The following is a 911,827-nucleotide window of genomic DNA, read 5'->3' on the forward strand; positions in this document are numbered from 1 at the left end:
GGCTATTCCTGCGCCAGCAAGGTGGTCACGTAGTTGAGCGCTTCGCGCGCGCTGTGGGCGTCATAGCCGTATTCGTCGACCAGGCGCTGCTCGACGGCGGAGATTCTGGCCCGCACGTCGTCATCGGGGCGCTTGGCCGAGCCGACCAGGCGCAGCACGTCGCGCCGCTGTTCGAACAGATATTGCTGGATGGCGTCGTGCAATTGCGCATGGCTGCCCAGGCCAAACGCTTCGCCCCGCTTGAAGGCGCTCATGGCCTTGCGCACCACTTCTTGCCGGAAAGATTGCTTGCCCGAGTCGCTGATGTGGATTTTTTCTTCCACGGCGCGCAGGAAGCGCTCGTCTGGGCGACGCTCTTCGCTGGTGATGGGATCGCGGATCTGGCGGTTGTCGAGCATGGCTTCGACTTCATCGAGATATTTGTTCAGCAAGTCTTGCGCTTCCTGTTCGAACGACACGAACAGGGCCTTGTGCACATCGGCCTTGACCCAGCGGTTATAAAAATCCTTGCGTGTGAGCACCAGGTAATCGACCCATTTGCGCTTGCGCCGGGGCTCGATGCGGGCATCGTTTTCGATGCCGTCCTTCAGGGCCAGCAGCACGTCCATGGTCGACAGGCTGTTGCGCTGGGCTGAAATGATGGCGTGCGACAGGGCATTGATGACGAAACGGGGAGATACGCCCGACAGGCCCTCGTCGGGCGATTTGTCGCGTTCGCGCATGCGGCGGATGTCGGCCGGCTGCAAGTCGTCGACGTCTTCGTTGGCGTACACGCGCAGTTTCTTGACCAGTTCGGCCTCCTTGTCGTCGCCTTCGGGCAAACGGCTGAGGATGGCAAACACGGCCGCCGCATGCAGCACGTGCGGATCGAGGTGCACGTCGCGGAAGGCGGGTGCGGCCGCCAGGATCAGCTTGCGGTAAATGCGCGCTTCCTCGCGGTAGTTGAGGGTATAGGGCACTTGCACGATGACCATGCGGTCGAGCAGCGCCTCGTTTTCGCTTTCTTGCAGAAATTTGCGAAATTCGGCCAGGTTCGTGTGCGCGAGGATGGTTTCGTCGAGGTAAATCAGGGGAAAGCGCGAGACCTTGACATTCTTTTCCTGTGTCAGGGTCAGCAGCAGGTAGAGAAATTCCCGCTTGACCTTGAGGATCTCGATCATTTCCAGCATGCCCCGGCTGGCCGCATACACGGCGCCGGACCACGACCAGGCGCGCGGGTCGCCTTCGTCGCCGTACTGCGCCACTTTCGACAGGTCGACGGAGCCGACCAGGTCGGCCAGGTCGGCCGTGGTGGGATCGTGCGGCGCATACGTGCCGATGCCGCACCGGCCCGCCTCGGACAGGTGGATGCGCTCGACGGGCATGCGCAGGAAGTCGCCCGCATATTGTTCTTCCAGGCGGGCGCGGCAGTGTGGACACAGTTCGCCGTGCAGCTCGGCATCATAGCTGGCGCGAAAGTCGGCGCGCATGCTGTGCGGCACCAGATGCAGCGGCGACTCGTGCACGGGACAGCCGGCGATGCCGTACAGCGCGCCTTCGCTGCTGTGGCTGTATTCTTCCAGCCCCCGCTTGAGCAGGATTACCATGGTCGACTTGCCGCCCGATGGCGGCCCCAGCAACAGCAGCATGCGCCGGCCCACCTCGGAGCCGGCAGCCGCCGCCTTGAAGTAGGCGGCAACCCGGTCGATCGCCTCGTCGATGCCGAACAGCTCGTCGTCGAACAGGCGGCAGCGGAAACGTCCCGCGTCGTCCGTCTGGCCGTTCCAGCGCATCATGTCCCACAGGTACTGGTGCGCGCTGCGCGTCAGCAGGGCGGCGCGGCCGGGCAGGATCTGCTCGATGAAGTCGGCGAAACTGCCGCGCCAGGGGCTGATGCGGTGTTTTTCCGCCCAGGCCGCCATGCCGTGCATAAAACCGGCATGCTGGCCTGCCTGCTCGCCCGCGGGCGCGTCGTCTTGGCGTGTCATGTCTTGGCGTGTCATACCAGGGCTCGTCATTGTTTCCCCATCCATACCGTTGCTGCCGTGGAGCAGCCGTGGAGCAGGCCCGGTTCCAGCCTGTCAGTCAAGTATACGGCGCAGCCTCTGGCCGCACGCCTGATCTCGCTCAACCCAGACGACGGAACTATTTTGATCCTCGCTCGCCCTTGCAGGAAGGGCGGCCATGTGTCGGCGCGGTTCAATCCAGATCAATACCGGCCGGCGCAGCCCGCCCACACTGGTGCTTCGAAATGACCAACGAGGAGAACATCATGATAGGTAACGAGAATGGTTTCAGCGCCCCGCCTGGCGGCAGCGGCAGGGGGCAAAGCGCGGATGATGAAGAGGCCGTCGGGCAATTTTCCGCCCCCGGCGAAGACGACAATACGATCGAGAGCGCGTCCGTCTCGGACGTGCCCGACGCTTTGAGCGGCGTCAGCATGGAATTGCTGGAAATCAAGCGCAGCATCGAAGACGGCATGCGCCAGTCCATTTCCCAGGCGGCCGGCGTGCGCGCGGCCGACGCCTTCAGTGACGGCGGCAATATCCAGGGTGTGTCCATCGGCCTGGGCGAGGGCGCCAGCGACAGCTCGTCCGGCGAGCCAGGCTTGCCGGCCCTGACCCTGTACGTGGCCGAGCCCACTTCCGTCGACCGCGCCAAGGCCGCCATCGTGGGAGCCATGGGCGTGCGCGCCGTGGCCAGCGACAACGTGCCCGTCAACATCGTCGTCACGGGCGTGATCGATGCGCAACCGCACCGTTTCCGCCTGCGTCCGGCGCCGGGCGGCGTGTCCGTCGGGCATTTCCGCATCACGGCCGGCACCATCGGCTGCCTGGCCGTGGGGCGCAGCGCGCCGCGCAACAGCCGCTTGATGATACTTAGCAATAACCACGTGCTGGCCAATTCCAATGGCGGCGTGTTCAACGACTGCATCGTGCAGCCTGGCCCCATCGACGGCGGCCGCTGCCCGCAAGACCAGGTGGCCGTGCTTGAACGCTTCGTGCCCATCAATTTCAGCGGCGGCGTCAATTTTGTCGATTGCGCCACCGGCTGGGCCTGGCCAGACAGGGTGCGTCCCGAACTGGTCTACCTGAGCGGCGGGGTGCCCGCCTACTTCCGCATCAGCAATGCGCTGGTGGCGCCCGCGCTGGGCATGATGGTCGGCAAGTCCGGCCGCACGACGCAGTTGACGCAGGGCCGTATCACGGGCCTGGGCGCCACCATCAACGTCAATTACGGCGGCGGCAGGATCGCGCTGTTCCAGGACCAGATCGCCATCACGGGGGTGAGCGGGGCGTTCAGCGCGGGAGGCGACTCCGGCTCGTCCATCTGGACCTGGAACCAGCAGCGCAATCCCGTCGGTCTGCTGTTTGCGGGCGGCAATAACATCACCTTTGCCAACCAGATGCGGCGCGTGGTGGTGGCGCTCGACATCAATTTGTACACCTGAGCACGCTTTCAAGACCAGGCGAGGCGCCTTGCATAACGCCACTTTTTGCACGATGATGATCTTGGGCAAGGGACGCCGCCACGCCTGGTTCGGGCTGGCGAAGCGTGCTGCAACGCCGGATGGGCGGGTGTATCATGGAAGGCATCAGGAGGGTCTGTCATGTCAAACAGTAAATTCGCACAATCGCCATCTGCCGTCTTCGAGGACGCCGCCATGCCGTATTTGCCGGATGAGACCCCTGGACAGGGCATGGGACAGTACGCCCCTGCCGCGCCCCAGGGCCGCCTGGAAGCGGCAAAGCGCCGCAACGAGCGGGCGCTGATGGCCATCGATGGCGTGGAAGGCGTCAGCGTGGGGCAAACGGCCGTGGGCAAGGAGGCACTCGTCGTGTACCTGCGCGACTCGTCCGTCAAGCGGCGCGTACCGTTGCAGGTCGAAGGTTATCCGGTGGAAACGAGCATCACGGGCCAGATCGATATCCAGCGCTGGTAGGCAAGCTGGCCTGGCAGCTTGGGCCTCATGCCGCGGATGGCTGCGGCGGAAGGCCCGTTGCCAGGCCATCCGGATTCACTTTCAGGCTGCCTTATTTACTCAGGCGGCCGATCGCTTCGGCCACGCCCGCGCCATAGGCGGGGTCGCACAGGGTGCAGTTGCCGATGTGGCGTTGCTTGACTTGTTCCGAGGCGCCCGAGATGGCGCGCGCCGTGTTGTCGAACAAGGCTTGCTGCTGCGCCGCGCTCATCAGGCGGAACAGGGCGCGCGGCTGCGAATAGTAATCCTCGTCGACCCGGTGGTTCCAGTGGTCGGCCGCGCCCTCGATGCTGAGCGGCGGCTCGCGGAAGTCCGGTTGCTCGGCCCATTCCTGCTCGCTGTTCGGTTCATAGCCCAGGGTGCCGCCCATGTTGCCGTCGACCCGCATCTGGCCATCGCGGTGGTAGCTGTGGAACGGGCACTTCGGTGCGTTGACGGGGATATGGCTGTGGTTGACGCCGAGGCGGTAGCGCTGCGCGTCGCCATAGGAAAACAGCCGGCCTTGCAGCATCTTGTCCGGCGAAAAGCTGATGCCTGGCACCACGTTGGCCGGGTTGAAGGCTGCCTGTTCCACTTCGGCGAAGTGGTTGTCGGCATTGCGGTTCAGTTCCAGCACGCCCACTTCGATCAGCGGATAGTCGCCGTGCGGCCATACTTTCGACAGGTCGAAGGGGTTGAGGTGATACGTGCCTGCCTCTTTTTCCGGCATGATCTGCACGTACAGGGTCCAGCGGGGGAAATCCTTGTTTTCGATGCTTTCGTACAGGTCGCGGTGCGAGCTTTCGCGGTCCTTGCCGACCAGTTCCTCGGCTTCCTGGTCCGTCAGGTTTTGGATGCCTTGCTGGGTTTTCAAGGTAAACTTGACCCAGAAACGCTCGTTTTGCGCATTCAGGAAGCTGAAAGTGTGGCTGCCGAAGCCGTGCATGTGGCGGAAGCTGCGCGGCAAGCCACGGTCGCTCATCACCACCGTCACCTGGTGCAGGGCTTCGGGCAGCGAGGTCCAGAAATCCCAGTTGCTGTTGGCGCTGCGCAAACCCGTGCGCGGGTCGCGCTTGATGGCGTGATTCAGATCGGGAAATTTCAAGGGGTCGCGCATGAAAAACACGGGCGTATTGTTGCCGACCAGGTCCCAGTTGCCTTCTTCCGTATAGAACTTCAGGGCGAAGCCGCGAATATCGCGTTCCGCATCCGCTGCGCCCCGTTCGCCGGCCACCGTGGAAAAGCGCGCGAACATCGGCGTTTTCTTGCCCACTTCGCCAAAGATTTTCGCCCGCGTGTAGCGCGTGATGTCGTGCGTGACGGTAAACGTGCCGTGCGCGCCGGAACCCTTGGCATGCATGCGGCGCTCGGGGATGACTTCACGGTCGAAGTGGGCCAGCTTTTCCAGGAACCACACATCTTGCAGCAGGGCGGGGCCGCGTGGACCGGCCGTCTGGATGTTCTGGTTGTCGACGACAGGCGCGCCAAAGGCGGTGGTCAGCTTTTTCATTGGACTCTTTCTTTCATGGCTAGGCAGAGCAATGGACGCACCGGCGCTACTCAAGCACTGGCTGGGTTGAATGAACACTCACCGGGCTGGTCCAGAGTAAAATTTCTAAAATGCAAACCAGTGTAAACTTTTTTGTGCGGGATGGCTTGCCACGCCGCCCGAGCAAGCTCAGGCGGCGTACTTGCATCATAAGCGCTCAATGCCTGCCGCTCCCGCACGCTTGCAAGTTGCAAGTATATAAAGGCAGGTCTTGATCGCGCCACTGGCCTTTTGCCCAGTTTCTAAAACTTGTTCCAGTTATTGTGCCGGTGCTCCGTCGCTTCCTTCATCAGGTGGCCGGCGCGCAGGGCGTCGTCGGCCTGCACCGTCATGGCCAGTTCCTGGAGGGCGGGCGGGTATTCGTGGTGGGCCGCTTCTTCCAGCAGCTCGTGACCCTTGGCCAGGTCGCGCGGCACTCCGCGGCCTTCGCGGTAGGCGTTGTAGAGCAAAAACATGGCGTGTGGATTGCCCAGTTCGCTCGACTTGTCCAGCCAGTGCGCGGCGATCACGGGATCTTGCGGCACGCCTTCGCCATTCGCCGCCAGCAAGCCCAGCATCAGGGCCGCCTTCGCATGGCCTTGCTGCGCCGCTTGCCGGTACCACAGCCAGGCCTGGGCCGGCGTGGCGGCGCGCAGCATCTGGCCCAGTTCGAAGGCCGCTTCCGTGTCGCCCGCGCGGGCCGCCTGTTCAAACAGGGCCAGCGCCTCGGCGCGGCGTTCGGGACGGGGCTGGTAAATCAGCGCCAGTTCGCGCTCGGCGACGGGCATGTCCTTGCTGGCCCAGCCGCGTACCTTGCGTTCGGCCTGCTGGTCGCCCGCCTGGCGCGCATGCATGGCGACGGCTTCGATTTCGGCCGCCGTGGGTGGCGGCGACGACTGGCAGGCGGACAGGGCAGTGGCCAGCACAGTGGCCAGCACGATGGCGGGCAGGGAGAGTGCATGTTTCATATTGATCAGCTTTCATCAAGACAGGCCGGAACCATGGCAGTTCCGGCCCATGGACCTTATTTGCTCAGGTCGATGCGGTACTTGGCAAAGCCGCTGGCGTCGAGGCCGCCTTCGGACGCCACGTTAGCGATGCCGCTCGCTTGCGCCAGCGCCAGATGGCCCGGCGCCGAGCGCAGGATCACGGGGCCGGCCGTGGCCGTCTTGACGAAGCTCCAGCTACGCGCGCTGCCATTCGCCGCCAGGGTCACCTTGCCGCCTTTGGTGCTGAGCGACGCCAGGTAGTTGCTGACCACGGCCTGGTTCGCATCGGGCGACTTGATGATGGTTTTGCTGCCATCGATGCCCGGCACGGCGCCGCCGCCGCCGGCGCGGTAGTCGTTGGTGGCAACGATGAAGTCATCGCCATCGGCCACTGGCGCGCCCTTGTACGTGAGATTGACGATGCGGCTGCCCAGCTTTTTCGTCACGTCGATCTGGTACGTCAGCGCATTGTTTTCCGCATAAAACACGTCATAGTTATAGATCGTGGCATACGACGGCACCAGGTCTTGCTCGGCGCCGCTGGCCGGGTCGATCTGGTTGAATTGCCTGGCCGACGTTTCCAGCCAGGCCTTCAAGTCCGATCCCTTGATTTTCACGGCTTGCAGGTTGTTATTGCTATATAAATACAGGTCGCCCGGATTGCGCACTTGCAAGCCGACCGGTGCGGCAGGGGAAGCGCCCGCAGCCACATCCGTGAAGTCGGATGGCCCGTTGCGGCCCGCCTTGAATGGCGCGCTGCACGAGATGATGGGGATGTTCTTGTAGCTGGACAAGGTCGCGTCCGTGCTGGTGGCGATGAAATTTTTCACGTAATCAAGCTGCGCCTGGTTGACCAGTTGGATGGCGCTCACGTCCCCCACCAGCGCAAAATAGGCGGACATCTCGAAATCCGTGCTGATACCCAGCGGCTGCTTGGCGTAGGCGATGGTGGCTGCGTGCTCGGTGGCCACCAGCGGCGCGATGGCCGGGTCGGCGTTCACGAGGGTCTTGCCATCCGTATACTTGAAGCCGCGCGATTCCACCGTTGTCTTGGCCGGCTGCACCACCCATTTACCGCCCTGATAGGCCATCGTCAGCTTGATGATGCCCAGGCGGCGGCCCCAGCTTTGCGCCATGACGGTCGGCACGCCGTTCACAAAGCCGTTCTCGGCATCGATCTTGGCGCTGGCGGGGAAGGCGGCGAACGAGGCGTCCAGCGCGGCCGCGCCTTCTTCCTTGCCTTTCGGGAAGATCAAGTGCGAGTGGCCGATCATCAGCGCGTCAATGCCCGTGCTGGTCAAGTGATAGCTGCCGTTTTCCATCTTCGGGCTGTAGGGAGTGGTATCGAGGCCGCCGTGCGACAGGGCCACGACGAGGTCGGCGCCCTTGCTGCGCAATTCCGGCACGTATTGTTTCGCCGCTTCCTGCACGCCCGTCACACTGACCTTGCCAGCGAGCACTTTCTGATCCCATTCGAGGATTTGCGGCGGCACAAAGCTCAGCACGCCCACATTGATTTTCACGGTCAGCTTGCTGCCATCGGGCGCCGTGGCGGTAAAATCGCGCGGGAGCAGGGTATAGGGCTGGAAAATCGGCTTGCCGCTGGAGACGCCGACGACATTGCTCAGCACGGAAGGGAAGGCTGGCGCGCCGCACGTTCCCGTTGGCTTGGCTACGCCGGGTATGCCGAAATCCGTGTTGGTGATCTGGCTCAGGTAGGGTAAGCCATAGTTGAATTCGTGGTTGCCCATGCCGCCCGCATCGTATTTCAGCGCGTTCATGGCCTTGTGCACGGCCAGCGTGCCGCTGCACGGAACGGGCGCGGCCACGGCCTGCAGGTCGGCCAGCAGGGTGCCCTGGATGACGTCGCCATCGTCGAGCAGCACGTTGTTCGGATTTTCCGTGCGCGCCGCCTGGATCAGGGTCGACGTGCGCTCCAGCCCCAGGCTGGTGTCTTCGGCCAGCGCATAGTAGTTATAGCTCAAGACGTTCGAGTGGATATCGGTGGTTTCCAGCAATGCCACCGTGACTGTCGTGCCTTCGGGAATGGCCGGCGCCGCCGGGGTATTCGAACTGCCGTTGCAAGCAACGAGACCTGCACTTGTCAGCGCCGCCAGCATGACCCAATTTGTTTTCATTACCGCCCTCGGAGAGATTCAAAGGACGCGACTGTAACGCCTGCATATGACGCCACCATGACAGTGTGGCAGGGCGCATGGCGTCGTGCCGGCGTATCAATGCGCCGGCAGCTTTTTCAGCACCTCATTGCTGAAGTATGGTTCATCCTCCACCCAGAAAATATAGTCCAGGCCCAGGTAGTTGCGGGCAAAGTCGAGGACATCCTCGACCGAGTTTTTTTTCCCGGTGCGGGGATTGATCTGGCGCAGATTGCCGTCTTGCACGGCCATGCCTTTGACCAGATCGGCCGGATAGTCCTTGATGAAGCCGTAGCTTTGGCCCATATGGCTTTTTCGATACGGCATCAGGTCGGGGCCGCCCACGCCCATCTGCAGCGTTTGCGCTTGCGCAAACACGCTGCGCATATAACCCTTGTCGCTCCACGGCAACCATTCACCTGGCAAAAAATTCAAATACACCATGGTGGTGGTGTGAGGAAAGGCGCCGGCCAGCACCCGCATGTTTTCCTTGATGGCATCGACATACTGTTGCGGCTTGAAATCATCGGGAAAAATCGTATTTCCTTTACTGTCCTCGACACCGATGTCGATCGAGCTTTCGCTGAAATTAATGCCCTCGATTTTTCCGTCGAATTCCTGGCCCAGCGCCCGGATCAAGCGCTGGTAACGGTCGCGCACCGGTTGTTCCCACATCTTTGGCGACCAGCCGTATTCATCATCCGTCACCGGTTTGTGCGGGTCGCGCTCCGGCGCCGAGAGCATGCTTTGCTTGATGATGCCGCCCTGATATAGGGGATCGCTGAGCAAATAGGCCGGCACATTATGGCGCGGCGTGAAGGATTTTTCCTGCAGTTGTATCCACAGTTTTTTGCCGATTGAATCGAGATGGGCGATGTCGTGGCGGATCGCCGCAAAATCATACCGGTCCTGTTGTGGCTCCAGGCTGCGCCAGGTGTAGACGATTTGCGCGCCACGGAAGCGGGGATCGTTTAACGCTTTATCCGAGCGGATGTTTTCCCCGTGCAGTTCACGGTGATTAAAGTAAAGATAGTGCTGGATCGGCTTTTGTATGTCTGCGGCAATGGCACTGCCCATCATCAAAACAAGTACGGCAAGAAGCCTTGTGGAGTTGCGTAAGAACATCGATTCCTTGGTGATTGTGAAAATTGAACTGCGGCAAGATGGAGCATCTTCACGCCCCATGCAAGCACAATTGATCAAGCGCGACAAAAATCTAATTTTGTATCAAATCTATATCTTCTGCTGAGTTTTTGGCTAATTCAGGATTGCCGCTATTATTTAAAACCCAGAGTACAAGATTGCCATTTTCAATAATTTCTTTTTTGGAATAGATTGAACTAAAATAATCCAGTAGTTTGATATGGTCTGTCGGTAACGGCAAATTTTTCATATCTTCAGGGATATCTTCGAAGTAATACCTTGATTTTTCCAATGAAGGATATTTCTTCAGCAAATAATCATTCATGGTATATGGCTCATAATTTCCCACGAATAAGTCTCTTGTTAATATTCCTGTAACTGTAATTTCATTGATATGTTTTTTTAAATATTCAAAATGCTCTTTTGTGGTCGAGAAGTCGGATTGTGAAATTGTATTATTTTTCGACAATTGCCTGACAACAGAAAGCCGGACATGATCGCCATTGATCTCTATTACTTTGAAAATGAAATGATCCGTTTGAATGCTTTGGCTTCCACCATTGACCCCTGTTCTTTTGTTGAAAATAAAACTTCCAATTTGCAATTTATGCTCAGGGCTGTTAATGGTTTGTTTCCATATGTAGGGGTTGTAAATCATTTGCTTAAAAGCATATATGGAGATGAGAGCGAGCAGGCTTATTATCAGTATTTTTTTCATTGGGCCAGGCGAGAATAAAATAGTTAAGAGCGGCTTGCTAAGGGCTAATACAATCGAAGCCAGCCGATGTGATGCTTACGCGGCCGCGCGGCTGAGAAGCACGGCTGTATGTCTGCACGAGGGGCAGAAGCAGTCTTCATCGCATCATCCAGGGGCTGCCGACAACAGTTCAGCCGCCATGCGCTTACTTCGATGGCATCGCCGACGAGCTTGCACTCTAGCACGTCGAGGGCCGGGATCCTGATCCTGCTGGGAGCGCATGGATTCCTCTTTTTCACGGTGGCAGACAAAGATCGCCACACAAATGCAAGTTGGTTGCATTATAATTTGAAAACGCAATTCATTTGCATTAATGCGACCATCGCCAACTCAGCAACTCAGCCAGCCGAAGGAATCCCCATGACCCAGCGCAAACTCCCAGTCACCGTCCTGTCCGGCTTTCTCGGCGCCGGCAAGACCACCTTGCTCAACCACATCTTGCGCAACCGCGAAGGCAAGCGGGTGGCCGTCATCGTCAACGACATGAGCGAAGTCAATATCGACGCTTCGCTGGTGAAAGACAGCGCCGAAGCGGCTGGCGCGGCCCTGTCACGCACGGAAGAAAAACTCGTGGAAATGTCCAACGGCTGCATCTGCTGCACGCTGCGTGACGATCTGTTGCTGGAAGTGCGGCGCCTGGCTGCGGAAGACCGCTTCGATTATTTGCTGATCGAATCGACGGGCGTGGGCGAGCCGATGCCCGTGGCCGCCACCTTCGACTTCGAAGACGAGCACGGCGACAGCCTGAATGACGTGGCGCGCATCGACTGCATGGTCACCGTCGTCGACTGCGCCAACCTGCTGTCCGATTTCCACAGCGAAGACAGCCTGGAGCAGCGCGGCGAAATCGCGGGCGAGGGCGACGATCGCCAGCTGGCCAACTTGCTGACGGAACAGATCGAATTTGCCAATGTCATCGTCCTCAACAAGGTCGACATGGTCGATGCGGCCGAGCGCCTGCGCGTGCTGGCCGTCATCAAAGCCCTCAATCCCGGCGCCCGCATCATCGAAACCAACCAGTCCGTCGTGCCGCTGGACGCCATCCTTGGCACGAACTTGTTCGACCTGGAGCAGGCGGCCAGCATGCCGGGCTGGGCGCAGGAACTGGCTGGCACCCACACGCCGGAAACGGACACGTATGGCATCAGCAGTTTTGTGTACCGGTCGAAAGCGCCGTTCCACGCGCAGCGTCTGCATGACTACATTGCCCAGCCGATCAAGGGCGTGGTGCGCAGCAAGGGATATTTCTGGCTGGCCAGCCGTCCCGAATGGGTGGCCAGTCTGTCCGGCGCGGGCAAGCTGATGAATATCGAACCCGTGGGCCTGTGGTGGGCCTCCGTACCGAAGGAGCGCTGGCCAACAGACGCGGCTTCGCTGGCGGAAGTTAAAGCGGGCTGGAGCGAAACGTATGGCGACCGCTACCAGGAGCTCGTCTTCATCGGCCAGGACATGGACCAGGCCGCCATCGAGGCGGACTTAAAGAAATGTCAACTCAACTACACGGAAACGCGCCAGGGCATGGCCGCCTGGCGCAAGCTGCCCGACCCGTTTCCCCAATGGCAGCGCATGGAAGAACTCGAAGATTAACCATCAACAGGAAAGCACTATGACAGAACTGATCCCCGTCACCATCATCACGGGTTTTCTCGGCAGCGGGAAAACCACCATGCTCAAGCGCATATTGCAGGGCGATCACGGCATGCGCATCGCCGTGATCGAAAACGAATTCGCCGCCGAAAGCATTGACCATGGCTTGCTGGTGCAAGACAGCGACGAGCAGATCGTGGAAATGAACAATGGTTGCATCTGTTGCAGCGTGCGCGGCGACCTGATCCGCATCCTGGGCGAACTGCACGCCAGGCGTCAAGCCGGAACCATCGGGTTCGACCATGTGATCATCGAAACGACGGGTCTGGCCGCGCCAGGACCCGTGGCGCAAACCTTCTTTGCGGAACCGTCAATCAGCGAGTTTTACATGCTCGACGCCATTTTGACGGTGGTCGACGCGCGCCACGCGCAGCAGCAATTGACGGCGCACAAGGAAGCCCAGGAGCAAGTCGGCTTTGCCGACCGCATCCTGCTGTCGAAGACGGACCTGGTCAGCAAGGACGAGCTGGCCGCGCTGCGCCAGCGGCTGGTCGCCATCAATGGCCGTGCCAGCATACAGAAAGTCAGCTTTGGCAATGTGCCGCTGCGCGACATCCTGAACATTCGCGGTTTCAACTTGAACGCCATCGTCGAGCTGGAGCCGGATTTCCTGGGGGAACTGGGCCACCGCCATGGCGACGGCGTGCAATCGTTCGTCTACCACCAGTCCCAGCCCCTGAATCTGCTGCAGGTGGAAAATTTTCTTGATGCCGTGGTGCAGCTGTTCGGTGCCCAGCTGATGCGCTACAAGGGCATTTTGTATGTTGCCGACCTGCCATGCCGCGCCGTCTTCCAGGGCGTGCATATGCTGATGGGCTCGGAACTGGGCGCGCCGTGGCGCGATGGCGAGACGCGCGCCAGCAAGATCATTTTTATCGGCCGCGACTTGCCGCAGGATATGCTGATCCGGGGCCTGGACCGTTGCGTGGTCGCGCTGGCCACGGCGGACAGCCCCGTCGAGGTGGCCGCATGAGCGTGGAAGCGGGCTTGCCCGCCCTGGCGCTGATCTTTCTGCTTGGCATGCGACATGGCCTGGAACCCGACCACCTGGCCGCCGTCGATGGCTTGACCTTGCGCAGCCAGGCCGCAGCGCCGCGCTGGGCGCCGTGGATGGGGGCGCTGTTTGCGCTGGGCCATGGCGTTACCGTGCTGGCCATCGTGGCCTTGGCCGCCGTGGCGTCGCAGCAATTTACACCGTCTGAAGCCGTGTTCGGCTGGCTGGAATGGCTGCCCATCGCCTTGCTGCTGTTGATCGCTGGCATGAATGCGCGCAGCTTGCTGGCCGGGGCGCAACTGGCCGAGGTGCGCGGACGGCTGTTGCCACGGTCGCTGCGGGGCGCATCGGGGCCGCTGGCCGCCATCCTCGTCGGCATGCTGTTCGCGCTGGTGTTCGACACGGCCCTGCAGGCGGCCGCCTGGGGCTACGCGGCCGTTGCGCTGGGCGGCATGCAGCCAGCCTTGCTGACGGGCCTGGTGTTTGCCGTCGGCATGGGCGTGACGGATACCTTCGATGGCTGGGTCACGGCAAAGGTCATGCGCACGGGGCAGGCGGATATCGTGCGCGCCTTCCGGCGCCGCCTGGGCTGGCCCATCGTCGCCATCTGCGTGGCCATGGCGACCTATATGGCGACAGGCAAGTTTGACTCCGCATGGTCGCTGCCGGAAAGCTGGACGGCGGCGCTGGGCGCGGCCATGGTATTGCTGATGGCGGCCCTGTACGGCTGGACCTTGCTGGGTTTGCGCCGCGTGCGTGCCTGAGGCAGTGGCGTGGGTATAATGGAAAAAAACTGCCGGATTCCACCATGCCCGCACCCGAGATCGTCATTCGCCTGCTGACGCCAGCCGACACCACCGCCTTTTGCGCGCTGCGCCTGCGCGCCATCCTTGATTCGCCCAGCTCGTTTTCCTCGTCGCGCGAGGATGAGCTGGCGCGCACGCCGGAAGAACATGCGCAGCGCATCGCCGGCGGCCCGCTGCACAGGGCTTTCGGTGCCTTCGATGGCGAACGCCTGGTCGGCTTTGCCGGCTTGCGGCGCGAATCCATGCGGCAACTGTCGCACAAGGCCTTGCTGTGGGGCGTGTTCGTCGATGTGACGCAGCGGGGCAAGGGCGTGGCGCGGCGCCTCGTGAACGCCTGCATCGAACAGGCCGAGACGGACCCTGCCGTCATGCAAGTGCATTTGAGCGTGAATGCGGAAAACAATGCCGCCTTGCGCCTGTATGAATCGCTGGGATTTATCGCGTATGGCACGGAGCCGCGCTCGATGCGCGTGGGCGAGCTATTTTATGACGAGCATCACCTGGCCTTGCTGCTCAGGTAACCCCCGCTATTTGCAGCGCGGGCACAGGCCCTTGATCAGGTAATCGACCTCGCCGCCGCTGAAGCCTTCCGGCAAGAGCACGGGCGGCGGCAGCTTGACTTCATTGAAGCAGGTGACGTTCGCGCATTTGGTGCACTGGAAATGCGCGTGCTCGTGCGCCTGGTGGCCGGCGCCCGCGCTGAAGCGCCACACCTGGTCGGCGCCCGCGATGCGGTGCACCAGTTCATTTTCCGTCAGCCATTCCAGCACCCGGTACAGGGTGACGGAATCGATGTCGCTGTCCTGCGACAGCGCCTGCTGGATTTCATGGTGGGTCAGCGAACGGCTTTGCGCCATTAAAAAGTCGAGCACCTTCACGCGCGTCTTGGTGACGCGGGCGTTGGTGTTGCGGATCAGCGATTCGGCTTGCGGTGTAGAAGATGTTGTCAACATGATAGGCCTGCTTGCGGGGGATCGGCTGGCGGCGTCATCGCCGTGCCCGTTGCCACCCTCTGGGCCGTATCTTAGCATGCGTGCCGCTCCCGATGGAACGGCGTCACGGTTTGAACGTCCAATAGCGGCCGGCCACCGTGTCGACGGGGTCGAGAAAGCGCTGGTCGGCGCGCGCATGGTTGCGTATCAGATAAAACATGTCGGACAGGGCGGAGCGCTTTTCCGCGAAATACATGTGTTTCATGAAGCTCGTGTCGACCCCGGTGGCGTCGATGGTTTCCACGCCCGCCACGATCAGCATGCCGGCGCCGCTGTCGCCCGCGCGCGCGTAGCCGTGCACGGCTTTCGAGGCGGCCAGGGCCAGGTCTTGCGACGAGGCATACAGGGTGACGGGGTTGCGCGCGCCGGCCAGTTTCGGCGCGATATCGTGCTTGAAGATGGCGGCGTCGATGTCGGGCGCGGACAGGATGATTTCCGTGATCTTTTGCGCCAGCTGCGGCTGCGCGGCCAGCAAGTCGGCCACGGCGCGCGTCAGGCCCCGGCTGCCCATGCTGTGTCCCACCAGATAGACTTGCGCCGCCTCCGTGCTGGCAAGAAAGTCGGCCAGGAAGGCCGTGAGGTGGGGCGTGCTCCACTCGATATTGTTTTCATCGATGGTGTAGCCGGCCACCTCGCCGCGCGACGGCCAGCTGTAGAACGCGGGCGCGCCATCGAAACCGAGGTCGTAGGCCATCTGTCCCGTGCGCCGCGCCGCATCCTCGAAACTCACGTTGTAACCGTGCACGAAGACAAAGGCGCTTTTATCGGCCGAGGCGCGGATCTGCGTTTTGAGTGCGGCAAAGAAATTGTCGCGGTCCTGCACCTCGGCCGACAGCAGCACCACGTGCTTGGTCGGGTCGTCGCGAAACTCCAGGCGCCACAGCGATGGCGATTCCAGCTGGCCCATGCGGTGGTCACGGGGAATGCTGACGTCGCAGCTGCCATAGCTGAGCGGGCCATTGCCGCTCATGATGTTGCGTTCACCGCTGAAGCGCTGGGCCGGCGGCTTGCCCACATCGCGCTGGCGGTCGGTGGCGAAATACACCTTGACCACCGCATAATTCGAGACGACGGCGCTTTTATCGGCCGGGGCGGGCACGGCTTCCACTTCGGGTGCCTGGGGGAAAGGGCGCTGCAGCGCATCGAGCAAGCCTTGCGCGGCAAACAGGGTTTCCATGTCGTCCGGCACTTTCGCGCTGGACAGGGCGGCCGACAGGGCCAGTTGCAGCTGACTATTTGCAGGCTCGGCTTCCAGCGCGGCGATGGCGGCCAGGATGGCGGCCGCGCCGTCGAACCTGGTGATGGCCTGCTTCAGCCGTTGATAATGGCTGGCGACGGCTTCAGGCGCGTGGCCGGGCGCGCCATGCCCGATGGCTGCCACCACAGCGGAAGTGATCAAGTCCATGCGCCACCTGCCTTTCAGGTCAGTCTGGATTAAATGTCAACCCATATTGCCATAAAAGCACGCGAAAAGCGACTTGTCCAGCGGCGCGCGCAGCGGGCCTGTCAACGCTCAATGCTGCTTGTCGTCGCTGAACTGCTGCGCCAGTGATTGCAGGGGCGCCACGGTCAGGCCGCCGCGGCTCACGTGCTCGGGGATGGCGACGCGCACGGGCTTGCTGTGCATATTGGCGGACGACAGCACGTTCGTCGTCGTCTCGGGCGCCGCATTCCACACGGGGTCGACGATGCCTTCGAACACATGTTTCAATTGCTCGCCCCAGGTGTCGCGGATCATGCGGAAATACTGGTTCTTTTCATCGATGGTGACGAAGCGCGTGACGGCCAGGCTGCCCGTCTCATAGACGAGCAGGTCCAGCGGCAAGCCGACGGAAATGTTCGAGCGCAGGGTCGAATCCATGGAAATGAGGGCGCACTTGGCCGCCTCGTCCAGGCGCGTGAACGGATTGATGACCCGGTCGATGATGGGCTTGCCATATTTGGCTTCGCCGATCTGGAAATACGTGTTTTCATCGTGCGATTCGATGAAATTGCCGGCCGAATACACCTGGAACAGCCGGCAGCGCTCGGCGCCTATCTGGCCACCCAGGATGATGCTGACGTTGAAATCGATGCCGCAGTCGGCCAGGGCCTTCGCTTCGCGCAGGTGCACGGTGCGCACGGCTTCGCCCACGATGCGCGCCGCGTCATACATGCTGGCCACGTTCCAGATGCTGCGTCCCTCCGCATCCACGTGTTCGGAAACGATCTGGCGGATCGCCTGCGAGATCGACAAGTTGCCGGCCGTCATCAGGACCAGCATGCGGTCGCCCGGGTTTTCGAACACGCTCATCTTGCGGAAGGTGCCCACCTGGTCCACGCCGGCGTTGGTGCGGGAGTCGGACAGGAAGACCAGGCCTTCGTTCAGGCGCATGCCTATGCAATAAGTCATCGTCGTAAATCACATCAAAAGGGGAAGCATTTTACACCAGCCGGGCCTTGCCACCTGCTGCCAAGGCCCAGCCAGCCTCATTCCTGCCAGTTATACGGGCACGATCTGCACATCGACGCTCAACGTTTCCGTGCCGCCACCCTGGCGCACGCCGCGCACGGGCGCGGCCGAATCGTAGTCGCGTCCGATGGCCAGGCGGCAATACGCATCCGTCATCAGCCGCGCATGCGTGACGTCGATGCTGACCCAGCCCGCGAAATCCGTGTCCTCGGCCCACGCGTCGACCCAGGCGTGGCTGGCCGCGTGTCCCGTCGTGCCCGGATCGATGTAGCCGGAGACATAGCGGGCCGGGATGCCCCAGGCGTGGCAGCAGGCGAGGAACAGGTGGGCGTGGTCCTGGCATACGCCGCGTCCCAGGGCCAGGGCGTCGCCAGCCGTCGTGGTGACCATGGTGGCGCCGCTTTCATACGCGACCTTGCCAACGATGTGCTCGGCCAGGCGCAGCAGATGGCCCGTGCCCGCGGTCACGCGCTGGTCCGGCAGGCTGGCGGCCGCCAGGTCGAGGATGGCGGGATTGGCCAGGGTCAGCGGCGTCGGCATGGTAAACAGCAGCGGCGACAGGGTATCGATCAGGTTCAGCCGTCCCTTGTGCGGGTAGATGGTTTCCACCACGCCCTGCGCCACCAGGCTCAGGGAGTGATGGCTGCCGTTAATCGTCAGCATGTGCGACAGATTGCCGTAAGCATCCGTGTAGGCGTGGCACTGGCCCGGCGTCGTGATTTGCCAGGATAATGCCCGCTGCTGCGGCTCGATACGCGGCGTCAGGTGCAGTTGCTGGATGGTGTAGGCCAGCGGTGCGCTGTAGGCGTACTCGGTTTCGTGGCGGATGGTGAGCTGCATCAGGCCGCCAAGGGAACGAGGAAGTCGCGGCTGACCCGGTTGCCCAGGTCATTGATGTTTTCCAGAAACTCCGTCAGGGTCAGATGCAAGCCCGCCTTCATGATGTCGTCGATATGGCCGAATTTCAGTTCCGCGTGCAGCTTGCCGGCGAAGCGCTCCGTATCGGCCGAGACATCGTTGCGGATATGTTTCAGGTTTTCCACCACGTCATCCATGCAGGCCAGGAGCGACCTGGGCATGTCGCCGCGCAGCATCAGCAATTCCGCCACCCGTGCCGGGGTGATCACGTCGCGGTAGACCTTGCGGTAGATCTCGAAGCCGGACACCGAGCGCAGCAGGGCTGCCCAGTAATAAAAGTCGCGCTGGGTAATGTCTTTCGACGTGTCGCGCGCGCCGTGGAACTTCACGTCGAGGATGCGCGCCGTGTTGTCGGCCCGTTCCAGGAAGGTGCCCAGGCGAATGAAGTGGATGGCTTCGTCCTTGAGCATGGTGCCTAAAGTGACCCCGCGCGACAAATGCGAGCGGTACTTGACCCATTCGAAGAAGGCGCTGGGATCCGTTTCCAGCAGATTGCTTTTCAAGCGTTTCTGCATGTCGAGCCAGGTGGCGTTCTGGATTTCCCACACTTCTGTCGTCAAAGTCCCCCGCACGGCGCGGGCGTTTTCGCGCGCGCCCGTCAGGCAGGCCAGGATGGACGAGGGGTTGTTCGGGTCGCGCACCATGAAGTCGAGCACGTCGCGCGTGTGGAAGCGGCCATACTTGTGGTCGTAGGCGCTTTGCAGCTCGGAAATGCCCAGGGTGGCGCGCCAGCCTTGCTCCGCGTCCTGCTCGGACTGGGGCAGCATGGCCGTTTGCATGTTGACGTCGAGCATGCGCGCCGTGTTTTCCGCCCGCTCCGTGTAGCGGGCCATCCAGAACAAATGATCGGCGGTGCGGCTCAACATGTTTTCTCTCCTGCAAAAGCGGATGTGGCTTCCAGTACCCAGGTATCCTTGGTGCCGCCCCCTTGCGAGGAGTTGACCACCAGCGAGCCTTCACCGAGCGCCACGCGGGTCAGGCCGCCGGGCACCATGGAAATCGTCTTGCCGGACAGCACGAACGGACGCAAATCGATGTGGCGCGGTGCGATGCCGGCCTCGACATACGTGGGGCAGGCGGACAGGGCGAGTGTTGGCTGGGCGATGTAGCCGCCCGGATTGGCCAGCAGGCGCTGGCGGAAGTCCTCTATTTGCGCCAGGCTGGACGCCGGCCCCACCAGCATGCCGTAGCCACCCGCGCCATGCACTTCCTTGACGACAAGTTGCGCCAGGTTCGCCAGCACGTAGGACAAATCGGCCGGTTTGCGGCACTGGTACGTGGGCACGTTGTTGAGTATCGGCTCTTGCGACAGGTAAAACTTGATCATGTCGGGAACAAAAGGATAGATCGACTTGTCGTCGGCCACGCCCGTGCCGATGGCGTTCGCCAGGGTCACCCGGCCGGCGCGGTACACGGACAGCAGGCCCGGCACGCCCAGCGAGGAATCGGAACGGAAGGCCAGCGGATCGAGGAAATCGTCGTCCACGCGGCGGTAGATCACGTCCACGCGTTTTGGCCCGCGCGTCGTGCGCATGTACACGGAATTGTCGTTGACAAACAAATCCTTGCCTTCGACCAGTTCCACGCCCATCTGCTGGGCCAGGAAGGCGTGCTCGAAGTAGGCGGAGTTGTACATGCCGGGCGTCATGACGACGACCGTCGGGTCATCGACGCCCATAGGGGCGACGGAACGCAGGTTGTCGAGCAGCATGTCTGGGTAATGGTCGACGGGCGCGATGCGGTTGCGGGCGAACAGTTCCGGGAACAGCCGCATCATCATCTTGCGGTCTTCCAGCATGTAGGACACGCCGGACGGCACGCGCAGATTGTCTTCCAGTACATAGAATTCGCCCTGGCCCGCGCGCACGATATCGACGCCGGCGATGTGGGCATAGATGTCGGAGGCGACGGAAATGCCCTGCATTTCCGGGCGGTACTGGGCATTCTTGTAGATTTGCTCGGCGGGAATGATGCCCGCCTTGATGATGTTTTGCTCATGATAAATATCATGGATAAACATGTTCAAGGCTTGCACGCGTTGCACCAGGCCCGTCTGCATCTGCGCCCATTCCGTGGCGGGAATGATGCGCGGGATGGTGTCGAACGGAATCAGGCGTTCCGTGCCGGCATCGTCGCCGTAGACGGCGAACGTGATGCCGACCCGGCGGAACGTCAGGTCGGCTTCAGCCCGTTTGCGGGCGATGGTCTCGGGGGATTGCTGCTCCAGCCAGTTGCTGAATTCACGATAGTGTTCACGTACCTTGCTGTCCGTACCCACTTCATTTGCAGTCATTTCATTGAAAAAATTTGCCATGTTGTGATTTCCCTTGAGCCGTGTCTGACTATAGCTCAGCAGGAAGCGTGCCAATGCCGCACACCCGAAAGTGTGTAAAAAATGACCATTTTTGTGGCGTAAAACCGTCATCCGCACCGCTTTGGTGCGCTACGGTGTCGATTTTGCCGGGCTATGGGGCGCGCGGCGGGTGAAATCAGGCGTCCGGCGTGACGAAGGGACGGCAATCGACGGGCAGGTCGATGGTAAACGTGGTGCCCGTTTCCGGCGCACTGTCGACCAGCGCGCTGCCGCCATGGCTTTCCGCCACGTTTTGCACGAAGGGCAGGCCGATGCCCCAGCCGGGCGCGCTGCCCTGGTGTTCGCGGCGCAGGTATTCGAAGATGCGCTCGGTCTGCTCGGGCGCGATAGTACTGCCCGTGTTGTGCACCGTGAGTATCATGCGTTCGCGCAGGGTGTTGACGTGGATATGGATGGGGCCGTCGTCGCCGTACTTGAGGGCATTGCCCACCAGGTTTTCCAGGGCCCGGCGCAGCGAATTTTCGCACCACCAGCCAGTGACGGACGCGCCCGTGACCTGGCACTTGCCCGGATGGCCCGTATTCACGCTGTCGGCCACCTGCTGCGCCAGCGGCAGGATATCGAAGCGATGCAAGACCAGCGGCAGTTTCTGCCCCCGGTGGTAGCTGAGCGTATCGAGCAATTCCTGGATCATGTCGTCGAGGCGCTTGCCGTGTTCGATGATTTTCGATGCCAGGGCCGGCACGTCGACCTGCTGCGCGCGCCGCTGCAGCAGCTGGGCGCTGTTGAGCATGACGGAGAGGGGATTGCGCATGTCGTGCGACAGGCCGGCCGCGATGCGCCGCTGGAAGCTTTCATGCATGGCCGTAAATTCCAGGATAGCTTCGCGGATGCCCGTGTCGATCGAGGCATTGATCACCTTCCAGTCGCGGCGGCGCAACGGCACGCCCGCGTCGAGGGCCGCATCGGCGAAACAGTCGCGGAAGATCTGGTATTCCTGGATCACTTGCTCCGGGCCATAGCTGGTCATGCGCGCCCGTTCGTTGCCGTGCACGGCAGGGGCATTGGTATGGCTGGTGGCATCGTCGCGCGGATAGCCTGGCGTCAGCGCCTCGGCCAGGTTATCGAAGAAAGTGGGCAAGGTATTGATCAGGATGGGCGTCAGCAAGGCGTCGGCGCCGCGTACCTTGGCGCGCACCTCGTGTTCCCACTGTGTCAGCACGGCATCGCGCATGCTGAAGAGCCGCCGCGTGCGCGCGGGCATGTCCAGCGTGTGCATTTTCTGGTCAGAGGCATAGGTCATCGCAGCTCTCCATCGACAGCACGGCACCCGCGCAGTAAAAAGCGGGAGGTACAGTATCCCCCAAATCGGCGTGCAGTGATACTCAATTCGGCGTATGGGCGCCTGTCATGATGGCGCTCAAATGGCTGAGGGCCGTATCCCATTGCTCCAGCGAAAAGTTCTGCGGGTCGTCATGGCCATTCGCAAAGCCCGTATCGAGCACGGCGTGGAAGGCGGGGATCAGCCACGTGCCCTTGCGCACGCTGGCGGCGATGTACAGCAGGGCCAGGCGCTCGTATTGCGCGGGCGTAAAACCGGGATCGGGCGCCAGTCCATCGTTGCCCTTGCCGCCGCCGGGCACGGAGTGGCGCGGCTGCACCAGTTCCACGTGCAGGAACAGGCCCGCCAGCGACGGCTTGTCCTTTTCCAGCTTGCTGGCGTAGCTGGCCGTGCCAAAGTCGCGCACCAGCAAGGAGCCGCCCAGGCGGTTGACGTAGACATGGCCTTTCGGACCGCCGCCCAGCGCCGGGTTGCGTAGATTGAAATCGTTGAAATCCCAGCTGGCGTCGTTGATGTGGGCGGGAATGGGTTCCAATAAAAAATTCGGGTAGCTGGTGTCGTGGATGACGAAATAGCGGGCCATGGGTGCGGCCAGCCGGCCCACGGCGCGCGACAATGGCGCGTCGACGGGGCCGCCCACATCCGCCTCGGCGATCCCCTGTTCCGCCAGCCAGGCCCGCAACCGGGCCGGCGCGATGCCCGTGCGCTGGCCGATGCGGGCGGCAAGAAACGCCGGCAGCGGCGCGCTGTCGCCCAGGCGCGCATACAGCTTGACGGGACGCAGCAAGCACGTGGCTTGCGCCCGCGCATCGCCCTTGAAGCCGCTTTTCCAGGCAGCATAAGGGCAGGCGGCCTGCTTCTGGGCGGCAGCGGGCAGGGACAGGCAGAGCAGGAGCAGCAGGGCAGGGAGTCGTTTCATGCGGCATTGTCGCCCAAGCGCGGCTTGCGGCACAGGCGCGCACGCGAAAAAAAAGCTGCCCGAGGGCAGCTTTCGCGGTGCGACAGAGCGCGCGGCCTTTAAAACGCCACGCTGGCCGAGACGACCACGGTGCGCGGCGCGGCCAGCACCAGCGAGCCGATATTGAAGGACGACACGGCCGACGACCAGTAATTGCGGTCCGTCACGTTGTCCACGCGGGCGCGCAAGGTCACGTCACGGCCTGCCACTTGCGTCAGGTAGCGCGCGCCGATATCGAGGCGGGTCCACGATGGCAGTTGCTTGGTGTTGGCCTGGTCCGCGTATTGCGTCGAGGTGTAGATGGTGCGGGCGTTCAGGGTCAGGCCTGGCGCGCCGGGCACGTCCCATTCGCCGCCCACGCTCATCTGCGTTTCCGGTGCGCCAATGGGTTTCTTGCCATTATTCTCGGTCATGCCGGTATTGCTGAGCTTTGCATCGAGCCAGGTCAAGCCGCCCAGCAGGCGCACGCCCTGCATCGGCGTGCCGAAAACCGACAATTCCAGGCCACGGTTGCGCTGCTCGCCATCGAGTTCTGCCCGCTTGCCGACCACGGCCAGCAAGGGCTTGGCCGTGCTGAACAGGGCGGCGCTCATGCCCAGCTTGCCGCCGTCATATTTGACGCCGATTTCCTTTTGCTTCGATTTGTACGGCGCAAACACGTCGCCCATGTTGTCGACATTGAGCTGCTGGCCGTTTTCCACATACGTTCCAGTGGCCGTCGGACCTTTGACCAGCGCCTCGATGTAGTTGGCGTACAGCGACACATCCTTGCTGGCCTTGAAGACGATGCCAGCCACGGGCGTCGTGGCGCTCTCGTCATAGGCCTTTCCTTGCAGCACCGAAGTGTTGTAGTCGTAGCCGGCATCCTTGATCTGCTGGCGGCGCAAGCCCACGGTCAGCAGCAGCTTGTCGTCCATGAAGGCCATGGTGTCAGCCAGGGCATAGCTGTTGAGGATGGTTTTCTGGGTGATGCGCGGGTCGCTCATGATGCCGCCCGTGTAAGGTGTTGGCGGCGGGGCCACGCTGACCGGCGCATAAATATTGGTGGCAAACTTGTCGCCGATGGCATAGGCGTTCTTCGCCTCATTCCAGTGCCCGGACCAGCTGGCCACCAGGGTGTGCTTGACGGCGCCCGTCACGAGCTTGCCGCGAATGCCCAGTTCGCCCGTGCGGATCTCCTGTTTGCGGGCATTGTCGAAGCGCGACACTGTGGCGTCGCCATTGCTCGAGGTCAACGATGGCTCGGCCAGGCTATTGGCTTCCTTGGTCGAACGGGAGCCAAATGCGGCCCAGGCCACGACATCCTTGGCCAGGTCCACCTCGGCGCGCGCCGTGCCGAACACATCGTGTTCCTTCGAATAGCTCCAAGGCTGGGCAAAGTTCTTCGACGCATCGGGAGCGGATGGCAGTACAGCCACGGCGCCAATGGCGACGGAGGGGCGCGGCGCCGTCAGATCGAAATTCTGGTAGCCGGCATCGGCCGACAGACGGTAGTTGCGGCCGCGATAGTCGAGGCCCACCGAGAACATGCCCACGTCGTGGTCTTCGCGCTTGATGCCGGTCTCGCCCTGGCGCTTGGCGGCGTTGACGCGCACGCCGAATTCCTTGTTTTCGCCAAAGCGGCGCGCCACGTCGATGGCCGCATAGGCGTGTCCGCCCGATTCCACTCCCACGGTCAATTCCGTCAGCGGCGTGTTGCCGGCGCGCTTGGGCATCAGGTTGATGGCGCCGCCGATGCCGCTGCCGCCCGGTGCCGCGCCGTTGAGGAAGGCGCTGGCGCCACGAAACACTTCCACTCTTTCGAGCAGTTCCGGCGATACATATTGACGCGGCAGCACGCCATACAGGCCGTTGTAGGCCACGTCGTCCGAATCGAGGGCGAAACCGCGGATCACATACACTTCCTGGAAATTGCCATAGCCGCGCGACATGCGCACGGCCGGATCGCTTTGCAGCAGGTCGCCCACGCTGCGCGCTTGCTGGTCGGCGATGAATTGCTGCGTGTAACTGGTGCTGCCGAATGGCGAGTCCATCATGTCCACGGCACCGAGGATGCCCATACGCCCGCCGCGCGCCACCTGGCCGCCCGCATACGCCTTCGACAAGCCTTCCGCCGACGCATCTGCCGACGCGTTGACGACCACGGTCGGCATGCTTTGCGCGTCGCCGGCAGATGTGGTGGACGTGGTTTGGGCGTGGGCGGCGGCGCTGGCCAGCAGGAAGGCGGCCAGGGCGAACGGGGTAGGGACGAGGTGGAAGGTGCGCATGGTGTTATCTGGATATTAATGAGAATGATTATCATTATATTCCAGCGTGGCGCAGCGCGTGAGAAAGTGTGACAAAGCGATCAAAAAAGTCGCCATTCGTACAACACCGGGCACGCCAGGGTGCCGGAATCTGGCGGAAAAAGGCGCGCCAAACGATACCTTGTGGATTTATTAATGCGCATATCCAAGTTTCGCTAAAATGGACCACCGCGCCCCGCGCCCACAGGAAACCGCATGCCATTGCACCACCATCTACAGTCCGCTTCCATGCGTATGCGGGAGGGCTTGAGCCTGAAAGGCGCGGCCGTCGCGCTGATCCTGTGCATGCACGTGCTGGGCCTGTATTTTCTGCTGCTGCCGGCGCGGCAACTCAAGCAATACACGGAAGTGGCGTTCATGACCTTGCTGCCGTCCCGGCCAATGGCGCAGACGCCGCCGATGGCCTTGCCCATGCCCATGCCGGCTCCCTTGCCGCGCGCGCGGGTAACGGCACCGCCCGTCGCGCCGTCCGCCATCCTCGAACCATCTCCCGTCATAGTGGAGGCCATCACCGTGCCGGCCGAGGAATTTCCCGCTGCGCCTGCCACGGCGCCTTCCGCGGCGGACTTGCGCACGCGCGCCCGGCTGGCCGCAGGCGCCGCCGACAAGGCCTTGCGCGGCGAGCTCAAACAAGACCAGCCGTGGCTGGCCTCCGCCGATCTGAAGAGCGAAAGCACCTTCCAGAAGCTGGTCGCCTCCGCCTGGCGCGGCGGCCCCGTCATCCGCGTGGAGGAATTCCTCACGGCCGATGGCCGGCCCGCCACGCGCGTCGTCAGCGCCGGCGGCGCCACCTGCTATGGCATGGCCGAGAATCCCGGCTCCGGCGCCGATCCGGCCAGGACGGGCGGCAAGGTGAAACGCGTGCCTTGCCCCGGTTGAGCCGACCTGACTATGTTCGTCGCGCCGACCTACGCATGATGCAAGCGTGATCCATGCCAGGTAAAGACCGCACGGCGTGCAGGGTTTTAGGGGCTGTAATAGGGTATGCCACCCCCGGCAGGGTCTCAAATATGCTAAGTTGCGTCTGCAATTCATGTGACACGACCCAGGACGCCCATGCTCCCCGAACTCCTCATCCTCGCTCCCAGCCCTTCGGCAGCCGTCAACGCGCAGCTGGACCAGCAATATACCTGCCACCACGCCTGGCAGGTGCCGGCGGACGAGCGCCATGCCTGGCTGGCCCAGCGGGCGCCGGCCATCCGCGGCGTCGTCACGACGGGCGCACTGGGCCTGAACGCGACCGACATGGGCTTGCTGCCGAATCTGGAAATCATCGCCGTCAATGGCGTGGGTCTCGACGGCGTGGCGCTCGATGTGGCGCGTGAACGCGGCATCGCCGTCACCACCACGCCGAACGTGCTGACGGATGACGTGGCCGACGTGGCGCTGGCCTTGCTGCTGGCCAGCGCGCGGCACATCGTGACGCTCGACCGTTTCGTGCGCGACGGCGGCTGGGAACGCCGCGTAGCCATCGCCCCCGCGTCCAGCCTGCGCGGCAAGACGGCCGGCATCTTCGGTTTCGGCCAGATCGGCCAGGCCATCGCGCTGCGCCTGGCCGCTTTCGGCGTCCATGTGCGCTACTTCCAGCCGCGCGCCATTGCCGGCACCAGCGTGCCGCGTGCGGAATCCTTGCTGGCCCTGGCGCAGGAAAGCGATTACCTGATTGTCTGCGCGCCGGGCACGCCGGCCACGCGCAAGATCGTCGACCGCACCATACTCGATGCGCTGGGGCCGCAAGGCACCCTGATCAACATCGCCCGCGGCGCCCTCATCGACGAAGTGGCCCTGATCGCCGCCTTGCAGGATGGCCACCTGGGCGCGGCAGGCCTCGACGTGTTTGCGGACGAACCGCGCGTACCAAACGCATTGCGCGCCTTGCCGAACGTCGTGCTGACGCCGCACGTGGGCAGCCTGACCGTGGAAACGCGCCATGCGATGGGGCAACTGGTGGTCGATAACCTGGCCGCGCACTTCGCCGGCTTGTCCTTGTTGACACCCGTAAAGCCATAAAGTCCACGATGAACCGTTTTAATCAAGCTTGAATGAAAGAGTAGCTATGGAATTGACAAAATCGCTGTTGCGCACGCGCGGCGGGCAAGACAGCGGCAAGGTGGGCATGATCGAGCTGTTCTTCGATCTGGTGTTCGTGTTTGCCGTCACGCAACTGTCGCACGGCTTGCTGGCCCACCTGAGCGCCATGGGCTGGCTGCAGACGGGTTTGCTGCTGATGGCCGTCTGGTGGGTGTGGATTTTCACGTCGTGGATCACCAACTGGCTCGACCCCGAACGCATTCCCGTGCGCATCAGCCTGTTCGCGCTGATGCTGGGCGGCCTGATCATGTCGGCCTCGATCCCCGAAGCGTTCGGCACGCGGGGCCTGGCTTTTGCCGGCGCCTACGTCGCCATGCAGGTGGGGCGGCCCCTGTTTGCCTGGTGGGCCGTGCGCCATGAAACGCTGTCGCGCCGCCGCAATTTCCAGCGCATCGCCCTGTGGGCCGTGTTGTCCGGCATCTTCTGGATCGCCGGCGGCCTCGCGTCGCCCGAGCAGCGCATCTTCTGGTGGATGCTGGCACTGGCGATCGACCTGGCCGGCCCCTGGATGCAGTTCGGCCTGCCTGGCCTGGGCCGCTCGACGACGGCCGACTGGGACGTCGACGGCAGCCACATGGCCGAGCGCTGCGGCCTGTTCGTCATCATCGCCCTCGGCGAATCGTTGCTGGTGACGGGCGCCACCTTCGCGGGCCTGGAATGGACGGCCGCCAACTGGCTGGGCTTTTTGTCGGCCCTGGTCGGCAGCATCGCCATGTGGTGGATATACTTTGATACGGGCGCCGAGGCGGGCCACCACCGTATCGCCCACTCGAAAGATCCGGGCCGCATCGCCCGCAAGGCCTACACGTATATCCACGTGCTGATCGCCGGCGGCGTGATCGTTTCCGCCGTGGCCGATGAACTGGCCCTCGTGCATCCTGATGAGGCGAGTTTTGCCGGCATCAGCGCCTTGCTGGGCGGCCCAATCCTGTATCTGCTGGGCAATGCACTGTTCAAATGGGTCAGCAGCGAGCGCGCCGCGCCGCCGCTGTCGCATTTGCTGGGCATTTTGATCATCCTGGCGCTGATCCCGATGGCCTACGGAAGGCTGTATGCGCCCCTGACCCTGGCCTGCATCACCAGCTGCGTGCTGGTATTGGTAGCCGTGTGGGAACATATGGCGCTGCGCCGTCCGCCACCGGAGATCGATCCTTGATGTCTGCTTGACCTCAACCGGGCGGCGCAATGCCGTCCGGATCGCTGCGCGTATCGAGCTGCAGCTGCAAGAACGCCAGGTCCAGCCAGGCGCCGAACTTGGTGCCCACCTGGCGCATCAATCCCACTTCCTCGAAGCCCAGCTGCTTGTGCAGGGCGATCGAGCCGGCATTGCCCGCCTCAATGCCCGCCACCATCACGTGCTTGCCCAGGCCGCGCGCCCGCGCGATCAATTCCGTCATCAAGGCCTTGCCGACGCCGGCGCCACGGCGATCGGCGCGCACGTAGACGGAATGCTCGACCGTATGCCGGAAACCCTCGAACGGGCGCCAGTCGCCGAACGAGGCGTAGCCAGCGACAGTTCCTTCCGCATCGATGGCGACCAGCACCGGATAGCCGGCCCGCTGACGGTCGGCCAGCCAGGCGGCGCGGTTGGCCGCATCGACCGTCCGTTCATTCCAGATGGCCAGGGTGTTGCTGACGGCATCGTTGTAGATGGCCAGTATGGCCTCGATGTCGCCCGCATGGGCATCGCGTATCTGCATGTTGATTTCCTCGCAAGGCGTCTACTATAATGGACAAATCATAGATTGCGACCAACGACTTGTCCAATAAAATCCGAATGGAAGCAGATGCATGTCCACTAAACCAGACGAATTGAACCAGCGCATCGGCGCCAGGGTGCGCCTTGAGCGGGAAAACCTGGGCTGGTCGCTGACGGACCTGGCGGCCCGCTCGGGCGTGTCGCGCGCCATGGTGCACAAGGTGGAGCGGGGCGACTGCAGCCCTACGGCCACCTTGCTGGCGCGGCTGTCGGGCGCCTTCGACCTGAGCATGTCCGAGCTGATCGCCCGCGCCGAGATGCGGGCCGGCCGCTTGCTGCGCAAGCTTGAACAGCCCGTGTGGGTCGATCCGCAGAGCGGTTATTTGCGGCGCCACGTGTCGCCCGCGTCCGACATGCCGCTCGACCTCGTGCATATTACCTTGCCGCCCGGCGCCGTGGTGGCCATGCCGGCCGCCGCCTATGTGTCGCGGCGACAACTCATCTGGTCGCTCAGCGGCAGCCTCGTGTTTATCGAAGGGGAGACCCGCCACGTACTGGATGAAGGCGACTGCCTGGAACTGGGGCCACCGGCCGACTGCGTGTTCAGCAATGAAACGGCCACCGCCTGCACCTACGCCGTGGCAGTCTTGAAGAACAGCTGAAGTTAAACCAGCGCGTCCGCGCGCAGCTGGGCAATGAAGGCGCGCGCGGCGGGCGCCTGTTCGTGGCGGCGGAAGGCCACGGCGATCTCCGAGCTGATCTGCGGCCCTGCCAGTTCGCGAAAGCACACGCCGGGCAATTGCACGCTGGCCATCACGGAATGGGGCACGATGGCGCAACCGACGCCCAGCGACACTTCCGTCAGCACGGCCACCAGGCTGCCCGGACGCGACACCACCTGCGCCGCAAAGCCGCCGCGCCGGCTCACTTCCAATGTGCCCAATTCCTGTTCCGGCACGATGAAGGCCTGCTGCGCCAGCGCGGCCGGCGCCGCCACATCAAGCAAGGCCAACGGGCTGTCCGCCTGCACGGCCAGCACGAAGCGGTCGCGCAGCAAGACCACGCTGTCGATGCCTTCCGGCAAGTGCAGCGGCGGGCGCACGAAGGCCAGGTCGACCCGGCCCTGGTCCAGCAAACCGGGCAGGGTATCCATCGCGGTTTCGCGCGCGCTGATGTGGATGCCGGGGTGGCTGGCGCGAAAGCGGGCAAACTGGTCTTGCAGCACGCCGGAATACGCGGCCGAGGCCACGTAGCCGATTTCCAGCCGTCCCAGTTCGCCCCGTCCCGCCCGCCGTGCCACTTCCTGCGCCTGCGCCAGCTGGTCCAGCGCGCGCGCAGCCTCGATGACGAACAGTTCCCCCGCGGCAGTCAGGGACACGGCGCGTTTGCTGCGCTGGAACAAGCGCGTGCCCAGCAACTGCTCCGTTTCCTGCACCTGCTTGGTCAGCGCGGGCGGAGAAATGCCCAGTTCCGCAGCGGCCCGCGCAAAGTGCAGGCTGTGCGCCACGGCCAGCACGCAGCGGAAATGCCGCAATTCCATCTCTTTGACTATATTCACCATGAGTGAATTATATGGCGGCTGTCTTATAACAGGAAGTAATGCAAGCCTGCTTAAAATACAGGCATGAAAAATACCAACTGGACCTTATACACGTGCTCGGGCGTGTGCGCGCTGATCATGCTCGACACCAACGTCGTGGCCGTCTCGCTGCCGTCGATCGCCCGCTCGCTGAACGCCAGCTTTGTCGATGTGGAATGGGTGGTCAGCGCCTACATGCTGGCGTTCGCCTCATTTTTGCTGCCCGCCGGCAGCATCGCCGACCGCCTGGGGCGGCGCAGGGTCATGCTGTATGGCCTCTCCGTGTTCGCGCTGGCGTCCCTGTTGTGCGGCCTGGCGTGGACGCCGTTCGTGCTCAACGTGGCGCGCGCCGTCAAGGGACTCGGCGCGGCGCTGCTGCTCACATCCGCGCTGGCCGTCATCGGCCACACGTTTCACGCGGAAAAGGAGCGGGCGCGCGCCTGGTCCGTGTGGGGCGCAGCCATGGGCGTGGCCATGACGGTGGCCCCCCTGCTGGGCGGCCTGATCACGAGCGCCATCAACTGGCGCTGGATTTTTTATCTGAACCTGCCTGTCGTCGCCATGTTGATGTGGCTGGTAAGCAAACACGTGGACGAGTCGAAGGATGCCTCCAACGCCAGTTTCGACCCGCTCGGCGCGGCATTATTCTCCGCCGGCCTGTTCGCCATCATCTGGGGCTTGATCGACGCCAGCGTTGCGGGCTGGTCCAGCCGCGCCACCATGCTGCGCTTTGCCGGGGGCGCGGCGCTGCTGGCCGTGTTCATCGTCGTGGAACGGCGCCAGCGCGCGCCCATGGTCGATTTGTCGCTGTTTGGCCGGCGCGTGTTCGTCGGCGCCGTGCTGGGCATGTTTGGCTACGCCATCGCCGCGCAAGTGATGATGACCTTTTTGCCCCTGTATTTGCAGAATGCCTTCGGCTTTTCCGCCGTGCTGGCCGGCTGCGCCATGCTGCCGTTTGCCGTCGCCATGGTGGCGCTGTCGCGGCTGGCGCCGCGCGCCATGCGCCATTTGGACGACCGCGGCATTCTGGTGACGGGCTTGCTGATCGTCGCCGTGGGCAACGTGGCCACGGCCCTGGCCGCCTCCAGTTTGCAATATGGCTGGGTGGCGGCCGGCATGGTGGTCACGGGCGCGGGGGCCGGATTGCTCAATGGCACGACCCAGAAGGCCATCCTTGCCTGCATCCCGCGCGAACGCACGGGCATGGGTTCCGGCATCAGCACGACGACGCGCTTTGTCGGCATCGTGCTGGCCGTGGGCGCGCTGGGCGCCGTGCTGGCCATGCGCACGGCCGCATCGTTCAACGAGTTGGCGTGGCTGCACGGCTTGAAAGCGTCGCCTGAAATGATAGGACGCATCGTCGCCGGCAACGCGGCCGAGGCCTTTGGCCAGTTGCCGCCCGCCCTGCAAGCCGTGGCGCAGGAAGCGGCGCGCCACGCTTTTATCGACGGCTTTGCCAGCGTGCTGTACCTGGCGGGCGGACTGGCGGCCGTGGTGGCGGCGCTGGTCTTCGTGCTGGCGCGGCCGCAGGAAAAAGTGTAACTGTTCAGTAAGTTCCGCGTGCGCGGCCTCTGCTTGTAATATGATGCCATCGAGCAATACATGGCAATCATATAACTACCGCAGGTAATCACATGCGCAGAAAACGGATCATCATTACCAGTGTGCTGGTGGCAGTCATCGGCGTGGCCGCCCCCCTGAGCCTGGCCTTCTATCTGTCGTCCGTGCGCGCCGAGCAGGGCGAGCAGGAACGCCTGCGCCTGCTCGCCGGCTACGCGCTCGAGCGCGCCCACCGTTCCATCGCCTCGGCCAGCATGGCCCTGCGCAGCGCCGATGCGCTGGACCTGGCGCCGTGTTCGGAAGCCCATGTCCAGCAATTGCGCCGCATCACCATCACCACGCGCAGCATCGACGATATCGGTTATGTGGAAAACGGCTTGCTCAAATGCACGTCGAACGGCATCGAGGAAGAGCGCATCGCCATCACGCCCGCCGACTTCATCCTGGACAATGGCATGGGCCTCGATTTCAACCTGCGCCCCGTCGTCAGCGGCGGCAAGCGCATGGTGGGGCTGTCTTACCGCGCCCATAAGGTGCTGATCGATCCCGTGCGTTTTTCCGACGTCATCGTCGACAACGATATCCAGATGGCCGTGGCCATCGGCAAGGGCGGCGTGCTCGACACCTTGCACCATCCGGACCCGGCACTGGTCAATACGCTGCTTGCCGGCACGGGGGCGAAGGGCGAACTGGCGCACGAGGACAGCATCCATGCGATGCTGTACCGCGATGGCTTGACGGCCGTCATGATCGAGCCGCGCAGCAAGCTCAGCGAGAGGCTGCGCCGCGAACAGCTGCTGCTCTTGCCGCTGGGCCTGTTGATGGCCGCCTTCATCGTCGGCATCGTCGTGTGGCTGTCGCGCCGCCGGCTGTCGCTGCGCGGCGAGCTGGAAACGGCGGTCGAGCGGCGTGAATTCTTTGTCCACTATCAGCCCATCATCGCGCTCGACACGGGCGTGTGCGTGGGCGCCGAGGCGCTGATACGCTGGCGCCGCCCCGACGGCAGCATGATACGCCCCGACCTGTTCATCCCCGTGGCCGAGGATGCCGAACTGATACTGCCGATCACGGACCAGGTCATTGATTGCGTCATTGCCGACATGCGCGCCGCGCTGCTGGCCGACCGCGAGCTGCACATCGCCATCAACCTGTGCGCCAGCGACATCGAAACGGGCCGGGTGCTCGACGTGCTGGAACGGGCCTTGGCCGGCACGGGCATCGAGGCGCAGCAGATCTGGCTGGAAGCGACGGAGCGGGGCTTCATCAACGTGGAAGCGGCCCGCGCCACCATCGAAAAGGCCAGGGCGCGCGGCCATGCCGTGGCCATCGACGACTTCGGCACCGGTTATTCCAGCCTGTCGAGCCTGCAAAACCTGCCACTCGACGCCCTGAAAATCGACAAATCCTTCGTCGACACCATCGGCACGGACGCGGCCACCAGCAGCGTCACGCCGCACATCATCGCCATGGCCCGCACCTTGAACATGCTGATCGTGGCCGAAGGCATCGAAACGCAGCAGCAAGCGGATTATCTGCTGGAGCGCAAGGTCGAATTCGGCCAGGGATGGCTGTTCGCGAAAGCGCTGCCGGCCGCGGAATTCCTCACCTTTTACCGGGCGCGCCGCGCGCCATCGTCCACATGAAACAGCCACGCTTTCCCTATCCCTTGCAGCCGCTGCGCGTCCCGGGCGGCTGGCACATCACCGTCAACACCCTGTTCGAGGTGGAGCCTGGCCCCGATACGATGGAATGGTTCAGCAGCGCATTGCTGCTGTGGGGCAGCTGCCGCGACTCCGGTTACTGTTTCAATTCGCACTTTGAGCCCGAGGACGATCCGCAGGGCGAATTCGTGCTGGAGATGGGCAAGGTGGCATATGACCGCCACGGCAAGATCGTCCAGGGCAGCGACGCCTTCCTCGGCGAGTTTCGCACGCGCAGCAAGGCGGAATTTGTCGCCCGGGTCGAGCAATTCATGCAAGACCCGGCAGCGTGATTTTTACGGCTTGCGCGGCAGGATGACGTCCTGCCCGCCTTGCTTGAGCACGGCGCTGGCGATCTTGCCCGCGGCATCGCGCGTAAACGCCAGGTCCGCATCGATGGCGCGGAAGAAGAATTGGTCTTTCGCGCTGGCAAACAAGGGCGCCGATCCCATGCCCGTGCCGGCCGCTTCCAGGCCATTCTTACCCAGGGTTACCGTCAACGTGAAATCCTTGTCCAATGGATACTCGCCCACGTACTCGGCCAGCGCGGCGCGCGGCAGCGCGATGGCCGCTTGCGGCTTCTTCAGCGGCGGCAGCGGTGTGCCGGGCAGCAGGGTGGACAGGCCCAGGGCGTCGACGTCGCGCGCCGTGTTCGTCAGCACCATCACGCCCCGCTTGCCGTCCGTTGTGAACGCCGCATAACTGGCGTAGCCACCCGTCTGGCCGCTGTGCCAGGCGTAGCTGCGGCCCTGTTTCTGCTCCAGCAGCCAGGACAGGCCGATTTTCGTGTCGCCGTCGGCCGCCAGCGGGCGCTGCGGCAGGATGGCCAGTGCATACGGGCGCAGCGGCTTGAACATATACGCTTGCAGGTAGGCGATCATGTCGCGCGCGCTCGAATACACGCCGCCGGCCGGCGCCACCACGTTCAAATCCCAGGCCGGTGTCGGCTCGCCCGACAGTAAATGGCCGGGCGCCAGGCGCGCCAGCATGCCGTGCGTGGGCTGGTTCGAGGTGGAACGCATGCCCAGCGGCACGGCGATGCGCTTTTGCAGTAGCGCTTCATAGCTGCTGCCCGCCTGTGCGGCCAGGGCCGTGCCCAGCACGGCGTAGCCGATGTTCGAGTAGTCAAATGCCGTGCCAGGCGCATGCGGCAGGTGGTAGGCTGCGAGAAATTGCCGCTGTTTCGCTTCCGTGTAGTCCGCATACGGGTTGGCCGGATTCTTGGGCGCGAAGTTGTCGGGCAGGCGCGGCAGCGAAGAATAATGCGTGGCCAGGTCGAGCAGGCTGATCTTCTTGCCATCGAAGGCGGGCACGGTATAACCGGGCAATAAAGTGGCCACCGGCTCGTCGAGTCTGACCTTGTTTTCGGCGACGGCGTCGGCCAGCAGCAAGGCCGTCATGGTCTTGGTGACGGAACCGATCTGGTAGACGGTGTCGGCGCCCGGTTTGATGTGCTTGCCGGCGTGTACGCTGCCAAAGCCGTAGACGGCGCTGTCCTTGCCGTCGATCACGGCGATGACGATGCTTGCGTGCATGCCTGCGCGCGTCAGTTCTTCCGCGCGCTGGCGCACGGCGTCGTCCAGCACGGGGGCGGCCAGTGCAGCGGTGCCAGCCAGGCAAAGGGGGAGGAGGGCGAAAGTGGGTGTCATGGGGAAACCTTGTCCAGGGTGGATCGAATGCACGCCGGCCCTTGGAGAAGGTGGCTGGCATGCCCGGTGCAGGATACGACCCCAACATGAAGGCTTCCTGAGGTTTATGGCATTTTTGTCAGTATGCCAAGGCTTGCGCTTGCGCATTTTTCAGCCATGGGCGCGTCCAGCAAACCCGCCAGCTGCGCACGCATGTCGGCGGACATGCATTGCAGCAATTCGCCGCGCCGGCGCGCATCGGCGCGTTTCTTCGACGGCACGGCGGCCAGCTCCGGCGCCCGGTAAGCCGCGCAGGGCAAGTGATAATTGCCATCGCGCATGCGCAAGGCGTGCAATTCCTGCCACACATGGTCGTAATCGGCGGCGATATGGCGGCGGCGCCGCGCATTCAGGGCGATGCGGTTGTCGTTGCTGATCAAGAACAGGTTATTGCAGGCAAAAAAATCGCCGAAATCGCGCAAGGCCGTCACCATCAGGTTTTTCGGGCGGCAACCGTGCAGCGCCCGCGTGGCTTCCTTGACGGCCAGCTTGCCCGCTTCCGAGCGCAAGCCTTGCAGCGCGCCCAGCTGCAGCGAGACGCCATCGGCGCGCGGCAGGAATAAAAAACTGGCCAGGTAGAATGGCTGGCCGTCGCGCGTCAGGCGCAGGCACAGTTCGCCTTCGCGGTAGCTGTCGTGGATGGCCGTCAGCTGCAAGCGGTACAGCGCCCCATCCTTGCCGTCAAACGCGGCCAGCACCACCGCTTGGCGCGCGGCCCGCTCGACCAAGGTGCGCGCGCCCGCTTGCCACAGGAAACGGTAATGCCCTTCCAGCAAGGCCAGGCGGTCCGTGCAACCGAGTTGGCGCGAGGCGTACGGGCGGTAGATCTTGAAGCGCAAACAAGGATGCAGCTGCGCCAGCGAATTCAGGCCTGGCATGCTGCCCAGGAAGGCTTGCCAGCGCGTACGCTGGCGTGGAAAGAAGAGGGCGCCCAGCGCCGCTTTCAGGCGGTGTCCGCTGGCACGGTGGGGTAGGGCGGCGCCGTGGCGCAGGGATAAAGCGATGTCAGTCATGGTTCAGCCGGAAAATGGCAGGCGCTGCACAATGAGAGCCTTGCCAATCTGAATGCTACGTGGGCCGGGTGAATTTCATATTAAGACGCTGTTCCACCCATATTTAGAGGATGACAACTAAACATTTGCCTTTTAGTAATACTGGCGCTTATTCTCCCTGCTCGCCAACCCGATGACTGATGCCTTTCATGAACCACCGCCACTTGCTTGTCATTCCCATGCTGCTTGCCGCACTGGCCGCCCACGCGCAAGACCGCACGGCCGATCCCCTAGGGCCCTTGGCCCAATGCATCAATCGCAGCGAGTTCCAGTTCAGGCAGCAGGACCGCCTGCCCGCGCACGTGACGACGCGCAGCGTCAAGCTGGCAACGGGAGAGGGGCAGGTATCGGTGGCCGACGGCTATCGGCTGATGCTGTTCCACAAGAGCAGCTTGCCCTTCGTGAACCTGAAGATCGAACGCAGCGTTGAAGGCAAGTTTGCCGCCGACCGTGACACGATCCTGGCGCAAATGCAGCAGATGTCCGCCAACAGCAAGCCGCCACAGCTGGTGCCGCTGGAAACGGACACGCGCCAGGGCGTGGAAGTGCTAGGATTGAATAACCCGTATATCACGCAATCGTCGGGCGTGATCAGCGTATACACCTTGCTGCATGCCGCCAGCGGGACGGTCGCCACCGCCTATCTGCTCAATCAGCCGGCAGACAAGCGGGAATTCGCGACGGATGCCCAGTACCAGGCTTTGCGCGACCAGTTCCTTGCCGCGCTGGTTCCCTGCATGGCCAACCCAGCGCAGTAAGGCGTGCGCGCAGTGAAAGAGATGCCAGCCATGAAAGAACCGCGCACGCCGCCCGAAGATGTGGCGAAGAATGCAGCCACCGCCGCCAGCCAGCTCGATGCGAAAGTCGCCTCGCTGGCGCACTGGCGCGGCCAAACCCTGGCCAGCGTGCGCGCGCTGATACGCGCCGCCATGGCCCTGAACACGTCGCCGACACCAAAACGGACCACTACTTGAGACATTATCTGTATATCTGGCATGACCCGGCCGAGCACATGCTGGTCGCTTCCGGCATCGAATTCAAGGATTGTATTGCTGCCCTCGGCAAGGCGGATGGCATCGTGCTGCGCAGGGGCAGTGCCGGCACGCTCAAAAAGCCTGCCGCCTGGCAGACCTTGACGCGGCAGCAACTGCCAGCCCTGGCGCACGAAGATATCCATGCCTGGGGCAGCCATGCCTGGGCCGATTGGCAGGGTGCGCCGCCCGCTTCCGATGATGCGCACGTGGCCGCGATGCTCGGCCACCATGGCGCGCTCGCGCCGCTGCCCGCCTTGCGCAGCCGCTTTCTCGCCTTTGCCCACGACGACGGCTGGTATCTGAAACTGTTTTATAGGGAATGGGATGACGCTGCGGCCTTGCTCGCCGGCACCATCGCGCCAAGCCTGGGCACGCTCGACATGGAGGCGCTGCAACAGGGCGCCGACGGCTACTGGCTGCAGGACGGCATGCTCCAGGTGGAGCTGAAAACCCATGCTGTCGACAGCGTGCTGAACCGCCGCCTGTAAGGAATGGATAACGCGCCAGCCATGTGCCTGATTCGACCTTACGCCAGCGGGGACACGCAGTCCTGCACCGCCATCCTGACCCTGGCCGGGCGCGACGCCTTCGGCCCGGTCGCCGGCAGCGCCGTTTTCACGGCGGCGACGCAGGGCGAAGCCATTCTCGTTGCCGAGTCCGATGGCAGCGTCACCGGCTTTGCCGCCGTGTACACGGGCGACGCGCCGGAGTACTTCCTGCACCATTTGTACGTGCACCCGGCGCACAGCGGCCAGGGCATCGGCGCGCACCTGCTGGCGGCCGTCGTCGCCCGTTTCGGCCCTCACCTGAGCCTCAAGACGCAGCTGGCCAATACGGGTGGGCGGCGTTTTTATGCGCGCGCGGGCTGGGTCGAAGACGCGGCGGACAGCGGCGTGGATGCCATGGGCGCGTGGGTACGGGTGCGCTACCGACGGTAAAGAGTGCGTCAGGGCTGCCTTGAGGGCGTCCTCGAGCTTATCGTAGCGGGCGTCGATGCCGCGCTGTCGTGCAGCGCCAGGCGCGCCGCCATGCCGGCATTGTCGCGCAACAAGCCGTCGCGCTCCTGCGCCCATGCTTCCATTTTCTGCTGCGATAGTTGCCCATTTTCCGCCAGCATGTCGAGCTGGCGGTCTTGCGCGGCCAGCGCCACCTTGGCGTCGTTCAGCGCCAGCAGGGCCGTATCGAGCTTGGCCAGCAGGGCGTCGGCGGACGCGGCCGCCTGCAGGTATTGAAATTCGAACTGGTCGCGCTCGGGACGCACGGTGGCCAGCGCTGCGCGGTCGGCGGCCGCTTCGTCAGCAAGGCGCGCGTGCTCCGCCTGCAGCTGCGCCAGCCGCATGTCTTGTTGCACCAGGGTGGCTTGCTGGCCCTGCAAACGCTGCTGCAGCTGGGCGTTTTCCTGCTCCAGCCTGCTTTCCCGCTGCTGTGCCTGGGCCCGTTCCTCGCTGCGCTGGGTGGCAGCCGCTTCCTGATAATGGTCGAACTGCGAACGCACCTGCGCCAGTTGGCGGTTCAGGGCGGCGATGTCCTCGCCCCGGTCGGCCAGGCGCTGCGTCAGGCCCGCGTTGTCGCTGTGCAATGTGGCCAGGGTGACGGCGCGAAAATGGTGCTCTTCCTTCAGTTGCGCCAGTGCGTGCTGCGTGGCGCGCAATTCCTGGGTGAGGGCGGCGCGCGCCTCCGTCAGTTTCAATCGTTCCATTTCCGTCTTTTTCAGCTTGTCCAGTGCCGCGTCGAGTTCAGCGCGATTCTGCTGCATGCCCGTTTCCAGCTGCTGCGCCACGTCGCGCTGCTGTTTTTCATAGACACCGCGCATCGCTTCCATCAGCTCCGCCGGCAAGCCTGCTTCCGTTTTGACGGCGCCCGCGCCCTGGAACTCTTCCTTCCAGCGCTTGAGCAGGGGAGCGATGGTGCTCTTGCTACCCGTGCTGCCCAGCGCTTCGCGCACGCTGTCGACCGTGGGATTGCGCCCATCGGCAGCGACGATTTGGGCTGCTTTCATAACATCAGAGTACAGAATGCCGGTGCGGGCCATAAAACCACCTATGAGCGAAATTTAGTAACGTATTACATGATACGTAATATCGCATAATATTACGATATAAATTTTTGCATTCTTTGAAAAATATAAGTCACGATAAGATTGCTTATCGCGTGTTATGGGGGTGTTTGGCATGCTATTCTGTGTGTCTCCCAGTACAAAACCGCGATTTCGCCGCCGCCATGCCTGATTTGCCCCTCTCGAAACGCCGTGCCGCCGTGGCCAAAAACACCGCCATCGCCACCGCGCCATTACACGGCGCCCTGATCGATGCGGAGCTGACCGCGCGTCACCAGGCATTTCTCGCCGCCGCCACGTCCGATAACACGCGCCGCACCTACCGTTCCGCCATCCGCCACTTCCAGGCCTGGGGCGGGGCGCTGCCCGCCGACGAGTCCACCGTCATCCGTTACCTGATGGCGTATGCGGACAGCCTGAACGCCCGCACCCTGGCCCTGCGCCTGACGGCCCTGTCGCAATGGCATGTGTACCAGGGCTTTGCCGACCCCGCGTCCACGCCCACCGTGCGCAAAACCCTGGCCGGCATCGCCCGCCTGCACGGCAAGCCAAAGAAAAAGGCCAAGGCCTTGCCATTGGAAGATCTGGAAACGATCGTGTCCAGACTGGCCGCGCTGGGCAAGGTCAAGGCCTTGCGCGACAGCGCCTTGCTGCAGCTGGGCTTTTTTGGCGGTTTCCGGCGCAGCGAACTGGTGGGGTTGATGCTGGAAGACGTGAGCTGGGAGCCGCAGGGCATGGTCATCACCTTGCCCCGCTCGAAAACGGATCAACTGGGGGAGGGCATCGTCAAGGCGATTCCGTTCGGTGACGGCGTCTGCTGTCCTGCCACGGCCTTGCGCGCCTGGCTGGCCGCCGCGCACATCCGCACGGGCCCGCTATTGCGCACGGTGAACCAGTGGGGGCACGTGGGCGCGAAGGGATTGCACGCGAGCAGCATCAACACGATACTGGAGGGCTGCGCCAGGCTGGCGGAGCTCGATTACGTGCCGGAACTATCGAGCCACAGCCTGCGCCGCGGCATGGCCACCAGCGCCCACCGGGCCGGCGCCGATTTCCAGGCCATCAAGCGCCAGGGCGGCTGGCGCCACGACGGCACCGTGCATGGCTATATAGAAGAGGCAGGACGCTTCGAGGAAAATGCGGCCGGGAGTTTGTTGAAGGCGAAGAAGAAGGCGGCGGGCTGAGGCGCCCGACGACACCGTGCAGCGGAGCGCCAGTTGACCGATTGTTATCCCACATTCAACTGATGACATACCCGAGCAAATACAGTACAAACGTAAAGACTGCCAGCAGCAAGAGTCTGCTCAGTTTTTTAGATGTGGTCACGCCGGGCTTTGCGCTAAGCCATCCCGTCACCATAAAAATGAACGATGGGCCAAGAAGATAGGCGACAAGCGCGGCAGTGACCCACCAGGATACCGAACACGGCCCTATTTCGTAGCAAGCGCTGGAGTCGTGGCGCAACAGCTTGACATGAAACCAGAACGGCAGGTGACTGCCAGCGACCGTTGCAGCCCAGCTTGTTAGCAGTCCAGCAATAAGAAACCCTACTGATAAGCCGATACGTTTCACTTGACCTCCCAAAACAGGATGAGGCTTGCGTTGCTCAAGTCCGAGTAACCAATCGAGGTGCCGGGAATATGAGCACTTGATACGCCAATTCTTCTGCCTACCACCGCGATGAAACCTTCAGCGCCAGAGACCATCATTCGCTTGCCATTCCAAAAATCAATATAGCCTCCGCTTGCGCTGTCGGGTGCTTCCCCATCGCGAGGCCAGTCAGCATGAAACATGATGATAGCGGTGCGCGCCTTGACCTTGGATTCCCATTCCTTGCCGGTGACGTCCTCGGGCTTATTTGGCAAGCCGCAAAAGGCTGTAGTTTATTGAAGGCGAAGAAGAAGGCGGCGGGCTGAGCGTGTCCGCCAGCGCGTCCGGTTGAATGGGTGACTGGGTTTATTCCGGCAATTCCGGGATGCGCAAAAGATCGAAATATTGCTCGCGCAGCTTGGCGAGCCGCGCCATCTGCGGCGGAACAGGACGAATCTGCAAAGCCTCCCGCAGGTATTCCAGGCGAGACTCTGCATAATCCCGGTGTTCCTCATCGGATTTTATAAAGTAGTCGATTGCCTGCTCCTCTTGATATACCAGCTGCTCGAGCGAGTACCAACCGACGTAGTAGCCCAAATTAAAGAATTCCTCAAAGGACTCGGCGATCACTACGTTGTTTTCGTCTGCGGATGGCAGAGTCATTATGATCGGCAACGTTCCGTTAGTGGATACAAAATCTTTGAGATAACTGTAATGGACACCGTCCCCGCCTGTGCTTGCAAAGGGAACGACGTTGGTAGGGGTGCACCAGTATTGCTCTTCTATTTGAGGCATTTCCAGGATAAGGCCACAAGGCTCGAAGACCATATCGGCGGAAGTTTCAAACTTAATTGCGGCAGCATCAGCGACTTGATGCAGTTTTTCAAGCTGAACGGGTAGTTTCATATTTTTAGGCCCAACCTGTTAGACATTGCAAAACGACGAGTTAGCATGGGCGCCTGCGATGTAGCATCTCATGCTGTCGACTCAAGGATCCAGCATGGTTGAGTGTATGGCATTATTACCTATTTAGCAAGTTCGAGATATGCATGCAGCTTTGTGAGGCATTTTGAGGCAGCAGACGCTGCGCCAACCCCGTCTTGCGGTGCGCGGGAAGCACACCGCCCAGCCAGCGCTACAAAAAGCCATCCCCGTCCGCATTCCCAGCTTACAGCCTAGGGGCTGGCCGCAGCGCACATCCTTTCAGGGCCGCTTCGAGAAGGATGCGGCCGGCAGTTTATTGAAGGCGAAGAAGAAACTGGCGGACTGAGGCCGCCCCAAAAAAGCATTGCGCTTGAAAATCAGGGATGTTGCTGCTTGTAGAGAAACCAGGTCAAGACTGCCATGATAAACAGCGAGAATAGCGCGCTGATACACACTATCCGCGTTGCGTGATGCTTTCCAATCACTATCCCCAGGAGCGTGCCCCAGGCTATGGGCAAGGTCGCGTAGATGACGATCGACACGACTTTCAGCAAGTTGGAGCATGATTCGCGGCAAATATTGGTCTTGGCAACGACCTCAAACGCATGAGGCAGCATATCGAAGGCGATGCCAACCAGTAAGCCGAGGACAGCAATCTTTTTAACCATCGTTTGACCTCGGGCAGAATGGCTCAGTGTATGGTGTTGTTGCTCCCGTGGCAAGCCTGCAGCACGCGCCAGACTTCTGCTATGGTGCCAATGTGGCTCATGCGGCCGCCTGCTCCCGCGGGCGGATGATCATGCAGGTGGCCGTCGCGTGCGCGTACACTTTACCGGCTTCGTCGCGGATCGTGCCTTCGGAAATGACCAGGTTGCGTCCCGCATTGATGACCTTGCCTTCTGCAAACACCGTCACATTGAAGGGCAGGGGACGGCACATCTTGATGTTCAGGTCCGTCGTGCCGTAGCTTTCGCCGGCCGGCAAGACCGTGTGCGTGGCGCAGCCCGTGACCGTGTCGAGCACGGTGGCGGCGAATCCGCCATGCACGCCACCCATGGGATTGGTGTGCGTTTCATTCGCCGTGGCCGTGAAGACGACGCGGCCATGCTCGACCGTGTGCGCATCCATGGGCATGGTCTTGGAAATGCCGGGCCGTGGAAACAGGCCTTGCGCGAAAGCTTGCATCAGTTGCAAGCCGGTCATGTCGTTGGGATGCATGGGTAACTCCTGTGGTGGTGGTGTGGGGGTGGGTCAGACGTCCTGCGCAAAACGCAGGCGCGAGGCGTGCAGCAGGAAGCGGGCGACCACGGCCAGCTCTTCCTCGCTGAAACCCGCTTTCAGTTGCTCATTCAGGCTGTCGAGCAGGGGCAGGGCGGCGGCCAGCACCTCGCCGCCCCGGGGCGACATGTGCAGGGTGCCGGCGCGCGCATCGAGCGGCGACTGGCCGCGCACGATCAGGCCGTTTTCTTCCATGCGCGCCACCAGGCCCGTGACGGCCGAGTTCTTCAGTTGCAGCGCCCGCCCCAGATCCTTCAGTTGACAGCCTTCCTCGCCCTTCAGTGCGAACAGGGCGACGACTTGCGTGCCGGAAAATCCCAGTTCGCTGGTGAAGACGGCGTCTGCCGAACGAAACAGGTTCTGCCGCGCCAGGTTAAGCAGATTGAACAGGCGCGGCGAACGCTCGCCCAACGGGCAGGCTGCGGCATCGGGGACGTCTGAAGTAGGAGAATTATTAGTACGCATGCGAAGTATACTACTACGTATGCGTAATAAATCAAGCGCCAATTGCTAGTCGCGCTGGTGGCGTCCGATGTAGCGTGCGCGTGGCCGTATCAGCGCCGCGCTGGCGGCTTGCTCGGCCGCGTGCGCGATCCATCCGGTCGAACGGGCCAGCGCAAACACGCTCAATGCTGCGCCCGCGGGCCAGCCAAACGCCAGCTCCATGGCCGCCAGCGCCAGATCGGCGTTCGGACGCGCATCGAGCAGTTCGCCCGCCGTGGCGCAGACGGACAGGATGGCGCGCAACTGCGGATACGCTTGCGACAGCGCCGACAAGCGGTCCAGCAGATACGCGGCGCGCGGGTCGCCCAGCGGATACAGCGGGTGGCCAAAGCCGGCGAATTCCGGCGCGACGGTCTTGTAAAAGGCGTCGATGCTATCCCTGGCGTCCGGCGCGGCCAGCGCCTGCGTCAACATGCACCTGGCCGCCGCGCTGCCACCGCCGTGCTTGTCACCGGACAGGGCCGCCAATCCTGCCCCCAGTGCGGCCGGCAGGCTGGCGCCCGTCGAGGCGACGCAGCGCACGGCAAAGGTGGACGCGTTCAATTCATGGTCGGCCAGCAGCACGAGGGCGGCGCGCAGCAATTCAGTCTGGTCCGGGTCCGCCTGCCACGCCAGCGCCAACTGCTGGTGCAGCGGCAGGGTGGATGGCGCCGTCTGCAGCAGGGCGGCGGCCAGCAGGCGCATCAAGGCGGGACCGGACTCCAGCGCGTGCGGCATGTCCGCTGGCGTCAGCATGGCCATGGCCAGCATGGCGCGCGCCAGCGGCGTCGCATCTGATGCGCAGGCCAGTCCTGAAGGCAGGGCCGGCGCATCTTGCTGGAAATAGTCTGTCGCGTTGTCGTCCCACAGCAGGCCGGCGGCCGTCTCCAGCGTCGCGGACTCGGCCAGCGCCGTCGCATCGCAGCCCCGGTACAGCAGCCGGCCATCGAGAATGTGGGAAATCCGCGTCTCGAGCACGGGCAAGCCCCAGTGCATGGCGGCCACTGCCGTCTGGCCGCCGCGCTTGGCGTCATTTTTGCGAGCCGCCAGGCGCAATACCTCTTCCTGCGGATAGCGCTTGCGGCGCGAATCTCCCTTGCTGACGGAAGCCAGCAAGCCCCGGCTCACGTAGGAATACAGGGTGGGCAGGCTGACGCCGAGGAGGCGCGCCGCGTCAAGGGCGGATAAGTCGTTTTTCATGGCGGCGATTGTATCTGTATATTGATTCGTAGAATCAAGATTGACGGGCCGGGCAGCGCGTCACTAGACTCATGCCTTTGCAGGAGTCCCCATGAGTACACACACGATTCGCACCCTGCGTCCGGACGATGCCGCGCCCTTGCTGGCCTTCGAGCACGCCAACCGGGCCTGGTTCGAGCGCCATATCGACCGGCGCCCGGACGATTTTTACAGCGCTGACGGCATCCAGGCGCACGTCGCGCAATTCCTGAACGAGCACGCACAGGGGCGCATGCACCCCTGCGTCATCGTCGACGAACAGGGACAATTGATCGGCCGCGCCAACCTCAAGGACATTGACGGGCAGGCGCAAACGGCCGAAGTCGGCTACCGCATCGGCGAGCAGCAGGCGGGCAAGGGCCTGGCCACGGCCGCGCTGTACCACCTGATCGCCCTGGCACAAGACGAGTGGCGGCTGGCCAGTCTGTGCGCCTACGCTATCGACGGCAATGCGGCCTCGATCCGCGTGCTGGAACGCTGCGGTTTCGTGCAGGGAACGGCCGTGCCCGATATTGCCATCGTGGCAGGCAAGGTTGTCGATGGCCATGCCTATGCCTTGGATTTGCGGGCGGATGGGGTAGACTATGTCCTGTGATAAATAAACAAAATTGACAGATATGAATCGTGAAAAGCCCCAGCACATCATCGTCATCGGCGCCGGCATCGTCGGCGCGTCGCTCGCGTACCACCTGGCCAGCAGGGGTGAAAAAGTCACCGTGGTCGAGGCGGGCGGCATTGCTTCCGGCGTGACGGGTACGTCGTTTGCGTGGATTAACACGTCCTGCGCCGGTCCCGACCCCATTGCGGCCCTGCGCGGTGGCGCCATCGCTGCCTGGCGCCGGCTGGAAACGCAAGTGCCCGGCTTGACGGTACGCTGGCATGGAGCCTTGTCATACGGCACGCAGGATGGGCGGGTGTCGCCCGAATCCATGTTGCTGGACCGCTCGCGCATCACCGAGCTTGAACCGCGTCTGCGGCAGCCGCCGGAGCAGGCGATCTTTGAGCCGGAACAGGGCGCGCTCGACGCCGTTGCCGCCACACACGCCTTGCTGGCAGCGGCCAGGGCGTTGGGCGCGACGGTTCGCACGCATACGCCCGTACTGGGTTTTGTGGTCCAGGACGCGCGGGTGACGGGCGTGAAAACGGTCGCTGGCCTCATGGAAGCGGACGTGGTCGTGCTGGCGGCAGGCACGGGAACTGCTGCGCTGGCGGCGATGCTGGGCGCCAGCCTGCCCATCCACGCCTCGCCGGCTATTTTCATTCGCTACAAGGCGCCGCCCGGCCTGGTGCACGGCATTATTTCCAGCCATGCAATGGAAGTGCGGCAAGCCGAGGACGGCACCATGCTGGCGGCGGAAGATTACCTCGACGACGCGCCGGAAAACCAGCCCGCCGCCATGGCGCAGCGCACGGCCAGCGCAATCCGCAATGAACTTGCGGGCGCCGACGCCATCGCGCCGGAATTCGCCGCTATTGGCCTGCGACCCATGCCGACCGATGGCGTGCCCACCGTCGGCTACTTGCCCCAGGTCGAAGGCGCGTACGTGTGCGCCATGCATCCAGGCGTCGTGCTGGCCGCCATCGTGGGCCAGTTGGCCAGCGAGGAAATCATCACTGGCGAGCCAAGGTCAGCCCTGGAGGCCTGCCGGCCCGCACGTTTCCTGGCGTGATTGTGGCGTGCTGATTCCTACGGCACAGGCACCACGAACACGGGCAGGACGAATGGCTCGTGCTCCTGCTCATCGCCTTCCTCCGACGGGGCCTGCATATAGTGTTCATTGCGCCAGTCCCCGTTCACCACGCGCTCGGCGATCAGCGCCATATCCTGCGTTTCGCGCAGTTCGCAGCGAAACGGCAGCCGCCCATGCGAGCGCGACACCAGGCTGTAGCGCAACTGCCGGCATTGCGCATCGTGCCAGCAATAGAACAGCATGTCTTCGCCAGCGAGTGCGCTACTGCGCGCCGCGATCACCTCATCAATGAACTCGACGATATCGGCCGCATGGATCTGCGGCGTTTCCTCGTCCGTGGGCGAAAAGCTCCACATATTGGTTCGGGCTTCGTGGTTGATGTCGTCGGGATCAATTTCCACGGCATCGTCTTTTGCCATGGCGAACCAGCTGCTTACGACGGTTGAGTGAATCATGTAAAGCTTTCAGTGCTTATCAATATTTGTTTATTTACGCATCACCGGCTTGATTATGTCGGCGCGTCCATTCATCCGCTACATCGCCCATGGTTTTGGCGACGCCATCGCGTATCCAAGCCATGAGATCACGGTCCAGTCTGAATCCGGGGCCGCACTGATCCAACAGGAAGCGCCTGACGTTTTGCGTGTTTTTATAGCGGGCGTCGACGCTGGTCTGCCGGGTAATGACGCCGCCGTGCCAATCGAAATCCATGCTGTGCTCCTTAGTAATACCGACGTACAGCGCAAGCTGGATGCCGACAGAGAGGTGAGATGAGACAGCATTGTATGCCAGCATCATCCCATCCAGAAATTTTTAGGACTAATCTTATATGCGGCAGAATTTATTGGCTTTAGGATAAGCAGCATCACTGCGCAGTGATGATTGTTGCATCAAATACTCTTGAATAGCCATGAAAAATTTTGATAAAAGCATCATTATGTCGATAATTTTTTTCGCGACATCGATTTCCCTGCTATTTTTCCTATTGAGTGAATGCGCATGGATTTATTATTATTTGCTTACTCTCGTAACAAAAAGTAGTTTTTAGAGCGCTCGGGGGTTCAATCCGAACGCTCTATTATTTTATATATCAAGAACCGCCTGGTTATAGATGCGTTTAAAGAATAAATTCGGCTTCTTCTCCTGCCATATTTTCATCGCCTGAATCAGTATTTTATTATCCAGGTGCGTTGGGGATTTTGTCATTTTCTATTTTCAGCTGGTTTCGTCGCGTCGATTCCAGTTCGCCCTTAAGTAACCCCCAATAAACTATTGTGATTTCTGACTTCCATAACCGGCGCTCTGCGTCGCAGCGGGCGCCTTGCATAGCATCCGGTTCTGTTCGTCATAATTTCACAATAATTTCCTGAGGATTACTTAGAGCCGAAACGGGTCTGATTGACAATCTCGCTGATACGGCCATTGAAGCACTCGACCATGCCTTTAAAAAGTTCATTATTGTGAGTGACCAGCTAATCTCTTCAGCTACTGTTGCGGCATCCGCCCACACAATTAAGCCCCTGTTCCGCCAGCAAGCCATCGAGCATCTGGGCAATAAACAATACGGCACCGTATTGCTGGCGCGACCCGTCAGCCATGTATTCCTGACCTGGCTGTTCCTCGCCATCGCGCTGGCCATCGTCGCTTTCTTTATCTTCTTCAGCACCACGCGCAAGGCGCAGTCGCAGGGCGTGCTGTTGCCGACCAGCGGCGTGATCCGCATCATGCCGGGCCAGGCGGGCGTCATTGCCGGGGTACGCGTCAAGGAAGGGCAGGCCGTGCGCGCGGGCGAGGTGCTGTTCGTGCTGTCGGGCGAACGCAGCAGCACCAATGCGGGGGCGCCCCAGCAGCTCGTATCAAGCCTGTTGAAAAGCCGGCGCGACAGCTATGACGCGGAATTGCAGCAGTCGCGCCTGCAATCGCGCCAGCGCATGGCGGCGGGCCAGCGCCGTGCCATCGACCTGGCGGCGGAAATCGGCCGCATGGATGACCAGATCGCGCTGCAACAGCGCCGCATCACCCTGGCGGAACAGTCCTACCAGCGCTACGGCGAGCTGCACGCCACCCATTACATTTCGTCGGCGCAACTGCAGGATAAGCAGGCCGAACTGCTGGACCAGCACCAGCGCCTGGCCGAACTGCAGCGCATCAAGTCTGCCAGCGGCCGCGACCTGGCCACGACGCAAGCGGACGTGCGCGACTTGCAGGTGCAGGCGCAACGCGACACGGAAGGATTGCAGCGCAATGTGTCCGCCATCGAACAGGACCTGACGGAAAACGAGGCGCGCCGCGAAATCCTCGTGCGCGCGGCGCAGGATGGCATGGTCACGGCCATCACCACCGAACTGGGGCAAACCGTGGCGGCCAACAGCGTGCTTGCCTCCGTATTGCCGCAAGGCGCCCAGCTGGAGGCGGAAATCTACGCGCCGTCGCGCTCGGTCGGCTTCATCAAGCCGGGCATGACGGTGCTGCTGCGCTACCAGGCCTATCCCTACCAGAAATTCGGACAGTATCCGGCGCTGGTGCGCGAAGTGGCCAGCACCTCGCTGCGGCCCGAAGAGCTGGCGGTGCCGGGCGCCGTCAGCGGCACGAATGGCGAACCCTTGTATCGCATCCGTTTGAGCTTGCAGCGCCAGAGCGTGCAGGCGTATGGCGAAACCCTGCCCCTGAAGTCGGGCATGCTGGTCGACGCCAGCGTGCTGCTGGAACAGCGGCGCCTGTATGAATGGGTGCTGGAACCCCTGTTCAGCATTTCCGGGCGGCTGTAAGCCCCCATATTGATTTTCCACAATACTCATGCACCTCCCTGATCTTGCCCACCTGTCCTTCTGGCGCAGCCAGCGCCTGCCCGTCCTGCTGCAAACGGAAGCGGCCGAATGCGGCCTGGCCTGCTTGTGCATGGTGGCCAGCTACTGGGGCCACCAGACCGATATTTCCAGCATGCGCCGGCGCTTTTCCGTGTCATTGAAAGGCGTGACTTTAAAAGGGCTGATGGCGATGGCGCAGGGGCTGGCCCTGCATACGCGGCCGTTGAAACTCGACATGCAGCATTTGCCCGAGCTGAAGCTGCCCGCCATCCTGCATTGGGACTTGAACCATTTTGTCGTGCTCAAGTCCGTCTCCGGCAGCCATGCGGTGATCCACGACCCGGCCGTGGGCGAGCGCCGCCTGCCCTTGGCGGAAGTGGCGAAACATTTTACGGGCGTGGCGCTGGAGCTGACGCCCACCGCCGAGTTCCAAAAGGCCGAGGAAAAGCAGCAGTTCTCGCTGCTGTCGCTGATGGGGCGCGTGGTGGGGCTGAAACGCGGCTTGCTGCAATTACTGGTGCTGGGCCTGGCCTTGCAGGTGTGCGCGCTGGTGGCGCCGTTCTACATGCAATGGCTGGTCGATGAAGCCTTGCTGGCCGCCGACCGCGACCTGATCACCGTGCTCGGCTGCGGCTTCTTGCTGCTGGTGCTGGTACAGACGGCCATCGGCGCCGTGCGTTCCTGGATCACGACGGTGCTGGCCACGAATCTGAACTTGCAATGGCTGGGCAACGCCTTTGCCCACTTGCTGAAGCTGCCGCTGCCGTACTTCGAGAAGCGCCACACGGGCGATATCGTCTCGCGCTTCAATTCCATCGAAACCATGCAACATAGCCTGACGACGCAGTTTATCGAAGGCGCCATCGACGGCGTGCTGGTGCTGGCCACCCTGGGCATGATGCTGTTCTACAGCCCGCTGCTGGCGGGCGTGGCCTGCATCGCCGTGCTGCTGTATGTGATGCTGCGCTGGGCCCTGTTCAAGGCCATGCGCGAAGCGACGGCCGAACAGATCATCCATGCGGCAAAACAGCAAACGCATTTCCTGGAATCCGTGCGCGGCATCCAGAGCATCCGCCTGTTCGGCCGCGCCGCCGAGCGCCGCGCCAGCTGGACCAACGCGCTGGCCGACCAGTTCAATGCCGACCTGCGCATCGCCAAGCTGTCCGTTTCCTACCAGACGGCCAATACCTTGCTCTTCAGCGCCGAACGGGTAATCGTCATCTGGATGGCGGCGCTGGCCGTGCTGGACAACCGCTTTTCGGTGGGCATGCTGTTCGCATTCATCAGCTACAAGGACCAGTTCAGCCAGCGCATGGCCAGCCTGGTCGACAAACTGTTCGAGCTGCGCATGCTGCGCCTGCATGGCGAACGGGTGGCCGACATCGTCCTGACGGACGCGGAAGAAGACGGCAGCGACGTTGAGGTCGACATGGACGATATCTCGCCATCGATCGAGATCCGCAACCTGACGTTCCGGTATGCCGATGGCGAACCGGATGTACTGAGCGGCCTCAATCTGCACATTCCCGCAGGTCAGTGCATCGCCATTACCGGCCCGTCCGGCTGCGGCAAGACAACCTTGCTCAAGTTGTTGCTCGGCTTGCTGCAGCCGACGCAAGGCGAGATCCTCATCGGCGGCATCCAGCTGGCCAGCCTGGGCTTGACGAACTACCGGCAATTGCTGGGCACAGTGATGCAGGAAGACACCCTGTTCGCTGGCTCGATCGCCGACAACATCAGCTTTTTTTCCCCGTCTCCGAATGACCGGCAAGTGCAAGCCTGCGCGCACCTGGCTGCCGTGCATGCAGAAATCGCCGCCATGCCGATGGGCTTCAATACCCTGGTAGGCGACATCGGCAGCGGCCTGTCCGGCGGCCAGAAACAGCGCATCCTGCTGGCACGCGCCCTGTATAAAAATCCGAAGTTGCTGGTGCTCGACGAAGCGACCAGCCACCTCGATACGCGCAACGAACAGGCGGTGAACGCGGCGATCCAAACAATCACGCTCACGCGCGTGATCGTTGCGCACAGGCCGGAAACCATCGCCATGGCGCAAAGGGTGGTGGTGTTGCAGCAAGGGACAATCGTTGTGGATGTCATGCAAGAAACACCGGATGCCTCATGAACGTCGCTACCGCTTCCTGAGCAACAGGTCCATTACATCGCAGCGTACCTCACCCCCGCGGCCCATCCAGCAGCAACTCCGCCAGCCTCGTCGTCAGCCACAAACTCGTCTCGCTGAGCTTTTTTCCATGTATCGACAAGCGCCGCACGGGCAGGCGTGACAAGGCCAGCGCGGGGCAGGGCACTTCCTGCAAATACCCCTTGTAATTGTCGTAATTGGCGATGTTCAGGGGGAGGATGGCCCAGCCCAGCTCGTCCGCGACCATCTCGGCAATACTGTAAAAACTATCGGAAAACCAGACGGCGGGGCTGAAGGCGTGTTCGCGGTTGAGCTCGGAGTCCATGATCAGCTGGCGGTAGCGGGTCAGTTCGTTGCGGCTCACTTCCTGGCCGTGGGCCATGGCATGGCCTTTTGCCACGAACACGCCTTGCGCCACGCTACCGATGTGCTGCTGTTCCAGCACGGGAGAAATCGGGCCGCGGTCAAAATGAAAAGCCACATCGGCTTGCTGCTGCTCCACGTATTGCGCCACCTCGGACGCCGTGGCGTTGAGCATGACCAGTTCCAGCGCCGGGTAGCGCGCCGCCAGTTCCTTCACCAGGGTGCCGATGGCCAGGTAGGGCAGGGCTTCGTCCAGCGCCAGGGTCAACTGGGCTTCGGGCGCCTCGCTCAGCAGTTGGGCGCGCAGCTGCAAGCGCTCGGCCTGGCGCAGCAGTTCGCACGCTTCCAGGTGCATCACCTTGCCCGCTTCCGTCAGCACGGCGCTGCGGCGCGAGCGGTCGAACAGTTCCACGCCGAATTCCGCTTCCAGCAGCCCGATCGAGGTGCTGACCACCGATTGCGCGCGGCCCAGCCGGCGCGCCGCGCCCGAGAAAGAACCGGCCGCGACGGCCGCTTCAAAGTAGCGCATTTGTTCCAAAGTCCATTGCATGGCATCCACCTATCTGTTTTACAGATGGATTTTAACTTGAATGCCATTCAGGGGCGACATAAAATGCCTTTACATTTTCAACAACACGAGATCCGCCATGAAAAACGCTCAAGCCAATTCACCCGCCATCAGCTTCAGCTGGTGCCACGACGCCACCGCCGAAGATACGCTCTGCAAGCTCTACCTCGACAACGTCAGCGCCGACTATATCTCCCATTCGGAACTGCAGGGCGAACGCGCCGATGCGCCCGGCAACTGGCGCGCGGACTTGCCTGAGGTCATCCGTGGTGAAATCCGCGCCGCCCTGTCGCATGACTGGGCGCATGGCGATTCGACCCTGCTGGCCGTTGCCACATCGGGCGAGGCCATCGTCGGTATGGCCTTGGTCTCCATCGACACGCGCCAGCGCGCTTCGAAATCGTTCGCCGCGCTGGACGACCTGGTCTTGCTGCCTTCCGTGCGCGGCAGCGGCATCGGCAGCCAGCTGGTGGAGTGGGTAGCAAGCGAGTTGCGCAACCACGGCATCGCCCGTTTGTTCCTCGAATGCGGCGCGCACAACCTGACGGCGCAACAATTCTTCCAGGGCCGCGGCTTCAAGCAAGTGTCCGTCGTCATGCTGCGCGAACTCGACGCGATGACCTCCGCCGTGGATGACAAGGATGGTGACCGTGGCTGACGCCCGCCGCCCCCGACAAGCCCAGGCCCGTGGCAGCCTGGAACGTAAATATTTGCGCAGCACCCGCTTTATCCAAACAGATAGTTGTTAAAAATTACACTAAAATTACTGAGTTACCCATGCATCCAATGAAAAAATGGCTGACGCTGGCCATCGTCTCCAGCGCCTTGTTCCTGATCGTGGTCGACATGACCGTGCTCTACACCGCCTTGCCTGCGCTGACGCGCGACTTGCAGGCTACTTCCTCGCAAAAACTGTGGATCATCAACGTGTACGCGCTGGTTGTCTCCGGTCTGCTGCCCGGCCTCGGCACCCTCGGTGACCGCTTGAGCCACAAACCCGTTTTCCTTGCCGGCCTGGCCGTGTTCGGCATCGCCTCGCTGTGCGCCGCGTTTTCGCCCGCGCCGGAACTGTTGATTTTTTCGCGCATCCTGCTGGCCATCGGCGCCGCCTTGATGATGCCGGCCACCTTGTCCATCATTCGCCTGACCTTTACGGACAACCGCGAGCGCTCGTTCGCCATCGGCGTGTGGGCGGCGATTGCCTCCGGCGGCGCCGCGTTTGGCCCCGTGCTCGGCGGTTTCCTGATGGAACATTACTGGTGGGGTTCCGTCTTCCTGATCAACGTGCCCATCGTGCTGCTGACCCTGGTGCTGGCCGCCGTTGTCCTGCCGAAACGGGCCGGTAACCGCGACAAACCGTGGGATTTGAAGGGTTCTTTGCAAATCATGATGGGTCTGCTTGGTGGCGTGTATGCGATCAAGGAACTGGGCAAGTCGCAGCCGTCGTATGCGCTGGCCGCCGCTTCGTTCGCCGTCGGCGCCTTCTTCATGCTCAAATTCGTGCGCCGTCAGAAGCGGCAAGCCAAGCCGCTGATCGACTTCGCCCTGTTCCGCGAACTGCCGTTTTCCAGCGCCGTGGCCGCCGCCATGGTGGCGTCCGCCGCCCTGATCGGCATGGAACTGGCGCTGAGCCAGCACATGCAGTTGGTGCGTGAGTTATCTCCGCTGGAAGCGGGTCTGCTGTTGTTGCCGCTGCCGCTGGCGTCCGTGTTTGCGGGGCCGCTGACGGGTTTCATGCTGCCGCGCGCCGACAAGGCCAAGGTACTGTGGGGTTCGCTGCTGCTGTCCGGTATCGGCATGGCAGCGTATCTGGTGCTGCATGACGCCGCCGTCTCGGCGCAAGTGGCCAGCCTGGTAATTTTAGGCCTGGGCCTGGGCGCCGTCATGACGGCCGCATCGAGCGCCGTGATGCTCAACGTGGCGCCCCAGCAAGCGGGCATGGCCGCCTCGATCGAGGAAGTGTCGTATGAACTGGGCGCCGTGATCGGCGTGACGGTGCTGGGCACGATTTTGTCGGCCGTCTACAGCGCCACCCTGGTGATCCCGGAAAGCGCTGGCCTGTTGCCGAACGCCCACGACACCCTCGATGCGGCGCTGCTGGCCGCAGAGCAATTGCCGGCCGAACTGGGCTTGCAAGTGTCGGAACTGGCCCGCTCGGCCTTCGACAAGGCATTCATTGTCGTGCTGGCTACGGCTTCCGCCATCCTGATGGCGGCCGCGGCCACCATCCGCCACCTGCATCTGCGGGCGCGCCGGGCAGCTTGATGCAGCGCGATTTGGTGGCTGGCTACATGGCCCGGAACAGGTGCACGAAGGCGCGGCTCACGGGCAGCTCGCCGGCGTGGCCGCGCATGCGCAGGAACAAACGGCTGGCGTCGTCGCGGCGCGTGCCGTCCAGCCAGGCCAGGTTGATCAGGGTGGAGCGGTGCACTTGCCAGAATAGCTCAGGATCAAGCTGGGCCGCCAGTTCCGTGATGGGCGTGCGGATCAGGAATTCACCATCCACGCTGGCGACGACCGTGTACTTGTCGTCGGCGTGGAAAAAGCGCACCTTGGCCACGTCGAGGTGGTGCGTGCGCTCGCCACGGGACGCGAGTATGTAGCGCAGCCGGGGGCGGGCCTGGCCGGGGGCGGCCGTCAGTTGCCGCAGCGCCTGCGCCATGGCCGCACCGGCGGGGGGCAAGGCCGGCGCCGCACGCAGGCGCGCCACGGTGCGAGCCAGCCGTTCGGTGGTGACGGGTTTCAATACGTAATCGAGCGCCGCGTGCTCGAAGGCTTGCAGCGCAAATTCGTCGTAGGCGGTGACGAATACCACGCGGGTTGGGCCTTCGATACCTTGTGCTACCTCCAGCCCAGTCAGTCCCGGCATCTGGATATCGAGAAAGACGATATCGGGTTCCAGTTCCGCGATGCAGGCGGCGGCCTCGACGCCGTTGCGCGCCATGTGGATGATCTGCAAGTCCGGCCACAGGGCCAGCAGCTGGTCGCGCAGGTAGAGCGCCAGGTGCGGTTCATCGTCCGCGATCAGGGCGCGCGTCATGCGACCGCCGGCATTGTGGAGCCGGCGCCCAGGAACGGCAGCTCCAGCACGGCTTCGACGCCAGGCCCGCTCTCGCGCTCACGCAGGCTCAGGCTGGCGGCGGCGCCGAACTGGGCCTGCAGGCGCGAGCGCAGATTGGCCAGCGCCATGCCGTTGCCCGGACGCGGTGGCTTGCCTGGGGCCGTCAAGCCCACGCCGTCGTCAAGCACGCGGATTTCCAGGTGGCCCGCGCGTACCTCGGCATGCACGACGACGCTGCCGCCGTTCAGCTTGGGGCCGAGTCCATGCTGGATCGCGTTTTCGACCAGCGGCTGCAGCATCAGCGTGGGCATGCTGGCCAGGCGCGCTTGCGCGCTGGCGTCGATGCGGAAACGCAGACGCTCCTCCATGCGGATCTGCATCAAGCACAAATACTGGCTTGCCATGTCGAGTTCCGCTTCCAGCGTGCTGTCGCCCTGGCGCAGCTGCGACAGGCTGGCGCGAAGGTAGCCGGAAAACGTTTCCAGCATGCGTTTCGCGCGCGGCGGGTCGTAGTCCATCAGGCTCTGGATGTTGGCCAGGGTATTGAACAGCAGGTGCGGCTCGATCTGGCCCTGCAGCAAGCGCAGGCGCGCATCCGTCACCTCGCTTTGCAGCTGCTGCTGGCGCAGGCGCGAACGCCACCAGGCCCAGTTAGCCGCCATCATAAACAGGATGAACACGGCAAACTTGGTCAGCGCGGCGGGCAGCGAGACGAACATGCCCCACAGCTTGAAACCGACCAGTATTGGCACGATGGTAAAGCCGATGCTCATGCCCAGGATGATGGCCGCCAGGGACAGCGCGCCCAGCACCATGGCGGCGCGCAGGTCGTGCACGTTCGACATGCGCTCGACCAGCGGCGCCGGCAGGCAGCGCCCGGCCAGGCGCAGCACGCCAAACAGGGCATGCACGATGCACAGGCAGATGCCGATGTTCGGCAGCAGCGATGCCCACCACCAGAGCGGCCGGTCGACCCGGCCGAAGATGGCGACGATGGTCATCAGGACCAATGCCAGGGCGACACCGATCAGGGAAACGACCAGCAGGCGGCTCAGGGTGGGCACATCGTGCCGGGGGCGCAGTTCCCAAAGTGAACGCCAGCCCTGTAGCAAAGTCGTTTTTCTGATCATGGGCATAGTGTAGCGGCCCGTTGCGTGATTGACCAGAACATGGCTTGCCATTCATCGGCCCCATTGTCGATTCGTCGCATGCGCGCGGCCATCCGCTGGCCCGGCTGTCAATCTGTGTTCTCACCCACCGATTACAGGAGCCACATGAAGCACAGCATACTTATCGTTGCCTGCGCCATCTTTTGCAGCGCCCAGGCAGCTGCCGCCGCCATCCTCCCTCCCATGGCAGGCATTCCCTCCGGCGTGTTTACCATGGGCAGCACGGAGCCTCGTATCAGCGACGGCAGCCATAATCCGGCCGAGGGGCCGCCCCACGAGGTGCGCGTGGCCGCATTCCGACTTGCAAAATACGAGACGACGGTGGCGCAGTTCCGGCAATTTGTTGCCGCCACAGGCTATCGGGCGGCTGGCGAATGCTGGGAGTTCGACCGCACTGACGGCATCGCGCTCAAGGCGTCGGGCTGGGACGCCCCTGCGCATGCGCCAACGGACTATCACCCCGTCATGTGCGTGAGCTGGGACGATGCGGCGGCCTATGTGCAATGGCTGGCCCGGGAAACGGGGCGCCCATTCCGCCTGCCCAGCGAGGCGGAATGGGAATACGCGGCGCGCGCCGGCACCCGCACGAAATACTCGTCCGGAGATGCGCCTGAACAATTATGCAAGTACGCCAACATGAAGGACCGGCGTTTCAAGGCGGCTGCGCAGCGCGATCACGGCCTCGATATGCTGGTCACCGATTGCGACGACGGCGCCGAGTACACGGCCGTCGTGGGCATGTATGCTCCCAACGGCTACGGCTTGCACGACATGATGGGCAACGTGGCGGAATGGGTGGCCGATTGCCAGCATCCCGACTACCGGGGCGCGCCCGTCGACGGGGCGGCCTGGCGCAGCGGTTGCGAGGCGGAAGGCGACTATTTCATCACGCGAGGCGGCAGCTATTCGTCCTCGCGCCAGGTACTGCGCAGCGCAGCGCGCGGGCATGGCGGCCGCGGCAATGCCAGCAGCCTGGGCGAAGGTTTTCGCATTGCCGAGGACCTGGACGGCTGCACGGCCAGCACCTGTGCCGGGGGTGATGCCGCATTCATCCAGGCGCTGCAAGCCGCGCAGCAGGCGGAACTGCATCGCCGCGCACGCCACTGAAAGCTTGCTTACTGCAGCAGCGGCGCCACCTTGTCGCGCAAGACCGTCCATTGGGCGTCGTGCACGGCCTGGTTGGGATCGTGCCCGGCCCGTTTCACCAGGGTAAAACCTTTGGCCGGCGCCGTGATGCTGTCAAAATATGTGCGCGCGATGACTGGCGAGGTCAGCAAGTCCGCTTCGCCCATGATGAAAAACACGGGCAAGTTAAAGCGCGTGCCCAGCGCGGGCAGGTCGACCTTGGCGAACATGCCGTCGCCGCGCAGGCCGATGAACTGGATGTACGAGTAGTCATCGGCCGCCTCGGCCGCCGCCAGGGCTTGCGGCGTGGCGTAGAACGGCGCCGGCTGCCACCAGTGCTTGGGCGGCGGATCCGTTGCCAATCCTTCATATTTGCGGTCGAAGCGGCGCAAGATACCGAAGTTGCGCGGGTCCGTCCATGGCGGTGCACCGAGCGCCGTCAGCTTGTCCACCGTGGCGGTATCGCCAGCCACTTGCGCCAGCGCCATCACTTCCCGGTACATGCCGGTCTCATTGTCGCGCGCATTGACCACCTGTGCCGTGCCGATATACGCGTGGAACAGGTCGGGGCGCGCCTTGGCCATGTGTACGCCCAGTATCGATCCCCAGGAACTGCCCATCAAAATGACTTTCTGCTGGCCCAGATGCTGTTCGATATAGCGCGCCACGGCGATGCCGTCGTCGCGCATCTGTTCCACCGTCAAGGTCATGTCTTCCGTCGGCTGCTGTTTCGCATACGTCATGCCGGCGCCGCGCTGGTCCCACTGCACCAGGGTGTAGTGGCGTTCCCAACCGGCATAGATGGCCTCCGCGTAGGGACTCAGTGCGTTGCCGGGGCCGCCATGGATGAACAGGATCACGGGATTGCCGCAGGCGGCGCCCGTGACCGTGATCCATTGCTCGATGCCATTGATGGGCACATAGCCTTGCTCGCGCACGGCTTGCGTAGGCGAGGCACACGCAGGTACGGGAGCCGCTTGCGCCGTGTTGAAACAAGTTAAGAGCAGCAATGCCAGGCCTGTGATGCGCATATCGTCCTCTTCTATATAGTGGGGGGAACTACAGCGTGCAATCGTGCGCCGGTTTGCCGGCAATAAAACGGGTGCTGGCCTGTTCAAAGCAGGCGGGCGCCGTCCACAACAGGAAATGCGGGGCCTTGTGCACGGTGGACAGGGCCACCTTGCCGGCCTTGCTCTGCGTCAAAGCCTGCACTTGCGCCTGCGCGCCCGCGTACGGCGTCTTCGGGTCCAGCGTTCCCTGCAGCACCAGGGTCGGCGGCATTTTCGCCGGCAAGGCGCCAAAATAGGCGTCGCGCGGGTAGGTCGGCAAGCCGCCGCCCAGCAGGATGCGGGGCAGGGGACTGGTAAACAGCAATTTCTCCTCATCGCGGTCGATGTCGGTGGCGGCCCAGTTGGGGCGCAAGGACGGCTGCAGATTGTTTTCCGAATTGCTGATGATGCTGACCAGCGGAATCGACAGCGGCGACTGGGGATAGCTGCCCAGGCTGGCCGCCGCCTGCGTCAAGGTAACGCGCACGGACGCCAGTTCCGTCTCGCCGCCCTGGTCCAGCTCGCGCAGAAGATACGGAATGCGCGCGCGGGCGTTTGGCACGTCGAGCATGCCGCCCAGGAAGTTTTTCAGGTTCTTGCCGGGGATCTTCGCCAGCAGGGCGGGGTCCGCTTGCGTCTTGTCCAGCACGCGGCGGTACAAGGTCGCGGCCGGCTCGCCCAATGCCGCATGGCAAGCCGCATCCGCGTCGCATTGGGCCAGCACCTGCATGCCGACCGTGTTGACCACGTGCGAACGCTGGCTCAAATCCCAGCGCGCATCCGTTTGCGGCGGCACCAAGGAGTCGAAGATGACGCCCTTGACGGGCAGCGGCCCCAGTTGCAATGTCCGCAAGACCAGCTGCGTGCCATACGACACACTGTATACATAGGCGGGCGGCTGTCTGCCTTTAGCCTTGCGTTCGCCTTCGATCAGGGCTTGCAAGTCGTGCGCCGCCATCGTGATGGAAAACTGGCCCGCGTATTCCGGTACAAGGTTGAGACCGGCAAAGCAGCTGCCCCATTCAGCGCCAGCCAGCGCGCGGCCGCCGGGGCTTTGTTCCGACTCTTCCACCTTGCACAGGCGCGACGAATGGCCCGTGCCGCGGTGGTCGGGGATGAGGAATTCAAAGCCGGGAAAGCTGCGGCGCAAGGTGGGCAGCAAGCTGTAGAACGAGGCGCCCGATTCGCCGGGACCGCCCGCCACCAGCCACAGGGTGCCTTTGGCGGGTTTGCCGGCAGGTACATCGGCGGCAAACTTGCGCACGAAGACGTGCATGGCGTCCTTATTGCCCACGGCGCGGCCCTGGTCATCGTAGCTGCCGGGCACGTTCAAGCCCGAGCACAGGCTGCCGGGCATGGCCGTATCGGAGCAGGGGGTGAAGAACATCGGTTCGGCATGCAAGGATGCGCTGGAAAGCAGTACAGCCAGCAGGGTCAGGCGGGGCAGTAAGGTCATCGGCTACTTTGGCGGCGGTGGGGAACAGCTGCCAAAGTAGCGTTTTTTACACCAATTGTCCAGATGGAAAGTTTTCCACTCGGATTTATTTGGCCTTGCTGCCACGCAACAGCCTGAGACCGTTCGCCACCACGAGCAAGCTGGCGCCCACGTCGGCGAACACGGCCATCCACAAGGTTGCCATGCTGGCCAGGGCCAGGCCGAAGAAGACGGCCTTGATGCCGATGGCAAAGCTGATGTTTTGCACGAGGATGTTGCGCGTGCGCTGGCTCAGGCTGATGAATTCAGGCAATTTGCCCAGTTCATCATCCATCAGGGCCACGTCCGCCGTTTCGATGGCCGTGTCGCTGCCGGCCGCGCCCATGGCAAAGCCGATGTCGGCCTGCGCCAGGGCCGGGGCGTCGTTGACGCCATCGCCAAGCATGGCCACCACGCCGAATTGCTGCTGCAAGGCCTTGATTTCATCGAGCTTGTTTTCCGGCAGTAACTCCGCCTTGACCAGGCTGACGCCGACTTCGGCGGCGATACGCTGCGCCGTCAGCACATTGTCGCCCGTCAGCATGACGGTGGTGACGCCCAGCGCATTCAGTCTGGCGATGGCGGACGCCGCCGTCGGGCGCAGCACGTCGGCCACGGCGATCACGCCCAGCGCACCGGCCGAGGTGGCCAGCACCATGGCCGTGTACGCCTGCTGCTCCAGCCGCATCAGGATGGCTTGCAATGCCGGCGTCAATACCTTTAATTCCGTCATCAGGCGGGCATTGCCCAGGTAATACGTCTGGCCATCGATATGGCCTTGCACGCCGCGTCCATGCAGCGCGGCAAACTGGGTCACGGGCAAGTGGCTGCCGGCGGGCGGACCGGCCTTGACGATGGCGGCGGCCAGGGGGTGGGCGGAATTGGCGTCCAGGCTGGCGGCCAGCAGCAAGATGGCGTCGCGGCTGCTGCCGTCCATGGCCACCACGTCCGTGACGGCCGGTTTGCCCATGGTCAAGGTACCCGTCTTGTCGACGGCGATGGCCTTGATGCGGTAACCGGTTTCCAGGAATTGCCCGCCTTTCACCAGGATGCCGCGCCGCGCCGCCGCCGTCAGGCCGCTGACGACCGTGACCGGAGTGGAAATGACGAGCGCGCACGGGCAGGCGATCACCAGCATCACCAGGGCCTTGTAGATCCAGTCCATGAAGGGCGCGCCGAAAAGCAGGGGCGGCAGCACGGCCACGAGGATGGCGAAGACGACGACGGCCGGCGTGTAGTAGCGGGCGAAATTGTCGACAAAGCGCTGCGTGGGCGCCTGTTTTCCTTGTGTTTCCTCGATCACCTTGACGATCTTCGCCAGGGTGCTGTTGCCGCTGTTGGCCGTGACGGTGACGTCGAGCAAGCCCCGTTCATTGATGGTGCCCGCATACACGACGTCGCCCACGGCCTTGTCTACCGGCATGCTTTCACCGGTGATCGGCGCCTGGTTGACGGACGATTCGCCGCTGGCCACCACGCCATCGAGCGCGATGCGCTCGCCCGGCTTGACGCGCATCAGGGTGCCGATGGCCACCGTGGCGACGGGCACTGGCTGCCAGGCGCCGCTGGCGTCGGCGACCGTTGCCGTGTCGGGCGCCAGCTGCATCAGGCTGTGCACGGCATTGCGCGCCCGGTTCAGCGACAAGCCTTCGATCAGCTCGGCAATGGCGAACAGGAAGATGACCATGGCCGCTTCCGGCCACTGGCCGATGGCGACGGCGCCGAAAACCGCCAGGCTCATCAGGAAATTGATGTTCAGGGTGAACGTTTTCAGGGCAATCCAGCCCTTTTTCAGGGTCGGCCAGCCGCCCGTGGCGATCGACAGCAGCGCCAGAGCGATGACGAGGGGCGAACTGTCTTCATGCGTGGTCCACGCCAGCGCTTCGGCGGCAGCGGCGGCCAGGCCGGAGACGACCAGCAAGCCTTTTTGCAGAGTGCTTAGGCTGCCTTCGTTCGGGTCGCGCGCAACGGCGGCGTCCGCTGCCATGGGGATCGCTTCCATGCCGATGCCATGCAGGGCCGCTTCCACCGTGGCCAGCGAGGGCAGGGTGTGGTGCACGTCGAGCACCCGGTTCATCAGGTTGAAATCGAGGCCCACGACGCCAGCCATATTGCCCAGCTTGTTGCGGATCAGCCGTTCTTCCGTGGGGCAATCCATGTTGGCGATACGGTATTTGGCCGTGCTCGCGCCGGCGATGGCCGCACTGGGCAGGGTCGGTGCGGATGCGTCGGCAGGCGTGGACGAGCACGCATGCTGGCTGGAGCAGCAGCTGGCCGCCTTGGGTGCATGGTCATGCTTGTGCTCATGGTCGTGCTTATGGTCATGCTTGTGCGCGTGGTCGTGGTCGTGCGTATGGGTATGGCTATCGTGTGGCATCGCATTCGTCCTTCCGGTTTCGTGTATGCTTCCATTAGAAAGCCTGTAGCCGCTACAGGGTCAAGCAGAATTTGCATGAAAGAATGAAAAGGGGATGCCATGCGTATCGGAGAACTGGCCAAACGGACAGATTGTGACGTGGAAACCGTGCGTTACTATGAAAAGGCGGGTTTGCTGCAGGAACCGGGGCGCAATAGCGCCGGCTACCGCGAGTACCGCGAAGAACACCAGGAACGGTTGCAATTCATCCGCCATTGCCGCTCCCTGCAGATCGGTTTGACGGACATCCGCGCCTTGCTGGAATTTAAGAACAACCCGGCCGAAGGCTGCCACAGCGTCAATGAATTGCTCGACCACCACATCTTGCGCATCGCCGAGCAAATGGCGAATTTACAAATATTGCAGCAGCAACTGGTGACCCTGCGCCACCAATGCGACCAGCCGCAGCCTTCGCAAGACTGCGCCATCCTGCAAAACCTGTCGGAAGCGGCCAGCGGCTACGATTGCGCCTGCCATACCGAACTGCATTGAACGATTGCTGCATGCTGAAACTGTTGCCTAAAAAAACTTTACTGGCCTTATCCCTGCTGTCGCCGCTCAGCCATGCGGACGATGCACCCGCCGCAGCCGGCCACTACCTGACCTTGTACGCCGTGCCCGGCGTGCCGCAAGACGATGACCCGTATACCTGGAGCACGGTTGGCGGCAAGCAACTGAGCAAAGGCGTGACCACGGCGGACGGCCGCGCCTATGTCAAGGCGGAGGAGGGGGAAGAAAGCTATATCCTGAAAACCGTCAGCATGCGCTGGCAGCTGAAGGTACCTGCGCAATGCTGGCAGGGCGCGCCAGATGCCTTCCAGCAATGCATGCAACTGGCCAAAACCACGAGCCGCCATGATGAAGAGCAGGATGCGCTCAAGCTGGCGGAGCAGCAGAAGGACGCCAAGATGCAGGCCCGGATCGCCGCCTATGCGGTGCAAGCGCGGGCCAACGACGATGCGCTGGCCTGGCTGGGCCGGCTGCCTTCGAGCTGGACGATAGAGAGCTATGGCAAGCGCCTGCTGGCCATCGGCGACAAGGTTGCCGCGCAGATTGGCAACGCGCTCAAGGATGGCGGGCCAGATGCACGCCAGTTCGTCTGCCGCACACCCGACTACTACGGCCCCGTGCCGGACCAGGCCTTTGTCGATGCCTGGATAGGCGCGCCGCGCGACGTGCGTGATGTGCGCTCCGGCCCCGCCTGGGAAGGGCTGGTGGCGGCCGGCGCAAAGGGCAACTGGATGGCCCGTCTGGAACTGTATTACGCCTTGTCCGGCGTGAATGTCAGCGAATTGAGCCTGCTGGAACAGTACCGCATCGTGCAATTGATGGAATGGCTGCACAAGAAGCAGATCGGCGGCCTGTATAGTTACTTCAGCGCCAGTATGCCTGAGACGCCCGGCAATTCCCGCAGCGCCACCTGGCGTTTGCAGGACCAGGCCTCGCTGTATGCGGCCATGCTGGGCAGTTACGACGATCAGAACAGCCGGGGCAGCGCCTTGCAGACGGATCAGGACGCCGCCCTGGCCGCGGCGGGCAGGAAAATGCTGTCCTGTGCCAGGGCCGCCATGCCGGACCGGCGCTAACGCGGCAGCAAAGGCGGGCCGCCATCACCGAGGCGGAAGGCGTCGACCACGCGCAATAAATCATGCGCCTGGTCCTGCATGCTTTGCGCGGCGGCGGCCGATTGCTCGACGAGGGCGGCATTGCGCTGGGTCAATTCATCCATTTCCGTGATGGCATTGTTGACTTCCTCGATGCCCTTGCTCTGGCGCTGGCTGGCCGCCGTGATGTCGTTCATGATTTCCGTCACCTGCTGGACGGAGGCAACGATATCGCCCATGGTGCGCCCGGCGCTGTCGGCCAGCTCGCTGCCCGTTTCTATGCGGGCCACGGAATCCTCGATCAGCTGCTTGATTTCGCGCGCCGCCGTGGCCGAGCGCTGCGCCAGGCCCCGCACTTCGGTGGCGACGACGGCAAAGCCGCGCCCCTGTTCGCCCGCGCGCGCCGCTTCCACGGCCGCGTTCAAGGCGAGGATATTCGTCTGGAACGCGATGCCGTCGATGACGGCGATGATGTCGACGATACGCCCGGAACTGGCCTTGATCGAACCCATCGTCTCGACCACCTGGCCCACCACGCGACCGCCTTCCAGCGCCACGTTCGACGTCGACAACACCATCTGATTGGCCTGGTGCGCGTGGCTGGCATTCTCGCGCACGGTATCGGTCAGGGCGTGCATGGATGTTGCCGTTTCTTGCAAGGAATGGGCCTGCGACTCCGTGCGGGCCGACAAATCCGCATTGCCGAGCGCGATTTCACTCGCTTCCACCGTGATGGTGGAGCCCGCCTGGCGTATCTCGCCCAATAAAGTGTTCCAGTTTTTCAGCACGGTGGCCAGCGCACGCGACAGCTTGCCCACTTCATCGTCGCCCTGCGCCTCGATGCGCGTGGTCAGGTCGCCGGCGGCCAGCGATTCGGCGGCGCGGCAGGCATCATCGATGGGCCGCACCACGGAGCGCGCCACCCAGGTGGCGATCAGGGCCAGCAGAGCGAAGCCGACGGCCATGGTGCCCAGCGACAGCCAGCCGGCGCGTTGGCCCGCATTTTTTGTTTCCTGCAAGGCGACAACGGTACGGTGGTCCAGGTTGAGCAGCACCTGGCGCAGCTGTCCGCGCACTTGCTGGTAGTGTCCGGCGGCATTTTGCATCGCCGCCACGCCCGTATTCGGGTCCATGGACGCCAGGTCCAGCGCTTGCGCCACGCTGGCACGGTAGCGCTCGATGCCGGGCAGCGCCTGACCCGCTTCCGTGGCGGCGCCCGAGAATTTCTGCAATTCCTTCAAGCCTTGCGCGATGGCGTTCAGCTGGCCATCCGTTTGCGCGCCGAATTGCTTGAACTGTTCCTCCGACAGGCTGGCGGCGATGGCGATCTTCGCATACACGTCGGCGTGCACCTGGCCCAGGGCAATGGCTTGCTGGTTGGCAAGCCGCTCGGCCGTCAGGGTCACGTCTTTCAGTTCGCGCATGCGCTGCTCGTTCTGCTGCATGGCGAAGTAGGACAAGGCCCCCATGGCCAGCAGGCAAGCCAGCGCGACCACCGGGACGATCAACATCTTCTGTGCGATTTTCATCGGAACCCATATCGTCAAGAGAGCGGAAAACCATCCCGGCGCTGGCGGCGCGGCGGCTGGCTACAGGTAGATGCCGCCGCAGACGACGGTCTCGGCCAGCTTTTCGCAGTACATCGCCTTCGGTTCGATCTTCTTGGTTTCCGGATTCGTGAATTTGTATTCCTGCCAGAACGTACCCTTGCTCTTGGCCAAGTCGACTCGTTCCTTGACGAAAGCCTTGCCATCGATATCCTTCAGCTCGATCAAGTTCTTGCCCACCATTTTCTGGTTGGCGCCATGCGCGGCGACCGTGCCGTCAAGTTTGTAGACGACCAGGTACAGGTCGTGCAGGATGAATTGCGGCGACTTGGCCGTGATCTCGCCATACGCCTTGGCGTCGCCGGCGCTCTTGATGTAGGCCACGCCTTTCTTGACCATGGCTTCCGCGTCGGCGCGCGTGGCGCCGCCTTCGGCAGCGCTGGCAATACACGGCAGTGTAGCGGCGGCAAGCATGAGCGACAGGCACATGGCAGGGGCGAACTTGGGCATGAGAATCTCCTTCACATTGCGGCAGAGGGACGCCGGTGGGGAACCGGCGCGGTGAGGCGGCGCCTATCGGAATGCCGACGGTGCATGGTAGCGCGATGCCAGCGAAGATGCGCTGGTGCAACAGATATTTTTTCAGACGGGCGTTTTTGCAACGTTGCGTGCACGATGCAGCAATCGATATGTCATAGGGGGAAGGAGGGCGCAGGCTATCGTGTCGATAGTGTGGCGCCAGTGCCGCGCTACCAGGTGGCCGGGTCTTCCGCCGCCGCGCGCGCCAGATCGTCGCGCCAGTCTTGCCGCACCAGACGGTAGATATCGGCAAAGAAGGCGCGCGGGTCGTCCATCTCGTCCCACAAGGCGGGCAGGGCGTATGTGCTTTCGGGGTCGTGTTCGAGGATGGCCTGGAAATCGTAGGCAGGGTCTTGCAAGGCCTGCGCCAGCACGGCCACCAGCGCGTGGCGGTGGCGGTAGCTGAGCTCCTTGTATCGCGAGGTGATGTCGCGCCGTATCAGGGCCGCGCGCTCGGCTGGATCGTTCATGTCCCAGGTGTCGAGCTCCACGCCCAGGGTGTGTTCGCGGTCATACACATCGAAAGGGCCGAGGAAATGGTACAAGGTGGGAACGTAGAGAGCGTCGCTCCAGGGGCCACGCAACCCCTTTTGTTTTACTTCTTGCATGAAGGTTCCCCGTTCACGCGCATTCTGGCAAGGTCCAGCCTTCGTAACCCAGGTCGGTCGGGTAGATGGCGCGGTTCTGGTTCTGGCCCCAGCGAGCATGGTCGAGGATGCCGTCTTCATGCATGTCCAGCACCCATTCCGTGCTTTCCAGCAAAGTGCCATCCTTGTGGTACACGCGGAAGAAAGTGGAGGTGCTCAGCGCGCGCACGATGTTCTGCGGCACGCCGTTGCCGTAATGCGGTACATAGGTCTTGATCACGCACGTGCCCTGGTCGTTCCACTGCTGTGCATAGACGGTGGCATTGCGCGCCGCGCTTACCTTGATGAAGAGCCAGCCTGCCAGCAGGAAGATGAGCAGGAAGGCGGCGGCGATCAGGCCGGTTTTCTTGAGTAGCTGCATGAGGTCATGGCATGGCCGAAAACGAAGTTGCGGCATTGTATGTCAAGAGCCGAAATACTTGCTGTACAGCACGTACGGCAAGCATGTCCCCGCTAATTGCCGTCAACTTGGCTATTTGCCCACCGCCGCATGCAAGGTATTCGCCATTTCCAGGTGATGTTGCAACGCTGGCAAGGTCTTCGCGGCAAAGGCCTTGATCTCGGGGTCGCTCGCCTTCTGGCTGGCATCCGTAAACAGTTTCACGGCGTCCTTGTGCGCGGCCACGCCGATAGTGGTTGCATATTCCTTGTCGAACTGCGCACCTTCCAGGCGGCTCAGCTTGTCGATCTGCGCCTGGTGTTTCTTGCCGGGCTGGTCGCTGACCTCGATCTGCTTGCTGCTGGCCAGCTGTTTCAGCTCCTCAGCCACTTTCGTGTGGTCCGCGACCATGGCATCGGCGAATGCCTTCACTTGCGCATTGCTGCTCTTGCTTTGCGCTACTTTGCTTGCGGCAATTTCCGTGCTGCCCGCGTCAGCGGCCTTGCTGAGGAATTGCTTGTCGTACGCGCCTGGTGCGGCAGCGGCGATGCTGTTGATGGCGATGCCGCTCAACAGCGCCACGGCGGCGCCGATGGCTACGCTTTTCAGGGAGGGGGTACGGGAACTGGTGGTAGAGATAGGCATAAGAACTCCTTTCGTGTATAGCGCAGAAAATCGAACGACATTCGCGGTCATGCCGTCAAATCGTGCGTGATTTTTTTACAAGCTGATTGGAATGTTAATCCAGCCAATCACACACACCCATAGGACAGGAACGATCTTCTCTGTAGGATTGATCCTGTTCGCCGGAGAAGGTTCGAAGAGGTCGGTCGTCAGATTGCTGCGACAGCAAATTTAAGAGGAGTCTGATATGCAGGGCGAATCACTATGCCTAGTATTGGATTGTTGATTCTTAATTGTAATGGGGAAAGTAATATGCGTTACTTAAAAATTCTGTCGTTTGGCACGTGCGGTGGCCTGATCGCATGGGCAATGACTTCTTCATCGAGCTTCAATGGCTGGAACCTGCTATCGAGTGTGATCATTTTTAATGCGATTGCATTCGCCGCTTCCTTGACTGCGCAACGGCGTAAAAAATCCCATTGATAGCGATTCGTGAAAAGGCGGTCTGCAAACCGATGCTGTTCAGCTAATACTGAACAGCATTTTATTTTGCCAGTCTTGAGGCCGCTGTCGAGCAGCCCACAGGACTAGTCCTGTTCGTTAGCGCACAATTCGACTTGTTTCAGGGTAAACAAAGCCGCGATGCCGGCATCGCGGCGCCAGGCGGGCATGCCGATATCGAGCCATTCCGCCATCGCGTCCAGGTGCGATGGCTCCGAGACGCTGTGTTCGAGTTCGTCGAGTACCGTGTCGCGGTCGATGTACAGGCTGTCCAGCCAGGCGTCGAACGAGGGCGCCAGTTCCATCAGGCCGTGGGCGCGCTTGCCCGTCCAGTCCGGCAATTCCTGCACATAAGCCAGCACGCGGCCCCCGCCTTCCTCGGTCAGATCCAGGTAGACCATGGAATTGCCGCCATCGCGGGCGAACGGCAGGATGCGCGCCGGCATGTCCGTATGCTTGCGCGCGGCGCGAATTTCGCCCACCAAGGTTTCATCGCAGAAATCGCCTTCGTCGGCGCTGAAGAAGGTATTGAAACCCATTTTTTCCACGCCACCATTACCGTCCGGCACATCGCTGGTGTAATCAAAATAAGCGCCGTTGGCCACCTGCAAGAACGCCAGGAAGGCGGGCGGCAACGGCGCTTCCAGCAAGGATTCGATGGCGGCGATCTGCTGCGCCGTGGGGGCAGGCTTGGCGCCCTCGATCGCCAGGTGGCGGTAGCGCGTGTAATGGTTGCTCATTGATTCTCCTTGTATTTATTCTTGTCTACGCGCACTGGCGCCGCATCGGTGCAGCCCGTCTCCACCTTGGCCAGCGCATCGACGAGGCCGGCGCGCAGCACGGCCATCGAGCGGGCCTTGTCGTCGATCTGGGCAATTTTCGTTTCCAGCATAGCTCGTTTGGTCTGCGCATCGAGCGCATTTTCCTGCCAGACGGCAATGACTTCGGCAATTTCCTTCAAGGTAAAACCCAGCGCCTTGGCGTGACCGATCAGCTCGATGCGCCGCAAGGCTTGCGCCGAGTACTCTTTATAGTTGTTCGTCAGACCCGGCTGCGGCGCTTCATCCAGCAGCCCCTGGCGCTCGTAAAAACGCACGGTGTCCTTGCTGACGCCCGTCAGGCGGGTGATTTCTCCGATGCGCATCGTTTTTTGACTTTCTTTGCATTCCACGCTTGACCGTGGACTAAAGTCGACAGTTTACAGTGAAAACCTCATCTACTCCACACCACTGCCATGACCGCTTTCAATTTCACCAACCAGACCGTGCTGATCACGGGCGCCTCGTCCGGCATCGGCCGCGTGTTTGCGGAAACCCTGGCCGCGCGCGGCGCCCATTTACTGCTGCTGGCCCGATCCGGCGCCGTGCTCGACAGCCTGGCCAAGGAACTTTCGCAGCGCCATGGCATCCGCGCGCATGCGCTGGTGGCCGACCTGAGCCAGCCCGGCGCCGCGGCACAAGCCCATGCGCAAGCCTGGTCGATGGGCATGGCGCCCGACGTACTGATCAATAACGCGGGCTTCGCCACCCACGGCCGCTTCGAAAGCATCGATCTTGCGCGCCAGGCGGCCGAAGTGACCGTCAATTGCACGGCGCTCATGGAAATGACGCACTGCGTCTTGCCGCACATGCTGACAAAAGGACGGGGCGCCATCATCAACGTGGCGTCCACGGCGGCCCTGCAGCCCGATCCCTACATGGCCGTGTATGGCGCCAGCAAGGCTTTCGTGCTGTCGTTTTCGGAAGCGCTGTGGGCGGAAAACCGCAGCCGCGGCGTGCGCGTGCTGGCCCTGTGCCCGGGCGCCACAGAGACGGCCTTCTTCGACGTGGTGGCCGCGCCCGAAGCGGCCGTGGGCAAGCGCATGGATCCGCAAGCCGTCGTCGATGAAGCGCTGGGGGCGCTGGACCGGGGCCGCAGCAGCCATGTGGCGGGCCGGCCCAACCGGCTGCTGGCCTGGCTGCCGCGCTTGCTGCCACGCCAGACCGTGCTGGGCATCGTGGAAGGCATGCTCAAGCCGAAGACGGCATAGGGGTCAGAAGGCCATGATGCGCTCACGCAGCCAGCGGTGCGCCGGATCCAGGTGCATGCGCTCGTGCCACACCATGGCCATCTTGTAGTCGGGCAGGCTGACGGGCGGTTCCCACGTGCGCAGACCGCCCAGCGCATTTTTCAGCAGGCGCGACGGCAGCAGGGCCACCATGTCGGACGCCGCCAGCAAGGGTGGGACGATCAGAAAGTGCGGCACGGACAGCACCACCTTGCGCGTTCGTCCCAACAGTTCCAGCGCCGTATCGACATTGCTGCGGAAACCGCCGCCGTTGGGTGAGACAACGATGAATTCCAGCGCGCAAAATTGATCGAGGCTCGGCTGTGCCTGCAGCAACGGGTGCTCGTGGCGGCCCGCCAGCACGTAATGTTCGGTAAACAGGGTGCGGTGGCGTAAACCAGGCGGCGCTTCTTCCCGGGCCAAAAAGCCCAGGTCGACCTGGCCGCTTTCCAGGTCGTGCGCCATGCGTGCGGGCACCGCTTCGAACACGGCCATGCGCGACAACGGCGCCTGCGCGCGCAGAGCCGGCAGCATGGGCAGCAAAATCGCGTATTCGGTGGCATCGGCCGCCGCCAGGTTCCAGCACACCTCGGCCGTGGCCGGTTCAAACGCCGATTCCGGCTGCAAGACTTGCTCCAGCTGTGCCAGCACGGCTTGCAAGGGCGCGAACAGGGCCAGCGCCCGCGCCGTAGGCAGCATGCCGCGCGGACCGGGCAGCAGCAGCGGATCGTCGAAAGCGGCGCGCAACTTGCCCAGCTGCACGCTGACGGAAGGCTGGCTCAGGTGCAGCCGCGCTGCCGCCCGCGTGACGTTGCGTTCAATCAGCAAGGCATTCAGGGTCAGCAGCAGATTCAAGTCCAGCTTGTGTAAATTGTTCATGACTATACCTTGTATATCAACTATTCATTTCCACTATGATAGCGCAAGCCCTACAGTAGTTCCTGTGATATCCACTCTTCATCCATTACAGGAATAAACTGATGCAACTCCATGAATATGCTAGCTTTGATGGGTTGGGACTGGCCCAGCTAATGCGCGACGGCGCCGTTTCCGCCGCCGAATTGCACGACGCCGCCATGCGCGCCTGCGCCACCGTCAACCCGCACATCAACGCCGTGGTCGAAGTGTGGCCGGCGGATCTGTCCGCCATCGACCACGCGGCGCCGTTCGCCGGCGTGCCATTCCTGATCAAGGATGTGGCCGTCACCATGGCGGGCCAGCGCAGCGAAGCGGGCAGCCGCCTGGGCGCCGGCCATGTTGCCACACTCGACTCCCACCTGATGACGCAGTTTCGCGCAGCTGGCTTGGCCACGTTTGGCCGCACCAGCACGCCGGAAATGGCGTTTGCCACCACCACGGAACCTGTGCTCTACGGTGCTACGCGCAATCCCTGGAACCTGAACTTGAGCGCGGGCGGCTCCAGCGGCGGCGCGGCGGCGGCCGTGGCTGCCGGCATCGTGCCGCTGGCCCATGCGACGGACGCGGCCGGGTCCATCCGCGTGCCTGCCGCGTCGACGGGGCTGTTCGGCCTGAAACCGAGCCGGGGCAGGGTCTCGAACGGCCCTGCCATGGACGAGATCTTCAGCGGCCTGGGCGTGCAGCTGGGCGTGAGCCGCACGGTGCGCGACAGCGCCGCCTTGCTCGACTGCGTGCAGGGCGTGCTGCCGGGCGAGCCGTATGTGACCGCTGCGCCCGGCCACAGCTGGCTGTCGCAGGTGAGCGTGGCGCCAGGCACGCTGCGCATTGCCGTGCAGCGCGCCGCCTGCAATGGCGCCCAGCCCGTGCCCGCCATCGATGCCACGCTGAACGCCACCGTGCGCCTGCTGGAAAGCCTGGGCCACCATGTGGAAGAAGTGTCACCCGCGCTGGGCGTGTCGTGGGAAGCCTTCGTGCACGCGAACGCCAGCATCTGGTGCGCCAATCTGGTGCCGTGGATAGATGCCCTGGCGCAGGAAAGCGGGCGCGCCGTGTCGCTCGACACCCTGGAAGCGGCGACCCTGGCCTGCTACCGCCATGGACAGACGGTGTCGGCAATCGCTTTCGTGGCGGCCCTCGACGTGCGCAACATGGTCACGCGCCAGGCCGGCGCCTTGTTCGGCCAGTACGACGTGCTGCTGACGCCCACCTTGCCGGACTTGCCGTGGCAACTGGGGCGCTATGGTGAAAAGGAGGAACAGCTTGACGGCCTGGGCTGGACGGCGCGCCTGTTCGAGCATTCGCCGTACACGCCGCTGGCCAACGTGGCGGGCTTGCCGGCCATGTCCGTGCCACTCGGCATGTCGGATGACGGTTTGCCGATCGGCATGCAGTTCATGGCTGGCTATGCGAATGATGGGATCTTGCTGCGCCTGGCAGGGCAGCTGGAGCGGGCGACGCCGTGGGGACAACGGCGGCCGCCCGTGTGGGCGGGCAAGGTGTAAGCATGCCATGAAGGCGGCTGAAACCGGCCGCCATATCGGCTTTGGCCTGCGGCAAGAAGCTGGGGTCGGACCCGCCGGGTCCGACCCCATTCCTTGTTCTTGGGTGAAAAATATCAGGTGGGCAGCGTCGCCAGCGGCGCCGCGCCGCGGCTTTCCAGGCGAAAGCGGGCTTTTTCCCACAGCCGGTCGTGGAAGGGCAGGACGATCACGTTGCAGATCGGCTCGACCACGGCCAGCAAGCCGCCGAAGGCCATGGAACCTGTGGCCCAGTACATGACGCCGAAGGCCACGCCCATGTGCAGGCTTGTCTGGCTGAGCTTTTCCCCGGCCAGGGCGGCAAAGCCCAGACGGCTGGCGGCGTAGCGGCGGCGAATCGCATGCCAGGCTTTTTCATGCCACGGCAACAGGGCCACGTTGATGATCGGTTCAATGATTGCGGCCAGGCCTCCGAGTGCCAGGGACCCCGTCAGCAAGTAGGCGAGGCCGAAGGCGATCGACATATGCGTGCAGACCTGGCTGAATGTTTTGATGGCGGTGAACAAGGGAGGCTCCTTTCTGTTGAATTCGCTTATCCTTGATTTAGATAGTAACGATTCTCATTTACAAAAGGAAGTAAAATATTTCAACCGGACTCATAGATTGAAGCTATGGTTTGTGAAATATCAATTGCCCTTGCTTTGGGCACATCCCGCTACAGCGTTCAGCGTATCGCCGTCGCCTGCGACCACACGGCTTGCCAGCGGCCCTCGCGCCATTCGTAGCTATCCATATGCCAATAGCGCGAGCGGGGGACGGATTGGCCGCCGAAATTGATTTCAAGCTGGGCCTGGTAGCGCAGGACGGCCGCATTGCCGTACAGGCGCACGGCGATCTCGCCCGGTTCCCAGCTCAGATAGCGCATCTGACCCGCCGCGATGGCGCCCAGATATTCTTCCCGCGACAGCATGCTGCCGATGGGTGTAATCAGCTGAAAATCGTCCGCGTGCAGGATGCGCGCCGCGTTGGTATCCGCCGCCACCAGGGCGCGCAAGCGGCTGCGTTCCGTTTGGCGCAGCAGTTCTATTTGCTGTTCGTTATCCATTGCTGCATTGAAATCGGTCATGACAGTCCTGTTCGGGCAGGTGATTGACACTTTGACGGTTTTTGTCCAAAAGCCATGTTGACACTATATGGCCATAGTGTCAACATGGCTACATGAGCACCGATACCCATAAAACCCAGCGCATACTCGACGCAGCCCTCGGCGTGTTTTGCCGCTACGGCTACCGCAAGACGTCCATGCTCGACATCGCGCAGGCGGCCGCTATGTCACGCGCCGCGCTATACCTGCACTTCAAAAACAAGGAAGACGTGTTTCGCGCCGGTTCCGAACGGGCCCATGCCACCGTCATGGCGCACGTGACCGCGGCGCTGGCCGAACCCGGCCCCGTTTTGACGCGCATCGAAACGGCGCTGCTGGCATTCCAGCAAGGCTTGATGGCGGAAATTTCAGCCAGCGCCCATGGGCAGGAATTGTTCGATGCCAATATGAGCCTGGCTGCCGACATCACCCTGACGGCGCGGGCAACCTTGGTGGCATCCCTGGCCGGTGCGCTGGATCAGGCCGAAGCGGCGGGCGACATCGCGCTGCGCCGGGTCGACGCGACTGCCGTGCAGGTGGCCGGCTTGCTGGTGGCGACCATGGATGGCATCAAGCACACGCAAGGGGGAGGGGAGGCGCTGCGCCAGGGCATGGCGCTGCACATGCGCCTGCTGGGCGCGGCGTTGCTGCGCATGTGAGCGGCAAGGCTCGCATACGCAGTCGGGCCAGGGCTGTTACGGCAGGGTTTTCAGCACGGTCTTCGTGGGCACGGAGAAATTATAGTTGTCGTGGCGGTCCCAGTTGATCGACCACGTCATCACGCCGCGGAAGTCCGGATACGCCTGCAGCGGCTTGATGGTGCCGCAGTTGAGCAGGCGCGTCAGGCAATTCAGGGCGTTGCTGACGTCGGCATTCGTCGTGAAACCTGAGCCGGCCGAGCTGCGGCCCGACGGCACGCCAAAGCCCACCTGGTCCGGACGCAGGCCGGCGAAGGTATTGCCGCCATAATTGAATCCTTCGATCAGCATGCGCGCCGTGGCCACCAGCTGGTCGGCCGAACCGGCCTTGATGGGGCCGGTGGCGTACGGCGTGTAGATGTCGCCATTGTTGTAATACTGCGGATGCAACACCGTCAGCTCGCTGCGCAAGGCGTTGATGATGGGAATGTAGGCGCCCCAGATGCTGCCATAACTCGTGTAGCCCCCTTCCACATACACCCATTCCGGCGCCATCGACAGGTAAAAACTGCTGCCGACCTTGGTTTTCAGGTTTTTCACGGCGATCGGCAAGTAGGTCTGGATGGCCGCGCCTTGCGCCACGCCGTTTTCCAGGTCCAGGTCGATGCCGTCGAAGCCATACTTGGTGATGATGGCGTACAGGCTGTTGGTGAAATTCGTCGCTTCAGCCGTGTTGCCGACGGAAACGGAGCCATTTTGCCCGCCCAGCGACAGGATGACTTTCTTGCCTTTCGCACGCTTGGCGGCCACGTCGGCGATGAATTGCGCTTCCGTGCCCGCGCCCGGATCGATGGTCAGGCTGACATTGCCGCCGCCCGCGTTGTCGCCGAAGGAGACAACGATCACGTCCCAGTCATCGCTGACCTGGCTGATCGGATACGTGGCGCCGCTGGGGTTGGTGAAGTTGTGCCAGTAACCGATCAGCGCGTGTTTCGCCAGGCCCGTGGGGGTGGGGGTGGGGGTGGGCGTCGGTGTAGGAGTTGGAGTCGGGGTAGGCGTCGGGGTGGGAGTTGGCGTAGGTGTTGGCGTAGGTGTTGGGGTAGGCGTGGGTGTCGGAGTGGGTGTCGGAGTGGGCGTAGGTGTCGGCGTGACGCAGTCTCCCACCGCCGTCCAGGGCTGGCCGCTGCCGGCGCCGCCGCTGCTGGTCGACGGGTTATTTCCTTGCGTCCACCAATTGGCCGTGTAATTGACGTTGTTGTAGCTGGCCTGGCCGCCGCCGTTGTAGGCCGTGCCGCTGTTCCACGGCGTGTAGCAGGCGACCGCCTGGGCCGAGGCGGCCAGCAGCTGGCTAGCGCTTGCGCTGGATGCGTCGCCGCTGCCGCCACCGCAGGCGGCCAACGTTCCCCCGAAGAGGGTAAGGATGAGGGTATTCATGACTGTCCGGTTCATTGCGTCTCCTTGTGTATTTTTTTGGCCGGGCGGCTGGACACCGTCCGATTTTTCAGAGTGCAAGCATTGCAGGTGGTAGTCAACTGGTTTTGTTCCTTGCGCAAGATCACAATACCAGTTGCCGTCTTTCCCCATATGAAGGGCGATGTGGGCCATACCAGTGCCTATTTTCCAGTGTGCTGGTATGGTGCCAGAAATGGCGCCGGGAGCAGGGCGGGGAAGGGAGGTGGATACCAGGCAAGGTCTTGCGGCGGTTACGGCGCTGTTTCCTCGCGCAAATCGGCATGCGGCACGCGCGACAGATCCAGCAGCATTTGCGTCAAGGCCACGGTCTGGCGCTGCATCAGCCGATAATCCGCCCGGGTCACGGCGTCGACGCCATAGTTGAGCCAATAGGTCGGTTGCGTGACGTAATGCACCGTGGGAATGCGCCGGGAAGCGCGTACATATTGGCCCGCGCCAGGCCAGCCGGCATACTGCGAGCCGGGTTTGATTGGAGGCAACACGAACGCTGGCGCCGCATCGGCCTGCCTCACCATGGCACGGGACGCCTCCATCAGGGCCGGCGTGCGGGGCGAAAACACGGCGGCCGGCTCAAACCTGCCCGTGGGAGCCAAATAACCGTTGCTGTCGGGCAGGACTTCCAGCGCGCCCAGGTTCCCGATGGCGAGCATCGCGGCGATGCGCTGCATCAAGCCATCGTTCTTGTGCCGTTCGAGAAACTGCTCGGTGCCCACGCCGCCGGCAAGCTCGCCGCTCGTCAGCAACAGCATGACACTGCGCGGCAAGCTGTCCTGCGGCAGGCGCGTCAGGTACTGGGCCATGTCGACGATGGCGTTCGGCCCGTTGTCTGCCAGCGCGTTCGTGCCATCCGTATGGCTGCCCAGCACCATCAATTCCTCGGACTTGCCGGGGATGATGCCGATCAGATTGCGCGTCTGCACCTGCCGGACGGTGGCAGCCATGGTCAGCCGCAGCACGGGCGCCGTGCCTGCCAGCACGCTTTCGCGCAGGCGCTGGCCACCGTCCCGGTCGATAAACACGCCGGGCAACTGGCGCACTTTGCCATCGCCAGGCGCATACAGGCCGGCCGCCGTCAATGGCGGCGTATCGAGAATGACGATCACGCCCGCCGCACCGACCGCCTGCAGGCTGTCCAGCAGGGCGATGAACGGCCCCAGCATCTGGAACTGGCGCGCATACGGCGTATCCGGCCCCATGGCGTGGTCCGGATCGTGGACGCGCACCGCGGTCTGGTGAAACGCCTGGCCTGTCCACGCCACGGCGGGCATGTCGACGAGCACCAGCTTGCCGGCCAGGCTGGCATCGGGCCTGGCCCCCGGCGCCAGATAGGCGATGCGGCCCGTAATACCGGACGGCGGCGTTACGCCCGAATACGGGATGTAGCCGACCGTGGACAATACGCTAACTCTGTCGTCGTAGAGCAGTTCCAGGCCCCAGTCGTCCATTTGCACCGACCATTGCCGGAAGCTGACGGGCTCGAAGCGCAGTTGTTTGACACCGGCGCGCGCCAGGCGTTCATGCAGGGCGTCGATATACGCTTCATGCCGGAGCGATCCGGTGGCGCGCAGGCGGCGCTCATCCAGGTCGACTTGCCAGTCCAGCAGCTGTTTTCTGGACAGGAACTGCGTGGCGTCGACCGTCACGGCAGCCGATGCAGGCAGGGCGCGCGCGGGCCAGGGACCAGGCTTGCTGGCGCAGGCGGACAAGGCGGCCGTAATGGCCAGCGCGCCGGCGTGGGACAGGGCGCGACGGCAAGATGCTAGCGCCGTGCGTGCAGGTAGCTTGAGACTTCTCATGCAAAATAGTCGGTAAATACCTGATTTCATTGATATTGTAGGTCTTGAAAATACTGGTCACGGACGGCAATTTACCACGAGACCAGGCGCCGGGCCGGCACGCCTGAGCGGGCGACGCTTTTTCAAGCGTCAGGTTCCTTTCTTCAAAGAAAACCTGTAACTTCCTGCATGGCAGCAGGCCATGGCGAAAGCGACAATCATGAAAAAGATATTGATACTGGGTGCAGGCGGACAGGTGGCGCAGTGGGTCATCCGCGCCTTGGCGGGTCGTGACAACATCGCCTTGACGCTGCTGCTGCGCAATCCCGGCAAGCTGCCCACGCCAGTCCCGTCCAACGGCACCGTGCTGGCCGGCGACGTGCTGGACCAGGCATTGCTGCGGCAAACGATGCCCGGTCACGACCTGGTCTACGCCAATCTGGTGGGCGACGACATGGAAGACCAGGCCAACAGCATCATTGCCGCCATGCAGGCCTCTGGTGTCGAGCGCCTGATTTTCGTCCTGTCGATGGGCATCTACGACGAAGTTCCCGGCAAATTCGGCGCATGGAACAACGCCAGGCTGGCGGAACACCTGAAACCATTCCGCCGCGCCGCCGACGCCATCGAAGCGTCGGGCCTGGCATACACCATCGTGCGCCCAGCCTGGATGACGGACGAGGATGAAGTTGACTACGAACTGACGACGCGCCACGCGCCATTCAAAGGCACCGTGGTATCGCGCAAGAGCGTGGCAGACCTGATCGCCAGCATCATCGACGCGCCAGATTTGCACCCGCACGCCAACCTGGGCGTGAACAAACCGAACACGGACGGGGACAAGCCGTATTTCATGTAGCGTGTTCAAGCGAAGGAATCCAGCGGCCGCGACAGCGGCTCGCGGATAGGGAAAATCGCATTTGCGATTGGGGAGTTGGCAAAATGGGGGCTTTACGAAATTCATCCATAACTTCGCATAATTTATATTATGTAAAATTGATGATGGTGGGCGCGGGGTGTTAATGCCTGTTTCAAAGCATTTAAGGTGTAATCTACCCTTGTCGCTTTTTTGTGGAAGTCGATCAATGTCCGGTTCTCAACTCCATCATTACGTGCCCCGCTTTCTGTTGCGCCGTTTCGGACGCGGCAAGAACGATCAGCTACATACCTATGACAAAGCCACGCATACAGCGTTTTCACGCGCCGTCGGAAAGTTGGCAGCACATTACGACTACTATGACTTTGAGTTCAGTGGCCAGACAATGACCATTGAACCAACGCTGGCCGATGTGGAAGCGAAGGCAGGTGCACACATTGCACGCATCGTCAGGGAACGTAGATTGAACTTGATCGACCCGCTTGAACTTGGAGAGTTGGCTCGATTTTTTGCGATCCAGTTGGTGCGTACTCCAGCCAATCAAGCCTCTGGGGCCGAACTGTTTGGGCAGATAGAGACATGGCTACGAGCGGAAGGCATGCCTGAGGCCTACTTTGCGCCGGATCCTCTGGTTGGTACGGGAAAAAATGCAGAGCGAGTGCAGATGGCGCGGCGGATCATGAATGCTCCACGTGACTATGGCCGCGCGTTCGTCGACAAAGACTGGGTGCTATTCGAGACCGATCCATGCAGTCCTTATCTCATTGGTGATCATCCTTTGGTTATGCATAATGAACGTCCCGCAGGTTTGCGCGGGAACGTAGGCTTAACGGTCGAAGGAATTGAAATTTACTTTCCGCTCTCTCCTCAACTGACACTGGGGATGCTTTGCCACTCCATTGGCGATCAAATTCATACGAAGCTTGCAGCTCGGCACCCTGGGACACTTGGTAATGACCATTCGCAGCTAGCTCGCTTGGACGAGGCAATGACCAGCGGAACACCAATGCATGTGGGAGCCGATGGCAGCACATTTTTCAACGGGTTACAGATTGCCCATGCGGAACGCTTCGTGTTTTCATCTGACGGAAATTTCGAGTTGGTTGAATCGATGTTAAAGGACGATCCATCCCTGCAGTGTGGATTGCGGATGACAGAAGCAACTGGGAAATTTTAGTACTCCACACAACGTACCGTGGAGCCATAACGAAAATACCGTGATTTCGACTGACGGCCGAACTTGTATCAACGCGCCGTCAGCCTGGGCTCAGCTAGCGTTTCTTGTCCGACTGCGACACCAGCGAGCCGGCTAGGGATCTGGTGGTAGCTGCTGAATTGCCGTTCTGGAGCGCTGCGGACGCTTTAGCTTCCATTGCCTTGCCCGTCACTTTCTGAGTGCCAGACTGCGCCAGTGCGCTGCCAGCCAAGCTCCGCTGCAAAGCCGAAGCGTTCGGGTTGCCGAGCGTGCGCCCTGCAGCGGTGGCGACCTTGCCGCCAGTGTTTTTACCTGCCATACATTTCTCCTTGAAAAGAAACCCTGAATATCGAATATCCGCATCTAGTGGATTGAATGGGTATTTACACTATAGGTAGTATCTTTCCAAATGCAAGTAATTGTGTGATGACTGCCCAGTCGTTGGCGCGTCAACTGAAAAGCGCGTGCAGCGATCACTGGCTGAAAGCACCGGACGCGCAACCACCCTCCCCTGATCTGCCATGCATGGCCAGCCCCCCCCCGATGGCCGCACCTTGGCCCGCGAAGCCTATTTCCTCGAGTTTGCGAAGGAGATTGCCACGGTGGCCAGCATGCCCCTCATGGTGACGGGCGGCATACGCCGCTATCTGATGGTCTAGCAAGTATGGAACAACGGCATAGCCATGGCCGGCATGGGAACGGCCCTCGCGATCGATCCGCAACTGCCCAAGGCATGGCGTTCAAATCAAGCGGCAAGCCCCTTTCTCCGGGCCATCACCTGGAAAAACAAAGTGCTGTCGTTGATCGCCTATATGGCGATGGTGAAGTATCAGCTGCGACGACTGAGCCAGGGCAAGCAGACCCAGCCCCAGGTGGCGCCTGCCCTGGTGCTGCTGATACAGCAATGGGAAACCGCCATCCGGAACCGGCAGTATCGCCGCAGGATGCATAGCGGCTTTTGAATTGACTTTTCCAAGTCAAACATTGCTGGAAGTCATTATTAATTGACCATTGATAACTTACTTGCCCGGCGCCTCGTGCGCCATGGCCTCCGCGGCTAGGGCGCGCACGTCGGCCGGCATGGATTCCTTGCGTTCGCTGTAGCGGCTGGTCAGGTAATCCGAACGGTCGCGCACCACCAGGGTGAATTTATACAACTCCTCCATGACGTCGACCAGTCGGTCGTAGTATGGCGACGGCTTCATGCGGTCGTTGTCGTCGAATTCCTGGTATGCCTTGGCGACGGACGACTGGTTCGGGATCGTCACCATGCGCATCCAGCGGCCCAGCACGCGCAAGCCATTGACGGCGTTGAACGATTGCGAGCCGCCTGACACTTGCATCACGGCCAGGGTGCGTCCCTGCGTGGGGCGCACGCTGCCCATTTCCAGCGGCAACCAGTCGATCTGCGACTTGAACACGCCGGTCACGGCGCCGTGGCGTTCCGGGCTGCACCACACTTGCCCTTCCGACCACAGCGACAGTTCGCGCAGTTCCCGCACCTTGGGATGGTCAGGGCTGACGCTGTCGACCATGGGCAAGCCATGCGGGTCGAACACCCGCGTCTCGGCGCCGAAATGCCGCAGCAGCCGCTCCGCTTCCAGGGTCAGCAAACGGCTGAACGAACGTTCCCGCAGCGAGCCGTACAGCAAGAGGATACGCGGCGCATGCGTGGCCACCGCCGGCGGCGCAAGTTTATCGAGGGTCGGCGTGTCGAGGTGGGCCGCGCTGATGTTGGGCAAGTCATGCATGGTGGTTTCCTTCTTCAATTATTCCATAATAGTCGAATTATGGAATTAATGTAAGCTTGTTTTCCAACTGAGCACATGCCATCGCTTCCCGTATATGTTGATGTGGATCAATCAATTTTCGTATCGTGTGCAGCAGAATATGATCATTCGCAAGACTTTGTTCTGCATCCCGCACTACACATTAGCCACTTCAAAGGAATAATATGCTACCCACAACAATGAAGGCCGCCGTTGTCGAGCAACTGGGCCAGCCGCTGGTGCTGCGCGACGTCCCCGTGCCGGTACCCGGCCCCGGCCAGATCCTCGTCAAGACGGAAGCGTGCGGCGTGTGCCACACGGACTTGCATGCGGCGCACGGCGACTGGCCCGTCAAACCGACGCCTCCGTTCATTCCCGGCCACGAAGGCATCGGCCTGGTAGTGGCCGTGGGTACGGGCGTGACGGAAGTGCAGCTGGGTGACCGGGTCGGCGTGCCCTGGCTGTACTCGGCGTGCGGCCATTGCGAACATTGCCTGGCAGCCTGGGAAACCGTGTGCGCCGAAGCGCAATTCGGCGGCTATACCAAGAATGGCGGCTTTGCCGAGTACATCCTGGCCGACCCGCGCTACGTCGCGCACATTCCGGCGGGTCTGTCGGCCGTGCAGGCTGCGCCCATCATCTGCGCCGGCGTGACCAGTTACAAGGGCATCAAGGAAACGGGCGCGCGGCCGGGCCAGTGGCTGGCCGTGTCCGGCATCGGCGGACTGGGCCACCTGGCCATCGAATATGCGGTGGCCATGGGCTTGCGCGTGGCGGCCGTCGACATCGATGAAGGCAAGCTGGAGCATGCGCGCGCCTTGGGCGCCGAAGTGACCATCAATGCGCGCCAGGGCGACCCCGTCGCGGCCTTGCGCGAAGCGACCGGGGGCGGCGCCCACGGCGTGCTGATCACGGCGCCGTCGATCGATGCCTTCCAACAAGGCGTGGCGATGACGCGCAAACGCGGCACCTGCGTGCTGGTGGGCTTGCCGCCGGGCGACTTCCCGACGCCGCTGTTCGACGTCGTCGCCAATTGCGTGACGATACGCGGTTCTTTCGTGGGCACGCGCCAGGACATGGCCGAGGCGCTCGCCTTCGCCGCCACCGGCAAGGTCAAGGCCGGCGTGGAATTGCAGCCGCTGTCGGCCATCAACGAGATCTTCAGCCGGCTGGAGCACGGCAAGGTGGCCTCGCGCGTGGTGCTCGATTTCAGCGGCAAGTAAGCGCGAGGCCAGCATGCCGGTGTGTCGTGCGACGGCAAGTAAATTTATGTTGCTATGATGGCATTCCACAAAGACACACCGAGGACCTACCGATGAAGAAATCCCTCTCCGGCCTGCTGGCCTGCGCCGCCCTCGCCTTGTCCTTTTCGGCTGGCGCGGCCAGTGCGGCGGATCCCGCCGCGACTTCGCTGCCCGGACACTATTACCTGCAAGGCGTGATGGAAGTGGGCTCCGAACTGCTGCTGAAAAAGGATGGCAAGTTCGAGTGGACGCTCAGTTATGGCAATACCGACGAGCAAGCCAGCGGCGAGTGGCGCGTGGCCGGCGACATGGTGACCCTGGTGGCGGGCGACGGCGGCAAGGAGCCGCAGTTTCGCGTGTTCGAGGAATCGGAAATGCGCATTCAGAAACCCGCCGAAGCAGGCACGTGGGTGGCCATCGTCGGTTTCCCCCAAGTGGGACCGATGGCCGACGTGGAAGTGAAGTTCGAAGCGCAAAGCGGCAAGACGGCCACGGCCGTGAGTGTGGCGAACGGCGACGCCATCGTCCGCATGCCGGCGTCGGAACACTGGGTGCGGGCCGGCTTGCGCCGCCAGGGTTCCAAAGCCGATTATCAATGGCTGGCCGTGCCAGCCGAGCGGGCGCAGGAACGCCTTGCCGCATTCGCCGTCACCGACGCCCAATGGCTCAGGGGGCAAGCCTTCCAGACGCTGAACTTTCGGGTGGTCAAGGGTGGCCTGAAACTGCACGGCATGGACAGCGCCGTCGCCAAAGGCCTGTACGCGAAGGCATCCGGCCAGTAAGCCGCCTTCCCCCTCCCATTCTCTACAGCAGCTCGGCGCCTGACCGGCAATATCGTCCAGGACAAGGCCCGTGCGCCGTTGACACCCTGCGCGGTCTGTCCTATAGTCGCCGGGTTAACGACAAATGAGAATGAGAATCATGTTCAGTTCTATCAAGAAATGGCTCGCGTGCTACCCGCTCGTGGCCGCCAGCCTCAGCCTGTTACTGGCAGGTGGCGCGCACGCGCAAGCGACCGATGCTGGCGCCGGGGCCAAGCAATTGTGGCAATTGATTGACTACGTTGCCGTCGATTACAGCGGCGCCGTCGAGCACGGCAAAGTGGTCAGCGAGGCGGAATACGCCGAAATGCTCGACTTTACGGACAACGCGACGACGCAGATCGCCGCCCTGCCCGCCCACGCCTCGCAAGCGGCCATCGCCTCCGCCATCGCCGACCTGCGCAAAGCCGTCGTCGCCAAGGCGGGCAGCGTGGAAGTCAAGCGCCTGGCGCACCATGCGAATAGCTTGCTGATCGCCGCCTACCCGATCCCCGTGGCGCCGAAAGTGCTGCCGAACCTGGCGCGCGGCGCGGCCCTGTATGCGGCCCAGTGCGCTTCTTGCCACGGCGTGGCCGGCGGCGGCGATGGTCCGCTGGCGGCCAGCCTGGAGCCGAAACCGATCGCCTTCACGGATGGCGAACGGGCGCAGTCGCGCAGCCTGATGGCGCTGTACCAGGTCATTTCGCAAGGCGTGGCCGGCACCTCGATGGCCAGTTTCGGCCAGCTGTCCGAGAACGAGCGCTGGGATCTGGCCTTCTATATCGGTGGCATGTCGCACGATGCGGCGGCCAGCGCGCGCGGCGAAAAGCTGTGGCAGGACGATCCGCGCAGCAAAAAACTGTACGCGGACCTGGCCGCCGTGACGACCTTGACGCAGGAAGCCGTGGCCGCCAAGCTGGGCACGGACGAGGCCAAAGCGCTGACGGCGTACTTGCGCAGCCATGCCGACAAGGCCGAGGCGCACAAGCCGGCGGGCCTGGCCCTGTCGCGGCTGCGCCTGGCCGAAAGCCTGGCCGCCATGCATGCGGGCGACCGCGCGGGCGCCACGCGCCTGGGCCTGTCGGCCTACCTGGACGGTTTCGAGCCAATCGAACCGATGGTCGGCGCGCGCAACAAATCCCTGCTGCTGGCCGTGGAAAACGCCATGCTGGCTTACCGCTCCGCCGTGGCCAAGGGCACGGTGGCCGATGCCGACGCGGCCGGTGAAAAACTGCAGCAACTGTTTACCCACGTGGAAGCGGAACTGGGCGACGCCAAGGCCGACCCGATGACGACCTTCGTCGGCGCCCTGACGATCTTGCTGCGCGAAGGCGTGGAAGCGCTGCTGATCGTGATCGGCATTATCGCTTTCCTGCGCAAGGCCAAGCGCAAGGACGTGCTGGCCTACGTGCATGCGGGCTGGGCCAGCGCGCTGGTGGCGGGCGGACTGACGTGGGTGGCGGCGACGTATCTGGTCACCATCAGCGGCGCCAGCCGGGAAGTGAGCGAGGGACTCGGTTCCGTGTTCGCGGCCCTGGTCCTGCTGAGCGTGGGCTTGTGGATGCACCAGAAGAGCAGCGCCGGGCGCTGGCAGGAATACCTGCACGAGAAACTCACGGCGGCCATGACGCGGCGCTCCGCCTGGGGCCTGTTCGCCCTGGCCTTCATCGCCGTCTACCGCGAAGTCTTTGAAACCGTGCTGTTCTATTCCGCCCTGGCGGCGGACGGCAATGGCGGCGCCCTGCTGGGCGGTTTCGTGGTGGCCATCGTGCTGCTGGTCGTGATCGCCTGGGCCTTGCTGCGCACGAGCGCCCGCATGCCGATCGGCAAGTTCTTCTCGTGGACGTCCGCCTTCGTGGCCGTGCTGGCCGTGATCCTGATGGGCAAAGGCGTGGCCGCGCTGCAGGAAGCGGGCTGGGTTGGCGTCAGCCCCGTCGATTTCATCCGCGTCGACCTGCTGGGCATCCTGCCCACCCTGGAAACCTTGCTGGCGCAAGCGGCCATCGTGGCCATCATCGTCGTCGGCTATGGCTGGAACCGCGTTTCCGCAGGCAAGCGCAAGCTGGCCTGATCCTGCAGTCGCGGCACTGCAGCGTCCAGCGGGCGCTGCCTACGCCAGGTGGATCGGCGCGAACGACTCGGCAAACAGATCGGGCTCGTAACCGGCGGCATTGAACAGGTGGCCACAGGATTCGTCGATCGCGGCGCGCAGTTTTGCCTGATCGACGCCCAGCACGACGCCGCCCCGTTTGCGCACGCGCCCGCCAATGATGACGGTATCGATATTGCTGCGCTCAGCCGCGTGCACGACGGTACCGATGGCGTTATTGACCGGGTAAAGGTTGAGGTCGCCGGTGCGTATCAGCACCAGGTCGGCCTGCTTGCCTGGAGTCAAACTCCCGATGCGCTGTTCCAGCCCCGCCACCGCGGCGCCGTCGATCGTGGCAGCTTCCAGCAAGCGGAACGCATCGGTGGGCGCGGCCGCATGACGATGTCCCTGGCGATGCCCCTGGCAATTTCCCATTACCCGCTGCAGGTAGAACGCCACGCGCATTTCCATGAACATGTCGCCGCTGTACGAGGTCTCGTTGTCGACACTGAGGCCGGGACGTATGCCGTGCTGGTACGCCGCCTGCCAGGCGTTCATGCCATCCTCGATACCGTAGTGGGCATCCGAACGCGGGCATACATTGACGCGCACGCCCGCCTCGCGCAAGATGCGCCAGCCCAATTCCGGCAGACAAGTGCAGTGGTTGAAGATATTGTCGCTGCCGAGCAGTCCCTGCCGGTGCAAGCTTTCCAGTTCGGCCGCCATGCCGCCGCCAAAAAACTCGGTCACGATGGGAATACCCAATTGACGTGCGACGGCCCACTGCGCAGGTTCCAGCTGCGCCATCATGGCCAGCGTCACCAGGCTGTCGGGATTCGTAAAATACCTAGCCTGCAAGCGCGCCAGGTTGCCCGGCCAATGCGCCTCATCCCAGACACCCGACACGGGCGCCCCCGAGGCGTGCACGGCGCGGATGCCCGCATCGAGCAGCGCGTCGACCGCCGCGTCGGAGTGCGCCGCCGTGCGGCTGTTGTGGGAATTGTCGACCACGGTCGTGATGCCGGCGTCGATGCAGCCCAGAGCCGTGAGCACATTGCCCACGTAAATGTCGCGCGGCCGGTAGTATTTGGCGAACGAAAAATGCGTGGCATTGCAATAGTCCTCGAGCGTTGCCGCATTCGGGTTGATGCGGCGCAGTTGGCCTTCCCAGGAATGGCGGTGGGTATCGACCATGCCTGGAATGGCGATCATCCCTGCGGCATCGATCACTTCGGCGCCGTCGGCTTGCAGGTTCTGGCCGATGGCGGCGATGGTGCCATTGGCAATCAGGATATCGCCCCTGGGTACATTGCCGACATTGCCATCCATGCTGATGATGGTGGCGCCTTTGATCAGCATCTTGTGCGGGACTGGGGCCAGCGGAGCCAGCAATTGAGAGACTTGTTCAGACATGCGTGATTTCCTGCCATAGGTAGTGGATTGCACGCAGTCTAGTGCAGGCAAGCACGGGGGAAAAGTGGCGCCCCGCGTTTTCAGCATGCGGAAAAACCGAACAATGTTGGGTTATAGTGCCGTTTCCCCTACTGCCAACAAGACAAGACATGGACCGCGTACAAGCAATGCAGGTATTCCTCCGCGTGGTCGAGAGCAAGAGTTTTGTGCGCGCGGCAGAGACCCTGGGCTTGCCTGCCTCGTCGGTCACCGGCATCATCAAGCGGCTGGAAAAACATTTGCAGACGCGCCTGCTGAACCGTTCCACCAGAAACCTCAGCCTGACACCGGAGGGCGAGCGCTACTTCCACCGCTGCCGCGACATACTCGACCTGATCGCCGACACCGAAGCGGGCCTGCAGGGTTCCAGCGAGCGCCCGCAAGGACGCTTGCGCGTGGATATGCCTGGCGGCATCGCCCATGCCGTGATCTTGCCCCAGTTGGCGCAATTCCAGCAGCGCTACCCCGACATCTACCTGATGATCGGCGTCAATGACCGCCAGGTCGACTTGATACAGGAAGGCGTCGATTGCGTCATCCGCACCGGCAGCCTGGAAGACTCGACGCTGGTCGCGCGCCGGCTGGGCGAACTGCGCTGGATCACCTGCGCGGCGCCGTCCTACCTGGCCGAGCACGGCGTTCCCGCAACTTTGGAAGATGTACATGGACACCGGGCCGTCCACTACTTTTCCAGCACGCCGCGGCGCGGCGGCGAGCTGCAGTTCATCGACGACGGGGCCAGTATCACCGTTCCCCTCCCCGGCACGGTCGCCGTCAATGAGACGGGGCTGTACATCGAGCTGGGCCTGGCCGGCCACGGCTTGATGCAGCTGGCCGAGATCCTCGTAAGCGGCCATTTGCAGGCCGGAACATTGGTCGAGGTGCTGGCCGACAGGCGGCCGGCGCCCGTGCCGGTATCGCTGCTCTACCCCCACCAGCGCTTTCTTTCCCCTGCGATGCGGGCGTTCATCGACTGGACTACGGGGCTGTTCAACAACGGTGCGTGACAATTGAATAGTAATATTTTCAAAAATTTAACTATATTCGCTATTGCAGAGATTTATGCCGGCCAGCCGGACATTGGCCGTATCGGAAGCAACCCATCCATTGAACGTTCCACCAACGAAAGCATATCGATGAAAACTTCACGCGCAACTAGCTGGTCGCTGGGTCTTATTGTGGCAGGCGCCCTGCTCTCTTCCCACGCCTTTGCGGCGAAAATCCCCGACTGCGGCAAAAGGGAGCCAAGCAAAACCCTGCCCACGCCGCAAAACAGCGAATATGACGCCTACCGCAATGCGAAAACGAGCGCGGTCGCCGGTGGTCCCGGCAATACCGTCTTCAATAACAATGAGGGCCGCCTTCCCGCCGCCGGCAAGGACGAGGTTTATTATGAATACTATCTGGGGATCGGCGGCGATGGCGGAGCCGGTTCGCATCGTGCGGTCTTGCTTGTGCAGACACCGAAGGGGAAACGCAAATTGGTGGAGCGCTATTACACGCAGGACCACTATGCCAGCTTTTGCAGCCTGAAGAGCTAGTCCCTCCTCAACTACCGGCCGCGGCGGTGAAACGTCTGCCGCGGCTGGTCGCGTGCACGGTGTTGAAAAGTACGATATGATGACCGTCATGCAGAACTTACCCAACAAGAAACCCTCGGCGCACAGCCGCAAGGAAGCCACCCACGAACGCATCGTCGAAGTGGCCACGCGCGCCATCCGCCGCAGCGGCTACGCGGGCACGGGCGTGGCCGACATCATGAAGGAAGCGGGCCTGACGCACGGCGGCTTTTATGCGCACTTCGCCTCGCGCGACGCCCTGCTGGCCGAAGCGGGAGACCGCGCGGGCGCCGAAGCGGTGGCGCTGGCAGCCCGGGTGGCGGCCGCCGCCCCGGCTGGCCAGGCGCTGCAGGCCATGCTGGCCGCGTATTTGTCGCCCGAACACATCGCCGCCATCGAGGTGGGTTGCCCCGTCTCGGCGCTGGGTTCGGAAATGCCGCGCCAGGCACCCGAGGTGCGCCGCGCCGCCACCATCCACATCAAGGAAATGATCGACCTGTTCGCGCGCCAGATGCCAAACTGGGGCCAGCCGGAAGCGCACGCACAGGCCATGGCGACGGTATGCGCCATGATCGGCACCACCATTCTGGCGCGCGCCGTCGACGAGCCGGCCCTGTCGGACGCGCTGTGCGCGGCCACCCTGGCGCAGTTTCAAACACCAGCTTAGCCGTACCGCCCGTGGCCTTGATCCGTCCCGGGCTTTTTTTCAAACAATAATATGATGATCGTCATATTTTGTATTCCACGCTGTCAACCACTGAAGGAACATCATGAACAACAAGAAGATTGCCCTGGTCACCGGCGCCTCGTCCGGCATCGGCGCGGCCACGGCCCGGCGCCTGGCGCAAGCGGGCTATACCGTGTACGGCACCAGCCGCCGCGGCGCGCAGCTCCCTGGCCAGCAATACGCCATGCTGGCGCTCGACGTCACCAGCGAGGAGTCCGTCGCTGCCGCCGTGGCAGAGGTAATGCAGCGCGAGGGCCGCATCGACCTGCTGGTGAATAACGCCGGCTTCGGCGTGGCCCCGGCCGGCGCCGAAGAAAGTTCCATCGCGCAAGCGCGCGCCATCTTCGAGACGAATTTCTTTGGCGTCGTGCGCATGACTCTGGCCGTGCTGCCACACATGCGCGCCCAGGGCGGCGGGCGCATCCTCAATATCGGTTCCGTCGTGGGCTTTTTGCCCATGCCCTACGGCGCGCTGTATTCGGCCACCAAACACGCCATTGAAGGCTACACTGAATCGCTCGACCATGAAGTGCGCGGCTGGGGCATCCGCGCCAGCGTCATCGAACCGGCCTATACGAAAACCACGTTCGAAGCCAATCTGCTGGCGCCCGACACACCGCTGTCAGCCTACCGGCAAGTCAGCGCGGCCGTCACAAGCCGGCTGCAAACGCTGATGGCCGGCGCCGATGACCCGGCCATCGTGGCCGACAGCGTATTGGCGGCAGCGCAGGCAAGCGAACCAAAATTGCGCTACACGGCCGGGCCGCTGGCGGCGCGCCTACGCCTGATGCGCCGTTTCATGCCCGCGTCGCTGCTGGACGCCGGCTTGCGCAAGGACCTGCGCCTGGCGTGAGCGCGGGCATTTCATTCAACCTGACAAAGAGAACAGCATGCAAGCTCTGCAACTGAAAAAATACGGCGGCCCCGATCACGTGGCGTTTGTGGAACTGCCCCGCCCCACGCCCGGCCCCGGCGAACTGCTGGTGCGGGTGCGCGCCGTGGGTCTGAACCCCATCGACAACCTGATTCCCAAGGGCGACTTCAAGCCGATCTTGAAAACGCGCTTGCCGGCCACCCTGGGCAGCGATCTGGCCGGCGTGGTCATGGCCGTCGGCAGCGGCGTCACGCGTTTTACAGTGGGCGACGCCGTGTATGCGAGTATTTTCGACACGCCACACGGCAGCCTGGCCGAATTTGCCATCGTGCCGGAACAGGCGGCCGCGCTGAAACCGGCCAACCTCGATTTCGTGCAGGCGGCGTCGATACCCATGGTGGGCCTGACGGCGTGGCAAGCCATGCAGGAACGCATGCAGCTGCAGCCGGGCCAGAAAGTGTTCATTCCGGCCGGTTCCGGCGGCATCGGCACGTTCGCCATCCAGCTGGCCAGGCACCTGGGCGCCCGCGTGGGCACCACCACCAGCACGGCGAACGTGGAAATGGTGCGCAGCCTGGGCGCCGATGAAGTCATCGACTACAAACAACAGCCGTTCGAAGAGGTGTTGCGCGACTACGACGCCGTACTGGGCACGGTGCGCGGCGACGGGCTGGAAAAAGCCCTGCACATCGTCAAACCGGGCAGCCACGTCGTGTCGCTGATCGGCCCGCCGGACGCCGCCTTTGCCCGCGCGCGCGGCATGAACGTGGTGCTGAAACTGGTGTTTGGTTTGCTCAGCCGCAAGATCATCGGCCTGGCGCAGCGGCGCGGCGCCAGCTATGCCTTTCACTTCGTGCGTCCCGACGGCAGCCAGCTGGCGCAGATCGCCGGCCTGCTCGAGGCGGGAACCATCCGCCCCGTCATCGACAAGGTGTTCCCTTTTGCTGAGGCGAAACAGGCGCTGGCCTACCTGGCGCAGGGCCGCGCGCGGGGCAAGGTGGTGGTGCAACTGCCCCAGTCTTGAGGCATATTTGAACTGCTTTCCGCGCTGCGACTATGTGTGAGTTTTTTGTTGGCAATTTACTCCATACTCGTTGTCAACCGTGTGCCTCTTGATACCGGTCAACCTCCATAAAGGTAGCTCATGCGCGTTTTCCCGGAATGCTGCTGGCTCGCTATCACCCTCGTGGCCGGCATGGTCCACGCCGCCGAACCGGGTGTCAGCGATACGCACATCCGGCTGGGCATGGTCAATGCGCAAACGGGCGCGGCCTCGGGGCTGGGGCGGGCCATGCTCGACGGCGCAACGGCCGTTTTCCAGGAAGCGAACCAGCGCGGCGGCATCCATGGCCGCAGCATCGAACTGGTGGTTGCCGACGATGGCTACGATCCGGACCGGGCCATCAGCGAAACGCTCAGGCTGGTAGAGGAAAAACAGGTGTTCGCCCTGTTCGGCAACGTGGGCACGCCCACCACCAACGCCGTCATCCCTATCGTCCGGGAAATGAAAGTGCCGCTGGTGGGCGCGTTTACGGGCGCGATGACCTTGCGCCGCCCCGTGGTGCATGAAATCATCAACTTCCGCGCCAGTTATGACGATGAATCCGACGCCCTGGTGCAGTATTTCACCAGCCGCGGCGTCAAGCGCTTTGGCGTGCTGTACCAGGACGACGGCTTCGGCAATGCCGTACTCGACGGCACCGTGCGCGCCCTGCAACGGCGCGGCATGGAACTCGTCGCCAAGGGTTCCTTCCAGCGCGGCACGACGGCCGTCAAGGCGGGACTGGCGGCCCTGATCGGACACGACCTGCAAGCCGTGATCATGGCCGGGCCCTACACGCCGGTGGCCGCGTTCGTGCGCGAGGCAAGCCAGACCGGGCTGAAGGCGGCCCTGGCCACGGTATCGTTTGTCGGCACGGACAGCCTGCTGCAATTACTGGGCAAGGCAGGCGACAACATCGTCATTTCCCAAGTGGTGCCGCTGCCGGACGACCGCCAGTTGCCGATCGCCGCCGATTGCGCCGCGCTGCTGGCCAGGCATGTGCCGGCGGCCAGGCTGTCTTTCGTCAGTTTCGAAGGCTGCATCTCGGCCACCCTGATGGTGGCGGCGCTGCGCGGCGCGGGCGCCGACCTCACGCGCGAGCGCCTGATCCAGAGCTTCGAAACGTTCGACCGGCTCGACCTGGGCGGCATGCAGGTGACGCTGCGGCCCGACAACCACCAGGCGTCGACGGCCGTCTTCCTGACCCGCATCGCCGACGGCAGGATCGTTCCGGCCGACCCCGATCCTGGCGCGAAGTGATGCGCGCTCCCCTGCCCTGCGCGACCTGGAGCCTGGCATGAAAATCAGGACCAAGCTGATCATCAGTACCACCGTCCTGCTGGCGGGCGTGGCGGCCATGGCGGCGGCCAGCCTGCTGCTGGTGAAAGGCATCGAAACCCATGTGCATGGCTTGACCGACCGGACCGTGCCGCTGTACACGGACGTCTTGCGCCTGCGCTATACCGTGCAAGACATGGCATCGGATTTTTTCGAGCTGGGCAAGGCGGAAGACCTGGCGCAGCTGGAGCAGGTATCAAGCAAGATCGTCGCCAATATCCAGGCCGCCGAGAGCATCAGCCAGCAATTGCGGCGTCATGGCGAGTTGCAAACGCCGCGCTACCACTCGGCTTTCGAGCAGGAATTCCAGCGCATGCGCGTGGCCGTGCGCAAACGCCTGGAAAACGAGGCTTATTACAAGGCGCAGGCGACGGAAATGCGCCAGGTGCTGGCGCAGATCAAGGTCGCCGCCAAGGGCGCGCGCGGCAAGATCCGCCTGGTCGACAGCCAGGCTCAGGCCACCGCCGCCGAAGTTCAGCTGGAAAGCCAGCGCCTGAACGAGAACGCGCGCTACCTGACCGACTTGCGCAAGAGCATCCTCGACATGCAGATTGCGCTGGCCGAAACGGAGGCCGTGAAGAACCGTTTTCGCATCGCCCCCTTGCGCGAACGGCTGACGGCGGCCGTCGCGCATCTGGCGGGAAGCGGCGAGCGCGGCATCAGCCCGGCCCAGCAGGCGCTGCGGGAAAAGCTGCTGGCCACGGCGCGCCAGATGCTCGATCCCGCCGCCGGCTTGCTGGCCTTGCGCGCCGGACTGCTGGCCGAGGGCGGCGCCAGCGCGGCGCAGCAGGCGCACTATGCGGCGCTCAAGGAACAAGTCGGCGCCACCCTGGCCTCCACGCTCCTGCGCCTGGCCGAGGAACTCGATCCCATCGAACTGCAGCTGGCCATCGGACGCGACCGCCTGGCGCAGGCCAACCGCTACATGCGCACCTCGGCCCGCATCGAGGACGCCAGCGGCGAAATCAACCTGGCCGTCGACGCCATCAGCATCGGCGTGGGCGAAGTCATGCTGGCCACGGCCGCCGGCGACGTCACGCGCCTGGGCGACGATATCGCCCTGCACATCAGCGCCCTGCACGGCGACATGGCCACCATGCAAACCTTGCTGCAAAGCATAGGCCAGCTGGGCTTGCTGGCCGAAACGCGCGGCGTCAACACTTACCTGGACAAGGTCGAGCGGTCGGGACAGCGGCTGGTGCAAGCCAAGGGCAGCGTACTGGACAGCGAAAAGGCGCTGGACGAGGTCATCGACCACGTGCGCGCCTTCGAGCGCGAACAGGCCGCCTATTCGGCGCAGCAAGTGGCGCGCATCACAGGGCAGCAGCAGGACGCGGTGGCCCAGGTGCGCGATGGCGTGCGCCACGCCTTCGTGCTGATTCTCGGCATTGGACTGATCCTGCTGCTGGCCTGCGTGGCCATCACGGGGCTGATCAGCGCTTCCATCGCCAGGCCGCTGGCGCACCTGTCCCATGCGATTGCCCATATCCGCGGCGGCAAGCCGCTGTCGGTGCGCGTGGCGCAGCATGGCAGCGATGAACTGGGGCAATTGATCATGGGCTTTAACGGCATGCTCGAGCACGTCGAACAGCGCGACCTGGCGCTCAAGCAGGCCAAGGCCGAGGCCGACGCCGCCAACCGCGCCAAGTCGGAATTCCTGGCCAAGATGAGCCACGAGATCCGCACGCCGATGAATGGCGTGCTGGGCATGACGGAATTGCTGCAGCGTACTGAACTCAGTCCCAAGCAGCAGCGTTTCGTGCACACGGTACACCGCTCGGGCGAAAGTCTGCTGAGCATCATCGACGACATTCTCGATTTTTCCAAGATCGAGGCGGGCAAGCTGGTGCTCGAACATATCCCCTTCGACCTGCGCCAGGTGATCGACGATGTCGTGGCCCTGTTTGCCAATGGCATCCAGCGCAAGGCCATCGAATTTACCTGCCGCATCGCCTCCGACGTGCCGCAGCACGTGCGCGGCGACCCCGTGCGCCTGCGCCAGATCCTCACCAACCTGCTCAACAACGCCACCAAGTTCACCGAACGGGGCGAGATTTCCGTTGATGTCAGCTGCCCCGCCGCCGGCCAGATCCGCCTGGAAGTACGCGACACGGGCATCGGCATGGCGCCGGAGGCGGCCGCCGCCGTCTTCCAGCCCTTCCGCCAGGCCGACAGCACCACTTCGCGCAAATACGGCGGCACGGGCCTGGGCCTGGCCATCATCAAGCAGCTGGTGGAAATGATGGGTGGCAACATTGTGCTCGAATCCGTGGCGGGCCAGGGGTCCAGCTTTGCCGTCACTGTTGCCGTGGGCACCGTGGCGCCCGAGGACGCGCCGCCGGCGCCGCCGCCGCGCGTGTCGCTGGGCGCCTTGCACGTGCTGATCGTGGATGACCATGCCACCAACCGCACGATCCTGCTGCAGCATGCGATCGAGTGGCAGATGGCCGCCGCCAGCGCCGCCGACGGGGCCGAAGCGCTGGGCCTGCTGCAAGCCGCGCTGCGCGGCGGGCGCCCGTTCGACCTGGCCATCATCGACATGCGCATGCCGGTCATGGATGGCCCCGAGCTGGTGCGGGCGATCAAGGCCGACACCGGCCTGGCGGCCCTGAAAATCATCATGCTCAGTTCACTCGATGCCTCGGCCGAGTTGCGCCAGGTGACGGCGCTGGGCGTGGCATATTGTCTGACCAAGCCCGTGCGGGCGCTGGAACTGCGCCACTGCATCGAAGCCGTGTGCGGCTACGCCCCCCTGGCGCCAACAATACCTGCCATGCCTGCCCTGCCCGCGCCAGCGGAAACCGTAGACGCAGGCCAGGCGCCGCTGCGCATGCTGCTGGTGGAGGACAACGCCATCAACCAGGAAATCGCCCTGGCCATGCTGGAAGATAGCGGCTACGAAGCGACGCCGGCCGACAACGGGCGGCGCGCGCTGGCCCTGTGGGAGCGCTACCCGTTCGACGTGATCCTGATGGATTGCCAGATGCCGGAAATGGACGGTTTCGAAGCGACGCGGCGTTTGCGCCGCATGGAAGCCCAGCAAGGCCGTGTTCGCATGCCCATCATTGCCCTGACGGCCAACGCCATCCTCGGCGACCGCGAACTGTGCCTGGACGCGGGCATGGACGACTACCTGGCCAAGCCGTACACGCGCGCCGCCCTGCTGGAAATCCTGGCCCGCTGGCGCCCGTCGCCCGCCGCGCAGGCCACAGCCGGGACGCCTACAGTAACCACGGAGGCGGCGCCGGTGGAATCGGCCGCCATCCTCGACGCCGCCGCCCTGCAAAACCTGCGCGCCATGCGGCGTCCCGGCCGTCCCGACGTGCTGGGCCGCATCATCGACCTGTTCTACAGCGACGCGCCGCGCCTGCTGGGCCAGCTGGAAGTGGCCGCCGAGGCCAGCGATACCGCGGCCCTGCAGCTGGCGGCCCATACGCTCAAGTCCAGCTGCGCCAACGTGGGCGCGCTGGGCTTGTCGGCCACCTGCCGTGAAATCGAACAATACGCGCGCGGCAATGACGTCGGCAGCGCGCTGCAGCATATCCGCGGCATCCAGCAAGAACTCGACCGTGTCCTCGCCGCCCAGGCCATTGAGAAGGAAGCCATATGAATACCGCACTGCTCCCGCAAGCACTGGTCCTGGTGGTCGATGACGACACCATGACGCGCATCCTGGTGACGGAAGCGCTGGAACCGGAAGGCTTCCGCATCGAGGAAGCGGCCAGCGGCCTGGAAGCGCTGGCCGCTTTCCAGCGCGGCGTGCCCGACCTGATCCTGCTCGACGTTGCCATGCCCGGCATGAGCGGCTTCGAATGCTGCCAGCAGCTGCGCCGCTTGCCCGGCGGCGCGCACGTGCCCATCGTCGTGCTGACCGGCAACGACGACGATGACTCCATCAAGCAGGCGCTGGAAGCGGGCGCCAGTGATTTTATCTCCAAGCCGATGCAATGGCGGCTGCTGGCGCACCGGCTGCGCTACCTGCTGCGGGCCAGCAGCGCGCTCACCGAATTGAGCCGTATCCAGGAAAGCCTGAACCACGCGCAGGCGCTGGCCCGCCTCGGCAACTGGGAATACCGGGTCGCCGGCGGTGACGGCTACTGGTCGCCGGAACTGTTGCGCATCCTGGGCCTGGACGCCGATTCCGGCCCCACCAGCTTCGAGCGCCTGCTGCAATGCCTGCCGGAAGACCAGCGACCGCTGCTGCTCGATGCCTTCATGGAGCTGCATGCGAGCGGCACCAGCTACGGCCTGGAACACAAGGTGCTACGGCCCGATGGCGGCGAATGCATCGTCTTTCACCAGGCCGAAGCCGTGCGCGAAGGCCGCCAGGTGCTGCTGATGCGCGGTACCGTGCAGGACATCACGGAACGCAAGCTGCAGCAATTGCGCATCGAATACCTGGCTAACCACGATGCGCTGACGGACTTGCCCAACCGCCAGTTGCTGAACGACCGCATCGGCCAGGCCATCGCCCATGCCCGCCGCACCCGCCTGCACCTGGCCACCCTGATGCTGGACCTCGACCGTTTCAAGTTCGTCAACGACAGCTATGGCCACCCGGTGGGCGATGCGCTGCTGCAGGAAGTGGCCCGTCGGCTGAAGCTGGCGGTGCGCGAGGGTGACACCGTGGCACGCCAGGGCGGCGACGAATTCGTCCTCCTGCTGACGGACCTGCCCGACATCGTGACGGCCGAACAGATCGTGCAAAAAGTGCTGGCGGTGTTCGCCGATCCTTTCGTGCTGGGCGAGCATACCCTGCACGTGAGCACCAGCATCGGCGCCAGCGTGTTTCCGTCCGACGGCGACAGCGGCGACATGCTGCTCAAGACGGCCGATGCGGCCCTTTACAGCGCCAAGGACAAGGGCCGCAACGGCTACCAGTTCTACAACCACAAGATGGGCGTGCTGGTGGAGGAGCGGGCCGAAATCGAACACGCGCTGCACCAGGCGCTGGCGCTGGGCGAGCTGGAACTGCACTACCAGCCCAAGGTCGACCTCACCAGCGGCAAGATTTATGGCATGGAAGCGCTGCTGCGCTGGCGCCGCGACGGCATCGGCCTGGTGCCGCCGGACCGCTTCATTCCCCTAGCCGAGGAAACGGGCATGATCGTGCCCATCGGCGAATGGGTGCTGCGCACGGCGTGCGCGCAACTGGGCGTCTGGCATGCCTACGGCTTTACGCACCTGACGATGGCCGTCAACGTGTCGGCGCGCCAGTTCCGCCAGGCCGATATGCCGCAGCTGGTGCGCGAAGTGCTGGCCGACAGCGGCGTGCCGGCCCACTGCCTGGAACTGGAGCTGACGGAGAGCGTGCTGATGCAAAACCGCGACCTCGTGGTGAAGGCATTGGAACAGTTGAAGGAAATCGGCGTCACCCTGTCGCTGGACGACTTCGGCACCGGCTATTCCAGCCTGTCCTACCTCAAGCAGTTCCCCATCGACGTGGTGAAAATCGATCAATCGTTCATCCGCGACGTGACCGACAGCGTGGATGGCGCGTCGCTGACCCGCTCCATCATCGCCATGGCCAAGTCGCTGCACATGACCACCGTAGCCGAAGGCGTGGAAACGGAGGGGCAATTGGGATTTCTCAATACCAACCACTGTGACGCCATGCAAGGCTATTACTTCAGCCGCCCGCTGCCCGGCGCCGAGATGGATCAGATGTTGCATGCCGGCACCCATTTGCCGCCCGAGAACTGCCATGCCGAAACGCCGCAGCGTGTGCTGCTGCTGGTGGACGACGAAGAGCACATCCTGTCCGCCCTGCGCCGCTCGCTGCGCAAGGAAGGCTACCAGATACTCAGCACCAGCAAGCCGCAGGAAGCGCTGGAACTGGTGGCCGCCAATGCCGTGGGCGTGATCCTCACGGATGCGCGCATGCCGGGCATGTCCGGCAACGAACTCTTGCGCCGCATCAAGGGCATCTATCCGGAGATCGTGCGCGTGATGCTGTCCGGCTACCCTGAACTGCATTCGGTCACGGCAGCCATCAACGAAGGCTCGGTCTACAAGTTCATCACCAAGCCCTGGGACGAAACCTTGCTGAAAGACCATTTGCGCGAAGCCTTCGTGCGCTTCGAATCGGGCGTGCAGCGCCCGCCCGTGAGTCCGCATGGCATCGAGATCGGCAACCGTGCCGCCTAGCGCACCACCAGGAGCAAGCATGCCGGATCAGCTGTTCTTCGCAGGCTTGCGCGCCTTGGCCGAAGCCGCCTTTCCCAAGCATTGCGCCTGCTGCGGGCGCGTCTTCGCCACGGCGGACGAGTTTATCGGGCAGACGCAATCGATGCGCCAGAATGTCTCCGGGCTGAAACAAAGCTTCGACGATAACAACGTGGCCATCGTCGAGGTCTACCGCAATTGCCTGTGCGGTTCGACCCTGATGGATTTCTTTTCAGACCGGCGCAGCACCTCCGAGGCCAGCCAGGAGCGGCGCCAGCTGTTTGAGCGCCTGTTGCCGCTGCTGATGGAAAAAGGCATGGAACGGGCTGCCGCGCGCGAATATCTGCTGCACGTCGTGCGCGGCCAGTTGCCGTGACGAGCCGCCTGCTTTACCAGTAGCCCAGCACCTTCCACCACGTCGTGCCGACGACGGCAAAGATCAGCAGCTCCACCACGCACATGATGAAGCCGACTCTCCACCAGTTGCCCATGGTCACGAAGCCGCTGCCGAAGATGATGGGCGAGGTGCCCGTCGCATAGTGGGTCAGTGTCATCATGATGGCCGAGCCGGCCGTCATCATCAGCATGAAGGGCACGTGGTATTCGGCCGGGATCAGGTGCAGGCCCACCGTCAGGAAGGCCAGCAGCATGGCGCTGATGTGGGCCGTCGTGCTGGCGAAGAAGTAGTGCGAGAAGACAAACACCAGCACCAGGACGCCGGCGATCGGCAGCCAGTCCATGCCGCTGGCGACAATCGCCGCCTTCATGCCGGCCGAGAACCAGGCGATCACGCCCGTCTTGTTGAGTTGCTCGGCCATCATGACGAGCGCGCCGAACCACACCAAAGTGTCCCAGGCACTCTTTTCCGACAGCACGTCATCCCAGTCGATGGTGCCCGTGATGATCAGCACGAACAGGCCGACAAAGGCGACCACCGTCGCATCGAGCGAAAACGCGGGGCCGAACAGCATGGCGGGAACGTTGGCCCACAGCAACAGCAGCAAGGCGAAGGTGCCCAGCATGACTTTTTCCGACGGCGACAGCGGGCCCATGCTTTTCAGTTCCGCCTTGGCGTAGGTGACGGCGTCGGGCGTGGCCTTGAGTTCCGGCGGCGACAGCCAATAAATAATCAGGGGCATCAGCAGCAGGCAGACCAGGCCCGGCAACAGCATGCACAGGGCCCAGGTGGTCCACGTCAGGTGGAAACTCTGGCCGCTGGCCTTGGCCACGAAGTCGACCACCAGCGGATTGGGCGCCGTGGCCGTCAAAAACATGGCCGAGGTGATCGGGTTGGCGTGGTAGTTGACGAGGGCCAGGTAGGTGCCGACCTTCTTTTCCGTGCCCTTGGCCGGATCCGAATCGAAGGCGTTGGCGATCGATTTCATGACGGGGTGGACGATGCCGCCACCGCGCGCCGTGTTACTGGGCGTAAATGGCGCCAGCACCAGTTCGCAAATGGCCAGGCCATAGCCGATGCCCATGGTGCGCTTGCCCAGCAGGGAAATGAACAGCAGGCCGATGCGGCTGCCCAGTCCCGTCTTTTTCAGGCCGCGCGAAATCAGGATCGCCACGACGATCAGCCAGATCAAGGGATTCGAGAAACTGCTGAGCGCATCCGTGATGGCGCCCTTGGACGAGGTCGACGTCACTTGCGACAGCGACACGATGACGATGGCCATCATGGCCATCACGCCGATCGGCATGACTTTCAGGATGATCGCCAGAATCGTGGTGAGGAAAATCGCCACCAGGCCCCAGGCCTTGGGCGTCAAGCCGTCCGGCGCCGGCAGCAATAGCATGCTCACGAGCAAAGCGGTGCAGATCAGGGCGGGGACGAGGCGGAATGGGACGGCTTCCTTGAAATGCAGGAACAAGTCGCGCACTGTTTTATACATCTTTATTACCTTTCGCTGTGGGTCAGGCATCGTAGCAAGCGGCGTGGCACGCGCAGAGTCTTGGGCCGGGACGCAGGAAAAAACGCGCCTTCAACGATGACAGATGCCCAACAATTCTGTTCGGCAATATCATACACGCAAGACTTCCCTGCCCGTGCCCCGTTGCCGCATTCGCTACCGACTATCTGTAAAATCGTTGACCGGCAAGCGACACGTGTCGCATAATTGCCCCATTAGTCGCCAGCCAGGCTGACAAGGAAACCATTGAATACCCGCAACCACCATATCGACGCCTTGCGCGGCGCCGCCATCCTGGGCGTGCTGCTGCTGCACTTCGCCCTCGCCTACGGCTTGAAGAACAGCCCGCTCGAAATCCTGCCCGCCTGGCTGCTGCGCGCCGCCTACCAGGGCAATTACGGCGTGACCATGTTTTTCGTCATTTCCGGCTATCTGATCACCTCGACCTCGCTGCAGCGCTGGGGCGACCTGGCGCGCATCGACCTGGCGGCGTTCTATCTCTACCGCATTGCCCGCCTGCTGCCATCGCTGCTGCTGGCCCTGTCCATCATCGTGCTGCTGGGCGTGCTGGACGTGCCCTACTTTGCCAACTCGGACGGCGGCAAGGATTTGCCCGCCAGCTATTTCGTCATCGCCATCGCCTCCGTGCTGACCTTCTGGCATAACGTGCTGATGCAAAGCGCCGGCTATTTCAATTACTGCCTGAATGTGTACTGGTCCTTGTCCGTCGAAGAAATGTTTTATCTGCTGCTGCCCTTGTCGTGCCGCATCCTGCGCCGGCGCCAGGCGATCATGCTGCTGTGCGGCGCCGCCATCGTCGCCGGCCCCGTGTATCGCAGCCTGCATGCGGACAATGAGATTGACTTCATGTACGGCTATATCGCCTGCTTCGACGCCATCGCCATCGGTTGCCTGACGGCCATGCTGACGCAACGCTGGCAACCAAGCGCGCGGATCGGGCGACTCTTGCGCTGGACAGCGGGCCTGGCTCTGGCGGCCGTGTATGTGCGCGGCATCGGCGGCAATGAGGTGTTCGGTTTTACCCTGGTCGCCTTAGCCAGCGCCGCCTTCATCCTTGGCGGCGTGGCGGCCGGACCGGCCAGCCAGCGACGGCCCGGCCCGCTGCAATGGCTGGGCCGCCATAGCTACGAACTCTATCTGTTCCATATCATCGTGCTGGCCGGCATGCGCAATGTGGTGGACAAGGCGGGCCTGGGCTACGCGGAACGCCTGCCCTGGCTGGCGCTGTTCCTGGCCGCAACGGCGCTCGCTGCCGCCCTCGTGGCACGCTACGTGTCCGAACCGGCCAATGCCGCCATCCGCCAGCGCTGGCGGCGTGCCGCGGAAAAGTGAGCCAGGTCAAGAGTCCGCATGCCCACCGTTCATTTCCGGCCCATTTCCAGCCCCGCCTTGCCATTCGCACTATAATGTCGGCACCGCGTGCGGCAGCAATGGCGGCGATAGACGGTAACAATTTCGTCTGGAGGCCAGTACAATAGCGTCTGGGCCTACACAGGGTTTCACTTTTGCCAGCAGTTGCCAGCAAATAACCATTTTTTTGACCAGCCAACACATACTATGAGTTCGATGAATGAAGAGCGCGTTTTAAGCGTGCACCACTGGACGGATACCCTGTTCTCCTTTACCACCACGCGCGACCCGTCGCTGCGTTTCTCGAATGGCCATTTCACCATGATCGGCCTGCGCGTCGATGGCAAGCCGTTGCTGCGCGCCTACAGTATCGCCAGCGCCAATTACGAAGACCACCTGGAATTTTTCAGCATCAAGGTACCGGGCGGTCCATTGACGTCGCGCTTGCAGCACTTGCAAGTGGGCGACACCGTCATCGTCGGCCGCAAGCCGACGGGCACCCTGGTGTCCGACTACCTGCTGCCAGGCAAGCGCCTGTACATGCTGTCGACGGGCACGGGCCTGGCGCCTTTCCTCAGCATCGTGCGCGATCCGGACATCTACGAACGCTTCGACGAATTGATCCTCGTGCACGGCGTGCGCCAGGTCGATGAGCTGGCTTACCACGACTTGCTGGAAGAGCACCTGCCGAAACACGAATTCCTGGGCGAAATGGTCAGCGACAAGCTGCGCTACTACCCGACCGTGACGCGCGAAGACTTCCGCAACATGGGCCGCATCACGGAGCTGATCGAGAATGGCAAGCTGGCCGAAGACCTGGGCGTGCCGGCACTGAACCCTGCCGAAGACCGCGTGATGATCTGCGGCAGCTCGGACATGCTGCGCGACCTGAAGGAAATGCTGGAAGCGCGTGGCTTCAAGGAAGGCAATACCTCGACGCCTGGCGACTTCGTTGTCGAGCGCGCGTTCGCCGAGAAGTAATCCGCAAGAGTCATCCGCCATACTCCAGGGGCCCGGTCCCGCCGCACACTTCGGCGGCGCCGGGCCTTTTTCATTGCCGCGTCAGTGGGCCGGCGATTGTTGCGCAGGCTGCACGCTCCTGACAGAAATTGTCAGTACCGTTCATTATGATTTCGGCACCAGCAGGCTAGCGAGCCTGTATTACTATTGATATCTCCACCTGCGACAGGAATTTTCATGACACGTGCCATCACCATTCTGACCGAGAACTTTGCCGATTGGGAAACCGCCCTGCTCAATTCCACGGCGCGCCTGTATTACGGCTTTTACACGGAGTTCGCCACGCCCGGCGGCTTGCCCGTCACCTCGTCCGGCGGCATGCTGGTCACCCCGCAACTGGCGCTGGAAGAGATTGTGCTTGATGAACTCGATTTGCTGATGGTATGTGGCGGCAGCCACTGGCAAAGCGGCAAGGCGCCCGATATCTCCCCCTTGCTGCGCGCGGCCCGCGACAGGAATATCGTGCTGGCCGGCATTTGCGACGGCACGCGCGTGCTGGCGCAGGCTGGCGTGCTCGACAACGTGCGCCACACCTCGAATTGCGCCGATAACCTGACGGCAACCGGCTATGCGGGCGCCGCCCTGTACCAGGATGTGCCGTGGGCCGTGGCCGACCAGCGTGTCATCACGGCACCGGGCACGGCGCCCGTCAGCTTCACGAAGGAAGTCTTGCGCGCCCTGGGCATCGCCGATGACAACCTGGCCGCCTACCTGGCCATGCACGGCGCCGAACACGGCAAGACGCCCGGCTAATTGGCGCCCAGCGCGCGCAGGCGCTCCATTGCGTGCGTGTTGCCCGGATCGAGTTCCAGCGAACGGCGGTAATGCGTGACGGCCTGCGCCTTCGCGCCATTGGCCTCGTACGCTTCGGCCAGGCTGTCGTGGCCATTCGCCCCTTGCGGATACAGCTGCACGCCAAGCTCGAAGACGGCCACCGCCTGTTTCGGCTGCTGCCGTCCCAGCAGGCGATAGCCCCAGGCATTCAAGTCATCTTCCGTGGGTTCCGGCAAGCCATGCTGGCGCCGGATGGCCGCCAGTTTCTTGTCCAGTCCGTCGAAACCGGCGCTGGCCGCTTTGTTGCGCAGCAAGTGCGCGGCATACGCGCCGCCGCGCTGCTGGCGCAGGGCGGGAAGATAAAAGCCGGCGACAGTATCGATCAGCTGTTCCGGCTGGGCGCCGGCCAGGTTGCTGAGGATAATGACGGCCAGGCCATCGTTGGGATACACATAAAAGGCTGAGCGGGCGCCGCCGATGCCGGCCACGGCGCGGTGACCATCGCGGCCGATGGTGGGCCAGCCCAGCGCCCACGGCGCCGGCTTGCCGTCATTCAAGCTGGTCGGCTGCCACAGCCGTTCCACACTGGCGGGCACCAGCAAGCGCCCGGACTGCAGCGCGATGAGCCAGTTGGCCAGTTCGCCCGCATTGCTGTTGATGCCAGCGCCGGCGCGCATGAACACGGGAAAGTCTTCGATCACATTGCGGTAACCGTTACCGCCCCGGTCCAGCACGTAGGAACTGGCCTTGTTGGCCACCACGTCCTTCGCGTCGCCAAAACCGCTATGCGGCATGCCGGCCACGTCAAACTGCCCGCGCTGGACGAAAGTGCTAAAGGGCATTCCGCCTAGCCGCTCGACCAATTGCGCCAGCAGCACATAATTGGTCTGGTTATAGCGGAAGCGCTGGCCAGGCGCAGCTTCCACGGGCAGCGCCTGTACGGCTGTCCACGCCGCCTCGGCATCGTCCGGCTGCGGCCCCACCAGCTTGCCGCTGCGCTGGTCCAGCACGTCGGGCAAGCCCGAGGTGTGGTTGAGCAAATGCGTCACCGTCACGGCTTGCCAGGCGACAGGCAGCCCCGTCAGGTACTGCCCGATGGGCGCGGCCAGGTCGATCTTGCCCTGTTGCACCAGCTGCAGTACGGCCACGCCCGCAAACGCCTTCGTGGCCGAATTGATGGAAAACAGGCTAGCCTCCGTCACGGGCACCTGGTATTGCAGGCTGGCCAGGCCGAAATTGCGCTTCAGCACAACCTTGCCACCTTGTATCACGGCCAGTTGCAGCCCTGGAATCTGGCGCTCCTGCATTTCGCTGCGCACGAAGGCGGCAATGTCGTGTTCCGCTGGGGACGCCTGCACATGGCTGGCGGGGGCGGCGGCAAGCGCCAGGGCGAACAGGACGGACGGCAGGCGTGGCTTCAAGATGCGGCTTTCGACAGTGGAAAATGGAACCGCAGCATCCCATACCTATTTATCAACGTCAACGACAATCTTGCCGGTCGGAAAGTTACTCTTCCAGCCACACGTCCTCGTACCCTTCGCGGTCGAGGATGAACCTGGCGCCACTGGGCAAGGCCAGGTAATCGACCACCTGCGGCAGCATCTCGTGCAGGTGTTCCGCATGCAGGGGCTGGTAAAAGCCGCTGGCATCGTCGTGTTCGCCGCAGTGGATGAACCAGCTGATGGTGCCGTTTTCCGGCAGCACGACGCGCGTGCCATAGATGGGCGACTGGTCCAGGCTGCCGATGGCCAGGGCCACCATGGGTTCGGGTGCTTGCGCCGGCAAGCCGAATTTGTCGCAGATGCGCTGCTGTGTTTCGCTGATCAGTTCAATCATAGGGTCTTCAGGATCCGATATATTGGTAGTGGAGGCGCAGCGCGCCATCGTGACCGGACATTTCCAGGTGCAGGATCGCTTCGCCCGGCTTGCCATCGGCCAGCAGCAGGCATTCCAGGCCCAGCGCTCCAGCGTCGGTGGCATATACGTCGACGCCGGGACGGCCGCCCTTGCCCGGCACGAAGGCTTGCGCCAGCGGCGACAGGGACAATGCCTGGCTCGCCGCAAAATAGCTGTCGAGCATGTCGATGATCTCGTCGGCCACGGCCAGCGACAGACCCCAGTCGCGTTGCAGCGCAACAGGATCGCGCCCGTCCAGCGTCTGCACGAAGGCGGCGGCCTGCGCGTATGCCAGCTGCCGCAAGCTGTCTGTGATGGCCATTTCCATAGAGTACGTTGTGCCTTATCCATTCAACAGGCGCCATTATAGTGCCTCGCCGCGGGCATGGCCGATCCGTTTGCTGGCAATAATAAAGCACCGTGCCGATTATTTAAAGTGCCGCGCTTATTATTTATCGCACTGCAATAACATAAATGGCTCGCGTGATATTTGGTGAGTATTTGAAAAATATAATCGCGGATACGATTGATTTTCAAGTTGACGCTTATTTATTCAGGCGCTAATATCGAATGGCCATATACCATGGCATACAGCGCAAGCAGTACTTAACCATCACAAGAGGATAGTACAATGCAAAAACAGAACCACTCCAAATTGTTCGCATTCAAACTGGCTGAAAAACAGGTACAAAAACAGGTAGCGCCCGCCACCGTCTGGAAGGTGCGCGACGGCGTCGCCGTAGCCGGCTGCACCGCCGTCGGCACCCGTGACCAATACCGCGATTCATCGCGCTTCCAGCCGAACGACGGCGGCCAGTACTGCTGATTCCCGGCGCCCCATTCCCCCGCCCGCGTGGGGGTTTCATCTATTCCGCCATATTCAAACTGGCGCTGGCGCCTATTCCGGCACGGCTTCTCTGCGCGCAATGAATACATAAACACCTTTCAATTGCAGATTCCATTTTTATAATCAGTATTTATCGGTAAAAATCGGAACACAACCATTAATAGAGGATCCCATGCATAAAGAAACCAAACTGTTCGCATTCAAACTGGCGGAAAAGAAGGAAGAAGAAAAGCCGGCGCTTCCTGCGCCCTGGAAAGTACGCGACGGTGTCGCCGTAGCCGGCTGCACGGCGGTCGACAGCGAGGAGCAATACCGCTATTCGCGTATCGGTTCGAGTGACGGCGGCGAGTTCTGCTGATACGTACACCAGCTGAAAGCCTTGCCACGGCAAGGCTTTTTTGATTCCCCCTTACCGCGGCCTCCCCGACATGCACAAAAAGGTTTTGATTATCAGCCATAGCGGCGATCTGCACGCCGACCTGGTCGAAGCCATCCTCGCCGCGCGCGGCCATGCTCCTTTCCGTATCGATCTCGACGCCTTTCCCCGCGATTACCAGCTGTGCCAGCGCCTGCTGGACGGCCGCGCCAGCGCGCGCCTGCGCCACTTGCCCGATGGCGACTGGCTTGAGCTGCAGCAAGTTGGCGCCGTCTGGCTGCGCAAGGCGGCCGATTATGCCTACGCCAGCGCCGACCTGACGCTGCAGGAACGCGCCTACGCCCAGCTGGAAACGGAGCAAGCCATCTTCAGCATCCTGTACGGGCTCGATTGCTACTGGCTCAGCCATCCGCTGGCCCTGCGCGGCGCCCAATGGAAAGGCGAACAGCTTGCGCGGGCCGCGCGCATGGGCTTTCGCGTGCCCGCCACCGTGATTACCAATGTGCCCGACGACGTGCGCGCTTTCCGCGCGGCAATCAACGGGCCCATCATTTTCAAGAGCATGTCCACGCCCAGCCTGGCCGCCGAAACGGTCGAGGACGTCGACAGGGTCAGCGCCGGCATCGGCACCACCATTGTCGACGATGCCATGCTGGACAGCCTGGACGCCGTCAGCGAACTGAGCTGCCAGTTCCAGGAATATATCGCCAAGCAATACGAACTGCGCATCACCGTGATCGGCAAGCAACTGTTTGCCGCGCGCCTGTATTCCCAGGACGATGCCCGCACGGCCATCGATTCGCGCGATATGTCAGCCCCCATCCGCTATGAAGCATGCACCTTGCCAGCGGAAATACAGCAGCGATGCCTCGCTTTCGTGCACAGCTATGGCCTCGAGTATGGCGCGCTCGATCTCATCGTCACGCCTGACGGCGAGTACGTTTTCCTGGAAAACAACCCTGTTGGTCAATTTTTGTATGTGCAACAACTGGTGCCCGCCTTGACCATGCTGGAAAGCGTGGCCGCAACCCTGATCGAAGGAGCCGTATGCCACAGCCAGACCTGAGCCAGATCCCTCTCCGGCTGCGCGAACTGGAGCTTGCGCGCGACAGCCGCGCCATCGTCCTGGCCGCCTCGCACCTGGACATGGAGCTGCTGCCCGCCCTGTACGAGCTGTGCCAGGGCATCGGGCCCGTGGCGCGCCTCGATGTGGTGCTGCACGGCCGTGGCGGCATCGTCAACGCGGCGCGGCGCATCGCCATCCTGCTGCGCCAGCATGCCCGTCACCTGAGCTTTGTCGTGCCCTTCCACTGCCAGTCGGCCGCCACCCTGCTGACCCTGGGCGCCGATGAGATCATCGCCGGCGACCTGGCGCTGTTCTCGCCCATCGACCCGCAGCTCGATGGCGCCGACGGCGGCTCCATGTCCAGCCTGGACATCAAGGTCTTCGGCGACATGGCGCAGCAGTGGTTCGGCGTGGATGCCAGCGAAGCGCGCCAGCAATCGCTGTCCCTGCTGTGCGGCAGCATCTTTCCCCCTTCCCTGACGGCTTTTTACCGCACCACCCTGGAGCTGGCGCAGATCGGCGAAGAATTGCTGGCCTGGCAATTGCCCGAGGCCACACCCGAGGCGCGGCGCGCCATCGTCGCGCAACTGGTGACGGGTTATCACTCGCACAACTATGCCTTGACACGCGAAGAACTGGCGCAGCTGGGCTTGCGCATGGAACGCGATGCCCACGCCGAACGGCTGGGCTGGGCCATTTCCACGCAATTGCAGGCAAGCATAGGCGGCGCCCTGCGCAGCGCGCCCGACGAGCCGTGGAACGATGCCCTGCTGGCGTCGCGCGACGGCGTGCAGCTGCGGTGCCAGCGGCCGGGCGGCTACGCGCCGGTATGGAGCACGCAATGCTGACAGCTCTCCCCTTTTTGTCCGATATCGCGCGCCATGTCATCGCCTTGCTGCTGCTGGCGGCCGGCGTAGGCAAGCTGCGCAGTTATGCCGCCTTCCGCGGCAACCTTGCCACCTCGTTCGGCGTGCCGCCCGCCGCCGCCCAATTCGCTGCGCCAGCCCTGGTGGCAACGGAACTGCTGCTGGCCGGCTGGCTGCTGGCGGGCGGCACGCAGCTGCCCATGCTGCTGTCATTACTGCTGCTCAGTACCCTCACGGCCGTGCTGGCCTGGCGCTACTTCACGCACAGCGTGGTGCGCTGCAGCTGCTTTGGCGAAGCGGCGCGGCCCGTCTCGCAATACGACCTGCTGCGCAACGTGCTGGCGGTCGCCATTAACGTCGCCTATTTCGCATTCGCGCAGACGGCATCCTTGCCCGCCGCCACCTCCATTCTGGCCGCCGGCCTGGCAGCCATCGTCTGCGTGACCGTGATTTCTCTGCACGACATCGCCACCTTGGCAAAGGCCGGCTGATGGATTCCACGACATTGCAACTGGTGCTGGCGGCGCTGGCGTTTGCGCTCGCCGGCAACATCTGGCTGACCCTGGCCGTGCTGCGCGCCAGCCGCCGCGAACGCCTCGCGCCCACGGCGCTGGTGCCGGGCCAGCCCCTGCCTGCCGTGCAAGCCCGTCTGATGGCTGGCGGTGCGCATTTCCAGCCGGGCGCCAGCGGCCAGGCGGCCGTGCTGCTGTTCCTCGCCAGCCGCTGCCCGAAATGCGGGGAAAAGCTGGCCGGCATCGAACAGCTGCTGCCGCTGGCGCGCGAGGCCGGCCTGGCCCTGTGGCTGATCAGCGAAGAGCCGGCCCGCCGGCTGCGCGCCTTTTTGCCCGGCAAGGCCTTGCGGGCGGCCACGGCGCGGCTCACGCTGCGCGACTACCGGCGCGTGAATCCTTTGATGAGTTCGCCGTCCTATGTGTTCGTCAATCACGAGGGCACGGTGGAAGCGGCCGGCCTGATCGGCGATGAAGACTGGCTGGCCCTTGTCGAGCAACTGGCAGGCGATACGGCACAGGAGCGCGCCGCATGAGCCTTCTGAACTTCGGCCCGCATGTTGAACGCCTGCGCCTGCTGTATCCCGTGCGCTGGCGCGTCGCCGCCGGCTTGCTGTGCATGGTCCTCACCGTGGGCGCGCAGCTGGCCTTTCCGCAGGCCATCGCGTATTTCATCGACAACGTGGCGGAACTGACCCGGCGCGGCGTCACGCCGGGCATGGTCGCCGCCATGCTGGCCTTCAGCCTGCTGTATGCGCTGGTCACGAGCGCGCGCTTCTATTTGCTGCAATCGAGCGGCCACATGATCGTCATGGGCGTGCGCCGGCACCTGTTCGACGTGGTGATCAACCAGCCCATCGCCTTCTTCGACAAGCACCATGGCGGCGAGCTGAACAGCCGGCTCACGTCCGACGTATCGGCCCTGCATGAAAGCCTGACCATCGGCGCGGCCAATGCCCTGCGCTCGCTGTGCGTCTTTGTGGGCGGCATCGCCATGCTGCTGCATCTGTCGCCCATGCTGAGCCTGCCGCTGGCCCTGTTCATTCCCATCAGCCTGTATCTCGGCAAATTATCAGGCAGCAATTACCGGCAGCGTTCGCGGGCCATTTCCGCCACCCTGGCCGCCAGCGGCAAGGTGGCGCAGGAATACTTTGCCCATGCCCGGCTGGTGCAGGCGTTCAACCAGCAAGGCGGCGCCATGGCCCGCTACGCGCAAGCCATGCGGCAATTGCTGGACGTGTCCCTGGCCGGTACGCGCCTGCTGGCCGTGTTCCAGGGCGCGCAGGGCTTGCTGGCTTTTGTTGCCCTGCTGACCACCCTGTGCTTCGGCGCCCACCTGATCGGCCAGGGCCGCCTGAGCGTGGGCGAGCTGACGGCCTTCGTCATCTATGCCAGCATGGTGACGGACACGGCCGGCTCCATCAGCGAATTCTGGAACACGTGGATGCGCACCATGGGTTCGACCGACCGCATCTTCGAGATCCTGCGCAGCCACCGCACCGTGCCCGAAGCGGCACCGCAGCCGCCTCTGGCCGGCCATATCGCGCTGCGCGACGCGTGCTTTTCGTATCCCGAGCGCACGCAGGTCACGGCCCTCGACGGCGTCAGCCTGTCGATACGCGCGGGCGAAAAGATCGCCCTGGTGGGCGCCTCGGGCGCGGGCAAGTCCACCATCGCCAGCCTGGTGCTGGGCCATTACCAGCTTGACGCGGGCAGCCTGCAGTTCGACGGCATCGATGCGGGCGTGCTGGGCGTGGCGCAGCTGCGCCGCCAGATGGCCGTGGTGGAGCAGGAACCGGCGCTGTTTTCCGGCAGCATTGCGGACAATATCGCCTTTGCCGTACCGGACCGCGCCGTGACGCGCGAAGAGATGCAGGCGGCGGCGCGCCTGGCGCACGCCCACGATTTTATTGATGCCTTTCCGGACGGCTACGAGACCCTCGTGGGGGAACGGGGCGTGCAGTTGTCCGGCGGACAGAAGCAGCGCATCGCGATCGCCCGCGCCATCCTGCGCGCGCCGAAAATGCTCATCCTGGACGAAGCCACCAGCGCGCTCGACGCCGCCAGCGAACAGCAGGTGCAGCTCGCGCTCGATACCTTGATGCAAGGCCGCACCACGATCATCATCGCCCACCGCTTTTCCACTATCGTCAAGGCGGACCGCATCGTCGTCATGGACAAAGGCCGGATTTGCCAGCAAGGCACACACGCCGAGCTGCTGCGCGCGGGCGGCCAGTATGCGCGGCTGATGCAGCAGCAACTGTCGCAATTCCAGCAGTTGCATGAGAGTACGGCAACCCTGTAAAGTGGGCCAGATGAAAAAAACCTACCATGGCAGTTGCCACTGCGGCGCCGTGCGCTTTGCGGCCGAGATCGACCTGGCGGCCCCCAGCCTGCGCTGCAATTGTTCCTACTGCCTGAAAATCCGCTGCTGGGCCAGCCTGGTCCCGCCTGCGGATTTTCGCCTGCTGGCCGGTGAAGCGGACTTGAGCGAATACCGCTTCGGCGAGCACCGCGAGCGCCATTATTTTTGCCGCCATTGCGGCGTGCGCCCGTTCGGCCGCGGCGATTCGCTCCGCAGCGGCCCGTTCGTCGGCATCGGCGTCAACTGCCTCGATGACGCATCGGCGGCCGAACTGGCGCAGATTCCCATCACTTTTGTCGATGGCTGGCATGACGAGTGGGATGCGCCGCCGCAGGAAACGCGGCATCTGTAATAGCAATCTAGAAATGGTTGTCATCCACCACAGAGTTTTCCTACGTGGCGACAAGTGGTGTCCCTATGGCTAAGCCCGACGCAGGCAGGGAGAATGGTTTCAACGGTGCAGCCTATGCTGAACCGGATGATCATGCAAACCAGCCAAACCAACCATAGGGGACACGACCATGACTTCGAACAGCAACGACAAATCCGGCAGCCAATCGGACAAGCAGCAATCGGGCCAATCGGGCAGCCAGCAGTCGGACAAGCAATCCGGCACCCGCCAATCGTCGGGCGGCACCCAGGGCGGCACGCACGAGCAGCATGTCGAGGCAGGCCGCCAAAGCCACAAGAATGACGGCGACAAGCAGTCGGGCTCGCAGCAATCGGGCCAACAGTCGGGCCAGCAATCGGGATCCGGCACCGGCACGCGCGGCGGCACGCATGAGCAGCACGTGGAAGCGGGACGTCAAAGCCACAAGAATGACGATAAATCCTGATCCCGGTGGCATGGCTAGACGCGCCTTCTCAACATGAAAGCACTGACGGCCATGCTGTGCGCGGGGTTGGGCATGGGCCTTGCCGCCTGCGGCGCCAGGAATACGGCATCAAACGTGGAGGCGCCCGGCGCGCCGGCCGGAGTCTCCACGCGCGTGCTCGACGCGGGTGCCGACGCATTGCAAGCGCGGCCGCCCGTCGCGGCGCTCAATGCCTATCTTGACGGTTTTCATTTTTACAACGGCAACCAGCGCGGCCAGATGGAAGCGCATCACTATTGCGCCATCGTCAATGAAGAGCTGATCCAGTGTGTGATCTACGATGGCAACGTCAAGGACGCCAAGCTGATGGGCGTCGAATATATCGTCAGCGCCAGACTGTACCAGGGTTTGCCGGCGGCGGAAAAAGCGCTGTGGCACAGCCATGTACATGAAGTGAAATCAGGCCAGCTGATCGCTCCCGGCATTCCCGCCGTGGCCGAAAAAGTCTTGATGCAAAAACTCGTCGCCACGTATGGCAAGACCTGGCATACCTGGCATACGGATCTGCACAAGACCTTGCCGCTGGGCGTGCCGCAACTGATGATGGGTTTTACAAGCGATGGCCAGGCCGATGCCGCCATGGTCGCCGCGCGCGACCGCCGCTTCCGTATCGATTCCGCCGAAAAACGCCGCCAGCGGGCCGACATCGCCGCGCACGCCATCATAGACGGGGCCGATGCCTGGCAGCACGGCACGATCATCCAGCTGGCCGACCCGAGCGGAACGCAGCACGGGGCTTCATCGCCGCCACCACCCTCCCCGCACACGGCCGCGCCCGCCATTTCGCCCCCGGCCAGATAGGCTGCGCGCGAAAGGCCGTTGTCTGGATCGGCATTCTGGGCGATAATTACGCCCATGAACGATACCACCACCTTACCCCCATTGCCCGATCGCTTGTCGATCGACCCCAGCAGCCCTTACCACGTTGCAGCCGTGTTCGAGAACGACGTCGGCATCCGCTTCAACGACAAGGAACGTCTTGACGTGGAAGAATATTGCATCAGCGAACGCTGGATCAAGGTTGCTTCCACCAAGTCCCTCGACCGCCGCGGCCGTCCGCTGCAGATCAAGCTGAAGGGCAAAGTCGAAGCGTTCTACCGCTAAGCAACACCTACAGTTGTCATCGAGGCCGATTTGCATCGGCCTTTTTTACGTCCGCAGGTATTGCCCAGCAGGCCGATCAGGCTGCCGGCGGCTGGAAGGCGCAGAAGCCCGGCCACTGGTCGCGGCTGTCACACACTTTCAGGCAACCTTTGTTCTCCTTGAACGTGGCGACGACCTTGATGGGGAAACCATAGAGTGGCGTGGTGGCCAGGAAGGCGGTCGAGCAGCTTTGCTCGTTGCTGAAGCGGAAAGTGATTTCTTCGCGGCGGCCCTTGCGCTCAAAGCTCAGCATGAAGGTTTCATTGCTGTTCCACTGCGCCTTGCCTGGTACGCGGAAACGGTAGCGGGGGCTGCCCTGTTGCTGACCCTCAAGTTTCTGCCCAAAGACGCGGCTGCTGGCCGTGGCCGTTTCGACCTTGGCAACGGGATACACGACGCCAAAGATATAGGTGCCGGCAAACCCCTGGTCGAAGCCAAGTCCCTTCTGGTAAAACGGCACGACGATATGCGGTGCACCCGCGTATTCCACGGTATTGCGCGCCGTCACGCGCGACGTCAGCTTGTCATCGGGCTCTTTGCCGAAGACCACGTCCAGTTCCAGCAAAGCTTGTTGCTTGTCGATATCTTGCGCCAGATAATCCTTGGGGAACGTTTCGCCGTGCACGCAGCCGGCCAGCAAGGAGGCGGCAAAGCAGCCGGCGATCAGTTTACATATTGTCATGGCTGTTTTCCTTCCGGCGGCGCGGAGATGAGGCCCAGCCCCGTCACTTGCAAGCCGTTCTTGCCTTGTTTCCATTGAAATTGCTGGCCGAACCAGGCCAGTTCCAGCTCGCGCCGGATGCGGATCGAATCCGTGCGGCCCTGGCGCGCCTTGATGGCGGCGCCCGCCTGCGCGGAAGCGGCGTCCGACAAGGGCTTCAGCCACCGTTGATAGGTGTCCGGCGGCAAGGCCAGCTCACCGGCCACGCCGTTGTCGCGCGTGGCAACGATGATGCCCACCTTCGTCAGCGTATTCGTCAGATAGGCGCCGCGCCGCCCGTCGGGCGAGACGGAGACGAGCATGGCATGCGGATAATCGCCGCGGACGTTGCCCGGCACGTCAAACCACAGCAATTCGCCCGTGCCCGTATCGAGCGCGCGTCCGTCGCGGGGAAACAGCAGCACCTCGCTGTTGCCCGGCTGCGGCACGCCCCATTCGGGGTCGCGTTCCGTGCGCACCATGTTGTCGCGCTGCATGGGACTGATGGGCCGCATCAGCGGCTCGCCATTCTGCACGCCGATCAATATCGTGCCCTGGCCCGTATAGCCCTTGGTAAACGCCAGCAGCATGGGCTGGCCTTCGCGCGTGGCCTTGATCGGCCGCACTTCCACCACCTCGCGCGCGCCGCCGGGCCAGTAGCCGTGCCGGCGAAAAGTCAAGGTAACGAGCGGGTCGTGGCGGTCACGCGTGACGACAAAGTCGCCGTATTGCTTCATCACCGGCACGTAGGATGTTTGCGCCTGCGCGGCGGGCAGGACGGCGGCCAGCAAGCTGGCGGAGGCCGCCAGGCGGCATAAAGAGAGGGACAGCATGGCATCCTGTAAAGGTCGCACGGGGCGAAGAATCAGAATTCTAAACGATTCCTCGCCAGCAACACTGCCCAATTGGAAACATCAGCGGCGCTGGATTTCGATCAGCTCGATCTCGAACAACTTGGGCCACAGTTTTCCCGTGACAAACAGGCGCTTGCCCCGTGCATCCCAGGCGATGCCGTTGAGCACGGCGTCTGGATTGGCCGTGCCCCGCTGCCCGGGTGGCAGCAAGCCCGTCAGGTCGATCCAGCCGACAACCTTGCCGCTGGCCGGGTCGATGCGGGCGATCACGTCCGCGCCCCACACATTGGCAAACAATTCCCCGTCGACCATTTCCAGCTCGTTCAGGCGCTCGATGGCGCGGCCCTCGGCCTTCACCTCGAAGCGGCGCACCTCGGCCAGGGTCTTCGGATTGAGCACGCGGATGGCGGAGCTGCCGTCGCTCATGTAGACGAATTGACTGTCGCTGGCCAGGCCCCAGCCTTCGCCCTGGTAACTGAATTTGCGTTTCAATTTGAAGGTCTTCAAGTCGAAGACGTAGCCGGTCTGCGAAATCCAGGTCAGGCCCAGGATTTCATCGCCCACGTCGGTGATGCCTTCGCCAAATACTGTTTTGTCCAGCATGGTTTTCTGCAAGACCTTGCCCGTCGCCAATTCCACCTTGCGCAAGGAGGACTGGCCGTTCTGGCCCGTGCTTTCATACAGGTGGCCGTCCTTGAACAGCAAGCCCTGGGTGAACGCCTGGGGATCGTGCGGATAGGTATTCTTGACGAAATAGCCATACACGGGAATGGCCGCCTGGGCGTAGCCCATTTCGCTCATCAGGCCCACGGTGCACAACAATCCCAGCAGCAGCGAACCTGCCGTGCGTTTCACACTTGTTTTACCGATATTCTTCATATTCTTGACGGTGGTTGGCGAGTGCCTATTGTAAACGGGCCGCGTCCGCCATGCGCGTCCTGACGAGCTCGAGCCAGGCACGGGCGGCAAACGACAGCCGCCCGCCGCGGCGCCAGGCCAGCATCAGATTCCACTCCACGGGCGGACCGTCCAGGGGAATCACGTCAAACTGGGCGGCATCGAGCGTGTCGCAATACATCTTCGGCAGCAGGCAGATGCCCACGCCCAGCTGTACCAGCGAAGCAATGAAGTCCCACTGGCCGCTGCGGCCCGTGATGCGCGGCGCGAAGCCGGCCCGCTGGCAGGCATCGAGCACGATGTCGTTCAGGGCGAAGGCGGCGCCATAGAAAATGAAGGGACTATCGGCCAGCTCGGCCAGGGCGACGGAAACGCGTCCCTGCCACGCAGAACCGGGCGCGGCCAGCAGGCACAGCGGCGAGCGCACGAGGGGCAAGGCTTCGAAATCCTGCCAAGTGGCCGCATTGCCCGGGTAGTCGAGCATGGTGCCCAGTTCGACCGTGCCGGTGCGCAAGTCGCGCTCGATCGCCTGCGTGCCGCTTTCATACATCTTCAACTCGATGCCCGGATAGCGCTGGTGGTATTCGGCCAGCCACGGCGCCAGGGTCGAATGGGTTTGCGGCGACACGCCGACGCGCAGCTCTCCCCGCTCCAGATGCTGCAGGTCGCGCAATTCCACTTTCAGTTCCGCGTGCAGGGCCAGCAACTCATGCGCGCGCGCCAGCACCACCTGGCCCGCGTCCGTCAGGGTAAACCGCTTGCCCGCGCGGTCGAGCAAGGCCAGGTCCAGCGACTGCTCCAGCTGGGCGACCATCTTGCTGACGGTGGGTTGCGTCACGTGCAGCCTGGCGGCCGCGCGCGTAAAACTGGCTTGCTCGACCACTTCGACGAAGTAGCGCAAGGAGCGGATATCCATAATGCATTCCAATATCGAATGATAATCATGAGTTTAAGTCATTTTATCTTTTGATGCGGGATCCCTACAATGAGAACTTCCCCCTGCCGCTAGAAAGCCCGCCGTGAAAGCCGTCCCTTATTCCACTACCGCCCCACTTTCCGTCCCCGTCTGGCGCCAGCCCGCGCAGACCGTGTGGCAAGTGGGCGTGCTGATCGCCGCCTGGTGGCTGGCCGATGCGGCCGCTTCCGCCCTGCACCTGCCGTTTTCCGGCGGCGTCGTCGGCCTGTTCGTGCTGGTGGCACTGCTGCTGGCCGGCTGGGTGCGGCCAGCAGCCATCGAACTGGGCGCGAACTGGCTGCTGGCCAATATGCTGCTGTTCTTCATTCCGCTGGTCGTGTCCGTGGTGCAATTTACGCAACTGCTGAAGTCACAGGGTTTGATGCTGTTCGTGAATATCGGCCTGGGCTTTGCCAGCGTGATGCTCGCCACGGCGTTCACCGTGGAATGGGTCTGCCGCTATGAGCGCAAGCTGCGCCTGCAAAAGTTGCTGCGCCAGCGCACAGCCAGGGCGCAAGCATGAACACCGTGCTCTTGTCCCTGCTGTTTTTGCTGCTGACCCTGGTGCTGTTCTACGCCAACCAGGCGCTGCACCGCCGCCATCCGCACTTTTTGCTCACGCCCGCCATTTGCACCTCGGCGATATTGATCGTCATCGTACAAGCGACCTCGACGCCGTTCGCCACGTATTTCGGCGAAACGCGCTGGCTGCCGTGGCTGCTGGGGCCGGCCACCATCGCGTTTGCGCTGCCCATCTTCCAGGAGCGCAAGCTGATCCGCAAACACTGGCTGGCCCTGTCGCTGGGCAGCTGCGCCGGCATTGTCGCCTCGGTCGCCGCCACCCTGCTGCTGGACCGCTTGCTGGGGGTGCACGGCGACATGGCGCGCAGCCTGCTGGCCCGCTCCGTGTCGACGCCGTTCGCGCTGGAAGCGTCGCGCCACATGGGCGGCTCGGCCCAGCTGACGGGCATTTTCGTGGTGATGACGGGCTTGTTCGGCCTGCTGCTGGGCAAACCGCTGCTGAAACTGCTGCCCTTACGCATGCGCATCGCCCGTGGCGCCCCGTATGGCGCGGCCGCGCACGGTTTTGGCTTGTCCGTGGCGCGCCGGGTGGGCACGGAAGAAGGCGCCGTGGCCAGCCTGACGATGATTTTTTCGGGCGTCGTGACGGTGCTGCTGGCGCCGCTGCTGGGGCGCTTGCTCGCTTAACGTTCCCTCGGCGCGATTGCGGCAGGTCAAAACGGCAAGCGCGGGTTGGGCGATAGTGGGCGGAGTTTCGTTCGCCCACCATCCCGGAAACCCTATGGCAAGCACATCCAATCCAGGGCCGCAAGCCTTGCAAGTCGACTATTTTTCCGCCAGCGACCAGTTCCTGTTCACGCAGACGGCCGCCGATCTGCTGGAGCAGCAAGCCAATCTCGACCTTGACGCGCAAGTCGATGCCGGCCTGGCCTATCAGGTCAGCCAGTTCCAGTCACAAATGAAGAACCGGGCGATGACCGCCGGCGACCGCATCCTGCCCGCCTACATCGGTCTGCTGAGCCAGGCGACGGCCTTTGCCGCGCTATGGGACGCCGCCTACCAGTTGCAACGGCCCCGGCTGGCGCAAGCGGCGCAGGATGGCGCCGCGCGCGCCGACATCGCGCAGGTCTACCGGCAACTGGCGGTGCAATCGGGACACATCAACCAGCAAGCCCAGGCGCTGTCGGGCGACATGCGCGTCATCGCCGGCGAACTGGCGCCGCTCAACGCGGGCTTCAACACGGCGCTGTCGGCCACCATCGCCGCTCTGGGCGCCGCTGCCAGCGCATCATCGGCCAGCATCGACCAGCTGAAAGCCGCCATCAACACGAATATCGCCGATATCGTCGCCGGCGCCAACAAAACGGGCGCTGCCGTCACGGAATTGATCGTCAAGACCATGACCACCATCAGCGACGCCCAGAGTGATGGAAAGTCCGCGCCATCGGGCGACTTCGTGGTGCAAGGCATCGATGCGGCGGAACAGGGCGTGGCCGAAACGGCGCAGGCCCGCACGGCCCTGAACGCCAACAATGCCCTGCTGGCCAGCGCCTACCAGCAGCTGGCCGACGCCGATGCGCTGGTAGCCGTGGCCAAGGTGGTGCAGGTGCAGAACAGCCAGTTCACCAGCGCGTTCAACAGCGCACTCGATACGGCCCAGGTGCTGGCCGAGGACTGGGGCCAGTCGCCGCAGGCGCCGCCAGCGACGGGCGTCAGCGCCGGCCTGGCCGCCTTTGCCGACGCCGTCGCCGGCATGGCCAGCGATGCCGACGCCGAGACGCTGGGCGGGCAGCTCGATTACGCCAACACGGCGTGGCAGCTGCTGGCCGCCAGTCTGGCGCCGCTGGAGCAAACCATGACAGGCGCGTCCTGAACGGTGCGCCACCGCTTGTCCCCACAACGATCCATCCGAGGAGCCGCGCATGTCGAATCAAAACCAGGCAGCACAAGGCATCAGCACCGCCAACAAAGCGCAATGTTCACAAGCGCTGCTGATACAAACCTACGCCAACAGCATCAACGAGCAGCCCAGCGTGGATTTTTCGGGCGACGCCAATTTGCTGAAATACCAGTCGCAAATCAACGATGGCCTGGGTCAGGCGCAAACCCACGCCACCGCCTACCTGAATGTCATCCAGCCCACGATCATTGCCAACATCGCCAATATCGGCAATTACTATGCGCTCAACAATGCCGTGCTGACGGCCTTGCCTACCGGCTCGACCGAGGCGCAATGGATCGCCACCCTGACGGCGCTGCAACAGCAATCTCAGCAATACCAGACAGCCGCGAATGGCGTCGTCAGCGCACTGCAGACCTTGCACGACAACCTGACCACGGATTCCGCCTCGTTCTCCACCACCGTCAGCGACCTGAACGCGGCCGTGAATGGCGACAATGGCGTGCTCAGCTCCATCAACAGCCAGCTCGGCACCATCCAGGGCCAGATCGACGGCGCCATTGCCGGCACCGTGCTGAGCGGCCTGGCCATCGTGGGCGGCACCTTCATGGTCGTCGTCGGGGGCGTGGCCGATTTCGTCACGGCAGGCACGTCGACGCCGCTGGTGGTGGCCGGTGTTGCCGTCGTGGCCGCCGGCATAGGCGGCGAAGTGGCCTCGGCCATCACCCTGAAAAACCTGAACGATGAAAAGGCGACCCTGCTGGGACAGGAAGCGTCGCTGACGGCCGAAGTCAAGCTGTCCACCGGCATCAGCAGCGGCTATGCCAGCCTGTCGAACCAGGTGCAGGCAGCCGTGCAATCGGCCACGCAGATGGAAAACGCGTGGGAATTTCTCAGCAGCGACTTGGGCAGCCTGATCAGCGATCTGCAGCAAGGCATACAAAACACGGACACCATCCGCAGCCTGTTCCTGACGGCCGCCAACACGGAAATGCAAGCCGTCACCACGGACATCACCACCATCAAGGGGCAGATGACGGGCGTTACCAGCATCGTCGCGCCCAAGGGCCAGACGGTGGGCGAAGCGGCCGTCGCCGCAGCGGCGTGAGCGCCATGGCCGGCCTGCTGACGCAAACCCTCGCCAACCTGCTGGCCGCGCAGCAGCGGATCGCAGCCCTCGGTGGCTTGCCGCCAGCCGCCCAGCAGATCCAGGCAGGATGCAATGCCTTGATTCAACCCATGCTGGCGCAAACGCGCGCGCTGCAGCAGGCTGTTGCCGCCTTCGTCCAGACGGCAACGCCGCAACTGGCGCAAGTACAAGGCATGCTGTCGGCGCAGGCGCCGCTGCCTGACATCAAGGCGACCATGGATGCCCTGCAGCAGCAGGCACAGCAGCTGCAAGGCACAGCCAACGCCACGGCCGGCACGCTGACGGCGCAAACGGCGCAATTGATGGGGTATTTCAACCAGCTTGCCGGTGTCGAAGCGGGCCTGCAAAGCCAGGTCACGGCCTTGCAGGGGCAGCTGGGCGACGCGCAAAGCGAACTCGATGCGGCGCAGAAGCGCTATTACTATCTGCTGGCGCTCGGTCCGTTCGGCCTGGTCGGCCTGGCCGTGGCCTTGGGCCTATACTTGAAATGGAAATCCGATGTCAGCGACCTGCAAAGCCAGATCGGCGGCTTGAACGGCCAGATCGGCGCCTTCAATGGCATGAAGGCGGCGTGCCAGCAGCTGGGCACGGATTGCCAGGGCCTCGCCAGCAGCATTGCAGGCGTGCGCAATGCCGTCAATTTCCTCGTCAGCGACCTGCTCGAGGTCAACGACGACCTGGACGCGGGCGATGCCACGGTCGTCATTGCCCTGATGGCGACGGCGGCCAGCACGGAACTGGCCACCCTGGGCACGGATGCCGCTTGAAGCGCCTGGCATCCATTGCTTGCAGGGACTGACGGCACGGGCGTTTATCGGGGATAATACGTCTTTCCCCTTGCCAGCACCCGCGCCACGATGAAATACCCCGCAGTTCAGCCTTTCAGCGATATCCTGCCCCGCTTGAGCGAGTTCGATGCCATCATCGATGTGCGCAGCCCGTCCGAGTTCGCGGAAGACCATTTGCCGGGCGCCATCAACCTTCCCGTGCTGGACGACGAACAGCGCGTGCGCGTCGGCACCTTGTACAAGCAGACGAGCGCCTTCGAAGCGAAGAAGCTGGGCGCGGCGCTGGTGGCGAAAAATATCGCGCGGCATATCGAAGAGGGTTTGCTCGGTCACCCGCAGCATTGGAAGCCGCTCGTCTATTGCTGGCGCGGCGGCAACCGCAGCGGCGCCATGGCGCACATCCTGGCGCGCATCGGCTGGCCCGTCACGCAGCTCGAGGGCGGCTACAAGGATTACCGGCGCCACGTGAACGCCGAGCTGGCCACCCTGCCCGAGCCCTTCGACTTCATCAACGTGCTGTGCGGTCCCACGGGCAGCGGCAAGAGCCGCTTGCTGCAAGTGCTGGACAGCCAAGGCGCGCAAGTGATCGACCTGGAGCAATTGGCGGCCCACCGCGGTTCCGTGCTGGGCGGCTTGCCCGAGGAAGACCAGCCATCGCAAAAAGCGTTTGAAAGCGCGCTGTGGCAGCAACTGCGCACTTTCGACCCGGCACTGCCCGTCTTCATCGAATCGGAAAGCAAGAAAGTGGGCCGTTTGCGCGTGCCCGATGCGCTGATGGAAAAGATGCGCGCAGCCGATTGCACGGACGTGCGCCTGGCCACGGACCAGCGCGTGCAATTGCTGATGCAGGACTATGACCATTTCGTCGGCGACCCGGCGCGCCTGAACGTGCAGCTGGCCCTGCTGACGCAGCTGCATGGCAAGGAAAAAATCGCCCACTGGCAGCAACTGGCCACGTCTGGCCGGATGGCCGAGCTGGTGGAAGAACTGCTGGTACAGCATTACGACCCCGTTTACCGGCAATCCATTGCCCGCAACTTCAGCCGCTATGCCCAGGCGACGCCGCTGGTACTGCCCGATATTTCAAAACATGCCTTTGAGCAAGCCGCGCGCGCATTATGTGCTATCGTCGGCGAACACCGTACCGCCAGCGCCGCGTGATGCCTGGCTTGCCACCTAATTACTTATTTCAGCAGGATGAAGACCATGTCCGATAGCGCAGCAACATCCGTTACACCGATCCGATTGACCGAATTTGCCCATGGCGGCGGCTGCGGCTGCAAAATTGCGCCGGGCGTGCTGGCCGATATTTTAAAGGGCAGCGGCGGCTTTCCCCTGCCGAAGGAATTACTGGTCGGCATAGAAACCTCGGATGACGCGGCCGTCTACCAGCTCAACGACGAGCAGGCGCTGATCGCCACGACGGACTTCTTCATGCCCATCGTCGACGACCCGTTCGACTTCGGCCGCATCGCCGCCACCAATGCCATCTCCGACGTGTACGCCATGGGCGGCACGCCCATCATGGCCCTGGCTCTGGTCGGCATGCCGATCAACAAGCTGCCCGTGGAAACCATCGGCCTCATATTAAAAGGCGGAGAAACCATCTGCGCCCAGGCCGGCATCCCCATTGCGGGCGGCCACACCATCGACTCCGTCGAGCCGATCTATGGCCTGGTCGTGCTGGGCCTCGTGCACCCATCGCAGGTGAAACGCAACGCGGGCGCGCGCGTCGGCGACAAACTGGTATTGGGCAAGCCGATCGGCGTGGGCATCTTGTCGGCCGCGCTGAAGAAAAATGCGCTCGACACGGATGGCTACGCTTCCCTGATCGACAACACCACCAAATTGAATACCCCGGGCAAGAAGCTGGCCCTGCTCGATGGCGTGCATGCGCTGACGGACGTGACAGGCTTCGGCTTGCTGGGCCACACCCTGGAACTGGCGCGCGGCGCCAAGTTGCAGGCGCGCATCGCCATGGATTCCGTGCCGCTGCTGCCGCAAGTGCAGCAACTGGCGCACAACGGCAACATCACGGGCGCCTCCGGCCGCAACTGGCAAGGCTACGGCGCGCAAGTAGCGCTGGCCGACAGCCTGAGCGCCATCGACAAGGCGATTTTGACGGACCCGCAAACGGCCGGCCCCCTGCTGGTGGCCTGCGCGCCGGAAGCCGTCGAGCAAGTGCTGGCGATTTTCCGCGCCGAAGGCTTTGCCGACGCCGTCGTTATCGGCGAGATGCAGGAAGGCACGACCGGGGTTTCCGTATATTAATGAACAATTTTTTTTAAAGGCAGTCCCATGACCACATTCTCAAAATTCCCCGCCATCCTGGCCACCGTCGCCGCCACCCTCGCCATCCACAGCGGCCTGGCGCAAGCGCAGCAAGTGTTGCGCGTGTCCGCCATTCCCGACGAAGCGCCGACGGAGTTGCAGCGCAAATTCAAGCCGCTGGGCAGCTACCTGGAGAAAAAGCTGGGCATGAAGGTGGAATTTACGCCTGTCACCGATTACGCGGCCTCCGTGGAAGGCTTGATCAATAACAAGCTCGACATGGTCTGGTTCGGCGGTTTCACGTTTGTTCAAGCCAACGTGCGCAGCGGCGGCAAGATCGTCCCACTGGTGCAGCGTGAGGAAGACACGAAATTCCGCTCGGTGTTCGTGACCACCAGCAAGGACATCAACCAGTTGTCGGACCTGAAAGGCAAGAATTTCACGTTTGGTTCGGAATCGTCAACCTCCGGTCACTTGATGCCGCGCTACTACTTGCTGGCCGCCAAGATCAATCCGGACACGGACATGAAGCGCATCGCGTTCTCGGGCGCACATGACGCCACCGTGGCGGCAGTGGCCGGCGGCAAGGTCGATGCGGGCACTTTGAATATCTCCGTGTGGGAAAAACTGGTCGAAGCGAAAAAAGTCGATCCCAGCAAAGTACGCGTGTTCTACACGACGCCCGGCTACTACGACTACAACTGGAGCGTGCGCGCCGACATGAACCCCGTCGTGCGCAAGAAGCTGACGGACGCCTTCCTGGCGCTCGATCCATCGACGGCCGAAGGCAAGGAAATCCTCGAACTGCAGCGCGCCACCAAGTTCATCCCGACCAAGGCCGAGAACTACAAGGATATCGAAGCGGCCGCGCGCGACGCGAAGTTGTTGAAGTAATTTTCGACAAGCAGCAGAAATCCGGGGTCAGACCCGCCGGGTCTGACCCCAGCCCTCATTTGCACCGACACATAGCATGACATTCCAACTTCACAAGGTCTCCGTCCACCACGCGGGCGCCGCCGGCAATGCGCTGGCGCTGCGCGAACTGAGCCTGGACGTGGCCCAAGGTGAACAGATCGCCCTGATCGGTCCCTCCGGCGCCGGCAAGACCAGCTTGCTGCACACCTTGGCCTGCGCGCTGCGCCCGGAATCGGGCACATTAAGCATCCTGGGCACTTCACCGTGGCAGATCGGCAGCGCCGAACGCCACACCCTGCGCGCGCGCCTGTTCCTGGCACCGCAAACGCCGCCGCTGCCGCCGCGCCAGCGCGTCGTCAACGCCGTGCTGGCGGGCCGCTTGCCGCAATGGAGCTTGTGGACGGCGATGCGCTCGCTGCTCGCGCCCGTCGACCCGCGCGCCGCGTGGGAAGCTTTAGGTAAATTCAACTTGCAAGATAAACTGTATGCAAGAGTCGACCGCCTGTCGGGCGGCGAACGCCAGCGCTGCGGCATGGCCCGCGCCCTCGTGTCGGATGCGCAAGTATTCCTCGTCGACGAACCCTTGTCCGCGCTCGACCCCACACTGGCCTTGCAGACGATCCATGTGCTGCAGGCCGAAGCGACAGCGCGCAACGCCACCCTGATCTGCAGCCTGCACCAGGTGGAAATCGCCCGCACCTGCTTTACGCGCATCGTCGCCCTGCGCGATGGCCAGATCGTGTTCGATGCGCCCAGCAACGAGGTTAGCGACGCCATGATCGCCGAGCTTTACCGCAACAAGGCCGATCCCACACCGCAATTTGAGGCCGTGGAAACAAATCTGGACGCCGCGAGGCCCCTTTGCTGAACAGCGCCGACGCCGCCATGCCGCGCGACCCTGCCTGGCGCGGCCGCCTGACCATCACGGCCGTGGCGCTGCTCGTGCTGTGGCCGATGCTGGTGCAGGCCGAATTCAAGCCGTGGATTTTATGGGATGCGCAAAGCCTGGCGGCCACCTGGCAATTCATCGCCAGCTTCGTGCCGCCCGCCCACTCGCTGGAATTTTTGCAACTGGTGGCTGTGTCCAGCTGGGAAACCATCGCCATGGCCACGGCCGGCATGGCGCTGGCCATGCTGGGCGCCATCCCATTGACCCTGCTGGTGACGGAGCGCCTGTCGATTTCGCGCATCGGCAGCGGCAAAGTGTCGCCGCTGGCCGCCGCCTTGCGCCACGCAGTCCGTGCGCTGCTGGTGCTGCTGCGCAGCGTGCCGGAACTGGTCTGGGCTTTATTATTAGTGCGCATCGTGGGACTGGGACCGACGGCCGGCGTGATCGCCATTGCCCTTACCTATTGCGGCATGCTGGGCAAGGTCTACGCGGAAATCCTCGAATCATCGGATGCGTCCGCCTGCAACGCCCTGCTCCACAATGGCAGCGGCCGCCTGAAAGCCTTGCTGTACGGTGCCTTGCCCGAATCGGCCGCCGAACTGGTGTCGTACACGATTTACCGCTGGGAATGCGCGATCCGCGGCTCCGTCGTCATGGGCTTTGTGGGCGCGGGCGGCCTGGGCCAGCGCATGGATGAATCGATGAAAATGATGGCGGGCAATGAGCTGGCCACCATGCTGATGGTGTTCGTGCTGCTGGTGGCGGGCGCCGATGCCGTGTCCGCCATGCTGCGCCGGAGGCTGGCATGAAGCATCTGAATTTCGCCGCGATGCCCGCGCCTGCGCCCGTGCGCTGGTCGACCTGGGCATTGCTGGCCGGTTTGCTGCTGCTGGTCATCGCCAGCTTCGCCACCCTGCCCCTGAAATGGGGCGAATTCTTCAGCGCCGACGCCGTGCGCACGAGCGCCGACTTCCTGCACGGCTTCGCCCCGCCCGAGCTGGCCAGCCCCTTCCTGATGAAAGTCGGCGTCGCCACGTTCGAGACCCTGGCCATGTCGGCCATCGGCACGGTCATCGCAGCCGTACTGGGCGCACTGCTGGCCCTGCCCGCCAGTGGCCGCTTTGGTTCCTTGGCGCGCAACGCCACGCGCGCGGTGCTCAACGTGCTGCGTTCGATCCCGGAACTGGTGTGGGCTTCGATTTTGCTGATCGCCGCCGGCCTGGGCCCGTTCGCGGGCACCCTGGCGCTGGCGCTGCACACGGTAGGCGTGCTGGGCCGTCTGTTTGCCGATGCCTTCGAAAACTGCCCACCCTTGCCGGCCACCACCTTGCGCATCAATGGCGCGCGGCCCGCCGTGGCCTTTTTGTACGCGACCTTGCCGCAATGCAGTCCGCAGATGATGTCCTACACTTTGTACCGCTGGGAAAACAATATCCGCGCCGCCGCCATCCTCGGCGTCGTCGGTGCGGGCGGCCTGGGGCAGATGCTGAAATACCATCTGTCGCTGTTCCAGATGCAGAACGCCGCTACCGTCATCGTCGCCATGCTGCTGATGGTGGCGGCCGTCGATGGCCTCAGCTACCTGCTGCGCCGCGCCATGACCCGTTAACTTTCACTTTTCACAAGGACAAGCCATGTCAGGCTGGTGGACCATTATCTCGACAGAAACGCCGGAGCAAATGGCCGATATGACGAAAGTCAACAAGGAAGCATTTCTCGCCACGTGGGAAGCGGGCCTGTTCGGTGCGGACTGGATCGCGCAACTATGCCAGCAAGGCAAGGCGACCCAGCTGGCCTTCAACGGCTTTCCCAACCGCTACACGGCACTGGCGAACGTCGTCGTGCCGCTGCTGCAGGCGGGCATCGCCGAAGCGCAGGATGGCGAATTTCCGCAAGGCCAGTTGACGGGCTGGCCCGGCTGCATTACCGTGCACCAGAACCGTATTGCCGCATGTGAACCCGGTCAACTGCTGACCATCGAAGTGTGGGACCAGTCCTGAGTGGCACCCGATAAATACGAACGGGGAGCCGGCACGGCAGCGATGCTGTTAATATCGCCAATGACCGCTATGACTGAGCTTGTCGCCTGAGGAATCCTGAAAATTTGAACAATATTCTCATCCGCCCCACCACCGCCAGCGACTGGCCCGCGCTGAAAGCCGCGCGCCTGGCCGCCCTGCTCGACGCCCCCACGGCCTTTGGCGCCAGCCATGCCAGCGCGGCCGGTTTTTCCGATGCCGACTGGCAGCAGCGTGCCGTCAGCACGCCGCAGCGCACCTTTTTCCTCGCCTTTGATGGAGACAAACCCATTGGCCTCGCCGCGCAAGTGGTGGCCGGCAATGGCGAGTGCCATCTGATCGCCATGTGGGTGCATCGCGAATATCGGGGCCTGGCCGTGGCGCAGGGCCTGGTCGACGCCGTGAAACAATGCGCCGTGAACAATGGCCATGCTCGGCTGGTGCTCGACGTGGCGCCGGAAAATGCGCGCGCGGCCGCGTTTTATCAGAAACAGGGCTTTGTCTTTTTGCCGGAATGGGAAGCACTGGAAAGCCATCCGCATATCCAGGTGCAGAAAATGGAATGGCTGGCACCCGCATAAGCATTAACAATAGAAAGAGGAAACGCGATGCGACGATCTATTGCAAAACTCCTGCTATTCATAAGCGCCCTTGCCGGCAAGGCAAACGCTGACAATATTCCACAGATCGTTCTTGAATATGCGCATGCGTTTGCGCAAACACAGGCGGGTGACAAGCAAGCATCCACGCCGCCAGCCGAATATGCGCAGTGGTTCTTTCAAGGCTTGACTCATCCATACGGTGGAATTCTCACGCAATCAGACGTCATGCGTGATGCCTACACGAATGGTCAACGCTATTGGCGCGACCATCCATCCGAACACGCCAATATCATGGCAGGCTATGGCTACCGTACCATCGAACGCGATGGCGTCTGGTCGCGAGGCTTTGAAAAGAGCATGTTCCAGCCGGCCCAGCTTGACCCTGGTGACGCCGGCCCATGGTGGCTAAATTCCTTCGGCAGTGTTGCATGGCGGGACGTTGGCCTGGTGGCGCCCAATTCAGCCTATGAGCAGCCGCTTGTGCATATTGTCGCTTATCTCAGTCCCAAAGGTCATTATGGCCATCTGGGCGCCTATGAGCACGAGGCATTGGTCATTTCGGGCACCGCCATTAAAGCCGCGGATCATTGATGGTGAATCCGGAAAACGGCAATTTCAAGCACTCCATTCATCCCAATTGACATCCTGTCTTCAAAACCACCTGGCGCCTGTGTTTTTTTCTACACTCTGCCAGGCTGGGATTACGATTACTTGGGAGTCAAATGAACAGGATGAATATGCGTGCAATCGCTGGTCTTCTGCTGTGTTTATGCGCCGCTGCGGTCCAGGCCCAGGAGGAAACGGTGCAAGCCGTGGAGCCAGCCGGCCAGGAGGCGGCGGCCTCCGTCAATGTCAAAGGCATCCGGGATCCGGACTGGAAACCCTACAGTGCCATGCTCAAGGGCGTCAAACGGTTCGAGGAAAAACATGTTCTGGCGCCTGGCGCGCAGCTGCGCTTCATCCTGGAGCCGCGCCGTGCCGAGGTCGACATGCACGCCATCGCCCTGCGGCTGGAAAGCGACGAGGCGGGGATGGCGATCCCGCTGGGCGAGCGCAATATCTTCAGCTTGCCCGTCGAGCAGGGTCCGCTGTATGAGAAAGCCGAGCTGAGCGTGAACCGCAAGGCTGGCTCGATTCGGTGGATTCCCTACGTCAGGAGCGCGGCCACCAGCGACACCATCCGCCGCCTGGGTGACCTGCGGCTGGCGTGCGAAGTGCATTGGGCCATCGACAAGGACACCTTGCCTTTCGCCATGCGCACGGCGATGGGCGCACTGGGCGGCCCCTGCAATTTCGTGTCGCAAAAAGGCACCTACAGCTTTTCGGAACCACGGCGCATCACGGCCGCGACGATCAGCGACAACGGCAAAAGCGCGCCCGTGCCCTTCAGCGGGTCGTCGTTCACGCCGCCGCTGCGGGAGCAGGACTGGAGCGACGACAGCGTTGTCGAGCTGACGTTCGACGACACCCAAACTGCGCGGTGACTATTTCACCCGCTGCTTTTCCAGCTTGCGCGCCAGCGTACGCCGGTGCATACCCAACCGACGGGCCGTTTCCGAAATATTAAAATCCGTCTCGGCCAGCATTTCGTGGATGCGTTCCCATTCCAGCGTCTTGATGTTGGTGGCGCGGTTGGTCAGTTCGATGTCGGCGTTGCCGGCCACGTGGCCGAAGGCCGCTTCGATGTCGTCCGTGTTCGACGGTTTCGCCAGGTACTGGCAGGCGCCCAGTTTGATGGCTTCGACGGCCGTGCCGATGCTGGCGTAGCCCGTCAGCACGACGATCAGCATTTCCGGGTCGTGCTGGTGCAGCATTTGCACGCAAGCCAAGCCCGACGTATTGCCGTTGAGTTTCAGGTCGACGACGGCGTAGTCGGGGCAATGCTGCTCCAGCAAGGCGCTCGCTTCATCGAAATTGGTGGCCAGGATGACCTGGTAGCCGCGCCGCTCGAACGAGCGGCCCAGGGTGCGGGCAAACGCGGCGTCGTCTTCGATGATCAGTAACAGACGGTCATCCTGCATGGTGGTCGCTTTCTCTTTCCAGTTTGATGGCCGCCAGCGGCAAGGCCAGGTGCACCACCGCCCCGCCCTGCACCCGGTTGCGTGCCGTCACCGTGCCGCCCAGGGTACGCGCGACATTGACCACCAGGAACAGTCCGAGACCGCCGCCGGGCTTGCCCTTGCTGCTTTGATACGGCTTGCCCAGGTGCGTCAGCATCGACGGCTCGAAGCCGGGACCCGCATCGGTAATGACCAGGTGCAAGGCGTCCGCTTCGCGCGTGGCTTCAAAGCGCAGCCACTCGGGCGACGCTTCCAACGCATTGTCGAGCACATTGCAAATGGTTTGTTTCAGGGTCGAATCAAAGACGACGGGCACGTCGTGCTCGATGCGGTTATCGTACTCGAAACCCTGGATCGGCCGGCTGGTGCGCCACTCGTCGACCAGGTCGTTGAGGAAGGTATTGATCGTCGTTTTCACGGAAGATTCCCCGCGCGCCTCGCCCGCCGACAACAGAATGCCGCTGACGATGCTCTTGCAGCGCTGCAACTGCGCCTGCATTTCCGTGATTTCTTCCAGCAATTCGCTATTCTTGCTCAGTTCCGGCATGCGGCGCCAGTCGCCGAGGATGACGGAGAGGGTTGCCAGCGGCGTGCCCAGCTCGTGCGCGGCGCCCGAGGCAAGCAAGCCCATGCGGATGATGTGCTCTTCTTCCGCCGCGCGCTGGCGCAAGTCCGCCACCTTGGCGTCGCCAGCGCGCTGGTTGCGGTTGATGCGCGTGATGAACACCACCAGCAAGGCCGCGTTCAAAATGAAGCAGATCAGCAGGCCCTGCACGTAGAGGCTGGAAAAGCCCCGCTCCGGGTCGATCGGCAGGATCAAGGGGCCGGGCAGCAAGGCCAGGCCGGCCAGGCACAGGCTGGTGATGGCCACCATGATCCAGGTCGACCACACTTCCAGCAGCACGGCGCTGAGGATGACTTGCAGCAGGTACAGGAAGGCAAACGGGTTGCTGATGCCGCCGCTCAGGTAGAGCTGGGCCGTCAGCACGGTGACGTCGACCAGCAGAGCGAGGAACAGGGCCGTGTTGGAAACGGGCTGGCGTTCGTGCCAGCGCAAGAGGCTGGCAAGATTAAAAGCGATGAGGCAGGACAGCACTTCGAGCATGTAAGGCACGGGCAAGGCGATGCCCAGTCCCACGCCCACGCCGAAGATCGTGCTGATCTGGCCGATCACGGCCAGCCAGCGCAGCTGGATCAGCAACTTCATGTTCTGGTGGCCGGCCGGATGTTCCATCTCGGCCGCCACCGCACCGCGCTCTAACACTTCGCGGTTGGGCAGGATCTCAATCCTGCCCGGCATGGTCACTCTCTTGCGTGCCGGCACTACGGCGCGCGCGGCGGCGCTTGTCTTCGCGCACGATCCACCAGCTGATGCCAGCGACCATCAGGGCCAGCGCAAACCACGTCAAGGCGTACACGAGGTGGTTGTTGTGGAAGGAAATCACGGTCAGGCCGCCGACGGGTGCATCAACGGCCGTTTCCGATTTGGCCTTCGCATCGACAAAATACGGCGCCACGTTGCTCAGCATGTGCGAGGCGCCGATGGCGGCCACGTCGCGCGAATACCAGTGCTGCGTGGCAGGACTGTTTTCGCGCAGGAAACCGCCGCCCGTCTCGCTGACGCGCAGCAAGCCGTCGACGTGCACGATGCCGGCCGGCGTGCTGGCGGCGATGCCTTCCCGTTTCGGCACGAAGCCGCGGTTGACCAGCACGGTGCTGCCATCGGCCAGACGCAAGGGCGTCATCAGCCAGTAACCGCTGCCCAGTGCCGTCGTTGCTTGCACCAGGGTATTGAAAATGGGGAGATAGGTACCGGAGAGTCGCACATGGCGGTATTCATCCGTTTGCTGCGTGATGCTGGCCCAGGCTGCGGGTCCAGGTGCGTCCGTTGCGGGCGCATGTACGCGTTGTTCGACGCGCTCGATCAGGTCAAGCTTCCAGAACAGGCGTTTGACTTGCCAGGTGCCCAGGGCACAGAAACCGGCAAACAAGATCCCCGCCAGCAAGGCCAATGCAATTTTTGAATAATGCACGACCATGCCGCGTGGGCCTGGCGCGGCATCTTGCGATGCGGCGCCAGGGGCGCGCCCGGTGTTGCTTGGGCGCGTATTACTCATCATGGAGCCGTTTTCGTATGCATGTACTCAGGCATCAGATCCGGCATCATGTTGTGGTTCATGTGGTACATGACCCACAGGGAACCGGCCATGGCGATGCCCACGATCATGATGGTGAAGATCAGCGCCATCATGTTCCAGCCGCCTTCGGACTTGGTGTTCATGTGCAGGAAGTACACCATGTGCACCACCACTTGAACAGCCGCGAACGCCAGCAGGACCAGGCCCATGGTGCCCGAGTTGGTGATGGCTTTCGTCATCACCAGCCAGAATGGAATGGCCGTCAGGATCACCGACAGGATGAAACCGATCGTGTAGCTTTTCAGGCTGCCATGATCGTGGTTGTCATGGTGGTGGCTATCGCCGTGTGTGTGGTGGTCGCTCATGGCAGCACTCCCATCAGGTAGACAAAGGTGAAGACGCCAATCCAGATGACGTCCAGGAAGTGCCAGAACAGCGACAGGCACATCATGCGACGGCCGTTTTCCGGGGTCAGACCATGCTTGTTCAACTGGAACATCAAGGTCACGAGCCAGATCACGCCGAACGTCACGTGCAAGCCGTGGGTGCCGACCAGGGCGAAGAACGACGACAGGAACGCGCTGCGCTGCGGACCGGCGCCTTCGTGGATCAGATGAATGAATTCATACATTTCCAGCGACAGGAAGGCCAGGCCGAACAGGCCCGTGATGCCCAGCCAGACCAGGGTGCTGCGCAATTGCTTGCGCTGCATGGCCAGCATGGCGAAGCCGTAGGTGATCGACGACAGCAGCAGCATGGCCGTGTTGACGGCCACCAGCGGCAGGTCGAACAGCGCGGCGCCCGTCGGGCCGTCCGCATAGCTGCGGCCGACCACGGCGTACGTGGCGAACAGACAGGCGAAGATCAGGCAATCGCTCATCAGGTAGAGCCAGAAACCCAGCAGGCTGCCGTTTTCCGGGTGGTGCTCGCGCACAAAGTAGCTGCGCGTGCTTGGTGCGGCGCCAGCGGCGCCGGTGTTATGGGCGATGGTATCAGACATGGCTGCTCAGCAATTTAGTATAAGCGTCTTCGGTACGGACCACTTCTTCCGCAGGAATGTAGTAATCGCGCTTGTAGTTAAAGGTATGGACGATGATGGTGACCATCATGATCACGAAGCCGATGCTGGCGACGAGCCACATTTGCCAGATCAGGCCAAAACCAACCAGTGCGCTCAGCGCGGCGATCACGAAACCAGCCCAGGTGTTCTTCGGCATGTGGATCTTCGTGAAACCGGACGTCGGACGCTGGTAACCGTGTTTCTTCATGTCAGTCCATGCATCGAGTTCGTGCACTTGTGGCGTGAAGGCGAAATTATAGTCTGGCGGTGGCGACGACGTCGACCATTCCAGCGTACGGCCACCCCATGGGTCACCGGTCACGTCGCGCAGGGCGTGACGGTTGCGGTAGCTGACGAAGAACTGGATCAGCATGGAAGCGATACCCAGTGCGATCGAGACGGCGCCAAACCAGGCGATGATGGTCCAGATTTGCAACGATGGATCTTCAAAGTGGTTGACACGACGGGTCACGCCCATCAGGCCCAGCACGTACAGCGGCATGAAGGCCAGGTAGAAGCCGACGAACCAGAACCAGAACGAGCACTTGCCCCAGAACACGTCAAGCTTGTAACCGAAGGCTTTCGGGTACCAGTAGTTGATCGCAGCAAATACACCGAAGACCACGCCGCCGATAATCACGTTATGGAAGTGGGCGATCAGGAACAGGCTGTTGTGCAGCACGAAGTCCGCTGGTGGTACGGCCAGCAATACGCCGGTCATGCCGCCGATGGTGAAGGTGACCATGAAGCCGATCGTCCACAGCATAGGCAGTTCAAAGCGGATACGGCCGCGGTACATGGTAAACAGCCAGTTGAAGATCTTCGCGCCCGTCGGGATCGAAATGATCATCGTCGTGATGCCGAAGAAGGAGTTGACGCTGGCGCCCGAACCCATGGTGAAGAAGTGATGCAGCCATACCAGGTACGACAGGATCATGATGACGCAGGTGGCGTACACCATCGAGGCGTAGCCGAACAGGCGCTTGCTGCTGAACGTGGCGACGACTTCCGAGAACACGCCGAACAGCGGCAGGATCAGGATGTAGACCTCAGGGTGACCCCAGATCCAAATCAGGTTGACGTACATCATGGCGTTGCCGCCCAGTTCCGTCGTGAAGAAGTTAAAGCCTGCAACGCGGTCCAGCGACAGCATGGCCAGCACAGCCGTCAGCACAGGGAAAGCGGCGACGATCAGGATGTTGGTGCACAGTGCGGTCCAGGTGAAAACGGGCATTTTCATCCAGGTCATGCCTGGCGCGCGCATCTTGACGATGGTGGCGATCAGGTTGACACCGGACAAGAGCGTCCCGACCCCGGCAATCTGCAAGGACCAGATGTAATAGTCTACCCCCACGTCCGGACTGCCGACGATGCCCGACAGCGGTGGATACGCCAGCCAGCCCGTGCGGGCGAATTCGCCGACGAACAACGAAGCCATGACCAAGGCGGCGCCCATGGTGGTCATCCAGAAGCTGAAGTTGTTCAGGAAAGGGAAAGCCACGTCGCGCGCGCCGATTTGCAGCGGCACCACGTAGTTCATCAGACCCGTCACGAAAGGCATCGCGACGAAGAAGATCATGATCACGCCGTGGGCGGTGAAGATCTGGTCGTAGTGATGCGGTGGCAGGAAGCCGGCATTGTCGCCAAAGGCAACAGCCTGCTGGGTACGCATCATCAGCGCGTCGGCAAAGCCGCGCAGCAGCATGACGAGGCCCAGGATCATGTACATGATACCGATTTTTTTATGGTCGATACTGGTGATCCAGTCGCGCCACAGGGTACCCCAGACGCGGAAATACGTCAGTGCCGCAACGAGTGCGATACCGCCCAGGGCAACCATCGCAAAGGTCGCCAGCAGGATAGGTTCGTGAAATGGAATTGCATCCCAAGTCAGACGGCCGAATATAAGCTTCGTCAGATCAATATGGTCTAGCATTGTTACTCTCAGAGAAAAAAGGGAGGCGCCAGGCAAGCGGCGCCAGTATCTGCAGCGCAATGCGCTGCGGGATTCATGCAGTCGTTACTTGGCTTGAACGCCCTTTTCAACTACTGCATCGCTAGCGACTACTGCCGTTACGGCCGCTACCGGGCTATTTGCCATCGTCAATTTGTATGGCTCGACCGGCGTCACGCACAGGGCGTCGGAAACGATGGTGCGATTCAGAATTGCCTTGTACAGATCGCTAGGCACGGCGCTGTAGCGGCGCACCGGATCGCGTTCGCTAGGCTGGGCCAGCGACAGGTAGTCGTCGCGGTTCAGCGCGCCGCCACCGGCACGTGCCGATGCCACCCATTTGTCAAAGTCCGCATCATTCACGCCATGGAACTTGAAGCGCATGCCCGAGAAACCGGCACCGCTGTAGTTGGCGGAGAAGCCTTTATAGACACCAGGCTTGTTGATGACGGCATTCAACTGCGTTTCCATGCCCGGCATGGCGTAGATCTGACCTGCCAGTGCGGGGATGAAGAACGAGTTCATGACGGACGACGCGGTGATCTTGAAGCGGATCGGACGATCGACGGGCGCGTACAGTTCATTCACGGAAGCGATGCCTTGCTCCGGGTAGATGAACAGCCACTTCCAGTCCAGGGCCACGACTTCGACGATCATCGGCTTGTGGCTGGCAGGAATGGGGCGGTTGGCGTCGATACGGCTCAATGGGCGGTATGGATCGAGGGTGTGGGTGCTGATCCAGGTCAGCAGGCCCAGCACGATAATGATCAACAGGGGCGCGCCCCAGATGATCAGCTCGAGGCGAGTCGAGTGGTCCCAGTCCGGCTCGTATTTGGCCGCGGTGTTGTTTTTTCTATAGCGCCATGCGAAAAGCAGGGTCAGGGCGATTACCGGAACGATAATCAACAGCATCAGCAATGTCGAGATGACAATCAGATTGCCTTGCTGAACTGCGATGTCACCAGACGCGTTCAGTACCACCGTATTGCAACCAGCCAACAATGCGAGAGGTAAAAGAAGCAGTCCGCGACGAACTTTTAATGAAAACATACAGGAAAGTCCAGTACAGGGGATGAAGATATGGTACTGTATTCTCACTGGAGCGCGTTGGCAATTGGACGTTTTGTCCACCCCCTTGCTCGGATTTTCACTCGGTAGTTGCGGAGTTTTCCTACAGCTATCTATTGAATAGTCCTACTCCGGGCGTGAGACACCCGGGGTATGTTACGCGTTGGCCGAACTCGAAACTATATTGGAGACGATCATCATGTCCAGCACGCGCATACACAGCGGGGATGTACCCGCCGACTTTTCCCCCCACTCCCTGCGCGACGCACGCGGGGCCGGCACGGTCGAATCGCATATCGACCCCGGTGAGATCGCCGTCGGCGTGATCATCGGCCGCGCTTCCGAATACTTTGACTTCTTTGTCTACGCCATCGCCTCGGTGCTGGTGTTTCCGCGCGTCTTCTTCCCGTTTGAAGAACGCCTGGAGGGTACATTATATGCATTCCTGATTTTCTCGTTCGCCTTCATCGCCCGTCCGTTCGGCACCGTGATCTTCATGGAGATCCAGCGCCGCATGGGACGCAGCGCCAAGCTGACGATCGCCCTCTTCCTGCTGGGCGTGTCGACGGCCGGCATCGCCTTCCTGCCGACGTATTCGCACCTGGGCTTTGCCGCCATCATCTGGCTGTCCGTGCTGCGCATCGGCCAGGGCGTGGCCCTGGGCGGCTCGTGGGATGGCTTGCCGTCGCTGCTGGCCCTGAACGCGCCCGAAAACAAGCGCGGTTGGTACGCCATGCTGGGCCAGCTGGGTGCGCCCGCCGGCTTCCTGATCGCCGCCGGCCTGTTCTGGTTCATGCTGACCACCCTGACGGATGAGGACTTCCTCGACTGGGGCTGGCGCTATCCTTTCTATGTCGCCTTCGCCATCAACGTGGTCGCCCTGTTTGCCCGCCTGCGCCTGGTGTCGACGAATGAATATGCGCGCCTGCTCGACGAACGCGAACTGCAGCCCGTGAGCGTGTTTGAAATGAGCCGCGGCCAGGGCCGCAACGTGCTGATCGGCGCCCTCGCCGCGCTGGCCAGCTACGCCCTGTTCCACCTCGTCACCGTGTTCCCGCTGTCGTGGATTTCCGTCTACCAGACCCGTTCGGCCTCGGACTTCCTGCAAATCCAGATGCTGGGCGCCGTGCTGGCCGCCATCGGCGTCGTGATTTCCGGCTTGCTGGCCGATAAAGTGGGCCGCCGCACCACCCTGGGCGTGCTGGCCGTACTGATCGCCATCTTCAGCGCCTTCGTGCCAACCCTGATGGGTGGCGGCAACTTTGGCCAGGACGTCTTCATCCTCGTCGGCTTCAGCCTGCTGGGCCTGTCCTACGGCCAGGCAGCCGGCGCCGTGACGGCCAACTTCCCTGCCCGCTTCCGCTACACGGGTGCGGCGTTGACGTCCGACCTGGCCTGGCTGGTCGGTGCCGGTTTCGCCCCGCTCGTGGCGCTGGGCCTGTCGGCCAACTTCGGCCTGGCCTACGTCAGTTTCTACTTGCTGTCGGGCGCCGTCGCCTCGCTGGCCGCCCTGAGCCTGAACCGGGCGCTGGAAATCCGCGACTGACATATATATATATATATATATATATAGGCAATCCGGGTGGCGGCGTGCCGTCACCCGGAACACCCCACGAAACGCCGGCATCGTCCGGCGTTTTTTGTGGGTCGGCTTAGCCCGCAGGGCTTAAGCCGACAGGCGCGCAACGAAGATTGTCAGATTACGCTGCGCTAATCTGACCTACGCAACTAAAACCCGGCCAGGCGCGCGGCCTGAAAAAACGCCGGCATCGTCCCGCGTTTTTGCGTAGGTCGGCTTAGCCCGCAGGGCGTAAGCCGACAGGCACGCCACGAAGATGGGCAGATTACGCTTCGCCAGTCTGACCTACGCAGTGAAAACCCGGCCCGGCTCACTGTATCGCCAGTTGCCGGCCGCCGGTGCCTTCCTTCTTCGGCAAGTCCAGCAGCAACACGCCATTTTCGTAGCGGGCCTGCGCGCCAGCCTCGTCCACTTCTTGCGGCAGCACGAAGCTGCGGTATTGCTGGCCGTACTCGCGCTCGCTGCGCACGGTCTTGCCTCCGCTATCGCGGGTCACCCTTTCATCCTTGAGTTCAGCGCTGATGGAGACGCGGTTGCCGTCGATGGACACCTTGATATCGTCCTTGTTGACGCCTGGAATGTCTGCCTGCACCTGATACGCTTGCTCAGTTTCGGAAATGTCGACGCGCATGCGTGGCGAACCGCCATCGCGCAGGCGCAGGGCGGGCGCGAAAAAGTCGTGCATGAATTCTTCCATGTCGCTGAACGGGTCGAAACGTGCCAGCGGGTTTTGCGGATCGCGACGGATCAAATGATTAGCCATGATGTCCTCCTGCATGGTCTGGTTTGCACACGGTGGCCAGCCGCATGGGCGCCACCACCTCCTGCATCTTAGGATGTCAACAACCAATCTCTTTGATCCGCCTCAATCGTGGCCAGCTTGATTTTCAAGCTACTTTCATCTGTGCGCTGGCGCGCTTTGCACTACCTTGCGCCTGCGGAAAATGCCCCAAGGCTGTTATGCTAACGCACGCTATGCTTGACCACCAGAAATCTTGCATTTCAATTAAAATTGATTTTTTCGCGACAGCCTTCCACGGACATAATGAATACCAAGACCCCGATCGACTCCTTCAGCTTTCGCCGCATCCTCGCCCGCAATGTGACCTTGCCGCTGGTCATCGGGGTCATCACGGCCCTCGTGTTTGTCGGCCTGATCGCCTATCTGCTCTCGGCCCTGCGCTCGGTCGAGCATTCCGAACGCGTGATCGGCAATGCGAACGAAGTCATGAAATTGTCGGTCGACCTGGAAACGGGCATGCGCGGCTATTTGCTGACGGGCGACGAAACTTTCCTGGCGCCGTATAAATCGGGCAAGGCGAAGATCGCCGTGGAAATGACCACCCTGCTGGATCTGGTGTCCGACAGCCCCATCCAGGTGGACCGCTTGCGCCGCATCCGCGCGCTGCAAGGCCAGTGGCTCGATTACGCGGAAGCCGTGATCGCCCAGCGCCGCAACAACCAGGAATTCCTCGCGCGCGTGCGCCAGGGCGAAGGCAAGCTCGAATTTGACGAAATCCGCCGCGAATTCCTCACCTTCCTGTCCATGGAGCAGCGCTTGCGCCAGGAACGGGCCGATACGGCCGAAAGCCGCACCATGCTGGCCGTCGTCGTGTTCCTCATCCTCAGCCTGGGATTGTCGGGCCTGCTGGCCTACCTGGGACGGCGCGAACTGCTGCGTCTGTCCGACATCTACAACGATGCGCTGGAGCAGCGCGGCAAGGATAACGACGTGTTGCAGGAGCAAGCCTGGCTGCGCACGGGGCAGACGGAGCTGGCGGCCCACACGAGCGGCCAGCTGGGCTTGCCTCAACTGGGACGGCACGTGCTCGATTTCCTCGCTCACCGCCTCGACGTGGCCATCGCCACCCTGTACGTCGTCGACGAAGATGGCAGCCTGCGCCGCACGGCCGTGTACGGCTTCAACGATCAGGGTGTGAAGGACAAGCAAGTCTTCAAGCTGGGCGAAGGACTGGTGGGCGAGACGGCACGCGAAAAGCGCCTCAAGCATGTGCAGCAAGTGCCCGACAATTACCTGACCGTGACGTCAAGCCTGGGCCGCGGCACGCCGCTGGAACTGGTCTTGACGCCCGTCAACAACGAAGGCGTCGTCAACGGCGTCATCGAGCTGGGCTTTACGCATCCCGTCAGCGCCCGCGCCAAGGAATGGCTGAACCTGATTGCCGCGAATGTCGGCACCTCGCTGGAAGCGGCCCTGTACCGCCAGCGCCTGCAAAACGTGCTGGAAGAAACCCAGCAATTGAATGAAGAGCTGGAAGTGCAGCAAGAAGAACTGCGCACGGCCAATGAAGAGCTGGGCGAGCAGTCGCGCGTGCTGGAACAGTCGCAGGCGCACCTGGAAGAGCAAAAGGCGGCGCTGGAGCAGTCGAACGAGCAACTGGCCGTGCAGGCGCTGTCGCTGGACCAGAAAAACATGGCCATCGGCGAGGCGCATGCCCAGCTCGAAGCGCGCGCGGAAGAACTGCAGCGGGCCAGCCGCTACAAATCCGAATTCCTGGCGAACATGTCGCATGAGCTGCGCACGCCGCTGAACAGCTCGCTGATTCTGTCCAAGCTGCTGTCGGACAACACCAGCGGCAACTTGACGCCGGAACAAGTGACGTTTGCGCAAACCATTTATTCAGCCGGCAACGATTTACTCACCCTCATCAACGATATCCTCGACATTTCCAAGGTCGAGGCAGGCAAGCTGGAATTGACGCCGGAAGCCGTGCCCTTCAACGAGCTGCTCAGCAGCATGAAGATGCTGTTCGGCGCCCAGGCGCAGCAAAAGAAACTGGTGTTTGACGTCAAGGTGGCGCCGGACGTCGCGCCGTCCTTCGTCAGCGACCGCCAGCGCCTCGAGCAAATCCTGAAAAACCTGCTGTCGAACGCCATCAAGTTCACCGATGCGGGCACCGTGTCCCTGCACGTGAGCACGGATGCGGCCGGCCAGGTGCGCTTCCAGGTGCAGGATACCGGCATCGGCATCGCCGGCGACCAGCAGCACAAAATTTTCGACGCCTTCCACCAGGCCGACGGCACCACCAGCCGCCGCTATGGCGGCACGGGCCTGGGCCTGTCGATTTCGCGCGACCTGGCCGCCTTGCTGGGCGGCAGCATCGAGCTGGCCAGCACACCCGGTCAGGGCAGCACGTTTACCCTGGTGCTGCCGGCCGTCATGCCGGAGCGTGAGGTGGAAGCCGCGCCTGCGCCCGCCGCCGCGCCGCAAGCACCCGCCGCGGCCGCCGCACCCAAGGCGGTACCCGCCGCCAAGCCCGTGCCGCTGCCCACCTTCGAGGATGACCGCAATAGCGTGCCGGCCGTCAAGACGGGCCAGCGATCCGTGCTGGTGATCGAGGATGAGCCGTCGTTTGCAGGCATCCTGTTCGACCTCGCGCATGAAATGCAATACCGCTGCCTGGTGGCGCACGGCGCCGACGAAGGCTTGCGCCTGGCCGAGGAATTCCTGCCCGACGCCATCTTGCTCGACATGGGCTTGCCGGACCGTCCGGGCTTGCTGGTCTTGCAGCAATTGAAGGAAAACCCGCTGACGCGCCACATTCCCGTGCACATCGTGTCCGGCAACGACCAGATCCAGGAAGCCATGCAGCTGGGCGCCATCGGCTACGCCACCAAGCCGCGCACGCGCGAACAGCTGAAGGAAGTGTTCCGCAAGCTCGAATCGAAGTTTACGCAAAAAATGAAGCGCATCCTGCTGGTCGAAGACGACGAACGCCAGCGCGAAAGCGTGGTCCACCTGATCAGCGACGACGACGTGGAAATCACGGCAGTGGCCCTGGGCGAGCAAGCGCTGGAATTGCTGAAAACGCAGATTTTCGACTGCATGATCATCGACTTGAAGCTGCCCGACATCCAGGGCAACGAATTGCTCGAACGCATGGAACATGAAGAGCTGTGCTCGTTCCCGCCCGTCATCGTCTACACGGGCCGCAACCTGAGCCGCGAGGAAGAAGCGGACCTGATGAAATACTCGCGTTCGATCATCATCAAGGGCGCCCGTTCGCCCGAGCGCCTGCTCGACGAAGTCACCCTCTTCCTGCACAAGGTGGAGTCCGAACTGTCGAGCGAGCGCCAGGGCATGCTGCAACAGGTGCGCAGCCGCGAACGCGTATTTGAAGGGCGCAAGATTTTGCTGGTGGACGACGACGTGCGCAATATCTTCGCCCTGACGAATGCGCTGGAACAGCGAGGCGTGGTGGTGGAAATCGGCCGCAACGGCTTCGAAGCCATCAGCAAGCTCAACAGCGTGGACGATATCGACCTGGTGTTGATGGATGTCATGATGCCGGGCATGGATGGACTCGAAGCGACGCGCTTGATCCGCGCCGATGGCCGCTACAACAAGCTGCCCATCATCGCCATCACGGCCAAGGCCATGAAGAATGACCAGGAAGAATGCCTGCAGGCGGGGGCATCCGATTACCTGGCCAAGCCAATCGACCTCGACCGCTTGTATTCGCTGCTGCGCGTGTGGATGCCGAAGATGGAACGCATCTGATGTCTCTGCGCACCACGGACGCGCAACTGCACGCGCTGATGGAAGCGATCTATCAGCGCTACAGCTATGATTTTCGCGACTACTCCTTACCCTCGCAGCGCCGCCGCCTGAGTCAGGCGCTCGAACGCTTGCACTGCGCTGACGTGCCCGCCTTGCAGCAACTGGTGCTCGACGACGCGGCCGCCTTTGGCAAGCTGCTGCAGATTTTGACCGTGCCCGTCACGCAAATGTTCCGCGACCCGGCGTTTTTTCTCGCCTTGCGCGAACAGGTCGTGCCCGTGCTGAAAACCTACCCCTCGCCGACCATCTGGGTGGCCGGCTGCTGCACGGGCGAAGAGGCGCTGTCGCTGGCCATCGTGCTGCACGAGGAAGGCTTGCTCGAACGCAGCACGATTTACGCCACCGACATCAATCCGCAAGCGCTGGCCACGGCCGCGCGCGGCGTGTATCCGCTGCACCGGCTCGACGAGTACGGCGCCAACTACCTGGCCGCGGGCGGCCTGGGCCAGCTGACCGATTACTACACGGTCGAGCATGCCACTGCACGTTTCCAGCAGCGCCTGCTCGACAGGATTAACTTTACCGACCACAGCCTGTCCACGGACAGCGTGTTTATTGAAACGCAATTGATTTTGTGCCGTAACGTGCTGATTTACTTCAACAAAACCTTGCAGGAGCGGGCCCTGGGCCTGTTCCACGAGTCGCTGTGCCACCGGGGTTTCCTGGGCCTGGGCAGCAAGGAAAGCACGCATTTCACCCGCTTTGCCGCCGACTTCGAGCCATTGCCGGGTCCCGAAAAGCTCTACCGCAAGCGTGCGCCCTCGCACGCCGCTTCCCACTACGCTGGACGGCAAAGCCATGCCAGGAATGAAACATGATGAATGAAACAAGTACCAAACTGCTGATCGTCGACGACTTGCCGGAAAACCTGCGCGCACTCAATGCGCTGATCCGCGAGAGCGACCGCAGCGTCTACCAGGCATCCTCGGGCGAAGAAGCGCTGGCCCTGCTGCTGGAACACGATTTCGCGCTGGCCATCCTCGACGTGCAAATGCCGGAAATGGATGGTTTTGAACTGGCGCAATTGATGCGCGGCACGGAAAAGACGCGCCACATCCCCATCGTCTTCGTCACGGCGGCCGGCAAGGAAATGAATTTCGCCTTCCAGGGCTATGAAAGCGGCGCCGTCGACTTCCTGCACAAGCCGCTCGACATCAATGCCGTGCAAAGCAAGGTCAACGTCTTCGTGGCCCTGCACCAGCAGCGCAGCGAAACGCGGCGCCAGGTGCAGGCGCTCGAGCACAGCCGCCAGCAGCAGGAAGCGCTGTTGAAAGAATTGCGCGCCACGCAGGCGGAACTGCAGCGCTCGCTGCGCCTGCGCGACGAATTCATGTCCATGGTGGCGCACGAACTGCGCACGCCCCTGAACACGCTGTTTTTGGAAACGCAGATGCGCACCGTCAACCTGGAACGGGGCAACCTGGCCGCTTTCGAGCCGGACAAGCTGGGCAAGATGGTGGCGCGCGACGGGCGGCAAATCCGCAGCATGGTGCGCCTGATCGACGACATGCTCGACGTCTCGCGCATCACCAGCGGCAAGCTGTCGATCCGCCGCGAAGCCGTCGACCTGACCTGCCTCGTGCGCCGCGTGGCGGACGACCTGGCGCCATATGCGGCCACGACGGACAGCGTGCTGGAAGTGATGGCCTTCGAGCCCATCCACGGTTACTGGGATGCCTTCCGCGTCGAGCAGATCGTCGTCAACCTGATCAGCAATGCCGTGCGCTACGGCCAGGGCCAGCCCGTGGAAATCAGCCTGGCGCACACGCAGAACAGCGCCGTCATCGAAGTGCGCGACCATGGCATCGGCATCAACGCGCGCGACCAGGAACGCATTTTCGACGCCTTCGAGCGCGTCATCCACCAGGACCGCACGGGTGGCCTAGGTCTGGGCCTGTTCATCACCAAGCAGCTGGTCGATGCGCACGGCGGCGCCATCACCCTGCAAAGCCAGCCCGGCAATGGCGCCCTGTTCAGCGTCACCCTGCCGCTGGCCGGCAGCTGAGGCCCGCATGAGCAGCACTCCCGCCCTCCGCAGCCAGGCTGGCGCCAGCGGCGTCGCCTTTTTGCTGCAGCTGGAACGCCGGCTGCGCCTGCTGCAAGACACGGGCGAGATCCTGTCCCTGTCGGCGCAATTGCTGGGCCAGCGCCTGGGCGCCCAGCAAGTGGCCTGTTTCGATATCGACCAGACCCTGCAGTGCCCCACCCTGCAGCATGCGTGGAGCGATGGCCTGGCGCCGGGCGCCGCCGGCGAGTATTTCCTCGGCGATTACGCGGCCGGCCTGGCCGATGCGCTTGCCGCCGGCCAGGCGCTGGCCGTCAGCGATGTGGCCAGCGACCCGCGCACGGCCATGCCGGCCGCGCTGGCCACGTTCGCGCGCCTGGGCATCCGCGCCTTCCTGAACATTCCCATTGCCAAGGATGGCCAGCTGGCGGCCCTGTTCGTCGTGCACAGCCGCGCTGCGCGCCTGTGGCATGCGGACGAAATCGAACTGGCCGTGCAAGTGTCGGAACGGGTCTGGTCGACCATTTTGCGGGCGCGGGCGGAAGCGCGCCTGCGCACCCTGACTGCCAGCATGGAAATGCAAGTGGCCGAGCGCACGCGCGAATTCGGCCGTACCTGGAACGTCAGCCCCGATCTGCTGGGCGTGCTTAACCTCGACGGCTATTTCGAACACTCGAACCCCGCCTGGCAAGCCACCCTGGGCTGGTCGGCCGAGGAAATCCGCACGACGAAATTTTTTGAACTGATCCATCCGGACGACTTGCCGCGCACCTATGCGGCCTGGGATGCGGCCAACCAGGGCCAGCCGGCGCTGCGCTTCGAAAACCGCTACCGCCACAAGCTGGGCGGCTGGCACTGGCTGTCGTGGGTAGCCGTGCCCGAGGGCGAGAAGGTGTATTGCAGTGCGCGCGACATCACCGTGGAAAAGAAACTGGAAGCGGACCTGGCCGCGCGCAACAGCGAACGCGAGCGGCTATGGCGCAGCGCGCAAGACCTGATGGTGGCCATCGATGCCGATGGCTGCTTTGCCGCCGTCAACCCGGCCGCCGGCGCCATCCTGGGCTGGCTGCCCGAAGAAATGCTGGGCCGCAGCATCTTCGACTTCTTGCTGCCCGACGATGCCGCCGCCACGCGCCAGGCCTTGCTGCAAGTTGGCAAGGAATCCATGCCCAGCTTTGAGAACCGCTACCGGCACCGCGATGGCGGCCACCGCTGGCTGTCGTGGGTGGCGGCGCCCGAAGGCGACCTGATCTTCGCCACCGGGCGCCACGTCACTGTGGAAAAAGAGGCGCAAAACACCTTGCGCAGCATGCAGGAATCATTGCGCCACAGCGAGATGGCCCTGCTGCAATCGCAAAAGCTCGAAGCGCTGGGCAAGCTGACGGGCGGCGTGGCCCACGATTTCAATAACGTACTGCAAATTATCTCCGGCAATCTGCAACTGCTGCAGCTGGGCCTGGATGACGACCCGCTGGCCGCCAAGCGCATCGCCAGCGCTTCGGCCGCCGTGGAACGGGGCGCCAAGCTGTCGGCCCAGCTGCTGGCCTTTGCGCGGCGCCAACCCTTGAAACCGCTGGTGACCGACCTGGCGCAACTGCTGCGCGCGACGGAAGAACTGCTGCGGCGGGCCACCGGCGAAAGCATCGAGACGCGCTTGCTGCTGGCCGACGACTGCTGGCGCGCCCTGGTCGACCCGCACCAGCTGGAAAACGTCATCCTCAACCTGGCCATCAACGCGCGCGACGCCATGGATGGCCAGGGCCAGCTGACCATTGAACTCAGTAACAGCGTGCTGGACAGCGACTACACGGCCCGCCATGCGGACGTGGCGCCCGGCGACTACGTGCAACTGGCCGTCTCGGATACGGGCACGGGCATTCCCGCCGAGCTGCTGGACAAGATTTTCGAACCGTTCTTCACGACAAAAAAGGAAGGCGAAGGCACGGGGCTGGGTTTGAGCATGGCCTACGGCTTCCTGCGCCAGAGCGGCGGCCACCTGACGGTGGACAGTTTGCCGGGCCATGGCAGCACCTTCCGCATCTACCTGCCACGCTCGCTTGAAGCGGAAACGGAACTGCCGCTGCAACTGGGCGGCCCGGTGCTGGGCGGCAAGGAAACCATTCTCGTCGTGGAAGACGACGTGCAGGTGCAAACGACGGTGGTCGACATGCTGCGCGGCCTCGGCTATGTCGTGCTGCGCGCCAGCGATGGCGAAAGCGCGCTGGCCATCATCGGCAGCGGCGTCCCCATCGACCTGCTGTTTACGGATGTGGTGATGCCGGGCAAGGTGCCCAGCACGGCGCTGGCGCGCCAGGCCCGCGTGCTGCTGCCGCAGCTGGCCGTGTTGTTCACCTCGGGCTACACGCAAGACGCCATGATGCAGGGCGGCCGCCTGGAGCCGGGCGTGGAATTGTTGAGCAAACCGTACCGGCGCGAAGACCTGGCGCGGCGCATCCGTCACTTGCTGGCCAACGGCCGCCACGTGACTGCCCTGCACCAGTACCGCGCGCAGCTGGCGCCGCAGCAGCCTGTGCCATCGCTGCCTGGTGTGCGTCATATCCTGTTAGTGGAAGACAATGCGGACGCGCGTGCCATGACGGGCGAGCTGCTGGCCATGCTGGGGCACACGGTGCTGGCCGTGGGCACGGCCGAGGAAGCCTTGCCCCTGCTGGGCACGCCGGGACTGGAGCTGCTGCTGACCGACATCAGCCTGCCGCGGATGTCGGGCGCTGAGCTGGCCGAAGTCGCGGCGCGCGACTATCCGCAACTGGAAGTGGTGTTTTCCACGGGCCACGCGCCGGCCAATTCCGGCGTGCTGGACCCGCAGGCGCGCTTTCTGGTGAAACCATTTACCGTCGAGCAACTGCAGCAAGCCTTGTTGCCGCCAAGCTTGGGGGCCTAGTAGACGTCGAGCCGGCGCGCCTTCAGTGCGCCGGCCAGCTCTTCCAGGCCAAACGGCTTGCGCAGAAAACGCGCGCTGGCGTCCTGCATCAGGCTGGCGCCCCAATCGTGCCCGGAAGCAAACACCACGTCCAGCTGCGGCCAGTGCGCGCGCGCATGGCGCGCCAGTTCCAGGCCGGACATGGTGGGCAGGCTGATGTCCGTCACCAGCACATCCAGGCCCGGCATGGCCAACAGGGGCAAGGCTTCTTCGGCGCTGGCCACGCCGTGCACGGTGTGCCCCAGGATATTGAGCATCTCGGTCGTCATTTCGCGCGCATCGTCATTGTCTTCCACCAGCAGGATGCGCCGTCCGGACGGGTCGGGCGCGCCCACCAGGCGGCGGTCGGCCAGCACATGGCGAATGCGCCGCGCCAGGTCTTCGCGCTGGTACGGTTTGCTCAACAATTCGACGCCCGGATCGAGCCGCCCGCCCTGCATGATGGCGTTGTGCGTATAGCCCGAGGTAAACAATACGGCCAGTTCCGGCAGCAACAGCCGGGCCTGCTGCGCCAGTTCCTTGCTGCTGACGGGGCCAGGCATGACCACATCCGTGAACAGCAGATCGATGGCCACGCCCGTGCCCAGCAGGGCCAGGGCCGAGGCGCCATCGTCCGCATGCAGCACGTCGTAGCCGAGGCCGCGCAGCATGTCGACCACCGTGTGCTGCACGGGCGCATCGTCTTCGACCACGAGGATGGTCTCGCTGCCGCCCAGCACGGGGCCAGTCAGGCCCGGTGGCGGCTCGGCCAGCTTTTCCAGCGAACGGGGCAGGTATATCTTGAACGTCGTGCCGGCGCCCGGCGCGCTTTGCACCTTGATGTGGCCCGCGCTCTGGCGGATGAAGCCGTAAGCCATGGACAGGCCCAGTCCCGTACCCTCGCCTTCGCGCTTGGTGGTGAAAAACGGCTCGAAAATCTGGTCGATCACGTCGCGCTCCATGCCATGGCCCGTGTCGGTGATGGTCAGCAGCACGTATTGCCCTTCCAGCACGTCCGCATGCCGGCTGGCGTAGTCCGCATCGAGCGTGACGTTGCTCAAGGTGAACGTGAGGCGCCCGCCCTTGTCCATCGCGTCGCGCGCATTGATGGCCATGTTCAGCAGCACGTTTTCCATCTGGTTCGGGTCGACCAGGGTATGCCACAAGCCGTCGCTGATGAAGGTTTCCTCGGCAATCGCTTCGCCCAGGGCGCGGCGGATCAGCTCATGCATGCGGCGCAGCAAACGGCCCAGGTCCGTCACCAGCGGCCGCAAAGGTTGACGCCGGGCAAAGGCCAGCAGTTGCGAAGACAGCTTGGCGCCCCGTTCGACTGCCGAGGCGGCCGAAGCGAGGCGCCTGGCCGCCTGCGGATTGTCGGCCACCGTCAGTTTCAGCAACTGCAGATTACCCGAGATAATTTGCAGCACGTTGTTGAAATCGTGGGCCACGCCGCCCGTCAGCTTGCCGATCGATTCCAGCTTTTGCGCCTGCAATAAAGCTTGCTCGCTGCGCACCAGCGCCAGCCGGGCCTCTTTTTCGTCGGTGACGTCGCGGCCGATGGCGTGGATCAGCTTTTGCGCCGGCACGGCCGTCCAGGAAATCCAGCGGTAGCCGCCATCGCGGCGCCGGTAGCGGTTTTCCATGCGCAAGGTGGGTGCGCCATGAGCCAGGCGCGACAAATCCTTCAAGGCCGCCATGCGGTCGTCGGGATGCACGAGGCTGATGAAGTCCATGCCCAGCGATTCGATTTCCGGCCGCTCGAGGATCTGGCTCCAGGCGGGATTGACGGCGATGATCATGCCGGCCAGGTCGGCCACCAGCATGATGTCGGTCGACAAGCGCCACATGCGGTCGCGGTCGGCCGTGCGGTTGGCCATTTCCACTTCCAGCGAGGAATTCAGGTAAGCCATCTTTTCCAGCACGTTCTTTTGTTCCTGCACGTCCGTATTCGTGCCCACCCAGCGCAGCACCGTGCCCGCCTCGTCGAACAGCGGCAAGGCGCGCGCCAGGAACCAGCGGTAGGCGCCGTCGCTGGCGCGGCGCATGCGGAACTCGTGCTCGTAGGCGCTGGCGGTGGTGACGGCCCGTTCCCAGCTTTTTTGCGTGGCCTGCACGTCGTCTGGATGCACGCAGTGGCGAAAACCGCTGGTGACGAGCGACTTCAGCGATTGCCCCGTGTAGTCGCAGACTTGCTCGTTGACCCAGTAGGTGGCGCCGCTGCCATGCGCCAGCCAGGCCTGGTTCGGCATGGTGGAAGCGAGTGAACGGAACTGCGCCTCGCTGTCGAGCAAGGCATTGCGCGCCTGCCAGTGTTCGTCGATATCCTCGCACGAGCCATACCATTTCACGGGCTGGCCGCGCTCGTCTTGCCGGCAGTAGGCGCGCGAATGCACCCAGCGGTACTGGCCGTCCTGCCGGCGCACGCGCATTTCCTGGTCGAAAGGCTGACCGCTGCCCACCGCTTCGCTCCAGGCCGCCAGGGAATGGGGCACGTCCTCGGGGTGGATGGCGTCCAGCCAGCTGGTGCCCAGGCCGATGCCACCCGTCCATTCGCGCCAGCGCTGCGCCACATAATCGAGCTTGCCGTCGACATCGGCCGTCCACAGCACTTGCGTGTTCAGTTCGATGGCGTAATGAAAATGTTCGCGGCTGTCGTGCAGCGCCTGTTCCAGCTGGCCCCGCTCGATCACATGCGCGGCCACGCGCGCGGCCAGCGCCAGCAATTCGATCTCGGGTTGCGTGGGATGGCATGGCGCGGGGAAAAACAGGCCCAGCACGCCCAGGATATGTCCCTTGGCGCCGAAGACGGGAGCGACCCAGCAGGCGCGGTAGCCGTGCAGCATGGCTTCCTTGCGTCCCGCGCTCCAGTGCACGTCGCGCGTGATGTCGCCGCAATACACGGGCGCGCCGGAAAAAGCGGCAGTGCCGAACGGAGAAGGCTGCTCGCCGCCGTGGCGCAGCGCCAGGCACAGGTCTTGCGGCAGGCTGGGGGCGGACAAGCCGCAAAAGCGGTCGGCTTCGTCGATCAGCACGAGGCAGGCATGCGCGCCGCCGTCGGCCAGGTCTTGCAGCGCCAGCAACAGGTGTTCCAGTGCATGGGCCAGGTCGGCGCCGGCCGCAATGCTGCCCAGCGCACTATGCTCGGCGTCCAGCAAGGAAAGAATGTTGTTTGCGTGCACCGTGTCGATAAGGGGAAAACTGATGCCCGGAATATACCATGGGGCACCCCTCTTGCAGGAGGAAAACAGCGCACTGCTTGATCTCTGCGACCCTGCGGGCCTATGCTAAAGTGTTGCTCTCCTCTCAAGCGAATTCCAGCATGCCTACATCCCTGCCATCCTCCCTGATCGCCACCGCCCTGCTCGCCTCGGTCCACGGCGCCGTCGCCGCCCCCATGAGCCTGGACGACTACCTGGCCCTGAACGGCCCGCCACCCACGGCGCAGATCGCGTATGGCCCCGCACCATCGCAATACGCGCAGCTGTTCCGGCCCGAAGGCAGCGGGCCGTTCCCCGTCGTCGTACTCGTGCATGGCGGCTGCTGGACGGTGGCCTTCGGCGGCATCAAACAGATGCGCAACGTGGCCGGCGCCCTCGTGGCGCAAGGCATCGCCGTGTGGAATGTGGAATACCGGCGCGTGGACGAGCCGGGCGGCGGCTATCCGGGCACCTATGAAGACATGCACGCGGCGCTCGACAGCCTGCAGCAGCACGCGCCCCAGTACCAGATGGACGTGAACCGCATCGTCGCCATGGGCCACTCGGCCGGCGGCCAGCTGGTGCAATGGATCGCCGGCCGGGAAAAACTGCCAAAGACCAGCCCCCTGTACCGCGACAACTACCTGCCAGTGAAAAACATCGTCAGCCTGGGCGGCCTGGCCGACCTGCGCCATGAGAAAGAACTAATCAAAACCAGCTGCGAGCGCGACATCGCCCAGCTGGCAGGCAGCGCCAGCACCGACCGCCCCGACATCTACAGCGACACCAACGCCGCCGACCTGATCCCCAACGGCAGCCGCACCGTGTTGATCACAGGCGAGCTCGACACCATCTCCCCACCCCGCGTGGCGCACGACTACGCAGCGAAAGCTGTGAAGGCCGGTGACCATGCGGAGGTACTGATTTTGCCGGGGGCCAGTCATTATGACGAGATTGCGGCGACGTCGAATGCTTGGGGGATGATTTTGGTGGTGGTGCGGGAGATGTTGGGGATGGAAGCGAAATGATGAAAGCGCTATCTGAAGCGGGTGGCATAAGCCGTGCATTTGTAGTTCTTTAAAAGTTCTTTAAACTTTTTCTTTAGTGCCGCCCAGCGTAACAATACGAAAATAAGTCAGGTGCTACCGGCGAGGCGAGGCCGTGAGATGTGAAATTTAGATCAACAAGAAATTTTCAAATAAATCGGAATCATACGAATGTCAAGCTTTGATCAAACACCATTTTCGGCTAGAAATAGAGGCGTGCACCGAAAAATCGATACGGAATTTCCTCAAAGTGCACAAGTAGGGCTATTGCATCTTCTTTTAGATTTAATAGACCGTGATTATATTGCCGGATGGGCCCCATTGGCACGAGAGATCCAACGTATCGCACGTCTACCACCTGTCGAGTATAACAATTCGAAGTCCGCTAGTATTCAACAAGCGAAAATCGACGTTGAGGTAGCGCTTGCTACGCTGAGTTGGGACAAAAACTATGACTTTTGTGAGCGTTTACATAACCACTTGGCAAAGGAAGTTGGGTATAGCTACAACGACATGTACGAAGTGACAACACCAAAGTCCGAAGTGCAGGCATTTATCACAGCTGAATTACAGCGGCTATTTTCGGAAGAGGAATTGGCTTTTGAATTCACAGAAGGATTAGTTCGCAGGAGAGGCAGAAAACATACTGTTGAGGTGACTACTAGGGCACAGGTAGTTCTCGGTGATAGCCGGCTCACAAGTGCTCGTCGACACTATGACAAGGCAATGCAATTCTTTCGCAGTCCAGCAAAGCCGGACTATGAGAATTGCGTGAAGGAGGCAGTTTGTGCTGTCGAAGCAGCGGGGAAAATTCTATTCCCCGCTGCGAAGGCTGCTACATTGGGAGACCTAGCGAAATGGTTCTCGTCAACAAAAGACGTTTCAGTACCTAAAGCAATTGCTCAAACCATAACTGGAATTTATGCATATCGGAGTGGAGGAGATGGAATCGGGCATGGAGGCGCAGCGGGAGGTATTGCAACAGCGGAAGTGGCTGAGTACGTATTAGCAGTTTGCGCATCGCAGATTATTTATATGGTCGATGTGTCAATCCATTATGAAGGTGAAGTCCCATTTTAAATGGGCCAGGTCTGCTCCGCTCTCACGCTATTGGTGCGGTGCGAGCTTCAAAAATGCTACCTGGTTACTTCAACAAGATGCTTTGGCGTACAAACGCTCTTCAACAAAAATCATATCCAAGATTAACACGAATAGGCTCCCGTCCCAAACCCAGGCTCCCCGGGCCCAGCGAGCCTGAAAAATGGCCAGGGCAAGGCGCGCGGGCGAAGACAGTACGCATGTACGGCGAGACCAAGCAACGCAGCCATGGACATTTTCTCAGGCCCGCGGCTCTGGCCCGCCGTTTTTAAGCAATCAAAACAATACGATCACTGAACACGCGCCAGGTACTGTGCTAGCTGGGCGAAAGTGGCCCTGAACCCCTGCGTCATCGACTCATGCCCTTCCAGGAAAGTCCGATGCTGCTCATCCGTCGCCTTGTGCGGCGTCGAACGTAACGTCATCGTCGTCTTGCCGTTTTCCTCGGTGAGCGTCATGACATTGAACGATTCCAGTGGCCAAGTAGCGCTGACAGGGTGCTGCACGGCATTGCCCTGCTTGTCGGCAAACGACAGGATGGAAACGATACGTTCAGGTGCTTCGATAGACTGATAGGTGAACTTGCCCCACATCTCGTAGCCATTATCGGCGCGCATGCCGTAGTGGAAAACGCCGCCCGGTTTGAGGTCCAGCGCCAGCACGCTCAATTCGAAGCCGACGGGGCCCCACCATTGGGCCAGGCGCTCCGGCTCCACCCACGAGCGGAACACCAGTTCGCGCGGCGCGTCGAAAGTCTGCGTGATGACAAAGTCGCTGCTGTCGCGGTGCTGTCCTTCCTGCTTCTGTTCTGCGGTGGTCATGCTCTCTCCTGTGTTGGTGGACTGATAGTTAATGTAGCAGTGACGCCGAAAATGAGAAAGGCCTGCACGCCATCTTGAGCGTAGGTCGGGTTAGCGCATAGCGCGTAAGCCGACACCATCAACGGACCAGGCCAACAATGGTGTCGGATTACGGCCCGGAGGGCCTAAGCCGACCTACCCGACCTACTTGGCTTTGCCAGCAGATGCCACCTGGTCGAGGATATGCTTGGGCACGGCCGCATAATGCTTGAATTCCATCGTATAGGTGGCGCGGCCCTGGGTCAGCGAACGCAAGGTGGTGGAATAGCCGAACATTTCCGCCAGCGGCACGAGGGCCTTGACGATGCGTCCCGCGCCGCCGGGGATGTCGTCGACGCCTTGCACCATGCCGCGGCGGGCCGTCAGGTCGCCCATGACGTTGCCCATGAACTCTTCCGGCGTTTCCGCCTCCACCTGCATCATCGGTTCCAGCAGCACGGGCGACGCTTTGCGCATGCCATCCTTGAAGGCGATGGAGCCGGCCATGCGGAACGCGTTTTCGTTCGAATCGACGTCGTGGTAGGAGCCGAAGGTCAAGGTGGCCTTGACGTCGACGACCGGGTAGCCGGCCAGCACGCCCGCCTTCAATGTTTCGATGATGCCCTTGTCGACGGCCGGAATGAATTCGCGCGGCACCACGCCGCCCTTGATGGCGTCGACGAACTGGTAGCCTGTGCCTGGCGGCAAGGGTTCGAGTTTGAGCACCACGTGGCCGTACTGGCCCCGTCCGCCCGATTGCTTGACGAACTTGCCTTCCACGTCTTCCACCGCGCGCGTGATGGTTTCCCGGTAGGCCACCTGCGGCTTGCCGACATTGGCTTCCACGCCGAATTCGCGCCGCATGCGGTCGACCAGAATTTCCAGGTGCAGTTCGCCCATGCCCGACATGATGGTCTGGCCCGATTCCTCGTCCGTATGCACCCTGAACGACGGGTCTTCCTGCGCCAGGCGGTTCAGGGCGATGCCCATCTTTTCCTGGTCAGGCTTGGTCTTGGGTTCGACCGCCTGGGAGATCACAGGTTCCGGAAAAATCATCTTTTCCAGCACGATGATGTGGTCGATGGCGCACAGGGTGTCGCCCGTGGTCACGGCTTTCAGGCCCACGGCGGCGGCGATGTCGCCAGCATACACTTCCTTGATTTCCTTGCGCTCGTTCGCATGCATCTGCAGGATGCGCCCCAGCCGTTCGCGCGCGCTTTTGGTCGGGTTGTAGACCATGTCGCCCGAATTGACGACGCCCGAATACACGCGGAAGAAGGTCAGCTGCCCGACGAACGGATCCGTCATGATCTTGAAAGCGAGGGCGGCAAAGTGCTCGTCATCCGTCGGATGGCGCTCCACCTCGTTGTCGTGCTCGTCATGGCCCATGATGGGCGGCACTTCCATCGGCGACGGCAGGTATTCGATGACGGCATCGAGCATCGCCTGCACGCCCTTGTTTTTAAAGGCGCTGCCGCACAGCATGGGCACGATTTCATTGCGGATGGTGCGCGCGCGCAAGGCTTGCTTGAGCTCGGCTTCCGTAAACGTGTCGCCATTCAGGTAGCGTTCCGTCATGTCCAGCGTGGCTTCAGCCGCGTGCTCGACCATGTGGTCATGCCACTGCTGCGCCTGCGGCAGCAGCTCGACGGGAATCTCGCCATAGCTGAACTGCACGCCCTGGCTGGCATCGTCCCAGGTGATGGCGCGCATTTTCAACAGGTCGATCACGCCCGTGAAATGCTCTTCAGCGCCGATGGGCAGCTGGATGGGCACGGCCACGCCCTTCAGGCGGTCGGCGATCTGCTGGCGCACGCGCAGGAAATCGGCCCCCACCCGGTCCATCTTGTTGATGAAGGCGATGCGCGGCACGTGGTATTTATTGGCTTGCCGCCAGACGGTTTCTGATTGCGGCTGCACGCCGCCGACGGCATCGTAGACCATCACGGCGCCGTCGAGCACGCGCATCGAGCGCTCGACTTCAATCGTGAAATCCACGTGGCCGGGCGTGTCGATGATGTTGATGCGGTGTTCGGGGAAGTTGCCGGCCATGCCTTTCCAGAAGGCCGTGGTGGCGGCCGAGGTGATGGTGATGCCTCGTTCCTGCTCCTGCTCCATCCAGTCCATGGTGGCGGCGCCATTGTGCACTTCGCCTATCTTGTGATTCACCCCGGTGTAGAAAAGAATGCGCTCGGTGGTGGTGGTTTTGCCGGCGTCGATATGGGCGCTGATGCCGATGTTGCGGTAGCGCTCGATAGGTGTTTTGCGGGTCATCACAATCTCCATGGCTAGCCCCGGCGCCCGGTTTTCCAGTGTAGCAGACATCGATTTTGGCGGCACGACAGGGGGCCGTTTACCAAGCGCGCAACACTGTCCGCCATGCGCACGTCAGGGACACGGGGGCTAATTGCGGATTCGGCTATACTTCCAAGACCTTAATTTTTGAACTTTAATTCAACAAAGATTAATAAAAATCAATACGCATGGCATCCCGCCATGCAAGGCGACGCCGCCGGCATGCAGCCCAGGTGCGCACCGAACGACATGCCCTACTCAGCTTATGACTATCCAACTAAGAAAAATAATCCTCTCTTCCCTGCTGGCATCGCCGGCGCTGGCCATGGCCGGCGAACTGGAACAGCAAATGCAGCGTTGCGCCGTCCTCGGCGACGCCAGCGCCCGCCTCGGCTGCTTCGACACCCTGGCCAAGGCGGCGGAAAAGGCCACCATCGCGGCTGGCGGCGATCCCGCGGCGGCCGCAGCGACCCTCGCAGTGGCGGCCGATGCCGCTCCCCTCACGCCAGTCAGTCCGCCGGGCGTCGCCACGCCGGACGCCGTCAACGCTGCCATTCCCGCCATCGCGCAGGCTGGCGCGGCGCCACCGGAAGCACCGATTTCGCGCACGCAGCAATCGTGGGAACTGAACGACGCCTCGAAGCGCGGCCTGTTCAACTTCCGCCCGCACCGCGACACCTATCTGCTGCTGGCCAATTACAGCGACGCCTCGAACGACGAACCGTTCCAGGATTTCACGCCAGGCGGCATCAAGAGTCAGCATGTGGAACTGACTTTCCAGCTGAGCTTCAAGATGAAGTTGCTGGAAGACATCGCCGGCACACCGATCGACATGTGGTTCGGCTACACGCAGCAAAGTTTCTGGCAGGCGTATAACCGCAAGGCCTCAAGCCCGTTCCGCGAAACCAATTACCAGCCGGAACTGATGCTGGTCATGCCGATCAACAAGAATTTCGCGGGCGTGGAATTCAATTACCTGAACTTCGGCCTCGTGCACCAGTCCAACGGCCAGACGTCGACCCTGTCGCGCAGCTGGAACCGCGTGTATGCCGAGCTGGGCGTGGAAAAAGACAACCTGGCCGTCACGACGCGCATCTGGCACCGCCTCGACAATGGCAAGACAGACAATGACAATATCGACATCACCGATTACATGGGACATGGCGATTTGCGCGTGAGCTACCGCAACAAGGGTCACGAGTACGCCGTGACGGCGCGCCGCAATTTCAGCAAGAAGCATGGCTCCATGCAGGCCAGCTGGGCTTTCCCATTGAAGGCCAACCTGAAAGGCTATCTGCAACTGTTCTCCGGCTATGGCCAGAGCTTGATCGACTACAACTATTCGCAGAAATCGATCGGCGCCGGTTTCATGGTCGACCTGTAAGCGGCACAGTCACGCAAACAAAAATGGCGCCGAGGGCGCCATTTTTTATTGGAAATATCTGGTTTATCGCCGGCCACCGCCCAGCACGCGCGCCGGCAGCATGACGATGGCGCGCAGCAATTCGAACACGCCTTCCACGCCGATGCCGATCAAACGGAATGGCAGTAACAGCAGCCAGGCCAGCGGATACAGCACGAGGGCCAGCAAGGCCAAGGGCCAGCACACCAGCAAGAGCAGCAACCACAGCACGAATCCCAGCATCGCGTTCCCCCTAGAATGAAATGTGCGGAGCAAGCCGTGCTTGCCCCGCTACCGTGACAGCACTATATAAAAGCGCCGCCACGGCGGCAACGGCCGTGCGATGAACTGCGTGCTACGGGGATGAACGGCGCAAAAACGGGAATGAACGGGGCCTGCGGATACCTTTATTGACCGACGCAAATCACTTTCGTGATGTATTCATGCGCGTTCGGCTTCTTGCTGGTGGCCCATTTGATGGCCTGGTTCGCATCTTCGATGGTCATGATGGTGGCCTTGTCCTTGGACTTGATGAAGGACACGCCTTCAAACACGCCTTCCTTGCTGCGCATTACCTTGGCAAACACGGGCGGCCTGGTCTCGCCATCGCTGATTTTGTTCTGTTGCACGAGGTAACGCTGATCGATCTGTTCCATGATAGTAAAGCTGTCCAGTGGGTAAAAGACGAAATATACCCTGAATGGAAAAACGCCGCAGGACGAAATCGCTGCGGCGTTGCCTTGGTATTAACGCTACTTATGCGTAGACGGCGCTCTGTATCGCTGGCTGCAGGTTGACGTCATAGATGACCTGGGCGCGGATCGATGCTTCCAGCGAAGGGATCGAACCGCCAGCGCGGTACTGGAAGCTCACTTGCAGCACGTCGCCCGCCTTCACGGCCACCGGCGTGGCCAGCGGCAGGCACATGTAATGGTTCAGCCAGTCGATGGTGGTCGAGCGCTCGGGCACGACGGCCAGGATGTTCTTGGTGACGAAACGCAAGGCGTTCAGGGTGCCGCTGCGCTCGACGACAAACTTGCCGTCAAAGCCGAACACGCTGTCCGTCGGCTGGCTGAAGTCGATGATGCTGTAGACGGAAGGCGGCGCCAGTTCCAGCACGCCAGGATGGATGGCCGTGGTTTCCTGGAATTGCACGATGGGCGCATAGAAACCCTCGAAATCGTATTCCTGCTGCATCGGCTGCACGGCCATGATGACGGCTTCGGGTAGGAAGATGGGCAGCGGGCCGCCAAAGCGGGCCAGGTAGCGGCGCTTGAACGATTCGATCACTTCCACCTGCTTTTCGCGCAGCATGCCGACATGGATCATTTCGCAAATGACCACATCGACGGGCTCGGGCGGCAGGTACTCGAAGGCGTCCGCGTGGACGACTTCGACTTTTTCACCGTTGGGATTGAGCGCCAGCATCTTGCGCGCTTCCTTGACCATGTCCGGATTGAACTCCACGCACCACACCTTGTCCGCGCGTGCGGCCGCAAACCACGACAGCACGCCCGTGCCGCCGCCCAGCTCCAGCACTTTCATGCCAGGCTTCACCGCGTAATCGATCGCCGACTTGAACCCGTGCATGCGGTTCTGGTCCATCAACATATTGTGGTGGTAATGGACGGGGATAAATTGCCCCAGGTAACAACTCTCGATTTCTCGTTCATTCAGCATGTCTGTCCTCTTGGAGTCTGGCTCCGATGGCCGATCGGTTTTGTCATTCCAGAAAGCAGTGATATCGCACGGGCTGCGCGAGGGGCGGCGACAATACAGCCGGCGCCTGACGGTGAGGTGATGACCCATGCGACGTATCTCCTGATTAATGCGACACGATCATTATCGTTAATCGGCAAGGAGAGCAAAGGGCTGAGCTGAGAGGCAATTCCATGCCAGTTTCAGCGCTGGCATGGAAAGTATTGAAATTAATGCATGACTTGCATCTGCTTATTTACGTGCGGCGCGCGCCTTTTGTGCCGCTTCGATGATGGCCACCACGCCGGGCTTGTCGCCCGCCTGGGCAAACTGCACGGCCGTCCAGCCATGGTCGCTTTTCAGGCTGGCGTCCGCGCCCCAGGACAGCAGCAGCTTGACGGCGCCCTCCTGCCCTTCGCGGGCGGCAAACATCAGCGGCGTGACGTTGGCGGGCGCGCGCGCATCGACCACGGCGTCGCGGTCGAGAAAAATCTTCATGATGGGCAAGTCGCCTGCCGAGGCCGCATAGTGCAGCGCCGTCCAGCCGCTCTGGTTGACCTTGGCGCCCTTGGCCAGCAAGGCGTTCACGGCGTCCTGCTTGTGCTTGTAGGCCGCCATCATCAGCGCCGTGTTGCCATTGGCCGAGCGGGCTTCGATGTCGATGCCGGGCGCCTCGAGCAGGACCTGGAAAACCCGGTCCGCATCGTCGCGCAAGGCCAGCACCAGGGGAATGTCGCCGCGCTGCGCATCAGGCTGGTTCGGATTCACGCCGTCAAGCAGCATGCTGCGCACGCCGCTGACGTTATTCACGGACACTGCGCGGAAGAAAGCGTCCGGTTCCGGCGCAGCATGGCTGGCATGGCTGGCGTTGGCGCAGCACAACAGCATCGCCAGCGCGAGTTTTTTCATCATGTCTGACCTTAAGAAGTTATGGCAACTGATTGAATAACTTGAAGAAATTATCCGTCGTCTGCTTCGCCACCTGGTCCAGCGGTATACCTTTCAGGGTCGACAGGTATTCCGCCACGTGGGCCACGTAGCCGGGTTCGTTCATGCGGCCGCGGAACGGGACGGGCGCCAGGTACGGCGAATCCGTCTCGATGAGGATGCGCTCGAGCGGCACTTCCAGGGCCACGGCTTGCAAATCCTTGGCGCTCTTGAACGTGACGATGCCGGAGAACGAAATATAGAAGCCCATGTCGATGGCGGCGCGCGCCACTTCCAGCGATTCAGTAAAGCAATGCATGACGCCGGCCACGCCGCCGTCCGACACGCCCGCGCCCTCTTCGCGCATGATGCGTATCGTGTCTTCGCTGGCCGCTCTTGTGTGAATAATCAAGGGCTTACGCGTGATTCTTGAAGCTTTGATGTGAGTGCGAAAACGCTCGCGCTGCCACTCCAGGTTGCCCGTCAGGCGGAAATAGTCGAGGCCCGTCTCGCCGATGGCGATGATCTTCGGATGGTTGGCCAGGCGCACCAGGTCTTCCACGGACGGTTCAGGCGTGTCCTCGTAATCGGGATGCACGCCGACGGAGGCGAAAATGTGCGGATACTGCTCGGCCAGGGCCAGCACCTGTGGAAAGTCCGGCAAGTCGACGGACACGCACAAGGCATGGGTCACCTTGTTCTCGGCCATCTTGGCGAGGATCTCGGGCATGCGAGCAGCCAGCTCGGGGAAATTGATATGGCAATGGGAATCGATATACATAAGGCGGGATTGTACCGGAGGGAGCGGAATCTGGCAGGAGGAAGGTGCAAATCCGTCCTGTTGCTGACGACTCCCGCGTGATCCGCCTACTGCCCCTGCGGCGGCTGCCACAGCTCCACCTTGTTGCCTTCGGGATCGATGACCCAGCCGAACTGGCCATACTCGGAATCGGGCGCCTTTTCCAGCACGTTGCAGCCTTCGTCGCGCAGGGCTTGCAGCAGCGCGTCGAGGTCGTCGACGCGGTAGTTGATCATGAAGGACGCCTTGCCGGGCGCGAATTGTTCGTTGTCATTGGCCGCGACGGACCAGATAGTGGTGCCGCCAGTCGGCTTGCCGTCGGCGTCGGTCCAGCTGAAAGCGGCGCCGCCCCACGGCTGCACGTCGAGGCCCAGGTGGCGCTGGTACCAGGCGCGCAGCGCGGCCGGGTCTTGCGCGTGGAAAAAGATGCCGCCGATGCCAGTGACTCGCTTCATGCCCGCCTCCGTTGCTGTCCAGTGTCCTGACTGTATCACCGGGGGCCAAGCGTGGCAAACGGGTAAGCCTGATAGGCAAAAATATTATCAAGATGTATAGTGGCTTGCCGGTGCGCAACCATGGGGTTGCGGCGGATACGTGGAGAGTGTTCATGCTGAAAGTTGCCCGCCCTTTGATGCTGCTGGCCTGCCTGGCCCTGACAGCGCATGCCCAGGATAACCGCGGCGTGCCCAAGCCTGCCGCCGAGGCGGGCCTGTGCCAGCCCGTCTGCGCGCCAGGATTGCCGCGCGCAGGCGCAAGGCGCCACGGAAAACGATAGCAGTCCCATCTTGTCGATGAAGCCCAGCAGCAATCCCTACGTCGCGGCCGGCAGGAATGTCGACGCGCAAGCGGAGCAGCTGCGCCCCACCGAAGCCCAGGCCTTCCGCGCCCGGCGCGCCGAACGCCAGCAAGCGTGCGAAGTGCAATACCGCAGTTGCACGCGCGCCTGCGGCTAAGTTCCAAGTGCGCCAATATTCAAAGAATTTGGATTAACTTGACAATGCAAGCGCTTGATTTTATTGGCAGCTGGATGCGTAGTCGAGCAGCATGTCTTCCAGGAACAGCTTCGGCGACAAGGGGTGCTCGGCAATCGCACGGCGCTCATTCGCGGCCTTGATGGCGGCCATCAAACGGCTGACATTGATGCGCCCGGCCAGCGCTTCCAGCTCGCGCCGGTGGCGCGGGTAGTAGCGGATGGTGCCGGATAGCTTGACGGAAAACACGTCGTACAGCCAGCGCTGCAATGACGCAACCAGCGGCGCCAGCGGCGCCTTCTGCAATTTATCGGCCGCCTTCAGGGCCGCTTCCACGCCGGGATTGGCCAGCACCTGCAGCAACTGTTCCGTTTCTTCGCGGCCGCCCGATTCGGACTGGGCCAGCGCGGCCAGCGGCGCGCCGCCCTGCTCGCGCAGCCAGCTGTCCGCATCGTTCAAGCCTTGTTGCTTGAGCCACGTCAAGGCCTGCTCGTGGCTGGGCATGGGCAAGGCGAATTTGCGGCAGCGCGACAGGATTGTCGGCAGTAAGCGGTCCAGGCTATTCGAGGCCAGCAGGAACAAAGTGCCCGGCGGCGGCTCTTCCAGGGTTTTCAGCAAGGCGTTCGAGGCCGGCGTATTCAGCGCCTCGGCCGGGTACAGCACCACCACGCGCAAGCCCTGGCGGTGCGTGGAAATGTTCATGAAGTCGGCCAGGTTGCGGATCTGCTCGATCTTGATGTCTTTCGACGGCGTCTTGGTCTTGGCGCTTTTCTTCGCGCCTTCGCCCTCTTCGCCGTCGTCCGCCACCTCGTCTTCCAGCGCTTCCGGACGGACCCGGCGGTAATCGGGATGGTTGCCCTGGCTAAACCAACCGCACGAGGCGCAAGCGCCGCAGGCGTGGCCGTCGGCGCGCACGTCTTCGCACAGCAAAGCTTGCGCGAAATGCTCGATGAAGTCGGCCTTGCCGATGCCTTGCGCGCCATGGAACAAAATGGCGTGCGGCATGCGCGGACGCAAGGCTTGCAATTGCTGCCAGGCGTCCTGTTGCCACGGATAGAGAGAACTGGTCATTTTATTCTTTTAAATCAGCGTATTACAGGGCTTTGTTCGAGCAAAATATCCAGCAGTTTTGCCAGCTGTACTTGAATATCGCCAATGCTTTGCGTGGAATCGATGATGCGGAAGCGTTCCGGGAACTGGGCCGCGCGGCGCAGGTACTCGTTGCGCGTGGCGGCAAAGAAGTCGGCCTGCTCCTGCTCGAACTTGTCGAGCGCGCGCGTGGCATCCAGGCGGGCTCTGGCGACAGCCAGCGGCACGTCGAACAGGAATGTCAGGTCCGGCTGCAAGTGCGGGTGCACCCATGCTTCCAGCGCTTCCATCTTGCCCAAGTCCATGCCGCGTCCGCCGCCCTGGTAGGCAAAGCTGGCATCGCTAAACCGGTCGGAAATGACCCACTCGCCCCGTTCCAGGGCGGGTGCGATGACTTGCGCGATGTGTTCGCGGCGGCTGGCGAACATCAGCAAGGCTTCCGTTTCCAGGTGCATTTTTTCATGCAGCAGCAGTTCGCGCAGCTTTTCGCCCAGGCTGGTGCCGCCCGGTTCGCGCGATGAAACGAGGCTCACGCCCCGCTGCCGCAGGTAGTCGGTCACAAAGCCGATATGCGTCGACTTGCCCGCGCCATCGATGCCTTCGAAGGTGATGAAGCGGGGTTGATAGTGTTGTGTCATGAAACTCTTAATCTTGTAATGATATTAACGCTGATACTGATTCACGGCGCGGTTATGGTCAGGCAAATTGGCCGAGAACTGGCTGGTGCCATCTCCGCGCGCGACGAAATACAGCGCCTGCGTGCGGGCCGGCGCCAGCGCCGCCGTCAGCGATTGCGCGCCAGCCAGGGCGATCGGCGTGGGCGGCAAGCCGCCGCGCGTGTAGGTATTGTAAGGGGTGTCCGCTTCCAGGTCGCGTTTGCGGATCTTGCCTTGGTAGTTATCGCCCATGCCATAGATCACGGTCGGGTCCGTCTGCAGCAGCATGCCTGTTTTCAAGCGGTTGACGAACACGCCGGCGATCATCGCGCGCTCGGACTTTTGCCCCGTTTCTTTTTCCACGATGGAAGCCATGATCAGCGCCTCGTACGGGTTTTTATATGGCAAGGCCGGATCGCGCTTGTCCCACGCTTCGGAAAGGCGGCCGATCATGGCCGTGTGCGCCTGCCTGAAAATCTGCATTTCGCTGGCGCCCTTGGCAAACAAATATGTATCCGGGAAGAACAAGCCTTCCGGGTGCACGTATTCCGGGCTGATCTTCGCCATCAGCTCCTTGTCGGACAGGCCCACGGTATCGTGCTTGAGGCCAGGGTGATTCGCCATCGCCAGGCGCATCTGCTTGAAGGTCCAGCCTTCGATGATGGTCAGCGACTCTTGCGCGAATTCGCCGCGCGCCAGCTGCGTGATCAGACGCTGCGGCGTGGTGCCCGGTTTCAACTCATAGGAACCGGCCTTGATCTTCGAGGTCTTGCCTTCGATGCGCGCCAGCATGTTGAACAGGATGGGCACGATGGGCACGCCCGCGTCCGCGATCTGCTGGCCGGCCGCATGCGCACCGCTGCCCGGCGCGATCGTAAACGGGATCGCCTCGCCGTCCGTGGTGATGGGCTGCTGCGCCCAATACACAAAAGTACCGCCGACGCCGATGGCGGCGATGACTGAGCTGACTACAAGTTTTTTAAAAAAAGCCATTGTTCCGATTCTTGTGATGCGCTCGCTGGCGGGCAACGCGCGCTTGTTATGATCGTTCATTTGTGAAGCAAGTCCGCGCAAAGCGGCGCCAACACTGGCAATCTTGCCGCTGCCGACGCAATTTGCGCGACATCACTATAATGAACCCGTAATGATAATGCTTAATCGCTGATCTAATGGAAATTATGAATAACTGGAATCAATTTTTAACCGCCCAAGGCGCCCGCCCCGTTGCCATCGATGGCGCGCCTGACGGCACTGCCCCCATCGCCGCCGCCCCTATCCATGATTTCGGCCAGTCCCTGACAGTGCCCCAGCTGCAAGAAGGTTTTGTCGCGGCCATCACGGACCAGGGCTTGATCGGCTTGAACGGCGACGAGGCAGCCAGTTTCCTGCACGGCCAGCTGACCAACGACGTGGAACACCTGAGCCAGGAGCAAGTGCGCCTGGCCGGCTACTGCACGCCGAAGGGCCGCTTGCTGGCCAGTTTCCTGATGTGGCGCAACGCCACCACCATTTATCTGCAATTGCCGCGCACCATACAGCCAGCTATCCAGAAGCGGCTGCAAATGTTCGTGCTGCGCGCCAAGGCCAAGCTGCACGATGCGTCCTTTGATGACACCAATCAAGTCGTTCTGGGCCTCGGCGGCCAAAAGGCCAGCGCGGCCCTGTCCGCCTGGTTCCCCACGCTGCCCGCCACGCCGTTCAGCAAGGTCGAGCATGAGTTGGGTACCCTGCTGCGCGTGGCCGATGCCTTTGGCAGCGCCCGCTATGAATGGCTGACGTCTGCCGCCACGGCGCGCGACGTGTGGCCCCCATTGACGCAACAGCTGGCCAAGGGAGGCAATGACGCCTGGCAATTGTCAGAGATCCACGCGGGCATCCCGCAGATCACGGCCGCGACGCAAGAACAATTCGTGCCGCAGATGGTCAACTTCGAGCTGCTGGGCGGCGTCAATTTCAAGAAAGGCTGCTACCCGGGCCAGGAAATCGTCGCGCGCAGCCAGTATCTGGGCAAGCTCAAGCGCCGCACCACCCTCGTCAGCATTGCCGATCCATCGGTCGTGGCCGGCGGCGAACTATTCGCCGTCAGCGACCCCGAGCAGCCTTGCGGCATGGTCGTCAACGCCGCGCCCAACGGCGTGGGCGGCATCGACGCCCTCGTTGAAATGAAGCTGGGCGCCATCGAAGAAGGTGCCAGCGCCGCCGGCGCCGTGCGCTACGGCACAGCCCAGGGCGCCGCCGTGCAATTCCTGACCATGCCTTACGTGCTAGACGCACTCGACTTGTGAGAATGCCATGAAAGATCTGTACGTTTACTATCAGGTAAAAGAAGAGTACGCTCAGGCGCTGGAAGCCCGGGTGCGCGCCTTGCAAACCAAGCTGGCGGCCGCCTCAGGCGTGGCGCCGCAACTCAAGCGCCGTCCTGACGCCAAGGATGGCTTGCAGACGTGGATGGAAATTTATCCCGTCGTCGGCGAAGGCTTTACGGAACTGCTGGCCAGCGCAGCCGACGAAGCGGGCTTGCTGTCATTGACGGCCGGCGCGCGCCATACGGAAGTGTTCATGGATTTGCCTCCATGTGCCTGATCGTTTTTGCCTGGAAAGTCAATCCGCACATCCCGCTGATTGCCGCCGCCAACCGCGACGAATTCTATGAACGCGCCAGCGCCCCCGCCGGCGCCTGGCCCGAACACCCGCAAGTGTATGCGGGCCGCGACCTGCAGGCGGGCGGCAGCTGGATGGGCATCACCCAAGCCGGCGCCGGCAGCTCGCGCTTTGCCGCCATCACGAATATCCGCAGCCCGCAAGACCGCAACCCGGACGCCCCTTCGCGCGGCGCCCTCGTAGCCGACTACCTGGCTGGCAACATGTCGCCGCAAGACTACATCGCGCAAATCCGCCCCGGCTGCAAAGCCTACAACGGTTTTAACCTGGTGCTGGGCGACGCGGACACCCTGATCTGGTTTTCCAACCGCGGCGATGGCGATGCGCGCAATGGCCAGCCATTGGAACCTGGCATCTACGGCCTGTCGAACGCCCTGCTCGACGCGCCATGGCCGAAGGTCCTGAAGACCAAGGCCCAGTTCGCCAGTTTGCTGTGCCAGGGCGCGCCCGACGAAGCGTATTTCGACATGCTGGCCGACACCACGCGTGCGCCCGACTTCCGCTTGCCGGACACGGGCGTGCCACTCGACCTCGAGCGCGTGCTGTCCGCCGTCTGCATCGAAACGCCGGGCTACGGCACGCGCACCTCCACCGTCGTCAAATTGTTTCGGGATTCTCCTGGCGAATTGCATGAGCTGGTGATTCAATAACGCCACCTTGCATCATGCGTAGGTCGGGTTAGCGCGCAAGCGCGTAAGCCGACAACACCAGCGCCCTCAACCGGCATCACCACCGTCCACGATGTCGGATTACGCGCCCCTGCGGCGCGCTAATCCGACCTACGCAAGCTTCCCCTCTCTTCATCAAAAACTCACTCGACATCCGCTCGCACAAAAAAGAAAGCGCTTGCGCAAGCGCTTTCTTTTGTTTACGATAGCTTCAATCGCGGCGACACAGCCGCACACTATCGCAGTACACAATAATAATAAAAACCTCAGGAGACACCATGGCCACCATGGAAGATGTAGCGCGGGCGGCGGACGTATCGCTGTCGACCGTCTCGCACGTAGTCAACGGCACCCGCAAGGTCAGCCCGAAAACCGTCGCCGCCGTCAATGCGGCCATGCAGCAGATCGGCTATGTGCCGAACATGCTGGCGCGCGCGCTGGCCGGCTCCTCGTCGGGCACCATCGGCGTGGCCATTTCCGCCTTCACCAATCATTACTTCAGTGAAACCGTGCGCGCCATCGAGGCGGCCTGCACGCGCCATGGCTTGATGATGCTGTTTTCTGATACGCATGACGATCCCGAGCAGGAACTCAAAGTGGTACAGAACTTGCACCAGCGCCGGGTCGACGGCATCGTGCTGGCGCCGTCCGGCGATCCGCACAACCGCGCCCTCGACTATTTGACCAGCAACAAGATCGCTTCCGTGCTGGTCGACCGCATGTCGCCACAACCGTTCGACCAGGTGGGCGTGGAAAACATCGAGGCGACGGCAGAACTGGTCAGCCACCTGATCACGGCCCACGGCCACCGCCGCATCGGCTTCATCGCGGGCGCGCCCGGCCTGTCCACGACGCACGAGCGTATCGACGGCTACCGCCTGGCCTTGCAGCGCGCCAATATCGCGTTTGACCCGGAACTGCTGCGCTCGGGCGACTCCAACCTCGAGCGCAGCGGCGCGGCCACCCGCGAATTGCTGGCCTTGCCTGCCGGACAGCGCCCGACCGCCATTGTGGCCGGCAATAACTTGATGACCATCGGCACCATGCATGCCTTGCGCGACGCGCACATTGCGGTACCGCAAGACGTCGCGCTGGCTGGCTTCGATGATTTCGACTGGGCCGATTACTTCAGCCCCCGCCTGACCGTGATGGCGCAGCCGCTCGAAGAGCTGGGCGCCATGGCCGTCGACCTGCTGATCGAGCGCATCGCCCATCCCGGCCGTGCCCAGCACGTGCAGCGCCTGTCGCCGACCTTGCGCGTACGCAATTCCTGCGGCTGCCCCTGACCTTTTACAGTAAATCAACATGCATCCAGCGATTTCCCTCGGTATCGACCTCGGTACCTCCGAACTGAAAACCGTGCTGATGGACAGCACTGGCGCCGTGCGCGGCCAGGCGTCCGTGCGCGTCGACACCAGCCGCCCACAGCCGGGCTGGTCCGAACAAGCGCCGCAAGACTGGTGGGCCGCCTGCGTCAACGCCCTGGCGCAGCTGCGCGCCGGCTGGCCGCAGGAATACGCACAGATCGCCTGCATCGGCCTGTCGGGCCAGATGCACGGCGCCGTGCTGCTCGACGACCAAGACGCCGTGATCCGTCCCGCCATCCTGTGGAACGATGCGCGCGCCGAAGCCGAAGCGGCCAACCTGGCGCGCGACTATCCCGCGTATGCGGACGTGACGGGCAGCCTGCCGATGGCGGGCCTGACGGCGCCAAAACTGCTGTGGCTGCAAAACCACGAGCCTGACGCCTTTGCCGCCATCGCCTGCCTGCTGTCGCCGAAAGACTACCTGCGCCTGCACCTGACGGGCAACAAGGTCACCGACATGTCCGACGCGGCCGGTACGCTGTGGCTGGACGAAGCCAGCCGTGCCTGGTTCGCCCCCATGCTGGCCGCCTGCGGCTTGATACCGGAACAGATGCCGGCGCTGGCCGAAGGCGATGCCGCCACGGGTACCGTGCTGGCCGCCGTCGCAGACAAGCTGGGCTTGCCAGCAAACGTGGTGGTGGCGGCCGGCGGCGGCGACAACCCCGTCTCGGCCGTGGGCATCGGCGCCGTCAACGGCGGCGACAGTTTCATTTCGCTGGGCACCAGCGCCGCCATCGTTTCCGTCACAGAACAGCCTTTGGGCAATCCGGCCGGCGGCGTGCACAGCTTTTGCCACGCCCTGCCCGGCCGCTGGTATGCGATGGGCGCGATCTTGTCCGGCGCCAGTTGCTTGCGCTGGGCCACTGGCGTGCTGGGCCAGCCCGACGAGGCGGCCCTGCTGGCGCTGGTGGAGGCGCTCTTGCCGCTCGATATCCCCGTCGCGCCGTCCGCGCCCCTGTTCCTGCCGTATCTGTCCGGTGAGCGCACGCCGCATAACGACCCGCAAGTGCGCGGTGCCTTTTTGCAACTGGGCCACGACAGCACGCCGGCGCAGCTCGGCTATGCCGTGCTCGAAGGCGTGGCCTTTGCCTTGCGCGACGCGATGGCGGCCGTCACGTCGACAGGCGCCGTCGTTCCCCACTGCATGCTGGTGGGCGGCGGCGCGCGCAGCCAGTACTGGGCGCAATTGCTGGCCAATGTGCTGGGCCGCGAGATGCGCACCCTGCACAACAGCGAACTGTCCGCCAGCCTGGGCGCGGCCAAGCTCGGCTTTGCCGCCATCGGCCAGCGCCAGCTGCTGGCCACCAGCTTGCCCATCAAAAACACTTTCCTGCCCGATGCCGCGCACAGCGCAGCCTTGAGCATCCGCTACAGCCGCTACCGTAGCCTGTTTCCCGCCGTGCAAGCCTTGCACCAACTCAGTGATAAGGAAGAGTAATGAATCAGCTGCAACTATTGAAACAACACAGCACCGTTGTCGCCGACACGGGCGACTTTTTGCAACTGGCGCGCTTCGCGCCGCAGGACGCCACCACCAATCCGTCGCTGATTTTAAAAGCCGTGCTGCAGCCCGATTACGCGCCCTTGCTGGAAAGCACTGTCGCCGCGCACAAGAACGCGTCGCTGGACGATATCGTCGACCAGGTACTGGTGCGCTTCGGCCTGGAAATTTTGAAGGTGGTGCCGGGCCGCGTATCGACGGAAGTCGATGCCCGCCTGAGTTTTGACCGCGATGCCACCGTGGCCCGCGGGCGCCGCCTGATCGCCCTGTACGAGCAAGCCGGCATTAGCCGCGAGCGCGTGCTGATCAAGGTCGCCGCCACCTGGGAAGGCATCCAGGCGGCACGCGAGCTGGAAAAAGACGGCATCTTTTGCAACCTGACCCTGCTGTTCGCGTTTTGCCAGGCCGTCGCCTGCGCCGATGCGAAAGTGCGGCTGATTTCGCCATTCGTGGGCCGCATCTACGACTGGCACAAGAAATCGATGGGCGCCACATGGGACGAAGCGGCGCGCAGCTTGTCCAACGATCCAGGTGTACAGTCGGTCACGCGCATCTTCAATTACTACAAACAACATGGCATCGCCACGCAAGTGATGGGCGCCAGCTTCCGCAACGTGGGCCAGATCACGGCCCTGTCCGGCTGCGACTTGCTGACCATCAGCCCCGATCTGCTGGCGAAACTCGAAACGGCAGATGCACCGTTCGAGCGCGCCCTGGGCGCCGACCTGGGCGAGGCGCAGCCGGCCATCACGTATGACGAAGCCGCTTTCCGCTACGCCTTGAACGACGACGCGATGGCGACCGAAAAGCTGGCCGAAGGCATCCGCGGCTTTGCCGTCGATGCGGGCAAGCTGGACGCCATGATCGAGAAATTACGCAGTCAATAAGTTGGCACCCTTTTTCACCCGTAGCACCGTTTGTTTTTCACAATAAAAACCCTTGGAGATCCTCATGAAAAAAGTCATTACCGCCTCCCTGCTGCTGTCCGCCGCCTGTGGCGCTTTCGCTGCTGACAAACCGCTGAAATCGATCGGCGTGAGCGTGGGCGACCTGGCCAACCCGTTCTTCGTGGCGATTGGCCGCGGCGCGGAAGAAAGCGCGAAAAAGCTGGGCGGCCCTGGCGTGAAAGTCACCACGGTGTCCAGCAAGTATGACCTGAACACCCAGGTGGACCAGATCGAAAACTTTATTGCCAACAAGACCGACATCATCATCCTGAACGCCGTCGATTCCAAGGGCATCGCGCCAGCCATCAAGAAAGCGCGCAATGCGGGCGTGGTCGTGATCGCCGTCGACGTGGGCGCCGTGGGTGCTTCGGCCACCGTGATGTCCGACAACACCATGGCTGGCGACGTGTCGTGCGCCTACCTGGCCAAGCAGATCGGCGGCAAGGGCAATGTGGTGATTCTGAACGGCCCGCCGGTCACGTCCGTGATCGACCGCGTCAACGGCTGCAAGAAAACCCTGGCTGCGTTCAAGGATATCAAGATCCTGTCCGATAACCAGAACGCCGGCGGCAGCCGCGACGGCGGCATGACCGTGATGTCGAATCTGCTGACGGCCCATCCGAAGATCGACGGCGTGTTCGCCATCAATGACCCGACCGGTATCGGCGCAGAACTGGCGATCAAGCAATCGAAGCGCACGGACGTGAAACTGATCACGGCCGTCGATGGCGCGCCCGATGGCCAGAACGCCCTGAAAAACAAGGCCGGCCTGTTTGCCGCCACCTCGGCGCAAAACCCGTACCGCATGGCGACCGACGCCGTGCAAATGGGCTACGACATCATGAACGGCCGCACGCCGAAACAGACCATGGTGCTGTTGCCGACCCCGGCCATCACCAAGGAAAACGTCGCCACCTACACGGGCTGGGTAAAGAACTGATCTGCCTGACCTGAACCACGAGGCGCCGCCAGCCTATGGCAGGCGGCGCCAGTTTCACAAGCAAGGAAGGACAGTCATGAGCGACGATATTATTTTTGAAATGCGCGGCATCGAGAAGCGCTTTGGCGCCACGCGCGCGCTGCGCGGCGTGCACCTGACCGTGCGCAGCGGCGAAATCCATGCCGTGATGGGCGAGAACGGCGCCGGCAAGAGTACCCTGATGAAGATTTTATCCGGCGTGTACACGCCGGACGCGGGCGAGATCATTCTCGACGGCAAGCCGATCCGCATCCGCAACCCGGGCGAGGCACGCGCGCTGGGCATCAACCTGATCTACCAGGAACTGAGCGTGGCCAAGAACATGACGGTGGCGCAGAACGTCTTCATGGGCAGCGAGCCGAAGGGACCGTTCTGGACCGTCAAGGGCGGCGAAATGCGCGCGCGCACGAACGCCATCCTGGCCGATCTCGGTTCCCGCTTCGACGCCGACACCATGGTGTCGGCCCTGTCGATCGCCGAGCAGCAGCAGGTGGAAATCGCCCGCGCCCTCGTGCATGAAAGCCGCATCCTGATCATGGACGAGCCCACTGCCGCCCTGTCCGACCGGGAAACAGAACAATTGTTCCGCATCATCGAAGAACAGCGCGACAAGGGCCTGGCCGTACTCTACATCAGCCACCGCATGGCCGAAGTGGAACGCCTGGCGCGCCGCATCACGGTGCTGCGCGACGGCGCCTATGTGGGCGAGCTGGGCAAGGATGAGCTGGATCAAAAGAAAGTCGTGCAAATGATGGTGGGCCGCCCTGCCGACGACTTTTACTCGCACCAGCGCCGCACCACCCGGGGCGCCGAGCGCTTGCGCGTGGACAAGGTGGGCGGCGGCAAGGTCAAGCCGGCCTCGTTCGCCCTGCATGCGGGCGAAGTGACGGGTCTTGCCGGCCTCGTCGGCGCAGGCCGCACGGAACTGGCGCGCCTGATCTTTGGCGCGGACAAGAAGCAATCGGGGCAAGTGTGGCTCGATGGCCAGGAAGTGCACATCCACCGGCCGCTGGCAGCCATCCGCCACGGTATCGGCTACCTGCCCGAAGACCGCAAGAGCCTGGGCCTGTTCATGCAATTGTCGGCCATGGAAAACATGTCGATGAATATCCTGTCCAAGCATGCGACGGCGGGCGTGGTCAACCGTGGCGCCCTGACCCAGCTCACGCGCGAAGCCATCAGCAACCTCAACGTGAAAGTGTCGGGGCCGGACGGCATCGTCGGCGGACTGTCCGGCGGCAACCAGCAGAAAGTCTTGCTGGCGCGCTGGCTGGCCATCGCGCCGAAGGTCCTCATCCTCGATGAACCGACGCGGGGCGTGGACGTGGGCGCGAAGAGCGAAATTTACAAGATCATCCACCAACTGGCGGACGCGGGCACCGCCGTGCTGTGCATTTCCAGCGAACTGGCCGAGCTGGTCGGCATTTGCGACCGCGTGATGGTGATGTGCGAAGGCAGGCTCACCGGCGAAGTCACGGGCGACGACATCACGCAGGAAAACATCCTTGCTTATGCCACCCAGCTGGAAGCGGCATAAAAGAACAACCATTCAGGAGATTTAACATGACAACGAGTACCACCAGCGGCGCCGCGCGCGCCGGCGAACCCTTCAATGCTTCGAACCTGATGCGCCGCCTGGGCATGCTGCCCGTGCTGGTGGTGCTCTACCTGGCCATGTACGGCCTGACCGTGTATTTCTCGGCCGACGGCACGTCGACGTTCATGACCAGCAATAACACCATGAACATCTTCCGCCAGGTGTCGATCAACATCGTGCTGGCGTCCGGCATGACCTTCGTCATCCTGACCAGCGGCATCGATTTGTCCGTCGGTTCCGTGCTGGCCGTCTCGGCCGTGGCAGGCATGCTGATGTCGCTGTCGGCCCAGTTCGCCGGCTTCTCGATTCCCGCCTTCCTCATCGTCGGCCTGCTGCTGGGCGCGCTCAATGGCGTGCTGGTCGCCCTCGTCGGCCTGAACCCGTTTGTCGTGACCCTGGGCACCATGACGGCCCTGCGCGGCGCCGCCTACCTGCTGGCGGACGGCACCAGCGTGCTGAACACGGAAATCCCGAGCTTTGAATGGATGGGCAACGGCAGCTTCCTGGCCGTGCCCTGGCTGATCTGGCTGGCGGCGGCCGTCGTCGTGCTGACGTGGTTTATTTTGCGCAAGACGACACTGGGCCTGCATATCTACGCCGTCGGCGGCAATATCCAGGCGGCCCGCTTGACCGGTATCAAGGTCGGCCTCGTGCTGATGTTTGTCTACACGATCAGCGGCCTGTTCGCCGGCCTGGGCGGCGCCATGTCGGCCAGCCGTCTGTATGCGGCCAACGGCAACTGGGGTACCGGTTATGAACTCGATGCGATTGCAGCCGTCGTGCTCGGCGGCACCAGCCTGATGGGCGGCGTGGGTTCCGTCTGGGGCACCGTCATCGGCGCCCTGATCATCGGCGTGATGAACAACGGCTTGACGATTCTGGGGCTGTCGTCGTTCTGGCAGTATGTGGCGAAAGGCGTCGTGATCGTGCTGGCGGTGATTCTCGACAAATGGCGCCAGTCGCACGCGCAGAACTGATTTTGCTGGTGTTGTCGGGTTACGCGCTTTGCGCTAACCCGACCTACGTGCAACGACAGGCGTAGGTCGGATTAGGCCGCAGGCCGTAATCCGACAACACCCTAAAACACCAGCAGCATCTCCACATGCGCAATCCCCGCCTCTTCAAACTGTTCCCCCTGCTGCACGAAACCGTGGCGCGCATAAAATGGCGCGGCCACGGTTTGCGCATTCAGCACCACCGCTGCATCGCCGCGTTCGCGGGCTTTCTCCATCAGCAAAGTCAACATGGCGCCGCCCACGCCCGTGCCGCGTCCCGGCTGGCGCACGGCCATACGGCCGATGTGGCCATCGGGCAGTAACCGGCCCGTGCCGATGGCGGCACCAAAGTCATCATAGGCGACGGCGTGCAGGCAGACGGCGTCCATGTCGTCGAGTTCAATCTCGGCCGGCACTTTCTGTTCATCGACAAAGACTTCAAAACGGATGGCGGTGGCGTCGGAGCCCAGGGTGGCCCAGTCGCCGAGGCGGATGGTGTGCTTGGTCATGGCATGCGGTAATAAGAGAGGGGCCGCCATTGTCGCACGGCCTGCCACGCCTTGGCAGGTGGTGCGGCTCAAGCGTTCGATTTCAAGTAACGTCCAGGTGTTTCACCGAGTATTTTGCGAAACATGACGACAAAATTGCTCGCGTTCTCGTAGCCCAGGCCCTCTGCGACATGCTGGACCGTGGCGCCCCTGGCCATCCATTGCAAGGCGAGCAAGATATGCAGTTGCCTGCGCCAGCTTCCGAAACTCATGCCGGTTTCCCGGGACACCAGGCGTGACAGCGTGCGCGCACTGATGCCCATCCGCTGCGCCCATGATTCGATGTTACCCGGATCGGACGGACGCGCCATGATCCACTGGACCAGTTTGCGTAGCCGCTTGTCTGGCGTCAGGGGAAGATGAACCTGGCCGCGCTGCGCCAGCGCCATTTCGTCGAGAAGCAGTGTCATGACTCGTGACGCCATGCCGCCCTCTTCGTAGCGCATCGGCAATGCCGCTGAACGGATCACCAATTCACGCAGCAGCGGCGTGGTCGACAAGGTGCAGCACTCCCGCGGCAACGCGTCGTCCTCCGCAGGATCGACATACACCACGTAACAATCGACCGTGCCGGCCCCATCCATTCGATGTTGTGTGCCACCGGGTACCCAAATGGCGCTTCCTGGCGGCACCAACCAGAAGCCACCGTCGACCTCGCAGGTCAGCACGCCGCGCATCCAAAGCAGGAACTGGCCTTTTCGATGCTGATGGAAATCCCTCTCCTTGCGGCTATCCATGTCGCGGCCAACGGCGCCAAGCGTGACCACCGGCCTTGGCACGCAGTCGGGGTCTTCCCAGTCGCTGGACGAATCGTCGCTGAAAACAGGCATCGGGCACCTTTCAAGGGTGAGTATCAGTGGCAAGAATTCAATATAACATGGCCTGTTGGCTCATTGTGACCAACACGTGGCGCGCCTAACATGGACGCTGACATCACAACCACGAAAGCTGTCACATGGAACAAACGAAGAAAATCCTGATCTGCGGCGGCGGCATCGCCGGCCCCGCGTGTGCCTGGTGGCTGAGCAGGTACGGCTACTCCGTGGTGCTCGTCGAAAAGGCCGGCGCGCTCAGGGACGGCGGGCAGAACGTCGATGTGAAGGGCGCCGCGCAGCAGGTCATCAAGCGCATGGGTTTGACGGAGCAGGTCGAGGCGCGCGACACGCTGGAGTGCGGACAGAAGTGGCTCGACGCGGCCAGCAAGGTGGTGGCTGTTTTTCCCAAAGGTAGTATCGGCGGACTGACCTGCGATTTCGAAATCCTGCGCGGCGATTTCGCCCGTATTTTGTTCGATGCGACCCGCGGCACTTGCGACTACCGTTTTGGCACGTCCGTCAGTGGCGTTGAAGAGATTGAAAATGGCGTGCGGGCAACCTTTGCCAATGGCACGGCAGAGGACTTCGCGCTGGTGATCTGCGCCGACGGCGTGAGCTCGCCGACCAGAGATCTGGCGCTGGCCGCTGAAACGCGCATGCGTTACCTCGGCGCCTACATGGCGTTTTTCAACATTCCCCGGCGACCGGAGGACGACTTCTGGGCCTGCTCCGTCAATGGCATAGGCGGGACGATGATCAACCTCAGGCCAGGTGGCTTGACGCACACTACCGTGCTGATGACCTTTCCTGCCGCTGAGCCTGGCCTGCGGAGTCCGACGACGCCGTCGCCGCGCGAGATGCTGCGTGCGGCACTGGTGGGCCGGGGCAAGGTGGCCGATCGTATTATCGCCGAGCTGGATGCCGTCCAGGACGTCTACTTCGGGCCGATGAGCCAGGTGCAAGCTTCCACCTGGTCAAAAGGCCGGCTGGTCTTGCTGGGCGATGCGGCGCACTGCCCGACGCCATTCACGGGCAAGGGCACGGCGCTGGCGCTGGTGGGAGCCTACGTGCTGGCGGGGGAAATCAAGAGATGCGCGACCCACACCCAGGCTTTCGAGGCATACGAACGCATCCTTCGCCCGTATGCCGAGCGGTCGCAGCAGGAGCTGAGCCCTCGCCTCATCCGGCTCATGCACGTGCGGACGCGGTTCGGCATCGCCATCGCGCACCTGCTGCAACGGTGCTTCGGCAGCGCCCTGATCCAGTCGCTGTTGCAAGCGAACGCCACGAGCAAGGCGCGTAGGATCGACGAGGATTTCACGCTCCCGATCTATTGAAAGCTTTGCTGCGCTACCGGGCGCAGCCGGTCACTTTTCAGGACGGCCCGCTTACAACTTCACCAGCTGCTTGCCGAAGTTGCGCCCTTTTAAGAGGCCGATGAAGGCCTCGGGCGCGCTGGCCAGGCCGTCGGCCACGGATTCGCGGAATTTCAGCTTGCCCGTCGCCACCAGCGTTCCCAGTTCCGTCAGTCCCTGCGGCCAGAATTCCGGCTGTTCCGAAACGATGAAGCCGCGCACGGTCAGGCGGTTGGTGAGGATCAGGCGCGCATTGTCGAGCGGCGTCGGTTCGCCGTTGTAGCCGGCGATCCAGCCGCACACGGCGATCCGGCCAAACGCGTTGGTGCGCGCCAGCGCCGCATCGAAGATGGCGCCGCCCACGTTTTCAAAGATGGCGTCGATGCCGTCCGGCGTGGCCGCCGCCAGATCGGCCTCAAGATTGCCCGCCTTGTAATCGACGCAGGCGTCGAAACCCAGTTCGTTCACCACATAGGCGCACTTGTCCGCGCCGCCGGCGATGCCGACGACGCGGCAGCCTTTCAATTTCGCCAGCTGCCCCACCACGCTGCCCACGGCGCCGCTGGCAGCCGACACGACCACCGTTTCGCCCGCCTTCGGCGCCATGATCTGATTCAAACCATACCAGGCCGTCATGCCCGGCATGCCGACGGAACCCAGGTAAGCCGAAGCGGGAATCTGCGTCGTGTCGACCTTGCGCAGCATGGTGCCATCCGACACGGCCACTTCCGTCCAGCCCAGGGTTCCCACGACCGTGTCGCCTGCAGCGAACTTCGGATGCTTCGATTCCAGCACGACGCCCACCGTACCGCCGATCATGGTTTCATTCAAAGCCTGCGGCGCCGCATAGCTTTTATTGGCACTCATGCGCCCGCGCATGTAAGGATCGAGCGACAGGTACTGATTGCGTACCAGCAATTCACCATCCTTGATGGCGGGAAGGTCTTGATTTTCCAGGCGAAAATGTGCCGGGTTGACCTCCTCATTGGAGGCGGGCCGCGAGGCGAGGACGATGCGTTGGTAGGTGGTCATGGTGCTCCTTGACGATAGAGAAGATCAGCGGAAGGCTGGGGTCAGACCCGGCGGGGGAATGCGTCCCAATGGGACGCATTCCGATCGCGAAGCGACTGACCCCGGGTGTCTGTTGCGTAACGACTAAATCTCGTAATCCATGCACTGCCGCGCTTCCCGCACGGCCCCAAAAAACGGCTTGATTTTCACGTGCTCGGGATGGTTCTGGTAGGCGTCGAGCGCTTCGCGGCTGGCGAATTCGCTGTACAGGACAATGTCGTAGGTCGCTTCCAGGCCCGGCTGGGCCACAGCGGCTTCGAATTTCAAGATGCCGGGCACCAGGTCGGAACAGGAATCGAGCAGGGCCTTGAGCTTCAACGCATTCGTGGCGCGGTCGGCGCCTTCGGCGTGGTCTAACAGTTTCCAGAAAACGATGTGCTTGATCATGGTGGCAGGCTGCTTGTTTATTAATGAAGCATTACTGTACCCGCTATCGGCGCGTCTTGCAGGAAGCAGGCGCGCAAAACAAACGGGCAGCCTCGAAGGCCGCCCGCAGACTGGGTTTAATTTACATCACAGTACTTCGAACAGCCCGGCCGCGCCCTGCCCGCCGCCGATGCACATGGTCACGACCACGTATTTGACGCCGCGGCGCTTGCCTTCGATCAAGGCGTGGCCCGTCAGGCGGGCGCCCGACACGCCGTACGGGTGGCCGACGGCAATCGCGCCGCCGTTCACGTTCAGGCGGTCCATGGGGATGCCCAGGGTGTCGGCGCAATACAGCACTTGCACGGCGAACGCTTCATTGAGTTCCCACAGACCGATGTCGGCGACAGTCAAGCCCGCTTTTTTCAGCAGTTTCGGGATGGCAAACACGGGGCCGATACCCATTTCATCGGGTTCGCAGCCGGCCACGGCAAAGCCGCGGAAGACGCCCAGCGGTTGTAGACCTTTCGCTTCGGCCACTTTCGCATTCATGACGATGGCCATCGAAGCGCCATCGGAAAACTGGCTGGCGTTGCCGGCGCTGATGACGCCGCCAGGAATGGCCGGGCGGATCTTCGCCACGCCGTCATACGTCGTGTCGGCGCGGATGCCTTCATCGGCGGAAATCGTCACTTCGCGCGAGACCAGCATGCCGCTGGCCTTGTCGGCCACGCCCATGATGGTGGTCATCGGCACGATTTCCGCGTCGAACAGGCCGGCGGCCAGGGCGCTTGCTGCGCGCTGCTGGCTTTGCGCGCCGTAGGCATCCTGGCGCTCGCGCGAAATCTGGTAGCGCTTGGCCACGGTTTCGGCCGTCTGCAGCATGGGCCAGTACACTTCCGGCTTGTGCTGCTGCAACCAGACGTCGCGGTACATATGCGTATTCATTTCGTTTTGCACGCAGGAAATCGATTCCACGCCCCCGGCCGCATAGATATCGCCTTCGCCGGCGATGATGCGCTGCGCCGCCAGGGCGATGGCCTGCAAGCCCGAGGAACAGAAACGGTTAACGGTCATGCCAGCCGTCGTGACGGGGCAGCCGCCGCGCAGCGCCACCTGGCGCGCGATGTTGCCGCCCGTGGCGCCTTCGGGAAAGGCGCAGCCGACCAGCACGTCTTCCACTTCTTCCGCCTCGATGCGCGCGCGCTCGACGGCGGCCGCCAGCACATGGCCGCCCAGGGTGGCGCCATGCGTCATGTTGAACGCGCCCTTCCAGGACTTGGCCAAGCCCGTGCGGGCGGTCGATACGATGACGGCTTCATTCATGCTGTGTCTCCTTGTGGGGATATTATGGGGTGAGGTATCTGCGGAATGAGAATAGCACATTTAAGTACGGTCGTTCGCAAAGTTCGGGGCAACATCGATTTGTAAGCTTGGTGTAAGTTTCAAGCAAGCATGACGTAAGGTTCGGAGAACACACTCGCCTCCAGCTGTTGCAAGAATGGTCAAAAAGACCGCGGCACCAGTTCACTATAAAACATAGGGAGACAAACCATGGCATCACCATCCGGCCCGGCCGACGTACGGAAATTTTCCACCAAAGGCACACCTATCACGCCCGAGGAACGCAAGGTCATCTTTGCATCATCCTTGGGCACCGTCTTTGAATGGTACGATTTTTACCTGTACGGTTCGCTCGCTTCCATCATCGCCAAGCAATTCTTCATCGGCGACCCTACCACCACCTTCATTTTCGCGCTGCTGGCGTTTGCCGCCGGCTTCATCGTGCGTCCGTTCGGCGCGCTGGTCTTCGGCCGCCTGGGCGACATGATCGGCCGCAAGTACACCTTCCTGATCACCATTCTGATCATGGGCGGCTCCACCTTCATCGTCGGCCTGCTGCCGGGCCACGCCTCCATCGGCATCGCCGCACCGATCATCCTCGTCATCCTGCGCATCCTGCAAGGCCTGGCGCTGGGCGGCGAGTACGGCGGCGCAGCCACCTATGTGGCCGAGCACGCGCCTGAAGGCAAGCGCGGCGCATTCACGGCGTGGATACAAACGACGGCAACCCTGGGCTTCTTCCTGTCGCTGATGGTCATCCTGGGCACCCGCCTGGCGACCGGCGAGAAGGATTTCGAGGCATGGGGCTGGCGCATTCCCTTCCTCGTCTCCGTCATCCTGCTGGGTATTTCCGTGTGGATCCGTCTGGCCATGAATGAATCGCCGGCGTTTTCCAAGATGAAAGCCGAGGGCAAGACCTCGAAAGCGCCGCTGACGGAAGCGTTCGGCCAATGGAAAAACCTGAAGATCGTCATCCTGGCCCTGATCGGCCTGACCGCCGGCCAGGCAGTCGTCTGGTACACGGGCCAGTTCTACGCCCTGTTCTTCATGATACAGACCCTGAAAGTGGACCTGGCAACGGCCAATGTGCTCGTCGCCATCGCCCTGCTGCTGGCCACGCCGTTCTTCCTGTTCTTCGGCAGCCTGTCCGACCGCATCGGCCGCAAGTACATCATCCTTGGCGGCTGCCTGATCGCCGCCGCCACCTACTTCCCGATCTTCAACGGCCTGACCCACTTCGCCAACCCGCAGCTGGAAGCGGCTCTGAAGAACTCGCCAGTAGTGGTGGTCGCCGATCCTGCTTCCTGCCACTTCCAGTTCAACATGACGGGCACGAAGAAATTCCCGTCGTCGTGCGACATCGCCACGGGCTTCCTGTCGAACAGCTCGGTGAACTACACGAAGGAAGACGCGCCAGCCGGCAGCATCGCCAAGGTACGCATCGGTACGAAGGAATTCACGTCGTTTAACGCCGTCATGACGGCCGATGGTCTGAACTTCGATGCGGAAAGCAAGGCCCACGAAGTGGCGCTGAAGAAAGAACTGGGCGCCGGCATCAAGGAAGCGGGCTACCCTGCGAAAGCCGATCCGGACCAGATCAACAAGCCGATGGTCGTCTTGCTGCTGTTCATCCTGGTGCTGTACGTAACCATGGTGTATGGCCCGATCGCCGCCATGCTGGTGGAAATGTTCCCGACGCGTATACGCTACACCTCGATGTCCCTGCCCTACCATATCGGTAACGGCTGGTTCGGCGGCTTGCTGCCGACCACGGCCTTCGCGCTGGTGGCCTTCAAGGGCGATATCTATTATGGCCTGTGGTATCCGATCGTCGTCGCCCTGGCGACTGTCGTGATTGGCACCCTGTTCGTCAAGGAAACGAAGGATAACAATATCTACGCTGACGATTAATCTGAAGCAAGCCCCGGTCGCAAGGCCGGGGTCCGCAATGCAAAACGCCGCTGACTGGTCAGCGGCGTTTTTTTTGTGGCGTCTGCGCGGCGAACTTATTTGTCGCTCTTGCTCTTTTTCACCTGGTCGCGCTGCTGCACGTATTCCTGGTAGCTGGTCTGGTTGCGCTTGCGGCAGGCGTTGCGGTCGTCGAAATTATTGAGGCTGTTGCAGTACTCGCCGATCTTGTCCCGGTTAGCGTCATACAGTACTTCGCAGCCGGTGATGGCCAGCAAGAAGGGAATGATCAGATATTTCATTGCTACTCTCATGGATAGGGACGGGATTGCGCGAAAAAACACCAGATTGCCCACTGGATAAGCGGGCTGCTTTATCTTAACGCGATCTTGACGAAAAGTACAAGCGCTCGGTATTACTTATTGGAAAGGATACCCGGCGCAAGGACCTGATCGGCGCCGGCCTCCTCGTTCAACAGCGGATTGCCGGCCGCAAACGCCGCCAGGTGCTCAAGCAGCACGCGCACACGGGCCGGCAGGTAGCGCCGCTGCGTCCACACGGCATACACGTGGCGCGGCTGCGGCATCCAGTCGGGCAAGACGCGCACGAGGCTGCCACTGGCCACTTCGTCGCGGCATTGCAGAAGCGGGCACAGCAAGATGCCGATGCCCGCGTCGGCCATTTCCACGGCCAGGCGCATTTCATTGACGCGCAGGCGCGCCTGCGGTTCGATCACCAGCTCGGCGCCGTCACCGGGCCGCCGCAAGCGCCAGCTGCGCAGCGGCTCGGCCACGATCAGCTCGTGCTTTTCCAGTTCCTGCAAGTCGCGCGGCACGCCGGCGCGCGCCAGGTAGGCTGGCGCGGCCACCATCACCAGCGAAGCGCTGCCCAGCCGGCGCTGCATCAGCGAGGAGTCGTCGAGCGCGCCCACGCGGATGGCCAGGTCGGCGCCGCTGCCCACCAGGTCTTGCAGCAGGTTCGACAGTTCCAATTCCAGGCGGATGTCCGGATACTTCTGCATGAAGCTGACCCACGCCGGCGTCAGCAAGCCGCTGGCGAAGTTGACCGGCGCCAGCACGCGGATGCTGCCCGAGACGGCAGACAGGCTGGCGTCGAGCTGCTGCGTCGCCTGCCGCAGGGCGTGCACGAGGGGACGGCACTGCTCGTAGTATTGCCAGCCTTCCGCCGTTGGCTGCAGGCGGCGCGCGCTGCGGTTGAGCAAGCGGTAGCCGAGCTGGCTTTCCAGCTTTTGCAGCCGGCGCGTGACGGTCGCGGCGGGCAAGCTTTCCTTGACGGCCGCTGCATGCAGGCTGCCCGCCTCCACAATGGCGACAAATAAGGCTAAATCGTCAAGCATGATTGCATTTTCGGAATTTGAAATTAAAAATATGGCTCTAGTATAGATTGCTGCAAGTCGTTACGCTGGCGTATCTTTACACTTTGAAAGTGCACCATGTCCGACGCCCTGCGCCTGCGCTGCGTATTTGCCTTCCTGATGTCGCTGCTCATGACCCTGCTGATGAGCGCCTGGGTCACCTGGCTCAATATCGGCCTGCAAGCAGACTTCCTGCCCCGCTGGCGCCATGCCTTCTTTGCCGCCTGGCCCGTGGCCTTTTGCGCCGTGATGCTGTTCGCGCCCCGCGTGCAACTGTTCAGCCGCAGTATCGTGGCACGGCTCGCCAGCCGCCCTTAACCGGCAGTCGGCCAGCAACAGTATCACTCGGTCACTTCCGCCCACGGCCGCCCTGATCCGGGCTATGCTATGGCCGTCCTTGTTTTTATAGCGGAGTACCCATGCTCGATCACGTTTCCCTCACCGTCAGCGACCTGGAACGCGCCGAGCGCTTCTACGACGCCATCTTCGCCGCGCTAGGCGTGCCCAAGGTGGGCAGCGACCATGCCGATGCATGGATAGGCTATGGCGAGCGCAGCGATGCGCAGCATCCCGGGCGCAGCTATTTTTCCGTGCGCCTCGGCCCCACGCCCGACGACGCGCCGCGCCGCCATTGCTGCTTCAAGGCGCCCTCGCGCGCCGCCGTGGAAGCGTTCTGGCATGCGGGGCTGGCGCATGGCGGCATCGACCTGGGCGCGCCCGGCTTGCGCCACTATCACGCCAGCTATTACGCGGCCTTTTTGTTCGATCCGGACGGCAACCGCATCGAAGCCGTCTGCCATCGCGCCGACGCCGGCTGACAGGACGGGAAATACGCCTCTGTTCGGCATTTCCACTTCGGCACGATTTGCCTATAATGGCTGGCAAGCCATACCCGTCCCCGGTCCGTGCACCAAGAAGGAGATTCATGCATCATCTATTCGTCGGCCGCCCCGCGCGCACCAAGCTCCTCTCCAGCGCCGGCTTGCTGCTGGCAGGCTGTTTTTCCGGCTGCTCCCTGTTGCCATCGGCCCCGGTCATGCCCGGCGTGCCGGCCACGGCCGCCCTGCCCGACGCCAGCATCGCCTACACCCTGAGCGGCCAGGGCGGCTTGCCCGTCGTGTTCCAGTCGGCCATGGGCGACGGCAAGGATGTGTGGGCCAAGGTGGTGCCCGAAGTGGCCAAGCAGCACCGGGTGCTCGTGTACGACCGTCCCGGCTACGGCGACAGCAAAAAAACCACCACGCCGCGCGATCCGTGCACCATTGCCGCCCAACAGCGCGCCCTGCTGGCGCAAGCGGGCCTGAAACCGCCATACGTGCTGGTCGGCCATGGTTTGGGCGGGCTGTACCAGTATGTATATGCCAGGCTGTACCCGCAGGACGTGGCCGGCCTGGTCTTGCTCGATCCCACGCATCCGCAGCAATGGAACCGCCTGCAGACGGACGCGTCCGCCTACGCCATGCTCGTCAAAACGCGGCGCAAACTCATGTTCAACAGTACGGAATCGGCCGAATTCGATGCCCAGACGCAGTGCCTGCAACACGTCGACATGAGCAGCCCGCTGCGCGTGCCCGCCATGCTGCTGGTACGCGACAAGTTCGGCATCGAGGAAATGGGTTCGTTCGAGAACGTGGTGCGGGCCCAGGAAAAGGATTGGCAGCGCCTGTCCGGCGCGCCAGCCATCGAGCGCATCACGGGCGCCGGCTACTACATCCAGAAAGACAACCCCGTCATCGTCAACGAGGCGGTCAAGATGGTGGCGAAGAAGAAATAAAAAAAGGGCAGAGAAATCTGCCCTTTGTCATTCAACAACCCAACATCAGCTATTAAAACCCTTGCCCTCGCCCGCCAGCTTCACCAGCAGCGGCGCCGGCGTCCACGCTTCGCCGTGGCGGTCCTTGGCATAGCCGGCTATCGTGTCGAGCACGTTCGGCAAGCCGACCGCGTCCGCGTAGAACATCGGGCCGCCGCGGAACAGCGGGAAGCCGTAGCCCGTCAAATACACCATGTCGATGTCTGAGGCGCGCAGGGCGATGCCCTCTTCCAGGATGCGCGCGCCTTCGTTGACGAGCGCATACACAAGCCGTTCGACGATTTCCTGGTCGCTGATCTTGCGCCGCGCCACGCCGATGTCGGCGGAGTGCTGGATGATCATGGCGTTGACCTGCTCCGACGGATAGGCCTTGCGGTCGCCCGCCTTGTAGTCATACCAGCCGGCGCCCGTCTTCTGGCCATAGCGATTCAATTCGCACAGCAGGTCGGCCGTCTTCGAATACGTCACTTCCGGTTTTTCCACGTAGCGGCGCTTGCGGATGGCCCAGCCGATGTCGTTGCCGGCCAGGTCGCCCATGCGGAACGGGCCCATGGCGAAGCCGAATTTCTCGACCGCCTTGTCGACCTGTTCCGGCAGACAACCCTCTTCCAGCAGGAAACCGGCCTGGCGGCTGTATTGCTCGATCATGCGGTTGCCGATGAAACCGTCGCACACGCCGGAGACGACGCCCGTCTTTTTCAGCTTTTTCGACAGCGCCAGCGCCGTGGCCAGCACGTCCTTGCCCGTTTCCTTGCCGCGGACGATTTCCAGCAGTTTCATCACATTTGCCGGGCTGAAGAAATGCGTGCCGATCACGTCTTGCGGGCGTTGGGTGAACGCGGCAATCTTGTCCAGGTCCAGGGTGGACGTGTTCGAGGCGAGGATGGCGCCCGGCTTCATGACGGCGTCGAGCTGTTTGAAGACGGTTTCCTTGACGCCCAGCTCTTCAAAGACGGCTTCGATGACGATGTCGACCTGCGCAATGTCAGCATACGCCAGCGTGCCGGAAACGAGCGCGATGCGCTGCTCGGCCTTCTCTTGCGTCAGCTTGCCCTTTTTGACCGTGTTCTCGTAATTTTTGCGGATGGTGGCCAGGCCCTTGTCCAGCGCTTCCTGTTTGGTTTCCAGCAAGATCACGGGAATGCCCGCGTTGGCGAAATTCATGGCGATGCCGCCGCCCATGGTGCCGGCGCCGACGATGGCCGCGCTGGCGATCGCGCGCACGGGCGTGTCGGATGGCACGTCGGGCACCTTGCTGGCGACACGCTCGGCAAAGAAGGCGTGGCGCAGGGCTTTCGATACAGGCGACTGCACCAGTTGCATGAACAGGTCGCGCTCGTACTTCAAGCCCTCGTCGAATTTCATCGTCACGGCGGCCGCCACGGCGTCGACGCATTTCAGCGGCGCGGGGAATGGGCCGGACATGGATTTGACGGTATTGCGCGAAAACTGCAGGAAAGCTTCGTGGTTCGGGTAGTCGACCTTGCGCTCGCGCACTTTCGGCAGCGGGCGCACATCGGCCACTTTCGTGGCGAAGGCCACGGCGGCGGCCAGCAAATCGGCGCCGGGCGCGATGACTTCGTCGAACAGGGCCGTGCCGGCCAGTTTTTCAGATGCGACGGGCGTGCCCGAGACGATCATGTTCAGGGCCATTTCCAGGCCCAGCACTCTAGGCAGGCGCTGCGTGCCGCCCGCGCCCGGCAAGATGCCGAGTTTAACTTCCGGTAAGGCCATCTGCGCGCCCGGCGCGGCCACGCGGTAGTTGCAGCCGAGCGCCAGCTCCAGGCCGCCACCCATGCAAACGCTGTGGATGGCCGCCACGACCGGCTTGGTCGATTGCTCGACAACGTTGATCAGGGTATGCAGGGTCGGTTCCGTGAGCGCCTTGGGCGAATTGAATTCCTTGATGTCGGCGCCGCCCGAAAAGGCCTTGCCGGCGCCCGTGATGACGATGGCTTTGATGGCCTCGTCCGCCAGCGCCTGGCGGATGCCGGCCACGGCGGCCGTGCGCGTCGCCAGGCCCAGTCCATTGACGGGCGGGTTGGCCAGGGTAATGACGGCAACGGCGCCGTTCACTTGATATTCAGCACTCATGTCTCTTCCTTATTGATTTTTGCTCAGCGATGAGGTGGTTGCAAGGGATGAAGCTTCACTATACCGCATAAAAGAACGCTCGTATTATTTTTGTCGTGGCGCGTCCGGCGCCAGCATGCTACGCCATGGTACAACATCGTTTGCGGAAAGATTCTGCTGCAAGCGGCAAGCGTCTGTAGAAGCTATCACTTGGATATTCATTTAAATAATAAAAGCACAATAATAATAACGTCGTTTTATTATGTGAAAGAAGGGGCTTGTTATATGTGGACAGGGGCCAATTACGACAGTTTTGACATTATTTATTCCCGCCCCTTGTTTTTCGCCAGACGCTGGGGAATAATAAAATTATTGATTCAAATCAATACTCTACAATTCAATTACTATAGGCAATTCGTATGGCGAACATCGGCGGACGTTCATCGCGCACATTCTCACCGATTATCACCGGATGCCGGCTGATGCAATAACACCGCTGCCTTAATCCTTGCCTTAATCCTTGTCTTAAACCGATAGCAGAAAAAATAATAACAGCAGCCTTATCGCTCCCCCTTCCTCTTCTCACCCCGAAGGAAATACTATGGACGCAGCCAGCCATGTCAGCCACTCCCAGGATCTGGACTTACAAGCGATAAACACTGCATTGAACCGTGTCCAGGCCGTCATCGAATTCGAGCTCGACGGCACCATCCTGCATGCGAATGACAATTTCCTGCGCGTCGTCGGCTACACCCTGGCCGAAGTGCAAGGCAAGCACCATGCCATCTTCTGCGACCCCGAGTATGTCAAAACGGACGAATACAGCAACTTCTGGGCCAAGCTGGGACGCGGCGAATTCGACCAGGGCGAATACAAGCGCCGCGCCAGGGATGGGCGCGAAGTGTGGATCAACGCTTCCTACAACCCCATCCTCGATGCGGACGGCAAGCCGTATAAAGTCATCAAGTTCGCTACCGACATCACGGCCCTGAAAAAGCGCAATGTCGAATACGAAGGCAAGGTCAGCGCCATCGGCAAGGCGCAGGCCGTGATCGAATTCGACATGCAGGGCAATGTGCTGGAAGCGAACGAGAATTTCCTCGCCGTCATGGATTACGACTTGAGCGATATCCAGGGCGAGCACCACCGCATGTTCTGCGAGCCCGAGTATGCCAGCAGCGCCGAGTACAAGAAATTCTGGCAAAAGCTCAACCGGGGCGAATTTGACGCGGGCCGCTACAAGCGCCTGGGCAACCATGGCAAGGTGGTGTGGATACAGGCCACCTACAACCCCATCCTGGACCTGAACGGCAAGCCGTATAAAGTGGTCAAGTTCGCCATCGACATCAGCGACCAGGTGAACCTGGAAAACAGCATCCAGTCCAAGGCCGCCAACGACAGCCGCAAGGTCAACGCCCTGCTCGAATCGGTGGCGCGCGCGGCGCAAGGCGACCTGACCTGCAATATCGTGCCCGAGGGCGACGAGCCGATCGACCTGCTGGCCGGCGGCATCAGCAAGATGATCGTCGACTTGCGCGGCGTGATCGGCAACGTGGTGTCGGCCGCCAACGGCTTTGCCGACGCCTCGCACGCCATCGCCGAGCGGGCCACGGGCGTGGCCGTGGGCACGCAGGCGCTGGGCGCCACGGTGGAAGAAATGAACGCCTCCATCGATGGCCTGACGTTTTCCATCAATTCCATCGCGGAAAACACCTCGAATGCCGATTTCCTGGCAAAAACCACGCAGCAGGAAGCGGAAGCGGGCGCGCGCGCCGTCGCCAAGTCGATCGAGGCGATGGACTTGATCAACCGCTCGTCGGAAGACATCGGCGAAATCGTCAAGGTCATCAGCGAAATCGCCAACCAGACGAACATGCTGGCCTTCAACGCGGCCATCGAGGCGGCGCGCGCGGGCGAACACGGCCTGGGCTTTTCCGTCGTCGCCGACGAAGTGCGCAAGCTGGCCGAGCGCTCGTCGCAGGCGACCAAGGAAATTTCCAAGCTGATCAACGAATCCGTCAAGCGGGTTTCCACCGGCAGCGAGATTTCGCGCCAGGCCAGCGACGCCTTCGACAAGATCGTCTCGGGCGTGGCGAAAACCACCCTGGCCATTTCCGATATCTCGAAGGCGGCCAACGAGCAGCTGCTGACGGCGCGCGAAGTATCGACGGCCATCCAGTACATCGCCGAGGAAACGGAAAAGTCGGCCGCCAACTGCGACAGCATCGCCCGCTCGACGGATGGCTTGAACGAGCGCGCTGGCAGCTTGAACCAGACTGTCTCCGGCTTCGTGGTATAGGCCATGAGCCACGCGGCCACCTTGACGCCCGAGGTGCTGACAACCCTGATCGCGCTGGTGCGCCAGCATACGGGCATCGCCATGACGGCGCGCAAGAGCGTCTTGCTGGAACGGCGTTTGCAGCCACGGCTGCAGGCGCTGTCCCTGCACAGCTACCAGGCTTACCTGGACCGCGTGGCCAGCGACCGCGACGAGGTGGACCATTTCATCGACCTGGTGACCACCAACGACACCCTGTTCTTCCGCACGCCGTCGATCTGGGATTACTTCCGCGACCGCTACCTGCCCGCCTGGGCCCGCGCGCATCCGGACGGCTGCCTGGCCATCTGGTCGGCGGCGGCCGCCAGCGGCGAGGAACTGTATTCGATCGCCATGCTGTGCGAGCAATTCAAGCTGCAAACGCCGTCTTTCCGCTACCAGATCCTGGCCAGCGATATTTCGCAGCAGATCCTCGGCGCGGCGCGGGCCGGCCAGTACAGCGGCCGCTCCGTCGAGCGCATCCGTCTGTCGCACCCGGACTTGCTGCGCAAATATTTCACACCCGCGCCGTATGGCGTCCAGGTCAATGAAGAACTGCGGCAACACGTCAGCTTTGCCCAGCATAATTTGCTGGAAGCGCTGCGCCCGGCACGGCAATTCGACCTGGTGTTCCTGCGCAATGTGCTGATTTATTTCGATGCCGAGCACCAGGAAACCGTGCTGCGCCAGGCTCGCCTGAGTCTGAAGGACGAAGGCCGGCTGATCCTGGGCGAGTCAGAAACCATCGCCCGGCTCGGCACCGGCTATCAATTCGAGTTTCCCATGATTTATAAGGCAGGTAGCGCATGAGCATCATCATCGACCCTGGCTTGCCGCTGCACCATGTTGGCATGGGTCAACTGAGCGTGGGCACGCATGGCGAGCAGCTGCAAGCCTTGCTGGGCTCCTGCATCGGCATCGGTTTCATCTGGAAGAATGGCCCATGCTGCGGCCTGGCCCACTGTTTGCTGCCGGAAGCGCCGGGCGCCGACAGCAGCCTGGGGGCACGCTATGTGAGCCAGGCCGTGCCTTCGCTGCTGCGCCTGATGGGCGTGCGCCAGGCCGATTACGCCGATATCGAAGTGGTGCTGGCGGGCGGCGCCAGCATGTTTGGCCCGCGCAACGGGAGATTGCAAGTGGGCCGGCAAAACGCGCAAGCGGCGCAAAAATACCTGGACCAGTGCGGCTTGGCGGTGAGTTTCTGCGCGCTGGGCGGCCGCCACGGGCGCCAGTTGCTGATCGATTGCGCCCATCACAGCTTTGCCGTCACCGATGTGGTGGCGCCACCCGAATTAATTCCACGCAAGGAAGGCGCATATGGATATGCATGAAGCGACGGGCTTGCAAGCGCAGGGCACAAGCGACACGGCCACCGAACTGTTCGGCTCCTTCCACCTGGGCGACGATGAATTCGCCCTGCCCGCCAGCTGCATCCGCGAAGTGGTGAACTACCCGGCGAAAGTCACGGCCCTGCCCCTGTCACCCGCGTATCTGGAAGGCATGTTCACCTTGCGCGGCAGCGTCATTCCGGTGGTCAACCTGGGCCGCTTGTTCCGTGCCGAGGCGCCGCGCGCCGTCGCCACGGACAAGATCGCCATCCTCGACTTCCAGCAAGTGCTGATCGGCATCGTCTTCCAGGATACGGGCGAAATCCTGCGCGTGCCCGCCAGCGCCCGCAGCGCCCTGCAATATGCGGCCGGCGACAGCCACGCCGTCATCGCCGGCACGATCCTGCTCGATGGCGGCGCGCGCCTGCTGCAGGTGCTCGACCCGCATGCCCTGCTGCGCATTGAAAACGTGCCCCATGTGCTGGCCCTGCAGGCGACTGGCGCCAGGCTGAGCACGGCCCGCTACCATGCGCAAAGCGAACGCCGGCAATGCGTCAGCTTCCATGCGGCTGGCGCCACGTTTGCCTTTGAAATGCTGGCCATCCAGGAAATCATCCGGGTGCCGGAACTGCACAGCTCCCTGCTGAACAGCGAACTGTGCCTGGGGCGCATGCATTTTCGCGGCAGCCAGGTGGCCGTCGTCGACTTCGGCGCCCTGCTGCAGGCGCCCGCGTCCGGCACGGCTGCAACAGGCGACCAGCGCGTCATCGTCGTGCGCCTCGATGACACGACCGTGGGCTTCCTCGTCGATTCCGTCGACAGTATCGTGCATTTCTTTGGCGACGAAGTGCTGCCGATTCCCCTGCTGAGCAAGGCGCGCGCCGCCATGTTTGCCGGTTGCATCACGAAAGAGGGGCTGGGCGACATCATTTTCCTCGACCACAAGGGCATTCTGTCGCAGGCGGAAATTGTCGAGATGCGCGACGGACACGCGCGCCTGTACCCGGCCGTGACGGAAACGGCGGCCGCCACGCACAAGGCGCAGCGCCGCGTCTACATCACGTTTACGGTGGAAACCCGCTTCGCCGTGGAAATCGGGCAAGTGCGCGAAATCATCGATTTCAGCGGCGCCATCACGACGCCGCCGGGCATGCCGGCCTGCATGCGCGGCATGCTCAACTTGCGCCAGCAAATGATCAGCATCATCGACTTGCGCCAGTTATACGCCATGCCGGCCTTGCCGGACGATAGCACCGGCAAGATTTTGATCGTGGAACGGGGCAACGAGCGCTACGGCTTTCTCGTCGACCACGTCGACAACATCATGACCATTTCCGACAGCCAGCGCTTTGCCGCGCCGCAAATCATCCGCACGGGTGAACACGACGACTTGCGCAGCGAAATGGATGAGATGATCGATATCGGCACGGAGGCGCAGCGCCAGACCCTGTCCGTCTTCCAGTGCGACCATCTGCTGGAAAAGCTGGGGGCGGCGCTGCCGCAGGCTGCCTAGGCTGCTTTACATCCCCGGCAGCTGGTGCCCCTTGAACTGCTCGCGCAGCTTGTTCTTCTGGATCTTGCCCGTGGCGCCCATGGGCAAGGCGTCGATGAATAGCACGTCGTCCGGCGTCCACCACTTGGCGATCTTGCCCTCGAAAAATTGCAATAACGCTTCACGCGTGACGGTCATGCCGGGACGCAGCACGACGACGAGTACGGGGCGCTCGTCCCATTTCGGGTGGAACACGCCGATGCAGGCCGCCTGCAGCACGGCCGGGTGCGCCATGGCCAGGTTTTCCAGGTCGATGGTGCCGATCCACTCGCCGCCCGACTTGATCACGTCCTTGCTGCGGTCCGTGATCTGCATATAGCCGTCCGTGTCGATGGTGGCCACGTCGCCCGTGGGGAACCAGCCATCCTGCAACACGTCGCCGCCCTCGTTCTTGTAGTACGACGAGATGATCCACGGTCCTTTCACCAGCAAATGGCCATACGCCACGCCATCCCACGGCAATTCCTTGCCGTCGTCGTCGACGATCTTCATGTCCACGCCGTAGATCGCATGGCCCTGCTTTTGCAGGATCTTGCGCTGTTCGTCCTTCGGCAAGTCCAGGTGCTTGGTCTGCAAGCCGCCGGCCGTGCCCAGCGGCGACATTTCCGTCATGCCCCAGGCGTGGATGACTTCCACGTCGAACTTGTCGATCAGGGTATCCATCATGGCCGGCGGGCAAGCCGCGCCGCCGATCACCGTGCGGCGGAAAGTGGAAAATTTCAAGTTATTCTGCAAGGCATGGTTCAGCAGCCCCAGCCAGACGGTGGGTACGCCAGCCGAGAACGTCACTTTTTCCGCCTCGAACAGTTCGTAGAGCGACTTGCCGTCGAGCGCCGCGCCGGGAAACACCATGCGCGCGCCGGACAAGGGCACGGAATACGGCAAGCCCCAGGCATTCACGTGGAACATGGGCACGACGGGCAAGACCGTGTCGGAGGCGCGCACGTTCAGCGCGCTGGGCATGGCCGAGGCATACGCGTGCAGCACGGTCGAGCGGTGCGAATACAGGGCGCCCTTGGGGTTGCCCGTCGTGCCCGACGTGTAGCACAGGGTGGCGGCCGCATTCTCGTCGAACAGGGGCCAGGCGTAATCGTCGGAATGCGTGGCGATCAAGTCTTCATAGCACAGCAGGTCGGGAATCGTGCTGCTGGCGGGCATGCGCTCGCGGTCGCACATCAGCACGAAATGGCGCACGAAGGTGCAGTCGGCGGCGATTTTCTCCACCACGGGCAGGAAGGTCAGGTCAAACAGCAAGACCTGGTCTTCCGCATGGTTCGAGATGTAGGCGATCTGGTCGGGAAACAAGCGCGGATTGATCGTGTGCAGTACGGCGCCCGAGCCGGACACGGCATAGTACGCTTCCAGGTGCCGGTAGCCATTCCAGGCCAGGGTGGCGACGCGGTCGCCCATGCCGACACCGAGGCCATGCAAGGCGTTCGCCAGCCTGCGCGCGCGCTGGTGGCAATCGCGGTAGGTGTAGCGGTGCATATCGCCTTCCACCCGCCGCGAAATGATTTCGCTGCCCCCGTAATGACGCGCTGCAAACTCGATAATGCTGGAAATCAGCAGAGGCTGATTCATCATCTGGCCCATCACTGGACTCAAGGGGAATGCCAACATCGTCTCTCCTGGGTGGATACTTGCTTGTTGTTGGAATTTAAAGACTTTCCTTAGTTTCGTACGGTCGTGCGGAAATCGTCAACGCATTTCGATATTGCGATGCAACATGGAATTTTCGATTCCGTTTTTTGCCGCACTGGTCCCCGCTACAGCACCCGCCACGCGCCTTGGCGCCGTGCGGTAAAATCGTACTCCAGGCTGGCGCACCTTGCCGGTCCATCTTACTGACTGGAATTGCCATCACCGCTCATACCTTACCACTGGATAACGCCTTTGCGGCCTTGCCGCCCGCGTTCTATACGCGCTTGATGCCCACGCCCCTGCCCGCCCCGTATTTCGTGGCCGCCAGCGCGCCAGCCGCAGCCTTCATCGGCCTCGATGCGGCGCGTCTGGCCGAGCCGGACTATGTGGCGCTGCTGAGCGGCAATGCCGTTGCCGAGCGTTCGATGCCCCTGTCGGCCGTGTATTCGGGCCACCAGTTCGGCGTCTGGGCCGGCCAGCTGGGCGACGGTCGCGCCATCCTGCTGGGCGATATCGCCACCGAACACGGCCCCATGGAACTGCAACTGAAAGGCGCTGGCGCCACGCCGTATTCGCGCATGGGCGACGGACGCGCCGTGCTGCGCTCGTCGATCCGCGAATTCCTGTGCTCGGAAGCCATGGCGGCGCTGGGCATACCCACGTCGCGTGCGCTGTCCATCATGGGTTCGCAGCAAGGCATCATGCGTGAAACCGTCGAGACGGCCGCCGTCGTCACGCGCATGGCGCGCAGTTTTGTTCGCTTCGGCTCGTTCGAACACTGGTTTTACCGCAAGCAACCGGACGAGCTGAAAATCCTTGCCGATTACGTCATCGACAGTTTTTATCCCCATTTGCGCGCTGCATCAAATCCATATCAAGCCTTGCTGGCTGAAGTGTGCGTGCGCACGGCGCACATGATTGCGCACTGGCAAGCCGTGGGCTTCATGCATGGCGTCATGAACACGGACAATATGTCGATCCTGGGCCTGACGCTCGATTACGGCCCCTTCGGCTTCATGGAAGCCTTCGATGCCGAGCACATTTGCAACCATACGGACCAGCAGGGCCGCTATTCCTACGCCAACCAGCCGCAGGTGGGGCACTGGAACTGCTATGCGCTGGGCCAGGCGCTGCTGCCGTTGATCGGTGAAGTGGCCGAGGCGCAGGCGGCGCTGGACAGCTACCAGCCCGCGTTTGCGGAGAAGATGAATGCCTTGCTGCGCGCCAAGCTGGGCTTGCGCACGCAACACGACGACGATACGGCCCTGTTCGACAGCATGTTTGCGCTGATGCAAGCCAATCACGTGGATTTCACCAACTTCTTCCGCGCCCTGTCGACACTGCAAGTAGATGCTCCCGAGCACGACACGGTGCTGCGCGACATGTTCATCGACCGCCCCGCCTTCGATACATGGGCGGCGCAATACCGCGCGCGCCTGCGGCAGGAGCACAGCGTCGATGCCGAACGGCAAGAGGCGATGAACCTGGTCAACCCGAAATACGTGCTGCGCAACTACCTGGCGCAAGTGGCCATCGAAAAAGCCCAGCAGCAGGACTACACGGAAGTGGCGAAACTGCTGGAAATATTGCAAAAGCCATTTGACGAACAGCCCGAACACCAGCACTATGCGGCCCTGCCGCCCGACTGGGCCAGCCACCTTGAAGTCAGTTGCTCATCCTGAGGAGTCATTATGACCACGAATAAAGTCAAAAAAACCGACGCCGAATGGCGCGCCATGCTCGACTCGATGCAATACGAAGTCACGCGCCACGCTGCTACGGAACGGGCCTTCACGGGCAAGTTCTGGGACCACCATGAACACGGCGTCTACACCTGCGTCTGCTGCAACACGCCCCTGTTCGCCTCGGACACGAAGTTCGACTCGGGCTGCGGCTGGCCCAGCTATTTCCAGGCACTCGACCCGGCCAACGTGACGGAAATCACTGACAGCAGCCACGGCATGCTGCGCACGGAAATTATCTGCGCCGTCTGCGACGCCCACCTGGGCCATGTCTTCCCGGACGGCCCGCCGCCGACCGGCTTGCGCTATTGCATCAATTCGGCCTCCTTGCGCTTCGATCCGCAGCCGTGAGACACAGGAATGCTTGGGAGCGATTCGGTTGCTCCTAAGCCATTCCTAAGATGATTCTAATAAGACCAGTGTAAAGTCTCGCCATGAAATTTCTATTCGACCTATTCCCCCTGATCGCCTTCTTCGCCGCCTTCAAACTGGGCGGCATGTATGAAGCGGCCACGCACGATTTCGTGCAGCAATATCTGTCCGGCTTCGTGTCAGGCGGCTTGATCAAGGCCGACCAGGCGCCGTGGATACTCGCCACCCTCGTCGGCATCATCGCCACCGCCTGCCAGGTCAGCTATCTGCTGCTGCGCGGCCGCAAGGTCGACGGCATGCTGTGGCTGTCGCTGTTCATCTTTGTCGTGTTCGGCGGCGCCAGCATTTACCTGCATGACGATTTCTTCCTGAAATGGAAGCCGACCCTGATTTACTGGCTGTCCGGCCTCGCCCTGCTGATCGCGCATGTTGGCTTCAAGAAAAACCTGATCCGCAAGACCATGGAAGCGCAAGTGCAATTGCCTGATGCCGTATGGAAGCAGCTGCTGGCCGCCTGGATCATTTTCTTCGGCCTTCTGGGCGCACTGAACCTGTTCGTCGCCTTCGTGCTGTACCAGGGCGACATGGCCGCCTGGGTCAGTTTCAAGGCGTTTGGCGCGACGGGCATCTTCTTTGCCTTCATCGTGGCGCAAACCCTGTTCCTGGCCAAACATATCAAGGAAGACGCATGATGACGAACGACACGACTACGCGCATGGAGCGCATTCGTACCCGCCTGGAAACGGCACTTTCTCCTCTGGAATGCGTGCTGGAAGACGACTCGGCGCGCCACCGGGGCCATGCTGGCGCCGCCTCGGGCGGAGGCCATTACAATCTACGCATTATTTCTAGTCAATTTGAGGGGCTCAGGCTCGTCATGCGCCATCGACTGGTGTATGATTCCGTGCACGATATGATGCATAATGAGATACATGCATTGGCGATTGTGGCCCTGGCGCCGTCCGAAGTAGTGTAAGGATGGCGTTTTGGCGTACCCGAGCCATGTTATCAATTTCTTTCCATGCGTTTTTTACGAAACTTTCCCTAACAGGATTTAATAATGACTTTTAAGCCAGCCCGCTTGCTGATCGCACTACTCGCCGTTGTCGCGGTACCTGTTTTTGCGCAAAATGTTGCCGTTGTTAATGGCAAGCCTATCCCATCGTCGCGCGTTGATGCAGTCGTCAAACAAGTCGTCGCCCAAGGCCAGCAACCGGATTCGCCGCAACTGCGCGAAATGATCAAGAAGGACTTGATCGGCCGTGAAGTGCTGATGCAAGAAGCGGAAAACAAAGGTTTCGGTAAAGATGCAGCCGTCAAGCAGCAAATCGAGAACGCACGCCAGGCCATCGTCATCAACGCCCTGGTCGGCGACTACCTGAAAAAGAACCCGGTCAACGACGCTGAAATCAAGGCGGAATACGACAAGTTCGTGGCCCAGACCGGCGACAAGGAATACCACGTGCGCCACATCCTGGTGGCCACCGAAGCGGAAGCGAAAGACATCATCGCCAAGCTGAAAGGCGGCGCCAAGTTCGAAGACCTGGCCAAGCAGTCGAAAGATGCCGGTTCGGCCGACAATGGCGGCGACCTGGACTGGGCAGCCCCATCGTCCTTCCCGAAAGTCTTCTCGGACGCCTTCGTGAAACTGCAAAAAGGCCAGGTCACCGACACCCCGGTGCAAACGCCTAACGGTTTCCACGTGATCAAGCTGGACGACACCCGCGCGGCAAAACTGCCGACCCTGGAAGAAGTCAAGCCACAGATCGCCGAAGCGCTGCAGCAAAAGAAACTGCAAGCGTATCAGGAAGAAATGATCAAAAAAGCGAAAGTTCAGTAAGAACTGACCTCCCCGGCGCCCTTTTCGGCGCCGGTCGTGTATTCTGCGCCTGAATGCGCACTGCACGGCAGTCGCGCGTATCGATTTTTAGTATATTTATTAGGAATGAACATGATTTTGAAGCCAGCCCGCCTGATCTTAGCCCTGGTCGCCGTTGTAGCGATCCCTGCGTTCGCGCAAAACGTGGCCACCGTGAATGGCAAGGCCATCCCTTCGTCGCGCGTCGACCAGGTCGTCAAGCAAGTCGTCGCCCAAGGCAAACAAGCGGATTCGCCGCAATTGCGCGAAGCCATCAAGAAAGACCTGATCGGCCGCGAAGTGCTGATCCAGGAAGCCGACAAGCAAGGCTACGGCACGCGTCCGGAAGTCAAGTCGCAGATCGACAATGCCCGTCAAAGCATCATCATCAACGCCCTGCTGGCCGACTACGTCAAGAAAAACCCCGTCAAGGACGCTGAAATCAAGGCCGAGTACGACAAGTTCAAGGCACAGGCCGGCGACAAGGAATACCATGCACGCCATATCCTGGTGGCCACCGAAGCGGAAGCGAAAGACATCATCGCCAAGCTGAAAGGCGGCGCCAAGTTCGAAGAACTGGCGAAAGTATCGAAAGACGGTTCCGCAGCCAATGGCGGCGACCTGGACTGGGCTAGCCCAGCTTCGTACGTGAAGCCATTCTCCGACGCCATGGTTGCTTTGAAACCAGGCCAGGTCACGCAAACGCCAGTGCAATCGCAATTCGGCTTCCACGTGATCAAGCTGGAAGAAACCCGTCCGACGAAGCTGCCGGCACTGGAAGAAGTCAAGGGCCAAGTGGCCGAGTCGCTGCAACAGAAGAAACTCGCCGCCTACCGCGATGAGTTGATGAAGAAGGCAAAAATCCAGTAATATCGGATGAAGATGAAAAGGCGCTCCACGGAGCGCCTTTTTTACGCCTGGAGATGCCATGAATCTACATGCAGAATTAAAAGTCGCGCTGGAAGCGGCGGCCGAACCGGGCCGCGCGGCGCCCATGCAAGCCTATATGCGCGACCAGTTCATTTTCCTGGGCGTGGCGGCGCCGCAGCGGCGGATGGCCGCCAAGGGCTTGCTGGCAAGCTTGAAGGGCATCGATGCCGCGACCTTGCTGGAACACGCGCAACGGCTGTGGCAGCAGCCGCAGCGCGAATACCAGCACGTGGCGCTCGACATGCTGGCCCTGCACCGGCGCCAGCTGGACGTTGAACACATCCCCGCCCTGCTCGGCCTGGCGCGCCAGCGCGCATGGTGGGACAGCGTGGACGGCATGGCCGGCATCGTCGGCGAGGTGCTGCAGGCGGCGCACCAGCGCGGCGGCGACGGCCATGCGCACATGGATGACGCGCTGCACCACCAAGACTTCTGGCTGCGCCGCATCGCCATGCTGCACCAGCTGGGCTGGCGCGCCGACACGGATGTGGCCTGGCTATTCGACGCGGCATTGGCCCTGGCCCACGAAGACGAGTTTTTCATCCGCAAGGCCATCGGCTGGGCCTTGCGCGATTATGCTCGCCACGCGCCTGAGGCCGTGACGACGTTTACCAACACGCACCGCCAGCAACTGTCGCCGCTCAGCTACCGCGAAGCGCTGAAGCACCAGCCACCTTGAACGCCGATCCGCCCAGCAGACGTAGCGCGGCGTCGATGCGGGGGCCGGCATCCCAGGCCGGCACGGGCGCCAGCAAACCCAGCGCCATCTGCCGCAGGGGCTCGGCAATCACCATCGCCAGCAGCAAGCTGGCCAGTTCCGAAGCATCGCCGAGCAGCACGTGGCCCCGCGTGGCCTGGCGCTGCAGCCACTCAGCCAGCATGGCCGTACCCCGCTCGATGCCGTTGCGCTGATACACGGCAAGTAAATCGGCGCGCGCGGGAAACTCCGTGCACAGCAGGCGGAACAGGCCCACGGCGTCCGCCGTCAGCACGCGCGCCGCCATCGCCTGCAAGACCTCCTTCAATAACGGCAAGACCTCAGCGGGCGCGGTCGCATCGTGCGCCATGGCCGGCAAAAAGGCGTCCGTCCAGCCGCGCACCACCAGGGCGACCAGTTCCTCGCGGTTGGCCGCGTACTGATACAGCGACTTCTTGGCCATACCCGCGTGGCGCGCCACCGCTTCCATCGTCGTGGCCGCATAGCCTTCCTGCAGCAGCAGCCAGGTGGCCGCCTGCACGGCCGCCTCGCGCGCTTCCCCGGGCGGCCGCGCCGGACGGCCCCGTCCGCGCACAGCCTTGCTCTCTTCTTCCTGCATGCCATCTCCCAGCTTGATCGATAAGCAATTTTACACTGAAACATATTTTGGAAACGTATTGCGTTTCTTTAATATATAATTGGCTCACCCCAACAAAGGAGAAGGACATGACGCAGCATATTGAATTCCCATGGAGCATCACCAACACAGGCGACTTGCTCGACCCGTTTCCCCTGCACCTGGAAACGGGCATCACGCGCCTGCCCGACGGTTGCCTGCTGGTGGCGGCGCGCACGGAACTGCACGGCTGCAGCGGGCGCATGCTGGACTGGTGGTTTACGTTTTTCGAGACGACGCAGCACATCAAATGGTGGCACCCGCACGATCACGTGGCCCATCACGGCTGGAACAGCGCGTGGAAAAAGGGAGAGCGTTACTACGGCGCCTCGATCGAGGCGGTGGAATCGCTGGGCGACATTCCGCCCGTGAAAGCCAAGCTGAAGTTCCATGACCCGAAGGAAGTATTTGATCCGGCGCAACTGCAACAGGCCCAGGACAGCGGCGCCCTGTCGGCCGCCATCTGCGCGCGCATCGGCTTTGGCGAACATGTACAGCTGGACCCGCAGGGCGATCCGCTCGATGGCGAAATGCTGCACCTGACGCGCGACACGCCCACGGGCTGCGTGCTGCGCAGCCGCTTCTTGCTGGGCCGCAATAGCCTGAATCCCGTGCGCGACGTGCCCGACGTGCTGGGCCTCAATTTGCTGCGCCATTGCTACAGCGAATTTACCTATCTGTCGCGCTTCCTGCCGTCGCTGTACTACGGCGAGCACGCCAACGGGGAAAAGGCGCCGCTGCCCTGGTAAAACATGGCTTTACAACTGCTTGTGCATACGCGCCAGCGGCAGCTTGATGTCATCGGGCAAGTCCAGATGAAACTCTTCCGTCACGGCAAAGCCGCTGGCCAGGTACAGCGGCACGCCGGGCAAGGTGGCGGCCAGTTCCAGGGCGGTAAAACCGGCGGCCAGGGCCTGCCGTTCGCAATGGCGCATCAGCATGCTGCCCAGTCCCTGGCGCGCGGCCGCAGGCTCCACAAAGAAGGCGCGGATGCGGCCCGGCTGGCTGGCCGGATCGAGCAGCGGGTCCGGCCCGCTCTTGGCGCGGTCGGCCCCATACAGGGTGGCGCGCTGGCTCCAGCCGCCGCAGGCCAGCATGGCGGCATCGCGTTCGATGACGAAATACGTCCGGTCGGCAACAAGCTGCGTATCGACGCCGAACACGTGGCGCGTGACGGATTCGGCCTGTTCCCGCGTATAAAATCCCGCGCTCAGTTCCACGCCGGAACGGGCGATCAGCGCATTCATGGCGGGTACTTCGGCCGGCAGCGCCACGCGCAAGCTGCTCAAAGCGCCAAAGCTGAACCAGGCACGGCGGATGCGGCCCTGCTCCACCTCATACGTCGCCACCAGTTCCTGCGCCGACACGCCATCATCCGTGTCGCCATGGACGATTTCATGGTCGATCACCAGCTTGCCGCAGGCTATGCGGTTGAGCAACTGCGCCCGCGGCCGGCTGGCGGCGAAACGTGCCGTGAAACGGGGGCCAATCTGCGCGCTGCCTTGCGCCAGCAAGGTATCGGGATGCTGGAATTGCTGTGCGTCATCGGCGTAGATGGCCAGCAAGGCTGGTACGTCGTGTGCGTTGTAGGCGTCCAGTTGGGCCTGGACCACCGCCGTTGGCGAAATAAGTGTATCGTTGGCAAGCGCCATGCGTGCACCTGTTGTGATGTGGTTGGAAAGTTGCAAAGCGTAACACTGTCGCTCCTGTCGCGGCGCAGTTTGCTGCGATAATTGTAAGATTCGTTATAAGATTCACCGCAAGAGACATCTTGCGGCGTCACCAATCAATCGCAAATCGCAGCAGGAGTAGATATCATGAAATGGGAAGGCAATCGCGAAAGCGACAATGTGGAAGATCGCCGTGGCGAAGACGGTGGTGGAGGCGGTGGCGGCGGCTTTGGTTTTGGCGGGCGCTCGATCGGCATCGGCACCATCGTCATCGCCCTCGTCGGCTCGTATGTGCTGGGCGTCAATCCCTTGACCTTGCTGAACCTGCTCAGCGGCGGTGGCGGCCAGATCAGCACCCAGCAAAGCCAGGCACCGGCGCGCCAGCCGCCCGAATCGGACGACATGGCCCGCTTCGTGAAAACCGTGCTGGCCGATACGGAAGACACGTGGGGCGCCCTGTTCAAGGCCGAGGGCGGCAGCTATGTGAAACCCAAGCTGGTGTTGTTCTCGGGCAGCATTCCGACCGCCTGCGGCACGGGCCAGAGCGCCAGCGGGCCGTTCTACTGCCCCGGCGACCAAAAAGTTTACCTGGACCTCGATTTTTTCAATCTGATGCAGCAACGCTTCAAGGTGTCGGGCGAGTTTGCCGAAGCCTACGTGATCGCACATGAAGTGGGCCACCACGTGCAAAACCTGATGGGTTTGTCCGAAAAGGTCGACAATGCGCGCCGCACGCAATCGGAGCGCCAGGCCAACGCCATGTCCGTGCGCCTGGAATTGCAGGCCGACTGCTTTGCCGGCGTGTGGGCCTTCCACGCGAACCAGGACCGCAAGATCCTGGAACAGGGCGACGTGGAAGCGGCCTTGAAAGCGGCCACGGCCATCGGCGACGATGCGCTGCAGCGCCAGGCGCAAGGCCACGTCGTGCCCGACTCGTTTACGCACGGCACTTCGGAACAGCGCGTGCGCTGGTTCAGCAAGGGCATCGAAAGCGGCCAGATTTCCCAGTGCAATACGTTCGAGGCGCGCCAGTTGTAAATGAATCCACGCATGCCGCCCCGCGCGGGCCGGCATGCGCATCCATCAGGGCACGCCGACGTCGTAGCGCTTGCCCAGTCGTTTCAGCTCGCCCGTCTCGATCAGGCTGTTCATTTCCTGGTCGAACTGCAGGCGCAGCTTGTCGAAAGTGGGCGAACGGGGGAAGGCGAAATAGCCGTTTTGTATCTCGATGACTTTGGGCAAGGGTTTCACCTGGCGGCCGTAGCCCAGACGGGCAATCACGGGATCGGTATTGCGGCGGTTGCTGACGAACACGTCGACGTGGTTGTGCACCAGCATCTTCAAGCCATTTTCCACGTTATTGGCCACGCTGACCTGCAAGCCGGGCCGCACGCGCTCCCAGTCCGCGCCATAGGCCCAGCCATTGAGCAGCACCACCCGGCGGTTCTTCAGCACCGCGTAGTCGCCATCCCAGCCGAAGCTGGCATCCTGGCGCGTATAAAACACCATCTGGTCCTGGTAAAACGGCTTGTCGGAAAACGCCATGCTGGCGATGCGCTCGGGCGTCTTGTAAGGGCCGATCAGGATATCGGCCTGGCCCTGCACCAGCATGGCTTGCGCGCGCGCCCACGGCACCATGCGAAAACGCACGGTGTGCCCCGTGCGCGCCGCCATCAGGCGCAGCAGTTCCGCGCCCAGGCCGCCATATTCACCGCTGTTTTGATACTCGAACACGCGCTCGAACTGCGCGCCCACGGCCAGCAGTTCCCGGGCTGGCGCCTGCGATGGCACAAGCAGCACGGGCCACAGCAGCGCCAGGGCCAGCAGGCGCCGCCCTGCTTTTTTCATCAGCCGACGATGCGCAAGGAGTAATCGGTGGCCCGCACATCCTTGGTCAGGCTGCCGATCGAGATGCGGTCCACGCCTGTTTCGGCGATGGCGCGCACGGTGTCGACGTTGATGCCGCCGGACGCTTCCAGCAAGGCGCGGCCAGCCGTCAATGCCACGGCGTCGCGCATCATGTCGTTGCTGAAGTTATCGAGCAGCACGGAGACGGCGCCCGCATCCAGCGCTTCCTGCAATTGCGCCAGGGTTTCCACCTCGATTTGCACGGGCACGCCCGCGTCGAGGTTGCGCGCGTTTTCCAGGGCCTGGCTGACGCCGCCGGCGGCCGCGATATGGTTTTCCTTGATCAAAATGCCGTCGTACAGGGCCAGGCGCTGGTTCTTGCCGCCACCGACGCGTACCGCGTACTTTTGCGCCAGGCGCAGGCCAGGCAAGGTCTTGCGCGTATCTAAAATGGACGCCTTGGTGCCGGCGACCACATCGACATACTGGCGCGTGGCCGTGGCGACCGCCGACAGCAATTGCAGGAAATTGAGGGCGCTGCGCTCGGCCGTGAGCAAGGCGCGCGCCGGCGCCTGAATCGTGCAGACGACGCTGTCGGCCGTCATCAGGTCGCCTTCGGCGTAATGCCAAACGATGTCGATGCTGCGGTCCAGGCTTTTCATGATGCCTTCGAACCACGGCGCGCCGCACAGCACGGCCGCTTCGCGCACGATGACACGTGCCGTGACGATATGGTCGGGCGGCACCAGCTCGCCCGTCAGGTCGCACTGACCCACGTCTTCCAGCAAGGCAGCCAGCAAATTGCCTTCGAACGCGCGCGCCAGGGCCGCATCAAAAGGAGCGAAAGAATTAACGAGGGTACTCATGCTGGACCGATTCCTTGGAACAATGTGGTTTCTTTTGCCAGGTCAGCACCCGGCTTGAGGCCTGCCTTCTTGGCGGCGGCGAAATCGAGCATACGGTTGATCGAGCGCACGGCCAGCTGGCCGACGGCAGGATCGACGTGGATTTCGTTATGCATGTTTTCCAGCGTCTGCGCCAGGTTCAGCAAGCCGTTCATGGCCATCCACGGGCAGTGCGCGCAGCTCTTGCAGGTGGCGCTGTTGCCGGCCGTGGGCGCTTCGATGAAACGTTTTCCTGGCGCGGCCGCGCGCATTTTGTGCAGGATGCCGTTGTCGGTGGCGACAATAAAAGTGTCCGTGTCCATGGTTTGCGCTGCCGCAATCATTTGCGACGTGGAACCGACCATATCGGCCAGCGCCACCACGTTCGCGGGCGACTCCGGGTGCACGAGCACCTTGGCTTGCGGATACTCTTCCTTGAGCAAATCGAGTTCGATGCCCTTGAATTCGTCATGCACGAGGCAGCTACCCTGCCACAGCAGCATGTCGGCGCCCGTCTGCTTTTGAATATACCCGCCCAGGTGCTTGTCGGGCGCCCACAGGATTTTCTTGCCCTGCGCATGCAGGTGAGCCACGATATCGAGGCCGATGGACGAGGTCACCATCCAGTCCGCGCGCGCCTTGACGGCCGCGCTGGTGTTGGCGTAGACGACAACCGTGCGGTCCGGATGGGCGTCGCAGAAGGCCGTGAATTCATCGGCCGGGCAACCGAGGTCGAGCGAACAGGTCGCGTCGAGATCGGGCATCAGCACGGTTTTCTCGGGACTGAGGATCTTTGCCGTTTCGCCCATGAAACGCACGCCGGCCACGACGAGGGTCTTGGCCGGATGGTCGCGCCCGAAGCGGGCCATTTCCAGGGAATCGGAGACGCAGCCGCCTGTGGCTTCGGCCAGGTCTTGCAGATCAGCATCAACGTAGTAGTGGGCAACGAGCACGGCTTCGCGCTCGATCAGCAGGCGCTTGATGCGCGTGATCAGTTCGGCTTTTTCAGCCGGGGAAGGCGTCGCTGGCGTGCGTGCCCAGGCGTGGGCAGTGCAGCTGGCTCCGTCTTGTGGATGTTCGTACTCGACGGATTTGATGGCTAAAGTTTGCATGGCTGTGTCAAACAAAAACGGGATAGACCGGCACGATTGCAATAAAGCAGGTGCGCCGGAACGAAAGGACCGCGGCGCGTCGGTGTGGTGCTGGGTGGCTTCGCTGGCCGGAATTGTCGGATTACGCGACCAATCCGGGCAACTCACCCTGACGTAGGTCGGATTAGCGCACAGCGCGTAATCCGACGCAACGTTACCCTACAAATTAATCAATACCTTGGCTCTTCAAATAGTCTTCGTAGTTGCCACGGTAATCGACCACTTCATCTTCCTTGATCTCGATGATGCGGTTCGCCAGCGAGGAGACGAATTCGCGGTCATGCGACACGAAGATCAGGGTGCCCGCGTATTTTTCCAGCGCGATGTTCAGGGACTCGATCGATTCCATGTCCATGTGGTTGGTCGGTTCATCGAGCATCAGCACGTTGTGGCGGCCCAGCATCAGCTTGCCGTACATCATGCGGCCTTTTTCACCACCGGACAGTACCTTGACGGCCTTCTTGACATCGTCGCCACCGAACAGCAAGCGGCCCAGGATGGAGCGCACGGCCTGGTCGTCGTCGCCCTCTTTCGTCCACTGGCCGATCCAGTCGGTCAGGTTCGTGTCCTTGGCGAAATCTTCCGTCGGATCTTGCGGCATGTAGCCCACGTTGGCGTTTTCCGCCCACTTCACGCGGCCCTGGTCAGGCTGCAAGCCGGCAATGTCGCCCGCGATGCAGCGCAGCATGGTGGTCTTGCCGGCGCCGTTGGCGCCGATGATGGCGATGCGTTCGCCCGCTTCGACCATGATGCTGAAATTCTTGAACAGCTGGCGGTCAAAGCCTTTCGAGATGTTCTCGACTTCCACGGCCAGGCGGTGCAATTTCTTCTCGCCGTCGAAACGCACGAAGGGATAGGCGCGCGACGATGGCTTGATGTCGTCGACCTTGATCTTTTCGATCTGCTTGGCGCGCGACGTGGCCTGGCGGGCCTTCGACTTGTTCGCAGCGAAGCGGCGCACGAATTCCTGCAGCTCGGCAACCTTGTCTTTCGCTTTCGCGTTGTTGGCCAGTTGCTGGTTGCGCGCCTGGGTCGAGGCGAACATGTATTCGTCGTAGTTGCCTGGGTAAATCTTCAGGGTGCCGTAGTCCATGTCGGCCACGTGGGTGCACACTTGGTTCAGGAAGTGGCGATCATGGGAAATGATGATCATGGTGGAATTGCGCTCGTTGAGCACGTCTTCCAGCCAGCGAATCGTGTTGATATCCAGGTTATTCGTCGGCTCGTCGAGCAGCAGGATGTCCGGGTTCGAGAACAGCGCCTGCGCCAGCAGCACGCGCAGCTTCCAGCCTGGCGAGACATTGCTCATCGGGCCTTGATGCAGGTCGATGGCGACACCGGCGCCCAGCAACAATTCGCCGGCGCGCGATTCGGCCGTGTAGCCGTCGTATTCGGAGACTTTGCCTTCCAGCTCGGCGGCCTGCATGTAGTCGTCGTCCGTCGCTTCCGGGTTCGCGTAGATCGCGTCGCGTTGCTGGATGGCGGCCCACATTTCCGTGTGGCCCATCATGACGACGTCGAGGACGCGCATGTCTTCAAAGGCAAACTGGTCCTGGCGCAGCTTGCCCAGGCGTTCGTTGGTATCGAGCATGACGTTGCCGCCCGACGGGTCCAGATCGCCGCCCAGTATCTTCATGAACGTCGACTTGCCGCAGCCGTTCGCGCCGATCAAACCATAGCGGTTGCCGTCGCCGAACTTGACGGAGATATTCTCAAACAATGGCTTTGCGCCAAACTGCATCGTAATATTTGCTGTAGATAGCATGTGATATTGGGTCTTTATTCAGTTAAAACAGCTAGTTAGGTACTTTGCACCCATTATACAGCACCCACCCTCTTCCCTCTATAGGGGGCCAGCCAGGACGTTGGAAATCAATGCAAAGAAATAATGGCAAGAAAATACGATTGCCGTATTCCCATTTAGCAGATACGCTGCGCGGCATCCGTTTTCTCCCCTCCACCTTACAGGCCTCACTTGAAAAAAATCACCATCGCCGCCGCCGTGGCCGCCGTTGCCGTCGCCGCCACCGCCTATGCCTCGCCCTACTACGCCTTGCACCAGATCAAGACCGCGCTGGCCGAACGCAACGCAGAAGCCCTGGCCGCACACGTGGACTTCCCCGCCTTGCGCGCCAGCGTCAAGACGCAGCTGGAGGCCAGCATGGCGCGCAGCATCGAAGCGACCGCCGGCAGCGGCAACCCGCTCGCCGCCCTGGGCCAGCGGGTTGCCAGCGCCATGCTGGGCAAGATGGTCGATACCATGGTCTCGCCTGCAGGCGTCGTCGCGCTGGTCAACAAGAGCGCCGTCGGCCCGCAAGCAAGTGAGACGGCGGATGCACCCGCCGATGGCGCGCAGAAAAAGGCCGAGTATTCGGCAGGCTATGCTGGCGTGAACACCTTTGTCGTGCGTGCGAAAGACGGTAATGCGCAGGACGGCGCACTGGTCCTGCTGCGCCATGGCGTGTGGGGCTGGAAACTCAGTTCAATCGAGATTGCGTCGGCGATGGCCGCACGTTAAGCGGGAAATTTCATGCTGAAACACCCAGCTTTATCGCTGGCCATGGTCATTGCCAGCGCCACATCACTCGCCCACGCCCTCGATGGCACAGCCGGGAGCAGCCACTCTGTTGCCGCGCGCATGCAGGCGGAAACATCCACGGCCGCCGATCCTGACGCCCCTGCCCCGCTGCCCGTGCCCAGCGACATTTCGCTGGCCGAACTGGAGCGCCGTCTGGCATTGGGTCAGGCGCGGGCCGCTGAAAAACACTATACCAGCGCGCTCGATCCGGTCGCTTTGACCGGCCTGGCGCAACAGATGGGCTGTATGGATATCGTCGGCGTGCAGCCGTTCGGTTTCCCGCTGGAACAAGCGCAGCCCACCGTCCTGAGCGGAGGGCACCTGCTGGCCCGCTGCCCGGACCGCGCCTATGTGACGATCACGGCCATGTCGATGGCGGGCAAAACGGGCAAGCGCGTCCGCATGTCGGCGCAATCGTTCAAGCAGACTGTGGATGGCAGGCCCGCGCGGCGCCTGTATTACAAGGCGCCCAACGGACGCCAGAAGGAAACGCTGACCATCATCGATGGCAGCCATGCGTATGCGCTCGAATACTGGTCGCTCGATGACAGCCAGCAAAGCGGCATGGTTGGCATTCGACGGATGGAAACATTGACGTTGCCGCAACAAGCCGGGCAAAATTAGTCAATATACTGTATATTTATACAGTTATCGACTATTTTCCTGTCCGCCATGCCTGCACATCCGCACAACGCCTTACCCTACACCATCTGCGTCAGCGCCACGATCGATGCGGAGGTCGAGCAAACCATCCTCGAGGGCTTGAACGCCTACAACGATGCCATCACCGGCTATAGCGACAGGCAGGTATTGAGCGTGGTGGTGCGCGACCGCGACAGCCAGCGGGTGCTGGGCGGCGCCATGGGCCGGACCTCGCTGGGCCTGCTGTTTCTCGATTTGTTTTATTTGCCCGCCGCCTTGCGTGGGCTGGGACTGGGCAGCCAGATACTGGCGCGGTTCGAAGAGGAAGGACGCCGACGCGGCTGTGCTTCGGCGGTGCTGTACACCATCAGTTTCCAGGCGCCCGAATTTTACGAGCGGCGCGGCTGGCGCCGCTTCGGCGACATCGCCTGCAGCCCCGAAGGCACGAGCCGGGTATTCATGAGCAAGCCCTTGTAGGCTGCATACGACAGTGGCCGGCGGCAAACCTGCCGCCAGCCACGATCAAGCACGGTCAACAATCGCTGCTTACATGCCCAGCGACTTGAGCAAATCGGCGTTGTCGTCGTCTTCCGGTTCCGCCGCAGGCGCGGGAGCGGCGTCGCGTTCGCGGTTCGCGAATTCGCCATCCATCAGCGAGTCGGCGTCGACTTCGCGCGAATCGAAATCGTGCAGCTTGATGAACTCGGTACGGTCGATCGCCAGTTCCAGATAGAAAATATTGTTCTTTTCCGTATAGAAAGTGACGCGGCGCATTTCCGGGCGGTCCAGCGGCGTGTCGACGCTAAGCATCACCTGCTTGTTCAGCACCAGCATCTTCGGCTGGCTTTGGGTGATGTTCGTTTGCAGTTCGCGCCGCACCTTGCCCGTGAAGTCGCCCACGATCTGGTTCATCAGCTCGCCCATGATGTTCGACACTTCGTCCGACGTGTAGAAGCTGGCCAGTTCCGACTTCGGCATGCCCATGTGCAACATATAGCGCTCGTAGATTTCCATTGCCGTATCGGCGGCAAAATTAAGCACCACCAGGCCTGTGAAACCGCCATCGAACATCACGAAACAGCCGATGTCCGGCTTCAGGCCGGTCTTCGTAATGCGCTGCACCATGCCTGAATAATTGACTTTACTTTGCGTTGCAACGTTGAGCACCCGAACCACCGAGTTGCACAAACTCATCAACAAATCTTCTGTACCGTACACAACATCCTTTTCTGCATCCATGAGCAACCTCTCCTACTATTTTTAAGATGACAGCACTGTTCCCTGCCCGCCGCGAGCCGAAACTGACCGTTTCGCTCAGCTGGCGGACGACTTCACCTTTGCATGCCTGACCTTGCGTGGCGGGGCGCGCCGCGTTGCCGCCGGTACGAACCGCCCTCTTACCTTTTTCTGTATAGAAATAACTGTATAGAAATAAGTATCATGCGCAGAATACCCAGATGTAACATTTCCGTCCAGCCATACCTGCATTTACTTGACGATCTGTGCGGAAATACCAATACATCGCAAGGCAACATTATGCGGAAGATAAGCATGCAGAAAGAATCAGCCTGGCACGCTTGAAACCATGGCGAAAAGGCAGCATCACGTATACTGCCCCCGCGGGACGCAACGGCGCCGCCAGGACAACAACCAGCGAAAGGCATGAGAGGATGAGTACACTGCAAGAACAGGCAACGGCGGAAATGATGGCGGCCGTGGAGGCGTGGTTTGCCGAGCGCCTGAAGCGCACCGATCTGGAAAGCGCCGTGAATCGGACCACCCTGCAGATGGGCATCTTTAATGATTTCTTGCTCGACTACAAACCAGGACGCACCACCGCCGACGAGATCGACCTGGGCTTCGACGACGACGTGCGTCCCCGCACGCCGGCGCGCCTCGATGAAGCCGTCGTGCGCGACAGCATCGCCCCCCAACTGGTTACCATGGTGCAAGCGAAGCTGGAGGCGCTGGCCGACACACCGATGATCGACTACCGCTTCACCTTGCGCGGCAAATTCCAGACGGCGCAGGGCAAGCTGCACCTGACCTTGCTGGAATACGTCAACGAAGGCAAGCGCCAAACCCTGCTCGAACGCATACATACTTACGTCACGCAAAAACTCGAGCACGGCAAGCGGCCGACGAAAAAACTGGAAACCTTCTTCCTGGCGCGCCACCTGCTCGATCCCCTGCTGTTTCCGCAGCCCGATATCGCCTGGACGATCGCCCTATTCGAGCGCATCGAGCAACTGAACAAGTCGCGCCCGCAAGCGCTGGCAGAGCATCGCAGCGACATCATCCAGGCCGTGACGGCCTGGGCGGAAAAGCAGTTCCTCCCGCAGTTCTATGACGTGCAGAAATCGAGCTACCGCAGCGCGGAATACAGCTTGAAAGCGGGCGCGGCGCCAGACGCGCAGGCGCTGGCGCCGATCGACCTGCTGCTGTATGGCGCCGTGATGATCTTGCGCCACGAACCGAGCTACGCCAAATCGACGGGCCTGAAATTCCTGGAAATCGCGCGCGAACTGGGTAGCGAACGGGCCGTGCGCATGCTCAAGGAAGGCAGCGGCACTTTCGCGCCCGACGCCATCCACCTGAAAAATGCCCAGTTGGAATGCCGCGCCAACGATGTGTTTGCCACGATCAACATCAGCATCGTCCAGGAAGAGGAAGACGCGTATGCGCAGGCGCTGGCGTTCGTCACGCATTTGCTGAACAACGGCTTTCCGAAAAGCTACCAGATCAAGCTAAAATCGAAGGTCAAGGCATATCTGCCCTTGAAAGGACTGGCGAAATCCGACACGCACCGCTTCTTTGCCAACGCCCTCGCCTGGCCCGCCCTGCAGCCGCAGCTGGAAGCGTATGCGCGCGCCGCCATCGAGCAATTTGAATTCTATGCCGACACGGAAGGCGAAAAGAACTGCATGCCAGGCAGTTACGCCACGTTTGGGCTGGGCCTGCTCGACGCTCGCTATTTCCCGCTGGTGCGGCACTACATGGCCAACGTCGACGAGGAACACCAGTGTGTGCAAGACCAGTTCACGGCGGCCTTTACTGAAAAGCATGGCGTCACGCCAGACTCCGTCCCCGTGCTGGCGGCCTGCCTGCGCGCGTGCACGGATAACGCCAAAGTGAAAATCCAGGCGGAACTGGAAGATGTCGAGAAACTGGAACTATTCTTCCAGCAACTGCAAGGGCTGGAAGGCTATCAGGTGGAACACATGCTGTATCCAGTCTGGGGCAAGCTGGAAAAAGTGGCGACGCTGGCGCGCAAGGCGCAAGGCCGGCGCAAGGAGCTGCTGCTGGCTTTGCTTGAAGCAGCCAGCAAGGGGTAGGCCTAATGTGTGCAACGTTATGACTTTCACCATTTATAATGCGGGCGCCAAAATTTCTTTAAAGCATCTTTTGGCGCCTGACATTGAATCGTGGAGAAAATACATGCAACAAACACAAACAAGCTCGCGCGCCGCCCTGCTGGCGGCAAGCATGGCCGCCGCCGTGGCGCTGGCCCAGCCCGCCATCGCCGCCGACGCCGTGGAACTGGCTCCGCTGGACGTGGCCAATCTGTACATCAAGACCATCATCAACCAGGATGAAGCCAGCGTTGCCAAACTCAACGCCTACCTGCGCCCGACCCGCCTGGCGGGCCATCAAAGCGCCGAATACGCGTCGTACAGCGGCTTGAAGGAAGCGGATGCCAAGTTCCCAACGCAAACGGGCAAACTGATCGCCGACCTGTTCCCCGCGACCATGCGCGCGGCCCTGACGCCCGCCGCCGAACAGCTGGCCGCGAACGTTATCGCCGCCAAGAATGGCACCGCCTGCCAGGCCACCAAGGCGGACCCGGTCACGGTGGAAAACGGCATGCAGACGGTCGCCGTCAGCTTCGAATGCCAGGTCGTCAAGGCGCCTGTCGCCTGGGCGCCTGCGGCCCAGCAACTGGCGAAGAGCGGCTGCAAGGTCGAGCAATGCAAGGCCGGCCTGGAAAAGATCGCCGCAACCTACACGAGCTCGCCGAAGCAGACGTGGCGCGCCGTGTTTGGCGTCAGCCGCGAAAAGAACTCGGAAGCGTGGCGCAACGATTTCGCGCGCGAAACCTTCGATGAAATCTGGGAATACTTGTAATCCTACACGGAGCTTTAAACTGCCGATGGACAAGCCCAAACTGACCCCAGTCGCCCAGCCTGCAGGCCTGGCCTTGCTGCAGCTGCTCGCCCCCGAGCATGTGGAGGTCACGCTGGGCGCGCAAGTGCTGGCGCAGGACTTGCCTGCCCTGCACGGCAAGCAATTGCTGGCGCTGCTGCGCCGGCTGCGTGCAGCCCAATCCAACCAGCAGCACTATGCGGGCGCCAGCGTCGAGCAGGCTGAACAGCTATTCGGTGCCGCCATCGCCGCCGTCAAGGCGGAACTGGCCAAGCGCCCGCATATCCCCAACAAGCAGGAAGCGAAGGCCTTGCGCCAGGCGGCGGCAAAAAAGCGCTGATCGAGGCGCAAGCCGGCCGCCAGCGAGGCCGTTTCGTGTGGGCAAGCTCGCCGGCCCCCTCCTATAATCGGAGGCTCTATTGTTTCCGCTACAGAAAGTTCCCCATGCCCACACAATTTTCCCGCCAGGTATTCGGCTGCGCCATACTTGCTTTCTCCGCTCTGGCAAGCGCGCAGGCGGCCAGCCTTCCACCCATCGGCCCCGTCGACGCGCGCGCCGTGTGGCAGGAACGCTCGCTGTCGGCTTGCCGCAGCGAACAATCGACGACCGCGCCCGACGTCTGCCTGTTGCGCACCATGCAGCGCAGCGGCGCGCATCCGCAAGCCATCGCCGCCGCCCGGATGCTGGTGAAGGCAAACAAGGCCGGCTTCATCTCCGCCTGGCGCCCGCTGGGCAAGGCGGCCCTGGCCACCGTTACCTATCCGTTCCGCGCCAACACGAATGAAGGCACCTTGCTGATCGGCAGCGATGGCGCCGCCATCGACGTCGACGAAGGCTCAGTGGGCGAGGAAGACCGCGCCACGCCGGCCTGGCGCGCGTTTGCCGCCGCCCATCCGGACGCTGTCCCGTTTGCGCCCGCCGATTTCGTCGGCAGCACGGCGACCAGCGATGGCGGCCAGAGCGTGCTGTTTTCCACGCCCCTGATCACCTGCCACGCCTGCGCCGAGGATGGCGCGCTGCTGGTCGCCTACACGATCGACAAGGCAGGTATCGTGCGCGAGCGGAAACTCTTGACGATCAAGTAATGCTGCATCAAAGATAAGATAGAATTGCCCGATGGCATGTCCATACACGTGCATGCCATCGATCCGACTCACTTATCACGGGAAACCATGCGCCACTCTTGCCTTGCACTGCACCTCGCCGCCGCCCTGCTGCTGTCCAGCCCCTTCCACTTCGCCAATGCCGCGCCCGCCGCCACCGCTTCCTCCAGCGCGGCCACGCCGCTCGTCATCGGCGAAAGTTTCAGCATCGATTCGCAGGCACTGCAGGAAAAGCGCCACATCAATGTGTACATGGCGCGCGCCTGGGATACGCCGCCCGATGCGCCGCTGCCCGTGCTGTACATGCCGGACGGCGGCGTCGCGGAAGATTTTTTGCACGTGGCCGGCTTGCTGCAAGTGTCGGTAGCGAATGGCACGATGCGCCCTTTCATGCTGGTCGGCATGCAAAACACGCAGCGCCGGCGCGATTTGACGGGGCCGACGGAGAATGCGGAAGACCGCAAGATCGCCCCCGTCGTGGGTGGCGCGTCCGCCTACCGGGCCTTCATCCGCGACGAACTGATGCCGGAAGTCAAGCGCCGCTACCGCACGACGGGCGAGACGGCCATCGTCGGCGAATCGCTGGCGGGCCTGTTCGTGGTGGAAACCTATCTGCTGGAACCGCAGCTGTTCGACCATTACCTGGCGTTCGATCCCAGCCTGTGGTGGAACCACGGCGCCCTACCGCGTCAGGCGGCCGGGCTGATAGCCAAGGGCAAACCAGGCAAGCACAGCCTGTACCTGGCCTCCAGCAGCGAAGCGGGCATCGCCATCGAAGTGCAGCGCCTGTCCGACGTGCTGGAGAAACAGGCACCGCGCGGCCTGCAATGGCATGTGGAAAAAATGCCGGAAGAAACCCACGGCACGATCTATCACCCGGCAGCCTTGAAGGCGTTCCGCAGCGTTTTCAAGCCGCAGGCACCGGCCAGGCAGTAAGACATGGACAAACTGTAATCTGGCGAGGGACGTAGCCGCAGGATCGGGCGGGTAAAATCGGCGGCCCTGCTTTTCCCGCCCGAGTCCGATACCCATGAGCTTCTTGCAATTATTTATACTTTCCATCGTCCAGGGCTTCGCCGAGCTGCTGCCCGTGTCCAGTTCCGCCCACGTCATCATGGCGGAAAAATGGATGGGCCTCGATCCCACCTCGCCGGAGCTGACCATGCTGCTGGTGATGCTGCATACGGGCACCATGTTCGCCGTCATCGTGTATTTCTGGAAATCCTGGCGCGCCACGTATTTCAGTTCGGCCAGCGCCTTCCGCAGCAATGTCCTGCTGCTCGCGGCCGCCACGGCCCTGACGGGCATCGTCGGCTTCGGATTGCTGAAGGGCATTACGCACGTCATGAGCAAGGATGCGCCCGGTTTTGAAATCGAGCACCTGTTCGGCAACGCGAAGCTGATGGCCGCCGCGCTGGCTGCCGCCGGCGTGCTGATCATTGTGTCGTCGCGCCTGCAAGCGCGCCAGCATGGCACCTTGTCCATCGGCAAGGCGATGGTGATCGGCGCCGTGCAAGGCCTGTGCCTGCCTTTCCGGGGCTTTTCCCGCTCGGGCGCCACCATTTCCGCCGGCATCGCCATGGGCGTGCCGCAGCGCCGCGCCGAGGAATTCAGCTTTGCCCTGGCCGTCGTACTGACGCCGGCCGTGCTGGTCAAGGAAGGCTGGCGCTTTTACCAGGCCGTGGCAAATGGCAGCCTGGACCATCTGGAACACGGCAACAGCCTGCTGCACCTGCTCGGCCCCAGCCTGCTGGGCATGCTGCTGTCCTTCCTGGCCGGCTTGCTGGCCCTGCGCTGGCTGTCACGCTGGCTCGAGCAAGGGCGCTGGCATTTCTTTGGCGCGTATTGCCTGCTGGCCTCCTTGGTAGTGCTGTACCTGGGGTAAAATCGCCGGGTTTGCAGTTTATACACACATCCCAGCCAGGTTTACAGAAAGCCAACGATGAATTTCGCCGCCACCGCCGCCCTCTCGCTTGCCATGTCCACCGACGCCTTCGCGGCCGCCGTGGGCAAGGGCGCCGCCCTGCACAAGCCGCAATGGCGCGAGGCGCTGCGCACGGGCCTGATCTTTGGCGTCATCGAAGCCATCACGCCCATCATCGGCTGGGCCCTGGGCAGCGTGGCCGCACCTTACGTGGAAGCGTGGGACCACTGGATCGCCTTCAGCCTGCTGGGCATCATCGGCTTGCTGATGATACGCAACGCCCTTTCCGATGCCGACGAGGAAGAGGCGCCGGCCCAGTCGCACTCGTTCTGGGTGCTGGCCGTGACGGGCCTGGCCACCAGCATCGACGCCATGGTGGTGGGCGCTGGCCTGGCCCTGCTGGGCGCAAATATTGTCGTGACTGCCGCCGCCATCGGTTTTTCCACCTTCGTCATGGTGACCCTGGGCGTGATGCTGGGCCGCGTGCTGGGCACGGTGGCGGGCCGGCGCGCCGAACTGGTGGGTGGCCTGGTGCTGATCGTCATCGGCTGCGTGATCCTGTACGAGCATATCGGCCATCCGGCCTGATGGTGGGCCGGGCAACGGGCGCGCACGCCACAGGCACCAGCGTGGCTGGCGACGCGCTTTGTGCTACATTCAAGGCTCTGCATTCCTGTCTCGCAAGGTGACCATCATGGAAACTCTTGAGCTGCTTTTTGCCTCGCTGGTGCGCGAAACGGCTGAATCGATACGCGATCACCACGTCCCATTTGCCATCAAACACGACGAGCGCGCCTATTTCGAGTGGATGGATGGGCATCCGATCAATGGCTATATCCAGGAAGCGTATCGGGAGATCGAGGAAACCGCCCAGCAGATCCGCGCCATTCGCGCGGGGTGATGACGCTTGCCGCAAGCTACTGCGCGGGGCGCTTTGCGGCCTGCGATGCTCACCGTACTTATGTACGGTTGCGCTTCTCGGCCACAAATCGCCACCGCTCGCTACGCTTGCAGCAAGCGTCGATACGCTAGTTGAACCGTTGCTTGAATTGGCGGTCTTGAGCCAAATCAAACACTCAGCTGTTCGATACGCATAAAAAGGTCCGGGCCACGACAATCGGGTCTGGAGGCGGGAGACATGGATCAGGGACAAAAACACCAGATCAGGGGCTATGAATTTCATGTGGCGGGGGCGCTGGAGAAGGATGGGCGCTACCGGGGCATGATTTTGATCAGCAAGCGCGGCGATACGCAGCAGGTGTACGCCAAGCCCGTGCTGGTTGAAACGCCGAGCAGTTTCAAGTCCGTGCATGCGGCTTTGATCGAGGCCTCGGCGTATGCCCAGGAACTCATCTATAACGGCGCCATCAAGGCGCTGCTGCCGGCCGATGCGCCGCTCGCGGGAAAGCAGGCGCCGCAGCCGCCGGATTTCGTCGGCAACTGACGCCGGCAAGCCCATCCGGACGCCTTGGCGGCGCGTATAATGACGCGCTTTCCCGGATGAAAACACAGAACAATGGAATATGTGAACTTGCCGCTGGTCTTCCTCGTCGGCTGCGCGCTGATCGCCTTGCTGGCCAAGAAGAATGGCTATTCGTGGTACCTGTTTTTCTTTGCCATCGCCGTGCCCGTGCCCCTGTTGCTGCTGGCCTTGCCACATGTGCTGGGTGTGGAGACCGCCTCACTGACCTCCGTACGGCTGGGCGCTACCCTGCTCTTCCCCCTGGCCGGCCTGCTGCTGGCCCTGCGGGGCAAGCGCTAAGGCAGTTTCAACGTGCCGACACGCCATCGGCCAGGCGCCAGCCGATGGACAGCGCCAGTTGCTGCGCCTCTTTTTCATTGCTGCAATCGTCGTAATCGCAAGTGTCCGCATACGCGCCGCAGGCCTGGTTCTGGCTCACATACGAGCCGACCCAGCGGCCATCGCGGCGCTGGCTGGCCGTGGCGCTGATGATAAAACCTTTATGGATGGTGGGATTTTCAAAAGACATATTTCCTCCGGTGCAAGAAGCGTCAGGAAGCTGACTGGTCCCTACTGTGCGCCACGCGCCGCTGGCAGTCTGTACGTTTGATCACACACAGGAAGCGCGCACGCGCCTGCCCGCGCGGCGCCCGGCGATCGGGTATGATTTCGCCATGTGTGGACGATTCGATCAAAATGACACGGCGCGCGTACTGGCGTCGTCCTTCGGCTGGACCGACGCCGTATTCGACAGCGAAGCCGAACCGCACCTGAACGTGTCGCCCGGCACGTACCGGCCCGTGCTGCACATCCAGGATGGCGTGCACAGGGTCGACGATGTCTTCTGGGGCTACCGCCCCGCCTGGGCAGCCGCGGCCACACCCGCTCCCGGCAAGAAAAAAATCCCCATCGCCATCAATGCCCGCCTGGAAAAACTCGCCGGCGCCTACTGGAAACCCTTGCTGCGCACTGGGCGCGGCATCGTCTGCGTTTCCGGCTGGTATGAATGGACTGGGGAAAAAGGCCGCAAGCAGCCGTGGCACATCCACCGCCGCGACCGCGCGCCCCTGTTCCTGCTGGCGCTGGCCCATTTCGGCCCCTGGAAAGTCAGCCGCGAGGAAGCGGGCTTCGTGCTGGTGACGGCCGACAGCCTGGGCGGCATGGTCGATATCCACGACCGCCGCCCCGTGGCCGTCAGCCAGGAAGACGCGCACCGCTGGCTCGATCCCGCCCTGACACCCGAGCAAGCCCTGCACCTGGCGCGCACCTGCATGCTGGACGTGGAACTGTTCGAGTGGCATGCCGTCGACAATCCGCTGGTGCCGACCGCCAAGGCCAGGACACCCTCAACGCCTGCTGTGCAAAGCACGTTTGACTGGGGGACGGACTAAGGCAATGGATTAAGGCAAGCGCGCCAGGCGGCGCCACAGCGCTTCCATCGGCCCCTGGCGGAAATGCCGCAGCCAGTAGCGGCTCAGCAGCACCTGCCCCACCATGATCAGCACGGCCAGGCCCAGCATCTCGGCCGGACGCAAGCGGGCGCCCCAGCCCAGGCCCGGCCCCTGCAGCAACCACGTGCCGATCAGCGATTGCAGCAGATAATTGCTCAGCGCCATGCGTCCCACGGGCGCCAGCCATGCGCCGAGCCAGCGCAGCATGAAGGGGCCGGCCAGCATCAGCGCGGCCACGTAGCCGGCCGCCAGCACGGGGCCGCCGGCGAACAGGCCCACTTCGAACAGGGCCGTATCGAACACGGTCTGATACGGATCGGCTACCTGCCACGCGACGGCGCCGGCCGCCAGCAGGTTGAACGGCAAGCCCAGGCCCAGTCCCACGGCGCGCACCCGGCGCCACAGCCGCTGGTGGCGCTGCGGCTGCGTCAGCCAGCCACAACGCACGGACAAGATGCCCAGCAGGAACAGCACGATGATATGCGGCAGCATGACGGTGGCGTACAGCAAGGAGACGAGGAAATCGTTGGCGCGCAGCCTGGCCACGGCCCATGCGCTGCCTTGCGTGTAGATGGCGTACCGCTCCGCAAAACTGTGCAGGTCGCGCGCAATGTCCGGCGCGCCGTCCTGCTGGCCCACGGGAATGAGCAAGCACATAAATAACAGAAAACCGGCGGCGACCAGCCAGGCGCGGTTGCGTATGCGGCTGAGCCTGGCGGATGCCAGCGGCAGGATCAGCATGCCGGCCACGGCATACGAGGTCAGCACGTCGCCGCTCCAGATGAGGAAACCGTGCAGCAGACCAAACACGAGCAGGCAGCGCAGCCGGCGCCGATAGGCAGCTTGCGCCTGCTCCCAGCTGCCCAGCTGGCGTTGCAGGGAACGTGTCTGCAGGGCAAAACCGGCGCCAAACAAAAACGCGAAGATGGGATAGAACTTGAATTGCGCCAGCGCCGCAATCCCGAAAATGACGAGCTGGTCGAGCACAGGCGGCTGCGCCGGCAAGGTGCCGTAGCGCAAGGAAATCGTGCCCCAGGCAAAGCCCCAGATATTCACCAGCAGGATGCCAAACACGGCAAGACCGCGCAGCACGTCGAGCTGCAGCAACCTGCCGCGCTTGGCGCGAATGGCGCTCAAAGCGTTCAGGGGCGCGCCAGGGTCGGGTAATCGGTGATCTGCAGGCTGAAGCCGGACGCATCCGATTGCAGGCGCGCGTGGCCGCCGAACGGCAAGGTGACGCGGCGGCGGATATGGCCGAATTCCAGCCCCGTCAGCACGGGCACGGGCAGGCGCTGGCGCACATAGGCCAACATGGCGTCGAAATCATAACCGTTATCCATGGGGCTCAATTTATAGGCGGAAAAATCACCGAGCACCACGGCTTGCTGGCGCTCTATCACGCCCGCGTGCAGCAATTGCAGCAGCATGCGCTCGACCCGGTACGGGTGTTCGTTGACGTCTTCCAGGAACAAAATGCCGCCGTCGATTTCCGGGAAATACGGCGTGCCCAGCAAGTGAACCAGCATGGCCAGGTTACCGCCCCATAATTTACCGCTGACTTCGACCTGCGGATTGCCCGCCGCCGTACCCGTGACCGTGTGCGTGGGTCCGGCCAGGCACGACCACAGTTGATCGAGCGTAAATTGCTCGGGCTCGTCGCGCGTAAAATCGTCGCAGAGCATGGGGCCGGCAAAGCTGGCGCGGCCCGTTTTCGCCATCAAGCCCATGTGGAAGGCCGTGAAATCGCTGTAGCCGACAAACAGCTTGCCACTGTCCGCCATGCCGTCGAAATCGATGTCGGGCAGGAGGCGGCTGATGCCGTAGCTGCCGCGCAAGGCGATCACCACCTGCACGTCCGGGTCGGCAGCGGCCGCGTTCAGCTGTGCCAGGCGGCCCGCATCCGTGCCGCCGAAGCGCTGGAATATGTGCTCGTGGTCGTAGTAATTGTGGACGGTGGCGCCTTGCGCCTGCAAGCGGGCGATGCCGCGTTCCAAAGCCGCCGCGTCGGGCGCATAACCGCCCGGTGCCACGATGGCGATGCCAATCTCAGGTGTCTTCAAAATGCCCGTGCCTTCAAAAGTTGTGGGCGCGCCGAGTTACTTTTAAGCTGGCTGGGAGCGCATCTGGGGCGCCATCTTACCTTGCAGATGCACATCGATCAAGGCGAGCAGGCGCTCGATCAGCTGGGGCGGCATGTCGTGTCCCATGCCTTCGATCACTTCCAGCCGGGCGCCCGGAATCAGCGCCGCCGTATCGATGCCGCAGGCAACGGGGATCAGGGGATCGGCCGCGCCATGGATCACCAGCGCCGGGCAACTGATGCTCGGCAACAAGGCCGTGCGTTCGCCCGAGGCGGCGATGGCCACCATCTGCCGCGCCACGCCTTCCGGGCAACTGCCGCGCTGCAACGCCGCTTCGATGCGCTGGTACAGCATTTTTTCCGACACGGGATAGGCGGGACTGCCGATGACGCGCACGGTGGCCGCCATGTGCGCCATCAGTTCGGCGCGGCTGGCGTTGCGTTTCGGACGTTGCAATAGCGCATTGCGCGCCGCCCGCGTGGGGCCGGGCAAGCCGCGCCGGCCGCTGCTCGACATGATGGACGTCAGGCTGAGCACCTGCTGCGGCGCGCGCGCCGCCATCACTTGCGCGATCATGCCGCCCATCGACACGCCGATCACGTGCGCCTGCGCAATGCGCAAGGCCGCCAGCAAGCCCAGCGCGTCGTCCGCCATGTCATTGAGGGTGTAGGAAGTTTTGAGGGGCCAGCCGAGCAGGTTTTTCACGTAGGCCAGCGGCAGATACGGTTTGCCCGCCAGCGCCATCTTGCTCGACAGACCGCTGTCGCGGTTGTCGAAACGCAGCACCCGAAAGCCTTGCTCGACGATGCCTTCGACGAAGTCCGCCGGCCAGGCGATCAGTTGCATGCCCAGGCCCATGACCAGTAGCACGCACGGATCGTTGGGGTCGCCGTGGCTCTCATAAGCTATGTTGAGGCCGTTCGCCATGATGGTTGCCATGATTGCCTCTCTTCCAGGAACCAGCACGCAGACACGATCGCTGCGGCCTTGCAACCAGCATACCACTATTGTGCTTCAGACATGAGACCGGCACGCGGCACTCAGCTGAAGTGTTGCCGCGCCGGTACGGCGCGCGGCAACTGTGCTGAACAACGGTGCTGCTTACTTTGCCTTAGGCAAGGAATCGGCCAGATCCACCCAGCTTTGCGGCTGCGGCTTGCCGCGCTCGCGCACGCCGAAGAAGGAGACCACTTGCGTGCCGTCATTGTCGAAGAATTCGACGGAAGTGACGCCGCCGCGCTTGACGACCCAGCCGCTGCGCAGGGCCGTGTCGCGGATGTGCAGGTTGAAGTCCGGGTCCAGCACGTTGAAGAAGCCGCCGGCGGCCATGGTTTTCTCGATCTTGCCGCTGTAGATCTGCGTCAAGCCCTCATTGCCCAGGAACACCATGATGGCGACCTTGTCCTTCGCCGCGTTTTCCAGCAGGGTGCGCAGCGCCTGCGGCGTCACGCGCTCGACCACGCCGGCCGGCGCCAGGCGCAAGGCCTGTTCGCGCGTCAGGTGGAATTCACGCATGATTTGCGCGAACTGGTGCACATCCGTCATGTCTTTCCAGGCCAGCTGGAATTCCTTGACGTCGATCTCGGCATCCGGCTTTTCTGCCGCCTTGGGCGCCACGGCCAGCACGTTCAATTCCGCGCTTTGCTGCGGCAGGCGGAAGGTCGCCACCAATTTATCGTAGACGGCCACGCCCGGCTCGTTGCGCAGGTAGATCTTGTGCACGGCCGTGCCGTTGGCATCAAAAAATTGCAGGCTGCGCGTCGGCTTGCCGTCGCGGCCCGCTTGCTCCACAGCAAATGCATATTTCCAGTTTTCAAAGTGGAAACGCAGGTCGATCTGGCCGCCCAGGTAGCCACCGGCGATATTGCGCTGGCGCGCTTGCGTTTCCGGGTCCTTGGCGTCGGCCTGCTCGGACTTGTCGCCCGCCTGCTTGAACTTGCTGGCCACGCCCGTCGTTTCGATGACGCCGTTTTCATTGCGCGTGATCGCTTGCACGACGCCCAGATCCAGCGCGGCGCGCATGATTTCGCGCGGCTGGTTGCCGTCGGCCTGCAGGCGCGTGACGCCCTTGCCGATGTTGGTTGCCAGCAATTGCGCTTCGGACACACCCAGCGCACGCGCCGCGTCGCGGATCTGCGACTTCGGCTGCTCGGTACGCAAGGTGGACCAGCGTTCCGCCAAGGTGGCTGGGGCCGCGTATGCGTTTGCAATCAGCAGGCTGCCTAGCAGGGATAGAACGAGTTTGGATAACTTCATAGAGAGACCATTCAATCAAACATGGAAAAAAAGAGGGGCAAGCACCCCTCCCCGGTAAAAAATCTAGAAATTGACGCTGAGGCTGGCGGCGACGTTGCGGCCCGGCTTGGCATAGCGCTCGATCTCGGCGCGATTGGCGGCCGTGGTGCCGGCGGACAGGCTGCGCGCGGCGGCGTAATCCCAGTACTTGCGGTCCGTCAAGTTGTACACGCCGACGACGATCTTGGCGTTCTTGTGCACGTTCCAGTAGGTCGACAAGTCAAAGACCGTGTACGACGGCACGGTGAAGCGGGGCGCGGTCGTGCCCATCAGCAAGTCATTCGGTGCCTGTTTGTCGCCCGCATGCACGGCCGTCAGGGCCAGGCCGAACAGTTCGCCCACATGGTCGTAGCCAAAGGTCAGGGCCGACTTGGCCGGCGCCACCGAGGCCAGGCCGCCGCTGTCGCCCGTCAGGGTATTGAAGGAGCGGCCCTTGGCCACACCGGTCGCCAGGTCGACGTGGTAGCCCTGCATGGCCGGCGCCCAGGCGCCCAGTTCCGCGCGCAGGGTCAGCTCGGCGCCCCAGGTACGGGCATTGCCGATGTTTTCCGGACGGAACAGGCCCTGGGTGATGGTGGGATAGTTGACCGGGTCATCTTCCTGCATCACATACTCGATCATGTTTTTGTATTCCGTCTGGTAGACGGAGGCGTGCATGCTCAAGCCCTTGACGACGTCACCCTTCAAGCCCAGTTCATAGGCCTGGCTCGTTTCCTTGCGCAGATTCGCATTGCCCAGCACGGCATAACCCCTGCCCGTGCCCGTATAGCTGATGGAATCATAGGTGCCCGTGCGTTCGGCCGCCGTCGGCAGGCGCGTGCCGCGCGTCACGGTGGCGTAGGCATTCATTTGTGGCAAGACTTCCACGGACAGGCTCAGGCTGGGCGTGAAATACGTGTCGCTCTGCTTGCGCACCTCTTTGGACGCGCCCGGCACGCCGATGGCATAGCCTTGCAGGTTTTTCGGCGCGTCCTTGCGGTAATCGGCACGCAAGCCAGGCGTCAGCACGGCTTTCGTGCCAGCAAGATCAAAGCTGAGGTCATCGCGCACATACAGGGCCAGCTTGCTCGTATCCATGTCGGCCATGCGGTTCTTGTTGGTGATCTGATGCTGGCCGGTGGCGATGATGCGACGGTCTTCACGCCACGGACGCCGGGTTTTCAGCTGTTCCAGCTGCACGCCGTACAACAGCGCGTTGTCGGCGTTGAGCTGCTTGAACGCTTCGGACGTGGCGCCGATGCTGTCATTCTTGAAGCTCGTTTCAATGGAACGCTGCGCCGGGCTGCCAAAGGTGTAGCGGCCTTGCGTCTTGTCATCGGTGTTCGCATTCTGCAGATACACTTTCGACGTCAGGCGATCGAACAGGGCGAAATCCTTCAGTACCACGTCGTGGCCCAGGCTCACGCGCGTGCGCTTGGTGGTGGAATCCTGCTGCACGCCTGTCGGATAATACGTGCTGACTTTGCTGCGCAGATCGCGCTTGTTCTTGCGCTCGAACATGTCGACCGTCAAGTCCAGCTTCTGCTCGCCAGGCAGGGTCCACACCAGCTTGGACAGCAAGGCATTCGAATGCCAGTCATCTGGGTTGGGCGGCGTGGTGCCGCGGCTGTCCGTCTGTTCGCCATCGCGGTGCACGTACACGGCCAGGCCTTGCAGGCTGGCGCCGAGCCTGGCCGCGCCCGTCAGGGTATGCGCATTGCTGCGGTCGGCCGTGGCGCGGCCGTATTTATAGGCGACATAATGATCCCGCCCCTCGCCCAGGTAATCTTCGGGCGACTTGGTGATGAAGGCCACGCCGCCGCCCAAGCCGGGATTGGCGCCGCTGGCGGCCGTCGTGCCCGAATCGATGCGCACTTCGCGGAAGGTTTCCGGGTCAAAATAATCACGGCCCGTGGCGAAGGCGTTCAGGGTGTTGCCGTCAGGCTTGGGTGCCGCATCCGGCAGGGAAATGCCGTCGAGCTCCAGGCTGACCCGGTTGCCTTCCAGGCCGCGGATGTTGTAACCGGTATTGCCAGAACCATCCCACACGCTGCCGCTGCCCGAGGCCGCCGCTGGCGCGGTAATCAAAGGCAGGTAGCGCACGATGCCGCCCATGTCCGTGACATTGCGGCGCTCCAGGTCATCCGCCGTGACGACCGTCCTGGTGCCGGCGCGGCGCTCATAGTCCTGCTTGGCATTGACGACGATTTCCGGGAAGACAGGCAGCTTGGCCGGCTCCTGCGCGGCCGTGCCCGCGTTGATGGCGGCCGTTTGCGCCATGGCAGGCAGCAGCGGCGCGGCGAACAGGCCCAGCAAGGCGGCGCGCAGCACCAGGTTGTGGCGGCGGGCAGGCAGTTGGGCGGCAGGAACAACGGGGGCAGCGAGGCGCTGCGTAGGCACAGTAGTCATGATGATCCGGTCTAAGAGTAAAGGCTGGCTCTTGAACCCGATCGATAACGAAAGTGTTAGCGATGCATAAGGAAAGTTTGCTGGCGAAAACAATACTGTAACACGAATCATTCTCATTTGAGAATGGCAAAGTGGTCTATACAGATGTTATTTCGCAACAGTTATAAAAAATGCCAGCCGGGAGGGCTGGCACGGCTGGCATGGCTGGCAAGACCTGGCTAACAGGCCGGCGGATTGGCCAGCTTGCGCGCTTCCGCCTGCGCGCGGCGGCGCTCGGCAAAAAAACGCTTGAGGAAAGCGCCGCACTCGTCGGCCAGCACACCGCCCTGTATCGCCGTCTGATGGTTCAGCGCCGGCTGCTCGAACAGGTTCAGCACGGAACCGCAGGCGCCCGTCTTCGGGTCGCCCGCGCCATACACCACGCGCGCCAGGCGCGCATGCAGCATGGCGCCCGAGCACATCACGCACGGCTCCAGGGTCACGTACAGCTCGCAGCCCGGCAAGCGGTAGTTGCCCAGCTTTTCAGCGGCCGCGCGCAAGGCCATCACTTCCGCGTGCGCCGTGGGGTCGTGGCGGCCGATGGGCTGGTTGTAGCCGACGGCGATGACTTCGCCATCCTTGACGACGACGGCGCCGACGGGCACTTCACCCAGGTCCCATGCGTGCTGGGCCTGCTCCAGGGCCAGCTGCATATAGCGCGCGTCCTGCGCGCCAGCGTGCGTTTCAGTCATCGGTCACTTCTGCCCAGCAATTCGGCGTTTCATGCAGCACCAGCTTATGCAGGTGCAAGCCCGTGCCGAAGTGGTCGGTAAATGCCGCTTTCAGGATCTCGAAGGCGATGCGCGCCAGGTTTTCCACGGTCGGGATGCGGTCGATGACGACGGTCTTATGGTCGGGCAGGCTGGCCAGGAAGTCGCGCACGGCCGTGTCTTTTTCGTAGACGAGGAAGGCGTGGTCCCAGACGTCGACCAGGTGCTGCTTGGCCAGGGTTTTCACGTCGGAAAAGTCCATGATCATGCCATTGTCGGAATTGCCTTCCGCTTCGATGACCTTGCCGACCAGGGTGATTTCCACCGTGTAGCGGTGGCCGTGCAGGTTGCGGCACTGGCTTTTGTGGTCGGGAATGCGGTGGCCCGCGTCGAATTCGAGCTTGCGTGTGATAGTCAGCATATTGTTTTGTTAAGGTATTTGCAGGAGTTTATGGGTTTGCAGGCTCAGCTTCCACTTCGGGTTGCTTTTGCATGTCTCGATCGCCAGCTTCATGTTGTGCGCGGCCAGGGGGCCGTCCATCGCCTGCACGAAGAAGTTCTCGAAGTCCAGTTGTTCGTAGGCGGCCAGGTCTTGCTGGAACTGGGGAATGACCACCTTGATTTCGTTACCCTTGTGCACGACCAGTGTCGAACCCATCTTCGGGCTGACGCAGATCCAGTCCACGCCGGCCGGCACGGGCAAGGTGCCATTGGTTTCGATGGCGATGGTAAAGCCCACCGCGTGCATGGCGGCGATCAGGGCCGTGTCGAGTTGCAGCAGCGGTTCGCCGCCCGTAAACACCACGTATTTGCTGGGCGCGTAGCTGGCCGGCCACAGGCTGTCGATCAGCGCGGCCAGTTCCTGCGGCGTCTTGAACTTGCCGCCCAGTTCGCCGTCGGTACCGACGAAATCCGTGTCGCAGAACTGGCACACGGCCGTGGCGCGGTCGCTTTCGCGGCCCGTCCACAGGTTGCAGCCGGAAAAGCGGCAAAACACGGCAGGACGGCCCGCGTGCGCGCCTTCGCCCTGCAGGGTGTAAAAAATCTCTTTGATGCTATAAGTCACTGTATTTCCTAAGAGCTGGCTGGCGTTATCGCGCAGGGCGAACGCATCGGGGCCGGCGCGCCGCGCCGTCACCGCAAAAGCCGATTGACAACCCTCTATTATATGCCGCCACGACACTTCCCGTGCAAATGCCGTGCCCGCCACCTGCCGCTGCGGCATCCAAGGGCAAAGAAAGCCACATTGGCGGGCATAACTGCGCGGCTTTTGCGTTTAGACAATATAAATAGCCCCAAGTTAATATATTTTCTGTAATAACATTGCCTGACGGAAAACATTTTTGGGGAGCATGGACATGCTGCAACGCTGGATACGTCCGCCGTACCGCCTGAGCCTTCTGGCCTGCCTGGCGGCCATCGCAGTCGCTTCCCTGCACGCCGGCCATGCCGCCGGACCGCGCCCGCAGGATGGCAGGCCCGGCCCCTTGATGCTGGCCTGCGTCATCCTGCTCGCTGCGCTGGCGCTGATGCTGTGGCGGCAGCGCCGCCTGGCGTTGCGCCTGCAGGCGCTGGAACAGTTGCGCGCGGACGCCGAACAGGCGCGCCTGGCCGCTGAGCAAAACAAGGCGCGCGCACAGGAACGCCTGCGCATCGGGCGCGACATCCACGACGACCTGGGCCAGCATCTGCTGACCCTGAAAATCGACCTGGCCATGCTGCAGACCAGCACGCATGACGCGGCCCCCTTGCTGGCGCGGCAACTGGCCGTGATGGCGCGCAATATCGACCTCAGCATCGCGGCGCTGCGCTGCGTCATCCACGACCTGCGCCCGCCCGCCCTCGACGCAGGCCTGCAGGCGGCGTGCGACGGCTTGCTGGCGGACTTCAAGCGCACCACAGGTATCGATTGCAGCTGCGATTATCAGCTCGACGCGGCCGCCGGCAGCGCGCACGGGCCCCTGCTGTACCACGCGCTGCAGGAAGCGCTGGCGAACATCGCCCGCCATGCGCGCGCCACGCATGTCCAGCTGAGCCTGCAGCAAACGGGAGAAACCCTGGCATGCCGCATCAGCGACGACGGCGTCGGGCTGTCGGGTTCGCCACCGCGCCTCGGTTGCGGCCTGTCCGGCATGCATGAGCGCGTGGCCGCCGCCGGCGGCAGCCTGCACATCGAAAGCCTCAGCGGCGCCGGCACCACCTTGCGCGTGTCGCTGCCCCTGCCAGGCTGCCACGATGAGGCGATGGCGCATCGCTGAAAATATTGCTCAATATCAACATCCCCCGTCTCGCTGCGCTGCATCATGGCCAGCGAGCCAGCCCCATTCACCCCAAGAAGGATGTTTACATGCCGGATAGCCATGCACAGGCCAGCGCTGCGCCCTGCGATGCAGCCCAGGGTTTCGCCGTCAAGATGATGGAATTGCTGGTCGTGCCCACCTTTGTCCTCGACGTGCATGGCCAGGTGATGATCTGGAACCGCGCCTGCGAGCAGCTGACGGGCGTGCCGGCGGCCGAAGTGCTGCGCACGCGCGAGCCGGGCCGCTGCTTCTACAACGACGAACGCCCCACCCTGGCCGACCTGCTGCTGGCCGGGCGCGGCGGCGACATGCGCGCACTACATGTACAGCAGCAATACCGCAGCAGCACGGGCAGCAATCTGTGCGCGGAAAACTGGTGCGACATGCCGCGCACGGGACGGCGGCGCTACCTGGCCGTCGATGCCAGCCCCATCTATGGCAATCACGGCGAACTGATCGCGGTCGTCGAAACCCTGCGCGACATGACGGATGAAAAACGCGCGCACGTGGAGCTGGAGCGCCTGGCCACGCGCGACGGCCTGACGGGCCTGGCCAACCGGCGCTGCTTCGACGACACCATCCTGGCCGAGTGGCAGCGCGCCCAGCGGCAAGGCCAGCCCCTGTCGCTGCTGATGGTCGACGTCGATAATTTCAAGGAATATAACGACAACCACGGCCACCAGGGTGGCGACCTGTGCCTGCGCAAGGTGGCCGGCGCCGTGGCCAGCGAAATGCGCACGAACGACCTGGTGGCCCGCTACGGCGGCGAGGAATTTGCCGTCATCCTGCCGAACCAGTCGCTCAAGGGCGCGGCCATCGTGGCCGAACGCATCCGCCAGCGCGTGGAGCGGCTGCAACTGCCGCGCAAGCACGCCGATGGTGCCAGTGCCAGTGCCTGCGTTACCGTCAGCATCGGCGCCGCCACGGCCTTGCCCGGCCCCGGCACGGAACTGGGACAATTGATACACACGGCCGACTGCGCCCTGTACCGCGCCAAGCACCTGGGCCGCAACCGCATCAGCCTGCCGGAAACGACGCTGACGTAAGCAGTAAATACGCGTCCAAGTAACACGACCAAATTTGGTGTATATTTGGTCGTGTCGCAGTTTATCTCATTCGGAGCCGCCATGAATCTCAAGGAACGCATCAAGCCGATCTCCTATCTCAAGGCCAATACGACGGAAATCGTCAACGGCTTTGACGCTGGCCAGGATGAGCCCATCATCATCACGCAAAATGGCGAGGCGAAGATGGTCGTGCTGTCCATGCACGCCTACCAGGAAGGCAAGCGGCAAGCGCGGCAAATGCAGGAACAGCATGCGTTCATGAAATTGATCGCCATGGGCAACCAGGAAATCGCGCGCGGCGACGTGGTGTCCGAAGAAGACTTCCTGTCCAGCCTAGACCAGGCTTGAGATGGCGCGCATCGTCGTGCTGAACAGCGCGCAAGCCGATTTCAATGAGCTGTGCAGCGACTTCAAGGCGCGCCACACGGCCGCCGCCCAGGTGCAGTTCAGCGTCGCTTTCCGGCAATTATTCGCTGATCTGAAAGCCTTTCCCGACAGTGGCACGTCCGTCGAGGCCGCCCGCGAAGTCGGCATGGATGTGCGGCAACGCCTGTGCGGGGAGATCCGCGTGATCTACCACCACGACCACGCGCACGGCATCGTGTATATCCGCATGTTCCTGCCGGTCCGGCGCGATTTTCTCAGCCATCTCACGACACGCATCCTGCGGCCCGACTTTTAGCCCCTATGCAGGGCGGCGTGAATATTCTATGCTGCGGCGTTGCACTTTCCACATTCCAAGAAAAGAAGGAGCCCCCGTGTCAAGAATCATGCCCGTTTTATTACCCGCTTTCGCCCTGGCCCTGTCGGCCATGGCCGCGTCAAACCTGGGCGCCGCGCCCGTCAAGCCGGCCGCCGCCAACACCGCTGCCGCCAGCAAGGCCGATCTGCTGCCATTCAAGGCCACGGAAAAGACCCTGGCCAATGGATTAAAAATCATCATCGTGCCGACCGGTTTTCCCAACCTGGTCTCGCTGCAAATTCCCGTGCAGACGGGTTCGCGCAATGAAGTCGAGCCGGGCAAGTCCGGCTTTGCCCACTTCTTCGAGCACATGATGTTCCGCGGCACCAAGGCCTATCCGCCCGAGAAATACCAGGAAGTCATCACCCGCGCCGGTGCGCGCCAGAACGCGTACACGAGCGACGACCTGACGAATTACCACACGACGTTTGCCAAGCAAGACCTGGAAACCGTGCTGAAGGTGGAGGCGGACCGCTTCCAGCACCTCGACTACGCGGAAGACGCGTTCAAGACGGAATCGCGGGCCGTGCTGGGCGAGTACAACAAGAACAGCGCCAATCCCGTCTCGAAACTGTTCGAAGTGATGCGCGACAGCGCCTACACGACGCATACCTACAAGCACACGACGATGGGTTTCATTCAGGACATCGAAGACATGCCGAACCAGTACGCGTACTCGAAGATTTTCTTCGACCGCTGGTACCGTCCCGAGCGCACCACCATCATCATCGCCGGCGACGTGGAGCCGCAGCAAGCCATCGCGCTGGTGGAAAAATACTGGAGCGCCTGGCAGCGCGGCAAGCAACAGGCGGCCGTGCCCGTGGAACCCGCGCCACGCGGCCCCGTCTACAAGCACGTGGCCTGGCCCACGCCGACCCTGCCGTGGGTGGCCGTGGGCTTCCACGCGCCCGCGTTTTCCGTGAAGGACAAGGACCAGGCCGCGCTGGCAACGTTGCTGTCGCTGTCGTTCGGCCGCACCTCGCCGCTGTATAAACGCCTGGTGCAGAACGAGCAAAAGGTCGACCAATTGTTCGACATGACGCCGGACCGGGTCGACCCGACCCTGGCCGTGCTGGGCGCGCGCGTGAAAAACATCGACGACGCCGTCTATGTGCGCGACGCCATCCTGAAAACCGTGGCCCAGTTGCGCGATACGCCAGTGAGCGAAAAAGACCTGGCGGACGCCAAGTCGGCCGAAAAATACGGCTTGATACGCTCGCTCGACAACACGGAGCAAATCGCCGGCACCCTGGCGTCCTTCGTGCATTTCGACCGCTCGTACGCCACCATCAACCAGTACTACCGCCTGATCGATACGCTCACGCCAGCCGACCTGCAGGCGGCCGCGCGCAAATACCTGACGGATGAGGGCCTGGTGGTGACGACCCTGTCGCACCAGCCGATGGCGGCCGCCATCGCCACCACGCCAAAACTGGCCAGCCTGCTGCCGGCCGTCTCGAGCGCGAAGTTCGACGTGCTCGTGCAAAAATCCGCGCTGCCGCAGATCCGCTACAAGCTGCTGTTTACGGCCGGTTCCGCGCAAGATCCGCAAGGCAAGGAAGGCCTGGCCGCGCTGACGGCCGCCATGGTGGCGTCCGGTGGCTCGTCCGAGCGCAAGATCGACGAGGTCAACCAGGCCCTGTTCCCGCTTGCGGGCAGTTTCAGCCAGCAGACGGACAAGGAAATGACGACGTTTACGGGCTCCATCCACCGGGATAACTGGACGCAGTTCAACGCCATCGCCCTGCCGCTGCTGCTCTCGCCCGGTTTCCGCGAAGACGACTTCCGCCGCCTGAAGGATGCGCAAAAGAATGCATTGCTGCTGGACCTGAAGGACAATAACGAAGAAGAATTCGCCAAGGAACGCCTGCAAACCAATGTGTATGCGGGCACGCCGTACGGCCACCCCGTGCTGGGCACGCTTGCCGGCATCGACGCCATCACCCTGGACGACGTGAAACAGTTCTGGAAGAGCGCGTATGCGCAAGGCGCCGTCAAGGTGGGCATTTCCGGCGACGTCTCCGACGCCATGACGGCCTCGCTGACGCAGGCGCTGGGCAGCTTGCCGGCCGGCCCCGGCTTGCCGGCCACGGTGAAACCCGCGGGCCGCAAGGAAAATGGCCTGGAAGTGGAAATCATCGAGAAAAACACGCGCGCCACGGCGATTTCCTTCGGCCTGCCTCTGGAGGTGACGCGCACGCACCCGGACTTCCCCGCCCTGTGGCTGGCGAAGACGTGGCTGGGCGAGCACCGCGCCTCGAATTCCTATCTGTACCAGCGCATCCGTGAGCTCCGCGGCATGAACTATGGCGATTACGCGTACATCGAGGCCTTCCCGCGCGGCATGTATCAGTTCTTCCCGAACCCGAACCTGGGCCGCAAGGCGCAGCTGTTCGAAATCTGGATCCGCCCCGTGGCGCCGGACAACGCCCACTTCGCGCTGCGCGTGGCCCTGACGGAACTGGGCAAGCTCATCGACAACGGCTTGACGCAGGATGACTTCGCCACCACGCGCGACTATCTGATGAAGAACGTCTTCGTCATGACGTCGACGCAGGACCAGCAACTCGGTTATGCGCTCGATTCGCAATGGTATGGCACGCCGGAATTTACCAAGCTGATGCGTGACGGCTTGTCGAAGCTGACGGTACAAGACGTCAACCGCGCCATCAAGCAACATCTGTCGGCGAAAAACCTGTCCGTGGTGATCGTTGCCAAGGATGGGGCCGGCTTGAAGGAAAAGCTCGTCAGTGACGCGTTTTCTCCCATCAAGTACGACGGCAACAAGCCGCAGGCCCTGCTTGATGAAGACAAGGTCATCGGCGCGATGAAGCTGAACATCCAGCCGTCCGCCGTCACCGTGACGCCGGCGGCGCAGGCCTTCGCCAAGTAAGTTTGTGCCAGATCAACCTCGTCCGACGCAGCTTGCCGGATGGGGTTGATCTATTCTTCGGCACGGCCAAACCCGCCTTCAGTCCGCCAATCCCGGCCTTGGTCGGAAAGTAGCATCTTGGCAATCTGGTTATCCGCATACTGTTTTTCGACTCTTCCAGAGCGAAAACCACGACAAGGATATCCATGCACCTGTTCCCTCCCCACCTTTACGCCACCTGCGTCCTCGCCGTTGCCGCCCTGCCGGGCGCCCTGTACGCCCAGGCTCCCTCCCTCGCCGGACAGTGGCAATTCCAGACGGCGACGGGCACGACCACGACAAATGGCGTCGACGTCGACCTGATCGACACGGGCATACTCGACATTAGCGAAGAGCCAGGCGGCTTGCGCGCGACGATCGCGTGGCTCGACGAACGGGGCCAGCTTACGCCGCCGCGCACGGTGCATGGCACGGCCGGCCCCGACGGCACCATCTTCCGGCACGGCGGCAAGCGCGTCAGCACTGGGCGCAACGGCAAGGAGGTCAGCACCGAGGTGACGATACGCTGGACCTTGCAAGCCAAGGGCGACGTGCTGAGCGGCGAACGCCTGGTCGAAACCGATGAGAACGAACCCAAGCCCGTGAGCGGCACGCGGCTGCAGCAGCGCTATGTACCGCCGGCGCTGCCGCCCGCAGCAGCAACATCAGGCGGCACCGCGCGCGGCCCGTCCACACCGGCCGAGCGCGCGCGCGTGCTGCGGATGGCAACAGAGGCGCAGCGCGATCCCCTGGCCGTGCAACAGCGCGACGGCGCCTGGCTAACAGAATGGATCGAGGCAATTCCCGACTTCACGCTACCGGCCAGCGCGCTGGAAAGCTGGCTCTCCATCGCCAGCCAGGCGACTATCCGCGAGGCGCTGGTGTTTCAATACCTGGCCAGCGTGATGGCTTTCCAGATCGAACACCGGGAGCAGGCCGGGCAACAAGGCGCCAGCGACCTGGCGGGACTGCAGGGCGTGCTGGGCGCCTACGAAACACTGCTGCGCCAGGATAAGCGGCGCCGTTCCGCCAAGCTGGATGCGGCGCTGGCGGCGCGCCAGCAAGACAGGCTGCCCGCCTTCCTGGCCGCGCTGTCCGGCAGGGATGCCGTCATCCAGCCTGCATCGTCGCCGTCGGGCGACGCCACGGCGCGCCGGATTGTGGCGCTGGGCACCAGCGAGCCGCGCGCGATGGAGTGGCTCGACATCCTCAGCAACCGCTTTGGCGGCCGCATGGCCGGCAGCGATGCCTACACGCATGCGGCGCAATGGGCGCGCATGCAACTGCGGCAATGGGGCGTGCAAGCCGAGCTGGAAGAAGCGGGCCAGATGCCCGTCGGCTTCAACCGCGGCCCCTGGTCGGGCACGATGCTGGCGCCTCAGGCGCAGCCCCTGCGCCTGGCGACACCCGCCTACACGGCCGGCACGCGTGGCGTGCAGCAGGGACTGGCCATCGTGGGTCCGTCTACCGTGGAAGAAGCGCGCCAGCGCGCCGCGCAATTCAAGGGAAAATGGGTGCTGACGGGCGGCGAAAACGGTGGCGGCGGGCGCGATGGCAGCACCATCCACCAGCCCAGGGCCATCACGCAGGTGCTGATGGCCGCTGGCGCCCTCGGCACCATCCAGTCCGGCGAGGAACCGCTGTATGCCGCCAGCGCCGCGCCCGCCACCTGGGCGGCCCTGCCGACCTTGCCCGACATCAAGCTGGCCGCGCCACAATACACGGACATGCGCCAGCGACTGGCGCGCGGCGAAGCCGTCACCCTGGAATTTGACATCCGCAACTGGTTCTATCCTGGCCCTGTGACGTATCACAACGTCGTGGCCCGCATTCCCGGCACGGACAAGCCCGAGGAAATCGTGCTGATCGGCGCCCACCTCGACAGCTACGATGGCGGCACGGGCGCGGCCGACAATAGCGGCGGCGTGTCCACCATGCTCGAAGCGATGCGCCTGCTGGCGTTATCCGAAGCGAAGCCGCGCCGCACCATCATGTTTGTCGCCTTCGGCGCGGAGGAAATCGGCCGCAAGGGATCGTTCGCGTTCGCCGAGCGGCATGCGGGTGAATTGAAAAATATCGTCATGATGCTCAACCGCGACGGCCGGCCTGGCGCCATCGACGGCATCGCGATTCCCACGGCCTGGCAACCCGTGTTTGGCCGGGTCGAACGGGCGCTGCAAGACGTCCACCCCGTGTTCGGCTTCGCCGCCAGCATCAATGACGTGCCGCGCGATGCCAGCAAGGCAATGAACGCGCGGGCCGGCAGCGACGACGCCGTCTTCAGCCTGCATGGCGTGCCGACGCCGAAATTTACCGTGCTCGGCGATTTCGACTATGCGCGCGTGCATCACACGCTGCTCGACACGTATGACAAGGTGCGGCCTTTCAGCGCGGCGCAGCAATACTCGGCCATCGCCATCGCCCTGAGCGCGTATGCAGTGGCGAACGCGCCGGAAGAGATCAGCAGGAAAGGCTATTATCGCGCCGCCAAAGCGGCACAGTAGACTTTCCCGCCAGCGTCACTCGAAGGGATTGGCCACCGACGTCACCTCGGGCGGCGGCAGCTGGTCGGGCAGTTCCTGCTTTTCCAGCTGCGCCACCACGTCGGCCAGCAGTTTTTGCAGCTGTTTCGCCAGGGCCAGGCCCGGCTTGTCCAGGGTCAGGTCGATGTCGCCGCTGAGGCTGATGCGGTCGATGCGGTTTTCGATGCTCAGGCTGCCAATCTCCAGCACATCGCTTTCATTGGCATACGGGACGAATTTCTTTGCGCACATGGTATTTCCTTTTCGACGGTCTTGTTATTTCCTGGACTTGCTATTGATCTTGGGCAAACTCAGCATGCGCAACTTTTGCTGGCGCGTCAGCGACGGTAACAGATCGATGCCTATCCTGTCTTCCAGTTGCGCAATGCTCAACACCTCGTAGGCCTTGGTATCGACGTTTTCTATGAAATAGGCGGCGCCAGCGCGCTGGCGCGGGCTGTACACGGCCTTGTACAAATGGCTGGGCACGATGACTCTTCCCACCTTGCGCAGGTTGCCGCCAATAAAAGCCGGCCCCGTGATCACGTACAGATCGCCCTCTTTCTTCGCCATCTTGCGCACGGCGCCCTCGATGCCGGCCCATACGTAGCGGTTGTTGCGCGCATCCTGAGGCACCATGTTGGCCAGGGTAAAGCTGTCGCGCTGGCTCTGGCGATCCGGCATGTCGCCGTTGGGCGCCATGTGGCCACGGTCGAAGCCGCTGCGCGCATAGTCGGCCAGTTCCGCGCGCTGGGCGGCGGGCAGCTTGCGTTCGGCATGGAAGGAATTTTCGCGCGACAAATCCTGCGCCGCTTCGAGGTTGTTCGCCGTCAAGTGCTCAGCCGACCACAGCGGCGTGCGCGTAATCCCCGAGTGCATCACGCCAAATACGTTGTAGCACAGTTCCTTGGTTGCCACGTCCAGCTTGGGGTTGGTGATTTCCGGCTTGCGGCCATCGACGTAATGGGCGGGACAGGCATCGGCATGCGCCAGGTTCGCGGCAAAGGCGGACGCCAGCAAGCCGCACGCCAGAGTCAGCCTGGCGATCGATCGTTGAATCATATTTCCCTCTGAAATCTTTGCAGGCCAGCATTCTAGCGGACGCGGGCGCCCTACCACAATCCTGCCGTGCGCCCCTGTGCAAGGCCGCATGCGGCCCTGCCACGCGCTGGCGCAAATAAAGGCCAACAGGCCGCGCACAGCCATTCATATCTGCTAAGATTGCCTTGATTCGTTCGCATCGACCATTCAAGATTTGGAGAGCATATGATCAAAAAAACCCTGCTGCTGATCGTTGTCGTCGTCGCCGCCATCCTCGGCTATGCCACGACCAAACCCGACACCTTCAGTGTCCAGCGCGAAATCACCATCAAGGCCCCGCCCGAGAAAATCGCCGCCCTGATCACGGACTTCCATTACTGGGCCGCCTGGTCGCCGTGGGAAAAGCTCGATCCGGCCATGCGCCGCACGTTTACGGGTCCGGCCAACGGCCTGGGCGCGCAATATGCATGGCAAGGCAATGACAAGGTGGGCGCCGGCCGCATGGAAATCACGGAAGCGGCCCAGCCCGAACGCACCGTCATCAAGCTCGACTTCCTGAAACCGTTTGAAAGCCACAACACCACCACCTTTACCATGACACCAGAAGGCGACGGCACCAGGGTGAACTGGACCATGACGGGCCCCAGCCCTTACGTCAGCAAGGTCATGACGGTCTTCGTCAGCATGGATAGCATGATCGGCAAGGACTTTGAAAAAGGCTTGAACAGCCTGAAGGCGGCGTCGGAGCGCTAAGCCCGCTCACCGCCACCAGAAACAGGGCCCGCGCGGCCCTGTTTTACTTGATACCCGGTCAGAACTGCTCGATCCAGGCCGCCAGGTGGTCCGGCGTGAGTGCCGGTTCAGCCTGCACCATCTTGCCTTGCAAACCCAGTTCCGTCTTGCTCAGCTGCAAGGACCAGCCGCGCCGCGCCAGCCACAGCAAGGTAGCCAGCCAGAACGAGTGCAGGGCCGAGACAGGCGCCGTGGTCGGCGTTTCCAGGAATTCCGTCAGCAGCCGGCCGTCGAGAAACAGCGCCGTGCCGCCCTGGTTTTGCAGGGCCGCGCCCACCACCGGCAGCAGCATGTCGATCACATGCTCCACGCCGCGCCCCGGATGCTCGCGCTCGAGCGTGTCGAGCTGCTGGCGCACGGCGGCGGCAAACGCCGTGCCACGGAAGGCTTCCGAGCTGACCAGGTCGGCATAGTCCATCAACAGCCAGTCCGGCTCGGGCGGCGTGACCCCGGCCGTCAGGGCCGCCGACAAATACGCTTCCACCGGCAACTGCTGTTCCGGACCGGCCAGGCTGGCGCACAGGGCATACAGGGTGCCGATGCGGTTGGCGACGGCTTGCCGCTGGCGCACCATCAGCTTTTCGCGCAGCAACTGGGCGTGCTCGTTGCGCAAGCGCGCCAGTTCCAGTGCCTGCTTGAGTTCCATGCGCAGGGCCGCGATATCCCACGGTTTCTGGATGTAGCGGTGGATCTGTCCCTGGTTGACGGCTTCCACCGTGTGCTCCAGCTCGGAATACGCGGTGGTCAAAATGCGCACGATGTGCGGATGGCGGTCCCAGCAATACGACAGCAATTCGTTGCCGTAGGCGCCGGGCATGCGCTGGTCCGACACCAGCACGGCGATGCGGTCGGCTTGCTCGTCGAGGATGCGCTTGCCCTCCTCGACCGAGGTGGCCGTCAGCACGTCGGCCAGCGGCGCGATGGCGCGCTGGAAGTATTTGAGGGCGTTGGCCTCGTCATCGACATAGAGTATCGTCGGCAAGCCTTGCGCCGACTCACGCTGAGCCGGCAAACGCAGATTGGCGTCAATCATGCTCGTTCCTTATATGTACTGGAAAATTCAGGGTTACCGTGGTGGAAGTGCCAAACTCGGTGGCGATATCGAGGTTGCCGCCGAACGACTGCATCATGCGGTGGCAAAACACCATTCCCCAGCCCTTGCCTTCGCCGCCGCTGGCACTGACGGGGTCGATCAACAGCTGTTCGACGATCTCGGGGGCAATGCCGGCGCCATTGTCGCGCACCGTGATGCGGCCGGCGTCGATGCGGATGCCGATCGCCGGATGGGCTTGCTCGCCGGCCGAACGCAAGGCATTCGCCAGCACGGACGATAAAATCAGGGCGACGCAATTGGGCGACTCGGCGATGGAGAAATCGTCGCCCATGTCGACCGTGATGGCGGCGCGCTGTGCCGCGCTCAAGGGATAGCTGTCGAGCAAGGCGTCCAGCAACTGGCGCGCACTGCCGGCGCGGCGTCCGCCCTGCATGCCGGGCCCGGCGCTGGCCAGGCGCACCGTGTCGATAAAGCTGGCCAGCACGGACAGGCAATAACGCGCATTGTCGTGCATCAAGGCGGCCGCTTCGCCGATCTCGGCCTGCGGTGCGGCATCCGCCTGCGCGCGGCGCGCGATGCCGCGCGCAAAATTGGCGATGGCCGCCAGCGGCGTGTTCAATTCATGCGCAAGGAAGGCCAGCGATTCTTCCATCGCCACCAGCCCCTGGCGGCGCGCGGCGCGCTCGCGTCCCGTCTGCACGGCCAGTTCCAGCGCCGTTTGCATGGCGGCCAGGTCGAGCGGCTTTTCCAGCAGGCGGAACAGCGAGCCGCCGTTGATCAGTTCAAGCAGGACATCCTTGTCCGCATACGCGGTCACCAGCATGCTGACGATGTGCGGATAGCGCTGCGCCACTTCCTGCAGCAGTTCGCTGCCCAGGCGGTCCGGCATGCGGTAATCGGTGACGAGCACGTCGATCTGGCCAGCCTCGTCCTGCAGCAGAGCGAGCGCCGCATCGACGCTCTGCGCCGTCAGCACCCGGTAGCGGGGACCGACGGCGCGCTCGAAATACTTGCAGGCAAGCGCTTCGTCGTCCACGTACAGCACGCTGGCGCGGCTATCGCTGTCCATGCTAGCGGCCCTCCCAATCGGAGCGCTGCAGGTCGAAATTCATGCTGGCCCACACCCCAAGCTCGCTTTCGGCGCTGAGGGTGCCGCCGTGGCGCTCGATCACGCCATAGCTGATGCTCAGGCCCAGGCCCAGGCCCTGCCCCACTTCGCGCGTGGTAAAGAACGGTTCGAACACGCGCGCCAGGTTTTCCGGCGCGATGCCGGGGCCATTGTCGCGCACGCTGATGCGCAGGCGATTGTCGTCCCAGTGGGCCGTGATGCGGATCTCGAATGGCGGCGCATTGCCCTTGCGCATGGACAGCACGGCATTGCCCAGCAAGTTGATCAGCACGCCCACGATGGCCGCCTCGTCGCCGCGCACCAGGGTGTCGACCGGCAAGTCGTGGCTGATGCTGACATTTTTCGTTTCATGTCCGACCAGGCGAATGGCCGCGTCGAGCGCGCTGCGAAACTGGAAGTGTCCCGTCTCCAGCTGGTTGCCGCTCTTGCGGTAGGCAAAGGTTTTTAGGTCGGAGACGATGTGCTGCACGCGCAGCATGCCTTGCTTGGCGTCGGCCAGGCATTCGCTGACCAGCGCGCTTTGCTTGGCGGCCGGGTCTTCGATGGCCACCTCGATGGCCATCATGCAGAAATTCACGGGATTATTGACTTCATGCAGCATGCCGGCGGCCAGGGTGCCGATGGCGGCCATTTTCTCCTGCTGCAGCATCTGCCCCTTGATATCGGCCAGGCTCTTATTCGTTTCTTCCAGCTGCGTATTCTTTTGCGCCACTTCCGCCTTCAGCTGGAACAGCATGAAGCGGGCGCGCTCATTGAAATACGTAAATACGGCGCTGATGCTGGCCGACATGATGAGGAACAGACAGTTGACGACAAACGTGCCGGCCAGGTCGAAGCCGCCCGCATGCCAGGCGCAGGCGGCCACGTACAGCAGGCAGGAAATGGCGCCGAAGACCATGTTTTGCCACAGCCCGAAAGCCAGCACGATGCCCGAGGAATAGATGGCCAGGGTCATGCCCACATAATAGATCGAAGTGGCGCCTTCCGTGACGGCGATCATCCAGGCGATCATGATTTGCGGCAGGATCAGCCAGACAAAGGTCAGGCCCTGGATGCGGTCTTGCGCCCAGCGCGTGCGCATGGCCAGCACGACGCAAAAAATCAGCACCGACACAAGAATGCGCGCACTGGTAAATGCCGATTGCTTGTCCGGATACAGGGCAGAATCGAGGCCCATGCCCAGCAGGATCAGCACGATGCCCGTGTACGCCCCGCCACGGCTGAATTCCAGGCGGAAGTCGCGCAAAACGGCCGTGTAGCCAGCGTGCAGGCCTGGAGTGTCCATCAAGGAATGCTCACTTCCGCGAACACATTCACGCCCGTGGGATCGACATAGATCAGCGGATCCGTCGCGTGCTCGGGCAGCAAGGCTGACAGGCCCTCTTCATTGCGATAGATCAAATGCCATTCGAGCAAATGCTCCATGCCGAACTTGCCCGGATTGTTCGCGTGCACATTGGTGACGAGCAAACGTCCGCCCGGCCCCACGCGCGAGGCGAAGTGCATCAGCAGGCGCGCACAGACCTTGTCGGACAGGTAGTCGAACAGGCCGGCGCAATACACGGCGTCGAAACTGCCGGGCAAGCCCGTGACGCCCGAGCCATGGCGGCGCTTGAGCAGGTTGTGCACGGAGTCGTGCACATAATCGATCTCGACCACTCTTCCCGTGCGCTGCATGATGGTGGTCAGGCGCGCACGCGTCCAGTCCAGGGTCTCGCTGCTGAAGTCGACCAGCTCGAAGGCCAGCCACTGCGCGTCCGGGCACGTTTCCAGGAAACGCTGCACTTCAATGGCCGGGCCGCAGCCCACATTGAGCACTTTATACACACGCCCTGCCACACGCGCAGCGGCCGCCTTTTGCGACAGGAATTCCGTCAGGATATCGATGCGGTTGCGGTGCGCCGTGGCCACGGCCGCCTGCAGGAAGGCCGCATTGACGATCTGAAAATAGGTGCTCGGCCCTTGCCGTGGATCGTCGAGCAGCTGGTTGACCATCTGGTAGTCGCCCGCATAGCCGAGCGGCTTGGTAAACGTGCGGAAGACGAACGGTGCGCGCAGGATCAAGGGGTGCAGCGCGGCTTGGGCGAAGGCGCGGTGGGCCGGCGCCCGCTCTTCCTCGACGAGCGACGCTTCCACCTCGAGCTGGCGCAGGTACAGCTGGGTCTGCTCCATCAGCGGCAGGGCCAGCTCGTCGAAGATGTCGGGGCGCAGGCGGCCGTTTTCCTTCGGCAGCGAGTCGGACAAGTCGACCTGCTCGACCCAGCGCGCCACTTCCGACAAAAAGGCGCGCATTTCGTTGACGACGATCTGGTAATCGCGGCGGATGCGGAAGCGCTCGCCCCAGCCGGCGACAAAGGCGCTGGACTCTTTCAATACGGCGCCCTTGACGACGACCACGTCGCTCAGCTCGCGCCACTCGTCAATCAGGGTCACGGAAACGATGGCGGTCAGGCCTGTGTTGACGCTGCTGATGACGACGGCCTTGCCCACGTAGGCGTTTTTCGCCCCCATGCGCACCGTCACGTCATTGAGCACCTCGCTGACCTGCACAATCGAGTATGGATTGTAGATTTCCATGACCAGCGAATTGCGCTGCAAGTTGAAAATCGTGCCGCGCACCGCCTCACCCTGGGTGTTGCGGAAACTGACGACTGGATCGATCTGCGATTGTGAATACACGATTGAGCATTATCAAGTTGCCCGGTTCCCGGCGCACCACACTGGTGACACCAGATTCCAGGCTGGGTTAAGGCACGGCACACCGGTCGTTTGCCGCCGGCACCGCCATCAAAATGGCGGTATTGCGGCGTCGCGTGACGCCGTGCCGGAGCGCCTCAAAGCGCGTCTGTTCGCTCTCTGATCGAGTGTACTATGGATGTAGCAGAACGGGCAATTGTTCCCTCAGGAACGACTGTCCGTGGCGCTGGCGCGCAACGCCTTCGATCATCCAGCGACGAACAAGGCCAGCGCGTGACGCAGCAACTGCGGCGTTTGCCCTGTCCAGCGCTTGAACGAGCGGCGGAAGTTGGTGGCATCATGAAAGCCAAGGTAGGCGGCCACGGCATCGTTGTCGTAGCCATGCGCCTGGAACAGATAAATCGCCTTGTGCGCGCGCACCTGGTCCAGCTCGGCCTGAAAATGCGTACCATGGCGCGCCAGGTGGCGCTTCAAGGTGGCGGGACTGACGCCGAATTCCTGCGCCGTACGCTCCAGCGTGGGCGCGCAGCGGATGTTCGCCAGCAGATAGTCGTACAGCGCGCCGAGCAGGCTGGCGGCGGGCACGGGCGCCAGCGCCGCCGCGCGCAAGGCCAGCGCGGCCGCCGTCGCATTGCCGCGCGGCCAGGGCTTGTCGAGCCAGCTGGTATCGATGAGCATGGCGTCGACCTGGCAATCGAAACGCAGGGCCTGGCCCAGATGCACTTCATGCTGCTCCACGTGGCGGGGCCGCGCGCGGTTGAAGCAGAAGCGCCACGGCAAGGATTCTCCCGCCAGCCAGCGGCACATGGCCGCCAGCGCCGTCATGTGCATTTCCACCAGAAAAGGCAACTGGCTCGGCGCGCCGAACGCATCGACCCAGTACAGCACATGCATGTCGCCCGCTGCGCGCAAACGCGGCTGCAGCAGCGGACACAGCAAGGTATGAAAGTCGCACAGGATGCTCAAGGCCTGGCGCAGATTCTGCGCCTGCAGCAAGGCGTGGCTGGCCGCGCCGTAATGGCCGGGCAGCATTTGCTGGCCCAGCATGAAGCTGGTGTCGGCACTGTCCAGGCCGCGCGCCACGTTGGCCAGCAATTGCAGGTATTGTGCGGCGCTGACCTGGCTTTCCGCAGACGGCAGCGCGCCGCCGTCGAGACCCGTACCCTTGAGCAGCGGCGCCACGGCCAGTTCGCGGCTGCGCGCGTAATCGAGCACCAGCGCCGGCTGGTGGTGGGCCGCGATGCTGGGATCGCCCTGCTGGTTCAGCGGCATCAGGCAGGTGCGGCGGCACTGATCCCGGCACCGGAGCGCGGCGTTTCCACGGCCCGGCTCAGCTCGGCCAGCACCACTTCCGGCACACCATCGGTGAGCGAGCAGGCATGCCGCAAGCTCAGGCGGATTTCACGGTTATCGTTGGCGTGGTGGCGCATCTGCCCCACCATGGCGCACAGGTGGCGCGCCTTCACGGCCGCATCCTCGCGCGATACGCCGGGCATCAGCACGGCAAAGCGGTCGCCCGCATAGCGGCACAGCAAATCGTCATTGCGCAAGTTCAGCAGCAGCATGTGGCCGACGGCTTGCAGCACGCGGTCGCCTTCGCGGTGGCCGTATTCGCGATTAATCAAATGAAAGCTGTCGATGTCGAGCAAGACCAGCGCGCAATCGAGGCCGGGCCGGCGCTCCTGCTCCAGGCGCATCTGCGTGCGCAGATAGCTGGCGTCGGCCAGCTGCGTGATGCGGTCGAAGGCGCGGTGGTCGCGGAACAGGCGCTCGCGCTTTTGCAGGTGCTCGTTCAGGCGGAACTGTTCTTGGCGCCAGTAGTACATGCCGATCGTCAGCACCAGCATGCCAAACGGAATCAAGGCTTCGAGCCAGTTATCCCACACGGCGCTCTTGTCGACAGCAAAGAATTCATCGAGGCAATCGGCCCAGGAGCCCAGCATGATGGCGCACAGGCCGCCCGCGATCAAACTCGTCACCAGTCCGCGCGGACGGCTGCTGAGGGTAAACAAAAACCAGATGCCTGCCATGACGGCCGTGCCGCCTTCGCAGACGATATCCATCCACTTCCAGACGGCAATCGGTTTAGGGTGCCCTAAAGTGGCGTACAGGAACAAGAACAAGGGCAAGGCCAGTGCGGCGGCAATCAGGCTGTTACGGTGCAATGGCAGCATGTGGGGAAACCTTTAAAAGTGGTGCTGTCGCCACGATAGCGCCCGCCCATGACGGCACGATGACATGCGCCGCGCCCGTGCGGCAGGTGCAAACGGCTCAGCATTACCTTGGGCGCTCATGCAAATATGGCGTGCCATTGCCCATGCGCCCTGCGGCGGCAGGTCATTTCAGCTCACCATGTTCCATTTCTGGCCGCAAAGCGTTCACAGGCCGTTGTTTTCAGGGCGGCAAGCCCTTGCCTGTCACGCAACCGTCATATTTGCTGCCTAGAATCCGCCCGGTTCCCTCCCCTAACCGAGCTCTTCATGAAAACCATGCACACATCGTTCCCCTCCCCGCTGCGCCTGACGGCCGTGGCCCTCGGCATCATGGCCGTCTTCAGCGGTCAAAGCCATGCACAAGCGCAAGGTGAGGACGGCCAGCCGGCCGCCACCGTGGTCGTCAGCGGCCAGCGCGCCAGCCTGCGCAACGCCATCGCCGCGCAAGAGAAAGCCGACAACATCATCAGCGTCATCAGCAGCGACGATATCGGCGGCTTGCCGGACAAAAACGCGGCCGAAGCGCTGGCCCGCTTGCCCGGCGTATCCGTGCAGCGCGACCAGGGCGAAGGCCGCTATATCACGGTGCGTGGTCTTGGGCCGGACTTGAACGCCGTCACCATCAACGGCGCCCTCGTACCGTCGCCGGAAGCGGGCCGCCGCGCTGTGGCGCTCGACATCCTGCCTGCCGGCCTGATCCGCACTCTTGAAGTGTCGAAAACCTTGCTGCCAGAAATGGACGCCAACTCGCTGGGCGCCACGATCGAAGTCAAATCGCTGTCCGCCTTCGACTTGCCGGGCAAGCTGCTGTCGGCCAACGTGGGCGCCAGCTACGATGAAAAGACGGGCAAAACCAGCCCCAGCGGCGGCGCCCTGTGGGCCCAGCGCTTCCTCGACGGCAAGCTGGGCGTGGCAGCCGGCCTGAGCGCGGAAAAGCGCTCGTTCGGTTCCGATGACGTGGAAACGGGTGGCGCCTGGAGCAAGGGGAAATTGTCGGGCCTGGAATTGCGCGACTACCTGCCCGTGCGCAAGCGCGGCGCCCTGGCCGTCAATCTCGACTACCGCCCCGAAGCGGGCAACAGCTGGTTCCTGCGCTCTTTTGTGAGCGAATTTTCCGACAATGAAGTGCGCGACCGCCTGACCATCAGCAATATCGCGGGCGGCAGCCTGGCCGAAGAGCAGACGGCCAGCGCGCGCGCCGAGCGCCGCATCCGCCAGCGCAAATACACGCAGCAAGTGCGTTCGCTGGTGCTCGGTACACAACAGAAATCGGGCGACTGGACGCTGGACGTGAAAGGCGGCATGAGCCGCGCCACCGAGGACACGCCGGAATCCCTGAACGACGGCCGTTTCCGGGGCCTCAGCAACTTTAACGGCATCAGCTTCACGGATACGCAGGAGCCGAAATTGAGCGGCCCCGCCTCGCTGTACGACCCGGCCAATTACGCGCTCAATGCCATCACGCTGCAAAAGCGCTACTCGAAGGACAATGAACGCCACGCGCGCATCGACCTGGCGCGCAAGTTCGACATCGCTACCCTGAAATTCGGCGCGAAAGTCAGCCGCCGCGAAAAAACCAATGACACGGATCAATGGGCGTATAACAGCAGCAAGGCCACGAGCGGCAATTACTGGGGTGGCGGTTCCACCTCGATGAGCAATTTCGTGCAAGGCCATACCCTCGACTACGACCTGGGCAACATCGGCGTGGCGCTCGACCCCACGCTGATCCGCGCCAGAGTGGCCGGCCTGGACCGCGCCAAGGCGCGCCTGGCCACGGAATCGATCATCAACGACTACCGCATGCATGAAGACATCAACGCCATGTATGTGCAAAACAGCTATGACTTCGACGCCTGGCACATCCTCGGCGGCGTGCGCGCCGAACGTACCAGTTTCGAGGCGGCCGGCTCGCAGGTGGACAGCACGGGGATTGCCAAGGCCTTGACGCGCGAACGTTCGTACACCAACTGGCTGCCGAACCTGCAAACCCGTTATGACCTCGATCAAAAGACCAGCGTTAGGGCCGCGTGGACGCAAGCCGTCGTGCGCGCCAACTTCAGCCAGCTGGCGCCGGGCATCAGCCTGGCCAGCAATACGGAAGCCGTGATCGGCAACCCGGACTTGAAACCGCTGAAGGCAAACAATCTGGACCTCGGTATCGAAAGAGTCCTGGGCAACGACGGCGTGATGTCGGCTTACGGTTTCTACAAGGACATCAAGAATTTTACCTACACGACCAATCTGGCCGGCACTGGTCAATGGACGGGCTACACCTCGGCCACCTCGTATGCGAACGGCGACGCAGCCAAAGTCAAAGGCATCGAACTGGCCTATATGCAGCCGCTGCGCATGCTGCCGGCGCCATTCAATAAATTCCTCGTCGGCGTGAACGGCACCCTGAGCACGTCGAGCGCGCAAATCGGCCGCTTCGACAAAGCCAGCAACAAGCAGATGAACCGTGACATCCGCCTGCCGGGCCAGTCGAACCAGGTGATGAACTTGATGCTGGGCTATGAAACAGGACCGGTGAGCGCCCGCCTGGCCCTCAACTACAAGTCGCCGTATCTGCTGGAAATGGGCAACGATATCCTCGACCAAAGCCAGGACCATATCGTCGCCAGCCAAAAGCAGCTTGATTTCTCGCTGTCCTACCAGATCAACAAGCAGTTCCAGCTGATGTTCGAGGCGGCCAACCTGAACAACGAGAAATACTATGTTTACCAAGGCACGAAGCAATACAACGTGCAGAACGAACAATACGGCCGCACTTTCAAAGTGAGCCTGAAAGCCAGCGCCTTCTGATGATGATTTTACCTACCATGAAAAAAACCGTACTCTGCAGCGCTTTGCTGGCTGCCTTCTGCCTCTCGGCCACGGCGCAAGCCGCGCCTGTCCAGACTGTTCCTTCCTTCACGCAGGAAGCGGAAGAACTGGCGCGTCTGCCCGGCGGCGGCTGGCTGCTTCTCGACAAGCATGGCTTGCGCTTGTTCAATGCAAGCGGCCAGGAACAGGACCGCATCGCCGTGCGCGCCAAGCAGCTCGACACGCGCATCGATGGCGGCAAGGTGCTGGCCGTGTTCCTGGAAGCGGACACGCAGCGCCCGCTTCCCGTGACTGTCGACGTGCAGGCTGGCAAGCTGGTCAAGCTAGCGCCGTTTCCCGTCCCCACCTTTTCCGTGGAAGCGTCGTGTTTGTACCGCGACGCCCAGCAACTCGACCATCTGTTCCTGATCGGAAAGGATGGCCAGGCGGAACAGTGGGTGATGCAGGGTGAGCAGCGCCAGCTGGTGCGCAAGCTGGCCTTGCCGCCGCACGCCAAGCATTGCCGGGTCGACGATGGCGCTCAGCGCCTGCTGGTGAGCGAGTCCAACATGGGCGTGTGGGGGTATGACGCCGAATCCGAAGGCATGGGCAAGCGCGAAGTGGTGGCCCTGCGCAAGCCGTATGGCCAACTGGACGGAGGCGCCGGCGCGCTGGCCGTGCTGCCCGGTGGCGTGGCCGTGCTCGACGGCAAGGCGGAAAAACTGCACCTGTTCACCCATCAGGGAAGTCAATGGACGGCGCAGCCGGCCCAAACCGTGGCCTTGAACGTGCGCAAGGGTGACAGCCAGCTTGCGCTGGACAAGGAATCGCTACTGCTTCGCGGCAAGAACGGTTGGCAAGCGCGGCCCTTGAAATGGACGGGCAAGGTGGAAACGCAGCCTGCGGTGGCCATCATCGCCCCGCAAGCGCAAACGGAGCCGATGGCGCGCCAGGGCGACGCGGCCGATGATCCGGCCATCTGGCTGTCCAGCAACCCCGCCAATGCGCGCATCCTCGGCACCAACAAGAAGCAGGGACTGCTCGTCTACGACCTACAAGGCAAGCAGACGCAGCTGCTGGAAGTGGGCCGCCTGAACAACGTCGACGTGCGGCAGAACATCAGTTTGGGTGGCAGCAAGGTCGACCTGGCCGTGGCCACCCAGCGCGACGACAACAGCATGATGTTGTTCACCATCAATGCCGATGGCGTCGTGGCGGAAGCGGGCCGTTTTCCGACCGGCCTGAAAAGCATCTACGGCATGTGCTTGTACCAACCGGCCAGCGGCGGCGTGCAAGCGTTCATCAACGACAAGGACGGCACCTTCCAGCAATACAGCATCGGCCTGGAAGGCAACAAGTTCAGCGCCACCCTCTTGCGCAGCTTCAAGGTCGCCACCCAACCGGAAGGCTGCGTGGCCGACGACGCCAACGGCAGATTGTTCCTGGGCGAGGAAACGCGCGGCATCTGGACCACCTCGGCCGACGCCGCCAAGCCGGATACACTCTCCATGGTCTTGCCCGTGGGAGCGAACCTGACGGCCGATGTGGAAGGCATGGCCATCTACCGCAAACCGGGCGGCAAGGCTGATTCTGGCTACCTGATCGTCTCCAGCCAGGGCGACAGCAGCTACGTGGTGCTCGACGCCCAAGCGCCGTACAAGGTGCGCGGCCGCTTCAAGGTAGGCTTCAACCTGCCCGCCGGCATCGACGGCACCTCGGAAACGGATGGCCTGGACGTGACTTCCGCCAACCTGGGCGGCGCGTATGCGCAAGGCATGCTGGTGATCCAGGACGGCTACAAGCGCTTGCCCGATGGACCGCAGAACTTCAAGTATGTGGCGTGGGGGGATGTGGCGAAGGCCTTGAAGCTGGAGTAATGAGCATGGGGCGGCCAGTCAAGGCTGCCCCATGTCCGATAGCGATATTAAAAATTGCCGCTATCTTGTACGCGGCATATCGATGGCAAAAGGCAGACTTTTGCCAAAAAAGTCCACACTGCCCGTCACTGCCAGGCGTTGTGCAGACAATTCCTCCAGGCGAAGATCAGCTACGTCACGGTATTCCATCATGTAAAAAGCGGATTCACACTGCGTATTGCCTGCATCGACGGCAAGCCTATGCACGGGCGCGGCATCCGGTCCCTCCACGAGCAAACCGTGCAAAATGAAGGACGGCGGATACAGCGCCCACGACCAGGGCGCATCGTCGTCTTCCGTCAGCCGCATGAACACGTCGTCGTCGGCCTCGATCGTGATATTGATTTCCCACATGCCATCGGCGCGCGCCTCAAGGCTGATCCGGGATTTCGCGACATCCACTTCAAAATTGGTGTCGCCGATACTAAATATATGCATTGCCCTTCTACTCCTGATTGACACGTTAATGCTCTGTTCGACAGGCCCGCAGCTTAGCGAAGCGCTCTGCCAATATGGTCACATTTCGCTGAGATCGACATCAGCGTTCAATGCATAGGCCTTGCAATAGGCAAGCAGCTCTTCGCTGCGCGTCTTGCCGAGCGAAATGGTCCCGATTCCATTCGGCATCCATGCCGTGACATGCGCCAGCTGTTTAGCCATGTGATCATATTCCTCGTCGCAGCATGGCCCTGTTCCGTGCCGGAGCTGTGCTTGACGAGTTGATAGGCGGTTTGCCACCAAGATCGTCCCATCGCTTGCAGCACATCGCATAAACTTCAGTCCATGAGCTCACGCATTCATCCCCAAGCCCGCACCACCCCGAAGGTCCGGCAGGAAATCAAAGACTCCGGACTGTCCGAGCGCGAAGCCGCCAAGGTCTTCAATATCACCCGTGCACGGCTGCCAAGTGGCTCAAGCGGGACGATGTACAAAACCATTCGCACCGGGCCCATACACTGCATACCACGCTGAGCGCGGCGCAGGACATGATCAAATGGGACTGGACAGTAACAGTCTACATGGAAAGATTGCAGCTAAATTTCTTGCCATAAACAGGAATAACCTTGGCTGCGTTACTTTTAGGGATTTTTATTGCCTTCCCATTAAACTTCACAACGGCATTTCCTTTCCTCAGATTCTCCAGCAAGGAAATGAAGTTATTATCACCTGCGCGGCTGTCGGCGCTGAATGGCCCATCATAAGAAACGCCATTGACGTCAACGGTAAATTTCTCAACTTCCTTATTATTATTCAATTGCGAAAGCGATACGCTCGATTGGGAATCTGCACTGCCATCTTGCGTTGGACAGCCAATATACAGCCGCATTCCATCCTGATCGATAAAGTACTCGAGATTTCCCTGCCCAAAACCTTCAGTCCACCGCCCCTGAGCCCCAAACGAGTTAACGCAAATGATGGCAACAGCGAGACCCACGGCAATTTTTCCAACCTTACTCACTTACTGCTCCTTTTCTACAATATCATGACACATGCACAGCCGTCCCGACGACCAGTGCAGCAGCGAAAAGGGTGCTCCGAATAATGCAAATGGCGCACCACAGCTTGCGCATGAGGTGTTAGACTTTTTCAAAAAAACAATCTTGCAATATATCTTTCTCAATTGCAAGCATTGTGACAATATTAAAGGATAAATATCGCCACGAGAGCGACTCTCGCAAGCTGTCGCCCGCCGCACGCGATTACAAGCAAAGATTAATGACTGCCTGATTGGCTCGAAATGGGGTTGATAGCAGGACTTGTAACCCGCTATCCTCGCAGATTTGGTACTTTCACACGCCACTCGCGTATGAACACATGCTGCCCAGTTTAAGTGCACTGGGTATTACCACTTATTACACAAAATAATATTATGATAATAAAATCCTTGTTCAAACGCGATGCAGCAAACCCATCCATTGCGTTCCGACCTTCCGTCCAGAAAATCGCGACAATTATCCGCTTCTTGCAAAAAACGGAGGCGTTTGGAAAGAATTGGTTTCTGTCGCAGGAGACAGAAGCAGAGTCGTTTCTGTATCCGGTTTTCGATGCTTCGGGCGAACTCACCACTGCGGCCGAAGCCGTACTCGAGGCCGAGTTCAAGGATGAGAAATTTCGATATCTCAGTGCCTGGAATGGCGAGCTCGCAGACGGTGAGGGAGCAAGTATGGCGCTTGGGTTCAGCGACAGTGACTGGCCCTCCCGGACTTTCAAGATCAGCGATTACGGTCAAGCCGCCAGACGGCTCGGCATTGATGGTGTGAAAGAACTGCTGTCCATTATCGGTGGCTCCCTAAGGCCGGTCTTGATCACGGTTGCACGTAATCAGTATTTTAAAAAACAAGTCTTCAAGGATCGTCCGGGTGCGGGCTGGATGTTGTACTTGCCGCGTGTACTGACGGTCCGGCAAGTACCAGAAGCCCGCGCCTTGATCCCCGTGATGGCGATGGACGAGCAAGGTGAAGACCAGCAGATCGGCACCATCATCGTCAGTGTCACCGACGAGCCTTTTTCTGATGAGAACCCCGAGCACGTCAGGATCGCCAACGCCATTGAGATTGGCTTGGTCGAGCAGGACTTGCTGCCTCGCTATGTCGATATTTAATGAAGGATAACGCGTTTCGCCCGCATGGAAATACCCTGCCATGCCGGCAGTGAACGCCAAAACGACTGGCATCGCCATCCATCTGCAATATCGGCTGCCAGTACAGGCCAATAAATTAGGCTATGTCACCGTCAAGTGTGGGAATGCGCCCAACGTTGCTTTCAATAACGTTTCCGATGAACGGATGCGCCTGGCGTCGAGTATCCAGCGCCAGCCCAGGTAGTTCGGCAGGTAGCGCGTCGCCACGCCGTGAAAGGGCCGTAGCCATGCGCGCAAGCGGCTGTGATAGGCATTGACGTTCTGCACGTGGGCGGCCCCTCGCACACGGATGCCAGCGCGCAAGTTGACTGCTTGGTGGCTGATGCCCGCTTCCCTCGCAAAAGCCAGATAGGCGGCATGACCGTCGGTCACCAGCAGCACGTCCTTGTCGATAACGGGTAACAGGGAATGATGCAGCTGTGCCTTCGTCAACGCCCCTTTGCCCGTGACGAAATCGAGGGTCTGGCCCGTACGGTCGCGCGCCACCAGGATGCAAACCTGTTCATTGGAAATGCCGCGCTGATGGGCATGGCCGCCACGGCGGCGCGCCGGACGCGTCATCTGCCTGGATCCCTTTTCTGATTCCAGCACGTAGAGTTCATCGGCCTCGGCAATGCCATGCAGACAATGCGGCCGGTCCGTCTTTGCTACGCTGAGAAAACGGTGCCGCCAGCGAAACGTGGTGTTGCGGTGCAGTCCCAACTGCTGAGCGGCCTGGCGTACCGACCTGGAATCAAGCAGGCAATCCGCATAGTCGAGCCACAGCGATTTATGGCGCAAGTGCGCCAGCGGCGTGCCCGTCAAGGCATTGAATGTGCGCCCACAGGATACACAGCGGTAGCGCTGCAGGCCGTGCGCATGGCCATGCCGGTGCAGGTGACACGATTGGCAGGCGGGACAGCCCAGGCGTGCTTGCGTAGCGTTTTCAAGCAGCGTGACGGTCACATCGTGTGGCCCATTGCCACACAGCAAGGCTATTCCTGCCTGCCGCTGGCGTCGGTTCAACTGCGCAAACTGCGCGATAAAGCGTATCCATTCGGCTGGCTGCATGATCGGCTCCTGCATGGTGGGTATGCAGAGTCAGACAGCACAGCCAAGGAAAGATTCAGGCAGATCCCCTATTTATCGATGACAGAGCCATAAATTACGGTCGCTTGCATGTCTGCCAGCGACTGGCGGCCTGTTGCGTATTAAAATGGCGTCCCATGACCTCCCCCGCCTCGACCTCTTCCCTCCCCGACAGCATTTTGCTCCCTTCCCTGGCCGTATTGGGAGGCCAGATTTCCGTCAATCTAGGGGCGGCGATTGCGAAGAATCTGTTTCCGGTCATTGGCGTGGAAGGGATTACGGCGTATCGGGTGGGGTTTTCGGCGCTGATCCTGCTGGCGATCTTCCGCCCGTGGCGCTATCGCCTGACGCGCAAGGATGTGCTGAATTTGCTGGTCTACGGTTCCGTGCTGGGCTTGATGAACTTGCTGATTTACCGGGCGTTTGCGCTGATACCGATTGGCATCGCGGTCGCCATCGAGGTGACGGGGCCGCTGGCTGTGGCCATGCTGTCGTCGCGCCGGCCCCGCGATTTGCTGGCCGTGGCCTGCGCCGTGTTCGGCTTGTATTTGCTGTTGCCCCTGCAAGGCAGCCCAGGCAGCCTGGATCCCGTCGGCGTGGCCTACGCGCTGGGGGCAGCGCTGTGCTGGGCGCTGTACATCATCTTTGGCAAGCGCGCCTCGACCTTGCAAGGTGGGCAAGCCGTGGCCTGGGGCATGACGGTGGCGGCCATGGTGACGGTGCCCATCGGTGTCGCGTATTCGGGCACGGCCTTGCTGGCACCATCGATTGCCTTGATGGGCCTGGCCATTGCCATGCTGTCCAGCGCCCTGCCGTATTCGCTGGAAATCTTTGCCCTGCGCCGCTTGCCGCAAGGCGTATTCGGCATGTTCAGCAGCGCGGCGCCGGCCGTCAGCGCGCTGGCTGCCATGGCGGTGCTGGGAGAATTGCTGAGCCTGACCCAGTGGCTGGCCATTGCCTGCATCGTGTTTGCGTCGGCCATGGCGGCACTGGGTGCCCAAGGTGGCAAGCGCTAGCGGTGTCAGTCATCCTGCACGGCTTCCTGGCATGGCTACCCAGCTGACAGGCAGGTTTTGATTCCCGCCTGTAAAATGCGTTATTGCTTGCCATATCGTGCACTTCCGCCTCACCGATGACATCCACCTTTCTTTTTCGCTGGTTCTCTCCTCTCGCCGCCGCAGCCCTGCTGCTGGCGCCAGTCACCGTTGCGCAGGCTGCAGCTCCGGCCGCTGCGGCCGCCCTCACTGGCAATGCCGAAGCGGGCAAGGCAGCGTTTCGCAAGTGCGCGTCTTGCCATCAGGTGGGGCCATCGGCGCGCGGCGGCTTCGGTCCCAAGCTGACAGGCGTGATCGGCCGCAAAGCGGGAGCCACCACCGACTATAAATACTCGGCGGCCATGAAAAACGCGAATATCGTCTGGACCGAGCAAAACCTGGCCGGCTTCCTGAAAGCCCCCAGCTATTTCATTCCTGGCAATAACATGCGTTTCTGGGGCATCGGCAACGCCCAGCAAGTGGCCGACCTGCTGGCCTATCTGCGCACGCAGTAAGCACACAGGCATACCGCCTCAAGCCCCCTCAAGCCCATTACGCCAGATCAAGCTCCCAGCGCTTGCAGCACACCCTTGCGCTTCTTGTGCGCCGCCTCATAGTCGCGCAGGCGTCGCAACTGGGCGGCGGATAGGCCACCCAGCTTGTCGCGTATCTGCGCCACCGTCAGGTGCTGGTATCCTGCAATCGGCAAGTCGCGCGCCGCCGTTTCGCTGGCAACCCTGGCCGCAGGCTTTTCATCACGCTGGCGGCCTTGCGCCTTCTGCGTTTCACCCGCCTGCGCCCTCTGCTTGTTCACGATACGGGCGGCGACTTCTTCCTCTCGGCCCGGATAGCGCCCCTCCTGCTTGAACTCTTTTTCAAGCTGCTTGAATTCGCGTTCGCGCTTGGGGCTGGCACCAACAGGCATGCGTCCTCCCGTCTAGGGCTTGGCTGGCAGCTTGCGCACGCACAGATAGATGGAATACAGCGCAGCCAGCCCCACCAGCACGTACACGCCGCGCGATGCCGTCGACATGGCGCCCAGGATGCGGGCCACGATGTCGATATCAAACAAGCCCACCAGCGCCCAGTTCAAGCCGCCCACGATCAACAGGATCATCGAGATCCAGTCGACCACATTCAGGCGCTTGGCCGTCATTTCCTGTTTTGCCGCTCCGTCCGATCCTGCCTGGATATTCGCCATATCAGCCTCCTGTGAGAAGAAATGCCCCGTCAAGGGTCTGTACAAGTAACAGTGTAGGCGCGGCGCCGGCATACGCCAGTCGGACGATGCCGGCTATTGAGGTAGGAAGCGTCTGTAATCAGACGGGTGATTTTATCTGGCAACAGGCCGTGCCGCTGTTGCTAAACAGGCAGTGACTAATTCCAATATGGAAATATTTATAGATTACTTAGTACCGCGCTGCTACACTCATTTCACCCCAGCAACTTCAGGGGACAAGCGCCGCGTCATGCCGCAGGCATGGAAGGTGGCCACCATGGGACAACAGCTGAGGGGACATGAATATTTCAAACATACGTATCGGTGTGCGCCTGACCACAGGCTTTTTGCTCGCATCGCTTTTACTGGCCGTGGTGGTGATCATCAGCACTTGGCAGCTGTCGGCCGTGAGCGGGGAAATCGACAGCAGCGTGAACCAGCGCTATGCGCGCATCGCGCAATTGCAGGCCACGCGCAACAGCACGCAGGAACAGCCTGGCCTGCGCGAACTCGACCAGCAGATCGCCACGCAATCGGCGCAGATGCGCTCAGCGGCCGAGGCGGCCATGGCCCGCGCGCACGATACCAGCGTGCTGATCATTGTGCTGGGCCTGGTCGGCGGCGTGCTGAGCCTGGCGACGGCCTGGTTCATCAGCAGCGGCATCGTGCGGCCCTTGCGGCATGCCGTCAAAGTGGCGCGCAAGGTGGCTGGCGGCGACTTGAGCGAACATATCCGCGTCGATTCCAGCGATGAAGTAGGACAACTGCTGCAAGCGCTGAAAGACATGAATGCCAGCTTGATCACCATCGTGGGCGAGGTGCGCGGCGGCACGCACGACATCGCGGGCGCTTCGGGCGAAATCGCCGCCGGCAACCTGGACTTGTCGCAGCGCACGCAGGCACAAGCTAGTTCGCTGGAGCGCACGGCCGCCTCGATGGACGAGCTGACGGGCACCGTCAAGCAAAATGCCGATAACGCACGGCAAGCCAATCAGCTGGCGCAATCGGCCGCGGCCGTGGCCGGCAAAGGGGGCACGGTGGTGGCGCAAGTGGTCGATACCATGAGCTCGATCAACGCTTCGTCGAAAAAGATCGTTGACATCATCGGTGTCATCGACGCGATCGCCTTCCAGACGAATATCCTCGCCTTGAACGCGGCCGTGGAAGCCGCGCGTGCCGGAGAACAGGGGCGCGGCTTTGCCGTCGTGGCCGCTGAGGTCCGTACCCTGGCGCAACGCTCGGCCAATGCGGCCAAGGAAATCAAGCAGCTGATCGGCGACTCCGTCGAGCGGGTCGACGCGGGCGCGCGCCTGGTCGATACGGCTGGCGCCACCATGCGCGAGATCGTGGCCAGCGTGCACCGCGTCACGGACATCATGGGCGAAATCAGCATGGCCAGCGGCGAACAATTGTCTGGCATCGAACAAGTCAATGCCGCCATCGTGCAGATGGAACAGGTAACGCAACAAAACGCGGCACTGGTGGAGCAGGCGTCAACGGCGGCGGCCAGCATGCAACAGCGCGCCACCTTGTTGTCGGGCACGGTGGACATCTTCAAGCTGAGTCGTGACCAGGCACCCGCCCAAGCCGCGAACGGCATCAGCCTGGTGGCCGCACAGACCACTCACGCTGTCACAGCGCCGGCAAGCCGGCCTGCCGTAGGTGTTAGAGCGCGGCTGAAAGCCTGAGTTCCCCACCTATCGCTGCGCCGCTCTCATTTATAGCTGCTTGTACATGATGGTGGTGGCGTCCAGCCGGTCGCCGGCCGGCGCCAGCGCATAGCCGGGGATGCTGCCGGCCACCACATAGCCGAGCGACAAGTACAGCGGTTCCGCATGGTCGCTGCTGCGCGTGTCCAGGGTCAGCAGGCTGCGCGGCAAGAGGCGCGCCTGTGCTTCCAGCGCCTGCATCAGCTGGCGCGCAAGGCCGCGCCGACGGAAAGCGGGCGCGACCAGCAATTTGCGTACTTCGGCCCGGTGCGCCTGGTTGGGATTGGTATCCCAGTCCAGCTGCACTGCGCCCGCCAACCTCCCTTCCACCTCGGCCACCAGCAGCAGGCGCACGCCGCGCGTGACGGCCGGCAACACGTTATCCGTCCAGAATGCCTGGCTGGACGCCGTATCGAAGGGCAAGATAAAACCGATGCTGGCGCCGTCGTGCACGCAGTCTCGCAGCAAGGCGCCTAACTCCGGCAAGCGTTCACGAATATCGGCGGGCGAAAAGTGGCGTAGCGATACGCGCATGATGACCTCAGACAAGAAAAAGAAAATAGCGGGCGCCGCTGTCTGGCGGCGTCATGAATGCGCTGGGACCATGCAACTGGTAGCGCAGGCAGTCGCCGGCCAGTAACTCGTGCGAGCGGCCGTCGACGGTCACGCTCAGCTTGCCTTCCTGCAGCAACAGATGGTGTTCCATGCCGGGCCGGGGCGAGGCGGCATAACTGATCGTCACGCCAGCGCCCAGCTCGCATTCGAGCGCTTCGCCCGCCAGCGCGCGCGACGGCGGCGAGACGGAACGGCGGATAAAGCCGGTGTCAGGGTCCGTCCACACGCTTTGCTCGGCGCGCCGCAGCACGGGTGGAAAATCGTCTTCCACCATGCGCAACAGGCGCGACATGGCCAAGCCATACGCAGCGCACAACTTGCCCAGCACGACCGTGGTCGGGCTGACCTCGCCATTTTCCAGGCGTGACAGGGTGGCGCGGCTGACTTGGCTGGCGGTGGCCAGCTGGTCCAGCGACCAGCCCCGCTCCACGCGCAACTGTTTCAGGCGCGCCGCCAGACGCTGTTCCGTATCGTTATCTGCGCTCACCAAATTTTCCATATACGGGAACTTATTCCATATATGAAAAACAGTCAAGCCATACGCGACGCGTGGCGGCACAGTTCCAGAAAACCGGCCAGGCGCGGCGAGAGTATCTTCTTGGACTGGCGGATCAGATAAAAGTTGCGCTCCAATGGCGGCAGCATGGTCTCCAGTTCCACCAGTTGGCCACTGGCCAGCAGATCGGCCACGACGACGCGCGACAGGCAGGCGATGCCCAGCCCCGCCGCGGCGCCATATTTGATGGCTTCTGAGTTGCTGAATTCGCCTGCGGCGCGCAGATAGTGCAGATATGGCACCAAGGCTTGCTCCACGGCTTCGCGTGTGCCCGAGCCCGCTTCGCGCAGCAGCCAGCCCGCCTGGTTCAGTTCCGTAAAGCTGAGCAGATGGCGCAGCTGCGCCAGCGGATGCGTGGGTGCGGCCACGATCAGCATCTGATCCGTCAGCCACGGCTCTACCAGCAGGCCCGCTTCGTGGCATGGCCCTTCGATCAGGCCGATATCGACACGGAACTCGGCCACGGCGGCCGCGATGTCGGCTGTATTGGCAATCGTCACTTGCGGGATGCTGCGCCCGTATTGCTGCGCCGCCTGCGCCAGAATCTGCGGCAACAGATAGATGCCTATCGTTGTGCTGGCGCCGATTTGCAGGCTGACGGGCACGGACGGGTCGGCGCCCGCGAACTGGCGCTCGATGCTGGCGGCCCCGTCGCGCATCTGCCGCGCCTGGGGCAACAGCAAACGGCCATTGTCATTGAGCAGCAATCGCTTGCCCACCCGGTCAAACAGTTGCGCACCCAGCAAGGTTTCCAGTTCATTCAGGGCCGCGCTGGTAGCCGATTGCGATAGCGCAATCTGCTCGCCGGCCGCACTGGTACTGCCCGTGTCCGCCACGGCGAGGAAAATCTGCAGTTGCCGCAAGGTCAACGCCATCTCACATACTCACTTAATAGGTTAAACATACAAAAACAATCCGTTTTACCATTTAATCGGCGAACTGTACAGTCATGCCATACGAACCAGGAACCATGGAGTACGGCATGTCATCCCTTTCAACGACGAACACAAGCAATTTCAGCGACCGCTACGGCCGCCTTCTGCCCGGCCTGCTGCTAAGCGGCGTGGTCGCCTATGGCGCCATTCAATTGGGCAAGCTGGAATGGATGCAAAGCCACGGCATGAGCGCCCTGACCCTGGCCATCATGCTGGGCATTGTGCTGGGCAACAGTGTGTATGGCCGCCTGGCACCCACGTGCGGCGCGGGCGTGGCCTTTTCCAAGCAGACATTATTACGACTTGGCATCATCTTGTACGGTTTCCGCCTGACCTTCCAGGATATCGGCCAGGTTGGCCTGGCCGGCATCGCCATCGACGCGCTGGTGCTGGCGTCCACGTTTGGCCTGGCCATGTTCCTTGGCACCAAGGTGTTCAAGCTGGAACGCAACAGCGCCATCCTGATCGGCGCGGGCAGCTCGATTTGCGGCGCGGCGGCCGTGATGGCGACGGAACCCGTCGTCAAGGGGCGCAGCGAAGATGTGACCGTCGCCGTCTCCACCGTTGTTGTGTTCGGCACTATCGCCATTTTCCTCTACCCATTGCTGTACCAGTTGAACCAAGGCTGGCATCTGCTGGGCGCCACGCCCACCGCGTTTGGCGTGTACATCGGCTCGACCGTGCATGAAGTGGCGCAAGTGGTAGCTGCCGGCAAGTCGATCGGGCAGGAAGCGGCGAATGCGGCCGTGATCGCCAAGATGGTGCGCGTGATGATGCTGGCGCCGTTCCTCGTCATCCTGTCGGCCGTGCTGGCGCGTGGCAAGTCCAAAGGCGGCAACCACGATAAAGCCAGCAAGCTGGCCATTCCCTGGTTCGCCTTCATCTTCATCGGCGTGGTGGCCTTCAATTCGCTGGGCCTGCTGCCAGCGGGCACCGTCGCCACCATTACCGAACTCGATACGGTCCTGCTGGCCATGGCCATGGCGGCCCTGGGCTTGACGACGCATATGTCGGCCATCCGCCGCGCCGGCATCAAGCCGCTGCTGCTGGCCGGCCTGCTGTTCTGCTGGCTGATCGCCGGTGGCGCCGCCATCAACCATGTGGTCGCCAGCCTGTTTGCCTGACTTTGAGCTTGATTCAAGCCGGGGCCGCTGACGCGGGAGCCGAAAACTTCGTACAATACAGGTGTTTTGACTCTCAATCCGGCTTCGGCCCCACCCAGGAACACCCATGCATCTCTCGAACTGGCTGCTTTTCTGCAGCGTCGCCCTGCTCGTCACGTTTTCTCCCGGCCCGGCCGTCTTGCTGGCTATCTCGAATGCTATCGCCGTCGGCCCCCGCCGCGCGATGATCAGCAGCATGGGCAATGGTTTTGGCCTGTTCATCATTTCCGGCGTGGCCATGGCCGGCATGGGCGTCGTGCTGGCCACTTCGGCCACGGCCTTCATGCTGCTGAAACTGGCTGGCGCCCTGTACCTGGTGTACCTGGGCATCAAGCAATGGCGCAGCAGGACCAGCGTCGTGGCCGATGCGCCCGTGGTGGCCGGCGCGGCGAATCCTAATTCGTTCTGGAAACTGTTCCGCCAGGGCTTGACGGTGGCGCTGACCAATCCGAAAGCCATCCTGTTCTTCTCGGCACTGTTCCCGCAATTCATCACCCCGGGCGAACCGGTGGCCATCCAGTTCACCGTGCTGACGACCTCGTTTGTCGCCTGCGCAATGCTGGCCCACTTGTTCTATGCCAACCTGGCGCGCCTGCTGAAAACCCAGCTGGCCACGCCGGGCCGGGCCAAGCTGTTCAACCGCATCACGGGCGGCGCCTTCGTCTTGCTGGGCCTGAGCCTGCTGCGCCTGCGCAGCAAGGCCGCGTAACTACTGTCGTAAAAATGTCTCGATGCTGGCCGCCAGGGCCAGCGGCGTTTCATTCATCGGATAGTGTCCCGCATTGCCCAGCACCTCCAGCCGGGCTTGCGGGTACCACGCCAGATACGTGCGGCGCATCAGGGCCGCATCGAAACGGGGGTCATGCTCCCCCACCAGCGCCAGCAAGGGCAATGCCACGCGCGCCGCCTTGATTTCTTCACTAAAATCCGTCCCGCTCCACGCGAGGAAATACGCGGCAAACGCGGCTGGATCCGACCGTTCCCAAGAGTATTGCGCCTTCCAGTCCAGCCAGGCGGCGGGCAAGCGCCCGCCCGTGCTGCGATCGATGATGGCGCGCCGCGCCGCCATGCTATCAGCGGCCGCGAGAAACGTCGCGCGGGCTGCCGCATCGAAGGCCACGCCGCAGCTGGGCACGGGCGCCACGGCCACCAGTTTGCGCAGGCGCAAGGGCGCCAGCAAGGCCAGCCGTTCCAGCGCCATGCCGCCCATGGAATGGCCCACCACGCTGAACGTCGCAAAACCGAGCGCATCGGCCAGCGCCAGCGCGTCGCGCGCGACCTCGTCAATCGAGTACGCTCCTGCCGCGCCAAGCATGCCGCCATAGCCGCGATTGTCCATGAAGACATAGCTGAAACTGGCACCATCGAGGGCCGCTTCCATCGGTTCGAACGCCCGCGCGTCGCCAAACCAGCCGTGCAAAACGATGATGGCGTGGGGACCATGGCCCACGCGGTGATAGGTATTGTGCATGTTCACTCCTGAAAAAGAGTCAATGGTAAGCGGCCAGCGAGCGGCCCGCCTTCGATGCCAGGTCAAATACTGTAGAGTATGGGCCATGGATGATTTTTATACGGAAGTGCCGCGCCCCTTGATCGCCACGGCGCGCGACTATGCGGCTGATGCCGTCTTTCCCAGCCACAGCCATGCGCGAGGGCAATTTGCGTATGCGGCGCGCGGTGTCATCAGCGTGCACACGCCGCAAGGCAACTGGCTGGTGCCGCCGCAACGGGCTTGCTGGGTACCGGCCCAGCTCGTCCACGGCATGCGCATGCATGGCGCCGTGACCATGCACAACGTGTTTATCGACGCAGCCGCCATCGACGGTGCCGGCTTGCCGCCCCACTGCCAGGTGCTGGACGCCTCGCCGCTGCTGCGCCAGTTGCTGGCCGAGGCCGTGACCGTGGAGGCCCTGTATGCGGAACAATCGCGGGCCGGACGACTGATGGCCTTGCTGCTTGATGAGATTGCCGCCGCCCAGCCCCTGCCCCTGAGCGCGCCCCTGCCGCAGGAACCCCGGCTGGCGCGGCTGTGCACGGAATTTCTACGGCAACCGACTTTGGACCGCAGCCTGGATGCGATGGCGGCGCAAGCCGGCATGAGCCGGCGCACCTTTACGCGGCAATTCCGCGCCCAGACGGGCCTCGCCTTTGCCCAATGGCGCCAGCAAGCGTGCCTGCTAGCGGCCATCACGCGGCTGGCCGACGGGCAAGCCGTTACGCGCGTGGCGCTCGACCTCGGCTATGCCAGCCCCAGCGCCTTCACGGCCGCCTTCCGCCGCGTGCTGGGCCAGGCGCCCAGCGAGTATCTGGACTAGGCAATGATGGCGGCGATGCGCCGCGCCAGCGCCTGCGCCAGTTTCTGCACATGGTAGCCATCGACAAAGCCATGGTGGGCTTGCGCGGAAAACGGTATCCGCATGCGGCCATCGTCCTGCGCGGGGCCGAACTTGCCCCAGGTAAAGGTCGGGATGTCGGCATTGCGGTGGCGGTAGATCGGGTGCTCGATGGCCGCCAGTTCCAGCCATGGCAGGCAGGTGATGAAAATATTGTTGCGCTGCTCGCGCTCGGTCTCTCCGTCACCTGTGTTGATCAGCGCGGAGCTGGCTTCGGCCAGGCGCTTGGCTTCCAGGCTGCGTGCGATGAATACATCGAGCTGGTCCGTCATCGTGAAACGCGTGTAGTTGAGGTTCTCATCGCCGTTGATGACGGTGTACGAGGCGGGAAAATCGTCGATGCGTATCACTTCGCCCTGGTAGATGCGGTACATGAAGTTGTCGATTTCCCTGACCGTATTGAGCAGGCAGAACAGGAAAAAGTGGAATACGGGGATTTTCCGTTCCTTGCACCACGGCCGGAAATCTGGCACGTCGAGCTGGAAGTTGATGTTGACGAGGGGATTATCGAACGCCCGGAACAAGTCATAGCGGTCGCGCCGCTTTTCAAAATTTTTCATGCGGCGAGTGTAGACGATGGTGGTGCTGGCGGGCAAGTCACGCCGTATCGGCTTGCCAGTAATCTGCCAGGGCGGCCAGGGCATACTGTCCAGACAGGCTCTCATCCACCTGTACGACAAACGTCAGGAATTGCACGACGGCCTGTCTTTGCGCCGCATTGAAGCCGGCGTACTTCGCGATCGCATACGCGCGCGAATCCCGGTTCCGTTCAGACGGTGAAAGCGCATGCACTGTCATTCCGAGCACATCAGTCTCCCAGCTTGTCCGATGCTGATATGCCACAGCGTAGCGCATGTATGCCGGCAAGTAATACAGAAATTCCTCAGCCTCCATATGGGCGAGCAAACCTTCGCCCTCCTCGATTTCAGCATCGGGAATCTCTTGCCAGATCGAATCGACTCGATCCTTGCCGCTCGCAACCCATTCCCTCTCGCTGATGTCCTCCGACATACCGTATTGATCCGTCAAGAGAAATTGACGCAAAGATGTTTCCGGGCGCTGCGTACCAGCGAACGCGCGTTCAATGCAGGCAATCAGGCTGGCCGCGTCCGTCGATACATTATCTGAACAATTCATTAAAAATCCTTGGATATCCCCAAAATCGCCCGTGCCACCTCGGCCACGCCCTCTTCCACCTCACCAGGCGTTGGCGTCAGGGCGAAGCGGGTCAATTCCCCGTTCAAGGCATGCTGCGTATCGTGTTTATCGCGCGGCAATGGCAGCGTCATGCGTGGTGTCATGTGGCGGCACCGTGCGCCAGGCCCCGCTGCACTTTCCACGCCAGCGGTAAAGTCAGCAGCAACACGGCCGCCAGCGCCAGCAAGGCCGTCGGCACGCTCGTATGGTCGCCCAGCGCGCCGAACAGCACGGGCGACAGCGCCCCGCCGCCGATGCTGCCCGTGTAGAACAGGGCAAATGCGTGTTCGCGCTTGCCGGGCTCAGCCAGTTCCGGCACGGCGCCGTACAACACGGACGAGGTGCCGTTCAGCGCCAGCCCCAGCAGGGGCAGCATGGCCATGACGCCGGCCAGCGGCAGCCACAGGGCCAGCACGATCAGCAGCGAGGTCATCGATTCCGTCAGCCACACGGTCTTCATCATGCCGATGCGCGCGCCCAGATAGCCGCACAGCAGCTTGCCGAAGGCGCCGCCCACGAACAGCAAGGACAAAGCCACGCCGATGCCGGCCGTGCCCGCACCCTTGCTTTTCAGCAGGAATGGCAAAAAGGTGAGAAAACCCATGCGCACGGCGCTGTCCAGGGTGCCCGTGGCCAGCAAGGCGCGGAAACTCGCGTGCGAACCATTGCCCGCAATGGGCTTGCTTACTTTTTTCTGGCTGGCCTGTATGTCGCCGGGCTTGGGCAGCAGCCACCACAGCAAGCCGGCCGCCGCCAGCCCCAGCAAGCCCAGCAGCGAGACGCTGGCTTGCCAGCTGCAGACCAATAACAGCAAGCCCACCAGCGCGGGTATCAGGGTCTTGCCGATATCGCCGGCAAAGTTGTAGTGCGACAGCGCTTCCTTCACGCCGCCGCCCGCCTCGTGTGTGTCCGTGACGATGGACGAGGCCAGCGGATGCTGGGTGCTGGCGCCCAGGCCGCCCAGCAGCAAGGCGAACAGCAGCACGGCCAGGCCGCCCGCCTGCCCCGCGACCAGGTAGGCGACGCCGGCCAGCGCCGTGCCGCCCACCAGCAGGCGTTCGCGTCCCCAGCGCCTGGCCATGCGGCTGGCCAGCAGCTGAAAACCGGCCATCATGCCCGAGTACGATCCCCGCAGCAGGCCCACCATGGCATAGCTGATGGCAAACTGCGCCTGCCAGATGGGCAGCAGTACATAGATCACGTCCGTCAAGCCGTCATGCACGGCATGCGCGCTGCAGGCGGCGAACAGCGAGCGGCGGCGGATCGGTTTGTCGGAGGGAGGTGCTTCGGGGGACAGCGCGGCAAGCGATGGTTCGTTCATGATTCTGCAAGCGGGGAAAACGCGAGACAGCCAGCTTACACCAATTGGCAACTTCGCATCTTGAAGCGTAGCAAGAATAATATTATTGCAAGATTGGTCTGACGCAAACGCAGGGGGAGCGCAAACCAGGCCCGGCGCCATCACGTTGACGGCGCCGGGCTTCCACCTTACTTGGCCATCGCATCCTTGGCCATGCCATCCTTTTTCATTTCATCCTTTTTCATCTCGCCCTTGGCCATGCCGTCTTTCGCCATGGCATCTTTTGCCATGCCATCCTTGGCCATGTGATCCTTCTTCATGTGCTTCTTGGCCATCGGCTTCTTCATGCCGTCCTTGCCCATCGCATCCTTGTGCATGGCGTCGGCCGAAGCGTCCTTGGCCATGGCATCTTTTTTCATGGCGTCCTGGGCGAAAGCGGCGCCCGACATGAGGATGGCGGAAGCGATGATGGCGGTGATGCTGGTTTTCATGATATGTCCTTGTCTCTGGGTTGTATGGGCGAGATTGCCCGGTGGTAAAGCTGTTGCTGTGCTACGGGTGATGCTTGCTGCTAAATAACAGGAAGGCCGGGAGGTGGTCAGGGCCAGGCGCATTGCCGCAGGCAGTACGATTAGTACGACAAGGCAATGCAACGCCGCACTGGCCGGCTCCCCGGTCTTCCTAAGAGCCGCCGAACCAGTTGTATCCCTGATTCTCCCAATACCCTCCCGGGTAGGAATTCGTGACGAAAATCGCCTGGATGTGCTTGGGATTCTTGTAGCCCAGCTTGGTCGGCATACGCAATTTCATCGGATAGCCATACTTGGGCGGCAATTCCTGGCCGTCATACGTCAGGGCCATGATGGTTTGCGGATGCAGGGCCGTGGCCATGTCGATGCTCGTAAAATAATCGTCGGCGCACTTGAAGCCGATGTATTTCGCCGTCGTGTCGGCGCCGACCCGCTTCAGGAAGTGGGAAAACGGCACGCCGCCCCACTTGCCGATGGCGCTCCAGCCTTCCACGCAAATGTGGCGCGTCACCTGCGTTTCCTGCGGCAAGGCGCGCAGCTGCGGCAGGGTCCACGGCTTTTTGTCGGCGATCAAGCCGCTCAACTCCAGGCGCCAGGCGTCGCCGTCGACCTCTTCCACTTCATCCTCGCCGTAATACGCGTTGAATGGAAACGGCCGCGTGATCATGGAATCGGGATACGTGGGCGCCAGCTTGCTCGGGTCGAACAGCCAGCCTTGCACCGTGTCATTCATGCGCGACACCGCCGTCAAGGCTGTCTCGATGGCGGACGGGTCGCTGGCGTTGCATCCCGTCAGCAAGGACAGGCCACCCAGGGTCAAACTGCGCTGCAGGAACAAACGGCGCGACGGCTGCTTGATCTGGCGCAAGGCGTCGGCCAGCATGGCCTGGCCCTGCCTTGGCACGAGGATGGTTTTTTTCATGATCATCTCCTTAGCGGCCGCGCAGCATGGCGACCAGGGTGCGCGGCACCAGCGCCACCATCAGCAAGTGCACGCCGACAAAGCCCGTCAGCAGCGCCATGGCGATGAAGTGGACTCTGCGCGCGCTTTCGTAGCCGCCCATCAGCTCGCGCAGGAGGGGAAATTGCACGGACTTCCACAGCACCAGGCCGGACAACACCAGCACGATGCAGTCAAGCATGACGAACAGGTAGGCGGCGCGCTGCACCATGTTGTAGTGACGCGGGTCGGCATGCGCCAGCTTGCCCTTCAGCGCGGCGGCGAAATCGGCCAGCAGCAGGCGCGGCGACAGGGGAAAGAACTGGCGCCGCAGCCGTCCCGAGACGATATTGATAATCAGATACAGCAAGCCATTGGCCACCAGCAGCCACATGGCGGCAAAATGCCATTGCAGCGCGCCGCCGAGCCAGCCGCCCAGGGTCAGCGCGCGCGGCAGTTCGAACGGGAAGAATTGCGCCGCGTTATAAATGCGCCAGCCGCTGGTGGCCAGCACGACCACGGCCACGGCATTGAGCCAGTGCGTGATGCGCAGCCAGGCGGGGTGGATCACGTTTGCTTGTCCGTTCATCACATCGCTCCCTTCGCGCAGGATGCGGTGCTGACGGCTTGCAGGATGGCGCTGCTGTCGGCCCGCTGCACGAAGGCGACCACTTGCAGCTGCTCCGGACGCCAGCTGGCGGGCAGGTTGACTTCTCGGCGCAACTGGGCGCGGCCTTGCGCCAGCGCAACCGGTCCCAACCACAGGCGCACGGCCGCATCGTGCCGCAGGGTGGCGCCGCGGTTTTCGCCGCGCAGCACTTTCGAGACGATCGCGCTTTCGCTGATGGCCACGTACAGCTGGCCGCCCGTCCGCGCGTCCGGCGCGCTGGCATCAGCTTCCAGCAGCAGCTTGCTACCCGGCCCCGGCGTGGCGGACAGGTCAATCTTGAGGGGCGCGGCGGTGGCGTTGATGCGGCGGATGGCGGCCGGCAGTTGCGTATCCCAGCTGCGCAATTCCGTGCCGCCCACAAAAAACTGCGGCGTGTAGGCCACGTGGCGCGGCTGGTGGCGCAGCAATTCAGCCTGGCGCGCGTCGAATTGCGCCTGCGCCAGCGGATCCGTCCAGCCGATCTGGTCCCAGTAGGTGACGTGCAAGGCCAGCGGCACGATCAGGCTGGCCGCTCCCGCTTCCTTGCGCAAGGCGCTCAGGCGCTGGTCGGCGGGCGGGCAGCTGGAACAGCCTTCGCTGCTGTACAGCTCCACCAGCGCCGCCGTCTGCGGCCCGCTTTGCACGGCGCAGCGCTGGCCGGCCGCCATTTGCGCCATGGCCGGGGATGCCACGACCGTGCCCAGCACGGGTAAAAGCAGTGTTGCAAGGCGGTGCTTGATGTCCATGGTCGTTACCCGGTATATTGAAATAAGAAGCGTGAATGAAGAAACGTGCTTGCCTGTCAATTCGCCGCGATGGCCGGATTGGTTACAGCCACCCTCCATTATTTTTGAATTTATTTTTTTCAACGCCTGTCACCAAAGGCCTGCATGCAACGAATACCTGTAAGCGAACAGCTGCATGGCACGGAACTGCGGCTGCATGGCTTGATGCTGCGCGGACTCGATGGCGATGCGGCGGCTTACCGCAGTTTCTTGCAAGCCACCAGCGGCCATTTGCGCGCGTTCCTGCGCAAACGCCTGCAGCGCTGGCCGGACGACGTGGAAGACCTGGTGCAGGAGTGTCTGCTGGCCATCCACAACCAGCGGTTGACCTATGACACGGGGGTGCCGCTGACGTCGTGGATTCATGCGATTGCGCGCTATAAGTTGATCGACTGGCTGCGCCGGCATGGGCGGCGCGAGGCGCAGCACTTGCCGTACGACGAAGAAGATAGCGCGCAGGAACTGTTTTCCAGCGCCGACGCGGAGGCGGCCGAAGCCAGCCGCGACCTGGCCAAGCTGCTGGCCAGCTTGCCCGCGCAGCAGCGCGACGCCATCGTGCACACCAAGCTCGACGGCTGGTCCGTGCGCGACACGGCGGCCGCCATGGGCATTTCGGAAGCCAGCGTCAAAGTGGCCGTGCATCGCGGCTTGAAAGCACTGGCAACCAACTTGAGGATAACGACACCATGAAAACCGATGACTTGATCACCATGCTGGCCAGCGGCCCCGACGTGGCGGCCGCGCAGCCCCCGGGCACGCACTGGCGCGCCGCGTCCACGTTGGGCGCCGGGCTGCTGGCCAGCGTGGCGCTGATGGCCATGCTGCTGGGCGTGCGGCCCAATCTGGAACAGCTGGCCCTGCTGCCCGACTTCTGGATCAAGGTCGGTTTCGTCATCTGCCTCTCCCTGGCGGCCTGGCATGTCAGCCGCCGCCTGTGCGTGCCGGGCGCCGCCACCCGCGCCCTGCCCCTGCTGCTCGCCATACCCATGCTGCTGATGTGGGCGCTGGGCGCCATCGTTCTGAGCGAAGCGCCGCCCGGACAACGGGCGGAACTGTTCTGGGGCGCCACCTGGCGCAGCTGTCCCTTGCTGATCGCCACCCTCTCCTTGCCCATCCTGGCCGCCGTGCTGCGCCTGATGCGCCAGCTGGCGCCCACGCGCTTGCGCCTGGCCGGCGCGGCCGCCGGCTTTGCCGCTGGCGCCATGGCAGCGCTCGTGTATTGCCTGCATTGCCCGGAACTGGCGGCCAGCTTCGTCGGCTTCTGGTACGTGCTGGGCATACTGGTGCCGACCGCCATCGGCGCGGCCATCGGTCCCAAAGTGCTGGCCTGGTAAGGCAATGACATTCTTTTTCAGGCAGTGAATCCGTTTTCTTTCCCCGTGCGTACAAGTCAGGCAGCCTGCAGTTTCTTGGACTTGTCTGTCAACGCTAACAAAAATCGGGAGAATCGAAATGTCATTGTTACACTCGAAAACCGCACTGGGCGCCGCACTCCTGGGCAACCTGCTCGCCGTTTCCTTCACTTTGGCCATCGCGCCAGCCGCCTACGCTTCCAGCCACCGTGAAGCGCCGTTCATCACGCAAAACCCCAAAGTCGACGCCACCGACTTCTATATGTTCCGCAGCTATGAAACGGGGCGCGGCGCCTACACCACGCTGGTGGCCGACTATATTCCCCTGCAAGACGCCTACGGCGGCCCGAACTATTTCGCCATGGACCCGAACGCGCTGTACGAAATCCATATCGACAACAATGGCGACGGCAAGGAAGACCTCACCTTCCAGTTCCGCTTCACCAACACCATCAAGGATGGCCAGTTCACCGTGGGCGGCAAGAAAGTCTCGATTCCGCTCGTCATCAACGGCGGCGCCATTGATTCCGTCAACCCGGCCGGCCTGAACGTGCGCGAAACCTACAGCGTGACGGTGGTGCGGGGCGACCGCCGCACGGGCACGCGCAGCAGCGTGACCAACGCCAGCGGCGGCGGCACGACCTTCGACAAGCCCGTCGACAATATCGGCAACAAGGCCATCCCCAACTACGCCGCGTATGCGGCGCAGCATGTGTACGCCGTCAACATTCCCGGCTGCGCCACGCCGGCGCGCATGTTCGTCGGCCAGCGCAAGGACCCGTTCGTGGTCAACCTGGGCGAAACGTTCGACTTGATCAACATCAAGGCGCCCGCCACGGAGTTTGCCGCGAATGCGGAGTCCGCTGCCAAGGATGACCTGGCGAAGAAAAACGTCACGGCCATCGAGATGGAAGTGCCGACCGCCTGCCTGACCGCCGGCGCCGACCCCGTCATCGGCGGCTGGACCACGGCCAGCCTGCGCCAGGGCCGCTTGCTGAACCCGGCTCCCGGCACGGCCACGGCGGCGTCGAAGGAAGGCGGCGCGTGGGTGCAAGTGTCGCGCCTGGGCATGCCGCTGGTAAATGAACTGGTGATCGGCCTGAAGGACAAGGACCGCTTCAACGCCAGCAAGCCGTCGGGCGACGCGCAATTTGCCGACTACGTCACCAACCCCACGGCGCCAGCCCTGGTGGAAGTGCTGTACGGCTCGGCCGGCGCCAAGGCGCCCACCAACTTCCCCCGCAACGACCTGGTGGCCACCTTTTTGACGGGCATCAAGGGCGTGAACCAGCCCGTCACCGTGACGGCGTCCGAAATGCTGCGCTTGAACACCTCGATCGCGGCCACCAACGTCGGTGCGCAAAACCGCCTCGGCGTCATCGGCGGCGATAACGCGGGCTTCCCGAACGGCCGCCGCCCCGGCGACGACGTGGTGGACGTGGTGCTGCGCGTGGCCATGGGCAAACTGTGCACCCTGAACATCGGCTGCGCCCCGGCCGACGCACCGGCCGGCGGCCTGCACTTCACGGACGGCGCCTTCCTCGACGAAACGTCGTTCACGGCAGGCTTCCCCTACCTGAAAAATCCCGTGGCCGGTTCGCCGCAGTTGTAACCAGGAGAATGCGATGAAAAAGCTCTATGCATGCGGCGCCCTGGCGCTCACGGCCTTGCTGGCCGGCTGCGGTGGCGGCGGCAGCAGCAGCCACGGCGGCGATAGCGGTGGCGTCAATCCCCCTCCCGTCGTACTGCTCGACGCATTTTATGTGGCCGTCAGCAACGTCATCCTGACCACCAGCGATGACAAGGATGGCGTGGGCATCGACGCCATCATGGCGACGTCTCCGGAAAATACGGAGCCGGTACCACTGTAACGTGCGGGCGCCGGCGAGTGAGCTCTCCGGCGCCTATACCAATCACCGTCGATGGCGTCCACGATGAAAACACCGATTTCCCTGTTGTGCGCCTGCCTGCCCTTGCTGGCATGGGCCGCGCCCTACACGCCGAAAGATGGCGGCGCCGTCATCGAACAGCTGCCGCGCCGCGCCGACGCCACGCAACTTGAACTGCGCGCCTTGCGCCAGCAATTGAATACCACCCCGCAAGACCTGGCCCTGGCCAGCGGCCTGGCGCAGCGCTACATTGCCCTGGCGCGCAGCGAAACGGACCCGCGTTACCTCGGTTATGCGCAAGCGGCGCTGGCGCCCTGGTGGCGGCAAGCGGCGCCGCCCGTCCCCGTGCGTTTGCTGCGCGCCACCATTTTGCAAAGCACCCACCATTTCGGCCCCGCGCTGCAGGATCTCGACGCCGTCATCGCGCAGCAGCCGCAAAACGGCCAGGCCTGGCTGACGCGCGCGACAGTCCTCACCGTGCAGGGCGACTACACCCAGGCGACCGCCAGCTGCGCCCGCCTGTCGGCCTTGACGACGCAGCTGGTCACCGTCACTTGCCTTGCCAATATCGCCAGCGTCACGGGCCGCGCCGCGAGCAGCGAGCGATTGCTGGAGCTGACCCTGCAAAGAAGCGCCGGCGCGGCGCCCGACCTGGAAAGCTGGGCCGCAACCCTGCTGGCGGAAATGGCCACGCGGCGCGGAGAATCAGCGCTGGCCGAAGCGCGCTACACCAGGGCGCTGGCGCAGCAGCCGCGCGACAGCTATCTGCTGGGCGCCTACGCGGATTTCCTGCTCGACCGCCAGCGCCCGCAGGAAGTCGTCAAACTATTGAAAGAGCAGCAGCGCATCGACGCCCTGCTGCTGCGTTACGCGCTCGCCCTGCAGGCGCTGCCCGGCCAGCAGCCAGCCTTCCTGGCGGCGAAGGCGGAACTGGCGGCCCGCTTCAACGCCGCCATGCAGCGCGGCGACACCGTGCACCAGCGCGAGCAAGCCCGTTTCGCCCTGTTTGTGCAACAGGATGTGCCGGCCGCCCTGCAACTGGCGCAGAAAAACTGGGCCATCCAGAAGGAAGTGCCGGACATGCGCATCCTGCTGGAAGCAGCCCTCGCCGCGCGCAACTATTCGGCGGCACAGCCCGTGCTGGCCTGGATCACAGCGAATGGCGTGGAAGACGTGGCCCTGCAGCGGCTCGTCAGGCAGCTGGGGCCGCAGGATGGTGCGAAAATCAGTGCTGCGAAGAAGGCAGGTGTGCTGTGAAGCGATGCCTGTTCATCCTGCTGCTGTGCGCCTGGCTGGCCCCCGCGCAAGCCCACAAGCCCAGCGACAGTTATGTGAGCCTGGCCGTGCACGGCCAGCAGATCGAGGGGCAATGGGATATCGCCCTGCGCGACCTCGATTTCGCCATCGGCCTCGATGGCAACGGCGATGGCGCACTGACGTGGGATGAAATCCGCGCGCGCCACGAGGCGATCGCCGCCTACGCCTTGCAGCGCCTGCAGGTAGCCAGCGACCAGGGCGTGTGCCCTTTGAAAGCCGTCGAGCAGCTGATCGACCATCATACGGACGGCGCCTACAGCGTGCTGCGCTTCCAGGCCAGCTGCCCCGGCGCCGCCCCGGCCAGTCTCGCCATCGGCTACACCCTGTTCGCCGACCTCGATCCGCAGCACAAGGGACTGTTCAAGATTGATAGCAATGGTTCCACGCAAACGGCCATCTTTGACCCGGACAGCCCGCGCCAGACGATTTCCCTGGCTGCGCCGGACCGCCTCGCGCAGTTCGGCGCCTACGTCAAGCACGGCATCTGGCATATCTGGATAGGCTACGACCATATTTTGTTTTTGCTGTCCTTGCTGCTGCCGGCCGTGCTGCTGCCACCTCAAGCCCACCAGTCCACACGCTCAAACGTGCCGCAGAATCCGTTGCCCCCCGCAACGGAGAGCCGGGGTCGGACCCGACGGGTCCGACCCCAGATCTTGAACTGGGGGTTAAGAGGCGCATTCATCGACGTGCTGAAAGTCGTCACGGCATTTACACTCGCCCACTCCATCACATTGACCCTGGCCAGCCTGTCGCTCATCTCGCTGCCCTCGCGCTGGGTGGAGTCGGCCATCGCCGCCTCCGTGATCCTGGCCGCGCTGAACAATCTGCTGCCGCTGTTCCGGGGCAAGCGCCCCGTGGCCGCCTTCGCGTTTGGCCTGATCCACGGTTTCGGCTTTGCCAGCGTGCTGCGCGACCTGGGCTTGCCGCAGGGTTCATTGCTGGCCAGCCTGCTGGGCTTTAACGTGGGCGTGGAACTGGGCCAGCTGGCCATCGTCGCCGCCTTCCTGCCCCTCGCCTGGCTGCTGCGCAAGACGTGGTTGTACCGGCAAGTGCTGACCGTCGGCTCGCTGGCCATCGCGCTGGTGGCTTGCGTGTGGCTGGTGGAGCGGGTGGCTGATATCAAGCTGATTTCAGCCTGACGGCGTTGTTGGACAGCCACTAGCGAGCCACAAGCGCGCGCAATCGGGCTACAATACGAACAATTCTCAATCGCATCAAGGCCGGACTGTCCCGCGGACCATGGCATGGAAAGGTGGCATGCTACGCCCCGAACTGGAACTGCATCGGCAAATCGAAGTGCTCTACAGCGACCACCATGGCTGGCTGCAGGGCTGGCTGCGCCGTAAATTGGGCAACGCCTTCGATGCGGCCGACCTGGCGCACGACACCTATCTGCGCATCCTCGCGCGCGGCCGTGCACCGGAACCGGACGAATCGCGCCAGCACCTGGCGCAGATCGCCAACGGCCTGGTGGTGGACCTGTTCCGCCGCCGGCATATCGAGTCAGCCTACGCGGACGCCATCGCCGCGCAACCGGAAGCGGCCGCGCCCACGCCGGAAATGCGCGCGCTGATCGTCGAAGCGCTGATGGAAATCGACGCCATCCTGGCCAGCCTGCCAAATAAGGTACGCGAGGCCTTTTTGCTGTGCAAACTGGAAGGCATGGCCTACGCCGACATCGCCGCGCGCCTCGACGTTTCCGTCTCGTCGGTGGAAAAATACATCGCCCGCGCCTTGCTGGCCTGCTGCGCGGCGCAATTCGCATGAGTTCCCAGCTCGATAGCGCGCCCATCGCCCCCGCCGCGCTGCAGCGCGCCGCCGAATGGATGGCGCGGCTGTGGGCGGAGGACGCCAGCGCGGCCGATGCCGACGCCTGCGCGGCCTGGCGCGCCTCCCACCCCGAGCACGAACGGGCCTGGGCCCGGCTGCAGCGCTTCACCCGGCAATTCGAGGTCCTGCCGCGCGAGGTGGCGCGCGGCGCCCTGACGCCAGCACCGCGCCATGCCATCGGCCGCCGGCGCGCCTTGCAGCTGCTGGGCCTGATCGCGGCGGGCGGCGGCACGGCCCTGCTGGCGCACGAAACGGACATGTGGCAGCGCGCCGCCAGCGATTACCGCACATCTGTCGGCGAGACGCGCGCCATCGCGCTGGCCGACGGCACGCAAGTGGTGCTCGACACGGCCAGCGCCATCGACGTGGCGTACAGCGCTGGAGAACGGCGCATCGTGCTGCGCGCGGGCGCCATCCTCGTCACCAGCGCCCACGAAGCAACGTCCCCCTACCGTCCGCTGCTGGTGGCAACGCCGCAAGGCACGGCCACGGCGCTGGGCACGCGTTTTAGCGTGCGCCTCGATGACGGCGAGAGCCGTGTCGCCGTGTTCCAGGGCGCAGTCGCCCTGCAGCCATCGCAAGACAACGCCGCGCCGGTACACCTGCAGGCGGGCCAGCAGGCCGGCTATACGCGACTGGTGGTGCAAGACGTAACGAACGTCGAAAACAGCGCCGCCGCCTGGGCCGATGGCAGCCTGGTGGCCGAGCGCATGCGCCTGGACCAGCTGCTGGCCGAGCTGGGACGCTACCGCCACGGCGTGCTGCGCTGCGACGCATCGATCGCCGGCCTGCGCGTGACGGGCGTGTATTCGCTGCGCGACACGGACCGCTCGCTGGCCAACCTGGCCGCCAGCCTGCCAGTGCAGCTACGCTACCGCACGCGCTACTGGGTCAGCGTGGGGCCGCGCCCCGCCGCCTGAAAAATATATGCAAAATAAGTGAAAAAAACGTTGAGGGTTTTGGCTTTTCGTTCGGAATACGGGAAGAACCGATTTTTTCCTGCCACTTTCCAAGGATTTGCACCATGCCCCCTCGCCTGACCGCACCCGCGCACAAACTGCGTCCGTTTCCCCTCGCCGCCGCCATCCAGGCCCTGTTCCTCGCAGGCGCCGCCGTCGGCACCCTGGCCGTCACGGCACCAGCCGTCCACGCCCAGACGTTAGAGACTACGCAAGCGAAGCGCCAGTACACGGTCCCCGCCGGACCGCTGGAGCGGGCCCTGACCACGTTCGCCAGCGCGGCCGGCGTGGAACTGTCGGCCGATGCGGCCCTGTTGCAGGGCAAGCGCAGCGGCGGCCTGGCGGGCAGCTACACGGTGCGCCAGGGTTTCGAGGAACTGCTGCGCGGCCAGGGCGTGCGCGTGGTGGCGGGCGCCAACGGCGCGTATGCGCTGCGGGCGGAGGCTGCACCGGCAGCCACGCCGGCGCAAGCCAGCGCCACCCTGCCGGCCATCACCATCAATGCCAGCAGCGAACGCGAAAGGGCCACGGGTCCCGTGCGCGGCTACGTGGCGCGGCGCGCCGGCTCGGCCACCAAGACGGATACGGCCCTGAATGAAAACCCGCAATCCGTGTCCGTCGTCACGGCCGATGAAATCAGCGACCGCAATGCCGAATCGCTCGATGAAACCCTGCGCTACACGGCCGGCGTGACGCCGAACCAGCGCCCGCTGGGCAGCGATGATTCCTCGCTGCTGCGCGGCTTTACCATCGAAACGAACGGCATCCTGCAAGATGGCTTGCGCAATTCGGGCCGCACCTTTGGCGCCTCGATCGAGCCGTATGGCCTGGAACGCCTGGAAGTGCTGCGCGGCCCAGCCTCCGTGCTGTACGGGCAGATTCCGCCGGGCGGCATGGTCAACGCCGTCAGCAAGCGTCCCAGCGCGGACGCCGTGCGTGAAGTGGGTGTGGAATATGGCAGCTACCAGCGCCGCCAGCTGAAAGCCGACGTGGGCGGCACCATCGACGCGCCAGGCGCCTGGACTTACCGGGTCGTCATGCTGGGCCGCGAAGCCCATACGCGGCTGGACCGCGACCGCGACAACCGCCTGTACTTCGCTCCCTCGCTGACGTGGCAGGAGGGACCCGCCACGCGTCTGACCCTGCTGGCCCGCTACGAGCAGGACAACCAGCAATACGCGTTTCCCAACCAGCTGCTGCAGCCGGATCCGCGCGGCCAGGTCGATCCAAGTGTCAACCTGATGGGCGACGATAACCGCTTCAAGCGCCGCAACACCATGCTGGGCTACGAGTTCGAGCACACGTTCAACGATACCTGGTCGCTGCGCCAGAACCTGCGCTACACGCGCCTGAAGAACGACCGCACGGACATGTTCCCCGGCGGCCTGAATGAGGATGGCACGGTGGAGCGCTATTTCATGCCCGTCGATACGGCGTCGAAAAGCCTGTTTGCCGATACGCAACTGCAAGCGCGGTTCGCCACGGGCGGCCTGGCGCACCAGGTGCTGCTGGGCGTCGATTACGCGAACATCCGCAACACGGACGACTACCGCCACCAGAAGGGTTTTATCGAGCCGATCGACCTGTACCAGCCCGCGTATGGCAAGCAGCCCCTGGTTCCGGCCAAGGCGCCCACGCGCGCCGAAGCCCCGTCGCGCCAGCTGGGCCTGTATGTGCAGGATCAATTGAAGTGGGACCGCTGGGTCGTCACGGCGGGCCTGCGCCGCGACAAGGCCACGCAGTCGCGCGACGTCACGGACCTCCATAGCGGCGCCGTCAAACCCGACTTCCACCAATCGCCATCGGCCACCACGGGCCGCGTGGGCGCCGTCTACCTGTTCGATGGCGGCTGGGCGCCGTATGTCAGCTACGCCACCTCGTTCTCGCCCGAACTGGGCATCACGGCCAACGGCGACGCCTTGAAGCCGTCGCGCGGCAAGCAGTTCGAAGCGGGCGTGCGCTACGAACCCGTGGGCCAGCGCGCCAGCTATACGGCGGCCGTGTTCGACCTGGTGCGCGACAACGTCACCACGTCCGACATCGGCAACCCGGGCCGCCTGCAGCAAACGGGGAAAGTCGGTTCGCGCGGCGTGGAACTGGAAGCGCGCACGGAGCTCGCCAGCCGTCTGAGCCTGATCGCCCAATACACCTACCTCGATACGGAGGTCACAAAGAGCAATAACGGCGACCTGGGCTTGCAGCAGGCGGGCGCACCGCGCCACAGCGCCTCGGCCTGGGCGCGCCAGTCGTTCACGCTGGCCGGCAGCCTGCCCGCGTATGCGGCGCTGGGCATGCGTTTTCTCGGCGCCATGCGCTCGAACTCCGACGGCGAAAACCTGAATATCCGCAATGGCGGCCTGACGCAGTGGGATGCGGCGCTGGGCGTGTCGCGCGGGCCATGGCAGTTCGCCCTCAATGTGAACAATGTGCTGAACAAGCAGACCCTGTATGACTGCGGCTACCTGCCCAACCTGTGCTACCGCAACGCCGAACGCACGGCCAACGTCAGCGCGATGTACAGGTTCTGATGCGCCCTGTCTTGGCGGCCATGCACCGCTATGCCGGCCTGCTGATGGCCGGCTTCCTCATCGTCGCCGGCGTGACGGGCAGCGCGCTCGCGTGGAAGGATGAACTGGAGGCGGCCATGCTGCCCGCCGTCTTCCGCGTGGCGCCGCCCACGCCGGGCGCGATGCCGCTCGACGCCCTGCTGCTGCGCGAATCCGTCGCCGCGCGCTTTCCCCAAGCGCAGGTGAGCTACGCGCCGCTGTCGGCGCCACAAGGCCACAGCATGGTGTTTTACCTGCGTCCGGCGGCCGACGCGCCGCTGGCCAGCGACGAGGTGTTCGTCGATCCCTACACGGGCGCGATTCTTGGCCAGCGCCGCTGGGGCGCCATCAGCCAGGGCGCCATCAATCTGCTGCCCTTCATCGAGCGCCTGCATTACGCGCTGGCGCTGGGCGACACGGGCCTGCTGATGTTCGGCCTGATCGCCATCGTCTGGACGCTCGACTGCTTCATCGGCGCCGCCCTGACCTTCCCCGCGCGCCTGAAGAAACGCGCGCCGGGAGCAAAACCGTGGCTGCTGCGCTGGCGCCCGTCCTGGCTGCTGCGCCGCAATGGCGGCAGCTATAAACTCGTATTCGACCTGCACCGCGCGGGCGGCCTGTGGCTGTGGGCCATGCTGCTGGTGTTTGCGTGGAGCGGCGTCGCCTTCAATCTGTACGGCGCCTATGCGGCCGTGATGCATCCGCTGTTTGCCCATCAGGGTGCCGAGGAAATCGTCGCGCGGCACACGCCGTCGCCCGGGCCGCAGCTGGACTGGCCGGCCGCGCGCACGCAGGGCCGCCAATTGATGGACGCGCTGGCGCGCCAGCACTCTTTCACGATCATCGAGGAAAATGCGCTGGCCTACGAGCGCGCGCTGGGCGTGTACAGCTACAGCGTGCGCAGCAGCCGCGACGTGCGCGCCCGCAAGGGCCTCACCACCGTCTTTTTCGATGCGGCCAGCGGCCGGCAGCTGGCCGCCTGGCTACCCACGGGCGCGGCCAGCGGCGACACCATCCGCAGCTGGATCAGCGCCCTGCACATGGCCTCGATGTGGGGCTGGCCTTTCAAACTGTTCATTTGCGCCATGGGCGTGCTGGTGGCGGGCCTGAGCGTGACGGGCGTGCTGATCTGGCGCCGCAAGCGGCAGGGGCAAGCCAGGGCCAGGGTGCTACGCCATTAGTCAGGGAAAACCGATGAACGCCGCCGGCACGGCCTGCGTCAGCCACACGCCATTGTCCGATACATAAAACACGTGGCCCTGCGCCTGCATGGCGGCCGCATCCACCGTCAGCACGACGGGCTTGCCATGGCGCGCGCCGACGGCCACGGCCGTTTCACGGCTGGACGACAAGTGCACGTGATTGCGCGATCCCGGCAGCAAACCGCCGGCCCGGATCGCCTCGACAAAGCGGCTGGCCGTGCCGTGGTACAGCGTGGCGGGCGGGGTGGCGGGCGACAAGGCGATATCGACGGCCGCCAGCGAATGCCCCTGGTTGGCGCGGATGCGCAAGCCGTCGGCACTGATCGCGTAGCGCGTCTTGCTGTCGCGCGCCACCACCTCATCCAATTGTTCACGGGAAAGGCGGCGGCCATGCTGGGCCGCGCGTGCCAGCAGCTGGCCGATGTCGGCCCAGCCGTTTGCATCGAGCGCCAGTCCAATTTTCTCGGGGGCGTGGCGCAGGATCAGGGAAAGGAATTTGCTGGTATTTACCAAGTGATCTGTCATGCCCCAGTCTACCGTTTTCAGAACGCATATGACAAGGTCAGGCGTGCGGAACGCGGTTCGACCGGATGAAAATGCCGGTCATTCACCCCATCAGCCCCTTCGCCGGGCAGACGCGACGCGTAGTAATAATCGATGTCGCTGGCGCGCTTGTCGAACAGGTTGAACACGTCGAGCGCAATGCGCGTCTTGCGGTTGAGCTGATACGCCACGCGCGCGTAGGCCAAGGTGGTGGACGCGGAGCGCACGCTTTTGTCCTCGATCAAGGGGCGGGGGCCGAAGTAGCGCAGCTGGAAGGCGCCCGACCACGGGCCCTGCTCCGTCACCGTCACGCCGAACGAGGCCACCTTGTCGATGGAGCCAGGAATGAAATTGCCGGCGGGGTCGTTTTGCGTATAGCGCGAGCGCGAAGCGGCCAGGTCCAGGTCGAACAGCAGCCATGGCGCGGCTATGTAATGGTTGTTCCACTCGATGCCGTGGCGGCGGCTGGCGCGGCTCGGCTCCGTCTCGCCCGCGTCACCGACGAACAGCAATTCCGACGCGATGTCGAGGCGCCACAGGGCCAGCGAACTTTGCAGTCCCGGCAGCCATTCCGTGCGCGCGCCCAGTTCCATGCCTTTCGTCGGCGCCAAAGGCGTGACGGGCGTGGACGCTTCGCCGTCCGGCAGGCGCGTCTGCGTCGTGCCGCGCGCATCATTGCTATGAAAACCTTTTCCGTAGTTCACGAAAAATTCCGTCTTGCTCCACGGCCCAAGGATCAATGACAGCTTGGGCGACACGACGTGGTCATTTGCCGCGCCGCTGTTTCCCTCGATACTGCTGGCCACATTGAAACGGTAGACGTCATAGCGCAAGCCCGCCACGAAGCGCAGCCAGGGCAGCCATTGCACGGTGTTTTCGCCATACAGGCCGATGCTGGCTTCGCGCACCCTGTCTTCGCGCACCGTGCTCTGCCGTACTCTGTTCACCGTGTTGTACAGCCCCACGGGAGACAGGCGGTCATAGCGCGCCTGCACGCCCAGCTTGTTGCGCAGGGGAAGACCGAACAGCTGCGTGGTCCAGCTTTCGCTGGCGTTCACGCCCGCCACCGTGCGCCGCTCGCTTTGCTGGAACTGGTCGCCGGCTACCGGGTCGGCCAGGAAGTAGGTGAAATCGCTATTGAGTTCCAGCTGCGAGCGGATCAGGTAGGCGTCGAGTTCGAACAAGCGGTTTTCCGTGCGCTTGCGCATAGCGTACGACAAGCTGGTGCGCGAGGTGTCGCCGCCGTCGCTGGGCGCCAGGCTGCCGAAACGGCCGATCTGGCCCGATTCCACGGCGCGCAGCGGCACCTGGTCGGTGGCGTTCCAGCTGTTTTTATACGCCATACCCGTCACGCTGAAACCGTCATCTTGCGTGCCCTGGCTGTAGCGCAGCACGCCGCTGACCTTGCGCACGCGCTCCGGCACGTCCCAGGGACCGTTGTTGCGGTTCACTTCCAGGCCAACCAGCAAGGTGCCAGACCCGGCCGCGACCGAATCGGCGACGACGCCGCGCAGATAGCCGTGCTGGCCCACGGACACGCTGGCCTGGCCTTGCGGCAACTTATCGGCCAGGCGGATGCGGGCGCTACCCGCCGAGGCGAAATCACCCTCGCCGGCAAAATACGGCCCCTTCTTGTAATCGATGCGCTGCACCAGCTCGGGAATGAGGAAATTGAGGTCGGAATAGCCTTGGCCGTGCGCATGCGTGCGCATGTTGACGGGCATGCCGTCGACATGGGTGGCGAAATCCGTGCCATGGTCAAGGTTAAAGCCGCGCAAAAAGTACTGGTTGGCCTTGCCGTCGCCGCTGTGCTGGGTGACGATCAGCCCCGGCACGAATTCCAGCAATTCGCCCGGACGCAAGGCAGGCCGGTTGACAATCAATTCAGTAGTGATGACGCCCTGGCTGGCCGCATCCGAGGTGCCGACGGCGTTGTCGTAATGGCCCGCCACTCTTACCGTGCGCGCCTCATCGGCGATGGCGACGGCCTCGGCCGGGTCCTGCGCCGCCGCCTGACGCCCCATGCCCAACAATGCCAGTGCACAAGCTGCTACCAGTTTGCGTTTTCTCAATCGCATCGCGTCTCCAGTTTCTATGATGTCAATATGGGCCCAAGGCTTGGTCTAGCCTACCCGATATATACGTGGATGGCAGCTTGTTTGGATTCAGTATTTTTTGAAGGAACGACCATGGACCTGGGCGATAGCACCGGCAAGGCAACAAACGCCGCCGCCGTGCGCAAGCGCGATGCGCTGCCATATATCCTGCTGTTCATCCTGCTGGCGGGTTTGTTGGCAGTGCTGGCAGGCGCCCTGCTGCCGCCCTACTACCACGCCGTACCGGCACTGCTGTGGAGCCTGGGATTTTGCGTCAGCGGCATGCTGCTGGGCTTTTTGTTCGGCATACCGCGCACCCTGCCATCGGGCACCGTCAACGCAGCCCCGCCCGACGAGCGCACCAATGGCAAGGCCCGCCCCACGGACGAGCCGCCGGCCGCCGGGGCCGATGCGGCGGCCGCAAACCCCAGCAATACCCTGTTCCTGGGCACGCCCACGCCCATGGAAATCAATTCAAATCTGGTGGAAGTGTCGGACTGGCTGACAAAAATCATCGTCGGCGTGGGCTTGATCGAGCTCAAAAGCCTGCCCGGCAGCGCGCGCAGCATGGCCGCCTTCATCGCACCGAGCCTGGCCACCGATACGGGCACGGCCATGGCCGTCGTGGGCGGCATCATGCTGTTCTTTTCCGTGCATGGTTTTTTGATCGGCTACCTGCTCACGCGCATCTACCTGTCCATCATGATCAAGCGGGCCGACAGCATGGTCAAGAACGAATCCGTGCGCCTGGAGAGCGGCAAGGAAATCGAAGTGACGGAACTGAGCCGTTTGCAGCAAAAATCGCTCGACGACATGCAGGAAGCCGTCACGCAGCTGCTGCTGGCGCATCCGCCGGACGGGGACGCGGCCGTCACGGCCCTGGCCGGCATGCCGGCGGAGAAAAAGCCCGCCAGCCTGGTGCTGTGGCTGGACGACCACCCGCGCAACAATACCTTGCTGGTGGAACAACTGGAACGGGAAAACATCAAGGTGGACCAGGCCGTATCGACGCGGCAGGCGCTTGCCATGCTGCAACAGAAGCCTTACGCGCTGTTCATCACGGACATGGCACGGGTGGAAAACCGCCGCCGCATCAAGGATGCGGGCGTGCGCACGGTGCGCGAAGTGCGCCAGGCGCTGCCCGCGCTACCGATCATCGTGTATTGCAGCAAAGATACGGTCGCCAGTTACGGCACGGAAGCGGAGGCGGCCGGCGCCCGTTTCATCACCACGTCGGGCACCAGCCTGCTGGCGGCCGTCAACAAGCTATTGCATGAGGAACGCCAGGATGGCGATCAATCCACCCGGTAATGGTAGCTGCCCACGTAATGCAGCGAACTGCGCTGCGGGTGCGCCAGCTGGTTCGGCGCAAACACGCACACGCTCGTGTCAGCCAGCAAGTGCTGCCCATCCGCGTCCGCGCACGCCTGCGCCAGCCAGCTGTCGCCATACGACACGCCATCGAGCAATTGCGCCAGCGGCACGGCCGAGGCCAGCATCGCGCTTTCAAAGCAGGCTGGCTCATAGCACGTGAGGCCCGTTTCCAGGAAGAATGGCGACGGCACGGCATCGCCATCCTCCGTGTACGTGGGCGACAGGTAGGCCTGCAGCGCTTCCCAGCTGGGAAAACGCCCGCTGCAGGCAAACACGTGGACGATGGGCAAGCTGCCGGACACGCTTACAGCTTCTCCATCTTTTGCCGCACGGCCGGAGCCGTCGCCGCCGTCGGCGCCAGTTCCAGATAGGTTTTATAGGCGGCCTTGGCTTTGGCCGCATCGCCGGCCTTGGCATAGGCGTCGCCCAGGTTCAAATAGGCGATGGCGCGCGACGGATCCATCTTGACCGTGTTTTCAAACCAGCGGGCCGCTTCGCGGAACTTTTCCTGCTTGTAGAAGACAAAACCCAGGTTATTCGCCGCCAGCGCGAAATCGGGACGCAGTTTCAGCGCTTCCGTAAATTGCGCTTCCGCCGCCGCATACTGTTTCTCCTTGTACAGCTGCAAGCCGCGGTCGTTGGCCCGCTGCGCCAGCTGACGCGTCGAGCTCGGCACGGCGCCCGGCGTGACGATCTTCTGTTCGCCACCCTGCAAATCCTTCACCGTCACGCTGGCCGCCGCCGGTTTCGCATCGAGCTTGCTGTTCAGGGCGATGGCTTCCGTCGACAACTGCGTCGTGTTCGGGCTGAGGAATTCCGTCTCGCCCGGCAATTCAAACACGAAATCTCCCCCTTCCGAGCCAGGCAAGCTGCCGAACGCGGGCGTCTGGTTCGACACGCTGGACACGGCCGGCGCCACGTAGGCCGCCAGTTCCGTGGCCGTGATGAGGCCGTCGCCGTTCAGGTCGCCCTTGCCCGCCAGGCCCTGCAGCAGGGTCCACGTGAATACGGAGTGGCCGTTCGGCCCGCCGTCGGCCACCAGCTGGTCGCCGCCGCCAGCCGTCAGCATTTGCCGGCCGATGCGCTTGGCGTTGTCGCGCAGGAAGGAGCTGGAACCAGCGCCGCGTGTCAGGCCCAGGCCGCTGTAGCAGGCATCCATGACGAAGAACGCGTGCTTGGCCGTCAGCGATTCCGCGATATTCTGGATTTCCGTCATCGGGATCGCATCCGTGGCGAACTGCGCCGGGTCGGAATCGACGGGCACGATGTAGCCCAGGTCGCGTCCCGAGCTCAGCTTGCGCGTGGCGCCGTGGCCGGCGAAAAAGACGAAGATGCGGTCATTCTTTTGCACGCCGCCATGGGCCAGCTTGTCATGGAAGGCGGCCAGGATGTTGTTGCGCGTCGCTTCGCCGTTTTTCAGGGTCACGACGCGCTCTGGCGCAAACGCAAACTTTTCAATCAGCGTTTCGCGGATGCCTTGCGCGTCGCGCACCGCATATTGCAATTTCGGCCACTTCGCATAATCGTCGATGCCGATCACCACGGCCCAGGAATTGGCGTAACCGGTGGTCACAGGCACTTTCTCGGGCGCCGGGGCCGTGCTTTTTGCCACCTGGAAGCTGGTGCCATCCCAGCCCGCGAATTGATAGCCTTCCGCGATCAGCTTGTCGAGCACTGCCGGCAAGGCTTTTACCGTGCGTTCGTGGATGTCGTGGAACAGGACGATGCCGCGCCCCGCCTTGTCGACGGACGCCAGCACGCGGTTCGTGATGGAACTAGGCACGGGGTCGGCCCAATCGAGCGAATCGATATTCCACATCACGGATTTCAAATGGGCATCGGCCAGCGCGGCCATGCCTTCGCTGTTGCGCGCGCCATACGGGAAGCGGAACAGCGCGGCCCGCTCGGGGCTGATGGCCTTTAATAAAGTGTCGGTGCCGAGAATTTCGCCTTTCAGCTTGTCGCCCGTCTGTTTCGACAATTGTGCGTGACTGAAACTGTGGTTGCCCACGGCATAGCCCTCTTTCATCAGCTTACGGCTCACTTCCGCGCCCGCGTTCAACTTGGCGTGGCCTTCCGCATCGAGCGAACCGAGGTTGCGGCCCACGTTGAAGAACACGGCCGGCACGCCATATTGTTTCAGGATGGCGCTGATTTCTTCCGTGTAGCGGCGGTGCGGGCCGTCATCAAAGGTCAGCACGATGGTTTTCTTCGGCAAGCCCAGGCCGAAGATTTCCGCCTCATCTTTTTTTGGCACGGGCTTGGCTTCGGGCACAGAACCTGCCGGCGGCACCGCATACGGCACGACGATGCCGTTTTCCTTCAAAATCTGTTCGCGGCTGTAGAGTTTTTTCAGCTGCGCCACATAATCGTCCCACCGTTCGCGCTTGAGTTCGATGGCGCGCTGGCCAAGGCTGCCGAAAATTTGCCGGATTTCCTTCTCGTAATTGCGCTCGATCTCGCCCAGCGCGTCGAGGTCTTCGGAAATGCGCTTGTGCAGCTTGATGGCCGGCAAGGACGAATCCTTGGCCACGTCGGCCAGCATGCTTTGCAGCAGCTCGCGGAAAGCCAGGCGGTCCGCGTCGTACAGGCCGGGATCGGATTCGATATACGTCAACAGGCTGTCGAGCGCCTCGAAGCGGCCCGGATTGGTGGGCGCCGTCAGCTGGTCGAGCGCAAGATCGAGCTTGGCGATGCGTTCCTGGTTTTCATGGAACAGCGCCTGCCCCACTTTACGGGCTTCGTCGCGCGCGCCTTCCGGCAAGCTTTGCTCGTCAGCCAGCAGCACGATGATCTTGCGGAAATTGCCCAGCAAGTCGCGGAACTGGCTGGCCACGGCGGCCGTGTCGACGGTGGATTGGGGCGCGGCGGCCGGGCTGCCCGATGCGGGTACGCCGGGCGTGGCGGTGGCCGCGGGACGCGTGTAGCTATAAATGCCGGCACCAGCGGCGAGTGCCACGACAACGGTGGCGGCGATCTTGATCGGTTTGGAAGTCACAGGCTTGTCATTCCCTTCACATACTATGCATAGAATTCAGATGGCGCGGATGCGCACGATGCATAATTGTAAAGCACGCCTGGCACAAGCTCAGCCCGCACGATGAATTTCGGCAATAATATCGCCGAACACCTCCATAGATAGTGAAAACGGAAAAGACGATGCACAAGAAACTTTGCGCCGCGGCGCTGATGCTGGGCGTGGCCCTGATGTTGCTGCAACTGCGCGCGCATGCGGGCGACGACGTGATCAATGTGGCGGGACGCGTGTGCCTGCCGCACTGATCACTTGAGCAAGCCGAACCGTGTATCCGTCACGGCTCCGGGTCGAAATGCTTGCGCAAGCCTTGCCAGCACTCGAAATAATCGTTTTGCAGCAGTTCACTGTTCAAGGCGAATGGCGTCGGCTTGAGGATGGTGCGCGTCTCGAACATGAAGGCCATGGTGTCGCCCACCTTCACGGGCGCGGACGTGTCGCTGTGCGAGGCCTTTTCGAACGTTTGCGCATCGGGGCCGTGGCCGGACATGCAGTTGTGCAGGCTGGCGCCGCCCGGCACGAAGCCGGCCGCCTTGGCGTCGTACACGCCGTGGATCAGTCCCATGAATTCGCTGGCCACATTGCGGTGGAACCAGGGCGGGCGGAACGTGTGTTCGGCGGCCAGCCAGCGCGGCGGGAAGATGGCAAAGTCGATGGCGCCAAATAGCGGGTTCTCGCTCGGCGCCTGCAGCACGAGGAAGATCGACGGGTCCGGATGGTCGTAGCTGATCGAGCCGATGGTATTAAAACGGCGCAGATCGTATTTATAGGGCGCGTAATTGCCATGCCAGGCCACGACGTCCAGCGGTGAATGGTCGAGCGTCGTGCGCCACAGGTGGCCGCCGAACTTGGCCAGCAGTTCGCACGCGCCGTCGATGTCTTCGTAGGCCGCGTGCGGCGTGAGGAAATCGCGGCTGTTGGCCAGGCCGTTCGAGCCGATGGGGCCCATGTCCGGCAGGCGGAAGGCCGTGCCGAAGTTTTCGCACACATAGCCGCGCGCCACGCCATCGGGCAAGGTCACGCGGAAGCGCACGCCGCGGGGAATCACGGCGATTTCCTGCGGTGCCAGCTCGATCAAGCCCAGTTCCGTGGCGATCGCCAGCCTGCCCTCCTGCGGCACGACCAGCAATTCGCCATCGGCCGAGTAAAAGAAGCGCTGCATCGAGCGGTTGGCCGCGTACACGTGGATGGCGCAGCCGCTCATGGTTTCGGCGCTGCCATTGCCGGCCATCGTTTGCCAGCCGTCGATGAAGTCTGTTGGCGTCGCGCCGTCGGGCAACGGCAGCGGGTCCCAGCGCAGCTGGTTCGGCGGCGTGGGGGGCATGGCGTGGAAATCGCTGACGATGCGGGTATTTTCAGCCAGGGTAAATGGCGGATGCTGGCTGGCGGGACGGATGCGGTACAGCCACGAGCGCCGGTTCTGCGCGCGCGGAGCCGTGAAGGCCGTGCCCGAAAGTTGTTCCGCATACAGGCCCAATGGCGCCTGCTGCGGCGAATTCTGCCCCTGCGGCAAGGCGCCGGGCACGGCTTCCGTGGCAAATTCGTTGCCGAAGCCGCTTTGGTAGCCGGCGCCTATCATGCCGGCTCCGCCAGGCCGTCGGCCGCGTCGCGCAGCAAGCCCTGCACCACGTCGGCCTTGCCGATGGCGCCCATGGCCAGCAGGGCGAAGCGGGCGAGGAACAGGGGCGAACGCTGCTCGCCCAGGCCGCCCATGGTATGGCACAGCTCGGTGTAAAGATTATCCAGTTCGATGTCGGTCATGTTGTCTCCTTAATAATTTTTAATGACCCGCTGCGCAAAGTACTGGGGTCAGACCCGGCGGGGGTGCACGCCCCAATGGGGCGCGTACCGCTCCCGAAGGGACTGACCCCGGCTTTCGCCAGCGCTTCAATCACCTGCCCCGCCCGCATCTGCCGCCAGCGCCCCAGCACATGCCCATCCGGGCGCACGAGATAAAAACTGCCAGGCTGCGCGTCAAACAGCGAGAATACCTGCGCCGTGTGGTCCCAGGCGCGCCCTTGCGCCCCGCCGCGGGCGATCGCCACGGTACTCAACGGCAATGTATCGCCCAGCGCCAGCAGTTCGGCTGGCACGGCGCCTTCTTCGCTGAAGTACAGTCCCGTGAAATCGCCATCGGCGCGTTTCAGCAAATCGGTAATATACCCGGCTTCTTGCCTGCCGTCTTGCAGCAGCACCAGCGGACATTCGGGCAAGACCGTGCCCGGCGCGGGGCCGGCGGCAAACGTCTCGCTATCCTGCGCATTCAGGGCAGACTGCGCATACGCGATGGCGCTCGTCTGGCGCGGGTTGATCAGCGAGCGCACGTGCGCATGCTTGCCCGCCAGGCCCAGCACGGCCGTGCGCATGAGCTCGAAAGCGAAGGTGGGCGGCGCCATGAATTCCGTGCTTTTGGTGCCGTGGCGCAGATTTTCATGGGCGGCGAACACGCGCTCGTCCGAATAGCTGTCCAGCAAACTGTCCGGCGCCAGTCCCTTGACGACATACGCCAGCTTCCAGGCCAGGTTGTCCGCGTCGTCGATGCCCGAGTTCGCCCCGCGCACGCCGAAGATGGGCACCAAATGGGCCGCATCGCCCGCGAATAGCACCGGGCCATGCCGGTATTTTTCCAGGGTCAGCGCATTGGCCTTGTAGATGGTGATCCACACGGGATGCCACGGCTGTGTTTCCCCCATCATGGCCAGCAGGCTGTCCACGCGCGGTGCCACGTTTTCCAGCAGCACGGCCGCCTGCGCATCCTCGTCGTCGCGCAACTGGTAGTCGATGCGCCAGATATCGTCGGGCTGCTTGTGCACCAGCACGGTGGAGCCGGGATTCGACGGCGGGTCGAAATACGCAAGGCGCTCCGTCGGGCGCTCGCTCTTCAGGTGGATATCGACGATCACGTAGCGCCCTTCATAGCTGGTGCCCTGCAATTTCAGGCCCAGCGCTTCTCGCACGACGCTGCGCCCGCCATCGGCCGCCACCAGCCAGTCCGTGTCGATCTGGTAGGCTTCATCGGGCGTGGCGACCGTGACCGTGGCGCCATCGGCGCGCTGGTCCACGCCAGTGACCCGCGTTTGCCAGCGGATATCGATCAGCTCCGGCTGGCGTTCGGCCGCGTCGAGCAGGAATTGCTCGATATGGTATTGCGCCAGGTTGACCATGGGCGGCAGCTTCTGGTTCGCGTCTTGCGGCATCGTAAAGTGCAGCACTTCCTCGTCGCGGTAAAAGCTGCGTCCTCCCGCCCACGGCAAGCCCTTGCGGATAAAGCCGTCGAGCGCGCCCAGGCGTTCGATGATTTCCAGGCTGCGCCGCGAAATGCAGATGGCGCGGCTGCCCGTGCACACGCCATCGTCCGCTTCGATCAGCACCGAGCGCAGGCCGTGGCGCGCCAGGCCCAGGGCCGTGGCCAGACCGACGGGGCCGCCGCCGACGATCAGGACAGGAACGTGCTGCGTCGATGCGCCCGCTGGTTTGCCAGGCGGATAGACCTTCGGCACATGGGGATAAGGGTGAAACGTATCGCTCATGATGTTTCCTCTTCAAGAATATGTTTTGCCGCTGCGGGCAATCGGCAGGGTCAGCACGATGGCCGCGCCCGCCACCAGCAGCACGCTGGCGTACAGCAAGCCCGTGGCAAAGCTGTGCGTGATGTCCTTCAGCCAGCCCACGACGACGGGGTTCAGGGCCGAGCCGATATTGCCCGTGGCGTTGATGACGGCGATGCCGATGGCGCGCGCACCGAGGCTCAGGGCTCGGTCCGGCGTGGTCCAGAAGACGGACATGGCCGTGTAAGCGCCCGTCGAAGCCATGCACACGCCCAGCAGCTGCATGATGGGGTTGGCCGAGTACGCCGTGAACAGCCAACCAAAGGCCGACAGCAGCATGGGCCAGACGATGTGCCAGCGGCGTTCCTGCAGGCGGTCCGAGCGGCGGCCCCACAGGATCATGCCGATGACGGTGCACACTTGCGGAATGGCGGCCAGCAAGCCGATCTGCGTGTTGCTGGCGTTGCTATTAAAACTTTTCACGATCAGCGGCGTCCACACGGCCACCATCGCCAGGGTATTGACCAGGCAAAAATAGGCGACGCCGAATTTCAATACCGTGGGCGAGCACATTTCCGCCATCACCGAGGTGTTTTGCCGGGGAGCGATGTGCACTGCAGCCGGCTTGTGCTCGGCCGCCAGCATGCGCGCCAGCACCTGCTGTTCCAGCTTGCCCAGCCAGTTTGCCTTGTTGGGAGAATCGTCGAGGTAGCCATACACGGCCAGGCCCAGGAACACGGATGGCATGCCTTCGAGCAAGAACAGCCATTGCCAGCCCTTCAAGCCCCAGTGGCCATCGAGGCTCAGGATCAGGCCCGACAGAGCGGAACCGATAGCGGCCGTGACGGGCATGGCGATCATGAACAGGGCATTGGCGCGCGCCCGGTAGGCGCTGGGAAACCAGTAGGTCAGATACAGTAGCATACCGGGCAAGAAGCCCGCCTCCGTCACACCCACCAGGAAGCGCAGCGCGTACAGGCTGGCCGGGCCGCTGGCGAACAGGGTCGCCGTCGAGGCCAGACCCCAGGCGATCATCATGCTGCCTATCCATTTACGCGCGCCGATGCGGGCCAGCACGATGTTGCTGGGAATGCTGCAGGCGATGTAGGCGATGTAAAACAGGGTGGTGGCAAAGCCGAACTGGGTGCCGGACAGGCCCAGGTCTTGCATCATGGTCAGTCCGGCGAAGCCGATATTGATGCGGTCAAGAAAGGAAAACACGAACAGCAGGAACAAAAATCCCAGCAAATGGCGCGATACCTTGCGCATCACCTGCTGTTCCATTTGGTCGGTGGCCGCGTCGAGGACGGGCGTAGTGGTGGCGATGGTCATGCTTGTCTCCATAAGGTGTCGCCCTCCCCTTGTTGATTTTATTGGGTGAGAGCGGCCGGGTGATCCCGGCTTGAAACACAGTATGCAGACGACAATGCCGGCGGCTGTCCCCATTTTGGGGACGTTTTGCGCCCAAAACAGTCAAGAAGGCGGAGCCATCCCTACGCCGAAGGAACTAGACGGGTGCTGGCGCCATGCACAGGGCGAACAACTGGCGCTGACTGGAAATACCCAGGCGTTTATACGCGCGTTTCTGGTAAGTCGTCACGCTGGACGGCTGCACGCCGATGATCTCGGCGATTTCCACGGCCGTCAGGCCTTCTAGCACGCAGCGCAGCACGTCCAGTTCACGCTTGCTCAAGGCGGGACAATGCTGGCGCAGCCGTGCCAGCATCATCGGCGCGACGCCTTGCGTATTCTGGCCGTTCAGGCTGTAGTGATGCTTGACGGCATGGGCAAACAGCGGTGACAGGGTTTCGATGCCCGCCACTTCGCCGGGCAGGAACTTGCCCTGGCTGCTGTCGCGGTAGAAATTGACGGACAGCCAGATATCGCCGGCCGGCTGCAGCAGCAGCGATAGCCGGTCCGAGACATTCGGTTTTTGATAGCAGGCGGCGCGGTAGCCGGGATGGTCGATCTCGTCGCTGGCCTGCTGGTGCAGCACGATGGCGGGATCGGTTTTTCGCCCCGGCGCCGGCGCGATCACGCGCTGGTTGCCATCGAGCGCGTAATAGTGGCGCGCGTAGCTGTCGGCAATATCTTGCAGGAAACGTCCGCCGCGCCGGTCAGCCACGGCGACCGTGCGGGGCCGGTTGCCGAATTCATAGGCAAAGATCGTGCACTGGGCAATCGGCGCGACCGTGCTGACCGTTTTCAGGATGGCCCCAGCGACGGCATTCACGTCCGCATGGCCGATGGCGGCCATCAGCTCCAGGGTACGCCCGAAGTCCAGCTGCCCTTCCGCCTGCCGCCGCTCGACGCGCCAGTAACGCATATCTGTTTCCTTACTGCCCGCGCTGCGGCAAGACCCAGTCCGGCCGGATGTAATGGCAGGTATAGCCATGCGGCAAGCGCTGCAGATAATCCTGGTGCTCGGGTTCCGCTTCCCAGAACGGACCTGCAGGCGCCACTTCCGTCACCACCTTGCCGGGCCACAGGCCGGAAGCGTCGACGTCGCGGATGGTGTCTTCGGCCACCCGTTTTTGCTCGTCGCTCGTGTAATAGATGGCCGAACGGTAGCTCGTGCCGCGGTCGTTGCCCTGGCGGTCTTCCGTGCTGGGGTCGTGGATCTGGAAGAAAAATTCCAGGATCTTGCGGTAGCTGATGGTGTTCGGGTCGAAAATGATCTCGATCGCTTCCGCATGCGTGCCGTGGTTGCGGTAGGTGGCGTTGGCCACGTCGCCGCCGCTGTAGCCCACGCGCGTGGCGAGCACGCCCGGATAGCGGCGCAGCAAGTCTTGCACGCCCCAGAAGCAGCCGCCGGCCAGGATCGCGGTTTCATTGCCTTGTGCATTGTCTTGTGCCATGGTGTCTTTCCCGTTCTAGTCAGAAGCAGCTATCTTACCCTGTCGCGCGACTTTCTTCAGCGGGCCAGCAAGCGTTTGAGCTGCGCCGCCTGGTAGGCGCCGATGGCGTCGTTGAACAGGCAGCGGATCAGCGGGTCGTCGACGATGTCGGCCTCGTCCAGTTCGTCCCGCGTGGCGGTGTCGAAAGGACCATCGTTGATGCGCATGTACATTGAGGTGAGCGATTCACCGAGCACCAGCGCCGCATGGCATTTCACCAGCGGCACCTCGGTGGTCCAGCCGGGCGCCTCGCCCGTGTCCGGCACGAGGTCGATCAAGTCGCCGTGCGTGCGGTAATGCAGGACCGTGGCCGCGCCGTCATGGCCGTACAGCGACAGCCGCCACACACGCGGAGCCTGGAAATAGCTGTCTTCGGGCAGCTCCATGTCGCGGTAGCGTTCCAGCAAACCGTGGCGGCAGAAATCGAGCACCAAGGCCGCATCGGCGTCGCTCAATGACGCGAAACGGCGCGCGATGTCTGCCGTGGCGGGCGGCGGCGCGTCGGGGCGGTAGTCGAAATCCACGTCTTGCGGGCCCACGGGGATGACCCAGGGCAAGGGTTCGGCACTGCTCACACCGTGCGCGTCGAGCAGCACGGCCGTCGATGGATCGAGGCGGAAGATGTGCGCCTCGGGCAGCGCGGCGCCGATTTCATCGGCAAAGCGGCGATAGGTAACCGGGAACATCGCATGGTTGTACCAGGACCAGTCTTCCTGCACGAACTGGCAAGAGCTGGGCACGATGTACCGTGGCGCCAGCGCGCGCAGCTGCGGCACCCAGTCGTCGGGAAGGTCGACCGGGCCAGGTTGCGCCTGCGACGGCGCGATGACGGCGATCTCGCGCATGGTCTGGAATGGCCACAGCACCATGTCCCACGGCGCAAAGGCGGCCAGCTGTTCGAGCGTCTCCGGCCCGATCCAGGAATCGACCACGTTGAGCACATTCAGGCCGGCGGCGCGCACCTGGAACAGCGAGTCGACATCGTCATCGAGTGCGCGGCGCGGGATCACTTCGATGCTGCCCACCTGCACAGGCACGTCGACGTGCAGCCGCTCGACGCGGCTAAAACCCAGCGCGCGCAGCATGGCGAACAGTTCGTCGAAGACGCAGTACAGATAGATGGGCGTGGCGCGGTCCAGCACATCGAGGCTGTCGAGCGAGCAGTGGTCGTCGTGGAAGTGCGAGATGAAGACGGCATCCCAGCGCAGCTGGCGCACGGCGTCGAGGTCGAAGCGCACGGGCGGAAACGCGTGGCAATTGCGGCTGAACGGGTTTTCGACGATGGGGTCGAAGGCGATGGCCGTGCCTTCGCATTCGAAGACATAGCCGGCGTGCAGGATGCGGGAGATTTTCAGGGGCATGGGAGGCGGGGAATGCAGAAAGAACCCCAACAGCGTAAATGCTGGGGTCAGACCCGCCGGGTCTGACCCCGGAATTTGCTTTCGGGGTGAGAAAAACGCCGGGAATGCTCAATACGGATTATTCAGCACATCCATCGCAAAATACGTAAAGATCATGTCCGCGCCCGCACGCTTGATGGCGCCCAGGGTTTCCTGCACCACGCGGCGCTCGTCGATGGCGCCCGCTTGCGCGGCGAACTTGATCATCGCATATTCGCCGCTGACCTGGTAAGCGCCGATCGGCAAACGCGTCACTTCGCGCAGGTCGCGGATGATGTCCAGATACGCGCCGGCCGGTTTGACCATCAGCGCGTCGGCGCCTTCGGCTTCGTCGATCAAGGACTCGCGCACGGCTTCGCGGCGGTTCATCGGATCCATCTGGTAGGTCTTGCGGTCGCCCTTCAGGGTGCTGCCGGCCGCGTCGCGGAACGGGCCGTACAGGCCGGAGGCGAACTTGGTCGAATACGCCATCACGGGCGTGTCGTGGAAGCCGGCCGCATCTAACGCGCTGCGGATCGCCGCCACCTGGCCATCCATGGCGGCCGACGGCGCGATGATGTCGGCGCCCGCCTGGGCCGCGATGACGGCCTGCTTGCCCAGGTTGAGCACCGTGCTGTCATTGTCGACCGTGTCGCCATGCAGGATGCCGCAATGGCCGTGGTCCGTGTATTCGCAGAAGCAGGTGTCGGACATGACCACCATTTCCGGCACGGCGTCCTTGATGATGCGCGACATGCGGGCCACCAGGCCGTCCGGGTTCAGGGTGTCCGTGCCGTGGCTGTCCTTGTGGTGCGAAATGCCGAAGGTCATGACGGAGCGCAGGCCGGCGCGCGCGTAGCGCTCCACTTCCTGCGCCAGCTTCGCTTCGGGAATGCGGCGCACGCCGGGCATGGACTTGATGTCGATGAAATCGCTGGAACCTTCGTCGACGAAGATCGGCAGGACCAGGTCGCGCGGATTGATTTCGGTTTCGCGGAACAGCTCGCGCAGTTGCGGGGTCGCGCGCAGGCGGCGCATGCGCGAAGTGGGGAATTGTGCTGGCATGGTAACTGGCTTCAGGTTGAGGACGCCCGCAAGTATACGCCGATCAAGGCGCTTGCGCCGGGCCGCCCGGCAAAAAAGCCGCGCAGGTCAAGAAACCCCGCCCCGCCCCGTCATTGCGCGTGCAGCAGGGCCGCCACTTGCCAGCGCATGTCGGCCGCCAGCTGCAGCAGCATGGCGCCGCGGCGGCGCGCGTCCGCCCGCTTTTTCGACCGCAGCAGCTCCAGCTCCGGCATCCGGCAAGGGCCGCAAGGCAGGCGGTAATTGCCGCCGCTGGTGGGCAGCGCATGCAATTCACGCCACGCCAGGTCGTAATCGCACGAGATATGCCGGCGCCGGCGCCAGTTCAGCGCGATGCGGTTGGCGTTGCTGACCAGGTCAAGGTGGACGCAGCCGAAAAAATCGCCCAGGTCGCGCAAGGCGGCCACCATCAGGTTTTTCGGCCGGCAGCCGTGCAGCGCCCGCGTGGCGTCCTTGACCGCCTGCGCGCCGGCCGGTGAGCGCAAGCCCTGCAAGGCGCCCAGCTGGATCACGGCGCCGCCGGCCTCGGGCCGGAACAGGAAACTGGCCAGGTACAGCGGCACGCCGTCGCGCGTCAGGCGCAGGCACAACTCCCCTTCGCGGTGGCTGTCGTGGATGGCCGTCAGCTGCAAGCGGTAGGTGGCGCCATCCTTGCCCTCGATGGCGGCCAGCACCAGCGCGCGGCGCGCCGCGTATTCCACCAGCGGCCGCGCGCCCGCCTGCCACAGGAAACGGTAATGCCCGCACAGCAGGTCCACCCGCGCCGCGCAGCCGAACTGGCGACTGGCGTAGGGACGATAAATCTTGTACAGCAGGCTGGGATGGGCTTGCGCCAGCGCCGCCATTCCCGGCGTCGCGGCAATGAACGCTTGCCAGCGCGCGCGCTGCACGGGAAAGACGATGGCGCCCAGCGCAGCCTTGATACGGTGGCCATGCTGGCGCAGTGGCGCCTGCTGCGGCGCGGCGTTGTCGCCGGTGGCGGTAAAAGTATGCATGCGAACGGCTCTACTGAAATGGACGCGGCGACGGCCGCGGGCAGCCCGGAACAGGCGGCTGCGCGCACGCAGCCGCTCCACGCCGGGTAGAGCCGATGATAGGGGGAGGCGAAAATGAAGGGGGTTACAAGTTGGTAATGTGCCGATACGCCACGCTGTCCACGCTAGCGCAGCAGCCGCAAACGCAGGCGCAAGCCCGGCGCCGCATCCTCGATCTCCAGACTGCCGCCATGCAGGGCCGCGATGGCCGCCACGATGGACAAGCCCAGGCCATTGCCGGGCAAGTGGCGGCTCTTGTCGAGCCGGTAAAAGCGCTGCGTCAGCTTCGGCAGTTCTTCCTTTGGTACGCCGGGGCCGTTGTCGCGCACGGCCAGCCAGCCGCCATGCTCATCGCTGCCGGCCGACACTTCCACCGTGGCGCCCGGCCCCGCATACTTGATGGCGTTGTCGACCAGGCTGGCCAGCGCGCTGCCCAGCAGGTTGCGGTCGCCGCGCGCGGGCACGCCGTCGCCATACATCTGCACCAGCAGCACGCCCTGCTCGTCAGCCGTGGCTTCGTACATTTCCACGATGTCGGCGCCGATCTGCTGCAGGTCGATGTCGTCGAAATTCTCGGGGCGCATGCCCGATTCGGCCGCCGCGATCTGCAGCAGCTTGTCGAACACGCGCGTGAGGTCGTCGATATCGTCGATGGCCGCCTGCGCCGTCTGCGCATAGCCGGCCACGTCCTGCCGCTGGCGCAGGGCGCCATCGAGCTTGTTGCGGATGCGGCCCAGCGGCGTGCGCAAGTCGTGCGCGATGGCGTTCGACACGTGGCGCACGCCTTCCATCAAGTGTTCGATGCGGTCGAGCATGCGGTTGATGTCGCGGCTCAGCAAGCCGAATTCATCTTCGCTGGCGACGGGAATGCGCCGGCTCAGGTCACCGGCCTCGATTTCGCCCGCCGTGCGGCGGATCTGCCCGATACGCGCCTCGAGCTGGCGGCGGAACAGCCAGGCGCCCGCCACCACCAGCAAAATGGCCACCCCGCCGCCATAGGCCAGCGAGCGCAGCACCAGCGTGCGGATCGACTTGCCCTCTTCCATGTCGCGCCCGACGAACAGGCGCGCGCCACCTTCGAGGTCGCGGATCAGCATGCGCGCAGGCACCCTGCGCCCTTCGCGCGTGACGTCGCGGTGCAGCAAGCGGCCCACGGGGCTGCCCACGTCGGGCCAGGACGACAGATTGCCCGCCACGCGGCGGCCATCGGCGCCCACCAGCAAAAAGATCTCCGTGTCGCTGTCGGTGCGGTCGGTCAGCAGATGGGCGATTTCCGCCGTCGTGCGGCTGCTGTCGCCCTGCTGGTACAGCGCGGCGAGGCGCTCCGAGAGCAAAGTCAGCTTGCGGTCCACGCTGCGATCGAGCACGCCGATGGTGCCGAAATAGAACACGGCGCAGACGATGCTGATCGACACGACCACCAGCACGCCATAGCCAAGCGCCAGGCGGGCCGCGATCGAGCGGTGCCAGTTACGCACCGTCGATCACGCCCAGGGTGTAGCCGACGCCGCGCACCGTGTGGATCAGCGGCGGCGAGAATTCCTTGTCCACCTTGGTGCGCAAGCGGCTCACCTGCACGTCGATGACGTTGGTCTGCGGGTCGAAATGGTAGTCCCACACGGCTTCGAGCAGCATGGCGCGCGTGACGGACTGGCCCTGGTGGCGCATCAGGTATTCCAGCAGGCGAAATTCGCGCGGCTGCAGGGCGATCTGCCGGTTGGCGCGCGTCACGCGCATGGTGCGCATGTCGAGCACCAGGTCGGCCACCTGCAGCTGCGTCGCTTCGGGCACGGGCGCGGCGCGCCGCAGCAGCGCCTCGATGCGCGCCAGCAGTTCGGCGATGGCGAACGGTTTTGACAGGTAGTCGTCGCCGCCGCTGCGCAGGCCGCGCACGCGCTCGTCGACGCTGGACAACGCCGACAGCACCAGCACGGGCGTGTTGCGGCCCATGCCGCGCAGGCGCGCGACGATGGCCAGGCCGTCGATCTCGCCGGGCAGCAGGCGGTCGAGCACCAGCGCATCCCAGTCTTCGCCGCAGGCCAGGCGCATGCCGTCGATGCCATTGTCGCAGGCAGTGACGTCGTGGCCGGCCTCGCGCAGGCCGGCACAGATATAGCGGGAAGTTTCAGCTTCGTCTTCGATGACCAGGCAGCGCACGGGAGTTCCTTGTAAAGATCAGGCAGCAAATAGGCGCAGCATACGCCAGGCGCGCGCCACTTGCCAGCCCCGCCGCGTGCGGCGCGCGATGGCAGGGTCGGGTACAATACAGCCTCGACAATGTTTGGCCGCGCCCGCGCGCGCATGCTGATGTGCGCATGTTTTCGGCGCCTTCCGGCTTGCCGCGGCCTGCAAACCACCACTGCCATTAACGAAGATCAGGCGCGCCTGGCGCACGCCACAAACCAATACTGCCATGAAATCGACCCACTCTCTCGCACTGGCGCTGGCCATGGCCATCAGCTGCGGCAGCGCCGCCGCAGACACCAAAGACACCAAGCAAAGCATGCTGTTCGATGAAATCCCCATCGGCAGCTGGAGCACTTCCGCCGAACTGGGCGCCATCACCACCTCGGGCAATACGGTCGGCACTTCCGTCACGGGCAAGATCGACGCGCGCCAGGAACTCGATGACTGGAGCAACCAGTACATCTTCAGCGGTTACTTCAAGGAAGACGAAACGACCAACGACGATGGCGAGAAAGTGCGCGAACGCTCGGCCGAACGCTTTTCCGCCTCCGCCAAGGCCGCCTACAAGCTGATGGCCGACCATGAAAAGCTGTTCGTGCTGGCCTCGCACGTCAACGACAAGTTCGGCGCCTACACCAAGTACTCGACGCTGGCCGTCGGTCATGGCTCGCGCTGGTACCAGTCGAGCGACAAGAGCGTCGACGTGGAAGTCGGTCCGGGCTATTTCAGCGGCACCAACGACGCGGGCGAATCGGAGCACGGCCTGACGGTGCGCGGCGCAGCCGCCATGAAGTGGAAGATCAGCCAGTCGGCCATGTTCACCCAGACGGTCAGCGTGGAACGGGGCACGTCGAACACCCACTCGATCGCCGAAACAGCGCTCAGCACCAAGATCAACGGCACCATGCAGATGAAAGCCGCCTTCAGCGCCCGCAACGACACGCGCGTACCGGACGACAAGAAGAACACGGATACGCAAACGTCGCTGACGCTGGTCTACTCGTTCTGAGATGCCGGACACGCTGATGCGGCGCTTGCGCCTGGGCGCCCTGCTCTGTGCCGCGGCACTGCTGAGCGGCTGCGCCGCCGTCACCGTCAGCGCGATCTCGCCGGCCGACTACCTGCAGCAGCGGCGCGGCGACATCCTCACCACGGGCAAACTCAGCGCCTCGGCCAGCGAAGTGCTGCGCATCATCGGCAGCGACATCGCCGCTTGCGAAGCCAATACGGGCAGCTGCCGCGCCGACCTGGCCCGCTCCGAGCTGCTCAGCGACGAGCAGCGCCTGGCCACCTTGTCCGAACTGTGGCTGGAAAGCGCCCTGGCGGAAGAAAAACAGGGCGGCCACCCGAGTGCCGAAACGCTGGCCGCCTGGCTCGAGTCGGCCCGCTACGCGTATGCCTATTTGTTCTACACGACGCGCACGCCGGGCCAGCGCGCCTTCGAAGAGCGCCAGACGCAAATCCGCGACTACTATAACTATGCCGTGCAAAAAGCCGTCGGCAACCTGTTTCGCCACCGTGGCGAATACCGGCCGGACGGCAATGTGATCCGCGTCGCCGGCTGGCAGATCGACAGCGAACTGTCGGCCCTGCGCCTGCCCGACGACGGCACCCTGCCCGACGAACTGCTGCCGGCCACCTCGCTGTCGTTTTCCGGCCTGCGCAATGTGTACCGGCGCGACGGCTTCGGCGCCGACCTGGTGGCCGTCATGCCCAAGCCCCAGGCGTCGAAAGACGAGTACGTACCGTACCAGGAAACCCGCTTTCCCGTCGTCACGGCGCTGATCCGCTTCGACGGCAACAGCCTGCAAGAAGTGCTGGCCACGCAGCAGCTGCTGGTGATGCTGGTCGACCCGACGCGCAGCGAATCGACGCGCATGGCCGGGCAGGAACTGCCCGTGGCCGCCAATTTCACGGCCGGCTATGGCCTGTGGCTGGCCCGTTCCGGCTTCGGCGTGCAGGCGCTGCGCACCCTGTTCGGCCGCGCCGACGGCATCTCGCGCCCGCAGGTGCACCTGATGCAGCCCTACGATCCGAACAAGCGCACCATCGTCATGCTGCACGGCCTGGCCAGCAGCCCGGAAGCGTGGATCAACGTGGCGAATGAACTGATGGGCGACGAACAGCTGCGTCGCCGCTACCAGATCTGGCAAGTGTACTACCCGAGCAATGCGCCGCTGGCGGCCAACAACGCCGCCATCCGCAAGGCGCTGAACGCGACCCTGGCGCAGTTCGACCCTTCGGCCAAGGCCGACGCGGCCAACGACATGGTCTTGATCGGCCACAGCATGGGCGGCGTGCTGGCGCGCCTGATGGTCTCCGATGCCAGCAACACCCTGCTCGACGCCATCACGGAAGAATACAATTTGAAGGGCAAGAAGGCGGAAAAAGTGCGCGCCGGCCTGGCGCCCTACCTGAATTTCACGGCCATGCCGCAAGTGAACCGCGCCATCTTCATCGCCGCGCCGCACCGCGGCACCTCGTTCGCCAACCACAAGGTGGCGCGCTGGATCGCCAACCTGATCACTCTGCCCATCAACATGCTCGACCAGTTGTCCGACGCAGCCGGCAGCCTGGCGCAGCTCGACACGGGCAGCAGCGAACCGCTGCGCATCCCCAACAGCATCGATAACCTCAGCGACAAGGATCCGTTCGTGCGCCTGGTAGCCGACCTGCCCATCAGCCCGAACGTGCGCTACTACTCCATCATGGGCAACGACACGCCGGAGCTGCCGCTGGCGGAATCGAGCGACGGCGTGGTGCCCTACGCCAGCGCCCACCTCGACGGCGCCCTGTCGGAAAAAGTCATCCCGTCGTGGCACAGCGTGCAGGAAAGTCCGCAGGCGATTCTGGAGATACGGCGGATTTTGCGCATGCCTGACACCTTGCCCTGATGCACCTGGCATTCTTTCCGCATGCCTTATCGCTGGATAAGAAAGTTACATCGCATGATAAAGTTGCGAAACATGAGAATCTTGTATATGATGTGCTTTACCACGCTACTGCAAAGGAATCATCATGACAGCGCATCTGCATCACGATACTCTGGCGCCCGAGCTTCAGGCATTAACGGATAGCGACCTGCGGCTGGTGGAACAATTCTCGCGCCTCTTGACCGCACAGCTCGACATACTGGCGCAAGGGCCCGAGCGCCAGCGCCTGATCGACCTGGCCACGCGCGCGCTCCATGAGGCGCGCGCCTCGCTGGGCGCCCCGCCGCCGCTCACGCCGCGCCAGCTCCCAAGGTCAAAACTCAAGGTATCCGATGTCATTGGACAAGGATGGGTGGAACTATCGCAGGCGTCGCTGTATCGCGCGGTGGAAAACAATCGGTTTTATTGCGTAACGCCCAAGGGGCGCAGTATCGGCAAGGAATTTCCTGCGTGGCAATTTGTCCAGCCCGTACCGGAACTGATCGCGCCGGTACTGGCCATCCTTGCCGGCCAGCCCAGCAGTGAAATCCATGCCTTCTGGGTCAGTGGTGCAGACGAACTCAACGAACTGTCGCCAGCAGAGATGCTTGCAGGCAAATCGTTCGAGACGCGGGCCGAGATCCATCCAGGCCAGCAGGCGCTGCTGAATCTGCCGGCAAACGAGAGATTGCGCAAGGTGCTTGCGGTGGCGAAGTGGCAGCATAGGGGGATGGCTGACATCGTGGGTTAACATGCAACACGGACATACAACGTCCCCCGTCCCAGCGGACATGGCTGCGCGCCTGCCGGCGCTGGCATCGTTGAGCGCAGAATTATTGCGCAATATCGTCACCTTTCCAACTGGCCAGGCCCTGATACGCGCAGCGTGGAACGTGGCATCCATCTGGCCGGCGAAGGTCGAACGCACCTACCGCTTCGGGCCGCCCGCCGAGCTGGCTGACTCAAACGGCTTCCCCTATCACTGGGTATATATTGCGGAGGATGCATACACGGCAGCCTGGGAAGCCCAGCTTTGCCGCAACGACGTCACGCGCCCGGGCACCTTTTACATCGCGCACAGGGCGAAACAAGCGCTGATCGCAACCTTGTCATTCAGCGCCCCGCTGCAATTGCTCGATCTGACAGGGCTGGCCGCCAGCCGGCTCGGCATTTTTGACCAATTGCGCAGCCCCGATCACGGCTGGTACCAATGGCTGGGCTGGCAGCTGGATCAGATCATCGCACAGGAAAAAGGCCAGATCCATGGTTTCCTGTATCCATCGCGCCGCCAGCCCGGCAAACTTGCGTATGCCATTTCATCGCGCCACATGGCAACCTTGGGCCAGACCATGTCGTGCTCACAGCTGGCATTCGGCGACAGCGCTGCGTATGCACAGTTGCTGGCCGATCACCTGCGCGTGGACCCGCCCTGAGCTGAGACTCCCTATACCGGCTCGCGCCACTTGTCCTTGATCTCCAGCATGGCTGGCAGCTGTTCCACGAACAGCGCCAGCAGCTCCGGGTCGAAGTGCGTGCCGCTGTCGCGCTGCATGGTGGCGATGGCTTCGTCGATGGTCCAGGCGCGCTTGTACGGGCGTTCGCTGGTGAGGGCGTCGAAGACGTCGGCAATGGCGACGATGCGGCCTTCATGGGGGATTTCCTCGCCTTTCAAGCCTTGCGGATAGCCGCTGCCATCCCATTTCTCGTGGTGCGTCAGGGCGATGGTGCGCGCCATTTTCAGCAGGCCGCTTGCGTGCTCGCCGATGATCGCCGCGCCGATTTCCGCGTGGCGGCGCATGACTTGCCATTCGTCCGCATCGAGCTTGCCCGGCTTTTGCAGGATGGCGTCGGGGATGCCGATCTTGCCCACGTCGTGCATGGGCGCCGCATTCAATAAATCTTCCGCCCTGGCCGCGCTGTAGCCGGCCGCCAGTGCCAGCTGGCGCGCGTAATAGCTCATGCGGATGACGTGCATGCCCGTCTCGTTGTCCTTGTATTCGGCCGCCTGGCCCAGGGTCTGGATCACCTGCAGGCGCGAGCGGCGCAATTCCTCGGCGTCCACCAGCGACAGATGCGTGCGCACGCGGGCGCGCACGATGGGCGGGCTGACGGGTTTCGTGATGTAGTCGACGGCGCCGGCATCAAAGCCGTCCGCCTCGTCCTTCACGTCGCACAGGGCCGTCACAAAAATGACGGGGATGGACGCGGTGGCCGGCATGGCCTTCAATTGCCGGCACACTTCATAGCCCGTCATGGCGGGCATCATGATGTCGAGCAGGATCAGTTCGACGGGATTGTTCTGCGCCAGCTCCAGCGCCTTCTCGCCATCCTTCGCATACAGCAGGCGGTAATCGTCCTGCAAAATCTGGCGCAGCACCTGCAGATTCGTCGCTTCATCGTCGACCAGCAGCAGGATCGGTTTGTCTTCGTGTAAGGTCATCGTTAGCCCAGTATCAGGAAAGGTCGGCAGGCGCTGGCGTTTCCAGCCACGCCAGCAGCTGGCGCAGCACGCCCGCGGCGCGCGCAAATTCAAAGTCGTCGATGGCGCTGGCCAGCGCCTGCAGGCGCGGCTGCTGGCCGTGCGGCGCCAGCATGGCGGCGATCTGCGCCATCAGGGCGTCGTCCAGTTGCCCGCCTTCCAGGCTGGCGATGGCTTGCCGCAGCAAGGCGCCCGCGGCGGATGCATCGAGAAGCGCGCCGGTGGCCGGCGCCTGCATGGCCACGGCCGGCAGCCCCGCCTCTTCCAGCTCGCCGGCGAGCGCCATGAAGGCGGCCGCCAGCTGCACCAGCAATTGCGTCACCGGCAGCTGGCGCGCGATGGCTTGCTCGATGCGTCCCAGCAGGCTTTCGACCTGCACCAGGCACAGGTTGCCCGCCGCGCCCTTGATACGGTGCAGCAGATGACCGGCCACGCTGACGCCGCCGCGCTCCAGTTCCGCCGCCAGCATGGCGGCGCAATCGCCATTGGCCTGCACGAAGCGGCCAATCGCGCGCTGCAAGGCTTCGCGTCCGCCCCACAGGGCGATGCCGCGCTGCCAGTCGACCTGGCCGGCCGCCGCACGCGCCGCCGCGCCAGCCGCTGGCGGCGGCATGGCCACGGCGATATCGAGCAGGCGGGCGATTTCCGCCGTCAGCTTGTGCATTTCCAGCGGCTTCGAAGCGAAGCCGTTCATGCCGGCCGTCTGCGCGGCGCGCCGGTCCTGTTCCAGCACGCTGGCCGTCAGGGCGATGATGGGCGTCGCCTTGAGGCCCTGTTCGCGCTCGAACACGCGGATCAGGCGCGCCGCTTCCAGGCCATCCATGCGCGGCATCTGCACGTCCATCAGGACGATGTCGAAACTGCCCTTGCTGAACTCGCGCACGGCGCTCTCGCCATCGCTGGCGGCGATCACCTGGTGGCCGGCCGCGCCCAGGCTGATCAAGAGCAGCTCCACGTTCTGCGGCACGTCGTCGGCCGCCAGGATGCGCAGCGGCGGCAGGGCCACCACCGGTTGCTCGCTGCGGCGCGCCACGGCCTTGCCCGGCGCCAGCGGCAGCAGTACGTGGAACACGCTGCCCACGCCCAGGGTGCTTTCCACCGTGATGGTGCCTTTCATCAGCTCGACCAGCTGCAGCGAAATCGTCGTGCCCAAGCCCGTGCCGCCAAAGCGCCGGCTCATCGAGGAATCGGCTTGCGTAAACGGGGCAAAGATTTTATCCAGGCGGTCGGCAGGAATGCCGATGCCCGTGTCATGCACGGCGATATGCACCTGCTCGCCCTGCATGCCGACGGCCACGCGCACATGGCCCACTTCCGTGAACTTGACAGCGTTACCGATCAAGTTCGTCAGCACCTGCTGCACCCGGCGCGCGTCGCCCAGGAAGAACTGGCCCATGCCGGGATTGACGTCGACATGCAGCACCAGGTCGCGCGCCTGCGCCGTGACGCGCAGCGACGCGGCCACGTGATCGACCAGGTCGGGCAGCGAAAAGTCCACCAGTTCCAGTTCGGTCGCGCCCTTTTCCAGCTTGGCCATATCGAGGATGTCGTTCAGCAGTTCCAGCAGCGAGCGGGCCGACTGGCGCACCGTGCCCAGATGGCGGCGCTGCAGGCTGTCCAGGGCCGTCCCCAGCAGCACTTCCGTGAAGCCGATGATGGCGTTCATCGGCGTGCGGATTTCATGGCTCATATTGGCCAGGAAGCTGGTCTTCGATTCGGCGGCCAGTTCGGCGCGGTCTTTTGCCGCACGCAGGTTTTCCTGCATGGCGCGCCGTTCGCTCACGTCGGTGGCCAGCTTGACCACCTTGAACGGCTTGCCGTCCGTGTTGAAGATCGGGTTGTACGAGGCCTGTATCCACACTTCGCCGCCATCCTTGCCGATGCGCTTGTACTCGCCCGTGTTGAATTCACCTTGCGCCAGGTGCTGCCAGAACGCGATGTAATCGGGCGAGGTCACATAGCCCGGTTCGCAGAAGATGCTGTGGTGCAGGCCCAGCACGTCGTCGAGCCGGTAGCCGACCAGGTCGAGGAAGTTCTCGTTGGCCGCCAGGATGCGCCCCTGCAGGTCAAACTCGGCGACGGCCGTCGCGCGCGAGATGGCAGTCACCTTGCCTTCGTATTCGGCGTTGCGCAATTCGCTTTCCGTGATATCGAGGATGACGCCGTCGATCCAGCGCACCACGCCGTCGTTATCGAGCACGGGGCCGCTGCTTTCGCGCACCCAGCGCTCGCGCCCGTCGCGGTGCATCATGCGGTAGACGTTTTCGAAATCGCGCTTTTCGCCGGCCGCCTGCACGCAGGTGTCGTTGACGCGCTGGCGGTCGTCCGGGTGCACGAGGTCGAACAGGCGCACGCGTCCCTCGATGAAGTCCTGCGGCATCCAGCCCGTCAGGTTGAAAACGGCGTCGCTGATGAAGATCATCTTCCATTCGGGCGCGAAGCTGCAGTGGAAGGACACGCCGGGGATATTGCGGATCAGGGTGCGGTACTGGCGCTCGCTGTCTTTCAGCGCCTGCTCCATGCTGCGCGACGAGCGCATGTCCGTGACGAACGCCACGAACAGAGGCTGGCCCGGCGTGTCGATCTTGCCGATCGCCACGCGCATGGGCAGCACCGTGCCATCCTTGTGGCAGCCATCGAGTTCGCGTCCGCTGTCGAGGATGCGCGAGGCGCCCGTTTCCAGGTAGTCGCGCAGATAGCCCTGGTACTCGGCCGCGTCGGCCGGCTGCAGCAGCACGCTGGCGTCGCGCCCCACGATGTCCGCTTCGCGCCAGCCGAACAGGCTTTCCGCGGCCGGATTGAAGGAACGCACCTTGCCCTGGCCATCGATGGTGATCAAGCCGTCGGCCGCCGTATCGACGATGGCGCGCAGGCGCGATTCGCTGGCGCTGGCGTGGCGCAGCAACTGGCGGTAGCGCAGCAAGCCATTCGCGGCGGCCACGAAGACGGTCAGGGTGACGGTGATCAGGGCCACAGCCAGCGCCACGAACGACGCTTGCACCGTGATCGTGTTGTCGCCCGCCGTGGGCGTGCCGGAAAAGCGCGCCGCCAGCATGCCCGTGTAATGCATGCCGGAAATGGCCAACCCCATGACGACGCTGCTGACCAGCAAGGACGCCAGGGGACTGAGGCGCAAACGCATGGCGCTCAGGCCGAAGCGTATCCACAGCGCGAGCATGGCCATGACGACCGCCACCACCAGCGACAGGGCGAACAGCCACGGCTGGTAATGCAGGGTCAGCGAAGTCTGCATGGCGGCCATGCCGCTGTAATGCATGGAACCGATGCCCACGCCGACGAGCACGCCGCCCACCACCAGCTGGCGCCAGTTGATGCTCGGACGCGCCAGCATGTGCAGCGCCACCCACGAAGCGGCCACGCCGGGCAGCATGGACAGCAAGGTCAGGCTGGGGTCGAAGGACACGCGCGTGCAAATGTCGAAAGCCAGCATGCCGATGAAGTGCATCGACCAGATGCCGCCGCCCAGCGCGATGGCGCCCGTGATGATGGCCGTCTGGCGCTGGAAGCCGCGCTCGCTGCTGCGCGCCATGCCGGCGATCTGCAGGGCCATGAACGAGGCAAAGATGGCGATGCCGATGGAAAACAGCACCAGCCACGCATTGTGCGTGCCATAGATGTACTGCATGGTATCGGTCGATACGGCAAAGATGGAACTCAGCATACTGTCGTGAACTCAATAGAGTGAAACGTGACGTCGCAAAACATGACGGCGCACCGCGCGCGCCGGCGCCACGCTTTTTACTAAAGCGGCAACACAGCGGAAAAGACAACGGTAGCAGTCGACCAGGGCAAGGCTCGGTCATCACGCCCGCGCCTGCCGCGCGGGGGAAAGGTGCTTTTTACAGAGGGAAAAAGCGGAATGCGTACGAACTCTGGCGCGGATGGCTGGCCGCCAGCGTGACGATGATTTTTAAAGAGCCATGAGTATAGTTGCTTTGCGAACATATTCATAGGACTTCAGCAATATTATGACAAGAAAGGCAATATTCTGAGGTCGCCATGCGACAGCGCTCGTCTGTTCAGGCTGGCGGCCACTGCGCGCGTATGGCGGCAGATGCCTGATAAGTGGGACCGGCCCGCACGGCCACAGGGATACCGGCCAGCGTACAGCGGTCGCTTAGCTCGTCGGTGATCTGCCGCAAGGACCAGCGCTGCGGCACGGGCAGATCCATGCCCACCACGCGGATCAGCGGACAGTCGCCGAGGGTCGTGTGCAGCAGCAGCTCCACGCGCGCCATCGGCGGCCCGCCGCGATAGACATTCACCGCGCCCGCGTAGGTCACTACCTCGAGCGCGCGGATCTGCCGCGGCGCCAGTTGCAGCACCTTGTCATGGCCAGGCAGGCGCCGCGCCACCCGGCGCAGCAACAGGCCGGCGTCGTTGATTTCGACATGAAAAGACAGAGCGGGGCCAGTCAGCACGAACAGAGCGACGATCCATGCGGCCAGCGCCGGCAGGAGCAGCAGCACTGCCTCGCCCGCGTACGCCGCATCGCGCCAGACGGCTTGTCCGACAAAGGCGAGGATCAGGGCGCAGCCGCCCAGCAGCACGCTGCGCCACAGCACGGGACGCAGATTGGCCAGCATCGCCGCTTGCGCGCTGGCATCGTCGGCGGCCGCAAAGCGTATCCATTCCGCGCGCGCCGGCTTGAATCGCCTGGCGGGAATGCCGCTCAAGTATGCTGCGCCAGCATGCCGCGGAACCACGCCAGTTGCTCGCGCGTCAGGTAATTGGCGCCGTCGCCATGCAGGATGACGATTTCGATCTCCGCAGGAATCGAGGCGACCAATTGCGCACCCGTGACGGGAATCTTCGGAAAGGCGATGCCGGCCAGGAAGGCCAGGTCTTCCGCCACCGTGACGCACTGGCGCTCGGGATTGGGCGACGGCACGAGGAACAGGTCGATCTGCTCGCTTTGCCCGCCGATCACGACGTGCAGTTGCGCGGCCAGCAGTTCAGGCAGGATCAGCTCGATGTTATTCTCGGCGCGCGATTGCTGGAAGGCGCTTTTCAGGGGCGTAAGGACAGGAGTAGCGGTCATGGCAAAGGAGAAAGATAAAGACGGCGGCAGTGTAGCAGAGGCGCCCGCACAGGCGCGCTCTGCTGGCGCAGCCGCTACATCTTGTAGTTCAGCGAAACAAGCACGCTGCGCGGCGCGCCGTAGCGCTCCAGCCCGCCCGACCAGGAATAGCCGAGCGCCTGATAGTAGCGGCGGTCGAGCACGTTATCGATATTCACGCGCAGCTGCAGCTGCTCGTTGATGCGATAGCCGGCCGTCAGCCCGACGGTGGCGTAGCCGCCCTGCCGCGTCAGATAAGCCGTATCGCGGCGGTATATCTTGTCCTGCGCGTACACGGAGGCACCCACATTCCATGGCGCCAGGCTGCCGCTCAGCTGCACGTTCGTGTACAGCTTGAACAATTGCTTCGGTTCATCGGTGGCGATGCGCTGGCCGATGTTGGCGGCCACGCTGTCCTTTGTGTACTTGGCCAGCACATAGGTGTAGCCTCCCGAAATCTGCCAGCCCGGCAATGGTGAGCCCGACAATTGCAAGTCGACGCCTTCGCTCTGCACTTGACCGGCCGCGCGGGCGCAATAGATGGGGCCGCCCGTGGGGCAATTGACTTCATCGGTCATGGCGCGGTTGTTTTGCCGGATGCGGAACAAGGCGCCGCTGGCGTTAAGCCTGCCGCCAAAATATTCTCCCTTGACGCCCACTTCCAGGTTGGTGCCGCTCAACGGCGGCAAGGTACTGCCTTTGACATCGAGCACGCTTTGCGGCTCGAATATCTGCGTGCCGCTCGCATACATGGAGTGGTGCTGGTCCAGGTCGTAGACGAGGCCAGCGTACGGCGTAAATTTCGCGTTCTCCGTCAGGCTGCGGCGCCACGCCGGATTGGTGGCATACCAGCCCGTGACATCCTGCGCATACCAGCCGAAGCGCCCGCCCAGCACCAGGCGCAGCGGATCGGCCAGGCTGAAGTTGCCGGCCGCGTACAGGCCCTTCTCGTCCGTCTTGCGGCCCCAGTTGTACGGCTCAAATGGCGCGCCGTTCATGCGATAGGCGCGCGGATTCCAGTGGCGGATATCGATCACGCGCGTTTGCGCGCCTTCCCAGCTCTGGGCCGCGTCCGAATCGTCATGGCGGTAGCTGGCGCCGACGATCACGTCATGCTGGCGGCCGAACCAGGTGACGGGGCCGCTCAAGCGCCAGTCCGCCACCACTTGTTGCGTGCCGTACTTCCAGCCCGTTTCCGACTGTTCCAGCAGATACGTTTCACCAGCGACGCGGCTGTTGGTGGTATTGCGCGTGTCCGACGAGGCGTCGATATGCGTGATGGCAAAGCGGCTGCGCCAGCCCTTCTCCAGCTTTGTTTCCAGGTCGGCGAAGACGACGTTGTTGTCGCGTTTCTGGAAGGAATCAGCATTGTTCAGGAAAGTCGAGCGGGGCAAGTCCATGTGACGGCCGTCAAGCAAGGTCGGCAAGCCGACGAACACGCCGCCGGTGCGGCTGTGCTGGCGCGAAAAACCGATGCCGGCCGTGGTCGATGGCGTCAGGTCCGCCTCGACGATCGCATACACGGTGCTGTTTTTGTTGTTGACCACGTCCACAAAACTATCGCTGTCGCGCAGGCTGGCCGCCACGCGCCCGCGCACCTTGCCCGAGTCGTTCAGCGCATTGCTGGCGTCCACCGTCAATTGCCGGTCCTTCCAGCTTCCCAGGTGAATGGAGGCGTCCAGCAAGGGCGTGGCCGTGGGACGCTTGCGCACCATGTTGATGCTGCCAGACGGCGCGCCCGCCCCTTCCATCAGGCCGGTGGCGCCGCGCACCACTTCCACGCGGTCGTACATCAGCATGTCGGCCGAGACGTTGCGCTCATTGAAATCCGTGACGTCGAGCGGCAAGCCATCGACATTCACGTGGCTCAAGGCGAAGCCGCGCGCGAAATACCTGGTTTCCTGGTCGGACACGCCCTGCGTCTTGCCATAGATGCCGGGCGTGGCGCGCGCCACATCCTGCAGGGTGGTCAGATCAAAATCTTCCATTTGCTGACGCGAAATGACGCTCACCGTTTGCGGCGTGTGGCGCTGCGACAAGTTCAAGCCCGTGGCCGTCGACATATTCCTCGACGTGTATAGCCCCGTGCCTTCCGTGGCGCGGTCGGCTTCGGCGCTGACGACCACGGCCGGCATGCTGGCCAGGCCGCCATCGGCCGTGCTGGCATTGATCTTGCGCAGCAGGTAATTGCCATTGCCACCGTCCGTCACTTCGAGGCCGCTGCCTTGCAGCAGTTTTTGCAGGCCGGCCGTGACACCATGGCGCCCCTGCAAGCCCGGCGTCGCCAGGCCGTCGAGCGCCACGCCCTGGGTGGACAGATTGATCCCGGCGGCGATGGCAAACGCGGGCAACGCGTCGCGCAGGCTGCCGGCGGGGATATGATAGTCGCGTGCGGTGACGGCCGGGGCGGACTCGGCGGCCAGCGCCATTTGCGGCAAGCCGGCGCCGGCGGCGCCCACGGCGAGGAACAGGACCAGCGCGGCGCGCACGGCGCCGGTGGTGGGATGGAGCGTCATGCGTGCCGTTGTCAAATTGCGCTGCTGCAAAGCCATGTAAAGCCCTTTCGATGGTTCGGATTGTTCGTTCTCTATCTTGTATGACGAAGCAATCCGCAAAAAGGGACAAGGAAAATGTAAATAGTGGCGCATATTTGCTAGACGGAACACCGTAGGTCGGCTTAGCGGGGCGCAGCCACGCGTAAGCCGACAAAGCCAGCCGGTGTTGCCTGTCGGCTTACGCCCTGCGGGCTAAGCCGACCTACACAAGCACGCCAAACCGCCCATATCCGCACAAACCGTAGGTCGGCTTAGCGGGGCGCAGCCGCGCGTAAGCCGACCAGCTCAAGCCGCCTCGACACTGATCCAGTAGCGCGTGCGGCGCGCCAGCCGGATTGGCAGAGAGCGCTGCAGTAACAGCAGGATGTTGTCCGGATCGTTCAGCTGGAAAATGCCGTCCACGGGCATGGCGGCCAGCGCGGGATCGCAGCGCAGCACGCCATAGCGGTAGCGCGCCACCTGCTCCAGCACCTCGCCCAGCGGCATGCGCTCGGCGATCAGTACGCCCCGCAGCCAGGCATCCGCATGCGGTGACAACGGCGTCAGGGCCGAAACGGCCACGTCGTCGAAACTGCCCTGCCGGCCTGCATCGACCCTGTGCAATGCCTCGGGCGCCTGCGATGGCGCGATCTCGACGGCCCCCTCGCTGACGCTGACCTCGGTGCGCGGCGCCAGCACGCTACCACGCTGGCGCACGCTGAAATGCGTGCCCAGCGCGCGCACGGCGCCATTGCTGCTGCGCACGAGAAACGGACGCGCCGGCACGGCCCCGTCCTGCGCCGTGGCGACATGGATTTCACCGGCATGCAGCATCACCAGCCGCTCCTCCGCTCCGTAGTGCACGTCGATGGCCGTGTCCGTATTGAGCACCAGCTGCGTGCCGTCGGGTAATGTCATGTGGCGGATTTCGCCCCTGGCCGTGCGGATGTCGGCGCGCCACGCTTGCCAGGGCGCCGACTGGCTGGCCAGCCACAGGGCCGGCCCGGCCGCGATCAGCCCCGCCAGGCCATAGAGCACGGCGCGCCGCTGCGGCGACGGCACCGCCGCGTCCGCCGCCTGGCGCAGGGCGGGCGGCACGCTGGCCAGGGTGCTGCACACCAGTTCGGCCCGCTGCCAGGCCGCTTCATGCGCGGGATCGCTGGCGCGCCAGGCATGGAACGCTTGCTGCTCGTCGTGAGTCAAGGCGCCCCCGTGCAGGCGCACCAGCCATTGCGCCGCCGCGCGTGCGGCGCGGGGATCGATGGCGCTCACAGGATCAGCAGGATGCAGCGCTCGAACGCCTGCACCATGTAGCGCTTGATGCTGCGCTCGCTCACGGCCAGGCGCCGGGCGATTTCCCCGTAGCCGAGGCCGTCAACGTGGGCCAACAGGAAGGCGCTGCGTACCGGCGGCGGCAAGCCGTCGAGCATGGCATCGATGCGCTGCAGGGCTTCGCGCACGAGCAGCCGTTCTTCCGGCGACTGCATCAGCAATTCAGGCTGCTGCGCCAGCGTTTCCAGCCAGGCCTGCTCCAGCGACAGGCGCCGGTAATGATCGATCAGCAGGCGCTGCGCCACGGTCGTCAGATAGGCGCGCGGTTCGCGCAAGGCTTGCCGGTTCTCCGGCGGCGCCGTCAGCAGGCGCACGAAGGTATCGTGTGCCAGGTCGGCCGCATGGTCGGCGCACTGCAGCTTGGCGCGCAGCCAGCGCATCAGCCAGCCATGGTGGTGGCTGTAAATGCCGGCTATCGACTCGCTGGACTGCGCAATGTTCACTGGGACTCCGATGCGCGCAAGGCAATGCGCGGCTAATTGATAATAATTCTCATTATCACAAATCATGGCCTCCGGCGTCAATGCCAATGCCTGCCTATCCCTGGAAACTGTTGTTTCAGCGTGGCGGTAATCTTCTAGCGGTCGGTATACAAGCTCTTCATCACCATGCCGCCGCGCATTTTCTTCGCTCCCGGCGCCAGCCCGGCCGGACAAGCGCCCTGGAACACGGCCGCCAGTTCCGTGCGCTGCACTTCGCTCTTGCCATTGACTTGCACGGTGGTGTCGGCGCTCAGGGTATATGCCCTGGCCAGGTCGCCCTTGAAGGTGACGGCCAGCCTGGCGTCCGGACAGCTGGATTGAAAATGGTAACTATCGCCCTGGCGGCTGTGCGACTCGATCTGGCATTCCTGTTCAAAATCAGACCACAGGTCATCGTCGATCAGGCGGTCGCGCGCGTGGTCGACGCAGATTTCCCAGGAAAATGGGGAGGTCGCGGGCGTCACCTTCCACAGTCCGGTGGCACGTTGCAAGCGCTGCGCCGGCTCGGCCGCCGAAGCGAACGTGGCCGTGGCCGTGGACAGGGCAAGGATGGTCATCAGAAACAGGGGCGCGCTGCGCTGCATGGGCATTCCTTTAGCTAAAAGTTTAAATATAGCAAAGAGGAACGCGGGCAGGCCACACGCTTAGCGGCGTATCTCGGGCCTTGCGGCCAGCACGAAGGGAATAACAAACGGCCCCAGGAAAGTCACCAATACGGCACGGATGGCCGTTATTCGCAAGGCGCGGCGTTTGGCGATGAAGAGGCAAGCGAAGGCCGACAGCGACCAGATCAAGGCAGGCAAATACTCGGTCATCATGAACTCCGGATGCGCCCTGGAAGGCAGGAAAGCCATGCTGACACGGAAATGGGGCGACCGCAATGGCAGATTGGGCATCTGCCATTGCGGCGGGTGGCCAAGCGCCTGTTTTTCAGCCATTCTTAAGGCTGCAGGCGACTGGCGGCGGGCGAGACGGTCAGTGCTGGCCGATCTTCATGATTTTCAGCGCGTTCGTGCCGCCGACCTTGCCCATCGGCTCGCCCCAGGTCAGCACGACGGTGTCGCCCTTGGCCACGACTTTATGCTCGACCAGCAAATCTTCCGCCTGCTGCAAGACCTTGTCGCGGTCCGTGCCGGACGTCAGTTCCAGGGTGCTGACGTTGCGGTACAGGGCCAGCTTGCGGCGCGTGCCCACGCTCGGCGTCAAGGCGACGATGGGGATGTCGATGTTGCAGCGGCTCATCCACAGTGCCGTGGAGCCCGATTCCGTCAGGGTGGCAATCGCTTTGACGCGCAAATGGTGGGCCGTAAACAGGGCGCCATACGCGATCGACTGGTCGATGCGCGAGAACGTGGCGTTGAGGAAATCGGCGTCCAGCTTGCAAGTATCCCATTTCTCCGCGTCCAGGCAGATGGCGGCCATCGCTTCCACCGTTTCGATCGGATAGCGGCCAGACGCCGTTTCCGCCGACGTCATGACGGCGTCCGTACCGTCGAGCACGGCATTGGCCACGTCGGACACTTCCGCACGGGTCGGCACGGCGTTGACGATCATCGATTCCATCATCTGCGTGGCCGTAATGGCCAGCTTGTTCGACGCGCGCGCCATCTTGATCATGCGTTTTTGCAAGGCCGGCACAGCCGCATTGCCCACTTCCACGGCCAGGTCGCCACGAGCCACCATGATGCCGTCGGACGCGTCGAGAATTTCTTGCAGCGCAGGAATGGCTTCCGCGCGCTCGATCTTGGCGATCATCATCGGCTTGTGGTCCCACGCTTCGCCGGCGATATTGGCCAGCTGGCGCGCCATGACCATATCGGTGGCATTTTTCGGAAACGAGACGGCCACGTAATCGGCCTGGAAGCTCATCGCCGTTTTCACGTCTTCCATATCCTTGGCCGTCAGCGCTGGCGCCGACAAGCCGCCGCCCTGGCGGTTGATGCCCTTGTTGTTCGACAATTCGCCGCCGATCTTGACGGTGGTGTGGATTTCGCTGCCGACGACTTTATCGACCGTCAGCACGATCAGGCCGTCGTTGAGCAGCAATACGTCGGCGGCGCGCAAGTCGCGCGGCAATTCCTTGTAGTCGAGGCCGCAGCGCTCGAGATTGCCCAGTTCACCGTTTTCGCCCCATTTCGCGTCGAGGATGAACTTGGCGCCGTTTTCCAGGAAAATCTTGCCTTCTTCAAACTTGCCGACGCGAATCTTCGGGCCTTGCAAGTCGGCCATGATGGCCACTTCGCGGCCGCACAGGGCTGCCGCTTCGCGCACCATGCGGGCGCGGTCGATATGGTCTTGTGCCTTGCCATGCGAAAAGTTCAGGCGCACGACGTCGACGCCGGCCTTGAACATGCGGACCAGGGTGTCGATATCGTTCGAAGCGGGGCCGATGGTGGAAACGATCTTGGTGGCGCGTTGCTGTACTTGCATGGTCATGGTTGCTGCTTTCTAAAATAAGTTGCTACAAGGGCCAGCCTTGTGGGCCGGCCGTCCTGGTGCGCTGGATCAGCGGTACTACGTTCTTACCTGGCCGCCATCAGGGCGACCGTGGTGTCCAACATGCGGTTCGAGAAGCCCCATTCGTTGTCGTACCACGACGACACTTTCACGAGGCGGCCCGAAACCTTGGTTAGGGTCGAATCGAAGTTCGACGAAGCGGGGTTGTGGTTGAAATCGATGGATACGAGCGGTTCCGTCTGGTACGTCAGGATGCCCTGCAGGGCGCCTTCCGACGCCGTTTTCAGCAAGGCGTTGACTTCCTCGACGCTGGTGTCGCGCTTGGCGATGAAGGACAGGTCGACCAGCGAGACGTTAATCGTCGGCACGCGGATGGCAAAGCCGTCCAGCTTGCCATTCAGTTCCGGCAAGACGAGGCCCACAGCGGCCGCCGCACCCGTCTTGGTGGGAATCATCGAATGCGTGGCCGAGCGGGCGCGGCGCAAGTCTTCATGCATCACGTCGGACAAGACCTGGTCATTCGTGTAGGCGTGCACGGTGGTCATCAGGCCCGATTCGATGCCGATGGCGTCGTTGAGGGGTTTGACTAATGGCGCCAGGCAATTCGTCGTGCACGACGCGTTGGAAATGACCGTATCCGATGCCTTCAAGACATGCTGGTTGACGCCGAACACGATGGTGGCGTCCACGTCCTTGCCGCCCGGTGCCGAAATGATGACTTTTTTCGCCCCGCCCTTCAAATGGGCCGACGCTTTTTCCTTGGTCGTGAAGAAACCCGTGCATTCGAGCACCACGTCGACACCAAGTTCGCCCCACGGTATCAGGGCCGGGTCGCGCTGCGCGAACACGCGGATGCGGTCGCCATTGACGAGCATGTTTTCGCCATCGATAGTGACGACGCCGGGAAACTTGCCGTGCACCGTGTCGTAGCGCGTCAGATGGGCATTCGACTTGGCGTCGCCCAGGTCGTTGATGGCGACGATCTCGATATCCTGCTGCTTGCCGCCTTCATAAAACGCGCGCAAGACATTGCGGCCGATGCGGCCATAGCCATTGATGGCAACTTTGATGGTCATGCTGTCTCCTTGTTGTTTTCTGCTGAGTTCGTAAAGCCAACCCAAGTGCAAGTACCGGGGTCGTACCCTGAGGGTACGACCCCAGCCTTAGCTGTTGGGCTTGATTTTCATTAACCGCTGTTCCGCAACCCCGCCGCAATCCCATTGATCGACAAATGTATCCCCGTGCGCGCTGCTGCATCCTGCTTGCCCTCGCGGAAGCGTTTCAACAGCTCCACCTGCACGTGGTTGAGCGGGTCGATATACGGGAAACGGTTGCGTATGGACCGCTGCATCAGCGGATTAGCTTGCTGCAACTCTTCCTGGCCCGTGATCAGTTTCAAGGCGTCGAGGGTGGCCGCATATTCGGCACGGATGCGCGTGAAGATGGCCTCGCGCAATACTTTATCCTTGACGAGTTCCGCATACTTGCCGGCAATGGCGATGTCGCTCTTGGCCAGCACCATATCCATGTTCGACAGCAAGGACGTGAAGAATGGCCAGTCCGTGTACATGCCGCGCAGTACGTCCGCGCCATCGGCGGGATGGGCGGCCAGGTAGGCTTGCACGGCGGAACCGAAACCGAACCAGCCCGGCAGCATCAAGCGGCATTGCGCCCAGCTCAAGACCCAGGGAATGGCGCGCAAATCCTCGATGGACGTGGATTTCTTGCGCGAGGCGGGACGGCTGCCGATGTTCAGGGCGGCAATTTCCGCGATCACCGTCGATTCCCAGAAATACTGTTCAAAGCCATCCGTGCCGTAGACGAGGTCGCGGTAGGCGTTCAGAGCCGTGCCGGACAGCTCTTCCATCGCGGCCAAATGGCCCGCGCCGGCCGACGCCTTCGGCTGCAGCTGGGCCTGCGGCAACAGGGTCGACTGGATGGTGGCAGCCACCAGCACTTCCAGGTTGCGGCGCCCTACTTCCGGGTTTGCATACTTGGCCGTAATGACTTCACCCTGCTCCGTCAGGCGGATCTGTCCCTGCACGGCGCCCGCCGGCTGGGCCAGGATGGCTTCGTAGCTGGGTCCGCCGCCGCGGCCCACGGAACCACCGCGGCCGTGGAACAAGCGCAGCTTGATCTGGTATTGCTTGAAGACCGTCACCAGCTCGATCTCGGCCTTGTAGAGCTCCCAGCCGGACGTGAGGAAGCCGCCGTCCTTGTTGCTGTCCGAATAGCCGAGCATGACTTCCTGCTGGTCCGCGCGCGATTCGAGCAAGCCACGGTAGAACGGCAAGCCGAAGGCGCGCGCCATGATGGCGGGGCCGGCGCGCAAGTCGTCGATGGTTTCAAACAGGGGAATGATGTTGACATCCACTTCGCGGCTGTCCTGGCGCAGCAAGCCCACTTCTTTCAGCAGCAAAGCCACTTCCAGCAAGTCCGAGACACTGGCTGCCTTCGAGATGATGCAGTTCGGCACAGATTCCTTGCCGTATTTGACGTGCGCTTCGCGCACGGCGCGGAAGATGTCGAGTTCGGACGTCGTTTCTTCCGAGTATTGCGCATACGGCGACGTCAGCAGGCGTGGCGACTCCAGCTCGGCCAGCAGCAAGCTGATGCGCTGTTCTTCGTCGAGGTCGAGGTAGACGAGGCCCGGCTGGGCGCCGGCGAACAGTTCGCCCACGATGCGCTCATGCACGTCGGAATTCTGGCGCAAGTCCAGCGGCGCCAGCGAGAAACCGAAAACCTTGACGGCGCGGCGCAGCTGGCGCAGCCGGCCACGGGCCAGCGCGCGCAAGCCATTGCTGACGAGCGAATGCTGGACCACGTCCAGGTCGGCCAGCAGTTCGGCAGCGGCCGCGTAGGGCTGTACGCCGTCGGCTTGCTTGCCTTTACCGCACAAGACGACGCGCGTGCCTTCCAGGCGCGCATGGATGCCATGCAAGGCGCGGCGGTACGGCTCGTCCACGCGGTGCGGCGACGCATCGGCCGAGCGTTCCGCCAGCGCGCGCAGCGGTTCGCTGCAGGCGTTCAGTATTTGCGCCAGCGACAGTTGCGAAGCGAGCTTGCGCAATTCGCCCAGGTAAAAATCGAGCACCTTGTCGGCCTGCGTTTGCAGGGTGCTGCGCAGGATGTCGGCCGTGACGAAGGGGTTGCCGTCGCGGTCGCCGCCGATCCAGCTGCCGACCTTCATGAAATTGGGTAATTCCGCATCTTCCCAGCGGGCATCGCGCTGGGCCAGCATGGTTTCCAGCGAGGAATACAATTTCGGCAATTCGCGCAAAATCGTGTGGTCGTAGAACGACAGGCCATTGGCCACTTCATCCATGACGGACAGCTTGCTGGTGCGCAGCAGACGCGTCTGCCACAGGGTGACGATGCCGCGTCCCAGCGCTTCTTCGTTTTGCTCGGCTTCTTCCGGCGTCATTTGCACACGGTCGCGCTCGCTCAACAGGCGCGCGATGGCCATCTGGCAATTCTGGATGCTCTTGCGCTGCACTTCCGTCGGGTGCGCCGTGAAGACAGGGCTGACGAACGCATCTTCAAAGAAGGTTTCCAGCGCATCGGCCTTGCCCGCGTCAAACACATTGCCGACGGCATGGCTGAGGCTACCCTGGCGCGGCGGCGAACCGGCGATCAAATGGGCGCGCGTGCGGCGGATGTGATGTTGATCTTCCGCAATATTGGCCAGCAGCGAGAAATAGCTGAAAGCGCGCGTCAATTGCGTGGTTTCTTCCTGCGACAGCGCTTGCAGCGCGTCCGACAGCTGCGCGCGCGCCGCTTCATCATTGTCGCGGCGGAAACGGATGGCCAGCTGGCGCACATGTTCGATGCGCTCGAAGGCGGGGTCGCCCAGGTGGTTACGGATGGCGTCGCCCAGCAGACGGCCCAGCTGGCGGATATCGCTGCTCAGCAGCTCGTCTTTCACTTCATTCATTTGCATGGTATGTATTTCCTGGGGCGGCCACGGCGGCACCGCACAGATTGCGTAGTTCGCGCTTCCCGGCCCGGGAAACGCCCATCGTCGAATTTGTAGTAAATTTACCTTATTGCTTCACCATCCTCTTGATTTCCATCAAAAAAAATCCTACTCAAAGGGCCGACAAGGGCTTACGAGCTGTTTGCCATGGCAACAATATGAAAATTTACTACGCATTTAAGCGAAAGGCAATCAACTTTTGTCTTTCGAGGCTGAAAAGTGACGGCGCAACACACGCGGCCGGCACTCTCCTGTATGCTGCGGTTGAAACAAGGATGTAATCCACATCTTATGAACGATACCCCATGCGACTGACTGCCTATACCGACTACACCCTGCGCACCCTGATGTACCTGGGCGTGCACCGCGACCGCCTCGTGACCATCCAGGACATCGCCGACCTGCACTCCATCTCGAAGAATCATTTGATGAAGGTGGTGCACCAGCTGGGCCTGTCAGGCATCGTGGAAACGGTGCGCGGCAGAAATGGCGGCCTGCGCCTGGCGCGCGACCCGGCCGAGATCAATATCGGCACCGTTGTGCGCGAGACGGAAAGCGATTTTTTCATGGCGGAATGTTTTAACAAGGAAAGCAATACCTGCCCACTCACACCAGATTGCCTGCTGAAGGCCAAGCTGGGCCAGGCCACGGCCGCCTTTCTGGCCGTGCTCGACACGGTGACCCTGGCATCGATACTCGAAGCGACGCCAGGCGCGCCCGCGCTGGCGGCCGGCGTCATCCCCCTGCGCGTGGCAAAGTAAGCGCGCAAAAACAACAATGCCCGGCGAACCGGGCATTGTCTCTTTCAGCAACTATCTAAAACATCAATGCGCGCTGGCGCCTGCCGCGCCGATGCCCGTTTCCGAACGCATTTGCTGCGCTTCGTAGCCGGCGCGGTCGATGCGCGCGCGGGGGCTCTTGTCGAGCACCGAGAACAGCCAGATGCCGACGAAGCCGGCCGTCATCGAGAACAGCGCCGGCGAGGCATACGGGAACAGCGCTTCGCCATGGCCGAGCACGTCGACCCACACGGACTTCGACACCACCGTCAGCGCGACGGCCGTGATCAAGCCGAGGAAGCCGCCGATGGTGGCGCCCCGCGTGGTGCAATCCTTCCACAGCACCGACATGAACAGCACGGGGAAGTTGGCCGAAGCGGCAATCGCGAAAGCCAGCGAGACCATGAAGGCGATGTTCTGCTTTTCAAAGGCGATACCGAGCACCACGGCGATGATGCCCAGCACGATCGTCGTCACGCGCGACACTTTCAGTTCGTTGGCGCCCGTCGCCTTGCCCTTCTTGATGACGGTCGCATACAGATCGTGCGACACGGCCGACGCGCCCGACAGGGTCAGGCCCGCCACGACGGCGAGGATGGTGGCGAACGCGACCGCCGACATGAAGCCGAGGAAGACGTTGCCGCCCACGGCCTTGGCCAGATGCACGGCCGCCATGTTGTTACCGCCCAGCAGCTTGCCGGCGGCATCCTTGAACTCGGGATTGGTGCTCACCAGCACGATGGCGCCAAAACCGATAATGAAGGTCAGAATGTAGAAATAGGCGATCCAGGTGGTGGCCCAGAACACGGATTTGCGCGCTTCCTTGGCGCTCGGCACCGTGAAGAAACGCATCAGGATGTGCGGCAGGCCGGCCGTGCCGAACATCAGCGCCATGCCGAAGGAGATGGCCGAGATCGGATCCTTGATGAAGGAACCGGGGCCCATGATGGCTTCCTTGGTGGCGTGCACGTCCACCGACTTGGCGAACAGCGCTTCCGGGCTGAAGTTGAATTGCGCCAGCACGGCCACGGCCATGAAGGTGGCGCCGCCCAGCAACATCACGGCCTTGATGATCTGCACCCAGGTGGTGGCCGTCATGCCGCCGAACAGCACGTAAATCATCATCAAGGTACCGACCAGGACGACGGCGATCCAGTACTCGAGGCCGAACAGCAGCTTGATCAGCTGGCCCGCGCCCACCATCTGCGCGATCAGGTAAAACGCCACCACGACGAGCGTGCCGGAAGCGGAAAAGATGCGGATCGGCGCCTGCTTGAAACGGTAGGCGGCCACGTCGGCAAACGTGTAGCGGCCCAGGTTACGCAAGCGCTCGGCCATCAAAAAGGTGATGATGGGCCAGCCGACGAGAAAGCCGATGGCATAGATCAGGCCATCGTAGCCGTTCAAAAAGACGGCGGCGGAAATACCGAGGAACGATGCGGCCGACATATAGTCGCCGGCAATCGCCAGGCCATTCTGGAAACCCGTGATGCCGCCGCCAGCCGTGTAGAAATCGGAAGCCGACTTGGTCTTCGCGGCCGCCCACTTGGTGATGAACAAGGTAAAAATGACGAAGGCGGCGAACATGATGATCGCCGTCCAGTTGGTCGGTTGCTTGACTGCCTGGCCCAGGTCGGCGCCGGCCGCCAGCACGCTGCTGCTGGCGCCCAGCAATGCCAATGCACTCAGGCAAGACACGCCGCGCAGCACATGCTTGGCGGCGCTCATGCCTGCACCCGTGCCTGGATGGCGCTGGTCAGGTCGTCGAATTGCTTGTTGGCGCGGCGCACATAGATGCCGGTGATCAGCACGGTAAACACGATGACGAACAGGCCGATCGGCATGCCCCAGGTCATCACGCCCGCGCCCGTTTTCGTGGCCAGAAATTCCTTGTTGAAGGCGATGAGCAGGATGTAGCCGTAGTACACCAGCATCATCAGGCCAGTCAGCGCCCAGCCGAAGCGGGAACGCACCTTGACCAGTTGATGATAGCTGGGGTCGCCCTTGATTTTTTGAACCAGATCGTCATGCATTGTGTTGCCTCCTGTTATGTAAAAGCGTGCTCTTTTGTGCGAGCTTGGATTCACAGTACAGCGCGAGACTTACCCGCCCCTTACGGCAGCGTTTTTTCTCGCAGGGACAACACAAGGCAGGCAGAAAATCAGTTCAAGGCGGCAGCCGGTCCGAAGAATTCATGGTGCGTCTGCTGTTCCGGCACGCCCAGTTCGCGCAGGTATTGCTTGACGGCCCGCATGAATGGCTGCGGTCCCAGGAAATAGGCATCGACGTCGCGCGAGGCCGGCAGCCAGTGATTCAATTGCTCTTTATTCAGCAAGCCGACGGCGTCCGGCGCGTCGTGTTCACCACCATGTTCCGCGTAGCAGTAAAAGCGCTGCAACTGCGGGTGCTGCGCGGCCAGCTCGTCGATCTGCGCGCGGAACGCGTGCACGCCGTGGTGGCGCGCCGCGTGGATGAAATGCACGGGACGCTTGCCGCGCAGGGCCTCCGTCAGCATGGCCAGGGTCGGCGTGATGCCCACGCCGCCGCTGATCAGCACCAGCGGCTTGTCGCCATCGCGCAGCACGAAGTCGCCCGATGGCGGCGTCAGCTGCACCGTGTCGCCTGCCTGCACATTATCGTGGAAGAATGTCGACACCTTGCCGCCCGCTTCGCGCTTGACGCTGATGCGGTAGGTCTGGCCATTGCTGGCGGCGGACAAGGAATACTGGCGGCGCATGGGCACGCCATCGACCGTGGCCACCACGCCGATGTACTGGCCTGGCGCAAAGTCAAGCACGGGCTGGCCATCGGCGGGCGCCAGCAGGAAGGAGGTGATCTCTTCGCTTTCCACCGTCTTGCTGCGCACTAAAAAGTCGCGCGCGCCGCTCCAGCCACCCGGCGCGGCCGCCTGCGCCTTGTAGATGCGCCCTTCTTCGCCCGCCAAAATATCTGCCAGCTGGCCATAAGCCGCGCCCCAGGCATCGATGACGGCGTCGCTGGCCACTTGTTCACCCAGCACTTCGCGGATCGCCTGCAGCAGGCTGGCACCGACCAGCGGATAGTGCTCGGCGCGGATCTGCAGGGCCACGTGTTTGTTGACGATGATCGATACGAGGTCACCGAGCGCATCGAGTTGATCGATATGTTTGGCATACATCAGCACGCCATTCGCCAGCGCGCGCTGCTGGTCGCCGCTGTGCTGGTGCGCCTGGTTAAAGTACGGCAGCACTTCCGGATGGTCGCGGAACAGATTCTTGTAGAAGTGGCGCGTCAGCGCTTCACCGCCCTGCTCGAGGATGGGGACGGTGGCCGTGATGATGGCGCGTTGTTCTTGGGTCAGCATGTGGAACTCCTGTGAGAATGTAAGTAATCGGTCTAGGCCAGCGTCTCTACGGCTGGATATAACTCATGGTCTTCGCGCCGCATGCGCTGGAACAGCGCGTGCAGGACGGTATTGGCTTCGCTGCGAAAGGCTTCGGGTTCCGCTTCCAGGCGCACTGGCGTATTCCAGCGGCCGGCGAAATCGAGGTAGGCGCCGGCGATGCCGTGCATTTCGTTTTCGTACTGGCGTCCCAGTTGTGCCACCTTGGCCACGCCGGACGCTTGCGCGGCCGGATACAGGTAGCGCTGCTCGACGGCCAGGTGCAGCTTGATCAAGCCGCTCATGGCGATGATCTGTTCGGCAATGGCCTGTGCCTGCGCGGCCACACCGCCGCGCGCCAACTGGCGCAAGTCGTCGATGGCGGCCAGGATGTCCAGGTGCTGCTGTTTGAATTTGTCGATATTCATGGCGTGTTTCTCTTGTTGAGTGTTGCCAGTGTAGCGGAATTCGCTTAAACATGCAAATTACATGCATCTTTAAATGGCCAGTATTTCATACTGACATGGCCACTATGTGCGGCATGGAACACAAGCTGCGGCCATGTCTGCCTATAATTTCTTCATCACAGCGCGGGCCCGTTTGCGGCCGTGCCGCAACCCCCACTCCAGCCAAGGATGAGCATGAAAAACAAGACGGGCACAGGCCAGGCGCAGCAACTGGCCGGCATCATCAACGAGCACCACACGGAACTGCTGGACGGCTGGATGGCCGGCCTGATCGCCCGCCTGGTGCGGCGCGACAAGATCGCCGAAAACGAGCTGCGCCAGCAGGCATCGCAATTGCTGCCGCTGCTGGCGGGCGCGCTGGAAAGCGGCGACTCGTTCGATCTCGAAGGCGGCGCCTGGGACGATACGCGCCAGCTGCTCGCGGAAATATCGCAGTCGCGCGTGCGCCAGGGCTATTCGCCGATCGACACGGCCAGCTTCATGTTCGCCCTGAAGGAGCCGCTGTTCGGCTACCTGCGCAAGGCAATCACGGCGCAGCCGGAGCAGCTGGGCGACGCCATCGTCAGCACCAGCAAACTGTTCGACGAACTGGGCCTGCTGACCATCGCCATCTACCAGAAGGCGCGCGAACAGGTGATATTGCGCCAGCAGCAGGAATTGCTGGAGCTGTCCACGCCCGTGGTGCAGCTGTGGCAAAACGTGCTGGCCCTGCCCCTGATCGGCACGCTCGACAGCGCCCGCACGCAGGTGGTGATGGAAAGCCTGCTGCAAAAGATCGTCGACACGGGCGCCCTGATCGCCATCATCGACATCACGGGCGTGCCGACCGTCGACACCTTGGTGGCGCAGCACCTGCTGAAAACCATCGCCGCCGCGCGCCTGATGGGCGCCGACTGCATCATCAGCGGCATCCGCCCGCAGATCGCGCAAACCATCGTGCATCTGGGCGTCAACCTGGAAGACGTGATGACCAAGGCCACCCTGGCCGACGCCTTCGTCGTGGCCCTGAAACGCACGGGCTCCAGCATCACCTACCAGCAGCAACAACACTGAGGCGCCTATGGATAGAATCCCCATTTTACGCATGGGCCGGCTGCTGCTGGTGACGATCCAGGTGGACATGCATGACCGCCTGGCGATGACCTTGCAGGACGACCTGACCACCCGCATCGTGACGGACCGCGCCACGGGCGTGCTGATCGACATTTCCGCGCTCGACATCGTCGACTCCTTCATCGGCCGCATGATCAGCAACACGGCGGCGATGGCGAAGATCCTCGATGCGCACACCGTCGTCGTCGGCATGCAGCCGGCCGTCGCCATCACCCTGGTGGAACTGGGCCTGACCCTGGAAGGCGTGAGCACGGCGCTCAACGTGGAACGGGGCATCAAGCTGCTGGAACGGGACGGCGCATGCGCATGACGGGGGCGCCATGCTAGGCGCGCAGGCACAGGCAGGGGTGCAACAGGCGCAGCAGATCCTGCCCCTGCACAGCGACGAAGACGTCGTGCGGCTGCGCAAGCAGGTACGCGACAGCATGGTCGCCATGGGATTTGGCCTGATCGAACAGACCAAGATCATCACGGCGGCCAGCGAACTGGCGCGCAACACCCTGCGCTACGGCGGCGGCGGCGAAGCGCGCATCGCGCGCGTCTGCGATGGCGCGCGGCAGGGACTGGAACTGCGCTTTGTCGATGCGGGACCGGGCATCGACGATATCCCCCTGGCGCTGACCGATGGCTATACCAGCGGCGGCGGACTGGGACTGGGGCTGGGCGGCGCCAAGCGCCTGGCCGACGCATTTCACATCGACACGGCGCCCGGCGCGGGCACCACCGTCACCATCGCGAAATGGAAGCTGTTTTGAACCACATCGAGCAAGCCCCTGACATAGCCAGGCAACGCAGTTTTCCCATCAGCGAGCCGAGCGAGATCGCCGCGGCCCGGCGCGCCGGCAACGAACTGGCGCGGCGCATCGGCTTCGACGACGTGCGCACGGGCCAGCTGGCCATCATCATCAGCGAAGCGGCGACCAACATCGTCAAGCATGCGCAACGCGGCGAGATCCTGCTGCGCAAGGTGCTGCGCGGCGGCACCAGCGGCATCGAGGTGCTGGCCATCGACAACGGCCCCGGCATGGGCAATGTACGCCAGCACATGGCCGATGGCCATTCCACCACGGGCACCTACGGCGTGGGGTTGGGCGCGATACGCCGCCTGGGTCAGGAATTCGACCTGTACACGGCGCCCGGCAAGGGCACGGTGCTGATGGTGGTGGTCTGGGGACAGCATGCCAGTAGCGCCATTCCCGCCCATCCGAACTGGCAGGTCGGCGCCGTGTGCCTGCCGCTGCCCTCGGAACAGGTGTGCGGCGACGCCTGGAACGTGGTCTGCGAAGGCCATGAACTGAGCTTGCTGGTGGCCGATGGGCTGGGTCACGGCCCGCTGGCGGCGCGCGCCTCGGAACGCGCCAGCGCCTTGCTGGAAACTGACACACCCGGCTTGCCGCCCCTGCCCGCCCCCTTCATCGAACTGGCCCACGGCGCCCTGCGCACGACGCGCGGCGCGGCCCTGGCGGTGGCGCACATCGACAGCGCGCGCCGCGAATTGCGCTTTGCGGGCGTAGGCAACATCGCCGCCTGCGCCTTCGATGCGCAGCAGCGCCGGCATCTGCTGTCGCATAACGGCATCGTCGGCAGCAACCTGCGCAAGGTGCAGGAATTCTGCTATCCGTGGCAGCTGGGCGCGACCTTGATCATGCACTCGGACGGCTTGCACACGCGCTGGGACCTGGAACAGTATCCGGGCCTGGTGCATTGCCACCCCAGCCTCGTCGCCGCCGTGCTGTACCGCGATTTTGCGCGCGGGCGCGACGACGTCACGGTGGTGGTGCTGCGCGAACACGAGGAGCACCTGCCGGCCGGTACGGAAAGGAGCGAAACAACATGACGCAACGCATATTGACGGCCCATATCGGCAGCGAACTCGATGTGGTGGGAGCGCGCCAGCGCGCGCGCCAAATCGCCGCCCTGTGCGGCTTCGGCGTGCAGGACCAGGTGCGCATCGCCACGGCCGTGTCGGAACTGGCGCGCAACGTCTACAACTACGCCGGCAGCGGCAAGGTGCATTTCGCCATCGATGGCCAGACGGCGCCGCAGGTGCTCAGCATCCGCATCGAAGACCAGGGCCCCGGCATCGCGCAGCTCGACCGCATATTCGCCGGCACCTACCGCTCACCCACGGGCATGGGCCTGGGCATTCTGGGCGCCCAGCGCCTGATGGACCGCTGCCATATCCACAGCACGCCCGGCGACGGCACGCACATCACGCTGCACAAGCTGTTCCCGCGCGACGCTCCCCTGCTCGACGGCAGCATGATCGGCACGCTGTCCGGCAGCCTGCAGGCGCTGCCATCGGATATCACGCTGTCCGAAGTGCAGCAGCAGAACCGCGAACTATTGACCACCCTGGCCGAACTGAAGACACGCCAGGACGACCTGCTGCAACTGACGCGCGAACTGGAAGACACCAACCGTGGCGTGGTGGCGCTGTTCGCGGAACTCGACGAAAAAGCCGACCACCTGCGCCGCGCCGACCAGATGAAATCGCGCTTCCTGTCGAACATGAGCCATGAATTCCGCACGCCGCTCAGCTCCATCCGCGCCCTGTCCAAGCTGCTGCTCGACCGCATCGACGGCGAGCTGTCCGAGGAGCAGGAAAAGCAGGTGCTGTTCATCCTGCAAAGCGCCGTCAGCCTGAGCGACCTGGTGAACGACCTGCTGGACCTGGCCAAGATCGAGGCGGGCAAGGTCGACGTGCACGCCAACAGTTTTCAGGTGGCCGACCTGTTCAGCGCCCTGCGCGGCATGCTGCGTCCGCTGCTGGTGTCCGAATCGCTCACCCTGACCTTCATCGATCCCGACCCGGCGCTGCATATCCATACGGACGAAGGCAAGCTGTCGCAAATCCTGCGCAACTTCATCGCCAACGCCCTGAAGTTCACGGAAGCGGGCGCCATCATCGTCAGCGCCACGAGCTTGCCGGAGCAGGATGCCATCCGCTTTTCCGTCTCCGACACGGGCCTGGGCATCGCCGCCGAAGACGTGCAGCTGATCTTCGAGGAATTCAGCCAGGTGGAAAACCACATGCAGCGCAAGGTCAAGGGCACGGGCCTGGGCCTGCCCCTGTGCCGCAACCTGGCCACCCTGCTCAATGGCACGGTGAGCGTGGAAAGCACGCCTGGCGAGGGCTCGCTGTTTTCCGTCGTCCTGCCCACCAGCTACCATGCGCCCGAAGGCAGCCTGCCGCCCAGCGCGCCGGCCAACGACAATGGCAACGACCAGCGCATCGGCGTGCTGGTGGTGGAAGACAATCCGCCCGTGCGCCTGCTGTATGAAAAATTTTTGGCCGGCAGCGAATTTCGCGTCGTTCCCGCGCGCAGCGTGCGCGAGGCGCAGGAGCGCTGGGAACAGCAGCGTCCCGCCGCCGTCATCCTCGACATCATGCTGCACGGCGAAACGGCCTGGCACTGGCTGGCCGAGCTGAAAAACGACCCGCTGCGGCGCCAGGTGCCCGTCATCGTCGCCACCGAAATCGACGACGTGCGCAAGGGCCTGGCCCTGGGCGCCGACGCCTACTACGTCAAGCCGCTGTCGCGCCAGCAATTGCTGGCGACCCTGCGCGCGCTGATCGGCAATACACACCACCGGCAAGAGCCGGTTCCGCCGCAAGGCACAACCACCTGGGACAATGCGCATGCTACCGGATAACAACAGCGATGCTCTGATCCTGAACGTCGATGACAGCGATGGCGCACGCTACGCCAAGTCGCGCATCCTCAAACGCGCCGGCTTCAAGGTCATCGAAGCCTCGAACGGAGGCGACGCGCTGCTGCGCGCCCGCCAGGACCGCCCGAACCTGATCCTCCTCGACGTCAAGCTGCCCGACATCAACGGCCTGGAAGTGTGCCGCCAATTGAAGGGCGGCGCCGAGACCAACACCATCCTGGTGCTGCAGACGTCCGCTTCCTGCATCGGCTCGGCCGACAAGATCCGCGCCCTCGATGGCGGCGCCGACAACTACCTGGTCGAGCCGATCGAGGCCGATGAACTGATCGCCAACGTCAAGGCGCTGCTGCGCCTGGGCCGCGTGGAGCGCGCGCTGCGCGACGTGGACCGCCGCAAGGATGAATTCCTGGCCACCCTGGCGCACGAATTGCGCAACCCGCTGGGCCCCATCCGCACGGCGCTGGCCCTGCTGTGCAAGCTCGACCCCGTCGTGCCGGCCGTGCAGGACAATGCGCGCCGCACCATCGGCCGCCACACGGACCACCTGGTGCGCCTGGTGGACGACCTGCTTGACGTGTCGCGCATCTCGCAGGGCAAGATCTCGCTGCAATGGGAAAGCGTGAGCCTGGCCAGCGTCATCCGCAGCGCGCTGGAGACGAGTTCGCACAGCGTCGAAGCGCGCGGCCATGCGCTGGACGTGAACCTGCCCAAGGAAGAACTGTGGGTCTGCGGCGACGCCGTGCGCCTGTCGCAGATCGTCGCCAACCTGCTGCTCAACGCGGCCAAGTTCACGGCGCCGGGCGGGCGCATCGCCATCACCGCCGCGCGCGAAGGCGACAATGTGCGCATCCGCCTCAGCGACAACGGCATCGGCATCGCCGCCGCCAATATCGACAGCATCTTCGGCCTGTTCGAGCAAAGCGGCCACTCGCCCGACCGGGTGCAGGACGGCCTGGGCATCGGCCTGTCGCTGGTGCGCAATCTGGTGACCTTGCACGGCGGCCAGGTCAGCGTGCACAGCCCCGGCGTGGGACTGGGCAGCACCTTCGAAGTCATCCTGCCGCTCGACGCCAACCTGCCGCAGCCGGCCGCGCCGGTGCCGGAAGCGGCCACCGGCGGCAGCCAGCGCATCCTCGTCGTCGACGACAACTGCGATGCGGCCGACACCCTGGCCGAACTGCTGGAAATGTACGGCCACACGGTGCGCACGGCCTACACGGGCACGCAAGCGACCGAGCGCACCCTGGAATTCAAGCCCGACATCGTCTTTCTCGACATCGGCCTGCCCGACATGAGCGGCTACGACGTGGCCGTCAAAATGCGCCAGCTGCCGATACCGCAGCAATTCCTGCTCGTCGCGCTGACCGGCTATGGCCAGGAACACGACCGGCAGGCGGCCCTGGCGTCGGGTTTCAATGAACACTTTGCCAAACCCGTCGATTTCGGCAAGCTGGCCATGCTGGGATTGCATATCGCGCCCTGAGCGCGATGGCGGGGATGGCGGCTGCGCGTTGCCAGGGCGTCCGCTATAATCGGCGGCCGCCTCACCTCTGGAACCATCACATGAAAACCCGCACGCCGCTGCTGCGCATCACCATGATACTGGGCGCCCTGCACGCCCTGCTCGGCTGGCTGCTGCTGCCGGCCCTGCCCGTCGGCCTGGCCGGCTGGCTGCTGGGCGGCGCCGTCTTGCTGGCCTCGACCATGCTCATGCCGATGACCATCTTCGCCCGCGCCGTCACCAACGATGCGCGCCTGGCCGACCGCCTGAGCTGGGCCGGCTCGCTGTGCATGGGCTTTTTTTCCTCGCTGTTCGTGCTCACCGTGCTGCGCGAACTCACCCTGCTGATTCCCGCCGCCCGCCCGCACGCGCAGGCGTCCGCCGTGCTGGTCCTGCTTCTGGCCCTGCTGGCCACCATCGTCGGCTTCATCAACGCCCGCAAGGTGGCGCGCGTGCGCGAAGTGACGGTGCCCATCGCCGGCCTGCCGGCCGCCTTGCAGGGCTTGACCATCGTGCAACTGAGCGACATCCACGTGGGCGCCACCATCAAGCGCGCCTACGTGGAAGCCATCGTCGCGCGCGCCAACGGCCTGCGGGCCGACATCATCGCCATCACGGGCGACGTGGTCGATGGCACGGTGGCGCAACTGGGCAGCCATACGGCGCCACTGGGCGAGCTGCGCGCGCGCCATGGCGTCTTCCTCGTGACGGGCAACCACGAATACTATTCAGGTGCAGCACCGTGGGTGGCGGAGTTCCGCCGCCTGGGCTTGCGCGTGCTGATGAACGAACATGCGGTGCTCGAACACGACGGCGCGCGCCTGGCCCTGGCCGGCGTCACCGATTTCAATGCGGGCAGTTTCGACCCGGCCCAGAAAAGCGACCCGCAAGCGGCCATCGCCGGCGCACCGGCCGATCTCCCCCGCATCCTGCTGGCGCACCAGCCGCGCAGCGCGCCCGAGGCCGAAGCGGCAGGCTACGACCTGCAATTGTCGGGCCACACGCACGGCGGCCAGTTCTGGCCATGGAATCTGTTCGTGCCGCTGCAGCAGCCCTACGTGGCGGGACTGCACCGGCAAGGCCGCTTGTGGATTTACGTCAGCCGCGGCACGGGTTACTGGGGCCCGCCGAAACGCATCGGCGCGCCGGCGGAAATCACGAGACTGAGGCTGGTGGCAGCGTAAACTTCACTCCTCCCAGCTGGCCATCCACGCCTCGAAACGCGCCAGCACGGCCGGCGGATTCAATCGTGCCATCGCACCTTCCACCGCGTCGCTGTCGCTGACCTCGAACAGCAGCACGAAATCGTCACGCTGCACTCCCACGCCAAAACAGCCTTCGCCATCGAGCTGCGCCAGCGCCGCGATGCAGGCCTCGAACACGCCGCTGCGAAAAGTGCTGAAATCGACGCCGAACGGCAAGTCGCGGTGCGCCTGCAGCAGCAAACGGTAGGCGCTGTCGAAATACGCGACCCCATCCTCAAACGCCCATTCGGCCGGATTCCACAACATCTCTTCGCCGTATTCCGAGGCGGCCAGCGCTTCGCGGCTGTTGGCCGCCGGGCCGATGGTCATGGCGCTGTCGTCGCTGACCAGCGCGAAAGCGTCGATGTGCTGATCGGGATGCGCACGGCGCACGGCAGCGACAGCCCGGCGCGCGGCGTCCGCCACCAGCGTGTGCAGCAGCGCGAAATCGAAAACGGCAGGGTCGATGAGCATGGCGCGCGCCAGGATATGGCCACCGGCGACAGCCGCGTCGCAATGGGCCAGATAGGCGGCCTGCGCTTCGGCTACGCTCGCGTACTGCGTGCGCGTCTCCTCGCCCCAGGTCATGGCCGCACCGGCGGCCGTCCACACGGTGGCGCCGAAGACGCGCACTTCCTGGAAGCGGGCCGGCTGGTCATGGTCGAAGGTATAAAACAGGCTGTAATTGTCAGGCATAAGATTTTTCATTGTTTAATCGGGCCGTATCTGCGCGGCGAAATCGCGCTGGCGGAATTGCTCCAGCAAGAAATCGACGAACACGCGCGTCTTCGCGGGCAGCAGTTTCTTGCTCGGATAGTACACGGACAGGGGGCCGGAATCGGCATGCCAGCCGGGCAGCAAGCGGACCAGGGCGCCGCTGCGCAAGTGGGCCAGCGCGTGCGGCATGGGCAGCAGCGCCACGCCGACGCCGAGGATGGCTGCCTGCGCCATCGCTTCCGGGTCGTCGAAGATGGCGCGCGGCCGGCATTCGGCCACGCCTTCGCCGCCGGAACCGTCGCGCAGTATCCAGCTGCGCAATCTGCCGCTGCCAGCCGAGCGGCGCGTCACGCCATCGAATTGGGCCAGATCCGACGGATGCACGGGCATGGCCTTGCCCTGCATGAAGGCGGGCGACGCCGTGGCGACGATGTGGGCGTGGCCCAGTTCGCGCGCCACCACGCCCGGCGTCAATTCGATGCCGCCGCCGATGGCGACATCAAAGCCTTCGCCGATCAGGTCCACTTGCCGGTTGTCGAAATGGCAGTCGGGGATGACGCCGGGGTAACGCGCGATGAAGTCGCCCAGCAAGGGCACCACGTAGCTGCGCCCGAACGACGGCGCCATGCTGATTTTCAGGATGCCGGCCGGCTGGCCGCCCTCTTCGGCCACGCCGGCGATCGCTTCGCGCAAGGTGGACAGGGCGCCGCCGATCTGCTGCAGGAAGCGCTCGCCCCCTTCCGTCAGGGTCAGGCGGCGCGTGCTGCGCTGGAACAGCCGCAACCCCAGGCTCGCTTCCAGGCGCGCCACGTTCTTGCTGACGGCAGCAGGCGTCAGCCCCAGGCGGCGCGCGGCCGCGGAAAAGCTGCCCAGCTCGGCAGACAGCACGAACGATTGCAAGTGATTGAGGGCTTCCATGCGCTTATTCTACCTGCTCATTTGATAGCAATGGTTGAAAGTGATTGTAGGGATTGCTGGCTAGCGCGGCAGGAATGAAAGGCAGATACTGAATTCCTCGACTCCTCACTCAGAAAGCTCATCATGCAAACCCCAGCCAGCACCAGCACCACCTTGCCACTGCAAGACAAGATCGCCTTTGTGACGGGCGGCTCGCGCGGCATCGGCGCCGCCATCGTGCGCCGCCTTGCCAGCCAGGGCGCCAACGTCGTCTTCACCTATCAAAGTTCCGCCGCCGAAGCGCAGGCGCTGGCCGCCAAAGTGGAGGCGGCCGGCGGCAAGGCCCTGGGCGTGCAGGCCGATGCGGCCGACGCCTCCGCCCTGACGGCCGCCATCGCCAAGGTGGCGGCGCAGTTCGGCCGTGTCGACATCCTCGTCAACAATGCGGGCGTGTTCCTGCCCGGCGCCATCGATGATTTTTCGCTGGAAGACTTCGACAAGACCTTGAACGTCAACGTGCGCGCCGTGTTCGTGGCCATCAAGGCGGCCGTGGCGCACATGCCAACGGGCGGGCGCATCATCAACATCGGCAGCACGAATGCGCACCGCATGCCGTTCGGCGGCGCGGCCGCCTACGCCATGAGCAAATCGGCGCTGAGCGGCCTGACGCAAGGCCTGTCGCGCGACCTTGGCCCACGCGGCATCACCATCAACAACGTGGAACCTGGCCCCGTCGCCACGGACATGAATCCGCCGACGGGCGACTTCGCCGACCTGATGCACGGCCTGATGGCCCTGCCCCGCCACGGCACGGCCGATGAAATCGCCGGCATGGTTGCCTATCTGGCCAGCGCGGAAGCGGCGTTCGTCACGGGCACGGGACTGAAGATCGATGGCGGTTTTGCCGCCTGATCGAGTCCGAACATCAGCGAACGGTGCGCCGCCACGCCTGCCATGGCGCCATCGGCCACCGCGAACGCCACGCTGCCCGCCATGCGGCCCGCGTCACCGCAGCAAAAGACGCCAGGCACGCTGCTGGCCTTTTGCTCGTCGGTGCGCACGAACGGTCCCATGGGTCCCTCTTCCAGCAAGCAGCCCAATTCACCGGCCAGGGAACTGGCCAGGCGGGTGCGGGTCGCCACGAACAGGCCGGCCATCGCGTGGCAGCTGCCGTCCGTCATGACCACGTCGGCCACGCCGTCGATCCGCGCCACGGGCGTGCGCACCAGCGTTACACCGCGCGCCTCGAGTTGTTCCAGCTGCGCCGCATCGGGCTCGAACGCGCCATTCAGGAAAAAAGTCACCGTGCCCCAGTCGGGCAGCATCAAGGCATGGTGCATGGACAGGGCGCCGGTGGCCAGCACGCCGATGGCGCCCTGCTCCAGTTCATAGCCGTGGCAATACGGGCAGTGAAAAACGCTGCCGCCCCAGCGCTCTGCCAGGCCATCGACGGGCGGCAATTCATCGATCACGCCAGTGGCCAGCACGAGGCGGCGGCCGTGCACGACATGGCCATCCGCCAGGGTGACGTCGAAGCCGTCGCCATCGCCGTTGGCCGCCGCTTGCACGGCCATGCCATCCAGCCAGGTGACACTGGCATACGCCATCAACTGCGCCTTGCCCTCGGCCGCGATGGCGGCCGTGCCGCTGCCGTCCTGGGTCAGGAAACCGTGGGAATGGCTGGCGTAGCGGTTGCGGCGCTGGCCGCCGTCGATCACCAGGACGCGGCGGCGGGCGCGCGCCAGTTGCGTGGCGGCGGACAGGCCCGCGTAGCTGCCGCCGACGATGATGGCATCGAACGGGATGCCAGGCGATTCAGGAATGTGCATGTGGAGCTCCTTTGTGAATGGCGTATTGTTGGCTGAAACGGTCGGCCAGGTCGGCCAGGGTGACGGCGCCAAAGCGCTGGATCAGCAGCGCCTCGGCTTCATCGAAGGCGCCGGCCAGCGACTGGTTGACCACTTGCTCGACCAGGCAACCCGGCTGGTCGACGCGGTTGCCCATGGCGAAAATGGTGGGCGAACCCACGGCCACGTATATGTCTTGCAGGGTCACCTTGTGCAGGTCGCAGACGATGCGCCAGCCGCCGCCATGCCCCTTGATGGATGCCACGTAGCCGCGCTCGCGCAAGCCGGCCATCACGCGCCGCACCAGCACGGGGTTGGTGTCCAGGTAGCCGGAGAGTTCTTCGGACGTCATCGGGCGTCCCGCATGGGCCATGTGCAGCAGCACATGGAGGATCGATGATAGTTTGCTGTCGCGTCTCATGTAACTAATGATAGTACATAATTTCCGCAGATGCAAACCAGTTGCAAATTCTTGCGTAAAAAAAAAGGGGTCAGACCCTGTCGGTTCTGACCCCAGCCCTTGCTTCAGGGTGTATTTTTACACTGCTGATGTTTCCTTGCGCCGCCGTCCCCGCCACCACAGCAGCAAGCCCAGCAGCAGCACGCCGACGATGATGCCCGCGCGGGCCAGGCCGATCAGGTTGGACGGCGCACCGCCATTGCGCAGGGTCGTCACCTGCTCCGCCGTGACCTTGACAGCGGGGTTGCCGTACATCTGCTGCACGTAATTGCCGAGGGTGACGATCTGCTCGTCCGACAGGGTCTGGCGGAAGGCGGGCATCAGGTGTCCACTGCCACCATCCTGGCGCTCGACACCATCGAGTATCGCCATCACCAGGTTATTGCTGTTGCTGCGGCCCGTCACCGAATTGTGGAACAGCGGTGGCAAGCTGCCGTCGAAACTGCCCTCGCCCCTGGCCTGGTGGCAGCTGGCGCACTGCGCATCGTACAGCTGCGCACCCGACATCCTGTTCAGGTTTTGCGGCAGCGGCACACCGCGGATGGCGTTCAACTCGTCGCCCGCCTGGCCCCATTGCGTCACCGGTTTCACGTCCGCCTTGTCGCGGATGGCGGGTACACTCTTGAGATAGTGCGCGATGGCGTTCAAGTCCGCGTCGCTCAGGTGCTTGAGGCTATGGTCGATGGCTTCGGCCATCGGCCCTGCCGCCTGCGCCTTGCTGGCTGCGCGGCCCGTGCGCAGGTAGCCGGCCAGTTCCTGCTGGCTCCAGCCGCCCACGCCGCTGTTGACGTCCGACGTGATGTTCGGCGCGTACCACGTGCCCAGGTCCGCGCCGCCCAGGTCCTGCGACAGCTGCTCTGCCATCAGCGCATTGCGCGGCGTGTGGCAGGTGCTGCAGTGGGCCAGGCCCTGCGCCAGATAGGCGCCGCGGTTCCACTCCATGCTTTTCGACGCATCGGCCACGAAGGGTTTTTTATCGAGGAAGAGCAGGTTCCAGCCCGCCATCGACAGACGGATATTGAAAGGGAACGGCAAGTCCGTCTTTTGCGAAGGCGCCGTGTCCACCGCCTCCACGCCATGCATGAAGTAGGTGTACAGGGCGGCCGTGTCGTCGTCCGTCACCTTGGCGTAGGCCGTGTAGGGCATGGCCGGATACAGGTGCGCGCCGTCGGCACGCACGCCATGGCGCACGGCGGCGGAAAACTGCGCCAAGGTGTAGTTCCCGATGCCATGCGTTTTTGACGGCGTGATGTTGGTGGCGACGATGGCCCCCAGCGGCGTGGCCAGGGCCAGGCCGCCCGCCATCGGTTTGCCGCCAGGCACGCTATGGCAGGCGATGCAGTCGCCCGCCGTGGCCAGGTAGCGGCCACGTTCGATCGATTGCACGTCAGCGCCCGGCGCTTGCGCCGCCAGCACCGGCAAGGCCACGAGGGACAGCAAGGCGGCGCCGGCCGCCGTTCTGAAGATCGCCATCATGCCGTGCCTCCCTGTTGTTCGTCGAGGATGTGCTTGACGGTGCGCAGCGCCACGGCCAGGCCGTTTTCCGTCGAATTGCAGGTGCCGGACGTGGGCAGCACGCCGGTGCTGCACAGGAACAGGTTGGCGTGGTCGAACGTGCGGCCCCACTGGTCGCACACGGCCTTGGCCGGGTCGGAACCCATCGACAAGGTGCCGCAGATGTGCTGGTTGTTGGCAAATACGCCTTCTTTGCTGTGGCGCAGATTGGTGCCGCCCATCAGCTTGGCGATGCGTTCGAAATCCTGCTTCGCCCGCTCGTGGCCGCGCTTGGTGTATTCATCGATCGCGTAATGCGCCTGGGGCTTGGGAATGCCCATGCTGTCCTTTTCTTCGCTCAGCGTGATGCGGTTTTCAGGATTTGGCAGCACTTCAAGCACCGTCTTCAAGCTCATTTCGCGCGCCGAGCGGAAACGCAGCTGCTGTTCGAATTCTTCGCCGAACACGCCCTTGCTGATCAGATCCTTGGTGGCGCCGTCGACTCTCGAGATGTTCGTGAAATCGAGGCGATACGGCGAATGCTCGCTGCGGAAGTCGCCATCGCGCATGGTGTTGATGGAGTTGGGACTTTGCGGACCACGGCCCAGCCACAGGTCTTCATCGGCGTCGAAGGTGAGCGAAGTGCTCGGGTGGTCCATCAGGTTGCGGCCCACCATGTCGCTGCTGTTGGCCAGGCCGTTCGGATACTTTTCCGAGGCGGACAGCAACAGCAGGCGCGGGCTTTCGATGCCGTTGGCGGCCAAAACAAACGTCTTGGCCGTCACGCGGTGGCTTTTTTTGTCGACGTCGTAGTACAGCGCGGCCGTGATGCGGCCCTGCGCGTCGTGCTCCAGCTTGTAGACGTTGGCATTGCACAGGATTTGGACGCCGGCTTCCTCAGCCTGCAGCGCGGCGATGCCGCCGTGGTATTGCGCGTCGATGGGGCAGATCGGCTGGCAGCTGTTATTGCCGCAGCAGGCCGGACGGCCATCGTAGCTGACGCTGTTGCGCGCCACCGTATTGCCGACCACCTTGTAGACGGGGTCGAGGCGCTCGCGGATGCGGCGCATGGCAAACGGTTCCGTCACGGGTTCCATCGGGAAGGCCTGCTTGCGCGGCGAACCCGTATTGTCGGCGCCCGAGACGCCCATGATGTCTTCCGCTTCCTGGTAGAACGGCTCCAGGTCTGCATAGCTGATCGGCCAGTCGACGCCCACGCCATACAGGGTATGGATGCGGAAGTCGTTCGGCACGTTGCGCCACGCTTGCGCGGCCCAGTGCCACGAGGTGCCGCCAAACTGGCGGATGTATTCGGCCGGGTACGGATACGGACCGGCCTGCACCAGGTAGCCGCTGTCCTTGGGCTGGTAAATCGGGTGCGGCGCGGTCGGCACCGACGGGTACGGCGACATCAAGTCGCTGCGGCGCGTGGAATTGCGGAAGCGGCCGACGATCTCGCCGCGCGTCACGCGCGGTCCCGCTTCCAGTATCTGCACCTTGGCGCCAGCCAGCGCCAGCTTGCGCGCGACCAGGGAACCGATGATGCCGGAGCCGATCACAATGTAATCGGCAGTGTATTGTTCAGCCATCATGGCTCCTTAGATTGGTTTTCTGGCCCAGCTGCCGTAGGCGCCGTAGGAATACGAAGGGGGGACCAGCACATCGGCGACGACGGCTGCGTTCAGCGCTTCTTCATAAGCGACGCAAACCGCCGCCTCGCCCGTGCCGACGATGCCCAGGTACCAGGCGCTGGCGATCTGGCGCGGCAAGGCGGCCACCGGCGACTGCGCCGCATCGAGCGCGGCTTGCATGCCTGCGCTCTTCAGTCCTTGCGCGTTGATCAGCGCCAGCAGGGTGCGCACGTGCGCGGGAAAGGCGGCATCCTGCGCCACCAGCGCCTTGTACAGGCGCTGGGCCAGATCCGGATCGAGTGCCTGGCGGCCCACCAGCACGGCGGATACGGCCAGGAAAGCGCCCTCTTCCGCATTGGCGACCGGCTCGGCCAGCGCCCAGGGAATCAGCGCCGCGGCAGACACCGACAGCAAGCCGGCCAGCACCATGCGGCGGCCGGGATTCAGGGGGCCGCGGCCCTCCTTGTTATATGTAGCGTCCAATTGAAGCTCCCGTGAGTTCAGCAACCGTTCAGAAAGAATGCTTGAGACCGATCATGACGACCGTCTGGCCGCCGTTCGACGACGGCGTGCCGTTTTGCGAATCGCCGACCGAGGCCACGGCGTTGACGATGGCGCCATCCTGGCCCAGGGTCTGGCCGCGTGCCAGCTGGCGCGCTTCGATCAGGTAAATCGCCGTGCGCTTCGACAGTGCGTAGTTCTGCTCGAACGACAGCTGGCGGTAGCGCGCGCGGTCGGCGATGCCGTTGGCGTGGCTGGCGAAGGTATCGCTGTAGCCGGCGGACAGGAACCACTGCGGCGTCAGCTGGTAGCTCGAGATCAGGCCGGCCGTGTTGAAGATGGCCGTGTCGCGGAAGGCCGAGCGGCTGCCGGCCTGGTACTGCACGTTGCTGGCATTGGCGCCCACCATCCACTTGCCCATGGTGTAGCGCGCGCTGGCGGCGATGAACGCGATGCTTTCCGCCGAGGCGTAGCCCCGGTTGATGGCGGAAATGCCGAAGCTGCCCGAGGCCTTGTCGCTCCAGCCGGCGCCATTCTGCCCATTTTTCAATTTCAGATAGCCGAGCGCGAATTCGGCTGGCGACGTGCCGTACTTGACGGCGGCGCTGAAGCTGCTGCCTGCGGCATTGCCGTCGGCCGCTTCGCCAAAGCCGTATTGCGCGCTGGCCTGCAAGCCGCGCCAGGCGGGCATGCTGTAGGTGACGGAATTGCTGATGCGCACGGTCGTATCGAGGCCGTCGATATCGCCGGGATGGGCGCCGGTGGCACCCGTCAGGACGTTGCTCGATGCCAGGGAACCCACCAGCAGGTAGTACGGGGTGTACTGGCGCCCGGCCGTCACGCTGCCGTAGGCTGTCGATTGCAAGCCCACGTAAGCCTGGCGGTTGAACAGGGAACTGGCCGAACTTTGCGCGCCCGTATCGCTTTCAAAGCCGTTTTCCAGCAGGAACAGCGCCTTCAGGTCGCCGCCCAGGTCTTCCACGCCCTGGAAACCGATCTTGCTGGCAGACAAGTTACCGCTGCGCATGTAGGTAGTCGATTTGCCGCCCTGGTTGCTGGCGTAGGCGGTGGCCGCATCGACGACGCCGTAAATGGTGACATTGCTTTGGGCGCAAACGTTTGCGCCGATGAGCGTGGAAACGGCCAGCGCCGCAGCGCGCATGCATGGTGTGTTCATTTTTTTTCCTGACTTTCCTGTTTTATCTGGCGAAATACGGGCGTGGCGCCGCGTTGCCGCCCCATCCATTGATACGGGCGTCCGCTGTTCTTCTTGATTTGGATCAAGTGAGGCAAATTATACGCTTATTTACTCACATGTAAGTGATTGACTGTAGGGCGTAGTCTTATAGCAAAACCGGCAAGCGCGCGGCCGCGTGCCCCGCAATGTGCGGAAATGACGGCGGCAGGCATGCGGAAAGCAGCGGCGGCGCGTGTCGAAAAACACGCGCCCGGTGGAGGGTCAGGCAGGCGGAAAAACGGGGGAATGGAAAGGTCAGCGCAGGATGGCGGGCGCCACCGGCAGGGTTTCAAGGGCAATAAAGGCTTCCAGGGCGCGGCGCATGTCTTCGAACACCTGCTTGCCGTAGGCCGCTTCCAGGTGCGCATACTGCAGGTCGATGAGCTTACCCATTTGCATCAGCAAACTGGCGCCCGCTTCGGACAGGTGCACCTTGCGGCGGCGCTGGTCGCCTTCGAACTTGCTGCGCCCGATCAAGCCGATTTCTTCCATGCGCGCCAGGATCCCGCTCATGCTGGGGCTGGAAATCTGGCAGATCTCGCACAGCTCGCGCGGCTCCAGCGTCGGGCTTTCATTGAGCGCGCGCATGATGCGCCACTGCTGCTCCGTCACGCCGAAGTGATTGAGGATGGGGCGGAAATGCTGGAGCAGGCTGTCGCGGGCCTTCAGCAGCAGTTGCGGCATGTTCGGATAACGGATCGGTGACTGCAAGCGGAACTCCTTGGATGGCCGGCAAATGAGGGGCATTATACGACCCGCCCGAAGACAATAGCGGCAAAATTCCCCTTCCCTGCCGCTCCCATGCCATGGCGTCAGCTTTTGGCTTTTCTCTGCTCCGGGATGAAGTGTTCGCGCACGGCCTTGGCCAGCAAGTCCGGCGGCAGCAATCCCTGCCCCAGCAGGAAGTTGTTGAAGGCCAGGCGGTCGAATTTCTCGCCCAGCGCCAGCTCCGTTTCCGCGCGCAGCTGCAGGATGCGCGTATAGCCATAAAAATAGCTGCCCGCCTGGCCCGGCATGTTGAAGGTGTAGCGGTCCAGCTCCTGGCGCGCCATCGGTTTCGACAGCATCACTTCATCCGTCAGGATACGGCCCGCCTCTTCGCGCGTGATCTGCCCCAGGTTCAGCATCGGGTCGAGCATGGCGCGCGCCGCGCGCAGCATGCGAAATTGCAGCGCGATGAACTGGCCTTCAGCCGGCTCGTAGGGAATCATCTCCGCTTCCGCGTACAGGGCCCAGCCTTCCACGTTGACGCTGTTGAACGCGTACAGGCTGCGCGCCTGCGACACGCCGCGCTCCACCATGGCGCTGAACTGCAGCTCGTGGCCAGGGCGGCCCTCGTGCGCGCTCAGGGTCCAGGCGGCGCCCGCGAAATTGAAATCGTCATACGCTTCGCCCTTGCCGCTGGCGGCCGGATTGCTGACGGGCAGGACGAACTGGCCGTGTTCTCCCGTATTGCCGATCAGCGGAGGCGGACGCATATGCGGCGCCGGGTGGGCCGCCGATTCTGCGGCGGACGCCAGGCGCATGGTCATGGCGCGCGCAGGAATATCGACCACGCGCTGCTGGGCGATGCGCTGTTCCAGCTGCGTATTGACGCCCTTGTAGTGCGCTTCGAGCCGCTCGTTGGGAATCGAATCGCTTTTCAGCGCGCGCAGCACCTGGCGGTAGTCACTGCCGTCCACGCCCTTCAGCGACAGTTTCGACGCCACGACGGGCGCCAGCGCCTGCATGGCGGCGCGCGTTTCCAGGTAGGCCACTTGCGCCCGTTCGATCAGCGCGCGCGGCTCGATATCGATGCCCACCTGCTTCAGGCGGAATGCATACAGCTCGGGCGCCATGCGGAAATCTGTGCGCGACAGGGGCAGCACCACTTGCTTTTCCCACGCCGCATACTCGTTCAGCTGCTGCTCCATGGCCGCCAGCGCAGCTTCGGTGCCAGTGATTTTCATGTCGGCGAACAGCTTGCGGATGCCGGCGATATACGTCGGCACGTTTTCCAGCGACTGCTCCACCTGCAGGCGCACGGGTCCCGCCAGGCCAGGCTGGCCGATTTTTTCCGTGAAACGCGCCTTGGCCTGCGCCGTGATCGGCGTGCTGCCCGGGAACTGGCCCACGTAGCGCCGCAGGCGTTCGAGCGCCTTGGCGCGGCGCGCGGCCGGACGCTGCTCCTGCAGCAGGCTTTGCATGCTGCCAAAGACCATTTGCGGCACATCGACCCACGGCAAGGTGTACTGGGCTTCCAGCTGCGCGCCAGCGATTTCCTGATCGACGGCGCCGATCAGAATTTCCAGGTCCTGGCGTATGCGTTCGTCGCGTTCCAGTTCCAGCTTTTGCTGCAATTGCGCGCGCGCCTTTTGCATGGCCGCCACATGGCGCTCGGTGATGTTCGGCCCCAGGTCGGCGGCCAGGCCGTCGTACTGGGACAGCCCCGTGTCGGAGGCGTCTTCGGGCGAGAACTGCGCCTGCGCCGCCAGCACGATGGCCGCGTTGCGGTTGCTCGCTTCAACCCAGGCCGATGAAGCGGCGGCAGCTGCGGGAATGGCGGGAGCGGCGGCCATGGTGGGCATGGCAAATACGATGGAAAGTGCGGCTGCCAGCACGGTCTTGCACAATTGCGCAGTGACGGACATCGGGGGATTCCTTCCTGAGGTGAACGATGAGCGAAGCGGCGAGTATCGGCCAGCCTCGCATGCCTGTCAATTCAGGCCGTTCAGGGCCGGCAGGTTCCACGGCGTGACGATCTGGATGGCGGACAATGGCGGCGCGTGCGCCACGACGGGCAGTGCGCCCTGCGCCCGCAGGATTTCCTGGCAGGCGCGGCGCATGTCCTGGCCCAGGTCATGGTGCAGCACGGCCTGGATGGCGCCTGACTTGAGCAGTGCCACGTTGTCCGCGTCCAGGTCGTGGCCGATGAAGACCTGGCAAGGCCGGCCCGCCTGCGCGAATGCCTGCACGATGGCGGCATTGCCGCCGCCTATCGAATACACGGCGGCGATGTCCGCATACCCGGCCAGGGCTTGGCGCACCAGCGCGCCCGTGGCGCCGTCGATGCCGTGGCCTTCGCTCACTTCGACGATGGATAAATGGCGGTGCCGTTCGCGCAGCGCGCGGCGAAAGCCGATCTCGCGCTCTTCCTCGCCGTGAAAGCGGTTGCTGCTCAGGGTGACCAGCACTTGCTGTTTCCTTGGCCGCTTGCCCGCCCCCAGCCACTGGCCGATCAGGCAGGCGGCAGTCTCACCCGCCGCGCGGTTATCCATGCCCACATAGCTGCGGCGCGCGGAAGCGGGCAAATCCGTCACCAGAGTCACCACGGGAATGCCGGCCGCCGCCAGCCGGTTCACCGCCTCGGCCACGGGCGGCAAGTCCGGCGCTTTCAGCAGCACGCCGTGGCTGCCGTTCTTGCAGATGCGTTCGAGCAGTTCAACGATGCCCTCCACTTCCAGGGTTTCATGCAGGTGAAAGCGCGAGCGCAGCACGGCCGGGTGCAAGGACGGCAGCTCCGATTCGAGTGCGGCGCGCACGGCGTCCGTAAAACGGCGCGGCGCCACCATCAGCACGTCGAGCATGAATTTTCTGCCGGACAGCCCCACCTGCGTGCTTTGCCGCGCCAGCTCGTCGAGCGCCTGCATCACGCGGCGCACCGTATTGGCATGCACGCCGCCGCGCTGCTTGATCACGCGGTCGACGGTGGCCACGCTGACGCCGGCCTGCAGCGCCACGACCTTGACGGGAAACGGATGCGTCATGCCATGTCCATGGTAATTGATCGTTTATTGATGGTTTTTTGATGGATTTCCTGATGAAAAATGCGGATTTTCATCCCTATACTGATTCTACAACTTAAACAACGGAGACACCGCATGATCACCAAAGACGCCGCGCCGCCCGTGCCCTTCTGGCTGTCGCAGCAAGACTGCCAGCTCGATGACTTCATCCGCACCGTCAGCCAAGGCACGGCGCTGGCTGACTATCCCCACGCCGCCTCGGTCGATGCAAACATCCTCGTCTACGACTGCGACCAGGTGCGCGCGCTGGCCGCCAGTGCTGCGCCGCTGCGCGCACTGCAGGCCGAATGGGGCAAGGCGCTGATGGACGGTCCCGGCGTCATCGTGCTCCAGCGCGCCGTCGACGACATGGCTACCCTGGAACAGGTCAGCGGCGTGTTTCGCGCGCTGATCGCCGAGCAGCATGCCGGCGGCCAGGCGGGCGGCGACCATTTCGCCAAACCGGGAGCGAATGACCGCATCTGGAACGCCCAGCAAAAGCTGTGTCTGCGCGCGCCCGAAGCGTTCGCGCGCTATTACGCCAATCCCGTCTTCGCGTGGATCGCCGAGGCCTGGCTCGGTCCCGCCTACCAGATGACGGCGCAAGTGAACGTCGTCAACCCGGGCGGGGCGGCCCAGGCGCCGCACCGCGACTATCACCTGGGCTTCCAGAGCGCCGCCAGCTGCGCCGCCTATCCCGCGCCCGTGCACCAGATGTCGGCCCTCCTGACCTTGCAGGGCGCCGTCGCCCATTGCGACATGCCGCTGGCATCCGGCCCCACCCTGTATCTGCCCTATTCGCAGCGCTACCGACCCGGCTTTCTCGCCTGGCAGCAGCGGCCTTTCCGCGATTATTTTGCGCAGCATTGCGTGCAGCTGCCGCTGTCACAAGGCGACGCCGTCTTTTTCAACCCGGCCCTGTTTCATGCGGCGGGCCATAACCGCTCGCCCGACATCCGCCGCATGGCGAATCTGCTGCAAGTGTCGTCGCCGTTCGGGCGCGCAATGGAAGCGCTGGACCGCCGCGCCATGAGCGCCGCGCTGTATCCGGCGCTGCGGACCTTGCGCGCGCAGGGCGTCCTGTCCGCCGACGGCATTGCTCACGCGATTGCCGCCTGCGCCGAAGGCTATGCCTTCCCCAGCAACCTTGACCGCGACCAGCCCATAGCCGGCATGGCGCCGCCCACGCAGCAGCAGCTCATGCACGAAGCGCTGGCGCAAGACTGGCCCATAGCGCGCTTCCTCGACGCGCTCGACAGCCATGCCTGGCGCCAGCAAGCCTGACTTCCCTACCGCGACATTTTCGGAGACTCCGTATGCAAGACATCAACATCGGCCTGATCGGCGCCGGCTACATGGGCAAGGCCCACACCATCGCCTACAAAGCCGTGCGCAGCATTTTTCCCACGACCTTGAACCCCTTATGCGAATGCATCTGCACCAGCAGCGCGGAAGGCGCGGCCCGCAGCGCGCAGGAACTGGGCTGGAACCGCTCCACGGGCGACTGGCGCGCGCTGATCAATGATCGCGCCATCGACGCCATCATCGTCGCCACGCCGCCGGCCACGCACAAGGACATCGTGCTGGCCGCGCTGGCCCTGGGCAAACCCGTGTTTTGCGAAAAGCCGCTGGGCATGACGGCCGCCGAATCCCTGCTGCTGGCGCAGGCGGCGGAAGCGGCGGGCGTGGCCAACATGGTGGGCTATAACTACATCCGCACGCCCGCCAGCCAGTTGGCGCGCCACATCATCGAATCGGGCGAAATCGGCGAAATCATCCACGTCGCCGCCGAACACGTGGAAGACTACCTGCACGACCCGCACGCTCCCGCCTCGTGGCGCACGCGGGAAGCGACGGCAACGCGCGCCGGCGCGCTGGCCGACGTCGGCTCGCACCTGCTCAACCTGGCCCTGCGCCTGGGCGGCCCCGTCGACTCGCTGGTGGCCGACATGAATACCGTGCACGCGCAGCGCCAAGGTCCGGCTGGCATGGAAGCGGTGGAGAATGACGACCAGGGGAATGTGATGCTGCGTTTTGCCAGCGGCGCGCTGGGCGCCCTGACCTTCAGCCGCGTGGCGGCCGGACGCAAGATGGGTTACACCTACCGCATCACGGGAACGAAAGGCGCACTCGCCTTCGACCAGGAAGAGCAGAATGCACTATGGCTGTACGACGCCGGCCGCCCGGCGCAGCGCCAGGGTTTCCAGCGCCTGCTGATGGGACCCGCCCACCCCGACTACCTGGCGTTCAGCCAGGGCGCCGGGCACGGCACCGGCTACAACGAGCAGATCGTCATCGAAGCGCGCGATTTTCTGCAGGCCATCGCCGGCGGCCAGCCGGTCTGGCCCACCTTCCGCGATGGCTACGAGGTGGACCGGCTGATAGCCGCGGCGCTGCGCTCCGTGCAGGAGCGCAGCTGGATTACCGTACGTTAAACGGCGTTTAGTACGCCAGGCCGTCACCGAACTTGTACAGCGGATGGGCCGTGTCATACGGCACGTCCGACTTCTGCACCTGCACTTCGGCCATCGACGACGGCAGTTCGAACGGCAGCTTGCCTTGCGGCTTGGCCTTGCCCGTCAAGACATCGAACAGCGCGCCGTCGCTGACGCCGAAGTTGGCGAGGATGGCGCTGGCCTTGTCCTGCACGTTGCCGAGGATGGCCGGGCGGTCCAGGTACACCGTCACTACCGTCTTCGGCGCGTATTTGGCCGCGTTCTTGATCGCCTCGTAGTCGGCGTCGCCGTCGACATAGTTCAGGCGCCCTTCATGCTGCATGCTGCCGAAGATGTAGTTCGGGTGCAGGATTTCATACGGCGCGGCCACGCGCAGCAGGGCCACGTCCGCTTCCTGCGGCGTGGCGACCACGGTGTAGCCATACTGCTTGGCCACGGCCGCGTCGATTCCGTACAGGTAGACTTTCTTGACGGTGGCCGCCAGCGGCAAGACCTTGTCCTTGTTTTCCAGCAGGACGAGCGAGCGGCGCTGGGCTTCCAGGCCTGCCTCGATGAAGTCCGCCTTGCCCACCGTGGTGGCCGCCTTGGCCGCATCGACAAACGGATGTTCGAACAGGCCCTGCTTGAATTTCTGGATCAGAATGCGCCGCGCCGACGCATTGATGCGCGCTTCTGTCAACTGGCCGCGCTGCACGGCTTGCGTCAGGTATGGCGCTTCCGTCACGCCGCCAAACTGGTCCATCCCCGCCGTCACGGCTTTCACATAACGCTCGGCCTTGGTGGCGTCTTCCATGCCCCACGGCGTGCCGAAGCCCATGAAGGAAGGCGCGACGCCGGGCGCCGTGCCATTGCGGCAGTTGGCGTCGCAGTCGGACGTGATGCCCCAGTCGGACAGGATCACGCCTTCGAAGCCGTATTTGCCGCGCAGCAGATCCGTCAGCATGGTCTTGCTGAAGCCGGCCGCCACCTGTTCCAGGGTGATGCCGTCGATGGTGATATTGCCGTCCGGCAGAGCGTAGGTCGGCATGACGGATGCCGCCTTGGCCGTGAAGGCGCCTTCGAACGGTTTGACGTGGTAGGCGAAGTTGTTGCCCGGGTAAGTCATGTAACGGCCATAGTAATTGTGGCCATCGTAGCCCTCTTTCGTGGCGCCGTAGCCGACCCAGTGCTTGACGACAGCCACCACGCTGCCGTCATGCAGACCCGTGTTCCCATCCTGGAAGCCTTCGATATAGTGCTGCACCATGCGCTTGGCCAGGTCCGCATCTTCGCCAAAGGTGCCGTTGATGCGCGACCAGCGCGGCTCGGTGGCCAGATCCGCCTGCGGCGACAGCGCCTGCGTGATGCCGACGGCCAGGTATTCCTGGCGCGCGATGTCGCCGAAGCGGCGTACCAGCGCATCGTCGCCGATGGCGGCCAGGCCCAGGGTTTCCGGCCACTGCGAGAAACCCTTGGTGCCGGCGCTGGCACCCACCGTGTACTGGAAATGGTGGCGCGGGTCCGTGCTGATGGACACGGGAATGCCGTGGCGCGACGTTTCGCTCAGGGCTTGCACCTTGTTGTACTGGGTAGCCATGTTGGCCGTATCGCCCGCCATGCGGGTGATGAAGGTGTTGACGTACTGCTTGACGATCAGGTCTTGCAGCGCCGTCAAATCATACGCGCCGCCCTGGCCGATGCCGGTGGGGTCGGCCACGGTGGGCGCCGTGCCGTGCATCATCAGGCCCGCTTTTTCATCAAGGCTCATGCGCGACAGCAGGTCGTCGGCGCGCGCCTCGGCCGACAGGCGCCAGTCTTCGTACGGGTCGATCTTGCCGTTGCGGTTCATGTCCTTGAAGGCATAGCCGTCGACCTTGAGCTGGGCGTAGGTGGTGGCGCCGAACACGGGCTGCTTGTATTCCTCGCTGACGGTGTCGTTGCCGCAGGCGGCCAGGGCAAGCGTGGCGACGCAGCCGGCGACCATGCGGGCCATCGGTTTCAAAGTGCAATTCATCATTATCTCCAAGACTGTTTTTGTAGGTATCAAGGCGCGGCAGCAAGGCCGGCCGAAAACAATATAGCGTGAGAATGCGTGAGTTTCTTGACCGCGCAGCACGCGCTTTATACCCGCGAGAACAATTTTTGGTTAGATGGCACAACAACCAACAATTTCCTACAAAGTGCTAATATTTGTGAAAAATTACTACAACAAGCAGAATAAGCAGGAGACAGCCTTGCACAAACCCGATACGCGCACGGTTTCAAACCGGATCGCGCAACAATGCGCGCGCGCCATGCAGGCCGATGGCCACGATCCCGCCGAGTTCTTTCAGCAAACGGGCATCACGCTGGCGCAGCTGAACGAGCCGGGCGGCCGCATCAACGCCGAGCGGCACCGCCGCATGACGGCCTACGCCCAGCAACTGCCGCAGCACCGAACCATTCTCGACCTCGACGTGACGCACTGGTTCGCGCATTACTCGGGCATCGCCCACGTCTGCTTCAACCGCCCCACCCTGCGCAGCGCGCTGCACGAGCTGCTGCACTTGCGGGGCCTGATCGGCGAGTTCGACTTCATGCTGATGAGTGAAAATGGCACGCGCATCGAGATCGAATACTTGTCCGAGTTCTGCACGGCGGGCGGCGCCATGCAGGCGCTGGCCAATTTCCGCATGCTGTCGCTGGTGGCGCGCGCCTACGACGATGGCGCACCCACCGCCTTCCATGCCGGCTTCCAGGGCAAGGCGCCGTGGTTCGCGCCGGCCATTTCCGAGTGCTTCGGCGCCGCCGCCACCTTTGGCCAGGCGCGCAATACCTTGACGTTTGACGCCCCGGCGCTGGACCGGCCTTTCGCCCAGTTCAACGCCATGCTGGCGCCGCACGCGCTGCGGCACGCGCAGGGGCAATTGCAGCAGTTGCAGGGCGCGCAGCTCTTTTCGGCCCGCGTGGAGCAAGCCATCATCGATCTGCTGGGCCGGCAAGGCGCAGGCGATGCCGACAGCGCCTCGCTGCTGCCGGCCCTGTGCGACGGCCTGGCGATGAACCGCTGGACCTTGCAACGTCAATTACAGCAGGAGCAGACCTCGTTCCGCGCCCTGGAACTGCGCGCCAAGAGCCGCGAATCGCGCCGTTTGCTGCGCGAAACGAGCCTGAGCGTGGTGGAAATCGGCGAACGCCTGGGTTTTTCCTCGCAAAGCGCATTCACCCGCTTCTTCAAGAACCAGTTCGAGCTGCCGCCGGCACGCTACCGGCAGGATGCGACCGGAGCCTAGACGACGTTCAGTCGCCGGTTCATGGCGACGATGTCGTCATGGCTGGCATGCGCGCCCAGCTTGGCGAACTGCGTCGGCATCTGCTCGCGGATCGCAGCTGCCTTGCCGGGAACCGCCGCGGTAAGCGCCCTGGCCATCGCGGGCGCCTCAAGGTCGCAACAGTAGGCGGGGGTGCAGGGCTGCTGGCGCCAGGACTGCGCCAAGGTGCCGCCATCGACCGCGTCAAATCCGGCCTGCTCCACCAAGGTCATCGCCGTCTGCATGGCCATCGGGTCATCTCCGGCGACGGCAATGGCGAGGCGACCCGGCGTGCCTGCAGGCTGGCCCAGCGCGGCCAGCGTATGCGCCAGCACATTGTTGAAGGCCTTGACCACCGGGCGCCCCAGCTGGGCTGACACCCAGATGCTTTCGGCCATGCCCGCATCGATCTGCGCAATCGCCGCGTCACGCATGCCAGGATAATAATTACTGGTGTCGATCACGGTGACCTGCGGCGGCACGGCGTCGAACAGGCCGGCAGGCAGGCTGGCCATGGCTGGCAGCGGAATGGCCAGCACCACCACATCCACGCCATCAACGGCGCCATGCACATCGGCCGGCACTGCGCCGATGTCTTCGGCCAGACTTTGCACGCCTTTGACGCCGCCGGAATTGGCTATCTTCACCTCATGGCCGGCGGACAGCAGCTTGCGCGCCAGGGTTGCGCCGATATTTCCCGTTCCAATAATTCCTATCTTCATGTTCATGAGCTCCGTGTCGTTGATCGTCCAATGTACTGTGATTTTAGGAGCCTTATGCAATAATGGGAAGTACCCACCAATAAGTAAGTAACCCACATATCATGACAAAACAACGGGAATGGAATTGTGGCGATCCGCAAAATCGCCGAGACTGGGCCGATGCCACCACCGAGACCTTGCGCGTACTCGAAGGCAAATGGAAGATCATCATCCTGTGCCAGCTGTTTGCGGCCAAGGCGCCCTTGCGCTTTTCCGACCTGGAGCGCCTGATCGAGGAAGTCAACCAAAAAATGCTGATCCAGCAGCTCAAGCAGCTGGAAAAGGACGGTATCGTCGTGCGCAAGGTCTATGCGCAGGTACCGCCCAGGGTGGAATATGCATTGAGCGAGATCGGCCATGCGCTGGGACCGTCGATGCAGGCACTGATCGAGTGGGCCGAACTGCGGCGCGCACGCCTGGCGCACGCCGCTGCCGATCCTGCCGCGCCAGATTAAACCTGCGGCGCAGCCCTTGCCTGCGGCCGTATCCGGAACCAGATCGCATACATGGCCGGTAGAAAGACCAAGGTCAGCACCGTGCCGGCAAACGTGCCGCCGATCAGGGTATAGGCCAAGGTCCCCCAGAAAACCGAATGCGTCAGCGGAATAAACGCCAGGATGGCCGCCAGCGCCGTGAGAATCACGGGACGCGCGCGCTGCACGGTCGCTTCCACCACGGCGTCGAACGGCGCCAGTCCCGCCGCCTCGTTCTGGTGGATCTGGCCGATCAGGATCAGCGTATTGCGCATCAAAATGCCCGACAGCGCGATCAGACCGACCAGCGCATTGATGCCGAACGGCTGCTGGAACAGCAGCAAGGTGGGCACCACGCCGATCAAGCCCAATGGGCTGGTCAGGAACACCATCACCATCGCCGAGATCGAACGCACCTGCAGAATAATCATCAGCAAGGTCAACGCCAGCATGATGGGGAACAGCGGCAGCATGGCTTGCGTGGCCTTGGCCGATTCCTCGATGGAGCCGGCCTGCTCGATGCGGTAGCCGGCCGGCAGCTTGTCGATCACGGCTTGCAGCTGGGCCGTGATGGCGCCCGAGACGTCGGGCGGCTGCATGCCGTCAGCGATGTCGCCGCGTACGGTAATCGTCGGCTGGCGGTCGCGCCGGCGCATCACCGGTTCTTCCGAGCGCACTTCCACGCTGCCCACCTGCGACAGCGCGATGCGTTCGCCATTCGCGCCGGCCAGGGTCAGGTCGGCGATGCGCGCCGGGTCGAGCCGCACGTCGCCGGCCGCGCGCGCCACCACCTGCACCGTGCGGATATCTTCGCGCACGGCCGTGACGGGCACGCCGCGCAGCAGGAACTGCAGCTGCTGCGCCACGGCGGCGGACGTCAGGCCCATCGCCTGCAGGCGCTCCTGCTGCAGGCTGAAATGCAGGGTGGGCGTGCGCGTGCCCCAGTCGGTATTGACGGTGCGCATCAGCGGGCTGGCCTGCATCACAGCTTGCACCTGGCCGGCGATGCCGCGCAACACCTCGGGATCGGGGCCGCTGACCCGGTAGGCGACGGGAAACGGCGAATACGGGCCGAACACCAGTTGCGTGACGCGCACCCTGGCCTCGGGCGCCAGCCCGGCAGCCACCGCCACACGCAAACGCTGCTTGAGGGCGTCGCGCGCCTGCTGGCTGTCGGTGCGCACGACGATCTTGGCAAACGACGGGTCGGGCAATTCCGGTCCCATCGCCAGGTAAAAGCGCGGCGCACCCTGGCCCACATAGGCCGTGACGATCTTCGCCTCGCTCTGGCGCGCCAGCCACGCTTCCACCTTGGCCGCCGCGCCGCTGGTCTGCCCGATCGCGCTGCCGTAGGGCAGCTGCACTTCGATCAGCACTTCAGGGCGGTCCGAGATGGGAAAAAACTGCTTCTTGACGACGGCCATGCCCAGCACGGCCAGCACGAACAGGCCGATCACGGTGCAGAACACCAGCCATTTGCGGGCAATCACGCGCCCCAGCAACCGGCGAAAGCGGTGGTAGCGCGGCGTGTCGTACAAGCCTTCATGGCCGCCGGCGACGTGTTTGAGTTCAGGCAGCAGCTTCACGCCCAGGTAGGGAGTGAACACCACCGCCACCACCCACGAGGCGATCAGCGCGATGCCGACGATCCAGAACATATTGCTCGTGTATTCACCGGCAGTGGAGCGGGCAAAGCCGTTCGGCATGAAGCCGACAGCCGTGACCAAGGTGCCCGCCAGCATCGGCGCGGCCGTGTGGCTCCAGGCGTAGGCGGAGGCGGCGATGCGGCTGTAGCCCTCTTCCATTTTCACGACCATCATTTCGATGGCGATGATGGCGTCGTCCACCAGCAGACCCAGGCCCAGGATCAATGAACCGAGGGTGATGCGGTCGAAGTTCTTGCCGGTGGCCGCCATCACGATGAACACCACGGCCAACGTCAATGGCACGGCGGCTGCCACCACGATGCCGACCCGCCAGCCCATGCTGACAAAGCACACCAGCATCACCACCAGCAGCGCGGCGAGAAACTTGAGCATGAATTCGTCGACGGCCGCGCCGATGTTGACGGCCTGGTCGGTAACCTTGGCCAGGCTCATGCCCAGCGGCATGGCGGCGCCGATGGCCGTCACTTCCCCGTCCAGCGCCTTGCCCAGATCCAGCCCGTTCCAGCCGTCGCGCATGATCACGCCCAGCAGCAGCGCCGGCTCGCCGCCATTGCGCACCAGGAAACTGGCCGGGTCTTCCTGGCCACGGCGCACGGTGGCGATATCGGACAGGGTCAAGGTGCGCCCCTGCGCCGCCACGGGCGTGTCGCGGATCTTTTGCAGCGCGTCGAGCGCGCCGTCGAGGCGGATGAATACCTGCGGCCCGCGCGTTTCCACCGAGCCGGCTGGCGTCAAGGCATTCTGGCCGTTCAGCGCCGCGAACACGTCCTGCGCCCGCACGCCCAGGGTGGCCAGGCGCTCCTGCGAAAACTCGACGTAGATGCGTTCGGCCTGCTCGCCGATGATATTGACCTTTTTCACGCCCGGCACGTGCAGCAGCCGCTGGCGCAGGGTTTCCGCCTCGCGCACCAGCAGGCGCTGCGGTTCGCCCTTGGCTTTCAGCGCATACAGCGCAAAGGTGACGTCGGCGTATTCGTCATTGATCATGGGGCCGATCACGCCGGCCGGCAAATTGGCCGCCTCGTCGCCCGCCTTCTTGCGCGCCTGGTAAAACTCGGCCTGCACCTGCCCGGGCGGCGTGCTGTCGAGCAGGGTCAGGGTGGTAAAGGCCAGGCCCGGCGTGGTGTAGGTCTCGGCACGTTCGTACCAGCGCAGCTCCTGCAGGCGCTTTTCGATCTTCTCGGCCACCTGGTCCTGCATTTCGCGCGCGCTGGCGCCGGGCCAGGCGGTGACGATGGTCATCACCTTGACCGTGAACGCCGGGTCTTCCGCGCGTCCCAGCTTGAAGAACGACAGCAGGCCGGCCAGCGAAATGAGGCAAATCAGGAACAGGGTGACGGAACGCTCGCGCACGGCCAGCGCGGACAGGTTGAAGCCGGCCGCGCTCATGGACGCGCTCCCGCGCCGGCGGCCACTGGCGCCTGTTCGACCCTGACCTGCTCTCCCTGATGCAGCAGGTGCGCGCCCAGCGCAACGATGCGTTCGCCCGCCTTCAGGCCGCTCACGTCGGCGCCGTCATCGTGCAGACCTCGTACTTTCACGGGCCGCCAGCTCACTTGGGCCGGCGCACCGGCAATCACCCACACGCCCTGCCCCTTGCCCGCATCATGCAGGGCCGCCAGCGGCACTTGCACGCTGTCGCCGGCCGCTTGCGTGCCGGCCAGGCGCAAGGTGACGGTGGCGCCCAGCGGCGCGCTTGACAGCGCCGCATCGAGCACATAGCGCGCCTCGAAGGTGCGCGTTTGCCGGTCCGCCGTCTGCGACAGCTGGCGCAAGGTGGCCGGCACGCTGGCGCCCGGCCTGCCGAACAGGGTGGCCTGCCCGGTGGAACCCAAGGCGGGACGCAAGGTTTCCGGCAGCTGGATCGCCGCTTCGCGCCGGCCGTCATGGGCCAGTCGCACCACCACCTGCCCAGCCACGACCACCTGGCCCGGTTCGGCCAGGGTGTCCATGACGACGCCGTCGGCGTCGGCCAGCAGCACCGCGTACTGCAGCGCATTGCGCGCCACCCCGGCCTGGGCTTCGGACGCCTTCAATTGGGCGCCGGCCGCGTCAGCCGCCGCCTTCACCTGGTCGTAACTGGATGCCGAAATGGCGCCGGTGCCGCGCAAGTCGCGGTAGCGCGCTTCCTCATCCGCCGCCTGGCGCGCGCGGGCGCGGTCGGCCGTGACGGTTTCATGGCGCGCCTGCGCCAGCAGTTGCAGGTCGTCGGCGTCGAGGCGCATCAACGGCTGGCCACGGCGCACGGCCTGGCCAGCGTCGACCAGCCGTTCGCGCACCTTGCCGGCCACGCGAAAACCGAGATCGCTCTGCACGCGCGGCGCGACCACGCCCGTAAAGCTGCGCGCGCCCGCTTCGGCGCCCTGCACCGCGACGGCGCGCACCAGCGGCGTGGCCGTGCGCGGATCGGCCTGCGCCTTGTCGGCGCAGGCGCTCAACACCAGGGGGAAAGTTGAAATGACAACAGATGAAGCGAGGCGGCGCCAGCGCATAGGAATTCCATGAATGAGTGATCAGAGCCCTCATTCTGGTACTAGTGACCAATTAAGTCAATCGTCACTTATCATTGAAGCGCTTACGGCGACAAACTGCGCAACACCAGGCTGGACAGCTGCACCACGGCCGTTTCGCTGCTGTCGACGCTGTGTTGCAGCAGCAAAGGATTGACGTAGGGGCGCATCACCAGGTAAATCGCGCTGGCCGTTTCGTCGAGCGGCGTCTTGCGTTCGAAGTCGCCCGTCTTGCGCCCCTGCTGCAAGATATCCTGCAGCAAGGCGCCCATCGCCAGCTCGTAGGCCTGCACGGCCGGCCAGCGTTCGGTGGCGGCCGAGGCGGCGATGTCGTACAGTTTTCGGTCCTGGAAAAACAGCCGCAAGCTGGCCTCGACGCTGGCCCTGAACATGCGCCGCAGCTGCTCTGGCGGCCGCTCGGCCGCTGCAACCGCGCTTCTCACCTCGGTCTCGATCTGGCGCAGGCAGTTGCCGCAGATATGCTCGCCGATGGCTTGCTTCGATTCGAAGAATTTGTAGATATAGGCCTTGGAAAAGCCGATCACCCGGGCCAGGTCGGAGACGGTCGTCTTTTCATAGCCGTAGCGGCTGAAGTAATCGGTGGCGGCGGCAACGATCTGGTCGCGCACGTCGTGGCCGGCGGGACCGCGCGCAGGGGTCTGTAGTTCGGGTGTGGTGGAATTCATGGCGACAGCTTAACGCGCCGCGCCGGAATGCACAATAAGTGACCAAACTGTATTATAGTCACACATTATTCTCATTTAAACAGGAAGACCACCATGCCACTGCCACGCCTGCGCCTCCCCTTTCTGCTGATCGCCGCCGGCCTGGCCGCCACCGGCTGCACCGTCGGCAAGGATTACCACCGGCCCGAACTGCCGCAAGCGGCCCAGTACCGGCATCAGGCGGCGCTCGGCGCGCGCCAGGACGCTGACTCTGCCGAACTGCGGCAGTGGTGGACGGCCTTCGGCGACCCGCGCCTGACCCGCCTGGTGACGGTGGCGCTCGCGCAAAACCTCGACCTGGCGCAAGCGCAGGCCAGGGTCAGCCAGGCGCGCGCCGCCACCGGTGCGGCCGACGCCGCGCTGCTGCCGTCGGCCAGCCTTGGCGGCCAGGCGGCGCGCGCCTACCAGTCGGTGCAAACGCCGCTGGGCCAGGTCTTGAACGCCACGCCAGGCTATGAGCGCGCCGGCAGCGCGCGCGAGCTGAACCTGCAAGCGTCGTGGGAGCTCGACCTGTTCGGTGGCCTGCGCCGCGAACGCGAAGCGGCGCGCGCCGATTACGCAGCCAGCGAAGCGGGATGGGCCGCGACGCGGCTGGCCGTGGCGGCGCAAACGGCCGACCTGTACCTGACGATCCAGGGGCTGCAGGCGCGGCTTGAGCTGGCGCGCCGGCAGGTCGACACCGACGCGGCGCTGCTGGAACTGGCGACGCTGTTATATGACAAGGGATTGGCGAACGAACCGGCACTGCGGCAGGCCGAAGCGTCGCTGGCGCAGGCGCGCGCCGTCGTGCCCGGCCTGGACACGGCGCGCGAAGTGGCGCTGCATGCGCTCGACGTGATGCTGGGCGCGGCGCCAGGCACCTATGGCAATGAGATGGCCGCCGCCGGCGTGATGGCGCGCGCGCCGCGCATCACGGCCGGCGGCGCGCCGGGCGAATTGTTGCGGCGCCGGCCCGACCTGATCGCCGCCGAACGGCGTCTGGCCGCCGCCAGCGCGCGCACCGGCGCGGCCGTCGCCGAGTACTACCCAAAACTGAGCCTGGGCGCGCTGTTTGGCAGCGCCACGGCCGGCGGCGCCCTGTTCGGCAGCGGCTCCGGCCAGGCCGCCGGCATGCTGGGCATGCGCTGGCGCCTGTTCGATTTCAGCCGCATCGACGCGCAGATCGAAGCTTCCCGCGGCCAGGAAGCCGAACTGCTGGCGGCCTACCGGCTCGCGGCGCTGCACGCCGTCGAAGACGTGGAAAACGCCGGCTCGGCCCTGCTGCGCCACGAAGAACAGGCCGCATTGCTGGCGCAAGGCGTGCAATCGCTAGAGCGCGCCCGCGCCGCCGCGCTGGCCGCCTACGAGAAAGGCGTAGTCAGCCGGCTCGATGTGCTGCAAGCCGACACGAGGCTGCTGCGCGCAGCGGACGCGCGCGAACAGGCGCAAACGGCATCGGCACGCGCCGCTGTCGCCACTTACCGGGCGCTGGGCGGCGGCTGGCAAGCGCCGCAGGCGGGAGCCGAGGTGGTGGCAGCCCGGTAAAAAAGGTCGTCAGAAGAAATGGCGCACACCCGCCATCACGCCATTCTGCGTGCGTCCCGCGCCCACCGTGCCGCCCGCGTCCAGCGCCACGGCCGCCGCGCCATCATTGTCCATGCGGCCGATGGCGCCGTAGATGGCCGTGCGTTTGGATAAATGATAGGTCAGGCGCGCGGTGGCCAGGGTGGCATCGTTCGGGCTATCCTTGACGGCCAGTTTGGCCACCTGGCCATCGAGCACCAGCGCGGGCGCGACGGGCCAGGCGGCGCCGAAATACAGCAACTGCGAGTCGACAGGGCCCGTGGTGGCGCGTATGGTGCGGTCGATGATGCCGCCGCCCAGCTTTAACTGACCGAGCATGGCATAAGCGCTGGCGATCACGCGGCGGTCGAAGTGGCGGCTCGACGTGAGGCCGTTGGCCGCGCCCACGTTACCGTACAGGATGTCGTACGATGCCGTGGCGCCGTAGCGGCCCGTGTCGTAGCCCAGCAAGGCGGTGATCTGGCGGCAAGCTTTCGCGTTGCCCGCCACTTCGCCCGCGCAGCCCGTGGCGGCCGGCCCGCCCGCCGCCGAGGTATCGCGCCCCAGGCTGTAGGTGGCGCCCACGGTCACGTCGGAAAACGTGCCCAGGTAACCGATGGCGTTGTCGCTGCGGGCGTTCGGCAGGTACAGATCGAGACTGCTGATGGAAAACAGGGCCGGCCCCATGATGTCGGACTTTTGCGTGGCCCAGAACGACATGTTCATCTGCCGCCCCAGCATCACGCTGCCATAGCGGCCCTTCAGGCCCACCCACGACTGGCGGCCGAACAGTCTCCCGCCCTGCCCCGCGACGCCCGTATCGACGCCGAAGCCCGATTCCAGCGCAAAGATCGCCTGCAAGCCGCCGCCCAGGTCTTCCACGCCCTTGAAGCCGAAACGCGACGGCAATGAACCGGTCAAGGTGGGCATCTTGGTGACGCTGTCGCCGGCCGCGTTGGCATTCGTCGTGTAGGCCAGCGAACTGTCGAGCACTCCATACAGGGTGACGCTGCCTTGCGCATAGGCGGTGCTGCAGGCGCACGCGCCCAGCAGCGCCATGGTGATGGCCTTGGTTTTTTTCATGCTTGTCTCCGTTTTTGGTTTTGTATTTTTTTTATTCGGCGTCTGGCTGCGCATCCGGGTGCGCTTCGCGGAACGCCGGCAGCGCCTCGCACTGCGCGACGATGCGGCGTATCGTGGGATACGGCGTCAGGTCGCATTGGAAGCGCAGCGCGTTGTACACCTGCGGCACCAGGCAGCAATCGGCCAGGGTCGGCGTGTCGCCATGGCAGAACCGGCCCGTGTGCGGGCTATGCACCAATTCCGCTTCCAGCGCGGCCAGGCCCAGATGGGTCCAGTGCTGGTACCACGTATTCTTCTGCTCCTGCGACAGGGCCAGGGGCCCCGTCAGGTAATTGAGGACGCGCAGGTTGTTGAGCGGGTGGATGTCGCAGGCGCACACCATGGCCAGCTGGCGCACGCGGGCGCGCTCCAGGGCATCGGCCGGCAGCAGTTTTTGCCCCTCCTGCGTCTCGTCCAGGTACTCGATGATGGCCAGCGATTGGGTCAGCACGGCGCCGCCGTCCTCCAGCACGGGCAGCAGATGCTGCGGGTTCAGGCTGGAAAACGCCGGCGTGAACTGTTCGCCGCCATTGCGGCTCAGGTGCACGTAAGCCGTGTCGACAGCGAGGTGTTTCAGGTTCAGCGCGATGCGCACGCGGTAGGACGCGGAACTGCGGTAATAGCCATGCAATTTCATACGGTGCTCTCTTTCAGGGTAGCGGGAACGGTGCTGGAGCCAATCCGGGCGCGCATCAGGCGGCCCATGGCCAGCAGCGCCAGGGACGCCAGCACGGCAGGGATGGCCAGCAAAAAGAAGATGGTTTCGTTATCGAGTTTCAGGGTCAGCATCAGGCCACCGGCCATGGAGCCGAGCACGGAGCCGCTGCGCCCCACGGCGGCGGCCCAGCTGACGCCCGTGGCGCGGCTCGATGTGGGATAAAACGCGGCGGCCAGCGCATTGGCGCCCACTTGCGAACCACTGACGCCAAAGCCCACGCCAAAGACGGCCAGCACCAGCAAGGCCAGGCTGCTGCCCGACAGGGCCACGACGACGATGCAGCCGGCGGCGGCCAGGTAGGCGATGCTCAGCACTTTATGGGGGCTGTAGCGATCCATCCAGCGGCCCAGCAGGATGGCGCCGACCGTGCCGCCCACCTGGAACATCATCGTCACCAGCGAGGCGTTCGACAAGGACAGGCCATTGCCATTCAACAGAGTCGGCATCCAGCTCGACAGCAGATAGATGATCAATAAACTCATGAAGAACGTGGACCACAGCAGCAAGGTGCCGCCAATCACGCCGGGGCGGAACAGTTCCGCCATGGGCGAGCCGGCGAGTTTTTTATCGCTGACGACGAGGCGCGGCAAGGCGGCCAGGGTGGGCGCAATGCGGCGCATGATGGTCTCGCTGCCATCGCGCCCCTTCAAGACCAGCCAGCGCAAGGATTCCGGCAGCGCCAGCAGCAGCACGGGCACCAGCAGCAACGGCAAGGCGCCGCCCAGCACCAGCACGCCGCGCCAGCCGATCAGGTGCAGCAGCTGCGCCGATGCCAGGCCGCCCAGCGCGGAACCGATGGTAAAGCCGCAGAACATCATGGTCACGAGGCCGGAACGGCGCTGCTGCGGGCAGTATTCGGACGTCATGGTCACCGATGTGGGCATGGCGCCACCGAGGCCCAGGCCAGTCAAAAAGCGCAGCACCAGCAGCATGGTCAGATCCGTCGACCAGGCTGACAGCAGGCTGGCCGCGCCGAAAAAGGCCACGGAGACGATCAGCACGGGACGCCGGCCATAGCGGTCGGCCAGGGGCCCGAACAAAAACGATCCCGCCATCAGACCAAACAGGCCGGCGCCGAACAGGGGCGCCAGCGCGGCTGGGGTCAAGCCCCATTCGGCGCGGATGGCGGGCGCTATGAAACCGATCGAGGCCGTATCAAAACCGTCGATGGCGACGATCAGAAAGCATAGCCAGAGGATCAGCTTCTGGTAGCGGGAAAACGGGTGCTGGTCGAGGAATTGCTGGACGTCGGTACTGGCGTGGGTAGTCATGGTCTTGTCTCCGTTGTTATTGTTCGCTTGGGCTGCGCGATCTGTGCCGCGCTGGCCCGGTGGTTTTACTTGACGGCGACGGTGATCGGCGTCAGACCGGCGATGCGCGCTTCCATCGTCTGGCCGCTGCTGACGGCGCCCACGCCTTCGGGCGTGCCCGTCATGATGATGTCGCCCGGCTGCAGCTCGAACAGGGTCGACAGATTGGCGATGACTTCATTGACGGACCAGATCAGGTGCGTCAGGTCGCTCGTCTGCACGACCTTGCCGTCGACTTCCAGCACGATGGCGCCCGTGGTGATCTCGCCGGACGCCGCGATGGGCGTGAGCGCGCCGATGGGTGCCGAATAGTCGAAGGCCTTGCCGATTTCCCATGGCCGCCCCTGTTCGCGCATGCGCATCTGCAGGTCGCGCCGCGTCATGTCCAGGCCCACGCCGTAACCGAAGATGTGCGACGCCGCGTCCTCCAGGGCGATATTGCTGCCGCCCTTGCCGATGGCGACCACCAGTTCGATCTCGTGGTGGTAGTTCGATGTCTGTGCCGGATACGGCACGGTGGCCGTCACGCCGGGCGGCACGGGCACGACGGACTGCTCGTCATTCGGCTTGCAGAAGAAGAATGGCGGTTCGCGGTCGGGATCGAAGCCCATTTCGCGCGCATGGGCGGCGTAGTTGCGGCCCACGCAGTAGATGCGGCGCACGGGAAACTGGCTGTCGCTACCGACGATGGGCAGGCCGGCGATGGCTTGAGGGGCGAAGATGAAGTTGGTCATGGTGAAATCCTGTGTGAAAAATCAATCGGTCAAAAACTGCTCGCGCAGCACGCCCATCGCTTGCTGCACGGGGCGGTCGGAAAAACTGAACAGCACGACGTCATCCAGCGGGCAATCGAAGGAGACAATGGCCCACGATGGCACGACGAAGGTGTCGCGCGGGGCGAAGTCAAACACCTGCGCGTCTATCGTCACCTTGCCGTGGCCTTCGACGACGCTGTAGACGGTGCCATCCGTGCTGCGTGCGCGCTTGCCGGCAAACCCTTTCGGCAGCAGCTGCATGAAGGTGGCCATGGTGGGCATGGGCGAGCCGCCCGTCAGCGGGTTCACGTATTTGAGCTTGTAGCCTTGCCAGTCGTCGATGGCGTCCGTGCGCGACAGCAGGTCCAGCGCTTCGCGCGAGCGGGCATACGGGTAATTGAAGATGGGCGAGGTGGCGCCCTGATGCAGCGACTTGACGGGTGCCATGTTGTAGCCGTAGCGGGCGAAGCTCTGGCCTTCCGGACGGCTGACGGTCTGGCTGTCTTCCGTGTCGTTTTCCGCGAAACCCGAGTCGAAATAGCGCAGCATGGGAATGTCGAGGCCATCGAGCCAGACGACCGGTTCACTCACGCCATCGATGCCGAGGTTGCCATGGTCATGCCAGGTCCACGACGGGGTGATGATGAAGTCGCCCGGGTGCATGGTGGTGCGCTCGCCCGCCACCGTCGTGTAGGCGCCCTGCCCACTGACGACAAAGCGCAGCGCCGACTGGCTGTGGCGGTGCGAGGGCGCCACTTCGCCCGGCAAAATCAGCTGCAGGCCCGCGTACAGCGATTGCGTGATCGAGGAGCGGCCCGGCAAGGCGGGGTTTTCCAGCACGAGGACCCTGCGCACGGCTTCGTGGGCCGTGATGACTTCGCCGGCGCGCGCCAGTTGCGGCGCGATGTCGGCGTAACGCCACAGGGCCGCCGCATACGGCGCCGTCGGATGGGGCGGCACCAGGGTATGCAGGGATTGCCACAGCGGCGACAGATGCATGCCGCTCAAGGCTGCATATAAAGCTTCGCGTTCGGGCGTTTGATGGGAAGTCATGCTGCCTCCTTCTCGGTGGTGGCCAGACAGGTTTGCGCCGTCCAGCCATACAGCCAGGCCAGCGCCTCATAGAATTGCGCGGGCGTGCGGCCGCGCCACAGGTCATTGCGCACCAGGCGTTCGACACCCTTGGCGTGGTACAGCCGGCCCATTTCGCGCGCCGACAGCACGACCCTCGCCGTGCGGGCGATGCGCGAACGCTGGTACAGCTGGAAGGCGGCGGTCATGTCGAAGCCGCAGGCGCGCACGGCTTCGCCCAGGGTGACGGCGTCTTCCAGCGCCATGCAGGCGCCCTGCGCCAGGTATTGCAGCATCGGGTGGGCCGAGTCGCCCAGCAGGGTCATGCGCTTGGTGCTCCAGTTGGCGACGGGATCGCGGTCGGCCGTGCTCCAGCGTTTCCAGCTGGTCGGCTTGTGCAGCAGCTGGCGCGGCTGATCGTGGACGCCATCGAAGTAGGACAGCACTTCTTCCTTGCTGCCGTCCGTGACGCTCCACTGTTCCTGCTCGCGGCTGTGGAAGGTCACCACCAGGTTGTATTGCTCGCCACTGCGCAGCGGGTAGTGCACGAGGTGGCAGTTTGGCCCGGCCCAGACGACGGGCGCATTCCAGCGCAAGTCGGCCGGCATGTCGGCGGCCGGCACCACGGCGCGGTAGACCACGTGGCCGGAAACGCGGACCTGGTCACCGACGATGCGCTCGCGGATGACGGACTTGACGCCATCGCAGCCGATCAGCGCATCGGCGCGGAAGCTGCGCCCCGCCGCATCGAGCACGGTGACGCCGTCCGCATCTTCTTCCACGCTGCTTACGTGCGACGAGGTGACAAACGTGATCAATGGCGAGGTGCGCACGGCGTCGAGGATGGCGCCGTGGATGTCGGCGCGGTGGATCACGGCGTAGGGATTGGCGAAGCGTTCGCGGAAGGCGGCATCGACGACGAAGGTGCCCACTTCCGTGGCGTCGACGGCGTCCATCATCACCAGGCGTTCCGTGAACACGGCCTTGGCGCGTGTGCGTTCACCCACGCCCAGCGCGTCGAGCGCGGCGAAGGCGTTGGGCGCCAGCTGGATGCCTGCGCCGATCTCGCCCAGGGTCGAGGCCTGTTCCAGCACTGTGACGGCCAGCCCCAGGCGCGACAGGGACAGCGCGGCGGCCATGCCGCCGATGCCGCCGCCGACGATCAGCACGGACGGCTTGTGGGTATGTTCCATTTCTTTCCTCCAATTGATCTGTGTGCTTGCGCGATGCACGTTTGCCGTGCTCTTGGTATGGCAAGCAGTGTGCCGACAGGTCAATATTTGGTAAAGCGATGGAATACAATAGCCACAATCAAGTTTTTAAATAATGGTGCTGCCCATGTCGCGCTTCGATATCGAACTGCTGTTCATCTTTGACGAGATCTATAAAAGCCGCAATGTGACGCGCGCGGCGGAAAACCTGGGTTTGCCGCAATCGACGGTCAGCATCGGCCTGGGGAAATTACGCACGCATTTCGGCGACCGCCTGTTTGCGCGCACCTCGAAAGGCATGGAGCCGACGCCGCGCGCGCAAAACGCGGTGCAGGACGTGCGCGCCGCGATTGCCGCCTGGCAGCATGCGCTGGCCGACCAGCCCGTGTTCGACCCGGTCGCCAGCACGCGCGAATTTGCCCTCTGCATGACGGACATCAGTGAAATCGTGCTGCTGCCCACCCTGCTCAACCATCTGCAGCAGATCGGGCCCGGCATCACCTTGGACGTGTCGAAGATCGCCACCGACACGCCCGAGCGCCTGGAGGGAGGCGAAGTGGACCTGGCCGTGGGCTTCATGCCGCATCTGGAATCGGGGTTTTATCAGCAGAAACTGTTCGACCAGCACTTTGTCTGCCTGGTGGCCAGCAGCCACCCGCGCATCCGCGACACGATGACGGTGGAAGAATTCCTGCAGGAGGGGCATATCGAAGTGAAAAGCTCGGGCACGGGCCATTCCATCGTGGAAAAAGTGCTGGCGACGGCTGGCGTGCAGCGGCGCATCGTGCTGAAACTGCCCAGTTTCCTCGGTGTGTCGCGCATCGTCGCCGAAACCGAGTACATCGTCACGGTACCGTACCGCTACGCGCTGCAGATGCAGGACCACGAAGCGTTCCGCATCCTGCCCCTGCCCGTGCAACTGCCCAGCTTTTCAGTCAAGCAGCACTGGCACGAGCGCTACCATGAAGATGCGTCGAACCGCTGGCTGCGCCAGACGATGGCGCAGCTGTTTGGGGCGGCTTGAAGTGATTTAGTCGCCGGACAGCAACTGGTTCGCCGTCCGGGCGTCAAACGCCAGCCGCGCCGCATCGATGGCGTCGCGATGGCCATGTGCCCAGGCGCCCAGCGCGCTGATGGGGATCAATAGCGAGCGGCCCAGGTCCGTCAAGGCGTAGTCGACGCGCGGCGGCACGGTGGGAAATACGGTGCGCGTGACCAGGCCGTCGCGTTCCAGCCCGCGCAGGGTCAACGTCAGCATGCGCTGCGAGATGCCGCCGATCAGGCGGCGCATCTCGTTGAAGCGCTTGGTGCCATTGCCGAGCAATATCACCACCATCACGCTCCATTTGTCGCCCACGCGCGTGAGGATATCCGTGATCGGGCGGCAGGAAGCGGCCACGCCCGCATGGCCGCCCTCGTCGCGCATGCGCCGTTCCAGCTCCGCTCCTTGCGCGGCGGCGTCGCCCATAGTCACATCCGTGTGCCCCAGTGTGGAAAAAGTGCCTTCTTGTGCGTTCATTTGATAGTCACTATATTTAACTCGGTTACAAAAACATACCACCCGATCATACCACCCAAGAAGGCACACATGAACATCCTGCACATCGATTCGAGCATCCTCGGCGAGCATTCCCTCAGCCGCCAATTGTCCGCCGCCATCATCGCCCGCCTGCAAGCGGCCGCGCCCGGCGCCACCGTCCAGTATCATGACCTGGCCGCGCAACCGTTGCCGCAATTTACGGCAGCCCCCAGCGCCGCCGACGGCGCAGCGCTGGCCGGCGCGCTCGAGCAAGTGCTGGCCGCCGACGTCATCGTCATCGGCGCGCCCATGTACAACTTCGCCATCCCCAGCCAGCTCAAATCGTGGCTCGATGCGCTCGCCGTGCCCGGCAAAACCTTCCAGTACGGCGCCAACGGCCCCGAAGGCTTGTTGGGCAGCAAGCGCGTGATCATCGCCTCGACGCGCGGCGGCTATTACGGCGCCGACACGCCGATGGCGGCCCTGGAACACCAGGAAAGCCATCTGCGCGCCTTCCTCGGTTTCCTCGGCGTCACGCAAATCGAGATCGTGCGCGCCGAAGGCGTCAAGGTCAGCGACGCAGCCCGAGAGCAAGCCTTGGCGGGGGCCTTCGAGCAGATCGGGGCGCTGCAAGCCGCGTAAGGAGTGCCGGCTGCGCCGCAAGCCGTCGCGGCGCAGCCGGCAAGGAAGCGCCAGATGCGCTAAGCTGCCGGCACCCCAACCACAAGGACTTCCATGACCCTGATCATCGTCGCCACCATCGATGCCCAAGCCCAACATATCGACGCCGTGCGCGCCGCCCTGGAAGCCGTCGTGGCACCGAGCCGCGCGGAAAGCGGCTGCCTGCGCTACGAACTGCACCTCGACAACAAGATACCCACGCGCTTCATCATGCTGGAGGAATGGACCGACAAGGCCGCCCACACGGGGCATGAAGCGACACCGCACTTCAAGACGCTGGTCGCCGCCGTGGGCGACAAGATCGTCAACATCGACATCGCGGAATTGAGCAAGCTGAAGTAACGGCCGGCGCGCCGCGCAAGCGCGCGGCCATCTTGGCAAGTTGCCATCTATAATATGGCAACTTTTCTTTATGGCCATCATGACTCCATTTTCCTGCATACGCGGCGCCGTAGCGGCAGCCGCCCTGACAATTTGCGCTTGCGCCTCGGCGCAAGCTCCCCTGACCAAGCTGGTAGGCGAATACAACCTGGCCTCGTCGGCGACCGTGCCGGCCAGCACCTGGGGATACGCCAAAGGACGCATTTCGGTCAAGCAACTCGACGAGCGGCACCTGCTGATCGCCCTGTCCTGCGAATGGAAACGCGAGCCGAAGGCCGTCTGCGGCGATTATTTCTATGCCCAGCAGCGCGACGACGGCCTGTATCTGCAGGACATGAATACCTTCGCCATGCGCGTGTACTTCGACCCCGCCTCACGCAAGCTCACCATCATCTCGCGCGGCGCCGACGCCAAACAGAGCGTGCGGCACGACGTGTTCGCCGCCACGACGGCGCCGCTTACGGATCCCGCCCTCGTGCGGCGCATGAAGCGCGAGCTGTCGAATGCCGACAGCAAGGAAAACCGGCGCGTGTTCGGGCCCTACACCAAGTGGGCCTACCAGGAAAACCGCATCGAGTTCCAGCGCCAGGACTTGACGGCACCATGATGCCGCGCCTGATCCAGCCCCTGCGCCGCCAGTTGCTGCGCCTCGCCGGTGTCCTGCTGTGTTCGCCCGTGCTTGCACGCGCGGCAGACAAGGACCTGCCGAACACCGTGCATCAGCGCATCCTGGCCACCATCGACGCTCCGCTGCCGAAAATACTCAATGTGCAGCATCTGGCGCTGATACGGCGCTTCAACATCGGCTGGTCGCCTGTGGAAAGCGGCGCGCCCATGCTCAATCCGGCCTACCCGCTGGGCAAGGGCGACACCCTGCAACTGGCCATGCAGGCCATCGCCAGCAAGGATGCGGCGCTGGCCGCGCAACGCCTGATGGAAGCGGCGCTGCTGCTGCCCCACTTCGTGCAGATGGCCGACCTGAAGCCAGGCAGCTATGCCAACGGCAAGGCGCCGTTCGCCCTGACCAGGCAGCATCTGACACTGCTGCGGCAACAGTCGTGGATGTCGCTGGAAATGCTGGGCATGGCGGCGGAAGACTACCTGGCCGAAGGCTATTGGCCCACCCCGTCCGTGGACGGCAAGCGGCCGTATGGCGACTTCACGAATTACCCGGTCGAAATGGCGCAAGCGCTGGGCCTGCCAGTGCGCAAGGAAGCGAACGGCAACCTGGCCATCACGCCGCAGTTGAGAACGGAACTGAAAACGCTGCACCAGCAGACCATGGCGGCGCTGCAAGTGTTTGTGCGCGAAGCGGGCTTGCGGCGCAATACGGTCTGACACGCAGGCAGCCTGGACGGGCGCAATGGAACTACCCTTTTTCAATTCCGATCATTTTTGGCGGCGACGGGTCTTTTCTGCGCTCGCATACCAATACGCGCAATGCGACAGATAGCGGCACGCCATTTGTGTGCAAATATTTGGCTGCCACGGCGGTGCCAAGCATTTCCTGGAAAATAATCGCCACATCTATTTTTTGTGCCATCAATGCATCGATCCGCCTGGGATGATCAAGCGCCACCTGCGCGAGGTCACCGATGTAATTTTTATTTACCATGTAAATTCATGTCAAGTATGGGACAAGCACCGTATGCTCCCGCTTCAGCCTGCCGCAATTCGACAGACCGCCTTGATTGATCCTTTTCCAGTACCAAGTATTTTTTATTTCTTCAAGCAGACATCACTCACTGAACCACTGCTGACCCCATATCCTAGCAGTAAGAATATATTCTAAAATCAATACACAAAAAACATTGACTTATATCAACTCAGATAATGCAGCAGGCTTGGAATTGCAAAAATATAAAATCAATATTCCATTGGGAAATAATTTACCGCCCACAAGAAACATTAATTCCCATATGGAATTTATTTTATTTATAATAATATAAATTTCCCAGTGAAATTTTTAACAGACGAGCGATTCCTTCGTGCGCTAGAGAAAATTTTTATATAGTAATATTTAAAAGATATTCAAAGCATTTTGGGCGAGCATTCCGGATGGTAAAAAAAAGAAACACTTCATACGTCATCGAGTTTACGCAGCGAACGACGCGGGTATTAAGGTCGCTCAATGTTGAGTCTGGACGGATGAAGATTGATATCAAAGACACGGCGATGCCGTTCGACACGCGTATAGTCGATGCCTGGGTCAGCATCGAAGACGGCATCCTGTGGCTGGAGCATGAAACGGGAGAGGACTATTCGGTGAAGATCAGGCTTGCCACGGTGCTACGCTGGTCACGTGAGCCCAAATGGTAAGCAGACTGCCGGCCCCACGCGGCACTTTTCCAGTTGGACTGCCACCGTGCGGGAAGCGGGCTTGAGGCGCAATGCCTTGCCATAAGCAGGGGTATTACAAGGCATCGAGGTTTGCCAGCATCTTGCGCGCCTGTTCCTTGAAATCGGCGATTGCCGCCTCGTCCATCTTCTCCAGCTGGCGATACGCCATGCCTATGCGGGGATTGCGTTCCAATGTGTCCGCGTTGCGATGGAAAAAATCCCAGTACAGGGCATTGAAGGGACAGGCGCGCTCGCCGATGCGCGCCTTTTTATCGTAATGGCAGCCCTTGCAATAATCGCCCATGCGGTCGATATACGCGGCGCTGGAGACATACGGCTTGGTGGCCAGCAGCCCGCCATCGGCGAACTGGCTCATGCCGACGGTGTTGGGCAGTTCCACCCACTCGAAGGCATCGATATAAATGCCCAGGTACCAGCCATGCACCCTGGCAGGATCGAGACCGGCCAGCAGCGCGAAATTGCCGATCACCATCAGGCGCTGGATGTGATGCGCATGCGCCTGGTCCAGCGACTGGGTGATCGCCTGCGACAGGCAATGCATCTTCGTCTTGCCATCCCAGAACCATGCCGGCAGCGGGCGCGCATGGCCAAAGAAATTCTTCTCGGCATACCCAGGCATATGGGCCCAATACACGCCGCGCACATATTCGCGCCATCCCAGTATCTGGCGTATAAAACCCTCGACCGCGGCCAGCGGCGCATGGCCCGCCTGATAAGCCGCTTGCGCCCTGGCGACGACTTCGCGCGGGTTGAGCATTTTCACGTTCAGCGCGAACGACAGCAGGGAATGAAACAAGCGCCACGCCTTGACGCTCATCGCATCCTGGAAGTCGCCAAAATGCGGCAAGGCCCGCACAATGAAGGCATCGAGCTGCTGTAGCGCTTCATCCCGGTTCAGCGCCCACGCCAGCCGGTCGGCATGCGGCGCGCCGAAGCTCTTCACGCCTGCGGCAACGATGCTTTGCCATAGCCGAGAATGGTCATGCACGGTGCGCGGATCCTGCGGCTCGGCGGGCGTGCCGCGCCAGGGCTTGCGGTTATCGTGGTCGAAGTTCCACTGGCCGCCGACGGGCTTTTTCGCGTCTTCCATCAGCACCTGATGCGTGCTGCGCATCTGGCGGTAGAAAAACTCCATCAGCCATTGCTTGCGTCCGGCGAAAATATCGGCAGCCTCGTGGCGGGCCGTGTAGAAATGGTCGCTGTCGACCATCAGCCATGGAATGCGCGAACGGCGCCCGGCCTGGTACAACTGCTGGTCGAGGCGCCACTCGTCGGGCGCCTGGTATTCGAAGGCGGCGGCGTCATAGTGGCGTATCAGCGCTTCGATATTCTCCGGTATCGACAGCGTGCTTTCCACGTCGTCGATGGCGATGTAATGCACGGTGTGGCCAAGCTGGCGCAACTGGCGCGCCAGCTCGCGCATGGCAGCGAAGATCGCCAGGATTTTCTGCGCATGATGCAGCACATAATCGGTTTCTTGCCGCACCTCCATCAAGACATAGATGGTGGCGCCATCAAGCTCGGTGAACCAGCGATGCCGTGCATTGAGCTGGTCACCGAGTATCAGGCGCAGCGTGGGCTTCGGTGAGGTCATGATTATTCTTTGCAATGGTTGAAATCGCCATGGCGGCGCTTATCCTTGCGGCACCGGCTGCGCTGCGGGAGCAGGCGCAGGCGCCGCCTCCTGCACCGCCTTGCCATGCGACTCCTGCCCGCCCTCGCCTTCGGGCGGCATGGCCAGCGGCGCCGGCGGCGCGCCTTCCTGCAGCAAGTCACCCGGCTCTTCCACCGGTTCGTCCTCGGGCTCGTCGACCGGCTCCACGTGGCGCAGCGGCGGAGGTGGCTTGCCGCCGGGGAAGATGGCGTCGCGCGATAGTTTTCCCGTGTCGAGCGCCGTCTTGAAGAAGTCGCCCACCACCAGCACGGCGTTGTGGCCGCCCTGGCCCCAGTAATTGCTGCGCATGGTGACGCGCGCGTCATTGAAGCCGACCCAGGCGCCGCCCACCAGTTCCGGGTGCATCAAAATAAACCAGCCGTCCGCATTGTTTTGCGTGGTGCCGCTCTTGCCGGCCACGTCGGAGCGGATGCCGAAACGGCTGCGGATGGCCGTGCCCGTGCCGCGGTCGATCACGCCGCGCATCATGTCCGTCAGGGTGGCGGCCGATGCTTCCTGCATGGCGCGCTTGGGCTTGTCTTCGCCGAAGCGGGCGATGACCTTGCCTTCGCGGTCGGTGATGTGCGTGACGACAAACGGCAGGCGCGCCTCGCCCTGGGCCGCGATGCTGGCGTAGGCGTTGACCATTTCCAGCAAGGTGACGGGACTGGTGCCCAGCGCCAGCGACGGCACTTTTTCCAGCTTGCTGTCGCGAATGCCCAGCGCGCGCGCCAGCTTGATGATCGGCGGCAAGCCGACGTCCTGCATCACTTGCGCCGTGATGGTGTTTTTCGAATACACGAGGCCGTCGCGCATGGTCATGTCGCGCCCCGTCGTGCCGCTCATGTCCGTCGGGCGCCATTTGGTGCCGTCGGCCGCCTTGATATCCATCACTTCATCGCGGTAGACGTGCTCGGGACTTAAACCTTTTTCCAGCGCCGCGCCATACACGATGGGCTTGAAGGTCGAGCCAGGCTGGCGCGCCGCCTGCGACACGTGGTCGAACTGTTCGCGCGCAAAGTCGCGGCTGCCTACCCAGGCGCGCACGGCGCCGGTGGCCGGGTCCATGGCCGTAAAGCCCGCTTCCAGGCGCGTCTTCGACTTGCGCAGGGCCGCCATGAAGGCGCGGTCGCCCTTCAGTTGCGCCAGCGCCGCCTCGGGCGTGCCGCCGGCCGCCGTCAGCTTGCGGTAGTCGCCCGACTCGCGCACGAAGCTGTCGAGCAAGCCAGGATGCGATTTCCAGAAATAATCGAAGGCCACGCTGCCGCCCTGCATGCCCGCGTACATGCCCGTCGAGGTGGACGACGGCACGCCGGCGCGGCTCCATTCCACGTCGGCGATCGCCTGCAGGGCATTCGCCTGGCGCTCGACGGCGCGCTCGGCCGCCTGCTGCAAGTCATGGTCGAGCGTGGTGTGCACCACCAGGCCATCGCGTTCCAGGTTGTAGTCGTTCTCGTCGGCCCACTCGATCAGCCACTTGCGCACATAGGCCGTGAAATGGCTGTCCGATTGCGCCCGCTCGCTCTGGCGCTCGAAATGCAGGCGCAGCGGACGCTTGATCAACTGTTTATAGCGCGCCTCGTCGATGACGTCATGCTTGCGCATCTGCCCCAGCACCACGTTGCGGCGCTGCAGGGAACGTTCGGGGTTGCCGACCGGATTGTAGTAATTCGTGCCTTTGAGCATGCCGACCAGGGTGGCGCTTTCCAGGATGTCGAGGCGCGAGGCGGGCTTGTCGAAGTAGGTGCGGGCCGCCATTTCGATGCCGTAAGTGTTGTACAGGAAGGGTACCGTATTCAGATAGGCTTCCAGAATTTCCGTCTTGCTGTAGGTGGCCTCGATTTTCAGGGCCGTGATCAGCTCCTTCAGCTTGCGGTTCAGGTTGCGCGAGCGGCCGATTTCCTCGGGGAACATATTGCGCGCCAGTTGCTGCGTGATGGTGGAACCGCCCTGGGGGTTGCCGCTTGCGGTGTGCAAGACGGCGCCCGCCGTGCGCGTAAAATCGATGCCGTGGTGGTCGTAGAAGCGGTGGTCTTCCGTCGAGATCAAGGCGCTGATCACGTTCGGCGAAATCTGCTTGAGCGTGACCCGTTCCTGCAAGCCCTGGTCGAAGCGGGCCAGTTCCTCGCCATCGGCGCTGACCATGGTGCTCGGCGCGGCCGCGCGCGCCTGGCGCAAGTCATGGATGCTGGGCGTGAGGGGAATCAGCAACAGCATGTACACGGTCAGCAGCGCCAGCACGGCCAGGAAAGACCATAGCCCCAGCACCAGCGCGCGCCGTACGGGCGGCAGGGTCATCAAGTGCGCGTGGCCGCGCCGGTACAGCGCCACCGCCTTTGTCCACGCCACTCCCGCCACGCGCAAGGCTTGCGCGCGCGCCCATGTCCATGCCTGCCGTGCTTTTTCCTGAAACTGCTCCATGCCTGATGCCATGCTTGTAACCTTGTCTGATGCCGGGAAATCCGTTTCAGCAAGTATATAGGGCGGGCAACAAAGCGGGCCGGAATTTACGCCAGGCAAGCATCGAGGCGCGCCAGCGTGACGCCGACATACGCGCCCACGCAGCGCGCGTCATGCGTCGTAAACGGGTTTTCCAGTTGCAGCAGGCCGCAGTCGCAGATGACGGGATCGACCTGGGTCACGACGCCCAGCGCCAGATAGCGCCAGCCATCAAGGCGCTGCAAGCGCTTTTCTTCACCCGGGTTGGCGCGGAAGATGGCGTCCCAGTCGTCAAGCTCGCCGGGCATGGGCCACAGTTCGAGCTGGACTTGCGTGCCGGCGGCCATCTGCCCGCCGCCAAACTCGTCCATCACGTACAGGCGTTGGCCGCCCACTTCGATGACGGCTTCCAGGTACTCGCCTTCGGAAGCGATGAAAGTGGCGGCAACGATGCTGGCCGTCACTTCTGCGCCTGCTCCATCAGCGCCGGCAATTCTTTCAGCATGGCGTCGCGCGTGCGCAAGCCGGCCGACTGCTCACCCTTCTTGTCATCCTGCACCAGGCGCGCAAAGACGATGCTGCGCTCGCCCTTGCTGGCCCAGCCCACGAACCAGCCGTAGCCATGCGCTTCGTCGAAGCTGCCGTCGGCCTTGCGCGGGAAGGCGGCGCCCGTCTTGCCATGCACTTGCCAGCCGCCCACGTCCGCCAGGCGGGTCAGGCGCTGCGTTGCTTCCATCGCCTGTTTCGTCACGGGCAGCTGATAATTGACCAGCTTGCGCAAGAACCCCAGCTGTTCCAGCGGAGAGATTTTCAGCGAAGAACTGATCCACGAACGCTCCAGGCTGTTGTCCTTGCCCGGATCGCCCGAGACATCCGCATTGCCATAGCGCAAAGCTTTCGCGTATTTCTGGAAGCGCTCGGCGCCCAGCGCCTGCGTGATCTGCTGCGAATACCAGACGACGGAATACTGCATCCAACGCGACGGGTCCGTATCCTGGCGCCAGGCTTCGCCGCCCCAGTCCACGTAGCCCTGACGGTACGGCAGGGCCGGCTTGTGCTCGTCCTTGAGGAAGCCGGCGTCATAGCCCATCAGGCTGAGCGCGATCTTGAACGTGGATGCGGGGGTGACTCTGTCGAGGCAATTGCCCTCTTGCAGCAAGACGGCACCCGTTTTGGCATCGGCCATGGCCGTGCAGATGGTGGCGGCCCTGGCCTGCGAAGCGGCCAGGGTGGCGGCCGTCAGGCCGAGGATAAACTGGAACAATGCGCGATATTTCATGGGCCTCCGGGGTTGGGGGAGAAGGACAAAGCGAAATTGTACCGGGCAGCACGGCGCGATGCCAGCGCTGATAACATTGCCTTGACGTTAGTGACCGCCCGGCTGGCGTTCCCGCTTCAGCCGCTCCTCTTCCAGCTCGTCCATGCCCAGCTTTTCCTCGTCGATCAGCGCATGCTCGCGCCGTTCGCGTTCCAGTTCCGCTTCCAGGCTGTCATCATTGACTTCCCGCTCGATTTTCTCCGGCATGCTGTGCTCCTCCAGGGTGGTTGACTAGTATTCTCCGGCAAGCTTGCCCGCCTGTGCCACGGCGTCGTGCGGATGCAGGCTTTCCATATGCCGTACGGTAACACGCGCCTGCGGATGGCGCGGCGCCAGCGCCGCCTGCACGCGGCGGGCCGCATCTTCCACATACATCAGGTTAGCACCATTCAGGCGCGCGAACGCCTGCTCGTCCGCCCGTTTCACGGCCGTCTGCAGCGGCGTCGCCAGCGCCGCTTCCACCAAGTCGATCAGGGGAAACAGCTCCAGCTCCGCCTGCTCCGTCAAGAGCACGGTGACCATCGCCGTGCTGCGCTGGCTGTGCGGCGTGGCCAGGCTCGCGTGTTCCTGCAGCCAGGCGCGCGCGGCCGCGCCGTCGATGCCGCCCGCGCCGAACCGCGCCGCGAAGGCGTCGGCCAGCAGTTGCCGCGACAGCGCCGCCGAACATGGGCAAGTCGACGAGTAGCCGATCTCCACCGTCAGGGATAGCGCAAAGCCCTGCGGAGTAACACTGGCTTGCAGGCGCACGGGATACGATTTCCAACCCGACAAGCCCGCCGTCAGCAGCGCCGGCTGGCGCCGCAGCAAGGGAAACGCCAGCGCCAGGCGCGCCTGCGTGCTGCCGCAATCGGCGTGGCTGTCCACCATGCGCCGCAGCACGGCGGCCAGCGCGCCCGCATCGAGCGGCTGCGCGGCGGCAAACGCATCGAGCAGCAGATACAAACGCGACATGTGGATGCCCTTGACGTGCGGGTCGGGCAAATCGACTTGCACGTCGGCCCAGGCATGCACTTGCTGCGCCTGCCCGCCCTCTTCCAGCCACAGGGGCAAGGCGATGCCCTGCATGCCGACCCACTCGAGCGGCAAGGGGCTGCCCAGATGTGGGCCGGCCGCCACGTCAGGCAGGGGCGAGGAAATCGAATCGCGCTTCATGGTGACAACTCCATATGCAAACAAGTTGCATATCATGAAGAAAAATCCCCGCATTTGCAAGTATCTTGCATTAATGGGGCGTATTGACGGGTCAGCTGGCCTTGCGAAACGTCAGATTGATGCGCTGCGGGCCCAGCACCGCGTGTTCGCCCTCCTTCAGGGGCGCCACGCCGTGGAAGCGCAGGCGGTCGGCGCCGCCCCACACCACCACGTCGCCGTGCAGCAGGCCGATGCGCGCCGCCTTGTCGGCCCGCTCGGCGCCGCCAAACAGGAAGGTGGCGGGCAAACCGAGCGAGACGGAGACGATGGGCGCGTTGAAATCGCATTCATCGCGGTCCTGGTGCAGGGCCATGCGCGCGCCGGGCGCGTAACGGTTGAGCAGGCAGGCGTCGGGAACAAAGCCCGGATAGCCGGCCGCCTGCGCCGCCGCCTGCGCCAGGCGCAGGAACACGGGCGGCATCGGCGGCCAGGGAAGACCGCTGTCCGGATCGCGCCGCGCATAGCGGTAGCCGCGTCCATCCGTGACCCAGCCCAGGGGGCCGCAATTGCTCATGGCAACCGACATGCGCAAGCCGCCCGGCGTGGCCATGTGGCGCAGGGGCGCGGCCAGCACAATGGAGTCCAGCGCCGGCAGCAGCTCGTCCAGGTAAGGCAGCGCGAAAGCGCGCAGCAGGACGGACGCGCACGAGCCCGGCACCAGCGGCACGGGGCCGGCCGGGACTTGTTCTTCATCGGCGAACAGGGACAGGTTCATGCCGCCTATTTTAGCCGCGCCATGGAAAAAGCGCGCGCGGCCGCCCCATGGTGCGCTACAGTAGCGCTTCCAGCCACTACCCGACTCCCTGACGATGGATCATTACGCCGATTTGCTGCAAACCCTGGCGCAGCAGGAAGAAACCCTGCAATTCGAACGCTTCGACAACGACGCCGCGCTGGCCGTGGGCCTGTGGATCGTCGAAGAAGTGCGCAAGCGGGGCAAGGCCGTCACCGTCAACATCACGCGCAACGGCCAAGTGCTGTTCCACCACGCCATGACGGGCGCCACGGCCGACCAGGCGGACTGGATACGCCGCAAGAACAATACGGTGCAGCGCTTTTGCCGCAGCTCCTATTACATGGGCATCTCGTATAAAAGCCGCGGCAGCACCTTCGAAGACGTGAAATACCTCGATGACATCGAATACGCGGGCCACGGCGGCGCCTTTCCCCTGCTGATACGCGGCGTGGGACTGGTCGGCACCGTCACCGTTTCCGGCCTGGCGCAGGCGGACGACCACGCGCTGGTGGTGGCCGCGCTGCAGGCGCAGCTGGACGCGCACTGACGCCTCGCAGGCGCCATCCGCGCCGGCTACCGGGACAGGCTCTAAATGCGCTGGCCGCCGTCGATGGGAATTTCCGCGCCCGTGATGTACGAGGCGCGCTCGCTGCACAGAAACTCCACCAAATCGGCCACTTCGGCCGTCGTGCCCAGGCGGCGCAGGGGAATTTGCGTGTCGACGATGTGCGAGGTGCCGGGCGACAGAATCGCCGTGTCGATCTCGCCCGGCGCGATGGCATTGACGCGCACATTCAGCGGCGCCATGTCGTTGGCCATTTCGCGCGTCAGCGACGCCAGCGCCGCCTTCGAACTGGCATAGGCGGAGCCGGCAAACGGGTGCACGCGGTAGCCGGCGATCGAGCACAGGTTCACGACGGCGCCGTGCGCGTTCGACAATTCCTGCGCGAAGCCGCGCGTCAGCGCCAGCGGCGCAAAAAAATTGGTGTTGTACATTTCCTGCCACGTCTGCATGTCGGTGGTCAGCGAATTGACGCGCGAGCCGCCCGGCCCCTTCGGCGACACGCCCGCATTGTTGACTAGGGCGTGCAGTTTCGAGTCGCCCAGCATGGGGCGCAGGGTCTCGACCATCTGCCCGATCTGGCTCAGGTCCGACAAATCCATGCACACATGCGTGTTGTGCTCCTGGCTGCGCGGGCAACCGCCGGGAATCGGGCTGCGCGAGACGGTGATGACCCGCCAGCCGAGGCTGCGGAAGCGTTCCGCGACGGCGTGGCCGATGCCGCGGCTGGCGCCGGTGACGATGGCGGTTTTCTGTTCCATTTTCTGTTCAATCTTGTGCTCAATGTGCGTCATGTTCTTCCTCGTTCTGTTCTTGTTCGCTTGTGCCGGCGTGGATGCGCTCCTGGCGCATGACATAGGCCAGCATCTGCGTGCCGCCGTCGAGAATGTCCTGTTCGATGGCACGCCGCGCGGCCGCGCCGTCGCGCTGGCGCAGCGCGCTGATGATGGCGTGGTGGTGGCCCACCCGCATGTCGGGCGAAAAGCTGGCGTAGCCGGCGGCGATCAGGGGCGCCGTCTGCATCCACAAATGGTCGACGAAGCGTTTCAAGGTCGGCATGCCGGCCGCCTGCGCCAGGCCCAGGTGAAACGCCTGGTTGCATTGCAGGGCCGCCGCCAGGTCGTGCCGGGCGATGGCCTCTTCATTCGCCTGCAGCAGGCACTCCAGGTCGGCCAGGGTAGCGTCGTCGATGCGCTGCGCCGCTTCGAACGCGCCCAGGCCTTCCAGTTCCAGGCGCAGCGCGCGGATTTCCAGGTAGCGCGCCACGCTGAGCACGGGCACGCGGAAGTCACGGGGCGAGCGCAGCACCAGCGCCTCTTCCTGCACCAGCTGCAGCATGGCGTCGCGCACGGGCGTGACGCTGGTGCCCAGCTGCAGCGCCAGCTCACGGATGCGCAACCGGTCATTCGGCTGGAAACGCCCGGCCGCCAGCGCTTCGCGCAGCATGGCATACACGGACTTGCCCAGATTGACGTGCACCAGACTGTCCAATTGATGGTTCATGCGTGTGTTTGATCGTTGAAAAATTATGATGCATCATACATCAATGTGAAAAACAGTGTTTTTCCCTGCGTGCGCCGAAGACAGCATGCGCCGCCAGGCCGTACAATCAGCCGCCACCGTCTCGAAAGGATTGCATTTGAACTGGGATTATCCGCATGCCCACACCCTGCCCGTCACGCCCGAAGCGGGCGACATCGATGGTTTGCAGCACACCAACAACGCCGTCTACGTGCGCTGGTGCGAGCATATCGCCTGGCACCATTCGGCCACCCTGGGGCTGGACCTCGACGATTACCGGCGCCTGGACCGGGCCATGGCGATACGCCGCGGCGAATACGACTACCTGCTGCCGACGCGGGCCGGCGAAGCGCTGACCCTGGCCACCTGGCTGTGCGCCAGCGATGGCCGCTCCAGCATGGAACGGCGCTTCCAGCTGATCCGCGACAGCGACGGCGCCACCGTCGTGCGCGGACGCTGGGACTTGATCTGCATTGAATTGAGCAGCGGCCGCGCGCGCCGCCTGCCGCCCGAGTTTCTGGCCGTGTACGAACCGGCCATCGTCGCGGCCGGCGCGTAAAAGCGGACGCCTGGGCCGCCGTTTTGCGCGCCGTTCGGCGAAGATGCGGGGCTTTTCTTGCGCCTCCGCAGTGCAACATGCATTTCGCTCCTGCTTTGCCCGTGCATGCTTTAGAATCAGCGACCTCAGCCCCGTAAAAACAGGATAAAACATATGACGGCAGTCGGGAATACCGAACCACAAGAGCTCAAGCGCGGCCTGAAAAGCCGCCACATCCAGCTCATCGCCCTGGGCGGCGCCATCGGCACCGGCCTGTTTCTGGGCATCGCGCAAACCATCAAGATGGCCGGCCCCTCGGTTCTGCTGGGCTACGGCATCGCCGGCGTCATCGCCTTTTTGATCATGCGCCAGCTGGGCGAGATGGTGGTCGACGAACCCGTCGCCGGCTCCTTCAGCTATTTTGCCGACAAATACTGCGGCCACCTGCCCGGCTTCCTGTCGGGCTGGAATTACTGGGTGCTGTATGTGCTCGTCAGCATGGCCGAACTGACGGCCGTCGGCATCTATGTGCAGTACTGGTGGCCCGGCGTGCCCACCTGGGTCTCGGCGCTGATCTTCTTTTGCGTCATCAACGCCATCAGCCTGCTCAATGTGAAGGCCTTCGGCGAGATGGAATTCTGGTTCGCCCTGATCAAGGTGGTCGCCATCATCGGCATGATCGTCTTCGGCGCATACCTGCTCGCTTCCGGCGACGCGGGTCCGCAAGCCTCGGTGGCCAACCTGTGGCAGCACGGCGGCTTCTTCCCGAATGGCTGGCAGGGACTGGTGATGGCCATGGCCGTCATCATGTTCTCGTTCGGCGGCCTGGAACTGGTCGGCATCACGGCGGCCGAAGCGGATGATCCGAGCACGACGATTCCGCGCGCCACCAACCAGGCCATCTACCGCATCCTGATTTTCTACATCGGCGCACTGGGCATCTTGCTGTCGCTGTACCCGTGGCAAAACGTCGTCACCGGCGGCAGCCCCTTCGTGCTGATCTTCCATGCGCTCGACAGCAATCTGGTGGCCACGGCCCTGAACGTGGTGGTGCTGACGGCCGCCCTGTCCGTCTACAACAGCGGCGTGTACTGCAACACGCGCATGCTGTTCGGCCTGGCCAAACAAGGCAATGCGCCGCGCGCGCTGCTGCACCTGAACCGCCGCGGCGTGCCTCTGGTGGCGCTGGGCGTATCGGCCCTGGCGACGGGCGCCTGCGTGGTGGTCAATTACTTCATGCCGGGCGAAGCGTTCGAAGTGCTGATGGGACTCGTCGTGTCGGCGCTGATCATCAACTGGGCCATGATCAGCTGGATCCATTTGCGCTTCCGCGCGCAGAAAAAAATCGAAGGCAAGACGACCCTGTTCCAGAGCCTGGGCTACCCGTTCACCAACTACCTGTGCCTGGTGTTCCTGGCCGGCATTCTGGTGATCATGTATTTGACGCCAGGCCTGCGCATCTCCGTCTACCTGATACCCGTGTGGCTCGCCGCGCTGGGCGTCGGTTACTGGATCAAGCAAAGCAAGGCCAAAGCATAGGCTTGCGCTGTATTTTGCAATCGGCAAACAAAAAGCCCGTCTTCGCAGACGGGCTTTTGACATGGCTATGTCACCGTCAAATGTGGGAATGCGCCCAGCGTTGCTTTCAATAACGTTTCCGGTGAGCGGATACGCCTGGCGTCGAGTATCCAGCGCCATCCCAGGTAGTTCGGCAGGTAGCGCGTCGCCACGCCATGAAACGGACCCAGCCATTGCCGCAAACGGCTGTGATAGGCATTGACGTTCTGCACATGGGCGGCGCCCTGCACGCGGATGCCGGCGCGCAAGTTGACGGCCTGATGACTGATGCCCGCTTCCCTGGAAAAAGCCCGATAGGCGGCATGGCCATCGGTGACCAACAAGACGTCCTTGTCGATAACGGGTAACAGGCAATGATGCAGCTGCGCTTTCGTCAATGCCCCTTTGCCTGTGACGAAGTCCAGGGTCTGGCCCGTGCGGTCGCGCGCTATCAGGATGCAGACCTGCTCACTCGATATGCCGCGTTTGTGGGCATGGCCGCCCCGGCGGCGGGCCGGACGCGTCAGATGCCGCGATCCCTTTTCCGACTCCAGTAGATATAACTCGTCGGCCTCGGCGATGCCATGCAGGCCATGCGGCCGGTCCGTCTTTGCCAGCGATAAAAACCTGTGGCGCCAGCGAAACGTGGTGTTGCGGTGCACGCCCAGTTGGCTAGCCGCCTTGCGTACGGAATCCGATGCCAGCAGACAATCGGCGTAATCGAGCCACAGCGATTTATGGCGCAAGCGGGCCAACGGCGTGCCGGTGAGCGCATTGAAGGTGCGTCCGCAAGGCACGCAGCGGTAGCGCTGCAAGCCGTGCGCATGACCGTGCCGATGCAGGTGCTCTGAATGGCAGGCGGGACAGGCCAATCGCGGCTGGACCACACTTTCCAGCAGCGCGACGGTCGCGTCGTGTGGCGCGCTGCCACACAGCAGGGCAATGCTTGCTTGCCGCTGACGCTGGCTCAACTGAGCAAACTGCGCAATCAAGGTGATCCATTCGGCTGGCCGCATGATCTGCTCCCTGCGTGATTGATATGCAGAGTCAGACAGCACAGTCCAGGGAAGATTCCAGAATTTCCCCTAGTTGCCGATGACAGAGCCTTTGACATTGGAGGCTGCCGGTTTTACGCCGTGGCGGCCCCACTCTCCGCCGGCAGCACATCGGCTCGCCACGTGCTGATGGTCATGCCCGCATACGACTGCAGCAGCACGTCGTCGCTCAAGGTCAGCATCGCCTGCTGGCGCTGCTCCGCCTTTTTCTCTGGAGTCATGCCCAGCTCGTCCGTCTTGTAAGGCCCCAGCACGGGCAGCAGGTCGCGCAGCACGGAATAGTTGCCTGGCGTGGTCTTGTCCGATTCCAGCTTGCCCAGGAAATACTTCATGACGCGCTCGGACTGGTTGCCCTCCTGCCGCAAGCTCGCCTTGACCATCTTGCCATCCTTGTACGCCACTTGCGCATCGCTGCTGGCCGTATCCTCGATCTGATGGTAGGTGTAGTTCTGCGATTCCGTATTGTCCAGCAGGCGCAGCGGCACGCCGGGGACGAGCGTTTCATGGAAGCTGGCGCTCAGCTTCGATTGCTGCTGCTGCCGGATCGACCGCTCGTCCTGGCTGGCGCCGGCCTGCTCCGTCTTTTGCGACACTTCATAATTGAAGCCATCCCTTTCCGCACTGCGCATGGGATTGCTGAATTTCACGGTTTGCGACACGGAGGCGCTGAAATCGGCCAGTCCCGTCAGGATGGACTTGTCCTCGGCCGCCAGGCGCCACTTGCCCGTCGCGGGACTGTCCGTGGCCACCTGTGGCGCGGCGGCGTTGCTGTGCAAGGCAGTGAAGCTATCCTTGAGCATGGACACCAGGCCCGCGTCGCCATGGCCGCGCGACGCCGCCTGGTCGAACTGCTTCATATAACTGTCCAGCGCCTTGGCTTGGCGCTCCTTGCTGCCCAGGGTATTGAGTTGGCTGGCGTCGACCTTCAGGTCGACGCTGCCGGCCAAGCCGCTGAAGCTGACCTTGCGCTGCGCACCATCAGCCTGGAAATCGAGGGTTTGAACACTTTCCGGCTCGCCGCGCACCTTCACTTCCGCATGCAGCTTCACCGACTCAAGCACCTGCTGGTCGAACTGCATCAAGCCTTCCAGCTTGATTTTCGGCGTACTTTGTCCCATGCCGTCGATGGCTTCCTGGAAACCTTTCGCCAGCTCGCCCAGGGCGCTCGCTTCAGCGTCGCTGAGGTCGCCGCTGGTCGTCATGTTCACGGCCAGGCCGTCGCCCTGGCTGTCGAGCGACAGCTTGACTTCGACGCCGCTCTTGGTGGTGATGCTGAGGGACACCCGGTCTTCGCCATTGCCATGCAGGCTGCCGGGCGCGATGCCGGATGCGCCATAGATATTCGGCGTGGTGCTTGGCGGCGGCTGCCGCATCGCCTGCGAGAAATTATAGTTTCCCAGCTTGGCCTGTCCCAGCATGGCCGCGCCCAGGCCGCTGAAGCGGCCGCCAAACGCGTACGACGAGAAACTCTTCGTCATCGCTTCGCTGACCTTGTCGCGCGTCGTGCTTTCCCACACCATGGGCGCTTTCACGAACGCTGCCGGCTTGCCGTCGTTCACGCTCTCCGGGCTGAGCGCGACGATGGCAGACGGCGTAGATGCGGGCGCCGGCGCCTCCGGGCGGTTCGACGTGGTGGCGGAGGCCCGTGACGGGGCGCTATTCCAGTTGGACAGTGGAGAAATGGAGGTCATGGCGCTGTCACCTTGCAAATGGAGAGAAGAGGCATCATAAAAGTTCGATATGGTTAGTTTTTTTGCAATCACCTGGCGCCAGGCAAACCTGGCGTCACGTTATCTGGCGTGATGGCAAGTACTGCATGGCAATACTGCATTAACGGCAAGAAACGACAAAGCATGAGCGTCGGGGAAATGAAACATTTTCATGCCGCCAGCCTTGACTACCCACAACAAGTTGAATCTCTGCCGGGAATGTCCATTAAAATGCCAATATGGAACACAAGATTCTGCACGCCCCGCTGGCCAGCTTTACTGACTTGTTGCTCGATGCCGTGTGCATGGTCGACGTGGAGGGGCGCTTTGTTTTCGTCAGCGCCGCCTGCGAACGCATCTTCGGCTATACGCAGCAGGAAATGATCGGCAAGCGCATGCTCGACCTGGTCGCTCCCGCCGACCGCGCGCGCACCCTGGCCGCCGCGCAAGCCATCATGGATGGCCATGCGCAGACGCACTTCGAGAACCGCTACCTGCGCAAGGATGGCAGCCTGGCGCACATCATGTGGTCCGCCCGCTGGTCCGCCGCCGACCAGCTGCGCGTGGCGGTGGCGCGCGACATCACCTTGCTGAAACAGGCGCAGGCAAAGCAGGCTGCGCTGTACGCCATCTCCGAAGCCATGCAGGCGACGCAAGACTTGCCCGCCTTGCTGCACCGCATCCAGCTCATCATCGGCGAACACTTGCCGACGCGCAGCCTGACCTTGCTGCTGCATGACGAACACGGCGTGCAAGCTCCGATGACCTCGCATGCCGACGACAGCGCGCCCCAGCCAACCTCGTCGCTGGCCAGCCTGCTGTGCGACGAAGTGCTGCGCAGCGGCCGTCCGCTGCGTCTGCAGGCGGGCCAACTGGCCGGCCTGCCGGCGGCGCTGCAAACGGCGGCCTGCGCCCTGTCCTCGTGCTGGCTGGCCGTGCCGCTGTATTCTTCCCTGGGCAGCATCGGCGCGCTGGCCCTGCAAGGGGGCCAGGACGCCGTCATCGGCTCGGCGCAAGACCAGGATCTGCTGCAATTTGTTGCCAAGCAACTTGCCACCGCCATCGAGCGGCGCCAGTTGCAGACACAAATGCAGTTCATGGCCATGCACGACGAGCTGACCCGATTGCCGAACCGCCGTCTGTTCCACGACCGCCTGCACACGGCGTTCGCGCGCGCGCACCGCCAGGAAGGCCGGCTGTCGCTGCTGTTCCTCGATCTCGACAACTTCAAGCGGGTCAACGACGAGCACGGCCATGCCTGTGGCGACCTGCTGCTGCAAACGGTGGCGAGCCGCCTGCGCGATTGCATGCGTGAAACCGATACCCTGGCCAGGATGGGCGGCGATGAATTCGTCGTGCTTCTGGAAAGCAATGCCGCGCCGGTGGACGTCAGCCTGATCGAGCAAAAGATCCATGCGGCCCTGGCTGCGCCGCTGCACCTGGGCAACGGACAACAATTGCAGATCGCCGTCAGCATCGGCGTGGCCCACTATCCGGAAGACGGCGATACCACGCAGCAGTTGCTGCGCCATGCGGACCGGGCCATGTACGCTTCGAAGGTGCTGGCCGCCGCTTCGCGCTAGCCCACGCCCGCCCTTGGCGACAGTCGCGCATGCTATACTTTCCGGCGATGCTGAGACTCTTCAAAACATGGCTGATCCTGCTGTTGATCACGGCGGTGCCACTGCAAGCGGCCGCTGCGGGCGCCATGCTGGCGTGCGCGCCTTTCGCAGCCGCACCTGCCGCACATGCCGCCGCAGTGCCGGCCGCCTGCCAGCATCACGCCGCGGACAGCGCCAGCACGCCAGAAGACAACAAGCCCCCTGCCAAGCACCCCGCATGCGGCGCCTGCTCCAGTTTTTGCGCGGGCGCGCTGATGCCGCCCTGCCTCGCCCTGCCTGCCGTGCCCTGCACCGGCGCGCAACAAGTCGCCATCGCAACGTCCACCTTGCCGACGGGATTCATTCCCGACGGCCCGCGCCGGCCGCCGAGACCGCTTTCCGCATAGCCCCAAGCACGTCCCACACAGGCCACCGAGGTGGCCACGATAGACCTACTTCGTCTGAAAGCAGCACATGATCAAACATTTATTAGTGCGCGGCGCCTTCGCCGCCATGCTGGGCCTGCCCACGTTCGCCATGGCGGCCCTGCCCGTCATTGAAGTCTACAAGAGCGCCTCGTGCGGCTGCTGTTCCGCATGGATCAAGCACCTCGAAGCGAACGGCTTTACGGTGCGCGCGAAAAATGTCGAGATGCCGGCGCAATACCGCAAGCTGGCCGGCATTCCCGACGCGCTCGGCTCATGCCACACGGGCCTCGTCAACGGCTACGCCATCGAGGGCCATGTACCGGCCAGCGAAATCAAGCAGTTGCTGCGCGAGAAACCCAAGGCCAAAGGCCTGGCCGTGCCGGCTATGCCGATGGGTTCGCCAGGCATGGAAGGACCGCGCAAGGATGCGTATGACGTCTTGCTGGTCAAGAACAATGGCAGCACCGAAGTCTACAAGCACTACAAATAGACACTGAGGGGAAATGAAAAACGCCGCCGGAATCGCTTCCGGCGGCGTTTTTTGTGTCAGGCAGCAGTAAAAAACCTGCCGCCTGTCAGGACTGCATCAGATGCTGTCCAGCACTGCATTCAGGCTGGCGCTAGGACGCATGACCGCTTCCGTCTTCGCCGGATCTGGCAGGTAGTAGCCGCCGATATCCGTTTCCTTGCCTTGTACTGCTTTCAGCTCGGCAACGATCTTTTCTTCGTTGTCGGCCAGGGCCTTGGCCACTGGCGCAAAATGCGCTGCCAGTTCCGCATCGTCCTTCTGCGTAGCCAGGGCTTGCGCCCAGTACATGGCCAGGTAGAAATGGCTGCCGCGGTTGTCCAGCTCACCGGTACGTGGCGATGGCGACTTGTTGTTGTCCAGCAGCTTGCCGGTGGCTTCATCGAGGGTTTTCGCCAGGATTTTGGCCTTGGCGTTGCCCGTCTTGATGCCCATGTCTTCCAGCGACACGGCCAGGGCCAGGAACTCGCCCAGCGAATCCCAGCGCAAATGGTTTTCTTCCACCAGTTGCTTGACGTGTTTCGGTGCCGAACCGCCGGCGCCCGTTTCGTACATGCCGCCGCCGGCCATCAAAGGCACGATCGACAGCATCTTGGCGGAGGTGCCCAGTTCCAGGATCGGGAACAAATCGGTCAGGTAGTCGCGCAGGATGTTGCCGGTCACCGAGATGGTGTCCAGGCCGCGGAAGGCGCGTTCCAGCGTGTAACGCATGGCGCGTGTTTGCGACATGATCTGGATGTCCAGGCCCTTGGTGTCGTGCTCCTTCAGGTAAACCTGTACCTTCTTGATGACTTCGTTCTCGTGCGGACGGTAGGAATCGAGCCAGAACACGGCAGGCATGCCCGAGTTGCGCGCGCGCGTGACGGCCAGCTTGACCCAGTCGCGGATCGGCGCGTCCTTGACCTGGCACATGCGCCAGATATCGCCCTCTTCCACCGTTTGCGTCAGCAGCACTTCGCCCGTTTCCAGGTCGGTGATGTTGGCGATGCCGCCTTCAGGCACTTCAAACGTCTTGTCGTGCGAACCGTATTCTTCCGCTTGCTGCGCCATCAGGCCCACGTTCGGCACGGTGCCCATGGTCTTCGGATCGAAGTTGCCATGCCATTTGCAGAAGCCAATCATTTCCTGGTAGATCCGTGCGAAAGTCGATTCCGGCATGACTGCCTTGACGTCTTTCGGACGGCCATCGGCGCCCCACATCTTGCCGCCGATACGGATCATGGCTGGCATCGACGCGTCGACGATGATGTCGTTCGGCGAATGGAAGTTGGTGATGCCCTTGGCCGAATCGACCATGGCCAGTTCCGGACGATGCGCGTGGCAGGCGTGCAGGTCTTTCAGCACTTCATCTTTTTGCGACGCCGGCAAGGTTTCGATCTTGTCGTACAGGTTGCTCATGCCATTGTTGACATTCACGCCCAGCTTGTCGAACAGGGCGGCGTGCTTGGCGAACGCGTCCTTGTAGAAGATGCGCACGCAGTGGCCGAAAACGATCGGGTGCGAGACCTTCATCATGGTCGCCTTGACGTGCAGCGAGAACATCACGCCCGTCTTGAAGGCGTCGTCGATTTCCTTCTCGTAGAACTCCAGCAGCGCTTTCTTGCTCATGAACATGCTGTCGATGATTTCGCCCGCTTGCAGGGAAACCTTCGGTTTCAGCACGATGGTCTTGCCCGAGGCCGTGACCAGTTCCATCTTGACGTCGCGCGCCTTTTCCAGGGTCAGCGATTTTTCGCCATGGTAGAAGTCGCCGTGGTGCATGTGCGAGACGTGCGTCTGCGACGACTGGCTCCACTCGCCCATCGAATGCGGGTGCTTGCGTGCATACTCTTTGACAGCCTTCGGCGCGCGGCGGTCGGAATTGCCTTCACGCAGGACCGGGTTGACGGAGCTGCCGATGCACTTGCCGTAGCGGGCCTTCAAGGCTTTTTCTTCTTCCGTCTTCGCATCTTCCGGGTAATCCGGCAGCTTGTAGCCACGGCCTTGCAATTCGCGCACGCAGGCGATCAGCTGGCCTTGCGAAGCGCTGATGTTCGGCAGCTTGATGATGTTGGTGTCCGGATTCTGGGTCAATTTGCCCAGTTCAGCCAGGGTGTTCGGGACTTTTTGCGCGTCCGTCAGGAATTCGGGAAATTCAGCCAGTACACGCGACGCCACCGAAATATCGCTGGCGACCACGTCCACGCCAGCCGGCGCGGTGAATTTTTTGATAATTGGCAGCAGGGAATACGTCGCGAGCAGCGGCGCCTCGTCAGTCAGCGTGTAGATGATTTTGGATTTTTGTGTTGCCATGTTCATTCCCTTGTATGCGGTGATGCCTGGTGGTTAACTTTCTTCATTCCAAACACAGGACGGTTAGCCTTGCTTTGGACGGCTAGTGTGCCGGCGGTGACGCCGTGCTTGCCCACCACGTATTTTAGACTGTCCTGCCGCTGTTTGTGTATCCGATGGCGACGAATCTTATATAAGACAGCAAATATCGGGATCTGAAGGCCCAGGATGGCCATTTTCCGCGCTGAAATGCCCTCCAGGCACGCGCGCGGCATGGTCGTGAGCGTGGCAGCGATGACGATGTTAGTCATTATGGATCGTAATGATTCTCATTTATAATGTCGTGCATGCAATTCCTCCCTACTAACTTTATACGCTGCCCTTGATGCCCATTCCACATTCCCCACTCGCCCACCCCCACCTCACCACCCGGCTGATCCTCGCCGGCCTGCTCGTTGCCAGCGTCACGCCGCAGGCGATCGCCCAGGCGGCGGCCGATGCATCCACCCCGCTCGCCACCGTGCTAGTGAATGGCCAGGCCGAAGCGGACGCCGGCGGACAGATCGCCAAAAGCGCGCGCGCCGGCATGCTCGGTGAAAAAGACTTGCTCGATACGCCCTTCAGCGTCAATAGCTACACCAGCCAGCGCATGTTGGACCAGCAGGCACTGACCCTGGCAGAGGTGCTGGGCGGCGACCCGTCCACCCGCTTCACGGGCCAGATCGGCGGCGTCACGGATTCCTTCTTCATCCGCGGCTTCCCCCTCAACGAGGGCAATCTGAGCGAAGTGGCGTTCGACGGCGTGTATGGCGTGTCGCCCAATTACCACCTGTTTACGGAATACCTGCAGAGCGTCGAGGTCCTCAAGGGACCGGCCGCCCTGCTGTACGGCATGTCGCCAAACGGCGGCGTGGGCGGCGTCGTCAATGCCGTGCCGAAACGCTCGCTGCCGCGCGACCTGACGCGTCTGACTTTTGACTACGGCTCGGGCTCGCAGGCTGGCGCGGCCATCGATGTCAGCCGCCGCTTCGGCGACGAGCGGCGCTTCGGCATCCGCTTCAATGGCTTGCACCGCCAGGGCCACACGCCGCTCGACCACCAGACGTCGCGCGCGGAAGTGGCGGCCGTCGCCCTCGATTACCAGGGACAGCGGCTGCGCGCCTCGCTCGACGTGATCGAGCAATACCAGTGGATCGACGCGCCCACGCGCCCCTTCCTCGTGGCCGCGCGCCTGCCCGTGCCGCAAGCGCCCGATGGCCGGCGCAATATCGCCCAGTCCTGGGGCTGGTGGAAGTCCAACGATCTGGCCACCCTGGGCAAGCTCGAATACGATGTGAACGATAAAGTGACCGTGTTCGCCGATGTGGGCGGCACGCGCTCCGACGTGTCGCGCTATTCGGACCAGACGCCGACCATCACCAGCGCGGCCGGCGACATGACGGTCACGCCCATGAATTGGAAATTCCGCGTGCGGCGCGCCAGCGCCGACACGGGCGTGCGCACGCGTTTTCGCACGGGCGGCGTCGAGCATGCGCTGGTCGTGATGGGCAATGTCTACCGCGACGAGTTTGGCAGCGTGAGCAATTCCGGCAAGCTCATCACTTCGAATATCTACCACCCTGTCGCCGTGCCCGACCCCGGCATTCCCGCTCCGGCCCGCGTGCCGAAACTGTCGGCCTCCACGCTTTCCAGCCTGGCCGTGGCCGATACGCTGGACATGCTGGACCAGCGCGTGCAACTGACCCTGGGCGTGCGCCGCCAGCTGGTCGAATCGAAAAACTACCACGCCACCAGCGGCGTGCTCACCACGCATTACAAACAGGGCGCCCTGACGCCGCTGGCCGGCATCGTCGTCAAGCCGCTGCGCCACGTGTCGCTGTATGCGAACTATATCGAGGGCTTGAGCAAGGGTGATATCGCGCCGAACATCGCCGACAATGCAGGCCAGGTCTTCACGCCCTACAAGAGCAAGCAGTATGAAGTGGGCACGAAGGCCGATTTCGGCGTCGTGCTGGCGACCCTGGCCGTGTTCCAGGTGAGCAAACCCAGCGGCCAGCTGTATGGCAAGGTCTACAGCATGGATAGCGAGCAGCGCAACCGGGGCCTGGAACTGAACCTGTCCGGCGCCGCCAGCAAGGCCGTGCGCCTGCTGGCCGGCGTCACCCTGCTCGACGGGCGCCTGGTGAAGACCAACAGCGCCGCCACCATCGGCAAGCGCCCCGTCGGCGTGCCGACGTCGATGGCCAACCTGGGTGGCGAATGGGATCTGCCGTACTGGCCGGGCCTGACGGCCACGGGCGCCGTCAGCTACACGAGCAAGCAGTTTGTCGACCAGACGAATCTGCAATCGGTACCGTCGTGGACCAAGGTCGACCTGGGCCTGCGCTACCGCACGGCCATCGCCGGCAAGGCGACGACCTTGCGCGCCGGCCTGATGAACGCGTTTGACCGCCATTACTGGGCCGGCGTGGCCTCGTATGGCACCGTCTCGCAATCGGCGCCCCGCAGCGTGCAACTGTCGGCCGCCGTGGATTTTTAACGCACTCCAGCAGCAAAGTAAAAAAAGCAGCAAAAAGAGACCTACCCACCGCCGATGGCGACAGGATCCATTGCCGGCCCTGTCGCCATCGGCAAACAGCGGAACTCTCCGCATGACTGCGGTCTAACGGACCAGGGCAGTGGCGGGAGAACCCGCACCGCTCCACATTCCAGTCCTCCCTGCCCCTGCCAGGCACATCGCCGCCGCCACCGCGCTGGCAGCGCTGCATCAACACAGGCGTCACGCCGAACGACAACTACATTGATATTTATCAAATTGACTGCCCGATGCGTGGGCTACTGTCGGTGCCATCTTTGATTTGAAACAGAAACTCTGCTGCCAAGAATCGACCATTCCAGACACAACGCCAGTTTTCGCCAGGCTCTTCATTTCCCAGCCGATAACGCTCGCGAAGTGCGGTAACACGCAGCGTCCCCCTCCCTCGCCTACACGTGCCGGGGAAACTTTTGCTAGCGATTTTGCAGCTTTTTGATTAATGCACGTTAAAAAGGAATTTCGTATGAGCACGTATTCTGATATTTGCATCGTGGGCGCCGGCATAGGAGGCCTGACTTGCGCCAATCAACTGATCGACGCGGCCGCCAGCAGGAAGCTGCGCATCCGCGTATTCGACCTGAATGCCACCGTCGGCGGCCGCATCCAGTCGCGGAAAATAAACGGCGAGGAAATTGCCGAACTCGGCGCCGCCCGCTACTCGCCGCAGCTGCATCCGCATTTCCAGCAACTGATGCAGGGCAGCGGACTGCCGCATGCCGTCTACCCGTTCACCGAGGTCATCTCCCGCGATAGCGTGCTGGAAGAGCTGAAGGCAACGCTAGATGGCCTGAGCCCGATGCTGAAAGAGCATCCGAACGACTCCTTCCTCGCGTTCTTCAGCCATTACCTGGGTGCCGCCAGGGCCACCCAGATCATCAAGGCGACCGGCTATGACGCCTTGCTGCTGCCGATGGTCTCGGCGGCCATGGCCTACGACATCATCAAGAAGCACCCGGAAACGCAGCACTTTACGGAAAACGCCGCCAACCAGTGGCACTATGCCACCGACGGCTACCACGCGTTGCTGTGCCAGTTACAGCACCAGGCGCAGGCCGCCGGGGTGGAATTCCGGCTCGAACACCGCTTGCTGTCCGTTGAAAAATCGGGCGCCGAGCATGTGCTTGCCTTCAGCCACCACGGCGACACGCATATGCACCGGACACGCCATCTGGTAATGACCGTCCCGCCGTCCGCCATGCCGCGCCTGAACCTGGATTTTCCTGCCGCCTGGAGCCCGTTCCAGTACGACTCGCTACCCCTGTTCAAGGGATTCTTCACGTTCGACACGGCCTGGTGGGACGCGCTGGGGCTGACCGACAAGGTGCTGATGGCGGCAAATCCCCTGCGCAAGATCTACTTCAAGGGCGACAAATACGTGCTGTTCTATACCGACAGCAAAAGCGCCACTTACTGGCGCGACAGCCTGGAGCTTGGTGAAGAGGTGTACCTGGAGCGTGTCCGCAGCCACCTGGAAGAAGTCCTGCCGCTCGATGGCCAGCCGCTGCCGCCGATCAAGGCGCACTTCCACAAGTTCTGGCCGCATGGCGTCGAGTTTTGCGTGGAGCCGGAAGCCGAGCATCCGGCCGTGCTGCTGCACCGCGACGGCATCATCTCCTGCTCGGATGCCTATACCGCGCATTGCGGCTGGATGGAAGGCAGCCTGATCAGCGCCCAACAAGCCAGCGGCCTGTTGCTGCAGCGGCTGGATCAACTCGACGACGTCGTCGCCGCCGCCAACGATACCTTCATCACTTCCTCGACCGAGCGCGCATGAGCTTACTTGACTTCCCCCGCCTGCATTTTCGGGGTTTTGCCCGCGCCAATGTGCCGACGGGGAATCGCAATACGCACGGCAACATCGATATCGCCACGAATGCGGTATCGATGGCGGGCGAAGCTGTCGACCTGAGCCGGCCACCGGCCGAATTCCATGCGCACCTGAAACAGCTTGCCCCCCGCTTCAACGCACAGGGCAAGCCCGATCCGGACGGCATCTTCAGCCTGGCGGCAGGCCACAATTTTGGCGGGAATAATCATTTCTCGTGGGAAAACGCGCGGATCACGGGCGTCCAGCTGCGCCATGGCGAGGTCGATACACAGGATCCGCTGGTGGGCGCCAGGCTAGGCCTGTGGGGCCACTACAACGAGTACCTGCGCACGACGTTCAACCGCGCCAGGTGGATCGACAACAACCCGGCGCAACCGGACACCACGCTGATCTACGCCGGCCAGTTCACCCTGAGCGACAAGCTGGCCACGCCCAACACGCCCACCTTGTTCACGGCCGACATCGCGCAGGCGCACTCGGTGCGCTGGCTCGGCAGCGGCCATATCACGGAACGCAGCGGGCATTTTCTGGACGAGGAATTTGGCCGCTCGCGGCTGTTCCAGTTTTCCGTGGCCAAGCAGGACCCGCATTTCCTGTTCAATGCGGACCTGCCGCTGCCGGCCAGCATGCATGCCTTGCAGCAAGCCCTGGCCGATGACGACGTGCTGGGCCTGACGGTGCAGTACTGCCTGTTCAATATGTCGACGCCGCTAAAACCGGACTCGCCCGTGTTCTACGACCTGGCCGGCAGCATCGGCCTGTGGCGGCGCGACGAGCTGGCCACCTATCCGGCAGGCCGCCTGCTGCAGCCGCGCCAGGCCAGCCTGGGGCCGGTGCTGGTGCAAGTGCATGCGGACCGCGTCGCGTTCAACATGCCGACGGCCATCCCCTTCACCACGCGCGACGCGGCCGCCGTCTCGGAACAGCATCCCACGCATGCGCTGGGCGGCAAGCAGGCGCTCGGCGAGCTGCTGCTGCGGGACGGCGCCGGCACCTTGCTGGCGCGCATACCCGAGCCGCTGTACCGCGACCACTGGCGCCATCACGGCGTTTTCGACGTGCCGCTGCTGCACGCTGGCGCCTCGGGGTCCCTCAGCCTGGGCAGCGCTCAGGCGCAGTGGGACGAGGCCGACTGGGTGCTGCAATCGGACAGCAACCAGCTGTACCTGGAAGCGCCGAACCATAAAAAACACGAGCAATTTCCGCAGACCATCACCGTGCAAAGCCGCTTCCGCGGCGAGCTGGCGGCGCCCCCGTCCCTGGCACAAGCGGAAGACGGCGCGCTGCTGGCCGTGCAGCAGCAGCCGTCGCCGCTCGGGCATGGCTACACGGCGCTGACCCTGACGGGACGCCAGCCGGGCGCGACCCGCATCGTGCTGGGCACAGGCCAGGATAAACAATACCTCGGCGTGCGCGTGCTACCCGACGACTGGGACCTCGACGACGTACCGGCCGAACAGGTCGACTACGCCTTCCTCTACCGGCATGTGATGAGTTACTACGAGCTCGTGTATCCCTTCATGTCGGACAAGGTCTTCAGCCTGGCGGACCAGTGCAAGTGCGAAACGTATTCGCGCCTGATGTGGCAGATGTGCGATCCGCAAAACCGCGAAAAAAGCTACTACATGCCCAGCACCCGCGAACTGTCGTTGCCAAAGTCGCGCCTGTTCCTGAAATATCTGACCCAGGTCGAGGCGGCAGCCGCGGCCAAGGCGGCGGTGCAGGAAGCGGCCCCGCCGCCTGTCATCGGCAGCAAGGCCGAGCTGATCGACGAGCTGAAAAAGGCCATCGACCTGGAACTGTCGCTGATGCTGCAATACCTGTATGCCGCGTATTCGATTCCCAATTATGCGCAGGGGGAAGCGCTGGTGCAGGCCGGCCGCTGGCTGCCGGCCGAGCTGGAGCTGGCTTGCGGCGCCGAGGACCGGCGCCGCAACAGCGGCACGCGCGGCGCGCTGCTGGAAATTGCGCATGAAGAAATGATTCACTACTTATTAGTGAACAATGTGCTGATGGCGCTGGGCGAGCCGTTTTACAGCGGCACGCCGCTGCTGGGCCAGCAGGCGCGCCAGCGTTTCGGCCTGGACACGGAATTTGCGTTCGAGCCATTTTCCGAACACGTGCTGGCCCGCTTCGTGCGCTTCGAATGGCCCGACTACATTCCCACGCCGGGCAAATCGATTGCCACCTTCTATATCGCGATCCGCCAGGCCCTGGCCGGGCTGCCCGGCCTGTTCGATAGCGGCGGCGGCAAGCGCGGTGGCGAACACCATTTGTTCCTGAAAGAACTGACCAACCGCGCCTATCCCGGCTACCAGCTGGAAGTGTCCGACCGCGACAGCGCGCTGTTCGCCATCGATTTCGTCACGGAACAGGGCGAAGGCGTGGCCGTCGATTCGCCGCATTTCGCCTCGTCGCACTTCCAGCGGCTGCGCACCGTCGCCGGCAAATTTTCAGCCTGCGACAAGCCGTTCGAGCCGGCCGTGCCGGCGCTGAAGAATCCCGTGCTGGAAGCGCGCGCGGACTGCACCGTGGTGACCGACCACAAGGCGCGCGCGCTGATGCAGCTGTATCAGGGCTGCTACGAACTGACCTTCCTGATGATGGCGCACCATTTCGCGCAGCAGCCGCTGGGCAGCCTGCGCCGCTCGCGCCTGATGAACGCCTCCATCGACATCATGACCGGCCTGTTGCGCCCCCTGTCGGCCGCCCTGATGAACATGCCGTCCGGCGTGCCCGGCCGCCATGCGGGGCCGCCCGTGCCAGCGCCCGTCAGCAGCAGGGTCAGCAGCGATTACAGCCTGGGCTGCGACATGCTGGCGCAGAAATGCCTGGCGCTGGCGCAGTACGCGCGCGGCCTTGAGAGCGATGCCATCGGCATGGCGCCGATAGAAATGTTGGAATTTTTTAATCAGCAACTTACCGATTTATCTCGGGGAAAGATGTCAAGAGAGGCTTGAAATGCATAAAATCATTATCGTCGGCGGAGGCCTGGCAGGTAGCCTCAGCGCCATTTATCTGGCGCAACGGGGACACGATGTCCACGTTGTCGAAAAGCGCGGCGATCCGCTGCTGGAAAACGCGGCAAACGCCGACCCGGTCAACTCGCGCGCCATCGGCGTGAGCATGACGGTGCGCGGCATCAAGGCCGTCCTGGGAGCGGGCATCAGCAAGCAGGAACTCGACCAGTGCGGCGAACCCATCGTCGGCATGGCGTTCAGCGTGGGCGGCCGGCACCGGATACGCGAGCTGACTCCGCTCGAAGGCCTGTTCCCCCTGTCGCTCGACCGCACCGCCTTCCAGCGCCTGCTGAACCGGCATGCCGCCAAGCACGAGGTGAAATATTACTTTGAGCATAAATGCCTGGATGTCGACCTGGAAAGAAAGATCGTGCTGATCCAAGGTCCGGATGGCGCCTTGCAGCAACTGCATGGCGACCTGGTCATTGGCGCCGACGGCGCCCACTCGGCCGTGCGGCGCGCCATGCAAAGCGGCATGCGCCGTTTCGAGTTCCGGCAAAGTTACTTCCGCCACGGCTACAAGACGCTGGTGTTGCCGAACGCGGCGGATCTGGGTTTCAGGAAGGATTTGCTGTACTTCTTCGGCATGGATTCCAAGGGCCTGTTTGCAGGCCGCGCGGCCACCATCCCGGACGGCAGCATCAGCTTTGCCCTGTGCCTGCCCTACACCGGCACGCCCAGCCTGGGAACGCTCAACCGCGAAGCCATGGCCGACTTCTTCAGCCGCTACTTCGGCACCCTGCCGCCGGAGCGCCGCAAGGAGATGCTGGACCAGTTCATGGCGCTGCCCAGCAACGACCTCATCAATGTCCGTTCCAGCACCTTCCACTACAAGGCCAATATCCTGCTGATCGGCGATGCGGCGCATGCCACCGCCCCGTTCCTCGGGCAAGGCATGAACATGGCGCTGGAAGACGTCCACGTCTTCGTTTCCCTGCTGGAAAAGCACGGCAACGCCCTGGGCCCTGCCCTGTCCGAGTTCACGCAGCAGCGCAAGGTGCAGGCGGACGCCATGCAGGACATGGCGATCGCCAACTATGAAGCCCTGAGCAATCCGAATCTGATTTTCTTCCTGCAGACGCGCTACACGCGCTACATGCACAAGAAATTCCCCCGTGTTTATCCGCCAGACATGGCGGAGAAACTGTACTTCACATCGGTTCCTTACGATGAATTGCAGCAAATCCAGAAGAAACAAAACGTTTGGTACAAACTTGGAAGGGTAAATTAATGAACATTCTCGTCATCGGCGCAGGCCCCGCAGGACTGCTTTTCGCCAGTCAAATGAAACAGGCCCAGCCCGGCTGGAATATCAGCATTACGGAAAAAAACACCCCGGAAGAAGTGCTGGGCTGGGGTGTCGTGCTGCCGGGACGCCCGCCGCGCCATCCCGCCAATCCGCTGTCCTACCTGGAGCAGCCGGAGCGGCTCAATCCGCAGTTCCTGGAAGAATTCAAGCTCGTGCATCACGACCAGCCCAACCTGATGAGCACCGGCGTGACCCTGTGCGGCGTGGGACGCCAGGCCCTGGTGCAGGCCCTGCGCGCCAAGTGCGTGGCGGCCGGCATCACGATCAGCTACGAAACGCCGCCAGCGGACAAGGCGCAGCTGGAAGCGGAGTATGACCTGGTAGTGGTCTCGAATGGCGTCAATTACAAATCGCTGGACTTGCCGCCGGCGCTGACGCCGCACATCGATTTCGGCCGCAATAAATACATCTGGTACGGCACCACCCAGCTGTTCGACCAGATGAACCTGGTGTTCCGCAGCAATGAGCACGGCATTTTCATCGGCCATGCCTATAAATACTCGGACACGATGAGCACCTTTATCGTCGAGTGCAGCGAAGAAACGTACGCCAGGGCCGGGCTGGAAGCGCTGTCCGAGCGCGATGCCGCCGCGTACATCGCCAACACATTCAAGGCCGAACTCGGCGAGCACGGACTGCAGAGCCAACCGGGCCAGGGCTGGCGCAACTTCATGACCCTCAGCCACGACCAGGCCTGCGACGGCAAGTTCGTCCTGCTCGGCGATGCGTTGCAATCGGGGCATTTTTCCATCGGCCACGGCACCACCATGGCCGTGGTGGCAGCCCTGCTGCTGGTCAAGATCCTCAATACCGAAGCCGGCACGGCCGCAGCCCTGGACAGTTTCAATGCCCGCGCCGTGCCCCTGGTGCAACTGTTCAAGGAGCACGCCAACAGCAGCCGCCTGTGGTTTGAAAGCGTCGGCGAACGTATCGAACTGAGCAATGAAGAGCTGACCGCCAGCTTCGACGCCCGCCGCAAAGACTTGCCGTCGCTGCAGGAAGCGCTGATGGCCAGCCTTGGCTACGCGCTGGGCCGCTAAGGGAGACACCATGCCGACACACGTCTCCCCGCCGCTGCTGCCGATGCAATGGAGTAGCGCCTATGTTTCCTACTGGACGCCGATGCAGGCGGATGACCAGGTCACGTCCGGCTATTGCTGGTTCGACTATGCGCGCAACATCTGCCGCATCGACGGCCTGTTCAATCCCTGGTCAGAAAAGGAACATGGACACCTGCTGTGGATGTCGGAAATCGGCGACGCCAGGCGCGAACAAAGCCGCAAGCAGAAAGTGGCCTATGCCAGGCAGGCGCAGGCAACTGGCCAGCAGTTGCAGGGCACGGCGCTGGCCGACGAGGTGACGCCGTTCCATGACCTGTTCCTGCCGCAAGCGGTGCTGGTCGACGGCAGTGCCCGTCACGACGGCCTCCACAGCGTGCTGGGCCGGGAGGCGGACGCCTGGGTAGTCGAGCGGACGGGCAAGCCGCCATCGGTCTTTTACCTGGAGGCCGGTGGCAACCGCCTGTTGCGCATGGTCACTGGCAACGACCCGCAGCACCTGTCGGTACGCGACTTTCCCAATCTGTTGGTCGGCGACATTCCGGACAGCGTCTTTACGTCTTGCAACAACTGACCAGGACGTGGCGCGCGCCCCGGCCGCATGCGGCAGTAGCGCGCGCCACGCCTGGCGGGTGTTTTTGTTATTACTCTCGAAGGATATTGCTATGCCGCTGGTTGTTTACATTTTGGGGTTGACGATCTTTTCGTTAACCACCTCCGAATTCATGGTGGCGGGCATGATGCCGTCGCTGGCCCTGGCCATGGACGAACCGGTGACACGCATCGGCTACCTGATCTCGCTCTATGCCATGGGCATGGTCATCGGCGGCCCGCTGAGCACCATCGTCCTGCTCAAGCTGCGCGTGCCGAACAAGCGGGGCCTGCTGTGGCTGCTGGGCTTTTATGTGCTGGCCCAATCCGTCGCCGCGTCCGCTACCAGCTATGACATCCTGGCCATCGCGCGGGTGGTCACGGGCGTGGCCGCCGCCACCTGCTTTGGCCTGTCGCTGGCGATCTGCGCCGACATCGTCGCGCCCGACGCGCGCGGACGCGCCGCCGCCGTCGTGATTGGCGGTCTCATGCTCGCTTCCGTAGTGGGCGTGCCGGTCGCCACGCTTATCGACCAGCACCTGGGATGGCGCGCCAGCTTCTGGCTGGTGGTGCTGCTGGCGCTGATGTGCCTGGCGCTCATCAGCGTACTGGTGCCGCCCTCCAAACCGTCCGAAGTCGTCAGCCTCGGCAAGGAACTGGGGGAATTCCGCAACCGCCACCTGTGGGCAGCGTATGCCAGCAGCGGCCTCATCATCGGAGCGATTTTCGCGGCCTTCAGCTACTTCGCGGCCATCCTGACGCAAATTACAGGATTTCAAGCTTCCGACATCCCCTGGCTGCTGGGCGTCTACGGCGTCGCCAACGTGGTGGGCAATGGCGTGGTAGGCCGCTATGCGGACCGCTACACCACCGTCATCATGGTCTGGGGCATGGTCATCCTGAGCATCAGCCTGGCACTGTTCGCCGTCTTTGCGCACGACAAGACCATCAGCGTCACCTTGCTGGTCGTCACGGGCCTGGTCGGCATGTCGATGAATCCCGCCATCATCGCCCGCGTGATGAAAACGGCCCATCCGGGGCCGCTGGTCAACACGGTGCACACGTCCGTCATCAACATCGGCCTGGGCGCCGGTTCCTGGCTCGGCGGTCTCGGCATCGCCGCCGGCTACGGCCTGCGCTCCCCGCTGTGGGTCGGCGTCGCACTGGCCGTGCTTGGCCTCATCAGCTTGCTGCCTTACCTCGGGCACAGGCCGCGCGATCCGGTGCTGTCGCACTAGCGGCTGGCGGCGCGGTGTTAGTTGCTGACTGGTTTGATGCGTCGTGCGCGCGTCGCCAGCCAGCACAGGATGGCGCCGCCGCACACCATCGCCGAACCTTGCCAGAAGGCCAGTGACAGCGGCGTGCGCAGCAGCAGCGACGACAGCGCGGCGGACAGCACGGGGATGAAATACGAGGCGCCGGCCAGGATCGTGACGTTGCCGTGCAAAATTCCCACGTTCCAGGCACCGTAGCCAAAGCCCATGGCGCCGGCGGCCAGCAGCAGGTAGATGACGGCCTCGACAGTAAACACCATGGGGCCGCCGCCTTGCAGCAGGTATTTGATCCACAAGCTGACGGAAACGAGGATGAAGAACAGGGTCACGCCATTCTTGCCCTGCGCGATGCGCGCCGTCACGGTGCAATACGCGGCCCAGATCAGCGCGCCGGCAAAGGCCAGGCCATAGCTGAGCGGGTTGCCGCGCACGTTGTCCACGCTACCAGCCAGATCAAAACCCTGTTCGCCGCCCAGCACCCAGCTGATGCCGGCGACGGACAGCAGGAAACCCGGCACGATGAGGAAATTGCTCTTCTGCCCATTGAACACGATGGCCGCGACGATGGTGAAGGTTGGCCACAAATAGTTCACCATACCCACCTCAATGGCCTGGCGCGCCGTGCTGGCATAGCCTATCGACAGCGCCAGGCACAGCTCATAAGTGACGAACAGCAGGCTGCCCCAGAGCAGATAGCGGCGTGGAAATTCGCTCGGTCGCGTGCAACCCACGGACAGCAGCAGGAACACCGACGCCACGCTGTACATCATCGCCGCCCCGCCCGTGGGTCCCAGCAGGTCGGTGACATTGCGGATCAGTCCGATAATCGAGCTCCACAGCAGAATGGCGCCCAGCCCGGTCAGGGTGGCCTTGTTGGTATTTTTCATGTTTATGTCATTCAGGTGATGCAGTTAGACGCCCGGTGTCGTTCTCCAGGGCAATCAGCGGTGAGAATTATTAAAATTCCATCAATTATTTGCGGATACTATATTCCAGTAGCCAAACTTACACCCTTCTGTGTCAGGATCCTTGTCGCGTCACCTGATTTACCGTGGCATCGGCAAATTTCTCCTTCCCGCCCATACATAAAAATTATAAAAGGAAGTATCCTCAAGGCCAGCCTACCCGAATTACGCGCAGCATACTGATAGCGCGTGATCGCGATTGCTTACCAGCCGAGCAGGACATCCTGCTTCCAAATACACCGCGACTGAAATCGCCAGCCAGAACACAATTTATGCGAAAAATAATGCAAAAACCTCGTTCCATGATTATTTTTACCATGCTGGCCAGCTTGGCCATGCCTGTCTTGTCGGCGGATAAGCCGCTATCGTTGCCAGACCGCCTGGCCACCCTACGCACGACTATCACAATCGATCATGGAAAGATGGCTGGTTCCGGCGCTGCGACATTGCTAAACGCGGGCTTGGAAAGCCAGTTCGTACTCATCGGCGAAGACCATGGCATTGCTGAAATTGCGAATTTTTCGGCGGCGTATTTTGAAGAATTGGCAAAGCAAGGATTTACGACGCTGATTATCGAAAATGGGCCGGCGGTTGCTGATGCTTTGGAAAAAACGTTGAAATCCGATACCGGCGTCGCTGGCATAGCGGCATTTAATAAGGCATATCCAGTCGCGACTGCGTTTTACAAATGGCAAGCTGAGGCCCAATTCCTGGCGCGTATCGCGAAAGCTGCCGGACCATCATTCCATTTAGTGGGAATGGATCAGGAACTCATGGGCGCTTCGAAATATTTGCTCGATCAAATGGCCGAGCAACCGCTTGGTCCTTTGGCGAAATCAAAAATCGAGGCCTTCCGCAAGCTTGAAAGCGACGATTATCGCCGAGCGTCGGAGAGCGGAGATCCGCGAGAGCTTTTCATGGTAAAAATCAAGGAAGAAGAATTAGTCGCGTTACAGAAGCTGCTCACGACACCCAAGGAAATGCCCGCCTTGGCGATGTTGAATTCCTTGATTGATAGCCGCAGCATTTATGCCAAAAACATGACGCCGGGACAAGGGTATTCGTCCAATACACAGCGTGCAAGGCTGATGAAGCAGTATGTGGCCAGCCATTTGACGCTTGCGCCTGCACAGCGCATGTTACTGAAAGCCGGTGCAGTGCATGTATTCCGGGGCTATAACCCGCTTGGCGCCGGTAGCCGGGAGATCGGCAATTATTTGGCTGAATATGCAGAAGGCCGCGGACAAAAATCGCTGCATGTGCTGGTGCTCGCGTCCAAAGGCCAGCAGTCGCAATTTGCCGGCATTGGGCGCGCGTCTGCCACCACAGAAATCGAAAAAGTCGATACCAAGTCCACCATGGCTGGCGTATTGCCCTTCTTTGCCGCGGCGAGTGAACATAAGGAATGGTCATTGTTCGACGTGCGCCCCTTGCTGGGATCGGCCAAATCCCTGGCGAATGGAGACAGCAGTGTCCAGGGCATGATTCAGGGCTACGATTTTGTACTGGTCATTCCCAATGGCAACGCAACGTCGGACCTGTGACAATATCGCCATCATGGTTCGGCCTGAACCAGGCCGGTCTCACCAAGGGCGATCCGGGTAACTCGCGCCAATGTGAAAGACAACAGGCCTGGCCTGTTTTTGCAGGTCCGAGCGCCTGTATTTGGGCGCATCTGGACTATCTGCCTTCGGCATACGGGCGCACGGCTGACGCAATGGCCCCTCAACGTCGGCGCGCCAATCCCTTGCATGCCCAGTGCTATCGCAGTTATAACAGACGTGAGCTACACTATGGCATGCTGCTGACGGGCCTTGGCCAACTGGGCTACATGACACGCCGGCATAATAAGCAAGCTTGGAAATGGAAGGTCACTTATGAGGTGGCTTAAGGCGCATCAACTTGCGTATGAGACTGGGAGGCATTCCCGATGCGGTTTGAAATGCCCTGGTCATGTGGGCCAAATCAGAAAAACCTTCGTCAAAGGCAATCATCGTAAGGCTGTCGAAGGATGAGAGGCGATGCGATGCGCGAATCAAGCGCGACGCTTGTCTAAGCGCTTCAGCGGTTATATTTGACTCCCGCAACCGGCGCTCCAAAGTGCGCTGGTGGCAGCCCAGCTTGCGGGCGACACTGGCGATGGGAAGGTGTCCCTCGCTTTCAAACACAAGAGCCACTTCTCCGGCAGCGGACGCCTCCACACCCAGGATCCTGGCAACGGTGGTCAAGCTGCGCTTTTCTGCTCCGTTCGGCAACTGCGCATTGCGCCGCGTGGTCGCCATCATGGTTTCCACAATCGCCAGGGTGCCTTGGCGGCAGCCATCAGGATCGTCGCCATCGGCCGCAAGCGTTCCATCTGCGCCATTGCGGGACGCACTGCTGGGCCGGCGCGCGTAACCACTGGCGCCAAGGCTAGTCTGCACGCCAAGTTTGGCTGACTGGTTATAGACGTTGAACGCGATCAACACATCGGCTTCGCGCTGGAATGACGATAGAAGCAGATAACCAGGGTTGATGTCGGTGGCGAGGAAGTCGTTGACCATGCGCTCGACCACACCGGCCCCAGCTCCCTCAGCCATTCTGGCGCGGCCAGCGGCATGGTAGCGCTGATATGGCAAGTGGCCACTGATGGCGTGCGACACCGCGGAGACGAACCTGCTCATCGGCGTCCAGCCAGCCTTGCCCTCGAGCGCATTTACGACAACATGATAGGCAAGCGAGTTCGGCATTCCTGATCCCCAGTTTGATATTTTGACGATGCTTCGGCAAGCGCCGGATCGATGCAAAGCAAGCCAGGATCGCCCGCATACGAAAATGGCCGCAAAGGTCGCAGCCATGGAATCATGCTTACAAAAGGGACATCCCCTGAGTGCCTCGATCGCCAAACCCCAGTCACGAATTGCCATACTACAACACCGCTGGCAAAAAAAATGGCGTTTATATAACATTATTATGTTCTATATCTTAAGAAAATCAGTAGCCTAGGCTGTACAGCGTCAATCGCCGTCTGGCTTACTGCCGCCGGGATCGGGTGGGACGGTGCAGGCACTGCAAGCCATGTTTTTGCCGGCCTCCGAACTCGACACCGGGTTGCGTACGCGAGACCAGGAGTGGCAGATTTTGAACCCCAGAGCCCAGACCCAAGCCGGCGGCGTGACCAGCTTCAGTTCGCGCATCGGCGCCCCCTCGGGAGCGTCACCTTCGATGCACGCGTTGATGCTGCCGTCAGTCAGTACCTTGGCCGAAGACGATCCGTACATCCTGAGCCGGAATCGGGACGATCGCACGGCAGCTGGATCGATGATTTTTCCGCTCAAGGAAAGGATCAAGAGCGCTATCGCATCAGCAGATAACATCCCCCCGATACCTGGAAAGCGCACTTGTGCTCAGTTGGACCGGGACACCACTGATACATATCAACGATATTTTCAAAAAATTAATATTATTACATTTGAATAGTTTTTCTTTAGTCGAAACATGTAGGATTTGTATTGCTTACATCCTGGAGCTAGTCGCCAGACCTCAATTTGAGATAGCAGACTCAACCATTCAGCCAAGTCGAAAGGAACAAGATGAAATCCCAGATGCGTCATGCCGCAATGATCGTTTCGCTGTTGTCCGCCTCCTCCTGTGCTTTGGCGCAGATTCCAAATAGATGCCCATCGCTGGCGTTTTATGGCAATGCCGCCACCAGCGGCCTCTGCAAAAGCCTCAGCCCTGCTACGCAAAACCTGCAAGTGTGTGAATTGACGGCCGCACAACCCGACGTTCACTTGACCTTCGGCCTCCAGCCAAATGGCGTGAACCCGCCCGTCCCTCTCCACCTGACAGTGCGCACTCAGGCCAACAACTGCGAACAAGCGACCAATATCGTCCAGAACGCTGCCGGAGCGTTTGTCGCGCAAAGCAACGCCCTGCTCTGTGGCGTCGACCCCGTCACCTATGTTCAACGCATGAACGCTCAAACGATTGTCCCGGGGAGCAACGGTCAAAGCGCTTGTCGCACAGCATTCATCAACGCACAGACGGGCGGTAAATTGACGCCAGCAGTGGCGCAAGGCTACCTCAATGCTTGCAACACCGGTGGCCTGGCGAATGCCGCATGTCCGTGATGTGAAGCGGCAAGCACCAAAGGCGACAAGAAATGAACTGCATTCCGAGTGCGAGCGAAGGCATTTTGAAAGGCTAGCGAGTGTCCAGCAGACGCGTGGCGATTCACAGTGATCCGGAAAGGAGATAAAAATGAGCAAAGGTAGCGGTAATAACGGAGGCCGTAGTGCTGGCTCCCAGGGCGGTGGCAGTAAAGCTGGCGGGGCAGCCGGCGGGGGCCGTGGGCAAGGAAATGGCGGAGGGTGGCCAAGTGGAACGGGCAAGCCATCCGGCGGAGGGCGCAGCAATGCACCCGCTGGCGCTGGCAACAAATAGGTCTGGCGCTGGTTTAGCTTAATAATTCCGTCGAGAGGAACCGCCCGCAAGCTAAGCTTATGGACTCCCTTGACGTGAAAACGGCCGCAGGAAGCGGCCGTATCGTTTGGGGCTGGACAGCGGGTTAACAACCTATTGCCCCAGATTTGCCCCAAGTTGCTATTTGTAGACAAAATCAATATCGGAGTTGTGGCATGCTATCGCGATGTGGGAGGAGCATGCCACGGCAACGAAATATCCACTCAACGGCACGGAGCCGTCAAGCAGAGCCGGCGGCAGACCACCTGCGTTGAAGCCTGAGCATATCGCAGTTTTACACGATATCGTAATGGAGCGCGCGCAGGCCAGCTTGCAGGAAATCGCCGACGAACTTCATCACCGCTGTGCTTTACGCGTGTGCGCAGCAACGATTCGTCGCGCGCTAGGTGCCGTACGGCTCAAGCCGGTACAATCTGACATCCGCAAAGATGGTCTTGAGGACAATTTTTCACTCCTCTTTCTAGGTAATTTTGTTATCTAAGTGATATTTGGTGATAATTTTTTCAATTTTCGCCATTAGTATGACAAGACACTAGGGAGAAAAATCATGCGTATACATGCTTTTACTATGTTCGTCATAGTTGGGATCAGCTTGCTCAGTGGTTGTGCAGCCCAGATGTCCAAATCGATTGGTCAACGGGTTGACGTATCGGAACAATGCCGACAAGTGCAAGAAGATCCCCTGCCGAACGCTGCTCCCAGCAATATACTCACCGCGCATCTTGGCAACTTCGGCGACTGTGATGTATGGCTAAATCAAAGCAAGAAACACTACGAATTCCTGCCCTTGTGCGCATTTGCACAAATCCAGACCAAGTATGACTACGAGTTCTCAACCGGCGAGGCCGAGATGCTCAGGAAAGCGGAGCTAGACAAGTTTGAGAAGGTCGTCACGCAACTGAATGAGTTGAGAGACCTTGTCAATCAGAAAAAAGATGCACTCGAAAACAGCCTGCAAAGCCCAGAGCAAAACCGGCTGGTTGCCGTAGCAAATGCAGTGAATCAAATCGATCCGGCAGCGATACGCCAAAAGCTCGCTGATCTGCGCACCAGCATCAACGTACTACGGCAGACGCTGTATAAGGACCGTCAGCTGTTCAGCCAGCAAATGGCCATCGAGTTGGCCGCCTGGGATACCAACTTCCGAGCCACCCTTGACCAGTTTGAACGACTTCTGTCCGGCGACTACCGGCTTGTCATCAGCGACACGCTGCGCAACCAAGTTATAGTCCATGTCGCTCGGCGCAGTCTCGACATGCTGCACAGCGCGTTGCGGCCAGCCGACGCCATCATCAACAAACTGGACCAGCAAGGCTACGGCGTCATCAGCGTCAGCTACATGGCTTTCGGTCCCGATATCCAGAAAAGCGTCAACAAGGCCAAGCTAAAGATCGAAGGCATTTACCAGGAACGGCTGAAAAAAACCGGATCGGATAACCCGAAATACCTGCAGCAATTCATGCGGGAGATGCGGCGCGCTGCCTGCAGCAATCTGCAGCAGGGCACGCAATTTTCCATGCTGACCGAGATCGTTGACACGCTGTTCATCACGGACATCAAGGACGATGCAGCGAACAAAACCATCATCGAAGACAAGCTGGTAGAGTACGATGCGACAGGATCGGCTCACGGTGCCCATGAATTGTTCGGCAGCATTAGCGCATCTTATGCAGCGATGGTGGACGGGCAAAAAGCGCCGCCAGCACCGCCCGTCGCACTGCACGTTTCCCTTGCTAACGAGTGGGCCGCACGCCAGATGCTGCTGGTCGAAAAGATGGAAACAAGGGTCAAGGCCGGCGCGCGCGTGCCCGAAAAAGACAAGTATGGGAAAATCCCGCCGCCAGAAATTATCTTCCCAACACTGGAACAAGTCGATGAGGCCTCCGTAACGCGGATTGCGGACGCCGCCAGTGCCAAGGTCATCGACGACGCCGCACGCAGCGCACCGGCCTTGCTTGTCAGCCAGACCGGTGTGGCAGGCAGCGACCTGCAGGTGGCGATAGCCAACAACATCAACGTATCCGCCGCCGCGTATGCCGTCAGCCAGGCTTCGGCGACGCTGAACGCCAACTTCAACATCAATAACAGCAATACCTTCAACCCCACCAATACCGTCGCGCCGGTGATCAATGTGGCCCCGTATCCCGCTGGCGGCGGCAGCGGCGGCGGCACTGCCGCCACGCCGGACGCTGGCGCGTCGTTCTGCGCCAGCGGCTATTTTGCCGCCCACAACACAGCATGCGTGCGCGACGGGCGCGACTACGTGGTGACTTTCGCCCCCAGCAAATCCTTCGCCAGCAATGCCTGCAGCAGCCAGACGATCGACATTGAACTGAAACTGTTGGCCGCTGCTGCGGTCCACCATGCTGAAAGCACCGGCGGCCGCTTCAACGCGTCGATTACCGGCCTTGCCTCACCGCCCGCTGCCTCAGCGTCAAACTGCGGCGCCAGGGTCGCGCCCCGCTGCACCTACGTCAATCAGATTCGGGATGCGGTCAAGATCGATGGCTGTCCGGCAGCCGGCACCAAAGACAGCGGCAATCGCATGCTGTCTGCCGCACGGGCAGCCGCTGCCGCCAAAACGCTGGAGGACGCCGCGCCCGGCCTGATCCTGGTGAATGGGCTGTCGGCACAGGGCGCCGACAGCGCCTACGGGGTCGCAAACGAAAATCTCGATATCGATCGGACCGTCGTCGTTCGTCTGCAAACCGTCCGTTAAGCGAGCGGTTTGCACGTAAGTTTTTTTCCACAATCCGTATAGAAAATTTGCGTCGACCTATAAGATGTCGGCATACGGCAAAGCAGCACTGTGTCACGCTTCCTTGGTCACTAAACTAAATACGCGGGCTTCACTTATTTTGCCCTCACGTATTAGCAAACAGTCCGTTGATATTCTTTCCGGTAATCACATCCGGTCCAAAATAGCAGCTATAGCTACCTGAATCGCCACCTATAGCTTAGGCTCTCCTGATCCATGGCTCTTGAAAGATGAAGAGCCAATGATCGTGTTGAGACCTGGGTGTCCTGCCAGACTCCTGGTGCGCGATCTCACAGCTGCCGGATCCAACGACGAGATCGGGGCCGACCTGCCTATCCCCTGCCCTGCAGAGACTCCTACTGCGCGCTAGCAAATGCCGCTTGAGCTTCGGCAGGCTCAGACAGGATATCTTCCATGGCTAAACACCCTGCGACTTTATAGCTCAGGTTTTTGCAGGGCTCCGACTTTGGCTTGACGTGTAGGCGGTGCCTGCGGTTTGGGGCTGGCTGCCGCAGCCGGTGCTGACGTTTGAATGTCGATCGGTACTGCAACGCATCGTGCTGGTCGCGATGCATTAGAGCGTACGCTCACGCTGCCCGCCTCAGCTGATTGGTACACATCGATATGGATCGGGTTATATTGACCATAGAGACAATTACGCTTCGCCCAGGCTTCGCCGCGGAAGCCTAGCTGAGTTTATAGCATCTACATCTCAAGCATCTTGCTTCGAAGCTTTTTCTGCATGCCAAAACCTCAGAGTGCCGTCAACGCCTCTAAGGCCCACAAGGACAAGTTTGACCCCGTTTGAGGTATCGTAGTCTTGTGACGATCGGTATTTCTGGAGCCTGATTGTATACACCAGTTGCTGATTCAGCGCGGACATGTTGCGGTAAGCCAATCAAGTGTCGCCCGCAATATCTCACCATCATTATGACGGCGATATCGGTGACTGTCTGGATCCGCCTGCCAATTACCCCAAACCTGACTTCTAAGCGCGGCATGCCCGGCAGTGGTAAGCCAGTCGCCGCTATTCGGCGCATTTTCCAATTGCAGGCTCTGGGTGAGCTCGATTCCTAAACGCGGTCTCGCAGCCGCCCCCTGAGCAGCGATCTCGTCGCCCTCGTCTATACCTATTCCATAAATCTCCGGCTGCCACACTAGTGGGAATGCGCACGCCAGTTGATCAAGCTCGCCGATTAGCCGGTGCTGCTTTCCTTGAAGAAGCCCTTGGCGGCGCTGGCCATGTCTCCATAAGACTTGATCTGCGCTTGCGCGCCCTGCTGGGCTGCTGTGGCTTGAGCCTTGGCGATCTTAGTCGGATCACCGCCGGCGTCCTTCATTGAGGCCGCCAGTTGCGCTGCGACACCAGCCTGCGTGCGTTCGTAGCCAGTCAGCGCTGTGGTCAGGCCGCCGATCGCTTTCCCCACAGCACCGAACGATTCGGCCATGCCGGTGGCAGCAGCCTGCGCCGCCGTGTCGACGGCCGTCAAAATATCCAGCAGTTCCTTGGCCTTGGCGACGTCGGTGCCAGCCTCCTGGGCCTGGGCGACACCTTGCGCGGCGCGCAAGCGGCTCAAGCTGTCGATCTTACGATTATTCAGCTCGATGGTCTTCTCGCTATTCGCGAAGCCAGCCAAGGCCGCGTTCTGCTCCTCCAGGTCGGCAATGGCCAGTGCCATCTTGGCTGCTGGCAGCAAGCCGTAAGTGCGGATCTGTGTGGGTGATGCGGGTTACAGGTTGCAGAACCAGCGAATCTTGACAGGGACCATCCAGCGGTCGCCGTCCTCGCGGCCGTCTGCGATTTCAGGCGTGCGCTCGATCTGCACGGTCAAATCGCCCTTCGTGAAGCTTGCGCCGCGCCGGAACAGCTCCCTGATCATTTCAGCGCGCGCGCCGGCAACGGCAGTGCCCTGCCCTGACGGATACATCAGGCTGACCTGGAAGATGCCGCGCTCCTGGCGCGAGCCATCGCCCATGGAGTGATTGGCCGGTTCCGCCGGCAGCAGGTAGGCTGCCTGATATGGCCGGCCAGTGACCGGCGCGTACGGGACGTTCTGCCAAGCGGTGTCGATGGCTGGCGCGCGGCTGTCCAGGGCAGCCTCCAGTGCCGCTCGTATTGTTGGTTGGCTCATAATTTATAGCTTGAATAGCCTGGCGCGAACTCGCTTACGGTGGTGCCGTCGCGCACGCCGTTCACAGCATTGTCCACAATGGTGCGGAATTCTACGACTGTCAGGGCAACGACACCGACGGGCGCCTGGCGGGACCAGCCCTCCTCGATTCTTTTTGCATAAGGCAGATTGTTCACCAGGTAGATCACATCGCCCGCCTTTGCCGCGCTGAGCGTGCTGCCGTGGGCGGCGATTGTGGCGCTGCCGTCTTTATCTATCAGATCGCGCACACCGGCAGCCGGCGAACCGATGGAAAGCTGCCAATTGGCGCGGAAACGGCCGCCCGTGTAACCAGGTGGCGGTTTGTGCTTCCAGAACTTGGCGTCACCTACCGGCGAGCGCTGCACCAGCTTGTTGTCGATCTTCAAAGTGATGGCGTGCACCACCAAGTCCTGGCTGGCCTTCGTCTTGGCGATGAACTCGGCGATCTGCATGGAAAACGACATACCGGCCATCAAATCCCCCTGAGTTGCAATGTGTGCAGCACGGTCACGTCGACCGGCGCGGTGGTTTCGACGGCCTTGACCGTGTAGTTGGCGCCACCGAACAGCACCAGGTCGGCGGCGGTAGGCTGCGGCATCGGCGCGCCATTACGCTGCAGTGGTGACAGCAGCAGCTTCTGGTCGCCCGCCTAGATCAACGTGCCGTCGATGTTCTCGGCCTCGTAGGCGATTTTCACGCCCGTGCCTTCGTAGTCTGTGGTGATGGTGGGCGCGGTGCCCAGGCCCGGATCGTAATCACCGGTCACTACCTGGCGCAGCACCACGATGCCGCCCTTGCGGCGCAGGGACTGGTCGGCGCGCGCGGCGGTTTTGCTGTAATCGGTCATAGCCTATGGCGCTTTCAAGTAGTCATACGGCGGCGTCTCCACGAAGCGCACCGCCTTGATCGTGGTCTTGCCGTCGATCAGGGCACGCAGCACCCGGTGCCAGCCGTCCATGATGAAGCCCTGCTGGCACAGAATGATCGGATACTCGGTTGACGTCCAGCGCGCGGCGCACGTGGTGCGCGATGCCGTAGGCCGAACCGACAGGGGTCCAGACCTCGCTGCCGGAGTAAATCGCCGCCAGCGGCAGGTCGAACGGCACCAAGTCCTTAGCGCGTGCGATCAGGCTGGTGACGATCCATACCTTGCCGTCGTCGCAGTAGGTGTTATCGGCGACGAAACAGCCGTCGATCTTCACTGCCGGGTAGGTGCTCATGCCCGTGTCACCTTCATCGAATTGCCGCCGCCGGCCGCACCGAAGTACGGCGCCAGGAGCGCGTCCACGGCCACGAAGCGCTCGCGCGCGTCCGTGGTGTTCTGGAAGTACTCCGTTTCCAGCGGGCCGGTCTTGTCCTTCTTGATGGCGTTCGAGCCGGTGTCGAGGTCGGGAAGCAGGTCTTCGCCGTTGCCGGCGCGCACGGCCAGGTCAATGCAAGCATTCACCACGTCCACCGGCACGATGATGCTGGGCACAATGAAGCTGTCGACCACGACATTGTAGCGTGGCCAATCCAACGCCTGATGCTGATACACCCGGCGGCCGGCCCAGCGCGTGCGGTAGGAGGCCATGAACTGAACCGCCTTGCGCAAGGCGATCTCCTTGGATGCCTCGGCCAGCGCCGCCCAAGCGGTCAGGCCCAGGCTGGCACAACGCGCATCAGCCGCGGCGACGCTGGCATATGAGTCTGCGTCTGCCAGGCCGGCACCTGTTTCGATGATGATCATAATTTATTCCTGTTACTTTGATAATAAAAATATATCCAGCAAATACCGCATAAAATTGTCGTATAATTAATTTCAGTACTTTTTTAACATCAAAACACAGGGATGAAATGAACTCAAAAATTGTTGCCAAAATTACGCTCAGCGCTCTCATTTTCTGCGCCTGCATCCACGCACAAGCCATAACCTTTTCCAACGTCGCGTTACTTGGCAGTGGAATCTCTTCTCTGGGTGCTCCTGACACGACCAGCTACGGCGAAACCTTAACGACATCATTCGAAGGAGTACTTCAGGATTTCAGCTTTTATGCGACTGCAGGTAACAATGGCAACGTGGGGTTGATAATTGCGACTTGGGATGGCAGCAAAGCCATCGGGCCGGCCTTGTACACAAGTTCACCAATCGCGTATAGCGGTGGCGTCCAGACACTCGTAGCGAATGAAATCAATTTGACATTGCTAGTCGGTGTAAAGTACATCGCATTTTTAACAACTGCAGGCATCGACAATCCAATTTCAAGCGTGACGATGCAAGGTTCGACCGCCGACGCTGGCTTGGGAGGCAAATTTGCGTATCTGAATTCCGATGGCGCCAATCCCCTTGATTTGAATGGCGCATGGAACCACCATTCTGTAAGTAACATGGCCTATACAGCGAATATCACCCCAGTAGTACCAGAGCCGGAAACCTACGGCATGATGTTGGCAGGCCTGGGCCTCATCGGCTTCATGGCTCGTCGCAAAGCCAAGTCGTCTTAATTGAAATTGGCGCCTTGCACGATGGCGCCGTTTTTTTGCCAGCAACCACTACCTCATTCAAGCACCCAGCAGCGCTTGAAGTTCAGCCTTGTTTGCCGCCGCAGGGTATTTGATGCCCTTACTATCTAGCGCACCCTGCAGTTGCTCCTTACTCATCCCGGTGGCTTGCGTACTGGCGACCGCACCACTAGCCAAGGATCCGGCCTCGCCACGCAGGCGCTGAGCTTCGGCTTCATTCGCGGCGGTCTGGTCCGCGATGCGAATGGCAGCAATCCCGTTTTCACGCGCCTGCTCGGCAACGCGCTCCTCCGCTTCGGCCAGGCGCTGGGCGCGCTCGTCCAGTACGCGCCCGCGCTGCTGCAGGTTATGGTTGATCGGCTCCTGATCGTGCAGCGAGTACTCGTGCAGGTCGCGCATGGCGCACAGCAGGCAAGTATGCGAATCCAGCGTCGACAGCCAGACCAGACACTCAATCAACTCCGCATTCCGCTGAAACGAGGCCAGTCGCGCGGCGTTGGCCACGGCCTGTACCGAGCTGTGCACCAGCGCGCGCGCATTCGCAGATGACGCTTTTAAGATGCCCTGCTCACCCGGCGCAACAGGATCCGGCGCAGGCGTTGGCCCCTTGGCTGCCGGGGCCGCTGGCGCGCTTGGTGTCCAGGCCGGCATCGGTGGCGTGGCAGGCATGCTTGGCGCCAGATCGGCCGCCTTCGCACTCTTGCCCAGCACGCGCGACACGATCTGTGACGTCGTTTCGCCCTGCGCAGCACCGAGCCGCACCTGGCTGGCGAATCGAAACTGCGTATCGAGCGCCTGGCGCTTCCACCAGTCCGCCGACGACGCGCCCTTGATCAACGTGTCGCCGACGAGCTTTTCCAGATACGTCGCCGGCGGCAGCTTTGCGCCCAGTTTGATCTTGAGGCCCTGCGTCAGCACCTTGGCCGTGTAATCGGCCTCGATGCGCACCATGCCGGTCAGGTTGCGGGTCAGTTCGGCCTGCATGCCTGTGTAGTGCGACGAGATCAGTGCGTTCGACTCGCGCAGCAGCGCGCCCAAGCGCTGCTTGCCGTAGGTCGATATCTCGCCCTCGTTCAATTTTGCCGTGAGCTCCTTTGACATGGCGCCCATCAGGGCCAATATCTTATCCTGCGTGCCGGCCGAGAAACGCAGCAGGTTCAGGGAGTGCGTCAGGAACATCTCGGCGATCCACTCTTCGAGCGCACCCATTTATTCCCCCGCCAGGTCAGGTGGCGCGGACTGGATGCGCTCCTGCTCATCCTCCCACTTCAAATCTGGCGATACGATGCCGCGGCGTTGCAGCTCATTGAAGTAGGTTTCTCCGGAAATCCGGTTATTGGCTACGCTCTTGAACAGCAATTCCGCACTGGCCTCGGCCAGCGACGCTGCGCCGAAGTCCTTGAAAATGGTGATGTGGCCGCCTTCCGGCTCATTCACCCAGTCGGCCAACAGCTGCAGCGCCTGGTCGCCTGCGTCTTCAACATTGCCCGCGATCTTCTGCAGCGCGCATGCGCCCTGCTCATTATCGGCCAGGGTCTGCGATTCCGTCACGTTGCCCGGTTTGATCACCAGCAGTTCGGCACCGGCCTGGCGCATGCGGTCTTCCAGGTCGAGAATGGACAGGCGGCCGGCCTCGATGGCCTTGCCGCCATGCTCCACGAATTTAAGGTCGCCTTCGGGCGAGTCCGACTTCACTGCGGTCCCGGCGCCGACTGCGATATCGCTGCCTTCGAGCATCTTCGCAAACAGAATCGGCACGCGTGCGATGTGCAAAATATTCTGCTGGTCGCTCTTGCTCTGCCAATGCTCCACGTTGCTGTGCGCCAGTTCCAGCAGCGGCGGCGTGGCCTGCATGTAGCCCAGGCGCTTGCCGTAGACAGGCACGAATGGGATGATTTTCAGGCTGGTGATGCCCTCTTCATGCAGCGTCCACTCCTTTTTGCTGCCAGTTTCGCTCTGGCGCCAGGTCTGCCAGGTGCCGCGCCCCAGGACGCGCACCTGTTCGATTTCCTTGGTGTCGAAGTCGCCGTTCGGCTCGGACACGCTTTCCAGCAATCGCAGCTGGGTCAGCCCATCAAGACTGGTTGCATTCTTCGGCAGCCAGCCCAGCACGTTCTGCACATGCACCTGGACGAAGTACGGGCGCACGCCGGCGGCCTGCTCGTCTGCCTTCGTAACCAGGTTGCCAGCCTTGGGGAAGTCGACCAGGATACCAGCGAAGCCGTAGCCCATCGCCTCCTGTGTGATCTCGGACAGGAAGCTGTGCAGGTCACGCCCGGACAGGTCGACGTTTTGCAGCCAAGGCTTCAGGCGTTCCGGCACGTCCTCGCCCAGCGTCACCGGCTTGCTGAATGGCTTGGCCGACAGCACGTCTATGGTGCGGGCATAAGCCGGGAACAGCGTAGCCACGGCCAGACGAAGGTCGTAGCTCTCGCTGTCCTCGCCCGGCCACTGCGGCAAATACTTCTTGCCAGCGGCCCGCATGGTCTTGGTGCCGCCAAGCAGCGCAGCAACCAGGGCGCAATCCTCGTTCAGCTTCGCGGCTTCGGCTGATTGTTTGCGTACGGCGTCGGTCATGGAAATCCTTGTTGTTACATGCGCAGCGGCGCTGTGGTCGTCCAGCGGCTCGGCGTCATCGATCTCGCCAGCCTTGTTGTGCGCGATGCCAGACAGCCGGTGCGCGGTGGCAGCGCCATAGCGTGCGGCGCCGGCCAGGTGCATCGAGATTTCTTTCAACTCATCGGCCAAAGTGCGCGCACTTATCTGCGCACCAATCGGTAGCGCACTAAATGCTGACTCTGCTGCAACCAGTTGATTTGCAACATCTTTTATTTGTTTCGTCTGCGCACCAAAGCGTTTTCTGATCGCTGCTTCGGATACGCCGAATTCCCGTGCAAGTGCTCGGGCTGCCTCACCTTTTAAAAGGCGCCCGCCAATCTCCGACCATTGTTTTTCTGTCAGCGATGATTTACGCCCCATACGTTTCTCTCTGATAATATTGGCGTAGTGAAATTTCAGCCTTTATGAGACCCAAACATGCCCTACTACGTTCAGATGCAGCAGACAGACTTTTTCTCCTTTGTCCACAGTTTTAGTGATGCTGAAGCAAGAGCAATCCGCGATGCAGTGATTGACGAAGAATTTGAGTTATCGAATGGTTTTGGCCGCCTCGATAAGGATGGCGATGTGACTCTAACTTTCATCAAGAGCGACGGGTCGCGCATGTACGATCTAAACCATATCGAGATTTGCCGTCAGTTTGCGCAAGGGGATCGTGATGGTCTTGAAGAAGATATTGAAGATTAATCTGAACACCGCCCGCTTCCAGCAGGCGCCGCGGTGCATCGCGGCTGGAGTCCTCTGGATCATTGCTACGTCGGTGACTGCGCCCGTTCTCTAAGGGCTGCCACTGGAGCGCGCTGGCAGATTGACGCCGAACACGTCTACGCAAATTTGATTTGAGCCGCTGCTGAATCTGAAGGCAGCAAAAACGCACTAAAATGGAAACTCAATCACTGGAGGACACCATGGACGACGACGATAAGTACTTCCCCCGCCTTGATCGCTATGCGACGCTAGAAATGCCACCACCCTCAACTCCTTGCAGCCCCCTCAGGCGAATTCGCATCGCGAAGCAAATTCAATTGCTTCACAACTGGATCGATGCCAATACGACCTGGCCCGAGAGCTACCGCGACTAAGTCGGGGCGCTTGGTAGGCCGTAGCGCTGGCCGCCGCGCCGGGCGTGCTGAATCATGGCCTGGTGCGCGGCCTCGGTGCGCTCGCGCATCCAGGCATCGAAGCCGATAACCTCGACCAAGTGCGTCTCGCGCGGCACCGGCTCATACGCGGCCAGCACCATGTCGAAGCGTTCCGCCTCTTCCGGGTAGAACTCGCACTTCACCGTGACGATCTCGCCAGCAGCGCAGCGTAACTCGAACGAAACGCAGTGCTTCGGTAGGCCGAGCAGCGCGATCAGTTGCGGGCCCAGCGTCTGGACTGTCATCAGGCTGTTCATGGGTTGCTTTCAAGTGGGGGCGCAGGCGGCATCATGCGCGCGGTGGCGCTGGCAACACACGCTGGGCAATGGGTAAGCGCCTGCAGCAGCCGGCGCGCCTCTTCGGCCTGCGCCAACTGCGTGGCCAGTTGGTCGATGCGGCGCATGTCACCAGCTTGGGTCGCTCGGATGATCATGTCGCGGTAGTGGCGCGGGTTCATATCACACGGTCCAGGCGTGCAGCGCCGGCTTGGCCAGTGCCCACAACCAGGGCCAGGCCAGTAGCACGAGCGCGACGATGGCGGCGCCGATCAGCGCGCCCACCAGGATCAAGGTGATGATCATCCCGCGGAAGTCGATATCGAACATGCTGACCTCAAATAGAAAAGCCACCAGCGCAGTGATGCGGCCGGCGGCGAAACCCGGCGTGCCGGGCAAGGAGAACTGGAGCGGGTGACGGGCCTCGAACCCGCGTCGCCGGCTTGGAAGGCCAGCGCTCTACCACTTGAGCTACACCCGCGTATCTGGTTGCTGGTTACAGCGTCCGGCGCCGAATAGCCGCGACTACAAAGCGCGTCGGCTGGGTGGTGCTTATACTGCTCGTAGTTTTGGGCTGATTGATGCGCTAAGGCCTCGCCAGTGCCAAACTACCCGCTGCGCCAATGGCTAAATGCGCGGTAAGTCGCCTTCACATTTGCGCCGTGCGGCGCTGGGGCTGGATTCTTCGCTACTTCATGGCGCACCTCCTTTCAGGCCTGCGGTGGCATGATCGCGCGCGCATCCTGCCAGTTCAGTTTCGTTCGTCGCGTTCGGCGCGCGTCTGGCGCTCAGCAGCGATCAATGCCCAGCCCAGCTCGCGGCGCACCTCTTCCCGCGGAGGTAGCAGGTCGAGCACAGGCATGCGGCGCTCCAGGTAGTCTTGAGCAAAGTGGTGTTGGTATTGTTTTGGACTGGACGGCCTTGAAAATGGGCGCGCAATAGAAAAAGCCACCTAAAGGGTGGCTATGTTTTTACTTCTATCACAATCCGCATGATGAACTATACAATTTTAACGCGAGCGAATCCCTCAATGGATGGGTGCCCGGCGAATTCCCGCTATCGGTGCCGCATCATGCGATCAGTACGAGTGTGGAAAGTCTGCTTAGATTACATCAAAAAAATAAAAATCACAAGTCAAATCTCGACAGCGAGCGATATTGCTACTAAAATAATCTCCTCACGAGAATGGAGACGCCAATGTCTGATACTTCGCCTCAACCGGTACAAGATAAAAATAAAACTGTGTGTATAGAACACGAAAAACTTAAGCTACATTTTGCCTATCTAGTGGTTATTCTAGTTTTTTCGATGATCTTACTGGCGACAGGCCAGTTTACACCTAAGGAAAAGTTCACGGAATACCTGTCCAATGCCGCTACTCTCGTCTCAGTGGTGCTTGGCCTAGTAGCTATTTTTTATTCCTTTATTTCAAATGATGGCCTATCAAAAAGTTTAGGATCAATAAACAATGTATCTGAACAAATCGCAAAAACAAGAGAAGAAATAAGTATTTATGTGGATCGCACAAAGGAAACAGGAGATCTTGCGGAATCTGGCGCAAAATTATTAAGCTCTGCCACACTCGAAATAAAACACAATCTTAGTGAGTTATCTTCAGCAATGGAAGCGATAAGAGTTCAAACCTCAGATTTCGGCACTATAATTAGCGAAATACCTTCCAAATTTGAGAAACTTGAAATCACCTTCCAAGATGCCGCGAAAGGATTTGGAGTAAAAGAAAAGAGCAGGGACGAGCATACTCCATCTGCAGAACTCGCACCGGCTCTTGTCCAGCAAGTTCTTGAAACATCCTCATTAGCCTGCAATCTTGTCATCATCGCATGCGTGTTCGCATTTCAGTCCAAGAAACAATTGGACCTTGAGAATTTTAGCAAAATAATGGAAACAAAATTAGACGATCTGATGTCCGGCTACATTATTGCACTGAATGCATTTGGAGCAATTTCGATTAGATATATAAATTCTCGCAATTTCGAAATAGTTGAAGCAAACAAAAACATTGAAAAAATTGCCGAGAAGTATTATATTGAATACCTAAATTCATCTTTTAACGATGATAAAGCGGAGAAGGAAATATGGAAAAAAAGGCTAGATGCTGTAAAGGATTTATTTTTTCCTTGACCATGTAATTAGAAATTTAAGCTCTGAAATTAAATCTTAATTTAGAAGCAGCGCGAGCATTGTGTGTCTGAACAAAGTCATCTAATTCACTAACCATATCCAAAATCTTTTCGCGCTCGAATCCCCCCGCTTCAACGGCCGCTTTGCCGGTGCCATCGCAAACAGCGCAAACCTTCAGTGACGGTTTAAAAACTTCGTAGCAACTTTTGTGTCAAAGCGTCTTTGACGTTTTGGAGTAGCTGTCATGTGGACACAAGAGAATCGTAGCAAGCATCAACAGGTACGGACACCGCTCAAACGTGGTTATCCTACGGATGTGAAAGATGAAGAGTGGCACCTGATCGCACCGCTGCTGCCGAAGCAAGCGAAGACGGGAAGACCGCGCAAAACGGATTTGCGCGCAGTGATCAATGCGCTGCGATACATGGTGCGGTCCGGATGCGAGTGGCGCATGCTGCCCAATGATTTTCCGCCCTATCAGACGGTTTATTACTGGTTCCGGCGACTGATGCGGCGCATGCTGTTTCGCACCATTCATGACTTGGCGCTGATGCTTGATCGCTTGTCCAATGAGCGGGAGGTGCTGCCGAGTGCCGGCATTGTCGATAGCCAGAGCGTGAAAGCGCCAGGGGCACGAACGAGAGGCTATGACGCCAACAAGAAAGTCAGTGGGCGCAAACGCCATATTGCGGTCGACACGGATGGTCGCTTGCTGGCGATGAACCTGACACCAGCCGATATCGCCGACTCCACTGGTGCTCAGATGGTACTCGACGGCTTGGTCAAACGCTGGCCGTGGGTGAAGCATCTGTTTGGGGATGCGGCATACGACCGCAGACAACTGATGGACAAGGCAGAGTTTCTCGACTTTACGGTGGAGGTCGTGCGGCGCCTGCAGCGGCAGCAAGGTTTCGCTGTTCAGCCAAGGCGCTGGGTGGTCGAGCGAACGTTTGCATGGCTGATGCGTTACCGACGCTTGGTGCGCGACTATGAACAGCGCATTGACGTGTCGGAAAACATGATTTACTTGGCCATGGGATCGCTGCTACTGCATCGACTAAATTTCCGCTAAGTTATTAAACCGTCTCTCAGGCCTTTGAAGCCCATTTTGGCAACGAAACTTGTTCCGCAACATTCTTTGCAGCAACCATCCAGCCAATGCGCTAACGACGCGTATGCGACTCGCCGGTACAACGCTTGAGCCGCCTGCTGGTCCCATGCCGTATTCGACTTGATCCAGCCACGCGAGCGGCCCTTTTCCGTCACGGCCGCCGTCCAGATACGCAACAGCTGTGCAAGATTGGCCGAGTTTCCCTCGAAGAGTTTATTGATCGCGCCGTCCGCATACTTGACGCGGCACAGCAGCGAGCCGAGATCTCCCGCCAGCGCCGCTGCCGCGATCGCATCAAGGTCGTGATGAAACGCATCATCCCGAAGATTTGAAGATTGCAACGATGCTACAAATTTTTCTGCGAAGCCCATGAATTCCCTTTCATTCCGTACGTCAACGTTAACACCCTTTTTTGACCTGTGCCAGCCCTGCCACTCTTCGGCGCCGCTCAGACGCGCAGCACGCCGGTCCGGTTGAATTCGCGCACGGCCGCCAGGCCAGCACGCGCAATTGCGACGTTCGGCACGCCGCGCAGGAAGACCATCGTTTTGCCAACGCCCTCGCGCAGCACGCGCATTTCATCGCCATTAACACCGAAGGTGCCGGTTCGCTTGGCGCGCGCCTGGATTTCAGCAATCGCCTCGACCATGGCCTGAGCCACTGGCAGGATGTCGTGGCCTGCTGGCGCAATGCGGCGCGCCATATCGGCATTGCTCAGCAGGTCGTAGACGTGCTGCTCCTGAAAGTGGCCCTTGCCCATGGCCTCGCTGGCCTGGAAGCCTGGCATTTCGAAGGCAATGTCTCGGCGCGCGCCAGGCGGCAGCACGGCCGGCTTCGGGATGTACCGTTTGCGCGGCTTCTTGTTGGCGGCCATCAGAATTCCTCCACTTTCCAACCGCCGCCCGCCTTCTTCGGCAGCGCCTGCACGGCGACAAAGCGCAGCGGGTACATGTCGGCCGCGATCTTGATCTTCGCGCGCGCATCGTCTTGCCAGAAACCCTTCACTTCGTGCGCCTCCAGCGCGCCGCCCGCCAGCAACACGGCAAAGTCTGGCGTGTAAAACGTGTTGTCCGCCAGGCGGAATTTCAGACCTTCGAACTTGTACCACTCCACCTCGCCGGCGGCCTTGCGCTGCTCCAGCGTCAGCGCATATGCCTGTTCGGTCTTGTTCATGGCGCCGACCTTGAGGCGGCCCAGCGCCTGCAAGCCACGGGCCATCATTGCGGACGCTCCAGGCGATGCGTGGCCGCCATCACGATCACTGCGCGCGCCGCAGCATCCCTGTCCGGATAGCACCGGTAGACAACGTCCTGGCCGTCGATCTCAGCGTCCGTGCGAATAAAGCGCACTTGCACCTCGTACTCGCCGGTGAAGCGCTTCGCGGCCTCGCGGATGAACTCCTGGCGCACGCCCAGAGGCAGCACGATCAGGCGCAGGCCTGGCCGGTGAATGCCGATCTGGCGCATCACCTCCAGGTTGGCGCTGGTCTTGTGCAGCCCGAACGAGGCGAAGATGGCGCGCTGGCCGCCGGCCAGGGCCCAGCGCACGATGTCGCGGGCGTGCGGCTTGAGGCCAGGGTGGATGTCGGCCAGCGGCACGTCGAAGCCTTTGCGCTGGGCCAGCTTGATCTTGGCGCGCAGGAATTCGCTGTACGCCGCTTCTTTCAGGTGTTTTTGCTCTTGCGGGCTAAAGGCGCTCATGGGTGTTCCAATGTAGGTTGAATGGCGGCAGGCGCTGCATCGAGCAAGCCCATCGACCGTAAAATTTCGTGGGTGTGGGACACGGCCGCGCGAAAGGCAGCCTCCAGGCCGGCCAGCGACAGATCTGCCGGGCGCGGGCGCCTGCCGTCGAGCACGTCGTGGCAGGCGCTGCAGCCGAACGCCGCGGCCGTGTCTGGCGCCTTCAGGCCCATGCCCTTCCCGTCTGCCAGGTAGTTCGAATGGCAGAGCACGGTAGTGTCAGGGTCGAAGTTGCAGACGGTCAGGCGCAGCGTGCAGTCCTGGCCGCGTGCAGCGCGCCGGATTGGCGTCGAGACAGGGCCTTTGGACTTCAGGCCCGCCTTGCGCTTCGGTGCCGTGCGCTGGTGCGACTGCACGGAGAGCATGCCGGTGCTGGGCATGGGCGAGGTGCGCTTGAATGGCGTGCGTACTAAGGGTTTCCCGGGCTTCATGGGTGAGCGCTTCATTTCCCACCGCCAATACTTGACGTGTTACGATTCTGCCAACCAGACTTGGATTCGTTATGAAATTTAGAAGTAAAGTAAGACTTAGCTTGATCGCCTTTGCAATTTTTGTAATTGCTGGTAGTTGCCTCATATACGTATTCAGGACGGCCAAAGACTTGGCCGCATGGGTGCAGGCGATCGGCTCTATCGCAGCTATACTCGCCGCTATCGCAGTTGCTTGGTATCAGGCTGAAGTAACCCGCGAGCGCGACCGACAAGACCGGGAAGCTGATCTGTGCGGCTTGTTGCTCAGCATCCGAGATGAGCTGTTTTTGAACCTCACGATGGCGCACGAAATAGTTGGGAGAGAACTGGAAGAAACAGCGGCTGGAACTATTTATTTCGGAATATTTCCAGTGCCCGAGGATCCCTTTGTTATTTTCAACTCGCTCTCGCATAAGTTGCCAATGATCACAAATGAGCGGCTGCGATTGCAGATTATTAAGACTTATGCGATAGCAAAAGGCGTTGCTCAAACTTTTCGTTTTAACAATACGCTTCTTTCCAGCTATGAAATTGCAAGAAAAATTGCGCGAAAAAGCGAGGAAGCAGTTGATGTCGTTGAGGCGGAGTTGATCGAAGTGCAACTGTGTGATTACGGAGACAGTTTGCGGGCGCACTACAAGAAGCTGAGGGCCGAGGCTGATACTCTCAACATTCTTTTTCGTGAAATGGGTATGTGACATTTTCACAACTCACTTTCAGAAAACAGCCGTGGCTGCACGGCGCCATTTGCATAGACCGTATCCATGATGGTCGTGGCGATTGGCTCATCGCCGTCCCAGCCTTGGGGCCAAGTCTCCAGTGCGATCAGCTCGCGGATGCGCGCCTCCTCTTCGGCGTTGATCAGGTCGATCTCGGGCCGGCCGGTAGCCCGCGCCACAGCGTTGACCGTAGCCTGAATGGTCAGGATGCGATCCAGGCCCATCAGTCGCGCCTCGAACGTCAACGGGCCCATACGCTGCGGATTGGCCGCCACCGCTCCGGACTTGAGGATTTCTCGCCCGGCCTTGCGCAGCCGGTGCTGTGGCTCGCGCAGTTCACGCCACAATGATTTGATGCCCTTGAGTGGGGCCAGGTAGGCCCATTGCGGGTTCAGCAGGATCGTATCGAGCGCTTTATCCTCAGCCGCCAGCGGGCAACCGATGCAGCCGGTACGCGCGTTCACATCTTCGGCCTCGTCGCCGCCGTAGGCGTCGGCAATGATCGCAGTGCTCCAGTCGCCGAATTCCGCCTGTGGTGCCCAGTGACGCAGCCATTCCCATACATGGCAGACGCGCCAGTGCAGCAGCGGCGCCAGCGTGGACAGACGGCCGCGCAAGCCTTTCGCTTCGGGCAGCACCTTTTGATACCAGCCCTGCCCGCACTCGGCGCCGTCTTTGCTGCAGCTCATTTCGATGCGGCGATCGCGGATCGCACTTTCACCCTGGCGCACGCCGGTGATCATCAGGATCTGGCCATCGAGCTGGTCCAGGCGGTCACGTAGCGCCTGCTCCATCGGGTCGATCTTGATCTGGCGGGTGCACCAGCGCAGCGTGTTGTTGTTCGGCGGCGGCACGCCACGGCCCAGGATGTAGACCATGAACCGCTTGTCCATCGGCGCTGTGACGACCTCGACGCGTATGCCGCGCTCTTCCAGCTCGTCCATGATCTGGCGCGCCGCGATAGCCAGCGGCGGCAGCCGTTAACAACAAGCGCGAAGTTTTTCTGACAGTCGAGCAGGTCAAAAAAATTGCTTCGTTTTGTACACCGATTGCCCAAGCGGCAATATGGGCAGCACTTCTGACTGGGGCTCGGCGTGGCGAACTGTTCCAGATGGAAAGCTCGCATATTGGCCGCGACACTATAACGTTCCCTGCAAGCAATACGAAGACGCTACGCATGCGCGTCATACCAATCATCCCGGCGCTTCGGCCTTGGCTTAAATACTTTCCGCTGGAAATGACATTGTACGGAGTGCAATCTGCCTGGCGCCGCGCCCGCGTGAAGGCGGGCATGCCGCATGTGAATTTTCACGACCTTCGGCATTCATGCGCCAGCATCATGTTGGGACTGGGAGTTGACCTTTACACGATCAGCAAGATCCTGGGTCACGCGAATATACAGACGACTCAGCGCTATGCGCACCTGCAGGTGGATGCACAGCGCGAAGCGCTGAACAAGCTATCGCAATTGGTCGTCGCAAAATAAATTACACTGAAAAATTACACTCAACAAAAAAGCCGACCTTTTTAAAGATCGGCTTTACGTGTAAGTGATTGATTTCACTTGATATTCTTGGTGGGAAGTGCAAGTTTCGAACTTGCGACCCCTGCAGTGTGAATGCAGTGCTCTACCCCTGAGCTAACCTCCCGAAGCGAGGCGAATTATCGCATAGGTGTTGCGGCATCTGCAAGGGCTGGCAAGAGGAAATTTACCATACCATCGCTTTTTCTCAGGCGGCCGCTGGAGGTGCCGTGACGGCGGTCCAGATGCACTGGCCTTTGGCTGCCTTGTCGAGGCCGGCGATGGTGGCTTCGTGGGCGGCGAGTTCGTCGGCCGTGGCGCTCTGGAAGATGACTTCGGCCAGTGGCACAATTTCCAGGGCGGCGCCGTCGGCGGCCACTTCCACTTCTTCTTCCATGCTCAGGCTGTTTTGCCCACGCGTCATGGCCAGGTAGACGTCGGCCAGCAACTCGGAGTCGAGCAGCGCGCCGTGCAGCTTGCGGTGGGCGTTCGAGACGCCATAGCGGTCGCACAGGGCATCGAGCGAGTTGCGCTTGCCCGGGTGCATTTCTTTTGCCTGCACCAGGGTGTCGATCACGCCAACCACTTGCTCGTGCACGGGCGGCAGGTTCAGGCGCTTGAATTCCGCGTTCAGGAAGCCGATATCGAACGGGGCGTTGTGGATGATGAGTTCGGCGCCGGCGATGTAGGCACGGAACTCGTCGGCGATTTCCGCGAATTTTGGCTTGTCGCTAAGGAATTCCGTCGTCAATCCGTGGACGGCCAACGCGCCCTCTTCCGAATCGCGCTCGGGATTGATGTAATGGTGGAAATTATTCCCCGTCAACATGCGGTTGTTCAGCTCGACCGCCCCGATCTCCAGGATGCGGTCGCCCGTACGCGGGTTCAGGCCGGTGGTTTCAGTATCGAGAACAATTTGACGCATGGCGGATTCATTCGTAAAAGCAAAAAGCGAAGGGCACAGTATAGCAAACCTGTGCCCTGCGATTACAACTCCCGAGCTTGGATATGCTTACGCGCGGACCGTTTCCACGCCCAAGTTGGCCAGCTGATCGGCCCGCTCGTTGCCCGGATGGCCATTATGGCCGCGCACCCAGCGCCATTCCACTTCGTGCACGGCCTGGGCAATGTCGAGCGCCTGCCACAGGTCGACGTTTTTCACGGGTGCCTTGGCCGCCGTTTTCCAGCCGCGCGCCTTCCAGCCGTGGATCCATTCGCTGATACCCTTTTGCACGTACTGGCTATCGGTATACAGCACCACCTGGCAAGGACGTTTGAGCGCCGTCAAGGCTTCGATCACTGCCTTCAATTCCATCCGGTTATTCGTCGTATTCAGTTCCCCGCCATAAATTTCTTTCTTGGCGCCATCGGCCACCATCAGCGCACCCCAACCGCCTGTGCCGGGGTTGCCCTTGCATGCGCCATCGGCGTAAATCTCTACCTTGTCTTCAAACTTAGCCATCTTGCTGTTCCCGCCTTTTATTCGTGACCGGTGCGCCTGCGGGCGCCGTCGCCGGTTTTTTGGTCCACGCCGGACCGATCAAACGCATCCCTTTGACGCGCTTGATCGCCTGCACTATATACACTGCGCCCAGATATGGCCACCAGCGCGCACCGGCCCTGTCCATGAAAGCGTTGCGGCGCAGCCATTTTTCTGTCCTGCAGGCAGGTGCGTAGCAGCCGAAGTAGCTTTGGCTGACGCCCATGTTCAGCAATTTTAACCAGTCTTTCATGCGCGGCATAGAGATCAGCTCGCCTGCTTGCGGCAGGTAGTGGCGGCCCGTGATCCGCCCCACCCCCTGGCGCATGCCCCACAGGCTGGCCGGATTGAAGCCGCAGACGATCACGCGCCCCTCCGGGATCAGCACGCGCTCGACTTCGCGCAAGACCTGGTGCGGCTCGGCGGCAAATTCGAGTACATGCGGCAAGACCACCAGATCCAGGCTTTGCGAGTCGAACGGCAACTCGTCGAAGGCCGACACCAGGGTCGGGCGGCGCTCCTGCGGCGAGCGCGACGGCAGGCGCGCATCGAGCAGCCATTTGTTCGGCATGCGGTTGGCGGCCAGCGCATCGAGCTGGGGCAAGCCGATCTGCACGGCATTAAAACCGAAGATATCGACGGTCAGGCTGTCGAGGCATTGCTGCTCCCAGGCGCGCACGTACAGACCGGCCGGCGTCTGCAGCCAGCCGTCAAGCGCTATAATGGATTTTTCGGATGCCACACTGTCCATTCAGTTTTCTCTTTTGCTCATGACACAATCCCCTGAACACGCTTTATCGGTACTTGCCGTGCCCGCCTTTGCCGACAATTACCTGTGGCTGATCCATGACGGCCGCCACGCCGCCGTGGTCGACCCCGGCGATGCGACACCCATCCTCGATGCGCTGCAAGCCCATCAATTGACCTTGTGCGCCATTTTACTCACGCATCACCACGCCGACCACACGGGTGGCGTGCCTGAATTGTTGCAGCATTTCGCCGTCCCCGTCTTCGGCCCGCGCAATGAGGCTATCACAGCCATCACGGAACCGCTTGCCGAAGGCGATGTCGCCCATGTGCCCGAGCTGGGTTTGCAGATGAGCGTCATCGACGTGCCCGGCCATACCAAGGGACATATCGCCTACGTGCGCCAGCGCGACGAACGCAGCGGCGCACCGTGGCTGCTTTCCGGCGACACCCTGTTTGCGGGCGGCTGCGGCCGCCTGTTCGAAGGCACGCCGGGCCAGATGGCCGATTCCTTGGGCAAGCTGGCCGCCCTGCCCGACGATACCGAGGTATTTTGCGCGCATGAGTACACCTTGTCCAATTTGCGTTTTGCCAACGCTGTCGAACCGGGTAATGTGGCCTTGCAGGAACGCATCGCCATCGATACGGAAAAGCGCCAGCAGGGTTTGTCGACCGTGCCGTCGACCATCGCCCTTGAAAAGGCCACGAATCCCTTCCTGCGCTACCGCGAACCGGCGATCCTGACCAGCCTGAAGGTGGAAGGCAAGCTGACGGCAGATGCCTCACCCGTGGAAGCGTTCGCTGCGCTACGAATGTGGAAGAATAATTTTTAAGCGAACTCTTCCACAATAAAAAATCCCAGCAGATGCTTAAGGCATCGCCGGGATTTTTTATGCTGCTATTTGATCAGGATCAGATTTCTTCGTACAGTGGCAAGGTCAGGAATTCGGCGAACGATTCCGACGTCGACATTTCCTCGAAAATCTGGCCGGCGCGCACATAGGTCGGGCCGTTGCCGCCTGGCGCATCGCGCTGCACCTTGGCCAGCTCTTCCGGAATCATGGCGCGCACCATCTCGGCCGTCACCTTGCGGCCATCTTCCAGCACGCCCTTGCTGGAACGAATCCACTGCCACACTTGCGAGCGGCTGATCTCGGCCGTGGCCGCGTCTTCCATCAGGTTGTGAATAGGCACGCAACCATTGCCGGCCAACCAGCTGCCCAGGTAATGGATGCCCACGTTGATGTTGTAGCGCAAGCCCGCTTCCGTGATCGGCGCTTCCGGCTGAAAGTTCAGCAGATCCGACGCTTTCACGTCGATGTCGGGACGCTGTTTCTCGATCTGGTTCGGCTTGTCACCGAGCACTTTGGTGAATTCGCCCATGGCCAGTTCCACCAGGCCCGGATGGGCAACCCAGCCGCCGTCGTAGCCGTCGGTGGCATCGCGCGCCTTGTCGTTGCGCACGCCGCCCATGGCGATGTCGTTCTTTTCCGGATCGTTCTTGATCGGGATCAAGGCTGCCATGCCGCCTATCGCTGGTGCGCCGCGCTTGTGGCAAGTTTTCAGCAGCAGCAAGGCGTAGGCCCGCATGAAGGGCGCCGTCATCGTGACTTTCGCGCGGTCGGCCAGGCAGAAATCCTTGTCCAGCTTGAATTTCTTGATGCACGAGAAGATGTAATCCCAGCGGCCCGCATTCAGGCCCGAGCTGTGTTCTTTCAGCTCGTACAGGATTTCATCCATCTCGAAGGCCGCCAAGATGGTTTCGATCAGCACGGTCGCCTTGATCGTGCCTTGTGGCAAGCCCAATTCGTTTTGCGTCATGACGAAGATGTCGTTCCACAGCCGCGCTTCCAGGTGCGATTCCATCTTCGGCAGGTAGAAATACGGACCGGCGCCGCGCGCCAGTTGTTCCTTGGCGTTATGGAACATGAACAGGGCGAAATCGAAAATGCCGCCGGAAATGCGCTTGCCATCGACCAGCACGTGCTTTTCATCAAGGTGCCAGCCTCGCGGGCGCACGACAAGGGTCGCGATCTTGTCGTTCAGCTTGTAGGATTTGCCATTTTGCTCCAGCGAAATCGTCTTGCGCACGGCGTCGAACATATTGATCTGGCCCGTCAGCTGGTTATCCCAGTTCGGCGTGTTCGAATCTTCGAAGTCCGTCATGTAGCTGTCCGCGCCGGAATTGAAGGCGTTGATGACCATCTTGCGCTCGACGGGACCCGTGATTTCCACGCGGCGGCATTCCAGCGCCTTCGGGATCGGCGCGATCTTCCAGTCGCCATCGCGGATGTGCGCGGTTTCTGGCAGGAAATCAGGACGCTCGCCCGCGTCGAGGCGCTTGGCCCGTTCCACGCGCACGGCCAGCAATTCCTGGCGGCGCGGCTCGAAAGCGCGCGTCAGCTTGGCAATCAGATCCAATGCGGCCGGCGTCAAAATCTGTTCATAGCCGGGCTGGATGTCAGCCGTGATTTGCATGCCTTCTGGAAGTGCGATCGTGTTCTGCGTCATGAAGTTCTCCGGTTTTTAGTCAATATAAGAAAAGGTAATCTGGTGATCCAAGTATAAGCCGAACGACTGCGCGGACAAGCTGGACAGAGGCGCAAAAACACTCTGCCGGGCGGCGCGTTTGTTCTATAGTATTGCACTATAAGGCATGGAAACGAGATTAAAAATCACTTCATCTATGCGTTTTTATCACAAGTGATGGCATCGCGGGAGCACGGCATGGGACAGTTCAGACAAATATCGACCTTCGTGGAAGTGGTGGCCAAGGGCAGCCTGTCGGCCGCCGCGCGCGCCGAGGGCATCGCTCCGGCCATGATAGGCCGGCGCCTCGATGCCCTGGAGCAGCGCCTCGGCGTCAAATTGCTGCAGCGCACGACGCGCAAGCTGGCCTTGACGAATGAAGGCGCCGCCTTCCTGGAAGATTGCCAGCGCATCCTCGGTGAACTGGAAGAAGCGGAAGCGGCCGTGGCCGAGCGCAGCGTCAAGGCCAGCGGCCATCTGCTCATTTCCGCGCCGGCCGGCTTCGGCCGCCAGCACGTGGCGCCTTTGATCCCCTCTTTTGTCGCCGAGCACCGCGACGTGACGGTGTCGCTGAACCTGAACGACCGCCTCGTCGACCTGATCGGCGAAGGCATCGACGTGGCCATCCGCATCGCCAGCCTATCCGATTCTTCGCTCGTGAGCACCAAACTGGCCGACAACCAGCGCGTGCTCGTCGGTTCGCCCGCCTATCTGAAACGGGCGGGCACGCCCCGTATTCCGGCCGACCTGGCGAAACACAATTGCCTGGCGATCAGCAGCGAAGGCAGCCAACGGGGCTGGACCTTCCGCGAAAACGGCAAAAATGTGATTTTAAAGGTGGCGGGCAATATGGTCTGCAACGATGGCGAAGTGCTGCACGACTGGGCGCTGGCCGGCAAGGGCCTGGCGTGGCGCTCAATGTGGGAAGTGGGCGCCGAGATCGCCTCGGGCCAACTGGTGACGGTACTGGACCAGTTCGCCGCCCCGGGCAATGACATTTATGCCGTGTTCGCCCAGCGCCGCCACTTGCCGCTTCGCATACGGGCGTTTGTGGATTTTTTGAGGCACAGTTATTCGCAACCCGACTACTGGCGCGAACGGGCAATCTAGTCACTGCAAGCTATATGGAAGAACGCAGCTGAGCGTAGGTTGGCGTAGGTCGGCTTAGCGCAGCGTAAGCCGACACCAGCCCATACATCTTCCCAACGCCACCCTTGTCGGCTTACGCGCAAGCGCTAAGCCGACCTACGTGGCTACCTGACGACGCAAAGCATGGCAAAAGAGCCACTCAATTCATCCAAAACCCGTACTTCACGGAAATTTAGACGAAAAAAAATCCTCGGAGACCGAGGATTTCTTTATTTCGTTTGATCCAGCGTATTAGATTGGCTGAATGTTCGAAGCTTGCTTGCCTTTAGGGCCAGCGGTCACTTCAAAAGAAACGCGTTGGTTCTCTTGCAGGGACTTGAAGCCGTTCGACTGGATAGCCGAGAAGTGAGCGAACAGATCTTCGCCGCCTTCGTCAGGGGTAATAAAGCCGAAACCCTTCGAATCATTGAACCATTTTACGATGCCAGTTGCCATTACAATTTCCTATTTCAGTTAAGTTGGGCTTGCGCCCGTTATATCGTTTGAAGCAAGAAAGAAATGACAGACAAACTGCACTACTACCTCGAATCCAACGATGCCCAATTATACCAACAAAACTGAGAAAAACCATTCTTTCGCAAAATAAACTTGCGAACACTACTTTAATAGCCAAATCCCCGTCTTGCGGCGCCCTGTACCAGCGGCATGGAGACACTATATCCTAATCTGCGACGCGAGTGCTTTGCGTTGTATCAAATGAATCATTGCAACCACATTACTATGGCGCGGTCACTTACGCGGTGAAATGGGTGGCGGCCGCGTCGCGTCGCGCCCAGTCCAGTAGCGCCACCACCTGCGCCCGCACGGCAGACCATTCCGCCACCGCTTGCGCAGGGGTGTTGAGCATGGCGCGCACCAGCTGTTCGATGCGCCGGCATTCCTGCCCCAGCGCGGCAAAGCCAAAGGTAGCGGCCGAGCCGGCCACCGCGTGCAGGGCGCGGTGCAGTTCCGTCAACGGCTCCAGACGGGGGCCTTCGCTGTCGCAGCGGCCGCTTGCTTGCGCAATCGTTTGCAACAGGGCCGGCACGCCGGCCGCATATTTTTCGTTCAGGGCGCGCAAACGCGCGCGGAAATCCGGGTCGATCAAGGTTGCCATCGCAATACTCGCCTGACGTGGATTACTTGGTGCCGAAGATACGGTCGCCGGCGTCGCCCAGGCCTGGCACGATGTAGGCGTGGTCATCGAGGTGCGAATCGAGCGAGGCGCAGAACATCTTGACGTTCGGATGCGCATTCTGGAACACGGTCACGCCTTCCGGTGCGGCAACCAGGGCCAGGAAGATGATCTGTTCATCCGTCACGCCCCGTTTTTTCAGCACATCGACGGCATACACGGCCGAATTGCCGGTCGCTACCATCGGGTCGCACAAGATAAAGGTGCGCTCGTTCAGGTCGGGCAGGCGCACCAGGTATTCCACGGGCATATGCGTGGCCGGATCGCGGTACACGCCGATGTGGCCCACGCGTGCCGATGGCACCAGGTTCAGCAAGCCATCGCTCATGCCGATGCCGGCGCGCAGGATGGGCACGATGGCCAGCTTCTTGCCAGCAATGACAGGCGCATCGATGGTGACCAGCGGGGTCTTGATTTCGCGCGTCGTCAGCGGCAGGTCGCGCGTAATTTCATAGCCCATCAGCAAAGTGATTTCCTTGAGCAACTCGCGGAAGGTGCGCGTCGACGTGTCGTGCTCGCGCATGTGGCTCAGTTTGTGCTGGATCAAAGGGTGATCGGTAATGAACAAATTCGGGAAGCGTGGATCTTGTTTCATCTTGTTTTTCTTTCTCTGTAGCTGGCGCGGCGGCAAGCCTGGGCCGCAAGCGCGCTGTGTATCGATAAAATGATGGATTGCAGCATTATCCCAGCCCCCAGCCCGCCTGTGGCCGGAATTTTCGAAATAATCGGATTTATTGAAATCAATACTCGCGCAGCGCGCGCGCCAGGATGGCCTTGCAATCGGTGCCGGCCGGCAAGCGGCCATACGCGCCGCCCGGCGCTTGCACCAGCCGCGACTGCAGGAATGCCTGCGCCACAAACGGCGGCGCATGGCGCAGCAGCAAGGCCGCCTGCACGGCCAGCACGATGCGTTCGGATAATTGCCGGGCGCCGAATTCATCCGTTTGCGGCCCGTCCAGATCGGCCAGCAGCCGCGCGCGGTAGCCCGAGAAAATGGCATCGTCATCGCCGGCCAGCGCCAGCTCGGACGCCAGCGCATCGCGCGCGGCCGGCGACTTGCCGAAGGCGCGCAAGACGTCGAGGCACATGACGTTGCCCGAACCTTCCCAGATCGAGTTGACGGGCAGCTCTCTATATAGACGCGCCAGCGGCGCGTCTTCCACATAGCCGGTGCCGCCCAGCACTTCCATCGCTTCGAAGCCGAAGCCGGGCCCCCGCTTGCAGATCCAGTACTTGCCGGCCGGCGTCAGCACGCGCGCCAGCATCGCTTGCTGCGCATCGTCCTTTTCATCGAAACAGCGGGCCAGGCGCAGCGCAAAGGCCGTGGCGGCTTCCGATTCAAGCGCCAGGTCGGCCAGCACGTTTTGCATCAGCGGCTGTTCGGCCAGCGGCTTGCCGAACACGGCCCGCTGGCGCGCATGATGCAGCGCCTGCGTCAGGGCGGCGCGCATGATGCCGGTGCTGCCCAGCACGCAATCGAGGCGCGTGTGGCTGGCCATTTCCAGGATGGTGGGTATGCCCCGCCCCGGCTGGCCCACCAGCCAGCCGTAGGCATTGGTGAACTCCACTTCCGACGAGGCATTCGAGCGATTGCCCAGCTTATCTTTCAGGCGCTGCACGCGGATAGCGTTGCGGCTGCCGTCGGGCAGGTAGCGGGGCAGGAAAAAGCACGACAATCCGCCCTCGTCCGCCTGCGCCAGGATCAGATGGGCATCGCACTGGGGTGCCGAGAAAAACCATTTGTGGCCGACGATGCGCCAGGCGCCGGCAGCCTCGCCGCCGAACAGGGTACGCGCCTCGGCCGGGGGCACCTGCGTCGCGCGCGTGGTATTGCTGCGCACGTCCGAGCCGCCCTGCTTTTCCGTCATGCCCATGCCGACCAGGGCGCCGCGTTTCTGTTCCACGGGCAGCGAGCGGGGATCGTATTCGCGCGAGAGGATTTTCGGCAGCCAGCGCGCAGCGATGTGCGGCAGGTCCAGCGCCTGGCGCAGGGCCGGCACCGAGGCATACGTCATCGTCACGGGACACTGCGCGCCGTTTTCCACCTGCCCCACTAATAGATAGGCAGCCGCGCGCGCCACCTGTGCGCCGGGGCCGGGCGCGGCCCAGGGCGAAGCGTGCGCGCCGGCGCCCACGAGGATGGCCATCAGCTCATGCCAGGCCGGATGGAACAGCACTTCGTCGATGCGCCGGCCGGCCCGGTCGAACTGCTGCAACTCGGGCGTGTGGATATTGGCCAGGCGCGCCAGCGCATAGGTTTCGGCGCGGCCCAGCTTTTCGCCCAGCGCGTCGAGCTCCTGCAAGGCCGCGCCGCCGCCCTCGCGCAGCAGCGCTTCGATCAGCGCCGGGTCGCAGGCGAACAGATTGACGTTTTCAAAGGGCGTGGCCTGATTAAAAACTTCATGCGTGTCAAAGGCATTCATGGGAGTCTCCCGCGATTTGTTATCATGGCGCCCTTGCCGTCGCTGGCGCACCGTCAACACCGTCTGCCAGCCAGACTAGCGCAAAGCGCATGGCGGGGCAAGCGCGCCAGTGGAAGCAGGCGCAGATAAATGTTTCCATGTGGAATGAAAATGCCCGCATGCCCCGCGCGACATGATTTTTTTCATGGAAGGCAGGAATATTTACAAAACCTGAAGCAATGTTGCTCTATTTCATGTAATCGGGTGCTTTTCAATGATACATTTCGTGTGGATCGCGTTCCGATAGCCGCCCTTTCGGCCCCTATGGCACGCGGCACGCACGACGCAGTCTTTCCGTTGGCGCCCTGCCCTGCAGCGAGCGCCGGCACTGATAACAAAAAGGTAAAAGCCAGCACGATGTTTTCCAGTACCCCATCCGCCGCCCACCGCGAGGCTCGCCACGAGTTGGACAACCTCATGGAAGAGGCAGGCGACGTCGTGTTCCGGCTCGATACGGACGGCCTGATCCTGTTCGCCAGCAAGCGCGCGGCCACCCTGTTTGCCGCGCCCTCGGGCATGTCCGGCCACTTGCTGCTGCCGCTGGCCGCCGAAGCGTCGCGCGCGGCGCTGCAAGCGGCGCTGGAAGACGCCCTGGAAGAACCGGGCCGCCTGGAAGTGCGCCTGCAAACGCCGGACCAGGAAATCTGGTTCGAACTGCGCCTGTCTTCTTATATGAACGCGGCCGGCATGGCCGAACTGCTGGTGGTCGGGCGCGACACGTCGGCCCAGCACAATACGGAAGAACGGCTGCGCCACATGGCCACGCACGATGCGCTCACGGGCTTGCCGAACCGCTTGCTGCTGTCGGACCGCATCCGCATGGTGATCGCCCAGGCCGCCCGTTCGGGCCAGGGCTTTTCCGTCGCCACCATCGGCCTCGATGGCTTTAAAAAGGTCAACGATGGCCTGGGCCACCCGGTCGGCGACGCCGTGCTGCGTCTGGCCGCGGCGCGCCTGCGCAAGACCCTGCGCGACAGCGACACCCTGGCGCGCGTGGGCGGCGATGAATTCGTCGCCGTGCTGCCCGGCAGCGCCACGGATGCGCAGATCAAGCTGGTGACGGGCCGCCTGCTGGCCACCCTGCAGGCGCCGTTCGAAGTGGATGGCCACACGATCTACGTGGGAGCGTCCGTGGGCGTGGCTATCTATCCGCTGCACGCGGAAGATGAAGTGCGCCTGGTGGCGCTGGCCGATGCGGCCATGTCGCGCGCCAAGGAAACGGGCAAGGCCCGCTGCCTGGTCTACAGCCCGCGCCTGAATGGCCCGTCGGAACACGATATTTCGCTGGAAGCGGCCATGTTCCAGGCCGTGCGCGAAGGCGAGTTTTTACTCTTTTACCAGCCCATCGTCGACGCGCACACGCGGCAAATCCAGGGTTTCGAAACCCTGATGCGCTGGAAGCACCCGACCCTGGGCCTGGTGCCGCCCGTGCGCTTCATCCCGATTGCCGAAGCCAATGGCCTGATCAACCTGCTGGGCGCCTGGGCGCTGAAAGCGGCCTGCGTGCAGCTCAAACAGTTCCAGGAAGTGGCCAAGCGGCCGCTGTACATCTCCGTCAACATCAGCCCGCGCCAGTTCCGCAACGACAAATTCCTCGACGTGCTCGATGACGCCATCGCGTTTTCCGGGCTGTCCGGCGAACACCTGGTGCTGGAAATTACGGAAGGCACCCTGATGATCGACCCCGTGCATGCGGAAACCATCCTCGTCAAGATGACGGAGCGCCGCGCGCGCATCGCCATCGACGATTTCGGCACCGGCTACTCCTCGCTCGCGTATCTGAAGCGCTTCCCCATTTCCGTGCTGAAGATCGACCGCACCTTCATCAAGGACTTGCCCGAATCGAGCAAGGATGCGGCCATCTGCAACACCATTCTCGACCTGGCCAAGCATTTGAACCTGTCCGTGGTGGCCGAGGGCGTGGAAACCGAAGAGCAGATGCATTTCATCGAGTCGCGCGGTTGCCAGTATGTGCAAGGCTACCTGACGGGCAAACCGATGCCGGCCCATGCGGCGCTAGCGGCCTTGAGCGACAAAACCTATGCGGCGCTGGTGCCTGCGCCGTCTGCCAATGAACCGCGCGGAGGGGTGCAATGAATCCAGGTCATTTCACGGTGCCGACACAGCTCGGCAAAAACACCCTGGACCTGCTGTGGGCGCGCACGCGCCAGCAGGGCGACATGCCCGGCTTCGCGAAAGCCATCAGCGCCATCCTGGGCGCCATGCGCGGCGAGGACGACCACGAATTCGACATCACGCAAACGGTGCTGTCCGACCCTGTCCTCACGCACAAGGTACTCAGGCTGGCCAACAGCGGCATGTATTCGGCCTTCGGCCAGCGCGTCAACACGGTGTCGAAAGCCGTGCTGGTGCTGGGCATCGACGCCATCGGACACCTGGCGCTGGGCCTGAAACTGATCGAGGAACTGTCGCAGGCCTCGCCCGATTCCGTCAGCGCCCACGTGGAAATGGAAAAGGCCGTGCTGGCCGGGATGGTGGCGCAGCAGGTGGCCACCAGCGCCGGCAGCCTGCAGGCGGAGCAAGCCGTCGTCTGCTCGATGCTGCACACCCTGGGCCGCATGATGGTGACGTTCTACATGACGGACTTCTGGGCCCGCATGCAGGCGCACGCCGGTCCCGGCAACGAGGCGGCCGCCGCGCGCGAAATCCTCGGCCTGTCGCTGCCGGAAGTGGGCTATGCCACGGCCGCCCACTGGGGCTTGCCGCAACACCTGATCAACGGCATGCGTCCGATGGACCCGTCGCCCGACAATTCTCCCGTCAGCGGCGCCGACTGGATGGCGGGCCTGTCGACGATGGCAGCGCGCTGCGCCGACTCGCTGTGGCATGACGATGCGGCCGGCGCGGCACAAGTGCATGCGCTGATCGACGATTACGCGGGCACTCTGGGCATCACGGCGACAGACCTGGTGGTGGCCGTGGACAAGGCCAAGGCGATGGCGGCGGCCGACCTGTCTATCGCGCCCCTGTCGAAACCGGCCGAACGGCGCGCGCGCCAGCTGGCGTCCACGCGCATGCGCGCCGAAGGCAACCGCGTGCTGATCGGCGGCCTGGCCGACCTGCGCGGCGCCATCGGCAGCGCCAGTCCGGGACAGATGGTCTCGATGGCGCTCGAAACGCTGCACCAGGGCTTTGATTTTTCGCGCTCAGTGGCGTTCGTGCGCAACCACAGGGATCATTTGTATTCGGCGCGCATCAGCATGGGCGAAGGCATGGCCGACCTGCAGGACCTGATGGTGTTTGGCGACGCGTATGAGCCGAACGTCTTCCACGCGGCCCTCAATAGCGACCGCGTGATTTTCATCGACAATGCGCGCGACCCGAAATTTGCCGCCAAGCTGCCGCAATGGTGGAAATCAACGTTGTCGGAAGCGCGCAGCTTCGTCGTGCTGCCCCTGTCGGCCAACGGCCACCCCACGGGATTTTTATATGGCGACTGGGACGACAGCTTCCCGCCGATTCAATTGAATCAGACGGAATTCAACCTGATCAACGATATCCGGGCGTTGCTGGTGCAGTCGGTGGAGATGCGGCACCAGCTGGAGCTGGTGGCGAATAAGGTGGCGTGACCGGACGCCAACAATGTTGTCGGATTACGCGCTTTGCGCTAATCCGACCTACATTTTGCCGCTACGCATGGCATAGGTCGTAGGTCGGATTAGGGCCGCAGGCCCGTAATCCGACACCACAACATTCCTTACTTCAACTTCGGCGTACTCACCGACACATCGCCGCATTGCGCGCGGTGCATCAGGGCGTGGTCGATCAGCACCAACGCCAGCATGGCTTCGGCGATCGGCGTGGCGCGGATGCCCACGCACGGGTCGTGGCGGCCAAACGTTTCCACCATCACGGGATTGCCTTCTTTATCGATCGAGCGGCGCGGCGTGCGGATCGACGAGGTCGGCTTGATGGCGATCGAGACACTGATATCCTGCCCCGTCGAGATGCCACCGAGTACGCCGCCCGCGTTATTGCCGATAAAGCCTTCCGGCGTCAGTTCGTCGCCATGCTCGGAACCTTTTTGCGCCACCGAATCGAAACCGGCGCCGATTTCCACGCCCTTGACGGCATTGATACCCATCATGGCGTAGGCGATGTCCGCGTCGAGCTTGTCGTAGATGGGCTGGCCCAGGCCGACAGGCACGTTTTGCGCGATGACGTCGATGCGCGCGCCGATGGAATCGCCGTCGCGGCGCAACTGGTCCATGGCATCTTCCATGCGCGCGATCAGGTCCGCGTCGCCGCTGGCGGCAAAGAACGGGTTCGCATGCACGTGTTCCCATGACTGAAACGGCACGGGAATGTCGCCCAGCTGGCTCATGCAGCCCTTGAACGTGGTGCCGTACTGCTGCAGCAGCCATTTCTTGGCGATCGCCGCCGCCCCCACCACGGGCGCCGTCAGGCGCGCCGAGGAGCGCCCGCCGCCGCGCGGATCGCGCACGCCGTATTTATGCCAGTAGGTATAGTCGGCATGGCCGGGGCGGAAGCTTTCCGCGATATTGCCGTAATCCTTGCTGCGCTGGTCTTCATTGCGGATCAGCAGCGCGATGGGCGTACCCGTCGTCACGCCCTGGTACACGCCGGAGAGGATTTCCACCGTATCGGATTCCTGGCGCTGCGTCACATGGCGCGACGTGCCCGGCTTGCGGCGGTCCAGCTCAGGCTGGATATCGGCTTCCGACAGGATCAATCCAGGAGGACAGCCATCGATCACGCAGCCGATGGCCGGACCATGCGATTCGCCGAAAGTGGTAACAGTAAACAGCTTGCCAAAAGAATTGCCGGACATAGTAGGAAGTGTGAGGACTGGAAAACTCAATTCTACCAGCCTGCGGGGAATGCCATGCCGCTAATGCCCCACCACGGCCCGATATTCGCCCACCCATCTCGCCATTTTAAAATCCCGTGTATTTTTTCATATAAAAAATACCAGAGATGAGTTGCAATCATACAATACAAGAAATATTGCTCCACAGAATAGATTTAAAAAAACATTTTGCTTATTAAATAGCTATATACTTGGATCAAAGCGCGCCACACAATACTGATGTCAAACCGATTTGGACTGCGCCGAGAGCACGTCACAAATGCCCAGGGCTAGGCGTCGTTGCCGAAGACAGTACGCAAGTACAGTACGGTAAAGGCAACGCAACAACGCCATGGGCTTTTGCGACGCGCTCGTAAAAAATATCGAGTCATCCTGGAGAAGCTATACATGCCCGCACCGATCATCCCCCTTGACGCCAACAAGGACGATCACGACGACCTGGTATTCCTCGATGAGCAACCAGCGCCGCCGCTGGCCGTCGCACCGCGCAGCGTCTGGCGGGTGATGATCATCGACGACGATGAAGACGTCCACTCCACCACCACTTTCGCCCTGGGCAACCTGGAAATGCAGCACCGCCCGCTGGAATTCGTGCATGCATATTCAGCCGGCCAGGCGCGCGAACTGCTCAAGCATGAAGACGACATCGCCGTCATCCTGCTCGACGTGGTGATGGAACAGGATGACGCGGGCCTGCACCTGGTGCGCTACATCCGCGAAACCCTGAAAATGACGGACGTACGCATCATCCTGCGCACGGGCCAGCCCGGCTATGCGCCGGAAATCGACGCCATCCGCGATTTCGACATCAACGACTACAAGACCAAGTCCGAACTGACGCGCATCAAGCTGTTTACCACGGTGACGGCCGCCATCCGCTCGTATGAGCAGATCCGTTCGATCAGCAGCAGCCGGCGCGGCCTGGACCGTATCGTCCACGCCAGCACGCAGCTGATGGCGCTGCACGGCGTGCAGAATTTCTCGGCCGGCGTGCTGGCGCAGATCGCCGACCTGCTGGGCATCCGCGCCGACGGCGTGCTGTGCGTGCAGGATTTGCAGGACAATGGCGCACGGGAACTGCTCGTCTCGGCCTGCACGGGCAGCTTTTCCAGCTTGCCGCACAGCGCCCTGTGCGGCTTGCAAAACCCCCGCGTGATGGCCGCCATCGAGCACACCCTGGCGCAGCGGCGCAATGTGTACGCGCACGACTACGCCACCCTGTATTTCGCGGGCAAGGCCAGCCGCGACGCGGCCGCCTACCTCGTGCTGCCGCGCCCCCTGTCGGCCATCGATGAAAGCCTGCTGGAAGTCTTCTGCAGCAACGTCGCCGTGGGCCTGGACAACGTCGAGCTGGTGTCGCACCTGCACAATGCCGCCTTCTACGATCAATTGTCGAAGCTGCCCAACCGCACGCGCCTGGTGGAAATCCTCGACGCCACCCTCGCCGGCCCCGCGCGCGACGACGCCACCCTGTCGCTGGTGGACCTCGACCATTTTGCCGAGACCAACGACGCGCTGGGCCACCAGTTCGGCGACATGCTGCTCGTGGCCGTGGCGGGACGCCTGCAAACCCAGCTGGGCCCCCAGCTGACGGTGGCGCGCCTGGGCGGCGACATCTTTTGCGTGCTGGGCGACTCCTCGCAAGTCAATCCTAACAACATCCTGGCCCTGTTCCAGGCGCCGTTCTGCATCGATGGGCAGGACGTGCAATTGTCCGCCACCCTGGGCCTGGTGCGGCTGGGCGAACATGCGGGCACGGGCGCCGATGCGCTGAAGGATGCCGATATCGCCCTGAAGCGGGCGAAAAGCCAGCAGCGCGCCGGGCATTTCTATTTCTCGCGCAGCATGGGCATCGAAATCCGCGAACGAGTCCGCATGATGCACGCGCTGCGCACGGCTTTCAGCCAGGGCCAGCTGTTCGTCGTGTATCAGCCGCAGATCGACCTGACCACGCGCCGCCCCGTGGGCGCCGAAGCGCTGCTGCGCTGGCAGACGCCGGATGGCAAGTTCATCTCGCCCGACCGCTTCATCCCGATTGCCGAATACTCGGGCATCATCATCGACTTGGGCGAATGGGTGCTGCGCACGGCGTGCCGCGAACTGGTGCTGCTGCGCGAGCAGGGCCACCGCAACTTCGTCATGTCCGTCAACGTGTCGCAAGTGCAGTTCCGCCACCCGCTGTTTTTGGACATGCTGCGCGCGGCGCTGGAAGAGACGCAGGCGCCGCCCGAGTTCATCGAACTGGAAATCACGGAATCGATGGCCATGGAAGAGCCGGACCTGCTGATCAAGATGCTGTGGCAGATCAAGCAGACGGGTGTCAGCATCGCCATCGACGACTTCGGCACGGGTTTTTCCTCGCTATCCTATTTGCAGCGCCTGCAGGTCGACCGCCTGAAAATCGACCGCGCCTTCGTCACCGAGATCACGGGATCGGCGCGCGGCAGCAGCATCGCCGAAATGGTCATCCAGCTGGGCCGCAACCTGGGCCTGGCCGTGATCGCGGAAGGCGTGGAAGACGAGCGGCAGGCGCAAATTTTGCAGGCGCTGGGCTGCCCCATGGCGCAAGGGTTCCTGTTCGCCCGCCCGATGACGGCCACGGCGCTGGGCACCTGGCTGAACAACGAGGCGCTGCAAGGGGCCGCATAGCCGCCACCTTGGATCGTCAATGCAAAACGCCGGCGTTTGCCGGCGTTGTTTTTACTCGATGAGCGTCGCTTAATCGGTGGTTTCGGCCGGCCAGTCGCGGATATACGCTTTCAGCATCTGGTTCTCGAAGCTTTGCGCTTCGAGCACGGCGCGCGCCACGTCGTAGAAGGAGATGACGCCCAGCAAGGTCTTGGCATTCATGACGGGCAGGTAGCGCGCATGTTTTTCCAGCATGATGCGGCGCACTTCGTTCACTTCCGTATCCGGCGTCACGGTGATCGGGTGGTCATCCATGTGCTTGCGCACGGTGCCGCCGCCGATCTGGCCCGCGTTTTCATGCAGCGCATTGAGCACCTCGCGGAAGGTCAGCATGCCGACCAGGTCGCCAAATTCCATGACCACCAGCGAACCGATGTCTTTTTCAGCCATGGTATTGGCCGCGTCAAGCAGGGGCTGGTCAGGCGTGACCGTGTAGAGGATATTGCCCTTGACTTGGAGAATTTCAGATACTTTCATATTGGCCGTCCTGTCCGCGTGATTGGTATTTTAGTTATTCTAGCCCTTACTGCGACTGTAGCCTATGCCTGCGGAAAAATCCAGCCTTGCGCGCAATCAAATCGAGGGGGATTGCGCAGCACTTTGCATCACGCGCGGCGGCGGAACCAACCAGCTATGGAGAGACGCTCGCGCGCCGTCGGCAGCACTTCGTGCAGCATCTCGCCCGACATGAACATGGCCATGCGCCCCGCTTGCGGCAAGATGTCCACCACGGGCCCACCCTGCGGGTGCAGGCGCAGCGCGCCGCCGTGCCCGGGCAGCCAGTCGTCGTTCAGGTACAGCACGACGGACACGGTGCGCTTGTCGTCATCGCGGAAGCGGTCCAGATGGGCCCGGTAAAAAGCGCCCGGCGCGTATAGCGCGAAATGGCTTTCGTACTCTTCCAGCCCCAGGAACAGCTCGCGGTTGAGCATGCAGCGCAGCGCTTCCATGTGCGCCAGATAACGGTCGCACGCCGCTGAACGGCCCGTTTCCAGCCATTCGATATGGTCGCCGCGGATGTCCGGCTGCAGCAGCGGTGCATGGCCGCTGCCCACGCCGGCGCCCTTCATCTTGCCGCTGAGCATGGATTGCACGCATTCGGCGGCCAGCTGGCGGCTCAGTTCAGGGGAGATGAAATGCTCTTGCATGAGCCAGCCTGCGTGGCACAGGCCGTCGACGATAGAAGGTCCGGGTACGGCGAGGTCGCCGTCGAACGATATTGCGGGCATAAAATCTTTCCTGGTGGACATGCGATGAGAGTTCGCCTGAAGCCCAGGATTTCGCTGGCACGTAGCAGCCTTCCCTGCGGCGCGGCGCACGCGCACAGGTCAAACAGCCCGAATATCGCTGATCCGGTATCCTACCACCGCCACACCGTGCCGGTCACTTTTTTTACACTGCAGGTTACACGCCAGCTGAGCCTGACCGTCCGCCAGCACGGCGCCATGCGCCCTGCACGGGAGCCCTTTTGCTCAGAGGTAAATCAGGTTACGATCTTGCCACTATAAAACTTGGCGGAGACACCATGAGCGGCCCGAAATACCCCGGTTTCGATACCTTATCCCTGCATGCGGGCGCGGCGCCCGACCCGGCCACGGGCGCGCGCGCCACGCCCATCCACTTCACGTCTTCGTTTGCCTTCAAGAGCTCGGAACATGCGGCTTCGCTGTTCAATATGGAGCGGGCCGGCCACGTGTACTCGCGCATCTCGAATCCCACCAACGCCGTGCTGGAAGAACGCATCGCCGCGCTCGAAGGGGGCGTGGCCGGCATCGCCACGGCCAGCGGCCAGGCCGCCATGCACCTGGGCTTGTCCACCATCGCCGGCGCCGGTTCGCACATCGTTGCCTCGCGCGCCCTGTACGGCGGCTCGCACAACCTGCTGGCCTACACCTTGAAACGCTTCGGCATCGACACGACGTTTGTCGACCCGCGCGACGTGGACGCCTGGCGCGCCGCCATCCGCCCGAATACAAAAGTGCTGTTCGCGGAAACCCTGGGCAATCCCGGCCTCGACGTGCTGAACATCCCCCAGATTGCCGCGCTGGCGCACGAACACCAGCTGCCGCTGATGCTCGATTCGACGTTTACCACGCCGTATTTGCTGCGCCCCTTCGAGCATGGCGCCGACCTGGTGTTCCACTCGGCCACCAAATTTTTATGCGGGCATGGCACGGCCATCGGCGGCTTGCTCGTTGATGGCGGCACCTTCGACTGGCAAACGGCATACGACAAGACGGGGCGTTTCGCCGAACTGTGCGAGCCGTATAACGGCTTCCATGGCATGGTCTTCGCCGAGGAATCGACGGTAGCGCCATTCGCCCTGCGCGCGCGGCGCGAAGGCTTGCGCGATTTCGGCGCCGTCATGAGCCCGCACAACGCCTTCGCCATCCTGCAGGGCATCGAAACCCTGGGTTTACGCATGGACCGCCACGTGGCCAACACGCGCAAGGTGATCGATTTTCTGCTGGCCAATCAGGCCGTCGAATCCGTGTCCTACCCCGAACTGCCGTCGCATCCCGACTATGAACTGGCGAAAACCCTGCTGCCGAAAGGCGCGGGCGGCGTGTTCACCTTCCGCCTGCGCGGCGATCGCGCGGCCGGCCAGCGCTTTGTCGACAGCCTGAAGATCTTCTCGCACCTGGCCAATGTGGGCGACGCCAAGTCGCTCGTCATCCACCCCGCCTCCACCACGCATTTCCGCGTGCCCGACGATCAACTCGAGCAGGCGGGCATCACGCAGGGCACCATGCGCCTGTCCGTCGGTCTGGAAGACGCGGACGATTTGATCGAAGACCTGGCCCGTGCCCTGAAACTGTCGCAGAAAGGCGCCTGAGATGCTGCTCACCATCGACCATACCGCCGCCTACTGCTACACGGGTGGCAAGCCATTCAACCCGAACCAGCCGACGGCCGTCTTCATCCACGGCGCGCAGAACGACCATTCCGTGTGGGCCCTGCAAACGCGCTATTTTGCCCACCACGGCTGGAACGTGCTGGCCGTCGATTTGCCGGGCCACGGGCGCAGCCTGGGTGCGGCGAAAAACACGGTGGAAGAGCTGGCGCGCTGGATACTGGCCGTGCTGGACGCTGCCGGCGCGGCCAGGGCCATGCTGGTCGGCCACAGCATGGGCTCCCTGATAGCGCTGGAAGCGGCATTCCTGGCGCCCGAAAGGATCAGCCACCTGGCCATGCTGGGCTCCACCTACCCGATGAAAGTCTCGCCGGCCCTCCTGGAAACATCACTCAACGATGAACAGGCGGCCATCGACATGGTCAATATCTGGTCGCACTCGTCGATCGCGCAAAAGCCGTCGTTCCCCGGCCCCGGCTTTTATGCCATGGGCGGCGCGCGGCGTCTGAAACAGCGCATCGCCGCCCTCAACCCCGATCACGTGTTTCACACGGATTTTTTTGCCTGCAATGCCTACGCGAACGGCGAAATCGCCGCCGCTTCGGTACACTGCCCCACTTTATTTATTTTTGGCGCGCGCGACATGATGACGCCGCCCAAATCGACCCGCCTGCTCACGTCTGCCATCGCGCATGGCACGGTGGTGCAGGTCGACAGCGGGCACGAATTGATGGCCGAGCAGCCCGACGCCGTGCTCGACGCGCTGTTTGCGTTTGCGCAAACGGCAGCGGCATAAGCACCGGCCATACGGCTTTTTTTAGGATGGATGCATGATGTTATTGAATACCCTGCACGATGAATTGACTGGCCGCGGCAGCGGCACGGAAGCGGAGCGGCACGAACGCTATAAATGGCTGGAACAGCTGCGCTTCACTAACCCGCTGGCGGACGAAGGCGGCCCCATGGCCGGCATTCCATACTACCAATGGTGCCGGCTGCCGCAGGCGCTCGTCGTGGCGGGCCAGCACACGGATCTGCTGGTCGGCACCACGAGCTCCCAGTACCTGGTCTTCGAGGGCCGCCACGCGGCAGCCTTCGCGGCCGAACTGGACCTGCAATACGACGCCAACAACCGCATCGACCGCCCCGGCGGCCTCGACGAGCTGCTCGACGCCTATGAAGAGCAGGAGGACGGCAGCTGGACCACCTTGCCGAATGAACCGCCAGCGGCACCGCTGGCCGGCTGGGACGATGTGTACTTCCGCGTGCGCGACCTGAGCGACGGCAGGACCATCCAGAGCGTGACCACCATCGCCTACGAGAGCAGCCGCTTCCCTGGCTACACCCTGCTGGGCACGACCTTTGTGGGCGTCGGCGCCATCGTCCACGACGACGAAACGGCGCAGTATATGCAGCAAATCTTCGCCGACTGGGCCATCCAGCGCGAATGCGCCGCCACCTGCCCGGTTGCATCCACGCCCTGGCCCCACGCGCCGCGCCAGGTGCCGCCCGAGACGTTCGGCACTGCGTTCGACTTTGGCCGCAACCTCGCTTACCTCGACGCCCTGCTGGCCGCCTACGGACGCGCGCAGGCGCAGGCGGAAAACGACGGTGGCGACGCGGCTTACTGGGCGTGCGCGGCCGCCAGCACGGCTTACCAGGTCCTCTCGCTGCGCTACACGGCAGGCTTGCCCTTGCCTGACGTGGAACCGGCGCTGGAATCGGCCGTCGCCGCCTGCGAAACGGCGCGCGCGGCCCTGGCCGCAGCCTACGATGACGACGCCTTGCCGGCCTTTGATTTCGAACAATTGACGGATTACGCGCGCACCCTGCAGCTGCTGGGCGCGACCCTGCTGTTCGGCCGCCACGACCTGACTGCCCGCCTGGCCGCCCTGCAGACGGCCTTCGATGGCGAAGACGGCGTGTACGAGGCGCTGCTGTCGACCATCGATCCCCAGCGTCCCGCCGTCGACGAATGGTATTTCGCAGAACCCTATTCAGCCCTGTTCGAGTGCCTGGATGCGGACGATGCCGCGCAGCAGCTGGAACACCTGCGGCAGTACCTGGCCAGCTGGCATGGCGCGCTGGTGCGCGAAGACTGGTTCAACGGCCATTTGCGTGCACACGGCCTGGGCGGCTACTACGGCTTGTGGGCCTTCGAAGCGGCTGCCGCGGCCAAACAGCTGGGCCTCGATCGCAGCGCGCTGGCGCACTGGGTCATGCCGCCATCGCCCTGAATCCCCCGTTCACTTTTAGACAAATATCAATGATCAACACTGCAGCCCTGTTCAGCACCACCTTCCTGCCCGGCCAGGCCGGCTTCGACACCGAGACGATCACGGGCCTGGCCGAATGGCGGCTGGACGTACCTACGCTGTTCAAGCTGCTCATCGGCGCCGGCACGCAAGCTGTCGCCTGGCCCATCTATGGCGATGGCGAAGACTGCGCCTGCGTGCTGGCCGCGCCGATGGCGCAGGCGCAGGCCAGCTGGCAAGCCTTGTCCGCGCTGATGGACAGGCCGCGCGACGCGGCCGCCATCGTCGCGCGCAGCGCCATCAGCGCCTTGCTGGCGAACGGCCAGCCATGGCTGATCCTCGACTACGTGCAGCTGATCCCGCACGATATCGGCACGCCGGAATACGCGGCCGGGCTCGAGGCCTTGCGCGCCGAGGCGCAAGCCTTGCACTCTGCCCTGCTGCGCGGCGAGCGGGAAGCGCTGGCGCCTCTGCTGGCCGCCGGCGCCGCATCGCCCGCCACCGGTTACTGGTCGGCCACGGCCGTCGCGCAGCTGGCCGATGTGGAGGAACTGGGCACGGACGAACTGCCTTTCCTGCAAGGCCTGGAAGTGGTGGGCTGGGAAGAAGATGTGCTGTGCCATGAAGTGAGCGCCGCCGGCGAACCGGACGTCACCGGCCTGGTCACGCCCTATGGCCGCTGGATCGTGCCGCTGTCGCAGCGCTATGTGGACCTGGGTGTGTACTATGCGGACGATGGCTGGATCACCTTTGCCACGGCGGACGCCCCCGATGCGCACGGCGTGCTGGACCTCAACGGCACGGTGGTGCTGCCGCCCGCCCCCGGCGCCCTGTATGTGATCAGCCCCCATCTGTTGCAGCAGATCGATGCGGACGGCGCCAGCCGCTTGCTGCACCTGCCCGACGGTGCGCTGCTCATCGACAGGGTGGATAACGTGTGCCAGCGCGAAGATGGCTTGATCGACATCGAGCGTCAGACAGACCAGACAGACGATGACGCCAAGCGCAATGTGCACGGCGTGCTCGACAAGACGGGCAAGGTCGTGGTGCCGCCCGCCTACAGCTCCGTGCAGGATTTTGGCACGAAGAAAAAAATCGCCATCGTCAGCCAGCGCGTCGCCGGGCGCTTCCTGTTTGGCCTGGTCAATAGCCAGGGCGAGCTGCTGGCGCCCTGCCAGTATGAGGCCATCGATTGCGCCACCACCTCGTCGCCGCCCAAGCTGCGCAAGAACCTGATTTTCGCCATCGACGCGCAAGGTCTGGCCTGCATGCTGACGCTCGATGGAAAACAGGCCTTCACGCCCCTGTATCCGCCCGCCCACCATTTGCGCGGCGTGGCCGTGCAAAGCGACTTTTTATATGTCGTCAAGGATGGCATGGCCTGGAGCATGGATTTCACGGGCCAGTTGCTGGAGCAGTTCGACACCGTGGAAAACTTCAAGGCGGCGATCACGGCCCAACTGAGCGAGTCTATCGGCCTGGGCAAGAAAAAACCCGAGAAGAAGCCCGCCAAGCGCCGCAGCTTCACGCCCGCGCAAATCATGGCCAAGGCGGACCGCGAGCAGTTGCGCAGCATGGCCGCCCTGCTCTTGCAAGGCGATGCGGAACTGGCCGCGCGTTGCGTGGACATCACTTTGGAAGAGCTGGCGCAGGACGATCCGGAAGAGGAATACGAAGGCGACTCGCCCGAGGCGGCCTGTTTCTTCCTGCTCTGGTCCACGGCCTCCCACACGCAGGGCCACGGCACCACCCTGGACTGGAAAGCCGTCGATGAAGTGCCCCGCATAGCCCAGCATATCGAGCTGTCCGCGCTGCAGGACTTCCGCTGGAAGGAACGCGAGGATGGCGATGCGATGGCCGAGGGCCTGGCCGCCATCGCCGCCCACCTGGCGCCGCACCAGCTGCGCCTGGTCAACATGCACGGCGGCGAAGACACGTATTATCTGGGCGTGGTGCGGGCGCAGGATGCGGCGGCGTTCAGCAAGGTGGCGCTGCAGGCGGCTTTGCGGCCCGTGCTGCTGTGATTTTTACAAGACAAGGAATCCATGCACGCGAAAAAATTCATCGATGATGTCGTCGCATCCAATGCGTCGCTGCTGGCGCTATATGCGCAGGGAAGCGAGGGACAGACCCGGCTTGGCGCCCTGCTCGACGAGCTGGCACTGGCCGAGGGCCAGCGCCAGCAAATCCTGGCCCTGATCAAGCTGGCGATCGATGACGCGACGTACCAGCTGGTGTGCGGCATCGAGGGCAGCGCCTCGCTCGGCGATAGCCAGCAGGATTACACGCTGCTCGACGAAGAGGGCAATACGCTGACGGGCGCGCTCGATGCCCTGCTGTACGAGCGGCTCAACCCCTGATTGCCCGTCAGGCGCAGCGCACGTCCCCAAAATGCTGGGCCAAGGTCAAGCCCAGGCCCTGCTCCACGGCGTTTTCCACCTGCGCCGCCAGCGCGGCCGCTTCTTCGGCCGCCTTGATGTCGCGTTCATTCGTGGAACCGGCCGGATAGCCGGAGTTCACGCGCATGCCGCCGAAGACAAACAGGCGGTAGACATCGGCCAGGCTGATGCGGTTGACATTGCCCAGCAAGACCCAGTGGTCGGAACTGTCGGCCACGCGCTTGCCCCACTGGACCCGCACGGCGCCATCCACGTTAACTCGTCCTACCCAGCCCTGCTGCACCATCTTGTCGAGCAGGGTTTCCATTTCTTCAAAGCCCAGGCGCGTGCTGCGGCGAATTTCCGCCGCGCCCACCAGGGCCGAATCGGCGCAGTGACAGGCCTGGTGCAGCACTTTCAGGATGGCCACGGCGTCGACGAATTCACTGCCCGGCGCCGCCTCGTACCACCAGCGTTCATATTTCACGACGGGCAAGGCGGCCACCAGCAAGGCGCCCACCAGGGTGATCATCCAGCTCAGGTATATCCATACGAGGAACAGCGGCAAGGCGGCCAGCGCGCCGTAGATGCGCGAATACGTGGGGAATTCCTGGATGAATTCGCCGAAGCCGCGCTTGGCCACCTCGAACGCCAGCGCCGCCAGCAAGCCGCCCCAGGCCGCGTCGCGCCAGTCCACGTCGCGGTTCGGCACGGCGATGTAGAGCAGGGTAAACGCCAGCATGGTCAGGCCGATCGACACCAGGGTATAAAACACGGCGCCGATGAAAGGTACGGCGCCCACCACGCCGCTGGTGGCCATGAAGAGGCGCGACGTCACCGTCAGCGACACGCCCACCAGCAGCGGTCCCAGGGTGACGATGGCCCAGTAAACCAGCAGACGCTTGGTCCAGCGGCGCTCCTGGCGCACTCGCCAGATGCGGTTGAAGACGCGCTCGATCAAGCCCATCATGCCCACCGACGTGACGATCAGGGCGCCCGCGCCGATGGCCGACAGCCGCGTGGCCTTCGAGGCGAACGTGGTCAGATAATCGAGGATGGTGTTCGATATGCCCTTGGGCATGACGCTTTGCACGAAATAGTCTTCCAGCGCGTGGCGGAAGGTGTTGAATAGCGGGAAAGTGGTGAAGATCGCCAGCGCGAGGGTCAGCAGCGGCACCAGCGCGAACACGGTGGCGAACGTCAGGCTGCCGGCCACTTGCGGCAGGCTTTCCTCGCGCACGCGGCGGCGCGCGAACTGCAGCAGGTCGCGCGTTTCGGACCATGTCAGGCCACGCACAATGTCGGCACCGATGTGCAGGGTGCGCCACAGGTATTGAAAGAACGGGATTATATATTTTGAAAACATGTGCAAAATCAGAACGGCGCCATGACAGCAGTCGTATCAGGCTGTAAAGCGCCCTATAATACCAATGATGAAGCCAACCAATCTGATTATTCTCGTATTGTTTTATTCACGCCATGGCGCCACGCGCCAGTTGGCCGAGCTGATAGCCCAGGGAGTGGAAAGCGTGCCTGGCTGCGATGCGCGCCTGCGCACCGTGCCCGCCGTCTCCACGGTGGCCGAGGCGACGGCGCCGGAAGTGCCGCCCGATGGCGCGCCTTATGTGGAACTGGAAGACTTGCAGGAGTGCGCGGGCCTGGCCCTGGGGTCGCCCACGCGCTTCGGCAACATGGCCGCCGCCATGAAGTACTTCTGGGATGGCACGGCCAGCGACTGGCTGGCCGGCAGCCTGGCCGGCAAGCCCGCCTGCGTGTTCACGTCCACTGGCAGCCTGCATGGCGGCCAGGAATCGACCCTGCTGTCGATGATGATTCCCCTCTTCCACCACGGCATGCTGGTCATGGGCCTGCCCTACACGCATCCCGAACTGATGACAACATCGACTGGCGGCTCGCCGTATGGCGCCACGCACTGGTCAGGCATAGCTGGCGACAAGGCCCTGAGCGACGATGAAAAGCGATTGGCCATCGCCCTGGGCCGGCGCCTGGCGGAAAACGCCGCGAAACTGGCAGGCGCATGATGCACGGCGTACTGCACAAGTATTTTCACTGGGGCGCCATCGCCAGCCTCGTCACCCTGATCATCTGGTGCGTGCTGTGGGAAACCGTGATCGCGCCGCTGCAGCCGGGCGGCTCCTGGGTCGTCCTGAAGGCCGCACCCCTGCTCATCCCACTGTACGGCGTCATCAAGCGCGACGTCTATACCCTGCAATGGTCGTCGATGGTGATCCTGCTGTATTTTACGGAAGGCGTGGTGCGCGGCTACAGCGACACGAACGCCACCTCGGCCCTGATGGCCTGGGGCGAAGCGGCCATCGTCTGCGTCTATTTTGTCTGCGCCGTGCTGTACCTGCGCCCGTATAAAAAAGCGGCCAAGCGCATGGCCAAAGAGCTGCTGGAAAAAGTGAATAAAGTGAGTATCAAGAAATGACTGAAAAAGCCGATTTTCTCGCCGCGTGCCGCGACCTGCTGGGCGAAGCCTACGTACTCACCAACGACGCCGACACGGCGCCCTTCCTCACCGACTGGCGCGACCGGTTTACGGGCAAGGCCCTGGCCGTGCTGCGCCCCGCCACGGTGGAACAGGTAGCAGGCGTGCTGCGCGCCTGCGCGCAATGGCAAGTCCCCGTCGTGCCGCAAGGCGGCAATACGGGACTGGTGCTGGGCAGCATACCCGACGACGCTGGCACGGCCGTCGTGCTGTCGCTGGCGCGTTTGAACGGCATCCGCGCGCTCGACCCCGTCAACCGCACCATCACGGTGGATGCGGGCTGCATTTTGCAAACCATCCAGGAAGCGGCCAGTGCCGCCGGCTGCCTGTTCCCCCTGTCGCTGGCGGCCGAAGGCAGTTGCACCATCGGCGGCAACCTGGCCACCAACGCCGGCGGCACGGCCGTGCTGCGTTACGGGAACACGCGCGAGCTGTGCCTGGGCCTGGAAGTGGTCACGCCGCAAGGCGAAATCTGGAGCGGCATGCGCGGCCTGCGCAAGGATAATACGGGCTACGATTTGCGCGACCTGTACATCGGCGCCGAAGGCACCCTGGGCGTCATCACGGGCGCGGTGATGAAGTTGTACCCGCAGCCAAAAGCCTGCATCACGGCGCTGGCCGCCATGCCCACGCCCGCCCACGCCCTGCGTTTATTAAGCCTGATGCAGGACAATTGCGGCGCCAGCCTGACGGGTTTTGAACTGATGTCGCAATACTGTTTGCAACTGGTGGCGGAACAGTTCCCGCAACTGCCGCGGCCTTTTGCTGAAGCCCACGGACAGTACGTGCTGCTGGAATTATCCAGCAGCCAGTCCGAGGCGCACGCCGTCGAATTGCTGGAAGCGAGCATCGGCGCGGCCCTGGAAGACGAGTTGATAGCCGACGCCGTCGTCGCCAGTTCCGTGGCGCAGTCCGAGGGACTATGGCAGCTGCGCGAGCACATTCCGCTGGCGCAGGCGCAGGCGGGCAAGAACATCAAGCACGATATCTCGCTGCCGATTTCCTGCATCGCCGACTTCATCAGCGTCACGGATGCGGCCCTGGCAACGGCCTTCCCCGGCTGCCAGCTCGTGTGCTTCGGCCACCTGGGAGACGGCAACCTGCATTACAACGTGGCGCCGCCACTCGGCATGACGGACCGTGACTTCCTGTCCAACCAGGATGCCATCAACCACATCGTGCATGACCAGGTCCATGGCTTTGGCGGTTCGATTTCGGCCGAACACGGCATCGGTGCCCTGAAAAAAGCGGATCTCGCCCGCTACAAGTCGCCGCTGGAACTGCAGCTGATGCGCGCTGTCAAACAGGCGCTGGACCCACAGAACATCATGAATCCGGGGAAGATATTGTGAGATCGCCGTCCCTCCTGCTCTGCGCCATGGCCTTGCTGGCCGGCTCCGCCAGTGCGCAGGACGTCTACAAATGCGTGCAGGATGGCCACACCAGCTATAGCGCCACGCCCTGCACGGCCGGCCAGCTGCAGATACTGGAAATCCCCTCGCCGCCGCCGGCCGTCGACAAGGGCGCGGCCACGCGCCAGGAACGGGTGGCCAGCCAGCTGGAAGCGGCGCGCCAGCAGCAGGAAAAACTGGTAGACCAGGCCCGAGAACGGGGCGCCAAACAGAAGGAAGCGCGCGACAAGCATTGCGCCCAGCTGCGCCTGGAACAGAAATGGGCGGCGCAGGATGCCGTCGGCGCAGGCGACAAAAACCGCGATGCCGCGCAACTGAAAGCGCGGCGCGCCGGCGAACGCCTGGCCGTCGAATGCTTGAATTGAGTGCGCCGGCAGCAAATCCCGCGGGCACGCGCCTGCTGTCGCGCTGGCTGCTGCTGGGCGAGTGGCGCGCGCATCCCGTGCGCGCCTTCGTCGCCATCCTGGCCATCGCCATCGGCGTGTCGCTGGGCTTTGCCATCCACCTGATCAACGCGGCCGCCTTCAATGAATTTTCCACGGCCGTCAAAAGCCTGTCCGGCCAGGCCGACGTGCAGGTGGCCGGGCGCGAAGCGCTGTTCGACGAAGCCGTCTACCCGTGGCTGGCACAGCGCGACGGCGTGGCCGTGGCTTCGCCCGTGCTGGAACTGCAAGCCGGCGTGGCCGGCAAGCAGGACGGCGGCCCGCTGCACATCCTGGCGCTCGACGTCTTCCGTGCCGGCTTCATCTCGCCCGACCTGATCGGCGCGCCCGCCGAAGGCCAGCCTTTCGACACCCTCGCCGACGACGCCATTTTCCTGTCACCCGCCGCCCTGCGCTGGCTCAAGGTGGCCGAAGGCGACAGCATCGCCCTGCAATCGGGCACGGGCACGGTGGCGCTGCGCGTGGCAGGTTCGCTGCAGCGGGCGCGCGCCGGCCAGCGTATCGCCGTGATGGATATCGGCGCGGCGCAGTGGCGCTTTAACAAGGTGGGCAAGCTGTCGCGCATCGACTTGAAACTGCGCCAGGGCGTGAACCGCGACGCCTTCCAGGCGGACCTGGCGCGCACACTGGAAGCGCAGTATCCGGGGCGTTTCCAGGTGGGCCAGCCGAATGACGAAAACCAGAATAGCCGCAACAATAACCTCAGCCGCGCCTACCGGGTCAACCTGACGGTGCTGGCCCTGGTGGCCCTGTTTACGGGCGCCTTTTTGGTCTTTTCCACGCAGGCGCTGTCCGTCATCCGACGCCGCGGCCAGTTCGCGCTGCTGCGCGTGCTGGGCATGGAGCGGGGCCAGTTGCTGCGCCAGGTGCTGCTGGAAGGCGCCAGCCTCGGTGTCGTCGGTGCGGCGCTGGGCATCGCTGGCGGTTACGCCATGGCCGCCGTGGCCCTGCGCTTCTTCGGCGGCGACCTGGGCGCCGGCTATTTCGCGGGCGTGCAGCCGCAGGTGCAGTTCACGCCCGTCGCCGCCTGCGTGTATTTCGCGCTGGGCCTCGGTGTCGCCCTGCTGGGCTGCGCCGCGCCCGCGCTGGAAGCGGCCCGCGCGGCCCCCGCCATCGCCCTGAAATCGGGCAGCGAAGAAGTCGTGACGACGCGCCTGGCGAAAACCTGGCCGGCGCTGGCTTGTCTGCTGCTGGCTGGCGCATTGACATTCCTGCCGCCCGTGTTCGAACTGCCGCTGTTCGGCTACCTATCCATCGCGCTGCTGCTGATCGGCGCCATCGCCCTGATGCCGCAGCTGGCCGCCGTCGTCTTCCGCTTCCTGCAGCGTGCCTGGCTGCGCACGGAAACGAGCAAACATGCGCCCGTGCGCAGCCTGACCCTGGCACGCCTGGCCAACGCCTCGGGCCAGGCCGGCATCGCCCTCGGCGGCGTGCTGTCGAGCTTTAGCCTGATGGTGGCGATGGCCATCATGGTGTCGAGTTTCCGCGTCTCCGTCGACGACTGGCTGCTGCAGATCTTGCCGGCCGACGTGTATGCGCGCACGGCCGCCAGCGGCGGGACGGCTGGCCTGAACCCGCGCGAACAGGCCAGCATCACCGCCCTGCCCGAGGTGGCCAGGGTGGATTTCCAGCGCGTGCGCTCGCTGTCGCTGGCGCCCGACCGCCCGAATGTGGCGCTGCTGGCCCGCCCCATCAATTTGCCAGACCCGGGCAAGAGCATGGTACTGGTGGGCGACACGCTGCCTGTGCCAGCGGGCGCAAAACCTGTCTGGCTGTCCGAGGCGGCGGCCGACCTGTACAACGTCAAACCGGGCCAGCAAATCGACCTGCCGCTGGCGGGCGGCTTGCACAAGTTCTTCGTTGCCGGCATCTGGCGCGATTACGCGCGCTCGTCCGGCGCCATCCAGATGCCGCTGGACGATTACCGCGCGCTGACCGGCGACAATGACGTGAGCGACGCGGCCCTGTGGCTGGCCAAGGACGCCACGGGCGACGCGCTGCAGCAGCGCCTGAAAAGCCTGCCGTTTGGCGCCAGTCTGGAAGTATCGAACCCCTCGGCCATCCGCGCCCTGAGCCTGCAGATTTTCGACCGCAGCTTCGCCGTCACGTATTTATTGGAAGCCATCGCCATCGTCATCGGCCTGTTCGGCGTGGCCGCCACGTTCTCCGCGCAAACCCTGGCGCGCGCGCGCGAATTCGGCATGCTGCGCCACGTGGGCGTGACGCGCGGGCAGATCTTGTCCATCCTGGCGATCGAAGGCGGCGCGCTGACGGCGCTGGGCATCGCCACCGGCTTTGTCCTCGGACTGTTGATCAGCTTTGTGCTGGTCTTCATCGTCAACCCGCAATCGTTCCACTGGACCATGCAACTGCACCTGCCATGGCCATTGATCGCCACCGTGGCCGGCGCCCTGCTGACGGCAGCCGCCGCCACGGCGCTGATCGCGGGCAGGCAAGCCCTGTCCGCTGGCCCCATCCGCGCCGTCAGAGAGGACTGGTAATGCGCCGTGTTTTCATGTTGTTGTTGACGCTGGCCTTGCCTGCCCTGGCCGTGCCGCCCGCCTTCGCCCCCGTCACGCCGCTGCCGGCTGGCCAGACGCTGCGCCTGCCGCACGACTTCGGCGCCCATCCCGCCTATAAAACGGAATGGTGGTACGCCACGGGCTGGGTCAAAACCGCAGGCGGCGAGCAACTGGGCTACCAGGTGACCTTCTTTCGCAGCGCCACGGCTACCGATACGCTGAACCCCAGCGCGTTTGCGCCGAAACAGCTGATCATCGGCCATGCGGCCCTGTCCGATCCGAAGGTGGGCAAGCTGCTGCACGACGAGAAAAGCGCGCGCGAGGGCTTCGGCCTGGCTTACGCCAAGGTGGGCGACACGGACGTCAAACTCGACGACTGGCGCATGCGGCGCCATGCCGACGGCACGTATCAGGTCAGCCTGGCCGCGCGCGAATTCAACTTGCAGCTGACCCTCGCGCCCACGCAGCTCGTGCTGCTGCAGGGCCAAGGCGGCTATTCGCGCAAGGGCGCGCGTCCCGCGCAATCGAGCTACTACTACAGCGAACCGCAGCTGCGAACCACGGGCACGATCGCGCGCGCGGGCGGCAAGGCCGAAGCCGTGACGGGCACCACCTGGCTCGATCACGAGTGGTCCAGCCAGGTGCTCGATGCGGACGCCAGTGGCTGGAACTGGATAGGCGCCAACCTCGATGACGGCGGCGCCCTGATGGCCTTCCAGATCCGCAGCAAGACAGGTGCTAAACTATGGGCGCACGCGACATGGCGCGATGCCTCCGGCAAGATGACGCAGTTCGCGCCCGGCGACGTCGATTTCACGCCCACGCAGCTGTGGCGCTCACCCCGCACGCAGGCCGAATACCCGGTCGCCACGGAGATCCGCACGGGCCCCACGCGCTGGCGGATCAAGCCGCTGCAGCCGGACCAGGAGCTTGATTCGCGCCGTTCGACGGGGGCCGTATACTGGGAAGGCGCCGTGACCGTGGAGCGTGATGGCCAGCCGGTGGGCCGCGCCTACCTGGAAATGACGGGCTATGTCCAGCCGATGAAGTTATAAACAGTACCGCAAGCAAAAAGTAAATCAAAGCGAAAAACAATGACAACCAGCACAGAAACAGGCAACACGAGTACCACAAGCACCGCAACAACTCCCGACACCGGCACCAGCCGCGAGCTGAAAAAAGGCAGCCTGGCCGCCTTCAAGGGCTTGATGCCCTTTTTGACGCCGTACCGCAAGCAGTTCTTCCTGGCCGGTATCGCGCTGGTGGTGGCCGCCGCCTCGACCCTGGCCATTCCTGCCGCCTTCAAGCAGATGATCGACCTCGGCTTCGGTGGCGCGGCCGGCTCCAAGAGCATCCAGCACGTCGACCTGGTCTTCCTGGCCCTGTTCGGCGTCGCGTCCATTCTGGCGCTGGCCACGGCGGCGCGTTTCTATACGGTGTCATGGCTGGGCGAGCGGGTCACGGCCGACATCCGCAGCGCCGTGTACCGCCACGTCGTCACGCAAAGTCCCGCCTTCTTTGAGACCACGCAGACGGGCGAAGTCCTGTCGCGCATCACCACCGACACGACCTTGATACAGGCCGTCGTCGGCACCAGCATCTCGATGGCGCTGCGCAATGTGCTGCTGTTCCTGGGCGGCCTGGTGATGCTGTTCGTCACCAGCGCCAAGCTGGCCGGCATCATCATCGGCCTGTTGATCCTGGTGGTAGTGCCCATCATCGTGTTTGGCCGCAAGGTGCGCAAGCTGTCGCGCGACTCGCAAGACCGTATCGCCGACGCGTCGGCCATGGCTGGCGAAATCTTCAACGCCATGCCCACCGTGCAGGCATTCACGCACGAGAAAATCGAATCGAAACGCTTCGGCGACTCCGTCGAAGGCGCTTTCATGACGGCCATGCGCCGCATCCGCGCCCGCGCCTTGCTGACCATGATCGCGATTTTGCTGGTCTTCGGCACCATCGTCTTCGTGCTGTGGCTGGGGGCGCGCGCCGTGCTGGAAGGCTCGATGACGGGCGGAGATCTGGGCCAGTTCATCCTGTACGCCTCCATCGTGGCTGGCGCCATCGGCGCCCTGTCTGAAGTCATGGGCGAAGCGCAGCGCGCCGCCGGCGCCACCGAACGCCTGCTGGAACTGATGGCCCTCAAATCGGACATCGAGTCGCCTGCCACGCCGCTGCCGCTGCCCGCCCGCGCAGCAAGGGGCGCCGCGCTGTCGCTCGACGACGTCCTGTTTTCATATCCGTCACGCCCAGATACCGCGGCGCTCGATCACGTCAGCCTCGACATCCGCGCCGGCGAAACGGTGGCCGTCGTCGGTGCGTCGGGCGCCGGCAAGACCACCCTGTTCCAGCTGTTCCTGCGTTTTTATGACCCGCAAAGCGGCAGCATCCGCCTCGATGGCGTGGATATCAAACAGCTCGACCTGCACACCCTGCGCGACGCCATCGGCATCGTGCCGCAAGACACCGTGATCTTCTCGGCCGACGCCATGGAAAACATCCGCTATGGCCGCGCCGGCGCCAGCGATGAAGAAGTGATCGCGGCCGCGAAAATGGCGGCCGCCCACGAATTCATCGAGCGCCTGCCGAACGGTTACAAATCCTTCCTCGGCGAACGCGGCGTGCGTTTGTCCGGCGGCCAGCGCCAGCGCATCGCCATCGCCCGCGCCCTGCTGAAAAACCCGCCGCTGCTGCTGCTCGATGAAGCGACCAGCGCGCTGGACGCGGAATCGGAACGCCTGGTGCAAAAAGCGCTGGAAGCGGCCATGATTGGCCGCACCACCGTCATCATTGCGCACCGCCTGGCGACAGTACAACGGGCCGACCGCATCATCGTCATGGAAGACGGCAAGATCGTCGAGATGGGCACACATGCGTCGCTCGTCGCAATGAAAGGTATTTACGCCAACCTGGCGGCCCTGCAATTCCATCACGCACAAATCAATTAAACAGAACCATCATGAACGCACTTTTCCACGCCAACCTGGGCATCACCGATTTCTGGACCTTTTTATTGGGGACCATCTTCATCGTCATCCTGCCCGGCCCCAATTCCATGTACGTGCTGTCGGTCGCCGCGCAACGTGGCGTTCGGCCCGCCTACCAGGGCGCCTTCGGCATCTTCGCCGGCGACCTGATTTTGATGGTGCTGTCGGCCTGCGGCGTGGCCTCGCTGCTGAAAGCCAGCCCGGCCCTGTTCTACGTCGTGAAATACATCGGCGCGGCCTACCTGGGCTGGATCGGCCTGCAAATGCTGATCGGCTGCTGGCGCAAGCTGCGCGCGCCCGCGCCGGTCGATGGTGAAGCGCCTGCCGCGCCAGCGTCCGTCAAGGAAAGCGATCCATTCCGCAAGGCGCTGATCATCAGCCTGATGAATCCGAAAGCCATCCTGTTCTTCATCTCGTTTTTCATCCAGTTCGTCGACCCGGCCTTCCCGAATCCCGTGCTGTCCTTCGTCGGCCTGGGCCTGATTTGCCAGGTGATCAGTTTTACCTACCTGACGGCCATCATCTTTGTCGGCGCGCGCCTGGCCGACACCTTCCGCCGCCGTCGCCGCCTGTCGGCCGGCATGGGCGGCGGCGTGGGCGCCATGTTCATCGGCTTCGGCGCGAAACTGGCCACGGCCACCCTGTAAGGAATTACCGTGAACGAGCTCGAACTGCGCCAGCGCTGCCATACCGTCCTGCCGGGCCACCGCCAACCGACGCCTGCGGCCACCTTCGCCGCCATGGCCGCCTGGTGCGAGGCCAACGATGTGGCGCACGATACCTATGGCGAAGGCGCGCTGATCGAACAGTTCGAGAACAAGATCGCCGGCCTGCTCGGCTTCGAGGCGGCCGTGTTCTGCATCACGGGCACCATGACGCAGGTCACCGCCCTGCGCCTGGCATGCCAGGACCGGGGCTCGCCCCTGGTGGCGCTGCATCCGACTTCGCACATCCTGCGCCACGAGCGGGGCAACCATGAATTGCTCGATCACTTCAAGGGCTTGATGCTCGGCGACCCGCACCGTCCGTGGACGGTGGACGATTTGCGCGCCGTGCCCGATGCGCTGGGCGCCGCGCAGGTCGAACTGCCGATGCGCGAAATCGGCGGCCAGTGCCCGTCGTGGGACGCATTGAACGACATCAAGCGGCACTGCCGCGAGCACAACATCCATTTGCACATGGATGGCGCGCGTCTGTGGGAGGCGCAAGCAGGTTTCCAGCAGTCCCTGCCCGCCATCTGCGACGGTTTTGATTCCGTGTACGTGTCGCTGTACAAGGGCATCGGCGGCCTCGGTGGCGCCATGCTGGCCGGCAGCCGCCCCTTTGTGGAACGGGCGCGCGAATGGTTCCGCCGCCAGGGCGGCAATATCCTGCACCGCACGCCCTACGTGGTGGCCGCCGCCATGCAGTTCGACGCGCGCATCGCCGCCATGCCGCGGTATTTTGGGCGCACCCAGTGGCTGTACGCGCTGCTGCGCGATTTTCCATCGATAGCCGTCAATCCCGCCCAGCCGCAGGCCAACATGCTGCACCTGCATTTGCCCGTCTCGCGCGAGCGGGCCATCGCCATCCGCAACCAGGTGGCAGAAGACCACGGCATCTGGCTGTTCGGCCGCGCCAGCCACGCTGCGCTACCCGGGCACAGCGTGGTGGAATGGTATGTGGGAGATAACTTGCTGGAACTGCCGGACGACAGCGTGCGGCTGGCCTTGACCTTGCTGGACCAGGCGATGCGCATCAAAGCCTGAGCGGCGTTGGTCGGGGTAGGTCGGGTTAGCGCGCAGCGCGTAAGCCGACAACTTCCGAAAACCCATGCACCCCAAAAAAAAGCGCCCGAAGGCGCTTTTTTCATTTCATGGCGGCCGGGTTGGCCGCCACTACCTGCTTAGAACTTGTAGTTGTAAGCGAGACCGATCAACTGCATGCGGGTCTTGAACAGGCCCTTGGTGGTTTCACCGTTGCCGGTGCAGCCAGTCTTGACAGGCGAGCAGTCGTTTGTGTAATTGACAGCAGCATCCTTGAAGTCGATATAGCTGTAGGCCAGGTCGATCGAGGAATTGGCGTTCAGCTTCCAGTTCGCGCCGATCGAGTACTGCATGCGGTCGCTGTCCGGCAGCGCTGGGTGGCGCAACTCGGCGCTGCGCACTGGCGCCTGGTCATGCGCGATACCGGCGCGCAGCAGCAGGTTTTCGCTGTATTTGTAGTTAGTGCCCAGCGACACGCGGTAGGTATCTTTCCAGTTCTGGCGAATGCGCTCGGCGCCTTCAGCCGTCGGCGGGAACTGGATGTCCAGGTTTTCCAGGCGCGAAGTGCGGGTCCAGGTGACGTCACCCATCAGGGCCCAACGATCATCCATCTGGTGGAAGGCGTTGACCGACAGGGTTTCCGGCGTGCGCAATTCCACCAGCGCCTTGGAATTGACCTTGTTCGAGGCCTTGGCGATGAAGGCGTTCACGGCCGGGTTGCTCGTCACTTGCGAGAAGTCCCAGATGGTGCTGCCTTTCAGCTGGTGCGAAATCGACGAGCGGTAAGCGATACCGAAACGCGTTCCTTCGTTCAGCTGGTACAGATAGCCGAGGTTGAAGCCAAAGCCCCAGTCATGACCATCCATCGACGCGTGGCCGTCATTGATCTGTCCCTGCAGCGCAGTTCTCGCGGAGACAAACGCTGCCATGCCCTGCGTTTTCAGGATATTGCCCAGGAAGGCCGTCGATGCGGCTGGCGCTTTCTCACCCAGGAAAGCAACCGTGCCCGGCACGTCCACGCCCTGGCCCAGTTCCGCCTTCATGTATTCGGCCGTGACGCCGAAACCGAACGAGTGATGCTGGTCCAGCTTGAACGACACGGAAGGATTCAGAGCGATGGCTTCGAGCTTGATATTGGTGATCGCATAGCGGCCATGCCAGTCATTGCCATAGTCAAGCTTGGCGCCATACGGCACGAACAGGCCGGCACCGACAGTCCATTGATCATTGATCTTTTTGCTGGCATACAAGGCAGGCGCGACCACCGCGTCCGGGGCGTAATCCTTGGTGGCCGTGAACGGCGTGCGTTTACCCTGCCAGAACTGCTGCGAGCCCGTATCCTGGTAGGTCGAATGCGGCACGACGATGGTGCCGCCACCGACGAACTGCGTGCCTTCCAGGCGCGACAGGCCGGCAGGGTTGTAGAAAATGGTCGATGCGTCGGCCGCTTCGGCGCCGCTGGCATCAGCCGTGCCTTGGGCGGAAACGCTTTGCGAGCCGAAACGGTAGCCCGATGCTTGTGCTGTGGAGGAAATGCCGGCGAACGCGGCAACGATCAGGAGGGGCAGATATTTATGTTTCAAGTTGGTCTCTCTTTATTATATGAAGGTCTTCGGCACACTATCGCGGGCATCCCAAACTGCCCCGTCTTGCACTTTTCTTGCCGCCGTGAACTCCAATTCACTGACGGCATGAGCGAAGCATATAATATTTTTTAGAAAAAAGCGAACGTTCGCTCTTTTTATGAAACAGCGTTGTTTTTCTCGTCCATCGCGCCGTTCTACAGTGCCAGCGCAGGGGCTGGCAGCGGTATCAGAAAGCGCTGATGCATCAGCGACAGCATCTGTTCGGCGGGCACGGGGCGCGAGATGAAATAGCCCTGCACCTCGTTGCATTGCAGGGCGCGCAGGATGTCGAGCTGCTCGCGCGTCTCCACCCCTTCGGCCACCACGCTCATGCCCAGCGCATGCGCCATCGACAGGATGGCGCGCACGAACACCTCGCCCTGCTCCGAGCGGCCCAGCTCCATGGTGAAGGCGCGGTCGATCTTCAAGCCATCCATGGCGAACTTCTGCAGCTGCGACAGCGACGAGTATCCGGTGCCGAAATCGTCGACCAGCAGGCGCACGCCCAGCGCGCGGATGGCAGACAGCTGCTCCACGGCGCGGTTCTGTTCATCCATCATGGCCGATTCCGTGATTTCCACCTCGATCAGGCGCGCATCGATGCGGTGGCGCGTCAGGGCGGACGCCAGCACCTGGTGCACGTCGCCGCGGCCGAACTGGCGCGCCGACACGTTGATGGACACGGGCACCAGTTCCAGCCCGCTGGCCTGCCAGCGCGCCATCTGCAGGCACACCTTTTCGATGACGACTTCGCCCAGCTGCGAAATCAGGCCGCTGCTCTCGGCCACGGGGATGAATTCCAGCGGCGGCACCATGCCGTGCTGCGGATGTTGCCAGCGCACGAGCGCCTCCATGCTGCACAGCTGCCCGCTCATGGCGTCGACGCGCGGCTGGTAGACGACGAGAAACTGATCCTGCTCCAGCGCCGCCACCAGGCTTTGCTCGAGTTCGCGGCGGTTACGGATGGTTTCGAACAGTTCCGGCTGGAAAAAGCGATGATGGCCCTTGCCCGCCACTTTCACGGCATACATGGCGATGTCGGCGTTCTTCAGCAGCACATCCGTCTCGGCGCCATCGCGCGGATACAGGCTGATGCCGATCGAGGCGCCCATCTTGTGGCGTTCGCTGCCCAGGTAAAACGGTTCGTCGAAGGCGATGGCGATGCGCTGCGCCACCTGCTCGGCGCGGCTGTCGTCTTCCACCGGGTCGAGCACGACGACGAATTCGTCGCCGCCCAGGCGCACCACGTGGTCGCCCGGGCGCAGCACGGCCTTCAGGCGCAGGGACGCGGCGCGCAGCACTTTATCGCCCTCGGCGTGGCCCTGCGTATCGTTGATATCCTTGAAGCCGTCCAGGTCGATGAACAGCAGCGCCAGCATGTGCCGCGCGATGGCGGCGCGGCCCAGGGCGCCGGGCAGGAATTGCTGCAGCCAGTAGCGGTTGGGCAAGCCCGTCAAGCCGTCTTCATTGGCCAGGCGGCGCAAGTCGCGCTCGTGCTCCTTGGCCGTGCTGATGTCTTGCAGGGTGACGGCCAGGCGGTCGCCGCTGCGCACCACGCGCCGGCGTATCCAGCGCAGCTTGAAGGGGTTGCCTTCCGGCAGTTCGATCTCTTCCTCGGAAAAACCGGAGACCATGGCGGCCCGGTAATTATGGATCAGGTCGCGGAAATACGGCTCGTGGGCGCGCGACTGCAGGCGCATGCCCAGCAACTGTTCGCGGCGCACGCCAAAGTAGCCGGCGCCCGGCTCGTTGCAGTCGACCATCTCGAAATCGAGGATGCTGCCATCCGCGCCGCGCAAGGCGGCAATGATATAAAAGCCGTCGCTCGTGCCTTCGGTGGCCATGCGGTAGGCATTGCGCACGCCTTCGGACTGGTGGTGGCGCCACGCCAGGCGCAGCGACAGCACGGTGGCGACGGCGGCAAAGGCCAGCAGCAGCACGGTGACTGCGGAGGCGATGCCGAGATAAATCGTGCGCGTTTCCTCGTAGGGATGCAGCATTTCGCCGTCCGACAGTCCGACCACGGCCGTAAACGGATAGGCTTTCAGCGCCTGCCAGCCCACATAGCGATTTTGCTTGTCAGAAAAAGCGATCCTGCCGCCGGAATGCATGGCGCCGCTCTCCGTTTCCAGAAAGCTGGTATCGAGGAATGGCGTGCCCTGGCCGCGCCGGGTCGGCAGCACGCGCGAGCCCAGGCGCGTGCTGAACAGCTCGCCCTCTTCGCCCACCATGGCCGACATGCCGAACTTGCCAAAACTGACGCTATTGTAGAATTCGGAAAAATAGCTGGAATGAATGGAAATGAGCAGCACGCCGTCGAAATTGCCATCCTCGTCTTCCAGCCGGCGCGTGAAATGCACGAGGCTTGCGTCGGCGTCGGGCGCCGCCGCACTGCCTGCATTGACGGCGCTGGCCCGTCCCAGCGCGATGCGCAGCGCGCTGGAATTGCTGCGCCAGTGGCGCAACAAAAAATCGCTGCGCTCGTTGACGCGCAGGCGCTGCAGCGGCGCCGTGGCCGTCACCGGGTGGCCCTTGCGGTCGAGGATGGCGACGATGGCAAATTGCGGCAAGGCATACATGCCCTGCATCTTCAATTGGTCGAGACGCAAGTGGCCGCGCGAGTTTTCCCACTCATACTTGAGCTGCAAGGTCAGCTGGTCCATCTGCTCCAGGGTGCGCAACAGATACTGGCCATATGCTTTCGACAACGAAGACACGCCGTCGAGCGCCTGCTGCTGCGCCACCTTCTTTTCCGCCTCCAGCTGCAGCAAGGTGGCCGTCCACAGTACCGCGCACAGGACCAGCCCCAGCAAGGGCCAGGCCAGGATCAGGCGCAGGTTGGCTTTGAGAAAATCGGCCCTGCTCATCTCCACCACGGCGGCGTTGTTATTATTTACAAATTGTCGCAAGAACATGGTGCAGCATCTGCCGTTTCTATGTATTTCTTTAAGGACACACAAATTACCACAGAGTCATGTTTGCAGGTAAGACAGCAGCGTAATTATGTGCGTGGGCCGCGGCCCGCCTGTCGCGCCTGCGTTACAATCACCATCCTTACCGTTGGAGAAATACATGCAGCAATATCAAGATTTGATCAAGACCGTGCTCGAAACGGGCAGCTGGCAAGACAACCGCACGGGCATCCGCACCCTGAGCGTGCCGGGCGCCATGATGCGTTTCGACTTGGCCAATGGCAATTTCCCTGCCGTGACGACCAAGAAACTGGCTTTCAAATCCGTGATCGGCGAATTGTGCGCCTTCCTGCGCGCCTCGCGCAACGCGGCCGAGTTCCGCGCGCTGGGCTGTAAAGTCTGGGACCAGAACGCGAATGAAAATGCGCAATGGCTGGCCAACCCCTACCGCGAAGGCGAGGATGACCTGGGCCCCGTCTACGGCGTGCAATGGCGCCAGTGGCCCGCCTATAAACTGCTGGCCGCCGACCAGCCCGCGCAAATTGCCGACGCGCAAGCGAACGGTTTTACCTTGATCGCCCCCATCGTCGAAGACGGCGTGCAAAAAGTGCTGCTGTACAAGGCCGTCGACCAGTTGCGCGAATGCATGGACACCATCATGACGAACCCGGGCAGCCGGCGCATCCTGTTCCACGGCTGGAACCCGGCCGTGCTGGACGCCGTCGCCCTGCCCGCCTGCCACTTGCTGTACCAGTTCATCCCGAACGCCAGCACGCGCGAAATCTCGCTGTGTTTATATGTGCGCAGCAACGATATCGGCTTGGGCACGCCGTTCAACATCGCCGAAGGCGCCGCTCTGCTGCACCTGGTGGCGCGCCTGACGGGCTACACGCCGCGCTGGTTCACCTATTTCATCGGCGACGCGCACATCTATGAGAACCACCTCGACATGGTGGAAGAACAATTGAAGCGCACGCCGTTCCCGGCGCCGCGCTTCGTCATTTCCGACCGCGTGCCCGACTACGCCAAGACGGGCAAGTATGAGCCGGAATGGCTGGAAAAGATCGAGCCATCGGATTTCTCGCTGGAAGGCTATGAACATCACGCGCCCATCAAGGCCGCGATGGCCGTCTGATGGCAGTCACAGCACTCGCCGCCCTGCACCGCAAGCTGTTTGACGAAACGGATGGCAGCAAGTTCGCCCGGCTGAAAGAGCGGCTGATCAAAAAGCATGCCGCGGACGAGCGGCTGGCCGTGCTCGAGATCCTGATGGCGTATGCGCGCGATGGGCAACTGCTGCACTGGCGCAGTTTTTTGATGAGCGATATCGTGCATCTGGTGGAAGGCAGTCAACATGCGGCCTTTTTCACCTGGGCACTGGAGCAGCCCGCACTGGCGTACTGTGCCGTAGATGGCTTGCTGAAAAGTACAGGCGTGGACGCATATGCGCCCCTGGTGGCGCTGGCGGCGTCGAGCGCCACCAGCCTGGAAGTGCGCGCCAAGGCGATCAAGAGCCTGGCCGTGTTCAGCCGCCAGCCGTTTGACCAGGGCTTGCCTGCCGATCCCGGCCACTGGAAGGCAGAGCAGCTGCGACTCAGCGCCGTGCTGGTCTGGCAAGCGGATGGCTACCCGGACGGCGCAGGCTACAAGGCGCCCGCCACGCATTACTCGCTGACCCAGCCGCTGTCGCGCCTGGAAAAGGCAGCCACCTTCCTGGAACGACAACTGGCGCTGCGGCGCCAGCGCGAACAGGACCTGGCGCAACCGTCGAACTGGCTGACGCTCGCCAGCGCCGAGGACATGGCCGCCATCGACGCGCACTGGGTATTGCCGGAGATATACCGCCGCTTCCTGGAATGGTATTCGCCGCTGCGCGTGCATGTCGACGGCAAGCGCTTTCCCCAGGGCCTGCACCTGTACGGCGCGGCCGAGCTGGTGAAGGCCCAGCACGGCTACTCCGTCCATCCCGAGCGCCATCACGCAATCGCGGGCTGGCCGCCGAAGCTGGTGGTGATTGCCGATGCGGGCGGCGACCCGTACTGTGTGCATCTGGAAGAAAGAAGCATCGACGGCGACTTGCCCGTGTACCGCGCCAGCCATGGCACGGGCGAATGGCGCTTTGAACAGCATACGGACGATTTCATCGACTTCCTGCAAGAAATCGCGCTGGCGGTCTAGCCTGCTTCTCCCGGCCCGCCCGGACCGGGGCCGCCTGGTCCGCGTCCGCCCGGCGGACCGAAACGCGGTTCGCGCTCGCCCTCTTTCGCCGCCGACGTGGTGCCGCCCAGGCGGTACGACAGCCCCACATAAATCATCCGTCCATCGAAGCGCCGCGTGCTCGTCTCGCGCAGCGAGGCGCTGTTGATGACGGTTTCCATCTTGTTGCTGCTGAACACATCGGTCACATTCATGACCAGGCTCAGCTGCTGCGTCACCGTGTGGCGCCAGCTGACATTCAGGGTATTGTTCGGCGAGCGGTAGCCCTGCCCCGACAGCATCTTGCCCTGCATTTGCAGGGCAAGCTGCAGCTGGTTGGCGGTGTTGAACTGGTAATTGAGGCGCGCGCGGCCGCTCAGGGCATTGGCCGTGCGCGTGCTGCGGTTGCCCAGGTCGTCCGAGCTCGTTTGCTGGCTGCGCGCCAGGTTGCCGCTCGTGTTCAAGGTCAACGATGGCGTCAGCTTGCCGCTGACGCTGAATTCCAGGCCGCTAGAATGGCTGCCTTCGCCGTTTTCCCGCGTGGTCAAGAGCACATTGTCGCTGATAAAGTAGCGGTAATCGACGATGGCGTCCGTGTCGCGCCGGTGGTAGGCGCGCAAGCTGCTTTCCAGGCCCGCGATTTTCGTTTCATAGCCGATCTCGAACGAATCCGTCTGCGTCGGTTTCAGCTTCGGGTTGCCGGCCGACACATTGAACTCGTCGCGGTAGACCACGTACGGGTTCAGGTCGCCCGCATTCGGGCGGCGGATGCGGTGCGCATAGCTGAAGCGCACATTGCTCTCGTCGCTGACCTTGTAGGTGGCGAACAGGCTGGGGATGTAATTGACGTAGTTGTTGCTGGCCTCGACGCTGCTGGTGATCTGGCGCACGTTCAAGTCCGTGTATTCGGCGCGCAGGCCGGCCAGCGCGCCCCAGCGTTCGCTCAGGCGCATCTGGTAGGAGCCGTACAGCGCGATGGTGCGCTCGTCGAGCTCGAAACGGTTGCTGCGCATGGGGTTGACGGTTTCCGCCAGGCTGGCCGGGTTGATGTCCGTATATAAAGTGTCAAAACTGCTCTTGTTGTCAGCCACCTTGTAGCCCAGCTTGGCCGTGCCGCCCGCCAGCGGACGCTCGTAGTCGCCGCTGAAGTCGACGATGCGGTTGCCCGTCTCGCTATGCTGGCGCGCGCGGCTGTCGAAAGCGTTGACGGGCGTCACCGCGTAGGTATTGGCGTAATCGCTGTCGCTCTCGTTGGTCGACGAGGACACGCGCAAGTCGATTTTGAGGGTTTCGCCTGGCAATTCTCCCTTGTGGTCGTAGCGCGCGCCCCAGCTGTAGTTGCGGCTGTCGCCGTTGCGCACGGTGCTGCGCACATAGTCGCCGATGGTGCTGCCCGTGCTGTCTCCATTGATGTAGCGGTCGAGCGAGCGCTGGTCGTTGCTGCGCCCGTTATATGACACGCTGGCGGCCAGCGTGTCATTGGCGTTCAGATTGTAATTGACGGTGCCGTGCAAGCCCAGCGAGTCATTCAAGCCATTGTTGCTGGATTGCTGGCTGCTGGGGGCGAAAGCGCCCGTGTCGCGTTCCAGGCGTTCGCGGCTGACCTCGCCCACGGAATTGCGGCCGTCATGGCGCACATTGATGCCGCCCTGGTAGCCCCACGGACCTTCGTTGTAGGTGCCGGACACGGCACTGTTGTAGCGCCCCGCGATACCGGCATTCGCGTTGACGGTGGCAAAGCCGCCCGGCTTGCGGTTGCGCCGCATCACCAGGTTCAGGATGGGGCCGCCACCGGCCTCGTTGCCGAACTGGGCGCCGGGATTGTTGATCACTTCCACGGATTCGATATCGTCGGCCGCCATGGCATTCAGGGTGGCGCCGCGCGAATCGCCCTGCAGCATGGCCGACGGCTTGCCATCGATCAATATCTGCACATTGCTGCTGCCGCGCAAGGAGACGGAACCATCGGGATCGACGGCCACCGACGGCACATTGTTCAAGGCATCGGCCGCCGTGCCGTTGCTGCTGCCCACGTCGGACTTGACGTCGTAGACTTGCCGGTCGATACGGCCCGTGGGGCGCTCGGCCGTCACGCTGACGGAAGGCGTAGACTCGGCGGCGGGCGTTTTGGCCGGTGCGGGCTTGACGACGGTGTCGCCGCTGGTAGTCGTGGTTTGGGCCTGGACAGCGGCGCCGGAGACGAGCAGGCTGCCGCCCGCCAGACAGTGAAAGAGGATTTTATGCATTTGCTTAAAAAATAATGGAGACGCTACGGATGAAGCGCTACGCCGCAGCGTGAGGGCACATGTGTGGGCACATTCAAAGCATGCCACGATTGCAAGGAGCAAAGCAAATGCGAACCATTGTTATTTACTTCAATTTACAAATCTCTCGCACTTGTGGTCATACAGCCTCATCCGATGAACTTTGCGCTACCGTTACGCTACCTGAGCAAGCCATTGCCGCGCGCCAATTTCAGCCAGCCCGGATACTCCGTCATCAACAAATCATACAGTTCCGCATCGCTGTGCTCATCGGGCGAGCTGACGGAAAAGTAATTGGCATTGTCGACCAGGCGGCCCTGCAATTCGTCGAGCTTTTCCAGGAAAGGGAAATCGGAATCGGCAAAGGCGGAAAGAAACTTGCTTTTCGACTTGCGTCCCTTGCCGATGCCCATGAATTGCCAGAAGATGGGCTCATTGCTGGCCCAGCGCAATTGTTTCTCCGTCGTCGCCTGATCGCTGGTGCCGCCATCCGTGACGAACATGACGTACACGGGCAACTCGGCCGCGACGGCGCGCGTGCGCTCGCCGCCGGCAGCGTCGGGGAAGTAAAACGCGCGTATCGCCTGCATGGCGGCGCCGTAGCGCGTGTCGCCTTCCAGCGGATGGCGCTGTATCGCCTGGCCCACGTAGGTATTGCAATTGCTCAATGCCATCGGCGCCGGATGGTGGACGTTTTTGCCGAAGAGGAAAACGTCGATCTCGCCATCGTCGTCGAACTTGCAGCCCAGGGCCAGGATGCGTTCGGCAAAGCGCTGCACCAGCCCCTCTTTATACAGCCGCCCCATCGAGCCGGAAATGTCGAGGCACAGACACACCTTGGCGCGGTGGTCCGACAGTCCCACTTTTTGCAGCGACACGCCGGCCTGCTTGACCAGGCTGACCAGTTGCGGCGCTTCCCGTTCGACCCGTTTTTCCAGGTTGATCTTCGCCTGCATGACGGCCGACGCCGCTGACGCGGCGGGAGCGGCAGAGGTGGCAGGAGAGGCCTGGTCGACTTCGCCGCCGAAGTGGCGCACCAGCGCATCGAGTCCCCCATTGAAACCTTGTCCCACGGCCATGCAGCGCCAGCCGCCATCCTTGCGGTAGAGTTCAAGCAGCATGACGGCTTTTTCCTGTGCGAAATCCGAGCCGGCAAACGCAAAGCGTGCCAGCTCGCGTCCTCCCGCCTGCAGCCGCACATGGCCAGCTTGCAGCTGCGACATCACGCCGCCGCCATCGATGGACGCCGTCACGACGAGGCGGTCTATGCTGGCCGGCAAGCGCGCCAGTTGCAAGGCAAACTCGGTCATGTCGCCAGCGCTGCCCGCGCGCGCTTCCACGCCGCCGCACGGCGTGCGCGGCTGGTTGAAAAAGGTCATGTAGCGCTCGTCGGACAGTTTGCCGCTGGCATCGAGGCCGAAGCAGGCCACGTCGAGCGCCAGGCCCTGCGCGGCCACGCCGACCTGCAATACGCCATCGGGAACGAGATTGGCCAGCGGCAAGCGCTGTCCCTTGGACAAGGTTTCCATCAGTGCCTCCTAGGCGATATAGCGGCGTGGATTGTCCGCATTGCAATCATCTTCATCTTCCTTGTCCTCGCCCTTGAAAACGACGGGACCGTTGAAGGCCAGTTGCAGGTTCTCGCCCTGCCAGCTCAGCCATGGCGTCGCTTCGCTGCCCGGCTCCGACGTCTTGCCCGACGGTTCCAGAATGATGCTGTCGGGCGTGATGCGCGCCATGCCGATCACATAGGTGTAGACGGTATCGTCGTCGGCCGCCTTGGACAAGCGAAAATCGAACGCGCACTCGACGATCTGCTCGCCATATTGCATGACCATCTTCGGCCGCATGGACGCGACCGAGACGGCGCCGTTGGCCACCGCCGAATACACGCTGAAGACGAGGCCCACCGTGCCGCCGTAATGCTGCGCCAGCGCGGGATTGACTTCCACCGTTTCCGTAGCCGGCTCCTTGCCGGATGCGCCCGCCACGTCGCCCAGGTGGCGCACGAAGGGCATGGCGCCAAAATTGCCGGGCGTATCGGGCGCCTGGATGAAGCGCATCTGGCCGTTCGGCAAGAGGATGCCGACCCGCAAATCAAGGTCGTCGTTATCGTCGTCGCCATCGCCGTTATCGACCCAGCTGGCCTTGACGGTGAGCTTGCCCGGCGCACCCGCGCCCTTTTCCAGCGACACCTTGTGCGTCTGGCCCGCCTTGGTCAGCGAAATTTTCGACAGGGAAATCTTGGGCGGCGGCGCCGGTTCAGGTTCAGCAACCGCCTGCGCCACTACACCGCCAAAATGGGCGACCAGGGCATCGAGGCCGCCATTGAAACCCTGGCCCACGGCCATGAAGCGCCAGCTCCCATCCTTGCGGTAGAACTCGCCCAGCATGACGGCTTTTTCTTGCGCAAAATCAGCGCCCGCATATGTGTAGCGGGCCAGCTCGCGCCCGCCGTCGAGCAGGCGCAGATGGCCGCTGCCCAGCTGCGCCATGGTGGCGTCGCCATCGATGGCGGCCGTGACGACCAGGCGCTCGATGGACGCCGGCAAACGGTCCAGCTGGTAGCTGAAGCCGGCCGCGTCGCCGGACGGCGCCGCGGTTTCCACGCCGCCACACGGCGTGCGCGGCTGGTTAAAGAAAGTCATGTAGCGGTCGTCGGACAGCTTGCCGGCGGCATCGAGGCCGAAACAGGCAAAATCGAGCGCCACGCCGGCGCTGGCGAGGCCCAGTTGCACGACATTGCCCGTGACGAGGCCGGACAGCGCCAGGCGCTGCCCCTTGATCAGGTTTTCCATGGGACTATTTATTCAGATGTGAGAGCTTCGGACAACGGCTCAGGGCAAGGCGCGTCGTCCGAAGACAGTACGAATGTACATATGCGTTGAAACGCCTGACAAAACCGTAGCGAGCGGCAACGAGTTGTGGCCGAGACGCGGAGCTGTGCTTTAGCACAGTGAGCATCGGAGGCCGCAAATCGCGACGCGCAGTAGGTTTTGACAGGTGTTTTTATGCGTTGATACCAAAAGAGCGGGCCAGAGGGCCCAGGCCGCCTTTGAAACCCTGGCCGATGGCCTTGAATTTCCATTCGCTGCCGGCACGGTAGATTTCACCGAAGATCATGGCCGCTTCCGTCGAGCCGTCTTCCGACAGGTCGTAACGGGCGATTTCCGCGCCGTTGTCGCCGTTCAGGCAGCGGATATAGGCCTTGCCGACCATGCCGAAGTTCTGCTTGCGGTTTTCCGCGTCGTGGATGGTGACGGCCACGGCGATCTTGTCGATATCGGCCGGCACGTTGGCCAGGTCGACGGCAACTTTCTCGTCGTCGCCATCGCCGCCGCCTGTGGTGTTGTCGCCCGCGTGCACGATAGAGCCGTCAGCCGACTTCAGGTTGTTATAAAAAATGAAATCGGCATCGGAACGGGCCTTGCCATCCGTTTTCAGCAGGAAGGCGCTGCCGTCCAGGTCGAATGCGGCGCCATCGGTGGCGCGCGGGTCCCAGCCCAGGCCAATCACGATTTTCTTCAAGCCAGGAGCTTCCTTGCTCAGGTTGACATTGCCGCCTTTTTGCAAACTGATCGCCATGGTGTTTCCTCTTTATTTAATTAATGGGTTGCATTCGGTGTTTCAGGTCACGTCGCCGGCACTCCGGCTTGATGAGCCATGAGCCTACCATAAAGTGACGGCTTGCCAGCCGCGCACTATTGAAAATAATGCCATGAGGAAAATACCGAGCCGCTGCCTCGAGGTGAAAAATGGCGGATAATGCCACTCGACAAAAAATTTCACCCTCCTTGAACCCAGGCTTGTCCTTGAACAATACCAAGTTGAACAATACCAAGACACGGCTCGACTGCATTCCTGGCACCCTGTGCGACGCGCGCCTGTGGTCGCGCCTGGCGCCTGCCCTGGGCGACGCCTTCGATCTGCGGCACGTGCCCCTGCACCAGGCGCGCACGCGCCCCCAGATGCAGCAGATGATCGCCAACCACAGCGCCCAACACGCCCATCTGGTGGGCTTTTCGCTGGGCGCCTACCTGGCGCTCGAACACGCGCTGGCGCACCCGCGGCGCGTGAAATCCCTTACTTTGATCGCCAATTCGGCCCAAGGTTTGCTGCCGGCGGAAGTCAACGCGCGCCAGCGTATCGTCGCCATGCTCGAGCGCAATGCCTATACGGGCATCACGCGCCAGCGCCTGCGCGAACTGCTGCACCCGTCACACCTGGACGATGCCGCCATCACGGGCCTGATCCAGCAGATGGGGCTGGACCTGGGCAAGGACGTGCTGCTGGCGCAATTCATCACCACCATAGCCCGCCCCGACTTGATGGCGCGCTTGCCGGAACTCGATTTCCCCGTGCTGATCGTGGGCGCCGAAGACGACAAGCTCGTCCGTCCCGACGATCTGCGCGCCATGGCGGAGCGCCTGCCGCAAGCCACATTGCACATCCTGAAAGACGATACCGGCCACATGATTCCCTTGGAAGCACCGGGGCAACTGGCCGACGCCATGCGTGCGCATCTGGAGGCCGCCGGCAATTTCAACGATAATGACGGGCATCGGGCTACGCCCCCACCTTTTTCACAGAACCAATGAGCCATTTGACCATCATCGTCGCCACCGACCAGCAAGGCGGCATCGGCATCGACAACACCCTGCCGTGGAAATTGCCGGAAGACCTCGCGCATTTCAAGCGTCTGACGACGGGCCACCCCATCCTCATGGGCCGCAAGACCTTCGATTCCATCGGCCGCCCACTGCCGAACCGCCGCAACATCGTCATTACGCGCAATCCGGACTGGCGCCACGAGGGCGTGGAAGCGGTGTCGTCGGTGGAAGCGGCCATCGCCCTGCTGGACGGCGACCAAGGCTATGTCATCGGCGGCGCGGAGATCTACAAGCAGGCATTGCCCCTGACACAGCGTTTGATCATCACGGAAATCGGCCAGACCTTTGACTGCGACGCCTTTTTCCCTGCCGTGGACCATGCCGTGTGGCAAGAAACCTCGTACGAGGCGCACGTGTCGGAGAAATCCGGCCTGCCTTACGCCTTTGTCACGCTGGAACGCAAAGCCTGATAAGGTTGAAAGTGATTAGCAGAATGTTGCTGTAATACCCCTGTCACACCCATGCGTCACGCTAGCGCAAGCTTGTGACGCTGCAGGGTGATATTTTTTTCCCGCAGAGGCCGCATTTCTGCGAGAATCCCGTTCTTATTTTTTTTCTGCGGCTGCCCGGTTGCGTTACCGCCTGGCTGTCGCGCCCTAGTCCGCCCCTCCACATAAGTCAGGGGCGGCTTGCTTTTTTGGAGACATGCATGAAATTTCGTTTCCCTATCGTCATCATTGACGAGGATTTCCGTTCTGAAAATACGTCCGGCCTGGGCATTCGCGCCCTTGCCGCCGCAATGGAAAAAGAAGGCATGGAAGTGCTGGGCGTGACCAGCTACGGCGATTTGTCGCAATTTGCCCAGCAACAATCGCGCGCGTCAGCCTTCGTGCTGTCGATCGACGATGAAGAATTCGGCGGCGGTTCCATCGAGGAAACCGACCACGCCTTGAAGTCGCTGCGCGCCTTTGTCGAGGAAATCCGCTACAAGAACGCCGACATCCCTATTTATCTGTACGGCGAAACGCGCACCTCGCGCCATATTCCGAACGATATCCTGCGCGAACTGCATGGCTTCATCCACATGTTCGAAGATACGCCGGAATTCGTCGCGCGCCACATCATCCGCGAAGCGAAATCGTATCTGGACGGCCTGTCGCCGCCATTTTTCCGCGCGCTGGTGCACTACGCCAACGACGGTTCCTACTCGTGGCATTGCCCTGGCCACTCGGGCGGCGTGGCCTTCCTGAAGTCGCCGATCGGCCAGATGTTCCACCAGTTCTTCGGGGAAAACATGCTGCGCGCCGACGTCTGCAACGCCGTCGAGGAACTGGGCCAGCTGCTCGACCATACGGGTCCGGTCGCCGCGTCCGAGCGCAATGCGGCGCGCATTTTCAATGCCGATCATTGCTATTTCGTTACCAACGGCACCTCGACCTCGAACAAGATGGTGTGGCACTCGACCGTGGCGCCAGGCGACATCGTCGTCGTCGACCGCAATTGCCACAAGTCGATCTTGCATTCGATCATCATGTGCGGCGCCATTCCCGTGTTCCTGATGCCGACGCGCAATCACCTGGGCATCATCGGCCCCATTCCGCTGCATGAATTCACGCCGGAAAGCATTGCCCGCAAGATCGAGGCAAATCCGTTCGCGCGCGAAGCGAAGAACAAGAAGCCGCGCATCCTGACCATCACGCAATCGACCTACGATGGCGTGATCTACAACGTGGAAACCCTGCGCGAGATGTTGGATGGCAAGATCGACACCCTGCACTTCGATGAAGCGTGGCTGCCGCATGCCACCTTCCACGATTTCTACAAGAATATGCACGCCATCGGCAAGGACCGTCCGCGCGCCAAGGAATCGATGATTTTCTCGACCCAGTCCACGCACAAATTGCTGGCCGGCCTGTCGCAGGCCTCGCAAATCCTCGTGCGCGAATCGGACACGGTCAAGCTGGACCAGGACGCCTTCAACGAGGCTTACCTGATGCACACGTCGACGTCGCCGCAGTACTCCATCATCGCCTCGTGCGACGTGGCCGCGGCCATGATGGAAGCGCCGGGCGGCACGGCCCTGGTGGAAGAATCGATCATGGAGGCGCTCGATTTCCGCCGTGCCATGAAGAAGATCGACCAGGAATGGGGTCAGGACTGGTGGTTCCAGGTGTGGGGTCCGGCCACCTTCAACGACGAAGGCATGGGCCAGCAGGAAGACTGGATGATACGCGCCGAGGATGACTGGCACGGCTTCGGCGATCTGGCGCCCGGATTCAACATGCTCGACCCGATCAAGGCGACCATCGTCAACCCGGGCCTGTCGCTGGACGGCCAGTTCGGCGAGACGGGCATTCCCGCGTCCATCGTCACCAAATACCTGGCCGAGCACGGCGTCATCATTGAAAAATGCGGCCTGTACTCGTTCTTCATCATGTTTACCATCGGCATCACCAAGGGCCGCTGGAATACCCTGCTGACTGCCTTGCAGCAGTTCAAGGACGACTACGACAAGAACCAGCCGATGTGGCGCATCCTGCCGGAATTTGCAGCGGCCAACCCACGCTATGAAAAAATGGGCTTGCGCGACCTGTGCCAGCAGATCCACGATTTCTACAAGGCCTACGATGTGGCACGTCTGACGACGGAAATGTATCTGTCCGACATGATCCCGGCCATGAAGCCATCGGACGCCTTCGCCAAGATGGCGCACCGCGAAATCGAGCGCGTGGCCATCGACGAACTGGAAGGCCGCATCACGTCCATCCTGCTGACGCCGTATCCACCGGGCATCCCGCTCTTGATCCCGGGCGAACGCTTCAACAAGACCATCGTCGACTACCTGCGCTTCGCGCGCGACTTCAACGAGCGTTTCCCCGGCTTCGAGACGGATGTGCACGGTCTGGTGAAACGCGAAGTCGATGGCAAACGCGGATATTTTGTTGATTGCGTGAAATTGGACGAGAACGTCTAAAAACATCGACGTTCGTTGAACTTCATTAATAGCGCCGCCTGATGCAAATCAGGCGGCGTTTTTCATTGCGGGCTACCGCGCACGCTTGCGCCAGATCAAACGGCTGGGGTGTCGGGCTTCTAAGATGGGCCACTCGTGCCCTCGTGATGGCTGGCATATGGCGCTCAAGGTCTGGCTGGAAATTATGCAGCAGGCGGCGGCTGGCAGCGGCGCCTTGCTGATGACGGCCTTGAAGCAGGCTCAGGTAACTGTAGCCCGGCGGCACGATGGCGGCGAGGACGCTGCGGGCATCGTGCTGTTTGCCGAGGCCGATAGCGCGCTGCTGCAAGCGCTGCCGGTGCTGTGCGGCCATGCGCGCGTGCTGGCCATTGCCGCCTGCGGCCATCCCCCGAGCTGCGCGCAGCAGCGCGCCCTGATGGCCGCGGGCGCCCTCGATGTGCTGCTGTGGCCTGGCGGCGTCATCGATACGGGCCAGGTGCTGGCGCGCCTGCAGCGCTGGCAAGCCGTGGCGCAGTTGCTGGCGTCCGGCGCCGTGCGCCAGCAGCTGGTGGGCGACAGCGCGGCCTGGACCGCCTTGCTGCACCAGGTGGTGGAAATGGCCGCCTTCAGCCAGGCACCGATGCTGATCACGGGCGAGACGGGCACGGGCAAGGATTTACTGGCGCAACTGGTTCACCGTCTCGGCAACTGCAGGGGCGACTTCATCATTCTCGACTGCACCACCCTGTCACCGGAACTGGCCGGCAGCGAACTGTTCGGCCACGAACGGGGCGCCTTTACGGGCGCGGCGGCGGCGCGCGACGGCGCGTTTGCCCTGGCCGACGGCGGCGTGCTGTTCCTCGACGAAGTGGGCGAACTGCAACTGCCCCTGCAGGCGCAGCTGCTGCGCGCCATCCAGGAGCGCAAATACAAGCGCGTGGGCGGCAATACCTGGCAACCGACGCAATTTCGGCTCGTCTGCGCCACCAACCGCGAACTGGAAGACGAGGTGGCGCGCGGCGCCTTCCGTGCCGACCTGTATTACCGCATCGCCGGCTGGCGCTGCCAGACGCCACCCCTGCGCGAGCGCCAGGACGACATCCTGCCGCTGGCCCGGCATTTCCTCGCCGAACTGGCGCAACGGCCGCCGCCCGCGCTGGACGCCGCCGTGAGGGAATACCTGCTGCTGCGCGACTATCCGGGCAATGTGCGCGAACTGCGCCAGACCGTCACGCGCATCTGGCACCGCCATTGCGGCCCCGGCCCCATCACCATCGGCGCCCTGCCGCCCGAAGAACGGCTGCTGGCGCCGCCCTGGCCCGACCAGCACTTCGAGGCGGCCGTGCGGCGGGCCCTGGCGCAGGGCTGCAAGCTGTCGCACATCACGCGCTGCGCCACCGACGTGGCCATCCGCCTCGTGCTGGCCGAGGAAGGCGGCAACAACCAGCGCGCCGCCGCCCGCCTGGGCGTGAGCGACCGCGCGCTGCAGATACGCCGCAAGGCGGCCAGCTGCGCAGCGCAGCTGGCACCGCCTGATGTTGTGCCGCCATAAGACCGGCAACAGCCAGACGGCTATAGTCGGCCCATGTCCAGCCCAGCCTGCCATCGCCTGTCCATCTGTTTCGACCTGTCGCGCCCCGGCGCGGCGCCGCAACTGCGCGCCATGGAAGGCTTGCGCGGCCTGGCCGTGCTGCTGGTGTTTCTCGTCCACTATGTCAGCCTGGAAGCGCCGTGGCGCGGCGATGGCGGCGCCGTCACGCCGCTGGCGACGGCCCTGCACAGCATGGGTAATGCGGGGGTCGACCTGTTTTTTGTGCTCAGCGGCTATCTGATCTATGGCTCGCTGATGTCCCGCCAACAAGCGCTGCTGCCCTACCTGCGCCGCCGCGCGCGCCGCATCTATCCCGTCTACAGCTGTGTCTTCGTCCTGTACCTGCTGCTGTCGTGGGCCCTGCCGTCGGAAAGCAGGATACCGGCGGCATGGCCGCAGGCAGTCGCTTACCTGACCAGCAATTTCCTGTTGCTCAGCGGCTTCACGGCGGCGCCACCGTTCATCAGCGTGGCCTGGTCGCTCAGCTACGAAATGCTGTATTACCTGCTGATCCCCCTGCTCATCCTGGTCTTCGATTTGCGCCGGCGCAGCCGCAGCTGGCGCGGCGGCTTCTTCGCCGTGCTGACCTTGCTGGCAGGCGGCCTCTTCGCCATCTTCGGCGGACCCGCCCGTTTGCTGCTGTTTATCGCCGGCATCCTTGTCCATGAAGCGCTGGCAGCACCCGCCTGGCGCGCGCCGCCACCCGCACTGGCCGCCTGCGCCGTGCCGTGCGCGCTGGGTTGTTTGTTGCTGCCGCTGGCACTGCTGTTGAAACTGGCATTGCTGGCGTGTGCCTTTTTCCTGCTTTGCCTGTGCTGCTTCCAGGCGCGCGCCAACTGGCTGGCGCGCCTGTTTTGCTGGACGCCCTTGCGCTGGCTCGGCAATATCAGCTACTCCTACTATCTGATCCACGGCCTGGCGCTGAAAGGCGCCTTCCTGGCGCTGGCGCTGCTCCATCCGCCGCAAGCGCATGGCCTGGCCTTCTTTTTGCTGCTGATGCCGCTGATGCTGGCCTTCAGCCTGCCACCGGCAATGACACTATTCCTGCTCGTCGAGCGGCCGTTGTCATTGTCGCCATCGCAGGCGTCCGTGCCTGCGATGGCGACTGCGCCTGCTGCGGTGTCTAGCCCTGCCTTGCCAGCCGCAGGAAATTCTCCCCCAGGATGAGCGCGGCATCGGCTGGCGGCAAGCCCAGCAGTTCAATCTTGTGCAATTCCAGCCCCGGATGCAGCCAGGGGCCGTCCGAACCGAACAATACCTTGTGCGGCCCCGCGCGGCGCACGGCCTGTTGCAGCAAGTCGAAGCGGCGCACGCCCGGGCTGTCCGTATGGATGTTACGGTGGCGCACCAGATGGTCGATCAGCGCCAGCTGTGCAGCCCAGTCGTCGCCAAAGCTGCCCAGGTGCGGCAGGATGAAGTTAACGTCGGGATACTGCTGCGCCAGCAATTCCGCCACGGCCACCTCACCGGCCGGGTCGTACAGCACGGGCAAGCCGAAGAAGCGCGCCGTCTCGCACACTTCGCCGCTGATGCGCGCATCAAGCCGGTGCGCCTTGATGCCGACAAAGCCGTAGCGCTCGACGGCCGTGCGCACCAGGTCCATGATGCGGCCCCGGTCGCGCCGCGCATGCACGAAGGCAAAGCCGTAAAAACGCTGCGGATCGGACGCGACCAGGCGCGCCACGCCATGGTTGGCGATGGCGTAGTCGGAGTGGAAGGCGGCGAACAGCACGCTGCGGGCGATGCCGGCCGTCTGGGCGCGGCGCAGGTAGGCCTGCAGCGGCGCATCGCTGTCCCACGGCCCGCTCAAGCCGTCGCCCTGTCCCGCATGGCAGTGGCAATCGATGATCATCGTGCCACGCTATTGCCAGTCGCCCATGACGACGATGCGGTTGCCGCGTCGGCGCCAGCGTCCGCTTTCATCTTCCTGCTGCGGCGCAGGCGAGCGGAAGTGCGGCAATTGCTGGTGCAGGGCCCGCGTCAGCGCGCTTTCCACGGCGCGCGCGCTGCCGTCGCCGTCGGCCGCCAGGCGCGCCGCCTGCCCCGCGATACGCACGAAGCGGCGCGCCAGTTCCAGTTCGCGGTCGGCCGGTGCTGCGCTCTCCATTTCGAGTTCCAGCGCATTGCTGGCCGCGCGCCCCAGGGCCGACCCGAGCGCCGTGCCCACGCCCGGTATCGGTATCATCGAGCCGAGGGCGCCGCCGACAAAGGGCAAGGCCGTCTTGGCCACGGCCTTCAAGGCGCCGCCCAAAGGCTTGGCCACCTTGGCAATGGTCGCGCCCACCTTCTTGACGCCCTTCCACACGCTTTTGAAGACATTGCCGAGAAACTGTTCCAGTTCCTCTTCGCTGGCCACTTCCAGCAACTCCATAGCCAGCTGCAATTCTTCCTCTTCGCTCAAGACAGCCGGTGCGCGGCCCTTGCCGGGCCAGTCCCGGCCGAACTCCAGCACTTCAAACGCAGCGCCGGCCCGCTGCCGGCATTGCGCGCATGCGCATTCGAGTTGGTGCATGACGGTCTCCTTCGCAGTCATCAAGTGCTGGTGTCAACCCCACATTTCACCGAGCACGGCCATTTCCAGTTCGCGCCGCTGGTTGGTCAGCACGCCGCGCCGGTGGGTAAACATGTCGCTGTGGATATCCTTTTCCATGCTGCGCCGCTGCGCGGCCGAGGATAGCGGCGCCACGTAGACATCGTGCGCGCTCATGTCCATGCCCATCATCTTGCCGCACAGGTGGTGCTGTTTCAGGCGCCGCCGCAAATCATCGGTCTGGCCGCTGTAGGCGCGCCGGCCATCTTTGGTGTCGAACTCGATCACATACAGGCCCGGCCCCGTTGCCGTCACATCGCTGACGGCCTGCGGAATCGCGCCCACAGCCTGGTAGCGCAAGGCGGCCGCGCCCGGCACACGGCCCAGGGTGGACGCCAGGATGGGCGGCACTTCGCCCTGCATCTGGCCGCCGTCCTGGTCCTGGTCTGGATCCTGGTCTTGGTCTTGATCCTGCGCCGGCTCCTGCTGGCCGCCGGACACGGGATACGGCGTGGGATAAATGGTGGGAAAAAAGGCACCATAGCCACCCCAGCCCCGGTAGCGCGGCGGATACGGCAAGGGCGGCGGCGGATAGCGTGGCGGCCGGCGGCCCTGGCCCTGGTAGCGTGGCGGCGCGGGACGGCGCGGGCCCCGCAGCGGCGGCCTCGCGCGCAAGCCGCCACCGCGCATGGGCATGGCGCCGCGTCCGCCGCCCGGGCGCGCACGCTCGCCTTCCCATTCACTCTCCCACTCACTCTCCCATTCACCTTCCCACTCGCCCTCTGCCTCTTGCGTCCACTCCTGCGACCATTCTTGCGACCATTCCTGCTCGCCGGCCGCTCCCGATTGTCCCGCAAAGGGCAGCATTTCAAACGCTTCGTTCATATCGCCTCCTGATGTGATGTTCAAGCAAGTTCATCGCCTGCTCCAGTTGCCGTGGCGTCTGGTCCGCCCGCAGCAGAAAAGTCAGCGCGCCGGGACCGTTCCCCGCTTGCGCCAGCGCCAGCACGCCTGCTGCGCGCAAGGCGGGCTGCAAATGGGCGCGGCCGGGCAGGCGCTGCACGGGAAAGCTGCCACCGCGGCAAACGATGCCGGCCGCCGCCATTCCCGTCTTCCATTGCGCCACCCTGTCCGCCAGCCTGGCGCGCAGAACGTCGCCATGGCGCGCATTGAGGGCCAGCGCGCGCCGCGCCGCCGCCAGCACGGCGGCCGACGGCGGACTGGCATGCACACGCGTCTGGCTGTGCGCCACGAAGCGCCGGAACAGCTTGCGGCTGCCGGCCAGCACGGCCAGCGGCACGCCGAATCCCTTGGCCAGCGAGGCGCCGACGATCAGCGATTCTCCATGCAAGCCATGCAGCCGCGCCGAGCCGCCGCCCTGTGTACCCATCACGCCCAGCACCTGCGTGTCGTCCAGCAACAGATAACCGCCGCCCTGCTGCGCCAGGGCCGCGTAACCGGCCAACGGCAAGAGATGTTCGCTGCCCGGCACATAGCCATCGGCCAGGATCAGGGGGCGCCGCCCTTGCCGGCCCCAGGTTTCCACCAGTTGCCGCAAGGCCGCCATCTCGCCGCTGGGAAACAATCGCAGCGGCAAGCCCAGCGCCTGCGCCCGCTCGGCGCCCCAGCGCGCGATGGCGTAGCTGCCGCCATCGACGAGGATCACCAGCCGCTCGGCAGCCAGCATGCCGAACAGGTCCCAGAACAAATGCAGGGTCGACGGCAGCATCCAGGCCGCTTCGCAGCCTTGCAGCGCAGCCAGGTCCATGGCCAGAGCCCGCGCGCCGGGCGGCTCCTGTAGCGCGGCCGGCTGGCCCAGGCTCAAGCTGCTCCACGGCGCCAGCGCAGCCGCCGGATGGCGCATGCCCAGGTACAGGGCACTGCTAAAGTCGAGCATGCACGCGTCCCCTCCCGCCCTAGACGCTGCGCAGCTGCTGGCTCAGGCGCTGGCGCAGCAGCACCGAGGGCATCGTAGCTTCGACCACCGGGTCGCTGCTGTCGACGGACAGGTCGACCCCGGTGGCGGCGCGGTAGCCGTGGATATAGCCCTGCACCTGCGGGCGCCAGAAGCGCGCCCAGTTGAAGGCCTGCGTCGGTTCATAAATGTCGCTCCAGTTGCCATAGCGCACGGAGAGCAGCAATTGCTCGCCAAAGATGGCCAGGTTACGGAAGTGCATCACGCTCGTATCCGTCCAGCCCTGCAGTTTCTTCATGGCGTCAACCCTGTCCATCCACGGTTCCGGATACGCCACCATCACGCGCGTCGGTAAAAATTCGCGGAACTCGGGCCGCGCCAGCATCCATTGCTGCATCAGCATCTCGATACGCGCCGTCGACGGCAAGTCGCCGAACTGGTTGTGCGCGCCTTGCGACAGGATCAGGTGGATTTCTTTCAAGGCATTCAGCACGGGGAAGGCGTCCGCCTTCACGGTGGTGTCGTCATCCTGCTTGTAGAACGAGGTCAGCTGGCGCAGCAAGTGGTGGAAGGCCTCCAGGAATTTGGAGCGGCTATCGGCTGGCCGGAAGTGCTGCACTGCCTTGCCGTCCAGGCGCACACCGTAGTGATGGTCATATTCATAGTTCCGGCGCATCACGGTCAGCCGATGCTGTTCATCCTGCGTGTATCCCCAGAGTAAATTATTCAGCGGACGCAACATGTCGATTTCCGTGTTCGACAGGGGATCGAGATGGTTGCCCGGCGCGCGCAGATTCTGGAAGCGCTGCGCGATGGCGTTCATGGTTTGCACCAGCATGCCCTCTTCATGCCAGTACGACCAGATCAGTTCCAGCAGGCAAGGATTGGCCAGCTTTTCCTGGATGATGCCAAAGCACAGATCGACTTCGCCTTCCTGGCCGCGCGGGATGCTGATGGGAATGTCGGGCAGCTTGCGGCGGATCACGGCCAGGTAGGGCAAGGTCTGGAAGCCGTCGATGTTTTCCAGGTAATCGTTGCGCAGCACGGTTTCCAGGTCGCGTCCCTGGGGAATGTCGCGCCGGTCCAGGTAGGCGTTGTCCTCGGCCGGATTGAAGGCCAGCGGCTGGTTCAGCACGCCGCAATTGACCATCACGAACGCTTCCGTCGCCACTTTCAGCACGCGGTAGGAATCGGCATCGGAAAACGGCAGCGCGCGGCGTTGCTTGAGCTGCTGGAACACCTCGGCCTTTTTGACGAAGCGTTCCTGCTCGAAACCGCGCACATTGGCCAGGTCGCCGCAAAACAGGCTGTCCATGAAATGCAGGTAGTTGGTAAACGACATCGCCTCGGTGCTGTTGCGTATCAAGGTCCACAGCGGCAAGTCTTCCGTCGGTTCCGTTTCCGTGCGCGTCAGCGACACGCCCACATTGCCCGAGATGGGCTGCGGCTGGCGCTCTTCCGTCTCGTATTCCGCATCCACGGCCAGCATGGCGTTCGGGCTCAGCCCTTCCGGCACGGGCAAGGCGCTGCGCAGTTCGGGCCGCTGCGACAGCATCATCTGCCCCATGAAACGGTGCATGCCGGCGCGCCGCACGGGGGTGGAAAAGGTATTCGCCGCGCCGCGCATGGGCACCCATGGCGCGGCGGCCAGCACCTGCACCTGGTCACGCCCATCGGCGCTTTGATCGCCGTCAAAGGAAACGGTGGCCACGGCGCGGTCGCCCACCCTGCCGAAATGGCAGTCGCTGGGCTGGCAATCGGCGGTCTCGAACACCAGGCCCACCTGGGGATTGAGCTGGGGCGTGAAGCACAGCACGGCGCTGCAACCGGCCTGCACCGTCACGCACTGGGGCGCCGTGGCGGGAAAATTGCCATACACCCCCACGTAGCTGCCCGTCGCCAGGTCGGAAAACACGGTGCGGCCGGTGCCGTCGGTCCAGCGCACGCCCACCAGCATGGCGGGATCGGCTACCCAGGTGGCGGCATTGAACAGATGGCAATCCGCATCCATGCCCCGGTACAGGCTGATGGCGGCATTGACGACCCTCACCCCGCTGTCCTGTTCGTGTACGGTGACAGCGATGCTGCCGCCGTGGTGTTTCGGACCGGCCTGGCCCGCCGCCCCGCTCTTGCTGCTCATCTTGCCACCCATATTGCTGCTTATCTTGCTGCTCATGTCATTCTCCTCAATGGATAATCAAACGCGACGCCAGGGGCGGCAGCGGCCTGCCGGACGGGCGGCCATGCCGCACGACATCGGCGCACAGCTCCGACGTGTCCAGCGTGCTGCGCAGGGCCCAGTGGCTCAGCAAACGTCCCAGCAGCTCGCTTTCGTCTTCCGGGCTCAAGGTGCCGCTGGCGCGCGCCTGGCCCAGCACGGCGAACACCAGGGTCGGCGTCGCCTGGTACATCTGCGCCGGCGCCAGGGTCCAGCTGCGAAACAGCTGCGCCAGCATGGCCGGCTGGCGTGTGTGCACGGCCATGGCCTCGACCAGCGAGCCGCCGCGCAATGCTGGCGGCCGGTGCTGCACCAGCAAGCCCACGAGGGCCGCCATGCTGGCCTGCAACTGTTCCAGCAGCCGCTGCCGGGCTGGCGGCAGACCCGTCAACGGGTAGTACGATAGCCACAGCTGTTCCAGGCGGTCCCACTGCGGGTGCGGATACAGGGCCCGTCCCATGGCGCAGCTCAGGCCCACCCGCAGCCATGGCACCGGGTGGGGATCGTCGATATTGAGGCGGAAGACAAACACGCGCGGCAGACTGACCACGCCGATCAGTCCCAGGGTGGCGGCCACGCCCACCCGCGCCAGCGACCAGAAATCGGCCACGATTTCGGATATCCACCGTTCCCACAGCTGCCACACGTGCACGGCACCGCTGCCGCCGTGCTGCATCGCTTGCAGCACGGGCCGCAAGGACGCCACCAGGTCCAGCAGCGCCGCGCCCTGGTGGCCCACCTCGTGCACCAGCGACGAGGCGATGCTGCTGCCGATCATGCGTTCGCGCGGCAGGCGGATGATGGCGACGGGATTGTCGCCGCCGCCCGGCAGGCGCGTGCGTGCGCGGCGGATAGCCGCGCCCGGTCCCCGGTCCAGGTAGCAGATCACGGGCGGCGCCTGGTACACATTGCCGGGCAGCGCCAGCGCATCCGCGGCAACGATGTCCAGGCCAGCCAGCCACACGCCCGTCTTGTGCTCGCTGCGCTGCGTGATGACTTCGTTGAACAGGTCGAACTGGGTCAGCGCGGCATTGAACTTCAGGCGCAGGAAGGTAAAGCGGCGCTGCGCCTCGGCGGCCGTGGCCATGCTGGCGCCGTCGGCGTGCTCGCGCCGCAACCACCACTGGAACTGGGCCACCATGCGCCGCAGTTCGCGCCGGCCCTGCACCAGCTGGCTTTCGATGGCCGACTGGGCGCTGGGCATCAGGGCGGCCGCCAGCACCGTCGGTTCGATCAGCGCGAACGGTTCCAGCCGCGCCAGCCGGGTCAGCAGCGAGCGTGCCTCCTGCGCCAGCATCCAGGCTGCGTAAGCGCCGATGGCCATGATGTCAGACGCCGTACAGGACGATTTTGTGGCCCTGGCGCGCCCAGCGTCCGCTGGACTGGCGCATGCCGCCCTGGCCGCGTCCGCCGCCCTGCGCCATGCCGCCCGCGCCAGCGCCGCTGCCGTTCTGCGTGGCGACCTGGCTGCCGGGGCGCCCCAGCAGGCCGGGCGCGAACTGGCGCGCCGCCGCGCTGGCGGCCGCCTGGGCGATGGCGCGCGGGTCGCCCGCACCGCGCGCCTGCGCGGCGCGGTTGACGGTATCGGCGGCCAGGCGCACGAACTGCTTGGCGCCTTCGAATTCGCGGTCCTCGTTTGACGACGCTTCCGCTTCCAGCCCCAGCGCGCCGCCGGCGGCCGAGGCCAGGCCGCTGCCGATCTTGGCGCCCAGCGGGCCGCCGAAATAGCCGCCGATGGCGCCGCCGGCCAGGGGAATGGCCTTCTTCGCCACACCCTTGAGCACGCCGCCGATGGCTTGTCCCACGGGCGACTTGATGATGCCGCCCGCCACCGACGCGGCCTTGCGCAGGAAATTGCCGAGAAACTGCTCCAGTTCGGCTTCATTGCTGACCGACAGCAGTTCATTCGCCAGTTCCATCTCCTCGGTCTCGGAAAACATGGCGTTCGCGCCGCCCTCGCCACTCCACTCGCCCTGGCCAAACTCGAACTGTTCCGCTTCAAAGCCGGACATCTCCTGCCCGTATTCCAGGGTCGTACGATCCAAGTCATGCATGATCAGCTCCTCAAAGTGATTACCTCGGTTGGGACTACCTTGCCGGACAGACTGGCCGTCCGGCTAACAATCGAGCACGACGATGTGCCCGCCCTCGCGGCGCCAGCGGCCAGCGTCCCGCCCCGGCGTTTGCGCCGCCTGCCTGAGCAAGCCTGGCGCCTCGCTGCGTGCCACTTGCAGCAAGGCCGTTTCCACCCGTGCCCCGGGCGCGCGCGTGCCCATGCCGCCGTCCTGCGCCAGCGCCGTGTTGACGGCATCGATCAGATGCACGACCTGGCGCGCCAGTTCGAATTCCTTGTCTTCCGGGCTGAGTCCTTCCAGTTCCATGCCGAAGATGCGGGCAGCGCGCCGCTTGAGCGCCTGCGGCGAACCGCCATGCAGGGGCAGCAAGGGCGCCACCACCTTGCCCAGCAACTGGCGCAGCGGGCCTTCCAGCGGCGTGCCGCGCACTTGCTGTCCCGCCGCCGTGGCGTCCAGCTGGCGCGCCAGGAAAGCATCAAACTGGGCCGGCGCCTGCAATTCCAGCAATTGCGCCGCCAGTGCCAGTTCATCTTCCTGCTGCAAAGGCAGCACGCCCGGCGCTTCAGGCAATTCCATTTCGGGACGATAGGCGAGCAGGCGGCTGGTCATGACAGGCTCCGGTGAAAGATGGGCGAGTAAGCCATGCCTCCCTGTTGCAAGGGCCATGCCAGTCAGGCGCAGGGGAAAAAAGAGACAGGACGGCGAACGGCGTTTCGCCGATAGCGTAAAAACCATGGTTTCCGGCGAAGCGGGTTTCGTTGTCAAGATGAGCTTTTGAACAAGCTTAATTGGCAGGAATGGTTACGTCGCCTATCCGCCACAGTGCTTGTTCCAGACAAAAAATATTTTTCATTTTCAAAAAACAAACTTCGCGCTACATCTTCAAACACACCTTCATTGCCACGCCAAATGGTCGCAAAAATAAACGTGGCCAACACGTAAATAGTTAATTGGAAACAGGATTTTAGTAGGCAAGCCCTACAATTAACGGGCCAGAATTTGATTGCCTGAAAGAAACTAAATGATAGACCCTACTTTGCGCCGTTTATTGGCCATCACCCTACTCAGCCTGCTAGCCGCCTGCGGCGGTGGCGGCGACAGCAAGACCGGCGCCACCCAGAACCCGGACATCTCGGCCGTGCCACCGGGGACCACCGCCCCCGGCGATCCGGCAGCCCCCGGCACCAAGCCCGGCGAGACCATTCCGCCGCCGCCCCTGACCACGCCACCGGCCGGCCAGACGGCCACGTTCACGCGCCCGGCAGCGTCGCGCTTCCTGGGCCGCGCCACGTTCGGGCCGGACATGGCGGCCATCGATGCCCTGGCCGCCAGCGACAGCGACGCCTGGTTCCGCGCGCAGTTTTCCAAGCCGCAAACCTTGCACCGTAAATATATCGACGCCAAGTATCCCGTCGCGGGCGCGGCGGCCACCCAGGCCGTGCCGAACGACTTTTATGAATCGTTCTGGCAGCAAGCCGTGCGCGGCGACGATCAGTTGCGCCAGCGCGTGACCTTTGCCCTGTCGGAAATATTTGTCATCTCAACGCAAAACGAGGCCGTGTGGCCGCAAACGCGGGGCGTCGCCAGCTATTACGATATGCTGGGGCAACATGCGTTCGGCAACTTTCGCACCCTGCTGCAGGGCGTGGCCACGCATCCGATGATGGGGCTGTACCTGTCGCACCTGCGCAACCAGAAGGAATCGGCCACGCGCACGCCCGACGAAAATTTCGCCCGCGAAGTGATGCAGTTATTTACCATCGGCCTGTACCAGCTGAATGCCGATGGTTCATTGAAAATGTCCGGCGGCAAACCCATCGACACCTACACGCGCGACGATGTGAGCGGCCTGGCGAAAGTGTTTACGGGCTGGAGCTGGGCCGGGCCGGACCAGGGCGCGAACCGCTTCTTTGGCAGCGTGGCCGATCCGGACCGCGACTGGAAGCCGATGCAGAACTATGCGGCGTACCACTCGACCAGCGAAAAACGCTTTCTGGGCGTCAGCGCGGCGGGCGCCGCCGGCGGCGAAGCGGACATGGCCCTGGCCCTCGACACCCTGTTCAACCATCCGAATGCGGGTCCCTTCTTTGGCCGCCAGCTGATCCAGCGCTTAGTGACCAGCAACCCCAGCCCGGCCTATGTGGGCAGGGTCGCGGCCGCCTTCGCCAACAATGGTTCTGGCGTGCGCGGCGACATGCAGGCCGTGATCCGCGCCGTGCTGCTCGATCCCGACGCGCTGGCGCCAGCCGGCAGCAGCCTGCGCACGGGCAAGCTGCGCGAACCGCTGGTGCGTCTGGGCAACTGGATGCGCGCATTCCACGCCAAGGATGCCGCCTTGCAGTACCGCATCTATTACCTCAGCGATCCGCTGTCGGGACTGGGCCAGAATCCCATGAACGCGCCCTCCGTCTTCAATTATTTCCGTCCGTCCTACGTGCCGCCCAATTCGGCGCTGGCGACGGCGGGCCTGGTGGCGCCGGAAATGCAGATCACGTCGGAGCCGTCTGTCACCGGCTACCTGAACTTCATGCAGGACGCCATCAGCGGCGGCGTGGCGGAAAACAGCGCCGTTAAGGGCGACTACTCGGCCGAACTGGCGCTGGCCGAGCAGCCGGCCGCCTTGCTGGACCGGGTCAACTTGCTATTAATGTCCGGCAATATGTCATCCCGGCTGCGCACCAGGATCCTGTCGGCCGTCACGAGCATCGCGATTCCCGCCGCCAACGGCAGCAATGCCGCGCAAGTGACGAAGGCGAAATCCAACCGCGTGTACCTGGCCATTTTCCTGGCCATGGCCTCGCCTGAATACCTGGTTCAAAAATAAGGAAGCTGCATGACTACCCCTACTCACTTCTCGCGCCGCCGCTTCCTCGGCTCCATGCTGGGCCTGGCAGGCAGCACGGCCGCGCCCTTCGCCCTCAACCTGGCCGCCATGGGGCAGGCTGCGGCCCAGTCCGCCGACGACTACAAGGCCCTCGTCTGCCTGTTCATGAACGGCGGCAACGATACCTTCAACACGGTGCTGGCCACCGACACGCCTTCATGGAGTGAATATGTGCGCCTGCGCAACACGGGCAGCAACGATTCGATCCACCTGCCCGGCGTCGGCGAAACGGGCGGCGTGCTGCCGATCACACCCGCCACGGCGCAGGCCGGCCGCAGCTTTGCCCTGCATCCCGCCCTCGCTCCCGTGAAAGACCTGTTCGACGGCGGCCGCGCCGCCATCGTTGCCAATGTCGGCACCCTGATCCAGCCCGTGACCCTGGCGCAATACAAGGCGGGCAATGTGGCGCTGCCGCCGAAACTGTTTTCGCATAACGACCAGCAATCGACGTGGCAATCGGGCTTGCCGGAAGGCGCCAGCATCGGCTGGGGCGGACGCCTGGGCGACCTGCTGGGCGCCGGCAACGCAAATGCGACGTTTACCGCCATCTCGGCCGCGTCAAACGCGCTCTTCCTCAGCGGGCGCCAGGTGCGCCAGTTCCAGGTGGGCCGGGCGGGCGCCGTGCCGATCCGCAATATCGGCGGCGGCTACCTGTTCGACACCACCGAGGGTGAAACCGCCTTGCGCGACATCATCAGCACGGCGGGCGACGACATGATGGAGCAGGAACACGTGGCCACGGTGCAGCGCGCCATTTCCAGCCAGAGCGTGCTGAGCGGCGCCATGCTGGCTGCCGGCGCGGGCGGCGTGCCCAATCCGCCGCCCTATATCAACCCGAACACGGGCGCGTCCAGCGTCAACCAGCTGGCCGTGCAATTGCAGACGGTGGCGCGCATCATCGGCGGGCGCGGCCCCCTCGGAGCGAAACGGCAAGTGTTTTATGTGACACTGGGCAGTTTCGACACGCATGACCGCCAGAAGGAGCTGCATGGCGACCTGATGGCGCGCCTGGCGCACGCGCTCGCGTATTTCGACGCGACCCTGGCGGCCCTGCAAGGTGCCGACGTGCGGCGCCAGGTGACGACGTTTACGGCCTCGGACTTCGGCCGCACCTTCAGCAGCAATGGCGACGGCACGGATCACGGCTGGGGCGCGCACCACTTTGTCGTGGGCGGCGCCGTGAAAGGCCGCGACATCTACGGCGCCTTCCCCACCACGGGCCTGGGCCATGAGCTGGACGTCGGCTCCGGCGCCCTGCTGCCGACCACTTCCGTCGACCAGTACGGCGCCACCCTGGCCAAGTGGTTCGGCGTGGCCGACAGCCAGCTGGCCGAGGTGTTCCCGAACATCGGCAACTTCAGCCGGCGCGACCTGGGATTCATGACGGCAACTTAACTGTACACGGCGATGGTCAGGGTGGCGACATAGCCATCCGTGGCATTGCCCGTCACCGTGGCCATCTGCAAGCTGGTGCCGTCGCCAAAGACATTGTCGGTGGCATAGCTGATCTGCGCCAGGTTGCGCACGCTGGCCGTGTAGCCGCTGGCCGTGTAGGCCTCGTTCAAGGTTGCCATCGAGAAAGTGAACTGCGACGTCTTGATGCGGTTCGAGGCAGAGGCCGCCTTGGCCAGGCTGGGATAGACCTCAAAGTGCACGTGCGGCATGCGCCCGGCGTAGCAGCCGGGAAAGATGGTCGTAAAGCTGACGTTGCCGGTGCGGTCCGTTTCCTGCACGCCGCGCAAGTAATTTTGCGCCGTCACGCCGCTCGAATACAGCGAATACAAGCCGTCGCGGTCGCAATGCCACAGATAGACGGCGTAGCCGGCCAGGCTGGCGCAGCCGCCGCTGGCGTTAAGCAACTGCAAATGGATGGTCAAGGGCACGCCCGCCGCCACGCCGGTGGCGCCATTGAAACTGGCGCGGATATCGCTGCGTACGACGCCCGTCTGGTTCAGCACATTGATGATGCTGCCGCCATGCGTGTTCGTGCCATCGGCAGGATACGGCCCGCCCGTCTCCTCGGGTATCACTGTGCAGGCGCCCGTGGCCGGCACTGTGACGGTGCCGCTGCTGACCGCCGTGGCGCCGGCGTCCGAACCGCCGCCACAGCCGATCAAAGGCAAGGTGGCGGCGCCGGCCAGCAGCCAGCGCAGCACTTGCCGCCGCTCAGCCGCCTGTCGCCGCATCATTTCGAGGTCGGATGCCAGACCGTGATCATGTAATTCCATACGTACTCCATCAAGTGGGGCAAGCCCGCCAGGGCGGGGTTCAGGCTGGCGCACAGGTACAAAGCCTGCGTGGTCCGTCGCGAGAGCGCCTGGATGCGCATGCTGGCTCTCCCTGTGGTCGCGCCGGCCGCTTACTCGGGGCGCTCTAGCCGACGCGGGCCCTGGCGGCCGTCGCTCCGCTGCTGCGCCTGCTGGCGCTGTTCCGGCGTCAGCACGGCCAGCAATTGCTGCTCGAGGCGCGCCTGCTGCAAGCTGATCTGCGCCATGGCTTGCGCCGCCGTGCTGGCCAGCGCGCTGGCTTTTGCATCGTCGTAGGCGCTGGACCCGGCCAGCGCACGCAACTGTTCATGGGCCTTGAAGGCGATCTTTTCCTGTTCCCGCAGCAAGGGCGCATGGGCATAGGTGGCGGCGAAAATCTTGTCCTGCTGCGCTTCGTTCAGCTCGATGCCATGCAGAAACGGCGGCAAGACTGGCGGCGGCCCTGGCTGGGCCAGAGCCAACAGCGGCATGCTGCAAGCGGACAGCAGCAACAAAGAGACGACGATACTCAGGTATTTCATCGGGATTTCCTTTCGTGGCGATCAACCCTGATTGTCGGCGTCTGGCGTGTAAAGCAACGTCAAGGCGACGTAAAAGCGCGTAAAGGAAGCGCCGGAAATGTAAGCGAACGTATGTAAAAGCGGGTAAAACCGCCGTGAACGGTCCCCTTTGGCTGCTATCATCGGGCGATATTCACCCGAAAAAAGCACAGGCATGAGCAAGGTTTTGTTAATCGATGACGACGTGGAACTGGTCGGCATGTTTCAGGAATACCTGACGCAGGAAGGTTTTGATGCGCGCGCCGTGCATGACGGCGAAAGCGGCGCGGCCGAAGCGCTGACGGGCCTGTACGCGATCGCCATCCTCGACGTCATGATGCCGCGCATGAATGGCCTGGAAACCCTGCGCCGCATCCGTGCCGGCAGCAACCTGCCCATCTTGATGCTGACGGCGCGCGGCGACGATACGGACCGCATCGTGGGGCTGGAGCTGGGCGCCGACGATTACGTCACCAAACCGTGCACGCCGCGCGAGCTGACGGCGCGCATCCGCGCCATCCTGCGTCGCGCGCAAGCCGTGCCGCACGATGCGTCCGGCCTGGCGCCGCTGACCGTGGGGCAACTGACGATGTGGCCCGAACAGCGCCGCGTTGCCTGGGCCGGCGCGCACCTGGAACTGACGAGCACGGAATTCAACCTGCTGGAAGTGCTGGTACGCCATGCGGGCAAGCCCGTGAGCAAGAATCAATTGTCGGAACTGGGCCTGGGGCGGCCCATGGCCCGCTTCGACCGCAATATCGACGTGCACTTGAGCAGCCTGCGCCGCAAGCTCGGCAGCCTGGCCGATGGCCGTTCCTGCCTGCAAACCGTGTACCGTCTCGGCTACCAGCTGATCAAGGAGTAAGCGTGGGCCGTCTGTTCTGGAAGTTTTTTCTGTGCATCATGCTGGCGCAAGTGACGGCCACCATCGGCATCGGCGGCACCTTCTGGCTGAAAAACCGGGCAGCGCAGCAGGAACGGGCCCTCGACATCGATACCAGTCCGCCCGCGCAAATGATCATCGAGGCCGCCAGCGCCACTCTGGAGGCGGGCGGCAGCCAGGCCTTGCGGCAATTCGTCGGCAAGCTCGAACGCATGCGCGTGTTTGCCGTTGATGCCAAAGGACAAGAACTGATGGGCCGCACGGTGCATCCCGCCATGCTGGCCAAGGCGCGCGCCATGCTGGAGCAGGGCCAGGCCCATCCCGTCGTGCGCGAAGCGGCCGGCAGCGACGGCAAGCGCTACCTGCTGTTCCTGCCCTCGTCCGAACGCTTCCGCCATGCCGAGGCGGGCGCCGCGCGCGACACGCTCAACGCCGTCGCCATGAGCGGCCCGCACGCCATGGGAGCCGGTCCACGGCCGCACGAAGCGGGCGCGCCGCCGCCACGCGGCGAATTCGGCCGCGGCATGCCGCCGCGCATGGACACGCCCTACCGCAACTTCATCCCCCTGGCCGCCGCCATCGCCGCCAGTTTGCTGTTTGCCTTTTTGCTGGCCTGGTATTTTGCCCGCCCCATCCGCGACTTGCGGCAGGCGTTCGAGGCCGCCTCGCACGGCAACCTGGCGCCGCGCTTTCACGCCAGCGGCAAGCGCGGCGATGAATTGACGGACCTGGGCCGCGATTTCGACCGCATGACGGGCCGCTTGCGCAGCCTGATGGATAGCCAGACGCGCTTGCTGCATGATGTGTCGCACGAGCTGCGCTCCCCGCTGGCGCGCTTGCAGGCCGCCATCGGTCTGGCGCACCAGCAGCCGGAAAAAATGGCCGCCTCGATGCAGCGCATCGAACGCGAAAGCGAGCGCATGGATAAACTGATCGGTGAACTGCTGACCCTGTCACGGCTGGAGGCCGGCGCCGCGCAAGCCGGTGCCGGGCACACGCACAGCGAAGACGTCAGCATCGCCGATCTCGTGCACGACATCGTGGACGACGCCCGCTATGAAGCCAGGGCGCGCCTGCTGGGCATCAACCTGACGGGTGACGCCGCCACGGCGGACGCCAGCGTCACGGGTCAGCCGGAACTGCTGGCCCGCGCCGTGGAAAACGTCGTGCGCAATGCCGTCAAGCACAGTCCCGATGGCGGCACGGTGCACGTGGAGCTGTCGCGCCAGCATGATGGCAAGCAGGATTGGCTGCGCATCGCCGTGCTGGACCGTGGTCCCGGCGTGGCCAGCGCCGACCTGGCCCGCATTTTTGAACCGTTCTTCCGCGCCAGCAATACCCAGCACAGCACGGATGGCCACGGCCTGGGCCTGGCCATCGCCCGGCACGTCATCAACGCCCATGGCGGCCGCATCGGGGCCAGCTTGCGCGGCGGTGGCGGCTTGTGCGTGGAAATGCTGTTGCCCGTCAAAACGCCAGGCTGACCTGTCGGCGAGCCTGGCGTTTTTTTATGCGCGAATAAACTGTTACGCCTGCGTATCGATGATGCTGCCCAGGGTCGACGAGGTCGATTGGGCCGGACTCGTCGCCGTATCGGCGCTGCTGGCCGGCTGAGCGTCTTGCTGCGCCTGCGCGGCGGCAGCTTGCAACTGGGCAATTTGCGCCTGCAAGGCCTGGATTTGCTGCGCCAGTTGCTGCTGCAGCTTTTGCGACGCCTCCGTCTGCTCGCCCTTCTGCGACTCCGTCAACTGCTTTTGCGCCGCCGTGATCTGCTTTTGCAGCGCCGCGATCTGCGAACCGCTGCCCGCACTGGCGCTACTGGCCGCGCCGACTGCGCCGACTGAACCGATTGCCGCTACCATGCTTCCTCCTCAGTGTTTCAATACCAAGGTTAACGGCAGGCATGAGGGGCGGATATAGGGCGGCGGGTGTAAAGGCAGGTAAAGACGGCTAAACCGGTTGGCGCCCCGCCTTCACTGCGATCAGGTCTTCGGCAATGTCACGCCGACCTGGCCCTGGTATTTGCCGCCGCGATCCTTGTACGATGTTTCGCACACTTCATCGGATTCAAAGAACAGCACTTGCGCCACGCCTTCGTTGGCGTAGATTTTTGCCGGCAACGGTGTCGTGTTGGAAAACTCCAGGGTCACAAAGCCTTCCCATTCCGGTTCGAACGGGGTGACGTTGACGATGATGCCGCAGCGCGCATAGGTGCTCTTGCCCAGGCAAATCGTCAGCACATTGCGGGGAATGCGGAAATACTCGACCGTACGGGCCAGCGCGAACGAGTTCGGCGGAATGATGCAATAGCCCTTGCCCGATACGTCGACAAAGTTATTCGCGTCAAAATCCTTCGGGTCGACGATGGTGGTGTTGATATTGGTAAACAACTTGAACTCGTCGGCGCAACGGATGTCATAACCATAGCTGGAGGTGCCGTAGGAAACGATGCGGTTGCCGTCACGTTCCTTGACCTGGCCCGGTTCGAACGGCTCGATCATGCCCGTTGTTTCCGCCATGCGGCGTATCCATTTATCGCTTTTAATCGTCATCGCAGGGGTATCTTTCTAGAATATCGGAATGGCTGGGGCCGCACGCCTGCTGCAGGCACGGCCCGGATGGCAGGATTTTACGCGAAAATCCGCCGCTGTTGGCCCCCATCGCCTGAAAATCCCTGGCGATATTCTATTGCTTCGCCAGCAATGCCGTGATCATCTCGCGCACCACCTGTGCCGTCAGTTCCGGGTTTTCCATGGGAAACAGATGGCCGCCCGGCACCTGGCGGAAAAACTTGCCGACCAGCTTGCGCGTGGCCGTCAAGCCCGCTTGCCGGCATTCCACCGATTCCGTGCCGCCGATAAAACCGATGGGCACGGGAAAACCGTCCTTGACGAGGCCGCCAATATGGTGCGGCAAGCTGCGGTAGACGTCCGTTTCCACTTCGCGCGTAAAGCGCAGCTGCACCCCTTCCGGATGCGGGACCAGGCCGCTGTCGATGTAGTCGCGCAAGACCTGCGGCGCCCAGATGGCGAACATGTCCTTGGCGGCGAAATGTTCATACGCGGCCTGCGCGTCGGGCCACAGCTTGCGCCGCCGGGCGGAAAAACGTGACGGCGAGAACCGCTCGCCCAGCGCCGTGTTGCGTGCCAGGCGCACCAGCAAGGCGCGCCAGCCCGCCACCACGGGCGAATCGAGCAAAACCACGCAGCGCACGAGATCCGGCCGCTGCTTGGCCACCATCACGCTGAGCATGCCGCCGAGCGAATGGCCGACGAGGATCACGGGCGCGCTGTAGCGCCGTTCCAGCTCGTCGATATACTCGCGCACCAGCTCGGGCCAGCCCGTGCTGACGGGATAATTCGGGTCGTGCGCGTGCATGTCGAGCGCCTGCACGGTGTAGTGCTGGCCCAGCAGGCCAAACAGCTTGCGGTAGGTGCCAGCAGGATAACTGTTGGCGTGGGCAAAGTGCAGTTGCGGGAGGGTCATCGTGGGACGGTGCCGGTGAATGCGATAAACAATTGTAATGGCATGCCGGCGAGACGGATCAGAGGAAGGCCTCTAATTGTCCCTGCGACCGCGTCATGCCGGGCACGAACGAAGCCAGCACTTCGCCCAGCTCCGCGTTTGAATCCACCACGCAAAAAGCGTCGTCAAACGCGTGGTGACGGTTCATCTGATTGCGCACAACGATGCATTCCAGCCCCGCCGCATTGGCGGCGCGCAAGCCGCGCGGCGAATCTTCCACGGCCACGCAATCGGCGGCGGCCAGGCCCAGGCGCTGCAAGCCCAGCTGGTAACCGTCGGGCGCCGGCTTGCTGTCGCCATACATTTCACGCGTCAGCACGAAGTCGAAATGTTGCAACAAGTCCGTGGCCGCATGGCTGATCCGGAAATGCTGTTCGTAGGCACTGGTGACCACGCCCATGGCCACGTGCGGGCGCAGCGCCGCCAGCACTTGCTTGACGCCGGGCATGGCCAGCTGCCGCGCCTGGCGCAGGCGCTGCGCAAACAGCACGGTGCGTTCTGCCCGCAGGCGTTCGACCAGCTCGATGTCGTGGCCCTGCCCCAGCAGCACATGCCAGGCACCATAGTTATTATCCAGGAACCAGTCAAAAAATTGCTTCGGCGTCAGGTCTATGCCGTAGGGCAAGAGCAAGTCGCGGTTGCTTTCGTAAAACAGCTGCTCCGTGTTGACCAGCACGCCATCGTTGTCCCACAGCACGCCCTGGATGGTTTTCATGGCTTGTTGTCGCTCTTGTTATCTATCAAAACTTACTTGAAGAAGATGTCGTAAGACAATTTCACAATCAGCAGCACCAGCAGCACGAGGAAGAGGATGCGCACGAAGGCGGCGCCGCGGCGCACGGCGATCCAGGTGCCCGTCAGGGCGCCCAGGATATTGCACACAGCCATCGGTGCGGCCACGGCGTAGACCACGTGGCCGGCGGGAATGAAGAAGGCCAGCGCAGCCACGTTGGTGGCGATATTCACCAGTTTCGAACAGGCCGAGGCGAGGATGAAATCGAAGCCGAAGACGCGGATGAACAGGAAAATCAGGAAACTGCCCGTCCCTGGGCCGAACAGGCCGTCATAAAAGCCGATGGCGCCGCCGATGACGATGGCGAGGATGCGTTCGCGCGGACCGATGGGGCGCGCTTCGCGGGTCGTGCCGAAATCCTTCTTGATGAAGGTGTAGATGGCCATGATGATGATCAGCACCAGCACCATGGGGCGCACCACCTGTTGCGGCACGTAAGACACGGCCGCCGCGCCGATGAAGGACATGACGAAGGCGCTGGCCACGGCCGGCAGCACCAGCAGCCAGGGGATATGCACCTTGCCGACAAACGAGCGGGCGGCAAACGTGGTGCCGCAGGCGGACGCCAGTTTATTCGTGCCCAGCAAGGACGTTGAGGCCATGTTCGGCATCAGGTTGAACAGGGCCGGCAGCTGTATCAACCCGCCCCCGCCCACGGCGGCATCGATCAGGCCGGCAAAGAAGGCAAATAAACACAGCAGCGAGATGGTCAGCATGATAGGCAATAAGGAATGATCGACAGCGGCAGTATAGGCGCCGTGGATTTTTCCGGATGCAACTTCAAATTGCGGAAAACGCAATCAGGCGTAACGCTTGACGGAATGCGCCAGGAGGCCTGACTACTGCTGGCTGGTTATCATTGTGAACACGTTTTCCATCGGCCCTAGGTTGCCGGCAAAACTCACAGTGGCCGCATCTATCCAGGTTTTTTGAGACACTTTAGTGTAGTCGAGATCGAAGCCCGCATGCCGTGCCAGTTGCTCGATGAATTGCCGCGTGCTGCGTCCGTTGCCCTCTCTGAACGGATGCAGGGCATTGATTTCGGCATAGTGATAGGCGAGGCGCGTAATAAATATCGGCTTATCGAGCCCGACAAGCAGTTTGTCGCGTGCAATGGCTGGAAAGACCTGCTTGTCTGCATAGTTCTGGATCGCGGCGTGATGCGCGAAAAACGTGGAACCCTTGGAAATATCCACGGTCCGAGTTTTTCCGGCCCAGGCATACAGGTCTTGAAAAAGGTAGGAATGTATTGCTTGCAAGTGTGCTAAATCGAATCGTCCAACAACTGGGCTTTCCTGAAGCTCCATGGAGCGCTCGGCAGTTTTACGAAATTCGAACTGCCTCAATCGTTCCTTGTCACGGATATCCGGCTTGTTACGCAGGATATCCGTACCAGGATAACAATAGGGGTCATTGAAAGTCACGCGGCATGCAGCACTGGCGTTTTTTCCTGGTCATCCGCGCTGACACCAAATTGGACATCGGTCATTGCGCGCACCTGGGCAAGCGTAAGTTCACCTTGAATATAGCGGTCAAGCAACGCCAAGTATTGCGGATCTGGCTCAAAGCCTTCAATTGCCCAACTTGCCAGTGTTTGATTGACGGAACGTTGACGATCTTGCTGGGTAAATTTGGCCACCAATTTCTCCCGTAGAAACGATATATCAAGGCAGATTTTAGCATGCTACGCAATGATTGACTTGGCAGCCATGCGGCACTGCCCGAAGTTACTCATGGGAATAGCCGCTCCCTGCGCCGCCACGCGTTCATTCGTGCGCATTGCGAAAAACGCCATGTGGCATCGCACTTGACGAAATGCCTGACACTGCGGTCTACTGACCTCTTTTGCCAGGAGTCACCGATGTCGATGAAACTGATGTGGGAGATCCGCGCCTTCTGCACCGTGGTCGAAAAGCGCAGCTTCATCCACGCGGCGCGCATGCTGGGACGCTCGCCGTCGGCCGTCACGCGCGCCATCCAGTTCCTCGAAGACGCCATCGGCGCCGAGCTGATCTTGCGCACGCAAAAACAGTTCACCCTGACGACGGCCGGCGAAACGTATTACGCGTCGGCCAAGCACTTGCTGGAAACGCAGGCCGAGGCGGAAGAGCAATTGGCGGAATTGAGCAACTCGCCGCAAGGCTGGGTGCGCCTCTCGGCGCCGGAAATCCTGTCGCTGGGTTTTCTGCCGAAAGTGGTGGCGCAATTTTCGCGCGACTACCCGAACGTGTCGGTGGACATCCATTTCTCGGACAAATCGATCGATCCCATCCAGGAAAAGCTGGACTTCGCCATCCGCGGCGCCTTCCCCCAGTCGAGCGAGCTGATCGGCTACCCACTGTGGAATTACCGCCGCTACATGTACGCCTCGCCCGACTATATCGCCCGCATGGGCGCGCCCGAGGAACCGGAGGAACTGGCCGGCCACGACATCATCATGCACTCGGCCCCCCGCATCCTGCGCGACTGGCATTTCGTCTCCAGCGAACGCAACGTGCGCTACCAGGTGCAGCCGCGCTTCCGCTTCACTTCCGGTATCGCCACCTTCCAGGCGGCCCTCGAAGGCGCCGGTATCGTGCGCCTGGCCAGCTGGCTGGCCGAGCCCGCCGTGGCCGCCGGCACCCTGCGCCGGGTCTGCACGGCGTACCGGCTGACGTCGTCAAAAGAGCTCGATCCCAGCATCCATGCCGTGTATGGCACCTCGAGGATGGCCAAGGGAGCAAGGTTGTTTCTGGAATATGTGCGGCAGCGGGGGTTGGAGATACCCGATGAACGGGTCATTTAGCAACTATGTCGCGACGATAGCATCGCTGTACACGGCGAACTGCACGCCGTCGAAGACAAAAGCCGCCACCTCGCGCATGCCCAGCCGTTCATGCGCGCGCAGCGAGCCGATATTATCGCGCCGGATGAACAGCACCGCCTCCGCGCCCCCATGCTGCTCGCGCATGGCAGCGTACAGCAGCGCCAGCAAGCCCTGCCCTCGCTCCGACTCCGCAATGCAGACAGGGCCGTACACATAGGCGTTGTCACTTCCCGCATACGCGGCCAGCATGGCCAATACCACGGGCGCCTGCGCAGTGGCTGGCGCCGCACTGAACAGCACGCCAACGACAGGCCCGTCCGCCATGCGCCGCGCAACGATGACGGGCGACGCGCCATCCGCCATGCCGGCCACCTTGTCGCGCGAAAACTCGCCCGTCAGGCTGCCGCCATGCGAGGGGGAATTGGCTTGCAACAAGGCCGTGATGGCGTCGATGTCTGTGGCTTGGGCCAAGTTGACAAAATAGGACGTGCTGGAAGAGTTCAAGCCGGACTCCTGTGAAGGTGATTTTTCAAGCGTAACATGCATGCACTAGCGCCCATGCCAATAACGCGGCCGGCTGTCCCGATACCGCGTCACAGCTATCCCCTCTCCAAACTCCAGCACCACCGCCCCTTCCACATCCGTGCGCAGCCGCGCAATCCCCATGTCGCCATAGCGTGCATACACCTGCGCCTTCGGATGTTTATAGCGATTCCTGTGCCCGACCTGAAAAATAGCCAGGGTCGGATGGACCGCGTTCAAAAATGCCTGCGTGGAAGACGTCCCACTGCCGTGATGCGGCGCCAGCAGCACGTCGGCGGCCAGTTCGCCGTCCATCGAGCGCGCAAGCAATTGCGCCTCCTGCGCCGCTTCGATATCGCCGGCCAGCAAGATAAAATGCTTGCCAGCCGTGATTTTCACGGTGCAGCTGCGGGCGTTCGGCTTCAGGGCAATGTCCATGTGGCTCGCCGGCAATGGGTGCAACATGGCGAAGTGCACGCCTTCCCACGTCCAGCTCTGGCCCGCCATGCAATGCAGATAGGGCTGGTGTAACGCCCGCCGCGCCTCGACGGCCGGGTGGCCTTCGAACAAGGAAGAGGCCAGCCAGCCCACTTGCACGTTTTCCAGCAGGGACATGGCGCCGCCCGCGTGATCGAGGTCGCTGTGGGAAATGATCACGCCGTCGAGCTTGCCTATGCCGCGTGCGCGCAGGTAAGGCACGATGACCCGGCTGGCGCCATCGGAATCGAGGCTGTAGGCCGGTCCCGTGTCATACAGCAGGCGGTGTTCATGCGTTTCCACCAGCACGGCCATGCCTTGTCCCACGTCAAAAGCCGTGATCCACATGTGGCCCGGCGGCGGGCTGGACGGCAAGGCCGTCAGCAGCCGCAGCCAGCCCAGCATGCCCGCCCAGCGATGCGGCCATCCGCGTGGCGCCAGCAGCCATGCCGTGCCAAACAATGCCCAGCAAAAACTCCACATTGGCGGCGCGGGCGCCGTCCACACGGCAAAGCGGCGCGCGCCCAGCCACTCGAGCACCTGCGCCAGCATCTGCACGATGGCATGCGCCAGCAGCAGCAACCCATCGGACAGGGGCGCCGGCAGCAGGCTGCCAGCCAGGGACAAGGGCGTGACGAGCAGGCTGATGATGGGGATGGCCAGCGCATTGGCCACGGGGCTGACCAGCGAGACTTGCGAGAACAGCAGCATCGTCAACGGCACCAGCCCCACCGTCACCACATACTGCGTGTGCGCGCCCAGCGCCACGGCCGCGCGCAGGCGGCGCCAGCGTCCAGCTTGCTGCGGCATGGGCGCCGCGGTGCGGCCTGCCGTCGCGTACAGCATGGTGGCGACAGCGCCAAACGACAGCCAGAAACCGGGCCACAGCACGGCCCACGGGTCGAGCAGCACGACCACGCCCAGCGCCAGGCACAGGATATGCCCTATGCTGGTGATGCGTCCCATCCACAGGGCCAGCGCGACCACCAGCAACATATACAAGGTGCGCTGCGCAGGCACGCCAAAGCCGGCCAGCAGCACGTACAAGAACGCGGCCAGCGCGCCGGCCAGCGCCGCCACCTTTTGCGCCGGCAAGCGCAAGGGCAGTTGCCAGTCGGTAAAGAATGAACGGCGCCACAGCGCGCCCGCGCCCAGCGCGAACAGGCCCGCGATCATCGTAATGTGCAAACCCGAGATGGAAATCAAATGGCTCACGCCCGTGCGGTTGAACACTTGCCAGTCGGACTGGGGAATGGCGCGCTGGTCGCCCACCACCAGCGCCACGATCACGCCCGCATACTGCTTGCCTTCCAGGCTGCGCAAGATGCGCGCGCGCAAGGCCGCGCGGCTGGCCTCCACCACGTTGCCAAAGCCGGGCACGAAGGCGGCCAGGCGCACGTTCGGCGTATCCGCGCGCGGCTGCGGCCGTACATAGCCCGTGGCGCGCACGCCCTGCTCCAGCAGCCACGCTTCGTAGTCAAAACCCATGGGGTTCGCATTGCCGTGCGGACGCTGCAGCCGCACCGTCAGCCGCCAGCGCTCGCCCGGCTGCACGTCGCCGACATCGTTCGTCACTGCATCGCGAAAACCCGCGTACCAGGACAGCGCGATCGAGGGCGGCACCTTCGCCCCAACTGCCTTCTCCACGGCAAAATTGAAGCGCACGCCCTGCTCGAAGCGATATGGCAGACTGGCTACCGTGCCCGTGACAACAATGTCCTGCCCTTCATCGGCCAGCGCCAGTTGCGGCGCCATGGCGGCATGGGCCAGCCAGGCGGCCCAGTAAAAACCCAGTCCCACGCCAGCGGCAAGCGCAACAACGCAACGCCAGTGCGCGTGGTGGCGCAGCGCCAGACTAGCAATAATCCCTACGCCAGCGATCACCCACAGCAACGTGCCCGCCTGCGATGGCAAGCTTGCCTGCGTCTGCAACCAGGCAGCGCCAGCGGCAAAGCCGAGTATCAGGGTGCGCATAAGAAGGCAGAATCAAGGCAAAATCAGCTCGCGGCGAAAAGGGCTCAGGTACTGTGAGCGTTTTCTGCGCCTTGCCCTCTGATCTGGCGCAATGGTGCCCTGAATAAGAAAGTTCAGCACGCCATCCGGCACCACCGCTGGTGAAATTTTCTCCATGCTAAGATGGCCATCCGGCGCCAGGCGCCACGACTTTGCGGACCTTGCATGACCCTACTGACAGCGGCTGAAACTTATTTGCAGGACTTTCATCAAAGGCAAGTCGGCGCGACCAGCGCCGCGTTTGCTCATCTGCCGGCCAGTTCCCCCGCTGGCAACTGGACCTCGTCCTACCATGTGCTGACCAGCCTGGTACCGGACGTGGCGACGCCATTGACCGTGCTCGACCTGGCCTGCGGCGACGGCCATCTGCTGGGTTTGCTGGCAGCCAGGCGGCAAGCCCGGCTGCAACTGCTCGGCATCGACATGAGCCAGGCTGAACTGGCCGTCGCGCGCGCCGCCCTGCCCGCCTCCGTGCAACTGCTGCAAAGCCGCGGCCAGGCGCTCGACCTGCCATCGGCCAGCGTCGACTATCTCGTTTCGCACATGGCGTTGATGCTGATGGACGACATCGAACAAGTCATGCGTGAAATCCGCCGCGTGCTGCGCCCCGATGGCCAGTTCGCCGCCATTGTCGGCCGGACGTTCTTGCTGGGCGAAGTGAACGACGTTTTCATGCGCGTGTTCAAGCCGATCGCCAGCACCGAACTGCCGCCGCTGCGCTTCGGCGACCGGCGCACGGGCTCCGAAACGGGCTGGCGCGAGCTGCTCGACGGCGTGTTTGCGGACGTGGCGTTCGACGACATCGACGTGCCATGGACGCCCACGCCGGGCGAACTGTGGGCCGCCCTGCTGGACACCTACGATATCGACCGCCTGGACGACGGCGCCAGACAGCGCCTGCGCGGCGCGTTCATGGACGCCGTGACGCCGCTGCAAGCCGGTGACGGATTGATCGCCACCGGCTGGGGACTACGGGCCGTACGCGCACGGGCAGCCTGAACTGCCATCGATGCCATGGCTTGCTGGCGTCAGAGGCAACAGGCTACGATAGTTGCTGCCGCGGCGCGCAGTACTCCTTCTGTCAATTGCAGGTTTGCTGGCAAGCGGACCGCTCGGCGTTGCACTCAGCTTGAGCGGTACCGCCAGCAATGCAAGCCCGCCATTCGGCGGCGCAGGCGCTAGCGCAGCTTGCAAAGGCTGGCGTCGCAGTCACCGCCAAACCGAGGCCTGACGCAAAAAGAAATGCAGCGAGCTTTTTATTCATGGAGTTCTCCCAAAGTCGGATGGCTGATAAATCCCTGCGCGCGCCATCCTCTGGCGCAGGGTCACATACACAGGTATGTCGAGTGTCATCGCAAGCTGGCTGTGCGTCAGCGCGAAGTGAAAAGTATTGCGGTCGCCAACGTATCCTGGAGCACCGTCAAATCAAAGCCGTTCATATAAAACGCGGCGCGCCTCATTCGATAGCCAGAATAATGCCGCACATCGCCGTCAATTTCAGCTATTTTCAAAACATGCCAAAAATCCCCTCGTAAAATATGATGCCATCATCAGCTCGCCTTTATTAATTGTCAAGTTAATTCGATTCATTTCGCACCAGCGGATAATTTCTCACGCAATGAAAAATACAGGCGCGATAAGGAAACGATCCCGCCGTGCTTAATTTCAAATCGACAGCGTGGGAAGGCGCGTTCAATCATGCAAAATGGTGCTGGCACCATGGGAGCGTGGCGATAATTAGCCATTGCCGGATGCGTGCAAGAGAACACCTGCGACCTCACATCCAGAAAAACAATCTGCACATGATACGAATATCATCACCGCGGATACCAATAGAAACTTACTCTTTGTTATTATCGACGTTACGGCAATTAAAATTTCACAATTAAATTTAACAAATCAAATTAACTTAATAAAAATATATTTAAAATATTCAGCCAAAATGGGACAGGAAAAATACGATAAGCGAAAAGTACCAGATATCGCATTCTGATTCCACGCTCAAGCAAGGTGATTCGCCAGAATGGAAGCGCCGCTCTCAATGCCTGCCAGTTGCTTATCCGGCACAGAGAATCATCGCTTTGAAAATCAGTGCTCTTGTGACAGCCGCACCGCGCACGGGGCAAAATCTTTGCCTTCGCACGGTATAATCGGCCTCGCTTACTTCAACACCCAGGCACGACATGACTTCCTCCGCACTTCCTCCCGACACCTCCACCGACATTTCCGACAGCAGCGAAGACAATAACGACGCCACTCTGGTCGTGGAACTGGGGGAACTGGCCGAGCATATCCGCCTGGTGAAAATGGAAGGCCGCGTCTTCGTGCGCTTTTCCGGCGTGGTCAAGGCCGGCCATCTGGTGGTGCCGTATGCGCTGGTACCAAGCCAGGGCGTGCTGGCGCGGCCGGCCAAGTGGCGCAAGATGGACCGCGAGACCAAGCTGGCCCTGGTGCGCGAACGGGCCAGCGCGGCCGTGTTCGAGGAACTGCGCCAGCACGTGATCGATTTCGTCGCCGATATCGCGGGCTTGAGCGAGGACGTGGACACGGATCCGATGGTTTTCCTGCATACGCTGGCCGACATGCAGACGTCCGAGCCGGCCGGCATGGTGTTCGACCGCATCCGCCAGCGCTTCCATCACGCCATCGAGCGCCAGCAGGAGGAGCAGCATGCGGCGCGCACGCGCCAGAGCATCAACCTGGCCGAGTATCCGGCCTCGTTCGAGATGGCGCGCCGCCTGCCGCGCCGCTTCGTCGCCCTGCTGGGACCCACGAACTCCGGCAAGACGCACCGCGCGATGGAAGCGCTGGCCAAGGCAAAGAGCGGCATCTACCTGGCGCCATTGCGCCTGCTGGCCCTGGAAAACTACGAGCGCCTGCAGGAAGCAGCGCCGCATGGCAAACCGCTGGCCGTGAGCCTGGTCACGGGCGAGGAGCGCCGGGTCGTCGACGGCGCCACGCATGTGGCCAGCACGGTGGAAATGCTGGACACGAAAACCGTCGTCGAGGTGGCCGTCATCGATGAAATCCAGATGCTGGCCGACCCGGACCGGGGCGCCGCGTGGACGGCGGCCATCTGCGGCGCGCCCGCTCACACCGTCTACCTGGTAGGGGCGCCGGAAGCGCGGCGCGCCATCGAGGCGCTGGCCGAACGCCTCGACTGCCCGCTGGAAGTGCATGTCTTGAAGCGCATGGCACCCCTTTCGATGGAGCCGACCGCCGTGCGCAAAGTGCGCAACCTGCGCCGCGGCGACGCCGTCATCGCCTTTTCGCGCCGCGAAGTGCTGATGTGGCGCGACATGATCACGGAAACGGGGCTGTCGGTGGCCACCGTCTACGGCAACCTGTCGCCCGAAGTGCGGCGCGCGCAGGCGCAGCGCTTCCGCGATGGCACGGCCGATATCGTCGTCGGCACGGATGCGCTGGCGATGGGCCTGAACATGCCGATCGCGCGCATCGTCATGACCACCTGCGTCAAATACAATGGCCGCGAAGAGGAAGAGATTTCAGCCGCGCTGGCGCGCCAGATCGCCGGGCGCGCGGGCCGCTACGGCGTGCATGAAGAAGGACTCGTGGCCGGCTACGACAACGAGACGCATGAAGTGATGCGCGCCCTGCTGAAGGAAAAACTGCATCCGCTGAACACGAGCGGCTTTGCCGTGGCGCCGTCGCTTGAACATCTGCACCGCATTTCATCGGTAACGGGCGAACTGTCGCTGTCCAAACTGCTGCGCCGCTTCATCCACAATATCGACGTGCCGGACGGCTTTTTCTTCCCCCGCATCACGGAAGACCAGAAGGAGCGCGCCGTCTGGCTCGACACCCTGCCCCTGTCCGTGGCCGACAAGTTCACCCTGTCGCTGGTGCCGATATCGAGCAAGGTGCCGTCCTTGCAAACGGCGTGGGAACACTGGGCGAAGAATCTGTCGCAGGGAAAAACCAGCACCTTGCGCCAGCATGCGTACGGCGGCGGCACGCAGAATTTGCAGCAGGTGGAAGACACTTGCCGCTACTATTCCGCGTATGCGTGGCTCAGCTACCGCCTGCCCGAATTCTTCCCCGATATCGCCGTGGCGCAAAACCTGTCGCGCGACGCGTCGGAGCGGGTCGACTCCATCCTGCGCGCACACAATGCGGCTTCGCGCGGACGCTCGAAGAAGTTCAAATAGGCGTCAACGGATTTCCCAGAACCACACTTCCGCGCAATCCCAGTAGCACTCGGAACCGCACACCTTCACGCCGATGGATGGCAAGAGGATGTCGATATGCCCGCCCGCGCCCCCCAGGTAACCGGGAATGCGGAAAAAAGCGACGAGGCCCTTGCGCTGGCCGATGCCGGCGATAGCGGCGTCGCGTGCGAATTTCTCGGGCGGGCCAAACATCGAGGGGCTGGCCAGCATATGCGCCAGCTTGGCCTGTCCCGGTTCGATCAGCGCGCCCTTGAACGGCCCCTTGCGGATGGCCATGCGGCCCTTAACCTTGACGCCGGCCTTGATCAGGGCCAGGCTGACGCGGATGGCGCAGGTATTGGCAAAGCTGTCCTTGCCGATCAAGTCTTCCCAGCCGATTTCGCCGAACAGGGCCGCCTGGTCGACGGCGGCCACGCTCGGATAATTCTCGCGCAGCTTGATGAATGCAGGTTTCACGTCAGCCTCCTGGTGGTGGAGTGGAACAGGGAAAACGCCGCGCCAGAATGGCGACGATCAGGGTGGACGCTTCGCCCAGACGCGCGCGCGCGGGCAGCTTTTTCAGTTCGGCGACGATGTGCGCGTCGATTTCCACCGTTTTCAGCCGACCCGTATCGCACCACAGCCGCCCCTGCGCCGCATCGGCCACGCCGGCCAGGTAGCCTTTGGCGTAGCGCTGATCGAGCAGGAAGACAGCATCGGCCATCGCTCCCTTGGCCGGCCCTTCCTGGTAATACGCGATCAGCCGGTCGGCGCTCAGGCGCGGCGCCGGAGCATAGGCTGCGCCCTGCCCGTGTGCGCTGGGCAGCCACAGGCTCAATACAATGAAAAGGAAGGAGACATGCATGGCCAGCCATGGTCAGTGAGGGAGGTCTGGCTGATTGTAGAAGGATGCGCCAGCCCCGCACTGAGCGAGGTCAAGCGTAGGTCGGGTAGGTCGGGTTAGGCCAAAGGCCGTAACCCGACAACACCAGCCAACAATGATGTCGGATTACGCGCGGCGTTGCCCCGCTAATCCGACCTACACGTACGACACCGGTGAAAGTTACGGTTTGCCCGGCGCCGCATAATGCAGCTTCAGCACCAGCCCATTATGGTCGTCGGCCATATAGATATCGCCATCCTGTCCCTGCTTCACATCGACGGGCGCGCCTCTGCCCTGCTTGCCCTTGCGTTCCCAGTTGCTGATCAAGTCGACGGACTTGCCCAGCGGCGCACCGGCCTTGTCGGGCAGCAGGGCCACCAGGCGGTGACCGTTGCTGCGGTAGCCGTGATAGCCGATGATCAGGCTATTCTTGTACAGCGCCGGGAAACGGCTGGCCGTATAAAAGGTCATGCCCAGCGGCGCGGCATGGCCGGGCAGCAGGCGCTCCGGCGCCGCGTATTGGGCGTCGCACGCCGTCTTCGGATATTCGGGACTGGCGACGTTATCGTCGTAGCAGTACGGCCAGCCGTAGTGCCGGTCGGCCTTGATCAGATTGAGTTCTTCATGCGGCAGGTTTTCGTCGCTTTTCAGTTGCGGCATGGCGGCCTGGATGGCGTCGCGCGAGTTTTCCGCCTGCCACAGCTCGCCCGTCGCAGGGTGAAAAGCCAGCGCCATCGAGTTGCGCAAGCCGCGCGCATGCGTGCGCCAGCTCGTCACCGTGCCTGCCGGCCAGGCCATCGTGTATTCGCGGATGGCGCCCAGCGCTTCCAGGCCTTCCGCCGAAGGGCAAGCCTTGGCCGGGTCCGGCGCCTTGCCATCGTTCTCGCAATGGTCGGTGCTCGAGCCCACGTTCACGTACAGGTCGCCCTTGGGGCTGAAGCGCATGTTTGTCAGCAGGTGCAAACCGAGGCCCGGCAGGCGCGGCGTCTTGGCCTTGCCGCCGATCACGTCGGTGACGGTGCGCGTGGTGTCGCGCAAGTCGAAGCGGAAGATGCGTCCCACCTCGCCCACATAGACCATGCCGTCCGGTCCCTGCACGATGCCGTTCGGGCGATCAAGCTTGTCGAGCAGCAGCTTGCGCTCGTAACCGCCACCGGCCGCCTTGGGCTGCAACAGCCACAATTTACCCTGCTTCGGCGCCCATCCCGTCATGTCCGTGACGAGGATGTCGCCATTCGTCAGCGGCAGCACGCCGCGGGGAAATTTCAGGCCATCGGCCAGCACGGCCACGCAAAAGCCGGCCGGCGTGGTGACGTCGAGGCGCGGCAAGCCGTCGCACTGAGCGCTGGTCGCAGCCATAACGGGAGCGAAGGCACCGGACAGGCAAGCGGCCAGGATGATCTTGTTATTCATTGTGGTCTCATTCCATCAAGGGTAATCGGGGCAGTACGGCGCGCGCATTGGCGCTGGTGGCAACGGCCACGTCGGCCAATGCCAGGCCGCGCAACTCGGCCAGCACGGCGCCGATGCGCGGCAATTCTTCGGGGCTGTTGCGGCCCGGGTGTATCCAGCTGGGGGAAATATCGGGCGCGTCCGTCTCCAGCACGATGGACGCCAAAGGCAAGTCGGCGGCCATGCGGCGTATCTGCAGCGCGCGGGTAAACGTCATGGCGCCGCCAAACCCCAGCTTGAAACCGAGGTCGATATAGCCCTGCGCCTGCTGGAAGCTGCCGTTGAACGCATGCGCGATGCCGCCGTTCGGGCGGATCTGGCGCACGTGCTTGAGGACGATGTCCTGCGAGCGGCGCACGTGGGCCAGCACGGGCAGGTCGAAGTCGCGGGCGATTCTCAGCTGCTCGCGCAGGAAGTGTTCCTGCATGGCGCGCATGGCCGGTTCGCACAGCATGGGAATGAAGAAATCGAGTCCGATCTCGCCGATGGCGACAAAGCGCGGGTCGTTCATCGCCAGCGCCACGGCTTCGCGCAGGGCGATCAAATCGTCCTCGGTGGCGTGCGGCACGTAGATCGGGTGGATGCCGAGCGCATAGCAGGCATTGGGCGCCGCTGCCGCCAGGTCGCGCACGATGCTGAAATTGGCCCGTTCGACGGCGGGAATGACGATCATCGCCACGCCTTGCGCACCCGCGCGCGCCGCCACCTGCGGCGATTCATCGCCGAATTCATGCGCGTCGAGGTGGCAGTGCGTGTCGATCCACATGGCGATTCCTTAATATTGGTACGGCTGCAGCCCTTCGTCCGTCAGGCGCAGCACGCGGTCGCAGCGCCTGGCCAGCTCGATATCGTGCGTGACGATGACGAAAGCCGTGCCCAGGGTGCGCGACAGTTCCAGCATCAGGTCGAAAATCTGTTCGGCCGTAGCGTGATCGAGGTTGCCCGTCGGTTCATCGGCCAGCACGCAGGCCGGCTGCGTGACGAGGGCGCGGGCCAGGGCCACGCGCTGGCGCTCGCCGCCCGACAATTCACCGGGCGTGTGCGTGACCCGCTTGGCCAGGTTCACGCGCGTGAGGATTTGCTGCGCCAGCTCGGTGGCCGGCGCGCGCTTCATGCGCCGTATCATCAAGGGCATGGCGACGTTGTCCAGCGCGGAAAACTCGGGCAGCAGGTGGTGGAACTGGTAGACGAAGCCCAGCGAAGCGTTGCGCAAGTCGCCGCGCGCCTTTTCGCTGAGGGTGGCGAAGTCCTTGCCTAGCAGGGTGACCTTGCCGCTGGTGGGCGTATCGAGACCGCCCAGCAGGTGCAGCAGGGTCGACTTGCCCGAGCCGGAGGCACCGACGATGGCGACGCGCTCGCCGCGGTGGACGTCGATGTCGATGCCGGCCAGGACCTGCACCTTGTAGCTGCCCTGCGTAAAAGTCTTGCCCAGGCCGCGGCAAGAAAGGACGGCGGAATCGGCGGAAGCGCCGTTGGAGGCAGGTTTGTTCAGATCGGTCATGGTAGTCGTCAGTGGTTTATTCATAGCGCAGGGCTTCCGCAGGTTTCACGCGGGCAGCCCACCAGCTTGGGTACAGGGTCGCCAAAAAGGCGAGGATCACGGCCAGCACGCCGATCTTGGTGACGTCGGGCCAGCGCAGGTCGGACGGCACGGTGCTGATGAAATAGATGTCCTTGGAGAGGAACTGCACGCCCAGCAAATGCTCGATGAAGGGCACGATGACGTCGATGTTCATCGCCACCAGCACGCCGCCGCCGACTCCCAAAATCGTGCCCAGGATACCCACCAGCGCGCCCTGGATCATGAAGATCTTCATGATGGAGCGAGGGGAAGCACCCAGGGTGCGCAAAATCGCGATATCGGCCTGCTTGTCCGTCACCGTCATCACCAGAGTCGACACCAGGTTGAAGGCGGCCACGGCGATGATCAGGGTCAGGATGATGAACATCATGCGTTTTTCAGTCTGCACGGCGGCGAACCAGTTGGCGTTCAGCTTCGACCAGTCGCGCAGCCACAGGTCGCCCGGCATGGTTTTTTTCAGTTCCGCCGCCACTTGCGGCGCCCGGTTCATGTCGGCCAGGCGCAAACGCAGGCCGGATGGACCGTCGAGGCGCAGCAAACGCTGGCCGTCTTCGATGTTGATGAAGGCCAGGCCCGCGTCGAATTCATTGTGGCCCGCCTGGAAGATGCCGCTGACGGTAAAACTGCGCATGCGCGGCAGCACGCCGGCCGGCGTGACCTGCCCTTGCGCCAGCATCAGGGTGACTTTTTCGCCGAGGTTGACGCGCAAGGCGCGCGCCAGCTCGATGCCCAGCACGATATTGAAGGTGCCCGGCTGCAGCGCCTTGAAGCTGCCCATGCGCGTCTGGCCGGCCACGTCGGAGACGTTCGGCTCTTCCTCGGGCAGCACGCCGCGCACGATGGCGGGACGCAGCGCATCGTCGCGCAGCAGCATGCCCTGCGTTTCCACGAACGGCGCGGCGCCCTTGACGGCAGGATTCTTGAAGGCCTGCGCCGCTTCGGCGCGCCAGTCCGGCATGCTGCCGCTGTTGTCGAACACTTCCACGTGGGCCAGCACGGACAACATGCGGTCCGTCACTTCCTTCTGGAAGCCGTTCATCACGGACAGCACGACGATCAGCGCCGCCACACCCAGGCCGATGCCGGCCATGGAAATGAGCGAAATAAAAGAGATAAAACTGTTGCGGCCACTGCGCTTGCCGGCCCGCGTGTAGCGCAAGCCGACCAGCCATTCGAAAGGAAGATTTTTTAACATGCTCATTGATTCGTTAATTCCAAGGGGTCTGACCCGCCGGGTCTGACCCCAGCAGTTTGTTGATCAGCCAACTATTCATACCGCAGCGCCTCGGCCGGCTTGACACGCGCGGCGCGCCAGCTCGGATAGATGGTCGCCACCAGCGCCAGGCCGAAGGCGATCAGGCCGATCTGCGCCACGTCCAGCCAGTGCACGTCGGACGGCACGGCGCTGATCTGGTAGATTTCCTTGGAGATGAAGTGCAGGCCGAAGATGCCTTCGATGAAGGGCACGATGACGCCCACGTTCAGCGCCAGCACGACGCCGCCGATCACGCCCAAAGCACTCCCCAGCAAACCGACCAGCGCGCCCTGGATCATGAAAATCTTCATGATGGAGAACGGCGAGGCGCCCAGGGTGCGCAAAATGGCGATGTCGGCCTGCTTGTCGGTGACCGACATCACCAGGGTCGAGACGAGGTTGAACGCGGCCACGGCGATGATCATGCTGAGGATGATGAACATCATGTTCTTCTGGCTTTGCACCAGCGCATACCAGCTGGCACTGGCGCGCGACCAGTCGCGCATCCACAGCTGGCCCGGCATCGACGCCTTGAGTTCGCGCGCCACCTGCGGCGCCTGGTTCATGTCGTGCAGGCGCAGCCGCAGGCCGGACGGGCCGTCGAGCTGCAGCAGCTGCTCCGCGTCCTGCATGTTGACGAAAGCCAGACTGCCATCGAGTTCATTGTGGCCCGCCTCGAAGATGCCAGATACCTTCAGCGCGCGCATGCGCGGCATGACGATGCCAGTGGCCGGATCGCCCGCCCTCGGCTCGCGTTCCAGCATCAGGGTGACGTTCTGCCCCACTTTCACGTCGAGCGCCTTGGCCAGGTCGATGCCCAGCACGATGTTGTACGAGCCTGGCGTCAAGTCCTTGAAACTGCCCTGCTTCATCTGGCTGGCCACGCTGGAGACGGTGGCTTCCTGCTGCGGCAGCACGCCGCGCACGATGGACGGGCGCATGGTTTCGTCGTTGAGCAGCATGCCCTGGGTTTCCACGAACGGCGACACGGCTTTCACTTGCGGGTTGGCGTAGGCGGCGCGCTCCTGCGCCTGCCAGTTCTGCATCGAGCCGCTGGTGTCGAACACCTCGACGTGGGCCAGCACCGACATCAAACGGTCGGTGACTTCCTTCTGGAAGCCGTTCATGACGGACAGGACGACGATCAGGGCGGCCACGCCCAGGCCGATGCCGGCCACGGAAATGAGGGAAATGAAGGAAATGAAGCTGTTGCGGCCACTGCGTTTCCCGGCGCGCGTATAGCGCACGCCGACCTGCCACTCGAAAGGAAATTGTTTGATGATGCTCATGCGCTCCCGCGACAACGTGATATGCGAGCGCGCAGTGTGCCACACAAATGGTATTTCATGCGCGAAACACATCACCGTGGCGCCATTTTTCCGCACCCGGCGGCTAGGGAAAAACCGCGGGAACTACTCCTCCAGCGCCACAATCGCCTACAATCTCGGGATGAATCAACTTACCCTCGTCCTGCCCTTCGCCTTGCCCAATGCCGAGCTGGCTGCCGACCTGCTCAAGGTCTTGCAGGCGCCCGCCCTGGCGGCCCTGCTGTCGCGCACCTCTGATTGCAATTTAGAAACTTTTGACAACGCCAACCGGCTGCTGCCGCACGAAGCGTGGCTGGCGCATGCCTTGACCCTGTCGCCCGCGCCCAACGGCGAGGCGGCGCAATCGGCCTTTGCGGCCCAGGCCATGCGCGGCTACGGCCTGGCGCCGGAACCGGGCGCGCGCTACTTCCTGCTGCATCCGGCTCACCTGGCCATCGCCCGCAGCCATATCAGCCTGGAAGACTTGCGCCAGCTCAAGCTGAGCGAGGCCGATGGCCGCACCTTGTTCGACACGGCGCGCCCGTATTTCGACGAAATTGGCCAGCCCCTGTCGTATGGCGACGCGGGCACCTGGTTCATGCGCGCCGATGGCTGGAGCGACTTGCAGTGCGCCACGCCGGACGCCGCCACCACGCAAGACCTGTCCGTCTGGATGCCCGAAGGCGAACATGCGCGCGCCGCGCGCCGCCTGCAAAATGAAGTGCAGATGCTGTGGCATGAACATCCCGTCAATGCGGCGCGCGAAGAGCGGGGCTTGAAAGCCATCAATTCCTTCTGGATCTGGGGCGGCAGCCTGGCCAACGCTGAAGCTGCACGCTGCGCGTCCAGCCTGCATACCAAAGACGTACCGGGCTGGCTGGCCGCGCTGGCGGAACCGGCGCAGCGCGATGCCAGTCCAAACAGTGTGCTGGCAAGCCAACAGGACGCGATCGTCGTGCTGGGCGGCTTGACCGAAGCGGCGCAAGCGCAGGAATGGGGCATGTGGCTGCAGCAGTTGCAAGCGCTGGAAGCGGACTGGTTCGCGCCCCTGCTGGCGGCCATCAAGGATGGCCGCCAGGGCCAGCTGCGCCTGGTGCTGAGCCACCGCGACGCCTGGCTAGCCTGCACCACCAGCAAGCATGCGCAGCGCAAATTCTGGCGCGCGATTACCCTGAACAAGTTGAAAGCATCATGACCCGTACCCGCATCGCCACCCGCCCCTGCCCCTACCGCGAATCCGAACTGCTGCGCCAGGGCGGCATCCACCCCGTGCTGGCCCGCCTGTACGCGTCGCGCGGCCTGTCCGACGCGGCAGAACTGTCGAGCGAACTGGCGGCCCTGATGCCGCCGTCCGGCCTGCTGCACATCGGCGCGGCCGGCGTCTTCCTGGCCGACGCCATTGCCGCCAAGAAACGCATGGTCATCGTGGCCGACTACGATTGCGACGGCGCCACCGCTTGCGCCGTGGCCATCCGCGGCTTGCGCGCCATGGGCGCCGACGTCGATTTCATCGTGCCCAACCGTTTTGAGTACGGCTACGGCCTGACGCCGGAAATCGTCGAACTGACGGCCCGCGAAAAGTCGCCCGACATCATCATCACCGTCGACAACGGCATCGCCAGCATCGATGGCGTGGCCGAAGCGAACCGGCGCGGCATCCAGGTGGTCGTCACCGACCACCATTTACCGGCCGACACCCTGCCCGACGCGGCCGTCATCGTCAACCCGAACCAGCCCGCCTGCGGTTTTCCGTCGAAGCACCTGGCGGGCGTGGGCGTCGTGTTCTACGTCTTGCTGGCCCTGCGCGCGGAAATGCGCCAAAGAGGGATTTACGACCAGAAAACCCAGCCGCCCCTGCAAAACCTGCTCGACCTGGTGGCGCTGGGCACGGTGGCCGACGTGGTGCGCCTCGATACGAACAACCGCATCCTCGTCGCCCAAGGCCTCAAACGCATGCGCAAGGGCAATATGCACGCGGGCGTGGCAGCCCTGTTCCGCGTGGCGGGCCGCGAAGCGCGCAGCGCCACGCCGTTCGACCTGGGCTTTGCCCTGGGACCCCGCCTGAATGCGGCCGGCCGCCTGCAAGACATGTCACTGGGCATCGAATGCCTGGTCACGGACGACGAAGGCCGTGCCTGGGCGCTGGCACAGCAACTGAACGACATCAATCTGAAGCGCCGCGAAATCGAGGCGGAAATGCAGGATACGGCCTTGCTGCACCTCGACGACTTCGAGCCGGCCAACAGCAGCACCATCAGCGTCTTCGATGAGTCGTGGCACCAGGGTGTGATCGGCATCGTGGCATCGCGCCTGAAAGAAAAATTCTACCGCCCGACCATCACGTTCGCGCCCGGCGCCGATGGCTGGATCAAGGGTTCGGGCCGCTCGATCCCCGGCTTCCACTTGCGCGACGCGCTCGACCTCGTGTCGAAACGGGCGCCCAGCCTGATCGACAAGTTCGGCGGCCACGCCATGGCGGCCGGCTTGACCATTCGCGCCGACGCTTTCGACGCCTTTTCCAAGGCTTTCGAAGCCGTGGGCCAGGCCTGGCTCAGCCAGCAACAGCTGGAACGGGTCGTGGAAACGGACGGCCCGCTGGAAGACGCCTACTACACGACGGCCTTCATCGATCTGATGGATGGCCAGGTGTGGGGCCAGGGCTTCGCCCCGCCCGTCTTCTGCGATGAATTCCGCGTCGTCAGCCAGCGCATCTTAAAAGAACGCCACTTGAAACTGCTGCTGGAAAAAAACGGCGTGCGTTTTGATGCCATCTGGTTCGGGCATACGGACGCCTTGGGCGAACGCACGCGGGTGGCGTTCCGGCTTGATGCGAATGAATACAATGGCACCACGAAAGTTCAGCTGATGGTGGAGCATGCGGAACCTGTCTGATGGCACCTGAAAGCAGCACCATGTTGACCGGCCTGAACCACCTCACCCTGTCCGTGCGCGACCTGGCGCGCAGCGTCGCCTTTTACCGCGACATGCTGGGCCTGCGCCTGCATGCCCGCTGGGACAGGGGCGCGTATCTGTCGGCCGGGGATTTGTGGCTGTGCCTGTCGCTGGACGGGCAAGGCACGGCTGCGCTGGCCAGCCCCGCCTACACGCATTACGCGTTTTCCATTTCCCAGCACGACTTCCCCGCCTTCGCCGCCCGCCTGCGCGCCGCCGGCGTGCCCGAATGGCAGCAAAACCGCAGCGCCGGCGATTCCCTGTATTTTCTCGATCCGGACGGCCACCAGCTGGAAGCCCATACGGGCAGTCTGGCGCAGCGGCTGGCCGCCTGCCGCGCAGCGCCGTACCAGGGCATGGTGTTCGAGGATTGAAGTTGGCAGCATCGCATATTCAATAAATTCGTTAAATTCGTTATTCCTCAAGAAAACAAGCACCGTGGTTGTGAAAAAACACTGTCATGCATCGGTACACCCCTGACAACCTTGCTTTTAAGACTTAACAAAGCTGACAAGATTCCACTCAGCAACAGGCAAATAAGCCACATTTCATTGCAAAAATAAAAATATTGATTGAAAATAGTTAACACTTATTTGGCAAATTCACTAAAATTGATGACGCATCAGGAAATTCCCAATGATGCATGATCAGTTTTGAGGGCAAACCCGTCGAAAGGCGGGGACGCAAAGCCACCGGCCTACCGCGCGCAAGCGCCACGGCAGCGGGGCTGCCAATGTGCAGGACCGGAGCCGCCAGCGCGCGGCACCAGCCTGGATGCATTGTCGAGATGTGGCCCTCGCCCAACTCGGAGAGTTTCGCCATGAAAAAAATCATTCCCCCGCACCACCGTCACGGGCGCCTGCTGCTGGGCGCCACGGCCGCCATCCTGCTGGCCGCGTGCGGCCCCGGCCAGGAGACGCCGGCATCAACGCCGCCTGCCGCCATCGCCACGGCCGCGACACAGTTCACCGTCGAGGTGCCCGTCATTCCGGACGCCGTCGGCGCGCTGGTGGTGCAACCGATGTTCCATGCGGCCCCGGCCCTGCTCGATACGCCTGACGGGCGCGACAGCGCCAACAGCAGCGGCTCGGCGCACTGGCGGCCGCACTTGCAGCGCGTGCCCGGCGCCATGGGGGAAATGACCACGCGCCGCCTGACGGCGCAAAGAATCGCCGTCGCGGAACAGGCGGCGCAGGACATCGCGCCATTGCTCGATGGTAGCGGCGCGAGCGACGTCGCCGCGCCCATGGCCGGCAGCAGCGTGGTGGCGACCTATTCTCCCGCGCAAATCCGCGCCGCCTACGACCTGCCCGCCCTGCCGGCGGCGGGCACGGCGCTGACGCCAGCCCAGGCGGCCCAGCTGGGCGCGGGGCAGACGATCTACATCGTCGACGCCATGCACAACCCGAACGCGGCGGCCGAACTGGCCATCTTCAACCAGAAATTCGGTTTGCCAGGCTGCACCACCAAGGCCATCGCCACGAATGCCACTTTGCCCTTGCCGCCGGCCCCGCTCAGCGGCTGTGAATTTTCCGTTGTCTACAACACGCCGTCGAGCACCATGACGGCCACCGCGCCCGCCTATAACTCGGGCTGGGCCATGGAAATCGCGCTCGACGTGCAGTGGGCGCATGCCACGGCGCCGCTGGCGCGCATCGTGCTGATCGAGGCGCCCGACGCGTCCGTCAACAGCCTGCTGGGCGCCGTGCGCCTGGCCAACCTGATGGGGCCTGGCGTCGTGTCGATGAGCTTTGGCGCCGCCGAGGGCAACTGGACGACTTCCGTCGACAGCGCCTTCACGGGCAAGAACATGAGCTACCTGGCCGCCACGGGCGACTCGGGCAGCGGCGTGTCCTGGCCTTCCGTGTCGTCCAACGTGCTGGCCGTGGGCGGCACCACGCTCAACTACAGCGGCAGCGGCGTGCGCAGCGAAACGGCCTGGTCCGGCACGGGCGGCGGCATCAGCGCCTACACGGCACTGCCCGCTTACCAGACAGCCAGCGTGCCCGGCCTGACCAACCTGCTGCGGCGTAACGTCGCCGACGTGGCCTTCAATGCCGACCCCGCCACGGGCCAGTACACGGCCGTGATGACACCGGGTAGCAGCACCGCCAGCTGGCTCAGCATCGGCGGCACCAGCCTGTCCACGCCGCAATGGGCCGGCCTGATCGCCATCGCCAACGCCAGCCGCGCGCTGCAGGCGAAGACGGCGCTCGGCCTGGCGCACAGCATGCTGTACGGCCAGATCGCCAGCGTGCCCGGCACCTTTGCCAGCAGCTTTGCCGACATCACGCGCGGCAGCAACGGCACTTGCGGCGTGTGCACGGCCAGGGTCGGCTACGACCCGCTGGGCGGCCTGGGCACGCCCAACGTGAAAAGCCTGCTGGCCAGCCTGTCGGGCACGCAGATCGCGCCAACAGCCCCCGTGGTGGCGCCGGCCAGCATCAGCGGCGCGGCCGGCAAGCCGCTGTCGTTCACCGTCTCGGCCAGCGCAAGCAACCCTCTCAGCTACAGCATGCTGGGCGCGCCGGCCGGCATGAGCATCGCCGCCACGGGCGTGGTCAGCTGGGCCAATCCCATCGCCGGCACGTATGCCGTAACCATGGTCGCCAGGGATAGCGTCAGCGGCCTCAGTGGCCAGGGCGTGTACGCCATCGTCATTACCCCCGTCGCGCCGCCCGTCGTCGGCACCGGCGCCATCACGGGCAAGGTAGGCACGGCACTGGCGTTCAACGTCAGCGTCAGCGCCCCCAATCCCGTCAGCTACACGCTCGCCGGCGCACCATCTGGCATGAGCATCAGCAGCGTCGGGCTGGTGAGCTGGGCCGCGCCCGTGGCCGGCACCTATGCCGTCACCGTCACGGCCAGGGACAGCAAGACTGGCCTCAGCGGCAAAGGCATCTACACGGTGGCCATCGCCGCCCCGCTGCCACCCGTGGTGACAGTGTCCAGCGTCAGCGGCAAGCCGGGCGTGGCCCTGTCGTTCACGGCCACGACGGTGGCGCCCAACCCCGTCAGCTACAGCCTGTCGGGCGCGCCGTCCGGCATGAGCATCAATGCCGCCGGCGTCGTCAGCTGGGCCAGTCCCGTGCTGGGCAACTACAGCGTGACGGTCATCGCCAAAGACAGCAAGACGGGATTGACGGGCCAGGCCGTGGCGACGGTAAAAATCGCCGCCGCCGGTCCCACGATCAGCGCCGCCGCCATGACGGGCGTGGCCGGCAAGGCCATGAGCGGCAGCATCGTGCTGACGGCGCCGGGCGCGAACGCGCTGTGGATCTCCATCATCGGCGCGCCGCTGGGCATGCAGTTTTCCATGAGCGGCATGACCATCACGGCCCGCTGGCCCCTGCCGGTGGCGGGCAGCTACACGCTGAAGGTCGTGGCGCTGGACAATAATGGCTTGACGGCGCAGCTGAACGTGCCGGTTACGGTCACGGCCAGATAAGGTCGCGCAGCTCGCCTGCCAACGGGGCGCACCGGGACACATGTCCTGGCGCGCCCCGTTTTGCATGCGCGCGGCCGTTGCAACGAATCCTGAAAAGGAGTATAAATAATCCTTAAACAGAGTTTTATCGAAGGACATATCATGAATCTCGCTTACGCCTACCCGAAAAGCCGCTTCGAGCCGGCCGTGCTCGTCGACCTGAACGCCAAAGCCGAGCGCGAGCGATTGTCGCAGGCGGCCTTGAAAGGCTTTTTCAAGCTGGCGGCAGCTTGGCGCCTGCGCGACGACGATGCGCGCGAATTGCTGGGCGGCCTGTCCAGCAGCGCCTGGTACGAGTGGAAGAAGCACCCGGACCGCGTGCTGGAAGTGGACCGCATCACGCGCATTTCCTACCTGCTGGGCATTTATAAAGCCTTGCACATCCTGTATGGCGACAAGCTGGCCGACGAATGGGTCAGCTTGCCCAACAAAAACCCGATCTTCGGCGGCCGCACGCCCCTGTCGCAAATGCTGGCCGGCGGCTTGCTGGCCATGCAGACGGTGCGCAAGCTGCTTGACGCGCGCCGCGGAGGACTGTGATCGTGCCTGCCGTCCCGCCTACCCACCTGCCGCCGCTGGCCGCCTTGCGCCAGATCGACACGTGCCGCCTGATCCCGTCGCGCTTCGCCGACATGGAAGACTCCGTGCTGGCGCCGTTGGCCGAGGACGACGCGCACCTGCGCGAGCTGTTCGAACTCGATAACGCGACGAATGCGCGCCTGGTGGCCGAGTACGGCGGCGCGCCAGGAATTGGCGTGGACGAGCTGGTTTTTGGCGTGCCGCACTTTCGCATCATCAACGCCGCCTACACCTATGCCCGGCCGGAAGGGGCGCGTTTCAACGATGGCGAACGGGGCGCCTGGTATTGCGCCTTCGACATGAAAACGGCGCTGGCCGAGATCATTTTCCACAAGACCGTGGAATACCAGGAAATCGATTATTTCGACGACAGCGTCAGCTACCAGTCGCTGCTGGCCGATTTTTCCGCCAGCTTCCACGACTTGCGCGGCCAGGAACGCTATCAGGCTTGCCTGGACCCGGCCAGCTACATCGCCTCGCAAGACCTGGCCGCCATCCTGCTCGAAGCCGGCTCCATGGGCATCATCTTCCCCAGCACCCGGCTGGCGGGCGGCACCAACCTGGCCTGCTTCCGCCCCGCCCTCGTGGGCAATGTTCGCAAAGGCGCCGCCTATCGGTTAACATGGCGGGGTACGCCAACGCCGCAGGTGGAAGCCGTCCCAGGCAAATAAACCGCGCGCATCGGCACCAACTCACCGCAACCTGATCTCACATGCAAACCAATCCTGAAAAAGACACCGAACTGCGCCTCAAAGTGAACAGCGAAACGGCCCGCCTGGCCTGGAGCGAACTGGAAAAGCACTTCGCCCAGGGCAACGTCGTCTGGGTCGCCAATGAACTGGACCTGGTCGAAGTGGCCGTGCGCATCTCGCACGACGACAAGGCCACGATCACGCAATGGATGGCCGATGGCAAAGTGGCCAAAGTCTCCGACCAGCAGGCGCTGGACTGGCAGGCCGCCGACGCATCCCTGTGGGCCGCCGTCGTCAGCCCGTTCATTCTGGTGCAGCAGGAAAAGCCGACCAGGCACTGATGCTTACAGGCTGCGCTCGAGCATCAAGCGTAGCGCAGCGCTGCTGTCGAGGGTCGTCACGCTGTCGCTGCGGCCCTCCCCATCCACATAGGATTGTCCTTGCACCTGCTGCCGGTGCAGCAGGTTGGCCGCCGACAGGCGCACGCGCGTTTTCGCGTCCGGCTGCCACAGCGCATACGCGTCGAGCGTGCGCCGCACGCCCGCATGGCTGCTGGCGTGCGCATCGAGCCGCGCCAGTCCGCCCGTCTGCACGTGCAGATTGCCGCCCATGCTCAGCATCGGCGAGCGCCGGTAATCGAATCCCAGGTTGAGCGTGGCGGGCACCTGGCTGGCCAGGCGGTTGCCAGGACCCGGTACGGCGGCGACGCGCGACCAGTTGCGCCCCGCATTGGCGCGCACGTCGACATCGGGCGCCTGCGCCCACCAGGTCCGCACGGGAAACTTCACATCCATTTCAATGCCGCGCACTGTGGCCGTGCCATTGTTGAACGGGCTGCCCGTCCAGATACCATCGTGCTGGAACAGGCGCTGCACGGTGACATCGCTGATGCGCCGCGTGAATGCCGACAAACTGGCCACGCCGCTCTTGCCGAAATAGCTTTCCCAGGCCGCGTCCAGCCCCCACGCCAGTTCCGGGCGCAGGTCGGGATTGCCCTGGAAATCGGGATTGTTGGCGCTGTTGCCATTGTTGACGGTGTAACGGCGCGGCACCAGGTTGCGCGTGGTGGGCGCCTTGTAGGTGCGCGCCAGCGCCAGCCGCAGCTGGTCGCGCTCCTGCCGCGGCGGCTTCCACAGCAGCTGCGCCACGGGACTCCAGACGCTGGCCCGCGTGCGCACTTCGCTCAGGGTGCGGCCTTCGGTTGCCGTCTGCAAGCCTTCCCAGCGCACGCCCGCATACATTTGCAGGCGCGGCGTCACGTCCCATTCATCCTGCGCATACAGGGCCAGGCGCCGCACGTCGGCCGTGTAGTCTTCATCGAGCGCATACGGCGCGCCACCGGAAAAATACGTGTCGCGCTGGCGGCGCGACTCGCTGCGGCGTATCAGGCTGCCATCCCAGCCCACGCTCAGGGCGTGGCCGCCGCCCAGCCGGCCCAGGTATTTGCCGCTGCTGTTGACGCTGTCGTCGATGGCGTCGGACACCACGCCGCGCAGCAGCAGGGGCGCGCCACCGGCCGCCTCGCCATGGAAGGCGTAATCCGTGTCGCGCCGGTTGTGGTTGACGCCCAGCTTGGCCGTCAGCTTGCCCGCGGCCCCCAGCGAGTGCGACCAGCTCACATCGCTGCGCGCCGAAAACACGCTCGCTTGCGAGGTGGCGCCATTGCGCGGATAGCTCGATGCCTGCCCCAGCAAGGTCGTTTCGCGGGCCACGCCGTCAAACCCCGTGCGATACCAGTCCAGCAGGCTTTGCCAGGTGATGGTGTCGCCCTTGTCCAGTGTCCAGTGCAGGCGCGGCGTCAGGCTGGCCTTGTTGACGGACGAGGCATTGCGTGTGCGCGTGTCGCGCAGCGCCAGCGGCAGGCCGGCGGCATCGGACATGGTGTCAGTCGTCCTGCCCGCCACATCGTCGGCCGTGCGCTCGAGCGCACCCGTCAGCGCATAGGCGAAACCCGGCAGCTTGTCCGCCACGCGCAGGGATGCGGCAGGCTGCCAGCGGCCGTCCTGCCGGCCCGCGCCCAGCTTCCATTCGCGCTCGGCGCCGCTGGCGCCCTTGCGCAAGACCACGTTGATGCTGCCGGCGACGGCCTGCATGCTGTATTCAGCCGTCGCGCTGCGCAAAATCTCGATGCGCTCGATCATCTCGGGCCCGATCGATTCGATGGAAAAGCCCGGTGGCGCGGGCTCGCCGTTGATCAGCATCTGCGTGTAGCCCGCCCCCAGACCCCGCATGCGCACCTCGCCGCCGACGACGGAGACGCCGGGCTGGCGTTTCAGCGTCGCGGCCAGGCTGCTGTCGCCATATTGGGCCAGGTCGTCACGGCTGACGACGATCTTCGCGGCCGTATCGTCGCGCCGCTGCTGCACGCCGCTGGCGGCGGAAATTTCAACTTTCGGCAGTGGTGCATCGTCGGCGCAGGCCATGCCTGAGAGCAAGATGAGAACGAGAGGACGATACCTGAGGCTGCTGCACATGAGAGCTGTTCTACGCCATATGAGGAAGTGCGCAGTGTAGATGATTTGTCAAGCCGGGACCAGGACAAACGTCACGATACGCCCTGCTTTGCGAGCCCCCGGTAGTCCTCTTCGCCCACCTCAGTCAATCCGGCATGGCCGTCGTAGCGGTAGAAGCGATGCTTGTCGCGCGCATGGCGATCATCGAGAAACGCCAACGTGGCCAGGTCTATGCGCTTGGCGCTCAGCGGGCTTCGGCCACAAAACAATTTACGCGTGCCTAGCTGCAGAAAATGAGGATGCGGCACCGAGACTTCTTCCGGGCTGAATTCGACAGCCAATGGCTTGCCATCGGACATCATCAACGTGGAATTGAACGCATAAATGCCAAGTATCCGTGTATTTTCAGGAGCGAGGCTTTTTTTTGCCTGCCCCCTGTAGTAAACGGCACGGTTATCCTTGGCCCAGCCATAACCGCAGCTCACGAAGGTGGCAAGGTCAGCCTTGGAAATGGGCTCAGGACAGTGATAGAAAATTCGGTGGCAATAGACTTTTTTACCATCACTCAGGTAAATCGAATCGAATGCGCTGAAATGCTCCACCGACTCGGTAGAAAACCGTTCGGGCACGGCGCGGTCAACCGCATGATACGGGATCAGATACAAGCCATTGACATCGCCGCACAGATGTTCACCCAATAATTTGAAACTGGCTGCATCCAATCCGGTGATGGGCCGCCCATGAAAGTACACCTGTCGGCCCAGTTCGAAGCCAGATCCGATGACACGCCGCACCGGGATTTCTTCCTGCTGCGCCGCCTGCGCCTCGTCCTGCGCCTCGTCCTGCGCCTGCAAGCGGTGCCACCAGTAATCCGTCAGTTGCGGATGCGCCTCGAAAAATGGCGCCCACCGCTGCTGCATGACCTTGTCGAGTACCCCGTCGCTGCCCAGCGGCCCGTTTCGGTCGCCCACCAGTGTCGACGAGTAATCGGCGCCTGCATGATGTACCAGCGCCACGACGAAACTGTCCACATCCACATGCAGCGGTTTGTTGCGGTAATAAGCGCGCTGATGATCGCGGTAATAGTCGAATCCCAGGTGTTGGAAACTGGGGCCGTGAGCGCCGCGCACACGCGTCCCTGCCGCGTAGACAACCTGATCATCCACGGCAATATACTCGTGCTGAAACTCACGCGCAGACACCACCCGGCCGGCCTCATCAAATTCCGGTTGCCGGCATTTGAGCAATTGGAATTCGCCCACATAGCGCATGGACTTTCCCGTCAAATAATACGCACGTTGCCCATCCTTGGCATAACGTTCGTTCAGTACGGTGAAGGTGGCCAGATCGGCATGATCAATGCGGTAAAAATATTCATATGCAATGCTCGATCCCTGCTGTGCCTGCACGATGATCGACTCGCCATCCGTCCCCCATCGCTGCGCAAGCATGCGAAAGCCGTCAGGATGGGCGATGGGCAAAGGTGTGCCATCCTTCTGGTGCAGTCGCTTGTATCCTCTGTAGACCTGCCCGTTGATCACCCGGTAATCCGGGTGATTGGTGTAACGGATACGGTCGTGCGCGCTCGCGGTCACCTTTCCAGACAGAAAGACATTCACGCCATCGCTGAACAGCGCGCAATCGGCGGATACAAAAGCTGGCGCCGGTCCGAGCAAAGCAAGCGCCTGGTGCTTTACATCAACCATGACAGTGACCGAATAATCACCAAACCAATAGGCGCAGGACTGGTCACGCCAGTAGTGGTAGCCGAGGTCTTCCAGGGTGCCATTGAAACGAAACGGCAAAGCCTGCACCGCATGGTAGCCATATCGCGCAAGGTAATGCGGCAGCAGGTAGTAATCACGCTGACTATCGCGCAACAAACCCGGATGGGTTCGATGTCGCCAGACCACTTGCCGAGCATGCAAAGGCGACGACGGAAAACGCCGGGAACTTGCCTCTTGAGCGATCTCGGAGGGCAGCTTTCCTGCAAGCGCGAGCATGATGTAGACTTCGCGTGCACTATCGTCCCCCAGTAACGCCCCTTCCATAAACGCGAAGTCCCCGTGCCATTCAAGGTCAAGGGACTCCCACTGCGCAGCATCCACCTCTGGCGTCGTCATCGTTGCATTTCAAGATAATAATTCGGCAGCATAAGCCTTTTGCAAGAAAAATCGCGCCCTGCAGGCGCAGTGATCCCATTGCCGCATCATTGCCGCATTAATGCCGCATTAATGCCCTCCCCCCAGATACGCCGCGATCACCTTGGGATCGTTTTTCAGGCTTTCCGCCGGCCCATGCACGGAAATGCTGCCGTTTTCCAGCACGTAGCCGTAATCGGCCACGTTCAGGGCGGCGGCGGCGAATTGCTCGACCAGCAGCATGGTCACGCCTTCGGCCTTCAAGCGCGTAATGATGCGGAAGACTTCTTCCACCAAAATCGGCGCCAGGCCCATCGACGGTTCGTCCAGCAGGATCACTTCCGGGTTCAGCATCACGGCGCGGGCCATGGCCAGCATTTGCTGCTCGCCGCCCGAGAGCGTTCCGGCCAGCTGGTCGCGCCGCTCCTTCAGGCGGGGGAACAGCTCCAGGGCCTTGTCCAGGTCGCCCTTGATGTCGCCTTTCGGGCGCGAGCGCGTAAAGCGGGGGAAGGCGCCCAGCAGCAGGTTGTCCGTCACTGACATCGAGGCGAACACCCTCCGGCCTTCCGGCGAATGGGCCAGGCCCGCGCGGGCGATGCGGTGCGAATCGAGGCCCGTGACATCCTTGCCGCCCAGGGTGACGGTGCCGGATTTCGGTTTCAACATGCCGGAAATGGCGCGCATGGTGGTGGTCTTGCCGGCGCCGTTCGAGCCGATCAGGGTCACCAGCTTGCCTTTCGGGACGTCGAGCGAAATGCCGTGCAGGACTTCGACTTTGCCGTAGGCGGCGTGCAGATTGCTAATGGTCAGCATGGTCTTCCTCTCAGTGCGCCGCTGGCGCCAGGGTTTCGGCGCTGCCGCCCAGGTAGGCTTCGATCACTTTCGGGTCGCTCTGGACCAGCGCAGGTGCACCTTCGGCGATCTTCTGGCCGAAGTCCAGCACCGTCACCACGTCCGACAGAGCCATCACCACGTCCATGTGGTGCTCGATCAGGATGATGGTGATGCCGTGTTCGCGGATCTTGCGGATGATGGCCATCAGTTCCTTGATGTCGGGCGCCGTCAGGCCGGCCGCCGGTTCATCGAGCAGCAGCAGACGCGGGTTGAGGCCCAGCGCGCGGCCGATTTCCAGCAGCCGCTGCTTGCCATATGGCAGATTGCGCGCTTCTTCATTGGCCAGGTCCGCCAGGCCGACGAATTCGAGGATGCTGGCGGCCCGCTCGCGCGCGGCCGCCTCTTCGCGCTTGTAACGCGGGGTGTGCAGCATCACGTCCAGCACGTTCGACTTGAAGGTGTTGTGCAAGCCCACCAGCACGTTCTCGGTGGCCGTCATCTCGCCGAACAGCTGCACGTTCTGGAAGGTGCGCGCCACCCCGCCCAGCGCGATCTCGGACGGCGTGCGGCCGGAGATCACGGCGCCGGCAAATTCCACCTTGCCCGCCGTCGGCTTGTAGATCCCCGTCAGTACGTTCATCATCGTGCTCTTGCCCGAACCGTTCGGCCCGATCAAGCCGTGCACGGAGCCTTGCGTGACGTTCAAGTCCACCTGATTCAGCGCCTTCAGGCCGCCGAACTGCATCAGGGCCTGCTCCACGCGCAGCAGGGTCGCGCCCTGCTGCCCGCCTTGGGCGTGGTCGAATGGCGCCACGCCGTGCGAAGCGACGGCTTGCACATGGCGCCGGCCCTTGCCGATAAAGCTCATCAAAAAGCCCACGATGCCGTCCTGCAGGTAGTACACGACGAACAAGGTCATCAAACCGAAGATGGTCAGGCGCCAGTCGACCATGTTTTCCAGCTTGTACGAATACGCGGCCAGGCCGATGGTGGCCACCAGGGGCACGAGCACGCCGCGCACGGTGGAGCGTTTCTTCGCCAGCATGAAGGCGGAACCGATCACGCCTAGCACGGCGGCGGCCACGGCGATCTTGCGGAACAATTCGATGTCCGACAAGAGGCTGGGCAGCATGACGACGATCATGGCGCCGATCAGCGCACCGGAACGGGTCTTGCGCCCGCCCATGATGACGGCCAGCAGGAACAGGATCGTCAGCTCGAAGTTGTAGGTATTGGGCGAAATATACTCTTCCGAATACGCATACAGGCTGCCGGCCAGGCCCGCAAAACCGGCGCTGATGACGAAGGCATAGACTTTATAGCGGTACACGGACACGCCCATGCAGTCCGAGGCGATGGGGCTGTCGCGCAAGGCTTCGAACGCGCGGCCCAGGTTCGATTTCAGGATGCGGTGCACCACCACCAGCGAGATCACCAGCAGCGCGGCGACCATGTAGTAGTACTCCACTTCCGTCAGTTTGTGGCCGAACAGCACGGGCTTGTGGATCTTGATGCCCATCGGGCCTTCCGTCAGGAAGCTCATTTCATTGATCAGGATTTGCACGATGGTGCCGAAGGCCAGGGTCACCATGGCCAGGTACGGCCCCGTCACGCGCAGGGCCGGCAAGGCCAGGATGGCGCCAAACACGGCCGCGCCCAAAATACTGGCGGGGATGGCCAGCCAGAACGACAGGCCCAGCTTGAACACCAGCACGCCCGTGACGTAGGAGCCGATGCCGAACAGGCCCGCGTGGCCCAGCGACACCTGCCCCGTGTAGCCGACGACGATATCGAGGCCGAACAGCAGGATGGCGTAGATCAGAATGGTCTCGGCCAGGTGGATGTAATACGGGTTCGGAATGACGATGGGGAACAGCGCAAGCGCGGCCAGTCCCGCCGCGCTCAGCGCCAGCATGGTGATTTTCTTGTTCATGTCGTCCTCAGACTTTCTTGATCGCGGCTTTGCCGAACAGGCCGGACGGCTTGATGGCCAGCACCAGCAGCAACAGCAGCAGGCCAGGCACTTCCTTGTAGCCGGTGGAGATGTAATAGCCGGTGGTCGTTTCCGCGATGCCGAGTATCAGCCCGCCGACGATGGCGCCCACGCCCGACGTCAGGCCGCCGATGATGGCCACCGCAAAGGCTTTCAAGCCCAGCGACGCGCCCATGGTGGCTCCCGTCAAGGTCAGCGGCGCCACCAGCACGCCCGCAAAGGCGGCCGTGGCCGACGACAGCGCGTAGGAGAACGTGATGACCATGCCCGTGTTGATGCCCATCAGACCGGCCGCGTCGCGGTCGTTGGCTGTCGCCACGACGGCCTTGCCGTAGATCGATTTGCGGTTGAACACTTCAACGGCCAGCATGATGGCCAGCGCACCGACGATGACGGCCACCTGCATCTGCTGCACATTGGCGCCAAACACTTGGAACGGCGCGGCCGACAGCGGCGACGGGAACATCAGGTCGTCCTTGCCCCAGATATTTTCCGCGACGTTCTTGAAAATGATGGCCAGCGCGATGGTCGACATGATCCAGCCGAATTCGGACTTGATCTTGATGGCGGGCCGCACGCCTATCCATTCGACGAACACGCCCTGCAGGGCGCCGAAGACGATGACGATGGGGATCATCAGCAGATAGCTCATGTACGGGCCGCCGTGAATGGTGCCCACCAGGGAAAGGCCCACGAGCGCGCCCAGCATCAGGGATTCGCCCTGGCCGAAATTGAGGGTGCCGGAAGTGGCAAAGGTCAGCTGGTAGCCGAAAGCGATGACGGCATAGATCATGCCCAGCGCGACGCCGCTGAAGACGAGCTGCAGGAAGATTTCCATGGTATTCCCCGGAAGACGAACGATGAAAAAATGGCCAGTCCTGATTCCTCAAGGCTGGCCACTGCGCGGCGACTGTCTGCCAGGCTTATTTCGCGAGGACGACTTTGCCGTCCTTGACCTCACCGAAGACCGTCAGGTCGGCCGTGATCGCCTCATGGTTGGTTTTGCTGAAGGGCTTGTTATACGTGGTGACAGCGCCTTCCACCTTCTCGTTCAGGTTTTCCAGCGCGGCGCGCACTTTCGGGCCATCCGTGCCGCCTGCCTGCGTGATGGCCGCGGCCAGCAGGTAGATGGAATCGTAGCCTTGCGCGGCCGAGACGGCCGATGGCATGCGTCCACCCGATGGTTTGTAGGCGGCCACGTAGGCGTCGATGAAGGCCTTGCGCTTCGGCGTGCTGGCATCCTGGATGAAGGTTTGCGGCATGCGCGTGCCATTGCCGTTCTTGCCCGCGTTGTCGATGAAGTTACCCATGGCCAGGGTCCAGCTGCCGATCAGCGGCACTTTCCAGCCCAGTTTTTCCATGCCGTTGGCGATCTGCGCCAGTTCCGGGCCGATGCCGTAGGTCAGCACGACTTCCGCCCCCGCCTGCTTGGCTTTCAGCAGCTGGGCCGTCATGTCGACGTCCTTGATGTTGTATTTTTCCACGACGACGGGCTTGATGCCCTTCTTGTCGAGCGCCTTTTCCAGGTCTTCACGGCCCAGCTGGCCATAGTTGGTGGAGTCGGCCAGGATCGCCACTTTCTTGAATTTGCGGTTCTCGATCGCTTCATGCACGATCATGCCGGACTGGATGGTGTCATTGGCCGCATTGCGGAAGACGTAGTTCTCCGGCTGGTCGGCGAATTGCTTGGTGACGATGGAACCCGTCGCCACATTGTTCATGACGGGAATTTTCGCTTCCTGGTAGAAGCGCTGCGAAGCCAGGGCCACGCCCGTGTTGATGTAGCCGACGGTGGCGGCGACCTTTTCCTTGTTGATGAGCTCCTGGGCGATCTGCACGCCGCGTTCGTTCTTCGCTTCGTCGTCGCGCTCGATCAGCAGCAGGGAACGGCCCAGCACGCCACCCTTGGCATTGATTTCCGCCACGGCCAGCTTGACGCCGTCGCGCATCGACACGCCCATCGGCGCGGAACCGCCCGTGAACGGACCGGACACGCCGATCTTGATGGGGTCGGCTGCGACTGCCGCCTGCGAGAAACCCAAAACCAAACTTGCCACAAGCAATTTCTGTTTCAAATTCATTGTCATCTCCTCTGATACAACGTTTTTAATGCCACTTATTTTTATAGTCGTACGCTGGATAACCGCCCCATCGATAAATCATTGTAGGTGAGTAAACATGCACCAGCAACAACTACATATGACGCGTCGCAACATGCAGAAAAGACACAATTGCTGGCCCGATGTCAGTCTTTTGTAAGGAAAATATGTCGCAAATTGACACAGCTGCTGCACTTTGCCACACAGTGCATGTGTCTGATCTGCGTCAAAGTATGGTGATGCAATGGTGATATGGTCATTGAACCAGGGTCAACCGGCCATGGCGGCAATCCCATCCTTAACCTGGAGAACCTATGCGCCAGCCCATGACAACCATCTGCGCCTGCCTGCTGATCGGCGGCATGACTAGCGCCTGCAAGAACTTCACGCCGGTCGACAAGTTCGCGGGACAGACGGTGGCGGTAACGGAAGTATTCAAACCCATACTGACGCACTCCATGAGCAGTTGCACCAATAATGTACGGCGCAACAGCATCATCACCGACCGCCCTTACCTTGCGCAGGAAACGGAACAGGATCTGCTCCGGCGCTGCCAGGCCTACGCGACGCAATTGGCCGGCACAGCCGAACTGAACAATGTATTGAAACGCTACGCGGAAGTCCTTGCCGCGCTGGCCAACGACAAGCTGGCAAACTACAAGGAAGAGATCGGCGCCCTTGGCGGTTCGCTGGACGCCTTGCAGCAGTCCAGCGGCATGACGCCGGTGCTCGACGCCGACCAGCTGGACAAAGTCACGCGCCTGAGCGCGCTGATCAGCCAAATCGTGACGCAGCACAGACAGCAGTCGGGCATCAACGAACTGCTGGCGCGCGAAGAAGATATTTATATCATCAGCAATGCGCTGAAAAAATATGCGCAGCAAAACTACGAGGCAAATTTGCACGACGAGAACCTGACGCTGGCGTCGCTGAACCGCTCGCTCGACAATGCCGCTGCCAGGGAACCCGTTGCCAGCAACTACCTGAAAGCCAAGCTCTACCTGGACGGGCGGCAACTGCAAGAGCGTGGCAAGGTCATCGACGCCTATATTGCCGCCATGACCGGATTGCAGAACAGTCTGAGCACCTTGCGCGCCAAGTCCATGAAAGACCCGGCATTGGAGCGCCAACTGGACATCTTTGCCAAGCAAGTCGATACCCTGCAAAAGCAGGCCGCCAATTATTCACCATCCCCCTGGTAGGAGTCGGACATGGGAAACGCTATCGCACTCGATGAAAAACAAACCACGGAAATCGCCGACAAGCTGGCACAGGCCTCGAACCAGGTACTGGAGCTGCGCATCGCGCTGACCGACCGTACGCCGGCAACGCCATCAGCCGTGCTGCAGGATCTCAAGCAATATGAAAGCCACCTGGACCAGATGGTGTCCTTTTTCCGCGCCCATGGCATCTACCTGATCAACAAGGGCGCGCAGCAGGCATTGGCCAATGTGAACACGGCCATCGAGCAAGGCAGGAAAACCGTGGCAGACATCGAGCACACGCACGCGGCCATCAAGGCAGCGGCAGGCCTGCTGGATCTGGCAGCCGCCCTGCTGTCGCGCAACCCGCTGGCCATTGCCGAGGCGGCGAACAGCCTGCGGACCTGACCTGGCGCACAATTACGGCTCTTCAGCCCGGTGTCCCATCGCGTGCGTGGCCATCTTCAGGTACAGGAAGGACTGCTCCTCGTTGTGCGCATAGCCCATCTGCCCTTCGGCCAGGGCCACGGATTTCTGCTGCAGCGCTTCCGGGTATTCGAGGTCGCAGGCAGCGTCAAGCCAGTAACGCGCCCTGGCTTCGTCGCTCTCCAGCAGCATGTTCGCCACGATGAACATGGCCGGCGCCACGCCCCGTTGCGCTGCCAGTTCCAGCCAGCGCAGGGCGGCGGCGCCATCCTGCGGCCCGCCCATGCCATTCTTGAACATCAAGCCCAGGTAATACGCAGCCGGACCGCTGCCCTGCCCAGCCGCCTGTTCGAACAGGGCGCGCGCCTGCGGCTGGGACGCTTCTCCCGCACGCATCAAGGCCTTGGCCCGGGCCGTGACTTCGGGCGCCGCCGCTGCCACGGGCGAAGCCAGCGCGGCGGCCAGCAGCAAGTTTGCCAGCATCATTTCGACAGGTCGAGCTGGTACAGCGCAAAACCCTTGCCCGCACCATCGTCAAGCTTCAGCTGCGTGACGTTGTCGATGCCGGCCGCTTGCGCCAGGTCGATCACGTTCGGCGCCGAATGGAAGACCACGGGGCCTTTCGTGGCCACCCTGGCAAAGCGCCAGCTGCGCGCCGAGCCGTTTTTCGCGCGCGTCAGGTTCTTTTCCTTGGTCACGTAGGCGATCAGGAGTTCGCGGTTGTTGTCGGGCGAAGCCACCACCGTCTTGCTGCCGTCGAGGCCGGGGAAGTTGCCGCCGCCGCTGGCGCGGTAGTTATTCGTCGCGATCAAAAATTCCTGGCTGGCGTCTACCGGCTTGCCCTTGTACGTCAGGCCCTTGATGCGCTGGCCGGGCTTTTGCGTGACGTCGATCTGGTAGCGCACGTCGGCGCTCGTGATCGCGTCGAAGTTGTAGCTCGGGTGGGCCGTGTTGACCAGTTCCTGCGCTTCTGCCTTGTTCGGGTCGATGGTGTTGAAGCGCTGCGCCGACTGTTCCAGCCAGGCTTTCAAGTCCGCGCCATTCATCTTCACGCCGTACAGCGCGTTCGGATACAAATACAGATCGGCCGCGTTATTGAGCGCCACATTGCCCGCCTTGACGTCCGTGTAGTCGGACACGCCGGCCGAACCGCTCTTGAACGGCGACGACATCGACAGCACGGGCAAGTGCGCAAACTGCGACAGGTTTGCCTTCACGTAGGCGGCCAGGTAGCCCGCTTGCGCCTGGTTCACCACTTCGATGGCGCTGACATCGCCCACATCGGCGAAGTATGTCGACATGCGGAAGTCCGTGGCGCCGACCGGCGTCTGCACGTAGGCAATCGTCGCCGCGTGTTCCTCGGCCACCAGCTTGGCGATGGCAGGATCGGGCTGGACGTAACTCTTGTCCGCATTCTGGATGCCGCGCGCTTCCACCGTCGTGGCGCTCTTGTCGACGACCCACTGCTTGCCGTCGTGGCGCAGGCGCAGGCCGATCACGCCCAGGTGCTTGCCCCACAAATTGGCCATCACGGTGGGCACGCCATTGACCAATCCCTTGGCCTTGTCGACGCCGGGCAAATTAAATTGCGGCACCGTGCTGGTCGCGTTCGGGAACAATTGGTGCGAGTGGCCGATCAGCATGGCGTCCACGCCCGGTACTTGCGACAGGTAGTAATTGCCGTTTTCCATGCTTGGCGAGTACGGACTGTCATCGAGGCCGCCGTGCGAGATCGCCACCACCAGTTCGGCGCCCTTGGCGCGCATCTCGGGGATGAATTTTTCCGCCGTCTCGCGCACGCCCTGCGTGTAGACGCGGCCTTCCAGCCAGCGCTTGTCCCACGCCATGATGGTCGGCGGCGCGAAGCTGATGATGCCGACCTTCACGGTGGAGGTGATTGCCTTGCCATCGGGGCCGGTGGCCGTGATCTGCTTGGCTATGATGTGGTATGGCGCGAACAGGGGTTTTCCCGTCTTGACGCTGTAGACGTTGGCCAGCACTTGCGGGAACGCGGGGCCGGCGCAGCGCGGTTTGCCGGCATCGACGCTGTCGACGTCAAACTGGTTGCCCGTTACCTGGCTCAAAAACGCCAGGCCGTAGTTGAATTCATGGTTGCCGATGCCGCCGCCGTCGACTTTCAGCAAATTCATCGCCTTGTAGATGGCCAGGGTCTGGTCGCAGGCCAGCGGTTTTACCAATGCCTGGTAGTCGGCCAGGGCCGTGCCCTGGATGGTGTCGCCGTTGTCGAGCAACAGGTTGTTCGGATACTGCGCGCGCGCCTGGGCGATCAGGGTCGCCGTGCGTTCCAGGCCGATCGACGGTTCCGCCTGCAACTTGTAGTAATCATAACTGAGCACATTCGCGTGCAAGTCCGTCGTCTCGAGCAGGGCCAGGGTGGCGCTGCTACCTGCCTGCGCGGAGGCCAGCGGGTGGACCGGTCCGGTGGCGGCGGGAGGCAAGGCGCCGCAGCCGGCCAGCAGCAGCGGTAACAGGGCAAGACGGGGAGATTGAAGCATGATGTATTCCTGTGGAAAGACAATATCGCCAGCATCATACGCAGCACGCCAGCCATCTTCAAGGCAAAAATATTGTCGCAAATACAGCGAAATGACGATTTTATTGCCCCGTGCGGCATCGTTTCGGCGCCGCCGGCATCAGAAACGCGCCGCGCTCGCGTATAATTCAGGGTTTGATTTCACCATAGAAGACCAGAACATTATGGAAGCCGAACGCATCAATATCATCTCCGCCCTGCTGAACGACCTGACGGTCCGCGAAGCCGAACTTCGGAGGTATCTTTGACTTCACTGTCAAGTCGGAGAAACTAGAGCAAGTCAACGAAGAGCTGGAAGATCCCACCGTCTGGAACGATCCCAAGCGCGCCCAGGACCTCGGTAAGGAGAAGAAGGCGCTGGAAGCCATCGTCTTCACCCTGGCCAAGGCCGATGCCGACCTGCGCGACACCCGCGACCTGTTCGACATGGCCCGCGAAGAAGGCGACGACGATACGCTCGAAGCGATCGAGCAGGACGTGCAGGAAATCCGCAAGGTCATCGAAAGCATGGAATTCCGCCGGATGTTCAACAATCCGATGGACCCGAACAACTGCTTCATCGACATCCAGGCCGGCGCCGGCGGCACGGAAGCCCAGGACTGGGCTTCGATGCTGCTGCGCCAGTACCTGCGCTATTGCGAACGCAAGGGCTTCAAGGTCGAAATCCTCGAGCAGTCCGACGGCGAGGTAGCCGGCATCAAGACGGCCACCCTGAAGGTCGAGGGCGATCACGCCTACGGCTTCCTGCGTACGGAAACGGGCGTGCACCGCCTGGTGCGCAAGTCGCCGTTCGACTCGGCCAACGGCCGCCACACTTCGTTTACGTCGCTGTTCGTGTATCCGGAAGTCGACGATTCGATCGAGATCGACGTCAACCCGGCCGATATCCGCGTCGACACCTACCGCGCGTCGGGCGCCGGCGGTCAGCACATCAACAAGACCGACTCCGCCGTCCGCATGACCCATGCGCCGACCGGCATCGTGGTGCAGTGCCAGAACGACCGTTCGCAGCACCGCAACCGCGCCGAAGCGATGGAAATGCTGAAAGCGAAACTGTACGAGCATGAACTGCGCAAGCGCATGAGCGAACAGCAAAAGCTGGAAGACTCGAAAACGGACGTGGGCTGGGGTCACCAGATCCGCTCCTACGTGCTGGACCAGTCCCGCATCAAGGACTTGCGCACCGGTTTCGAGACGGGCAATACCAAGGGCGTGCTCGATGGCGACATCGACGAGTTCATTTCCGCCTCGCTCAAGCAAGGCGTATAAGGATGAACGCATCCGCTCCGGCATTGGCAAAGCGCGCCTTCCTGTTCGACATGGATGGCACGATCGTCGACAACATGGCCTTCCACACGACATCGTGGCTGGCGTTCTTTGAGCGCCACGGCCATGCGCTGGACGCGGACGCCTTTTTCCGCGACACGGCAGGACGGCAAGGACACGAAATCATCGCCAAGTACCTGGGCGAGGATGCCGACCACGTCACCCTGCTGGCTGAAAAGGAAGTCGTCTACCGCGAACTGTATGGCCCGCACCTGGCGACAGTGCTTGGCTTCGACCAGCTGATCGCCAGCGCGCGCCAGGCTGGCGTCGGGCTGGTGGTGGGGACGGCTGCGCCGGCCGAGAACATCGCGTTCACGCTCGATGGCCTGGACCTGCGCCACCGCTTCGACGCCATAGTCGGCGCCGCCGACGTGGAACGGGGCAAGCCGCACCCGGACGTTTTCCTGAAAGGCGCGCTGCTGGCCGGCGCGCTGCCGCACAACTGCATCGTCTTTGAAGACGCGCCCCTGGGCGTGGAAGCGGCGCGCCGTGCCGGCATGCGCGTCGTGGTACTCACCACCACCCTGCCTGCCGAAGCGTTTGCCGCCTTCGACAACGTCATTGCCATCGTGCCGGATTTCTCCGCACTCGACGTCGACGCACTGTTTGCCAGCGTGGCGCCTGCGCTGGCGCCACATCATCAATAATCACCAACGAAGAACACCATGACTACGGATATCCAAGAACAAGCCGCCGCACCCGATGAAAACAAGATCATCGCCGAGCGCCGCGTCAAGCTGGCAGCACTGCGCGAACAAGGCATCGCCTTCCCGAACGATTTCCGCCCCGAGCACAAGGCGGCCGATCTGCACGCGCAATACGGCAGCAAGACGCGCGAAGAGCTGGAAGCCGAACCTGTCACCGTGGTGCTGGCCGGCCGCATGATGCTCAAGCGCGAAGCCGGCAAGAAAGCCGCTTTCGCCACCCTGCAAGACGCTTCCGGCCCGAAAGCCGATGGCCGCATCCAGATCTACGCCACCCTGGACCTGACCGGCGAAGCGGCCATGGCCGCCCTGCACCACTATGACCTGGGCGATATCCTGGGCGTGACGGGCACCCTGTTCAAGACCAAGACGGACGAACTGACCATCAAGGTGTCGGAACTGCGTTTGATCACCAAGTCGCTGCGCCCGCTGCCAGACAAATTCCACGGCCTGGCCGACCAGGAAACGAAGTACCGCCAGCGCTACGTCGACCTGATCATGAACGAAGAGACGCGCCGCACCTTCAAAGCCCGCACCGCCGCCATCTCGTCGATCCGCCGCTTCATGGAAAAGAACGAGTTCATGGAAGTGGAAACGCCGATGCTGCACACGATTCCTGGCGGCGCGGCGGCCAAGCCATTCGTCACGCACCACAATGCGCTCGACATGGAAATGTATCTGCGTATCGCGCCCGAGCTGTACCTGAAGCGCCTGGTCGTGGGCGGCTTCGACCGCGTGTTCGAGATCAACCGCAACTTCCGCAACGAAGGCGTGTCGATCCGCCACAACCCGGAATTCACGATGATGGAATTCTACGCGGCCTACACCGACTACAAATGGCTGATGGATTTCACGGAAGCCGTCATCCGCCAGGCCGCCATCGACGCGCACGGCACCGCCACCCTGACCTACGGCGGCCGCGAGCTGGACCTGGCAAAACCGTTCCACCGCCTGACCATCGTCGAAGCGATCAACAAGTACGCGCCGGGCTACACGCCGGAGCAGTTGAACGATGCGGAATTCATCAAGGAAGAGCTGAAGAAGTTCGGCGTCAAGCCGTTCGCCACGGCCGGCCTGGGCGCGCTGCAACTGGCGCTGTTCGAAGAAACGGCTGAAGCGCAGCTGTGGGAACCGACCTACATCATCGACTACCCGGTCGAAGTGTCGCCACTGGCGCGCGCTTCCGACACGGTGGCCGGCATCACCGAACGTTTTGAATTGTTCATGGTGGGCCGCGAAATCGCCAACGGCTTCTCCGAGTTGAACGATGCGGAAGACCAGTCGGCCCGCTTCCTGGCGCAAGTGGCCGCCAAGGACGCCGGCGATGAAGAGGCGATGTTCTACGACGCCGACTACATCCGCGCGCTGGAATACGGCATGCCGCCAGCCGGCGGCTGCGGCATCGGCATCGACCGCCTGATGATGATCATCACGGATTCGCCGAACATCCGCGACGTCCTGCTGTTCCCTCACCTCCGCCGCGAAGACTAATCACGGACGCAAGCCGATAAAAAGCCGCCTGATTTTGCGATCAGGCGGCTTTTTTACATCTGCGGCCGTATCAGCCGGCCAGGGTCACGCGCTGGTGGCTGCGGCTGGCCTGCTGCGCCGCCAATGCCGTGGCCAGCGCGCGCATGCCGTCGTCGCCGGTGGCGGCCGGCTGCCCTTCGCCGCGCATGGCGCGCTGGAAGGCGCGCACCGAGCGCACGTACAGGTTTTCATGCTCGACGGGGATGTCGATGCTGCCGGCCTCGCGCGTCAGGCTGATGGTGCCGACGGGGCGCTGCGTCATCACGCCGGTGGCGAAGATGGTGCCCTTCGTGCCGATGATTTCCACGCCGGACAGCGAATGCGGCGCGTTGAACGCGTCATGCACCTGCACCAGCGTGCCGTTGTCGAACTCGATGACGGCCATCAGACCCTCTTCCAGCCCGGCCACCGTCATGCCGCCGCTGGTGGCGCAGGCCGTGACGTGGCGCGGCTCCGAGTCGAGCAGGAAGCGCAAGGTGTCGACGTCGTGCACGAACATGTCGAGCGTGACGCCACCCGACTCCGGCGCGTCCAGGCGCCAGCCGCGCAGATGCTGCGGCAGGTTATTCGCGTGCAGCACGCGGCCATACAGGGGCTGGCCGATATCGCCGGCGCGTATCAGCTCGCGCACCTTGCCGTGGCTGGCCGCGTTGCGCAGGTGGTGGTTAATCCCCAGCACCACGCCCGCTTCGGCACAGCCGTCGACCATGCGGCGGGCGTCGTCCAGGTTCAGCGCCAGCGGCTTTTCGCACAGCACGTGTTTGCCGGCGCGCGCCGCCTGCAAGGTCTGCGCCATGTGCAACTCGTTGGTGGTGCTGATGTACACGGCGTCCGCGCCCGGATGCGCGAGCGCCGCGTCGAGGTCCGTGTAGCTGGCGGCGATGCCGAATTGTTCGGCAAAGGCGGCGCCGCGCGCGGCGTCCCGGCTGACCACGGCCAGCACTTCGGCGTCGCCCTGCTGGCCGATTGCGTCGACCATCCATTCGCGCGCCACGGTGCTGGCGCCGACCAGTATCCATCCGATTTTCTTCATTCGATTCTCCCCTTAAAAAGTGTGGCGCAGGCCCAGGTTCCAGGCCTGGTTGCCGGTGCCGTTGTCGGTGGCGTTGCCCACCACATAGGCGGCGCCATTGCGGTTGTCGATGTGCGCGTAGGCCGCATATAAGGTGCTGCGCTTCGACAGCGCGTAGGTGTAGCCGATGCCGATCTGGGAAGCGTCGCCGTTGGCGGCGCGCCGGTCGTCGCGCCGCACGTACGAGAACAGGACTCTGTGCGGCCAGACAGGCACGGTGGCGCCCAGCATCAGGTCCGCGCTGTCGACCGTGGTGGCGGCGCCCGCCGTGCTCTTGCTGACGGCGACGGCGCCATGCGCCTTGACCACGCCGAAGTCCCAGGTGGCGCCCAGCACCGTGTTGCGCGCCCTGCCCGCCACCAGCGCGGAGGACAGCGTGTTCGCGTCCTGGTGCGCCATGCGCACGTACAGCGGCCCGGTGGCATAGGTGGCCGCCGCGCCCGCGTAGCGTTTGGCCGACGCGTCGCCCGGCACTTCGCCGAAGCCGTACGCCAGCTCGCCGGAGAGTCCCCCGCGCACGGGCGAACTGTAGGTAATGCTGTTGTCGACCCGGCTGATGTAGCCGGCCGTGAAGACATTGCTCATCCTGCCCGCAAAACCCAGGTAAAACGGATCCAGCGCCCCCAGGCTGCTGTCGATGAAGGTGTACTGGCGCCCCAGACGCAAGGTGCCCGCCGCGCCGGCGAGGCCGACGAAGGCCTGACGTCCGAACAGCAGGCCACCCTGGGCCGAAGCGCCCGTGTCGGCCAGGATGCCCGCATCCATCGTAAAGATCGCCGTCATGCCGCCGCCCAGGTCGTCGCTGCCCTTGAAACCGAGCCGCGAGCCGTTGGCGATGCCGCTCGTCACCTTGAGCACCCTGCCCCCTGGGCCACCGTTCTCGGATACCACGCCCAGGTCCGCGATGCCATACATGGTCACGTTCGACTGCGCGCAACACAGGCCGCCGCAAGCGCCCGCGCCGATGATGATTGCCCTTGCTACCTTGTTCTTCATTTCTTTCCCTGTCTGTCTTTTTATGGATACTGTTCTTAGCCGACCAGGTGGCGCGGACGCTCGCCGCGCAAACCGGCCAGCAGGTTGTCCACGGCCTGCTGCGCCATGGCGTAGCGCGTTTCGTGCGTGGCCGAGCCGATGTGCGGCAACGCCACCACGTTGGCCATGTGCGGCAGCGGATTGTCCGGCGCCAGCGGTTCGCGCTCGAACACGTCGAGACCGGCGCCGTGAATGGTGCCCTGCTGCAGCGCCTCGATCAGCGCCGCCTCGTCGACGATGCGCCCGCGCGAGCCGTTGATGAAGATGGCGCCGGGGCGCATCAGCGCGAATTCGCGCCGGCCCATCATGCGTTCCGTCTGCGCCGTCAGCGGCAGCACGACGCAGACGAAATCGGAGCCGGCCAGCAAATCGTCGAGCGCCACCTGGCGCGCGCCCAGCGCCGCCTCCACCTCGGGCACCGCCTCGCCGTTCACGTACAGCACCTGCATGCCGAAACCCAGCGCGGCACGGCGGGCGACGGCGCGGCCGATGCGGCCCATGCCCAGCATGCCGATGGTCTTGCCGTGCACGTTGACGCCGTACTGGCTTTCACCCACACTGCGCGTCCACCGTCCGGCCTTGACGAATTCGGCCAGTTCGACGACGCGCCGCGCGCTGGCGAGGATCAGCGCGAAGATCGTGTCGGCCGTCGTTTCCGTCAGCACGTCCGGCGTATTGGCCAGCAAGATACCCCGTTCGCGCAGGTAATCGACGTCGAACTGGTCGACGCCCACCGAAATGGTGGAAATGATGTGCAGGCCCAAGGCCGGGTCCAGCAGTTCGCGGTCCAGGCGCACGCTGGCGCCCAGTAAACCGTGCGCGCCGCGGATGGCGGCCGCGAACGCGGCGCGGTTGCCCGCATCGATAGACTCGAAGTACGTCACCTCGCATTCGGCGCGCAAGCGCGCCAGCAGCGGTTCGGCCAGCTTTTTATAGACAAGCACATGTTTTTTCACGGGTTTTTCTCCTGTTCGGTTCAAGATGGGTCCAGCGCGTCGAGCTGGGCGCGGGTCGGCAAGCCTTCCATGTCGCCGGCCACCTGGATGGCGAAGGCGCCGACCCGGTTGCCGCGCCCTACCGCCTGCGCCAGCGGCAAGCCTTCCAGCAAGGCGCTGACCAGGCCAGCCGCGAAGCCGTCGCCGGCGCCCACCGTGTCGACCACGTTGGCCACGCGCTCGCCCGCCACCATGCCGCTGTCGCCCTCGGCCGTGCGGTAATAGGCGCCCTCGGCGCCCAGCTTGACGACCACCAGGCGCGCGCCCTGCTGCAAATAAAAGCCGGCGACGTCGTGCGGCAGATCGTGGCCAGTGAGAATTTTTCCTTCCCCCAGGCCGGGCAGCACCCAGTCCGCCTTGGCGGCCAGGCGGTTGATCTGCTCGACCATGACGGCTTGCGACGGCCACAGCGAGGGCCGCAGGTTCGGATCGAACGACACGCTGCGGCCGTTGGCGCGCATGAAGTCGAGCGCCTGGCCGGCGAACGCCAGGCTGGTGGCGGACAGCGCCGCGGCCACGCCCGTGGCGTGCAAATGGCGCGCGGACAGGAAATAGGCGGGGTCGAAGTGCTCGGGCGCCAGCCGGCTGGCGGCGGAACCCTTGCGGAAGTATTCGACCAGCGGATCGGCGCCGTTCTCGGCCTTCTCCTTGAGCAGGAAGCCGCTGGACTGGCTGGCGACGGCGACGACCCGGCTGCAATCGACACCTTCGGCCTGCACGCTGGCGCGGATGAAGCGGCCGAACGAGTCGTCGCCGACCCGGCTCAGCCAGCCGACTTTCAAGCCCAGGCGCGCCAGGCCGATGGCGACATTCGTCTCGGCGCCGGCCAGGCGGCGCGTAAAGTGCGCCACGGCCGCCAGGTCTCCCGTTTGCTCGGCAACGAACATCGCCATCGCCTCGCCGTAGGTGACGACATCAAGCTTCATCATGCGGCCTCCAGAATTTGAATGTAGCGGCCCGTTTCGGCCACCAGGTCGGCGCCCTCGAGCGGGAACTCGATGGCCCGCTGCACGCCCGGCGCAAAGTGCGCGAAGACGGCGCGCCAGGATGGATCGGTGTCGGAAACGGCACACGCGGACAAGCGCCCCCCGTCGTCAAGAACCGCCTTGCAGTGCACGTAGCGCACGTACGGCGCCAGCAGGCGCGCCGCCTGCTGCGCATCCTCGCCCACCCAGCGCCAGTTGCCGATATCGAAGGTCAGCCCCACGGGCAGCCCGATGTCGCGCGCCGCCGCCAGGAAGCGCGCCATCGTCGCGAGCTTGCCGCCGTGGGCCGTCTGGTCGTTTTCCACCAGCAGCGCCACGGATGCTGCCTCCAGCTGGGCCTTCAAGGCCGGCAAGTCCGGCGCGGCCGGGTAATGGCCCAGCGACACCTTCAGGTAGCGCGCGCCCAGGCGCGCCGCCTCGTCCAGCATCTGCCGCAGCAGTTCGTGTTGCAACCGTCCGTCCGCATCCCACAATTCGATGGGCGTGGAATACACGCAGTACAGGCCGCGCGCGGCCACCGCCGCGCCCATGCGCGCCAGGTCCGGCAAGTCGGAGGTGAACAGTTCGCGGCGGATCTCGATGCCGGCGCCGCCCGCATCGGCCACCACGTCGATGAAATGGCTTTGCCCCAGCTGCCTTACCCTGCTTGCGCCGTAGGCCGACGCCGCCACCAGGACGGGGCTCACTTGATCGCTCCCGCGCCGACAAACTGGCGCGCTTCGGGCGTTTGCGGGTTGCTGAAGAAGGCTTCCGACGGCCCGCTCTCCCACACCAATCCCTGGTGCATGAAGACGGTGACGTCGGCCATGCGCCGCGCGAACTCCATCTCGTGCGTCACCAGGAGCATCGTCATGCCCGCCTGCGCCAGCTCTTCCATCACCTTCAGCACTTCCTGCGTCAGTTCCGGATCGAGCGCCGACGTCACTTCGTCGAACAGCATCACTTGCGGCTCCATCGCCAGCGAACGGGCAATGGCCACGCGCTGCTGCTGGCCGCCCGACAGCTGCTCGGGATAGGCTTCGCGCTTGTGGTCCAGGCCCACCTGCTTGAGCACGCGCAGCGCCGTGGCGCGCCCCTGGGCGTCGGGCACCTTCTTGACGATGCGCGGCGCCAGCATGACGTTTTCTTCCACGGTCAGGTGGGGGAACAGGTTGTAGCTCTGGAAGACCATGCCGACGTCCTTGCGCAAGTCGAGCAGGCGTTCCTGGCGCGCCGTCAGCGTGTGGCCGGCCACGACGATGCTGCCGCTGTCGATGGTTTCCAGGCCGTTGATACAGCGCAGCATGGTGCTTTTTCCCGAGCCGCTGCGGCCAATCACGGCGATCACCTGGCCCCGCTCGACGGCGAACGACACGCCCTTGAGCACGTGATTGGCGCCGAAGCTCTTGCTGATATTGTCGATGTCAACGATGGGCATGGAATTTCCTTTCCAGTGAATGGCTGTAGCGCGACAGCGGATAGCACATCGCGAAGTAGATCAGGGCGACGATGGGGAAGACGATGAACGGCAGGAAGGTCGCATTGCTGACCAGTTGCCCTGCCCGCGTCAGTTCCACCACGCCGATGATCGAGGTGATCGAAGTGTTCTTGATGATCTGCACCATGAAGCCCACGGTCGGCGGCAGCGAATGGCGCAGCGCCTGCGGCAGGATGACGTAGCGCAGCTGCTGGTAGCGGTTCAGCGCCAGCGCGGCCGACGCTTCCCACTGCTGCCGCTGCACGCCTTCGATGCAGCCGCGCCAGATCTCGCCCAGGTAGGCGCTGGCAAAGATCGTCATCGCCGCGCCGGCCGCGATGATCGGCGACAGCTTGTAGCCAAACAGGGCCAGGCCGTAATAGGTCAAAAACAGCACGATCAGCACCGGCGTGCCCTGGACCAGCTGGATGTACAGGGCGCTGATGAAACGCAGGAATGGGCTGCGCGCCGTGCGCAGCAGCGCCACCGCGAAACCGGCGATGCCGCCCGTGATGAAGACGATCAGCGACAGGCCGATGGTCCAGCGCGTGGCCTCGAGCAGGAATTGCAGGTTATCCCAGGAAAAGTCACTGATCATGTCATGCTCCCATGCGCACCGCGCCCAGACGGCGGCGGCGTTTGAAAACGATCTGGCCCAGTACCCAGAAACTGAAGCGGAACAGCAGGGCCAGCACGATGTACAGCACCATCACGACGATGTAGATCTCGAAGCTGCGGAAGGTTTCCGAGTCGAGCAGGTGGGCGGCGGCGGTCAGCTCCTCGGCGGAAATGGCCGACACGACACTCGATGCCAGCATCATCAAGGTGAACTGGCTGGCCAGCGCCGGATACACTTTTTCCAGCGCCGGCAGCAGCACCACGTGGCGCATCACCTGCCAGCGCGTCATGCCCAGGGCCTGGGCCGCCTCCAGCTGCGACGGATGCACGGCGCCGATGCCGGCGCGCACGATCTCGGCAGCATAAGCACCGAGGTTGACCGTCATGGCCACGAGCGCGGCGCCGTTGGCGTCGAGCTGCAAGCCCAGCGACGGCAAGCCGAAGTAGATGATGAACAGCTGCACCAGGAATGGCGTGCTGCGGATCACCTCGACATACGCGCGCACCACTGCGCGGGCATAGGCGGGACCGTTCTTCAGGATGACGGCGGCGCACACGCCCACCGCCAGCCCCAGCACCATGGACAGGGCGCTCAGGCGTATCGTCAGCGCCGCGCCCCACAACAGGCGGTCCAGCGATTGCATGACGAGTTCGAAATGAAATTCATACGGCATACTCAACTCCTTTCTACGTGCACGTCCCCGGCCGCTCCACCATGACGGCGCGCCGTGCGGACGAGCACTATCGCTGTGCGGGTGGCGGCATCAGAAGGTCGGCAGCGCCGGCAGCGGCGCGCCGCTCCACTTGCGCGCGATGGCGTCGAGTTCACCGTTCAGCTTGACGTAGTAGATGAAGTTGTTGAGCCACTGGTGCAGCTCGAAGTCGCCGCGGCGCACGGCCATCGAGTTCGGTTGCAGCGAGTAGGAGAAGCGGACCTCGATCTTGCCGGCGCCGCGCGTCTTGATGATGTCGAGCGCCATCGTGCTGGGAATCGAGACGGCATCGACCTGCTTGCTGAGCAAGGCCTGGGTGACGGTGGCGTCATCCTCGAAACGCACGATGGCCGTGCCGGCCGGCGCCATGCGGCTCAGCGCCGTGTCATTCGTGGTGCCGCGCGTCACGCCCACTTTCTTGCCCTTCAAGTCCGCCAGGGCCTTGAACTTGCCGCCGACCGGCGCGACGATGGCCAGTTCAAAGGCGCTGTAGGGCATGGTAAACATCAGGGTCTTGGCCCGTTCCGGCGTGGGCGCCAGGGTCGCCACGAGGAAGTCGACCTTGCCCGATTCCAGCGACGGCACGCGCGACGGCGCCGTCAGCGGCACGACTTCCACGGGCAGGTTCAGGTATTTGCCGATCAGGTTGGCGACGTCGACGTCATAGCCAACGGGCGCGCCCTTGGCGTCGATGCTGCCAAACGGCGGCGTGCCGCTGACGACGCCGATGGTCAGCTTGCCCTTCTTGATCAAATCGCCAAGCGTCTGGGCGCCGGCGTCGGCCGCCGCGCCCAGGGCGCACGTAGCGGCCAGCGCGCAAGCCACGAATTTCGCGTAAAACAGTGTCGTCATCTTCATGCTCAGTCTCCTGTGATCCCGGTACCGGCCTCGTCGAGGCACTTCCGGGAATATTGTCAAATGGACGATTTATTTCGTCTCTTGCCGTTTTCCACCTTTACTACGCTTGACTATCCACTCCCCTTTCCAGTGTGAATACAATCTATGAAACCGGTTCCATAACCTTTCCAAAAAAAAAGGGCAAGGCCCTCTTTCCCGTCAGTCGCCGCCCCGGGTGGAGTTGCGCACGATCAGCTTGCCTGGCAACAGCACCTCGCGCGGCGGGCATTGCTCGCCCTGCAGGCGCGACAGCATGCACGTCATCGCAGTAAAGCCGATTTCATAGGTCTGCTGCTCGATCGTGCTCAGGCCCGCCAGCGGCGACCATGGCAATTCATCAAAACCCAGCAAGCCCACGTCCTGCGGCATGCGCAATGCCAGGCGCTGCAGCATCAGCGCCAGTTCCAGCGCCACCATGCCGTTCGAGGCCAGCAGCGCCACGCGGCGGCCGCGCCACTGCGCCAGGCACTCCCGCACCTGCGCGTCGATGGAGGGTCGGTCGTCCAGGTCCACCGCCAGCACTTCGCCCACGCAAGCCGGATGCTCGGCCATCACGGACTGGAAACCCTCGGCGCGCATCAGGCGCGAACTGACGCCCGTCAATGGCGGCGCGATAAAGGCGATGGCATCGAAACCCTGCTCGATCAGATGCGCGGTAGCCAGGCGGCCCGCCTGCACATTGTCCAGGCCCACCAGGTCGAAATCGGCGCCCTCGATGCGGCGGTCGACCAGCACGATGGGCATGCCCGCCTGCTGCAAGTCGGACGACTCGATGTTGCGCCCCTGCGTGTTGACGATCAGCCCTTCCACGCTGTACGAGCGCAGCGCGGCCAGCGACTGGCGTTCGCGCTGTTCGTCATTGCCGGTATTACACAGAATCAAGGTATAGCCATGTTGCTGGCAAGCCGCTTCCACGCCTTGCAGCACGGCCACCGTGTAGGGATTAAGCATGTCCGCCACGACCATGCCAATCAGGCGCGTGCGTCCCCGCTTGAGGCCGCGCGCCATCTGGTTCGGCTGGTAGCCGAGGCGCGCGATGGTGCTGGTGATCTGCTGGCGGATATTCTCGGACAGGGCGTCGAGCTCACCGCCGAGAAAGCGCGACACGCTCGTCTTCGACACGCCCGCCTCGCGCGCCACCTGGGCGATGGTCACGGGCCGTGCCGGCTCGCCGGAGAGGGTTTTTTTGCTGCCGCGTACTGAATCCAAGGTCTATCTCCACTGCCTGTTGATCTGCATATTTTTATTTTGGAACCGGTTCCAAAGATAGCACCCACGAATCGATGACGCAAGCGATTTGATTGCCTGTGGCGGCGAAGGAACATGATGGGGGCATGAATGAAAAAACGCCGCCCGCCCCCGGCAAATGCCGAGGGCGGGCGGCGCTGACTAAAAAATTACTGGACGACGGTGTAGCAAGGCACGTATGCCGTACCCGCCAGTTTCATGCGGTGCTGCGCCACGAAGGAAGCGAGCAACGCATCCATGGGGCCGGCGATGGATTTGTCGCCGTGGATCTCGAAGTTGCCGTGCTCTTCGATCGAGCGGATGCCGTCATCCTTGACGTTACCCGCCACCACGCCGGAAAACGCGCGGCGCAACTGGGCCGCCAGCAAGTGCGTGGGCTGGTTCTTGTGCAGGCTCAGGTTGCGCATGTTTTCATGCGTGGGGTGGAACGGCTTCTGAAACTCATGGTCGATCTTCAAGAGCCAATTGAAGTAATACGCGTCGCTGTGCGCCTTGCGGAATTCGCGCACCTGGCGGATGCCTTCGAGCATCTCGCGCGCCACCAGTTCCGGGTCGTCGATGATGATTTTATAACGCTGCTGTGCTTCCGGGCCCAGGGTGTCGTGGATGAACTGGTTGATCTGCACGAAATACTCGCGGGAGGTCTCCGGCCCCGTGAAGATCAGCGGGAAGGGAATTTCCGCGTTGTCCGGGTGCAGCAGGATGCCGAGAATATACAAAATCTCTTCGGCCGTGCCCGCGCCGCCAGGGAACACAACGATGCCGTGGCCGGCGCGCACGAACGCTTCCAGGCGCTTTTCGATGTCCGGCATGATGACCAGGTCATTGACGATAGGGTTCGGCGACTCGGCCGCGATGATGCCCGGCTCGGTGATGCCGAGATAGCGGCCATTGTGCAAACGCTGCTTGGCGTGGCCGATGGTGGCGCCCTTCATGGGGCCCTTCATGGCGCCGGGGCCGCAGCCGGTGCAGATGTCGAGGCCGCGCAAGCCCAGCTGGTAGCCCACTTCCTTCGAATAATTGTATTCGGCGCGGTTGATCGAGTGGCCGCCCCAGCACACGACCAGGTTCGGGTTGAGCTGGGTTTGCAGCACGTTGGCGTTGCGCAGGATGTGGAAGACGGCGTCCGTCACGCCTTCCGTGCTCTGCAAGTCGAATTTCGGGTTGCCCGTCACTTCATCGCTGACGAAGATGATGTCGCGCAGCACGGCGAACAGGTGCTCGTGGATGCCCTTGATCATCTTGCCGTCGACAAAGGCGATGGCTGGCGCGCCCTTGATGTCGAGCTTGATGCCGCGCTCGCGCTGGATGATGGAAATTTCAAACGACTGGTAGCGCTCAAGCAGGGCGCGGCCATCGTCGATGGTGCTGCCGCAATTCAGGACCGCCAGCGCGCAGCGGCGGAAAGTGTTGTACAGGCCACCCTGGCTGGTGTCGAGCAGTTTGTTGACTTCAGTCTTGGAGAGCACGTCCAGGCGGCCTTCCGGTGAAACCAGAGTATCGATAACGTCGTGTTCCATAATGCGAAAAATCCCTTTAAAAATCGATGCTCGAAGGTCATGCAGCCTTAATATACGACAAGTCAGGCAAGTTGTGCTGTGCCGCCGCAAAATCGCCGGTGCCGCCCTTGCCTGCAAACCGGTTTGAACAATATGAAACAGTCATTCTTGCTAATGCGAATCGAAATCTTCGCTCAGCGCAATTTGTAGATTAGAATGCCAGCCTATTGGAATTCCCGTGCGTGAGGTTCTTCATGAGAGTCCCCGCCGCCCGCAGGCTTCCATAAGTTCGTTGTATCGATTGACTATAATAATTTTTCAGGAGGAACCGCATGAGCGGTGCGACTACGCCCAACAAGGAAGCCGTTATTCCCGAGTTCAAGCAGATTATGGGCCATCCAAGCCCATTGTGGATGTTGTTCATGACTGAATTCTGGGAACGCTTCGCGTTCTACGGAGTTCGCTGGGCGCTGGTACTGTACATCGTGGCCCAGTTCCACGCTGGCGACGGTTCGGGACAGGCAGCGGCCAACCTTACCTATGGTTCCTTCCTCGCGCTGGTGTACGCCGGCGCCTTGTTCGGCGGCTACATCGCCGACCGGGTCATCGGTTACCAGCGCTCGATCTTGCTGGGCGCCGTCTTCATGGCTGCCGGCCTGTTCTGCATCTCGGTACCGAACCAGGACATCTTCAACCTGGGCCTGGCCACCATGATCGTCGGTAACGGCATGTTCAAGCCGAACATCTCGACCATGGTCGGCAAGCTGTACACGACCGCCGATCCGCGCCGCGACAGTGGCTTCACGATCTTCTACATGGGTATCAACATGGGCGCCATGGTTGCCCCTGTCTTCACCCAGTGGCTGGCCGAGTCGATCTTCGGCACCAGCGCCATGCCGTCGTACAAGATGGTCTTCATGGCGTCCGGTTTCGGCATGCTGATCAGCCTGGTATGGTTCGCCATCGGCCGCCGCGCCCTCAAAGGCATCGGCGCTCCGGAAGCCGGTTCCGGCAACCCGATGCGCGTAGTCTGGGTGGCCGTCGGCTCCCTGTGCGTGATCCCGCTGATGTACTTCCTCTTGACCGTCGGCGCTGAAAAGCTGCAAATCGTCCTGACCGTGCTGTTCGTCGGCCTGGCCGTGATGCTGATGTTCGAAGGCATACGCAACGGCAAAGTGGCGCGTGACCGCGTCATCGCCATGCTGCTGATCTTTGTCTTCAACATCCTGTTCTGGATGTTCTTCGAGCAGGCAGGCAGCTCGTTTACCTTCCTGGCTGACAAGATCGTCAACCGCGACCTGGGCTTCTGGATCTTCCCGACCGCCTACTTCCAGACCGTCAATTCGGTCGCCATCATCGTCTTCGCGCCGATCATTGCCGCCATCTGGGTCTTCCTGGCGCGCCACAACGTCAATCCGTCGATCCCGCGCAAATTCGGCCTGGGCTTGCTGGGGAACGCATTGGCCTTCGGTTTGCTGATCTTCGCTCTGTCGAGCCTGGTTGGCGCCGACAACAAGATCCCGTTCTGGACCCTGACCACCGTCTACGTGCTGCAATCGATCGGCGAGCTGTGCCTGTCGCCTATCGGCCTGTCGATGGTCACCAAGCTGGCGCCAGTGCGCCTGGTCGGCCTGGGCATGGGCGGCTGGTTCCTGTCGACTGGTATCGGCAACAACCTGTCGGGCATCTTCGCCAGCCACGTCAGCGGCACCAGCGGCATGTCGGTGCAGTCGGCCCTGTCCGGCTACACCTTCGGCTTCTGGTCCCTGCTGGGCGCCGGCGTGATCCTGTTCCTGATCGCACCGCTGATCAACAAACTGATGCATGGCGTGAAGTAAGCGTTCTGCCTTAGCTGACAACGGCGGCCTGCGGGCCGCCGTTTTTCATTCCAGCGCCGGTTTTCCCCTTGCCGGGCGGTACAATACGGCCAGGGCCACCGGCCACTCCACTCACATCACCAAAGAATATTATGTCCAGCATCTCCACCACCACGCCCCTCTCCGACGACGAATACGCCGAACTCGACACCCTGCTGGCCGCGCCTGCCCTGGCCGGCCGTGCCATGGACGTGTCGATGCTGGAAGGTTTTCTCACGGCCGTCGCCCTGAGTCCGAAACAGATCGCGCCAGAACAGTGGCTGCCGTGGGTGTGGGACAAGGCGACCGGCAGCGCCTCGCCAGCACAGGATGAGGCCAGCGAACGGGCGGCCAGCCTGGCGCAGCGCCACCACGCCTATATGGTCGAATGGCTGGCAAAGGACCCGGACAGCTTCGAGCCCATCTATGTGTGCGGCCCGGAATGGAGCGTGCCCGCCTGGTGCACCGGTTTTGTGCTTGGCACGAGCCTGGACAAGCCCCAATGGGCCGCCCTGGCCGTCAGCCACCCGCAATACCTGGCGCCGTTCCAGCACCTGGCCACGGCCGGCGAACTCGATGACGATGCCGCTGAAACAGCCATGGATGGCGTGATTCCTTCCGTGATCGCCATCAACGCGGCCTGGGCGCGCCAGCGCCACCTGAAAAGCCAGGCACACAGCCAGCCCGGCGCCACGGTCTTGCGCGAACTGCCGAAGACGGGCCGCAACGACCCGTGCCACTGCGGCAGCGGCAAGAAGTACAAGAAATGCTGTGCCGACGCCGATAGCGCGGCCACCTAAGGCGATTCCTCCTTGCGCCAGCTGCTGACGGCCATCCTGCGCTTCCTGCTGCGCCACGCGCTGCAGTTCGCCCTGTTCATCCTCATCCTGCTGGCCGGACGCCTGCTGCTGGCCGAATGGCGCGCCTACAGCGCCGGCAGCGAGGCCGTCGTCGCGCTGAGGCTGGCCGCCAACGGCGCCGATCGTCATGGCGCCGGCCTGGCAGGTGCCGCCACGGCGCGGGTCAACGCCCTGCAAACGGCCTCGCACACGGCCATCGCCGCGCGCCTGGCGCAAGTGCAGGCGCAATTGACCACTTTGCGCGCGCGGCAGCAGCCCTCGCTGTTCACCCTCCCCCTGCCCGACACGAACACCCTGGCCCTGCACGCGCAAGACGAAGCGGCGCGCCGTGTGGAGATCGAAGTACTGATACAGGAAGCCCGTTATCTGACCGCGCTGCAGGCGGCGGTCAGCGGCGCAGATGCACGTCAGACGCTGGCGCGCCTGCACGCGGACCACGTGCGCGCGTATGCGGCACTGCAAAATAATCTGCGCCAGCGCCGGCAACTGGAAGCGCAGCACCCGCTGGCGGCCCGCCTGCCCGGCAGCGACGCCTATGCGCAGCTGTCGCAACTCGAAGCGCAGGGCCAGCGCTTGCGCGATATCAACCTGCAAGCGTATGAAGCCTGGACAACGCAGCGCGCCCGCACTAGCGCCACGCACTCCGCCCGCCCCGCCCCATTTACCATCGACGAGCAAGCCTTGGCCGGCGCGCTGGCGCCCGTGCAGGCGGCGATTACGGCCGGCGAAGGACAGCTGGCGCGCAACTGGATCGCCCGCTGGCGCGCTCCCGTCATGGACGTGGCGCCCACGGCCGCCCTGCTGGTCTTGTCGGCCATGTTGCTGCCCGTGGCCATCAAGGCCTTCTTTTACTTCGTGCTGGCACCCGTTGCTGCGCGTTTGCCACCGCTGTCGATCGCGCGCACATTGCAGCTCAACGCCGCCAGCCTGCCCCTGCCGCCGCAGGGTGAGTCGCGCATTTCCGCCGTTTCGCAGGGCTTGCTGCTGCAGCCTGGCCAGCGGATGCTGATCCATCCCGAATACCTGCAATCGTCGCCCGTCAGTACACATAAACGCACGCAGTGGCTGCTGGACTGGCGCTTTCCGTTCACCAGCCTGGCCGCCGGCATGGTGGCGCTGACGCGGCTGGAAAGCAGCGAGCCAGCATCCGTGACGATATCGGCCAGCGACGATCCGCTGCTGGAAGTGGCCATCGTCCACCTGCCGGCCGGCAGCGCCCTCGTGTTCCAGCCACGGGGCCTCGTCGGCCTGATCTGCGATGCGGACCAGCCTTTGGCAATCAGCAGCCACTGGCGCCTGGGCAGCCTGCATGCCTGGCTTACCTTGCAGCTGCGCTTCATCGTTTTTCGCGGCCCCGTCACCCTGATCGTGCGCGGCTGCCGCGGCGTGCGCCTGGAACGGGCCGGCCAGGGGCGCTCCATCAGCCAGTCCGCCACCCTGGGTTTTACCACCGACGTGCTGTATTCGACCCTGCGCAGCGAAACCTTCATCCCCTACCTGCGCGGCCAGCAGGCGCTGCTCAACGACCGCTTCGATGGCGACAACGGCGTCTATCTGTACGAGGAAACCCCGCGCCACGGCAAGCATCCGGGCAAGGTGGGCAGCTGGTTCGAAGGGTTTACTGACGCGATTTTAAAAATATTCGGCATCTAGCCGGAAAGAACACCATGAGCGATATCCTGTTTGCCGATTTTCTTGAGGACCATGCCGTGTATGCGGCGGCCGAGGCCTACTGGCAGGCACGCCTGGCCTTCCTCGACGGCCAGTGCGCGCCGTATCTGCGCACCGCGTTTGCCAATGGCCAGCCGTTTTATGACGGCAATCCCATCATCAACCTGGCGGACAGGAACGCCGGCAAGGCGGCGCGCATCGTGCAGCAATGCCCGCATGAATTCGGCCACGACTACACGAGTTTCGAGCAAGCCATCGAACTGGCCGACGGCGATGGACATCGCCCGGCGCAGGAAAAGATCATCGTGCTGACCTTGACGCAGGCAACGGCGCATCGGGCCGAGGATGCACTGCGGGCGTGGTTCATGCCGGGCTAAAGGCCACACCCTCCGGCACAAAATCGGGCTGCAGCAAACCAAAGACGTGCAGGTCGACAAACACGCCATTTAACAGCTCCCCTTGCCGCAGCACGCCCTCGTGCGCAAACCCCAGCCGCTCGGCCAGCGCCATGCTGGCGTGATTGCCGGCCGCGCACTGTAATTCGATGCGGTGCAACTGCAGCGCGCCAAACGCATGCGCGAGGACGGCGCGTACCGCGGCGCTGGCGATGCCCCGGCCCTGGAACTGGCTTCCGAGGTAATAACCGATCCGGGCATTGCGCTCCGCTGCGTCGATGTCTTTCAGGCGGATGCTGCCGCACAAGGCCGTAGCGGAGAAAACATGCCACTCCAGGACGTCACCGCTGGCTGCGCGCGCGCAAGCGGCCTGCAGATAGGCCTGCGCCTCGCCGAAGGAGTCCAGCTGCACCACGGCGGGCAAATAAGCTTGCAGGTGCTCACGGTTTTGCGCCACCAGGGTGGCCAGCGCTTGCGCGTGTTCAGGCAAGGTTGGAACAATGGAAATATCAGGAAATGCTGAAAGAGTCAGATGCATAGATCCCTGGCGGGCCGGTAAAGTTAAAGTGGAAACGCGCAGCCATAGCGCTACGCCGCAATCGAATGCGACACCGTCAGCCACTCGCCCGGCTGCAGATTCGCCGCCGCCTCGCGCGTGGCCAGCACGCTGTCGGGGTCCAGGTCGGACCGGTTCAGCTTGTAGGAATAGGCGAAATCGTCGGCATCGAATGCCTGCCCCGCCTTGACGTAATACTTGAAGCCGACAAAGGAGTCGGGATTGGTGACGACCGAATACTCAAGCGTGACATTGTTCATGGCGGGCCTCGTCGACGACGGTGAAGTAGCCATTATGCGTCAATTCCGGCGGCAGCGAATCCTTGCGGCAAGTCAATAGCCGTGCCGGCTGCCGGCGCTAGAGTGGCCTGAGCCAATCACCAAATGGAATGCCATGCGCACCTTGCTCACGAAGATCCGCAACACACTGGCGCCGCAGGCGGGCCTGCCTGCGGCGGCGCGCATGGAGCGACTGTCGGACCGGCGCGGCCTGCCCGCCTTCGACCCCGGCCCGCAAGCCGTCGTCAAGGCCTGCACGGCCTGGCTGTGCGCGGCGCAGGATCATTCCAGCTCAAACGACGGCGGCGTCGCGCGCGATTACAATTTGCTGACGGGCTGGTCGAGCTCCTACCCGGAGACCACCGGCTACATCATCCCCACCATGATCGCCGTGGCGCGGCGCACGGGCGATCATGGTGAAGATGAGGCCCTGCACGGGCGGGCGCGCCGCATGCTCGATTGGTGCGTGGCCATCCAGTTCCCGCAAGGCGGCTTCCAGGGCGGGAAGATCGACTCCACCCCGCGCGTGCCCGTCACCTTCAACACGGGTCAGATCCTGCTTGGCCTGGCCGCCGGCGTGGCAGCATACGGCGAAGCCTACCGGGACGCCATGCAGCGCGCGGCAAGCTGGCTGCGCGACAGCCAGGATGCCGACGGCTGCTGGCGCAGGCATCCGACGCCGTTCGCCAGCGCGGGCGACAAGGCCTACGAAACGCATGTGGCGTGGGGCCTGTTCGAAGCGGACCGCATCGCGCCGGGACACGGCTATGGCGCGGCCGGCCTGCGCCAGGTCGACTGGGCACTGAGCAAACAGCGTCTCAATGGCTGGTTCGCTTCGAACTGCCTCGACAATCCGCTCCTGCCCCTGACCCATACCATCGGCTATGCCTTGCGCGGCCTGCTCGAAGCGCACCGTTTTTCGGCGCGCGCCGACCTGCTGGACGCCGCCGCGCGCACCGGCACGAGCATCGCCAGGGCCGTGGCGGCCGACGGCTACCTGGCGGGCCGCCTCGGTCCGGACTTCCAGCCTGGGGCCTGCTACGCCTGCCTCACGGGCTCCGCGCAAAACGCGCATTGTCTGTTCCTGCTGTACCAGCTCACGGGCGAGCGGCGCTACCTCGATGCGGGACGCCGCCTGAATAGTTACGTGCGGCGCTGCGTCAGCATCGACGGCCCCTTGCACGCGCGCGGCGGCGTCAAGGGTTCGTTTCCCGTCGATGGCGATTACGGCACCTGGGCTTACCTGAACTGGGCCGCCAAGTTCTGCATCGATGCGAACCTGCTGGAACTGGAAATCGGCGATGCTTGAACGGGCCAAACGCGCCGCCAGGGCCGCGCTGGAAGCGTGGCGCCGCGCCGCCAGCGCCAGTCACGTGCGCCAGAGCAGGCCCCACGTGACGCGCGCCACGCTGGCGTCCGGCCTGGCGCGGCTCGGCGTGGCGCCAGGCGATACGCTGTTCGTGCATTCCTCGCTGAAAAGCCTGGGCTATGTCGAAGGCGGCGCAGTGGCCGTGATAAGTGCCCTGCAGGACGCCGTCGGCCCGCAAGGCACCCTGCTGCTGCCCACCTACTATCTGCCCGGCGGCTCCGTGCGCGCCACCTGCGCCATGCCGGACTATGTGTTCGACCCGCGCCGCCATGGCACGCACATGGGCCGGCTGCCGGAAGCCTTCCTGGCCAGTGATGCGATCCATCGCAGCATCCACCCGACACACTCCGTGTCCGCGTGGGGCCGCCATGCCGCCGATCTGACCGAGGCGCACCACCGCGCGCCCTCGATCTTCGGCATGGGCTCGCCCTGGCAGCGCTTCATCGCCTGCGAGCAGGCGAAGGTGCTGGGCCTGGGCATTTCCATGGGGCCGGTGACGTTCTACCACGCGCTGGAAGACGCCATGGGCGACGCCTTTCCCGTGCCCGTCTGGGAAGACGATGTAAAGCTGCTGGCTTGCCTGGACCACGCCGGCCGGCGCTGGGACGTGCCCGTGCGCCCGTTCGACCAGGCAGTCGCCCAGCGCCGCATCGACCATGCAAGCCGGAATGACTTGCGCGATTATTTTGCGCGCGAGTTCGACGCCGCCGGCCTGCGCGTCAACGGGCAAGTTGGCGATGCGGCGTCGTGGTGCATTCCCGCGCAGGCGTTTTATGCGCACCTGCACCGGCTGGCGTCCGAACACGTGACGATCTACGCGAGCGCGGCGCAGCTGGCGGCCCGGCCCATCGGACGCGCATGAAAAAACCGCCCGGATCGTCATGACACCGGGCGGTTTTACTTGGGTTGGCTACAACATCAAGCCTGCGGGCGGTCCGCCTTCTTCTCTCTTGCGACGATATACAGCAGCACGATGATGACGGCATATGGCAGCAGCGACAGCGCATCCGAATGCAGGCCCGCATAGAACGGATTGCCATGCTCGGCCCAGTCGGCCATCATCTGGTCGAAGTGCGTCAGCACGCCGGCCGTAATCGCAATGATGATGCCGGCCAGCGCGCCGCCGGCGATGTAGCCGGAAGCGAGCAGCACGCCCGAGCTGCGGTCGCCCGCCAGCTGGCGCTCTTCCTCGTTCAGCTTTGCATTGTGTTCCAGCTTGTTGTTGCGGCGGTCCGCCAGCCAGCGCACCAGGCCGCCGACGAAAATCGGCAAGGTCGACGACAGCGGCAGGTACACGCCCACGGAAAACGCCAGCGACGGAATGCCAGCCATTTCCAGCACCACGGCGATCATCACGCCGAACAGCACCAGGGTCCACGGCAGCTGCTGGTCGAGGATGCCCTTGATGATGTAGGACATCAGCACGGCCTTCGGCGCATCGTATTTCTTCACTTCCGAGCCGTCCGGACGCTTGCTGTAATGGCCATTGATGCCCGGATCGACCAGGTAAGCCAGCTGGCCATCTTCCTTAACGAAATACTTGCCGGCCGGGCCGCCCACGGTGTCCGTCTTTTGCCAGACTTTATACGTATTGTGGTCCGTATCGGCTTGCGGGCCATGCAGTTCGCCCGTCACCGTCAGCTTCGACGCATCGACCGTCAGGCCAGGCGCCACTTGCGCGGCCGGCACGTAGACGGTGCTCGCTTCATTCAGTTTCAACAGAATCGGACCGAGGATCAGCGCCGACGACAAGGCACCCGCCAGAATCGCGTACTGCTGCAGGCGCGGCGTGGCGCCCACCAGGTAGCCGGTTTTCAAGTCTTGCGAGGTGGTGCCCGCATTGCTGGCGGCGATGCACACGATGGCGCCCACCGACAGGGCAGTCACATAGTAACGCCCGCCCGTCCAGCCCATGATCAGGAAGATCAGGCAAGTGAACAGCAAGGTGGCCACGGCCATGCCGGAAATCGGGTTCGACGACGAGCCGATTTCGCCCGTCAGGCGCGACGACACGGTGGCGAACAAAAAGCCGAAGACGAGGATCAGCAGCGCGCCGAGGAAGTTCATGTGCAGCGGCGTGGCGAAGGTGATCACGGCGATGATGGACAGGCAGCCGATGATGACCCATTTCAGTGGGATATCCTGGTCCGTGCGCAGGGTGGAATTGCTCTTGACGCCCTTGCCGATGCCTTTCAGGCCGGCCGACAGGCTGCGCCAGATCATGGGCATGGCGCGCACCAGCGAAATCAGGCCGCCGGCGGCCACGGCGCCCGCGCCGATATACAGCACGTAGGCGCTGCGCACGTCGTCCGCGCCCATTTCGCTGATCAACTTGGTGCCCGGCGAGAGCACGGTGGTCAGGCTGTCGCCGAAGAACTTGATCATCGGGATCAAGAGCAGATACGACAGCACGCCGCCGGCCGCCATGGTGGCGGCGATGCGCGGGCCGATGATGTAGCCCACGCCCAGCAATTCAGGGGAAATCTCGGCGCCGATGGAGCCGCCCTTCAGCGGCGCGGCAAATTCCACGCCCGGCGTATCCCGCCAGCCCTTGAACGAGATATTGAAGACTTTATACAGCAAGCCGACGGCAAAGCCGCCGAAGATGATCTTCGCGCGGCGCTTGGCGTCCAGCGCGGCAGCCGAGTCTTTCTCAATGCTTTCGCCGGCGGCGATGCGCGATTCTTCCGTGGCGGCCGCCTTGAGTACTTCGGCGCAGGCCGTGCCTTCGGGGAATTTGAGTTCCTTGTGCTGGTCGACGATCATGGTGCGGCGCATGGGGATCATCATCAGGATGCCCAGCAGGCCGCCGAGGATACCGACCAGCATGACCCGCGAGATTTCCAGGTCGAAGCCGAGGATCAGGATGGCGGGCATGGTCACGCCCAGGCCGAAGGCCAGCGATTCGCCGGCCGAACCGGCCGTTTGCGTGATGCTGTTTTCCAGGATCGACGAATCCTTGCCGCCCACCTTCTTGGCCAGGCCGAACAGGGTGATGGCGATCACGGCGACGGGAATCGAGGCGCTGACGGTCAGGCCCACTTTCAGCACCAGGTACAGCGAGGAGGCGCCAAAGACCATCCCCAGGATGACGCCCATGAACAGCGCGCGGAAGGTCATCTCGGGCAGCTTCGCATCGGCCGGGATATAGGGCTTCACGACGCTCGGTGTTGCATCTTTTGCCATGGATATTTCCTTAATTTTTAAAAATAAACAGCCCGGATTGACGCCCGGGCTATTTTCTTGAAGCCGAGACTATCGCACAGCCGCGTTTCGATGAAAAGGTTTTTTGCTCCCGGTCCCGGCGCCTGGCCCGGCGCCCCGCCCGCACGGGAGGCGCTGGCGCATTGGTCTATAATCGCTGCCACCGTGCCTTGCACGCTCACGTGAGACTGCCTTGACTGCCAAACGAACCGGATTCCCCTGGCCTTCCCGCCGCGCCACCGTGCGCGGCTTCATCATCGCCGGCTGCGCCGCGCTGGCCGCCGCCGTGCTGCTGGCCGCCTACCTGTTCCTGTACGTGCGCCCGCGCCTGCCCGAACTGGACGTCATCACCGACTACCAGCCGAAGATACCGCTGCGCGTGTACACGGCCGACAATGTGCTGATCGGCGAATTCGGCGAAGAACACCGCGACTTCGTGCCGATCGCGCAAGTGCCGGAAATGATGAAAAAGGCCTTGCTGGCCATCGAGGATGGCCGCTTCTACGAACACCACGGCATCGACTTCGTGCGCGCCGGCGGCGCCGTGCTGTCGAACCTGCGCCACGGCTTCGGCCACGGCGGCGGTTCCACCATCACCATGCAGGTGGCGCGCAACTTCTTCCTGACGCGCGAAAAAGTCGCCTCGCGCAAGCTCAATGAAATCATGCTGGCCCTGAAAATCGAGGCTGCCCTGTCGAAAGACCAGATTCTCGAGCTGTACATGAACCAGATGTACCTGGGCCAGCGCTCGTTCGGCTTCGGCAGCGCGGCGCAGACCTACTTCGGCAAACCGCTGAATGAACTGTCGATCGCGGAAATGGCCATGCTGGCCGGCTTGCCGCAAAACCCGTCGCGGCATAACCCGATCAGCAATCCGAAAAAGGCGCACGCGCGCCAGCAACTGGTCTTGAAACGCATGCGCGAACTCGATTACATCAGCGAAGGCCAGTACCAGCAAGCGCTGGCCCAGCCGCTGCATATCAATACCCGCGGCAAGCAGGGTTTCGACACGCACGCCGAATACGTGGCCGAACTGGCGCGCCAGGCCGTGTATGCCCAGTACAAGGAAGACAGCTACACCAAGGGCATCAGCGTCTACACGACGATCCTGAAAGCGGACCAGGACGCGGCCTACGCCTCGACGCGCCGCAACGTCATCGCCTACGACCAGCGCCACGGCTACCGCGGCCCGGAAACCTTCATCGACATGCCGCTCGACGCCGAGCAGCGCGACGACGCCATCGATGCTGCACTGCAAAAACGCCCGGACAGCGACGGCCTGATCGCCGCCGTCGTCACGGAAGTGGTTAGCGGCAAGGTGGTGGCCGACACGGGCGACGGCGACGCCAAGGCCATCACGGGCGAAGGCCTGCGCTTTGCCGCCCCTGCCCTGTCCGCCAAGGCCAGCGCTGGCATCAAGCTGCGCCCGGGCGCCGTGATCCGCATCAGCAAGGATGGCAAGGGCAACTGGGCCATCACGCAAGTACCGCTGGTGGCCGCCGCCTTCGTCTCGCTCGATGCGGAAACGGGCGCCTACCACGCGATGGTGGGCGGCTTCGACTACAACCTGCAAAAGTTCAACCACGTCACGCAAGCCTGGCGCCAGCCCGGTTCGGCCATGAAGCCCTTCGTGTATTCGGCGGCGCTGGAAAAAGGCTTTTCGCCGGCCACCCTGATCAACGACGTGCCCCTGGAAATGCAGGCGGGCGGCAAGGTGTGGGCGCCGCAGAATGACGACTTCAAGTTCGACGGCCCGATCACCATGCGCTACGCGCTGGCGCAATCGAAGAACGTGGCCTCGGTGCGCATCCTGCGCGCGCTGGGCGTGTCGTACACGCACGACTTCATGGAAAAATTCGGTTTCGACCCGGCGCGCCAGCCCAGCAATCTGACGATGGCGCTGGGCACGGGTTCCGTCACGCCCGTGCAGATGGCGGGTGCCTACGCCCTGTTCGCCAACGGCGGCCACCAGGTGGAACCGTATCTGATCGACCGCATCGTCGACGCCAAGGGCACGGTGCTGATGCAGACCAAACCGCCCGCGCCGAACGATGACAAGACCCTGGCGCTGGACCCGCGCAACGCCTTCGTGATGGACAGCATGCTGCGCGAAGTCACGCGCACCGGCACGGGCGCGGCGGCGACGAAAAAACTGGGGCGCGGCGACATCGCCGGCAAGACGGGCACCACCAGCGACGCCGTCGACGGCTGGTTCGCCGGCTATGGCGGCGGCATCGTGGCGGTGGCGTGGATGGGCTATGACGAACCCAAATCCCTGGGCGGGCGCGAATTCGGCTCCTCGCTGGCCATGCCGATCTGGATCGACTACATGCGCACGGCCCTGTCGGCGCGCCCGCAAATCACGCGCGCCGTGCCGGCGGGCCTGAGCCAGGTCGACGGCGAGTGGCTGTACGACGAATTCATCGACATGAATGGCGTCAAGACGCTGGATATGGATGTGGAAACGCCGACGGATCCGGCGGCCGTGCCAGAGACGGTGCCGGTGGAAACCTCGAACTGATGGACCAGTAGGTCGGGTTAGCCGGAACGGCGTAACCCGACAAGACGCCGTTGGCGGCGTTTTTACGCCGCCTTGACCATGCTCAAATACCCGCGCACCGTACTGACGACGCTGTCGGCAAAATCGTCGACATTGACCTTCGCCGCACGGTACTTCCAGCGTTTCACGTACCAGTCCTGGAACAGGGCCAGGCAGTGTGCGGCAAGCAAGGTGGGATCGCCCTGCGGCTTCGGTTCAATTTCCCCGATGGTGGCGGCGATCAGGGTCTGCACATACAGTTCCGAATTTTTCGCCATGCTGCGCTGCTCCACCTGCAGCACGCGCGAATCCATGAAGACAAAATAAAACCACGGCTGCAGCACTTCGGACAGGTAGATCGACGAGCGTATCATCGCTTCCAGGCGGTCCAGCGGCGACTTCACGTCCGCAAACAGCAGCGGCAAGGCTTGCGTGGCGTGGCGCACCACGTCCTCGATCATTTCGGCCAGTTGATCCTTGCTGGTGATATAGCCATACAGGCCGCCCATCGACAGCCCGGTCTCGCGGCACAAATCGCGCAAGCTCATGGCGCGGAAGCCCACGTCATTGGCCAGGCGGAAGGTGGCGACGAAGATGCGTTCAAGATTTTCCAGCGCCGGCTTGCGGCGTTTGACGCCGATGCGCTCCGCGTGGCGGTCAAGAATATATTCCCAGATGTTTTCGCCATTTAACGGCGTCATCTGCTGAAACTGTTCAAAATTAAAATGGGTCGACAAGTGCATTCCCAAGTAACGGTGGAGGAGCGATATCCATGCCATGCAGGTACGCGGCATGGCAAGACGGCGGGACGGCGGATGCCGGGCCGATTATAGCTCAGGAAAACAACTATTTGACTTTTCAACTATGCAATGGGCACATCAGCAACGCCAAATTCCCACAGTTATTGCGCTGCATCATGCAATTCAAATGCAATTTACATCGAGCGGTGCTACATTCAAAAACCGAGCGCTCGCTATTTTTAATGCATCAAGAATGTAAGGAGTGCACGGTTCACCGCTACAGCATCGACATTTCCATATTATTCAAATAACGGAGACAAAATGAAGACTCGCTTTTGGCAATTGCTATCCACCCTGCTGTTTTCCCTCGCCATCCTGCCCGGCAGCGCCAGCGCCGCCGGCTACACGCAGACCAAGTATCCGATCGTGCTCGTGCACGGCCTGTTCGGCTTCGACAAGCTCGGTCCCGTCGAATATTTTTATGGCGTCCCCGCCGCCCTGCGCAGCGGCGGCGCGCAAGTGTATGTGACCACCGTGTCGGGCGCCAATAGCACGGAAGTACGCGGCGAGCAGCTGCTGTCGCAGGTGCGGCAAATCCTCGCCGCCACGGGCGCGGCCAAGGTCAATCTGATCGGCCATAGCCACGGCGGCCCCACGGCCCGCTATGTCGCCTCCGTGCGCCCCGACCTGGTGGCGTCCGTCACCAGCGTGGCCGGCGTGAACAAGGGTTCCAAGGTGGCCGATATCCTCAGCGGCGCCATTCCCAACACCAGCAACGCGCTGGGCAATGCGCTCGCCTCGCTGATCGGTATTTTGTCGGGCAACAAGGGCTTGCCGCAAAACGCGGGCGCCTCGCTGGCGTCGCTGTCCACGGCCGGCTCGCTCGCCTTCAACAGCCGCCACCCGCAAGGCGTGCCCACCTCAGCCTGCGGCGAAGGCGCCTACCAGGTGCAAGGCGTGCACTATTTTTCGTGGAGCGGCGCGCAACCGTACACGAATGTGCTCGACGTGGGCGACCCGGCACTGGCGGCCATCAGCCTGGCCTTCGGCGGCGTCAAGAACGATGGCCTGGTCAGCAGCTGCTCCAGCCACCTGGGCAAGGTGATCCGCGACGACTACGCCATGAACCACCTCGATGAAGTCAATCAGTTCGTCGGCATCGTCAACCTGTTCGAGACGAGCCCCGTCACCGTCTTCCGCCAGCAAGCGAACCGCCTGCAAGGCCTGGGACTGTAAGGAGAAGCGCATGCACGCGAAATGGATCTTCGGCGGCAGCCTGGCGGCCCTGGCCCTGTACCTGGCGCTGCGCCCGGGCGAGGCGCCCGCCCCGCCGCCGGAAAAGGCGGAACCGGACCTGTTCGCGTTCGTGCGCTCGATGGAAGGCACGCGGCCCGACGGCAACGTGACGGTGGCCGCCGGCGACAAGCTGGTGGTCGACGCGGAACTGGGCCACCTGTTCGACTACTATCTGGCGGGCCTCGGCGAAAAGCCGCTGGCCGCCATCCGCAGCCAGATCGAGGCGGAACTCGACAAGCGCCTGGCGCCCGTGCCCGCCCGCGAAGCGAAACGCCTGCTTGGCGCGTACCTGGCCTACAAGCAGGCGCTGGCCGGCGCGGAACAGGCCTTGCCGGCGCAAGCCGATGCGGCCCTGGCGGCGCGCGCACGCCTGCAAGCCATGCGCGCCTTGCGCGGCAATTACTTTACAGCCGAGGAAAGCGCGGGCCTGTTCGGCGCCAGCGACGCGTATGACGACGACGCCGTGGCGCGCATGGCGATACTCGGCGACGCATCGCTCGACGAGGCGCAGCGCCAGGCGCAACTGGCCGCGCTGGACCAGAAAATGTCGCCGGCCCAGCGCGCCGCACGCGACGCGCCGCTGCAGGTGGCGCAGCTGGACGCCTCCGTCAAGGCCTTGCGGGCACAGGGCGGCGGCGAAAATGAAGTCTATCGCCTGCGCGCCGGCACGTTCACGCCGGCGGCGGCGGCGCGCCTGGCGGAACTGGACCGCGAGGAATCGCAGTGGCAGCAGCGCATCATCGCCTATCAAGCGCTCAAAGCACAGAAAGCCGCCCTTCCCGGCGGCGCGCAGGATGCGGCAGCACTGCAGCAGCTGCGCGACGCCAGTTTCACGCCGGAGGAACAGCGCCGGCTGGGGGCCTACGAATAGCGCTCAGGCCAGCTGCGCCAGCAAAGCCGCCGCCGCCATCACATCCGTCGTGTCGCGTCCCTGACGGTAGGCCGCATGCACAGGAGCCAGCACGGCATGCGCGGCGACGGGGCGGCCTTGCGCCTGCAGCACGGCCGCCAGGCTGGTGGCGCAGCGCAGCTCCCAGCCCGGCGCCTGCTGGCCCCTGGCCAGCTGCAGCGCCTCTTCCAGCTGTACCCGCACCGCTTCCAGGCCGGCCGCATCGTCGTGCGCCAGCGCGCGCCAGCGGTGGTGCGCGTCGCGGCGCAGCACTTCCGGCGCGCTCCACGGCGCCAGGCCCATGCGCGCGCGCCGCAGCGCCTGGCTATCGGCGGCCGCGTCGTGCAGGGTGGCCATCAGATCGACCTGTATCGGCCAGCTGCGCACCGACGGCCAGGGGAACTGTGTCAGCGCCTCGCCCCCGTCGAGCAGGCGCTGGTAGGCGGCGCCCCAGGCGCTCCAGTACAGCAAGCCATAGCGGGCCGCGTGCTCGCACAGCAGGCAAATCCACGCATGCGCCAGTTCCCGCTGTCCGCACCACAGGGCGACGGGTATGGCATTGATGGCCAGCGCCACGCACAGCGTGACGCCATTGTGCTCGAAGCCCACCGTCACCGCCTCGCGCGCCAGCGCCAGGGCGTCGTCGGGGCGGCCCTGCATCCACAGGCAGCGCGCCAGCGTGCCGCGCAGGCACACCTGGTGATCGGCCAGCAAGGCATTGTTGAAGCCGAGCTGCGCGGCCCCCTCGGGATGCGCGAGCACCATGCGCGCCAGCGCCGCCGACTGCGCGTAGCGTCCCTGCACATACTCGCCCACGGAACGCATGCGCGCCAGCACCAGGCGCATCGCCGTGTCGCCGCGCGCCTCGCACAGGATGGCCAGCTCGGTGACGTAACTGTCGGCGCGCTGGAAGTCGGCCAGCTTCAGGCTGCAGATCCACATGCCGCAGATCGCTTCGGCACGGCGGCTGCCATCGTCCGTGCGCATGGCCAGCGCATAGCCGCGCTGGAACGAACGCAGCATGGTGCCGGTGATGCCCTGCGTATGCAGCAGCAGGTGCGCCTGCGAGGCATGCAGCTGCATCTCGCTGTCGGGGTCGTCCACGGCATGCGTTGCCATGCGCTCGAGCGCCCGCTCGACGCGCACGCGGTATTCATCCATCAGCGACAGCTGATAGAACAGGGTTTGCGCGGCCAGGGTCAGTGCCACGCCCAGCGCCACGTCGCCCTCCTCGCCGAAGGCCCAGTCGATGGCGGCGCGCAGGTCGTCGACATGGCGGCCGTAGCGCGCGCTCCATTGGGCCGGCGGCATGCTTGCCCAGTCGGCGGCGATGCGTCCGGCCAGGCCCAGGCAATGGCGCGCATGGCGCAGCAGCACGGCGCCCGCATCCCCGCCTGCCGACAACTGCGCGCCAGCATACGCGCGCGTGGTGTCGAGCAACCGGTAATACACATGCTGGCGGCAAAACTCGATGCTGACGAGGGACTTGGCGGCCAGGTCGGCCAGCGTGTCGAACACGTCGCATCCGGCCACGGCGCTGGCCGACTCGAGGCGGAAGCGGCTCCTGAACACGCTCAGCGCCTGCAGCACCTGGCGCTCTTGCGCGTCGAGCAGGCCATAGCTCCAGTCCAGGGTGGCGCGCAAGGTCTGGTGGCGCAAGGGCATGTTGCGCGCGCCGCGCGTGAGCAGGCGAAAGCGGTCATCGAGCTGGCGGCGCAATTCGTGCAGGCCGAAATGGCCGATGCGCCCGGCCGCCAGCTCCAGCGCCAGCGGGATGCCGTCGAGGCGCCGGCAAATGTCCACCACCACGGGCACGTCGGCGTCAGCCAGCACGAAGGCATCGTCGACGGCCGCGCAGCGTTCGCAAAACAGCTGCACCGCGGCGAAATGCCGGAGCGCCGCCGCATCGGGCGCGGCGTCGGCCGGTGGCAATTCCAGCGCGGGCAGGCGCTGCAGCTGTTCGCTGCTGAGGCGCAGCGGCTCGCGGCTGGTGGCCAGCAGGTGCAGCAGCGGCGCGCCCTTGAGCAAGGCGTCGGCCAGCGTGGCGGCCGCGCCGATCACGTGTTCGCAGTTATCGAGCACGAGCAGCATGTGGCGCGGGCGCAGATAGGCCAGCAGGACTGGCATGGCGTCGCCGGCCGGCACCGCCACGCCCAGCGCCGTGGCCAGCGCCAGCGGCACCAGGCGGTCCTCGTCCAGCGGCGACAGGTCGACGAAACACACGCCGTCGGCATAGCGGCGCAGCACCCGCGTGGCCAGGCCGACGGCCAGGGTGGTCTTGCCGATGCCGCCCGGACCGGCAATGCACAGCAGGCGCAATTGCAGCAGCTGGTTGGCCATCGTTTGCAGCACCTCGGCGCGGCCCAGCATGCGCGTCAGCATGACGGGCAGGTTGTGCCGCGGCTCGGCGCCCGCCGCACCGGAGGCCGGACGGCCCGTGTGCGCCAGCGGCGCCAGGAAGCCATAGCCGCGCCCGGGGATGGTGGTGATGTAGCGCTGGCCGTCGCGGCCATCGCCGAGCGCCTTGCGCAGCGCCGCCAGATGCACGCGCAAGGTCGCGTCGTCGACCACGGCATTGGGCCAGACGATGGCCACCAGTTCATGCTTGTCGACGATGTCGCCGGCGCGCTCCAGCAGGGCCAGCAGCAAGTCCATGGCCCTGCTGCCCAGGCGCAGCGCGCGGTCGCCCTCGAACAGCAGGCGCTCCAGCGGCAAAAGGCGAAACGGGCCAAAGACATAGGCCGGGACGGGACTGTTTATCATTCTTGCGTGGGGGAGTAGGTGTTAAAGCACGCGGCTTGCAGTGGCCATATTCTACTGAGCATCCGCGCCATGCCGCATGGCGCCATGTTTCGGCACTGTTACAAGGCCGGCGGACAGCAGCGCGGCCACCTCGTCCGCGGGCGCCGGGCGGTGCAAATAGAATCCCTGCACCTGCGGGCAGCCCAGCCGCCGCAGCTGCGCCAATTGCTCACCGTTTTCCACGCCTTCGGCCAGCGCCTGCAAGCCCAGGCCGCGCGCCAGCGCCAGGGTCGAGGCGACGATGACGGCGTCGCGGCCACCGCTGCCACTGCTGCCCAGGTCGTGGATGAAGGAACGGTCGATCTTGATGGTATGAATCGGCAGCAGCCTGACATGGCTCAAGCCCGAATGGCCGGTGCCGTAATCGTCGAGCGAAATGGCCAGGCCCAGCGCGCGCAGCTGGCGCAATCCCTGCGCCGCCTGCGCCATATCGTCGATGCAGCAGCTTTCCGTCACTTCCAGCTCCAGCAGGCAGGCGGGAATGGCGTGGCGCCGCAGGCAGCTCAACACGAAATCGGGTAACTGCGCCGGCAACTGCGGCTGGCATAGCTGGCGCGCCGAGACGTTCACCGCGACCGGCACCAAAGGCAGGCCCTGCGCGCGCCACTGCGCCAGCTGGCGGCAGGCCGCATCAATGCCCCAGTTGCCCAGCGCGGCGATGGCGCCAGTCTGCTCGGCCAGACCGATGAATTCGTTCGGATAGACCAGGCCGTGGCGCGGATGGTTCCAGCGTAGCAGCGCTTCGAGGCCGACCAGACGCAATTGCGCCGTATCGAACTTGCCCTGGTAGTGAAAGCAGAATTCGCCGCCGGCGATGGCGCTGTCCAGACGCCGCTGCAACTCCCGGCTGCGCGCCGGCGCCCGGCACAGCCGCGCCAGCGCGACCTGCCAGAACCTTGCCAGGTGCGCCACTAGGCCGGCAGGCGCGGCACGGCAGACGCAGGGCGGCCCGCCAGAACCGCCGGCCCCTGGCGCAGGCGAAACACGCTGACCACCTGCAGCAGCTTCGCCGCCTCGCCCTCCAGCGATTGCGACGCGGCCGCCGCCTCTTCCACCAGGGCGGCGTTCTGCTGCGTCACTTCATCCATCTGCAGCACCGCCTGGCTGACCTGGCCGATGCCCGTGCTTTGCTCGGCGCTGGCCGCCGTGATGTCGGCCACCATCTGGCTCACGCGCCCCACGGCCGCCACCACGTCCTGCATCGTGGCGCCGGCCTGCGCCACAAGGGCCGCGCCGGCGTCCACCTGCTGCGTGGAATTGGCGATCAGGGCGCGGATATCGCGCGCCGCCGCCGCGCTGCGCTGCGCCAGGTTGCGCACTTCCGTCGCCACGACGGCAAAGCCGCGCCCCTGCTCGCCGGCGCGCGCCGCCTCGACGGCCGCGTTCAGGGCCAGGATATTCGTCTGGAAGGCCAGCATGTCGATCACGCCGATGATGTCGGCGATCTGCGCCGAGGACGCGCTGATGGCGTCCATGGTGTGAATGACCTGTCCCACGGCTTGCCCGCCGGCGCCGGCGATGTTCGCCGCCTCGACGGCCAGCACGCTGGCATGGCGGGCATTGTCCGCGTTCTGCTGCACCGTGGAGCTCAGTTCCTCCATCGCCGACGCCGTCTGTTCCAGCGAGCTGGCCTGCTCCTCGGTGCGCGACGACAGGTCGATATTGCCGGCCGCGATCTGCGACGACGCCGTGGCGATGGTGTCGGTGCCGCCGCGCACCTGCTGCACGATGTCGAGCAGGTTGCCGTTCATGATGCACAGCGCGTCGAGCAGCTTGCCCGTTTCATCGCCGGCGTGGCGGCCGAAGGTCGACGTCAGGTCGCCGGCGGCCACGGTCTGCGCCACCGTCAGGGCATGGCGCAGCGGATCGACGATGCTGCGCGTGACCAGCCAGGCGGTGACGAGCGAAAAGAGCACGGCCAGCGCGCTCAGCGCCAGCATCATGTTGCGCGCCGTGACGTATTCGTGGCGCACCTGGGCGCCCGCCTGCTCCATCAGCTCATGCTGGTGCGCGATGAGGCTTTCCAGCGCCGCCATGTAGCGCAGCTGCTCGCCGCGCACGGTGCCGAGCAGCAAAGTCGTCGCTTCGTCGCGCGCGCCCTCTTCCAGCAGGGTCAGCACCTTGTCGCGCCCGGCGTTGAACGCGGCGCGCGCCTGCGTCACGGCCGCCATCTGCTGGCGGCCCTGCGGCGACAGCACCACCTTGTCCAGCTGCGCCAGGCCCTTTTCCGTTTCGCCGCCCGCCCTGGCGATGGTGGCGCGTTCCTGCGCCAGCTGCTGCGGCTCCGTCATCAGGAGCAGGTTGCGCGAGGAGCGCGCGATGATGTTGACATTCTTGATGATGTCGTTGGCCAGCACGGTTTTCGGATATTTGTCGTCGATCACGTCGCGCATGCGCAGTTCCAGGCTGGACAGGCGCAGCATGCCCAGCATGGCGGTCGCCAGCAGCAGCAAGGTCAACAACGCAAAGGAGCAGCGCAGGCGCGTGCCGATTTTCATATTTGCCATCTTTATTCGCATCCTTCAGTGTGGTGCATCGGTCATCGCGCCGGGCTCGCATGCAAGGCTGACGGCAATGGCTGCCGCCTGCCAGGTATGGCTGGACGCAGCAGGCGGAGGGGTCAGCCGGGATGTGGCCGAGGCGGGAACAAGGGTGGTACGGCAGGCAGTGTGAGTTATCTCACAAGCAATGTCGCGTTAAGTTTTGCAAAGATTTGCTTAGATGGCAAAACAGCTATTTTTATAACGCTGTTTTTTTAGTAAGTAGTAACCGCAGTGCACAGGCAAAAACGGCCGCGCAAGGCGGCCGTCCGTTAGCGCATGCTGGCGCCGTCAATCGATCAGAACACTTCCCACTCGTCGTCGCGCGGCGCGCTCTGGCGCTGGGACGGCACGGCGTGCAAGGCCGGGCGGCCTGCGGCGGGGCGCGAAGCATGTCCCGGTACCGGACGCTTCAGCGCGGCGCTGGCCACCGCGGCGCGCGGCGCGGCCGGCTTGGCGTTCGCGCGCGCGGCAGGCGCCTGGGCGCCATCGAGCTTGAAGACGCTGACCACGTCGGCCAGCTGGCCCGATTGCTCCTGCAGCGATTCGGCAGCGGCGGCCGCCTCTTCCACCAGGGCCGCGTTTTGCTGGGTCACCTGGTCCATCTGGCCGATGGCCTGGTTGATCTGGTCGATGCCCGAGCTTTGCTCCTGCGTGGCCAGGCTGATTTCCGCCATGATGTCCGTCACGCGCTGCACGCTGGAGACGATTTCGGCCATCGTGCTGCCCGCCTCGGCCACCAGCTTGCTGCCCGCGTCGACGGCCACGACGGAGTCGCCGATCAGGGTCTTGATTTCCTTCGCCGCCGCCGCCGAACGTTGCGCCAGATTGCGCACTTCCGTCGCCACGACGGCGAAACCGCGTCCCTGCTCGCCCGCGCGCGCCGCTTCCACGGCCGCATTCAAGGCCAGGATATTCGTCTGGAAGGCGATGCCGTCGATGACGGAAATGATGTCGACGATCTTGCGCGACGAGTCGTTGATGGCGTCCATGGTCTCGACCACCTTGCCCACCACGGCGCCGCCCTTGACGGCCACGCCCGAGGCGCTCAGCGCCAGCTGGTTCGCCTGCTGGGCATTGTCGGCATTCTGCCGCACGGTCGACGTCAGTTCTTCCATCGACGACGCCGTCTCTTCCAGCGAACTGGCTTGCTCTTCCGTGCGCGAGGACAGGTCCAGGTTGCCGCTGGCGATTTCCGACGAGGCCGTGGCGATGGTTTCCGTGCCGCTGCGCACCTGGCCGACGATGCTGACCAGGCTGGAATTCATGTCTTTCAGCGCCTGCAGCAGCTGCCCCGTTTCTTCCGTCGTGTGCACTTCGATCTGGCTCGTCAGGTCGCCCGAGGCCACCGTTTGCGCCACTTTCACGGCCGAATTGATCGGCTGCGTGATGGCGCGCGTGATGTAGGCGGCGCAACCGATGCCCAGTGCGGAAGCCAGCAAGCCGAGGATGACCATCAGGCTTTCCGAGCGGATCACGGCCGCGCTGCCGTCCTTGACGCTGGCATCGGCCACGCCGTTATTGAGCTTGATGATCTCGTTGAGCGTGCCTTCGGCCTTGCCGAACAGCGCGCGCGAGTCCTGGTACTGTTTGTAGAAAGTCACGAACAACTCTTTCTGCCGTGGCTCGTCGCGGTTGTCGGCCAGCTGGCGCAAGATGGCGCGCACCTTGTCGTCATCCCCCTTCCAGGCCGCCCACTCGCCCTGGAAGCGCTGCCACAGCACGGCTTCCTCTGGCGTTTGCGGCAGCGGCTCGTACAGCTTGCGGCCTGCCTCGATATTGTTCCAGGCCTTGGTGCGCAGCTGCAGCGCTTCCGCGAACTTGTCCTGTGCCTGGTAATTGTTTTCATAGATGGCGGCCGTCAGGGTGGCGGCGGCGACGGCCGTCTGCCCTTCGCTGATCATCATCAAGCCCTGGATCGACGGCAGGCGCACCACGCCGATTTCATTGACGGCGCGGCCCACGGTGGCGATGCCCGTGTAGCCGCTGATGCCCACCACCAGCAAGGCCGCCATCATCACGGCAACGAGCGTCGCCAACTTCCATTTGATCAGTAAATTCTTAAACATGGCGAGATCCTTTATAAAGTCACGAAGACTGCTGGCGAAGGCGGGGCTGGCATGTTCGAGTAAAACAGCTGACACTTGTATAAAGGTGGCGGGGATGGGGCGTACGCTTCGTTACAATTGGCGAGATTTTATAATAGGAAGCATAGTGGAAAACGGGGGCGCTGGCTGTCAAATACTTGATACAAAACAAGATTTATTTCTTTACTGTGGCGTGTATTGCACAGCGGTCAAAAAAATTGACAGAGTGCCCCGCTTTGGTGCAAAAAATCGCGCTGCGCCACTATTGGCTACGCAGTTGATAGTCGTATAAGATGAGCAACAAGCAAACAACAGGCAGACCATGGCTTATCCTATCGAACACAAACTGGTGATCGGGGTCGCTTCCAGCGCCCTGTTCGACCTGGCCGAATCGCACCAGGTCTACCTCGACAACGGTCCCGAGGAATACCGCAAATACCAGGAAACGCACATCGACACGGTCTTGCCGCGCGGCGTGGCCTTTCCCTTCATCCGCCGCTTCCTGAACATCAACAAGCATTATCCGCGCCAGTCGCCCGTGGAAGTGGTGCTGTTTTCGCGCAATTCGCCGGAAACGGGCTTGCGCGTGATGCACAGCATCGCCCACTACGGCCTGGACATTTCGCGCGCCGCCTTCATGACGGGCAAGTCGCCCTACCCCTACCTGCCGGCCTTCAACGCCTCGCTCTTCCTCAGCGCGAATGAAGACGACGTGCGCAGCGCCCTGGCCTGCGACTATCCGGCCGGCCTGGTGCTGCCGTCGCGCACGGAAGACGACGAGAATGACGAAGAACTGCGCGTGGCCTTCGATTTCGACGGCGTGATCGCCGACGACGAAGCGGAAACTGTCTTCAAGCGCAACAACGACGTCGATGAATTCCACGCCCATGAAACCCTGAACGTGGGCACGCCGCACCGCCCGGGACCGCTGGCCGGCCTATTCCAGAAGCTGGCCACCATGCAGCGCCTGGAGGAAAGGGCCCAGCGGCGCGACCCCGGCTATAAGAAGATCCTGCGCATCGCCATCATCACGGCGCGCAACGCGCCTTCGCACGAGCGGGTCGTGACGACCCTGAAAAGCTGGGGCGTGGCGGCCGACGAAACGTTTTTCCTGGGCGGCATGGACAAATCGCGCGTGCTGGCCGTGTTCAAGCCGCATATCTTCTTCGACGACCAGCTGAGCCACCTCAAATCGGCAGGCGGGACCATCCCCATGGTGCATGTTCCTTTCGGTATCGCGAATATGCGCGCGGGTGATGGTCTATAATCTCGCCTGTCAGCGCCGTCACTGGCGGCGCTGCGCGCACCACAGCTGTCCCATTCAACTGCCTCTGCCACTAGTGTCATCGCCTGCATGTCCTTAGACTTAACAAAAGCCCTCCCCAAGCCCGGCAACCGCTATGCGCTGCCCGCCCTGTATGGTTCATCCGACGCCTATGCCCTGGCGCTGGCCGCACTGGAATTGAAAGCGCGGGGCCAGATGCTGGCCGTGGTGGTGGCGCAGGCCAGCGACGGCCAGCGCCTGCTCGATGAAATCCCGTGGTTTTGCGGCAAGGAATTGCGCTGCCATTTGCTGCCGGACTGGGAAACCCTGCCCTACGACGCGTTTTCGCCGCACCAGGATCTGGTCTCCGAGCGCCTGGCCACCCTGCACGAAATCCAGACGCGCCAGTGCGACGTGCTGATCGTGCCGGCCACCACGGCGCTGGTGCGCCTGGCGCCGCCGTCCTTTTTGGCCGCCTACACCTTCTTCTTCAAGAAGGGCGAAAAACTCGACGAAGCGCGCCTGAAGTCGCAGCTGACCCTGGCCGGCTACAGCCACGTCTCGCAAGTGATGTCGCCCGGCGAATACTCGGTGCGCGGCGGCCTGCTCGACCTGTTCCCCATGGGTTCGGCCCTGCCCTACCGGCTTGACCTGTTCGGCGACACCATCGAAACCATCCGCACGTTCGATGCCGACACCCAGCGCTCGCTGTATCCCGTGCATGAAGTGCGGCTGTTGCCGGGGCGCGAGTTTCCCATGGATGAAGCGGCGCGCACCACCTTCCGCAACCGCTGGCGCGAGCAGTTCGAGGGCGATCCATCGCGCTCGGTGGTCTACAAGGACATCAGCAGCGGCATCGCCTCGGCCGGCATCGAATATTATCTGCCCCTGTTTTTTGAACAAACGGCCACCTTGTTCGACTACCTGCCGCCCGACGCCTCGCTGGCCCTGGTGGGCGAGATCGATGCGGCCATCGGCCGCTTCTGGACCGATACCCAGTCGCGCTACCGCTTTTTAAAGGCGGACCGCGAACGGCCGATTTTGCCGCCCGAATCGCTGTTCCTGTCCGACGAGCAGTTCTTCGGCCTGGCCAAGCCGTATCCGCGCCTGGCGATCGCGAAGTCGAACGATGCGCTGGCGTCCGAACTGTCGGCGCCCGTGCCGAACATCGCCGTCAACCGCCGCGCCGACGATCCGCTGGCCAACCTGCGCAGCTACCTGCTGCAAGCGGGTCGCCGCGTGATGATCTGCGCCGAATCGAACGGCCGCCGCGAAACCTTGCAGCAGTACTTCACCGAATACGATCTGCACCTGACGCCCGTCGAAGGCAGCGATGGCTTCCTGCAATCCGACGCCAAGCTGATGCTGGGCGTGGCGCCGCTGCACGCGGGCTTTGAATTGTTCACGCCGGACGGGAATTTATCCTTCATCACCGAGACGGAGCTGTATGCCGGTTCCGGCCGCCGGGTCGGCAGCAGGAAACAGGAAGGCGTGACGCAGGTCGAGTCGATGGTGCGCGACCTGTCGGAGCTGAAAATCGGCGACCCCGTTGTGCACATCAACCACGGCATCGGGCGCTACATGGGCCTGACCAGCATGGACCTGGGCGAAGGCGAAACGGAGTTCTTGCACCTCGAATACGCGAAGGACACGAAACTGTACGTGCCCGTGTCGCAGCTGCACGTCATTTCCCGCTATTCGGGCGCGTCGCCGGAAGACGCGCCGCTGCATTCGCTCGGCTCGGGACAGTGGGAAAAAGCGAAAAAGCGCGCGGCCGAACAAGTGCGCGACACGGCCGCCGAGCTGCTCAACCTGTATGCACGCCGCGCGCTGCGCCAAGGCCACTCGTTCGAATTCTCGTCGCACGACTACCAGCGCTTCGCCGACAGCTTCGGCTTCGACGAAACGCCGGACCAGGCCGAAGCCATCCACAACGTCATCAAGGACATGACTTCCGGCAAACCGATGGACCGCCTCGTCTGCGGCGACGTCGGCTTCGGCAAGACGGAAGTGGCCTTGCGCGCGGCCTTCATCGCCGTCATGGGCGGCAAGCAGGTGGCCATCCTGGCGCCCACCACCCTGCTGGCCGAGCAGCATGCGCAAACCTTCGCCGACCGCTTCGCCGACTGGCCCGTACGCATCGCAGAACTGTCGCGCTTCCGCAGCGGCAAGGAAATCACGCAGGCGTTCAAGGGCATGGCCGACGGCACCATCGACATCGTCATCGGCACGCACAAGCTGCTGTCCGACGACGTGAAGTTTACGCGCCTGGGCCTCGTCATCATCGACGAGGAACACAGGTTCGGCGTGCGCCAGAAGGAAGCGCTGAAAGCGCTGCGCGCGGAAGTGGACGTGCTGACCCTGACGGCCACGCCGATCCCGCGCACCCTGGGCATGGCCCTGGAAGGCTTGCGCGACTTTTCCATCATCGCCACGGCGCCGCAAAAGCGCCTGGCCATCAAGACGTTCGTGCGCAGCGAAGGCGAAGCCATCATCCGCGAAGCGTGCTTGCGCGAACTCAAACGCGGCGGCCAGATCTACTTCCTGCACAACGAGGTGGAAACCATCCAGAACCGCCTGGCCATGCTGACGGAACTGCTGCCCGAGGCGCGCATCGCCGTGGCGCACGGCCAGATGCACGAGCGCGACCTGGAAAAGGTCATGCGCGACTTCGTCGCCCAGCGCTTTAATATTTTGCTGTGCACGACCATCATTGAAACGGGCATCGACGTGCCGACGGCGAACACCATCATCATGCACCGCGCCGACAAGTTCGGCCTGGCGCAGCTGCACCAGCTGCGCGGCCGGGTCGGACGCTCGCATCACCAGGCCTACGCCTACCTGCTGGTGCACGACGTGCAAGGTCTCACGAAACTCGCGCAGCGCCGCCTGGACGCCATCCAGCAGATGGAAGAACTGGGCAGCGGCTTTTACCTGGCCATGCACGACCTGGAAATCCGCGGCGCCGGCGAGGTGCTGGGCGAGAGCCAGTCGGGAGAGATGACGGAAATCGGCTTCCAGCTGTATTCGGACATGCTCAACGAAGCCGTGCGCTCGCTGAAAGCCGGCAAGGAGCCGGACCTGGCCGCGCCGCTGGCCTCGACCACCGAGATCAACCTGCACGTGCCGGCCCTGCTGCCGGCCGACTTCTGCGGCGACGTGCACGAGCGCCTGTCGATCTACAAGCGCCTGGCCAACTGCGCCACGCAAGAGAAGATCGACGATATCCAGGAAGAGCTGATCGACCGTTTCGGCAAGCTGCCCGACGCCGTCAAGGCCCTGGTCGAAACGCACCGGCTGCGCATCGCGGCGAAAACCGTGGGCATCGTCAAGATCGACGTGCATGGCGAGGCGGCCACCCTGCAATTCATGGCCAAGCCGCCGATCGACCCGATGCGCATCATCGACCTGATCCAGAAAAACCGCCATATCAAGCTGCATGGCCAGGACAAACTGAAAATCACGGCCGCCATGCCGGACCTGGCCGCGCGCGTGACACAGATCAAGACCACCATCAAGCAATTGACGGTGTAGACCATTTCGATACTTAATGCAGGACTGCCCCATGACCAATACCAAGAGCATCACCATGAATCTGATCCTGCAGGGTCTGGACGGCGATAGCGCACGCCTCGAACGCATCGCCGCGCTGGCCGCGCCGACCTCCATCACGCGCCTGGGCCCGAACGCCGTGCGCTGCGAACAGATCGCCTACTCGCCCGCGCTGCGCCCCACCATCGAAGTGGCGGCCCAGGCGGCGCAGCTGGACGCCACCTACATGATGGGGCAGCGCGAACTGGCCGAATTCAAGCTCGTGGCGATGGACATGGATTCGACCCTGATCACCATCGAGTGCATCGATGAAATCGCCGACATGCAGGGTCTCAAACCGCAGGTGGCGGCCATCACGGAAGCGGCCATGCGCGGCGAACTCGATTTCGCGGCCAGCCTGAAACAGCGCGTGGCCCTGCTCGAAGGCCTCGATGCGTCGGCCCTGCAGCGCGTCTACGACGAGCGTTTGAAACTGTCGCCGGGCGCGGAAACCATGCTGGCGGCCGTGCAAAAAGCCGGCCTGAAAACCCTGCTGGTATCGGGCGGCTTTACCTTCTTCACCGAGCGCCTGAAGGAACGCCTGGGCCTCGACTACACGCATGCGAACGCACTGGAAATCGTCGACGGCAAGCTGACGGGCAAAGTGTTAGGCGGTATCGTCGACGCCGAGGAAAAGCAGCGCACGGTGGAGCGCGTGTGCAAGGAGATGGGCATTTCCCCATCCGAAGCCATCGTCATGGGCGACGGCGCGAACGACTTGAAGATGATGGGCATCGCCGGCCTGTCCGTGGCCTTCCGCGCCAAACCCGTGGTGCGCTCGCAGGCCGACGTGGCGCTGAACTTCGTGGGACTCGATGGCTTGCTCAATGTATTGACCTGAGTTGATGCTCTCTGGCGGACGGTGCGCGCAGGGATGCATATTTTTGCTATATTGCAAACTTATGATCATTCCGCCAACCCACCGTGAAAGTACACCGCATGCCGCTACCGCTGCCAGAAGAGATACAACGCCACCTGGATGTGTTTGTCGCCGCCGGGCAAAGCGCCTTTGGTGACGACCTTGCCGCCGCCGTGCTGTTTGGCTCGGCCGCCGATGGCCAGGTGCGCGCCACTTCCGACGTCAACCTGCTGTTGCTGCTCAAGCGCTTTACGCCGCAGGCGGCCGATGCGCTGCGCGGACCCTTGCGCCTGGCGCATGCCGCCATCGATCTGCAGGTGATGTTCCTGCTCGAGAGTGAATTGACGCAGGCCGCCGACGCCTTCGCCGTCAAGTTCGCCGACATCATCGCGCGCCACAGGGTGCTGCATGGCGTCGACCCTTTCGCCAGCCTGCACACCAGCCGCGACGCCGTGCTGCGCCGGCTGCGGCAAGTGCTGCTGAACCAGCAGGTGCGCATGCGCGAACGGTATATGCTATTGAGCCTGAATGAAGAACAGCTGGCCGGCGCCATCGCCGACGCGGCCGGCCCCCTGCGCGCGGCCGCAGCCTCGCTGGCGCAGCTCGAGGGCAAGCCTGCGCTGTCCGGCAAGCAGGCGCTCGAAGCGTTTGTCGACCAGCTGGGCGAGCCGGCCCTGCACGCCGCCTTGCAAGCCATGTCGGCGGCGCGCGAAACGGCGCGCCTGCCGCCGGGGCAGGCCCTGCCCGCCTTTACGGGCTTGATGACGATTACCGGACACTTGCGCGAGCACGCGGAGCAGATGCGGTGAACGGCCTCAATCCCTTTGACTGGAGCGGACCCTGGTTCCTGCTGGCCTATCTGATCTTCGGCGTGCTCGTGTACTACCTCGCGCGCGAGCTGCTCATACGCATGGAATTGCGCAATCCGCACGCCCAGCTGTCGCTGGCCGATGATCCCTACCGCATCGCCTACCTGCGCGGCGGTGCGCTTGAAGCCGTGAAAATCGCCGCCATCGTGCTGGTCGACCGCGGCTTGCTGCGCGCCGATGGCCCGCTGCTGGAGACGGCCAGCGCCGACAGCCTGCGCTTTGCCCGCCATGACATCGAACGCGACGTGCTGCGGCTGTACCTGGGCCGCCAGGGTCACAGCAAGGAACTGGCCGTGCAGGCCGAGATGCTGCCGTCATGCCGCGCCTACCAGGAGACCTTGACGCAGCAGGAATTGCTGGTCGGCCCGCCGCTGCTGCGCCGGCGCGAACGCATCACCTGGGCCGCGCACTGGCTGCTGCTGACGGTGGCCGCCGTCAAGGCCGTCATCGCCATCAGCCGCCAGCATTACAACCTGCTGTTCCTGGCGGTCCTGCTGGTGATTTTTCTCCTGATGCTGCGCGGCTTGCGCACCCAGGCGACCAGCTGGAGCGCGCAGCGGCTGCTGACCGACCTGCGCATGCTGTTTGGCCGTCTGAACATGCGCTCGTCGCGCCTGAACGCAGGCAGCAGCAGCGCCGACATGGCCCTGCTGGCGGCCATCTTCGGCCTCGGCGCCCTGCCCTTGTCCGTGTATGCCTACGTCGCCGAGCTGTACCCGGTGCCCCGGCCGCAGCAGGGCGGCAGTTCGACGTCGAGCGACTCGGGCGATTCCTCATCGGGCGGCGACGGCGGCGGTTCGTCCTGCGGCAGCGGCTGCGGTGGATGCGGCGGTGGCTGTGGCAGCTAGCCAGGGCGCCACGCGCGACCGCGTCGGCCTGGGCTGGCGCGGCGAACTGGCTGCCGGCATCGTGTCCAACCTGGCGCGGATCGACGTGCTGGAAGTGATCGCCGACGATTATTACCGCGCCTCGCGTACCGGCATCGCGGCCCTGTGCAGCCTGGCGCGCCAGGTGCCGGTCAGCCTGCATGGCGTGGGCATGGGGCTGGCCTCGACGATTCCCGCCGACCCGCGCCGCCTGCATGCGATGGCGCGCCTGATGAAAGAAGTGCAGGCCGAATCGTGGTCCGAGCACCTGAGTTTCGTGCGCGCCGGCGGCGTGGAAATCGGCCACCTGGCAGCGCCGCCGCGCACACCACGCAGCGTCGCCGGGGCGATCGCCAATATCGCACTGGCCACGCGCATCGTCGGCTGCGCGCCGCTGATGGAAAACATCGCCACCCTGCTCCAGCCGCCCGCCAGCACCCTGGACGAAGCCGAGTGGGTGGCGCAAATTATCCACGGCGCGCAAGTGCCGCTGCTGCTCGACCTGCACAACCTGTATGCGAATGCCGTCAATGCCGGCGAATCGCCGCAGGAACTGCTGCTGCGCCTGCCGCTGGACAGGGTCGGCGCCGTGCACCTGAGCGGCGGCCACTGGATAGACGCGCCGGGCGGCGGCCAGCGCCTGCTGGACGACCACCTGCACGACGTGCCACCCGAAGTCTTCGCTTTATTGACGGTGCTGGCGCGCCAGGCGCCGCAACCGTTGACGGTGATCGTCGAACGCGACGGCAATTACCCGTCGTTCGAGCATGTGCTGGGCCAGCTGGAGCTGGCGCGCGCGGCCTTGCGCGCAGGGCGAAACACATGAGTTCCCCCGCACTGGAAACCTACCTGGCAAAGCTGTACATGGACGACGCCCTGCGTGCCGCCTTCCTGCTCGATCCCCGTGCGCACGCTTTGCAGCATGGCTTGTCGCCAGAGGAAGCGGAGGCGATGGCGGCGATGGACCGCGTCGGCCTGCAGATGGCGGCGGCCAGTTATCGCGCCAAGCGGTCCGCGCACGGCAGCAAGGCCAGGCCGGCGCAACCGTGGTGGCGCCGGCTGCTGCAAGCCTGGCGCTGAGCGCCCGCTACAGCTGCCACACGCGCAGCGGCAGCAGTCCCCACCAGGCCAGCACCAGCAGCAGTTGCAAGGCCGCCAGCAAGGCGACCCAATCCCATTTCGCCCACGAACCCGCCTCGGCCGCCGTGCCGCGGCTGCGCCAGCAGCGCGCCAGGCCGAACGCCGTCGCCAGCGGCAGCGCGCCCGTCGCCAGCGCCAGCAGCACGCTGGCGATGGTGACGTCGCCCAGGCGCAGATAGGACTGGAAATAGAAGAACGGCAGCGGCAAGAGCAGCGCCAGCATAGCCAGCAAAGGCGCGAACAGATGGTCGCCCCGCTCCAGGCTGCGCAGCGCGGCGCGCCACACGCCCACCACCAGCACGTACAGCAAGCCGGCAACGCCCAGCGCCAGGCTGCCCCACAGCACCAGCATGCGCAACATCGACGCGCGCTCGTAGCTGCGCAAGCCGTCGCTGAGCACATGCTTGCCATCCTCCTGCATCAGCACGTGCGACGGCGTGCTGCGGTCGCTGGCGCGGAACAGCAGGCCACCCACCGGTTCCAGTTCCTTTGGCTCGCCCTGGAATGGGATCAGGAACAGCGATTCACCATCCCATTTCAGGCGCGTAAAACCGAAGACGGCGTCGACCCAGGCCATGCTGGCCATGGGACTGGGCGAAGGCACATACACGCCCTGCCAGTTTTCCACCGTGGGCGCGGGCGTGCCGCGCGGGGCCGGCGCGCGCAGCGGCAGTTCCAGGTCGCGCAGCAGCAGGCGGTTGAAGCGTTCATAGTCGGCTTGCTCCGCATCCGTATTGAAAGCGACGAAGAAGGCGCTGTCCTGCTCCGGATAGAGGCACAGCATGGCGCGGAAACCCACGGCCGTGCCAGGATGGCAGGCGCCCACCACGTTGTGGCGGTCGCGCACGGCCAGCGCCAGGCCGTGGCCCGTGGCCAGGCCCGCCTGCGCCGCATCCGTGTCGGCCGGTTCGGACAAGGCCCCCATCAGCGCCAGGTCGATGAAGCGCTTGCCCTGCAGCTTGCCGTCGCCCATCAGGAATTGCGCCAGCTTGGCCATGTCGGCCGCCGTGGTGGTAAATTGCGCGGCCGGACGCAGGTATTGCGCCACGGCCGGCTGCGCCACGCCATGCTCGAAGTGGCCCATGGCCAGGCGCGGGTCCGCATGCGCTCCCGCCTGCGTGCTCATTTGCGTACTCATTTGCGTAACATAGGCAAACGTGCTGTCCGCCATGCCCAGCGGCAGCAGCAGCTGCGCATCGAGGTAGCGTTCATACGGCTGGCCCGCGACCTTCTCGATCACCATGCCCAGCAAGCCATAGCCCATGTTCGAATACGCATAGCGGCTGCCGGGACGCGCGCGCACGCGCAGCAGATTGCGGTCGCCGTCAAAGGCGGCAGCCAGCGGTGCATCCGGCGCCGGGTTCAGGCTGAACGCCTGCCAGAAGCGCACGTTATCGAGGCCGGATGTATGCGCCAGCAGGTGGCGGATGCGCACGGGGTCGCTGGCCTGCCACGGGTTTTTCAGCGCCAGTTCCGGCAACACTTGCTGCAAGGGCGTGTCGAGCGTGAGCTTGTCTTCGCTGACCAGGCGCAAGACGCCCAGCGCCAGCGCCACCTTGCCCACGGAGCCCACTTGTACGCGCGTATCCGCCTGCATGGGCATGTGCCTGGCGGCATCGCGCAGGCCGGACGCACCGACTTTGACTGTTCCGTCAGGCAAGACTTCACTCCAGACGGCGCCCGTCAGGCCCTCGTCCTTCAAGCCGGCGGCGAACTCCGCGTCCAGGGGAGCGGCGGCGGTGTGGGCTGCGGTGGCGCACAGCAGCAAGGCCGGCAAAGCCTGGCGCAGCCATGACCTGGCGCGCGCGGCCAGGGCGCGATAGCGATCTCGTTTCAACAATGTATTCTGCCTTTTTGCATGGACTGCGCTCCTGCCCCGCTTTGCTTGTTACAATTAAAAATTGAGCAACGACGGGAGCTTTCATGTCACAAGATATTATTTTGGATACCCAACTCCAGCAGACCAAGAACCTGGCCTGGTGGTTGTACCTGATACATGGCGCCAGCTTTGTGTTTTCGCTGGGCGCGTTTTCCTTCATTCCGCTCATCATCAATTATGTGAAGCGGGGCGAGGCGGCCGGAACCTTCGTGTACAGCCATCACAGCTGGATGATCCGTTCCTTCTGGTGGTATCTGGCCTGGATCGTCGTCGGCGCCATCCTGTGGATCACGCTGATCGGCATTCCGCTGGCCTTCCTCGTGTGGGGCGTGGCCTGGCTGTGGAAGGCGTACCGCCTGCTGCGCGGCTTCATCGACCTGAACAACAACAGCCCCGTCCCCATGTAACGGCTGTGCGGGCAAGCCACCGTGCTTGCCCGCACACCGCTACATCGCCGCGAACGCCCGTTCGATATCGGCGATCAAATCCTGCGGTGCTTCCAGTCCCACATTCAGGCGCACGAGCTGGCCCGGCAACTGCCAGCCCTTGCGCATGGCAGCGATGCGGTACGGCATCACCAGGCTGTTCGCGCCGCCCCAGCTGTAACCAATCTTGAACAATTGCAAGGCATCGACGAAGCGGTCCGTCTGCGCCTCCGTGTAGCTGGCATCGAACAGCACGGAAAACAGGCCGCCCGCGCCCGTGAAATCGCGCTGCCAGATGGCGTGGCCGGGGCAATCGTCGAAAGCCGGATGCAGCACCGTGGCAATCTCGCTTCTCCCCTTGAGCCAGGCGGCCACCGTGCGCGCGCCCGCATCGTGGGCGTCGAAGCGCAGCTTCATGGTGGGCAAGCCGCGCAGCACCAGGTAGGCGTCGTCCGCCCCCACGCCCATGCCCAGACGCATGTGCGCCTGCGCCAGGCGCTCGTGCAGCGCCCGCTCGCGCGTGATCAGTGCGCCCATCAGCACGTCGGAGCCGCCCGACTGGTATTTCGTCAGCGCCTGCATGATGATGTCCACGCCCAGGTCGAAACCGCGCAAGGCCAGGCCGGCCGACCAGGTGTTATCCAAAGCCACCAGCACGCCGCGCGCATGGGCGACCGCGCAGATGGCGGGCAAATCCGGCACTTCCATCGTCACGGAACCCGGTGCTTCCGTCCAGATCAGTTTGGTGTTGGGCTGGATCAGGGCGGCGATGCCGGCGCCGATGAGCGGATCGTAATAGCGGGCCGTGATGCCGAAATCTTGCGCCAGCCAACGCCCCAGTTCGCGGTTCGGGTTGTAGATATTTTCCGGTAACAAAACGTCATCGCCCGTTTTCAGCAGGGCAAAGTCCGCCATGGCGATGGCCGCCAGGCCAGACGGCGCCAGCAGGCAGTACTTGCCCCCTTCGATCTCGGCCAGCCGCGCTTCCAGGGTGAAGGTGGTGGGTGTGCCGTGCAAGCCATAGGTGTAGGCGTTCTTCTCTTTCCAGTCGCCCGAGCGCATGGCCGCCACGTCCTTGAACAGCACGGTCGATGCGTGATGAATGGCGTTGGGAAACGCGGCAAAGCCTTGCGGCGCCTGGTAATCGCTGTGGATCAGCGCGGTTTGCGGAGATTTGGTCTGGGTCATGGCGTCGGGAAATAAAAAAAGGCGGATCAGCAATTGCTGATCCGCCTTGATTGTAAGGGCTTTACGCCCTGTACGCCGTACACATGACAGAGTGTTACACCTGCATAAAAAACGTTCAGGCCACGGCGCGCTGCCGAAGACAGTACCTTACTGTACGGCAAGGCAGCGCAACGCCGGCATGGACGTTTTTTACTCGGCGGCGCCCCACAAGTCATGCGCATCCGCGGACGTGATGGTCACGTCAACGAATTGCCCCACCGCCAGCTTGCGGTGCGGCTCGAATGGCGGTTTCACATACACGACGCCATCGATTTCCGGCGCGTCGGCGGACGAGCGGCCCACGCCGCCGGAGCGGGTGACTTCATCGATCAGCACGCGCACAGTCTTGCCGACCTTGGCTTGCAGGCGTTTCTTGGAAATTTCTTCCTGCAGCAGCATGACGCGGCCGCGGCGCTCTTCGCGCAGCTCTTCCGGCACGGGATTGGCGATTTCGTTGGCCGTCGCGCCTTCGACGGGCGAATAGGCGAAGCAGCCCAGACGGTCGATCTGCGCTTCCTTGAGGAAGTCGAGCAAATACTCGAATTCCGCTTCCGTTTCGCCAGGGAAACCGGCGATGAAGGTCGAGCGGATGGTCAGGTCCGGGTTGATGGCGCGCCAGGCCTGGATGCGGTCCAGGTTTTTCTCGCCGCTGGCCGGACGCTTCATGCGCTTGAGTACATCCGGGTGCGCGTGCTGCATCGGAATGTCGAGGTATGGCAGGATGTGGCCGCCGCTCATCATCGGGATGATCTGGTCCACGTGCGGGTACGGATACACATAGTGCAAGCGCACCCAGGCGCCGTAAGACTTGGCCAGTTCGCCCAGCGCTTCCGTCAGCTGCGTCATGTGGGTTTTCACGGGACGGCCATTCCAGAAGCCGGAGCGGAATTTCACGTCCACGCCATATGCGGAGGTATCTTGCGAAATGACCAGCAATTCCTTGACGCCGGCCTTGAACAGGTTTTCCGCTTCGATCATCAGTTCACCGATCGGACGCGAGACGAGGTCGCCGCGCATCGATGGGATGATGCAGAAGCTGCAGCGGTGGTTGCAGCCTTCGGAAATTTTCAGGTAGGCATAGTGCTTCGGCGTCAGCTTGACGCCTTGCGGCGGCACCAGGTCGAGGAACGGCGCATGCGGCTTCGGCAGGTGGAAATGGACGGAATCCATCACTTCGGCCAGCGCGTGCGGACCCGTGACGGACAGCACTTTCGGGTGCACCTTCATGATGATGTCGTCGCCGGCAGCATCTTTCTTGGCGCCCAGGCAACCGGTCACGATGACTTTACCGTTTTCAGCCAGCGCTTCGCCGATGGCGTCGAGCGACTCTTGCACGGCAGCATCGATAAAACCGCAGGTATTGACGATCACCAGATCGGCGCCAGCGTAGGATTTCGCCGTTTCGTAGCCTTCGGCGCGCAGTTGGGTCAGGATTTGTTCGGAGTCGACCAGCGCTTTCGGGCAGCCGAGCGAGACAAAGCCCACTTTCGGCGCCGCACCTGGCATGGCCAGCATGGCCTCGGGCTGGGCGGAAGGAACAGGAATACGGTGAATTTCAGACATAGTTGGCAGCTAGTAAAATGGTGAGGCGAATCGGCTATTGTACCCCGAGCCGCACCTTGCTGGCAGAACTATGCTGTTTTGATGACGCCGATACAACTCCCGGGCGATCAAAGCGCCCGGTGAGCGTGTGGCATGGACTACTTTTTGTCCGTCGGTGGGGCCGGCGGAACAAACGGGAACGTGCCGAACAGGTTCTTGCTCTGGCTCTGCATCTGTTCCTGCATCTGCACGAACAGGCTCTTGCTCTGGTCGATGTAGTTGTTCATCATGCCTTGCATCATCGGGCCCTGGACATTCATGAACTGGGTCCACATTTCCGGGCTGAAAGGCTTGCCTTCGAAACTGCCGGCCGACGTGCCCGTGAATTTGTGCTGGATATCGGTGAACGCTTGCACGTTCTTTTCCAGGTAGGATCCCATCATGCCCTGCATGGCGTGGCCATAGTAGCGGATGATCTGCGACAACACGCTGCTCGAGAACATGGGCGCGCCGTTCGCTTCCTCTTCCAGAATGATTTGCAGCAAGATGCTGCGCGTCAAATCTTCATTGGATTTGGCATCGACGACGGTAAACACCTCATTGTCCAACACCAGCTGCTTGACGTCCGTCAAGGTGATGTAGGAACTGGTTTGCGTGTCATACAGACGGCGGTTGGGATATTTTTTAATCAGGCGGTCTATACTTTTTTTTGCACTACTCATCACAAGTTCCACTTATTGCGCCGCAGCGCATACTGAGTTAATCCGAAAAAAAAGCGAACGTGGGTCCGCTTTCGCACCTGCCTACTTTTTCCATTATAGAGTGGAAAATGGCTCCATTGCACATCAGGGTAGTAGATTCCCATATTTATTGCAACGCAACTAAGAGTAGATTCCTGACAAGACCGGAGATTACGCCGGTCTTGCCTGCCGAGAAGCTTTTGTAAACTAGTCCGCCCTGACTTTAACATACCGTCCCGGCGCCGGCTCGATTGCCGCGTGGCGCTTGTTGCCCGGCTTGCCTGGCGCCTTCACCTGCGCGCCGCCGTGTTCGGCAAGGAAGGCCGCCCATTCGGGCCACCAGCTGCCCACGTGCTCGGTCGCGCCTTCCATCCATTGCTCGGCAGTCAAAGGCTTGGCTTTCGCCGTGCGGGCGGTTTTAGCTGCATCATTGCTCCAGTAACTACGCTTTTTCTTCGAGGCAGGATTGATCACGCCGGCGATATGGCCCGAAGCACCGAGGATGAAACGGTTGGCTTTCGGCTTTTTCGGGTTCAGCAAGGCCGTGCTGGCGTAGGCCGCGCCCCAGGGCACGATATGGTCTTCGCGCGAACCGTAGATGAAAGCGGGCGCGTCGATACTGCTCAGGTCGACCTTTTCGCCGGCCACCGTCAGCTTGCCCGGCACTTTCAGGCTGTTTTCCAGGTAAGTGTTGCGCAGATACCAGCAGAACATGGGGCCCGGCAAGCCCGTGCCGTCACCGTTCCAGTACAGCAAGTCGAACGCGGGCGGCTCCTTGCCTTTCAGGTAATTCGATTGCACATAGTTCCACACGAGGTCGTTCGGCCGCAGACTCGAGAAAGTGCTGCCCAGGTCGCGGCCCGACATCAGGCCGCCCTTGGCCAGGGACTGTTCGCGCAGCGCCACTTGCGGTTCGTCGATGAAGACGTCGAGCGCGCCCGTGTCGCAGAAATCGAGGAAGGTCGTCAGCAAGGTCAGGCTGGCGGCCGGATTCTCGCCGCGCGCCTTGAGCACGGCCAGCGCCGTCGAGACGATGGTGCCGCCCACGCAAAAGCCGAACATATTGAGCTTGTCCTGGCCGGAAATGTCCTGCGTGACCTGGATGGCTTCGATCACGCCTTGCTCGACATAATCGTCCCACGTCAGGTGCTGCATGCTCAGGTCCGGATTGCGCCAGGACATCAGGAACACGGTATTGCCCTGCTCCACCGCATAGCGCACGAGCGAATTTTCTGGCTGCAAGTCAAGGATATAGAATTTATTGATGCATGGCGGCACCATCAGCAGCGGCCGCTGGTATACCGTGGGGGTGCTTGGCGTGTACTGGATCAGCTGGAACAAGGCGTTCTCGAACACCACCGTGCCCGGCGTGGTGGCCACGTTGCGCCCCACTTCGAAGGCCGACTCGTCGGACTGCGAGATGCGGCCCTTCTGCATGTCGGCCAGCATATTGCTCAAGCCCTTGGCCAGGCTCTCGCCCTTGGTCTCGATCAGGGTTTGCTGGGCGTCGGGATTGGTGGCGAGAAAGTTGGCAGGCGACATGGCGTCGACGATTTGCTGCACGGCAAATGCAATCTTTTGCTTCTGGTGCGGCGTCGCTTCCACGGCATCGGCCATGGCGCTGAGAAACTCCGCATTCAGCAGGTAAGCTGCCGCATTGAAGGCCGACAGTGGGCTAGCGTGCCAGGCGGGCGCGGCGAAGCGGCGGTCTTTCAGCTCCGGCGCCTTGCCGGCCATAAAGTCGGCCCACAAGCCCGTCAGCTTGGCCACGTAGGCATTTTTCAGTTGCTCGATCGCTTCCGGCTTGATGCTGGCGCCCGCATCCTGCAAAATGCCGGCAATCGGATTGCCCTGGGGCTGCGGTACCATGTTGAACCACGTCTTCCACTGCTCAGGATTGCTGATCTGCGCCATCCATTCTTTGGTCATCATTTGAGGATCGGGCATATTCATAGATGTATGTAAGTCCATTCAAGATTGAGGGACGCCGAACAAAACCTACTGCGCGTCGGTATAGGCGGCCTGCGATGCTCACCGTACTAGAGTACGGTTGCGCTTCTTAGCCACCTCTCCCTTCCGCTCGCTACGGTTTTGTTCGGCGCCGAAACGTAGTCGAAAAATAAATACTTTAGGATCACCTGCATGCAAACTTTTACTGACTGCCACTACCAATGATGCTCATGACCGCTGTTGCCTGGATCTATGTCGTCGGCCTCATGGCGCTGACGGAACCGTCCATCGTCGCCGGGGTGATGACCTTCGTGCTGTACTGCGTCATCCCCCTGTCCATCCTATTCTATCTGACAGGCTCGCGGAGACGCAAACGCAAGGCCGAGCTAAAAGCCCGCGCACTTGCCTCAGCAGACGATAAAACAAAAACGGCAGACACATAAGTGTCTGCCGTGCAGATTATTTGCGCCAGATCAAGCTGGCCTGTCTTCCCGTGACGCCATCGCGCCGGTACGAGTAAAACTGCGCCGCATCGCTGACGGTGCAATATTCCCCGCCCGCCACTTGCGCCACGCCATCGCGCAGCAGCATGGTGCGCGCCAGCGCGTAGATGTCGGCCAGGTACTTGCCCGGCTTGCCTGCGATGGCGGCGAAAGTGCTGGATAACACTTGCCGCTCGGCATCATCACGCGCGCCGTCGCGGAACGCTTGCAGCACGTCCTGCCCCACTTCGAATTGCTGCGGACCAATGGCCGGCCCCAGCCAGGCGAGGATGTCCGTCGCGCCCTGAGCCCGCATGCTTTCCACCGTGCGCTGCAAGACGCCATTGGCCAGCCCGCGCCAGCCCGCGTGGGCCGCACCGACAACGAGGCCATCCGTCGAGCAGAACAGCACCGGCAGGCAATCGGCCGTCATCACCACGCACACGGCGCCAGGCTGCGCCGCCACGCTGGCATCGGCGTCCGGCACGTAGCCATCCAGCTTGCCGGCATCGGCCACGGCCACGCCATGCACCTGCGACAGCCAGGCCGGCTCGGCAGGCAGGATGGCCGCCAGCCGCGCCCGGTTGGCGGCCACGTGCGCGGGCTCGTCACCCACGTGCGTGCCCAGATTCAAGCCACCGCCGCCCTGCCCGTCACCATACGGCTCCTGGCTGACGCCGCCCGCGCGCACTGTCGCCAGCGCGCCCACGTTCGCGGGCAAGCCGGGCCAATCGGGTACAAGGCAAGGCAACGGCGACGTCATCAGACCTGTTCCGGCTCGGGAATGCCGGCGGTGGCGATCAATTGCGCGAAATCATCGGCCAGCGGCACGATCCACTCGCACGCTTCCAGGGTACCCGGATGCACGAGGCCCAGGCGGCGCGCCTGCAGCGCCTGGCGCGAGAACACGGTCACCAGGTGCTGCTTGCCATACACATGGTCGCCGACCAGCGCAAAGCCCAGATGCTGCATGTGCACGCGGATCTGGTGCGTGCGGCCTGTTTCCAGGCGGCATTGCATCAGGCTCACGGGACGGCGGTCGAGCTCACCGCTGCCGATCAATTCATAGTGCGTGATCGCAGGCTTGGCCGTAAAGTTTTCCGAGACGGCCATCTTGACCCGGTCCCGCGGGTGGCGCGCGATGGACGCGTCGATGGTGCCCGCCATTTTCGGCGTGCCCCACACAAGCGCGAAATACTCGCGTTTGACGGTGCGCGCCTGCAACTGGCGCACCAGGTCCGTTTGCGAGGCGAGGGTCTTGCCGACCACCATCAGGCCGCTCGTATCCTTGTCCAGGCGGTGCACGATGCCGGCGCGCGGCACACCTGCCAGTTGCGGGCAGTGGTGCAGCAAGCCGTTGAGCAGGGTGCCAGACCAGTTGCCGGGGCCCGGATGCACGACCAGTCCGGCCGGTTTGTTGATGACGATGATATGCTCATCTTCGTGCACGATGTTCAATTCCATCGCTTCCGGCTTAAAAGCCTCGTCTTCCGGCGCGCTTTGCGGCAGAATGACGATCTTCTCGTCGCCATAGGCGGTCATGTTGCGTTTGGCAACTTTTCCATCGACGGTCACGAAACCGGCTTCCAGCCACAATTGCAAGCGGCTGCGCGAGTATTGCGGCACCAGCTGGGCGATGACTTTATCGAGGCGGTGGCCGCAGGCGTCCGGCGTCAGTTCCAATGTAATCGGGGCCATTTCCTCGAAGACGTCGTCGGCGGCAAAATCGCCGTCAAACGCCTCTTCGGCAGCATGGTCAGAAAGGGAGTCAAACGCGGGGTCAGCCAAATTAGGCTTCGGAGTTAATATCACAGCATTCCCATCGGCTATAATCAGCCTATTGTAAAATCTTGGTTAAAACCTTCTTGCAAAACGTCATGCAAAAAAAATTATCGTTGGTAGTCGCTTCAGTCGTTCTGCTCGGCATGTCCGCTTGCAGCTTGTTGCCTGAAAAAGTGGATGAGACCAAAAACTGGTCCGTTACGAAATTATACTCGGAGGCGCGTGAAGAAATGGCCGGGCAGCACTATGAAGCTGCAATCGGCCTGTTCCAGAAGCTGGAGGCTAACTATCCTTTCGGCAACTATGCTCTGCAAGCGCAGATGGAGATCGCTTACGCGTATTATAAGGCGGGAGACCAGGCGCAGGCACTGGCTGCCGTCGAACGCTTCATCAAGTTGCATCCGAACCACGCCAATGTCGACTATATGTACTACTTGCGTGGCCTGATCAGCTTTAATGACCAGATCAGCTTCCTGAACTTCCTGTACGAGCAAGATCCGACCGAGCGCGACCCGAAAGCCACGCGCGAAGCGTTTGCGGCCTTCAAGCAACTGGTCGACAAGTTCCCGAATAGTAAATATGCGCCCGATTCGTTGGCCCGCATGAACTATTTGATCGATGCCATGGCGAAATACGAAGTGCACGTGGCGCGCTATTACTTCCGCCGCGGCGCCTTCCTGGCCGCCGCCAACCGCGCGCAAACGACGGTCAGCGACTTCCGTGCCTCGCCGGCCATCGAAGAAGCGCTGTTCATCATGTACCGCTCGTATGACAAGCTGGGCTTGACCGACCTGCGCGACGACGCCTTGCGCGTGCTGACCAAGAACTACCCGAACACGGCATTCCTCAGCCCGGAAGGGGTGAACAAGGAACGCAAGTGGTGGAAGTTCTGGCAGTAAGATAAGAAAAAACCGGGCTAGCCCGGTTTTTTCTTAGCCCAACGGCAAAATCCGGGGTCGTACCCTGAGGGTACGACCCCAGCATTTGCTTTAGGGTTATTCTCCGACCTTGCGCCGAAACACCCAGTTTTTGTCGTTCGACGCTTCCGGCACGAAACCGTAACCGTCGACATCGAACTGCTTCAGCTGTTGCGGATCGCGTATCTGGTTGACAGCCGCATAGCGGGCCAGCATGCCGCGCGCGCGCTTGGCGTAGAACGAGATGATTTTATATTTGCCGTTCTTCCAGTCCTCGAACACGGGCGCGATGACGGGCACGTCCAGCTGGCGCGGCTTGACGGATTTGAAATATTCTTCGGAAGCAAGGTTGACCAGCACTTGCGCGCCATGCTCCTTGGCCGCTCGGTTCAGGCCGTTGGTGATGGTGTCTCCCCAGAACGCATACAGATCCTTGCCGCGCGTGGTCGACAACCGCGTGCCCATTTCCAGGCGGTGCGGGTGAATCAGGTCCAGCGGACGCAGCAAGCCGTACAGGCCCGACAGGATGCGCACGTGCGACTGGGCATAGTCGAGCTGGGCCGGCTGCAGGCTGCGCGCCTCGAAACCGGCATACACGTCGCCATTGAAGGCCATGATAGCCTGGCGCGCTTCCGTCAACTGCGGCGTCCACGACGCATAGCGGGCCACATTGAGGGCGGACAAGGCGTCGGAAATGCCCATCAGGCTACCCACTTCGCTAGGGGAAAACTGGCGCATGCGCTCGATCAGCTGGGCGGAATGGTCGAGAAAATCGGGGGTGCTGTGCAACGAGGTTGTTGGCGGCGTCTCCAGGTCGAGACTCTTGGCGGGCGAAAGCACGATCAACATAAATTATCACTACAGAATAGAATTGCCGACATGATACCTGCTCCACAAAAACTCGTCCTCGACACCAACGTTTGCCTCGACCTGTTCGTCTTCAACGACCCGCGCTGGGCGCCCCTGCTGGCGGCCATGGAAAGCGGCGCCGTGCACGCCATCACGCGCGAAGATTGCCGCGCGGAATACTTGGTCGTGCTGCATTACAAACATCTGCCGCTCGATGAAGCGAGCCGCGCCGTTGCCGCCGCCCGCTTCGACGCCCACATCAGCGTCGTGGCCCCACCCGTCTCTGGCGTGCGCCTGCCCGTCTGCACGGACAAGGATGACCAGAAATTCCTCGAACTGGCGCGCGACGCCAACGCCGACATCCTCATCACCAAGGACAAGGCCCTGCTGAAACTGGCCCGCAAGACGGCCAAGGCCGGCATGTTCAAGATCATGGTGCCGGAAGGCTGGGCCTTGCCAGGCTGAGCCGCCAAAGCCCTGCACGCAAGGGGGCGCGCTGCGCTAGAATGGGACACGATTCCACTTTCCGCACCGCGCCCCTACCGTTCATGAACAGCCCGTCCCTGCCCTACACGACTCCCGCCCTGACCTCGCGCCTGCCTCTTGTGGGCACCACCGTGTTTACCCGCATGTCCAGCCTGGCGGCCCAGCATGGCGCCGTCAACCTGGGCCAGGGTTTTCCAGATTTCGATTGCGATCCAGCCCTGGTCGACCTCGTCAGCGACGCCATGCGCGCCGGCCACAACCAGTATCCGATGATGACGGGCGCCGCGCCCCTGCGCGAGGCGATTGCCGCGAAAATCGCCAGCTTGTACGGCCACGGCTATGACGCCGGCACGGAAATCACCGTCACGGCCGGCGCCACGCAGGCGCTGACCACGGCCATTTTGTGCTGCGTGCATCCGGGCGACGAAGTCATCGTCATCGAACCGGCCTACGACAGCTACCTGCCGGCCATCGCGCTGGCCGGCGGCGTGCCCGTGCTGGTGGCGATGCAAGTGGGTGAACAAGGCTACAGCGTGCCGTGGGACAAGCTGGCCGCGGCCGTCAGCAACAAGACGCGCCTGATCATCATCAATACGCCGCACAATCCGACGGGCACGATCTTGCGTCCCGCCGACGTGGCCGCGCTGGCCGACATCGTGCGCGGCACGCAAATTTTGATACTCTCCGACGAAGTCTACGAACACATGGTGTACGACGGTGTGCCGCACGCGTCGCTCGCGCGCAACCCCGAACTGGCGGCGCGCAGCTTCATCGTCTCCAGCTTCGGCAAGACCTATCACGTGACGGGCTGGAAGATCGGCTATGTGGCCGCGCCAGCCTCCATGACGGCGGAGTTCCGCAAAGTGCACCAGTACAACGTATTTAGCGTCAATACGCCGATGCAGCACGGCCTGGCTGGCTACATGGCCGAGCCGCAGCCCTATCTGGACTTGCCCGCGTTTTACCAGCGCAAGCGCGACTTGTTCCGCGACGGCCTGGCGGGCAGCCGTTTTACCCTGCTGCCTGCCGACGGCACGTATTTCCAGTGCGTGCGCTACGATGCCATTTCGCAAGAGACCGAAGCGCAGTTCGCCGAATGGCTGACGACGCAAATCAAGGTGGCGGCCATCCCTGTCTCCGCGTTTTACACGCAGGGCAAGGAGTCGGGCATCGTGCGCTTCTGCTTTGCCAAGAAAGACGAGACCTTGCGCCTGGCGCTGGAGCGCCTGCGCAGCATATAACCGAGCACTGAACATGGCTTCGCTGCGGCGGGGCAAAGGATGACAGATGGTACAGCGTCGCATCGGCCCGGCCGACCTGGTTCCCGGCGAACCCCTGCCCTGGGATCTGTTTTTGGCCGACCACAGCGCCGGCCCGCAACTGCGCAAGGGACAGATCATCACGGACGGCGCGCAACTGGGCCGTTTGCTGCAGCTGGGCCTGTACGTGGGCGCGCCGGAGCAGCCATCCGTCTTGCGCCTGCTCAATGAAGCGGCGCAGCGCCTGGAACGCCTGCTGCTGGCCTTGCGCAGCGAAAACAATGCCGAGCGCGACGTGCGCGACATCGCCCGCGAACTGCTGCGCGCGCTGGAACACGATGCCGATATCGCCCTGGCCAGCATCCTGCTCAACCAGATCGCTGGCAGCTACGCCGTGCGCCACTGCATCGAAACGGCCTTGCTGGCCATGCTGGTGGGCCGCAGCATGCACAAGTCCCACGATGAACTATTACTGATCGGTGCAGCCGCGCTGACGATGAACGTGGGCATGCTGCGTCACCACGACAGCTTCCAGGACCGGCGCGGCCCCCTGAACGACGAGGAAATGCGCATCGTGCGTCTGCATCCGCAGGAAAGCACGGAATTGCTGCGCTGCGCCGGTGTCGACGACGAGGAATGGCTCAGTTGCGTGCTGCTGCACCACGAAAACGACGACGGCAGCGGCTACCCGCAGGGGCGCACGGCCGATGAAATCCTGCAAAACGCCAAGCTGATCGGCCTGGCCGACCGCTATTGCGCCCGCGTTTCCGCGCGCAACTACCGGCGCTCCATCGTGCCCGACCAGGCGCTGCAGCACATCTTCCTCGACCAGGGCGTGCCCATCGATCCGCTGCTGGGGGAACAGTTCGTCAACCTGCTGGGAAAATATCCGCCCGGAACATTAGTGCGCCTGCGCAGCGGCGAACTGGGGGTGGTGACGCAACGGGGCGCCGGCCACGTGCATCCGCTCAGCGATGCGCTGGGCGCGCCGCTGGCCGCCGCCCAGCTATCGCAGATGACGCCGCGCGACACGGGCGACAGCCAGTTCGCCATCGTCTCGTCGCTGCATGAAGACGATGCGGGCGTGCGCTTCAGCATGCGCAATGTGTGGGGCGACGAGGCGCGGCTGTAGGCCGCCAGGGCAAGGCCGGCGCCAGACCCAATGTCAGCTCACGGTTTCGGCGGACGGATGCCCGTGTACTGCGCGCTGACCAGCAGCCATTGCTTGTCAACAAGCCGAGCCACATAGCCGGCGCGCAGGGCGAAGGTGCGGGCACCCGCTTCCTGATTGAGTCGGTAGGACAGCCGCGCCGAGATGAGCGCCGTATCGCCAAACAGCCGCACCACTGGCTCGTCGACCTGGAGTTGAGGGCTCGGCCGCTTCTGCTCTGGCGCATAAAAGGAGAGCATTTTTTCACGCCCGTCCACCTCGCCGACCGGCGATATTTCCACATAATTCTCGGCCGTCGTGGCTTTCAAGGCAAGCTGATCAAAGTTGTTCTGCGCCTGCGCATGGCGCTGCACCAGAGCCACCAGTTCGGCGTCGCCGGGAGCCGCGTACGCGCTGCCGATCATGCCGAAGGCGCCAAGCAGGCAGGTGGAAAGAAGGTGTGGAAGAGTCAATTTCATGCGTAGTCATCCTGGTCGAAGTCATTGAGAAGCGTCCGTTGATTCCTGCGGCAGCGCCAGTATCGAACACTCGCTTGCGGGCAAACGCATCATGAGGGAGCCCACTGCATGCTATCCGATTGCCCTTTCCGGCGCATGCCATTGCGACAAACGGCTTGATTGGGGGATTGAAACGCCATTTCGAGGACGCGTGGCGGCCGGCTTGATGGCGTCGTCCCATACCCCGTGCATTCCCCCGAATCGACCGTTCATCCTGCCCCCGGCGCTGTTCGTCGTTCCGCGCTCGCCCGTGCGGGCAGCCGCACATACCATGCCGACATGACCACTCCACTCCAGTTCAAGTCCGGCCAGTTCTATGGCGACGTGCATCACGGCGCGCGCGGCAGCATGTTCGATATCCGCCGTCTGCAGGCCACGCGTGGCGAGGATGAAGTCGAAACGCACCGGCATGACGATGCCCACTTCGTCTTCGTTCTGTCCGGCACGTATATTTCCAGCGCCCTGCACGCCCCGCCGCGCGCGCCTTCGCCCACCCTCGTCTTCAATCCTGCCGGCACGACGCACCGCGACCGCTTCGTCGATGGCAAGGGCAGTTTCATGACGGTATCGCTTGACCCTGCCCTGCTGGCGGGCGCCGAGGAATTGCATGCGGCCCAGGAGTGCGCCAGCGTGTTGCGCGATACGGCCAGCGCGGCCGCCGCGTTCCGGCTGGCGCGCGAAATTGGCCGCGGCGGCGATGGCGCCCTGCTCGAAGCGGGCGCATGGGACATGCTGGCCAGCCTGCACAAGACGCCCCGGCAGGCGCGCCCATCCCTGCCCGGCTGGGCCCACCAGGCCTATGAAGCCGTGATGGACCTGGCCAATGACACGCATCTGCGCATCGCCGACGTGGCCGCCGCCCTGGGCGTGCATCCCGTGCACCTGGCCCGCGTGTTCCGCCAGGCCTGGGGCTGTTCGCCGGGCGACCTGCTGCGCTGGCGCCGCGTCGACCAGGCCAGCGGCCTGCTGCGCCGCCCGGAACTGAGCATGGCCGAGGTGGCGCTGAGCGTGGGCTTCGCCGACCAGAGCCACATGAGCCGCGCCTTCCAGGCCCGCTACGGCATGACGCCCAGCAACTATCGACGCCAAATGTTTCAAACGTCCAAGACAATGCCCGGATTGCAAGACTAGACTGCACTTTTCCAACTCAGGAGTACCCCATGTTGCGATATTTACCCCTTCTTCTGGCCTTCGGCAGCAGCGTCCACGCGGGCGAACTGGACGGCGTTACCACCGCCATCGAAGCAGGCGACTTCAAGCAGATCACCAGCGTCGTGGTGGCACAGCATGGCAAGCTGCTCTACGAACACTACTTCGACAAGGACGGCGCGGACAGCCTGCGCAACACGCGCTCGGTTGGCAAGACGGTGGCGGGCATGCTGGTCGGCCTGGCCATCGAGCGCAAGCTCTTGCGCACCGACACTCCCGTGCTGCCGTACTTTCCGGAACTGCGCCCGCTGGCCCATGCCGACCCGCGCAAGGACAAGATCACGGTCGAGGATTTCCTGACCATGAGCTCGCTACTCGAATGCGACGACGACAACCAGCATTCGCGCGGCAACGAAGAGCGCATGTATCTGGTGGAAGACTGGAGCCGCTTCGTGGCGGACCTGCCGATCCGCGGCTTTCCGGAATGGCAGCCCCGCCCCGAGCAATCGCCGTATGGCCGCGCCTGGAGCTATTGCACGGCCGGCGTCACCCTGCTGGGACCGCTGCTTGAAAAAGTGAGCGGCCAGCGCGTGCCGGACTTCGCGGCCGCCAACCTGTTCAAGCCGCTGGGCATCGACAAGGTGAAATGGCAATTCCAGCCCAAGGGCAGCGCCATGACGGGCGGCGGCTTGCAGCTGCGCAGCGTGGATTTGATGAAGCTTGGCCAGCTCTACCTCGACGGCGGGCGCTGGAATGGCCAGCAGGTGATGCCGGCCGAATGGGTCAGGCGCTCAATCGCGCCGCATGCCAACGCGCGCGAAGGCATGGACTATGGTTACCTGTGGTGGCTGCAACCGTTCACGGCGAATGGCCGCACGGTGCAAAGCTATGGCATGGCGGGTTCGGGCGGCAATAAAGTGCTCGTATTGCCGGAACTCGATGCCGTGGTCGTCATCACCACGACCAACTTCCAGGTGCGCGACGCCCATGGACTCAGCGAAAAATTGCTGACCAAGCTGATCATGCCGGCACTGATGCGCCCCTGAGCACCCGTCATTTGGCGGACGTCAGGTACGCCCGCAAGCCATGCGTGAGCACGAAAGGAAACACGCTCGCGTGATCTTCATCCTCGAAGACGCGCAAGCGGGTTGTCAAGCCGGGGAACTTGCGCGATTTCAACTTCCCATCGAATTCGCGCAAGTCGGCCACCATATCGGCGTCTTCCTCCGAACGCGAACGCTTCTTGCCAGCCGCCAGCTTTTCCAGGCCGCCGATGCCGAAGAACACGGAGGCCGGCAGATCCTTGTGGCTGGCGGCATACGCCTGTTCGCGCTCGAACATGACGCCGGCGTCGTACCACAGCGACGGGCTGCCGAGGATGTAATGCTCGAAGGTGCGCGGTTGCGTCAGCAGAAATTGCAGACCCAGCAGGCTGCCGTAGGAATGGCCAATGAACACCTTGCGCTGCATGTTCACGCGATACTGTTGCGCAATAAACGGAAACACCTCGCCGGAGATAAACTGGCCATACGCCTTCGCTTCGCCGAACGCCGGCTGCCGCCCCGGCATGTCCGAGCGGTAATCATGCTTGCGCGGCGTGGTGGGCGTGTAATCGCGGCGGCGGCTGTACACCCCGCCATCGCCATTGGCGTACGACAATCCCACCACGATGACTTCTTCCATCCCCGCATGCTTGTTCAGGCGCTGCGCGATATTGCGCACGATGGGGAACGAGTAATTGGCGTCGACGACGAACAGCACCGGATAGCGTTTATTGCCCTGCCGATAAGAATCGGGCAAGGCCACATACAGCTGGTAGTCGCGCTTCAGGGCTTGCGCCCGGATGTCGCGCACTTCGGTATTCTCAAGAACGTAGCTGGCGGGGGCGGCCAGGGTGCTGCCGGCCAGGCAGCACAGGACGATGAACAGACTGAAAGGCTTCAAGCTGGTTTCTTTCATTGAGGTAAGTTACTTCGCCGCGGCCGCCGTCAGCTGCACCAGTTTGCGTTCGACAAACGCCTGCAATTGCGGCGACAGGGTTTGCAAGCCCTTGGCCCGCTCGAACGCCTGGCGCGCCTGGGCAGGATGGTTGTCGGCTTGCAAGGCGATGCCGAGGCCCATCCACCAGACGCTGTTGTCGGGCGCCGTCTGCAGAGCCAGCTGGTAGTGTTCCGCCGCTTCGCGGTAGCGCTGTTCGCGCTGCAGCACGCCGGCCAGGAAGGCCTGGTATTCGCCGCTGTCGCTGGCGTACGGCAGGCTGCGCGTCAGGGTATCGAGAGCGACCGCGCCGCCGTTGGGCTTGTCCAGCTGCAAACGGGCCAGCATCATCGCTTGCGCCGGCTGTTTCGGGTCCAGCGCCAGGCTCAGCTGCAACTGGCGCGCTGCTTCGTCTGGGCGCTGCGCTTCCAGCAGCAGGCGCACCAGGGTTTCGCGCGCACCCTGGTGGCGCGGATCCAGCTGCAGGGTCTGCTGCAAGGCCAGCATGGCGTCGGACACGCGGCCATCCTGCAACTGCGCCAGCGCGCGCCGGTATTCATTCTCCACGCGCTGCTGCGGCGTGACTTGTTTTCCGTCGATGATGCGCTCGCTGGCGGCCAGCGCCGGCGTTTTCACCACGGGCGCGGCGGCACGCTTGGCGGGTTGCTCCGTGATGCGGCGCATCTCGGCGGCACGCAGCCTGGCTGGCGCGACCGTCTCCTCGGCCTGGAACACGGGTTCGGGTTCCGCCGCCACGACGGGCTCCGCTGCGGCGACCACCACTGGCACGGGAGCAACGGCCGCAGGCACGGGTGCCGATACTGGAAGCAACACCGGCGTGCTGGCCACATTGATCAGCACGGGCGGCACGGCCGGGCGCTTCAGGTAGACCCAGCCCAGGGCAATGGCGGCGGCCGTCAGGCCGGCCGCGCCGCCGAAGACCTGCGCGCGCGAGACGCCCCGCTCGCGTTCGGGCACGGAGCGGATGCCGGCCGCGTCGCCGCGTCCATCGGGGGTGCCGCGGGCATCGAGGTCTTGCAACATCTTGTTAATCAGGCTCATCTACAGGCTCATCTTCGTCATCGGTTCAATAAAGTCCAGCTCGCACCGCAGGCGGCGGCCAGCACGCCGGCACCGGCCAGCCACGACCACGGCCGTTGCCACAAGCGGCGCGGCTTGCTGGCCAGGGTGTCGCGGGCGGCCAGCGCCACGTGGCGCCCGCTAACTTGCTGCCGCCCTTCGCCATACGCCACCATCAGCGCCTTGTGCGCCATGATGTTGATCAGGCGCGGAATGCCGCCGGAAGCCTGGTACAGCTTGCCCACGCCGCCACGGCTGAACAGGCGCGCGCCATCGAAACCGGCCACACGCAGGCGGTGCGCTACATAAAAATCCACGTCGTCGCGCGACAACGGACCCAGGTGGTAGTGAAAGGTGATGCGCTGCGCCAACTGGCGGATTTCCGGCAGGGCCAGCTTGACGTCCAGTTCCGGCTGGCCGAACAGCACGATTTGCAGCAGCTTGCGCTTTTCCGTTTCCAGATTCGTCAGCAAACGCAAGGCTTCGAGGCTGTCGACGGGTATCGCCTGCGCCTCGTCCAGGCACAGCAGCACGCGCTTGCCTTGCGCCGCTAAGTTGAGCAGGCGCAAGTTGAGGGACTTGAGCAATTGATGCTGATCCGCATCTTTCTCCAGCAGCACATCGAGGTCGTCGGCCAGCGCCAGGATCAGCGAACGGGGCGGCAAGTTCGGATTCGGAATGTAGGCCGTGACGAAGTCCGGTCCCAGCGACTGCATGAACTTGCGGCACAAAAAGGTTTTACCAGTGCCCACTTCGCCAGTGATCTTGATGAAGCCCTCGCCATTGCGCGCCGCCACCAGCAAGGTGTTGAGCGCCTTTTGCGACTGCGGGCCGTTGAAGAAAAAACTGGTATCGGGCGTGAGGCCGAACGGCGCCTCGCGCAAGCCGAAATGGGCCTGGTACATTTAGCGCCGCTCCGACGGACGGCGCGGGTCGAGCGCCTCGATGCGCTTGCCCGAATCGAGCAAGTCCTCGTTCCAGCTATTGGCGCCGTCGACGATGGTCGGCTTGATCAGCACCACCAGCTCGCGCTTCTGGATCACCTGCCCCGTGTTGCGGAACAGCGCGCCCAGCACGGGAATATCGCCCGCGCCCGGCACTTGCGAGCGGTCCGCCGTGGTGGCCTGGCGCATCAGCCCGCCGATGGCGACGATGCGGCCATCCTGGCTGCGCACCATGCTGTCCATTTCGGACGTGCTGGACGCGGCCAGCGGCAGTTTCAGCGAACCGGCGCTGCCCAGGTCGATTTCCTTGCTGATGGTCGACACCTGGCTGACGGACGGGTGCACGTGCAGGATGATGTTGCCGTCCGCATCGATCTGCGGCGTCACGTCCAGCACCACGCCGGAAAAGAACGGCTGCAAGGTCACGTTGGGGCTGGTCGTCGCGCCGCTGGCCGTCGTATTCGTCGTGGTCGACACGCCCGTCACGTAAAACTCGTCCGTGCCGATCTTCAGCACGGCCTTCTGGTTGTTCATGGTGGCGATGCGCGGGCTCGACAGCACGTGCACGGAGCCTTGCGATTCCAGGAAGGAAATCATGGCCGCGAAATTGGCCGTCTGGAAAGCCAGGCCGAACATGGAACCGGCCGCGTTTGCCGCCGAACTGAGGCCAAAGCCGCTGCTGGCCGTCAAGCCATTACCATTCGTCATGTTGGGCGGCTGGCCGCCGTTGAACGGCAGCGGCGCCAGGCTGCCGCCCGGCTGGATGAAGCCCGTCGAGATGCGGTTCGTGTGGCCGCTCTTGATCGAGGCGAACGAGGCCCAGTTGATGCCCGTCTGCGTGTTGTTGTTGAGTTCGACTTCGAGGATTTTCGCTTCCAGGATCACCTGGCGGTCGACGGACAGCTGCGTGGCCTTCAAATACATGTCGACATTACGCAACTCGTCCGGCATGGCGCGGATGACGATCACGCCCGACTGCGGGCTGAGCACCACTTGCCGGCCGCCTTCGGTGCTGCCGACGATGGCTTCCAGCGCCGCTTTCAATTCCGGCCAGAAATCCGCCGTGGACGAGGTGGTCAGGTTGCTGCTGTCCAAGGTGCGGCCGCCCTGGCCGCTATTCGTTTGCTGGTTCTGCTCGTTATTCTGGTTATTGCCCTGATTGTTACTGCCGCTATTGCCCGAACCGCCCGAGTTGGTCGAGCCGACCGAGCCGACCGACGTCGACGACACGCGCAGGTTGGAACTGCCGCGGCGCGCGCCCGTCAGGTAATTGACGTGGAACAAACGCGTCTGCATGGTCAGGGGCTTGATGTAGATCTGCGTGCCCTCGACCTTGTAGTCGTAGCCGTACAGTTCGCGCACGGCGTCGAGCGCCTGGAACAGGGTCACGTCCTTCAGGTTGGCGGAAATCGTGCCGCCGATGTCGGGATGAACCAGCATGTTGTAGCGCGTGCCAGCCACGATGGAAGTGAAGAACTGGCGCGCCGGCACATTATTGAAAGCCACGTTGAAGCGCTCGTCGAGCGCGGCGCGGGCCTTCGGCAATTGCTGGGCCAGGGCCGCCACGGGCGGCAGCAGCGCCGCTTCCACGGCGTCCGGCTGGGCCGCTGGCGCCGTGGTGGCCGCCGCGCCCTTGACGGCATCGGTGATCGCATTATAGGTGTCGCGCTTGACGGGCGCGACATTGCAGCCGCCCAGGCCCAGGCTGACGCTGATGACAGCCGCCATCGTACTGATCTTGAACATGCTCGCCTTGTGTTGATTGAGTTGCTTGGCCACTTCTTCTACTCCTGCTTGCTGCCGGTCTTGCTATCGGTCTTGCGATCGGCCTTGTTATCGGTCTTGCTGCTCGGGTACAGCTTGAAGGTTTCCAGTGATTTGCCACGCCGCAACAATACGGCCGTGTCGCGGATTTCCGTCACCACGGCGCCGCCCACCTTGCTGCCGACCTTGACCGTCTGGCCATCGATGACGGCCAGGCGGCGTCCGCCCGGCTGGGTGGAGATGAGCACCGACTGCAGCTGCGGCCGGGCCGCGACGGCGGGCGCGGTACTGGCGGGCGCCCACAGGGCCGCGGGCGGGCGCGTCGGATCATCGAGCGCTTGCGCCTGCGCGCCCGGCCATGCCAGGCTCAGCATCAGCAAAGGCGCCAGCAGCGCGGGACCAAAGGTCAGAGTGCGATCCATGTGTCGTCCATGCTGAGGGTGTGTAAGGTCAGGGTCAGGGTGGCGCTCGGGTAAGTAGCGGCATCAAGGTGGGCTGCGCCCCAGAACACGCGCGTCGGCATCGCTTGCAGCGCCTGCATGTATTGCACCATGTCGGCATAACTGCCTTGCAGCACCACTTCCACGCCATGCTGATGCAGCAGGGGCGCCGGCGCCGCCTTGGCCGCCGCATCGGCGTTCGCGGCATCGGTCTGGCGCGCACCCACGGCGCTGGCGGGCAAGGTTTTCAGCGACACCACGCGCAGTCCGGCGTGCTGGCGCAGCAAGTGTTCCAGCAAGGTCACCATGCGCTCGGGCGCCACCAGGCCGTGCTGCTTCTGGCGCAGCGCCTGCGCCAGCGATGCCGTTTCCGCCTGCAGTGCCACCAGGCGCGCGCGCGCTTCCTGATCGGGATCGGTGGCGTGGGCCAGCATGGTCAGCTCGATTTCCTTGTCGGTGGCCGTCAACAGGCTTTGTTTTTGCGCAATGCTCGCCTCCAGCGCGGCGCGTTTCGCCAGCAGGGGATTAAAGCTCATGAAATAAAATACGAACAGCACGGCGGCCGCACCGGCGCCGAACACCATCAGCCGCTCGCGCAGGCTGAGGGCGTCGAAGGCCGTGGCCCATTTTTTCAGCAAGGGCAGCATCAGCGTGTTCCTCCGGCAACAGGTTTGGGCGGCGCGGCTGGCCCGGCGGCGCGGTCGGCCGACTGCAGGCTGAACGCGACATAAGGCAGGCTGGGCGCCTTGCCCTCGGCCACGGCCGGGGGCTGGGGCTGGGGCTGGCCGATGTCGAGGCTGGCGAAACTCTTGCCTTTCAATACTTCCTGCTGGCCCAGGCGCGTGATGTAGGCAGGCAGCAGCGACGCGTGCAAGGCGCGGCCCTGCAAGCCGAAGTCATTGCCGGCGCCGGTGATGTCCACGCCCGTCAGCCATACGCCCTCGACCCTGGCCTGCGCCAGCGCGCGGAAATAGCCGGCATAGCCGAGGGTATTGCCCAGCTTGCCGCTTGCCAGCACGCCAGACGCGTCCTGCAGCAACTGGCGCTGCGACTCGACGGCCGCCAGTTCCTGCGCCAGGGCCGGATCTTTCTTGCGTGGCGGAAAATCGCGCAAGATCTGGTCACGCTTCGCCTCGCCTTGCGCCAGCGCTGCCTTGACGCCCGCTTCGCGCTGCTCCAGGCTGGCCATTGCCTGCTGGGCCAGCACGCCCACGGCCAGCAAGACCAGCGCCAGGCCGCCCAGGCCCAGGCCGGCCGTGCGCGCCGACATATGGTGTTTTTTCAGTTCAAACTGGGGGTTGAACAGATTGATCTGCTGGCTCATGCGCCCTTCCCTTCGTGCTTGCCCGGGTGCTGGCCAACCTCGCGCAAGGCGGCGCCGATGGCCAGGAAGTAGCGCGCCTGCATGGCGGGGTCGCGCAGCTCGGCGGCCTGCGACAGGTCCAGCACCGTGGCCAGGTCCAGTTGCTCGACCGGCATGTAGAGATTGTCGGCCAGATACGCGTGCAAGCCATCGCTGGCGCCCGTCATCAGCATCAGACGGGCCAGCGAAATGAAATGGAACTGGCGGTCGAAGTGGTCGAACGAGCGCTGCAGTTCCAGGGTGACGCGGTCGTAATACTGGCTGGCGTCGGGCGACTGCAATTGCGTCAGGGTCACGTCGATGCGGCGCGCCTGGTACAGCTCGCCATTGAAGCTCATGGTCAGCAAGCCGCCGTCGCCATCGAAAAACAGCACGGCGATACCGCGTCCCGGCGTTTCCAGCAAGGTGGCGATATTGCGTTGCGCCATCTCGGGGATATCGATCACGGACAGGCCGATCTTGCATTCGGCGTACTGCGCCTGGCGGCGCGACACGGCGCTGTTGCGCGCCGCCACGGCAAACACGCTGCTGCCCCGCTGGGTGCCGTTCGGATCGCCGGGGATGTCGAACACGTCGATGGTGGCCTCGGCCAGGGGGAAATCCAGCATGTCCTTCAAGCGCCAGCCCACGGCCGTCTTCAGTTCCTCGCGCGGCACGGCCGGCGCTTCCAGCGACAGCAACTGGTATTCGCCGCCGGCCAGCACGCTGGTGCAGTGGCGCGCGGTCGCCTGCAGCTCCTTGCCCAGTTTTTCCAGCACCTCGGCCGGCGCCGGCCGCGCAGCCGCCTGGTAGCTGGCGCCCCGCACGCGCGGCATGCCGTCGGCGGGACGTTCGACAACGACAGCGCTGACGCCTTCGCGGCCAAACGCCGTGGCCAGCCATCCATCGTACTTCTTTGCTCTTGCGAATAAACCCATGCGAACTATCCAGTGTAAGTGCCTGCCCGATCTTGTCGCGCAGATAATGCATCCAGCCAATTTTAATTCATGAAGCCAACTTTATTGTGTAAAAACAATAAATTAGCGATCTTTTTTTCATGCAGTTGACCTTACTGCGACAGCACGGCTTGCAAACGGCGCTGGACGTAATCGGCGTTATTGCCCGCGTTCGGACAGCGCGGCTCGACCGAGGCCGGCTGATTGCACGCCGTGGCCGTGATGGTCCAGCTGGTCAAGGTAGCGGGCGCCGTGGCCGCGCTGCATTGCACGGTGACGCTGAACGCCGATAGTGTCGTGCCCGCCGGCAAGCTGAACGTGGTACCGCCGATGCATGCCGCGCCGGTGGTCAGGCCCGCACTGATCTGTTTCTGCAAACCCCATTCCAGGCCGGCGCGGGCAGCCTGCTCGGCGCGCACGCCCTGCACGTCCATCGCCGATTCCGTCTGCTGGAAGGTGGAAATATTCACCATCACGGCCGCCAGCGCGGCCAGCACCACCAGCAGGAAAATGGCCGTGACAAGGCTGAAACCGCGCATGCGGCGTGCACGGTAGCGCAACAAGCGCGTCATGGCGTATTCCTCGCCTGCACCTGTTGCACCAGGCGCAGCACGCCCGTATTGCTGTTCGCCGCACCCAGGCTCAGGTCGATATTCACCAGGCCCCGCTGCACGTTGGCCAAAATGCCATAGCTGAAACGGCAAGCCGTCACCTGGCGCGCCAGCTGGGCACCCTTCGTCGCCAACAATGGCTCGCTGCCAGCCACAACTGGCTGGATGGCCTGGATGGCATAGCCGGCGTAACGGGTCAGCGTGCCGGTTCCCAGATCGCACGCATAGGTGACGGGCGTCGACACCACCTGGAAGCGGTTCGATGGCGACGGCAGCGGCGCCGGCGCCGTCGTGAAAGGATAGCTGCCGAGCGTGACGACACTACCGGACACGCCCGTCACGGCCGCGCGGTTGCAGCCATTCGCCGCGCTGCAGGCATAGGCATTGTTCGGCGCGTACTCCGTGCCCAGGTTGTAGACGACGATCTGGTCGCCCACGTTGATCGCCTGGCGCGCGCCCAGCGCATTGGCGGGCATGGCGCCGACGACGGTGAAGGTCAATGGAAGGCTGGGGTCGGGAGGGGTATCAAAGCTCAGCACATTGCCCGGCGCGGCCGCATCGCTGTCGCTCAGGTAGCGCCCGCCCGTCTTGGTCAGCAGCAATTCCAGGAACAGGCCGTCGTTCGACACGCGCACGCTGTTGGGCAGTGCCAGGCGCACGTCGCGCGTCAGGCGCCGCGCCGCCGTATCGGCCGTGTCGGCCAGTACCGCGCGCGCCGCGACGTCCATATAGCCTTGCACGGGCACGCGGATGAAGACGGCGACCATGGCGCCGATGATGCCCGTGATGACGATCACGATGACCAGCTCGACAAGGGTAAAGCCGCGCGCAAGGCGCCGGGGATTGAGGAATTTTTTCATGGGATACTGTTCGGCGCGTAGCGCACGCGGTAGCCGTCAAGCACGATCTGCTGGTCGGCATACGGCACCGTCACCTGGATACGCAGGCCCTCCGTGGCGGGCAAGCCGTTCAGGGCTGCCTGGGTGATCACCACAGAGACAACGTATGCCTTGGCGGAGCCTGCAGCCCAGACGGCGCCCTGCGCATCCGTCTTGTACTCCGTGGCCGCGCCATACGCGCTCACGTAATCGTTGACGTTGTCGAAAGGCCGGCCCGCGCCGTTCGCTTCTTCCCCCGGCCCTTCCGGGACGGTGCAGCCGGCCGGGCTGGTCGCCGTTTGCGCAGCAGGGTCTTGCGGGTCGCAATAGGTAAACCGCGCCAGCTGGATTTCTTCCAGCATGCCTTCGGCAATCGCCAGCGCCTGCTTGCGCAATTGCGGATCGGCGCTGTGCTTTGTCGTCAGGCTCATTACGCCGAGGATGGCGGCCGATGCCAGGCCGACGATGACGATGAACAGCACCAGTTCGATCAGGGTCACGCCGCGCTCGCGCCGGCGATGCTGGCTAATGGACATAGCCCGTCTCCCCTTCAACCGTGACGGTGCGCGTCAGGCCGTTGCTCTGGATGCTGATTTGCAGCGGGCCAGGGAAGGTCGATGCGTCAGGAAACACATTGGTCAGCGCATATGGCTGGCCCAGCGCGTCGAAATAAAAACTTGCCGACTTGACGGGATCGGTGGACATGGTCACACCGGAAGGACGGCCTTCGCACAGCCAATTGTTACCCAGGCAATGCTGCAGCGTCTCCTTGCTGCCGCTGTTGCTGCCCGTGGGCGGCACCACCTTCTGCTCATCGCTGCAGCCGGTGTCGAAGCACAGGGCCACCTTGTTGGCGTCGATGAGGACAAACACGGCACGGTTTTGCGCCACCGCCAGCTTTTGCCCGTAGCGCACGATATTAGTCACCTGGTCGGCAAAACCGCGCGCGTCAAACGTGTCGCGCTGGAAAAACCGGTTGACGGCAAAAGTCGCCAGCAAACCCGCCAGCACCAGCACGGCCACCAGTTCGATCAGGGTGAAGCCGCGCGCAGCCGTACGCGGCAGGGGGCGTGGCGGCCCTGCGTGGCGATGCGAAAAGACTGTCGGTGGCTGCTGCAATGGATGGCCCGTAAAAAAGCCCAACGGGCTGGCGCCTGGGGTTGGGCTGGTGGTGCGCAAGGAAGGCCAAGGACGTTACCTGGCCCTCCTTGCAGATCAGTGCAACTTATTTACAATCTGCAGGGTCCAAAGCTACCGCCACTACCGGGGCGACAGTCGCCGTTGGGGCAGGGTACGTAACTTTGCATTTCGTGCGAGTTGCGTCAGGGGTCACGGAGAAACCTCCCGTGCTGCCAATCTCGTAGTCAGGAGCTGTGATACCCGCAGCCAGACCAATCCCGGCGGCGTCCGCCGTAGGGTAGCCACCTACGCCGGTAATCGCCTGGCCTTCCATCTTCACCGAGTTGCCATCGGCGGGCGAACCGCTCACCAGCCACTGCGCATGGTACAGCGCCGCGCCCGCCTTGAGGGCGCCAGCGGCCGCCTGCATCTTGGCCACGCGCGCATCGGTCGACATGTCGATAAATTTAGGAATCGCCGTGGCGGCCAGGATGCCGAGGATCACGATGACGACGATCAGTTCGATCAGGGTGAAACCTGCCTGGGCGCCGCTTTTCATACTACGTAAAGACTTGTTCATTCTTGCTTTCTCCAAAATCAAATAAAAAATTCAAAACCAACGCCATGAAACTGTCGCCGCACCGGACCAGAAAGCGCCTCAGTTTGCTACCGGGTCCGGCGATTTCCACACCACGATATCGGGTTCCTGGGCGAGCTTGTCAAGATCGGCGTCCGCACGTGGCAAGATTACCTTAAATTTCACTGACTCAACCCCTTTAGCGGGAAAAATATTGCCATTACTAAACAAATAGATGATTTTTTGCTCTTTCTTATCGTACAACCAGTTCCCGGCTTGCAATTTTTCAAGGTCGGGCTGCGCGAACTCGCCCAGGTAGTTGGCCGGCTTGTCAGCCAGCCAGTCGAACGGGTTTTGCCGTGCCAGCGCCGGCAACTGGTCGCGCCGGTCGGCCAGGTACAAGTGCAGCACCTGCACCCGCAAGCTGGTGCGCAGGACGCCGAGCATCTGCGCCACGGCCACCTGCTGCGCCTGCTGCTGGTAATAGCTGACCCGGTTCAAGAAAACGGCCATCAGGATGGCGAACACGCCCGCCACCACCGCCAGCTCGAACAGGGTGAAACCGCGCTGGCGCAACGTTTTTGCCATCAGTGCAGGGCCGCCCGGCCCAGGTCCCAGATCGGCAGGAAGATGCCCAGCGCCAGCACCAGCACCATGGCGCCGAGGAAGACGATCAAAATCGGCTCGATCTGCGCCGACAGGGTTTTCAGCTCGTAATCGACTTCGCGCTCGTACATGTCGGCGATCTCGTCCATCAGGTCGTCCAGCGAACCGGATTCCTCGCCCACGGCGATCATCTGCAGCACCACGGGCGTAAACACGTTGGCCGCCACCGAGGTGCGCAAGATGCTTTCGCCCCGCTCGACGCCGTCGCGCATCTGTTCCACGCGCGCGCTCAAATACGTGTTGTCGACCGTTTGCGACACCACCGTCAGCGCCTGCACGATGGGCACGCCGCTCGTGCTCGACAGGGCAAAGCTGCGCGCGAAGCGGGCCATCGTGCCTTTCAGGATGATCTTGCCGGCGATCGGCAGGCGCAGCTTGGCGCGGTCCCATTTGTACAAGCCCTCTTTCGTGCGCAGCCAGGCGCGCCAGCCGAAAAAGCCGCCCGCGCCCAGCAGCAGAAGAAGGGGCCAGTACGCCACCGTAAAGCGCGAGGTGCCGATCAGGATGCGTGTCATCAGGGGCAGTTCCGCGTGGAAGCTGGCGAACACCTTCTCGAACTGGGGAATGACGAAGATATTCACCACCACCATGGCGGCCAGCATGGCGAAGACGACGAAGGTCGGGTAGCGCGTCGCCGTTTTCACGCGCGCGCGCATGTCGCGGTCGAATTCCAGGTGGTTGAACAGGCGCAAAAACACTTCATCGAGGCGCCCCGTCATTTCACCCACGCGCACCATCGACAAATAAAACGGCGTGAAGATGGCCGGGTGGCGCGCCATGGCGGCCGACAGTTCGCGGCCCGCGTCGAGCGACTCGCGCACATCCTTGATGATGCGCCCGAACGCGGGGCTGATGGCGGACTCCTGCAAGCCGGCCAGGCCGCGCATGATGGGCACGCCCGCCTTGAGCAGCGTGTACAGCTGGCGGCTGAACAGCTGCACGTCCATGGGCGTGACTTTTTTCTCGGTCAGCCTGGCCCACCAGCCCAGCTGATTGGCTCCGGCCTTCGTCACCGTCTGTTTGGTGGCGCTGATGTCGACGGGCGTGCTGCCGCCCGCCATCAACTGGTCGGCCACGGCGCCGCTGTCGGCCCCTTCCATCACGCCGGTCAGCAGTTCACCGCTGGCGCTGCGCGCCTTGTAAGAGAAAAACGGCACCTCAATCCTCGCTCTGGTTGCTGATACGCATCGCTTCCATCACCGTCGTGCGGCCTTGCACCACCAGCTGCACGGCGTGGCGGCGCAGGGTCTCGCCCGCCATCTGCGCCGTCGCCACCTTCATGAAGTGGGAAGGGTCCGCATGGTTGGCGGCGTCGGCCACGGCGCGCGTGATTTCCAGCAATTCGTACACGCCCGTGCGGCCCCGGTAACCCATGCCGTTGCAATGCGAACAGCCCTTGCCGTGGAAATACTGGTTGCGCTCGACCAGCTCGCCCAGTTCCAGGCGCAGCCATTCGTATTCATTCGGCGTGGGCTGGTACGGCGTGCTGCAGCTTTCGCAGATCACGCGCACCAGGCGCTGCGCCAGCACGGCTTGCAGCGAACTGCCCACCATGTAGCGGGGCACGCCCATGTCCATCAGGCGCAGCGGCGTGCTGATGGCGTCGTTGGTATGCAGGGTCGACAGCACCAGGTGACCCGTCATGGCGGCACGCAGGCCGATCTGCGCCGTTTCCTGGTCGCGCATCTCGCCGACCAGCACGATATCGGGATCTTGCCGCAAGGCCGACCGCAACACGCGGGCAAAGTTCAGTTCGATCTTCTCGTTCACTTGCACCTGGTTAATGCCGGGCAAGCGGTACTCGACCGGGTCTTCCACCGTGATGAGCTTTTTTTCCACGGAATTGAGCTCGGACAAGGCGCAGTACAAGGTCGTCGTCTTGCCGCTGCCGGTCGGCCCCGTCACCAGCACGAGGCCGTTCGGACGGCTGACGATGGCGCGGAACTGCGCCACCAGCTTGGGCGGCATGCCGATGGCGTCCAGGCGCAAGGTCGTGCCGCCCTGGTTCAGCAAGCGCATCACCACCGATTCGCCGTACTGCGTTGGCATGGTGGAAATACGCACGTCGATGCGCTGGTTTTTCACGCGGATGGCGAAGCGGCCATCCTGCGGCAAGCGTTTCTCGGAAATATCGAGGTCCGACATCAGTTTTAGGCGCAGCGCCAGCGAACTGGCGATCTTGCTGTCCGCTTCCGTCTGCAGGTGCAGCACGCCGTCGATGCGGAAGCGGATCTGCAGCCGGCCTTCCTGCGGCTCGATGTGGATGTCCGAGGCGCGCACCTGCGTGGCATCCTCGAACACGGATTGCAGCAGCTTGACGATGGGCGCCTCTTCCAGGCCCGGGTTGGCGGCCAGCGCGCCAAAGTCGACGGACACGTCGCCCAGGTCCTGCTCCAGCTCGCGCGTCAGCGTGGAAATGTCTTCCGTGCGGCGGTAGATGCGGTCGATGGCGGACAGCACTTCCGTTTCATTGACAACGGCCAGCTCGATATGGCGCTTGACCAGGCGCGAAATTTCATCGTAAGCGAACAGGTCCGTCGGATCGGACATGCCGACCAGCAAGCCCTCGCGGCGGTCTTCCAGCACCAGCGCGCGGAAGCGCCGTGCCTGGGTTTCCGGCAGCAGCCGCACCAGTTCGGGATTGATGTTGAAAAACTTCAGATTGATGTAGGGAATGTCGAGCTGGCGCGCCAGCGCGCCCGAAATCTGCTCTTCCGTGACGAAGCCGTGCTCGACAAAAACGCGGCCCAGCTTGCGCCCCGAACGCTTCTGTTCCGTCAAGGCCTGGCCCAATTGTTCTTCCGTCAGCAGTTTCTGCTGCACCAAAATTTCACCGAGCCGGACTTTCTCTGGCCTTGCCATGCTTGCTCCTCGACAGATTCTTCAGACGATGCGCGCCAGCGGCGCGCGCAGGTATTTTATTCCAGAACCTGTTGTTTCTTAAAGAAAATACATTGCGTGGCTTGATTTTCGCGCATTTCGACACTCTGCAAGGAAACACTTGCCGCCCGCCAGCACCCATGGCAATAATGGCGGCCGTACCCCGCCTTGCCTGCCGCCCCTTGCCCCTATGAACGCCTGCGCCATCGAGTTCCACAACGTGCATCTGCAACTGGCGGGCAGCGCCGTGCTGCGCGGCGTCGACCTGCAGGTGCGCGCGGGAGAACTGTTCGGTCTGGTTGGCGTGAATGGCGCGGGCAAGACATCGCTGCTGAAATGCCTGCTCGACTTTTGCGCGCCCGAGCGGGGAAACATCACCATCTTCGGCCAGCCGCATCGCCACGGCGCGGCGCGCCAGCCCCTGTCGTTTCTGCCGGAACGCTTCCAGGCACCCCATTACCTGACGGGCGGCGACTTCCTGCGCTACCTGGCCCGCCTGCACAAGGCGCCCCCCGATGCGCAGGCGCAGCAACAAACCCTGGACGCGCTGGAACTGGCGCCAGACGCCCTGCTGCGCCCCGCGCGCGAGTATTCAAAAGGCATGATGCAAAAGCTGGGACTGGCCGCCTGCTTGCTGTCGGGCAAGCCGCAACTGGTGCTCGATGAACCGATGAGCGGACTCGACCCGAAGGCGCGCGCGCAATTCAAGCAAGTGCTGCGGCAAGCGCGCGCGCAAGGCCGCGGCGCCCTGCTCACTTCGCATGCGCTGGCCGACGTGGAAGAATTGTGCGACCGCATGGCCATCCTGCATGCGGGCCGCATCGTGTTTACAGGTACGCCCGCCGAATGCCGCGCGCGCCATGGCGGCGCCGAAGACGCCAGCCTGGAACAGGCTTTTCTCAATTGCATCGCGACATGAACGCCCCTGTCTCCGCGCCGCACGCCGCCAGCCCCTACGCGCCCGCGCCGCACGGCATGTATCTGCGCCATTTCGGCTTGCGCACGGCGCCGTTCGGCATCACGCCGGACCCGGCCTTCTTTTATCCCGGCAATACACGGGGCGAACTGCTCGATGCGCTGCTGTATGCCGTCACGCAAGGCGAAGGCATCATCAAGCTGACGGGCGAAGTGGGCAGCGGCAAGACCATGTTGTGCCGCATGCTGGCCGAGCGCCTGCCGCCCCATGTTGACGTGCTGTACCTGCTCAATCCCCGCCTGGAGCCGGACGACGTGCTGCACGCCATCGCCGCCGAACTGGGCCTGGAACTGGACGGATGCCGCGCCGATGCCGTGCTGCGCGTCCTGCACGGCGAGCTGATCACCCGGCATGCGGCGGGACGGCAGGTGGTGCTGCTGGCCGAAGAAGCGCAAGCCATGCCGGGCGCCACGCTGGAAGCGCTGCGCCTGCTGACGAATCTGGAAACGGCCAGCCACAAGCTGCTGCAAATCGTCCTGTTTGGCCAGCCGGAATTGCAGCACACCCTGGACTTGCCGCAGTTTCGCCCATTGAAGGAACGCATCACCCACAGTTTTAGCGTGCCGCCCCTGCCGCCAGCCTTGCTGGGCGACTACCTGGCATGCCGCCTGAGCGCCGCCGGCCGCACGGCGCCGCTCGTCTTCACGCCGGCCGCACTGCGCAAGCTGGCGCGCGCCGCGCAAGGCATCGTGCGCAGGGTCAACATTTTGGCCGACAAGGCCTTGCTGGCCGCGTTTGCGGACGATGCACAGGAAATCAGTGCGCGCCACATGCGCCTGGCCATTGCCGACAGCCCCTTTTACCGCGCGCCCTGGCATGCGGGCAAGCTGCTGGCGGGCGCCTTGAGCGCGCTGATGCTGCTGGCCACGGCGCTGCTGTGGCAATGGCTGGCGAACAGCCCGGGCAAGACAGCGGCGACCGTCAGGACGGCCCCGCCGGCAAGCCAGGCATTCCAGGCATCGCAGGCATCGCAGGGACATGCCACCACGCCCGCCGACGCGCACCCAGGCGCGCTGCAGGCAGCCGCGGCGCGCGCACCGCTGCCAGCGCCATCCACGCTGCTCGACAACAAGCTGGCCGAATCGCGCGACTGGCTGGCCCGCCAAGGGGCGCAGCAACTGGTGCTGCAAATCGCCAGCCTGCCCGCCACCGAGACGGCTGCGGCGGAAACCTTCCTGCAGCAGGCGCAGCAAGCCACGGGCCTGCACGACCTCCACGTGTTTCGCCTGCCTGGCGGCGCGCCCGCAAAGACGCCGCGCAATACCTCCGCCGCGCGCCTGCTCATCGTCTACGGCAGCTTTGCCGACCAGGCCAGCGCCGAAGCCGTGCGGGCCAGGCTGGCCCCGGCATCGCCACAGAAAATATTGCTGAGCGACATAGATAGTATCCGCACGGAAATGAAAGCCATGATCGCGGCAAAAACCGGGCGTGGCGCCCCCTGACTTTATTTCCGCATATTGCCTCCCGGGCCTGCACAGCTGATTGCTTTTAAGCGATCATGCTGGGTAAAATTACAAAAGCACAACACGACTTCAAGGGCGAACTTTTCATGACTCAACACCCTATTCCTGTGCTGGCCTTTTGGGTCGCCCTCGCCTGCAGCACCATGCTGGCCGGCTGCGCCACGCATCAAACGCCGCTGTCGCCTGCCCACCTCAATGCCGCGCCCGTTCCCGCCGGCGTCATTCCCGAACCGGTGCAGCAAAGCAGCGCGCTGGCCGCGCCCTTGCCCGCGCCCAAAGTGGAAACCTACAGCGTCACCGTGCACAAGGTGCCCGTGCAATCGCTGCTGTTTGCGCTGGCGCGCGACGCGGGCATGAATATCGACATCCACCCGCAGATCGAAGGCAGCGTCACCTTGAATGCGCTGAACCAGACCCTGCCGCAACTGCTGGCGCGTATCGGCAAGCAAGTCGATATGCGCTACGAAATCGAGGGCAAGAACCTGACCGTGCTGCCCGACGCGCCCGTGTGGCGCAATTACAAGGTCGATTACGTCAACATGGCGCGCAGCACCAACAGCAGCGTGAATATCGCCACGCAAATCTCCACGGCGGGTGGCGGGTCGAACAACGCCAGCAACCCCGTGGGCGGTACGCAGGGCAGCGGCGGCAATGGCAATAACAATTCGACTACCCTGGTCGTGAATCGTTCGGAAAATAATTTCTGGTACAGCCTGGAAAAGAATATCCGCGACCTGCTGCGCGAGACCACGCTCAACGATGTGCAGGTGGACCCGCTGGCGCAGCTGAACCAGCAATTGACGAGCATGCCCGGCCAGCAAGGACAGCAGGGACAGCAAGTCCAGCCCGGCCAGCAGCAGAATCAGGCCGGCAATCAATACGGCGGCCAGGCGCCGATGCAGACTGGCGGCCAGTATGCGCCAGGCCAGCAGCAGGGGCCCATCCAGAACGCGAATCCCGGCCAGCCGCTCGATGCGAACGGCATGCCGCTGTTAAAGCTGGCCAACAAGGGCAGCCCCTCGTCCGTCGTCGTCAACGTGGAAGGCGGCCTGATCGCCGTGCGGGCCACGGGGCGCCAGCATGAAAAGATCGCCGAATTCCTCGACGCCGTGTTGCACAGCGCCAAGCGGCAAGTGCTGATCGAGGCGACCATCCTTGAAGTGCGCCTGAGCAATGAATACCAGCAAGGCATCAACTGGTCGCGCCTGACGGGCAGCCTGCAACTGCGCCAGGGGCAAGTGGGCACGGCGGGCCTGTCCAGCGGAGTCACGCCCGGCGCCACGCCCGGCATCTTCGTGCTCGATTACCTGAAGGACAGTTTCAAAACGACCATACAGCTGCTCGAATCGTTCGGCAAGGTGAAAGTGCTGTCCAGCCCGAAGATCAGCGTGCTGAACAACCAGACGGCCATGCTGAAGGTGGTCGACAACAATGTCTTCTTTACCATCAAGGTGACGCCCGCCGTGATCAGCTCGACGGGCACCATCACCACGCCGGCCACGTATGAATCGAAACTGGAAACGGTGCCCGTCGGCTTCGTCATGAGCGTCACGCCGCAGATTTCCGACAGCGATGAAGTCACCCTCAACGTGCGTCCCACCATCACGCGCATCGTGGGCTATGTGCAAGACCCGAATCCGGCCCTGGCCACGGCCAACGTGCAAAGCCGCGTGCCCGTGATCCAGGCGCGCGAGCTGGAATCGATCATGAAAGTGGGCAATGGCCAGATCGCCGTGATGGGCGGCCTGATGCAGGACTCCATCGACAACGCCCGCGATGGCGTGCCGGGCCTGTCCAGCCTGCCCGTCGTGGGCAATTTGTTTACCTACCGCAATGAGGCAAGCAGCAAGACGGAGCTGGTGATCTTCATGCGCCCCGTCGTCGTCAAGGATGCCAGCGTCGAGGGCGATTACCGCGCTTACCGCTACCTGCTGCCAGGCCAGGCGCCGCTCAACAGCCAGCCCTACACGGATGGCCCGCCGGCGCCGGCCGTCCGGCCGCAGGCGCGCCTGCAGGGAGATTTTCCATGAGCTTGCTGATGCAGGCGCTCAAGAAAGCCGAGCGCGCCAAACAGAACAGCCTTTCCGACGAGGAACTGGAAAAGCCGTCCGAAGCCTACGACCAGGTCCTGGAACTGGCGCCGGCCGACGCCCTGCCGCCCCGTCCCGTGCCGGCCACGCCAGCGCCCGTGCACCCGGCCAGCACCTTGCGCCTGGAACCGCTGGCGGACGCGCCCGCGCCGCAGCCCGAGTCGAGTAGCGCGCAGCCTGGTCCGCCTCCGGAACCGCCACGCGCGCGCCCCGAACCGCCGCCCGCCCGGCCACGCGCCAGCCGCAGCAATCCGCCGCCGAAAGGTCCCACTGGCCCCATCAGCGTCGACCCGGCCACCGTGCGCCTGGCCGTGCTGCTGGCGATATTGCTGCTGGTGGCTGGCTCCATGGCGTACTGGTACTGGCGCGCCAGCACCAGCCCCGGCGCGGGCGCCAGCCTGCCCGGCGTGCCCATGCCGCTGACGGACGCTCCGGGCGCGGCCGGCGTTGCCGGCCCCGTGCTGGTGCTGCCGGCCACGGGTGCCGCGCCGACGGACGCCATGACGCCTGCCGCACTGCCGCCCGACTATCCGCGCGACGCGCGCCAGCAGACAGCTGCGGCGGACCAGCAGGCGATGATCCAGGCCGCCGTGGCGGCGCAGCTGGCGCAGCTGGCCCCGCCTGCGCCACCGAGCCTGCCACCGGTGGCCGCGCCCGACAATAGCCAGATCCAGGTGCAGCGCAGCGTGGCCGCGCCGCAAATCAACCCCGGCGTGCAGCAAGCCTACCAGGCCTTCAACGGCGGCCAGCTGGGCCTGGCTCGTCAGCAATATGAAACCGTGCTGCGGCAGGATGCGAATAACCGCGACGCGCTGCTGGGCCTGGCGGCCGTGGCCCTGCGCGAGCAGCAAGGCGCGCAAGCGGCGGCCCTGTACGTGCGTTTGCTGGAAACCAATCCCGACGATGGCGAAGCGCTGGCCGGCCTGATCGGCCTGCGCCAGGGCGACGTGGCGCAGAGCGAAGCAAGGCTGAAAGCCATCCTGGCGCGCAGCCCCGACAGCGCGCCCGTGCTGTTTGCACTGGGCAATGTGTATGCCAAGCAGCGCCGCTGGAACGAAGCGCAGCAGCAATTTTTCCGCGCCTATGGCGCCGCGCCCGGCAATCCCGACTATGCCTTCAACCTGGCCGTGGGCCTGGATCGGCTGAACCAGCCCCGGCTGGCCGCCACGTATTACCAGCGCGCCTTGACCCTGGCACAAGCGGCGCCCGCCGCCTTCGACCAGGCCGTCGTGCAAACGCGTTTGCGCGAATTGACGGCACCTGTGGCCACGGCCGAGCCGGCCACCATCCCACCCCGTCAGGAATAAGCATCACATGGCAGAACAGGCAAAACTTCCCCTCGGCAAGCTGCTGATCCAGAAAGGTGTGATCAGCGAAGACCAGCTGCGCATCGCCCTGATCGAGCAGCGGCGCAGCAGCGAGCCGCTGGGCAAGCTCTTGATCACCCTGGGTTTTGTGACGGAAGCGACCGTGCGCGAGGCGCTCAGCGAAAACCTGAAACAGGTCAGCGCCGATCTGTCGAGCCTGGTGGTCGACGCCATTGCATTAAAACTGATCCCGAAGGACGTGGCCAAGCGCTACCGGGTGTTTCCTATCGTCTACGAACGGCAGGCGGACAACCTGATCCTGGCCATGGCCGACACCAGCAACATCGTCGCGCTCGACCAGATCAGCGCCATGCTGGTCAAGGGCATCACGATTTCCACCGTGCTGGTCAACGAATCGGACATTTCGCGCGCCATCGACCAGTACTATGGCTTTGAACTGTCGATCGACGGCATACTGCACGAAATCGAAACGGGCGAAGTCAGCTATCAAAGCATGGCCTCGCCGTCGGACGAGTACAGCCAGCCCATGGTGCGCCTGATCGATGCGCTGCTGGCCGATGCCGTGCAAAACGGCGCCTCGGACATCCATTTCGAGCCGGAACAGTCGTTCCTTCGCATCCGCTACCGCATCGACGGCATCCTGCGGCAAATCCGCAGCCTGCACAAATCGTACTGGCCGGCCATGGCCGTACGCCTGAAGGTGATGTCGAACATGAATATCGCCGAGGCGCGCGCGCCGCAGGATGGGCGCATCAGCATCAAGTTTTCCGGGCGGCAAATCGACTTTCGCGCGTCGGCGCAGCCCACCACGCATGGCGAAAACGTCGTGCTGCGCGTGCTGGACCGGCAAAAAGGCATCGTCCCGCTCGATTCGCTGGGCCTGGCCGAAGCGGAGCTGAACTTGCTGAAACTGATGATCGCGCGCCCCGACGGCGTGATCCTCGTGACGGGCCCGACGGGCAGCGGCAAGACCACCACCCTGTATTCGATACTCAACCATATCAATACGGAAAGCGTCAACATCATGACCCTGGAGGATCCGGTCGAGTATCCGATGAACATGATACGCCAGACTTCCGTCAACGAATCCGTCAAGCTGGGCTTTGCCGACGGCATCCGCTCGATGATGCGGCAAGACCCGGACATCATTTTAGTGGGCGAGATCCGCGACCGCGAAACGGCGGAAATGGCCTTTGCCGCCGCCATGACGGGCCACCAGGTGTATTCCACCCTGCATACGAGCTCGGCCATCGGTTCCGTGGCGCGCTTGCTCGACATCGGCATCCTGCCCGACATCATGGCTGGCAACATCATCGGCATCGTGGCGCAGCGCCTGGTGCGCCGTTTGTGTCCGCACTGCAAGGAAACGGTGATCGCGGACGCCATCGAGCGCCGCCTGCTGGGCCTGGTCCCGGACGAGGCGCCCGTGTCCATCTGCCGCGCCGCCGGTTGCGAGCGCTGCGCCCACCAGGGCTACAAGGGCCGCCTGGCCATCATGGAAATCCTCAAGATGACGGCCGAACTCGATGAATTGACGGCACGCCGCGCCAGTTCGCGCGAATTGAAGAATGCGGCGCGCGCAGCCGGCTTCAAGGGCATCGTCGACGACGGCATGCGCCGCGTGATGGAAGGCGTCACCACCCTGGAAGAAGTGGGCCGCGTGGTCGACCTGACGGAAAGGCTGGCCTGATGGCGCAATATGTCTACCGCGCCATGGATGCCGCCGGCGCGCTGATTCCCGGCAGCATGGAGGCGGCCAACGTGCCGGATCTGGAAGCGCGCTTGCACCGCATGCAGCTCGACTTGATCGACTGCAAGATCACGGGGCAGTACCTGGTACTGCTGGGCAAGCGGGTCATCCACCGGCGCGACCTGATCAATTTCTGTTTTCACATGGAGCAATTGACGGGTGCGGGTGTGCCCATCCTGGAAGGCTTGAATGACTTGCGCGAAAGCACGGACCACCCGCGCCTGCGCGAAGTCGTCACGGATCTGATCGAAAGCATCGAGGGCGGCCTGCCCCTGTCGGGCGCGCTGGCGCAGCATGGCGACATCTTCGACGCCACGTTCACCAGCCTGATACTGGCGGGCGAACAGAGCGGCAAAATCGCCGACGTCTTCAAGAATCTGTCCGAAAGTCTGAAATGGCAGGACGAGCTGGCCTCGCAGACGCGCAAGATCGTCATGTACCCCGTCATCGTCGCCATCGTCGTGGCGGCCGTGACGTTTTTCCTGATGATCTATCTGGTCCCCCAGCTGACGGCTTTTATTCGCAACATGGGCGGCGAACTGCCGCTGCACACGCGCGTGCTCATTGCCGTGTCGAATGTGTTCATCGACTACTGGTATCTGCTGCTGGCTTTGCCCGTGCTGCTGTTCTTCGGCCTGCGCGCGCTGATCCGCCGCAGCGAGGCGGCCCGCTATGCCTGGGATGGCTTGAAACTGCGGCTGTGGCTGATCGGCCCCGTGCTGCACAAGATCATCCTGGCCCGCTTCGCCACGTTTTTTGCCCTGATGTATGCCTCCGGCATCACGATACTCGAATGCATCCGCCTGTCCGAAGGCATCGCCGGCAACCAGGTGGTGGCGGCCGGCCTGCGCCGCGCCGCCCAGCTGATCAGCGAAGGCTACGGCGTCACCGCCGCCTTCCAGCACACGGGCATCTTCCCGCCGCTGGTGATCCGCATGCTGAAGGTAGGCGAGGCCACGGGTTCGCTGGACACGGCCTTGCGCAATGTCAGCTACTTTTACAACCGCGAAGTGAAGGAATTGATTGAAAAAGTGCAAGCCATGATCGAGCCGGCCATGACGGTCATCCTGGGCTTGCTGCTGGGCTGGATCATGCTGTCGGTACTGGGGCCGATTTACGACACCATCAGCACAATCAAAACCTGAGGCCGCCGTGTTCCGCAAACAATTACTTTACCTCACCAGCGACGCCCTGTGCGCCTACGACTGGGACCATGGCGTGCTGGGCCCGGGCCAGACCTTCGCCGCCAGCGCGGCCGGGCTGGACGGCTTCGCCGCGTGGCTGGAAGACCCGCAGGCGCACCGTCTGGACGTGCCCGCCTACCTGCTGACGGACTTGATCGAGGAAGATTTCCAGCATCAGCTCGTGCCCCACGTGCGCGGCAAGGCGGGCCGCGCCCTGCTGGAGCGGCGCCGCCAGCAGTTGCACCGCGACACGCCCTACCGGGGCAGCACCGTGCTGGGCCGCGAAAGCACGGGCCGCCACGATGACCAGGTACTGTTTTTCGCCCTGACCAACCCGTCCTTGTTGCAGCCGTGGACGGAGGCGCTTGAACACTTGCGCGTGCCCGTGGCCGGCATTTATTCGACCAGCCTGCTCAGTATCGCGCTGGTCAAAAAGCTGTCGCTCGCGCATGAACACTTGCTGCTGGTGACGCAGCAATCGGGCGGCTTGCGGCAAAGTTACTATGAAAAGGGCCAGCTGCGCTTTTCGCGCCAGACGGCCACCATCGCGCTCGACGGCGTGGCCGTGAATATCGTCCTGGAAACGGAAAAGACGCGGCAATTTCTCACCAGCACGCGCATGCTGGCGCGCGGAGACCTGCTCAATACCGTCATCCTGGCGCCGGCCGCGCAGATCGCCAAGCTTGAACTGCTGTGCGACAACGGCGTCGAAGTGGCCTACCACTTCATCGACCTGCAACGGGCCGGCGCACGGGTGGGCTTGCGCCAGACGCCGGCGCTGGCCGATGCATTGCTGCTGACCTTGCTGGGCAAGCATCCGCCGGCCAGTCACTATCCGCCCGGCGCGCTGGCCCGCTACTACCACTTCCAGCGCGCGCGCAAGACGCTGTATGGCGCCAGCGCGCTGATCGGCGCGTCGGCCGCCCTGTGGTGCGTGATCAATTTGCTTGGCGGCATCGCCGATGGTGCCGCCACGCAACGGCTGGCGCAGGAAACGGCGTCCTACCAGGAACGCTACCGCAGCGTCATGTCGACGCAGCCGCCGGCGCCGGCCAGGACGCAGAACATGAAAGTGGCCGTCACTCTGGGCCAGATGATCGCCAGCCAGGCGCCGGAACCGGGCCGCCTGCTGGGCCTGCTGAGCGCGGCGCTGGACCAGGCGCCGCAAATCCAGCTGGGCCAGCTGCACTGGAACGCGGGACCGCCCCCGGCGCGCACGAGCGGCAGCCAGCAAGCGCCGCAGACGGAAAGCGCTCGCCCGCTGGGCAGCAGCCTGGCCGGCATCCCTGTCGCGCCGCCGCAGGCGCTGCGCCTGGAAGCGGACGTGGCCATGCCGAACAATGACTACCGCACCGCGCTGGCCGCCATCACGGCGTTTGCGCAAACCCTGGCGCGCCAGCCGGGCATGCAGGTAAGGATAGAGGAAACGCCGCTCGACTTGCGTCCCAGCGTGGCCTTGTCCGGCAAGAGCGCCGCGCCGGCGCCGGACAGCCAGGCCCGCTTTACCCTCTTGCTGGAGTGGCAGCCATGAGCGGCCCCGTCAAGCAGCCGCCCCTGCCCGGCATGCAGCGGGCAAGCACGCCCATGCGCACCCTGCCCGCCTGGCTGGGCGAACTGCGCCTGGTGCGCGGCGCCCTGCTCTGCTTTGCCCTGACCCTGCTGGCCGGCGTGGTACTGCTGAGCCTGAGCACCGCCTACCGCACGCGCGAAGCGCAACAGCTGTACCTGGCACAGCACACGCGCGCGGCGGCGGCCACCCTGTTCAACCACGCGGAAGCGGAAAAGCAGGAAATCCGCGCCTACGAACCGCAATTCCTGGCGCTGCGCCAGCGCGGCCTGATCGGCGAAGAAAACCGCCTGGCCTGGATCGACGCCATCCGCCGCAGCCAGGAACAGCGCAAGTTGCTGCCGATCAGCTATGACATCAGCCCGCAGCAAGGGCTGCAAGTGCCGTTACCGATGGTGATGGGGCAATATCATTTGCGCGGCAGCCGCATGCGCCTGCAGATGGATTTGCTGCACGAGATGGATTTGCTGAACCTGTTTGACGATTTGCGCCAGGCCGGCTATTTCGCAGTGCAGGAGTGCACACTCAAGCGCCATGGGGCAGCCGGGGCTGGCGGCGCGGCAGCACCCACCTTGGGCGCCGAATGCGAACTGCTGTGGCTGACCGTCAACAGCCTGGCCGTGGCGGGGCCGCCATGAGGTACGCTCTCGTCCTGTGCGCGCTGCTGGCCGGCGCCGCGCCCACTCTCCATGCACAGGCACAGCAACTGGGGCGCTTGTTCCTGTCGCCCCAGCAGCGCGCCCAGCTCGACGCGCAGCGCTACGGGCCGCCGCCCCCCGATCCGGCCCTGGCGGCGCCACCGCCCCCGCCACCGCCCGCCCCGCCTGTGGAATTGAATGGCGTGGTGGTGCGCAGCAGCGGCCGCTCCACCGTCTGGCTGAACCAGGAAGCGCAGAACGAGCCGCACAACCGCCTTGCCCGTGACAAACCCGGCACCTTGACCCTGCGCCTGTCGAACGGCCAGGTGGTACTGCTGAAACCTGGCCAGCGCTACGATCCGGCCAGCGGCACGGTCACCGAAGTGCAGGAGACCCCGCCATGACGCCACGGAAAGCTCGTCGCCAGCGTGGCGCCGCCCTGCTCCTGCTGGTGGCCGTGCTGGGCCTGGGCGCGGCCAGCCTGCTGATCAGCGCTTTTGGCCGCAACACGGGCGAGGCCGAACGCCAGCAGCGCACCCTGGCCACCCTGGCGCAGGCGCGCGAGGCCTTGCTGGGCTTTGCGGCGGCCAATGGCCGCCTGCCCCGTCCGGCCGCCTCCGCCCTCGACGGGCGCGAACGGGCCGCCGACTGCGCCGACGATGCCGCCTGCAGCGGCTTTTTGCCGTGGGTGGCGCTGGGCGTGGACGGCGTGGATGCCTGGGGCAAGCTGCTGCGCTACAGCGTCACGCCGGAAATGGCGCGCGCGCCCATCGTCTCTTTTTCCGCCATCGCCAACAGGGTCGTGCTTGAACGCGGTTCGCGCGGCGAACTTGCCTTCGTGGCGGGCCAGGCGCTGTGCGACGTCAGCGCCCAATGCCTGCCCGTCGTGCTGTTCTCGCAAGGCAAGGATCATTACGGCACGGCCGCCAGCGGCGTGCCGCGGATCAATACGGCACGCGGCAATATCGATGAGGCGGCCAACGACCGCGCCAGCCGCGGTTTCATTGCCCGCCCCGCCACCGGGAATGCCGCGCTGCCCGGCGGCGCCTTTGACGACATGCTGACCTGGATTACCTTGCCCACCCTGTACCAACGCATGCGCGCCGCGCGCAATCTGCCATGAGCGCCCGCCATCCGCGCCGTCATGGCGGCTTTTCCCTGATCGAGATCGCCATCGTGCTCGTCATCGTGGGCCTGATGATCGGCGGCCTGGTCACGCCCTTGACGGTGCAGCTGGAGCAGCGCAAGGTGGCCGAGACGCAACAGGCGCTGAATGAAGCGAAGGAAGCGCTGACGGGCTACGCGTTGCGCTACGGCTACCTGCCCTGTCCCGCCATCTCCGCCGCGAGCGGCCTGGAAGACCGGCGCGGCACGCGCTGCACGGGCGAAAAACGCGCCGGTTTCCTGCCATGGGCCACCTTGGGACTGCGCCAGGGCGACAGCTGGAACAATCTGCTGCGCTACAGCGTGACGCCGGCCTTCAGCGACAGCGGCCAGCTTTTCAGCCTGTCGACGCCGCGCGACATCAGCATCGTCACGCGCAATGGCGGCGCGCTGCTGCAGGCGACGGCCTTGAACGACATCCCCGCGATGATCATGTCGCACGGCAAGAACGGTTTCGGCGCCACCAGCGCGCAGGGTCAACGCCAGGCTGTGCCTTTCGGCAACAATGTCGACGAACGCAACAATGCCTCGAACGCCACCACCTTCATCAGCCGCGCCGCCAGCGGCCCGCAGCAGCCGGGCGGCGAATTCGACGATATCGTCGCCTGGCTGTCGCCAAACATCCTGTTCAACCGCATGGTGGCCGCGCAAAGGCTGCCCCGCTGATGCCCATGCTCCTGCCCTCGCTCACCATCGCCCGCTACACGCTGCTCGAAGCGCTGCGCAGCCGCCTGCCGTGGCTGTTCCTGCTGGCCGCCTGCGGCGCGGCCGCCCTGGCCGGCTTCCTGCAGCAACTGGCGCTGACGGAAAGCGGCGCCGTGCAGGCGGCCCTGCTGGCGGCCACCCTGCGCCTGGCCGGCGTCTTCCTGCTGGCTACCTTCATCATCACCAGCATGGCGCGCGAAGCGGCCGACCGGGGCCTGGAACTGCTGCTGGCGCTGCCGATGCCGCGCGCCGCCTACCTGCTGGGCAAACTGCTGGGCTATGGCACGCTGGCGGCCATTCCCGCCGCGCTGTCCGGACTGTTGATGGCGCCGTTCGCCGCGCCCGCGCAATGCGCGCTGTGGGCGCTGTCGCTGTTGGGAGAATTGTGGATCATCGCCGCCTTCAGCCTGCTGTGCGCGGCCAGCCTGCAGCAAGCACTGCCGGCGCTGGCCGCCACGGGCGGCTTTTACGTGCTGGCGCGCATGCTGGGCAGCCTGCAACTGCTGGCGCATGGCCCGCAGGCGGGCGATTCCCTGGCTCAACGGGCCACGGCCGGCGCCATCGATGTGCTGGCCTTGCTGCTGCCCCGCCTGGACGCGTTTACCCGTACGGAATGGCTGCTGTACGCCACCGGCGACTGGCAGGCGCTGCTCAACGTGGCGGCGCAAACCGGCATCTATGTGGCCTTGCTGGCCAGCTGCGCATTGTGCGACTTTTACCGCAGGAACATCTGATGGCTGCCGCGCAACGTCCCTGGACCAGCGTGCCGCGCCCCGTGTGCTGGGTGCTGGCGGCTTGCCTGTTATTGCAGCTGGGCTGGCGCCTGGCGCAGCAGCACGCTCCCGCCCAGGCACGCCCCCTGCCCGCCGCGCCGCCGGCTGGCGTGGCGCGCCTGGCCAGCCTGGGCGAACCGCTGGCCATGTCGAAAGCCATGCTGCTGTACCTGCAATCGTTCGAAGACCAGGCCGGCGTCAGCCTGCCGTGGCGCGAACTCGACTATGACCGCCTGGCCGGCTGGCTGGAGACGGCGCAAACGCTCGATCCGCGCAGCCAGTACGCGCTGGTGGCCGCCGGCGAGGTGTATGCCGGCGTGGCCGATCCGCAACGCGCGCGCCGCATGCTCAACTTTGTCGCCGCCAGCTTCGCGGCCGACCCGCGGCGCCGCTGGCCCGCCATGGCGCAGGCCGTGCTGGTGGCGAAGCACCAGTTGCACGACTTGCCGCTGGCGCTCGGCTATGCCCGCATGCTGCGCCGGCTGGCGACGGGACCGCACGTGCCGCCTTGGGTGCGCGAGATGGAAGCGTTCATCCTGGAAGACATGGACCAGCTCGACGGCGCCCGCCTGGTGATCGGCGGCTTGCTCGCCAGCGGCCAGATCAATGACCCGCACGAACTGGCTTTCCTCGCGCGCCGGCTCGACGAACTGGCCAGGAAGAAAGCACAGGCCGCACCATGACAGGCTGCCTGAAATGCCATGCGCATCGGGCACCAATTGCAGTAAACTGCCATCTCAAGCTGTAGCACTTTTTTCCAAGGAAATCCCATGCCCCCACGCCGCCAGCACGGCTTTACGCTCGTAGAAATCGCCATCGTCCTGGTCATCATCGGCTTGCTGCTCGGTGGCGTGCTCAAGGGGCAAGGCTTGATCGACAGCGCCAAGGTAAAAAACATCATCCAGCAATCGAACGCGCTGACGGCCGCCGTCAACGCCTACCAGGACAAATTCCGCGCCCTGCCCGGCGACGATCTGCAGGGCACCGTGCACGTGCCCAATTCGGCCGGCAACGGCAATGGCGACGGCCAGATCGGCGACGGCCAGCCGCGCGAATTCACCCTGGCGCCGCAACACCTGGCGTTGGGCGGTTTTATTACCGGCTCGTTCAACGGCACCTCGCAATTCATGACCAGCGCCCAGGGCGGCGCCGTCTACCTGTACAACGATGAGGTGGGCGGCCGGGCCGGCAACGGCATCCGTTTCGACAACCTGCCCGAGAGCTACGCGGAGCAGATCGACAGCAAACTCGACGATGGTGTGGCCGGCACGGGCAGCGTCCGGGCGAACATGCCCTACGGTAATGCCGGTGCTATCATTGCCCGCACCGCCGTCTTTTTCTGAGCCTCCAGTCACTATCAAAGGAATACCATGTCACTGCACCGCAAACTCATCGTCTCCCTGGCCGCCGCCTGCGCCTTGCTGGCCGGCAGCGCGCACGCCCAATACGTGGGCCCGACGGCCGGCCCGGCCGCGCCCAGCAATGTGGCCGCCATCCTGAAAAACCCCGTCGACGACCAGGCCGTCGTGCTGCGCGGCCATCTGCTGCGCAAAGTGGGCAACGAGAAATACACCTTCTCCGACGGCACGGCGGAAATCCGCGTGGACATCGACGACAAGGTCTTCATGAATCGCAAGATCGACGCCAAGACCCGCGTGGAAATCCGCGGCGAAGTGGAAAAAGACTTCATGGAAAGCCCGGAAATCGATGTCGACGCGCTGACCGTGGTCCCGTAAGCTGCATTGCCCTCCCGCCGCCACGGCGGGAGGGGCATTCCCCCTCTTCTGTATGCCTTGCGCAACCTTTTTTCCATGCCGGAAACTAGGCTTGTCAGAACAATCAATTTCGTCTAGCATCTTTTCATTCAAGGTCAGCCAGCGCCAGCTTGAGCCTGCCTGTCGACTCATCCATTCTGGGAGCTTTCCGGGTGCAAGATTTGCCTTCGATACGCTCAAGAATTTCATGGCTGGTGCTCGCCTGGGTCATTCCGACGGCGCTCGTGTTTCTCCTGCTCGTGGCGCAAAGCTACACGCGCGAACGCGACCATGTTGTCAGCGAAACGGCGCAAGCGGCGCGGGCCGTCGCGGCCGCCGTCGAACGCGACCTGAACGGCGCCCAGATGGCCGCGCGCATCCTGGCCGATTCGCCCGCCCTGCAAGCCGACGACATCGTCGCCCTGCGTGCCCTGGCCGCCAGCCTGCTGCAGCCGGGCCTGGCCGTCAGCGCCTTCATCGTTTCCGACGCCAAGGGCCGCCAGCTGATCAATACGACCTTGCCCGCCAGCCAGGCGCCGCCGCCCCTGCCGCAAAAATGGGCCGCCAGCATGGAGCGCACGCGCGACTACGGCAAGCCGCGGCTGACCAGCCTGGCCAGGGCACCTGACAGCGTGCCGCAGCTGGCCCTGAACCTGCCCTTGCCGCGCAAGCAGGGAGCCGCCTACGTGCTGACGGCACTGTACCCGCCCGACTACCTGTCCGTGTTGCTGCGCGAACTACACCTGCCCGCCTACCTGGGCGCGGCCATCATCAATGCCGACGGCATCAACGTGGCGCGCACCCTGGCGCCGCAGCGCTATGTGGGCCAGCGCACTGCGGCGCCCCTGCTGGAACAGATACGCCAGGCGCGCGAAGGCGTGCTGCGCCATGCCACCCTGGAAGGCATCGACGTGTACACGGGCTTTCGCCGCGCCCCCGACGCCGCCTGGACGGTGGCCGTCACCATGCGCACCAGCACGGTGGCAGAAGCGCTGCTGCGCTCGGTAGTCACGGGTTCCCTCATCCTGGCGCTGCTGCTGGGCGCCGGCTTTGCCCTGGCCTGGCGCGTGGGCGGCCGTCTGGCCAGCACCCTGCAGGAACTGACGCAGCAAATCCATGCGCTGGCGCAGGGCAAACCGCTGCTGTCGAACAAGCACGCGGACCGCGAATCGGCCGACATGGCCAGCGCCCTGGGCGCGCTGGAACGCGACCTGCGGCGCCACCGCACGCAGCTTGAAAGCCTGGTGGCCGAACGCACGCTGGCCCTGGAAAAGTCCACGCGCCTGCTGGAAACCGTGTATGCGACGGCGCCGATCGGCATGCTGTTCGTGGACCTGGACTTGCGCATCGTCATGATCAACCACTACCTGGCCACCATCAACGGGGCCAGCGTGGCGCAGCACCTGGGCCGTCCCGTGGGCGCCATGCTGTTCGACGACGCCGTGCGCGCCGAGGTGGAACGCTGCGTGCGCCAGGTTCTCGGGACGGGGCAGCCCATCGTCGACATGGAATTGCAAGGCCATAGCGGCCAGCAGCGCGAGCAGATCAGTCACTGGATCGTCTCCTACCACCCGATTTTTGGCCCGGAACAGCAGTTGCTGGGCGTATCGGGCCTGTGGCTGGACATTACCGAGCGCAAGCGCAGCGAAGCGGAATTTCGCCGCTCGAAACACCTGTTTGGCACCATCATCGAAAACATCCCGGCCATGGTCTTCGTCAAGCGCGCCGACAAGCTGAGCTTTGAAATGGTCAACCGCCACGCGGAACTGACCCTGGGACGCTCGCGCGAGCAATTGCTGGGCAAGACGGACCACGATTTCTTCCCGCCGCAGCAAGCGTCCGCCTTCGTCAGCGCCGACCGCAAGCTGCTGGCCACGGGGCAGATGGTGGAAATCGAACAGGAAGCGATCAATACGGCCGATGGCACCACGCGCCACTTCACCACGCGCAAGGTGGTCTTGCGCGACGATGCGGGGCGCCCCAGCCATGTGCTGGGGGTCTCGATCGACATCACGGAACGCAAGCGCGCCACCGAGGTGCTGCACGCCACCACCTGGCGCCTGGAACAGAACGAGCGCTTCATCCGCACCGTCACCGACAACCTGCCCGGCATGGTGTCGTACTGGGGCGCCGATTTACGTTGCCTATTTGCAAATAAGTTCTATAACGAATGGTTTGGCCGCAGCAGCGCCGAGCTGGCCGGCATCCACATGAGTGAATTGCTGGGGCAGGAACTGTTCGACGTGTATGCGCCCCACGTCGAGGGCGTGCTGGCGGGGCGGCCGCAAAGCTTCGAGCGCGACCTGCTCGATCCCGGCGGCCAGGTGTGCCACACGTGGACCAATTACATCCCCGATTTCGACGACGGCGGCGGCGTGCGCGGCTTCTTCGTGCTGGCCTCGGACGTGTCCGAGCTCAAGCGCACGGAATTGCGCCTGCACGAACTCAACGAGCAGATGGTGCGCGCGCGCGACAAGGCCGAGGCGGCCAGTATCGCGAAGAGCGAATTCGTCGCCAACATGAGCCATGAAATCCGCACGCCGATGAACGCCATCATCGGCCTGGCGCGCCTGCTGGAAGAGTCGCCGCTGGAACGGCGCGAGCGCAGCTATGTCGGCAAGATCCAGATGGCCACGCAGTCGCTGCTCAACATCGTCAACGACGTGCTCGATTTTTCCAAGATCGAGGCGGGACAGATGGTGCTGGAACAGCGCCGCTTCCAGCTCGAACGCATGCTGGGCAGCGTGGGCGTCTTGCTGGCCAGCAGCGCCTGGGCGCGCGGCGTGGAGCCCGTGTTCGTGCTTGATCCCGGCGTGCCGGATGAACTGATCGGCGACGCCCTGCGCATGGAACAGATCCTCATCAACCTGGTGGGCAACGCCGTCAAGTTCACCGCGCATGGCGAAGTGGTGCTGAGCATCGGCATGGAGGCCGAGGATGCGGCCAGCGCCACCCTCGCGTTTTCCGTGCGCGACACGGGCATCGGCATAGGCGCGGCCGAGCAGGAACGCATCTTCGACGCGTTTTCCCAGGGCGACAGCGGCACCAGCCGCAAATACGGCGGCACGGGACTGGGGCTGGCCATCTGCCGGCGCATGGTGGAACTGATGGGCGGCACCCTCAGCGTGAAAAGCACGCTGGGCCAGGGTTCCGACTTCCGCTTCAGCTGCCGCTTCGAGAAGGTGGCGCCGCCGCCCGAGCCGTCCGGCAAGGGCGTGCCCAAGGCCCTGTCACTGCTGATCATCGACGACAACGCCAGCGTGCGCGCCATGCTGGAAGACTGGTGCGCGGCGCAGGGCTGGCACAGCCGCAGCGCCGACAGCGGCGCGGCCGGCCTGTCCCTGCTGCGCAACCACGCCAGCGGCCTGGACGGCTTGCAGGCGGCCGCTCACGTGGATATGGTGCTGCTCGACGCGGCCATGCCCGGCATGGATGGCATTTCCATGCTCACCGAGGCGCGCGCCGACGAACACCTGGCGCTGCCGCCCGTGATCATGCTGGTGGCCGACCAGGACAGCGAAAACCTCGAACGCCTGGCCGACAGCCTGATGCTGGCCGGCATCGTCTCGAAACCGGCCACTCCGGCGCGCCTGCTGGCGGCCGTCACCGCCGTGCGGGATGGCCGCAATGGCCGCAGCGCGCCATCCGTGCTGCCCGTGTCCACGCCCTTGTCGGGTTTGCTCACAGGCATGCGCGTGCTGCTGGTGGAAGACAATGAAATCAACCAGGAAGTGGCGCAGTACATCCTGCTGCACTCCGGCGCGCGCGTGGCCGTGGCCGCCAATGGCAGGCTGGCCGTTGACTTGCTCACCAGCACGCCGGACGCCTGGGACGTGGTGCTGATGGATTTGCAGATGCCCGTCATGAATGGCTACGACGCCACCCTGGCCATCCGCGCTCTCGGCTTGCCGGACTTGCCCATCATCGCCATGACGGCCAATGCCATGGACGAAGACCGTCTGCGCGCCATCGCCAGCGGCATGAACGCGCATGTGGCCAAGCCCATCGATGTCGACGAGCTGATCGAGACCTTGACCCGCCTGGTGCGCGCCCCCCTGGGCAGCGGTGAAGGCGCCGTCCAGGCGACCGATGCCGCCACCCAGACGCCGGACTTGCCGGCCACCGTGCCCGGCATCGACCTGGCGGCGGCCCTGCACCGCTTCGGCGGCGACTACGGCGCCTTCCTGGCCCTGCTCAAGCGCTTTGAGAATTCGCAAGGCGACGCCGTGGAAGAAACGCGGCGCCTGCTGGCCGCCGGCCAGGCGCAGCAGGCGGCGCAAATGCTGCACCGCGTGTGCGGCGTGGCCGCCAACCTGGGCGCCACGCAGATCGCCAGCCTGGCCGCCGAGACGGAAAAAACGCTGAAAACGGGGCAACCGCACGCCACGGCCACCTTGCTGGGCCGGCTGGAAATGGCGATGGCCGAAGTCATCGAAGCGGCGCGCACCCTGCCCTCGCCCGTACGGCGCAGCCAGCCGGCAGCGGCCGCGCCCGGCGGCGCGCCCGTCGACCTGCACGCGGGGCTGTCCGAGCTGCTGGTCCTGATCCACAACAACAACCTGAAAGCGCTGGCGCAATTCCAGGCCCTGCACCCCGCCATACAACAGTCGGACCGGGAAGCGGCGCTGGCGATGGCACATGCGATTGAAACGCTGAATTTTGCCGAGGCGGAAAAACTCGTGCTCGATCAGCTGAAACGAGAGGAAAACAAGTGAGCTGGACCAACCTTGCCATGAACGGGCGCATCCTCATCGTCGATGACGCCATGGAAAACATCCAGATCCTGCACCAGCTGCTGCGCGAGGAACACGACGTGCTGTTCGCCCTGAGCGGTGACAAGGCGCTGGAAATTGCGCATAATCAACTGCCGGACCTGATCCTGCTCGACGCCGTCATGCCCGGCATGGATGGCTATGCCGTCTGCAGCGCGCTGCGCGAATCGGCCCTCCTGAACGCCATTCCCGTCATTTTCGTCACGGCCCTGAACCAGCCCGAAGACGAAACGCGGGCGCTGGAAGCGGGTGCCGTCGATTTCATCACGAAACCGTTCAACGCGGCCGTCGTGCGCGCCCGCGTGCGCAGCCAGCTGACCATCAAGCGGCAAGCCGACGCCATGCGCGAACTGTCGCTGACGGATTCGCTCACGGGCGTGGCCAACCGGCGCAGCTTCAACGACACGATGGACAGCGAATGGCGGCGCTGCGCGCGCGACGGCGTGCCGATGGCCCTGATCATGGCCGATATCGACCACTTCAAGGATTACAACGATACGTATGGCCACCAGGCGGGCGACCTGTGCCTGCAGCAGGTGAGCGCCGCCCTGCGCCGCTGCGCCGTGCGCCCGCCCGACCTGCTGGCGCGCTACGGCGGCGAGGAATTCATCATCCTGCTGCCGCAGGAAACGCGCGACGGCGCCGAAGTGGTGGCCCAGCGCATCCTCGACGAAGTGCGCGCGCTGCAAATTGCCCACGCCAGATCGAGCGTCGGCCCGCACGTCACCGTCAGCCTGGGCATGGCCAGCATCATGCCCACGGAAGGCATGGACCCCAGCGCCCTGATCCGCGCCGCCGACGCCCTGCTGTACCGCGCCAAGCATACGGGGCGGGACAGGTATTGCGCGCCGGAGGGGGAGTGATCAGGGATAACAACGCATCAAAAACTCCGCCACGCAGACGGGTTTCGGGTCGCCTTCGCGCTCCATGGTGACGGCCCAGTTCACTTGCGCCCCTTCCGGCAAGTTGTCGACGGAGAGGATATCGAGCCGCGCGCGCAATCGGCTGCCCACGGGCACGGGCGCGGGGAAGCGTACTTTATTCAGGCCATAATTGATGGCCATGCGGATGCCGGCCATGTGCAGCGCTCCCTGCAACATGGCCGGCAGCAGGGATAAGGTCAGGAAGCCGTGCGCCACGGTGCAACCGTATGGCGACTCGCGCGCGCAGCGTTCGGCGTCCACATGGATCCACTGATGGTCGTCCGTGGCGTCGGCAAAGGTGTCGATGCGCTGCTGCGTGATGGTCAGCCAGTCCGAAACAGCCACGTGCTGTCCCGACAAGGCCTGGAAACCGGCGATGCCGGCGATATCACGCATGGTTTTCGCCTGCCGGACGGCGGCCGAACATGCCCATGCCCTCCACTGTCGTCACCACTTCGCCATGCTGGTTGCGCACGCTCCACACGGAAATGACGATGCCGCGGTCCGGCTTGCTGCTCGACGGGCGCACTTCCTTGACCTGATAAGTCAGCTGCAGGGTATCGCCAGCGCGCACGGGTTTGAGCCAGCGGATGCTGTCCAGGCCGGGCGAACCCATGCTGGACGAATGCTTGAGCAGATTGTCCACCACCAGGCGCATCATCATGCCGCACGTATGCCAGCCGCTGGCGATAACGCCCTTGAAGATGGTCTTTTCGGCGGCCGCATGGTCGACGTGGAATGGCTGCGGATCGAAATCCGTGGCAAAAGCGATGATTTCCTTTTCCGTTACGTGGCGCTGGCCCAGGTCGATTTCCAGGCCTTGCGTAAAGTCTTCGAAATACCAGTGTTTCGGGGTGGTGGCAGGCGATGCGGTCATGCGGTCTCCGTCGGCAAAAAGCCCGGCTGGGCGATAAAGCGCTCGATATGATGGTCCACGTCGCCCAGGGTCAGGGCGATCATGGAGAGGCGCTTGAAATGGTGGGCGGCGGGCAATTCGTCGGTGACGCCCATGCCGCCATGCAATTGCACGGCTTGCTGGCCGACAAAGGTGGCAGCCAGTCCCACTCGCGCCTTGGCGGCCGAGACCGTGCGGCGCCGCTCGGACGCGTCGTCGCTGTCGACCTTGGCGGCGGCCAGCATGGCCATCGAACGCGCCTGCTCCAGGTGGATGAACATGTCGGCCATGCGGTGCTGCAAGGCCTGGAATTTGCCGATCGGCGCGCCGAACTGCTGACGCGTCTTCAGGTATTCCAGGGTGGCGGCGAAGATGGCGTCCATGGCGCCCACGGCTTCCGCGCACAGCAAGGAGGCGCCGTAATCCACGGCCGCGTCGAGCACGGGCCAGCCCTGCCCCGCCTGGCCGATCAAGGCGTCGTGGCCCAGCACCACTTGCACGAGGGTCACGGTGGCGGCGCGCTGGCCGTCGATGGTGCGGTAGTCGCGCACGGAAACGCCAGGCGCGTCGACAGGCACGAGGAACAGCGAAATGCCGTCCGTATCGCTTTGGCTACCGCCGTTGCGCGCCGACACGATCAAGGCGCCCGCCTGGGCGCCGTGGATGACGACGGTTTTCTCGCCGTCGAGCACGAAGCCGCCGCCGCTGGCGGTGGCGGTCGTGGCAATATCATTGAGTTCGTGGCGCGACTGGCGTTCACCGAGCGCGCAGGCCAGTTTCAGGCTGCCGCTGGCGACCTGTTCCAGCACGCCATCGTGGCCGCCCGCCAGGCTCAAAAAGCGCGCCCCGAGTACGGTGGCGAAATACGGTTCGACCACCAGGCCACGGCCCAGTTCCTGCATCACCAGCAGCATGTCGACGGCCGTGCCGTCGAAGCCGCCCGCGCCGGCCGGCAGCGGCAAGGCCGTCATGCCCAGCTCGGCCAGGGTGGCCCAGGCCGCATCGGACGTGCCCGTGGCGGAATGGATAATTTTTTGCCGCGTTTCAAAGCGGTAATCCTTGTCGACCCAGCGCCTGAGCGCATCGGCGAATTGCTGCTGTTCCTGATTAAAATGAAAGTCCATGTCGTCTCCTTCTGGCTTACAGGCCCAGGATCATCTGCGTGATGATGTTTTTCTGGATTTCATTCGAGCCGCCATAGATCGATGTCTTGCGGTAATTGAAGTAATACGCGGCCAGCGGCGCGGCCAGGTCGTCGCCGCCAGCGCCGTGCGGCGCGCCGCCATCGAGGAATGCCGGGTCGAACGGCAAGGCTTGCGGGCCGATGGCTTCGACCATCAGTTCCGTCAGTTGCTGCTGCAATTCCGAACCGCGCACCTTCAGCATCGACGCCTGCGGTCCCGGCCCCTTGCCTTCGTCGCTGATGACGCGCAAGACCGTCATTTCCAGCGCCATCAATTCAATTTCCAGGGTGGCGACCTTGGCCGCAAAGGCGGGATCGTGCAGCAGCGGCGCACCGCGCTTGGTTTGTTGCATGGCCAGCTGCTTGAGGAAAGTCAGCTCGCGCTTCGAGCGGCCGACGGCGGCGATGCCCGTGCGCTCGTGGCCCAGCAGATACTTGGCGTAGGTCCAGCCCTTATTTTCCTGGCCCACCAGATTGCTGACGGGCACGCTCACGTTGTCGAAGAAGACTTCGTTCACTTCGTGTTCTTCATCGAGCATGATGATGGGGCGCACGGTGATACCCGGCGTTTTCATGTCGATCAGCAAGAAACTGATGCCTTCTTGCTTGCGCACCGTGCTATCCGTGCGCACCAGGCAAAAGATCATGTCCGCGTGCTGGCCCAGCGTCGTCCAGGTTTTCTGGCCGTTGACGATGTAATGGTCGCCGTCGCGCTGGGCCGTGGTTTTCAGCGAAGCGAGGTCGGACCCGGCGCCCGGCTCGGAGTAACCCTGGCTCCACCAGTCGTCGCAGTTCAAAATGCGCGGCAGATAATATGCTTTTTGTTCGGCGCTGGCGAAGGCCATGATGACGGGCGCCACCATGTTGACGCCGAAGGGCAGGATCGGTGGCGTGGCGGCGCGCGCGCACTCGTCTTCCCAGATGTGGCGCTGCACGGCCGTCCAGCCCGTGCCGCCATGTTCGACTGGCCAGGCCGGCGCGGCCCAGCCTTGCTGCGCGACAATCTTGTGCCAGCGCACGTAATCGTCGCGGTTCAGGCGCAGATGCTGGCGCACCTTGCGCTGCAAGTCCGCCGGCAGATGGGCGTCGAGGAAGGCGCGCACCGTGTCGCGGAAGGCGCTCTCCTCGGCCGTGTAATGCAGGTCCATGTCTGTCTCCTTGTTCTTATCGGTTGCCGTGATGACTGCACGCAAGGAAGCTCAGCGCACAAAAAAGCACGACCGTTCTCAAGGATTGTACAACAGATTGGGAGCGGCGCCAGGGGTTTTACATGGGCTCAAGGTTCATCGCGAGGCCATGCCACTTTTCGCCATTACCGTTGAAGCAGCAGCCCACATAGCAGCAATTCCAATGCCGCAACTGCTTTTATCAAGCGTGCATTGCCTTCGTCGCCGTCTGCGATCCAGAACGCCGCTTCCGCCAGGCTGCCGTAGATCAGCGCAGCCAGTGCCTGTGGACAAGCGTCGGCCACGATGCCCTGCTGAATCAGCTGCTGGATCAGCCCTTGCATCGAGTCAAGGCAATGGCGCTGCGAATCCGGTGAAGCGCCACCCAGGACCGCCCTCGCGTCGCGCAAGACGATGCGCTGAATTTCCGGTTCCAGGGCCATCTCCAGATAGGCACGGCAGCGGCTGCGAAAGCCTTCCCACAAGTCTGCGGCGCCGTCGGAGATGGCTTGCAGGCGGCCATCCATTTCCGCGTCGATCTGCTCGACCACCGCCAGCAGCAAGCCCTTCTTGTCGCCGAAGTGATGGTACAGCGCACCCCGCGTCAGCCCTGCCTGGGCGGTGAGGTCGTCCATTGACGTATCGGCATAACCGCGCTCGCTGAACACTTTGCGGGCCGTGGCCAGCAACGAGGCGCGGGTTTCTTCCTTTTCCACACGGGTGCGGCGAACCATTTCTCTCTCCTTACATACGTAGCGCATGATTGTTTACATACATCGCGTATGTATATATACTTGTTCATACGCGATGTATGTATTATCACTGCGACGTATCTCCATTGCAAGCAGGGCTGCGCCGTTTATCAAATGATCAATGAAGGATATGCACCATGAGTACGTCTCCCTGCGCTGCCGCAGAACCCGCGGCTCCTCACCCGTGGCTGGCGGTCACCGCTGTCGGCATGGCCACCTTTTCCGTCGTGACGACGGAAATGCTGCCGGTCGGCCTGTTGACGCCGATTGCCGACACCCTGGACACCTCCACGGGAACGGCCGGCCTGATGATCTCGCTGCCAGCACTATTAGCGGCCATGTTTGCGCCGCTGGTCGTGCTCGCATCGGGGAGCCTGGACAGGCGCAAAATACTCTGCGGTTTGCTGACACTATTAGTGATCGCGAACATTGCCTCGGCCCTGGCGCAGAACATGGCGTGGATGCTGGCGGCGCGTGTACTCGTCGGTTTTTGCATGGGCGGCATCTGGGCCATCGCCGGCGGCCTCGCTTCCCGCCTGGTTCCTGCCCGCTCGGTTGGGCTGGCAACGTCGGTCATCTTCGGTGGCGTGGCGGCCGCTTCCGTGCTGGGGGTGCCGCTAGGCGCACACATCGGCGACCTTGCGGGATGGCGCTGGGCTTTCGGCGTCATGGCACTGTTCAGCGGCCTGGTACTGGCGCTGCACCTGGCCGTCATTCCCGCCCTGCCCGCTGCCGCTTCGACGACCTTGCGACAATTCGGCCAACAGCTGCGCAACAGGCGGTTGCAAGCAGGGCTGCTTCTGACCCTGCTGCTGGTGAGCAGCCATTTCATGGCCTTTACCTTCGTGCGCCCGCTGCTGCTGTCCGTGTCGGGGTTCGATGCGCAATGGCTGGGCGCACTGCTGTTTGCCTATGGCTTCGCTGGCATCCTTGGAAACTTCCTGGCCGGTGTCATGGCCGCGCGGCGCACGGCGACGACCATCATCGCCATCTCGGGCGGCCTGCTGCTCACGCCGCTGCTGTTCCTGGCTGTCGGCGACTCCGGCATCGGCGGCGGCGTGGTGTTGCTGGCCTGGGGACTGGCTTACGGTGGCGTATCGGTCGGCCTGATGACTTTGATGCTGAAGGCGGCGCCCGGCGCCGTGGAGATCGTCGCCGCGCTGTATGTGGGCGTCTTCAATATCGGCATTGCGCTCGGGGCGTGGACCGGTGGCCAGGCCGTGGACAGGCTGGGCCTGTCCGCCAACCTGTGGCTTGCCGCAGGATGCGCCGCTGCCGCCTTGCTGCTGTCGTTTGGCATCCGCTTTATGGAAGCCAGCAAGCAGCCTGGTGCTGCAAGCGATTGACGCTGGCCGCCATCACCCATACAAATGCAGCAACACTTGCACGGCAACGATCTTGACGATGGTCATGCTGGGGAAAATCATGGCGTAACCGAGGTTCGGGCGGTCCGACTTGGCCAGGCGGTTGGCGAATACCAGCACGGCCGGGTTGCCCGTGGCGCCGGCCGCGATCCCGAGCAACTCGGGAAACGGCAGGCGCAGGAAGACCTTGCCCAAGATCACGACGAGGGCCACCACCACCAGCACCGTCACGGCGCCGAGCGCCAGCATGGGCAAGCCATCGGCGCCCACTTGCTGCACGAAGGGCAAGCCGGACGCCATGCCGACGGAGGCGAGGAAAATCGTCAAGCCATAGTTGCGCATGACCAAGTTGGCCGACAGGGGCAAGCGCCAGCTGATCTTGCCCACCCTGCCCAGGCGTCCCAAAATCAGCGCCATCACCAGCGGGCCGCCGGCCAGGCCCAGGCTGAACGAGCCTATCCATGGCAAGGGAATCGGCACCAGGCCCAGCAGCACACCCAGGACCATGCCCATGCCCAGCGAGACATAGCTGAACTCGGCCGTGGCCGTGATGGAATTGCCGAACAGCTTGCGCACGTCGGCCGCATGTTTGGCTGGCGCGATGGCCATCACCCGGTCGCCAAACTCCAGGGTCAGGAACGGGTGCGGCAGAATCATGGCGTCGCCACGGCGGATGAAGGCGATCTGCAGGGGGAAATCCTTGGCCAGGTTCAGCTCGCCCAGGGGCACGCCGACGATTTCCGCGTCCGACACGAACACTTCCGTGCCGTCGAACGCGCTGCGGTCCTTCATCAGCCGGCCCGGATCCAGGTGGCCCAGCGCCGTGCGCGCCGCTTCCACGCCCGCCACCGTGCCCGACACCATCAGCGCGTCGCCCACGCCAAGCACGAGGCCCGGATCGGGCAAGCGGTTCTGGTGGCCCTGGCGCACGCCGATGACTTGCACGCCCGCCAGCGGGCCGTCGGCCAGTTCGGACAGGGCCGCGCCCGCCAATGTGGCTTCGTCGATGGTAATTTCGGACACGACGATGGGTGCCGGCGGCGGCGTCAGCACGGGTTTTAGTATCCGCCCGGCCAGGTACAGGCCCAGCATGGGGCCGACCACGCCGAACGGATACGCGACGGCATAGCCGACGGCTGCGTCGCCATTGCCGTGCGACGCTTCCAGCGCCGCCTGCAAGGCGGCCGTGCTGGTCATGGCGCCGGCAAACACGCCGCTGGCCATGCGCAGCGAGATATCGATCCACTGCCCGCCCCAGACGGACACGGCCAGGCCGCCCATGACGGCGACAAAGGCGATCAGATTGTGTTTCTGCCCCGCACCGCGCAAGCCGGCGAAAAACTGCACGCCATACTGCACGCCGATGCCATACAGGAACAGCAGCAAGCCGATGGAGCCGACCATCGGCGGCGGCACGGAACCGGGAGCAAAGGCGCCCAGCGCCAGCCCCGCGAACAGCACGCCGCCCACGCCCAGCGAAAAGCCGAACACGCTGATGCGCCCCAGCGCATAACCGGCGCCGATGACGAGAAACAGGGCGAGGATCGGCGTGGACTCCAGCGTGTGGCGAAATAATTGAAGCATCAGAAACCTTGGTCTGGGGAAGGCCCAGTTTAGCATGCACAAAAGCAACACGATGGCGATGATGACAAGCAAGCGTGCGCAGCTTTGCACCTTAAAAATGGGCAAAAAAAAGCCCGCTGCGGGAGCGGGCTGAATCTAATTCCTGTGAGGAAGTAGAGGAGACAGATGAATGATGCCGCATCGCAGCATATTCATCCAATTCTATGTTGCGATGATAGAAATATGTTTTATCAATATCTGCACTCCTCTTCGCGCAACGCCTGCTGCACGGCGGGACGCTCGCCGACGCGCTCGATCAAGCGCCTCACTTGCGGGAAGGCCGACAAGTCCACCTTGGTGTGCGCCGACCAGCTGAGGATGGTGTACAGATAGGCATCCGCGATGGAGTAACGCTCGCCCAGCAGATATGGCCCGCCGGCCGCCAGTTGCCGCTCCACATAGTCGAGGCGTGCGGCCAGACGCGAGCGGGCCACGTCCTGCGCCTGCGTGCCGTATTCCGGGTGGAACAGCCAGGGGCTGAACACCTTGTGCAGCTCGGTGGCAATAAAACCCAGCCACGATTGCAGCTGCACACGCGCCAGGGAACCGGGCGGCGGCGCCAGGCCGCTGGCCGGCGCCAGGTCGGCCAGGTATTGCACGATGGCCGTGCCTTCCAGCAAGATGGTGCCATCGTCCAGCGCCAGCGCCGGCACGTACAGGTTCGGATTCACCTGCGCGTAATCGGCGCCCGTTTCCGTGACGCGCGGGATCTTGCGAATATCAACTCTTTCCAGTTCCAGCGCAATGCCCGCCTCGATGGCCACGATGTGCGGCGACAAAGAACACGTTCCCGTTGCGTAATACAGTTTCATGATCACTCCTCGAAAAGTTACACGGACGCGGGATCGAGTTTTTCCACGTCGATGCCGTATCTGGCGATGGCTACGCCAATCTTGCTGCGCGGCAGCTGGCCCCCATCGGCCAGCGCCGTCAGGGCGGCCAGCACGATGAAATGACGGTCCACTTCAAAAAAGGTGCGCAAGGATTCGCGCGTATCGGAGCGGCCGAAGCCATCCGTGCCCAGGGCAACGAAACGCCGGTCGTGCACGAACGGGCGCACCTGGTCGGCCACGATCTTCATGTAATCGGTGGCGATCACCACCGGGCCTTGCCGGCCAGCCAGGCATTGCGCGATATACGGCACGCGCGGCTCACTGTCCGGGTGCAGCATGTTCCAGCGCTGCACGGCCAGGCCGTCGCGCCGCACTTGCGTCAGGCTGGTGGCGCTCCACACGTCGGCCGCCACGCCGAAATCCTGCTGCAGCAGCACGCTGGCGGCCTGCACTTCGCGCAGGATGGAGCCGCTGCCCATCAGCTGCACGCGCGGCGTGGTTGCCGTGAGTGCTGCCGGGCTTTCCTGCAGCAGATACAGGCCCTGCAAGATGCCCGCCTCGGCGCCTGCCGGCATGGCCGGGTGCGAATAGTTTTCGTTGAGCAAGGTGATGTAATAGAAAATATCCTCTTGCTCGGCAAACATGCGGCGCATGCCGTCGTGGATGATGACGGCCAGCTCGTAGGCATAGGTAGGATCGTAGGAAATACAGTTGGGAATCACGGACGACAGCACATGGCTGTGGCCATCGTCGTGCTGGAGTCCCTCCCCCATCAGTGTCGTGCGGCCCGACGTGGCGCCCAGCAAGAAGCCGCGCGTGCGGGCATCGGCCGCCGCCCACGCCAGGTCGCCCACGCGCTGCAAGCCGAACATCGAATAGAAGATGTAGAACGGAATGGTGGCCAGGCCATGGTTGCTGTACGACGTGCCAGCGGCGATCCAGGAGGAAATGGCGCCCGATTCGTTGATGCCTTCCTGCAATATTTGCCCATCCTTGGCTTCCTTGTAATAGCTGAGCTGGCCCGCATCCTGCGGCGTGTACAGCTGGCCCAGGTAGGAATGGATGCCGATCTGGCGGAACAGGCCTTCCATGCCAAACGTGCGCGATTCATCGGGCACGATGGGCACGATGATCTTGCTCAAGGCGGGATCTTTCAGCAGGGTACCGAGGATGCGCACAAAGGCCATGGTGGTGGACGCGCCCCGCTCGCCACTATCCTTGAGCTGGGTAGCGAAGGCGGACAGCGGCGGTATGGGCAAGGGCGCCACCTTGCTGATGCGGGCGGGAATGTAGCCGCCCAGCTGTGCCCGGCGCGCGGCGAAATAGCGCGCTTCCTCGCTGTCCGGCGCCGGTTTCAGGTAGGGCATTTCTTCCAGCTGGGCATCGCTGACGGGCAGCGCGAAGCGGTCGCGGAACGCGCGCACGGCGTCGACGCTCATCTTTTTCAGCTGATGGTTGATGTTCTGCCCTTCGCCTGCCTCGCCCATGCCGAAGCCCTTGACGGTCTTGGCCAGGATCACGGTGGGACGGCCCGGCGTGCGCATGGCCTCGGCATACGCGGCGTGCACTTTCTCCGGGTCGTGGCCGCCGCGCGTGAGCTTCCAGATGTCGTCGTCCGACATGTGCGCCACCAGCGCCAGCAGTTCCGGATACTTGCCAAAGAAATGCTCGCGCACGTACGCGCCATTCTGCGATTTGAAGGTCTGGTAATCGCCGTCCACGCATTCCATCATGCGCTGGCGCAACAAGCCGCTCGTGTCGCTCTGCAATAAAGCATCCCAGCCGCTGCCCCAGATGACCTTGATGACATGCCAGCCCGCCGCGCGGAAGGTGCCCTCCAGTTCCTGGATGACCTTGCTGTTGCCGCGCACGGGACCATCCAGACGCTGCAGGTTGCAGTTGACGACAAAGATCAGGTTATCGAGGCGCTCGCGACCGCCCAGGGAAATGGCGGCCAGCGATTCCGGCTGGTCCATCTCGCCGTCGCCAAGGAAAGCCCACACCTTGCGGCCCTGGTGCGGCTTCAAGTCGCGGTACTCGAGGTAGCGCATGAAACGGGCCTGGTAGGCGGCCGTCAGCGGTCCCAGTCCCATGGAGACGGTGGGAAATTGCCAGAAGTCGGGCATCAGCCGGGGATGCGGATACGACGACAAACCCTCGCGCCCCGCTTCGCGGCGGTAATTGTCCAGCTGCGCTTCCGTGATGCGGCCTTCCAGATAGGCGCGGCCATAGATGCCGGGCGCGGAATGGCCCTGGATGTAGACCAGGTCGCCGGCAAACTGATCCGTATGGCCACGGAAGAAATGGCTGAAGCCGACGTCATACAGCACGGCCGCCGACTGGTAAGTCGCAATGTGGCCGCCCACGTTCGAGTGTTTGGCCGCGCGCAGCACCATCACCATCGCATTCCAGCGGATGTAGGCATTCAGGCGGCGCTCGATGGCCAGGTCGCCCGGATAAGCGGGCTGGCGCGCCGTGGCGATGCTGTTGGCATAGGCGGTGGTGACGCGGCCGTGCATGCCGCCGTGCTGCGCGGCATCAATATCGACGAGCTGGTCGATCAGGTAATGGGCGCGCGGGCGCCCTTCCACGGCGACGACGGCCTGCATCGCCTCCAGCCATTCTTTGGTTTCTTGCGGATCGATATCGGGTACGGCGAGGGATGGGGTCATGGCAGTCTCCTGAGGGTGGGCATACATCGTCATGATCGATTGCTACTGCAATCATTGCATTTGCAATCGTTATGCCGGCCATTGTATAGCGCTATAATTGCATTTGCAACTGTGATTGATCTGGAGGAATACCGATGTCTGAAACTGCGCCTGAAATTGGCTCGCCCCCCGCGCCCGACCTGTGGTTTTCATTCGTGCGTACGCACCGTTTGATGATCCGCGAGATCGAACGCCGCCTGGCGGCGGCCAAGCTGCCCGTCTATGCGTGGTATGACGTGCTGTGGGGACTCGAAAGCGGCCCCGACGGTTCGCGCCGCATGCACGAACTGGCCGACGCGCTGGCCATCGAACGCTACAACCTGACGCGTCTGGTGGACAAGCTGGAAACGGACCGGCTGGTGACGCGCACGCGGTCGATGGAAGACGGGCGCGCCGCCTTCGTTTCCATCACGGAAGAAGGAAAAATCCTGCGCAAGCAAATGTGGGCCGTCTACCAGGCCACGGTGGCCGACCTGTTCCTGGCGCAATTTGACAACGGCGGTCAGCAAGACTTCAGCGCCGCCCTCGTGCGCGCCGCCGAGGCGGCACGCAACGCAGGCCAGGGCAAGGTTTAGACCAAGGCGTAGCGCCGCAGCGCGTACTCGACGAACTGCAGGGGCAGCGCGCCGTCGTCGGCCAGGGCTTTCAAGGCGGTGACGGCCAGCCATGGCGCGCTGACCTCCATCATGGCGTCAGCGCCGACGGCGATGAAACGCCCGCGCACATGGCCGCCGATCTGGCCCGCGATGTGCTGCCCATAGCCGGTAACGGCGATGACGGGCGCGGCGCTGTCATCGAGGCAGCGCCGCACATGGGCCAGTCTTGGAATGGCGCGCGGGTGACACAGGTTCCACTGCTCCGCCGCCTGCGCATCGCGCGCCAGGCGGGTGTAGCTGGGGCAACTCCACACTTGCGCGGCAATATCCCAGTCCTCCTGCAGCAAGCGGGCGGCATCAGCAACGACGGCCAGCATCGTTCCCGCCCCGCACAGACGCACCCGGCATGGCTCAGGGCTCAGCGGCGACACGCGGTACATGCCCAGGCTGGCCGCTGCCGCATCGGCATCCGACAAGGGCGCCGCCACCGCATCCGCATCATGTATGGCCAGGTAGTAATAACCTGGCTGCTGTTCCACATACAGCGTTTCCAGTGCCGCGCGCAGGATGGCGCGTACTTCCTCGCCCGTCGCCGGGTCGAAGGGCATGCAATTGTGCTGCGCGGCCAGCCAGGCGGGCAGCGCCGGCTGCACGCCTTTCGGCCAGCGAGAAGATTGCGTTTCCGCATCGCTGCAAACGATGCCACGCTCGCGCGCATCGACCAGCACGCCACTCAGTGCCTGAACCGAAGCGGGACGGCACAGATACAGCAACGGTTTGTCGGCGCCATAGCGCAGCGGCCAGGCACTGGCGGACGCCGTCACATTCCAGGCATCATCATGCCGGTGCGTCACTTCCGCGCGCACGACGCGGATGGCATTCGCCGCACCCGGGCCCGTCTGCAAGCTGCCCGCCATGGCGCCCAGAGCGCGGCGCGGCGAAACCTGCCGCAACGGCAACGCCGGCGCTGCCGCCAGCGCGGCCAGGCAGGCTTGAGCGGCGTCGCGCGCGGCGTCCAACGGCGGAGAAGAAGGGGAAGAATGCATGAAGGCTCCTGTTTCAACAACGCTTGCGCAAGGCAGACATAGCCTATACGATTGCAAATGCAACGATTGTAGTTGCAATCCTTTGCGCGAGCAAGGGACGCGGGCCAACCGACATTCCTGTCTTCGAGGTGAAAAATGACGCTGAACAATCCTGAAACCGTGCGCATGGCCTACGCCGTGAAACTGACGAACGCGCAAGTCGAGGCGGCCAAGCGCCTGTATGCCGCGCATTTCGGCACCACCGACAACCCGCAGGCGATGGCCGCCATCATCGCGGCACTGGCGCGCAACTACAGTTCGGCCGTCGCGGCGAATGTGCTGTAGCGGACCACGTACGACGCGGGCAAAAAAAAGCCCGCTACGGAAGCGGGCTGAATCTAATTCCTGTGAGGAAGTAGAGGAGACAGATGCATGATGCCGCATCGCAGCATCATTATCCAATTGCATGTTGTGATGACAGAAATACGATTGTTCTATATCTCAGCCATAGCGGCCTCCCCTGCCCCTGCCATCCTTATGCCACGGCGTCGCCGCGCAAGGTTTTCGCGGCCGCCACCATGTTGGCCAGCGCGGGTATGACTTCTTTCCAGCCGCGCGTTTTCAAGCCGCAATCGGGGTTGACCCACAGGCGCTGGGCGGGGATGCGCTCGGCCGCCTTGCGCATCAGTTTTACCATTTGTTCCTGGGCAGGAATATTCGGCGAGTGGATATCGTAGACGCCAGGGCCGATGTCGTTCGGATAGTTGAAATCATCGAAGGCGTCCAGCAATTCCATGTCGGAGCGCGACGTTTCGATCGTGATCACGTCCGCATCCATGCCGGCGATCTGCGCGATGATGTCGTTGAATTCCGAATAGCACATGTGCGTGTGGATCTGCGTTTCATCGGCCACGCCATTGGCCGTGATGCGGAACGATTCCACGGCCCAGCGCAGGTACTCGGCCCATTGCGATTTGCGCAGCGGCAAGCCTTCGCGCAATGCCGCCTCGTCGATCTGGATCACGCGGATGCCGGCCTGTTCCAGATCCTGCACTTCGGCGCGGATGGCCAGCGCCAGCTGGTAGCACGACACGGAACGGGGCTGATCGTCGCGCACGAAGGACCAGTTCAGGATAGTGACGGGGCCCGTCAGCATGCCTTTCATCGGCTTGTCCGTCAGCGACTGGGCGTAGGTGCTCCACTCGACCGTCATGGCGCGCGGACGGCTGATGTCGCCGAACAAAATGGGCGGCTTCACGCAGCGCGAACCGTACGATTGCACCCAGCCAAACTGGCTGAAGGCGTAGCCGTCGAGCTGTTCGCCGAAGTATTCCACCATGTCGTTGCGTTCCGCTTCGCCGTGCACGAAGACGTCCAGGCCCAGGGTTTCCTGTTCCTGGACGCAATGGGCGATTTCCGCCTGCATCAGTTTTTTGTAGCTGGCTGCATCGAGCTGGCCGCTGCGGAACTGGCTGCGGGCCTGGCGGATTTCCGCCGTCTGCGGGAAGGAGCCGATGGTTGTCGTTGGGTACGCGGGCAGTTGCAGCAGCGCAGCTTGCTTGGCGGCACGTTCGGCATAGCTGCCGGCGCGCTGGCCCAGGCTGGCGTCGATGCGGGCCACGGCCGCTTTCACGTCGGGATTATGCACGCGCGGCGACTGGCGGCGTGCTTGCACGGCCGCATGATTGGCATCGAGTGCCGCCTGCACGGAGGCGCGGCCCTGGTTCAGCGCGCCAGCCAGGGTGTGCACTTCATCGAGCTTTTGACGGGCAAAGGCCAGCCAGGATTTGATATCTGTATCGAGCTTTTGTTCACTGTCCAGGTCGACGGGCACGTGCAGCAAGGAGCACGACGGGGCGATCCACAGCCGCGATTGCAGGCTGGCGTGCACGGGTTCCAGCCATGCCAGCACCTCATTCAAATCCGTCTTCCAGATATTGCGGCCATTTACGACGCCCAGCGACAGCACGCTGCTGGCGGGCAATTGGGCCATCACCTGCGCCACTTCCTCGCGGGCGTTGATGGCGTCAAGATGCAAGCCTTGCACGGGCAATTTGCACGCCAGTGCCAGATTGTCTTGCAGCTTGCCGAAATACGTGGCCAGCAGCAGCTTGACGTTCTTGACCTTGCTCAAGGCATCGTAGGCCGTGACCAGCGCCTGCTGCCAGGCGCCGTCCAGTTCCGTGACGAGGATGGGTTCATCAATCTGCACCCATTCCACGCCCTGGGCCGCCAGTTCCTGCAACAGTTGCACGTAGATGGGCAGCAAGCCTTGCAGCAGCGCCAGCTTGTCGGAATCATCCTTGGCCTTGCCCAGCCACAGATAGGTGACGGGGCCGATCAGCACGGGCTTGGCCTTGACGCTCAATTGACGCGCTTGAGCCAGTTGCCGCAGCAAACGGCTGCTGTCGAGCTTGAACTGCGTCCCGGCCGAAAATTCCGGCACGATGTAGTGATAATTGGTGTCGAACCATTTCGTCATTTCGCCGGCGTGGACGCAGCTGCAATCGCTGTCGCTGGCCGAGCGGCCGCGGGCCACGCGGAAATAGTTGTCGAGCGCCGCGCCTTCCCGGCCGCGCACGCGCTGCGGCAAGTTACCCAGGGTAAAACTCAGGTCCAGCACCTGGTCGTAAAAGGAAAAGTCACCGACGGGCGCCAGGTCCAGCCCGCTCTGGTCTTGCCAGTGGCGCTGGCGCAAGTCCGCGCCATGGCCTTCCAGCGCGTCCAGGCTGCTTTGGCCCTTCCAGTAGTCTTCCAGGGCGAATTTCAATTCCCGTTTGGCGCCGATGCGCGGATAGCCCAAGTTATGTGTCGTGACGGTCATGGCGGTAGTTCCTCCTGATGAAGTATGGAGACATCATAGAGGCTTTCATCCATGAAAAATAATGGTAAAACTTCATACATCCATTAGCAATATTCATAGAAGCGCAGACGGGCACAGGCAAAAAAAAAGCCCGCTACGGGAGCGGGCTGAATCTAATTCCTGTGAGGAAGTAGAGGAGACAAGTGCATGATGCCGCATCGCAGCATATCCATCCAATTGCATGTTGTGATGATGGAAATATGATTCATCAATATCTGCCCCTGACAGTGGCCGTCAGGCGCTGGCCCGAGCGATCAGCTCGTAGGACAGCGGCGCCAAGGCCGGTGACGCGGCGCCCTCGTCCACTTCGCCCAGGCGCTGCAGGATGGCTTGCGCGGCCAGGCGGCCGATGTCATAGCGCGGCACGCGTATCGTCGTCAGCGCCGGCATGAGTTTTTCCGAGAACGGGAAGTCGCCAAAGCCGGCCACCGCGCATTGCTCGGGGATACGGATGCCCAGGCGCGCCGCTTCATAGATGGCGCCGGCAGCCATGTTGTCGTTGGCAAAAAACAGGGCGTCGGGTCGTTCGGCGCGCGTCATTTGCTCGCTGAACACTTGCCCGCCCGCATCGAGCGGCGCCGTCACCGACGCTTGCACGATGTCCACACGCAAACCAAGCTGCCGCATGGTTTCTTCATAGCCCTGGGCCCGCTTGCGGGCGCGGAAATCGCTGCCGATGCCGCTGTCCACATACACGATGCGCCGGTAGCCTTGCGCGTGCAGGTACAAGGTCATGTCGCGCCCCGTGGCGATGTGCGAAAAGCCGATCTGCGGATACGGCCGCTCGGGGCGGATATCCCACGTTTCGATGACGGGAATCTGCAAGCCCGCCAGCAGGGTTTCCGTGGCGGCGCTGTGGTCGGCGCCCGTCAGCACCAGCGCGCGCGGCGACCAGCCGAGAAAGGCGCGCACGACTTTTTCTTCCGTCTCGATCGAGTAATCGTGGGTGGCCAGCAGCAATTGGTAATTGTGCTGCGACAAGGTGGTCGACAAGCCCTGGATGGTTTCCGCAAAGATGGAGTTCGACACGCTGGGCACGATGGCGCCCACGATGCGGCCCTGGGTCGAGGCCAGGCCGCCGGCCGCCTCGTTGCGGATATAGCCGAGCTGGTCGATGGCGCTCTTGATGCGCTCGCGTGTTTCCTGCGACACGCGGTCCGGCTCCTTGAAATAGCGCGACACGGAAATGGCCGAGGTCTGTGCCAATTTGGCCACATCGAACACGGTGCTGCGGCCGAGGCCACGCCGCTTGCGTACTGGGTCGTTCATGGGTACTGCCTTCTCAAAAATCGGTGATCACCACGCATCATGCCATGGCCGGGCGCACGGGGGACGCCAGCGTAACGCCGGTGCTTTACGGCTCTTCGGCTGGGCCGCATAAATTCCACCCTGGAAATTGGCGTCAATGAAATCATGCCGATAGTGTAAGGGCTGCGCGCCTGCACCCTGCATTAAATCTGTTGACAGCCCCCCGCGATTCAAATTATATTTCGCTGTACTTGCAATGTTAGCGCTAACAAAGGCCAAGAGCAAGACCCGAGACAGCAGCACTGGAACGCCATACGCAGCGCGCCAGGCAACCAAAAAGGACACACATTGAGCTCCGCTACCTCCCGCCGCACGCTGGAATCCCTGCGCAGCCAGCGCTGGCTGGCCCCAGACGACATGCGCTCGTTCGCCCACCGCCAGCGCCTGCAGCAGATGGGCTTGCGCCGCGAGGAATTCCTCGACCGCCCCGTCATCGCCATCATCAATACCTGGAGCGACCTGTCGCCGTGCCACTCGCACCTGCGCGAACGGGCCGAAGCCGTCAAGCGCGGCATCCTGCTGGCCGGCGGCTTCCCCGTCGAGCTGCCAGCCCTGTCCTTGGGCGAAGTGATGGTCAAGCCCACGACCATGATCTACCGCAACTTCCTTGCCATGGAAACGGAAGAACTGCTGCGCTCGCTGCCGATCGACGGCGCCGTGCTGCTCGGCGGCTGCGACAAGACGACACCCGGCATGCTGATGGGCGCCATCAGCATGGACATCCCCGCCATTTTCTGCCCTGCCGGCCCCATGCTCAACGACCGCTACCGCGGCCAGAGCGTGGGCGCGGGTACGCACACCAAGAAATTCTGGGACGACTACGTGGCCGGCGACATCGCCAAGCCCGAGTGGATCAAGCTCGAAGCGAAGATGACGCGCTCGCCCGGCACCTGCAACACCATGGGCACGGCCTCGACCATGACGTCCATCGTCGAAGCGATGGGTTTTACCTTGCCGGGCGCCACCAGCATTCCCGCCATGGACGCCAACCACGTGCGCATGGCCTCGCAATGCGGCGAGCGCATCGTCGGCATGGTGTGGGAAGACTTGAAGCCGTCGCGCTTCTTCACCCGCGCCGCGCTGTCGAACGGTGTGGCCGCCTACATGGCGCTCGGCGGCTCGACCAATGCGGCCATCCACCTGGTCGCCATCGCCGGGCGCGCCGGCCTGGCCCTGTCGCTCGATGAAATGGATGCGATGGCGCAAAAAGTACCGGTCATCGCCAACCTCTTCCCGTCCGGCGACAAGCTGATGGAAGATTTCTTCTATGCGGGCGGCATGCCGGCCCTGCTCAAGGAAATCGCGCCGCAGCTGGACTTGACGGCCTTGACGGTCACGGGCCGCAGCCTGGGCGAAAACATCGCCGACGCCGTCTGCCTCGACGACAGCGTCATCCGCAAGGTGTCGCAGCCGGTGGCCGACGGCGCGGCGCTGGCCGTGCTGCGCGGCAACCTGTGCCCTGGCGGCGCCGTCATCAAGCCGTCGGCCGCCAATCCGAAGTTCGCCAAACACCGGGGACGCGCCCTCGTGTTCGACTCGAACGCGGAGATGCTGGCGCAAATCCATGCGCCCGACCTCGACATCGATGAAAACACGGTGCTGATCCTGCGCAATGGCGGCCCCATCGGCGCGCCCGGCATGCCGGAATGGGGCAATCTGCCCGTGCCGAAAAAACTGCTGCAGCAGGGCATCCGCGACATGGTGCGCATCTCCGACGCGCGCATGAGCGGCACCCACTACGGCACCTGCGTATTGCACGTGACGCCGGAAGCGGCCGTGGGCGGCCCGCTGGCCCTGGTGCGCAATGGCGACATGATCGAGCTGGACATCGCCGCGCGCACCCTGAACATGGATGTGACGGACGAGGAACTGGCGCGCCGCCGCGCCGAGTGGCAGGCGCCCGCGCAAAAATATGCGCGCGGCTACACCAAGCTGTACATGGAACACGTGACCCAGGCCGACCAGGGCTGCGACCTCGACTTCTTGCTGGGCAACGCCGCCACGCCCGAGCCGCCGATCTTCTGACGCCGCCATCTTCCGACATATATAGAGAGCACAGGATCAACATGGATATCTTGAACAACCCTTTCCGCGCCTTGCTGGCGGACAAAGCAGTACCGCTGGGCAGCTGGCTGATGGCCGGCACGCCCGTCACGGCCGAAGCCATGGGCTGCGCCGGCTTCGACTGGCTGGTGCTGGACATGGAACACGTGCCCATCGACTACCAGGACGCCTACCAGATCCTGCAAGCCGTGGGCGGCACGCCGGCCTGCCCCGTCGTGCGCCTGGCCTGGAACGACCTGGTGCAGATCAAGCGCGCGCTCGACATCGGCGCGCAAACGCTGATGTTCCCGTTCGTGGAAAACGCGGCGGAAGCGCGCAGCGCCGTGGCCGCCACGCGCTATCCGCAGCCGGGCCAGGCCATTCCCGGCACACGCGGTTTTGCCGCCATGCACCGCGCCAGCCGCTATGGCACCGTGCCCGACTACGCCACGCGCGCCAACGGCGCCGTCTTCTCGATTATCCAGCTGGAAACGCCGGCCGCCCTGGCGCAGCTGGAAGAGATCGCCGCCATCGATGGCGTCGACGCCCTGTTCGTCGGTCCCGGCGACTTGTCGGCCGCGATGGGCCATATCGGCAATATCGGCCATCCCGACGTGCAGGCGGCGATTGCCGACGCTGCCCGCCGCGCCCGCGCCATAGGCAAACCGATCGGCATTGTCGGCCCTTCGCCGGAAATGGTGCACACTTTCATCCATTACGGCTATGACTACGTGGCCATCGCCTCGGACATGGGCATGATGATGCGCCAGGCCAACGCCTTCATCACGGCCCTGAAACCGTCGCTGGCGAAAGCCCTCGACACGGGTGCCTACTAATTATTTTGTTGCAACGCACGTAGCGCGCTCAGACGCGTCATTCGCATCTTTTGGAGACAAGCATGTCAGGTGTAAAACTGGAAAAGGTCGTCAAGAAGTACGACAACGGCGTCGAAGTCATTCATGGCATCGACCTGGAAATCAAGCAAGGCGAGTTCGTCGTCTTCGTCGGCCCATCGGGCTGCGGCAAGTCCACCCTGATGCGCATGGTCGCTGGGCTCGAATCCATCACGGGCGGCACCATCTCCATCGAGGGGCAGGTCGTCAACGACCTGCCGCCGCGCGAGCGCGACATCGCCATGGTGTTCCAGGACTATGCGCTGTACCCGCACAAGTCCGTGTTCGACAACCTGGGCTTTGGCTTGAAGCTGCGCAAGTTCCCCAAGGCGGAAATCGAACAGCGCGTGCGCGCCGCCGCCACCATCCTGAAAATCGACCACTTGCTCGACCGCAAGCCGCGCGCCCTGTCCGGCGGCCAGCGCCAGCGCGTGGCCATGGGCCGCGCCATCGTGCGCCAGGCCAAGCTGTTCCTGTTCGATGAACCGCTGTCGAACCTGGACGCCCTGCTGCGCTCGGAAATGCGCACGGAAATCAAGAAGCTGCACCACCGCATCGGCGCCACCACGATTTACGTCACGCATGACCAGGTCGAAGCGATGACCCTGGCCGAGCGCATCGTCGTGCTGTCCGGCGGCAACATCATGCAAGTCGGCACGCCGGACCAGATCTACAACGAACCCGTGTCGAAATTTGTCGCCGGCTTCACCGGCTCGCCGCCGATGAACTTCCTCGGTGCCAAGGTGGCGCGCAATGGCGCCGGCCAGACCGAGATCGTGCTGGGCGCAGCCCGCCTGGCCCTGCCGGCCGAGCGCCAGGCTGCCTGCGGCAAGCTCGACGGCCGCGCCGTGGAATTCGGCATTCGCCCGGAAGACATCACCCTGGAAGCGGCCAGTCCCGCCAGCGCCGCGCTGGCCGCGACCGTCGTGGTGGTCGAGCCGCTGGGCGCGGAAACCCTCGTCATCTTCCAGTGCGAAGGCGGCGAATTGACGGCGCGCCTGCCGCCCACGTTTGCCCTGGCGCCAGGGCAGCAAGTCACGGTACAGCTGGACATGGAGAAATTCCATCTGTTCGATCCGCAGGGCGGCGCGGTTCTGCCATCCCGATAAGCCGCGCACAAGCGGCATTTCCATACCAAAACAGGAGACAAACATCATGCGCATCAAATCCCTCGTCCTGGCGCTCGGCGCCACTTTCGTCCTCGCTACCGGCGCGCAAGCGCAAACGGTCAAGGTTTTCGTCGGCGGCCAGGAGCGCCCCGAAGTCATGCGCGAACTGTTCGCCAAATTCATGGCCGCCAATCCCGGCGTCAAGATCGACCTGGAAACGGGCGGCGCCACGTCCGAATTGCAGCAGAAATACCTGAACACGGTGCTGTCGGCCGGCGACACCACCCTGGACGTCTTCCTGATCGACATCATCCGCCCGGCGCAATATGCCTCGGCTGGCTGGATTGAAAGCCTGGACAAATACCTGGGCGCCGACCGCGACAAGATCATGGGCCAGTACCTGCCCGCCTACAAGCAAGCGAATATGGTCGACAACAAGGTCGTGGCCCTGCCCGCCTTTGCCGACGCCATGTTCCTCTACTACCGCAAGGACTTGCTGGCCAAGTACAAGCTGGCGGCACCGAAAACCTGGGATGAGCTGGCCACCGTGGCGCGCACCATCCAGGCCGGCGAAAAGAATCCGGAATTGCAAGGCATCAGCTTCCAGGGCAAGGCCATCGAAGGCGCCGTCTGCACTTTCCTGTTGCCGTACTGGAGCCAGGGCGGCGAACTGGTCACCAATGGCAAGCTGACCCTGGACAAGCCCAAGGCGGAAGCGGGCCTGGCCATGTGGCGCAAGCTGGTCGACCAGGGCGTGGCGAAAAAGAACATTGCCGAAGTGGCTACCGACGACACGCGCAAGGAATTCCAGGCGGGTAATGTCTTGTTTGCCGTCAACTGGGGCTATGCCTGGAACCACTTCCAGGATGGCGCCGACAGCAGCGTGAAGGATAAAGTCGGCGTCGTCAGCCTGCCGGCCATGGCGGGCGGCAAACCTGCCTCGTGCATCGGCGGCTGGCAGTGGGCCGTGTCCTCGTTCTCGAAGAACAAGGAAGCGTCGGCCAAGCTGGTGCGCTGGCTGTCGAGTCCGGAAGTGTCGAAGCAGCTGGCCATCAAGGCCTCCAACCTGCCCGTCTACCCATCCGTCTACCAGGACAAGGAAGTGCTGGCCGTCAATGGCTGGTTCGCCGACGCCCTGCCGGTGGTGCAAAGCGCCCGTTCGCGCCCCGTCACGCCGCGCTACAGCGAAGTGTCCGAAGCCGTGCGCGTGAATACGAATGCCGTGATGGCGGGCGTGAAGACGCCGGCGGCCGGCGTGGCCGAGATCGAAAACCGGGTCAAGCGCATCCTGCGCTAACCGGCATGCGCCCGTGCCGCCACGACGGCGGCCCGGGCGGCACACGCATACGCACACCGCAACAGACGAGGAAATCATGAGGCAACGCACCCTGAAAAGCCGCATCACGGACCCCAGCGAAACGACGCTGGCCTGGGTCCTGCTGACGCCGGCGATTCTGTTTTTACTGCTGATCGTGGCCTACCCGGTCAGCAAACTGATCTACAACAGCTTTTTCGACATCCGCCTGTCCGGCGGCGGCCTGCCCAGTTTCGTGGGCCTGGACAATTACAAAATGGCGCTGGAAGACAGCCTGTTCTGGAAGTCCTTGAAAAACACCATCATCATCACCGTCGTCACCGTGCCTGGCGCGCTGGTGGCGGGCCTGGGCCTGGCCATGCTGGCCAACATGCCGTTCAAATACCGCTGGCCCGTGCGCCTGGCGCTGCTGCTGCCGTGGGCCTTGCCGCTGGCCTTCGTCGGCCTGATCTTCGCCTGGTTCTTCCACAGCGAATACGGCCTGGTGAACGACATCATCCGCCGCATCGACCTGCTGATCCCCGGCCTGGGCTGGGAACCGCAAATCTGGTTCAACTCGCCCGCGCTGACCATGGCCGCCATCTGCATCACGACCATCTGGAAAACCTCGTCGTTCATGGCCCTGATTTTGCTGGCCGGCCTGCAAACCATCCCCGCCTCGCTGTATGAAGCGGCCGAAGTGGACGGCGCCAGCAAGTGGAAGCAATTTACGGAAGTGACCCTGCCGCTCTTGGTGCCATCGATGCTGGTGGCGCTGATCTTCCGCACCTTGACGGCCATCCAGTCCTTCGATATTCCGTACAACATGCCCGGCCCTGGCGATGAAACCAAGACCCTGGCCATGTACATCCAGTCCAATACGGTGGACTACCTTGACGTGGGCTACGGCTCGACCCTGGCGGTGTTCATGTTCCTGCTGTCGATGGCCACCACGTTTGTGTATCTGAAATATGTAAGAGGAGACAAAGAATGAGCGGCCTGTTTTCATCGAAGCGCCTGCGCTGGTTCGCCGCCGCGATCGTCATCCTCAACGGCGTCTTTCCCGCCCTGTGGATTCTTTTCACCTCGCTGAAGACCGAGAGCGAACTGACGCAAAAGCCGATCACCTACTGGCCGCACGAACCGACCATCGGCAATTTCATCTCGGCCTTCCAGGACCAGCCGCTGCTGACGTTCCTGACCAACAGCCTGATCGTGGCCGGCCTGTCGACCCTGCTCAGCCTGTTCATCAGCGCGCTGGCCGCGTACGCGATCGCCCGCTTGCGCCTGCGTTTCCGTGGCCTGATCCTGACGGCCATCATCGGCGTGTCGATGTTCCCGCTGGTGACCCTGATGGTGCCGCTGTTCGAAATCATGCGCAGCCTGGGCTTGCTGAACTCCTACTGGGCGCTCGTGCTGCCGTACACGGTGCTGAACCTGCCGATTTGCACCCTGATGATGGTGAGCTTTTTCCAGGATATTCCGCGCGACATCGAGAATGCGGCCATGCTCGACGGCTGCACCCGCCTGAGCGCCCTGTGGCGCATCGTGCTGCCGCTGGCCGCGCCGGGCGTGGCGACGGCCGCCATCCTCGCGTTCGTCAATTCCTGGGATGAGTTCCTGCTGGCGCTGTCGATGAATTCGGCCGTGGCTTACCGCACCCTGCCCGTCGGCATCCAGCTGTACCAGGGCGAGTTCGCCTTCCCGTGGCCGATCATTTCGGCGGCGCTGGTGGTGGCCATCGTGCCCATCGTCGTGCTGATCGTGATCTTCCAGGAAAAGGTCGTCAGCGGCCTGACCTCGGGCGGCTTGAAGGGCTAAGGCGAAGACATGGACCACCAGTCTCCCTTCACCCTGGCGCACGGCGACTGCCGCGCCGACGTCCACCCGGCCACGGGTGGCGCGCTGGCGGCGCTGCGCTGGCGCGGACGCGACATCCTGCGCGCCGCGCCGGCCGCTGCCGACGTGCGGCAGATGGCCTGCTATCCTTTGGTGCCGTATTCGAACCGCATCGGCAACGCCGTGCTGCAGGCGTCGGAACAGACGTATGCGCTGCGCGCCAATTTCCCGCCCGAGCCGCACAGCATCCACGGCTTTGGCTGGCAGCGCGCCTGGCACGTGGCGGCGCGCACAAGCGACAGCGCCGAACTGCTGCTCGTGCATGGCGGCGACGCGGACTGGCCATTTGCCTGCACGGTGCAGCAAACCGTGCTGCTCGACGATGCCGGTCTGCGCCTGACTTTATCGGTGCGCAATGACGACACGCGCGCCATGCCCGCCGGCCTGGGATTTCACCCCTACTTCCCGCTGGCGCCTGGCCTGCGCCTGCAAACGCAATGGGATGGCGTGTGGAGCATGGGCGACGACCGCTTGCCGGCCGGCCTCGCACCAGTGGCGCAAGCGTCGCCATTCGCCACGCCGCAGCCGGTGGCCGGCTGGCAGGCGGACAATTGCTACAGCGGCTGGACGGGCCGCGCCAGCCTCGATTACGGAGATTATGCCGTGCAGCTGTCGGCCAGCGACAATTGCCGCCACCTGGTCTGCTTCGCGCCCAACGACGAGCGCGGCTTCATTGCGCTGGAACCCGTCACGCACGCGAATAACGCGTTCGCGCTGGCCGCGCGCGGCGCGCACGCCACGGGCATGCGCCTGCTGGCGCCCGGCGAGAGCCTGCACATCGCCATGCGCCTGGCCATGGAAGACACTGCGGAGAAACAGCATGCGTGAATGGCAAGCCGAACTCGTGCTCGACACGCGCGCCCAGCTGGGCGAATGTCCGCTGTGGAGCGTGGCCGAACAATGCCTGTACTGGATCGACATCGCCGGGCGACGTCTGCACCGCTACGATCCGGCGACAAACCTCGACCGCGTCTGGTGGGTGCCGTGCGAGCCGGGCTGCATCGCCCTGGCTGAAAAGGGCGGCCTGGTGGCGGCCCTGCGCGACGGCTTCTACCGTTTCTATCCGCAGGAAGGCTTGCTCGACAAGCTGGCCGATGCACCGTACGACAGCGGCAACATGCGCTTCAACGATGGCCGCTGCGACAGCGCCGGGCGTTTCTGGGCCGGCGCCATGTATGAGCCGCGCACGGCGGAACTGGCTGCCATGTTTTGCCTGGAACGGGGTGCCACGCGCCTGGGCTGGGGACCGCAACACGATCTTGGCGTGAAAGTCAGCAATGGTCTCGCCTTCGCGGAAGATGGAAAATCCCTGTTCCAGTCCGATACGCCAAACCACGTGATCTACCGTTTCGCATTTGACGCGGCCAGCGGCCAGGTGGGCGAGCGCCAGGTGTTTGCCCGCCTCCCCGTCAAAGGCGAAGAGGCCGTGTATGGCGGCCGCCCCGATGGCGCGGCTTTGGATGCGGAAGGCTGCTACTGGAGCGCGCAGTACGAAGGCGGCCGGGTGCTGCGCTTTTCGCCGCAGGGCGAGATCATCGGCATCGTGCGCGTGCCCGTCGCGCGCCCCACCATGATCGCCTTTGGCGGCGCCGACCTGCGCACCCTGTACATCACCAGCGCGCGCGAAGGCGCAAGCGACGATGAACTGGCGCGCCAGCCGCAGGCCGGCGGCCTGTTTGCCGTGCGCTTGGACGTGGCAGGCCGCGCCGAACCCCTTTACCGGGATTGATACCCCACACAACCCTCCCGAGGACAGCATGAACGCCAACATCACTCTTTACCCCAGCCTGCAGGACCGCGTGGTCTTCGTCTCCGGCGGCGGCTCCGGCATCGGTGCTTCCATGGTCGAACACTTCGCCCTGCAAGGCGCGCAAGTGGCTTTTTGCGATATCGACCGCGACGCCAGCGCCGCCCTGGCCGCGCGCCTGGCGCCCCTGTGCCGCCATGCGCCGCATTTCGTGTACAGCGACATCCGCGACATCGCCGCCTACCAGGCCAGTCTGGCCGACGTCGAGGCGCGCTTTGGCGCCATCCGCGTGCTGCTCAATAACGCGGGCCGCGACGACCGCCATTCGCTGGCCGAACTGACGCCCGAGTACTGGGACAACTGCCTGGCCCTGAACCTGAAACACCACGTGTTCGCCATCCAGCAGGTGGCGCCCGGCATGGCGGCCGCCGGCGGCGGCTCCATCATCAACCTCGGCTCCATTTCATGGATGCGCGGGCGCCCCAACCTGGTCGGCTACACCACGTCCAAGGCGGGCATCGCGGGCCTGTCGCGCACCCTGGCGCGCGAGCTGGGCGAAAAGAATATCCGCGTCAACGCCATCGCGCCGGGCGCCATCGCCACGGACCGCCAGGCCGCGCTGTGGCGCGATCCGGAAGAAGACCGGCGTTTCATCGAACTGCAATGCCTGAAATACCGGCTCGATGCGGGCCACGTGGCACGCACGGCCCTGTTCCTCGCGGCCGACGATTCGGACGGCATCACGGGCCAGAACATCATCGTCGACGCGGGACTGGCCCAAGTTTCCGTCGCGGGTTAAGCCGCATCCCCCCATTCAAGGAGAACCCTCATGTTGAACCTGCAAGACGCAAGCCTGTTGAAACAGCAATGCCTGATCGACGGCGCCTGGTGCGACGCCGATGACGGCGCCACCATCGATGTCACCAACCCGGCCACGGGCGACGTGATCGCCACCGTGCCGCGCATGGGCGCGGCCGAAACGCGGCGCGCCATCGCCGCCTCGCACGCGGCCTTCCGGCTGTGGCGCAAGCAGACCGTGAAGGCGCGCGCCACGGTGCTGCGCGCCTGGCATGCCTTGATTTTGCAGCACGCCGACGACCTGGCGCTGATCCTCACCAGCGAGCAAGGCAAGTCGCTGGCCGAAGCGAAGGGCGAGATCGTCTCGAACGCGGCCTACCTGGAATGGTTTGCCGAGGAAGGCAAGCGCGCGTATGGCGACGTCATCGCGCCGCCGTCGAACGACAAGCGCATCGTGGTCATCAAGCAGCCGATCGGCGTGTGCGCGGCCATCACGCCGTGGAATTTCCCGAACGGCATGATCACGCGCAAGGCCGGCCCCGCCCTGGCGGCCGGCTGCAGCATGGTCCTGAAACCGGCGTCGCAAACGCCGCTGTCGGCCCTGGCCCTGGGCGAACTGGCGCTGCGCGCCGGCGTGCCGCCCGGCGTCTTCAATGTGGTGACGGGCGCCGCGCAGGCGATCGGCACGGAACTGTGCCACAACGACCTGGTACGCAAGATCACGTTTACGGGATCGACGGAAGTGGGCGCCTGGCTGTCGCGCGAGGCGGCCGGCACCATCAAGAAGCTGTCGCTGGAACTGGGCGGCAACGCGCCCTTCATCGTTTTCGACGATGCCGACATCGACGCGGCCGTCGAAGGCGTGCTGATGTCGAAATACCGCAACAGCGGCCAGACCTGCGTGTGCGCCAACCGCATCTACGTGCAGGACAGCATCTACGATGACTTCGCCGCCCGCCTCGTGGCCAAGGTGGCCGAGCTGAAACTGGGCAATGGCCTGGACGCTGGCGTCACGCAAGGCCCGCTGATCGATGAAAACGCCGTGCGCAAGATCGAGCAGCATATCGCCGACGCGCTGGCCAAGGGCGGCAAGCTGGCCATCGGCGGCAAGCGCCACGCGCTGGGCGGCAGCTTTTTCGAGCCCAGCGTGGTACTGGAAGCGAACAGCGACATGCTGGTGGCCACCGAGGAAACCTTCGCCCCGCTGGCGCCGCTGTTCCGCTTCCACAGTGAAGACGAAGTCGTCGCCATGGCCAACGCCACGCAATTCGGCCTGGCCGGTTATTTCTACAGCCGCGACCTGGGCAGGGTCTGGCGCGTGGCCGAAGAACTGGAAGTGGGCATGGTCGGCATCAACACGGGCATGATCGCCAACGAAATGGCGCCATTCGGCGGCGTCAAGCATTCGGGCATGGGCCGCGAAGGCTCGCATTACGGCATGGACGACTTTCTCGATATCAAATATTTGTGCATGGGAGGGATTTGATTATTTAATGTAGGCAAGGCAGGGATCAGCAAGCATACTCATAAAAAACACAGGAGACAAGATCATGCAAACGACATTGCGCAAGACCACATTGGCCGCGGCCATCACCGGCGTGCTTCTCGCGTCGCCATTTGTTAGCGCTAACGCGCGCGCCGACGAACTGAGCGACATGAAGGCCATGCTGGCCCAGCTGCAGGAAAGAGTGGCGCAGATGGAAGCGAAAGCGGCTCAGCCGGCACCTGCCGCGGCACCTGCCGCAGCGATGGCGGCCGCACCGGCGGCGGCCCCCGTGAAACCCGTCACCGGCTTCAACTGGAAGCTGTACGGCCGTGGCGACATCGGCTACACGGTTTCGCGCGGCAAGGATGCCAGCGGGCGCCAGCTGACGAACCACCGCCTGAACCAGGGCGAGATGGCCAGCCGCCTGGGCCTCACGGGCGCCTGGGTTTTCAGCGATGAATACAAGGCCATCTTCGGCGTCGAGACAGGCTTGAACCTGTTCAACGGCAACGCGGGCGGCGGCACGCAAAACAACACCACCTCGTCCGTGCTGTTCAACCGCGGCTCCACCGTCGGCTTTGCGTCGACCACCTGGGGTTCGATCGAAGGCGGCACCATGTACATGGCGCCGTTCTGGGTCTCGCTGGGCGCCGACCTGGCCTCGGCGCACAACTACGGCGCCAATGACTTCAGCGCCCTGTTCTCGCTCACGCGCCCCGAGTCCCTGGGCCGCTACCTGAAAGACCCCGTGACGGGCAACGCCAGCAAGACGACGAGTTTGGCCGGCAACAACTCGGGCACGGCGCTGTTCTACGGCAATGCGCTGCGCTACCGCAGCCCCACCTGGAACAACGTCTCGGCCGAGGTGTCGTATTCGGCCGGCCAGCAGGCGTCTTCCGCAACCGACCTGGAAAACGATGGCCGCAGCTGGGCCGCCAACGTGCTGTACAAAAAGGGCGACCTGTTCCTCGGCTATGCGCACATGGATTACCAGCAGAGCAACGACATCAGCACGGCCGGCACGCCGAATTTCATCAAGCGCAACCAGGTCACCGATATCGTCGGCGCGCGCTACAAGTGGAACGACTTTACCTTGGGCGGCTCCTACACGTCCTACCGCGTGTCGAACGCGGGCGGCTATGCGGCCGACGCCTTTGGCGTCTCGGGCGCGTATGACCTTGGCAAGCACCGCATCGAGGGCAGCCTGGCGCACATCAGCTATGACGGCGTCAACGCCAAAGGCGCGTTCGGCACGAACACGGGCGATGGCGTGGGCAAGCCAAAATCGACGGCCTACTCGCTGGGCTATCTGTACAACTTCCAGCCTACCCTGTCGTTCTACGCGTACGCCACGCGCATCGCCAACAACAGTCACGCCAAGCTGGGCGTCTTGCAGTTCCGGGGGGACAATAACTACTTCGGCTACAGCCCCGTCGAGCTGACCGCCGGCATGTTCCTCGTCTTTTAATTAGTGCTTAATTGTTGATGCACCGCCGGCCCGCCCGCATGCCCCGCCATGCGGCGGCCGGTTTTCACAGGAGTTGATCGCCATGCAGTACACACTACACCAGGAAAATGACAGCGTCGCCCTGCGCTGCGCCGGCCGCTTGCTGCTGCGCCACAGCGCCGCTGCGCCATGCGTGTTCGTCGGCCAGGGCCGCGAAAGCATGGAAATGTACCGCGGTAACTTCGAGATCGAGGATTACGTCGAGGAGCGCAGCGCCCTGCGCGCGCTGGCCGTCACCGAGGCCGATGGCGCCACTACCCTGAGCTTCGCGCGCCATGCGGGCGATGCACCGCAACTGGTGCTGGCCGTGCAGGCAACGCCGCATGGCCTGCACCTGGTGGTGCGCTATGCGGCGCCGGGCTGGAACCGGCTGTGGCTGCGCCTGCCGGCGGAACAGGATGAACACGTCTGGGGCTGCGGCGAGCAGATGTCGTACTTCGACCTGCGCGGACGCCACTTCCCCCTGTGGACGTCGGAGCCGGGCGTGGGCCGCGACAAGTCGACGCACCTGACGTGGCAGGCGGACGTGACGTCCAAGTCGGGAGGCGACTACTATCACACGAATTACCCGCAGCCGAGCTTCATCTCGTCGCAGCGCTACTGCCTGCACGCGGAAACGACGGCGTATGCGGACTTCGATTTCCGCCAGCCCGATTTCCACGAGCTGCAATTCTGGGCCATGCCCGAGCGCCTGGAATTCATGCTGGCCGAGACCTTCGCCGACCTGGTCGGCGTCGTCTCGCAGCGCTTCGGCCGCCAGCCGCAATTGCCGGCATGGCTACAGAATGGCGCCATGCTGGGCCTGAAAGGCGGCGAGGAGCACGCGCGTACCATCCTGGCGCAGGCGCAGGAGCACGGCTTGCCCGTCAGCGCCCTGTGGTGCGAAGACTGGGTCGGCTTGCGCCAGACCTCGTTCGGCAAGCGTTTATTCTGGGACTGGCGCTGGCAGCCGCAGCGCTACCCTGACCTGAAGAACTGGATCGCCGACCTGGCGAAACAAGACATCCGCTTCCTCGGCTACGTCAACCCTTACCTGTGCAACGACGGCACCCTGTACCAGGAAGCGCTGCAACAGGGCTTTTTGGCGACCGCCATCGATGGCGGCGCCTACCTGGTCGACTTCGGCGAATTCGATTGCGGCGTCGTCGACTTCACCAATCCGGCCGCCGCGCTGTGGTTCGAGGAACGCATCCTGCGCCAGGAAATGCTCGATTTCGGCCTGTCCGGCTGGATGGCCGATTTCGGCGAGTACCTGCCAATCGACCTGCGCCTGCACAATGGCGCCGACGCGCGCCTAATGCACAACGCCTGGCCGACCCTGTGGGCCGAAGTCAATGCGCGCGCCATCGAACGGGCCGGCAAGACGGGCGACGCCACCTTCTTCATGCGCGCCGGCTACACGGGCGTGCAGGCGCACTGCCCGCTGCTGTGGGCGGGCGACCAGTCGGTCGACTTCAGCCGCCACGACGGCTTGCAGACGGTGATCTGCGGCGCCCTGTCGTCCGGCCTATTGGGCAACGCCTACCACCACAGCGACATCGGCGGCTATACGAGCTTGTTCGGCAACCTGCGCACGGCCGAACTGTTCCAGCGCTGGACGGAAATGGCCGTGTTTACGTCGATGATGCGCACGCACGAAGGCAACCGTCCCGACGAGAACTTCCAGTTCTACCAGGATGAAGACGTGTTCCGCCACTTCGCCCGCATGACGCGGCTGCACGTGGCGCTGGCGCCCACCATCCGCGCCCTGGCCGAAGACGCCGTGGCGCGCGGCCTGCCGCTGCAGCGCCCGCTGTTCCTGCACTATGAACACGACCGCGCCACCTACGCCATCCAGGACCAGTACCTGTTCGGCCCCGACCTGCTGGTGGCGCCCGTGCATGCGGCCGGCGCTGCGCGCTGGAGCGCCTACCTGCCGCAGGGCGACGCCTGGATCCACCTGTGGAGCGGCGCCGCCTTCGAAGGCGGCCAGCGCGTGGAAGTCGATGCGCCTTTGGGCCAGCCGCCCGTCTTCGTGCGGCGCGGCTGCGCGCAGCAGGACTTCTTCCTGTCGCTGGCGAAATGAGCCTGGCATGAGCGTGGCGTCGCACCTGCTGTTCCTGGCCTGCGTGGCGCTGGCCAGCGTGGCGCAGAACCTGACGGGTTTTGCGTTTGGCCTGATCCTGCTGGGCCTGACGGCCGTGCTGCACCTGGCCAGCCTGGGTGACGTCGCCAACGTGGTCAGCGTGCTGGTGCTGGTGAATGCGGCCATCACGTTTGGCCGCACGCGTCCGCAGCTGGCCTGGCCCGTGTTCGGCCCATCGCTGGCCGTCAGCCAGCTGGGCGTGGGCGCGGGCGTGGCCCTGCTGGGCTGGTTCAGCGCGCAGCAGGTAAGCCTGCTGCGCTTCCTGCTCGGCTGCGCCATCGTCGTCTGCGCCTTCATGCTGGTGCTGCGCGCCAGCGCGCGTGCACAACAATCCGGCCTGCCCGCCTTCCTGTTTTTCAGCGGCGTGTCCGGCGTGATGGGCGGCCTGTTCGCCAGCGCCGGCCCGCCCATGGTATACCACCTGTACCGCCAGCCATGGCCAGCCGACATGATCCGCCACTCGCTGATCGTGCTGTTTGCCGCGAATGCCGTGCTGCGCCTGGCCCTCGTGCTGGCGCACGGCCAGTTCAGCATGACGGCCCTGTGGCTGACGCTCGAAGCCTTGCCGCTGGTGATGGGCCTGACGTGGCTGGCGCGCCGCCATCCTTCGCGCCTGCCCATCGAACACGTGCGCCGCGCCGTCTTCGTGCTCCTGCTGATCGCCGGCCTGGCCCTCGTGCTGCCGCCCGTACTGTCGCTGCTTGCCTGAGGCGGCGCCTTTTCCCTTTTACTTTTACAAGACGAACCTTCCATGTCCGCTTCCCGCTTTTCCTCCCTGCCCGCCGACTGCGACCTGCTCGTCGTCGGCGGCGGCATCAATGGCGCCGGCATCGCGCGCGACGCGGCCGGCCGCGGCTTGCGCGTGGTGCTGTGCGAACAGCACGACCTGGCGCAGCACACCTCGTCCGCGTCCACCAAGCTGATACACGGCGGCCTGCGCTACCTCGAATACTATGAATTCAAACTGGTGCGCAAGGCGCTGCAGGAACGCGAAGTGCTGCTGCGCGCCGCGCCCCACATCATGTGGCCGATGCGCTTCGTCATGCCGCACGACGCCGCCCAGCGCCCCGCCTGGATGATACGCGCGGGCCTGTTCCTGTACGACCACCTGGCCAAACGGGCCTTTTTGCCCGCCTCGCAAGGCATCGCGCTGGACAAGCACGCGGCGGGTGAACCGCTGAAGGCCGGCTACCGCAAGGGCTTCGTGTACTCCGACGGCTGGGTCGACGATGCGCGCCTGGTGGTGCTCAATGCGCTCGACGCGCAGGAGCACGGCGCGCACATTCTCACGCGCACGGCCTGCATCGACGCGCACCGCGATGGCGGCGCCTGGCAAGCCACCCTGCAAGCCGAGGATGGCCAGCGCAAGACGCTGCGCGCGCGCGCCATCGTCAACGCGGCGGGACCGTGGACGGCGCAATTTGCCGGCGCGGCCGGTGGCGGCAAGACGCAGGGGCTGCGCCTGATCAAGGGCAGCCACATCATCGTGCCGCGCCTGTTCGAGCATCCGAACGCCTACATCTTCCAGAACCCGGACCAGCGCATCATCTTCGCCATCCCCTACCAGGATGACTTTACCCTGATCGGCACCACGGACGAGGAATACAAGGGAGAGGTCAGCCAGGTCAAAATCAGCCAGATGGAAATCGATTACCTGTGCCAGGCCGCGAACCGCTATTTCAAGCGCGAGATTTCTCCCGCCGACGTCGTGTGGACGTATTCGGGCGTGCGCCCGCTGCTCGACGACAGCGCGCAGAACGCGTCGGCCGTCACGCGCGACTACCTGCTGGAAGTGGCGCGCGGCGAGGCGGCAACGGGCGCGCCGCTGCTCAATATCTGGGGCGGCAAGATCACCACCTACCGCAAGCTGGCCGAGGAAGCATTGGGCTTGCTGGCGCCCCTGCTGGACAATACCGGCGCGGCGTGGACGGCCGAGGCGCCCCTGCCCGGCGGCGACCTGCAGCAGCCGAATCGTCTGGTGGACAGCCATGATTTCGACGCTTTTCTCGCCCACTTCCAGCGCGAGCACGTCTGGCTGCCGCCCGCGCTGGCGCGCCGCTATGCGCGTGCCTACGGCAGCCGCGCCACGCGCCTGCTGACGGGCGCCACTTCGATGGCCGACCTGGGTGAGCAGCTGGCGCCCGGCCTGTACGAAGCCGAAGCGTGCTATCTGATCGAGGTGGAATGGGCCAGGAGCAGCGACGACATCCTGTGGCGGCGCAGCAAGCTGGGCTTGCGCTGCGCACCGGCCGATGTGGCGCGCCTGCAGCAGTGGCTGGCAGCCCATCTGGCGCAAGAGGTGGCGGCATGACGTATTTGCTGGCCCTCGACCAGGGCACCTCCAGTTCGCGCAGCATGGTCTTCGATGAAGCAGGCGCCATCGTCGCCGTGGCGCAGCGCGAGTTCCGCCAGCTCTTCCCGCAGCCGGGCTGGATCGAACACGACCCGATGGAGATCTGGCACAGCCAGGTCGATACCTGCCGCGAAGTGCTGGCCAAGACAGGCCTGAAAGCCGATGCCCTGGGCGCGCTGGGCATCACCAACCAGCGCGAAACGACCGTGGTGTGGGATCGCGCCACGGGCGAACCCGTCTATAACGCCATCGTCTGGCAAGACCGCCGCACGGAAGCGCTGTGCGAGGACTTGCGCGCGCGGGGTCTGGCCGGTGCCATCCACGCGAAAACGGGCCTGGTGCTCGACCCGTATTTTTCCGGCACCAAGCTGCGCTGGATACTCGACGCCGTGCCCGGCGCCCGCGCGCGGGCCATGCGCGGCGAACTGGCCTTCGGCACCATCGATACGTGGCTGGCGTGGAAGATGACGGGCGGCCGCCTGCACGTGAGCGACGTCACCAACGCTTCGCGCACCATGCTGTGGAATCTGCATGAAGGCTGCTGGGATGCGCAGCTGCTCGACTGGCTGGGCATTCCCGCCAGCCTGCTGCCATCCGTCCACCCATCGAGCCACGTGTATGGCGAAACGGATGCCGAGGTGCTGGGCAGCCCGGTCATCATCGGCGGCATCGCCGGCGACCAGCAGGCGGCGCTGTTCGGCCAGACCTGTTTTACGCCGGGCATGGCCAAGAATACCTATGGCACGGGCTGCTTCCTGCTGCTCAATACGGGCGAGCAGTGCGCGCAGTCGCAGCATGGCCTGATCAGCACGGCCGCCTGCCAGGTGGGTGCGCAGCCTGCATATGCGCTTGAAGGCAGCGTCTTCATCGGCGGCGCCGTGGTGCAGTGGCTGCGCGACGGCCTCGGCGCCATCGGCCACGCGGGCGAAGCGGAAGGCCTGGCCGCTTCCGTGCCCGATTCGGGCGGCGTGGTCTTCGTACCGTCGTTTACGGGACTCGGTGCGCCGTACTGGGTACCGTCGGCGAAAGGCGCCATCCTGGGCCTGAGCCGCGGCAGCACGGTGGGCCACATCGCCCGCGCGGCATTGGAAGCGATCGCCTTCCAGAGCGCCGCCCTGCTGGGCGCCATGACGCGCGATGCGCAAGCACCGATCACGGAACTGCGCGTGGACGGCGGCGCCTGCGCCAACAACCTGCTGCTGCAATTCCAGGCGGACTTGCTGGGCATTCCCGTGGTGCGCCCGAAAGTAATCGAAACGACGGCCCTGGGCGCCGCCTATCTGGCGGGCCTGGCCATCGGCCAGTACCGTGGCGTGGAAGAGCTGGCATCGCACTGGCGCGCGGAAAGAACCTTCCTGCCCACCATCGGACGCGACCAGGCTGCCAGCCTGATGCAGCAGTGGGAGGTGGCGGTGCGGCGGTTTACGGGAAATGGGGAGGGATAGCGAACGCTTGCAGTAGCCAGCATGTCGACACGCCGCCTGCGGGCGGCGACGACGCCTGGCAAGCTGGGCAAATTAACGGGCCAGAAAAGTATTAAGTATCGACAAGGTAAGCAGTATCACGCCCGCCCCCATGCCTACCGCCGCGACCAGGTTGCGGCTGCGCTCTTCATCTTGCAAGAATTGATGTACCAATCGCGCCATGATCGAACTCCTTGTACTTAATTCCCTGTACTTCAGGCTAGTCACCTTATCCCTGTGTTGTCAAGTGAATGTCCGAGTATAACCACCCGGCCGCGATGGCGAGAATCGCCGAGGCAAGCAGCATGCGGTAGTGGCGCAGCGTTTTCAAGCACCCGGTGAAGCCGCACTTTTTCGTCGGAAAAACGGGCCCTGCTGCCGCTATCAGCGCATTAAAGATCAGCACGGCGACCACCAGCCAGAAGGTGTTCGTGCTCCACAGCAGTGACACCACCCTGCCGGCCGCAGGATGCTGCAATTCATACAGCCCATTGACGCACATGCCCAGCCCCGCCCACGACAACTGGCCATCCTTGATGGCCACCAATGGATTGGCCCGCGCCTTTTCCGTTGTGGACAGGTCAAAAAGAAAGAAGGCGCTCAAAAACACGAGGGGCAACAAGGTTGGGACAAACAGATTCACCAGATGCCAGTCGTTCATGACGCCCCCATGGACATGCTTGACGCGACAAGATGTGCAACTTGAAAGGGTGGCAGTATCAGCGAGGTGGACTTTGATAAAAGTCATGCGGAGGCTGCCTTGTGAAGCCAGGAGCGCACAGCAAAAAAAAGCCCGCTGCGGGAGCGGGCTGAATCTATTTCCTTGGAGGAAGATAGAGGAGACAGATGCATGATGCCGCGTTGCAGCATATAAAACCACTTTATATTCGTGATGTCAGAAATACGCAGCAGTGATATTAAGGGCAACGAAGCATTCCATGCGGCAACTTTTATACTGCCGACTCCATTTTCCCGTCGCCGGAACGCAACATATTCTTGATGCCGCGCAGCGCCTGCCGCACCCGCGCCTCGTTTTCGATCAGGGCGAAGCGCACGTATTCATCGCCATATTCGCCGAAGCCGATGCCGGGCGAGACGCTGACCTTGGCTTTTTGCAGCAGCAGCTTGGCGAACTCCAGCGAACCCAGGTGGCGATACGCTTCCGGAATATGCGCCCAGATGTACATCGAGGCCTTCGGTTTTTCCACCATCCAGCCCGCTTCATGCAAGCCTTTCACCAGCACGTCGCGGCGGCGCTGGTATTGGGCGCAGATGTCCGTCACGCAGCTCTGGTCGCCTTCCAGCGCGGCGATGGCCGCCACTTGCACCGGGGTAAAACTGCCGTAGTCGTGGTAGCTCTTGATGCGCGCCAGGGCCGCCACCAGTTCCGCGTTGCCCACCATGAAACCGATGCGCCAGCCGGCCATGTTGTAGCTTTTCGACATGGTGAAAAACTCGACGGCGACGTCGCGCGCGCCCGGTACCTGCATGATGGACGGCGCCTTCCAGCCATCGAAAGTGATGTCGGCATACGCCAGGTCATGCACCACCAGAATATTGTGCTGTTTCGCCAGCGCGACGACCCGCTCGAAGAATTCCAGCTCCACGCATTGCGCCGTCGGGTTGGATGGGAAGCCCAGCACCATCATCTTCGGTTTCGGATAGCTTTCGCGGATCGCCCGTTCCAGTTCGGCAAAGAAATCCACGCCCGGCCCCATGCGCACGGAGCGGATGTCGGCGCCCGCGATCACGGCGCCCCAGATGTGGATCGGATAGCTGGGATTCGGTACCAGCACCGTGTCGCCACGGTCGAGTGTCGCCAGCATCAAGTGGGCCAGGCCCTCTTTCGAGCCGATGGTGACGATGGCTTCGCTGTCCGGGTCGATGTCGACCTCGTAGCGCTTCTTGTACCAGTGGGCAATGGCGCGGCGCAAGCGGGGGATGCCTTTTGACGCGGAATAACCGTGCGTGTCTGGGCGTTTGACCGTCTCGACCAGCTTGTCCACGATGTGGGCCGGCGTGGCGCCATCGGGATTGCCCATCGACATGTCGATGATGTCCTCGCCACGGCGGCGCGCGGCCATCTTGAGTTCGGCGGTGATATTGAAAACGTAGGGGGGAAGGCGATTGATGCGCGAAAAGCTGCGCGGAGCTTGGCTGTTGGTCATGGTATCTCTATACGTAAGCGCCCGGATCCGTCCGAGCGACGTTGGCGCAATGCGTGCGCCTGTGACGATACTAACCCGAGCTTGAGGAAACTGGCAAGGCCGATTCGGACACGCTACAATACGCGCTGATCGAAAATGAGCGCACCGGTTGGTAACCCGGTAAGTGCCCGGCACAGTCCGGCATGCTCCCGCCCACGCGGACCCACGGCGCTGACCTCTGACTGTACCACCAGCCGGGGAGGTGTTCTGGTTCGTGCATTTTCCCGCCGCGCCATCCCTCCCTTGTTTTTTACTTTAGGAATGAGACGGATGGCAACACACGACACCGCAGTAACTGGCATGACCCTGGACCGCGCCGGCATCGAGCAGCAACTGGCGCAATCAGTGCATCACTTCATCGATTGCGGCTTCGACGGCGAAGACTTGTCGCGCCTCGATCTGCAGGGCTGCACGTTTGAACGCTGCACCTTTGCCGACACCAACTTATTCGCCAGCAAGCTGGCACGCAGCACGTGGCGCCGCTGCCGCGCGGGCAGCGCCGATTTCGAATCCGTCGATGCCGTCGATGCCACGTTTGAAGGCTGCGACCTGAACAACACGAAATGGCGGCGCGCCAAGCTGGCCTCGGCCACCTACCGCGGCTGCAAGCTGACGGGCGCTTCGTTCGAGGAAGTGGCGCACCTGGGTCTCACCTTCGAAGACAGCCTGCTGGTAGGCGCCGACTTGCGCGGCTTTTCGTTCCGCAAGGCGACCTTAAAACAGCTGGATTTTTCCGAGGCCTACCTGGCCGGCTGCGACTTCCGCGAGGCCGTCTTCGAAGGCGGCAGCCTGCGCAATGCCACCATCAAACTGGCGAAGTTCCAGGGCGCGGACTTGCGCGGCGCCGATATCGACGGTTTCAAATTGAGCGAAGCGGCGCTGCTGAAAGGCGCCGTCATCACGCACGCGCAGGCGGCCAACTTCATGCGCGCGCTCGACCTGGTGGTGATTTAATCTGAAAAGGCAAAAAAAAGCCCGCTATGGAAGCGGGCTGAATCTATTTCCTTGGAGGAGATAGAGGAGACAAGTGCATCTTGCGGCATCGCGGCATATCACGCCACTTTATCTTCATGATGATAGAAATACTGATCAGTGATAATGAGGCTCCATCAGGGTTTCAAGCCGCGCGGCGAGCGGCCTGTGGTAAAAATTCTCCCAGCCACACCAGCAGGGCCAGGCCCGGAAACGCCATGCCGGTCAGCAAGGTTGCTTGCCAGCCATAGCTCGCATACACCCAGGCGCCGATGGCCGAGCCGGCCGCGCCGCCGGCGAAGAACAGCGCGAAATACAGGCCGTTCAGACGGCCCCGCACTTCAGCGCCCAGGCTGAAGATGGCGCGCTGGCCCAGCACCAGGTTGGCGGCCACACCCATGTCGAGCACGATGGAGGCGATCACCAGCAGCCCCAGCGCCACGTGTTTCGATTCCTGTGCCAGCATCGGCAAGGCAAACGCGACGATGCCCAGCGCCAGCGCCGCGGCCGTGGCCGGCAAGGTGTGGCCCGCATCGGCCAGGCGGCCGGCGATGGGGGAAGCGACGGCGCCAGCCATGCCCACCAGGGCAAAGATGGCGATGCCCGTTTGCGACAGGCCGAACTCAGGGCTGGACAGCACCAGCGGCGTGACGGTCCAGAACAGGCTGAAGGCGCCAAACAGGCCAGCGTGATAGGCGGCGCGGCGGCGCAGCACGGGCGTACCCAGCAGCAAATGCCACAGCGAGGCCATCAGGGCCGGATATTTCATGCTCGACACGGGCTGGCGCACGGGCAAGGCGCGGCGCAGCACGGCAGCCAGCGCCAGCATCAGTACTGCGGCGCCGCCAAACACCACGTGCCAGCTCGCATGCGCAGCCACCAGCGAGGCCACGGGGCGGGCCAGCATGATGCCCAGCAACAAGCCGCTGACCACCTTGCCCACCGTTTGCCCCCGCGTCGCTTCCTGCGACAGGTGGGCGGCAAACGGCACGATCACTTGCGCCGCCACGGAGCCGAGACCGATGGCCAGCGCGGCGGCCAGGAACACGATGGCGCCTGTGGAGAGGGCCGCCGCCACGAGGGCCGTGGCAGTCACCAGCAAGGCCGTGACGATCAGACGGCGGTTTTCCAGCAAGTCGCCCAGCGGCACGACAAACAGCAGGCCCAGGGTATAGCCGACTTGCGTCAGGGTGACGATCAGCCCGGCCGCCTTGGCCGACAGGCCCGTCGAAGCGCTGATGGGCCCGACGAGGGTTTGCGCGTAATACAGATTGGCGACGATCAGGCCGGAAGCGATGGCCAGCAGCAGCACCATGGCGGGTGAAATGTCGTGGGGAGCAGACGGTGAGGCCTTGTTCATGTTGTTTCCTCGGTTCGATAGGGATGTTGCCATTCTAGGCAAAGCTGAGGCAAAGATAATTAGGGCATAATCCGCTTATACTTTTCACATAAGATGAACAATTAAACGGAAGCTATCCCATGGACAAGATCAGGGCCATGCAAACCTTCGTGCGCATCGTCGAGGCCAACAGTTTTTCCAAGGCGGCCGAAACCCTGAATTTGCCGCGCGCCGCGCTGACGGCCACCCTGCAAAAGCTGGAAGCCTACCTGGGCACGCAACTGCTGCAGCGCACCACACGCCGTTTGTCCCTGACGCCGGAAGGCGCCGAATATTTTCGCCATTGCATCGACATTTTGAAAGCCGTCGACACGGCGGAACTGGCCTTCCGTGGTCCGGATGCGAAAAAACCGCGCGGCTTGCTGCGCATCAACCTGCCCAATACCGTGGGCCGGCGCCTGATCATTCCCCATATCGCGCAATTCCATGGCGCGTATCCGGACGTGCAATTGCAGCTGAGCCTGACGGACCGCCTGGTCGACCTGACGCAGGAAGGCATCGATTGCGCCTTGCGCGTGGGCACCTTGCAGGATTCCGCCTTCATCGGCAAACAGATCGGCCTGATGCGCTTCGTCACGTGCGCCTCGCCCGCCTACCTGGCGCAACATGGCACGCCGCACACCCTGGCCGACCTGGCAGTACACCGTGGCATCATGCATTACTCGGGCCGCACGGGACGCGCCTTCGACTGGGATTTCCAACAAGGCAAGGAAGTGGTGCGCGTGCAGATGGCCGGCCCCATCGCCGTCAACGACGCGGACGCCAGCGTCGCTTGCACGCTGCAAGGGCTGGGTGTGGCGCAGGCGGCCATGTACCAGGTACGCGCGCACCTCGACAGCGGCGCCCTGGTGGCCGTGCTGCCCGACTGCTTGCCCACACCCATGCCCATGTCGCTGCTGACGCCGCAAGGCCGTTTGGCCACGCCCAAGCTGCAGGCGTTTGCCGGCTGGCTGACGGCCTTGCTGGCTGCCCACCCCGACGTACAACTGCCCACGCACAAAATCTGAGGCAAAAAAAAGCCCGCTACGAGAGCGGGCTGAATCTATTTTCTTGGAGGAGAATAGAGGAGACAAGTGCATTATGCTGCGTCGCGGCATATCAATCCAATTGATTGTTGGAATGATAGAAATACGCGAAACAGATAACTCTCCCCCTACCCCACCTTGATTACTTCGATGTCGCCGCCACCGGTGTCGCCTTGACATCGGCGGCATACGGCAAGACTTTTGACGCCAGGCGGGTATCGGCCTTGATCAGCGCCACTTCGTCGGCCAGGATGCGCGCCGCTTCGTTCAGCAGCACGTCCTTGGCGCTCTTCGCGGCCGTTTCGGCGTCCAGTTCGGCGCTCAGGGCCCGTTCGTCACCCTGCAAGCCGTCGTCGGTGCGCAAGGCGCCTTTCACGGCGGCAATCTGCTTGGCCGTCTTGTTGGCCGCTTTCGCGCCCTTCAGCACGTCTTTCGGATCAGGAATTACCACCAGATCGTCGGCAGGATTCGAAATCTGCGCGATCAGGCGTTTTTCACGGGCCTTGGCGCGCGCTTCCTGGGCATCGCGCTCCTTGCGGCGCACGGTTTCATTGAGCGAAATCTGGTTTTCCTTGCGCTGCTTGACGACGAGGGCTATGTCATCGAGCAAGTACTGGAAATCCTTGTCCTTGGCCACGCGCGCGTCATGCTTCTTGTCCAGCAGCGGCACGATCTCCTTCAGGTCGCCCGTCGGCATGTACGATGCCGGCTTGACGGCCACCCATGGCAGAGCATTGTCATAGCTCGATTCGCCGAAATTTTCCGCGTCCGACATGGCCGGCAGCTTGATGTCAGGCGTGACGCCGCGCAACTGCGTGGTGCCGCCATTGATGCGGAAGAACTGGGCGATGGTCATTTTCAGCTCGCCGAAACGGGCTTTCTCGCTGCCGCCGAAACGGTCGAGGTTAAACAGGGTCTGCACCGTGCCCTTGCCGAAGCTGCCTTCGCCGATGATGACGCCACGGCCGTAATCCTGCACGGCGGCGGCGAAAATTTCGGAAGCCGATGCCGAGCCGCGGTTGATCAGCACGCCCATCGGACCATCCCAGGCCAGGCCGGCATTCGTATCGCTTTCCACTTCAACCTTGCCTTCGGCATTGCGCTGCATCACGACAGGACCCTTGTCGATGAACAGGCCCGTCAGTTCGACGGCTTCGTTCAGCGAACCGCCGCCGTTGTTGCGCAAGTCGATCAGGACGTTGTCGACCTTGTCCTTCTTCAACTCGCCCAGCAAGCGGGTGACGTCGCGCGTGGCGCTTTTAAAGTCCTTGTCGCCACGGCGGCGCGCTTCGAAGTCCTGGTAGAAGGTCGGCAGGGAAATGACGCCGATGCGGCGCTTGACGCCGTTGTCGCGCACTTCGATGATCGATTTCTTCGCCGCCTGCTCTTCCATGCTGATTTTCTTGCGCACCAGCGGCAAGACCACGTGCTTGGCGTCAGGGCCGGCGTCGGCCGGCAGGATGTCGAGGCGCACCACGGAATCCTTGGCGCCGCGGATCAGCTGCACCACGTCGTCGATGCGCATGCCCAGCACTTCGGTGATGGGGCCGCTTTCGCCCTGCCCCACGCCGACGATGCGGTCGCCCACCTTCAGCTTGCCCGACAAACCGGCCGGGCTGCCCGGCACGACTTCGCGCACCACAGTGTATTCGTCGCGCGTCTGCAGCACGGCGCCGATGCCTTCGAGCGACAGCCGCATGGCAATGTCGAAGTTATCCGAGGCGCGCGGGCCCAGGTAATTGGTATGCGGTTCGATCGACATGGCATACGAGTTCATGAATATCTGGAACACGTCTTCGCTGTTGAGCTTGCGCGCACGGGTCGTGTAGCTTTCATAGCGCTTGTCCAGCGTCTCGCGGATGGCCTTGTCTTCCTTGCCCGCCAGTTTCAGACGCAGCCAGTCGTTCTTGACGCGCTTGCGCCACAGGTCGCGCACTTCCTCGTCGTTTTTCGGCCAGGCGGCCTTTTCGCGGTCGAGCTGGTAGCTCTCGTCGGCCGTAAAGTCGAACTTGGTTTTCAGCAATTCACGCGCATACGCCATGCGCTCGTCGAAACGCTGCTGGTACAGGTTGTAGATGGCAAACGGCGCCGTCAGGTCTTCATTGATGATGGCGTCATCGAGCCTGGTGCGCAGCGGCGCGAAACGGTCGACGTCAGCCTGCACGAAAAACAGTTTTTCCGCGTCCAGCGACTTGAAGTAACGGTCGAAGATTTTCTCCGACATGGCGTCGTCGAGCGGCATGGCCTTGTAGTGGACGCGTGTCAATACGCGCGATGCCCACAAGGCGGCCTGCGTTTGCTGGGCCAGCGGCTTCATGGGTAGCGGAGGAGCGGCGCTCTTGTCCGTCTGGGCTACGCCAGCGTTGGCTGACAGGGCAAGCACCAGGGTGACCAGCATCATTTGCTTCTTCATCGGCTTCTCCGAAAATTAGTTGAATCAATTCCAGGCGGCGCAGCTATGCATGCGCCAGCCAGCAAGACAGTAAGGGGAATACACGAATGGTCTGCATATTATTCTACAGGATACGGCCTGGCAGTCTCCCATGGAATATCAGTTTCTTCCCGGAAGCTTAAACGCGAATTAAGGGCGGCGTCTCATTCATTACAAAGTGAAACATTCGTGACAAAAATTGCATCGCCCGTCAGCGACGAATATCAAAGACCATGTTTGAAATCAAAAAAGTCAACAGGCTGTTTTTACAATCCTTGATACAGATGATGTTTTTATGCGAAAAAATGATTCCTGCGGGAAACACTTAGTAACAAAACGCAAGCAACATGCTATCATCGCGCCCTGAAATCCAGCTTGCCTGTGCGCGGCCCACAAGGTCGGCGCGCCTCCGTTTCAACAGTATTCCCCACCAGATCCCCTCCCCGCGTGTCATGTCATGACCAGGAATGGCCGAGCTGATTACCCTTTGCCAGACTCAAACTATGCCTACAATTTCGTTCTCCCCCCGCCACTGGAGTGTCGGCGGCAAGATCACCATTTTCACCTTTGCCCTCGTCAGCCTGATCCTCGCCAGCCTGACGACCTTGATCAGCATCCGCACCTCGACTGCACTGGAACAGCGCGCCGAAGCGGCCGTCACCAGCGAACTCAATAGCGTCATGACGACCACGCAAGTGTTTCATACCGCCATGGTCAACGAGGCGGCCAGCTTCGCGCGCCTGTTCGCGGCCGAATTTCCCGGCCCGTTCACGGTCGACACGGGCGCCATGGTGGCCGTGGCAGGCAAGGCCACACCAGCCCTGGCCAACGGCGGCAAGGTGCTCAACCTCGACACGGCCCTGGTCGACCGCTACACGGCGCAAACGGGCGTGATCGCCACCATTTTTGCCGCCAATGGCGATGAATTCGTGCGCATCAGCACCTCGCTGAAAAAACAGGATGGCGAACGGGCCATCGGCACCCAGCTCGACCACAACCACCCCAGCTATGCGCCGCTGCGCGCGGGCCAGCGCTTCGTTGGCATGGCCACTTTGTTTGGCAAGCAATACATCACGCAATATGACCCCGTGCGCGACGCGGGCGGCAAGGTGGTGGGCGTGCTGTTCATCGGCCTGGACATCAGCAAGAATCTGGCCATGCTGAAAGAGAAGATTCGCCAGGTCAAGATCGGCCAGACGGGCTACATCTATATCGTCGACACGGCGCCAGGCGCCAATTACGGCCATCTGGTGCTGCATCCGAACAGCGAAGGCAAGAGCGCGCTCGAGTTCAAGGCCAGCGACGGACGCCTGTTCATCCAGGACATGCTGGCGCAAAAAGACGGCGCCATGCGCTATACGTGGACGGCGCCGGGCGAAACGGCTGCCAGCGCGCGCGAAAAGCAGCTGTATTACCGCCAGTTCAAGGATTGGCAATGGATCATCGCGGGCGGCACGTTCACGGACGAGATCACCCTGGAAGCGCGCCAGATGCGCAACCAGCTGGCCGTTTCCGGCTTCATCGCCCTGCTCGTCTTCGCCCTGCTGCTGTACTGGCTGGTGCGCACCCTCGTGTCGCGTCCGCTGGCCGCCGCTGAAACGGCCGCCGCGCAAATCGCCGCCGGCGACCTGACGGTGCACCTCGATACGACCAGCCTGGACGAAATCGGCCGCCTGCTGCTGGCCATGAACCGCATCAGCGACAACCTGTCGCAAGTCGTCAGCAATGTGCGCGGCAGCGCCGGGCAGATCGCCACGGCCTCCGGTGAAATCGCCACCGGCAACCTGGACTTGTCGAGCCGCACGGAGCAGCAAGCCAGCTCCCTGGAAGAGACGGCCGCCTCGATGGAGGAACTCAGTTCCACCGTGCGCCAGAACGTCGACCACGCGCAGCAGGCAAGCCGGCTGGCGCACGACTCGTCCAGCCTGGCCGCGACGGGCGGCGCCGCCGTGGCGCAGGTGGCCAGCACCATGGACGCCATCCGCAGTTCCTCGGGCAAGATCGCCGACATCATCGGCGTCATCGACGGCATCGCCTTCCAGACGAATATCCTGGCCTTGAACGCGGCCGTGGAAGCGGCCAGGGCCGGCGAACAGGGACGCGGCTTTGCCGTCGTCGCCACCGAGGTGCGCACCCTGGCGCAGCGCTCGACGGCAGCGGCGAAAGACATCAAGGACCTGATCCAGGCATCCGCCAGCACGGTGGATCTGGGCCACGCCCAGGTGAGCCAGGCCAGCGCCACCATGGAGACCGTGGTGGCCAGCGTGCAGCAAGTGAGCACCATCATGGCCGAGATCGCGCAGGCCAGCGAAGAGCAGCGCAGCGGCATCGAGCAAGTCAACCAGGCCATCGCCCAGATGGACCAGGTGACCCAGCAGAACGCGGCCCTCGTGGAAGAAGCGGCCGCGGCCGCCGACGCCCTGCAGGAGCAGGCGCAGGAGCTGAACCAGGTGGTGGGCGTGTTCAAGCTGTAAGTGCAGTCCGGGTGTCAGGATGACGTGAATCAACGCAGCCGGGAGATGTGCTGCCATGGCGCTCTTCAATGGCAACCCGGCGCCCCCTCCCGCAAGATGTCACGCATGCGCCAATGCACCTACTTCTTTCGTAAATCATTGCTTCTCACAATGGACGGCGACAGCCTTCTGTCGCCTGCGTCCAGTGGCGGATAGACAGCGGCACATCATACCTATGCAAGCAAGCGGGTAACGAGCGCCGCATACAAGTAAAGCCTAAAGCCCTGGCTGTGCAAGACCAGCAAGCACAGCCATTCATTCGCCACGAACTCGCCTTGAATTAATTGACATTTCAATTGAATCACGCTTGCGCAACGGCCTCAACCAAGATGTAATGCCATAAAATAAATATTACTTAATTTGCATTGCAGCCTAGCCTACCGCACCACGGGAGTATTGCCAGATGTCACAGCCGACTGACTCACAGCCCCAGGCATCCAGCCCGCACGCCATGCCGGGCGGCTTCACGCAAACCACCCGCCTCTTACGGCTGACGACCCCGCTCGGCCCCGACAAACTGCTGCTCGAATGCCTGCGTGGCGAGGAAGGCCTGATTACCGATTCCAGAGAAGGCGAAAGAAATTTCCCCTATCAGCGCTGGATATCGCTGGTAACAGGTCGTCAATTAAGTAAACACGAAAAATCGAAGGGGGCGGCCCATGATATTCAGCTATTGATTAACCTGCCAGATAAAATACTCACAAAATAATGTGATGAAAAATATTTTCTCATTGACTGAATTTTTGCAAAAGAAGCGAGAATCTCTTTTTGACTACGCCACATATCTTGACCTGGCACAGGACTTGACAATAAGGATTCCTCGAGTCGGTCGAAATATGAAAAATTCGGAGTGGATGGCAGATAAAGACGCTGCACAGTTAATGATGATGACACAGTCGAGAGCGTGGAATTCAATAAATTTACTGTCAATAAATTATTCCGCAGGAGTGTCCTTGGCCGTTCTCCGCTCCTTCTACCCTACCGCGCTGGAATACTGGGAAGAATATGCCAAATATGACAAGGCATACGACGCCACCCCGGAGGGACGTGAAACCTATGTCGCCCACCTTCCTCTTCTTGGCGAAGGCTTTGACCAAGCAAACCGGTTAGTCTGCCTTGGCATCCTGCTTGGCTGGGGGCATTTATTGCCTCGTCTGCCAGACCTTCTCGACTATCACAACCCGCGGCGTGACGGTATGCTGGAACGCTTGCTCGCTTTCTACCTATCTGAGCGCGGAACGCCACCGGACGAATGCACCCGCCACCGGCCTTACTTCAAGACGCTGAAGATTTTCGCGGCGCCCAAGGAAAAGCGCAGCGAATTGATGGCCGGATATCTGGACGACTGGTACCACGCCAGCCGTCGCGAACCCTACCACGACAGCCATACCCGAGGCACAAGCTTCATGGGATACTGGTCCTGGGAGGCAGCCGCCATCACTTACCTGCTCGATATTGACGACCACAGCTACCGCGACGCGCAATTCTATCCAGGGGATCTGGTGGATTTCGCCAGAACTCAACGAAACAATCCAAACGGCTCAAGCGCACCGGCGCAGGCAGACGGGGAACTGCGCGCGAACGCGGGCGAACCGTGTCCCAAAGCCGGCATGTGGGAGGCGCTCGATATTGCGCCACAGACAAAACTCTATGAGCAAGGCGAAATGATGCTCGACCTTGGTTCCGCGTATGGCTGGACGGTGTGGCGATACATGGAATCTTGAAACGGACATAGAAAAGCTGGATGGCAACGGAGAGCTGGATATTTTTTGAATTCTATGGCGGAGGTGGCTCCTAATTCGCGCACGAGGAGCCTATTTGATGGCGCCGGCCACGTTTGCCTCGACAAACTGCTGCGCGAACACAAAGATCAAAGGGCGTGAGCCATGACATTCAGTTAATTTTCAACTTGCCGGAAAATATACTCGGAAAATAAAAATGTATAAAACATTTACCCAGGAAGAGTTCAAAATAAGCAAACGTGAATTATTACTCCAAATGGAAATTTATGAGAGAAATTTTACCGGATCGCTTAGAACGTTTGACACGTTAAATCGATCGTTTCAACAGCCTCCGGAGATACTAAGAAAAATACCAGCAGCAAACTTCATGATGGCGACTCGTCGCCGTGCTTGGGCCGGAATAAATCATCTTGCCACGGCCTACAGCGCCGGACATGCGATTAGTGAGATAAGCGAATTTTATCCGAAGGTATTAGAATTCTGGGAAGAATATGCCAAATATGACAAGGCATACGACGCCACCCCGAGGGGACGTGAAACCTATGTCGCCCACCTTCCTCTTCTTGGCGAAGGCTTTGACCAGGCAAACCGTTTAGTCTGCCTTGGCATCCTGCTTGGCTGGGGGCATTTGTTGCCTCGTCTGCCAGCGCTTCTCGACTATCACAACCCGCGGCGTGACGGTATGCTGGAACGCTTGCTCGCTTTCTACCTATCTGAGCGCGGCACGCCGCCGGACGAATGCACCCGCCACCTGCCTTACTTCAAGACGCTGAAGATTTTCGCGGCGCCCAAGGAAAAGCGCAGCGAATTGATGGCCGGATATCTGGACGACTGGTACCACGCCAGCCGTCGCGAACCCTACCACGACAGCCATAACCGAGGCACAAGCTTCATGGGATACTGGTCCTGGGAGGCAGCCGCCATCACTTACCTGCTCGATATCGACGACCGCAGCTACCGCGACGCGCAATTCTATCCAGGGGACCTGGTGGATTTCGCTAGAACTCAACGAAACAATCCAAACGGCTCAAGCGCACCGGCGCAGGCAGACGCGTAACTGCGCAGCGGCATCGAACGAGTCAACCAGGCCATCGCCCGGATGGACCAGGTGACCCAGCAGAACGCGGCCCTGGTGGAAGAAGTGGCCGCGGCCGCCGACGCCCTGCAGGAGCAGGCGCAGGAGCTGAACCAGGTGGTGGGCGTGTTCAAGCTGTAAGTGCAGTCCGGGTGCTAAGATGGGGCAGAATCCACCGCCCCAGGAGAAACCATGCACGACGACTATGTTTTGATTGCCCGGCTGATGATCCCCACGGATGCCCACGTCATCCGCGGCTGCCTGGCAGCGGCCGGCATCGACGTGCTGCTGACGGACGACCAGCACATGCAGGCCGACATGCTGCTGGCAGCCGCCATCGGCGGCGCCCGCGTGCTGGTGCGCGAGCACGACGTTGCGCGCGCCAATGAGATACTGGCCGCCTTCGAGCGGGGCGATCTGGCCTTGTCGGATGATGCCGATGTAGGCGCGCCGGCGGTGGAGTAAGTATTTCGTTAATCTCATCACTGGCAAGTAATGATTTACAAGGTGTGTTTCCACTCCATGTGGTAGAGCTATAGCTATTTGCCAGCGTCCGCTTTCAATATCATTCCGACTAACAGTTTCCTGGCAACAAAGTCGGAAGCAACTGGTGTCAAATGTGACGAATCCCACGCTGTCAGTCCGATCATCTTGTCATCGCCAAGGTAAATAGAGCAACCGTCGGCATTGCAAAATGGAGCCATTAGGTCAGCAAAAAATATGCCATCGCTAACCATGAAGTTCTTCTTAATATCCTCGTTATTATTAACAACGTCCTTATCCAAGCCGATGAACGTCCGCTGTGGAGTACTTTCCCATAGGTCCCTTAGCACCAGGCGTGGCAATTCTTTATTCCAGTGCGGTACCGGACCAGCAAAAATGACTCGTTGTATGCCAATTGCCTTCAGACGGGATGCCAGCACGTTGAAATTACCAGCATTATGGTCCGAACTCTGGCTGACGATCACCACATCAGGTTGCGCCTTTTTCAATGCCTGCATGGCAAACCAGTTGGATTGTTCACAGTAATTAATCGCCGATGGCGCCGCCACATCCGCACTTGCTGGACAGGCGGAACTGGCCACCTGCAAAATTTGCCAATTTGCAGGCAAGTTCTTGCGCAATCCATAGTTCAAGTGTTCAGCGTGCGAGTCGCCCCACAGAAAAACCGACTTCGTATAAGCGCGATCCCGTTCGTAACAAGAACTTGGCAATGCTTGGCGCGGCAACGTGGTCTCCTTGCCAGCGAGATACTTTGAAATATCGTAAAAATTGCAATCCTCACGATACTTTTCTTCCAAGCCCTGAGTCTTCGTATAGTGCCATTCAGGATAAGCATTATCGAAATATCTCGAAAACTCATTTTTCCCAGCCATGCGATAGCCAGTACCTTCCAGCCCGCCATTGTAAAAGCAATAATATCCAGCAGTACCTACAAGCACCATTATCATCGCCAACGAAACCGTGGCACGGCGCCCTACAGTTGGTGCACGCAATGGCTTTTCAATCAGGCGGTAAGTCAGCCACGCCAGTAAAATAGATATAGCAATAGCCATCAGCTTGATGTTGCGCGAGGGAGATGCCGAGACGACAATGTGCAAAAAAGAGAAAATCGGCCAATGCCACAGATAGAGTGGATAGCTGATCAAACCGAACCAAACAAACATTTTCGAGGAAAGCACGTGCCGGTTCAAAAATGCCTTAGGGCCAGCAGAAATGATCAGTGTAGCTCCCAAGGTTGGAAATAAAGCCCACCAGCCGGGGAAATGGCGCGCGTGGTCGATCAAAATAAAGCCAAGCACCAGTAAGCAAAAACCAAATACCGACTGGACATTCTTATATTTTTCAATCAGCTTTGGTTTGTAAAGTAAAACGTAGGCCAACATGCTGCCTATCATCAACTCCCAAAAGCGCGATAGTGGAGAGTAAAAAGCTGCAGTGGAGTTATCAGAAACATAAAATAAATTAAAAGAAAAAGAAATTATCGCCAAGAAAACTATAACTAGAAAATTCCAGTGTTTCTTCCAGGTGGCGGCCAGGATCAGTGGCCAAAAAATATAAAACTGCTCTTCTACCGCAAGGCTCCAGAGATGCAAGAGGGGCTTCGCATCAGCGCTGGAGTCAAAATAACCCGCCTCACCCCATAACAGAAAATTTGAAATAAATCCCGCCCCACCAGCCACATGCTTGCCTAACTGACGGTATTCATCAGATAGAAGAAAAAACCAACCGAATAGCAAAGTCCCTGTCAGAACCAGTAACAATGCGGGGAATATCCGTTTGATCCGGCGACGATAAAAGTCCAGCGTACTGTAATTTCCGACTTCTAGACTTTGAAAGAGGATCGTTGATATTAAAAATCCCGAAATGATAAAAAATATATCAACACCGATAAATCCGCCCTGTATCTTCTTTGGAAAAGCATGATAAGCCACGACTGCAAGAACGGCGATGGCCCGCAACCCATCGATGTCAGCACGGTATTTCAAATGGGGGGTATTAGTCGGAGAAAACACAGGTTTCATTATGGAAATTTTCTACAGATATCAGAAGTTTATTGCCTTGGCGAGAGACAATACCAATGGTCATGCATAAGAGGAAATGGGCGCCTGCATGCTATCGCAGATATAAGCCGCATGACTAATCATGCATAAAAACAGCGCCCGCAAGCCTGGCGGTAACTCTCGTTGCCGCCTATGCTGATCTGTTCACCTTCCTTGATGCGGCGGCCCTGTTCATCCACGCGGATGTTCATCGTGGCTTTCTTGCCGCAAGTGCAAATATTCTTCAATTCTTCGATATCGTCGGCCAGCGCCAGCAGGTAGGCCGAGCCGGGGAACGGTTCGCCCTTGAAATCCGTGCGCAAGCCGTAGCAGATGACGGGCACGCCCTTCACTTGCGCCAGCTGGTGCAGTTGCTGCACCTGGGCCGTGCTGAGAAATTGCGCTTCGTCCACCAGCAAACAGGCCACTTGCGGAATGTCATTGAGGAAATTCGTGTCGGCATGGAAGATATCGACCTGGCGCTGCGGGCCCAGGCGCGACGTGACACGTCCTACGCCGTAGCGGCTGTCGATGGCGGCCGTGTACAGGCGTACCTGTTGGCCCTGCTCTTCATAGTTGTGCGCGACCTGCAACAAGGCCGTCGACTTGCCCGCGTTCATCGCGGAATACCGGAAATAAAGTTTTGCCACTGCCGCCTGCCCTGTCTGAGTAATTTCAATACTATTTAGTATCTTTTCGAGGCGTGATTATAAATCGCAATGGCGCGCTTGCGGCAGCTTAATAGTCGTGCCATTGGCGCGGCAAGCGGGCTAAAAACGGCGCATACTCGCATCGCGAACCTTGCAGCCGATATGCGAACGGCGCATATGCAAGCATATAAACATTCGTTCGCCGCACTCGCCCACCCGCCTACACTGCGCGGCACGGAAGGCGGCTCGGGACACAATCCGGAGCCGTTGTTTCTCTGACAGGAGCCACCATGAATGATCGAATGCCATCCCCACCCCAGCCGCCAGCGCTATACAAGCTGATCGGCAATACCCCGCTGGTCGAAGTGACCAGGCTCGACACGGGCCTATGCCAGCTGTTCCTGAAACTGGAATCACAAAATCCCGGCGGTTCCATCAAGGACCGCATCGGCCTGTCCATCATCGAAGCGGCCGAAGCCGACGGCAGCTTGCAGCCGGGCGGCACCATCGTCGAGGCGACGGCCGGCAATACCGGCATCGGCCTGGCCCTGGTTGGCCGCATCAAGGGCTACCGCGTCATCCTCGTCGTACCAGACAAGATGTCGACGGAAAAAGTGCTGCACCTGAAAGCCCTGGGCGCCGAAGTGCACACCACGCGCTCGGACGTGGGCAAGGGCCATCCTGAGTACTACCAGGATTACGCGGCGCGCCTGGCGCGCGAACTGCCGGGTGCCTTCTTTGCCGACCAGTTCAACAATCCCGCCAATCCGCTGGCCCACGAAACGACAACGGCCCCTGAAATCTGGGAGCAGAGCGGCCATGACGTGGACGCCATCGTCGTCGGCGTCGGCTCGTCCGGCACCCTGACGGGCCTGACGCGCTACTTCCGCAAGGCGCAGCCGAAGCTGGAATTCGTGCTGGCCGACCCGCAAGGCTCGATTCTCACCGAATACATCGACACGGGCAAAGTGTCGGACACGAGCGGCTCGTGGGCCGTGGAAGGCATCGGCGAAGATTTTATCCCGTCGATCGCCGACATGGACAGCGTGAAAAAAGCCTACACCATCACGGACCAGGAAAGTTTTGATTCCGCGCGCGCCTTGCTGCTTGCCGAAGGCATTTTAGGTGGTTCGTCCACCGGCACCCTGCTGGCGGCCGCCCTCAAATACTGCCGCGAACAGACGACGCCAAAGCGCGTTGTCACCTTTGTCTGCGACACGGGCACGCGCTATCTATCCAAAGTCTACAACGACGGCTGGATGCGCGACCAGGGCCTGTTGCAACGGGCCGTGTCGGGCGACTTGCGCGACCTGATCGGACGCCGCTATGACGAGGGCGACGTCGTCAGCGTGGCGCCTGGCGACACCCTGCTCACGGCCTTCAACCGCATGCGTGCCAGCGACCTGGCCCAGCTGCCCGTCATCGACGGCGGCCAACTGGTCGGCATTCTCGACGAATCAGACTTGCTGCTGCACGTCTCGGGCGACGCCGCGCATTTCGCCGGTCTGGTGGGCGCCACGATGACGACGCAGATCGAAACCCTGGCGCCGTCCAGCGGCTTGTCCGCCCTGCGCGCCACCCTGGACCGGGGCTTGACGGCCGTCGTCGCCGACGATGCCGCCTTCTACGGCCTGATCACCCGCTTCGACCTTCTCAACCACTTACGCAGGACACTATCTTGAGCCAGAAAACCACCCGCAAGAGCCATCTCGCCACGCGTGTCATCCACGCCGGCCAGTCGCCCGACCCGTCGACGGGCGCCATCATGCCGCCCATTTACGCCACCTCCACCTTCGTGCAGGACAGCCCCGGCGTGCACAAGGGCCTGGACTATGGCCGCTCGCACAATCCCACGCGCTGGGCGCTCGAACGCTGCGTGGCCGACCTGGAAGGCGGTAGCGCGGCCTTCGCGTTTGCCTCGGGCCTGGCAGCCATCTCGTCCGTGCTGGAATTGCTCGATGCGGGCAGCCATATCGTCGCCGGCGACGACATGTACGGCGGCACCTACCGCTTATTCGAGCGCGTGCGCCGCCGCTCGGCCGGCCACGAATTCACGTATGTGGATTTGACCAATCCCGAGAATCTGCTGGCCGCGCTGCGCCCGGAAACAAAGATGGTGTGGGTGGAAACGCCCACCAACCCCATGCTGAAACTGGCGGACTTGCGCGCGATCGCCGACATCTGCCGCGCACGCGGCATCATCGCCGTGGCCGACAACACGTTTGCCAGCCCGCTGGTGCAGCGCCCGCTCGAACACGGCTTCGATATCGTCGTCCATTCGACCACCAAGTACTTGAACGGCCACTCGGACATCATCGGCGGCATCGCCATCGTGGGCGCGGAAGAACGCCAGGCCGAATGGCGCGAGCAGCTGGGCTTTTTGCAAAACTCGGTGGGCGCGATTGCCGGCCCGTTCGACAGCTTTTTAGCCTTGCGCGGCGTGAAAACCCTGGCCATCCGCATGCAGCGCCATTGCGAAAGCGCCCTGGCGCTGGCGCAGTGGCTGGAGCAGCAAAAGGAAGTGAAAAAAGTCTTCTATCCGGGCCTGGCCTCGCACCCGCAGCACGCGCTGGCACAGCGCCAGATGGATGGTTTCGGCGGCATCATCTCGATCGACCTCGATACGGACCTGGCCGGCGCGCGCCGCTTCCTGGAACGCTGCGAAGTATTCGCCCTGGCCGAAAGCCTGGGCGGCGTGGAAAGCCTGATCGAGCACCCGGCCCTGATGACGCATGCCAGCATCCCGGCCGAACAGCGGGCCAAGCTGGGCATCGGCGATGGCTTGATCCGGCTGTCGGTGGGGATCGAGGATATCGAGGATTTGCGGCATGATTTGCGCACGGCGCTTGATGCGATTTGAGGGGGTGATTTGTCGGATTACGCTGCGCTAATCCGACCTACGGTATGCCGAGGGCGGTAGGTCGGATTAGCCCGCAAGGGCGTAATCCGACACACCACAAACCTCACTCCCCCGGTCGATACCTGCGTTCCAGGTGCCTGGCCACGTCCTCGGGATAAAACAGCACGTCCTTGAACTCACCGCGTGCATACATGGCCGCCTGGTCCTTGAAGTGGGGCGACTTCGGGTCGCCACTCTGGCCGCCGGCAAGAATACTTTTCGCCTTGATGCGGGGGCCAAATTCCACGGCCGCGACAAAGCTGTTACCGCGCTCGCCATAGATCCGTCGCGTCGTGCTCTTGCTGCTCTGGCCATACGCGGCCAGCGCGCCCCAGTTGCCCGACGCGTAAGGCACAGGCAAGCTGGCTTGCGCATCGTCAAACGGCTGCACCACGTCGCCCGTCAGGCGCTGGAAGCGGTTGATCTCGCCCCACGGTGTTTGCCAGTTGCCGAAATCGCGCTGTAGTTTATCCGCCGCCGTCGCCAGAGCCGCCAGCCGCTGGTCCGCCGTGACCTTGTCCGTCGCCAGAAAATCGACCACGGGCACGCCCTGTTCGCGCGCCTGTTTCCCTGTCAGTTCGGCCAGCTCCTGGCCCCAGAACACGGCCAGCGAGGTGGCGGTGGACGTCAGCGCATAGCGCCAGTCCCAGGTTCGCAGCAAGGCCACCTTGTCGGCCAGCGCCAGCTTTTGCGCAGCGTTCTCCGGCAGTGCATCGTATGCGGAAAACAGCGGCGGCAGCAGCGCTTCGAACGCCGTCAGTTCGCTGTCGTAGGAAGCGGCGATCAGGCTATCGAGGGTAAAACCCGTCCTGTTCTGGAAAACCTTGACGGCATGCAGGCCGCGCGCGTTTTCGCCGTACACGGACATGTAGGCGGGGTAATCGCCCTGGCGCGGGCTGTTGGCGCCGGCCGCCGAATACGGCCAGTTGTTGGTGTTCTGTATCCAGCCATTTTTCGGATTGAACAGGGTGATGGTCTGCGCCACCGTGTGCAGCCCTTTCCATTCCGTGGCCGGGTCGCTGCCGTCGACGGGCTGCTTCCAGTTGAAACGCGGGTCGCGCACGGGGATGAAATTGCCGTGAAAGTAGGCGATATTGCCGTCCGCATCCGCGTACACGGTATTGTTCGACGAATTCGTGCGCAGTTCCATGGTCTTGTAAAACGCCGCGTAATCGCGCGCCTTGGTGCGCGTGTACGATTGCGTCAACGCCTTCAACGGTTCGTTCATCAGGCGCACGGCCACCCATCTACCGTCCTGCGCGCGCACGACGGGGCCGTGATGGCTGTAATAGACGGTGATGGTTTTCGAGCCCATGCCGCCATCGGCCAGTTTGTAGGGCAAGATCATCGGCACGGCTTTCAAGGGGCGCAGGCCGCCGTCATAGCGGTAGAACCAGGCGCCGTCCTTGTCGACGATGCTTTCCAGGTATTCGTCGATAACGTCGCCGCCGCCCGAGGTATGCATCCAGCCCAGGCGCTCGTTAAAACCCTGATAGACGAAAAACTGGCCCCAGGTCACGGCGCCATACGCGTTCAGGCCTTCGCCGCTGGTGACCTGCACTTCAGGGCGGAAGTAGAACGAGGTATGCGGGTTGATCATCAAGAGCGCATGGCCATTTTTCGTGATGGCGGGCGCGATGGCGAAGCCGTTCGAGCCACTCGGCTCTGGCTCCAGTCCAGACGCCAACCCGGTTTCCACGCTGGCTAGCGCCACGGCGGCCGGCCTGGCCTGTTGGCCATAAAACGCTTCGAGCTGCGCCAGATTGATCGATTCGATATCGCCACCGATGCTGCCCTCGCTGAAGCTCAGGGCCATCCACGGCTCGAAATGCGTGATCAGCTTTGGTTTGACGTGCGGATGCGTGGCCAGGTAAAAATTCAGGCCATCGGCAAACGCATCCATCAATTTGCGCAGCCACGGCGGGCTGGCGCCGTACTGCGCTTGCAGCGCAAGCGGGTCGATGAAAAGCTTCATGCGCAGGTCGCGGTACAGCTCCCGCTCGCCCTCCACTTCCGCCAGACGCCCCATGGCGTTGATGTAATTGAGTTCCACGCGCGGGAAATCGTCTTCGGCCTGCGCATACATCAGGCCAAAGACGGCATCGGCATCCGTCTTGCCCGTCACGTGGGGCACGCCCCAGGTATCGCGCGCGATGCTGACATTAGTCGCCTGCGCCTGCCAGCGGGCCATGTCCGTGACAGAAACGGCGGGCGCGGCCAGCACCGGGGTAACGGCAACGGCGCCGCAGGCGATGGCGGCTAACAGGGCACGGCGAGCTGGCATGCACTACTCCACTAATCAGGATGCGTCGATGAGGGTTGCAATCCGCTGGTTGAGTTCCGCGTTTTCCGCCTGCAGCTGCGCCACCCGCTGTTTCAGGCTGGCGATCTCGCCGCGCAGGCGCTCCGCTTCGGATGGCGCCTGGGCCGCGTTGTCCGCCCACGGCTCGTTGCCCGTCTCCGGCGTGTCCTGCGACACGTGGGGTGCCTTCGGCTCGCGCGGCGTGCGCGTGGCGGCGCGCTGTTCGCGGATTTCCTTGGCCGCCTGGCGCAGCAATTTTTTGCCACCGGCGACGGCCGCCACCTGCTCTTCCGGCGGCAGGGACGCCACGGTGGCAGCCGCGTTGATGGAAATCGTGCCCGAACGGACGGCTTCCACCAGTTCCGGCGACGCCGCTTTCTGGATTTTCTCGATCTGGCTGATCTGGTTGCTGCTCAACCGCGCCGCCTTGGCCACCTCTTCGCGCGTGCTCATGGGTGGCTTCGGCGCGTTTTCGCCTTCCGGCGCATCCTGGGCACTGACGGGTGCCGGGCTGCGCGCGGCGACGATTTCCTTCTTGCGCAGTGCCAGCACGCCGCGCTGGAAGTCCGACACGCTGCGGCGCGCTAGGTGATTGTCGATCATCCACAGCATGACGTCGTCGAGCGAGGTAAAGCTGGTGTTCTGGATGGTCTTGAATTCGATGCCGTGCTGGCGGCAGATGGCGTAGCGGTTATGCCCGTCGATCAGCACGTCGTTCCACAGCACCAGCGCATCGCGGCAGCCTTCGGCCAGCAGGCTGCGCTCGAGCGCCGCGTACTCGCTGGCGGTGAGCGGGTCGATATACGACTGCAGCACCTGATTGATAGTGATATTCATGGTTGTCCTCAATATTGCGGCGCGATGGTCCGCGCCGGCACGAATGCTACACCATCCGGCACCGCTGGCCGGGTAAAATCACGGCGGCACAGCTCATACAAAAACACGGACCATGAAAAGAAAGTACGCCACCGCGATCATTTTTAGCGTTGCCGCCATCGGCTTCACCTGGGTCAGCCCTTATATCGCCATGTACCGCATCAGCATCGCGGCGAAATCCGTGCGCCTGGAAACCCTGGCGCAGCAGGCGGACCTGCCCGCCGTGCGTGCCAGCGTGGCGCGCCAGTTGCGGGAGGCCGGCGAAACGGCCAGCGAAGACGATTTCAAGGAAATGCTCGACACCATCGTCTCGCCGCCCGGCATCACGGTATTGATTCTGCACGGCAAGCAGGGGGCGGACGGCAAGCGCCACGACTTCGGCATGGCGTACCGCTCGTGGAATGAAGTGGTGCTGCGGCGCAGCGGCGCCGGCCCCGCCGCCAGCCAGTTTTTGCTGCGCCGCCATGGCATCTGGGACTGGAAACTGACGGACATTACCTTGCCGCCAGAATTACTCTGACGAAACTTGATCTAAAACAACACTTACCTAAACCACTATGTTGACTTTTGGAAATATTATGTAGAATGCCAACACTTCAGGCGCACGGATCGCCAGGCATCCGAGAGATTGCACGATGAAAAGAATGATGCTTCTCGCTGTAGTGGCACTGGTCGCGCTGGCCGGCGTCTTCTATGGCAGCCCGTATTTCACCATGAACGAGATCCGCGCGGCGACCATGGACGAGGATAGCCAGGCCCTGGCTGCGCATATCGACCTGCCCCAGCTGCGCGGCAGCCTGGGGCAACAACTGCACACCCTGTTCTCGGCGCCCGAAGTGGCCGACGACATCAGCCCCGACGTCATTGACCCCTTGCTCGATACCATGCTGATGCCAGAGGGCATCGTCGCCTTGATGAAGCTCAATGACCGCTACGAAAAGCCGATCGCCAAGGTCAGCGACATCAGCGGCCGCAAGCGCAACACCAAGCCCGACTACAAACTGCGCTACACCTCCTGGGACAGCGTCGTGGTGCAGCGCGCCCACAGCAAAAGCCATATCGGCGAACTGACCCTGACACGCGACGGCCTGTGGCGCTGGAAACTGGTATCGGTGGCCCTGCCGAAGAACTTGCTGGCCGACGCGTAAAGCGCCGGCGCAGCCTTCTTCCGCAGCGATCAGCGACGGTCCGTCACCCTGCCCGTCGTATCGGCAAACCAGCGGCTATGCGACACCACTTGCAGCGCCCCGGCAGCCACTTGCCCCGCCAGCCATGCCAGCAATTCATCGATGACGGCATAGGATGTCTGGTACGTCGACTCGGGCGTCCGGACGATATCGTGGCCGTTGATAAATACAACACTGTCATTGCCCGCCGCCTCCTCGATGGCCGCTTGCACTTGCGCAAAGGTGACATCGTTCGTCAGGCTCACGGAAGCTGTGTTCAGGATGAATGCGGCCTTGTCCTTGCCGCTGAAAAATACTTGGTCAAAGCCGCTCTCCGGCGTATAGCCGGCGGCGCGGGCCGACAGGAAGCCGGCCGCGCGCATGGCGTCGATGGCCGTATTGGTCCACAGCGATTCGACCCAGGCATGGTGCGAGGGGCCGTCGCCGCTGATGCCGGCCGCGCGCATCTGGTCACGGCCCACCTGCAGCGCCGTCACATAATTGGCGGAACCCTGCACCACGACATTGTCGTGCACGCTCTGGTGCAGGATGAAGTCGAACAGGCGCGACGGGTCGTCGAAACGCGCCTTCATGCGTTCGGCCGACATGTAATCAGGCGTGCCCAGCAAGGACGTGACCATGGCAAACGAGGCAGGCAAGCCATAATACTTCAGCCGCTCCATCAGATACGTATCCCACGCAGCAAAACCATCGTCAAAGGACAGGATCACGGTGGGCAATTTGCGCTTGGGCAATGCCGCAAACATGCCCAGCCAGATCGTTTCCGGCTGCGTGGTGGCCGCCGACAGCTGCACCGTAAATTTGCCGCGCGACATGGTCGCTGCCGTCGGCACGCCTTCGCAATCGAGCGGCACGTCCAACTTGGGCACCCACCATTCGTTGTCGACGAACATCACCGTGTCCGCGCCGGCCGAGCCGCCGTAGTGCGAGGCATTCAGGGCGCCATACCAGTAATTGGTCCATGCGCTGTCGCCCATGTAAATCATGCCGCCGATCTGCATGATGGCGGCATTCGTCGAGCGCAAGGCAAAGGAAAAGCGCCGCAAGTCCCAGCCAAAGGGGATGCGCGGCTGGCCTTTGCCTTCGGCGCCCGTGGTGCCCACCCGCACGACGGTACCGGCAGGCAAGCCAGCCGGCAAATCCACGCGCAGGGATGGATAACCGTCCTGGAACGACACGGCGGCATCGAGCGACACCGTGCAGCCTGGCGACACGTCGCTGTCCCAGAAGGACAGGTCGTGCGTGGGCATGAATTCCAGCGGCGTATTGGTGACCGGCGGCGGGGGCATGGAAAAGCGGGGCGGTGTGTCGTGGTACTGGCTGGACATGATGCGGCTTTCAAAAAGTACTGCGCACGGCGCCCGTCGGAACAAACGCTGCACGGCAGAAAGGGATCAATCAACATTGCCTCGCCAGGCGTCTGGGCCTGGAGTGCTTGTCAACTATATCACTTAATTGCCATTATGCAAATAACTAATGCCGGCCAGTCATGGTTGCCACGGCGGCCTTGCCGCTGCCCGCACGCCAGGCCATCACGGCATCGCCCAAGCCTGCGCGGCACTGCTATCATCAAGCTTTGATTTCCATCGGAGGCAGCATGTCGGACCTGGTACAACACGCATTGACCCACGCGGGCAAACCGGCCACCACGCCCTGGGTCGTGACCCTGGTCAGCGGTGAAAAACTCACCGGCCCCATTTCTCCGCTCAGCGACGGCTGCTACGCCATCGGCCTGGGACAAATCAAGTATTTCTCCAGCGACAAGGTCGCCTGCCTGAATGTGTCGGGCGCGGGGGCATTTCCCATCTGAAAGCCCTGGCGGCGCAGTTGCAGGCTCCGGACGCTCTCCCGCGCCCGGTCCGGCGGCACGGGAACAAACCTTGCCCGTCAAAAAGTTGTTTTTTGGCACGCAAAATCTGATTGATCTGCTGAATTTTTTGTGCAACAATGAATTTAATAAATAAAACAAATAAATTATTGAAATCGGTTTTTAAGTAGCACCATCCTCACACCACGAATCCGTGCTCTGGATAGAGAAGCACTGCGTAGGGCACCACCCGCTCTCAGGCAAGCGCCTGCACCCGTCCCACGCACGCCCCCTTTTCTAATCTTCAACACGTATTTTTGGGAGAGACATCATGGATAAATTCACCGTACGCACCCAGCTCACTCTGGCTTTCGGCCTGCTGGTCTTTTTCCTCATCGGCATCTCGATCCTGTCCGTACGGAGTTTTTCCACCTTCAACGCCGGCTTTGACCAGTATGTCAACGGCATCACGGCCCGCGCCAATACGGCGCACCGCGTGCGTGACGCGATCGACATGCGCGCCGTGGCGGCCAGGAACCTGGTGCTCGTCACCAAGCCGGAAGACCTGGAAATCGAACGCAAACAAGTCTTGCAGGCACACGCCGATGTCGTCAGGAACATGCAGCATCTGCTGCAGCTGGCACAGCAGCCGGAGGTATCGGACGAGGTGCGCGCCATCATCAGCAAGATCGACAGCATCGAAAAGCGCTATGCCCCCGTGGCGCTGGGCATCGTCGACCTGGCGCTGCAAAAGAAAACCGAACAAGCCATCGTCAAGATGAACGAGGAATGCCGCCCGCTGCTGGCCGCCCTGGTCGCCGCCAGCGATGAGTATTTCGCCCTGACGGACAAGCACTCCGCCGTCATCTTGCAGGAAGACAAAGAGCACTACATTCTCAACAGGAATATCCTCATCGGCGCCAGCCTGCTGTCCATCGTGCTGGCGGCCCTGGCGGGCTGGCTCATCACGCGCAGCCTGCTCAAGGCGCTGGGTGCCGAACCGAAACAGTTGTGCGACGCCGTCAGCCTGCTTGCCGCCGGCGACCTGACCGGCCAACTCAGCGTCGCACCGCACGATAGCGTCAGCGTGCTGTCGGCGCTGCAGCGCATGCAGGCGTCGCTGACCACGGTAGTGTCGTCCGTGCGCCAGGATTCCAACACGGTGGCCCTTGCCGCCGAGGAAATTTCCACCGGCAATAGCGATCTGTCGCTGCGCACGGAACAGCAAGCCAGTTCGCTGGAAGAAACCGCTTCCTCGATGGAAGAACTCACCAGCACCGTGCGCAAGAATGCGGAAAATGCCCGTGAAGCCAATGTACTGGCCACCACCGCATCGGACGTCGCCAGCAAGGGCGGCGCCGTGGTGGGACAAGTGATGGGCACCATGGACCTGATCAGCGAATCGTCGCGCAAGATTGTCGACATCATCAGCGTCATCGACGGCATCGCCTTCCAGACCAATATCCTGGCCCTGAATGCCGCCGTGGAAGCGGCGCGTGCCGGCGAACAGGGACGCGGCTTTGCCGTCGTCGCCACCGAAGTGCGCGGCCTGGCCCAGCGCAGCGCCAGCGCGGCCAAGGAAATCAAGACGCTGATCGACGATTCCGTGAGCCGCGTCGATGCGGGCGCCAGGCTGGCGGCGCAAGCGGGCACGACGATGTCCGAGGTGGTCGCCAGTGTCGCCCGCGTCAGCAACATCATCGCTGAAATCACGGTGGCCAGCCAGGAACAGTCCACCGGGATCGAGCAGATCAATCAGGCGGTGACACAGATGGATAGCGTCACGCAACAAAACGCGTCGCTGGTGGAAGAAGCGGCGGCGGCGGCCGAATCCCTGCGCGACCAGGCCAGCCACCTGGTGCAAACCGTGAGCATCTTCAAGACGCACGACAGCCATGTGGCGGCGCCCGCGCCAGCCCATGCTCCAGCGCGCGCCAGCCGCAAGCCACTGCGCCTGGTACCGGCGGCGGCCAGCAGCACCGTCAAGCGCCAGGCCACGCCCGCAAAACACCGCACGGCGCAAGCGGAAGCCGTGACGGCCGGCGATTGGGAAGAGTTTTAAGCTGATCGGGCATGCGGCCCCGCATGCCCCGCTTTACGCGCACAGGGGATCGCCGCAAACGGCGCCGTCCCCTGTAGCGCTGCAACAACACGCCCGTTTCGAAAAAAAACCGCGGCAGCTGTTGTATTTTCAATGTCCAGCCATGCACAGCACGGCAAAAACCATCCCGCTTTTTGCATTCCCGCAGGACAAACTGCCGCCATGCCTGGCCGCTGTTGCGCTCGCACGAGCCTGCCGGCACCCCACTATGCACCCACCAGATATTGACGACAAATACGATTTTATTCGTGTATTCAGTCGAAACGGATATGAATGGTCGTCAATGGGAAATGGCATGAATAGCAAAACTTTCCGTGCTAGCATAATTTTTCATCCAGCTGGCCAGCGCCAGCTGGCAGTGCCCCAATAACCTCGACCGACAGGAGCCGTTTCATGATGACACCGCATTCCAGCACCCTACGCCACACCTTGCTTGCCCTGGCAATCACTGCCGCCTTTCCCCTGCAGGCGATGGCGCAGGACGGCGTCCCGGCGCCTGCCGCCCCGGCGGTGCAGGCCGGCCCTGGGCAGCTGGAAACGGTGATCGTGACGGCGCAGCGGCGCGCGGAAAACATCAAGGACGTGCCGATGTCCATCGCCACCCTGAAAGGCGACAAGCTCGACACCCTGACGGCCGGCGGCGCCGACGTCCGCTTCCTCAACAGCCGCTCGCCCAGCGTCTCCGTCGAATCGGATTATGGCCGCACCTTTCCCCGCTTCTACATTCGCGGCCTGGGCAATACCGACTTCGACCTGAACGCCTCGCAACCGGTGGGCCTGGTGATGGATGACGTGGTGCAGGAAAATGCCATGCTGAAAGGTTTTCCCGTGTTTGACGTGGATCAGGTCGAGGTGCTGCGCGGCCCGCAAGGCACCTTGTTCGGTCGCAACTCGCCAGCCGGCGTGATCAAGTTCGATTCCGCCAAACCCGTCTTCAAGACGGAAGGCTACCTGAGCGGCGGCTTTGGCAAGGATGGCATGAAGAACCTGGAAGGCGCTTTCAACGTGCCCGTCAGCGACACGGTCGCCCTGCGCTTTTCCGGCCAGACGCAGCGCCGCGACGACCGCGTGCACAACCCGCGCCCCACCGGCACGCGCGACTTCGAAGGCTATGAAGACAGCGCCGCCCGCCTGCAGGTGCTGGTCAAGCCTACGCGCGATTTCACGGCCCTGTTCAATGTGCATGCGCGCAACCTCGACGGCACGGCCACCTTGTTCCGCGCGAATATCCTGAAACAAGGCACGAACGACCTGGTCGACGGCTTTGATTACGATAACTATCCGACCGACGGCATCAACCGCCAGCACCTGAAAACCAAGGGTGGCAGCCTGCGCCTGAAATGGGACTTGCCCGGCGTCACTTTGCATTCGATCACCGGCTACGAAAAACTCGATTTCTTCAGCCGCGCCGACGTCGACGGCGGCTATGGCGCCGTGTATGCGCCACCGATGGGGCCCGGCTTCATCCCCTTCGTCGTGGAAACGGCCGACGTGATTCCCAACCACAAGCAGATTTCACAGGAATTCCGCGCCGAATCGTCTGCCCGCGGCCCGCTGCAATGGATAGGCGGCCTGTTCTACTTCAAGGAAGATATCCAGATCGACAGCATCGGCTTCAACAGCCTGGCGGCCGGCAACCCGCAAAGCCCGTTCTATGCCACGCAAAACCAGAGCTCGAAGTCGTACGCGGCCTTCGGCTCGCTCAACTACACGGTCTCGGACGCCCTGAAACTGCGCGCCGGCCTGCGCTACACGACCGACAAGAAGGATTTCTCGGCCAAGCGGGTAGAGGCGACCACGGCCGGCCCCTTCAAGCTGAACGACACGTCGCACAACATCAGCTGGGACCTGAGCGGCACCTATGTGCTGACGCCGGAAACGAACGCCTACGCGCGCATCGCCACCGGCTACCGCGCACCCTCGATGCAGGGACGCCTGAACGGCCTGGCCGACCGCCCTTCGTTCGCGGGCGCCGAGAAAGCCCTGTCCGTCGAGGCGGGCATCAAGCAGGACCTGTTCGACAAGCGCGCGCGCCTGAGCCTGGCCGTGTTCCAGTACCGGGTCAAGGATAAGCAACTGACGGCCGGTAGCGGCGCCGTCAACATGAACCAGCTGATCAACGCCGACAAGGCCACGGGCAGTGGCGTGGAACTCGATTTTCAGGCGAACCTCAGCGATTCGCTCAGCATGACCCTGGGCGGCAGCTATAACCACACGGAAATCCAGGACAAGAAGCTGTTCGTGCAAAGCTGCGGCAACGCGCTGAACAACCCGGCCAGCGGCTGCACCGTCACCGACCCTGTCGGCCCTTTCCGCGGCACCGCCTACATCGACGGCAACCCGCTGCCGCGCGCGCCGGAATGGCAAACCAACTTCACCCTGAAATACAGCATTCCCCTCGCCAACGGCGAGTTCTACGCCTACACGGACTGGGCCTACCGCACCAGCTACAACTTCTTCCTGTATGAAGCGAAGGAATACAAGGCCAAGGAACTGCTGGAAGGCGGCTTGCGCGTCGGCTACAAATGGGACCGCTATGAACTCTCCGCGTACGGGCGCAACATCACCAACCAGATCCAGTCGCTGGGCGCGATCGATTTCGACAACCTGACGGGCATCATCAACGAACCGCGCACGTATGGGGTGCAGTTCAAGGCGACGTTCTGATGGCTTTGAGCGTGTAGCGCCGTCCTGGCATGACACAGCCGCCCGGCATTCACCGGACGGCTTTCTTGCGCGGCGACGCCATTACCTGGAGCCTGTGGCGGCGGATGAATACCTCCGCCGCCACAGGCTCTTAGCCAAGGATCATCTCGACATTGGGATTCTTGGGCACGGTGACGGTACCGCCGGGATTGGGGCCGCCGCCGCCGCTGCCACCTCCGCTACCACCACCGCCACCGCCGCCACCGCCACCGGTGCCACCTGCGCCATATGCACCGGGAATCTGATACGGCGGCGGAGCGCCCAGCTGAGTTTTCGCAAGCGCTTTGCAGTATTCGCTGTACTTCGGATCTTTGGCAAACTCGCGTCCCGCCGCCGCAATCATCGCGGCGAGATACTGGTTGGACTTGGGATCAAAAATACTCAGGCTGTAATGTATCGCCAGCATGGTGGCATACAGGTCAGGATTGGAATTCGTGCCTGCCACGCTGAGTGAAATACCTTGCTGATACGCTTCCATGGCAACCTGAAAACCAAATACCGCCGCTTCCCCTTCGCGCTGATAGCACCAGTTTTCCTTCGCCTCGGGAGCGACGGGCACGGCGTCGTCGCGGCGATACACGTAATGCCCCAATTCATGGATATACACTTCCGTCAGGATCTGATCGACCGGCACGCCGCGCTTGGCGGCAGCGGCGGCGATGCCGCTTTCATCGATGTAGATCGTACCCGACTGTATCAAGCCATTCACCGTGCTGCCGCGCTGGTACATATTGTAGCCAGTGCCATATACGAAATTGCCACCACCGTCGAGGTAGGACTGCAAAGTCTTGTTCGCCTGTGCCGAACGCGTATTTTCAATCAATTCTTTTACTGAACGTGCCATGGTGTTCCTCTTTTAAGTTAATAACAGATTGCCAAGCAAAAAACGACTGCAAATGAACAACAACCGCGCGCGCCTGACTACGCACGCATCGACGCACCTCCTTTCAGTGGACAACGCCAAATAGCCCCAGGCGCTGCAAGCAGCGGGAGCCAAAAGCGAAATGGAAAATAATGAATCAGGCCAGACAGGCTTGCGGCCCATGCCCATCAAGGTGGCGGTGGCAGAAGGCAATGGCCAAGTACGGTCTGGATCGCCGGTTAGGGCAACGGGAGTTCAAGATGGTGCAATGGGTATCACTTGTGCTAGAATCTCGCCGCGCTGCCCGGATGGTGAAACTGGTAGACACTGGAGACTTAAAATCTCCCGCCTGTAAGGGCGTGCCGGTTCGATTCCGGCTCCGGGCACCAGCGCACATGCGAATTTCATCGATAGTGACCACTATTTTTCTAGTTCTCGCCAGTTCCGCAAAACTGGTTTTGTTCCGCAAAAAGTCTCCAGTACCTACTTTGTGGGTTTGACGAGTTTGCCTCGCCGATGGCGAACATACCGTGCCGTCATGGCTGTCGTGGTATGCCCAAGTTGTGCTTGCGCCACAGCAATTCCACTCTCATCATCTACGTCCGTCGCCTCTTTGGCGCGCAGATCCCGGAATTGAAAGTTCCTGATGTCCTTCTCAATTTCCGGATTGTCGACGGCTGCTTTTTCGCGCGCCGCCTCAAATGCGTAGCGCAGCATATAACTCGTCATCCGCAGGCCATCCTCGTTATTGATCAATGCTATGCCGACGGCCGGGCGCGTGTCGATGCGCGCCAGCAGCGCTGCCAACTCGCTGACAATTTCAATCCGTAGCTTCTTCCGCGTTTTGTTCTGGCTAATTTCAATCGCACCGTCCTTCAAATGCGCCCGCGTGATTTTCAGCATATCCGCCGGCCGACGGCCAGTCAGATACATTTCCAGGGGCAGGTCTGACATTTACACATCCAGCACACCCAAGCACACCCAAGGGTCAGGTCTAACATTTAGACACGGCCTCAGCTTTTATAGAACTGGCGTCGCAGAATTCCCCCTACTTTGAAGCGCAAAGCTGTTAGGTTTTTGTCCGATTGTCGGACCTGCCCCTCGCTGTGTTGCGCGGTATGCCGGCGTTATCGTGGCCAGCATGCCGGCGACCGCGTCTACCGTCGTGCCCGGTACCATATCCATCTGCAGCAGGATAATCGGCGCCGCAGGCGCGCCAGCGCGATGTCGGCCGAGCTGGCGGTCGGCCAGCTTGCAACTGCAGCGCCGGCGATGATTTCCGATGTCGGCTCAACCGACACGAGTTTGTAGCCGTCGGGCACAACCAGTTGGGCAGCAGCCATAAGAAATGCATCAGCTTCAGTATGCTTTGGTGCATTGGCGCCTGGCGTGTGGAGGTCGCGCAAGCGGCAAAATTCGCGGTAGGTGGTCACTGGCATATCCTTTAATTCAAGTTATATATGGCTGGTTTCGTGTTGATGAGTTATAAAGCAGAATGGCAGATTGCCGTTCCTTCTAGCTGTCTTCAGTAGTTAGGCGTAGCCCAGAATTTTTTCGGCGCTGTATTGCAGCACTACATTTAAATTTTCAATTTTTCTCATCACAATCATGCATGGAGATTTTAAATAATGATTTTGGCAATTAGACTGGCTCGACTTTTAGCTGTAATTCTTGTTATTGTGGTTGCGCGTTACTATTTACTGAATTTTTTAGAACCATATAATTTTCATTTCGACTTTAAGCCTTCATTGAAATGGATGAATGAAAATCCCAACTTGTCAGGATGGGCGCAATTCTTTGGTGCCACTGCTGCTATTCTTCTTGCAATCGCTATTCCTGCTTGGCAGCGCCATGGTCAAAATTTGGATAGATGGAGAGACGCGCAGGACGTTAATGCTTCCTTAGCTCTGCTCTCCTTTTACCTTTTAAGTGAAGTTCAAACCCATCTCGAAGGTTATTTGCAAACTGGTGACATGCCAAGGAAAAACGCTAGAAGAGATATTGAAACTGCTGACTTATTGCAGCGGATTCATGCTCTTGAAATTCGAGAAAATAACCAAGACCGTATTACGCGATTATTTCGTGCTCGAGGAGCGATCCACCAGACTGCTTCTTCGTTAACTTTGCCATTTTCACAAAATGATTCCTTAAGTGATGGGGAAAAACAGCTGATTCGTGAGCGCGTTTCCACAATGGAAAAAATCATTAAGGAAGCTGAAGAAGAAAATGGCAAGGCTATTCATGCACGCGCTCGTGCAAATCTATGGCTACTACCGCGCGCTATTCATCCGGTAATTCTTTTTATAATTACAGGGAAGATCCGATAGATTTAGATACTCAAAGCTCATGCCATCACCCGCACACGCAGTTGTTCCGTCTCGGGCGCTTCCGGTACCGGTGCAGGCTCTTTCACCAGCAATGGCCGTATGCTGCCGGTGCGCAAGTTAACGAAGGCGCCATGCCAGGTCAGGCGGCCGTGCCGGAAGAATTCCCAAAGGATCGACAGCGCAGGAGTGACCGCGGCCTGGTTGATGAATAAGACAGCATCCAGGGTCTGACATTTGGACACAGCCTCAGCTTTTATAGAACTGGCGTCGCAGAATTCCCCCTACTTTGAAGCGCAAAGCTGTTAGGTTTTTGTTCAATTGTCGGACCTGACCCTCGCTCTTTTGCAGAATTCCCCCTACTTTGAAGCGCAAAGCTGTTAGGTTTTTGTTCAATTGTCGGACCTGACCCTCGCTCTTTTGATTGTCGGACCTGACCCTCGAACTTTTGGCGATGCCAACCGTGGCGGCACTGTCTGACAGCATACCGACTGCCGTTTTTGCCAGTATTACTTGAACATACAGGCGCCTTGTTGCACAATCAGCCATTTTCCTGGTGGGAGTTGCACGATGAGTGAGCTGAAAGCGGTCAGCGCCCTGGCGATGGCAGGTATGCCGGCCAGCGAGGTTGAGGACGATAAAGCGCCGCAGCCGGCCAGTGCCGCGCACGTTGCGAACTGCGCCAACTGCCAGGCGCCGCTGGGCGGCGCGTTTTGCCAGGCCTGCGGCCAGTCGGCCCACGTCCACCATTCGTTGCTGCACCTGGCCGAAGAAGTCGTGCACGGCATCCTGCACTTCGACGCCAAGGGCTGGAAGACGATCCCGCTGCTGGTGGCCTTTCCTGGCCGTCTGACGCGCCGCTACATCGACGGGCAGCGCAAGAACTATGTTTCGCCGCTCGCGCTGTTCCTGTTCATGGTGTTCCTGACCTTCTTCGCCACCTCGTTCGGCGGCGGCAAGCTGCTGACCCGCGACGCCAATATCGCCTCGCTGACCAAACACGCCGCGTCCGCCAAGCTCAAGGTCGAGCGCAATGAGCTGGCGCTGGAGGAGGCCCGCAAGGCCGATATCGGCGTCGCTGGTGTCGAGAAGGCGCTGGCCGTTTCGCGCAAGCTGTACCACGAAGCCGAGCAACGCCTGCTGCACGTCGTGTCGCCCGAAAAAGCGACCGGTGAAGAAGCACTTGAGCTGACAGAGCCCGGTTGGTTCGACAAGACTGCCGCCAGGATCGCGTCCAGCCCGCCCAATCCCAACGCCATGTTTCCGGAGCTGGAAAAAAGCTTTCATCACGCCGCAGAGAATCCCGAGCTGGCGTTTTACAAGTTCAAGAACACGGCCTACAAGTTCTCGTTCCTGCTGATCCCGATCTCGCTGCCCTTCGTGTGGCTGATGTTTTTCTGGAAGCCAGGCGTGGCCATGTACGACCATGCGGTCTTCGTGCTGTACTCGCTGTGCTTCATGTCCTTGCTGTTTACCGTGCTGATACCGCTAGCGATGCTCAACCAGGGCTGGCTGATCGCATTGCTGGTGTGCCTGGCGCCGCCCCTGCACATGTTTCTGCAGCTACGCGGCACCTACAACCTGGGCAAATGGGGCGCGCTGTGGCGCACTTGCATGTTGCTGCTGGCGGCCAACCTCGTGCTTGGCGTGTTCCTCGTGCTGGTGTTGATGAAGAGCATGCACTAACGTCACAAGGTCGGGCCATGTCCTGAGGTCGCAATACCCGGCAATGATCATGGGTATGAAGATAAATGATACTCAGGGCACAGACATCAATGCAGTGGCCAACACCTCGGCGAAGAGAACCGTGCCGATATTGTGGACATAGTCGCTCATTGCGCGCCTTCACCACCTGTGCGCTGAAGAACTGCTTTTAATCAACATCATCGATTACGGGGCGAATAAACTCCATGCATGACACAGCAATGATGTGCATGGAGAGCCGGCGCCGCTGTTTCACTTGAATGCGCACCGCCGCGCACGTTTTGCTCAGCCCCCATGCCAGGCTTTTGTGCAACTGCTCCACCCATTCATTTTCCTGGGAGAGATTTAGAGAGTTCATTCAGTTTCATCAAGAAGCACTGATTAATTCAACAGCCGCCATTCCCTGCGGCGCATTCATCTGAGACAATATAAACACTCTCCCAGGCAGCCATCGATCATGCAAAAGAGCTTTTCCGACCTTGAATCCCCCGCCAAGAAAAAGCTGATCCGACGCGACCGCGTCCTGTCCATGATCAACATCGAGCCCCCTTGGGGCAAGTTGCCCGGCATCGCGCGCCAGCAGTTGCGCTGGATCGTCTCGCCGTTCGCCCCCTTTGAGACGTGAGCCTCGCCAAGAAAGAAAATTGATCAGCACTTCCCTGGTTCAGGGTATAGCAGTGGAACTCCCTTGAACAAACCGGCGACAGTGACCAAGACTGGGTGATCACGCGGCACACTCAGGCAGGTCGTTGCGTTTGCAATTAACCTTTTGCCTACCCAAATGAAAACAGCCTCCCCATCCTTGCGTCTGCCGCGTAACCGCCTCCGGCTCGTTTTGTCCCTGTCATGGCTATGCACATTGGCAGCCTGTGGCGGTGGAACTTCGGTCGCAGCTCCGACTCTGAGCCCCAGCCCACCTCCATCCGCGTGCGAGAAGTCGCAATGTGCTCCCACGCCCTGAGATGGTGATCGCCAGGCCCCATTTGCCACCTGATCACCCATCCACCCAACATCGCTACCTGCGGCCACTCCTCCATGTCCACAAACAATTCCAAGCGCCAGTTCCTGCGTAATTCGTTCGGCACGATGGCATCTCTTGCCGCCTTGTCCGCATTCCCGCCGGCGATCCGGCGCGCCCTGGCGATCGAAGCCAATAACGTCACGGGAACGATCAATGATGTTCAGCATGTCGTCATGATCATGATGGAAAACCGCTCATTCGATAGCCACTTTGGCACCTTCAAGGGCGTCAGGGGATACGGTGACCGATTCGTCGCGCCCTCGCCGAACGGGTCCAGCATCATGTACCAGACTCATACCCAGTCAAAGGCTGCAGGAACGTATATCCCCTTCCACCTTGATGAAACCAAGGGCAACGCGCAACGCGCCGGCAGCACACCGCACACATGGGGCGACTCGCAGGCGGCGTGGGACCACGGCCGGATGAATCGTTGGCCAGACTCCAAGGGTCCCCTTTCCATGGGATATTTCGATACCGCGGAAGTCCCGTTCCAACGCGCGCTGGCTGATGCCTTTACCGTCTGCGACCACTATCACTGCGGCATGCACACGGGGACAATTGCGAACCGCTTGTTCTATTTTACTGGCACAAACGGCCCCAATGGCCGCGGTCCCATCGATGGCAAAAAAGTCGAGATCGCGGTACTCAACAATCAGTACAACGACGGCAACAACATCGGGCCGTCGAGTGAGGGATGGACCTGGACGACGTATGCGGACCGCCTGGAAAAGGCCGGGGTGCGCTGGAAGGTGTATCAAAGCCTGGTCGACAACTTTGGTTGCAACGAGATGACAAGTTTTCGCCACTGGCGCGCCGACATTGAAAAGCTGCCTGCCAGTCGCCGTCCACGCCATGTTTCCTCCACCGACATCAGCCAGGATGTCACCCGCGCCGGCCCATTCTATGACGCCAGCATCGACGACGCCCTCAGTCCGTTGGCCAAGGGATTTCACAACACCATGCCTCACGGCTTCCTGGAAACCTTCCGTGAAGACATCAACAACGGCAAGCTGCCCGCCGTGTCCTGGATCATTGCACCTTCGGCCTACAGCGAGCATCCTGGCTACTCCAGCCCTGCCCAGGGCGGCTGGTATATCCAGCAGGTTCTCGATGCGCTCACGGCGAATCCGGAAGTGTGGAGCAAGACCGTGCTGCTGATTAACTATGACGAGAACGACGGCTTCTTCGACCACCTGCCTCCGCCGTGCGCGCCATCGCTCAATCCTGACGGCAGCGTCGCAGGCGCCACCACGCTCAACAAGGCCGACATCGCGGTCGAATATCACAATTACAAGCCGGCGACCACTGTTCAACCCGGCGTTGATGGCCGGCCGTACGGACCGGGGCTGCGTGTGCCGATGTGGATCGTTTCACCGTGGAGCCGTGGCGGCTGGGTCAATTCGCAGGTCTTCGACCATACTTCGGTACTGCAATTTCTCGAGAAGCGATTCGGCGTCCTCGAGCCGCAGATCAGCGCTTACCGGCGTGCCGTCTGCGGTGACCTGAGCTCTTGCTTTAATTTTGTCAACCCGAATGCGGGGGCGTTGCCAACGCTCAGCGGACACGGCAGCAAAGCGGAGGTCGATGCGCTGGCGCTGAGCCAGGGCAAGGCGCGCGCACTGGCGAGACCATTGGCTTCCACCACAGCCAAGTTACCGGTGCAGGCGAGTGGCACCCGTCCATCGCGCGCCCTGCCTTATGTATTGCACGTAACGGCTCGCGCCGATTCCGGCGCAAAGAAAGTGACACTGGTGTTTGCCAACGACAGCAGCAACCAGGCCGGCGTAGTGTTCCACGTGTATGACGAATTGCATCTGGACCGGATCCCGCGGCGCTACGTCGTGGAGGCAGGCAAGACGCTGGAGGGCAGCTGGGAAGTGGCGTCCGATACCGGTTCGTATCGCCTGTGGGTGCTTGGCCCCAACGGCTTTCATCGCCACTTTGTCGGCGACCTCAAGGAACAGGGGGATACCAGAGGCCCGGAAATTCAGGCCTGCTACATGACGTGCAGCCCCGCTGAACTCGCGCTCAAACTGCATAACAAAAGCAGCGCGCGTTGCTTGTTCACAATATCGGCGGAAGCATATCGAAGCGATGGCCCGTGGACCATCGAGGTAGCCGCCGGTGAGGTGGGATCCTTTCACTGGTCGTTGGCCGACAGCGGCAACTGGTATGACTTCTCGGTCACCTGCAATACTCAGAAGACTTTCCGGCGCCGCGTCGCGGGGCGAATCGAGAATGGCAAGGATTCCATAAGCGACCCAACCCTGGGACGCGCATAACTCAAAAACTGCTCCTGAATCGATAAGGCTGCGGTGAACCGTTCACCCGATGCGCCGCAGCGCCCTCCCGTCACCCCGCGCCATTCCCGCACCCGCACTCGCCTGCGTCCACTGGCATTTTTACAACAACCCCCATCACCCCGTCCCCTCCCCCACGGCCCCCTGCTGATATAATACTTGCAACGAAGTAAGACTTCGAATTGTGCGCCTCAAGGCTCCCGCAACCGTCTGTGTACCGCCAAGCCCAGCCCATGCGCTCCCTTTTCAACCACGAAATCATCAAACAGCTACACAGCGGCGCCCGTTCGCGCGTTTACCGCGCCAGGGCGGCCGATGGCACAGCGCTGATCGCCAAGATGCCGAATCAGCAGTTTCCCTCCTTCCAGCAGCTGGCGCAGTTCAAGCGCGAGTACGCGATCGCGCGCCGCTGCCGCCACCCTGGCGTGGCGCGTCCGCTGGCGCTGCAGCTGCATGGCGGGCACTGGACCATGCTGCAGGAAGATACCGGCGGCCTGGCGCTCGACCAGCTATTGCGCGCACAGGTGGCGGCGCGCAGCACGCCGGCGCAACCCGCGTTGGCGCTGGACGATTTTTTCGACATCGCGCTGCAACTGTGCGACGCGCTGGACGAGGTCCATCGCCAGGGCGTGATCCACAAGGACATCAATCCCTCCAATCTGGTGTGGAATGGCGAGCGGCGCCTGCTGCAGCTGATCGATTTCGGCATCGCCTGTGAACTGCCCTACGAAAGCCATGGCATCGTCAGCCTCCAGACCCTCGAAGGCACGCTGCGCTACATGGCGCCGGAACAGACCGGGCGCATGAACCGCAGGGTCGACTGGCGCGCCGATTTCTATGCGCTGGGCGCCACCTTGTACGAATTGCTGACCGGCCAGGCGCCGTTCGAAGCAGGCGACGAGATGGAACTCGTGCATTGCCACATTGCGCGCAGTCCCGACTGGTCGCACCCGGCGCTGGCAAGCTTGCCCGGCCAGCTGCTGCCGATCATCCAGCGCCTGCTGGAAAAAAATGCCGATCAGCGTTACCAGAGCCTGCAAGGCCTGCGCAGCGACCTCGCAGCGTGCCGCGCGAAAAAGCCCACGCAGGCGCTCAAGCTGTCCGACCACAACGGCCGCTTCCTGGTGCCGCAAACGCTGCATGGGCGCGAAGATGCCATCGCCGCGCTGCTGGCGACGTTTGAGCGCAGTAGCGCGGGCAGGTGCGAGATGCTGCTGGTGGCCGGCCATTCGGGCATCGGCAAGTCGGCGGTCATCAACGAAGTGCAAAAGCCCATCATCGCCCGGCGCGGCTGCTTCCTGTCCGGGAAATTCGACCAGCTCCAGCGCGACGTGCCGTATGCCTCGCTGATCCAGGCCTTCCAGGGACTGGTGCGCCAGTTGCTCGGCCAGCCCGAGGAAACGCTGCGGCAGTGGTCCGCAAAACTGCACCAGGCCCTGGGCAGCGGCGTGGGCGTGATCGTCGAGCTGATTCCCCAGCTGGCCCTGATCGTCGGCGCCACCGACGCGATGCCCGCATCGGCGCCGGCACAGGTCCAGTGGCGCCTGGACCGCCTCTTCCCCCGCTTCGTCGAAGTCTTCGCCTGCGCCGGGCATCCGCTGGTGCTGTTCCTCGACGACCTGCAATGGGCCGATGCGGCCACCTTGCGGATGATCGAGCTGCTGATGGTCTCCTGCGACAAGAGCTGCCTGCTGTTCATCGGCGCGTACCGCGACAACGAGGTGGGCGCCGCGCATCCGCTCATCGCGCTGCGCGACAAGCTGCTCGCCCGTGAGGTACGTCTGTCGACACTGTTACTGAGCGCGCTGACCGAACCGCAGGTGGCGCAAATGGTCTCGGCCAGCGTGCGCGTGGCAGCCCACGCCTGCGCGCCGCTGACCAGCATTTGCTACCGCAAGACGGCCGGCAATCCGTTTTTCCTCAACCAGTTCCTCGCCGCGCTCAACGAATCGGGCCACCTGCGCTACCGGCCCGCCGACGATTGCTGGGACTGGGACTTGCCCGCGATCGAACAGGCCAGATACACCGACAACGTGGTCGAGGTGCTGCTGGAAAAAATCCGCCGCCTGCCGGCAATCACGCAGCACCTGCTGCAACTGGCCGCCTCCAGCGGCAACCGCTTCACGCTCGACACGCTCACCCTGGCGGTGGACCGCACAGCGCGGCAAACGCAGCAAGACCTGTGGCCGGCGCTCAGGGCCGGGTTGATCCAGCCGCTCGACGAACGCTATAAATACGTCAATGGCGACACCGCTGCTGGCAACAGCGGCGTCAGCTACCGCTTCCTGCACGACCGGGTGCAGCAGGCAGCCTATGTGGTCGCCGATGCCGGTACGCGCGTGGCCAACCATCTTCTGATCGGCCGCTTGCTGCTGCGGCATACGCCGCCGGAGCGCCAGGACGAGACGCTGTTTGACATCGTCGAGCAGCTCAACGCCGGTCGCGCGCTGATTGACGATGCGGACGAGCGCGCGCAGCTGGCGATGCTCAATCTCCAGGCCGGCGTCAAGGCAAGGCGCTCCGCCGCGTTCCAGTCCACCCTCGAGCACATGCGAATCGGTCTCGACCTGCTGCCGGCGGACGCATGGAGCATCCACGCCGGGCTCTGGCTAGATCTGCAGCTGGGCGCGGCCGAAGCGGCCTACCTGTGTGGCCAGTTCGATGCCGCCGAGGCGATCTATCCAATGGTGCGCGCCCGCGCCCTGAACCCCTTGCTGCAAGCGCGCTGCATTGCCATCCAGGCGCACCAGTATCAATTACAGGGCCGCCTGCTCGACGCCATCGCCGTGCAGCGCGACGGCCTGGCGCAGCTGGACATCGACATTCCGCACGATGTGGCGCACATGAAGGCGCGCTTCGCCGATATCCTCGCCGACATCGGGCGCCAGCCTGGCGCGCAGGCGCCCGAGACCTTGCTGGCCGCGGCCGACATGTGCGAACCGGAGGCGGTGGCCGCGATGCAGATGATGCAGGGCCTGTGGATGGCCAGCTACTACGCCGGCCAGCAGGATCTCAGCGCGCTGATGGTGGTGTCGATGACGCGCCTGTCCATGCAGCGGGGGAACAGCGATTTCAGCGCCGTCGCCTATGTCGGCTACGCGATGATGCTGGCGCTGTACAGCGGCGACATCGCACGCGGCTACGACTTCGGCGCGATGGCGATGGCGCTGGCCAGGCGCCGTGCCAATCTGCAGACGCGCACGCTCACGGGCCTGATGTTCGGCGCGCTCAGCAACCACTGGACGCAGCCGCTGCGCAGCTCCGACGCCCTGTACGAAGAGGCGTTTGGCTGGGCGCTGGAAATCGCCGATTTCGTGCAGGTCGGCGTGGTGACGGCCGTGCGCGCCACCGACCGCATCATCCTTGGCGACTACCTGCCGCACCTGATGCACGACATCGGGCACGACCTGGCGCTGATGCGCGCCAACGGCCAGCAGTCGATGGCCGATTGCTGCGTCGCCGCCGCGGTCCAGCCGATCAAATGCCTGATGGGACTCCTGCCCCGCCACGACAGCTACGACGATGCCGCCTTCAGCGAGGCGCGCTTCCTCGCACAATATGGCGACTCGCAGCTGTACCGCGCCTACTTCCTGCAAGGGAAGATCCGCAACGCCTACCTGTTCGACGGCGCCGACGCCGAACAGCTGGCCGGCCAGCTCGGCATCGTCACGCAGATCATGCGCGGCCAGGCCAAGGTTGCCGAATGCAGCTTCTACGCCGCGCTGATCCTGATCCGTGCCTTGCGGCGCGCTCCCGCACGCCCCGATGCGGACGCCATGCTGGCCATGATCGGCACGCTGCAATCGAGTCTCACCGAATGGGCAAGGCAAGGCTCGGACAATAGCGCCGCCAAACATCTGCTGGTGATGGCAGAAATGGCGCGCTACCGGGACGACCTGCAACTGGCCACGCGCCTCTACCAGCAAGCGATCGACGCCGCCGCACTCGCGGGCTACGTCAACATGCAAGCGCTGGGCAATGAACTATGCGGCGTATGCTGGTGCGAGCAGGGACAGCCGCGCGTAGCCGCCGTCTTCATCCGGGACGCCATCGCGCATTACGGCCAGTGGGGCGCGGAGGGCAAGGTGGCGCAGCTGCGCGAGGCCCATAGCGCACTGCTGTCAAGGATGGAGGGGCGCGGCACGCAGCGGTATTCCGTCTCCCACACGCACGGCAGTTCGGCGCTCGACCTGGTGTCGCTGCTGAAGGCGGCCCAAATCCTGTCGAACGAAGTCGGCCTGCGCAACGTGCTGACACGCCTCATTGCCATCGTGTGCGAAAACGCCGGCGGGCAGGTGGCGCGCCTGCTGCTGCTGTCCGAAGGCAGCTACCGGCTGGAAGCCAATATCGATGGCGATGGCGTCACCGTGCTGCAAGCGCGCCAGCTCGACCTGAACGCCGCCAGCGACCCGCAATTCCCGCTGTCGCTGCTGCGCTACGTCATCCGCACTGGCGCGGAGGTGATCGAAGACTGCATCACGGGCGCTTCGCGCTTTGCCGCCGACCCGTACGTGCAGTCGCACCTGCCGCGCGCCGTCATGTGTCTGCCGATCCGGCACGGCGGGCAGATCGACGGTATCCTGTACTTCGAAAACCGGCTGGCCGACGCCTCGTTTACGGAAGAACGCGTCGCGTTCCTGCGCATGCTCGGCGCGCAGGCGATGATCTCGATCTCCAGCGCCAGGCTGCATGACAGCCTCGAACGGCGCGTTGCCGAGCGCACGGAACAGCTGGAAGACGCCAACCGCAAGCTGGCAACCCTGTCCATCACCGATGGCCTGACGGGCCTGTCGAACCGGCGCCATTTCGACGACGTGCTGCGCACCGAATGTGCGCGCGCCACGCGCCTTGGCCAGCCGCTTGCCGTCGTCATGCTCGACGTCGATTACTTCAAGCTGTTCAACGACCGGCATGGCCACCAGGCGGGCGACGCATGCCTGATCCGGGTCGCGCAGGCGCTGGCGGCCGGCATGCGGCGCGCGGGCGACCTGACGGCGCGCTACGGCGGCGAAGAGTTTTCGATCGTGCTGCCAAACACGGGCGAGGACGAAGCGCGCCAGATCGGCGAAGCGCTGCGGCGCGCCATCGAGGATCTGGACATCGTCCACGCGAACACGGACGCACAGCAGGTGACGATCAGCGTCGGCATCGCGGTGCAGTCGGCGCCGGGCGCCGCCGATCCGGACGCCCTGCTGCGCCTGGCCGATGCCGCGCTGTACCAGGCCAAGGATGCGGGACGCAATTGCGTGGTGCTGAGGATTCTGCCGCCCGGCTAACCCGCATTCATGGCACCGGGCGGCGCCTTACTCGCTGCCATGGCTATTCTCGCGCGCCTGCTCCCGCGCCCTTTCCTGCGACGCCAGGCCATTGAAGAACAGGTTAAGCAGCACGGCGACGATGGCGGCCAGCAGGATACCGCTGTGCAGCAACGGCGACAGGGCCTTGGGCATGTGCTGCGCGTACTGTTCCGCCACCAGCGGCAGCATGCCGAAGCCGATCGACAGGGCCACGATGAACAGGTTGTTGCGGTTGCTCTTGTAGTCGACGCCGGCCAGGATACGGATGCCGGTGGCGGCGACCATGCCGAACATCACCAGCCCTGCCCCGCCCAGCACGAACGCCGGCACGGCTTCGGCTGTCTGCGCGATCTTCGGGATCACGCCCATGACGAGTAATATAAGGCCGGCCGCTACGCAGACCCAGCGGCTGCGCACGCCCGTCACGCCCACCAGGCCCACGTTTTGCGAAAACGAGGTGTACGGAAAAGTGTTGAAGATGCCGCCGATCAGGGTGCCCAGGCCATCGACGCGCAGACCGCGGCTGATGTCATCCTGCGTGATGCGCTTGTCCGTCATTTCTCCCAGCGCCAAAAACATGCCCAGCGACTCGATCATGACGACGATCATCACCAGGCTCATGGTGATGATGGCAACCACGTCGAAGGTTGGCATGCCGAACTGGAACGGCGTGACGATGGCAAAGGCCTTGGCGCTGGCCACCTTGGCGAAATCGGCCTTGCCCAGCGCAAACGACAGTGCCGTGCCGGCGATGATGCCGATCAATACCGCGATATTCGACAGAAAACCACGGCCGTACTTCGCCACCAGCAAGATAACAGCCAGCACGAAGAAGGCAATGCCCATGTTATCCAGCGCGCCATAGCCGGGATTGGCGATCAGCGGCACGGGGCCAAGCGGCCCAGGCAAGCCGGCCGCCGTGGCGGCAGCGGCCATCTTGACGAAGGCGGGATCGGCGATCTGCGCCATGGCGGGCGGCCCGCCCATGGCCCAGTTCACGCCCACGCGCATCAGCGACACACCGATCACGGCGATGATGCTGCCCGTGACCACGGGCGGAAACAGGGCCAGCAGCCGGCTGATGAAGGGAGCGATCAGCATGGAAACGACGCCGGCGCCGATCACGGCGCCAAAGATGCCCGTGATGCCCAGGGCGGGATTGTTCGCCATCGCCAGCATGGGACTGACGGCGGCAAATGTCACGCCCATCATGACGGGCAGGCGGATGCCGAAGTACTTGCCTATCCCGAGGGACTGGATCAGGGTCACGAGGCCGCAGCAGAACAGGTCCGCACTGATCAATGCCGCCACCTGCTCGGGCGGCAGCTTGAGGGCGCGGCCGACGATCAGCGGCACGGCGATGGCGCCCGCATACATCACGAGCACGTGCTGCAAGCCCAAGGTAAACAGTTTTCCGGCAGGCAGGATTTCATCGACGGGCGATGGCGCGGCAGGCGTGGCGCCAGGCACGCTGCGGTGGATCGATTTCAATCGGGGAGTGGCCATTTACGCTCCATTTCCTGGGTTGCCGCGGCCCGGATGGGCGCAGGTGAAAGGGAAAAGCAAGAGAGAAACGGGAAGACAGGAACACAGTGGCGGCGGATGAGGCATGCGAAGCTCCTTGGATGGGACGACCAAGGTATGCCATGCACGCATCGTGCCAGGTGGATTGTATACAGAAATTGTGCCGAAATTCACCAGAGATCAAGCAATTGGGCGGTGGATGCACCGTTTTCTCGCATGCCGCCCCGCGCCTGCACCAGAAGGCGGCAAACGGCGGCAGCGCTGACAGGCCATTGGTGACTGATGGGTGAATCCTGGAACGCCTGTCAAAACCGGCTGCGCGTCGTCATGCGCGGCCCGCGACGCTCACCGCTTCAACGCCACATACTTCTTGCAGTGGCGCTTCCTGAGCAAACCGGGGGCCGTGCCCTCCTTCCACCCGCCACGGTGTTGTCAGGCATAGTCAAGCGTTGTCAGGAGTTATTTGCCCCGGAGCAAGCATCGAGCAGCGCTTCCAGCTGCCGCACATGGGCGGCACGCAATTGCTCGCGCGCCAGCAAGGCTTGCACTTGCTCGAAGATGCCGTGGGACGGCACCGCCGGCAAGGCGGGCGCGACTGGGCGCGTGACCAGGCAAGGCGCGCTCACCGGCCAAACTTCCACCTGTGATGCCGGCGCCCATGCCGCACAGCCGGTCAATAAACTCACCAGCAATAGCTCGGCGGCGCACTTGATACTGCGCCTCCTCGCCCGCCACCGCACACTCCTCCCACTTTCACTCTCACGTTCGCTCAGCGGCCTCATGGCATTTCACTGGCGATCAGCGCTTCGGCGGCACGGCAGGCGTCGCCTTCGGGCTGCAGCGCCAGGATGCGCGCCGCTGCCGCTTGCGCCTCTGCCTGCCCGGCCTGCGCACTGGCCAATGCCTGCCCTACCCGCGCCGACCGGCGCGAGCCCTCCTCTCGCATCGCATTGAGCACCTGCTTCTGGCGCCGCAACAGCCCCTGCACCTCGTGCACTTGCGCCGCGCACGCGGCAAGACCCGCCTCATGTCCCCAGCGTTGCGCGCAAAACACGGCTGCGCCCAGCAGCACCAGCATGGCCAGCACCAACAACGACGGCTTCATGCCAGCACCTTGCGCGCTGCCGCATACAAGGCCAGGCGCTCGGCCAGGCCGTTCACGCCACCGTTGATGCGGCGCGTCACCCGTTCCTGATCACCCGCGTCGGCCAGACCGTTCAAGCCGCGCGATTGCCAGAACCAGCCCGCCGAGCGGCACGCGAAAGTCGTCGCTTCCAGCAACTGCGGCGCCGCCAGCAAGTCCAGGCCCAGCGCCACGCCGCACGCCGCATAGTTGGCGCGCCCCGTCACCTGCAGCAAGCCGCGTCCCTTGAAGCGCACGCCATCGCCAGCGATCACATTACCCAGATCCGCCCTCCCCTCATAAGCCGCGCCGCTGGCCAGCTCGCGCACATAGCGCAACTGTCCCGATTCGTGGCCCACCTGCGCCAGGAACGACGCCTGGCGCAGCGGCGTATCAATATCGAACTCGGACATCGCCGCATTCAAGGACGCCAGAAACAGCGTAGCGCGGCGGCCGGCCAAGGGCATGATCTGCATCAATTGGGCGCCTGTCACAGCATGCCCCGCACATCCTTGACGGCAGCGGCCGCATCGGCCGCCAGTTCGCCGATATCCTTGCCGCGCCGTTTGTCGAACCAGCGCACGCAAGCGCCCAGCACCCACCAGGCAGGCAAGCCGGCCGCCACCATCACGGGCGCGGCGATGAACAAGAAACCCGTGGCCGGGTCGCCGCCATACAGACCCGCCACGGTCTTCGCGCTGTCGAACAGGCTGGGCCACCACGACAGCACGGCGGCCACCAGCACGGGGCCGAGAAAGGTGGAAATGATGATGCTGGAACAAAAACGAATAAATGCCTCCTTGGTGGATCGGGGCCACATGAACATGAAGCCCAGCGACGTGGCGGCGGCGCCAGCCAGCACGGGCACGCCAAACAGTTTGATCAAAGCGCCGCCGGCGGCGGTGGTTTCGAGGGCCATGATTGCCTTTCAGGTGGTGGGAATGAAAAAACCCGCCGAGGCGGGTTTGAAGTGAAGATAAAAGATATGAGCTAGGTCGTCACAAGAGCCGCAACGCGCGACTCCAGTGCAGCATGAAGCACTTCTGTTTTAGCCATACGAGCCATGAGGCCACACGCAATGAACAGGTTAAGCTGATCGTTGCGCAAGGAATAGAGATCCCCGGCCTCTCTCACCCGCACGTCGCCGCCACCTTCACCGTCGACCGGAGCACGATGGCTATATTCCTCATCCCACGAGTCAAAGCAGATGAAGCCATATTCAAACGGGTCGAGTCCATTCTGTTCCATGATGGCCATGATGCCTTGCACTGTGGCGCCGACGTGTCTGCGCGCTTCGATACCCTTGGCCTGGATAGATTCCAGCCACTTGTATGTGCCGACACTTTCAGCGATAGCGATAGCCGCACTGATTTCTGCCTCATCCATCGGGCGAATGGCAGTTTTCAGACGTGCGTCCGATGTGTTGATAGCGCCAGTTGCCGCATACACCATGGAGAATCGGTTTGAAGGAGCGCCGCATCCAGTAGAATTGTCTGATGTGGGGTACAAATACGCACCATTCATCGCAATGACATCGGAGAGGACGTTGGCCTTCTTAACTTGCCATAAAATCGTTGCCTCAGCGCCATTTGTGCAGAGAATACGACCAGCTGTACCACTGGTAGAATTTGCAAAGTCATAAATTGCGGGTAAGGTGTCATACGACGACGCTAGGAACGCTCCATACCCAAGGGCACCTTTTGAAATAATGGTTGCCGTCGACGGCGCTGTGAGCGTCAGGTCAGGTGTGTTGACCCGGAAAAAGCCCAAGTTGCTTAGCGTCAATCCACCAGTATCGCTTAAACGGAAACGCTCAGAACCATTCGTCACCATCGTCAACATACCGGCAGCCGGGGCGTTTATACCAGTTCCACTGGTACCAAAGTCCAGCCCAGCCGCCGGTATTCGGACGGTTCCGGTAAAGACCGGACTATTAATGGGCGCTTTAAGCGCAAGTTCTTTCGCCTGGGCTATTGACACGGGTTTTTCTATATCGCTGGTATTGTCTACTTTATCCAACCCAGCATCAGCCTTGTTGCCCTTAGCGGCCTTTCCGTCCAGCGCAGTCTTTTGCACGGTGCTGACCGGCTTTTGCGCGTCGCTGGTATTGTCCACGTTACCCAGGCCAACATCACCCTTGCTGCCTGACGTAGCCACGGCAGCAAACTGCGGCTTACCAGTAATGCTGCCCCAGGTCGGCACATACGAGCCCGGCAGCGCGTCAGTAATGCCATAGCCGGCCAGCGTCGTTGAGCGTGCCGCTTTTTTAGCGTCCAGCTCAGCCAACGCCGCCTGAACGTTCTTCGCAACGATCCCGCCCACCGGCGTGCTGCTGATTTGCGAGGCAACGTTGGCCGGAATCGTCACCCACGCACCGGCCTGGAACACGCGCAGGCAGCCGCCGTTCAGCACCGTGTCCCAATAGGTCGCGCCGGCCAGCAGCGCACCGCCATTATTGTCAACGTCCGGCGGCAGCACTTTGGCGCCAAGATAGCGCGCATCGAGCGATTTGAGCGCGGCCGCAGCCTTTGACGCAGCGGTGGCCGCAGCGCCATCCGATTCTGCGGCCGCAGCGGCTGCCGCCGCCGAGGCCGCAGCGCTCGCGGCCGCTGCCACGGAATTCTGCGGGATATCAACAATGTCCTTCGCCTTGGCCAACTGGTTGAGCTGATAGATCAGATCCTGCTGGCCATATTTAAATACATCAGTCATTACAGCTCCTCGACTTCAATGGTGGTGGCATATGTTTGGAAAGATGGCGTGGTGATGGCGGCCAGGTTGGCCAGGCGCCCATACACCTGGTGAGTCTGCTCGAGCTCGACGTCGTCGCTGTCCGGGAACAGACTGACGAATAACGGGTGCGACAGGCCATTCCCGCGCACGATGCGCCACAGCTCGGCCCGGTCCAGTGGCGTCATGTGGTCGAGCGAAATCGACAGTTTTCGGTACAACGCGCCGCGCTCGACTTTCTGCTCGCCGGCGCCATTGCGGTACTGGTTGCTGGTATCGCCTGGCGTGACACCGGCGCCGTAAGATGCGTTCTGCCCGGGACTCCACCAGGCGCCAGCCACCAGGCGCGCAGCCTCGATGTATCCGGCCGGGTTGTCCGGGTCGGCCAGGTCGATCACCAGTTTTTTGACGCTGCGCATCTGGAACCAGCTGCGGCCATACGTGCCGCCGCCATAGCTGAAAGCGTTCACGCCCAGCGGCAGCGCCCCCCAGTTCCACATGCCCAGGCGCGCGTACTCGCAGGCGGGCACGGTGCCCGTATCGAAATCGGACACGGCGTCACCAGGCTCAACGTAGCCGCGCACGCGGATCGTCGCCGTCGGCGTCAGGTTGCAAAATGGCAGGGCCACGCAGCCGATGATCTCGGGCGTGGGCCAAGTGGCGGTAATGGTCAGCGCCAGGCCGAGTGAGCGCAGCACGTCATGCTTGCCCTCGTGCTGCAGATTGGCCGGTCCCAGCGCGCCGGCCTGGCTGGATGCGGTCAAAATTGCGCGGTCGCCGGCGTTGTCATAAATAATGCGGAGATTGGTCATGTCAGTCCTATTCGTAAAGTGAAGCATCTATGACCGGCAACACCAAGCCGCTGGTGTTGCCGTAGGTCTGGTCTTCAAAATAACCATGGGTGTTGCTAGGTGGAATATCGAAATTACTCGTCTCGACCATTTTCACTTTGACATTCCCGCCAGTTCGCCGATAACAGGCAAGCCACTCCGTGAAGCGCGCCGACGAAGCTCGGGAACTGTAGTATTCCCTGTTACGCATAATTGACGGCACTAGAAAAGCAGGCTTTCCCGGCAACGATGGCAGCGCCAGACTTGATTCGATGCTGCTGACGTTGATTCCTGCCGCAATTTGCTGTATCGCCAAATGCACCTTTCCGCTGTCGAATAACAGCTTGCCGGCGGTATTCCACAGGCGGACAGCAATCGGCGCATTAGAAATTTCGATCTCCGCTAGCGAGAACACGTAGGCTTCCGGCAACACCGCAGGCGCAGGCGTCGACGCCGCAAAAAATGCATCGATACCTGTGTAGATCAGGCCCGATCCGGGAAATCCGAACTGATCCTGCGGCCACCACCACATATCCGCCATCGATACCGGCAGTGTCCAGAAAACCATGTACGGTCGGCCATTCGTGGGCGGCAGAACGCCACTATATCGATACGCCAAGTACGAATTTTCGGCACCATCATTCGAAATGATGGGCGTCGGATTAAGTGTCACCTTGCCGATAAACTCGGGAACCAGGTTAACGTTGTCGATCAGGCGATGGCCAGCATCCGTGTTAAAAAAGAGGCTCATATGGCAAATACCAGTAAAAGAATCGGGCCGCCGTTAAAAGTTGCGGGATGAGCAGTAAAAATAAGCTGAGGGTTGCCAGCCCCGTCCTGTCCTACAACCCAGGTAAAGCTGCCGCCGTGTACTTGGTAGACACGCAGCGCCAAGCCCACAGCGCCATGGAAGGTCCGTACCAGCGGATCGCCGACCTTTTGCTGGTGCATGCCCAGGAAGACACCGCCAGCAACGGTAGGTGTGATGACCGGCCTGCCATCGGTTGTGAAAGTCCAAAGGCCAATCATCGCGGCCACTTCCCGCAAGCCATGGCGATGCTGCCATCGGCATTATAAAAATACAGGCCTGCGCCGGTCAGGTCGTATCCCTCATTACCGCCAGCCAGCCGATTCGGGCTTTGCATCAGATCGAAAGATCCCCGCGCTCCAGAAAGAATGCCGGAAAACCTCGCAACCGGGGCAACTCCCGCTACGCCAGGTGTCACGGTCAGTCCTGGCATCTCAAAATAGCCCGTGCTCGACAGCTGAAAAAAGCCACCTGGCACATTGATATTTCCAATAAGCAACCCTTGGGCGCTCAAATGAAAGCCGCTGCCTCCATTACTGGGCCAGCTGTAGTTGTTGGTCGGATACCCCGTGCCCCCATGCAGCGTCGCGCTGTAGATATCGCCCGCCGTGACCTTGCCAAGATCGGCACTGATCGCGCTCAGTTGCCCCACCTTGAGCGCATTCAAATACGGCGCCGACCACTTGGTGGTGCCGCTGGCCGGATTGAAAATTCCGTCCGAACGGTACAGCGATTCGCCGGCGCCAAACAGCGGCGGCGAACCTTCCCACACCGTGCCGGCGCCCCAGGTATCAATTGGCGGATAGGACGTTGTTCCCTGCGTGCTGAGCGTCGCCGGCGCGCTGGCAAGTGACAGCAAACTGGTCTTGCTATAGCAGATCCGTGCCGAGTTTCCCGTCAGGCCGTCGAAAATCTTGCTGACCGTCTGGCTGGCCGTGTAGGTCAGACCGTCGGCCACGATGCTGGCCGTGATCGTCACGCTGTCGCCCACCATGCCAGCATATGCGAGAGTGGCCACGTTGCCGACGCGCGTCAGCACGCTGGCGTTGCTGGCGGTGAATGTCACCTGGCCCTGCATGTTCACCAGGCCTGCCGTGAAATCGATGCTGGCAGGAGCGGCAATTGTCGTGGCCGCCACCTTGAACGCCTGTGCCGTGGCAGCGAGCAGCAGCACGCGGTCGTTGGCCGGCGCGAAGCGCGGCACGGTATTCATGATCAGCTTGTCGCGTTCCCCCACTATCGCGCTCATGCCAGCACCCCCACCGTCACTCGGCCCGTCAGCCAGAAACGCGACAGCATCACCACCACGCCCGGCACGCCGTCCTGCAAGCCAAAGCGTTCAGCGCGCAGTTGTACGGGCTGTCCCAGTTCCAGCATCATCATCTCGGGCTCTCCATCAAATTCGTAAATGGTGCGCGGTACCTTGTTCATGGCCAGGCGCCGCTGCGCTTCCGCGCGGGCATCGGCCCGCGTCTTGAGGCACGTATCGATCTGCACCGGATCATCAGACAGGCGGTAACGCGTGCGCACCGCCGTGTCGACCACCGTCTCCGTCAGCCATTCGGTGGCATACAAATCCGCATGCGCGGGCGGAATGCTGGTCGTCAGGCCAGCCTGCAGCGTCCAGTTCCGGTCGAAGCCGATCTTCACGGCAGCCGTCACCGGCAGACGCTGCGCGGGACGCAGCGAGCGTTCGCGCATATGCTCCGGACCGATCGCCACAGGCACGCCGGCGGCCGGCAGCGCGATCTGCACCAGGCGCAGCTGGCCCGTACGCGACATGATCGCCTGGGCGCCCACGCTGGCCGCCAGTTGCTGGATGGCCTGCGCCTGGTTCGTGCGGTCCGCTACATACAGCCCCACCGGCTGCGGGTGGGCCGCATCGAAGGCGGTCAGGTTGACCATATCCAGGTCGGCCGCGGTAAAACGGTCGGCTGCCTTGCCATAGGCCGTCGCGATGCGCTGCACCAGCGGCGCGATACGCGGCGCATAGCCGCCGCCCTTGTCACCCTGCACGCTGGCCGTGATCGTGGTGGAAAACGGATCGGTAGTCAGGTTGAAGCGACCCGCCTGGTTATTCAAGGCCACAGCAATCGGCTTGCCGTTGGTGCGCACTTCAAACGTCGATTCGACCGCGCCAAGAAAACCGTACTCCAAAGTGGCGGGATTGGTCAGCAAGGGCGTCACGTTGTGGCACTCGCCGAAGGGTATCGGCAGGATGGCGTCCTTGTTCGGCGTCGTGCCACCCAGCTTCGCCTCGGAAATCGGCGTATTCAGGCGCTGCAGCTTGTCGCGCAGCACCAGGTTGACCGACTCGCGCCCCGCACTGGCCACGTCGGCGATGATGCCGTCGAAGACCAGCCGGAAGTCGGCACGCGGCCAGGACGGATCGCCGGCCCAGGCCTTGAGCGGCCGGTTCATCCAGACGTCGTCCAGCCATCCATCAAGCGCGCCATCGGCGTTATCGAGTTCGATATCGCCGCCCGACAACCCCGCCTCGCCGGACAGGCTGACCTGTTCCGTGAAGGCCAGGCCGCCCTTGGCCAGCGGCTGGTACGCGGTATTCGCCGGTACTTCGCGCGGCCCGGTGACATAGGGCCGCGAAGCGATATACCGCGTCACCTCGCTGCCGGCCACATTCACCTGCGCCTCGATCAGCACCATGCGGATGGCCGACGGGCTTTGCAGCCATTCCTGAAATTGCGCATCGGTCATGCGTATTCTCCTTTCACTGCATTGGCCCAGGCGGATGCCCGGGACGATTTGTCCACGCCATCGACCACCGTCCTGGCGGCATTGGCGTTCGATTCAAAGGTGGCCTGAATAGTGGCACCCGTTTGCGCCCGCTGGTCGGCGCGCAAGCCTTCCAGCTCCACGCGCATGGCCTGGTTGTCTTCGCGCAGGCCGCGGATTTCGGCCACCAGTACGTCGGAGCCGACGTTCGCCGCCGACGAGTAGCGCACGGGGTCGAAGACCGCCGCTGTCACGGGAGAAGTGATCGCGGCAAGCGCGGCGACCACGGGAGGATTATTCAGTTTCACGCCCAGGTCCGCCGCACCGCCCATCGCCGCCCGCAGGCCGGCGATGGCCTGCGCCACCGTCAGCACGCTGTCGTTAATGGTGATCAAGCCCGATACCTGGGCATTGAGCGCATCCAGGCTGGCCTGCTGCACGTCGACCTGCGCGGCCGCCCATTTCAACGCTTCCTTGTTCGCTTCCACCACGCGGGCATAATCGGCCGCATAGCGGGCGTCGGAAGCGTTGACCACTTGCGACGCCGTCAGAAACGCCTGTTCGGTGGCCGACAGCCCTGATTGCGCCGTCGTATCACCCGCATTCGCGGCAGCCAGGGTTTTCTCGAACTGCGCCCGCGCTTCCGCATATTTTTGTTCCGGCGTCAGCGTCGACTGGGCGCCCAGCGCCATGCTGGCATTGAGCCCGTTCAAGGTCGTCACCCACGATTTCGACTTCTCCAGCGCCGACTTGGCCGCCGCTGATTCAGTTTCATAAGCCTTGGCCAGCGCATCCTTCGCGCTGGTCACCGCCTTGACGGCCTGGATCTGGTCGAACAATCCGCGATTCGCATCGGCGACGCTGGCGCGCTGTGCGGCCAGCAACTGCGCTTCAGTTTTCGTCAGTTCGTTCAACTGCTGCTGCATATCCTTGCGTTCGCTGGCGATGTCGCTGGCCGTCTTGTTCACTTCGGCCAGCTCTCCCGTGGCGGCAGCCAGATCGGCGGAGTAGTCGGCCGCCTTCTTGAACGGCTCGGCGATGGCAAGCAACTGCACGTACATGTTCTGGCCAGCGACCGTGTTCAAGTCCTGCGCCAGCACCAGCGCCTTGAATTGCTCGCTCGTCGTCACGCCGGACTGGCCCATCGCCGCCATGGCACTACGCACCGACTTGGTGACCGGGTCCATCTGCTCGGCCTCGGTCAGAAAATTCTGCACGAAGAAGCTGGTACCGCTGGTCAGGGTATCGAGGTCGCCCGCAGCCTGAATCAGGCTTTCGCTCAGCGCCACGGCGGAAAGGCCGGAGGTGTTGAAGGACTTGCCCAGCACGGCCAGCACATCCGACACCTGCATGTAGTTGTTGGCCACACGCGCCAGGGTTTCCAGATAGCCCTCGCCCACGGCCTGGTATTTTTCCAGACCGCCCACGCCGAACTTCGCCATGTCGTCGCCCAACTTGGAAAAAGCCGCTTCCAGGGCCTTTTGCATTTCCTCGCCCTTCAAGTCCTTCAGGCTGATCTTGCCCAGGCTGACGACGAAGGAATTCAAGCGCGCCGTGAAGGCATCGCCGCCCATACCCAGGGAATCGGCTGCAGCCACGACGCTTGTGCGCAGGCCAAGCACGATTTTCGTAAACTGGTCATTCGTTTCCAGTCCCATGGCCGTAAGATTCGTGGACTTCTTGTCGCTGGAAAACCAGCCACCGGACTTCTTGATATCGACATAGGAATTCACGTCGAAGCGCTTAGTATCAAGGTCGCCCAGGCGCGACGAGTTGGTGACTATCCCGACATCCTGCACCGTGGTCTTGCCGCCAAAGATGCTGCTGACGACATTACCTATGAAGCCGCCGCTGGAACTGCCTTTGGTTCCCAGCGCGGACGTCAGGATGTCCGAACGCACGAGCAAGCTGCCCAGGCCACCGATGCCCGAGACGATCTGCTTGAGCGAGACCACCATCGACGACGAATACGCCAGGCCCAGGCCGGAGTTTTTCTCCATGATTTCCAGGCTCTTGGTGATCGACGCCGACTTCGCGGATGAATCGCCGAGCACCGTGCCAGTGCCTGTTGCAGCCTGCCGGTCCTTGGCGGTGGTATCGGCACCGCCACCGCCGCCAGAAACGGCAACGCCGATTGCTAGCAGCATGCCGGCCACCATGGCAAATGCGCCGATATTGGCAGGAAACGGCGCCGCCAAAGCCGATGCCAGCGCCGACACGCCATACGCGCTGGACTTGGCCGTTTCCGCAGCGGTTACCGGTCCGACCGATGCCGCCGCGCCGGCGACTTCCGCCGTCGTCGCGGCAGTTTTTGCCGTCGTCACAAGGGTGATACTGGTCAGCTTTTCAAACAGCGACTTCGCATTCATGGCAAATTCATAGGCGCGGAAGCCTTTTTCCACCTTTTCCATGAGTTCATAGCCGGCCGACTTTTCTTTGAAAAAGCCCTTCGCGGCGGTCGCCATGTCGTGATACTGCTTGACCGTGGCTTTTTTCTTGTTTTCCTGCGCCTTTTCCTGCCCCTTTTCGGTCGGGTCCTCTTTCACTTCCTTGGCAAAGGTAAAATCGATATCATCCTGCGCCTTCCTGAATCCCAACAAGGCCGTGGTCATTTTGCCGATGGTGCCGCCGACCTTGCCAAACGCCGTCTCCAGCTTTTCAGCAAACGTCTTGGCAAATTCACCTGCCTCCTTCCACTCCGCCTCGCTATATTTGCGCGTGGGCGCCGCTGGCGCCGCTTTTGCCTTGGCATCAGCCGCCTCTTTGCCTGCGGTATCGAGCTTGTCCTGGCGCTGCTCTTCAAATGCAAACGCGCCATAGTTGGCGCCCGTACTGGCTGTGGCAGAGCTACCTGCGACGCGGAAAGCCGCCAGCCGGGTCTGGGCATTCCCCAGGCCACCGACCAATTTGCTGGCATCGGCAAGCGCTTTCGCCTCGCCGGTATTCAATGCTCCCAAGGCCTTCGAGGCGGCGGCGGCATCGCGTGCCTGCTCCGCCTGGGCGCGCAGCAACAACGCCGACGATTCCGCCTCCGTATTGACTACCTTCAGGCCATCGGCCGCAGACAGGCTGGCCTCGTTGATTGCTTTCAGCACCGGCACCGTATCCGTTGCCTTCGTCAAATCGATGACAAGTTTTAATTCCGTTATCTCTGGCATGTTTGGCCCATAAAAAAGGCCGCGCATGGCGGCCGGGTTGGAAAATGCGGGTCAGCCCGCCGCATGCTGGTGCGACAGGAACAGCGCGTCGAGCTGGTCGAGCAACTGGTGCTCGAACGGCTCGATGGCGATGGCGTGGCGCGCCTGCCAGGCGAGGATTTCCGTGCTGGCGATGGGATTGACGGCCATGCCGTTCTGCCGCTTGCGGTTCAATTGCGCGAACCATTCCCACACGTGGGCCAGCTCGAACGGCATGGGCGGCGTCGCCTCTTCGGGTGGCGCGCGGTACAGCGGATGGCGCCGGGCGGCATCGATATGCTCGCCCTTGGCATGGCCATCGGCCGCTCGCGCGCCGCGCTCGAACTGGTGCCCGGCGTAGCGCAGCAGGCTGGCCCTCAGAGTTTCAAAAAATTCGACTCGTTTTCCAGCGCGGTGGTCACTTTTTCCTGCCAGGTCGGGTATTTTTCAAAGGCCGCTTCCAGCAGCGCCGGATCGAGCGGCACGGGTGCGCCGTTGCTCGTGAAGCCATACCAGCCCGTGACCACGGACAGTGCCAGGCGTTTCTGGTTACCGTCAATGGCTTGCACCAGCAGTTCCGCGCCTTCGTCGGTGGAGGCGTCGATGGCCGTCTTGCGACGTGCCGACTTCTTGTAGCCTTCGGCGCGCACGGCGTTGTTGGCGACGCGGTATTGTTCGCTGTTCTTGCCGACGATGGTCAGGCCGGCCACCGCCTCGCCGTCCGCATCGAAAATGACGGGCACGTCGAAGGTGACGGGCGTGGCTGCCGCGTGGATGTTACCGATGTCGAAACCTGCCTGGATTTTTTGTGCGTTGTTCATGTGTGATGCTTTCTGGATGAAGTAAAAGTAAAAAGGCCGCCATCGCGGCGGCCCCTATGCAGACGCTAGCCGCTTACAGCGCGCTATCCTGAATGGTCAGGGTGGTCGCTTCGTGCTGCGCGTCGGCGCCCTTGTAGCGCAGGACGTCGAAGGCGCAAGTGACGATCTTGTTTTTCTCGCCGTCGTCGATCTTGGCCGAGGTGATCTTGATGCGGCCCATGGCCAGCGCCAGCACGTCCGCGGTCGGCGCCGTGCCCGACGCCATGGCGTAGGCCAGCGGGATTTCCGTCTCGGACTTGAAGTAGTCGAGGTAGGTGGCATCCTGCAGCAGCACCGTGAACTGGCCCGAGCCCATCACCTTGCCGCGCGAGGCGGCCGTGGCGTACTTCGAGCCGATCACCGGGTCGACCTTGACCTGGCCTTCGAGCGAGACGGACATGCCGGTGCAAATCTGCGACGGGATGCCGTTCACCGACAGCATCGCCGTGGCGCCCGAGAATTTGCCTGTGCCCGGTGCAGCCAGGGGAGCGGCGAAATGCGGCGCGGCCGTGGTCGGGCCTTCCGACTTGCCCATCAGGGTGAAGTCCAGGCTGGTGATGCCGTTCGGCTGCACGGCGATATCCATCTTGCTGACCAATTGATCGACGAAGCTGCGGTGCACGCCGATCTTCGGGTCCTGCACTTCGGCCGTGAACCAGTCGGTGGTATGACCGGTCAACGGGGTGAAACTGCGCTTGCCGACCGCCGCCACGCCGACCGAATCGCCGGCCGCCTTGACGATCATGGCCGAACCGTCCATGAACTGGCCATTCAGGTTGGTGGCCGTGACCGACGTGACGAAGAAGTTCTTCGCGTTGTTGGCGGCGGCCGGCGCCGTCATGCCGGTGATGCGCACGACGCTGCCGGCACGGAAACCTTCCGCCAGCCAGGAACCGGCACTGCGCGTCAGGCCGGAGGCGGCAGCGGCGATGGTGGTTTGCGCGGCAGCCACGCCGCCCGCCGTGAAGTCGCGGCGCAGCAGCGCAGCCATCAGCGGCGCATACGTGCCGCACGCCGCTTCGGCCTTGATGGCGCCCGTGGTACGGAAGTTGCCCAGGCGGGTATCGCCCTGCTGCTGGCTGGCGTCGATTTCGGCGCTCGCGTATTTGTCCGCTTCCGTGTCGAAGGTGGCCGTGACGCGGGGATAAATCTGGCCGCCGCCGGCGGCAGCCTTGCTGCCTTCGGCGCTTTGTTTGCTGATAACGATCACGCTGTCGATGCCGTTTGCTGTCGATGCCATAGTTGTAAAACCTTTCGTGGGATAAAAAAAGACCGCCAGCGGCGGTCTTGGGGAAGGAACTGCGAATAATCGGGAAGACATATGAAAAACCCGCACGCGGCGAGGCGGCGGGCTGGCGTCCGGATGGCGCGAGGCCATGCCGGATGGATAGTGGGCGAAGGGGCCATGAAGGCCGTTCTCTGCGCTGAGTTCCCCTATCGGTGTCGCGCCGAAAGCGCGTCTATTACGAGTGGAGAAGCATGTGGTGTACTGCGGTATTGGCTATGTTGCTGTTGCTGCGTGATCGAGACTCTATTGTAGGGGCGTTTTTTTTCAGTGCCGGGCATATTGCAAAATTTTTGTCAGTGACCGAGGCGGCGCATGGCGCGGGCGCTGTGCGACTGGAAGATGCCTTCCAGTTCGCTGACCATGTCCTTGATGCGTTCGAGCTCGAAGCCGCCGGAACAGCTGATGGCCGCTTCGCCGCCACCGTGGCACGCCTTGCAAACGACAGGCGCGCCGGCCTGCATGGCGGCGACGACGCCCGTGCCGTGGCAGACCTTGCATTTGCTGTCGAGCCAATGCGCAAGCGACGCTTCGGCCACGCGGCGGTACAAGGTATTGGCGGCCTGCGCATCCCAGGCCGTGTTCGCCTTGACCCAGCGCCGCGCGCGGCCCTTCTGCGTCACGGCCGCCGTCCAGGCGCGCAGCAGCTGCGCCAGGTTGCCCGCATTGCCTTCAAACAGGCGGCTGATGGTGCCGTCCGCATATTTGACGCGGCACAGCAAGGCGCCCATGTCGCCGGCCAGCGCGGCGGCGGCGATGACATCCAGGTCGTGGTGGACGGCATCGTCGCGCAGGTTCTGCGACGACAGCGATGCGATGAATTTTTCTGCGAATCCCATGATATCTCCTCGTTGATACTAATCGTTATTCTGGGCCGGGCCAAACAGGGCCGCCACCAGCGGATCGCGGCTGGCCATGCCGGGTGCCCAGCTGGCCGTGCGGCGCACTTGCGGCGGCAGCTCGGCCCAGCCATCGACCTCGTCGTCCTGCTCGCCCAGCGCATACAGGGCGGGCCGCTGGCGTCCCGGCTCCGTGCAATGCCGCTGCGCCAGATGGATCTGCCCCATGCCGCACATGTGGCGCAAATAGCGGCTCATGGTGCCCGCATCGAGTCCCAGCAAGGCGGACAACTGCGCCGCGCTGGCCTGGCCCTGCTCGCGGATGTACTGCGCGATGCGGGCGATGTGCAGCTGCGACTTCTTGCTGCGTCCCTGTAACTGGCGCCCCTGCCGTGGCGCCGCCCTGCTTTCAACCAACTGACTGCTGTTCAACATCTGCCTGACCTCCCGTGGTGCCGCCAACCGGCAGACGCTGTAGTGCGTTTGCGACAGGCAACGAGTGGACTTTATCAATCGCTAATGTTAAAGTCAAGCATTTGGTAATTTATCAAACGGTAAATTTCAGGTTTAATGTGGAGATGAATATGTATCAATACAGACGCGATCGCCTGCTGGCCCTGATCCGCGAGCATTACGACAACACGCGCAAGAAAATTTCCGACGTCAGCGGCTGGAGCGAGGCGCGCATCTCGCAAATCCTCTCGCCCAGCTACCGCGAGGGCCGTGCCTTCAGCGAAAAGATCGCGCGCAAGCTGGAAGCGGACCTGCAGCTCGATAGCATGTACTTCGACCAGGGCGCGGCGCCCGACCAGACGGCCATGGCCGCGCGCGCGCTGGCCGGCGCGCAGGCCGTGGTCGTGGAAGATGGCGAGGACGAACGTTTTTACCCGATCCGCAAGGTCAAATTGCGCCTGTCGGCGGGCATCACGGGCTTTGCCATCGAACCGGAAACGCACGACGGCAGCACCATCAGCGTGCCGCGCAGCTGGGTCGAGCGCAATGGCTACCACCCTGAAAAACTGGTGGCGATCAAGGTCAAGGGCGAGAGCATGGAGCCGGCCCTGTACGAGGACGACGTGGTGATCATCAATACGGCCGACAGCCGGCCGGCCGATGGCGTGGTATTCGCGATCAACTATGAAGGCGAACCGGTGGTCAAGCGCATGGCGCGCGATATCGGCGAATGGTGGCTGACGTCGGACAACCCGGACCAGCGTAAATACCACCGCAAACTGTGCCGCGGCAATGAATGCCTGATCGTGGGCAGGGTCGTGCGCAAGGAAAGCGACCGCATTTGAGCGCGAAGTTTATCGATTGATAAACTTCGCGCTCATCATGGCGCTTATGCCAGCGCTGCCTGGATCTGCTGCAGCGCGGCCGGATCATCCATCGACGTCAGGTCGCCCGGACTGCGCCCTTCGCAGATGGCCTGGATCGAACGGCGCAGCAGCTTGCCCGACCGCGTTTTCGGCAGCTGCGCCACGAACAGCACGCGCGCGGGCCGCGCCACGGCGCCCAGCTGGCGGTCGACCACGGCCATCACTTCGCGCTCCAGCACCGCTTTCGCTTCAACGCTGTCGAAACCCTGCGGATCCTTCAGGATCACGAACGCCATCGCCACCTGGCCTTTGAGCTTGTCCTCCACGCCTACCACCGCCACTTCCGACACGTTCGGATGGCTGGTGATGCTTTCCTCGATTTCGCGCGTGCCCAGGCGGTGGCCGGCCACGTTGATCACGTCATCGGTGCGGCCCAGAATAAAGTAATAGCCATCCGCATCGCGCAGGCCCCAGTCGAAGGTGGAATACACTTGCCGGCCGCTGAAGGTGGACCAATAGGTGTCGACGAAACGCGCATCGTCGCCGTACACCGTCTGCATGCAGCCGGGCGGCAGCGGGCCTTCCAGCACCAGCACGCCCTTCTCGTTCGCGCCGCACTCCTCGCCCGTCGCTTCATTGAGCAGCCTGACCTGGTAGCCGTACATGGCCAGGCCGGGGCTGCCCAGGCGCGTCGGCGTGTCGGCCACGCCTTTCGCCACCGAGAGAATCGGCCAGCCCGTCTCCGTCTGCCAGTAGTTGTCGATGATGTCCACTTTCAGTTCGTCGGCGATCCATTGCGAGGTGGTTTCATCGAGCGGCTCGCCCGCCAGGTACAGCGCCTTCAATGACGACAGGTCGTATTTGCGCATCAGTTCCACCGGGTGCTTGCGCAGCACGCGGATGGCAGTCGGCGCCGAGAACATGCGCGTGACCTTGTATTTCTCGACGATGCTCCACCAGATGCCAGCATCGGGACAGGTGGGCAAACCCTCGTACAGGATGGTGGCCATGCCGGCGATCAGCGGTCCGTACACGATGTAGGAATGGCCCACCACCCAGCCGATATCCGAGGTGGCGAAGAAGGTTTCGCCGGGCTTGCCGCAGAAGTTGTACTGCATCGACGACGCCAGCGCCACCGCGTAGCCGCCCACGTCGCGCTGCACGCCCTTCGGTTTGCCCGTCGTGCCCGAGGTGTACAGCACGTACGACGGTTCATTCGATTCGAGCCAGGTGACGGGTACCCGCGCATCCAGATGCCGCTCGCGCAGTGTCGCGTAATCGACGTCACGGCCCGGCGTCAGTTCCATCGGCACCAGGTGGCGGTCGACCAGCAGCACCTGCCGCGGCTTGTGCGCGGCGATGCGGATGGCTTCGTCGAGCAGCGGCTTGTAGGCAATCGCCTTGCCATTGCGCGAACCGGCATCGGCGGAAAACACCAGCTTGGGCTGCGCATCGTCGATGCGGCTGGCCAGGCTGTTGGCGGCAAAGCCGCCGAACACCACGGAATGCACGGCGCCGATGCGGGCGCAAGCGAGCATGGCGAACGCCGCCTCGGCGATCATCGGCATGTAGATCAGGACGCGGTCGCCCTTGACCACGCCCAGCGACAGCAACATGGCGGCACAGCGCTCCACTTCTCGCTGCAGTTCGCGAAAGCTGTAGATGCGCTCCGTGTTCGTTTCGGTGGAAATGGCGATCAGCGCGGCGGCATCGCCCTGGCTGTCCACCCAGCGGTCAACGGCGTTGTGGCACAAATTGGTGGTGCCGCCGACGAACCATTTGGCGAACGGCGGCCGCGAATAATCAAGCACTTGCGAAAACGGGGTGTTCCAGTCGATCTTGTCCGCTTCCTCGCGCCAGAAAGCCTCTGGCGTGTCGATCGAGCGTTGATAAAATGCTGCGAAATTCATGTCTCCTCCGGTATGCGTGCAATCTGGTATCGGGCTTGGGCGAACTGGCCTGGCCTCCTTATGTTTACTATTTGTGTAGCATCTACCTGGGTCTTTCTTCCTTTATCTGCGTATGGATGCCCTCTCCAACGATTTTTCAAACAGTTTTTTCGAGAGCGCGAACATCGCTGGCTGCGCCGCCTCGCAGGCCCGGCGCTCGGCGGCAATCCTGTCGCGATTCGCCGCCAAGGTGGCGCTGGTCAGCGGCATGCCGAACTGGCCATCGTCCGGCGCACCGCCCTTGTGCGTCATGACGCGCTGCATGACGATGTCGCCCAGTGCCTTCTTGAAGTGCCCCGCTTCCCAGTACCAGCGCGTGCTGGCGTGGCGCTGTTGTTGCGTGGGGATAGGCTCGCAGTTGTAAGGCCCAAAGCCGCTGAAATCGGTCACGCTGATGCTGGCGGAAGGGTTCTTTTCCTTTACCCCCGCCACTTCCTGCACCACCTGCTGTTTCCACTCCTCGAACAGGGGCCACAGACCTGCTCCTTCGAACAGGGTGAGCATCTGCGCGTGGTAGGGATAGATCACCAGCTTGATATCGGCCTGCGTGGCCGACATCGCCAGCAAGAAGTCGTGCAGCGATTGAAAATCGCCGTCAGCAAAATCGGTTTTCGACATGGTGACAAATCGGGCGGCGCTTTTCTGCGCCCGATGCCTGAATACCTTGTCATAGCCATCGCGGACCGCATGTGCGCCATAGTCCAGCGCGGGATTGAGGCCGCTTGGCTCGATGGTGAACGCCGCCCTGTCATGCTGGATAAGCGGCGTCTTCACGGCGTCCTTGACCGAGGCCAGAGAAAACAAGGTATCGAAACGCCAAAAACCAGGAAGATGGGCGGACGGCGCCTCTGCGCGCGCCGGCGGCGCGATGGCCGGCTTCAGAAAATCGATGAATTCAAGGCCCACGATCACCGTCCCCGGCTTGATGCCAGCCTGGGTCAGCCGCCCGAACTGGCTGATGGCCGTCGCCATCCCCGTGCCGGGAATTCCCATGTTGTAGCCAGCGCCCTGCATTGCGCCAAATGCAGCGGCACGCGGATCGAAGCCGATCTCGGCGCGCGAGTTGCCCAGGATGATGAAGCGCGGCCGCAAGCGCAGCGCGTGTTCGTGCTTGATCTGGCTCTGGTAGCGTTCCAGCCCAGGTTTGACGGCGTTGAAGTTTTCGCGCCTTGCCACGCCATATAAATTGTAGGGGTCGACGATGTACACAAAGGCGCATACCAGGCAGGCGCAAGACAGCAGCACCAGCGTGAGGATGGACAGATAACGGGCATAAGAAGGTCTGCTCATTTTCAGCGCTCCCCCGTCAAAACTGGAAATACAGGAAATCGGCGGGCTGGTTCAGGGCCAGGATGCTCGCCAGCGCCAGCAGCGCGATGGCCGCCGCCCACGCCGGCGAAGCACGCCACGTCAGCAGGCGCGCCATGTCGGGACCTGCCGCTCCTGCCGTGCTGGCACGCTGAAAATCCAGCGCCGGGGTACAGCGGCGCATGATCTGCTGCGTGTTCGGAAAGGCGAAGGCGAGCAGCGCCGCAATGCCTATCCACGTCCAGGTTTTGACGAACTGGAAGCCTTCGCCCAGGTAAAACGTCACGCCCACCGTTTCCAGCAAGCGCTGCAGCGCAGGCACGCGGCTGGCCAGCGCGTCGGGTATGGCAATGCCGTTGCCACCCGCCATGCCCTGCAGGATAGCCCATGACGTCGCCATGTTCGGTGCGCGGAAAAAGACCCAGGCAACGCAGACGGCGGCAAAGGTGATGGCGGTGGCGACGATCTTCCATGCCCGGCTATCGAGCGGCAGATGCAGGCGCCGCGCAACCTCGCTCCAGGCCTTGTGGACACCCAGGTAAGCGCCATGCAGCGCGCCCCAGACGATGAAATTCCACCCGGCGCCATGCCACAGGCCGCCCAGCACCATGGTGATCATCAGGTTCAGGTAGCGGCGCACGGGCCCGCAGCGCTTGCCGCCCAGCGGGATATACAGGTAATCGCGCAGGAAGCGCGACAGGGTCATGTGCCAGCGGCGCCAGAATTGCGCGATATTGCGCGCTTTGTAGGGCGAGTCGAAGTTCAAGGGCAGGCGCACGCCAAATAATCTCGACAAGCCGATGGCCATGTCGGAATAACCGGAGAAATCGAAGTACAGCTGAAACGCGTACGCCAATACCCCGCCCCAGGCGGCCAGCAGCGTGGGCGCTGCGGGATCGCTGAATAGCGGCGCCGCGTACGGGCCGATGTTATCGGCCACCAGTACTTTTTTCGCCAGCCCGATGATGAAAATCGTCGAGCCGATGGCCACATTCCTGCCCGAAAGGCGGAAGATGCGCCGGTCCGCAAACTGCGGCATCATCTCCTTGTGGTGCAGCACCGGGCCGGCGATCAGGTGCGGAAAATACGTGACGAACAGCAGATAGTGGACAAAACGGCTTTCCTGCGCCTTGCCCTGGTAGGTATCGACCAGGAAGGCGATCTGGGTAAACGTAAAAAACGAAATCCCGATCGGCAGCACCACGTGCAGGATGGGCATGGGCTGCGCCAGCAATTGCGCCAGGCTGGCAACGAAGAAACCCGCATATTTGTAATAGGCGAGCAGGCCCAGGTTGGCGGCGATGGCCGCGATCAACAGGCCCTTGCGGTGGCGGATGCGTCCCGGCCCAAGCACGGTGGCGCAGCCGTAATTGAAGCCGATGGAGCCGAGCAGCAGCGGCAGGTAGCGGTAGTCCCACCAGCCGTAGAAAAACAGCGAGGCGCCGGCCAGCCAGGCGGCGGCCCATAAGCGGCTGCGTCGTCCCAGGATGAAAAAACCGGCCAGCGTGACGGGCAGATATGCAAACAGGAAGACGTAGGAGTTAAATAGCATCTGTTCACCAGTCAGAAAGCATGGGAGGCCGCCAGCGCCTGCACTACGCTCACGTACATCGCGGCTGACGCTCCCCCATTTTCCTTGTCGCTCAGTTTCTTTGCTAGCAGAAATATCAACTGATCTGCATGCGCATTCGCCTGTTTGGCCTTAAAACGCGTCGCCGGGTATGCGCACCACGCCTTCCATCAGCACGCGCGCGCTGCGGCTCATGATGGCCTTGGTGACGCTCCAGACGCCATCGGCCAGCGCCGCTTCCGCGCCCACCATCAGGGTGCCGGACGGGTGGCCGAAGCGCACGCTGGTTTTTTCGCCGCCGCCCGCCGCCAGGTTGACCAGTGTGCCGGGGATGGCCGCCGCCGTGCCGATGGCGACAGCGGCCGTGCCCATCATGGCGTGATGCAGCTTGCCCATGGACAGCGCGCGCACCAGCAGGTCGATATCGCCCACTGCCACCTGCTTGCCGCTCGATGACACATAGCCGGCCGGCTTGGCGACAAAGGCCACTTTCGGCGTGTGCTGGCGCTTCGCCGCTTCATCAAGGTGGGAAATCAAACCCATGCGCAGGGCGCCATGCGCGCGGATGGTCTCGAAACGGGCCAGCGCGGCCGGATCGCCATTGATGGCGTCCTGCAGTTCCGTGCCCGTGTAGCCGATGGCGTCCGCGTCGACAAAAATCGTCGGGATGCCGGCGTTGATCATCGTGACTTGTAAAACACCGATGCCGGGCACGTCGAGGTCGTCGACCAGGTTGCCGGTGGGGAACATCGCGCCACCGCCGCCCTCTTCCTCCGCGGCCGGGTCGAGAAATTCCAGCTTTACTTCGGCGGCCGGGAAGGTCACGCCATCGAGTTCGAAGTCGCCCGTTTCCTGTACTTCGCCGTTGGTCATGGGGACGTGGGCAATGATGGTTTTGCCGATATTGGCTTGCCAGATGCGCACCGTGGCGATGCCGTTTGCCGGCACGCGGGCGGCGTCCACCAGGCCGCTGGCGATGGCGAACGAGCCGACGGCGGCCGACAGGTTGCCGCAATTACCGCTCCAGTCGACAAACGGCTTGTCGATGGAGACCTGGCCGAACAGGTAGTCGACGTCGTGGTTAAGCTTGCTGCTTTTCGCCAGGATCACCGTCTTGCTGGTGCTCGAGGTGGCGCCGCCCATGCCGTCGATCTGCTTGCCGTACGGGTCAGGGCTGCCGATCACGCGCAGCAGCAGCGCATCGCGCGCGGCGCCCGGCACTTGCGCGCTGGCCGGCAAATCCTGCAGGCGGAAGAACACGCCCTTGCTGGTGCCGCCGCGCATGTAGGTGGCGGGGATTTTGATTTGGGGGGTGTGGGTCATTGTATATTTCCGCAGAAGTTCTTTGCCTGCGCTGCGAGGACGACAGCCTCCCCGCAACACAAAGCTGGGGTCAGACCCGGCGGGTCTGACCCCTGGTTTACGCTGCCTTCGACGACTCGAGGAAATCCTGGGCAAACCTTTGCAGCACGCCGCCGGCCTCGTAAATCGACACCTCTTCCGCCGTATCGAGGCGGCAGGTGACGGGCACTTGCACCGTTTCGCCGTTCTTGCGGTGGATGACGAGGGTCAAAGTGGAGCGCGGCGTGCGCTCGCCGACGACGTCGTAGGTTTCGCTGCCGTCCAGGCCCAACGTCTTGCGGTTCACGCCGGGAAGGAATTCCAGCGGCAGCACGCCCATGCCCACCAGGTTGGTGCGGTGGATGCGCTCGAAGCCTTCGGCCACGATGGCTTCCACGCCGGCCAGGCGCACGCCCTTGGCGGCCCAGTCGCGCGAGGAACCCTGGCCATAGTCGGCGCCGGCGATGATGATCAATGGCTGCTTGCGCTCCATGTACACCTCGATGGCTTCCCACATGCGCGAGATCGTGCCTTCCGGCTCGATGCGCGTGAGCGAACCCGCCTTGACTTTGCCGTCCTCGATGACCATCTCGTTCTTCAGGGTCGGGTTGGCGAACGTGGCGCGTTGCGCCGTCAGATGGTCGCCCCGGTGCGTGGCGTAGGAATTGAAGTCTTCCTCCGGCAAACCCATTTTCGCCAGGTACTCGCCGGCCGCGCTATCGAGCATGATGGCGTTCGATGGCGACAGATGGTCGGTGGTGATGTTGTCGCCCAAAACGGCCAGCGGACGCATGCCTTTCAACGGACGCGCGCCAGCCAGCGCGCCTTCCCAGTACGGCGGACGGCGGATATACGTCGTCTGCGGACGCCAGTCGTACAGCGGGCTGACCTTGATGCCGTCGTCCGCCTGCGCGGCGAACATCGGGATGTACACCTTGCGGAACTGCTCCGGCTTGACGCTGGACGCGACGATAGCGTCGATTTCCTCGTCGGATGGCCAGATATCCTTGAGCAAAATCGGTTTGCCGTCCGCGTCATGGCCCAGCACATCCTTTTCGATATCGAAGCGGATGGTGCCGGCGATCGCGTAGGCCACCACCAGCGGCGGCGAGGCGAGGAAAGCCTGCTTCGCGTACGGGTGGATGCGGCCATCGAAGTTGCGGTTGCCCGACAGGACAGCCGTGGCGTACAGGTCGCGCGACACCACTTCATCCTGGATCACGGGGTCGAGCGCGCCCGACATGCCGTTGCACGAAGTGCAGGCGAAAGCCACCACGCCAAAGCCCAGTGTTTCAAGTTCCGGCATCAGGCCCGCTTCCTGCAGGTACAGTTCCACGGTTTTCGAGCCGGGCGCCAGCGACGATTTCACCCAAGGTTTACGGGTCAAACCGAGGCGGTTCGCATTGCGCGCGATCAGCCCGGCGGCGATCATGTTGCGCGGGTTGTTCGTGTTGGTGCAACTGGTAATGGCCGCGATGATGACGGCGCCGTCCGGCATCTTGCCCGGCTCGTTTTCCACCACGCCGGAAATGCCGCGCGCAGCCAGTTCCGACGTCGGTACGCGGTTGTGCGGATTCGACGGCCCGGCGATATTGCGCACGACGGATGACAGGTCAAACGTCAATACGCGCTCGTACTGCGCGTCGACCAGGCTGTCGGCCCACAGGCCCGTCTCTTTCGCGTACAGCTCCACCAATTTCACCAGTTCGTCGTCGCGGCCCGTCAGTTTCAGATATTTGATGGTTTGCGCATCGATGTAGAACATGGCGGCCGTGGCACCAAATTCCGGCGCCATGTTGGAAATCGTGGCGCGGTCGCCCAGGGTCAGGTGCGATGCGCCTTCGCCAAAGAATTCCAGGTAGGACGAGACGACCTTCTGCTTGCGCAGGAACTCCGTCAGCGCCAGCACGGTATCGGTAGCCGTGATGCCCGGCTGCGGTTTGCCCGTCAGCTTGACGCCGATGATGTCGGGCAAACGCATCCACGAGGCGCGGCCCAGCATCACGCTTTCCGCTTCCAGGCCGCCCACGCCGATGGCGATCACGCCCAGCGCGTCGACCATCGGCGTATGCGAATCCGTGCCGACCAGGGTATCGGGATAGGCCACGCCATCCTGCACCTGGATCACGGGCGACATGCGCTCGAGGTTAATCTGGTGCAGGATGCCGTTGCCCGGCGGGATCACGTCGACGTTTTTAAAGGCTTTCTTGGTCCAGTCGATGAAGTCGAAACGGTCTTCATTGCGGCGGTCTTCGATGGCGCGGTTCTTGGCGAAGGCATCGGGGTCGAATCCACCGCATTCGACGGCCAGCGAATGGTCGACCACCAGCTGCGTCGGCACGACGGGGTTGACCAGGGCCGGGTCGCCGCCCTGGGCCGCGATGGCGTCGCGCAAGCCGGCCAGGTCGACCAGGGCCGTCTGGCCCAGGATGTCATGGCAGACGACGCGCGCGGGGAACCACGGGAAATCGAGGTCGCGCCGGCGTTCGATGAACTGGCTCAGCGAAGCATTCAATGTCGCCGGGTCGCAGCGGCGCACGAGGTTTTCCGCCAGTACACGCGAGGTGTAGGGCAAGGTGGCGTAGGCGCCTGGCTGGATCGCATCGACGGCGGCGCGCGTGTCGAAGTAGTCTAGCTGGGTGCCCGGCAAGCGCTTGCGGTGCAAGGTATTCATGGGGGTAGTCAATGCAGTACTCATTATTTGCGGTCCTTGATCGGCACGAATTCCAGATCTTCCGGGCCCACGTAGTTGGCGCTCGGGCGGATGATCTTGTTGTCGATGCGCTGCTCGATGATGTGGGCAGCCCAGCCCGAGGTGCGCGAGATGACGAACAGCGGCGTAAACATCGCCGTCGGCACGCCCATCATGTGGTAAGACACGGCCGAGAACCAGTCCAGGTTCGGGAACATGTTCTTGATTTCCCACATGACCGATTCCAGGCGCTCGGCGATGTCGAACATTTTCGTGGAACCGGCTTCCTGCGACAGCGAACGGGCCACTTCCTTGATGACGACGTTGCGCGGGTCGGAAATCGTGTAGACGGGGTGGCCGAAACCGATCACCACTTCCTTGTTGGCGACGCGCTCGCGGATATCGGCTTCCGCTTCGTCCGGGTTGTCGTAGCGTTTCTGGATCTCCAGCGCCACTTCATTCGCGCCGCCGTGTTTCGGGCCGCGCAGCGCGCCGATGGCGCCCGTGATGGCCGAGTGGATGTCCGACCCCGTGCCGGCGATCACGCGACTGGTGAAGGTCGAGGCATTGAATTCGTGTTCCGCGTACAGGATCAAGGACGTGTGCATGGCCTTTTCCCACGACGCCGACGGTTTTTCGCCATGCAGCAGGTGCAGGAAGTGGCCGCCGATCGAGTCGTCGTCCGTTTCCACTTCGATGCGCTTGCCATTATGGCTGTAGTGGTACCAGTACAGCAGCATGGAGCCGAACGACGCCATCAGGCGGTCGGCGATGTCGCGCGCGCCCGGCGCGTTATGGTCGTCTTTTTCCGGCAGGGTGCAGCCCAGCACGGACACGCCCGTGCGCATCACGTCCATCGGGTGGGCGGCAGCCGGCAGCGCTTCCAGCGCCAGCTTCACGGCCGACGGCAAGCCGCGCAAGGATTTCAGTTTGGCCTTGTAGCCTTTCAATTCAGCGGACGTCGGCAGCTTGCCGTGCACCAGCAGGTAGGCGATTTCCTCGAACTCGCAGCTGTCGGCCACGTCCAGGATGTCATAGCCGCGGTAATGCAAATCGTTGCCGGTCTTGCCGACCGAGCACAGCGCCGTGTTGCCGGCGGTGACGCCGGACAGGGCGACGGATTTTTTAGGCTTGAAAGTGGCGGCTTGCGGTGCGTTCATTGATTTCTCCAAAAATTGACTAGTCTCGGTTGCATCACTGCGGGGCCGGCATGCGGCCCCTGCTTCTTGCTTATTTCTGCTTATTTCTTTTGCGCGGCGAACAGCGCGTCGAGCTTTTGCTCGAAGTCGTGGTAATTGATCGATTCATACAGCTCCATGCGCGTCTGCATGGTGTCGACGACGTTCTTTTGCGTGCCGTCGCGGCGCAGCGCCTGGTACACGTTTTCCGCCGCCTTGTTCATGGCGCGGAAAGCGGACAATGGATACAGCGCCAGGCCCACGTGCGCGCTGCGCAATTCGTCCAAGGTGAACAGCGGCGTGGAACCGAATTCCGTGATGTTGGCCAGGATAGGCACGTTGACGGCCTTGGCGAAGGTGGCGTACATGTCCAGATCCGTGATGGCTTCCGGGAAGATCATGTCGGCGCCCGCTTCGACGCAGGCGACGGCGCGTTCCAAAGCCGATTCCAGGCCATCGACGGCCAGCGCATCGGTGCGCGCCATGATGACGAAGTTCGGGTCCGTGCGCGCATCGACGGCCGCCTTGATGCGGTCGACCATTTCTTCCTTGCTCACGATTTCCTTGCCAGGACGGTGGCCGCAGCGCTTGGCGCCCACCTGGTCTTCGATGTGCAGGCCGGCCGCGCCGAACTTGATCATCGATTTCACGGTGCGCGCCACATTGAATGCGGACGAACCGAAACCCGTGTCGGCGTCGACCAGCAGCGGCAGGTCGCACACGTCGGTGATGCGGCGGATGTCGGTCAGCACATCGTCCAGGCTGGAAATGCCCAGGTCAGGCAAGCCCAGCGAGCCGGCCGCGACGCCGCCGCCGGACAGGTAGATGGCCTTGTAACCGGCGCGCTTGGCCAGCAAGGCGTGGTTGGCGTTGATGGCGCCGACGACTTGCAACGGGGATTCTTCCTGGACGGCCTTGCGGAATGCGGCACCTGCGGAGTATTGAGTCATGTGTTCACCTTATGGGTTTCGGATGGTCCCGAATGTTTCACGGAGTGGCTATGAGCATCAGTATTGCAAATGCCGTGCCAGGAACCTTCGACCAGTGGAAAAACCCGTTGTCGCAGAGCGAAAAGGCGCGCAAACGGCTGTGGGGGCCGCGCAGCGTGGCTGTCACGTCGCGCAACAGCGATGTCACGTTTGGCGTCAACAACGTTTCACATTTGTTTCAATCAATTCATTTTGAAACATTGAATGAAACATGCAACAGACAGGAAAACAGCGCGGATGAAAAAAAGCCGGCGGGCGCCGGCTGAGAGTGATATTAGGAGCTAAAACTAGGCCAGCCTAACCAGCGGATTGGCGATGATGTTGTCGATCTGGCGCACGGCTTCTTCGCAGGCGGCGGCAATGGCGCCCTCCTCGTCGTCGCGAACGAATTGCATGGTCGAGCCTTCGAATACTTCCAGGCCTTCCACGGTGGCGCGTTCGATATCGCAACTGGCCGACCATTTGCCGTCGGTGGTGGGCACGGCCAGGGGAACGATTTCCCAGCCTTTATAGTGAATTTTAGAACTGCTATCCATGGGGTGCCTCCTTGGTGACTGACTCAATAGTGGAAATCGTAGCATGAAGCGCGACTGGCAGCGACGTGTTTCACGCGCCAGCCGTAGTCAGGCTCACTTTCGGGCTAAACGATTTACGCTCGCTCAAGGGCGCAACAGATTATCCACTTCCGTCCTGGCCACTTCCAGGCCAGCCGTGCAAGCCGTCTCGGGCGCCGCATAGCCGCCCAGGGTGCGGCTGCGCGTGATCGCCTGCGCCTCGGGCTCACCTTCGCGCTGCAGGCGGTAGGTAAAATCCCATAAATCGTCGTTATCCTTTTGCGGGGTCACGGAAATCGTAAAACCGCGGTACTGTTCGCTGCGTGCAGTGATATCGTTCATGAATTCCTCCTTGGAAGAATGAGGTTACCATGCTGCAAGCGTCAGGGTGCGCACGACTGTGACGAACGCTTATCTGTTTTTCGCATGTTAAATGTCAATTTGCAGCATTTTTTTAGCGAACTCTGACGATATAATGCCCTTCCCTTGCCCGTCCCTTGCCGCCGTGATGACTCCACAAATCCAAGCTTTCTTCGACCCCGCCACCGCCACCGTCACCTATGTTGTCTACGAGGCCGATGGCCGCGACTGCGCCATCATCGATTCCGTGCTCGACTACGACCCCAAGGCGGGCCGCACCTCGACCGCCTCGGCCGACAAGGTGATCGCTTTCGTGCGCGAGCACGGCTTGCAGTGCCGCTGGCTGCTGGAAACCCATGCGCATGCCGACCACTTGTCCGCCGCGCCCTACCTGCAGCAGCAGCTGGGCGGCGACGTGGCCATCGGCGCCGCCATCCAGACGGTGCAGCAGGCGTTCGCGGCCGTCTACCATCAGGACGGCGCCAGGGCCGACGGCTCGCAGTTCGACCAGCTGTTCGCGCCCGACCAGGTTTTCCATATCGGCAAGCTGGAAGTACGCGCCCTGCACGTGCCCGGCCATACGCCGGCCGACCTGGCGTACCAGATCGGCGACGCCGTCTTCGTCGGCGACACCCTGTTCATGCCGGACGTAGGCTCGGCCCGCTGCGATTTTCCCGGCGGCTCGGCCTCCCTCTTGTACCGCTCCGCGCAACGATTGCTGTCGCTGCCGCCGCAAACGCGGCTGTTCATGTGCCACGACTACCCGCCCAACGGCCGCGAGGCGCGCTGGGAAGTGACGGTGGCCGAACAACGGGCCAGCAACATCCACTTGCGCGACGGCATCACGGAAGAACAATTCGTGGCCATGCGCACCAGCCGCGACGCCACCCTCGACATGCCGACCTTGATCCTGCCCGCCATCCAGGTCAACATCAATGCAGGCAAGCTGCCCGAACCGGAAGACAACGGCGTGCGCTACCTCAAAATACCGCTGAACGCGATCTGATTGGCCATGTAGTCCTTCCCGCTCACATGGCGTCAAACGCAATAACACAATGCAAATGATGCGTCTTCCGCCATACCAGATCCCTCAGTACCATGTGGTGACCCTATTCGAGGATCCACCACGCCATGCAAGCACCTTCAAAACCCGCTCCACCCGACAAGCAGGCCACAGAAGCCGGTAGCGCCACGCGCCCCGTGCGCGGCGCGCTTGCCAGCCTGTCCCTGGCCATGCTTCTGCCCGCGCTGGGTACCAGTATCGCCAACGTGGGCTTGCCCGACATGGCCAAGGCCCTGCACGCGCCGTTCCAGGATGTGCAATGGATCGTGCTGGCCTATCTGCTGGCCATCACCGCGCTGATCGTCAGCGTGGGCCGCCTTGGCGACATGGTCGGCCGGCGCCGCCTGCTGCTGGCCGGCATCGCGCTGTTTGCCGTCGCTTCCATCCTGTGCGCCCTGGCGCCCACCTTGTGGCTGCTGGTTGCCGCGCGCGCCCTGCAGGGCCTGGGCGCGTCCGTCATGATGGCGCTGACCATGGCCTTTGTCGGCAGCACCGTGCCCAAGGCCAGAACGGGCAGCGCCATGGGCCTGCTCGGCACCATGTCGGCCGTCGGCACCACGCTTGGCCCCGCGCTGGGCGGCCTGCTGATCGCGCACTTCGGCTGGCAAGCCATTTTCCTCGTCAACGTGCCGCTGGCCGGCGTGGCGCTGCTGCTGGCCTGGCGCTTCCTGCCGGCCGACCAGCGCGGCGCCAACGCCAGACGGCCCGTCTTCGACCACCGCGGCACCGTGCTGCTGGCGCTGACCCTGTGCGCCTATGCGCTGGCGATGACCGTGGGCCGCGGCCATTTCAGCGTGCGCAACGTGGCGCTGCTGCTGGCTGCCTGCGTCGGCGCCATCCTGTTCGTCCGCGTCGAACTGAAGGCGCCGGCGCCGCTGATACGCCTGGCCATGCTGCGCGCGCCCGTGCTCAGCGCCGGCCTGGCGACCAGCATGCTGGTCTCGACGGTGATGATGTCCACCCTGGTGGTCGGCCCCTTCTACCTGGCGCGCGGCCTGGGCCTGGGCACGGCCGTCACCGGCATGGTGCTGGCGGCCGGGCCGCTGGTGGCGGCGTTCTGCGGCGTGCCGTCCGGCTGGCTGGTGGACCGCTACGGCGCGCAGCGCATGGGCGGCGCGGGCCTGTGCGGCGCGGCCTTCGCCTGCCTGGCGCTGGCCCTGCTGCCCGCCAGCCTGGGCATTGCCGGCTACGTCGTCCCGATCATGCTGCTGACGGCCAGCTATGCGCTGTTCCAGGCAGCCAACAATACGGCCGTGATGGTCGATATCGCTGCCGAGCAGCGCGGCGTCATCTCCGGCATGCTCAATCTGTCGCGCAATCTGGGCCTCGTCACGGGCGCCTCCGTGATGGGCGCCGTCTTCGCTGCCGGCACCAGCGATATCGCCAGTGCTCCGCCAGCCGCCATGATCGGCGGCATGCACGCCACCTTTGCCGTCGCCAGCGCGCTGGTACTCGCAGCGCTGGCCATTTTCGCGCTCGGCCGCGCCCTGGCCAAGCCCCCCACGCCTTCTGGAGACCCCGCATGATGCGCCCCCGTCCGATCCCGTCCCTGCCCGTCCCGCTGTTACTGCTGCTGGCCCTGGCCTGCAACGCCACGTTATCCGGCTGCGGCCGTTCCCAGGCCGCGCCTGGCGGCCCGCCGCCCAAGGCCACCGTGTCCGTGGCGCTGCCCGAATCGTCGATGGTGCAGGCGACCCTCGACTACACGGGCCGCATCGAACCGTCGCAGCGCGTGGAAGTGCGCTCGCGCGTGTCCGGCTATTTGCAGCAGATCGCCTTTCGCGACGGCCAGCAGGTCAAGGCCGGCGATGCGCTGTTCGTCATCGACCCGCGCCCCTTCGCGGCGGCGCGCGACCGTGCCCGGGCCGGCCTGGCCCAGGCCAATGCACGCAGCAAGCTGGCCACGGCCCAGTTCGAGCGCAGCAGCCGGCTGCAGCAAACGGGCGCGGCCAGCACCGAGGAGCTGGAACGGGCGCGCGGCGAACTGGAAGGCGCGCAGGCGGCCGTCATGCTGAGCCAGGCGGAATTGCGCAGCGCCGAACTGGAACTGTCTTTTACCACCATGCGCGCGCCCATCGCCGGCACCGTGTCGGACCGCCGCGTCGATGTCGGCAACTACGTGGCCGGCGGCGCGGCGCAAAGCGGCGTGCTGACCACCATCGTCGCGCACAGCCCCGTGCGCGCCATGGTCGACCTGTCGGAGGCGGATTTCCAGCGCCTGCGCCAGCAAAGCAGGCTGCCATCGAAGGTGCAGCTGGCGCTCGACGGCGGCGGCCCCGCGCAGGATGCCAGCGTGGACTTTGTCGACAACGAAATCAGCGCCCGCTCGGGCACCGTGCGCCTGCGCGCCAGCCTGGCCAACGCCGACCGCGCCATCATGCCGGGCAGCTTTGCACGCGTGCGCATCCCCGTCGGCCCGGCGCAGGAGCGCCTGCTGGTGCCCGATGCCGCCATACTCAGCGACCAGAACAAAAAGATGGTGTTCGTCGTGGACGCGGCGGGCAAGGTGGTGCCGCGCAAACTGGAACTGGGCGGCCTGCGGGGCGACAAGCAGATCGTGCTGTCCGGCCTCGGACCGCACGATAAAGTCATCGTTTCCGGCGCGGCCAAGGTGCGCCCGGGCGACCAGGTGCTGGTGGCCGCTCCGCGCGCCAGCGGCGCATAAGGAGAGAGCATGCGGTTTTCCCGATTTTTCATCCGCCGTCCCGTGTTTGCCATCGTGCTGTCCATCCTCATCACCCTGGTGGGCGCGGTGTCGGCCATGCGCCTGCCGATCTCGGAGTTTCCCGAGATCGTGCCGCCCACGGTGACCGTGAAGGCCAGCTATCCTGGCGCCTCGGCGCAGGAAATCGCCGATACCGTCGCCGCGCCGATCGAACAGGAAATCAACGGCGTCGACGGCATGCTCTACCTGTCCTCGCAATCGGTGGGCGACGGCAAGCTGACCATCAGCGTGGTGTTCAAGGCGGGCACCAACGTCGAACAGGCCCAGTCGCTGGTGCAGAACCGCGTGGCGGTAGCCGAAGCGCGCCTGCCCGATGCCGTGCGGCGCCTGGGGCTGGCCGTCAAGAAGGCATCGCCCGACCAGCTGATGGTGGTGCTGTTCGATTCACCCAAAGGCACGCGCGACCAGCAGTACATTTCCAACTTCATCGGCACGGCCATCAAGGACAAGCTGGCCCGCGTCGAAGGCGTGGGCGACATCTACACGCGCGGCGCGCGCGACTTCTCGATGCGCATCTGGCTCGACCCGGCGCGCGTGGCCTCGCTGGGGTTGACTGCGCAGGAAGTGATCGCGGCCGTGCGGCAAGCCAATTCCCAGGTCGCCGCCGGCGTATTGAACCAGCCGCCCGGCGGCAGCGACGGCGCCTTCCAGGTGCAGGTGCAGGCGCAAAGCCGCCTGCGCGACGTGGCCGAATTCGAAGCCATCGTCGTGGCCGCCCATGCCGGCGGCGGCGTGGTGCGCCTGCGCGACGTGGCGCGCGTCGAGATGGGCGCGCAGGATTACACGGAAAGCGGTTTCGTCGACAAGCGCACGGCCATCGCGCTGAGCATCAGCCTGCTGCCCGGCTCGAACGCGCTGGCCACGGGCGACCGCGTGCTGGAGCTGCTGGCAAAAATGGAAGCCGACTTCCCGCAAGACGTCGCCTACCACAGCTATTACAATCCGACTGAATTCATCCGCTCCTCGATCGACAAGGTGCGCGACACCATCTTCGAGGCGGCCCTGCTGGTGTGCCTGGCCATGCTGCTGTTCCTCGGCTCGTGGCGCGCCGCCATCATTCCCATCCTGGCCATTCCCGTGTCCCTCGTCGGCACCTTCAGCGTGCTGGCGGCGATGGGCTATAGCCTCAATACCCTGTCATTGTTCGGCCTGGTGCTGGCGATCGGCATCGTCGTCGATGACGCCATCGTGGTGGTGGAAAACGTCGAGCGGCACATGGAGGACGGCATGAGCCCCGTCGCCGCGGCGCAGCGCAGCATGGACGAAGTGGGCTTCGCCCTGGTCGCCATCGCGCTGGTGCTGGTGGCGGTCTTCGTGCCGACGGCCTTCATCGACGGCATCTCCGGCATGTTCTACCGCCAGTTCGCCGTCACCATCGCCGCCTCCACCGTGATCTCGGCGCTGGTGTCGCTGACGCTGTCGCCGGCCCTGGCCGCGCTGCTGCTCAAGCCGCGGCACGATGCCAACAGCCTGGGCGCGCGCTGGATGCGCATTTTCAACCGCGGCTTTTCCCGCCTGACGGGCGGCTACGTGCGGCTGACGGGGCGCATCCTCTCGCGGCGCTGGCTGATGCTGCCCGTTTACCTGCTGCTGGCGGGCCTGACCCTGTGGCGCCTGGACGCGACGCCGCATGGTTTCGTGCCGCAGCTGGACCGCGGCTACGCCATCGTCTCGATCCAGCTGCCGGCCGGTTCGACCCTGGCGCGCACCAGCGAAGTGGTGCAGGACGCCACGGCCCGCCTGTTGAGCCACCCCGGCGTGGCCCACACGGCCGCCTTCGTCGGCACCGATGGCGCCACGTTTACGTCCGCGCCCAACACGGCCGTCATCTTCACCATGTTCAAGGACTTCGGCGCGCGCGCCAGCGATGGCCTGGACGGCCCGGCCATGCTGGGCGCCATGCGCGCCAGGCTGGCGCCCATCAGCGCGGCGCGCGTGATGGTGATACCGCCACCGTCCGTGCGCGGCATCGGCACGGGCGGCGGCTTCAAGCTGATGCTGCGCGACACGGGCGGCCAGGGACCGCAAGCCTTGCAGGCGGCCGCGCGCGCCATCGTCGAGGAAGCGGGCAAGCTGCCCTCGGTGACGGGCGCCTTCACGCCGTTCAACGCCATGAGTCCGCAGATCAAGGTTGAACTGGACCGCACCAAGGCCGAATACCTGGGCGTGCCGCTGCTGCGCCTCAACGAAACCTTGCAAAGCTACATGGCGCCCGTGTTCGTCAACGACATGAACCTGATGGGCCGGGTGTGGCGCGTCACCGCCCAGGCGGACGCGCCCTACCGGCGCAGCGTGGCCGACCTGGCCGCGCTGAAGACGCGCACCGCCAACGGCGACATGGTCCCGCTGGGCAGCGTGGCCGCCTTCAGCGAAGGCACGGCGCCATTCCGCGTGCCGCGCTACAACCTGTATCCCGCGGCCGAAATCCAGGGCAGCACCAGGCCTGGCTACTCGACGGGGCAAACCATCGCCGCGATGGAAGAACTGCTCAAGGCGCGCCTGCCGGACGGCTTCGACTACGAGTGGACGGAACTGGCGCTGCAGGAAAAACACGCGGGCGGCAGCACCGGCATGGTGCTGGGCCTGGCCGTGCTGCTCGTGTATCTGCTGCTGGCGGCCCTGTTTGAAAGCTGGCTGCTGCCCCTGTCCGTCGTGCTGATCGTGCCCAGCTGCGTGCTGGCCACGCTGGTCGGCGTGTCGTGGCGCGGTCTGGACAACAACGTGCTGACGCAGATCAGCATCGTGGTGCTGATCGGCCTGGCGGCCAAGAATGCCATCCTGATCGTCGAATTCGCGCGCCAGGCGATGGCGGCCGGCGCCGATGCGCGCGAGGCGGCCATCGCCGCCGCCCGCACGCGCCTGCGGCCCATCCTCATGACGTCGCTGGCCTTTTTGCTGGGCGCGATACCGCTGATGCTGTCTTCCGGCGCGGGCGCGGAAATGCGCCAGTCGATGGGCACGGCCGTCTTCGCCGGCATGCTGGGCGTGACCGTGTCCGGCCTGTTGTTTACACCGTTGTTTTTCACCTTGCTGAGCCGGCGCCGCGCGGCGCCCGCCGCACGCACGGTCGCACTGGGAGTAGCCGCATGAGCCGCATGATTAACTTGAACACGCGCCGCGCCGCGCCGCTGCTGGCGGCCACGCTGCTGGCCATGGCCGGCTGCAGCGTCGGCACGCCCACGGCGACGCGGGCGCTCGATACTGCGCGGCTGCCGGTCCTGCCCTCGGCCGCCGACGCGGCGGAGCTGCAGGCCGGCGCGCCGCCGGCACGGTGGTGGCAAGCACTGGGCGACGCCAGGCTGGAGCAATTAGTGCAACGCGCCTGGCACGACAATGACGACGTGCGCATCGCCGCCGCGCGCCTGGCCAGCGCCAGCGAATTTGCGCAAGCGGCGCGCGGCGCCCGCCTGCCGGCGGCGGACCTCGATGTCCAGGCCGGGCGCGCGCGTCTGGCGGCGATCGGGAGCCGCGACGGCCAGCCGCACATCGCCTCGCCGGTGCAGTGGAACGCCGCCTTCAGCTGGGAACTCGACCTGTTCGGCCGCGTGCGCCACAGCATCGCCGCGGCCGAAGCCACGGCGGACGAACGCGCCGCCGTGCGCGACGACGTGCGGCGCCTGATCCTGGCGCAGGTGGTGGACGCCTATCTGACGCTGCGCGGCGCGCAGCAGATGCGCGCCAGCCTGGAAGAACAATTAGCCAACCAATCCGATACCTTGCGGCTGGTGCGCGAGCGCGAAAGCGCCGGCCGCGCCGCGCCGGCCGAACGCATGCGCGCCGAGGCGCAGATGCGTCTGGCCAGCGCCCGCCTGCCCAGCCTGAACTTTGATGAGCGCGCGGCGCGCAACCGCCTGGCGACCCTCACGGGGCAGCGGCTCGATGCGCCGGAACTGGCGGCGCTCGACCAGCCGATGCCGCTGGCGCTGCCGCAAACCCTGCTGACGGACGAACCGGCCCACCTGCTGCTGCGCCGGCCCGACGTGCGCGCGGCCGAACGCGCGCTGGCGGCGGCCAGCGCCCGCGAAGGCGCGGCCATCGCCGAGCGCTTCCCGCGCATCAGCCTGAGCGCGCTGTTCGGCGCCTCCGGCGTGGCGGGCGACTGGCATGGCGGCGACGCGGCGCGCTGGCATGCGGGCGCCGCCTTTACCCTGCCGCTGTTCGATGGCGGCACGCGCCGCGCCCGCGCCCGCGCGGCCGGCGCCGACGTGCTGGCCGCGCAGGCCGGCTTCGACAAGGCGCTGGCGCTGGCGCTGGAAGAAACCGACAGCGCCAGCGCGCAATGGGTGCAGCTGCGCAGCCGCCATGCGGCACTGCGCGAGGCGCACCAGCTGGCGCAGGACAGCGCGCGCCTGGCCAGGGTGCGCTACCAGGAAGGCGCGGAAAGCCTGCTCGGCGTGCTCGAAGCGGAGCGCATCGCGCTGGCCACGCAGGAGCAGCTGGTAACGGCCCACCGCGACGTGGCCATCGCCACGGCCCATGGCTACACGGCGATGGCGGGCGGCTTCGACGGACCGGTGCCCCGCTAGAAGACAGGCGCCGGCGGCGTCAAACGGCGCCGATCTGGCCGGCGCAGGCGTCGACCACGCAGCCGCGCAGCCAGCGGTGGGCGGGGTCGGCATCCATGCGCGGATGCCACATCAGCGACACCGTCAGGTCCGGCATGCGCAGCGGCAGCGCAAAGCTGAACATGCCGGCGCGCAGATTGCCCGTATGCCTTTCCGGCACGGTGGCGATCAGGTCGGAGCCGGCGGCCAGCGCCAGCGCCGCCGTAAAGCCTCCGACGATGCTGGCGATCGTGCGCTGCAGTCCCAGGGCGGCCAGCGCGTCGTCCATCGGCCCCGTATCCTGGTCGCGCCGCGCCACCAGCACATGCTGGCCGGCCGCATAGCGCTCGGCGCTGATTTCGCCTTGCGCCAGCGCATGGCCGCTGCGCACGACGCCGACGAAACGGTCGCCGAACAGCCTGCGCGTGCGCACTTCCGGGCTGGTGAGACTGCCGATCACGCCCGTTTCCAGGTCGATGCTGCCCTCGCGCAGCTGCACGCTTTCACGGTCGACCTTTTGCACGAAGCGCAGGCGCACGCCAGGCGCTTGCGCACCAATATGCGCGAGCAGCGCCGGACCGAAATTTTCCACGAAGCCGTCGCTCGCACGCAGCGTGAAAGTCTGCTCCAGCTGGCGCGGATCGAGCTGCTGCGCTGGTCCCAGCACGGCCAGCACCTCGCCTAACAGGGATCCAACTCTTGCGCGCAGCTCCAGCGCGCGCGGTGTGGGCACCAGTTCACGGCCGGCACGCACCAGCAGCGGATCGCCGGTCGTCTCGCGCAGGCGCGCCAGGGCGCGGCTCATGGCCGATGGACTCAGGCGCAAGCGCCGCGCCGCGCGCGTGACGCTGCCTTCGGCCAGCAGCGCATCGAGGGTGATCAACAGGTTCAGGTCGGGTAGCGACATAGGCGCTTACTCGCCCTGCTCCGGCGCGCGCCCGATCTCGCCGTCGATATTGGCCAGGAACCAGGCCAGCGACGACATCAGCGCCACGTTGCGCTTGAGGTTATCCGGATCGACCTTGTCCAGCGTGTCGGCCGCCGTGTGGTGGTAGTGGAAGTAACTGTGGCTGTCGACCAGCGGCTCGAAACTGGGCACGCCGCCCGTTTCCAGGCGGTGCAAGTCGCCCGTGCCCAGCGCGTCGCGGCGCGTGAAGGCATGTGCGCCCATCGGCAGCAGGGCCGCACGCAGGGGCGCGAACAGTTTTTCCGACTTCGGCCCCACGCTGGCGAGGATGCCGAACGGACGGCCAGCGCCGCTGTCCATCTCGATGGCCGCGTATTGTTTACCGAGCGCCTGCTTGTGGGCCTCGAAATAGGCCTGGCCGCCCCGTCCGCCATTTTCCTCGTTCATCCAGGCGATCACGCGGATGGTGCGGCGCGGGCGGTAGTCGAGCTTTTTCAGGGTTTCCACCACGCCCATGGCCGCCACCACGCCGGCGCCGTCGTCATGTGCACCCGTCGCCAGGTCCCAGGAATCAAGGTGGCCCGACACCACAACCACTTCGTCGGCCTTGTCCGTGCCCGGCCAGTCGGCGATGACGTTATAGCTGTCCGCTTCCGGCAGGTTTTGCGGCGTCAGGGTCAGGTGCATTTTTATCGGACCGCGCGCGGCCAGGCGGCCCATCAGCAAGGCGTCTTCCACCGTGACGGCGGCGGCCGGGATGCGTTTATTCTCGTCCAGGCCCGTGGCGCCCGCGTGCGGAATGCGGAAGTCGGCGCCGCCGACCGATCGCACCAGCGCGGCGGCCGCGCCCAGGTCGGCCGCCGCCTTCGGTCCCAGGAAACGCGAGCGCGAACCCTGGCCATAGGTGACGCCGGCCAGGCCACGTTCGGCCATCTCCTGGTCGAACGGCGTGTCGATCAGCACGATGGCGCCCTTCACTTGCGCCGCGCGGGCCTTGAGTTCTTCCAGGCTTTTGACGATGATCACGGGCGCCGTCAGGCCGGCGGCCGGCGTGGCGCCGGAGCCGCCCAGGGCGGTGAGCACCACGCGCTGGCTGACGCCCTGCGGACGGCCCGCGTAATCGACGATTTCCGCCGTTTCCACGCCGCGCACCCAGTGCGGCACTTTCACGGGCTGCAAGGTGACGGTGGCGCCCAGCTGGCGCATGGTCTCGGCCACCTGCCGCACGGCGGCGGCGGCGCCGGCGGAACCGGACAGGCGCGGGCCGATCAGATCCGTCATGTCGGCCAGGCGGGCGTAGGCCCAGTCGCTTTGCAGCGCCGTGTCGCGCACCTGCGCCAGCGCTTGCGGCGTATTGCCCGGCGCGGCCGCAATGGCGCCAGCGCTGACGATGCAGCCCAGGGCAAGGGATAAAGCGGAACGGCGCAGTGGAGCGCCAGTCAGGATGCTGTGCATGTATTCAAATCCAGTCAACGAGGTCGAAGCGGGTACGCCGTGGCCATGGGCAAGGCGCGACTTTTTCTACGATAGCGTATTTATTCTGTCATTGCAGCAACTTTTACGGGATCGATTGCCTGTCCCCCCGGAGTCGATTACCATCGAGATCGTGATCGCTACCGGAAACCGCCATGCTCAAGGGAACACTCTGTACCGTCCGGCATTTGCAGGCCGCCGACCTGAATACCTATATCGCCCTCGTCAACGACCTGCCGTCGCGCGGCGAGTTTTTCTCGATGCAGTTCAAGTCGCCCGAGGCCATGCGGCGCGACTTCCTGCAAACGGGATTTGTGACGGAGGACAGCGAACTGTTCCTCATCGAAGACCAATCACAGCACATCATCGGCACGATCACGCACTTCAAGAGCCGCACGCCAGCCTCGCGCGAGATCGGCTACCGCCTGTTCGACCGGCAGCGGGATGGACGCGGCTACATCAGCGAAGCGACGCGCCTGGTGGTCGACTACCTGTTCAACGCCTATCCGTATCACCGTCTGGAGCTGCTGATGGACCCGCTGAACATCGGTTCCGAGCGCATCGCGCAAAAGAACGGCTTTACCCAGGAAGGCTTGCTGCGCCAGGCCTTCTTTATCAATGGCGTGATGCGCGATGTCAAAATGTACAGCCTGCTGCGTCCCGAATGGCAGGCGCGCCAGCGCTGACTTGTTACGGCCGGGGCGCGATTGTAATAAGTTGTATTAGACATGGAACAAGCGTGCGGCAGCAGATATAGTCCATTTCATGCAGATCATTGTGATCTCGCCGGAATGGAAGGAAATGCCATGTTGAACAAGAAACTCCTGGGTGCGGTAATGGTAGCGGCAGTGGCTGTGTCTTCGGCCGCAGTCGCCGGTGACCGCGACTTCAATACCGTTGCAGGCGCCGTTGTCGGGGCGGCCATTGGCAACAGCACCGGCGGGCGCAATGGCGCGATCGTCGGTGGCGTGCTGGGCGCAGCGGTCGGCAACAGCATCAGCACGAATGACCGCTATTACGACCGTGGCGGCTATCGCGGCGGCTACCGCGAAACCTATTACGCGCCGGCGCCGCAGCCCGTGTACTACGCCCCTGCCCCGCAGCCAGTGTATTACGCGCCGCCACCGCGCTACTACGGCCCGCCGGCCGTCGTCTACGTGCAACCAGGACGCGGCTATTACCGCGACCATGGCCGCCGCGACTACTACGACCGTGGCCACGGTCACGGCTGGGGCCATCGCCGTTAAGCACCGCCCTGCACCCGCACCATGCAAAACCTGCGCCAGCCTGCTGCCGCAGGTTTTTTTTATGAATATGCAAGGTATCACCCCCGCACAATATCGGCTAAGCTGTGTCCTATGATCAACATTGCTGGCCGCCTGGACCGCACCAACCGATGCATTTAATTAAAGACGAGCTCGACTTCGGCCCCTGGCTCGACGCCGCCGCCGGCAGCAGCGTGGGTGCCGGTCCCCTGCCGCGCCGCGAAAACCAAGACAACTTCCTGCTGATCGATGCCAGCGGCCACGCCGTCTGCCTGTCGCGGCAGGCGCCATTCCACTGCCAGGTGCCGGGCTGGCCGCGCGGCCATGTGCGCGCCGCCGTGCTTGACGGCATGGGCGGCCACGGCCTTGGGCGCGAAGCGGCGGAAGCGGCCGTGCAAGGCTTGCTGGCCATGCCCGCCTGTCTCGACACGGCCAGCCTGGCAGCCAGGCTCGACGGATTGCACGCGCGCTTGCAGGACACCTTCGCCAGGATCGCGCCAGCCCAGGCGCGTCCGCCCGGCACCACCCTGACCTTGCTGGAAGTGCCGCCCGGCGAGGCGCCGCTGCTGTATCACGTGGGCGATTCGCGCCTGTATGAAATTGCCGACGGGGTGGCCAGTATCCTCACCGTCGACCACGTGCCGGCCACCGTGTACGCCATGCGCGGGGCGCTCGACGAGCCGCGCTGGCGTGCCGCCGTGCATGGCGAGCACCATCCGCAGATCTCGCAGGCATTTATTTTGGGCAACGCCATCAGCGACAGCTTGCAGCTCGACAAGCCCTTGATCGGCCTCGACGCGGCCACCCTGCCGCCTTTCCTCGCGCACCTGGGCGACCGCCGCGTGCTGCGCGTGCGCCCCGGCGCCCACTATCTGCTGGCCAGCGACGGTTTTTGGGCGTGCGAGGATCCGCTGGCCCTGACGGCCCGCTGGCCCGCCTTGTGTGCCGGCAAGACTGCGGCACAGGCCGTCAGCGCCCTGTTCGACGATTTCCTCTCCGATCCGCCAACAGGTTTGCATAGCGACAACATTACCATGGTGGCGCTGCGCTTCGAGGCGGCGTTCACCGTCCCAGGCGGCTAGCGGCCAGGTAGCCGGCTGTTGCCGACACGGCCGACAAGACGCTGCCCCAGACCATGTCGATCGCCGTCAAGGCCAGCGGCCAGTCGCGCAAGGTCGCATAGTTGCTCAAATCATAGGTGCCGTAGGCAAGCAGCCCGAGCAGCGCGCCCAGCGCCGCCGCCGTGCGCCCGCGGCGCGCACGCAAGCCAGGCAAAATGGCAAAGACCAGCAGCCCCGCCGCGTACAGCAGGTAAAACAGCACGGCCGGCGCCCAGCGGGGAGACTCCGCCAGCAGCGGCCCCAGCGCCGCGGCGTACACGGGCTTCATCAGCACCGCCAGCCACAGGGCGTCGATGGCCAGGAACACGCACAAGGTGGCGCCATACGCAATGGCAAGCTGGAGCGGACGTTGGACGGGCATGGTCATCTTTCGGCATCAAGCGGTGTTGAGGGCAACGGTTGCGCCAGCATAATGCAAAACGCCGCCACGCTCACGGCGGCCTGGTTAAATTGAACCATGCCCATGGCGCGCGGTCTGAAGGATAGACCTCTCCAACGTCAGGAGCACGCCATGAGCAATACCATCCCATCACCGCAGGGCGGCGCGCCCGACTACGCCGCCATCAAGCAGCGCCAGCAGGCAGGCTGGGCCAGCGGCGACTTCGCCGTCATCGGCGTGACCCTGCAGCCGGTCGGGGAATCGCTGGCCGAGGCCGCCGACATCCGCGCAGGGGAAGACGTCATCGACATCGCCGCCGGCAATGGCAACGCCACCCTGGCGGCGGCCCGCCGCTTTGCCCGCGTCGTGTCCACCGATTACGTGCCGGCGCTGCTGGACAAGGGCCGCGCGCGCGCCGAGGCGGAAGGGCTGGCCGTGACCTTCCGCGTGGCCGACGCCGAAGACCTGCCCTTCGCCGACGCCAGTTTCGACGCGGCCCTGTCGACCTTTGGCATCATGTTCGCACCCGACCACCGGCGCGCGGCCAGCGAAATGCTGCGCGTGCTGCGGCCCGGCGGGCGCATCGGCATGGCCAACTGGACACCGGACGGCTTTGTCGGGCAACTCTTCAAGACCATAGGCAAATATGTGCCGCCCCCGGCAGGCGTGGCGTCGCCGGCCCGCTGGGGCGAAGAAGCGTATGTGCGCGACCTGTTCGGCCGTGGAGCCGAGCAGGTGCACGGCCAAGGCAAGGTTTTCAATTTCCGCTACGCTTCCGCCCAACACTGGCTGCAAGTGTTCCGCGATTTTTACGGCCCCGTCCACAAGGCCTTTGCCGCGCTGGACACGGCTGGCGCCGGGGCGCTGGAACAGGAACTGCTCTCCATGCTGGAGCGCCTGAATACGGCTGGCGCCCACTCGCTGGTGGTGCCGGGCGAGTATCTGGAAGTCATCGTCAGCAAACGGCGCGAATGAGTATCATGGCAAAATAACATATCCAGAAAGATATAATATGTGTTTTTGAGCAATAGTTTCCATGGCATGCATGGCAAGGTGTGACCAGGGACATGAATTTGGGCAAAAAGAGCACATTCCCGCGCCACGAATGTTGCCAAGCGGGCGCAAAAGCGCGTAAGCTCTCATGTATAACAGAGGGCAGAATGTCCCCGCTCGATTCGAGTCAGAATGTCATGAAAAAATGCAGCAACCCGGAGCACCCGCACTGTACGTTCTGGGTCTTGCCTGGGGAAACAGTCTGCGCGGGCAACCACCCGCAAGCGACGACTGCCCCCAGTAGCTACGACCTGTTGACCGCACAGCGCAGCGCCCGTTCCGAGCCATCGGCAACGGCGCTTTCGCACGTCCCTGCACATGATTCTGATATTCGCGATGCCGTTATTCGCGATGCTGCCATTCAAACGGTAAGCCGCTCCGTGAGGGCCTCTGCCGCCGCCCCGGCGTTTACGCCAGCGCCCGTTGCGCCGCCAACGGTGCCATCAGCTTACCAGCCCGCGCAAGCCCACCTGCACATCAGCGGCTTCGATCCCCGTGCGGCGGGCGGACGGCAAACCCTGAAAATGGAATTGCGCGGCATGAGCGCCGCCTGCGCGCCGCAGCTGACCTTGCGCCTGCGTTCGGATCTGATCCCGCGCGGCCACGTGCAGCATGATTTCGTGCGCACCACGCGCGGCGACTGGCGTCCCGTGTTTGTCGAGTTTTCCTCGCGTAACAAGGAACACGGGCAATACCAGATCGAAGTCGAAGTGCACAGCCACGTCGATGGCGCCGTGGCACAGAAATGGGTGTGCACGTTTGTCATCCTCGTGCCGCGCCGCGACGCCACGCTGACGGAGATCCACCAGATCTTCCTCAGCACCCACAAGAACGTGCGCGTGATGGCCGACGACGCGTCGATTGCCCGCGTGACGGGCGGCGACGGCTGCAACCTCGACGTGACGGCGCGCAATGCCGGCATTGCCCACGTGGATTTATCGGCGCCGCAAGGCAAGATCGACATGGGGTTTACCACGATTGCCTGGGACGAGGAGTTGATCGAGGTCGACCTGCCCGCCGCCAGCCACTGCCATCCGCACCCGAGCCAGGCCGCCTGCCTCGTCAATGCGGCGCCGGAAGCGGGCGAACAGCGCCAGATCCGCCTGTTCGCGCTGGAAGAATGCATGCTGGGGCGTTTTGAGCTGGTCGATCCGGAAGCCGATGTGCTGCTCAGCCATTTCAGTCCCGACGGCCAGGACAATAATGGCTTGACGCGCCGCCTGTCGGGCCGCCACGCCATCATCCGGCGCGGCCAGCAAGGCTTTGAAATTGAGGACGTGTCGCGCTATGGCCTGCTGCTCGACGGCGTGTGGCCCGGCAAACACAAGCCCGTCGCCCTGCGCCTGGGCATGCGCATTGAATTGTCTGCCAGCATCAAGGGCATCGTCGTGCTCAGCGTCACGGCCCTGCTTGCGCATGGCGTGATCTTGCACCGCATCGACCACGGCGCCCGCGCCGAGTGTTTTTACCTGTTGCTGCCCGACACCCAGCTTGCGCCGGCAAGCCACCTTGCCACGCCGCAGGCCAGCTGCCTGCCCGTGCTCTTCCACCGCAACGGCGGTTTCTGGCACCTCGATACGGCCAGCGGCAAGGAAACGGCGCTGGCTCCCGCCACCGCGCTCGACAAGCTCAGCGGCTTTGCGCGCCATAACCGCTTCGCCAGCGAACCGTATCCCGAATGCTGGATCATCCGCACCGAAGGCGCGGCGCTGTGCGATAGCGTGCTAACCGCCTGATACAACGCCTCCCGCCACCTGACCGCTAGCGTCTGAAAAATGGTCAGAGCAAGGCGCGCTGCCGAAGACAGTACGAATGTACGGCAAGGCAGTGCAACGCAGCTATGGCCTTTTTTCGGACGCTAGCGTGGCACCAGCACGAGAAAAATCAGCGACAGCCCGATAATGAACACCGCTTCCAGCGAAAACACGAGGGCGGGAATCTGCAATTCGCGCGGGATTTTCATGGCGACACCTCTTCAAAACACGGGACTGCTTTCAGCATAGCGCGCCCTGCGCCGATTGCATTATCAGCCGCATAACACAATTGACGGGACGGCATGCGTTGCCGAGTCCGCTGGCCAAGCTCTCCCGACACACAATTTAACAAATTATCGGCAGATATTCTGCAAATAGCACCCCTCCACGCCCTTGCATACTGTATATTCATCCAGTTAATATCCCCTGCATTTCACACAACGCCACGCATGGCGTTTTACATTTTCTATGGCTTCCAACAAAGCGCATCATGCGACCGGTTGGGCTGCCGGCGTGATCGCCGCGGCCCTGGTCGCGCACGCTGGCGCCGGTGGCCCCTACCAAGTGCTGAGCATGCTCGCCTTTGTCATGGGCGCGCTGGGCGGCACGGCGCCGGACTGGCTGGAAGTGGCCTGGTGGGCGCGCACGCACCGGCTGTGGATCACGCACCGCACGTGGACGCACTGGGGCCTGGCCTGGATCGCCCTGCTCGTCTACACCTACCTGCAATTGCCGCACCACTTGTGGGCGCCGCCCCTGTTCGGCTTTGCCGCCGGCGGCATCATGCATTTGCTGGCCGACTGGCCCAATCCGCTGGGCGTGCCGTGGATCTTCCGCCGCCACTCGCTGCGCTGGTGGAAGAGCGGCCGCCACGACATCATCGTCATCATCGCCGCCTGGCTGGCCGCCACCATCGTGGCCGACCACGTGTTTTTTGACGGCATCCACTGGCAGCGCACCGTCCTGGCGTTCGATAGCCTGCTGCACTGGTCCGCCGCTGCCCTGCAGCAAGCCTGGGCAAATCTGCAACAATGGCAGTTGCGCTGGCGCCTGGGCGGCGACGCCAATTGACGCCGGCCGCGTGGCAATGTGATAATGAGTATCATTCTCAAACAGCCCAGCCAGCCGGCACCCCGCGTTCCGTCAGCCCAGCTCTTCCCTTGCCTGGAGAACGCAGTGAGCACCGTCAGTCCCGTCCATGCCGTCCACCTGAGCACCCTGTACAGCGAGCACCACGGCTGGCTGTATGGCTGGCTGCGCGGCAAGCTGGGCAACCGGGCCGAGGCGGCCGACCTGGCGCAGGACACGTTTTTACGCCTGCTGGGCAAGCGCGACGCTGCACCGCTGCGCGAACCGCGTGGCTACCTGGCGACGATTGCGCGCGGCCTGCTGATCGACCGCTACCGGCGCCAGGCGCTGGAGCAAGCCTACCTGGAAGCGCTGGCGCAGCAAGCCGAGCCGACGACGATCAGCGCCGAAACGCATGCCATCATCATCGAAACCCTGCTCGCCATCGACCGCCTGCTCGACGGCCTGGGTGCGCGCACGCGGGCCGTCTTCCTGCTGGCGCAGATCGAGGAGCTCAGTTATGTCGACATCAGCCGGCGCCTCGGCGTCTCCCTGCCCACCGTGAAAAAGCACCTGGTGCGCGCCTACACGGAATGCCTGATGCTGGCGGCCGCCTGATGTTCGGCCCATCCCCTTCCATTCCCATCGCGCGCAAGGTGCTGGCCGCCGCCGCCCACTGGCACGTGGAACGCCAGTGCGGCAGCGCCGACCCGGCCGCCCTGCAGGCATGGCGCGACGCCAGCGCCGAGCATGAACGGGCCTGGGAACTGCTGCAGCGTATGGACGGCCAGCTGGGCGCAATACCGTCAGCGCTGGCGATTCCCGCGCTGCAGGCGGCGCAGCAGCGCCGGCGCGCGGCCGCCAAAATACTCGCCCTGCTGGTGGCGGCCGGCGGCGGCATCGCGCTGGGCCAGGCGGGCCTGCAATCGGGCCCATGGCAAGCACTGACGGCATCCTTGCGCACGGCGCCGGGCCAGCGCCGCCACGTCACCCTGGCCGATGGCGGGCGCCTGGAAGTGAATACGGATAGCGCCCTGGATGTCGCTTGCAGTGCCACGCACCGCCGCATCCGCCTGCATCACGGCGAAATCATCATCACGACGGCGCCCGACCCACGCCCCTTCCTCGTCGACACGCCGCACGGCGTGATCCGCGCGCTCGGCACGCGCTTCGGCGTGCGCTGTGACGGCGATGGCAGCACGGTCAGTGTCTACGAACATGCCGTGGAAGTGCGCTGCGCGGCGCGCCCGGACGCCTTGCGCCGCCTGGAAGCGGGACAGCAGCTGCGTTTCAGCGCAACCGGCGCGGATGACGTGCAGATCATGCCTGCGCACCAGGACAGCTGGCTGCGCGGCATGCTGGTAGCCGCCGACTGGCCCCTGCAACGGCTGGTGCGGGAACTGGCGCGCTACCGGCGCGGACGTCTCGTCTGCGATGCTGGCGTAGCGCGGCGCCCCGTCACGGGCACCTACCGCCTCGACGATATCGACGCCGTGCTGGAAAGCCTGTGCGCCTCGCACGGGCTGCAAGTGACGTACTTCACGCGCTACTGGGCCACGGTGGCGGCCCGCGCCACATAATTATTTTCAGTTTTTTTTGCGCCAGGGGTTGGTGTTTCGCTGCGCTGCTTCGGCTTCATAGATAAGTAGCCGATTCATCCTCCATTGACCATACCCTGAACAGAAAGACCGAGCATGCAGCTGACCACCCCCGTCCTCCATCCCGCCGCGCGCGCCATCCGCCTGGCCGTCCTCGCCATGGCGTGCGCCGCCCCCGCCGCCTTTGTCGCCGCCCCCGCCCTGGCGCAAGGCCAGGCTGCCGCGGCGGCACCGCAAGCCTACGCCATTGTGGCCGGTCCGCTGGCCACGGCCCTGAACGACTTTGCCGTCGCCGCCGGCGTCAGCCTGTCGACCGATCCCGCGCAGACACGCGGCCTGCGCTCGCCGGGCGTGCGCGGCAGCTTCAATGTCGGCCAGGGTTTTGCCCAGGTGCTGGCCGGCAGCGGCCTGGAAGCCGTGCAGCTACCGAACGGCGCCTACGTGCTGCGCCAGGCGGCGCCAGCGTCCGCAGCGGCGGCCGGCACGGAAAAGACCATGGCGCCCGTGACCGTCAGCGCGAGCATGGAGCGCGACCCCGTCAGTGAACACAGCAACTCGTACGCGGCGCGCGCCGTCACCGTCGGCAAGGGCGTGCAAACCCTGCGCGAAATTCCGTTATCCGTCAGCGTCATCACGCGCCAGAAGATGGACGACCAGAACCTCAACACCATCGACGCCGTACTGGCCAACACCACCGGCATCACCATGTACGACAGCCCCATGGGCGGGCGTTATGTGTATTCGCGCGGCTTCATGGTCGACACTTACCAGTTCGATGGCGTCAACCGCGCCATGTTCTACCCGCAGGCGAACAGTTTTACCAGCAATACGGCCATGCTCGATCGCGTCGAAATCGTGCGCGGCGCCACAGGCCTGTTGCAGGGCACCGGTTCGCCGGGCGCCGCCATCAACATGGTGCGCAAGCGCCCGCTGGCGGAAAAGCAGGTGCAACTGGCGCTCAGCGCGGGCCGCTGGAACGACGTGCGCGGCGAAATCGACGTCACCGGCCCCTTGAACGAGTCGGGCAGCATCCGCGGCCGTGTCGTGGCCGCGCACGACCAGCGCGATTATTTTTATGACGTGGCCGACAGCCGCACCGACGTGCTGTACGGCGTGCTGGAATTCGACCTGGCGCCGGGCAGCAAGCTGACAACGGGCGCCAGCTACGAGAAACTGAAATCGACGCCGTTTTTCTCCGGCATGCCCCGCTACCTCGATGGCAGCGACCCGAAACTGCCCCGGTCGACCTACCTGGGCGCGGACTGGAACCGCTGGGACAGCCGCCAGACGGCCGCCTTCGCCGAATTCGAACACCGCTTCGATGCCGACTGGTCGCTCAAGGCCAGCGCCAACTACACGCGCGAACAGCATGACGTGAAATACATGTTCAACCTGGGCGCGCTCAATCCCGCCACCATGGCCGGCATGATGATGTACGCGGGCGTGTTCGACTACGGCACCACCAACAAGGGACTCGACCTGTCGCTCGATGGCAAATTCAACGCCTTCGGCCGCCGCCACGGCTTCAGCGCCGGCGTCAGCACGAACCGGCTGGAAAGCGACAGCGATTACAGCCTGGCCATGATGAAGCTGCCCAATAGCGCGCTGCAACCGAATCACGGCGTGGCGGAACCGAGCGATGCCTGGATACGCGAGAAACAATATGGCGGCGGCCACAGCCTGACCACCATGACACAGACGGGTGCCTATGGCGTGGCCCGATTCAGCGTCAGCGACCCGCTCACCGTGGTGGCGGGCGCGCGCGTATCGAATTTCAAATCAACCAGCGTGTACCGCGACACGGGCGAGGTATATCTCGATCCGTCCCGCGAAAACGGCGTCGTCACGCCGTATGGCGGCGTCATTTACGCGTTCGACAAGCGCTGGTCCGGCTACGCCAGCGTTTCCGACATCTTCCAGCCGCAAAACCAGCGCACGGCCGAAGGCGCCCTGCTTGAGCCGCTGAAAGGGCGCAACCTGGAGGTGGGCGTGAAAGGTGAACTGTTCGATGGCAAGGTCAATACCTCGCTGGCGCTGTTCCGCATCGAACAGCGCAACCGCGCCGAGGCCGATCTGGTCAATATCTGCACCAGCGGCACGGAATGCTATTTCTCGACCGGCAAGGTGCGCAGCGAAGGCGTCGATGCGGAAATCAGCGGCGAAGTGACGCCGGGCTGGCAGCTTTTCGCCGGCTACACCCTGAACAACTTCAAATACCTGGAGCAGACGTCGGACGCAGGCGTGATGTTCGCCAGTACCTACTCGCCGCGCCACATGCTGCGCGCGTGGAGCGACTACCGCCTGCCCGGCGCCTTGCAGAAGTGGAGCGTGGGCGGCGGCGTGAACTTCCAGACGGAGAGCTCGCGCACGACGCGCGACGTGAAGGTGGCGCAAGGCGCGTATGCCTTGTGGAGCGCGCGCGCCGCCTACCAGATCGACCGCAACTGGACGGCGTCGCTGTCCGTGACGAACTTGCTCGACAAGCGCTACTACCAGACGGTGAGCGCGCCGGCGTGGGGCAATTTCTATGGCGAGCCGCGCAAGGCGCAACTGACCTTGCGCGCGCGGTTCTAATCCAGCTTATGCCGGAGGACGCAATGGCGCCTTCGGCAGCGGGATGAATTCCGTCTCGCCCGGCACGCTCCCCATGCGCTGGGCGGTCCAGTCGTCGGCCGCCTGCGACAATCGCTCCTTGCTCGACGAGACGAAATTCCAGAACAGGAAGCGGTGGCCGTCCAGCGGCTCGCCGCCGATCACGACGAACTGCACCGGGCCGCCGCCTGCCGTCACCACGGGCGCGGCACCAGCTTCCAGCAAGGCCATGGTGTGCGGCACCAGCGCCACGCCATCGACCAGCACATCCCCGCTGATCGGATAAATCGCCGCTTCCGGCGGCAAGCCTTCCAGGCGCAACTCGCGCCCTGCCTGCAGCGCCACGTCCAGGTACACCGTCTGCATGTAGGTGCGCACGGGCGAGGTCTGGCCAAAGGCCGTGCCGATCAACACCTTCACGACGGCGCCATCGAGCGGCACGACGGGAATGTCGGCCTGCGGCGTGTGCGTGAAACTCGGTTCATCCTCTTCGTGCGCCTTCGGCAGCGCGGCCCACAGCTGCAAGCCGTGCGTGCGGTGCGGCTGGCCCGCCAGGTCCTGCGGCGTGCGTTCCGAATGCACGATGCCGCGCCCGGCCGTCATCCAGTTGATGGCGCCCGGTTCGATGCGCTGGTACGAGCCGATGCTGTCGCGGTGGTCGATCGCGCCCTCGAACAGGTAGGTGACGGTGGCCAGGCCGATATGCGGATGCGGACGCACGTCGTGGTTGGCGTCGGGCGCCACGTCGATGGGGCCGAAATGGTCAAAGAAAATGAAAGGGCCGACGGCCTGCTTGGCTGCGGAAGGCAACAGGCGGCGCACGACGAAGCCGCCGCCCAGGTCCTTTTCGTGACTTTTCAGGATGGCCGCGCTCATGCCAGCACCGTGGTGATTTCCGTGGTGACGGCCGTCATCAGCTTGTGGATCGGGCATTTTCCGGCGGCCGACAGCAATTCCTGGCGCTGCGCCTCCGTCAACTCGCCCGTCAGGTGCAGGGTGGTGGCCAGGCGGTACACGCCCTTGCGCTCTTCGCTGGCGTCGCGCTCGGTCGACACTTCCACGTGTTCCAGGGGGATGCCCTTGTGTTTGGCGTACCAGACGACGGTGAGCGCCTTGCAGGCCGACAGGGCCGCGTCGTACAGGTCGTGCGGCGACGGGCCGGCGTCGCCGCCCCCTTCGGCCACCGAGGCGTCGGTGGAAATGATGTGATCGCGCACGTGCACGATGTGGCGCATGGCTTGCGACTGGTCGCGGATGGCTTTGATGGTCATGGCGTTCCTGGGTGCGTTTGGAAAGCCACAATTTACACCGTTTGCCCGCTTTGCGCAGCCTGCCGCCCCACTACCTGATCATTCGATACGGAACAGGGCATCGGTGGGCCGACGAAGACGATGGACGCTCCGGCACGGCCAAGGTGCATGCAGCATCCCTCAAGATGACCGATATGATAATGAGTCAGTCGAGCGTGCGCGCCACCCTGAAGCCGACGATGTCGTTCGACAGCACCGTGGAAAAGCCGTTGCGCAGGGCCGAGCGCAAATAGCGCGGGTGGTACAGCCACGAGCCGCCGCGCAGGATGCGCCGGCTGCTGTCGGCGCCCTCTTCCCACGCGCTGCCGTCGACGGGCGCTCCGTCGTAATTGTCGTGCACCACGTCCTGCACCCATTCCCACACATTGCCATGCATGTCGAACAGGCCCCAGGAATTCGGCGCAAACGTACCCAGCGGCGTGGTGCCGCCCCGGTACACGCCGCGCGGGCCGCCGTTGTACACGTACAGGCCGTCGTAGTTGGCTTGCTCGGTGCTGATCGTGTCGCCCACGTTGAAGGCAGTGCGCGTGCCGGCGCGGCATGCGTACTCCCATTCCGCTTCGCTGGGCAGGCGGTACCGCCGGCCCGTGCGTTCGCTCATCCACGCCAGGTACAGCTGCGCGTCATTCCAGCTCACGCCGACCACCGGATGCAGGTCGGTTTGCACGAAACCGGGATTGTCCCAGTCCGTTTCCGATCCGCCCGCCCAGCCGGTCGCCTTGACGAATGCGCGCCATTCGCCCACGCTGACGGGGTGGCGCGCCAGCGCGAACGGGCGCTCGATGCCGACCCAGTGCTGCGGCATCTCGCGTTCGAGCCAGGACTGCTGCGAGCCGGCCTGGATGGCGGCCTTGTGTTCCGTCTCGTGCGCGCCCATCTGGAAGCGGCCGCTGGGAATGAGCACCAGTTCCGGGCCCTGTCCCGCGCCATCGAGAAAGTCATCGCGCAAGATGCCTTCCGCATTGGCCACCGGTTCCGCGTGTTCCGTTTCCAGCGCTGGCGCGGATGCCGGCGCAGGGACGGATGCGGTCGCGGCGCGGCTGGCCTCTTCGCGGCGCGCGCGTTCCTGTTCCGCGCGGTAGGCCGCCTCCGCCTTGGCGACGATGGCCTTGCGCTGCAATTCCTGGTGTTCCTGCAAGGCCGTGGCGGCATCGGCTTCGCGGCGCGCGCGCAACTGGCCGCGCAGCGCTTCCTTGCGCAGCTTGCGCGCCTCTTCCGCTTCGAAATGGCGCTGCGCCTCCTGCTCGCGGCGCAGCTTGTCCTGGCGCTGCTTTTCCAGCGCGGCCGCCTGGATTTCCGCCTTGCGACGCTGATCCAGTTCTTCCTGGCGTATGCGGGCCCGCTTGATCTCTTCCTCGCGCGCCTGTTCGGCGGCCAGCGCCGCCTCCCGCTGTTGCTGCGCCTGCTGCGCCGCGCGTGCCTGCTGCTGGCGCGCCTGTTCCGCCAGTTCTTCGGGCGACGGCCCGGCGGCGCGCTCCAGGCTTTCCAGCAAGGCTTGCACGGATTGGGGCCGCAGTTCCGGCGTCAGCGAAAAACCGTTCTGCAAGACTTGCCACTGCTGCGCGTTGAGCGCTTGCGGCGCGGACGGCAAATGGCTGGCGCTGCGCGTGTCGTCGAACGGCATGCGCCCTTCGAGCATCTGATAGATCATCACGGCCACGGCATACACGTCCAGGCGCGGGCTGGGCTGGCGCTGGTTGGCGCCGGCCTCGGGCGCCCGGTAACCGTGCGTGCCCGCATTCGGCATCTCCAGCGCCAGGCTGCTGTCCGCATTGCGCACGCGCGTCGCGATGCCGTAGTCGAGCAGCTTGACGTCGCCCTTCGCCGTCAGGAAGACATTGCCCGGCTTGAGGTCGCGGTGCACCAGCTTGTGCTTTTCCCACGCATACGACAGGGCTTCGGCCACGGGCTGCAGCAGTTCCTGCACCGTGGACAGGGGCAGCGCGCCCGTGCGCGCCAGATAGTGCTCGAGGTCTTCGCCATCGAGGCATTCCATGATGATGAAATAGCTGGCCGTGGCCGGATCCTGCGCCCACTCGTAGACACGCACGATGTTTTCATGTGCGAGTTTGCGCGCCTGCGTCGCTTCCTCGATCAGCAGCTTGGCGTGCGTGGCGCTTTGCGTCAGCTGCGGCGGCAAAATCTTCAGCGCCACCATTTCACTGCTGCCCAGCTCCGCGTGTGTGGCCAGGTCGGTGGCTTGCCACACCTGCCCCATGCCGCCCGTGCCGATCAGCCGTTCGAGCCGGTAGCGGCGGTTTTGCGGACCGATTTCCTGGCCCGTCATGAAGCCCAGTTCCGTACCCTGGCGCACGGGCAGCGGCGCGGCCACAGGCGCGGCGCCGGGCGGCGCGTACTCGGCGTCGAGGATGGCGTTCTTGCGGCGTTCAAATTCCTGCTCGCTGAGCAACCCGTCGTCATGAAGGGCGCGCAGTTCCCGCAGCTTGTCTCGTGCTTTTTGCATCATCTGGGGTGAAACGCTTCCATCAAGGCTGCAGGGCGACGCCGCAGGCGGCGCAGAATTTATCTTCCGGATGGCCCGCGCGCTGCGCATGGCCGTTCTTGCAGCGGGCCGGCGCCGCTGCGGCGGCGGCACCCGGCTGCAACGCCTGCGCCACGGCCACGCCCAGCTGCGCCTGCGCCGACAGGCCATGCGCGTGCGCCGCATTTTGCAGGTTGATCAAGTCCAGCTGCTGGCGCCGTTCGCGTTCCGCCTGGCCTTCCAGATAGCTGCGCTCCTGCGCCACGCTGTCCTGCGCCATGCGCATGGCGTCCAGCGGCGCGACGCTGTTCTCGGCCGCCGCCAGCGCGGCCAGCGCGTGGATCTGTTCGGCGCTCATGCCCGCCTGCAGCTGCGTTTTCAGCACTTGCGCCAGCGCGCTTGCATTCTGCCCGGCGGCCATGGCCACCTTGCCCGTGTCGCTCAGGGAGCCGATTTTCTCGATGCGGTCGATGTCGATGCGCGCCAGTTCGGCCGCATGCGCCTGTTGCGCCAGCAAGGCTTCGTATTCACCTTTCCAGCGCGCGTAATCGCTTTCGCGCTGCTGCGCCATGGCCAGCAAGTCGCGCTGCCATTGCGCTTCCTGTTCCAGCTGGCGCAGCTGCTGGCGCTGTTCCTCGATGGCCAGCGCGTCGAGCTGCGCCAGCTGCGTTTGCTGCTGCAGCTGGCGCGCGTGCACGCCGTCGGCCTCGATGGTGCGCAACAGCTTTTCCTGCTGCGCGATGGCGTCTTCGCGCGCGCCGCCGCGCCGCAGCGCCGCCACTTTTTCCGCGATTTCCGCCGCCTGCACTTGGGCCGCTTCATCCTTGTGCGCCTCGGCGCGCAGCAATTCGCGCTGGCGCGCCAGCTGCATCTGGTCTTCCCACTCCTGCACCCGCTCCGCTTCGCGCTTGCGCGCCGCATTCGCCAGCATCAGGCCCTGCCACGCAGCCTGGTGCTGCTCGGCCTCCAGCTGCGCCTCACGCTGGGCCGCATCCGCTTCCGCCTGACGCAGGCGCGCCAGCTGGGTGCGGCGGCCCGTCTCGTCGTCGATCAGCAGCGCGCTTTCCACTTGCTGCGCGATCGACTGCAAGTGCACCTGATGCGTAAAGCGCTGCTGCGCCAGCTGGATCTGTTCGCGCCCGTGCAGCTGCGACAGTTCCAGCTCGCTGCGCATCTTGATGGCGGCCAGCGCCCGCACGTGTTCCCAGTTGGCCGCTTCATCGGCGCGCTGCGCCCCTTTTTGCGCCAGTTCTTGTTCCAGCTCGCCCAGCGCCAGCGCGGCGCCGTGGTCGAGCGCCTGACGCCGCGATTTCGCTTCCAGGATGCGGCCATACAGGTCGATCTGGCGCCCGCGCAGCGCTTGCAGGCGCTCCGCTTCCTGGTGGTTCAGTTCCGCCTTTTCCACCGTCGCATCCTGCTGCAATTCCGCGCGGCGGTGCGCGTGGCGCGCCGCCAGTTCCTCGCGGCGGATGCGCTGCCACTCTTCCTCGTCATACAGCTGGTCGAGCTGCTTCATGCGTTCCAGGCTGTGCTGCTCCAGTTCCTGCGCCGGCAAGCCGCCCAGCCACAGGGTGCCGATGGCCGCATCGCCGCCGCCCTCGCGCTTGTCATGGCGCAGGCTGAGCGTTTCCACGCGCGCCACGGCCAGGCCGCTGGGCGCCAGGCGCTGCGTCAGGGCCGATTGCAGGCGTTCGTTCAATTCGGGCCGCAAGTCGGCATTCGCGTCCATCTCGCGCAGGGCACGGCTGCCGATGAATTCCAGCGCGATCTGGCGCACGGACGGCAGCAGCAAGGCGTGCAGGTGGGCGCGCGTGACGGCGCCCGGCGCGCGCATGAACTGGCGCGCGAACGCATCGGGCTGGCCCAGCGCGATGTCGACGCGCAGGGACGCGGCGACGTTCAGCAACTCCGTGCTGGCCAGGGCCGGCAAGTCGAATTCCAGGCTGACGGCGTCGGCGCGCGCGATCAGCACTTCGGCCGGACGCGCCGGCAGCAGCGCGGGCAGGCGCGCAAAGAAGGCGGCGCTGTCGTAGTCGCCGGCCGGTATCAAGGTGAAAGCGTCCGATTGCACGATCCAGGCGCGCGACTCGGCCGGCACCTGCAGGCGGCGCGCCGCGCTGCCGAACAGCGAGGACAGTTCGCGCACGCCAAAGAACAGGGCAAGTTGCCCATCAGCAAGATGCCATTGATTGGCATGCAGCACCGCGTCGCTGTCGGGTGCCCCCAGCGACAAGCCGCATTGCGCGCAATAGCCGGCGGCAGCGCCGTTCTTGTGCTCGCAGCGCGGGCAGCGGGCGCCGCCAAAACCAAACAATTGGAACATGTGTGACTCCTGATGAGAATGATTGTGCGCGCAAGTGTGCGCAACACGGCTGCCATGCCGATTCTAGCAGCACAGCTGGCGCAGCACCTGCCGCGCGCCGAGCGTGCACGAAACGGCGCAGCATCAGATAATGCCATAGGGCAATTGCATTCATATGCACGGATACAGGGCGAATTAGGCCTCAATTCATGCGGTCGCCCGCCAGCGCCGCGCGCAGGCATTTCAGCGCCGTTTTTTTGCAGGCCATCCCGCCAAAACCACGGCTGGTCGCATCTGCATGGCGCGCCGGCCCGCGCCTGGCTACAGTGCATGCATACCCACCCGCCACCCGAAAGGAACCATCATGAAAACGCTGAAAAACATGGAAGCCATCTTTACCGTCGCCGTCGCCATCGCCTGCGGCGCCAGCTACGTCAGCTTCATGCAGCCATCGGCTGCCAAAGCGACTGATGTGGCGCAAGCGAGCGCCATCCCCGTCGTCGTCGTCAGCGCCAAGCGCCTGACGGAACAGGAAAAGAAAATCTCGCTGATCGAAGAACGGCAAGCCTTGCTGGGCAACGCCACCGCCAGCACCCTGTGAGCCAACGATGCTGACACCACGCCGCCTGGCGCCAATGTGAATTCCGCCGCGCCAGGCCGCCATTTGTATCCGCCACGGATACACGGACACACAGCATTGTGTCAATTGTAATAAGTTGAATCAAAGGCGATAAATCGCCAGCAAGCGCCTATAGTCCATTTCACGCAATCACCGAAATGGAGCACATCATGAAACCCATCACACTCTACGCAGCAGCCATGCTTGCCATCAGCACCGCGGCCTTCCTGCCCGCGCAAGCCATGGCACAGAATCAGCTCGGCGTCAGCATTGTCATCGGCAACGCGCCGCCTCCGCCACGGTTTGAAAGCGTGCCAGCGCCGCGCGCCGGCTATGTCTGGGCGCCCGGCTACTGGAACTGGGATGGCCAGCGCCATGTCTGGAACAATGGTGAATGGTTGCGCGAACGGGGCGGCAACCACTACCGCCGCGCCGCCTGGATACAGGAGAACAACCGCTGGCGCCTGGACCGTGGCGGCTGGGTCGCCGCGCAAGTGCAGCCCGTGCGCTATGACGACATCCGCATCGCCCCGCCGCCACCGCGCCGCGAAGCCATCCCGCGCGCGCGCCACGGCTACGCCTGGGCGCCCGGCCACTGGGAATGGCGCGGCCAGCGCTACGCCTGGACGCCAGGCGTGTGGATCGCCGAACGCCCCGGCTACGTGTATGCGCCGCCCGCCTGGAACCAGCGCGATGGCCGCTGGCAGATGGAGCAAGGCCGCTGGTCGCCACGCGGCCCGAACGGTGACCGCGACCGCGACGGCATCCCCAACCGCTATGACCGCGACAATGGCAACCGCCACGACCGCGACGGCGACGGCATACCGAACCGCGACGACCGCCGGCCCGACAACCCGCGCCGCAATTAATACGCATCTGTAGTCAGGACAAGGCCACCCATCGCGGTGGCCTTGTCATTTTCCCGACACATCCGTGTATTAACATCGCGCGACGATCAATCACACTGCACGAGAAAGATTCACGATGGCGATGGAAACTGCCGGTTTTACCTACGGCTCGGACACCTCGGGCCTGGTCTGGGGCTTCCTGTTTGGGCGCGAGCCGCAGCCGCTGGCGCTCGACTCGACGGCCGCGCTGGCCTGGCTGGCCGATGGCGCGGCGCGGCCGGCGCAGGAATTCGTCTGGCTGCATTTCAATCTGTCGCATGCGGCCAGCGAAAAATGGCTGATGACGCATACGCAGCTGGCCGACGAATTCTATGAAACCCTGCACCAGGGTTCGCGCTCGACGCGCATCGAGCAGGCGGAAAACACCCTGATCGCCGTGGTCAACGATGTGGTGCACAATTTCTCGTTCGAAGCGTCCGACATTTCCACCATGTGGGCCAGCGTGGCGCAAAACCTCGTCATCACGGCGCGCCGCGCACCGTTGCAGTCGATCGAGCGCCTGCGCCAGGCCGTCATCAAGAACCACGAGCCGATCCGCTCGTCGGTGGAATTGCTGATCCATCTGCTGCGCGACCAGGCCGACGTGCTGGTCAACATCGTGCGCGACGCCGTGGCGCGGGTCGACGATATCGAAGACCACTTGCTGGCCGGGCGCCTGGTGCCGAAACGCGCAGACCTGGGCGGCATGCGGCGCGTGCTGGTGCGGCTGCAGCGCCTGCTGGCACCGGAACCGGCCGCCCTGTTCCGCCTGCTGCAACGCCCGCCATCGTGGGTGTCGGAACTGGACAGCCTGGAGCTGCGCCAGTCGACGGAGGAGTTTTCCGTCGTGCTCAGCGATATGTCGTCCTTGCAGGAACGCATCAAGCTGCTGCAGGAGGAGATCGCCGCCAGCGTCAACGAGGAAAACAGCCGCAGCCTGTTCGTGCTGACCATCGTCACCGTGCTGGCCTTGCCGATCAATATCATCGCCGGCATGCTGGGCATGAATGTGGGGGGAATTCCGCTGGCCCAGCATCCGCAGGGCTTCTGGATCATCGTCGCCATCATCGTCACGTTCACAGTGGTGGCGGGATGGCTGGTGGTGCGCGTGCAACGCAATAGTTGACTATCGGAAACACGGCCTGGCAGGCGAACGGCAGGCACCGTCCGCCGTCACTGCTTGCTGCGCTTAGCGGTGGTATTCGCCAGCCCGTTCAGGCTGATAGACGATTTCCTCGATCTTGACCTTCACCACGCCGCCCGGCATGGGCCAGGCGATGCTGTCGCCAACGGACAGGCCCAGCAGCGCGCTGCCGACGGGCGCCAGCACGGAAATGCGGTCGGCCTGGCCTTCCACATCCTTCGGATACACGAGCGTCAGGCAGAATTCTTCCTTGTTTTCCACCGTGAAGCGCACGGTGGAATTCATCGTCACGACGGTCGGGGGAATCTCTTGCGGCTCGAGCACCTCGGCGCGGCCCAGCTCGTCGAGCAAGGCGGCCTTGTCCGGCGATAAGTTATTACCCAAGGCATACAACAACGCTTCCAGTCGTTCCAGGTCTTGTGACGACAAAATAATTTTTGGTTTTTTTTCCAAGATATCCTCACTATTGATCATTAGGGCGACGTCCGGTTTTGCTGGCGGCATCTTGCGTGGCCGCGCGAGACAAAACAAACAGCATCAGAACGTCCATCATCAGCGGATTATGGACGAACTCGCGGAGCAAGGCCATAGCGTTCTCGCATTCTCCATTAAAATTTATTAAAATCAATGACTTGCAATGGACGATACGGACAAAAAGTTAATCCGCGCCCGGATATCTTGGGATACTGAAGTTATTCTTCATGGCATTTTGTTTACTGTCAGCATGTTTTTAGAGAAAAAACCGGTGGGCAAAAAAAGGATTAAAATTCAGCCAGCATTATTATTAGAAAGACACGCCCTGCCTTTTCCGCCTGTTTTGTCGCCTTGCCTGCTGCCACCGGTCCGCCGCATGCACACAAAATTGCCGCGCGCACTGTACTTTCACGCTGCAAAATGACAATATGTCGGCCTTAGCAACACTTGGCAACACGTTGAGAGTTCCGGCTCACTTCGGTTTTCATCAGACTGGAACGCAAAGTATGGCAGGGCGAGGCGGGATCACACGGGGCGGCGGCAAGCGGGGCCGGCAGGAGGGAGCGTCATGATGACGCCATTAATGCTGCCGTCGGTGCAATTGCGCGGCGACCGGATTGCCCGGCTGAACTTGCTGGCCGCGGCGGCCATGCTGGCCATGGCCAGCCTGCTGCTGATCCTCTTCCAGCTGTTTGCCCTCCAGGCATCCTTGCAGCGTAACTTGAAAATTCAGGCCGACATGCTGGCGCCCGCCGCCAGCCAGGCCATGCGCCAGGACAATCGTCTTGCGGCGCAACAACTGCTCGCCTCCCTCGCCGCCGCCCCGCATGTCCGGCAAGCAATACTTTACAGTCCCTATGGCACGCCATTTGCCCGCTACGCGCGCAGCAGCAACGATGCCGTGCCGGCGGCGCCGCGCAACGGCCTGCACCTCGATTACCTGGACGGCAGCGCCGCCGTCTTGACGGCCTTGCCCGGCGGCGGCGCGCTGTACCTGCGCGCCAGCCTGGCGCCGCTGTACGCCAGCCTGGCGCAATTTGCCGCCTTCACCCTGCTCGTCTGCCTGTGCGCGTTCGGCCTGACGGTCCTGATGGTGCGCCGCACGCGCACGGCCGCCCAGCATGCGGAAAGCCATTTGCACTATCTGGCCCACGTCGACCCGGTCACGCAGCTGCCGAACCGCCATGAATTCAACGATGCCCTGGCCTACGCGCTGGCGCGCGCCGACCGCCAGGACAGCAGCGTGGGCCTGCTGCTGCTGGATCTGGATAACTTCAAGGTCGTCAACGATACGCTGGGCCACCACTGCGGTGACCAGCTGCTCAAGCTCGTATCCGAACGCCTGGTGGCCATCCTGCGCGGCACCGACATCATCTGCCGCATCGGCGGCGATGAATTCGTCGTCATCGTCGAACCGGCCGACGACGCCTCGGAAATGGCCAGCGTGGCGCGCAAGATCCTGACCGTGCTGGCCGCGCCGTTCGACCTCGAAGGCCACCAGCTGTATGTCAGCGCCAGCATCGGCGTGAGCCTGTATCCGTTCGACGCGCAGGACGTGGCCACCCTGACGCGCAATGCCGATACGGCCATGTACCACGCCAAGCACCAGGGCAAAAACCGCTACGCCGTCTTCAAGGCCGAAATGGAGTTGCGCGCGCAGCGCCGCCTGCGCATGGAAGCGAACCTGCGCCGCGCCCTGCAAAACGAGGAACTGTATTTGCACTACCAGCCGCAGATCGACTTGCGCAGCGGGCGCATCGTCGGCGTGGAAGCGCTGATACGCTGGAACTGCCGCGACATGGGCCAGTTGAGCCCCGCCGAATTCATCCCCGTGGCCGAGGAAAGCGGCATCATCGTCGACCTGGGACGCTGGGTGCTGCAAAGCGCCTGCCGCCAGGCGGCCCTGTGGTGCAAGGCGGGCCTGCTCGATTCGCTCGAGCACGTGGCCGTCAACCTGTCGGCCTGCCAGGCGCGCGACCCGGGCCTGATGGACGATATCCGCGCCATCCTCGACGAAACGCAGCTGCCGCATGGCTTGCTGGAGCTGGAAATCACGGAAGGCGTCCTGATGGACAATGTCCACGCCAACGTGGAATTGATGCGGCGCCTGCAGGAAGCGGGCATCCACCTGTCGATCGACGATTTCGGCACCGGCTATTCGTCGATGTCGTACCTGAAGCGCCTGCCCATCGACCAGCTGAAAATCGACCGCAGCTTCGTGCACGACCTGCCCGGCGAGGGTGAAGCCATCGTCACGGCCATCATCGCCATGGCGCACAGCCTGCACCTGAAAGTGGTGGCCGAAGGGGTGGAAACTTTGCAGCAGGTGGAGTTTTTGAGAAAAGCCGGCTGCGACAACGTGCAGGGCTTTTTCTTCGCGCGCCCGATGACGGCGGCGCAGCTGACGGCATTGCTGCTGGAGCGGCGCGACTGGAGTACGCGCACGATTTTGCCGGCTTGAGTTGGTGCCAACGATGGTGTCGGATTACGGCCGTTGGCCTAATCCGACCTACGCCATGAACAGGTAGGTCGGCGTAGGTCGGATTAGCGGGGCCGCCGAGGCGCGCAGCGCGTAATCCGACACCACTACGCTACATCAAGCCAATTTCGCCGAATGCTCGCGCGTCGCGTGGAACGTCAATTTCGGCCAGCGCTCTTCCGTCAGGCGCAGGTTCACGCCCGACGTGGCCAGGTAAGCCATGTTGCCGGCCGCATCGTAGGCCACGTTGTGGCCCAGCGCATTTTCGAAATCCTGCAGGATGCGCTTGTCGTCGCAGCTGACCCAGCGCGCGCTGCTGATGCTGGTGCCTTCGAACACGGCGTCGACGCCATATTCGTTGAGCAAGCGGCTGGCCACCACCTCGAACTGCAGCACGCCGACGGCGCCCAGTACCAGTTCGCCGCCCTGCACCGGCTTGAAGACCTGCACCGCGCCCTCTTCGCCCAGCTGCTGCAAGCCCTTGTGCAACTGCTTGATTTTCAGGGGATTACGGATGCGCACGGAGCGGAAGAAGTCCGGCGCGAAGTACGGAATGCCCGTGAAGGTCAGCATCTCGCCTTCGGAAAAACTGTCGCCGATCTGCATGTTGCCGTGGTTTGGCAAGCCGATGATGTCGCCCGCGTACGCCTCTTCCACCTGTTCGCGCGACGATGCCATGAAGGTCACCACGTTCGACACCTTGATCTCGCGCCCCAGGCGCAAATGCTTGACCTTCATGCCGCGCTCGAAACGTCCCGAGCACACGCGCAAAAAGGCGATGCGGTCGCGGTGGGCCGGGTCCATGTTGGCCTGGATCTTGAAGACGAAACCGGTAAATGGCTGCTCGGACGGGGCCACCGAACGCACGGTCGCGTCGCGCTCGCGCGGCGCCGGCGCCCAGTCGACCAGCGCGGACAGAATCTCGCGCACGCCGAAGTTGTTGATGGCCGAACCGAAGAACACAGGCGTCTGCACGCCGGACAGGAATTCTTCGAGGTTGAACGGGTTCGACGCGCCATGCACCAGTTCCACTTCCATGCGCAGCTGATCCATCTCGAGCGGGAACATCTCCTGCAGGCGCGGGTTGTCGATGCCCTTGATGATTTCAAAGGCGCCGTCGGCCTTCTCTTCGCCAGCCTTGAACAGCATGATCTCGTCGTTCAGCAGGTGGTACACGCCGCGGAAGTTCTTGCCCATGCCGATAGGCCAGGTGACGGGCGCGCATTGAATCTTCAGCACCGATTCGAGTTCGTCGAGCAGATCCAGCGGATCGCGCGTCTCGCGGTCCATCTTGTTCATGAAGGTGACGATCGGCGTATTGCGCATGCGGCACACGGCCAGCAGCTTGATCGTCTGCGCTTCCACGCCCTTGGCTGCATCGATCACCATCAGCGCCGAGTCGACCGCCGTCAGCACGCGGTAGGTATCTTCCGAGAAGTCCTGGTGACCCGGGGTGTCGAGCAGGTTGACGACGTGGTCGCGGAATTCGAACTGCATCACCGAGGAAGCGACGGAAATGCCGCGCTGCTTCTCGATCTCCATCCAGTCCGACGTCGCGTGACGGCCCGATTTACGCGCCTTGACGGTACCGGCCATCTGGATCGCTCCCGAGAACAGCAGCAGTTTTTCCGTCAAGGTGGTTTTACCGGCATCCGGGTGGGAAATGATGCCGAAGGTGCGGCGGCGCTGCACTTCGCGCGCGATCACGGCCGGCGCCTTGCTGCTCACTGACGCTGCGGCGCTGTCCGCATTGTCGCTGGAATCGGGGGTGTTGATGTCGTTCTCGTTGGCCATATTGGTGACCATAATATGGCCCTCGCAAAAAACCCTCGATTTTACAGAAGGATCGGCCTTCCGTGTGAACTGCTTCACTCTGGCGAACGGCAAAATTGGCCACTTCATCAAGGGGTCACAATCCGCAGGCAACATTGCACTGCAGAAATGTTGTCACCCTACCCTGGAAACCCGATGAAAATGCTCCTCACCCCCGCCATCCGACTCATGCAGCGCCTGCGCCTGCTGCCCAAATTCATGCTTGTCTGCCTGGTCTTTTTGCTGCCTTTGGTGCTGGCGACCACCCTGCTGATCTCGGAGCTGGGCAAGTCGCTGGCCCAGGCGCAGGATGCACAGCGGGGCGTGGCCTATGTGCACCAGCTGCAAGAAGGCACGCGCCTGCTGCAGCAGCGGCGCGGCCTCGAACACTTGCGCCTGAGCGGCAAGGCGGGCATGGACAACACGGCCGCCAATGCACGCATCACGGCCACGCTGGCCGCCCTGGCGCGCTTGCCGGCGGGCGCCGACCTGCCCCAGGCGGCCGAGCTGAGCAAGCAGTGGCAAGCCCTGCTGGGCCGACAGACGGGCCTCGCGGCGCGTGACAGCTACGCGGCGCACACGGCGCTGTTGCGCCAGGCAGCCAAACTGGGCCAGCTGGTGGCCGACCGTTCGCACCTGAGCCTGGACCCGGACGCGGGCGCCAACCACCTGAGCGCAGTCTTCACGGCCACCCTGCCCGACCTGGCCGAAAGCCTGTCGGACATCGCCGGGCGCGGCGCCGCCTACATCGACACGGGCCTGTTCGAGGCGAATGAAGATCAACTCGTCAACGCCAACGCCCTGATCGCGCGCCACGAACTGGAACGCCTGCCGGCCCGCTTTGACGAAATCATCGCCGCCAAGCCGGCCTTGCGCGCCAGCCTGCTGCCGTCCCTGAAAGCCGTGCCGGCCGCGCTGGCCTTCCTCGAACGCACGAAAAACGAAGTGACGAATTCCTACGACCAGACCTCGGGCGCGCAATTCCACGCGGCCGGCATGCAGGCGATCGACGCCCTGCACGCGCTCTCGGGCGCGTCGGCCACCGCGCTGGACGGATTGCTGGCGCAGCGCATCGCCCGCGACGAGGCGCGCCGCGCCCTGATCCTGGCCGCCATGCTGCTGGTGCTGCTGGCCGCCGCCTACCTGTGCGCGGGCTTCTATGCCGCCTTCGCGCGCGACGTGAAGCAATTGCGCGTGGCCGTCGGCGCGGCAGCGGCGGGCGACCTGTCGCAGCGCATCACCTCGCAGGCGCACGATGAAATCGGCGACCTGGTGCGCGACTTCGGCGCCATGACGCATGGCCTGGCCACGCTGGTGCAGGAAATCCGCGGCGGCGCGGCCGTCATCGCGGCCGCCGGCGCCGACATCGCCCAGGGCAACGCGGCCCTGTCCGGCCATACGGCCACGCAGGCGGACGCACTGGGCGCCACCGTCGACTCGATGCGCGAGCTGACGGCCACCGTCGGCCGCAACGAAGCCCACGTAGGACAGGGCCGCACCCTGGTGGCGACGGCGGCCGACGTGGCACTGCGCGGCGGGCAAACCGTGGGCGCCGTGGTCGACACCATGGCCTCGATCAAGGCCAGCTCGCACAAGATCGTCGACATCATCGGTGTCATCAACGGCATCGCCTTCCAGACGAATATCCTGGCCCTGAACGCCGCCGTCGAAGCGGCCAGAGCCGGCGAGCAGGGGCGCGGCTTCGCCGTGGTCGCCTCCGAGGTGCGCAGCCTGGCGCAGCGCTCGAACGAGGCGGCGCTGGAAATCAAGCGCCTGATCGGCGATTCGGTCGCCACCGTCGATGCAGGCGGCGACCTCGTCAATGCCGCCGGCAACACCATGCGGCAAGTCGTCGACGCCGTGCAGCAGGTGGCCGTCGTCATCGGGCGCATCAGCAGCGCCGGCGCCGAGCAGAATGGCGAGATCGCCCGCATCAACCAGGCGCTGGCGCAAATTGACGACATGACGCGCCAGAACGCGGGCCTGGTCGACGAGGCGCGCGCCGGTTCGCAGCGCCTGCACCAGGAAGGCGAGGCGCTGACGCAGGCCGTCAGCCGCTTCCGCCTGGGGGAGCACGAGGCGCCAAACCCACGCCAGGCACCGGCCGCGACCGTGCGCGACGGCCTGCCCAGCGTGCGGCCGGCCGGCCTGTGGAGCGCCAATAAACCGCGCGTCATATCACAAAATCGCGCGGAACGGCGCAAGGTTAGCTAGTCAAAAGTGTGCACGTAGGACAAGGACTACAATTTCGCCTCAAAAGAGACTACAAGGTGGCGACTGCTAATCTTATGTTCGCCACTTACATAAGCTTTTAAAGTAGCTACATCGCGATCTGCACCGCGCGGTTGAAAAAAACACCGTTACCACATGGAGACGAGAATTTTTTTGACCAGCAACGCGGCAGTCGCACTCCGATGTAAAAAGCCTGTGAGGAATACTATGAGCCATACTCAACTTATCGCCCCGGTCCAGAAGAACCAGTTGCTGCCGCGCGCCATGCCGGCGGCCGGTCGGGAAATCAAGCTTGCGTCGCGGGTTAGTCTCAGCAGTGCACAACAGAATGAATTGCTGGCCGCCCTGCCGCGCGCCGCCCTCGAATCGCTGTTCGAAGACTTGGAACTGGTGGAACTGCCTTTCGGCAAGGAATTGTATGCCTACGGTAACAACCTGGAATACAGCTACTTTCCTACCACCGCCATCATTTCCCTGCTGTATGTAATGGAAGACGGCGCGACGACGGAAATCGCCGTCGTCGGCCATGAAGGCGTGGCTGGTGCCTCGCTGCTGGCGGGCGAACGCGCCATGTGCACGGCCGTCGTGCAAAGCGCCGGCTACGGCTACCGCCTGAAAACGCAAAGCTTGCGCGATGCTTTCAATCAAGGCGGCGCCCTGCCCCAGTTGCTGATGCGCTACACCAACGCCCTGTTTGCGCAAATGGCGCAGAACGCCGTCGGCGGCCGCCACAGCTCGATCGAGCAAAAGCTGTGCCGCTGGCTGCTGGACCGCCTGGACCGTTCGCCATCGAACGAATTGAAGGTCACGCAAGAGCTGATTTCCATCATGCTGGGCGTGCGCCGCGAAAGCATCACGGCCGCCGCCGGCAAGCTGCAGGAAGAAGGCTTGATCCACTATCGCCGCGGCAATATCACGGTGCTGGACCGCGCCGGCCTGGAATGCTATGCGGGCGAATGCTACAAGGTCGCCAAGACGGAATACGACCGCTTGCTGCGCGACGTATCGCGCTGCTGATACCTGATACGCTGCTGATCAGGCAAGATAGACAAAAAAATGGCCGGGCTGCATGCCCGGCCATTTTTTTATCTCAAAGAAAATTACGCTTCGATATCCGCGTCGATGTCTTCCGGCTCCGGCGTCAGCGGCAGCGGAATCACGGCTTCCACGCAGGTCCCCTTGCCTTCCGGTCCCTGGCGCACGGTGAGGGTGCCGCCCAGCAGCAAAGCCCGCTCGCGCATGCCCAGCAAGCCGTGCGACATGGGTTTTTGCAGCGCGTCTTCCGTGATGCCGATGCCGTCGTCGATGACGCGCAGCACCAGGCCGTGTTCGTTGCGTTTCAAGGTCACGCTGACCATGCCGGCGCGCGCATATTTCATGATATTCGTCAGCGATTCCTGCACGATACGGAACAGGGCAATCGTCAGGGTGGCTTCGCGGTTGTCGATATTGATGGCCACGTCCGTTTCGCAGCGCACCGAACTCATGCGCGTAAAATCCTCGCAATAGCTTTCGATGGCGGCGCACAGGCCCAGATTGTCCAGCAGGCTGGGGCGCAGGTCTTCCACGATGCGGCGCTTCAGTTCCACCGTTTCCAGCAAGGTGGCCTTGGCGCGGCGCAACTGCGCGGCCAGTTCCGGCTGCGTGTGCGCCAGTTGCTGCGTGACGGCGCCCAGGTCCATGCTGATCGAGGTCAGGTTGGCGCCCAGCTCATCGTGCAGTTCGCGCGCCAGGCGTGCCTTTTCCACTTCATTGACGCTGATCAAATGGCGCGACAGCACGGATAACTGCTCCGTGCGCTTGCTGACGGTCGATTCCAGGTTGTCGTTGGCATTTTGCAATGCATACTCGACGGCCGCGCGGTTCTGGAAGCTGCGCCGCACCAGCTGGTAAAACATGATCAGCACGAGAATGGCCAGGGCATTGATGCCGATGCCGAGCAGCACGGCTTTCTGGTACTCATGGTAGAAGGCGGCGCTGCCGGACGACAGCGCTTCATTCTGTTCGCGCGTCATGATCACCACCTGCAGGCGGATCTCGTCCATGGTGGCGCGGTCATCGGTGACGCGGGAAATGTTGACGATCTCGGCCAACCCGCCCTGCTTGTAGACCTCGATCGACTCTTGCAGCATCGACATCTTGCGACGGATCAAAGTTTTCAGCTGGCCCAGGTTTTTCAGCTGGGTGGGACTGCCCGCGAGCAAGGTTTGCAGCTCGTTGAATTCGTTTTCGATTTCGGTGGTGGCCGTCTTCGACGGCCCCAGATAGGTTTCGGAGCCGGAAATGAAATAGCCGCGCAAGCTGCTTTCCGCATCGAGCACGAGCACGTTCAAATACTGCAGGCGGTCCGCCACGCGGGCGCTCTGGCTGAGCAAGGCGTTCGTGCCCTTCAGCGACTGCAGATTATGATAGAGACTGAAACCATTGAGTACAAGCAGCAAGGCGCACGTCACGCACAGGATCGTCTTGTAGAGGGGCAGGCGGTGATTCGGGGCCGGTTCAGCGGTGAAATACATCCTGATGTGCATCCTTAGCAAGGTTCGGCGCGGGAGAGAGCGCCGGCGCCGGCCAATTATAGTCCTCGCCACAAACTGCTGCACTGCACAAGTCGTGCTGGCCAGCGGGCTGAGCGATCATGTTTCCATGATCGCACCGCAACGCTAGTCAAGCAAATTGTTTTTCATTGCGTAATAGGTCAAGTCGCTGTTCGATTGCAAGCCCATTTTTTCCATGATGCGCGTACGGTAAGTACTCACCGTCTTGATGCTCAGCGACAAGGCCACGCCGATATCGGACACCGTGGCGCCGCGCGCCAGGCGCAGGAAGACCTGGAACTCGCGGTCCGACAATTCCGTATGCAAGGCGGCATTCGTGTCGCGGTCGAACGATTGCGCCAGCAATTCACCGACGGTGGAACTGACGTAGCGGCGCCCCTGGAATACGGTGCGCACGGCCGTCATCAACTCGTCGGCTTCGCATTCCTTGTTCAGATAGCCATTCGCGCCCATCTTGAACAGGTTCAGCGCATACTGCTGCGCGGGATAGCCGCTGAGGATCAGCACGGGCAATTCCGGCTGGCCCTGGCGGATCGTGCGCAAGGTATCGATGCCGCTCTGATCGGGCATGGCTATATCGAGCAGCAATACATCGCAAATTTCGCGGCGGGCGATATCGAGCGCTTCGCGCCCGGTACCGGCTTCCGCCACCACACTGAAGTCGCTTGACGACGAAAAAATCTGTTTGAATCCAGCTCGTACTATTTGGTGATCATCACAAATGGCAACGCGTATCATTGTTTCCCCTTAAATTTTCCTGGCCTGGGAAAGACTACCGGAACCTGAACGCTGCTCCGGTTCAGCGTCACTAACAAAAACGCAACATTAACATTATATTCAAAATATGGCGTGCCGTACGGTAGCGTCAGCGCCAGGACGGAGCACCCATGCAGTATAGTCAACTTGGTCAACCGCGGCCGGACAACCCCACCTATATTGGTACAAATCTTATTTTAGCAAGTTTAAAATCGCAATTAATTCATGGCGTATCCACGCGCGGTCCAGCGGCGCTTCCTGCGGCACGACGGGCATGGCCGGCAGTACAGGCAGCTCGTCGGCGATGGCATGCGAGGCGCCACGACTGTCGAGCTTGTTGCGCGCGCCGCTGATGGTAAAGCCCTGCTCATACAGCAATTCGCGGATGCGGCGTATCAGCAGCACCTCGTGGTGCTGGTAATAACGGCGGTTACCACGTCGTTTGACCGGTTTGAGCTGGGAAAACTCCTGCTCCCAGTAGCGCAATACGTGCGGTTTGACGCCGCACAACTCGCTCACTTCGCCGATCGTGAAATAGCGTTTCGCCGGAATGGGCGGCAAGGCGATCAACTCGGTTTTACTGATGCGCTCGTTCATCGCCACTCACTCAGGCAGCACGTGCCAGCGGACTGGTCTCTTCGACCATGCTTTTCAGCTTCTGGCTCGCATGGAAGGTCACGACACGGCGCGCCGTGATGGGAATCTCTTCGCCCGTCTTCGGGTTGCGGCCCGGCCGCTGCGGCTTGTCGCGCAACTGGAAATTGCCGAAACCGGACAGCTTGACGGCCTCGCCACGCTCGAGCGCGTTGCGGATTTCGTCAAAGAACGTCTCGACCATATCCTTCGCTTCGCGCTTGTTCAGGCCCACTTGCTCGAACAACAGTTCGGCCAGTTCCGCCTTGGTCAAGGTGGGTAAATCTTTTTCCGCTTCCTGGCGCACTTTGGCAACCAGCATGGCCCGATGCAGATCTGCGGCCAGTGCGGACTGCAGTACGGCGGAATCAACGTCGCTGTTATTAATTTTCCTGCCCTGCCTTTTCTGTGCGCCCGAGCCCGCCATATGGCAAGCTCGTCTACTGTTGACGACGGAAAGGCCGTCACGCAAGGCGACGGCCAGTCCGGTAATTACGAACGCAGTTTCGCGTCGTGGCCCTGCTTGGCGGCATCGATCAGGACAGCCATCAGGCCATCGACGACATCGTCTTGCAGGGTGTTTTGAGTATCTTGCAAGCTAATCCGGAAAGCAAGGCTTTTTTCATCCGCTTCCAGACCTTTTCCACGATATTCATCAAATAAAACAATGGCTTGCACGATACGCGCTGCCGGGCTTGCCTTGGCTGCGGCGTGGAAGCTGTCGAGCAGATCCTGCACCGCCACCGATTGCTTGACGACCACGGCCAAGTCGCGGCTGGCGCCAGGGAATTTCGAGATTTCCTGGTACGCGGGCACGATGCGTTGCGTCAAGGCAGCGGCGTCGACTTCAAACAGCACGGGCGCCAGCGGCAAGTCGTACTTTTGCATCCAGCGCGGGTGCAATTCGCCGATGAAACCGATGACCTTGCCATCGAGTTCCACGTTGGCCGAACGGCCCGGATGCAGGGCCGGGTGTTCCGCCTTGGTGAAACGCAAGACCAGCGGCGCGAACAGCGCTTCCAGGTCCGCCTTCACGTCGAAGAAGTCGACCGTGCGTGCAGGCTGGCCCCACTGCTCGTCGGCGACCGCGCCGTAGGCCATGGCGGCCACGCGCTTCGGCTGGGCGTAGCCAGCCACCGACAACGGGCCGTTTTCCACGCTGTCGTCGCGCTGGTAGATGGCGCCCACTTCGAAGATGCGCACGCGGTTCGTCTTGCGGTTCAGGTTGTAACGCACGTTCGCGATCAGGCTGCCGATCAGCGAGGAACGCATCACGCTCATCTGGCTGGCGATCGGGTTCTGCAATTTGATCGGGTTCGTGTTACCCGAGAAATCGCGCTCCCATGCCGTATCGACAAAGCTCATGTTAACCACTTCCTGGAAGCCCAGGTCGGCCAGCTCATGACGTACCGCAAACAAGGAGCGGGTATTTTCCGGTGCAATCTGCATCACGTTCGCGGCCACGGGCGGCAAGGTCGGGATGTTTTCAAAGCCGTACACGCGCGCCACTTCCTCGATCAGATCTTCCTCGATCTCGATGTCGAAACGGTAGCTGGGCGACGTCACGGAAAACACGCCATCAAGCAAAGTGAATGGCAGAGCAAGGCGCGTGAAGATATCGGCGATCAGCTCATCATTGAGCGGCACGCCGATGACTTTTTGCGCGCGCGCCGTGCGCATCGACACGGGCTGGCGTTGCGGCAAGTTCACCACGTGATCGTCGACGGGGCCGACGGTGGTCGCTGGCGTGCCGCAGATTTCCACGATCAGGGCCGTGATGCGCTCGATGTGCTCGACGTTGGTGGCGAAATCGACGCCGCGCTCGAAGCGGTGCGCCGCATCGGTCGAGAAATTCAGACGGCGCGCGCGGCCTTGAATGGCGTTTGGCCACCAGAATGCCGCTTCCAGGTAGATGCTGTCCGTATCGTCCGACACGGAACTGGCGTCGCCGCCCATGATGCCGGCCAGCGATTCGATTTCCTGCTCGTCGGCAATGACGCCGATCCACTCGTCGACGGCGATGGTGTTGCCATTCAACAGCTTGACGGATTCGCCCGCCTTGCCCCAACGCACGTCGAGGCTGCCATGGATCTTGGCCAGGTCAAACACGTGGCTAGGACGGCCCAGTTCCAGCATGACATAGTTGGAAATATCCACCAGGGCCGACAGCGGACGCTGGCCGCTGCGCTCGAGGCGCTGCTTCATCCAGTCCGGCGTGGCCGCCTTGGCATTCAAGCCGCGGATGACGCGGCCCGTGAAACGGCCGCACAGGTCCGGCGCGCTGACTTTCACGGGCAGGATTTCATCGCTGGAAACCGGTACGGTACGGAATTGCGGCGCATTCAGGGGCACGCCCGTGAGTGCAGATACTTCGCGCGCCACGCCCAGCACGGACAGGCAGTCTGCCTTGTTCGGCGTCAACTTGATGGTGAATTTCAAGTCGTTGAGCGCAAAGTAATCACGGAAATTCTGGCCGATCGGCGCGTCGTCCGGTAATTCCATCAGGCCGGCGTTTTCTTCCGACAATTTCAATTCGCGCGCGGAGCACAGCATGCCTTGCGACTCGACACCGCGCAGCTGGCCCACCTTGATTTCAAACGGCTTGCCATCGGCGCCAGGCGGCAGCACGGCGCCGGCCATGGCGCAGACGACTTTCAAGCCAGGACGCACGTTCGGCGCGCCGCAAACGATGTTGAGCATGGTGCCCGTGCCGACATCGACCTGGCATACATTCAGGCGGTCCGCATTCGGATGTTTTTCCATCTCCAGGACCAGGCCCACCACCACGTTCGAGAACGGCGGGGCGACAGGATCGACGTCCTCGACTTCGAGACCGGACATGGTCAGCAGATGGGCCAGTTCGTCCGAAGTCATCTTCGGATCGACCATGGTACGGAGCCAGTTTTCGGAAAATTGCATAATCAAGCCTTCAAAGGGTCAAAGCTCACAGCGCGAGCGCACAGGCGCTCAAGCGCCATGAATCAAACGGAACAATGCTTAGTTGAACTGCTTCAGGAAACGCAAGTCGCCTTCATAAAACAGGCGCAGGTCGTTGATGCCGTAGCGCAGCATCGTCAAGCGTTCCAGGCCGGAGCCGAAAGCAAAACCGATGAATTTCTCGGGATCGAGGCCGAAGTTTTTCACCACGGTCGGATGTACCTGGCCGGCGCCCGACACTTCCAGCCAGCGGCCCTTCAAGGGACCGGAGCCAAAGGCGATGTCGATCTCGGCCGACGGTTCCGTGAACGGGAAGTACGACGGGCGGAAGCGCACTTGCAGGTCGTCCGTTTCAAAGAAGGCCTTGACGAAGTTCAGGTACACGCCCTTCAGGTCGGCAAAGCTGATGTCTTCGGCGATCCACAGGCCTTCGACCTGGTGGAACATCGGCGAATGGGTGGCGTCGCTGTCGACGCGGTAGGTGCGGCCCGGCGCGATGACCTTGATCGGCGGCGTGTGCGTGCGCGCATAGCGCACCTGCATCGGGCTCGTGTGCGTGCGCAGCAGCAAGGGCTTGCCATCGGTGTCGTTGCCATCGATGTAGAAGGTGTCTTGCATGGAACGGGCTGGATGGTTTTCCGGGCTGTTGAGCGCCGTGAAGTTGGTCCAGTCGTTCTCGATTTCGGGGCCGTCGGCCACGTCGAAACCGATGGAGCGGAAGATTTCCTCGACACGTTCCCACGTGCGCATCACGGGATGGATGCCGCCGGGCATGCGGCCACGGCCTGGCAGGGTCACGTCGATCGCTTCGGCGTTCAGGCGACCTTGCATCTGGGCATCGGCCAATGCATCACGGCGCGCCGTCAGCGCGTCTTCGATCTGCACTTTGACGGCGTTGATCAGGGCGCCTTGCGCCTTGCGCGCGTCCGGGTCCAGCTTGCCCAGGCCCTTCATCATTTCAGTAATCTGGCCAGTCTTGCCCAGATAGCGGGCTTTGGCGTTTTCAAGTGCGGCAGCGTCTGCGGCGGCGATAAAGTCAGCCTGGGCCGAGACGACGAGTTCTTCTAGGGAGTTCATGCGGCTTTTCCTGTTTTGGAAATCAATCCTGGATTTAGTAATCTAGAACCCAACAATCAAAAACGGAAACGGGGCATAAGGTGTTAAAACCCCTGCCCCGCTCTTTATAACGTCACCCTACGGATGACGTTGTGCAATGACCGATGCTTACGCAGCGATTTTTGCTTTAACTGCGTTGACAATCGCAGCGAATGCTGGCTTGTCCATCACAGCCATATCGGCCAGGACTTTACGGTCCAGTTCGATATTTGCTTTTTTCAAGCCGTTCATGAATACGCTGTACGTTACGCCATGCTCACGGGAAGCGGCGTTGATACGGGCGATCCACAGGCGGCGGAAAACGCGCTTCTTGTTGCGGCGATCGCGGTAAGCGTATTGGCCAGCGCGCATAACTGCTTGCTTGGCAACACGGTATACACGGCTGCGGCGACCACGGTAGCCTTTAGCTTGAACAAGAATCTTCTTATGACGGGCACGAGCTGTAACCCCACGTTTTACTCTAGGCATAGTAACTCCTTAAATTGAGTGTGAGATTAAGCAGTCGGCATCATGCGCATGACGGATGTGACATCCGATGCGTTGATGTTACGGGTACCGCGCAACTGACGTTTGTTTTTGGTGGTTTTCTTGGTCAGGATGTGGCGTTTGAACGCGTGACCCGACTTGACTGTTCCACCTGGACGCACGCGAAAACGTTTTTTCGCGGAGCTTTTGGTCTTCATTTTAGGCATAGCAATCTGTCCTCTTACGGACAGCTCCATTTATAACAGGATTGCAGGTGGCAACACGACGCTGCGCTTAGATGCCTGCTTTCACATGTTGTGCAGCGGATGCGAGTCCACTACAGTTCACGCGGCCCGGGCATTGCTGACCGGGCCGCGCAAATTCTGCCTGGAATCTGGTGTCGCGCCCATGCAGGCACAAACCACGTCGATCCACAGTAAAACGCTATTGTATCTTACTTCTTCTTCTTAGGCGAAAGAACCATGATCATTTGGCGGCCTTCCATCTTCGGGAACTGCTCGACCTGGCCGTACGGCTCCAGATCGGCTTTCAGACGTTCCAGCATGCGGAAGCCAATATCCTGATGCGCCATCTCACGACCGCGGAAACGCAAGGTGATCTTGGTTTTATCGCCATCTTCGAGGAACTTGATGAGATTACGCAACTTGATATTGTAGTCACCATCATCAGTCCCCGGACGGAATTTAACTTCCTTCACGAGGATGATCTTTTGCTTCAATTTGGCTTCGTGAGCTTTCTTTTGCTCCGAATACTTAAATTTGCCGTAGTCCATCAAACGGCACACCGGTGGCTGCGCGGTAGGCGCAATTTCCACCAGGTCGACGTTTGCCTCTTCCGCCAGGCGGAAGGCTTCAGCCAAACTTACGATACCGAGTGGCTCGTTATCGACCCCGCTTAAACGCATTTCAGGGGCAGTGATTTCGCCATTGATGCGATGTGACTTGTCAGTAGCTATTGTAATTTCCTTTAAAAATCTTGTAAGACGGTCGTGCAGCGAGTTTCCTCGTCAGGCCTTGGTGTCGACTTCATGTTTGAGTCGCTCAATCAGGGCATCGACGGACATGACGCCCAGATCGACATTGCCCCGCGCCCGCACGGCCACTGTATTCGCATCCCGCTCTTTGTCGCCAATTACTAAGATGTAAGGCAATTTTTGTACGGAATGTTCACGTATTTTATAGGTAATCTTCTCGTTACGCAAATCAGCCTGTACGCGCAGCCCCGCTTTGCGCAGTTTTGTTGTAACTTCCTGTACATAGTCGGCTTGAGCGTCGGAAATATTCAACACCGACACTTGCACCGGCGACAACCACAACGGCATGGCGCCAGCATAGTGTTCGATCAGGATGCCGATAAAACGTTCCAGCGAACCGACGATCGCGCGGTGCAGCATGATCGGCACCTGGCGCGTGTTGTCCACGGCCACGTATTCCGCACCCAGGCGGCCCGGCATCGACGGGTCGATCTGCACGGTACCCACTTGCCATGCGCGGCCCAGGCTATCCTTCAGGTGATACTCGATCTTCGGACCGTAAAACGCGCCCTCGCCCGGCAATTCCGTCCATTCCACGCCGCAAGCGCGCAGGGCCGAACGCAACGATTCCTCGGCGAAATCCCACGATTCTTCCGTGCCGATGCGGTTATCGGGGCGCAAAGCCAGTTTCACATCGATATTCGTGAAGCCGAAAGCCGTGTAGACATCCATCGCCTGCTGGTGGAAGGCCGTCACTTCGCCGGCGATCTGTTCTTCCAGGCAGAAAATGTGGCCATCATCCTGCGTAAAGCCGCGCACGCGCATCATGCCGTGCAAGGCGCCCGACGGCTCATTGCGGTGGCATTGGCCGAACTCGCCGTAGCGCAATGGCAAGTCGCGGTAGCTGCGCATGCCATTGTTGAAAATCTGGATATGGCCAGGGCAATTCATCGGCTTCAGCGCATAGGCGCGGTTTTCCGATTCCGTGATGAACATGTTTTCACGGTAATTGTCCCAGTGACCGGTTTTTTCCCACAGGCCACGGTCGAGAATTTGCGGCGCCTTGACTTCCTGGTAACCGTTGACCTGGTACACATTACGCATGTATTGCTCGACCTGCTGCCAGATCGACCAGCCTTTCGGGTGCCAGAAAATCAAGCCCGGCGCTTCTTCCTGGAAATGGAAGAAATCGAGCTGCTTGCCCAATTTGCGGTGATCGCGCTTTTCCGCCTCTTCCAGGTTGTGCAGGTACAGTTCCTGATCTTCCTTCTTGGCCCAGGCCGTACCATAGATACGCTGCAGCATCTCGTTTTTCGAGTCGCCGCGCCAGTAGGCGCCGGCCAGCTTCATCAGCTTGAACACTTTCAGCTTGCCCGTCGATGGCACGTGGGGGCCGCGGCACAAGTCCGTGAACTTGCCTTCGGAATACAGCGACACTTCCTGGTCGGCCGGGATCGAGCCGATCAGTTCGGCCTTGTAGGCCTCGCCAATACCCTTGAAGTATTCGATGGCTTCGTCGCGCGCGACCACCTTGCGCGTGACTTGCTCGTCCTTCTTGGCCAGCTCCGTCATTTTCTTTTCGATCGCCAGCAGATCTTCCGGCGTGAACGGACGCTTGTAGGCGAAGTCATAGTAAAAGCCGTTGTCGATCACGGGACCGATGGTCACTTGTGCATCCGGGAACAATTCCTTGACGGCATACGCCAGCAAGTGAGCCGTCGAGTGGCGGATCACTTCCAGACCATCGGCATCCTTGTCCGTGACAATCGCCAGTTCCGCGTCTTGCTCGATCAGATAGGAGGTGTCGACCAGCTTGCCGTCGACCTTGCCGGCCAGGGCAGCCTTGGCCAGGCCGGTACCAATATTGGCCGCAACCTGGGCCACGGTGACCGGGCCGTCAAATTGACGGGCGGAACCATCGGGAAGTCGGATTGTAAGCATATTGATCTCCATATCGGCGCTGGCGCCAGGTAAAACTGCGATGTGATGGGTAAAATAACTGAAAGGAAAACGCAGACGCAAAAAAACGCGGACTAGCCGCGCTTTTCACTTTCTTGAGACAAAGGAAACCCGTTCGACTAGCGTCACTCCCAAAGCTTGGTAGTAGTTCGCGGTGCCATAACCGGTTTACCCTTTCTCTCTAACTGCATTCTGGTGGGCGGTGAGGAATTCGAATCCCCGACCCCTTGGATGTCGACCAAGTATTCTAACCAGCTGAACTAACCGCCCGTAAAACTTTTTTATCGATTACTGCATCAGTAATCGCCTTTAAAACCATCTACTGCAAAATTCTGGTGGGCGGTGAGGAATTCGAATCCCCGACCCCTTGGATGTCGACCAAGTATTCTAACCAGCTGAACTAACCGCCCCGAAGACCAGCATTATAGAGAGGCTTTCCCAGAATGACAAGGGCTGTTTTACAGGAAACTTTAATCAGTTCCCCGGGCGTCAGCTCCCTTTATATAGAGGGAGCCCGCAGCGCCTTGAATGCCGCTAGAATCGCGACATGAACTCCACTATATTAGCCTGGCTGAAAACCCTGAGCCGCATCTGCGGTTTTGAAACGGCCGACTCCTTCCCGCCCAATCATCCCTACGCACGCACGCGCTGGGAAGCTGCGTATTTCGATATCGCCTCCGACGTAAAGCCCGACGAGATCGAACGGCGCATCTGCGCGGCCATCGCCAACACGCCGAGCGTCTTCGCCTACATCACCAATCCCACGCCACGCATGCAACGCTCGCTGCTGAACGTGATCCACGACCGGCTGCGGCGCCAGCCCGGCGCGGGCGCCACCGACCTGGTCTTGTTATTGATCAATGCCTACGCCAGCGACCACATCACGGAAGCCGTGCCCGGCCTGCGCGCCCTGATCTATAACACGGAGCACGAAGACACGAATCTGCGCGTGCATGCGATCCTGGAGTTACTGGTCGGCACGCCACGGGGACTGGACGTGATCGACATGTAGATCAAACGTGATTGGCGGGAACGTAGCGCGCCCGCAGGCGCATGAATGGCGTTTCCACCAATTTATATAGGAGCCAGCCTGCGGCAATGCTGAGAATAATCATCACGAGGATCGCCGGCACGCTGTCCGGCCCGTAACCGATATCCTGCAAGAGCGGACGCAGCAGGATGCACAACTGTTTGTGCAGCAAATAAATCGCATATGACCATAGCGCCAGGCTGGCCGCGCCCGGCACGCGCAGTTGATACAAGGCGCTGGCGGGACTGAGCGCCGCGATCAGCAATAAGGTAAAACTGGCCGCCAGGGCCGGATAGCCAAACACCGTCACCCAATAACCATAGTGATCGGTGAGAAACACATAAAACATCAGCGCCGTAGCAACGATTCCCGCCAGCAAGGTGCGGTTGCCGTATGACGTGAGGCGCGTCCAGGCGATGGGGTGGTAATTCTTCAGCAGCGCCAGCGCCACGCCCGCCACCAGTTCGTCGAAGCGGCACCACGAGGCATAGTAGATGTACTTGTAATAACCGAGGCCGCCGCGCGGCAGGTGCACATATTCATCCCACAGATAGGCGCGCACCAGCATGCCGACGATAAAGCTGGCGGCCACGGCCAGCCAAGCCCACAGCAGAGACCTACGGCAGGCGGCGATCAGCAGCGCCACGGCCGGCAGCAGCACATAGAACTGCTCTTCCACGCACAGCGACCAGGCATGCGAAAACGCCGTGCCCGGCGTCAGGTTGATGTTTTGCGTAAAGGTCAGGAATTTCCACAGAGGCAATAGCGCGCTATCGCCGCGAAACGCGGGCCACAGGTAATACAGGGCCAGCACGGCGTAGAAACTGGGCAAGGTGCGCAGGAAGCGCCGCGCATAGAAACGCGGCAAGGAAAAGCCGTGCTCGCTGCGCAAGGCCGCAAAGATCTGGTTGCCGATCAGGTAGCCGCTGAGGGCAAAGAACAGGTCCACGCCCACCCAGCCGATTTCTCCCCAGAAGCCAAACGCCCCGCCCTCGCTGACGAACAGCAAATAATGGTTCATGAAGACAAGCACGATGGCCAGCGCGCGCAAGGTGTCGAGGCCATACAGGCGGAAAGAAGATGAAGAAGACGGCATGGAATCGGCAAGGGAAAACAACGGTGGCGCCGATCATGCCACGCCACACGCTGCCATGGCCACATTTTTACAGGCGTCCACGGCGAATCCCGCTAAAATATGCCGACCCCGCTTTCCCTTCCCGCAACAGCATAGGATATGTCCAGCATGAGCAGCGCACTCCACTTCAAGTCCATCAACTACACGGGCCAGGGCAGCGGCCCGCGCCTGATCGTCACCGGCGCCGTGCACGGCAATGAAACCTGCGGCACCAAGGGTATTCAACGCGTGATGGCTGAACTCGACAGCGGCGCCCTCTCCATCGTGGCCGGCAGCGTCACGTTCGTACCCATCACCAACCCGCTCGCTTACGCCAAGGGCGTGCGCAGCGGCGACCGCAACCTGAACCGCAACCTGTTCCCAAACGACAATCCGCAAGATTTCGAAGATCGCATCGCCAACTGGCTGTGCCCCCTGCTGGGACAGCATGACGTGCTGCTGGACTTGCACTCGTTCAATGCGGACAGTCAGCCTTTCGTCATGGTGGGGCCACGTAACAACGATGGCCCGCTACAACCGTTCAAGCACGAAGACAAGGAACGCGCGCTGGCGCGCCGCCTGGGCGTGCGCCGCTTCGTCGATGGCTGGCTGCAAACGTATGGCGCCGGCGTGCAGCGCCGCCTGGGCAGCAGTGACCAGGTAGGCATGGTGTTGCGCTATGGCGTGGGCACGACGGAATACATGCGCTCGACGGGCGGCTATGCACTGACCCTGGAATGCGGCCAGCACGCGGACCCGGCCGCGCCAGATGTGGCCTACCGCGCCATCATGAACACCCTGGCTTTCCTGGGTTTCATTGACGCGCCGCAACCGAATCCGATCGCCGACGCCGACATGGAAGCGCTGAACATGGTTGTCGTGCATGACAAGCTCGATGCGGGCGACCGCTTCATCAAGACCTGGTCCAGCTTTGACAAGGTGCAACAGGGCGACCAGATCGGCGTGCGCGCGGACGGCACGCCCGTGACGGCCGAATTCGACGCCTACATCCTGTTCCCGGACGTGAATGCGGCGCCGAATGCCGAGTGGTATTACCTGGCAAGGGTCGCCGCCAGCTTTTGATCAGTGACCGACCGACTTGGAAAACAGGTTGATGACGAGCACGCCGGCAATGATCAGCCCCAGGCCGATCAGGGCCGGCGTGTCGAGGCTTTGCTTGAACCAGAACCAGCCGACGGCGGAAATGAGCACGATGCCCACGCCCGACCAGATGGCGTAGACGATGCCGGTAGGAATGACCTTCAAGGTCAGCGACAAGCACCAGAAAGCGATGCTGTAGCCAATCACGGTGATGACACTGGGCCACAAGCGGCTGAAGCCCTCGGACGCCTTCAAGGCGCTGGTGGCGATCACTTCGGCGATGATGGCGATGGCCAGGTAAAAATACGTCATGGCGAGACTCATGCTGGCATCCTTTATTGTGGGCTGAGCAGTTTCAAGCCCAGGATGCCCGACACGATCAGCGCGATGCAGGCGATGCGCGCGGCGCTGGCCGGTTCACCCAGCACCATGATGCCGAAGATGGCCGTGCCGACGGTACCGATGCCCGTCCAGATGGCGTAGGCCGTGCCCAGAGGCAAAGTGCGCAAGGCCAGGCCCAGCATCAACACGCTGCCCAGCATGGAAATGGCGGTCAGTACGGATGGCACGAGACGCGTAAAACCGGCACTGTATTTAAGGCCGATGGCCCAGCCGATTTCCAGCAAGCCCGCCAATACCAGAATGATCCACGCCATACTTTTCTCCCGAGGCGGCAGGGTCGTCCCCACCATACAGCCCCCACATCGAGCGGGGTCGTCCCCACAGGAGCAAAGGCAAAAGTATACCATTGGGTGAAAAATCTTGCCGCCAGCACATTTTTTCTAGTGCGGCCGCTCCAGTCGAAAGTTGCCAAAAAACATGCTGATGGCAGCATAATTGCTGCATCCATTCACTCTCGGGAATAATGATGCTACTTCTGGCCCAGATTCTTACCGCCCTCATCCTGCTGCTGCACGTCTACATCGTGTTGCTGGAAACCGTGCTGTTCGATGTGCGCGGACGCAAGGTGTTTGGCCTGTCCAAGGAAAAGGCGGAGATCGTGCGTCCCGCCATGTCGAACCAGGGTTGCTACAACGGCTTTCTCGTCGCCGCGCTGGCGCTGGGCTTTTTCCATCCGGACGCGGCCATCGCCCATGCATTTACCGTGTTCGGCCTGGCGTGCATCGCCGTGGCCGGCGTGTGGGGCGCTGCCACCGTCATGACGCGCATCCTCTACCTGCAAACCCTCCCTGCCGTCATCGCCTTGCTGCTGTTCCACTTCGCCTGATCCCTGCCAGGGCGGCCAGCCGGCCGCCCTACCCCACTCCGTGCTGCCTGCGCATACCCCAAATGGGTGATGTTTCCAAAAAACATGCCCGATACAATTCCTTGTAGCAATAAAAAAGATACCACCAGACACATGGTGGCAAGTCACAGTCCACAGGGGAAATCATGCAAGCACATCCAACCACCTTTGCCGTCACTTTGCTCGGCTGCCTCATGCTGTCCGCCTGCGGTGGGGGCGGCAGCGACGACAGTGGCTCGGGCAGCGGCTCCACCAGTGCCAGCGGCGGCACTTCGTCCACTTGCCAGTACAGCAATCTGATCAGCGATACGGAACGCAAACAGGCCAGCGCCTGCGGCATCCAGGTCTCGGGCAACTACGCCCAGGCCGATTCCGGCTACGACAGCGTGGTCGCCGCCTGCAAGCAGGGAGAAAAAGCCAAGGCCGATGCCTACTACAGCGGCACTTACCAGAAAATGGTCGACTACGCGCGCAGCGTGAGCAAGGAACTCGGTTGCGGGCAAAACAATGGCCCCACCTTGCCCAACAACACCACGGCCAGCAATTACAATTTCTGTGTCAAAAGCACCACTGTCAGTGGTAAGCTCAGCTATGAAGGTGCTTGCTACGGCCCCGTCAAATCCGGCGAAGGCGGCTGCGGCAGCGGTTATAACTATATCAGCCAGTATGCCAGCCTCAGCACGTGCACCTCCGGTGGCAAAAGCTGGCTGGAATCGCGTTAAGGAAGCCGGGCGGCCGCAGCAAACGCCGCCCGCGATCTTGTCCACCGCTTGCCGCATGAGGATCGCCCATGACGCCATCGCTCGCCGTCGCCAGCCAGGCACTGATTACCCTGATCTATGAAGCTGCCACACGGCATGGCGCCTGGTCGCAATTCCTCGCCGCCTTCGCGCAACAACTGAAATCGCACGCGGGTTTGATCTGGGCCAATGATTTCAGCAACCGCTCGGTCGACGTCCAGCTGCCGGGCAGCGGCCTGTCCGCCACGTATGGCTTCGAATCGGACGCCATGGCCAGCTTTGCCAGCTATTACGGCGCGCGCAATGTGTGGCTGGAAGACGCCACCCTGCACCGCGAAGGCGCCGTCGTCACCGGTTCCATGCTGTTTCCCGACCATTGCCTGAAGAAAACCGAGTACTGGGCGGACTGGCTGCGCCCGCAAGACATCTTTTATACGGCGGCAGCCATCGTCGAATTGCGCGCCGAGCGCTCCACCAATGTCACCGTGGTGCGCCGCGAGCAGGCGGGCGCCTACGAGGCGGGCGAGCTGGCGCTGATCCGCAGCCTGATGCCGCATTTGCAAACAGCCTTTGCCCTGCAGCGCAAGCTGCGCCGGCTGGAAGTGCTGTCCCGGAGTTCCACCCAGGTGCTGGAATTGCTGCCGTTTGGCGTGCTGTTGCTCGACGCCACGTCGCAATTGCTGTACGCCAACGAGCGGGCGCTGGCCATGACGGCTTCGACGCGGTTGCTGCAACTGCGCGAAGGCGCGCCCCTGTATTGCCCGCGCGAAGCGGACAACGGCGCGCTGCGGCGCATGCTGCACGAGGCGGCCCAAACGGGTACGACGGCGGCAGGCGGCCCCGGCGGCGTGCTCAACCTGAACGGCTTGACGGGCGAACAGCTGCGCCTGCGCGTCACGCCCCTGCCCTCCTGGCACAGCCCGTTCGGTTCGGCCAGCGCCATCGCCGTCTTCCTCAGCGACAGCAGCGACCTGATCACCTCCCTGGCCGCCACCCTGCGTAATTTCTATGGCATGACGGTGGCCGAGGCGCGCCTGACGGAAGCGCTCGTCAACGGCTACTCCTTGCAGGAATATGCCGAACGCCAGCGCATTTCCATCCACACGGCACGCACGCAGATCAAGAGCGCCACCGCCAAGGCCGGCGCACAGCGCCAGGTGGACCTGGTGCGCATCGTGTTGACAGGCCCGGCCGTACTACAGCGCAACCCCCTTCCCGCCTGAACCCTTCAAAAAAGCACGCCGCCGGCACGCTTTTCATTTATATCGTAGAATCACGATATTAGAATTTTGGAAAAACGATATATATATCGCTGAAAAGCGAATTGTGTATTGAGGAGAAACAACATGGATATCGACGCCATCCACAAGGCGCTGGCCAATCCGGTGCGCCGGCAGATTTTGCAATGGCTGAAGGAGCCGGAACAGTATTTCCAGGAGCAGGACCACCCGCTGCACCTGGGCGTGTGCGCCGGCCTGATCGACCGGCGCCTGAACCTGTCGCAATCGACGGTGTCGGCGCACCTGGCCAGCTTGCAGAAAGCAGGCCTGATTTCGGCCACCAAGGTGGGCCAATGGAGCTTCTTCAGCCGCAATGAAGACACTATCCAGGCCTTTCTCGACCACATGCAGCAAGGTTTGTAACAGCATCCACATCGCCGCGCGCGGCACTCTCGACAGGAAAGACAACCATCATGGCAACTTTATTCGACCCCATCACCATCGGCACCTTGCAACTGAAAAACCGCATCATCATGGCGCCGCTGACGCGTTCGCGCGCCGGCAATCCGGGCCGCGTGCCCAACGCCCTGATGGCCGAGTACTACACGCAGCGCGCTTCGGCCGGCATGATCATCTCGGAAGCGACGGCCGTCACGCCGCAAGGCGTGGGCTACGCCGACACGCCGGGCATCTGGTCCGAGGAACAGGTGGAAGGCTGGAAACACATCACCGAGGCCGTGCATGACGCGGGCGGCCTGATCGTGCTGCAGCTGTGGCACGTGGGCCGCATTTCCGCCCCCGTCTTCCTCGATGGCGACTTGCCCGTGGCGCCCAGCGCCGTCAAGCCGGCCGGCCACGTGAGCCTGCTGCGCCCGAAACAGGAATTCGTCACGCCGCGCGCGCTGGACACGGAAGAAATTCCCGGCATCGTGGCAGCCTACCGCCTGGGCGCCGAAAATGCGAAAAAAGCGGGCTTCGACGGCGTGGAAATCCATGGCGCGAATGGCTATTTGCTCGACCAGTTCCTGCAAGACAGCACCAACTTGCGCACCGACAACTACGGCGGCTCGATTGAAAACCGCGCCCGTTTGATGCTGGAAGTGACGGACGCGTGCATCGCCGTGTGGGGCGCGGACAAGGTCGGCATGCACCTGGCGCCGCGCCGCGATGCGCACGACATGGGCGACTCCGACCCGCGCGCCACCTTCGGCTATGTGGCCCGCGAGCTGGGCAAGCGCGGCATCGCTTTCATCTGCGCACGCGAAGCGCTGGGCGAAGACCGTCTGGGCCCGTACCTGAAGCAGGAATTTGGCGGCGTCTACATTGCCAACGAGAAAATGGACAAGGCAGCGGCCGCAACCCTGCTAGCCAAGGGGGAAGCCGACGCCGTGGCCTTTGGCCTGTGGTTCATCGCCAATCCCGACCTGCCCACCCGCCTGCACAGCGACGCGCCCTTGAATCCGCTGAATCCGGAAACGCTGTACGCACCGGACGCTACCGGCTACACGGACTACCCCGCACTGGCGGCACAGGCTTAACAGCAGCCTGAACGGCAAGCTGAGCGGCACCCTGAAAGCCTCCTGAGCAGCACCGCACTGCTCATCCCCTGGCGGCGGACGCAACGATACCAACGCACTGACTGCGTGACGATCACAGCGACCGCCGCCTTACTTTATCTGGCCTTATATACGCCGCCGTTCCCCACCGTCAGCGCCATCGGCGCCGTGCCGGCCGGGCCGGACGACGCGCCTGCACGCTGCTGAAGACACGGCGTATCACCTCGACCGGTACCGCATGCTCGCGCAAATAGGCTGTCGCCACCGTCCGTCCCAGGGCGTGATGGAAAGCAACGCCCCGCTCAACGAGCTCGGCCATCACTTTGTCCGTTCGCACCTTCTCCCCATTGACCTCGTCGAAACTTTTTTTCATGCCATGGCTCCCTGTCGAGTGGATCAACACTGCATCAAGTTTTGACCACATTGTGCGCATTTAGTGCCCGACACAGAGGTCAAGCATCGTTAAAATAGCGGTAGCAACCGCCCCGACACCGCATGAATAGCGGCCTCGGCTGCTTGTCGCCATCGCCAGCCCCGTATAGAATGCCTGCGCAGAATTTTGCTTCAAGGAAAATGGCCACCAGCGCCATCCGATCAAGAACAGTGTCACTGAAGGGTATCAATGGACGATTTATTTGTACAAGCGGGCGACTTGCCGACCTGGCGCCAGCGCTGCGCGCTGCGTGTGCTGCAGCTGTTCGGCTGGCGCCTGCGCTTCCGCCCCCTGCCGGGGCCGCGCGGCATCGCCGTCGTCTACCCGCACACGTCCAACTGGGATTTCATGGTGGGCCTGTTCGGCAAATGGGCGCTGTCGCTGCCCTTCCGCTGGCTGGCCAAGGATACCCTGTTCCGCGGCCCCATGGGCAAGGTGCTGCGCTATCTGGGCGGCGAACCCGTCGACCGCAGCACCACCAGCGGCACGATCCAGCGCCAGGCGGAACGCATGCTGGCCGCCGACTGGTACTGGCTGGCCATCACGCCGGAAGCGACGCGCAGCTACCGTCCGAACTGGAAAAGCGGCTTTTATCACCTGGCCGTGGCCGCCAAGGTGCCGCTGTTGCTGGTCTACATCGACTACCCGAACAAGGTGCTGGGCGTCGTCGACCATTTGTATTTGACGGGCGACAAGGATGCCGACATGGCCGCCATTGCTGCCGTGTATGCGGGCCATCAGGGCTTGCACCCGGAAAAGGCGGCGCCCATCGTGCTGTCCGACAAGCGCCCCGGCGCTTAAACGTTTAAGCAATTCCCATCAACACCACGCCGGCGGCCGTCAAGGCCACGCCGGCCACGCGCAGCATGCGCTCGGCCAGTACCTGGCCGGTGAACCGTCCCGCGGCCAGCAGAATAGCCGAGGCCAGCATGAAGCCGCAGGTGGCCGAGGCGGCCGGCAATTCCTGGCCATGCGCATTGCCATGTGCCAAGGCGAACAGGCCCACCAGTCCCATGCCGAGCCAGTTCGGCAAGGCCAGCGCCAGCGCGATGGCCAGTCCCACCAGCGCCACCGTGGCGGCGATGCCCGTTTCCAGCCCGGGCACCGTCAATCCAACCATACCGGCCAGCGCGCCAAGCAGCATCATGCCGAGAAACGTGGCGCTCTGGCCCAGCCCGCGACGTTGCTGGCCGCCCCAGATGCCCACGCCCAGCATGGCCAGCAAATGGTCGATACCCGTGAACGGATGGGCAAAACCAGCCAGGAAGCCCACGCTCTCGCCATGGCCGGGGTGGGCCATGGCCGGTAAAGCCAGCAGGCACAGCGCCGCCACGGCGGCCGTTTTTGTCATCAGTCTTGCACTCATTGCAGCTCCTTGCCTGGTAGATCGAGCAAACCTTGCTCACGGATAAAATCGATGACGACCTGCACGCCGTCGCCGCTGCGCAGGTTGGTAAATACGAAGGGGCGTTCGCCGCGCATGCGTTTGGCGTCCTGCGCCATGATGTCCAGGTTGGCACCCACGTATGGCGCCAGGTCCGTCTTGTTAATGATCAACAAGTCGGAGCGCGTGATGCCGGGCCCGCCCTTGCGCGGGATTTTTTCGCCACCGGCCACATCGATCACGTAAATCGTCAGATCCGACAATTCCGGACTGAAGGTGGCGGCCAAATTGTCTCCGCCCGATTCGACCAGGATCAAATCGAGGTTGGGAAAATCCGCCTGCATGCGCGCAATGGCTTCCAGGTTGATTGACGCGTCTTCGCGAATCGCCGTGTGCGGGCAGCCGCCCGTTTCCACGCCCATCAGGCGCTCGGCCGGCAAGGCGTCGGCGCGCAGCAGGATTTCCATGTCTTCCTTGGTATAGATGTCATTCGTGATGACGGCCATGTCGTAGCGTTCGCGCATGCCCTTGCACAGCATTTCGCACAGGGCCGTCTTGCCCGAGCCGACGGGCCCGCCAATGCCCACGCGCAGCGGATTGGAAGTGATCGAAGTCATAGTATGGTCTCTCGTTGTTGTGTTCAGGAACGGTACAGGCGGCTGTACTGCACTTCGTGGCGCATCGACAGCAGCGACAGGCCGGGCGCCCAGTTGCCCATCTCGTCGTCTTGTAAACTTTGCGCCGTCAGCGCCGCCGCCTCCAGATCCGGACGCAGCGACAGCAGCAAACGCTGGCCCGCCACCTGCCCCAGCGGCACGGATTTCACGCAGACGAGCACCTGGTTTTCCGCCCAGGCGAACAGCATGGCCAGCAGCGCCTCTTCGCGCGGAATGACCAGCGCCGCCACGGCGCAGGCATACGCGGTGGGCAGGGCCACTTCGGGCTGACCCTGCAGCATGTCGATCAGCACGCCATCGGCCACGCCCAGCTCGGCCAGCAATTTGGTCAGCGAATAGCCCATCTGGATGGTTTCGGCGCGAAACTCCGCCGTGTCGCGCGAAGCGATGAAGCGCTCGCTCCAGCGCTGCACGGCGCACAAATCCTGCTCTTCAAAGGCCTGCATCAAGCGCCAGCACAAGGGCGCTTCCCAGCGCGCCACCACCTGGGCCAGATGCTCGGCGATCCACGCGCGCGCCGTGGCCGCGTCGTGCACCAGGCCGGATTCGAGCGCCGCTTCCAGCCCCTGCGAATAACTGTAGGCGCCGATGGGCAGTGCCGGGCTGGCGAACTGCAGCAGGTGCAGCAGGGCCGACGCCTGCATCATGCAGCGCCTGGCACATCGCCGGGACGGTGGATTTTCTGCCGCAGCGGCACGGGCGCCAGCAAGTGCTGGCCGTGGCCATCGTGGTGACCATGGCCGCCGCCATACGCGCCCGCCTCCGGCTCGAACGGCGCGCTTTCTTCCGTCACCATCGCCTGCAAGCCTTCCAGCATCTCCTTCAGTACCACGTCCTTGCGGATGCGCAAAAATCCATCGCCCACCTGCGCCTGCGTGTGGCGGTTCCCCAGATGAAAAGCGCAGCGCAGCAGGGTATGCGCGTCCTCGCACCGCACCAGATAGGTCGGTTCGCGCGCGGCGACGATCCGCACCACCTGGCCATCCGGTCCCGTCATGCGCTCGCCGTCGCGCAGCACCGTGCCGCGCACGGTGAATACGGCCACGTCGTCGCCATTCGACAGCACGGCGCGCAGCCGGCATTTTTCGCGCTGGTCGTAAGGCAGCACGAGTTGCGCGAAGGGTGCGCGGTCATCGTCCGCTCCCAGTTTGGTATGCAAAGTCAGCATGCTTGTCTCCCGCTTAAAATAGAAAATAGCGCTGCGCCATCGGCAGCACGGCGGCCGCTTCGCACACGAGCAGCTGGCCGTCGGCGCGCACGGCGTAGGTTTCCGGGTCCACTTCCATGTGCGGCGTGGCGCTGTTGTGGATCATGTCGTGCTTGCGCAAGCCGCGCATGTTCTTCACGGCGATGACGGATTTATTCAGTTTCAGCTGATGCCCGATATCGAGGTCGTAGGCCGCCTGCGAGACAAACGTAAACGACTTTTTCAGGCCGCCGCCGAAGGCGCCGAACATCATGCGGTAGTGCACGGGCTGCGGCGTGGGAATCGAGGCGTTCGGGTCGCCCATCTGCGCGGCAGCGATCATGCCGCCCTTTAAAATCATCGACGGCTTGACGCCAAAAAAGGCCGGCTTCCACAGCACGATGTCGGCGATCTTGCCCGCCTCGATGGAGCCGACCACGTGCGAAATCCCGTGCGTGATGGCCGGGTTGATCGTGTACTTGGCGATGTAGCGCTTGGCGCGGAAATTGTCGCTGCGCGCCGTGTCGGGCGCCAGCGGTCCCCGCTGCACCTTCATCTTGTGCGCCGTCTGCCAGGTGCGCATGATCACTTCGCCGACTCTGCCCATGGCTTGCGAATCAGACGACATCATCGAGATGGCGCCGATATCGTGCAGGATATCTTCGGCGGCGATGGTTTCGCGGCGGATGCGCGACTCGGCAAAGGCCACGTCTTCGGCAATGGCCGGGTCCAGGTGGTGGCACACCATCAGCATGTCCAGGTGCTCGTCTAGCGTGTTGACGGTGAATGGGCGCGTGGGATTGGTCGACGAAGGCAGCACGTTGGCCTGGCCCACGGCGGCGATGATGTCGGGCGCATGGCCGCCGCCCGCCCCTTCCGTGTGAAATGTGTGGATGGTGCGGTCCTTGAAGGCGGCCAGCGTGTGCTCAAGGAAGCCGCCTTCGTTGAGCGTATCGCTGTGCAGCGCCACCTGGATATCCATGCGGTCGGCCACCGACAGGCAATTGTCGATGGCGGCCGGCGTGCTGCCCCAGTCTTCGTGCAGTTTCAGGCCGATGGCGCCCGCGCGTACCTGCTCTTCCAGCGGCAGCGGCAAACTCACATTGCCTTTGCCCATGAAGCCCAGGTTCATCGGGAAGGCGTCGGCGGCCGCCAGCATGGCGTGCAAATGCCACGGCCCCGGCGTGCAGGTGGTGGCGGCCGTGCCGACGGCCGGTCCCGTGCCGCCGCCCAGCATGGTGGTCACGCCGCTCATCAGGGCTTCCTCGATCTGCTGCGGGCAGATGAAGTGAATGTGCGTGTCGACGCCGCCGGCCGTGACGATCATGCCTTCGCCGGCGATGATTTCCGTGGCGCCGCCGATGGCCAGGGTGACGCCGGGCTGGATGTCGGGATTGCCCGCCTTGCCGATGCCGAAGATCAGGCCGTTTTTCAAGCCGATGTCGGCTTTGACGATGCCCCAGTGGTCGAGGATGACGGCATTCGTGATGACGGTGTCCATCACTTCGGCCGCACAGCGCTGCGACTGGCCCATGCCGTCGCGGATCACCTTGCCGCCGCCGAATTTCACCTCTTCGCCGTAGATCGCATAGTCATGCTCGATCTCGATGAACAGTTCCGTGTCGGCCAGGCGGATGCGGTCGCCCTTGGTAGGGCCGAACATTTCGGCATACGCGCTGCGGGGAATGCTGGCCATCTCAATCCTTTCCCGGTGGAGTGTCTTGCAGTTCGCCCATCACTGCGCCATTGAAGCCGTAGACCTTGCGCTCGCCCGCCAGCGCCACCAGTTCCACGGTGCGCTGCTGGCCCGGCTCGAAGCGCACGGCGGTGCCGGCCGTGATGTTCAGGCGCATGCCATAGGCGCGCCAGCGCTCGAAGGCCAGCGCCGGGTTGACTTCAAAAAAGTGGAAGTGCGATCCCACCTGGATCGGCCGGTCGCCCCGGTTGGCCACCACCACGGTGGCCGTGGTGCGCCCGGCATTCAAGCTGATTTCGCCTTCTTCCAATTGGTATTCGCCTGGGGTCATGAGGGGCTCCTTCTCAAAAGACTACGGTATCGGGTGGTGCACGGTCACCAGCTTGCTGCCATCGGGGAAGGTCGCTTCCACCTGAATGTCGGGGATCATCTCGGCGATGCCGTCCATGACGTCGGCGCGCGACAGAATTTTTGTCCCGTCCGACATCAGCTGCGCCACCGACTTGCCATCGCGCGCGCCTTCCATGATGGCCGCGCTGATCAGGGCCACCGCTTCCGGATAGTTCAACTTCAAGCCGCGCGCCAGGCGACGTTCGGCCAGCAGCGCGGCCGTAAAAATGAGCAGCTTGTCTTTTTCGCGGGGAGTCAGGTCCATGTTTTTCCTTGTGCTTCTTTCCTGTTCAAGTGTTCCAGATGCGGGGCACGACGGCGTCGCGTCCCAGCATGGCGGGGCGCAGCAGCTGCCATGCGGCCAGCATGATGCGGCGCGCCGCCTCGCTGTCGCCGCACAGCAGGCGCACCACCACCAGCGATTTCATGTGCGTGGCGCCAAACGCGGCGCCGGCCGGCACGGCGATCTCGCGCACGGCCGCCAGCACGGCGGCAGAAATGGGCGCGCCGATGGCGATCAGGGTGGCGCACACGGTGTGTCCCCCCAGGCCCAGGGGGCTGGCCATCAGCGCGCCGCCGCCAGCCAGCACGCCCTGCTCCCACCACAGCAGCTTGCCGCCGCGGCGGATCCGCACCTGCTGGCTGATGCTGCCCGTGTTGAAAATTTCTCCCGAGGCGCTGCGCCCCAGGCAGACGATGTCGCAGCCGATGTAGCTGGCGTCCGGCGCCAGCTCCACCTCGTGGCGCAGGCGCACGCAGGCCTGGTCGAAGAAGATGCTTTCCTGCGGCAGCCACTCGATGGCGGCGCCGCTGCCGGCGCGCAGCACGATGTGCTGGCCCGAGACATGGCCGTTCGCGCGGTACCACTTGGCGGCGCCCGGCGACGTGAGCAAGGCGTGTGCGCCCTCGCCCACTGTGGCGTCGACGGCCAGCTGGTCGCCGCCCACGACGCCGCCCGGTGGATGGATGATGATGGCGTGGCAGACGGCGTCGCCTTCCGGGTACAGGGGCTTTTGCACGCGCAGGGGGCCGCTGTGCGTGCGCTCGACGAGGCGGCTGACGCCATCGTGCAGCGCAAAGCCCAGGCGCAAATGCGCCTGCCAGGCGCCGTGGGCGCTGGCTGGTAAAGGCGTGACGGGACGGGTGCTGTCTGGCATGCGGGGCAATCGCGTAAATAAGCGATTACCTAAGCAGGATATATGCCAGCGTCAAGGGAAGGAAAAGTGAGAATCGTGCACCGCGCTGCAGCGGATGCACCGGCATGGTGCATCGGCCGCACCGCAGTGCCTGCCTCTTACGCCACGGCCAGGGTGCGCCGTTCGCGCAGCAGGGCCGTGAAGGCGTCCGCGGCCAGGGGGCGGCTGAAGTAATAGCCCTGCATTTCGTCGCAGCCGTGTTCCGTCAGGAAGTCGACCTGTGCGCGCGTTTCCACGCCTTCGGCGATGACGCGCATGTCCAGGTTGTGCGCCAGCGAGATGACGGAGCGGGCGATGGCCGCGTCGCTGCTGCTGGTGGTGACGTCGTCGACGAAGGATTTGTCGATCTTCAGCACGTCGATGGGAAAACGCTTCAGGTAGCCGAGACTGGAATAGCCGGTGCCGAAGTCGTCGAGCGAAATGCCCACGCCGATATCCTTCAGGCGCGTCAGGGCCGCCACGGCCTTGTCCGGGTCGCCCATCACCGTGCTTTCCGTGATCTCGATGCCGAGGCAGGCGGGCGCGATGCCGTATTTGCGCAAGGCCGCCTCGACGAAAGGCACCGTGCGGTCCTGCGCGAACTGCTTGCCGGACAGGTTGACGGCCACCTTGACGCTGCCCAGGCCCGCGTCGTGCCAGGCGCGGATTTGCGCGCACACGCTTTCCAGCACCCATTCGCCGATGGCCGTGATCAAGCCGTATTCCTCGGCCAGCGCGATGAACAGGCCGGGCGGCACCTTGCCCAGCACCGGATTATCCCAGCGCAGCAAGGCTTCCGCGCCCAGCAAGGCGCCCGTGCGCAAGCACATCTGCGGCTGGTAGTGCACTTCGAATTCATCGCGGCCGATGGCGCCGCGCAGCTGCTGCTGCATCGCCAGCCGGGCGCGGATATCGCTGCCCATGCGCTCCGTGAAGAAGGCGTAATGGTCGCGCCCCATTTCCTTGGCGCGCACGAGGGCCGTGTCGGCGTGGCGCAGCACGTCGTCGAGGCTGTCGCCGTCGGCCGGGCACATGGCGATGCCGATGCTGGTCGTCAGCGCCAGGCGCTCGCCATCGACGCTGAGTTCTTCGCGCAAGCCGGCCAGGATGGTTTGCGCCAGGCCCAGGGTGCGCCCCAGCAGGGCGTCGTCCTGCAGCAGGATCTGGAATTCGTCGCCGCCCTGGCGCACCACCGTGTCGCCTTCGCGCACGCAGCCGGACAGGAAACGCGCCACCACTTGCAGCGCCTTGTCGCCCACGGCCTGGCCGTGCGAATCGTTGATGTTCTTGAAGCGGTCCAGGTCGAGGCACATCAGCACCACCTGCTGGCCGTCGCGCTGCGCGTTCGCGCGCGCCTGTTCGAAACGCTCGCGCAGCAGCACGCGGTTCGGCAAACCCGTCAGCGCGTCGTGGTAGGAGAGGAAATCGATCAGATGCTGCTCGGCCTTGCGCTCGCTGATGTCGAGGAAGACGCCGATGTAGTTGACGACGGCGCCATCGGGGCCGTGCACGGTGGAGACGCTGAGCAGGCAGGGATAGGTGTCGCCGCTCTTGCGCCGCGTCTGCACCTCGCCCGACCAGCAGCCGCTGCTGCGCAAGCCCTGGCGCAGGGCCAGCAGCACCGCTTCGCCCGTGTATTCGGCGTGCAGGCGCATGATGTCGGTGCCCACCACTTCCTGCGCCGCGTAGCCGGTGATGCGGGTAAAAGCGGGATTGGCCGTGACGATGACGCCGGCCGCATCGGTGATCAGGATGGCGTCCTGGGTCGCTTCGAAGACCTGGCCCGACAGGCGCAGCAATTCTTCATTGGCGCGGCGGATCTGCACTTCGCGCGCCAGGGTGCTGGCCACCTGCTCCAGTTCGGCCGTGCGTTCGGCCACCCTGCGTTCCAGGTTGGCGCGTTCCTGCGCCAGCTGCAGCTGCGCCCGCGCCAGGCGCACGTGGGCGTCGGTGCGGGCCAGGATTTCCTCGGCCTGGAAGGGCTTGGCGATGAAATCGACGGCGCCCAGCGCGAAGCCGCGCACCTTGTCGTCCGTATCGTACTGGGCCGACAGGAAGATCACCGGCACCTGGCGCAGCGACGGTATCTCCTTCAGGCGGCGACACACTTCAAAGCCGTCGAGGCCCGGCATGCGCACGTCGAGCAGGATCAGCTCCGGCGGACGCGCCTGGGCCGTCCACAGGGCCAGTTCGCCGTTTGGCGCCTGGCGCACGGCATAACCGGCGCCGCCCAGCAAATCGCTCAACAGTTTCAGTGAAGCCGGCGTATCTTCAACGATCAGTACTTCGCCCTTCGAGTTCACTTCCGAAAAATCGCGGTGCATGTAGCAGTTCTCTCAGCTTTGGATGAGGCGCGGCGGTCGGCTGCCGCGCTGGACAAGACATTTCTTTGCGATGAACTACGTACTATCATCATAATCTTTATTGCAATTTAGCACCATCCATCGGCGCCACTTAGTCCGTCTTTTCAGCGAATCCGATGTTGTCAGCCCACACTTTTCAAGCGGGCGCCAGCGCGCCCTCACTCTCCAGCAAGTCGCACAGCTGGCGGTACTGATGCTGGTCAAGCATGGCTTGCAGCGGCGCCAGCACGGGCGCCGCCACCGGCGGCAAGGCGCCCAGCAGCAGCGCCACCCTGGCCAGGTTCAATTCGCGCAGCGCCACCAGCAAGGCCGCGCGCTCTTCCCCGGCCAGCAGCAGCAAGTCTTGCGCCCGCAGTACCGGCGGCGCCTCGGGCGCCGGCGCCACTGGCAACGGCACGGACACCTGCACGGGCGCCTCGGCCGCCTGCGCGGGTATGCTGAAACGGAAGGTGGCGCCCTGCCCCGGCATCGATTCGACCGTCAGTTCGCCTTTCATCAATTGCACGAATTCGCGCGAGATGGCCAGGCCCAGGCCCGTGCCATCCTTCGGTCCCGCGCTGTCGGCCTGCACGAAGGGCTCGAAAATGCGCTGCTGGTCTTCCGGGGCGATGCCGATGCCCGTGTCGCTGACGGCGAACGACAGCATCCATAGCCCGCCATCGCGCCGCTCGCCGCGCACGCGCAAGGCGATCTCGCCGCCGCCGGCGAACTTGACGGCGTTCGACATCAGGTTCAGCAGCACCTGGCGCAGGCGCGTCGCATCGAGCACCACGGCCGCCGGCAAGCCCGCGCAATCGAGGCGCAGGGCCAGCCCCTGCTGCTCGGCGCGCATGCCCAGCATGTCCATCACTTCCTGCAGCAAGGGCGCCAGCGCCACCACGGCCGTTTGCGCATGCAGGCGCCCCGCCTCGCCCTTCGACAGGTCGAGGATTTCATTGATCAGGGTAAGCAAATGATTGCCGGAGCGGTGGATAATGGCCAGGTTGCGCTTTTCATCGTCCTGCATATTGGGCGAGGCTGCCATCAGGCGCGAAAAGCCGATCACGGAATTCAAGGGCGTGCGCAGTTCATGGCTCATGTTCGCCAGGAAGGTGCTCTTGGCGCGGTTCGCCGCCTGCGCCTGGCTGACGGCCACCGACAGGGCGCTGGTGCGCTCGGCCACCAGTTCTTCCAGGTGATGGCGGTGGCGCAGAAGTTCCAGTTCGGCCTCGCGGTGCGCCGTGATGTCGTAGTTCGAGCCCACCAGGCGCATGGGCTGGCCCCGCCCGTCGCGGAAGATCACGGCATCGGCCTTGATGTAGCGGATGGCGCCATCGGGCCACAGGATGCGGTACTCGTGCGTGAAAGCCTGGCCGGCGTCCAGCGCGGCGCGCAGGGCCTCTTTCGCGGCCGGCACGTCGTCCGGCACCAGCGCCGCGCGCCAGATCGCCGCCGGCGCCACCGTGCTGTCGGCATCGGCCTTGAACTGCGCGTACATCTGTTCGTCCCACTGCAAGGCATCGTTGATGACGTTCCAGTCCCAGATGCCGATGCTGGCCGCGCCGGTGGCCATCTGCACGCGCTCCTCGCTGCGCTGCAAGGCGCGGTAGCGGCTGTCGAGCAGCGCCACCATGTCGCGGATGGAGCGGTACAAGGTGCGCAGTTCGCCCAGGAACCACGCTTTCGGCGGCGTGCCGAATGCTTCTCCCTGCCCCGCCTGGACGCCGGCCGCATACTGGCCGATCGCCTTCAGGGGCTTGAGCATCAGACACCACATGAGCAGCCAGATGCTGGCCACCAGGATCACGTCGAGCGCCACGATCATGGCGCCGATGCCCAGCGCGCGCTGCCGCAGCTGCGCGTGCAGCAGGGCCGGCGTCGCATACACGGCCACGCTGCCGATGACTTGTCCGCCCATCGTCACGGGGCGCCGCTGCACCAGCCAGCCCGGTTCGGCGGACAGCGAGGAAAAACTGTCGATGGCGCCGCTCGCGGTGCGGCGCAAGACCAGCGCCTCCTTGCCGATGCCCGGCGTCAGGGAACTGGCCACCAGGTCGCGCTTGCCCAGCATGCTGCGCATGATGGCCTGCATCTGCTTTTCATCGAGATTCCACAAGGGCAGTTCGATGGCCACGGCCAGCTGGTCGGCGCTCACGGCCAGGCTGCGATGCAGCTGCTGCCAGCGCTGCTCGCGTTCGGACTGGTAAAACAGCACGGCAAACACCAGCAGCAGCGCGGTGACGACGAAGGTCAAGGCCACGCTGACGGCCAGCACGATGGACACGCCGCCCAGGCGCGCGCCTCTGGATGCCTGCATCGTCATGCGTTTTCGCCCTGCGGCTCACTGGCCAGCTGCGCCAGCAAGGCGCACAGCGGCTGATACTGATGCTGTTCCAGCATGGCGCCGACGTGCGCGGCCAGCTGCGGCAGGCTGGTCGCCACGCCGGCCAGCACGATGGCGCTGCGCCGCAAGTCGAGGGCTTGCACGGATTCGAGCAGCGCCTGACGCTCGTCCGCGCCCAGCTGGCTCAGCGACTGCCGCAGGTCAAAGGCGACGGACGGCACGCGCGGCGGCATGGCGCCGGTGCGCTGGAAGCGCACGCCCAGTTGCTGCTCCAGTATGGCGAACAGGTGTTCCTGCTCGATCGGCTTGCGCAGGAAGCCGTCGGCGCCGGCCGCCAGCGCCTCCTGCTTTTCTTCCTCGAAGGCGGAAGCGGTCATGATCACCAGGCGCGGCTGCACCAGCGCCGGCTGCGCGCGCAGCCAGCGCGTCAGCGCCAGGCCGTCCATGTCCGGCATGCGCCAGTCGCTGAGCACGATGTCATAGCGCTGCGCCGCCAGCATGGCTTGCGCCTGCACGCCGCCCGCCGCTTCCTGCAGCTGGAAGCCCAGCGGCGCCAGCAAGCCGGCCAGCAGCTTGCGGCAGTTGTCGTCATCGTCGACCAGCAGTACCGTGCGCCCGCGCTGGCCCGGCGGCAGGCGCGCCACGCGGCCCGGCGCCAGCGGCGCGGCGGCTGGGCATTGCACGCAGGGCGCGCGCAAGTCGAAGTGGAACACGGAGCCCGTCCCCAGGGTCGATTCGACGCGCAGCTCGCCGCCCATCAGACGCACGAATTCGCGCGAAATGGTCAGCCCCAGTCCCGTGCCGGCCTGCGCCACGGCGCTGTCGGCCTGCACGAACGGTTCAAAGATGCGTTCCAGGTCGTCTTGCGCGATGCCGCTGCCCGTATCGCGCACGGCGAACGCCAGCGCCACTTGCCCATCGCCGTCCGCCTGGCACGCCAGCGACAGGGTCACGCTGCCCTGCTCGATGAACTTGAGCGCGTTCGACAGCAAATTGAGCAGCACCTGGCGCAGCTTGGCGCCATCGAGGCGCACCAGCGGCGGCACGCCGGAACGTTCGAGGCGCAGCGCGATACCCTGGTCGCCGGAGCGCATGCGCACCATTTCGAGCACCTCGTCGAGCAAGCCATTCAAGTCGACGGGACCCGCCTGCAGCTGCATGCGGCCCGCCTCGATTTTCGACAATTCCAGGATATCGTTGATCAAGGTCAGCAAATGGTGGCCGGCGCGGTTGATGATGGCCAGGTTATGCTTTTCTTCCTCGAACATGCTGCTCGAATCGGCCATCATCTGCGAAAAGCCGATCACGGAATTCAAGGGCGTGCGCAATTCGTGGCTCATGTTGGCGAGAAAAACGCTTTTCGCGCGGTTCGCCGATTCGGCCTCGGTGACGGCCACCGACAGGGCCGCCGTGCGCTGCTGCACCAGTTCTTCCAGGTGGTCGCGGTAGCCGAGCAGCTCCTGCTCGCTGTGCTTGCGCTCGGAAATGTCGACGATGCCGCTGCGCACCAGGCGCCGCCCTTCCATCGGCAAGCGCACCAGCCGCACTTCGCAGGGGAAGATGCTGCCGTCGGCGCGCCGCACATTGCGTTCAACGAGGATCGGTTCACCGAGCATGACGCGGCGCAGGTGCTCTTCCATCATCAGTCCCAGCGGCAGGCCATCGGGCTGTTCGCCCGTGTACAGGTCGAACGGCCCACGCGCCAGCAACGCTTCGCGCGACATGCCCAGCATGCGCTGCGCGCTGCTGTTGGCATCGATAAAGCGGTCCAGGTCCAGGTCATACACGACGATGGCTTCCGGCGCATGTTCGACGAGAATGCGGAAGCGCTGCTCGCTTTCGCGCGCGTCGCTCTCGGCGCGGCGCAGGCGGCGGCGCTGCAGCAGCAGGGCGCTCAGCATGCACGCCATGGCGAGAAACACGGCGCCAACCGACAGCACGGCGACGCGGTGTTCGTGCCACAGCTGCGGCGGGCGGTTGAAGAACAGGGTGTGCGGCGGCAGCCGGCTGAAGTCCGCATCCCAGCGCTGCAGCTGTTCCCAATCATACATGGGCACCGGCCGGATGGGCGGCAGCAAGGCGCCCGGCGCGGCAGGCGCCTTGCCGGCCAGCACGGCCAGCGACATCTGCGCCACCTGCTGCGCGGCGCCTTCGATGTGCAGGATGGAGCCGCCGATGATGCCTTTTCCCACGTTCGTGTTGTACATGCCGAAGGCGGGCACATTCGCCAGCCGCGCCAGTTCGCCGGCGAACTGCACCGGCGTGGCGATGGCGCCGTCCACGTCGCGGTTGACGTTACCGGCCACCAGCAGCGTATCGGCGGGTAGCTGCGCCACGGCCACGCGCATCTGCGCCAGGGTCAGGTCATCGAGATAGCGCATGGCCACCTTGCCCTGCCACGCCTGCGCCGCCTGCTGCATGCCGCGCTTCAAGGCCTGGTCGGCCTCGCTGGCGCCGACGGCCATGACGATGGTTTTCGTTTCCGGGAACAGCGCCATCGCTTGCGCCATGGTGCCGGGAAAATCGACATTCGCCTTTTGCTGCCAGATGGCCAGCGGGCTGCCGGCCGGCAAGGCCTTGCCCGAGGTGTTAATCGCCAGCACGGGCACGCCGCGCGCCAGCGGCGCCAGGTCGGACAGCAAAAAATCGAGCGCCGGCTGCTGCATGGCGATGATCAGGTCGGCCTTGCGCCCCATCATCTGTGTGTATCTTAAAAGCAACAAATCCCGCATCTCGTTGCGCAGCGCCGGGTCGCCCTGGGTATTGAGGTTCAGGTGCTCGACCATGATGTCTTCGCTGGCCAGGCCTGCGGCGGCCATGGCGGCCACATAGGTGCGCGTGTACGATTCCACGCCGGCGCGGCCGTAATCGTAAGCGTTGAGAAACAGCACGCGTTGCCCCTGGTGCGGCGCCGCAGCGATCGTGGCCGTGGCCGGCGTCGCAGCCGGCACGGCGGCAGGGGCCGCGGCAACACACAACGCCAGCAGCAATGCGCGGCCACAGCGGCGCACCGCTGCCCTGTCCATCCCGCCGCCAGGCACATCACGCATCATTCGCCATGCCCATGCTCACTCTCGCTGTCACCATGTTTCAACCAGGCGCCGACTGCTCAGCCACCGACACTTACAAAAACATGATAACGTCAACTGCAGGGGCAAGTCTATTGCTTAGGGCAATCTTTTGACAAGAAACCCGCTCGCAACACCCACCATCATTGCGCGGCGGCGCCACTGATACCGAACAGTTCCAGCTTCAGCCCTTTTATCCCGGATGGCACATAAATCGCAATCGCCTGGGCCTTGATCATGCTGTCATAAATACTGCCTTTGTTGTCGATCGAAAAGTAATACGTATTGGGCCGCACCGGCACTTCTGAAGGAACCTGGGCCATATGGCGCAACTCGGCCCCCGGAAGTGCCCGGCCAAGCAATAGTTCGATATTGTCCGGAGAGGATATTTTGAACTGCAACGGCACCGTGGCAACCAGTTCCAGCGCCGGCATATCGGCGTTGACAGCAAGACAGAGTTCGGTCTGGCGGTCAATCCGCTTGGCATCGAGCAAGCCGTGATAGTGGGTGTTCTGTTGCGTGTCGTTGGACAGTGCAATCGGGAAGTAACGCGACAGCAGCACCGTATCGATCAGGTCGCGAATGATGCCATCGAGCTTGCCGAAACCGGGAGCCGCGTCGTCGTGACAATACGCCGGCAAGTCGTTCAGTGTGTATTTTTTCGAAAACGTCATCAAGCCACCGGCCAGCGCCATCAATTTTTCAAACAGATACACGGGATGGTGGCGCCGGTAACTGGCGCAATGACTGAGCGTGGCGCTGGCCGTGCTCAAGGTGTTGAGCATCCAGAACGAGGAGACATCCCCGCCATGAAATTCCACCGTATTGTTACCGGGCTGACGGTGGCGGCTGTACAGCGCCTCGATTTTCGCGCCCATGCGGTCGATCAGCGACTCGAGCATTTTCTGCAGCGAAGGCTCGGCGCTGACGCTCAGGCCTGGCGCAATGAAGGAGGCATCGATTTCAAAGCCGCCATTGCCGGCGCGGTACAAACGGATCACCGGAATGGCAAGATAGTCATCCAGGGGATCCAGTTGCGACAGCAGATACACGCGTTTCTTCAGGTAAGCCACGTCGATGCTGACTGCCTCGCTGTACAGATCCGGGGTTTCGATATCCGCCTGGACATAGCGCGCGCCAGCAGCGCTCACATTGCCGCCGTGTGCCTGCAGCGTGGGCAGCGCGGCATAAAACGTAAAACTATGTTCGCTGGAAGGCAGCTTGGACAGGTCAACCGCACCGGGCAAGACATCGCCAAGCGGCGCGTCAAACAGTTCGCCATCCTGAAAGACGAGCGACATGGCGTCCGCCCGCAGGCTATTGTTGGCCAGTGCATCCGCATTCCAGCTGACGCCATGCACGCCCCATAAATGTGGATTGATGAGTGAGGCCAGACGTTGCAGGCGCGCTTCATGGTAGCGGTCCAGCTGCTGGAATTGCTGGGGGCCGATGGCCAGCCCCTCGGACCACAGTAATTTGGATGGCAATGTCATGGCGTTCTCCATATTGACCGTTGGAATCATGCTGCCTTGCCAGTCTGATGTTGCCAGCTTGAAAGTCCTTGATGTTGCGCAGCAACCCTGCTCAATTATTGCGCAAACGCAATTTACCTTGGAGCAAACGCTCGGATACTGGCCATTCCGCGTGAAGACACAGGAAAGATCGAGATGGAGGACTTGCTGCCGTATTTCGAACGCGAGCTGGTGATGCTGCGGCGACATTGCCGTGAGTTTGCCGAACGCTATCCGAGAATCGCCGGCAAATTGCACATGTCCGGCGAGTCTTGCGAAGATCCGCACGTCGAACACTTGATCGAATCGGTGGCCATGCTGGCGGCACGCATCTCGAAACGGCTCGATGACGACTATCCGCAATTTACCGAAGCCTTGTTCGAAGCCCTGTTTCCGCATTATCTGCGTCCCTTTCCATCGTGCACCATCGTGCACCAGTGCGCCCCGGCCGCTGGAACGGGTGTAGCGCACCTGCCGGCCGGCAGCGAAATGGACGCCACGCCTGTGCGCGGCGTGCGCTGCCGCTTCAAGACGGTCTACGCCATGACGACAGGCGCATCGGTACTGGAAAGCACGGTTTTCGATGCGATGATCAAGCCGCCGCCAGGCGTGCGCCTGCCCGCATCAGCCAGTTCCTCGCTGAACATCGGCATCCGGCATCTCGACGCGGCGCCCGCGTCACTGCGCGTTTTCATCGATGGCGAAGCTTCTTTTTCCGCCGCCTTGCGCGATGCCTTGTTCCTGCATGCAGTCTGCGCTTTTGTGTCCATCGACGCGGTGCAATGGATGACCTTGCCCGCCGTGCCGTTGACGCCCGTCGGCTTCGCCGACACGGATGCCTTGATACCGTTCGGTGCCCGCTCGCAGCCGGCCTACCGCATCCTGAGCGAATATTTTGCGTATCCGGAAAAATTCAATTTCTTCGACATCGATATCGCGGCGCTGGGTGCGGCCCTGCCGCCTGGTTGCCAGCGCTTTACCCTGCATCTGTGCATGGCCGGTTTGCGGCCCGATTGCGCTGCGGCGCGCATGCTGTCGAGCATTTCCAGCGACAACTTGAGGCTGGGCTGCAGTCCTGCCGTCAATCTCTTCCGCCAGGAAGGCGTGCCGATCGCCGTCACCCAGCAGAAAACCGACTACTCCGTGCTGGCCCATGCGACCCATGCCCATGGCTACGAAGTCGTCACTGTCGATGCGGTGCGTTTGCTGCGCCAACGTGGAGGCGAAAGCACGCTGACCGAATTTCGCCCACTGTACAGCCTGCGCCATGGCGAAGGGACGGCGCAACAAGGACACTACTGGGTCGTGCGCCACGACATGGCTTTGGCCATCAACAGTCCTGGCCACGAAAAGAAAATCACGCTGGTCGACAGCGACTTCAATCCCTTGATCAACGAAAAAGCCAGCTTGTCGCTGTCGCTGACGTGCAGCAACCGTGACCTTCCGCTGTCGCTCAAATACGGCCAGCCGCAAGGAGACTTGCAACCGTGCGGCGGCGGACCCGCACTGCACATGCTGCGACGCCCCAGCCAGCCGCGACGCTTTTCACAGGGCGCGGGCCTGCACTGGCGCCTGATTTCGCACCTGACGCTGAATCATCACGCGCTGGTCCAGGATGGCCTGCCGGCGCTGCGCGAAATGCTGACACTGTATGACCAGTCTCAATCGGCAAGCTCGCAACGCCAGATCGGCGGCATCGTCGCGCTGGCGCACTCGCCGACCACGACATGGCTGCGGCACAAGCGCGGCACCTCGCTGGCGCATGGCGTGGAGGTGCGCATCACGCTGGACGAAGAGGCGTTCGTCGGCACCAGCATGCACCTGTTTGTGCAGGTGATCGATCACTTCCTTGGGCTGTATGTGCAAATCAACAGTTTCATCGAACTGGTGGTGCTGTCAGGGCAAAGCGGAGAGGAGCTGATCCGATGCAAACCAAGAAGCGGCCTGCAGAATCTGGTGTAATGCACCACTTGCTGACCGAGCCCTACCGCTACCAGTTCGTGCAGGCGGTGCGCATTCTGCTGTGCTGGCTACGTCGGCAAAACGTATCCCATGCGCAAGCCTTCGGCCAGGTGTTGCGCTTCAAGAACAGCTTGTCGCTGAGTTTTCCCGCCAGTGAAATCGAACAGCTCTCGCTCGACGAGAATGAACAGCTGGCCCTGATACCGACGTTCATGCGTTTTCTGGGCGTCGGCGGCACCTTGCCCTTGCACCACTCGGACCGCATCGCCGCCTACCGCTTGTCGAGCAAAGACGCTGGCGTCTCGGCCTTTCTCGATATCTTTTCGCACCGCATGCTCACGCTGTATTACCAGGCGTGGGAAAAGTATCGACTGGAATCCACGCTGCAGACCCAGGCCACGGATGTACAACTGCCTTTGCTGACGGCGCTGGCCGGCGTGCGGCGCGCTGCGCTGCCGCCGGGCGGCGAAGCTGATGCCGTGACGCAGGACGTCGCGGCCTGGTACGCGGGGCTGCTGCGCTGCCGCCCCGTCTCCGCGCAGGCGATTGGCCCTGTGCTGGCCGAATACTGCGGCGTCCCCGTCACCGTGCAGCAATTTGTCGGTGGCTGGGACTATCTGGAAAAAAACCGCCGCAGCCTGCTCGGCAGCGTCAACTTTACCCTGGCGCGCGGCGCAACGCTTGGCCTGCGGCTGTGGCGCCAGGACATGCGCGTCTGCCTGCATATCGGCCCGCTCGATCCCGCTGGCCTGCAACGCTTCCTGCCGCGCAGCGCAGGCGCGGCGGCGCTGGCAAAGATGCTGGCGCTGTTTGGCGTACCGGACTTGCAATATGAAGTGCGGCTGATACTGAGTCCGCCATGTATTACCCCCCTGCTCCTGAGCGCCAACCCGTCAGAAAGACGGCGCCTGGGCTGGACGACGTTCTTGCAGACAGCACAAAACAAGGTCCGCGGCGCGGAAGTGCGTTATCTGCTGCAGCTGGCTTGAGCAGTTCATCCCTGGAAAGCGAGGCAAGCATGAAACATGCGGGACGCGGCGTCATCCGGCTTGGAGACGCAACCGATCACGGCGGCAAGGTCACCAGCGCGTCGTCTGGCAGCACCGTGATGGGAAAGACGGCGGCGCTGGCCGATGACACCACGTTCTGCCCCAAGTGCAAGGGCAGCTTTGCCATCACCCCGGATGGCGCCGGCGCAAAGCACATGGGCAAGCCCTACGCCTATGACGGCGATGCCACCGCCTGTGGCGCTCATCTGATCACATCGCTTTAACGGAGGCAAGCCATGCATGCAAGCATCCAGGCGGCACTGTCGGCTTTCGACCTCGCCGCGCAAGAACGGCGCCTGCTGAAAATCGACTTCCCCCATGCAGATGGGCCGGTCGGCGCCATCCTGCTGGTCAATTCGCTGAGCGGCACGGAAGAGGTGTCGCGCGACTTCCGTTTCGAGGCCGAACTGCTGTCCGATGATGCGCACATCGCGCTCAAGGCCATGCTGGGCCGCATGGCGACCATTTCCATGGTGCGCGACGATGGCACGCTGCGCTACTTTAACGGCTATGTGGGCGAGTTTTGCCTGCTGCGCGCCGACGGCGGCTTTGCGTGGTACCGCATGGTGCTGCAACCATGGCTGGCCTTCGCCCGGCTGCGCCAGGACAATGTGTCCTTTCATGGCCAAAGCGTGATGCAGCTGACCGAAACGACCTTTGCCCACTACGAACAGCGCGACTGGAAAACCAGCATCCACGGCGACGACCCGCAAATCACCTGCGCCAATCAGCACAATGAAACCGACTACAACCACCTGCACCGGCGCTGGGAGGCGCTGGGCTGGCATTACTGGTACGAGCACCGCGCCGATGGCCATACGCTTTGGCTCGCGGACAACAGCACCCTGGCGGACATGATCGCCACGGTGTCGGGCGACGGCGCCATGCGTTTTCACTCCGAATCGGGCTCCATGGAAGACGATGGTTTGCAACAGTGGCAAGCCGTGCGCCGGATCGGCTCCGGGCAAATGACACTGGCCAGTTTCGACTATAAAAATCCCCAGCCACGCCTTGCCAGCGGCTACTCCCTGAATCGCCAGGGTGATGTATTTGCCCACGAACTGTACGAAAACACGGGCGCCTATGGTTATAAGGATGTCGATGCCGGGGAAGCTCTGGCCCAACGCCGCGTGGAGGAAAGCGACCATTTGCGCCAGTATTTCGAGGCGGCCGGCAATCACCGTGGCGCGCAGCCAGGCCTTTGTTTCCGGCTCGATGGCCATTTCAGCGCCGAGGAAAAACGCTATCAGCCGGGCCAGGAGCGCCCGGACAGCATCGCGGAACGCGAATACCTGATTTTGTCAGCCGAGCATAGCGCCAGCAATAATTATCAGATTGGCCCCAGCGCGCCCTCGCACTATGCGAACAAACTGGTGTGCGTACGCCGGGACATCCGCTGGCGCCCGGGCCGTGGCTACAACAGCACGCCGTGCGTGGTTGCGGGTGTGCAGACGGCGCTGGTGGTCGGGCCGGCCGGGGAGGAAATCCATACCGATGCACTGGGGCGCATCCGCCTGCAATTTCACTGGGACCGCCTGGGTACATTCGATGAGCGCAGCTCGCCATGGATACGAGTCATGATGCCGATGGCGGGTCCGCAAATGGGACAGATCGCCTTGCCGCGCGTGGGCCAGGAAGTCGTCGTGCAATTCCAGGACGGCAATATCGACCATCCCATCGTCATCGGCGTCGTCTACAACAGCGCCAATCCGCCGCCGTGGCAGCTGCCGCAGCAACGTGCCTTGTCCGGCTTGCGCAGCCGCGAACTGGGCGCCCGCAGCGCCAACCACCTTGTACTCGACGATACCAAGGGCGCGATCCAGGCGCAGCTGCGCAGCGAGCACCAGGATAGCCGTCTGTCATTGGGCAACATCACCCGCATCGACGACAACGCCGGCCGCAAGGAAGCGCGCGGCGTGGGCTTTGAATTGGCCAGCAACGCCTGGGGCGCCTTGCGCGCAGCCAAAGGCATGCTGATCACCACAGAAACATCAACAGGAACGGGATCAGTCAAACAGCTCGACGAAACACAGGCCCGCCTGGCGCAGGCACGCCAGCTGCAGCAAGGCCTGGCCGGCATGGCCGTCGACGCGGGTGCGCAAGACAGCGCAGCACAACAGGGCGCCGTCGCCGAGTCCATCCAGCGGCAAAACGCCGCGATCAAGGGCGCCGGCGGCGATTTTCCCGAGCTGTCCGAAGCGCATTTGCTGCTGGCCAGCCCGGCCGGCATCGAGCTGAGCACGGCCCAGTCCATGCACCTGGCCGCCAGCGAGCATGTGGCGCTCAGCAGCAGCAAGCATATTTCACTCGCCAGCGGCGACAGCATGTTTGCCAGCATCGCCAGGAGCTTCAGCCTGTTCGTGCACAAGGCCGGCATGAAACTGATCGCGGCCAGCGGCAAGGTGTCCATCCAGGCCCACAGCGACGAGGTGGAAATCCTCGCCCAGAAAGTCTTGTCGCTGATCAGCGAAGCGGACTGGGTCAACATCAAGGGCAAGAAAGGCGTACGCCTGCACGGCGCCAACCACATGCTGGAAATCAGCGACAAGGTGCAATTCTTCACCTCGTCCCCTGTGCTCTTCAACGGCAACCTGGAAACCCTGGCGCCGAAGAGCGTGTCGCAGGAATTTAATGAACGGCCACACAGCAGTTTTGATCAGGAAGTCTTGCTGGTGAATGCCGACGATACGCCAGCCGTTGGAATTGCGTTTGAAATACTGCGCGATGACGGCAACATGGCCGGCAAAAGCGCGGAAGACGGTTCCACGCAATTACAAAAATCCACCGGCATGGATAGTTACATCATTCGCTATAAGGGAGAACTGCCATGAGCAAATGTGATGACTTGAATAACCGCGGCAATCATCCTGAGAAGTTTGGTCAAGGCGTAGGAGGCTGGGCAGAACTCGCTGTTTCGATGACGGAAACAAAAGATACCGCCCGACATGACGTCACCCTACCGCCAGGAAAGGTAATTCCTGTCATTTTCCTGCCAGGCGTGATGGGTAGCAATCTAAGGATGAGCAAGGTTCGCCAGGAAGAATTGGGCCGTCCAGACAATCGGGCCTGGCGGCCAGACGATATGATGGGTGCGGGAGGCAAGGCCGCTGTCCTCACAAACAATGGCTTGGGTGGCTGGTTCAAAGATGCGTCGCCACGGCAGCGTCAATTGGTGTTTGATCCCAATGAAACCGAAGTGGAATACTACCATTACACCGAAAGCAACAGTCGTTTTGATCCAGATGGTGCGGAAACCAAGGCTGCAGATGCGCGGCATCAAAATGTGCCAGACAGTTTTACACCTATTCCTCCTTTAATGGGAACCAACAGGATCGCGACAACAACACGTCCGAATCAAGGTAAAGCCTGCTCGTATCAAAGTCCAGCACAAATAGCCCGTTGGAGAGGATGGAGTGAAGTGTTATTTGCTGGTGCGTACGGAACAATGTTGCGGGCAGCCGAATTGCATCTCAATAATATGATTTTCGACGGTAAGCCACATCCTCTCTGGCGTCAAACAAGTGGCCTTGGCGCACTGCTTTTGCAAGATCCAACAAATTTTGGCGCGTCATCTGGCAAAGCCATTAATGTCAACGACTTGAAGAAAATTTCGCCCTGTTGGTATCCAGTGCACGCGATGGGCTACAACTTTATAAAGAGCAATGGTGAATCTGCCATCATCATTGCAAAGAGACTACGCGGCCTGGTCAAAGGCTACCAGGAACGCGGATTCAAATGTAACGAAGTCATCATCGTCACGCATAGCATGGGGGGCTTGCTGGCCCGTGCATTGATACACCCCAGCTATGGGAAGATGCTTGATGATAAAGATGTGAAAATTCTGGGAATTTATCACAACGTGATGCCAACCATTGGTGCCGCAGGGGCATATAAACGCATGCGTTTTGGCTTTCAGGAAAGAGAAGGTTCTATAGCAGAAATAGAAGCCAGCATTCTAGGCATCGACGGTGCGCACGCAACCGCCATTCTGGCAAACGCACCGGCGCCACTGGAAATGATGCCAGGCGCGGCATATGGCCAGGATTGGCTGAAAATTGTGGATGCACAGGATAAAATTCTATGGAGCTGGCCTCGCGATAAGGCCACTGCACTGGAGAGCATTTACCTTCAGCCACCCAATGCGTGGTGGAGGCTAATCAATCCAAACTGGGTAAATCCCGCAGACATCCCTCGTGAAAAAGGTGGCGGCATAGAAAAAACAATGAGGCGAATAAAAAACGCCGCAGAATTCTTCTCATCCATAGAGAAAACCTTCCATACAAATACTTACGCAAGCTATTGTTCATCCAGAAACTTTTTAAGTTACGGTGATGTGGTATTTAAATTAATTGAAGGTCTTCACAGTGGTTCAAATGACCCCTGGAATAAATTCGAGCCGTTACCTGAAAAATGGAAACTACTTGAAGATGATGCAAAGGGACAACTCTTGGTCCAGGCCGGAGGTAAATTCTTAAAGTTAAAGCTACAGCCAGCCAGTGCACGTGGTGATGGAACGGTGCCGTCAGACCGTTCTGCCCGGCACATCGCAGGCACACTTTTCGTACATGGCATGGCGGAAGCGAATGGTTATGACCACCAGAACAGCTATGCCGATACAAATGTAATGGCATCCATGCTGTATTCCATCGTACAAATTGCCAAGACGGCAAAATGGGATTAATCCATGAATAATAAGATAAAAAAAACAATTTTTCTCACGATCACAGTTATTGCGATGGGATTTCTATCCGTCTACGCGAAAAAAAATTCAGCCAAGGAGATCATAATGCCTGAAAATTTCAAACTCAGCAAACGCCTGGAAACACTATTTTTAAAAACAAAAATTGTATGCTTCGGGCGCTATGCCCTAGAGGTTCCGCGAGAAGTGCAGTTGATATCAGGAGGAACAACACTCCTTTCGGAAATCAAGACCATACAAGGTGGAATAATAGAAAAAAACGAACGCATAGCAGAAGAAATTGAAAAAATAAAAAAAAGTGATCCAACATCTGAAATTACATACAATGGAAAAGGGCCAATAGAAAATAGCTGGCAACTTCAATATTATGATGGGAAATTTTCCAAGGAAGATGGTGATCTATTCTTCAAGACCTACGTCATAAAAGGAAGCCATATATTTATTCTTGACGGATCAAGAAGAAAAGATGAAACAATAGCAGATGCCACACGAAATCAAATGGTCCGCGCTAACAACTTACGTCTGCGCGATGAAAATGAAGTTCCCAAGGAGCCTGGCTATTGCATCAAAAATGGTTTTATGAGTGACAACAAATATGATAGCCAGGAAATGGCGGATGCAGGCCTGTATTTCCCCAGCTTTCCAGACGTGACTTTTTCCATCACTGCGAATAAAAATGCATACGGCGACTATCCTCCTGCTGAATATGATGCAAAAGTACGTGGGAAATTATCATTACTTGCTCGTATCCAGGAAGCAAAAGACCAGCAAGGCAAGAACTACCCTCCTCGTACTCTGCTACGCGAGGGCAAGCGTGACGTGCAGCACTGGCATGGCGAGGAATCGTTGATACGGCGTACCGATGGCGTGCATGATTTTGAATGGACACTGGTGGGTACGCCGCGCGATATCGCCTATCCAGCGGTATTGGAGGCATCCATGTACACCAAAGTCGCCCACAACATGGTCGGCGCCGCCGAAGCCGCGTCACTGACCGACGAAGAGGCCATCGCCTTGTGGGACAAGCTGCTGTCCGGCTTGAAGTTCCGGGTGAAAGTGCCGGGTGCGCCGCCGGGTTCGTACTATATCGATCCCGACAAGCCGGCGCAGTGACAGCTGGATCAGCTCATGCTGGCGCCATGCCAGCCATTGCGCTAGCATGATCCTTTTGCCCCGAAAGCGTCCATGCCCATCACCCTGCGCCCCGCCCTGCCCCTTGACATCGACGCCCTGTGGGCTCTGCGCACGGTGGCCGTGCGCGTCGGTTGCGCCACGCATTATGCGCCGGAGCAAATTACTGTGTGGACGGCCTCGCCTGTACCGCCAGCGTATGCCGCCATGCTGGCTGCGGGTGGCGGCATCGTGGCGATGCAGGACGAGGCCATTGCCGGCTACGCCATGCTGGATGTAGATAAACATGAAGTAGACGCTGTCTTTGTGGATCCCGCGCGCGCGGGACTCGGCATCGGCAAGCGCCTGCTGGCGGCGCTGGAAGACCTGGCGCGCGGGCGCGGCATTGCGCGCCTGCACCTGTCCGCGTCGCTGAACGCCGTGCCGTTTTACGCGGCGGCCGGCTTTACGGCCTTGCGCGAGGAAGCGTATGCACACCCCAGCGGCATCAGCCTGGCCAGCGTGGCGATGGAAAAGGCGCTGGAGGCCGCCTGAGCCGTCAATCTTTTGTAGCCGCAGCTTCGGACTCGGCCAGGCATTGCTGCAGCTTCGCGATCAGGGCGCGCACTTCGTCGTCGCCCAGGTCCAGCGGGTCGCCCTGCGCGCCGACGGCGATCAGGCAGATGGCCGAGCCGTCGTACCAGGCGTCGAGGCGTTCCTTGCCCTCATTCATATTGCTCTGACTCATGTCGCATATCTCTCAGTAAATCAGCCGGTGCCGCGATGCTGGCACCGCCTTGCGGCACGGGAAACACGGAAGCCAGCTGGCCATTGCTTGCCATGCCAGGCAGCCACTTGCTCAGGAAATCACCAAGCGCGATGGCGCGTGGCTGGAAATGTTCCCAGTCGCCGCTGGCGCACGCTTGCGCGAATGCGGCTTCCGGCCAGAACGGGATGGCGACGTGGCCATGGGCTTGCGCCGTGGCCCAGCCTGCATGATACAAGCCCCACACTTCTTGCGTATCGGCTACCTTGCGCACAAAGTACGCATGGCGTTCGCCGGACGGCAGGCCCATCACCTGCTTGAACTTTTCAGGATGCACGGTTTTCCCCTACCCCGTCCCATACCCGCAGCTGCGGCGTACACCAGCCCGTCACCATGTCGAGGGCATCCAGTATCACGTCTTCCAGCGGCCCCTCCTGCGTGGCTGGGCGCAATTCCTGCAGCAAGGCGGCCACCTGATCCGCCGTCACGCCGCTGGCCTTGTAGCGCAGCAAGATTGCGCGCAGCGTGAGCAAACCTGCCCTGGCGTCCAGCGCGGCCAGCAAATCCTTGTCGATCTCGTCGATGATGGTTTGCGTGGTTTGCAGCATCTCAATCCGCTTCCCACGCGATGCCGGCCGGCCGCGCGCCGCCTGTCTTGAAGAACGCGATGAAAGCCTGCTGGCATAAGTCCACATCCACGCACCACGCTTCCGGATACACATCCACCTGGCCATTCGACAGCAGGTAGCTGCATTCCCCCGTTTCCTCTTCGTCGCCCAAGGAGTGAAAGCTCAGCTCGTCCTGTCCCGACAGATACATCAGCCAGGCATTACCGCCATTGCGCAGCATGCACAGGGCTGGACCCTGCTCGGCATCCGTGGCCATGGTCATGGTCATGGTCAGCCACAGTTCGCACTGAGCCAGCGCACGCGCGTCCAGCAGCGTCTGCTCCAGCGCGGGCACGCTATCGACCACACGCGGCTCGCCATGCAGATTCAGTTCCATCGTCATGCTTTTTCTCCACTCAAGTCATCCATGGCCAGCGCCGTGCTCAGATACAGCTTGCCGCTGAGGTCGTGCAGCAGGCTGCTCTGGCGCAGGCGGTCCATCACGGGGCCCTTCACTTCGGCCAGGTTCAGGCTGATGCCGCGCTTGCTCAGCGTGCTGTTGAGCTCGATCAAGCCCAGCAAGGCCGTGCTGTCGATCTGGTTGACGGCCGACAGCACTAGCACCAGGTGGCGCGCCGTCGGGTGTCCCCGCAACTCGTCTTCCACCCTTTCCGTGACGGCTTCGACGTTGCCGAAGAACAGGCCCGCATCGATGCGCAGCAGCAAGACGTCGGGCAGGGTTTGCGCCTCGTAGCGTTCCACGTTGCGGAAGTGCTCGCTATTCGGGATACGGCCCAGCACGGCGATATGCGGGCGGCTGGCGCGCCAGATCAGGGTACCCATCGACAACAGCACGCCGATCACCACGCCCGCTTCCACACCCAGCACCAGCACGCCGGCCGTGGTCGCCAGCAGGGCCAGCGCATCGCTGCGGTCGTAGCGCCACGACAGTTTCAAGGTGTCCCAGTCCAGCAGGCTGCTGACGGCAAAGATGATGGTGGCCGCCAGCACGGGCAGCGGCAGCAAGGCCAGCCAGCCCGTGGGCGCCACCAGCGCCAGCGCCAGTAACCCAGCCGTGATGATACTGGCCAGGGGCGTGTTGGCGCCCGCCTGGAAGTTGACGGCCGAGCGCGAAATGGAGCCCGTGACGGGGAAGCCGCCCGACAGCGCGCTGGCCACATTGGCCGCGCCCAGGCCCAGCAGTTCGCGGTTCGTGTGCAGCTTTTCTCCCCGTTTTTGCGCCAGGGTCTGGGCGGCGGACATGCTCATCAGGAAGATGATGAAGGCGATCAGCAGTGCCGGCGACAGCAGGGTGCGCCAATGGGCGCCAGAGGTGGCCAGGTTCAGGCCGGGCAAGCCGCTGGGCACGTGGCCCGTCGTCTGCACGCCCATCGCTTCCAGGCCGCCATAGGCGACCAACGCGATGCCGGCCAGCACCAGCGCCATCGGCGCCAGGCGCGCACCCACGTCGGCCGCCACCTGGTTCAGGCCGCAGCGCTGCAGCAGGCGCGACAGATAGCGCTTGGCCAGCCACAGGAACAGCAGGCCGGAGAGTCCCAGCACGAGGCTGGGCGTGTGCCAGTGGGGAAGCGTCGCGCCCAGCAAGGGGGTGATCTGGCCCCAGATGATCAGGATCGCGGCGCCATTGCTGAAACCGCTGATCACGGGCCGCGACAAAAAACTGGCCATGAAACCCAGGCGCAGCACGCCGCACAGCAGCAGGACGAGGCCGCTGATGAAGGCCAGCTGAGCGGCCAGCACGATATACAGCGAGGAGCCGGGATCGGCCAGCGGCGCCAGGGCGGCGGCCGTCATCAGGGAAACGATGGCCATGGGACCCACCGATTGCGTCATGCTGCTGCCGAACAAGGCGTACAGCACAGGCGGCAGGATGCTGGCGTAGATGCCCACCACGGGCGGCAAGCCGGCCACCAGGGCGTAAGCCATGCCTTGCGGCACCATCATCATGGCGACAACGATACCGGCAGTGATGTCCCCGGCCAACAGAGGACGCCGGTATTGTCTGAGCCAAAGCAGCATGATGAGATCCCAAAATCTGAAAACCGAAGCCTATCATGCGACGCGGCCGGCTGACAGGCGCACTTGCAAAACTGTGATCAGTCTTGCAGCAATTGCGCCTTCACAGCGTCGAGGATTTCCGCCGACAGGGCTTCGTCATCGACGGAACGGGCCAGCACCATGGCGCCCACCATGGCGGCAAACGTCGAAATGGCCTGCTGGCGCCGCTCTTCCGGCGCGCCGTCGGGCAGCAATCCTTCCAGCAGCGCGAACTGCTGCCGCGTCGCCTTCGTAAACGCGGGACGCGCGCCGGGCGACATGCGCGCCACGTCGACGCCCATGGCCGCCGCCGGGCAGCCGTCGCCGGGCTGGTCGCGGTGCCGGGTGGTCAGATAGCTGCCGACGATGGCGGGCAGCGCCTGCTGCGGATCGCTGGCGACCTTTGTCCGCCAGCCTTCCAGCGATTTCTCCAGGGCATGCTGGCACGCCTCGATCATCAAGTCTTCCTTGGACGCGAAATGGCCATAGAAGCCGCCGTGCGTGAGGCCCGCGTTCTTCATCAGGTCGGCCACACCGATGCCGTCATAGCCCTTTTCGCGGAATAATCTGGCCGCCACCTCGACGATGCGCTCGCGGTTCAGCGCCGCCTGTTCCCTGCTTACCTTCATGCTGCCCTCCCATATTTATGTCAATCATCATATAACTTTGCATCCATTTGCGCCACTCTGTTAGCAAGCGCACCGTTTGATGCGGATGCCGCGTCGATACTGAACCTTCGTTTCCAGGGAGGCCAGCATGAACGAGAACAAGGACCAGTCCGCCGGTAACTTGCAGCGCAGCATCCAGCAAGAGCAGGATCAACGTGATACCGCCAAACCCGCCGAGCAGAAAAGCCAGCCACCCGTGCAGACGGGCCACCGCAGCCAGCCTGCCCCGCCCCTGCCCGCCCAGCATCTGGACAAGCCAGGCATCGAAGGGCAGATGCAGTTGCAACCACGCTTCCTGGCGCCCGACTATTGCGGCAGCGGCAAGCTGGCCGGCATGGTGGCCATCATCACGGGCGGCGATTCCGGCATCGGCCGCGCCGTGGCCGTGCTGTACGCGCGCGAAGGGGCCGATGTCGCCATCATTTACCTGAACGAACACGCGGACGCCCACGAAACCAAGCGCTATGTGGAAGCGGAAGGCCAGAGCTGCCTCTTGATTGCCGGCGACGTGCGCGACCAGGGCTTTTGCCAGGACGCCGTCAGCCAGGTGCTCGATAAATTCACGCATATCGACGTGCTGGTCAACAACGCCGCCTTCCAGGAACATGCGGAATCCTTGCTGGACCTGAGCGAGGAACGCTTCGACCTCACCATGAAAACCAATGTCTATGGTTACTTCCACATGGCCAAGGCCGTGCTGCCCCATTTGCAGCGTGGCGCGTCCATCATCAATACGGGCTCCGTGACGGGCTTGCAAGGCTCGAAGCACTTGCTCGACTATTCCACCACCAAGGGCGCCATCCATGCATTTACCATCGCGCTGGCCGGCAACTTGCTCGACAAGGGTATCCGCGTCAACGCCATCGCGCCCGGACCCGTCTGGACGCCGCTCAACCCGGCCGATAAATCGCCCGAGGACATCCAGAAATTCGGCCAGGATACGGACATGCGCCGCCCGGCCCAGCCGGAAGAACTGTCGCCCGCTTACGTCTTCCTGGCCTCGCCCGCCTGCTCCAGCTACATCAGCGGCATCGTCCTGCCCGTCACCGGCAGCGTGGGGGAATAAGCGATGGCGCGCGCACTGTGGAAAGGCGCCATCAGCTTCGGCCTTGTGCACATCCCCGTCGAGCTGATTTCCGCCAGCCTCGACCATGAACTGGACTTGTCCATGCTGGACCGGCGCGACTTCGCCCCCATCGGCTACAAGCGCTACAACAAGCAGACGGGCAAGGAAGTCGAGTGGGACGACATCATCAAGGGCTATGAATACAAGACGGACGAGTACGTGGTGCTGTCCGAGGAAGATTTACGGCAAGCCAATGTGAAGGCCACGCAAACCATCGACATACTGGCCTTCGTCGATGCGCTTGAGGTGCCGCTGACCTTTTACGAGCACCCATATTATTTGCTGCCCGCCAAGGGCGGCGAGAAAGTCTATGCCTTGCTGCGCGAGACCTTGCGCAAGGCCAATAAAGTGGGGATCGCCAGCGTGGTCATGCGCACCAAGCAGCATTTGTGCGCGCTCGTGTGCGTGGGCGACGCCATCGTGCTCAACACCCTGCGCTACGCCGATGAGCTCCGTCCCACGGATGACCTGGACTTGCCCGGCAGCAGCCTGAAGGCGGCCGGGATTTCCGACAAGGAACTCAAGATGGCCCTGTCGCTGGTCGAAGGCATGAGCGAAGCGTGGGAACCCGGGCAATATCACGACAGCTACCGCGAAGACGTGCTGGCGCTGGTCAAAAAGAAAATCAAGGCCAAACAGACCAAGACCATCACGCCGCCCGCGCCCGAACCGGCAGAAGAGCAAGACAGCAACGTCATCGATCTGGTGGCTCTGCTGCAGCAAAGCCTGGGCAAGAAAGCGCCGGCCGCCGCGCCACGCAAGCGTGCGGCCGCGTCCACCGCGCGCAAACCGGCACCCGCCAGGCGCAAGGCGGCCTGAAGTACGCTTCGCAACCAGGAGAACCTTGCATCATATAAATGAATTGACTTTGATCAAGCTTCTCGCTACGTTATGCACAGGCCTGCCGCCCGGCAAGCCCTGTCATGCGTGCGGGAAAAAATGGATGCCGAGTTAGATCAGCTTATCCTCAACGGCGCCCCTGGCGGCGTTGTCATCACGAACGAAGAGCATGCCGTCGTGCGCTGGACGGCCGGGGCGCAGCGCATTTTCGGCTATGCCAGCGACGAAGCGCTGGGCCACCAGCTGTGGGAACTGATCTCGCTGCCAGGACAGGCCGAGGCAGACCCGCAGATCGACGAGCAGCTGACCTTGCACGGCAGCTACGACCGCGAATCGCTGCGGCGACGCAAGGATGGTGAACTCATCTATGTCGACGTGGCATGCCAGGCCGCCCACGCGGCGCCGGACGGTGCCCGCTACCTGATTTCCACCATGAAGGACACGACCTTGCTGAAGGCGGCGCGCGACGCCCAGTTCGTCGACGTGCGCTACCGCGTGCTGTTCGAATCGACGCCGGACAGCGTCATCATGGTCAATGCCACGGGCGCCATCGTGCTGGCCAACCAGCAGGCGCAGCGCCTGTTCGGCTATGCGGAAGGCGAATTGAGCGGCAGGCAAATCGATAGCCTGCTGCCGCAACGCCTGCGCCATTCGCACGTGGCGCACCGCTCGCGCTATTTCGACCAGCCGCGCACGCGCACCATGGGCGCCGACCTGGAATTGCTGGGCTTGCGCAAGGACAACGTCGAGTTCCCCGTCGAAATCAGCCTGTCGCCGATCCAGACGGAGATCGGCACCTTCGTCATCAGCGCCATCCGCGACGTCAGCGACCGCCGCCGGGCCGAGCAGAAGTTCCGCGGCCTGCTCGAATCGGCGCCGGACGCCATCGTCATCGTCAACGGCGATGGCGAGATCGTGCTCGTCAATTCGCAGACGGAACGCCTGTTCGGCTACTCGCGCGCGGAGTTGCTGGGGCGCAATGTGGAAGTGCTGATCCCGGCCCGCTATGCACACGACCATCCGCACCACCGCCAGTCCTTTTCCGCGGCGCCGCGCGCCCGCTCCATGGGCGCAGGCCTGGAACTGTACGGTTTGCGCCGCGATGGCACCGAGTTTCCCGTCGAAATCAGCCTGTCGCCGCTGGAAACGGACGAAGGCGTGCTGGTCTCGTCGGCCATCCGCGACATCACGGAGCGCAAGCGCATCGAACGCACGCTCAACGAACAGAAAATCGAACTCGAGCGGGCCAGCCAGGCGAAGGACCGCTTTCTCACCAGCATGTCGCATGAATTGCGTACGCCGCTGAACGCCATCCTCGGCTTTGCCCAGCTGCTGGCCAACGAAGCCCTGCCTGCGACCGTGCCGCAAAAGCGCGCCTTCGTGCAAAACATCGTCACCTCGGGCCGTCACCTGCTTACTCTGATCAATGAAATCCTCGACCTGGCGAAGATCGAATCAGGCAGCCTGAGCCTGTCGATGGAAGCGGTGACGCTGCCCGCGCTGATCGAGGAAGTGCGCGTGATGGTGGAAGAGCAGGCGCAGCAGCGCCAGATCCTCCTCGTCTTTCCCGCCTGCGAGCCGCTGACGCTCAGGGCCGACCATACGCGTCTCAAGCAAGTGCTGCTGAACCTGCTATCAAACGCCATCAAGTACAACCGCCCTGCCGGCAAGGTGGAACTGGAAATTTCGCAGCCCGGGCCGCAACGCGTGCGCATCGCCATCCGCGACACGGGCAAGGGATTGGACGAGGCGCAACTGGCGGAACTGTTCCAGCCGTTTAACCGCCTGGGACAGGAGGCGGGCAGCGAGGAAGGCACGGGCATCGGCCTGGTCGTCACCCAGCGCCTGGTCGAGCTGATGGGCGGCAATATGGGCGTGCACAGCTGCGTCGGCGTGGGCAGCGTGTTCTGGATCGAACTCGATACCATGGCCGCGCCGCCCGCCGGGCAGACGGAAGCGGAATACCTGCCCGAGCCCGCCGGCGACGCCGGGGACGAGGACGGCGGGCAGGCACTGCTGCTGTACGTGGAAGACAATCCGGCCAGCCTGCGCCTGGTGGAAGACATCGTCAGCTTCCTGCCCCACCTGCGCATGATCTCGGCCACCGACGCCCGCCAGGGCATCGCGCTGGCGCTGGAACGCCGCCCCGATGTCATCCTGATGGACATCAACTTGCCCGGCATGAATGGCAACCAGGCGCAACGCATCCTGCGCAACGATGCGCGCACCGCGCACATCCCCGTCATCGCCCTGACGGCCAATGCCATGAAGGGCGATATCCGGCATGGCCTGGCCGCGGGCTTTTTCCGCTACCTGACCAAGCCCGTCGAGATCACCCTGCTCAACGCGGCCATCGAAGAAGCGCTGCAACTGGCGCGCGCCGTCCTGCCGTTCAAGCCGGAGGCGTAAAGGCCAGCTTTTTCATGGCAGAGTCGAGGCCTTTCGCGCTGCGCGCATAGCCATCCCACGGTGTGTTGCCAACATCGAGACGACTGTGGACATTGCCCACATTCCACTGGTCGCCCGCCGTCAGTTCGTCGAGCTCTTCCCAGGCCAGCGGGACGGAAATGCCCAGCCCCGAACGCGTGCGGGCCGACCACGCGCACACGGTGGTGGCGCCCCGGCCATTGCGCAAATAATCGATGAAAATCTTGCCGACGCGGTTGCTCGGCCCGCTTTTCAAAACGAAGCGCTGCGGAATGAGCTGCGCCATGTGCGCCACGATGGCTTGCGAAAACGCTTTGACCGTGTCCCAATCGTGCTTGGGCCGGATCGGCACGACCACGTGCAAGCCCTTGCCGCCGCTGGTTTTCAGCCAGGCGGGCAAACCCAGCTCCGTCAGGAAAGCGCGCAGCAGCACGGCCGCTTCGCAGATGGCGGGCCAGGCCACGCCCTTGCCCGGGTCCAGGTCGAACACCAGCCGGTTCGGCGTGTCGTAGGCGCTGGCCAGCGCGTTTTGCGTGTGGAACTCCACCACATTCCACTGCGCCGCCGATAACAAACCTTGCAGGCTGGCCACTTCCAGCATGGGCGCATGCTCGGGATCGAGCCGCGCATCGAGCTGCTTGACGCCGGGCATGGCCGACGTCTCCGCATGCCTCTGGAAGAACAGCTCGCCGCCCACGCCGGCCGGCGCGCGCACCAGAGAAACGGGCCGCCCCTTCAAATGCACCAGCATCAGCTTGCCCACCAGCGCGTAATAGCGCACCAGGTCGATCTTCGTCGCGCCACTGTCCCTGTCGATCACCCTGTCCGCATGGCTGACCTTGAAACTGGCCGGCAAGACGCCGTCCGGCATGGATTTGCTGTGCATGGTCTTCTCCCTGTCGATGTGCTGCGCCCGCTCGCGCACGATGGCAGCCGGTTGTTTGTCCTGGCGCAAGCCGTGGAACACGGCATGGCGCACGGCGCCGCCACTGGTCCATTGCGCAAAACTGACTTCGGCCACCAGTTGCGGCTTGACCCAGATGGGCTGGCGCACGCCGCCCGCCTTGCCGACGAACGGACTCGTTTCGATGGCCAGCGCATCGAGCCGCCGCCGCAAGTCGCGCAAGGCCGCATCGTCAAAGCCGCTGCCCACATTGCCCGCATAGCGCAGCTTGCCCTGCGCATCATGCACGCCCAGCAACAGCGACCCGAGCCCTTCGCGCGCGCCCTGCGGCGCCGTATAGCCGCCGATGACGAATTCCTGGCGCAGTCCGCATTTGAGCTTGATCCAGTCGCCGGAGCGGCGCGTGACGTAGGACGAACCGCGCCGCTTGCCAATCACCCCTTCCAGCCCCAGGCGACAGGCGTGATCCAGGATCTGCTGAGGCGCAGCATCGAGCGTGGCGCTGAAACGCACCAGGGGCGACGCGGGCAAGCGCCGCAGCAGCTGTTCCAGCAACGCCCTGCGCGCTTCCACGGGCTGGCCCCGCAGATCGTGGCCATCGAAATACGGCACATCGAACAGGTAATACACGATGGCGCTGGTCGTTTCCGCATCAAACGCGCGCTGCAAGGCGCCGAAATCCGGGTGGCCGCTGGCGTCGTTGACGACGATTTCACCGTCATACCAGCCTGGCGGCAAGCCCTGCTGCTCCAGTGCCTGCCGCAACTTCGGCAGTTTCGCCGTCCAGTCATTGCCATTGCGCGTCATCAAGCTGACCTGTTTGCCATCGCAACGGGCAAGCAGGCGGTAACCGTCAAATTTCACTTCGAACAGCCAGTCTTGCGCATCTGGCGGCGGCGCATCGGCCAGGGTGGCCAGCTGGGGCGACAGGGTGGCGGGCAGCCTGGCGGCTGGCGCAGCGGCCTGGGCCGCACGCTTCTTGCGCTTGGGCATGGCCTTGTGCTTGACGCTGTCGGGCAATTCGTCCACGACAGAAAATTCCAGTGCCGGCCGGGCATAGGCGTCTTTTTCCTTGATCAGCAGCCAGGCGGGCTGCTTTTCGCTGCGTTTGTCTCCCTTGCCTTTCATGCGCACCAGCACCCAGTTGCCCTGCATCTTGTGGCCGTACAGGGTAAATTTCAGTTCGCCGGCCGCCAGCGCCTTGCGCGCATCGGGCGTGGCCGGCTGGGGCTGCCACATTCCTTTATCCCAGATGATGACCTTGCCCGCGCCATACTGTTTTTCGGGAATCGTGCCTTCAAAACTGGCATACGAGACAGGATGGTCTTCCACCTGCACCGCCATGCGCTTGTCGCGCGGATCATAGCTGGGCCCTTTCGGCACGGCCCAGCTTTTCATCGTGCCGTCCAGCTCCAGGCGAAAATCATAGTGCAAGCGGCTGGCCCAGTGCTTCTGGATGACGAAGGTGAGCGCCTCGCCCGCTTCCTCGTCGCCCCCCGCAGGCTCGGGCGTGACGGCGAAATTGCGCTTGGCTTGATAGGTTTTCAAGGCTGCTTTCATGGCGGACCCATGCAGTAACGATGGCCTTGAGTCTAGGCCGCTGCGGTCCCTGGCGCGGTACGCCAGCTAACAGAGTGCCTGCCCCGGCAAATGTAAGTGTTTGTAATTAGATCGAATCGCTGTCAACGCTATTGCCGTACGGCGCGTTTTTGCCTCAGTGACAGGGGAAATACATCTCCTGAACTACAACCCCACTTCTCGAGGAACTGCATCATGAAAAAACGCATTGTCAACCTGACTGCTACTCTGATCGCCGGCTTGTTCGCTACCGCAGCCTTTGCTCAAACGCCAGCCGCGCCTGCCAAGGCCGAAGCCAAGCACACCAAGGAAGTGGCTAAAGCGGAAGCCAAGGAAACCAAGGCCGTAGTCAAAGCCGATGCCAAGGAAGCCGCCGTCGTCGCCGATGCGAAAGCCGATGTCGCCAGCGCCAAGGCCGACGCCAAAGTCACCAAAGCCAAGGCCCATCACAAAGCCACCAAGGCCAAGGCAAAAGCCGCCGAAGACAAGGCAGAAGCGACCCCAGCAGCAGCCAAATAATCCCCCAGCGCGTTTTTTGCGCCACACAAAAAAGACAGCTTCGGCTGTCTTTTTTGCATTTTCACGCTTTCTTCTTTCATTAACGTCGCTTAAATCATCTGATTGTAAGAAAGTGTAAACAAGGTCAACCGTAACCTTCCGGGCCGCGTTTTCTGCTCAGTGATACGGGAATCATCCCGGCACCAACAGACATACCAGACAAACCACCACTGAGGACTGCACCATGAAAAAAGCAATTGTTACCCTGATCGCCGGCCTGTTCGCAACTGCAGCCTTCGCCCAAACCCCGGCAGCACCTGCGGCCGCTCCAGCAGCTCCAGTACCGGCGAAAGTGGAAGCGACCCACACCAAGGCCGTCGTGAAAGCGGACGCCAAGGAAGCGAAAGCCGTCGTCAAAGCCGATGCCAAAGAAGCGAAAGCAGTCGTTGCCGCGAAAACGGACGTCGCCAGCGCCGAAGCGGAAGCAGCCACCACGAAAGCCAAGGCACACCATAAGGCCAAGCACACCAAGGCCAAGGCCGATGCAAAACTGGCTTCGGCCACCGCTGAAGCAGCACCGGTAGCGGCACCAGCAGCAGCCAAGTAATCATCGACACACCATCCCTTACCACTCGCCAGGAAACTACAATGAAAAAAGTTATCGCCACCCTCGTCGCCAGCCTGTTCGCTACAGCAGCCTTCGCCCAAACCCCTGCCGCCCCGGCAGCGCCCGCCAAGGCGGAAGCGGCCCACACGAAAGCCGTGGCCAAGGCTGAAGCCAAGGAAACCAAGGCCGTCGTGAAAGCCGACGCGAAAGAAGCGGTTGTCGCCGCCGATGCAAAAGCCGATGTCGCCAGCGCCAAGGCCGACGCAAAAGCCACCAAGGCCAAGGCCCATCACAAGGCCAGCAAAGCCAAGGTAAAAGCGGATGCAGTCAAAGCAGACGCGGCAGTTGCTGCCACACCGGCAAAGTAAGCGTCAATGTAGCCACGGGAGCGCATCCGCCGGGTCTGCGCTTGCGTGGCCATGTCGAGTACCAGGGACAGCTTCGGCTGTCCTTTTTGCATGTTGCTCTTCCACCGCGCCTTCATGCAAACTTCATCGAACAGGCCAGCTTGCACGCGACAAAACGACGCACATGAGGGACACTGGCACTCCGACCATCGCCGCGAAGCCTATCCCATGCGCCACCTGCCCTTGCTCCTGATTGCCACCCTGTGCCTGCCTTGCGCCGCCAGCGCCCAAGACACCCCCGCCACCATCGCGCAAGTCCTGCAAGCCCAGGACGGCGACAGCCATGGCGACTTGCGCGCCGTCGTCGTGCTGCGCGATGGGGCCGTCGTGGCCGAGCGCTATTACAACGGCGAGACGGCCGACACCCTGCACGACATCCGCTCGGCCGGCAAGAGCATCACCGCGCTGCTGGTGGGCGCAGCCGTGGCGCGCGGCCAGCTGGCGACAACAAAAACAGTGGGCGACTACTGGCCCGAAGTCGCTGGCAGCCCGGCGGGCAAGGTCGTCCTCGACGACTTGCTGACCATGCGTTCGGGCCTGGCCGCCTTCGATGAAGACGAACAGTCGCCAGGCAATGAAGACAAGCTCGATGAAGCGTCCGACCCCGCCGCCTTCGTGCGCGGCGTGCCTGCCGCTGCGGCGCCGGGCAGCATCTACCGGTACAACTCGCTGGGTTCGTACATCGCGGGGCGCGTGGTGGAAAACGCCAGCGGCGCCGACCTGGAAGATGTCGCAGCCAAGGCGCTGTTTGCACCACTGGGCATCACGCGCTGGAGCTGGGGCCGCGACGTGGCACACCACCCGAAAGGCCAGGGCAATCTGTCGCTGCGCGCGCGCGACACGGCAAAAATTGGCCAGCTGGTGCTCGACGACGGCGCAGTTGACGGCAAGACGGTGATCGACGCCGCCTGGATCAAGGCCGCGCTGGCGCCGCGCGTGGCCATCGGCGCCGTGGACCGCTATGCCGACAGCTACGGCTATTTCTGGTATGCGAAGACGCAGGACATCGCAGGACAAAAGATCACCGTGCATTTCGCTTCGGGCAATGGCGGCAACAAGATCTATGTGATACCCGCGCGCCGCATGGTGGTCAGCATCGCATCTGGCGCGTACGGCAAGGCTTATGGACAGCGCCGTTCGGAAGACATCCTGAAGGCCATCCTGAAGGCGGATGCAACGCAGATGTAAGCGTTTGTAATGACCGTCAACGCATGCGTCCGGGGGCGCGTTTTATGCTCAGTGACACGGGAATCATCCCGGCACCAACAGACATACCAGACAAACCACCACTGAGGACTGCACCATGAAAAAAGTAATTGCTACCCTGATCGCCGGCCTGTTCGCAACTGCAGCCTTCGCCCAAACCCCGGCAGCACCTGCGGCAGCTTCGGTACCCGCCAAAGTGGAAGCGGCCCACACCAAGGCCGTCGTGAAAGCGGACGCCAAGGAAGCGCAAGCCGTCGTAAAAGCGGATGCCAAAGAAGCGAAAGCAGTCGTCGCCGCCAAAACGGACGTCGCCAGCGCCAAGGCGGAAGCGGCCACCACGAAAGCCAAGGCACACCACAAGGCCAAGAAAACCAAGGCCAAGGCTGACGAAAAGCTGGCATCGGCCACCGCCGCTGCACCAGCTCCAGCTCCTGCCAAGTAATTCAGACACACCTGACTGACCACACCATACCAAGGATACTAAAATGAAAAAAGTTATCGCCACCCTGATCGCCAGCCTGTTCGCCACCGCCGCTTTCGCCCAGACGCCAGCCGTCGCGCCAGTCGCTCCAGTGGCACCGGTTCCTGTCGTCGCCCCTGTCGCCAAGGCCGAAGCGCCGGCAGCAGCCGTCAAGCCAGCAACGCACAAGAAAGCCAAGCATCACAAGGCAAAGAAAGCCGCACCGGCAACGCCGGCAACTCCGGCCGCACCAGCAGCTTCCGCACCGGCAGCAGCGCCAGCCAAGTAATCGAGGCGACGCCAAACAAAAAGACAGGTTTTCCCTGTCTTTTTTTTCGTCCGCTTTTTCGTGTATTTATTTCGGCATCAGCACCGTGTCGATGACATTGATCACGCCATTCGATTGATACACATCATAGGTGCTGATGTTGGCGCTATTGCCGCCCTCGTCCATCACCACGATGTTGTGCATGCCGTTCATGGCGAACATCAGCTTGCCTCCGCTGGCCGTGGGCAGGGTGGCTTTGCCGTCATGCATCTTGATTTCCTTGGCCAGTGCCTTGAAGTCGTATTTGCCGGGCAGCACGTGGTAGGTGAGGATTTTCGTCAGGGTCGCCTTGTTTTCCGGCTTCACCAGGGTCTCGACGGTGCCGGCCGGCAGCTTGCCAAACGCCGCATTCGTCGGTGCGAACACGGTAAACGGGCCCTTGCCTTTCAGCGTATCGACCAGGCCGGCCGCCTTGACGGCAGCGACCAGGGTCGTGTGGTCGGCCGAATTGACGGCGTTGTCGACGATATCCTTGGACGGATACATGCTCTGGCCACCCACCATGGTCGTCATGTCGGCGGCAAACGGGGCGCTGGCGGCCAGCATGGACGTAATGAACAGTGCTGCGGGAACGAAGGTGCGCATGATGATATCTCCTGGATGACTGCGTTTGCATGATTGCAGGAGTACTTACGCGGCCTGGCCGCAAACGGATTCAACTGGCTGAAAACAAAAAAACGGCGCCGTGCAAGCGCACGACGCCGTTTCGCGATGTTTTCCTCGCCGCGGGCCGGGAATGCCAGCCCGCGGTGCCGGAAACTAGTTGGCCGCGACCTGCGGCTCCGTCTCGCCCCAGCCGCCGCCCAGGGCGCGGACCAGCGCCACCGTGGTGACGGCACGGTTGCCGCGCAATTGCACGGCGTTGCGCTCGATGGCCGCCAGGTTGCGCTGGGCGTCCAGCAGATCGAGATAGCTGGAACGGCCCGCGTCGTACAGCTTTTGCGCCAGGTCGGCCGAGCGGCGCGCCGAGACGACGGCTTCGTCGATCTGCTGCGTCTGGCCCGACAGGATGCGCAGGCCGGCCAGGTTGTCTTCCACCTCGGCGAAGGCCACCAGCACGCTCTGGCGATACGTCGCCACCGACTCTTCCAGCTGCGCTTCGCTGCGGCTCACGGCTGCCTTGTTGCGGCCACCGTCGATGATCGGCATCGACATCAGGGCGCCCAGCAGCCAGGAGCGGCTGCTCCACTTGAAAATATCCGAGAAGGTATCGGACGCGCCGCCACCGGAAGCGTTCAGGCTCAAGGCCGGGAACATGGCCGATTTCGCCACGCCGATGCGCGCATTCGACGCTTCCATGGTGCGCTGCGCCGACGCGATGTCGGGACGGCGCTCCAGCAGGGACGACGGCATGCCGGCCGGGATCACGGGCAGGAAACCGCTATCCTGCAGCGGGTTGACGGTCGCCGTGAAGCTGGCGGCAGGTTTACCCAGCAAGACAGCCAGCGCATGCTCGCTGGTGGCGCGCTGGCGCTGCAGGCCGATGGCTTCGGCGCGCGTGGTCGACAGCTCCGTGCGGGCACGCGACAGATCGAATTCGCCGATGTCGCCCAGGTCATAGCGGCGCTGGTTCACATGCACGCTTTCCTCGCGCAGGCGCACCGTCTGTTCCAGGGTCGCCAATTCGGCATCCGTGGCGCGCAGCTGGAAGTAGGTCTGCGCCACGTCCGCCTGCAAGGACAGCAGCACCGAGCGGTAAGTCGCTTCCACGGCCAGCGCATCGCTGCGCGAGGCGCTGACGTTAGCTGCCACCCTGCCGAACAGATCGACTTCGTAGCTGGCCGTCAGGTTGGCCTGGTAGACGTTGGTCGCCGCCACCGGCGCGCCGTTCGGCAAGCCGAGCGACACGGCGGAAGCGCGGTTGCGCTGGCCGCCCACGTTCACGCCCACTTGCGGGATGCGGTCCGCTTCGGCGATGCCGGCAATCGCCCTCGCCTGCTTGACGCGGGCGGCGGCGACGGCCAGGTTGGCATTTGCTTGCGTGGCTTCGTTGATCAGGGTAGTCAAGGCCGGATCATTGAAGGCCAGCCACCATTCGCCGCGCGCCTGGCGCTCGGCTGGCACACCCTGCTTCCAACGCGTGCCATCGGCCGCCGTCTGCACGGCGGGCAAGGTTTGCGCTTCCTTGAACGCGGCCGGCGTCTCGATCTGCGGCTGCTTGAACTCGGGCGCCGCGCACGCGGCCAGCAGGACTGCGGCGGCCATGGCGCTCAACACGGGCTTGACGCGCCAGATGATTTCCTTGGTTTTCAATATATATCTCCTTCCAGGTCCAGCGCTGGCGCGGCGACAGGCTTGGCGGCAGCGGTGGCTGGTTTTTTCTCAAAACGCTGCGCCAGGGTGCGCAGCAGTACGTAGAACACGGGCGTCAGGAACAGGCCGAAGAAAGTCACGCCCAGCATGCCGGCGAAGACCGCCACGCCCATGGCATGGCGCATTTCCGAACCGGCGCCGTTCGAGAACACCAGGGGCACCACGCCCATGATGAAAGCGATCGACGTCATCAGAATCGGACGCAGACGCAGACGGCATGCTTCCAGCGCCGCTTGCACGACGGTGCGGCCATGCTCTTCCAGTTCGCGGGCAAATTCCACGATCAGAATCGCATTCTTCGACGCCAGCCCCACCAGCACGAACAGTGCGATCTGGGTAAACACGTTGTTGTCGCCGCCCGTCAGTTTCACGCCCAACAGAGCACACAGGATCGACATCGGCACGATCAGGATCACGGCCAGCGGCAGGGTCCAGCTTTCGTACTGGGCAGCCAGCACCAGGAACACCAGCAGCACGCACAGCGGGAAGACATAGATCATCGTATTGCCGGACAAGATGTCCTGGTAGGTCAGTTCCGTCCATTCATACGAAATCCCCTGCGGCAGCACTTCCTTGGCGATACGTTCCAGCGCGGCTTGCGCCTGACCGCTCGATACGCCAGGTGCTGCGCCGCCATTGAAGTCGGCTGCGGCATACGCGTTGTAGCGCTGCACGCGGTCCGGGCCATAGCTGTCCTTGACGCGCATCAGGGACGACAGCGGTATCATCTCGCCCTTGTCATTGCGTACCTTCAGTTGCGCGATATCCTGCGCATGCGAACGGAACGCCGCATCGGCCTGCACGCGCACCTGGTAGGTACGGCCAAACTGATTGAAGTCGTTGACGTACAGCGAACCGAGGTTGATCTGCAAGGTCTGGTAGATCGTTTGCAGCTGCACGCCCATCTGCTTGGCTTTCACGCGGTCGACGTCAGCGAACAGCTGCGGCACGTTGATCTGGTAGCCCGAGAACACGCCCGCCAGTTCCGGTGTCTGGTACGCTTTCGCGGCCAGTGCCTGGGTGGCGTTGTACAGCGCGTCGTAACCGAGGTTGCCGCGGTCTTCGATCATCATCTTGAAGCCGCCGATGGTGCCGAGGCCGTTGACCGGCGGTGGCGGGAAGACCATGATGAAGGCGTCCTGAATACCGCCCAGGCGCTTGTTGATCTCGGCCGCGATGGCGCCGCCCGACAATTCCTTGCTGGTACGCTCGTCAAACGGTTTCAGGGTGGCGAAGACGATACCGGCGTTCGGCGCATTGGTGAAATCGTTGATCGACAGGCCAGGGAAGGCGATGGTCGATTCGACGCCAGGCACCGACTTGATGACGTCGGACATGCGGCGCACGACATCTTCCGTGCGGTCCAGCGAGGCGGCGTCAGGCAATTGCGCAAAGCCCACCAGGTATTGCTTGTCCTGCGCTGGCACGAAACCGGCCGGCACGGACTTGAAGGTGAAGATGGCGGCAACGACCAGCAGCGCATACACGCCCAGCGAAGCGCTCTTGCGGCCCAACACGCCTTTTACGCCAGCCTCATAGCGGTGCGAAGCGCGGCCGAAGAAGCGGTTGAACCAGGCGAAGAAGCGGCCGAAGACCATGTCCATGCCGCGCGTCAGCGCGTCTTTCGGCGCATCGTGCGGTTTGAGCAGCGCGGCTGACAGGGCAGGCGCCAGGGTCAGCGAGCTGAATGCCGAGATCACGGTCGAAATGGCGATGGTCAACGCGAACTGGCGATAGAACTCGCCCGACAAACCTGGCACGAAGGCGATCGGCACGAACACGGCGCACAGCACGAGGGCGATGGCGACGATAGGACCGCTGACCTCTTTCATGGCCTGGATGGTGGCGTCGCGCGGCGACAAGCCTTCCTCGATATTGCGCTCGACGTTTTCCACCACCACGATGGCGTCATCGACGACGATACCGATGGCCAGCACGAGGCCGAACAGCGACAGCGTGTTGATCGAGAAGCCAAAGCCCAGCATCACGGCAAAAGTGCCGACGATGGAGACGGGAACGGCCAGCAGCGGGATGATTGATGCGCGCCAGGTTTGCAGGAAGATGATCACCACCAGCACCACCAGGGCAATCGCTTCAAGCAGGGTATGGATCACGGCTTCGATGGACGAACGCACAAACTGCGTCGGGTCGTACTCGATGCGGTATTCCACGCCTTGCGGGAAGTCTTTTTTCAGTTCGTCCATCTTGGAGCGCACGTCGGAAGACAGTTGCAGCGCGTTGGCGTTCGGCGCTTCGAAAATACCCATGCCGACGGCCGGATTATTGTTCAGCAGCGAACGCAGCGAGTAGCTGTTGGCGCCCATTTCCACGCGCGCCACGTCTTTGAGGTGCGTCACGGCGCCGTCGGCATTCGTGCGCACGATGATGGCGCCAAATTCCTCGGGCGTCTGCAGACGGCCCTGGGTGTTGACGGTCAGCTGGAAGTCCGAGTTCTTCGCTGGCGAGGCGCCGATCACACCGGCGGCGACCTGCACGTTCTGCTCGCGAATCGCGTCGACGACGTCATTGGCCGTCATGCCGCGCGCCGCCACCTTTTGCGGATCGAGCCAGATGCGCATGGCGTAGTCGCCGGCGCCGAAGATCTGGATGTCGCCCATGCCGGGCAAACGGGCCAGCTGGTCCTTGACGTTCAGCACCGCGTAGTTACGCAGGTACATGTCATCATAGCGCTTGTTGGGCGAGACCAGGTGCACCACCATGGTCAGATTCGGCGACGATTTCACCGTCGTCACGCCGATCTGGCGCACTTCCTCGGGCAGGCGCGGCAAGGCGCGCTGCACGCGGTTCTGCACCTGCGTTTCGGCCTGCTCGACGTTGGTGCCGATCTTGAAGGTCACGGTCAGCATCATCGCGCCATCGGACGTGTTTTGCGAGGACATGTAGAGCATGTTCTCGACGCCGTTGATCTGCTCTTCGAGCGGCGCGGCCACGGTTTCGGCGATTACTTTCGGATTGGCGCCCGGGTACTGGGCGCGCACCACCACGGATGGCGGCACGACGTCAGGATATTCGGAGATGGGCAGGCCGAAAATCGACAGCAGCCCGGCCACGAATATGACGATCGACAGCACCGCCGCGAAAATCGGCTTGTCGATGAAAAAGCGGGAAAAGTTCATGTTTATTCCTTGGAAGTCGATGCTGCTTTCGCGGCGATCTTGGCGTCTTTTGCTTCAGGTTTCGCGGGGGCGACAGGCGCGGTCGGATCGAAATCCATGGCCACCATCTGCGGCGTCACCGGGGCGCCAGGGCGCACGCGCTGCAAGCCGTTGACGACGATCTTCTCGCCCGCCTTCAAGCCTTCGCGCACCACGCGCAAGCCGTCCGAGGTCGGGCCCAGCTTGACGGCGCGGTATTCGGCCTTGTTGTCGGCGCCCACCACGTAGACGTATTTGCGACTCTGATCCGTGCCGACGGCGCGGTCGCTGATCAGCAGCGCCGTGCTTTGCGCCTGCGGGCCGTTGCCGCCGTCAAGCTGGATGCGCGCGAACAGGCCAGGCACCAGTTGGCGCTCGGCGTTGGCGAAGGTGGCGCGCATGCGCACGCTGCCCGTGGCCGGGTCGAGCTGGTTGTCGACGAATTCCAGCTTGCCTTCGTGCGGGAAACCCGTTTCGTTGGCCAGGCCGACCTTGACGGTGACGGGCGTGCCCTTTTGCGCCGTGCCGGCCACGCGCAGATACGTATCTTCATCGCCGTCGAAGCTGGCGTAGATGCGGTCCGTCGACACCACGGAAGTGAGGATGGCGGAAGCGTCGATCAGGTTGCCGACGGTGATTTCCGCCTTGCTGACGCGGCCGCTGATCGGCGCCTGCACCTGCGTGTACGACAGGTTCAGCTTGGCCGCTTCATACGCGGCTTGCGCCGAGCGTGCATTCGCGTCCAGCTCTTTCAAGCCCGACGCCTTTTCGTCGAATTCGCGCTGGGCGATGGCTTTTTCGGCCAGCAGCTTTTCAGCGCGCGACAGTTCCAGCTTGGCCAGTTCCGCCTTGGCGCGGGCGGAGGCCGCCGTGCCTTCGGCGCGCGACACTTCAGCCTGGAATGGGCGTGGATCGATGACGAACAGCACGTCGCCCTTTTTCACTTCGCTGCCCGGCTTGAAGTTGACGGCCGTGATGAAGCCGCCGACTCTCGAGCGGATTTCCACGCGCTCGATCGCTTCCAGGCGGCCCGAGAATTCCTGCGTTTCCGTGATCTGTTTTTCAACGACGGCGGCGGCCGAGATGGGCGGGCCGCCGGCCGCTGGCGCGTCGGGCACCTTGCTATTGGCCGAATCGCAGCCAGCCAGGCTCACGGCCACCAGTCCGGCCAGCGCGAGCGAGGCAGCCAGGGGCTTCAGCAGAGTGGAAAATTGTTGAACGTTTTTCATTTTATTTCCCTGTTTTATGAAAATTTCTAATGGTATGGGCGGCAGGAAGCAACCCAACTGAAAAAGTGAATGGTGGTGCCATGGCGCCCGACGGCGCTCGATCAAAGGTAAACAGGCCGCCAGCTGCTTAAAAGCGGACGGGGACGACAAAGCTGGCTGTGCGAGCGCACAACTCAGGCAAGATGGGAACTACACTGCATAGTGTAGCAACCGAAACTCAAAAAGTAAACTGATTAGTGTAAGTTTTTTTGCAGTGCCGCAGATGGCGGCGTCATGACTCGGGCTCCTGCCCCAGTCCAGCGACAAAGCTGGCGATTTCACTCAATACCTGCACCTTGCAGGCGCACTCATTGCGGGCGGTAGCGTCTTGCAGCGGCGCGGCGGCCATGCGCCGCACGGTGGTCTTGATGCCGCAAGCGATCAATTTGCTGCCGTATTGTTCAGCCTCGTCGCGCAATGGGTCGTCTTCACTGGACAGGATCAGCGCCGGCGGCAGGTTCTTCAGGCGGCTCGACTGCAATGGCGACGCGTACGGATGGGTACGGTCAGCGGCATTCGGCAGGTAGCCGCGGTAGGCGGCGGCGCACTGGTCCGCCACTTCCGCCAGGTCAGGACAGGTCGGCAAGTTGCGCATCGAGCAGGTCGACAGGCCGGGGTCGAGCATGGGCATGATCAGCACCTGGCCCGCGAGGGGCGGTCCGCCCCGGTCGCGCGACATCATGGCGCACACGGCGGCCAGGTTGGCGCCCGCCTCAATGCCCGACACCACCATCTGCTTGCCCGTCCAGCCCAGCTTGGACTTGTTCTTTTTTGCCCACAGCAGCACGGCATGCGCGTCTTCCACGGCGGCGGGGAATGGCCGCACCTTCGCCAAGGTGTAGTTCGCGGCCAGCACCACATGGTCGGGGTTGCTCAGCACGAGGCAGCGCAGGAAGTCGTCCGCATCGTCCAGGTCGCCGTCGACAAAGCCGCCGCCATGGAAGAAGACGATCAGGCTCGACTGCCTGGCGCCCGGCACGCCGGCCGTGTAGACACGCGCGCCGAGCGCATCCTGCGCGCCCTGCACCTGGATGTCGCGTATCTTCAGCGCCTGGCCAGGCGCCAGCTCGGCCGTGGTGTCGGCAACGCTCATTGCGCCACCACCGGCTGCACCGCAGCATCAAGTACCGTGTCGTTCAGGCACAACAGGGCGGCGCCGCCCACTTCATGGGTCAGGGCGCTATACCCGCTGGCTTCGCTTTGCGCCGCCATCGAGTATGCATCCGTCGATACCATCGCGGCCAGAGCGAGCGAGCTCATAGCGAGAGCGAGCACTGCAAAGATTCCATTCCGATGACCCATGATATTTCTCCTGTTGTACTGCCTGCGGCATCACATTTATGCTGCAGTACAACAACTATAGACTTGATCTACAATCTGATAAAGAGTGCAATGACGAATTGATTGTTCAGGATTCTGAATAATCACGGATAAAGTGATAGGAATTCAAGTGAACAAGCTGCAAGCCATGGAAGTTTTCATCCAAGTCGTCGATGCGGGCGGCTTTACGCGCGCGGCGGAAAACATGCAGCTGCCGAAAGCCACCGTATCGACCCTGATCCAGTCGCTGGAAGCGAGCCTGTCGGTCAAGTTGCTCAACCGCACCACGCGCCACGTCAGCATCACGTCCGACGGCGCCGCCTATTACGAACGCTGCGTGCGCATCCTGTCGGACGTGCGCGAGGCCGAGGAATCGCTGTCGCGCACGCGCCTGAGCCCCAGCGGACGCCTGCGCGTGGATGCGCCCACGGCCCTGGCCAGCGAACTGATCATTCCCGCCCTGCCCGATTTTTTTGCCCGCTACCCGGACATTTCGCTGGAACTCGGTTGCAGCGACCGTCCCGTCGACCTGATCGAGGAAGGCGTCGACTGCGCCGTGCGCGGCGGCGAATTGGGCGACCTGAACCTGATCGCGCGCCGGGTCGGTGTGCTGCATTTCATGACCTGCGCCTCGCCCGGCTACCTGGCGCACCACGGCACGCCGCTGCATCCGGACGACCTGTCCCGCCACCGCGGCGTGAATTTTTTCTCCGCCAAGACCGGCAAAACGTTTGACTGGGATTTCACGCGTGCCGGCGAACGCATCCAGGTTGCCATGCCCAGCCATATCGCCCTGAACGATTCAAATGCCTACTCGGCCGCCGGCCTGGCGGGCCTGGGCATCGTGCAAATGACGCATTTCATGCTTGCGCCGCTGATAGAACAGGGCAAAATGGTGGAATTGCTTGGCGAATGGGAATCCGACCCGCTGCCCATCCACGTGATCTATCCGCCGAACCGCCATCTGTCCGCCAAGGTGCGCGTGTTTGTCGAATGGGTCGCCGATATGTTTACCAATCACCCGGCCACGCAGCTCAAGGGCAAGAGCAGTCCCGCGAGCGCGCGCGCCACCCTGACCGAGGCCCAGCCATGACAGCAGCAAGCACATCGCCCCACCGCATCGTCTTCCTCGACCGCGACAGCCTGATCGCCACCGTGCGCCCGCCCGCCTTCGCGCACAGCTGGGAAGAATATCCACACACCAGGGGCAGCGAACAGACGGTGTCCCGCCTGCAAGGCGCCACGATCGCCATCACGAACAAGGTGCCGCTGCGCGCAGCCGAACTGGCGCAATTGCCCAAGCTCCAGATGATCGCCGTGGCCGCCACCGGCACGGATATCATCGACCTGGCCGCCTGCCGCGAGCGGGGCATCGTCGTGGCGAATATCCGCGACTATGCGCGCGCCACCGTGCCCGAACACACGCTGGCCCTGATGCTGGCCCTGCGCCGCCAGCTGGTGGCCTACCGCGCCGATGTGGAAGCGGGCCTGTGGCAGGCGTCGGAACGCTTCTGCCTGTTCGGCCACCCGATCCGCGACCTGGCCGGCAGCCGTTTGGGTTTGCTCGGCTACGGCGCGCTGGGCAAGTCCGTGGCGCAGCTGGGACGCGCCTTCGGCATGCAAGTGCAAGTCCACAACCGTTCACCTGTCGATGAGGACGGCGTGACGCAAGTGAGTTTTGACGAATTGCTGGCCACTTCCGACGTGCTCAGCCTGCACCTGCCCTTGACGGACACCACGCGCAACATCATCGGAGAAAAAGATCTGGCGCGCATGCAGCCGACGTCGCTGTTGATCAACACGGCGCGGGGCGGCCTCGTCGATGAAGCGGCGCTGGCCGATGCATTAACGCGTGGCGTGATCGCCGGCGCCGGTTTCGACGTGCTATCGAAGGAGCCGCCGCTGCCCGACAACCCGTTGTTGAACTTACGCCTGCCCAACTTCATCCTCACGCCGCACACGGCCTGGGCCAGCGGCGAAGCCATGCAGAAACTGGCGGACATCCTGATCGGCAACGTGGAAGCGTTCGAACGCGGTGTGCCGACGAACGTGGTGGCATGAGCGTCTTGCACGAACTCGATGAACTGCTGTGCAGCGACGACGAGGACTACGACCGCCTCGACCTGTTTCAGGAAGCAGACGAGCTGATCGGGCAGTTGCGGACGGACGACGTGCCGGCACTGCTGCAACTGTGGCAGCAGCGCGGCCTGAGCTGGCAGCAACGGTTCACACAAGCCAGCACCAGCATCGACGGCGCCTTGCTGCGCGCCTTGCTGGCCGGTTTGCTGCAGATCAAGGAGACGCCGTACGGCGTGTTCGAACTGATGTCGCGCTTGCCGCCAGTGGCCGACACTTCTGCGCTCAGCGACGCCCTGCTCGATTACGCCGGGCAAGCCTGGCATGCGGACCCGGCGCGGCAGCGGCAAATCCAGATCAGTTGCTGGAGTTGCGGGCTGTCGGGCCGATTATTGAAACGGCTCGGTTTGGCGTCCTGGAAGGAAGCGGGACTGTAGTTCTTACGATGCGGCCGGCGTCTCGAATGAAAATCCCGGCGCATAGGCGTGATAGCCGTCGAAATCGCCCTTGCCGATGGCGGCCCCCTGGCTGCGGGCGATCGCATACGCCATGCTGAAGTGAAAGTAGAAATTCGGCAGGATATATAAATTCAAATACTCGTCGGCGGGCAGCGCGATGTCGGCAAAGCCGGCGCGGTCGCGGCAGATGCGGTCAAGCGGCCCGTCAAAACGTTCCACCGGAATGTCCTTGAGGTAGCGCATGGTCTGCGCGATCTGTTCCTGCAGGCTGGCGGCGGCGCTGAAATCGGCCACGTCCAGCCCCGCCAGCGGGCAGCAGCCGCGCAGGGAAAAGCTCACGGCCGCGCGCACTTGCTGGGCGAATGGCAGCATGTCCGGGTGCAGACGCGCCGCCAGCAACTGCGGCGCGGTGCCGGTCGTGTCGAGCATGGCGGAAAGCTGCGCCAGCGAACGGCAAAAGATGGTGGCGGGATTGATGTGCATCGCGTCCGTCATGCCAAGCCTTCCTGCGCGGCAACCGTCTTCAGCACGCGGATCAGCCGGCGTTCATGGCGGCCCACGGCGGCCCAATCCCAGGCGTCGGTCGGGCCGAATGCCGGGTAATGGCGCTGCCATTTTTCCGCGCGCTTCTGCGAATTGACGCTCACATGCGAGTCCAGGCCCTTGCCGCTGGACAAGCGCAGGTACACGCGGATGACGCCCCAGCCTTCGCACACATAACGATACGTGAGGCCACCGCACTGGGCCGGGTCGAGCGCGATGCGGCGCGGGGCGAAGTGCCCGGCCATGTCCGGGTAATGCACGGCCAGGAGCACGTCGCTAGCCCCTTCCGCTTCCAGCCTGGCCGCATACGCGCACAGCTCGGCAGGCGAGTGGAAATGCAGCGTTTCCCGTTCCGCCTCCGAATACACTTCTGCCACGGCCGCGCCGGGCTTGGCGAAGATTGCTTCGGCTATGGCCGCGATACCTGCTGTTGATAATCCCACTGTGCCTGCCTTTCCTGTTGCCTGATGGTTACGCCATGCGCCGCCATCCTAGCATGGCGTCAGCGCCGGTGCCGGCTGAAAAATTCCCAGATGACTTCGTTCGCATCGATGGCGCGCGTGGTCTTGCCGATAGGCAGGCCGATATTGAAGGCATCGGCGCCGGGCCACGTGTGGCCGCCGTCCTTGACAGTGAGCAAGGCCACCTGCTGCGCGCCATTGCCTTGCGCCATATGCGTCACTTGCGTATCGTCACCTGGCACGGCGGGGATCAGACGCGCCGGTGGCACGGCGCCGTCGATGCCGTTGTGCTTGCGCCAGTAATCGAAGGTGCCTTCGGCCGACAGGTAGCTGGCGGCCTTGCCCTCAAACAGCACGACCTTGTCGGCCGTGCCCTGTATCAACAGCATGCCGACCTTGTCCGTTTTCTGGTGATGCTGCACCACGGGTTCCGGCATGGGCGCGCCCACCGAGGCGACGGCGGCGAACTGCTGCGGCAGCTCGGCCGCCAGGCGCAGGGCGAAGAAACCGCCGCGCGACAGGCCCGTCGCATACACGCGCTTGTCATCGATGCGGTAATCCTGCTTGAGTTTACTCAATATCGCTTGCGTAAAACCGACGTCGTCCGTGCCCGCCAGGTAATCCATGCCGAAACCCACGTTCCAGTCCTGTTTGATGCCTTGCGGATACACAACAATGAACTGGTGCCGCTCGGCCGTCCTGTTCATCTGCGTGTACAGCATTTGTTCCGCCATGCTCATGCCGCCGCCATGGAAATTGAAGACGACGGGAAAGGCTTGCTGCGGCTGGCTTTGGTAAGACTGCGGCGTGTAGACGATGTAGCGGCGCTTGTCTTCCTTGTGCTGCAACGATTGCACCTGGGCCAGCACGGGCGTGGACAGGCAGGACAGGAGCAACAGGCTGATGGCGATTTTCATGGGCTTCCCTTCAAGTCAAAGAGCAGCCAGCATAAGCAGGGGCAGGTGAAATCGCGGTGAAATCCGCTGACTTTATGGCGCCGGAGCAGGAACGATGGCGACACGGTAGCGCGTCGCGCCGGGGTGAAAAACAATGTCCCAGCACATGGCTTGTGCCAGGCGCAGCAGCAGGTTCTGGCCATGCGCGAAACCGTGGATGCGCCGAGGCTGTCCCGGCGACACGGTATTGTCAATGCTCAGACAACCTTGCGCAAACGCAATGCTGATGCGGCAATCGGGACCGCCATGGAACAGGGCATTCGCCAGGCAATTATTGATGAGCAACATGACCAGCTGCGGGTTAGCAACCACGTCCAGCCGCTCGGGCAAGTCCAGGGTCAGCAGGCTGGCATCCCAGGGATGCTCGTCGAGCAGGCGCAGCAGGCATTGTTCTATGCAGCCGCGCAATTCCACCGCTACGCCCGGCAACTGTTCCGCCCGTGCCAGCGCGAACAGCACGTCGATGGTGGCGCGCATTTCGTCCGTGGATTGCCGCAGCTGCGCCTGCTCCTGCCCGCCCAGGGGCTGTGCGTTGGCCAGCGCCAGGGTGTTGTGCATCAAGGTCAGCGGCGTGCGCAATTCATGGCTGACGTCGCGGGTGAATGCCTGTTCGCGCTGCAACACCGCCTGCAGTTCGGCAAAGGTGGTTTCCAGGCGGCGCGCCAGGAAACCGATCTCGTCGGGGCGGTCGCGCTCGCTGAAATGGACGGCGCTGCCGGGCGCCAGTTGGCGCGCTTCCTGGGCCAGGCGCTGCAAGGGCAGCACCAGGCGCCGCGCCAGCCAGTACGCCAGCAGCAAGGCCAGGGCGATCAGCGTCAAGGCCACGCCAGCGACGACACCTCCCACTTCCCGCGCCAGGCGCGACACGACCAGCACGGGCGCCACGTCGGCCAGCAGATAGCTGCGCTGGGGCTTGCCAGCGGCAACGAGATCCAGCGCCAGTACATGATAATGCTGGCCCGTCTCGGTAAACACTTCGCCGCGCGGGGCAGACGGCGGCACTTGCGCACGCACTGCTTGAGGCAAGTCAAGGTAACTGCCATAAACCGTGATGAGGTCGCTGCCCGAAGGCGTAAGCTTGCCGTGCTGCTGCCAGCGCATGCCGACGGCCGCCGCTTCGCGCTCGAGCAGGCGCTGCACCAGCATGTCTTCCGTCACGTAGGCAATCACCAGCGCCAGGCCCGTGTAGCACAGGCACAGCAGGATGGTGAAGCCGGCCAGCGCCGCGAACAAACGCTGCCGGATTGACTTAGCCATCGCTGGCCGCCGCATCGAAGGCAAGGCGGTAGCCCAGCTGCGGTATGGTCACCAGCACGCCTGCCGCGCCAGCCCCGCCAACCAGCTCCAATTGCTTGCGCAGCGCGTAGATGTGCGATTTCAGGGCGTCGCTGTCGGGCGGCTGGCTGCCCCACAGCTGTTGCAGCAAGGCCGAGCGCGAGACGGCGTGCGGATGCTCGCGGCACAGCAGCAGCAATATCTTGAAACCCGTCTGCGTCAGTTGCAGCGGTACGTCGCCGAGCAAGGCGCGCCCTGCGCGCGTCTGCAAGGTAAAGGGACCCACGCGCATTTCCTGGCGCACATGCAGCTGCTGCCGGCGCGCCAGCGCTTCGCAGCGCAAGGCCACTTCGCGCAAGTCGAACGGCTTGGTCAGGTAATCGTCGGCGCCATCGCGAAAACCGCGCGCCTTGTCTTCATAAGAGTCGCGCGCCGTCAGCATCAAAATCGGCACATTGCTGGGCGCCCCCGCCTTGATGGCGCGGCACACTTGCAAGCCATCGAGGTCAGGCAGGTTCAGGTCCAGCAGCACCACGTCATAGCTGTTGCGCGTGGCCAGCTGCACGGCCAGCGCGCCCGTGCCCGCATGGTCCGTCTGCCAGCCCAGGCCGTCGAGGAAGTCGAGCACCTGGCGCGCGATGGCCAGGTGGTCTTCCACCAGCAGTATGCTCAAGGAAAGTTTATTCATCACACGCCGGCGATGCGTGCATACAGCCAGAAATTGCCGGATCTTCCGCGAATTTGCCGGTAGCAGCGCAGATAGCCTTCCCGCTCGAAAGCGCAGCGTTCCAGCACGCGGATCGAACGTTCATTGCTATCGAGCACAGTTGCCTGAATGCGCAGGAAACCCAGGCGCTGGAAGCCCCACTCCACGACGGTCGCGGCGAGGGACGCGGCCACGCCCTGCCCCCAGACGGCGGGCGCCAGGTCGTAGGCGATTTCGGCCGTGCGATGCTGCGGGGAAATGGCATTGAAGCCGATCGTGCCCACCAGCCGGCCCCCCTCGCGCAGCACGACGGCCAGGCGGATGGAGGAAGACGCTTCGGCCGATGCGTAATCATCGAAATTGGCCTGCAGATCGTCGACGCAACGCAAGTTCCAGCTCGTGTGTTCCACGACAGCAGGGTCGGCCAGGTAGGCATACCAGGCGGGCGCGTCGCGTCGTTCCAGGTGGCGCAAGGTCACCAGTGGATGGCCGGAAACGGGTAAATCAACAACTTTCATTGCTTTGCATCCTCCTCAGGCGAGCGGGCAATCGGCGGCCAGCCAGGATGCGAAATCATCGGCGGCCAGCTCGAAATCGTCGCGCTGCATCGAGCCATGCCCCACCAGGTAGACGGCACGGTCGGCGCCATCGAGTGCCAGCATGACGGCGCGCCCGCCGCTGTCGTCGCCGATGGTCATGTAGCCGGGGCAAAATTGCTGCGTCTCATACGTTTCATTGCGTTCCCGCAAGCTTTCCACGCCATACAGCACTACCTGCTCGCCGCGCATCTCCTCTTGCCAGTCGTCGAGAAAGCGCCGGTAGTGCGCCGGCAAGGCGTGGCCCAGCCAGCGCTCGAGCGCTTCGACTTCCTGCTGGCTCACGCGGCGCCCTTGCGCCGCGCTTCCCACGTACGCCGCAGCAAGCCGTACAGGGCCGAGTCGCTGACGTGGCCGCCGACGATCCAGCGTTCAGGCAAAAAACCTTCCCTGTTGAAACCCTGGCGTTCCAGGGCGCTGGCCGAGCCGGCGTTGAGCGGGTCGATATCGGCTTCCAGGCGGTTCAGGTCGCGTTCGATGAACGCGTATTCCAGCAGCGCCGACAAGGCTTCGTGCATATAGCCCTTGCCCCAGTACGGACGGCCCAGCGCGTAGCCGATTTCGGCGCGGCGGTTCTGGCGGTGTTCGGAAAACAGGCTGCAGCTGCCCAGGTATTCGCCCGTCGCCTTCAGCTCGACGGCGAAGCGGAAGAATTCCTCTTTCTCGAAAGCGGCGCTGTCCTCGGCGATCTGACGCGCGGCGCGGCTGGCATCGGTCCACGGCGGTTCGCTGAAATAGCGCATCACTTCGGGATCGGCATGCACGGCGAACAGGGCCGCCTCATCCGATGGCTGCGGCTTGCGCAGGATCAGGCGTTCAGTGGTGAGGGTTTTCGTGTAGGCCATGCAACTCCAATCCAGGGTTCAAAAGGGGTGATGCTTATTATTCCATGCAACTATAACGATGTGGCAATTTTGTGATGCTGCTTTTAATGTACTATGGCAATATTTTCGACCATATCATTGATGCAACTTCATGATTCGCCTATGCACGCAGTAAAGGACGCAGCACCTACCGACGCCATCGCGGCGCAGCCCGAGGTCTTGAGCCGGCACAAGCGGCCGGTGATCGTCTGGGCCAGCATCGCCTTCTTTTGCATGTGCGCCATGCTGCTAGGCATGACCATCTGGATCGTCTGGTCTTCGCATGCGGTCCGCCTGCGCGAGGCCAGCACGGCGACGGAAAACATGGCGCGCGGCCTGGCGACGCAAGCGTACATGGAACTGGAAATTGCCGATGCGATGCTGGAAGATATTAGCGAGCACATCCGCAACGAAGGCAATAATGACGCGACCGGCGAACGGCTGCAATCGCATCTGCAGCAGCTATCGAAAAATATCGTGGAAATTGCCGGCGTCTTCATTTTCGACAGCCGCGGAGACTGGCTGGCCAGCTCGTCCGGCGCCGGGCAGGACGGCAACAATGCGGACCGCGATTACTTTACGTATCACCAGACGCATGCGCAGCTGGGCAGCCGCATCAGCGCGCCCGTGCGCAGCAAATCAAGCGGACAATGGGTCTTGCCCGTGTCGCGCCGGGTGGAATTAGCGGACGGCTCCTTTGCCGGCGTGGTGCTGGTCACCCTGGGGCTCGCCTCTTTCGAACGCATCTACGATAGCCTCAACCTTGGCAAAACGGGCACGGCGTTCTTTGCTCTCGACGACGGCACCTTGATCTACCGCCGGCCGTTCCAGCCCAATGTCATCGGCATGGATATTTCGTCGGGCGCACTCTTGCGCGCCTACCGCGAAAAAGGGCCGGTGGGCACGGCCATGATGACGGCAAAGGTGGACGAAATCGAGCGGCTGTACAGCTATCGCCATCTGGAACGCTTTCCCGTCATCGTGGCGGCAGGCTTGTCGAAGGAAGACATCTTCGCCGAGTGGCAGCGCTTGAGCATGCAAATCGTGCTGGCGTCGCTGGCGGCGGGGGCGGCGCTGATCTACCTGTTCCGCAAGCTGATGCGGCAGATTGCCGTACGCGACCGTATCGAAGCGAGCCTGCGCGTGGCCACGACGGAGCTGCGGCACGCCAACGCCGACCTGGCCGCGCGGGCGGCGCAGGACGGCTTGACGGGGCTGGCCAACCGCCGCTGTTTCGACGAGACCCTGGCGCATGAACTCAAGCGCGCCCAGCGCAGCGGGCACGCGGTATCGCTGATCATGCTCGACGTGGATTTCTTCAAGAAATTCAACGATCAATATGGCCACGTGGCGGGCGACGCATGCCTGCAGGCGGTTTCCGGCGCCGTGGCGCGCAGCGTCGGCCGGGCCGAAGACCTGGCGGCCCGCTACGGCGGCGAAGAGTTCGCCGTCATCATGCCTGGCACCGGCGCGGCGGGCGCGCTGGAAGTCGCGCAAGCCATCCGGGCAGCCGTGGAAGCGCTGCAAATCCCCCACGCGGCCAGCGCGAACGGTGTCGTGACCGTCAGCCTGGGCGTGGCCACGCTGCAGCCCGGCCAAGACCGCCCCACGGAGAGCAGCGAGCTGATACGCGAAGCCGATGCCTTGCTGTACCAGTCGAAAAACACGGGCCGCAACCGCGTCAGCAGCGGCGAAACCGTAGCATGAGGCCAATCTTGTCCAGGAAAAAAATCACCCTCACCATGCCGGTCGCCATCATCGCACTGGCCGTCTGGCTGGGCTTGAGCATGGGCGGCCGCTGGCTGGAAGCGGCCGGCTACGCCTTGCCGGGCGCCGCCGTCACCGGCCGTATCGGCCTGTCGTGGGCGCTGGCCGCCCTGTTCGCGCTGGCGCTGCTGCTGGCGTCAAGCCGGCCGCGCGCAGCGGGCCTGTGCGCGCCGCAGCCATGGAAAACCGTGTGGCTCGTCTCGCCGCCCCTGCTGTATGCGCTGCTGATGCTGTTGCTGGCCTGGGCCGGCGGCTGGCCGCAGCCGCGCGTGCTGCTGATCGTCGCTGGCAATGCGGCGCTGGTGGCCATCTCGGAAGAACTGATGTTCCGCGCCATCTTGCTGCAGGGCATGCTGGACCGCTACGCCGTCTGGCCGGCCGTCCTGATGTCCTCGGCGCTGTTCGGCCTGGCCCATACGGCCAACGGCCTGGCCACGGGCGACGTCAGCGGCGCCTTGTGGCAAGCCGTGGCCGCCACCCTGCAGGGCGTCGGCTATGCGGCCATCCGCCTGCGCACCCGCTCCATCTGGCCGATGGTGCTCGTGCATGGCCTGTGGGATTACGCGCTGGTGACGGCCACCTTGCCCAACCCGGCCGAAGACGGCGCGTCCATCTTGCCGTACATCGCCCTGCTGGCCGTGCTGCCCTTGTGCCTGTACGGGGTCTACTTGCTGCGGCCCAGCCAGCGGGCGGCCTTGTTGCAAGCATAAGGAATCTGCATGGCGTTTTTTTCACGTGACTACGAGGTCTTCCTGCTGCTGGCCGCGCCCGGTGCAACGCCGCTCTGGGATGCGGAACAATGGACGCCGTTTGCCGCCAGCCTCGATGGTCTGATCGCGCAAGCCAGCACGCGGGGCAAGGCCGGCGTACGCAGCCATCAATACAATCCCAAGGGCAAACCGATTGCCTTTGGCCGTCTGGGCTGGGACGGCAAATCGCACGCCAGGTGGACGCACACGCCGGAAACGACGGAAGCGCGCTTCATGAGCCTGGAAGCCTGGGCGCCATCGTGGACGACCTGCGAAAAAGACGACCAGGCGCCCGATCTGTTCCTCGCCCTGGCCAATGAATCGCTGCTGGGCCGGGAGGGCAAGACATTGCAGTTCAGCCAGCGCCTGGTGTGCGCCATCGCCACGGACATGGGAACGGATGCGGCCGCCGCCCTGCGCCTATCCCTGGCGCAACTGGCTGCGCAGCAAGCCGCCGTCGTCTTCGCCCGCACGCAACGCCAGTGGGGCCGCGCCGCGTATGGCGGTTTCACGGGCGCCATCCAGGATATGCTGATCGGCGGCCTGTTCCAGCCCGGTGACCCGCATGCGCGGCCGCTCGATGCGGCCACGTTCCGCGAGCCGTGGGAAAGGCTGGCGCCAGCCTCCGCTTAAAACGTCCCCGGCAGCAAGATCTTTTTATCCACCTGCTGCAAGTCGCGCAAGCCGCAAAAGGCCATCGTCAGGTCGAGTTCATTGCGGATGATGTCCAGGCATTTGGTGACGCCCGGCCCGCCCATGGCGCCCAGGCCGTATAAAAACGGGCGGCCGATGTACACGCCTTTCGCGCCCAGCGCCACGGCCTTGATCACGTCCTGGCCCGAGCGGATGCCGCCGTCCATGTGCACTTCGATCTGGCTGCCGACGGCGTCGACGATGGCGGGCAAGGCTTCGATCGACGATTGCGCGCCGTCGAGCTGGCGTCCGCCGTGGTTCGAGACGATCAGCGCATCGGCGCCGCTTTCCACGGCCAGGCGCGCGTCTTCCGGATCCATGATGCCCTTGATGATCAGCTTGCCGCCCCAGCGCTGCTTGATCCATTCCACGTCGGCCCACGACAGGCTCAGGTCGAACTGCTGCTGCGTCCAGGCCGACAAGGACGACATGTCGGACACGGACGTGGCGTGGCCGACGATGTTGCCAAAACCCCGGCGTTTCGTGCCCAGCATGCCGGCCACCCAGCGCGGCTTGGTGGCCATGTTGATGATATTCGGAATCGTCAATTTCGGCGGCGCCGACAGGCCGTTGCGCAAGTCCTTGTGGCGCTGGCCCAGCACCTGCAAGTCCAGGGTCAACACCAGTGCGCCGCACTTGGCCGCCTTGGCGCGGTCGATCAGGCGGTTGATGAATTCGCGGTCTTTCATCACGTACAGCTGGAACCAGAACGGTTTCGTCGTGTTTGCCGCCACGTCCTCGATCGAGCAGATGCTCATGGTCGACAGGGTGAACGGCACGCCGAAGCGCTCGGCCGCCTGGGCCGCGAGGATTTCGCCATCGGCATGCTGCATGCCCGTCAAACCCGTGGGCGACAGGGCTACCGGCATCGACACGTGCTGGCCCACCATGGTCGAAGCCAGGCTGCGGTTTTCCAGGTTGACGGCCACGCGCTGGCGGAATTTGATCCTGGCGAAATCGTTGTTGTTGGCGCGGTACGTCGATTCCGTCCAGGAACCGGAATCGGCGTAGTCGTAAAACATGCGCGGCACCCGTTTCTGGGCCAGCACGCGCAAGTCTTCGATGCAAGTGATGATACTCATGCGTTTCCTCGGTCGATGGCAAGTCGAACCATGATCGTGCATTTGCCTGCAATTGTCTATCCGGCAGGCAATGCCGCCACACTTACCAGTTGCGCGCGCCGAGGATCTTCTCGCCCAGCGCCGTCAACTGCGCCTGCGGATAGCGCAGCTGTTCCTTTTCCTCGGGGTCGCCGGGAAACGCATAGCCTTGCGGCGCGCTACGCTCGCGCCAGCTTTGCACGCGCCAGTCGCGCAAGGATTGATTATCTTCCTGGGCGGGCGTAAAGGAAATATATTGCGCCAGGCGCACCTGGTCGGTGGACGTGTTCGGGCGGATGCCGTGCGCCAGCAGGCTATTGAAGATCAACAACTCCCCTTTCTTCATGGCGATGAATTCCATCGGGTACGGCACCGTCGCCAGATCCGGCTGCCACGGGTTGCGGTCCAGCGGCACGGTCTTGCGCCACGCCAGCAAGTTGTTGAACAGTTGCGGATAGCATTGAAAACCGCCGCTCTCGGGCGAGGTGTCGGACAGGGCCAGCACGCCTTGCACGTTGACGGGCAGCGGGTCGAGCGTCGTATCGGCATCCCAGTGGATGAAGCCGCCAAACTTGCGCTTGCCATTGTTCGGCGTGTTCAGGTTGGCGCGGTCGATGGTCACCCACAAATCCTGGCGGTCCCAGATGTCGACAAAGGCGTCATACACGCGCTGAGTCTGGCGGTTATCCCACAGGGTCTGGTTGTGATAGGCCTCGACCATGCCGGAACCATTGAGTTCTTTCATGGCATGGTCGCGCAACTGGTCCTGGTTCCAGGTGGCGGCGTCGTTCTGGTCGAGTCCCTGGAATTCCCACAGAAAGTCCGTTGTACGGCGCACCTGCTCGGGCGACACGGCATCCTTGACGATGACGTAACCGTAGGTTTGCCAGTGCAAAAAGTCGCTGTCGGACAGCACGCGCAGGGGCAGCTGTTTCTGGATGTCGCGCAACTGGGTCTGTTCCATGTAGGCCACGGACGGGTTGCCGGGACGGTCTTCGCCGTATTGGTATCGATCTTCTTGCATCGCTGTCTCCTGTGTTGGTGTGAGACAGATTGTGCTGCGACATTGCCGCGTAAAATGCGTGCGCAGCAACCAATACTGATACCATCCTGACTATCCACCACCTCAAAACGTCACAATGACGCCTTTATTCGAACAAGTCACGATCCCGACGGGCCACTCCTGGGGCTTGCTGTGGCGCGAACTCGAGGCCATTCCCTTCCTCTGGCACTACCACCCGCAGTTCGAGCTGACCCTGACGGTCAATGCGCGCGGGCAACGCTACATCGGCGACCACCTGGGCGATTTCGAACCGGGCGACCTGGTGCTGCTGGGGCCGAATTTGCCGCACACGTGGTCGGCCAGCGAGCGCATCGACAGCACGCAGCCCATGCTGGCCGTCGTCGTGTGGTTTTCGCTGGAATGGGTGGAGCAGCTGGCCGCCTGCTTTCCGGAATTGCACAGCTTGCGGCAACTGGCGCGCCGCGCCGGCCCCGCCCTGCATTTTTCGCCGGCAACGAGCGCGCGCAGCGCGGCCAGGTTGCTGCAATTGAATGAACTGCCTGTGCCGCAGCGCCTGCCGCTGCTGCTCGACGTGCTGCTGGACCTGGCCGGCGATGGCAGTGCGCAGCCGCTGGCGTCGGAAGCGCTGGCGCCGGTGCATGCCGATGGGCAGCAACAGCGCATGGCTATCGTGCTGGACTACATGCACGCGCATTTCCGGGAAGAGATCGCACTGGAAATCCTGGCGCGGCGGGCGGCCCTGTCGCTGGGCGCGTTTCATCGCTGTTTCAAGCGCCACGCGCATTGCACGCCGGGCGAATACCTGGCGCGGCTGCGCATCGGCCGCGCCTGCCAACAGCTAATCGAAAGCAATCTTGCCATCGCCGTCATCGCGCAAGAGGCGGGCTACCGCAACCTCGCGCATTTCAACCGCCAGTTCCGCGCCGCCAGGCACGTCACGCCGCGCGCGTTTCGCCTGCAATACCGGCGCGGCGCCACAGGCACAGCGTAAATCCATTCGGAAACGAAAAAGGGGATCAGATTTTACAATCTGACCCCCAATATTCTGGTGCGGCTGGCAGGAATTGAACCCACGACCCCTTGGTTCGTAGCCAAGTACTCTATCCAGCTGAGCTACAGCCGCCTAAGACAAGATTATAGCAGGGCTTTGCAGAATGGCAAAGGGCGCCGCCGCGATATTTCACAATTGAGATACCAACTGAGATACCACCACCCAGGTGCCGCGACAGCGCGCGCGACCTGCACCGACTGGCTGGCATACGGAAAATATTTTTTAAGCATCTAAATATAACACTGTTATTTAATAGTATTATATTTAAGATAATCAAACAGATTCCAACCGTCCCATCCATCCATGCAGAGGAAATAATGCGCCCCACCTTTACCTTCTCCACATTCGCAACGGCATGCGCCTTCGCCGCAATCTTTGCGACGCCAGGCGTGCAGGCCCAGACCATGATGAGCATCATCGCCTTGCAAGGCGATGCCGCGCCGCCGCCCGTGGTGTTCATCTCGGATACGGGCCGCGAAGGCCTGTTTTACCTGTCCGGCACCGGTTCCGCCACCGATGCCGACGGCGCCACGGTCATTCTCAGCGGCAACAAACTGTACAAGCGCGCCTACAGCGGCGCCTTGCACGCGAAATGGTTCGGCCTGTCGGAAGCATCGAACAACAATACCCCGGCCGTCACCGCCGCCATCAGCAAGCTGAAATCCGGCCAGGAACTGGTGATCGATGCCGGCGAGTACAAATTCCAGGGCGCGCTGCGACTGCCCGCAAACAAGCGCATCCGCCTGACGTCGCTGGGCACCCTGTTTTTCGGGCCAGGCGACGGCCTCATCGTTGAGAACACGCACGATGTGTACCTGGAAAAAGTCGTCGGCCTGAGCTGGACCAGCGCCACGCCCGATTACAGCAGCTACAGCGGCTCGGGCGTCACCCTGCTCAATGCCAGCAATACCAATCTGAATGCACGCTGGATCGAGGGATTCAGAAATGGCATCAAGGTTACGGGCGATGGCAGCGCCAAGGGGTCCCAGTACAACAAGGTGCAATTCAATTATCTGTACCAGAACGCGGTGGGCATCTACCTGACGACGGAAAGCACGGGCAGCAAGAACTGGGTCAATGAAAACACGTTCACAGGTGGCCGCATCGCTGGCGAAACGGGCTTGCGGGCAGAGAAAGGCCCGAACCAGACGGATTACTTCAACGGCAACAAGTTCTACAACATCGGCTTCGAAAGCCTGCTCAACGGCATCGATGTCGACCATTTCAGCCACAACACGATCATCGCGCCCCGTTTCGAGCAGGTGCAATATGGCATCAACCTGAAATCGAATACCTACAGCAATACCATCATCAGCAGCAGCATTTACGAAGGCAGCTTCGTCGGTGGCGGCGTGCCGGGCAATGCGGGCAAGTACACGACCGTGCTGGGAACCTTGCTGACGACGGGCGGCATGATGTCGGGGGCGCTCAGCATTTCGAATTACGAAGGGAAATTCCTGTCGCTTAACAGGGACCCCAGCCACAGCGCGAATAGCGCGACACTGGGTAAAATCCTGAGCCTGTCCAACCTGGTCAATGTCGTGCCATAAGCGCGACGCGGGCGGAAATGCAAAAAACCCGGAAAGCGAGCTTTCCGGGTTTTTCTTTACTGCTGATACTGGTGCGGCTGGCAGGAATTGAACCCACGACCCCTTGGTTCGTAGCCAAGTACTCTATCCAGCTGAGCTACAGCCGCAAACTCTGACACACTTCGCCGGACGGCGCGAAGCTTGAAACTTTCATCAAGATGAAGCGAACTCCATCTTGGCAATACTGGTGCGGCTGGCAGGAATTGAACCCACGACCCCTTGGTTCGTAGCCAAGTACTCTATCCAGCTGAGCTACAGCCGCAAAACTTCTACAACATTCCATCAACAACATGGAGGCGAAACTTGGTACAGCAAAACCAGGCAAAGTCTGATTTTCAGTATTCTGGTGCGGCTGGCAGGAATTGAACCCACGACCCCTTGGTTCGTAGCCAAGTACTCTATCCAGCTGAGCTACAGCCGCGCAGGCAAACATTATAGCGTATTCATTTCGCTTTGAAAAGTTCGATTTTTCAATCGCTTAGCTGATTTTGCAGCAATACTGCCCCGCAAGATCGACTACCTTTTCACTGCCAAAAAGCTCACGCCTTTTTATCGATGGACACTTCCGCTTTCACAGGAGCCTCCAGCGAATCGAGAAGTTGCTGTCTCGAAAGAAGCGGGATTATAGGGACTGCTTTCCAGCCTGTCCAGTGCTATCTGCAAGTGGCGCGCAAGCGTGCGGAGGCGCCGCGCCGCTTGGGGCTACAATACCAGCCAGACAGGGGCGCTTGTGCCTCCCCAATTCATGACGGCGGGCATTGACCAACATGACCCATTTAACTGAGCTGAGCGGCGGCGGCCCGGCGAGGCAAGAGCCCGTGCGGCAGACTCACTGTTGCAGGATTTCCGATGGCCAAGCCTGACCGCACGCAAGATCTGCTGCCTCCATCAGCGCCGCTGAGCCTCTCCGACGAGCGCCTGGCCAACTTGCTGGAAGGCATCACCGACGGCTTCTGCCTGCTCGACCGCGACTGGACCATCCGCTATATCAATACGCGCGGCGCCGACATGCTTGTACCGCAGCGTCCGCCTGGCGCCAGCCTGGCAGGCAACAATTTGTGGCAAGCCTGTCCCGCCTTGCAGGGTACCGAGCTGGAAACGCAGTACCGGCGCGCCATGGCGCAGCAGCACAGTTGCAGCTTTGAACTGTTGTATCCGCCGCTGGGGCGCTGGCTGGAAGTGCGCATCTTCCCTTCCAGTGACGGCCTGACCACGTACATCCAGGACATCAGCCAGCGCAAGGCGACCGAGGAAAGCTTGCGCCACAGCGAGGAAGGCTTGCGCGCGCTGGCCAATTCCATTCCACAACTGGCCTGGATCGCCAGCTTCGACGGCACCATTGCCTGGTACAACCAGCGCTGGCACGACTACACGGGCACCAGCGCCGAACAGATGGCGGGCGACGGCTGGAGCATCGCCTATGACGCGCAGCATTTGCCGCCCATGCTGCACGCGTGGAAGGCCGCCTTGCGCGATGGCACGCCCTTTGAAATGGAATTCCCCATCCGCGGCGCCGACGGCCAGTACCGCTGGTTCCTGACGCGCGCCAATCCCGTGCGCGACCGGGGCGGCCAGCTGCTGCGCTGGTTTGGCACGAGCACCGACGTCGACCAGGTCAAGCGCGCGCAGGAAGCCTTGCGTGATGAAACGCGCGTGCTCGAGTTGCTCAACAATACGGGCGCGGCCCTGGCCGGCACCCTGGACTTGCCGGCGCTGCTGCAGGAAACCGTCGATGCGGCCACGCGCATCAGCGGCGCGCGCTTCGGCGCCTTTTATTATGACGATGCGGGCGAGATCCACGACGGCGCCGCCCACCTGCCGTCGGCGCGCGCCGTCAACGGCATCAGCCTGTACCAGGCCGAGGCCATCGCCACGGAACTGCGCCAGGGACCGGCCATGCGGCAGAACGACTTGCTGGCCGCGCCCGACGCCAGCGCCGACGGCGCACCGCCGCTGCGCAGTTGCCTGAGCCTGCCCGTCAGCTCGCGCTCGGGCCTGATGCTGGGACGCTTGCTGCTGGGCCATCCGCAGGCGGGCATGTTCAGTGCGCGCAGCGAACGCATCGTCTCGGCCATCGCGGCCCAGGCCGCCGTCGCGCTCGACAATACGCGCCTGTACGCAGCCGCCACGCGCGCCGCCGAAGAGCGCAAGGTGCTGCTCGACAGCGAACGCGAGGCGCGCGCCGAGGCCGAGCGCACGAACCAGTTGAAAGACGATTTTCTCGCCACCCTGTCGCATGAACTGCGCACGCCGCTGTCGGCCATCCTCGGCTGGGCTCAGGTGCTGCGGCGCGGCACGCGCGACCAGGCCGACCTGCACCGCGGCCTGCAAAGCATCGAGCGCAACGCGCGCGCACAGGCGCAGCTGATCGAAGACTTGCTCGACATGAGCCGCATCACCTCCGACAAGGTATTGCTCGACCTGCAAACCCTCGCGCCCGCCAGCATCATCGCCTCGGCCATCGAAACCCTGCGCCCGGCGGCCGACGCCAAGCACATCGCCATCCACAGCAGCATCGCCAGCGACGCGGGCAACATCACGGGCGACCCCAGCCGTATTCAGCAAGTGATCTGGAACCTGCTGTCGAATGCCCTGAAGTTCACGCCGCAAGGGGGCCGGGTCGATATCGGCGTGCGCCGCGAAGCATCGCGCCTGGCCATCACGGTGACCGACAACGGCGTCGGCATCAAGAAAGACTTCCTGCCCCACGTATTTGACCGCTTCCGCCAGGCCGACGCCTCGACCACGCGCCGGCACGGCGGCCTGGGGCTGGGACTGGCGATCGTCAAGCACCTGGTGGAGCAGCATGGCGGCACGGTCGCCGTCAGCAGCGCCGGCGACATGCAGGGCACCAGCTTTACCGTGCGCCTGCCGCTGGGGACGCCGGCCGCTGCCGCGCGCCAGGCGGGCAACGCCCCGTCCGCCAGCCATGACTTGCGCGGCGTCACGGTGCTGCTGGTCGATGACGAAGCCGATGCGCGTGAACTGACGGAACGCATCTTGCGCGACAACAACGCCGATGTACACGGCGCCGGCAGCGTGGCGCAAGCGCTGCAACTGCTGGAGCAGGTGCACCCCGATGTGCTGATCAGCGATATCGGCATGCCCGACGCCGACGGTTTCGACTTGCTGGCGCAAGTGCGCGCACACGCTTCCCCCGATATGGCGCGGCTGCCCGCGCTGGCGCTGACGGCGTTCGCGCAACCGCAGGATCGCCAGCGGGCGCTGGCCAGCGGCTTCCAGGCCTGGGTCTCGAAACCGCTCGACCCGGCCGAGCTGGTGACGGCCGTGGCGCAACTGGCCGCTGCGCACGCTGCCACGGAGCGCAAAACACCACCCTAAAAAGATGATGCAAAGAAATACATAGTGCAGTACAAAATGACTATTTTCATGGGTTGGCCTTCCTACTTTCAGACGCGGCACTGTCCTACAAGCAACTATGCTGAAGTTTGCTACACTGAAATGCAGAAGCACACCTGCACGGCAGGCTGGAGACGGCGACCTTGGCCGGCGAGGACGACAGAAGCGAGCTCATGCGCTGTTGTGCGCCCTATCTTGTTGCAAGGCGCTACTATCATCCGACCGCCGCCAGCCCCTGGCTGCGGTAAAAGCCCGTGTTGCATAGACCGTATAACCGAGACCCTACATGCCCAGCCAAGATGAGATTTTGAAAGCCAAAATTTTGGTCGTCGATGATTCCCCCGACAATGTTGACCTGATGCTGGAAATCCTGCGCGATGCCGGCTACACCGACGTCACGGCCACCATGCGGCCGGCACAGGTCTGCCCTCTGCACCGGGAGCATTGCTACGACCTGATCTTGCTGGATCTGCAAATGCCGGAACTCAATGGTTTCCAGGTCATGAAAGGCTTGAAGGAAATCGAACATGGCGGCTACCTGCCCGTGCTGGCCCTGACGGCGCAACCGAGTTTCAAGATCGCCGCCCTGGAAGCGGGCGCGCGCGACTTCATCAGCAAGCCCTTCGACCTGATGGAAGTGCACAAACGCATCCACAACATGCTGGAAGTGCGCCTGCTGTACAAGGAACTGGCGCAATACAGCAAGCAGCAGCAGGAACTGGCGCTGCACGATCCGCTGACGGGCTTGCCGAACCGGCGCCTGCTGGAAGACCGCATCGAGCATACCTTGCAGCAATCGGCCCGCAGCCGCGGCAAATCGGCCATCCTGTACCTGGACCTGGACGGCTTCAAGGCCATCAACGACAGCTACGGCCACGGCTATGGCGACGACATCCTGAAAATGGTGGCGGCACGCCTGGTGGGCGCGTCGCGCAAGGAAGACACGGTGGCGCGCATCGGCGGCGATGAATTCGTCATCGTGCTGGGCAACCTGGCCGGCAAGGGCGACGCGCGCGAACCGGCGGCCAAGCTGATCGAAGTCATTTCCGAACCGTATTTCATCAACGACCTGACCCTGCGCCTGTCGACCAGCATCGGCATCGCCATCTACCCGGACGACGCCAGCACCGTCGAATCCCTGCTCGGCGCGGCCGACACGGCCCTGTATGAAGCCAAGCGCGCCGGCAAGAACCGCTTTTGCTGCACGCCGCACGAAGTGATCGCGTCGCAGGTCAACATGCAGAAAAGCAGTATTCCGTCGATCGCCTGACCTGACTTTTACGCCCCGCGGCACATAAAAAAAACCGGCAAGCCGGTTTTTTTTATGCATGGGCCATCTTATTTCTTGCCAGCGGCTGCCTCATGCTGGCCCGCATGCTGGTGGTCCGTTTGCGCATCAACGGTTTCCGGCGGCACTTCGATGCGCGTGATGCCGGCATCGACGGAGATCGGGTCGCTGGCGGGGAAGGTCATTTCCACGGCGTCGTCGAGCAATTCTTCCTTGGCCCGCTCTTCGCCGCTCATGCCCTCTTCATCGGCCAGGATGGCCAGCGCGCTGGCCCATTTGACGAAATTGAGGTTGGACAATTCGCGCACGGTGGTCACGCCAAACGCTTGCTGCAAGGCCTTGGCGTCCTTCGGGCTGACGCCGCGCAGGGCGCTGATGGGCGCATTGACGATGTCGCGGAAGCTTTTGTCGAGGTATTCCTTGTCGACGATGGTATCGATATTCATGGCATGTCCTTTCGTTTCGATAAGCGGGCCAGTGCTGCATGGGGGAGGCACAGCCCCACTATGGCAGCGTAGAGCGCCCCGGTATGTGCGCAGCCGTACGTAACGGCAGGAACGGTAGCTGCTGGCGCAAACGATAATATTGCCTATAACATAAAAATGATGGAAGGAGATTAAAATTGCCGAAAAGACAGAAATTTTCCATCCATGCGCCCCGCGATGAAATCCTCATGTATGATCCACAACTTGAATTTGGTCCTCACCTTTCACCATTCACGGGGCGCTATGTCCGCACAAACAGATCCGATCAAGGAAACGGCCCAGGCCGATGCGGAACGCGCCGCCGATCTCAGCGAGTTGCTCGGTCATGTCAACACCAGCTGGGACAATGAACGGCGCGCCCTGTCGCGCCAGCTGCATGACAGCCTCGGTTCTTCGCTGACGGCGCTGACCATGCACTTGTCGCTGCTGACGCAAAAGATGCCGCAGGAAGCCGCCTTGCTCGACCGCGCGGCGACCATGAAGCAATTGCTGCTGAACGTGATCGAAACCAACCGCCAGATGCAGATGAAGCTGTGGAACGACAAGCTCGAGTTTCTCGGCGTGAATGTAGCGCTGGGCGAGCTGGCCGCGCAATTTGCCGAACAGCACAAGATCGCCGTGCGCTGCAGCCTGCCCGAAGATGAACTGATTTGCCCGCGCAACGTGGGCGTGGCCCTGCTGCGCACCCTGGAAGAAGCGCTCGGCAACATCGCCGCGCACGCCCACGCCACGCAGGTGGACATCATCATCGATGACAATGACGAGGCACTGATGATGACCGTCAAGGATGACGGCGTGGGGCTGCCAGCGAGCGAACACGTCGAAATGAGCAAACACGGCCTGCGCGCCGTGCGCGAGCGCGTGCATTACCTGGGAGGCACCCTGAGCCTGGCAGCCAATCCGCAAGGCGGCACGGCCCTGACCGTGGTCTTGCCGCGCATTACCCCAAAAGAATAGTCTTTGCCAGGCCGCATCGGGCCAGAACACTGCCGGAGCGCCCCGAACCGCAGAACGATTCGACGACAGGAGACCGCATGCAACGACTCATCCCCACCCTGCTGGCAGCGCTGCTGGCCACGGGCGCCGCCCAGGCCGCCGACAAGGCCGTGCCGCCGCCGGAAACCGTGGACAAGCTGGCCTGGCTGGCCGGCTGCTGGAACGTCGACGGCGCCGAGCCAGGCTCCGGCGAACAATGGAGCACGGCTGCGGGCGGCACCCTCCTCGGCACCAGCCGCACCGTCAAGGGCGGCAAGACGACGGCCTTTGAATTCGTGCAGATCCGCCTCACCGATCCGGGCCAGCTGGCCTACATCGTGCAGCCGTCGGGCCAGCCGCCCGTGATCTTCAACCTGCTGCGCCAGGAAAAGCCGAATGAATTCATCTTCGCCAACCTGGACAATGACTTCCCCAGCCGCATCAACTACCGCCACGACAGCGAGCGCATCTTGCATGCCAGCATTAGCGGCACCTTGAAGGGCAAACTCACCACCATCGACTTCCCCATGACGCGGGGCCGCTGCGAAGCGGCACCCGTCACGCGCAGCAAATGAAAAGGGGCCTCGCGGCCCCTTTTTGATGGAATAGCAACGGCTTAGTGCAGCTTGACCTGTGGCGTGCTGCGCTTGATCAGGAAACGCCCCATGGCCATGACGGCCGTGCGCACGCTGCCCAGCACGGCGTTATGGTGCATCAGGTGCAGGCTGACATACATCATGCGGGCGACAAAGCCTTCGACGAACCAGCTCAAGCCCTTCAGCGAACCCATCAGGGTACCGACCGAGGTGGTGCGGCCGAACGACACGAGCGAACCGTAGTCCAGGTATTCATAGGGCTTGGTTTGCGGCGGCTTGCCCTTGGCTTGCAGCAGGAAAGTTTTCAGCAGGTAATCGGCTTGCTGATGCGCGGCCTGGGCGCGCGGCGGCACCAGCTTGCCATCGGGCCCCGTGCAGGCGGCGCAGTCGCCCAGCGCGAAGATATTCGCGTGGCCCTGCACGTTGAGCATGCCCGTCACTTCCAGCTGGCCGGCGCGGTTGGTCGGCAAACCCAGGGTGGCCAGGAATTCCGGCGCGCGGATGCCCGCAGCCCACACGCAGATGTCGGCCGCATAGCTGGTGCCGCTGGCTACCGTCACCTTGTCGGCTTCGATCGTGGTGACGCGCGTATCAGTCACCACGCTGATGCCATGCTGGTGCAGCAGTTTCGAGGCGGCAATCGACACGCGCTCGGGCAACGGCGCCAGGATGCGCGGCGCCCCTTCGAGCAGGGTGATGCGCACATCCTTGATGGCGTTGAGATTCTGGAAACCATACGCCGCATACACGCCGCTCGCTTCGCGCAATTCGGCCGCCAGTTCCACGCCCGTGGCGCCGCCGCCGATGATGACGATGTCGACACCGGGATGGCCCGCGTCGCCCTGGCGCTGCTCGGCCATGGCCAGCAGTTTCAGCAGGGTCAGACGGAAACGTTCGGCGTCTTCCGTGGCATTCAGGGAAATCGTGTTTTCCTTGGCACCAGGCACGCCGAAGTAATTCGAGGTGCTGCCCACGGCCAGCACCAGCTGGTCGTAGCTGACGGTGCGCTGCGGCAAGAGCTGCTCATCCTTGTCCGTGGCGATGGCGCCCACAGTGAGGCTGTTCGAGGCGGCGTCGAGCGCGATCAAAGGACCATAGACATAGGTAAAACCATTGTCGTGCGCCAGCATCTGGTACGACAGGCCCTCTTGATGAATGTCCAGGGTGCCGGCCGCCACTTCATGCAGCGACGGCTTCCAGATATGGTACAGGCGGCTGTCGACCAGGGTGACCTGGCCGGCGCCGAGCTTGCGGCTGAGTTTGCAGGCCAGCTCCAGGCCGCCTGCACCTCCCCCTACGATAACGATTTTACTATGCAAAGATCCTCCTGTTTATTAATCCCTGTGCCCGTTGCCGTGACCATTGCCATTGCCATTGCCATGGCCTTTGCCCGGCTTGTTGTCATGCTTGTCGCGCTTGTCATCATGCTTGTCAAAGTGCTTGTCATGCTTGTTGTCATGACGGCCGCGGTCGCCGTAATCGGGACGGCCATGGTCGCCATGCTGCTGGCGGTAACGGGGCACATATTGGTTGTTATACCAACTATCTTGAACGAAATATACCTCTTGGTTACAGGCATTATACTTGCGGCAGTGCTTGGACCAGTTTTTCGCATGGCCGGGCGGCACGCGCAAATAGATGGGACGGGCCGAATAATATTGCGGGCGCTGCACGATGACAGGCTGGGCATAAATCAATTGCGGCGCGGGATAGTCGCCTATGTCGAGACGTCCGTAAAAGCCTGGCTGGCCGACGGTGACAGAGACGCCGACCTGGGCGACGGCAGCGGTAGCTGCCGACAGCAAGACGGCGGCAAGAATCAGGGTTTTCATGGGGACACTCCTTTTATCAGTTATGCCGCAATTGTAGACCTTGTGTGACCAACTGTTTGTTCGCAAGGACACATAAGGATGGCCGTGGCAATCTCACCACAGTTTGCCCAAGGGCACGACCAGGCCGCTGAACAGCGACCAGTCCGGCGACGCCGCCGTCAAGCCGCGCGCCATGCCGATGTCGATGGCCAGCCGTGGCGTGGGACTGTAGGTGGCGGCCAGCAGCAATTGCGCCGTGGCCGGCGCGCCGCGCAGGCGCGTGCCCGATACTTCCGCCGTGGCGCCCCAGCGCTCACTGACGGGTGTGGAAAAGGAGGTGGCCCAGCCCGTTTGCACCCTGCCCGTACCAGGGTCGGAGGCCCCCAGGCGCGTGGCGTTCAAGTTGGCGTCCAGGTGCACGGCACCCAGGTCGCGGCTGAAAATGCCATTGAGCGACACGTCGCTCTTGCCGCTGCCGATGCTGTCTTTGGCTGTGGGCAATTTCCAGCCCAGTTCCAGGCCCAGCGCCGTGGCGCTGTCGAGCAAAAAGGCGCGCTTGAGCACGACCGTCGTATCGCCCACGCCCGTCTCGCGCCGGCCCGTGTCATCGCGTGCGCGCACGACACCCTCGCCTTCGAGCAACACGCCCCATTCGGGCGTGAACGCCAGTTTGAAGGTATATGGCAGACTGGCGCGGCGCGTGTCATCCGTTTTCGACAGCAGGCCGCCGGCCTCGAATTCCAGCTGGCCCGGCACGGGCAGCTGGGCGGGGCTGGCCACGGAAGGACGGTAAGGCAGGACGGGATTGCCCTGCTGTGCCTGCGCCAGGGGCGCCAGGGACAGCAGCAGGGAGAAGCAAAGCAAGCGGGGAAATAACATGAAAGACCCGGAAGTGGTAAACGCGCAATAGCGACAGCCTACCACCGCCGCGCCGATTGCGCCCGAGCCAGCCCCGTTTCAGGCCAGGCGCCGCACGTCCTGCCTGGCGGCTGGCGCTGCCCGGCGCAACGGCGTGACGTTGCTGGCCGCTGGCACAGCCATCTGTTGCGCCTGGGCATGCAAGCGGAATACGCCCACCAGTTCCGTCAGGGTCTGCGCCTGGTCCAGCAGCGATTCGGCCGCCGCGGCCGCCTCTTCCACCAGGGCCGCGTTTTGCTGCGTCACCTGGTCCATCTGCAGCACGGCCTGGTTGACTTGCTCGATGCCGGCGCTTTGCTCGGCGCTGGCGGCCGTGATTTCCTGCATGATGTCGGCCACCTGGCGCACGCTGGCGACCACTTCATCCATCGTCTTGCCCGCGTCATGCACGAGTCTGGAGCCGATCTCCACCTGCTCGACGGAGTCGCCGATCAGGGTCTTGATTTCCTTGGCGGCACTGGCCGAGCGTTGCGCCAGGTTGCGCACTTCGGACGCGACGACGGCGAAACCGCGTCCCTCCTCGCCCGCCCTGGCCGCTTCCACGGCCGCGTTCAAGGCGAGGATATTCGTCTGGAAGGCAATGCTGTCGATGACGCTGATGATGTCGACGATCTTGCGCGACGAGGCATTGATCGACTCCATCGTCTGCACCACCTGCCCCACCACGGCGCCGCCCTTGCCGGCCACGTCGGATGCGGCGCCGGCCAGCGCATTGGCCTGGCGTGCATTGTCCGCATTCTGCCGCACGGCCGACGTCAGCTGCTCCATCGACGACGCCGTTTCTTCCAGCGAACTGGCCTGCTCTTCCGTGCGGGACGACAAATCGAGGTTGCCCTGGGCGATTTCACCCGAGGCCGTGTTGATGGTGTCCGTGCCCGAACGCACCTGGCTGACGATGCCCACCAGCTTGTCGCGCATGGTTTTCATGGCAAACAGCAGGCTGGCGCTGTCGTGGCTGGCCGTGCGGATGTCGACGGTAAGGTCGCCCTCGGCGATGGCGCCGGCGATCCTGACGGCATACGCCGGTTCGCCGCCTAGCTGGCGCGTCAGTCCGCGCGTGATCAGCGCCCCCAGCGCCAGGCCTGCCGCCACGCTGCCCAGCACCAGCGCGATCATGAAACTGCGGCTGGCCTGGTACACGCCGGATGCCTGCTCGGCCGCCGCCTTGGCCCGCGCTTCCTTCTGCAAGGACAATTTATCGAGCACGCCGTCGAGCTCGTCCGCATGCTGGCGCGTCTTGGCCAGCAGCGCCGTCAGCTGCGCGCTGCGCTGCGCCAGCGGCTCGGCCGCCGCCAGCGCCAGCGACTGCTGCAAGGTGCTCACATACTCGGCCTCAACGGTGGCGAAGCGGGCAAACAGCTCCTTGGCGGCCGGCGTGACGAACAGCGGCTGGGCCTTGGCCAGGTTGCTCTTGTTCTGTTCCAGATATTTGGCGATATCGGCCTGGCGCCCCGCGCGCTCTTCGCTGGTGGTCGCCAGCAGAAAATTGCTGCGCGCGCGGCCCACCTTGATGAGGGCGATATTGGCTTCCTTGATGTACGACAGCCCCAGCAACTCATGGTTGTACATCTGCCCCGCCATGGTGTCGATCTTGCCCATGTTGAAGATGCCGATGCCGGCCACGACGGCCCCCATCAGCGCCACGCAAAAGAAGGCCGCAAGCAGGCGCGTCCCCACTTTCATTTGATTCAACATGTTTCCTCCTAGACAAGACGATAGCCAATAATTTAAGCGTATGACTTGAATATAAGGAAAAAACGGCCACTAAAATGCTCGGATTGTCACTAAGCAACAATTCCTTGATTTAAAGCAACATGCCCTGGAGCTTGCCGTGTTAGCAAGCCCCTAGGGGCGGGAGCGTCAATGCCCGCTGTGCCCGCCTGGCTTGCGCACCGTCATTTCCACGCCACCCTTGGCCGGCAGCTTGCCCACACCCTGGCCGCGCACGGGTTCCGGCAAGGCGCCCGTCCATTCATAAGCCACGCTGCCGGCCGGGTGCTTGTACCAGCCCGGATCGCGGTAGTCGCCCGGTTTCTGGTCCTTGCGCACCTTGACTGTCGTAAACATGCCGCCCATGCCGATGGCGCCAAAGGGGCCGTCGCCGGCCATCATCGGCAGGGTATTGTCGGGGATCGGCATCTGCATGTCGCCCATGTCGGCCATGCCCCGCTCGCCCATCACCATGTAGCCGGGCACGAGCTGGTTGATCTTCGCGGCCACGCCCTGGTGGTCGACGCCGATCATGGTCGGCACGTCGTGCCCCATGGCATTCATCGTGTGGTGCGACTTGTGGCAGTGGAAAGCCCAGTCACCGAGGTCCGTGGCGGTAAACTCCACGGCGCGCATCTGGCCAACGGCCACGTCCGTCGTCACTTCGGGCCAGCGCGATTCGGGGCGTGTCCAGCCGCCGTCCGTGCCCGTCACCTCGAATTCATGGCCATGCATGTGGATCGGGTGATTCGTCATCGTCAGATTGCCCACGCGCACGCGCACCTTGTCGCCCTGGCGCACGACCATGGGGTCGATGCCGGGGAAGACGCGACTGTTGAAGGTGAACAGATTGAAATCCGTCATTGTCATGATCTTTGGCGTGTAGCTGCCCGGATCGATGTCATAGTTGCTGAGCAAGAAGACGAAATCGCGGTCCACCTTCATGAAGTTCGGGTCTTTCGGATGCGTCACCCAGAAACCCATCATGCCCATGGCCATTTGCGTCATTTCATCGGCATGCGGGTGGTACATAAAGGTGCCGGGGCGCTTGGCGACGAATTCATACACAAAAGTTTTACCGGGGGCGATGCCGGGCTGGGTCAGGCCCGTGACGCCATCCATGCCGTTCGGCAAGCGCTGGCCGTGCCAGTGCACGCTCGTATGTTCCGGCAATTTATTCGTGACAAAGATGCGCACGCGGTCGCCCTCCACCACTTCAATCGTCGGACCTGGCGACTGGCCGTTGTAGCCCCACAAATTGGCCATCATGCCGGGCGCCAGTTCGCGCACGACGGGTTCGGCCACCAGATGGAATTCCTTGACGTTGTTGTTCATGCGCCAGGGCAAGGACCAGCCGTTCAGGGTGACGACGGGATTGTATGGACGCCCGTTCGGCGGTGGTGGCGGCGCCTTGGTGTCGGCGCCGGCCATGCTGACGGCTTCCGGCAACGAGGCCGCACCGACTCGGCTGACGGCCGCCGCACTCAGGGCGACGGCGCCCGCATTCATGAAAAAGTTTCTACGTGTAATCATCATTATTCCTTCTCGGCTGGGCCGCTGCCATTGATGGCCGACTGCAATGTTGTTTGGGCGATCCAGAAATCGCGCTGGGTCTCGATGGCGCCGTTCACGCTGGCCACCTGCTCGCGCGCATCGGCCAGCAGTTCGAACACGCTGGCCAGCATGCCGTTGTAACGCAGCAATACTTCATGCGAGATCGTCTTGCGCAGCGGCACGACCTCATCGCGGTAGTGGCGCGCCAGGTCGTAGGCCGTGCGGTAGCTGGAATACGCCTCGCGCACTTCCGAGCGGGCCCGCACCGCCGTGCCCGCCGTGCGCTGCAGCGACTGTTCATACAGCGCTTGCGCCTTGGCATTGCGCGCCGAACCCCAATCGAACAGGGGCAGTTCCAGCGACACCTCATAACCGTTTTCGCGCGGCGCCTCGCTGCTGCTCTTGTTGGTGTAGCCCACGTCGAGCACGTTGACGAAACCCGTCACCTTCGACAAGCCCAGCGCATCGGCCGTCGCATGCGCGTCGAGTTTCGCGCTTTGCACGTCGAGCCGCTGTTCCATCGCCTGCGCCTCGATATTGCCCGCCTCAGCCGCCTGGGCCGGCAAGTCGGGCAGGCGCGGCGGCAAAGTAAAACTGGTCTGCTTGCCCCACAGGCCCAGCAAGCGCGTCAGGTGCTCGCGCGTCACCAATGCCTGGTGGCGGGCGCGCGCCAGGTCGCTGACGGCGTCCGCGTAAAACACTTGCTGGCGCGCCTGGTCGAGGCGGCTCCAGTTGCCCGCCTGCCGCAAGCGCGTGGCCAGTTCCGCACCCGCCTCGGCCGACAGCAGCGCGCGCTGCATGAACTGTTCCGTCTGCACGGCGGCCACCGCATTGAAGTAGGCACGACGGGTGTCGGCCGCCAGTTGCACGGCGCTGCTGGCGGCTTGCAGCTTGGCTTGCTCGAAACGGCCCCGCTCGATGTTCAAGCGCATCGGCATGGTCAGCAGGCCGGCCAGGTCGAAGCTGACGCCGCGGTCGATTTCGTTGCCGTGGCTGCCATGCGAGCGGCCGAACGACAGGCCAGGATTGCGCAAGCGCCCCGCCTGCACGAGGTCCGCTTCGGACGCGCCCAGTTCGGCCAGCGCCACCTTCATGCCGTGGTTGTTCATCAGGGCGATGCGCACGGCGCTGTCGGCGTCCAGGGGCTGGGCCAGCAGGCTAGCCAATTTTTCCTCGCCCCCCTCGCCGGCCAGCGCTGCGGGGGCGCCCGTGCGGACGTCGGCCAGCGTGGACACCGTCCGCATGCCGCCATCCTGGCTGAAGCTGGCGCAGCCGCTCAGCAGCAAAACGGCCGCCAGCGCCAGCGGCGTCAGGCAAGTTGATTGTGTGAAACGGGCCATGTCAGTGTCCTTCATGCTGGTGGTGCTGATGTTGCGGGGCAGGCTTGGCATCTGGCTTGGGGCTGGGGTTGGGCTGGGCCATCGGCATCTTGTGCCCTTCCATCTTGTGCCCTTCCATCTTGTGGCCATCCATTTTCATCATGCCCATGTGGCCGCCGGCCTTGCCGACTTTGTCGTTGACGGCGCGCCAGGTCTGGTCGGGCGTGGCGTCTTCCTCGGCGGCGGGACGGTAGCCGGCAAAGGCGGAGCGGTAAGTGGTGGCCGGCACGGATGCTTGCGCCTCTTGCGGGGCGGACGGGGACTGCGCTGCGGCAGCCAGCGGCAGCACAGCCAGCGCGAGGCTGAACAGATATTTCATGGTATTCCTTGAATCACAGGGTATGGCGCGGCGGGCGCGCGACTGGAACGCTGGCGCGGCCGGTGCAAGGCTCAGGATGCTGGGACGTGCGACGGCGGCACCGCCAGGTTCAATGGGCGGTCAGGCGGAGCGTGTGCTTCTCGGGGGACGTTCGGGACCAGGCGGTATATGCCCGGCGAACAGGGAATCGGGCGCCAGCGCCGGAAGCGGCGCGCGCAGGGTCAAGGCGTGCAAGGCCGGCATGCCGGGCGGCGCCGTGGCGCCCACGGTGCAGGCGCCATGGTTGCTGCAATCGTGGCCGTGATGCGTGGCGCCGCCATCGTCCATGGCCATTTTCATCGGCTGGTCCGCCATTTGCATGTCGGCCATGTCGTGGCACGTGGGCGCCTCGATTGCGACAGCCGTGACGTTGACGGCGACCGCCAGCTCGTCCACGCAGCAGCTGCGCATGGCCGACGCAAAGCCCTGCAAGGGCAGCGTGACGGCTAGCAGCCAGAGCAGCGAGCGGGCGAGAAAGCGGAAAAAGGCACGGTTCATGGCACAACTATAAACCTTCCCACATGAGGAAGGTCAAGTCCCTATTTGCGCCGGTAGCCGTGCGTCAGCCAGATGACGTAGACACCGTAGTAGCCCTGCCCTTCGAATATGACCTGGCCGTCGGCAAAGGAGATTGTCTCCACTTTATTGACGATGAAATACGCGCGGTTGTCCGCTGCCTCCACGTCGCCCCAGTAGCGTGGAACCTGGTTCCGGTAGCCGCTGGCTCGCCCGATCGCGTCCATCAAATCGCTGATCATGAAGTCGTACAGCATGTCGGCCAGCAGCGGCCGGTGGCCCGCCAGCATGGCCGTGATGTCGGGATAGCCGGCCTGCATCAGCTCGGGCAAGTCGCTTTCCTCGTCCTGCAGGTCATCCTCGCGGCAAGTCTGGATAAAACTGTTGAACGGCTCGTCGAGCAGGGGCGCCAGCGCCGTTTCCGGCACGCTCAGGCGGAACGGATGCAGCGGCAGCACGCTGTGCTGGCCATAGTTGAGTCCGCGGCAGCCCAGATAGGCCAGCGGGTGCGGCTGTCCAGCGACTTCGCAGCGGATGCCAAGTTCTTGCTCAAACGTCATTCATCCACCCCTGCCATCCCCTTGTCCTCGTTGTACTTGATCAGGGTCACATGGTAAGCGCTGGCGGGCAACCCGGACAGGCTCAGATGCGACAGAAAACAGCGGATCAGTTTATCAGGCCGGCTCCGTGATGCCCACGCAATTGCGCCCGTTTTCCTTGGCCACGTACAGGGCCGCATCGGCTGCCAGCAGCACGGCGTCCGCACCGCCCACCTTGCCCGCTTCCTGTTCCGACGACACGACGCCCAGCGATACCGTGACAAAGCCCGCACCGGGAATCACGGCGGCGGCCACCTTGGCGCGCAAGCGTTCGGCCACCTGCATGGCCACGTCCAGGTCGGCATCGGGCAGCAGCATGATGAATTCATCGCCTCCAGTACGGCACAGCACGTCGGCATCGCGCGAACAGGCGCGCATCAGCTGCGCCAGGCGCAGGATGACTTCGTCGCCCACGGCATGGCCCCAGCGGTCGTTGACTTGCTTGAAATGGTCGATGTCGATGGCGATGACGGAGAACGGCCGCGCCTGCGCCTGCCACGCATCGAGCGCCGCCGCCATGCCGCGCCGGTTCGACAGGCCCGTCAGCGGGTCCGTCTCCACGTCAGTCTTCAGCTTGCCGATCTTGTTCTGCAGCAATGCCAAGCCCTTCAGCAAGGCCCTCTTGATCTGCGCCGCCTCCACATACCAGGCGCGGATGGCGCCGATGTGCTCTGCCGTGCCGGGCGCATCCATGCGTCGCGCGCCCTCGGCCAGTTGCACCAGCGGCCGCGAAATCAGGCTGGCCAGCCACCAGATGAATGGCAGGCTCAGCAAGGCGATCGGCAGCGAATGCCATAGCGTGTTGGCCATCAACTGGTTCAGCGGGGCCAGGGTCATGGCAGTCGGGCGCTGCGCCACGATGCCCCAGCCCGTCGACGGCATGACGGCGTAGCCGGCCAGCATGTCCACGCCCAGGCTGTTGTGCATGCGCCGGTTGCCGCCGCCCTGCTGCGCGATGATGGTGTCGATGACGTCATTCTTGCCGGCCACGTCGCCCAGGCGTTCAGGGTTCGGGTGGTACAGCAGGCGCCGGTTCTGGTCGACCACGTACAGGTAGGAGCCGTCGCGGTAGTAATGCTGGCCCAGCATGGTGTAGAGGATGTTTTTCTGTTTCAGGTAAATGCTGCCGCCCACATAGCCGAGGTAGCGGCCATCCTTGCCAACGATGGGATGCGAAATGAAGACCACCAGGTTGCCGGCCGAGGAAACGTAGGGCTGCGTCACCAGCGGACGCCGTTCGCGCAGCGCCTGGATGGCGCCGGCCGAATCGAGCGTGCGGTTTTTCAGGGCCAGGGTTTCCGGCGACACGCCCAGCACCTTGCCCTGGGCATCGACGATGAGCACGGAATTGAAACTGTTCGTTTGCAGGCGCAGGCGCTGTGCCTCGTCCGTCAGCCATTGTTCGTCGCCCAGGCGCGATGGCAGGCTGCCGGCGCTGTAGGCCAGCTGCTGGCGCGCCGACTGCAGGAAATCCTCGGCCGTGCTGGCCAGCTTGCTTGCATACGCGTGGTTCGCTTCCAGGGTGGTGTCGATCAGCAGCTGGCGCTGCACGCTGTAGCTGGCATAGAAGGTATTGGCCAGGGACACCAGGGCGCTGGCAAAGGCCACGAGCACGATCAAACGGCGCAAATTCATGCGCAGAACAGGTTTAGTCCACATGGAGTCGGCAAGATTTGGAAAGTATTGCACTAAAGAAAGAGCGCATTATACCGAGAGGCCCGTGCCAATATTGAAATCTTGGCATCCATGGTCAAAGAAAGTGTACAAGCGGCAACGCAGAGCGCTGCCGCCTTGATATGCATCAAGCGTGGATGGCGTGCTTGCGGACCCAGTCCACGTAACGCTGCATCCAGCCCTGGAAAAAGCCCAGGCTGGCAGGTCCGATGCCGCCATGTTCGTCGAACAGGCCGTCCTTGGCCTGGATAAACATTTCAGGCTGGTTCAGCAGCGGCACGTCCAGGTAGGCGAGCACATTGCGCAAATGCTGCTGCGCCAGGGCCGTGCCCGTGGCACCGACGGAAACGCCCAGCACGGCGCCCGGCTTGCCGCCCCACACGCTCTGGCCATACGGACGCGAACCGTGGTCGAGGGCGTTTTTCAGCACGCCGGGGATCGAGCGGTTGTATTCGGGGGTGAGAAACAGCAAGGCTTGCGAAGCGGAAATGTCGGATTTGAGGCGCAGCACCTGCTCGGACTGCGCGCCATCGTCATCCTGGTTGTACAGCGGCAAGTCGCCGATGTCGATGTGCTTGAAGGAAAACTCGGGCGGCGCCAGCTTGACGAGCGCATCGGCCAGCTTGCGGTTGAAGGAATCCTTGCGCAGGCTGCCGACGATGATAGCAACGTTATATTGACTCATATAAATCCCCGATATTGGTTAATAGAAAGCCCTGGAGTGAAGCTCACGCCAGGGCTATCTTGCCACACAATCATCGGTTTCGCGCTGCTTAACGTGCGCCGGCAAGCCCTTGGTACTCGCGGTAGTAACGCCCGCCCAAATTGGTCAGTACCTCGTAGCCGATGGTATTGGCCATGGCCGCGACGGCGTCGACCGGGTGTTCCGCGCAAATCAGGTCGACCAGGCTGCCCGGCGCGACGCGCTCTTCGGCGATGGCGCTCACGTCGAGCGTGATGGAATCCATCGAGATGGCGCCGATCTGCGGCACTTTCACGCCGTCGACGATGGCCAGGCCCTGGTTGCTCATGCTGCGCAGCCAGCCATCGGCATAACCGACGGAAACAGTGGCCACCTGGCGCGGCTCGCTGGCCGTGTAGCGGCGGCTGTAGCCAACATGGTCGCCGGCGGCAATCGTGCGCGTCTGCAGCACCTTGCCTTGCAGGCGCACCACGGAGCGCAGGGGATTCGGTTCGCCTCCCTGCGGCCCGATGCCGTACAGGGCCGCGCCGGGGCGCACCAGGTCAAAGTGATAATCGGGCGACAAGAAGATGCCCGAGGAATTGGCCAGGCTGGCGCGGTATTGCGGCAAACGGGCGCGGATGGCGATGAAACGGGCCAGCTGCTCGCCATTCATGGGATTGCCGCGCTCGTCGGCGCACGCCAGGTGGCTCATGATGTAGCGCACCTTGATGCCGTCGAGAAAGTGCGGGTCCAGCAGCCAGGCGTCGACTTCCCGCGGCGACAGACCCATGCGCGACATGCCCGTGTCCACCTGCACGATGGCGTCCAGGGTGGTGCCCAGCGCTGCTGCGTGCTGGCGCCAGCCGGCCACCTGCGGCTCGCTGTTGAGTACTGGCGTCAGGCCATGGGCCGTGAATTCGCCTTCCGTGCCGACGGGCGGGCCGTGCAGCACGAAGATGGCCGCGTCCGGCGCCACGTGCGGACGCAGGCTGATGCCCTCTTCCAGGTGCGCCACAAAAAAGTGCCGGCAACCTTCTTCATACAGGGCCGCGCCCACTTGCGCGGCGCCCAGGCCATACGCGTCGGATTTCACGACGGCCGAGCAGGCGGCCGGGTGCGCCTTGTCGCGCAGCAAGCGGTAGTTGGCGCGCACGGCGTCCAGATCCACCGTCAGGATGGCGCCGCTACGTTCCTTGGGAGGCATGCTGGCCGCCATCTCAGGCCGCCGCGTGCTGCAGTTTGCCCTGGCCCTGCGCGCCGCTGTAGCGGCTGACGGACAGGTCGTCGGCCAGGATGGCCGGCTTTTTCGACGACATCAGGTCGGCCAGCAATTGTGCCGAACCGCAGGACATGGTCCAGCCCAGTGTGCCGTGGCCCGTGTTGAGGAACAGGTTGCGCAGCGGCGTGCGGCCGACGATCGGCGTGCCGTCCGGCGTCATCGGACGCAAGCCCGTCCAGAAAGTCGCTTCCGCCGTGTTGCCGCCGCCGGGGAACAGGTCGTTGACGACCATCTCCAGGGTTTCGCGGCGGCGCGGGTTCAGGTTCAGGTTGTAGCCGGCGATTTCCGCCATGCCGCCCACGCGGATGCGGTCGTCGAAACGCGTCACGGCAATTTTGTAGGTTTCATCGAGGATGGTCGATACGGGCGCCTTGGCCGCGTTGACGATAGGCACGGTGATCGAGTAGCCCTTCAATGGATACACGGGAATGTCCAGCAGCGGCTTCATGAAGCCCGTCGAGTAGGAACCGAGCGCCACGACATAGGAATCGGCCTTGACGATTTCCGCGCCACATTGCACGCCAGCGATTTCGTCGCCCTGCGTCAGCAAGGCATCGATGGACACGCCATAGCGGAACTTCACGCCCAGCGCCTCGGCCATCTCGGACAGGCGGGTGGTAAACAGCTGGCAGTCGCCCGTTTCATCGTTGGGCAGGCGCAGGCCGCCGAACAGTTTATCCTTGACAGCTTCCAGGGCCGGCTCGGCGCGCGACAACTCGTTGCGCTGCAGTACTTCATATGGCACACCCGCATCTTTCAATACTTCGATATCCTTGGCGGCATCGTTGTATTGTTTTTCAGTGCGGAACAATTGCATCGTGCCTTGCTGGCGGCCTTCATAGGTGATGCCGGCCTCGGCGCGCAGCACCTTGAAGCAGTCGCGGCTGTATTCGGCCAGGCGCACCATGCGTTCCTTGTTCACGGCATACGCTTCCGGTGTGCAATTACGCAACATCTGCCACATCCATTTGAGCTGGGCGGCGCTGCCGTCGAGCGAGATGGCCAGCGGTGCGTGGCGCTGCATCATCCACTTCACGGCTTTCAGGGGAATGCCGGGCGCGGCCCATGGCGAAGCGTAGCCGGGCGAGATTTGCCCCGCATTCGCGAAGCTGGTTTCCAGTGCCGGGCCCGGCTGGCGGTCGATGACGGTCACCTCATGTCCTGCCTTGGCCAGATAGTAAGCACTGGTGACGCCGATGACGCCGCTACCCAGAATCACGATACGCATAGTTTCCTCATTATATTTTTTAGGCTGACGCCAGATTAACCGCTATCATATTGGGAAAGAGCCAGTATTTGTTCACGTATAAATCGAGATATTCAGCAATAAATCATGAGAATCCTTAAAGAATCGGCACGTGGCCTCGACAAGCTGGATCGCCACATCCTGCGCATCCTGCAACAGGATGGCCGCATCTCGATGAAAGACCTCGGTGAACAGGTGGGACTGTCCATCACGCCCTGCATCGAGCGGGTCAAGCGCATGGAGCGCGACGGCGTCATCACGGGCTACCACGCCAAGGTGAACCCGGCCGCGCTGGGCGCCAAGCTGCTGGTCTTTGTGGAGATTACGCTCAATCAAAAATCCGCGTCCGCCTTCGAGCAATTCCGCCGCGAAGTGCTGCAAATTCCCGAGGTGCAGGAATGCCACCTGGTGTCGGGCGACTTCGATTACCTGATCAAGGCGCGCATCCATGAAATGGCCGAGTACCGCAAATTGCTGGGCGACATGCTGCTGCAGCTGCCGGGCGCCGCGCAATCGAAAAGCTATGTGGTGATGGAAGAAATCAAGGAAACCCTGGCGCTGTCGACCGACGTATTGCAGAGCCGGTAAAAGTACCGCCAGCCGGTACCGGCAGGATTGCATCGTGCGCCTTTGTATAATCTTGTAGCACATTCGGGGCGACACAAGCACACTGCCCTCCTGACATCACGCCCGTCCCCTCTGAGATTGGAAGCAGTGATGCACATTGGGAGTCCGTATGAACACATTGATAAAACTGGCAGCTTCCTGCCTCGCGGGACTGGCCGTGGCCATGTGCACCGCCAGTGAATACAAAGTTAACCGCGCGCCGGACAATGGCGCCATCTATCAGAACATCAAGGTCGGCAAGACCACCCGCCTCGACCTCGACGCGGCCCTGGGCAACGCCACCGTCGTCAGCTTCGATCCCGGCTATGAAGTCTGGGTCTACAAGAACCAACTGCAAGCGCCCAAGGTGACGCGCCTTATTCCCCTGCTGGGCGAAAAAGGCACGCGCGAAGTGGCCGTCATGTTCGACCAGGCCGGTATCGTGAAGAAATTCCGCATCCACGAGCCGCGCGAGTAAGCCCATGCGGACGCGCCCACAGCGTCCTCTTGTTCTACACTGGCGTTTTATCCTCCGGTGCCTCCATGCAATTACCCGCAAGCCTCGCCCATATCTCGGCGGAACAAGACTGGCAACACACGACAGCGTATCCACCGCTCGGTTTTATTCCCTTCTCTGAAGGCGCGCTGGGCAATGGCGACACCTTCGGCCTGTATTGGCCCATCGGCCGCGAAGCGTCCGAACCCATCGTCGTCGAAACCTGGCACGACGAGTGGCGCATCCAGCCGCACTTTTCCAGCCTGACGGCCTTCCTGCAAGCCCACGCGACAGCGGAAGACGAGTATGTCGGCACGCCGACCCTGGCCGACGACCCCGCCTCGCCGCGCGCCACCTTCCTGGAAGCCAAGGAACAGATCGCGCAGCGCAAGCCGGAGGCGGCCATCGCCCTGCTGGAAGCGGCGCTGGCCATCGTGCCCGAATATACGGACGCCCTGGTGCTGCTGCATGGCCAGTATGTGCGCGCGGGAAGAATCGATGCCGCCGTCAAGGTGGCCATCCAGGCGATCATCTCGCCACCGTCCTTTGGCGGCCCGCCCCTGAAAGCCTTGCAATGGCTGCGCGCGCAGCCAGTGCCGGACGGGGAAATTGACCCCGTCTGGCGCGCCTGCGGGCAATTGTCGTTCCACTTTGGCGGCAGCAAGGAGAATGCAGATTACCCCGTGCTAATGACCGCCATCGCCACCTACCTGGCGCAAGACAACCATGTTGGCGCCTCGACCCTGATGCAAACGTATGCCGAATTGATGAGCGCGGAAACCGTGTCTTTCCAGGAACGCTATGGCTTCGATGCCACCGCTTTCATCGGGCGGCAAATCGCCGTCAGCGCGATGCTGCCGCAAGGCAGCCGCGACCCTGCCACGCTATGGTTACCCGGCGTCGATTAGGCAGCTAGCGCCAGCTTCTCGCGGAATAGCTTACGGTAGACTAATGGCAAAACCTGCAGACTGGCCTGTGACGCGATGGACAGGCCCACCATCGCGACACAGCCTCAGCACGCCAGAACTCAAGCTAAAACTCTGCGCAATCTCAGTGCAAATGCACACTGATTGGTCAATCAAGGCTAAGCTCGTGTACAAATAATGGTCCTGCCTTCGAGCTCACGACCTCACATGATTTCGGCCTTAAATGAACAGCAACGGTCTTTTGCTTCTTTTGACGCCTGTTCTATCGCCAAAGTTTTCAGGGGAGCTACAATAGTTGAACTTTCCTATTTGTAGAGTCCTATGAATACACTTACTCAGCCCCCGCCTCCTGACTCTGAAGATAGCAATGTTCGAGCACTCGGCTCCCTGTATTTATCGGTTTCTAATCAATGGCACGATAAAGACCAGGAACGTGCGAACCGTTTTTTCCAAGAATGGCTTCGAATGTTGCAAGACGAAGTACAGGAGAAAGAAGCTACCATTATAGAAATAATGGCACGCCTTGACTTGCACGACGAACGCATTGCTGAACGGGTTCAGAGTCAAGCATTCCAATCACTGGTAAGGAAAACATTTCGGGACTGGGCAGGAGCCGAAAGTGAAGAAAAGCGTGTCTGGATTCGCAATATTCTGGCAAACGCTGCCGGATCTCAGACTTCAAGTGATGACGTTGTTCGCATGTTCATCAGTTGGATAGGCCAATTCTCCGAGCTTCATTTTCAAGTCATCGGCCAAATATACCAAGCTCATGGTCGAGGCACCTCGCGCGGCATGATCTGGCGTGACCTGAACCGTCCAGCAGTCCGAGAAGACTCGGCAGATGCAGACCTCTATCGTCTACTCTTCCGCGATCTGTCGATGGGTGGAATCATCAGGCAGCATCGGGAAGTAAACTACGCTGGACAGTTCCTTGCTAAGCCTGCTGCTAAACGCAGTACCAGCGGGGGAGCCAAAACAACAGTCTCTTCGTTTGACATGGACGAACAGTACGAACTAACCGAACTCGGTGCCCAGTTCGTTCACTATGCTATGACCGATCTGCCATTGAAAGTCGAATACCGCTACTCATCCTCTGACGAACAAGGGAAATACCCAGAATGATTTTTCTGTCGCATAACTGGAATGACAAACCCATCATCGAGCGATTTGACCAAGCGCTCATTAAGATATTCGGGCGTGAGAACGTGTTCTACGACTCTTGGAACATTCAGCCAGGTGACGGGATCATCGACAAGATGGAAAATGGTCTGCAATCGTGCAAATACTTCCTCTTTTTTGTCTCAGCGAAAAGCTTGGCCAGCCCGATGGTTAAGCTCGAGTGGCAAAATGCACTTATGCGTTCGGCAAAAAACGATTGCATCAAGTTCATACCTATCCGTGTTGATAAATCCGATATGCCAGTGTTGCTGACCCAGACTGCTTGGATTGACTTGTACAACCATGGCCTTGACGTCGCGGTGCGTCAAGCTATTGACGTTTGTTCCGGGAGGAACGTCTATGAACCATCCTCAAAAACATTTAGCAATCTTCATGCATTGGTGAGTGGAGAAGGGGAAGTTTGCAATATTGAGATTGTGGCAGAGCACTTCATGGAACCGATCTCCAGTTTCGCTTTTTTCTTCACTAGCCCACATGAAGGCCTTTATTTCGACATCCCAGGTGAACCAGCTCATAAAACGGGAACCTTAACAGGTTGCAAACTTCCTGACGGTACCGTGGCAAATGTTAAAACCATGGCTCTCGATCGACCAACGACGCCAGGCCATCCATTTAAAGTCCGTATCCAGATCAACAATAACGCGAACCTGCAAATCATTAGCATCAGACACGAACGAAAGAGTAACGACTGGGTACCAGTTAAGATCACATTCCTAAATGCATTAATAACGCCAAAAGCCTTTTTCGACACGCCTGCTTAAAGGGAGTGTTCCTGCAGCAAGATTAGCAGCATCGGCAGCTTTTTACGCATGAACAAATACCGAAAAGGCGCCTTTGATGACCGCCCGCCTGCCTCTGCAGCCAACCTTTTCTCGGCAATGATGCTACTCAAAGGTCAGTGAATGGAAGAATCGCTGTTGGGATGCAAGCGACTGCGCGTCATGCTCCTTATCGGCAATGATGCTCAACATATACCCCGCATGGGTATTGCGCCTTCCGAAACACATGCATCGGCGATCAACATGGCACTGAAGAAACGTGGCGACCGCTCAAGCTCATATTCAACCTTGGCATTGTCAATGCTGACATGAAGGCGCTCAGGGTCGGAATGCATGTGCACGACATCGACGACATCGCCGTCGATCACCCAATCAGCCCTGTCTGCCGCGTCTTGCGCGGATTTGACGATGGCGGTGCAATCCTTGCCAGTCTGGGCAAGAGCCGCGTTTGAGAACAGGAAGAAACTCAGTGCGGTGACAAGGAACAGGTTTTTCAAGCGCATCTCTTTCGGCAGGGTAATGTCAATATGTAAAATTCGCGTGAATATTACCCCAGCACAACTAGAAATGCACTTTATTATTTGGCAACAAGAAGGGCCGTATCCGGACTCAGGCCATGCCATCGGCCGAGCGCTGGCGGAACAGCTTGCGGTACGCCGAGGGCGACGTCTGCAGGCTGGTACGGAAATGCTGGCGCAGCGACAGGGCCGTGCCGAAGCCGGCCTCTTGCGCCACGACATCGATCGAGGCCGCGCTCTTTTCCAGCATGCCTTGTGCATGCGCCAGGCGCTGGTTCAGCAGCCACTGCTTGAACGACGTACCCGTCGCCTGGCGAAAGTGACGCGTGAAATTGCGCCGGCTCATGGCGGCACGTTCGGCCAGCGCGTCGATGCTGTGCGCCTGGCCCAGGCTGGCCGTCACGCTGGCCAGCACGTCGGCAAAACGCCCTTCGCTGCCGGACACGGGCAGCGGGCGCTCGATGAATTGCGCCTGCCCGCCTTGGCGGTGCGGCGCCACCAGCAACCGGCGCGCCACCCGGTTCGCCACTTCGGCGCCCGCCAGCTGGCGCAGCAAATACAGGCAGCAATCGAGGCCGGCCGCCACGCCGGCCGACGTCAGCACGCCGCCATCGTCCACGTACAGCACTTCCCGGTCCACCCTGACCTTGGGATAGCGTGCCGCCAGCCGGTCCGCCATGCCCCAGTGCGTGGCCGCGCTCTTGCCGTCCAACAAGCCCGCCTGCGCCAGTGGAAACGCGCCCAGGCACAGGCCCACCATGCGCGCGCCGCGCCGGCTGGCCGCCTGCAACGCCTCGACCAGGCGCGCCGCCGCATCGCGGCAATCGTCGTGCCAGGCCGGCATGATGACGATATCGGCTCCCCCCAGCCCTTCCAGGCCGAACTCGGGCGTGATGGAAAAGCCGGCCGCCGTGCGCAAGGGCGCGGGATCGGCGGCGCACACGCGCACGTGGAAAGGCGGCAGATCGGCCTCGTCCGTCTGGGCGCCAAACACGAGACAAGGCACGGACAGGTGAAACGGCGTCATGCCGTCGAAGGCGATCACGGCTACCGTCAAAGGAGCGGCATGGGCAAGAGAAGCAGTCATGGCCCGATTTTATCGCACATAGGCCTTCGGGCCACTTTTTATTTGCATCGCGCGGCTTGACAATGGCTGTATCGGGGAAGTCCTTCCCCTTTCAACCATTCAGGAGTCACGCATGTCCAACACTACCGCACCACGCCGCGCCCTGCTCGTCATCGACGTGCAAAATGAATACTTCACGGGCGACATGCCCATCGAATACCCGTCCGTCGACATCTCGCTGCCGAATATCGTCACCGCCATGGCCGCCGCCCGCACCGCCGGCGTGCCCGTCATCGTCGTCCAGCACGACGCGCCGGAAGCCTCGCCCATCTTCGCCAAAGGCAGCGATGGCTGGCAGCTGCATCCGCAAGTGGCCGCCTTTGCCGCCGACCACCGCATCAACAAGAGCATGGGCAGCGCCTTTGCGGGCACGGATCTGCGCGCCTGGCTCGATAGCCACAACATCGACACCTTGAGCGTGATCGGCTACATGACGCACAACTGCGACGCCGCCACCATCTACCACGCCGCGCACGACGGCTTGCAAGTGGAATTCCTGCAGGACGCCACCGGCACCCTGCCCTACGCCAACGCAGGCGGCACGGCCAGCGCCGAGGAAATCCACCGTGTCTTCAGCGCCGTCTTCCATTCGAATTTCGCCGCCGTCGCCAGCACGCAGGACTGGCTCAATGCCGTGCGCGAGGGCAAACCGCTGGAAATAGACAATATCTATCTGTCGAACCAGCGCGCGCGCAAGGCGCAGGTGAACTGACGCCGGCGGGAATGGACGGGTATCATGCGTCCATTCCCTATTTGATGATGAACGATGCGAAAAATAACTGTGCTCGGTTCAAGCGCTGTTGGCTTGTTCCTGCTGGCCACGGCCGCGCTGGTGCTCGATGGACTCAACGACAAGCCGGCCCCCGCCGACGTGATCGTCGTGCCCGGCAATACGATCCTGCCCGACGGCACGCCCAGCCCCCGCCTGCAGGCGCGGCTCGACGCGACGCTCAAGCAGTTCCAGGAACACAGGGCGCCGCATATCCTCGTCAGCGGGGCAACGGGCAAGGAAGGTTTTGACGAGGCCGCGGCTATGGCCCGCTACCTGCAATCGCGCGGCGTGCCAGCCAGCGCCATCCTTGAGGATAATCAAGGATGGACGACGGACGCCACGGCCCGCAACACGGCGCTTCTCATGCGCCAGCACGGCTGGCAGACAGCCATGGTCGCCACGCAATATTTTCATGTACCGCGCTTCCGGCTGGCTTTGGAGCGGGCCGGCATCAGCGTCAGCGGCCAGGTGCACGCGCCCTACTTCGAGCTGCGCGACCTGTATTCCGTGCCGCGCGAAACGGTAGGTTACGCCGTGTATTTCATGCGCCATTGATACCAGTTCACTCGCTCCAGTCGCGCGAGCGCTCCACTGCCCGCTGCCATTTGTGCAGCCGGCTCAAGCGTTCGTCGGCCGCCATGGCCGGTTCGAAACGGCGTCCCACCTGCCACTGGGCGGCGATTTCTTCCTGCGATTCCCAGAAACCCACGGCCAGGCCCGCCAGGTAGGCGGCGCCCAAGGCTGTCGTTTCCGTCACCACGGGACGCACCACGGGCACATTTAATATGTCGGCCTGGAACTGCATCAACATGTCGTTGCGGGCCGCGCCGCCATCGACGCGCAATTCGGATAGCGCAATGCCCGCGTCGTCCTGCATGGCGGACAGGACGTCCACGTTCTGGTAGGCCACGCCTTCCAATGCCGCGCGCGCGATATGGGCCTTGCCCGTGCCGCGCGTGATGCCGATCAGGGTGCCGCGCGCATATGGGTCCCAGTACGGCGCACCGAGGCCCGCGAACGCGGGCACGAAGACCAGGCCGCCCGAATCGGGCACGCTGGTGGCCAGCGCTTCCACTTCGGACGAGTCGCGGATGATGCCGATGCCGTCGCGCATCCACTGCACGGCCGCGCCGGCGATAAAGGCGCTGCCTTCGAGCAAATAATCGGTCTTGTCGCTGCCGGCACCCAGGCTCCAGCCCACCGTCGTCAGCAGCCGGTTTTTCGATGGCAATGGGCGCTTGCCCACGTTCATCAGCATGAAGCAGCCCGTGCCGTACGTATTCTTGGCCATGCCCGGTTTCAGGCACGCCTGGCCGAAGGTGGCGGCCTGCTGGTCGCCCGCGATGCCAGCGATCGGCACGGACACGCCCAGCAATGCAGCGTGCGTGTGCGCGGCCACACCGCTCGATGGCACGACATCGGGCAGCAGGGAGGCGGGGATGCCGAGCAGCGCCAGCAAGTCCGTGTCCCACTGCAAGGTATGAATGTTGAACAGCATGGTGCGCGCCGCGTTGCTCGTGTCCGTCAAGTGGGCGCCGCTCATCTTGTAGATCAGCCAGCTGTCGACGGTGCCGAAGGCCAGCTCTCCCCGTTCGGCGCGCGCGCGGGCGCCGGCCACGTTGTCGAGCAGCCATTTGAGTTTGGTGGCGGAAAAATAGGCGTCCAGTACGAGACCCGTCTTTTGCTGGATCAAGTCCGCCTTGCCCTGCTCGACCAGTTGCTCGCAATAGGCGGCATTTCTGCGGTCTTGCCAGACGATGGCGTTGGCGACGGGTTCGCCCGTGGCGCGGTCCCACAGCACCGTCGTTTCGCGCTGATTGGTCACGCCGATGGCGGCCACATCGCTTGCCGCCACGCCGCTGTCGCGCAATACCTGGTGCAGCACGCCCTCTTGCGAGGCCCAGATTTCGTTCGCGTCATGCTCGACCCAGCCCGGCTGGGGGAAAATCTGGCGGAACTCGCGCTGCGCGCTGGCGTGCGGCCGGCCCGCATGGTCGAACAGGATGGCGCGCGAACTGGTGGTGCCCTGATCTAAAGCAAGTATGTATTTGGTCATTGTCTGGTGGTGCGGAAAAGCGGGTAAAAACAGGCACGGAGCGGATTCACTCCGTGCCCTCAGGACAGCGCAGGCAGTTTACCTTACCTTGCCTTCTTTCCAGGCTTGCAGCAGCTTGTCGTAGGCAATCGTTTCACCCTTCGGTTTTTCATTCGCCAGCTTTTTCCATGGAGCGTGCTGGTCCGACAGATACTGGTTCGGATCAACTTTCGGATTGAGCTTGGGTGCGCAGGCCTTCATGCCGGCCCGCTGCAAGCGCGCCATGACCTGGTCCATTTCCTCGGCCAGGTTATCCATGGCGGCTTGCGGCGTTTTTTCCGCCGTGATGGCCGTGGCCACGTTTTTCCACCACAGCTGCGCCAGCTTCGGATAGTCGGGCACGTTGTTGCCCGTCGGCGTCCACGCCACGCGGGCCGGGCTACGGTAGAACTCGATCAAGCCGCCGTATTCGTTCGCGTGCTTCGTAAAATAATCGTGGCGGATGTCGGAATCGCGGATGAAGGTCAGGCCGACGATCGATTTCTTCAGCGACACGGTTTTCGACGTAACGAATTGCGCGTACAGCCAGGCGGCCGCCTTGCGGTCGTCCGGCGTGGACTTGAACAGGAACCAGGAACCGACGTCCTGGTAGCCGTTCTGCATGCCCTCTTTCCAGTACGGACCGTGCGGCGACGGCGCCATACGCCATTTTGGCGTGCCATCCTTGTTCACCACTGGCAAGCCTGGTTTCGTCATGCCGGCCGTAAATGCCGTGTACCAGAAGATTTGCTGGGCGATTTCGCCCTGCGCCGGCACGGGGCCCGATTCCGAGAAATTCATGCCGTTCGCCTGCGGCGGCGCGTATTTCTTCATCCAGTCGATATATTTCGTCAGCGCAAAGACGGCCGCCGGCGAATTGGTGGCGCCGCCACGCGACATCGAGGCGCCCACGGGCGTGCACTTGTCGGCCGCGACCTTGATGCCCCATTCGTCGACAGGCATGCCGTTCGGAATACCCTTGTCGGCCGCGCCAGCCATCGACAGCCACGCATCCGTGAAGCGCCAGCCCAGCGATGGATCTTTCTTGCCGTAATCCATGTGGCCATAGACTTTCTTGCCGTCCAGTTCCTTCACGTCATTGGTAAAAAAGTCGGCGATGTCTTCATAGGCGGACCAGTTCTGCGGCACGCCCAGCTCGTAGCCATACTTGGCCTTGAACTTGGCTTGCAAATCCTTGCGCGCGAACCAGTCGGCGCGGAACCAGTACAGGTTGGCGAATTGCTGGTCGGGCAGCTGATACACCTTGCCGTCCGGCGCCGTGGTAAAGCTGATGCCGATGAAATCTTTCAGGTCCAGGCCGGGATTGGTAAATTCCTTGCCCTTGGCGGCCATGTAGTCGGACAGCGGCTCGACGGCGCCATAGCGGTAATGCGTGCCGATCAAATCGGAATCGGAAATCCAGCCGTCATAGATGCTCTTGCCGGACTGCATCGAGGTCTGCAGCTTTTCCACCACGTCGCCTTCCTGGATGATGTCGTGGCGCACCTTGATGCCCGTGATTTCCTCGAAGGCCTTGGCCAGGGTCTTCGATTCGTAGACGTGGGTGTCGATGGTTTCCGAGACCACGGAAATTTCCTTGATGCCCTTGGCTTTCAGCTTGGCCGCCGCATCGATGAACCATTTCATTTCAGCAAGCTGTTGCTGCTTGCTCAGGCTGGATGGCTGGAATTCCTTGTCGATCCAGGTTTGCGCCTGCTTGGCGTCGGCCAGGGCCGCATTCGACACGAGCATGGCCGCAGCCGCGAAGACCGTGAACTTCAATTTCATCGTGAATCTCCCTTATAGTTGTCATCCGGCCTGCCGGAGGCTGGCCGCTTTTTCATCTACGATTTAACACACCCAACTAACTTAACGCACCTGACAGAAGCGTAGCGAGCGGCAGTGATTTGTGGCCGAGAAGCGCAACCGTACTTTAGTACGGTGAGCATCGCCGGCCGCAAAGCGCGCCGCGCAGTAGCTTATGTCAGATGCTCTCACCCCCAACGCATTACCACCAACAACACTACAAAACTGATGCCGGCACCAATCGCCTGCTGCATTTCCGTAAACCCCGCCCACGCCAGATTCACATAGGCCGCCGTGAGTAAACCAATGAACAGGCGGTCGCCGCGCGTGGTCGGCATGGGCAAAAAGCCCTTGCGTGCTATGCTGGGCGAACGGATTTGCCACACCGTCATGCCGGCCAGCATCAGGCCGATGCAAATGAAGAAGATGGCCACTTCCGGCGTCCACGCCATCCAGCCGAACAGGCTGGCTGTGCTATCGGTATTTTCCATGTCATACCCTCCCCATCGCAAAACCTTTGGCAATGTAATGCCGCACGAACCAGATCACCAGCGCGCCAGGCACGATGGTCAGCACCCCGGCCGCCGCCAGCACGCCCCAGTCCATGCCGGCCGCCGACACGGTGCGCGTCATGGTGGCGGCAATCGGCTTGGCATTGACGGACGTCAAGGTGCGCGCCAATAACAGTTCCACCCAGCTGAACATGAAGCAGAAAAACGCCGTCACGCCCACGCCTGACTTGATCATCGGCAAGAAGATGCGGATGAAAAAGCGGGGGAAACTGTAGCCGTCGATATACGCCGTCTCGTCGATTTCCTTGGGCACGCCGGACATGAAACCTTCCAGTATCCACACGGCCAGCGGCACATTGAAGACCATGTGCGCCAGCGCCACGGCCAGGTGCGTATCCATCAGGCCGACGGTGGAATACAGCTGGAAGAACGGTACGAGGAAGACGGCGGGCGGCGTCATGCGGTTGGTCAAGAGCCAGAAGAACAAATGCTTGTCACCGACAAAGTTGTAGCGTGAGAAAGCATAAGCTGCCGGCAAGGCCACCGTGACCGACATGACCATGTTCAAGGCCACGTAGATCATGGAATTGATGTAGCCGCTGTACCAGGACCGGTCGGTAAAAATCGTGTGGTAGTTGGCAAACGTCAATTGCTGGGGCCACAGGCTCAGCACGCCCACGATTTCCTCGTTGGTCTTGAGCGACATGTTGAGCATCCAGTAGATGGGCAACAGCGACGCCAGCAAAAAGACGACGAGGATGGCGCTGCTCATTTTCTTGTGCATCATTTCTGGTCTCCCGTGCCGACTCTCTGCATCCACGTGTACAGCACAAAGCAGAACAGCAGGATGATGAGGAAATAGATCAGGGAAAACGCGGACGCCGGCCCCAGGTCGAACTGGCCCACAGCCTTTTGCGTCAGGTATTGCGACAAAAAGGTGGTGGCGTTGCCCGGTCCGCCGCCCGTCAGCACGAACGGTTCCGTGTAGATCATGAAACTGTCCATGAAGCGCAGCAAGACGGCGATCATCAGCACATTGCGCAGTTTCGGCAGCTGGATGTAGCGGAACACGGCCAGACGCGAGGCGCCGTCGATGCGCGCCGCCTGGTAATACGCGTCGGGAATGGCGCGCAGACCCGCATAGCACAGCAGCACGACGAGAGGCGTCCAGTGCCAGATATCCATCACCATCACCGTCAGCCAGGCGTCGAGCGAATTGCCGTTGTAGTTGTAGTCAAAGCCCAGTTGATTCAAGGTGTAGCCCATCAGGCCGATGTCGCCGCGGCCAAAGATTTGCCAGATGGTGCCCACGACGTTCCAGGGAATCAAGAGGGGCAGCGCGATCAGCACCAAGGCGAGGGACGCCTTCCAGCCATCGGCCGGCATGCACAGGGCAATCAAAATACCCAGCGGAATCTGGATGGCCAGCACGGAGCCGGAAAACAGTAGCTGGCGCAGCAAGGCGCTGTGCAAGTCGCCGTCCAGCATGACCATGCGGAACCATTCCGTGCCCACAAACACCTTTTGCGTGGGGCTCAGAATATCCTGCACGGAATAGTTCACCACCGTCATCAGGGGCAGGATGGCGGAAAAGGCCACGCACAGCAGCACGGGCAAGATCAATAGCCAGGCGCGGCGGTTGTTATCGGTTTTACCGTTATGTATCATCAGGCCACCCGCTTATCGTTGACATAGAACAAGGTGCGTTGCGGCGGAAAGCGCAGCCGCACAGCATTCCCGGCGACGGCGTCGATGGCGCGCAGCTTGGCCGCCACCGTCGCGCTACCCAGCTGGAATTCCGCCAGGTAATGCGTGCCCATGTTGCGCACGGCAGTGACCGTGGCCTCCAGGCAATGGTCGCCACCCTCGCCCGCTTTCACGCATTCGACGAACTCCGGCCGCACGCCCACCGTGATTTTCCCTTGCGCGCCAGACAGCGCCGCGCGCGCGGCAGCGGACACGGCCAGCAGCTGTCCCGCCACGCGCACGCCGCCGTCGTCCAGGGTGCAATCGAGCAAGTTCATGCCCGGGTTGCCGATGAAGTAGCCGACAAACGTGTGTTCCGGTTCCTCGAACAGCGCTTGCGCACTGCCCGTCTGCACCACTTCGCCCTGCGTCATGACGACCACCTGGTCGGCAAAGGTCAGCGCTTCCACCTGGTCGTGCGTGACGTAGATCAGGGACAGTTTCAGTTCGTGGTGGATTTCCTTCAACTTTCTGCGCAACAGCCATTTCAGATGCGGGTCGATCACCGTCAGCGGTTCGTCGAACAGCACAGCCGCCACGTCGGGGCGCACGAGGCCGCGGCCCAGCGAAATCTTTTGCTTGGCGTCCACGGACAAGCCGCTGGCGCGCAGTTTCAGGTCGCCCGTCAATTCCAGCATCTGCGCCACTTGCTGCACGCGCTTTTTCACCTCGGTCTCTTTCCAGCCGCGATTGCGCAACGGAAACGCCAGGTTGTCGTGCACGGTCATGGTGTCGTAAATGACGGGAAACTGGAACACTTGCGCGATATTGCGTGCTTCCGTGGGCAGCTGCGTCACATCCTTGCCATCGAACAGCACCTTGCCATGCGATGGTTTTACCAGACCGGAGATAATATTGAGCAAGGTCGTCTTGCCGCAGCCGGACGGCCCCAGCAAGGCGTAGGCGCCGCCGTCATGCCACTCCATGCTCATGGGCCGCAGCGCATAGTCGGCGGGTGCGGAAGGATTGGGTTTGTAGGCGTGGGCCAGGTCGACCAGTTCGATGCGCGCCATGTCATGCCCCTCCTTGCGCAGGAGCGAACAGCAGGCCGCCGTCTTGCGCGAAGATCAGCAAGGCATGCGGCTGGCAATACACGGTGCAGGCGCTGCCGATCTCCAGGTTGTGCACGCCACCGAGCTGCGCCACCAGGGCCAGGTCGCCGCGGCGCGCATGCACATAGGTTTCCGAGCCGCTGATTTCGGCCAGGTCCACCGTAGCTGCGATGGCCACGTCGCCATCGGACTGCGGTGACAAATGCAGGCTGTGTGCGCGCACGCCGAGGATCACCTCCGTGCTGTCGCCCAAACGGGCGCGCTGCGCGCCGCTCAGGTGTATCGACAGGCCATCGGCCGCCTGCGCCACGCCGGCAACATCCACGCGGGCGGGGATAAAATTGATGGGCGGGTCGCTGAAGGTGCGCGCCACGTCGATGGAGTTGGGCGCGTTGAAGACGTCCAGGGTCGGCCCCTGCTGCAGCAATCGTCCCTCGTGCAGCACGGCCACGTGGCCGCCCAGCTGCAGCGCTTCCAGCGGTTCCGTGGTGGCGTACACGACCGTCGTGCTGCCGCTGGAAAACAGTTCCGTCAATTCGCGGCGCAATTCCTCGCGCAGTTTGTAGTCGAGATTGACCAATGGCTCGTCGAGCAGCAGCAAGGACGCATCCTTGATCAGCGCGCGCCCCAGCGCCGTGCGCTGCTGCTGGCCGCCCGATAATTCTCCGGGCGTGCGCTGCAGATACGGCGTGATGTGCAGGCGCTCGGCCAGCGCCAGCACCTTGCTGCGTATCTGTTCCTCGGGTTCCTTGCGCAAGCGCAAGGGCGAAGCGATATTGTCGTAGACGGTGAAGGCCGGATAGTTGATGAATTGCTGGTACACCATGGCCAGGTTGCGTTTGCTGACGGGCACGCCCGTCACATCGACGCCATCGGCCGTCACGGTGCCCCCGCTGGGCTTGTCCAGGCCCGCCATCACGCGCATCAGGGTCGTCTTGCCGGCACGCGTGGTGCCCAGCAAGACGTTGATGGCGCCCGGCACGAGGGCCAGCGACATCGGATATAAAAAGTCGTCAGCCCCCTGCTTCCTGCTGATCTTGTCCAGTACCAGTTGCACGCGCTTCTCCTCCAGTGATGGTTTCTTATTTTTCGCCGCACCCTCTGCGGGGTGCGGTCGCCAACGTGTGCTACTTATGACAACGGATGCTGCAACAGCCAGGCATCGAGCCTGTCCGCCGTCTCGCGCGGCAGGTGCAGGCCCAGCTTCGAGCGCCGCCACAGGATGTCGGCCGCGCTGACGGCCCATTCATGGCGCCGCACATAGTCAACTTCCGCCGCGTACAGGCCGGCGGCGATTTCCTCGCCCATGGCCGCCACGTCCGCCCTGCCATCGAGCAGCACATGGATGCGCGTGCCGTAGGCGCGTGCATAGCGCGCCACCAGCGCCGCTGGCAGCCACGCATACTTACGCTGCAAGCCTTGCACGAACTGGCCGAACTCGCGCACGGACCGGTTCTGCGGCACGGCGCCATACACGTCGCCGCCAGGCAGGCAGGCACTGGCTGTCCAGGCCGGTAGCGTATTGCCCAGCAAGGGCGCCAGCATGTCCATGGCTTCCTCGGCCAGCTTGCGAAACGTGGTGATCTTGCCGCCGAAAACACTCAGCAGCGGCGCACCTTCCCGGTCCAGCTCGAAACGGTAATCGCGCGTGACGGCCTTGGCGTCGGCCGCCGCGTCTTCCACCAGCGGACGCACGCCCGCATACGTCCACACCACGTCGGCCGGCACGATGGGTTTGCTGAAATAGTAACTGGAAAGCTCGCACAAGTAACGAATTTCCTCGTCATCGATTTCCACCTTGCCACGGTCGCCTTGGTAGTCGAGGTCGGTGGTGCCGATCAGGGTGAAATCGTGCTCATACGGAATGGCAAACACGATGCGCCCGTCCGGATGCTGGAAGATATACGCGTGATCATGCTCGAACAGACGCTTGACGACGATATGGCTACCCTTGATCAGGCGCAAATGGCGTCCCTGTCCACCGGGCGCCGCCTGCTGCAGGAACTCGGCCGTCCACGGCCCGGCCGCATTGACGACGCTGCGCGCCCGCACGGTCGTCTGCCTGCCGCTGGCGTGCTGCAAGGTGGCCAGCCAGGAAGCGCCCTCCCCCTCGCCTTCGCGCGCCAGCATCGTGCAGCGCGTGCGCGTCAGCACGTGCGCGCCCTTGTCCGCCGCATCGATGGCGTTCAGCACCACCAGGCGCGCGTCGTCAACCCAGCCGTCGGAATACACGAAGCCGCGCTTGAACTCGGGTTTTAACGGTTGTCCGGCAGCGTGGCGGGTCAGGTCGATGCCGCTGGAGGCCGGCAGGATTTCCCGCTTCGCCAGCATATCGTAGAGGAACAAGCCGGCGCGTATCAGCCAGGCCGGGCGCTGGCCCTTGGCGTGCGGCATGACGAAGCGCAAGGGCCACATGATGTGCGGCGCCGAGCGCAGCAGCACTTCGCGCTCGATCAGCGCCTTGCGCACGAGGCCGAATTCATAGTATTCGAGATAGCGCAGGCCGCCATGTATCAGCTTGGTCGATGCCGATGAAGTGTGCGCGGCAAGGTCGTCCTTTTCGCACAGCAGCACGGACAGGCCGCGGCCCGCCGCGTCGCGCGCGATGCCGGCGCCATTGATGCCGCCGCCCACCACCAGCACGTCGCATGCCATCGCTGTCTCCACACCCTGCTGTGCTGCGGTCATCGGGACTCCGTGTCTGTCGGGGACACGCCGGCGAGGAAAGACTAGGCATCGCCGGCGACTGTCGTTAAGATCAATACAGATGTAATTCGAATGCAATATGGATAAGATACGCCAGATTACGAATCGATAGCAACATATTTTTATCACTATTTGTTCGTTTTTGTTCGTTTGTGATTTTTAAAGAGACAAGCCCATGATTTTGAATCCCCGCCAGCGCCGCCTGCTCGAAGTGGTGCGCCAGAAGGTCACCATGTCCGTCGAAGAGCTGGCCCAGCAGCTGGACGTGACGCCGCAAACCGTGCGCCGCGACGTCAAGCAGATGGAGGAAGCGCGCCTGCTTGCCCGCTACCACGGCGGCGTCGGCTTGCCCTCGTCCGTGGAAAACATCGATTACAGCCAGCGGCAAGTATTCAACAGCGACGCCAAGCGGCGCATTGCCGCCGCCGTCGCCGCGCAAGTGCCGCATGGCTGTTCGCTGCTGATCAATATCGGCACGACGACCGAGGAAGTGGCGCGCGCGCTGGGCCGGCACACGGGTTTGCACGTGGTGACGAACAACCTGAACGTGGCCGCCATCCTGGCCGACAACGCCGCCTGCGAAGTCATCGTGGCCGGCGGCGTGGTGCGCGGGCGGGACCGCGGCATCGTCGGCGAAGCGACGATCGACTTCATCCGCCAGTTCAAGGTCGACATCGGCATCATCGGCATTTCCAGCATCGACGAAGACGGCAGCCTGCGCGACTTCGATGCGCGCGAAGTGAAGGTGGCGCAAGCCATCATCGAGCAATCGCGCGAAGTGTGGCTGGTGGCCGACCAGCATAAATTCGGCCGCAAGGCGCTGGTGCGGCTGGCCGATCTGGCGCAAATCGACGTCTTGTTTACGGATGCGCCGCCGCCGCCCCGCTTTGCCGAAGTATTGCGCGAAGCGGGCGTGAAGGTGGTGCTGGCCTGAGCGGGCCACATTTCTGCATGAAAACCTCGCACTGTCGCGCGGGCAATACGCCGTGTGTGGGCAAGCATACGCAATGATATGAAATATTTATCAATTCGGCAAAAAATGCTGTTACCATTGATGCAACAAGAGTTATTTTTTTAATCTTCCTCTCCGGCAATACGATTATTGGCTTGTTATTGCTTTTTATCTATCCAGAGCAAGAAAAAAGGAAAAACTCTTTGCCGGTAAGTGATTTCCTGTGAAAACAGTGTTAAAACTACCTCAAGCACGATAATAGTTCCCAAACAAACCACTCGACAGCAAGCGTGAAGGCCTTAACCATGCCGGCAACGCCGCCCAGTGAAGGAAAAGAAATGAGCCATAATTTTGAAACGGCCGCCATGCCGCAAGCCGCCCATCCCAACAGCGTCCCCGTCAGCGAGCTGGAAGCCCATCTCGGTTACTGGCTGCGTTTCGTTTCCAACCACGTTTCCCACAGCTTCCAGAAGAAAGCCGAAGCCAATGGCGTGACGGTTTCCGAATGGGTGGTGCTGCGCGAAATGTTCCGCCTGGGCTGTACCTCGCCCACGGTACTGGCGCAAGTGTCCGGCATGAGCAAGGGCGCCGTCTCGAAACTGATCGACCGTCTGGAAAGCAAGGGCATGGTCAGCAAATCGATCCTGCTGGCCGACCGCCGCCAGCATTCGATCGAGCTGACCACGGAAGGCGAGGCGCTGGTGCCCGTGCTGGCCGGAATGGCCGACCAGAACGACGAGGAATTCTTCGGCAAGCTGCCGCGCCAGCTGCGCGACGACCTGCTCGAAGCGATGAAGGAAGTGGCGCGCACGCACCAGCTCAAGAGCGCGCCGCTGAACTGACAGCAGTAACACACGCGGCAAGGGTGACACGCTGGCGCGGGCGCTTCGGCTATGATGCTGGCCTGACTGTTTACCAGGAACACGCATGGCCCTGCACATCGAAACTCCCTTGCTCAACTCGCGCGCCCTGAGCCTGCACAGCGAACGCGCCATCTGGCTCAAGCTCGAAGCCTTGCAGCCGCCCGGCTCCTTCAAGATCCGCGGCATCGGCCTCGCCTGCGAAGAATACGCGCGGCGCGGCGCCAGCCGTTTCATCTCCTCTTCCGGCGGCAATGCCGGCATCGCCGTCGCCTATGCGGGACGCCAGCTGGGCATTCCCGTCATCGTCGTCGTACCGGAAACGACCAGCGAACGGGCCAGGGCCCTGATCGCGCAGGAAGGCGCCGAAGTCATCGTGCACGGCGCAGCGTGGCAGGAAGCGAACGCGCTGGCGCAGTCCATGCTCACGCCGCAAGACGCCTTTTTGCACCCATTCGACGATCCGCTGCTGTGGCAGGGCCACGCCGGCATGATCGATGAAGTGGCCAGCGCGGGCCTGAAACCGGACGCGGTGGTGCTGTCGGTCGGTGGCGGCGGCCTGCTGGCCGGCGTGGCCGAAGGCTTGCAGCGCAACGGCTGGGATGGCGTGGCCATCGTGGCCGTGGAAACGCAAGGCGCGGCCTCGCTGGCGGCGGCCGTGGCCGCGCATGAACACGTGGCCCTGCCCGCCGTGACGAGCATCGCCACATCGCTGGCCGCGCGCCAGGTCTGCGCGCAGGCATACTCCATCAGCCAGACGCGCCTGCTGCACAGCGTGGTGGTGTCGGACCGGGCCGCCGTCGACGCCTGCCAGCGTTTTATTACCGACCAGCGCCTGGTGGTGGAACCAGCCTGCGGCGCGGCGCTGGCGGCCGTCTACGGCAAGGTGCCGGCACTGGCGCCCTACCGCAATGTGCTCGTCATCGTCTGCGGCGGCGTGACGGCCACGACGCAGCAGCTCGACCACTGGAGCGCCACCTTGTAGCTAGGGCGCCGCCTCGAGCAGGGCCACGCCATCGCGGCCCTGCCCCTTGGCCGCATACAAGGCCTGGTCGGCCAGGTCCAGCAGCTGCGCCGGCGTCAGCGCGCCTTCGCGGAAGATGGCGATGCCGATGCTGGTCGTCACCGGCAACGGGCCGCTGGCCAGCGCGAACGGCTGGCGGATGGCGTCGATGATCTTGGCGCCGACCTGGCGCACTTCGGCCGCGCCGTTCACGCCTTCGAGAATAATCACGAATTCATCGCCGGCCAGGCGCGCCACCAGATCGCTGGCGCGCACGCTGCGCACCAGGCGCGCGGCGAATTCCTTCAGCACCTCGTCGCCCGCCTTGTGTCCCAGGCTGTCGTTGATAGCCTTGAAGCGGTCGATATCGAGATAGGCCAGCGCCATCGGCGCGCGCGCGGCACGCGTGCGCTGCATGCTTTGCGCCAGTTGCTCGTCGAAGCGGCGCCGGTTGGCGATGCCCGTCAGGGTGTCGGTGGCGGCGGCGAACTGCAGCGCCGTGTGCACCGCCTTGGTCTTGGTGATTTCGTGGATCAGGCCATACACGCCTTCCACCGCGCCGCTCTCGCCCACATCGGGCACGTAGCTGGTCTGGAAGGCGCGCCGGCCGGCATCGCCCTCGCCGCCGATGGAGAATTCATACTCGACTTCCTCGCCCGCGAAGGCGCGCAGCAGGTACTCCTCGCGCAGCTGGTAGGCTTCCTCGCCCAGCACTTCGCGGATCGACTGCATCATGCTTTCCTGCCGCGACCTGCCGAACCATTTTTCAAACGTCGCGTTGATGAACTGGTAGCGGTGCTCGCGGTCGATGTAGACGATCACCACGGGCACATGGTCCGTCAGCAGTTTCAAACGCCGCTCGCTGTCGCGTGTCTGCGCCTCGGCGATTTCACGCTCGGCCACCAGCGAATGGAAATCGCGGCTCAAGTCGCCGATCTCGTCGCGCCGCCCGATTTGCAGCACGTCGATCCCCAGGCGATGGCGACGGATCTCATGCACCTGGTGGCGCAAGCGCGCCAATGGCTGCAACAGGCGCAGCACCACGCGCCAGCCGGCCAGGCCCGCCAGCGCCGCCAGCAGCACGGCGGCCAGCAGGATCTTGCTGCGGATGGCATGCAGCGGCGCGAACGCATCGCGCATCGGATACACGGACGCCAGTATCCAGCCCGTCGAGGCGATGCGGTGATAGGCAAACAGCGCGTCGACGCCTTGCGCGGTGGTACCCGTCAGCCAGCCCTCGTAGCCCTGCAAGGCGCGCCGCGTGGGCACGCTGACGGGGCCGTGCGCTTCGATATGCTGCATGATGCGTGACTTGTCGGGATGCTCGACGATGACGCCTTCGCTGGTCATGATGTACAGATAGCCGCCCGGACCCGGCTTGAGGGCGCCGAGACGGCCCAGGAAATCAGGCTGGCGCAAGTTGACGCTGGCCGCCAGCACATAGCGCACGCCGCCCTGCGCGTCGAACACGGGCTGCGTCACCACCACGATGGGCATGCCGGAAATGCTGCCGTTGAGCGGCGCGGAAATCACCGAGCGCCGCGTCTTCAGCGTCTGTTCAAAGTAAGGACGGCCCTTCACGTTCAGCCCCGCCTGCGGCTTGAAGGGACTCACACTGGCCAGGACGATGCCGTCGAGGCCTACCACGCCGGCCGAATAAAACTCCGTGCCCAGCACCGTTTGCGCGGCCAGGAAACGCTGCAGGCTGGCGCCGTCGTGCGCGCCGCCGGCCGCCAGGCTGTCCGCCATCGCGCGCAGCACATTGCGCTTCGCGTCGAGTTCTTCATCGATGAAGACGGCGGCGCTGGACAGCGAGACGTACTGCTGGCGCCCCGTCACGTCGCGCATGCCGCGCTCGGCCACGGCCAGGGTGGCCAGCGCCAGCGAGGCCACCGCGCCCAGCACGAGCAGGAAGACGACCACGCTCATGCGCGCCTTCAAGCTGGCGGGCAAGTGCCGGCGCAGCCATGTGCGCCAGGTCGTCACGGCAGCTGCTGCAAATGCCGGCACAGGCGCTCGACCGATTCTTCCAGCGCCAAGGTGCCAGTGTCCAGGGTCAGCGCGGCGGCCAGCGGCGCTTCGTAGGGGGCCGACACGCCCGTGAATTCGGCGATCCGCCCCGCGCGCGCCTTCGCGTACAGGCCCTTGACGTCGCGCGCCTCGCACACGGCCAGCGGCGTGCTGACGTGGACTTCGATGAAATGCGCCGCGCCGATGATGGCGGCGGCCATGGCCCGGTCGGCGCAGCTGGGCGAGATGAAGGCGGCGATGACGGTCAAGCCCGCCCCGTTCATCAGGCGCGCCACTTCGGCGGTGCGGCGGATGTTTTCATGCCGGTCTTCAGGCGTAAAACCGAGGTCGCGGTTCAAGCCATGGCGCAGCTGGTCGCCGTCGAGCACCGTCACGGCGCGGCCCTGCGCCTTGAGCCGGCGCGCCAGCGCCTCGGCGATACTGGATTTTCCGGCGCCGCTCAAGCCCGTCAGCCAGACCGTGGGGTGTTGTCCTGCTGTCATCACACTGCCTCTCTTTTGTAGAGCTGGCAATATAACAAAGCCGCGCAGGAAAGGACAGATTATCAGGCTGCGCTGCGCGCCTCCAGCAGCAACTGTCGTATCTCGGGCACGCAGGAGCCGCAATTGCCGCCCGCCTTGACGCAGGCCGTCACCTGCGCCGTCGTCGTCAGTTTTTGCGCCTGAATGGCGGCGCAAATGGTGTTGCGCCCCACGCCAAAGCACGAACACACGGTGGGACCGGCGTCCATGCCCTTGCCGATGGGCTGGCCCAGCAGCACGCCGGCGCGGTCCGTCGTATCCATTTGCGCGTGCGCGAACAGGCCCGCCAGCCAGCTGCGCGACGGCAGGTCGGGACGCGGCGAGACATACACGCATTGCGCGATGCGCCCCTCGTCCAGGTGCACGGCGCGGTACACGCCGGCGCTGGCGTCCGCGTAATCGAGCCAGTCCGCATTGTCGTCCGTGACGCCGAGCAGCGCGCGCGCCCAGGCGCCCAGATCCTCGATACGCTGGCGGCCGGCCAGTTCGTAGCGCAAGAACTGCTCGCCCTGGATGCGCGTCCAGTGCGCCACGCCGTCCAGATTCAAGGGCGTGCGGCTGAGCACAAACGCATGCCAGTGCACGCGGAACTGCTCGATGCGCACGGGCGTATGCTTGAATTCCGGTTCGCCCGAGACGGGGTCGACGACGGGGTTGACGACGGCGCCCACGCGCGCGTCCGACGCATTCGCGTCGCTCCAGTGGATCGGCACGAAGACCTGGCCGCGCGCGATGCCGCCGCCGTGCACAACCCGCGCCACCATCGCGCCCCAGGCGCTGGTGATGCGCGCCAGCTCACCTTCGCGCACGCTGTACAGCAGCGCATCCTGCGGGTGGATATCGATGAACGCCTCGGCGATATGGCCCGACAGCTTGGCCGCCTTGCCCGTGCGCGTCATCGTATGCCACTGGTCGCGCACCCGGCCCGTATTCAGAATGAGTGGATAGCCCTCGTCTGGCACGTTGCGCGGCGCGCGCGGCGCCGTCGGCACGAAACGCGCGCGGCCGTCCGCATGCGCGAAGCGGCCGTCGCCGAACAGCCTCGCCTGGCCGTGCGGCCACTGCTGCGGCGCCAGAGCATCGTAGCGCGCCGCATCCAGGCCGGCCAGGTGGCCCAGGTTGAACAGGCGCTTTGTGTCCCCGCCGTTGCGGAAGGCGGACAGGCGCGCATGTTCGTCGAAGATGGCTTGCGGCGACGTGAAATCGAAGCCGGCATACCCCATGCGGCGCGCCACGTCGCACAGCACGTCCCAGTCGGCGCGCGCTTCGCCGGGCGCCGGCAAAAAGGCCCGCTGGCGCGAGATGCGGCGCTCGGAATTGGTCACCGTGCCATCCTTTTCACCCCAGCCCAGGGCCGGCAGCAGCACGTCGGCATGGGCGTTCGTGTCCGACCCGGCGCTGATGTCCGACACCACCACCAGTTCGCATTTATCGAGCGCGCGGCGCACCTGGTCGGCGTCCGGCATGCTGACCAGCGGATTGGTGGCGATGATCCACACGGCCTTGACTTTACCCGCCTCGATGGCGTGGAACAGGTCCACCGCCTTCAAGCCAGGCTTGTCGGCGATGCGCGGCGAGTCCCAGAAGGTTTGCACGGCCTCGCGGTGCAGCGGTTTTTCGAGATCCAGGTGCGCCGCCAGCATATTGGCCAGGCCGCCCACTTCGCGCCCGCCCATGGCGTTCGGCTGGCCCGTGAGGGAAAACGGTCCCATGCCGGGCTGGCCGATGCGCCCCGTCGCCAGATGGCAGTTGATGATGCTGTTGACCTTGTCCGTGCCGGAAGACGACTGGTTCACGCCCTGCGAAAAGGCCGTGACGACCTTGCGCGTGGCGGCGAACGCCTGGTAAAACGCCAGCAAGGCTTGCGGGTCAACCTTGCAGATGGCCGCCACCTGCAAGGGATCGCCGCAGTCCACGTGGGCGGCGGCCAGTGCTTCGTCGAGACCCGAGCTGTGACGCGTGACGAAATCATCGGCGATCACGCCCTCCTTCGCCAGATAGCACAGCAAACCGTTGAACAGCCATACGTCCGTGCCCGGTTTCACGGGCAGGTGCAAATCGGCCAGCTCGCAGGTGGCCGTGCGGCGCGGGTCGATCACCACCAGTTTCATTTGGGGCCGGATTTCCTTGATACGCGTGATGCGCTGGAACAGGATCGGGTGGCACCAGGCCGTGTTCGAGCCCACCAGCACCACCATGTCCGCCAGTTCCAGGTCTTCATAGCAGCCCGGCACGATATCCTCGCCGAACGCGCGCTTGTGGCCGGCCACGGCCGACGACATGCACAGGCGCGAATTGGTGTCGATATTCGCGCTGCCCACATAGCCCTTCATGAATTTATTGGCGACGTAATAGTCTTCCGTCAGCAGCTGGCCCGAGACATACAGGGCGACGGCGTCGGGGCCGTGCTCGTTGATGATGGCGCGCAGGCCGCCGGCCACCTGGTCCAGCGCGGCATCCCAGGAAGCGCGCCGCAGCACGCCATCGACGCGCACCTGCGGCTGCAGCAGGCGCTTGTCGAGGTCCAGGGTGTCGCCCAGGGCCGAGCCTTTCACGCACAGGCGGCCCTGGTTGGCCGGATGGTTGGTGTCGCCGGCGATGCGGATGGCGCCGTCGGGCAGGCGTGTCGCTTCCACGCCGCAGCCGACGCCGCAATACGGGCAAGTGGTTTTCACGGGCGTGCAGCTTGTCATGGAATGTCCTGTCAGGCGGCCTGGGCGCACAGCGCCTGGCCAAACAATAAATGGGCGCGCAGCTTGCTGATGTCGCGGCGCTGCTGGATCAGGTCGAAATACCAGGGACCGTCCTGCACGTCGCCATACAGCACGGCGCCGGCCAGGCGGCTGCCCTGCACCACCAGGCGCTTGTAGACGCCGCGGCGCGGATCGCGCAGCACCAGGTCTTCGCTGCCCTCGCCGCCGATGATGTCGCCGGCCGAGTACAGGTCGATGCCCGTCACTTTCAGTTTGGTGGCGCTGGCTTGCTGCACGTAGCGGCGGTGGCCCGCGCCAGCCAGGTGCGCGCCGCACACGCGCGCCTGCTCCCAGATGGGCGCGACCAGGCCGAAGGTGGCGCGCCGGTGCTGCACGCATTCGCCCACGGCGTACACGCGCGGATCGTAGCTTTGCAGGCAGTCGTCGACGACGATGGCCCGTTCGCAGTGCAAGCCGGCCGCTTGCGCCAGGGCGATGTTGGGACGCACGCCTGCCGTCATCACCACCAGGTCGGCGGGGATCGACGTGCCATCGGCAAAGCGAACTGCCTGCACCCGGTCGGTGCCGACAATTTCAGCCGTTTGCGCCTGCATCAAAAACCGCAGGCCGCGCGCTTCCAGCGCCGATTTCAGCAGCATCGACGCGGGCGCATCGAGCTGCTGGTTCATCAGGGCGCCGCTCATGTGCACGACGGTGACGTCCATGCCCTGGCGCTGCAAGCCGTTGGCCGCTTCCAGTCCCAGCAAGCCGCCGCCGATGACCACCGCGTGGCGGTGCGTGCGCGCCGCCTGCAGCATGGTGTCGACGTCGCTGATGTCGCGAAAACCGATCACGCCGGGCAGGTCGTGGCCTGGCACGGGCACGATGAAGGGCGTGGAACCGGTGGCCAGCAGCAGGCGGTCATAGGCAACCGTGACGCCCGACAGCGATTGCACGGTGCGCGCCTTGCGGTCGATGCGCACCACGGGGTCGCCCGCGTGCAGGGTGATGCCGTTGTGCGCATACCAGTCGCGCGTGTGCAGCATGATGTCGTCCACCGACTTTTCGCCAGCCAGCACCGGGGAGAGCAGGATGCGGTTGTAATTGCCGTGCGGTTCGGCGCCGAACACGGTGATGTCGTACAGGTCCGGCGCGAGTTTCAACAGTTCCTCGACCGTGCGCATGCCGGCCATGCCATTGCCAACCACGACTAAAGACGGCCGCGCGGCGGTGTTCATATGGCCACCCACACCATGTCGGCAAACACGCGCGCGGGCCACGCAGCGACGGAATGCTCGGGCGCTTCGATGCACTCGCCGCTGGCCAGGTCGAAGTGCTGCTTGTAAATCGGCGACGCCACCACGACGCGCTCGCCGATGCTGCCCACGAGGCCCCGCGACAGCACGGAAGCGCCCGCGTTCGGGTCGACATTGTCGATGGCGTACACGCGCGGCGCCGCATCGCCGACGCGGAAGACGGCCACGTGGCGCCCATTCAGCAGCGCGCATACGCCCGTGTCGGGCACGATGTCGGCCAAGGGGCAGATGGCGACCCAGTTGTCGGCGGTGGCGCCGGAAAGTTCATTCATCGCATTCATGGCTCAAGCCTCCACGGCAAGGATGGGGATCACGGTGCTGCGGCGTTCCATCTCGGTGGCGGGCCGGATCTGGCCCCGCTCTTCGACGAACACCACGTTTTCATCGTTCTTCTCGCTGTTGACGAAGTGGCGGAAGCGCTGGCGCACGGCGGGGTTGGACACTGCTTCCTTCCACTCGCAAGCATAGGTGTCGACCACGTGCTGCATGTCCGCTTCCAGTTCCGCCGCCATGCCCAGGCTGTCGTCGATGATGACGCGCTTGAGGTAATCGAGGCCGCCTTCCAGGTTGTCGCGCCATACGCTGGTGCGCTGCAGGCGGTCGGCCGTGCGCACGTAAAACATCAGGAAGCGGTCGACATAGCGCACCAGGGTGGCTTCATCAAGATCGGAGGCGATCAGTTCCGCATGGCGCGGCTTCATGCCGCCATTGCCGCACACGTACAAATTCCAGCCCTTTTCCGTGGCGATCAGGCCGATGTCCTTGCCCTGCGCCTCGGCGCATTCGCGCGTGCAGCCGGAAACGCCGAACTTGATCTTGTGCGGCGTGCGCAAGCCCTTGTAGCGGTTTTCCAGCTGGATCGCAAAACCCACGCTGTCGGCCACGCCATAGCGGCACCAGGTGGAGCCGACGCACGATTTGACCGTGCGCAGCGACTTGCCGTAAGCGTGGCCCGATTCGAAGCCGGCCGCGATCAGTTCTTCCCAGATGGCCGGCAACTGGTCGACTCTTGCGCCGAACAGGTCGACCCGCTGGCCGCCCGTGATTTTCGTGTAGAGACCGTATTTTTTCGCCACCATGCCCACGGCGATCAAGCCATCGGCCGTCACTTCGCCGCCCGGCATGCGCGGCACCACCGAGTACGTGCCATCCTTCTGGATATTGCCGAGGAAGTAATCGTTACTGTCCTGCAGGCTGGCGTGCACGGGAGACAGGACGAAATCGTTCCAGCACGAAGCGAGGATATTCGCCGCCACGGGCTTGCACACGTCGCAACCGAGACCCTGGCCATGGGCGGACAGCAGCGCGCCGAAGCTGCGGATTTTTCCCACGCGTACCAGGTGGTGCAATTCCTGGCGCGAGTACGCAAAGTGCTCGCACACGTGGTTGTTGACGGCCAGGCCCTGCTTCTGCATTTCCGCCTTCATGATCTGCGTGACCAAAGGCACGCAGCCGCCGCAAGCGGTGCCGGCTTTCGTGCAGCTTTTCAGGGCGCCGATGGTGGTGGCGCCCTCGGCGACGGCCGCGCACAGCGCGCCTTTCGACACGTCGTTGCACGAGCAGATTTGCGCCGACTCGGGCAAGGCGTCCACGCCCAGGCCCACCTTTTGCTGGCCATCCGCCTGCGGCAAGATCAGGAACTCGGGGAATTCCGGCAGCTCGATTTTATTGAGCATCATCTGCAGCAAGGTGCCGTACTCGCTGGCGTCGCCCACCATCACGCCGCCCAGCAGGTATTTGCCGCAATCGGAGACGACGATTTTCTTGTAGATCTGCTTGCGTTCATCCATGAACTGG

848 protein-coding genes, 9 tRNA genes, 2 pseudogenes and 1 riboswitch (1 of these 860 cut by a window edge) are annotated in these 911,827 nt (G+C 63.1%); of the genes and pseudogenes, 399 read left to right on the forward strand and 460 right to left on the reverse strand.

All coding sequences use genetic code 11. The annotated features are described in order from the left end of the window. Window positions 1-2: 2 nt before the first annotated feature. Window positions 3-1,967, reverse strand: coding sequence for a serine protein kinase (locus tag P9875_RS15720; RefSeq protein ID WP_099402212.1), 1,965 nt, complete (start codon window positions 1,965-1,967; stop codon window positions 3-5). Window positions 1,968-2,251: 284 nt separating this feature from the next. Between P9875_RS15720 and P9875_RS15725 the strand changes: the two genes are divergently transcribed. Beyond that, entirely contained in the window at window positions 2,252-3,430 is a 1,179-nt protein-coding gene (locus P9875_RS15725; protein ID WP_278315860.1) for a hypothetical protein, read from the forward strand. A gap of 159 nt (window positions 3,431-3,589) precedes the next feature. Continuing rightward, window positions 3,590-3,922, forward strand: coding sequence for a hypothetical protein (locus P9875_RS15730; RefSeq protein WP_278315861.1), 333 nt, complete (start codon window positions 3,590-3,592; stop codon window positions 3,920-3,922). 91 nt (window positions 3,923-4,013) lie between these two features. On the opposite strand, the gene P9875_RS15735 is transcribed toward P9875_RS15730, so the two are convergent. The 5 genes from P9875_RS15735 to P9875_RS15755 form a co-directional block, all read right to left on the reverse strand. Beyond that, window positions 4,014-5,450, reverse strand: coding sequence for a catalase (locus P9875_RS15735; RefSeq protein WP_219309131.1), 1,437 nt, complete (start codon window positions 5,448-5,450; stop codon window positions 4,014-4,016). Window positions 5,451-5,731: 281 nt separating this feature from the next. Beyond that, window positions 5,732-6,436, reverse strand: coding sequence for a tetratricopeptide repeat protein (locus P9875_RS15740; RefSeq protein WP_278315862.1), 705 nt, complete (start codon window positions 6,434-6,436; stop codon window positions 5,732-5,734). Between the two features lie 56 nt (window positions 6,437-6,492). Further along, on the reverse strand, window positions 6,493-8,595 hold the full coding sequence (locus P9875_RS15745; RefSeq protein ID WP_278315863.1) for a bifunctional 2',3'-cyclic-nucleotide 2'-phosphodiesterase/3'-nucleotidase: 2,103 nt from the start codon (window positions 8,593-8,595) through the stop codon (window positions 6,493-6,495). Between the two features lie 96 nt (window positions 8,596-8,691). Further along, window positions 8,692-9,738: a hypothetical protein gene (locus P9875_RS15750; protein ID WP_278315864.1), complete on the reverse strand. Its 1,047-nt coding sequence runs from the start codon at window positions 9,736-9,738 to the stop codon at window positions 8,692-8,694. Between the two features lie 91 nt (window positions 9,739-9,829). Continuing rightward, complete coding sequence (locus P9875_RS15755; protein WP_278315865.1) at window positions 9,830-10,474, reverse strand: hypothetical protein; 645 nt, start codon at window positions 10,472-10,474, stop codon at window positions 9,830-9,832. Between the two features lie 399 nt (window positions 10,475-10,873). Between P9875_RS15755 and zigA the strand changes: the two genes are divergently transcribed. Genes zigA through P9875_RS15775 form a run of 4 tightly spaced genes read left to right on the forward strand, consistent with a single transcriptional unit; the run spans window position 10,874 to window position 14,481 of the window. Next, window positions 10,874-12,100 (forward strand): zinc metallochaperone GTPase ZigA, encoded by a 1,227-nt coding sequence (gene zigA / locus P9875_RS15760; RefSeq protein ID WP_278315866.1) that lies wholly within the window; start codon window positions 10,874-10,876, stop codon window positions 12,098-12,100. A gap of 19 nt (window positions 12,101-12,119) precedes the next feature. Beyond that, the gene (locus P9875_RS15765; RefSeq protein WP_278315867.1) at window positions 12,120-13,133 is read left to right on the forward strand and encodes a CobW family GTP-binding protein; all 1,014 of its coding nucleotides are present in this window, start codon (window positions 12,120-12,122) and stop codon (window positions 13,131-13,133) included. Beyond that, window positions 13,130-13,918 (forward strand): hypothetical protein, encoded by a 789-nt coding sequence (locus P9875_RS15770; protein ID WP_278315868.1) that lies wholly within the window; start codon window positions 13,130-13,132, stop codon window positions 13,916-13,918. Before P9875_RS15765 ends, P9875_RS15770 begins: the two co-directional genes overlap by 4 nt. Window positions 13,919-13,962: 44 nt before the next feature. Beyond that, window positions 13,963-14,481, forward strand: coding sequence for a GNAT family N-acetyltransferase (locus P9875_RS15775; RefSeq protein WP_278315869.1), 519 nt, complete (start codon window positions 13,963-13,965; stop codon window positions 14,479-14,481). 6 nt (window positions 14,482-14,487) lie between these two features. Here P9875_RS15775 and P9875_RS15780 read toward each other — a convergent pair whose 3' ends face one another. The 9 genes from P9875_RS15780 to P9875_RS15820 all read right to left on the reverse strand — a co-directional run bounded on the left by P9875_RS15780 (window position 14,488) and on the right by P9875_RS15820 (window position 25,203). Further along, on the reverse strand, window positions 14,488-14,913 hold the full coding sequence (locus P9875_RS15780; RefSeq protein WP_099401920.1) for a Fur family transcriptional regulator: 426 nt from the start codon (window positions 14,911-14,913) through the stop codon (window positions 14,488-14,490). A 103-nt stretch (window positions 14,914-15,016) separates the two neighbouring features. Further along, complete coding sequence (locus P9875_RS15785; protein WP_099401921.1) at window positions 15,017-16,357, reverse strand: alpha/beta hydrolase; 1,341 nt, start codon at window positions 16,355-16,357, stop codon at window positions 15,017-15,019. A 108-nt stretch (window positions 16,358-16,465) separates the two neighbouring features. Then, window positions 16,466-17,344, reverse strand: a complete 879-nt coding sequence (locus P9875_RS15790) for a peptidase (protein ID WP_225241263.1) — start codon at window positions 17,342-17,344, stop codon at window positions 16,466-16,468. 90 nt (window positions 17,345-17,434) lie between these two features. Beyond that, on the reverse strand, window positions 17,435-18,244 hold the full coding sequence (locus P9875_RS15795) for a transglutaminase family protein (protein WP_225241264.1): 810 nt from the start codon (window positions 18,242-18,244) through the stop codon (window positions 17,435-17,437). Further along, window positions 18,244-19,188 carry an alpha-E domain-containing protein gene (locus P9875_RS15800; protein ID WP_278315870.1) on the reverse strand — a complete coding sequence of 315 codons (945 nt, stop codon included), beginning with the start codon at window positions 19,186-19,188 and terminating at the stop codon, window positions 18,244-18,246. Before P9875_RS15800 ends, P9875_RS15795 begins: the two co-directional genes overlap by 1 nt. Beyond that, a complete protein-coding gene (locus P9875_RS15805; RefSeq protein ID WP_051958520.1) occupies window positions 19,182-20,636 on the reverse strand; it encodes a circularly permuted type 2 ATP-grasp protein in 1,455 nt (484 codons plus the stop codon). The genes P9875_RS15800 and P9875_RS15805 overlap by 7 nt, the downstream gene beginning before the upstream one ends. Window positions 20,637-20,811: 175 nt before the next feature. Beyond that, complete coding sequence (locus P9875_RS15810; protein WP_278315871.1) at window positions 20,812-21,939, reverse strand: sensor histidine kinase; 1,128 nt, start codon at window positions 21,937-21,939, stop codon at window positions 20,812-20,814. A gap of 82 nt (window positions 21,940-22,021) precedes the next feature. Next, a complete protein-coding gene (locus P9875_RS15815) occupies window positions 22,022-22,897 on the reverse strand; it encodes a hypothetical protein (protein ID WP_278315872.1) in 876 nt (291 codons plus the stop codon). A gap of 98 nt (window positions 22,898-22,995) precedes the next feature. After that, on the reverse strand, window positions 22,996-25,203 hold the full coding sequence (locus P9875_RS15820; RefSeq protein WP_278315873.1) for a TonB-dependent receptor: 2,208 nt from the start codon (window positions 25,201-25,203) through the stop codon (window positions 22,996-22,998). Window positions 25,204-25,437: 234 nt separating this feature from the next. On the opposite strand from P9875_RS15820, the gene P9875_RS15825 reads away from it, so the two are divergent. The 3 genes from P9875_RS15825 to P9875_RS15835 all read left to right on the forward strand — a co-directional run bounded on the left by P9875_RS15825 (window position 25,438) and on the right by P9875_RS15835 (window position 28,489). Next, the gene (locus P9875_RS15825; RefSeq protein ID WP_158300109.1) at window positions 25,438-26,121 is read left to right on the forward strand and encodes a hypothetical protein; all 684 of its coding nucleotides are present in this window, start codon (window positions 25,438-25,440) and stop codon (window positions 26,119-26,121) included. A 177-nt stretch (window positions 26,122-26,298) separates the two neighbouring features. Beyond that, on the forward strand, window positions 26,299-27,252 hold the full coding sequence (locus P9875_RS15830; protein ID WP_035818830.1) for a 2-hydroxyacid dehydrogenase: 954 nt from the start codon (window positions 26,299-26,301) through the stop codon (window positions 27,250-27,252). 52 nt (window positions 27,253-27,304) lie between these two features. Continuing rightward, window positions 27,305-28,489 carry a low temperature requirement protein A gene (locus P9875_RS15835; RefSeq protein ID WP_423221854.1) on the forward strand — a complete coding sequence of 395 codons (1,185 nt, stop codon included), beginning with the start codon at window positions 27,305-27,307 and terminating at the stop codon, window positions 28,487-28,489. Window positions 28,490-28,502: 13 nt separating this feature from the next. On the opposite strand, the gene P9875_RS15840 is transcribed toward P9875_RS15835, so the two are convergent. Continuing rightward, window positions 28,503-29,033 carry a GNAT family N-acetyltransferase gene (locus P9875_RS15840; RefSeq protein WP_035818834.1) on the reverse strand — a complete coding sequence of 177 codons (531 nt, stop codon included), beginning with the start codon at window positions 29,031-29,033 and terminating at the stop codon, window positions 28,503-28,505. A 91-nt stretch (window positions 29,034-29,124) separates the two neighbouring features. Here P9875_RS15840 and P9875_RS15845 point away from each other — a divergent pair, with 91 nt between their 5' ends. After that, complete coding sequence (locus tag P9875_RS15845) at window positions 29,125-29,694, forward strand: helix-turn-helix domain-containing protein (RefSeq protein WP_278315875.1); 570 nt, start codon at window positions 29,125-29,127, stop codon at window positions 29,692-29,694. Window positions 29,695-29,696: 2 nt separating this feature from the next. Here P9875_RS15845 and P9875_RS15850 read toward each other — a convergent pair whose 3' ends face one another. After that, a complete protein-coding gene (locus P9875_RS15850; RefSeq protein ID WP_278315876.1) occupies window positions 29,697-30,593 on the reverse strand; it encodes a LysR family transcriptional regulator in 897 nt (298 codons plus the stop codon). Window positions 30,594-30,656: 63 nt separating this feature from the next. Here P9875_RS15850 and P9875_RS15855 point away from each other — a divergent pair, with 63 nt between their 5' ends. The 3 genes from P9875_RS15855 to P9875_RS15865 all read left to right on the forward strand — a co-directional run bounded on the left by P9875_RS15855 (window position 30,657) and on the right by P9875_RS15865 (window position 34,164). After that, the gene (locus P9875_RS15855) at window positions 30,657-32,153 is read left to right on the forward strand and encodes an MFS transporter (RefSeq protein ID WP_278315877.1); all 1,497 of its coding nucleotides are present in this window, start codon (window positions 30,657-30,659) and stop codon (window positions 32,151-32,153) included. 92 nt (window positions 32,154-32,245) lie between these two features. Further along, window positions 32,246-33,814: an EAL domain-containing protein gene (locus tag P9875_RS15860; RefSeq protein ID WP_278315878.1), complete on the forward strand. Its 1,569-nt coding sequence runs from the start codon at window positions 32,246-32,248 to the stop codon at window positions 33,812-33,814. Continuing rightward, on the forward strand, window positions 33,811-34,164 hold the full coding sequence (locus tag P9875_RS15865; protein WP_158300110.1) for a hypothetical protein: 354 nt from the start codon (window positions 33,811-33,813) through the stop codon (window positions 34,162-34,164). Before P9875_RS15860 ends, P9875_RS15865 begins: the two co-directional genes overlap by 4 nt. A 3-nt stretch (window positions 34,165-34,167) precedes the next feature. On the opposite strand, the gene P9875_RS15870 is transcribed toward P9875_RS15865, so the two are convergent. Then, complete coding sequence (locus P9875_RS15870; RefSeq protein ID WP_278315879.1) at window positions 34,168-35,520, reverse strand: serine hydrolase; 1,353 nt, start codon at window positions 35,518-35,520, stop codon at window positions 34,168-34,170. Window positions 35,521-35,624: 104 nt separating this feature from the next. Further along, on the reverse strand, window positions 35,625-36,572 hold the full coding sequence (locus P9875_RS15875) for a VirK/YbjX family protein (protein ID WP_219309175.1): 948 nt from the start codon (window positions 36,570-36,572) through the stop codon (window positions 35,625-35,627). Between the two features lie 188 nt (window positions 36,573-36,760). On the opposite strand from P9875_RS15875, the gene P9875_RS15880 reads away from it, so the two are divergent. The 4 genes from P9875_RS15880 to P9875_RS15895 are packed head-to-tail and all read left to right on the forward strand — an operon-like array spanning window position 36,761 to window position 38,583. Then, entirely contained in the window at window positions 36,761-37,369 is a 609-nt protein-coding gene (locus P9875_RS15880; RefSeq protein ID WP_278315880.1) for a hypothetical protein, read from the forward strand. Window positions 37,370-37,399: 30 nt separating this feature from the next. Continuing rightward, window positions 37,400-37,585, forward strand: a complete 186-nt coding sequence (locus P9875_RS15885) for a hypothetical protein (RefSeq protein ID WP_278315881.1) — start codon at window positions 37,400-37,402, stop codon at window positions 37,583-37,585. Continuing rightward, on the forward strand, window positions 37,582-38,133 hold the full coding sequence (locus tag P9875_RS15890; protein ID WP_278315882.1) for a hypothetical protein: 552 nt from the start codon (window positions 37,582-37,584) through the stop codon (window positions 38,131-38,133). Before P9875_RS15885 ends, P9875_RS15890 begins: the two co-directional genes overlap by 4 nt. 21 nt (window positions 38,134-38,154) lie before the next feature. Then, window positions 38,155-38,583 carry a GNAT family N-acetyltransferase gene (locus P9875_RS15895; RefSeq protein ID WP_278315883.1) on the forward strand — a complete coding sequence of 143 codons (429 nt, stop codon included), beginning with the start codon at window positions 38,155-38,157 and terminating at the stop codon, window positions 38,581-38,583. Between the two features lie 8 nt (window positions 38,584-38,591). Here P9875_RS15895 and P9875_RS15900 read toward each other — a convergent pair whose 3' ends face one another. Then, window positions 38,592-39,644: a DNA-binding protein gene (locus P9875_RS15900; protein WP_278315884.1), complete on the reverse strand. Its 1,053-nt coding sequence runs from the start codon at window positions 39,642-39,644 to the stop codon at window positions 38,592-38,594. A 221-nt stretch (window positions 39,645-39,865) separates the two neighbouring features. Between P9875_RS15900 and P9875_RS15905 the strand changes: the two genes are divergently transcribed. Continuing rightward, a complete protein-coding gene (locus P9875_RS15905) occupies window positions 39,866-40,885 on the forward strand; it encodes a tyrosine-type recombinase/integrase (RefSeq protein ID WP_278315885.1) in 1,020 nt (339 codons plus the stop codon). A gap of 55 nt (window positions 40,886-40,940) precedes the next feature. Here P9875_RS15905 and P9875_RS15910 read toward each other — a convergent pair whose 3' ends face one another. From P9875_RS15910 to P9875_RS15940, 7 genes are all read right to left on the reverse strand, one after another. Continuing rightward, window positions 40,941-41,273, reverse strand: a complete 333-nt coding sequence (locus P9875_RS15910; protein WP_219309188.1) for a hypothetical protein — start codon at window positions 41,271-41,273, stop codon at window positions 40,941-40,943. After that, window positions 41,270-41,566, reverse strand: a complete 297-nt coding sequence (locus tag P9875_RS15915; RefSeq protein ID WP_278315886.1) for a T6SS effector amidase Tae4 family protein — start codon at window positions 41,564-41,566, stop codon at window positions 41,270-41,272. The genes P9875_RS15910 and P9875_RS15915 overlap by 4 nt, the downstream gene beginning before the upstream one ends. 91 nt (window positions 41,567-41,657) lie before the next feature. After that, entirely contained in the window at window positions 41,658-42,197 is a 540-nt protein-coding gene (locus tag P9875_RS15920) for a hypothetical protein (RefSeq protein WP_278315887.1), read from the reverse strand. Between the two features lie 395 nt (window positions 42,198-42,592). After that, window positions 42,593-42,883, reverse strand: a complete 291-nt coding sequence (locus tag P9875_RS15925; RefSeq protein ID WP_278315888.1) for a hypothetical protein — start codon at window positions 42,881-42,883, stop codon at window positions 42,593-42,595. A 97-nt stretch (window positions 42,884-42,980) separates the two neighbouring features. Next, complete coding sequence (locus P9875_RS15930) at window positions 42,981-43,433, reverse strand: PaaI family thioesterase (RefSeq protein ID WP_035818857.1); 453 nt, start codon at window positions 43,431-43,433, stop codon at window positions 42,981-42,983. A gap of 33 nt (window positions 43,434-43,466) precedes the next feature. Further along, window positions 43,467-43,958 (reverse strand): MarR family winged helix-turn-helix transcriptional regulator, encoded by a 492-nt coding sequence (locus P9875_RS15935; RefSeq protein WP_278315889.1) that lies wholly within the window; start codon window positions 43,956-43,958, stop codon window positions 43,467-43,469. Between the two features lie 45 nt (window positions 43,959-44,003). Continuing rightward, a complete protein-coding gene (locus tag P9875_RS15940) occupies window positions 44,004-45,176 on the reverse strand; it encodes a citrate synthase (protein ID WP_278315890.1) in 1,173 nt (390 codons plus the stop codon). A 91-nt stretch (window positions 45,177-45,267) separates the two neighbouring features. Between P9875_RS15940 and P9875_RS15945 the strand changes: the two genes are divergently transcribed. Both P9875_RS15945 and P9875_RS15950 read left to right on the forward strand, forming a co-directional pair. Further along, entirely contained in the window at window positions 45,268-45,810 is a 543-nt protein-coding gene (locus P9875_RS15945) for a GNAT family N-acetyltransferase (RefSeq protein WP_278315891.1), read from the forward strand. Between the two features lie 22 nt (window positions 45,811-45,832). After that, window positions 45,833-46,885: an NAD(P)/FAD-dependent oxidoreductase gene (locus P9875_RS15950; RefSeq protein WP_278315892.1), complete on the forward strand. Its 1,053-nt coding sequence runs from the start codon at window positions 45,833-45,835 to the stop codon at window positions 46,883-46,885. A 17-nt stretch (window positions 46,886-46,902) separates the two neighbouring features. Here P9875_RS15950 and P9875_RS15955 read toward each other — a convergent pair whose 3' ends face one another. Together P9875_RS15955 and P9875_RS15960 are read right to left on the reverse strand one after the other, a co-directional pair. Next, window positions 46,903-47,325, reverse strand: a complete 423-nt coding sequence (locus P9875_RS15955; RefSeq protein ID WP_278315893.1) for a hypothetical protein — start codon at window positions 47,323-47,325, stop codon at window positions 46,903-46,905. A gap of 70 nt (window positions 47,326-47,395) precedes the next feature. Then, window positions 47,396-47,704: a DUF6434 domain-containing protein gene (locus P9875_RS15960; RefSeq protein WP_278315894.1), complete on the reverse strand. Its 309-nt coding sequence runs from the start codon at window positions 47,702-47,704 to the stop codon at window positions 47,396-47,398. Window positions 47,705-48,366: 662 nt separating this feature from the next. Between P9875_RS15960 and P9875_RS15965 the strand changes: the two genes are divergently transcribed. After that, window positions 48,367-49,674 (forward strand): HlyD family secretion protein, encoded by a 1,308-nt coding sequence (locus tag P9875_RS15965; protein ID WP_278315895.1) that lies wholly within the window; start codon window positions 48,367-48,369, stop codon window positions 49,672-49,674. Window positions 49,675-49,702: 28 nt separating this feature from the next. After that, window positions 49,703-51,838: a peptidase domain-containing ABC transporter gene (locus P9875_RS15970; protein WP_278315896.1), complete on the forward strand. Its 2,136-nt coding sequence runs from the start codon at window positions 49,703-49,705 to the stop codon at window positions 51,836-51,838. 49 nt (window positions 51,839-51,887) lie between these two features. Here P9875_RS15970 and P9875_RS15975 read toward each other — a convergent pair whose 3' ends face one another. Then, a complete protein-coding gene (locus P9875_RS15975) occupies window positions 51,888-52,769 on the reverse strand; it encodes a LysR family transcriptional regulator (RefSeq protein ID WP_278315897.1) in 882 nt (293 codons plus the stop codon). A gap of 97 nt (window positions 52,770-52,866) precedes the next feature. Between P9875_RS15975 and P9875_RS15980 the strand changes: the two genes are divergently transcribed. Both P9875_RS15980 and P9875_RS15985 read left to right on the forward strand, forming a co-directional pair. Further along, window positions 52,867-53,445 carry a GNAT family N-acetyltransferase gene (locus P9875_RS15980; protein WP_278315898.1) on the forward strand — a complete coding sequence of 193 codons (579 nt, stop codon included), beginning with the start codon at window positions 52,867-52,869 and terminating at the stop codon, window positions 53,443-53,445. Window positions 53,446-53,573: 128 nt separating this feature from the next. Beyond that, complete coding sequence (locus tag P9875_RS15985) at window positions 53,574-55,052, forward strand: MFS transporter (RefSeq protein WP_278318839.1); 1,479 nt, start codon at window positions 53,574-53,576, stop codon at window positions 55,050-55,052. A 22-nt stretch (window positions 55,053-55,074) separates the two neighbouring features. Here the strand turns inward: P9875_RS15985 and P9875_RS15990 are convergent, their stop codons facing one another. Then, complete coding sequence (locus P9875_RS15990) at window positions 55,075-55,827, reverse strand: LytR/AlgR family response regulator transcription factor (RefSeq protein WP_278315899.1); 753 nt, start codon at window positions 55,825-55,827, stop codon at window positions 55,075-55,077. Next, window positions 55,824-56,912 (reverse strand): sensor histidine kinase, encoded by a 1,089-nt coding sequence (locus P9875_RS15995; protein ID WP_278315900.1) that lies wholly within the window; start codon window positions 56,910-56,912, stop codon window positions 55,824-55,826. Before P9875_RS15995 ends, P9875_RS15990 begins: the two co-directional genes overlap by 4 nt. A gap of 210 nt (window positions 56,913-57,122) precedes the next feature. On the opposite strand from P9875_RS15995, the gene P9875_RS16000 reads away from it, so the two are divergent. Then, the gene (locus P9875_RS16000) at window positions 57,123-58,124 is read left to right on the forward strand and encodes a formylglycine-generating enzyme family protein (RefSeq protein WP_278315901.1); all 1,002 of its coding nucleotides are present in this window, start codon (window positions 57,123-57,125) and stop codon (window positions 58,122-58,124) included. 8 nt (window positions 58,125-58,132) lie between these two features. On the opposite strand, the gene P9875_RS16005 is transcribed toward P9875_RS16000, so the two are convergent. The 3 genes from P9875_RS16005 to P9875_RS16015 all read right to left on the reverse strand — a co-directional run bounded on the left by P9875_RS16005 (window position 58,133) and on the right by P9875_RS16015 (window position 63,042). Beyond that, entirely contained in the window at window positions 58,133-59,173 is a 1,041-nt protein-coding gene (locus tag P9875_RS16005; protein ID WP_278315902.1) for an alpha/beta fold hydrolase, read from the reverse strand. A gap of 28 nt (window positions 59,174-59,201) precedes the next feature. Continuing rightward, the gene (locus tag P9875_RS16010; RefSeq protein WP_278315903.1) at window positions 59,202-60,647 is read right to left on the reverse strand and encodes an alpha/beta fold hydrolase; all 1,446 of its coding nucleotides are present in this window, start codon (window positions 60,645-60,647) and stop codon (window positions 59,202-59,204) included. Window positions 60,648-60,732: 85 nt separating this feature from the next. Continuing rightward, a complete protein-coding gene (locus P9875_RS16015; RefSeq protein WP_278315904.1) occupies window positions 60,733-63,042 on the reverse strand; it encodes a heavy metal translocating P-type ATPase in 2,310 nt (769 codons plus the stop codon). A gap of 99 nt (window positions 63,043-63,141) precedes the next feature. On the opposite strand from P9875_RS16015, the gene cadR reads away from it, so the two are divergent. Both cadR and P9875_RS16025 read left to right on the forward strand, forming a co-directional pair. Continuing rightward, window positions 63,142-63,573 (forward strand): Cd(II)/Pb(II)-responsive transcriptional regulator, encoded by a 432-nt coding sequence (gene cadR / locus P9875_RS16020; RefSeq protein ID WP_278315905.1) that lies wholly within the window; start codon window positions 63,142-63,144, stop codon window positions 63,571-63,573. A gap of 11 nt (window positions 63,574-63,584) precedes the next feature. Then, entirely contained in the window at window positions 63,585-64,667 is a 1,083-nt protein-coding gene (locus tag P9875_RS16025) for a hypothetical protein (RefSeq protein ID WP_278315906.1), read from the forward strand. Here the strand turns inward: P9875_RS16025 and P9875_RS16030 are convergent. The 7 genes from P9875_RS16030 to P9875_RS16060 form a co-directional block, all read right to left on the reverse strand. Further along, window positions 64,664-66,214, reverse strand: a complete 1,551-nt coding sequence (locus tag P9875_RS16030) for a methyl-accepting chemotaxis protein (protein ID WP_225241299.1) — start codon at window positions 66,212-66,214, stop codon at window positions 64,664-64,666. The genes P9875_RS16025 and P9875_RS16030 overlap by 4 nt on opposite strands. 60 nt (window positions 66,215-66,274) lie before the next feature. Continuing rightward, window positions 66,275-66,742, reverse strand: a complete 468-nt coding sequence (locus P9875_RS16035; protein WP_341353794.1) for a cache domain-containing protein — start codon at window positions 66,740-66,742, stop codon at window positions 66,275-66,277. A gap of 239 nt (window positions 66,743-66,981) precedes the next feature. Further along, a complete protein-coding gene (locus P9875_RS16040) occupies window positions 66,982-67,419 on the reverse strand; it encodes a hypothetical protein (protein WP_278315907.1) in 438 nt (145 codons plus the stop codon). 13 nt (window positions 67,420-67,432) lie between these two features. After that, complete coding sequence (locus P9875_RS16045; protein ID WP_176390138.1) at window positions 67,433-67,819, reverse strand: hypothetical protein; 387 nt, start codon at window positions 67,817-67,819, stop codon at window positions 67,433-67,435. Window positions 67,820-67,930: 111 nt separating this feature from the next. Then, window positions 67,931-68,482 carry a DUF4142 domain-containing protein gene (locus P9875_RS16050; protein WP_278315908.1) on the reverse strand — a complete coding sequence of 184 codons (552 nt, stop codon included), beginning with the start codon at window positions 68,480-68,482 and terminating at the stop codon, window positions 67,931-67,933. A 566-nt stretch (window positions 68,483-69,048) separates the two neighbouring features. Further along, window positions 69,049-69,702, reverse strand: coding sequence for an SMI1/KNR4 family protein (locus P9875_RS16055; RefSeq protein ID WP_278315909.1), 654 nt, complete (start codon window positions 69,700-69,702; stop codon window positions 69,049-69,051). Further along, window positions 69,699-70,106: a MerR family transcriptional regulator gene (locus P9875_RS16060; protein WP_051958548.1), complete on the reverse strand. Its 408-nt coding sequence runs from the start codon at window positions 70,104-70,106 to the stop codon at window positions 69,699-69,701. The genes P9875_RS16055 and P9875_RS16060 overlap by 4 nt, the downstream gene beginning before the upstream one ends. A 90-nt stretch (window positions 70,107-70,196) precedes the next feature. On the opposite strand from P9875_RS16060, the gene P9875_RS16065 reads away from it, so the two are divergent. Then, window positions 70,197-70,991 carry an SDR family NAD(P)-dependent oxidoreductase gene (locus tag P9875_RS16065; protein ID WP_278315910.1) on the forward strand — a complete coding sequence of 265 codons (795 nt, stop codon included), beginning with the start codon at window positions 70,197-70,199 and terminating at the stop codon, window positions 70,989-70,991. 3 nt (window positions 70,992-70,994) lie between these two features. On the opposite strand, the gene P9875_RS16070 is transcribed toward P9875_RS16065, so the two are convergent. Continuing rightward, window positions 70,995-71,888 carry a LysR family transcriptional regulator gene (locus tag P9875_RS16070; protein ID WP_278315911.1) on the reverse strand — a complete coding sequence of 298 codons (894 nt, stop codon included), beginning with the start codon at window positions 71,886-71,888 and terminating at the stop codon, window positions 70,995-70,997. A 101-nt stretch (window positions 71,889-71,989) separates the two neighbouring features. Here P9875_RS16070 and P9875_RS16075 point away from each other — a divergent pair, with 101 nt between their 5' ends. Continuing rightward, window positions 71,990-73,429 carry an amidase gene (locus P9875_RS16075; protein ID WP_278315912.1) on the forward strand — a complete coding sequence of 480 codons (1,440 nt, stop codon included), beginning with the start codon at window positions 71,990-71,992 and terminating at the stop codon, window positions 73,427-73,429. A gap of 113 nt (window positions 73,430-73,542) precedes the next feature. On the opposite strand, the gene P9875_RS16080 is transcribed toward P9875_RS16075, so the two are convergent. Further along, window positions 73,543-73,971, reverse strand: coding sequence for a DUF2061 domain-containing protein (locus P9875_RS16080; RefSeq protein ID WP_035818911.1), 429 nt, complete (start codon window positions 73,969-73,971; stop codon window positions 73,543-73,545). Between the two features lie 158 nt (window positions 73,972-74,129). Continuing rightward, window positions 74,130-74,531: a nuclear transport factor 2 family protein gene (locus P9875_RS16085; RefSeq protein ID WP_278315913.1), complete on the reverse strand. Its 402-nt coding sequence runs from the start codon at window positions 74,529-74,531 to the stop codon at window positions 74,130-74,132. A 92-nt stretch (window positions 74,532-74,623) separates the two neighbouring features. On the opposite strand from P9875_RS16085, the gene P9875_RS16090 reads away from it, so the two are divergent. Then, a complete protein-coding gene (locus tag P9875_RS16090; RefSeq protein WP_099401973.1) occupies window positions 74,624-75,208 on the forward strand; it encodes a TetR/AcrR family transcriptional regulator in 585 nt (194 codons plus the stop codon). 36 nt (window positions 75,209-75,244) lie between these two features. On the opposite strand, the gene P9875_RS16095 is transcribed toward P9875_RS16090, so the two are convergent. Then, a complete protein-coding gene (locus P9875_RS16095) occupies window positions 75,245-76,621 on the reverse strand; it encodes a chitinase (RefSeq protein ID WP_278315914.1) in 1,377 nt (458 codons plus the stop codon). Between the two features lie 269 nt (window positions 76,622-76,890). Beyond that, entirely contained in the window at window positions 76,891-78,456 is a 1,566-nt protein-coding gene (locus P9875_RS16100; protein WP_278315915.1) for a M28 family peptidase, read from the reverse strand. A gap of 199 nt (window positions 78,457-78,655) precedes the next feature. Between P9875_RS16100 and P9875_RS16105 the strand changes: the two genes are divergently transcribed. Together P9875_RS16105 and P9875_RS16110 are read left to right on the forward strand one after the other, a co-directional pair. Beyond that, window positions 78,656-79,294, forward strand: coding sequence for an SDR family oxidoreductase (locus P9875_RS16105; RefSeq protein ID WP_278315916.1), 639 nt, complete (start codon window positions 78,656-78,658; stop codon window positions 79,292-79,294). Between the two features lie 226 nt (window positions 79,295-79,520). After that, window positions 79,521-80,489 (forward strand): DUF4238 domain-containing protein, encoded by a 969-nt coding sequence (locus tag P9875_RS16110; protein WP_278315917.1) that lies wholly within the window; start codon window positions 79,521-79,523, stop codon window positions 80,487-80,489. 94 nt (window positions 80,490-80,583) lie between these two features. Here the strand turns inward: P9875_RS16110 and P9875_RS16115 are convergent, their stop codons facing one another. Then, on the reverse strand, window positions 80,584-80,826 hold the full coding sequence (locus tag P9875_RS16115; protein WP_278315918.1) for a hypothetical protein: 243 nt from the start codon (window positions 80,824-80,826) through the stop codon (window positions 80,584-80,586). A 202-nt stretch (window positions 80,827-81,028) separates the two neighbouring features. Here P9875_RS16115 and P9875_RS16120 point away from each other — a divergent pair, with 202 nt between their 5' ends. Both P9875_RS16120 and P9875_RS16125 read left to right on the forward strand, forming a co-directional pair. Beyond that, on the forward strand, window positions 81,029-81,166 hold the full coding sequence (locus P9875_RS16120; RefSeq protein WP_278315919.1) for a hypothetical protein: 138 nt from the start codon (window positions 81,029-81,031) through the stop codon (window positions 81,164-81,166). Window positions 81,167-81,190: 24 nt separating this feature from the next. Beyond that, window positions 81,191-81,469, forward strand: a complete 279-nt coding sequence (locus P9875_RS16125; RefSeq protein ID WP_278315920.1) for a hypothetical protein — start codon at window positions 81,191-81,193, stop codon at window positions 81,467-81,469. Between the two features lie 57 nt (window positions 81,470-81,526). On the opposite strand, the gene arsH is transcribed toward P9875_RS16125, so the two are convergent. After that, a complete protein-coding gene (arsH, locus tag P9875_RS16130) occupies window positions 81,527-82,258 on the reverse strand; it encodes an arsenical resistance protein ArsH (RefSeq protein ID WP_278315921.1) in 732 nt (243 codons plus the stop codon). Between the two features lie 203 nt (window positions 82,259-82,461). On the opposite strand from arsH, the gene P9875_RS16135 reads away from it, so the two are divergent. The 3 genes from P9875_RS16135 to P9875_RS16145 all read left to right on the forward strand — a co-directional run bounded on the left by P9875_RS16135 (window position 82,462) and on the right by P9875_RS16145 (window position 86,391). Next, entirely contained in the window at window positions 82,462-83,499 is a 1,038-nt protein-coding gene (locus P9875_RS16135) for a zinc-dependent alcohol dehydrogenase (protein WP_278315922.1), read from the forward strand. A 92-nt stretch (window positions 83,500-83,591) separates the two neighbouring features. Continuing rightward, window positions 83,592-84,302 (forward strand): hypothetical protein, encoded by a 711-nt coding sequence (locus P9875_RS16140; RefSeq protein WP_278315923.1) that lies wholly within the window; start codon window positions 83,592-83,594, stop codon window positions 84,300-84,302. A 139-nt stretch (window positions 84,303-84,441) separates the two neighbouring features. Continuing rightward, window positions 84,442-86,391 (forward strand): cytochrome c/FTR1 family iron permease, encoded by a 1,950-nt coding sequence (locus P9875_RS16145; protein ID WP_278315924.1) that lies wholly within the window; start codon window positions 84,442-84,444, stop codon window positions 86,389-86,391. A 39-nt stretch (window positions 86,392-86,430) separates the two neighbouring features. Here P9875_RS16145 and P9875_RS16150 read toward each other — a convergent pair whose 3' ends face one another. Further along, window positions 86,431-87,822 carry an amidohydrolase family protein gene (locus P9875_RS16150; protein ID WP_278315925.1) on the reverse strand — a complete coding sequence of 464 codons (1,392 nt, stop codon included), beginning with the start codon at window positions 87,820-87,822 and terminating at the stop codon, window positions 86,431-86,433. Window positions 87,823-87,971: 149 nt separating this feature from the next. Here P9875_RS16150 and P9875_RS16155 point away from each other — a divergent pair, with 149 nt between their 5' ends. From P9875_RS16155 to P9875_RS16195, 9 genes are all read left to right on the forward strand, one after another. Continuing rightward, window positions 87,972-88,868 (forward strand): LysR family transcriptional regulator, encoded by an 897-nt coding sequence (locus P9875_RS16155; protein WP_278315926.1) that lies wholly within the window; start codon window positions 87,972-87,974, stop codon window positions 88,866-88,868. A 3-nt stretch (window positions 88,869-88,871) separates the two neighbouring features. Continuing rightward, a complete protein-coding gene (locus tag P9875_RS16160) occupies window positions 88,872-89,402 on the forward strand; it encodes a ribonuclease domain-containing protein (RefSeq protein WP_152598688.1) in 531 nt (176 codons plus the stop codon). Window positions 89,403-89,478: 76 nt separating this feature from the next. Next, window positions 89,479-90,087, forward strand: coding sequence for a TetR/AcrR family transcriptional regulator (locus tag P9875_RS16165; protein WP_423221784.1), 609 nt, complete (start codon window positions 89,479-89,481; stop codon window positions 90,085-90,087). Window positions 90,088-90,190: 103 nt separating this feature from the next. Beyond that, window positions 90,191-91,000 (forward strand): oxidoreductase, encoded by an 810-nt coding sequence (locus tag P9875_RS16170; protein WP_278315927.1) that lies wholly within the window; start codon window positions 90,191-90,193, stop codon window positions 90,998-91,000. A 37-nt stretch (window positions 91,001-91,037) separates the two neighbouring features. Then, window positions 91,038-92,045, forward strand: a complete 1,008-nt coding sequence (locus P9875_RS16175; protein ID WP_278315928.1) for an NADP-dependent oxidoreductase — start codon at window positions 91,038-91,040, stop codon at window positions 92,043-92,045. 120 nt (window positions 92,046-92,165) lie between these two features. Further along, window positions 92,166-93,323 (forward strand): ABC transporter substrate-binding protein, encoded by a 1,158-nt coding sequence (locus tag P9875_RS16180; RefSeq protein ID WP_278315929.1) that lies wholly within the window; start codon window positions 92,166-92,168, stop codon window positions 93,321-93,323. Between the two features lie 37 nt (window positions 93,324-93,360). Then, window positions 93,361-97,011, forward strand: coding sequence for a response regulator (locus P9875_RS16185; RefSeq protein ID WP_278315930.1), 3,651 nt, complete (start codon window positions 93,361-93,363; stop codon window positions 97,009-97,011). Further along, window positions 97,008-99,548, forward strand: coding sequence for an EAL domain-containing protein (locus P9875_RS16190; protein WP_278315931.1), 2,541 nt, complete (start codon window positions 97,008-97,010; stop codon window positions 99,546-99,548). The genes P9875_RS16185 and P9875_RS16190 overlap by 4 nt, the downstream gene beginning before the upstream one ends. A gap of 19 nt (window positions 99,549-99,567) precedes the next feature. Continuing rightward, a complete protein-coding gene (locus P9875_RS16195; protein ID WP_176389055.1) occupies window positions 99,568-99,942 on the forward strand; it encodes an oxidoreductase in 375 nt (124 codons plus the stop codon). Window positions 99,943-99,955: 13 nt separating this feature from the next. Here P9875_RS16195 and P9875_RS16200 read toward each other — a convergent pair whose 3' ends face one another. Beyond that, window positions 99,956-101,461 (reverse strand): DASS family sodium-coupled anion symporter, encoded by a 1,506-nt coding sequence (locus P9875_RS16200; RefSeq protein WP_035818954.1) that lies wholly within the window; start codon window positions 101,459-101,461, stop codon window positions 99,956-99,958. A gap of 264 nt (window positions 101,462-101,725) precedes the next feature. Between P9875_RS16200 and P9875_RS16205 the strand changes: the two genes are divergently transcribed. From P9875_RS16205 to P9875_RS16215, 3 genes are all read left to right on the forward strand, one after another. Continuing rightward, entirely contained in the window at window positions 101,726-102,832 is a 1,107-nt protein-coding gene (locus P9875_RS16205) for an acyltransferase family protein (protein ID WP_278315932.1), read from the forward strand. A 225-nt stretch (window positions 102,833-103,057) separates the two neighbouring features. Further along, entirely contained in the window at window positions 103,058-103,831 is a 774-nt protein-coding gene (locus P9875_RS16210; RefSeq protein WP_035818959.1) for a ferredoxin--NADP reductase, read from the forward strand. A gap of 216 nt (window positions 103,832-104,047) precedes the next feature. Further along, window positions 104,048-104,623 carry a type 1 glutamine amidotransferase family protein gene (locus tag P9875_RS16215; RefSeq protein WP_278315933.1) on the forward strand — a complete coding sequence of 192 codons (576 nt, stop codon included), beginning with the start codon at window positions 104,048-104,050 and terminating at the stop codon, window positions 104,621-104,623. On the opposite strand, the gene P9875_RS16220 is transcribed toward P9875_RS16215, so the two are convergent. The 3 genes from P9875_RS16220 to P9875_RS16230 form a co-directional block, all read right to left on the reverse strand. Continuing rightward, window positions 104,620-106,065: a serine hydrolase domain-containing protein gene (locus tag P9875_RS16220; protein ID WP_099401990.1), complete on the reverse strand. Its 1,446-nt coding sequence runs from the start codon at window positions 106,063-106,065 to the stop codon at window positions 104,620-104,622. The genes P9875_RS16215 and P9875_RS16220 overlap by 4 nt on opposite strands. Before the next feature lie 85 nt (window positions 106,066-106,150). Next, a complete protein-coding gene (locus P9875_RS16225; RefSeq protein ID WP_035818966.1) occupies window positions 106,151-106,480 on the reverse strand; it encodes an immunity protein Imm33 domain-containing protein in 330 nt (109 codons plus the stop codon). A gap of 7 nt (window positions 106,481-106,487) precedes the next feature. After that, entirely contained in the window at window positions 106,488-106,868 is a 381-nt protein-coding gene (locus P9875_RS16230) for a hypothetical protein (protein ID WP_051958562.1), read from the reverse strand. A gap of 303 nt (window positions 106,869-107,171) precedes the next feature. On the opposite strand from P9875_RS16230, the gene P9875_RS16235 reads away from it, so the two are divergent. The 11 genes from P9875_RS16235 (at window position 107,172) to P9875_RS16285 (ending at window position 114,548) form a co-directional block, all read left to right on the forward strand. Next, window positions 107,172-107,366, forward strand: a complete 195-nt coding sequence (locus P9875_RS16235) for a hypothetical protein (protein ID WP_035818969.1) — start codon at window positions 107,172-107,174, stop codon at window positions 107,364-107,366. 193 nt (window positions 107,367-107,559) lie between these two features. Further along, entirely contained in the window at window positions 107,560-107,745 is a 186-nt protein-coding gene (locus P9875_RS16240) for a hypothetical protein (RefSeq protein WP_035818970.1), read from the forward strand. Window positions 107,746-107,815: 70 nt separating this feature from the next. Next, on the forward strand, window positions 107,816-108,829 hold the full coding sequence (locus P9875_RS16245; protein ID WP_099401991.1) for an ATP-grasp domain-containing protein: 1,014 nt from the start codon (window positions 107,816-107,818) through the stop codon (window positions 108,827-108,829). Further along, window positions 108,811-109,677, forward strand: coding sequence for an SDH family Clp fold serine proteinase (locus P9875_RS16250; RefSeq protein WP_099401992.1), 867 nt, complete (start codon window positions 108,811-108,813; stop codon window positions 109,675-109,677). The genes P9875_RS16245 and P9875_RS16250 overlap by 19 nt, the downstream gene beginning before the upstream one ends. Next, a complete protein-coding gene (locus P9875_RS16255) occupies window positions 109,671-110,186 on the forward strand; it encodes a MauE/DoxX family redox-associated membrane protein (protein WP_099401993.1) in 516 nt (171 codons plus the stop codon). The genes P9875_RS16250 and P9875_RS16255 overlap by 7 nt, the downstream gene beginning before the upstream one ends. Beyond that, window positions 110,186-110,740, forward strand: coding sequence for a redoxin domain-containing protein (locus P9875_RS16260; RefSeq protein ID WP_099401994.1), 555 nt, complete (start codon window positions 110,186-110,188; stop codon window positions 110,738-110,740). Before P9875_RS16255 ends, P9875_RS16260 begins: the two co-directional genes overlap by 1 nt. Then, window positions 110,737-112,509: an ABC transporter ATP-binding protein gene (locus tag P9875_RS16265; RefSeq protein WP_278315934.1), complete on the forward strand. Its 1,773-nt coding sequence runs from the start codon at window positions 110,737-110,739 to the stop codon at window positions 112,507-112,509. Before P9875_RS16260 ends, P9875_RS16265 begins: the two co-directional genes overlap by 4 nt. 10 nt (window positions 112,510-112,519) lie before the next feature. Then, a complete protein-coding gene (locus P9875_RS16270) occupies window positions 112,520-112,921 on the forward strand; it encodes a GFA family protein (RefSeq protein ID WP_278315935.1) in 402 nt (133 codons plus the stop codon). Between the two features lie 169 nt (window positions 112,922-113,090). After that, window positions 113,091-113,405: a hypothetical protein gene (locus P9875_RS16275; protein ID WP_035818984.1), complete on the forward strand. Its 315-nt coding sequence runs from the start codon at window positions 113,091-113,093 to the stop codon at window positions 113,403-113,405. A gap of 33 nt (window positions 113,406-113,438) precedes the next feature. Then, window positions 113,439-114,245, forward strand: a complete 807-nt coding sequence (locus P9875_RS16280) for an OBAP family protein (RefSeq protein ID WP_278315936.1) — start codon at window positions 113,439-113,441, stop codon at window positions 114,243-114,245. Between the two features lie 54 nt (window positions 114,246-114,299). Continuing rightward, window positions 114,300-114,548 carry a DUF3297 family protein gene (locus P9875_RS16285; protein WP_010398340.1) on the forward strand — a complete coding sequence of 83 codons (249 nt, stop codon included), beginning with the start codon at window positions 114,300-114,302 and terminating at the stop codon, window positions 114,546-114,548. Window positions 114,549-114,624: 76 nt separating this feature from the next. On the opposite strand, the gene P9875_RS16290 is transcribed toward P9875_RS16285, so the two are convergent. From P9875_RS16290 to P9875_RS16305, 4 genes are all read right to left on the reverse strand, one after another. Beyond that, window positions 114,625-115,269 (reverse strand): hypothetical protein, encoded by a 645-nt coding sequence (locus tag P9875_RS16290; RefSeq protein ID WP_278315937.1) that lies wholly within the window; start codon window positions 115,267-115,269, stop codon window positions 114,625-114,627. Further along, window positions 115,266-116,120: a hypothetical protein gene (locus tag P9875_RS16295; RefSeq protein WP_278315938.1), complete on the reverse strand. Its 855-nt coding sequence runs from the start codon at window positions 116,118-116,120 to the stop codon at window positions 115,266-115,268. The genes P9875_RS16290 and P9875_RS16295 overlap by 4 nt, the downstream gene beginning before the upstream one ends. Window positions 116,121-116,201: 81 nt before the next feature. Beyond that, on the reverse strand, window positions 116,202-116,996 hold the full coding sequence (locus P9875_RS16300) for a glutaminyl-peptide cyclotransferase (protein ID WP_235211669.1): 795 nt from the start codon (window positions 116,994-116,996) through the stop codon (window positions 116,202-116,204). Window positions 116,997-117,045: 49 nt separating this feature from the next. Further along, the gene (locus tag P9875_RS16305) at window positions 117,046-117,954 is read right to left on the reverse strand and encodes a LysR family transcriptional regulator (protein WP_278315939.1); all 909 of its coding nucleotides are present in this window, start codon (window positions 117,952-117,954) and stop codon (window positions 117,046-117,048) included. Window positions 117,955-118,057: 103 nt separating this feature from the next. Here P9875_RS16305 and P9875_RS16310 point away from each other — a divergent pair, with 103 nt between their 5' ends. From P9875_RS16310 to P9875_RS16380, 15 genes are all read left to right on the forward strand, one after another. After that, window positions 118,058-118,516 (forward strand): CidA/LrgA family protein, encoded by a 459-nt coding sequence (locus tag P9875_RS16310; protein WP_278315940.1) that lies wholly within the window; start codon window positions 118,058-118,060, stop codon window positions 118,514-118,516. Next, complete coding sequence (locus tag P9875_RS16315; protein WP_278315941.1) at window positions 118,513-119,202, forward strand: LrgB family protein; 690 nt, start codon at window positions 118,513-118,515, stop codon at window positions 119,200-119,202. The genes P9875_RS16310 and P9875_RS16315 overlap by 4 nt, the downstream gene beginning before the upstream one ends. A gap of 94 nt (window positions 119,203-119,296) precedes the next feature. Further along, window positions 119,297-120,388, forward strand: coding sequence for a hypothetical protein (locus P9875_RS16320; RefSeq protein WP_035818995.1), 1,092 nt, complete (start codon window positions 119,297-119,299; stop codon window positions 120,386-120,388). Window positions 120,389-120,437: 49 nt separating this feature from the next. Further along, window positions 120,438-121,523, forward strand: coding sequence for an HBL/NHE enterotoxin family protein (locus P9875_RS16325; RefSeq protein WP_051958568.1), 1,086 nt, complete (start codon window positions 120,438-120,440; stop codon window positions 121,521-121,523). Continuing rightward, window positions 121,520-122,332 (forward strand): hypothetical protein, encoded by an 813-nt coding sequence (locus P9875_RS16330; protein WP_278315942.1) that lies wholly within the window; start codon window positions 121,520-121,522, stop codon window positions 122,330-122,332. Before P9875_RS16325 ends, P9875_RS16330 begins: the two co-directional genes overlap by 4 nt. A 90-nt stretch (window positions 122,333-122,422) precedes the next feature. Further along, complete coding sequence (gene mnmH / locus P9875_RS16335; protein ID WP_278315943.1) at window positions 122,423-123,514, forward strand: tRNA 2-selenouridine(34) synthase MnmH; 1,092 nt, start codon at window positions 122,423-122,425, stop codon at window positions 123,512-123,514. A 45-nt stretch (window positions 123,515-123,559) separates the two neighbouring features. After that, the gene (gene selD / locus P9875_RS16340) at window positions 123,560-124,624 is read left to right on the forward strand and encodes a selenide, water dikinase SelD (protein ID WP_278315944.1); all 1,065 of its coding nucleotides are present in this window, start codon (window positions 123,560-123,562) and stop codon (window positions 124,622-124,624) included. 27 nt (window positions 124,625-124,651) lie between these two features. Further along, on the forward strand, window positions 124,652-125,518 hold the full coding sequence (locus tag P9875_RS16345) for a putative selenate ABC transporter substrate-binding protein (protein WP_099377113.1): 867 nt from the start codon (window positions 124,652-124,654) through the stop codon (window positions 125,516-125,518). A gap of 76 nt (window positions 125,519-125,594) precedes the next feature. Then, entirely contained in the window at window positions 125,595-126,407 is an 813-nt protein-coding gene (locus tag P9875_RS16350; RefSeq protein ID WP_278315945.1) for a phosphonate ABC transporter ATP-binding protein, read from the forward strand. A gap of 17 nt (window positions 126,408-126,424) precedes the next feature. Beyond that, the gene (locus tag P9875_RS16355) at window positions 126,425-127,237 is read left to right on the forward strand and encodes a PhnE/PtxC family ABC transporter permease (RefSeq protein WP_278318841.1); all 813 of its coding nucleotides are present in this window, start codon (window positions 126,425-126,427) and stop codon (window positions 127,235-127,237) included. Beyond that, a complete protein-coding gene (gene phnE / locus P9875_RS16360) occupies window positions 127,234-128,037 on the forward strand; it encodes a phosphonate ABC transporter, permease protein PhnE (protein ID WP_278315946.1) in 804 nt (267 codons plus the stop codon). The genes P9875_RS16355 and phnE overlap by 4 nt, the downstream gene beginning before the upstream one ends. A gap of 25 nt (window positions 128,038-128,062) precedes the next feature. After that, the gene (locus P9875_RS16365) at window positions 128,063-128,428 is read left to right on the forward strand and encodes a hypothetical protein (RefSeq protein ID WP_176389072.1); all 366 of its coding nucleotides are present in this window, start codon (window positions 128,063-128,065) and stop codon (window positions 128,426-128,428) included. Between the two features lie 104 nt (window positions 128,429-128,532). Next, window positions 128,533-129,027: a GNAT family N-acetyltransferase gene (locus tag P9875_RS16370; protein ID WP_278315947.1), complete on the forward strand. Its 495-nt coding sequence runs from the start codon at window positions 128,533-128,535 to the stop codon at window positions 129,025-129,027. Between the two features lie 27 nt (window positions 129,028-129,054). Further along, complete coding sequence (locus tag P9875_RS16375; protein ID WP_278315948.1) at window positions 129,055-129,639, forward strand: hypothetical protein; 585 nt, start codon at window positions 129,055-129,057, stop codon at window positions 129,637-129,639. 146 nt (window positions 129,640-129,785) lie between these two features. After that, a complete protein-coding gene (locus P9875_RS16380; RefSeq protein ID WP_278315949.1) occupies window positions 129,786-130,532 on the forward strand; it encodes a hypothetical protein in 747 nt (248 codons plus the stop codon). Here the strand turns inward: P9875_RS16380 and P9875_RS16385 are convergent, their stop codons facing one another. The 7 genes from P9875_RS16385 to cyoA all read right to left on the reverse strand — a co-directional run bounded on the left by P9875_RS16385 (window position 130,533) and on the right by cyoA (window position 137,310). Next, window positions 130,533-131,069, reverse strand: coding sequence for a response regulator transcription factor (locus P9875_RS16385; protein WP_099377157.1), 537 nt, complete (start codon window positions 131,067-131,069; stop codon window positions 130,533-130,535). It abuts the gene before it with no gap. Beyond that, entirely contained in the window at window positions 131,059-132,408 is a 1,350-nt protein-coding gene (locus P9875_RS16390) for an ATP-binding protein (RefSeq protein WP_034748064.1), read from the reverse strand. The genes P9875_RS16385 and P9875_RS16390 overlap by 11 nt, the downstream gene beginning before the upstream one ends. Then, window positions 132,392-133,228 (reverse strand): SURF1 family protein, encoded by an 837-nt coding sequence (locus P9875_RS16395; RefSeq protein WP_278315950.1) that lies wholly within the window; start codon window positions 133,226-133,228, stop codon window positions 132,392-132,394. Before P9875_RS16395 ends, P9875_RS16390 begins: the two co-directional genes overlap by 17 nt. Beyond that, entirely contained in the window at window positions 133,225-133,611 is a 387-nt protein-coding gene (gene cyoD / locus P9875_RS16400) for a cytochrome o ubiquinol oxidase subunit IV (protein ID WP_034748058.1), read from the reverse strand. The genes P9875_RS16395 and cyoD overlap by 4 nt, the downstream gene beginning before the upstream one ends. Then, window positions 133,608-134,246 (reverse strand): cytochrome o ubiquinol oxidase subunit III, encoded by a 639-nt coding sequence (gene cyoC, locus P9875_RS16405; RefSeq protein WP_034788486.1) that lies wholly within the window; start codon window positions 134,244-134,246, stop codon window positions 133,608-133,610. The genes cyoD and cyoC overlap by 4 nt, the downstream gene beginning before the upstream one ends. Next, complete coding sequence (gene cyoB / locus P9875_RS16410) at window positions 134,239-136,242, reverse strand: cytochrome o ubiquinol oxidase subunit I (RefSeq protein WP_278315951.1); 2,004 nt, start codon at window positions 136,240-136,242, stop codon at window positions 134,239-134,241. The genes cyoC and cyoB overlap by 8 nt, the downstream gene beginning before the upstream one ends. Window positions 136,243-136,326: 84 nt before the next feature. Next, window positions 136,327-137,310: a ubiquinol oxidase subunit II gene (gene cyoA / locus P9875_RS16415; protein ID WP_071653323.1), complete on the reverse strand. Its 984-nt coding sequence runs from the start codon at window positions 137,308-137,310 to the stop codon at window positions 136,327-136,329. A 217-nt stretch (window positions 137,311-137,527) separates the two neighbouring features. Here cyoA and P9875_RS16420 point away from each other — a divergent pair, with 217 nt between their 5' ends. Then, window positions 137,528-138,874: an MFS transporter gene (locus P9875_RS16420; RefSeq protein WP_099402010.1), complete on the forward strand. Its 1,347-nt coding sequence runs from the start codon at window positions 137,528-137,530 to the stop codon at window positions 138,872-138,874. A gap of 343 nt (window positions 138,875-139,217) precedes the next feature. Here the strand turns inward: P9875_RS16420 and P9875_RS16425 are convergent, their stop codons facing one another. Beyond that, window positions 139,218-139,670, reverse strand: coding sequence for an Hsp20/alpha crystallin family protein (locus P9875_RS16425; RefSeq protein ID WP_278315952.1), 453 nt, complete (start codon window positions 139,668-139,670; stop codon window positions 139,218-139,220). Window positions 139,671-139,952: 282 nt separating this feature from the next. Between P9875_RS16425 and P9875_RS16430 the strand changes: the two genes are divergently transcribed. The 4 genes from P9875_RS16430 to P9875_RS16445 are packed head-to-tail and all read left to right on the forward strand — an operon-like array spanning window position 139,953 to window position 148,396. Then, window positions 139,953-143,429 (forward strand): response regulator, encoded by a 3,477-nt coding sequence (locus P9875_RS16430; RefSeq protein WP_278315953.1) that lies wholly within the window; start codon window positions 139,953-139,955, stop codon window positions 143,427-143,429. Continuing rightward, window positions 143,429-144,307 (forward strand): CheR family methyltransferase, encoded by an 879-nt coding sequence (locus tag P9875_RS16435; protein WP_278315954.1) that lies wholly within the window; start codon window positions 143,429-143,431, stop codon window positions 144,305-144,307. The genes P9875_RS16430 and P9875_RS16435 overlap by 1 nt, the downstream gene beginning before the upstream one ends. Further along, a complete protein-coding gene (locus P9875_RS16440) occupies window positions 144,304-145,494 on the forward strand; it encodes a hybrid sensor histidine kinase/response regulator (RefSeq protein ID WP_278315955.1) in 1,191 nt (396 codons plus the stop codon). Before P9875_RS16435 ends, P9875_RS16440 begins: the two co-directional genes overlap by 4 nt. Before the next feature lie 7 nt (window positions 145,495-145,501). Then, entirely contained in the window at window positions 145,502-148,396 is a 2,895-nt protein-coding gene (locus tag P9875_RS16445; protein WP_278315956.1) for a PAS domain S-box protein, read from the forward strand. Here P9875_RS16445 and P9875_RS16450 read toward each other — a convergent pair. Further along, window positions 148,393-151,593: a PAS domain-containing protein gene (locus P9875_RS16450; RefSeq protein WP_278315957.1), complete on the reverse strand. Its 3,201-nt coding sequence runs from the start codon at window positions 151,591-151,593 to the stop codon at window positions 148,393-148,395. The genes P9875_RS16445 and P9875_RS16450 overlap by 4 nt on opposite strands. A 140-nt stretch (window positions 151,594-151,733) precedes the next feature. Here P9875_RS16450 and P9875_RS16455 point away from each other — a divergent pair, with 140 nt between their 5' ends. Continuing rightward, entirely contained in the window at window positions 151,734-152,639 is a 906-nt protein-coding gene (locus P9875_RS16455; protein ID WP_278315958.1) for an alpha/beta hydrolase, read from the forward strand. Between the two features lie 189 nt (window positions 152,640-152,828). Then, window positions 152,829-153,737: a hypothetical protein gene (locus P9875_RS16460; RefSeq protein ID WP_278315959.1), complete on the forward strand. Its 909-nt coding sequence runs from the start codon at window positions 152,829-152,831 to the stop codon at window positions 153,735-153,737. A 308-nt stretch (window positions 153,738-154,045) separates the two neighbouring features. Here the strand turns inward: P9875_RS16460 and P9875_RS16465 are convergent, their stop codons facing one another. Both P9875_RS16465 and fusA read right to left on the reverse strand, forming a co-directional pair. After that, the gene (locus tag P9875_RS16465; RefSeq protein WP_278315960.1) at window positions 154,046-154,576 is read right to left on the reverse strand and encodes an SRPBCC family protein; all 531 of its coding nucleotides are present in this window, start codon (window positions 154,574-154,576) and stop codon (window positions 154,046-154,048) included. A 183-nt stretch (window positions 154,577-154,759) separates the two neighbouring features. After that, window positions 154,760-156,868 carry an elongation factor G gene (fusA, locus tag P9875_RS16470; protein ID WP_278315961.1) on the reverse strand — a complete coding sequence of 703 codons (2,109 nt, stop codon included), beginning with the start codon at window positions 156,866-156,868 and terminating at the stop codon, window positions 154,760-154,762. A 286-nt stretch (window positions 156,869-157,154) separates the two neighbouring features. Here fusA and P9875_RS16475 point away from each other — a divergent pair, with 286 nt between their 5' ends. Beyond that, window positions 157,155-158,273 (forward strand): phospholipase A, encoded by a 1,119-nt coding sequence (locus tag P9875_RS16475; RefSeq protein WP_341353795.1) that lies wholly within the window; start codon window positions 157,155-157,157, stop codon window positions 158,271-158,273. Between the two features lie 63 nt (window positions 158,274-158,336). Here P9875_RS16475 and P9875_RS16480 read toward each other — a convergent pair whose 3' ends face one another. The 6 genes from P9875_RS16480 to P9875_RS16505 form a co-directional block, all read right to left on the reverse strand. Next, window positions 158,337-158,534: a hypothetical protein gene (locus tag P9875_RS16480; protein ID WP_034784591.1), complete on the reverse strand. Its 198-nt coding sequence runs from the start codon at window positions 158,532-158,534 to the stop codon at window positions 158,337-158,339. Between the two features lie 164 nt (window positions 158,535-158,698). Then, window positions 158,699-158,947, reverse strand: a complete 249-nt coding sequence (locus tag P9875_RS16485; protein ID WP_035819046.1) for a hypothetical protein — start codon at window positions 158,945-158,947, stop codon at window positions 158,699-158,701. Window positions 158,948-159,047: 100 nt separating this feature from the next. Beyond that, window positions 159,048-159,971, reverse strand: coding sequence for a methyltransferase domain-containing protein (locus P9875_RS16490; protein WP_278315962.1), 924 nt, complete (start codon window positions 159,969-159,971; stop codon window positions 159,048-159,050). Window positions 159,972-160,241: 270 nt separating this feature from the next. Then, on the reverse strand, window positions 160,242-160,901 hold the full coding sequence (locus P9875_RS16495) for an ankyrin repeat domain-containing protein (RefSeq protein WP_278315963.1): 660 nt from the start codon (window positions 160,899-160,901) through the stop codon (window positions 160,242-160,244). 16 nt (window positions 160,902-160,917) lie between these two features. Then, window positions 160,918-161,697 (reverse strand): TatD family hydrolase, encoded by a 780-nt coding sequence (locus P9875_RS16500; protein WP_278315964.1) that lies wholly within the window; start codon window positions 161,695-161,697, stop codon window positions 160,918-160,920. 86 nt (window positions 161,698-161,783) lie between these two features. After that, entirely contained in the window at window positions 161,784-162,170 is a 387-nt protein-coding gene (locus P9875_RS16505; protein ID WP_035819054.1) for a VOC family protein, read from the reverse strand. Between the two features lie 152 nt (window positions 162,171-162,322). On the opposite strand from P9875_RS16505, the gene P9875_RS16510 reads away from it, so the two are divergent. After that, a complete protein-coding gene (locus tag P9875_RS16510; RefSeq protein ID WP_278315965.1) occupies window positions 162,323-162,490 on the forward strand; it encodes a hypothetical protein in 168 nt (55 codons plus the stop codon). Window positions 162,491-162,500: 10 nt separating this feature from the next. Further along, window positions 162,501-162,668, forward strand: a complete 168-nt coding sequence (locus P9875_RS16515; protein WP_278315966.1) for a hypothetical protein — start codon at window positions 162,501-162,503, stop codon at window positions 162,666-162,668. 60 nt (window positions 162,669-162,728) lie between these two features. Here the strand turns inward: P9875_RS16515 and P9875_RS16520 are convergent, their stop codons facing one another. The 3 genes from P9875_RS16520 to mltG are packed head-to-tail and all read right to left on the reverse strand — an operon-like array spanning window position 162,729 to window position 165,424. Further along, window positions 162,729-163,757 (reverse strand): DNA polymerase III subunit delta', encoded by a 1,029-nt coding sequence (locus P9875_RS16520; RefSeq protein ID WP_070302470.1) that lies wholly within the window; start codon window positions 163,755-163,757, stop codon window positions 162,729-162,731. Between the two features lie 14 nt (window positions 163,758-163,771). Then, window positions 163,772-164,413 (reverse strand): dTMP kinase, encoded by a 642-nt coding sequence (tmk, locus tag P9875_RS16525; RefSeq protein ID WP_278315967.1) that lies wholly within the window; start codon window positions 164,411-164,413, stop codon window positions 163,772-163,774. A 24-nt stretch (window positions 164,414-164,437) separates the two neighbouring features. Next, a complete protein-coding gene (gene mltG, locus P9875_RS16530) occupies window positions 164,438-165,424 on the reverse strand; it encodes an endolytic transglycosylase MltG (RefSeq protein ID WP_278315968.1) in 987 nt (328 codons plus the stop codon). A 176-nt stretch (window positions 165,425-165,600) separates the two neighbouring features. Between mltG and P9875_RS16535 the strand changes: the two genes are divergently transcribed. The 9 genes from P9875_RS16535 (at window position 165,601) to P9875_RS16575 (ending at window position 175,128) form a co-directional block, all read left to right on the forward strand. Then, window positions 165,601-166,716, forward strand: a complete 1,116-nt coding sequence (locus tag P9875_RS16535) for a YgfZ/GcvT domain-containing protein (RefSeq protein ID WP_278315969.1) — start codon at window positions 165,601-165,603, stop codon at window positions 166,714-166,716. Between the two features lie 7 nt (window positions 166,717-166,723). Then, entirely contained in the window at window positions 166,724-167,014 is a 291-nt protein-coding gene (locus tag P9875_RS16540) for a DUF4936 family protein (protein WP_099402032.1), read from the forward strand. Further along, window positions 167,005-167,742 carry an NRDE family protein gene (locus tag P9875_RS16545; protein ID WP_099402033.1) on the forward strand — a complete coding sequence of 246 codons (738 nt, stop codon included), beginning with the start codon at window positions 167,005-167,007 and terminating at the stop codon, window positions 167,740-167,742. The genes P9875_RS16540 and P9875_RS16545 overlap by 10 nt, the downstream gene beginning before the upstream one ends. Before the next feature lie 296 nt (window positions 167,743-168,038). Further along, window positions 168,039-169,046 carry a LacI family DNA-binding transcriptional regulator gene (locus P9875_RS16550; RefSeq protein ID WP_278315970.1) on the forward strand — a complete coding sequence of 336 codons (1,008 nt, stop codon included), beginning with the start codon at window positions 168,039-168,041 and terminating at the stop codon, window positions 169,044-169,046. Window positions 169,047-169,077: 31 nt separating this feature from the next. Continuing rightward, window positions 169,078-170,565 carry a xylulokinase gene (gene xylB / locus P9875_RS16555; protein ID WP_423221855.1) on the forward strand — a complete coding sequence of 496 codons (1,488 nt, stop codon included), beginning with the start codon at window positions 169,078-169,080 and terminating at the stop codon, window positions 170,563-170,565. After that, the gene (gene tal, locus P9875_RS16560) at window positions 170,565-171,515 is read left to right on the forward strand and encodes a transaldolase (RefSeq protein ID WP_278315972.1); all 951 of its coding nucleotides are present in this window, start codon (window positions 170,565-170,567) and stop codon (window positions 171,513-171,515) included. Before xylB ends, tal begins: the two co-directional genes overlap by 1 nt. 64 nt (window positions 171,516-171,579) lie before the next feature. Further along, window positions 171,580-172,515 carry an ABC transporter substrate-binding protein gene (locus tag P9875_RS16565; protein WP_077404737.1) on the forward strand — a complete coding sequence of 312 codons (936 nt, stop codon included), beginning with the start codon at window positions 171,580-171,582 and terminating at the stop codon, window positions 172,513-172,515. Window positions 172,516-172,591: 76 nt separating this feature from the next. Then, on the forward strand, window positions 172,592-174,091 hold the full coding sequence (locus tag P9875_RS16570) for a sugar ABC transporter ATP-binding protein (RefSeq protein WP_278315973.1): 1,500 nt from the start codon (window positions 172,592-172,594) through the stop codon (window positions 174,089-174,091). Window positions 174,092-174,117: 26 nt separating this feature from the next. After that, window positions 174,118-175,128, forward strand: coding sequence for an ABC transporter permease subunit (locus P9875_RS16575; RefSeq protein ID WP_035819084.1), 1,011 nt, complete (start codon window positions 174,118-174,120; stop codon window positions 175,126-175,128). Window positions 175,129-175,229: 101 nt separating this feature from the next. Here P9875_RS16575 and P9875_RS16580 read toward each other — a convergent pair whose 3' ends face one another. Next, on the reverse strand, window positions 175,230-175,655 hold the full coding sequence (locus P9875_RS16580; protein WP_278315974.1) for a GNAT family N-acetyltransferase: 426 nt from the start codon (window positions 175,653-175,655) through the stop codon (window positions 175,230-175,232). A 68-nt stretch (window positions 175,656-175,723) separates the two neighbouring features. Next, window positions 175,724-176,524 (reverse strand): AraC family transcriptional regulator, encoded by an 801-nt coding sequence (locus P9875_RS16585; protein WP_278315975.1) that lies wholly within the window; start codon window positions 176,522-176,524, stop codon window positions 175,724-175,726. Window positions 176,525-176,649: 125 nt separating this feature from the next. On the opposite strand from P9875_RS16585, the gene P9875_RS16590 reads away from it, so the two are divergent. Beyond that, a complete protein-coding gene (locus P9875_RS16590; RefSeq protein ID WP_278315976.1) occupies window positions 176,650-177,846 on the forward strand; it encodes an FAD-dependent monooxygenase in 1,197 nt (398 codons plus the stop codon). Window positions 177,847-177,897: 51 nt separating this feature from the next. On the opposite strand, the gene P9875_RS16595 is transcribed toward P9875_RS16590, so the two are convergent. The 3 genes from P9875_RS16595 to P9875_RS16605 all read right to left on the reverse strand — a co-directional run bounded on the left by P9875_RS16595 (window position 177,898) and on the right by P9875_RS16605 (window position 180,627). Next, entirely contained in the window at window positions 177,898-178,896 is a 999-nt protein-coding gene (locus tag P9875_RS16595) for an NADP-dependent oxidoreductase (protein ID WP_278315977.1), read from the reverse strand. A gap of 123 nt (window positions 178,897-179,019) precedes the next feature. Next, window positions 179,020-179,322, reverse strand: coding sequence for a Dabb family protein (locus tag P9875_RS16600; protein ID WP_099377195.1), 303 nt, complete (start codon window positions 179,320-179,322; stop codon window positions 179,020-179,022). A 126-nt stretch (window positions 179,323-179,448) separates the two neighbouring features. After that, complete coding sequence (locus tag P9875_RS16605; RefSeq protein WP_035819095.1) at window positions 179,449-180,627, reverse strand: acetyl-CoA C-acyltransferase; 1,179 nt, start codon at window positions 180,625-180,627, stop codon at window positions 179,449-179,451. A 228-nt stretch (window positions 180,628-180,855) separates the two neighbouring features. Here P9875_RS16605 and P9875_RS16610 point away from each other — a divergent pair, with 228 nt between their 5' ends. Further along, a complete protein-coding gene (locus tag P9875_RS16610; protein WP_099402043.1) occupies window positions 180,856-182,556 on the forward strand; it encodes an MFS transporter in 1,701 nt (566 codons plus the stop codon). A 95-nt stretch (window positions 182,557-182,651) separates the two neighbouring features. On the opposite strand, the gene P9875_RS16615 is transcribed toward P9875_RS16610, so the two are convergent. Together P9875_RS16615 and P9875_RS16620 are read right to left on the reverse strand one after the other, a co-directional pair. Then, window positions 182,652-182,855 carry a hypothetical protein gene (locus P9875_RS16615; RefSeq protein ID WP_099402044.1) on the reverse strand — a complete coding sequence of 68 codons (204 nt, stop codon included), beginning with the start codon at window positions 182,853-182,855 and terminating at the stop codon, window positions 182,652-182,654. A 113-nt stretch (window positions 182,856-182,968) separates the two neighbouring features. After that, a complete protein-coding gene (locus P9875_RS16620; RefSeq protein WP_278315978.1) occupies window positions 182,969-183,910 on the reverse strand; it encodes a LysR family transcriptional regulator in 942 nt (313 codons plus the stop codon). 96 nt (window positions 183,911-184,006) lie between these two features. Between P9875_RS16620 and P9875_RS16625 the strand changes: the two genes are divergently transcribed. From P9875_RS16625 to P9875_RS16635, 3 genes are all read left to right on the forward strand, one after another. Then, complete coding sequence (locus tag P9875_RS16625; RefSeq protein WP_035819102.1) at window positions 184,007-184,246, forward strand: DUF2798 domain-containing protein; 240 nt, start codon at window positions 184,007-184,009, stop codon at window positions 184,244-184,246. A 101-nt stretch (window positions 184,247-184,347) separates the two neighbouring features. After that, window positions 184,348-184,746 (forward strand): VOC family protein, encoded by a 399-nt coding sequence (locus P9875_RS16630; protein WP_278315979.1) that lies wholly within the window; start codon window positions 184,348-184,350, stop codon window positions 184,744-184,746. 107 nt (window positions 184,747-184,853) lie between these two features. After that, window positions 184,854-185,702: an alpha/beta fold hydrolase gene (locus P9875_RS16635; protein ID WP_278315980.1), complete on the forward strand. Its 849-nt coding sequence runs from the start codon at window positions 184,854-184,856 to the stop codon at window positions 185,700-185,702. Between the two features lie 45 nt (window positions 185,703-185,747). Here P9875_RS16635 and P9875_RS16640 read toward each other — a convergent pair whose 3' ends face one another. Continuing rightward, entirely contained in the window at window positions 185,748-187,835 is a 2,088-nt protein-coding gene (locus P9875_RS16640) for a 3-hydroxyacyl-CoA dehydrogenase NAD-binding domain-containing protein (RefSeq protein WP_278315981.1), read from the reverse strand. A gap of 643 nt (window positions 187,836-188,478) precedes the next feature. Here P9875_RS16640 and P9875_RS16645 point away from each other — a divergent pair. From P9875_RS16645 to P9875_RS16660, 4 genes are read left to right on the forward strand one after another with little or no spacing between them, the layout of a single operon-like run. Further along, window positions 188,479-190,113 (forward strand): methyl-accepting chemotaxis protein, encoded by a 1,635-nt coding sequence (locus P9875_RS16645; RefSeq protein ID WP_278315982.1) that lies wholly within the window; start codon window positions 188,479-188,481, stop codon window positions 190,111-190,113. Between the two features lie 3 nt (window positions 190,114-190,116). Beyond that, window positions 190,117-190,941 carry a CheR family methyltransferase gene (locus P9875_RS16650; RefSeq protein ID WP_278315983.1) on the forward strand — a complete coding sequence of 275 codons (825 nt, stop codon included), beginning with the start codon at window positions 190,117-190,119 and terminating at the stop codon, window positions 190,939-190,941. Then, the gene (locus P9875_RS16655; protein WP_176390988.1) at window positions 190,938-191,462 is read left to right on the forward strand and encodes a chemotaxis protein CheD; all 525 of its coding nucleotides are present in this window, start codon (window positions 190,938-190,940) and stop codon (window positions 191,460-191,462) included. The genes P9875_RS16650 and P9875_RS16655 overlap by 4 nt, the downstream gene beginning before the upstream one ends. Beyond that, window positions 191,449-192,972, forward strand: coding sequence for a chemotaxis protein CheW (locus tag P9875_RS16660; RefSeq protein WP_278315984.1), 1,524 nt, complete (start codon window positions 191,449-191,451; stop codon window positions 192,970-192,972). Before P9875_RS16655 ends, P9875_RS16660 begins: the two co-directional genes overlap by 14 nt. Window positions 192,973-192,978: 6 nt before the next feature. On the opposite strand, the gene P9875_RS16665 is transcribed toward P9875_RS16660, so the two are convergent. Further along, window positions 192,979-194,631, reverse strand: a complete 1,653-nt coding sequence (locus tag P9875_RS16665) for a 3-(methylthio)propionyl-CoA ligase (protein ID WP_278315985.1) — start codon at window positions 194,629-194,631, stop codon at window positions 192,979-192,981. 308 nt (window positions 194,632-194,939) lie between these two features. On the opposite strand from P9875_RS16665, the gene P9875_RS16670 reads away from it, so the two are divergent. From P9875_RS16670 to P9875_RS16700, 7 genes are all read left to right on the forward strand, one after another. Continuing rightward, window positions 194,940-196,334 (forward strand): protein adenylyltransferase SelO, encoded by a 1,395-nt coding sequence (locus P9875_RS16670; protein WP_423221785.1) that lies wholly within the window; start codon window positions 194,940-194,942, stop codon window positions 196,332-196,334. 9 nt (window positions 196,335-196,343) lie between these two features. Further along, window positions 196,344-196,745, forward strand: coding sequence for a peptide-methionine (R)-S-oxide reductase MsrB (gene msrB, locus P9875_RS16675; RefSeq protein WP_278315986.1), 402 nt, complete (start codon window positions 196,344-196,346; stop codon window positions 196,743-196,745). Between the two features lie 83 nt (window positions 196,746-196,828). Then, window positions 196,829-197,458, forward strand: a complete 630-nt coding sequence (locus P9875_RS16680; RefSeq protein ID WP_099402052.1) for a septation protein A — start codon at window positions 196,829-196,831, stop codon at window positions 197,456-197,458. Further along, entirely contained in the window at window positions 197,455-197,742 is a 288-nt protein-coding gene (locus tag P9875_RS16685) for a BolA family protein (protein WP_035819127.1), read from the forward strand. The genes P9875_RS16680 and P9875_RS16685 overlap by 4 nt, the downstream gene beginning before the upstream one ends. A gap of 84 nt (window positions 197,743-197,826) precedes the next feature. Then, window positions 197,827-198,606, forward strand: coding sequence for a peptidylprolyl isomerase (locus tag P9875_RS16690; protein ID WP_131686481.1), 780 nt, complete (start codon window positions 197,827-197,829; stop codon window positions 198,604-198,606). A 111-nt stretch (window positions 198,607-198,717) separates the two neighbouring features. After that, entirely contained in the window at window positions 198,718-199,494 is a 777-nt protein-coding gene (locus P9875_RS16695; RefSeq protein WP_034756072.1) for a peptidylprolyl isomerase, read from the forward strand. Between the two features lie 58 nt (window positions 199,495-199,552). Next, window positions 199,553-200,233 (forward strand): DNA alkylation repair protein, encoded by a 681-nt coding sequence (locus P9875_RS16700; RefSeq protein WP_278315987.1) that lies wholly within the window; start codon window positions 199,553-199,555, stop codon window positions 200,231-200,233. On the opposite strand, the gene P9875_RS16705 is transcribed toward P9875_RS16700, so the two are convergent. Beyond that, window positions 200,196-200,870, reverse strand: a complete 675-nt coding sequence (locus tag P9875_RS16705) for a TetR/AcrR family transcriptional regulator (protein ID WP_278315988.1) — start codon at window positions 200,868-200,870, stop codon at window positions 200,196-200,198. The genes P9875_RS16700 and P9875_RS16705 overlap by 38 nt on opposite strands. A 107-nt stretch (window positions 200,871-200,977) precedes the next feature. On the opposite strand from P9875_RS16705, the gene P9875_RS16710 reads away from it, so the two are divergent. Beyond that, the gene (locus P9875_RS16710) at window positions 200,978-201,676 is read left to right on the forward strand and encodes a DAPG hydrolase family protein (protein ID WP_158300127.1); all 699 of its coding nucleotides are present in this window, start codon (window positions 200,978-200,980) and stop codon (window positions 201,674-201,676) included. A 9-nt stretch (window positions 201,677-201,685) separates the two neighbouring features. Here P9875_RS16710 and P9875_RS16715 read toward each other — a convergent pair whose 3' ends face one another. Then, window positions 201,686-202,579 (reverse strand): GNAT family N-acetyltransferase, encoded by an 894-nt coding sequence (locus P9875_RS16715; RefSeq protein ID WP_278315989.1) that lies wholly within the window; start codon window positions 202,577-202,579, stop codon window positions 201,686-201,688. Window positions 202,580-202,744: 165 nt separating this feature from the next. Between P9875_RS16715 and ypfJ the strand changes: the two genes are divergently transcribed. Continuing rightward, complete coding sequence (ypfJ, locus tag P9875_RS16720) at window positions 202,745-203,635, forward strand: KPN_02809 family neutral zinc metallopeptidase (protein WP_278315990.1); 891 nt, start codon at window positions 202,745-202,747, stop codon at window positions 203,633-203,635. Window positions 203,636-203,680: 45 nt separating this feature from the next. On the opposite strand, the gene P9875_RS16725 is transcribed toward ypfJ, so the two are convergent. The 4 genes from P9875_RS16725 to P9875_RS16740 form a co-directional block, all read right to left on the reverse strand. Next, entirely contained in the window at window positions 203,681-204,445 is a 765-nt protein-coding gene (locus tag P9875_RS16725) for a substrate-binding periplasmic protein (protein WP_278315991.1), read from the reverse strand. Continuing rightward, window positions 204,445-205,311 (reverse strand): carboxylating nicotinate-nucleotide diphosphorylase, encoded by an 867-nt coding sequence (gene nadC / locus P9875_RS16730; protein ID WP_035819147.1) that lies wholly within the window; start codon window positions 205,309-205,311, stop codon window positions 204,445-204,447. The genes P9875_RS16725 and nadC overlap by 1 nt, the downstream gene beginning before the upstream one ends. Then, window positions 205,308-206,441: a quinolinate synthase NadA gene (gene nadA / locus P9875_RS16735; protein ID WP_035819150.1), complete on the reverse strand. Its 1,134-nt coding sequence runs from the start codon at window positions 206,439-206,441 to the stop codon at window positions 205,308-205,310. The genes nadC and nadA overlap by 4 nt, the downstream gene beginning before the upstream one ends. 205 nt (window positions 206,442-206,646) lie before the next feature. Further along, window positions 206,647-208,245, reverse strand: coding sequence for an ABC-F family ATPase (locus P9875_RS16740; protein ID WP_034756044.1), 1,599 nt, complete (start codon window positions 208,243-208,245; stop codon window positions 206,647-206,649). 210 nt (window positions 208,246-208,455) lie between these two features. On the opposite strand from P9875_RS16740, the gene P9875_RS16745 reads away from it, so the two are divergent. From P9875_RS16745 to P9875_RS16755, 3 genes are read left to right on the forward strand one after another with little or no spacing between them, the layout of a single operon-like run. Beyond that, window positions 208,456-208,998: a DUF2939 domain-containing protein gene (locus P9875_RS16745; protein ID WP_278315992.1), complete on the forward strand. Its 543-nt coding sequence runs from the start codon at window positions 208,456-208,458 to the stop codon at window positions 208,996-208,998. A gap of 12 nt (window positions 208,999-209,010) precedes the next feature. After that, window positions 209,011-209,682 (forward strand): hypothetical protein, encoded by a 672-nt coding sequence (locus P9875_RS16750; protein ID WP_278315993.1) that lies wholly within the window; start codon window positions 209,011-209,013, stop codon window positions 209,680-209,682. A gap of 48 nt (window positions 209,683-209,730) precedes the next feature. Further along, entirely contained in the window at window positions 209,731-210,177 is a 447-nt protein-coding gene (locus P9875_RS16755; protein ID WP_278315994.1) for a GNAT family N-acetyltransferase, read from the forward strand. A gap of 69 nt (window positions 210,178-210,246) precedes the next feature. Here the strand turns inward: P9875_RS16755 and P9875_RS16760 are convergent, their stop codons facing one another. Then, window positions 210,247-210,939, reverse strand: coding sequence for a DUF3334 family protein (locus P9875_RS16760; protein WP_034784631.1), 693 nt, complete (start codon window positions 210,937-210,939; stop codon window positions 210,247-210,249). Between the two features lie 431 nt (window positions 210,940-211,370). On the opposite strand from P9875_RS16760, the gene P9875_RS16765 reads away from it, so the two are divergent. The 10 genes from P9875_RS16765 (at window position 211,371) to P9875_RS16810 (ending at window position 218,633) form a co-directional block, all read left to right on the forward strand. Beyond that, window positions 211,371-213,035: a DUF6138 family protein gene (locus tag P9875_RS16765; RefSeq protein ID WP_278315995.1), complete on the forward strand. Its 1,665-nt coding sequence runs from the start codon at window positions 211,371-211,373 to the stop codon at window positions 213,033-213,035. 103 nt (window positions 213,036-213,138) lie between these two features. Continuing rightward, window positions 213,139-213,825, forward strand: a complete 687-nt coding sequence (locus tag P9875_RS16770; RefSeq protein WP_035819156.1) for a hypothetical protein — start codon at window positions 213,139-213,141, stop codon at window positions 213,823-213,825. 25 nt (window positions 213,826-213,850) lie between these two features. Continuing rightward, window positions 213,851-214,183: a hypothetical protein gene (locus tag P9875_RS16775; RefSeq protein ID WP_035819158.1), complete on the forward strand. Its 333-nt coding sequence runs from the start codon at window positions 213,851-213,853 to the stop codon at window positions 214,181-214,183. Window positions 214,184-214,287: 104 nt separating this feature from the next. After that, the gene (locus tag P9875_RS16780) at window positions 214,288-214,929 is read left to right on the forward strand and encodes a hypothetical protein (RefSeq protein ID WP_278315996.1); all 642 of its coding nucleotides are present in this window, start codon (window positions 214,288-214,290) and stop codon (window positions 214,927-214,929) included. 87 nt (window positions 214,930-215,016) lie between these two features. Further along, complete coding sequence (locus tag P9875_RS16785; RefSeq protein WP_278315997.1) at window positions 215,017-215,883, forward strand: alpha/beta hydrolase; 867 nt, start codon at window positions 215,017-215,019, stop codon at window positions 215,881-215,883. Window positions 215,884-215,977: 94 nt separating this feature from the next. Next, a complete protein-coding gene (locus tag P9875_RS16790) occupies window positions 215,978-216,832 on the forward strand; it encodes an undecaprenyl-diphosphate phosphatase (RefSeq protein ID WP_176389797.1) in 855 nt (284 codons plus the stop codon). A 57-nt stretch (window positions 216,833-216,889) separates the two neighbouring features. Next, window positions 216,890-217,459, forward strand: coding sequence for a manganese efflux pump MntP (mntP, locus tag P9875_RS16795; protein ID WP_070218395.1), 570 nt, complete (start codon window positions 216,890-216,892; stop codon window positions 217,457-217,459). A 106-nt stretch (window positions 217,460-217,565) separates the two neighbouring features. Then, entirely contained in the window at window positions 217,566-217,772 is a 207-nt protein-coding gene (locus tag P9875_RS16800) for a hypothetical protein (RefSeq protein ID WP_070259409.1), read from the forward strand. A gap of 237 nt (window positions 217,773-218,009) precedes the next feature. Continuing rightward, the gene (locus P9875_RS16805; RefSeq protein WP_176389798.1) at window positions 218,010-218,315 is read left to right on the forward strand and encodes a hypothetical protein; all 306 of its coding nucleotides are present in this window, start codon (window positions 218,010-218,012) and stop codon (window positions 218,313-218,315) included. 72 nt (window positions 218,316-218,387) lie between these two features. Continuing rightward, a complete protein-coding gene (locus P9875_RS16810) occupies window positions 218,388-218,633 on the forward strand; it encodes a hypothetical protein (protein ID WP_035819175.1) in 246 nt (81 codons plus the stop codon). A 7-nt stretch (window positions 218,634-218,640) separates the two neighbouring features. Here the strand turns inward: P9875_RS16810 and P9875_RS16815 are convergent, their stop codons facing one another. Next, entirely contained in the window at window positions 218,641-218,862 is a 222-nt protein-coding gene (locus P9875_RS16815; protein WP_035819178.1) for a hypothetical protein, read from the reverse strand. A 145-nt stretch (window positions 218,863-219,007) separates the two neighbouring features. Between P9875_RS16815 and P9875_RS16820 the strand changes: the two genes are divergently transcribed. Further along, a complete protein-coding gene (locus P9875_RS16820; protein WP_278315998.1) occupies window positions 219,008-219,724 on the forward strand; it encodes an SOS response-associated peptidase in 717 nt (238 codons plus the stop codon). 9 nt (window positions 219,725-219,733) lie between these two features. Here P9875_RS16820 and P9875_RS16825 read toward each other — a convergent pair whose 3' ends face one another. The 8 genes from P9875_RS16825 to queE all read right to left on the reverse strand — a co-directional run bounded on the left by P9875_RS16825 (window position 219,734) and on the right by queE (window position 228,363). Beyond that, window positions 219,734-220,921, reverse strand: coding sequence for a DUF418 domain-containing protein (locus tag P9875_RS16825; RefSeq protein ID WP_278315999.1), 1,188 nt, complete (start codon window positions 220,919-220,921; stop codon window positions 219,734-219,736). A 5-nt stretch (window positions 220,922-220,926) separates the two neighbouring features. Beyond that, entirely contained in the window at window positions 220,927-221,844 is a 918-nt protein-coding gene (gene ldcA / locus P9875_RS16830) for a muramoyltetrapeptide carboxypeptidase (protein ID WP_278316000.1), read from the reverse strand. A 42-nt stretch (window positions 221,845-221,886) separates the two neighbouring features. Next, on the reverse strand, window positions 221,887-222,804 hold the full coding sequence (locus P9875_RS16835) for an alpha/beta fold hydrolase (RefSeq protein WP_278316001.1): 918 nt from the start codon (window positions 222,802-222,804) through the stop codon (window positions 221,887-221,889). A 162-nt stretch (window positions 222,805-222,966) separates the two neighbouring features. Further along, complete coding sequence (locus P9875_RS16840) at window positions 222,967-224,121, reverse strand: hemin-degrading factor (protein ID WP_278316002.1); 1,155 nt, start codon at window positions 224,119-224,121, stop codon at window positions 222,967-222,969. 63 nt (window positions 224,122-224,184) lie between these two features. Then, window positions 224,185-226,548, reverse strand: coding sequence for a TonB-dependent hemoglobin/transferrin/lactoferrin family receptor (locus P9875_RS16845; protein WP_278316003.1), 2,364 nt, complete (start codon window positions 226,546-226,548; stop codon window positions 224,185-224,187). 218 nt (window positions 226,549-226,766) lie between these two features. Continuing rightward, a complete protein-coding gene (gene tadA, locus P9875_RS16850) occupies window positions 226,767-227,279 on the reverse strand; it encodes a tRNA adenosine(34) deaminase TadA (protein ID WP_035819189.1) in 513 nt (170 codons plus the stop codon). Further along, window positions 227,272-227,718 (reverse strand): 6-carboxytetrahydropterin synthase QueD, encoded by a 447-nt coding sequence (queD, locus tag P9875_RS16855; protein WP_035819191.1) that lies wholly within the window; start codon window positions 227,716-227,718, stop codon window positions 227,272-227,274. The genes tadA and queD overlap by 8 nt, the downstream gene beginning before the upstream one ends. A 9-nt stretch (window positions 227,719-227,727) precedes the next feature. Further along, on the reverse strand, window positions 227,728-228,363 hold the full coding sequence (gene queE, locus P9875_RS16860) for a 7-carboxy-7-deazaguanine synthase (RefSeq protein WP_035819193.1): 636 nt from the start codon (window positions 228,361-228,363) through the stop codon (window positions 227,728-227,730). A gap of 286 nt (window positions 228,364-228,649) precedes the next feature. Here queE and P9875_RS16865 point away from each other — a divergent pair, with 286 nt between their 5' ends. From P9875_RS16865 to P9875_RS16890, 6 genes are all read left to right on the forward strand, one after another. Beyond that, entirely contained in the window at window positions 228,650-229,555 is a 906-nt protein-coding gene (locus P9875_RS16865) for a sensor histidine kinase (RefSeq protein ID WP_278316004.1), read from the forward strand. An 89-nt stretch (window positions 229,556-229,644) separates the two neighbouring features. Then, the gene (locus tag P9875_RS16870; protein WP_278316005.1) at window positions 229,645-230,643 is read left to right on the forward strand and encodes a sensor domain-containing diguanylate cyclase; all 999 of its coding nucleotides are present in this window, start codon (window positions 229,645-229,647) and stop codon (window positions 230,641-230,643) included. Between the two features lie 81 nt (window positions 230,644-230,724). Then, window positions 230,725-231,012, forward strand: a complete 288-nt coding sequence (locus P9875_RS16875) for a type II toxin-antitoxin system Phd/YefM family antitoxin (RefSeq protein ID WP_035819195.1) — start codon at window positions 230,725-230,727, stop codon at window positions 231,010-231,012. Window position 231,013: 1 nt separating this feature from the next. Continuing rightward, window positions 231,014-231,346: a type II toxin-antitoxin system RelE/ParE family toxin gene (locus tag P9875_RS16880; protein ID WP_278316006.1), complete on the forward strand. Its 333-nt coding sequence runs from the start codon at window positions 231,014-231,016 to the stop codon at window positions 231,344-231,346. A gap of 76 nt (window positions 231,347-231,422) precedes the next feature. Next, window positions 231,423-234,299: a M16 family metallopeptidase gene (locus tag P9875_RS16885; protein WP_278316007.1), complete on the forward strand. Its 2,877-nt coding sequence runs from the start codon at window positions 231,423-231,425 to the stop codon at window positions 234,297-234,299. Between the two features lie 185 nt (window positions 234,300-234,484). Then, a complete protein-coding gene (locus P9875_RS16890; RefSeq protein WP_278316008.1) occupies window positions 234,485-236,821 on the forward strand; it encodes a M28 family metallopeptidase in 2,337 nt (778 codons plus the stop codon). Between the two features lie 15 nt (window positions 236,822-236,836). Here P9875_RS16890 and P9875_RS16895 read toward each other — a convergent pair whose 3' ends face one another. Then, window positions 236,837-237,091 carry a hypothetical protein gene (locus P9875_RS16895; protein WP_099402078.1) on the reverse strand — a complete coding sequence of 85 codons (255 nt, stop codon included), beginning with the start codon at window positions 237,089-237,091 and terminating at the stop codon, window positions 236,837-236,839. A gap of 24 nt (window positions 237,092-237,115) precedes the next feature. Further along, window positions 237,116-237,901 (reverse strand): DNA/RNA non-specific endonuclease, encoded by a 786-nt coding sequence (locus P9875_RS16900; protein ID WP_099402079.1) that lies wholly within the window; start codon window positions 237,899-237,901, stop codon window positions 237,116-237,118. Between the two features lie 204 nt (window positions 237,902-238,105). Between P9875_RS16900 and P9875_RS16905 the strand changes: the two genes are divergently transcribed. After that, window positions 238,106-238,633: an SRPBCC family protein gene (locus P9875_RS16905; RefSeq protein ID WP_099402080.1), complete on the forward strand. Its 528-nt coding sequence runs from the start codon at window positions 238,106-238,108 to the stop codon at window positions 238,631-238,633. A 58-nt stretch (window positions 238,634-238,691) separates the two neighbouring features. Here P9875_RS16905 and P9875_RS16910 read toward each other — a convergent pair whose 3' ends face one another. From P9875_RS16910 to P9875_RS16935, 6 genes are all read right to left on the reverse strand, one after another. Next, window positions 238,692-239,705, reverse strand: coding sequence for a response regulator (locus P9875_RS16910; RefSeq protein ID WP_051958603.1), 1,014 nt, complete (start codon window positions 239,703-239,705; stop codon window positions 238,692-238,694). After that, window positions 239,698-240,795, reverse strand: a complete 1,098-nt coding sequence (locus P9875_RS16915; RefSeq protein ID WP_099402081.1) for a hybrid sensor histidine kinase/response regulator — start codon at window positions 240,793-240,795, stop codon at window positions 239,698-239,700. Before P9875_RS16915 ends, P9875_RS16910 begins: the two co-directional genes overlap by 8 nt. Before the next feature lies 1 nt (window position 240,796). Next, window positions 240,797-242,140: a sensor histidine kinase gene (locus tag P9875_RS16920; protein ID WP_099402082.1), complete on the reverse strand. Its 1,344-nt coding sequence runs from the start codon at window positions 242,138-242,140 to the stop codon at window positions 240,797-240,799. Next, window positions 242,140-243,534, reverse strand: coding sequence for a class I SAM-dependent methyltransferase (locus P9875_RS16925; RefSeq protein ID WP_099402083.1), 1,395 nt, complete (start codon window positions 243,532-243,534; stop codon window positions 242,140-242,142). Before P9875_RS16925 ends, P9875_RS16920 begins: the two co-directional genes overlap by 1 nt. 264 nt (window positions 243,535-243,798) lie before the next feature. Next, window positions 243,799-244,824 carry an AraC family transcriptional regulator gene (locus P9875_RS16930; protein WP_099402084.1) on the reverse strand — a complete coding sequence of 342 codons (1,026 nt, stop codon included), beginning with the start codon at window positions 244,822-244,824 and terminating at the stop codon, window positions 243,799-243,801. Next, window positions 244,824-245,726 carry a GGDEF domain-containing protein gene (locus P9875_RS16935; protein ID WP_099402085.1) on the reverse strand — a complete coding sequence of 301 codons (903 nt, stop codon included), beginning with the start codon at window positions 245,724-245,726 and terminating at the stop codon, window positions 244,824-244,826. The genes P9875_RS16930 and P9875_RS16935 overlap by 1 nt, the downstream gene beginning before the upstream one ends. Window positions 245,727-246,032: 306 nt before the next feature. On the opposite strand from P9875_RS16935, the gene P9875_RS16940 reads away from it, so the two are divergent. Next, a complete protein-coding gene (locus P9875_RS16940) occupies window positions 246,033-248,570 on the forward strand; it encodes a TonB-dependent receptor (protein WP_099402086.1) in 2,538 nt (845 codons plus the stop codon). A 17-nt stretch (window positions 248,571-248,587) separates the two neighbouring features. Next, complete coding sequence (locus P9875_RS16945) at window positions 248,588-250,447, forward strand: phytase (protein ID WP_099402087.1); 1,860 nt, start codon at window positions 248,588-248,590, stop codon at window positions 250,445-250,447. A 60-nt stretch (window positions 250,448-250,507) separates the two neighbouring features. Here the strand turns inward: P9875_RS16945 and P9875_RS16950 are convergent, their stop codons facing one another. After that, window positions 250,508-250,924, reverse strand: coding sequence for a hypothetical protein (locus tag P9875_RS16950; protein WP_099402088.1), 417 nt, complete (start codon window positions 250,922-250,924; stop codon window positions 250,508-250,510). Window positions 250,925-251,002: 78 nt separating this feature from the next. Next, window positions 251,003-251,146, reverse strand: coding sequence for a hypothetical protein (locus P9875_RS16955; RefSeq protein WP_158300128.1), 144 nt, complete (start codon window positions 251,144-251,146; stop codon window positions 251,003-251,005). Window positions 251,147-251,269: 123 nt separating this feature from the next. Here P9875_RS16955 and P9875_RS28740 point away from each other — a divergent pair. Further along, a pseudogene (locus P9875_RS28740) lies at window positions 251,270-251,532 on the forward strand (IS481 family transposase); the annotation flags it as partial. Here the strand turns inward: P9875_RS28740 and P9875_RS16960 are convergent. Then, on the reverse strand, window positions 251,502-251,945 hold the full coding sequence (locus P9875_RS16960; protein ID WP_158300129.1) for a hypothetical protein: 444 nt from the start codon (window positions 251,943-251,945) through the stop codon (window positions 251,502-251,504). The pseudogene P9875_RS28740 and the gene P9875_RS16960 sit on opposite strands and share 31 nt — an antisense overlap. A 426-nt stretch (window positions 251,946-252,371) precedes the next feature. On the opposite strand from P9875_RS16960, the gene P9875_RS16965 reads away from it, so the two are divergent. Further along, complete coding sequence (locus tag P9875_RS16965; RefSeq protein WP_158300130.1) at window positions 252,372-253,088, forward strand: immunity 52 family protein; 717 nt, start codon at window positions 252,372-252,374, stop codon at window positions 253,086-253,088. 120 nt (window positions 253,089-253,208) lie between these two features. Here the strand turns inward: P9875_RS16965 and P9875_RS16970 are convergent, their stop codons facing one another. After that, a complete protein-coding gene (locus P9875_RS16970; protein WP_099402232.1) occupies window positions 253,209-254,177 on the reverse strand; it encodes an IS1595 family transposase in 969 nt (322 codons plus the stop codon). A 155-nt stretch (window positions 254,178-254,332) separates the two neighbouring features. On the opposite strand from P9875_RS16970, the gene P9875_RS16975 reads away from it, so the two are divergent. Together P9875_RS16975 and P9875_RS16980 are read left to right on the forward strand one after the other, a co-directional pair. Continuing rightward, window positions 254,333-255,211: an EamA family transporter gene (locus P9875_RS16975; protein ID WP_199534278.1), complete on the forward strand. Its 879-nt coding sequence runs from the start codon at window positions 254,333-254,335 to the stop codon at window positions 255,209-255,211. 116 nt (window positions 255,212-255,327) lie between these two features. Continuing rightward, window positions 255,328-255,744 (forward strand): c-type cytochrome, encoded by a 417-nt coding sequence (locus P9875_RS16980; protein ID WP_099402090.1) that lies wholly within the window; start codon window positions 255,328-255,330, stop codon window positions 255,742-255,744. 47 nt (window positions 255,745-255,791) lie between these two features. Here P9875_RS16980 and P9875_RS16985 read toward each other — a convergent pair whose 3' ends face one another. Beyond that, the gene (locus P9875_RS16985) at window positions 255,792-256,154 is read right to left on the reverse strand and encodes a hypothetical protein (protein WP_278316009.1); all 363 of its coding nucleotides are present in this window, start codon (window positions 256,152-256,154) and stop codon (window positions 255,792-255,794) included. 12 nt (window positions 256,155-256,166) lie between these two features. Beyond that, complete coding sequence (locus P9875_RS16990; RefSeq protein ID WP_081922454.1) at window positions 256,167-256,430, reverse strand: DUF378 domain-containing protein; 264 nt, start codon at window positions 256,428-256,430, stop codon at window positions 256,167-256,169. Window positions 256,431-256,747: 317 nt separating this feature from the next. Between P9875_RS16990 and P9875_RS16995 the strand changes: the two genes are divergently transcribed. Next, the gene (locus P9875_RS16995) at window positions 256,748-258,136 is read left to right on the forward strand and encodes a methyl-accepting chemotaxis protein (RefSeq protein ID WP_278316010.1); all 1,389 of its coding nucleotides are present in this window, start codon (window positions 256,748-256,750) and stop codon (window positions 258,134-258,136) included. A 30-nt stretch (window positions 258,137-258,166) separates the two neighbouring features. Here P9875_RS16995 and P9875_RS17000 read toward each other — a convergent pair whose 3' ends face one another. The 3 genes from P9875_RS17000 to P9875_RS17010 are packed head-to-tail and all read right to left on the reverse strand — an operon-like array spanning window position 258,167 to window position 260,203. Beyond that, the gene (locus tag P9875_RS17000; RefSeq protein ID WP_278316011.1) at window positions 258,167-258,691 is read right to left on the reverse strand and encodes a GNAT family N-acetyltransferase; all 525 of its coding nucleotides are present in this window, start codon (window positions 258,689-258,691) and stop codon (window positions 258,167-258,169) included. Between the two features lie 7 nt (window positions 258,692-258,698). Beyond that, the gene (locus P9875_RS17005; protein WP_035819244.1) at window positions 258,699-259,271 is read right to left on the reverse strand and encodes a helix-turn-helix domain-containing protein; all 573 of its coding nucleotides are present in this window, start codon (window positions 259,269-259,271) and stop codon (window positions 258,699-258,701) included. A gap of 32 nt (window positions 259,272-259,303) precedes the next feature. Further along, window positions 259,304-260,203, reverse strand: coding sequence for a LysR family transcriptional regulator (locus tag P9875_RS17010; RefSeq protein ID WP_035819247.1), 900 nt, complete (start codon window positions 260,201-260,203; stop codon window positions 259,304-259,306). Between the two features lie 107 nt (window positions 260,204-260,310). Here P9875_RS17010 and P9875_RS17015 point away from each other — a divergent pair, with 107 nt between their 5' ends. Both P9875_RS17015 and P9875_RS17020 read left to right on the forward strand, forming a co-directional pair. Beyond that, the gene (locus tag P9875_RS17015) at window positions 260,311-261,387 is read left to right on the forward strand and encodes a YeiH family protein (RefSeq protein ID WP_255206308.1); all 1,077 of its coding nucleotides are present in this window, start codon (window positions 260,311-260,313) and stop codon (window positions 261,385-261,387) included. 106 nt (window positions 261,388-261,493) lie between these two features. Continuing rightward, window positions 261,494-262,135: a LysE family translocator gene (locus tag P9875_RS17020; protein WP_278316012.1), complete on the forward strand. Its 642-nt coding sequence runs from the start codon at window positions 261,494-261,496 to the stop codon at window positions 262,133-262,135. Here the strand turns inward: P9875_RS17020 and P9875_RS17025 are convergent, their stop codons facing one another. Next, on the reverse strand, window positions 262,136-262,897 hold the full coding sequence (locus P9875_RS17025; RefSeq protein WP_278316013.1) for an alpha/beta fold hydrolase: 762 nt from the start codon (window positions 262,895-262,897) through the stop codon (window positions 262,136-262,138). An 85-nt stretch (window positions 262,898-262,982) separates the two neighbouring features. Here P9875_RS17025 and P9875_RS17030 point away from each other — a divergent pair, with 85 nt between their 5' ends. Beyond that, window positions 262,983-263,741 (forward strand): AraC family transcriptional regulator, encoded by a 759-nt coding sequence (locus P9875_RS17030; RefSeq protein WP_278316014.1) that lies wholly within the window; start codon window positions 262,983-262,985, stop codon window positions 263,739-263,741. Here P9875_RS17030 and P9875_RS17035 read toward each other — a convergent pair. From P9875_RS17035 to P9875_RS17070, 8 genes are all read right to left on the reverse strand, one after another. Continuing rightward, a complete protein-coding gene (locus tag P9875_RS17035; protein WP_278316015.1) occupies window positions 263,738-264,463 on the reverse strand; it encodes a CatA-like O-acetyltransferase in 726 nt (241 codons plus the stop codon). The genes P9875_RS17030 and P9875_RS17035 overlap by 4 nt on opposite strands. Continuing rightward, the gene (locus P9875_RS17040) at window positions 264,417-264,956 is read right to left on the reverse strand and encodes a DUF6714 family protein (RefSeq protein WP_278316016.1); all 540 of its coding nucleotides are present in this window, start codon (window positions 264,954-264,956) and stop codon (window positions 264,417-264,419) included. The genes P9875_RS17035 and P9875_RS17040 overlap by 47 nt, the downstream gene beginning before the upstream one ends. Then, on the reverse strand, window positions 264,956-265,108 hold the full coding sequence (locus P9875_RS17045) for a hypothetical protein (protein WP_176389831.1): 153 nt from the start codon (window positions 265,106-265,108) through the stop codon (window positions 264,956-264,958). The genes P9875_RS17040 and P9875_RS17045 overlap by 1 nt, the downstream gene beginning before the upstream one ends. Before the next feature lie 8 nt (window positions 265,109-265,116). Further along, window positions 265,117-266,337, reverse strand: a complete 1,221-nt coding sequence (locus tag P9875_RS17050) for an MFS transporter (protein ID WP_278316017.1) — start codon at window positions 266,335-266,337, stop codon at window positions 265,117-265,119. 167 nt (window positions 266,338-266,504) lie between these two features. Continuing rightward, window positions 266,505-266,807, reverse strand: coding sequence for a pentapeptide MXKDX repeat protein (locus P9875_RS17055; protein ID WP_278316018.1), 303 nt, complete (start codon window positions 266,805-266,807; stop codon window positions 266,505-266,507). A gap of 190 nt (window positions 266,808-266,997) precedes the next feature. After that, entirely contained in the window at window positions 266,998-267,774 is a 777-nt protein-coding gene (locus P9875_RS17060; protein WP_423221786.1) for a molybdopterin-dependent oxidoreductase, read from the reverse strand. Window positions 267,775-267,778: 4 nt separating this feature from the next. Beyond that, entirely contained in the window at window positions 267,779-268,375 is a 597-nt protein-coding gene (locus P9875_RS17065; RefSeq protein ID WP_278316020.1) for a cytochrome b/b6 domain-containing protein, read from the reverse strand. Then, entirely contained in the window at window positions 268,375-269,181 is an 807-nt protein-coding gene (locus P9875_RS17070) for a DUF1223 domain-containing protein (RefSeq protein ID WP_278316021.1), read from the reverse strand. The genes P9875_RS17065 and P9875_RS17070 overlap by 1 nt, the downstream gene beginning before the upstream one ends. Window positions 269,182-269,325: 144 nt before the next feature. Between P9875_RS17070 and P9875_RS17075 the strand changes: the two genes are divergently transcribed. The 10 genes from P9875_RS17075 (at window position 269,326) to P9875_RS17120 (ending at window position 280,297) form a co-directional block, all read left to right on the forward strand. Further along, on the forward strand, window positions 269,326-269,910 hold the full coding sequence (locus P9875_RS17075) for a sigma-70 family RNA polymerase sigma factor (protein ID WP_278316022.1): 585 nt from the start codon (window positions 269,326-269,328) through the stop codon (window positions 269,908-269,910). After that, window positions 269,907-270,554 (forward strand): DUF1109 domain-containing protein, encoded by a 648-nt coding sequence (locus P9875_RS17080; RefSeq protein WP_278316023.1) that lies wholly within the window; start codon window positions 269,907-269,909, stop codon window positions 270,552-270,554. Before P9875_RS17075 ends, P9875_RS17080 begins: the two co-directional genes overlap by 4 nt. 118 nt (window positions 270,555-270,672) lie before the next feature. Continuing rightward, complete coding sequence (locus tag P9875_RS17085; RefSeq protein ID WP_278316024.1) at window positions 270,673-272,184, forward strand: DUF4331 domain-containing protein; 1,512 nt, start codon at window positions 270,673-270,675, stop codon at window positions 272,182-272,184. A 13-nt stretch (window positions 272,185-272,197) separates the two neighbouring features. Beyond that, window positions 272,198-272,443, forward strand: coding sequence for a hypothetical protein (locus P9875_RS17090; protein WP_278316025.1), 246 nt, complete (start codon window positions 272,198-272,200; stop codon window positions 272,441-272,443). Between the two features lie 63 nt (window positions 272,444-272,506). Continuing rightward, the gene (locus tag P9875_RS17095; RefSeq protein WP_278316026.1) at window positions 272,507-273,718 is read left to right on the forward strand and encodes a hypothetical protein; all 1,212 of its coding nucleotides are present in this window, start codon (window positions 272,507-272,509) and stop codon (window positions 273,716-273,718) included. After that, entirely contained in the window at window positions 273,715-274,920 is a 1,206-nt protein-coding gene (locus P9875_RS17100; RefSeq protein WP_278316027.1) for a HupE/UreJ family protein, read from the forward strand. Before P9875_RS17095 ends, P9875_RS17100 begins: the two co-directional genes overlap by 4 nt. Window positions 274,921-275,038: 118 nt before the next feature. Next, complete coding sequence (locus tag P9875_RS17105) at window positions 275,039-275,548, forward strand: sigma-70 family RNA polymerase sigma factor (RefSeq protein ID WP_278316028.1); 510 nt, start codon at window positions 275,039-275,041, stop codon at window positions 275,546-275,548. Continuing rightward, the gene (locus P9875_RS17110) at window positions 275,545-276,531 is read left to right on the forward strand and encodes a FecR domain-containing protein (RefSeq protein ID WP_278316029.1); all 987 of its coding nucleotides are present in this window, start codon (window positions 275,545-275,547) and stop codon (window positions 276,529-276,531) included. Before P9875_RS17105 ends, P9875_RS17110 begins: the two co-directional genes overlap by 4 nt. Window positions 276,532-276,635: 104 nt before the next feature. After that, window positions 276,636-279,098 carry a TonB-dependent siderophore receptor gene (locus P9875_RS17115; RefSeq protein WP_278316030.1) on the forward strand — a complete coding sequence of 821 codons (2,463 nt, stop codon included), beginning with the start codon at window positions 276,636-276,638 and terminating at the stop codon, window positions 279,096-279,098. Further along, on the forward strand, window positions 279,098-280,297 hold the full coding sequence (locus tag P9875_RS17120; protein ID WP_278316031.1) for a PepSY-associated TM helix domain-containing protein: 1,200 nt from the start codon (window positions 279,098-279,100) through the stop codon (window positions 280,295-280,297). Before P9875_RS17115 ends, P9875_RS17120 begins: the two co-directional genes overlap by 1 nt. Here the strand turns inward: P9875_RS17120 and P9875_RS17125 are convergent, their stop codons facing one another. After that, a complete protein-coding gene (locus tag P9875_RS17125) occupies window positions 280,298-280,843 on the reverse strand; it encodes an RNA 2'-phosphotransferase (protein ID WP_278316032.1) in 546 nt (181 codons plus the stop codon). 17 nt (window positions 280,844-280,860) lie between these two features. Further along, complete coding sequence (locus P9875_RS17130; RefSeq protein ID WP_278316033.1) at window positions 280,861-282,939, reverse strand: TonB-dependent receptor; 2,079 nt, start codon at window positions 282,937-282,939, stop codon at window positions 280,861-280,863. A 111-nt stretch (window positions 282,940-283,050) separates the two neighbouring features. On the opposite strand from P9875_RS17130, the gene P9875_RS17135 reads away from it, so the two are divergent. Further along, on the forward strand, window positions 283,051-284,268 hold the full coding sequence (locus tag P9875_RS17135) for a response regulator (RefSeq protein WP_176390819.1): 1,218 nt from the start codon (window positions 283,051-283,053) through the stop codon (window positions 284,266-284,268). Here P9875_RS17135 and P9875_RS17140 read toward each other — a convergent pair. Both P9875_RS17140 and P9875_RS17145 read right to left on the reverse strand, forming a co-directional pair. After that, window positions 284,253-284,633, reverse strand: coding sequence for an immunity 22 family protein (locus P9875_RS17140; protein WP_278316034.1), 381 nt, complete (start codon window positions 284,631-284,633; stop codon window positions 284,253-284,255). The two genes, P9875_RS17135 and P9875_RS17140, sit on opposite strands and share 16 nt — an antisense overlap. Before the next feature lie 2 nt (window positions 284,634-284,635). Next, on the reverse strand, window positions 284,636-287,329 hold the full coding sequence (locus P9875_RS17145) for a polysaccharide deacetylase family protein (protein WP_278316035.1): 2,694 nt from the start codon (window positions 287,327-287,329) through the stop codon (window positions 284,636-284,638). A 161-nt stretch (window positions 287,330-287,490) separates the two neighbouring features. On the opposite strand from P9875_RS17145, the gene P9875_RS17150 reads away from it, so the two are divergent. Further along, entirely contained in the window at window positions 287,491-287,613 is a 123-nt protein-coding gene (locus tag P9875_RS17150) for a hypothetical protein (protein WP_255206395.1), read from the forward strand. Between the two features lie 29 nt (window positions 287,614-287,642). On the opposite strand, the gene hmgA is transcribed toward P9875_RS17150, so the two are convergent. From hmgA to P9875_RS17205, 11 genes are all read right to left on the reverse strand, one after another. Further along, window positions 287,643-288,944, reverse strand: coding sequence for a homogentisate 1,2-dioxygenase (gene hmgA, locus P9875_RS17155; protein WP_278316036.1), 1,302 nt, complete (start codon window positions 288,942-288,944; stop codon window positions 287,643-287,645). Further along, a complete protein-coding gene (locus P9875_RS17160; protein ID WP_092708909.1) occupies window positions 288,941-289,126 on the reverse strand; it encodes a DUF2783 domain-containing protein in 186 nt (61 codons plus the stop codon). The genes hmgA and P9875_RS17160 overlap by 4 nt, the downstream gene beginning before the upstream one ends. Then, window positions 289,123-290,895, reverse strand: a complete 1,773-nt coding sequence (locus P9875_RS17165) for an FAD-dependent oxidoreductase (protein ID WP_278316037.1) — start codon at window positions 290,893-290,895, stop codon at window positions 289,123-289,125. Before P9875_RS17165 ends, P9875_RS17160 begins: the two co-directional genes overlap by 4 nt. A gap of 12 nt (window positions 290,896-290,907) precedes the next feature. Continuing rightward, window positions 290,908-292,245, reverse strand: coding sequence for an MFS transporter (locus P9875_RS17170; protein ID WP_278316038.1), 1,338 nt, complete (start codon window positions 292,243-292,245; stop codon window positions 290,908-290,910). 175 nt (window positions 292,246-292,420) lie between these two features. After that, entirely contained in the window at window positions 292,421-293,239 is an 819-nt protein-coding gene (locus P9875_RS17175; protein WP_278316039.1) for a helix-turn-helix domain-containing protein, read from the reverse strand. Between the two features lie 10 nt (window positions 293,240-293,249). After that, window positions 293,250-293,771, reverse strand: a complete 522-nt coding sequence (gene msrA, locus P9875_RS17180; RefSeq protein ID WP_278316040.1) for a peptide-methionine (S)-S-oxide reductase MsrA — start codon at window positions 293,769-293,771, stop codon at window positions 293,250-293,252. 56 nt (window positions 293,772-293,827) lie between these two features. Further along, on the reverse strand, window positions 293,828-295,171 hold the full coding sequence (locus P9875_RS17185; protein WP_278316041.1) for an MBL fold metallo-hydrolase: 1,344 nt from the start codon (window positions 295,169-295,171) through the stop codon (window positions 293,828-293,830). 108 nt (window positions 295,172-295,279) lie between these two features. Next, window positions 295,280-296,254 (reverse strand): porphobilinogen synthase, encoded by a 975-nt coding sequence (gene hemB / locus P9875_RS17190; protein WP_035819309.1) that lies wholly within the window; start codon window positions 296,252-296,254, stop codon window positions 295,280-295,282. Between the two features lie 110 nt (window positions 296,255-296,364). Further along, entirely contained in the window at window positions 296,365-297,267 is a 903-nt protein-coding gene (locus P9875_RS17195) for a VirK/YbjX family protein (protein WP_278316042.1), read from the reverse strand. A gap of 164 nt (window positions 297,268-297,431) precedes the next feature. After that, the gene (locus tag P9875_RS17200) at window positions 297,432-298,784 is read right to left on the reverse strand and encodes a sensor histidine kinase (RefSeq protein ID WP_278316043.1); all 1,353 of its coding nucleotides are present in this window, start codon (window positions 298,782-298,784) and stop codon (window positions 297,432-297,434) included. Next, the gene (locus P9875_RS17205; protein ID WP_035819315.1) at window positions 298,777-299,463 is read right to left on the reverse strand and encodes a winged helix-turn-helix domain-containing protein; all 687 of its coding nucleotides are present in this window, start codon (window positions 299,461-299,463) and stop codon (window positions 298,777-298,779) included. The genes P9875_RS17200 and P9875_RS17205 overlap by 8 nt, the downstream gene beginning before the upstream one ends. 256 nt (window positions 299,464-299,719) lie before the next feature. Here P9875_RS17205 and P9875_RS17210 point away from each other — a divergent pair, with 256 nt between their 5' ends. From P9875_RS17210 to P9875_RS17225, 4 genes are all read left to right on the forward strand, one after another. Beyond that, window positions 299,720-300,502 carry a DUF481 domain-containing protein gene (locus P9875_RS17210; RefSeq protein WP_176389881.1) on the forward strand — a complete coding sequence of 261 codons (783 nt, stop codon included), beginning with the start codon at window positions 299,720-299,722 and terminating at the stop codon, window positions 300,500-300,502. Window positions 300,503-300,518: 16 nt separating this feature from the next. Further along, a complete protein-coding gene (locus P9875_RS17215; protein WP_278316045.1) occupies window positions 300,519-302,387 on the forward strand; it encodes an esterase/lipase family protein in 1,869 nt (622 codons plus the stop codon). 124 nt (window positions 302,388-302,511) lie between these two features. Next, window positions 302,512-303,156 carry a hypothetical protein gene (locus P9875_RS17220; protein ID WP_278316046.1) on the forward strand — a complete coding sequence of 215 codons (645 nt, stop codon included), beginning with the start codon at window positions 302,512-302,514 and terminating at the stop codon, window positions 303,154-303,156. 40 nt (window positions 303,157-303,196) lie between these two features. Next, window positions 303,197-303,838, forward strand: a complete 642-nt coding sequence (locus P9875_RS17225) for an RES domain-containing protein (protein ID WP_278316047.1) — start codon at window positions 303,197-303,199, stop codon at window positions 303,836-303,838. Between the two features lie 11 nt (window positions 303,839-303,849). Here P9875_RS17225 and P9875_RS17230 read toward each other — a convergent pair whose 3' ends face one another. From P9875_RS17230 to ppc, 12 genes are all read right to left on the reverse strand, one after another. Continuing rightward, window positions 303,850-304,845, reverse strand: coding sequence for an HD domain-containing phosphohydrolase (locus P9875_RS17230; RefSeq protein ID WP_176389884.1), 996 nt, complete (start codon window positions 304,843-304,845; stop codon window positions 303,850-303,852). 13 nt (window positions 304,846-304,858) lie between these two features. After that, entirely contained in the window at window positions 304,859-308,566 is a 3,708-nt protein-coding gene (locus P9875_RS17235; protein ID WP_278316048.1) for a PAS domain S-box protein, read from the reverse strand. A gap of 358 nt (window positions 308,567-308,924) precedes the next feature. Then, complete coding sequence (locus P9875_RS17240) at window positions 308,925-309,581, reverse strand: hypothetical protein (protein WP_278316049.1); 657 nt, start codon at window positions 309,579-309,581, stop codon at window positions 308,925-308,927. Continuing rightward, the gene (locus P9875_RS17245; protein ID WP_219309628.1) at window positions 309,578-309,946 is read right to left on the reverse strand and encodes a hypothetical protein; all 369 of its coding nucleotides are present in this window, start codon (window positions 309,944-309,946) and stop codon (window positions 309,578-309,580) included. Before P9875_RS17245 ends, P9875_RS17240 begins: the two co-directional genes overlap by 4 nt. Window positions 309,947-310,020: 74 nt before the next feature. Then, window positions 310,021-312,480 carry a TonB-dependent siderophore receptor gene (locus P9875_RS17250; protein WP_278316050.1) on the reverse strand — a complete coding sequence of 820 codons (2,460 nt, stop codon included), beginning with the start codon at window positions 312,478-312,480 and terminating at the stop codon, window positions 310,021-310,023. Window positions 312,481-312,804: 324 nt separating this feature from the next. Beyond that, window positions 312,805-313,770 carry a FecR domain-containing protein gene (locus P9875_RS17255; protein ID WP_278316051.1) on the reverse strand — a complete coding sequence of 322 codons (966 nt, stop codon included), beginning with the start codon at window positions 313,768-313,770 and terminating at the stop codon, window positions 312,805-312,807. Next, the gene (locus P9875_RS17260; RefSeq protein ID WP_278316052.1) at window positions 313,767-314,273 is read right to left on the reverse strand and encodes a sigma-70 family RNA polymerase sigma factor; all 507 of its coding nucleotides are present in this window, start codon (window positions 314,271-314,273) and stop codon (window positions 313,767-313,769) included. The genes P9875_RS17255 and P9875_RS17260 overlap by 4 nt, the downstream gene beginning before the upstream one ends. A 134-nt stretch (window positions 314,274-314,407) precedes the next feature. After that, the gene (locus tag P9875_RS17265; protein ID WP_278316053.1) at window positions 314,408-314,896 is read right to left on the reverse strand and encodes a DUF3617 domain-containing protein; all 489 of its coding nucleotides are present in this window, start codon (window positions 314,894-314,896) and stop codon (window positions 314,408-314,410) included. A 60-nt stretch (window positions 314,897-314,956) separates the two neighbouring features. Next, complete coding sequence (locus P9875_RS17270) at window positions 314,957-315,250, reverse strand: hypothetical protein (protein ID WP_278316054.1); 294 nt, start codon at window positions 315,248-315,250, stop codon at window positions 314,957-314,959. Window positions 315,251-315,287: 37 nt separating this feature from the next. Then, the gene (gene pyk / locus P9875_RS17275; RefSeq protein WP_081922461.1) at window positions 315,288-316,748 is read right to left on the reverse strand and encodes a pyruvate kinase; all 1,461 of its coding nucleotides are present in this window, start codon (window positions 316,746-316,748) and stop codon (window positions 315,288-315,290) included. 86 nt (window positions 316,749-316,834) lie between these two features. Then, entirely contained in the window at window positions 316,835-317,845 is a 1,011-nt protein-coding gene (gap, locus tag P9875_RS17280; protein ID WP_278316055.1) for a type I glyceraldehyde-3-phosphate dehydrogenase, read from the reverse strand. A gap of 110 nt (window positions 317,846-317,955) precedes the next feature. Further along, window positions 317,956-320,709 (reverse strand): phosphoenolpyruvate carboxylase, encoded by a 2,754-nt coding sequence (ppc, locus tag P9875_RS17285; protein ID WP_278316056.1) that lies wholly within the window; start codon window positions 320,707-320,709, stop codon window positions 317,956-317,958. A 341-nt stretch (window positions 320,710-321,050) separates the two neighbouring features. Here ppc and P9875_RS17290 point away from each other — a divergent pair, with 341 nt between their 5' ends. After that, entirely contained in the window at window positions 321,051-321,506 is a 456-nt protein-coding gene (locus P9875_RS17290; RefSeq protein WP_035819341.1) for an RrF2 family transcriptional regulator, read from the forward strand. A 63-nt stretch (window positions 321,507-321,569) separates the two neighbouring features. Here the strand turns inward: P9875_RS17290 and P9875_RS17295 are convergent, their stop codons facing one another. The 4 genes from P9875_RS17295 to P9875_RS17310 form a co-directional block, all read right to left on the reverse strand. Next, entirely contained in the window at window positions 321,570-323,252 is a 1,683-nt protein-coding gene (locus P9875_RS17295; RefSeq protein ID WP_278316057.1) for a cation acetate symporter, read from the reverse strand. After that, window positions 323,249-323,557, reverse strand: coding sequence for a DUF485 domain-containing protein (locus tag P9875_RS17300; protein ID WP_278316058.1), 309 nt, complete (start codon window positions 323,555-323,557; stop codon window positions 323,249-323,251). Before P9875_RS17300 ends, P9875_RS17295 begins: the two co-directional genes overlap by 4 nt. Before the next feature lie 128 nt (window positions 323,558-323,685). Beyond that, a complete protein-coding gene (gene hmpA / locus P9875_RS17305; protein WP_278316059.1) occupies window positions 323,686-324,867 on the reverse strand; it encodes an NO-inducible flavohemoprotein in 1,182 nt (393 codons plus the stop codon). Window positions 324,868-324,899: 32 nt separating this feature from the next. Next, on the reverse strand, window positions 324,900-325,313 hold the full coding sequence (locus P9875_RS17310) for a hemerythrin domain-containing protein (RefSeq protein ID WP_099402142.1): 414 nt from the start codon (window positions 325,311-325,313) through the stop codon (window positions 324,900-324,902). A gap of 213 nt (window positions 325,314-325,526) precedes the next feature. Between P9875_RS17310 and P9875_RS17315 the strand changes: the two genes are divergently transcribed. The 7 genes from P9875_RS17315 (at window position 325,527) to P9875_RS17345 (ending at window position 332,825) form a co-directional block, all read left to right on the forward strand. Continuing rightward, window positions 325,527-326,405: an STAS domain-containing protein gene (locus tag P9875_RS17315; protein ID WP_278316060.1), complete on the forward strand. Its 879-nt coding sequence runs from the start codon at window positions 325,527-325,529 to the stop codon at window positions 326,403-326,405. Window positions 326,406-326,412: 7 nt separating this feature from the next. Further along, the gene (locus tag P9875_RS17320; RefSeq protein WP_278316061.1) at window positions 326,413-326,775 is read left to right on the forward strand and encodes an STAS domain-containing protein; all 363 of its coding nucleotides are present in this window, start codon (window positions 326,413-326,415) and stop codon (window positions 326,773-326,775) included. Window positions 326,776-326,785: 10 nt separating this feature from the next. Continuing rightward, the gene (locus P9875_RS17325) at window positions 326,786-327,220 is read left to right on the forward strand and encodes an ATP-binding protein (RefSeq protein ID WP_051958626.1); all 435 of its coding nucleotides are present in this window, start codon (window positions 326,786-326,788) and stop codon (window positions 327,218-327,220) included. Further along, window positions 327,217-328,302: an ATP-binding SpoIIE family protein phosphatase gene (locus tag P9875_RS17330; protein WP_278316062.1), complete on the forward strand. Its 1,086-nt coding sequence runs from the start codon at window positions 327,217-327,219 to the stop codon at window positions 328,300-328,302. Before P9875_RS17325 ends, P9875_RS17330 begins: the two co-directional genes overlap by 4 nt. Further along, window positions 328,299-330,122: an ATP-binding protein gene (locus tag P9875_RS17335; protein WP_278316063.1), complete on the forward strand. Its 1,824-nt coding sequence runs from the start codon at window positions 328,299-328,301 to the stop codon at window positions 330,120-330,122. The genes P9875_RS17330 and P9875_RS17335 overlap by 4 nt, the downstream gene beginning before the upstream one ends. Continuing rightward, entirely contained in the window at window positions 330,109-331,623 is a 1,515-nt protein-coding gene (locus P9875_RS17340; protein ID WP_176389897.1) for a response regulator, read from the forward strand. The genes P9875_RS17335 and P9875_RS17340 overlap by 14 nt, the downstream gene beginning before the upstream one ends. Before the next feature lie 80 nt (window positions 331,624-331,703). After that, window positions 331,704-332,825, forward strand: a complete 1,122-nt coding sequence (locus tag P9875_RS17345; RefSeq protein WP_278316064.1) for a metallophosphoesterase — start codon at window positions 331,704-331,706, stop codon at window positions 332,823-332,825. Window positions 332,826-332,828: 3 nt separating this feature from the next. Here P9875_RS17345 and P9875_RS17350 read toward each other — a convergent pair whose 3' ends face one another. Continuing rightward, entirely contained in the window at window positions 332,829-333,581 is a 753-nt protein-coding gene (locus P9875_RS17350; RefSeq protein ID WP_278316065.1) for a DUF4303 domain-containing protein, read from the reverse strand. A 15-nt stretch (window positions 333,582-333,596) separates the two neighbouring features. Beyond that, window positions 333,597-334,520 carry a LysR family transcriptional regulator gene (locus tag P9875_RS17355; protein ID WP_278316066.1) on the reverse strand — a complete coding sequence of 308 codons (924 nt, stop codon included), beginning with the start codon at window positions 334,518-334,520 and terminating at the stop codon, window positions 333,597-333,599. Window positions 334,521-334,643: 123 nt separating this feature from the next. Here P9875_RS17355 and P9875_RS17360 point away from each other — a divergent pair, with 123 nt between their 5' ends. Further along, a complete protein-coding gene (locus P9875_RS17360; protein ID WP_278316067.1) occupies window positions 334,644-335,411 on the forward strand; it encodes an SDR family oxidoreductase in 768 nt (255 codons plus the stop codon). Here the strand turns inward: P9875_RS17360 and P9875_RS17365 are convergent. From P9875_RS17365 to P9875_RS17405, 9 genes are all read right to left on the reverse strand, one after another. After that, window positions 335,339-336,328: an NAD(P)/FAD-dependent oxidoreductase gene (locus P9875_RS17365; RefSeq protein WP_278316068.1), complete on the reverse strand. Its 990-nt coding sequence runs from the start codon at window positions 336,326-336,328 to the stop codon at window positions 335,339-335,341. The genes P9875_RS17360 and P9875_RS17365 overlap by 73 nt on opposite strands. After that, complete coding sequence (locus P9875_RS17370; protein WP_278316069.1) at window positions 336,315-336,767, reverse strand: RrF2 family transcriptional regulator; 453 nt, start codon at window positions 336,765-336,767, stop codon at window positions 336,315-336,317. The genes P9875_RS17365 and P9875_RS17370 overlap by 14 nt, the downstream gene beginning before the upstream one ends. Before the next feature lie 117 nt (window positions 336,768-336,884). Then, window positions 336,885-338,282, reverse strand: a complete 1,398-nt coding sequence (locus P9875_RS17375) for a cytochrome c (protein WP_278316070.1) — start codon at window positions 338,280-338,282, stop codon at window positions 336,885-336,887. Then, on the reverse strand, window positions 338,279-339,889 hold the full coding sequence (locus P9875_RS17380) for a GMC family oxidoreductase (protein ID WP_278318843.1): 1,611 nt from the start codon (window positions 339,887-339,889) through the stop codon (window positions 338,279-338,281). The genes P9875_RS17375 and P9875_RS17380 overlap by 4 nt, the downstream gene beginning before the upstream one ends. Before the next feature lie 9 nt (window positions 339,890-339,898). Then, entirely contained in the window at window positions 339,899-340,414 is a 516-nt protein-coding gene (locus P9875_RS17385; RefSeq protein ID WP_255206321.1) for a sorbitol dehydrogenase family protein, read from the reverse strand. A 28-nt stretch (window positions 340,415-340,442) separates the two neighbouring features. Further along, a complete protein-coding gene (locus P9875_RS17390; RefSeq protein ID WP_278316071.1) occupies window positions 340,443-341,609 on the reverse strand; it encodes a porin in 1,167 nt (388 codons plus the stop codon). A gap of 315 nt (window positions 341,610-341,924) precedes the next feature. Further along, the gene (gene hpaR / locus P9875_RS17395; protein WP_235211677.1) at window positions 341,925-342,380 is read right to left on the reverse strand and encodes a homoprotocatechuate degradation operon regulator HpaR; all 456 of its coding nucleotides are present in this window, start codon (window positions 342,378-342,380) and stop codon (window positions 341,925-341,927) included. 101 nt (window positions 342,381-342,481) lie between these two features. After that, entirely contained in the window at window positions 342,482-344,299 is a 1,818-nt protein-coding gene (locus P9875_RS17400) for a DUF885 domain-containing protein (RefSeq protein WP_278316072.1), read from the reverse strand. A 66-nt stretch (window positions 344,300-344,365) separates the two neighbouring features. After that, window positions 344,366-345,415 carry a LacI family DNA-binding transcriptional regulator gene (locus P9875_RS17405; protein WP_278316073.1) on the reverse strand — a complete coding sequence of 350 codons (1,050 nt, stop codon included), beginning with the start codon at window positions 345,413-345,415 and terminating at the stop codon, window positions 344,366-344,368. 114 nt (window positions 345,416-345,529) lie between these two features. Between P9875_RS17405 and P9875_RS17410 the strand changes: the two genes are divergently transcribed. Together P9875_RS17410 and P9875_RS17415 are read left to right on the forward strand one after the other, a co-directional pair. After that, a complete protein-coding gene (locus tag P9875_RS17410; protein ID WP_278316074.1) occupies window positions 345,530-346,717 on the forward strand; it encodes a phytanoyl-CoA dioxygenase family protein in 1,188 nt (395 codons plus the stop codon). Between the two features lie 32 nt (window positions 346,718-346,749). Beyond that, complete coding sequence (locus tag P9875_RS17415; RefSeq protein WP_278316075.1) at window positions 346,750-347,868, forward strand: Gfo/Idh/MocA family protein; 1,119 nt, start codon at window positions 346,750-346,752, stop codon at window positions 347,866-347,868. Between the two features lie 7 nt (window positions 347,869-347,875). Here the strand turns inward: P9875_RS17415 and P9875_RS17420 are convergent, their stop codons facing one another. Beyond that, a complete protein-coding gene (locus P9875_RS17420) occupies window positions 347,876-349,885 on the reverse strand; it encodes a glycoside hydrolase family 3 protein (protein WP_278316076.1) in 2,010 nt (669 codons plus the stop codon). Between the two features lie 217 nt (window positions 349,886-350,102). Here P9875_RS17420 and P9875_RS17425 point away from each other — a divergent pair, with 217 nt between their 5' ends. Then, window positions 350,103-351,140: a helix-turn-helix transcriptional regulator gene (locus P9875_RS17425; protein WP_278316077.1), complete on the forward strand. Its 1,038-nt coding sequence runs from the start codon at window positions 350,103-350,105 to the stop codon at window positions 351,138-351,140. On the opposite strand, the gene P9875_RS17430 is transcribed toward P9875_RS17425, so the two are convergent. After that, entirely contained in the window at window positions 351,137-351,880 is a 744-nt protein-coding gene (locus P9875_RS17430; protein WP_423221787.1) for an NADPH-dependent F420 reductase, read from the reverse strand. The genes P9875_RS17425 and P9875_RS17430 overlap by 4 nt on opposite strands. A 101-nt stretch (window positions 351,881-351,981) precedes the next feature. Here P9875_RS17430 and P9875_RS17435 point away from each other — a divergent pair, with 101 nt between their 5' ends. Then, complete coding sequence (locus P9875_RS17435; RefSeq protein ID WP_034755697.1) at window positions 351,982-352,374, forward strand: winged helix-turn-helix transcriptional regulator; 393 nt, start codon at window positions 351,982-351,984, stop codon at window positions 352,372-352,374. Here P9875_RS17435 and P9875_RS17440 read toward each other — a convergent pair. The 3 genes from P9875_RS17440 to P9875_RS17450 form a co-directional block, all read right to left on the reverse strand. Next, window positions 352,371-355,448 (reverse strand): efflux RND transporter permease subunit, encoded by a 3,078-nt coding sequence (locus tag P9875_RS17440; protein ID WP_278316078.1) that lies wholly within the window; start codon window positions 355,446-355,448, stop codon window positions 352,371-352,373. The two genes, P9875_RS17435 and P9875_RS17440, sit on opposite strands and share 4 nt — an antisense overlap. Further along, window positions 355,445-356,551, reverse strand: coding sequence for an efflux RND transporter periplasmic adaptor subunit (locus P9875_RS17445; protein ID WP_278316079.1), 1,107 nt, complete (start codon window positions 356,549-356,551; stop codon window positions 355,445-355,447). Before P9875_RS17445 ends, P9875_RS17440 begins: the two co-directional genes overlap by 4 nt. Window positions 356,552-356,634: 83 nt before the next feature. Beyond that, the gene (locus P9875_RS17450; protein WP_278316080.1) at window positions 356,635-357,255 is read right to left on the reverse strand and encodes a TetR/AcrR family transcriptional regulator; all 621 of its coding nucleotides are present in this window, start codon (window positions 357,253-357,255) and stop codon (window positions 356,635-356,637) included. Between the two features lie 93 nt (window positions 357,256-357,348). Here P9875_RS17450 and P9875_RS17455 point away from each other — a divergent pair, with 93 nt between their 5' ends. After that, entirely contained in the window at window positions 357,349-358,818 is a 1,470-nt protein-coding gene (locus P9875_RS17455) for an efflux transporter outer membrane subunit (RefSeq protein ID WP_278316081.1), read from the forward strand. Window positions 358,819-358,827: 9 nt separating this feature from the next. On the opposite strand, the gene P9875_RS17460 is transcribed toward P9875_RS17455, so the two are convergent. From P9875_RS17460 to P9875_RS17485, 6 genes are all read right to left on the reverse strand, one after another. Then, on the reverse strand, window positions 358,828-359,919 hold the full coding sequence (locus P9875_RS17460; protein ID WP_278316082.1) for a porin: 1,092 nt from the start codon (window positions 359,917-359,919) through the stop codon (window positions 358,828-358,830). A 31-nt stretch (window positions 359,920-359,950) separates the two neighbouring features. Continuing rightward, window positions 359,951-360,595 carry a maleylacetoacetate isomerase gene (gene maiA / locus P9875_RS17465; RefSeq protein WP_278316083.1) on the reverse strand — a complete coding sequence of 215 codons (645 nt, stop codon included), beginning with the start codon at window positions 360,593-360,595 and terminating at the stop codon, window positions 359,951-359,953. Continuing rightward, window positions 360,592-361,947 carry an MFS transporter gene (locus P9875_RS17470; RefSeq protein ID WP_278316084.1) on the reverse strand — a complete coding sequence of 452 codons (1,356 nt, stop codon included), beginning with the start codon at window positions 361,945-361,947 and terminating at the stop codon, window positions 360,592-360,594. The genes maiA and P9875_RS17470 overlap by 4 nt, the downstream gene beginning before the upstream one ends. A gap of 65 nt (window positions 361,948-362,012) precedes the next feature. Next, window positions 362,013-362,720: a fumarylacetoacetate hydrolase family protein gene (locus P9875_RS17475; RefSeq protein ID WP_278316085.1), complete on the reverse strand. Its 708-nt coding sequence runs from the start codon at window positions 362,718-362,720 to the stop codon at window positions 362,013-362,015. 21 nt (window positions 362,721-362,741) lie between these two features. Beyond that, window positions 362,742-363,794: a gentisate 1,2-dioxygenase gene (gene gtdA / locus P9875_RS17480; RefSeq protein ID WP_278316086.1), complete on the reverse strand. Its 1,053-nt coding sequence runs from the start codon at window positions 363,792-363,794 to the stop codon at window positions 362,742-362,744. Continuing rightward, entirely contained in the window at window positions 363,791-365,005 is a 1,215-nt protein-coding gene (locus P9875_RS17485) for a 3-hydroxybenzoate 6-monooxygenase (RefSeq protein ID WP_278316087.1), read from the reverse strand. Before P9875_RS17485 ends, gtdA begins: the two co-directional genes overlap by 4 nt. A gap of 145 nt (window positions 365,006-365,150) precedes the next feature. Here P9875_RS17485 and P9875_RS17490 point away from each other — a divergent pair, with 145 nt between their 5' ends. Continuing rightward, window positions 365,151-366,047: a LysR family transcriptional regulator gene (locus tag P9875_RS17490; protein ID WP_278316088.1), complete on the forward strand. Its 897-nt coding sequence runs from the start codon at window positions 365,151-365,153 to the stop codon at window positions 366,045-366,047. A gap of 6 nt (window positions 366,048-366,053) precedes the next feature. On the opposite strand, the gene P9875_RS17495 is transcribed toward P9875_RS17490, so the two are convergent. Continuing rightward, on the reverse strand, window positions 366,054-366,449 hold the full coding sequence (locus tag P9875_RS17495; RefSeq protein WP_219313875.1) for a winged helix-turn-helix transcriptional regulator: 396 nt from the start codon (window positions 366,447-366,449) through the stop codon (window positions 366,054-366,056). A 162-nt stretch (window positions 366,450-366,611) separates the two neighbouring features. On the opposite strand from P9875_RS17495, the gene P9875_RS17500 reads away from it, so the two are divergent. From P9875_RS17500 to P9875_RS17515, 4 genes are all read left to right on the forward strand, one after another. Continuing rightward, a complete protein-coding gene (locus P9875_RS17500) occupies window positions 366,612-367,184 on the forward strand; it encodes an FMN-dependent NADH-azoreductase (protein ID WP_278316089.1) in 573 nt (190 codons plus the stop codon). A gap of 93 nt (window positions 367,185-367,277) precedes the next feature. Beyond that, complete coding sequence (locus P9875_RS17505; protein WP_278316090.1) at window positions 367,278-367,565, forward strand: putative quinol monooxygenase; 288 nt, start codon at window positions 367,278-367,280, stop codon at window positions 367,563-367,565. A gap of 79 nt (window positions 367,566-367,644) precedes the next feature. Continuing rightward, window positions 367,645-368,211, forward strand: coding sequence for a hypothetical protein (locus tag P9875_RS17510; RefSeq protein ID WP_278316091.1), 567 nt, complete (start codon window positions 367,645-367,647; stop codon window positions 368,209-368,211). Continuing rightward, window positions 368,208-368,942: a hypothetical protein gene (locus P9875_RS17515; RefSeq protein WP_278316092.1), complete on the forward strand. Its 735-nt coding sequence runs from the start codon at window positions 368,208-368,210 to the stop codon at window positions 368,940-368,942. Before P9875_RS17510 ends, P9875_RS17515 begins: the two co-directional genes overlap by 4 nt. 31 nt (window positions 368,943-368,973) lie before the next feature. On the opposite strand, the gene P9875_RS17520 is transcribed toward P9875_RS17515, so the two are convergent. Beyond that, window positions 368,974-369,219, reverse strand: coding sequence for a hypothetical protein (locus tag P9875_RS17520; RefSeq protein ID WP_099402167.1), 246 nt, complete (start codon window positions 369,217-369,219; stop codon window positions 368,974-368,976). A gap of 533 nt (window positions 369,220-369,752) precedes the next feature. Here P9875_RS17520 and P9875_RS17525 point away from each other — a divergent pair. Next, a complete protein-coding gene (locus tag P9875_RS17525; protein ID WP_278316093.1) occupies window positions 369,753-369,923 on the forward strand; it encodes a hypothetical protein in 171 nt (56 codons plus the stop codon). Between the two features lie 94 nt (window positions 369,924-370,017). Here the strand turns inward: P9875_RS17525 and P9875_RS17530 are convergent, their stop codons facing one another. From P9875_RS17530 to alkB, 7 genes are all read right to left on the reverse strand, one after another. After that, window positions 370,018-371,559 (reverse strand): cryptochrome/photolyase family protein, encoded by a 1,542-nt coding sequence (locus tag P9875_RS17530; protein WP_278316094.1) that lies wholly within the window; start codon window positions 371,557-371,559, stop codon window positions 370,018-370,020. A gap of 39 nt (window positions 371,560-371,598) precedes the next feature. Continuing rightward, a complete protein-coding gene (locus P9875_RS17535; protein ID WP_278316095.1) occupies window positions 371,599-374,052 on the reverse strand; it encodes a penicillin-binding protein 1A in 2,454 nt (817 codons plus the stop codon). A 74-nt stretch (window positions 374,053-374,126) separates the two neighbouring features. Continuing rightward, the gene (locus P9875_RS17540; RefSeq protein ID WP_278316096.1) at window positions 374,127-374,522 is read right to left on the reverse strand and encodes a hypothetical protein; all 396 of its coding nucleotides are present in this window, start codon (window positions 374,520-374,522) and stop codon (window positions 374,127-374,129) included. Continuing rightward, window positions 374,519-375,337: a class D beta-lactamase gene (gene blaOXA, locus P9875_RS17545; RefSeq protein ID WP_278316097.1), complete on the reverse strand. Its 819-nt coding sequence runs from the start codon at window positions 375,335-375,337 to the stop codon at window positions 374,519-374,521. The genes P9875_RS17540 and blaOXA overlap by 4 nt, the downstream gene beginning before the upstream one ends. An 87-nt stretch (window positions 375,338-375,424) precedes the next feature. Beyond that, window positions 375,425-375,583 (reverse strand): hypothetical protein, encoded by a 159-nt coding sequence (locus P9875_RS17550; protein ID WP_157814607.1) that lies wholly within the window; start codon window positions 375,581-375,583, stop codon window positions 375,425-375,427. 24 nt (window positions 375,584-375,607) lie between these two features. Continuing rightward, window positions 375,608-376,528: a GTP cyclohydrolase FolE2 gene (gene folE2, locus P9875_RS17555; RefSeq protein WP_278316098.1), complete on the reverse strand. Its 921-nt coding sequence runs from the start codon at window positions 376,526-376,528 to the stop codon at window positions 375,608-375,610. A 91-nt stretch (window positions 376,529-376,619) separates the two neighbouring features. After that, window positions 376,620-377,282, reverse strand: coding sequence for a DNA oxidative demethylase AlkB (gene alkB / locus P9875_RS17560; protein ID WP_278316099.1), 663 nt, complete (start codon window positions 377,280-377,282; stop codon window positions 376,620-376,622). 94 nt (window positions 377,283-377,376) lie between these two features. On the opposite strand from alkB, the gene P9875_RS17565 reads away from it, so the two are divergent. Continuing rightward, window positions 377,377-377,850 carry a heme-degrading domain-containing protein gene (locus P9875_RS17565; protein ID WP_278316100.1) on the forward strand — a complete coding sequence of 158 codons (474 nt, stop codon included), beginning with the start codon at window positions 377,377-377,379 and terminating at the stop codon, window positions 377,848-377,850. A 41-nt stretch (window positions 377,851-377,891) separates the two neighbouring features. On the opposite strand, the gene P9875_RS17570 is transcribed toward P9875_RS17565, so the two are convergent. Continuing rightward, window positions 377,892-378,659, reverse strand: coding sequence for an SDR family NAD(P)-dependent oxidoreductase (locus P9875_RS17570; RefSeq protein WP_235211678.1), 768 nt, complete (start codon window positions 378,657-378,659; stop codon window positions 377,892-377,894). After that, the gene (locus P9875_RS17575) at window positions 378,646-379,368 is read right to left on the reverse strand and encodes a GntR family transcriptional regulator (protein WP_278316101.1); all 723 of its coding nucleotides are present in this window, start codon (window positions 379,366-379,368) and stop codon (window positions 378,646-378,648) included. Before P9875_RS17575 ends, P9875_RS17570 begins: the two co-directional genes overlap by 14 nt. Before the next feature lie 85 nt (window positions 379,369-379,453). Here P9875_RS17575 and P9875_RS17580 point away from each other — a divergent pair, with 85 nt between their 5' ends. Together P9875_RS17580 and P9875_RS17585 are read left to right on the forward strand one after the other, a co-directional pair. Continuing rightward, on the forward strand, window positions 379,454-379,945 hold the full coding sequence (locus P9875_RS17580) for an acyl-CoA thioesterase (protein ID WP_278316102.1): 492 nt from the start codon (window positions 379,454-379,456) through the stop codon (window positions 379,943-379,945). Between the two features lie 153 nt (window positions 379,946-380,098). Further along, the gene (locus P9875_RS17585) at window positions 380,099-381,463 is read left to right on the forward strand and encodes an amino acid permease (RefSeq protein ID WP_219313833.1); all 1,365 of its coding nucleotides are present in this window, start codon (window positions 380,099-380,101) and stop codon (window positions 381,461-381,463) included. Window positions 381,464-381,528: 65 nt separating this feature from the next. Here P9875_RS17585 and P9875_RS17590 read toward each other — a convergent pair whose 3' ends face one another. Further along, entirely contained in the window at window positions 381,529-382,497 is a 969-nt protein-coding gene (locus P9875_RS17590) for an IS1595 family transposase (protein ID WP_278316103.1), read from the reverse strand. A gap of 113 nt (window positions 382,498-382,610) precedes the next feature. Further along, window positions 382,611-384,227, reverse strand: a complete 1,617-nt coding sequence (locus P9875_RS17595) for a hypothetical protein (protein ID WP_278316104.1) — start codon at window positions 384,225-384,227, stop codon at window positions 382,611-382,613. Between the two features lie 257 nt (window positions 384,228-384,484). Between P9875_RS17595 and P9875_RS17600 the strand changes: the two genes are divergently transcribed. From P9875_RS17600 to P9875_RS17610, 3 genes are all read left to right on the forward strand, one after another. Next, window positions 384,485-385,828, forward strand: coding sequence for a sensor domain-containing protein (locus P9875_RS17600; protein WP_035819410.1), 1,344 nt, complete (start codon window positions 384,485-384,487; stop codon window positions 385,826-385,828). A 47-nt stretch (window positions 385,829-385,875) separates the two neighbouring features. Beyond that, window positions 385,876-386,253, forward strand: a complete 378-nt coding sequence (locus P9875_RS17605) for a hypothetical protein (RefSeq protein ID WP_278316105.1) — start codon at window positions 385,876-385,878, stop codon at window positions 386,251-386,253. 67 nt (window positions 386,254-386,320) lie between these two features. After that, complete coding sequence (locus P9875_RS17610; RefSeq protein WP_035819413.1) at window positions 386,321-386,764, forward strand: DUF411 domain-containing protein; 444 nt, start codon at window positions 386,321-386,323, stop codon at window positions 386,762-386,764. Between the two features lie 96 nt (window positions 386,765-386,860). Here the strand turns inward: P9875_RS17610 and P9875_RS17615 are convergent, their stop codons facing one another. Continuing rightward, window positions 386,861-389,092, reverse strand: coding sequence for an NADP-dependent isocitrate dehydrogenase (locus P9875_RS17615; protein ID WP_099402183.1), 2,232 nt, complete (start codon window positions 389,090-389,092; stop codon window positions 386,861-386,863). A 2-nt stretch (window positions 389,093-389,094) separates the two neighbouring features. After that, window positions 389,095-389,382: a hypothetical protein gene (locus P9875_RS17620; RefSeq protein ID WP_278316106.1), complete on the reverse strand. Its 288-nt coding sequence runs from the start codon at window positions 389,380-389,382 to the stop codon at window positions 389,095-389,097. 74 nt (window positions 389,383-389,456) lie between these two features. Here P9875_RS17620 and P9875_RS17625 point away from each other — a divergent pair, with 74 nt between their 5' ends. From P9875_RS17625 to P9875_RS17655, 7 genes are all read left to right on the forward strand, one after another. Continuing rightward, on the forward strand, window positions 389,457-391,610 hold the full coding sequence (locus tag P9875_RS17625) for a TonB-dependent receptor (protein WP_278316107.1): 2,154 nt from the start codon (window positions 389,457-389,459) through the stop codon (window positions 391,608-391,610). A gap of 520 nt (window positions 391,611-392,130) precedes the next feature. Beyond that, complete coding sequence (locus tag P9875_RS17630; protein ID WP_051958649.1) at window positions 392,131-393,441, forward strand: FAD-dependent oxidoreductase; 1,311 nt, start codon at window positions 392,131-392,133, stop codon at window positions 393,439-393,441. After that, window positions 393,438-396,455 (forward strand): iminophenyl-pyruvate dimer synthase VioB, encoded by a 3,018-nt coding sequence (gene vioB, locus P9875_RS17635; protein ID WP_278316108.1) that lies wholly within the window; start codon window positions 393,438-393,440, stop codon window positions 396,453-396,455. The genes P9875_RS17630 and vioB overlap by 4 nt, the downstream gene beginning before the upstream one ends. Window position 396,456: 1 nt before the next feature. Continuing rightward, a complete protein-coding gene (locus P9875_RS17640) occupies window positions 396,457-397,746 on the forward strand; it encodes an FAD-dependent oxidoreductase (protein ID WP_176390910.1) in 1,290 nt (429 codons plus the stop codon). A 53-nt stretch (window positions 397,747-397,799) separates the two neighbouring features. Then, window positions 397,800-398,864 (forward strand): tryptophan hydroxylase, encoded by a 1,065-nt coding sequence (locus P9875_RS17645; protein ID WP_278316109.1) that lies wholly within the window; start codon window positions 397,800-397,802, stop codon window positions 398,862-398,864. Between the two features lie 10 nt (window positions 398,865-398,874). Then, the gene (vioE, locus tag P9875_RS17650) at window positions 398,875-399,456 is read left to right on the forward strand and encodes a violacein biosynthesis enzyme VioE (RefSeq protein ID WP_278316110.1); all 582 of its coding nucleotides are present in this window, start codon (window positions 398,875-398,877) and stop codon (window positions 399,454-399,456) included. 91 nt (window positions 399,457-399,547) lie between these two features. Beyond that, window positions 399,548-400,711, forward strand: coding sequence for an MFS transporter (locus tag P9875_RS17655; protein ID WP_278316111.1), 1,164 nt, complete (start codon window positions 399,548-399,550; stop codon window positions 400,709-400,711). Window positions 400,712-400,728: 17 nt separating this feature from the next. Here the strand turns inward: P9875_RS17655 and yddG are convergent, their stop codons facing one another. Next, a complete protein-coding gene (gene yddG / locus P9875_RS17660; RefSeq protein ID WP_278316112.1) occupies window positions 400,729-401,634 on the reverse strand; it encodes an aromatic amino acid DMT transporter YddG in 906 nt (301 codons plus the stop codon). Between the two features lie 362 nt (window positions 401,635-401,996). On the opposite strand from yddG, the gene P9875_RS17665 reads away from it, so the two are divergent. Next, window positions 401,997-403,256 (forward strand): hypothetical protein, encoded by a 1,260-nt coding sequence (locus P9875_RS17665; RefSeq protein WP_158300139.1) that lies wholly within the window; start codon window positions 401,997-401,999, stop codon window positions 403,254-403,256. A 327-nt stretch (window positions 403,257-403,583) separates the two neighbouring features. Here P9875_RS17665 and P9875_RS17670 read toward each other — a convergent pair whose 3' ends face one another. Beyond that, the gene (locus P9875_RS17670; RefSeq protein WP_278316113.1) at window positions 403,584-404,549 is read right to left on the reverse strand and encodes a helix-turn-helix domain-containing protein; all 966 of its coding nucleotides are present in this window, start codon (window positions 404,547-404,549) and stop codon (window positions 403,584-403,586) included. A gap of 220 nt (window positions 404,550-404,769) precedes the next feature. Here P9875_RS17670 and P9875_RS17675 point away from each other — a divergent pair, with 220 nt between their 5' ends. The 4 genes from P9875_RS17675 to P9875_RS17690 all read left to right on the forward strand — a co-directional run bounded on the left by P9875_RS17675 (window position 404,770) and on the right by P9875_RS17690 (window position 408,895). After that, entirely contained in the window at window positions 404,770-405,171 is a 402-nt protein-coding gene (locus P9875_RS17675; protein ID WP_099402193.1) for a hypothetical protein, read from the forward strand. Window positions 405,172-405,284: 113 nt separating this feature from the next. Beyond that, window positions 405,285-405,824: a hypothetical protein gene (locus tag P9875_RS17680; protein ID WP_099402194.1), complete on the forward strand. Its 540-nt coding sequence runs from the start codon at window positions 405,285-405,287 to the stop codon at window positions 405,822-405,824. A gap of 641 nt (window positions 405,825-406,465) precedes the next feature. Further along, window positions 406,466-406,657, forward strand: coding sequence for a hypothetical protein (locus P9875_RS17685; RefSeq protein WP_158300141.1), 192 nt, complete (start codon window positions 406,466-406,468; stop codon window positions 406,655-406,657). 135 nt (window positions 406,658-406,792) lie between these two features. Continuing rightward, window positions 406,793-408,895, forward strand: a complete 2,103-nt coding sequence (locus P9875_RS17690; RefSeq protein WP_158300142.1) for a hypothetical protein — start codon at window positions 406,793-406,795, stop codon at window positions 408,893-408,895. A gap of 1,235 nt (window positions 408,896-410,130) precedes the next feature. Here P9875_RS17690 and P9875_RS17695 read toward each other — a convergent pair. From P9875_RS17695 to P9875_RS17725, 7 genes are read right to left on the reverse strand one after another with little or no spacing between them, the layout of a single operon-like run. Beyond that, window positions 410,131-410,613, reverse strand: a complete 483-nt coding sequence (locus P9875_RS17695) for a hypothetical protein (RefSeq protein WP_099402197.1) — start codon at window positions 410,611-410,613, stop codon at window positions 410,131-410,133. Window positions 410,614-410,664: 51 nt separating this feature from the next. Then, on the reverse strand, window positions 410,665-411,066 hold the full coding sequence (locus P9875_RS17700) for a DUF4128 domain-containing protein (protein WP_099402198.1): 402 nt from the start codon (window positions 411,064-411,066) through the stop codon (window positions 410,665-410,667). Next, entirely contained in the window at window positions 411,063-411,560 is a 498-nt protein-coding gene (locus tag P9875_RS17705) for a hypothetical protein (protein WP_158300143.1), read from the reverse strand. The genes P9875_RS17700 and P9875_RS17705 overlap by 4 nt, the downstream gene beginning before the upstream one ends. Continuing rightward, window positions 411,560-411,685 (reverse strand): hypothetical protein, encoded by a 126-nt coding sequence (locus tag P9875_RS17710; protein WP_278316114.1) that lies wholly within the window; start codon window positions 411,683-411,685, stop codon window positions 411,560-411,562. Before P9875_RS17710 ends, P9875_RS17705 begins: the two co-directional genes overlap by 1 nt. 51 nt (window positions 411,686-411,736) lie before the next feature. Beyond that, complete coding sequence (locus P9875_RS17715) at window positions 411,737-411,934, reverse strand: hypothetical protein (RefSeq protein ID WP_278316115.1); 198 nt, start codon at window positions 411,932-411,934, stop codon at window positions 411,737-411,739. Window positions 411,935-411,956: 22 nt separating this feature from the next. Further along, a complete protein-coding gene (locus P9875_RS17720; RefSeq protein WP_278316116.1) occupies window positions 411,957-412,307 on the reverse strand; it encodes a hypothetical protein in 351 nt (116 codons plus the stop codon). Next, window positions 412,304-412,816: a DnaT-like ssDNA-binding protein gene (locus P9875_RS17725; protein WP_099402200.1), complete on the reverse strand. Its 513-nt coding sequence runs from the start codon at window positions 412,814-412,816 to the stop codon at window positions 412,304-412,306. The genes P9875_RS17720 and P9875_RS17725 overlap by 4 nt, the downstream gene beginning before the upstream one ends. A 107-nt stretch (window positions 412,817-412,923) precedes the next feature. Between P9875_RS17725 and P9875_RS17730 the strand changes: the two genes are divergently transcribed. Then, window positions 412,924-413,571 carry an FxDxF family PEP-CTERM protein gene (locus tag P9875_RS17730; protein ID WP_278316117.1) on the forward strand — a complete coding sequence of 216 codons (648 nt, stop codon included), beginning with the start codon at window positions 412,924-412,926 and terminating at the stop codon, window positions 413,569-413,571. A 57-nt stretch (window positions 413,572-413,628) separates the two neighbouring features. Here P9875_RS17730 and P9875_RS17735 read toward each other — a convergent pair whose 3' ends face one another. Continuing rightward, complete coding sequence (locus tag P9875_RS17735) at window positions 413,629-414,798, reverse strand: hypothetical protein (RefSeq protein ID WP_278316118.1); 1,170 nt, start codon at window positions 414,796-414,798, stop codon at window positions 413,629-413,631. Next, window positions 414,799-416,568, reverse strand: a complete 1,770-nt coding sequence (locus P9875_RS17740; RefSeq protein WP_278316119.1) for a DUF4055 domain-containing protein — start codon at window positions 416,566-416,568, stop codon at window positions 414,799-414,801. Between the two features lie 57 nt (window positions 416,569-416,625). Between P9875_RS17740 and P9875_RS17745 the strand changes: the two genes are divergently transcribed. Beyond that, window positions 416,626-416,895 (forward strand): hypothetical protein, encoded by a 270-nt coding sequence (locus P9875_RS17745; protein ID WP_099402202.1) that lies wholly within the window; start codon window positions 416,626-416,628, stop codon window positions 416,893-416,895. Window positions 416,896-417,116: 221 nt separating this feature from the next. Continuing rightward, a complete protein-coding gene (locus P9875_RS17750) occupies window positions 417,117-417,290 on the forward strand; it encodes a hypothetical protein (protein ID WP_278316120.1) in 174 nt (57 codons plus the stop codon). On the opposite strand, the gene P9875_RS17755 is transcribed toward P9875_RS17750, so the two are convergent. The 4 genes from P9875_RS17755 to P9875_RS17770 all read right to left on the reverse strand — a co-directional run bounded on the left by P9875_RS17755 (window position 417,287) and on the right by P9875_RS17770 (window position 418,106). After that, the gene (locus tag P9875_RS17755; protein WP_099402204.1) at window positions 417,287-417,607 is read right to left on the reverse strand and encodes a hypothetical protein; all 321 of its coding nucleotides are present in this window, start codon (window positions 417,605-417,607) and stop codon (window positions 417,287-417,289) included. The two genes, P9875_RS17750 and P9875_RS17755, sit on opposite strands and share 4 nt — an antisense overlap. Next, on the reverse strand, window positions 417,604-417,807 hold the full coding sequence (locus tag P9875_RS17760; RefSeq protein WP_099402205.1) for a hypothetical protein: 204 nt from the start codon (window positions 417,805-417,807) through the stop codon (window positions 417,604-417,606). Before P9875_RS17760 ends, P9875_RS17755 begins: the two co-directional genes overlap by 4 nt. A gap of 1 nt (window position 417,808) precedes the next feature. Next, complete coding sequence (locus P9875_RS17765; RefSeq protein ID WP_099402206.1) at window positions 417,809-418,024, reverse strand: hypothetical protein; 216 nt, start codon at window positions 418,022-418,024, stop codon at window positions 417,809-417,811. 7 nt (window positions 418,025-418,031) lie between these two features. After that, window positions 418,032-418,106: transfer RNA gene (locus P9875_RS17770), tRNA-Gly, on the reverse strand. 716 nt (window positions 418,107-418,822) lie between these two features. Between P9875_RS17770 and P9875_RS17775 the strand changes: the two genes are divergently transcribed. Further along, the gene (locus P9875_RS17775) at window positions 418,823-419,767 is read left to right on the forward strand and encodes a hypothetical protein (RefSeq protein ID WP_158300145.1); all 945 of its coding nucleotides are present in this window, start codon (window positions 418,823-418,825) and stop codon (window positions 419,765-419,767) included. A 244-nt stretch (window positions 419,768-420,011) separates the two neighbouring features. Then, on the forward strand, window positions 420,012-420,839 hold the full coding sequence (locus P9875_RS17780) for an IS5 family transposase (protein ID WP_035823181.1): 828 nt from the start codon (window positions 420,012-420,014) through the stop codon (window positions 420,837-420,839). Here P9875_RS17780 and P9875_RS17785 read toward each other — a convergent pair. The 5 genes from P9875_RS17785 to P9875_RS17805 all read right to left on the reverse strand — a co-directional run bounded on the left by P9875_RS17785 (window position 420,836) and on the right by P9875_RS17805 (window position 423,063). Next, window positions 420,836-421,249 (reverse strand): hypothetical protein, encoded by a 414-nt coding sequence (locus tag P9875_RS17785; protein ID WP_278316122.1) that lies wholly within the window; start codon window positions 421,247-421,249, stop codon window positions 420,836-420,838. The two genes, P9875_RS17780 and P9875_RS17785, sit on opposite strands and share 4 nt — an antisense overlap. A gap of 77 nt (window positions 421,250-421,326) precedes the next feature. Then, window positions 421,327-421,752, reverse strand: coding sequence for a hypothetical protein (locus P9875_RS17790; RefSeq protein WP_099403207.1), 426 nt, complete (start codon window positions 421,750-421,752; stop codon window positions 421,327-421,329). After that, window positions 421,752-422,099: a DUF1064 domain-containing protein gene (locus P9875_RS17795; protein WP_278316124.1), complete on the reverse strand. Its 348-nt coding sequence runs from the start codon at window positions 422,097-422,099 to the stop codon at window positions 421,752-421,754. Before P9875_RS17795 ends, P9875_RS17790 begins: the two co-directional genes overlap by 1 nt. After that, window positions 422,096-422,578, reverse strand: a complete 483-nt coding sequence (locus tag P9875_RS17800) for a hypothetical protein (RefSeq protein WP_278316125.1) — start codon at window positions 422,576-422,578, stop codon at window positions 422,096-422,098. The genes P9875_RS17795 and P9875_RS17800 overlap by 4 nt, the downstream gene beginning before the upstream one ends. Then, complete coding sequence (locus P9875_RS17805; RefSeq protein WP_278316126.1) at window positions 422,575-423,063, reverse strand: nuclease domain-containing protein; 489 nt, start codon at window positions 423,061-423,063, stop codon at window positions 422,575-422,577. Before P9875_RS17805 ends, P9875_RS17800 begins: the two co-directional genes overlap by 4 nt. Before the next feature lie 56 nt (window positions 423,064-423,119). Here P9875_RS17805 and P9875_RS17810 point away from each other — a divergent pair, with 56 nt between their 5' ends. Then, a complete protein-coding gene (locus tag P9875_RS17810) occupies window positions 423,120-423,785 on the forward strand; it encodes a hypothetical protein (RefSeq protein WP_158300221.1) in 666 nt (221 codons plus the stop codon). A 5-nt stretch (window positions 423,786-423,790) separates the two neighbouring features. Here P9875_RS17810 and P9875_RS17815 read toward each other — a convergent pair whose 3' ends face one another. Next, a complete protein-coding gene (locus tag P9875_RS17815; protein ID WP_278316127.1) occupies window positions 423,791-424,750 on the reverse strand; it encodes a phosphoadenosine phosphosulfate reductase family protein in 960 nt (319 codons plus the stop codon). A gap of 233 nt (window positions 424,751-424,983) precedes the next feature. Between P9875_RS17815 and P9875_RS28745 the strand changes: the two genes are divergently transcribed. Continuing rightward, on the forward strand, window positions 424,984-425,292 hold the full coding sequence (locus P9875_RS28745) for a tyrosine-type recombinase/integrase (protein WP_278316128.1): 309 nt from the start codon (window positions 424,984-424,986) through the stop codon (window positions 425,290-425,292). Window positions 425,293-425,380: 88 nt separating this feature from the next. Here P9875_RS28745 and P9875_RS17825 read toward each other — a convergent pair. From P9875_RS17825 to P9875_RS17840, 4 genes are all read right to left on the reverse strand, one after another. Further along, window positions 425,381-425,455 (reverse strand) — tRNA-Val (locus P9875_RS17825). Between the two features lie 81 nt (window positions 425,456-425,536). After that, window positions 425,537-426,253, reverse strand: coding sequence for a DNA polymerase III subunit epsilon (gene dnaQ / locus P9875_RS17830; protein ID WP_035819444.1), 717 nt, complete (start codon window positions 426,251-426,253; stop codon window positions 425,537-425,539). Window positions 426,254-426,340: 87 nt separating this feature from the next. Then, entirely contained in the window at window positions 426,341-426,790 is a 450-nt protein-coding gene (gene rnhA, locus P9875_RS17835) for a ribonuclease HI (protein ID WP_058050929.1), read from the reverse strand. Next, window positions 426,783-427,559, reverse strand: coding sequence for a class I SAM-dependent methyltransferase (locus P9875_RS17840; RefSeq protein ID WP_219313610.1), 777 nt, complete (start codon window positions 427,557-427,559; stop codon window positions 426,783-426,785). Before P9875_RS17840 ends, rnhA begins: the two co-directional genes overlap by 8 nt. A 19-nt stretch (window positions 427,560-427,578) precedes the next feature. On the opposite strand from P9875_RS17840, the gene gloB reads away from it, so the two are divergent. Continuing rightward, window positions 427,579-428,388, forward strand: coding sequence for a hydroxyacylglutathione hydrolase (gloB, locus tag P9875_RS17845; RefSeq protein WP_278316129.1), 810 nt, complete (start codon window positions 427,579-427,581; stop codon window positions 428,386-428,388). A gap of 79 nt (window positions 428,389-428,467) precedes the next feature. Here the strand turns inward: gloB and aceB are convergent, their stop codons facing one another. Beyond that, a complete protein-coding gene (aceB, locus tag P9875_RS17850) occupies window positions 428,468-430,066 on the reverse strand; it encodes a malate synthase A (protein ID WP_278316130.1) in 1,599 nt (532 codons plus the stop codon). Window positions 430,067-430,282: 216 nt separating this feature from the next. Between aceB and P9875_RS17855 the strand changes: the two genes are divergently transcribed. Then, the gene (locus P9875_RS17855; protein WP_035819455.1) at window positions 430,283-431,194 is read left to right on the forward strand and encodes a LysR family transcriptional regulator; all 912 of its coding nucleotides are present in this window, start codon (window positions 430,283-430,285) and stop codon (window positions 431,192-431,194) included. A 270-nt stretch (window positions 431,195-431,464) separates the two neighbouring features. On the opposite strand, the gene P9875_RS17860 is transcribed toward P9875_RS17855, so the two are convergent. The 4 genes from P9875_RS17860 to P9875_RS17875 form a co-directional block, all read right to left on the reverse strand. Next, complete coding sequence (locus P9875_RS17860) at window positions 431,465-431,668, reverse strand: cold-shock protein (protein ID WP_010398811.1); 204 nt, start codon at window positions 431,666-431,668, stop codon at window positions 431,465-431,467. 298 nt (window positions 431,669-431,966) lie between these two features. Next, entirely contained in the window at window positions 431,967-432,329 is a 363-nt protein-coding gene (locus P9875_RS17865) for an Hpt domain-containing protein (RefSeq protein WP_278316132.1), read from the reverse strand. 22 nt (window positions 432,330-432,351) lie between these two features. Continuing rightward, entirely contained in the window at window positions 432,352-433,002 is a 651-nt protein-coding gene (gene upp, locus P9875_RS17870) for a uracil phosphoribosyltransferase (protein ID WP_010398816.1), read from the reverse strand. 145 nt (window positions 433,003-433,147) lie between these two features. Next, the gene (locus P9875_RS17875; protein WP_278316134.1) at window positions 433,148-434,830 is read right to left on the reverse strand and encodes an isovaleryl-CoA dehydrogenase; all 1,683 of its coding nucleotides are present in this window, start codon (window positions 434,828-434,830) and stop codon (window positions 433,148-433,150) included. Window positions 434,831-435,286: 456 nt separating this feature from the next. Here P9875_RS17875 and P9875_RS17880 point away from each other — a divergent pair, with 456 nt between their 5' ends. Beyond that, the gene (locus P9875_RS17880) at window positions 435,287-436,966 is read left to right on the forward strand and encodes a putative bifunctional diguanylate cyclase/phosphodiesterase (protein WP_402718492.1); all 1,680 of its coding nucleotides are present in this window, start codon (window positions 435,287-435,289) and stop codon (window positions 436,964-436,966) included. After that, window positions 436,963-438,459: an HDOD domain-containing protein gene (locus P9875_RS17885; RefSeq protein WP_035819462.1), complete on the forward strand. Its 1,497-nt coding sequence runs from the start codon at window positions 436,963-436,965 to the stop codon at window positions 438,457-438,459. Before P9875_RS17880 ends, P9875_RS17885 begins: the two co-directional genes overlap by 4 nt. 128 nt (window positions 438,460-438,587) lie before the next feature. Here the strand turns inward: P9875_RS17885 and aroC are convergent, their stop codons facing one another. Beyond that, complete coding sequence (aroC, locus tag P9875_RS17890) at window positions 438,588-439,682, reverse strand: chorismate synthase (RefSeq protein ID WP_058050495.1); 1,095 nt, start codon at window positions 439,680-439,682, stop codon at window positions 438,588-438,590. Between the two features lie 426 nt (window positions 439,683-440,108). Between aroC and P9875_RS17895 the strand changes: the two genes are divergently transcribed. Then, on the forward strand, window positions 440,109-442,370 hold the full coding sequence (locus P9875_RS17895) for a putative bifunctional diguanylate cyclase/phosphodiesterase (RefSeq protein ID WP_278316135.1): 2,262 nt from the start codon (window positions 440,109-440,111) through the stop codon (window positions 442,368-442,370). Between the two features lie 69 nt (window positions 442,371-442,439). Here the strand turns inward: P9875_RS17895 and P9875_RS17900 are convergent, their stop codons facing one another. Both P9875_RS17900 and P9875_RS17905 read right to left on the reverse strand, forming a co-directional pair. Further along, the gene (locus P9875_RS17900) at window positions 442,440-442,886 is read right to left on the reverse strand and encodes a CBS domain-containing protein (RefSeq protein ID WP_010398828.1); all 447 of its coding nucleotides are present in this window, start codon (window positions 442,884-442,886) and stop codon (window positions 442,440-442,442) included. Window positions 442,887-443,014: 128 nt separating this feature from the next. Then, the gene (locus P9875_RS17905) at window positions 443,015-443,638 is read right to left on the reverse strand and encodes a 2OG-Fe(II) oxygenase (RefSeq protein WP_278316136.1); all 624 of its coding nucleotides are present in this window, start codon (window positions 443,636-443,638) and stop codon (window positions 443,015-443,017) included. Between the two features lie 296 nt (window positions 443,639-443,934). Between P9875_RS17905 and P9875_RS17910 the strand changes: the two genes are divergently transcribed. Genes P9875_RS17910 through P9875_RS17930 form a run of 5 tightly spaced genes read left to right on the forward strand, consistent with a single transcriptional unit; the run spans window position 443,935 to window position 449,878 of the window. Continuing rightward, window positions 443,935-445,245: an O-acetylhomoserine aminocarboxypropyltransferase gene (locus P9875_RS17910; protein WP_278316137.1), complete on the forward strand. Its 1,311-nt coding sequence runs from the start codon at window positions 443,935-443,937 to the stop codon at window positions 445,243-445,245. Between the two features lies 1 nt (window position 445,246). Further along, window positions 445,247-446,059 carry an alpha/beta fold hydrolase gene (locus P9875_RS17915; protein ID WP_278316138.1) on the forward strand — a complete coding sequence of 271 codons (813 nt, stop codon included), beginning with the start codon at window positions 445,247-445,249 and terminating at the stop codon, window positions 446,057-446,059. A 34-nt stretch (window positions 446,060-446,093) separates the two neighbouring features. Next, complete coding sequence (locus P9875_RS17920; protein ID WP_278316139.1) at window positions 446,094-447,500, forward strand: PoNe immunity protein domain-containing protein; 1,407 nt, start codon at window positions 446,094-446,096, stop codon at window positions 447,498-447,500. A gap of 29 nt (window positions 447,501-447,529) precedes the next feature. Beyond that, window positions 447,530-449,542 carry a DUF6630 family protein gene (locus P9875_RS17925; protein WP_278316140.1) on the forward strand — a complete coding sequence of 671 codons (2,013 nt, stop codon included), beginning with the start codon at window positions 447,530-447,532 and terminating at the stop codon, window positions 449,540-449,542. Window positions 449,543-449,563: 21 nt separating this feature from the next. After that, window positions 449,564-449,878, forward strand: a complete 315-nt coding sequence (locus P9875_RS17930; RefSeq protein ID WP_278316141.1) for a hypothetical protein — start codon at window positions 449,564-449,566, stop codon at window positions 449,876-449,878. A 7-nt stretch (window positions 449,879-449,885) separates the two neighbouring features. On the opposite strand, the gene P9875_RS17935 is transcribed toward P9875_RS17930, so the two are convergent. Beyond that, window positions 449,886-451,262: a YihY family inner membrane protein gene (locus P9875_RS17935; protein ID WP_099403191.1), complete on the reverse strand. Its 1,377-nt coding sequence runs from the start codon at window positions 451,260-451,262 to the stop codon at window positions 449,886-449,888. 67 nt (window positions 451,263-451,329) lie between these two features. On the opposite strand from P9875_RS17935, the gene wrbA reads away from it, so the two are divergent. Genes wrbA through P9875_RS17980 form a run of 9 tightly spaced genes read left to right on the forward strand, consistent with a single transcriptional unit; the run spans window position 451,330 to window position 461,520 of the window. Then, window positions 451,330-451,938: an NAD(P)H:quinone oxidoreductase gene (gene wrbA, locus P9875_RS17940; RefSeq protein WP_278318845.1), complete on the forward strand. Its 609-nt coding sequence runs from the start codon at window positions 451,330-451,332 to the stop codon at window positions 451,936-451,938. After that, window positions 451,938-452,348 (forward strand): DUF2069 domain-containing protein, encoded by a 411-nt coding sequence (locus P9875_RS17945; RefSeq protein ID WP_423221856.1) that lies wholly within the window; start codon window positions 451,938-451,940, stop codon window positions 452,346-452,348. Before wrbA ends, P9875_RS17945 begins: the two co-directional genes overlap by 1 nt. Beyond that, window positions 452,345-453,760 (forward strand): FAD-binding oxidoreductase, encoded by a 1,416-nt coding sequence (locus P9875_RS17950; protein ID WP_278316143.1) that lies wholly within the window; start codon window positions 452,345-452,347, stop codon window positions 453,758-453,760. Before P9875_RS17945 ends, P9875_RS17950 begins: the two co-directional genes overlap by 4 nt. Continuing rightward, entirely contained in the window at window positions 453,757-454,185 is a 429-nt protein-coding gene (locus P9875_RS17955) for a DUF4124 domain-containing protein (protein WP_278316144.1), read from the forward strand. The genes P9875_RS17950 and P9875_RS17955 overlap by 4 nt, the downstream gene beginning before the upstream one ends. Continuing rightward, window positions 454,173-456,764: an FtsX-like permease family protein gene (locus P9875_RS17960; RefSeq protein ID WP_278316145.1), complete on the forward strand. Its 2,592-nt coding sequence runs from the start codon at window positions 454,173-454,175 to the stop codon at window positions 456,762-456,764. Before P9875_RS17955 ends, P9875_RS17960 begins: the two co-directional genes overlap by 13 nt. Next, the gene (locus P9875_RS17965) at window positions 456,764-457,840 is read left to right on the forward strand and encodes a carotenoid 1,2-hydratase (RefSeq protein ID WP_278316146.1); all 1,077 of its coding nucleotides are present in this window, start codon (window positions 456,764-456,766) and stop codon (window positions 457,838-457,840) included. The genes P9875_RS17960 and P9875_RS17965 overlap by 1 nt, the downstream gene beginning before the upstream one ends. Before the next feature lie 39 nt (window positions 457,841-457,879). Further along, complete coding sequence (locus tag P9875_RS17970; protein ID WP_278316147.1) at window positions 457,880-459,733, forward strand: ABC transporter transmembrane domain-containing protein; 1,854 nt, start codon at window positions 457,880-457,882, stop codon at window positions 459,731-459,733. An 11-nt stretch (window positions 459,734-459,744) separates the two neighbouring features. Continuing rightward, window positions 459,745-460,419 (forward strand): leucine efflux protein LeuE, encoded by a 675-nt coding sequence (gene leuE / locus P9875_RS17975; protein ID WP_035819503.1) that lies wholly within the window; start codon window positions 459,745-459,747, stop codon window positions 460,417-460,419. A gap of 9 nt (window positions 460,420-460,428) precedes the next feature. Beyond that, the gene (locus P9875_RS17980) at window positions 460,429-461,520 is read left to right on the forward strand and encodes a threonine aldolase family protein (RefSeq protein WP_099403183.1); all 1,092 of its coding nucleotides are present in this window, start codon (window positions 460,429-460,431) and stop codon (window positions 461,518-461,520) included. 137 nt (window positions 461,521-461,657) lie between these two features. On the opposite strand, the gene P9875_RS17985 is transcribed toward P9875_RS17980, so the two are convergent. Both P9875_RS17985 and P9875_RS17990 read right to left on the reverse strand, forming a co-directional pair. Beyond that, complete coding sequence (locus P9875_RS17985) at window positions 461,658-463,100, reverse strand: OmpP1/FadL family transporter (protein ID WP_278316148.1); 1,443 nt, start codon at window positions 463,098-463,100, stop codon at window positions 461,658-461,660. Between the two features lie 197 nt (window positions 463,101-463,297). Then, window positions 463,298-466,057, reverse strand: coding sequence for a bifunctional diguanylate cyclase/phosphodiesterase (locus P9875_RS17990; RefSeq protein ID WP_278316149.1), 2,760 nt, complete (start codon window positions 466,055-466,057; stop codon window positions 463,298-463,300). Window positions 466,058-466,214: 157 nt separating this feature from the next. On the opposite strand from P9875_RS17990, the gene P9875_RS17995 reads away from it, so the two are divergent. Together P9875_RS17995 and P9875_RS18000 are read left to right on the forward strand one after the other, a co-directional pair. Then, on the forward strand, window positions 466,215-467,189 hold the full coding sequence (locus tag P9875_RS17995; protein ID WP_278316150.1) for a thymidylate synthase: 975 nt from the start codon (window positions 466,215-466,217) through the stop codon (window positions 467,187-467,189). Then, a complete protein-coding gene (locus tag P9875_RS18000; RefSeq protein ID WP_278316151.1) occupies window positions 467,189-468,232 on the forward strand; it encodes an SMI1/KNR4 family protein in 1,044 nt (347 codons plus the stop codon). The genes P9875_RS17995 and P9875_RS18000 overlap by 1 nt, the downstream gene beginning before the upstream one ends. Here the strand turns inward: P9875_RS18000 and P9875_RS18005 are convergent. The 4 genes from P9875_RS18005 to P9875_RS18020 all read right to left on the reverse strand — a co-directional run bounded on the left by P9875_RS18005 (window position 468,229) and on the right by P9875_RS18020 (window position 474,099). Continuing rightward, window positions 468,229-470,496, reverse strand: a complete 2,268-nt coding sequence (locus P9875_RS18005; RefSeq protein WP_278316152.1) for a TonB-dependent receptor domain-containing protein — start codon at window positions 470,494-470,496, stop codon at window positions 468,229-468,231. The genes P9875_RS18000 and P9875_RS18005 overlap by 4 nt on opposite strands. Window positions 470,497-470,693: 197 nt before the next feature. Beyond that, window positions 470,694-472,043 carry a VWA domain-containing protein gene (locus P9875_RS18010; protein ID WP_278316153.1) on the reverse strand — a complete coding sequence of 450 codons (1,350 nt, stop codon included), beginning with the start codon at window positions 472,041-472,043 and terminating at the stop codon, window positions 470,694-470,696. 9 nt (window positions 472,044-472,052) lie between these two features. Continuing rightward, window positions 472,053-473,312, reverse strand: coding sequence for a TerD family protein (locus P9875_RS18015; protein ID WP_278316154.1), 1,260 nt, complete (start codon window positions 473,310-473,312; stop codon window positions 472,053-472,055). Between the two features lie 211 nt (window positions 473,313-473,523). Beyond that, window positions 473,524-474,099 carry a TerD family protein gene (locus P9875_RS18020; protein ID WP_034784423.1) on the reverse strand — a complete coding sequence of 192 codons (576 nt, stop codon included), beginning with the start codon at window positions 474,097-474,099 and terminating at the stop codon, window positions 473,524-473,526. Window positions 474,100-474,326: 227 nt separating this feature from the next. Here P9875_RS18020 and P9875_RS18025 point away from each other — a divergent pair, with 227 nt between their 5' ends. From P9875_RS18025 to P9875_RS18045, 5 genes are all read left to right on the forward strand, one after another. Then, window positions 474,327-475,112, forward strand: a complete 786-nt coding sequence (locus P9875_RS18025) for an alpha/beta fold hydrolase (protein ID WP_278316155.1) — start codon at window positions 474,327-474,329, stop codon at window positions 475,110-475,112. Continuing rightward, window positions 475,109-475,594, forward strand: a complete 486-nt coding sequence (locus P9875_RS18030) for a dihydrofolate reductase (protein WP_099403174.1) — start codon at window positions 475,109-475,111, stop codon at window positions 475,592-475,594. The genes P9875_RS18025 and P9875_RS18030 overlap by 4 nt, the downstream gene beginning before the upstream one ends. A gap of 239 nt (window positions 475,595-475,833) precedes the next feature. Further along, entirely contained in the window at window positions 475,834-478,098 is a 2,265-nt protein-coding gene (locus P9875_RS18035) for an arginine/lysine/ornithine decarboxylase (protein WP_225241590.1), read from the forward strand. Window positions 478,099-478,255: 157 nt separating this feature from the next. Then, the gene (locus P9875_RS18040) at window positions 478,256-479,629 is read left to right on the forward strand and encodes a sigma-54-dependent transcriptional regulator (protein ID WP_278316156.1); all 1,374 of its coding nucleotides are present in this window, start codon (window positions 478,256-478,258) and stop codon (window positions 479,627-479,629) included. A gap of 33 nt (window positions 479,630-479,662) precedes the next feature. Beyond that, window positions 479,663-480,835: an acyltransferase family protein gene (locus tag P9875_RS18045; protein ID WP_278316157.1), complete on the forward strand. Its 1,173-nt coding sequence runs from the start codon at window positions 479,663-479,665 to the stop codon at window positions 480,833-480,835. Here P9875_RS18045 and P9875_RS18050 read toward each other — a convergent pair. The 8 genes from P9875_RS18050 to P9875_RS18085 form a co-directional block, all read right to left on the reverse strand. After that, complete coding sequence (locus tag P9875_RS18050) at window positions 480,792-481,520, reverse strand: amidohydrolase family protein (protein ID WP_278316158.1); 729 nt, start codon at window positions 481,518-481,520, stop codon at window positions 480,792-480,794. The genes P9875_RS18045 and P9875_RS18050 overlap by 44 nt on opposite strands. 9 nt (window positions 481,521-481,529) lie before the next feature. Then, on the reverse strand, window positions 481,530-482,180 hold the full coding sequence (locus P9875_RS18055) for a hypothetical protein (protein WP_051958660.1): 651 nt from the start codon (window positions 482,178-482,180) through the stop codon (window positions 481,530-481,532). Window positions 482,181-482,213: 33 nt separating this feature from the next. Then, complete coding sequence (locus tag P9875_RS18060) at window positions 482,214-483,083, reverse strand: GIY-YIG nuclease family protein (RefSeq protein ID WP_278316159.1); 870 nt, start codon at window positions 483,081-483,083, stop codon at window positions 482,214-482,216. Continuing rightward, window positions 483,067-484,095: an aminotransferase class I/II-fold pyridoxal phosphate-dependent enzyme gene (locus tag P9875_RS18065; protein ID WP_278316160.1), complete on the reverse strand. Its 1,029-nt coding sequence runs from the start codon at window positions 484,093-484,095 to the stop codon at window positions 483,067-483,069. The genes P9875_RS18060 and P9875_RS18065 overlap by 17 nt, the downstream gene beginning before the upstream one ends. A gap of 19 nt (window positions 484,096-484,114) precedes the next feature. Further along, window positions 484,115-486,289 (reverse strand): hypothetical protein, encoded by a 2,175-nt coding sequence (locus P9875_RS18070; RefSeq protein WP_278316161.1) that lies wholly within the window; start codon window positions 486,287-486,289, stop codon window positions 484,115-484,117. Between the two features lie 10 nt (window positions 486,290-486,299). Then, window positions 486,300-487,655 carry a hypothetical protein gene (locus P9875_RS18075; protein ID WP_278316162.1) on the reverse strand — a complete coding sequence of 452 codons (1,356 nt, stop codon included), beginning with the start codon at window positions 487,653-487,655 and terminating at the stop codon, window positions 486,300-486,302. 4 nt (window positions 487,656-487,659) lie between these two features. Further along, on the reverse strand, window positions 487,660-488,385 hold the full coding sequence (locus P9875_RS18080; protein WP_278316163.1) for a hypothetical protein: 726 nt from the start codon (window positions 488,383-488,385) through the stop codon (window positions 487,660-487,662). A 63-nt stretch (window positions 488,386-488,448) separates the two neighbouring features. After that, a complete protein-coding gene (locus tag P9875_RS18085) occupies window positions 488,449-489,015 on the reverse strand; it encodes a hypothetical protein (protein ID WP_278316164.1) in 567 nt (188 codons plus the stop codon). Between the two features lie 412 nt (window positions 489,016-489,427). Between P9875_RS18085 and P9875_RS18090 the strand changes: the two genes are divergently transcribed. Further along, on the forward strand, window positions 489,428-491,230 hold the full coding sequence (locus tag P9875_RS18090; protein WP_278316165.1) for a DUF1800 domain-containing protein: 1,803 nt from the start codon (window positions 489,428-489,430) through the stop codon (window positions 491,228-491,230). A gap of 9 nt (window positions 491,231-491,239) precedes the next feature. Next, on the forward strand, window positions 491,240-492,685 hold the full coding sequence (locus P9875_RS18095) for a DUF1501 domain-containing protein (RefSeq protein WP_278316166.1): 1,446 nt from the start codon (window positions 491,240-491,242) through the stop codon (window positions 492,683-492,685). Here the strand turns inward: P9875_RS18095 and P9875_RS18100 are convergent. After that, window positions 492,682-493,518 carry an intradiol ring-cleavage dioxygenase gene (locus P9875_RS18100; RefSeq protein WP_278316167.1) on the reverse strand — a complete coding sequence of 279 codons (837 nt, stop codon included), beginning with the start codon at window positions 493,516-493,518 and terminating at the stop codon, window positions 492,682-492,684. The genes P9875_RS18095 and P9875_RS18100 overlap by 4 nt on opposite strands. 131 nt (window positions 493,519-493,649) lie before the next feature. Beyond that, window positions 493,650-494,078: a Spy/CpxP family protein refolding chaperone gene (locus P9875_RS18105; RefSeq protein ID WP_278316168.1), complete on the reverse strand. Its 429-nt coding sequence runs from the start codon at window positions 494,076-494,078 to the stop codon at window positions 493,650-493,652. Window positions 494,079-494,271: 193 nt separating this feature from the next. Between P9875_RS18105 and P9875_RS18110 the strand changes: the two genes are divergently transcribed. Then, window positions 494,272-494,961, forward strand: coding sequence for a response regulator transcription factor (locus P9875_RS18110; RefSeq protein ID WP_225241603.1), 690 nt, complete (start codon window positions 494,272-494,274; stop codon window positions 494,959-494,961). Window positions 494,962-494,963: 2 nt separating this feature from the next. Beyond that, complete coding sequence (locus P9875_RS18115; protein ID WP_278316169.1) at window positions 494,964-496,463, forward strand: sensor histidine kinase; 1,500 nt, start codon at window positions 494,964-494,966, stop codon at window positions 496,461-496,463. Between the two features lie 42 nt (window positions 496,464-496,505). Here P9875_RS18115 and P9875_RS18120 read toward each other — a convergent pair whose 3' ends face one another. The 7 genes from P9875_RS18120 to P9875_RS18150 all read right to left on the reverse strand — a co-directional run bounded on the left by P9875_RS18120 (window position 496,506) and on the right by P9875_RS18150 (window position 500,936). Next, a complete protein-coding gene (locus P9875_RS18120; protein WP_278316170.1) occupies window positions 496,506-496,841 on the reverse strand; it encodes a FlxA-like family protein in 336 nt (111 codons plus the stop codon). Window positions 496,842-496,961: 120 nt separating this feature from the next. Continuing rightward, on the reverse strand, window positions 496,962-497,531 hold the full coding sequence (gene dcd, locus P9875_RS18125; RefSeq protein WP_035819543.1) for a dCTP deaminase: 570 nt from the start codon (window positions 497,529-497,531) through the stop codon (window positions 496,962-496,964). 133 nt (window positions 497,532-497,664) lie between these two features. Further along, the gene (locus tag P9875_RS18130) at window positions 497,665-498,465 is read right to left on the reverse strand and encodes an alpha/beta fold hydrolase (RefSeq protein WP_035819545.1); all 801 of its coding nucleotides are present in this window, start codon (window positions 498,463-498,465) and stop codon (window positions 497,665-497,667) included. Between the two features lie 58 nt (window positions 498,466-498,523). Next, the gene (locus tag P9875_RS18135; RefSeq protein WP_225241606.1) at window positions 498,524-499,219 is read right to left on the reverse strand and encodes an HAD family hydrolase; all 696 of its coding nucleotides are present in this window, start codon (window positions 499,217-499,219) and stop codon (window positions 498,524-498,526) included. 32 nt (window positions 499,220-499,251) lie between these two features. Continuing rightward, window positions 499,252-500,013, reverse strand: coding sequence for a sulfite exporter TauE/SafE family protein (locus P9875_RS18140; protein WP_034756294.1), 762 nt, complete (start codon window positions 500,011-500,013; stop codon window positions 499,252-499,254). 123 nt (window positions 500,014-500,136) lie between these two features. Beyond that, the gene (locus P9875_RS18145) at window positions 500,137-500,721 is read right to left on the reverse strand and encodes a Fic/DOC family protein (protein WP_278316171.1); all 585 of its coding nucleotides are present in this window, start codon (window positions 500,719-500,721) and stop codon (window positions 500,137-500,139) included. Beyond that, window positions 500,718-500,936: an antitoxin VbhA family protein gene (locus tag P9875_RS18150; RefSeq protein WP_158300218.1), complete on the reverse strand. Its 219-nt coding sequence runs from the start codon at window positions 500,934-500,936 to the stop codon at window positions 500,718-500,720. The genes P9875_RS18145 and P9875_RS18150 overlap by 4 nt, the downstream gene beginning before the upstream one ends. Window positions 500,937-501,158: 222 nt before the next feature. On the opposite strand from P9875_RS18150, the gene P9875_RS18155 reads away from it, so the two are divergent. After that, the gene (locus P9875_RS18155; protein ID WP_278316172.1) at window positions 501,159-502,082 is read left to right on the forward strand and encodes a LysR family transcriptional regulator; all 924 of its coding nucleotides are present in this window, start codon (window positions 501,159-501,161) and stop codon (window positions 502,080-502,082) included. 3 nt (window positions 502,083-502,085) lie between these two features. On the opposite strand, the gene P9875_RS18160 is transcribed toward P9875_RS18155, so the two are convergent. Together P9875_RS18160 and P9875_RS18165 are read right to left on the reverse strand one after the other, a co-directional pair. Next, complete coding sequence (locus P9875_RS18160) at window positions 502,086-502,607, reverse strand: GNAT family N-acetyltransferase (RefSeq protein ID WP_278316173.1); 522 nt, start codon at window positions 502,605-502,607, stop codon at window positions 502,086-502,088. Between the two features lie 45 nt (window positions 502,608-502,652). Next, window positions 502,653-505,076 (reverse strand): DNA internalization-related competence protein ComEC/Rec2, encoded by a 2,424-nt coding sequence (locus P9875_RS18165; RefSeq protein ID WP_278316174.1) that lies wholly within the window; start codon window positions 505,074-505,076, stop codon window positions 502,653-502,655. A 204-nt stretch (window positions 505,077-505,280) separates the two neighbouring features. Here P9875_RS18165 and P9875_RS18170 point away from each other — a divergent pair, with 204 nt between their 5' ends. Together P9875_RS18170 and P9875_RS18175 are read left to right on the forward strand one after the other, a co-directional pair. After that, entirely contained in the window at window positions 505,281-506,114 is an 834-nt protein-coding gene (locus tag P9875_RS18170; RefSeq protein WP_278316175.1) for a class I SAM-dependent methyltransferase, read from the forward strand. A gap of 1,184 nt (window positions 506,115-507,298) precedes the next feature. Then, window positions 507,299-509,284, forward strand: a complete 1,986-nt coding sequence (locus P9875_RS18175; protein ID WP_278316176.1) for a helicase-related protein — start codon at window positions 507,299-507,301, stop codon at window positions 509,282-509,284. 3 nt (window positions 509,285-509,287) lie between these two features. Here the strand turns inward: P9875_RS18175 and P9875_RS18180 are convergent, their stop codons facing one another. The 7 genes from P9875_RS18180 to P9875_RS18210 all read right to left on the reverse strand — a co-directional run bounded on the left by P9875_RS18180 (window position 509,288) and on the right by P9875_RS18210 (window position 515,745). After that, window positions 509,288-509,761 carry a T6SS effector amidase Tae4 family protein gene (locus tag P9875_RS18180; RefSeq protein ID WP_035819555.1) on the reverse strand — a complete coding sequence of 158 codons (474 nt, stop codon included), beginning with the start codon at window positions 509,759-509,761 and terminating at the stop codon, window positions 509,288-509,290. Between the two features lies 1 nt (window position 509,762). Further along, window positions 509,763-510,149 carry a Rap1a/Tai family immunity protein gene (locus tag P9875_RS18185; protein ID WP_225241614.1) on the reverse strand — a complete coding sequence of 129 codons (387 nt, stop codon included), beginning with the start codon at window positions 510,147-510,149 and terminating at the stop codon, window positions 509,763-509,765. Between the two features lie 198 nt (window positions 510,150-510,347). Beyond that, the gene (locus P9875_RS18190; RefSeq protein ID WP_225241615.1) at window positions 510,348-511,580 is read right to left on the reverse strand and encodes a PQQ-dependent sugar dehydrogenase; all 1,233 of its coding nucleotides are present in this window, start codon (window positions 511,578-511,580) and stop codon (window positions 510,348-510,350) included. A gap of 7 nt (window positions 511,581-511,587) precedes the next feature. Further along, the gene (locus P9875_RS18195; protein WP_278316177.1) at window positions 511,588-512,385 is read right to left on the reverse strand and encodes a TatD family hydrolase; all 798 of its coding nucleotides are present in this window, start codon (window positions 512,383-512,385) and stop codon (window positions 511,588-511,590) included. A gap of 9 nt (window positions 512,386-512,394) precedes the next feature. Beyond that, window positions 512,395-513,120: a lipoprotein-releasing ABC transporter ATP-binding protein LolD gene (gene lolD, locus P9875_RS18200; RefSeq protein WP_076571574.1), complete on the reverse strand. Its 726-nt coding sequence runs from the start codon at window positions 513,118-513,120 to the stop codon at window positions 512,395-512,397. A 16-nt stretch (window positions 513,121-513,136) separates the two neighbouring features. Next, on the reverse strand, window positions 513,137-514,402 hold the full coding sequence (locus tag P9875_RS18205) for a lipoprotein-releasing ABC transporter permease subunit (RefSeq protein WP_035819563.1): 1,266 nt from the start codon (window positions 514,400-514,402) through the stop codon (window positions 513,137-513,139). A 65-nt stretch (window positions 514,403-514,467) separates the two neighbouring features. After that, window positions 514,468-515,745, reverse strand: a complete 1,278-nt coding sequence (locus P9875_RS18210) for a lipoprotein-releasing ABC transporter permease subunit (protein ID WP_278316178.1) — start codon at window positions 515,743-515,745, stop codon at window positions 514,468-514,470. A 160-nt stretch (window positions 515,746-515,905) separates the two neighbouring features. On the opposite strand from P9875_RS18210, the gene P9875_RS18215 reads away from it, so the two are divergent. The 7 genes from P9875_RS18215 (at window position 515,906) to P9875_RS18245 (ending at window position 523,814) form a co-directional block, all read left to right on the forward strand. Continuing rightward, complete coding sequence (locus P9875_RS18215; RefSeq protein ID WP_278316179.1) at window positions 515,906-516,958, forward strand: hypothetical protein; 1,053 nt, start codon at window positions 515,906-515,908, stop codon at window positions 516,956-516,958. Continuing rightward, window positions 516,955-518,655, forward strand: coding sequence for a single-stranded-DNA-specific exonuclease RecJ (gene recJ / locus P9875_RS18220; RefSeq protein ID WP_278316180.1), 1,701 nt, complete (start codon window positions 516,955-516,957; stop codon window positions 518,653-518,655). Before P9875_RS18215 ends, recJ begins: the two co-directional genes overlap by 4 nt. Window positions 518,656-518,675: 20 nt before the next feature. Beyond that, window positions 518,676-519,089: a fosfomycin resistance glutathione transferase gene (gene fos / locus P9875_RS18225; protein WP_099403226.1), complete on the forward strand. Its 414-nt coding sequence runs from the start codon at window positions 518,676-518,678 to the stop codon at window positions 519,087-519,089. 274 nt (window positions 519,090-519,363) lie between these two features. Then, window positions 519,364-519,450: riboswitch (cyclic di-GMP riboswitch) on the forward strand. 85 nt (window positions 519,451-519,535) lie between these two features. Then, window positions 519,536-522,163, forward strand: coding sequence for a S53 family peptidase (locus P9875_RS18230; RefSeq protein WP_278316181.1), 2,628 nt, complete (start codon window positions 519,536-519,538; stop codon window positions 522,161-522,163). Between the two features lie 141 nt (window positions 522,164-522,304). After that, window positions 522,305-522,742, forward strand: coding sequence for an MbcA/ParS/Xre antitoxin family protein (locus P9875_RS18235; RefSeq protein ID WP_099403145.1), 438 nt, complete (start codon window positions 522,305-522,307; stop codon window positions 522,740-522,742). 2 nt (window positions 522,743-522,744) lie between these two features. Next, the gene (locus tag P9875_RS18240; RefSeq protein WP_278316182.1) at window positions 522,745-523,452 is read left to right on the forward strand and encodes an RES family NAD+ phosphorylase; all 708 of its coding nucleotides are present in this window, start codon (window positions 522,745-522,747) and stop codon (window positions 523,450-523,452) included. Window positions 523,453-523,493: 41 nt separating this feature from the next. Beyond that, window positions 523,494-523,814, forward strand: coding sequence for a DUF2288 domain-containing protein (locus P9875_RS18245; protein WP_035819573.1), 321 nt, complete (start codon window positions 523,494-523,496; stop codon window positions 523,812-523,814). A 3-nt stretch (window positions 523,815-523,817) separates the two neighbouring features. Here P9875_RS18245 and P9875_RS18250 read toward each other — a convergent pair whose 3' ends face one another. The 6 genes from P9875_RS18250 to P9875_RS18275 form a co-directional block, all read right to left on the reverse strand. Continuing rightward, the gene (locus tag P9875_RS18250; RefSeq protein ID WP_278316183.1) at window positions 523,818-525,896 is read right to left on the reverse strand and encodes a TonB-dependent receptor plug domain-containing protein; all 2,079 of its coding nucleotides are present in this window, start codon (window positions 525,894-525,896) and stop codon (window positions 523,818-523,820) included. A 122-nt stretch (window positions 525,897-526,018) separates the two neighbouring features. Next, window positions 526,019-528,049 (reverse strand): DKNYY domain-containing protein, encoded by a 2,031-nt coding sequence (locus P9875_RS18255; RefSeq protein ID WP_278316184.1) that lies wholly within the window; start codon window positions 528,047-528,049, stop codon window positions 526,019-526,021. Window positions 528,050-528,157: 108 nt separating this feature from the next. Continuing rightward, window positions 528,158-528,880: an ABC transporter ATP-binding protein gene (locus tag P9875_RS18260; protein WP_099377466.1), complete on the reverse strand. Its 723-nt coding sequence runs from the start codon at window positions 528,878-528,880 to the stop codon at window positions 528,158-528,160. Between the two features lie 10 nt (window positions 528,881-528,890). Continuing rightward, the gene (locus tag P9875_RS18265) at window positions 528,891-530,834 is read right to left on the reverse strand and encodes an ABC transporter permease subunit (protein ID WP_219312712.1); all 1,944 of its coding nucleotides are present in this window, start codon (window positions 530,832-530,834) and stop codon (window positions 528,891-528,893) included. Window positions 530,835-530,841: 7 nt separating this feature from the next. Beyond that, complete coding sequence (locus P9875_RS18270) at window positions 530,842-531,732, reverse strand: branched-chain amino acid ABC transporter permease (protein ID WP_035819581.1); 891 nt, start codon at window positions 531,730-531,732, stop codon at window positions 530,842-530,844. A gap of 85 nt (window positions 531,733-531,817) precedes the next feature. After that, window positions 531,818-532,975 carry an ABC transporter substrate-binding protein gene (locus tag P9875_RS18275; RefSeq protein ID WP_035819582.1) on the reverse strand — a complete coding sequence of 386 codons (1,158 nt, stop codon included), beginning with the start codon at window positions 532,973-532,975 and terminating at the stop codon, window positions 531,818-531,820. Window positions 532,976-533,319: 344 nt separating this feature from the next. Between P9875_RS18275 and P9875_RS18280 the strand changes: the two genes are divergently transcribed. After that, window positions 533,320-534,195 (forward strand): hypothetical protein, encoded by an 876-nt coding sequence (locus P9875_RS18280; protein ID WP_278316185.1) that lies wholly within the window; start codon window positions 533,320-533,322, stop codon window positions 534,193-534,195. Window positions 534,196-534,204: 9 nt separating this feature from the next. Further along, the gene (locus P9875_RS18285) at window positions 534,205-534,603 is read left to right on the forward strand and encodes a hypothetical protein (protein WP_278316186.1); all 399 of its coding nucleotides are present in this window, start codon (window positions 534,205-534,207) and stop codon (window positions 534,601-534,603) included. Window positions 534,604-534,615: 12 nt separating this feature from the next. On the opposite strand, the gene P9875_RS18290 is transcribed toward P9875_RS18285, so the two are convergent. Continuing rightward, window positions 534,616-535,107, reverse strand: a complete 492-nt coding sequence (locus P9875_RS18290) for a tetratricopeptide repeat protein (RefSeq protein WP_099403139.1) — start codon at window positions 535,105-535,107, stop codon at window positions 534,616-534,618. Further along, the gene (locus tag P9875_RS18295; protein WP_278316187.1) at window positions 535,104-537,137 is read right to left on the reverse strand and encodes a bifunctional 2',3'-cyclic-nucleotide 2'-phosphodiesterase/3'-nucleotidase; all 2,034 of its coding nucleotides are present in this window, start codon (window positions 537,135-537,137) and stop codon (window positions 535,104-535,106) included. The genes P9875_RS18290 and P9875_RS18295 overlap by 4 nt, the downstream gene beginning before the upstream one ends. Between P9875_RS18295 and P9875_RS18300 the strand changes: the two genes are divergently transcribed. The 4 genes from P9875_RS18300 (at window position 537,136) to lysS (ending at window position 540,696) form a co-directional block, all read left to right on the forward strand. Then, on the forward strand, window positions 537,136-537,423 hold the full coding sequence (locus P9875_RS18300) for a hypothetical protein (protein WP_278318888.1): 288 nt from the start codon (window positions 537,136-537,138) through the stop codon (window positions 537,421-537,423). The two genes, P9875_RS18295 and P9875_RS18300, sit on opposite strands and share 2 nt — an antisense overlap. Beyond that, window positions 537,340-538,444 (forward strand): peptide chain release factor 2 gene (prfB, locus tag P9875_RS18305; RefSeq protein WP_138829122.1). Its coding sequence is split into 2 segments (ribosomal slippage): window positions 537,340-537,420 and window positions 537,422-538,444, totalling 1,104 coding nucleotides; the frame shifts between segments, so codons are not numbered across the junction. The genes P9875_RS18300 and prfB overlap by 84 nt, the downstream gene beginning before the upstream one ends. A gap of 2 nt (window positions 538,445-538,446) precedes the next feature. Then, a complete protein-coding gene (locus tag P9875_RS18310; protein WP_278316188.1) occupies window positions 538,447-539,148 on the forward strand; it encodes an HAD family hydrolase in 702 nt (233 codons plus the stop codon). Between the two features lie 18 nt (window positions 539,149-539,166). Next, the gene (gene lysS, locus P9875_RS18315; protein ID WP_278316189.1) at window positions 539,167-540,696 is read left to right on the forward strand and encodes a lysine--tRNA ligase; all 1,530 of its coding nucleotides are present in this window, start codon (window positions 539,167-539,169) and stop codon (window positions 540,694-540,696) included. 70 nt (window positions 540,697-540,766) lie between these two features. Here lysS and P9875_RS18320 read toward each other — a convergent pair whose 3' ends face one another. The 11 genes from P9875_RS18320 to ppnN all read right to left on the reverse strand — a co-directional run bounded on the left by P9875_RS18320 (window position 540,767) and on the right by ppnN (window position 551,275). Continuing rightward, complete coding sequence (locus tag P9875_RS18320; RefSeq protein WP_278316190.1) at window positions 540,767-541,768, reverse strand: Gfo/Idh/MocA family protein; 1,002 nt, start codon at window positions 541,766-541,768, stop codon at window positions 540,767-540,769. A gap of 12 nt (window positions 541,769-541,780) precedes the next feature. Then, on the reverse strand, window positions 541,781-542,803 hold the full coding sequence (locus tag P9875_RS18325; protein ID WP_278316191.1) for a porin: 1,023 nt from the start codon (window positions 542,801-542,803) through the stop codon (window positions 541,781-541,783). A gap of 35 nt (window positions 542,804-542,838) precedes the next feature. Then, a complete protein-coding gene (locus P9875_RS18330) occupies window positions 542,839-543,798 on the reverse strand; it encodes a 2-hydroxyacid dehydrogenase (protein ID WP_278316192.1) in 960 nt (319 codons plus the stop codon). A 20-nt stretch (window positions 543,799-543,818) separates the two neighbouring features. Further along, the gene (locus P9875_RS18335; RefSeq protein WP_278316193.1) at window positions 543,819-544,766 is read right to left on the reverse strand and encodes a sugar kinase; all 948 of its coding nucleotides are present in this window, start codon (window positions 544,764-544,766) and stop codon (window positions 543,819-543,821) included. After that, window positions 544,763-545,509 carry a sugar phosphate isomerase/epimerase family protein gene (locus P9875_RS18340; protein ID WP_035819602.1) on the reverse strand — a complete coding sequence of 249 codons (747 nt, stop codon included), beginning with the start codon at window positions 545,507-545,509 and terminating at the stop codon, window positions 544,763-544,765. Before P9875_RS18340 ends, P9875_RS18335 begins: the two co-directional genes overlap by 4 nt. Beyond that, window positions 545,506-546,240 (reverse strand): amino acid ABC transporter ATP-binding protein, encoded by a 735-nt coding sequence (locus P9875_RS18345; RefSeq protein WP_099403130.1) that lies wholly within the window; start codon window positions 546,238-546,240, stop codon window positions 545,506-545,508. The genes P9875_RS18340 and P9875_RS18345 overlap by 4 nt, the downstream gene beginning before the upstream one ends. Continuing rightward, window positions 546,227-546,877, reverse strand: a complete 651-nt coding sequence (locus P9875_RS18350; protein WP_278316194.1) for an amino acid ABC transporter permease — start codon at window positions 546,875-546,877, stop codon at window positions 546,227-546,229. The genes P9875_RS18345 and P9875_RS18350 overlap by 14 nt, the downstream gene beginning before the upstream one ends. A 1-nt stretch (window position 546,878) precedes the next feature. Then, a complete protein-coding gene (locus P9875_RS18355) occupies window positions 546,879-547,571 on the reverse strand; it encodes an amino acid ABC transporter permease (protein ID WP_176390270.1) in 693 nt (230 codons plus the stop codon). Between the two features lie 90 nt (window positions 547,572-547,661). Further along, a complete protein-coding gene (locus tag P9875_RS18360; RefSeq protein ID WP_278316195.1) occupies window positions 547,662-548,468 on the reverse strand; it encodes a transporter substrate-binding domain-containing protein in 807 nt (268 codons plus the stop codon). A gap of 198 nt (window positions 548,469-548,666) precedes the next feature. After that, complete coding sequence (locus P9875_RS18365; protein ID WP_278316196.1) at window positions 548,667-549,716, reverse strand: LacI family DNA-binding transcriptional regulator; 1,050 nt, start codon at window positions 549,714-549,716, stop codon at window positions 548,667-548,669. A gap of 188 nt (window positions 549,717-549,904) precedes the next feature. Then, window positions 549,905-551,275: a nucleotide 5'-monophosphate nucleosidase PpnN gene (gene ppnN / locus P9875_RS18370; protein ID WP_035819612.1), complete on the reverse strand. Its 1,371-nt coding sequence runs from the start codon at window positions 551,273-551,275 to the stop codon at window positions 549,905-549,907. A 311-nt stretch (window positions 551,276-551,586) separates the two neighbouring features. Between ppnN and P9875_RS18375 the strand changes: the two genes are divergently transcribed. The 4 genes from P9875_RS18375 to P9875_RS18390 all read left to right on the forward strand — a co-directional run bounded on the left by P9875_RS18375 (window position 551,587) and on the right by P9875_RS18390 (window position 556,018). Beyond that, on the forward strand, window positions 551,587-553,092 hold the full coding sequence (locus tag P9875_RS18375) for a peptide MFS transporter (RefSeq protein ID WP_035819614.1): 1,506 nt from the start codon (window positions 551,587-551,589) through the stop codon (window positions 553,090-553,092). Window positions 553,093-553,223: 131 nt separating this feature from the next. Next, on the forward strand, window positions 553,224-553,910 hold the full coding sequence (locus tag P9875_RS18380) for a UPF0149 family protein (RefSeq protein ID WP_278316197.1): 687 nt from the start codon (window positions 553,224-553,226) through the stop codon (window positions 553,908-553,910). A 12-nt stretch (window positions 553,911-553,922) separates the two neighbouring features. Beyond that, the gene (locus P9875_RS18385) at window positions 553,923-555,623 is read left to right on the forward strand and encodes a hypothetical protein (protein ID WP_278316198.1); all 1,701 of its coding nucleotides are present in this window, start codon (window positions 553,923-553,925) and stop codon (window positions 555,621-555,623) included. A gap of 14 nt (window positions 555,624-555,637) precedes the next feature. Further along, window positions 555,638-556,018, forward strand: a complete 381-nt coding sequence (locus tag P9875_RS18390; protein WP_278316199.1) for a hypothetical protein — start codon at window positions 555,638-555,640, stop codon at window positions 556,016-556,018. Here P9875_RS18390 and P9875_RS18395 read toward each other — a convergent pair. Together P9875_RS18395 and P9875_RS18400 are read right to left on the reverse strand one after the other, a co-directional pair. Then, the gene (locus P9875_RS18395; protein WP_278316200.1) at window positions 556,005-556,526 is read right to left on the reverse strand and encodes a GNAT family N-acetyltransferase; all 522 of its coding nucleotides are present in this window, start codon (window positions 556,524-556,526) and stop codon (window positions 556,005-556,007) included. The two genes, P9875_RS18390 and P9875_RS18395, sit on opposite strands and share 14 nt — an antisense overlap. A 98-nt stretch (window positions 556,527-556,624) precedes the next feature. Then, the gene (locus tag P9875_RS18400) at window positions 556,625-556,852 is read right to left on the reverse strand and encodes a hypothetical protein (protein ID WP_035819625.1); all 228 of its coding nucleotides are present in this window, start codon (window positions 556,850-556,852) and stop codon (window positions 556,625-556,627) included. A 133-nt stretch (window positions 556,853-556,985) separates the two neighbouring features. On the opposite strand from P9875_RS18400, the gene P9875_RS18405 reads away from it, so the two are divergent. Then, window positions 556,986-558,179 (forward strand): hypothetical protein, encoded by a 1,194-nt coding sequence (locus tag P9875_RS18405; protein ID WP_278316201.1) that lies wholly within the window; start codon window positions 556,986-556,988, stop codon window positions 558,177-558,179. Beyond that, the gene (locus P9875_RS18410; RefSeq protein WP_278316202.1) at window positions 558,172-559,101 is read left to right on the forward strand and encodes an AAC(3) family N-acetyltransferase; all 930 of its coding nucleotides are present in this window, start codon (window positions 558,172-558,174) and stop codon (window positions 559,099-559,101) included. Before P9875_RS18405 ends, P9875_RS18410 begins: the two co-directional genes overlap by 8 nt. A gap of 56 nt (window positions 559,102-559,157) precedes the next feature. Here the strand turns inward: P9875_RS18410 and P9875_RS18415 are convergent, their stop codons facing one another. After that, on the reverse strand, window positions 559,158-561,425 hold the full coding sequence (locus P9875_RS18415) for an OPT family oligopeptide transporter (RefSeq protein ID WP_278316203.1): 2,268 nt from the start codon (window positions 561,423-561,425) through the stop codon (window positions 559,158-559,160). A gap of 211 nt (window positions 561,426-561,636) precedes the next feature. Here P9875_RS18415 and P9875_RS18420 point away from each other — a divergent pair, with 211 nt between their 5' ends. Beyond that, window positions 561,637-563,964, forward strand: coding sequence for a penicillin-binding protein 1A (locus P9875_RS18420; protein ID WP_278316204.1), 2,328 nt, complete (start codon window positions 561,637-561,639; stop codon window positions 563,962-563,964). A 62-nt stretch (window positions 563,965-564,026) separates the two neighbouring features. Here P9875_RS18420 and P9875_RS18425 read toward each other — a convergent pair whose 3' ends face one another. Further along, window positions 564,027-564,725, reverse strand: a complete 699-nt coding sequence (locus tag P9875_RS18425; protein ID WP_099377493.1) for a TetR/AcrR family transcriptional regulator — start codon at window positions 564,723-564,725, stop codon at window positions 564,027-564,029. A gap of 318 nt (window positions 564,726-565,043) precedes the next feature. On the opposite strand from P9875_RS18425, the gene P9875_RS18430 reads away from it, so the two are divergent. Together P9875_RS18430 and P9875_RS18435 are read left to right on the forward strand one after the other, a co-directional pair. Beyond that, window positions 565,044-565,958 carry a lipase family alpha/beta hydrolase gene (locus P9875_RS18430; protein ID WP_035819631.1) on the forward strand — a complete coding sequence of 305 codons (915 nt, stop codon included), beginning with the start codon at window positions 565,044-565,046 and terminating at the stop codon, window positions 565,956-565,958. Window positions 565,959-565,968: 10 nt separating this feature from the next. Beyond that, on the forward strand, window positions 565,969-566,889 hold the full coding sequence (locus P9875_RS18435) for a lipase secretion chaperone (protein WP_278316205.1): 921 nt from the start codon (window positions 565,969-565,971) through the stop codon (window positions 566,887-566,889). Between the two features lie 3 nt (window positions 566,890-566,892). Here P9875_RS18435 and P9875_RS18440 read toward each other — a convergent pair whose 3' ends face one another. The 4 genes from P9875_RS18440 to P9875_RS18455 form a co-directional block, all read right to left on the reverse strand. Then, a complete protein-coding gene (locus P9875_RS18440) occupies window positions 566,893-569,670 on the reverse strand; it encodes an ATP-binding protein (protein WP_278316206.1) in 2,778 nt (925 codons plus the stop codon). 51 nt (window positions 569,671-569,721) lie between these two features. Next, entirely contained in the window at window positions 569,722-570,621 is a 900-nt protein-coding gene (locus P9875_RS18445) for a putative bifunctional diguanylate cyclase/phosphodiesterase (RefSeq protein WP_278316207.1), read from the reverse strand. After that, window positions 570,621-572,216 carry a methyl-accepting chemotaxis protein gene (locus tag P9875_RS18450; RefSeq protein ID WP_278316208.1) on the reverse strand — a complete coding sequence of 532 codons (1,596 nt, stop codon included), beginning with the start codon at window positions 572,214-572,216 and terminating at the stop codon, window positions 570,621-570,623. Before P9875_RS18450 ends, P9875_RS18445 begins: the two co-directional genes overlap by 1 nt. A 332-nt stretch (window positions 572,217-572,548) precedes the next feature. Next, the gene (locus tag P9875_RS18455; RefSeq protein ID WP_278316209.1) at window positions 572,549-574,318 is read right to left on the reverse strand and encodes a methyl-accepting chemotaxis protein; all 1,770 of its coding nucleotides are present in this window, start codon (window positions 574,316-574,318) and stop codon (window positions 572,549-572,551) included. A gap of 340 nt (window positions 574,319-574,658) precedes the next feature. Between P9875_RS18455 and P9875_RS18460 the strand changes: the two genes are divergently transcribed. The 7 genes from P9875_RS18460 (at window position 574,659) to P9875_RS18490 (ending at window position 582,865) form a co-directional block, all read left to right on the forward strand. Further along, the gene (locus P9875_RS18460; RefSeq protein WP_278316210.1) at window positions 574,659-575,603 is read left to right on the forward strand and encodes a 5'-nucleotidase; all 945 of its coding nucleotides are present in this window, start codon (window positions 574,659-574,661) and stop codon (window positions 575,601-575,603) included. Window positions 575,604-575,690: 87 nt separating this feature from the next. Continuing rightward, window positions 575,691-579,134: a transcription-repair coupling factor gene (gene mfd / locus P9875_RS18465; protein WP_278316211.1), complete on the forward strand. Its 3,444-nt coding sequence runs from the start codon at window positions 575,691-575,693 to the stop codon at window positions 579,132-579,134. A 55-nt stretch (window positions 579,135-579,189) separates the two neighbouring features. Next, window positions 579,190-580,032, forward strand: coding sequence for a phosphoserine phosphatase SerB (gene serB, locus P9875_RS18470; RefSeq protein ID WP_278318847.1), 843 nt, complete (start codon window positions 579,190-579,192; stop codon window positions 580,030-580,032). A gap of 98 nt (window positions 580,033-580,130) precedes the next feature. Further along, window positions 580,131-580,859, forward strand: coding sequence for a nucleotidyltransferase domain-containing protein (locus P9875_RS18475; protein WP_278316212.1), 729 nt, complete (start codon window positions 580,131-580,133; stop codon window positions 580,857-580,859). Then, complete coding sequence (locus tag P9875_RS18480) at window positions 580,856-581,767, forward strand: TIGR04222 domain-containing membrane protein (protein ID WP_278316213.1); 912 nt, start codon at window positions 580,856-580,858, stop codon at window positions 581,765-581,767. The genes P9875_RS18475 and P9875_RS18480 overlap by 4 nt, the downstream gene beginning before the upstream one ends. Further along, window positions 581,751-582,611, forward strand: coding sequence for a DUF692 domain-containing protein (locus P9875_RS18485; RefSeq protein WP_278316214.1), 861 nt, complete (start codon window positions 581,751-581,753; stop codon window positions 582,609-582,611). The genes P9875_RS18480 and P9875_RS18485 overlap by 17 nt, the downstream gene beginning before the upstream one ends. Continuing rightward, window positions 582,608-582,865: a hypothetical protein gene (locus P9875_RS18490; protein ID WP_278316215.1), complete on the forward strand. Its 258-nt coding sequence runs from the start codon at window positions 582,608-582,610 to the stop codon at window positions 582,863-582,865. Before P9875_RS18485 ends, P9875_RS18490 begins: the two co-directional genes overlap by 4 nt. 7 nt (window positions 582,866-582,872) lie before the next feature. On the opposite strand, the gene P9875_RS18495 is transcribed toward P9875_RS18490, so the two are convergent. Continuing rightward, window positions 582,873-584,762, reverse strand: coding sequence for a serine hydrolase domain-containing protein (locus P9875_RS18495; RefSeq protein WP_278316216.1), 1,890 nt, complete (start codon window positions 584,760-584,762; stop codon window positions 582,873-582,875). Window positions 584,763-584,848: 86 nt separating this feature from the next. On the opposite strand from P9875_RS18495, the gene P9875_RS18500 reads away from it, so the two are divergent. Next, window positions 584,849-585,211: a DUF4870 family protein gene (locus P9875_RS18500; RefSeq protein ID WP_099403110.1), complete on the forward strand. Its 363-nt coding sequence runs from the start codon at window positions 584,849-584,851 to the stop codon at window positions 585,209-585,211. A 39-nt stretch (window positions 585,212-585,250) separates the two neighbouring features. On the opposite strand, the gene P9875_RS18505 is transcribed toward P9875_RS18500, so the two are convergent. The 4 genes from P9875_RS18505 to phaC all read right to left on the reverse strand — a co-directional run bounded on the left by P9875_RS18505 (window position 585,251) and on the right by phaC (window position 590,670). Continuing rightward, a complete protein-coding gene (locus P9875_RS18505; protein ID WP_278316217.1) occupies window positions 585,251-586,417 on the reverse strand; it encodes a cystathionine beta-lyase in 1,167 nt (388 codons plus the stop codon). A gap of 189 nt (window positions 586,418-586,606) precedes the next feature. Continuing rightward, complete coding sequence (gene rimO, locus P9875_RS18510; protein ID WP_176389289.1) at window positions 586,607-587,962, reverse strand: 30S ribosomal protein S12 methylthiotransferase RimO; 1,356 nt, start codon at window positions 587,960-587,962, stop codon at window positions 586,607-586,609. Window positions 587,963-588,156: 194 nt separating this feature from the next. Next, the gene (gene phaR, locus P9875_RS18515) at window positions 588,157-588,720 is read right to left on the reverse strand and encodes a polyhydroxyalkanoate synthesis repressor PhaR (RefSeq protein WP_099403108.1); all 564 of its coding nucleotides are present in this window, start codon (window positions 588,718-588,720) and stop codon (window positions 588,157-588,159) included. A 225-nt stretch (window positions 588,721-588,945) separates the two neighbouring features. After that, window positions 588,946-590,670, reverse strand: a complete 1,725-nt coding sequence (phaC, locus tag P9875_RS18520; RefSeq protein WP_278316218.1) for a class I poly(R)-hydroxyalkanoic acid synthase — start codon at window positions 590,668-590,670, stop codon at window positions 588,946-588,948. Between the two features lie 248 nt (window positions 590,671-590,918). Here phaC and P9875_RS18525 point away from each other — a divergent pair, with 248 nt between their 5' ends. Next, window positions 590,919-591,131 (forward strand): hypothetical protein, encoded by a 213-nt coding sequence (locus tag P9875_RS18525; RefSeq protein ID WP_327062285.1) that lies wholly within the window; start codon window positions 590,919-590,921, stop codon window positions 591,129-591,131. A 16-nt stretch (window positions 591,132-591,147) separates the two neighbouring features. On the opposite strand, the gene pgeF is transcribed toward P9875_RS18525, so the two are convergent. Next, on the reverse strand, window positions 591,148-591,933 hold the full coding sequence (gene pgeF / locus P9875_RS18530) for a peptidoglycan editing factor PgeF (RefSeq protein ID WP_278316219.1): 786 nt from the start codon (window positions 591,931-591,933) through the stop codon (window positions 591,148-591,150). Then, on the reverse strand, window positions 591,933-592,958 hold the full coding sequence (locus P9875_RS18535) for an RluA family pseudouridine synthase (RefSeq protein WP_102297629.1): 1,026 nt from the start codon (window positions 592,956-592,958) through the stop codon (window positions 591,933-591,935). Before P9875_RS18535 ends, pgeF begins: the two co-directional genes overlap by 1 nt. 89 nt (window positions 592,959-593,047) lie before the next feature. Here P9875_RS18535 and P9875_RS18540 point away from each other — a divergent pair, with 89 nt between their 5' ends. Continuing rightward, complete coding sequence (locus P9875_RS18540) at window positions 593,048-593,851, forward strand: outer membrane protein assembly factor BamD (RefSeq protein WP_278316220.1); 804 nt, start codon at window positions 593,048-593,050, stop codon at window positions 593,849-593,851. Between the two features lie 96 nt (window positions 593,852-593,947). On the opposite strand, the gene yaaA is transcribed toward P9875_RS18540, so the two are convergent. Then, on the reverse strand, window positions 593,948-594,718 hold the full coding sequence (yaaA, locus tag P9875_RS18545; RefSeq protein ID WP_278316221.1) for a peroxide stress protein YaaA: 771 nt from the start codon (window positions 594,716-594,718) through the stop codon (window positions 593,948-593,950). 30 nt (window positions 594,719-594,748) lie between these two features. Between yaaA and P9875_RS18550 the strand changes: the two genes are divergently transcribed. The 3 genes from P9875_RS18550 to P9875_RS18560 all read left to right on the forward strand — a co-directional run bounded on the left by P9875_RS18550 (window position 594,749) and on the right by P9875_RS18560 (window position 597,595). Beyond that, window positions 594,749-595,183 carry a putative toxin-antitoxin system toxin component, PIN family gene (locus P9875_RS18550; protein ID WP_034781135.1) on the forward strand — a complete coding sequence of 145 codons (435 nt, stop codon included), beginning with the start codon at window positions 594,749-594,751 and terminating at the stop codon, window positions 595,181-595,183. An 83-nt stretch (window positions 595,184-595,266) separates the two neighbouring features. Further along, window positions 595,267-596,445: a pyridoxal phosphate-dependent aminotransferase gene (locus tag P9875_RS18555; RefSeq protein ID WP_278318848.1), complete on the forward strand. Its 1,179-nt coding sequence runs from the start codon at window positions 595,267-595,269 to the stop codon at window positions 596,443-596,445. A gap of 46 nt (window positions 596,446-596,491) precedes the next feature. Continuing rightward, window positions 596,492-597,595 (forward strand): HD-GYP domain-containing protein, encoded by a 1,104-nt coding sequence (locus P9875_RS18560; RefSeq protein WP_278316222.1) that lies wholly within the window; start codon window positions 596,492-596,494, stop codon window positions 597,593-597,595. A 38-nt stretch (window positions 597,596-597,633) separates the two neighbouring features. On the opposite strand, the gene P9875_RS18565 is transcribed toward P9875_RS18560, so the two are convergent. Then, a complete protein-coding gene (locus tag P9875_RS18565) occupies window positions 597,634-598,092 on the reverse strand; it encodes a nuclear transport factor 2 family protein (RefSeq protein WP_278316223.1) in 459 nt (152 codons plus the stop codon). 318 nt (window positions 598,093-598,410) lie between these two features. Here P9875_RS18565 and P9875_RS18570 point away from each other — a divergent pair, with 318 nt between their 5' ends. Together P9875_RS18570 and P9875_RS18575 are read left to right on the forward strand one after the other, a co-directional pair. After that, entirely contained in the window at window positions 598,411-599,262 is an 852-nt protein-coding gene (locus tag P9875_RS18570) for a helix-turn-helix transcriptional regulator (protein WP_051958704.1), read from the forward strand. A 29-nt stretch (window positions 599,263-599,291) separates the two neighbouring features. Beyond that, window positions 599,292-600,326 carry a serine hydrolase domain-containing protein gene (locus P9875_RS18575; RefSeq protein WP_099403101.1) on the forward strand — a complete coding sequence of 345 codons (1,035 nt, stop codon included), beginning with the start codon at window positions 599,292-599,294 and terminating at the stop codon, window positions 600,324-600,326. Between the two features lie 7 nt (window positions 600,327-600,333). Here the strand turns inward: P9875_RS18575 and P9875_RS18580 are convergent, their stop codons facing one another. From P9875_RS18580 to P9875_RS18655, 16 genes are all read right to left on the reverse strand, one after another. Next, a complete protein-coding gene (locus P9875_RS18580; protein WP_278316224.1) occupies window positions 600,334-601,224 on the reverse strand; it encodes an alpha/beta hydrolase in 891 nt (296 codons plus the stop codon). Between the two features lie 24 nt (window positions 601,225-601,248). Then, window positions 601,249-602,319, reverse strand: coding sequence for a tetratricopeptide repeat protein (locus P9875_RS18585; RefSeq protein WP_278316225.1), 1,071 nt, complete (start codon window positions 602,317-602,319; stop codon window positions 601,249-601,251). 17 nt (window positions 602,320-602,336) lie between these two features. Beyond that, complete coding sequence (locus P9875_RS18590; protein WP_176389233.1) at window positions 602,337-603,242, reverse strand: ExeA family protein; 906 nt, start codon at window positions 603,240-603,242, stop codon at window positions 602,337-602,339. Further along, the gene (gene mshL / locus P9875_RS18595) at window positions 603,243-605,027 is read right to left on the reverse strand and encodes a pilus (MSHA type) biogenesis protein MshL (protein ID WP_035827560.1); all 1,785 of its coding nucleotides are present in this window, start codon (window positions 605,025-605,027) and stop codon (window positions 603,243-603,245) included. It lies immediately after the preceding gene. Between the two features lie 38 nt (window positions 605,028-605,065). Next, complete coding sequence (locus P9875_RS18600; protein WP_278316226.1) at window positions 605,066-605,467, reverse strand: MSHA biogenesis protein MshK; 402 nt, start codon at window positions 605,465-605,467, stop codon at window positions 605,066-605,068. Further along, the gene (gene gspM, locus P9875_RS18605) at window positions 605,452-606,132 is read right to left on the reverse strand and encodes a type II secretion system protein GspM (protein ID WP_035819667.1); all 681 of its coding nucleotides are present in this window, start codon (window positions 606,130-606,132) and stop codon (window positions 605,452-605,454) included. Before gspM ends, P9875_RS18600 begins: the two co-directional genes overlap by 16 nt. Next, entirely contained in the window at window positions 606,132-606,809 is a 678-nt protein-coding gene (locus tag P9875_RS18610) for a hypothetical protein (RefSeq protein ID WP_035819669.1), read from the reverse strand. Before P9875_RS18610 ends, gspM begins: the two co-directional genes overlap by 1 nt. After that, entirely contained in the window at window positions 606,806-607,765 is a 960-nt protein-coding gene (locus P9875_RS18615) for an agglutinin biogenesis protein MshI (RefSeq protein WP_278316227.1), read from the reverse strand. Before P9875_RS18615 ends, P9875_RS18610 begins: the two co-directional genes overlap by 4 nt. Before the next feature lie 131 nt (window positions 607,766-607,896). Then, entirely contained in the window at window positions 607,897-608,355 is a 459-nt protein-coding gene (locus P9875_RS18620; protein WP_035819672.1) for a hypothetical protein, read from the reverse strand. Further along, window positions 608,352-609,254, reverse strand: coding sequence for a prepilin-type N-terminal cleavage/methylation domain-containing protein (locus P9875_RS18625; protein ID WP_278316228.1), 903 nt, complete (start codon window positions 609,252-609,254; stop codon window positions 608,352-608,354). The genes P9875_RS18620 and P9875_RS18625 overlap by 4 nt, the downstream gene beginning before the upstream one ends. Next, the gene (locus P9875_RS18630; RefSeq protein ID WP_176389240.1) at window positions 609,251-609,808 is read right to left on the reverse strand and encodes a type IV pilus modification PilV family protein; all 558 of its coding nucleotides are present in this window, start codon (window positions 609,806-609,808) and stop codon (window positions 609,251-609,253) included. The genes P9875_RS18625 and P9875_RS18630 overlap by 4 nt, the downstream gene beginning before the upstream one ends. Further along, window positions 609,798-610,451: a pilus assembly FimT family protein gene (locus P9875_RS18635; RefSeq protein ID WP_278316229.1), complete on the reverse strand. Its 654-nt coding sequence runs from the start codon at window positions 610,449-610,451 to the stop codon at window positions 609,798-609,800. The genes P9875_RS18630 and P9875_RS18635 overlap by 11 nt, the downstream gene beginning before the upstream one ends. Window positions 610,452-610,497: 46 nt before the next feature. Next, the gene (locus P9875_RS18640) at window positions 610,498-610,971 is read right to left on the reverse strand and encodes a type II secretion system protein (protein WP_278316230.1); all 474 of its coding nucleotides are present in this window, start codon (window positions 610,969-610,971) and stop codon (window positions 610,498-610,500) included. Window positions 610,972-611,049: 78 nt separating this feature from the next. Further along, on the reverse strand, window positions 611,050-611,556 hold the full coding sequence (locus P9875_RS18645; protein ID WP_152598705.1) for a type II secretion system protein: 507 nt from the start codon (window positions 611,554-611,556) through the stop codon (window positions 611,050-611,052). Next, on the reverse strand, window positions 611,556-612,791 hold the full coding sequence (locus tag P9875_RS18650) for a type II secretion system F family protein (RefSeq protein ID WP_176389242.1): 1,236 nt from the start codon (window positions 612,789-612,791) through the stop codon (window positions 611,556-611,558). Before P9875_RS18650 ends, P9875_RS18645 begins: the two co-directional genes overlap by 1 nt. Window position 612,792: 1 nt before the next feature. After that, window positions 612,793-614,496 (reverse strand): GspE/PulE family protein, encoded by a 1,704-nt coding sequence (locus P9875_RS18655; RefSeq protein WP_278316231.1) that lies wholly within the window; start codon window positions 614,494-614,496, stop codon window positions 612,793-612,795. Between the two features lie 139 nt (window positions 614,497-614,635). Between P9875_RS18655 and P9875_RS18660 the strand changes: the two genes are divergently transcribed. From P9875_RS18660 to P9875_RS18740, 17 genes are all read left to right on the forward strand, one after another. After that, window positions 614,636-615,433, forward strand: coding sequence for an ABC transporter ATP-binding protein (locus P9875_RS18660; protein ID WP_278316232.1), 798 nt, complete (start codon window positions 614,636-614,638; stop codon window positions 615,431-615,433). Continuing rightward, window positions 615,430-616,932, forward strand: a complete 1,503-nt coding sequence (locus tag P9875_RS18665; RefSeq protein ID WP_278316233.1) for an ExeA family protein — start codon at window positions 615,430-615,432, stop codon at window positions 616,930-616,932. The genes P9875_RS18660 and P9875_RS18665 overlap by 4 nt, the downstream gene beginning before the upstream one ends. Before the next feature lie 107 nt (window positions 616,933-617,039). Continuing rightward, entirely contained in the window at window positions 617,040-618,983 is a 1,944-nt protein-coding gene (locus P9875_RS18670; RefSeq protein ID WP_278316234.1) for a type II secretion system protein GspD, read from the forward strand. Further along, on the forward strand, window positions 618,980-620,350 hold the full coding sequence (locus tag P9875_RS18675) for a tetratricopeptide repeat protein (RefSeq protein ID WP_278316235.1): 1,371 nt from the start codon (window positions 618,980-618,982) through the stop codon (window positions 620,348-620,350). The genes P9875_RS18670 and P9875_RS18675 overlap by 4 nt, the downstream gene beginning before the upstream one ends. Window positions 620,351-620,357: 7 nt before the next feature. Beyond that, window positions 620,358-622,061, forward strand: a complete 1,704-nt coding sequence (locus P9875_RS18680) for a GspE/PulE family protein (protein ID WP_278316236.1) — start codon at window positions 620,358-620,360, stop codon at window positions 622,059-622,061. Then, entirely contained in the window at window positions 622,061-623,266 is a 1,206-nt protein-coding gene (locus tag P9875_RS18685) for a type II secretion system F family protein (protein WP_035819694.1), read from the forward strand. The genes P9875_RS18680 and P9875_RS18685 overlap by 1 nt, the downstream gene beginning before the upstream one ends. A 7-nt stretch (window positions 623,267-623,273) precedes the next feature. Continuing rightward, window positions 623,274-624,836 carry a hypothetical protein gene (locus P9875_RS18690; protein ID WP_278316237.1) on the forward strand — a complete coding sequence of 521 codons (1,563 nt, stop codon included), beginning with the start codon at window positions 623,274-623,276 and terminating at the stop codon, window positions 624,834-624,836. Continuing rightward, window positions 624,833-625,510, forward strand: coding sequence for a hypothetical protein (locus P9875_RS18695; protein ID WP_278316238.1), 678 nt, complete (start codon window positions 624,833-624,835; stop codon window positions 625,508-625,510). The genes P9875_RS18690 and P9875_RS18695 overlap by 4 nt, the downstream gene beginning before the upstream one ends. Further along, window positions 625,507-625,914, forward strand: coding sequence for a hypothetical protein (locus P9875_RS18700; RefSeq protein WP_099403083.1), 408 nt, complete (start codon window positions 625,507-625,509; stop codon window positions 625,912-625,914). The genes P9875_RS18695 and P9875_RS18700 overlap by 4 nt, the downstream gene beginning before the upstream one ends. Further along, on the forward strand, window positions 625,911-626,633 hold the full coding sequence (locus P9875_RS18705) for a hypothetical protein (protein WP_278316239.1): 723 nt from the start codon (window positions 625,911-625,913) through the stop codon (window positions 626,631-626,633). The genes P9875_RS18700 and P9875_RS18705 overlap by 4 nt, the downstream gene beginning before the upstream one ends. Beyond that, window positions 626,630-627,340: a type II secretion system protein gene (locus P9875_RS18710; RefSeq protein WP_278316240.1), complete on the forward strand. Its 711-nt coding sequence runs from the start codon at window positions 626,630-626,632 to the stop codon at window positions 627,338-627,340. Before P9875_RS18705 ends, P9875_RS18710 begins: the two co-directional genes overlap by 4 nt. Beyond that, on the forward strand, window positions 627,340-628,113 hold the full coding sequence (locus P9875_RS18715; RefSeq protein ID WP_278316241.1) for an ABC transporter permease subunit: 774 nt from the start codon (window positions 627,340-627,342) through the stop codon (window positions 628,111-628,113). Before P9875_RS18710 ends, P9875_RS18715 begins: the two co-directional genes overlap by 1 nt. Further along, the gene (locus P9875_RS18720; RefSeq protein WP_278316242.1) at window positions 628,113-628,835 is read left to right on the forward strand and encodes a hypothetical protein; all 723 of its coding nucleotides are present in this window, start codon (window positions 628,113-628,115) and stop codon (window positions 628,833-628,835) included. The genes P9875_RS18715 and P9875_RS18720 overlap by 1 nt, the downstream gene beginning before the upstream one ends. Before the next feature lie 87 nt (window positions 628,836-628,922). Further along, on the forward strand, window positions 628,923-629,495 hold the full coding sequence (locus tag P9875_RS18725) for a prepilin-type N-terminal cleavage/methylation domain-containing protein (RefSeq protein WP_035819706.1): 573 nt from the start codon (window positions 628,923-628,925) through the stop codon (window positions 629,493-629,495). A gap of 27 nt (window positions 629,496-629,522) precedes the next feature. Beyond that, window positions 629,523-629,888: a NirD/YgiW/YdeI family stress tolerance protein gene (locus P9875_RS18730; RefSeq protein ID WP_278316243.1), complete on the forward strand. Its 366-nt coding sequence runs from the start codon at window positions 629,523-629,525 to the stop codon at window positions 629,886-629,888. A 233-nt stretch (window positions 629,889-630,121) separates the two neighbouring features. Beyond that, window positions 630,122-634,621 (forward strand): PAS domain-containing protein, encoded by a 4,500-nt coding sequence (locus tag P9875_RS18735; protein ID WP_278316244.1) that lies wholly within the window; start codon window positions 630,122-630,124, stop codon window positions 634,619-634,621. Continuing rightward, complete coding sequence (locus P9875_RS18740; protein ID WP_278316245.1) at window positions 634,618-635,541, forward strand: diguanylate cyclase domain-containing protein; 924 nt, start codon at window positions 634,618-634,620, stop codon at window positions 635,539-635,541. The genes P9875_RS18735 and P9875_RS18740 overlap by 4 nt, the downstream gene beginning before the upstream one ends. Here P9875_RS18740 and P9875_RS18745 read toward each other — a convergent pair whose 3' ends face one another. From P9875_RS18745 to P9875_RS18765, 5 genes are all read right to left on the reverse strand, one after another. Continuing rightward, on the reverse strand, window positions 635,542-635,997 hold the full coding sequence (locus P9875_RS18745; RefSeq protein WP_278316246.1) for a MaoC family dehydratase: 456 nt from the start codon (window positions 635,995-635,997) through the stop codon (window positions 635,542-635,544). After that, window positions 635,990-636,478, reverse strand: a complete 489-nt coding sequence (locus P9875_RS18750; protein WP_278316247.1) for a MaoC family dehydratase — start codon at window positions 636,476-636,478, stop codon at window positions 635,990-635,992. The genes P9875_RS18745 and P9875_RS18750 overlap by 8 nt, the downstream gene beginning before the upstream one ends. Further along, window positions 636,475-637,620, reverse strand: a complete 1,146-nt coding sequence (locus P9875_RS18755) for an acyl-CoA dehydrogenase family protein (protein WP_278316248.1) — start codon at window positions 637,618-637,620, stop codon at window positions 636,475-636,477. Before P9875_RS18755 ends, P9875_RS18750 begins: the two co-directional genes overlap by 4 nt. Window positions 637,621-637,636: 16 nt before the next feature. Next, the gene (locus P9875_RS18760; protein ID WP_278316249.1) at window positions 637,637-638,827 is read right to left on the reverse strand and encodes an acyl-CoA dehydrogenase family protein; all 1,191 of its coding nucleotides are present in this window, start codon (window positions 638,825-638,827) and stop codon (window positions 637,637-637,639) included. Window positions 638,828-638,991: 164 nt separating this feature from the next. After that, window positions 638,992-639,579 (reverse strand): TetR/AcrR family transcriptional regulator, encoded by a 588-nt coding sequence (locus P9875_RS18765; protein WP_278316250.1) that lies wholly within the window; start codon window positions 639,577-639,579, stop codon window positions 638,992-638,994. A gap of 155 nt (window positions 639,580-639,734) precedes the next feature. On the opposite strand from P9875_RS18765, the gene P9875_RS18770 reads away from it, so the two are divergent. After that, a complete protein-coding gene (locus P9875_RS18770) occupies window positions 639,735-640,943 on the forward strand; it encodes an MFS transporter (RefSeq protein WP_278316251.1) in 1,209 nt (402 codons plus the stop codon). A 12-nt stretch (window positions 640,944-640,955) separates the two neighbouring features. Here the strand turns inward: P9875_RS18770 and P9875_RS18775 are convergent, their stop codons facing one another. The 3 genes from P9875_RS18775 to aceE form a co-directional block, all read right to left on the reverse strand. Continuing rightward, window positions 640,956-642,545, reverse strand: a complete 1,590-nt coding sequence (locus P9875_RS18775) for an aspartate:alanine exchanger family transporter (RefSeq protein WP_278316252.1) — start codon at window positions 642,543-642,545, stop codon at window positions 640,956-640,958. Between the two features lie 230 nt (window positions 642,546-642,775). Further along, on the reverse strand, window positions 642,776-643,396 hold the full coding sequence (gstA, locus tag P9875_RS18780) for a glutathione transferase GstA (RefSeq protein WP_278316253.1): 621 nt from the start codon (window positions 643,394-643,396) through the stop codon (window positions 642,776-642,778). A 17-nt stretch (window positions 643,397-643,413) separates the two neighbouring features. Further along, a complete protein-coding gene (gene aceE / locus P9875_RS18785) occupies window positions 643,414-646,089 on the reverse strand; it encodes a pyruvate dehydrogenase (acetyl-transferring), homodimeric type (RefSeq protein ID WP_278316254.1) in 2,676 nt (891 codons plus the stop codon). Window positions 646,090-646,223: 134 nt separating this feature from the next. On the opposite strand from aceE, the gene P9875_RS18790 reads away from it, so the two are divergent. Further along, window positions 646,224-646,703, forward strand: a complete 480-nt coding sequence (locus P9875_RS18790; protein ID WP_278316255.1) for a MarR family winged helix-turn-helix transcriptional regulator — start codon at window positions 646,224-646,226, stop codon at window positions 646,701-646,703. Here P9875_RS18790 and P9875_RS18795 read toward each other — a convergent pair. Continuing rightward, window positions 646,700-647,770 (reverse strand): transketolase-like TK C-terminal-containing protein, encoded by a 1,071-nt coding sequence (locus P9875_RS18795; protein WP_278316256.1) that lies wholly within the window; start codon window positions 647,768-647,770, stop codon window positions 646,700-646,702. The two genes, P9875_RS18790 and P9875_RS18795, sit on opposite strands and share 4 nt — an antisense overlap. 135 nt (window positions 647,771-647,905) lie before the next feature. Here P9875_RS18795 and P9875_RS18800 point away from each other — a divergent pair, with 135 nt between their 5' ends. Continuing rightward, window positions 647,906-648,094 carry a hypothetical protein gene (locus tag P9875_RS18800; RefSeq protein WP_034755254.1) on the forward strand — a complete coding sequence of 63 codons (189 nt, stop codon included), beginning with the start codon at window positions 647,906-647,908 and terminating at the stop codon, window positions 648,092-648,094. A 190-nt stretch (window positions 648,095-648,284) separates the two neighbouring features. On the opposite strand, the gene metE is transcribed toward P9875_RS18800, so the two are convergent. Both metE and P9875_RS18810 read right to left on the reverse strand, forming a co-directional pair. After that, window positions 648,285-650,573, reverse strand: coding sequence for a 5-methyltetrahydropteroyltriglutamate--homocysteine S-methyltransferase (metE, locus tag P9875_RS18805; RefSeq protein WP_278316257.1), 2,289 nt, complete (start codon window positions 650,571-650,573; stop codon window positions 648,285-648,287). 273 nt (window positions 650,574-650,846) lie between these two features. After that, complete coding sequence (locus P9875_RS18810) at window positions 650,847-651,881, reverse strand: LacI family DNA-binding transcriptional regulator (RefSeq protein ID WP_278316258.1); 1,035 nt, start codon at window positions 651,879-651,881, stop codon at window positions 650,847-650,849. A 396-nt stretch (window positions 651,882-652,277) separates the two neighbouring features. Here P9875_RS18810 and araD point away from each other — a divergent pair, with 396 nt between their 5' ends. From araD to glpK (P9875_RS18885), 15 genes are all read left to right on the forward strand, one after another. Continuing rightward, on the forward strand, window positions 652,278-653,945 hold the full coding sequence (gene araD, locus P9875_RS18815; RefSeq protein WP_254798439.1) for an L-arabinonate dehydratase: 1,668 nt from the start codon (window positions 652,278-652,280) through the stop codon (window positions 653,943-653,945). A gap of 41 nt (window positions 653,946-653,986) precedes the next feature. Next, window positions 653,987-654,799, forward strand: a complete 813-nt coding sequence (locus P9875_RS18820) for an HpcH/HpaI aldolase family protein (RefSeq protein WP_278316259.1) — start codon at window positions 653,987-653,989, stop codon at window positions 654,797-654,799. 62 nt (window positions 654,800-654,861) lie between these two features. Next, window positions 654,862-655,965, forward strand: a complete 1,104-nt coding sequence (locus P9875_RS18825) for an ABC transporter ATP-binding protein (protein WP_278316260.1) — start codon at window positions 654,862-654,864, stop codon at window positions 655,963-655,965. Between the two features lie 46 nt (window positions 655,966-656,011). Further along, a complete protein-coding gene (locus tag P9875_RS18830) occupies window positions 656,012-657,262 on the forward strand; it encodes an ABC transporter substrate-binding protein (RefSeq protein ID WP_035819750.1) in 1,251 nt (416 codons plus the stop codon). A 76-nt stretch (window positions 657,263-657,338) separates the two neighbouring features. Then, window positions 657,339-658,253, forward strand: coding sequence for a carbohydrate ABC transporter permease (locus tag P9875_RS18835; RefSeq protein WP_176389274.1), 915 nt, complete (start codon window positions 657,339-657,341; stop codon window positions 658,251-658,253). Continuing rightward, complete coding sequence (locus tag P9875_RS18840; RefSeq protein WP_034755232.1) at window positions 658,250-659,080, forward strand: carbohydrate ABC transporter permease; 831 nt, start codon at window positions 658,250-658,252, stop codon at window positions 659,078-659,080. The genes P9875_RS18835 and P9875_RS18840 overlap by 4 nt, the downstream gene beginning before the upstream one ends. Before the next feature lie 9 nt (window positions 659,081-659,089). Then, window positions 659,090-659,986, forward strand: coding sequence for an aldose 1-epimerase (locus P9875_RS18845; protein WP_278316261.1), 897 nt, complete (start codon window positions 659,090-659,092; stop codon window positions 659,984-659,986). Next, complete coding sequence (locus P9875_RS18850) at window positions 659,979-660,887, forward strand: SMP-30/gluconolactonase/LRE family protein (RefSeq protein ID WP_278316262.1); 909 nt, start codon at window positions 659,979-659,981, stop codon at window positions 660,885-660,887. Before P9875_RS18845 ends, P9875_RS18850 begins: the two co-directional genes overlap by 8 nt. A 28-nt stretch (window positions 660,888-660,915) precedes the next feature. Beyond that, the gene (locus P9875_RS18855; protein WP_278316263.1) at window positions 660,916-661,704 is read left to right on the forward strand and encodes an SDR family NAD(P)-dependent oxidoreductase; all 789 of its coding nucleotides are present in this window, start codon (window positions 660,916-660,918) and stop codon (window positions 661,702-661,704) included. Between the two features lie 30 nt (window positions 661,705-661,734). Next, window positions 661,735-663,189: an NAD-dependent succinate-semialdehyde dehydrogenase gene (locus tag P9875_RS18860; protein ID WP_278316264.1), complete on the forward strand. Its 1,455-nt coding sequence runs from the start codon at window positions 661,735-661,737 to the stop codon at window positions 663,187-663,189. A 64-nt stretch (window positions 663,190-663,253) separates the two neighbouring features. Further along, window positions 663,254-664,657 (forward strand): porin, encoded by a 1,404-nt coding sequence (locus P9875_RS18865; protein WP_278316265.1) that lies wholly within the window; start codon window positions 663,254-663,256, stop codon window positions 664,655-664,657. Window positions 664,658-664,739: 82 nt separating this feature from the next. Further along, window positions 664,740-666,761, forward strand: a complete 2,022-nt coding sequence (locus P9875_RS18870; protein ID WP_278316267.1) for an alpha-glucosidase — start codon at window positions 664,740-664,742, stop codon at window positions 666,759-666,761. Between the two features lie 7 nt (window positions 666,762-666,768). Beyond that, entirely contained in the window at window positions 666,769-667,530 is a 762-nt protein-coding gene (locus P9875_RS18875; RefSeq protein ID WP_035819764.1) for a TSUP family transporter, read from the forward strand. A gap of 42 nt (window positions 667,531-667,572) precedes the next feature. Next, on the forward strand, window positions 667,573-669,132 hold the full coding sequence (gene glpD, locus P9875_RS18880) for a glycerol-3-phosphate dehydrogenase (RefSeq protein WP_099403058.1): 1,560 nt from the start codon (window positions 667,573-667,575) through the stop codon (window positions 669,130-669,132). Further along, on the forward strand, window positions 669,129-670,619 hold the full coding sequence (glpK, locus tag P9875_RS18885) for a glycerol kinase GlpK (protein ID WP_099403057.1): 1,491 nt from the start codon (window positions 669,129-669,131) through the stop codon (window positions 670,617-670,619). Before glpD (P9875_RS18880) ends, glpK (P9875_RS18885) begins: the two co-directional genes overlap by 4 nt. Window positions 670,620-670,691: 72 nt before the next feature. Here glpK (P9875_RS18885) and P9875_RS18890 read toward each other — a convergent pair whose 3' ends face one another. The 3 genes from P9875_RS18890 to alaC all read right to left on the reverse strand — a co-directional run bounded on the left by P9875_RS18890 (window position 670,692) and on the right by alaC (window position 672,805). After that, on the reverse strand, window positions 670,692-670,820 hold the full coding sequence (locus P9875_RS18890; RefSeq protein WP_258002789.1) for a hypothetical protein: 129 nt from the start codon (window positions 670,818-670,820) through the stop codon (window positions 670,692-670,694). A 46-nt stretch (window positions 670,821-670,866) separates the two neighbouring features. Further along, the gene (locus tag P9875_RS18895; protein ID WP_158300211.1) at window positions 670,867-671,298 is read right to left on the reverse strand and encodes a hypothetical protein; all 432 of its coding nucleotides are present in this window, start codon (window positions 671,296-671,298) and stop codon (window positions 670,867-670,869) included. 289 nt (window positions 671,299-671,587) lie between these two features. Beyond that, window positions 671,588-672,805, reverse strand: coding sequence for an alanine transaminase (alaC, locus tag P9875_RS18900; protein WP_099403055.1), 1,218 nt, complete (start codon window positions 672,803-672,805; stop codon window positions 671,588-671,590). 309 nt (window positions 672,806-673,114) lie between these two features. Between alaC and P9875_RS18905 the strand changes: the two genes are divergently transcribed. Next, on the forward strand, window positions 673,115-673,798 hold the full coding sequence (locus tag P9875_RS18905) for a pentapeptide repeat-containing protein (RefSeq protein ID WP_278316270.1): 684 nt from the start codon (window positions 673,115-673,117) through the stop codon (window positions 673,796-673,798). 163 nt (window positions 673,799-673,961) lie between these two features. Here P9875_RS18905 and P9875_RS18910 read toward each other — a convergent pair whose 3' ends face one another. Beyond that, window positions 673,962-675,176 carry an MFS transporter gene (locus P9875_RS18910; RefSeq protein ID WP_278316271.1) on the reverse strand — a complete coding sequence of 405 codons (1,215 nt, stop codon included), beginning with the start codon at window positions 675,174-675,176 and terminating at the stop codon, window positions 673,962-673,964. A gap of 119 nt (window positions 675,177-675,295) precedes the next feature. On the opposite strand from P9875_RS18910, the gene P9875_RS18915 reads away from it, so the two are divergent. Next, window positions 675,296-676,222 (forward strand): LysR family transcriptional regulator, encoded by a 927-nt coding sequence (locus P9875_RS18915; RefSeq protein ID WP_278316272.1) that lies wholly within the window; start codon window positions 675,296-675,298, stop codon window positions 676,220-676,222. A gap of 160 nt (window positions 676,223-676,382) precedes the next feature. Here P9875_RS18915 and P9875_RS18920 read toward each other — a convergent pair whose 3' ends face one another. Next, a complete protein-coding gene (locus tag P9875_RS18920) occupies window positions 676,383-678,653 on the reverse strand; it encodes a carboxy terminal-processing peptidase (RefSeq protein ID WP_278316273.1) in 2,271 nt (756 codons plus the stop codon). Window positions 678,654-679,174: 521 nt separating this feature from the next. Between P9875_RS18920 and P9875_RS18925 the strand changes: the two genes are divergently transcribed. The 6 genes and pseudogenes from P9875_RS18925 (at window position 679,175) to P9875_RS18945 (ending at window position 684,466) form a co-directional block, all read left to right on the forward strand. After that, entirely contained in the window at window positions 679,175-681,145 is a 1,971-nt protein-coding gene (locus P9875_RS18925) for a methyl-accepting chemotaxis protein (protein WP_278316274.1), read from the forward strand. A gap of 442 nt (window positions 681,146-681,587) precedes the next feature. Beyond that, window positions 681,588-681,893, forward strand: coding sequence for a hypothetical protein (locus P9875_RS18930; protein WP_278316275.1), 306 nt, complete (start codon window positions 681,588-681,590; stop codon window positions 681,891-681,893). Between the two features lie 4 nt (window positions 681,894-681,897). Then, complete coding sequence (locus tag P9875_RS18935) at window positions 681,898-682,908, forward strand: PoNe immunity protein domain-containing protein (RefSeq protein WP_278316276.1); 1,011 nt, start codon at window positions 681,898-681,900, stop codon at window positions 682,906-682,908. Window positions 682,909-683,122: 214 nt separating this feature from the next. Beyond that, complete coding sequence (locus P9875_RS18940; RefSeq protein WP_278316277.1) at window positions 683,123-683,983, forward strand: PoNe immunity protein domain-containing protein; 861 nt, start codon at window positions 683,123-683,125, stop codon at window positions 683,981-683,983. A 6-nt stretch (window positions 683,984-683,989) separates the two neighbouring features. Further along, window positions 683,990-684,142 (forward strand): annotated as a pseudogene (locus tag P9875_RS28750) (methyl-accepting chemotaxis protein); the annotation flags it as partial. Window positions 684,143-684,193: 51 nt separating this feature from the next. Continuing rightward, on the forward strand, window positions 684,194-684,466 hold the full coding sequence (locus P9875_RS18945; RefSeq protein WP_099403050.1) for a putative signal transducing protein: 273 nt from the start codon (window positions 684,194-684,196) through the stop codon (window positions 684,464-684,466). A 74-nt stretch (window positions 684,467-684,540) separates the two neighbouring features. On the opposite strand, the gene P9875_RS18950 is transcribed toward P9875_RS18945, so the two are convergent. Together P9875_RS18950 and P9875_RS18955 are read right to left on the reverse strand one after the other, a co-directional pair. Next, window positions 684,541-686,526, reverse strand: coding sequence for an acyltransferase family protein (locus P9875_RS18950; RefSeq protein ID WP_278316278.1), 1,986 nt, complete (start codon window positions 686,524-686,526; stop codon window positions 684,541-684,543). 119 nt (window positions 686,527-686,645) lie between these two features. Next, the gene (locus tag P9875_RS18955; RefSeq protein ID WP_231772991.1) at window positions 686,646-687,164 is read right to left on the reverse strand and encodes a thymidine kinase; all 519 of its coding nucleotides are present in this window, start codon (window positions 687,162-687,164) and stop codon (window positions 686,646-686,648) included. 320 nt (window positions 687,165-687,484) lie between these two features. On the opposite strand from P9875_RS18955, the gene P9875_RS18960 reads away from it, so the two are divergent. Together P9875_RS18960 and P9875_RS18965 are read left to right on the forward strand one after the other, a co-directional pair. Then, a complete protein-coding gene (locus tag P9875_RS18960; RefSeq protein ID WP_423221788.1) occupies window positions 687,485-688,876 on the forward strand; it encodes a pyridoxal-phosphate dependent enzyme in 1,392 nt (463 codons plus the stop codon). Then, entirely contained in the window at window positions 688,873-690,054 is a 1,182-nt protein-coding gene (locus tag P9875_RS18965; RefSeq protein WP_278316279.1) for a trans-sulfuration enzyme family protein, read from the forward strand. The genes P9875_RS18960 and P9875_RS18965 overlap by 4 nt, the downstream gene beginning before the upstream one ends. A 103-nt stretch (window positions 690,055-690,157) precedes the next feature. Here P9875_RS18965 and P9875_RS18970 read toward each other — a convergent pair whose 3' ends face one another. Then, window positions 690,158-692,377 carry a penicillin acylase family protein gene (locus P9875_RS18970; protein ID WP_278316280.1) on the reverse strand — a complete coding sequence of 740 codons (2,220 nt, stop codon included), beginning with the start codon at window positions 692,375-692,377 and terminating at the stop codon, window positions 690,158-690,160. 15 nt (window positions 692,378-692,392) lie between these two features. Then, on the reverse strand, window positions 692,393-693,232 hold the full coding sequence (locus P9875_RS18975) for a hypothetical protein (protein ID WP_278316281.1): 840 nt from the start codon (window positions 693,230-693,232) through the stop codon (window positions 692,393-692,395). Window positions 693,233-693,344: 112 nt separating this feature from the next. Between P9875_RS18975 and P9875_RS18980 the strand changes: the two genes are divergently transcribed. After that, on the forward strand, window positions 693,345-693,791 hold the full coding sequence (locus P9875_RS18980) for a DUF2939 domain-containing protein (protein ID WP_278316282.1): 447 nt from the start codon (window positions 693,345-693,347) through the stop codon (window positions 693,789-693,791). 124 nt (window positions 693,792-693,915) lie between these two features. Then, entirely contained in the window at window positions 693,916-694,419 is a 504-nt protein-coding gene (locus tag P9875_RS18985; protein WP_158300208.1) for a DUF2939 domain-containing protein, read from the forward strand. 29 nt (window positions 694,420-694,448) lie between these two features. Here the strand turns inward: P9875_RS18985 and P9875_RS18990 are convergent, their stop codons facing one another. Further along, window positions 694,449-695,786 (reverse strand): polysaccharide deacetylase family protein, encoded by a 1,338-nt coding sequence (locus tag P9875_RS18990; protein WP_278316283.1) that lies wholly within the window; start codon window positions 695,784-695,786, stop codon window positions 694,449-694,451. 269 nt (window positions 695,787-696,055) lie between these two features. Here P9875_RS18990 and P9875_RS18995 point away from each other — a divergent pair, with 269 nt between their 5' ends. The 3 genes from P9875_RS18995 to P9875_RS19005 all read left to right on the forward strand — a co-directional run bounded on the left by P9875_RS18995 (window position 696,056) and on the right by P9875_RS19005 (window position 701,033). Continuing rightward, window positions 696,056-696,268 carry a hypothetical protein gene (locus P9875_RS18995; RefSeq protein ID WP_099403040.1) on the forward strand — a complete coding sequence of 71 codons (213 nt, stop codon included), beginning with the start codon at window positions 696,056-696,058 and terminating at the stop codon, window positions 696,266-696,268. 328 nt (window positions 696,269-696,596) lie between these two features. After that, window positions 696,597-698,327: a methyl-accepting chemotaxis protein gene (locus tag P9875_RS19000; RefSeq protein WP_278316284.1), complete on the forward strand. Its 1,731-nt coding sequence runs from the start codon at window positions 696,597-696,599 to the stop codon at window positions 698,325-698,327. A 432-nt stretch (window positions 698,328-698,759) separates the two neighbouring features. Then, window positions 698,760-701,033, forward strand: coding sequence for a TonB-dependent receptor (locus tag P9875_RS19005; RefSeq protein ID WP_423221789.1), 2,274 nt, complete (start codon window positions 698,760-698,762; stop codon window positions 701,031-701,033). A 130-nt stretch (window positions 701,034-701,163) separates the two neighbouring features. Here P9875_RS19005 and P9875_RS19010 read toward each other — a convergent pair whose 3' ends face one another. Then, window positions 701,164-701,916 (reverse strand): hypothetical protein, encoded by a 753-nt coding sequence (locus P9875_RS19010; RefSeq protein WP_278316285.1) that lies wholly within the window; start codon window positions 701,914-701,916, stop codon window positions 701,164-701,166. 320 nt (window positions 701,917-702,236) lie between these two features. Between P9875_RS19010 and P9875_RS19015 the strand changes: the two genes are divergently transcribed. After that, window positions 702,237-702,323, forward strand: a tRNA-Leu gene (locus P9875_RS19015). Between the two features lie 94 nt (window positions 702,324-702,417). On the opposite strand, the gene P9875_RS19020 is transcribed toward P9875_RS19015, so the two are convergent. Beyond that, the gene (locus P9875_RS19020; RefSeq protein WP_278316286.1) at window positions 702,418-702,888 is read right to left on the reverse strand and encodes a tyrosine-type recombinase/integrase; all 471 of its coding nucleotides are present in this window, start codon (window positions 702,886-702,888) and stop codon (window positions 702,418-702,420) included. A gap of 203 nt (window positions 702,889-703,091) precedes the next feature. Further along, window positions 703,092-703,367 carry a hypothetical protein gene (locus P9875_RS19025; RefSeq protein WP_158300206.1) on the reverse strand — a complete coding sequence of 92 codons (276 nt, stop codon included), beginning with the start codon at window positions 703,365-703,367 and terminating at the stop codon, window positions 703,092-703,094. A 195-nt stretch (window positions 703,368-703,562) separates the two neighbouring features. Here P9875_RS19025 and P9875_RS19030 point away from each other — a divergent pair, with 195 nt between their 5' ends. Next, entirely contained in the window at window positions 703,563-704,261 is a 699-nt protein-coding gene (locus P9875_RS19030) for a hypothetical protein (protein WP_278316287.1), read from the forward strand. A gap of 567 nt (window positions 704,262-704,828) precedes the next feature. Then, a complete protein-coding gene (locus P9875_RS19035; protein WP_278316288.1) occupies window positions 704,829-705,944 on the forward strand; it encodes a DUF3667 domain-containing protein in 1,116 nt (371 codons plus the stop codon). 187 nt (window positions 705,945-706,131) lie between these two features. Here the strand turns inward: P9875_RS19035 and P9875_RS19040 are convergent, their stop codons facing one another. Beyond that, window positions 706,132-706,320: a hypothetical protein gene (locus tag P9875_RS19040; protein WP_278316289.1), complete on the reverse strand. Its 189-nt coding sequence runs from the start codon at window positions 706,318-706,320 to the stop codon at window positions 706,132-706,134. 99 nt (window positions 706,321-706,419) lie between these two features. Here P9875_RS19040 and P9875_RS28755 point away from each other — a divergent pair, with 99 nt between their 5' ends. From P9875_RS28755 to P9875_RS19055, 3 genes are all read left to right on the forward strand, one after another. Continuing rightward, window positions 706,420-706,587 (forward strand): hypothetical protein, encoded by a 168-nt coding sequence (locus tag P9875_RS28755; protein WP_423221872.1) that lies wholly within the window; start codon window positions 706,420-706,422, stop codon window positions 706,585-706,587. 410 nt (window positions 706,588-706,997) lie between these two features. Continuing rightward, window positions 706,998-709,265 (forward strand): phosphocholine-specific phospholipase C, encoded by a 2,268-nt coding sequence (locus P9875_RS19050; protein WP_278316290.1) that lies wholly within the window; start codon window positions 706,998-707,000, stop codon window positions 709,263-709,265. A 251-nt stretch (window positions 709,266-709,516) separates the two neighbouring features. Continuing rightward, entirely contained in the window at window positions 709,517-714,559 is a 5,043-nt protein-coding gene (locus tag P9875_RS19055) for a diguanylate cyclase domain-containing protein (RefSeq protein ID WP_278316291.1), read from the forward strand. A gap of 27 nt (window positions 714,560-714,586) precedes the next feature. On the opposite strand, the gene P9875_RS19060 is transcribed toward P9875_RS19055, so the two are convergent. The 17 genes from P9875_RS19060 to P9875_RS19140 form a co-directional block, all read right to left on the reverse strand. Continuing rightward, window positions 714,587-716,086, reverse strand: coding sequence for a nucleobase:cation symporter-2 family protein (locus P9875_RS19060; RefSeq protein ID WP_278316292.1), 1,500 nt, complete (start codon window positions 716,084-716,086; stop codon window positions 714,587-714,589). A gap of 470 nt (window positions 716,087-716,556) precedes the next feature. Then, the gene (locus P9875_RS19065) at window positions 716,557-716,730 is read right to left on the reverse strand and encodes a hypothetical protein (protein ID WP_158300023.1); all 174 of its coding nucleotides are present in this window, start codon (window positions 716,728-716,730) and stop codon (window positions 716,557-716,559) included. Between the two features lie 152 nt (window positions 716,731-716,882). After that, window positions 716,883-717,209, reverse strand: a complete 327-nt coding sequence (locus tag P9875_RS19070) for a hypothetical protein (protein WP_278316293.1) — start codon at window positions 717,207-717,209, stop codon at window positions 716,883-716,885. Next, the gene (locus P9875_RS19075) at window positions 717,206-717,703 is read right to left on the reverse strand and encodes a glycoside hydrolase family 19 protein (protein WP_278316294.1); all 498 of its coding nucleotides are present in this window, start codon (window positions 717,701-717,703) and stop codon (window positions 717,206-717,208) included. Before P9875_RS19075 ends, P9875_RS19070 begins: the two co-directional genes overlap by 4 nt. Window positions 717,704-717,717: 14 nt before the next feature. After that, window positions 717,718-718,146, reverse strand: a complete 429-nt coding sequence (locus P9875_RS19080; RefSeq protein WP_176390044.1) for a hypothetical protein — start codon at window positions 718,144-718,146, stop codon at window positions 717,718-717,720. 71 nt (window positions 718,147-718,217) lie between these two features. Beyond that, window positions 718,218-719,939 (reverse strand): tail fiber domain-containing protein, encoded by a 1,722-nt coding sequence (locus P9875_RS19085; RefSeq protein WP_278316295.1) that lies wholly within the window; start codon window positions 719,937-719,939, stop codon window positions 718,218-718,220. Further along, window positions 719,939-720,769, reverse strand: coding sequence for a hypothetical protein (locus tag P9875_RS19090; RefSeq protein ID WP_278316296.1), 831 nt, complete (start codon window positions 720,767-720,769; stop codon window positions 719,939-719,941). Before P9875_RS19090 ends, P9875_RS19085 begins: the two co-directional genes overlap by 1 nt. 7 nt (window positions 720,770-720,776) lie before the next feature. Next, entirely contained in the window at window positions 720,777-721,538 is a 762-nt protein-coding gene (locus P9875_RS19095) for a hypothetical protein (RefSeq protein ID WP_278316297.1), read from the reverse strand. After that, window positions 721,535-721,825 carry a hypothetical protein gene (locus P9875_RS19100; protein ID WP_278316298.1) on the reverse strand — a complete coding sequence of 97 codons (291 nt, stop codon included), beginning with the start codon at window positions 721,823-721,825 and terminating at the stop codon, window positions 721,535-721,537. Before P9875_RS19100 ends, P9875_RS19095 begins: the two co-directional genes overlap by 4 nt. Continuing rightward, window positions 721,813-722,844, reverse strand: a complete 1,032-nt coding sequence (locus tag P9875_RS19105) for a hypothetical protein (protein WP_278316299.1) — start codon at window positions 722,842-722,844, stop codon at window positions 721,813-721,815. Before P9875_RS19105 ends, P9875_RS19100 begins: the two co-directional genes overlap by 13 nt. Beyond that, on the reverse strand, window positions 722,841-724,310 hold the full coding sequence (locus tag P9875_RS19110; protein ID WP_278316300.1) for a hypothetical protein: 1,470 nt from the start codon (window positions 724,308-724,310) through the stop codon (window positions 722,841-722,843). Before P9875_RS19110 ends, P9875_RS19105 begins: the two co-directional genes overlap by 4 nt. Continuing rightward, a complete protein-coding gene (locus P9875_RS19115; RefSeq protein WP_278316301.1) occupies window positions 724,307-727,486 on the reverse strand; it encodes a hypothetical protein in 3,180 nt (1,059 codons plus the stop codon). The genes P9875_RS19110 and P9875_RS19115 overlap by 4 nt, the downstream gene beginning before the upstream one ends. Before the next feature lie 51 nt (window positions 727,487-727,537). Further along, window positions 727,538-727,741: a phage tail assembly chaperone gene (locus P9875_RS19120; RefSeq protein WP_051991236.1), complete on the reverse strand. Its 204-nt coding sequence runs from the start codon at window positions 727,739-727,741 to the stop codon at window positions 727,538-727,540. 140 nt (window positions 727,742-727,881) lie between these two features. Beyond that, on the reverse strand, window positions 727,882-728,325 hold the full coding sequence (locus P9875_RS19125) for a hypothetical protein (protein WP_099400647.1): 444 nt from the start codon (window positions 728,323-728,325) through the stop codon (window positions 727,882-727,884). A 73-nt stretch (window positions 728,326-728,398) separates the two neighbouring features. Further along, a complete protein-coding gene (locus P9875_RS19130) occupies window positions 728,399-729,604 on the reverse strand; it encodes a phage tail tube protein (RefSeq protein WP_278316302.1) in 1,206 nt (401 codons plus the stop codon). Between the two features lie 341 nt (window positions 729,605-729,945). After that, window positions 729,946-730,488 (reverse strand): hypothetical protein, encoded by a 543-nt coding sequence (locus tag P9875_RS19135; protein ID WP_278316303.1) that lies wholly within the window; start codon window positions 730,486-730,488, stop codon window positions 729,946-729,948. A gap of 18 nt (window positions 730,489-730,506) precedes the next feature. Further along, entirely contained in the window at window positions 730,507-730,923 is a 417-nt protein-coding gene (locus tag P9875_RS19140) for a FeoC-like transcriptional regulator (protein ID WP_278316304.1), read from the reverse strand. A gap of 149 nt (window positions 730,924-731,072) precedes the next feature. Between P9875_RS19140 and P9875_RS19145 the strand changes: the two genes are divergently transcribed. Further along, a complete protein-coding gene (locus P9875_RS19145) occupies window positions 731,073-731,786 on the forward strand; it encodes a S24 family peptidase (protein ID WP_278316305.1) in 714 nt (237 codons plus the stop codon). A 44-nt stretch (window positions 731,787-731,830) separates the two neighbouring features. On the opposite strand, the gene P9875_RS19150 is transcribed toward P9875_RS19145, so the two are convergent. From P9875_RS19150 to prpB, 7 genes are all read right to left on the reverse strand, one after another. Continuing rightward, window positions 731,831-733,717, reverse strand: a complete 1,887-nt coding sequence (locus P9875_RS19150; RefSeq protein WP_278316306.1) for a propionate--CoA ligase — start codon at window positions 733,715-733,717, stop codon at window positions 731,831-731,833. Window positions 733,718-733,819: 102 nt separating this feature from the next. Further along, complete coding sequence (locus P9875_RS19155; RefSeq protein WP_278316307.1) at window positions 733,820-735,046, reverse strand: hypothetical protein; 1,227 nt, start codon at window positions 735,044-735,046, stop codon at window positions 733,820-733,822. A 16-nt stretch (window positions 735,047-735,062) separates the two neighbouring features. Then, complete coding sequence (locus tag P9875_RS19160) at window positions 735,063-736,616, reverse strand: MBOAT family O-acyltransferase (protein ID WP_278316308.1); 1,554 nt, start codon at window positions 736,614-736,616, stop codon at window positions 735,063-735,065. A 150-nt stretch (window positions 736,617-736,766) separates the two neighbouring features. Then, window positions 736,767-737,957, reverse strand: a complete 1,191-nt coding sequence (prpF, locus tag P9875_RS19165) for a 2-methylaconitate cis-trans isomerase PrpF (RefSeq protein WP_278316309.1) — start codon at window positions 737,955-737,957, stop codon at window positions 736,767-736,769. 97 nt (window positions 737,958-738,054) lie between these two features. Continuing rightward, complete coding sequence (gene acnD / locus P9875_RS19170) at window positions 738,055-740,649, reverse strand: Fe/S-dependent 2-methylisocitrate dehydratase AcnD (RefSeq protein ID WP_278316310.1); 2,595 nt, start codon at window positions 740,647-740,649, stop codon at window positions 738,055-738,057. 23 nt (window positions 740,650-740,672) lie between these two features. Next, entirely contained in the window at window positions 740,673-741,827 is a 1,155-nt protein-coding gene (gene prpC / locus P9875_RS19175; RefSeq protein WP_035819899.1) for a bifunctional 2-methylcitrate synthase/citrate synthase, read from the reverse strand. 80 nt (window positions 741,828-741,907) lie between these two features. After that, entirely contained in the window at window positions 741,908-742,795 is an 888-nt protein-coding gene (gene prpB / locus P9875_RS19180) for a methylisocitrate lyase (protein ID WP_035819901.1), read from the reverse strand. Window positions 742,796-742,845: 50 nt separating this feature from the next. Between prpB and P9875_RS19185 the strand changes: the two genes are divergently transcribed. Further along, window positions 742,846-743,100, forward strand: a complete 255-nt coding sequence (locus P9875_RS19185; protein WP_278316311.1) for a hypothetical protein — start codon at window positions 742,846-742,848, stop codon at window positions 743,098-743,100. Window positions 743,101-743,121: 21 nt separating this feature from the next. Here the strand turns inward: P9875_RS19185 and P9875_RS19190 are convergent, their stop codons facing one another. Together P9875_RS19190 and P9875_RS19195 are read right to left on the reverse strand one after the other, a co-directional pair. Then, complete coding sequence (locus P9875_RS19190; RefSeq protein ID WP_035819905.1) at window positions 743,122-743,370, reverse strand: hypothetical protein; 249 nt, start codon at window positions 743,368-743,370, stop codon at window positions 743,122-743,124. Window positions 743,371-743,493: 123 nt separating this feature from the next. Then, complete coding sequence (locus P9875_RS19195; protein ID WP_070257673.1) at window positions 743,494-743,730, reverse strand: hypothetical protein; 237 nt, start codon at window positions 743,728-743,730, stop codon at window positions 743,494-743,496. Window positions 743,731-743,896: 166 nt separating this feature from the next. Between P9875_RS19195 and P9875_RS19200 the strand changes: the two genes are divergently transcribed. The 5 genes from P9875_RS19200 (at window position 743,897) to P9875_RS19220 (ending at window position 752,062) form a co-directional block, all read left to right on the forward strand. Further along, window positions 743,897-744,754 (forward strand): MBL fold metallo-hydrolase, encoded by an 858-nt coding sequence (locus tag P9875_RS19200; protein ID WP_035819909.1) that lies wholly within the window; start codon window positions 743,897-743,899, stop codon window positions 744,752-744,754. 125 nt (window positions 744,755-744,879) lie between these two features. Then, window positions 744,880-746,337 (forward strand): MFS transporter, encoded by a 1,458-nt coding sequence (locus tag P9875_RS19205; RefSeq protein ID WP_278316312.1) that lies wholly within the window; start codon window positions 744,880-744,882, stop codon window positions 746,335-746,337. After that, window positions 746,334-747,476 carry an efflux RND transporter periplasmic adaptor subunit gene (locus P9875_RS19210; RefSeq protein WP_278316313.1) on the forward strand — a complete coding sequence of 381 codons (1,143 nt, stop codon included), beginning with the start codon at window positions 746,334-746,336 and terminating at the stop codon, window positions 747,474-747,476. The genes P9875_RS19205 and P9875_RS19210 overlap by 4 nt, the downstream gene beginning before the upstream one ends. 9 nt (window positions 747,477-747,485) lie before the next feature. Continuing rightward, window positions 747,486-750,626, forward strand: a complete 3,141-nt coding sequence (locus tag P9875_RS19215; protein WP_278316314.1) for an efflux RND transporter permease subunit — start codon at window positions 747,486-747,488, stop codon at window positions 750,624-750,626. After that, complete coding sequence (locus P9875_RS19220; RefSeq protein ID WP_278316315.1) at window positions 750,623-752,062, forward strand: efflux transporter outer membrane subunit; 1,440 nt, start codon at window positions 750,623-750,625, stop codon at window positions 752,060-752,062. Before P9875_RS19215 ends, P9875_RS19220 begins: the two co-directional genes overlap by 4 nt. Window positions 752,063-752,081: 19 nt before the next feature. Here the strand turns inward: P9875_RS19220 and P9875_RS19225 are convergent, their stop codons facing one another. Together P9875_RS19225 and P9875_RS19230 are read right to left on the reverse strand one after the other, a co-directional pair. Beyond that, window positions 752,082-752,987, reverse strand: coding sequence for a LysR family transcriptional regulator (locus P9875_RS19225; protein WP_176390460.1), 906 nt, complete (start codon window positions 752,985-752,987; stop codon window positions 752,082-752,084). A gap of 6 nt (window positions 752,988-752,993) precedes the next feature. Next, a complete protein-coding gene (locus P9875_RS19230) occupies window positions 752,994-754,442 on the reverse strand; it encodes a M20/M25/M40 family metallo-hydrolase (protein WP_278316316.1) in 1,449 nt (482 codons plus the stop codon). 173 nt (window positions 754,443-754,615) lie between these two features. Here P9875_RS19230 and P9875_RS19235 point away from each other — a divergent pair, with 173 nt between their 5' ends. From P9875_RS19235 to P9875_RS19245, 3 genes are all read left to right on the forward strand, one after another. After that, window positions 754,616-755,146, forward strand: a complete 531-nt coding sequence (locus P9875_RS19235) for a GNAT family N-acetyltransferase (protein ID WP_099400634.1) — start codon at window positions 754,616-754,618, stop codon at window positions 755,144-755,146. 120 nt (window positions 755,147-755,266) lie between these two features. Then, on the forward strand, window positions 755,267-755,707 hold the full coding sequence (locus tag P9875_RS19240; RefSeq protein ID WP_035819923.1) for a glycine zipper 2TM domain-containing protein: 441 nt from the start codon (window positions 755,267-755,269) through the stop codon (window positions 755,705-755,707). Between the two features lie 149 nt (window positions 755,708-755,856). Then, window positions 755,857-756,807 carry a PP2C family protein-serine/threonine phosphatase gene (locus P9875_RS19245; protein WP_278316317.1) on the forward strand — a complete coding sequence of 317 codons (951 nt, stop codon included), beginning with the start codon at window positions 755,857-755,859 and terminating at the stop codon, window positions 756,805-756,807. Here the strand turns inward: P9875_RS19245 and P9875_RS19250 are convergent. Further along, on the reverse strand, window positions 756,788-757,213 hold the full coding sequence (locus tag P9875_RS19250) for a DUF2177 family protein (protein WP_278316318.1): 426 nt from the start codon (window positions 757,211-757,213) through the stop codon (window positions 756,788-756,790). The genes P9875_RS19245 and P9875_RS19250 overlap by 20 nt on opposite strands. Window positions 757,214-757,357: 144 nt before the next feature. Between P9875_RS19250 and P9875_RS19255 the strand changes: the two genes are divergently transcribed. The 6 genes from P9875_RS19255 to P9875_RS19280 all read left to right on the forward strand — a co-directional run bounded on the left by P9875_RS19255 (window position 757,358) and on the right by P9875_RS19280 (window position 765,272). Further along, window positions 757,358-758,200 carry a class I SAM-dependent methyltransferase gene (locus P9875_RS19255; RefSeq protein WP_278316319.1) on the forward strand — a complete coding sequence of 281 codons (843 nt, stop codon included), beginning with the start codon at window positions 757,358-757,360 and terminating at the stop codon, window positions 758,198-758,200. 215 nt (window positions 758,201-758,415) lie between these two features. Continuing rightward, window positions 758,416-760,014: an FHA domain-containing protein gene (locus P9875_RS19260; protein ID WP_278316320.1), complete on the forward strand. Its 1,599-nt coding sequence runs from the start codon at window positions 758,416-758,418 to the stop codon at window positions 760,012-760,014. 486 nt (window positions 760,015-760,500) lie between these two features. Further along, window positions 760,501-761,103 carry a metal-dependent hydrolase gene (locus tag P9875_RS19265; RefSeq protein ID WP_035819929.1) on the forward strand — a complete coding sequence of 201 codons (603 nt, stop codon included), beginning with the start codon at window positions 760,501-760,503 and terminating at the stop codon, window positions 761,101-761,103. Window positions 761,104-761,208: 105 nt separating this feature from the next. Further along, the gene (locus P9875_RS19270; protein ID WP_278316321.1) at window positions 761,209-761,718 is read left to right on the forward strand and encodes a sigma-70 family RNA polymerase sigma factor; all 510 of its coding nucleotides are present in this window, start codon (window positions 761,209-761,211) and stop codon (window positions 761,716-761,718) included. Further along, a complete protein-coding gene (locus P9875_RS19275) occupies window positions 761,718-762,680 on the forward strand; it encodes a FecR domain-containing protein (protein ID WP_278316322.1) in 963 nt (320 codons plus the stop codon). Before P9875_RS19270 ends, P9875_RS19275 begins: the two co-directional genes overlap by 1 nt. Before the next feature lie 114 nt (window positions 762,681-762,794). Next, entirely contained in the window at window positions 762,795-765,272 is a 2,478-nt protein-coding gene (locus P9875_RS19280; protein ID WP_278316323.1) for a TonB-dependent siderophore receptor, read from the forward strand. A 6-nt stretch (window positions 765,273-765,278) separates the two neighbouring features. Here P9875_RS19280 and P9875_RS19285 read toward each other — a convergent pair whose 3' ends face one another. The 4 genes from P9875_RS19285 to P9875_RS19300 form a co-directional block, all read right to left on the reverse strand. Beyond that, window positions 765,279-766,166 carry a pirin family protein gene (locus P9875_RS19285; protein ID WP_278316324.1) on the reverse strand — a complete coding sequence of 296 codons (888 nt, stop codon included), beginning with the start codon at window positions 766,164-766,166 and terminating at the stop codon, window positions 765,279-765,281. Beyond that, window positions 766,163-766,561 (reverse strand): OsmC family protein, encoded by a 399-nt coding sequence (locus P9875_RS19290; protein ID WP_278316325.1) that lies wholly within the window; start codon window positions 766,559-766,561, stop codon window positions 766,163-766,165. Before P9875_RS19290 ends, P9875_RS19285 begins: the two co-directional genes overlap by 4 nt. A 184-nt stretch (window positions 766,562-766,745) precedes the next feature. Next, window positions 766,746-769,067: an SUMF1/EgtB/PvdO family nonheme iron enzyme gene (locus tag P9875_RS19295; RefSeq protein WP_278316326.1), complete on the reverse strand. Its 2,322-nt coding sequence runs from the start codon at window positions 769,065-769,067 to the stop codon at window positions 766,746-766,748. Window positions 769,068-769,086: 19 nt separating this feature from the next. Next, window positions 769,087-771,405 (reverse strand): hypothetical protein, encoded by a 2,319-nt coding sequence (locus tag P9875_RS19300; protein WP_278316327.1) that lies wholly within the window; start codon window positions 771,403-771,405, stop codon window positions 769,087-769,089. 343 nt (window positions 771,406-771,748) lie between these two features. On the opposite strand from P9875_RS19300, the gene P9875_RS19305 reads away from it, so the two are divergent. From P9875_RS19305 to P9875_RS19320, 3 genes are all read left to right on the forward strand, one after another. Then, window positions 771,749-771,985: a hypothetical protein gene (locus P9875_RS19305; RefSeq protein ID WP_035819941.1), complete on the forward strand. Its 237-nt coding sequence runs from the start codon at window positions 771,749-771,751 to the stop codon at window positions 771,983-771,985. Between the two features lie 188 nt (window positions 771,986-772,173). Next, entirely contained in the window at window positions 772,174-772,872 is a 699-nt protein-coding gene (locus P9875_RS28705; protein WP_341353799.1) for a YXWGXW repeat-containing protein, read from the forward strand. Between the two features lie 115 nt (window positions 772,873-772,987). Then, window positions 772,988-774,016 (forward strand): transporter, encoded by a 1,029-nt coding sequence (locus tag P9875_RS19320; RefSeq protein WP_235211695.1) that lies wholly within the window; start codon window positions 772,988-772,990, stop codon window positions 774,014-774,016. A gap of 63 nt (window positions 774,017-774,079) precedes the next feature. On the opposite strand, the gene rnk is transcribed toward P9875_RS19320, so the two are convergent. Beyond that, the gene (rnk, locus tag P9875_RS19325; protein ID WP_162835757.1) at window positions 774,080-774,487 is read right to left on the reverse strand and encodes a nucleoside diphosphate kinase regulator; all 408 of its coding nucleotides are present in this window, start codon (window positions 774,485-774,487) and stop codon (window positions 774,080-774,082) included. Between the two features lie 184 nt (window positions 774,488-774,671). Here rnk and P9875_RS19330 point away from each other — a divergent pair, with 184 nt between their 5' ends. Together P9875_RS19330 and P9875_RS19335 are read left to right on the forward strand one after the other, a co-directional pair. Continuing rightward, a complete protein-coding gene (locus P9875_RS19330) occupies window positions 774,672-774,932 on the forward strand; it encodes a hypothetical protein (protein WP_176390470.1) in 261 nt (86 codons plus the stop codon). A 144-nt stretch (window positions 774,933-775,076) separates the two neighbouring features. Beyond that, complete coding sequence (locus P9875_RS19335; RefSeq protein ID WP_278316328.1) at window positions 775,077-776,969, forward strand: putative bifunctional diguanylate cyclase/phosphodiesterase; 1,893 nt, start codon at window positions 775,077-775,079, stop codon at window positions 776,967-776,969. A 135-nt stretch (window positions 776,970-777,104) separates the two neighbouring features. On the opposite strand, the gene P9875_RS19340 is transcribed toward P9875_RS19335, so the two are convergent. Then, window positions 777,105-778,781 carry a peptide chain release factor 3 gene (locus tag P9875_RS19340; protein ID WP_035827636.1) on the reverse strand — a complete coding sequence of 559 codons (1,677 nt, stop codon included), beginning with the start codon at window positions 778,779-778,781 and terminating at the stop codon, window positions 777,105-777,107. A 174-nt stretch (window positions 778,782-778,955) separates the two neighbouring features. Between P9875_RS19340 and P9875_RS19345 the strand changes: the two genes are divergently transcribed. Both P9875_RS19345 and P9875_RS19350 read left to right on the forward strand, forming a co-directional pair. Continuing rightward, entirely contained in the window at window positions 778,956-781,013 is a 2,058-nt protein-coding gene (locus P9875_RS19345) for a methyl-accepting chemotaxis protein (RefSeq protein WP_278316329.1), read from the forward strand. A gap of 225 nt (window positions 781,014-781,238) precedes the next feature. Continuing rightward, complete coding sequence (locus tag P9875_RS19350; protein WP_034783188.1) at window positions 781,239-782,048, forward strand: Crp/Fnr family transcriptional regulator; 810 nt, start codon at window positions 781,239-781,241, stop codon at window positions 782,046-782,048. An 83-nt stretch (window positions 782,049-782,131) separates the two neighbouring features. Here the strand turns inward: P9875_RS19350 and P9875_RS19355 are convergent, their stop codons facing one another. The 12 genes from P9875_RS19355 to P9875_RS19410 all read right to left on the reverse strand — a co-directional run bounded on the left by P9875_RS19355 (window position 782,132) and on the right by P9875_RS19410 (window position 792,856). After that, the gene (locus P9875_RS19355) at window positions 782,132-783,547 is read right to left on the reverse strand and encodes a CHASE3 domain-containing protein (RefSeq protein WP_176390473.1); all 1,416 of its coding nucleotides are present in this window, start codon (window positions 783,545-783,547) and stop codon (window positions 782,132-782,134) included. A gap of 144 nt (window positions 783,548-783,691) precedes the next feature. Next, on the reverse strand, window positions 783,692-784,324 hold the full coding sequence (locus P9875_RS19360) for a response regulator (RefSeq protein ID WP_034783185.1): 633 nt from the start codon (window positions 784,322-784,324) through the stop codon (window positions 783,692-783,694). A gap of 210 nt (window positions 784,325-784,534) precedes the next feature. Further along, window positions 784,535-784,939 carry a MerR family transcriptional regulator gene (locus P9875_RS19365; RefSeq protein WP_035819952.1) on the reverse strand — a complete coding sequence of 135 codons (405 nt, stop codon included), beginning with the start codon at window positions 784,937-784,939 and terminating at the stop codon, window positions 784,535-784,537. A gap of 10 nt (window positions 784,940-784,949) precedes the next feature. Continuing rightward, window positions 784,950-785,297 (reverse strand): integration host factor subunit alpha, encoded by a 348-nt coding sequence (locus P9875_RS19370; RefSeq protein WP_010399205.1) that lies wholly within the window; start codon window positions 785,295-785,297, stop codon window positions 784,950-784,952. 170 nt (window positions 785,298-785,467) lie between these two features. Beyond that, window positions 785,468-787,894, reverse strand: coding sequence for a phenylalanine--tRNA ligase subunit beta (gene pheT / locus P9875_RS19375; protein WP_035819954.1), 2,427 nt, complete (start codon window positions 787,892-787,894; stop codon window positions 785,468-785,470). A gap of 78 nt (window positions 787,895-787,972) precedes the next feature. Then, window positions 787,973-788,989 carry a phenylalanine--tRNA ligase subunit alpha gene (gene pheS, locus P9875_RS19380; RefSeq protein WP_034751917.1) on the reverse strand — a complete coding sequence of 339 codons (1,017 nt, stop codon included), beginning with the start codon at window positions 788,987-788,989 and terminating at the stop codon, window positions 787,973-787,975. Window positions 788,990-789,136: 147 nt separating this feature from the next. Further along, complete coding sequence (gene rplT / locus P9875_RS19385) at window positions 789,137-789,496, reverse strand: 50S ribosomal protein L20 (protein ID WP_010399214.1); 360 nt, start codon at window positions 789,494-789,496, stop codon at window positions 789,137-789,139. Between the two features lie 26 nt (window positions 789,497-789,522). After that, window positions 789,523-789,720, reverse strand: a complete 198-nt coding sequence (gene rpmI, locus P9875_RS19390; RefSeq protein WP_038493025.1) for a 50S ribosomal protein L35 — start codon at window positions 789,718-789,720, stop codon at window positions 789,523-789,525. 227 nt (window positions 789,721-789,947) lie between these two features. Then, on the reverse strand, window positions 789,948-790,418 hold the full coding sequence (infC, locus tag P9875_RS19395; RefSeq protein WP_034751918.1) for a translation initiation factor IF-3: 471 nt from the start codon (window positions 790,416-790,418) through the stop codon (window positions 789,948-789,950). A 102-nt stretch (window positions 790,419-790,520) separates the two neighbouring features. Next, entirely contained in the window at window positions 790,521-792,428 is a 1,908-nt protein-coding gene (gene thrS / locus P9875_RS19400; protein WP_278316330.1) for a threonine--tRNA ligase, read from the reverse strand. 211 nt (window positions 792,429-792,639) lie between these two features. Then, a tRNA-Val gene (locus P9875_RS19405) sits at window positions 792,640-792,716 on the reverse strand. 63 nt (window positions 792,717-792,779) lie between these two features. After that, window positions 792,780-792,856 (reverse strand) — tRNA-Val (locus P9875_RS19410). Window positions 792,857-792,993: 137 nt separating this feature from the next. On the opposite strand from P9875_RS19410, the gene P9875_RS19415 reads away from it, so the two are divergent. Next, on the forward strand, window positions 792,994-793,458 hold the full coding sequence (locus P9875_RS19415) for a hypothetical protein (protein ID WP_278316331.1): 465 nt from the start codon (window positions 792,994-792,996) through the stop codon (window positions 793,456-793,458). 1 nt (window position 793,459) lies between these two features. Here the strand turns inward: P9875_RS19415 and P9875_RS19420 are convergent, their stop codons facing one another. Next, complete coding sequence (locus P9875_RS19420) at window positions 793,460-794,572, reverse strand: acyltransferase family protein (RefSeq protein WP_278316332.1); 1,113 nt, start codon at window positions 794,570-794,572, stop codon at window positions 793,460-793,462. 138 nt (window positions 794,573-794,710) lie between these two features. On the opposite strand from P9875_RS19420, the gene P9875_RS19425 reads away from it, so the two are divergent. Beyond that, the gene (locus tag P9875_RS19425; protein ID WP_099378741.1) at window positions 794,711-795,673 is read left to right on the forward strand and encodes a succinylglutamate desuccinylase/aspartoacylase domain-containing protein; all 963 of its coding nucleotides are present in this window, start codon (window positions 794,711-794,713) and stop codon (window positions 795,671-795,673) included. Here the strand turns inward: P9875_RS19425 and P9875_RS19430 are convergent, their stop codons facing one another. Both P9875_RS19430 and sugE read right to left on the reverse strand, forming a co-directional pair. Beyond that, entirely contained in the window at window positions 795,674-796,003 is a 330-nt protein-coding gene (locus tag P9875_RS19430) for an SMR family transporter (RefSeq protein WP_070280339.1), read from the reverse strand. A 23-nt stretch (window positions 796,004-796,026) separates the two neighbouring features. Beyond that, on the reverse strand, window positions 796,027-796,347 hold the full coding sequence (gene sugE, locus P9875_RS19435) for a quaternary ammonium compound efflux SMR transporter SugE (protein WP_099378740.1): 321 nt from the start codon (window positions 796,345-796,347) through the stop codon (window positions 796,027-796,029). A gap of 209 nt (window positions 796,348-796,556) precedes the next feature. Here sugE and P9875_RS19440 point away from each other — a divergent pair, with 209 nt between their 5' ends. The 5 genes from P9875_RS19440 to P9875_RS19460 all read left to right on the forward strand — a co-directional run bounded on the left by P9875_RS19440 (window position 796,557) and on the right by P9875_RS19460 (window position 800,435). Next, entirely contained in the window at window positions 796,557-796,919 is a 363-nt protein-coding gene (locus P9875_RS19440) for a DUF1304 domain-containing protein (RefSeq protein ID WP_416208752.1), read from the forward strand. A 164-nt stretch (window positions 796,920-797,083) separates the two neighbouring features. Next, a complete protein-coding gene (locus tag P9875_RS19445) occupies window positions 797,084-797,659 on the forward strand; it encodes a hypothetical protein (RefSeq protein ID WP_278316333.1) in 576 nt (191 codons plus the stop codon). 68 nt (window positions 797,660-797,727) lie between these two features. Continuing rightward, the gene (locus tag P9875_RS19450; protein WP_035819963.1) at window positions 797,728-798,900 is read left to right on the forward strand and encodes a helix-turn-helix transcriptional regulator; all 1,173 of its coding nucleotides are present in this window, start codon (window positions 797,728-797,730) and stop codon (window positions 798,898-798,900) included. Window positions 798,901-799,023: 123 nt separating this feature from the next. Continuing rightward, window positions 799,024-799,320, forward strand: a complete 297-nt coding sequence (locus P9875_RS19455) for an ArsR/SmtB family transcription factor (protein ID WP_035819965.1) — start codon at window positions 799,024-799,026, stop codon at window positions 799,318-799,320. A 50-nt stretch (window positions 799,321-799,370) separates the two neighbouring features. Continuing rightward, window positions 799,371-800,435 (forward strand): alkene reductase, encoded by a 1,065-nt coding sequence (locus P9875_RS19460; RefSeq protein WP_278316334.1) that lies wholly within the window; start codon window positions 799,371-799,373, stop codon window positions 800,433-800,435. Between the two features lie 169 nt (window positions 800,436-800,604). Here P9875_RS19460 and P9875_RS19465 read toward each other — a convergent pair whose 3' ends face one another. After that, window positions 800,605-800,826 (reverse strand): hypothetical protein, encoded by a 222-nt coding sequence (locus P9875_RS19465; RefSeq protein WP_278316335.1) that lies wholly within the window; start codon window positions 800,824-800,826, stop codon window positions 800,605-800,607. Window positions 800,827-801,075: 249 nt separating this feature from the next. Here P9875_RS19465 and P9875_RS19470 point away from each other — a divergent pair, with 249 nt between their 5' ends. After that, on the forward strand, window positions 801,076-801,687 hold the full coding sequence (locus tag P9875_RS19470) for a 1-acyl-sn-glycerol-3-phosphate acyltransferase (protein ID WP_035819971.1): 612 nt from the start codon (window positions 801,076-801,078) through the stop codon (window positions 801,685-801,687). 4 nt (window positions 801,688-801,691) lie between these two features. Here P9875_RS19470 and P9875_RS19475 read toward each other — a convergent pair whose 3' ends face one another. The 12 genes from P9875_RS19475 to tssK form a co-directional block, all read right to left on the reverse strand. Beyond that, window positions 801,692-802,252, reverse strand: coding sequence for a HupE/UreJ family protein (locus P9875_RS19475; RefSeq protein WP_278316336.1), 561 nt, complete (start codon window positions 802,250-802,252; stop codon window positions 801,692-801,694). Then, window positions 802,249-802,887 (reverse strand): urease accessory protein UreG, encoded by a 639-nt coding sequence (ureG, locus tag P9875_RS19480; RefSeq protein ID WP_278316337.1) that lies wholly within the window; start codon window positions 802,885-802,887, stop codon window positions 802,249-802,251. Before ureG ends, P9875_RS19475 begins: the two co-directional genes overlap by 4 nt. A gap of 23 nt (window positions 802,888-802,910) precedes the next feature. After that, entirely contained in the window at window positions 802,911-803,591 is a 681-nt protein-coding gene (locus P9875_RS19485) for an urease accessory protein UreF (RefSeq protein ID WP_278318852.1), read from the reverse strand. After that, window positions 803,591-804,115 (reverse strand): urease accessory protein UreE, encoded by a 525-nt coding sequence (ureE, locus tag P9875_RS19490; RefSeq protein ID WP_278316338.1) that lies wholly within the window; start codon window positions 804,113-804,115, stop codon window positions 803,591-803,593. Before ureE ends, P9875_RS19485 begins: the two co-directional genes overlap by 1 nt. Window positions 804,116-804,128: 13 nt before the next feature. After that, the gene (gene ureC, locus P9875_RS19495; RefSeq protein WP_278316339.1) at window positions 804,129-805,829 is read right to left on the reverse strand and encodes an urease subunit alpha; all 1,701 of its coding nucleotides are present in this window, start codon (window positions 805,827-805,829) and stop codon (window positions 804,129-804,131) included. A 1-nt stretch (window position 805,830) separates the two neighbouring features. Continuing rightward, window positions 805,831-806,160, reverse strand: coding sequence for an urease subunit beta (locus P9875_RS19500; RefSeq protein ID WP_278316340.1), 330 nt, complete (start codon window positions 806,158-806,160; stop codon window positions 805,831-805,833). A 21-nt stretch (window positions 806,161-806,181) separates the two neighbouring features. Then, complete coding sequence (locus P9875_RS19505) at window positions 806,182-806,484, reverse strand: urease subunit gamma (RefSeq protein WP_034751936.1); 303 nt, start codon at window positions 806,482-806,484, stop codon at window positions 806,182-806,184. A 25-nt stretch (window positions 806,485-806,509) separates the two neighbouring features. Continuing rightward, complete coding sequence (locus P9875_RS19510; RefSeq protein ID WP_278316341.1) at window positions 806,510-807,376, reverse strand: urease accessory protein UreD; 867 nt, start codon at window positions 807,374-807,376, stop codon at window positions 806,510-806,512. Between the two features lie 137 nt (window positions 807,377-807,513). Further along, on the reverse strand, window positions 807,514-809,718 hold the full coding sequence (locus P9875_RS19515; RefSeq protein WP_278316342.1) for a two-component system response regulator: 2,205 nt from the start codon (window positions 809,716-809,718) through the stop codon (window positions 807,514-807,516). Window positions 809,719-809,893: 175 nt separating this feature from the next. Then, entirely contained in the window at window positions 809,894-812,053 is a 2,160-nt protein-coding gene (locus tag P9875_RS19520; RefSeq protein WP_278316343.1) for a sensor histidine kinase, read from the reverse strand. Window positions 812,054-812,055: 2 nt separating this feature from the next. After that, a complete protein-coding gene (locus tag P9875_RS19525; RefSeq protein ID WP_278316344.1) occupies window positions 812,056-815,106 on the reverse strand; it encodes a PAS domain-containing hybrid sensor histidine kinase/response regulator in 3,051 nt (1,016 codons plus the stop codon). A gap of 185 nt (window positions 815,107-815,291) precedes the next feature. Then, window positions 815,292-816,869 (reverse strand): type VI secretion system baseplate subunit TssK, encoded by a 1,578-nt coding sequence (tssK, locus tag P9875_RS19530; RefSeq protein WP_341353800.1) that lies wholly within the window; start codon window positions 816,867-816,869, stop codon window positions 815,292-815,294. Between tssK and tssF the strand changes: the two genes are divergently transcribed. From tssF to P9875_RS19565, 7 genes are all read left to right on the forward strand, one after another. Then, window positions 816,816-818,621: a type VI secretion system baseplate subunit TssF gene (gene tssF / locus P9875_RS19535; protein ID WP_278316345.1), complete on the forward strand. Its 1,806-nt coding sequence runs from the start codon at window positions 816,816-816,818 to the stop codon at window positions 818,619-818,621. The genes tssK and tssF overlap by 54 nt on opposite strands. Beyond that, window positions 818,621-819,610 carry a type VI secretion system baseplate subunit TssG gene (tssG, locus tag P9875_RS19540; protein ID WP_278316346.1) on the forward strand — a complete coding sequence of 330 codons (990 nt, stop codon included), beginning with the start codon at window positions 818,621-818,623 and terminating at the stop codon, window positions 819,608-819,610. The genes tssF and tssG overlap by 1 nt, the downstream gene beginning before the upstream one ends. Beyond that, complete coding sequence (locus tag P9875_RS19545) at window positions 819,607-819,894, forward strand: PAAR domain-containing protein (protein WP_416208751.1); 288 nt, start codon at window positions 819,607-819,609, stop codon at window positions 819,892-819,894. Before tssG ends, P9875_RS19545 begins: the two co-directional genes overlap by 4 nt. 12 nt (window positions 819,895-819,906) lie before the next feature. Further along, a complete protein-coding gene (locus P9875_RS19550; protein ID WP_278316347.1) occupies window positions 819,907-822,501 on the forward strand; it encodes a type VI secretion system Vgr family protein in 2,595 nt (864 codons plus the stop codon). Next, window positions 822,498-824,351, forward strand: a complete 1,854-nt coding sequence (locus tag P9875_RS19555; RefSeq protein WP_278316348.1) for an esterase/lipase family protein — start codon at window positions 822,498-822,500, stop codon at window positions 824,349-824,351. Before P9875_RS19550 ends, P9875_RS19555 begins: the two co-directional genes overlap by 4 nt. Window positions 824,352-824,354: 3 nt before the next feature. Beyond that, window positions 824,355-825,482 carry a T6SS immunity protein Tli4 family protein gene (locus tag P9875_RS19560; protein ID WP_255206168.1) on the forward strand — a complete coding sequence of 376 codons (1,128 nt, stop codon included), beginning with the start codon at window positions 824,355-824,357 and terminating at the stop codon, window positions 825,480-825,482. Between the two features lie 72 nt (window positions 825,483-825,554). Then, window positions 825,555-826,034 carry a GNAT family N-acetyltransferase gene (locus P9875_RS19565; protein ID WP_176388518.1) on the forward strand — a complete coding sequence of 160 codons (480 nt, stop codon included), beginning with the start codon at window positions 825,555-825,557 and terminating at the stop codon, window positions 826,032-826,034. Between the two features lie 4 nt (window positions 826,035-826,038). Here P9875_RS19565 and P9875_RS19570 read toward each other — a convergent pair whose 3' ends face one another. From P9875_RS19570 to P9875_RS19595, 6 genes are all read right to left on the reverse strand, one after another. Then, complete coding sequence (locus P9875_RS19570; RefSeq protein WP_176388517.1) at window positions 826,039-826,227, reverse strand: hypothetical protein; 189 nt, start codon at window positions 826,225-826,227, stop codon at window positions 826,039-826,041. Then, window positions 826,205-826,582, reverse strand: a complete 378-nt coding sequence (locus P9875_RS19575; RefSeq protein ID WP_217916727.1) for a DUF2750 domain-containing protein — start codon at window positions 826,580-826,582, stop codon at window positions 826,205-826,207. Before P9875_RS19575 ends, P9875_RS19570 begins: the two co-directional genes overlap by 23 nt. Then, on the reverse strand, window positions 826,572-826,853 hold the full coding sequence (locus P9875_RS19580; protein ID WP_176388516.1) for a hypothetical protein: 282 nt from the start codon (window positions 826,851-826,853) through the stop codon (window positions 826,572-826,574). Before P9875_RS19580 ends, P9875_RS19575 begins: the two co-directional genes overlap by 11 nt. Window position 826,854: 1 nt before the next feature. Next, on the reverse strand, window positions 826,855-827,256 hold the full coding sequence (locus P9875_RS19585) for an Imm1 family immunity protein (RefSeq protein WP_278316349.1): 402 nt from the start codon (window positions 827,254-827,256) through the stop codon (window positions 826,855-826,857). Next, window positions 827,253-828,893: a SulP family inorganic anion transporter gene (locus P9875_RS19590; protein ID WP_278316350.1), complete on the reverse strand. Its 1,641-nt coding sequence runs from the start codon at window positions 828,891-828,893 to the stop codon at window positions 827,253-827,255. The genes P9875_RS19585 and P9875_RS19590 overlap by 4 nt, the downstream gene beginning before the upstream one ends. 77 nt (window positions 828,894-828,970) lie before the next feature. Beyond that, window positions 828,971-829,540: a TetR/AcrR family transcriptional regulator gene (locus P9875_RS19595; protein WP_278316351.1), complete on the reverse strand. Its 570-nt coding sequence runs from the start codon at window positions 829,538-829,540 to the stop codon at window positions 828,971-828,973. Between the two features lie 127 nt (window positions 829,541-829,667). Here P9875_RS19595 and P9875_RS19600 point away from each other — a divergent pair, with 127 nt between their 5' ends. From P9875_RS19600 to P9875_RS19610, 3 genes are all read left to right on the forward strand, one after another. Next, window positions 829,668-830,645 (forward strand): SDR family oxidoreductase, encoded by a 978-nt coding sequence (locus P9875_RS19600; protein WP_278316352.1) that lies wholly within the window; start codon window positions 829,668-829,670, stop codon window positions 830,643-830,645. Between the two features lie 3 nt (window positions 830,646-830,648). Beyond that, complete coding sequence (locus P9875_RS19605) at window positions 830,649-831,524, forward strand: Ku protein (RefSeq protein WP_035820007.1); 876 nt, start codon at window positions 830,649-830,651, stop codon at window positions 831,522-831,524. Window positions 831,525-831,644: 120 nt separating this feature from the next. Next, on the forward strand, window positions 831,645-833,954 hold the full coding sequence (locus tag P9875_RS19610) for a PAS domain S-box protein (RefSeq protein ID WP_278316353.1): 2,310 nt from the start codon (window positions 831,645-831,647) through the stop codon (window positions 833,952-833,954). Here the strand turns inward: P9875_RS19610 and ligD are convergent. Continuing rightward, entirely contained in the window at window positions 833,938-836,436 is a 2,499-nt protein-coding gene (gene ligD, locus P9875_RS19615; RefSeq protein WP_278316354.1) for a DNA ligase D, read from the reverse strand. The genes P9875_RS19610 and ligD overlap by 17 nt on opposite strands. Before the next feature lie 213 nt (window positions 836,437-836,649). On the opposite strand from ligD, the gene P9875_RS19620 reads away from it, so the two are divergent. The 6 genes from P9875_RS19620 to P9875_RS19645 all read left to right on the forward strand — a co-directional run bounded on the left by P9875_RS19620 (window position 836,650) and on the right by P9875_RS19645 (window position 839,921). After that, complete coding sequence (locus P9875_RS19620; RefSeq protein ID WP_278316355.1) at window positions 836,650-836,973, forward strand: hypothetical protein; 324 nt, start codon at window positions 836,650-836,652, stop codon at window positions 836,971-836,973. 223 nt (window positions 836,974-837,196) lie between these two features. Next, on the forward strand, window positions 837,197-837,559 hold the full coding sequence (locus P9875_RS19625; protein WP_278316356.1) for a hypothetical protein: 363 nt from the start codon (window positions 837,197-837,199) through the stop codon (window positions 837,557-837,559). A 41-nt stretch (window positions 837,560-837,600) separates the two neighbouring features. Next, the gene (locus P9875_RS19630; protein ID WP_099378710.1) at window positions 837,601-837,927 is read left to right on the forward strand and encodes a hypothetical protein; all 327 of its coding nucleotides are present in this window, start codon (window positions 837,601-837,603) and stop codon (window positions 837,925-837,927) included. A 207-nt stretch (window positions 837,928-838,134) separates the two neighbouring features. Beyond that, window positions 838,135-839,154 carry a serine hydrolase domain-containing protein gene (locus tag P9875_RS19635; protein ID WP_278316357.1) on the forward strand — a complete coding sequence of 340 codons (1,020 nt, stop codon included), beginning with the start codon at window positions 838,135-838,137 and terminating at the stop codon, window positions 839,152-839,154. A 115-nt stretch (window positions 839,155-839,269) separates the two neighbouring features. After that, on the forward strand, window positions 839,270-839,614 hold the full coding sequence (locus P9875_RS19640) for a hypothetical protein (RefSeq protein WP_099378708.1): 345 nt from the start codon (window positions 839,270-839,272) through the stop codon (window positions 839,612-839,614). A gap of 43 nt (window positions 839,615-839,657) precedes the next feature. Next, window positions 839,658-839,921, forward strand: coding sequence for a hypothetical protein (locus P9875_RS19645; RefSeq protein ID WP_099378707.1), 264 nt, complete (start codon window positions 839,658-839,660; stop codon window positions 839,919-839,921). 66 nt (window positions 839,922-839,987) lie between these two features. Here P9875_RS19645 and P9875_RS19650 read toward each other — a convergent pair whose 3' ends face one another. From P9875_RS19650 to P9875_RS19675, 6 genes are all read right to left on the reverse strand, one after another. After that, window positions 839,988-840,545 carry a fasciclin domain-containing protein gene (locus tag P9875_RS19650; protein WP_099400581.1) on the reverse strand — a complete coding sequence of 186 codons (558 nt, stop codon included), beginning with the start codon at window positions 840,543-840,545 and terminating at the stop codon, window positions 839,988-839,990. Between the two features lie 174 nt (window positions 840,546-840,719). Then, on the reverse strand, window positions 840,720-842,165 hold the full coding sequence (locus tag P9875_RS19655) for an efflux transporter outer membrane subunit (protein WP_278318854.1): 1,446 nt from the start codon (window positions 842,163-842,165) through the stop codon (window positions 840,720-840,722). Between the two features lie 44 nt (window positions 842,166-842,209). Continuing rightward, the gene (locus tag P9875_RS19660; RefSeq protein WP_035820025.1) at window positions 842,210-845,410 is read right to left on the reverse strand and encodes an efflux RND transporter permease subunit; all 3,201 of its coding nucleotides are present in this window, start codon (window positions 845,408-845,410) and stop codon (window positions 842,210-842,212) included. A 2-nt stretch (window positions 845,411-845,412) separates the two neighbouring features. Next, on the reverse strand, window positions 845,413-846,657 hold the full coding sequence (locus P9875_RS19665; protein ID WP_225241758.1) for an efflux RND transporter periplasmic adaptor subunit: 1,245 nt from the start codon (window positions 846,655-846,657) through the stop codon (window positions 845,413-845,415). Between the two features lie 271 nt (window positions 846,658-846,928). Continuing rightward, window positions 846,929-847,789, reverse strand: coding sequence for an alpha/beta hydrolase (locus P9875_RS19670; RefSeq protein ID WP_278316358.1), 861 nt, complete (start codon window positions 847,787-847,789; stop codon window positions 846,929-846,931). Continuing rightward, the gene (locus P9875_RS19675; protein ID WP_278316359.1) at window positions 847,786-847,956 is read right to left on the reverse strand and encodes a hypothetical protein; all 171 of its coding nucleotides are present in this window, start codon (window positions 847,954-847,956) and stop codon (window positions 847,786-847,788) included. Before P9875_RS19675 ends, P9875_RS19670 begins: the two co-directional genes overlap by 4 nt. A gap of 190 nt (window positions 847,957-848,146) precedes the next feature. On the opposite strand from P9875_RS19675, the gene P9875_RS19680 reads away from it, so the two are divergent. The 3 genes from P9875_RS19680 to P9875_RS19690 are packed head-to-tail and all read left to right on the forward strand — an operon-like array spanning window position 848,147 to window position 850,529. Next, on the forward strand, window positions 848,147-849,109 hold the full coding sequence (locus P9875_RS19680) for a LysR family transcriptional regulator (RefSeq protein WP_278316360.1): 963 nt from the start codon (window positions 848,147-848,149) through the stop codon (window positions 849,107-849,109). Then, the gene (locus tag P9875_RS19685; RefSeq protein WP_278316361.1) at window positions 849,106-850,077 is read left to right on the forward strand and encodes a D-2-hydroxyacid dehydrogenase; all 972 of its coding nucleotides are present in this window, start codon (window positions 849,106-849,108) and stop codon (window positions 850,075-850,077) included. The genes P9875_RS19680 and P9875_RS19685 overlap by 4 nt, the downstream gene beginning before the upstream one ends. After that, window positions 850,074-850,529 carry a hypothetical protein gene (locus tag P9875_RS19690; RefSeq protein WP_278316362.1) on the forward strand — a complete coding sequence of 152 codons (456 nt, stop codon included), beginning with the start codon at window positions 850,074-850,076 and terminating at the stop codon, window positions 850,527-850,529. The genes P9875_RS19685 and P9875_RS19690 overlap by 4 nt, the downstream gene beginning before the upstream one ends. 3 nt (window positions 850,530-850,532) lie before the next feature. Here P9875_RS19690 and P9875_RS19695 read toward each other — a convergent pair whose 3' ends face one another. The 8 genes from P9875_RS19695 to P9875_RS19730 form a co-directional block, all read right to left on the reverse strand. Further along, the gene (locus P9875_RS19695) at window positions 850,533-851,045 is read right to left on the reverse strand and encodes a DUF1993 domain-containing protein (RefSeq protein ID WP_278316363.1); all 513 of its coding nucleotides are present in this window, start codon (window positions 851,043-851,045) and stop codon (window positions 850,533-850,535) included. Continuing rightward, entirely contained in the window at window positions 851,042-851,536 is a 495-nt protein-coding gene (locus P9875_RS19700; RefSeq protein ID WP_278316364.1) for a hypothetical protein, read from the reverse strand. Before P9875_RS19700 ends, P9875_RS19695 begins: the two co-directional genes overlap by 4 nt. A 59-nt stretch (window positions 851,537-851,595) precedes the next feature. After that, window positions 851,596-852,471, reverse strand: a complete 876-nt coding sequence (locus tag P9875_RS19705) for an alpha/beta hydrolase family esterase (protein WP_278316365.1) — start codon at window positions 852,469-852,471, stop codon at window positions 851,596-851,598. Window positions 852,472-852,543: 72 nt separating this feature from the next. Next, window positions 852,544-853,767 (reverse strand): sensor histidine kinase, encoded by a 1,224-nt coding sequence (locus P9875_RS19710; protein WP_278316366.1) that lies wholly within the window; start codon window positions 853,765-853,767, stop codon window positions 852,544-852,546. Further along, a complete protein-coding gene (locus tag P9875_RS19715; protein WP_278316367.1) occupies window positions 853,760-854,473 on the reverse strand; it encodes a response regulator transcription factor in 714 nt (237 codons plus the stop codon). Before P9875_RS19715 ends, P9875_RS19710 begins: the two co-directional genes overlap by 8 nt. After that, window positions 854,473-855,009, reverse strand: coding sequence for a GNAT family N-acetyltransferase (locus P9875_RS19720; protein WP_278316368.1), 537 nt, complete (start codon window positions 855,007-855,009; stop codon window positions 854,473-854,475). Before P9875_RS19720 ends, P9875_RS19715 begins: the two co-directional genes overlap by 1 nt. 15 nt (window positions 855,010-855,024) lie before the next feature. Continuing rightward, window positions 855,025-855,372 (reverse strand): SMI1/KNR4 family protein, encoded by a 348-nt coding sequence (locus P9875_RS19725; RefSeq protein ID WP_278316369.1) that lies wholly within the window; start codon window positions 855,370-855,372, stop codon window positions 855,025-855,027. Continuing rightward, on the reverse strand, window positions 855,369-855,932 hold the full coding sequence (locus tag P9875_RS19730; RefSeq protein WP_035820044.1) for a GNAT family N-acetyltransferase: 564 nt from the start codon (window positions 855,930-855,932) through the stop codon (window positions 855,369-855,371). Before P9875_RS19730 ends, P9875_RS19725 begins: the two co-directional genes overlap by 4 nt. 141 nt (window positions 855,933-856,073) lie before the next feature. Here P9875_RS19730 and P9875_RS19735 point away from each other — a divergent pair, with 141 nt between their 5' ends. Genes P9875_RS19735 through P9875_RS19745 form a run of 3 tightly spaced genes read left to right on the forward strand, consistent with a single transcriptional unit; the run spans window position 856,074 to window position 859,099 of the window. Beyond that, window positions 856,074-857,657: a GGDEF domain-containing protein gene (locus P9875_RS19735; RefSeq protein WP_278316370.1), complete on the forward strand. Its 1,584-nt coding sequence runs from the start codon at window positions 856,074-856,076 to the stop codon at window positions 857,655-857,657. 8 nt (window positions 857,658-857,665) lie between these two features. Beyond that, window positions 857,666-858,427 (forward strand): CPBP family intramembrane glutamic endopeptidase, encoded by a 762-nt coding sequence (locus P9875_RS19740; protein WP_278316371.1) that lies wholly within the window; start codon window positions 857,666-857,668, stop codon window positions 858,425-858,427. A gap of 9 nt (window positions 858,428-858,436) precedes the next feature. Next, window positions 858,437-859,099 carry a hypothetical protein gene (locus tag P9875_RS19745; RefSeq protein ID WP_278316372.1) on the forward strand — a complete coding sequence of 221 codons (663 nt, stop codon included), beginning with the start codon at window positions 858,437-858,439 and terminating at the stop codon, window positions 859,097-859,099. On the opposite strand, the gene P9875_RS19750 is transcribed toward P9875_RS19745, so the two are convergent. Beyond that, complete coding sequence (locus P9875_RS19750) at window positions 859,096-860,241, reverse strand: alpha-hydroxy acid oxidase (protein ID WP_278316373.1); 1,146 nt, start codon at window positions 860,239-860,241, stop codon at window positions 859,096-859,098. The two genes, P9875_RS19745 and P9875_RS19750, sit on opposite strands and share 4 nt — an antisense overlap. Window positions 860,242-860,323: 82 nt before the next feature. Further along, window positions 860,324-861,283 (reverse strand): phytanoyl-CoA dioxygenase family protein, encoded by a 960-nt coding sequence (locus tag P9875_RS19755; RefSeq protein WP_278316374.1) that lies wholly within the window; start codon window positions 861,281-861,283, stop codon window positions 860,324-860,326. 115 nt (window positions 861,284-861,398) lie between these two features. Here P9875_RS19755 and P9875_RS19760 point away from each other — a divergent pair, with 115 nt between their 5' ends. Further along, window positions 861,399-862,274 (forward strand): AraC family transcriptional regulator, encoded by an 876-nt coding sequence (locus tag P9875_RS19760; RefSeq protein ID WP_278316375.1) that lies wholly within the window; start codon window positions 861,399-861,401, stop codon window positions 862,272-862,274. 55 nt (window positions 862,275-862,329) lie between these two features. On the opposite strand, the gene P9875_RS19765 is transcribed toward P9875_RS19760, so the two are convergent. Next, window positions 862,330-862,406, reverse strand: a tRNA-Arg gene (locus P9875_RS19765). A gap of 332 nt (window positions 862,407-862,738) precedes the next feature. Here P9875_RS19765 and P9875_RS19770 point away from each other — a divergent pair. Then, window positions 862,739-863,884: a NosD domain-containing protein gene (locus tag P9875_RS19770; protein ID WP_176388486.1), complete on the forward strand. Its 1,146-nt coding sequence runs from the start codon at window positions 862,739-862,741 to the stop codon at window positions 863,882-863,884. Window positions 863,885-863,953: 69 nt separating this feature from the next. Here the strand turns inward: P9875_RS19770 and P9875_RS19775 are convergent. The 3 genes from P9875_RS19775 to P9875_RS19785 form a co-directional block, all read right to left on the reverse strand. Beyond that, window positions 863,954-864,030: transfer RNA gene (locus P9875_RS19775), tRNA-Arg, on the reverse strand. A 78-nt stretch (window positions 864,031-864,108) separates the two neighbouring features. Beyond that, window positions 864,109-864,185 (reverse strand) — tRNA-Arg (locus P9875_RS19780). An 82-nt stretch (window positions 864,186-864,267) separates the two neighbouring features. Next, window positions 864,268-864,344: transfer RNA gene (locus P9875_RS19785), tRNA-Arg, on the reverse strand. A 428-nt stretch (window positions 864,345-864,772) separates the two neighbouring features. On the opposite strand from P9875_RS19785, the gene P9875_RS19790 reads away from it, so the two are divergent. Both P9875_RS19790 and P9875_RS19795 read left to right on the forward strand, forming a co-directional pair. Continuing rightward, window positions 864,773-867,265: a hybrid sensor histidine kinase/response regulator gene (locus P9875_RS19790; protein ID WP_278316376.1), complete on the forward strand. Its 2,493-nt coding sequence runs from the start codon at window positions 864,773-864,775 to the stop codon at window positions 867,263-867,265. 304 nt (window positions 867,266-867,569) lie between these two features. Continuing rightward, window positions 867,570-868,553 (forward strand): GGDEF domain-containing response regulator, encoded by a 984-nt coding sequence (locus P9875_RS19795; RefSeq protein WP_035820059.1) that lies wholly within the window; start codon window positions 867,570-867,572, stop codon window positions 868,551-868,553. A 68-nt stretch (window positions 868,554-868,621) separates the two neighbouring features. On the opposite strand, the gene P9875_RS19800 is transcribed toward P9875_RS19795, so the two are convergent. Beyond that, window positions 868,622-869,017, reverse strand: a complete 396-nt coding sequence (locus P9875_RS19800) for a hypothetical protein (protein ID WP_035820061.1) — start codon at window positions 869,015-869,017, stop codon at window positions 868,622-868,624. A gap of 282 nt (window positions 869,018-869,299) precedes the next feature. Here P9875_RS19800 and P9875_RS19805 point away from each other — a divergent pair, with 282 nt between their 5' ends. Continuing rightward, window positions 869,300-870,013, forward strand: coding sequence for a sensor histidine kinase (locus P9875_RS19805; protein ID WP_278316377.1), 714 nt, complete (start codon window positions 869,300-869,302; stop codon window positions 870,011-870,013). Between the two features lie 77 nt (window positions 870,014-870,090). Then, window positions 870,091-870,606, forward strand: coding sequence for a DUF6265 family protein (locus P9875_RS19810; protein WP_278316378.1), 516 nt, complete (start codon window positions 870,091-870,093; stop codon window positions 870,604-870,606). Window positions 870,607-870,647: 41 nt separating this feature from the next. On the opposite strand, the gene P9875_RS19815 is transcribed toward P9875_RS19810, so the two are convergent. From P9875_RS19815 to P9875_RS19875, 13 genes are all read right to left on the reverse strand, one after another. Further along, window positions 870,648-871,946 (reverse strand): NAD(P)/FAD-dependent oxidoreductase, encoded by a 1,299-nt coding sequence (locus P9875_RS19815; protein WP_035820065.1) that lies wholly within the window; start codon window positions 871,944-871,946, stop codon window positions 870,648-870,650. A gap of 15 nt (window positions 871,947-871,961) precedes the next feature. Then, window positions 871,962-872,459, reverse strand: coding sequence for a hypothetical protein (locus P9875_RS19820; RefSeq protein ID WP_099400563.1), 498 nt, complete (start codon window positions 872,457-872,459; stop codon window positions 871,962-871,964). Between the two features lie 93 nt (window positions 872,460-872,552). Next, the gene (locus P9875_RS19825) at window positions 872,553-873,317 is read right to left on the reverse strand and encodes a transporter (protein WP_278316379.1); all 765 of its coding nucleotides are present in this window, start codon (window positions 873,315-873,317) and stop codon (window positions 872,553-872,555) included. Window positions 873,318-873,395: 78 nt separating this feature from the next. Next, complete coding sequence (locus tag P9875_RS19830) at window positions 873,396-875,051, reverse strand: methyl-accepting chemotaxis protein (RefSeq protein WP_278316380.1); 1,656 nt, start codon at window positions 875,049-875,051, stop codon at window positions 873,396-873,398. 165 nt (window positions 875,052-875,216) lie between these two features. Further along, complete coding sequence (locus tag P9875_RS19835) at window positions 875,217-876,599, reverse strand: multicopper oxidase family protein (protein ID WP_035820068.1); 1,383 nt, start codon at window positions 876,597-876,599, stop codon at window positions 875,217-875,219. A gap of 2 nt (window positions 876,600-876,601) precedes the next feature. Further along, window positions 876,602-877,960, reverse strand: a complete 1,359-nt coding sequence (locus tag P9875_RS19840) for a TolC family protein (RefSeq protein ID WP_278316381.1) — start codon at window positions 877,958-877,960, stop codon at window positions 876,602-876,604. A 1-nt stretch (window position 877,961) separates the two neighbouring features. Beyond that, window positions 877,962-878,318, reverse strand: a complete 357-nt coding sequence (locus tag P9875_RS19845) for a hypothetical protein (RefSeq protein WP_278316382.1) — start codon at window positions 878,316-878,318, stop codon at window positions 877,962-877,964. 120 nt (window positions 878,319-878,438) lie between these two features. Then, entirely contained in the window at window positions 878,439-878,855 is a 417-nt protein-coding gene (locus P9875_RS19850) for a hypothetical protein (RefSeq protein ID WP_278316383.1), read from the reverse strand. Between the two features lie 41 nt (window positions 878,856-878,896). After that, complete coding sequence (locus P9875_RS19855; RefSeq protein WP_035820072.1) at window positions 878,897-879,433, reverse strand: hypothetical protein; 537 nt, start codon at window positions 879,431-879,433, stop codon at window positions 878,897-878,899. A 114-nt stretch (window positions 879,434-879,547) separates the two neighbouring features. After that, complete coding sequence (locus tag P9875_RS19860) at window positions 879,548-881,131, reverse strand: sensor domain-containing diguanylate cyclase (RefSeq protein ID WP_278316384.1); 1,584 nt, start codon at window positions 881,129-881,131, stop codon at window positions 879,548-879,550. Between the two features lie 142 nt (window positions 881,132-881,273). Next, entirely contained in the window at window positions 881,274-881,831 is a 558-nt protein-coding gene (locus P9875_RS19865) for an NADPH-dependent FMN reductase (RefSeq protein WP_278316385.1), read from the reverse strand. Between the two features lie 88 nt (window positions 881,832-881,919). Further along, complete coding sequence (gene alr / locus P9875_RS19870; RefSeq protein ID WP_278316386.1) at window positions 881,920-883,035, reverse strand: alanine racemase; 1,116 nt, start codon at window positions 883,033-883,035, stop codon at window positions 881,920-881,922. A gap of 13 nt (window positions 883,036-883,048) precedes the next feature. Next, window positions 883,049-884,338, reverse strand: a complete 1,290-nt coding sequence (locus P9875_RS19875; RefSeq protein ID WP_035820079.1) for a D-amino acid dehydrogenase — start codon at window positions 884,336-884,338, stop codon at window positions 883,049-883,051. Between the two features lie 105 nt (window positions 884,339-884,443). Between P9875_RS19875 and P9875_RS19880 the strand changes: the two genes are divergently transcribed. From P9875_RS19880 to P9875_RS19900, 5 genes are all read left to right on the forward strand, one after another. After that, on the forward strand, window positions 884,444-884,944 hold the full coding sequence (locus tag P9875_RS19880; protein ID WP_034754979.1) for an Lrp/AsnC ligand binding domain-containing protein: 501 nt from the start codon (window positions 884,444-884,446) through the stop codon (window positions 884,942-884,944). A gap of 148 nt (window positions 884,945-885,092) precedes the next feature. Beyond that, window positions 885,093-885,440, forward strand: coding sequence for a hypothetical protein (locus tag P9875_RS19885; RefSeq protein WP_035820081.1), 348 nt, complete (start codon window positions 885,093-885,095; stop codon window positions 885,438-885,440). A gap of 65 nt (window positions 885,441-885,505) precedes the next feature. After that, window positions 885,506-886,366 carry a tetratricopeptide repeat protein gene (locus tag P9875_RS19890; RefSeq protein WP_278316387.1) on the forward strand — a complete coding sequence of 287 codons (861 nt, stop codon included), beginning with the start codon at window positions 885,506-885,508 and terminating at the stop codon, window positions 886,364-886,366. 339 nt (window positions 886,367-886,705) lie between these two features. Then, complete coding sequence (locus tag P9875_RS19895; protein WP_278316388.1) at window positions 886,706-887,506, forward strand: hypothetical protein; 801 nt, start codon at window positions 886,706-886,708, stop codon at window positions 887,504-887,506. Next, window positions 887,503-888,324, forward strand: coding sequence for a toll/interleukin-1 receptor domain-containing protein (locus tag P9875_RS19900; RefSeq protein ID WP_278316389.1), 822 nt, complete (start codon window positions 887,503-887,505; stop codon window positions 888,322-888,324). Before P9875_RS19895 ends, P9875_RS19900 begins: the two co-directional genes overlap by 4 nt. A gap of 203 nt (window positions 888,325-888,527) precedes the next feature. Here the strand turns inward: P9875_RS19900 and P9875_RS19905 are convergent, their stop codons facing one another. Beyond that, window positions 888,528-888,839: a hypothetical protein gene (locus P9875_RS19905; RefSeq protein WP_278316390.1), complete on the reverse strand. Its 312-nt coding sequence runs from the start codon at window positions 888,837-888,839 to the stop codon at window positions 888,528-888,530. 112 nt (window positions 888,840-888,951) lie between these two features. Beyond that, window positions 888,952-889,917 (reverse strand): GlxA family transcriptional regulator, encoded by a 966-nt coding sequence (locus P9875_RS19910; protein WP_423221857.1) that lies wholly within the window; start codon window positions 889,915-889,917, stop codon window positions 888,952-888,954. Between the two features lie 142 nt (window positions 889,918-890,059). Here P9875_RS19910 and P9875_RS19915 point away from each other — a divergent pair, with 142 nt between their 5' ends. Both P9875_RS19915 and P9875_RS19920 read left to right on the forward strand, forming a co-directional pair. Further along, window positions 890,060-890,698: a cysteine hydrolase family protein gene (locus P9875_RS19915; protein ID WP_278316392.1), complete on the forward strand. Its 639-nt coding sequence runs from the start codon at window positions 890,060-890,062 to the stop codon at window positions 890,696-890,698. A gap of 54 nt (window positions 890,699-890,752) precedes the next feature. Next, on the forward strand, window positions 890,753-891,313 hold the full coding sequence (locus tag P9875_RS19920; protein ID WP_278316393.1) for a YdcF family protein: 561 nt from the start codon (window positions 890,753-890,755) through the stop codon (window positions 891,311-891,313). 7 nt (window positions 891,314-891,320) lie between these two features. On the opposite strand, the gene glpK (P9875_RS19925) is transcribed toward P9875_RS19920, so the two are convergent. The 8 genes from glpK (P9875_RS19925) to glpD (P9875_RS19960) form a co-directional block, all read right to left on the reverse strand. Further along, entirely contained in the window at window positions 891,321-892,814 is a 1,494-nt protein-coding gene (gene glpK, locus P9875_RS19925) for a glycerol kinase GlpK (RefSeq protein WP_278316394.1), read from the reverse strand. 78 nt (window positions 892,815-892,892) lie between these two features. Further along, window positions 892,893-894,620: an ABC transporter substrate-binding protein gene (locus P9875_RS19930; protein ID WP_034779106.1), complete on the reverse strand. Its 1,728-nt coding sequence runs from the start codon at window positions 894,618-894,620 to the stop codon at window positions 892,893-892,895. Window positions 894,621-894,826: 206 nt separating this feature from the next. Next, complete coding sequence (locus P9875_RS19935) at window positions 894,827-895,129, reverse strand: DUF2160 domain-containing protein (protein ID WP_402718758.1); 303 nt, start codon at window positions 895,127-895,129, stop codon at window positions 894,827-894,829. Between the two features lies 1 nt (window position 895,130). Continuing rightward, window positions 895,131-895,937 carry a carbohydrate ABC transporter permease gene (locus tag P9875_RS19940; RefSeq protein WP_099400550.1) on the reverse strand — a complete coding sequence of 269 codons (807 nt, stop codon included), beginning with the start codon at window positions 895,935-895,937 and terminating at the stop codon, window positions 895,131-895,133. Next, window positions 895,934-896,818, reverse strand: coding sequence for a carbohydrate ABC transporter permease (locus P9875_RS19945; protein ID WP_034754965.1), 885 nt, complete (start codon window positions 896,816-896,818; stop codon window positions 895,934-895,936). The genes P9875_RS19940 and P9875_RS19945 overlap by 4 nt, the downstream gene beginning before the upstream one ends. Continuing rightward, window positions 896,818-897,909, reverse strand: a complete 1,092-nt coding sequence (locus P9875_RS19950; RefSeq protein WP_278316395.1) for an ABC transporter ATP-binding protein — start codon at window positions 897,907-897,909, stop codon at window positions 896,818-896,820. The genes P9875_RS19945 and P9875_RS19950 overlap by 1 nt, the downstream gene beginning before the upstream one ends. A gap of 1 nt (window position 897,910) precedes the next feature. After that, window positions 897,911-899,005 (reverse strand): ABC transporter ATP-binding protein, encoded by a 1,095-nt coding sequence (locus P9875_RS19955; protein WP_278316396.1) that lies wholly within the window; start codon window positions 899,003-899,005, stop codon window positions 897,911-897,913. A 74-nt stretch (window positions 899,006-899,079) separates the two neighbouring features. Then, entirely contained in the window at window positions 899,080-900,636 is a 1,557-nt protein-coding gene (gene glpD, locus P9875_RS19960) for a glycerol-3-phosphate dehydrogenase (RefSeq protein WP_278316397.1), read from the reverse strand. A 193-nt stretch (window positions 900,637-900,829) separates the two neighbouring features. Here glpD (P9875_RS19960) and P9875_RS19965 point away from each other — a divergent pair, with 193 nt between their 5' ends. From P9875_RS19965 to P9875_RS19975, 3 genes are all read left to right on the forward strand, one after another. Further along, window positions 900,830-901,588, forward strand: coding sequence for a DeoR/GlpR family DNA-binding transcription regulator (locus tag P9875_RS19965; protein ID WP_175539324.1), 759 nt, complete (start codon window positions 900,830-900,832; stop codon window positions 901,586-901,588). Between the two features lie 356 nt (window positions 901,589-901,944). After that, window positions 901,945-902,448 (forward strand): MarR family winged helix-turn-helix transcriptional regulator, encoded by a 504-nt coding sequence (locus P9875_RS19970; protein ID WP_051958782.1) that lies wholly within the window; start codon window positions 901,945-901,947, stop codon window positions 902,446-902,448. An 85-nt stretch (window positions 902,449-902,533) separates the two neighbouring features. Next, window positions 902,534-903,451, forward strand: a complete 918-nt coding sequence (locus P9875_RS19975; protein ID WP_278316398.1) for a pyridoxal-phosphate dependent enzyme — start codon at window positions 902,534-902,536, stop codon at window positions 903,449-903,451. Here the strand turns inward: P9875_RS19975 and P9875_RS19980 are convergent, their stop codons facing one another. From P9875_RS19980 to nirB, 6 genes are all read right to left on the reverse strand, one after another. Then, window positions 903,452-905,455 (reverse strand): diguanylate cyclase domain-containing protein, encoded by a 2,004-nt coding sequence (locus P9875_RS19980; protein WP_278316400.1) that lies wholly within the window; start codon window positions 905,453-905,455, stop codon window positions 903,452-903,454. Then, window positions 905,452-905,982 carry an adenylyl-sulfate kinase gene (gene cysC, locus P9875_RS19985; protein WP_341353801.1) on the reverse strand — a complete coding sequence of 177 codons (531 nt, stop codon included), beginning with the start codon at window positions 905,980-905,982 and terminating at the stop codon, window positions 905,452-905,454. Before cysC ends, P9875_RS19980 begins: the two co-directional genes overlap by 4 nt. Window positions 905,983-906,044: 62 nt before the next feature. Further along, on the reverse strand, window positions 906,045-908,714 hold the full coding sequence (locus P9875_RS19990) for a nitrate reductase (protein ID WP_278316401.1): 2,670 nt from the start codon (window positions 908,712-908,714) through the stop codon (window positions 906,045-906,047). Between the two features lie 11 nt (window positions 908,715-908,725). Further along, complete coding sequence (locus P9875_RS19995; protein ID WP_278316402.1) at window positions 908,726-909,952, reverse strand: NAD(P)/FAD-dependent oxidoreductase; 1,227 nt, start codon at window positions 909,950-909,952, stop codon at window positions 908,726-908,728. Beyond that, window positions 909,949-910,302 (reverse strand): nitrite reductase small subunit NirD, encoded by a 354-nt coding sequence (gene nirD / locus P9875_RS20000; RefSeq protein WP_099378652.1) that lies wholly within the window; start codon window positions 910,300-910,302, stop codon window positions 909,949-909,951. The genes P9875_RS19995 and nirD overlap by 4 nt, the downstream gene beginning before the upstream one ends. 12 nt (window positions 910,303-910,314) lie before the next feature. Next, on the reverse strand, window positions 910,315-911,827 hold the 3' portion of the coding sequence (gene nirB, locus P9875_RS20005; RefSeq protein WP_278316403.1) for a nitrite reductase large subunit NirB. 1,040 nt of this gene lie beyond the right edge of the window; only the last 1,513 of its 2,553 coding nucleotides appear in the window; the start codon falls outside the window, past its right edge; it ends in the stop codon at window positions 910,315-910,317.

This window comes from Janthinobacterium rivuli, from assembly GCF_029690045.1.
Lineage (GTDB): Bacteria > Pseudomonadota > Gammaproteobacteria > Burkholderiales > Burkholderiaceae_D > Janthinobacterium > Janthinobacterium rivuli.

What these genes read in the sequence shown, in the direction of transcription:
- P9875_RS17270 (WP_278316054.1), bottom strand. Translation starts at nt 315,250, where the DNA reads ATGGCTGAAAAACAGGCGCTTGGCCACCCGCCGCAATGGCAGATGCCC.
- P9875_RS18620 (WP_035819672.1), bottom strand. Translation starts at nt 608,355, where the DNA reads ATGACGCGCTTGTTGCGCTACCGTGCACGCCGCATGCGCGGTTTCAGC.
- mshL (WP_035827560.1), bottom strand. Translation starts at nt 605,027, where the DNA reads ATGTTCAAGATCAGTACGATGGCGGCTGTCATCAGCGTCAGCCTGGGC.
- P9875_RS16230 (WP_051958562.1), bottom strand. Translation starts at nt 106,868, where the DNA reads ATGGAAATGGCCATCACAGACAGCTTGCGGCAGCTGGCATACGCGCAG.
- P9875_RS17230 (WP_176389884.1), bottom strand. Translation starts at nt 304,845, where the DNA reads ATGACCTTACACGAAGACAAACCGATCCTGCTGCTGGTCGACGATGAA.
- P9875_RS17930 (WP_278316141.1), top strand. Translation starts at nt 449,564, where the DNA reads ATGCACGCGAAAAAATTCATCGATGATGTCGTCGCATCCAATGCGTCG.
- P9875_RS18905 (WP_278316270.1), top strand. Translation starts at nt 673,115, where the DNA reads ATGGCAACACACGACACCGCAGTAACTGGCATGACCCTGGACCGCGCC.
- P9875_RS17750 (WP_278316120.1), top strand. Translation starts at nt 417,117, where the DNA reads ATGGACGACGACGATAAGTACTTCCCCCGCCTTGATCGCTATGCGACG.
- P9875_RS17515 (WP_278316092.1), top strand. Translation starts at nt 368,208, where the DNA reads ATGATGCCGCGCCTGATCCAGCCCCTGCGCCGCCAGTTGCTGCGCCTC.
- phaR (WP_099403108.1), bottom strand. Translation starts at nt 588,720, where the DNA reads ATGAGTAGTGCAAAAAAAAGTATAGACCGCCTGATTAAAAAATATCCC.
- P9875_RS16250 (WP_099401992.1), top strand. Translation starts at nt 108,811, where the DNA reads ATGCCACAGCCAGACCTGAGCCAGATCCCTCTCCGGCTGCGCGAACTG.
- P9875_RS15735 (WP_219309131.1), bottom strand. Translation starts at nt 5,450, where the DNA reads ATGAAAAAGCTGACCACCGCCTTTGGCGCGCCTGTCGTCGACAACCAG.
- P9875_RS18865 (WP_278316265.1), top strand. Translation starts at nt 663,254, where the DNA reads ATGCAAACGACATTGCGCAAGACCACATTGGCCGCGGCCATCACCGGC.
- tssF (WP_278316345.1), top strand. Translation starts at nt 816,816, where the DNA reads ATGGAGGACTTGCTGCCGTATTTCGAACGCGAGCTGGTGATGCTGCGG.
- P9875_RS16165 (WP_423221784.1), top strand. Translation starts at nt 89,479, where the DNA reads ATGATGACCGTCATGCAGAACTTACCCAACAAGAAACCCTCGGCGCAC.
- P9875_RS16600 (WP_099377195.1), bottom strand. Translation starts at nt 179,322, where the DNA reads ATGATCAAGCACATCGTTTTCTGGAAACTGTTAGACCACGCCGAAGGC.
- maiA (WP_278316083.1), bottom strand. Translation starts at nt 360,595, where the DNA reads ATGAAATTGCATGGCTATTACCGCAGTTCCGCGTCCTACCGCGTGCGC.
- P9875_RS15950 (WP_278315892.1), top strand. Translation starts at nt 45,833, where the DNA reads ATGAATCGTGAAAAGCCCCAGCACATCATCGTCATCGGCGCCGGCATC.
- P9875_RS19110 (WP_278316300.1), bottom strand. Translation starts at nt 724,310, where the DNA reads ATGACCGATGCGCAATTTCAGGAATGGCTGCAAAGCCCGTCGGCCATC.
- P9875_RS17130 (WP_278316033.1), bottom strand. Translation starts at nt 282,939, where the DNA reads ATGCGATTGAGAAAACGCAAACTGGTAGCAGCTTGTGCACTGGCATTG.
- P9875_RS16765 (WP_278315995.1), top strand. Translation starts at nt 211,371, where the DNA reads ATGAGTACACTGCAAGAACAGGCAACGGCGGAAATGATGGCGGCCGTG.
- P9875_RS17810 (WP_158300221.1), top strand. Translation starts at nt 423,120, where the DNA reads ATGAAATTTAGAAGTAAAGTAAGACTTAGCTTGATCGCCTTTGCAATT.
- P9875_RS19695 (WP_278316363.1), bottom strand. Translation starts at nt 851,045, where the DNA reads ATGACGGACGCGATGCACATCAATCCCGCCACCATCTTTTGCCGTTCG.
- pyk (WP_081922461.1), bottom strand. Translation starts at nt 316,748, where the DNA reads ATGACCATGCAAGTACAGCAACGCGCCACCAAGATCGTTTCCACCATC.
- P9875_RS15955 (WP_278315893.1), bottom strand. Translation starts at nt 47,325, where the DNA reads ATGGCAAAAGACGATGCCGTGGAAATTGATCCCGACGACATCAACCAC.
- P9875_RS15780 (WP_099401920.1), bottom strand. Translation starts at nt 14,913, where the DNA reads ATGTTGACAACATCTTCTACACCGCAAGCCGAATCGCTGATCCGCAAC.
- P9875_RS16295 (WP_278315938.1), bottom strand. Translation starts at nt 116,120, where the DNA reads ATGCTGTCCCTCTCTTTATGCCGCCTGGCGGCCTCCGCCAGCTTGCTG.
- P9875_RS18375 (WP_035819614.1), top strand. Translation starts at nt 551,587, where the DNA reads ATGAGCGGTGCGACTACGCCCAACAAGGAAGCCGTTATTCCCGAGTTC.
- P9875_RS17400 (WP_278316072.1), bottom strand. Translation starts at nt 344,299, where the DNA reads ATGTCCGTCACTGCGCAATTGTGCAAGACCGTGCTGGCAGCCGCACTT.
- P9875_RS19590 (WP_278316350.1), bottom strand. Translation starts at nt 828,893, where the DNA reads ATGCTGCTTTGGCTCAGACAATACCGGCGTCCTCTGTTGGCCGGGGAC.
- P9875_RS16800 (WP_070259409.1), top strand. Translation starts at nt 217,566, where the DNA reads ATGGAAACTCTTGAGCTGCTTTTTGCCTCGCTGGTGCGCGAAACGGCT.
- P9875_RS17530 (WP_278316094.1), bottom strand. Translation starts at nt 371,559, where the DNA reads ATGACCTCACCGAAGCCCACGCTGCGCCTGATACTCGGTGACCAGCTC.
- P9875_RS17950 (WP_278316143.1), top strand. Translation starts at nt 452,345, where the DNA reads ATGACTGAAAAAGCCGATTTTCTCGCCGCGTGCCGCGACCTGCTGGGC.
- wrbA (WP_278318845.1), top strand. Translation starts at nt 451,330, where the DNA reads ATGAAGCCAACCAATCTGATTATTCTCGTATTGTTTTATTCACGCCAT.
- P9875_RS18140 (WP_034756294.1), bottom strand. Translation starts at nt 500,013, where the DNA reads ATGCTGACCATCTCGCTGCTGTGTTTATTTGCCTTCTTTGCCGGCCTG.
- phnE (WP_278315946.1), top strand. Translation starts at nt 127,234, where the DNA reads ATGAAGCATCTGAATTTCGCCGCGATGCCCGCGCCTGCGCCCGTGCGC.
- P9875_RS16995 (WP_278316010.1), top strand. Translation starts at nt 256,748, where the DNA reads ATGAATATTTCAAACATACGTATCGGTGTGCGCCTGACCACAGGCTTT.
- P9875_RS16625 (WP_035819102.1), top strand. Translation starts at nt 184,007, where the DNA reads ATGTCCGACGCCCTGCGCCTGCGCTGCGTATTTGCCTTCCTGATGTCG.
- P9875_RS18670 (WP_278316234.1), top strand. Translation starts at nt 617,040, where the DNA reads ATGACTCAACACCCTATTCCTGTGCTGGCCTTTTGGGTCGCCCTCGCC.
- P9875_RS15825 (WP_158300109.1), top strand. Translation starts at nt 25,438, where the DNA reads ATGCCATTGCACCACCATCTACAGTCCGCTTCCATGCGTATGCGGGAG.
- P9875_RS19070 (WP_278316293.1), bottom strand. Translation starts at nt 717,209, where the DNA reads ATGAAGCCGTCGTTGTTGGTGCTGGCCATGCTGGTGCTGCTGGGCGCA.
- P9875_RS18405 (WP_278316201.1), top strand. Translation starts at nt 556,986, where the DNA reads ATGCGCACCTTGCTCACGAAGATCCGCAACACACTGGCGCCGCAGGCG.
- P9875_RS17110 (WP_278316029.1), top strand. Translation starts at nt 275,545, where the DNA reads ATGAGTTCCCAGCTCGATAGCGCGCCCATCGCCCCCGCCGCGCTGCAG.
- P9875_RS15740 (WP_278315862.1), bottom strand. Translation starts at nt 6,436, where the DNA reads ATGAAACATGCACTCTCCCTGCCCGCCATCGTGCTGGCCACTGTGCTG.
- P9875_RS19760 (WP_278316375.1), top strand. Translation starts at nt 861,399, where the DNA reads ATGACGCCTTTATTCGAACAAGTCACGATCCCGACGGGCCACTCCTGG.
- P9875_RS16510 (WP_278315965.1), top strand. Translation starts at nt 162,323, where the DNA reads ATGCTGAAAGTTGCCCGCCCTTTGATGCTGCTGGCCTGCCTGGCCCTG.
- P9875_RS17495 (WP_219313875.1), bottom strand. Translation starts at nt 366,449, where the DNA reads ATGCGCGACGAGGGCGGCCATGCGGGCGTGGCCGCTTCCTGCCGCCCG.
- P9875_RS19930 (WP_034779106.1), bottom strand. Translation starts at nt 894,620, where the DNA reads ATGAAATTGAAGTTCACGGTCTTCGCGGCTGCGGCCATGCTCGTGTCG.
- P9875_RS17325 (WP_051958626.1), top strand. Translation starts at nt 326,786, where the DNA reads ATGCTAGGCGCGCAGGCACAGGCAGGGGTGCAACAGGCGCAGCAGATC.
- acnD (WP_278316310.1), bottom strand. Translation starts at nt 740,649, where the DNA reads ATGAATACCTTGCACCGCAAGCGCTTGCCGGGCACCCAGCTAGACTAC.
- P9875_RS15895 (WP_278315883.1), top strand. Translation starts at nt 38,155, where the DNA reads ATGTGCCTGATTCGACCTTACGCCAGCGGGGACACGCAGTCCTGCACC.
- P9875_RS19915 (WP_278316392.1), top strand. Translation starts at nt 890,060, where the DNA reads ATGTCCAACACTACCGCACCACGCCGCGCCCTGCTCGTCATCGACGTG.
- aroC (WP_058050495.1), bottom strand. Translation starts at nt 439,682, where the DNA reads ATGTCCGGCAATTCTTTTGGCAAGCTGTTTACTGTTACCACTTTCGGC.
- P9875_RS19185 (WP_278316311.1), top strand. Translation starts at nt 742,846, where the DNA reads ATGAGCATCAGTATTGCAAATGCCGTGCCAGGAACCTTCGACCAGTGG.
- P9875_RS16875 (WP_035819195.1), top strand. Translation starts at nt 230,725, where the DNA reads ATGAATCTCAAGGAACGCATCAAGCCGATCTCCTATCTCAAGGCCAAT.
- ppc (WP_278316056.1), bottom strand. Translation starts at nt 320,709, where the DNA reads ATGCAAATGAATGAAGTGAAAGACGAGCTGCTGAGCAGCGATATCCGC.
- selD (WP_278315944.1), top strand. Translation starts at nt 123,560, where the DNA reads ATGTCCGATAGCGCAGCAACATCCGTTACACCGATCCGATTGACCGAA.
- P9875_RS17910 (WP_278316137.1), top strand. Translation starts at nt 443,935, where the DNA reads ATGAGCGGCCCGAAATACCCCGGTTTCGATACCTTATCCCTGCATGCG.
- P9875_RS16070 (WP_278315911.1), bottom strand. Translation starts at nt 71,888, where the DNA reads ATGAACAATTTACACAAGCTGGACTTGAATCTGCTGCTGACCCTGAAT.
- P9875_RS28705 (WP_341353799.1), top strand. Translation starts at nt 772,174, where the DNA reads ATGAAACCCATCACACTCTACGCAGCAGCCATGCTTGCCATCAGCACC.
- P9875_RS19790 (WP_278316376.1), top strand. Translation starts at nt 864,773, where the DNA reads ATGGCCAAGCCTGACCGCACGCAAGATCTGCTGCCTCCATCAGCGCCG.
- P9875_RS19305 (WP_035819941.1), top strand. Translation starts at nt 771,749, where the DNA reads ATGAAAACGCTGAAAAACATGGAAGCCATCTTTACCGTCGCCGTCGCC.
- P9875_RS16650 (WP_278315983.1), top strand. Translation starts at nt 190,117, where the DNA reads ATGAGCCACGCGGCCACCTTGACGCCCGAGGTGCTGACAACCCTGATC.
- P9875_RS19330 (WP_176390470.1), top strand. Translation starts at nt 774,672, where the DNA reads ATGGACGATACGGACAAAAAGTTAATCCGCGCCCGGATATCTTGGGAT.
- P9875_RS18940 (WP_278316277.1), top strand. Translation starts at nt 683,123, where the DNA reads ATGTATAAAACATTTACCCAGGAAGAGTTCAAAATAAGCAAACGTGAA.
- P9875_RS15920 (WP_278315887.1), bottom strand. Translation starts at nt 42,197, where the DNA reads ATGAAACTACCCGTTCAGCTTGAAAAACTGCATCAAGTCGCTGATGCT.
- P9875_RS17745 (WP_099402202.1), top strand. Translation starts at nt 416,626, where the DNA reads ATGCCCTACTACGTTCAGATGCAGCAGACAGACTTTTTCTCCTTTGTC.
- P9875_RS16435 (WP_278315954.1), top strand. Translation starts at nt 143,429, where the DNA reads ATGTCTCTGCGCACCACGGACGCGCAACTGCACGCGCTGATGGAAGCG.
- P9875_RS16750 (WP_278315993.1), top strand. Translation starts at nt 209,011, where the DNA reads ATGCTGAAACACCCAGCTTTATCGCTGGCCATGGTCATTGCCAGCGCC.
- pheS (WP_034751917.1), bottom strand. Translation starts at nt 788,989, where the DNA reads ATGAACTCCCTAGAAGAACTCGTCGTCTCGGCCCAGGCTGACTTTATC.
- P9875_RS18975 (WP_278316281.1), bottom strand. Translation starts at nt 693,232, where the DNA reads ATGAATATCACTATCAATCAGGTGCTGCAGTCGTATATCGACCCGCTC.
- glpK (WP_278316394.1), bottom strand. Translation starts at nt 892,814, where the DNA reads ATGACCAAATACATACTTGCTTTAGATCAGGGCACCACCAGTTCGCGC.
- P9875_RS18195 (WP_278316177.1), bottom strand. Translation starts at nt 512,385, where the DNA reads ATGTGGATCGACACGCACTGCCACCTCGACGCGCATGAATTCGGCGAT.
- P9875_RS18925 (WP_278316274.1), top strand. Translation starts at nt 679,175, where the DNA reads ATGCCTACAATTTCGTTCTCCCCCCGCCACTGGAGTGTCGGCGGCAAG.
- P9875_RS17590 (WP_278316103.1), bottom strand. Translation starts at nt 382,497, where the DNA reads ATGCGGCCAGCCGAATGGATCACCTTGATTGCGCAGTTTGCTCAGTTG.
- P9875_RS17725 (WP_099402200.1), bottom strand. Translation starts at nt 412,816, where the DNA reads ATGATCATCATCGAAACAGGTGCCGGCCTGGCAGACGCAGACTCATAT.
- P9875_RS16690 (WP_131686481.1), top strand. Translation starts at nt 197,827, where the DNA reads ATGACTTTTAAGCCAGCCCGCTTGCTGATCGCACTACTCGCCGTTGTC.
- P9875_RS19635 (WP_278316357.1), top strand. Translation starts at nt 838,135, where the DNA reads ATGCGCCACCTGCCCTTGCTCCTGATTGCCACCCTGTGCCTGCCTTGC.
- P9875_RS19020 (WP_278316286.1), bottom strand. Translation starts at nt 702,888, where the DNA reads ATGTCAGACCTGCCCCTGGAAATGTATCTGACTGGCCGTCGGCCGGCG.
- P9875_RS17335 (WP_278316063.1), top strand. Translation starts at nt 328,299, where the DNA reads ATGACGCAACGCATATTGACGGCCCATATCGGCAGCGAACTCGATGTG.
- pgeF (WP_278316219.1), bottom strand. Translation starts at nt 591,933, where the DNA reads ATGACGTCGCCGTTGCCTTGCCTTGTACCCGATTGGCCCGGCTTGCCC.
- P9875_RS17165 (WP_278316037.1), bottom strand. Translation starts at nt 290,895, where the DNA reads ATGAGCGATACGTTTCACCCTTATCCCCATGTGCCGAAGGTCTATCCG.
- P9875_RS19560 (WP_255206168.1), top strand. Translation starts at nt 824,355, where the DNA reads ATGAATAATAAGATAAAAAAAACAATTTTTCTCACGATCACAGTTATT.
- P9875_RS19860 (WP_278316384.1), bottom strand. Translation starts at nt 881,131, where the DNA reads ATGTGGACTAAACCTGTTCTGCGCATGAATTTGCGCCGTTTGATCGTG.
- P9875_RS18560 (WP_278316222.1), top strand. Translation starts at nt 596,492, where the DNA reads ATGGTACAGCGTCGCATCGGCCCGGCCGACCTGGTTCCCGGCGAACCC.
- P9875_RS18895 (WP_158300211.1), bottom strand. Translation starts at nt 671,298, where the DNA reads ATGAACGACTGGCATCTGGTGAATCTGTTTGTCCCAACCTTGTTGCCC.
- P9875_RS17120 (WP_278316031.1), top strand. Translation starts at nt 279,098, where the DNA reads ATGCGCCCTGTCTTGGCGGCCATGCACCGCTATGCCGGCCTGCTGATG.
- P9875_RS19555 (WP_278316348.1), top strand. Translation starts at nt 822,498, where the DNA reads ATGAGCAAATGTGATGACTTGAATAACCGCGGCAATCATCCTGAGAAG.
- P9875_RS15810 (WP_278315871.1), bottom strand. Translation starts at nt 21,939, where the DNA reads ATGACCTATGCCTCTGACCAGAAAATGCACACGCTGGACATGCCCGCG.
- cyoD (WP_034748058.1), bottom strand. Translation starts at nt 133,611, where the DNA reads ATGAGCGACCACCACACACACGGCGATAGCCACCACCATGACAACCAC.
- P9875_RS16670 (WP_423221785.1), top strand. Translation starts at nt 194,940, where the DNA reads ATGCCCACGCCCCTGCCCGCCCCGTATTTCGTGGCCGCCAGCGCGCCA.
- P9875_RS18985 (WP_158300208.1), top strand. Translation starts at nt 693,916, where the DNA reads ATGATGCTTCTCGCTGTAGTGGCACTGGTCGCGCTGGCCGGCGTCTTC.
- P9875_RS19470 (WP_035819971.1), top strand. Translation starts at nt 801,076, where the DNA reads ATGGACGATTTATTTGTACAAGCGGGCGACTTGCCGACCTGGCGCCAG.
- P9875_RS15755 (WP_278315865.1), bottom strand. Translation starts at nt 10,474, where the DNA reads ATGAAAAAAATACTGATAATAAGCCTGCTCGCTCTCATCTCCATATAT.
- P9875_RS19620 (WP_278316355.1), top strand. Translation starts at nt 836,650, where the DNA reads ATGAAAAAACGCATTGTCAACCTGACTGCTACTCTGATCGCCGGCTTG.
- P9875_RS18290 (WP_099403139.1), bottom strand. Translation starts at nt 535,107, where the DNA reads ATGATGCTGGCAAACTTGCTGCTGGCCGCCGCGCTGGCTTCGCCCGTG.
- P9875_RS19160 (WP_278316308.1), bottom strand. Translation starts at nt 736,616, where the DNA reads ATGCTATTTAACTCCTACGTCTTCCTGTTTGCATATCTGCCCGTCACG.
- P9875_RS19690 (WP_278316362.1), top strand. Translation starts at nt 850,074, where the DNA reads ATGAGCGTCTTGCACGAACTCGATGAACTGCTGTGCAGCGACGACGAG.
- P9875_RS18845 (WP_278316261.1), top strand. Translation starts at nt 659,090, where the DNA reads ATGGACCACCAGTCTCCCTTCACCCTGGCGCACGGCGACTGCCGCGCC.
- P9875_RS19140 (WP_278316304.1), bottom strand. Translation starts at nt 730,923, where the DNA reads ATGTTGAACAGCAGTCAGTTGGTTGAAAGCAGGGCGGCGCCACGGCAG.
- lysS (WP_278316189.1), top strand. Translation starts at nt 539,167, where the DNA reads ATGACTACGGATATCCAAGAACAAGCCGCCGCACCCGATGAAAACAAG.
- tmk (WP_278315967.1), bottom strand. Translation starts at nt 164,413, where the DNA reads ATGACACAACACTATCAACCCCGCTTCATCACCTTCGAAGGCATCGAT.
- P9875_RS18950 (WP_278316278.1), bottom strand. Translation starts at nt 686,526, where the DNA reads ATGAAACCTGTGTTTTCTCCGACTAATACCCCCCATTTGAAATACCGT.
- P9875_RS16215 (WP_278315933.1), top strand. Translation starts at nt 104,048, where the DNA reads ATGACACGTGCCATCACCATTCTGACCGAGAACTTTGCCGATTGGGAA.
- msrA (WP_278316040.1), bottom strand. Translation starts at nt 293,771, where the DNA reads ATGGCACAAGACAATGCACAAGGCAATGAAACCGCGATCCTGGCCGGC.
- P9875_RS16505 (WP_035819054.1), bottom strand. Translation starts at nt 162,170, where the DNA reads ATGAAGCGAGTCACTGGCATCGGCGGCATCTTTTTCCACGCGCAAGAC.
- tadA (WP_035819189.1), bottom strand. Translation starts at nt 227,279, where the DNA reads ATGACTGAAACGCACGCTGGCGCGCAGGACGCGCGCTATATGCAGCTG.
- P9875_RS18105 (WP_278316168.1), bottom strand. Translation starts at nt 494,078, where the DNA reads ATGAAATACCTGAGTATCGTCGTCTCTTTGTTGCTGCTGTCCGCTTGC.
- P9875_RS16015 (WP_278315904.1), bottom strand. Translation starts at nt 63,042, where the DNA reads ATGCCACACGATAGCCATACCCATACGCACGACCACGACCACGCGCAC.
- P9875_RS16460 (WP_278315959.1), top strand. Translation starts at nt 152,829, where the DNA reads ATGTCAAGCTTTGATCAAACACCATTTTCGGCTAGAAATAGAGGCGTG.
- P9875_RS18210 (WP_278316178.1), bottom strand. Translation starts at nt 515,745, where the DNA reads ATGAGCATCATCAAACAATTTCCTTTCGAGTGGCAGGTCGGCGTGCGC.
- P9875_RS19135 (WP_278316303.1), bottom strand. Translation starts at nt 730,488, where the DNA reads ATGGGATTCGCAGAAAAATTCATCGCATCGCTGTCGTCGCAGAACCTG.
- P9875_RS17355 (WP_278316066.1), bottom strand. Translation starts at nt 334,520, where the DNA reads ATGGAAGCCCTCAATCACTTGCAATCGTTCGTGCTGTCTGCCGAGCTG.
- glpD (WP_278316397.1), bottom strand. Translation starts at nt 900,636, where the DNA reads ATGACCGCAGCACAGCAGGGTGTGGAGACAGCGATGGCATGCGACGTG.
- P9875_RS17045 (WP_176389831.1), bottom strand. Translation starts at nt 265,108, where the DNA reads ATGACGCTGCCATTGCCGCGCGATAAACACGATACGCAGCATGCCTTG.
- P9875_RS18825 (WP_278316260.1), top strand. Translation starts at nt 654,862, where the DNA reads ATGTCAGGTGTAAAACTGGAAAAGGTCGTCAAGAAGTACGACAACGGC.
- P9875_RS16385 (WP_099377157.1), bottom strand. Translation starts at nt 131,069, where the DNA reads ATGCAGGATGACCGTCTGTTACTGATCATCGAAGACGACGCCGCGTTT.
- P9875_RS19640 (WP_099378708.1), top strand. Translation starts at nt 839,270, where the DNA reads ATGAAAAAAGTAATTGCTACCCTGATCGCCGGCCTGTTCGCAACTGCA.
- P9875_RS19965 (WP_175539324.1), top strand. Translation starts at nt 900,830, where the DNA reads ATGATTTTGAATCCCCGCCAGCGCCGCCTGCTCGAAGTGGTGCGCCAG.
- P9875_RS19335 (WP_278316328.1), top strand. Translation starts at nt 775,077, where the DNA reads ATGATGACGCCATTAATGCTGCCGTCGGTGCAATTGCGCGGCGACCGG.
- P9875_RS16930 (WP_099402084.1), bottom strand. Translation starts at nt 244,824, where the DNA reads ATGCCGCTGAACCAGCAGGGCGATCCCAGCATCGCGGCCCACCACCAG.
- P9875_RS16955 (WP_158300128.1), bottom strand. Translation starts at nt 251,146, where the DNA reads ATGGCTAAACAGCTGGCGCATGTCACGGCATGGATGCCGAATGGAATC.
- P9875_RS19830 (WP_278316380.1), bottom strand. Translation starts at nt 875,051, where the DNA reads ATGTTGAATCAAATGAAAGTGGGGACGCGCCTGCTTGCGGCCTTCTTT.
- P9875_RS19900 (WP_278316389.1), top strand. Translation starts at nt 887,503, where the DNA reads ATGATTTTTCTGTCGCATAACTGGAATGACAAACCCATCATCGAGCGA.
- queD (WP_035819191.1), bottom strand. Translation starts at nt 227,718, where the DNA reads ATGCTGACTATCACACGCAAGCTCGAATTCGACGCGGGCCACCGCATT.
- P9875_RS16805 (WP_176389798.1), top strand. Translation starts at nt 218,010, where the DNA reads ATGGATCAGGGACAAAAACACCAGATCAGGGGCTATGAATTTCATGTG.
- P9875_RS17115 (WP_278316030.1), top strand. Translation starts at nt 276,636, where the DNA reads ATGCCCCCTCGCCTGACCGCACCCGCGCACAAACTGCGTCCGTTTCCC.
- P9875_RS15865 (WP_158300110.1), top strand. Translation starts at nt 33,811, where the DNA reads ATGAAACAGCCACGCTTTCCCTATCCCTTGCAGCCGCTGCGCGTCCCG.
- phaC (WP_278316218.1), bottom strand. Translation starts at nt 590,670, where the DNA reads ATGATGACCAAAGAATGGATGGCGCAGATCAGCAATCCTGAGCAGTGG.
- P9875_RS16665 (WP_278315985.1), bottom strand. Translation starts at nt 194,631, where the DNA reads ATGTTGGCATTCCCCTTGAGTCCAGTGATGGGCCAGATGATGAATCAG.
- P9875_RS18725 (WP_035819706.1), top strand. Translation starts at nt 628,923, where the DNA reads ATGCCCCCACGCCGCCAGCACGGCTTTACGCTCGTAGAAATCGCCATC.
- P9875_RS18460 (WP_278316210.1), top strand. Translation starts at nt 574,659, where the DNA reads ATGGCTTATCCTATCGAACACAAACTGGTGATCGGGGTCGCTTCCAGC.
- P9875_RS19440 (WP_416208752.1), top strand. Translation starts at nt 796,557, where the DNA reads ATGATGCTACTTCTGGCCCAGATTCTTACCGCCCTCATCCTGCTGCTG.
- P9875_RS19750 (WP_278316373.1), bottom strand. Translation starts at nt 860,241, where the DNA reads ATGAGTATCATCACTTGCATCGAAGACTTGCGCGTGCTGGCCCAGAAA.
- P9875_RS17435 (WP_034755697.1), top strand. Translation starts at nt 351,982, where the DNA reads ATGACAAAACAACGGGAATGGAATTGTGGCGATCCGCAAAATCGCCGA.
- P9875_RS16605 (WP_035819095.1), bottom strand. Translation starts at nt 180,627, where the DNA reads ATGAATGAAGCCGTCATCGTATCGACCGCCCGCACGGGCTTGGCCAAG.
- P9875_RS15925 (WP_278315888.1), bottom strand. Translation starts at nt 42,883, where the DNA reads ATGGTTAAAAAGATTGCTGTCCTCGGCTTACTGGTTGGCATCGCCTTC.
- P9875_RS17085 (WP_278316024.1), top strand. Translation starts at nt 270,673, where the DNA reads ATGTCATTGTTACACTCGAAAACCGCACTGGGCGCCGCACTCCTGGGC.
- P9875_RS18015 (WP_278316154.1), bottom strand. Translation starts at nt 473,312, where the DNA reads ATGGAAAACCTGATCAAGGGGCAGCGCCTGGCGCTGTCCGGCCTCGTC.
- P9875_RS19745 (WP_278316372.1), top strand. Translation starts at nt 858,437, where the DNA reads ATGGCGTTTTTTTCACGTGACTACGAGGTCTTCCTGCTGCTGGCCGCG.
- P9875_RS16635 (WP_278315980.1), top strand. Translation starts at nt 184,854, where the DNA reads ATGCATCATCTATTCGTCGGCCGCCCCGCGCGCACCAAGCTCCTCTCC.
- P9875_RS19565 (WP_176388518.1), top strand. Translation starts at nt 825,555, where the DNA reads ATGCCCATCACCCTGCGCCCCGCCCTGCCCCTTGACATCGACGCCCTG.
- nirD (WP_099378652.1), bottom strand. Translation starts at nt 910,302, where the DNA reads ATGAATGAACTTTCCGGCGCCACCGCCGACAACTGGGTCGCCATCTGC.
- P9875_RS19515 (WP_278316342.1), bottom strand. Translation starts at nt 809,718, where the DNA reads ATGCACCGCGATTTTTCGGAAGTGAACTCGAAGGGCGAAGTACTGATC.
- serB (WP_278318847.1), top strand. Translation starts at nt 579,190, where the DNA reads ATGAATCTGATCCTGCAGGGTCTGGACGGCGATAGCGCACGCCTCGAA.
- P9875_RS19660 (WP_035820025.1), bottom strand. Translation starts at nt 845,410, where the DNA reads ATGAACTTTTCCCGCTTTTTCATCGACAAGCCGATTTTCGCGGCGGTG.
- P9875_RS16620 (WP_278315978.1), bottom strand. Translation starts at nt 183,910, where the DNA reads ATGCTTGACGATTTAGCCTTATTTGTCGCCATTGTGGAGGCGGGCAGC.
- P9875_RS17705 (WP_158300143.1), bottom strand. Translation starts at nt 411,560, where the DNA reads ATGGCCGGTATGTCGTTTTCCATGCAGATCGCCGAGTTCATCGCCAAG.
- P9875_RS19585 (WP_278316349.1), bottom strand. Translation starts at nt 827,256, where the DNA reads ATGACGATGGAACTGAATCTGCATGGCGAGCCGCGTGTGGTCGATAGC.
- P9875_RS15720 (WP_099402212.1), bottom strand. Translation starts at nt 1,967, where the DNA reads ATGACACGCCAAGACGACGCGCCCGCGGGCGAGCAGGCAGGCCAGCAT.
- P9875_RS16140 (WP_278315923.1), top strand. Translation starts at nt 83,592, where the DNA reads ATGAAGAAATCCCTCTCCGGCCTGCTGGCCTGCGCCGCCCTCGCCTTG.
- P9875_RS15860 (WP_278315878.1), top strand. Translation starts at nt 32,246, where the DNA reads ATGCGCAGAAAACGGATCATCATTACCAGTGTGCTGGTGGCAGTCATC.
- P9875_RS18720 (WP_278316242.1), top strand. Translation starts at nt 628,113, where the DNA reads ATGGCTGCCGCGCAACGTCCCTGGACCAGCGTGCCGCGCCCCGTGTGC.
- P9875_RS16810 (WP_035819175.1), top strand. Translation starts at nt 218,388, where the DNA reads ATGGAATATGTGAACTTGCCGCTGGTCTTCCTCGTCGGCTGCGCGCTG.
- P9875_RS19260 (WP_278316320.1), top strand. Translation starts at nt 758,416, where the DNA reads ATGAAAAAATGCAGCAACCCGGAGCACCCGCACTGTACGTTCTGGGTC.
- P9875_RS16320 (WP_035818995.1), top strand. Translation starts at nt 119,297, where the DNA reads ATGGCAAGCACATCCAATCCAGGGCCGCAAGCCTTGCAAGTCGACTAT.
- P9875_RS15900 (WP_278315884.1), bottom strand. Translation starts at nt 39,644, where the DNA reads ATGAAAGCAGCCCAAATCGTCGCTGCCGATGGGCGCAATCCCACGGTC.
- gtdA (WP_278316086.1), bottom strand. Translation starts at nt 363,794, where the DNA reads ATGACTTCCCATCAAACGCCCGAACGCGAAGCTTTATATGCAGCCTTG.
- P9875_RS18575 (WP_099403101.1), top strand. Translation starts at nt 599,292, where the DNA reads ATGTTGCGATATTTACCCCTTCTTCTGGCCTTCGGCAGCAGCGTCCAC.
- P9875_RS16045 (WP_176390138.1), bottom strand. Translation starts at nt 67,819, where the DNA reads ATGCAGCTACTCAAGAAAACCGGCCTGATCGCCGCCGCCTTCCTGCTC.
- P9875_RS17440 (WP_278316078.1), bottom strand. Translation starts at nt 355,448, where the DNA reads ATGAGCGCGGCCGGCTTCAACCTGTCCGCGCTGGCCGTGCGCGAGCGT.
- P9875_RS17900 (WP_010398828.1), bottom strand. Translation starts at nt 442,886, where the DNA reads ATGAAAGTATCTGAAATTCTCCAAGTCAAGGGCAATATCCTCTACACG.
- P9875_RS17235 (WP_278316048.1), bottom strand. Translation starts at nt 308,566, where the DNA reads ATGCTGAGTTCCATCTTTGCCGTATCGACCGATACCATGCAGTACATC.
- P9875_RS17160 (WP_092708909.1), bottom strand. Translation starts at nt 289,126, where the DNA reads ATGACCGACATCGAACTGGATAATCTTTACACCGAGCTGTGCCATACC.
- P9875_RS15795 (WP_225241264.1), bottom strand. Translation starts at nt 18,244, where the DNA reads ATGCAGCTCACCATCCGCCACGAAACCGAGTACGCCTACAGCGCACCG.
- P9875_RS16355 (WP_278318841.1), top strand. Translation starts at nt 126,425, where the DNA reads ATGCCGCGCGACCCTGCCTGGCGCGGCCGCCTGACCATCACGGCCGTG.
- P9875_RS18910 (WP_278316271.1), bottom strand. Translation starts at nt 675,176, where the DNA reads ATGAACAAGGCCTCACCGTCTGCTCCCCACGACATTTCACCCGCCATG.
- P9875_RS17615 (WP_099402183.1), bottom strand. Translation starts at nt 389,092, where the DNA reads ATGGCAACACAAAAATCCAAAATCATCTACACGCTGACTGACGAGGCG.
- P9875_RS19865 (WP_278316385.1), bottom strand. Translation starts at nt 881,831, where the DNA reads ATGAGTCAATATAACGTTGCTATCATCGTCGGCAGCCTGCGCAAGGAT.
- P9875_RS19475 (WP_278316336.1), bottom strand. Translation starts at nt 802,252, where the DNA reads ATGAGTGCAAGACTGATGACAAAAACGGCCGCCGTGGCGGCGCTGTGC.
- P9875_RS17760 (WP_099402205.1), bottom strand. Translation starts at nt 417,807, where the DNA reads ATGAACCCGCGCCACTACCGCGACATGATCATCCGAGCGACCCAAGCT.
- P9875_RS17430 (WP_423221787.1), bottom strand. Translation starts at nt 351,880, where the DNA reads ATGAAGATAGGAATTATTGGAACGGGAAATATCGGCGCAACCCTGGCG.
- P9875_RS17225 (WP_278316047.1), top strand. Translation starts at nt 303,197, where the DNA reads ATGGCTGCGCGCCTGCCGGCGCTGGCATCGTTGAGCGCAGAATTATTG.
- P9875_RS18625 (WP_278316228.1), bottom strand. Translation starts at nt 609,254, where the DNA reads ATGAAAAAATTCCTCAATCCCCGGCGCCTTGCGCGCGGCTTTACCCTT.
- P9875_RS16880 (WP_278316006.1), top strand. Translation starts at nt 231,014, where the DNA reads ATGGCGCGCATCGTCGTGCTGAACAGCGCGCAAGCCGATTTCAATGAG.
- P9875_RS17605 (WP_278316105.1), top strand. Translation starts at nt 385,876, where the DNA reads ATGCTGAGACTCTTCAAAACATGGCTGATCCTGCTGTTGATCACGGCG.
- P9875_RS18130 (WP_035819545.1), bottom strand. Translation starts at nt 498,465, where the DNA reads ATGACCCTCCCGCAACTGCACTTTGCCCACGCCAACAGTTATCCTGCT.
- ureE (WP_278316338.1), bottom strand. Translation starts at nt 804,115, where the DNA reads ATGCTGACTTTGCATACCAAACTGGGAGCGGACGATGACCGCGCACCC.
- P9875_RS18255 (WP_278316184.1), bottom strand. Translation starts at nt 528,049, where the DNA reads ATGACGACGCCAGAGGTGGATGCTGCGCAGTGGGAGTCCCTTGACCTT.
- P9875_RS18800 (WP_034755254.1), top strand. Translation starts at nt 647,906, where the DNA reads ATGACGCTGAACAATCCTGAAACCGTGCGCATGGCCTACGCCGTGAAA.
- P9875_RS16170 (WP_278315927.1), top strand. Translation starts at nt 90,191, where the DNA reads ATGAACAACAAGAAGATTGCCCTGGTCACCGGCGCCTCGTCCGGCATC.
- P9875_RS17000 (WP_278316011.1), bottom strand. Translation starts at nt 258,691, where the DNA reads ATGCGCGTATCGCTACGCCACTTTTCGCCCGCCGATATTCGTGAACGC.
- P9875_RS16770 (WP_035819156.1), top strand. Translation starts at nt 213,139, where the DNA reads ATGCAACAAACACAAACAAGCTCGCGCGCCGCCCTGCTGGCGGCAAGC.
- P9875_RS16365 (WP_176389072.1), top strand. Translation starts at nt 128,063, where the DNA reads ATGTCAGGCTGGTGGACCATTATCTCGACAGAAACGCCGGAGCAAATG.
- P9875_RS15770 (WP_278315868.1), top strand. Translation starts at nt 13,130, where the DNA reads ATGAGCGTGGAAGCGGGCTTGCCCGCCCTGGCGCTGATCTTTCTGCTT.
- P9875_RS18000 (WP_278316151.1), top strand. Translation starts at nt 467,189, where the DNA reads ATGGCAGTCACAGCACTCGCCGCCCTGCACCGCAAGCTGTTTGACGAA.
- P9875_RS16255 (WP_099401993.1), top strand. Translation starts at nt 109,671, where the DNA reads ATGCTGACAGCTCTCCCCTTTTTGTCCGATATCGCGCGCCATGTCATC.
- P9875_RS18945 (WP_099403050.1), top strand. Translation starts at nt 684,194, where the DNA reads ATGCACGACGACTATGTTTTGATTGCCCGGCTGATGATCCCCACGGAT.
- P9875_RS17740 (WP_278316119.1), bottom strand. Translation starts at nt 416,568, where the DNA reads ATGGGGCGTAAATCATCGCTGACAGAAAAACAATGGTCGGAGATTGGC.
- P9875_RS18425 (WP_099377493.1), bottom strand. Translation starts at nt 564,725, where the DNA reads ATGCACTTGTCGACCCATTTTAATTTTGAACAGTTTCAGCAGATGACG.
- P9875_RS19085 (WP_278316295.1), bottom strand. Translation starts at nt 719,939, where the DNA reads ATGACTGATGTATTTAAATATGGCCAGCAGGATCTGATCTATCAGCTC.
- P9875_RS19350 (WP_034783188.1), top strand. Translation starts at nt 781,239, where the DNA reads ATGAGCCATACTCAACTTATCGCCCCGGTCCAGAAGAACCAGTTGCTG.
- ypfJ (WP_278315990.1), top strand. Translation starts at nt 202,745, where the DNA reads ATGAAATGGGAAGGCAATCGCGAAAGCGACAATGTGGAAGATCGCCGT.
- P9875_RS15725 (WP_278315860.1), top strand. Translation starts at nt 2,252, where the DNA reads ATGATAGGTAACGAGAATGGTTTCAGCGCCCCGCCTGGCGGCAGCGGC.
- P9875_RS17490 (WP_278316088.1), top strand. Translation starts at nt 365,151, where the DNA reads ATGTCGCGCTTCGATATCGAACTGCTGTTCATCTTTGACGAGATCTAT.
- P9875_RS17365 (WP_278316068.1), bottom strand. Translation starts at nt 336,328, where the DNA reads ATGCACATTCCTGAATCGCCTGGCATCCCGTTCGATGCCATCATCGTC.
- P9875_RS16715 (WP_278315989.1), bottom strand. Translation starts at nt 202,579, where the DNA reads ATGGCGCTTGCCAACGATACACTTATTTCGCCAACGGCGGTGGTCCAG.
- P9875_RS17080 (WP_278316023.1), top strand. Translation starts at nt 269,907, where the DNA reads ATGAAAACCGATGACTTGATCACCATGCTGGCCAGCGGCCCCGACGTG.
- P9875_RS16040 (WP_278315907.1), bottom strand. Translation starts at nt 67,419, where the DNA reads ATGCAAGAAGTAAAACAAAAGGGGTTGCGTGGCCCCTGGAGCGACGCT.
- P9875_RS18705 (WP_278316239.1), top strand. Translation starts at nt 625,911, where the DNA reads ATGACGCCACGGAAAGCTCGTCGCCAGCGTGGCGCCGCCCTGCTCCTG.
- P9875_RS18980 (WP_278316282.1), top strand. Translation starts at nt 693,345, where the DNA reads ATGAAAAGAAAGTACGCCACCGCGATCATTTTTAGCGTTGCCGCCATC.
- P9875_RS18610 (WP_035819669.1), bottom strand. Translation starts at nt 606,809, where the DNA reads ATGAGCCAGCAGATCAATCTGTTCAACCCCCAGTTTGAACTGAAAAAA.
- P9875_RS15830 (WP_035818830.1), top strand. Translation starts at nt 26,299, where the DNA reads ATGCTCCCCGAACTCCTCATCCTCGCTCCCAGCCCTTCGGCAGCCGTC.
- P9875_RS17460 (WP_278316082.1), bottom strand. Translation starts at nt 359,919, where the DNA reads ATGAAAAAAACCAAGGCCATCACCATGGCGCTGCTGGGCGCGTGCGCC.
- gloB (WP_278316129.1), top strand. Translation starts at nt 427,579, where the DNA reads ATGACACAATCCCCTGAACACGCTTTATCGGTACTTGCCGTGCCCGCC.
- P9875_RS17565 (WP_278316100.1), top strand. Translation starts at nt 377,377, where the DNA reads ATGGATCATTACGCCGATTTGCTGCAAACCCTGGCGCAGCAGGAAGAA.
- P9875_RS18970 (WP_278316280.1), bottom strand. Translation starts at nt 692,377, where the DNA reads ATGCCAGCTCGCCGTGCCCTGTTAGCCGCCATCGCCTGCGGCGCCGTT.
- P9875_RS17090 (WP_278316025.1), top strand. Translation starts at nt 272,198, where the DNA reads ATGAAAAAGCTCTATGCATGCGGCGCCCTGGCGCTCACGGCCTTGCTG.
- hemB (WP_035819309.1), bottom strand. Translation starts at nt 296,254, where the DNA reads ATGCCAGCACAATTCCCCACTTCGCGCATGCGCCGCCTGCGCGCGACC.
- P9875_RS16705 (WP_278315988.1), bottom strand. Translation starts at nt 200,870, where the DNA reads ATGCAGGAAGAAGAGAGCAAGGCTGTGCGCGGACGGGGCCGTCCGGCG.
- P9875_RS19145 (WP_278316305.1), top strand. Translation starts at nt 731,073, where the DNA reads ATGTATCAATACAGACGCGATCGCCTGCTGGCCCTGATCCGCGAGCAT.
- P9875_RS16895 (WP_099402078.1), bottom strand. Translation starts at nt 237,091, where the DNA reads ATGTGCGCAAAGAAATTCGTCCCGTATGCCAATGAAAGCGATGTGCTG.
- P9875_RS18270 (WP_035819581.1), bottom strand. Translation starts at nt 531,732, where the DNA reads ATGGAAATCTTCCTGCAGCTCGTCTTCAGCGGCGTCGCGCTGGGCATG.
- P9875_RS18355 (WP_176390270.1), bottom strand. Translation starts at nt 547,571, where the DNA reads ATGCCGTATGAATTTCATTTCGAACTCGTCATGCAATCGCTGGACCGC.
- fos (WP_099403226.1), top strand. Translation starts at nt 518,676, where the DNA reads ATGTTGACCGGCCTGAACCACCTCACCCTGTCCGTGCGCGACCTGGCG.
- thrS (WP_278316330.1), bottom strand. Translation starts at nt 792,428, where the DNA reads ATGCTTACAATCCGACTTCCCGATGGTTCCGCCCGTCAATTTGACGGC.
- P9875_RS18755 (WP_278316248.1), bottom strand. Translation starts at nt 637,620, where the DNA reads ATGGACTTTCATTTTAATCAGGAACAGCAGCAATTCGCCGATGCGCTC.
- P9875_RS16095 (WP_278315914.1), bottom strand. Translation starts at nt 76,621, where the DNA reads ATGAATACCCTCATCCTTACCCTCTTCGGGGGAACGTTGGCCGCCTGC.
- P9875_RS19210 (WP_278316313.1), top strand. Translation starts at nt 746,334, where the DNA reads ATGATGCGCCCCCGTCCGATCCCGTCCCTGCCCGTCCCGCTGTTACTG.
- P9875_RS19255 (WP_278316319.1), top strand. Translation starts at nt 757,358, where the DNA reads ATGAGCAATACCATCCCATCACCGCAGGGCGGCGCGCCCGACTACGCC.
- P9875_RS17380 (WP_278318843.1), bottom strand. Translation starts at nt 339,889, where the DNA reads ATGGCTGAACAATACACTGCCGATTACATTGTGATCGGCTCCGGCATC.
- P9875_RS16990 (WP_081922454.1), bottom strand. Translation starts at nt 256,430, where the DNA reads ATGGCGAATATCCAGGCAGGATCGGACGGAGCGGCAAAACAGGAAATG.
- P9875_RS15855 (WP_278315877.1), top strand. Translation starts at nt 30,657, where the DNA reads ATGAAAAATACCAACTGGACCTTATACACGTGCTCGGGCGTGTGCGCG.
- P9875_RS16120 (WP_278315919.1), top strand. Translation starts at nt 81,029, where the DNA reads ATGCATGGCCAGCCCCCCCCCGATGGCCGCACCTTGGCCCGCGAAGCC.
- P9875_RS15850 (WP_278315876.1), bottom strand. Translation starts at nt 30,593, where the DNA reads ATGGTGAATATAGTCAAAGAGATGGAATTGCGGCATTTCCGCTGCGTG.
- P9875_RS17795 (WP_278316124.1), bottom strand. Translation starts at nt 422,099, where the DNA reads ATGATGGCCCGTGGCTTGCAGGCGCTGGGCCGCCTCAAGGTCGGCGCC.
- P9875_RS18100 (WP_278316167.1), bottom strand. Translation starts at nt 493,518, where the DNA reads ATGGAATTACATGATCACGGTCTGGCATCCGACCTCGAAATGATGCGG.
- P9875_RS19010 (WP_278316285.1), bottom strand. Translation starts at nt 701,916, where the DNA reads ATGGCACGTTCAGTAAAAGAATTGATTGAAAATACGCGTTCGGCACAG.
- P9875_RS17620 (WP_278316106.1), bottom strand. Translation starts at nt 389,382, where the DNA reads ATGACTAACATCGTCATCGCTGCCACGCTCACGACCATGCCGCGCGCG.
- P9875_RS17025 (WP_278316013.1), bottom strand. Translation starts at nt 262,897, where the DNA reads ATGCACAATACCTATCACCGCGTGGGCCATGGTCCCCACGCCATCATC.
- P9875_RS16375 (WP_278315948.1), top strand. Translation starts at nt 129,055, where the DNA reads ATGCGACGATCTATTGCAAAACTCCTGCTATTCATAAGCGCCCTTGCC.
- dnaQ (WP_035819444.1), bottom strand. Translation starts at nt 426,253, where the DNA reads ATGCGTCAAATTGTTCTCGATACTGAAACCACCGGCCTGAACCCGCGT.
- P9875_RS18250 (WP_278316183.1), bottom strand. Translation starts at nt 525,896, where the DNA reads ATGGCCTGCGCCGACGATGCACCACTGCCGAAAGTTGAAATTTCCGCC.
- P9875_RS16145 (WP_278315924.1), top strand. Translation starts at nt 84,442, where the DNA reads ATGTTCAGTTCTATCAAGAAATGGCTCGCGTGCTACCCGCTCGTGGCC.
- P9875_RS16920 (WP_099402082.1), bottom strand. Translation starts at nt 242,140, where the DNA reads ATGGACACTCCAGGCCTGCACGCTGGCTACACGGCCGTTTTGCGCGAC.
- P9875_RS15730 (WP_278315861.1), top strand. Translation starts at nt 3,590, where the DNA reads ATGTCAAACAGTAAATTCGCACAATCGCCATCTGCCGTCTTCGAGGAC.
- P9875_RS18030 (WP_099403174.1), top strand. Translation starts at nt 475,109, where the DNA reads ATGAGCCATTTGACCATCATCGTCGCCACCGACCAGCAAGGCGGCATC.
- P9875_RS18630 (WP_176389240.1), bottom strand. Translation starts at nt 609,808, where the DNA reads ATGTCCATTAGCCAGCATCGCCGGCGCGAGCGCGGCGTGACCCTGATC.
- P9875_RS18245 (WP_035819573.1), top strand. Translation starts at nt 523,494, where the DNA reads ATGCAAACCAATCCTGAAAAAGACACCGAACTGCGCCTCAAAGTGAAC.
- P9875_RS16465 (WP_278315960.1), bottom strand. Translation starts at nt 154,576, where the DNA reads ATGACCACCGCAGAACAGAAGCAGGAAGGACAGCACCGCGACAGCAGC.
- P9875_RS19970 (WP_051958782.1), top strand. Translation starts at nt 901,945, where the DNA reads ATGAGCCATAATTTTGAAACGGCCGCCATGCCGCAAGCCGCCCATCCC.
- ureG (WP_278316337.1), bottom strand. Translation starts at nt 802,887, where the DNA reads ATGACTTCGATCACTTCCAATCCGCTGCGCGTGGGCATTGGCGGGCCC.
- P9875_RS18215 (WP_278316179.1), top strand. Translation starts at nt 515,906, where the DNA reads ATGAATCAACTTACCCTCGTCCTGCCCTTCGCCTTGCCCAATGCCGAG.
- P9875_RS17720 (WP_278316116.1), bottom strand. Translation starts at nt 412,307, where the DNA reads ATGAGCACCTACCCGGCAGTGAAGATCGACGGCTGTTTCGTCGCCGAT.
- P9875_RS19090 (WP_278316296.1), bottom strand. Translation starts at nt 720,769, where the DNA reads ATGACCAATCTCCGCATTATTTATGACAACGCCGGCGACCGCGCAATT.
- P9875_RS19595 (WP_278316351.1), bottom strand. Translation starts at nt 829,540, where the DNA reads ATGAAGGTAAGCAGGGAACAGGCGGCGCTGAACCGCGAGCGCATCGTC.
- P9875_RS28745 (WP_278316128.1), top strand. Translation starts at nt 424,984, where the DNA reads ATGCGCGTCATACCAATCATCCCGGCGCTTCGGCCTTGGCTTAAATAC.
- P9875_RS17065 (WP_278316020.1), bottom strand. Translation starts at nt 268,375, where the DNA reads ATGAACGGACAAGCAAACGTGATCCACCCCGCCTGGCTGCGCATCACG.
- P9875_RS19040 (WP_278316289.1), bottom strand. Translation starts at nt 706,320, where the DNA reads ATGAACTCTCTAAATCTCTCCCAGGAAAATGAATGGGTGGAGCAGTTG.
- P9875_RS17005 (WP_035819244.1), bottom strand. Translation starts at nt 259,271, where the DNA reads ATGGAAAATTTGGTGAGCGCAGATAACGATACGGAACAGCGTCTGGCG.
- P9875_RS18360 (WP_278316195.1), bottom strand. Translation starts at nt 548,468, where the DNA reads ATGAAGATGACGACACTGTTTTACGCGAAATTCGTGGCTTGCGCGCTG.
- P9875_RS16185 (WP_278315930.1), top strand. Translation starts at nt 93,361, where the DNA reads ATGAAAATCAGGACCAAGCTGATCATCAGTACCACCGTCCTGCTGGCG.
- P9875_RS17375 (WP_278316070.1), bottom strand. Translation starts at nt 338,282, where the DNA reads ATGATGGCGATCTTCAGAACGGCGGCCGGCGCCGCCTTGCTGTCCCTC.
- P9875_RS17175 (WP_278316039.1), bottom strand. Translation starts at nt 293,239, where the DNA reads ATGCGTTACTGGCGCGTCGAGCGGCGGCAGGCGGAAGGGCAGCTGGAC.
- P9875_RS18050 (WP_278316158.1), bottom strand. Translation starts at nt 481,520, where the DNA reads ATGATCATCGATTGCCACTGCCATGCGGGACAGGGCGACGGCTTGAGC.
- P9875_RS19220 (WP_278316315.1), top strand. Translation starts at nt 750,623, where the DNA reads ATGAGCCGCATGATTAACTTGAACACGCGCCGCGCCGCGCCGCTGCTG.
- P9875_RS18205 (WP_035819563.1), bottom strand. Translation starts at nt 514,402, where the DNA reads ATGAGCATGTTAAAAAATCTTCCTTTCGAATGGCTGGTCGGCTTGCGC.
- P9875_RS16090 (WP_099401973.1), top strand. Translation starts at nt 74,624, where the DNA reads ATGAGCACCGATACCCATAAAACCCAGCGCATACTCGACGCAGCCCTC.
- P9875_RS18065 (WP_278316160.1), bottom strand. Translation starts at nt 484,095, where the DNA reads ATGCTCGACTTTAGCAGTGCCCTGTACCTGGGCATGCGCCATCCGGCG.
- P9875_RS16710 (WP_158300127.1), top strand. Translation starts at nt 200,978, where the DNA reads ATGACGCAGCATATTGAATTCCCATGGAGCATCACCAACACAGGCGAC.
- P9875_RS18565 (WP_278316223.1), bottom strand. Translation starts at nt 598,092, where the DNA reads ATGAAATTGACTCTTCCACACCTTCTTTCCACCTGCCTGCTTGGCGCC.
- P9875_RS19225 (WP_176390460.1), bottom strand. Translation starts at nt 752,987, where the DNA reads ATGTCGCTACCCGACCTGAACCTGTTGATCACCCTCGATGCGCTGCTG.
- P9875_RS15820 (WP_278315873.1), bottom strand. Translation starts at nt 25,203, where the DNA reads ATGCGCACCTTCCACCTCGTCCCTACCCCGTTCGCCCTGGCCGCCTTC.
- P9875_RS17050 (WP_278316017.1), bottom strand. Translation starts at nt 266,337, where the DNA reads ATGAACGAACCATCGCTTGCCGCGCTGTCCCCCGAAGCACCTCCCTCC.
- P9875_RS18655 (WP_278316231.1), bottom strand. Translation starts at nt 614,496, where the DNA reads ATGGCAAGGCCAGAGAAAGTCCGGCTCGGTGAAATTTTGGTGCAGCAG.
- P9875_RS16190 (WP_278315931.1), top strand. Translation starts at nt 97,008, where the DNA reads ATGAATACCGCACTGCTCCCGCAAGCACTGGTCCTGGTGGTCGATGAC.
- P9875_RS16285 (WP_010398340.1), top strand. Translation starts at nt 114,300, where the DNA reads ATGAACGATACCACCACCTTACCCCCATTGCCCGATCGCTTGTCGATC.
- yaaA (WP_278316221.1), bottom strand. Translation starts at nt 594,718, where the DNA reads ATGTTGATCGTGCTTTCGCCCGCCAAGAGTCTCGACCTGGAGACGCCG.
- P9875_RS19320 (WP_235211695.1), top strand. Translation starts at nt 772,988, where the DNA reads ATGGCGATGGAAACTGCCGGTTTTACCTACGGCTCGGACACCTCGGGC.
- P9875_RS18280 (WP_278316185.1), top strand. Translation starts at nt 533,320, where the DNA reads ATGACAACCATCTGCGCCTGCCTGCTGATCGGCGGCATGACTAGCGCC.
- rnhA (WP_058050929.1), bottom strand. Translation starts at nt 426,790, where the DNA reads ATGGCTAAGTTTGAAGACAAGGTAGAGATTTACGCCGATGGCGCATGC.
- P9875_RS18860 (WP_278316264.1), top strand. Translation starts at nt 661,735, where the DNA reads ATGTTGAACCTGCAAGACGCAAGCCTGTTGAAACAGCAATGCCTGATC.
- P9875_RS17040 (WP_278316016.1), bottom strand. Translation starts at nt 264,956, where the DNA reads ATGAATTGTTCAGATAATGTATCGACGGACGCGGCCAGCCTGATTGCC.
- P9875_RS17585 (WP_219313833.1), top strand. Translation starts at nt 380,099, where the DNA reads ATGACGGCAGTCGGGAATACCGAACCACAAGAGCTCAAGCGCGGCCTG.
- P9875_RS19685 (WP_278316361.1), top strand. Translation starts at nt 849,106, where the DNA reads ATGACAGCAGCAAGCACATCGCCCCACCGCATCGTCTTCCTCGACCGC.
- P9875_RS19510 (WP_278316341.1), bottom strand. Translation starts at nt 807,376, where the DNA reads ATGCCAGACAGCACCCGTCCCGTCACGCCTTTACCAGCCAGCGCCCAC.
- P9875_RS16270 (WP_278315935.1), top strand. Translation starts at nt 112,520, where the DNA reads ATGAAAAAAACCTACCATGGCAGTTGCCACTGCGGCGCCGTGCGCTTT.
- P9875_RS17450 (WP_278316080.1), bottom strand. Translation starts at nt 357,255, where the DNA reads ATGAATTCCACCACACCCGAACTACAGACCCCTGCGCGCGGTCCCGCC.
- P9875_RS19890 (WP_278316387.1), top strand. Translation starts at nt 885,506, where the DNA reads ATGCAATTACCCGCAAGCCTCGCCCATATCTCGGCGGAACAAGACTGG.
- P9875_RS19630 (WP_099378710.1), top strand. Translation starts at nt 837,601, where the DNA reads ATGAAAAAAGTTATCGCCACCCTCGTCGCCAGCCTGTTCGCTACAGCA.
- P9875_RS16265 (WP_278315934.1), top strand. Translation starts at nt 110,737, where the DNA reads ATGAGCCTTCTGAACTTCGGCCCGCATGTTGAACGCCTGCGCCTGCTG.
- hmgA (WP_278316036.1), bottom strand. Translation starts at nt 288,944, where the DNA reads ATGATAGGCGCCGGCTACCAAAGCGGCTTCGGCAACGAATTTGCCACG.
- P9875_RS18590 (WP_176389233.1), bottom strand. Translation starts at nt 603,242, where the DNA reads ATGTACCAGGCCCATTTCGGCTTGCGCGAGGCGCCGTTCGGCCTCACG.
- P9875_RS17805 (WP_278316126.1), bottom strand. Translation starts at nt 423,063, where the DNA reads ATGAAGCGCTCACCCATGAAGCCCGGGAAACCCTTAGTACGCACGCCA.
- P9875_RS19945 (WP_034754965.1), bottom strand. Translation starts at nt 896,818, where the DNA reads ATGATACATAACGGTAAAACCGATAACAACCGCCGCGCCTGGCTATTG.
- P9875_RS19460 (WP_278316334.1), top strand. Translation starts at nt 799,371, where the DNA reads ATGGCAACTTTATTCGACCCCATCACCATCGGCACCTTGCAACTGAAA.
- P9875_RS17800 (WP_278316125.1), bottom strand. Translation starts at nt 422,578, where the DNA reads ATGAGCGCCTTTAGCCCGCAAGAGCAAAAACACCTGAAAGAAGCGGCG.
- P9875_RS15785 (WP_099401921.1), bottom strand. Translation starts at nt 16,357, where the DNA reads ATGGACTTGATCACTTCCGCTGTGGTGGCAGCCATCGGGCATGGCGCG.
- P9875_RS18260 (WP_099377466.1), bottom strand. Translation starts at nt 528,880, where the DNA reads ATGCTGACCATTAGCAATCTGCACGCCGCCTACGGCAAAGTCGAAGTC.
- P9875_RS18235 (WP_099403145.1), top strand. Translation starts at nt 522,305, where the DNA reads ATGAATCTCGCTTACGCCTACCCGAAAAGCCGCTTCGAGCCGGCCGTG.
- P9875_RS19605 (WP_035820007.1), top strand. Translation starts at nt 830,649, where the DNA reads ATGGCGCGCGCACTGTGGAAAGGCGCCATCAGCTTCGGCCTTGTGCAC.
- tssK (WP_341353800.1), bottom strand. Translation starts at nt 816,869, where the DNA reads ATGTCGCCGCAGCATCACCAGCTCGCGTTCGAAATACGGCAGCAAGTC.
- P9875_RS16935 (WP_099402085.1), bottom strand. Translation starts at nt 245,726, where the DNA reads ATGCTGCCATTGCACCGTAACAGCCTGATTGCCGCCGCACTGGCCTTG.
- P9875_RS15765 (WP_278315867.1), top strand. Translation starts at nt 12,120, where the DNA reads ATGACAGAACTGATCCCCGTCACCATCATCACGGGTTTTCTCGGCAGC.
- P9875_RS16150 (WP_278315925.1), bottom strand. Translation starts at nt 87,822, where the DNA reads ATGTCTGAACAAGTCTCTCAATTGCTGGCTCCGCTGGCCCCAGTCCCG.
- P9875_RS19990 (WP_278316401.1), bottom strand. Translation starts at nt 908,714, where the DNA reads ATGACAAGCTGCACGCCCGTGAAAACCACTTGCCCGTATTGCGGCGTC.
- P9875_RS18850 (WP_278316262.1), top strand. Translation starts at nt 659,979, where the DNA reads ATGCGTGAATGGCAAGCCGAACTCGTGCTCGACACGCGCGCCCAGCTG.
- P9875_RS16760 (WP_034784631.1), bottom strand. Translation starts at nt 210,939, where the DNA reads ATGGATGCAGAAAAGGATGTTGTGTACGGTACAGAAGATTTGTTGATG.
- P9875_RS19755 (WP_278316374.1), bottom strand. Translation starts at nt 861,283, where the DNA reads ATGCAAGAAGATCGATACCAATACGGCGAAGACCGTCCCGGCAACCCG.
- P9875_RS17730 (WP_278316117.1), top strand. Translation starts at nt 412,924, where the DNA reads ATGAACTCAAAAATTGTTGCCAAAATTACGCTCAGCGCTCTCATTTTC.
- P9875_RS17035 (WP_278316015.1), bottom strand. Translation starts at nt 264,463, where the DNA reads ATGCCCTGGCCGCCCTGGCAGATTACTGGCAAGCCGATACGGCGTGAC.
- P9875_RS18790 (WP_278316255.1), top strand. Translation starts at nt 646,224, where the DNA reads ATGTCTGAAACTGCGCCTGAAATTGGCTCGCCCCCCGCGCCCGACCTG.
- cyoC (WP_034788486.1), bottom strand. Translation starts at nt 134,246, where the DNA reads ATGTCTGATACCATCGCCCATAACACCGGCGCCGCTGGCGCCGCACCA.
- arsH (WP_278315921.1), bottom strand. Translation starts at nt 82,258, where the DNA reads ATGCATGACTTGCCCAACATCAGCGCGGCCCACCTCGACACGCCGACC.
- P9875_RS17600 (WP_035819410.1), top strand. Translation starts at nt 384,485, where the DNA reads ATGGAACACAAGATTCTGCACGCCCCGCTGGCCAGCTTTACTGACTTG.
- P9875_RS18440 (WP_278316206.1), bottom strand. Translation starts at nt 569,670, where the DNA reads ATGATAAACAGTCCCGTCCCGGCCTATGTCTTTGGCCCGTTTCGCCTT.
- P9875_RS17370 (WP_278316069.1), bottom strand. Translation starts at nt 336,767, where the DNA reads ATGAGACGCGACAGCAAACTATCATCGATCCTCCATGTGCTGCTGCAC.
- aceB (WP_278316130.1), bottom strand. Translation starts at nt 430,066, where the DNA reads ATGACGCAGAACACGATCGCACTTCCAGAAGGCATGCAAATCACGGCT.
- prpB (WP_035819901.1), bottom strand. Translation starts at nt 742,795, where the DNA reads ATGACTCAATACTCCGCAGGTGCCGCATTCCGCAAGGCCGTCCAGGAA.
- P9875_RS16135 (WP_278315922.1), top strand. Translation starts at nt 82,462, where the DNA reads ATGCTACCCACAACAATGAAGGCCGCCGTTGTCGAGCAACTGGGCCAG.
- gspM (WP_035819667.1), bottom strand. Translation starts at nt 606,132, where the DNA reads ATGCTGCCCTTGCTGAAAAAATGGGCCACGGCCTTCGACGCCCTCAGC.
- P9875_RS18085 (WP_278316164.1), bottom strand. Translation starts at nt 489,015, where the DNA reads ATGACCAGCCGCCTGCTCGCCTATCGTCCCGAAATGGAATTGCCTGAA.
- P9875_RS19115 (WP_278316301.1), bottom strand. Translation starts at nt 727,486, where the DNA reads ATGCCAGAGATAACGGAATTAAAACTTGTCATCGATTTGACGAAGGCA.
- P9875_RS18020 (WP_034784423.1), bottom strand. Translation starts at nt 474,099, where the DNA reads ATGGCGATCAGTTTGCAAAAAGGCGGCAATGTCAACCTGAGCAAGGAA.
- P9875_RS17250 (WP_278316050.1), bottom strand. Translation starts at nt 312,480, where the DNA reads ATGACGCTCCATCCCACCACCGGCGCCGTGCGCGCCGCGCTGGTCCTG.
- P9875_RS19940 (WP_099400550.1), bottom strand. Translation starts at nt 895,937, where the DNA reads ATGATGCACAAGAAAATGAGCAGCGCCATCCTCGTCGTCTTTTTGCTG.
- P9875_RS17665 (WP_158300139.1), top strand. Translation starts at nt 401,997, where the DNA reads ATGCAAAAACCTCGTTCCATGATTATTTTTACCATGCTGGCCAGCTTG.
- leuE (WP_035819503.1), top strand. Translation starts at nt 459,745, where the DNA reads ATGAACGCACTTTTCCACGCCAACCTGGGCATCACCGATTTCTGGACC.
- P9875_RS17295 (WP_278316057.1), bottom strand. Translation starts at nt 323,252, where the DNA reads ATGAGCGCCGCCAAGCATGTGCTGCGCGGCGTGTCTTGCCTGAGTGCA.
- P9875_RS16110 (WP_278315917.1), top strand. Translation starts at nt 79,521, where the DNA reads ATGTCCGGTTCTCAACTCCATCATTACGTGCCCCGCTTTCTGTTGCGC.
- ureC (WP_278316339.1), bottom strand. Translation starts at nt 805,829, where the DNA reads ATGGCCAGCATTCCCCGCAGCGCGTATGCCGAAATGTTCGGCCCTACC.
- P9875_RS18345 (WP_099403130.1), bottom strand. Translation starts at nt 546,240, where the DNA reads ATGCCCATCGTTGACATCGACAATATCAGCAAGAGCTTCGGCGCCAAT.
- infC (WP_034751918.1), bottom strand. Translation starts at nt 790,418, where the DNA reads ATGCGTTTAAGCGGGGTCGATAACGAGCCACTCGGTATCGTAAGTTTG.
- P9875_RS18185 (WP_225241614.1), bottom strand. Translation starts at nt 510,149, where the DNA reads ATGCATGTCTCCTTCCTTTTCATTGTATTGAGCCTGTGGCTGCCCAGC.
- P9875_RS19735 (WP_278316370.1), top strand. Translation starts at nt 856,074, where the DNA reads ATGCACGCAGTAAAGGACGCAGCACCTACCGACGCCATCGCGGCGCAG.
- P9875_RS16395 (WP_278315950.1), bottom strand. Translation starts at nt 133,228, where the DNA reads ATGATGAGTAATACGCGCCCAAGCAACACCGGGCGCGCCCCTGGCGCC.
- P9875_RS16380 (WP_278315949.1), top strand. Translation starts at nt 129,786, where the DNA reads ATGCGTGCAATCGCTGGTCTTCTGCTGTGTTTATGCGCCGCTGCGGTC.
- P9875_RS19230 (WP_278316316.1), bottom strand. Translation starts at nt 754,442, where the DNA reads ATGCACAGCATCCTGACTGGCGCTCCACTGCGCCGTTCCGCTTTATCC.
- yddG (WP_278316112.1), bottom strand. Translation starts at nt 401,634, where the DNA reads ATGAAAAATACCAACAAGGCCACCCTGACCGGGCTGGGCGCCATTCTG.
- P9875_RS19840 (WP_278316381.1), bottom strand. Translation starts at nt 877,960, where the DNA reads ATGGCCCGTTTCACACAATCAACTTGCCTGACGCCGCTGGCGCTGGCG.
- P9875_RS17030 (WP_278316014.1), top strand. Translation starts at nt 262,983, where the DNA reads ATGGATGATTTTTATACGGAAGTGCCGCGCCCCTTGATCGCCACGGCG.
- P9875_RS19665 (WP_225241758.1), bottom strand. Translation starts at nt 846,657, where the DNA reads ATGAAAAACGTTCAACAATTTTCCACTCTGCTGAAGCCCCTGGCTGCC.
- P9875_RS17055 (WP_278316018.1), bottom strand. Translation starts at nt 266,807, where the DNA reads ATGAAAACCAGCATCACCGCCATCATCGCTTCCGCCATCCTCATGTCG.
- P9875_RS19340 (WP_035827636.1), bottom strand. Translation starts at nt 778,781, where the DNA reads ATGGCCAACGAGAACGACATCAACACCCCCGATTCCAGCGACAATGCG.
- P9875_RS18295 (WP_278316187.1), bottom strand. Translation starts at nt 537,137, where the DNA reads ATGCTTCAATCTCCCCGTCTTGCCCTGTTACCGCTGCTGCTGGCCGGC.
- P9875_RS19290 (WP_278316325.1), bottom strand. Translation starts at nt 766,561, where the DNA reads ATGACCATCAAAGCCATCCGCGACCAGTCGCAAGCCATGCGCCACATC.
- P9875_RS17135 (WP_176390819.1), top strand. Translation starts at nt 283,051, where the DNA reads ATGGACCTGGGCGATAGCACCGGCAAGGCAACAAACGCCGCCGCCGTG.
- P9875_RS15815 (WP_278315872.1), bottom strand. Translation starts at nt 22,897, where the DNA reads ATGAAACGACTCCCTGCCCTGCTGCTCCTGCTCTGCCTGTCCCTGCCC.
- P9875_RS17935 (WP_099403191.1), bottom strand. Translation starts at nt 451,262, where the DNA reads ATGTTTTCAAAATATATAATCCCGTTCTTTCAATACCTGTGGCGCACC.
- P9875_RS16455 (WP_278315958.1), top strand. Translation starts at nt 151,734, where the DNA reads ATGCCTACATCCCTGCCATCCTCCCTGATCGCCACCGCCCTGCTCGCC.
- nadA (WP_035819150.1), bottom strand. Translation starts at nt 206,441, where the DNA reads ATGCAAACTTTAGCCATCAAATCCGTCGAGTACGAACATCCACAAGAC.
- P9875_RS16980 (WP_099402090.1), top strand. Translation starts at nt 255,328, where the DNA reads ATGACATCCACCTTTCTTTTTCGCTGGTTCTCTCCTCTCGCCGCCGCA.
- P9875_RS16870 (WP_278316005.1), top strand. Translation starts at nt 229,645, where the DNA reads ATGCCGGATAGCCATGCACAGGCCAGCGCTGCGCCCTGCGATGCAGCC.
- P9875_RS15905 (WP_278315885.1), top strand. Translation starts at nt 39,866, where the DNA reads ATGCCTGATTTGCCCCTCTCGAAACGCCGTGCCGCCGTGGCCAAAAAC.
- glpK (WP_099403057.1), top strand. Translation starts at nt 669,129, where the DNA reads ATGACGTATTTGCTGGCCCTCGACCAGGGCACCTCCAGTTCGCGCAGC.
- P9875_RS19600 (WP_278316352.1), top strand. Translation starts at nt 829,668, where the DNA reads ATGAACGAGAACAAGGACCAGTCCGCCGGTAACTTGCAGCGCAGCATC.
- P9875_RS17675 (WP_099402193.1), top strand. Translation starts at nt 404,770, where the DNA reads ATGTTTTTGCCGGCCTCCGAACTCGACACCGGGTTGCGTACGCGAGAC.
- P9875_RS17865 (WP_278316132.1), bottom strand. Translation starts at nt 432,329, where the DNA reads ATGGCAACCTTGATCGACCCGGATTTCCGCGCGCGTTTGCGCGCCCTG.
- P9875_RS16290 (WP_278315937.1), bottom strand. Translation starts at nt 115,269, where the DNA reads ATGACAATATGTAAACTGATCGCCGGCTGCTTTGCCGCCTCCTTGCTG.
- P9875_RS19935 (WP_402718758.1), bottom strand. Translation starts at nt 895,129, where the DNA reads ATGGAAAATACCGATAGCACAGCCAGCCTGTTCGGCTGGATGGCGTGG.
- P9875_RS16000 (WP_278315901.1), top strand. Translation starts at nt 57,123, where the DNA reads ATGAAGCACAGCATACTTATCGTTGCCTGCGCCATCTTTTGCAGCGCC.
- P9875_RS18810 (WP_278316258.1), bottom strand. Translation starts at nt 651,881, where the DNA reads ATGAACGACCCAGTACGCAAGCGGCGTGGCCTCGGCCGCAGCACCGTG.
- P9875_RS16035 (WP_341353794.1), bottom strand. Translation starts at nt 66,742, where the DNA reads ATGCCCAAGTTCGCCCCTGCCATGTGCCTGTCGCTCATGCTTGCCGCC.
- P9875_RS19625 (WP_278316356.1), top strand. Translation starts at nt 837,197, where the DNA reads ATGAAAAAAGCAATTGTTACCCTGATCGCCGGCCTGTTCGCAACTGCA.
- prpF (WP_278316309.1), bottom strand. Translation starts at nt 737,957, where the DNA reads ATGACCCACACCCCCCAAATCAAAATCCCCGCCACCTACATGCGCGGC.
- P9875_RS17290 (WP_035819341.1), top strand. Translation starts at nt 321,051, where the DNA reads ATGCGACTGACTGCCTATACCGACTACACCCTGCGCACCCTGATGTAC.
- P9875_RS16630 (WP_278315979.1), top strand. Translation starts at nt 184,348, where the DNA reads ATGCTCGATCACGTTTCCCTCACCGTCAGCGACCTGGAACGCGCCGAG.
- P9875_RS19450 (WP_035819963.1), top strand. Translation starts at nt 797,728, where the DNA reads ATGACGCCATCGCTCGCCGTCGCCAGCCAGGCACTGATTACCCTGATC.
- P9875_RS18390 (WP_278316199.1), top strand. Translation starts at nt 555,638, where the DNA reads ATGAGCGATATCCTGTTTGCCGATTTTCTTGAGGACCATGCCGTGTAT.
- P9875_RS16845 (WP_278316003.1), bottom strand. Translation starts at nt 226,548, where the DNA reads ATGACTACTGTGCCTACGCAGCGCCTCGCTGCCCCCGTTGTTCCTGCC.
- P9875_RS16305 (WP_278315939.1), bottom strand. Translation starts at nt 117,954, where the DNA reads ATGGATATCCGCTCCTTGCGCTACTTCGTCGAAGTGGTCGAGCAAGCC.
- P9875_RS16685 (WP_035819127.1), top strand. Translation starts at nt 197,455, where the DNA reads ATGATGACGAACGACACGACTACGCGCATGGAGCGCATTCGTACCCGC.
- fusA (WP_278315961.1), bottom strand. Translation starts at nt 156,868, where the DNA reads ATGACCCGCAAAACACCTATCGAGCGCTACCGCAACATCGGCATCAGC.
- P9875_RS16115 (WP_278315918.1), bottom strand. Translation starts at nt 80,826, where the DNA reads ATGGCAGGTAAAAACACTGGCGGCAAGGTCGCCACCGCTGCAGGGCGC.
- P9875_RS16280 (WP_278315936.1), top strand. Translation starts at nt 113,439, where the DNA reads ATGAAAGCACTGACGGCCATGCTGTGCGCGGGGTTGGGCATGGGCCTT.
- P9875_RS19525 (WP_278316344.1), bottom strand. Translation starts at nt 815,106, where the DNA reads ATGGACAGGGCAGCGGTGCGCCGCTGTGGCCGCGCATTGCTGCTGGCG.
- P9875_RS16585 (WP_278315975.1), bottom strand. Translation starts at nt 176,524, where the DNA reads ATGCCTGTTTTCAGCGACGATTCGTCCAGCGACTGGGAAGACCCCGAC.
- P9875_RS18935 (WP_278316276.1), top strand. Translation starts at nt 681,898, where the DNA reads ATGAAAAATATTTTCTCATTGACTGAATTTTTGCAAAAGAAGCGAGAA.
- P9875_RS18960 (WP_423221788.1), top strand. Translation starts at nt 687,485, where the DNA reads ATGAATGATCGAATGCCATCCCCACCCCAGCCGCCAGCGCTATACAAG.
- P9875_RS18680 (WP_278316236.1), top strand. Translation starts at nt 620,358, where the DNA reads ATGGCAGAACAGGCAAAACTTCCCCTCGGCAAGCTGCTGATCCAGAAA.
- P9875_RS19770 (WP_176388486.1), top strand. Translation starts at nt 862,739, where the DNA reads ATGATGAGCATCATCGCCTTGCAAGGCGATGCCGCGCCGCCGCCCGTG.
- P9875_RS16945 (WP_099402087.1), top strand. Translation starts at nt 248,588, where the DNA reads ATGAAAAAAACCGTACTCTGCAGCGCTTTGCTGGCTGCCTTCTGCCTC.
- P9875_RS19360 (WP_034783185.1), bottom strand. Translation starts at nt 784,324, where the DNA reads ATGATACGCGTTGCCATTTGTGATGATCACCAAATAGTACGAGCTGGA.
- P9875_RS19855 (WP_035820072.1), bottom strand. Translation starts at nt 879,433, where the DNA reads ATGACGTTTGAGCAAGAACTTGGCATCCGCTGCGAAGTCGCTGGACAG.
- P9875_RS16700 (WP_278315987.1), top strand. Translation starts at nt 199,553, where the DNA reads ATGAATCTACATGCAGAATTAAAAGTCGCGCTGGAAGCGGCGGCCGAA.
- P9875_RS16950 (WP_099402088.1), bottom strand. Translation starts at nt 250,924, where the DNA reads ATGCATATATTTAGTATCGGCGACACCAATTTTGAAGTGGATGTCGCG.
- P9875_RS19195 (WP_070257673.1), bottom strand. Translation starts at nt 743,730, where the DNA reads ATGAACGATATCACTGCACGCAGCGAACAGTACCGCGGTTTTACGATT.
- P9875_RS17475 (WP_278316085.1), bottom strand. Translation starts at nt 362,720, where the DNA reads ATGACCAACTTCATCTTCGCCCCTCAAGCCATCGCCGGCCTGCCCATC.
- P9875_RS19885 (WP_035820081.1), top strand. Translation starts at nt 885,093, where the DNA reads ATGAACACATTGATAAAACTGGCAGCTTCCTGCCTCGCGGGACTGGCC.
- P9875_RS19705 (WP_278316365.1), bottom strand. Translation starts at nt 852,471, where the DNA reads ATGAAAATCGCCATCAGCCTGTTGCTCCTGTCCTGCCTGTCCACGCCC.
- P9875_RS16275 (WP_035818984.1), top strand. Translation starts at nt 113,091, where the DNA reads ATGACTTCGAACAGCAACGACAAATCCGGCAGCCAATCGGACAAGCAG.
- P9875_RS15840 (WP_035818834.1), bottom strand. Translation starts at nt 29,033, where the DNA reads ATGCAGATACGCGATGCCCATGCGGGCGACATCGAGGCCATACTGGCC.
- P9875_RS16155 (WP_278315926.1), top strand. Translation starts at nt 87,972, where the DNA reads ATGGACCGCGTACAAGCAATGCAGGTATTCCTCCGCGTGGTCGAGAGC.
- P9875_RS18090 (WP_278316165.1), top strand. Translation starts at nt 489,428, where the DNA reads ATGATAGACCCTACTTTGCGCCGTTTATTGGCCATCACCCTACTCAGC.
- P9875_RS17670 (WP_278316113.1), bottom strand. Translation starts at nt 404,549, where the DNA reads ATGGCTGCGACCTTTGCGGCCATTTTCGTATGCGGGCGATCCTGGCTT.
- P9875_RS19295 (WP_278316326.1), bottom strand. Translation starts at nt 769,067, where the DNA reads ATGATGCAAAAAGCACGAGACAAGCTGCGGGAACTGCGCGCCCTTCAT.
- P9875_RS16100 (WP_278315915.1), bottom strand. Translation starts at nt 78,456, where the DNA reads ATGAGAAGTCTCAAGCTACCTGCACGCACGGCGCTAGCATCTTGCCGT.
- alr (WP_278316386.1), bottom strand. Translation starts at nt 883,035, where the DNA reads ATGCCTCCCAAGGAACGTAGCGGCGCCATCCTGACGGTGGATCTGGAC.
- ligD (WP_278316354.1), bottom strand. Translation starts at nt 836,436, where the DNA reads ATGAAAGCAGCCTTGAAAACCTATCAAGCCAAGCGCAATTTCGCCGTC.
- P9875_RS17220 (WP_278316046.1), top strand. Translation starts at nt 302,512, where the DNA reads ATGACAGCGCATCTGCATCACGATACTCTGGCGCCCGAGCTTCAGGCA.
- P9875_RS19805 (WP_278316377.1), top strand. Translation starts at nt 869,300, where the DNA reads ATGTCCGCACAAACAGATCCGATCAAGGAAACGGCCCAGGCCGATGCG.
- P9875_RS15885 (WP_278315881.1), top strand. Translation starts at nt 37,400, where the DNA reads ATGAAAGAACCGCGCACGCCGCCCGAAGATGTGGCGAAGAATGCAGCC.
- P9875_RS18830 (WP_035819750.1), top strand. Translation starts at nt 656,012, where the DNA reads ATGCGCATCAAATCCCTCGTCCTGGCGCTCGGCGCCACTTTCGTCCTC.
- P9875_RS17920 (WP_278316139.1), top strand. Translation starts at nt 446,094, where the DNA reads ATGATGTTATTGAATACCCTGCACGATGAATTGACTGGCCGCGGCAGC.
- P9875_RS18715 (WP_278316241.1), top strand. Translation starts at nt 627,340, where the DNA reads ATGCCCATGCTCCTGCCCTCGCTCACCATCGCCCGCTACACGCTGCTC.
- P9875_RS18010 (WP_278316153.1), bottom strand. Translation starts at nt 472,043, where the DNA reads ATGGAAACCTTGTCCAAGGGACAGCGCTTGCCGCTGGCCAATCTCGTT.
- P9875_RS17755 (WP_099402204.1), bottom strand. Translation starts at nt 417,607, where the DNA reads ATGAACAGCCTGATGACAGTCCAGACGCTGGGCCCGCAACTGATCGCG.
- P9875_RS19415 (WP_278316331.1), top strand. Translation starts at nt 792,994, where the DNA reads ATGAACTCCACTATATTAGCCTGGCTGAAAACCCTGAGCCGCATCTGC.
- P9875_RS18990 (WP_278316283.1), bottom strand. Translation starts at nt 695,786, where the DNA reads ATGTCCAGCCAGTACCACGACACACCGCCCCGCTTTTCCATGCCCCCG.
- P9875_RS17015 (WP_255206308.1), top strand. Translation starts at nt 260,311, where the DNA reads ATGTCATCCCTTTCAACGACGAACACAAGCAATTTCAGCGACCGCTAC.
- P9875_RS19205 (WP_278316312.1), top strand. Translation starts at nt 744,880, where the DNA reads ATGCAAGCACCTTCAAAACCCGCTCCACCCGACAAGCAGGCCACAGAA.
- P9875_RS17215 (WP_278316045.1), top strand. Translation starts at nt 300,519, where the DNA reads ATGCGGCGCTTGCGCCTGGGCGCCCTGCTCTGTGCCGCGGCACTGCTG.
- P9875_RS18525 (WP_327062285.1), top strand. Translation starts at nt 590,919, where the DNA reads ATGACCGCTGTTGCCTGGATCTATGTCGTCGGCCTCATGGCGCTGACG.
- P9875_RS16970 (WP_099402232.1), bottom strand. Translation starts at nt 254,177, where the DNA reads ATGCAGCCAGCCGAATGGATACGCTTTATCGCGCAGTTTGCGCAGTTG.
- P9875_RS16420 (WP_099402010.1), top strand. Translation starts at nt 137,528, where the DNA reads ATGTCCAGCACGCGCATACACAGCGGGGATGTACCCGCCGACTTTTCC.
- P9875_RS18775 (WP_278316252.1), bottom strand. Translation starts at nt 642,545, where the DNA reads ATGCTTCAATTATTTCGCCACACGCTGGAGTCCACGCCGATCCTCGCC.
- P9875_RS18570 (WP_051958704.1), top strand. Translation starts at nt 598,411, where the DNA reads ATGACCACTCCACTCCAGTTCAAGTCCGGCCAGTTCTATGGCGACGTG.
- vioE (WP_278316110.1), top strand. Translation starts at nt 398,875, where the DNA reads ATGCCGACACACGTCTCCCCGCCGCTGCTGCCGATGCAATGGAGTAGC.
- P9875_RS15985 (WP_278318839.1), top strand. Translation starts at nt 53,574, where the DNA reads ATGAAAAAATGGCTGACGCTGGCCATCGTCTCCAGCGCCTTGTTCCTG.
- P9875_RS16445 (WP_278315956.1), top strand. Translation starts at nt 145,502, where the DNA reads ATGAGCAGCACTCCCGCCCTCCGCAGCCAGGCTGGCGCCAGCGGCGTC.
- pheT (WP_035819954.1), bottom strand. Translation starts at nt 787,894, where the DNA reads ATGCAATTTTCCGAAAACTGGCTCCGTACCATGGTCGATCCGAAGATG.
- P9875_RS19880 (WP_034754979.1), top strand. Translation starts at nt 884,444, where the DNA reads ATGAGAATCCTTAAAGAATCGGCACGTGGCCTCGACAAGCTGGATCGC.
- P9875_RS17645 (WP_278316109.1), top strand. Translation starts at nt 397,800, where the DNA reads ATGAAACAGGCCCAGCCCGGCTGGAATATCAGCATTACGGAAAAAAAC.
- P9875_RS19580 (WP_176388516.1), bottom strand. Translation starts at nt 826,853, where the DNA reads ATGCTGCAAACCACGCAAACCATCATCGACGAGATCGACAAGGATTTG.
- P9875_RS15930 (WP_035818857.1), bottom strand. Translation starts at nt 43,433, where the DNA reads ATGCATCCCAACGACATGACCGGCTTGCAACTGATGCAAGCTTTCGCG.
- P9875_RS16780 (WP_278315996.1), top strand. Translation starts at nt 214,288, where the DNA reads ATGCCCACACAATTTTCCCGCCAGGTATTCGGCTGCGCCATACTTGCT.
- P9875_RS16905 (WP_099402080.1), top strand. Translation starts at nt 238,106, where the DNA reads ATGATCAAAAAAACCCTGCTGCTGATCGTTGTCGTCGTCGCCGCCATC.
- P9875_RS19895 (WP_278316388.1), top strand. Translation starts at nt 886,706, where the DNA reads ATGAATACACTTACTCAGCCCCCGCCTCCTGACTCTGAAGATAGCAAT.
- P9875_RS15750 (WP_278315864.1), bottom strand. Translation starts at nt 9,738, where the DNA reads ATGTTCTTACGCAACTCCACAAGGCTTCTTGCCGTACTTGTTTTGATG.
- P9875_RS17595 (WP_278316104.1), bottom strand. Translation starts at nt 384,227, where the DNA reads ATGACCTCCATTTCTCCACTGTCCAACTGGAATAGCGCCCCGTCACGG.
- P9875_RS17310 (WP_099402142.1), bottom strand. Translation starts at nt 325,313, where the DNA reads ATGAATATCGACAAATTCAAACAGCAGCACCTGGACATCCTGGCCGCC.
- P9875_RS19155 (WP_278316307.1), bottom strand. Translation starts at nt 735,046, where the DNA reads ATGAGCAGACCTTCTTATGCCCGTTATCTGTCCATCCTCACGCTGGTG.
- P9875_RS17105 (WP_278316028.1), top strand. Translation starts at nt 275,039, where the DNA reads ATGCTACGCCCCGAACTGGAACTGCATCGGCAAATCGAAGTGCTCTAC.
- P9875_RS16755 (WP_278315994.1), top strand. Translation starts at nt 209,731, where the DNA reads ATGCCTGCACATCCGCACAACGCCTTACCCTACACCATCTGCGTCAGC.
- cyoB (WP_278315951.1), bottom strand. Translation starts at nt 136,242, where the DNA reads ATGCTAGACCATATTGATCTGACGAAGCTTATATTCGGCCGTCTGACT.
- P9875_RS15940 (WP_278315890.1), bottom strand. Translation starts at nt 45,176, where the DNA reads ATGAAAAACGACTTATCCGCCCTTGACGCGGCGCGCCTCCTCGGCGTC.
- P9875_RS18695 (WP_278316238.1), top strand. Translation starts at nt 624,833, where the DNA reads ATGAGCGGCCCCGTCAAGCAGCCGCCCCTGCCCGGCATGCAGCGGGCA.
- aceE (WP_278316254.1), bottom strand. Translation starts at nt 646,089, where the DNA reads ATGACCCCATCCCTCGCCGTACCCGATATCGATCCGCAAGAAACCAAA.
- P9875_RS19795 (WP_035820059.1), top strand. Translation starts at nt 867,570, where the DNA reads ATGCCCAGCCAAGATGAGATTTTGAAAGCCAAAATTTTGGTCGTCGAT.
- cadR (WP_278315905.1), top strand. Translation starts at nt 63,142, where the DNA reads ATGCGTATCGGAGAACTGGCCAAACGGACAGATTGTGACGTGGAAACC.
- P9875_RS18665 (WP_278316233.1), top strand. Translation starts at nt 615,430, where the DNA reads ATGAACGCCCCTGTCTCCGCGCCGCACGCCGCCAGCCCCTACGCGCCC.
- P9875_RS16055 (WP_278315909.1), bottom strand. Translation starts at nt 69,702, where the DNA reads ATGAGCAACCATTACACGCGCTACCGCCACCTGGCGATCGAGGGCGCC.
- P9875_RS19730 (WP_035820044.1), bottom strand. Translation starts at nt 855,932, where the DNA reads ATGGCCTACACGAAAACCCTCACCACTGAACGCCTGATCCTGCGCAAG.
- P9875_RS18155 (WP_278316172.1), top strand. Translation starts at nt 501,159, where the DNA reads ATGTCGATGAAACTGATGTGGGAGATCCGCGCCTTCTGCACCGTGGTC.
- P9875_RS18555 (WP_278318848.1), top strand. Translation starts at nt 595,267, where the DNA reads ATGAACAGCCCGTCCCTGCCCTACACGACTCCCGCCCTGACCTCGCGC.
- P9875_RS15945 (WP_278315891.1), top strand. Translation starts at nt 45,268, where the DNA reads ATGAGTACACACACGATTCGCACCCTGCGTCCGGACGATGCCGCGCCC.
- P9875_RS19445 (WP_278316333.1), top strand. Translation starts at nt 797,084, where the DNA reads ATGCAAGCACATCCAACCACCTTTGCCGTCACTTTGCTCGGCTGCCTC.
- P9875_RS18310 (WP_278316188.1), top strand. Translation starts at nt 538,447, where the DNA reads ATGAACGCATCCGCTCCGGCATTGGCAAAGCGCGCCTTCCTGTTCGAC.
- P9875_RS18995 (WP_099403040.1), top strand. Translation starts at nt 696,056, where the DNA reads ATGTCGGACCTGGTACAACACGCATTGACCCACGCGGGCAAACCGGCC.
- P9875_RS18135 (WP_225241606.1), bottom strand. Translation starts at nt 499,219, where the DNA reads ATGAAAACCATCCAGGGCGTGCTGTGGGACAACGATGGCGTGCTGGTC.
- P9875_RS19710 (WP_278316366.1), bottom strand. Translation starts at nt 853,767, where the DNA reads ATGGCTAAGTCAATCCGGCAGCGTTTGTTCGCGGCGCTGGCCGGCTTC.
- P9875_RS19200 (WP_035819909.1), top strand. Translation starts at nt 743,897, where the DNA reads ATGACTCCACAAATCCAAGCTTTCTTCGACCCCGCCACCGCCACCGTC.
- P9875_RS16235 (WP_035818969.1), top strand. Translation starts at nt 107,172, where the DNA reads ATGCAAAAACAGAACCACTCCAAATTGTTCGCATTCAAACTGGCTGAA.
- P9875_RS17525 (WP_278316093.1), top strand. Translation starts at nt 369,753, where the DNA reads ATGAAGATTGATATCAAAGACACGGCGATGCCGTTCGACACGCGTATA.
- P9875_RS19430 (WP_070280339.1), bottom strand. Translation starts at nt 796,003, where the DNA reads ATGACGTATTTTTACCTGGCCATCGCCATCATCGCCGAAGTGATCGCC.
- P9875_RS16025 (WP_278315906.1), top strand. Translation starts at nt 63,585, where the DNA reads ATGCTGAAACTGTTGCCTAAAAAAACTTTACTGGCCTTATCCCTGCTG.
- P9875_RS17445 (WP_278316079.1), bottom strand. Translation starts at nt 356,551, where the DNA reads ATGCGCTGGCGCCGCCTCGCTTCATCTGTTGTCATTTCAACTTTCCCC.
- P9875_RS16105 (WP_278315916.1), top strand. Translation starts at nt 78,656, where the DNA reads ATGAAAAAGATATTGATACTGGGTGCAGGCGGACAGGTGGCGCAGTGG.
- P9875_RS16180 (WP_278315929.1), top strand. Translation starts at nt 92,166, where the DNA reads ATGCGCGTTTTCCCGGAATGCTGCTGGCTCGCTATCACCCTCGTGGCC.
- metE (WP_278316257.1), bottom strand. Translation starts at nt 650,573, where the DNA reads ATGACCGTCACGACACATAACTTGGGCTATCCGCGCATCGGCGCCAAA.
- P9875_RS16195 (WP_176389055.1), top strand. Translation starts at nt 99,568, where the DNA reads ATGCCGGATCAGCTGTTCTTCGCAGGCTTGCGCGCCTTGGCCGAAGCC.
- P9875_RS17210 (WP_176389881.1), top strand. Translation starts at nt 299,720, where the DNA reads ATGAAATCGACCCACTCTCTCGCACTGGCGCTGGCCATGGCCATCAGC.
- P9875_RS19920 (WP_278316393.1), top strand. Translation starts at nt 890,753, where the DNA reads ATGCGAAAAATAACTGTGCTCGGTTCAAGCGCTGTTGGCTTGTTCCTG.
- blaOXA (WP_278316097.1), bottom strand. Translation starts at nt 375,337, where the DNA reads ATGAAATATCGCGCATTGTTCCAGTTTATCCTCGGCCTGACGGCCGCC.
- P9875_RS16775 (WP_035819158.1), top strand. Translation starts at nt 213,851, where the DNA reads ATGGACAAGCCCAAACTGACCCCAGTCGCCCAGCCTGCAGGCCTGGCC.
- P9875_RS18040 (WP_278316156.1), top strand. Translation starts at nt 478,256, where the DNA reads ATGGCGCTCAAGGTCTGGCTGGAAATTATGCAGCAGGCGGCGGCTGGC.
- P9875_RS17075 (WP_278316022.1), top strand. Translation starts at nt 269,326, where the DNA reads ATGCAACGAATACCTGTAAGCGAACAGCTGCATGGCACGGAACTGCGG.
- P9875_RS16075 (WP_278315912.1), top strand. Translation starts at nt 71,990, where the DNA reads ATGCAACTCCATGAATATGCTAGCTTTGATGGGTTGGGACTGGCCCAG.
- P9875_RS16815 (WP_035819178.1), bottom strand. Translation starts at nt 218,862, where the DNA reads ATGTCTTTTGAAAATCCCACCATCCATAAAGGTTTTATCATCAGCGCC.
- P9875_RS15970 (WP_278315896.1), top strand. Translation starts at nt 49,703, where the DNA reads ATGCACCTCCCTGATCTTGCCCACCTGTCCTTCTGGCGCAGCCAGCGC.
- P9875_RS19000 (WP_278316284.1), top strand. Translation starts at nt 696,597, where the DNA reads ATGGATAAATTCACCGTACGCACCCAGCTCACTCTGGCTTTCGGCCTG.
- P9875_RS18045 (WP_278316157.1), top strand. Translation starts at nt 479,663, where the DNA reads ATGTCCAGCCCAGCCTGCCATCGCCTGTCCATCTGTTTCGACCTGTCG.
- P9875_RS18075 (WP_278316162.1), bottom strand. Translation starts at nt 487,655, where the DNA reads ATGGCCATCGGCGCTTACGCAGCCTGGATGCTGGCGCAGGAGGCACGC.
- P9875_RS16545 (WP_099402033.1), top strand. Translation starts at nt 167,005, where the DNA reads ATGTGCCTGATCGTTTTTGCCTGGAAAGTCAATCCGCACATCCCGCTG.
- zigA (WP_278315866.1), top strand. Translation starts at nt 10,874, where the DNA reads ATGACCCAGCGCAAACTCCCAGTCACCGTCCTGTCCGGCTTTCTCGGC.
- P9875_RS19570 (WP_176388517.1), bottom strand. Translation starts at nt 826,227, where the DNA reads ATGAGTCAGAGCAATATGAATGAGGGCAAGGAACGCCTCGACGCCTGG.
- P9875_RS18320 (WP_278316190.1), bottom strand. Translation starts at nt 541,768, where the DNA reads ATGAAGAAAATCGGATGGATACTGGTCGGCGCCAGCACCGTGGCGCGC.
- P9875_RS17880 (WP_402718492.1), top strand. Translation starts at nt 435,287, where the DNA reads ATGGAAGAGGCAGGCGACGTCGTGTTCCGGCTCGATACGGACGGCCTG.
- P9875_RS15935 (WP_278315889.1), bottom strand. Translation starts at nt 43,958, where the DNA reads ATGCGTACTAATAATTCTCCTACTTCAGACGTCCCCGATGCCGCAGCC.
- hmpA (WP_278316059.1), bottom strand. Translation starts at nt 324,867, where the DNA reads ATGCTGACCCAAGAACAACGCGCCATCATCACGGCCACCGTCCCCATC.
- P9875_RS17360 (WP_278316067.1), top strand. Translation starts at nt 334,644, where the DNA reads ATGCAAACCCCAGCCAGCACCAGCACCACCTTGCCACTGCAAGACAAG.
- P9875_RS16345 (WP_099377113.1), top strand. Translation starts at nt 124,652, where the DNA reads ATGACCACATTCTCAAAATTCCCCGCCATCCTGGCCACCGTCGCCGCC.
- P9875_RS17020 (WP_278316012.1), top strand. Translation starts at nt 261,494, where the DNA reads ATGCATCTCTCGAACTGGCTGCTTTTCTGCAGCGTCGCCCTGCTCGTC.
- P9875_RS17715 (WP_278316115.1), bottom strand. Translation starts at nt 411,934, where the DNA reads ATGACCGATTACAGCAAAACCGCCGCGCGCGCCGACCAGTCCCTGCGC.
- P9875_RS19190 (WP_035819905.1), bottom strand. Translation starts at nt 743,370, where the DNA reads ATGGATAGCAGTTCTAAAATTCACTATAAAGGCTGGGAAATCGTTCCC.
- P9875_RS17840 (WP_219313610.1), bottom strand. Translation starts at nt 427,559, where the DNA reads ATGGACAGTGTGGCATCCGAAAAATCCATTATAGCGCTTGACGGCTGG.
- P9875_RS19285 (WP_278316324.1), bottom strand. Translation starts at nt 766,166, where the DNA reads ATGAGCGCGGCCATCCTGAAAAGTCACGAAAAGGACCTGGGCGGCGGC.
- P9875_RS28755 (WP_423221872.1), top strand. Translation starts at nt 706,420, where the DNA reads ATGCAAAAGAGCTTTTCCGACCTTGAATCCCCCGCCAAGAAAAAGCTG.
- P9875_RS17815 (WP_278316127.1), bottom strand. Translation starts at nt 424,750, where the DNA reads ATGGACGAGCTGGAAGAGCGCGGCATACGCGTCGAGGTCGTCACAGCG.
- P9875_RS18730 (WP_278316243.1), top strand. Translation starts at nt 629,523, where the DNA reads ATGTCACTGCACCGCAAACTCATCGTCTCCCTGGCCGCCGCCTGCGCC.
- P9875_RS17010 (WP_035819247.1), bottom strand. Translation starts at nt 260,203, where the DNA reads ATGGCGTTGACCTTGCGGCAACTGCAGATTTTCCTCGCCGTGGCGGAC.
- P9875_RS19245 (WP_278316317.1), top strand. Translation starts at nt 755,857, where the DNA reads ATGCATTTAATTAAAGACGAGCTCGACTTCGGCCCCTGGCTCGACGCC.
- P9875_RS19355 (WP_176390473.1), bottom strand. Translation starts at nt 783,547, where the DNA reads ATGTATTTCACCGCTGAACCGGCCCCGAATCACCGCCTGCCCCTCTAC.
- P9875_RS18350 (WP_278316194.1), bottom strand. Translation starts at nt 546,877, where the DNA reads ATGATCAGTGACTTTTCCTGGGATAACCTGCAATTCCTGCTCGAGGCC.
- P9875_RS17625 (WP_278316107.1), top strand. Translation starts at nt 389,457, where the DNA reads ATGCCCATTCCACATTCCCCACTCGCCCACCCCCACCTCACCACCCGG.
- P9875_RS16595 (WP_278315977.1), bottom strand. Translation starts at nt 178,896, where the DNA reads ATGACCACCTACCAACGCATCGTCCTCGCCTCGCGGCCCGCCTCCAAT.
- P9875_RS16785 (WP_278315997.1), top strand. Translation starts at nt 215,017, where the DNA reads ATGCGCCACTCTTGCCTTGCACTGCACCTCGCCGCCGCCCTGCTGCTG.
- P9875_RS15805 (WP_051958520.1), bottom strand. Translation starts at nt 20,636, where the DNA reads ATGGCAAATTTTTTCAATGAAATGACTGCAAATGAAGTGGGTACGGAC.
- P9875_RS19610 (WP_278316353.1), top strand. Translation starts at nt 831,645, where the DNA reads ATGGATGCCGAGTTAGATCAGCTTATCCTCAACGGCGCCCCTGGCGGC.
- P9875_RS16975 (WP_199534278.1), top strand. Translation starts at nt 254,333, where the DNA reads ATGACCTCCCCCGCCTCGACCTCTTCCCTCCCCGACAGCATTTTGCTC.
- P9875_RS17125 (WP_278316032.1), bottom strand. Translation starts at nt 280,843, where the DNA reads ATGACAGATCACTTGGTAAATACCAGCAAATTCCTTTCCCTGATCCTG.
- P9875_RS16350 (WP_278315945.1), top strand. Translation starts at nt 125,595, where the DNA reads ATGACATTCCAACTTCACAAGGTCTCCGTCCACCACGCGGGCGCCGCC.
- alkB (WP_278316099.1), bottom strand. Translation starts at nt 377,282, where the DNA reads ATGAACCTGTCCCTGTTCGCCGATGAAGAACAAGTCCCGGCCGGCCCC.
- P9875_RS15875 (WP_219309175.1), bottom strand. Translation starts at nt 36,572, where the DNA reads ATGACTGACATCGCTTTATCCCTGCGCCACGGCGCCGCCCTACCCCAC.
- P9875_RS17895 (WP_278316135.1), top strand. Translation starts at nt 440,109, where the DNA reads ATGCCCGCACCGATCATCCCCCTTGACGCCAACAAGGACGATCACGAC.
- P9875_RS16865 (WP_278316004.1), top strand. Translation starts at nt 228,650, where the DNA reads ATGGACATGCTGCAACGCTGGATACGTCCGCCGTACCGCCTGAGCCTT.
- P9875_RS19345 (WP_278316329.1), top strand. Translation starts at nt 778,956, where the DNA reads ATGAAAATGCTCCTCACCCCCGCCATCCGACTCATGCAGCGCCTGCGC.
- P9875_RS19465 (WP_278316335.1), bottom strand. Translation starts at nt 800,826, where the DNA reads ATGAAAAAAAGTTTCGACGAGGTCAATGGGGAGAAGGTGCGAACGGAC.
- P9875_RS18745 (WP_278316246.1), bottom strand. Translation starts at nt 635,997, where the DNA reads ATGCGTGATATCGCCGGCATCGCCGGTTTCCAGGCCTTGTCGGGACAG.
- P9875_RS17415 (WP_278316075.1), top strand. Translation starts at nt 346,750, where the DNA reads ATGCAAGACATCAACATCGGCCTGATCGGCGCCGGCTACATGGGCAAG.
- P9875_RS17885 (WP_035819462.1), top strand. Translation starts at nt 436,963, where the DNA reads ATGAATCCAGGTCATTTCACGGTGCCGACACAGCTCGGCAAAAACACC.
- P9875_RS18165 (WP_278316174.1), bottom strand. Translation starts at nt 505,076, where the DNA reads ATGCGCACCCTGATACTCGGCTTTGCCGCTGGCGCTGCCTGGTTGCAG.
- vioB (WP_278316108.1), top strand. Translation starts at nt 393,438, where the DNA reads ATGAGCTTACTTGACTTCCCCCGCCTGCATTTTCGGGGTTTTGCCCGC.
- P9875_RS18490 (WP_278316215.1), top strand. Translation starts at nt 582,608, where the DNA reads ATGAGTTCCCCCGCACTGGAAACCTACCTGGCAAAGCTGTACATGGAC.
- P9875_RS17700 (WP_099402198.1), bottom strand. Translation starts at nt 411,066, where the DNA reads ATGAGCCAACCAACAATACGAGCGGCACTGGAGGCTGCCCTGGACAGC.
- P9875_RS19850 (WP_278316383.1), bottom strand. Translation starts at nt 878,855, where the DNA reads ATGAACCGTGCCTTTTTCCGCTTTCTCGCCCGCTCGCTGCTCTGGCTG.
- P9875_RS18500 (WP_099403110.1), top strand. Translation starts at nt 584,849, where the DNA reads ATGTCACAAGATATTATTTTGGATACCCAACTCCAGCAGACCAAGAAC.
- P9875_RS18380 (WP_278316197.1), top strand. Translation starts at nt 553,224, where the DNA reads ATGTCCAGCATCTCCACCACCACGCCCCTCTCCGACGACGAATACGCC.
- P9875_RS18700 (WP_099403083.1), top strand. Translation starts at nt 625,507, where the DNA reads ATGAGGTACGCTCTCGTCCTGTGCGCGCTGCTGGCCGGCGCCGCGCCC.
- P9875_RS16615 (WP_099402044.1), bottom strand. Translation starts at nt 182,855, where the DNA reads ATGAAATATCTGATCATTCCCTTCTTGCTGGCCATCACCGGCTGCGAA.
- P9875_RS16085 (WP_278315913.1), bottom strand. Translation starts at nt 74,531, where the DNA reads ATGACCGATTTCAATGCAGCAATGGATAACGAACAGCAAATAGAACTG.
- P9875_RS18450 (WP_278316208.1), bottom strand. Translation starts at nt 572,216, where the DNA reads ATGGCAAATATGAAAATCGGCACGCGCCTGCGCTGCTCCTTTGCGTTG.
- P9875_RS17570 (WP_235211678.1), bottom strand. Translation starts at nt 378,659, where the DNA reads ATGACGCACATTGAGCACAAGATTGAACAGAAAATGGAACAGAAAACC.
- tssG (WP_278316346.1), top strand. Translation starts at nt 818,621, where the DNA reads ATGCACCACTTGCTGACCGAGCCCTACCGCTACCAGTTCGTGCAGGCG.
- P9875_RS17945 (WP_423221856.1), top strand. Translation starts at nt 451,938, where the DNA reads ATGCACGGCGTACTGCACAAGTATTTTCACTGGGGCGCCATCGCCAGC.
- P9875_RS19975 (WP_278316398.1), top strand. Translation starts at nt 902,534, where the DNA reads ATGGCCCTGCACATCGAAACTCCCTTGCTCAACTCGCGCGCCCTGAGC.
- P9875_RS16315 (WP_278315941.1), top strand. Translation starts at nt 118,513, where the DNA reads ATGAACACCGTGCTCTTGTCCCTGCTGTTTTTGCTGCTGACCCTGGTG.
- P9875_RS17550 (WP_157814607.1), bottom strand. Translation starts at nt 375,583, where the DNA reads ATGCCGGAGAAAATCGAGCGGGAAGTCAATGATGACAGCCTGGAAGCG.
- P9875_RS17775 (WP_158300145.1), top strand. Translation starts at nt 418,823, where the DNA reads ATGTCTGATACTTCGCCTCAACCGGTACAAGATAAAAATAAAACTGTG.
- P9875_RS17790 (WP_099403207.1), bottom strand. Translation starts at nt 421,752, where the DNA reads ATGGCCGCCAACAAGAAGCCGCGCAAACGGTACATCCCGAAGCCGGCC.
- P9875_RS17630 (WP_051958649.1), top strand. Translation starts at nt 392,131, where the DNA reads ATGAGCACGTATTCTGATATTTGCATCGTGGGCGCCGGCATAGGAGGC.
- P9875_RS16915 (WP_099402081.1), bottom strand. Translation starts at nt 240,795, where the DNA reads ATGGACAGCGATAGCCGCGCCAGCGTGCTGTACGTGGACGACGAAGCG.
- P9875_RS19050 (WP_278316290.1), top strand. Translation starts at nt 706,998, where the DNA reads ATGTCCACAAACAATTCCAAGCGCCAGTTCCTGCGTAATTCGTTCGGC.
- P9875_RS16430 (WP_278315953.1), top strand. Translation starts at nt 139,953, where the DNA reads ATGAATACCAAGACCCCGATCGACTCCTTCAGCTTTCGCCGCATCCTC.
- P9875_RS18765 (WP_278316250.1), bottom strand. Translation starts at nt 639,579, where the DNA reads ATGGTTCGCCGCACCCGTGTGGAAAAGGAAGAAACCCGCGCCTCGTTG.
- mltG (WP_278315968.1), bottom strand. Translation starts at nt 165,424, where the DNA reads ATGGCTTTTTTTAAAAAACTTGTAGTCAGCTCAGTCATCGCCGCCATC.
- P9875_RS16655 (WP_176390988.1), top strand. Translation starts at nt 190,938, where the DNA reads ATGAGCATCATCATCGACCCTGGCTTGCCGCTGCACCATGTTGGCATG.
- P9875_RS15870 (WP_278315879.1), bottom strand. Translation starts at nt 35,520, where the DNA reads ATGACACCCACTTTCGCCCTCCTCCCCCTTTGCCTGGCTGGCACCGCT.
- ppnN (WP_035819612.1), bottom strand. Translation starts at nt 551,275, where the DNA reads ATGGAACACGACGTTATCGATACTCTGGTTTCACCGGAAGGCCGCCTG.
- P9875_RS15960 (WP_278315894.1), bottom strand. Translation starts at nt 47,704, where the DNA reads ATGATGCTGGCATACAATGCTGTCTCATCTCACCTCTCTGTCGGCATC.
- P9875_RS19125 (WP_099400647.1), bottom strand. Translation starts at nt 728,325, where the DNA reads ATGAACAACGCACAAAAAATCCAGGCAGGTTTCGACATCGGTAACATC.
- P9875_RS16425 (WP_278315952.1), bottom strand. Translation starts at nt 139,670, where the DNA reads ATGGCTAATCATTTGATCCGTCGCGATCCGCAAAACCCGCTGGCACGT.
- P9875_RS17320 (WP_278316061.1), top strand. Translation starts at nt 326,413, where the DNA reads ATGGATAGAATCCCCATTTTACGCATGGGCCGGCTGCTGCTGGTGACG.
- P9875_RS19005 (WP_423221789.1), top strand. Translation starts at nt 698,760, where the DNA reads ATGATGACACCGCATTCCAGCACCCTACGCCACACCTTGCTTGCCCTG.
- P9875_RS19550 (WP_278316347.1), top strand. Translation starts at nt 819,907, where the DNA reads ATGCATGCAAGCATCCAGGCGGCACTGTCGGCTTTCGACCTCGCCGCG.
- P9875_RS16540 (WP_099402032.1), top strand. Translation starts at nt 166,724, where the DNA reads ATGAAAGATCTGTACGTTTACTATCAGGTAAAAGAAGAGTACGCTCAG.
- P9875_RS17995 (WP_278316150.1), top strand. Translation starts at nt 466,215, where the DNA reads ATGCAGCAATATCAAGATTTGATCAAGACCGTGCTCGAAACGGGCAGC.
- P9875_RS19720 (WP_278316368.1), bottom strand. Translation starts at nt 855,009, where the DNA reads ATGAAAGTTGTTGATTTACCCGTTTCCGGCCATCCACTGGTGACCTTG.
- P9875_RS16440 (WP_278315955.1), top strand. Translation starts at nt 144,304, where the DNA reads ATGATGAATGAAACAAGTACCAAACTGCTGATCGTCGACGACTTGCCG.
- P9875_RS19875 (WP_035820079.1), bottom strand. Translation starts at nt 884,338, where the DNA reads ATGCGTATCGTGATTCTGGGTAGCGGCGTCATCGGCGTCACCAGTGCT.
- P9875_RS18285 (WP_278316186.1), top strand. Translation starts at nt 534,205, where the DNA reads ATGGGAAACGCTATCGCACTCGATGAAAAACAAACCACGGAAATCGCC.
- glpD (WP_099403058.1), top strand. Translation starts at nt 667,573, where the DNA reads ATGTCCGCTTCCCGCTTTTCCTCCCTGCCCGCCGACTGCGACCTGCTC.
- P9875_RS17350 (WP_278316065.1), bottom strand. Translation starts at nt 333,581, where the DNA reads ATGCCTGACAATTACAGCCTGTTTTATACCTTCGACCATGACCAGCCG.
- P9875_RS18855 (WP_278316263.1), top strand. Translation starts at nt 660,916, where the DNA reads ATGAACGCCAACATCACTCTTTACCCCAGCCTGCAGGACCGCGTGGTC.
- P9875_RS19250 (WP_278316318.1), bottom strand. Translation starts at nt 757,213, where the DNA reads ATGACCATGCCCGTCCAACGTCCGCTCCAGCTTGCCATTGCGTATGGC.
- P9875_RS15790 (WP_225241263.1), bottom strand. Translation starts at nt 17,344, where the DNA reads ATGACTTATTGCATAGGCATGCGCCTGAACGAAGGCCTGGTCTTCCTG.
- P9875_RS17655 (WP_278316111.1), top strand. Translation starts at nt 399,548, where the DNA reads ATGCCGCTGGTTGTTTACATTTTGGGGTTGACGATCTTTTCGTTAACC.
- P9875_RS19215 (WP_278316314.1), top strand. Translation starts at nt 747,486, where the DNA reads ATGCGGTTTTCCCGATTTTTCATCCGCCGTCCCGTGTTTGCCATCGTG.
- P9875_RS18070 (WP_278316161.1), bottom strand. Translation starts at nt 486,289, where the DNA reads ATGAGCAGCAAGATAAGCAGCAATATGGGTGGCAAGATGAGCAGCAAG.
- P9875_RS18760 (WP_278316249.1), bottom strand. Translation starts at nt 638,827, where the DNA reads ATGGACCTGCATTACACGGCCGAGGAGAGCGCCTTCCGCGACACGGTG.
- P9875_RS17575 (WP_278316101.1), bottom strand. Translation starts at nt 379,368, where the DNA reads ATGAACCATCAATTGGACAGTCTGGTGCACGTCAATCTGGGCAAGTCC.
- P9875_RS16030 (WP_225241299.1), bottom strand. Translation starts at nt 66,214, where the DNA reads ATGAAAATCGCACAGAAGATGTTGATCGTCCCGGTGGTCGCGCTGGCT.
- msrB (WP_278315986.1), top strand. Translation starts at nt 196,344, where the DNA reads ATGACCACGAATAAAGTCAAAAAAACCGACGCCGAATGGCGCGCCATG.
- rimO (WP_176389289.1), bottom strand. Translation starts at nt 587,962, where the DNA reads ATGCCAGGTGCGGCGCCGAAAGTGGGCTTTGTCTCGCTCGGCTGCCCG.
- P9875_RS18475 (WP_278316212.1), top strand. Translation starts at nt 580,131, where the DNA reads ATGCCGCTACCGCTGCCAGAAGAGATACAACGCCACCTGGATGTGTTT.
- P9875_RS16575 (WP_035819084.1), top strand. Translation starts at nt 174,118, where the DNA reads ATGACAACGAGTACCACCAGCGGCGCCGCGCGCGCCGGCGAACCCTTC.
- P9875_RS19500 (WP_278316340.1), bottom strand. Translation starts at nt 806,160, where the DNA reads ATGACCCCAGGCGAATACCAATTGGAAGAAGGCGAAATCAGCTTGAAT.
- P9875_RS18770 (WP_278316251.1), top strand. Translation starts at nt 639,735, where the DNA reads ATGAGTACGTCTCCCTGCGCTGCCGCAGAACCCGCGGCTCCTCACCCG.
- P9875_RS17610 (WP_035819413.1), top strand. Translation starts at nt 386,321, where the DNA reads ATGATCAAACATTTATTAGTGCGCGGCGCCTTCGCCGCCATGCTGGGC.
- P9875_RS18435 (WP_278316205.1), top strand. Translation starts at nt 565,969, where the DNA reads ATGCACGCGAAATGGATCTTCGGCGGCAGCCTGGCGGCCCTGGCCCTG.
- P9875_RS16225 (WP_035818966.1), bottom strand. Translation starts at nt 106,480, where the DNA reads ATGATTGAACTGATCAGCGAAACACAGCAGCGCATCTGCGACAAATTC.
- P9875_RS19675 (WP_278316359.1), bottom strand. Translation starts at nt 847,956, where the DNA reads ATGAGCTCGCTCGCTCTGGCCGCGATGGTATCGACGGATGCATACTCG.
- P9875_RS17785 (WP_278316122.1), bottom strand. Translation starts at nt 421,249, where the DNA reads ATGGGCTTCGCAGAAAAATTTGTAGCATCGTTGCAATCTTCAAATCTT.
- cysC (WP_341353801.1), bottom strand. Translation starts at nt 905,982, where the DNA reads ATGACAGCAGGACAACACCCCACGGTCTGGCTGACGGGCTTGAGCGGC.
- P9875_RS18300 (WP_278318888.1), top strand. Translation starts at nt 537,136, where the DNA reads ATGATGTATTCCTGTGGAAAGACAATATCGCCAGCATCATACGCAGCA.
- P9875_RS19365 (WP_035819952.1), bottom strand. Translation starts at nt 784,939, where the DNA reads ATGAACGAGCGCATCAGTAAAACCGAGTTGATCGCCTTGCCGCCCATT.
- mnmH (WP_278315943.1), top strand. Translation starts at nt 122,423, where the DNA reads ATGAAATACCCCGCAGTTCAGCCTTTCAGCGATATCCTGCCCCGCTTG.
- P9875_RS19520 (WP_278316343.1), bottom strand. Translation starts at nt 812,053, where the DNA reads ATGCAGGCATCCAGAGGCGCGCGCCTGGGCGGCGTGTCCATCGTGCTG.
- P9875_RS18920 (WP_278316273.1), bottom strand. Translation starts at nt 678,653, where the DNA reads ATGAAGAAGCAAATGATGCTGGTCACCCTGGTGCTTGCCCTGTCAGCC.
- P9875_RS18410 (WP_278316202.1), top strand. Translation starts at nt 558,172, where the DNA reads ATGCTTGAACGGGCCAAACGCGCCGCCAGGGCCGCGCTGGAAGCGTGG.
- P9875_RS17070 (WP_278316021.1), bottom strand. Translation starts at nt 269,181, where the DNA reads ATGGACATCAAGCACCGCCTTGCAACACTGCTTTTACCCGTGCTGGGC.
- araD (WP_254798439.1), top strand. Translation starts at nt 652,278, where the DNA reads ATGCGCTCGTTCGCCCACCGCCAGCGCCTGCAGCAGATGGGCTTGCGC.
- P9875_RS16490 (WP_278315962.1), bottom strand. Translation starts at nt 159,971, where the DNA reads ATGCTGAATGAACGAGAAATCGAGAGTTGTTACCTGGGGCAATTTATC.
- P9875_RS18915 (WP_278316272.1), top strand. Translation starts at nt 675,296, where the DNA reads ATGGACAAGATCAGGGCCATGCAAACCTTCGTGCGCATCGTCGAGGCC.
- gap (WP_278316055.1), bottom strand. Translation starts at nt 317,845, where the DNA reads ATGACCATCAAAGTTGCCATCAATGGCTATGGCCGCATCGGCCGCAAT.
- P9875_RS19265 (WP_035819929.1), top strand. Translation starts at nt 760,501, where the DNA reads ATGGCTTCCAACAAAGCGCATCATGCGACCGGTTGGGCTGCCGGCGTG.
- P9875_RS17780 (WP_035823181.1), top strand. Translation starts at nt 420,012, where the DNA reads ATGTGGACACAAGAGAATCGTAGCAAGCATCAACAGGTACGGACACCG.
- P9875_RS19715 (WP_278316367.1), bottom strand. Translation starts at nt 854,473, where the DNA reads ATGAATAAACTTTCCTTGAGCATACTGCTGGTGGAAGACCACCTGGCC.
- P9875_RS17905 (WP_278316136.1), bottom strand. Translation starts at nt 443,638, where the DNA reads ATGCCCGCAATATCGTTCGACGGCGACCTCGCCGTACCCGGACCTTCT.
- P9875_RS16570 (WP_278315973.1), top strand. Translation starts at nt 172,592, where the DNA reads ATGAGCGACGATATTATTTTTGAAATGCGCGGCATCGAGAAGCGCTTT.
- P9875_RS18190 (WP_225241615.1), bottom strand. Translation starts at nt 511,580, where the DNA reads ATGAATAACAAGATCATCCTGGCCGCTTGCCTGTCCGGTGCCTTCGCT.
- mntP (WP_070218395.1), top strand. Translation starts at nt 216,890, where the DNA reads ATGAATTTCGCCGCCACCGCCGCCCTCTCGCTTGCCATGTCCACCGAC.
- P9875_RS18060 (WP_278316159.1), bottom strand. Translation starts at nt 483,083, where the DNA reads ATGAACGAAGCGTTTGAAATGCTGCCCTTTGCGGGACAATCGGGAGCG.
- P9875_RS17690 (WP_158300142.1), top strand. Translation starts at nt 406,793, where the DNA reads ATGTCCAAATCGATTGGTCAACGGGTTGACGTATCGGAACAATGCCGA.
- P9875_RS16260 (WP_099401994.1), top strand. Translation starts at nt 110,186, where the DNA reads ATGGATTCCACGACATTGCAACTGGTGCTGGCGGCGCTGGCGTTTGCG.
- P9875_RS15845 (WP_278315875.1), top strand. Translation starts at nt 29,125, where the DNA reads ATGTCCACTAAACCAGACGAATTGAACCAGCGCATCGGCGCCAGGGTG.
- P9875_RS19035 (WP_278316288.1), top strand. Translation starts at nt 704,829, where the DNA reads ATGAGTGAGCTGAAAGCGGTCAGCGCCCTGGCGATGGCAGGTATGCCG.
- P9875_RS16240 (WP_035818970.1), top strand. Translation starts at nt 107,560, where the DNA reads ATGCATAAAGAAACCAAACTGTTCGCATTCAAACTGGCGGAAAAGAAG.
- P9875_RS16245 (WP_099401991.1), top strand. Translation starts at nt 107,816, where the DNA reads ATGCACAAAAAGGTTTTGATTATCAGCCATAGCGGCGATCTGCACGCC.
- P9875_RS19455 (WP_035819965.1), top strand. Translation starts at nt 799,024, where the DNA reads ATGGATATCGACGCCATCCACAAGGCGCTGGCCAATCCGGTGCGCCGG.
- P9875_RS19995 (WP_278316402.1), bottom strand. Translation starts at nt 909,952, where the DNA reads ATGAACACCGCCGCGCGGCCGTCTTTAGTCGTGGTTGGCAATGGCATG.
- P9875_RS17185 (WP_278316041.1), bottom strand. Translation starts at nt 295,171, where the DNA reads ATGCCCCTGAAAATCTCCCGCATCCTGCACGCCGGCTATGTCTTCGAA.
- P9875_RS17965 (WP_278316146.1), top strand. Translation starts at nt 456,764, where the DNA reads ATGCGCCGTGTTTTCATGTTGTTGTTGACGCTGGCCTTGCCTGCCCTG.
- P9875_RS18005 (WP_278316152.1), bottom strand. Translation starts at nt 470,496, where the DNA reads ATGCATAAAATCCTCTTTCACTGTCTGGCGGGCGGCAGCCTGCTCGTC.
- P9875_RS19645 (WP_099378707.1), top strand. Translation starts at nt 839,658, where the DNA reads ATGAAAAAAGTTATCGCCACCCTGATCGCCAGCCTGTTCGCCACCGCC.
- P9875_RS16740 (WP_034756044.1), bottom strand. Translation starts at nt 208,245, where the DNA reads ATGCTATCTACAGCAAATATTACGATGCAGTTTGGCGCAAAGCCATTG.
- P9875_RS19095 (WP_278316297.1), bottom strand. Translation starts at nt 721,538, where the DNA reads ATGAGCCTCTTTTTTAACACGGATGCTGGCCATCGCCTGATCGACAAC.
- P9875_RS18710 (WP_278316240.1), top strand. Translation starts at nt 626,630, where the DNA reads ATGAGCGCCCGCCATCCGCGCCGTCATGGCGGCTTTTCCCTGATCGAG.
- gstA (WP_278316253.1), bottom strand. Translation starts at nt 643,396, where the DNA reads ATGAAACTGTATTACGCAACGGGAACGTGTTCTTTGTCGCCGCACATC.
- P9875_RS18600 (WP_278316226.1), bottom strand. Translation starts at nt 605,467, where the DNA reads ATGGATCGCACTCTGACCTTTGGTCCCGCGCTGCTGGCGCCTTTGCTG.
- P9875_RS19280 (WP_278316323.1), top strand. Translation starts at nt 762,795, where the DNA reads ATGCAGCTGACCACCCCCGTCCTCCATCCCGCCGCGCGCGCCATCCGC.
- P9875_RS16590 (WP_278315976.1), top strand. Translation starts at nt 176,650, where the DNA reads ATGGAACAAACGAAGAAAATCCTGATCTGCGGCGGCGGCATCGCCGGC.
- P9875_RS18265 (WP_219312712.1), bottom strand. Translation starts at nt 530,834, where the DNA reads ATGAACAAGAAAATCACCATGCTGGCGCTGAGCGCGGCGGGACTGGCC.
- P9875_RS19650 (WP_099400581.1), bottom strand. Translation starts at nt 840,545, where the DNA reads ATGCGCACCTTCGTTCCCGCAGCACTGTTCATTACGTCCATGCTGGCC.
- P9875_RS18505 (WP_278316217.1), bottom strand. Translation starts at nt 586,417, where the DNA reads ATGACCCAGACCAAATCTCCGCAAACCGCGCTGATCCACAGCGATTAC.
- P9875_RS19275 (WP_278316322.1), top strand. Translation starts at nt 761,718, where the DNA reads ATGTTCGGCCCATCCCCTTCCATTCCCATCGCGCGCAAGGTGCTGGCC.
- P9875_RS16820 (WP_278315998.1), top strand. Translation starts at nt 219,008, where the DNA reads ATGTGTGGACGATTCGATCAAAATGACACGGCGCGCGTACTGGCGTCG.
- P9875_RS16485 (WP_035819046.1), bottom strand. Translation starts at nt 158,947, where the DNA reads ATGGAACAGATCGATCAGCGTTACCTCGTGCAACAGAACAAAATCAGC.
- P9875_RS17915 (WP_278316138.1), top strand. Translation starts at nt 445,247, where the DNA reads ATGCTGCTCACCATCGACCATACCGCCGCCTACTGCTACACGGGTGGC.
- P9875_RS18750 (WP_278316247.1), bottom strand. Translation starts at nt 636,478, where the DNA reads ATGACCGCATCGCCTGCCACCACCCCGAAACACTGGTATTTCGAAGAC.
- recJ (WP_278316180.1), top strand. Translation starts at nt 516,955, where the DNA reads ATGACCCGTACCCGCATCGCCACCCGCCCCTGCCCCTACCGCGAATCC.
- P9875_RS17410 (WP_278316074.1), top strand. Translation starts at nt 345,530, where the DNA reads ATGATCACCAAAGACGCCGCGCCGCCCGTGCCCTTCTGGCTGTCGCAG.
- P9875_RS16060 (WP_051958548.1), bottom strand. Translation starts at nt 70,106, where the DNA reads ATGCGCATCGGAGAAATCACCCGCCTGACGGGCGTCAGCAAGGACACC.
- P9875_RS15990 (WP_278315899.1), bottom strand. Translation starts at nt 55,827, where the DNA reads ATGACGCGCGCCCTGATCGCGGACGATGAACCGCACCTGGCGCTCTAC.
- P9875_RS17095 (WP_278316026.1), top strand. Translation starts at nt 272,507, where the DNA reads ATGAAAACACCGATTTCCCTGTTGTGCGCCTGCCTGCCCTTGCTGGCA.
- P9875_RS16910 (WP_051958603.1), bottom strand. Translation starts at nt 239,705, where the DNA reads ATGATTGACGCCAATCTGCGTTTGCCGGCTCAGCGTGAGTCGGCGCAA.
- P9875_RS17860 (WP_010398811.1), bottom strand. Translation starts at nt 431,668, where the DNA reads ATGGCAACTGGCATCGTAAAATGGTTCAATGATTCGAAGGGTTTCGGC.
- P9875_RS19120 (WP_051991236.1), bottom strand. Translation starts at nt 727,741, where the DNA reads ATGCCGTTCGAGCTGGCCCACGTGTGGGAATGGTTCGCGCAATTGAAC.
- P9875_RS18615 (WP_278316227.1), bottom strand. Translation starts at nt 607,765, where the DNA reads ATGGGTTTATTCGCAAGAGCAAAGAAGTACGATGGATGGCTGGCCACG.
- P9875_RS18585 (WP_278316225.1), bottom strand. Translation starts at nt 602,319, where the DNA reads ATGAGCCTGATTAACAAGATGTTGCAAGACCTCGATGCCCGCGGCACC.
- P9875_RS15980 (WP_278315898.1), top strand. Translation starts at nt 52,867, where the DNA reads ATGAAAAACGCTCAAGCCAATTCACCCGCCATCAGCTTCAGCTGGTGC.
- P9875_RS17855 (WP_035819455.1), top strand. Translation starts at nt 430,283, where the DNA reads ATGGGACAGTTCAGACAAATATCGACCTTCGTGGAAGTGGTGGCCAAG.
- P9875_RS18640 (WP_278316230.1), bottom strand. Translation starts at nt 610,971, where the DNA reads ATGAACAAGTCTTTACGTAGTATGAAAAGCGGCGCCCAGGCAGGTTTC.
- P9875_RS16065 (WP_278315910.1), top strand. Translation starts at nt 70,197, where the DNA reads ATGACCGCTTTCAATTTCACCAACCAGACCGTGCTGATCACGGGCGCC.
- P9875_RS19800 (WP_035820061.1), bottom strand. Translation starts at nt 869,017, where the DNA reads ATGAATATCGATACCATCGTCGACAAGGAATACCTCGACAAAAGCTTC.
- P9875_RS17470 (WP_278316084.1), bottom strand. Translation starts at nt 361,947, where the DNA reads ATGACTACCCACGCCAGTACCGACGTCCAGCAATTCCTCGACCAGCAC.
- P9875_RS17685 (WP_158300141.1), top strand. Translation starts at nt 406,466, where the DNA reads ATGGAGCGCGCGCAGGCCAGCTTGCAGGAAATCGCCGACGAACTTCAT.
- P9875_RS16175 (WP_278315928.1), top strand. Translation starts at nt 91,038, where the DNA reads ATGCAAGCTCTGCAACTGAAAAAATACGGCGGCCCCGATCACGTGGCG.
- P9875_RS17390 (WP_278316071.1), bottom strand. Translation starts at nt 341,609, where the DNA reads ATGAACACACCATGCATGCGCGCTGCGGCGCTGGCCGTTTCCACGCTC.
- P9875_RS16390 (WP_034748064.1), bottom strand. Translation starts at nt 132,408, where the DNA reads ATGCCGGGCAGGATTGAGATCCTGCCCAACCGCGAAGTGTTAGAGCGC.
- P9875_RS16500 (WP_278315964.1), bottom strand. Translation starts at nt 161,697, where the DNA reads ATGTATATCGATTCCCATTGCCATATCAATTTCCCCGAGCTGGCTGCT.
- P9875_RS17695 (WP_099402197.1), bottom strand. Translation starts at nt 410,613, where the DNA reads ATGGCACTGGCCATTGCCGACCTGGAGGAGCAGAACGCGGCCTTGGCT.
- P9875_RS17170 (WP_278316038.1), bottom strand. Translation starts at nt 292,245, where the DNA reads ATGACCATCGCCACCACTACGCCCGTCCTCGACGCGGCCACCGACCAA.
- mfd (WP_278316211.1), top strand. Translation starts at nt 575,691, where the DNA reads ATGTCCTTAGACTTAACAAAAGCCCTCCCCAAGCCCGGCAACCGCTAT.
- P9875_RS18540 (WP_278316220.1), top strand. Translation starts at nt 593,048, where the DNA reads ATGCAAAAAAAATTATCGTTGGTAGTCGCTTCAGTCGTTCTGCTCGGC.
- P9875_RS17405 (WP_278316073.1), bottom strand. Translation starts at nt 345,415, where the DNA reads ATGACGCATCCGTTTCCCGTCAAGGTCGTGGCGCTGCAGGCCGGCGTC.
- P9875_RS19030 (WP_278316287.1), top strand. Translation starts at nt 703,563, where the DNA reads ATGATTTTGGCAATTAGACTGGCTCGACTTTTAGCTGTAATTCTTGTT.
- P9875_RS19060 (WP_278316292.1), bottom strand. Translation starts at nt 716,086, where the DNA reads ATGGCCACTCCCCGATTGAAATCGATCCACCGCAGCGTGCCTGGCGCC.
- P9875_RS16680 (WP_099402052.1), top strand. Translation starts at nt 196,829, where the DNA reads ATGAAATTTCTATTCGACCTATTCCCCCTGATCGCCTTCTTCGCCGCC.
- folE2 (WP_278316098.1), bottom strand. Translation starts at nt 376,528, where the DNA reads ATGAAGCGCGATTCGATTTCCTCGCCCCTGCCTGACGTGGCGGCCGGC.
- P9875_RS16050 (WP_278315908.1), bottom strand. Translation starts at nt 68,482, where the DNA reads ATGCCTATCTCTACCACCAGTTCCCGTACCCCCTCCCTGAAAAGCGTA.
- P9875_RS16835 (WP_278316001.1), bottom strand. Translation starts at nt 222,804, where the DNA reads ATGGCAACCATCATGGCGAACGGCCTCAACATAGCTTATGAGAGCCAC.
- dcd (WP_035819543.1), bottom strand. Translation starts at nt 497,531, where the DNA reads ATGACGATTAAAAGCGATAAATGGATACGCCGCATGGCGGAAACAACG.
- P9875_RS17970 (WP_278316147.1), top strand. Translation starts at nt 457,880, where the DNA reads ATGACAACCAGCACAGAAACAGGCAACACGAGTACCACAAGCACCGCA.
- P9875_RS16890 (WP_278316008.1), top strand. Translation starts at nt 234,485, where the DNA reads ATGCACCTGTTCCCTCCCCACCTTTACGCCACCTGCGTCCTCGCCGTT.
- P9875_RS19235 (WP_099400634.1), top strand. Translation starts at nt 754,616, where the DNA reads ATGCTCAAGGGAACACTCTGTACCGTCCGGCATTTGCAGGCCGCCGAC.
- P9875_RS16565 (WP_077404737.1), top strand. Translation starts at nt 171,580, where the DNA reads ATGAAAAAAGTCATTACCGCCTCCCTGCTGCTGTCCGCCGCCTGTGGC.
- P9875_RS18080 (WP_278316163.1), bottom strand. Translation starts at nt 488,385, where the DNA reads ATGCATGACTTGGATCGTACGACCCTGGAATACGGGCAGGAGATGTCC.
- P9875_RS17520 (WP_099402167.1), bottom strand. Translation starts at nt 369,219, where the DNA reads ATGGTAAATAAAAATTACATCGGTGACCTCGCGCAGGTGGCGCTTGAT.
- P9875_RS18170 (WP_278316175.1), top strand. Translation starts at nt 505,281, where the DNA reads ATGACCCTACTGACAGCGGCTGAAACTTATTTGCAGGACTTTCATCAA.
- P9875_RS18930 (WP_278316275.1), top strand. Translation starts at nt 681,588, where the DNA reads ATGTCACAGCCGACTGACTCACAGCCCCAGGCATCCAGCCCGCACGCC.
- P9875_RS16210 (WP_035818959.1), top strand. Translation starts at nt 103,058, where the DNA reads ATGAGTTCGATGAATGAAGAGCGCGTTTTAAGCGTGCACCACTGGACG.
- P9875_RS16940 (WP_099402086.1), top strand. Translation starts at nt 246,033, where the DNA reads ATGAAAACCATGCACACATCGTTCCCCTCCCCGCTGCGCCTGACGGCC.
- P9875_RS15975 (WP_278315897.1), bottom strand. Translation starts at nt 52,769, where the DNA reads ATGCAATGGACTTTGGAACAAATGCGCTACTTTGAAGCGGCCGTCGCG.
- P9875_RS17735 (WP_278316118.1), bottom strand. Translation starts at nt 414,798, where the DNA reads ATGGGTGCGCTCGAAGAGTGGATCGCCGAGATGTTCCTGACGCACTCC.
- P9875_RS16840 (WP_278316002.1), bottom strand. Translation starts at nt 224,121, where the DNA reads ATGAAGTTATCCAAACTCGTTCTATCCCTGCTAGGCAGCCTGCTGATT.
- P9875_RS17640 (WP_176390910.1), top strand. Translation starts at nt 396,457, where the DNA reads ATGCATAAAATCATTATCGTCGGCGGAGGCCTGGCAGGTAGCCTCAGC.
- P9875_RS18675 (WP_278316235.1), top strand. Translation starts at nt 618,980, where the DNA reads ATGAGCTTGCTGATGCAGGCGCTCAAGAAAGCCGAGCGCGCCAAACAG.
- P9875_RS17485 (WP_278316087.1), bottom strand. Translation starts at nt 365,005, where the DNA reads ATGGAACATACCCACAAGCCGTCCGTGCTGATCGTCGGCGGCGGCATC.
- P9875_RS18550 (WP_034781135.1), top strand. Translation starts at nt 594,749, where the DNA reads ATGATACCTGCTCCACAAAAACTCGTCCTCGACACCAACGTTTGCCTC.
- P9875_RS18430 (WP_035819631.1), top strand. Translation starts at nt 565,044, where the DNA reads ATGAAGACTCGCTTTTGGCAATTGCTATCCACCCTGCTGTTTTCCCTC.
- P9875_RS16790 (WP_176389797.1), top strand. Translation starts at nt 215,978, where the DNA reads ATGAGCTTCTTGCAATTATTTATACTTTCCATCGTCCAGGGCTTCGCC.
- P9875_RS19150 (WP_278316306.1), bottom strand. Translation starts at nt 733,717, where the DNA reads ATGAATTTCGCAGCATTTTATCAACGCTCGATCGACACGCCAGAGGCT.
- P9875_RS19825 (WP_278316379.1), bottom strand. Translation starts at nt 873,317, where the DNA reads ATGTTATTTCCCCGCTTGCTTTGCTTCTCCCTGCTGCTGTCCCTGGCG.
- P9875_RS16900 (WP_099402079.1), bottom strand. Translation starts at nt 237,901, where the DNA reads ATGATTCAACGATCGATCGCCAGGCTGACTCTGGCGTGCGGCTTGCTG.
- P9875_RS19485 (WP_278318852.1), bottom strand. Translation starts at nt 803,591, where the DNA reads ATGCAGGCGTCGGCCCTGCTGCACCTGCTGCAGTTCGCCAGCCCGGCA.
- P9875_RS18875 (WP_035819764.1), top strand. Translation starts at nt 666,769, where the DNA reads ATGAGCGTGGCGTCGCACCTGCTGTTCCTGGCCTGCGTGGCGCTGGCC.
- P9875_RS17195 (WP_278316042.1), bottom strand. Translation starts at nt 297,267, where the DNA reads ATGCATACTTTTACCGCCACCGGCGACAACGCCGCGCCGCAGCAGGCG.
- P9875_RS15745 (WP_278315863.1), bottom strand. Translation starts at nt 8,595, where the DNA reads ATGAAAACAAATTGGGTCATGCTGGCGGCGCTGACAAGTGCAGGTCTC.
- P9875_RS17710 (WP_278316114.1), bottom strand. Translation starts at nt 411,685, where the DNA reads ATGCCGCAGCCTACCGCCGCCGACCTGGTGCTGTTCGGTGGCGCCAAC.
- P9875_RS19950 (WP_278316395.1), bottom strand. Translation starts at nt 897,909, where the DNA reads ATGGCGCGCATCGAACTGGTCGACCTGGCCCACGCCTACAAACCCAAT.
- P9875_RS18955 (WP_231772991.1), bottom strand. Translation starts at nt 687,164, where the DNA reads ATGAACGCGGGCAAGTCGACGGCCTTGTTGCAGGTCGCGCACAACTAT.
- P9875_RS18325 (WP_278316191.1), bottom strand. Translation starts at nt 542,803, where the DNA reads ATGAAGAACAAGGTAGCAAGGGCAATCATCATCGGCGCGGGCGCTTGC.
- P9875_RS18275 (WP_035819582.1), bottom strand. Translation starts at nt 532,975, where the DNA reads ATGAATTTGAAACAGAAATTGCTTGTGGCAAGTTTGGTTTTGGGTTTC.
- cyoA (WP_071653323.1), bottom strand. Translation starts at nt 137,310, where the DNA reads ATGTTTTCATTAAAAGTTCGTCGCGGACTGCTTCTTTTACCTCTCGCA.
- nadC (WP_035819147.1), bottom strand. Translation starts at nt 205,311, where the DNA reads ATGAGTACCCTCGTTAATTCTTTCGCTCCTTTTGATGCGGCCCTGGCG.
- P9875_RS18335 (WP_278316193.1), bottom strand. Translation starts at nt 544,766, where the DNA reads ATGATGAAGCTTGATGTCGTCACCTACGGCGAGGCGATGGCGATGTTC.
- P9875_RS18795 (WP_278316256.1), bottom strand. Translation starts at nt 647,770, where the DNA reads ATGCATTCTTCCCCTTCTTCTCCGCCGTTGGACGCCGCGCGCGACGCC.
- rplT (WP_010399214.1), bottom strand. Translation starts at nt 789,496, where the DNA reads ATGCCTAGAGTAAAACGTGGGGTTACAGCTCGTGCCCGTCATAAGAAG.
- P9875_RS18685 (WP_035819694.1), top strand. Translation starts at nt 622,061, where the DNA reads ATGGCGCAATATGTCTACCGCGCCATGGATGCCGCCGGCGCGCTGATT.
- P9875_RS19845 (WP_278316382.1), bottom strand. Translation starts at nt 878,318, where the DNA reads ATGAAATATCTGTTCAGCCTCGCGCTGGCTGTGCTGCCGCTGGCTGCC.
- P9875_RS19655 (WP_278318854.1), bottom strand. Translation starts at nt 842,165, where the DNA reads ATGGCCGCCGCAGTCCTGCTGGCCGCGTGCGCGGCGCCCGAGTTCAAG.
- sugE (WP_099378740.1), bottom strand. Translation starts at nt 796,347, where the DNA reads ATGGCGTGGATCATTCTGGTATTGGCGGGCTTGCTGGAAATCGGCTGG.
- P9875_RS18870 (WP_278316267.1), top strand. Translation starts at nt 664,740, where the DNA reads ATGCAGTACACACTACACCAGGAAAATGACAGCGTCGCCCTGCGCTGC.
- P9875_RS17150 (WP_255206395.1), top strand. Translation starts at nt 287,491, where the DNA reads ATGCACAAGAAACTTTGCGCCGCGGCGCTGATGCTGGGCGTGGCCCTG.
- P9875_RS18110 (WP_225241603.1), top strand. Translation starts at nt 494,272, where the DNA reads ATGAGCAAGGTTTTGTTAATCGATGACGACGTGGAACTGGTCGGCATG.
- P9875_RS17990 (WP_278316149.1), bottom strand. Translation starts at nt 466,057, where the DNA reads ATGTTCTTGCGACAATTTGTAAATAATAACAACGCCGCCGTGGTGGAG.
- alaC (WP_099403055.1), bottom strand. Translation starts at nt 672,805, where the DNA reads ATGACCAACAGCCAAGCTCCGCGCAGCTTTTCGCGCATCAATCGCCTT.
- P9875_RS19820 (WP_099400563.1), bottom strand. Translation starts at nt 872,459, where the DNA reads ATGAAAACCCTGATTCTTGCCGCCGTCTTGCTGTCGGCAGCTACCGCT.
- P9875_RS16725 (WP_278315991.1), bottom strand. Translation starts at nt 204,445, where the DNA reads ATGAAAAAAGCAGGGCGGCGCCTGCTGGCCCTGGCGCTGCTGTGGCCC.
- P9875_RS19505 (WP_034751936.1), bottom strand. Translation starts at nt 806,484, where the DNA reads ATGGACCTGACTCCCCGCGAAAAAGACAAGCTGCTCATTTTTACGGCC.
- P9875_RS17420 (WP_278316076.1), bottom strand. Translation starts at nt 349,885, where the DNA reads ATGATGAATTGCACTTTGAAACCGATGGCCCGCATGGTCGCCGGCTGC.
- P9875_RS16005 (WP_278315902.1), bottom strand. Translation starts at nt 59,173, where the DNA reads ATGCGCATCACAGGCCTGGCATTGCTGCTCTTAACTTGTTTCAACACG.
- P9875_RS16985 (WP_278316009.1), bottom strand. Translation starts at nt 256,154, where the DNA reads ATGCCTGTTGGTGCCAGCCCCAAGCGCGAACGCGAATTCAAGCAGCTT.
- P9875_RS16010 (WP_278315903.1), bottom strand. Translation starts at nt 60,647, where the DNA reads ATGACCTTACTGCCCCGCCTGACCCTGCTGGCTGTACTGCTTTCCAGC.
- P9875_RS19240 (WP_035819923.1), top strand. Translation starts at nt 755,267, where the DNA reads ATGTTGAACAAGAAACTCCTGGGTGCGGTAATGGTAGCGGCAGTGGCT.
- P9875_RS18230 (WP_278316181.1), top strand. Translation starts at nt 519,536, where the DNA reads ATGAAAAAAATCATTCCCCCGCACCACCGTCACGGGCGCCTGCTGCTG.
- P9875_RS18095 (WP_278316166.1), top strand. Translation starts at nt 491,240, where the DNA reads ATGACTACCCCTACTCACTTCTCGCGCCGCCGCTTCCTCGGCTCCATG.
- P9875_RS16535 (WP_278315969.1), top strand. Translation starts at nt 165,601, where the DNA reads ATGGAAATTATGAATAACTGGAATCAATTTTTAACCGCCCAAGGCGCC.
- P9875_RS18120 (WP_278316170.1), bottom strand. Translation starts at nt 496,841, where the DNA reads ATGGTAGCGGCAATCGGTTCAGTCGGCGCAGTCGGCGCGGCCAGTAGC.
- P9875_RS19670 (WP_278316358.1), bottom strand. Translation starts at nt 847,789, where the DNA reads ATGAGCGTTGCCGACACCACGGCCGAGCTGGCGCCTGGCCAGGCGCTG.
- rpmI (WP_038493025.1), bottom strand. Translation starts at nt 789,720, where the DNA reads ATGCCTAAAATGAAGACCAAAAGCTCCGCGAAAAAACGTTTTCGCGTG.
- P9875_RS19300 (WP_278316327.1), bottom strand. Translation starts at nt 771,405, where the DNA reads ATGTTCCAATTGTTTGGTTTTGGCGGCGCCCGCTGCCCGCGCTGCGAG.
- P9875_RS17265 (WP_278316053.1), bottom strand. Translation starts at nt 314,896, where the DNA reads ATGCAGCGCAGCGCGCCCCTGTTTCTGATGACCATCCTTGCCCTGTCC.
- P9875_RS16550 (WP_278315970.1), top strand. Translation starts at nt 168,039, where the DNA reads ATGGCCACCATGGAAGATGTAGCGCGGGCGGCGGACGTATCGCTGTCG.
- P9875_RS19425 (WP_099378741.1), top strand. Translation starts at nt 794,711, where the DNA reads ATGTCCAGCATGAGCAGCGCACTCCACTTCAAGTCCATCAACTACACG.
- P9875_RS19835 (WP_035820068.1), bottom strand. Translation starts at nt 876,599, where the DNA reads ATGATTACACGTAGAAACTTTTTCATGAATGCGGGCGCCGTCGCCCTG.
- P9875_RS19810 (WP_278316378.1), top strand. Translation starts at nt 870,091, where the DNA reads ATGCAACGACTCATCCCCACCCTGCTGGCAGCGCTGCTGGCCACGGGC.
- P9875_RS17455 (WP_278316081.1), top strand. Translation starts at nt 357,349, where the DNA reads ATGCCACTGCCACGCCTGCGCCTCCCCTTTCTGCTGATCGCCGCCGGC.
- P9875_RS15880 (WP_278315880.1), top strand. Translation starts at nt 36,761, where the DNA reads ATGAACCACCGCCACTTGCTTGTCATTCCCATGCTGCTTGCCGCACTG.
- P9875_RS17500 (WP_278316089.1), top strand. Translation starts at nt 366,612, where the DNA reads ATGAACATCCTGCACATCGATTCGAGCATCCTCGGCGAGCATTCCCTC.
- P9875_RS19055 (WP_278316291.1), top strand. Translation starts at nt 709,517, where the DNA reads ATGCGCTCCCTTTTCAACCACGAAATCATCAAACAGCTACACAGCGGC.
- P9875_RS15775 (WP_278315869.1), top strand. Translation starts at nt 13,963, where the DNA reads ATGCCCGCACCCGAGATCGTCATTCGCCTGCTGACGCCAGCCGACACC.
- P9875_RS18400 (WP_035819625.1), bottom strand. Translation starts at nt 556,852, where the DNA reads ATGAACAATGTCACGCTTGAGTATTCGGTCGTCACCAATCCCGACTCC.
- P9875_RS16200 (WP_035818954.1), bottom strand. Translation starts at nt 101,461, where the DNA reads ATGTATAAAACAGTGCGCGACTTGTTCCTGCATTTCAAGGAAGCCGTC.
- P9875_RS16610 (WP_099402043.1), top strand. Translation starts at nt 180,856, where the DNA reads ATGGCATCACCATCCGGCCCGGCCGACGTACGGAAATTTTCCACCAAA.
- P9875_RS19080 (WP_176390044.1), bottom strand. Translation starts at nt 718,146, where the DNA reads ATGGCCCTCGAAACCACCGCCGCCGGCGGCGCTTTGATCAAACTGTTT.
- P9875_RS18645 (WP_152598705.1), bottom strand. Translation starts at nt 611,556, where the DNA reads ATGGCAAAAACGTTGCGCCAGCGCGGTTTCACCCTGTTCGAGCTGGCG.
- P9875_RS17680 (WP_099402194.1), top strand. Translation starts at nt 405,285, where the DNA reads ATGAAATCCCAGATGCGTCATGCCGCAATGATCGTTTCGCTGTTGTCC.
- lolD (WP_076571574.1), bottom strand. Translation starts at nt 513,120, where the DNA reads ATGACCGATCTGAACAAACCTGCCTCCAACGGCGCTTCCGCCGATTCC.
- P9875_RS18055 (WP_051958660.1), bottom strand. Translation starts at nt 482,180, where the DNA reads ATGCACCAACTCGAATGCGCATGCGCGCAATGCCGGCAGCGGGCCGGC.
- prpC (WP_035819899.1), bottom strand. Translation starts at nt 741,827, where the DNA reads ATGAACGCACCGCAAGCCGCCACTTTCAAGCCTAAAAAATCCGTCGCC.
- P9875_RS18455 (WP_278316209.1), bottom strand. Translation starts at nt 574,318, where the DNA reads ATGTTTAAGAATTTACTGATCAAATGGAAGTTGGCGACGCTCGTTGCC.
- P9875_RS16125 (WP_278315920.1), top strand. Translation starts at nt 81,191, where the DNA reads ATGGCCGGCATGGGAACGGCCCTCGCGATCGATCCGCAACTGCCCAAG.
- P9875_RS17245 (WP_219309628.1), bottom strand. Translation starts at nt 309,946, where the DNA reads ATGACCGCTACTCCTGTCCTTACGCCCCTGAAAAGCGCCTTCCAGCAA.
- P9875_RS18175 (WP_278316176.1), top strand. Translation starts at nt 507,299, where the DNA reads ATGACTTCCTCCGCACTTCCTCCCGACACCTCCACCGACATTTCCGAC.
- P9875_RS17580 (WP_278316102.1), top strand. Translation starts at nt 379,454, where the DNA reads ATGCGCCGCCAGGCCGTACAATCAGCCGCCACCGTCTCGAAAGGATTG.
- P9875_RS17300 (WP_278316058.1), bottom strand. Translation starts at nt 323,557, where the DNA reads ATGCATGACGATCTGGTTCAAAAAATCAAGGGCGACCCCAGCTATCAT.
- P9875_RS19105 (WP_278316299.1), bottom strand. Translation starts at nt 722,844, where the DNA reads ATGAGCGCGATAGTGGGGGAACGCGACAAGCTGATCATGAATACCGTG.
- P9875_RS18820 (WP_278316259.1), top strand. Translation starts at nt 653,987, where the DNA reads ATGGATATCTTGAACAACCCTTTCCGCGCCTTGCTGGCGGACAAAGCA.
- P9875_RS18835 (WP_176389274.1), top strand. Translation starts at nt 657,339, where the DNA reads ATGAGGCAACGCACCCTGAAAAGCCGCATCACGGACCCCAGCGAAACG.
- P9875_RS16580 (WP_278315974.1), bottom strand. Translation starts at nt 175,655, where the DNA reads ATGACCAAGCACACCATCCGCCTCGGCGACTGGGCCACCCTGGGCTCC.
- P9875_RS19420 (WP_278316332.1), bottom strand. Translation starts at nt 794,572, where the DNA reads ATGCCGTCTTCTTCATCTTCTTTCCGCCTGTATGGCCTCGACACCTTG.
- P9875_RS16660 (WP_278315984.1), top strand. Translation starts at nt 191,449, where the DNA reads ATGGATATGCATGAAGCGACGGGCTTGCAAGCGCAGGGCACAAGCGAC.
- P9875_RS18035 (WP_225241590.1), top strand. Translation starts at nt 475,834, where the DNA reads ATGAAATTTCGTTTCCCTATCGTCATCATTGACGAGGATTTCCGTTCT.
- P9875_RS15800 (WP_278315870.1), bottom strand. Translation starts at nt 19,188, where the DNA reads ATGTTGAGCCGCACCGCCGATCATTTGTTCTGGATGGCCCGCTACACG.
- P9875_RS16520 (WP_070302470.1), bottom strand. Translation starts at nt 163,757, where the DNA reads ATGACCAGTTCTCTCTATCCGTGGCAACAGGACGCCTGGCAGCAATTG.
- P9875_RS17060 (WP_423221786.1), bottom strand. Translation starts at nt 267,774, where the DNA reads ATGATCATGAAAAAAACCATCCTCGTGCCAAGGCAGGGCCAGGCCATG.
- P9875_RS19130 (WP_278316302.1), bottom strand. Translation starts at nt 729,604, where the DNA reads ATGGCATCGACAGCAAACGGCATCGACAGCGTGATCGTTATCAGCAAA.
- P9875_RS17315 (WP_278316060.1), top strand. Translation starts at nt 325,527, where the DNA reads ATGAAAAACAAGACGGGCACAGGCCAGGCGCAGCAACTGGCCGGCATC.
- P9875_RS18890 (WP_258002789.1), bottom strand. Translation starts at nt 670,820, where the DNA reads ATGGCGCGATTGGTACATCAATTCTTGCAAGATGAAGAGCGCAGCCGC.
- P9875_RS17960 (WP_278316145.1), top strand. Translation starts at nt 454,173, where the DNA reads ATGCTTGAATTGAGTGCGCCGGCAGCAAATCCCGCGGGCACGCGCCTG.
- P9875_RS17925 (WP_278316140.1), top strand. Translation starts at nt 447,530, where the DNA reads ATGATCAACACTGCAGCCCTGTTCAGCACCACCTTCCTGCCCGGCCAG.
- P9875_RS16325 (WP_051958568.1), top strand. Translation starts at nt 120,438, where the DNA reads ATGTCGAATCAAAACCAGGCAGCACAAGGCATCAGCACCGCCAACAAA.
- tal (WP_278315972.1), top strand. Translation starts at nt 170,565, where the DNA reads ATGAATCAGCTGCAACTATTGAAACAACACAGCACCGTTGTCGCCGAC.
- P9875_RS16475 (WP_341353795.1), top strand. Translation starts at nt 157,155, where the DNA reads ATGACTATCCAACTAAGAAAAATAATCCTCTCTTCCCTGCTGGCATCG.
- P9875_RS19075 (WP_278316294.1), bottom strand. Translation starts at nt 717,703, where the DNA reads ATGCAGATCATGCCCTTGGCCGGCCGCCGCGCTACGCTGTTTCTGGCG.
- P9875_RS17505 (WP_278316090.1), top strand. Translation starts at nt 367,278, where the DNA reads ATGACCCTGATCATCGTCGCCACCATCGATGCCCAAGCCCAACATATC.
- P9875_RS18840 (WP_034755232.1), top strand. Translation starts at nt 658,250, where the DNA reads ATGAGCGGCCTGTTTTCATCGAAGCGCCTGCGCTGGTTCGCCGCCGCG.
- P9875_RS16495 (WP_278315963.1), bottom strand. Translation starts at nt 160,901, where the DNA reads ATGATGAAAAAACTCGCGCTGGCGATGCTGTTGTGCTGCGCCAACGCC.
- P9875_RS17340 (WP_176389897.1), top strand. Translation starts at nt 330,109, where the DNA reads ATGCTACCGGATAACAACAGCGATGCTCTGATCCTGAACGTCGATGAC.
- P9875_RS16640 (WP_278315981.1), bottom strand. Translation starts at nt 187,835, where the DNA reads ATGAGTGCTGAATATCAAGTGAACGGCGCCGTTGCCGTCATTACCCTG.
- P9875_RS17875 (WP_278316134.1), bottom strand. Translation starts at nt 434,830, where the DNA reads ATGAATGCCTTTGACACGCATGAAGTTTTTAATCAGGCCACGCCCTTT.
- P9875_RS17510 (WP_278316091.1), top strand. Translation starts at nt 367,645, where the DNA reads ATGACTCCATTTTCCTGCATACGCGGCGCCGTAGCGGCAGCCGCCCTG.
- P9875_RS19370 (WP_010399205.1), bottom strand. Translation starts at nt 785,297, where the DNA reads ATGCTGGTTGCCAAAGTGCGCCAGGAAGCGGAAAAAGATTTACCCACC.
- P9875_RS16480 (WP_034784591.1), bottom strand. Translation starts at nt 158,534, where the DNA reads ATGCTGGGATTCGTGCTGTGGTTGCTGCTCTTGCTGGTGTGCTGGCCC.
- P9875_RS16695 (WP_034756072.1), top strand. Translation starts at nt 198,718, where the DNA reads ATGATTTTGAAGCCAGCCCGCCTGATCTTAGCCCTGGTCGCCGTTGTA.
- P9875_RS18415 (WP_278316203.1), bottom strand. Translation starts at nt 561,425, where the DNA reads ATGGCAAAAGATGCAACACCGAGCGTCGTGAAGCCCTATATCCCGGCC.
- P9875_RS17345 (WP_278316064.1), top strand. Translation starts at nt 331,704, where the DNA reads ATGAAAACCCGCACGCCGCTGCTGCGCATCACCATGATACTGGGCGCC.
- upp (WP_010398816.1), bottom strand. Translation starts at nt 433,002, where the DNA reads ATGAAACAAGATCCACGCTTCCCGAATTTGTTCATTACCGATCACCCT.
- P9875_RS17535 (WP_278316095.1), bottom strand. Translation starts at nt 374,052, where the DNA reads ATGGCATCAGGCATGGAGCAGTTTCAGGAAAAAGCACGGCAGGCATGG.